Source organism: Sedimenticola selenatireducens, from assembly GCF_963675335.2.
Classification (GTDB): domain Bacteria; phylum Pseudomonadota; class Gammaproteobacteria; order Chromatiales; family Chromatiaceae; genus Sedimenticola; species Sedimenticola selenatireducens.
On record NZ_CAXXYC010000004.1, the window covers coordinates 230,687 to 1,153,432 of the forward strand.

Annotated in this window: 833 protein-coding genes, 21 tRNA genes, 6 rRNA genes, 1 other RNA gene, 6 pseudogenes and 2 riboswitches (1 of these 869 running past the window's edge); of the genes and pseudogenes, 380 read left to right on the forward strand and 487 right to left on the reverse strand. The window is 56.7% G+C overall.

The genetic code is table 11. From position 1 onward, the window contains the following. From ACHZBF_RS12210 to ACHZBF_RS12225, 4 genes are all read left to right on the forward strand, one after another. Nucleotides 1-763, forward strand: partial view of a sigma-54-dependent transcriptional regulator gene (locus ACHZBF_RS12210; RefSeq protein ID WP_273439708.1) — the 3' portion only. The gene continues 593 nt to the left of window position 1, outside the view; 763 of the gene's 1,356 nt are visible here — the last part of the coding sequence; the start codon falls outside the window, past its left edge; it ends in the stop codon at nt 761-763. Between the two features lie 231 nt (nt 764-994). Continuing rightward, nucleotides 995-2,980, forward strand: a complete 1,986-nt coding sequence (locus tag ACHZBF_RS12215; RefSeq protein WP_029133498.1) for a sodium:solute symporter family protein — start codon at nt 995-997, stop codon at nt 2,978-2,980. A 218-nt stretch (nt 2,981-3,198) separates the two neighbouring features. Further along, nucleotides 3,199-3,432, forward strand: coding sequence for a hypothetical protein (locus tag ACHZBF_RS12220; RefSeq protein ID WP_029133499.1), 234 nt, complete (start codon nt 3,199-3,201; stop codon nt 3,430-3,432). After that, on the forward strand, nt 3,425-4,120 hold the full coding sequence (locus tag ACHZBF_RS12225) for a hypothetical protein (protein WP_321528595.1): 696 nt from the start codon (nt 3,425-3,427) through the stop codon (nt 4,118-4,120). The genes ACHZBF_RS12220 and ACHZBF_RS12225 overlap by 8 nt, the downstream gene beginning before the upstream one ends. A 68-nt stretch (nt 4,121-4,188) precedes the next feature. On the opposite strand, the gene ACHZBF_RS12230 is transcribed toward ACHZBF_RS12225, so the two are convergent. Next, nucleotides 4,189-4,353: a hypothetical protein gene (locus tag ACHZBF_RS12230; protein WP_169720399.1), complete on the reverse strand. Its 165-nt coding sequence runs from the start codon at nt 4,351-4,353 to the stop codon at nt 4,189-4,191. Between the two features lie 120 nt (nt 4,354-4,473). Between ACHZBF_RS12230 and ACHZBF_RS12235 the strand changes: the two genes are divergently transcribed. The 5 genes from ACHZBF_RS12235 (at nt 4,474) to ACHZBF_RS12255 (ending at nt 12,887) form a co-directional block, all read left to right on the forward strand. After that, nucleotides 4,474-6,354 (forward strand): putative nucleotidyltransferase substrate binding domain-containing protein, encoded by a 1,881-nt coding sequence (locus tag ACHZBF_RS12235; protein ID WP_321528596.1) that lies wholly within the window; start codon nt 4,474-4,476, stop codon nt 6,352-6,354. A gap of 128 nt (nt 6,355-6,482) precedes the next feature. Then, a complete protein-coding gene (locus tag ACHZBF_RS12240) occupies nt 6,483-7,211 on the forward strand; it encodes a 3'-5' exonuclease (RefSeq protein WP_288103414.1) in 729 nt (242 codons plus the stop codon). Nucleotides 7,212-7,330: 119 nt separating this feature from the next. After that, a complete protein-coding gene (acs, locus tag ACHZBF_RS12245; protein ID WP_029133502.1) occupies nt 7,331-9,271 on the forward strand; it encodes an acetate--CoA ligase in 1,941 nt (646 codons plus the stop codon). Between the two features lie 326 nt (nt 9,272-9,597). Beyond that, nucleotides 9,598-11,937: an alpha/beta hydrolase gene (locus ACHZBF_RS12250; RefSeq protein ID WP_029133503.1), complete on the forward strand. Its 2,340-nt coding sequence runs from the start codon at nt 9,598-9,600 to the stop codon at nt 11,935-11,937. Between the two features lie 131 nt (nt 11,938-12,068). Further along, nucleotides 12,069-12,887, forward strand: coding sequence for an NYN domain-containing protein (locus tag ACHZBF_RS12255; RefSeq protein ID WP_321528597.1), 819 nt, complete (start codon nt 12,069-12,071; stop codon nt 12,885-12,887). A 6-nt stretch (nt 12,888-12,893) separates the two neighbouring features. On the opposite strand, the gene ACHZBF_RS12260 is transcribed toward ACHZBF_RS12255, so the two are convergent. After that, nucleotides 12,894-13,466 carry an NUDIX hydrolase gene (locus ACHZBF_RS12260; RefSeq protein ID WP_273439723.1) on the reverse strand — a complete coding sequence of 191 codons (573 nt, stop codon included), beginning with the start codon at nt 13,464-13,466 and terminating at the stop codon, nt 12,894-12,896. Between the two features lie 165 nt (nt 13,467-13,631). Between ACHZBF_RS12260 and ACHZBF_RS12265 the strand changes: the two genes are divergently transcribed. The 10 genes from ACHZBF_RS12265 to ACHZBF_RS12310 all read left to right on the forward strand — a co-directional run bounded on the left by ACHZBF_RS12265 (nt 13,632) and on the right by ACHZBF_RS12310 (nt 24,447). Further along, on the forward strand, nt 13,632-14,144 hold the full coding sequence (locus ACHZBF_RS12265) for a SixA phosphatase family protein (RefSeq protein ID WP_029133506.1): 513 nt from the start codon (nt 13,632-13,634) through the stop codon (nt 14,142-14,144). A 152-nt stretch (nt 14,145-14,296) separates the two neighbouring features. Beyond that, a complete protein-coding gene (ppx, locus tag ACHZBF_RS12270) occupies nt 14,297-15,817 on the forward strand; it encodes an exopolyphosphatase (protein WP_321528598.1) in 1,521 nt (506 codons plus the stop codon). A gap of 159 nt (nt 15,818-15,976) precedes the next feature. Beyond that, nucleotides 15,977-16,519, forward strand: a complete 543-nt coding sequence (locus ACHZBF_RS12275) for a LemA family protein (protein ID WP_321528599.1) — start codon at nt 15,977-15,979, stop codon at nt 16,517-16,519. Continuing rightward, entirely contained in the window at nt 16,519-18,438 is a 1,920-nt protein-coding gene (locus ACHZBF_RS12280; RefSeq protein WP_321528600.1) for a DUF2207 domain-containing protein, read from the forward strand. The genes ACHZBF_RS12275 and ACHZBF_RS12280 overlap by 1 nt, the downstream gene beginning before the upstream one ends. 67 nt (nt 18,439-18,505) lie before the next feature. After that, nucleotides 18,506-19,972 carry a helicase HerA-like domain-containing protein gene (locus ACHZBF_RS12285; protein ID WP_321529382.1) on the forward strand — a complete coding sequence of 489 codons (1,467 nt, stop codon included), beginning with the start codon at nt 18,506-18,508 and terminating at the stop codon, nt 19,970-19,972. Between the two features lie 402 nt (nt 19,973-20,374). Further along, the gene (locus ACHZBF_RS12290; RefSeq protein WP_321528601.1) at nt 20,375-21,007 is read left to right on the forward strand and encodes a tellurite resistance TerB family protein; all 633 of its coding nucleotides are present in this window, start codon (nt 20,375-20,377) and stop codon (nt 21,005-21,007) included. Between the two features lie 227 nt (nt 21,008-21,234). After that, nucleotides 21,235-22,152 carry an AEC family transporter gene (locus tag ACHZBF_RS12295; protein ID WP_321528602.1) on the forward strand — a complete coding sequence of 306 codons (918 nt, stop codon included), beginning with the start codon at nt 21,235-21,237 and terminating at the stop codon, nt 22,150-22,152. Nucleotides 22,153-22,404: 252 nt separating this feature from the next. Beyond that, a complete protein-coding gene (locus ACHZBF_RS12300) occupies nt 22,405-23,010 on the forward strand; it encodes a hypothetical protein (RefSeq protein ID WP_321528603.1) in 606 nt (201 codons plus the stop codon). A gap of 392 nt (nt 23,011-23,402) precedes the next feature. Further along, complete coding sequence (locus ACHZBF_RS12305) at nt 23,403-24,089, forward strand: PRC-barrel domain-containing protein (RefSeq protein ID WP_321528604.1); 687 nt, start codon at nt 23,403-23,405, stop codon at nt 24,087-24,089. A gap of 124 nt (nt 24,090-24,213) precedes the next feature. Then, the gene (locus tag ACHZBF_RS12310; protein WP_321528605.1) at nt 24,214-24,447 is read left to right on the forward strand and encodes an SHOCT domain-containing protein; all 234 of its coding nucleotides are present in this window, start codon (nt 24,214-24,216) and stop codon (nt 24,445-24,447) included. On the opposite strand, the gene ACHZBF_RS12315 is transcribed toward ACHZBF_RS12310, so the two are convergent. Further along, nucleotides 24,444-24,728 carry a hypothetical protein gene (locus ACHZBF_RS12315; RefSeq protein ID WP_321528606.1) on the reverse strand — a complete coding sequence of 95 codons (285 nt, stop codon included), beginning with the start codon at nt 24,726-24,728 and terminating at the stop codon, nt 24,444-24,446. The genes ACHZBF_RS12310 and ACHZBF_RS12315 overlap by 4 nt on opposite strands. Here ACHZBF_RS12315 and ACHZBF_RS12320 point away from each other — a divergent pair. The 3 genes from ACHZBF_RS12320 (at nt 24,727) to ACHZBF_RS12330 (ending at nt 27,450) form a co-directional block, all read left to right on the forward strand. Continuing rightward, nucleotides 24,727-26,202 carry a hypothetical protein gene (locus ACHZBF_RS12320; RefSeq protein ID WP_321528607.1) on the forward strand — a complete coding sequence of 492 codons (1,476 nt, stop codon included), beginning with the start codon at nt 24,727-24,729 and terminating at the stop codon, nt 26,200-26,202. The two genes, ACHZBF_RS12315 and ACHZBF_RS12320, sit on opposite strands and share 2 nt — an antisense overlap. Before the next feature lie 61 nt (nt 26,203-26,263). Then, complete coding sequence (locus tag ACHZBF_RS12325; protein ID WP_273439740.1) at nt 26,264-26,518, forward strand: Rho-binding antiterminator; 255 nt, start codon at nt 26,264-26,266, stop codon at nt 26,516-26,518. 326 nt (nt 26,519-26,844) lie between these two features. Further along, entirely contained in the window at nt 26,845-27,450 is a 606-nt protein-coding gene (locus ACHZBF_RS12330; RefSeq protein WP_273439742.1) for an NUDIX domain-containing protein, read from the forward strand. 161 nt (nt 27,451-27,611) lie between these two features. Here the strand turns inward: ACHZBF_RS12330 and ACHZBF_RS12335 are convergent, their stop codons facing one another. The 10 genes from ACHZBF_RS12335 to fdhD all read right to left on the reverse strand — a co-directional run bounded on the left by ACHZBF_RS12335 (nt 27,612) and on the right by fdhD (nt 40,395). Continuing rightward, nucleotides 27,612-28,016 carry a DoxX family protein gene (locus ACHZBF_RS12335; RefSeq protein WP_273439743.1) on the reverse strand — a complete coding sequence of 135 codons (405 nt, stop codon included), beginning with the start codon at nt 28,014-28,016 and terminating at the stop codon, nt 27,612-27,614. A 291-nt stretch (nt 28,017-28,307) separates the two neighbouring features. Beyond that, nucleotides 28,308-28,820, reverse strand: coding sequence for a gamma-glutamylcyclotransferase family protein (locus ACHZBF_RS12340; protein ID WP_321528608.1), 513 nt, complete (start codon nt 28,818-28,820; stop codon nt 28,308-28,310). Between the two features lie 5 nt (nt 28,821-28,825). Further along, nucleotides 28,826-29,440 carry a LysE family translocator gene (locus ACHZBF_RS12345; RefSeq protein WP_029133518.1) on the reverse strand — a complete coding sequence of 205 codons (615 nt, stop codon included), beginning with the start codon at nt 29,438-29,440 and terminating at the stop codon, nt 28,826-28,828. Between the two features lie 179 nt (nt 29,441-29,619). After that, a complete protein-coding gene (gene cspE, locus ACHZBF_RS12350) occupies nt 29,620-29,823 on the reverse strand; it encodes a transcription antiterminator/RNA stability regulator CspE (RefSeq protein WP_029133519.1) in 204 nt (67 codons plus the stop codon). Between the two features lie 297 nt (nt 29,824-30,120). Continuing rightward, complete coding sequence (locus ACHZBF_RS12355) at nt 30,121-31,116, reverse strand: aldo/keto reductase (RefSeq protein ID WP_321528609.1); 996 nt, start codon at nt 31,114-31,116, stop codon at nt 30,121-30,123. A gap of 225 nt (nt 31,117-31,341) precedes the next feature. Further along, nucleotides 31,342-35,049 (reverse strand): DUF1631 family protein, encoded by a 3,708-nt coding sequence (locus ACHZBF_RS12360; RefSeq protein WP_321528610.1) that lies wholly within the window; start codon nt 35,047-35,049, stop codon nt 31,342-31,344. A 255-nt stretch (nt 35,050-35,304) separates the two neighbouring features. Then, nucleotides 35,305-36,180: a DmsC/YnfH family molybdoenzyme membrane anchor subunit gene (locus ACHZBF_RS12365; RefSeq protein WP_321528611.1), complete on the reverse strand. Its 876-nt coding sequence runs from the start codon at nt 36,178-36,180 to the stop codon at nt 35,305-35,307. Further along, nucleotides 36,177-36,824, reverse strand: coding sequence for a 4Fe-4S dicluster domain-containing protein (locus tag ACHZBF_RS12370; RefSeq protein ID WP_321528612.1), 648 nt, complete (start codon nt 36,822-36,824; stop codon nt 36,177-36,179). The genes ACHZBF_RS12365 and ACHZBF_RS12370 overlap by 4 nt, the downstream gene beginning before the upstream one ends. Next, nucleotides 36,821-39,583, reverse strand: a complete 2,763-nt coding sequence (locus tag ACHZBF_RS12375) for a molybdopterin-dependent oxidoreductase (protein WP_321528613.1) — start codon at nt 39,581-39,583, stop codon at nt 36,821-36,823. Before ACHZBF_RS12375 ends, ACHZBF_RS12370 begins: the two co-directional genes overlap by 4 nt. Further along, nucleotides 39,583-40,395: a formate dehydrogenase accessory sulfurtransferase FdhD gene (fdhD, locus tag ACHZBF_RS12380; protein WP_321529383.1), complete on the reverse strand. Its 813-nt coding sequence runs from the start codon at nt 40,393-40,395 to the stop codon at nt 39,583-39,585. The genes ACHZBF_RS12375 and fdhD overlap by 1 nt, the downstream gene beginning before the upstream one ends. 565 nt (nt 40,396-40,960) lie before the next feature. On the opposite strand from fdhD, the gene hcrC reads away from it, so the two are divergent. The 10 genes from hcrC (at nt 40,961) to ACHZBF_RS12430 (ending at nt 55,177) form a co-directional block, all read left to right on the forward strand. Beyond that, complete coding sequence (gene hcrC, locus ACHZBF_RS12385; protein WP_029133525.1) at nt 40,961-41,440, forward strand: 4-hydroxybenzoyl-CoA reductase subunit gamma; 480 nt, start codon at nt 40,961-40,963, stop codon at nt 41,438-41,440. Beyond that, complete coding sequence (gene hcrA / locus ACHZBF_RS12390) at nt 41,437-43,749, forward strand: 4-hydroxybenzoyl-CoA reductase subunit alpha (RefSeq protein ID WP_321528614.1); 2,313 nt, start codon at nt 41,437-41,439, stop codon at nt 43,747-43,749. The genes hcrC and hcrA overlap by 4 nt, the downstream gene beginning before the upstream one ends. Then, nucleotides 43,746-44,723, forward strand: a complete 978-nt coding sequence (gene hcrB, locus ACHZBF_RS12395; protein WP_321528615.1) for a 4-hydroxybenzoyl-CoA reductase subunit beta — start codon at nt 43,746-43,748, stop codon at nt 44,721-44,723. Before hcrA ends, hcrB begins: the two co-directional genes overlap by 4 nt. 10 nt (nt 44,724-44,733) lie before the next feature. Continuing rightward, a complete protein-coding gene (locus ACHZBF_RS12400; protein ID WP_321528616.1) occupies nt 44,734-45,765 on the forward strand; it encodes an XdhC family protein in 1,032 nt (343 codons plus the stop codon). Next, nucleotides 45,752-47,392 carry a molybdopterin-binding/glycosyltransferase family 2 protein gene (locus ACHZBF_RS12405; protein WP_321528617.1) on the forward strand — a complete coding sequence of 547 codons (1,641 nt, stop codon included), beginning with the start codon at nt 45,752-45,754 and terminating at the stop codon, nt 47,390-47,392. Before ACHZBF_RS12400 ends, ACHZBF_RS12405 begins: the two co-directional genes overlap by 14 nt. Continuing rightward, entirely contained in the window at nt 47,380-47,847 is a 468-nt protein-coding gene (locus tag ACHZBF_RS12410) for an iron-sulfur cluster assembly scaffold protein (RefSeq protein WP_321528618.1), read from the forward strand. Before ACHZBF_RS12405 ends, ACHZBF_RS12410 begins: the two co-directional genes overlap by 13 nt. A gap of 131 nt (nt 47,848-47,978) precedes the next feature. After that, nucleotides 47,979-49,880, forward strand: a complete 1,902-nt coding sequence (locus ACHZBF_RS12415; protein ID WP_321528619.1) for a PHA/PHB synthase family protein — start codon at nt 47,979-47,981, stop codon at nt 49,878-49,880. A gap of 443 nt (nt 49,881-50,323) precedes the next feature. Beyond that, on the forward strand, nt 50,324-51,313 hold the full coding sequence (locus ACHZBF_RS12420; protein ID WP_321528620.1) for an HlyD family secretion protein: 990 nt from the start codon (nt 50,324-50,326) through the stop codon (nt 51,311-51,313). A gap of 2 nt (nt 51,314-51,315) precedes the next feature. Further along, nucleotides 51,316-54,054, forward strand: coding sequence for a ribosome-associated ATPase/putative transporter RbbA (rbbA, locus tag ACHZBF_RS12425; RefSeq protein WP_321528621.1), 2,739 nt, complete (start codon nt 51,316-51,318; stop codon nt 54,052-54,054). Nucleotide 54,055: 1 nt separating this feature from the next. Next, nucleotides 54,056-55,177, forward strand: coding sequence for an ABC transporter permease (locus ACHZBF_RS12430; protein WP_321528622.1), 1,122 nt, complete (start codon nt 54,056-54,058; stop codon nt 55,175-55,177). Between the two features lie 45 nt (nt 55,178-55,222). Here ACHZBF_RS12430 and ACHZBF_RS12435 read toward each other — a convergent pair whose 3' ends face one another. Together ACHZBF_RS12435 and ald are read right to left on the reverse strand one after the other, a co-directional pair. After that, nucleotides 55,223-55,687, reverse strand: coding sequence for a MarR family winged helix-turn-helix transcriptional regulator (locus tag ACHZBF_RS12435; protein WP_037375230.1), 465 nt, complete (start codon nt 55,685-55,687; stop codon nt 55,223-55,225). Nucleotides 55,688-55,814: 127 nt separating this feature from the next. Then, the gene (gene ald / locus ACHZBF_RS12440; protein WP_321528623.1) at nt 55,815-56,933 is read right to left on the reverse strand and encodes an alanine dehydrogenase; all 1,119 of its coding nucleotides are present in this window, start codon (nt 56,931-56,933) and stop codon (nt 55,815-55,817) included. 243 nt (nt 56,934-57,176) lie between these two features. Between ald and ACHZBF_RS12445 the strand changes: the two genes are divergently transcribed. Further along, nucleotides 57,177-58,064 carry an ABC transporter ATP-binding protein gene (locus ACHZBF_RS12445; RefSeq protein WP_321528624.1) on the forward strand — a complete coding sequence of 296 codons (888 nt, stop codon included), beginning with the start codon at nt 57,177-57,179 and terminating at the stop codon, nt 58,062-58,064. 3 nt (nt 58,065-58,067) lie between these two features. Then, the gene (locus ACHZBF_RS12450; RefSeq protein ID WP_273439774.1) at nt 58,068-59,072 is read left to right on the forward strand and encodes an ABC transporter permease; all 1,005 of its coding nucleotides are present in this window, start codon (nt 58,068-58,070) and stop codon (nt 59,070-59,072) included. Between the two features lie 23 nt (nt 59,073-59,095). On the opposite strand, the gene ACHZBF_RS12455 is transcribed toward ACHZBF_RS12450, so the two are convergent. Together ACHZBF_RS12455 and ACHZBF_RS12460 are read right to left on the reverse strand one after the other, a co-directional pair. Continuing rightward, complete coding sequence (locus ACHZBF_RS12455; protein ID WP_321528625.1) at nt 59,096-60,400, reverse strand: type II toxin-antitoxin system HipA family toxin; 1,305 nt, start codon at nt 60,398-60,400, stop codon at nt 59,096-59,098. Next, nucleotides 60,394-60,744 carry a helix-turn-helix domain-containing protein gene (locus tag ACHZBF_RS12460; RefSeq protein WP_029133541.1) on the reverse strand — a complete coding sequence of 117 codons (351 nt, stop codon included), beginning with the start codon at nt 60,742-60,744 and terminating at the stop codon, nt 60,394-60,396. Before ACHZBF_RS12460 ends, ACHZBF_RS12455 begins: the two co-directional genes overlap by 7 nt. A gap of 430 nt (nt 60,745-61,174) precedes the next feature. Between ACHZBF_RS12460 and ACHZBF_RS12465 the strand changes: the two genes are divergently transcribed. Next, nucleotides 61,175-62,911 carry a diguanylate cyclase domain-containing protein gene (locus ACHZBF_RS12465; protein WP_321528626.1) on the forward strand — a complete coding sequence of 579 codons (1,737 nt, stop codon included), beginning with the start codon at nt 61,175-61,177 and terminating at the stop codon, nt 62,909-62,911. 171 nt (nt 62,912-63,082) lie between these two features. Here the strand turns inward: ACHZBF_RS12465 and ACHZBF_RS12470 are convergent, their stop codons facing one another. The 11 genes from ACHZBF_RS12470 to ACHZBF_RS12520 form a co-directional block, all read right to left on the reverse strand. After that, nucleotides 63,083-63,622, reverse strand: coding sequence for a GNAT family N-acetyltransferase (locus tag ACHZBF_RS12470; RefSeq protein ID WP_321528627.1), 540 nt, complete (start codon nt 63,620-63,622; stop codon nt 63,083-63,085). Between the two features lie 106 nt (nt 63,623-63,728). Beyond that, nucleotides 63,729-65,558, reverse strand: coding sequence for an SLC13 family permease (locus ACHZBF_RS12475; protein ID WP_321528628.1), 1,830 nt, complete (start codon nt 65,556-65,558; stop codon nt 63,729-63,731). A 128-nt stretch (nt 65,559-65,686) separates the two neighbouring features. Beyond that, the gene (locus ACHZBF_RS12480) at nt 65,687-66,292 is read right to left on the reverse strand and encodes a DNA-3-methyladenine glycosylase I (protein WP_029133545.1); all 606 of its coding nucleotides are present in this window, start codon (nt 66,290-66,292) and stop codon (nt 65,687-65,689) included. A 128-nt stretch (nt 66,293-66,420) separates the two neighbouring features. Then, nucleotides 66,421-66,852 (reverse strand): PaaI family thioesterase, encoded by a 432-nt coding sequence (locus ACHZBF_RS12485; protein ID WP_321528629.1) that lies wholly within the window; start codon nt 66,850-66,852, stop codon nt 66,421-66,423. A 364-nt stretch (nt 66,853-67,216) separates the two neighbouring features. Further along, the gene (locus ACHZBF_RS12490) at nt 67,217-68,371 is read right to left on the reverse strand and encodes a hypothetical protein (protein WP_321528630.1); all 1,155 of its coding nucleotides are present in this window, start codon (nt 68,369-68,371) and stop codon (nt 67,217-67,219) included. Between the two features lie 154 nt (nt 68,372-68,525). Then, nucleotides 68,526-70,013, reverse strand: a complete 1,488-nt coding sequence (gene drt5, locus ACHZBF_RS12495) for an antiviral reverse transcriptase Drt5 (protein WP_321528631.1) — start codon at nt 70,011-70,013, stop codon at nt 68,526-68,528. A gap of 506 nt (nt 70,014-70,519) precedes the next feature. Further along, nucleotides 70,520-70,990: a rhodanese-like domain-containing protein gene (locus ACHZBF_RS12500; RefSeq protein ID WP_321528632.1), complete on the reverse strand. Its 471-nt coding sequence runs from the start codon at nt 70,988-70,990 to the stop codon at nt 70,520-70,522. Nucleotides 70,991-71,036: 46 nt separating this feature from the next. Beyond that, entirely contained in the window at nt 71,037-71,684 is a 648-nt protein-coding gene (locus tag ACHZBF_RS12505) for a response regulator (protein ID WP_029131926.1), read from the reverse strand. Further along, nucleotides 71,684-73,339 carry an ATP-binding protein gene (locus ACHZBF_RS12510; RefSeq protein ID WP_321528633.1) on the reverse strand — a complete coding sequence of 552 codons (1,656 nt, stop codon included), beginning with the start codon at nt 73,337-73,339 and terminating at the stop codon, nt 71,684-71,686. The genes ACHZBF_RS12505 and ACHZBF_RS12510 overlap by 1 nt, the downstream gene beginning before the upstream one ends. A gap of 197 nt (nt 73,340-73,536) precedes the next feature. Further along, entirely contained in the window at nt 73,537-74,682 is a 1,146-nt protein-coding gene (gene cca, locus ACHZBF_RS12515) for a rhodanese (RefSeq protein WP_273439788.1), read from the reverse strand. A gap of 196 nt (nt 74,683-74,878) precedes the next feature. Further along, nucleotides 74,879-76,687: an ABCB family ABC transporter ATP-binding protein/permease gene (locus ACHZBF_RS12520; protein ID WP_029131924.1), complete on the reverse strand. Its 1,809-nt coding sequence runs from the start codon at nt 76,685-76,687 to the stop codon at nt 74,879-74,881. Between the two features lie 55 nt (nt 76,688-76,742). On the opposite strand from ACHZBF_RS12520, the gene ACHZBF_RS12525 reads away from it, so the two are divergent. Continuing rightward, entirely contained in the window at nt 76,743-77,084 is a 342-nt protein-coding gene (locus tag ACHZBF_RS12525) for a S24 family peptidase (RefSeq protein WP_273439790.1), read from the forward strand. A 134-nt stretch (nt 77,085-77,218) separates the two neighbouring features. Here the strand turns inward: ACHZBF_RS12525 and ACHZBF_RS12530 are convergent, their stop codons facing one another. The 4 genes from ACHZBF_RS12530 to ACHZBF_RS12545 all read right to left on the reverse strand — a co-directional run bounded on the left by ACHZBF_RS12530 (nt 77,219) and on the right by ACHZBF_RS12545 (nt 84,262). Next, a complete protein-coding gene (locus ACHZBF_RS12530) occupies nt 77,219-77,965 on the reverse strand; it encodes a ParA family protein (protein WP_029131922.1) in 747 nt (248 codons plus the stop codon). Next, nucleotides 77,962-79,560 (reverse strand): CHAD domain-containing protein, encoded by a 1,599-nt coding sequence (locus tag ACHZBF_RS12535; RefSeq protein ID WP_321528634.1) that lies wholly within the window; start codon nt 79,558-79,560, stop codon nt 77,962-77,964. The genes ACHZBF_RS12530 and ACHZBF_RS12535 overlap by 4 nt, the downstream gene beginning before the upstream one ends. Before the next feature lie 173 nt (nt 79,561-79,733). Next, nucleotides 79,734-82,367, reverse strand: a complete 2,634-nt coding sequence (gene pepN, locus ACHZBF_RS12540; RefSeq protein WP_029131921.1) for an aminopeptidase N — start codon at nt 82,365-82,367, stop codon at nt 79,734-79,736. Nucleotides 82,368-82,504: 137 nt separating this feature from the next. Beyond that, entirely contained in the window at nt 82,505-84,262 is a 1,758-nt protein-coding gene (locus ACHZBF_RS12545) for a diguanylate cyclase domain-containing protein (RefSeq protein ID WP_321528635.1), read from the reverse strand. A 115-nt stretch (nt 84,263-84,377) separates the two neighbouring features. Here ACHZBF_RS12545 and grxC point away from each other — a divergent pair, with 115 nt between their 5' ends. The 4 genes from grxC (at nt 84,378) to fusA (ACHZBF_RS12565) (ending at nt 87,722) form a co-directional block, all read left to right on the forward strand. Continuing rightward, nucleotides 84,378-84,662, forward strand: coding sequence for a glutaredoxin 3 (gene grxC, locus ACHZBF_RS12550; protein WP_029131920.1), 285 nt, complete (start codon nt 84,378-84,380; stop codon nt 84,660-84,662). Beyond that, the gene (locus ACHZBF_RS12555; protein WP_273439795.1) at nt 84,659-85,057 is read left to right on the forward strand and encodes an RNA-binding S4 domain-containing protein; all 399 of its coding nucleotides are present in this window, start codon (nt 84,659-84,661) and stop codon (nt 85,055-85,057) included. The genes grxC and ACHZBF_RS12555 overlap by 4 nt, the downstream gene beginning before the upstream one ends. 1 nt (nt 85,058) lies before the next feature. Next, nucleotides 85,059-85,502, forward strand: a complete 444-nt coding sequence (locus ACHZBF_RS12560) for a hypothetical protein (protein ID WP_029131918.1) — start codon at nt 85,059-85,061, stop codon at nt 85,500-85,502. Between the two features lie 162 nt (nt 85,503-85,664). Continuing rightward, nucleotides 85,665-87,722, forward strand: coding sequence for an elongation factor G (fusA, locus tag ACHZBF_RS12565; RefSeq protein WP_321528636.1), 2,058 nt, complete (start codon nt 85,665-85,667; stop codon nt 87,720-87,722). A gap of 133 nt (nt 87,723-87,855) precedes the next feature. Here fusA (ACHZBF_RS12565) and ACHZBF_RS12570 read toward each other — a convergent pair whose 3' ends face one another. From ACHZBF_RS12570 to dsrA, 15 genes are all read right to left on the reverse strand, one after another. Further along, the gene (locus tag ACHZBF_RS12570; protein ID WP_029131916.1) at nt 87,856-88,077 is read right to left on the reverse strand and encodes a hypothetical protein; all 222 of its coding nucleotides are present in this window, start codon (nt 88,075-88,077) and stop codon (nt 87,856-87,858) included. Nucleotides 88,078-88,250: 173 nt separating this feature from the next. After that, the gene (locus ACHZBF_RS12575) at nt 88,251-88,574 is read right to left on the reverse strand and encodes a HesB/IscA family protein (RefSeq protein ID WP_037374391.1); all 324 of its coding nucleotides are present in this window, start codon (nt 88,572-88,574) and stop codon (nt 88,251-88,253) included. A 101-nt stretch (nt 88,575-88,675) separates the two neighbouring features. After that, on the reverse strand, nt 88,676-90,079 hold the full coding sequence (locus tag ACHZBF_RS12580; RefSeq protein ID WP_321528637.1) for a cobyrinate a,c-diamide synthase: 1,404 nt from the start codon (nt 90,077-90,079) through the stop codon (nt 88,676-88,678). Nucleotides 90,080-90,305: 226 nt separating this feature from the next. Continuing rightward, complete coding sequence (nrfD, locus tag ACHZBF_RS12585; RefSeq protein WP_029131913.1) at nt 90,306-91,511, reverse strand: NrfD/PsrC family molybdoenzyme membrane anchor subunit; 1,206 nt, start codon at nt 91,509-91,511, stop codon at nt 90,306-90,308. A 19-nt stretch (nt 91,512-91,530) separates the two neighbouring features. Then, entirely contained in the window at nt 91,531-92,304 is a 774-nt protein-coding gene (gene dsrO, locus ACHZBF_RS12590; RefSeq protein WP_273439799.1) for a sulfate reduction electron transfer complex DsrMKJOP subunit DsrO, read from the reverse strand. 2 nt (nt 92,305-92,306) lie between these two features. Beyond that, nucleotides 92,307-92,765 (reverse strand): sulfur reduction protein DsrJ, encoded by a 459-nt coding sequence (locus tag ACHZBF_RS12595; protein WP_321528638.1) that lies wholly within the window; start codon nt 92,763-92,765, stop codon nt 92,307-92,309. A 65-nt stretch (nt 92,766-92,830) separates the two neighbouring features. Then, complete coding sequence (locus ACHZBF_RS12600) at nt 92,831-94,786, reverse strand: NAD(P)-binding protein (RefSeq protein ID WP_321528639.1); 1,956 nt, start codon at nt 94,784-94,786, stop codon at nt 92,831-92,833. A gap of 88 nt (nt 94,787-94,874) precedes the next feature. Next, complete coding sequence (gene dsrK / locus ACHZBF_RS12605) at nt 94,875-96,407, reverse strand: sulfate reduction electron transfer complex DsrMKJOP subunit DsrK (RefSeq protein ID WP_029131911.1); 1,533 nt, start codon at nt 96,405-96,407, stop codon at nt 94,875-94,877. 39 nt (nt 96,408-96,446) lie between these two features. After that, nucleotides 96,447-97,166: a respiratory nitrate reductase subunit gamma gene (locus ACHZBF_RS12610; RefSeq protein WP_029131910.1), complete on the reverse strand. Its 720-nt coding sequence runs from the start codon at nt 97,164-97,166 to the stop codon at nt 96,447-96,449. A gap of 198 nt (nt 97,167-97,364) precedes the next feature. Beyond that, nucleotides 97,365-97,697 carry a TusE/DsrC/DsvC family sulfur relay protein gene (locus ACHZBF_RS12615; protein ID WP_321528640.1) on the reverse strand — a complete coding sequence of 111 codons (333 nt, stop codon included), beginning with the start codon at nt 97,695-97,697 and terminating at the stop codon, nt 97,365-97,367. Nucleotides 97,698-97,746: 49 nt separating this feature from the next. After that, on the reverse strand, nt 97,747-98,055 hold the full coding sequence (gene tusB, locus ACHZBF_RS12620) for a sulfurtransferase complex subunit TusB (protein WP_029131908.1): 309 nt from the start codon (nt 98,053-98,055) through the stop codon (nt 97,747-97,749). 12 nt (nt 98,056-98,067) lie between these two features. Further along, nucleotides 98,068-98,457 carry a sulfurtransferase complex subunit TusC gene (tusC, locus tag ACHZBF_RS12625; RefSeq protein WP_321528641.1) on the reverse strand — a complete coding sequence of 130 codons (390 nt, stop codon included), beginning with the start codon at nt 98,455-98,457 and terminating at the stop codon, nt 98,068-98,070. Between the two features lie 16 nt (nt 98,458-98,473). After that, nucleotides 98,474-98,866: a sulfurtransferase complex subunit TusD gene (tusD, locus tag ACHZBF_RS12630; protein WP_029131906.1), complete on the reverse strand. Its 393-nt coding sequence runs from the start codon at nt 98,864-98,866 to the stop codon at nt 98,474-98,476. Between the two features lie 26 nt (nt 98,867-98,892). Then, nucleotides 98,893-99,966: a dissimilatory-type sulfite reductase subunit beta gene (gene dsrB, locus ACHZBF_RS12635; RefSeq protein ID WP_029131905.1), complete on the reverse strand. Its 1,074-nt coding sequence runs from the start codon at nt 99,964-99,966 to the stop codon at nt 98,893-98,895. Nucleotides 99,967-100,068: 102 nt separating this feature from the next. Beyond that, on the reverse strand, nt 100,069-101,313 hold the full coding sequence (gene dsrA / locus ACHZBF_RS12640) for a dissimilatory-type sulfite reductase subunit alpha (protein ID WP_321528642.1): 1,245 nt from the start codon (nt 101,311-101,313) through the stop codon (nt 100,069-100,071). Nucleotides 101,314-101,819: 506 nt separating this feature from the next. On the opposite strand from dsrA, the gene ACHZBF_RS12645 reads away from it, so the two are divergent. The 4 genes from ACHZBF_RS12645 (at nt 101,820) to ACHZBF_RS12660 (ending at nt 103,919) form a co-directional block, all read left to right on the forward strand. Beyond that, entirely contained in the window at nt 101,820-101,996 is a 177-nt protein-coding gene (locus tag ACHZBF_RS12645) for a hypothetical protein (RefSeq protein ID WP_029131903.1), read from the forward strand. 30 nt (nt 101,997-102,026) lie between these two features. Beyond that, nucleotides 102,027-102,731: a hypothetical protein gene (locus ACHZBF_RS12650; protein ID WP_321528643.1), complete on the forward strand. Its 705-nt coding sequence runs from the start codon at nt 102,027-102,029 to the stop codon at nt 102,729-102,731. Nucleotides 102,732-102,749: 18 nt separating this feature from the next. After that, a complete protein-coding gene (gene cas6, locus ACHZBF_RS12655) occupies nt 102,750-103,412 on the forward strand; it encodes a type I-MYXAN CRISPR-associated protein Cas6/Cmx6 (RefSeq protein ID WP_321528644.1) in 663 nt (220 codons plus the stop codon). Between the two features lie 162 nt (nt 103,413-103,574). Continuing rightward, nucleotides 103,575-103,919, forward strand: a complete 345-nt coding sequence (locus ACHZBF_RS12660; protein WP_029131900.1) for a TusE/DsrC/DsvC family sulfur relay protein — start codon at nt 103,575-103,577, stop codon at nt 103,917-103,919. 189 nt (nt 103,920-104,108) lie between these two features. On the opposite strand, the gene ACHZBF_RS12665 is transcribed toward ACHZBF_RS12660, so the two are convergent. Beyond that, nucleotides 104,109-104,720 (reverse strand): FmdE family protein, encoded by a 612-nt coding sequence (locus tag ACHZBF_RS12665; RefSeq protein WP_321528645.1) that lies wholly within the window; start codon nt 104,718-104,720, stop codon nt 104,109-104,111. A gap of 217 nt (nt 104,721-104,937) precedes the next feature. On the opposite strand from ACHZBF_RS12665, the gene ACHZBF_RS12670 reads away from it, so the two are divergent. The 4 genes from ACHZBF_RS12670 (at nt 104,938) to soxZ (ACHZBF_RS12685) (ending at nt 108,525) form a co-directional block, all read left to right on the forward strand. After that, a complete protein-coding gene (locus tag ACHZBF_RS12670; protein WP_321528646.1) occupies nt 104,938-105,492 on the forward strand; it encodes a hypothetical protein in 555 nt (184 codons plus the stop codon). Between the two features lie 261 nt (nt 105,493-105,753). Further along, on the forward strand, nt 105,754-107,205 hold the full coding sequence (locus tag ACHZBF_RS12675) for a M48 family metalloprotease (protein WP_169720351.1): 1,452 nt from the start codon (nt 105,754-105,756) through the stop codon (nt 107,203-107,205). 457 nt (nt 107,206-107,662) lie between these two features. Next, nucleotides 107,663-108,139, forward strand: a complete 477-nt coding sequence (soxY, locus tag ACHZBF_RS12680) for a thiosulfate oxidation carrier protein SoxY (protein WP_029131896.1) — start codon at nt 107,663-107,665, stop codon at nt 108,137-108,139. 71 nt (nt 108,140-108,210) lie between these two features. Beyond that, nucleotides 108,211-108,525, forward strand: a complete 315-nt coding sequence (gene soxZ, locus ACHZBF_RS12685) for a thiosulfate oxidation carrier complex protein SoxZ (protein ID WP_029131895.1) — start codon at nt 108,211-108,213, stop codon at nt 108,523-108,525. A 175-nt stretch (nt 108,526-108,700) separates the two neighbouring features. On the opposite strand, the gene ACHZBF_RS12690 is transcribed toward soxZ (ACHZBF_RS12685), so the two are convergent. From ACHZBF_RS12690 to ACHZBF_RS12700, 3 genes are all read right to left on the reverse strand, one after another. Next, a complete protein-coding gene (locus ACHZBF_RS12690) occupies nt 108,701-109,633 on the reverse strand; it encodes a hypothetical protein (protein ID WP_394707576.1) in 933 nt (310 codons plus the stop codon). A 5-nt stretch (nt 109,634-109,638) separates the two neighbouring features. After that, on the reverse strand, nt 109,639-111,450 hold the full coding sequence (locus tag ACHZBF_RS12695) for a VWA domain-containing protein (RefSeq protein ID WP_321528647.1): 1,812 nt from the start codon (nt 111,448-111,450) through the stop codon (nt 109,639-109,641). 309 nt (nt 111,451-111,759) lie between these two features. Continuing rightward, nucleotides 111,760-112,662, reverse strand: coding sequence for a lysophospholipid acyltransferase family protein (locus ACHZBF_RS12700; protein WP_029131893.1), 903 nt, complete (start codon nt 112,660-112,662; stop codon nt 111,760-111,762). Nucleotides 112,663-112,742: 80 nt separating this feature from the next. Here ACHZBF_RS12700 and ACHZBF_RS12705 point away from each other — a divergent pair, with 80 nt between their 5' ends. Beyond that, entirely contained in the window at nt 112,743-113,171 is a 429-nt protein-coding gene (locus ACHZBF_RS12705) for a rhodanese-like domain-containing protein (RefSeq protein WP_029131892.1), read from the forward strand. Nucleotides 113,172-113,220: 49 nt separating this feature from the next. Here the strand turns inward: ACHZBF_RS12705 and ACHZBF_RS12710 are convergent, their stop codons facing one another. Further along, nucleotides 113,221-114,447: a CsgG/HfaB family protein gene (locus tag ACHZBF_RS12710; protein ID WP_029131891.1), complete on the reverse strand. Its 1,227-nt coding sequence runs from the start codon at nt 114,445-114,447 to the stop codon at nt 113,221-113,223. A gap of 322 nt (nt 114,448-114,769) precedes the next feature. On the opposite strand from ACHZBF_RS12710, the gene ACHZBF_RS12715 reads away from it, so the two are divergent. Next, complete coding sequence (locus ACHZBF_RS12715; RefSeq protein WP_321528648.1) at nt 114,770-115,222, forward strand: RT0821/Lpp0805 family surface protein; 453 nt, start codon at nt 114,770-114,772, stop codon at nt 115,220-115,222. Between the two features lie 46 nt (nt 115,223-115,268). Here ACHZBF_RS12715 and ACHZBF_RS12720 read toward each other — a convergent pair whose 3' ends face one another. Continuing rightward, nucleotides 115,269-116,702, reverse strand: a complete 1,434-nt coding sequence (locus ACHZBF_RS12720; RefSeq protein WP_273439822.1) for a DNA recombination protein RmuC — start codon at nt 116,700-116,702, stop codon at nt 115,269-115,271. 190 nt (nt 116,703-116,892) lie between these two features. On the opposite strand from ACHZBF_RS12720, the gene mtaB reads away from it, so the two are divergent. Together mtaB and ACHZBF_RS12730 are read left to right on the forward strand one after the other, a co-directional pair. Beyond that, nucleotides 116,893-118,227, forward strand: a complete 1,335-nt coding sequence (mtaB, locus tag ACHZBF_RS12725; RefSeq protein WP_335342978.1) for a tRNA (N(6)-L-threonylcarbamoyladenosine(37)-C(2))-methylthiotransferase MtaB — start codon at nt 116,893-116,895, stop codon at nt 118,225-118,227. Further along, nucleotides 118,224-118,955 carry a phosphatase PAP2 family protein gene (locus tag ACHZBF_RS12730; RefSeq protein WP_084609653.1) on the forward strand — a complete coding sequence of 244 codons (732 nt, stop codon included), beginning with the start codon at nt 118,224-118,226 and terminating at the stop codon, nt 118,953-118,955. Before mtaB ends, ACHZBF_RS12730 begins: the two co-directional genes overlap by 4 nt. Here the strand turns inward: ACHZBF_RS12730 and ACHZBF_RS12735 are convergent. Beyond that, nucleotides 118,948-119,316, reverse strand: a complete 369-nt coding sequence (locus tag ACHZBF_RS12735) for a hypothetical protein (RefSeq protein WP_169720349.1) — start codon at nt 119,314-119,316, stop codon at nt 118,948-118,950. The two genes, ACHZBF_RS12730 and ACHZBF_RS12735, sit on opposite strands and share 8 nt — an antisense overlap. A 5-nt stretch (nt 119,317-119,321) precedes the next feature. After that, nucleotides 119,322-120,137 (reverse strand): exodeoxyribonuclease III, encoded by an 816-nt coding sequence (gene xthA, locus ACHZBF_RS12740; RefSeq protein WP_029131886.1) that lies wholly within the window; start codon nt 120,135-120,137, stop codon nt 119,322-119,324. A 132-nt stretch (nt 120,138-120,269) separates the two neighbouring features. On the opposite strand from xthA, the gene ACHZBF_RS12745 reads away from it, so the two are divergent. After that, a complete protein-coding gene (locus tag ACHZBF_RS12745) occupies nt 120,270-121,049 on the forward strand; it encodes a TatD family hydrolase (protein WP_321528649.1) in 780 nt (259 codons plus the stop codon). On the opposite strand, the gene ACHZBF_RS12750 is transcribed toward ACHZBF_RS12745, so the two are convergent. Next, nucleotides 121,033-121,380 carry a hypothetical protein gene (locus tag ACHZBF_RS12750; protein WP_051301724.1) on the reverse strand — a complete coding sequence of 116 codons (348 nt, stop codon included), beginning with the start codon at nt 121,378-121,380 and terminating at the stop codon, nt 121,033-121,035. The genes ACHZBF_RS12745 and ACHZBF_RS12750 overlap by 17 nt on opposite strands. A gap of 130 nt (nt 121,381-121,510) precedes the next feature. Further along, the gene (locus ACHZBF_RS12755) at nt 121,511-121,666 is read right to left on the reverse strand and encodes a DUF2769 domain-containing protein (protein WP_169720348.1); all 156 of its coding nucleotides are present in this window, start codon (nt 121,664-121,666) and stop codon (nt 121,511-121,513) included. A gap of 282 nt (nt 121,667-121,948) precedes the next feature. Here ACHZBF_RS12755 and ACHZBF_RS12760 point away from each other — a divergent pair, with 282 nt between their 5' ends. Continuing rightward, nucleotides 121,949-122,419, forward strand: coding sequence for a hypothetical protein (locus ACHZBF_RS12760; RefSeq protein WP_321528650.1), 471 nt, complete (start codon nt 121,949-121,951; stop codon nt 122,417-122,419). 199 nt (nt 122,420-122,618) lie between these two features. Further along, nucleotides 122,619-123,362 (forward strand): Crp/Fnr family transcriptional regulator, encoded by a 744-nt coding sequence (locus ACHZBF_RS12765; protein WP_029131883.1) that lies wholly within the window; start codon nt 122,619-122,621, stop codon nt 123,360-123,362. Between the two features lie 616 nt (nt 123,363-123,978). Here ACHZBF_RS12765 and ACHZBF_RS12770 read toward each other — a convergent pair. The 16 genes from ACHZBF_RS12770 to ACHZBF_RS12845 all read right to left on the reverse strand — a co-directional run bounded on the left by ACHZBF_RS12770 (nt 123,979) and on the right by ACHZBF_RS12845 (nt 136,226). Then, a tRNA-Lys gene (locus tag ACHZBF_RS12770) sits at nt 123,979-124,054 on the reverse strand. A gap of 55 nt (nt 124,055-124,109) precedes the next feature. Continuing rightward, a complete protein-coding gene (locus ACHZBF_RS12775) occupies nt 124,110-125,372 on the reverse strand; it encodes a YeeE/YedE family protein (RefSeq protein ID WP_029131769.1) in 1,263 nt (420 codons plus the stop codon). Between the two features lie 128 nt (nt 125,373-125,500). Further along, the gene (gene queC / locus ACHZBF_RS12780; RefSeq protein WP_321528651.1) at nt 125,501-126,178 is read right to left on the reverse strand and encodes a 7-cyano-7-deazaguanine synthase QueC; all 678 of its coding nucleotides are present in this window, start codon (nt 126,176-126,178) and stop codon (nt 125,501-125,503) included. A gap of 28 nt (nt 126,179-126,206) precedes the next feature. Beyond that, nucleotides 126,207-126,848 carry a 7-carboxy-7-deazaguanine synthase QueE gene (queE, locus tag ACHZBF_RS12785; RefSeq protein WP_029131767.1) on the reverse strand — a complete coding sequence of 214 codons (642 nt, stop codon included), beginning with the start codon at nt 126,846-126,848 and terminating at the stop codon, nt 126,207-126,209. Nucleotides 126,849-126,916: 68 nt separating this feature from the next. After that, entirely contained in the window at nt 126,917-127,807 is an 891-nt protein-coding gene (ybgF, locus tag ACHZBF_RS12790; protein ID WP_157606650.1) for a tol-pal system protein YbgF, read from the reverse strand. Between the two features lie 144 nt (nt 127,808-127,951). Continuing rightward, a complete protein-coding gene (gene pal / locus ACHZBF_RS12795) occupies nt 127,952-128,497 on the reverse strand; it encodes a peptidoglycan-associated lipoprotein Pal (protein ID WP_029131766.1) in 546 nt (181 codons plus the stop codon). Further along, nucleotides 128,494-129,816 (reverse strand): Tol-Pal system beta propeller repeat protein TolB, encoded by a 1,323-nt coding sequence (tolB, locus tag ACHZBF_RS12800; RefSeq protein ID WP_321528652.1) that lies wholly within the window; start codon nt 129,814-129,816, stop codon nt 128,494-128,496. Before tolB ends, pal begins: the two co-directional genes overlap by 4 nt. Before the next feature lie 5 nt (nt 129,817-129,821). Continuing rightward, nucleotides 129,822-130,832: a cell envelope integrity protein TolA gene (gene tolA, locus ACHZBF_RS12805; protein WP_321528653.1), complete on the reverse strand. Its 1,011-nt coding sequence runs from the start codon at nt 130,830-130,832 to the stop codon at nt 129,822-129,824. A gap of 7 nt (nt 130,833-130,839) precedes the next feature. After that, a complete protein-coding gene (gene tolR, locus ACHZBF_RS12810; RefSeq protein ID WP_029131764.1) occupies nt 130,840-131,265 on the reverse strand; it encodes a protein TolR in 426 nt (141 codons plus the stop codon). A 27-nt stretch (nt 131,266-131,292) separates the two neighbouring features. Next, nucleotides 131,293-131,967: a protein TolQ gene (gene tolQ, locus ACHZBF_RS12815; RefSeq protein WP_029131763.1), complete on the reverse strand. Its 675-nt coding sequence runs from the start codon at nt 131,965-131,967 to the stop codon at nt 131,293-131,295. After that, complete coding sequence (ybgC, locus tag ACHZBF_RS12820; RefSeq protein WP_029131762.1) at nt 131,967-132,371, reverse strand: tol-pal system-associated acyl-CoA thioesterase; 405 nt, start codon at nt 132,369-132,371, stop codon at nt 131,967-131,969. The genes tolQ and ybgC overlap by 1 nt, the downstream gene beginning before the upstream one ends. 83 nt (nt 132,372-132,454) lie before the next feature. After that, nucleotides 132,455-133,495 (reverse strand): Holliday junction branch migration DNA helicase RuvB, encoded by a 1,041-nt coding sequence (gene ruvB / locus ACHZBF_RS12825; RefSeq protein WP_321528654.1) that lies wholly within the window; start codon nt 133,493-133,495, stop codon nt 132,455-132,457. A 2-nt stretch (nt 133,496-133,497) separates the two neighbouring features. Next, nucleotides 133,498-134,106: a Holliday junction branch migration protein RuvA gene (ruvA, locus tag ACHZBF_RS12830; RefSeq protein WP_029131760.1), complete on the reverse strand. Its 609-nt coding sequence runs from the start codon at nt 134,104-134,106 to the stop codon at nt 133,498-133,500. Then, nucleotides 134,103-134,621 (reverse strand): crossover junction endodeoxyribonuclease RuvC, encoded by a 519-nt coding sequence (gene ruvC, locus ACHZBF_RS12835; protein ID WP_029131759.1) that lies wholly within the window; start codon nt 134,619-134,621, stop codon nt 134,103-134,105. The genes ruvA and ruvC overlap by 4 nt, the downstream gene beginning before the upstream one ends. 99 nt (nt 134,622-134,720) lie before the next feature. Further along, complete coding sequence (locus tag ACHZBF_RS12840; RefSeq protein ID WP_321528655.1) at nt 134,721-135,467, reverse strand: YebC/PmpR family DNA-binding transcriptional regulator; 747 nt, start codon at nt 135,465-135,467, stop codon at nt 134,721-134,723. A gap of 108 nt (nt 135,468-135,575) precedes the next feature. Beyond that, on the reverse strand, nt 135,576-136,226 hold the full coding sequence (locus ACHZBF_RS12845; RefSeq protein WP_321528656.1) for an alpha/beta hydrolase: 651 nt from the start codon (nt 136,224-136,226) through the stop codon (nt 135,576-135,578). 157 nt (nt 136,227-136,383) lie between these two features. Between ACHZBF_RS12845 and ACHZBF_RS12850 the strand changes: the two genes are divergently transcribed. The 4 genes and pseudogenes from ACHZBF_RS12850 (at nt 136,384) to ACHZBF_RS12865 (ending at nt 139,238) form a co-directional block, all read left to right on the forward strand. After that, nucleotides 136,384-137,883 carry an HDOD domain-containing protein gene (locus ACHZBF_RS12850; RefSeq protein ID WP_029131756.1) on the forward strand — a complete coding sequence of 500 codons (1,500 nt, stop codon included), beginning with the start codon at nt 136,384-136,386 and terminating at the stop codon, nt 137,881-137,883. Between the two features lie 32 nt (nt 137,884-137,915). Then, nucleotides 137,916-138,518, forward strand: a complete 603-nt coding sequence (locus ACHZBF_RS12855; RefSeq protein ID WP_029131755.1) for a TatD family nuclease-associated radical SAM protein — start codon at nt 137,916-137,918, stop codon at nt 138,516-138,518. Nucleotides 138,519-138,587: 69 nt separating this feature from the next. After that, nucleotides 138,588-138,935, forward strand: a pseudogene (locus tag ACHZBF_RS12860) (gamma-butyrobetaine hydroxylase family protein); the annotation flags it as partial. Between the two features lie 42 nt (nt 138,936-138,977). After that, entirely contained in the window at nt 138,978-139,238 is a 261-nt protein-coding gene (locus ACHZBF_RS12865) for a MoaD/ThiS family protein (protein WP_321529385.1), read from the forward strand. A 219-nt stretch (nt 139,239-139,457) separates the two neighbouring features. Here ACHZBF_RS12865 and ACHZBF_RS12870 read toward each other — a convergent pair whose 3' ends face one another. From ACHZBF_RS12870 to ACHZBF_RS12880, 3 genes are all read right to left on the reverse strand, one after another. After that, nucleotides 139,458-140,078: a response regulator transcription factor gene (locus ACHZBF_RS12870; RefSeq protein ID WP_029131753.1), complete on the reverse strand. Its 621-nt coding sequence runs from the start codon at nt 140,076-140,078 to the stop codon at nt 139,458-139,460. Continuing rightward, a complete protein-coding gene (locus ACHZBF_RS12875; protein WP_321528657.1) occupies nt 140,068-142,629 on the reverse strand; it encodes a PAS domain S-box protein in 2,562 nt (853 codons plus the stop codon). The genes ACHZBF_RS12870 and ACHZBF_RS12875 overlap by 11 nt, the downstream gene beginning before the upstream one ends. Before the next feature lie 166 nt (nt 142,630-142,795). Further along, on the reverse strand, nt 142,796-143,179 hold the full coding sequence (locus tag ACHZBF_RS12880) for a PilZ domain-containing protein (RefSeq protein WP_321528658.1): 384 nt from the start codon (nt 143,177-143,179) through the stop codon (nt 142,796-142,798). 133 nt (nt 143,180-143,312) lie between these two features. Here ACHZBF_RS12880 and ACHZBF_RS12885 point away from each other — a divergent pair, with 133 nt between their 5' ends. Then, on the forward strand, nt 143,313-143,777 hold the full coding sequence (locus ACHZBF_RS12885) for an RDD family protein (RefSeq protein ID WP_029131751.1): 465 nt from the start codon (nt 143,313-143,315) through the stop codon (nt 143,775-143,777). Nucleotides 143,778-143,786: 9 nt separating this feature from the next. On the opposite strand, the gene lptG is transcribed toward ACHZBF_RS12885, so the two are convergent. Both lptG and lptF read right to left on the reverse strand, forming a co-directional pair. After that, nucleotides 143,787-144,851, reverse strand: coding sequence for an LPS export ABC transporter permease LptG (gene lptG, locus ACHZBF_RS12890; RefSeq protein WP_029131750.1), 1,065 nt, complete (start codon nt 144,849-144,851; stop codon nt 143,787-143,789). Beyond that, entirely contained in the window at nt 144,848-145,957 is a 1,110-nt protein-coding gene (gene lptF / locus ACHZBF_RS12895) for an LPS export ABC transporter permease LptF (protein WP_321528659.1), read from the reverse strand. The genes lptG and lptF overlap by 4 nt, the downstream gene beginning before the upstream one ends. A gap of 278 nt (nt 145,958-146,235) precedes the next feature. Between lptF and ACHZBF_RS12900 the strand changes: the two genes are divergently transcribed. The 3 genes from ACHZBF_RS12900 to ACHZBF_RS12910 all read left to right on the forward strand — a co-directional run bounded on the left by ACHZBF_RS12900 (nt 146,236) and on the right by ACHZBF_RS12910 (nt 148,855). Continuing rightward, the gene (locus ACHZBF_RS12900; protein WP_321528660.1) at nt 146,236-147,735 is read left to right on the forward strand and encodes a leucyl aminopeptidase; all 1,500 of its coding nucleotides are present in this window, start codon (nt 146,236-146,238) and stop codon (nt 147,733-147,735) included. Then, nucleotides 147,732-148,157 carry a DNA polymerase III subunit chi gene (locus ACHZBF_RS12905; protein ID WP_029131747.1) on the forward strand — a complete coding sequence of 142 codons (426 nt, stop codon included), beginning with the start codon at nt 147,732-147,734 and terminating at the stop codon, nt 148,155-148,157. Before ACHZBF_RS12900 ends, ACHZBF_RS12905 begins: the two co-directional genes overlap by 4 nt. A 320-nt stretch (nt 148,158-148,477) precedes the next feature. Then, a complete protein-coding gene (locus ACHZBF_RS12910; protein WP_273439860.1) occupies nt 148,478-148,855 on the forward strand; it encodes a hypothetical protein in 378 nt (125 codons plus the stop codon). Between the two features lie 172 nt (nt 148,856-149,027). On the opposite strand, the gene parC is transcribed toward ACHZBF_RS12910, so the two are convergent. Together parC and trhA are read right to left on the reverse strand one after the other, a co-directional pair. Next, the gene (parC, locus tag ACHZBF_RS12915; RefSeq protein ID WP_029131745.1) at nt 149,028-151,280 is read right to left on the reverse strand and encodes a DNA topoisomerase IV subunit A; all 2,253 of its coding nucleotides are present in this window, start codon (nt 151,278-151,280) and stop codon (nt 149,028-149,030) included. 160 nt (nt 151,281-151,440) lie between these two features. After that, nucleotides 151,441-152,118 carry a PAQR family membrane homeostasis protein TrhA gene (gene trhA / locus ACHZBF_RS12920; RefSeq protein WP_321528661.1) on the reverse strand — a complete coding sequence of 226 codons (678 nt, stop codon included), beginning with the start codon at nt 152,116-152,118 and terminating at the stop codon, nt 151,441-151,443. A gap of 244 nt (nt 152,119-152,362) precedes the next feature. Here trhA and ACHZBF_RS12925 point away from each other — a divergent pair, with 244 nt between their 5' ends. Further along, nucleotides 152,363-153,658: a hypothetical protein gene (locus ACHZBF_RS12925; RefSeq protein ID WP_321528662.1), complete on the forward strand. Its 1,296-nt coding sequence runs from the start codon at nt 152,363-152,365 to the stop codon at nt 153,656-153,658. Nucleotides 153,659-153,736: 78 nt separating this feature from the next. Here ACHZBF_RS12925 and ACHZBF_RS12930 read toward each other — a convergent pair whose 3' ends face one another. Beyond that, on the reverse strand, nt 153,737-154,336 hold the full coding sequence (locus ACHZBF_RS12930) for a CNP1-like family protein (RefSeq protein ID WP_321528663.1): 600 nt from the start codon (nt 154,334-154,336) through the stop codon (nt 153,737-153,739). A gap of 30 nt (nt 154,337-154,366) precedes the next feature. After that, nucleotides 154,367-156,256 carry a DNA topoisomerase IV subunit B gene (parE, locus tag ACHZBF_RS12935; protein ID WP_029131743.1) on the reverse strand — a complete coding sequence of 630 codons (1,890 nt, stop codon included), beginning with the start codon at nt 156,254-156,256 and terminating at the stop codon, nt 154,367-154,369. 200 nt (nt 156,257-156,456) lie between these two features. Here parE and ACHZBF_RS12940 point away from each other — a divergent pair, with 200 nt between their 5' ends. After that, on the forward strand, nt 156,457-156,711 hold the full coding sequence (locus ACHZBF_RS12940) for an exodeoxyribonuclease VII small subunit (RefSeq protein WP_037374359.1): 255 nt from the start codon (nt 156,457-156,459) through the stop codon (nt 156,709-156,711). Continuing rightward, nucleotides 156,701-157,603, forward strand: coding sequence for a (2E,6E)-farnesyl diphosphate synthase (gene ispA, locus ACHZBF_RS12945; protein WP_037374357.1), 903 nt, complete (start codon nt 156,701-156,703; stop codon nt 157,601-157,603). The genes ACHZBF_RS12940 and ispA overlap by 11 nt, the downstream gene beginning before the upstream one ends. Nucleotides 157,604-157,903: 300 nt before the next feature. On the opposite strand, the gene hybE is transcribed toward ispA, so the two are convergent. From hybE to ACHZBF_RS12985, 8 genes are read right to left on the reverse strand one after another with little or no spacing between them, the layout of a single operon-like run. Then, nucleotides 157,904-158,497 carry a [NiFe]-hydrogenase assembly chaperone HybE gene (gene hybE, locus ACHZBF_RS12950; RefSeq protein WP_321528664.1) on the reverse strand — a complete coding sequence of 198 codons (594 nt, stop codon included), beginning with the start codon at nt 158,495-158,497 and terminating at the stop codon, nt 157,904-157,906. Continuing rightward, nucleotides 158,494-158,712, reverse strand: a complete 219-nt coding sequence (locus ACHZBF_RS12955) for a rubredoxin (protein WP_029131740.1) — start codon at nt 158,710-158,712, stop codon at nt 158,494-158,496. Before ACHZBF_RS12955 ends, hybE begins: the two co-directional genes overlap by 4 nt. After that, on the reverse strand, nt 158,709-159,569 hold the full coding sequence (locus ACHZBF_RS12960) for a hydrogenase expression/formation protein (RefSeq protein ID WP_321528665.1): 861 nt from the start codon (nt 159,567-159,569) through the stop codon (nt 158,709-158,711). Before ACHZBF_RS12960 ends, ACHZBF_RS12955 begins: the two co-directional genes overlap by 4 nt. A gap of 22 nt (nt 159,570-159,591) precedes the next feature. After that, nucleotides 159,592-160,011 carry a thioredoxin domain-containing protein gene (locus ACHZBF_RS12965; protein WP_321528666.1) on the reverse strand — a complete coding sequence of 140 codons (420 nt, stop codon included), beginning with the start codon at nt 160,009-160,011 and terminating at the stop codon, nt 159,592-159,594. Nucleotides 160,012-160,014: 3 nt separating this feature from the next. Then, nucleotides 160,015-160,755 (reverse strand): HyaD/HybD family hydrogenase maturation endopeptidase, encoded by a 741-nt coding sequence (locus ACHZBF_RS12970; protein ID WP_321528667.1) that lies wholly within the window; start codon nt 160,753-160,755, stop codon nt 160,015-160,017. Beyond that, entirely contained in the window at nt 160,752-161,435 is a 684-nt protein-coding gene (cybH, locus tag ACHZBF_RS12975; protein ID WP_321528668.1) for a Ni/Fe-hydrogenase, b-type cytochrome subunit, read from the reverse strand. Before cybH ends, ACHZBF_RS12970 begins: the two co-directional genes overlap by 4 nt. A 31-nt stretch (nt 161,436-161,466) precedes the next feature. After that, nucleotides 161,467-163,263, reverse strand: coding sequence for a nickel-dependent hydrogenase large subunit (locus ACHZBF_RS12980; RefSeq protein WP_321528669.1), 1,797 nt, complete (start codon nt 163,261-163,263; stop codon nt 161,467-161,469). Beyond that, on the reverse strand, nt 163,260-164,339 hold the full coding sequence (locus tag ACHZBF_RS12985; RefSeq protein ID WP_321528670.1) for a hydrogenase small subunit: 1,080 nt from the start codon (nt 164,337-164,339) through the stop codon (nt 163,260-163,262). Before ACHZBF_RS12985 ends, ACHZBF_RS12980 begins: the two co-directional genes overlap by 4 nt. Before the next feature lie 567 nt (nt 164,340-164,906). Between ACHZBF_RS12985 and folE2 the strand changes: the two genes are divergently transcribed. Together folE2 and dauA are read left to right on the forward strand one after the other, a co-directional pair. Further along, nucleotides 164,907-165,704: a GTP cyclohydrolase FolE2 gene (folE2, locus tag ACHZBF_RS12990; RefSeq protein ID WP_245621628.1), complete on the forward strand. Its 798-nt coding sequence runs from the start codon at nt 164,907-164,909 to the stop codon at nt 165,702-165,704. A gap of 129 nt (nt 165,705-165,833) precedes the next feature. Continuing rightward, the gene (dauA, locus tag ACHZBF_RS12995) at nt 165,834-167,525 is read left to right on the forward strand and encodes a C4-dicarboxylic acid transporter DauA (protein WP_394707577.1); all 1,692 of its coding nucleotides are present in this window, start codon (nt 165,834-165,836) and stop codon (nt 167,523-167,525) included. Between the two features lie 86 nt (nt 167,526-167,611). Here the strand turns inward: dauA and ACHZBF_RS13000 are convergent, their stop codons facing one another. Continuing rightward, nucleotides 167,612-169,231 carry an ABC-F family ATPase gene (locus ACHZBF_RS13000; RefSeq protein ID WP_084609612.1) on the reverse strand — a complete coding sequence of 540 codons (1,620 nt, stop codon included), beginning with the start codon at nt 169,229-169,231 and terminating at the stop codon, nt 167,612-167,614. 237 nt (nt 169,232-169,468) lie between these two features. Next, nucleotides 169,469-170,110 (reverse strand): TetR/AcrR family transcriptional regulator, encoded by a 642-nt coding sequence (locus ACHZBF_RS13005; RefSeq protein ID WP_273439889.1) that lies wholly within the window; start codon nt 170,108-170,110, stop codon nt 169,469-169,471. 126 nt (nt 170,111-170,236) lie between these two features. On the opposite strand from ACHZBF_RS13005, the gene mtoX reads away from it, so the two are divergent. From mtoX to ACHZBF_RS13045, 8 genes are all read left to right on the forward strand, one after another. Beyond that, nucleotides 170,237-171,622, forward strand: a complete 1,386-nt coding sequence (gene mtoX, locus ACHZBF_RS13010) for a methanethiol oxidase (protein WP_335342980.1) — start codon at nt 170,237-170,239, stop codon at nt 171,620-171,622. A gap of 71 nt (nt 171,623-171,693) precedes the next feature. Next, nucleotides 171,694-173,655, forward strand: a complete 1,962-nt coding sequence (locus ACHZBF_RS13015) for a cytochrome c peroxidase (protein ID WP_321528671.1) — start codon at nt 171,694-171,696, stop codon at nt 173,653-173,655. Continuing rightward, on the forward strand, nt 173,656-174,255 hold the full coding sequence (locus tag ACHZBF_RS13020; protein WP_321528672.1) for an SCO family protein: 600 nt from the start codon (nt 173,656-173,658) through the stop codon (nt 174,253-174,255). It abuts the gene before it with no gap. Between the two features lie 61 nt (nt 174,256-174,316). After that, nucleotides 174,317-175,426, forward strand: coding sequence for an S-(hydroxymethyl)glutathione dehydrogenase/class III alcohol dehydrogenase (locus ACHZBF_RS13025; protein ID WP_321528673.1), 1,110 nt, complete (start codon nt 174,317-174,319; stop codon nt 175,424-175,426). A gap of 9 nt (nt 175,427-175,435) precedes the next feature. Then, the gene (fghA, locus tag ACHZBF_RS13030) at nt 175,436-176,272 is read left to right on the forward strand and encodes an S-formylglutathione hydrolase (RefSeq protein WP_321528674.1); all 837 of its coding nucleotides are present in this window, start codon (nt 175,436-175,438) and stop codon (nt 176,270-176,272) included. Nucleotides 176,273-176,664: 392 nt separating this feature from the next. Then, on the forward strand, nt 176,665-177,144 hold the full coding sequence (locus ACHZBF_RS13035) for a hypothetical protein (protein ID WP_321528675.1): 480 nt from the start codon (nt 176,665-176,667) through the stop codon (nt 177,142-177,144). 597 nt (nt 177,145-177,741) lie between these two features. Continuing rightward, nucleotides 177,742-178,293: a DUF6624 domain-containing protein gene (locus ACHZBF_RS13040; RefSeq protein ID WP_321528676.1), complete on the forward strand. Its 552-nt coding sequence runs from the start codon at nt 177,742-177,744 to the stop codon at nt 178,291-178,293. A gap of 354 nt (nt 178,294-178,647) precedes the next feature. Continuing rightward, a complete protein-coding gene (locus tag ACHZBF_RS13045; protein WP_273439901.1) occupies nt 178,648-179,904 on the forward strand; it encodes an EAL and HDOD domain-containing protein in 1,257 nt (418 codons plus the stop codon). A gap of 124 nt (nt 179,905-180,028) precedes the next feature. Here ACHZBF_RS13045 and thpR read toward each other — a convergent pair whose 3' ends face one another. Further along, entirely contained in the window at nt 180,029-180,583 is a 555-nt protein-coding gene (thpR, locus tag ACHZBF_RS13050; RefSeq protein ID WP_321528677.1) for an RNA 2',3'-cyclic phosphodiesterase, read from the reverse strand. A gap of 172 nt (nt 180,584-180,755) precedes the next feature. On the opposite strand from thpR, the gene ACHZBF_RS13055 reads away from it, so the two are divergent. Next, a complete protein-coding gene (locus ACHZBF_RS13055; RefSeq protein WP_321528678.1) occupies nt 180,756-182,249 on the forward strand; it encodes a putative periplasmic lipoprotein in 1,494 nt (497 codons plus the stop codon). A 47-nt stretch (nt 182,250-182,296) separates the two neighbouring features. On the opposite strand, the gene ACHZBF_RS13060 is transcribed toward ACHZBF_RS13055, so the two are convergent. Then, nucleotides 182,297-182,719 (reverse strand): MarR family transcriptional regulator, encoded by a 423-nt coding sequence (locus tag ACHZBF_RS13060; protein WP_335339992.1) that lies wholly within the window; start codon nt 182,717-182,719, stop codon nt 182,297-182,299. Nucleotides 182,720-182,797: 78 nt separating this feature from the next. On the opposite strand from ACHZBF_RS13060, the gene ACHZBF_RS13065 reads away from it, so the two are divergent. Beyond that, the gene (locus tag ACHZBF_RS13065) at nt 182,798-183,358 is read left to right on the forward strand and encodes a Yip1 family protein (protein ID WP_029131721.1); all 561 of its coding nucleotides are present in this window, start codon (nt 182,798-182,800) and stop codon (nt 183,356-183,358) included. Between the two features lie 26 nt (nt 183,359-183,384). Here ACHZBF_RS13065 and ACHZBF_RS13070 read toward each other — a convergent pair whose 3' ends face one another. The 10 genes from ACHZBF_RS13070 to glyA all read right to left on the reverse strand — a co-directional run bounded on the left by ACHZBF_RS13070 (nt 183,385) and on the right by glyA (nt 191,597). After that, the gene (locus ACHZBF_RS13070; protein ID WP_321528679.1) at nt 183,385-184,053 is read right to left on the reverse strand and encodes a TIGR02281 family clan AA aspartic protease; all 669 of its coding nucleotides are present in this window, start codon (nt 184,051-184,053) and stop codon (nt 183,385-183,387) included. Nucleotides 184,054-184,086: 33 nt separating this feature from the next. Next, a complete protein-coding gene (locus tag ACHZBF_RS13075; protein WP_321528680.1) occupies nt 184,087-184,575 on the reverse strand; it encodes a phosphatidylglycerophosphatase A family protein in 489 nt (162 codons plus the stop codon). Further along, entirely contained in the window at nt 184,553-185,524 is a 972-nt protein-coding gene (gene thiL, locus ACHZBF_RS13080) for a thiamine-phosphate kinase (RefSeq protein ID WP_321528681.1), read from the reverse strand. Before thiL ends, ACHZBF_RS13075 begins: the two co-directional genes overlap by 23 nt. Before the next feature lie 101 nt (nt 185,525-185,625). After that, a complete protein-coding gene (gene nusB, locus ACHZBF_RS13085) occupies nt 185,626-186,048 on the reverse strand; it encodes a transcription antitermination factor NusB (protein WP_029131717.1) in 423 nt (140 codons plus the stop codon). A gap of 15 nt (nt 186,049-186,063) precedes the next feature. Then, nucleotides 186,064-186,534, reverse strand: coding sequence for a 6,7-dimethyl-8-ribityllumazine synthase (ribH, locus tag ACHZBF_RS13090; RefSeq protein ID WP_029131716.1), 471 nt, complete (start codon nt 186,532-186,534; stop codon nt 186,064-186,066). 66 nt (nt 186,535-186,600) lie between these two features. Then, the gene (gene ribBA / locus ACHZBF_RS13095) at nt 186,601-187,713 is read right to left on the reverse strand and encodes a bifunctional 3,4-dihydroxy-2-butanone-4-phosphate synthase/GTP cyclohydrolase II (protein WP_273439910.1); all 1,113 of its coding nucleotides are present in this window, start codon (nt 187,711-187,713) and stop codon (nt 186,601-186,603) included. A gap of 269 nt (nt 187,714-187,982) precedes the next feature. Continuing rightward, nucleotides 187,983-188,648, reverse strand: coding sequence for a riboflavin synthase (locus ACHZBF_RS13100; RefSeq protein ID WP_321528682.1), 666 nt, complete (start codon nt 188,646-188,648; stop codon nt 187,983-187,985). Between the two features lie 4 nt (nt 188,649-188,652). After that, the gene (ribD, locus tag ACHZBF_RS13105) at nt 188,653-189,801 is read right to left on the reverse strand and encodes a bifunctional diaminohydroxyphosphoribosylaminopyrimidine deaminase/5-amino-6-(5-phosphoribosylamino)uracil reductase RibD (RefSeq protein ID WP_321528683.1); all 1,149 of its coding nucleotides are present in this window, start codon (nt 189,799-189,801) and stop codon (nt 188,653-188,655) included. Continuing rightward, the gene (gene nrdR, locus ACHZBF_RS13110) at nt 189,776-190,291 is read right to left on the reverse strand and encodes a transcriptional regulator NrdR (protein ID WP_288103334.1); all 516 of its coding nucleotides are present in this window, start codon (nt 190,289-190,291) and stop codon (nt 189,776-189,778) included. Before nrdR ends, ribD begins: the two co-directional genes overlap by 26 nt. Nucleotides 190,292-190,343: 52 nt before the next feature. After that, nucleotides 190,344-191,597 (reverse strand): serine hydroxymethyltransferase, encoded by a 1,254-nt coding sequence (gene glyA, locus ACHZBF_RS13115; protein ID WP_321528684.1) that lies wholly within the window; start codon nt 191,595-191,597, stop codon nt 190,344-190,346. A gap of 181 nt (nt 191,598-191,778) precedes the next feature. Here glyA and ACHZBF_RS13120 point away from each other — a divergent pair, with 181 nt between their 5' ends. Both ACHZBF_RS13120 and ACHZBF_RS13125 read left to right on the forward strand, forming a co-directional pair. Beyond that, on the forward strand, nt 191,779-192,672 hold the full coding sequence (locus ACHZBF_RS13120; protein WP_321528685.1) for a hypothetical protein: 894 nt from the start codon (nt 191,779-191,781) through the stop codon (nt 192,670-192,672). A gap of 131 nt (nt 192,673-192,803) precedes the next feature. After that, nucleotides 192,804-193,595: a type IV pili methyl-accepting chemotaxis transducer N-terminal domain-containing protein gene (locus tag ACHZBF_RS13125; protein ID WP_321528686.1), complete on the forward strand. Its 792-nt coding sequence runs from the start codon at nt 192,804-192,806 to the stop codon at nt 193,593-193,595. 155 nt (nt 193,596-193,750) lie between these two features. On the opposite strand, the gene ACHZBF_RS13130 is transcribed toward ACHZBF_RS13125, so the two are convergent. The 7 genes from ACHZBF_RS13130 to ACHZBF_RS13160 all read right to left on the reverse strand — a co-directional run bounded on the left by ACHZBF_RS13130 (nt 193,751) and on the right by ACHZBF_RS13160 (nt 198,704). Beyond that, entirely contained in the window at nt 193,751-194,248 is a 498-nt protein-coding gene (locus ACHZBF_RS13130) for a nitrous oxide reductase accessory protein NosL (protein ID WP_321528687.1), read from the reverse strand. 76 nt (nt 194,249-194,324) lie between these two features. Beyond that, entirely contained in the window at nt 194,325-195,011 is a 687-nt protein-coding gene (locus tag ACHZBF_RS13135) for a nitrous oxide reductase accessory protein NosL (protein ID WP_245621625.1), read from the reverse strand. 87 nt (nt 195,012-195,098) lie between these two features. After that, nucleotides 195,099-195,593: a TlpA family protein disulfide reductase gene (locus ACHZBF_RS13140; protein ID WP_321528688.1), complete on the reverse strand. Its 495-nt coding sequence runs from the start codon at nt 195,591-195,593 to the stop codon at nt 195,099-195,101. Continuing rightward, nucleotides 195,590-196,597: a hypothetical protein gene (locus ACHZBF_RS13145; RefSeq protein ID WP_321528689.1), complete on the reverse strand. Its 1,008-nt coding sequence runs from the start codon at nt 196,595-196,597 to the stop codon at nt 195,590-195,592. Before ACHZBF_RS13145 ends, ACHZBF_RS13140 begins: the two co-directional genes overlap by 4 nt. Nucleotides 196,598-196,599: 2 nt before the next feature. Continuing rightward, on the reverse strand, nt 196,600-197,277 hold the full coding sequence (locus ACHZBF_RS13150) for an ABC transporter ATP-binding protein (RefSeq protein ID WP_273439925.1): 678 nt from the start codon (nt 197,275-197,277) through the stop codon (nt 196,600-196,602). A 6-nt stretch (nt 197,278-197,283) separates the two neighbouring features. Then, entirely contained in the window at nt 197,284-198,414 is a 1,131-nt protein-coding gene (locus ACHZBF_RS13155; RefSeq protein WP_335342981.1) for an ABC transporter permease, read from the reverse strand. After that, complete coding sequence (locus ACHZBF_RS13160) at nt 198,414-198,704, reverse strand: hypothetical protein (protein ID WP_273439927.1); 291 nt, start codon at nt 198,702-198,704, stop codon at nt 198,414-198,416. The genes ACHZBF_RS13155 and ACHZBF_RS13160 overlap by 1 nt, the downstream gene beginning before the upstream one ends. 229 nt (nt 198,705-198,933) lie before the next feature. Between ACHZBF_RS13160 and cobO the strand changes: the two genes are divergently transcribed. After that, on the forward strand, nt 198,934-199,470 hold the full coding sequence (gene cobO / locus ACHZBF_RS13165) for a cob(I)yrinic acid a,c-diamide adenosyltransferase (RefSeq protein ID WP_321528690.1): 537 nt from the start codon (nt 198,934-198,936) through the stop codon (nt 199,468-199,470). Nucleotides 199,471-199,485: 15 nt separating this feature from the next. Here cobO and ACHZBF_RS13170 read toward each other — a convergent pair whose 3' ends face one another. The 3 genes from ACHZBF_RS13170 to ACHZBF_RS13180 all read right to left on the reverse strand — a co-directional run bounded on the left by ACHZBF_RS13170 (nt 199,486) and on the right by ACHZBF_RS13180 (nt 204,295). Continuing rightward, on the reverse strand, nt 199,486-200,580 hold the full coding sequence (locus ACHZBF_RS13170; RefSeq protein WP_321528691.1) for an HD domain-containing phosphohydrolase: 1,095 nt from the start codon (nt 200,578-200,580) through the stop codon (nt 199,486-199,488). A 35-nt stretch (nt 200,581-200,615) separates the two neighbouring features. Continuing rightward, nucleotides 200,616-203,561, reverse strand: coding sequence for a PAS domain S-box protein (locus ACHZBF_RS13175; RefSeq protein WP_321528692.1), 2,946 nt, complete (start codon nt 203,559-203,561; stop codon nt 200,616-200,618). 287 nt (nt 203,562-203,848) lie between these two features. Beyond that, entirely contained in the window at nt 203,849-204,295 is a 447-nt protein-coding gene (locus ACHZBF_RS13180) for a PaaI family thioesterase (RefSeq protein ID WP_321528693.1), read from the reverse strand. Between the two features lie 578 nt (nt 204,296-204,873). On the opposite strand from ACHZBF_RS13180, the gene ACHZBF_RS13185 reads away from it, so the two are divergent. Next, nucleotides 204,874-205,599 (forward strand): response regulator, encoded by a 726-nt coding sequence (locus tag ACHZBF_RS13185; protein ID WP_321528694.1) that lies wholly within the window; start codon nt 204,874-204,876, stop codon nt 205,597-205,599. Beyond that, on the forward strand, nt 205,596-206,924 hold the full coding sequence (locus tag ACHZBF_RS13190) for an ATP-binding protein (RefSeq protein ID WP_273439932.1): 1,329 nt from the start codon (nt 205,596-205,598) through the stop codon (nt 206,922-206,924). Before ACHZBF_RS13185 ends, ACHZBF_RS13190 begins: the two co-directional genes overlap by 4 nt. A 172-nt stretch (nt 206,925-207,096) precedes the next feature. On the opposite strand, the gene ACHZBF_RS13195 is transcribed toward ACHZBF_RS13190, so the two are convergent. The 9 genes from ACHZBF_RS13195 to ACHZBF_RS13235 form a co-directional block, all read right to left on the reverse strand. Beyond that, nucleotides 207,097-207,606, reverse strand: coding sequence for a cytochrome c (locus tag ACHZBF_RS13195; protein WP_029131696.1), 510 nt, complete (start codon nt 207,604-207,606; stop codon nt 207,097-207,099). A gap of 61 nt (nt 207,607-207,667) precedes the next feature. Then, a complete protein-coding gene (locus tag ACHZBF_RS13200) occupies nt 207,668-208,282 on the reverse strand; it encodes a Tll0287-like domain-containing protein (protein ID WP_321528695.1) in 615 nt (204 codons plus the stop codon). A gap of 87 nt (nt 208,283-208,369) precedes the next feature. Then, on the reverse strand, nt 208,370-209,977 hold the full coding sequence (locus ACHZBF_RS13205; protein ID WP_321528696.1) for a c-type cytochrome: 1,608 nt from the start codon (nt 209,975-209,977) through the stop codon (nt 208,370-208,372). A gap of 62 nt (nt 209,978-210,039) precedes the next feature. Beyond that, on the reverse strand, nt 210,040-211,212 hold the full coding sequence (locus ACHZBF_RS13210) for an OmpP1/FadL family transporter (protein ID WP_321528697.1): 1,173 nt from the start codon (nt 211,210-211,212) through the stop codon (nt 210,040-210,042). A gap of 1,299 nt (nt 211,213-212,511) precedes the next feature. After that, nucleotides 212,512-213,219, reverse strand: a complete 708-nt coding sequence (locus tag ACHZBF_RS13215; protein WP_029131693.1) for an ABC transporter ATP-binding protein — start codon at nt 213,217-213,219, stop codon at nt 212,512-212,514. A 1-nt stretch (nt 213,220) separates the two neighbouring features. Further along, on the reverse strand, nt 213,221-214,423 hold the full coding sequence (locus ACHZBF_RS13220; RefSeq protein WP_321528698.1) for an ABC transporter permease: 1,203 nt from the start codon (nt 214,421-214,423) through the stop codon (nt 213,221-213,223). Beyond that, complete coding sequence (locus ACHZBF_RS13225; RefSeq protein ID WP_037374349.1) at nt 214,420-215,565, reverse strand: efflux RND transporter periplasmic adaptor subunit; 1,146 nt, start codon at nt 215,563-215,565, stop codon at nt 214,420-214,422. Before ACHZBF_RS13225 ends, ACHZBF_RS13220 begins: the two co-directional genes overlap by 4 nt. 2 nt (nt 215,566-215,567) lie before the next feature. After that, complete coding sequence (locus ACHZBF_RS13230) at nt 215,568-216,176, reverse strand: TetR/AcrR family transcriptional regulator (protein WP_321528699.1); 609 nt, start codon at nt 216,174-216,176, stop codon at nt 215,568-215,570. A 157-nt stretch (nt 216,177-216,333) separates the two neighbouring features. Next, a complete protein-coding gene (locus tag ACHZBF_RS13235) occupies nt 216,334-217,215 on the reverse strand; it encodes a LysR family transcriptional regulator (RefSeq protein ID WP_273439941.1) in 882 nt (293 codons plus the stop codon). 135 nt (nt 217,216-217,350) lie between these two features. On the opposite strand from ACHZBF_RS13235, the gene ACHZBF_RS13240 reads away from it, so the two are divergent. The 3 genes from ACHZBF_RS13240 (at nt 217,351) to ggt (ending at nt 220,960) form a co-directional block, all read left to right on the forward strand. Continuing rightward, complete coding sequence (locus tag ACHZBF_RS13240) at nt 217,351-218,133, forward strand: HPP family protein (protein ID WP_321528700.1); 783 nt, start codon at nt 217,351-217,353, stop codon at nt 218,131-218,133. 7 nt (nt 218,134-218,140) lie between these two features. Further along, on the forward strand, nt 218,141-218,533 hold the full coding sequence (locus tag ACHZBF_RS13245) for a TusE/DsrC/DsvC family sulfur relay protein (protein WP_245621622.1): 393 nt from the start codon (nt 218,141-218,143) through the stop codon (nt 218,531-218,533). 552 nt (nt 218,534-219,085) lie between these two features. After that, a complete protein-coding gene (gene ggt, locus ACHZBF_RS13250; RefSeq protein ID WP_321528701.1) occupies nt 219,086-220,960 on the forward strand; it encodes a gamma-glutamyltransferase in 1,875 nt (624 codons plus the stop codon). Between the two features lie 169 nt (nt 220,961-221,129). Here the strand turns inward: ggt and ACHZBF_RS13255 are convergent, their stop codons facing one another. Next, nucleotides 221,130-222,263: an extracellular catalytic domain type 1 short-chain-length polyhydroxyalkanoate depolymerase gene (locus ACHZBF_RS13255; RefSeq protein ID WP_321528702.1), complete on the reverse strand. Its 1,134-nt coding sequence runs from the start codon at nt 222,261-222,263 to the stop codon at nt 221,130-221,132. Between the two features lie 783 nt (nt 222,264-223,046). Between ACHZBF_RS13255 and ACHZBF_RS13260 the strand changes: the two genes are divergently transcribed. Together ACHZBF_RS13260 and ACHZBF_RS13265 are read left to right on the forward strand one after the other, a co-directional pair. Beyond that, entirely contained in the window at nt 223,047-223,655 is a 609-nt protein-coding gene (locus tag ACHZBF_RS13260) for a cytochrome c oxidase subunit 3 family protein (RefSeq protein ID WP_273439945.1), read from the forward strand. A 2-nt stretch (nt 223,656-223,657) separates the two neighbouring features. Further along, entirely contained in the window at nt 223,658-223,939 is a 282-nt protein-coding gene (locus ACHZBF_RS13265; protein ID WP_273439946.1) for a cytochrome C oxidase subunit IV family protein, read from the forward strand. Between the two features lie 150 nt (nt 223,940-224,089). Here ACHZBF_RS13265 and ACHZBF_RS13270 read toward each other — a convergent pair whose 3' ends face one another. The 4 genes from ACHZBF_RS13270 to ACHZBF_RS13285 all read right to left on the reverse strand — a co-directional run bounded on the left by ACHZBF_RS13270 (nt 224,090) and on the right by ACHZBF_RS13285 (nt 228,444). Next, complete coding sequence (locus tag ACHZBF_RS13270) at nt 224,090-224,803, reverse strand: sulfite exporter TauE/SafE family protein (RefSeq protein ID WP_273439948.1); 714 nt, start codon at nt 224,801-224,803, stop codon at nt 224,090-224,092. 222 nt (nt 224,804-225,025) lie between these two features. Beyond that, nucleotides 225,026-226,015: an aldo/keto reductase gene (locus tag ACHZBF_RS13275; protein ID WP_321528704.1), complete on the reverse strand. Its 990-nt coding sequence runs from the start codon at nt 226,013-226,015 to the stop codon at nt 225,026-225,028. A gap of 29 nt (nt 226,016-226,044) precedes the next feature. Further along, nucleotides 226,045-227,010, reverse strand: a complete 966-nt coding sequence (locus ACHZBF_RS13280) for a Gfo/Idh/MocA family oxidoreductase (RefSeq protein ID WP_335342992.1) — start codon at nt 227,008-227,010, stop codon at nt 226,045-226,047. 237 nt (nt 227,011-227,247) lie between these two features. Further along, the gene (locus ACHZBF_RS13285; RefSeq protein WP_321528705.1) at nt 227,248-228,444 is read right to left on the reverse strand and encodes a LysR family transcriptional regulator; all 1,197 of its coding nucleotides are present in this window, start codon (nt 228,442-228,444) and stop codon (nt 227,248-227,250) included. Nucleotides 228,445-228,626: 182 nt separating this feature from the next. Between ACHZBF_RS13285 and ACHZBF_RS13290 the strand changes: the two genes are divergently transcribed. The 4 genes from ACHZBF_RS13290 to ACHZBF_RS13305 are packed head-to-tail and all read left to right on the forward strand — an operon-like array spanning nt 228,627 to nt 232,301. Further along, nucleotides 228,627-229,643 carry an amidohydrolase family protein gene (locus ACHZBF_RS13290; RefSeq protein ID WP_273439952.1) on the forward strand — a complete coding sequence of 339 codons (1,017 nt, stop codon included), beginning with the start codon at nt 228,627-228,629 and terminating at the stop codon, nt 229,641-229,643. Between the two features lie 31 nt (nt 229,644-229,674). Continuing rightward, nucleotides 229,675-230,352: a 4-carboxy-4-hydroxy-2-oxoadipate aldolase/oxaloacetate decarboxylase gene (locus ACHZBF_RS13295; protein WP_321528706.1), complete on the forward strand. Its 678-nt coding sequence runs from the start codon at nt 229,675-229,677 to the stop codon at nt 230,350-230,352. Further along, entirely contained in the window at nt 230,345-231,403 is a 1,059-nt protein-coding gene (locus ACHZBF_RS13300) for a 4-oxalomesaconate tautomerase (RefSeq protein WP_321528707.1), read from the forward strand. Before ACHZBF_RS13295 ends, ACHZBF_RS13300 begins: the two co-directional genes overlap by 8 nt. A gap of 16 nt (nt 231,404-231,419) precedes the next feature. Next, a complete protein-coding gene (locus tag ACHZBF_RS13305) occupies nt 231,420-232,301 on the forward strand; it encodes an amidohydrolase family protein (protein WP_321528708.1) in 882 nt (293 codons plus the stop codon). Between the two features lie 257 nt (nt 232,302-232,558). Here ACHZBF_RS13305 and ACHZBF_RS13310 read toward each other — a convergent pair whose 3' ends face one another. Both ACHZBF_RS13310 and ACHZBF_RS13315 read right to left on the reverse strand, forming a co-directional pair. Continuing rightward, on the reverse strand, nt 232,559-233,404 hold the full coding sequence (locus tag ACHZBF_RS13310) for a class III extradiol dioxygenase family protein (RefSeq protein ID WP_321528709.1): 846 nt from the start codon (nt 233,402-233,404) through the stop codon (nt 232,559-232,561). After that, a complete protein-coding gene (locus ACHZBF_RS13315; RefSeq protein WP_273439959.1) occupies nt 233,397-233,798 on the reverse strand; it encodes a protocatechuate 3,4-dioxygenase in 402 nt (133 codons plus the stop codon). Before ACHZBF_RS13315 ends, ACHZBF_RS13310 begins: the two co-directional genes overlap by 8 nt. Nucleotides 233,799-233,946: 148 nt before the next feature. On the opposite strand from ACHZBF_RS13315, the gene ACHZBF_RS13320 reads away from it, so the two are divergent. Continuing rightward, the gene (locus ACHZBF_RS13320) at nt 233,947-234,855 is read left to right on the forward strand and encodes a helix-turn-helix domain-containing protein (protein ID WP_273439960.1); all 909 of its coding nucleotides are present in this window, start codon (nt 233,947-233,949) and stop codon (nt 234,853-234,855) included. Nucleotides 234,856-234,930: 75 nt separating this feature from the next. Here ACHZBF_RS13320 and ACHZBF_RS13325 read toward each other — a convergent pair whose 3' ends face one another. Then, nucleotides 234,931-235,842 (reverse strand): helix-turn-helix domain-containing protein, encoded by a 912-nt coding sequence (locus tag ACHZBF_RS13325; protein WP_321528710.1) that lies wholly within the window; start codon nt 235,840-235,842, stop codon nt 234,931-234,933. Between the two features lie 339 nt (nt 235,843-236,181). On the opposite strand from ACHZBF_RS13325, the gene pobA reads away from it, so the two are divergent. Further along, the gene (gene pobA / locus ACHZBF_RS13330; protein WP_321528711.1) at nt 236,182-237,384 is read left to right on the forward strand and encodes a 4-hydroxybenzoate 3-monooxygenase; all 1,203 of its coding nucleotides are present in this window, start codon (nt 236,182-236,184) and stop codon (nt 237,382-237,384) included. A 291-nt stretch (nt 237,385-237,675) separates the two neighbouring features. Here the strand turns inward: pobA and ACHZBF_RS13335 are convergent, their stop codons facing one another. The 12 genes and pseudogenes from ACHZBF_RS13335 to ACHZBF_RS13385 form a co-directional block, all read right to left on the reverse strand. Further along, complete coding sequence (locus ACHZBF_RS13335) at nt 237,676-238,116, reverse strand: c-type cytochrome (protein WP_321528712.1); 441 nt, start codon at nt 238,114-238,116, stop codon at nt 237,676-237,678. 67 nt (nt 238,117-238,183) lie between these two features. Continuing rightward, nucleotides 238,184-238,891 (reverse strand): TVP38/TMEM64 family protein, encoded by a 708-nt coding sequence (locus ACHZBF_RS13340; RefSeq protein ID WP_394707578.1) that lies wholly within the window; start codon nt 238,889-238,891, stop codon nt 238,184-238,186. Further along, the gene (locus tag ACHZBF_RS13345; RefSeq protein ID WP_273439966.1) at nt 238,891-239,244 is read right to left on the reverse strand and encodes a heavy-metal-associated domain-containing protein; all 354 of its coding nucleotides are present in this window, start codon (nt 239,242-239,244) and stop codon (nt 238,891-238,893) included. Before ACHZBF_RS13345 ends, ACHZBF_RS13340 begins: the two co-directional genes overlap by 1 nt. Nucleotides 239,245-239,261: 17 nt before the next feature. Continuing rightward, nucleotides 239,262-239,483 carry an SHOCT domain-containing protein gene (locus ACHZBF_RS13350; protein WP_321528714.1) on the reverse strand — a complete coding sequence of 74 codons (222 nt, stop codon included), beginning with the start codon at nt 239,481-239,483 and terminating at the stop codon, nt 239,262-239,264. Between the two features lie 13 nt (nt 239,484-239,496). After that, a complete protein-coding gene (locus tag ACHZBF_RS13355) occupies nt 239,497-241,734 on the reverse strand; it encodes a copper-transporting P-type ATPase (protein WP_462692000.1) in 2,238 nt (745 codons plus the stop codon). A gap of 141 nt (nt 241,735-241,875) precedes the next feature. Continuing rightward, nucleotides 241,876-241,989 (reverse strand): annotated as a pseudogene (locus ACHZBF_RS19750) (hypothetical protein); the annotation flags it as partial. A gap of 30 nt (nt 241,990-242,019) precedes the next feature. Continuing rightward, a complete protein-coding gene (locus ACHZBF_RS13360) occupies nt 242,020-242,436 on the reverse strand; it encodes a MerR family DNA-binding protein (protein ID WP_273439971.1) in 417 nt (138 codons plus the stop codon). A 28-nt stretch (nt 242,437-242,464) separates the two neighbouring features. Continuing rightward, a complete protein-coding gene (locus ACHZBF_RS13365; protein WP_321528716.1) occupies nt 242,465-242,740 on the reverse strand; it encodes a hypothetical protein in 276 nt (91 codons plus the stop codon). Between the two features lie 119 nt (nt 242,741-242,859). Next, nucleotides 242,860-243,261, reverse strand: a complete 402-nt coding sequence (locus tag ACHZBF_RS13370; protein WP_321528717.1) for a DUF302 domain-containing protein — start codon at nt 243,259-243,261, stop codon at nt 242,860-242,862. An 83-nt stretch (nt 243,262-243,344) separates the two neighbouring features. Further along, nucleotides 243,345-244,043 carry a copper resistance protein B gene (locus tag ACHZBF_RS13375; RefSeq protein WP_321528718.1) on the reverse strand — a complete coding sequence of 233 codons (699 nt, stop codon included), beginning with the start codon at nt 244,041-244,043 and terminating at the stop codon, nt 243,345-243,347. Between the two features lie 10 nt (nt 244,044-244,053). Beyond that, nucleotides 244,054-245,991: a copper resistance system multicopper oxidase gene (locus tag ACHZBF_RS13380; RefSeq protein WP_321528719.1), complete on the reverse strand. Its 1,938-nt coding sequence runs from the start codon at nt 245,989-245,991 to the stop codon at nt 244,054-244,056. 649 nt (nt 245,992-246,640) lie between these two features. After that, nucleotides 246,641-247,276: a Spy/CpxP family protein refolding chaperone gene (locus ACHZBF_RS13385; protein ID WP_335342982.1), complete on the reverse strand. Its 636-nt coding sequence runs from the start codon at nt 247,274-247,276 to the stop codon at nt 246,641-246,643. 205 nt (nt 247,277-247,481) lie between these two features. Here ACHZBF_RS13385 and ACHZBF_RS13390 point away from each other — a divergent pair, with 205 nt between their 5' ends. From ACHZBF_RS13390 to ACHZBF_RS13440, 11 genes are all read left to right on the forward strand, one after another. After that, nucleotides 247,482-248,198, forward strand: coding sequence for a response regulator (locus ACHZBF_RS13390; protein WP_273439978.1), 717 nt, complete (start codon nt 247,482-247,484; stop codon nt 248,196-248,198). Next, entirely contained in the window at nt 248,195-249,619 is a 1,425-nt protein-coding gene (locus ACHZBF_RS13395) for a sensor histidine kinase (RefSeq protein WP_321528720.1), read from the forward strand. The genes ACHZBF_RS13390 and ACHZBF_RS13395 overlap by 4 nt, the downstream gene beginning before the upstream one ends. 149 nt (nt 249,620-249,768) lie before the next feature. Beyond that, nucleotides 249,769-250,146 (forward strand): hypothetical protein, encoded by a 378-nt coding sequence (locus ACHZBF_RS13400; RefSeq protein ID WP_321528721.1) that lies wholly within the window; start codon nt 249,769-249,771, stop codon nt 250,144-250,146. Nucleotides 250,147-250,317: 171 nt separating this feature from the next. After that, on the forward strand, nt 250,318-250,803 hold the full coding sequence (locus ACHZBF_RS13405; protein ID WP_321528722.1) for a c-type cytochrome: 486 nt from the start codon (nt 250,318-250,320) through the stop codon (nt 250,801-250,803). An 11-nt stretch (nt 250,804-250,814) separates the two neighbouring features. Continuing rightward, the gene (locus tag ACHZBF_RS13410; RefSeq protein WP_321528723.1) at nt 250,815-251,678 is read left to right on the forward strand and encodes a c-type cytochrome; all 864 of its coding nucleotides are present in this window, start codon (nt 250,815-250,817) and stop codon (nt 251,676-251,678) included. An 81-nt stretch (nt 251,679-251,759) separates the two neighbouring features. Beyond that, a complete protein-coding gene (locus ACHZBF_RS13415) occupies nt 251,760-252,173 on the forward strand; it encodes a c-type cytochrome (protein WP_321528724.1) in 414 nt (137 codons plus the stop codon). Nucleotides 252,174-252,184: 11 nt separating this feature from the next. Further along, nucleotides 252,185-253,108, forward strand: a complete 924-nt coding sequence (locus ACHZBF_RS13420; protein WP_321528725.1) for a DsbA family protein — start codon at nt 252,185-252,187, stop codon at nt 253,106-253,108. Nucleotides 253,109-253,113: 5 nt separating this feature from the next. Next, a complete protein-coding gene (locus ACHZBF_RS13425) occupies nt 253,114-253,503 on the forward strand; it encodes a c-type cytochrome (protein WP_321528726.1) in 390 nt (129 codons plus the stop codon). Nucleotides 253,504-253,579: 76 nt separating this feature from the next. Next, a complete protein-coding gene (locus ACHZBF_RS13430; protein WP_321528727.1) occupies nt 253,580-254,323 on the forward strand; it encodes a cytochrome c biogenesis CcdA family protein in 744 nt (247 codons plus the stop codon). 97 nt (nt 254,324-254,420) lie between these two features. Next, nucleotides 254,421-254,852 (forward strand): c-type cytochrome, encoded by a 432-nt coding sequence (locus ACHZBF_RS13435; protein ID WP_321528728.1) that lies wholly within the window; start codon nt 254,421-254,423, stop codon nt 254,850-254,852. 267 nt (nt 254,853-255,119) lie between these two features. Beyond that, nucleotides 255,120-256,283, forward strand: coding sequence for an IS481 family transposase (locus ACHZBF_RS13440; protein WP_335342930.1), 1,164 nt, complete (start codon nt 255,120-255,122; stop codon nt 256,281-256,283). 37 nt (nt 256,284-256,320) lie between these two features. Here ACHZBF_RS13440 and ACHZBF_RS13445 read toward each other — a convergent pair. The 4 genes from ACHZBF_RS13445 to ACHZBF_RS13460 all read right to left on the reverse strand — a co-directional run bounded on the left by ACHZBF_RS13445 (nt 256,321) and on the right by ACHZBF_RS13460 (nt 256,664). Further along, a tRNA-Lys gene (locus tag ACHZBF_RS13445) sits at nt 256,321-256,396 on the reverse strand. A 6-nt stretch (nt 256,397-256,402) separates the two neighbouring features. Then, nucleotides 256,403-256,478: transfer RNA gene (locus ACHZBF_RS13450), tRNA-His, on the reverse strand. A gap of 18 nt (nt 256,479-256,496) precedes the next feature. Then, nucleotides 256,497-256,573 (reverse strand) — tRNA-Arg (locus ACHZBF_RS13455). Between the two features lie 14 nt (nt 256,574-256,587). Beyond that, nucleotides 256,588-256,664, reverse strand: a tRNA-Pro gene (locus ACHZBF_RS13460). A gap of 162 nt (nt 256,665-256,826) precedes the next feature. On the opposite strand from ACHZBF_RS13460, the gene folD reads away from it, so the two are divergent. Continuing rightward, nucleotides 256,827-257,681, forward strand: a complete 855-nt coding sequence (folD, locus tag ACHZBF_RS13465) for a bifunctional methylenetetrahydrofolate dehydrogenase/methenyltetrahydrofolate cyclohydrolase FolD (protein ID WP_321528729.1) — start codon at nt 256,827-256,829, stop codon at nt 257,679-257,681. Nucleotides 257,682-257,688: 7 nt separating this feature from the next. On the opposite strand, the gene ACHZBF_RS13470 is transcribed toward folD, so the two are convergent. From ACHZBF_RS13470 to ACHZBF_RS13515, 10 genes are all read right to left on the reverse strand, one after another. Continuing rightward, on the reverse strand, nt 257,689-258,579 hold the full coding sequence (locus ACHZBF_RS13470) for a hypothetical protein (protein WP_321528730.1): 891 nt from the start codon (nt 258,577-258,579) through the stop codon (nt 257,689-257,691). 198 nt (nt 258,580-258,777) lie between these two features. Then, nucleotides 258,778-260,553: a thiosulfohydrolase SoxB gene (gene soxB, locus ACHZBF_RS13475; RefSeq protein ID WP_321528731.1), complete on the reverse strand. Its 1,776-nt coding sequence runs from the start codon at nt 260,551-260,553 to the stop codon at nt 258,778-258,780. A gap of 120 nt (nt 260,554-260,673) precedes the next feature. Then, on the reverse strand, nt 260,674-260,982 hold the full coding sequence (gene soxZ / locus ACHZBF_RS13480) for a thiosulfate oxidation carrier complex protein SoxZ (RefSeq protein WP_321528732.1): 309 nt from the start codon (nt 260,980-260,982) through the stop codon (nt 260,674-260,676). 58 nt (nt 260,983-261,040) lie between these two features. Beyond that, nucleotides 261,041-261,511, reverse strand: coding sequence for a thiosulfate oxidation carrier protein SoxY (gene soxY / locus ACHZBF_RS13485; protein WP_273438090.1), 471 nt, complete (start codon nt 261,509-261,511; stop codon nt 261,041-261,043). Between the two features lie 28 nt (nt 261,512-261,539). Next, nucleotides 261,540-262,211, reverse strand: coding sequence for a rhodanese-like domain-containing protein (locus tag ACHZBF_RS13490; protein ID WP_288106215.1), 672 nt, complete (start codon nt 262,209-262,211; stop codon nt 261,540-261,542). A gap of 27 nt (nt 262,212-262,238) precedes the next feature. Beyond that, nucleotides 262,239-262,571, reverse strand: coding sequence for a SoxAX-binding protein (locus tag ACHZBF_RS13495; RefSeq protein ID WP_273438092.1), 333 nt, complete (start codon nt 262,569-262,571; stop codon nt 262,239-262,241). Nucleotides 262,572-262,619: 48 nt separating this feature from the next. Next, nucleotides 262,620-263,447 carry a sulfur oxidation c-type cytochrome SoxA gene (gene soxA, locus ACHZBF_RS13500; protein ID WP_321528733.1) on the reverse strand — a complete coding sequence of 276 codons (828 nt, stop codon included), beginning with the start codon at nt 263,445-263,447 and terminating at the stop codon, nt 262,620-262,622. A 62-nt stretch (nt 263,448-263,509) separates the two neighbouring features. Then, on the reverse strand, nt 263,510-263,908 hold the full coding sequence (gene soxX / locus ACHZBF_RS13505; protein WP_288107555.1) for a sulfur oxidation c-type cytochrome SoxX: 399 nt from the start codon (nt 263,906-263,908) through the stop codon (nt 263,510-263,512). Between the two features lie 369 nt (nt 263,909-264,277). Next, nucleotides 264,278-264,886 carry a response regulator transcription factor gene (locus ACHZBF_RS13510; protein WP_037374585.1) on the reverse strand — a complete coding sequence of 203 codons (609 nt, stop codon included), beginning with the start codon at nt 264,884-264,886 and terminating at the stop codon, nt 264,278-264,280. 14 nt (nt 264,887-264,900) lie between these two features. Next, nucleotides 264,901-267,039, reverse strand: coding sequence for a PhnD/SsuA/transferrin family substrate-binding protein (locus ACHZBF_RS13515; RefSeq protein WP_321528734.1), 2,139 nt, complete (start codon nt 267,037-267,039; stop codon nt 264,901-264,903). Between the two features lie 168 nt (nt 267,040-267,207). On the opposite strand from ACHZBF_RS13515, the gene ACHZBF_RS13520 reads away from it, so the two are divergent. Further along, nucleotides 267,208-267,648 carry a universal stress protein gene (locus ACHZBF_RS13520; RefSeq protein WP_288107550.1) on the forward strand — a complete coding sequence of 147 codons (441 nt, stop codon included), beginning with the start codon at nt 267,208-267,210 and terminating at the stop codon, nt 267,646-267,648. Nucleotides 267,649-267,768: 120 nt separating this feature from the next. Here the strand turns inward: ACHZBF_RS13520 and ACHZBF_RS13525 are convergent, their stop codons facing one another. From ACHZBF_RS13525 to dapA, 7 genes are all read right to left on the reverse strand, one after another. Beyond that, nucleotides 267,769-268,101: a branched-chain amino acid transporter permease gene (locus tag ACHZBF_RS13525; RefSeq protein WP_321528735.1), complete on the reverse strand. Its 333-nt coding sequence runs from the start codon at nt 268,099-268,101 to the stop codon at nt 267,769-267,771. Continuing rightward, nucleotides 268,098-268,775 carry an AzlC family ABC transporter permease gene (locus ACHZBF_RS13530; RefSeq protein ID WP_321528736.1) on the reverse strand — a complete coding sequence of 226 codons (678 nt, stop codon included), beginning with the start codon at nt 268,773-268,775 and terminating at the stop codon, nt 268,098-268,100. The genes ACHZBF_RS13525 and ACHZBF_RS13530 overlap by 4 nt, the downstream gene beginning before the upstream one ends. A gap of 60 nt (nt 268,776-268,835) precedes the next feature. Beyond that, nucleotides 268,836-272,729, reverse strand: a complete 3,894-nt coding sequence (gene purL / locus ACHZBF_RS13535) for a phosphoribosylformylglycinamidine synthase (RefSeq protein ID WP_321528737.1) — start codon at nt 272,727-272,729, stop codon at nt 268,836-268,838. Between the two features lie 196 nt (nt 272,730-272,925). Continuing rightward, nucleotides 272,926-273,342, reverse strand: a complete 417-nt coding sequence (locus ACHZBF_RS13540; RefSeq protein WP_273438100.1) for a hypothetical protein — start codon at nt 273,340-273,342, stop codon at nt 272,926-272,928. A gap of 3 nt (nt 273,343-273,345) precedes the next feature. Then, entirely contained in the window at nt 273,346-274,107 is a 762-nt protein-coding gene (locus ACHZBF_RS13545; RefSeq protein ID WP_321528738.1) for an MBL fold metallo-hydrolase, read from the reverse strand. A 25-nt stretch (nt 274,108-274,132) separates the two neighbouring features. After that, on the reverse strand, nt 274,133-275,290 hold the full coding sequence (gene bamC / locus ACHZBF_RS13550) for an outer membrane protein assembly factor BamC (protein ID WP_273438103.1): 1,158 nt from the start codon (nt 275,288-275,290) through the stop codon (nt 274,133-274,135). Between the two features lie 35 nt (nt 275,291-275,325). Next, a complete protein-coding gene (dapA, locus tag ACHZBF_RS13555) occupies nt 275,326-276,201 on the reverse strand; it encodes a 4-hydroxy-tetrahydrodipicolinate synthase (protein ID WP_321528739.1) in 876 nt (291 codons plus the stop codon). Between the two features lie 294 nt (nt 276,202-276,495). On the opposite strand from dapA, the gene ACHZBF_RS13560 reads away from it, so the two are divergent. Then, a complete protein-coding gene (locus ACHZBF_RS13560) occupies nt 276,496-277,032 on the forward strand; it encodes a glycine cleavage system transcriptional repressor (RefSeq protein WP_273438105.1) in 537 nt (178 codons plus the stop codon). A 49-nt stretch (nt 277,033-277,081) separates the two neighbouring features. Then, complete coding sequence (locus ACHZBF_RS13565; protein ID WP_321528740.1) at nt 277,082-278,488, forward strand: PhoH family protein; 1,407 nt, start codon at nt 277,082-277,084, stop codon at nt 278,486-278,488. Nucleotides 278,489-278,857: 369 nt separating this feature from the next. Here ACHZBF_RS13565 and nudB read toward each other — a convergent pair whose 3' ends face one another. The 6 genes from nudB to ACHZBF_RS13595 all read right to left on the reverse strand — a co-directional run bounded on the left by nudB (nt 278,858) and on the right by ACHZBF_RS13595 (nt 285,605). Further along, the gene (nudB, locus tag ACHZBF_RS13570; protein ID WP_321528741.1) at nt 278,858-279,295 is read right to left on the reverse strand and encodes a dihydroneopterin triphosphate diphosphatase; all 438 of its coding nucleotides are present in this window, start codon (nt 279,293-279,295) and stop codon (nt 278,858-278,860) included. A 93-nt stretch (nt 279,296-279,388) separates the two neighbouring features. Continuing rightward, a complete protein-coding gene (gene aspS / locus ACHZBF_RS13575) occupies nt 279,389-281,179 on the reverse strand; it encodes an aspartate--tRNA ligase (protein ID WP_321528742.1) in 1,791 nt (596 codons plus the stop codon). Between the two features lie 240 nt (nt 281,180-281,419). Beyond that, nucleotides 281,420-282,061, reverse strand: a complete 642-nt coding sequence (locus ACHZBF_RS13580; RefSeq protein ID WP_273438110.1) for a DUF502 domain-containing protein — start codon at nt 282,059-282,061, stop codon at nt 281,420-281,422. 9 nt (nt 282,062-282,070) lie between these two features. Continuing rightward, nucleotides 282,071-282,343: an FmdB family zinc ribbon protein gene (locus tag ACHZBF_RS13585; protein WP_029132130.1), complete on the reverse strand. Its 273-nt coding sequence runs from the start codon at nt 282,341-282,343 to the stop codon at nt 282,071-282,073. 221 nt (nt 282,344-282,564) lie between these two features. Continuing rightward, the gene (locus ACHZBF_RS13590; protein ID WP_273438111.1) at nt 282,565-282,834 is read right to left on the reverse strand and encodes a hypothetical protein; all 270 of its coding nucleotides are present in this window, start codon (nt 282,832-282,834) and stop codon (nt 282,565-282,567) included. A 152-nt stretch (nt 282,835-282,986) separates the two neighbouring features. Further along, nucleotides 282,987-285,605 carry an EAL domain-containing protein gene (locus ACHZBF_RS13595; RefSeq protein WP_321528743.1) on the reverse strand — a complete coding sequence of 873 codons (2,619 nt, stop codon included), beginning with the start codon at nt 285,603-285,605 and terminating at the stop codon, nt 282,987-282,989. Nucleotides 285,606-286,137: 532 nt separating this feature from the next. On the opposite strand from ACHZBF_RS13595, the gene ACHZBF_RS13600 reads away from it, so the two are divergent. The 6 genes from ACHZBF_RS13600 (at nt 286,138) to ACHZBF_RS13625 (ending at nt 291,795) form a co-directional block, all read left to right on the forward strand. Then, nucleotides 286,138-286,896, forward strand: coding sequence for a c-type cytochrome (locus ACHZBF_RS13600; RefSeq protein ID WP_321528744.1), 759 nt, complete (start codon nt 286,138-286,140; stop codon nt 286,894-286,896). Between the two features lie 90 nt (nt 286,897-286,986). Then, a complete protein-coding gene (locus ACHZBF_RS13605) occupies nt 286,987-288,210 on the forward strand; it encodes a YeeE/YedE family protein (RefSeq protein WP_084609706.1) in 1,224 nt (407 codons plus the stop codon). Further along, nucleotides 288,207-288,950 (forward strand): DUF6969 family protein, encoded by a 744-nt coding sequence (locus ACHZBF_RS13610; protein WP_273438116.1) that lies wholly within the window; start codon nt 288,207-288,209, stop codon nt 288,948-288,950. The genes ACHZBF_RS13605 and ACHZBF_RS13610 overlap by 4 nt, the downstream gene beginning before the upstream one ends. A 47-nt stretch (nt 288,951-288,997) precedes the next feature. Further along, a complete protein-coding gene (locus tag ACHZBF_RS13615) occupies nt 288,998-290,179 on the forward strand; it encodes a multiheme c-type cytochrome (RefSeq protein WP_321528745.1) in 1,182 nt (393 codons plus the stop codon). Nucleotides 290,180-290,263: 84 nt separating this feature from the next. Then, a complete protein-coding gene (locus ACHZBF_RS13620) occupies nt 290,264-291,163 on the forward strand; it encodes a sulfurtransferase (RefSeq protein WP_273438118.1) in 900 nt (299 codons plus the stop codon). A 128-nt stretch (nt 291,164-291,291) separates the two neighbouring features. Then, nucleotides 291,292-291,795: a DUF302 domain-containing protein gene (locus ACHZBF_RS13625; RefSeq protein WP_321528746.1), complete on the forward strand. Its 504-nt coding sequence runs from the start codon at nt 291,292-291,294 to the stop codon at nt 291,793-291,795. Between the two features lie 235 nt (nt 291,796-292,030). On the opposite strand, the gene ACHZBF_RS13630 is transcribed toward ACHZBF_RS13625, so the two are convergent. Next, on the reverse strand, nt 292,031-292,468 hold the full coding sequence (locus tag ACHZBF_RS13630; RefSeq protein WP_321528747.1) for a hypothetical protein: 438 nt from the start codon (nt 292,466-292,468) through the stop codon (nt 292,031-292,033). Between the two features lie 340 nt (nt 292,469-292,808). Next, nucleotides 292,809-293,267: a cupredoxin domain-containing protein gene (locus ACHZBF_RS13635; protein WP_051301773.1), complete on the reverse strand. Its 459-nt coding sequence runs from the start codon at nt 293,265-293,267 to the stop codon at nt 292,809-292,811. Between the two features lie 382 nt (nt 293,268-293,649). Here ACHZBF_RS13635 and ACHZBF_RS13640 point away from each other — a divergent pair, with 382 nt between their 5' ends. Then, the gene (locus tag ACHZBF_RS13640) at nt 293,650-294,084 is read left to right on the forward strand and encodes a host attachment protein (RefSeq protein WP_029132124.1); all 435 of its coding nucleotides are present in this window, start codon (nt 293,650-293,652) and stop codon (nt 294,082-294,084) included. 59 nt (nt 294,085-294,143) lie between these two features. On the opposite strand, the gene ACHZBF_RS13645 is transcribed toward ACHZBF_RS13640, so the two are convergent. Continuing rightward, nucleotides 294,144-294,347, reverse strand: coding sequence for a heavy-metal-associated domain-containing protein (locus ACHZBF_RS13645; protein ID WP_029132123.1), 204 nt, complete (start codon nt 294,345-294,347; stop codon nt 294,144-294,146). A gap of 35 nt (nt 294,348-294,382) precedes the next feature. Beyond that, the gene (locus ACHZBF_RS13650) at nt 294,383-296,791 is read right to left on the reverse strand and encodes a heavy metal translocating P-type ATPase (RefSeq protein WP_029132122.1); all 2,409 of its coding nucleotides are present in this window, start codon (nt 296,789-296,791) and stop codon (nt 294,383-294,385) included. A 341-nt stretch (nt 296,792-297,132) separates the two neighbouring features. Here ACHZBF_RS13650 and sthA point away from each other — a divergent pair, with 341 nt between their 5' ends. After that, entirely contained in the window at nt 297,133-298,530 is a 1,398-nt protein-coding gene (gene sthA / locus ACHZBF_RS13655; RefSeq protein ID WP_029132121.1) for a Si-specific NAD(P)(+) transhydrogenase, read from the forward strand. A gap of 147 nt (nt 298,531-298,677) precedes the next feature. Here the strand turns inward: sthA and ACHZBF_RS13660 are convergent, their stop codons facing one another. After that, complete coding sequence (locus ACHZBF_RS13660) at nt 298,678-299,520, reverse strand: tetratricopeptide repeat protein (protein ID WP_051301772.1); 843 nt, start codon at nt 299,518-299,520, stop codon at nt 298,678-298,680. Between the two features lie 301 nt (nt 299,521-299,821). Between ACHZBF_RS13660 and ACHZBF_RS13665 the strand changes: the two genes are divergently transcribed. From ACHZBF_RS13665 to ACHZBF_RS13680, 4 genes are all read left to right on the forward strand, one after another. After that, nucleotides 299,822-300,076 (forward strand): hypothetical protein, encoded by a 255-nt coding sequence (locus tag ACHZBF_RS13665; protein ID WP_321528748.1) that lies wholly within the window; start codon nt 299,822-299,824, stop codon nt 300,074-300,076. A 520-nt stretch (nt 300,077-300,596) separates the two neighbouring features. Next, a complete protein-coding gene (locus ACHZBF_RS13670) occupies nt 300,597-301,040 on the forward strand; it encodes a YcgN family cysteine cluster protein (RefSeq protein ID WP_321528749.1) in 444 nt (147 codons plus the stop codon). A gap of 20 nt (nt 301,041-301,060) precedes the next feature. Beyond that, nucleotides 301,061-302,119 carry a DUF3549 family protein gene (locus tag ACHZBF_RS13675; RefSeq protein ID WP_321528750.1) on the forward strand — a complete coding sequence of 353 codons (1,059 nt, stop codon included), beginning with the start codon at nt 301,061-301,063 and terminating at the stop codon, nt 302,117-302,119. A gap of 192 nt (nt 302,120-302,311) precedes the next feature. Continuing rightward, nucleotides 302,312-302,722, forward strand: a complete 411-nt coding sequence (locus tag ACHZBF_RS13680) for a Mov34/MPN/PAD-1 family protein (protein ID WP_051301771.1) — start codon at nt 302,312-302,314, stop codon at nt 302,720-302,722. A gap of 12 nt (nt 302,723-302,734) precedes the next feature. Here the strand turns inward: ACHZBF_RS13680 and msrB are convergent, their stop codons facing one another. Further along, nucleotides 302,735-303,307: a peptide-methionine (R)-S-oxide reductase MsrB gene (gene msrB, locus ACHZBF_RS13685; RefSeq protein ID WP_394707579.1), complete on the reverse strand. Its 573-nt coding sequence runs from the start codon at nt 303,305-303,307 to the stop codon at nt 302,735-302,737. A gap of 192 nt (nt 303,308-303,499) precedes the next feature. Between msrB and ACHZBF_RS13690 the strand changes: the two genes are divergently transcribed. Then, complete coding sequence (locus ACHZBF_RS13690; protein ID WP_321528751.1) at nt 303,500-304,345, forward strand: LysR substrate-binding domain-containing protein; 846 nt, start codon at nt 303,500-303,502, stop codon at nt 304,343-304,345. A gap of 397 nt (nt 304,346-304,742) precedes the next feature. On the opposite strand, the gene ACHZBF_RS13695 is transcribed toward ACHZBF_RS13690, so the two are convergent. Together ACHZBF_RS13695 and trhP are read right to left on the reverse strand one after the other, a co-directional pair. Further along, the gene (locus ACHZBF_RS13695) at nt 304,743-304,928 is read right to left on the reverse strand and encodes a PA3496 family putative envelope integrity protein (RefSeq protein WP_029132117.1); all 186 of its coding nucleotides are present in this window, start codon (nt 304,926-304,928) and stop codon (nt 304,743-304,745) included. Between the two features lie 412 nt (nt 304,929-305,340). Next, nucleotides 305,341-306,663, reverse strand: a complete 1,323-nt coding sequence (gene trhP, locus ACHZBF_RS13700; RefSeq protein ID WP_037374578.1) for a prephenate-dependent tRNA uridine(34) hydroxylase TrhP — start codon at nt 306,661-306,663, stop codon at nt 305,341-305,343. Between the two features lie 348 nt (nt 306,664-307,011). Here trhP and ACHZBF_RS13705 point away from each other — a divergent pair, with 348 nt between their 5' ends. Then, on the forward strand, nt 307,012-309,555 hold the full coding sequence (locus ACHZBF_RS13705; RefSeq protein WP_037374577.1) for an EAL domain-containing protein: 2,544 nt from the start codon (nt 307,012-307,014) through the stop codon (nt 309,553-309,555). A gap of 93 nt (nt 309,556-309,648) precedes the next feature. After that, nucleotides 309,649-311,085 (forward strand): pyridoxal phosphate-dependent decarboxylase family protein, encoded by a 1,437-nt coding sequence (locus ACHZBF_RS13710; protein ID WP_321528752.1) that lies wholly within the window; start codon nt 309,649-309,651, stop codon nt 311,083-311,085. Nucleotides 311,086-311,483: 398 nt separating this feature from the next. On the opposite strand, the gene ACHZBF_RS13715 is transcribed toward ACHZBF_RS13710, so the two are convergent. The 3 genes from ACHZBF_RS13715 to ACHZBF_RS13725 form a co-directional block, all read right to left on the reverse strand. Further along, nucleotides 311,484-313,298, reverse strand: a complete 1,815-nt coding sequence (locus tag ACHZBF_RS13715) for a tetratricopeptide repeat protein (RefSeq protein ID WP_321528753.1) — start codon at nt 313,296-313,298, stop codon at nt 311,484-311,486. Nucleotides 313,299-313,361: 63 nt separating this feature from the next. Next, a complete protein-coding gene (locus tag ACHZBF_RS13720) occupies nt 313,362-313,742 on the reverse strand; it encodes a hypothetical protein (protein WP_321528754.1) in 381 nt (126 codons plus the stop codon). A 203-nt stretch (nt 313,743-313,945) separates the two neighbouring features. Then, entirely contained in the window at nt 313,946-315,142 is a 1,197-nt protein-coding gene (locus ACHZBF_RS13725; RefSeq protein ID WP_169720356.1) for a PEP-CTERM sorting domain-containing protein, read from the reverse strand. A 465-nt stretch (nt 315,143-315,607) separates the two neighbouring features. Between ACHZBF_RS13725 and nei the strand changes: the two genes are divergently transcribed. From nei to ACHZBF_RS13745, 4 genes are all read left to right on the forward strand, one after another. Continuing rightward, nucleotides 315,608-316,438, forward strand: coding sequence for an endonuclease VIII (gene nei / locus ACHZBF_RS13730; protein ID WP_321528755.1), 831 nt, complete (start codon nt 315,608-315,610; stop codon nt 316,436-316,438). A gap of 69 nt (nt 316,439-316,507) precedes the next feature. Continuing rightward, nucleotides 316,508-317,056 carry a 3'-5' exonuclease gene (locus tag ACHZBF_RS13735; protein WP_321528756.1) on the forward strand — a complete coding sequence of 183 codons (549 nt, stop codon included), beginning with the start codon at nt 316,508-316,510 and terminating at the stop codon, nt 317,054-317,056. Further along, on the forward strand, nt 317,053-317,931 hold the full coding sequence (locus ACHZBF_RS13740) for a DMT family transporter (RefSeq protein WP_029132111.1): 879 nt from the start codon (nt 317,053-317,055) through the stop codon (nt 317,929-317,931). Before ACHZBF_RS13735 ends, ACHZBF_RS13740 begins: the two co-directional genes overlap by 4 nt. A gap of 84 nt (nt 317,932-318,015) precedes the next feature. After that, complete coding sequence (locus tag ACHZBF_RS13745; RefSeq protein ID WP_321528757.1) at nt 318,016-318,957, forward strand: hypothetical protein; 942 nt, start codon at nt 318,016-318,018, stop codon at nt 318,955-318,957. Nucleotides 318,958-318,979: 22 nt separating this feature from the next. On the opposite strand, the gene ACHZBF_RS13750 is transcribed toward ACHZBF_RS13745, so the two are convergent. The 8 genes from ACHZBF_RS13750 to ACHZBF_RS13785 all read right to left on the reverse strand — a co-directional run bounded on the left by ACHZBF_RS13750 (nt 318,980) and on the right by ACHZBF_RS13785 (nt 326,746). After that, nucleotides 318,980-319,519, reverse strand: coding sequence for a hypothetical protein (locus ACHZBF_RS13750; protein WP_273438145.1), 540 nt, complete (start codon nt 319,517-319,519; stop codon nt 318,980-318,982). A gap of 120 nt (nt 319,520-319,639) precedes the next feature. Next, nucleotides 319,640-320,455 carry an esterase/lipase family protein gene (locus ACHZBF_RS13755; RefSeq protein ID WP_321528758.1) on the reverse strand — a complete coding sequence of 272 codons (816 nt, stop codon included), beginning with the start codon at nt 320,453-320,455 and terminating at the stop codon, nt 319,640-319,642. A gap of 25 nt (nt 320,456-320,480) precedes the next feature. Beyond that, the gene (locus ACHZBF_RS13760) at nt 320,481-321,461 is read right to left on the reverse strand and encodes a dimethyl sulfoxide reductase anchor subunit family protein (RefSeq protein WP_029132107.1); all 981 of its coding nucleotides are present in this window, start codon (nt 321,459-321,461) and stop codon (nt 320,481-320,483) included. 251 nt (nt 321,462-321,712) lie between these two features. Continuing rightward, nucleotides 321,713-322,438 carry a 4Fe-4S dicluster domain-containing protein gene (locus ACHZBF_RS13765; protein WP_029132106.1) on the reverse strand — a complete coding sequence of 242 codons (726 nt, stop codon included), beginning with the start codon at nt 322,436-322,438 and terminating at the stop codon, nt 321,713-321,715. Beyond that, nucleotides 322,435-325,359, reverse strand: a complete 2,925-nt coding sequence (gene soeA / locus ACHZBF_RS13770; RefSeq protein ID WP_321528759.1) for a sulfite dehydrogenase subunit SoeA — start codon at nt 325,357-325,359, stop codon at nt 322,435-322,437. Before soeA ends, ACHZBF_RS13765 begins: the two co-directional genes overlap by 4 nt. A gap of 371 nt (nt 325,360-325,730) precedes the next feature. Next, the gene (locus ACHZBF_RS13775; RefSeq protein ID WP_321528760.1) at nt 325,731-325,982 is read right to left on the reverse strand and encodes a hypothetical protein; all 252 of its coding nucleotides are present in this window, start codon (nt 325,980-325,982) and stop codon (nt 325,731-325,733) included. Nucleotides 325,983-325,995: 13 nt separating this feature from the next. Beyond that, a complete protein-coding gene (locus ACHZBF_RS13780) occupies nt 325,996-326,244 on the reverse strand; it encodes a hypothetical protein (RefSeq protein WP_321528761.1) in 249 nt (82 codons plus the stop codon). Nucleotides 326,245-326,254: 10 nt separating this feature from the next. Continuing rightward, entirely contained in the window at nt 326,255-326,746 is a 492-nt protein-coding gene (locus ACHZBF_RS13785) for an inorganic diphosphatase (protein WP_321528762.1), read from the reverse strand. 316 nt (nt 326,747-327,062) lie between these two features. Here ACHZBF_RS13785 and ACHZBF_RS13790 point away from each other — a divergent pair, with 316 nt between their 5' ends. Together ACHZBF_RS13790 and ACHZBF_RS13795 are read left to right on the forward strand one after the other, a co-directional pair. Further along, entirely contained in the window at nt 327,063-327,557 is a 495-nt protein-coding gene (locus ACHZBF_RS13790; protein ID WP_029132101.1) for a lactoylglutathione lyase family protein, read from the forward strand. Between the two features lie 471 nt (nt 327,558-328,028). Next, on the forward strand, nt 328,029-328,658 hold the full coding sequence (locus ACHZBF_RS13795; protein WP_321528763.1) for a hypothetical protein: 630 nt from the start codon (nt 328,029-328,031) through the stop codon (nt 328,656-328,658). A gap of 134 nt (nt 328,659-328,792) precedes the next feature. Here ACHZBF_RS13795 and dbpA read toward each other — a convergent pair whose 3' ends face one another. Together dbpA and ACHZBF_RS13805 are read right to left on the reverse strand one after the other, a co-directional pair. Next, nucleotides 328,793-330,181, reverse strand: a complete 1,389-nt coding sequence (dbpA, locus tag ACHZBF_RS13800; protein ID WP_029132097.1) for an ATP-dependent RNA helicase DbpA — start codon at nt 330,179-330,181, stop codon at nt 328,793-328,795. Nucleotides 330,182-330,380: 199 nt separating this feature from the next. Then, nucleotides 330,381-330,932 carry a tetratricopeptide repeat protein gene (locus ACHZBF_RS13805; protein ID WP_321528764.1) on the reverse strand — a complete coding sequence of 184 codons (552 nt, stop codon included), beginning with the start codon at nt 330,930-330,932 and terminating at the stop codon, nt 330,381-330,383. 465 nt (nt 330,933-331,397) lie between these two features. Between ACHZBF_RS13805 and ACHZBF_RS13810 the strand changes: the two genes are divergently transcribed. Together ACHZBF_RS13810 and ACHZBF_RS13815 are read left to right on the forward strand one after the other, a co-directional pair. Next, nucleotides 331,398-331,733 (forward strand): hypothetical protein, encoded by a 336-nt coding sequence (locus ACHZBF_RS13810; protein WP_029132096.1) that lies wholly within the window; start codon nt 331,398-331,400, stop codon nt 331,731-331,733. Next, nucleotides 331,733-333,850: a putative bifunctional diguanylate cyclase/phosphodiesterase gene (locus ACHZBF_RS13815; protein WP_321528765.1), complete on the forward strand. Its 2,118-nt coding sequence runs from the start codon at nt 331,733-331,735 to the stop codon at nt 333,848-333,850. Before ACHZBF_RS13810 ends, ACHZBF_RS13815 begins: the two co-directional genes overlap by 1 nt. Before the next feature lie 4 nt (nt 333,851-333,854). Here the strand turns inward: ACHZBF_RS13815 and ACHZBF_RS13820 are convergent, their stop codons facing one another. Next, entirely contained in the window at nt 333,855-334,418 is a 564-nt protein-coding gene (locus ACHZBF_RS13820; protein ID WP_273438161.1) for a hemerythrin domain-containing protein, read from the reverse strand. A gap of 330 nt (nt 334,419-334,748) precedes the next feature. On the opposite strand from ACHZBF_RS13820, the gene ACHZBF_RS13825 reads away from it, so the two are divergent. Then, nucleotides 334,749-335,147, forward strand: coding sequence for a hypothetical protein (locus tag ACHZBF_RS13825; RefSeq protein WP_321528766.1), 399 nt, complete (start codon nt 334,749-334,751; stop codon nt 335,145-335,147). A gap of 145 nt (nt 335,148-335,292) precedes the next feature. Here ACHZBF_RS13825 and uup read toward each other — a convergent pair whose 3' ends face one another. Then, nucleotides 335,293-337,188: an ATP-binding cassette ATPase Uup gene (uup, locus tag ACHZBF_RS13830; protein ID WP_029132093.1), complete on the reverse strand. Its 1,896-nt coding sequence runs from the start codon at nt 337,186-337,188 to the stop codon at nt 335,293-335,295. A 287-nt stretch (nt 337,189-337,475) separates the two neighbouring features. Between uup and ACHZBF_RS13835 the strand changes: the two genes are divergently transcribed. From ACHZBF_RS13835 to ACHZBF_RS13850, 4 genes are all read left to right on the forward strand, one after another. After that, entirely contained in the window at nt 337,476-338,825 is a 1,350-nt protein-coding gene (locus ACHZBF_RS13835; protein ID WP_321528767.1) for a TrpB-like pyridoxal phosphate-dependent enzyme, read from the forward strand. Nucleotides 338,826-339,158: 333 nt separating this feature from the next. Then, nucleotides 339,159-339,863 (forward strand): Crp/Fnr family transcriptional regulator, encoded by a 705-nt coding sequence (locus ACHZBF_RS13840; RefSeq protein ID WP_037374609.1) that lies wholly within the window; start codon nt 339,159-339,161, stop codon nt 339,861-339,863. Between the two features lie 114 nt (nt 339,864-339,977). Then, nucleotides 339,978-340,391 carry a DUF6858 family protein gene (locus ACHZBF_RS13845; protein WP_273438169.1) on the forward strand — a complete coding sequence of 138 codons (414 nt, stop codon included), beginning with the start codon at nt 339,978-339,980 and terminating at the stop codon, nt 340,389-340,391. A 60-nt stretch (nt 340,392-340,451) separates the two neighbouring features. Next, nucleotides 340,452-341,816, forward strand: coding sequence for a patatin-like phospholipase family protein (locus ACHZBF_RS13850; RefSeq protein ID WP_051301766.1), 1,365 nt, complete (start codon nt 340,452-340,454; stop codon nt 341,814-341,816). 187 nt (nt 341,817-342,003) lie between these two features. On the opposite strand, the gene ispG is transcribed toward ACHZBF_RS13850, so the two are convergent. The 8 genes from ispG to aceE all read right to left on the reverse strand — a co-directional run bounded on the left by ispG (nt 342,004) and on the right by aceE (nt 353,388). Continuing rightward, entirely contained in the window at nt 342,004-343,215 is a 1,212-nt protein-coding gene (gene ispG, locus ACHZBF_RS13855; protein WP_394707580.1) for a flavodoxin-dependent (E)-4-hydroxy-3-methylbut-2-enyl-diphosphate synthase, read from the reverse strand. Nucleotides 343,216-343,228: 13 nt separating this feature from the next. Beyond that, nucleotides 343,229-343,489 (reverse strand): PilZ domain-containing protein, encoded by a 261-nt coding sequence (locus ACHZBF_RS13860; RefSeq protein WP_273438175.1) that lies wholly within the window; start codon nt 343,487-343,489, stop codon nt 343,229-343,231. 7 nt (nt 343,490-343,496) lie between these two features. Continuing rightward, nucleotides 343,497-344,717, reverse strand: a complete 1,221-nt coding sequence (locus ACHZBF_RS13865) for an argininosuccinate synthase (protein ID WP_288102810.1) — start codon at nt 344,715-344,717, stop codon at nt 343,497-343,499. Nucleotides 344,718-344,830: 113 nt separating this feature from the next. Next, nucleotides 344,831-346,468: an ATP-binding protein gene (locus tag ACHZBF_RS13870; protein WP_321528769.1), complete on the reverse strand. Its 1,638-nt coding sequence runs from the start codon at nt 346,466-346,468 to the stop codon at nt 344,831-344,833. Between the two features lie 159 nt (nt 346,469-346,627). Further along, on the reverse strand, nt 346,628-347,407 hold the full coding sequence (locus ACHZBF_RS13875) for an alpha/beta fold hydrolase (protein WP_029132085.1): 780 nt from the start codon (nt 347,405-347,407) through the stop codon (nt 346,628-346,630). A gap of 90 nt (nt 347,408-347,497) precedes the next feature. Continuing rightward, a complete protein-coding gene (gene lpdA / locus ACHZBF_RS13880) occupies nt 347,498-348,952 on the reverse strand; it encodes a dihydrolipoyl dehydrogenase (protein WP_321528770.1) in 1,455 nt (484 codons plus the stop codon). Nucleotides 348,953-349,265: 313 nt separating this feature from the next. Beyond that, nucleotides 349,266-350,675, reverse strand: a complete 1,410-nt coding sequence (locus ACHZBF_RS13885; RefSeq protein WP_321528771.1) for a dihydrolipoyllysine-residue acetyltransferase — start codon at nt 350,673-350,675, stop codon at nt 349,266-349,268. A gap of 61 nt (nt 350,676-350,736) precedes the next feature. Beyond that, nucleotides 350,737-353,388 carry a pyruvate dehydrogenase (acetyl-transferring), homodimeric type gene (gene aceE, locus ACHZBF_RS13890; RefSeq protein ID WP_037374574.1) on the reverse strand — a complete coding sequence of 884 codons (2,652 nt, stop codon included), beginning with the start codon at nt 353,386-353,388 and terminating at the stop codon, nt 350,737-350,739. A 478-nt stretch (nt 353,389-353,866) separates the two neighbouring features. Between aceE and ACHZBF_RS13895 the strand changes: the two genes are divergently transcribed. Beyond that, a complete protein-coding gene (locus tag ACHZBF_RS13895; RefSeq protein WP_321528772.1) occupies nt 353,867-354,382 on the forward strand; it encodes a hypothetical protein in 516 nt (171 codons plus the stop codon). Nucleotides 354,383-354,431: 49 nt separating this feature from the next. Here ACHZBF_RS13895 and ACHZBF_RS13900 read toward each other — a convergent pair whose 3' ends face one another. The 9 genes and pseudogenes from ACHZBF_RS13900 to ACHZBF_RS13940 all read right to left on the reverse strand — a co-directional run bounded on the left by ACHZBF_RS13900 (nt 354,432) and on the right by ACHZBF_RS13940 (nt 366,722). After that, the gene (locus tag ACHZBF_RS13900) at nt 354,432-355,139 is read right to left on the reverse strand and encodes a hypothetical protein (protein ID WP_321528773.1); all 708 of its coding nucleotides are present in this window, start codon (nt 355,137-355,139) and stop codon (nt 354,432-354,434) included. Nucleotides 355,140-355,220: 81 nt separating this feature from the next. Further along, nucleotides 355,221-357,512 (reverse strand): hypothetical protein, encoded by a 2,292-nt coding sequence (locus ACHZBF_RS13905; RefSeq protein ID WP_321528774.1) that lies wholly within the window; start codon nt 357,510-357,512, stop codon nt 355,221-355,223. Beyond that, on the reverse strand, nt 357,512-359,845 hold the full coding sequence (locus ACHZBF_RS13910; RefSeq protein WP_321528775.1) for a hypothetical protein: 2,334 nt from the start codon (nt 359,843-359,845) through the stop codon (nt 357,512-357,514). Before ACHZBF_RS13910 ends, ACHZBF_RS13905 begins: the two co-directional genes overlap by 1 nt. 45 nt (nt 359,846-359,890) lie before the next feature. Further along, on the reverse strand, nt 359,891-362,509 hold the full coding sequence (locus tag ACHZBF_RS13915; RefSeq protein WP_321528776.1) for a PDZ domain-containing protein: 2,619 nt from the start codon (nt 362,507-362,509) through the stop codon (nt 359,891-359,893). A 352-nt stretch (nt 362,510-362,861) separates the two neighbouring features. After that, nucleotides 362,862-363,367: pseudogene (locus ACHZBF_RS13920) on the reverse strand (transposase family protein); the annotation flags it as partial. 108 nt (nt 363,368-363,475) lie between these two features. Then, a complete protein-coding gene (locus ACHZBF_RS13925; RefSeq protein WP_084609693.1) occupies nt 363,476-364,039 on the reverse strand; it encodes a sulfur globule family protein in 564 nt (187 codons plus the stop codon). 163 nt (nt 364,040-364,202) lie between these two features. Next, the gene (locus ACHZBF_RS13930) at nt 364,203-364,532 is read right to left on the reverse strand and encodes a sulfur globule family protein (protein ID WP_029132081.1); all 330 of its coding nucleotides are present in this window, start codon (nt 364,530-364,532) and stop codon (nt 364,203-364,205) included. Nucleotides 364,533-364,998: 466 nt separating this feature from the next. Next, nucleotides 364,999-365,721: an MlaA family lipoprotein gene (locus tag ACHZBF_RS13935; RefSeq protein ID WP_321528777.1), complete on the reverse strand. Its 723-nt coding sequence runs from the start codon at nt 365,719-365,721 to the stop codon at nt 364,999-365,001. Nucleotides 365,722-365,840: 119 nt separating this feature from the next. Further along, nucleotides 365,841-366,722, reverse strand: coding sequence for a TraB/GumN family protein (locus ACHZBF_RS13940; protein ID WP_321528778.1), 882 nt, complete (start codon nt 366,720-366,722; stop codon nt 365,841-365,843). 188 nt (nt 366,723-366,910) lie between these two features. On the opposite strand from ACHZBF_RS13940, the gene rnt reads away from it, so the two are divergent. After that, the gene (gene rnt, locus ACHZBF_RS13945; protein ID WP_321528779.1) at nt 366,911-367,573 is read left to right on the forward strand and encodes a ribonuclease T; all 663 of its coding nucleotides are present in this window, start codon (nt 366,911-366,913) and stop codon (nt 367,571-367,573) included. A 237-nt stretch (nt 367,574-367,810) separates the two neighbouring features. Here the strand turns inward: rnt and grxD are convergent, their stop codons facing one another. The 3 genes from grxD to ACHZBF_RS13960 form a co-directional block, all read right to left on the reverse strand. Further along, on the reverse strand, nt 367,811-368,128 hold the full coding sequence (gene grxD / locus ACHZBF_RS13950; RefSeq protein ID WP_029132076.1) for a Grx4 family monothiol glutaredoxin: 318 nt from the start codon (nt 368,126-368,128) through the stop codon (nt 367,811-367,813). Between the two features lie 119 nt (nt 368,129-368,247). Further along, nucleotides 368,248-368,697: a CopD family protein gene (locus ACHZBF_RS13955; protein WP_273438188.1), complete on the reverse strand. Its 450-nt coding sequence runs from the start codon at nt 368,695-368,697 to the stop codon at nt 368,248-368,250. Between the two features lie 50 nt (nt 368,698-368,747). Further along, nucleotides 368,748-370,529, reverse strand: coding sequence for an N-acetylglutaminylglutamine amidotransferase (locus ACHZBF_RS13960; protein ID WP_321528780.1), 1,782 nt, complete (start codon nt 370,527-370,529; stop codon nt 368,748-368,750). A gap of 242 nt (nt 370,530-370,771) precedes the next feature. On the opposite strand from ACHZBF_RS13960, the gene ACHZBF_RS13965 reads away from it, so the two are divergent. Further along, nucleotides 370,772-371,350 (forward strand): superoxide dismutase, encoded by a 579-nt coding sequence (locus ACHZBF_RS13965; RefSeq protein WP_029132073.1) that lies wholly within the window; start codon nt 370,772-370,774, stop codon nt 371,348-371,350. Nucleotides 371,351-371,499: 149 nt separating this feature from the next. Next, complete coding sequence (locus ACHZBF_RS13970; protein WP_029132072.1) at nt 371,500-371,952, forward strand: Hsp20/alpha crystallin family protein; 453 nt, start codon at nt 371,500-371,502, stop codon at nt 371,950-371,952. A gap of 135 nt (nt 371,953-372,087) precedes the next feature. Here the strand turns inward: ACHZBF_RS13970 and rsmI are convergent, their stop codons facing one another. Then, nucleotides 372,088-372,927: a 16S rRNA (cytidine(1402)-2'-O)-methyltransferase gene (gene rsmI, locus ACHZBF_RS13975; RefSeq protein ID WP_321529390.1), complete on the reverse strand. Its 840-nt coding sequence runs from the start codon at nt 372,925-372,927 to the stop codon at nt 372,088-372,090. A gap of 62 nt (nt 372,928-372,989) precedes the next feature. Here rsmI and ACHZBF_RS13980 point away from each other — a divergent pair, with 62 nt between their 5' ends. The 8 genes from ACHZBF_RS13980 to nhaD (ACHZBF_RS14015) all read left to right on the forward strand — a co-directional run bounded on the left by ACHZBF_RS13980 (nt 372,990) and on the right by nhaD (ACHZBF_RS14015) (nt 381,764). Then, nucleotides 372,990-374,984: a penicillin-binding protein activator gene (locus ACHZBF_RS13980; protein WP_084609691.1), complete on the forward strand. Its 1,995-nt coding sequence runs from the start codon at nt 372,990-372,992 to the stop codon at nt 374,982-374,984. A gap of 13 nt (nt 374,985-374,997) precedes the next feature. Further along, nucleotides 374,998-375,351: a YraN family protein gene (locus ACHZBF_RS13985; RefSeq protein ID WP_029132070.1), complete on the forward strand. Its 354-nt coding sequence runs from the start codon at nt 374,998-375,000 to the stop codon at nt 375,349-375,351. A gap of 19 nt (nt 375,352-375,370) precedes the next feature. Further along, entirely contained in the window at nt 375,371-375,958 is a 588-nt protein-coding gene (locus ACHZBF_RS13990; protein ID WP_029132069.1) for a phosphoheptose isomerase, read from the forward strand. A gap of 19 nt (nt 375,959-375,977) precedes the next feature. Next, on the forward strand, nt 375,978-376,559 hold the full coding sequence (locus ACHZBF_RS13995; RefSeq protein WP_051301762.1) for a BON domain-containing protein: 582 nt from the start codon (nt 375,978-375,980) through the stop codon (nt 376,557-376,559). Further along, nucleotides 376,546-377,964: an FAD-binding oxidoreductase gene (locus tag ACHZBF_RS14000; RefSeq protein ID WP_037374568.1), complete on the forward strand. Its 1,419-nt coding sequence runs from the start codon at nt 376,546-376,548 to the stop codon at nt 377,962-377,964. Before ACHZBF_RS13995 ends, ACHZBF_RS14000 begins: the two co-directional genes overlap by 14 nt. Beyond that, a complete protein-coding gene (locus ACHZBF_RS14005; protein WP_084609687.1) occupies nt 377,961-378,605 on the forward strand; it encodes a DUF3047 domain-containing protein in 645 nt (214 codons plus the stop codon). The genes ACHZBF_RS14000 and ACHZBF_RS14005 overlap by 4 nt, the downstream gene beginning before the upstream one ends. Nucleotides 378,606-378,769: 164 nt before the next feature. Further along, nucleotides 378,770-380,218 (forward strand): sodium:proton antiporter NhaD, encoded by a 1,449-nt coding sequence (nhaD, locus tag ACHZBF_RS14010; protein ID WP_029132065.1) that lies wholly within the window; start codon nt 378,770-378,772, stop codon nt 380,216-380,218. Between the two features lie 94 nt (nt 380,219-380,312). Continuing rightward, nucleotides 380,313-381,764 carry a sodium:proton antiporter NhaD gene (gene nhaD / locus ACHZBF_RS14015; RefSeq protein ID WP_029132064.1) on the forward strand — a complete coding sequence of 484 codons (1,452 nt, stop codon included), beginning with the start codon at nt 380,313-380,315 and terminating at the stop codon, nt 381,762-381,764. A 130-nt stretch (nt 381,765-381,894) separates the two neighbouring features. On the opposite strand, the gene ACHZBF_RS14020 is transcribed toward nhaD (ACHZBF_RS14015), so the two are convergent. Then, a complete protein-coding gene (locus ACHZBF_RS14020; RefSeq protein ID WP_037374566.1) occupies nt 381,895-383,874 on the reverse strand; it encodes an SLC13 family permease in 1,980 nt (659 codons plus the stop codon). Nucleotides 383,875-384,229: 355 nt separating this feature from the next. Between ACHZBF_RS14020 and ACHZBF_RS14025 the strand changes: the two genes are divergently transcribed. Both ACHZBF_RS14025 and ACHZBF_RS14030 read left to right on the forward strand, forming a co-directional pair. Continuing rightward, nucleotides 384,230-385,903, forward strand: a complete 1,674-nt coding sequence (locus tag ACHZBF_RS14025) for a SulP family inorganic anion transporter (protein WP_029132062.1) — start codon at nt 384,230-384,232, stop codon at nt 385,901-385,903. A gap of 194 nt (nt 385,904-386,097) precedes the next feature. Next, complete coding sequence (locus ACHZBF_RS14030; protein WP_029132061.1) at nt 386,098-386,988, forward strand: phosphoribulokinase; 891 nt, start codon at nt 386,098-386,100, stop codon at nt 386,986-386,988. Between the two features lie 95 nt (nt 386,989-387,083). On the opposite strand, the gene ACHZBF_RS14035 is transcribed toward ACHZBF_RS14030, so the two are convergent. The 3 genes from ACHZBF_RS14035 to ACHZBF_RS14045 form a co-directional block, all read right to left on the reverse strand. Further along, nucleotides 387,084-388,478, reverse strand: a complete 1,395-nt coding sequence (locus tag ACHZBF_RS14035; protein ID WP_029132060.1) for a YdgA family protein — start codon at nt 388,476-388,478, stop codon at nt 387,084-387,086. Nucleotides 388,479-388,641: 163 nt separating this feature from the next. Beyond that, nucleotides 388,642-390,552 carry a 1-deoxy-D-xylulose-5-phosphate synthase gene (dxs, locus tag ACHZBF_RS14040; RefSeq protein WP_029132059.1) on the reverse strand — a complete coding sequence of 637 codons (1,911 nt, stop codon included), beginning with the start codon at nt 390,550-390,552 and terminating at the stop codon, nt 388,642-388,644. A gap of 165 nt (nt 390,553-390,717) precedes the next feature. Further along, complete coding sequence (locus ACHZBF_RS14045) at nt 390,718-391,626, reverse strand: LysR family transcriptional regulator (RefSeq protein ID WP_321528781.1); 909 nt, start codon at nt 391,624-391,626, stop codon at nt 390,718-390,720. A gap of 180 nt (nt 391,627-391,806) precedes the next feature. Here ACHZBF_RS14045 and ACHZBF_RS14050 point away from each other — a divergent pair, with 180 nt between their 5' ends. After that, a complete protein-coding gene (locus tag ACHZBF_RS14050; RefSeq protein ID WP_321528782.1) occupies nt 391,807-393,192 on the forward strand; it encodes a ribulose-bisphosphate carboxylase in 1,386 nt (461 codons plus the stop codon). Nucleotides 393,193-393,364: 172 nt separating this feature from the next. On the opposite strand, the gene ACHZBF_RS14055 is transcribed toward ACHZBF_RS14050, so the two are convergent. Beyond that, on the reverse strand, nt 393,365-396,022 hold the full coding sequence (locus tag ACHZBF_RS14055) for a nitrate reductase (RefSeq protein ID WP_321528783.1): 2,658 nt from the start codon (nt 396,020-396,022) through the stop codon (nt 393,365-393,367). Between the two features lie 294 nt (nt 396,023-396,316). Next, nucleotides 396,317-397,375, reverse strand: coding sequence for a histidinol-phosphate transaminase (gene hisC / locus ACHZBF_RS14060; RefSeq protein ID WP_321528784.1), 1,059 nt, complete (start codon nt 397,373-397,375; stop codon nt 396,317-396,319). Nucleotides 397,376-397,571: 196 nt separating this feature from the next. Between hisC and ACHZBF_RS14065 the strand changes: the two genes are divergently transcribed. Both ACHZBF_RS14065 and ACHZBF_RS14070 read left to right on the forward strand, forming a co-directional pair. After that, a complete protein-coding gene (locus tag ACHZBF_RS14065) occupies nt 397,572-397,991 on the forward strand; it encodes a DUF3617 domain-containing protein (protein WP_273438210.1) in 420 nt (139 codons plus the stop codon). 216 nt (nt 397,992-398,207) lie between these two features. Then, on the forward strand, nt 398,208-398,402 hold the full coding sequence (locus tag ACHZBF_RS14070) for a hypothetical protein (RefSeq protein ID WP_273438211.1): 195 nt from the start codon (nt 398,208-398,210) through the stop codon (nt 398,400-398,402). A 98-nt stretch (nt 398,403-398,500) separates the two neighbouring features. On the opposite strand, the gene ACHZBF_RS14075 is transcribed toward ACHZBF_RS14070, so the two are convergent. Further along, the gene (locus ACHZBF_RS14075; protein ID WP_321528785.1) at nt 398,501-400,810 is read right to left on the reverse strand and encodes a molybdopterin-containing oxidoreductase family protein; all 2,310 of its coding nucleotides are present in this window, start codon (nt 400,808-400,810) and stop codon (nt 398,501-398,503) included. Between the two features lie 177 nt (nt 400,811-400,987). Between ACHZBF_RS14075 and ACHZBF_RS14080 the strand changes: the two genes are divergently transcribed. The 3 genes from ACHZBF_RS14080 to ACHZBF_RS14090 all read left to right on the forward strand — a co-directional run bounded on the left by ACHZBF_RS14080 (nt 400,988) and on the right by ACHZBF_RS14090 (nt 403,726). Continuing rightward, on the forward strand, nt 400,988-402,826 hold the full coding sequence (locus ACHZBF_RS14080; protein ID WP_321528786.1) for an SLC13 family permease: 1,839 nt from the start codon (nt 400,988-400,990) through the stop codon (nt 402,824-402,826). Between the two features lie 77 nt (nt 402,827-402,903). Continuing rightward, nucleotides 402,904-403,398 (forward strand): TIGR00645 family protein, encoded by a 495-nt coding sequence (locus ACHZBF_RS14085; RefSeq protein ID WP_435684300.1) that lies wholly within the window; start codon nt 402,904-402,906, stop codon nt 403,396-403,398. 130 nt (nt 403,399-403,528) lie between these two features. Next, entirely contained in the window at nt 403,529-403,726 is a 198-nt protein-coding gene (locus ACHZBF_RS14090; RefSeq protein ID WP_321528787.1) for a zinc-finger domain-containing protein, read from the forward strand. Between the two features lie 63 nt (nt 403,727-403,789). Here ACHZBF_RS14090 and ACHZBF_RS14095 read toward each other — a convergent pair whose 3' ends face one another. Further along, on the reverse strand, nt 403,790-404,485 hold the full coding sequence (locus ACHZBF_RS14095) for an aspartate/glutamate racemase family protein (protein WP_321528788.1): 696 nt from the start codon (nt 404,483-404,485) through the stop codon (nt 403,790-403,792). A gap of 230 nt (nt 404,486-404,715) precedes the next feature. Between ACHZBF_RS14095 and ACHZBF_RS14100 the strand changes: the two genes are divergently transcribed. After that, nucleotides 404,716-405,522 carry a CbbQ/NirQ/NorQ/GpvN family protein gene (locus tag ACHZBF_RS14100; RefSeq protein WP_321528789.1) on the forward strand — a complete coding sequence of 269 codons (807 nt, stop codon included), beginning with the start codon at nt 404,716-404,718 and terminating at the stop codon, nt 405,520-405,522. Between the two features lie 42 nt (nt 405,523-405,564). Further along, nucleotides 405,565-407,820: a nitric oxide reductase activation protein NorD gene (locus ACHZBF_RS14105; RefSeq protein ID WP_321528790.1), complete on the forward strand. Its 2,256-nt coding sequence runs from the start codon at nt 405,565-405,567 to the stop codon at nt 407,818-407,820. Between the two features lie 112 nt (nt 407,821-407,932). Here the strand turns inward: ACHZBF_RS14105 and ACHZBF_RS14110 are convergent, their stop codons facing one another. After that, nucleotides 407,933-408,178, reverse strand: a complete 246-nt coding sequence (locus tag ACHZBF_RS14110) for an EF-hand domain-containing protein (protein WP_029132046.1) — start codon at nt 408,176-408,178, stop codon at nt 407,933-407,935. 597 nt (nt 408,179-408,775) lie between these two features. On the opposite strand from ACHZBF_RS14110, the gene ACHZBF_RS14115 reads away from it, so the two are divergent. The 4 genes from ACHZBF_RS14115 (at nt 408,776) to ACHZBF_RS14130 (ending at nt 420,208) form a co-directional block, all read left to right on the forward strand. Then, nucleotides 408,776-414,859 carry a hypothetical protein gene (locus tag ACHZBF_RS14115; RefSeq protein ID WP_321528791.1) on the forward strand — a complete coding sequence of 2,028 codons (6,084 nt, stop codon included), beginning with the start codon at nt 408,776-408,778 and terminating at the stop codon, nt 414,857-414,859. Then, nucleotides 414,841-416,808: a fibronectin type III domain-containing protein gene (locus tag ACHZBF_RS14120; RefSeq protein ID WP_321528792.1), complete on the forward strand. Its 1,968-nt coding sequence runs from the start codon at nt 414,841-414,843 to the stop codon at nt 416,806-416,808. The genes ACHZBF_RS14115 and ACHZBF_RS14120 overlap by 19 nt, the downstream gene beginning before the upstream one ends. Nucleotides 416,809-416,948: 140 nt before the next feature. Then, nucleotides 416,949-418,979: a hypothetical protein gene (locus ACHZBF_RS14125; protein ID WP_321528793.1), complete on the forward strand. Its 2,031-nt coding sequence runs from the start codon at nt 416,949-416,951 to the stop codon at nt 418,977-418,979. Between the two features lie 11 nt (nt 418,980-418,990). Further along, nucleotides 418,991-420,208 carry a ubiquitin family protein gene (locus tag ACHZBF_RS14130; RefSeq protein ID WP_273438225.1) on the forward strand — a complete coding sequence of 406 codons (1,218 nt, stop codon included), beginning with the start codon at nt 418,991-418,993 and terminating at the stop codon, nt 420,206-420,208. Nucleotides 420,209-420,289: 81 nt separating this feature from the next. Here ACHZBF_RS14130 and ACHZBF_RS14135 read toward each other — a convergent pair whose 3' ends face one another. The 3 genes from ACHZBF_RS14135 to ACHZBF_RS14145 are packed head-to-tail and all read right to left on the reverse strand — an operon-like array spanning nt 420,290 to nt 423,712. After that, nucleotides 420,290-421,684, reverse strand: coding sequence for a sigma 54-interacting transcriptional regulator (locus tag ACHZBF_RS14135; protein ID WP_321528794.1), 1,395 nt, complete (start codon nt 421,682-421,684; stop codon nt 420,290-420,292). Continuing rightward, nucleotides 421,623-422,216: a hypothetical protein gene (locus tag ACHZBF_RS14140; RefSeq protein WP_321528795.1), complete on the reverse strand. Its 594-nt coding sequence runs from the start codon at nt 422,214-422,216 to the stop codon at nt 421,623-421,625. The genes ACHZBF_RS14135 and ACHZBF_RS14140 overlap by 62 nt, the downstream gene beginning before the upstream one ends. After that, on the reverse strand, nt 422,213-423,712 hold the full coding sequence (locus ACHZBF_RS14145; protein WP_321528796.1) for a sensor histidine kinase: 1,500 nt from the start codon (nt 423,710-423,712) through the stop codon (nt 422,213-422,215). The genes ACHZBF_RS14140 and ACHZBF_RS14145 overlap by 4 nt, the downstream gene beginning before the upstream one ends. A gap of 259 nt (nt 423,713-423,971) precedes the next feature. Here ACHZBF_RS14145 and ACHZBF_RS14150 point away from each other — a divergent pair, with 259 nt between their 5' ends. Beyond that, on the forward strand, nt 423,972-424,322 hold the full coding sequence (locus tag ACHZBF_RS14150; RefSeq protein ID WP_321528797.1) for a BON domain-containing protein: 351 nt from the start codon (nt 423,972-423,974) through the stop codon (nt 424,320-424,322). A 78-nt stretch (nt 424,323-424,400) separates the two neighbouring features. Next, nucleotides 424,401-424,934, forward strand: a complete 534-nt coding sequence (locus ACHZBF_RS14155; RefSeq protein WP_321528798.1) for a hypothetical protein — start codon at nt 424,401-424,403, stop codon at nt 424,932-424,934. Nucleotides 424,935-424,956: 22 nt separating this feature from the next. On the opposite strand, the gene ACHZBF_RS14160 is transcribed toward ACHZBF_RS14155, so the two are convergent. The 3 genes from ACHZBF_RS14160 to ACHZBF_RS14170 form a co-directional block, all read right to left on the reverse strand. Next, nucleotides 424,957-425,547: a DUF938 domain-containing protein gene (locus ACHZBF_RS14160; protein ID WP_321528799.1), complete on the reverse strand. Its 591-nt coding sequence runs from the start codon at nt 425,545-425,547 to the stop codon at nt 424,957-424,959. Between the two features lie 22 nt (nt 425,548-425,569). Next, nucleotides 425,570-426,718: a GNAT family N-acetyltransferase gene (locus tag ACHZBF_RS14165; protein ID WP_321529391.1), complete on the reverse strand. Its 1,149-nt coding sequence runs from the start codon at nt 426,716-426,718 to the stop codon at nt 425,570-425,572. A gap of 148 nt (nt 426,719-426,866) precedes the next feature. After that, complete coding sequence (locus ACHZBF_RS14170) at nt 426,867-427,541, reverse strand: glutathione S-transferase (protein ID WP_321528800.1); 675 nt, start codon at nt 427,539-427,541, stop codon at nt 426,867-426,869. 136 nt (nt 427,542-427,677) lie between these two features. Here ACHZBF_RS14170 and aroG point away from each other — a divergent pair, with 136 nt between their 5' ends. Beyond that, entirely contained in the window at nt 427,678-428,742 is a 1,065-nt protein-coding gene (aroG, locus tag ACHZBF_RS14175) for a 3-deoxy-7-phosphoheptulonate synthase AroG (protein WP_321528801.1), read from the forward strand. A gap of 76 nt (nt 428,743-428,818) precedes the next feature. Here aroG and ACHZBF_RS14180 read toward each other — a convergent pair whose 3' ends face one another. After that, the gene (locus ACHZBF_RS14180) at nt 428,819-429,262 is read right to left on the reverse strand and encodes a tetratricopeptide repeat protein (protein WP_273438236.1); all 444 of its coding nucleotides are present in this window, start codon (nt 429,260-429,262) and stop codon (nt 428,819-428,821) included. 99 nt (nt 429,263-429,361) lie between these two features. After that, a complete protein-coding gene (locus tag ACHZBF_RS14185) occupies nt 429,362-430,195 on the reverse strand; it encodes an inositol monophosphatase family protein (RefSeq protein ID WP_321528802.1) in 834 nt (277 codons plus the stop codon). A gap of 316 nt (nt 430,196-430,511) precedes the next feature. On the opposite strand from ACHZBF_RS14185, the gene ACHZBF_RS14190 reads away from it, so the two are divergent. Beyond that, on the forward strand, nt 430,512-432,479 hold the full coding sequence (locus tag ACHZBF_RS14190; RefSeq protein ID WP_321528803.1) for a transglycosylase SLT domain-containing protein: 1,968 nt from the start codon (nt 430,512-430,514) through the stop codon (nt 432,477-432,479). Here ACHZBF_RS14190 and ACHZBF_RS14195 read toward each other — a convergent pair. Further along, entirely contained in the window at nt 432,454-434,901 is a 2,448-nt protein-coding gene (locus tag ACHZBF_RS14195) for a hypothetical protein (RefSeq protein WP_321528804.1), read from the reverse strand. The genes ACHZBF_RS14190 and ACHZBF_RS14195 overlap by 26 nt on opposite strands. Nucleotides 434,902-434,934: 33 nt before the next feature. Continuing rightward, nucleotides 434,935-435,384, reverse strand: a complete 450-nt coding sequence (locus tag ACHZBF_RS14200; RefSeq protein WP_273438241.1) for a sigma D regulator — start codon at nt 435,382-435,384, stop codon at nt 434,935-434,937. Nucleotides 435,385-435,481: 97 nt separating this feature from the next. On the opposite strand from ACHZBF_RS14200, the gene ACHZBF_RS14205 reads away from it, so the two are divergent. After that, complete coding sequence (locus tag ACHZBF_RS14205; RefSeq protein WP_273438242.1) at nt 435,482-436,045, forward strand: hypothetical protein; 564 nt, start codon at nt 435,482-435,484, stop codon at nt 436,043-436,045. Between the two features lie 6 nt (nt 436,046-436,051). Here ACHZBF_RS14205 and ACHZBF_RS14210 read toward each other — a convergent pair whose 3' ends face one another. Further along, nucleotides 436,052-437,122, reverse strand: coding sequence for an aminopeptidase (locus ACHZBF_RS14210; RefSeq protein ID WP_321528805.1), 1,071 nt, complete (start codon nt 437,120-437,122; stop codon nt 436,052-436,054). A gap of 53 nt (nt 437,123-437,175) precedes the next feature. Here ACHZBF_RS14210 and ACHZBF_RS14215 point away from each other — a divergent pair, with 53 nt between their 5' ends. Beyond that, entirely contained in the window at nt 437,176-438,381 is a 1,206-nt protein-coding gene (locus ACHZBF_RS14215) for a multifunctional CCA addition/repair protein (protein ID WP_335342994.1), read from the forward strand. 294 nt (nt 438,382-438,675) lie between these two features. Continuing rightward, on the forward strand, nt 438,676-440,208 hold the full coding sequence (locus ACHZBF_RS14220) for a serine/threonine protein kinase (RefSeq protein ID WP_321528807.1): 1,533 nt from the start codon (nt 438,676-438,678) through the stop codon (nt 440,206-440,208). 169 nt (nt 440,209-440,377) lie between these two features. Here the strand turns inward: ACHZBF_RS14220 and ACHZBF_RS14225 are convergent, their stop codons facing one another. Then, complete coding sequence (locus tag ACHZBF_RS14225) at nt 440,378-442,726, reverse strand: methyl-accepting chemotaxis protein (RefSeq protein WP_321528808.1); 2,349 nt, start codon at nt 442,724-442,726, stop codon at nt 440,378-440,380. 234 nt (nt 442,727-442,960) lie between these two features. Then, complete coding sequence (locus ACHZBF_RS14230) at nt 442,961-444,190, reverse strand: BaiN/RdsA family NAD(P)/FAD-dependent oxidoreductase (RefSeq protein ID WP_321528809.1); 1,230 nt, start codon at nt 444,188-444,190, stop codon at nt 442,961-442,963. Nucleotides 444,191-444,278: 88 nt separating this feature from the next. Between ACHZBF_RS14230 and ACHZBF_RS14235 the strand changes: the two genes are divergently transcribed. Together ACHZBF_RS14235 and ACHZBF_RS14240 are read left to right on the forward strand one after the other, a co-directional pair. Continuing rightward, nucleotides 444,279-445,694 (forward strand): DEAD/DEAH box helicase, encoded by a 1,416-nt coding sequence (locus ACHZBF_RS14235; RefSeq protein WP_321528810.1) that lies wholly within the window; start codon nt 444,279-444,281, stop codon nt 445,692-445,694. Nucleotides 445,695-445,713: 19 nt separating this feature from the next. Next, on the forward strand, nt 445,714-445,941 hold the full coding sequence (locus tag ACHZBF_RS14240; RefSeq protein WP_273438253.1) for a DUF3820 family protein: 228 nt from the start codon (nt 445,714-445,716) through the stop codon (nt 445,939-445,941). 8 nt (nt 445,942-445,949) lie between these two features. Here ACHZBF_RS14240 and ACHZBF_RS14245 read toward each other — a convergent pair whose 3' ends face one another. Continuing rightward, nucleotides 445,950-446,516, reverse strand: a complete 567-nt coding sequence (locus tag ACHZBF_RS14245; RefSeq protein ID WP_321528811.1) for a plasmid pRiA4b ORF-3 family protein — start codon at nt 446,514-446,516, stop codon at nt 445,950-445,952. Nucleotides 446,517-446,786: 270 nt separating this feature from the next. On the opposite strand from ACHZBF_RS14245, the gene ACHZBF_RS14250 reads away from it, so the two are divergent. Then, entirely contained in the window at nt 446,787-447,521 is a 735-nt protein-coding gene (locus tag ACHZBF_RS14250) for an NYN domain-containing protein (RefSeq protein ID WP_321528812.1), read from the forward strand. A 12-nt stretch (nt 447,522-447,533) separates the two neighbouring features. Here ACHZBF_RS14250 and ACHZBF_RS14255 read toward each other — a convergent pair whose 3' ends face one another. The 6 genes from ACHZBF_RS14255 to ACHZBF_RS14280 form a co-directional block, all read right to left on the reverse strand. Next, nucleotides 447,534-448,697 carry a hypothetical protein gene (locus tag ACHZBF_RS14255; RefSeq protein WP_273438255.1) on the reverse strand — a complete coding sequence of 388 codons (1,164 nt, stop codon included), beginning with the start codon at nt 448,695-448,697 and terminating at the stop codon, nt 447,534-447,536. Nucleotides 448,698-448,823: 126 nt separating this feature from the next. Continuing rightward, nucleotides 448,824-449,513 (reverse strand): DUF2461 domain-containing protein, encoded by a 690-nt coding sequence (locus tag ACHZBF_RS14260; RefSeq protein ID WP_321528813.1) that lies wholly within the window; start codon nt 449,511-449,513, stop codon nt 448,824-448,826. 64 nt (nt 449,514-449,577) lie between these two features. Beyond that, complete coding sequence (locus ACHZBF_RS14265) at nt 449,578-450,504, reverse strand: AEC family transporter (protein WP_029132025.1); 927 nt, start codon at nt 450,502-450,504, stop codon at nt 449,578-449,580. 158 nt (nt 450,505-450,662) lie between these two features. Next, entirely contained in the window at nt 450,663-450,944 is a 282-nt protein-coding gene (locus ACHZBF_RS14270; protein ID WP_029132024.1) for a hypothetical protein, read from the reverse strand. 90 nt (nt 450,945-451,034) lie between these two features. After that, nucleotides 451,035-451,742, reverse strand: coding sequence for a hypothetical protein (locus ACHZBF_RS14275; protein ID WP_157606686.1), 708 nt, complete (start codon nt 451,740-451,742; stop codon nt 451,035-451,037). After that, complete coding sequence (locus ACHZBF_RS14280; protein WP_321528814.1) at nt 451,729-452,937, reverse strand: class I SAM-dependent methyltransferase; 1,209 nt, start codon at nt 452,935-452,937, stop codon at nt 451,729-451,731. Before ACHZBF_RS14280 ends, ACHZBF_RS14275 begins: the two co-directional genes overlap by 14 nt. A gap of 110 nt (nt 452,938-453,047) precedes the next feature. On the opposite strand from ACHZBF_RS14280, the gene ACHZBF_RS14285 reads away from it, so the two are divergent. Further along, nucleotides 453,048-453,791 (forward strand): pteridine reductase, encoded by a 744-nt coding sequence (locus ACHZBF_RS14285; protein WP_321528815.1) that lies wholly within the window; start codon nt 453,048-453,050, stop codon nt 453,789-453,791. Nucleotides 453,792-453,797: 6 nt separating this feature from the next. Here ACHZBF_RS14285 and folK read toward each other — a convergent pair whose 3' ends face one another. Further along, on the reverse strand, nt 453,798-454,298 hold the full coding sequence (folK, locus tag ACHZBF_RS14290) for a 2-amino-4-hydroxy-6-hydroxymethyldihydropteridine diphosphokinase (protein WP_321528816.1): 501 nt from the start codon (nt 454,296-454,298) through the stop codon (nt 453,798-453,800). 1 nt (nt 454,299) lies between these two features. Beyond that, nucleotides 454,300-454,656 (reverse strand): dihydroneopterin aldolase, encoded by a 357-nt coding sequence (folB, locus tag ACHZBF_RS14295; RefSeq protein ID WP_029132019.1) that lies wholly within the window; start codon nt 454,654-454,656, stop codon nt 454,300-454,302. A gap of 140 nt (nt 454,657-454,796) precedes the next feature. Here folB and plsY point away from each other — a divergent pair, with 140 nt between their 5' ends. Further along, entirely contained in the window at nt 454,797-455,399 is a 603-nt protein-coding gene (gene plsY / locus ACHZBF_RS14300; protein WP_029132018.1) for a glycerol-3-phosphate 1-O-acyltransferase PlsY, read from the forward strand. A gap of 1 nt (nt 455,400) precedes the next feature. Here plsY and tsaD read toward each other — a convergent pair whose 3' ends face one another. Next, on the reverse strand, nt 455,401-456,435 hold the full coding sequence (tsaD, locus tag ACHZBF_RS14305; protein ID WP_321528817.1) for a tRNA (adenosine(37)-N6)-threonylcarbamoyltransferase complex transferase subunit TsaD: 1,035 nt from the start codon (nt 456,433-456,435) through the stop codon (nt 455,401-455,403). A gap of 288 nt (nt 456,436-456,723) precedes the next feature. On the opposite strand from tsaD, the gene rpsU reads away from it, so the two are divergent. From rpsU to ACHZBF_RS14335, 6 genes are all read left to right on the forward strand, one after another. Further along, entirely contained in the window at nt 456,724-456,939 is a 216-nt protein-coding gene (gene rpsU / locus ACHZBF_RS14310; RefSeq protein WP_029132016.1) for a 30S ribosomal protein S21, read from the forward strand. 26 nt (nt 456,940-456,965) lie between these two features. Then, nucleotides 456,966-457,409, forward strand: coding sequence for a GatB/YqeY domain-containing protein (locus ACHZBF_RS14315; protein ID WP_029132015.1), 444 nt, complete (start codon nt 456,966-456,968; stop codon nt 457,407-457,409). Between the two features lie 98 nt (nt 457,410-457,507). Beyond that, on the forward strand, nt 457,508-459,286 hold the full coding sequence (gene dnaG / locus ACHZBF_RS14320) for a DNA primase (RefSeq protein ID WP_321528818.1): 1,779 nt from the start codon (nt 457,508-457,510) through the stop codon (nt 459,284-459,286). A 135-nt stretch (nt 459,287-459,421) separates the two neighbouring features. Next, entirely contained in the window at nt 459,422-461,287 is a 1,866-nt protein-coding gene (rpoD, locus tag ACHZBF_RS14325; RefSeq protein ID WP_273438268.1) for an RNA polymerase sigma factor RpoD, read from the forward strand. Nucleotides 461,288-461,302: 15 nt separating this feature from the next. Beyond that, a tRNA-Ile gene (locus ACHZBF_RS14330) sits at nt 461,303-461,379 on the forward strand. 227 nt (nt 461,380-461,606) lie between these two features. Then, on the forward strand, nt 461,607-462,587 hold the full coding sequence (locus tag ACHZBF_RS14335) for a site-specific integrase (RefSeq protein ID WP_321528819.1): 981 nt from the start codon (nt 461,607-461,609) through the stop codon (nt 462,585-462,587). Between the two features lie 730 nt (nt 462,588-463,317). On the opposite strand, the gene ACHZBF_RS14340 is transcribed toward ACHZBF_RS14335, so the two are convergent. The 12 genes from ACHZBF_RS14340 to ACHZBF_RS14395 all read right to left on the reverse strand — a co-directional run bounded on the left by ACHZBF_RS14340 (nt 463,318) and on the right by ACHZBF_RS14395 (nt 474,787). After that, a complete protein-coding gene (locus ACHZBF_RS14340) occupies nt 463,318-466,287 on the reverse strand; it encodes a bifunctional diguanylate cyclase/phosphodiesterase (RefSeq protein ID WP_321528820.1) in 2,970 nt (989 codons plus the stop codon). Between the two features lie 314 nt (nt 466,288-466,601). Further along, the gene (locus ACHZBF_RS14345; protein ID WP_321528821.1) at nt 466,602-467,297 is read right to left on the reverse strand and encodes a helix-turn-helix domain-containing protein; all 696 of its coding nucleotides are present in this window, start codon (nt 467,295-467,297) and stop codon (nt 466,602-466,604) included. 406 nt (nt 467,298-467,703) lie between these two features. After that, on the reverse strand, nt 467,704-468,189 hold the full coding sequence (locus ACHZBF_RS14350; RefSeq protein ID WP_321528822.1) for a hypothetical protein: 486 nt from the start codon (nt 468,187-468,189) through the stop codon (nt 467,704-467,706). A gap of 308 nt (nt 468,190-468,497) precedes the next feature. Next, complete coding sequence (locus tag ACHZBF_RS14355; RefSeq protein ID WP_321528823.1) at nt 468,498-469,706, reverse strand: GIY-YIG nuclease family protein; 1,209 nt, start codon at nt 469,704-469,706, stop codon at nt 468,498-468,500. 137 nt (nt 469,707-469,843) lie between these two features. Then, entirely contained in the window at nt 469,844-470,038 is a 195-nt protein-coding gene (locus tag ACHZBF_RS14360) for an MbcA/ParS/Xre antitoxin family protein (RefSeq protein WP_321528824.1), read from the reverse strand. Between the two features lie 162 nt (nt 470,039-470,200). Then, nucleotides 470,201-470,797, reverse strand: coding sequence for a HEPN domain-containing protein (locus ACHZBF_RS14365; protein ID WP_321528825.1), 597 nt, complete (start codon nt 470,795-470,797; stop codon nt 470,201-470,203). A gap of 25 nt (nt 470,798-470,822) precedes the next feature. Next, on the reverse strand, nt 470,823-471,443 hold the full coding sequence (locus tag ACHZBF_RS14370) for a hypothetical protein (protein WP_321528826.1): 621 nt from the start codon (nt 471,441-471,443) through the stop codon (nt 470,823-470,825). A gap of 224 nt (nt 471,444-471,667) precedes the next feature. After that, nucleotides 471,668-472,294, reverse strand: a complete 627-nt coding sequence (locus ACHZBF_RS14375; protein WP_321528827.1) for a hypothetical protein — start codon at nt 472,292-472,294, stop codon at nt 471,668-471,670. A 356-nt stretch (nt 472,295-472,650) separates the two neighbouring features. Next, the gene (locus tag ACHZBF_RS14380) at nt 472,651-473,394 is read right to left on the reverse strand and encodes a hypothetical protein (protein WP_321528828.1); all 744 of its coding nucleotides are present in this window, start codon (nt 473,392-473,394) and stop codon (nt 472,651-472,653) included. Continuing rightward, nucleotides 473,391-474,029, reverse strand: coding sequence for an AlbA family DNA-binding domain-containing protein (locus tag ACHZBF_RS14385; RefSeq protein ID WP_321528829.1), 639 nt, complete (start codon nt 474,027-474,029; stop codon nt 473,391-473,393). Before ACHZBF_RS14385 ends, ACHZBF_RS14380 begins: the two co-directional genes overlap by 4 nt. A gap of 84 nt (nt 474,030-474,113) precedes the next feature. After that, complete coding sequence (locus tag ACHZBF_RS14390; RefSeq protein WP_321528830.1) at nt 474,114-474,404, reverse strand: hypothetical protein; 291 nt, start codon at nt 474,402-474,404, stop codon at nt 474,114-474,116. Next, entirely contained in the window at nt 474,401-474,787 is a 387-nt protein-coding gene (locus ACHZBF_RS14395; protein ID WP_321528831.1) for a YcgL domain-containing protein, read from the reverse strand. Before ACHZBF_RS14395 ends, ACHZBF_RS14390 begins: the two co-directional genes overlap by 4 nt. A gap of 357 nt (nt 474,788-475,144) precedes the next feature. Between ACHZBF_RS14395 and ACHZBF_RS14400 the strand changes: the two genes are divergently transcribed. The 3 genes from ACHZBF_RS14400 to ACHZBF_RS14410 all read left to right on the forward strand — a co-directional run bounded on the left by ACHZBF_RS14400 (nt 475,145) and on the right by ACHZBF_RS14410 (nt 478,986). Then, the gene (locus tag ACHZBF_RS14400; protein ID WP_321528832.1) at nt 475,145-476,020 is read left to right on the forward strand and encodes a tyrosine-type recombinase/integrase; all 876 of its coding nucleotides are present in this window, start codon (nt 475,145-475,147) and stop codon (nt 476,018-476,020) included. A gap of 9 nt (nt 476,021-476,029) precedes the next feature. Further along, nucleotides 476,030-477,226 carry an IS91 family transposase gene (locus tag ACHZBF_RS14405; protein WP_321528833.1) on the forward strand — a complete coding sequence of 399 codons (1,197 nt, stop codon included), beginning with the start codon at nt 476,030-476,032 and terminating at the stop codon, nt 477,224-477,226. A 560-nt stretch (nt 477,227-477,786) separates the two neighbouring features. Then, nucleotides 477,787-478,986, forward strand: coding sequence for an IS4 family transposase (locus ACHZBF_RS14410; protein ID WP_321528834.1), 1,200 nt, complete (start codon nt 477,787-477,789; stop codon nt 478,984-478,986). Between the two features lie 125 nt (nt 478,987-479,111). On the opposite strand, the gene ACHZBF_RS14415 is transcribed toward ACHZBF_RS14410, so the two are convergent. The 7 genes from ACHZBF_RS14415 to ACHZBF_RS14445 form a co-directional block, all read right to left on the reverse strand. After that, nucleotides 479,112-479,861 carry an HNH endonuclease gene (locus ACHZBF_RS14415; RefSeq protein ID WP_321528835.1) on the reverse strand — a complete coding sequence of 250 codons (750 nt, stop codon included), beginning with the start codon at nt 479,859-479,861 and terminating at the stop codon, nt 479,112-479,114. A gap of 70 nt (nt 479,862-479,931) precedes the next feature. Further along, nucleotides 479,932-480,477 carry an AbiTii domain-containing protein gene (locus ACHZBF_RS14420; RefSeq protein WP_321528836.1) on the reverse strand — a complete coding sequence of 182 codons (546 nt, stop codon included), beginning with the start codon at nt 480,475-480,477 and terminating at the stop codon, nt 479,932-479,934. Nucleotides 480,478-480,557: 80 nt separating this feature from the next. After that, entirely contained in the window at nt 480,558-483,113 is a 2,556-nt protein-coding gene (locus ACHZBF_RS14425) for a TIR domain-containing protein (RefSeq protein ID WP_321528837.1), read from the reverse strand. Between the two features lie 419 nt (nt 483,114-483,532). Beyond that, a complete protein-coding gene (tnpC, locus tag ACHZBF_RS14430; RefSeq protein ID WP_321528838.1) occupies nt 483,533-485,110 on the reverse strand; it encodes an IS66 family transposase in 1,578 nt (525 codons plus the stop codon). A gap of 24 nt (nt 485,111-485,134) precedes the next feature. Next, on the reverse strand, nt 485,135-485,491 hold the full coding sequence (tnpB, locus tag ACHZBF_RS14435; RefSeq protein WP_321528839.1) for an IS66 family insertion sequence element accessory protein TnpB: 357 nt from the start codon (nt 485,489-485,491) through the stop codon (nt 485,135-485,137). After that, the gene (gene tnpA / locus ACHZBF_RS14440) at nt 485,491-485,787 is read right to left on the reverse strand and encodes an IS66 family insertion sequence element accessory protein TnpA (protein ID WP_321528840.1); all 297 of its coding nucleotides are present in this window, start codon (nt 485,785-485,787) and stop codon (nt 485,491-485,493) included. The genes tnpB and tnpA overlap by 1 nt, the downstream gene beginning before the upstream one ends. Nucleotides 485,788-486,170: 383 nt before the next feature. Beyond that, nucleotides 486,171-487,088 carry a WYL domain-containing protein gene (locus tag ACHZBF_RS14445; protein WP_321528841.1) on the reverse strand — a complete coding sequence of 306 codons (918 nt, stop codon included), beginning with the start codon at nt 487,086-487,088 and terminating at the stop codon, nt 486,171-486,173. 198 nt (nt 487,089-487,286) lie between these two features. Here ACHZBF_RS14445 and ACHZBF_RS14450 point away from each other — a divergent pair, with 198 nt between their 5' ends. Both ACHZBF_RS14450 and ACHZBF_RS14455 read left to right on the forward strand, forming a co-directional pair. Then, a complete protein-coding gene (locus tag ACHZBF_RS14450) occupies nt 487,287-487,526 on the forward strand; it encodes a DUF2188 domain-containing protein (RefSeq protein ID WP_321528842.1) in 240 nt (79 codons plus the stop codon). A gap of 1,083 nt (nt 487,527-488,609) precedes the next feature. Continuing rightward, nucleotides 488,610-489,236: a tyrosine-type recombinase/integrase gene (locus ACHZBF_RS14455; protein ID WP_321528843.1), complete on the forward strand. Its 627-nt coding sequence runs from the start codon at nt 488,610-488,612 to the stop codon at nt 489,234-489,236. 120 nt (nt 489,237-489,356) lie between these two features. Here the strand turns inward: ACHZBF_RS14455 and ACHZBF_RS14460 are convergent, their stop codons facing one another. The 6 genes from ACHZBF_RS14460 to ACHZBF_RS14485 all read right to left on the reverse strand — a co-directional run bounded on the left by ACHZBF_RS14460 (nt 489,357) and on the right by ACHZBF_RS14485 (nt 493,541). Next, on the reverse strand, nt 489,357-489,707 hold the full coding sequence (locus ACHZBF_RS14460; RefSeq protein ID WP_321528844.1) for a hypothetical protein: 351 nt from the start codon (nt 489,705-489,707) through the stop codon (nt 489,357-489,359). Between the two features lie 224 nt (nt 489,708-489,931). After that, a complete protein-coding gene (locus ACHZBF_RS14465; RefSeq protein ID WP_321528845.1) occupies nt 489,932-490,681 on the reverse strand; it encodes a hypothetical protein in 750 nt (249 codons plus the stop codon). Between the two features lie 313 nt (nt 490,682-490,994). After that, on the reverse strand, nt 490,995-491,339 hold the full coding sequence (locus ACHZBF_RS14470; protein WP_321528846.1) for a hypothetical protein: 345 nt from the start codon (nt 491,337-491,339) through the stop codon (nt 490,995-490,997). Between the two features lie 401 nt (nt 491,340-491,740). Further along, nucleotides 491,741-492,169 (reverse strand): HAD domain-containing protein, encoded by a 429-nt coding sequence (locus tag ACHZBF_RS14475; protein WP_321528847.1) that lies wholly within the window; start codon nt 492,167-492,169, stop codon nt 491,741-491,743. A 69-nt stretch (nt 492,170-492,238) separates the two neighbouring features. Next, on the reverse strand, nt 492,239-492,892 hold the full coding sequence (locus ACHZBF_RS14480; RefSeq protein WP_321528848.1) for a Fic family protein: 654 nt from the start codon (nt 492,890-492,892) through the stop codon (nt 492,239-492,241). Further along, entirely contained in the window at nt 492,876-493,541 is a 666-nt protein-coding gene (locus ACHZBF_RS14485; protein ID WP_321528849.1) for a helix-turn-helix domain-containing protein, read from the reverse strand. Before ACHZBF_RS14485 ends, ACHZBF_RS14480 begins: the two co-directional genes overlap by 17 nt. Nucleotides 493,542-493,639: 98 nt before the next feature. Between ACHZBF_RS14485 and ACHZBF_RS14490 the strand changes: the two genes are divergently transcribed. The 5 genes from ACHZBF_RS14490 to ACHZBF_RS14510 are packed head-to-tail and all read left to right on the forward strand — an operon-like array spanning nt 493,640 to nt 495,959. Continuing rightward, complete coding sequence (locus ACHZBF_RS14490) at nt 493,640-494,614, forward strand: AAA family ATPase (RefSeq protein ID WP_321528850.1); 975 nt, start codon at nt 493,640-493,642, stop codon at nt 494,612-494,614. 12 nt (nt 494,615-494,626) lie between these two features. Next, on the forward strand, nt 494,627-494,887 hold the full coding sequence (locus tag ACHZBF_RS14495) for a hypothetical protein (RefSeq protein WP_321528851.1): 261 nt from the start codon (nt 494,627-494,629) through the stop codon (nt 494,885-494,887). Nucleotides 494,888-494,915: 28 nt separating this feature from the next. Then, a complete protein-coding gene (locus tag ACHZBF_RS14500; protein ID WP_321528852.1) occupies nt 494,916-495,362 on the forward strand; it encodes a hypothetical protein in 447 nt (148 codons plus the stop codon). A gap of 23 nt (nt 495,363-495,385) precedes the next feature. Beyond that, nucleotides 495,386-495,799, forward strand: coding sequence for a metallophosphoesterase family protein (locus ACHZBF_RS14505; RefSeq protein ID WP_321528853.1), 414 nt, complete (start codon nt 495,386-495,388; stop codon nt 495,797-495,799). Then, a complete protein-coding gene (locus ACHZBF_RS14510) occupies nt 495,690-495,959 on the forward strand; it encodes a metallophosphoesterase family protein (RefSeq protein WP_394707581.1) in 270 nt (89 codons plus the stop codon). Before ACHZBF_RS14505 ends, ACHZBF_RS14510 begins: the two co-directional genes overlap by 110 nt. 1,132 nt (nt 495,960-497,091) lie before the next feature. Here ACHZBF_RS14510 and ACHZBF_RS14515 read toward each other — a convergent pair. Genes ACHZBF_RS14515 through ACHZBF_RS14545 form a run of 7 tightly spaced genes read right to left on the reverse strand, consistent with a single transcriptional unit; the run spans nt 497,092 to nt 505,659 of the window. Further along, nucleotides 497,092-497,931: a DUF3037 domain-containing protein gene (locus ACHZBF_RS14515; RefSeq protein WP_321528854.1), complete on the reverse strand. Its 840-nt coding sequence runs from the start codon at nt 497,929-497,931 to the stop codon at nt 497,092-497,094. After that, nucleotides 497,928-498,662 carry a HipA family kinase gene (locus ACHZBF_RS14520; RefSeq protein ID WP_321528855.1) on the reverse strand — a complete coding sequence of 245 codons (735 nt, stop codon included), beginning with the start codon at nt 498,660-498,662 and terminating at the stop codon, nt 497,928-497,930. The genes ACHZBF_RS14515 and ACHZBF_RS14520 overlap by 4 nt, the downstream gene beginning before the upstream one ends. Next, complete coding sequence (locus tag ACHZBF_RS14525) at nt 498,652-499,857, reverse strand: restriction endonuclease subunit S (protein ID WP_321528856.1); 1,206 nt, start codon at nt 499,855-499,857, stop codon at nt 498,652-498,654. The genes ACHZBF_RS14520 and ACHZBF_RS14525 overlap by 11 nt, the downstream gene beginning before the upstream one ends. 3 nt (nt 499,858-499,860) lie before the next feature. Then, nucleotides 499,861-501,333, reverse strand: coding sequence for a class I SAM-dependent DNA methyltransferase (locus ACHZBF_RS14530; protein ID WP_321528857.1), 1,473 nt, complete (start codon nt 501,331-501,333; stop codon nt 499,861-499,863). 3 nt (nt 501,334-501,336) lie between these two features. Then, nucleotides 501,337-503,118 carry an AAA family ATPase gene (locus ACHZBF_RS14535; RefSeq protein WP_321528858.1) on the reverse strand — a complete coding sequence of 594 codons (1,782 nt, stop codon included), beginning with the start codon at nt 503,116-503,118 and terminating at the stop codon, nt 501,337-501,339. 3 nt (nt 503,119-503,121) lie between these two features. Then, nucleotides 503,122-505,464, reverse strand: a complete 2,343-nt coding sequence (hsdR, locus tag ACHZBF_RS14540) for an EcoAI/FtnUII family type I restriction enzme subunit R (protein ID WP_321528859.1) — start codon at nt 505,462-505,464, stop codon at nt 503,122-503,124. 30 nt (nt 505,465-505,494) lie between these two features. Continuing rightward, the gene (locus ACHZBF_RS14545) at nt 505,495-505,659 is read right to left on the reverse strand and encodes a type II toxin-antitoxin system antitoxin (RefSeq protein WP_321528860.1); all 165 of its coding nucleotides are present in this window, start codon (nt 505,657-505,659) and stop codon (nt 505,495-505,497) included. 78 nt (nt 505,660-505,737) lie between these two features. Here ACHZBF_RS14545 and ACHZBF_RS14550 point away from each other — a divergent pair, with 78 nt between their 5' ends. After that, nucleotides 505,738-505,869, forward strand: coding sequence for a hypothetical protein (locus ACHZBF_RS14550; protein ID WP_321528861.1), 132 nt, complete (start codon nt 505,738-505,740; stop codon nt 505,867-505,869). Nucleotides 505,870-506,092: 223 nt separating this feature from the next. Here ACHZBF_RS14550 and ACHZBF_RS14555 read toward each other — a convergent pair whose 3' ends face one another. Both ACHZBF_RS14555 and ACHZBF_RS14560 read right to left on the reverse strand, forming a co-directional pair. Continuing rightward, on the reverse strand, nt 506,093-506,950 hold the full coding sequence (locus tag ACHZBF_RS14555) for a replication protein RepA (RefSeq protein ID WP_321528862.1): 858 nt from the start codon (nt 506,948-506,950) through the stop codon (nt 506,093-506,095). Nucleotides 506,951-506,967: 17 nt separating this feature from the next. After that, the gene (locus tag ACHZBF_RS14560) at nt 506,968-507,198 is read right to left on the reverse strand and encodes a hypothetical protein (RefSeq protein WP_321528863.1); all 231 of its coding nucleotides are present in this window, start codon (nt 507,196-507,198) and stop codon (nt 506,968-506,970) included. A gap of 114 nt (nt 507,199-507,312) precedes the next feature. Between ACHZBF_RS14560 and ACHZBF_RS14565 the strand changes: the two genes are divergently transcribed. Continuing rightward, nucleotides 507,313-508,104 carry a hypothetical protein gene (locus ACHZBF_RS14565; RefSeq protein WP_321528864.1) on the forward strand — a complete coding sequence of 264 codons (792 nt, stop codon included), beginning with the start codon at nt 507,313-507,315 and terminating at the stop codon, nt 508,102-508,104. A gap of 13 nt (nt 508,105-508,117) precedes the next feature. Next, nucleotides 508,118-508,208 (forward strand) — tRNA-Ser (locus tag ACHZBF_RS14570). A 620-nt stretch (nt 508,209-508,828) separates the two neighbouring features. On the opposite strand, the gene ACHZBF_RS14575 is transcribed toward ACHZBF_RS14570, so the two are convergent. The 3 genes from ACHZBF_RS14575 to ACHZBF_RS14585 all read right to left on the reverse strand — a co-directional run bounded on the left by ACHZBF_RS14575 (nt 508,829) and on the right by ACHZBF_RS14585 (nt 511,424). Beyond that, the gene (locus ACHZBF_RS14575) at nt 508,829-509,497 is read right to left on the reverse strand and encodes a DUF1570 domain-containing protein (RefSeq protein ID WP_321528865.1); all 669 of its coding nucleotides are present in this window, start codon (nt 509,495-509,497) and stop codon (nt 508,829-508,831) included. A gap of 74 nt (nt 509,498-509,571) precedes the next feature. Next, entirely contained in the window at nt 509,572-510,462 is an 891-nt protein-coding gene (locus tag ACHZBF_RS14580) for a hypothetical protein (protein WP_321528866.1), read from the reverse strand. A 116-nt stretch (nt 510,463-510,578) separates the two neighbouring features. Then, complete coding sequence (locus tag ACHZBF_RS14585; RefSeq protein WP_321528867.1) at nt 510,579-511,424, reverse strand: hypothetical protein; 846 nt, start codon at nt 511,422-511,424, stop codon at nt 510,579-510,581. An 863-nt stretch (nt 511,425-512,287) separates the two neighbouring features. On the opposite strand from ACHZBF_RS14585, the gene ACHZBF_RS14590 reads away from it, so the two are divergent. Then, nucleotides 512,288-513,130, forward strand: coding sequence for an IS110 family RNA-guided transposase (locus ACHZBF_RS14590; protein ID WP_394707593.1), 843 nt, complete (start codon nt 512,288-512,290; stop codon nt 513,128-513,130). Nucleotides 513,131-513,484: 354 nt separating this feature from the next. Then, entirely contained in the window at nt 513,485-513,631 is a 147-nt protein-coding gene (locus ACHZBF_RS14595; protein ID WP_394707594.1) for a DUF4411 family protein, read from the forward strand. A 143-nt stretch (nt 513,632-513,774) separates the two neighbouring features. Here the strand turns inward: ACHZBF_RS14595 and ACHZBF_RS14600 are convergent, their stop codons facing one another. Beyond that, nucleotides 513,775-514,365 carry an AbiU2 domain-containing protein gene (locus ACHZBF_RS14600; protein ID WP_321528869.1) on the reverse strand — a complete coding sequence of 197 codons (591 nt, stop codon included), beginning with the start codon at nt 514,363-514,365 and terminating at the stop codon, nt 513,775-513,777. A gap of 901 nt (nt 514,366-515,266) precedes the next feature. On the opposite strand from ACHZBF_RS14600, the gene nifJ reads away from it, so the two are divergent. From nifJ to fdhF, 5 genes are all read left to right on the forward strand, one after another. After that, nucleotides 515,267-518,866, forward strand: coding sequence for a pyruvate:ferredoxin (flavodoxin) oxidoreductase (nifJ, locus tag ACHZBF_RS14605; RefSeq protein ID WP_321528870.1), 3,600 nt, complete (start codon nt 515,267-515,269; stop codon nt 518,864-518,866). 2 nt (nt 518,867-518,868) lie between these two features. Continuing rightward, nucleotides 518,869-519,873: a dihydroorotate dehydrogenase-like protein gene (locus ACHZBF_RS14610; RefSeq protein WP_321528871.1), complete on the forward strand. Its 1,005-nt coding sequence runs from the start codon at nt 518,869-518,871 to the stop codon at nt 519,871-519,873. A gap of 310 nt (nt 519,874-520,183) precedes the next feature. After that, nucleotides 520,184-521,929 (forward strand): GGDEF domain-containing protein, encoded by a 1,746-nt coding sequence (locus ACHZBF_RS14615; RefSeq protein ID WP_321528872.1) that lies wholly within the window; start codon nt 520,184-520,186, stop codon nt 521,927-521,929. 57 nt (nt 521,930-521,986) lie between these two features. Further along, nucleotides 521,987-523,660, forward strand: coding sequence for an NAD(P)H-dependent oxidoreductase subunit E (locus ACHZBF_RS14620; protein WP_321528873.1), 1,674 nt, complete (start codon nt 521,987-521,989; stop codon nt 523,658-523,660). Further along, the gene (fdhF, locus tag ACHZBF_RS14625) at nt 523,660-526,407 is read left to right on the forward strand and encodes a formate dehydrogenase subunit alpha (protein ID WP_321528874.1); all 2,748 of its coding nucleotides are present in this window, start codon (nt 523,660-523,662) and stop codon (nt 526,405-526,407) included. Before ACHZBF_RS14620 ends, fdhF begins: the two co-directional genes overlap by 1 nt. A 63-nt stretch (nt 526,408-526,470) precedes the next feature. On the opposite strand, the gene ACHZBF_RS14630 is transcribed toward fdhF, so the two are convergent. Continuing rightward, a complete protein-coding gene (locus tag ACHZBF_RS14630) occupies nt 526,471-526,878 on the reverse strand; it encodes a hypothetical protein (RefSeq protein WP_273439251.1) in 408 nt (135 codons plus the stop codon). Between the two features lie 159 nt (nt 526,879-527,037). Between ACHZBF_RS14630 and ACHZBF_RS14635 the strand changes: the two genes are divergently transcribed. Beyond that, a complete protein-coding gene (locus tag ACHZBF_RS14635) occupies nt 527,038-527,376 on the forward strand; it encodes a pentapeptide repeat-containing protein (RefSeq protein WP_029132007.1) in 339 nt (112 codons plus the stop codon). 161 nt (nt 527,377-527,537) lie between these two features. Here the strand turns inward: ACHZBF_RS14635 and tatC are convergent, their stop codons facing one another. From tatC to typA, 10 genes are all read right to left on the reverse strand, one after another. Continuing rightward, a complete protein-coding gene (gene tatC, locus ACHZBF_RS14640) occupies nt 527,538-528,722 on the reverse strand; it encodes a twin-arginine translocase subunit TatC (RefSeq protein ID WP_321528875.1) in 1,185 nt (394 codons plus the stop codon). 14 nt (nt 528,723-528,736) lie between these two features. Continuing rightward, on the reverse strand, nt 528,737-529,090 hold the full coding sequence (gene tatB, locus ACHZBF_RS14645; RefSeq protein WP_051301753.1) for a Sec-independent protein translocase protein TatB: 354 nt from the start codon (nt 529,088-529,090) through the stop codon (nt 528,737-528,739). A gap of 40 nt (nt 529,091-529,130) precedes the next feature. After that, nucleotides 529,131-529,379, reverse strand: a complete 249-nt coding sequence (gene tatA / locus ACHZBF_RS14650) for a Sec-independent protein translocase subunit TatA (RefSeq protein WP_029132005.1) — start codon at nt 529,377-529,379, stop codon at nt 529,131-529,133. A gap of 147 nt (nt 529,380-529,526) precedes the next feature. After that, the gene (locus tag ACHZBF_RS14655) at nt 529,527-529,844 is read right to left on the reverse strand and encodes a phosphoribosyl-ATP diphosphatase (protein ID WP_029132004.1); all 318 of its coding nucleotides are present in this window, start codon (nt 529,842-529,844) and stop codon (nt 529,527-529,529) included. Next, nucleotides 529,841-530,611 carry an imidazole glycerol phosphate synthase subunit HisF gene (gene hisF, locus ACHZBF_RS14660; RefSeq protein ID WP_029132003.1) on the reverse strand — a complete coding sequence of 257 codons (771 nt, stop codon included), beginning with the start codon at nt 530,609-530,611 and terminating at the stop codon, nt 529,841-529,843. Before hisF ends, ACHZBF_RS14655 begins: the two co-directional genes overlap by 4 nt. A gap of 31 nt (nt 530,612-530,642) precedes the next feature. After that, nucleotides 530,643-531,380 carry a 1-(5-phosphoribosyl)-5-[(5-phosphoribosylamino)methylideneamino]imidazole-4-carboxamide isomerase gene (hisA, locus tag ACHZBF_RS14665; protein WP_029132002.1) on the reverse strand — a complete coding sequence of 246 codons (738 nt, stop codon included), beginning with the start codon at nt 531,378-531,380 and terminating at the stop codon, nt 530,643-530,645. Nucleotides 531,381-531,422: 42 nt separating this feature from the next. Beyond that, nucleotides 531,423-532,064, reverse strand: coding sequence for an imidazole glycerol phosphate synthase subunit HisH (gene hisH, locus ACHZBF_RS14670; protein ID WP_029132001.1), 642 nt, complete (start codon nt 532,062-532,064; stop codon nt 531,423-531,425). A 27-nt stretch (nt 532,065-532,091) separates the two neighbouring features. Further along, nucleotides 532,092-532,682 carry an imidazoleglycerol-phosphate dehydratase HisB gene (gene hisB / locus ACHZBF_RS14675; RefSeq protein WP_029132000.1) on the reverse strand — a complete coding sequence of 197 codons (591 nt, stop codon included), beginning with the start codon at nt 532,680-532,682 and terminating at the stop codon, nt 532,092-532,094. A 466-nt stretch (nt 532,683-533,148) separates the two neighbouring features. Next, nucleotides 533,149-533,586, reverse strand: coding sequence for a D-aminoacyl-tRNA deacylase (gene dtd, locus ACHZBF_RS14680; RefSeq protein WP_321529392.1), 438 nt, complete (start codon nt 533,584-533,586; stop codon nt 533,149-533,151). A gap of 429 nt (nt 533,587-534,015) precedes the next feature. Next, the gene (gene typA / locus ACHZBF_RS14685; RefSeq protein ID WP_029131998.1) at nt 534,016-535,836 is read right to left on the reverse strand and encodes a translational GTPase TypA; all 1,821 of its coding nucleotides are present in this window, start codon (nt 535,834-535,836) and stop codon (nt 534,016-534,018) included. 514 nt (nt 535,837-536,350) lie between these two features. Here typA and ACHZBF_RS14690 point away from each other — a divergent pair. Continuing rightward, nucleotides 536,351-537,019 carry a TIGR04211 family SH3 domain-containing protein gene (locus ACHZBF_RS14690; RefSeq protein ID WP_029131997.1) on the forward strand — a complete coding sequence of 223 codons (669 nt, stop codon included), beginning with the start codon at nt 536,351-536,353 and terminating at the stop codon, nt 537,017-537,019. 163 nt (nt 537,020-537,182) lie between these two features. Here the strand turns inward: ACHZBF_RS14690 and ilvD are convergent, their stop codons facing one another. Further along, entirely contained in the window at nt 537,183-539,033 is a 1,851-nt protein-coding gene (gene ilvD, locus ACHZBF_RS14695; protein WP_321528876.1) for a dihydroxy-acid dehydratase, read from the reverse strand. Nucleotides 539,034-539,112: 79 nt separating this feature from the next. Further along, a complete protein-coding gene (locus ACHZBF_RS14700; protein ID WP_273439238.1) occupies nt 539,113-540,195 on the reverse strand; it encodes a PQQ-dependent sugar dehydrogenase in 1,083 nt (360 codons plus the stop codon). A gap of 106 nt (nt 540,196-540,301) precedes the next feature. On the opposite strand from ACHZBF_RS14700, the gene ACHZBF_RS14705 reads away from it, so the two are divergent. Continuing rightward, entirely contained in the window at nt 540,302-540,880 is a 579-nt protein-coding gene (locus ACHZBF_RS14705) for a TetR/AcrR family transcriptional regulator (RefSeq protein ID WP_288103207.1), read from the forward strand. A 104-nt stretch (nt 540,881-540,984) separates the two neighbouring features. Beyond that, nucleotides 540,985-542,130 (forward strand): acetylornithine deacetylase, encoded by a 1,146-nt coding sequence (argE, locus tag ACHZBF_RS14710; protein WP_273439236.1) that lies wholly within the window; start codon nt 540,985-540,987, stop codon nt 542,128-542,130. A gap of 86 nt (nt 542,131-542,216) precedes the next feature. Here the strand turns inward: argE and ACHZBF_RS14715 are convergent, their stop codons facing one another. Together ACHZBF_RS14715 and ACHZBF_RS14720 are read right to left on the reverse strand one after the other, a co-directional pair. Next, the gene (locus ACHZBF_RS14715) at nt 542,217-542,741 is read right to left on the reverse strand and encodes a DUF192 domain-containing protein (RefSeq protein ID WP_321528877.1); all 525 of its coding nucleotides are present in this window, start codon (nt 542,739-542,741) and stop codon (nt 542,217-542,219) included. A gap of 32 nt (nt 542,742-542,773) precedes the next feature. After that, nucleotides 542,774-543,640, reverse strand: coding sequence for a LysR family transcriptional regulator (locus ACHZBF_RS14720; protein WP_273439234.1), 867 nt, complete (start codon nt 543,638-543,640; stop codon nt 542,774-542,776). A 206-nt stretch (nt 543,641-543,846) separates the two neighbouring features. Here ACHZBF_RS14720 and ACHZBF_RS14725 point away from each other — a divergent pair, with 206 nt between their 5' ends. From ACHZBF_RS14725 to mgtE, 5 genes are all read left to right on the forward strand, one after another. Continuing rightward, complete coding sequence (locus tag ACHZBF_RS14725) at nt 543,847-544,356, forward strand: hemerythrin domain-containing protein (protein ID WP_273439233.1); 510 nt, start codon at nt 543,847-543,849, stop codon at nt 544,354-544,356. A gap of 171 nt (nt 544,357-544,527) precedes the next feature. Next, the gene (locus ACHZBF_RS14730) at nt 544,528-544,806 is read left to right on the forward strand and encodes a hypothetical protein (RefSeq protein ID WP_273439232.1); all 279 of its coding nucleotides are present in this window, start codon (nt 544,528-544,530) and stop codon (nt 544,804-544,806) included. A gap of 311 nt (nt 544,807-545,117) precedes the next feature. After that, nucleotides 545,118-546,446, forward strand: a complete 1,329-nt coding sequence (gene argA / locus ACHZBF_RS14735; RefSeq protein ID WP_029131988.1) for an amino-acid N-acetyltransferase — start codon at nt 545,118-545,120, stop codon at nt 546,444-546,446. 5 nt (nt 546,447-546,451) lie between these two features. Next, a complete protein-coding gene (locus ACHZBF_RS14740; RefSeq protein WP_273439230.1) occupies nt 546,452-547,561 on the forward strand; it encodes a cation diffusion facilitator family transporter in 1,110 nt (369 codons plus the stop codon). Between the two features lie 117 nt (nt 547,562-547,678). Continuing rightward, on the forward strand, nt 547,679-549,040 hold the full coding sequence (mgtE, locus tag ACHZBF_RS14745) for a magnesium transporter (protein ID WP_029131986.1): 1,362 nt from the start codon (nt 547,679-547,681) through the stop codon (nt 549,038-549,040). Between the two features lie 241 nt (nt 549,041-549,281). Here mgtE and xdp1 read toward each other — a convergent pair whose 3' ends face one another. Continuing rightward, nucleotides 549,282-550,076, reverse strand: a complete 795-nt coding sequence (gene xdp1 / locus ACHZBF_RS14750; RefSeq protein WP_273439228.1) for an exosortase-dependent surface protein XDP1 — start codon at nt 550,074-550,076, stop codon at nt 549,282-549,284. A gap of 169 nt (nt 550,077-550,245) precedes the next feature. Next, nucleotides 550,246-553,074, reverse strand: coding sequence for an XrtA/PEP-CTERM system TPR-repeat protein PrsT (gene prsT / locus ACHZBF_RS14755; RefSeq protein ID WP_321528878.1), 2,829 nt, complete (start codon nt 553,072-553,074; stop codon nt 550,246-550,248). Between the two features lie 174 nt (nt 553,075-553,248). Here prsT and ACHZBF_RS14760 point away from each other — a divergent pair, with 174 nt between their 5' ends. From ACHZBF_RS14760 to ACHZBF_RS14795, 8 genes are all read left to right on the forward strand, one after another. Further along, nucleotides 553,249-554,022 (forward strand): DODA-type extradiol aromatic ring-opening family dioxygenase, encoded by a 774-nt coding sequence (locus ACHZBF_RS14760; protein ID WP_321528879.1) that lies wholly within the window; start codon nt 553,249-553,251, stop codon nt 554,020-554,022. A gap of 99 nt (nt 554,023-554,121) precedes the next feature. Then, a complete protein-coding gene (locus tag ACHZBF_RS14765; protein ID WP_321528880.1) occupies nt 554,122-555,087 on the forward strand; it encodes a zinc metalloprotease HtpX in 966 nt (321 codons plus the stop codon). Nucleotides 555,088-555,190: 103 nt separating this feature from the next. Further along, a complete protein-coding gene (locus tag ACHZBF_RS14770) occupies nt 555,191-556,456 on the forward strand; it encodes a 2Fe-2S iron-sulfur cluster-binding protein (RefSeq protein WP_321528881.1) in 1,266 nt (421 codons plus the stop codon). Nucleotides 556,457-556,470: 14 nt separating this feature from the next. After that, entirely contained in the window at nt 556,471-557,049 is a 579-nt protein-coding gene (locus tag ACHZBF_RS14775; RefSeq protein ID WP_321528882.1) for a hypothetical protein, read from the forward strand. Then, a complete protein-coding gene (locus tag ACHZBF_RS14780; RefSeq protein WP_321528883.1) occupies nt 557,046-557,840 on the forward strand; it encodes a cytochrome c3 family protein in 795 nt (264 codons plus the stop codon). Before ACHZBF_RS14775 ends, ACHZBF_RS14780 begins: the two co-directional genes overlap by 4 nt. Nucleotides 557,841-557,867: 27 nt before the next feature. Then, nucleotides 557,868-558,182, forward strand: a complete 315-nt coding sequence (locus ACHZBF_RS14785; RefSeq protein ID WP_273439222.1) for an EF-hand domain-containing protein — start codon at nt 557,868-557,870, stop codon at nt 558,180-558,182. A gap of 250 nt (nt 558,183-558,432) precedes the next feature. Further along, complete coding sequence (locus ACHZBF_RS14790; RefSeq protein ID WP_029131978.1) at nt 558,433-559,014, forward strand: cytochrome b/b6 domain-containing protein; 582 nt, start codon at nt 558,433-558,435, stop codon at nt 559,012-559,014. A gap of 169 nt (nt 559,015-559,183) precedes the next feature. Further along, nucleotides 559,184-559,753: a diheme cytochrome c gene (locus ACHZBF_RS14795; protein ID WP_245621642.1), complete on the forward strand. Its 570-nt coding sequence runs from the start codon at nt 559,184-559,186 to the stop codon at nt 559,751-559,753. Between the two features lie 291 nt (nt 559,754-560,044). On the opposite strand, the gene ACHZBF_RS14800 is transcribed toward ACHZBF_RS14795, so the two are convergent. From ACHZBF_RS14800 to ACHZBF_RS14815, 4 genes are all read right to left on the reverse strand, one after another. Then, the gene (locus tag ACHZBF_RS14800; protein WP_288107961.1) at nt 560,045-561,538 is read right to left on the reverse strand and encodes a RimK family protein; all 1,494 of its coding nucleotides are present in this window, start codon (nt 561,536-561,538) and stop codon (nt 560,045-560,047) included. Nucleotides 561,539-561,565: 27 nt separating this feature from the next. Then, a complete protein-coding gene (locus ACHZBF_RS14805) occupies nt 561,566-562,687 on the reverse strand; it encodes a GNAT family N-acetyltransferase/peptidase C39 family protein (protein ID WP_029131973.1) in 1,122 nt (373 codons plus the stop codon). Next, nucleotides 562,684-563,472: an RMD1 family protein gene (locus ACHZBF_RS14810; protein ID WP_029131972.1), complete on the reverse strand. Its 789-nt coding sequence runs from the start codon at nt 563,470-563,472 to the stop codon at nt 562,684-562,686. The genes ACHZBF_RS14805 and ACHZBF_RS14810 overlap by 4 nt, the downstream gene beginning before the upstream one ends. Nucleotides 563,473-563,751: 279 nt before the next feature. After that, nucleotides 563,752-563,925, reverse strand: a complete 174-nt coding sequence (locus ACHZBF_RS14815; RefSeq protein ID WP_157606682.1) for a hypothetical protein — start codon at nt 563,923-563,925, stop codon at nt 563,752-563,754. A gap of 232 nt (nt 563,926-564,157) precedes the next feature. On the opposite strand from ACHZBF_RS14815, the gene ACHZBF_RS14820 reads away from it, so the two are divergent. The 6 genes from ACHZBF_RS14820 (at nt 564,158) to ACHZBF_RS14845 (ending at nt 567,505) form a co-directional block, all read left to right on the forward strand. After that, on the forward strand, nt 564,158-565,450 hold the full coding sequence (locus tag ACHZBF_RS14820) for a citrate synthase (RefSeq protein WP_029131970.1): 1,293 nt from the start codon (nt 564,158-564,160) through the stop codon (nt 565,448-565,450). A 247-nt stretch (nt 565,451-565,697) separates the two neighbouring features. After that, nucleotides 565,698-565,919, forward strand: a complete 222-nt coding sequence (locus ACHZBF_RS14825; protein WP_157606681.1) for a hypothetical protein — start codon at nt 565,698-565,700, stop codon at nt 565,917-565,919. A 223-nt stretch (nt 565,920-566,142) separates the two neighbouring features. Beyond that, nucleotides 566,143-566,511 (forward strand): histidine triad nucleotide-binding protein, encoded by a 369-nt coding sequence (locus ACHZBF_RS14830; RefSeq protein ID WP_029131968.1) that lies wholly within the window; start codon nt 566,143-566,145, stop codon nt 566,509-566,511. Between the two features lie 76 nt (nt 566,512-566,587). Further along, complete coding sequence (locus tag ACHZBF_RS14835; RefSeq protein WP_029131967.1) at nt 566,588-566,791, forward strand: hypothetical protein; 204 nt, start codon at nt 566,588-566,590, stop codon at nt 566,789-566,791. 186 nt (nt 566,792-566,977) lie between these two features. Continuing rightward, nucleotides 566,978-567,106, forward strand: coding sequence for a hypothetical protein (locus ACHZBF_RS14840; protein ID WP_273439214.1), 129 nt, complete (start codon nt 566,978-566,980; stop codon nt 567,104-567,106). Nucleotides 567,107-567,247: 141 nt separating this feature from the next. Then, complete coding sequence (locus ACHZBF_RS14845; RefSeq protein ID WP_394707582.1) at nt 567,248-567,505, forward strand: DUF1488 family protein; 258 nt, start codon at nt 567,248-567,250, stop codon at nt 567,503-567,505. Nucleotides 567,506-567,652: 147 nt separating this feature from the next. Here ACHZBF_RS14845 and ACHZBF_RS14850 read toward each other — a convergent pair whose 3' ends face one another. Then, entirely contained in the window at nt 567,653-568,150 is a 498-nt protein-coding gene (locus tag ACHZBF_RS14850; protein WP_321528884.1) for a universal stress protein, read from the reverse strand. Nucleotides 568,151-568,496: 346 nt separating this feature from the next. On the opposite strand from ACHZBF_RS14850, the gene dusA reads away from it, so the two are divergent. Together dusA and ACHZBF_RS14860 are read left to right on the forward strand one after the other, a co-directional pair. Then, on the forward strand, nt 568,497-569,465 hold the full coding sequence (gene dusA / locus ACHZBF_RS14855; RefSeq protein WP_321528885.1) for a tRNA dihydrouridine(20/20a) synthase DusA: 969 nt from the start codon (nt 568,497-568,499) through the stop codon (nt 569,463-569,465). Next, nucleotides 569,462-569,818: a cupin domain-containing protein gene (locus ACHZBF_RS14860; RefSeq protein ID WP_037374542.1), complete on the forward strand. Its 357-nt coding sequence runs from the start codon at nt 569,462-569,464 to the stop codon at nt 569,816-569,818. The genes dusA and ACHZBF_RS14860 overlap by 4 nt, the downstream gene beginning before the upstream one ends. A gap of 143 nt (nt 569,819-569,961) precedes the next feature. On the opposite strand, the gene ACHZBF_RS14865 is transcribed toward ACHZBF_RS14860, so the two are convergent. Then, nucleotides 569,962-571,524 carry a bifunctional aminoglycoside phosphotransferase/ATP-binding protein gene (locus ACHZBF_RS14865; RefSeq protein ID WP_321528886.1) on the reverse strand — a complete coding sequence of 521 codons (1,563 nt, stop codon included), beginning with the start codon at nt 571,522-571,524 and terminating at the stop codon, nt 569,962-569,964. A 116-nt stretch (nt 571,525-571,640) separates the two neighbouring features. Between ACHZBF_RS14865 and ACHZBF_RS14870 the strand changes: the two genes are divergently transcribed. After that, nucleotides 571,641-571,847 carry a YgaP family membrane protein gene (locus ACHZBF_RS14870; protein WP_273439210.1) on the forward strand — a complete coding sequence of 69 codons (207 nt, stop codon included), beginning with the start codon at nt 571,641-571,643 and terminating at the stop codon, nt 571,845-571,847. Nucleotides 571,848-572,003: 156 nt separating this feature from the next. Here the strand turns inward: ACHZBF_RS14870 and rimO are convergent, their stop codons facing one another. Then, on the reverse strand, nt 572,004-573,323 hold the full coding sequence (gene rimO, locus ACHZBF_RS14875) for a 30S ribosomal protein S12 methylthiotransferase RimO (protein WP_321528887.1): 1,320 nt from the start codon (nt 573,321-573,323) through the stop codon (nt 572,004-572,006). Nucleotides 573,324-573,328: 5 nt separating this feature from the next. Next, entirely contained in the window at nt 573,329-573,673 is a 345-nt protein-coding gene (locus tag ACHZBF_RS14880) for a transcriptional regulator (protein ID WP_321528888.1), read from the reverse strand. A gap of 317 nt (nt 573,674-573,990) precedes the next feature. Here ACHZBF_RS14880 and ACHZBF_RS14885 point away from each other — a divergent pair, with 317 nt between their 5' ends. Next, on the forward strand, nt 573,991-574,131 hold the full coding sequence (locus tag ACHZBF_RS14885; RefSeq protein WP_273439206.1) for a hypothetical protein: 141 nt from the start codon (nt 573,991-573,993) through the stop codon (nt 574,129-574,131). A 39-nt stretch (nt 574,132-574,170) separates the two neighbouring features. On the opposite strand, the gene ACHZBF_RS14890 is transcribed toward ACHZBF_RS14885, so the two are convergent. Continuing rightward, nucleotides 574,171-574,365, reverse strand: coding sequence for a hypothetical protein (locus ACHZBF_RS14890; RefSeq protein ID WP_273439205.1), 195 nt, complete (start codon nt 574,363-574,365; stop codon nt 574,171-574,173). A gap of 282 nt (nt 574,366-574,647) precedes the next feature. Here ACHZBF_RS14890 and ACHZBF_RS14895 point away from each other — a divergent pair, with 282 nt between their 5' ends. From ACHZBF_RS14895 to ACHZBF_RS14930, 8 genes are all read left to right on the forward strand, one after another. Continuing rightward, on the forward strand, nt 574,648-575,199 hold the full coding sequence (locus ACHZBF_RS14895) for a cob(I)yrinic acid a,c-diamide adenosyltransferase (RefSeq protein WP_273439204.1): 552 nt from the start codon (nt 574,648-574,650) through the stop codon (nt 575,197-575,199). Between the two features lie 56 nt (nt 575,200-575,255). Next, nucleotides 575,256-575,702 carry an FKBP-type peptidyl-prolyl cis-trans isomerase gene (locus tag ACHZBF_RS14900; RefSeq protein ID WP_273439203.1) on the forward strand — a complete coding sequence of 149 codons (447 nt, stop codon included), beginning with the start codon at nt 575,256-575,258 and terminating at the stop codon, nt 575,700-575,702. Between the two features lie 20 nt (nt 575,703-575,722). Further along, nucleotides 575,723-576,664 (forward strand): 4-hydroxy-3-methylbut-2-enyl diphosphate reductase, encoded by a 942-nt coding sequence (gene ispH, locus ACHZBF_RS14905; RefSeq protein WP_321528889.1) that lies wholly within the window; start codon nt 575,723-575,725, stop codon nt 576,662-576,664. 203 nt (nt 576,665-576,867) lie between these two features. Beyond that, on the forward strand, nt 576,868-578,013 hold the full coding sequence (locus ACHZBF_RS14910) for a glycosyltransferase (RefSeq protein WP_321528890.1): 1,146 nt from the start codon (nt 576,868-576,870) through the stop codon (nt 578,011-578,013). Between the two features lie 167 nt (nt 578,014-578,180). Then, nucleotides 578,181-578,747 (forward strand): GspH/FimT family pseudopilin, encoded by a 567-nt coding sequence (locus ACHZBF_RS14915; protein WP_321528891.1) that lies wholly within the window; start codon nt 578,181-578,183, stop codon nt 578,745-578,747. Further along, nucleotides 578,744-579,223, forward strand: a complete 480-nt coding sequence (gene pilV / locus ACHZBF_RS14920) for a type IV pilus modification protein PilV (RefSeq protein ID WP_321528892.1) — start codon at nt 578,744-578,746, stop codon at nt 579,221-579,223. The genes ACHZBF_RS14915 and pilV overlap by 4 nt, the downstream gene beginning before the upstream one ends. Further along, a complete protein-coding gene (locus tag ACHZBF_RS14925) occupies nt 579,220-580,317 on the forward strand; it encodes a PilW family protein (RefSeq protein WP_321528893.1) in 1,098 nt (365 codons plus the stop codon). Before pilV ends, ACHZBF_RS14925 begins: the two co-directional genes overlap by 4 nt. After that, entirely contained in the window at nt 580,314-580,970 is a 657-nt protein-coding gene (locus ACHZBF_RS14930; RefSeq protein WP_321528894.1) for a pilus assembly PilX family protein, read from the forward strand. Before ACHZBF_RS14925 ends, ACHZBF_RS14930 begins: the two co-directional genes overlap by 4 nt. A gap of 51 nt (nt 580,971-581,021) precedes the next feature. Here ACHZBF_RS14930 and ACHZBF_RS14935 read toward each other — a convergent pair whose 3' ends face one another. After that, complete coding sequence (locus tag ACHZBF_RS14935; protein ID WP_321528895.1) at nt 581,022-581,177, reverse strand: hypothetical protein; 156 nt, start codon at nt 581,175-581,177, stop codon at nt 581,022-581,024. Here ACHZBF_RS14935 and ACHZBF_RS14940 point away from each other — a divergent pair. The 6 genes from ACHZBF_RS14940 (at nt 581,176) to ACHZBF_RS14965 (ending at nt 590,456) form a co-directional block, all read left to right on the forward strand. Next, nucleotides 581,176-585,831, forward strand: coding sequence for a pilus assembly protein (locus tag ACHZBF_RS14940; protein WP_321528896.1), 4,656 nt, complete (start codon nt 581,176-581,178; stop codon nt 585,829-585,831). The genes ACHZBF_RS14935 and ACHZBF_RS14940 overlap by 2 nt on opposite strands. Before the next feature lie 49 nt (nt 585,832-585,880). Continuing rightward, a complete protein-coding gene (locus ACHZBF_RS14945; protein WP_321528897.1) occupies nt 585,881-586,333 on the forward strand; it encodes a type IV pilin protein in 453 nt (150 codons plus the stop codon). 81 nt (nt 586,334-586,414) lie between these two features. Continuing rightward, nucleotides 586,415-586,846: a Fur family transcriptional regulator gene (locus ACHZBF_RS14950; RefSeq protein WP_321528898.1), complete on the forward strand. Its 432-nt coding sequence runs from the start codon at nt 586,415-586,417 to the stop codon at nt 586,844-586,846. A gap of 134 nt (nt 586,847-586,980) precedes the next feature. Next, nucleotides 586,981-587,056, forward strand: a tRNA-Thr gene (locus tag ACHZBF_RS14955). A 164-nt stretch (nt 587,057-587,220) separates the two neighbouring features. Then, the gene (locus ACHZBF_RS14960; RefSeq protein ID WP_321528899.1) at nt 587,221-589,323 is read left to right on the forward strand and encodes a HAMP domain-containing methyl-accepting chemotaxis protein; all 2,103 of its coding nucleotides are present in this window, start codon (nt 587,221-587,223) and stop codon (nt 589,321-589,323) included. A gap of 158 nt (nt 589,324-589,481) precedes the next feature. Further along, on the forward strand, nt 589,482-590,456 hold the full coding sequence (locus ACHZBF_RS14965) for a 6-pyruvoyl trahydropterin synthase family protein (RefSeq protein ID WP_321528900.1): 975 nt from the start codon (nt 589,482-589,484) through the stop codon (nt 590,454-590,456). 235 nt (nt 590,457-590,691) lie between these two features. Here ACHZBF_RS14965 and ACHZBF_RS14970 read toward each other — a convergent pair whose 3' ends face one another. From ACHZBF_RS14970 to hisI, 3 genes are all read right to left on the reverse strand, one after another. Next, on the reverse strand, nt 590,692-592,029 hold the full coding sequence (locus tag ACHZBF_RS14970) for a dihydroorotase (protein WP_321528901.1): 1,338 nt from the start codon (nt 592,027-592,029) through the stop codon (nt 590,692-590,694). Nucleotides 592,030-592,094: 65 nt separating this feature from the next. Continuing rightward, nucleotides 592,095-592,874 (reverse strand): hydroxyacylglutathione hydrolase, encoded by a 780-nt coding sequence (gene gloB, locus ACHZBF_RS14975; RefSeq protein ID WP_321528902.1) that lies wholly within the window; start codon nt 592,872-592,874, stop codon nt 592,095-592,097. 18 nt (nt 592,875-592,892) lie between these two features. Next, nucleotides 592,893-593,318: a phosphoribosyl-AMP cyclohydrolase gene (gene hisI, locus ACHZBF_RS14980; protein WP_051301747.1), complete on the reverse strand. Its 426-nt coding sequence runs from the start codon at nt 593,316-593,318 to the stop codon at nt 592,893-592,895. Between the two features lie 155 nt (nt 593,319-593,473). Here hisI and fur point away from each other — a divergent pair, with 155 nt between their 5' ends. From fur to ACHZBF_RS15035, 11 genes are all read left to right on the forward strand, one after another. Beyond that, nucleotides 593,474-593,905 carry a ferric iron uptake transcriptional regulator gene (gene fur / locus ACHZBF_RS14985; RefSeq protein WP_029131943.1) on the forward strand — a complete coding sequence of 144 codons (432 nt, stop codon included), beginning with the start codon at nt 593,474-593,476 and terminating at the stop codon, nt 593,903-593,905. A gap of 10 nt (nt 593,906-593,915) precedes the next feature. After that, entirely contained in the window at nt 593,916-594,245 is a 330-nt protein-coding gene (locus ACHZBF_RS14990; protein ID WP_029131942.1) for a DUF1820 family protein, read from the forward strand. A 92-nt stretch (nt 594,246-594,337) separates the two neighbouring features. After that, the gene (locus ACHZBF_RS14995; RefSeq protein WP_321528903.1) at nt 594,338-594,907 is read left to right on the forward strand and encodes an ankyrin repeat domain-containing protein; all 570 of its coding nucleotides are present in this window, start codon (nt 594,338-594,340) and stop codon (nt 594,905-594,907) included. Between the two features lie 67 nt (nt 594,908-594,974). Next, nucleotides 594,975-595,430: a hypothetical protein gene (locus ACHZBF_RS15000; protein ID WP_037374535.1), complete on the forward strand. Its 456-nt coding sequence runs from the start codon at nt 594,975-594,977 to the stop codon at nt 595,428-595,430. Between the two features lie 205 nt (nt 595,431-595,635). Next, a complete protein-coding gene (locus ACHZBF_RS15005; protein WP_029131939.1) occupies nt 595,636-595,947 on the forward strand; it encodes a BolA family protein in 312 nt (103 codons plus the stop codon). Between the two features lie 121 nt (nt 595,948-596,068). Beyond that, on the forward strand, nt 596,069-596,443 hold the full coding sequence (locus tag ACHZBF_RS15010) for a cell division protein BolA (protein WP_321528904.1): 375 nt from the start codon (nt 596,069-596,071) through the stop codon (nt 596,441-596,443). Between the two features lie 4 nt (nt 596,444-596,447). After that, complete coding sequence (locus ACHZBF_RS15015) at nt 596,448-597,323, forward strand: TRAP transporter TatT component family protein (protein WP_321528905.1); 876 nt, start codon at nt 596,448-596,450, stop codon at nt 597,321-597,323. Between the two features lie 62 nt (nt 597,324-597,385). Then, the gene (locus tag ACHZBF_RS15020) at nt 597,386-598,381 is read left to right on the forward strand and encodes a TRAP transporter substrate-binding protein (protein ID WP_321528906.1); all 996 of its coding nucleotides are present in this window, start codon (nt 597,386-597,388) and stop codon (nt 598,379-598,381) included. 3 nt (nt 598,382-598,384) lie between these two features. Further along, the gene (locus tag ACHZBF_RS15025) at nt 598,385-598,726 is read left to right on the forward strand and encodes a cupin domain-containing protein (protein WP_321528907.1); all 342 of its coding nucleotides are present in this window, start codon (nt 598,385-598,387) and stop codon (nt 598,724-598,726) included. Nucleotides 598,727-598,728: 2 nt separating this feature from the next. After that, nucleotides 598,729-599,214, forward strand: coding sequence for a TRAP transporter small permease (locus tag ACHZBF_RS15030; protein ID WP_321529393.1), 486 nt, complete (start codon nt 598,729-598,731; stop codon nt 599,212-599,214). After that, complete coding sequence (locus ACHZBF_RS15035) at nt 599,211-600,479, forward strand: TRAP transporter large permease (RefSeq protein WP_321528908.1); 1,269 nt, start codon at nt 599,211-599,213, stop codon at nt 600,477-600,479. Before ACHZBF_RS15030 ends, ACHZBF_RS15035 begins: the two co-directional genes overlap by 4 nt. Nucleotides 600,480-600,605: 126 nt before the next feature. On the opposite strand, the gene ACHZBF_RS15040 is transcribed toward ACHZBF_RS15035, so the two are convergent. Further along, entirely contained in the window at nt 600,606-601,496 is an 891-nt protein-coding gene (locus ACHZBF_RS15040) for a histone deacetylase family protein (protein ID WP_321528909.1), read from the reverse strand. Between the two features lie 279 nt (nt 601,497-601,775). Here ACHZBF_RS15040 and ACHZBF_RS15045 point away from each other — a divergent pair, with 279 nt between their 5' ends. Continuing rightward, nucleotides 601,776-604,457: a bifunctional acetate--CoA ligase family protein/GNAT family N-acetyltransferase gene (locus ACHZBF_RS15045; RefSeq protein ID WP_273440749.1), complete on the forward strand. Its 2,682-nt coding sequence runs from the start codon at nt 601,776-601,778 to the stop codon at nt 604,455-604,457. A gap of 266 nt (nt 604,458-604,723) precedes the next feature. On the opposite strand, the gene ACHZBF_RS15050 is transcribed toward ACHZBF_RS15045, so the two are convergent. After that, nucleotides 604,724-605,614: a sigma 54-interacting transcriptional regulator gene (locus ACHZBF_RS15050; RefSeq protein WP_029134240.1), complete on the reverse strand. Its 891-nt coding sequence runs from the start codon at nt 605,612-605,614 to the stop codon at nt 604,724-604,726. Nucleotides 605,615-605,631: 17 nt separating this feature from the next. Further along, a complete protein-coding gene (locus ACHZBF_RS15055) occupies nt 605,632-606,342 on the reverse strand; it encodes a sulfite exporter TauE/SafE family protein (RefSeq protein ID WP_029134241.1) in 711 nt (236 codons plus the stop codon). Nucleotides 606,343-606,588: 246 nt separating this feature from the next. On the opposite strand from ACHZBF_RS15055, the gene ACHZBF_RS15060 reads away from it, so the two are divergent. The 3 genes from ACHZBF_RS15060 to ACHZBF_RS15070 all read left to right on the forward strand — a co-directional run bounded on the left by ACHZBF_RS15060 (nt 606,589) and on the right by ACHZBF_RS15070 (nt 610,190). After that, on the forward strand, nt 606,589-608,058 hold the full coding sequence (locus tag ACHZBF_RS15060) for an AAA family ATPase (RefSeq protein WP_029134242.1): 1,470 nt from the start codon (nt 606,589-606,591) through the stop codon (nt 608,056-608,058). Nucleotides 608,059-608,121: 63 nt separating this feature from the next. Then, entirely contained in the window at nt 608,122-609,309 is a 1,188-nt protein-coding gene (locus ACHZBF_RS15065) for an SUMF1/EgtB/PvdO family nonheme iron enzyme (RefSeq protein ID WP_321528910.1), read from the forward strand. 2 nt (nt 609,310-609,311) lie between these two features. Then, entirely contained in the window at nt 609,312-610,190 is an 879-nt protein-coding gene (locus ACHZBF_RS15070; protein WP_321528911.1) for a radical SAM protein, read from the forward strand. A 160-nt stretch (nt 610,191-610,350) separates the two neighbouring features. On the opposite strand, the gene ACHZBF_RS15075 is transcribed toward ACHZBF_RS15070, so the two are convergent. Then, on the reverse strand, nt 610,351-611,061 hold the full coding sequence (locus tag ACHZBF_RS15075) for an FKBP-type peptidyl-prolyl cis-trans isomerase (RefSeq protein WP_321528912.1): 711 nt from the start codon (nt 611,059-611,061) through the stop codon (nt 610,351-610,353). Nucleotides 611,062-611,248: 187 nt separating this feature from the next. On the opposite strand from ACHZBF_RS15075, the gene ACHZBF_RS15080 reads away from it, so the two are divergent. Continuing rightward, a complete protein-coding gene (locus ACHZBF_RS15080) occupies nt 611,249-611,488 on the forward strand; it encodes a hypothetical protein (RefSeq protein ID WP_029134245.1) in 240 nt (79 codons plus the stop codon). A gap of 6 nt (nt 611,489-611,494) precedes the next feature. Here ACHZBF_RS15080 and nadC read toward each other — a convergent pair whose 3' ends face one another. From nadC to ACHZBF_RS15095, 3 genes are all read right to left on the reverse strand, one after another. Beyond that, on the reverse strand, nt 611,495-612,379 hold the full coding sequence (gene nadC, locus ACHZBF_RS15085) for a carboxylating nicotinate-nucleotide diphosphorylase (protein ID WP_273440753.1): 885 nt from the start codon (nt 612,377-612,379) through the stop codon (nt 611,495-611,497). Then, the gene (locus ACHZBF_RS15090) at nt 612,336-612,713 is read right to left on the reverse strand and encodes an FKBP-type peptidyl-prolyl cis-trans isomerase (RefSeq protein ID WP_394707583.1); all 378 of its coding nucleotides are present in this window, start codon (nt 612,711-612,713) and stop codon (nt 612,336-612,338) included. The genes nadC and ACHZBF_RS15090 overlap by 44 nt, the downstream gene beginning before the upstream one ends. 329 nt (nt 612,714-613,042) lie before the next feature. Continuing rightward, the gene (locus tag ACHZBF_RS15095) at nt 613,043-615,301 is read right to left on the reverse strand and encodes a DUF1631 domain-containing protein (protein ID WP_321528913.1); all 2,259 of its coding nucleotides are present in this window, start codon (nt 615,299-615,301) and stop codon (nt 613,043-613,045) included. 301 nt (nt 615,302-615,602) lie between these two features. On the opposite strand from ACHZBF_RS15095, the pseudogene ACHZBF_RS15100 reads away from it, so the two are divergent. From ACHZBF_RS15100 to ampD, 4 genes and pseudogenes are all read left to right on the forward strand, one after another. Continuing rightward, nucleotides 615,603-617,131: pseudogene (locus ACHZBF_RS15100) on the forward strand (DUF1538 domain-containing protein). Continuing rightward, the gene (locus ACHZBF_RS15105; RefSeq protein ID WP_029134251.1) at nt 617,116-617,466 is read left to right on the forward strand and encodes a P-II family nitrogen regulator; all 351 of its coding nucleotides are present in this window, start codon (nt 617,116-617,118) and stop codon (nt 617,464-617,466) included. The pseudogene ACHZBF_RS15100 and the gene ACHZBF_RS15105 overlap by 16 nt, the downstream one beginning before the upstream one ends. After that, nucleotides 617,463-617,861, forward strand: a complete 399-nt coding sequence (locus tag ACHZBF_RS15110; protein ID WP_029134252.1) for a CBS domain-containing protein — start codon at nt 617,463-617,465, stop codon at nt 617,859-617,861. The genes ACHZBF_RS15105 and ACHZBF_RS15110 overlap by 4 nt, the downstream gene beginning before the upstream one ends. Further along, on the forward strand, nt 617,858-618,418 hold the full coding sequence (ampD, locus tag ACHZBF_RS15115) for a 1,6-anhydro-N-acetylmuramyl-L-alanine amidase AmpD (protein WP_273440755.1): 561 nt from the start codon (nt 617,858-617,860) through the stop codon (nt 618,416-618,418). Before ACHZBF_RS15110 ends, ampD begins: the two co-directional genes overlap by 4 nt. Nucleotides 618,419-618,490: 72 nt before the next feature. Here ampD and lspA read toward each other — a convergent pair whose 3' ends face one another. The 4 genes from lspA to murJ form a co-directional block, all read right to left on the reverse strand. Then, nucleotides 618,491-618,961, reverse strand: coding sequence for a signal peptidase II (gene lspA, locus ACHZBF_RS15120; protein ID WP_029134254.1), 471 nt, complete (start codon nt 618,959-618,961; stop codon nt 618,491-618,493). Nucleotides 618,962-619,002: 41 nt separating this feature from the next. Beyond that, a complete protein-coding gene (gene ileS / locus ACHZBF_RS15125; RefSeq protein WP_321528914.1) occupies nt 619,003-621,831 on the reverse strand; it encodes an isoleucine--tRNA ligase in 2,829 nt (942 codons plus the stop codon). A 129-nt stretch (nt 621,832-621,960) separates the two neighbouring features. After that, on the reverse strand, nt 621,961-622,896 hold the full coding sequence (gene ribF / locus ACHZBF_RS15130) for a bifunctional riboflavin kinase/FAD synthetase (protein WP_321528915.1): 936 nt from the start codon (nt 622,894-622,896) through the stop codon (nt 621,961-621,963). Nucleotides 622,897-623,004: 108 nt separating this feature from the next. After that, nucleotides 623,005-624,534, reverse strand: a complete 1,530-nt coding sequence (murJ, locus tag ACHZBF_RS15135; RefSeq protein WP_321528916.1) for a murein biosynthesis integral membrane protein MurJ — start codon at nt 624,532-624,534, stop codon at nt 623,005-623,007. 236 nt (nt 624,535-624,770) lie between these two features. Between murJ and rpsT the strand changes: the two genes are divergently transcribed. After that, on the forward strand, nt 624,771-625,031 hold the full coding sequence (rpsT, locus tag ACHZBF_RS15140) for a 30S ribosomal protein S20 (protein WP_029134258.1): 261 nt from the start codon (nt 624,771-624,773) through the stop codon (nt 625,029-625,031). Nucleotides 625,032-625,196: 165 nt separating this feature from the next. After that, nucleotides 625,197-628,139, forward strand: coding sequence for a DUF748 domain-containing protein (locus tag ACHZBF_RS15145; protein WP_321528917.1), 2,943 nt, complete (start codon nt 625,197-625,199; stop codon nt 628,137-628,139). A 9-nt stretch (nt 628,140-628,148) separates the two neighbouring features. Here the strand turns inward: ACHZBF_RS15145 and proB are convergent, their stop codons facing one another. The 4 genes from proB to rplU form a co-directional block, all read right to left on the reverse strand. Continuing rightward, complete coding sequence (gene proB / locus ACHZBF_RS15150; RefSeq protein WP_321528918.1) at nt 628,149-629,276, reverse strand: glutamate 5-kinase; 1,128 nt, start codon at nt 629,274-629,276, stop codon at nt 628,149-628,151. Nucleotides 629,277-629,287: 11 nt separating this feature from the next. After that, nucleotides 629,288-630,364 carry an Obg family GTPase CgtA gene (gene cgtA / locus ACHZBF_RS15155; protein ID WP_321528919.1) on the reverse strand — a complete coding sequence of 359 codons (1,077 nt, stop codon included), beginning with the start codon at nt 630,362-630,364 and terminating at the stop codon, nt 629,288-629,290. Nucleotides 630,365-630,455: 91 nt separating this feature from the next. Continuing rightward, nucleotides 630,456-630,713, reverse strand: a complete 258-nt coding sequence (gene rpmA, locus ACHZBF_RS15160; RefSeq protein ID WP_029134262.1) for a 50S ribosomal protein L27 — start codon at nt 630,711-630,713, stop codon at nt 630,456-630,458. 16 nt (nt 630,714-630,729) lie between these two features. Then, entirely contained in the window at nt 630,730-631,044 is a 315-nt protein-coding gene (gene rplU, locus ACHZBF_RS15165) for a 50S ribosomal protein L21 (protein ID WP_029134263.1), read from the reverse strand. Nucleotides 631,045-631,282: 238 nt separating this feature from the next. On the opposite strand from rplU, the gene ispB reads away from it, so the two are divergent. The 3 genes from ispB (at nt 631,283) to ACHZBF_RS15180 (ending at nt 637,234) form a co-directional block, all read left to right on the forward strand. Next, the gene (gene ispB, locus ACHZBF_RS15170; RefSeq protein WP_029134264.1) at nt 631,283-632,251 is read left to right on the forward strand and encodes an octaprenyl diphosphate synthase; all 969 of its coding nucleotides are present in this window, start codon (nt 631,283-631,285) and stop codon (nt 632,249-632,251) included. Between the two features lie 9 nt (nt 632,252-632,260). Next, nucleotides 632,261-632,337, forward strand: a tRNA-Pro gene (locus ACHZBF_RS15175). 1,018 nt (nt 632,338-633,355) lie between these two features. After that, nucleotides 633,356-637,234, forward strand: coding sequence for a PAS domain S-box protein (locus ACHZBF_RS15180; RefSeq protein ID WP_321528920.1), 3,879 nt, complete (start codon nt 633,356-633,358; stop codon nt 637,232-637,234). Between the two features lie 21 nt (nt 637,235-637,255). On the opposite strand, the gene ACHZBF_RS15185 is transcribed toward ACHZBF_RS15180, so the two are convergent. From ACHZBF_RS15185 to ACHZBF_RS15195, 3 genes are all read right to left on the reverse strand, one after another. Continuing rightward, nucleotides 637,256-638,116 carry an alpha/beta hydrolase gene (locus ACHZBF_RS15185; RefSeq protein ID WP_321528921.1) on the reverse strand — a complete coding sequence of 287 codons (861 nt, stop codon included), beginning with the start codon at nt 638,114-638,116 and terminating at the stop codon, nt 637,256-637,258. 9 nt (nt 638,117-638,125) lie between these two features. After that, nucleotides 638,126-638,947: a ferredoxin--NADP reductase gene (locus ACHZBF_RS15190; protein WP_029134266.1), complete on the reverse strand. Its 822-nt coding sequence runs from the start codon at nt 638,945-638,947 to the stop codon at nt 638,126-638,128. Nucleotides 638,948-639,125: 178 nt separating this feature from the next. Further along, entirely contained in the window at nt 639,126-640,559 is a 1,434-nt protein-coding gene (locus ACHZBF_RS15195) for an MBL fold metallo-hydrolase (protein WP_321528922.1), read from the reverse strand. Nucleotides 640,560-640,917: 358 nt separating this feature from the next. Here ACHZBF_RS15195 and ACHZBF_RS15200 point away from each other — a divergent pair, with 358 nt between their 5' ends. After that, nucleotides 640,918-643,641: a cation-transporting P-type ATPase gene (locus ACHZBF_RS15200; protein ID WP_321528923.1), complete on the forward strand. Its 2,724-nt coding sequence runs from the start codon at nt 640,918-640,920 to the stop codon at nt 643,639-643,641. A 39-nt stretch (nt 643,642-643,680) separates the two neighbouring features. Here the strand turns inward: ACHZBF_RS15200 and ACHZBF_RS15205 are convergent, their stop codons facing one another. Together ACHZBF_RS15205 and ACHZBF_RS15210 are read right to left on the reverse strand one after the other, a co-directional pair. Next, nucleotides 643,681-644,382, reverse strand: coding sequence for a response regulator transcription factor (locus tag ACHZBF_RS15205; protein ID WP_321528924.1), 702 nt, complete (start codon nt 644,380-644,382; stop codon nt 643,681-643,683). A 257-nt stretch (nt 644,383-644,639) separates the two neighbouring features. After that, the gene (locus tag ACHZBF_RS15210; protein WP_029134270.1) at nt 644,640-645,935 is read right to left on the reverse strand and encodes an ammonium transporter; all 1,296 of its coding nucleotides are present in this window, start codon (nt 645,933-645,935) and stop codon (nt 644,640-644,642) included. A 652-nt stretch (nt 645,936-646,587) separates the two neighbouring features. On the opposite strand from ACHZBF_RS15210, the gene ACHZBF_RS15215 reads away from it, so the two are divergent. Then, nucleotides 646,588-647,160, forward strand: coding sequence for a lipid-binding SYLF domain-containing protein (locus ACHZBF_RS15215; protein ID WP_273440769.1), 573 nt, complete (start codon nt 646,588-646,590; stop codon nt 647,158-647,160). A 454-nt stretch (nt 647,161-647,614) separates the two neighbouring features. On the opposite strand, the gene ACHZBF_RS15220 is transcribed toward ACHZBF_RS15215, so the two are convergent. The 7 genes from ACHZBF_RS15220 to fusA (ACHZBF_RS15250) form a co-directional block, all read right to left on the reverse strand. Then, nucleotides 647,615-647,691, reverse strand: a tRNA-Met gene (locus tag ACHZBF_RS15220). A gap of 156 nt (nt 647,692-647,847) precedes the next feature. Then, complete coding sequence (ychF, locus tag ACHZBF_RS15225) at nt 647,848-648,939, reverse strand: redox-regulated ATPase YchF (RefSeq protein WP_029134272.1); 1,092 nt, start codon at nt 648,937-648,939, stop codon at nt 647,848-647,850. Between the two features lie 163 nt (nt 648,940-649,102). After that, nucleotides 649,103-649,405: an STAS domain-containing protein gene (locus ACHZBF_RS15230; protein ID WP_321528925.1), complete on the reverse strand. Its 303-nt coding sequence runs from the start codon at nt 649,403-649,405 to the stop codon at nt 649,103-649,105. A gap of 89 nt (nt 649,406-649,494) precedes the next feature. Further along, nucleotides 649,495-650,259, reverse strand: coding sequence for a ParA family protein (locus ACHZBF_RS15235; RefSeq protein WP_321528926.1), 765 nt, complete (start codon nt 650,257-650,259; stop codon nt 649,495-649,497). Nucleotides 650,260-650,519: 260 nt separating this feature from the next. After that, a complete protein-coding gene (locus ACHZBF_RS15240) occupies nt 650,520-650,903 on the reverse strand; it encodes a response regulator (RefSeq protein ID WP_288108106.1) in 384 nt (127 codons plus the stop codon). Beyond that, the gene (locus ACHZBF_RS15245; protein WP_321528927.1) at nt 650,896-653,100 is read right to left on the reverse strand and encodes a GGDEF/EAL domain-containing response regulator; all 2,205 of its coding nucleotides are present in this window, start codon (nt 653,098-653,100) and stop codon (nt 650,896-650,898) included. Before ACHZBF_RS15245 ends, ACHZBF_RS15240 begins: the two co-directional genes overlap by 8 nt. 557 nt (nt 653,101-653,657) lie before the next feature. Then, nucleotides 653,658-655,736 carry an elongation factor G gene (gene fusA / locus ACHZBF_RS15250; protein ID WP_029134277.1) on the reverse strand — a complete coding sequence of 693 codons (2,079 nt, stop codon included), beginning with the start codon at nt 655,734-655,736 and terminating at the stop codon, nt 653,658-653,660. Between the two features lie 526 nt (nt 655,737-656,262). Between fusA (ACHZBF_RS15250) and ACHZBF_RS15255 the strand changes: the two genes are divergently transcribed. Continuing rightward, a complete protein-coding gene (locus ACHZBF_RS15255; RefSeq protein ID WP_335342930.1) occupies nt 656,263-657,426 on the forward strand; it encodes an IS481 family transposase in 1,164 nt (387 codons plus the stop codon). Between the two features lie 37 nt (nt 657,427-657,463). On the opposite strand, the gene ACHZBF_RS15260 is transcribed toward ACHZBF_RS15255, so the two are convergent. From ACHZBF_RS15260 to ACHZBF_RS15305, 10 genes are all read right to left on the reverse strand, one after another. After that, nucleotides 657,464-657,539 (reverse strand) — tRNA-Thr (locus ACHZBF_RS15260). 20 nt (nt 657,540-657,559) lie between these two features. Then, nucleotides 657,560-658,474, reverse strand: a complete 915-nt coding sequence (locus tag ACHZBF_RS15265) for an SPOR domain-containing protein (RefSeq protein ID WP_321528928.1) — start codon at nt 658,472-658,474, stop codon at nt 657,560-657,562. A gap of 5 nt (nt 658,475-658,479) precedes the next feature. After that, nucleotides 658,480-659,238 (reverse strand): type III pantothenate kinase, encoded by a 759-nt coding sequence (locus ACHZBF_RS15270; RefSeq protein ID WP_321528929.1) that lies wholly within the window; start codon nt 659,236-659,238, stop codon nt 658,480-658,482. 27 nt (nt 659,239-659,265) lie between these two features. Then, nucleotides 659,266-660,246, reverse strand: coding sequence for a bifunctional biotin--[acetyl-CoA-carboxylase] ligase/biotin operon repressor BirA (birA, locus tag ACHZBF_RS15275; RefSeq protein ID WP_029134280.1), 981 nt, complete (start codon nt 660,244-660,246; stop codon nt 659,266-659,268). 24 nt (nt 660,247-660,270) lie between these two features. Then, complete coding sequence (locus ACHZBF_RS15280) at nt 660,271-662,100, reverse strand: M61 family metallopeptidase (protein ID WP_321528930.1); 1,830 nt, start codon at nt 662,098-662,100, stop codon at nt 660,271-660,273. Between the two features lie 129 nt (nt 662,101-662,229). Then, a 5S ribosomal RNA gene (gene rrf / locus ACHZBF_RS15285) occupies nt 662,230-662,345 on the reverse strand. A 114-nt stretch (nt 662,346-662,459) separates the two neighbouring features. Continuing rightward, nucleotides 662,460-665,347 (reverse strand): 23S ribosomal RNA (locus ACHZBF_RS15290). A 259-nt stretch (nt 665,348-665,606) separates the two neighbouring features. Continuing rightward, nucleotides 665,607-665,682: transfer RNA gene (locus ACHZBF_RS15295), tRNA-Ala, on the reverse strand. Between the two features lie 98 nt (nt 665,683-665,780). Continuing rightward, a tRNA-Ile gene (locus ACHZBF_RS15300) sits at nt 665,781-665,857 on the reverse strand. Between the two features lie 64 nt (nt 665,858-665,921). After that, nucleotides 665,922-667,465: ribosomal RNA gene (locus ACHZBF_RS15305) — 16S ribosomal RNA — on the reverse strand. 701 nt (nt 667,466-668,166) lie between these two features. On the opposite strand from ACHZBF_RS15305, the gene ACHZBF_RS15310 reads away from it, so the two are divergent. Beyond that, a complete protein-coding gene (locus ACHZBF_RS15310; protein WP_321528931.1) occupies nt 668,167-668,433 on the forward strand; it encodes a hypothetical protein in 267 nt (88 codons plus the stop codon). Nucleotides 668,434-668,574: 141 nt separating this feature from the next. On the opposite strand, the gene rrf (ACHZBF_RS15315) is transcribed toward ACHZBF_RS15310, so the two are convergent. From rrf (ACHZBF_RS15315) to tyrS, 6 genes are all read right to left on the reverse strand, one after another. Continuing rightward, nucleotides 668,575-668,690: ribosomal RNA gene (rrf, locus tag ACHZBF_RS15315) — 5S ribosomal RNA — on the reverse strand. Nucleotides 668,691-668,804: 114 nt separating this feature from the next. Beyond that, a 23S ribosomal RNA gene (locus ACHZBF_RS15320) occupies nt 668,805-671,692 on the reverse strand. Between the two features lie 259 nt (nt 671,693-671,951). Then, nucleotides 671,952-672,027 (reverse strand) — tRNA-Ala (locus ACHZBF_RS15325). A 98-nt stretch (nt 672,028-672,125) separates the two neighbouring features. Beyond that, a tRNA-Ile gene (locus ACHZBF_RS15330) sits at nt 672,126-672,202 on the reverse strand. Nucleotides 672,203-672,266: 64 nt separating this feature from the next. Next, a 16S ribosomal RNA gene (locus ACHZBF_RS15335) occupies nt 672,267-673,810 on the reverse strand. Together the 16S, 23S and 5S rRNA genes with 4 tRNA genes alongside form the textbook arrangement of a ribosomal RNA operon. Nucleotides 673,811-674,295: 485 nt before the next feature. Then, entirely contained in the window at nt 674,296-675,492 is a 1,197-nt protein-coding gene (tyrS, locus tag ACHZBF_RS15340; RefSeq protein ID WP_029134282.1) for a tyrosine--tRNA ligase, read from the reverse strand. A 210-nt stretch (nt 675,493-675,702) separates the two neighbouring features. On the opposite strand from tyrS, the gene ACHZBF_RS15345 reads away from it, so the two are divergent. The 3 genes from ACHZBF_RS15345 to ACHZBF_RS15355 all read left to right on the forward strand — a co-directional run bounded on the left by ACHZBF_RS15345 (nt 675,703) and on the right by ACHZBF_RS15355 (nt 679,777). Then, on the forward strand, nt 675,703-677,319 hold the full coding sequence (locus ACHZBF_RS15345) for an OapA family protein (protein ID WP_321528932.1): 1,617 nt from the start codon (nt 675,703-675,705) through the stop codon (nt 677,317-677,319). Continuing rightward, the gene (locus ACHZBF_RS15350; RefSeq protein ID WP_273438481.1) at nt 677,309-678,475 is read left to right on the forward strand and encodes an anhydro-N-acetylmuramic acid kinase; all 1,167 of its coding nucleotides are present in this window, start codon (nt 677,309-677,311) and stop codon (nt 678,473-678,475) included. Before ACHZBF_RS15345 ends, ACHZBF_RS15350 begins: the two co-directional genes overlap by 11 nt. A 102-nt stretch (nt 678,476-678,577) precedes the next feature. Continuing rightward, nucleotides 678,578-679,777: an NnrS family protein gene (locus ACHZBF_RS15355; protein ID WP_273438480.1), complete on the forward strand. Its 1,200-nt coding sequence runs from the start codon at nt 678,578-678,580 to the stop codon at nt 679,775-679,777. A 115-nt stretch (nt 679,778-679,892) separates the two neighbouring features. Here ACHZBF_RS15355 and ssb read toward each other — a convergent pair whose 3' ends face one another. Both ssb and ACHZBF_RS15365 read right to left on the reverse strand, forming a co-directional pair. Further along, nucleotides 679,893-680,348: a single-stranded DNA-binding protein gene (ssb, locus tag ACHZBF_RS15360; protein ID WP_029134285.1), complete on the reverse strand. Its 456-nt coding sequence runs from the start codon at nt 680,346-680,348 to the stop codon at nt 679,893-679,895. Nucleotides 680,349-680,405: 57 nt separating this feature from the next. After that, the gene (locus ACHZBF_RS15365; RefSeq protein ID WP_029134286.1) at nt 680,406-681,794 is read right to left on the reverse strand and encodes an MFS transporter; all 1,389 of its coding nucleotides are present in this window, start codon (nt 681,792-681,794) and stop codon (nt 680,406-680,408) included. 176 nt (nt 681,795-681,970) lie between these two features. On the opposite strand from ACHZBF_RS15365, the gene uvrA reads away from it, so the two are divergent. After that, nucleotides 681,971-684,805, forward strand: a complete 2,835-nt coding sequence (gene uvrA / locus ACHZBF_RS15370) for an excinuclease ABC subunit UvrA (RefSeq protein ID WP_029134287.1) — start codon at nt 681,971-681,973, stop codon at nt 684,803-684,805. A gap of 19 nt (nt 684,806-684,824) precedes the next feature. Here the strand turns inward: uvrA and ACHZBF_RS15375 are convergent, their stop codons facing one another. From ACHZBF_RS15375 to ACHZBF_RS15600, 46 genes are all read right to left on the reverse strand, one after another. Further along, nucleotides 684,825-685,577 carry an SAM hydrolase/SAM-dependent halogenase family protein gene (locus tag ACHZBF_RS15375; RefSeq protein ID WP_321528933.1) on the reverse strand — a complete coding sequence of 251 codons (753 nt, stop codon included), beginning with the start codon at nt 685,575-685,577 and terminating at the stop codon, nt 684,825-684,827. A gap of 155 nt (nt 685,578-685,732) precedes the next feature. Further along, nucleotides 685,733-686,122, reverse strand: coding sequence for a 50S ribosomal protein L17 (gene rplQ / locus ACHZBF_RS15380; RefSeq protein ID WP_029134289.1), 390 nt, complete (start codon nt 686,120-686,122; stop codon nt 685,733-685,735). Between the two features lie 56 nt (nt 686,123-686,178). Further along, nucleotides 686,179-687,177 (reverse strand): DNA-directed RNA polymerase subunit alpha, encoded by a 999-nt coding sequence (locus ACHZBF_RS15385; protein WP_029134290.1) that lies wholly within the window; start codon nt 687,175-687,177, stop codon nt 686,179-686,181. A 22-nt stretch (nt 687,178-687,199) separates the two neighbouring features. Then, on the reverse strand, nt 687,200-687,820 hold the full coding sequence (gene rpsD / locus ACHZBF_RS15390; protein WP_029134291.1) for a 30S ribosomal protein S4: 621 nt from the start codon (nt 687,818-687,820) through the stop codon (nt 687,200-687,202). 19 nt (nt 687,821-687,839) lie between these two features. Further along, a complete protein-coding gene (gene rpsK, locus ACHZBF_RS15395) occupies nt 687,840-688,226 on the reverse strand; it encodes a 30S ribosomal protein S11 (RefSeq protein WP_029134292.1) in 387 nt (128 codons plus the stop codon). A gap of 55 nt (nt 688,227-688,281) precedes the next feature. Continuing rightward, entirely contained in the window at nt 688,282-688,638 is a 357-nt protein-coding gene (gene rpsM / locus ACHZBF_RS15400; protein WP_029134293.1) for a 30S ribosomal protein S13, read from the reverse strand. Between the two features lie 93 nt (nt 688,639-688,731). Continuing rightward, nucleotides 688,732-688,845, reverse strand: a complete 114-nt coding sequence (gene rpmJ, locus ACHZBF_RS15405; RefSeq protein ID WP_082117165.1) for a 50S ribosomal protein L36 — start codon at nt 688,843-688,845, stop codon at nt 688,732-688,734. A 37-nt stretch (nt 688,846-688,882) separates the two neighbouring features. Further along, nucleotides 688,883-690,232: a preprotein translocase subunit SecY gene (secY, locus tag ACHZBF_RS15410; protein WP_029134294.1), complete on the reverse strand. Its 1,350-nt coding sequence runs from the start codon at nt 690,230-690,232 to the stop codon at nt 688,883-688,885. Further along, nucleotides 690,233-690,667, reverse strand: coding sequence for a 50S ribosomal protein L15 (gene rplO, locus ACHZBF_RS15415; protein WP_029134295.1), 435 nt, complete (start codon nt 690,665-690,667; stop codon nt 690,233-690,235). Nucleotide 690,668: 1 nt separating this feature from the next. Then, nucleotides 690,669-690,857 (reverse strand): 50S ribosomal protein L30, encoded by a 189-nt coding sequence (gene rpmD, locus ACHZBF_RS15420; protein ID WP_029134296.1) that lies wholly within the window; start codon nt 690,855-690,857, stop codon nt 690,669-690,671. Nucleotides 690,858-690,860: 3 nt separating this feature from the next. Continuing rightward, nucleotides 690,861-691,367: a 30S ribosomal protein S5 gene (gene rpsE, locus ACHZBF_RS15425; RefSeq protein ID WP_029134297.1), complete on the reverse strand. Its 507-nt coding sequence runs from the start codon at nt 691,365-691,367 to the stop codon at nt 690,861-690,863. Nucleotides 691,368-691,377: 10 nt separating this feature from the next. Further along, nucleotides 691,378-691,734 carry a 50S ribosomal protein L18 gene (gene rplR, locus ACHZBF_RS15430; protein ID WP_029134298.1) on the reverse strand — a complete coding sequence of 119 codons (357 nt, stop codon included), beginning with the start codon at nt 691,732-691,734 and terminating at the stop codon, nt 691,378-691,380. A gap of 11 nt (nt 691,735-691,745) precedes the next feature. After that, entirely contained in the window at nt 691,746-692,279 is a 534-nt protein-coding gene (rplF, locus tag ACHZBF_RS15435; protein WP_029134299.1) for a 50S ribosomal protein L6, read from the reverse strand. Between the two features lie 15 nt (nt 692,280-692,294). Beyond that, nucleotides 692,295-692,690 (reverse strand): 30S ribosomal protein S8, encoded by a 396-nt coding sequence (rpsH, locus tag ACHZBF_RS15440; RefSeq protein ID WP_029134300.1) that lies wholly within the window; start codon nt 692,688-692,690, stop codon nt 692,295-692,297. A 109-nt stretch (nt 692,691-692,799) separates the two neighbouring features. Next, nucleotides 692,800-693,105, reverse strand: a complete 306-nt coding sequence (rpsN, locus tag ACHZBF_RS15445) for a 30S ribosomal protein S14 (RefSeq protein WP_029134301.1) — start codon at nt 693,103-693,105, stop codon at nt 692,800-692,802. 16 nt (nt 693,106-693,121) lie between these two features. Continuing rightward, a complete protein-coding gene (rplE, locus tag ACHZBF_RS15450; protein ID WP_029134302.1) occupies nt 693,122-693,661 on the reverse strand; it encodes a 50S ribosomal protein L5 in 540 nt (179 codons plus the stop codon). A 13-nt stretch (nt 693,662-693,674) separates the two neighbouring features. Continuing rightward, nucleotides 693,675-693,989: a 50S ribosomal protein L24 gene (rplX, locus tag ACHZBF_RS15455; RefSeq protein WP_029134303.1), complete on the reverse strand. Its 315-nt coding sequence runs from the start codon at nt 693,987-693,989 to the stop codon at nt 693,675-693,677. 16 nt (nt 693,990-694,005) lie between these two features. Continuing rightward, entirely contained in the window at nt 694,006-694,374 is a 369-nt protein-coding gene (gene rplN / locus ACHZBF_RS15460; protein ID WP_029134304.1) for a 50S ribosomal protein L14, read from the reverse strand. Nucleotides 694,375-694,433: 59 nt separating this feature from the next. Further along, a complete protein-coding gene (gene rpsQ / locus ACHZBF_RS15465; RefSeq protein WP_029134305.1) occupies nt 694,434-694,694 on the reverse strand; it encodes a 30S ribosomal protein S17 in 261 nt (86 codons plus the stop codon). Beyond that, nucleotides 694,691-694,891, reverse strand: a complete 201-nt coding sequence (gene rpmC, locus ACHZBF_RS15470) for a 50S ribosomal protein L29 (protein ID WP_029134306.1) — start codon at nt 694,889-694,891, stop codon at nt 694,691-694,693. Before rpmC ends, rpsQ begins: the two co-directional genes overlap by 4 nt. Continuing rightward, nucleotides 694,891-695,304, reverse strand: coding sequence for a 50S ribosomal protein L16 (gene rplP, locus ACHZBF_RS15475; RefSeq protein ID WP_029134307.1), 414 nt, complete (start codon nt 695,302-695,304; stop codon nt 694,891-694,893). Before rplP ends, rpmC begins: the two co-directional genes overlap by 1 nt. 3 nt (nt 695,305-695,307) lie before the next feature. Next, entirely contained in the window at nt 695,308-696,000 is a 693-nt protein-coding gene (rpsC, locus tag ACHZBF_RS15480; RefSeq protein ID WP_029134308.1) for a 30S ribosomal protein S3, read from the reverse strand. A gap of 9 nt (nt 696,001-696,009) precedes the next feature. Next, on the reverse strand, nt 696,010-696,342 hold the full coding sequence (gene rplV / locus ACHZBF_RS15485) for a 50S ribosomal protein L22 (RefSeq protein WP_029134309.1): 333 nt from the start codon (nt 696,340-696,342) through the stop codon (nt 696,010-696,012). 14 nt (nt 696,343-696,356) lie between these two features. Continuing rightward, a complete protein-coding gene (gene rpsS / locus ACHZBF_RS15490) occupies nt 696,357-696,632 on the reverse strand; it encodes a 30S ribosomal protein S19 (RefSeq protein WP_029134310.1) in 276 nt (91 codons plus the stop codon). Between the two features lie 21 nt (nt 696,633-696,653). Then, on the reverse strand, nt 696,654-697,481 hold the full coding sequence (gene rplB / locus ACHZBF_RS15495) for a 50S ribosomal protein L2 (protein WP_029134311.1): 828 nt from the start codon (nt 697,479-697,481) through the stop codon (nt 696,654-696,656). A 39-nt stretch (nt 697,482-697,520) separates the two neighbouring features. After that, nucleotides 697,521-697,817, reverse strand: a complete 297-nt coding sequence (rplW, locus tag ACHZBF_RS15500) for a 50S ribosomal protein L23 (RefSeq protein WP_029134312.1) — start codon at nt 697,815-697,817, stop codon at nt 697,521-697,523. Beyond that, the gene (gene rplD / locus ACHZBF_RS15505) at nt 697,814-698,428 is read right to left on the reverse strand and encodes a 50S ribosomal protein L4 (protein ID WP_321528934.1); all 615 of its coding nucleotides are present in this window, start codon (nt 698,426-698,428) and stop codon (nt 697,814-697,816) included. Before rplD ends, rplW begins: the two co-directional genes overlap by 4 nt. A 5-nt stretch (nt 698,429-698,433) precedes the next feature. Continuing rightward, complete coding sequence (rplC, locus tag ACHZBF_RS15510; RefSeq protein WP_321528935.1) at nt 698,434-699,081, reverse strand: 50S ribosomal protein L3; 648 nt, start codon at nt 699,079-699,081, stop codon at nt 698,434-698,436. A gap of 10 nt (nt 699,082-699,091) precedes the next feature. After that, nucleotides 699,092-699,403, reverse strand: coding sequence for a 30S ribosomal protein S10 (gene rpsJ, locus ACHZBF_RS15515; RefSeq protein ID WP_029134315.1), 312 nt, complete (start codon nt 699,401-699,403; stop codon nt 699,092-699,094). A 5-nt stretch (nt 699,404-699,408) separates the two neighbouring features. Then, the gene (gene tuf, locus ACHZBF_RS15520; protein WP_321528936.1) at nt 699,409-700,599 is read right to left on the reverse strand and encodes an elongation factor Tu; all 1,191 of its coding nucleotides are present in this window, start codon (nt 700,597-700,599) and stop codon (nt 699,409-699,411) included. An 18-nt stretch (nt 700,600-700,617) separates the two neighbouring features. Next, nucleotides 700,618-702,708 (reverse strand): elongation factor G, encoded by a 2,091-nt coding sequence (fusA, locus tag ACHZBF_RS15525; RefSeq protein WP_288104619.1) that lies wholly within the window; start codon nt 702,706-702,708, stop codon nt 700,618-700,620. A gap of 61 nt (nt 702,709-702,769) precedes the next feature. Further along, nucleotides 702,770-703,240 (reverse strand): 30S ribosomal protein S7, encoded by a 471-nt coding sequence (gene rpsG, locus ACHZBF_RS15530; protein ID WP_029134649.1) that lies wholly within the window; start codon nt 703,238-703,240, stop codon nt 702,770-702,772. Nucleotides 703,241-703,273: 33 nt separating this feature from the next. Then, complete coding sequence (gene rpsL / locus ACHZBF_RS15535) at nt 703,274-703,648, reverse strand: 30S ribosomal protein S12 (protein ID WP_029134650.1); 375 nt, start codon at nt 703,646-703,648, stop codon at nt 703,274-703,276. Between the two features lie 320 nt (nt 703,649-703,968). Further along, nucleotides 703,969-708,189 carry a DNA-directed RNA polymerase subunit beta' gene (rpoC, locus tag ACHZBF_RS15540; protein ID WP_029134651.1) on the reverse strand — a complete coding sequence of 1,407 codons (4,221 nt, stop codon included), beginning with the start codon at nt 708,187-708,189 and terminating at the stop codon, nt 703,969-703,971. Between the two features lie 73 nt (nt 708,190-708,262). Then, nucleotides 708,263-712,339: a DNA-directed RNA polymerase subunit beta gene (gene rpoB / locus ACHZBF_RS15545; RefSeq protein ID WP_321528937.1), complete on the reverse strand. Its 4,077-nt coding sequence runs from the start codon at nt 712,337-712,339 to the stop codon at nt 708,263-708,265. A 324-nt stretch (nt 712,340-712,663) separates the two neighbouring features. Next, on the reverse strand, nt 712,664-713,041 hold the full coding sequence (gene rplL / locus ACHZBF_RS15550) for a 50S ribosomal protein L7/L12 (RefSeq protein WP_029134653.1): 378 nt from the start codon (nt 713,039-713,041) through the stop codon (nt 712,664-712,666). A gap of 62 nt (nt 713,042-713,103) precedes the next feature. Next, nucleotides 713,104-713,631, reverse strand: coding sequence for a 50S ribosomal protein L10 (gene rplJ / locus ACHZBF_RS15555; protein ID WP_029134654.1), 528 nt, complete (start codon nt 713,629-713,631; stop codon nt 713,104-713,106). Nucleotides 713,632-713,871: 240 nt separating this feature from the next. Further along, nucleotides 713,872-714,567, reverse strand: coding sequence for a 50S ribosomal protein L1 (gene rplA, locus ACHZBF_RS15560; protein WP_029134655.1), 696 nt, complete (start codon nt 714,565-714,567; stop codon nt 713,872-713,874). Between the two features lie 2 nt (nt 714,568-714,569). Next, nucleotides 714,570-715,001, reverse strand: coding sequence for a 50S ribosomal protein L11 (gene rplK, locus ACHZBF_RS15565; protein WP_029134656.1), 432 nt, complete (start codon nt 714,999-715,001; stop codon nt 714,570-714,572). A gap of 98 nt (nt 715,002-715,099) precedes the next feature. After that, on the reverse strand, nt 715,100-715,633 hold the full coding sequence (gene nusG, locus ACHZBF_RS15570; RefSeq protein ID WP_029134657.1) for a transcription termination/antitermination protein NusG: 534 nt from the start codon (nt 715,631-715,633) through the stop codon (nt 715,100-715,102). A 9-nt stretch (nt 715,634-715,642) separates the two neighbouring features. Continuing rightward, nucleotides 715,643-715,978, reverse strand: coding sequence for a preprotein translocase subunit SecE (gene secE, locus ACHZBF_RS15575; protein WP_335342779.1), 336 nt, complete (start codon nt 715,976-715,978; stop codon nt 715,643-715,645). A gap of 72 nt (nt 715,979-716,050) precedes the next feature. After that, nucleotides 716,051-716,126 (reverse strand) — tRNA-Trp (locus tag ACHZBF_RS15580). Between the two features lie 89 nt (nt 716,127-716,215). Beyond that, complete coding sequence (tuf, locus tag ACHZBF_RS15585) at nt 716,216-717,406, reverse strand: elongation factor Tu (RefSeq protein ID WP_321529394.1); 1,191 nt, start codon at nt 717,404-717,406, stop codon at nt 716,216-716,218. 80 nt (nt 717,407-717,486) lie between these two features. Further along, nucleotides 717,487-717,562 (reverse strand) — tRNA-Thr (locus ACHZBF_RS15590). A gap of 41 nt (nt 717,563-717,603) precedes the next feature. Further along, nucleotides 717,604-717,677, reverse strand: a tRNA-Gly gene (locus ACHZBF_RS15595). 122 nt (nt 717,678-717,799) lie between these two features. Beyond that, a tRNA-Tyr gene (locus ACHZBF_RS15600) sits at nt 717,800-717,884 on the reverse strand. A gap of 383 nt (nt 717,885-718,267) precedes the next feature. On the opposite strand from ACHZBF_RS15600, the gene ACHZBF_RS15605 reads away from it, so the two are divergent. Continuing rightward, complete coding sequence (locus tag ACHZBF_RS15605; RefSeq protein ID WP_321528938.1) at nt 718,268-719,497, forward strand: OmpP1/FadL family transporter; 1,230 nt, start codon at nt 718,268-718,270, stop codon at nt 719,495-719,497. A gap of 105 nt (nt 719,498-719,602) precedes the next feature. Here ACHZBF_RS15605 and pth read toward each other — a convergent pair whose 3' ends face one another. From pth to ACHZBF_RS15635, 6 genes are all read right to left on the reverse strand, one after another. Further along, nucleotides 719,603-720,193 carry an aminoacyl-tRNA hydrolase gene (pth, locus tag ACHZBF_RS15610; protein ID WP_321528939.1) on the reverse strand — a complete coding sequence of 197 codons (591 nt, stop codon included), beginning with the start codon at nt 720,191-720,193 and terminating at the stop codon, nt 719,603-719,605. Nucleotides 720,194-720,364: 171 nt separating this feature from the next. Beyond that, nucleotides 720,365-720,997, reverse strand: coding sequence for a 50S ribosomal protein L25/general stress protein Ctc (locus ACHZBF_RS15615; protein ID WP_321528940.1), 633 nt, complete (start codon nt 720,995-720,997; stop codon nt 720,365-720,367). Nucleotides 720,998-721,070: 73 nt separating this feature from the next. Then, nucleotides 721,071-722,024 carry a ribose-phosphate diphosphokinase gene (locus tag ACHZBF_RS15620; protein WP_273440012.1) on the reverse strand — a complete coding sequence of 318 codons (954 nt, stop codon included), beginning with the start codon at nt 722,022-722,024 and terminating at the stop codon, nt 721,071-721,073. Nucleotides 722,025-722,272: 248 nt separating this feature from the next. Next, nucleotides 722,273-722,347, reverse strand: a tRNA-Gln gene (locus tag ACHZBF_RS15625). Nucleotides 722,348-722,512: 165 nt separating this feature from the next. Continuing rightward, the gene (gene ispE, locus ACHZBF_RS15630; RefSeq protein WP_321528941.1) at nt 722,513-723,397 is read right to left on the reverse strand and encodes a 4-(cytidine 5'-diphospho)-2-C-methyl-D-erythritol kinase; all 885 of its coding nucleotides are present in this window, start codon (nt 723,395-723,397) and stop codon (nt 722,513-722,515) included. A 51-nt stretch (nt 723,398-723,448) separates the two neighbouring features. Then, nucleotides 723,449-725,203 (reverse strand): tetratricopeptide repeat protein, encoded by a 1,755-nt coding sequence (locus tag ACHZBF_RS15635; RefSeq protein ID WP_321528942.1) that lies wholly within the window; start codon nt 725,201-725,203, stop codon nt 723,449-723,451. A gap of 301 nt (nt 725,204-725,504) precedes the next feature. On the opposite strand from ACHZBF_RS15635, the gene hemA reads away from it, so the two are divergent. From hemA to ACHZBF_RS15670, 7 genes are all read left to right on the forward strand, one after another. Beyond that, nucleotides 725,505-726,770, forward strand: a complete 1,266-nt coding sequence (hemA, locus tag ACHZBF_RS15640) for a glutamyl-tRNA reductase (protein ID WP_273440016.1) — start codon at nt 725,505-725,507, stop codon at nt 726,768-726,770. Nucleotides 726,771-726,915: 145 nt separating this feature from the next. Next, nucleotides 726,916-727,992 carry a peptide chain release factor 1 gene (gene prfA, locus ACHZBF_RS15645; RefSeq protein WP_321528943.1) on the forward strand — a complete coding sequence of 359 codons (1,077 nt, stop codon included), beginning with the start codon at nt 726,916-726,918 and terminating at the stop codon, nt 727,990-727,992. A gap of 15 nt (nt 727,993-728,007) precedes the next feature. Next, nucleotides 728,008-728,877: a peptide chain release factor N(5)-glutamine methyltransferase gene (gene prmC / locus ACHZBF_RS15650; protein ID WP_321528944.1), complete on the forward strand. Its 870-nt coding sequence runs from the start codon at nt 728,008-728,010 to the stop codon at nt 728,875-728,877. Nucleotides 728,878-728,954: 77 nt separating this feature from the next. Further along, nucleotides 728,955-729,365 (forward strand): hypothetical protein, encoded by a 411-nt coding sequence (locus ACHZBF_RS15655; protein ID WP_321528945.1) that lies wholly within the window; start codon nt 728,955-728,957, stop codon nt 729,363-729,365. A 90-nt stretch (nt 729,366-729,455) separates the two neighbouring features. Next, nucleotides 729,456-730,202 (forward strand): HesA/MoeB/ThiF family protein, encoded by a 747-nt coding sequence (locus ACHZBF_RS15660; RefSeq protein ID WP_273440024.1) that lies wholly within the window; start codon nt 729,456-729,458, stop codon nt 730,200-730,202. Between the two features lie 6 nt (nt 730,203-730,208). After that, nucleotides 730,209-730,820, forward strand: coding sequence for a class I SAM-dependent methyltransferase (locus tag ACHZBF_RS15665; RefSeq protein WP_051302657.1), 612 nt, complete (start codon nt 730,209-730,211; stop codon nt 730,818-730,820). A gap of 164 nt (nt 730,821-730,984) precedes the next feature. Further along, entirely contained in the window at nt 730,985-731,605 is a 621-nt protein-coding gene (locus ACHZBF_RS15670) for an ANTAR domain-containing response regulator (protein ID WP_051302654.1), read from the forward strand. A 225-nt stretch (nt 731,606-731,830) separates the two neighbouring features. Here ACHZBF_RS15670 and gatB read toward each other — a convergent pair whose 3' ends face one another. From gatB to gatC, 3 genes are read right to left on the reverse strand one after another with little or no spacing between them, the layout of a single operon-like run. Beyond that, complete coding sequence (gatB, locus tag ACHZBF_RS15675; RefSeq protein WP_321528946.1) at nt 731,831-733,300, reverse strand: Asp-tRNA(Asn)/Glu-tRNA(Gln) amidotransferase subunit GatB; 1,470 nt, start codon at nt 733,298-733,300, stop codon at nt 731,831-731,833. Then, the gene (gatA, locus tag ACHZBF_RS15680) at nt 733,293-734,747 is read right to left on the reverse strand and encodes an Asp-tRNA(Asn)/Glu-tRNA(Gln) amidotransferase subunit GatA (RefSeq protein WP_321528947.1); all 1,455 of its coding nucleotides are present in this window, start codon (nt 734,745-734,747) and stop codon (nt 733,293-733,295) included. The genes gatB and gatA overlap by 8 nt, the downstream gene beginning before the upstream one ends. A 49-nt stretch (nt 734,748-734,796) precedes the next feature. After that, nucleotides 734,797-735,084, reverse strand: a complete 288-nt coding sequence (gatC, locus tag ACHZBF_RS15685; protein ID WP_029134769.1) for an Asp-tRNA(Asn)/Glu-tRNA(Gln) amidotransferase subunit GatC — start codon at nt 735,082-735,084, stop codon at nt 734,797-734,799. Nucleotides 735,085-735,415: 331 nt separating this feature from the next. Here gatC and ACHZBF_RS15690 point away from each other — a divergent pair, with 331 nt between their 5' ends. From ACHZBF_RS15690 to ACHZBF_RS15750, 13 genes are all read left to right on the forward strand, one after another. Beyond that, nucleotides 735,416-736,465: a rod shape-determining protein gene (locus ACHZBF_RS15690; protein WP_029134768.1), complete on the forward strand. Its 1,050-nt coding sequence runs from the start codon at nt 735,416-735,418 to the stop codon at nt 736,463-736,465. A gap of 52 nt (nt 736,466-736,517) precedes the next feature. Next, nucleotides 736,518-737,399 (forward strand): rod shape-determining protein MreC, encoded by an 882-nt coding sequence (gene mreC, locus ACHZBF_RS15695; RefSeq protein ID WP_321529395.1) that lies wholly within the window; start codon nt 736,518-736,520, stop codon nt 737,397-737,399. Then, nucleotides 737,396-737,884: a rod shape-determining protein MreD gene (mreD, locus tag ACHZBF_RS15700; RefSeq protein WP_029134767.1), complete on the forward strand. Its 489-nt coding sequence runs from the start codon at nt 737,396-737,398 to the stop codon at nt 737,882-737,884. Before mreC ends, mreD begins: the two co-directional genes overlap by 4 nt. 4 nt (nt 737,885-737,888) lie before the next feature. Then, complete coding sequence (gene mrdA, locus ACHZBF_RS15705; RefSeq protein ID WP_321528948.1) at nt 737,889-739,733, forward strand: penicillin-binding protein 2; 1,845 nt, start codon at nt 737,889-737,891, stop codon at nt 739,731-739,733. Beyond that, nucleotides 739,733-740,869 carry a rod shape-determining protein RodA gene (gene rodA, locus ACHZBF_RS15710; protein ID WP_037376032.1) on the forward strand — a complete coding sequence of 379 codons (1,137 nt, stop codon included), beginning with the start codon at nt 739,733-739,735 and terminating at the stop codon, nt 740,867-740,869. The genes mrdA and rodA overlap by 1 nt, the downstream gene beginning before the upstream one ends. A gap of 46 nt (nt 740,870-740,915) precedes the next feature. Further along, entirely contained in the window at nt 740,916-741,920 is a 1,005-nt protein-coding gene (gene mltB / locus ACHZBF_RS15715) for a lytic murein transglycosylase B (RefSeq protein WP_321528949.1), read from the forward strand. Between the two features lie 11 nt (nt 741,921-741,931). After that, entirely contained in the window at nt 741,932-742,756 is an 825-nt protein-coding gene (locus ACHZBF_RS15720) for a septal ring lytic transglycosylase RlpA family protein (protein WP_321528950.1), read from the forward strand. A gap of 180 nt (nt 742,757-742,936) precedes the next feature. Further along, nucleotides 742,937-744,091, forward strand: a complete 1,155-nt coding sequence (locus ACHZBF_RS15725) for a D-alanyl-D-alanine carboxypeptidase family protein (RefSeq protein ID WP_321528951.1) — start codon at nt 742,937-742,939, stop codon at nt 744,089-744,091. Beyond that, nucleotides 744,079-744,987, forward strand: a complete 909-nt coding sequence (locus tag ACHZBF_RS15730; protein WP_245621791.1) for a D-amino acid aminotransferase — start codon at nt 744,079-744,081, stop codon at nt 744,985-744,987. The genes ACHZBF_RS15725 and ACHZBF_RS15730 overlap by 13 nt, the downstream gene beginning before the upstream one ends. 5 nt (nt 744,988-744,992) lie before the next feature. Continuing rightward, a complete protein-coding gene (locus ACHZBF_RS15735) occupies nt 744,993-745,265 on the forward strand; it encodes a YbeD family protein (RefSeq protein WP_029134761.1) in 273 nt (90 codons plus the stop codon). Beyond that, nucleotides 745,265-745,933: a lipoyl(octanoyl) transferase LipB gene (gene lipB, locus ACHZBF_RS15740; RefSeq protein ID WP_273440039.1), complete on the forward strand. Its 669-nt coding sequence runs from the start codon at nt 745,265-745,267 to the stop codon at nt 745,931-745,933. Before ACHZBF_RS15735 ends, lipB begins: the two co-directional genes overlap by 1 nt. Then, on the forward strand, nt 745,926-746,912 hold the full coding sequence (gene lipA, locus ACHZBF_RS15745) for a lipoyl synthase (protein ID WP_321528952.1): 987 nt from the start codon (nt 745,926-745,928) through the stop codon (nt 746,910-746,912). Before lipB ends, lipA begins: the two co-directional genes overlap by 8 nt. A 3-nt stretch (nt 746,913-746,915) precedes the next feature. Next, nucleotides 746,916-747,674: a YdcF family protein gene (locus ACHZBF_RS15750; RefSeq protein ID WP_321528953.1), complete on the forward strand. Its 759-nt coding sequence runs from the start codon at nt 746,916-746,918 to the stop codon at nt 747,672-747,674. 15 nt (nt 747,675-747,689) lie between these two features. Here the strand turns inward: ACHZBF_RS15750 and murI are convergent, their stop codons facing one another. Beyond that, nucleotides 747,690-748,505 carry a glutamate racemase gene (murI, locus tag ACHZBF_RS15755; RefSeq protein WP_321528954.1) on the reverse strand — a complete coding sequence of 272 codons (816 nt, stop codon included), beginning with the start codon at nt 748,503-748,505 and terminating at the stop codon, nt 747,690-747,692. After that, entirely contained in the window at nt 748,495-748,941 is a 447-nt protein-coding gene (locus ACHZBF_RS15760; RefSeq protein WP_273440045.1) for an FxsA family protein, read from the reverse strand. Before ACHZBF_RS15760 ends, murI begins: the two co-directional genes overlap by 11 nt. Nucleotides 748,942-749,254: 313 nt before the next feature. On the opposite strand from ACHZBF_RS15760, the gene cutA reads away from it, so the two are divergent. From cutA to ACHZBF_RS15835, 15 genes are all read left to right on the forward strand, one after another. After that, a complete protein-coding gene (cutA, locus tag ACHZBF_RS15765; RefSeq protein ID WP_321528955.1) occupies nt 749,255-749,584 on the forward strand; it encodes a divalent-cation tolerance protein CutA in 330 nt (109 codons plus the stop codon). Continuing rightward, the gene (locus ACHZBF_RS15770; RefSeq protein WP_321528956.1) at nt 749,563-751,884 is read left to right on the forward strand and encodes a protein-disulfide reductase DsbD; all 2,322 of its coding nucleotides are present in this window, start codon (nt 749,563-749,565) and stop codon (nt 751,882-751,884) included. Before cutA ends, ACHZBF_RS15770 begins: the two co-directional genes overlap by 22 nt. Continuing rightward, nucleotides 751,881-752,402: a TlpA family protein disulfide reductase gene (locus ACHZBF_RS15775; RefSeq protein ID WP_321528957.1), complete on the forward strand. Its 522-nt coding sequence runs from the start codon at nt 751,881-751,883 to the stop codon at nt 752,400-752,402. Before ACHZBF_RS15770 ends, ACHZBF_RS15775 begins: the two co-directional genes overlap by 4 nt. A 6-nt stretch (nt 752,403-752,408) precedes the next feature. Further along, complete coding sequence (locus ACHZBF_RS15780) at nt 752,409-752,645, forward strand: hypothetical protein (RefSeq protein WP_321528958.1); 237 nt, start codon at nt 752,409-752,411, stop codon at nt 752,643-752,645. Then, nucleotides 752,624-753,064 (forward strand): type II 3-dehydroquinate dehydratase, encoded by a 441-nt coding sequence (gene aroQ, locus ACHZBF_RS15785; protein ID WP_029134754.1) that lies wholly within the window; start codon nt 752,624-752,626, stop codon nt 753,062-753,064. The genes ACHZBF_RS15780 and aroQ overlap by 22 nt, the downstream gene beginning before the upstream one ends. 26 nt (nt 753,065-753,090) lie before the next feature. Next, nucleotides 753,091-753,540, forward strand: coding sequence for an acetyl-CoA carboxylase biotin carboxyl carrier protein (gene accB / locus ACHZBF_RS15790; RefSeq protein WP_029134753.1), 450 nt, complete (start codon nt 753,091-753,093; stop codon nt 753,538-753,540). 14 nt (nt 753,541-753,554) lie between these two features. Next, nucleotides 753,555-754,895: an acetyl-CoA carboxylase biotin carboxylase subunit gene (gene accC / locus ACHZBF_RS15795; protein ID WP_029134752.1), complete on the forward strand. Its 1,341-nt coding sequence runs from the start codon at nt 753,555-753,557 to the stop codon at nt 754,893-754,895. 36 nt (nt 754,896-754,931) lie between these two features. Beyond that, complete coding sequence (gene prmA / locus ACHZBF_RS15800) at nt 754,932-755,810, forward strand: 50S ribosomal protein L11 methyltransferase (protein WP_321528959.1); 879 nt, start codon at nt 754,932-754,934, stop codon at nt 755,808-755,810. 16 nt (nt 755,811-755,826) lie between these two features. After that, nucleotides 755,827-756,957 carry a DUF3426 domain-containing protein gene (locus ACHZBF_RS15805; RefSeq protein WP_321528960.1) on the forward strand — a complete coding sequence of 377 codons (1,131 nt, stop codon included), beginning with the start codon at nt 755,827-755,829 and terminating at the stop codon, nt 756,955-756,957. A gap of 95 nt (nt 756,958-757,052) precedes the next feature. Then, complete coding sequence (gene dusB, locus ACHZBF_RS15810; RefSeq protein ID WP_321528961.1) at nt 757,053-758,039, forward strand: tRNA dihydrouridine synthase DusB; 987 nt, start codon at nt 757,053-757,055, stop codon at nt 758,037-758,039. Next, a complete protein-coding gene (gene fis / locus ACHZBF_RS15815) occupies nt 758,036-758,332 on the forward strand; it encodes a DNA-binding transcriptional regulator Fis (protein WP_029134749.1) in 297 nt (98 codons plus the stop codon). The genes dusB and fis overlap by 4 nt, the downstream gene beginning before the upstream one ends. A 91-nt stretch (nt 758,333-758,423) precedes the next feature. Further along, a complete protein-coding gene (purH, locus tag ACHZBF_RS15820; protein WP_321528962.1) occupies nt 758,424-759,983 on the forward strand; it encodes a bifunctional phosphoribosylaminoimidazolecarboxamide formyltransferase/IMP cyclohydrolase in 1,560 nt (519 codons plus the stop codon). Between the two features lie 207 nt (nt 759,984-760,190). Continuing rightward, complete coding sequence (gene lpxA, locus ACHZBF_RS15825) at nt 760,191-760,967, forward strand: acyl-ACP--UDP-N-acetylglucosamine O-acyltransferase (RefSeq protein WP_029134747.1); 777 nt, start codon at nt 760,191-760,193, stop codon at nt 760,965-760,967. Nucleotides 760,968-761,021: 54 nt separating this feature from the next. Then, nucleotides 761,022-762,308, forward strand: coding sequence for a phosphoribosylamine--glycine ligase (gene purD / locus ACHZBF_RS15830; RefSeq protein ID WP_321528963.1), 1,287 nt, complete (start codon nt 761,022-761,024; stop codon nt 762,306-762,308). Between the two features lie 237 nt (nt 762,309-762,545). After that, nucleotides 762,546-766,208: a bifunctional diguanylate cyclase/phosphodiesterase gene (locus ACHZBF_RS15835; RefSeq protein ID WP_321528964.1), complete on the forward strand. Its 3,663-nt coding sequence runs from the start codon at nt 762,546-762,548 to the stop codon at nt 766,206-766,208. 131 nt (nt 766,209-766,339) lie between these two features. On the opposite strand, the gene ACHZBF_RS15840 is transcribed toward ACHZBF_RS15835, so the two are convergent. Both ACHZBF_RS15840 and ACHZBF_RS15845 read right to left on the reverse strand, forming a co-directional pair. Next, nucleotides 766,340-767,332, reverse strand: a complete 993-nt coding sequence (locus ACHZBF_RS15840) for an aminoglycoside phosphotransferase family protein (protein ID WP_321528965.1) — start codon at nt 767,330-767,332, stop codon at nt 766,340-766,342. A gap of 379 nt (nt 767,333-767,711) precedes the next feature. Continuing rightward, on the reverse strand, nt 767,712-768,179 hold the full coding sequence (locus ACHZBF_RS15845; RefSeq protein ID WP_321528966.1) for a hypothetical protein: 468 nt from the start codon (nt 768,177-768,179) through the stop codon (nt 767,712-767,714). 120 nt (nt 768,180-768,299) lie between these two features. Between ACHZBF_RS15845 and ACHZBF_RS15850 the strand changes: the two genes are divergently transcribed. Genes ACHZBF_RS15850 through pdxA form a run of 3 tightly spaced genes read left to right on the forward strand, consistent with a single transcriptional unit; the run spans nt 768,300 to nt 772,737 of the window. After that, the gene (locus tag ACHZBF_RS15850; RefSeq protein WP_321528967.1) at nt 768,300-770,402 is read left to right on the forward strand and encodes an LPS-assembly protein LptD; all 2,103 of its coding nucleotides are present in this window, start codon (nt 768,300-768,302) and stop codon (nt 770,400-770,402) included. Between the two features lie 11 nt (nt 770,403-770,413). Then, complete coding sequence (locus ACHZBF_RS15855) at nt 770,414-771,733, forward strand: peptidylprolyl isomerase (protein ID WP_321528968.1); 1,320 nt, start codon at nt 770,414-770,416, stop codon at nt 771,731-771,733. A gap of 20 nt (nt 771,734-771,753) precedes the next feature. Next, nucleotides 771,754-772,737 carry a 4-hydroxythreonine-4-phosphate dehydrogenase PdxA gene (pdxA, locus tag ACHZBF_RS15860; RefSeq protein ID WP_321528969.1) on the forward strand — a complete coding sequence of 328 codons (984 nt, stop codon included), beginning with the start codon at nt 771,754-771,756 and terminating at the stop codon, nt 772,735-772,737. Between the two features lie 272 nt (nt 772,738-773,009). Here pdxA and ACHZBF_RS15865 read toward each other — a convergent pair whose 3' ends face one another. After that, nucleotides 773,010-773,363 (reverse strand): TusE/DsrC/DsvC family sulfur relay protein, encoded by a 354-nt coding sequence (locus ACHZBF_RS15865; protein ID WP_273440068.1) that lies wholly within the window; start codon nt 773,361-773,363, stop codon nt 773,010-773,012. Between the two features lie 183 nt (nt 773,364-773,546). On the opposite strand from ACHZBF_RS15865, the gene cysB reads away from it, so the two are divergent. Further along, entirely contained in the window at nt 773,547-774,521 is a 975-nt protein-coding gene (gene cysB, locus ACHZBF_RS15870) for an HTH-type transcriptional regulator CysB (RefSeq protein WP_273440071.1), read from the forward strand. 235 nt (nt 774,522-774,756) lie between these two features. Further along, a complete protein-coding gene (locus tag ACHZBF_RS15875; protein WP_029134740.1) occupies nt 774,757-775,140 on the forward strand; it encodes a hypothetical protein in 384 nt (127 codons plus the stop codon). Between the two features lie 89 nt (nt 775,141-775,229). Here the strand turns inward: ACHZBF_RS15875 and ACHZBF_RS15880 are convergent, their stop codons facing one another. The 4 genes from ACHZBF_RS15880 to ACHZBF_RS15895 form a co-directional block, all read right to left on the reverse strand. Continuing rightward, the gene (locus ACHZBF_RS15880; protein ID WP_321528970.1) at nt 775,230-776,345 is read right to left on the reverse strand and encodes a DegT/DnrJ/EryC1/StrS family aminotransferase; all 1,116 of its coding nucleotides are present in this window, start codon (nt 776,343-776,345) and stop codon (nt 775,230-775,232) included. Nucleotides 776,346-776,452: 107 nt separating this feature from the next. Continuing rightward, nucleotides 776,453-777,400: a Gfo/Idh/MocA family protein gene (locus tag ACHZBF_RS15885; protein WP_029134738.1), complete on the reverse strand. Its 948-nt coding sequence runs from the start codon at nt 777,398-777,400 to the stop codon at nt 776,453-776,455. A gap of 106 nt (nt 777,401-777,506) precedes the next feature. Next, nucleotides 777,507-777,668 carry a hypothetical protein gene (locus ACHZBF_RS15890; protein ID WP_321528971.1) on the reverse strand — a complete coding sequence of 54 codons (162 nt, stop codon included), beginning with the start codon at nt 777,666-777,668 and terminating at the stop codon, nt 777,507-777,509. 198 nt (nt 777,669-777,866) lie between these two features. After that, nucleotides 777,867-778,325 carry an ankyrin repeat domain-containing protein gene (locus tag ACHZBF_RS15895; RefSeq protein WP_321528972.1) on the reverse strand — a complete coding sequence of 153 codons (459 nt, stop codon included), beginning with the start codon at nt 778,323-778,325 and terminating at the stop codon, nt 777,867-777,869. Between the two features lie 390 nt (nt 778,326-778,715). Between ACHZBF_RS15895 and apaG the strand changes: the two genes are divergently transcribed. Genes apaG through ACHZBF_RS15910 form a run of 3 tightly spaced genes read left to right on the forward strand, consistent with a single transcriptional unit; the run spans nt 778,716 to nt 780,590 of the window. Further along, nucleotides 778,716-779,099 carry a Co2+/Mg2+ efflux protein ApaG gene (gene apaG, locus ACHZBF_RS15900; RefSeq protein ID WP_029134737.1) on the forward strand — a complete coding sequence of 128 codons (384 nt, stop codon included), beginning with the start codon at nt 778,716-778,718 and terminating at the stop codon, nt 779,097-779,099. 23 nt (nt 779,100-779,122) lie between these two features. After that, nucleotides 779,123-779,740 carry a DUF2238 domain-containing protein gene (locus ACHZBF_RS15905; RefSeq protein WP_029134736.1) on the forward strand — a complete coding sequence of 206 codons (618 nt, stop codon included), beginning with the start codon at nt 779,123-779,125 and terminating at the stop codon, nt 779,738-779,740. Nucleotides 779,741-779,756: 16 nt separating this feature from the next. Further along, nucleotides 779,757-780,590 (forward strand): symmetrical bis(5'-nucleosyl)-tetraphosphatase, encoded by an 834-nt coding sequence (locus ACHZBF_RS15910; RefSeq protein WP_029134735.1) that lies wholly within the window; start codon nt 779,757-779,759, stop codon nt 780,588-780,590. Between the two features lie 75 nt (nt 780,591-780,665). On the opposite strand, the gene folA is transcribed toward ACHZBF_RS15910, so the two are convergent. Beyond that, nucleotides 780,666-781,169 (reverse strand): type 3 dihydrofolate reductase, encoded by a 504-nt coding sequence (gene folA / locus ACHZBF_RS15915; RefSeq protein ID WP_321528973.1) that lies wholly within the window; start codon nt 781,167-781,169, stop codon nt 780,666-780,668. Between the two features lie 96 nt (nt 781,170-781,265). Between folA and ACHZBF_RS15920 the strand changes: the two genes are divergently transcribed. Next, nucleotides 781,266-782,276, forward strand: coding sequence for an ornithine cyclodeaminase (locus ACHZBF_RS15920; protein ID WP_029134733.1), 1,011 nt, complete (start codon nt 781,266-781,268; stop codon nt 782,274-782,276). Here ACHZBF_RS15920 and ACHZBF_RS15925 read toward each other — a convergent pair. The 3 genes from ACHZBF_RS15925 to lgt form a co-directional block, all read right to left on the reverse strand. Continuing rightward, nucleotides 782,180-783,139 carry an arginase gene (locus ACHZBF_RS15925; RefSeq protein ID WP_321528974.1) on the reverse strand — a complete coding sequence of 320 codons (960 nt, stop codon included), beginning with the start codon at nt 783,137-783,139 and terminating at the stop codon, nt 782,180-782,182. The two genes, ACHZBF_RS15920 and ACHZBF_RS15925, sit on opposite strands and share 97 nt — an antisense overlap. Before the next feature lie 109 nt (nt 783,140-783,248). Continuing rightward, nucleotides 783,249-784,043 (reverse strand): thymidylate synthase, encoded by a 795-nt coding sequence (locus ACHZBF_RS15930; protein WP_029134732.1) that lies wholly within the window; start codon nt 784,041-784,043, stop codon nt 783,249-783,251. 3 nt (nt 784,044-784,046) lie between these two features. Then, nucleotides 784,047-784,889: a prolipoprotein diacylglyceryl transferase gene (lgt, locus tag ACHZBF_RS15935; protein WP_029134731.1), complete on the reverse strand. Its 843-nt coding sequence runs from the start codon at nt 784,887-784,889 to the stop codon at nt 784,047-784,049. Between the two features lie 70 nt (nt 784,890-784,959). Between lgt and ACHZBF_RS15940 the strand changes: the two genes are divergently transcribed. Then, nucleotides 784,960-785,367 carry a hypothetical protein gene (locus ACHZBF_RS15940; RefSeq protein WP_394707584.1) on the forward strand — a complete coding sequence of 136 codons (408 nt, stop codon included), beginning with the start codon at nt 784,960-784,962 and terminating at the stop codon, nt 785,365-785,367. Nucleotides 785,368-785,773: 406 nt separating this feature from the next. Beyond that, a complete protein-coding gene (locus tag ACHZBF_RS15945) occupies nt 785,774-786,112 on the forward strand; it encodes a helix-turn-helix domain-containing protein (RefSeq protein ID WP_037376017.1) in 339 nt (112 codons plus the stop codon). A gap of 56 nt (nt 786,113-786,168) precedes the next feature. Here the strand turns inward: ACHZBF_RS15945 and ACHZBF_RS15950 are convergent, their stop codons facing one another. Further along, the gene (locus tag ACHZBF_RS15950; RefSeq protein WP_321528975.1) at nt 786,169-787,365 is read right to left on the reverse strand and encodes a class I SAM-dependent rRNA methyltransferase; all 1,197 of its coding nucleotides are present in this window, start codon (nt 787,363-787,365) and stop codon (nt 786,169-786,171) included. A gap of 122 nt (nt 787,366-787,487) precedes the next feature. Between ACHZBF_RS15950 and ACHZBF_RS15955 the strand changes: the two genes are divergently transcribed. From ACHZBF_RS15955 to ACHZBF_RS16005, 11 genes are all read left to right on the forward strand, one after another. Next, the gene (locus tag ACHZBF_RS15955) at nt 787,488-788,033 is read left to right on the forward strand and encodes a PadR family transcriptional regulator (RefSeq protein WP_273440088.1); all 546 of its coding nucleotides are present in this window, start codon (nt 787,488-787,490) and stop codon (nt 788,031-788,033) included. Continuing rightward, a complete protein-coding gene (locus tag ACHZBF_RS15960) occupies nt 788,030-789,052 on the forward strand; it encodes an efflux RND transporter periplasmic adaptor subunit (protein ID WP_321528976.1) in 1,023 nt (340 codons plus the stop codon). Before ACHZBF_RS15955 ends, ACHZBF_RS15960 begins: the two co-directional genes overlap by 4 nt. Nucleotides 789,053-789,066: 14 nt before the next feature. Next, a complete protein-coding gene (locus ACHZBF_RS15965; RefSeq protein ID WP_321528977.1) occupies nt 789,067-792,201 on the forward strand; it encodes an efflux RND transporter permease subunit in 3,135 nt (1,044 codons plus the stop codon). A 29-nt stretch (nt 792,202-792,230) separates the two neighbouring features. After that, the gene (locus ACHZBF_RS15970) at nt 792,231-792,611 is read left to right on the forward strand and encodes a hypothetical protein (RefSeq protein WP_335340064.1); all 381 of its coding nucleotides are present in this window, start codon (nt 792,231-792,233) and stop codon (nt 792,609-792,611) included. Further along, the gene (locus tag ACHZBF_RS15975) at nt 792,612-793,769 is read left to right on the forward strand and encodes an MFS transporter (RefSeq protein WP_321528978.1); all 1,158 of its coding nucleotides are present in this window, start codon (nt 792,612-792,614) and stop codon (nt 793,767-793,769) included. 118 nt (nt 793,770-793,887) lie between these two features. Then, nucleotides 793,888-794,682 carry an ATPase gene (locus tag ACHZBF_RS15980; protein WP_394707595.1) on the forward strand — a complete coding sequence of 265 codons (795 nt, stop codon included), beginning with the start codon at nt 793,888-793,890 and terminating at the stop codon, nt 794,680-794,682. A gap of 12 nt (nt 794,683-794,694) precedes the next feature. Beyond that, nucleotides 794,695-795,765 (forward strand): homoserine O-succinyltransferase MetA, encoded by a 1,071-nt coding sequence (gene metA / locus ACHZBF_RS15985; RefSeq protein ID WP_288102868.1) that lies wholly within the window; start codon nt 794,695-794,697, stop codon nt 795,763-795,765. Between the two features lie 195 nt (nt 795,766-795,960). Further along, nucleotides 795,961-798,081, forward strand: a complete 2,121-nt coding sequence (locus tag ACHZBF_RS15990; RefSeq protein WP_321528979.1) for a thioredoxin domain-containing protein — start codon at nt 795,961-795,963, stop codon at nt 798,079-798,081. Nucleotides 798,082-798,238: 157 nt separating this feature from the next. Further along, nucleotides 798,239-798,784: an RNA polymerase sigma factor gene (locus ACHZBF_RS15995; protein ID WP_321528980.1), complete on the forward strand. Its 546-nt coding sequence runs from the start codon at nt 798,239-798,241 to the stop codon at nt 798,782-798,784. Next, on the forward strand, nt 798,781-799,500 hold the full coding sequence (locus ACHZBF_RS16000) for a hypothetical protein (RefSeq protein ID WP_321528981.1): 720 nt from the start codon (nt 798,781-798,783) through the stop codon (nt 799,498-799,500). The genes ACHZBF_RS15995 and ACHZBF_RS16000 overlap by 4 nt, the downstream gene beginning before the upstream one ends. Before the next feature lie 95 nt (nt 799,501-799,595). Continuing rightward, the gene (locus ACHZBF_RS16005; protein ID WP_321528982.1) at nt 799,596-800,033 is read left to right on the forward strand and encodes a DsrE family protein; all 438 of its coding nucleotides are present in this window, start codon (nt 799,596-799,598) and stop codon (nt 800,031-800,033) included. Nucleotides 800,034-800,086: 53 nt separating this feature from the next. On the opposite strand, the gene ACHZBF_RS16010 is transcribed toward ACHZBF_RS16005, so the two are convergent. The 13 genes from ACHZBF_RS16010 to gcvT all read right to left on the reverse strand — a co-directional run bounded on the left by ACHZBF_RS16010 (nt 800,087) and on the right by gcvT (nt 812,719). Then, nucleotides 800,087-801,130, reverse strand: coding sequence for an ACP S-malonyltransferase (locus ACHZBF_RS16010; protein ID WP_321528983.1), 1,044 nt, complete (start codon nt 801,128-801,130; stop codon nt 800,087-800,089). Then, complete coding sequence (locus ACHZBF_RS16015; RefSeq protein ID WP_321528984.1) at nt 801,127-803,349, reverse strand: thiamine pyrophosphate-dependent enzyme; 2,223 nt, start codon at nt 803,347-803,349, stop codon at nt 801,127-801,129. The genes ACHZBF_RS16010 and ACHZBF_RS16015 overlap by 4 nt, the downstream gene beginning before the upstream one ends. A 67-nt stretch (nt 803,350-803,416) precedes the next feature. Beyond that, a complete protein-coding gene (locus tag ACHZBF_RS16020; RefSeq protein WP_321528985.1) occupies nt 803,417-804,049 on the reverse strand; it encodes a LysE family translocator in 633 nt (210 codons plus the stop codon). Between the two features lie 2 nt (nt 804,050-804,051). Next, entirely contained in the window at nt 804,052-804,507 is a 456-nt protein-coding gene (gene moaE / locus ACHZBF_RS16025) for a molybdopterin synthase catalytic subunit MoaE (protein ID WP_273440105.1), read from the reverse strand. 223 nt (nt 804,508-804,730) lie between these two features. Continuing rightward, entirely contained in the window at nt 804,731-804,985 is a 255-nt protein-coding gene (moaD, locus tag ACHZBF_RS16030; protein ID WP_273440107.1) for a molybdopterin converting factor subunit 1, read from the reverse strand. Beyond that, nucleotides 804,982-806,232, reverse strand: coding sequence for a molybdopterin molybdotransferase MoeA (locus ACHZBF_RS16035; RefSeq protein WP_321528986.1), 1,251 nt, complete (start codon nt 806,230-806,232; stop codon nt 804,982-804,984). Before ACHZBF_RS16035 ends, moaD begins: the two co-directional genes overlap by 4 nt. Nucleotides 806,233-806,268: 36 nt before the next feature. Then, complete coding sequence (gene moaB / locus ACHZBF_RS16040; protein ID WP_029134713.1) at nt 806,269-806,787, reverse strand: molybdenum cofactor biosynthesis protein B; 519 nt, start codon at nt 806,785-806,787, stop codon at nt 806,269-806,271. 21 nt (nt 806,788-806,808) lie between these two features. Continuing rightward, entirely contained in the window at nt 806,809-807,741 is a 933-nt protein-coding gene (locus ACHZBF_RS16045) for a carbohydrate kinase family protein (RefSeq protein ID WP_273440109.1), read from the reverse strand. 170 nt (nt 807,742-807,911) lie between these two features. Then, nucleotides 807,912-808,280: a diacylglycerol kinase gene (locus ACHZBF_RS16050; protein WP_273440110.1), complete on the reverse strand. Its 369-nt coding sequence runs from the start codon at nt 808,278-808,280 to the stop codon at nt 807,912-807,914. Then, nucleotides 808,281-809,735, reverse strand: coding sequence for an aminomethyl-transferring glycine dehydrogenase subunit GcvPB (gcvPB, locus tag ACHZBF_RS16055; protein WP_321528987.1), 1,455 nt, complete (start codon nt 809,733-809,735; stop codon nt 808,281-808,283). It lies immediately after the preceding gene. Between the two features lie 17 nt (nt 809,736-809,752). Continuing rightward, entirely contained in the window at nt 809,753-811,150 is a 1,398-nt protein-coding gene (gene gcvPA / locus ACHZBF_RS16060) for an aminomethyl-transferring glycine dehydrogenase subunit GcvPA (protein ID WP_321528988.1), read from the reverse strand. A gap of 16 nt (nt 811,151-811,166) precedes the next feature. Continuing rightward, nucleotides 811,167-811,562: a glycine cleavage system protein GcvH gene (gene gcvH / locus ACHZBF_RS16065; RefSeq protein WP_029134709.1), complete on the reverse strand. Its 396-nt coding sequence runs from the start codon at nt 811,560-811,562 to the stop codon at nt 811,167-811,169. A 65-nt stretch (nt 811,563-811,627) separates the two neighbouring features. Then, nucleotides 811,628-812,719, reverse strand: coding sequence for a glycine cleavage system aminomethyltransferase GcvT (gene gcvT / locus ACHZBF_RS16070; protein ID WP_321528989.1), 1,092 nt, complete (start codon nt 812,717-812,719; stop codon nt 811,628-811,630). An 82-nt stretch (nt 812,720-812,801) separates the two neighbouring features. Further along, a riboswitch (glycine riboswitch) is annotated at nt 812,802-812,897 on the reverse strand. A 15-nt stretch (nt 812,898-812,912) separates the two neighbouring features. Continuing rightward, nucleotides 812,913-813,000, reverse strand: a riboswitch (glycine riboswitch). A gap of 311 nt (nt 813,001-813,311) precedes the next feature. Here gcvT and ACHZBF_RS16075 point away from each other — a divergent pair. The 3 genes from ACHZBF_RS16075 to ACHZBF_RS16085 all read left to right on the forward strand — a co-directional run bounded on the left by ACHZBF_RS16075 (nt 813,312) and on the right by ACHZBF_RS16085 (nt 817,173). Continuing rightward, complete coding sequence (locus tag ACHZBF_RS16075; RefSeq protein WP_321529396.1) at nt 813,312-814,328, forward strand: Fe(3+) ABC transporter substrate-binding protein; 1,017 nt, start codon at nt 813,312-813,314, stop codon at nt 814,326-814,328. Between the two features lie 135 nt (nt 814,329-814,463). Further along, complete coding sequence (locus tag ACHZBF_RS16080; protein WP_029134706.1) at nt 814,464-816,137, forward strand: ABC transporter permease; 1,674 nt, start codon at nt 814,464-814,466, stop codon at nt 816,135-816,137. Further along, complete coding sequence (locus ACHZBF_RS16085; protein ID WP_029134705.1) at nt 816,112-817,173, forward strand: ABC transporter ATP-binding protein; 1,062 nt, start codon at nt 816,112-816,114, stop codon at nt 817,171-817,173. The genes ACHZBF_RS16080 and ACHZBF_RS16085 overlap by 26 nt, the downstream gene beginning before the upstream one ends. Nucleotides 817,174-817,193: 20 nt before the next feature. On the opposite strand, the gene pepP is transcribed toward ACHZBF_RS16085, so the two are convergent. Both pepP and ACHZBF_RS16095 read right to left on the reverse strand, forming a co-directional pair. Beyond that, nucleotides 817,194-818,501 (reverse strand): Xaa-Pro aminopeptidase, encoded by a 1,308-nt coding sequence (gene pepP / locus ACHZBF_RS16090; RefSeq protein WP_029134704.1) that lies wholly within the window; start codon nt 818,499-818,501, stop codon nt 817,194-817,196. Further along, nucleotides 818,498-819,052 carry a UPF0149 family protein gene (locus ACHZBF_RS16095; protein ID WP_273440120.1) on the reverse strand — a complete coding sequence of 185 codons (555 nt, stop codon included), beginning with the start codon at nt 819,050-819,052 and terminating at the stop codon, nt 818,498-818,500. Before ACHZBF_RS16095 ends, pepP begins: the two co-directional genes overlap by 4 nt. A gap of 141 nt (nt 819,053-819,193) precedes the next feature. Here ACHZBF_RS16095 and ACHZBF_RS16100 point away from each other — a divergent pair, with 141 nt between their 5' ends. The 5 genes from ACHZBF_RS16100 to ACHZBF_RS16120 all read left to right on the forward strand — a co-directional run bounded on the left by ACHZBF_RS16100 (nt 819,194) and on the right by ACHZBF_RS16120 (nt 821,450). After that, nucleotides 819,194-819,424: a TIGR02449 family protein gene (locus ACHZBF_RS16100; RefSeq protein WP_051302637.1), complete on the forward strand. Its 231-nt coding sequence runs from the start codon at nt 819,194-819,196 to the stop codon at nt 819,422-819,424. Between the two features lie 73 nt (nt 819,425-819,497). Then, on the forward strand, nt 819,498-819,812 hold the full coding sequence (locus tag ACHZBF_RS16105; RefSeq protein WP_273440122.1) for a cell division protein ZapA: 315 nt from the start codon (nt 819,498-819,500) through the stop codon (nt 819,810-819,812). Between the two features lie 29 nt (nt 819,813-819,841). Further along, a non-coding RNA gene (ssrS, locus tag ACHZBF_RS16110) (6S RNA) lies at nt 819,842-820,025 on the forward strand. Continuing rightward, nucleotides 820,022-820,648 carry a 5-formyltetrahydrofolate cyclo-ligase gene (locus ACHZBF_RS16115; protein WP_273440123.1) on the forward strand — a complete coding sequence of 209 codons (627 nt, stop codon included), beginning with the start codon at nt 820,022-820,024 and terminating at the stop codon, nt 820,646-820,648. The genes ssrS and ACHZBF_RS16115 overlap by 4 nt, the downstream gene beginning before the upstream one ends. A gap of 280 nt (nt 820,649-820,928) precedes the next feature. Further along, nucleotides 820,929-821,450 (forward strand): hypothetical protein, encoded by a 522-nt coding sequence (locus ACHZBF_RS16120; RefSeq protein ID WP_321529409.1) that lies wholly within the window; start codon nt 820,929-820,931, stop codon nt 821,448-821,450. 141 nt (nt 821,451-821,591) lie between these two features. On the opposite strand, the gene ilvA is transcribed toward ACHZBF_RS16120, so the two are convergent. Next, a complete protein-coding gene (gene ilvA / locus ACHZBF_RS16125) occupies nt 821,592-823,148 on the reverse strand; it encodes a threonine ammonia-lyase, biosynthetic (protein ID WP_321528990.1) in 1,557 nt (518 codons plus the stop codon). A gap of 208 nt (nt 823,149-823,356) precedes the next feature. On the opposite strand from ilvA, the gene rpiA reads away from it, so the two are divergent. Continuing rightward, complete coding sequence (gene rpiA, locus ACHZBF_RS16130; protein ID WP_273440126.1) at nt 823,357-824,010, forward strand: ribose-5-phosphate isomerase RpiA; 654 nt, start codon at nt 823,357-823,359, stop codon at nt 824,008-824,010. Nucleotides 824,011-824,439: 429 nt separating this feature from the next. Here the strand turns inward: rpiA and ACHZBF_RS16135 are convergent, their stop codons facing one another. The 4 genes from ACHZBF_RS16135 to rplM form a co-directional block, all read right to left on the reverse strand. Continuing rightward, nucleotides 824,440-825,417 (reverse strand): porin, encoded by a 978-nt coding sequence (locus tag ACHZBF_RS16135; protein WP_051302635.1) that lies wholly within the window; start codon nt 825,415-825,417, stop codon nt 824,440-824,442. Between the two features lie 1,250 nt (nt 825,418-826,667). Continuing rightward, a tRNA-Gln gene (locus ACHZBF_RS16140) sits at nt 826,668-826,741 on the reverse strand. Between the two features lie 39 nt (nt 826,742-826,780). Continuing rightward, nucleotides 826,781-827,173 carry a 30S ribosomal protein S9 gene (gene rpsI, locus ACHZBF_RS16145; protein ID WP_029134697.1) on the reverse strand — a complete coding sequence of 131 codons (393 nt, stop codon included), beginning with the start codon at nt 827,171-827,173 and terminating at the stop codon, nt 826,781-826,783. 23 nt (nt 827,174-827,196) lie between these two features. Beyond that, nucleotides 827,197-827,625 carry a 50S ribosomal protein L13 gene (gene rplM / locus ACHZBF_RS16150; protein ID WP_029134696.1) on the reverse strand — a complete coding sequence of 143 codons (429 nt, stop codon included), beginning with the start codon at nt 827,623-827,625 and terminating at the stop codon, nt 827,197-827,199. 380 nt (nt 827,626-828,005) lie between these two features. Here rplM and ACHZBF_RS16155 point away from each other — a divergent pair, with 380 nt between their 5' ends. The 3 genes from ACHZBF_RS16155 to nspC all read left to right on the forward strand — a co-directional run bounded on the left by ACHZBF_RS16155 (nt 828,006) and on the right by nspC (nt 831,771). Then, the gene (locus tag ACHZBF_RS16155; protein ID WP_321528991.1) at nt 828,006-829,190 is read left to right on the forward strand and encodes a (Fe-S)-binding protein; all 1,185 of its coding nucleotides are present in this window, start codon (nt 828,006-828,008) and stop codon (nt 829,188-829,190) included. 219 nt (nt 829,191-829,409) lie between these two features. Continuing rightward, the gene (locus ACHZBF_RS16160) at nt 829,410-830,624 is read left to right on the forward strand and encodes a saccharopine dehydrogenase family protein (protein WP_321528992.1); all 1,215 of its coding nucleotides are present in this window, start codon (nt 829,410-829,412) and stop codon (nt 830,622-830,624) included. Nucleotides 830,625-830,640: 16 nt separating this feature from the next. Beyond that, nucleotides 830,641-831,771: a carboxynorspermidine decarboxylase gene (gene nspC, locus ACHZBF_RS16165; RefSeq protein WP_394707585.1), complete on the forward strand. Its 1,131-nt coding sequence runs from the start codon at nt 830,641-830,643 to the stop codon at nt 831,769-831,771. A gap of 250 nt (nt 831,772-832,021) precedes the next feature. Here the strand turns inward: nspC and ACHZBF_RS16170 are convergent, their stop codons facing one another. Then, nucleotides 832,022-832,438, reverse strand: coding sequence for an OsmC family protein (locus ACHZBF_RS16170; RefSeq protein WP_321528993.1), 417 nt, complete (start codon nt 832,436-832,438; stop codon nt 832,022-832,024). Between the two features lie 116 nt (nt 832,439-832,554). On the opposite strand from ACHZBF_RS16170, the gene crp reads away from it, so the two are divergent. Further along, the gene (gene crp, locus ACHZBF_RS16175) at nt 832,555-833,208 is read left to right on the forward strand and encodes a cAMP-activated global transcriptional regulator CRP (RefSeq protein WP_029134621.1); all 654 of its coding nucleotides are present in this window, start codon (nt 832,555-832,557) and stop codon (nt 833,206-833,208) included. Between the two features lie 79 nt (nt 833,209-833,287). Here crp and ACHZBF_RS16180 read toward each other — a convergent pair whose 3' ends face one another. From ACHZBF_RS16180 to ACHZBF_RS16190, 3 genes are all read right to left on the reverse strand, one after another. After that, on the reverse strand, nt 833,288-834,232 hold the full coding sequence (locus tag ACHZBF_RS16180) for a hypothetical protein (RefSeq protein ID WP_321528994.1): 945 nt from the start codon (nt 834,230-834,232) through the stop codon (nt 833,288-833,290). A 170-nt stretch (nt 834,233-834,402) separates the two neighbouring features. Continuing rightward, on the reverse strand, nt 834,403-834,855 hold the full coding sequence (locus ACHZBF_RS16185; protein WP_321528995.1) for an NfeD family protein: 453 nt from the start codon (nt 834,853-834,855) through the stop codon (nt 834,403-834,405). Further along, nucleotides 834,855-835,778: an SPFH domain-containing protein gene (locus ACHZBF_RS16190; protein ID WP_029134618.1), complete on the reverse strand. Its 924-nt coding sequence runs from the start codon at nt 835,776-835,778 to the stop codon at nt 834,855-834,857. Before ACHZBF_RS16190 ends, ACHZBF_RS16185 begins: the two co-directional genes overlap by 1 nt. 366 nt (nt 835,779-836,144) lie before the next feature. Here ACHZBF_RS16190 and ACHZBF_RS16195 point away from each other — a divergent pair, with 366 nt between their 5' ends. Further along, nucleotides 836,145-837,191, forward strand: a complete 1,047-nt coding sequence (locus tag ACHZBF_RS16195; protein WP_029134617.1) for an efflux RND transporter periplasmic adaptor subunit — start codon at nt 836,145-836,147, stop codon at nt 837,189-837,191. After that, on the forward strand, nt 837,184-840,402 hold the full coding sequence (locus ACHZBF_RS16200; protein WP_321528996.1) for an efflux RND transporter permease subunit: 3,219 nt from the start codon (nt 837,184-837,186) through the stop codon (nt 840,400-840,402). Before ACHZBF_RS16195 ends, ACHZBF_RS16200 begins: the two co-directional genes overlap by 8 nt. A gap of 144 nt (nt 840,403-840,546) precedes the next feature. Here the strand turns inward: ACHZBF_RS16200 and ACHZBF_RS16205 are convergent, their stop codons facing one another. After that, a complete protein-coding gene (locus ACHZBF_RS16205) occupies nt 840,547-841,746 on the reverse strand; it encodes a TraB/GumN family protein (protein ID WP_273440139.1) in 1,200 nt (399 codons plus the stop codon). Nucleotides 841,747-841,925: 179 nt separating this feature from the next. Here ACHZBF_RS16205 and ACHZBF_RS16210 point away from each other — a divergent pair, with 179 nt between their 5' ends. Genes ACHZBF_RS16210 through ACHZBF_RS16225 form a run of 4 tightly spaced genes read left to right on the forward strand, consistent with a single transcriptional unit; the run spans nt 841,926 to nt 844,111 of the window. Next, nucleotides 841,926-842,141, forward strand: a complete 216-nt coding sequence (locus tag ACHZBF_RS16210; RefSeq protein ID WP_321528997.1) for a hypothetical protein — start codon at nt 841,926-841,928, stop codon at nt 842,139-842,141. Between the two features lie 26 nt (nt 842,142-842,167). After that, nucleotides 842,168-842,341 (forward strand): hypothetical protein, encoded by a 174-nt coding sequence (locus ACHZBF_RS16215; RefSeq protein WP_321528998.1) that lies wholly within the window; start codon nt 842,168-842,170, stop codon nt 842,339-842,341. Then, nucleotides 842,341-843,444 (forward strand): AI-2E family transporter, encoded by a 1,104-nt coding sequence (locus ACHZBF_RS16220; RefSeq protein ID WP_051302603.1) that lies wholly within the window; start codon nt 842,341-842,343, stop codon nt 843,442-843,444. The genes ACHZBF_RS16215 and ACHZBF_RS16220 overlap by 1 nt, the downstream gene beginning before the upstream one ends. 7 nt (nt 843,445-843,451) lie before the next feature. Next, entirely contained in the window at nt 843,452-844,111 is a 660-nt protein-coding gene (locus tag ACHZBF_RS16225; protein ID WP_029134613.1) for a hypothetical protein, read from the forward strand. Between the two features lie 354 nt (nt 844,112-844,465). Here the strand turns inward: ACHZBF_RS16225 and ACHZBF_RS16230 are convergent, their stop codons facing one another. Continuing rightward, complete coding sequence (locus ACHZBF_RS16230; RefSeq protein ID WP_321528999.1) at nt 844,466-848,329, reverse strand: DUF3683 domain-containing protein; 3,864 nt, start codon at nt 848,327-848,329, stop codon at nt 844,466-844,468. Between the two features lie 386 nt (nt 848,330-848,715). Between ACHZBF_RS16230 and ACHZBF_RS16235 the strand changes: the two genes are divergently transcribed. Continuing rightward, a complete protein-coding gene (locus ACHZBF_RS16235; RefSeq protein ID WP_321529000.1) occupies nt 848,716-849,684 on the forward strand; it encodes a 2-hydroxyacid dehydrogenase in 969 nt (322 codons plus the stop codon). A gap of 52 nt (nt 849,685-849,736) precedes the next feature. Here ACHZBF_RS16235 and ACHZBF_RS16240 read toward each other — a convergent pair whose 3' ends face one another. From ACHZBF_RS16240 to ACHZBF_RS16255, 4 genes are all read right to left on the reverse strand, one after another. Beyond that, the gene (locus ACHZBF_RS16240; protein WP_321529001.1) at nt 849,737-850,060 is read right to left on the reverse strand and encodes a PilZ domain-containing protein; all 324 of its coding nucleotides are present in this window, start codon (nt 850,058-850,060) and stop codon (nt 849,737-849,739) included. Nucleotides 850,061-850,308: 248 nt separating this feature from the next. Next, nucleotides 850,309-850,971, reverse strand: a complete 663-nt coding sequence (locus tag ACHZBF_RS16245) for a methyltransferase family protein (RefSeq protein ID WP_321529002.1) — start codon at nt 850,969-850,971, stop codon at nt 850,309-850,311. Continuing rightward, on the reverse strand, nt 850,968-851,927 hold the full coding sequence (gene ppk2, locus ACHZBF_RS16250) for a polyphosphate kinase 2 (RefSeq protein ID WP_321529003.1): 960 nt from the start codon (nt 851,925-851,927) through the stop codon (nt 850,968-850,970). Before ppk2 ends, ACHZBF_RS16245 begins: the two co-directional genes overlap by 4 nt. Nucleotides 851,928-852,099: 172 nt before the next feature. Continuing rightward, nucleotides 852,100-853,860, reverse strand: coding sequence for a chloride channel protein (locus tag ACHZBF_RS16255; RefSeq protein WP_321529004.1), 1,761 nt, complete (start codon nt 853,858-853,860; stop codon nt 852,100-852,102). Between the two features lie 107 nt (nt 853,861-853,967). Between ACHZBF_RS16255 and ACHZBF_RS16260 the strand changes: the two genes are divergently transcribed. From ACHZBF_RS16260 to ACHZBF_RS16275, 4 genes are all read left to right on the forward strand, one after another. Next, a complete protein-coding gene (locus ACHZBF_RS16260; RefSeq protein WP_029134605.1) occupies nt 853,968-854,681 on the forward strand; it encodes a class I SAM-dependent methyltransferase in 714 nt (237 codons plus the stop codon). A 234-nt stretch (nt 854,682-854,915) separates the two neighbouring features. Further along, nucleotides 854,916-855,170: a FeoA domain-containing protein gene (locus ACHZBF_RS16265; protein WP_321529005.1), complete on the forward strand. Its 255-nt coding sequence runs from the start codon at nt 854,916-854,918 to the stop codon at nt 855,168-855,170. Nucleotides 855,171-855,212: 42 nt separating this feature from the next. After that, nucleotides 855,213-857,525 (forward strand): Fe(2+) transporter permease subunit FeoB, encoded by a 2,313-nt coding sequence (feoB, locus tag ACHZBF_RS16270; RefSeq protein WP_321529006.1) that lies wholly within the window; start codon nt 855,213-855,215, stop codon nt 857,523-857,525. Beyond that, the gene (locus ACHZBF_RS16275; RefSeq protein ID WP_273440153.1) at nt 857,525-857,755 is read left to right on the forward strand and encodes a FeoC-like transcriptional regulator; all 231 of its coding nucleotides are present in this window, start codon (nt 857,525-857,527) and stop codon (nt 857,753-857,755) included. Before feoB ends, ACHZBF_RS16275 begins: the two co-directional genes overlap by 1 nt. A 161-nt stretch (nt 857,756-857,916) precedes the next feature. Here the strand turns inward: ACHZBF_RS16275 and ACHZBF_RS16280 are convergent, their stop codons facing one another. The 3 genes from ACHZBF_RS16280 to ACHZBF_RS16290 all read right to left on the reverse strand — a co-directional run bounded on the left by ACHZBF_RS16280 (nt 857,917) and on the right by ACHZBF_RS16290 (nt 862,708). Beyond that, nucleotides 857,917-858,543 carry an SPOR domain-containing protein gene (locus ACHZBF_RS16280; RefSeq protein ID WP_029132356.1) on the reverse strand — a complete coding sequence of 209 codons (627 nt, stop codon included), beginning with the start codon at nt 858,541-858,543 and terminating at the stop codon, nt 857,917-857,919. Next, nucleotides 858,543-860,303 (reverse strand): arginine--tRNA ligase, encoded by a 1,761-nt coding sequence (gene argS / locus ACHZBF_RS16285; protein ID WP_321529007.1) that lies wholly within the window; start codon nt 860,301-860,303, stop codon nt 858,543-858,545. The genes ACHZBF_RS16280 and argS overlap by 1 nt, the downstream gene beginning before the upstream one ends. Nucleotides 860,304-860,506: 203 nt before the next feature. Continuing rightward, nucleotides 860,507-862,708 carry a primosomal protein N' gene (locus ACHZBF_RS16290; RefSeq protein ID WP_321529008.1) on the reverse strand — a complete coding sequence of 734 codons (2,202 nt, stop codon included), beginning with the start codon at nt 862,706-862,708 and terminating at the stop codon, nt 860,507-860,509. A gap of 576 nt (nt 862,709-863,284) precedes the next feature. Between ACHZBF_RS16290 and ACHZBF_RS16295 the strand changes: the two genes are divergently transcribed. Beyond that, complete coding sequence (locus ACHZBF_RS16295; protein WP_321529009.1) at nt 863,285-863,863, forward strand: HNH endonuclease; 579 nt, start codon at nt 863,285-863,287, stop codon at nt 863,861-863,863. After that, the gene (locus tag ACHZBF_RS16300; RefSeq protein ID WP_321529010.1) at nt 863,860-864,456 is read left to right on the forward strand and encodes an HNH endonuclease; all 597 of its coding nucleotides are present in this window, start codon (nt 863,860-863,862) and stop codon (nt 864,454-864,456) included. Before ACHZBF_RS16295 ends, ACHZBF_RS16300 begins: the two co-directional genes overlap by 4 nt. Nucleotides 864,457-864,555: 99 nt before the next feature. On the opposite strand, the gene ACHZBF_RS16305 is transcribed toward ACHZBF_RS16300, so the two are convergent. Genes ACHZBF_RS16305 through ACHZBF_RS16320 form a run of 4 tightly spaced genes read right to left on the reverse strand, consistent with a single transcriptional unit; the run spans nt 864,556 to nt 871,785 of the window. Then, nucleotides 864,556-867,558 (reverse strand): type I restriction endonuclease subunit R, encoded by a 3,003-nt coding sequence (locus tag ACHZBF_RS16305; RefSeq protein WP_321529011.1) that lies wholly within the window; start codon nt 867,556-867,558, stop codon nt 864,556-864,558. Continuing rightward, complete coding sequence (locus ACHZBF_RS16310) at nt 867,555-868,907, reverse strand: restriction endonuclease subunit S (RefSeq protein WP_321529012.1); 1,353 nt, start codon at nt 868,905-868,907, stop codon at nt 867,555-867,557. The genes ACHZBF_RS16305 and ACHZBF_RS16310 overlap by 4 nt, the downstream gene beginning before the upstream one ends. Next, entirely contained in the window at nt 868,904-871,171 is a 2,268-nt protein-coding gene (locus ACHZBF_RS16315) for a type I restriction-modification system subunit M (protein ID WP_321529013.1), read from the reverse strand. The genes ACHZBF_RS16310 and ACHZBF_RS16315 overlap by 4 nt, the downstream gene beginning before the upstream one ends. After that, complete coding sequence (locus ACHZBF_RS16320; RefSeq protein WP_321529014.1) at nt 871,168-871,785, reverse strand: recombinase family protein; 618 nt, start codon at nt 871,783-871,785, stop codon at nt 871,168-871,170. Before ACHZBF_RS16320 ends, ACHZBF_RS16315 begins: the two co-directional genes overlap by 4 nt. A gap of 171 nt (nt 871,786-871,956) precedes the next feature. Between ACHZBF_RS16320 and ACHZBF_RS16325 the strand changes: the two genes are divergently transcribed. Then, complete coding sequence (locus tag ACHZBF_RS16325; RefSeq protein WP_321529015.1) at nt 871,957-873,912, forward strand: AAA family ATPase; 1,956 nt, start codon at nt 871,957-871,959, stop codon at nt 873,910-873,912. Nucleotides 873,913-874,112: 200 nt separating this feature from the next. Here ACHZBF_RS16325 and ACHZBF_RS16330 read toward each other — a convergent pair whose 3' ends face one another. The 4 genes from ACHZBF_RS16330 to ACHZBF_RS16345 all read right to left on the reverse strand — a co-directional run bounded on the left by ACHZBF_RS16330 (nt 874,113) and on the right by ACHZBF_RS16345 (nt 877,318). Then, nucleotides 874,113-874,406: a hypothetical protein gene (locus ACHZBF_RS16330; RefSeq protein WP_321529016.1), complete on the reverse strand. Its 294-nt coding sequence runs from the start codon at nt 874,404-874,406 to the stop codon at nt 874,113-874,115. Between the two features lie 207 nt (nt 874,407-874,613). Next, nucleotides 874,614-875,165 carry an HD domain-containing protein gene (locus ACHZBF_RS16335; protein ID WP_321529017.1) on the reverse strand — a complete coding sequence of 184 codons (552 nt, stop codon included), beginning with the start codon at nt 875,163-875,165 and terminating at the stop codon, nt 874,614-874,616. Nucleotides 875,166-875,390: 225 nt separating this feature from the next. Beyond that, entirely contained in the window at nt 875,391-876,794 is a 1,404-nt protein-coding gene (locus tag ACHZBF_RS16340; protein ID WP_321529018.1) for a DEAD/DEAH box helicase, read from the reverse strand. Nucleotides 876,795-876,799: 5 nt separating this feature from the next. Next, entirely contained in the window at nt 876,800-877,318 is a 519-nt protein-coding gene (locus ACHZBF_RS16345; protein ID WP_321529019.1) for a hypothetical protein, read from the reverse strand. 61 nt (nt 877,319-877,379) lie between these two features. On the opposite strand from ACHZBF_RS16345, the gene ACHZBF_RS16350 reads away from it, so the two are divergent. The 4 genes and pseudogenes from ACHZBF_RS16350 to ACHZBF_RS16365 all read left to right on the forward strand — a co-directional run bounded on the left by ACHZBF_RS16350 (nt 877,380) and on the right by ACHZBF_RS16365 (nt 883,105). Beyond that, on the forward strand, nt 877,380-877,643 hold the full coding sequence (locus ACHZBF_RS16350; RefSeq protein ID WP_321529020.1) for a helix-turn-helix domain-containing protein: 264 nt from the start codon (nt 877,380-877,382) through the stop codon (nt 877,641-877,643). A 428-nt stretch (nt 877,644-878,071) separates the two neighbouring features. Beyond that, a pseudogene (locus tag ACHZBF_RS16355) lies at nt 878,072-879,338 on the forward strand (IS110 family RNA-guided transposase). 951 nt (nt 879,339-880,289) lie between these two features. After that, the gene (locus ACHZBF_RS16360) at nt 880,290-882,476 is read left to right on the forward strand and encodes a KAP family P-loop NTPase fold protein (protein ID WP_321529021.1); all 2,187 of its coding nucleotides are present in this window, start codon (nt 880,290-880,292) and stop codon (nt 882,474-882,476) included. Nucleotides 882,477-882,622: 146 nt separating this feature from the next. Further along, nucleotides 882,623-883,105 (forward strand): hypothetical protein, encoded by a 483-nt coding sequence (locus ACHZBF_RS16365; RefSeq protein WP_321529022.1) that lies wholly within the window; start codon nt 882,623-882,625, stop codon nt 883,103-883,105. Nucleotides 883,106-883,351: 246 nt separating this feature from the next. On the opposite strand, the gene ACHZBF_RS16370 is transcribed toward ACHZBF_RS16365, so the two are convergent. From ACHZBF_RS16370 to ACHZBF_RS16380, 3 genes are all read right to left on the reverse strand, one after another. Further along, complete coding sequence (locus ACHZBF_RS16370; RefSeq protein WP_321529023.1) at nt 883,352-884,737, reverse strand: IS1182 family transposase; 1,386 nt, start codon at nt 884,735-884,737, stop codon at nt 883,352-883,354. Between the two features lie 296 nt (nt 884,738-885,033). After that, a complete protein-coding gene (locus ACHZBF_RS16375; RefSeq protein ID WP_321529024.1) occupies nt 885,034-886,623 on the reverse strand; it encodes a metallophosphoesterase family protein in 1,590 nt (529 codons plus the stop codon). A 5-nt stretch (nt 886,624-886,628) separates the two neighbouring features. Next, nucleotides 886,629-889,262 carry a tetratricopeptide repeat protein gene (locus ACHZBF_RS16380; protein ID WP_321529025.1) on the reverse strand — a complete coding sequence of 878 codons (2,634 nt, stop codon included), beginning with the start codon at nt 889,260-889,262 and terminating at the stop codon, nt 886,629-886,631. Between the two features lie 565 nt (nt 889,263-889,827). On the opposite strand from ACHZBF_RS16380, the gene ACHZBF_RS16385 reads away from it, so the two are divergent. After that, nucleotides 889,828-890,691, forward strand: a complete 864-nt coding sequence (locus ACHZBF_RS16385; RefSeq protein WP_321529026.1) for a hypothetical protein — start codon at nt 889,828-889,830, stop codon at nt 890,689-890,691. Between the two features lie 205 nt (nt 890,692-890,896). On the opposite strand, the gene ACHZBF_RS16390 is transcribed toward ACHZBF_RS16385, so the two are convergent. From ACHZBF_RS16390 to ACHZBF_RS16410, 5 genes are all read right to left on the reverse strand, one after another. Continuing rightward, complete coding sequence (locus tag ACHZBF_RS16390) at nt 890,897-891,091, reverse strand: MbcA/ParS/Xre antitoxin family protein (protein ID WP_321529027.1); 195 nt, start codon at nt 891,089-891,091, stop codon at nt 890,897-890,899. 225 nt (nt 891,092-891,316) lie between these two features. Beyond that, nucleotides 891,317-891,811 carry a hypothetical protein gene (locus ACHZBF_RS16395; protein ID WP_321529028.1) on the reverse strand — a complete coding sequence of 165 codons (495 nt, stop codon included), beginning with the start codon at nt 891,809-891,811 and terminating at the stop codon, nt 891,317-891,319. Next, entirely contained in the window at nt 891,801-893,843 is a 2,043-nt protein-coding gene (locus ACHZBF_RS16400) for a hypothetical protein (protein ID WP_321529029.1), read from the reverse strand. Before ACHZBF_RS16400 ends, ACHZBF_RS16395 begins: the two co-directional genes overlap by 11 nt. Before the next feature lie 20 nt (nt 893,844-893,863). Next, nucleotides 893,864-895,576, reverse strand: a complete 1,713-nt coding sequence (locus tag ACHZBF_RS16405) for a hypothetical protein (protein WP_321529030.1) — start codon at nt 895,574-895,576, stop codon at nt 893,864-893,866. Further along, nucleotides 895,536-896,792: a site-specific integrase gene (locus ACHZBF_RS16410; protein ID WP_321529031.1), complete on the reverse strand. Its 1,257-nt coding sequence runs from the start codon at nt 896,790-896,792 to the stop codon at nt 895,536-895,538. Before ACHZBF_RS16410 ends, ACHZBF_RS16405 begins: the two co-directional genes overlap by 41 nt. 72 nt (nt 896,793-896,864) lie before the next feature. Here ACHZBF_RS16410 and ACHZBF_RS16415 point away from each other — a divergent pair. Further along, nucleotides 896,865-897,083: pseudogene (locus ACHZBF_RS16415) on the forward strand (HNH endonuclease); the annotation flags it as partial. After that, nucleotides 897,080-897,961 (forward strand): fructosamine kinase family protein, encoded by an 882-nt coding sequence (locus ACHZBF_RS16420; protein WP_321529032.1) that lies wholly within the window; start codon nt 897,080-897,082, stop codon nt 897,959-897,961. The pseudogene ACHZBF_RS16415 and the gene ACHZBF_RS16420, both read left to right, overlap by 4 nt. A 38-nt stretch (nt 897,962-897,999) precedes the next feature. Here the strand turns inward: ACHZBF_RS16420 and ACHZBF_RS16425 are convergent, their stop codons facing one another. From ACHZBF_RS16425 to ACHZBF_RS16450, 6 genes are all read right to left on the reverse strand, one after another. Further along, nucleotides 898,000-898,779 carry an amino acid ABC transporter ATP-binding protein gene (locus ACHZBF_RS16425; RefSeq protein ID WP_029132351.1) on the reverse strand — a complete coding sequence of 260 codons (780 nt, stop codon included), beginning with the start codon at nt 898,777-898,779 and terminating at the stop codon, nt 898,000-898,002. Between the two features lie 33 nt (nt 898,780-898,812). Then, a complete protein-coding gene (locus ACHZBF_RS16430) occupies nt 898,813-899,913 on the reverse strand; it encodes an amino acid ABC transporter permease (protein ID WP_321529033.1) in 1,101 nt (366 codons plus the stop codon). Between the two features lie 3 nt (nt 899,914-899,916). Beyond that, nucleotides 899,917-901,107: an amino acid ABC transporter permease gene (locus ACHZBF_RS16435; RefSeq protein WP_321529034.1), complete on the reverse strand. Its 1,191-nt coding sequence runs from the start codon at nt 901,105-901,107 to the stop codon at nt 899,917-899,919. Between the two features lie 149 nt (nt 901,108-901,256). Further along, complete coding sequence (locus tag ACHZBF_RS16440; RefSeq protein WP_288107663.1) at nt 901,257-902,276, reverse strand: amino acid ABC transporter substrate-binding protein; 1,020 nt, start codon at nt 902,274-902,276, stop codon at nt 901,257-901,259. Nucleotides 902,277-902,693: 417 nt separating this feature from the next. After that, nucleotides 902,694-903,176, reverse strand: coding sequence for a PaaI family thioesterase (locus ACHZBF_RS16445; RefSeq protein WP_321529035.1), 483 nt, complete (start codon nt 903,174-903,176; stop codon nt 902,694-902,696). A gap of 58 nt (nt 903,177-903,234) precedes the next feature. Continuing rightward, nucleotides 903,235-904,029, reverse strand: coding sequence for an alpha/beta fold hydrolase (locus ACHZBF_RS16450; protein WP_321529036.1), 795 nt, complete (start codon nt 904,027-904,029; stop codon nt 903,235-903,237). A 212-nt stretch (nt 904,030-904,241) separates the two neighbouring features. Here ACHZBF_RS16450 and rpe point away from each other — a divergent pair, with 212 nt between their 5' ends. From rpe to trpD, 5 genes are all read left to right on the forward strand, one after another. Continuing rightward, nucleotides 904,242-904,928: a ribulose-phosphate 3-epimerase gene (gene rpe, locus ACHZBF_RS16455; RefSeq protein WP_029132345.1), complete on the forward strand. Its 687-nt coding sequence runs from the start codon at nt 904,242-904,244 to the stop codon at nt 904,926-904,928. Beyond that, the gene (locus ACHZBF_RS16460) at nt 904,925-905,605 is read left to right on the forward strand and encodes a phosphoglycolate phosphatase (protein WP_321529037.1); all 681 of its coding nucleotides are present in this window, start codon (nt 904,925-904,927) and stop codon (nt 905,603-905,605) included. The genes rpe and ACHZBF_RS16460 overlap by 4 nt, the downstream gene beginning before the upstream one ends. A 206-nt stretch (nt 905,606-905,811) precedes the next feature. Continuing rightward, nucleotides 905,812-907,305 carry an anthranilate synthase component I gene (gene trpE, locus ACHZBF_RS16465; RefSeq protein WP_321529038.1) on the forward strand — a complete coding sequence of 498 codons (1,494 nt, stop codon included), beginning with the start codon at nt 905,812-905,814 and terminating at the stop codon, nt 907,303-907,305. A gap of 2 nt (nt 907,306-907,307) precedes the next feature. Then, nucleotides 907,308-907,889, forward strand: coding sequence for an aminodeoxychorismate/anthranilate synthase component II (locus tag ACHZBF_RS16470; RefSeq protein WP_273440169.1), 582 nt, complete (start codon nt 907,308-907,310; stop codon nt 907,887-907,889). A gap of 228 nt (nt 907,890-908,117) precedes the next feature. After that, nucleotides 908,118-909,140, forward strand: a complete 1,023-nt coding sequence (gene trpD / locus ACHZBF_RS16475; RefSeq protein ID WP_321529039.1) for an anthranilate phosphoribosyltransferase — start codon at nt 908,118-908,120, stop codon at nt 909,138-909,140. 85 nt (nt 909,141-909,225) lie between these two features. On the opposite strand, the gene ACHZBF_RS16480 is transcribed toward trpD, so the two are convergent. Then, nucleotides 909,226-910,110 carry an HDOD domain-containing protein gene (locus ACHZBF_RS16480; protein ID WP_321529040.1) on the reverse strand — a complete coding sequence of 295 codons (885 nt, stop codon included), beginning with the start codon at nt 910,108-910,110 and terminating at the stop codon, nt 909,226-909,228. 262 nt (nt 910,111-910,372) lie between these two features. On the opposite strand from ACHZBF_RS16480, the gene cysK reads away from it, so the two are divergent. The 4 genes from cysK to ACHZBF_RS16500 all read left to right on the forward strand — a co-directional run bounded on the left by cysK (nt 910,373) and on the right by ACHZBF_RS16500 (nt 915,330). Further along, complete coding sequence (cysK, locus tag ACHZBF_RS16485) at nt 910,373-911,284, forward strand: cysteine synthase A (RefSeq protein ID WP_273440173.1); 912 nt, start codon at nt 910,373-910,375, stop codon at nt 911,282-911,284. A 216-nt stretch (nt 911,285-911,500) separates the two neighbouring features. After that, on the forward strand, nt 911,501-912,748 hold the full coding sequence (locus tag ACHZBF_RS16490) for an HD-GYP domain-containing protein (RefSeq protein WP_321529041.1): 1,248 nt from the start codon (nt 911,501-911,503) through the stop codon (nt 912,746-912,748). 11 nt (nt 912,749-912,759) lie between these two features. After that, nucleotides 912,760-914,016: a putative bifunctional diguanylate cyclase/phosphodiesterase gene (locus tag ACHZBF_RS16495; RefSeq protein WP_321529042.1), complete on the forward strand. Its 1,257-nt coding sequence runs from the start codon at nt 912,760-912,762 to the stop codon at nt 914,014-914,016. A 36-nt stretch (nt 914,017-914,052) separates the two neighbouring features. Then, entirely contained in the window at nt 914,053-915,330 is a 1,278-nt protein-coding gene (locus ACHZBF_RS16500) for an HD-GYP domain-containing protein (RefSeq protein WP_273440178.1), read from the forward strand. On the opposite strand, the gene ACHZBF_RS16505 is transcribed toward ACHZBF_RS16500, so the two are convergent. Next, on the reverse strand, nt 915,319-915,537 hold the full coding sequence (locus ACHZBF_RS16505) for a hypothetical protein (RefSeq protein WP_321529043.1): 219 nt from the start codon (nt 915,535-915,537) through the stop codon (nt 915,319-915,321). The two genes, ACHZBF_RS16500 and ACHZBF_RS16505, sit on opposite strands and share 12 nt — an antisense overlap. Before the next feature lie 226 nt (nt 915,538-915,763). On the opposite strand from ACHZBF_RS16505, the gene ACHZBF_RS16510 reads away from it, so the two are divergent. The 4 genes from ACHZBF_RS16510 to ACHZBF_RS16525 are packed head-to-tail and all read left to right on the forward strand — an operon-like array spanning nt 915,764 to nt 919,206. Then, entirely contained in the window at nt 915,764-916,777 is a 1,014-nt protein-coding gene (locus ACHZBF_RS16510) for a TRAP transporter substrate-binding protein (protein WP_321529044.1), read from the forward strand. A gap of 17 nt (nt 916,778-916,794) precedes the next feature. Further along, entirely contained in the window at nt 916,795-917,355 is a 561-nt protein-coding gene (locus tag ACHZBF_RS16515; RefSeq protein WP_321529045.1) for a TRAP transporter small permease, read from the forward strand. Then, a complete protein-coding gene (locus tag ACHZBF_RS16520) occupies nt 917,352-918,638 on the forward strand; it encodes a TRAP transporter large permease (RefSeq protein WP_273440185.1) in 1,287 nt (428 codons plus the stop codon). The genes ACHZBF_RS16515 and ACHZBF_RS16520 overlap by 4 nt, the downstream gene beginning before the upstream one ends. Before the next feature lie 55 nt (nt 918,639-918,693). Beyond that, a complete protein-coding gene (locus ACHZBF_RS16525; RefSeq protein WP_029132333.1) occupies nt 918,694-919,206 on the forward strand; it encodes a universal stress protein in 513 nt (170 codons plus the stop codon). A 93-nt stretch (nt 919,207-919,299) separates the two neighbouring features. Here the strand turns inward: ACHZBF_RS16525 and ACHZBF_RS16530 are convergent, their stop codons facing one another. After that, a complete protein-coding gene (locus tag ACHZBF_RS16530; RefSeq protein ID WP_321529046.1) occupies nt 919,300-921,783 on the reverse strand; it encodes a bifunctional acetate--CoA ligase family protein/GNAT family N-acetyltransferase in 2,484 nt (827 codons plus the stop codon). 122 nt (nt 921,784-921,905) lie between these two features. After that, nucleotides 921,906-922,535 carry an acyltransferase gene (locus tag ACHZBF_RS16535; protein ID WP_273440189.1) on the reverse strand — a complete coding sequence of 210 codons (630 nt, stop codon included), beginning with the start codon at nt 922,533-922,535 and terminating at the stop codon, nt 921,906-921,908. Nucleotides 922,536-922,746 lie beyond the last annotated feature (211 nt).

Consider the following 922,746-nt stretch of genomic DNA (forward strand, 5'->3'; position numbering starts at 1 on the left):
TCCGGAAACCCTGATCGAATCGGAGCTGTTCGGCCACGAGAAAGGCGCCTTCACCGGGGCCGACGCCTCCAGAACCGGACTGATCGAAGCCGCAGAGGGGGGCACCCTGTTTCTGGATGAGATCGGTGAACTGCCCCTGGCGGCCCAGGCGCGATTGCTGCGGGTGTTGCAGAACGGCGAGATCCGCCGGGTCGGTTCCGAGCAGTCACGACTGGTGGATGTGCGCCTGATCGCCGCTACCCATCGGGACCTGAAACAGCGCGTCCAGGAGGGCGAATTCCGCAGTGACCTCTACTTCCGCCTGCGGGTGGTGGAGCTCAACCTGCCGCCGCTCAGAGAGCGGGGGCACGATGTGGTGGAACTGGCCATATTTCTGCTGGAGAAGACCCGCAAACAGCTCAACCGCTCCCCCATGACCCTGAATCAGTCCGCCATTGAAACCATCACCACCTACGGCTGGCCGGGCAACGTGCGGGAACTGGAAAACGCCCTGGAGCGGGCGGTCATCCTGTGCGAAGAGGATGTCATCACCCCGGACCTGCTGGCCATCGAGAGCGCCCATTCAGCCGCCAGTCAAACGGCCAGCCTGAATCCGGCAAGCGCTGACCTGTCGCTGGAGGAGTATTTCCGCCAGTTCGTGCTGGAGAATCAGGAACAGCTGACCGAAACAGAACTGGCCAAACGGCTCGGCATCAGCCGCAAGGCGCTGTGGGAGAGAAGGCAGCGGTTCGACATCCCTAGAAGCAAGAAGGGCGGCGGCTGAGACTGTCTGTTACCGAACCACACAGAATTGTCACTTATGGTAACGGGCAGGGGTAACACAGGCGTCATGAAATTGGCCAAGTCATTGAGCTCAATAGCTTTAATTACCGGCACATTTCTCGCATAATACCGACTGTTTTGAATCCCGGACAAGCGTTCCACGCCGAAACAGATTCAAAGAACAGAAATAATAACACCACTTGATTTTTACTACTGAGGGGGAATACGACCAATGGACGCAAAGGTTGTCTGGTTGTTTGTATTCGTTGCGCTTTACTGGTCCTACTGCATATTCTGGGGTATCAAGGGCGCGCTGTCGGCCAAGACCGCCAGCGATTATTTCGTCGCCGGACGGCAGATATCGCTCTGGGTGTTCATCCTCGCCGCCACCGCCACGTCGTTTTCCGGGTGGACCTTCATGGGACACCCCGGCCTGATCTACCGGGACGGTTTTCAGTACGCCTACGCTTCCTTCTATGCCATCACCATCCCTTTCACCGGCGTGCTCTTTCTCAAGCGCCAATGGATGCTGGGCAAACGCTTCGGATTCATCACTCCAGGCGAAATGATGGCCTACTACTTCCGTTCCGACATGATCCGCATCCTGGTGGTACTGGTGGCGCTGATCTTCTCGGTGCCCTATCTCGGTATCCAGTTGCGCGCCTCCGGCTTCCTGTTCAACGTGCTCACCGATGACATGCTGAGCACCACGGTCGGCATGTGGCTGCTCTCTATCGTGGTGATCATCTATGTCGCCTCCGGTGGCCTGCGGGCGGTAGCCTATGTCGATTCCGCCCAGGCGATCCTGCTGGGGGGCGGTATTGCGGTGATCGGCATTATCGCCCTGCACGATATCGGCGGATTCACCCGTCTCAATCAGGGCATTGCCGCGCTGACCCAGATCGACCCGGCCACCGGCAAGGCCATGTTCGGCAAGACCACGCCGGACGGCTACAGCGCCTACATCGCCATCCCCGGCGTTATCCAGTTCAGTGCGGGCCTCGGCACCGACAGCGCGCCGATCGGCGGAGCCTGGACCGGCGTGATGATACTGACCTACATGTTCGGCCTGATGGGCATACAGTCGGCACCGGCCTTCTCGATGTGGGCCTTTGGCAACAAGAGTCCGGAACCATTCGCTCCACAGCAGGTATGGGCCTCCTCCCTGGTGATCGGCTTTATCCTCATGTTTTTCACCGCCATTCAGGGTATCGGCGCCCACTTCCTTGGCGCCGATACCGAATTCATGACCCGCTTCCCCGACCTGGTCAACAATGTCATGGGCGCCGGTCTGGGCGGGATCGACCTGATGCAATCCGAGGGCAGGGGCGACATGCTGGTACCGCAACTGGTCTATCTGATGTCCGAGACCGCCCCCTGGATGGTGGGCCTGCTGTCGGTCTGCGCCCTGGCCGCCATGCAGTCCACCGGCGCCGCCTATATGTCCACCGCAGGCGGCATGCTGACCCGCGACCTGCTGAAGCGCTTTATCATCCCCAATGCCAGCCATGCCCAGCAGAAGCTGTACGGCCGCCTCGGCGTTATCCTGATTGTCATCGCCGCGCTGGTGGTCGCCACGACCTCGACCGACGCACTGGTGCTGCTGGGCGGACTGGCCGTGGCCTACGGCTTCCAGATGTGGCCGGCCCTGATCGCCGTCTGCTGGTGGCCCTATCTGACCCGGCAGGGCGTCACCGTCGGTCTGATCGCCGGACTGATCGCGGTCACCCTGACCGAGAGCATCGGCGCTGAATTCATGCCCTGGGGCCGCTGGCCGATGACCCTGCACTCCGCCTTCTGGGGCATCCTGTTCAATTTCAGCCTGACAATCATCATCTCTGCCATGACCCAGAACAGCAGCGAGCGCGAGCACCGAATGGTGTTCCACAACTTTCTGCACGACCACGCTTCGCTCGCTCCCGAGAAGCGCGGTCTCATCCCGGCCGCCTGGATTCTCACCCTGGTCTGGTTTTTCTTCGGCATCGGACCCGGCGCGGTGATCGGCAACTGGATATTCGGCGACCCCACCAATGCCGCTACCTGGACCTTCGGCATGCCCTCGATCTGGGCCTGGCAACTGCTCTGGTGGCTACTCGGGGTCGCCATGATGTGGTTTCTCGCCTATCACATGGAACTCTCCACCGTGCCGCACAAGGAGGTGGTGGCACTGCATGAGGATATCGGCGATATCCAGCTGGACCTGGACAAACCGGGCTGAGACAGGCCTGCTCACCGACGCCATCGCCGCCCGCGGCGTCAGGCGGGAATGAAGATTTATATCATCAGTTTCGTAGGGTGGATAAGCCGGTAGGCGCATCCACCAAGGCAATGGTGAATGTGCTGTCGCCTCTCCACCCTACGAAAGTACTTTATCAAACTAAGGTAGTACCAGATTGGAGCGGAAGCCCCGGCAGGGGCCAAGAGCTGAATCAGACAATGAATCCGATGTTCTATCTCTGGGTCGCACTGCTGGCAGTGCTGCTGTTCTTTCCGGTCAGCAACATCATCTGGGTCACCAGTGTGCGCCGGCTGCAGCGAAAACTGGGCAGGGAACTGGCCACGGAAGAGCTGCGCGGACAAAAAAACCGGGCGCGTTTTATCAGTCTCCCTCTGGTGACACTGTTTTCCTGGTTTTTCAATCTGTCGATTTCCGGTGCGGCCCATGGGTGAGAAGACCTACCGGGTACTGCGCTACACGGCAATTGTTCTCACGGTTGGGTGGATAGGCTGGACACTCTACGACAGCGGCCCGGGTGAATCGACAGCGCTGGGACGGGAGCTGGCGGCGGCCGGCAGATATCTGGAGGATGGCGAACTCGAGCAGGCACTGGGCCTCTTCAGCAGGATCTCCACGGAGCAGCCGGACAATATCGGCGCACTGCGGGGCAAGGCACAGGCACTGATGCGTATCGGCATACGCCAGTCCGTCGATGCCGGACGACTGAACCCGGCCAAGCAAGCATTTGACATCGACAGACTGCAACGGGAATCAAACCAGCAGCTGCGGCTGGCCCTGGCTCTTTATGACCAATCGATTGATCGCGAGACTGCACGGGGAACAACCGAATCGAATCGGCGCGCACTGGGCGTCGCCTTCGCCAATCGCGGCATCCTCAAGGATCAGTTGGGTGACTATGCCGGGGCACTGTCCGATTACCGGGAGGGTTTGCGCCTGGAACCCGAGCTGGCGGAAGGACCGGGATTTCTCACCCGGTTTCTACGCAATCAGTCCGAGCGGCCGCCCAGCATAGCAGATCGCGCCCGCTACCTGGCCGAGCAGCTGGCGAAGCCGCCAGCGGAGCGGTTGATGCGGGTCCCGGAACAGGACCACCAGCAACGCGCGTATCTTCTTGAATAGCGCTGCTGCTCCGGATGGTGGTCAGGCCAGGCCCGCCCTCGGGCCGATTCGCGGCGAGGGCGCCGCTCCTACAATAACATGAGGATATCGACAAACAGGACACGGATAAAAAACAGCAGGGCAATCGCACCGAACAGCAGATGGCCGATATCGTTTCCGCCATCTTCATTGCGATGGGTCAGGGCGTGCCAGGCAATCACGGCGGTAACCAGCAGGAAGATCCAATCGATCAATTGTGCACCTTCATCGACGGAGGTCGAAAATCAACGGGAAGGGAAAAATAGCAGTTTTCGCTCACCGGTAACAGCGCCGGCGAGGGCCGACAGTAAGGATTAAAGACAAAAAACCAACGCATGAAACAGCAGAGAGAAACAGTCACCACCGAGCAGATACTTGCCGCCACCCGCACCTTCAGGGATGTCCCGATGGAGACCCTGCGAGCACTGGTGGCCTGTGCGAGCCGGCGCGTCCTGCCCGGCGGGGTGGCCCTGTTTCGTCCCGGCGAAGCGTACAAGAAGGAGATCTACATCCTGTTGGACGGCAGTGTGGTGATGCACCGCCCCACCGGGCGCCAGGACACGGTGCTGCCGGGCGATCTGATCGGTCTGGCCAACTATCTCGACAAGAACGATTACACCACCAAGACCATAGCCACCAGCCAGTCGGAGATCCTGGCGATTCCGGAAGATCGCTTCAAGACACTCGAAGAGACACAGCCGGAGCTGTTCAATGCACTCAACCGGGTAATCGCCACCAAACTCCGGGAGCGCAGCCCGGACCGCTCCATATCCACCGGCGTGCTGGCCCAGCCGGTCACCCGGGTGATGCACTCACCCGTCGCCTCCTGCACCCCGGAAACCACCCTGCAGGAAGCCTTCGGCATCATGAAGGCGCGCAAAATCGGCAGCCTGGTGGTCACCGACGACCAGGGCCTGCTGCGCGGCGTACTCACCTATGCCGGACTGGCTGAAGCGGTGATGCTCAATGGCGCGGAACCGGAGAACCGGGTAACCCAGGTGGCAGCAGAGACCCCCCGCGTGATCGACCCCGAAACCGCCCTCTGGGAGGCGGAGGAGATCATGAAGCGGCACAGCGCCAAGTATCTGATCGTACTGGAGGATCAGTGCCCCATCGGCATCGTCTCCCAGACCGATATCCTGCGCATCCTTATCTCGCGCCCCAGCACCCTGACCAACCGGTTCCGCGAAGCCGACAGCATCAAGGAGCTGGCGGGTCTGACACCGTTGCTGGTGGACGCCGCCATCGATATCCAGGAGACCAACCACCGTCCCAGCAGCGCGGTCCGACTGCTCAGCGAGTACCACCTGATCGCCCAGCGCAGGGCGGTGGAACTAACCCTGCGCTGGATGGAGACCAGGGATCTGGGCAAGGCGCCGGTCGGTTTCAGTGTGCTGATCATGGGCTCCGGCGGGCGGCTGGAGATGTTGCTCAATCCGGACCAGGATAACGGCATTATCATTGAAGACACCCCAATCAGTGAAAGCAAGGCGGTCAAGGAGTGGTTCGATCATTTCTGTAACCGACTGAATCTGAACCTTGATCGCATCGGCTACCCGCTCTGCCCTGGCGCCATCATGGCGCGCAATTCGCTCTATAACAAAACCCTGTCGAAATGGAAGCAACAGATCAGCCATATCGCGGACCATCCCACCGAGAAGGCGGCACGCTGGTCCAATGTGGTATTTGATTTCGACACCCTGTACGGCGACGACTCCCTGACCACGGAACTGCGCCGCCATGCGTTGACCGAACTGAAGGAGAAACCGCGGCTATTGAAGATGATGTCGGATCACGACGCCGAGGGAAAACCCGCTATCGGCTTCTTTAATCAATTGGTTACCATGAAGGACGATCAGGGTGAATATATCGATATCAAGCGCAACGGCTTGCGGATTATTGCCGACGCCGCGCGCATTTTCTCCCTGCAGAATGGTATCGCAGCACAGAACACCACCGATCGGCTGAATGCATTGATGCGCGTGGGAAAGCTATCCACCGATTTCAAGGACTCTGTGCAGGAGGCGTTTGAGGAGCTGCTGGACCTGCTGCTGACGCACCAGATCGAACAGGGAAAATCGGGCAGGGAATTGAACAAGCTGATCAATCCGGAGCGCCTCTCCCCACAGTCACGCAGCACCCTGCGCATGGCGATGCGGGCGGTTAAACGATTTCAGGAGCAACTGCAGGACGACTACGCAACAGATATATTCTAAAAACATGAGGAGTGGCGGAAACAGCCGACCAGCAGTTTTGGTGACATCAATCCGTTCCGGCCCATGGCCTGAAACACTGTAAAAAATACGGATATTGTGTCGCATCGGACAGGGGATGCCGAATAGATATGGCAAGTGAACAACTCGGTGAGTTATTTGGAAGAATACATGCGGGATTCCGGCGCACCCTGAGCAAGGGCGCACTGCTGTCCGATCCGGGGATGCTGGCATTGCATAGACGCCTGCTGTCAGTCGATCCGAAAAAGCTGGTAACCCGGCCGCTGGAGGAGACCCGGTTTGTCGTGCTGGACACCGAGACCACCGGGCTGCAGGCCTATGCCGGAGACGAGATCTGTTCCATTGCCCTGATCGAGATGCAGGGTTTTGAACTGACCGGCCGGGAGTTCAATACATTGATATTTCCAGGGCGCAAGATTCCGGCCGCCTCGACCCGGATTCATCATCTGACCGATGCGGATGTGAAGGACGCGCCGCTGATCGAAGAGGTGATGCTGGAGATTGCCGATTTTATCGGCGAGAGTGTGCTGGTCGGGCATCATATCGGATTCGATATCCGGTTTCTGAACAGGATTCTGCAGCGGGAGTTGCTTTGCCATTTGAAACATCCATGGTTAGATACCATGCTACTCTATCTGGTTCATACCGGCCGGGTTGGACACTACACACTGGAAGAGGTCGCCGACTACGCGAAAGTAGAGGTACAGGGAAGGCACACTGCGCGGGGTGACGCCATCACCACCGCCGAAGTATTCAGAAGAATCGCAGCAGTATTGACGGAATACAACAATCCGGTGGACAAGTTGATTCACCGGCAATATGAATTGGGACATTTTTAATATTTCCGATAACCGGATGATCCATGGATCATCCCAAGCAGTTCAGCAGAGCAACTACACTAAATGAGAGAAGCGACCGAACCGTCGGTCAATGTAATTTAAAGAAAAGGAGACAAGCCATGTCCGAAGAGAAAGTCTATCCGGTAAGTGCTGAGACAGCTGCGCATGCCCACATTAATGCGGCCAAATACCAGGAGATGTATCAGCGCTCAGTGAAAGACCCGGATGGTTTCTGGGGCGATGCCGCGGAGGAGTTTCTTACCTGGTCGAAAAAGTGGGACAAGGTGAGTGATTGGGATTTCAATGAGGCCAACATCAAGTGGTTTCAAGGCGGCAAGCTGAATGTCTCCTACAACTGCCTGGACCGCCATCTGGAGACCCGTGGCGACCAGACCGCCCTCATCTGGGAGAGTGACAATCCCAATGAGGACAAAAAGATCAGCTACCGCGAACTGCATACTGAAGTGTGCAAATTCGCCAATGTGCTGAAGGATCGTGGGGTCAAGAAAGGCGATCGCGTCTGTATCTACATGCCCATGATCCTGGAGGCAGCCGTGGCGATGCTGGCCTGTACCCGTATCGGTGCGGTGCACTCCATTGTATTCGGCGGCTTCTCACCCGATGCCCTCTCCAGCCGCATCCTGGACTCCGACTGCCAGACCCTGATCACCTCGGATGAGTCGGTGCGTGGCGGCAAGAATGTCCCGCTCAAGGCCAACGCCGACATCGCCCTGGAAGATTGCCCCAATGTTCGGACCTGCGTGGTGGTCAAGCGCACCGGCGGCAAGGTAGCCTGGAAAGAGGGCCGGGACATCTACTATCACGACGCCATGGCCAACGCCTCCGCCACTTGCGAGCCTGAGGAGATGGACGCGGAAGATCCCCTGTTCATCCTCTACACCTCCGGCTCCACCGGACAACCCAAGGGGGTACTTCACACCACCGGCGGTTATCTGCTGTTCGCCGCCATGACCCACAAGTACACCTTCGATTACAAGGAGGGGGAGGTCTACTGGTGTACCGCGGATGTAGGCTGGGTCACCGGTCACACCTATATCGTCTATGGACCACTGGCCAACGGTGCCATCAGCCTGATGTTTGAAGGTATTCCCACCTATCCCGATGCCGGACGCTTCTGGGCAGTATGCGAAAAACACAAGGTCAACACCTTCTACACCGCACCCACCGCCATCCGCGCCCTGATGCGGGTTGGTGAAGAGCCGGTGAAAAAGCATGACCTCTCCTCGTTGCGCCTGCTCGGTTCCGTGGGTGAGCCGATCAACCCGGAAGCCTGGGAGTGGTACTACCGTGTGGTTGGCGGCGAGCGCTGCCCGATCGTCGACACCTGGTGGCAGACCGAGACCGGCGGACATCTGATCACCCCGCTGCCCGGCGCCACCGACCTGAAACCGGGCTCTGCCTCCATGCCGTTCTTCGGGGTGGTGCCGGCAATTGTTGATGCCACCACCGGAGAGGTACTGGAAGGTGAGTGCGAAGGTGCCCTGATCATGACACGTCCCTGGCCCGGCATGATGCGTTCGGTCTATGGCGATCATCAGCGCTTCAAGGATACCTACTTCTCCCAGTACCCCGGCAACTACTTCACCGGGGACGGTGCACGCCGCGACAAGGATGGCTACTACTGGATCACCGGCCGTATCGACGATGTGCTGAACGTCTCCGGCCACCGCCTGGGTACCGCCGAAATCGAGTCAGCCCTGGTCCTGCACGAAAAGGTGGCCGAGGCTGCAGTGGTGGGCTATCCCCATGACATCACCGGTCAGGGCATCTATGCCTACGTCACGCCGATGGCCGGTGTTGAACCGACCGACGAACTGAAGGCCGAACTGGTCAAACTGGTGCGCGACGAGATCGGGCCGATCGCCAAGATCAACCTGATCCAGTGGGCACCCGGCCTGCCCAAAACCCGCTCCGGAAAGATCATGCGTCGCATTCTGCGCAAGGTAGCCTGCAACGAGATCGACACCCTGGGCGACACCTCTACCCTGGCCGATCCCGGTGTGGTGGATGATCTGATCGAGAATCGTGCCAACAAGTAATTCCGGCGCGCATGACCGAGACAGGGCGGCCCCGGCAACGGGGCCGCCTTTTTTTGGGTTTCAGCCAGTCAACAAAGAGCCATAAGGCGCCCCGTGGTCGCCGGGGATCGTTTCACCGACCACCCTGGTCAACCGGGACCGGGCTTGTTCGATCAAACCTTTCTCTCCTCCCCCATTAGCGCACTCCCTCCGCCACGACAGCAGACACGGCACTCATCAAGGCCTATACTTTTTGCTATAAAACAATCGGGAGAGTCAGCCTTGAGCGGTATCACTTTGTTTACAGGAACTCAGCGGCCAAGGCATCCGTGTCAGGGGGGACCGGTTTGACGGATCGGCAGGACGAAGTAAAAATCAATATCTCCACCTACCAATGGTCGGTGCGCATCTTTTCCACCATCAAGCGGCTGTTAAGCGTCAATATCAAGATGCATCACGACCGGGGGCAGGTGGCCGAGGGCGAGATCTTTCTGTTCAATCACTTCGCCCGATTTGAAACCTTCATCCCCCAGTATCTGATCTATCAGGAAACCGGAGCCTATTGCCGCGCAATTGCTTCCAGCGAGTTTTTCGCCGGGGATGACACCCTGGCCAACTATCTGCTCAACGTGGGCGCCGTGCCACACAACCATCCGCGGCTGATACCCTATCTGGCGGAGGAGATCCTGCGCGGGTACAAGGTGATTATTTTCCCCGAAGGCGGCATGGTAAAGGACCGGCGATCCCAGGATAAACGGGGCGGTTACAGCATCTATTCGCGCACCGCCCTGGAACGCAGAAAACACCATACCGGCGCAGCGGTATTGTCACTGGCGGTGGATATTCTTAAACAGTCGATACAGCTCGCCTTTGAACAGGACAATCAGTCACTCATCAGCCACTGGATGAACAAGCTGGAGTTTGCGACACCAGAGGCTCTGCAGTCGGCGGTAGAGCGGCCCTCCACCATTGTGCCGGCAAACATCACATTCTATCCGATGCGGGTCAGCGACAATCTGCTGCACAGCGGATTTGAACTGATCAATCGCGGCATCAGTCGCCGCCTCTCGGAAGAACTGCTGATCGAAGGCAACATACTGCTGAAAAACACCGACATGGATATCCACCTGGGGGATATGCTGTACAGCCGGGATTACTGGAGCTGGTGGGTCCGGCCGATCGTTAAACAGTTAGCCCCGAACATGGAATCGCTGGATGAACTGCTGAGCCGTGAGGCATCCCAGCGGACGTTGAAACATCGCCTGCTCACCAGTCGTCTGCGCCAGAATGCCCTGCGCCTGCGCAACGACTACATGAAAGCGATCTACAGCGAGGTGACCATCAACCTGAGTCATCTGGCGGCACTGATCATCTACCGGCTGCTGGAGCAGGGACAGCAGGCGGTTGATGTGAACCTGTTCCATCGTATGCTCTATCTGGCCGTCAAGTCCGTGCAGAGGCTGCCCCGGATCAATCTGCAGCGCAGTCTCAAAAACCCCGACTGTTATAGCGAGCTGATGATGGGCCAGTGTGCCGGCCTCGATCAGTTCTTCCTTACGGCCGCACAACTGGAGTTGATCGAGCAGGAAGGCGGCCACTACCTGTTTATGCCCAAGTTGTGCCAGGAGCATGAATTCGATCAGATCCGGCTTGAGAACATGATCGAGGTCTATGCCAACGAAGCGCGCCCGGTTGCCGGCATGAACGAGGCGATCGACAGGGTAATCAGCCGCGCGGAAACGACCGGTCCGGTGCAGCTTGCCGAGCTCTATTTTGATGATGAGCGAATGGCCTATCAATGGGACAAAGCCAGCTTTTCCAAGCCGCGGCACCAGGAGGTGAACAGCCGGGAGACGGCCACCCGGAGCGCCGATCCATTCCTGATTCTGCCGGAAAAGCCCAACCGCCTGGGTGTTGTACTGGTACACGGGTTCCTTGCCTCACCGGCCGAGGTCAGGCTGTTTGCCGAAAAGCTGGGACATCTGGGATTCGCCGTCATCGGTCCACGGCTGAAGGGGCACGGTACCTCACCCTGGGATCTGCGCGAACGCAGCTGGGAAGATTGGCTCACTTCGGTACAGCGGGCCTACCGCATCATGCAGAGCTATTGTGACGATATCTGTCTGGTCGGCTTCTCCACCGGCGGTGCCCTTGCACTGCTGCAGGCGGCCGAACAGCCGGACGGACTGGCCGGTGTGGTGGCCATCTCAACACCGGTCAAGTTCCGCAACAAAAATATGATATTCGTGCCACTGGTGCATCATGCCAACAAGCTGGTGAGCTGGCTGCGCGCCTATGAAGGGATCATGCCGTTTCGTCCAAACGACACCGAACACCCGGACATCAACTACAGCACCATGCCAGTACACTCCCTGTTCGAGCTGCGCCTGATGGTCAACCAGCTGGTAAAGCGCCTGCAGGATGTACACTGCCCTGCCCTGATCATCCAGGGTGACGAGGACCCCGTGGTGGTACCAGACAGTGCAAACCGGGTTTATGACAAAATCAGCAGCAAGCTGAAACGGCTAGAGTTCGTGCACTCACAGCGGCACGGCATTCTGAACGAGAATATTGACAATACCCAGGGAGTCGTTATCCAGTATCTGAAAATTCTGGAAGAGAGTCTGGTCAGCGCATCCACAGAACAGGAGGCATTGCCGGCAATTGAGCCGCCGCTGACCATTTGATGTATTATGGGTTTCCCTCGAGAATGGATAATCTTAGTGCGTAGAGTGGGGCACGTCGTCTATGCACACCCTGGTTGCTTGTCGAAGACCGAATCGTTACTCCCCAAAAAATAAAACAATGGATTCAAGAGATGCTTAAAGTTGGTGTTTTTGTCGACGCGGAAAACGTCAAGTTCAACGGCGGCTACCAGCTGCGTTACGACATCCTGCGTCGTTTCGCGGCGCGCGATAACGGTACCCTGCTACGCCTGAACACCTACCTCGCGTTTGACCAGGAGCGCGCCAGGGACGACAACGAATACGCAAAAAAATCCAATATTTATCAGCAGATGGTGCGCGACTACGGCTGGAAAATTATTGTCAAGCACGTTAAGCGCTACACCGACGAAGAGGGCAACATCACCACCAAGGCCAATGCCGACCTGGATCTGGCGGTGGACGCCATGCTGCAGGCGGAGAACCTGGACCTGATCCTGCTGGTGACCGGCGACGGAGACTTTCTCCAGGTGGTCACCGCTCTACAGAATCGCGGCTGCCGGGTGGAACTGCTGGGCTTCAATAACGTCTCCAAGCAGCTACAGCGTCAGGCCGACGCCTTCTATCGCGGCTATCTGATACCGGATCTGCTGCCGTTCTCTCATGAGCCGCGGAATGAATGGGGCAAACCCGGCTCCTGCGTGCGCGGCGTCTGCACCAAATGGTTCCAGGACAAGGGGTACGGCTTCCTGCGCTTTATCCGTGAAATATCTCCCAACCTCTGGATCACCGATCCACGCGCCCCGGAGTCTCCCTACGAGAGTGTCTTCTGTCACATCAATGAGCTGGCCGACGAAGTCACCGCGGAACTGCTGATGAACCGGGAGACCATTGTCGAGTTCTATCTCAAGGAGAGTGATGTGGATGAAGGCCTGATCGCCACCAACGTGCGGCTGGTCTACGCGCCTACCTGATTTTGACTATTCGTGCAGGGTGGTGCGGTAGCGCCGCTGCTCACCAGGCAGACGTTCTATCACCCCGGAACGCAGACGGAAAACCCCGCTGCGCTGGTCCATGAAGTAGTACTTGAGGGTCTCCACCATCACTTGAAACGCCAGCTCTTCCCAGGGGATCTCGGCCTCCCCGAACAGCCGCACCTCCAGGCTCTCGTCGCCGGGTGAAAAATCCAGATCCAGCAATGGCCCGCGAAACAGCATATAGACCTGACTGATACTCGGCAGGCTGAACAAAGTATAGAGCGGCCCGACCGCGACCCGGGCATTGGCCTCTTCCAGGGTCTCACGCAGCGCCCCCTGCTGGGTCGACTCACCGTTTTCCAGAAATCCGGCCGGCAGGGTCCAGTAACCCTTGCGCGGTTCAATCGCGCGCCGGCAGAGCAGCACCTTACCCTCCCACTCGGGAATACAACCGGTCACCACATTGGGGTTCTGGTAATGGATCACCCCGCAACTGCTGCAGACGTGACGCTCCCGGCTGTCGCCTTCAGGTATCCTGATTTCGATGGTGTTGCCGCACTGGCTGCAATAATTCATGCTGTTATCCGTATAACCAAGGGGTCATGACTACATGGTATAAATATACACTGACAAGACAGTGACAAATGCCCCGACAAACAGGTGCCATATCATGAAAAACCAGTGTAATCTTATATTTTAACCTGTTTTCTCTGTTCAACCGGACTGACCGACCCAGCAGATATGAAAATTATCTTCATCAGACACGCCATCGCCGAAGACCGGACCGCGTTTGCCAAAATCAGTAAGAATGATGGACTCCGACCGCTGACGGAAAAAGGCATCAAGCGTATTGAACAGTCACGTCAGGGACTCAAGCGGGTCGAACCCATCGCCGATTATATCTTCAGCAGCACCCTTGTTCGGGCCATTCAGACCGCCGATCTCATCGGTGAACTCTACCCGGAGGCCACCCGCAAGGCGATTACCCAACTGAACCCGGGATCGGATCCCGCCAAGCTGAACAGCTTGCTGGCGGATCTGCCTCCGCAGAGTACGGCGCTGCTGATCGGCCATGAGCCGGACCTGTCCGAACTCATCTCCTGGTATACCAACGGATCCCATTTCAACTTCCTGCAACTCAAGCGTGGCGCGGCCTGTCTGCTGCAGTTCAAGGACACCCCCAAACCTGCTTCGGCTGAAATGATCTGGCTGCTGCCCCCCAGACAACTGCGTAGTCTGGGACAGAAAAAATGATCCGGCCGATCCGCGGGCCTGCCAAACCCAGGCACAGCGAGGCTCCAGCAGACAGGCCCGACAGGCGGTGCAGCGGCAATCAATACCGCGGTTTCAATCGACTAGATCCGGTGGTAGCATGCCGGTCCCGTTTGTCATAAAGCTCCAATCCCATGCTGCGTTATATTGCCAACATCGCCAACTTGTCAGACACCGTTGCGGCGGTGGATCTCGGCTCCAACAGCTTTCACATGATCGTGGCCAAGGTGGACAACGGCAATTTCCAGGTAATCGACCGGCTGCGGGAAATGGTGCGCCTGGGGGCCGGTCTGCAGGAGAACAAGGAGCTGACCCCGGAGACCGAGGCGCGCGCCCTGGACTGCCTGGAGCGTTTTGGCCAGCGCCTCAAATCACTCCCCCACGGCAGTGTCCGGGCGGTCGGCACCAGTGCCCTGCGCCAGGTACGCAACTCCACCCGCTTTCTGGCAGAAGCCGAAGCGGTCCTGGGCCATCCAATCGAGATCATTGCCGGCCGCGAGGAAGCGCGTCTGGTCTACCTGGGCGTGGCCCACGGGCTGGCCGCCGGCAACGAACGCCGGCTGGTCATCGACATCGGCGGCGGCAGTACCGAACTGATTGTGGGTGACGGCTTCCAGCCACGCCGCACGGAAAGTATTCACATGGGCTGCGTCAACATGACCCGCTGGCACTTCAGCGACGGCAATATCAGCGCCGAGGCCATGCGCTCGGCCGAATTGAACGGTGCGCTGGAGATGCTGCCGGTAAAGAACGAATACCGCAGCGCCGGCTGGGAAGTGGCGGTCGGCGCCTCTGGCACCATCCGGGCCATTAACAAGGTAGTCCAGGCCGCCGGATGGGCCGGTGAGCAAGAAGGTATTACCTATCAGGCACTGAAAAAACTGCGCAACGTGCTGATTGAAACGGGCCATGTGGACAATATCCAGCTGGAGGGCCTGAGCAGTGAGCGCAAGGCGGTATTTGCCGGCGGCGTCGCGGTATTGCGCGCCGTGTTCAAGGCGCTGAACATCAGCCAGCTCAAGGTTTCCGACAAGGCGCTGCGAGAGGGCCTGATCTACGAAATGCTGGGCCGCACCCAGTACGAGGATGTGCGGGAAAGCACCGTGCGCGCCCTGTGCCGCCGCTATGACGTGGATATGGAACACGCCAACCGCGTCGAATCCACCGCCCGATCCCTGTTCAACCAGGCGGCGGATGCCTGGCAACTGCGTGAAGGCGAATATATCGATATGCTCTGCTGGGCCACCCGCCTGCATGAGATCGGCCTGACCGTGTCGCACAGTCAGTACCACAAACACGGCGCCTACCTGATCGCCAACTCCGACATGCAAGGCTTCTCACGCCAGGAACAGCGGGTGCTGTCGGCCCTGATCCGCGGCCACCGTCGCAAGTTCCCCTTCGATGTCTTTAATGAACTGCCGCAGGATATCTCCCTCACCACCCTGCGCCTCTGCATCCTGTTACGCCTTTCCGTACTGCTGCACCGGGCACGCTCTGCCGCCACCCTGGTGAAGGTGGCAATCGAGGTCGCCGACAACCACCTGAAGCTGACTTTTCCCCATCACTGGCTCACCACCCACACCCTGCCCCGTGCCGAGCTGGAACAGGAGGCGAGACAGCTAATGGGACGCGGTTTCGAATTGCAGTTCAGCTGATCACTCCCCCGGTGACCGGCCTATTATTCCCCTACGCGCGGCCCCCTGCACAAAGAAAAATTTGAAATCCCGTCAGGGAGCACGCACACTGAGATCAGGCGTGAATCAGTCACCGGTTACACCGGATAGAACAAGATAACAAACAGGATCACGGGCGCGATGGAAATCATGCTGTTGCTGCTGTTGCCCCTCGTTGTCTGGGCAATCATCATCTACAACAAACTGGTCAGGGATAAAAACCGGGTACTGGCGTCCTGGAGCGATATCGACGTGCAGTTGAAACGGCGCCACGACCTGATCCCCAAGCTGGTGGACGCGGTGCAAGCCTACAGTCACTACGAGCAGTCCACCCTTGATCATATCACCCATCTGCGCAGTGCGGCCGCGGCCACCACCACGCCGGGCGAACGGGAACGCCTGGAGAGCGGCCTCAGTGATCAGGTCCGCTCCCTGCTGCTGATTGCCGAGGCCTATCCCGATCTCAAGGCCGGCGATCAATACCTGGATCTGCTACGGCAACTCAGCGACGTGGAAAACCACATCCAGTATGCGCGCCGTTACTACAACGGCGCGGTGCGCAATCTGAACGTGCGTATCGACTCCTTCCCTGACCTGCTGGTAGCCCGCTTTTTCCGCTTCCATCCTGCCGCCTTTTTTGAGTTGGAGAGTACCGTGGAAGTCGACCCACCGGAGGTACGTTAGTGGCCAGGATCATCCTGCGATTGTGCCTGCCGTTGCTGCTGGCCCTGTCCAACCCTGGTATGACTCGGGAACGCATACTCGACTACTTCAGTGACATTCAGGTACAGCGCGACGGCAGCATGGTGGTGGAAGAGGCCATCGAGGTGCGCGCCGAGGGCAACAAGATCCGACGCGGTATCTTTCGTGATTTTCCCACCGACTACAAGGACCGGCTGGGCAACCGTTACCGGGTCGGCTTCGAACTGCTGGAGGTACGGCGTGACGGTCACACCGAACCCTACCACACGGAAGCCCAAAGCAATGGTATCCGCATCTACGTCGGCAACAAGAACGTCATCCTGAAACCGGGTGTCTATCGCTATACCCTGCGCTACCGTACCAACCGGCAACTCGGCTTCTTCGATGACCATGACGAACTCTACTGGAACGTCACCGGCAACGGCTGGGACTTCCCCATCGAGCGGGCCGCCGCCCGGGTCACCCTGCCGCCGGACATACCTGTCGATGCTATTCAGGTGGAGGGTTATACCGGCGCCAAGGGCGACCGGGGCAAACAGTATAGTGCCCGGGTGGACGGAAACGGGGATGCCCTGTTCGAGACCACTACCCCCCTGCCCGTGCACCATGGCCTGACCCTGGTCACCAGCTGGCCCAAAGGCCATGTGATTGAGCCGGACACACAACAGCGCCTGACCTGGTTTCTCTCCGACAACCAAGGCTTTCTGATCGCGGGTGGCGGCATTCTGTTACTGCTGGGCTACTTCACGGCAATCTGGTACCGGGTCGGGCGCGACCCGGATATCGGCGTCATCATCCCGCTCTACACCCCACCCAAAGGCTACTCTCCCGCCGCCATGCGCTACATAAAGCAGATGGGCTATGACCACCAGGCCTTCGGTGCGGCCGTGGTCAACATGGCGGTCAGCGGTTACCTGAGAATCAAGGAAGACAAGGCGGGAAAATTCACCCTGGAGAAGACCGGCAAGACGCCGACCCTGGCCCCCGGTGAAGGTGCCATTGCCAGCGCCCTGTTTGGCGGCGGCAACCACAAGATCAGACTGCACCACACCAATCACCAGAAAATGTCCAAGGCGCTGGAGGCCCACAAGACCTCACTGAAGCGGGACTACGAAAAGACCTACTTCGTCACCAACAGCGGCTTTATCGTACCGGGCCTGCTGATCACCCTGGCCCTGCTCGGCGCCGGATTGTGGAACGTCGGGTCGGAAGAGAAGCTGATCATGGGCGCATTCATGATGGTCTGGCTCTCGATCTGGAGCGTGGCGGTGTTCAAGATGGCGGTGGGCATCTACCAGTCCTGGCGCGATGCGCGCAGTTCCGGTATCGGCAGCTATGCCAAGGCGATTGGCAGTACCCTGTTTGCCCTTCCCTTCTTTGCCGGTGAAGTGTTCGGCATCGGCATGCTCACCTTCGCCATCTCACTCCCCTTCACCCTGATGCTGCTGCTCGCCATCGCCATCAATGTGCTGTTCTATGAATGGCTCAAGGCCCCGACCCGGGCCGGCCAGCAACTGCTGCAGAAGGTGGAAGGGTTCAAGCAGTATCTTGGCGTTGCCGAACAGGACGAACTGAATTTCAAGCATCCGCCGGACAAGACACCGGCGCTGTTCGAGGCGTATTTGCCCTATGCCCTGGCACTGGGAGTCGAGCAGCAGTGGGCGGAGCGCTTCAGTCAGGTGCTGGCCGCCGCCGGACAGGATGGTCACGCTTATCATCCAGCCTGGTACAGCGGCAAAAGCTGGAACAGCCACAACCTGACCGGCTTCAGCGGTGCCGTGGGCAGTGCCATGAGCTCGGCCATCTCATCATCCTCCCACGCGCCAGGCTCATCATCCGGCAGTGGCGGCGGTGGCTCCTCCGGTGGCGGCGGAGGCGGTGGCGGTGGTGGCGGCTGGTAGTCACTCCAGATCCGGAATACAGGGGTCCCGACTTATTTGATCAAAGGAGAGGTTCACAGTGGAACAGATGATCTACGTGGGTTGCAGTGATAAAGATGTCGGGCTGCTGCCGAAAATGGCCAACCGTCACGGCCTGATCGCCGGCGCCACCGGCACCGGCAAGACCGTCACCCTGCAGGGGCTGGCCGAATCCTTCAGCCGCATCGGGGTGCCGGTATTCCTGGCCGATGTGAAGGGCGACCTGTCCGGTCTCAGCCAGCCCGGCAAATCCCATCCCAAGGTCCAGGAGCGGCTCGATCGCATGCCGCTGGATGACTTCACTTTCAAAGGCTTCCCGGTCACCTTCTGGGATATCTACGGCAAACAGGGCCACCCGGTACGCACCACCATCTCGGAGATGGGGCCACTGCTGCTGGCGCGTCTGCTCAATCTCAACGATACCCAGCAGGGGGTGCTGGCGCTGGTGTTCCGGGTCGCCGACGAGAACGGCTGGCTGCTGCTGGACATCAAGGACCTGCGTGCCATCCTGCAGTTCGTGGCCGAGAACGCCGCAGAATTTCGCACCCTCTACGGCAATGTATCCGCCGCCAGCGTCGGCGCCATCCAGCGTCGCCTGATCAGCCTGGAGGACCAGGGCGGCACCCTGCTGTTCGGAGAACCGGCACTCAATCTCCCGGACCTGCTGCAGACCGACGAGAACGGGCTGGGAGTGATCAATATCCTGGCCGCTGACCAGTTGATGAACGCCCCGCAACTCTACAGCACCTTCCTGTTCTGGCTGCTCTCGGAGCTGTTCGAACAGATGCCAGAGGTGGGCGACCCGGAAAAACCCAAACTGGTGCTGTTCTTCGACGAGGCCCACCTGATGTTCGACGACGCCCCGGAGGCGCTGCTCGACAAGATCGAACAGGTGGTCCGGCTGATCCGTTCCAAGGGGGTCGGGGTCTACTTCGTCACCCAGAATCCGCTGGACATCCCGGACAGCGTGCTCGGGCAACTCGGCAACCGTATCCAGCACGCCCTGCGTGCCTACACCGCCAAGGACCAGAAGGCGTTGCGCGCCGCCGCCCAGACCTTCCGCGACAACCCGGCGCTGGATACCGAACAGGTGATCAGTGAACTGGGACTGGGCGAGGCGCTGGTCTCCACCCTGGACGCCAAGGGCCGCCCGCAGATGGTCGAGCGCACCCTGATCCGGCCTCCCGAGAGCCAGATCGGTCCCATCACCAAACCGCTGCGCCAGACCATCATGGCCGGCTCACTGGTCGCCGGCATCTACGACAAGGGCGTGGATCGTCAGTCGGCCCATGAGATCCTCACCGAACGCGCCGCCAAACTGGCCGAGGAGCAGAAAGCCGCCGACGTGGAACAGGCCCGCCAGAAAGAGCTCGCCAAGGAGAAAAAGAGCAGCGGCGGTCGCGGTCGCCAGTCGGTGATGGAGTCCTTCTTCAAAAGCGCCGCCCGCGCCGTGGGCAGCAGCATCGGCCGGCAGATCATTCGCGGGGTACTGGGGTCGATCATGGGGAAGCGATAACGGGCAGTCAGCAACAAGTGATCGATTGGTATGACCGATTGTAGATTGGGATTAGAAACCAATCCCAACACTCTGATACCTATTACTTGCAAAATGTTGGGGTTCGCAATTGAACTCTAACCCATGGATTGCGTGAGACAAAGATGAAGATTGGTTTAGCTCGTAGGTTGGGATGAGGAACGAATCCCGACACCCTGATAACCGCTACTGCGATAACTGTAACTGCAAACCGTTGGGGTTCGCAGGCTCACCCCAACCTACGGACTGAGTCGGGATAAGGACCCCCCCCCAACATCACGACTCAAACCACATGCACGCTACGATTTGATTCGCAATTCAGCTTCAGTTCAGCAGTTCGAGTAATAATTCGCTATTTCAACCTATCCCTGTAAGGAGTTCAAAATGGATACCCGAGGCTTGCTTGATCAACTGCTTGGTGCCGGAAAGTCGTTTCTCAACGATTCCGGAATAACCAGATCGCAAGGAGGTATCACGGACTATGGCAAGGGCGCAGCCACCGGCGGCCTGGTCGGTCTGCTGTTGGGCAGCAAGACCGGCCGCAAGCTGGCAACATACGGCGGCCTGGCCGCGCTGGGAGCCATGGCATGGCGCGCCTACAACCAGAATAACTCCGCAGCATCCGACAGCAGCCCACCGGCGCCCGTGGCAAACACGGCCACCGAGAGCCGCGTCGTGCTGCGCGCCGTGCTGGCCGCGGCGCGGGTTGACGGTCATATTGACGAACGTGAACGCGCCCTGATCGATCAGGAGATCGTACGCCACGGCGGCGAAGGGTCACTACGCACCTGGGTGGAGGCGGAACTGCACACCCCGCTCGATCCACAGGCGATCGCCGCGGAAGTCGCGGGTGACAAACTGCTGGCCAGCGAGGTCTATCTCGCCAGCGCACTGGTGATTGGCGAAAGCGGGTTTCTCGAACGGACCTATCTCGACCATCTGGCCGAACATCTTGGCCTGGATGCCGAGCTGAAACAGCGCCTGGAGCGGGAGGCGTTGGGCAATCCATCGAATTGAACCGCAGAATTAGAGTCCGTTGGGCAACGCGACTGCCAGGGTCGATGAGCCCAGGCTGGATTTCGGGGTCGTTCATCCAAACGTCAAGGACGGCCGACCCCGTTGCATAAAATATCGTTAAAGAATGGACCAGCCGGATACAGCATAACCTCTCTGCCAACTGGACGACCCGACTTATAACCGGAATAATCCCAACCTTGGCGCAACCAACGAGTGACGATGGCCCGATGAGCGATATCGCAATGGCCCTGGCCCCTATCCTGGTCCTGATTCTGATCGGATACAGCCTGAAGCGGAGCCATTTTTTACCCGACGACGCCTGGTCCGGGATGGAGAAGCTGACCTACTTCGTCCTCTTCCCCGCACTGCTTGTCCGCACCCTGGGCAATCAGAGCCTCGCGGGAGCCCCTTGGTCGGCCATGCTGCTGGTGGTAGTGGGGACCCTGCTATTGGCCGCGGCACTGCTCATCGCCTGGCGGCAATTTGGCGCAGCGGTGGATGGCGCAACCTTCACGTCGATCTTCCAGGGCGGTGTCCGCTTCAACACCTATATCGCGCTGGCGGTGGCCCAGGCCTTTTTTGGTGTGGACGGGCTGGCGATGGGTGCGGTGACGGCCGGATTCATGATCGTTCTGATCAACCTGCTTTGCATCTCCGCCTTTGCCGTCTGGGGCACGCGCTCACGCAAGGGGTGGAAACCCATCATTCGTGACGTAATAGGAAACCCTTTGATCCTTGCCTGTGCGTTGGGTTGGCTCCTGAGCCTGAGCGGTATCGGGGTGCCCGGTATAGCAGAAGATATCCTGGAGATCATCGGCCGCGCTGCCCTGCCATTCGGCCTGCTCGCGGTGGGCGCCGCCCTGAAACCGGAAGCAGTACGCGGACATATCGGCCCCATCCTGGTTTCCTCAATTATCCAGTTCGGATTGAAACCCACCGCGACGGCGTTGCTCATTGTTGTCACAGGCCTCTCTGGCGTATCCGCTGGTGCCCTGGCTATCTGTTTCATGGTACCGACCGCCCCATCCGCCTATATTCTGGCTCGGCAATTGGGCGGGGATACCGCTGCCATGGCATCCATAATCACTTTTCAGACACTTCTGGCCTTCCTGGTCATGCCGTTTATTGCGCTGCTACTACTGTGATCAGTCCCGGTCATCCCATTCTCAGAGCTAGACTGTATTGAGTCTACACCTGGTAAGGTGTAGTGCATTTTGAAACAGGCTTGTCGTGGCCATGCACATGACTGAAGTTGTAGATGAATGGAATATATTCTATAAACCGGCATCAAGCTTAAAAATATTTTAAGTACGACATATACAATTAAGACAGACGCCCACATCTCAAGCTGATTTTTAGGACGTTACAAAGCCAACCAATTGTAGGAGCCTGATGAGATGTCAAAAACAGAGACTTCTGAAGCGGACAGCGACCCGAAAACAACACAATCCTCAGCGCTACTCATCACAATCCTACTGGTCATAAGCATTGTCTTATCGGTCCTGCTCATCGCCTTTACCGTGGGCTCCATTCTGTTATCCGCAGGGACAGTCGGCTTGTGGCCTCTGGTTAAGGACTGGGTTGCAAACCCCATCATCAAACTGGGAATAGCTTTGTCGTTCCTGTCATTCGGCGTCGTACTTTTTCATATCAAATCCCGCTACCCAAGGTTTTTTATATTCCTGGAATTTGTGTTTGCCGTCACTTTGGCATGGGTCGCCTTGGGTGAGTCAGATGCAAGCCGACTGACCGTGAGCCTGGCAATCGCCGCCACAGCCTTTGCCACCGCAGACATAGTCAAAGGATTACAATCGCTGGGAGGCTCCAGTACTGAAACCACATCTTTCAATCCGAGTTTTGGTTTTGACCGGAACAATATCCGTGTATACCAGGGAGAAAAACTTATTTGTACCATCCCAAAAGGCATTAACAATGCTGCATATAAAATTGACCTGGAAAAACTTCAACAGCGCATTAAAGTCCTCGAGGATCGTCCCGGTTAAACTGGCAAGCCGCCTGGTTTCCCAGGCTCGCCCCAACCTATAGGCTGAAAGCAACTAAGGGGTTGGTCAGGGAATGAAAAAGGCACACTGAACAGTAATTTTTTCACTATTCCTGTTGACCATCATCCGTTAGATATGCCCCAACGCCGGGTTAAATCCCCCACTGTATTGATAGCGCGCGCATAATTTCCCCATAGTCGGTCATCTTCCTGTTCTGATCTGGTCCGCCTGAATTCCCCACCATTGCCCCGTACTTAGAGTATGGAATGACCAAGCCATAAAAAATGGCATCTGAATTGCTCACTTCAAAATATCAGTAAAATGTCACACGGTATTGATCCGGGTGCCATATCTTGAACCACATCGAAACAGGGAAACCATGGAGAAGACAGATGAAAACATCTTTTCGAAAACAGTTGATCTTTGCGGCAGTTTCACTGGTATTGAGCTCAGGGGTTCTTGCCGCCGGTAATGATACCCCGGAAGCAAGTGCACTCGATCGGCGTGAGCCGGATAAAACCATGGACTATACCCGCCCGGTGGTAAGCGGTGCGCTGTTGAATCGACAGGTTGGCCAACTGAAAGGCATGGATCTGTATAACATGAAGGGCGAGGAGATCGGCGAAGTGAATAAAGTCGTGCTGGACTCAAAGACGAACAAGTTATATGCCGTCATTTCAGTGGGCGGTCTGTTTGGAATTGGTGACACACTGACTCCGATAGCGTTGGATCGAGTGGATTATCGCGACGATAAACTGTACATCGCGACATCGATGAACGAATACGACCCCAAAAATGCCAAGCCCTACAATGATGCGAAATACCTGGATCTGGAAGATGACCAGTTGCTGAGCGATCTGGATATCCGCTCGGACAATTTTGCCCTGCTGGATGAAAACATGGATGGAGCCATCACCAAGGATGAGGCGCTGAAATACAATGAACCCATGGTTAAAGATTGGGAGAATCTTGATACTGATGGCGATCATCGGCTCAGCCGTTCAGAGTTCAGTGCCTTTGAGCAGATGGAGGATAATAAGCCGACTGAGCATCAGGAACAGAAGGACAAGGCTTATTGAGTTGATATTCCCACAACTCTGCAAGCGGTCCGGCACACCCTTGCATAGCCTTTGTTATCGCAAAAACCGATCCCGTGTTGACAGGGGGAGACTTGCGGTCTGGAGCATTTAAGTGAGGTATGCCATGTATAAACTTGGTCTGGTTATTTTGTTAGCAGTGTCGACCCTCTCTCTTGGACCAACAGCGTGCTCAACGAGAGAGGTGGCAGCTGGTGCGATTGTCGGTGGTGCCGCCTACGAATACTCCAACAAACGCGCCATGGATTCACTGCGGGAAGATTATCGTGAAGGTCGTATAAACGAGCAGGAATATGAACGACGCAAACAGGAAATTGAGGATCGTTCCCTGGTTTATTAAATCATTGTGATTACCGGCGGTTGTTGCCCGAGCGTGACACGGAGGGCCGCCTGAGGTAGCACCACCGGTAGCCATGGCAACCGGAACCAGCAGGCTTTCATCAATGGTGGTGGCACAGTCATTACTCTCGCCAGCCGAAAAACGCTTGCAATGCCATTTCCGTACAAAGTGATTTTTATATCTATAATGACGGAATGTGGTAGAAATTCTTCAAGGTTGAAGAGGCGTTCGATGTATATAAGATCAAAAACCTGTGCAATCACCATCACTTTATTGTTCATGCCAACCACTAATGCGGGCACCATCAATATGGGGACACCCGAGTCAGGGGTCGAGTTGGGTCTGGGCTGGGACTCACAACGCGCCGAGATCATTCCCAACCGCTGCATCCGATTTGCCCCGGTCAAGGAAGAGGGTCAAACCATTCGCATGCAATTAAAAGAGGTATCCGACACATCTGAACTGATGGAGCAGCTTAGTGTTTCGGCGGGTATGTCGATCAAGTCTGCGGTTGGCTCCGCCAGCGCGCAGGGAAAATTTGCCTCAAACACCAAGGTGACCAGCTCCTCCAATACTCTGCTGATTCATGCGACCGTGGATAATGGGGTATTGTTTGTCGGACCATCGCAGCCGTTGGATCCGGTCCGGTCAGCCTTCCCATTGCACGGAAACAGCAGCACCAAGGCGCCCTGGTGGGTGAATAGCAGTGAGGTTTCTCCCGTAATTCACCTCACCGAAGAGGCACGGGATATTCTGGGTGACGGCAGTGCCAGGAATATTCGAGAATTTGAACGTCTCTGCGGTGACTCCTTCGTATCGGCGATATACAGCGGTGCGGAATTGATTGCTGTCATGACCGTGAAGTCGAAGAGCCGATCCAAGGCCCAGTCGGCGCAAGGCTGCGTGAAAGCAAAGTTATCTGCATGGGGTGCCAAGGGGGAGACCAGCGCCTGTGCTACTGCGGCAACAGACCAGAAAAATGGCTCAACCGAAGTGGCCGTGGATTTTACCCAGATCGGTGGAGCCGGAGGCAAGATACCCATGAATCAGGAGGGGTTTCTCAACAAGCTCAACGAACTCCCCTCTGAAGCACAAGCCGGTCCCCAGTTTCACAGCATGAACCTGACTGCTTACAGCGATCTGCCACACTGGCCTCACGCCATTGCCATGAATACCGCGGATGATCCGGAAGACGCCCTGCTGGTCAATTTCTACTACACCCTCACATCCGTTCAACACACCCTTCAGGACGCACTCGATAATCCGGACCAATATGTGGGTGAAGATGAAGAGCAGCTGAAAACGCTACAAGATCAGGTGATTCAGTACCGCCGGGACATTTTTGGCACCCTGCAGGATATTCAGCGCCTGGCTGGCATACCAACCGAAGTGCCTGTTTTCTTCGGACTGATTTCCAGAACTGATCCTGACGCCGTGCATCAGAAAGAGCAACTGGAGGCCATGGTGCAGGAGCAAAAAAAACGTCTTATCAGTTTCAATAGCGGCAGCGAAAATCCTAACCTGATCAAGTTAAAACTACCCTTTCCCTGTGTTGCGGTTGAGAATTGCACCCAAGTAAACTGTGACATAACCGGCAAGGATATTGTCGAATACTATGTGGGTCGCCAATCCCGGCGCACCTGCCAGACTGACTCCGCCTCAATGGAGTGCCTGAATAATATGCAGCTGGACAGTTTGGCCGAAAGCCTGGACTCAATATCCGCAAAACAAGACGAGTGCAATAGCGAAACCTGACCGCAATCAGTTCCATCACGAAAAGGGATATTTAAAGCTGAAGTAAAAAAGGTAATCTCAAATGATTTCTTGTGCCCAACATGATTATGTTGAAATTGCTTGTATGTACAAGTTGCCAGTGATCCTGACGCTGAGATCGGGAGAAGAACTGGCTGGTGTAGCTATAGATACAGTGAGCAATCAGGATCGAGCGGAGTGCCTCAAACTCAAAACAGGAAACAATGAGCAACTGGTGGTTCTGGACCAGATACTCCGCATGGTCGCCACTAAGCCCAATTCGCATTTCGAGAAGGTGGATTTTGATAAACGGCTTTAAGCCTTATAAAAAAGCGACTACCACTATCTGTAATGGCGGGTTTTCCACAGACTCGCTAGCCACTAAATGCACTTCTCTATTTGCAAACACTCCCTGATTGGTGTGATTTTTTGCCATGATTGATTTCAAATACGACAAGAACTACTAAACCCACTTCAATTTAACAAGCGTGGGATAAATATTATTGCTGTACGGCAGCTATCGGATAACCCGGATATGTTGGAAAATCCGATATGGAACATAGCACCTGTGTCATTCGGGTCAGAATCCCTGAACAATAGCGGACGGCATGTGACAAAGGACATGGAAGGAATAATAATTACCCAATGGCAGACAAAAAACTAAAGGCAAATATTCTCGACACCCGAGCAGCCTACACGGGTTTTTTTGAGTTGCGCCGTCTTACCATAGTGCATGACCGCTTTGACGGCGGCACCATCGGTCCGTTGGTGCGTGAAGTGCTGCATCGGGGTGACGTGGTCGCCGCCCTGCTCTACGATCCGTCCGCCGACAAGGTTGTGTTGGTGGAGCAGTATCGTGCGGGCGCGCACGTGGCCGGTGTTTCCCCCTGGCTGATCGACATTGTGGCCGGCCGCATCGAGCCCGGACAGACACCACTCGAGGCGATAACACGCGAAATTATCGAAGAGTCCGGATTGACGCCTGACTCGATGGAATTGATCGGCACCTATCTCACGGCTCCGCATTTGTCGAGCGAGCAAGTACATATCTATTGCGCCACAGTAGATGCTTCATCGGCTGCCGGATTTCATGGGTTAGTGCATGAGGGTGAAGATATACGTCCACTGGCACTGGACCGAACAGAGGCGCTCGACTTGCCACAGACACATCCACTTTCCCTGTGGGCCGGCCTGGCACTTGGGTGGCTGAGTAATACTCATATCGATCAGATGAAAGGAAGCCCCTCCTGATAATTTCGTTACAGCGGCATGTCTGCCTCACGCAGTCCCCTGAACAAACCAAGTGGCCGGTTCGTAACATCACAGCCTGTAAAACAGGGCGGCGTTCCCTGCCTTGCGCATGCTACACATCATAACCGCTGCATACGGGGCACGCCCACTTGAGCATCTGCTCAGTCTGGCTTGAGCGCGATGCGCCCGCTGCCCAAAAAGAGCACGGCCAGGGCGGCAAACAGAAACATGCCTTGCAGCTCCAGCTCCCAGCCGCCGTTCTTATTAAGCATAAATATTTGACTCGTATGCACCAGGAGAACTGCGACCAGCATATTGCCGACCATCAGTAGGCCAGCCACGCGGGTGTACCAGCCGATGATGGCCATCACAGGGGCTATGACCTCACCGATAAACACACCATATACCAGGAATCCTGGTAGACCGTAACCGATAATCATGTCGCCAATCCCGCTCAGGGAGCCTGGATTAAGCAGCTTGGAGACGCCATGAAACAGTATCAGCACTGCCACAGACAGGCGCACGATTAACTTGCCGAGGGCATCATTATGCAGGACTTGAAACATCAACTTTCCCTCCCTGGTGGGTTCGCATTAGTGCAGTGCTTTTACCTTGCCAAGTGAAGTGAATAGTAGCTCACTGCGGGACAATTGCTAGCAAATCAAATAATCAGCGATAACGTCAGGCATGGGAACCTGCCAGGTTCACCGTTGAGGCAAGAAGCTGATAAACAGGGTTGATCGTTCTACCCTGTGCAGAAGGTACGACCATAAACAAGCATAGCCATCAACCTTGAGCATGATAACGGGTCGACTGAAATCAGCTGAATGACGCGGTCAGGCTGGTCGGCGTTTGAGTCAATGAAAAAACTTTTCTTCAGGATCATAGATCAGCAACTCCCGCCGGTGGCGTTCCCGGTCAGGGTCGTCCAGCGCCGGAATCGCCTCCAGTTGCGCGATGTAGTCATCAGGCAGTCCATGCTCATAGGCACCTTGCAGCACGTGGGTCTTGTACCAGAGAAAAGGTAATGCGGAGGCATCTATCTGTGTCGCCTGATAGGTGAAGGCCTGTACGAACTCGCCTGAACGGAGCATCAGCCGCACATTGATCACCTCATACCCGGCCCCTACCCCTTCAATCCGGTCGAGCAGTGGCCGCTCCTCCGGCGCCATTTCGTACAGCACCCCCATCACCGCAAGGGCGTCATCACCGGCATGGGCGGCATCGCACTTGCCTGAACCATCCCGTCCCTGCTTGTGCCAGCACAAACGGTGCCTCGGCAGGGTCGCGACCGATACCGGACGGGCCGTACTGAGCCGTTGCTTCAAGCGTCGGGTCGACATGTTGGATCCATAGGCGAAGTAGTACATGTTAACTACCGTTCAGCCATCGCCAGTCGGGCCCCCAGGGCGGCAAAGGCCACGGCGAAGCTGCGCTGGAGGTGGTTGAGAATACGGGGAGAGTTAATGACATAATCCCGAACCGTTCCGGCAAACAGACCATAGAGCAGGAACACACCCAGGGTGATGAGCATAAAGATGCCACTCAACAGGATCAGGTGAAGTACTGGCGAAACCGAACCGACCGGCACGAACTGCGGCAGAAAAGCGATAAAGAACATGGAGAGCTTGGGATTGAGAATATTGATCAGAAAACCCTTGACGGCAATCGCCCGCATACCCCGTTGGCAGCGCTTTTCCTCGATGTTCAGACGACCGGTGTCCCGCCACATGGTCCAGGCGACATAGAGCAGATAGGCCGCGCCCAGATACTTGAGCACCACAAACGCCTGCGCGCTCAAATGGAGAATCGCCGACAATCCCAGAATGCTCACCAGCAGATGCGGGATGCTGCCAAAGGTGCATCCCACTGCGGCCGCCGTGCTGGCGCGTCGGCCAACAAACAGACCGGTAGAGATGGTGTAAATAACCCCGGTGCCTGGCAGCATGACGATAATCAGTGAAGTGATGAGAAATTCCGTTGTGAACATGGTGACTCCATCCGATTCGTGCTGAGTTCTGCATCTACCATCCTGAGTGTAACAGAGCTTATTGGATCGGCTTTTTGTGCCCAACCTTTTTGACTATGGCTTGTCCGTGGAAAACAGGCAAAAAAAAGCCCCGCCATCCGGCGGGGCTTTTCAAGGATGCCAGGCATCCTGATCCCGTTTTACTGGGCGACGACGTTGGTCGCGCTGGGGCCTTTCTGACCCTGCTCGACGTCGAAGGAGACGGTCTGGCCTTCAGCCAGTGACTTGAAGCCACCGCCCTGAATGGCGCTGTGATGAACAAATACGTCCTTGGAACCGTCGGTCGGGGTAATGAATCCGAAGCCTTTTTCGTCGCTGAACCACTTAACTGTGCCTGTAGCCATGTTGCTAAACCTCTGTAAAAATTAATCGTTGATATGCAGACGCTTGCCAAGCGCTTACGGAAGAATCTGCCACGAACTGCGAGAGGATAACTGCCGAAAAACTACAAGTACACTGCAATGTAGCGCACTCTATTGAAAACTCAATAAAAAAACAAGCGACTTTTTCTATTATAGGACAACCGGGACCAATAATCGCCCTTGCGACGGAATTGGGCAGTCGGCGCCCGCAGGCATCATCCTTTAGTAGATCAGCGCTGACCGGGTGTGAGGCAGGGCATCCCCTGGAGCCGACTGACCTCAATCTTTCTCAGAATCGATCGATGCCATCAACTGGGCGTTATAGCGCGCACCCTTGACGGTCCGGTCATTGATCAGCCCATCCAGCCGCTCCACCACTGCCGGCTCCAGGCGGATATCCCCTGCGGCGGCATTCTCCCGCATGTACTCGATATGCTTGGTACCGGGAATCGGAACCAGCGTCCCATCCTCACGTGCCAGCACCCAGGCAATGGCAAGCTGGGCCATGCTGCAGCCCTGCTCCCGGGCAATCTCGCCAAAGGGTTCCAGCAACTGCTGATTGGCGGCGAAGTTTTCCGGCTCAAAACGTGGACGGGCCACATTGGTGCGGATATCCCCCTCTTCCAGATTGGTCACATCCCGGGCGCAACCGGTCAGGAAACCGCGGCCGAGCGGAGAAAAGGGGACAAAACTGACCCCCAACTCCCGGCAGGTGGCCAGCATCCGGCGTTCCGGGGTTCTGACCCAGAGAGAGTATTCCGACTGCACCGCGGTGATGGGGTGCACCGCATGGGCCCGGCGCAGGGTCTCGCTGGAGACTTCGGAGAGTCCAAGGCTGCGCACCTTGCCCTCGGCCACCAGTTCCGCCAACGCCCCGACGCTCTCCTCTACCGGCACCCTGGGGTCCAGTCGATGCAGATAATAGAGATCGATCACATCTGTCTGCAGCAGTTGCAGACTTTTTTCACAGGTCTGTTTGAGTATTTCCGGCCGGCCGTCCACACTGAGGTTACCGTCTTCGCCCCGGGCGATACCGCATTTGCTGGCCAGGACAAACTCGTCGCGCCGATGGCTGAGGGTACGACCGATCAGTGCTTCATTGTGTCCCATGCCGTACATAGCGGCCGTATCCAGGAAGGAATAGCCCGCATCCAGCGCCTCCTGCAGCAGCTGTTCCGAGGTAACATCATCGGCTGCGCCGTAGCCCCAGGACATGCTCATGCAGCCAAGTCCGACGGCTGAGACCGTGAAAGGCCCCAGTTTTCTTGTGTGCATATTGTCGCCTCCCTGTAGGCATCGTGCCGCTAATACCCGGGACTATACCAGATAGCTCCGGTAGCAAGATCAGGTCGCCTGAACGATAAATAAACTAACTGATTGTCAATCTGACCGGGCTGTGTACGGAAAAAGCATGGAAGCGAAAGATGGGTTATGGTAACTGCCTCAGCAGGGCGGCCGGCCTGCATCGGCGCCTTGGCCATGCCCCGGTTACCGGTTGAATCAGATTACCGGCTGGTAACGGGAAAGCAGTTTCAACGCCCCCGGCCGTCCGATACAAAAACCCTGGGCATAATCCACTTCCAGCCTGCGCAGCGCGTTCAATATCGCCTCTGTATGGACAAATTCGGCCACTACCAGTTTGCCCATGTGATGGGCAACCTCGGTGATCGATTTCACCATGGCATAGCTCACCTCATCCTCGTGAATATCCTTGACGAAGATACCGTCAATCTTCACCACATCCACCGGAAACTCCTTGAGATAGGAGTAGGACGCGTAGCCGGTACCGAAATCATCCAGAAAGAATTGACATCCCAGTGCCCTGATCTCCTGCATCAGTGCCCTCACCTGCCCCATCTGGCTGACCATGGCCGTCTCGGTAATCTCGAAAGCCAGTTTTTCGGGAGGGATGGAGGAATGCTGTACCTGTTCCTTCAGGAACGGGATAAAGCTCTCATCCGCCATGGACTGCCCGGAGAGATTGATACTGAATCCGCCCAGCTCGGTGGCGCTGCCTCTGGCCAGTTCGCTGTTGGCCCAGTTGAAAAAGCGCTGTACCACCCAGCGGTCAACCGCCTGCATCCGTTCATAGCGTTCCGCAGCCTCGATAAACTGATCCGGACTGGCCGGTTGATTCTGTTCATCCATCCGCCGCAGCAGCACTTCATGGTGGTCCGACAGGCCATCGCCGACAAACACCGGCTGGATCAACTGCGCGAACAGCTCCAGTTGATCATTTTCCAGCGCCTTCTCTATCAGGGGGACCGACTGCACCAGAAGCTTTTTCTGCGCATACACCTCACCCTCATGCTGATAGCAGCGGCAGCGGTTCCTGCCTTCGTGCTTGGCTTCCTCACAAGCCGACTGGGCGGCCTGGCCCAGCTCATCGGCCGATCCGCTGTCACTATTGATCTCGGCCAGACCGACACTGACCGTGACCGAGATCCGCTCGCCACTCCACTGAAAATGGTAATGCTGGATCGTCTTGCGCAGGTTTTCCGCGAAGCTGAACCCCTCATCCAGACGACACTGTTTCAGAAGGATACTGAACTCGTTATCACCGGTACGGGAAAGCGTGCTGTCCCCACTCAGGAAGTTTTGACAGATACCCGCAAGATTCGCCAGGAACTGATCACCGCCATCGGTACCACAGAGCTCGTTCACCAGGGTGAACTTGTCCACATCGAAACAGATCAGGGTGTGGCGGTTTTTTGTTTGGCGGCTGTTTTTCAACAACCGCTCCAGTGCCCGCTTGAAGGCCCGGCGATTCATCAGGCCGGTGACCGGGTCCAGGTCGCTCTGTTCACGCAACTGATCAAAACTCTGCCTGAGCGCCCGCTCCACCGCCCGCTCCACCATTGGCAGCCCGGCATTCTCCACCAGCGAGAGCTGTCCCGACTGGAGTCGGCGTAGCAACTCCGGCGAGTTGCAATCCAGCGCCTTGACGCCAAAACTGTCAACAAACAGATAGCGTCCGTCGGACGCCTCATGCAACGCCAGGTTGAGCATGCGCACATGCCCCTGCAGCCGCTGCTCGGCAATCCAGTCACCTACCCGAATTTGCTCCAGCTGACGCACCGATTGCGGATCCAACACTACCGTCTGGTCGGCTGCAGCATCGGTTTGGGCGGTAACCGGCAACAACTGGTCAAAATAGTCGTCATCAATCTCAATACGACGTTCGTTGTACAGACTGTAACTTTCGCTGCCCTTTTCAAGGCACTCGCCAAACTGTGTTATCAGCGCATGGGATTGTTCACGGTAGAGCGGATAGGCCTCAAAACCCTTGTTCAGCACCTGACTCACATCACGCCACTTTTCCGTCTTCAGATAGGCGTTTCGTGAACCCGGCTGCAAAGCCTGGTTAAGCAGCATCAGGACACTCTTGTAGCTCTGCAGATGCTTGGCCCTTTTCTCCCCCTCGGTCGCGGTCTGGATCAATAGCCCGACCCATCCCAGGTGCAGCAGCTGGTCCACCAACACCGAGATTGACCCGGTCAACTCCTGTTGCAGAAACTCTCTGATCTGTTGGCTGATTACCGCCGTTTTTTGTTCCTGGGCGCAGGCCGTCAACACCTGTTCAAGATTGGCGCTGAAAGCCGACTTTTGCTCGGTCAACAACTCTGCCACCTGCCGCGATACCGCGTCCAGGTCGGCCTTTCCCCCCGCCACCTCCAGCGACCCCAACACCGATTCCAGACGCTCGTTGACACCCCTGGAGAGTGCAGAATCACCACTTGAGGGCGTGAACAGCGCCAGTTGGTCAAGGTCATTCAGCAACTGGTGTGCGGGATGAGATGCATCATTCAGAACGGCCGGATCATCAATAGCCGCCCGGGCCAGCGGTAGCTGTACCTGACGCAGAATCCGCCGCATGGTGCTGTTATGGCGCGGGTCCTGCTGCGCCATCCGCAGAAGCTGTTCCGTGGCATCTATAATCTGTCGGCTCTCAAGTGACAACTCCACCCCGCCACCCGCGCCGGTATGACCACCCAGTGACTGTTCGACCCGATCCGCAAGGTTGCGCTGATCACCCTGGACCATGTCATCCAGGGCATGAGCGACCGCCGTTTTGCTGGAGACTCTGTGAGCAACCGTCGCCGATTCATCGGGTGCTTTTTTTCTGCCGATATAGGACGACAGCGTCTCGATCAGGGAGCGAGGTTTCGGTCGAGTCTGCCGGCCCGCTGATTCTTGCTCAGCCGCTTCCGGCAGCTCCGGTGACTGTGGATGCAGTTTTTCATTGCGCGTGAAACCGTGCTGTTCAAGCAATTGATAGATCTGGTGATAGAGCGGATCCAGTGTCGCCAGTATCTGTTCTGCAAATACCCGGTAGGCGGTACGCCTGGCAGGCACACTCAACTGCATTTCATCCTGCGCTTTTTTGAATGCCCAGAGCAGGCAATAGGGGGAGAGGGGATTGTTTTCATTATTGACCGGCGACTTGATCATATAAGCGATCGCCTGGGAAAGACTGAACAGGGTTTGCGACAACCGGCCCTCCAGGCGCCGGGCGGTAGCCACCACGGCGGCCCACTCGTCAAACTCGTCCTGATCCACCAACTCCAGACTCTGGTTGTCAGTCATTGGCAGATTCGTGCCGACATCCGCATATTCAAGCTGCTGCCAGTTGCCGGCAACCTCGGCGATGAAACGCTGCCGCAGTCCAGTCGCATCCGTCTCCATGGCCTGTCGCCCATGGCGCAGATCGGGCTGCTCCTGTTGCGATGCCTGGTCCTCCAGTTCCAGAAAAGTCTCCGCCAGAATTTTGATGAAACCGTCATAGCGGTTGATCAGGGCTTGCTGCAGCAGCGACTGGATCTGCCGCAGTATCCTGAATGAAGCAGGATCGGTTGAACGATGTCCTTTGGCCAGAGAGGTTCGCGACAGATAACCGAGTACCCGTTGATCCGGTCGCATGAAGACGGCACCGACACCCTGGTCTGAAGCGAATACGATACGCACCGGTATCCGGTGCTCGTCGGTACCCTGATCCGACCTCAACAGCACCTCGGCGTCCACCGCATGCGATGCATCGAGCCGGCCTTCACGTCTGACGGCACGCAGCGACTCGCTATCGATGGCGAGCGAGAGCCCACCCCGGGAAAAATTGTTAATCAGGCAGTCGGTGACCGCTGAGCCATGGAGTATCAGCTGCGCGGGGTGGCTGGTTTTGAAGCGTGGATGTTTACGTCGATCCTGAGTCAAAAGGCGCTCCATTGCAGGTTTTTTTTATTCCGGATCAGGGAGAAGCCGTGGCTAACTGTCCCGGTGATCTAAAACAAGCGGGATAGAAAAATTTGCTTGTCTAGCAGAATATCACAAAACCATGCCGGGTCACCCTCCTACATCCGGTGACCCGTTTACAGCCTGACATCTATATTTTTGTAACAGACGGGGTGTAGCGAAGCGGTGAAATTCACCCCGAAGCGCGCTGGGTCCACCGATACGGCCACCGGGCCATCAGGCAACCCGCTTACGCACCGCAGCATTGGCCGACGGCTGACCGCGCACCGGCAAGTGCTGCATAGTAAAGCCCTGGGTAAAGGCCGCTCTGGTGATCAGGGTGTATTTCATCCAGGCGCCGGTCAGCAGCGCAATGGTCCCGGCAACCGTTGCCACTGCCGGCACAACCAGCGCAAGACCGAGCAGCAGCCCCGGCAGCAGATGGCCACCCCAGAAAAAACCTGTGTCGATAGCCGCCAGCCGTTTCTGGCTGGCGAGCGGCGCCTTCGCCTCGGCCAGTCCGTCGCGGTAGTGACGCCAGGCAAAGGCACGCAGAGCAAGCAGAATCAGCAGTGCACCGCAGGCCAGGGGCTGCGGTTGATCAAGCAGCGGCAGCAGCAACACCAGCAGGCCGGCCCCTTCGGTGAGGCCGGTCACTACCACCAACAGTCCTGCTCGTGGATGACGCCAGGCGGGTATGCCCTTGTCGGCGCGCAGGATGCGCGACTGACTGTAGAGAAACGCCCCCGCCAGCAAGGTGGTCGGCCAGAGCAACAACGGAGTGAACAACCAGGTGGCCAGACCAGAGAGAAACAACAGCGGAGCAACCCAGGCCTCGCGTGACATCCAGGAGCTGGAGACGTGCTTGAGCACATTGAGCGCGCGCCAGGGGCGGCCAATCTCCAGCCAGACGCAGAACAGGCCGCCGGCCACCAGGGCCAGGCCGATCAGTAACAATGGGATGACATCATAGCCCAGCGGGCTCAATAGCGCGGCCCATAGGATCAAGCCGCTGCCGCTGCCACCCCCGACGAAATTACCGGCGGCGCGCCAGTCCCAGTTGCGTTGTACACGGGAGGAGATCGGATTCGTTGAGGTGATGCCGTTCATCATGCTTTATCCCATATGTAGTAGACGCCGGGTCCGGTGCCCAGTTCTTCGTTCTGAAGGAAGCTTTTGGTCTCCTTGAGCAGCCGCGACAGGTTGCTGTCGGGATCATCCAGATCACCAAACACCATTGCCCCGGAGATACAGGAGTTTACGCAGGCAGGGGTCACTTCATGATCCACACCCGGGATCTGGCCGGTCTCTGCTGCCAGGTCGATGCGGTCGATACAGAAGGTGCACTTGGTCGCCACATTGATACGTTCCGGATCAAACATCGCCTGTTCATTCGCCATCGGTTGGTCGCCATAGGCGAAGCGCGCCTCATGCACGATGGAGCGCGCCTCATAGGGACAGGCCATGATGCAGTTGGCGCAGCCGATACAGAGATCGTACTTGATCTCCACCAGGCCATCCGCACGCTTGCGGGTGGCCGTGGTCGGGCACACCTCCTCGCAGGGTGGCTCATCGCAATGCATACAGGCGACCGGCATGAAGCTGCGCCGCACGTCGGGAAATTCACCGCTCTCCACGTCCAGCACCCGGCGCCATTGCACACCGGGTGGAGTGGCATTTTTCTGCTTGCAGGCGGCGGTACAGGTCTGGCAGCCGACACAGCGGCGCAGGTCCACGGCCATGGCATAACGGGTCATTGGACACCTCCGACAACCTTGCTGATGCTGACGCGGACGATGTCGGCCCCGGAGCCGGTGGCGTCGGTCAGCTCCAGCGACATCGGGGCGATGGTATTGAGACTGGGCATCTCCAGCCCCTTGGCATAGGGGGTCGCCCAGTGGTCAAACTGGCCGACGATCACCAGGGTATCGGGGCGTACCCCGGCTACCAGTTCGGCGCGACCGTAGGTGACGCCGATGTGGGAGCGGATCGCGACCCGGTCACCGTGGTCGATGCCCAGCTTTTCCGCACTGCGGTTGTTCATGATCACCCCGGTATGCCCGCGCACGTTCTGTGACACCTCGCGCATCAGCTGGATGCTGACGTTGGCGCCGGTATGGTACTGCATGCTCTTGGTCGCCAGCAGCCAGAACGGGTAGTCGGCCGGATCGGCGCCTTCGTTGACCAGCGCCCGCTCCCAGCGGCCGGGAATATCGTGCCACTCCGGCAAGGCCGAGTACTCGGAGAGCTGGGCGTCCCACCAGGCGATCTGTTTCTCATGCAGCCGGTTGCCCAGCTCCTTGCCGATGCGCAGCAGGCGCTCCTGGTAGGGCATCTCGAAACGCAGGCCCTGGGCTCTCAGCGTCGGATAGAGATACCAACTCTTTTGCGATGTCTCTTTCAGGTAGAGGCCGTTCTGCCTGAACCACTCCAGGTCCTTCACATCCCGGCTGTCGCTGAGCTGGGCGCTGGCCGCCTTGCAGACCGCGTCCCAGATCTGCTCCGGTGGATTGACCGTCTCCGTATCCAGAGAGAAGTCATAGCCGTCGCCCTTCAGCGGTGCCACCCCGCCGGCACCGCGATTGATTGCGTTGTTGTACTTCTCCAGCAGACCGGTGCGGCGCGCCAGTTCGGTGGATATCCAGGTGAAGTCCCTCGCCTCGCCCTGGGGCTCGACCACTTTTTGGCGCAGCAGCGCTCCCTGGTGTTTCCAGAACTGCTCCACAAATTTGGTACCACCCACCGGGATCAGCTGGGTCGCTTCCAGGTCGGTCGCCTCCGGCAACAGCAGGTCGGCCATCCAGTTGGTCTCGTCCACCGTGTAGGCAAAACAGACGGTGTAGGGGAACTGGGCGATCGAGTCATTCAGACTGCGGGTATCCCAGAACGAAATCGCCGGGTTGGAACGGAACACGAACCAGATATCCGGCAGGGTCGGCTGCGGCAGGTTGAAATTTTCCGGCTGTTCGCGCTGGAACATCCAGGCCAGCTGGGTCGGCCCCAGCGCCTGACTCCAGGCGGAGCTACCGACAATCGGCACCAGGGTACGATGGGCATTGCGCCCGGTTGGCTCGGCCACCCAGTTGGCCTTGTCGGTGGGGTTCAGCTTCTGCGCCATGAAGCCATCCTCACCCGGTTTCACGCTCTGATGCCGATCCTCATGCGGACGATTCAGCCGGATGGTGGTGCCGAGCGTGCCGCCCGGCACCTCCAGCGCACCCACCAGCACCGCCATCAGGGTGCGCGCCCAGCAGCACTCGTAGGCACCCCAGCCATTGTTTACCGACTTGCCCAGGGTCACCGCCACCGGGCGGTAGGGTAAAGTGTCACCATCCACCTCGATGGTCTCGCCGACACAGGCATTGTCCAGATACTCCCCGGCGATACGACGGATGGTTTCGGCCGGGATATCACACACTTCGGCTGCCCACTCCGGGGTATAACCGGCGACATGCGCCACCAGTTTACTGAAGGCGGTGATGCCCTCCACATTCTGTAATTCACTGCGCTGATCATCGGCGTCGATGCTGATTGCCTGTGCAACCTTGAATTTACTCTCCAGCGCCGGCACAACGCCTGGTGTGTCGAACGCCACCGCCTGCTGCCCCTGCTCATCCCACACCAGGGGTTTGCCGGAATCGGCATCGCGCAGATAGAGTCCATCCGGCCCCACCAGGTAAGGTGATGACGTGACATCACGCAGGAACGGCCGGTCCAACCGATCATGTGCATGCTCATGCAGCAGACAGTGGATCAGGGCGAACAGGAAGGCGGCGTCGGTCTTGGGCCGGATCGGCACCCACTCGGATGAGGTGGACCCGGTGATGGACTGGTGCGGCTCCACCTGAATCCGCTTGTAGCCGCGCACCCGGGCATCGGCATGGCGGGCGACGGCGCAGGGACCGCCGGTGGCATCCACATTGCTGCCGATGGAGAGCACGAAGCGGGTATTCGGGGTGTCCGCCGCGACGGTAAAGGCGCGGTGCCAGAACTCCCCGTAGAGATGCTCGGAGTGAACACACTTGACGCCCTGACCGGAACCGAAACTGAAGTCAATCGGTCCGCCCCAGGAGGCGAGAAAGGCCGGAAAGGTCCCCATGTAGTAAGCCGGCGTACCGCCATGACCGAAGGTAGCGGCTACCCGGGGCATTCCGGCCTGATCAACCAGGCCCCGCTCACGAATGTCATTGAGCTTGTCACTCAACAGCGTCAGCGCCTCATCCCAGGAGATCGGCTCAAACCCTGGATCCTCCTTCATCCCTTTTTTGGGATTGGTACGCTTCATCGGCTGCAGGATACGGTTGGGGTTGTAGGTCTTCTGCACCAGGCCGTATGCCTTGACGCAGGGGCGACCACGACCGGGGTGGGTCTGTTCTGCATCGAAGTTGGGCATCACCTGGGTAGCCACCCCGTCCACCACCTCAACCCGCATGGGATCGGGACCGGAGACGCAGTTATAACAGTAGGTCGGCACCGTTGTTTTTTCGGCGCTGTTTTGCTTTATCGGGTTATCCATTAAATGATCCGCTCGGGGTGGGAGTAGACACAGAGACTGGCATTGCGGGCGAAGCCGATCAGGGTGATCCCCTGCTCTTCCGCCAGGCGGATAGCCATACCGGTAGGGCCGGAGACCGCGGCCACCACTGAGATACCGCAGGCGGCGGCCTTCTGGACGATTTCATAACTGGCCCGGCTGGTCATGATCAGCATGCCGTCACGCAGTGTGTGGCCGCCCACCAGACAGTGGCCCACCAGTTTATCGAGGGCGTTATGGCGACCCACATCCTCGCGCAGGGCCATAATACTGCCCTCCGGGTCGCACCAGGCGGCGGCATGCACCGAACCGGTCTTGTTGAACAGGTGCTGCTGGCTGTTGATGTGATCCAGCGCCAGCCGCAATGCCGAGCTACTGATCTGCTGGCCGTTCTGCAGGGGATCGAGGGTACAGGCCATCTGTGCCAGACTCTCCTTGCCACAGATTCCGCAACCGGTGCGCCCGGCCAGGGCGCGGCGTTGTGCTTTCAGCGCCCAGAAACGGGACTGGGCAATCTCCAGTTCAACCTGGATACCCTCGTCCAGCTCCGTCACCTCGATGTCATAGATTTCATGGGGTTGTTCGACAATACATTCGGTAAGGGTGAAGCCACGGGCAAAATCCTCCAGATGCTGCGGGCTGCACATCATCACCACATGGGAAAGGCCATTATAAACCAGTGCCACAGGGACCTCTTCGGCCACCCAATCATCGGAAACCGCCACCGCACCGGCATGCCACCGGTTGACCTGGTACTGCTTCATCGCATCGGCCATTACGGCCATTTTTTGCATCAGCACACCCGCCTCCTTCTGCCTATGTATGGGTTAAACCGAGATTCACCCAACTATAATAATGTTTATATTGATACATAATCTGGCTATCTATTCAATATCTACGTATCGTTTTTTATGAGTATTTCCTGAACGAAGCATTTTAGTTTCAAAAGATTCTATTAATATCAGTAAGTAACATTACTTAATGTTTTTATTGTTTTTTATGATTTTTTTAAATAATTAAAAAAAGCCATTAGTAAACAATGAAACTATTATCTAAAGACCGGTAAAATCTGACAAATGTCATTTTTAAATATCATAATGATACGTATATGTAATATTTAAATAGACTATTTCGCATAGATAAAAGACCGGTAACAAGCCGCCACTCCCCTTCCCCTCTCCCGCCTAACTATCCTGAAAAGCTGTATTCCCGCCCGCGCATTCCCGGCATTTATGGTTTTCAACAAATTGTTTGATATCCATTTGTTTTGTGTTAAATATACGCCCCAACAACTGGATCGATACCACACGGCATTGCTCCAGCGATGAATCAGAGAGGCAGACAAGGGGTGCAACAGGCATGAAAAAACAGTTGATATCGCTCAGGGTGAACGGGCGCGACAGAGAGGATGCGGTGGCCGACAATATGCTATTGGTCGACTACCTGCGCGACCAATTGGGTCTGACCGGCACCAAGCAGGGCTGTGACGGCGGCGAGTGCGGTGCCTGCACGGTACTGGTGGATGGACGGCCCCGCCTCGCCTGCTGCACCCTGGTACAGAGTGTGGATGGTTGCAGCGTGGAGACGGTTGAATCCCTCAGCCATAACGGTCGTCTCAGCGCCCTGCAGCAGGCATTTCACGAAAAGCTCGGCACCCAGTGCGGCTTCTGCACGCCCGGCATGCTGATGGCTTCCGAGGCACTGCTGCGCCAGAATCCGGACCCGGACGTGGACGCCATCAAGGGTGCCCTGGCGGGCAATCTCTGCCGCTGTACCGGCTATGTAAAGATTATCGAATCGGTACAGAGTGCCGCGACCAACCGGGAGATCGCACCATGAACGCACCGCTTCCCAGACTCACCAAGGGTCCAGTGGGGGTCCGAACCCCGCTGGTGGATGGTATCGACAAGGTCACTGGCAAGGCCCGATACACAGCCGATATCCCCCGGGTGGACGCCCTGGCCGGGCGTATTCTGCGCAGCCCGATCGCCCATGGACGCATCCTCTCCATCGACACATCCGCCGCCGAGGCACTTGAGGGTGTGATTGCCGTCTGTACCGGGGATGACTGCAAGGTCCCCTTCGGCGTGCTGCCGATCGCCGAGAACGAATTCCCCCTGGCCCGGGACAAGGTACGCTACCGGGGCGAGCCGGTGGCCGCCGTGGCCGCCATCGACGAGGCCACCGCCGAACGGGCCATGGCCCTGATTAAGGTCGAATATGAACCACTGAAAGCCTACACCGAGGCGCGCAAGGCGATGGCCGAGGGCGCCGAGGTGATTCATGACGACAAACCGAACAACGTGCTGCGCAAGGTGCACCAGGAGTTCGGCGATGTGGACGCCGGTTTTGCCCGGGCCGACCTGATCCAGGAGCGCACCTACCGCTTCGCCGAGGTCAATCATGTGCATATCGAGCTGAACGCCACCCTGGCGGAATATGATCCGGAACGGGAGTGGATGACCCTGAATACCACCACCCAGGTGCCCTACTACGTGCACCTCAAGGTGGCCCACTGCCTGGAAATGGACGAGTCCCGGGTGCGGGTTATCAAGCCGTTTCTCGGCGGCGGTTTCGGTGCCCGCACCGAGGCGCTGCATTTCGAAATCATCGCCGCCCTGCTGGCGCGCAAGGCGCGCGGCACAGTGCGCCTGACCCAGACACGGGAGGAGACTTTCATCGCCCATCGGGGTCGTCCCGATACCGAGATCAAGATCCGCATGGGCATGACCCGGGACGGACGCATCACCGCGGTACACAACGAGGTGATCCAGCGCGGCGGTGCCTATGCCGGTTACGGCATCATCACCATTCTCTATACCGGCGCCCTGATGCACGGCATCTACAACCTGCCGGCTATCCGCCACGACGGCTGGCGCGTCTACACCAACACCCCGCCCTGCGGCGCCATGCGCGGCCACGGCACGGTGGACCCGCGTGCCGCCTTCGAGGCACTGATGAACGAGATGGCCGAACAACTGGCACTCGATCCTTTCCAGGTACGGCGCGTCAACCTGCTGCAGGCCCCCTGCACCACCCTGTACGCCCAAAAGGTACTCAGCTACGGCCTGCCCGAGTGTCTGGATAAGGTGTTGAAGGCCTCCGGGTGGGCCGAGCGGCGCGGCCAACTGCCGAAAGGACGCGGACTGGGTATGGCCTGTTCCCATTTCGTTTCCGGCACGTCTACACCGAAACACTGGACCGGGGAGCCTCACGCCACGGTCAACCTGAAACTCGATTTTGACGGCGGCATCACCATCCTCACCGGGGCCGCAGATATCGGCCAGGGCTCCAACACCATGGTCACCCAGGTGGTGGGCGAGGTACTGGGGGTGGAGATGGGACGGCTGCGGGTGATCTCTGCCGACAGTGCCCTGACCCCCAAGGATAACGGCAGCTACTCCTCCCGGGTCACCCTGATGGTCGGCAACGCCGCCAAGCACGCGGCGGAGCAACTGCGGGATATTCTGATCGAGGCCGCGGCCCGCAAACTGGAGGTGGCGCCCAACCAGATCGAGTGCGGGCACGAGTGTTTCCGGATCAGCGGTGAAGCGGACAAGACACTGGACTTCGCCGAGACGGTGCGGGCCGCCATGGTGGACAGCGGCACCGTCACCGTCAAGGGCACCTTTACCTGTCCACCCGAATTCCAGGGTGACAAGCAGATTCGCGGCAGCGCCATCGGCGCCACCATGGGCTTCTGTTACGCCGCCCAAGTGGTGGAAGCCTCGGTGGACGAGGTCACTGGAAAAGTAACTGCCCACAAGGTATGGGTGGCAGTGGACGTGGGGCGCGCGCTCAACCCGCTGGCGGTGGAAGGCCAGATCCAGGGCGGTGTCTGGATGGGTATGGGCCAGACCGTCTCGGAGGAGACCCGCTTCGACCGGGAACGCATGATCCACGGCAACCTGCTGGATTATCGGGTACCAACCATTGTCGAGAGTCCCGACATCGAGGTGCATATCGTCGAGAGCATCGATCCCAACGGACCCTTCGGTGCCAAGGAGGCCAGCGAGGGGATGTTGGCCGGCTTCCTGCCGGCCCTGATGGACGCGGTACATGACGCCACCGGACTGCGCCCCGACGCCCTGCCCCTTACACCAGAACGTATGAGTGACTGGCTGGAAGCCCAGGAGAACGCATCATGAGCCTGCTTAACGAATTCCGCTTTATCCGTCCCGAGACCACCGCACAAGCGGTCACCGCCCTGGCAGGCAACACCGACACCCGAGTCCTGTGCGGCGGTACCGATCTGCTGCCCAACCTGCGTCGAGGGCTGGTCAGCCCGGGAGCGCTGGTTGACGTTTCGCGCCTCGAGTCCCTGCAACAGATCAGCTGGGAGGATGACCGACTGACGCTGGGTGCCGCCATCACCCTGGAGGAATTGGCCAACGAACCTCGACTTAATCGACACTTCCCGGCCCTGGTCAAGGCGATTCTCTCTGTGGCCGGTCCCAGTCACCGGGCTGCCGCCAGCCTCGGGGGCAACCTGTGCCAGGACACCCGCTGTATCTTCTATAACCAGAGTGATTGGTGGCGGCGCAGCAACGACTACTGCCTCAAGTACCGCGGCGAGCTCTGCCATGTGATGCCGAAGGGGGATCGCTGCTACGCCACCTATCACGGTGATATCGCCCCGGTGCTGATGGCGCTCGGCGCGCAGATCGACATCATCGGTCCCGGCGGCAGCCGTCGACTGCCCCTGGACGGGCTTTACCAGGAGAACGGCAGCCATCACCTTAGCCTGGAGCCCGGAGAGCTGGTCAGCACCATCATCCTGCCACGGCATGTCCAGTGGCACAGCGGCTATGAGAAGGTACGGGTGCGGGATGCCATCGACTTCCCGTTGGCCGGTGTGGCCGCCGCGCTAAGGCGCGAAGGCGACACCCTGGCGCAACTGAGACTGGTGGTGACCGGCACCAACTCCATTCCGATCCGCGTCGATCTGAGCCAGCTGGAGGGCGGGACCTGGAGCGACGAAGCGGCCGAGGAGATGGCCAAGGCAATCCGCAAGGCGGTCAATGTGTTGAAAACCACGGTGACCGGTCCCAAGTACCGGCGCCGGGTAGTGATGGCCATGGCAAAACGGCTGGTATCCCAGCTCTGGCAACAGGCCGCCTGAGGCAACAGTCATGCAACCACTGACCGCAACCACTCCCTGGGGTCCCGAACTTGAACAGCTGACCGAGTGGCTGGAGTGCGGGGAACGCGCAGCCCTGGCCACGGTGGTCGCCACCTGGGGCTCCTCGCCCCGGGCGGTGGGCAGCCACATGGTGATCCGCGCGGACCAGCAGTTTGCCGGCTCGGTCTCCGGTGGCTGCATTGAGGGTGAGGTGATCCGTGCCGGCTTGTCGGTGATCGATTCAGGCGAGCCCCGACTGCTGCGGTTCCAGGTCGCCAGTGACCGGGCCTGGGAGATGGGTCTCTCCTGCGGCGGCCAAGTGGAGGTGCTGGTGGAGGCGGTTGATCAGGATCATCCTGTGATCCGGCAGATGCAGGAGCACCCCCCGACCGGGCCAGTCTGGCGGCTGCTCGCACTCGACACCGGGCGGCAGTGGTTGATCGAGGCAGACCTGCCGATAACTGGCGAGCCCGTTCCGGCCTCAATTATTGAGCCGCTCAACGACGCCATGCAACAAGGTCATTCCCTGCGGTTGGATGATGACTACTTCCTGCAAGCCTACGCAACACCGGCCCGGCTGTTCATCGTCGGCGCGGTCCACACCGCCCAGCACCTGGCCGCCATGGCCGGACGCTGTGGACTGGCACCACTGGTAATTGATCCGCGCCGTGGCTTTGCCCGGGCTGACCGCTTTCCCGATACAGCGCTGGTGCAACAGTGGCCGGACCGGCTGTTCAAGGAACAGCCGCTCGGGGCCAACAGCGCTCTCGTGACCCTGAGCCACGACCCCAAGATCGATGACCCGGCGCTCTGTGCCGCCCTCGACAGCAAGGCGTTCTACATCGGCGCCCTGGGCAGTCGCAAGACCCACAGGGAACGACTGCAACGACTGACTGAAAAGGGTTATGGCGACCGGCTGCAACGCATCCACGGCCCCGTTGGGCTGCACCTGGGCGGCCGCGCCCCTGCCGAGATCGCCGTCGCCATCCTCGCCCAACTGATCCAGGCCCGTTACCGGAGGGAACAAAATGCAGCGGCTTGAACTGTCCACCCAGCAGGCACTGGGCCACTATCTGGCCCACACCTTGCGCACCCCCAGCGGCGTCATCGGCAAGGGGCGAGCACTGCAACAGCGGGATATCGACCGCCTGCAGCGTGCCGGTATCGAGCGGCTGCAGGTAATCCGCCTGGACAACGCTGATCTGCACGAGGACGCCGCCGCCACACAACTGGCAACCCGGCTTTCGGGAAGCGGGCTGGCACTGGACCGGGCCGAGACCGGACGCTGCAACCTGATTGCCACCCACCGGGGTCTGCTGCAGCTGGATGAGGTACAGATTCACGCCCTCAATGAGCTGCACGAGTCAATCACCCTGGCCACCCTGCCACCCTGGTCCATGGTGGAGCGGGGCCAGGTGGCGGCAAGTCTCAAAATTATCCCCTTCGCCATCCCACGGGATCTCATCGGGCAATGGCTGGGACAGCTCGCCCCGCGGGCAACTCCGATCAGGATGCGCCAATTCAAAACCCTGCCGGTGGCCCTGCTACGCAGCTACAGCGGAGATAGCGCGCCGGAGCGGGGTGATCGTTTCGAACAACTTACCGCCCGTCGCCTCGCCTATTACGGCTGTGTGTTGAGCGAGGTGCGCCACTGCACACATGACGCGGACGCCATGGCCCAACAGCTGGCCGAGATGAAATCCCGCTGCCGCCTCATTCTGGTGGCCGGCAGTTCCGTCACTATGGATCGACAGGATGTGGTGCCGACGGCACTTGACCAGGCGGGCGGCGAGACCCTTCACTTTGGCCTGCCGGTGGAGCCGGGCAACATGCTGCTGTATGGCACCCTGGATGATACCCGACTGATCAGCCTGCCCGGCTGCGCCAAATCGGCGGCACTGAATGGACTGGATCTGCTGCTGCCCCGACTGGCCGCCGGCCTCCCGCTGGAGCGCCGCGACCTGACCCGGCTCGGCGTCGGCGGCCTGCTGCGCAACCAGCAGCGGGAGTTCAGCCAGCAGAGCCTGCGACCTGTCGCCAAAACAGCGCCGGTCGGAGCGACCCCCGGCACTGCACCAGTCACCGCGCTGGTGCTGGCGGCCGGCAGTTCGAGACGGATGGGACGCAACAAGCTGCTGCTGCCGCTGGATGGACGCCCGATGATCCAGCACACCCTGGACGCCCTGCAGGGCAGTGGCGTGACCGGGATCACCCTGGTGAGCGGCCACCAATCGCTGCTGCTGCGGGATACCTTGCAGAACCACCCGTTGTCAGGGCAGCTTCACATCATCAACAATCCCGGCCATGCCAGCGGACTGGCCAGTTCGCTGCGCCACGGCCTGACCCACTTGCCGCCCGGCCACGGCGGACTGCTACTGATGCTCGGCGACATGCCCCTGCTCACTCCGGCAGTGATCGATAAACTGCTGACCCGCTTCCACGAACTGGATGGCGAGAAGATCGTCATCCCCTGCTACCGGGGCAAGCGGGGCCATCCGCGGATCTGGCCTGCCGCGCTGGTGCCCATGATGGCACTGGCCAGCGGTGATCGCGGCGCCGATTTTCTGATCCGCCAGAACCCCGCCTGGGTGGAAGAGCTGGAGCTGGACGACCCGGCGGTAATCCGCGACTTCGACACACCGGAGGCACTCTCCCAATGGCAACCGTAACAGCACAACCGGCCCAGGCCGACTTCTACAACAGCCGCATCAAGGCACTGGCGGCAACGGCCAGGCAAACAGGCCTGCCAGACAGGGACGCGCTGCTGGACGGGGCTGAACGGCGCCGCGCCAGCATTGACAACCCGCTTTGCGGCGACCAGATCGAGGTTGAGATCTGGAGCCGGAACGGTCGCATCATCGAGCTCGGTTTCGATATCCGTGGCTGCCTGCTGGCCGAGGCCTCCGCCGCCGTGATGCGGCAACTGGCCATCGGCCAGACCTATGCCGAACTGGATCAGCGCATTGAACAGCTGGAGGCGTTCCTGGACGGCGAACAACCGCTCCCCCCCGCCTGGGCAACTGCGCTCGACTGTTTCACCCCGGTGCAGGCCCACCCGGGCCGTCACGACTGTCTGCTATTACCGTTTCTGGCGATACAGATGGCACGCGCAGCACAGACATGAGTTGCGACAGGTCATATCACCCTCATTCAATACTGTCGCATCCGCCTACACACCTTCCTCCCCCATATAAACAGTCGTACACTCATTCTGCGGGTAAGGCATTCGCCATTAATCCGGGAGCTACGTAACTGGTGAACCTCCCAGCGGAATTCGGTCAGAAGGGTTACCAGATATTGTTCACCGCCGATGAGGCATCCGTCATGACAAAACCGTCCGACACCACAAGCCCAACCGTCACAGCCGATGAAAAGCCGGCCTATCAGAAGCAATCCGCACCCGCAGACATTGACCCGGTCACTTCGGAACCATCCACTGTTCATGACCTCGCGGTAACCCTGGATAAGGCATTCAAGGCCAACCTGGCACGAATGACGGCGGGTATCAGTCCCGCTGGACTGGCCAAGGTCTATTTCGATTGGCTTTCACACCTTGCGCTCTCTCCCGGTAAACAGTTGGAACTTGCCGACAAGAGCCTTCGCAAACTGACAAGGTTTGCCCGTTACGCAACCCAGTCCACGATCAATCACGAGACACCTCCCACCATTGAGCCACTGCCACAGGACCGGCGCTTTTCCAACAGCGCATGGCGGAGCTGGCCTTACAATCTCTACTATCAGTATTTTCTGCTCAACCAGCAGTGGTGGCACAATGCCACCACGGGAATCGATGGCATGTCATCCGGCAGCGAACGCGTGGTCTCGTTCATCACACGCCAAATGCTGGATCACTGGTCTCCCTCCAACATACCCTGGCTGAATCCCGAGATCAGCCAGGCGACCCTGGCCAGTGGTGGCACGAACCTCACCCGGGGCTGGCAGAACCTGGCGGAAGATCTGCAGCGAATCGCCACGGGCAGGCCGCCGGTTGGCGCCGAAGCCTACCGGCCCGGTGAAAATCTCGCCCTCACCCCCGGCAAGGTGGTCTACCGCAACCACTTGATCGAGCTGATTCAATACAGCCCGACAACGGAACAGGTGTATGCCGAGCCGGTGCTGATCATGCCAGCCTGGATCATGAAGTACTACATACTGGACCTGGAGCCGGAGAATTCGCTAACCAGGTACCTGGTCAACCAGGGCCATACAGTGTTCATGATCTCCTGGCGCAACCCGGATACGGAAGACCGCGACCTTGGCATGGAGGCATACCGAAAACTGGGCCCGATGGCTGCGCTGGACGCCATTTCGGCCATTGTGCCGGAACAAAAGATTCATGCAGTCGGCTACTGTCTCGGTGGCACCCTGATGTCCATTGCCGCCGCCGCCATGGCCCGGGATGGTGACCAACGCCTCGCCTCCCTGACCACCCTCGCCACCCAGGTCGACTTCTCCGAGGCGGGTGAACTGATGCTGTTCATCGGCGAGAGCGAGGTGGACTACCTGGAGAGCATGATGTGGAAACAGGGCTACCTGGATGGATACCAGATGGCCGGGGCCTTTCAGATCCTGCGCTCCAACGACCTGATCTGGTCGCACATGATCCATGCCTATCTGCTGGGGGAACGCCAGCCGATGAACAGCCTGATGGCCTGGAATGCGGATCTGACCCGCATGCCCTATCGCATGCACTCGGAATACCTGCGCCAGCTGTTCCTGGACAACGACCTGGCCAGCGGACGCTACCAGGTGGACGGCCATCCTGTGGTCATCAACGACATCCGGGCACCGATGTTTATCGTCAGTACCCTGAAGGATCACGTCGCGCCCTGGCAGTCGGTGTACAAGATCCACCTACTGGCCGATACCGACGAGGTCACCTTCCTGCTCACCAGCGGCGGTCACAACGCCGGTATCGTCAGCGAACCCGGCCATCCCCACAGACGCTACCAGATGCGTACCCACCGGGAGGGTGAGTGTTACATCAATCCCGACGTCTGGCAGCAGACCACCCCCGTTTCCGAGGGCTCCTGGTGGCCCGCCTGGCAGGCGTGGCTGGCCGGTTATTCATCGGACAAGGCGAACCCGCCCAGCATGGGAAACGCAGCGTACCCACCCCTGTGTGATGCACCCGGTGAATATGTGCAGATGAAGTAGATGAACGGTTGAAGTAAGGGGGGCTTCAAAACAGCCCTTCACTTCAACCTGGGCAGATACCCTGGTCCGGTTTTTTTGGGCTCTGCCCCAATTATGTGTTGGTGGTGTTTTTGCTTAGCTTGGCGATTCGGCCGGTAGGAGCGGCGCCTCGCCGCGAATTCGGCCCGGGGGCGGGCCTCCTACAGGCCAAACCCCTCTCCGGCGGCCATGCGTAGCGGCAGGAGTGGCTTCAGCCACCCCAGCAGACCCGGCCACTGAATTGGCTCGCTTCGCCGTATAACAGTAAAGGTGCGCCGGATCATCTGATTACAGGGTACGCAACGATATAATTACCCTGCTGAGAAAAGACAGCCCATCATACCCTTCGGGTTATGCAAAAAAGTAAAAATCAGCTCAATGACACATTTTCCAATCTGTTTCATTCAGGTCCGGAGCCTCCCGCCATGCGCGATACAGCATTAAACAAAATCTTTATCACACTCATCGTCGTAGCCCTGGCCGGCGGGGCTGGCTGGTATCTCTGGACGACCAACTACGCCTCCCGGTTACCGGAGAACGTAGCCTTCGGGAATGGTCGTATCGAGGCGACCGAGTACGACATCGCCACCAAGTATGCGGGCCGGGTCCTGACCGTATCGGTACAGGAGGGCGACATGGTGGAAGCAGGTCAGGTGCTGGCCACCATGGACACCGTGGACCTGCAGGCACAACTGCGTGAGGCAGAGGCGTTGCTGCGCGAGGCACGCGAATCACGCGAATACGCAGCGGCCATCGTGCTGCAGCGGGAGTCGGAACTGACCTTCGCCCAGGCGGAACTGAATCGTTCGTTGAAGCTGATTGATCAGGGACACGTTTCACAGGAGCGGGTGGACCAGCAACGCACAGCGCTGCGCTCTGCCCAGGCCGCACTGAAGGCGGCCAACATCCAGGTGGTACAGGCTGAAGCCGGTATCGAGGCGGCCGAGGCGCGGGTTGAACGGCTGCAAGGCAATATTGCGGACAGCCAACTGGCAACCCCGATCAGCGGGCGGGTACTGTACCGACTCACCGAGCCGGGCGAGGTGCTGGCGGCCGGCGGCAAGGTGCTGTCGGTACTGGATCTGACCGATGTGTACATGACCATCTTCCTGCCCACCGCGGAAGTGGGCAACCTGATCGTCGGCTCGGAGGCGCGTATCATTCTGGACGCCATTCCCCAGTACACCATCCCGGCAACAATCTCTTTCGTGGCACCCCAGGCACAGTTCACCCCGAAGGCGGTGGAGACCCGTTCCGAACGGGAGAAACTGATGTTCCGGGTGAAAGTAAAAATCGATTCCAAACTACTCAAACAGCACGTGGAGAAGGTAAAGACCGGCGTGCCGGGGATCGCCTACGTGCTGTTGAAACCGGATGCGGAATGGCCCGCTGAACTGCAGGTCAGGCTGCCCTGACCATGTCCGTCGATTCTGCCACTGTTGTCAGCATTAGCGGGCTGACTCACCGTTACGGCGGCAACCCCGTGTTGAGCCATATTGACCTGAGTTTTCCCGCTGGTCAGATGGTGGGATTGATCGGCCCGGACGGCGTCGGCAAGTCAACCCTGCTGGCGCTGATCGCCGGTGCCCGAACGCTGCAGGAGGGCCGACTGGAGGTATTGGACGGCGAGATGGGCAATAGGCGCTTCCGGGCTTCCGCCTCGCCGCGCATCGCCTATATGCCCCAGGGCCTCGGTAAAAACCTCTATCCCACCCTGTCGGTATATGAAAATGTCGACTTCTTTGGCCGCCTGTTCGGACAGGATCGCCAGGAACGCCGACAGCGTATTCATGATCTGTTGCAAAGCACCGGCCTGGCACCGTTTGCCGACCGCCCGGCAGCCAAGCTCTCCGGTGGCATGAAGCAGAAACTGGGCCTCTGTTGCGCGCTGATCCATGATCCCGAACTACTGATCCTGGATGAACCGACCACCGGTGTCGACCCGCTCTCCCGGCGCCAGTTCTGGGAGCTGATTGAACGTATCCGCAGCCGCCAGAGCAGCATGAGCGTGCTGGTCGCCACGGCGTATATGGAAGAGGCGGAAAACTTTGACTGGCTGGTGGCCATGGATGACGGCCAGGTACTCGGCAGTGGCACGCCGTCCGAACTGAAACAGGCGACCGGGCAAGAAACCCTTAACGAGGTATTTATCGCCCTGCTGCCCGAACAGAAAAGGCAACAGCATCAGCGGCTGGTGGTTCCACCACGGCAACCGGTTAAAGGCGAACCCGCAATCAGCGCCAGCGGTCTGACCAAGCGCTTTGGCGATTTCACCGCGGTGGATCATGTCAGCCTGGAGATCGAGCGCGGTGAGATTTTCGGCTTTCTCGGCTCCAACGGCTGCGGCAAGACCACCACTATGAAGATGCTGACCGGTCTGTTGCCCCCCACCGAAGGCGAGGGAAAGCTGTTCGGTCGCCAGGTGGATGCGCACGACATGGCGACCCGGAACCGGGTCGGCTATATGTCCCAGGCGTTTTCACTTTACAGCGAACTGACGGTGCAGCAGAACCTGGAGCTGCATGCACGGCTGTTTCATCTGCCCGAAGGCGGAATCAAGTCCCGTATTGATGAACTGACCCAACGCTTCAAGCTGGAGAACTACCGCCACAATCTGCCGGGAGACCTGCCGCTGGGAATCCGCCAGCGCCTGTCACTGGCGGTCGCCGTGGTGCATCGTCCGGAGATGCTGATCCTGGATGAACCCACTTCCGGGGTCGACCCGGTAGCGCGGGACGGCTTCTGGCAATTGCTGGTCCAATTATCACGGGAGGAGGCGGTCACCATCTTCATCTCCACCCATTTCATGGATGAAGCGACCCGCTGCGACCGCATCTCCCTGATGCATGCAGGCCGGGTGCTGGCCAGCGACACACCCGCGGGACTGTGTCGGGCGCGAGGAGTCGATTCGCTGGAGCAGGCATTCATCGGCTACCTGGAAGAGGCAACCGCGTCGTCATCGGTCAACACCAGACAGGCACCGGTTAGTGCCACCAATACTGACAGGCGCCCTCTCCAGCCACCCAGCCGGTTCAGTCTGCAACGCCTGTTCGCCTATGCCCATCGCGAAACGCTGGAGTTACTGCGCGATCCAATCCGCCTCACCTTCGCCCTGCTGGGTTCGGTGATTCTGATGTTCATCCTCGGCTATGGCATCACGCTGGATGTGGAGGACTTGAGGTTTGCCTCGCTGGACCTGGATCAGACCCCGCAAAGCCGGGACTATATTGAGCATATTGCCGGTTCACGCTATTTCATCCGGCAACCGGATATAACCGACACCGCAGCCCTGGAACGGCGCATGGCCAATGGTGAATTGAGTCTCGCTATTGAAATACCGCCCGGATTCGGACGACAACTGAAGCGTAATCGAAATCCGGATATCGCCGTGTGGATCGACGGTGCCATGCCGTTTCGGGCCGAGACCATCTACGGTTATATTCAGGGCAGCCACCTGGCATACCTGACCGACCTGTCACTGCGCACCTATGGCATCACACCCAGCCTGCTGCCGGCGGATATCGAGTCCCGTTATCGCTACAACCAGGATTTCAAAAGTCTGGATGCCATGGTGCCCGCGGTTATTCCCCTGCTGCTGGTGTTCATCCCGGCCATCCTGATGGCCCTGGGCGTGGTACGCGAAAAAGAGCTGGGATCGATCACCAACCTGTATGTCACACCGGTCACCCGGCTTGAGTTTCTGATCGGCAAACAGCTTCCCTATATCCTGGTCAGCATGATCAGTTTCATCGGGCTGGTCGGTTTGGCGGTATTCGTACTGGGGGTTCCACTGAAAGGAAGTCTGGCTGCCCTTAGCCTGGCCGCGCTGTTGTATGTGACAGCCACCACCGGTCTCGGGCTGCTGATGTCCGCGTTTACCCAAACCCAGATCGCGGCATTGGCCGGCACCTCGGTGTTGACCCTGATGATTGCCATAAATTTCTGCGGTCTGATCCATCCGGTCAGCTCCATGGAAGGCGCCGGGGCGATCATCGGCCAGCTGTTCCCGACCACCTATTTTCTGGAAGCAAGTCGTGGTGCCTTCACCAAGGCGCTCGGTTTTTCCAGCCTGTCACAACATCTGCTGCCACTGGCCGCCTTTATTCCGGTACTGACCATCGCCAGCGTGCTCTCTCTGCGTAAACAGGACCGGTAAGATGGGATTCGGCGACAACATTTTTCAATTGGGCATCAAGGAGCTGCGCAGCCTGTGGCATGACAAGGTACTGTTGGTTTTTGTCCTGTTCGCCTTCAGCGGCATGATCTACAGCGTTTCATCCAGCACCTCCATGGAGCTCCACAACGCCCCAATCGCCGTGGTCGATGAAGACCAATCGCCCATCTCCAAACGCATCATCCAGGCCTTCTACGGCCCCTACTTCAAGGCACCGGATCTGATCTCACAACGGGATATGGACCGAAGCATGGACAACGGACAATACACCTTTGTCATCTACATACCACATCGCTTCCAGCGCGACCTGCTGGCCGGCAAGCAACCCGGTATCCAGATCAATATTGATGCCACCCGCATGGGCCAGGCCTTTATCGGTGACAACTACATCCAGTACATCATCAGCGGTGAGATCAACGAAGCGATCAAGGGTTACCGCTCCGAGTACCAGTTGCCCATCACCCTGACCACCCATATCAAATTCAATCCAAACCTGACCAGCGCCTGGTTCGGCAGCGTGATGGAGTTAATGAATGTCATCACCATGATCTCGATCATCCTGACCGGTGCGGCGGTAATCCGGGAACGGGAACACGGCACCCTGGAGCATCTGCTGGTGATGCCGATCACACCGCTGCAGATCGTCAGCGCCAAGATCTGGGCAAACGGCGTGGTGATACTCCTAGCCACCACCCTCTCCCTGCTGCTGGTGATCCAGGGTCTGCTCCAGGTACCGATACATGGCTCAATCGCACTGTTCCTGTTTGGCGTGACGGTCCACCTGTTCGCCACTACCTCGCTGGGTATTTTTCTTGGCACACTGGCGCGGACCATGCCGCAGCTGGGGCTGCTGATGATCCTGATTCTGCTGCCGCTGGAGATGCTGTCGGGAGGAATCACACCGCGTGAAAGTATGCCCGTCCTGGTACAGGATATTATGCAGCTGGCACCCACCACCCACTTTGTGAGTTTTGCCCAGTCCATTCTTTATCGGGGTGCCGGTTGGGATGCGGTCTGGCCGCAGTTCCTCGCCCTGCTGGGTATGGGCGTGGTGTTTTTTCTGGTTGCCCTGGCACGTTTCCGGAAATCGGTCGCCCTCGGCTGATCCCATCCCTGATGTCGCCTTGAACCGAAGCAACAGAAAGCAGGGCTAACGGGTTTCCGGCAGAATCTTGCCCAGCAGCTTGATCAGGGTGGCGTGCTCACGTTCAGAGAGGTTGCCGGACAGACGCGCCTCATGAGCTTCCACCAGCGGCGTCAGTTCACTCAGCAACTCGCGCCCCGCATCGGTCAGGGCCAGCGCATTGGTGCGCCGATCGCCCTCGACTCGCTGGCGCACCACCAGTTTCTGTTTTTCCAGTTTGTCGATCACCGACACCACCGAGGAGCGATCCAGACGCACCGCCTTGGCCAGTTCGGTCTGTTTCAGCCCAGGATTGGCATCGATAATCACCAGCACCGCATATAGACTCGGGGTGATCTGCGCCTCCCCGACTGATTCGGCAAAATCCCTGAATACAGCAAGCTGGGTCAGGCGCAAATGGTATCCCAGAAACCCCGGCAACAGGCTGTTGTTGATTTTCTTTAGGTCGGTTTTCTTTTTGCTTTTGGGCATGATCTTGTGAACAAGCGCTGATTTGAGATCGAACCATTGTAAACCAAATGATTGCTGTGAAAAGAAAAAGCCTCTATTCAACCGGCAAACCCGGCACCCCCGTTCATCAACGGCTTCTCTATCGGATTCAAAGCGCCAGCGCCTCCCGGGCGGGCAGATAGTCATATCCGAGGGCACTGGCCACCGCTTCATAGGTGACACGACCCTTGTGTAGATTGAGCCCCTCCAGCAGACAGGGATCATCCGCCAGGGCCCGGGGGAAGCCCTTGTCGGCCAACGCCAGGGCAAACGGCAGGGTTGCGTTATTCAGGGCAAAAGTGGAAGTGCGCGCCACGGCACCGGGCATGTTGGCCACGCAATAGTGCACGATATTGTCCACGATGTAGGTGGGATCGGCATGGGTGGTGGCATGGGAGGTTTCGAAACAGCCCCCCTGATCAATCGCCACATCCACCAGCACCGAGCCGGGGCGCATGCGACCCAGCATCTCTCGGGTCACCAGTTTGGGTGTCGCCGCCCCCGGCACCAGTACCGCACCGATCACCAGGTCGGCGTCCAGCACGTACTCCTCCAGCGCCTCCTTGGTGGAGTAGATGGTATTAAGCCGGCCGCCGAACTGCAGATCCAGTTCCGCCAACCGCTCCAGGGAGCGATCCAGTACCGTCACACGGGCCTCCAGCCCCATGGCCATACGGATGGCGTTGGTCCCCACCACCCCCCCACCGATCACCAGCACATTGGCAGGTGCTACGCCGGGCACACCGCCCAGCAGCAGACCCGCACCCCCGTGGGACTTCTCCAGGCACATGGCACCCGCCTGGATCGACATGCGCCCAGCCACCTCGGACATGGGCACCAGCAGCGGCAGCCCGCCGTGCCTGTCGGTCACCGTCTCATAAGCGATCGCGGTGACACCGGCATTCAGCAGCAGTTCGGTCTGGTTGGGATCGGGGGCCAGGTGCAGATAGGTAAACAGCAGTTGCCCCTCCCGCAGCAGGCGGCATTCGGTGGGCTGTGGCTCTTTCACCTTCACCACCATCTCGGCCTTTTCAAAAACCGCCCTGGCATCACCCGCGATTTCCGCGCCAACCGCCCGATAGGCGTCATCGTCCATGCCGATGCCGATACCGGCCTCACTCTCTACCACGACCTGATGCCCGTGAAGGATCAGCTCACGCACACTTGCCGGAATCAGACCCACCCGGTACTCGTTATTTTTAATCTCTTTTGGTACTCCAATCAGCATACTCGTGTCTCCCGGCTGTCTGGTTCCGCTAGCATCCATGAATAAAAATCGTCTCTTTATACAGTTAGAATTTAGACCATTCCGTGTGCAATTTTTCCGTTTTTATCCTGCCATCCAGGATACCGCAAGCGCGCGCCGACACCCCATACAACGAAGACCCGGCTCCAGCGCAGACGGGTGCCGGATGATCCCGCGTCAGGGCCAAATAGCATACAATGAACGCTTAACTCGACGGGACATTCCATGAGCAGCATCCTGCAAGTCGACAATCTGGTAAAACATTTCAACGGGGTCCAGGCGGTGGATGGGGTCAGCTTCGCCATTGAGCGCGGCAGTTGCTTCGGCCTGCTGGGTCCCAATGGGGCCGGCAAGACCACCACGGTGGAGATGCTGGAGGGGATCATCACCCCGACCCGGGGGGATGTTCGTTACAAGGGCGAACCGACCGGTGTGGCGTTCCGACAGGAGGCCGGCATCATGTTTCAGGAGACCTCGCTGCAGGAGTTTATCCGGGTCGGTGAAACCCTGGAGCTGTTCAGCCGCTTTTACCCCCGTACCCGCCCGATAGATGAACTGATCGAGCGTTGTGCGTTGGGTGAGTTCCTGGACCGGGATGTGCGCCGCCTCTCCGGCGGCCAGCGCCAGCGACTGCTGCTGGCCATCGCGCTGATCAATGATCCACAGATTGTATTTCTGGATGAGCCCACCACCGGCCTTGATCCCCAGGCACGGCGCAACTTCTGGCAGCTGGTGAATGATATCAAACAGGAGCAGAAGACCCTGGTGCTCACCACTCACTACATGGAGGAGGCCTACGAACTGTGTGATGAGATCGCCATCATGGACCATGGCAAGATCATCGCCCAGGGCTCACCCCGGGCGTTGCTGAAGAAGCATTTCGACCACTCGGTGATCTGCCTGCCGGCCAATGAGGTGCCGGAATCCCTCGACCAGGATGCACAGTTAAAACTGCACAGGATTAACGGACAGGTGGAGATCCTGAGTGAGGATATCAATGCCAGTATCCAGCAATTGATCGCCCAAAAGGTGCCGCTGACCCATCTGCAGATCCGCTCCCGCACCCTGGAAGATCTGTTTCTTGAACTGACCGGCCGCGAGCTGAGGAGCTGAGCGATGGGATTGCGCCGTTTTTTCGCCGTATTCACGGCCCGGAATCTGGAATTTGTGCGCGACCGCAGCGCCCTCTCCTGGAACATCGTGCTGCCGGTGCTGATCGTGTTCGGCTTTGCCTTCGCCTTCTCCACCGGTGGCCAGACGCTGTTCAAGGTGGGCCTGTTCGAGCAGCATAAACAGGCCCCCGGTGTGGAGCGCTTCCTGCAGCTCAAACACATCCAGTTCATCCCGGTCGACAGCATCGAATCCGCTGTCACCAAGGTCGAGCGCCATCAACTGGATATGCTGCTGGACAGCGCCAGCGGCAGCTACTGGATCAACGACCAGTCGGCCAACGGCTATCTGCTGGAACAGCTGCTGAAGGGGGGCGAAACACAGTTTACCCGGCAGACTGTCAGCGGAGAGGCGATCCGCTATGTGGACTGGCTGATCCCCGGGGTACTGGGGATGAACATCATGTTCAGCTCGCTGTTCGGTGTCGGCTACGTGATCGTCCGCTATCGCAAAAACGGGGTACTGAAACGGCTCAAGGCAACCCCCCTTACCGCCTTGGAATTTCTTTCCGCCCAGGTGATGTCCCGGCTCTGGCTGATTGTCACCGTTACCAGTCTGGTCTACGCCGGCACCAACCTGCTGGTGGGCTTTCGCATGTACGGCTCCTATCTCAGCCTGCTGCTGGTGCTGGTGATCGGCACCTTCAGCATGATCTGCCTGAGCCTGATAATCGCCGCCCGCCTCTCCAACGAAGAGACCGCCAACGGCCTGCTGAATATGATCAGCTGGCCGATGATGATGCTCTCCGGGGTCTGGTTCTCCCTCGAGGGATCACCGGAGATTATTCAGCAGTCCGCGCAGATCTTCCCGTTGACCCACATGATCGAGGCCGCCCGCGCCATCATGATCGACGGCGCCGGATTGGTGGATATTTTCCCGCATCTGCTGATCATGCTGGCCATGAGCATAGTGTTCATGGCCATCGGGGCGCGCAGTTTCCGGTGGGAGTAAGCCCAAACTTGGCAAGGCCCCACTCAGTCAAGGCGCAACCGGTGATTTTTTCTTATCGCCGCCGAGAAATCCCTGGAGACACCCGCCCTTTCCGCATACTCCGGCCAGCGGGAAACCACCTCCAGAACAGTGTCGATTATATGCCGGGCCTCCTTCATAAAGGTTGTGGCGGGAAGCAGAAGGTCATCCAGCACAAACTTGTCACGCTTGCCGTTCAGGGTCATCTGATGGCTACCGACCCAGGGAGAATCGGGTCGAAAGCTGTAAGCCAGATCAAACGCCGGGGCCAACTGCCAGTCCGCCCCCTGCCTGCGGATAAAACCAATATTTTTCGGGTGATCATCCTGGTTGCGGGCAACGATATTAAACACCATGCGCCGGTACATCTCGAGGGCGGATTGTCGGTCCAGACGAAGGGCGCGCATCAGGCTAAATAGCTGTTCATAGCTGTAGTGACCCGGTTTTTTGTAGTCCGCGTGATCCATGGCGCAGAGCGACTGGTAGTGCACTTTCTCATTACCGATCCGATCGAACCGCCGGGTAATAAAGTGGGCCCGCCCGCCCTCTTCCAGCAGTTCGCTATGGGACATATTGATGCCCGCATCCCTGGCCATCAGATAGTAGGCATACTCCATGCGGCCATACCCTTGTGGGTCACCGAACGTCTGGTGCGCCTGATTACTGTCCACCACCCCATCAAACTTCAGGATGAACTGCTCAAAGCCTTCAGGACAATCCACCTGGCCGCTACGCAGTTCAGTGCGCTGCCGGTTAATGGCGACCACGGCCTTGGCCCGGGCGCCACCAGCGGAGGTGCCCACCTGAAACATCGACTCCAGTCCATTGGTTCGCTCATGTTGCGCTATCGACAACTGCATGGCGGCGCGCCCACTGATCACACTTTGCGCCATCTCAACCAGCGCATCGACCTGCAGTGGCGTCGCGCGGGTCAAGGTCCTGTCAAACTCCGGGTGATACTCCAAGGCACCCATTCCTCGCCGCCCGGTATAGAGGAGACGTTCCAGCGGGGAGAATGAATCTGCGTCCCGGCCCTGCTTAGCCAGCCAGGCATCGATTACCGCATTACCAAAATCATCGGGCAGGGTGTCGGCAAAGGCAGCCGGCAACCCTTTGTAGGTTGCGTAGGGAAGCTCGGTAAATTGATACTTTTGCCGGCCAAGTGGCAGCCGGATGGGTGAAATCTCTATCCCTTTGCGTATCCAGCCGGGAGCGTATTCAAAGGCGGTGAACCCGCTCTCTTCGTTGTAAGCCAGGGCTCCCACCAGATCACCCCAAAGCATTACCCTGGCGAGCTGGTGCGTCACCATCCCAGATCCTCCTCACCGGATGACTCTTTTTTCACAACCGTCAGCCCGGAGGCCCGCTGGCGCTGGCGCCCCCGCAATTCCAGCAATGCCATGGGGCTAAACGGCGTTTCCGGTATAAACCGATCTATCAGTTCCAGCTGCCCGAGAACCCGCAAGATACCAATCAGGGTTGCGAACTTTCCCTTTCCCTTGATCGTGGCCCGATAGGTCTTGGTGGTGATGCCCAGCTCTTCCGCGATGGATTCCTGAGTGATATCCGCCTCCAGTCGCATCTGCTCAATACGCCTGCCAACTTCAGCGGCGATGGCGTCATCGCTCATGATATAAATATCTTTAATAGGCATAATTTTACCTATAAATAGCCATTAATGACGATAATAAGTAATACTTTATCTATATTACTACATTAATCTGGCATAGAGCGTAAATTTTATTTAATAGGTATTTTTCTATCTATAAATACTGGTATTAATTATTAATAGATATTTTTTTACCTTTATAAATCCGCACAAGGCTTTTCTTACCAACGTCCCGGGCCTTTAGGTGAACCAGTCGACGGGATAATAGAAACACTGACGAAACAGGTGAGACAAACCCACTCTGATACTTCTGTCACACCCGCCTCAGCCTGGTCATGGACGAGACTTCGTTCTGCCATAGTAAGCTGTTATGATGACTACAGTTTGTCGAGCATAAGATCAGGTCCGTTAAAGAGACCCCGGCAAACAACAGCATACCAATTATAAAAAATACAATTTACGCAGGGAGAAGCGCATGTCCGCACAGAGGACGTCAAGGCGCATTATCGTCTATGGTTTTCTGTTGGTTATCACCGTTCTGGTAGCAATAACCGGTACTGGTCTTTATCGCATACAGAGCCTCTCATCAGGCCTCACCGAAATTGTCCAGGATCGCAATACACAAATCACAATGATGCACACCATGCGTCAGGTCGCCCGCGAACGCTCCATCAGCCTGCAATCGGCGATGATCACCAATGACCCATTTACAGTCGATGAATATGCCATGGAGATGAGCACTGCGGCATCTCGGTATGTTGCAGCACGGGAGAAGTTGCTTGCCTATGACATCCCCGCCGTAGAACGGCAACTGCTGGATCGTCAACACGCCCAGACGGTAAAAACCGCCTCTTCGCAAAATCGCGTCATCCAGCACCTGCGTGACCAGGAGTACCAACTGGCAGACGATCTGCTGTTTCATACCACACTGCCCGGCCAGCGCAGAGCCATGGCTTTGATGGATGAGTTTATTCTCCTGAAACAGCAACAAAACCTCGACAACCTGAAGAGCACCAGCCGTGAGATTGAGCAAACCTATAGCCTGATGATCTTTCTCAGCACCTTTGGGGTGCTATTCAGCATCACTATCGCCTCTCTGATTCACCGACGCATCAGCAACGAAATCGCACGTCGCCATGAGTCGGAGAACGAACTGCGTCACAGCGAACTTCGGGAACGTACCATCCGCGAGAATATGATGGATGGCCTCCTCACCCTGAATGACCGGGGAATAATTATCTCATGCAACAAGGCCTGCAACTTGATATTCGGCTACGACCACAACATCCTGGTTGGCAAGAGCGCCCACACACTCATGCCCCAGGTCATTGCCGAAGACAGCAATGGTTATCTTATTCGTGATCTGGATGTATGGAAAAAACGCAAGCTCGGCATGAGCCGCGAGGTGACGGGTAGTCGCAGCAACGGCTCGACTTTTCCTGCGGAGATCGATATCTCCAAAATCGAGCTGGACGGTGAATCGGCCTATATTGTGGTGGTGCGTGATATTACCGAAAAAAAGGAGGTCCAACAGAGACTGCAACAGTTTAACCAGGAGTTGGAAAAATGCGTAGCGGAGCGTACCCGCGAACTGGCCCGCACGAATGACAAACTGCTTCACGAGATTCACGAACGGGTCAAGGCACAGCAGGAGTTAACGCACCTGGCTACACATGACAATCTGACCGGCCTGCCCAACCGCTCCCTGTTCAATGAACATCTGGAAATCGCGATCCACAATGCACAACGACACGACCGTCAGTTAGCACTGCTATTTCTGGATCTGGACGGATTCAAGACAGTCAACGATAACTATGGCCACGAAGTTGGCGACCATTTGCTGCAAGCCATCAGCGCACGCATGAGGGAGTGTATACGAAAGGAGGATATCCTGGCCCGCATGGGCGGCGATGAGTTCACAATCCTGCTGGGCGACCTGGTACTGCCCGCAGATGCCTCACTGATTGCGCAAAAGTTGATAAGCGCCATCAATAAACCGGTCAATATCAACAGCCGCTTGTGTCAGGTTGGAGTCAGCATCGGCATAAGCCTGTTCCCGCAGTCGGCAAAGGATGCACGCACTCTACTGCGCCTTGCCGACGACGCCATGTATACCGCCAAGGCCGAAGGAAAGAACACCTTGAGCATCAGCATCACCAACACAGATCGAATGGAGACAGGGGTATACGGTGAACCAGTAGACCCTGAGTAAAAATCACTAAACCAGATCAGAACAAATCCGCCAAAACCTCTCGAAAACGAGTCCTGCTAGAAAATAAACACGCCTCCGCTGCAGTTCAGGCAACCAACATGCCGCGCAAAGCCCGGTCATTCCGGATTTGGTATTCGCAGCAGCACCGGTGTCGCGAAGGGAATCTGGAGATCAAGCACCCGACCGGGGCATTCCGGCTCCGGCTAGCGGCTTGAGATGCGGGTGCAGATCAACGACCTGCAACGAAACCAGTTTTGTGCCCCCGGATACCCTTTGTCTTCCCACTTCCCTGAAGCCGAACCTGGCATGAAAGGCCCGGGAGGCTGGATTGGGCGGTTCGAGATTGAACTCGCAGGCAACAACCGAAATATCGCTGGCAGCTGCGAACTCGAGCAACGCCCGGTATAGGCTGCTGCCCACCCGTTGACCGGCAAACTCGGCACCCACCACAACGCGGTCGATATAGATAAACTGCGGATAGCGGGACTGGAACCAGAGGTAATTATCGCTTTGGTAGACAGTTCCCTCCCGCAGCGTGAGGAGAAATCCGGCCACCTGTCCGCCGATCGTCGCCACCTGGTGAAAACAGGCCAGGCTGTGCAGGAACCGAAGCCCGTCCAGATCCATGGGACTGGTCTGTTGTACCACGGCATCGTTCAGATGAAGAATGGCGGAAAAATCATTTTCATTGGCGTTGCGCAGTAAAACCATGTTGGGAACCTATAATCAGCAAGGAAGGTTGCATGTGGTGACTTCCCGGTGACTGATCGAGTTATTTCTGCACTTATCAGCCGTGAAAATTTTTCCGCTCGGGTCATTATATGTCATACATCATGGGCAGCAGCCAGGAGAGCGCCAACCAGACAATCAAGGTCAACGGAATGCCGACACGGACAAAATCATTAAACTTGTATCCCCCGGCATTCATCACCAGCAGGTTGGTCTTGTAGGCCATGGGGGTGGCGTAGCTCATGTTGGCGCCAAACAGTACCGCCAGCACGAAGGGTTCGGCGGGCAGACCCAGTTGTTGCGCGATGCTGACGGCAATGGGCGTACCAATCACGGCGGCGGCATTATTGGAGACGATATTGGTCAGTACCGCCATGACCAGCATCAGACCACTGAGCATCACGGTGGGTGAACTGCCGGCACTCACGCTGACAAAGAGCTGTGCCAGGTAGTGTGCGCCACCCGTCTTGGACAGCGCCATTCCCAGGGCAAGGCTGGCTACCACGATCAGGATCACCTGGGTGCTAAGCGCCTGCGCCGCATCTCGCCAACTCAGGCAGCGGGTGATAATCATCAGCAGGACGCCACAGGTGGCGCTGATGGCGATAGGCAGAATACCGAAAGCCGCCACCACCACGATTGCCGCCATGATCAGCAGTGCCAGGGGCGCCCGCTTTGTCGTGGGGAGGTCGCTGGTGGCATCGAGCACCAGCAACTCACCACTGCGCTTCAACTCCGCGATCCGCTCACGGCTGCCCTGCACCAGCAGCACATCACCCACGTTCAGTCGAACACTCCCCACCTCCTCCCGCAGCGTGCGGACAGTGGCGCCCGCCCGGTGCAGCGCCAGCGTCACCAACTGGTAGTAATCGGAAAAACGCAGGCGTGACAAGGTTGTGCCATCCAGCGGCGAGCCCTGGGTGACCACAATCTCCGCCAACTGCTGATCCTCATCATGCAGCGGATGCTCCTCATCCACCCGCTTGTCATCGGTGTAAAGCTTTGCCCCCAGCACAGTCTCCATCTCCTTGAGATTGTCCGGTGTGTCCTTCACACTCAACAGGTCACCCGGTTTGATGACGACATCGGGCAAAGGGGTCAACACAACCCCGCCATTCCGGTGAATCTGTATGATCTTCAACGTCCGACCAACTTCTTCATTCGCCTCGGCCAGGGTTTTGCCGGCTGCGAAACTATCCTCGTCCACATGCAGTTGTGCGGTGAAAATACGCGGCGAGGTATCCTCCATCAGCGCCTCGCGCCTGGGCAGCATACGTGGTGCGAGCAGCCATAAAAACAGGATAGCCAGACCACCGGCAATCGCTGCCGGAATAAAGAAATGAAACATGCTGAAGCGCGGCAGCCCCATATCGGATGCCACGGAAACCACCAGCAGATTGGTGGAGGTGCCGATGGTGGTGCTCATACCGCCGACCAGCGTGGCAAAACCCATGGGCATGAGAATGCTCGATGCCGGCTGGTTGTTGCGCAGGGAAACACTGACCAGGATGGGCAGCAGCAGTACGACTATGGGCACATTGTTCACAAAGGCGCTCAACAATGCACCCACCAGCAGAGTAATCAGCAACGACAGCATGGGACTGATCGACCACAACCGTGCAAGCTGACGCCCCACCGGTTCCAGTGCGCCGGTCCGCACCAGCGCCTGCCCGGCAATCATCAGGGCACAAACAGCTACCAGCGCCTCATGGCCAAATCCGGAGAAAAAATCGATGGCATGGAGCTGTCCGCCATCGGCCATGTAGGGAAAAAGCTCAAACCCGGCAGTCAGCAGCACCAGCACCGCCAGACTGGAGGTCTCCAGCGGAATCCGTTCGCGGGTAAACAGGGCCAGGGCGACCACTACCAGGAGAAGCACGGCGAGGCCGTGCGTATCGGGCAATGCGGGTAGTTCCATGGTTTTCGACTCCGATGATTATTTCCTTACCTGATTACCCACAATGCTCAGCCAGGTTCAAATACCATTCATTCACGGCCAATATCTTCCCGATCGCACTGAATTTATCTCTTTGTCTGGCTATGAGTCTAGGGTCGGACAAACTTCTTTCGCGCACGCGCCACCTTGTCCCTGATAACACAGGCCTCGACATGATCATTAATCAACCCCATGGCCTGCATAAAGGCGTATACGGTGGTCGGGCCGACAAACTTCCAGCCCATCTTTTTCAACGCCTTGGATAAAGCGACCGATTCATCCGACGTCGATGCGGTTTGCGGCTCCGCCAATTTATCGGCCTCGGGTTCATAACGCCAGAAAAAGGTTGCCAGGGATCCCTCCTGCTCTACCAGCTCCCGGGCACGTTTTGCGTTATTGATCACCGCCTCGATCTTGCCGCGATGACGCACAATACCCGCGTCCTGCAGCAGGCGCTCCACATCCCGTTCGGTAAAGCGGGCGACCTTGTTGAAATCAAACTGCTGGAAGGCCTTGCGGAAATTCTCCCGCTTCGCCAGGATGGTGCGCCAGCTAAGCCCCGACTGAAAGCCCTCCAGGCACAACTTTTCAAACAGGCGCCTATCCTCATCCACCGGATAGCCCCATTCGTGATCATGATAATCCAGGAACTCCGGTGCAGCGCCACACCACTGACAACGGGGTTTCTTATCCGCCGCGATAAAAGGTTCGCTCATCTCTGATCCTCCATGTGAAACCGGTTTTACCCAACAGGATACCCAGGCATCAATCCACCTGAATCATGGTCTAAAAAGATTAGCGAAAAAATCGCTTTTGTCATTATTTAACTTCACCCTGTGCCGACTTAAGCCTTCGGCCAAAGAATCATCTGGGTACAGCGGAACAACGCGATCTTCCGGCCAGTCGACTCATCCGATACAACGGCATCCCATACCTGGGTATTTTTTCCCAGATGCTGGGAAGTCGCGTGGCAAACAATGCTTCCCTCCTTGACCGTACCAAGGTGATTACTCTTCAACTCTATAGTAGTGAAGGATTCCGCCCCATCCGGCAAGTGCGCGATGGTGGCATAGCCGCAGGTGGTGTCGGCAAGCGCCACCACACTTGCCGCGTGCAAGAAATTGTTGGGCGCAAAGTGCAGCTTTTGCACCGGCATACGACTGTGGAGGTTGTTGGCCGTCAGTTTCACCATCTGGATACCGAGGTACCCAGGTAAATACTCCGTTCCACGCTGGTTCAGTAGCTCAATCGAAACATCTTTTCGCAGTTTGCTCATGCTGGTATCCGTGTATCAGGTTTGTCGATAATGCACCCTTCATTGTGAAGGAGCGCTGCCATGCAGGGAAATTCAACTATACAGAATATCTACTATTCGTGGGTAACTCGGGAACCTCACGCTTTCAGAGCTGGCGATCCATTTTGATGGACGGCTAGATGATCACATTGCGTTGTGAGGGTCGGATGACACAGAGTGTTGAACACCCTCATCATCCTTGATCGTTAGCGAAGTATAGAGCAGCCGTATAGCTGAACCTACATGTACGAGATTGAGTTTTTCATCTGACCCCAAACTTCAAATACTCCAATGGGTTGGGCATCACAGGAATAGAGCACATTTATGCTGTGGTGTGATTGCCATTTCAACGACCAGTAATGACCATAAGGCTATACGCGATTGAGGTAATGAACGTTAGCCCAAGACGAGAGATACCGATGATCTTGGTCGCACGAGAAAACAAATTGAACTCGGGGTCGGTGCCTTCAGGGTATTTTCGAAAGTAATTTCTATAGACCGTGCGCTTGATCCTGGAGGCAACAAATGTTGCAACGATGATGGCGAACGCTATGCCCGGGATCGACTTAAACAAAAGCGGCCAAAGACTCAGTTGGACTTGCGAAAACAGAAAGATGGCTATTGCAGAATAGGTGAAGACGAATATCGCCACTGCAGACCCTATGGACCATGCTTGTTCCCTCCTTGCCGAATCCGCTGAGAGTCGTTTCATTGTTTCTTGGTACTGCTGTTGGTTGCTTTGGCGCAGTTCACTGAGTTTTGTGTAGGCACCTAGATCTACTTCAGGCAACGGGAGTTGAAGAAGCCCAATTAGCCAAGAAAGCGCGATTGCACCTAATGAGAAAACAACAATGAAGCCGTTTATGAACGGCGATGAGGATGGGTTGCTCGCAACGTCGTAAATGACGGCGATTTGCAGAATAAATGAGGAAGCAAGCAGAGCAATTAGGACAGCGAGAAAGACAATCCCGAAGGCGGCCACTAAGAAAACTGTAAAACCATGGGGCCTGATGTGTGCGGCTTGGCTATCCTTGATCAACGGATCGGCATACCCATCTGAGTAGATGTGGGCCGCAAACTCAAGGACTTGGGGGTTTGGGAATAGTTTCTTTAGCGCTACTTTACGGATCTCGGAAAGGTATCGATGATAGGCGGAGATGCCGCTGGAGATAGGGGAAAGCAGAGCGGCGACGAAAAGCAGAAATTCCTTGTAGTGCCCCAGATTCTTGAAACTGTAGCCAAGAATCTGAAACTCTGTCTTATTCGGATCTTGTGCGGCAAAAAGCGATAACATGAGGATGGCGTAGATCGCCCCAAGTACGAGAATTAGTCGGAAAAGACGTTCAATCTTCGCGCTCAGCTTTGTTACAAAATCTTCGCCGAAGTACTTCTGTGCCTCGGGGTCGTTTAGGAGCACAGCAAAGCGCTCTAAGCGTCCTGAGATCGCCGTCCGCCATACGATCCGATTCAGTGGATTAATGTCTGACGGGTTGCTGTCCATTTTTTATAAGGCTTTGCTCTAGACTATTTTGGTGCATCGATGTTGCGATGTGATCGTGGTGACCAACGCCGCCAGCACGCTCGGTATTGCAGCAAAGGCGAAGCCGCAACGAAAAAGCACGTCGCAGTGCCTGGCCTTGTTAGCTGTTGTTAACTCACTCACACTTCATTATCCCTTCTGCAACCAAATGGTTGAGCGCAGAAGCCTTGGCGAAATAGGAAAGGACATAGTTACGCTCTGCGGCCTTTAGAGTGCGTGCACCAGCAGCTGAAGACCATGATAGCCAATTGGACTGACCAGTCTTCAGATATTGATCCCGAATCTCTTTCAACCCAAATCCCTGCTCTGGAATTTCTAGGACTTTTGCGCGTGCAATACTGTAGTCATTAGTTAGCTCGTAGAGTCTAAGGAGGACGTCACCATAGCAACCCTCACCCCGAAGATAATCCTCAACAATCGCTCCAATCCAAAAAAGCTGAAACTCCAGAAAATCAGAACTCTCTTTCAGGAAATCAAGCAATATCGTTGAAAGTTCTGGCTTGTCAGTCACACCAGAGCATACCGTATGTATATGTTTGATAATATTAGGAAACTTTCTAAGAAGAATCGGAAGATGATCTAGTAGAGAATCACTATGGGCTCTTAAAAACCCAAGAATCAAATCAGCATCTGACTCTTCTAGAGCATCATCTTGAAGCAACGCAAGCAGTGCATTTACTTGTTCGTTGCCCAGGCTATTCTCTACTTCGGCCTCCGTTTCGATCAGCTCAACACCTGATGCCGTTGGTATTTCCTCATATTCGGTGACAATTTCCTTAAGGGACTTACGAATCTCAGATAGTGCCTCCTTGACATCACCGACGGAGTTATCGAATCCAGTTTTCGAAGGATTAACATTGAGGGCAAACTGCCCAAGTAGTTGCTGAATCTTTTCGAAATCTGCGCGGAGCACTCTGGGGTCATCATCAAAAAGTGTTACATCATCCATGAACCGGACTATTTTTTGTGATTTCAACGGCCCATGTAAATCTATGAACTTCAAAAATTCGTTACCAATCATCTTCGCTGGATAAATGCCATGAGGCATGAAGTCGATGCTACGCCCAGCATTAATCTCCCTAAAGAATTGCCCGACTGCATTTTCGTCTACATCTGAAACGCCATGGTGCGAACTAAACCAATGGACAACATCGTGATGGTAGAGGCTATTGAAATATGAGGCGATATCAAACTGAATGTTATGCTTGTAATCATTCGAACATTCAGAAAGGGCTTGTTTGTACTCACCGTACGCGACATGCACTGGAATTCTTTTTCCTTCCTTAAAACGATATCCAAAAGATCTTCGACGGTCGCTGACCTCTGGCCGAAAAAGCCCTCTGTTTCGGTAGACTACATCGTAAAGAAAGAACTCTGCGACAGGATCTAACTTAGTTGTGCGGCGAAGATGTCCATGCGGCTTTGTTGCGTACACTCGCTGTTGCGGCAAAAAGCTATCACCTGGACATTCAGGAACCAAGACGCGTTGGTATATGTACTCCGATAATTCGGTGCCGTGTTTGCAGATGACTATCGAATTCGTTTTCAACGGAAATAATGTACCGGCGAAGTCTGTTTGATAAAAATCTGCTGTAGATGTCATTCGATATCACCAAATCTCGTTGGGCAGCTGATTATGCGTCTCGCGCAATTCTTGAGAAATATTGCTCGCGTATTATTTGTAAAAAGCGACTTATTGCTCTATGCATTATCCCGTCTGCATTGATTGTACGCTCAGGCAGAACAACTGATTTGAAAGGGTATTCAACATCCTGCCAGGGAGATTCCTTGGAATCTCGGTAGACTATCAGACAATCCCTCGGGAATGAAACGGTTTATTGCCCTTTCGATTCGGGTTTCGGGGCAGTGCGGTTATGGCGTATCAACGCGTAGGTTGGGGCGAGCAAGGCGAACCCCAACAGGCAACACGACGATTCAACGCCACGTGTTGGGGTAAGCTTGCGAACCCAACATCCAGGGGGGTTTAACCTTCACCGAGGGAACGGCCGATCCCTTTTGTTGGTATTCGTTCCTCATCCCAACCTACGGAGAGATCTGAATATTGTCCTTGCTGGCACCAGGGACACCCCGCACGGAGCGGGAACAGATTCAGCTGCGCGTCGGCCGCATCTGCTCCGGCCGCAGTTTGGTGGTGAAGTAGTCGTCTCCGTCTTCCACGTCCACCGGCTGTTCGTTGGCGTTGACCAGCGGCTGTTCGTGGTCGTTCCAACCGCGCAGGCCGGTCTTGAGTGAGGCAACGTTGTTGAAGCCGAGCACCTGCAGGGAGTTGGCGGCCAGTACGCTGCGATAGCCGGAGCGGCAGACCACCACGATCTCGCGGTCGCGCGCCTCTACCAGTTCCGGCTCGGTCTCTTCATAGTCCCACTCGCAGGCGGATTCGAGGATGCCGCGCGGTACGTTCATGGAGCCGGGGATGTGCATGGTGGCGAACTCTTCCGGTTCCCGTACATCGACGATCAGCAGATCGGGATTGGCCAGTTGCCGCTCTTCCAGATCCCACGGCATGATCTCTTTTACATCCGTCAAACAGCTACGGATCAGTTCTATAAAACGCATCATAGTGATAAGTCCTGTTACTGCGTTGGTTTATCGTTGATGAAACGGGTTACGGCTCACGGGAACAGAGGGCTTGCTCCACGGCGATCACCGCCGCCTCGACCCGCGAGTGCACATTGAGTTTGCGCAGGATGGATTTGACGTGCAGTTTGACGGTGCCGTCGGAGATGCCCAGATTGCGCGCGATCACCTTGTTGCTCTGGCCATCGGCCAGCAGGCAGAGGATCTCGGCCTCGCGCGGGGTGAGATCGGAGAAGATGTCCCTGGTCGCGGCCGTCTGACTCTCACCCTGCACCGCCTTGGCCAGGATGCCGGTAAGCTCCGGGGCCACGATGGTGGCACCGCCGACTATGGCGCGCAGGGCGTTGATCAGCTCGTCCGGCTCCATGTCTTTGAGCAGATAACCCTGGGCGCCGCCCTGCAGGGAATTGATTACATCGCTCTCTTCGCGGCTGGTGGTGAGCATGGCGATCGGCATGGTGAGTCCTTTCTCACGCAACACGTGCAGCACCTCGATGCCGCTCATGTCGGGCATTCGCATGTCCAGCAGCACCACATCGGGACGTTCACGCGCCGCCAGTTCGATGCCTTCCTGGCAGTTGCCAAAGGCGCCGATCACATTGATTCCCCGGCGCTGCAACAGCTCCTGGAGTCCGATTCGAAACAGCGCATGGTCATCGATTAACAGGATACGCATCAGCTGATCTCTTTCTGCTCGCTCTTGCGGGCGCCCTGGCCCGGATTATAGGTCAACTCCACCCGGGTGCCTTCGCCGGGTTCGCTCTCGATCTTAAGCTCGGCGCCCACCCTTCTGGCCCGCTCCTCCATGATTGATAGCCCGATATGCTCGCCCGGATTGCCGTGCGGCCTGATATTGTCAAAGCCAACGCCGTCGTCTTCCACCAGCAACCGGTATTCTCCATCGGCGCTGCAGGTAAGCAGCACCCGCACAGTATGCGCCTTGGCGTGTTTACGGATATTGGCCAGACTCTCCTGCACGATACGCAGCAGCTGCATCTCCTCGCTGGCCCCCATGTTCACCTGGCGGCAGCCCGACTGGAAGAAGATGGAGACACCGGTGTCCTGACGGAAGCGCTGGGTCATCTTCTCCAGCGCCAGGATCAATCCGCGCTGATCCACCGGGGCCAGGAAGTTATTGAGCAGTTCCCGCAGCTCGGTATGCGCCTCGTCCAGGCCGTTCTTGATGCGCTCCAGCTCGTTGCGCGCCAGCGAGTTGTCCCCCGGCTCCTGTTCCAGGGTCTCGTCCAGCATACGTACCTGGAAGCGCAGACTGGCCAGGGTCTGGGCCAGGGAATCGTGCAGCTCATGAGCCAGGGCGGTGCGCTCCTCGATAATGGAGAGCCGCCGCGCCTCTTCATCCGAGCGGTGCTTGGCAATGGCGATACCCAGATGGCTGCCGATGGTGTAGAGCAGGTCATAGGTCTCTTCACGCCCTTCCATGGACGATTTCTTGATTAGCAGACGGTAGAGTCCCAGCACATCACCATGAAACTTCAACGGGATGGTGATCTGCTCCAGCTCATCACTGCCGTACATGTGGCGACCGTTGCGCCGGGAACAAGCCACCGCATCGTGCTCACAGAGCACATCGCCACTGGAGAGCGCCTTGCCACACTGACACAGCGGCACCGGCAGCTGCTCACTCTCGGTCAGGACCCGGTCATCCGGCCCGATACTGCCCACCAGCCGCATCAGGCCCTGGGAAGTGGTCAACTGAACCGTGGCGGCCACGCCGTGCGCCATCTCCTTGAGCACGCGCAGAAACCGCAGCAGCAGCTCATCCATGTCATCCACCTGATTGATGCTGGCTGCCACGTCGTAGAGCGCCTTCAATCCGGTGGTCTGCTGGGCCAGCCTTCGGGTCTGCCGCGCCACCCGGTTGTCCATATCTTCGTAGAGATCGATCAGCTCGCTGCTGAGACTGTCCAGATCCCGGGCCAGCGGACCCAGCACCCCCACGTCATCAAAGATGAGTGTTGTCCAGGGCTCACCCTGGCAGACATCCCCCACCGCCCGCTCCAGCTGCACCAGCGGGGCCAGCAGCCGGTTACGCAGGCGGTTGACGCCGACGATAAAGGCGCCTATCGCCACCAGGATGGCGGCCAGAAACAGCAGCCGGAAAATCCCGGAATCCGCACCCGGGGTATACCAGAGCAGCAGCAGCAAGCTGAACAGCAGAACGGCGGCGAGGGTAATCAGCGGCCCGAGCATACGGGCGGCCACCAGCACCTGCAGATAGGGATAGCGGCTCACCATGGTCATCAGCAGGCCACCACCCTCAGGCACAGGAGAACGAGGGGTCTTCTCTTCGTTCGTCATGGCCTTGTTCATCGTTCACCTTGTCTGGATATGCATGGGGCGGATACTGCAATGCTGTATTCGAAGTTGCTAATTTAGCATGATTTCCGATTGCAGAGGAAACAGCGCATCCATAGAGAGGACTGTGTCCAGCGCCACAGCCCATGCGCTATTTCACTGCACCCGCGGGGCGCCCAACTTCACCGGCGGGACGGTCGGTAACAAACGCGCTACTCAGCAGCACCGGCGGCTGCCGCAATGGCCGCAATCTGCCGCTCCCGCAGCACCCGACCCAGTTCCGCCCCCTGCAAACCCTCTTTACTGAGCCTGGCGGGCGAGATGGAGGCCATGGCACGCCCGGCATCCGCCAGCCAGTTGGCCGCCTGCGCCGACTGCTCGGGCCAGATAACGCCACACGACGTTATCAGACGATGAAAGCGCTCCGGTTGCTGGCGCGCCCGCCCACGGATCAGCAGATCCAGCGTCGCCTCGGCATCGCGTTGGGCAGCCAACGGATAGAAGCGCGCCACCCCCTGTACCTGGGCCAGCAGATCCAGATACTCCCGTTCCACCGGCAGCGCCTCCTTAAGCCAACGGGTACGGGCAGGTCCCTGACAGAGGGAATGAAACAACGCGGCAAAACGGACCAGCGGACCGGCCTCCGCGGCCACCGCGCGCTTCAGCGCCAGAATCGGCTCGCTGGCCGGCTGCTCCGCGTGCGAGGCGTCTCCACCGATCGCCTCGGCCAGCACCGGCAGCATCAGGGCCAGTGCGCCGCAGCGCTGCAACGTCTCGAAAAACCGCCACGGCTCCGGCTCATTCAGGGCGCGTATCATCTCCTGCCAGATACGCTCCGGCTTGAGCGCCGCCAGCTCTTCCGGAGTTGCCATCTGCTTCATCAGGTTGAAGGTCTCATGGGCCAGGGAGAAGCCCTGCTTCGACAGGCGGGCTATAAAACGTGCGCCGCGCAGCAACCGTACCGGGTCCTCTGTGAAGGCCGGGGTAATATGTCGGAGCCGGCGCTGTTCGATATCCTCCAGCCCTCCCACCAGATCGATCACCTCACCGTCCTCGTCCTGCACCAGGGCGTTGATGGTGAAGTCCCGCCGCCGCAGATCCTGCTCCAGGGTGACATCCGGCCCGTACTCCACGCTGAAACCCTTGTAGCCCGGCTCGGTCTTGGTTTCGCGACGTGCCAGCGCGTACTCCTCTTTTGTATCGGGATGCAGGAACACCGGAAAGAGTCCGTCGGCACGGATAAAGCCCCGCTCCAGCATCTCCGCTTCGGTAGCGCCCACCACCAGCCAGTCCCGGTCCTTGACCAGAAGGCCCAGCAACCTGTCGCGCACCGCCCCACCTACCAGATAGATGTTCATGCGGCACCTCCCTCGGCAACCGCTCCCTGCGTTGCTCTACCTCCTGCATCCATGCAGTCGTGTGCCGCACTCTGTCGGGCGGCCTGCGGCCGTGAAAATTGCCTATCCTGCCAATTTTTCATGCGGCAAACACCTCCCTGTGCCGCACTCTGTCGGGCGGCCTGCGGCCGTGAAAATTGTCTATCCTGCCAATTTTTCATATCGCCTGCTCCACTTGCATCTTTCGCTCCTCCTGTTGCAGCTGCCACATCTCCCGGTAGACCCCCGCCTGCTCCAGCAGTTGCCGGTGACTGCCACGTTCAATAATTCGTCCCTGATCCATCACCAGGATCTGGTCGGCATCTACCACAGTGGAGAGCCGGTGGGCAATGACCAGGGTGGTGTGGTTCTGCGCCACCTCCCGCATGGTTTCCAGAATCGCCTGCTCGGTCTGGGTATCCAGTGACGAGGTCGCCTCGTCAAAGACCAGAATCCGCGGTTGTTTGAGGATCGCCCGGGCGATGGCAATGCGCTGTTTCTCGCCACCGGAAAGCTTCAACCCCCGCTCTCCCACCAGGGTCTGATAACCCTGCGGCAGGGATTCGATAAAATGCCGGATATGGGCCATGCCCGCCGCCGCCTCGATCTCCTCCCGGGTTGCCTCGGGGCGCCCATAGGCCAGGTTGTAGTAGATGGTGTCATTGAACAGCACGGTATCCTGCGGCACCACCCCGATCACCTGGCGCAGGCTCTCCTGGGTCACCGCCCGCACATCCTGGCCATCCACCAGCACCGCCCCGTGCGTCACATCGTAAAAACGGAACAGCAGCCGGGAGAGGGTCGATTTGCCGGCTCCGCTGTGCCCCACCACCGCCACCTTCTCGCCAGGGCGAATGGTAAAATCCACATCCCGCAGGATCTCCCGCTCCGGTATATAGGAGAAACCGACATGCTGGAAACGCACCTCGCCCCGCTTGAGTTGCAGGGGCGGAGCCTCCGGGCGATCCTGTATCTCCGGTTGCTGCTCCATCAGCTTGAAGATGAGATCCATGTCCGCCAGGGAGTATTTGATCTGGCGATAGACCATGCCGAGGAAATTGAGCGGGATGAACAGCTGCAACAGGAAGGCGTTGACCAGCACCAGGTCACCAATGGACATGCTGCCGTCCACCACGCCGCCGGCGGCGAAGAACATGATGGCGGTCACACCGAGACCGATAATCCCCCCCTGGCCGAAATTGAGCATGGACATGGAGTTCTGGCTCTTTACCGCCGCCTCCTCCCACTCGTTGAGGGTGCTGTCAAAGCGCTCCAGTTCAAGCTGCTCATTGCCGAAATACTTGACCGTTTCGTAGTTGATCAGGCTGTCCACCGCCCGTGAATTGGACTGGGACTCCAGCCGGTTCATGGTGTGGCGGTAATCCATGCGCCACTCGGTCACGGCAAATGTGAAGGCGATATAGACCGCCACGGTACCGAAGGTGACCAGGGTAAAGATCAGGTCATAGTTGGTGAGCAGGATCACCGCCACCAGCGAGAACTCCACCACCATCGGGATGATGCTGAACACCATGTAGTTGAGGATGGAGCTGACGCTGCGGGTACCGCGATCCAGATCCCGGCTGATGGCGCCGGTCTGGCGTCCCAGATGAAACCCGAGCGAGAGCCGGTGCAGGTGGGTCAGCACCTCGGTGGCGAGTCGCCGCATGGCGTGGTAACGCACCCGGGCAAACACCACGTCGCGCAGCTCATTAAACAGGGTGCTGCTGATCCGCAGGGCGCCGTAGCCGATCAGCAGGGCTACCGGCAGGATCAGCAGCGTCTGCTGACTGCGCTCCATGCCGTCGACAATCTCCTTGAGCACCACGGGAATACCCACATTGGCCACCTTGGCCGACACCAGGCAGCCCAGGGCCAGCAGGGCCCGCCCCCGGTAGTTCCAGAGGTAGGGAAGCATATTTCTGAGGTTCTTCCAGTCGCGTCGATCACGGTGGGGACGCGCCTGGGCTTGACGATTGTGTGCCATATAGAGAGACTGTTTAATAATTTACTAATACAGCGGAATTCCTGGGCCAACAGCTATGACACAAGATTGCAGTTACAACGAACTTTACGCCCTGCAGGTACTGGATGACAGCATGGAACCGGAATTTCCGGCCAAGTGTATCATCGTCATCGAACCATCCGAGGTGTGTGCCAGCGGCGCCTACGTCATCATCACCGTGGATGGCGAGCGACTGTTCCGCCAATGGATCCGCGACGGCCAGGGTCATGCGCAGCTGGTCGCGCTGAACCCGCAGTACCCTAGCATAGCCTTGTCCGGAACCAACCATAAAATTGAAGGGGTGATTGTCCAGCGCAATATCCGCCGCAAGATCAAGCACTACAAGCCCTACGAAGAGAACAACGGCCTGGTGAGTTGATCGATTCGGGAACCGGAGTTCTTCCACGCTCCAGAGCGGACTCTGTAGGTTGGGATGAGGAACGAATCCCAACATTTTGGTACAGATATGCCTTCCCCGTTGGGGTTCGCAGGCTCACCCCAACCTACCGATGATCAGCTTTTCAACGCGGCTTCCAGCTCACGCCAGAGTGCCTCATAGGCGATACCGGCGGCACTGCGCGGGGCAAAACTCCCCAGTGGGGCGCGATAAAATCCCATGCGTTCCACGTCACTGGCGTAGGGGATATGAGCCTGGAGCAGTTCGGGGAAACGTTCAGGCAGCCGCTTGATCATATCCAGATGCATGCGCTTGCGCCGATCCACCATGGAAAAGAATGGCATCCGCTGCACATCTCCGACCTTGTGTCCCTCCAGGAACTCCACCATCTGTTCATAGGTGCGCAGCGACAGGGTGGTGGGGATAGTGGGCACCATCAGGGCATCGGCCGCGCGGAAGATATTTTCCGAGACCAGGGAGATACTGGGCGGACAGTCCAGATAGATGCGGTCATACTCCTGCGACAGTGGCCGCAACAGCCGCAACAGCTGTTTGACCGGGCCCTTGGCCTCGCCCAGCATCAGATCCATGTTGCGATAGGAGAAATCCGCCGGCAACAGGTCCAGGTTGTCGAAATCGCTTCCCTTGATCAGCTCATCCAGTTCCCGTTTGCCCTTGAGCATCTTGCGTCCGCCCCCCTTGATACGGGGTTTGATGCGGAAGTAGTAACTGGCCGCGCCCTGCGGGTCCAGGTCCCATACCAGGGTGCGCAGTCCGGCCTGGGCTGACAGGTAGGCGAGATTCACTGCCGTGGCGGTCTTGCCCACCCCGCCCTTGATGTTGTAGACGCCGATAATTCTCATGCCTGCTCTCCGGCCGCATCACGCTTTTTTCTGTCCGGCCCGAACAGGGTCTGGTAAGCAGCCACCTGCTCGCGGCCGGCAAACAGGGCGAAACGGTCGGCAAACACCAGTCGGCTCGCCTGCTGCCGCTTGAGCAGACCATCCACCAGCATACCCATGGCCAGCAGGGTATCGGCCGGCACCTCGCCCTCGGCCACCATCTGGTGGGCAAACTCACGCAGTTTGTCAGCCTGCACCTCCAGATCCTGGTAGTCGCCGAGATTGTCCAGCAGGCCTTTCAGGCTTTTGATCAACGGCTTGATCCGGTCCTCGGGATACAGACTCTGAAAAAACTCCAGCAGGTAGCGCAGCTTTTTACAGCTCTTACGCAACTCGTGCAGCGCCTCGGGTGGGGAATGGGGATTAATGGCCAAGCCCTCCTTCAGCACCAGCCCGAAGGTGCGGTGGATGCGGTTGGCAGCCAGCTTGCCGATCGGCTTATGGACATGGGCGCAGGCCGATTCCGTACCGGGCGGTGCGGCCAGAAAGGCGCGCCACTCCTTCAACAGGGTGTGAAAATGGGGTGAATTGAGCTTGCGCACCATGGCCCGCTGCTCGCTCTTCTGATGGGTCTGGAGAAACGCGTGCAGCGGTTCCAGATCGGGGCGGTACGGTTCCGGCAGGCTGTTGCGATAATCATCAAAACCCAGCAGGTAGACATCCAGGTCCCGGGTGGGGCCGGTCAGCTGGCCGATCCAGGCGAACCGCTCCTTGTATTTCTCCACCTCCGACTCGGGAAACACCCCCTTGATCTGGCTGAGCGCCGACCGGGTGCGACGCACCGCCACCCGCAGGTCGTGCAGAAACTCCGAATCCAGATCGGCCCGGGTACCTGGCAGATTGGCCTCCAGGGTATTCAGCAGGGTGTGGTGGATCTGTCGTGCCACCTCGCCCGCCGGCATCAGTGGCTGCAGATTGAAATTGAGCTTGGAGCTGTAATCCAGCGGTTGCCGGCCAATGGCAGAGAGGCCCAGCACAATCAGCGGATCAACTTGAGGTTTCAGTTCCAGGACGGCGGTGAGAAAACGGCTGACCTGGGCGAGTGGCTTGTCATAGCCGCGTACCGGCAACAGTCGGACCAGCGCGGCCATCGGCTGATACTCGCCCCGTCCCGGGGGCCGGGCGCTCTGCTCCTGCAGGGCGATCCGCAGCACCGTCTTCTGCTCGCCATCCAGCAGCCTCAGCAGGCGTTCCCGGCGGCGGATCTCGACCTGGGGCAGCAGGGTGCGCATCTGCAGCGTCGTGGCGAGCCGGTCACGCAACAGACCAGGCGGATAGTCGTGAAAAAATCCCGCTACCGGCCCCTCCAGACGGATGGTCTCACAGGCGGAATCATCCTCCAGCTTGCGCAGGGTCAGCTCATGCAGACCCGCTCCCCGCGCCTCATCCAGTTGCAGTCCGGACTGAAACAGTCGCCAGTCAAAGCTGTCATGGAGAATATGCCGTACGGTTTTTTCTGGCTCGCCGGTCAACTGAAACTGCCCGGTTAACGCCGTCACCACCTCCCCGATCGATTCTGAATCCTTCAGCTGATACTGGAGCGATTGCGCTTTCATCTTGTTATATCCTGCCCTTGTCCCGGGAGTCTCGGAATTTTCACATCAGGGCCAGATACTAATCAAGCGGACATAAAATTACCATTACAGTGCTGTTTGTGGCGTCCAAGCCGTTAAACCACAGGGCGGGACACGCCCGCCAAAACAGCGCCCGATCTGTACTGAAGCGGCTGCTACTCCAGGCTTTTGGAGGCGATCTCGAACACATCCCGGGAGACCCCTTCGGTCTTGAGGATGCGTTCCAGCTGCGCCTTCATCTGCTGCTGGCGGGCCGGGTCATAGCGCTGCCAGCGGGCCATCAGGCGCACCATGCGTGAGGCCACCTGCGGGTTGAGGCCATCCAGTTCCAGCACCCGGTCTCCCAGGAAACGGTAACCGCTGCCGTCCGCCGCGTGGAAGCGCACCGCGTTACCGGAACAGAAGGCTCCGATCAGGGCACGTACCTTGTTCGGATTGGCGATGGAGAAGGCGGGGTGTTTCAGCAACGCCTGGACCCGCTGCAGGGTATCGGGTCGTTTCGACAGTGCCTGCAGGCTGAACCATTTGTCCAGCACCAGCGGATCACCCTGCCACTGTTGGTAGAACGCTTCCAGCAACTCGGCCGCCTCCGGGGTATCCCGGTCGGCCAGCAGGGAGAGCGCGGAGATCACGTCTGTCATGTTGTGCCCGGCCCGGTACTGCTCGACACAGAGCTGCTGGATGGTCTCATCGTCCAGCTGCATCAGGTAGCCGAGGGCGAGATTCCGCAGGCTGCGCCGCCCGATGGACGCGGCGTCCGGCTGATATTCACCCGGCACCTCGTTGGCCCGGTAAACCGCCAACAGTTCATTTCTCAGCTCGGTGGCCAGTAGGGTCTTGAGCCATTCCCGGGCCTGGTGAATCCCCGCCACATCCACCTCGGCCATCTGGTCACCCAGGTAGCTCTCGGACGGAAGGGTCAACACCTCGGCCAGCAGTGCCGGATCGGTTGAACCATCGGTCAACGCCTGACGAAACGCGTCGATGAATCCCGTCGGCACGGCGCTGTTCGGGTCAGCCACCAACTGCAGCAGAATACGCTGACTCAGGGTCTGGGCAGCATCCCAGCGGCTGAAGCCGTCACTGTCATGGGCCATCAGGAACATCAGCTGCGCATCACTGTAATCAAAGTGAACCTTCACCGGCGCCGAGAAGCCGCGCAGCAGCGACGGGACCGGGGTTTCGGGGACCTGCTCAAACACAAACTGTTGGCGGCGCTCGCTGAGCTCCAGCATACGGGTGCCCCGGATGGGCGTGGACTCGTCCTCGAGTTGCAACGCCAGATCGGCGCCCTTACTGTCCAGCAAACCCACCGCCAGCGGGATCAGGAACGGCGCCTTGTCCGGCTGGCCGGGAGTGGCCGGGCAGTGCTGCTCGACCGTCAGCGAATAAGTCTGACGCACGGCATCGTACTCGCCCCGGATGTTGAGTTCCGGCGTGCCGGCCTGGCTGTACCAGCGCTTGAACTGAGTCAGGTCACGCTTGCCGGCATCCGCCATACACTGCACAAAGTCATCGGTGGTAACGGCCTGTCCGTCAAAACGCTCGAAATAGAGATCGGTGCCGCGCCGGTAAGCCTCGGGGCCGAGCAGGTTGGACTGCATGCGCACCACTTCGGCGCCTTTTTCATACACCGTCACGGTGTAGAAGTTGTTGATCTCCATGTAGGAATCGGGTCGCACCGGATGGGCCATGGGACCGGCATCCTCGGCGAACTGGTGAGCGCGCAGCAGCCGCACATCCTCAATCCGCTTTACTCCCCGGGATCCCATGTCGGCCGAGAACTCCTGATCCCGGAATACCGTCAGCCCCTCTTTCAGGCTGAGCTGAAACCAGTCGCGGCAGGTGATGCGGTTGCCGGTCCAGTTGTGGAAATACTCGTGGGCGATGACCGACTCGATACCCTGGAAATCCCGGTCGGTAGCGGTGGCCGGCGAGGCCAGCACATACTTGGAGTTGAAGATGTTCAGCCCCTTGTTCTCCATCGCCCCCATGTTGAAATCGTTCACCGCCACAATCATGTAGATATCCAGGTCGTACTCGCGGCCATACTGCTGTTCATCCCAGCGCATGGCGTGCTTCAGCGATGCCATGGCATGTGCGCACTTATTGATGTTTTCCGGCTCGACGTAGATGCGCAGCGCCACCTGGCGACCCGAGGGCGTGGTGTGGCTATCCTCGATGAAACGAAGATCCCCCGCCACCAGGGCAAACAGGTAGGCCGGCTTGGGGAACGGATCGGCCCAGGTGATGCGGTGGCGACCGTCCGCCAGATCGACAGCCTCGGCCGGATTGCCATTGGAAAGCAGCACCGGGTAGCGCTGTTTATCGGCAGTGATGGTAGTGGTGAAGCGGCTCATCACATCGGGCCGGTCGAGGAACCAGGTAATCTTGCGGAAGCCCTCCGCCTCGCACTGGGTACAGAACATACCACCCGACTTGTACAAACCTTCGAGCGCGGTATTGTGCTGCGGCAGGATGCGCACCTCACTCTCCAGCACGAACCGGTCCGGGACCTGCCTGATGGTGAGCCCCTCGTCATCCTGGGCATAGGCGGCAGGAGCGAGTGGCTCGCCATCGAGCGCAAGGGAGAGCAGTTCCAGCTGCTCGCCGTGCAGACGCAGGTCCGCTGACCGGCTCTCGGCAGCGGGATTTCGGCGCAGTTCCAGCCGCGAGCGCACCCGGGTCCCCTCCTCCCCCAAGTCAAACTGGAGACTCACCTGATCAATAAGAAATTCCGGGGGTTGGTAATCCTTGAGGTAGACGGTACTGGGGGTGTCTCTGAGCATGGATGGTCTCTTCTGGCTGACTGAAAATGGTTACTGAAGCAATAGATCAGGATTCTATCCCACTATTCAACCCCGGATGGAGTAGCAGTATTCATCCGCAGCCCGGGGCAGACGGCACGACAAGCGCAGAATCAAGGTTATTTCCCGGTCGGAGATGACTCCACCGGTGATGGCTGATAAAAGCTGAAGCGGTCACGTCCGCCCTGTTTCGCCCGATACATCGCCAGATCGGCATTTCTGAGCAGCTCGGCCGCACTGTCGCCATCATCAGGATAACAGGCAATACCCACGGAGGCGGAGATACACTGCTGGGTGCCGGCCAGGTCGAACGGCCGGCACATCTGTGCCAGCACCTCGCCGGCCACCCGTTCCACCCCCTCCCGGTTGGCGATGCCGGTCAGGATGATATTGAACTCATCGCCACCCATACGCGCGACGCTATCACTGTCGCGCACACAGGCGGTCAGGCGCCGGGCCACCTCTTTGAGCAGCTGATCGCCCGCCTCGTGACCGAGGCTATCATTGATATGTTTGAACCGGTCAAGATCCACGAACAGCAGTGCAAACGACTCATCCTGGCGTTGTGCCTTAAGCAGGGTCTGGTTCAGGCGATCGTGAAACAGACTGCGATTGGGCAATTTGGTCAGCGCATCGTAATGGGCCTGACGCCAGATCTTCTCCTCCAGCGTCTTGCGTTCGGTGATATCGGCGAAGGTGACCACCGCGCCGAGCAGCTCGCCTTCACGCATCAGCGGGTGGGAGCGGAATTCAACCCTGAACAATTGGCCATCCGCACGCCGGAAATACTCTTCTTCACTGTGCGCCACACGCCCCTCCTCCAATGCGGACCGCAATCCACACACCTCCACCCCGCTGGCTTTGTCATCTGTTTGTGTGTGACACACCATATCGCAGACATTCTGACCAATCATGCTGTCGGCATCGCTGTAGCCGAGCAGATGCAGGGCCATCGGGTTGATAAAGGTAAAGCGACCTTCCTTGTCGATTCCGTAAATACCCTCCCCGGATGAGTCGATCAGCAGCCGCAGCTCCTCCTCGGCCTGCTCCCGGTCTTGCACCTGCTGCCTCAACTCGGCCGTGCGCTGCTCAACCACCCGGTCCTGCTGCTCCTTGGCCGCTTTCAGCAACAACATCTGGGTGCGGAAACGGGACAGGGCAAACAGTGTCAGACCCGACAGCAACAGCCAGACCGCAAAATGGATTCCGGCCATATTCCACTTCTGTTCATATTGCGGCGTCAGCAGCGATGCGGCCTTGAAAGTGACACTTGCCCCACCGCGGATATCCCCTACCTCGTAGCCCTGCTTCTCATGGCACTTGAGACAGGACTTTTTGGTAATCAGTGGCGCCATGAAACGGTAGACCGCATCCTGGCCCTGTCCGACAAGGCCCTGTACCCGCTCCGAGCCGGCCTCAAACGCCTGCAGCGCCCGGGTCTCCCAGGGATCGGCCACATTGTCCGGGTTGATCGGCTTGAGACTGGTCAGATGGACCCGGATATCCGACAACTCCTCTACCACATAAGTGAGCTGGCGAGTCATATAGGCGGGATTGAGCAGGGTCAGCGGCTTACCGGAGGGGGTGCTGATATCCCGCTCCTCTATCTCCAGGTACGGGTTGGGCTTGGTCTCCCCTTCCACCAGAACATAGACACCGCCGTGGCGCGCGTTCCACAGGCGCACAGACTCCACCATCTTGAAGACGAACTCGGCACGGTTTGCCGCGATCTCCCGGGAGTGGCGGTCCAGCTCATTCCAGTTCCAGGCAAACGATATGCCGACCACCGTCGTCCACAGCGCCAGGGGGATGAGCCAAAAGGTATGATTCAGAATATAGCGCTGCATGGTCTGGGCACTCTTGATCAGGGGGTCCATACTATACCCTCATATACCACTTTTTCTGTAGGTACATCGGGAATGTGCGTTACCTGGACCCCCCACATGACGCTTGATAGGATATGGCACCTCCTCTGTAATTTAGAGATCGAACATGCCAAAAGTCGTGATGTACACCACTGCCATCTGCCCCTACTGCATGCGCGCCAAATCGCTGCTCAACCGCAAGGGGGTGGCGTTTGAAGAGCTTCAAATCGAGGGCAACCGCGAGCGGATGCGAGAGATGATTCAGCGCAGCCGGCGTAACACCGTGCCGCAGATTTTCATTGATGACTACCATGTGGGCGGCTATGACGATATGGCCGAACTGGACATGATGGGCAAGCTGGACCCTCTGCTCGGTCTGGAACCACAAGGTGAGCCGGATATCATCACATGAACGCAGGGGAGAGAGCGCCGGAAATGCGTCTGGATAAATGGCTCTGGGCGGCGCGCTTCTTCAAGACGAGACAACTTGCCATCGAGGCGATCAACGGTGGCAAGGTTCATCTCAACGGCCAGCGCACCAAACCGGGCAAAACCGTCACCGTCGGCAGCCGGCTCATCATTCACAAGGAGTCCCTGGAGTGGCAGATCGAGATCAGGGAGCTGCCCAAACAGCGCCGCCCGGCCAGCGAGGCCGTCAACTTCTATCAGGAGAGTGAGGCCAGCCTGCTCAACCGGCAGCGGCAGATGGAAGAGCAGCGCCTGCTGCGGGCCGCCGCGCCCCGTCCCGCCCAGGGCAAGCCAAGCAAGCGGGACCGGCGCATGATTCACAGCTTTACCAGGAAGTAGCATGGATCAGGACGCCTACCGCAAGACCTACGAACAGATCAACGAACGCGCCTGCCTGTTCGAAAAATGCCTGTTCGCCGGACATGCCGGCTGTTCCCAATCGGAAAAGTTCAATCTGGCGGAACGCGAAGGCATACACTGCAAATCGGACAGCGCCCAGTCCCAGTGCGCAGACCTGCTGAATCTGCTGCGTCACCACAGCCGTTTTGTCCTGAAAGCCAGCCATGAGAGCAGCGTACTCAACCATGCCCAGGCGCTGCGCATCCAGGTAGGCGGTCTGCGCGGACTCGATCAGGTGATGGAAAAACACCAGGAGGCGATACGCTTTGTCCCGGACATCCATACCCTGGTCAGTAACGCACGCCAGCACTACGGCACCCTGGACAGCCTCCCCTTCGACCGGATCATCCAGCAGGTCGCCGCCTTCAAGGGACGCAGGGGCTGACATCCGCCTTCTCCCCCGGTCACCAGCGACTACACTCAGAAGAAACAGAGCGGCACTCCACCGCGACCACTTGTTGATCCGGGTCATGGCATCCGTGGCCATCTTCCAGTGGGATAACAAGAGATTCTAAAAAGCCGTTATTAAACTTCCGAGGAGAGCATAATGCCTGCCTACACCACCCAGGATATCCGGAATATCGCCCTGGTGGGCCAATCAGGCGCCGGTAAAACGACGCTGGTCGAGGCCCTCTTGTATCACGCCGGCGTGATACAGAACCAGGGTTCCATCGAACGGGGCGACACCGTCTGCGATTTCGATCCCCAGGAGAAACGCTACGAACATTCGCTGGATGCGGCCCTGGCCCATCTGCAGTTAGAGAACACCCATATCAATCTGCTTGACACCCCGGGACTGATCGACTTCTTCGGCCGCGCCTTCGGCGTCCTGCAGGCGGCCGAGACCACCGCCGTGGTGGTCAATGCGGAAACCGGCATTGAGCCGGCCACACTGGCGATGATGGAGCATGCTAAAAATGACGGCCTGTGCCGCATTATCATTATTAACAAGATCGACGCCGACCATCTGAACCTGGAGGCACTGCTGAATCGGATCCGCGAGACTTTCGGTGATGTCTGCCTGCCGCTCAACCTGCCGGCGGCCGAACAGGGCAAGGTGGTGGACTGCTTCTTCGCCCCGGACGGCGATCAGACCGCCTTCTCCTCGGTGGCCGAGGCGCATACCAATATCGTCGACCAGGTAGTGGAGATGGATGAGCAGCTGATGGAACTCTACCTGGAGCAGGGCGAAGAGCTGAAATCGGATCAGTTGCACGATCCCTTCGAGGCGGCACTGCGCGACGGACACCTGATCCCGATCTGCTTTGTCTCGGCAAAGAGCGGCGCCGGGATCAAACAGTTGCTGAAGATAATCACTCGCCTGCTGCCCGATCCGACCGAGGGCAATCCGCCCCATTTTCTCAAGGGAGAACCGCCGAAGACACAGCCGGCAAAGGTGCTTCCCGATCCGGACAAGCACGTGATTGCCCACGTATTCAAAGTCAGCAATGACCCGTTTCGGGGCAAGCTGGGGATGTTTCGGGTCTACCAGGGGACAGTCACCACCAATACCCAGCTGTTTATCGGCGACTCCCGCAAACCGTTCAAACCAAGTCACCTTTATCGTATCCAGGGCAACAACCAGACGGAGATGGCCCAGGCGATTCCTGGTGACATCTGCGCCGTGTCCCGCGTTGACGAGGTCTTCCGGGACGCCGTCCTGCACGACTCTCACGACGAGGATAATTTTCATCTGCAACCGGAGCAGTTCCCCATGCCACTGTTCGGCCTGGCGGTGGTACCAACGAAGCGGGGGGATGAGCAGAAGCTTTCCGATGCCTTGCTGAAGATCGCCTCGGAAGATCCCTGCCTGGCAATCGAACACGACGCCCAGGCCAACGAAACCGTGATTCGCGGCATGGGTGAGTTGCACCTGCGGGTGGTATTGGAACAGCTCAACGAACGCTATAACGTCTCGGTGGAGACCCACCCCCCGAGCATCCCTTACCGCGAAACCATCGGCGCATCTGCGGAAGGACACCATCGGCACAAGAAACAGACTGGGGGCGCCGGCCAGTTTGGCGAGGTATCGCTACGGGTGGCCCCCCTGGCCCGTGGCGAGGGGTTTGTATTCGTCGATGAAGTGAAGGGCGGCGTGATACCCGGCCAGTTTATCCCCGCCGTGGAGAAAGGCGTACGGCTGGCGCTGGAAGAGGGTTTTATCGCCGGTTACCCGATCCAGGACCTGCAAGTGACGGTGTACGATGGAAAATACCATGCCGTTGATTCGAAGGAGATCGCCTTCGTCACTGCCGGCAAGAAGGCCTTTCATGACGCCCTGGAGAAGGCACGGCCAATGGTACTGGAACCCGTGGTTAATATCAGCATCACCGCCAGCGGTGACGCCATGGGCGATATCACTGCAGACCTGACAGTCAAGCGGGGGCGAATTCACAATACCGAGATGACGCCGGATGGTCGCATGCTGATCAGTGGTCAGGCCCCGCTCGCCGAGCTGGACAGTTACAGCACCAAGCTGAAATCCATGACCGGCGGCGAAGGTACCTATGAGATCAGCTTCAGTCACTATGATCCCGTACCGGATAACGTCCAGCGCAGCCTGGCGGAAAAACACCAGCAGCATGTCCATCACCAGGAAGAGTAAGCGACTATTACCGGCTTGCCGGTCAGCAGGATGGGTGGTGCGGGAAGGAAAAACCGATTAGAGGCGCTGGATTTGATAACGGGTAAAGGCAGTATGCCTTTACCCATCCTTAATCCTTAGTAGCTCCGCACGCTCAGGAACAGATACCTGAACTGGCGAACACGCCGTCCCGCTCCCGCTGCAGCTCCTGCTCCATGGTGTAGTGCGGCTCGTCCGCTTCCAGTCGGACCTTGCGATCACCGTGGAACAACAGGCGTTCGACCACTGTGTTGATGTCATGAAACGATCCAGTCTGCAATCCGACCAGTTGGTCATAGACTGCCTTGTCGAGCGTAACCTGTACCTGATTATCCATACCACACCTCTACCTTCGGTTATGAGTTGTGTTAAAAATAGTATACCTATTTACTTGGTTATTCAAGATAAGACTGACTCGAAATAGCGCCAGAACCGCCTGTCTGGAAAAAACAAAACAGGATCACTGCTGTCCTATAAACTCCCTCTCCGGTCAGTTTCAACCAGACAATGCTATCTGGATCTGCTCTTGGGCGCCGGCAAATAGTTGGCGTCATGGGGATTGATAAAAATAAACCGCATCTCGCCGTCGTCCAGTTGCGCGTAGTCCATCACAGCCTCATCCAGCAACGTCACATATTGCGGCTCCATCACTACTTCAATACCGTTACTGACGATGCGAAGATCATCCTCCTTGGCCTCATCGAAGCCCATCAGGTAATCGATACTGCCATCCTCTTTCATCCTGGCGGCCATACGCAGAGCCATACCCTCCGTACCACCCTGTTCTGCTGCATTGCGTACCTGCTCAGCGGCATTTTCTGTGATTTCAAACATGAGAATGCTCCATACTGCTATGGGATGATCCCGTGTCGAGATTATCCCGGTTATACCTGCCCTTTCAAACTATATTGCGGCACTCTGGCTATTGTCTCCCTTCAGCCGACGCCTGTCTGTTGTGTTGTACCGTCATCTCCCCTGCAGCGGCGTACATGCGCCAGGAAACGTTCGATCCAGTGATTGCCACCCACATCCCGCAAGTGGGTGTAACTGGCCAGGAGATTCTTATAAACAATACCATCGTGGATCCCGTCAATCCCGGTGCCCCGGGTTACCTTGTAGGCGAAACGGATCTCCGGATCCAGGTTTTCCAAGGCCGAGTAGTGAAACTCATGCGCCGCGATGCCTGCGCTGCATCCCGGCACTTTTGGCCAGGGATTCTCGTCGGTCTCCTCCAGGCGCACATATCCCCTGCCCTGGGGTCGCTCATGCATTACCACGTCACCCGGGATGGCGCCGACCATCTCACACCGCCGATCCTGCCAATTCAGGCTGCGGGCCAGATACATCAACCCGCCACATTCGGCATAAACCGGACCGCCCTGATCGATAAACTCCCGAATCTCCCGGCGCAGTGAAACATTGGCCTGCAGCGCCTCCATCACCATCTCGGGAAAGCCACCACCGATGAACAGTCCGTCCACCGGCGGCAGTTGGGTATCGTTCAGGGTGTCGAAGGGGACCAGATCAACCCCCAGGTCACACATCTTCTGCAGATCGCCAGGATAATAAAAACCGAATGCCCGATCCCTGGGGTAGCCAATACGCAACTGCCCGGAGGAAGTCTGGATCTGTGGTTGTTTGGTAAAATCCAGCGCCGGCACATCAGCTGCAATGGCGAGTATCCGGTCGATATCCACCTGATCGGCGACCCGCTCCCCCAACTGGGCAATCTTCTTTTCCGCCAGCTCGCTCTCGTTGCTCGGCATCAACCCCAGGTGGCGCTCATCGATGACCAGTTCAGGGGCACTGTGCACCGCGCCGACTACCGGCAGATCGGTATAGTGACCGATCACGTTACAGAGTTTGGCTTCGTGCCGGCTGCCACCGACCTTATTCAGGATAACACCGGCAATACGTACATTGGGATCAAACGCCTGATAGCCGAGGATCAACGGTGCAATACCGCGGGTCATACCCCGGGCATCAATAACCAGAAACACCGGTGCCTGCAGTTGGGCCGCCAGGGCGGCGTTGCTGTTACTGCCATCCAGATCCAATCCGTCATACAGACCCTTGTTGCCCTCGATGACACCGATCTCGGCCTTGGCCATGGCGCGCCCGAACTCATCGTGGATCTCCTGCCTGGACATGGTAAAAAAATCCAGATTCACGCACGGCCGGCCACTGGCAGCAGTAAGCCAGAGCGGATCGATATAATCGGGCCCTTTCTTGAACGTCTGCACCTGCATGCCACGCCGACACAGGGCAGCCGTCAGACCAATCGACAATGTCGTCTTGCCTGAAGACTTGTGGGCGGCAGAGATGAAGAAATAGGACATAAGTCTTGGTCAGTTCAGTGACGCTGTTTCCAGTCCGCTGGCCAGGCTGCGACGGCCTGTCTGAAGCCTATAGTCACCCTTCCGGTTATGCCTGTAAAGCGGGGAAAACGATGGTGGTAGAGGAAACGCTATCCTCGCGGCCAAAGCAGCTCCTGCATGAGAACGCAGGAGCGGCTTCAGCCGCGATGCTTTTACCTGATCATGCGACAGGCGGGTACCGCAATGCTCAGACGCATTCGCCCTCAGCCGGATCTTCCAGGCTTTCCGGCAATACCCGCAGCATTCGGGCGCCAATTGCCACCAGGATCATGGAAACAGCCACACCGGCGATACCCAGTAGTGCTTCGGCCAATGAAGGCGAGTACCCCGCCACGACGCCGTCAAAGAAACTGCTCTCCAGCACCTCCTTGCCCGGGAACAGATTCATCGGAAATGCCTGACCACCGATCACGATTACGTAGATCTGGAAAAAACCGCCGATCAATACCAACAGGGAAGCCACTGTAATGGCAAACCGGGACGTCGCAAAAGCCGGTGAGTAGAGCAGGAACAGGGGAATAATTCCGCCGATCACCACCTGGCCGATCCAGAACATATTGGTATAGATGCCGCCATCCAGCAGGATGAAACGCTCAACACCGTGATGTTGGGTGACGTACAGGTTGGTCAGGTGATAGACCAGTGCAAAATAGAGTACTGCACCGACAAAAACGCCCAACAGATTTTTCAGCTTCGCCAGCCGCAAATCACCAATGCTGCGATCGGCCCACCAGTAGGCGGCCATCAGGGTAATGATAAAAAATGCCAGGCCGTAACTGAATGACATGATGATGAACATGGGCGCCATGATGGCGGCGTCATAGGCCTCACGGGCCACCAGAAAACCGAAGATGGAGCCGGTACCGGTGGTCAGTGCCAGTCGCCAGAAGAAAGCAGCAAAACCGATCGGGCGTTTGAACTGTTCAAACTTGCGATCCATCATTGCCCAAAGGTAGAGCCCGACAATAGTGAAGAAGCCGGTATAGAGAATAATATTCCAGGCAAAGATTGATTTGAAGTTATAGGTGGTCATGGCCACGATCAGTCGATCGGGACGGCCCAAGTCAAGCAACAGCACCACCAGACCACCGGCCAGCAATCCGATCGACAACAGACCCGAAAAGCGACCCAGCGGCTTGTACATCGGGCCACCAAACACGGAACCGATGGAAGCCACGTTCAGGGCACCCGAAGCCGCAACGATCAGGAAGATAGCGAACACATGAGGCAGTCCCCAGACAATCTGATTGCTCATGCCGGTCACGAAGTGGCCGTTGTGCTCCATATAGAAGGCAGCGCCCAGACCCACCAGAATAATGAAAGCGAGGGAGGCCAGTCCGCCCCAGTAACGGGGAGAACTGCAGTAGAGCTCGCGGTATTGTGTTTTTATCATCGACTTCTCTCCCTACCGCTTAGACATTGGTGTAACGAACGCCGGTATTCAGTTCGAGATCGGCCCGAATCTGACGACTGTGTTGCGCCTTCAGCGCTCTGGCGATTTCGCTATCCGGGTTTTTCAGATCACCAAACAGAATGGCCTTGTGGCCTTCCTGGTTGCAGGCATCCTGACACGCCGTAGTTTCCCGCCCGGCATCGATCCTGTTGGCACAGAGATGACAGGACTCGACACAGCCCTTACCCCTGGGTGCGCTGGTAAGCTGCTCGGCAATATCCTGATGGATGAATGAACGGGCTTTATAGGGGCAGGCCATCATGCAGTAGCGGCAGCCGATACAGATATGCCGATCCACCATGACGATACCATCTGCACGCTTGAATGAGGCGCCGGTGGGACAGACATCCACACAGGGCGGGTGCTCACAATGCTGGCACATCATCGGCAGATTGGAGATTTCACCAGTCTGGGTATCACGCAATTTAACCTTGCGAATCCATTGTGGCCGCTGGGCGTTCCACATCTCATCCGACTGTCCCTGCGGACGTTCGATAAGATCGATACCGTTCTCCTTGTCGCACGCCTCGACACAGGCGCTGCAGCCATCGGCACACTTGTTGGTATCGATCAGCATGCCCCAGCGAACCGCACTGCTGACACCCTCATCAGAACCGGCATTGGCAACGGTCAGCAGCACACCGGGAGCAACGGTGGCAGCACCCGCCGCCAGCACCGTCTTGCCGATGAAATCACGCCGTTGCAGATCAGGCTGGTCATTATTAATGCTCATGATCAGTTCCCCTCAATCTTGGCATGAAGACGAGTCAGTTCATCCCGGCTCAGGGATAGCGGCTGGTCAACGGACTGCAACAGGCCGAACACCTGGCGCTGATCACCTTCCCGCATTGCCGTGCCGTTGCCACTCATGTTTTCCGGTGTCTTGCGATGACACTGGAAGCAAGTGAGATTAACCGCCACATAGCTGTGGCAGGATTCGCAAAACTGGCCGTCGGCATTCACCGGCTTATAGGCGCCGGCGCTATCTTTTTCCGCATGACATTCCACGCACTCAGCCAGACTGTACTGCGTGTTTCTGATCCCTTTATGAACAGTCTCCCTGCGATCATGCTTGAGATAGTCCATGTGGTTTCGCCGCATCACTGCAGTAGGTGCTACACAAGTATCCAGGCCAGCCGCCTTGGAACCCTTTGTAACCGCGGAATCGCTGATGGCGCCGGTGGCGAGGAGCATGAGCGCTCCTCCCACGACCATCCCAGCAAATCGCCTGATGCCGGATAAACTACCCATTACTGCTCCTATTCACCCAGGCCCATCTGAATATAGCCAGTTGGGCAGACATCGCTGCAGACGTGGCAACCAATACATTTGTTGTAGTCGGTATCCACGTAACGACCGGTGGTCGCATCGGTCTTTTTGACCCGGAACACTGCATCCTGGGGACAAAAAACCACGCAGTTGTCACACTCGAAGCACATGCCACAACTCATGCAGCGTTTCGCTTCGGCCACCATCTGCTCCTCGCTGTAGGGGTGCAGACGTTCATGGAAATGCCCCAGCACCACTTCGGCGGATGGCACCTCTTCACTACGCTTGTTGCGTGGAGTAAAGGAGAAGTGGCCCAGGAACAGATCACTGGAGGGAATCACCTCTTGCTCGGCCCGATTCTCAAAGTTGTGCACCGCGTACTTGGCGCCATCGGTACCACGCTGATCACCGACCTTCGAATCAAAATGCTCCGGATCCTTGCCCGCCTCGTGCAGCTTATCCAGCAGGTCAAAGTGGTGTACGTCCACCTTGGGGCGTTTAGCCAGCTCTTCCTGCTTGAGGAAGCGATCAATACTCTCGGCGGCGATCGAGGCCTGGCCAATGGCGGTGGTCAGCAGATGGGGACGGATGATATCGCCGGCTACAAAGTGACCCTGTTTTCCCGGCACCTGGAAGAACTTGTCGGCATCGATCAGGTTGCGATCGTTGGCCATATCCTCGAGGCCGGTCATATCGCCGCCCTGGCCGATGGCCGAAACGATCAGGTCCGCTTCCAGCACACGCTCGGTGCCTTCAACCGGGATAGGTTTCATACCATCCATGGTGCAGTCACACACCTTCAGACCGGTGGCACGACCATCTTCACCAACAATCACTTCCAGCGGCATGACACCGTCCAGGATGGTGACGCCCTCGGTGGTGGCATCCTGCACTTCGTGCTCAGCCGCCATCATTTTGTCCTTGGTGAACAACGAGGTCAGAGTAACGTCGGAACCCTGGGCGTCGGCAGTTACCGCCACATCATGGGCGACATAACCATCCTGTACCACCAGTTCCGGACGATCCGTCGGATTCTTGTGCTTCACATGTCCCAGGCGACGGGCTACCGAGACCACATCGATGGAGGTATCGCCACCACCGATACAGACAACTTTTTCAGCAGTGACCTTCATACGACCCTCGTTGAAGGCCTTGAGGAAGGCGACGCCGGTGACGCAGTTGGGGGTACCTTCCCAGCCGGGGACCGGCAGGCCACGTCCACTCTGACAGCCCAGGGCCCAGAGCAGCGCGTCAAACTCTTTCTCCACATCGGCTGCGGCAACATCGCGACCAACCCGGGTCTTGAGGCGCAGTTCCACACCCATTTCGACAATCCGGTTCAGCTCGGCGTCCAGCTTGTCACGGGGAATACGATAGCCGGGGATGCCATAGCGCATCATGCCGCCCAGCTCCTCGTTCTCGTCGAAGATGGTGACACCGTAGCCCATGCGGCGCAGTTGGTAAGCGGCTGACATACCGGCGGGACCACCACCGATGACCGCTACCTTCTTGGCGATATCCGCACCGGGCGTGAACTTGTAGCCGTTGGCAATCGCAGAGTCACCGATATACTGCTCGACGGCATTGATACCGACGAAATCTTCCACGTCATTGCGGTTACAGCCGTCCTGACAGGGCGCCGGACAGACCCGGCCCATCATGGACGGGAAAGGATTGGCATCGGTGGAGCGGCGGAACATGTATTCGTCACGCTCGACACCCTCGGGTGGCTTCTCCTGACCGCGGGCAATCGCCAAGTAGCCACGGATATCCTCACCGGAAGGACAGCTGCCCTGACAGGGGGGTGTTTTATGAATGTAGGTCGGGCATTTGTATGAGGTATCTTCCCTGAAGATCTTCTCACTAAAATCGTCCCACTCGTTATCGCCTTCCTTATAGCGGCGGAAACTCAGTTTTGTGTTCATCTGTTCCGTAGGAGTTGCCATGGAATTCTCTCCTCAACCTATATAATTTTTAAAACACCGCCAATGACTGGATCACCGGCGCGTTATACCTCAACTCTTTCAACACCCTTTATGCATCACCGTTCGCATCGTCTTCGTCCTCATCGGTATTTTGTCCGGTGAGAACAATGGCGTTGCTGACCAGCTGATGGACACTGACAATCTGATCCATGTCCATGCCGTAGTAAGGCAACACCTTGGTAAACTGGCTTTTGCAAATGGCGCAGATGGCGGCCATGTGCGTTACACCCTCATCCTTGATGACATTCTGCAAGGCGGTCATGCGTGGTAGCGCCCCCTTGACACGGATTTCCATCAAATCATCCGTCAGCAGACCGCCACCGCCGCCGCAGCAGAAGGTCTTCTCCCCAATAGTCTCGTGATCCATGTCCACATAGTTGTTGCAAACCGCCTTGATGACTGCACGGGGAATATCAAATTGTCCACCCGGCTTGTCACCCATGCGGGTGGCGCGGGCCACGTTGCAGGAGTCATGGAAAGTCAGGGTCATATCATCGTTGGCGGACTTGTCAAACTTCAGCTTGCCCTGCTGGATCAGGTCATAGGTGTACTCACAGATGTGCTGCGGTACCGGATAACGGGGATCCAGAAAATCAAACGGGCCGGCCAGGGTGTTCAGGAATGCGTAAGCGACACGCCAGGCGTGACCACACTCACCAAATACAATCCGCTTGACGCCCAGTTCCAGCGCAGCCTGGCGAATACGCAGGGCGACCCGGCGCATGTTCTCATAACTGCCGATGAACATGCCGAAGTTGCCCGCCTCGGAGGCAGTGGTACTGAGAGTCCAGCTGACGCCCGCTTCATGAAATACCTTGCCGTAGCCAATCAGGCCGTCCACGTGGGGCTCGGCGAAGAAGTCAGCAGAGGGGGTCACCAGCAGGATCTCGGCACCCTTCACGTCCAGCGGGTACTTGACTGCCACGCCGGTCTCTTCCTCGACGTCCTCTTCCAGACCCTCCAGGGTATCCAGGATAGCGGGACCCGGCAGACCCAGGTTGTTGCCCTTCTCATGGACCTTGGCGATGATCTCGTTGCAGTACTTCTGGCCATAGCCGACGCTGTCGAGGATCTCACGGGCAGCCATGGAGATCTCTGCCGTATCGATACCGTAGGGGCAGAACACCGAACAGCGGCGGCACTGGGAACACTGATGGTAGTAGCTGTACCACTCATCCAGTGTTTCGCGGGTCAGATCCTTGGCGCCGACCAGCCAGGGGAAGTACTTGCCGGCAAAAGTGTTGTAACGGCGATAGACCTTGCGCAGCAGATCCTGACGGCCCACCGGCATGTTCTTCGGATCTTTGGTGCTGAGATAGTAGTGACACTTGTCGGTACAGGCACCACACTTAACGCAGGCATCCAGATACACTTGCAGGGAACGATAGCGCGAACGCAGATCATCCAGTTTCTCAAGCGCCTTATCATGCCAGTCATCTACCAGTTCACCCGGAAAACCCAACGGAATGTTGTGATCCGGTTTGGCGACAAACGGGCTGAGATGCGCCATTGTGCCTTCCACGAGTTCCGGCACATCCACATACTCCTGGAGCTCCGGTACATCGAATTCTGCCTTAGCCATGTAATACCCTCTTCGGCTTTCAGTCGATTGCTGCTGCGTTTATTCTTCCATCGCCTTCGCCCATTCGGCGAGGTGACGCTTTTCACGGGGGTTATCCACCTGGTTGCGGCTCGGACTGAAAAATATGCCCGGCACATGCAGCAGCTTGCTGAATGGGAACAGGATCATCAGCAACGCCACCAGCGTCAGATGTATGATCAATGGGAAATCAACAGGCAATGTGCCGATACTGAAACCCATCAGACCGGTGAAAAACTGTTTCACCATGACAATATCGGTGTGCGAAACGAACTTCATCATCAAACCGCTAATGCCGATAAGGAGCAGAACCAGTAGCCAGAGATAATCCGAAGGGGCCGAAATATAACGTACCCGATCAACGAAGATGCGGCGCACCAAAAGGCCTGCCAGACCGGCGAGCATTGCAAAGCCGGCATAAACTCCTATTGGCTGAATAAGCTGGATCGGCAGCCAGACGGGGTCCATGAAATAACGCAGGTGGCGCAACAAAACGACAAATAGCGCCATGTGAAAAAGCCAACCGAAAACCCAGGTCCATTTGGTACTCTTGAAAAGACTTTCGAAAAACACCACTTCACGGAACATGCGCATCACCACACCGGTTTGAGTAACCGGGGCCGGAGTGGTAGGAATCTTCAAGGGAGCCGGCGTCCTGGCATACTGGGCAATCTTTCTTGCCAGGCCAATCACCAGCACGACGGTCGCTACGATAAACAGCAACGCATAGACAGTGGACATGTTCCTGCGATCCTCAAGCTATTCTTATAACCGGAAGGCGTCAGCCCGCCGGTATGCAAAGCACTTCAACGAAGTGTGTCAGTATCTGGAAACCTCGCTTTCCGTTGCACAGAGCCACCTCCTCCAAAACGGAGGAGGTCACCCTGATACACCCTCCAATTCACTACAGGAGGGTGACCAATTCCCGACAATACCGGTTTAGATACAACCGGTCGGCTTGGGCAGGCCGGCGAAACGACACGCCTGCTTACCTGGGCCGTAGGGGAACAGGGCGTACAGGTATTTGCTGTTGCCTTTTTCCTTGCCCAGCTTCTTGCCGACCGCCTTGGTCAGAACGCGTACAGCCGGAGCGATCTGGTACTCTTCATAGTACTCGCGCAGGAAGTTAATGATGTCCCAGTGCTCGTCGGTCAGTTCCAGGTCATCCTCTTTGGCCATGACGTCTGCCACACCAGGCTCCCAGTCGGACAGATTGATCAGGTAACCTTCTTCATCCGTCTCAAAAGTTTTGCCGTTGACTTCAATTGCCATGATTCACTCTCCAGTAATGTACTCGTGTAAAAAAACCAATTAGTTGTGGCTAGAGCCACGCATTCACTTTGTCATGCGTTGCCGCTAGGTCAACAAAGCCGGCATAGTCCACAATCTCTACGCCTTCGATCACCCTATCTTCCGCCATACCGCGGGCTTTCAGATCCGGTCCCAGAACATACAGCTTGATCTTCTGGGCGGCTTCTTTCATCCGCGGCTCTTTTGCCGCCCCCTTGAGCGCGGCATAAACACCGTCTTCAATCAGCAGCACAGCACTGCCCTCTTTGGCCAGACTCAGGCAGCTGTCGAGGGAGTTCTTTTCATAAGGTGATTTATTTACCGTGTGTAAAATACTCATCTTGCCCACCTCTTAGAAACTGAAGATGACATCTTGGTCATCCATAAGGTCCGCCAGGGCCTCATCATTCAGGACTTCCACATCGACAATCAGGTCATCCTTGCTGATGCCACGCTCGTCCATAGCGGTCTGTGAAACGTACAACTTTTCAACGTCATACATCTCCAGGGCCCGATAGGTGGGTGAGAAGTTTTTCATGCCGACTTCAGCAGTTTCCTGACCCTTCTTCAGCTGGTAGATACCGTCATCGCTGAACAGCAGGCTCACGTCCTGATCAAATGCAGCGGCAATCAGCACCACTTCCAGCGACTCCAGGGCGTAAATGGATCCATACGGGGCACGCCGGTTGACGAACATGAATTTTTTGACGACCTCGTCGTCCATCATCTCTTCTTCGGACATCTCTCTACCCCTTCACTTAGTCGCCGAACACAACCAGGCGATCCGCCTGGATGCCAGCTTCAACCAACTGCCCAAGACCCGAGATACGAAAGCCGGGCGCGATGTTCTCGGCGTCTTTGCCGTTACGCTTGGCTTCGCCCTCGTCCACGATACCGCGACGCTGCGCTGCTGCCACACAGACCACCATATCCAGGTTGTGCTGCTCGGCCAGCTCGCTCCAGCGATTGACGATGTTCCTGTCATCCTGGGGCGGAGTGGTCAGTTTGGTCGCGTTATTCACACCATCGTGGTAGAAGAAGACGCGAAAGATCTCGTGCCCCTTCTCCAGTGCGGCCTTGGTGAACTGATAGGCCGAATCAGCCGCCTGGTGCTGATAAGGACCTTCGTTTACTTGAATCGCAAATTTCATTATCGATTCCCTTATAGCCAATCAACTTAGAAGCGGATGTGTGCGGATGCATTCAGATTCGCACGACTTCCACGCCAGTTATCGATATGGTACTTGGTGAACGGCAGCCCGGTCTTCTCGAAGAAGCGCGGCCAGCCGATGCGCTCAGCCCACTCACCGATACGCTCGTAGTCCTTGGCATCTTCCTTGTAAACACGGAGGATGTTTTTCACTACCGCGGAGACTTCCGGCCAGCGTGGCGGATTGTTCGGGATACCCGCAGCCACCAGCTTGTGGAAGGTCGGTTTGGAACGAGCATTCGAGTTCTTGCCACCCACCCAGATCGCAAACTTGGAGTGTTCCGGATCATTGATCTGCATCGGCGGACAGGGCGGGAAGCAGGCGCCGCAACAGATACACTTGCGCTCATCCACTTCCAGGGTCGGCTTGCCATTCACGACAGCGGGACGAATAGCTGCTACCGGACAACGCGCCACAACCGAGGGACGCTCACAGACGTTACCAACCTGATCGTGATTGATCTTGGGTGGCTTGGTGTGCTGGATATTGATGGCGATATCACCCTGGCCACCGCAGTTGATCTGACAACAGGAGGTGGTCAGACGCACGCGGTTCGGCATCTCTTCACGGACAAACTCTTCATGCAGTTCATCCATCAACGCCTTGACCGCACCGGAGGCGTCGGTTGCCGGAATATCGCAGTGCAACCAACCCTGGGTGTGGGAGATCATGGAGACCGAGTTACCGGTACCACCGACCGGAAAGCCCTCTGCCAGCAGCTTGTCGATCAGCGGCTGAACCTTGGACTCTTCCGAGACCATGAATTCAATATTTGAACGGATGGTAAAGCGGACATAGCCTTCGGCGAAATCATCGGCAATATCCATCAGCTTGCGAATGGTGTAGACATCCATCTGACGCTGGGTGCCGGCACGTACGGTCCAAACCTCATCACCACTGTGGGCCACGTGATGAAGAACACCGGGACGGGGACGATCATGCCACTTCCAGTTGCCATAGTTCTTCTTCAGGACAGGGTGCAGATAGGGCTCGATCTCTGGAACGCCTGTCTCATCGGGCATGCGAGGTGCTTCAGCCATTGTTACCTCCAAAAACTCTTAGTATCTGAATCTATTGTGTATAAACCGGCATATTTCCGGTTTGCCGGCCCGCCGATCAACGGCGAGCCTTCACCTGAAAAATCACTGAGCAGCCTGACGCTCATTCCACTTGGCCGCCTCTTCTTCCCAACCGTCGGTACGGATGTAGGGATTGGTGCGCGGCTGATTGATCATATTTGGATCGATCTCGATATTCAGGCCTTCCAGGAAGTTGGTCAGACCAATCCGCTCGATCATCTCACCGGTGCGCTCGTGCTCCAGTGCGTTCTCGGCGAAGAACTCGAGAATCTCGGTACCCAGCTCTTCCAGCCACTCGAAGTCCTCATCGGTCTCAAGCTTGTGGAATGGGACAATAACAGTGCCCATCAGATCACCGATCTTCAGGGTGCGCTTGCCGCCCACCAGGATGCTGACGCCACGGTCATCACCGGGAGAGAGCGCCTTGGTCATGACATTGATGCAGTGCATGCAACGTACGCAGTTGGGGTTGTCGACCGCCAGGGTATCGTCATCATTTAGAGACAATGCCTGGGTAGGACAGCGGGTGATTACGTTGTCGATAACGTACTTGCGGCCCTTGCTGGCCACATAGCTCTTCACCTCGGCCTGGTCGACTTTAATGTCGTCGCGCCAGGTACCAATCATGGAGACGTCGGCACGCTGGATGGAGTTCATGCAGTCGTTGGCACAACCGGAGGCCTTGAACTTCAGTTTGTAGGGAAGGGCCGGACGGTGCATATCATCCAGGTTGGCGTTGACATTGGTACGCATGGCGCGTGCCTCATCAAAGCAGGAGTGCTCGCAGCGCGCGGCGCCCACACAGGACATGCCGGTACGTACTGCCGGACCCGCACCGCCCATATCGAAGCCCATCTCGTTGATGGCATCAAAAGCGGGCTGGACGTTGTCGGTGGTGCAACCCTGGAACATGATGTCGCCCGACTGGCCGTGGAAGGCGATCAGGCCGGAGCCATATTTCTCCCAGATATCACAGAACTTGCGGATGGTGCCGGTATCATAGTGCATGCCTGGGGGCGGCATGATGCGCAGGGTGTGGAATTCGGCTGCGGCAGGGAACTTCGGTTTGTTGTTCTCATCCTTCAGCTCGGTAAAGCGGGGAATAACACCACCACCATAACCGATCACACCCACGGTTCCGCCTTTCCAGTACCCTTTTTTGGTTTCGTAGGAGGTCTCAAGCTGGCCGAGCAGGTCAACCATCATGTCGTTGTCTTTAGCCAGGCGCTTGAGTCCGGTTACGAAGCTCGGCCAGACGCCGCTCTCCAACTGATCAAGCATGGGGGTGTCATGCATCGGTTTCGCCATCAGTTATTCTCCCATTGATCTCGATTTATATAGTGGTCTCCAGCTTATCCGAATTACCTGTCGGTATAATTGACCGGTAGCACCTGATAAGCGGGAAATCCAGGATCTGCAATCCGACTCGGACAACACACCCTTATTCCAAAACTTGGGTTGCATTTTAGGATTCACTTATGCAGCAAAAATACCCCGCTAATGGGGGGGAAGGGTAAAAAAAGGCATATCCACTATGGGATATATGATAACTTGGTAATATATGAAAACAATAAGTCGCTAACATTAAATATCTTGAATAATCAAATAGTTATAATTTTGTTTTTTATCGATTTTCATTTTACCTAGCCCATCTGGATAGTGCAGCGCAGCATTTCCCTTGTGCCAATTTGGGCTTGCTTAGGGCACAATTCCTGGGGTTCAATAATTGCCCAACCGGTTTACTTGGGTATTCAGGTACATCTGAAAACGTCGGCATTTTACTGCCTTACTATTGTCATATAAGAGGTAATCCCATGCTCCTGTTGAGTGAGGTCCTGATACAAAGTCCCGATGTAGACTCTTTCGCGGAGCTGATCGAGGTCATCAAGATACGCCGCCAGTCGGAGATGTTTTTTCGTATCGATGTCAAGCCGCCCTTCAGCGATACACCGGAGGACTGGGAAGATCGCCTGGAAGCCGCATTTACCTGAAGCCGTCTTTAATTTTAAGGAATTGATTGCGTGAAATATCTGCAGACCGAGACCATCATGGGTGACAACGACTCCGCCGAGGATGCGGTGCCGTCAACCCAGAAGATAGAAATGCGACTTGCCGATCTGCAGCAGCAGTTGGCAGACCTGGATGAAGCCGCCCCACTGGCCGAGCGGCTGCAGCTGGAACTGGACAGTGGCTATGCCCTGCTGGAGTTGAACCGGTTTGACGAGGCATCCACACTGGCGCATACCCTGTTTGATCGCGCCCTGGACGCAAAACTCTGGCAGCACGCCGTAGAGGCCTGTGACATCCTGTTCCAGTCCGAACAAGCCGATTCAGTAATCGCACTGGCACATGGCATCTGGCTGGGAGTCACTTTCCCGATTGACCCGGAGCTGACCGTCGCCATGCTGCAGCATCTGATCGACGAAACACCCGACAGATCCGACGGCGCCGCTGTGGCGGCCGCTGTGGCCAACTATATAGTCGACCTGCGCGCCGACGAGCAGAGCCGGGAAAACCTGCTGTTCTTTACCAATCAACTGCTGGGACAGGTGGCACGCCGCCACAGTCAGGTCGAGGAGCAGGAGATATTCGATTTTTGGGTGCAACAGCTGGAGCTGGATCAGCCAGACAAATTTCTGCCCCGGTTGGCCAAGGTGCTTGATGTTCTGGTCGATGGTAACTGGTGGTATGACCGCGACGCCCTGCGTGCACAGATCCCGGATTAATCAACTGGCAGGACCAAAATGATGTATTGGGATGAAGAGACCACCGAAGAGAGCTTTATCGTACCTGAAGATGTTATTGATCTTCAGTTCCGCATCAGCTGTCCGACACTGCCGGTCGATCATGCCTGGGCTCTCGCCCAGGCAATTCAGCAGCACCTCCCCTGGTTCATGCAGGAACCGCGGGCGGGCCTGCACCTGATTCATGGCGCGGAATCCGGCAACGGTTGGGAGCGGCCGGAAGACCAGGATGCGCTGTTGCATCTTTCCAAACGGACCCCGCTGATCCTCAGGCTACCGGCTGAACTGGCCGACGCCGCCGAAAAACTGGTAGGAAGCACCCTGGATATCGACGGACATCCGATGGAGATCCAGGGGATTCGGCAAAAACCACTGGCCATGACCCGCTTCCTCTATGCTCGCCACATCGCCGCGGATCCGGATCTGCCGGAAGAGCTGTTCATTGCCTGGGCAGTGGATGAACTGAAGCAGATGGGTCTGCGATTTAAAAAGATCCTGTGCGGTAAGTCCCACGCGCTGGAGAGCCCCAGTGGCCCGATCCACACCCGTAGCCTGATGGTGGCCGAGCTCTCTTATGAGGATGCTGTCACCCTTCAGGAACAGGGACTTGGTCCGCACCGCGCACTTGGCTGCGGCCTGTTTCTGCCACAGAAATCTTTCTAATGCGTTTGCAAAACCCGGGTAAAAAAACAGTTTAATTTTACTACCAGCCCCTATAACATATAAGTTTTCATTAATATCCTTAATTGGCCGTCATCCAATGCCAACGAAATCACCCAATATAAGGTGACAGGGATGACGATATAACAATACCGGAGGTATCCAATGTCCTACCAACTCAACGGCAACACCATAGAGGCCACTGATAACGGCTATCTGGTGAATCATGAAGACTGGAACGAAGATGTGGCAGGCGTTATCGCACAAGCGGAAGGCGTCAACCTGTCGGACAAGGCCTGGGAAGTGATCAACTACCTGCGCGACGAGTATTTCAACAACAATGGCAACCAGCCAAACGAGCGCAACATGGTAAAACACTTCAAATCGGTCTGGACCGATGTGGCGAAGGTAGACGCCAAGACCCTGTATGAACACTTCCCCATGGGCCCGGCCAAACAGGCGGGCAAGATTGCCGGTCTCCCGGAGACCAAACGCAAGGGCGGGTATTGATCAATATCGAAAATGGATGGTGGCGCATAGATCACCATCCATTTTATTGGCTTTGTCCCGGTTATGTGTTGCTGTTGATTTGGCTTGAATAATCACGTGTCAAGCGGCTTCAGCCACTAAATTGGCAGATCATCGGTTTTTAACAAGTACCGTTCTCACGTAACAAGTAACGGTATATTGCCATTTTCATTAATACTCAGCCTGCAAAACCACCAATCGTGGATCATCTGCAAAGTCACACAGAATCGCCTCGACACGCCCCTGCCACAGAACACCGAATCGCTTCGCTTCATCGGCACTTGCCTTCCCCGTCAGTACCTTCGGGAAAAGCGCTCCCATCAGGGGATCGGCCGGTATAAAGCTGGCGTCATAAACCAGTGAAACCCGTTGCCCCGTGTCCTTTCTGATTAACGTAACCGGGGCTGGATTGTCCTTATCGAAAGATAGGAGGTTTCGCCGGTCAAACTGCCCGGCAAGCCCGTGGAATCCACCTTTATCGGTGGCCCCGGTAATGAAAGAGAGTACATTGGCGATCACCCCCGTGACACCCTCGCCAATGGGTTGCTGCATCTCCACCGCGATTTCACCCCGGACCGGCATGTCGCTCCCATAAAGTACCTTCATGCCTTTCCGGGCCATCAGATAGGCCCCCGCCACCGTCGGGCAGGAGTGTCCCGCCAGGCGCACCACATCTAGATAGTGGATCTGCATTACCCCATCGGCAAATGCACCCAACAGTTCAGCCAGAGGATCTCTCAGCACCAAGGGTTCAATCTGATCAAAAAATGCGGGATATTGCATGGCGGGCTCCTGGTCTGGATTTGTGTAAGGTCCGCCATTATCCATGCCGGCAGGTAACATCACCTTACGGCAGATCAATTCCTGGCATTTCGAACACCCTCCATCGGCGCGATTTTTTGCATATCCGCTAAAACGCTCGCCACTCTGTGCTATATTAATTCAAACTAATATTCACACTGGGTCAACTGATTCAGCACCCCGCAACGAGGACAACAGTATGGCTTTGAGACTCAAGAGCCAGTGGCACAAAGAGGATTCGGAACGAACTCTGGAAGAGATCGGTGGCGCCATCGCCTTCAACGCCTGGCGTCTGGGTGTGGACAAGGCGGTTAACCTGCACAGCAAGCAGTTTGCCTACCGTGATGACGCCCAGCGACTGGCGGTTATAGTGGAATACCTGATCTTCCAGGCCCTGGCTGTCGAGCGAATGCTGTTTGAATCCATCACTGATGAGCAGCGCAGGGAATTGGTTACCGCGCTGGTGCTGAAACTGGCGGACCACTATGAAGAGAACAGCCGCACCCTGCTGGGGGAAGGCGACTACCGCGCCTCCTTCATTGAGACATTCAACCTGCGGGCCAGTGAGTATGCCGAATTCGGTTATACCGATGAGGGTCCCACCTACCCCTTCCTGCGCCACCTCGGTTATGAGATACAGCAGGCAATGGGTGAAAGCCAGGTCAATCGCTGGGTGATCGATCAGGTGATGGACAGCGATGCGCCTGAACTGCTGAAACAACTCACCCGCGTGGTGAAGAATCTTTTCGATTAATCGGGAACAATTTCACAGAAACCATCCCTGACGCCGGGGCCAGGTGATCGATCCAGTCTGGTCCCGGCCCCGGTTCCCTGCCCAGGCTGTCGAATCCTGATATATTGTCTGCGCCTGAAGAAACAAATATTACCGGTAACAGGGACTATCGTGAGTTCAAACGCCCTCCCCAACTTGCAGTTGGCTGAACTATTCGTCACACGCCTTGTCTCTCAAGGCATGCGCCGGACTCGTTTTCATTTCTCAACTTTAAAATCACTCTTGAGCAGCTGGCTGTGCGTGCTGCTGATTGCATCCGCGCCGCCTGCGGTCCAGGCGGGGGAACAACTGGCGCTGCCGGATATCGGCAACCCGTCAGGCAATGTCCTGACCCCGGCCGATGAGCAACGCCTGGGACGCGCCTTCATGCGCAGCATCCGTAACACAATGCCGGTGATACAGGACCCGCTGCTGTCAGCCTACATCCAGTCATTGGGAGAACAGCTGGCCAGTGCCAATGAGGATGCCATTGGCAGGTTCGAGTTCTTTCTGATCAATAGCGCCCAGGTCAATGCGTTTGCCGGTCCCGGAGGACATATCGGTGTCTATAGCGGACTGATCACCACCACGGAGTCGGAGAGTGAACTGGCCTCGGTGATTGCACACGAAATAGCCCATGTCAGCCAAAAGCACCTGGTGAGAACCTACGATGCGGTAAGCAGCATGTCGCTACCTGCAGCCGCCGTTGCCATTGCGGCAGTAGTTATTGGCGCCGCCACCAACAATCCTGATATCGGGGTTGCGGCGGCGACCGGGGTACAGGCGGGCATGATGCAAAGAGAGATCAATTTCACCCGTTCCCACGAAGAAGAGGCCGACAGCATCGGCATCAGGACCCTGGCGGCCGCAGGTTTCGACCCAACTGCCATGCCGGTGTTCTTTTCACGGATGGGCAAGGCATCACGACTCTACGACAATGGGACGCTCCCGGAATTTCTGCGCACTCATCCGGTCACCAGCAATCGAATTGCAGATGCCTATGGCCGGGCCGACGCTTTCCCCTATAAACAACGCCGCGACTCGCTGGTCTATCACCTTGCCAGGGAGCGCCTGCGCGTCATGGCATTTAACGAGCCAAGCGAAGGCATTGAGTTTTACAGCAAGGCCCTGGACGATGGTCGCTATCGTAATGAGGAAGCGCACAATTATGGCTATACCCTCGTACTGATCGCCGCCAGAAAATATACGCAGGCGCGGAAGATCATTGACAGCCTGCTAAGTAACAGGCCGGACCAGATTGAATATATCGTCGCCAAGGCGGAGCTTGAAAAACTCTCCGGGCAACCGACGCTTGGAGTCGGATTACTCAAGCAGGGGCTTGGCGAACATCCGGGCAACTATCCGCTCTCCATTTACTATGCCCAGGCATTACTGGATATCGGCCGTCCGAAAGAGGTCAAGCAGATACTGGAACAGCAACTGACCGGACGACCAGACGACGCCCTGCTTTACAAACTGCTGGCCCAGGCATCCGGAGACGCTGGTGACAAAACCCAGGGGCACCAGTACCTGGCCGAGTATTATTACCATACCGGAGCCCTCAACTCTGCGGTGATCCAACTGGAAATCGCCCTGAAAGACCGGGATCTCGGCTATTACGAAAGCGCCAGAATGGCAGCCCGGCTAAAAGAGATCCGCGCAGAGAAAAGCGATCTAGAAGCACGTAACAGATAAGCGGCGAGGTTAGTAATATCCCTCTTTTCCATGATCAAGGCATGGGTTATGCTTGGTCCTGCCCTACGGCACCAGCTAGGCGGAACGTACTATTTATAACAACCATAATCCGTCAATCCGCTGGCCATGGACATTATTGGAGGTTATACACACAGACCTTTCGATCGAGGTCAACCAGGATTGATTCTGCAGCACATAAACCGCTTATGTGGTCATATCTCTTGCTTATAAACGCCCCTACCAAAGAGCGTGAATAGAGCAGTCGATTGAAACATACCCAACACACCTTTGGGATGTCACACAGCGCTTGCAGCTTCAAAAGCTCCCGGATCACGGGCAGCCCCATCCCCCGGACCTCTTTTGAAAACAGACACTCGGTTTGGGCCTTTTGCGCCAGACGTATGACGCCTCTTAACGACAGACAAACACGTTCCCTCTGTTGAGACAGGAGATAGAAATGAAGACAGATTTAACACGTCGGATGTTACTGAAAGGCACTATTGCCAGCAGTGCAATCGGTATCGCTATCGGCGCGGGCCTGTTGACCCCAAAAGCAGTGCTGGCCGCCTGGCCAAAAGAGGCTTTTACCGCAAAAGATATTCCCGGCGCGCTGAGCTCCCTGATGGGATCGGATAGTGCGGAAGAGAGTGGCGACATCACTATCAAGGCCCCCGACATCGCGGAAAATGGTGCCGTGGTACCGGTGACCGTATCCACCACGCTCCCCGGAGTCGAGTCAATCGCCATTATCGCCGCCAACAACCCGGTCCCGCTGATCGCCAATTTCAATCTGAAGGAGGGCGCCGAAGGCTTCGTATCCTCCCGCATCAAAATGGGCAAGAGCGGTGATGTAATCGCCGTGGTCAAATCGGACGGTAAGCTCTATAAGGCGGGTAAAGAGGTTAAGGTCACCATCGGTGGCTGTGGCGGATAAGTATCTCCGGCTTCCCGGGTGATGATTTATCCGGGCCAATCGGATCAGAACAGGTTTATGAGGACTGAACAATGGCAAGCAACTCCATCAAAATACGCGCCAAACTCAAAGAGGATGTGGTTACCGTCAAGGCATTGATGACCCACCCAATGGAAACCGGTAACCGTAAAGACAGTAAAGGTGAAACCATTCCAGCGCATTTCATTCAGGAGATTACCTGCTCATCAGCCGGTAAAGAGGTACTTACCGCCCAATGGAGTGGCGGCATCTCTAAAAACCCCTATATCTCCTTCAAGTACAAGGGGGCAGCGGAGGGTGATGAGTTGACCCTGACCTGGGTGGACAACAAGGGTAACAGTGAGTCCGCCGCGGTTACGGTCAGCTGATGACTTCTGACTTGCAGGGCAATACAGGGAGGTATGCCTTGCAAGGCCTGACAGGTAGAAATCTGGACCGGAGTGCTACCTGTTTACCCATCCGGCCCAGCAGTATTCAAGAAAAATATTAGCTACGAATGAACGCATTCGACCCTGGCTGGATCTGGCGCATAATCCGGAAAAGTTACGAATTCTTTGTATCAGGATCATCCAGCACATCATCCAGATTTACCACCTCGTCATCCAGATCTATTATCTCGTCAGTCGGCACGGTGTCCTGATCCAGAGAAACGACAACTGTTTCATCCAGATCGATTGCCGGCGTATGGTCATCCTTGGCAAGATCCTCAGCTGAAAGATCCAGCATTCCCAGCTCTTCATCCAGTGCCTTCAGGTCATTGTCATCCGCCGATATTTCTTCGGCAGCCACTCCTGCACCCTCATCATCCGACTCCTGGTCGGAATCCTGAAGGGCAAGCGCATCCGCTAAATCCGTATCCTCCTCCACCATGGTTGGCATTGAATCGCCGCTCTCGTCAGCGACAGGTGCGATAATTTCCCGCATTTTTTCCCTGTCCAGACTGACATCGGCACCACCGGCGAACATCTGCGTATATTCGCTCAGCATGTTCCCCATGGTATTCATGGTCAGTTGCAACTCATCCGTCAGCCGCTGGTTTTCAGCCTTTAGCAAAATCAGCTCTTCTGAACGATCATCCGACTCTTCACCATCTTTTGCAGGTTCCGCCCGGTCGGGGATCTCAATCGTCCTGTAGGCATCAACAGAACTCTCGTAATCGACACTCAGATTCTGCACCGCCTCGGTATCTCGTCTCAGGAATACATCAATAAGGGTTTGGTAGAATGCCTTCTCTTCACGGGCAATCTTATGAACAGCCTTGTCAAGTTTTTCATCAGTTAATCCAAACCGCTCCTTCATGATCGCGCGTGTTTCAGCCTCACGTCGATCACTATCCTCCTTGATTCGCGCAACAAGCTTCTTGATCGCCGAGCGTTCACGGCGGCGTTTTGACAAGGCAAGGAAATTGACAATGCCCGCATAGACGACACTCAGCAGGAGGAGTTCGCCCAATACCAGCAGCAGTAATTTACTCACCTCGATCATTTTGCTGTCGCCTCCTCAACCAGCTGATCATCTTCTTCGACCAGTTGGAATTCCGGCTCTTGCTTCCGACGCCGCATAATCCAGATAGCCAGCACCACCAGAATGATCAGTAATAGATTGATACCACCAAAAAGTGCAACCTGGAAGGTAGAATTATCCTCCTCTGTAGCCGGTTCATCTGCAAGGGGCGCCTGCATCGTCGCAGGCTCCACAGCCGGTTCCTGCACTTCCGGTGTTTTTTCCACCACTTCTTCAGGCGGATCGGCAGGAGGAGTGGCCGTACCTCGCACCCGCACTGGGTCTAGCGTCAGATCCAGCTCGGTGCCGGACCTCGTTTGTCCCGTGGCGGAAATGGACAGCGTCCAATCCCCCAGCAACTCCTGTGTGGCAATACTGGTCTCCAGCACGCCCGCTTCCGCAGAGGGCAAGAGCATAACGGGCTGCTCTTCACCTGCTTGCGACACCAGAGCAGCCTTGATTTCCAAGCTTTCCAGATCCACCAACTCCGCATCCGGCTGCACCCGAACCTTTGTCTCCCCTTCATCGGTCGATGTTACCTGCATGGGAATCGGATCCGCCAGCTCAAAGAGTTGGCGCTGTTCACGCTGAAAGGTTTTTCCTTGAGCAAGGATTACCAATTCGACTTTACCGGCCGCCAACCCCTGTCCAACCTGAAGGGTAAACTCACCGTCTCCGGCCGTCTTATCACCATCCTGACCATCATCAAATATCGGCCGCGCTTCTCCAGTACCGTTACTATCCGTATGACCACTTTTCAGATTCACCACATCCAGAAAGTCTTTACGGGTGATCTGTTTGCCCTGATTGGTAAAAGAGACGGTCACGGGAAGCACTTCACCCAGCACGAAACGACTGGGCAACTGGCTGCTGCGCATTTTCAGATCCGTCACCACGATCACCCGGTTGTCCGGATCCATCGCCGCCTGTATACGCCACTCGCCGGTCTCTGGATGGGAGATGGTCAACAGGTCATAACCAATATCCCGGTGCCAGCTGACATTTTGCGGGGCACTCTTCGCATCAAACTGCGCTCCGGAGGGCGTAATAACCTGCGTCGGCTCAGCCGACTCCTTGCGAAACACCAGCAGCGTTACCTCCTGGATACTGCTGTCCACCAGAAATTTGTTATCTTTCAGCGGCACGGTATCCGGGCGCCCCACCTTCTCAAAGATACGCAGGAATACCCGCTGCAGATGCTCGGCGTCGTTGACCTGTTCATACCAGCCACCGGTCTCCCGGGAGAGGGTCCGCATCAGCTCGTGATCGGCCCGCTCGGAGAGTGCAATGGTGTGCACCTGGGCATCATGAGACTGCAATTTGGGCAGTAGTTGTTCGAGTATATATTGTCGCGAAGCAGCGTTCTTTTTGGGATTTTTACTGATATCGACCATGCCATCGGTCAGCAGGATCAGGTGACGCTGATACAGGCTGGCCGACCCTTCCCAGTCGGCGATGGATCGCTTGATAACATCTTCAATATTGGTGAACTGGCCCGGAGAGGCGATATTCCCGGCTTCGGCACGCGCCTTGTTTTTCCAAGCGGCATCCACCTGGCCAAGAGGTATCAGCATATTGACGTACTGGCCAAAGGTCCAGACACCGGCCCTGGCATCCTCGGGCAACAGTCCCACCAGCATGCGGAGAGCCGGCCGCCGAAGGTTTTGCGGGTCATTTTGCTTCATACTACCGGAGATATCGATCAGTATCCGGGCATCCGACTTCCCACCCATCTCGGCCGCCTGGGCACTGCAGGCCGCTATCAGCAGCACGCCAACAAATAATCTCAATAATCTGTTTCGAACATCTCGTCGCTTCACCATTAAAAGTCTCTCAAATCAGAGACAGCAACCTTTCCGCCTGCCATCAACGTCAACCCACTCTGGCTTAATTAACGGCAAGCCGGAAACAACACTTTAGGAAATCAGTAAAAAAAGGTGTTCATCTTATTGAAGGCAGCGGCATTTTGGCTTGTGGCACATCCAACGTCAGTGCAGGCGAGGGAACACTCAGCCCCCGGCCTACTGCTCGAGAACAGCAAACCAACCCGATCCGGAAATGCTCAGAACAAGAACTGGTCTCTCGTCTTGGGCGGAGCGTCAGGAGACCGTTTTGTAATAGGGCGAAATCACCCCATCCGGTTGACTGGTAAATCGTTTGTAGCTCCAGAGATACTGGGCCGGCGCCTTGCGGATACAGGCTTCCAGGCCTCGATTAAGGGCCTCCGCCGTCTTTTCCTGATCGTCGCTGTAGATCTCCTCCGGCGCCTCGAACCAGTGCATTCGATAGCCTTCAGCCTTTGGCAGGCGCTCGGCAAACCAGAACAACACCGGCGCACCGGTCTTTCTCGCCAAACGGCCAACCAGTACCATGGTCAGTGCCGGATGCCCAAAGAAGGGAGCAAAAACCCCACCCTGACGCCCTGCGGCCTTGGGTTGCTGATCCGCCAACAGGGCCATTATCTCCCCTCGCTTGAGCGCACCATAGAGCGCCTTCACGCCCTGTGGGGTCGCCGGCACCAGTGTCGCCCCACCTTTGCTTCTACCCTGCTTGAGCAGGCCATCCAGCCCCTCCTGTCGGGGCGGCCGGTAGATTGCGGTGACTTTTGCCAGCGAAGTGAGGTAGTGCAGGCCGACTTCCCAGTTGCCGAGATGCGGGCCGACCGCAATCACGCCTCTACCCTGGAGCATCGCCGACTCGAAGAGCCCGGCTCCTTCCCCCGGCTGCATCCGGTCAATCCAGTGACTGGGTGGAGAAGCCCAGACCACGGGCATCTCCACCAGTCCCTTGGCGGTCTCGATCATGCTGTCTCTAAGCAGGACCTCCCGCTGCACCGGATCCAGCTCAGGGAGGCAGGTCTTGATATTGATCCTGGCTATCCGCCGCTCCTTGTTGGGTACCAGAAAAGCGATGCGCCCGATCAGCCCTCCCAAGCCTTGTGCCGCAGAGAGTGGCAACCAAGAAAAAAAGGCTAAAATGGAAAGTATAATCTTGTCACGCATAAGATATATTTATTAGGCACAGAATTGTCGGTATTATACCCCGGCCTCAGGCATACCGAAATCAAACCAGGAGTAGAGAGATGAGCGACGCTGAACCGATTCCGCTGAATCCGCAACAGGCTTACCAGATGCTGGAAGATGACCCCAGGGCTATCCTGGTGGATATCCGCTCAAGTATGGAGTTTCTGTTTGTCGGTCATGCCAAGGGGGCCGTCCATGTAGCCTGGATTGATGAACCCGACTGGACAGTCAACCCCCATTTTGTGACCGACATTCGCAAACTGGTGCTGGGTGGAGCCACCTGCAGTGAGGATGAAGGCTGTGCACCGGTCATACTGATCTGTCGTAGTGGCAAACGCTCCCTCGAAGCCGGCAAGGTACTGATCAAGTCGGACTTCCACCGTGTATTTCACGTTGACGAAGGGTTCGAGGGAGAGCTTAACGACCACCATCAGCGCAGTTCTCTCAATGGCTGGCGCTACCACGGACTACCCTGGGAACAGTGCTGAATCAGAACGCGGAGAGTGCCCGGGCCGGCACTCTCCATGCCCGCCGATACTAATTCTGTGGGCCGGTACCCCAACTGTTGGATCCGGAGTTGGTGTTATTGCCGCCACCACTGAAGAATCCACCACTCTTTTTCGGCGGTGCAAAAGAGCTGGCGTACTTCAGCGGATCGGACTGGCGCTGAGAGACCACCTTGTTACCCCGTTTGATCTTTGAAAGCTTGATGCCCACCGGCTTGGCCAGTGAGTATTTCTCTTTAACCGAAGTCACTTTCAGTTCGCCAATGGGTTCATCCTCACCACCCAGCGCGATACCGGTGTCCGGATCGATGAGCTTCTCCCCGCGCTCCATCAGGGTCAACATATCACCTACGGCGACAGCGCCATCACCCAGGTTGAGATAGACATTTCCGTTCTTCACCTGCACCACCGATCCACTGGGTGCTTGACTGCCAACCTGCCGAACCAGGTCAAACACCCCCTTGTTGACAGCCGCGATCACCGCGTGACCTATGGGCGTCTTGGAATAGTCGGAGAGAAAGCCACCCAGCCCGACACCGCCGGTGAAACCAAGCCCGCCAAAATTGAGACCGGATGAAGAGAGGTCGACCTGCACCTGATCGGTATAGATAATCTCGCTGGTTTCGGCATTGATCAGCCGGAAATTCATCCCGATGATCGCTTTACTTGATTTCATTGAAAGACCGCCCAGCAGTGCACCGGCGCTGCCCCCGATCAGGCCACCCAGGCCACCGCCCTTCTCTTCCACGCCGGCCTCATAGTTGGTAACCACAGCCTGAAAAAGGTACTCGGCACCCAGCACTTGGCCCACCTTGGCCGCGGAAGGCTTGGCGATGCGCCCGGAGGCACCGAGATCCTGTTCTCTCAGTGTCTGATCCAGTACCTTGCGCTCGACCATGCGAAAACGACCGGTTCGATGCATTACATCGGTCAGTATCGCTTCGATTCCCTGTACCGGCACGCCCCCACTACTGGCGTTGTAGGTCACTGCGCCGCCGGGGCCCATCACGTTGACGGATGATGCACTGGAGTTGTTCTCCACCTGAAGCACGCCGATCCGGGTCTTGTTACCGCTGTATTGCCCCCATTCAACATTCACCAGATACTCGACATCGATACTGTCGACATCTTGCGGCAACGGCAGCCGTTCGCCTTCGGTGGTGACTGAAAAGGCGACAAAATCAGCCCGGGCGACCGACAGAAAACCAAGGGTAAACAATACCCAAGCAAACACGAGCCCTCTTTTATAAATCAGCATCCCCGTTCCTCCATTGATTCTTTTCTGATGCACCGTTCTTACAAATGCATTCTCAGCTCAATATAGCTTAAAAACCACGTCCAATCCCAGCAGCCGCGACTGATCGATGATTCTGTGACAAAAACAGACCGGGTATCATCCTGAACCGGCATGAAAACAAACATTGACGCAACGCTGACAACAGCATTGACCAGACAGTTAAGGGCATCTGGTGGCAACCGACCGGATATCAAACTGGAAAAGCCATCAGTCAAAGCAGCCACCGAACGGCGTATAATTAGGAGTATGGAAATCACCAAGTCGGATTTTACTGGAGTCTACTATGTATTCACGATGGCTTATTCCCCTGCTGATACTGCTATTTCTGCTGACTGGCTGTGAAAACCTCAGCAAAAGGGACACCGGCACCGTACTTGGCGGTATCGCGGGCGGCATTTTGGGCAATCAGGTCGGCGGGGGATCAGGCCGCACCGCTGCGATTATTGTCGGCACCCTGGCGGGCGCCTATATCGGCGGTTCGATTGGCCAGCAGATGGATGATAATGACCGCTACCGGTCACAACAGGCACTGGAGTCCAACCCGATCAACCGGACATCAAGCTGGCGCAATCCCGATAGCGGCAACAGTTACCAGGTGACCCCTACCAGGACTTATGAGACTGCCAGTGGTCCCTGTCGTGAATATACCACTGAGGCGGTGATCGACGGCCGCACTGAGACAGTCTACGGCACTGCCTGTCGCCAGCCTGATGGCACCTGGCAAGCAGCAAACTGATTAGCGGGTCATCACCGACACTCCCACCAAGGCGGAAGCGGCCGCGTTATTGGCCGCTCCCCTCCTCGACAGCAGGAGATGTCACAGGGACAGGCAGGTCATCCAGCTCAACCCGCTCGATCTGGACGAAACGCTTGCTGATTTTCTGAGCCGATATATTCACATCCTTCACATCGTCATGGGCCTGCCGGATATGCACCGCGAGCTTATCCATGCGTCCCTGGAAACGCCCAAAGTCCTTTGACAGCAGATGCAGGTGGTGTTGGATCAGGTGCAGCTGTTCACGGGTATCGGCATCCTTCAACACGGCCCGTGCCGTGGTCAGAATTGCCATCATGGTGGTGGGTGAGACCAGCCAGACCCGTCGCCGGCAAGCCGCATCGACCAGATCGGGGTAGTGCGCATGGATCTCGGCAAAGACCGCCTCGGCGGGGATGAACATGACCGCCCCATCGGAGGTCTCTCCCGGGAGAATATACTTGTCGGCAATGTCATCGATATGCTTGCGAATATCCTGGCGGAACTGGCTGGTGGCGCGACTACGCTCCTGCTCTGGTGCGTCGCTATCGGTCATTCGCCGATAGCTCTCCAGGGGAAATTTCGCATCGATGCCGATTTTTCCAGTCGGCTCCGGCAGAAACAGCATGCAGTCCACACGCGTCTGATTGCCGAGAGTGTATTGCAGGGCGTAGCTGTTTTCCGGCATCAGGTTGGCGACCAGCGCACTCAACTGCACTTCACCGAAAGCCCCGCGCGAACGCTTGTCGGCGAGTACCTCCTGCAGACTGACTACGTTGGAGGAGAGTTCGGTAATCCGTTTCTGCGCCTCGTCAATCCGCGAGAGATGCTGTAACACCCGACTGAAGGTCTCATTACTCTTCTCGAACCCCTCATGGAGTCGCTTCTCCACCAGGCCGCCGATCTCTTTCAGCCGCTGATCCGTGCTTTCGGTCAACATCAAGACTTGTTTGCCCAGTGCATCCGTAGTGCGTGAAAGCCCCTCCATCAACTGGCGCCCAACCCCTTCAAGCCCCTGAGCCAACCCCTCCTGCTGGGCGATCCGGCCCTCCGCAAGGGTCTGGGTGACACGCTGCTGCAGCTGTTCGAAACGCTCGGTCAGGTTGATCTTCAGTTGGCCGCTGTCCTGTAGAAGCGCCTGTTGCAGTTCCCCCAGCCGCCGCTCAAGTATCTGATGGGAGTGGGCCGTCTGCCGCTGTAGCTGCTGCTGCAGTCGGTGGGCAACCTCCCGTTGCCGGTCGCGATCATCCTGCAGCAGTTGGCCCAGTTGCCGGCCCTGCTCCCGCACCAGCGCTTCCAGACGCTCGGCATCGGATTGCGTCTGCAGACTCTGCTCGGAAAACCGACCGGACAGTGCCGATTGCCGCCGCCAGAGGCCCCACGCCAGCAGCAGGAGCAACAGCGCCACCGTCAGCAGGATGACATCACGGTAAATTACCAGCTGTTGTAACAATGGACTCATGATGGGTTACCCTTATACCTCCGCCGCCAGATGGCCCGACTGTCGGTTATTTTTTAAATAGTTACAGCATGTTAACTGAATAGATCCGTTGATTCCCAGAGCTTAAACCGTGACGGGCTCATCCGGTGAGCCTTTGCCCGCAGGCGGATTTACCGCCGACCGCTTGCATCCGTCGCAGACAACCGTAAACTTGCGCAGATTCTGTACCGCCAAACCGATCAACCAGATGCGTATACACCTGAAAACCCTGGGCTGCCGCCTCAACGAAGCCGAACTGGAGACCTGGTCCCGCGATTTCGAAAGCCGTGGCCACCAGATCACCCCGAGGCTGGCCGACGCCGATCTGGTGGTGGTCAATACCTGTGCGGTCACGGGCGAGGCGGTGCGCAAATCACGCAAGTTGCTAAATCGCGCCCAACGTCATAATCCACGCTCCAAGTTGGTGGTCAGCGGCTGTTACGCGACCCTGAACCCGAACGAAAATGTCCGCTCCCTTGGAGTCGACCTGGTGGTGGACAACCGGGACAAGGAGCGCCTGGTGGAGATCGCCACCCGGGAACTGGATCTCCACGCCATGCCGGAACAGGCCACCGCACCGGGCGAATCCAGCCTGCTCAGTCACGGACGACAGCGCGCCTTTATCAAGATCCAGGATGGCTGCCGCTACCAATGCACCTTCTGCATTGTCACCGTGGCACGGGGGGAAGAGCGCTCAAGACCCATCGACCAGGTGGTGGCCGAGATCAACGACCGGGTACAACAGGGGTTTCATGAAGTTGTTCTTACGGGCGTACACATCGGCGGCTACGGCAGTGATACCGGCAGCGATCTCTATCAGCTGATCCGGGCCGTGCTTGAGCGGACCACCATCCAACGCCTGCGACTGGGGGCGGTGGAACCCTGGGATCTGCCGGAAAACTTCTGGGACCTGTTCGAGAATCCCCGCCTGATGCCCCATCTCCATCTGCCGATCCAGAGCGGCGCGGATTCGGTATTGAAGCGTATGGCCAGACGCTGCAAGAACGACGAGTTCCAACGACTGGCCGAACAGGCCCGTCGCCGGGTACCGGACATCAACCTGACCACGGATATCATCGTCGGCTTCCCGGGCGAGACCGACCAGGAGTGGCAACAGACGCTGGCGTTTGTCGAGCAGATCGGTTTCGGCCACCTGCATATCTTTGCCTACTCCCCGCGTCCCGGCACCCGGGCCGCCCTGCTCCCGGACCCCATTCCACGGGATGTGATACGCCAGCGCAGCGAGGCGCTCCACCAGCTGGGTGAACGACTGAAGCAACAGACCCTGAAGCGTTTTTCGGGACGATGTTTTCCAGTGCTAGTGGAGAGCGCCCCGGCAGACCCGGCATCGGGCTGGAGCGGTTATACACCAAATTTTCTGCGGGTGAGTATCCCGCTACTGCCCGGAAGTGATCTGGAAAACCAGGTGGTTGATGTCCGTCTGCAACAGCTCACCGATGCGGGCGACGCCCTGACGGCAACCCTTGAACAGGAAACCAGGTTTTGAATGACACCATGAATGCCGGCTGGCATAAGACCCCGTTGATCCTGGCTAACCTGCTGGCACTGCTGTTGATGCTCAGCTGGCTGGTCGAGCCCACCCGCGGCCTCTGGCAGGCACTGGACGAACAGCTGTTCTGGGCGATGAACCGTTCACTGGACTGGAGCGAGGGGTGGCGGCGTCTCTGGGCGGTCGCCAATAACCGGGCGTTCGACCTGGTCGCGGCAGTCGCCATGCTGCTGCTGTTCGCCCATCAGGCGCTCCTGCGAGACCGAAAACGCCTGCAACACTACATTGCCGTGGGACTGATGATGTTCATCACCCTGCTGTTGATGCTGGCCATCAGCAAGGAGTTGCCGATTGAGCGGCCCAGTGCCACGGCGCAATTCCCCGAAGCCTTGCGCCTGACCCAACTGGTGCCCGACATACCCACCAAGGACTACTCGTCCGACAGTTTTCCCGGCGATCATGGCCTGGTGTTACTGCTGTGCGCCGGATTCGCTGTCGCCTATCTGCCACGCATTCACGGCCTGCTGGCGCTGCTGTTTATGGTTATATTCACCATGCCCCGCCTGATGAGCGGTGCACACTGGGTCACGGATGAAATCGTCGGTGCCCTGAGCCTCGGACTGATCACCCTGAGCTGGCTGTTCGCCACCCCGCTGCATCGGCGATTGCTGGGCTGGTTTGAGCGTCAGATCAGCCGGTTGTTCACGCGACTGGGATTCAGCTGAATCCGTTGGCTTTCAGCTCCGCCAGCAGGAAGCGGAGTTCATCGGCAAACAGGTTTTTGCCATCGGTGCGCAGTCCGAGACGCCCCCGCTCCAGACGAAACTCCAGCGCCATCAGCAATGTCTCTTCCGGTTCCCACTGCCCGGCCATGCAGTCGCTGGAGTCGTGGCTGGCGTTTACCTCGTAGAGCGCCATACCCTGGCGAAACAGGACGAACGCCTCACCGCAGAAGGCATCGCGCGAATAGGAGGCGAGCAACAGGTCAATCCCGGCCAAGCTGTTGTCGCTGAGATTAAAGGCGCGTTTGATCGCCTCCACTCCCCCATCTTCCCAGTCGTTAAGAAACTGCGTCTGTGATTCCATAGTCATCAGATCGAAAATTCAGCCCACACCGGACAATGATCGGAAGGTTTTTCCATCGCTCTTATATCATAGGCGATTCCCGCATCCGTGCAGCAGTTTTGCAGCACCGGACTGGCCAGGATCAGATCGATGCGCAAGCCCCGCCTCGGTTCCCTGTCGAAACCACGGCTGCGGTAGTCAAACCAGCTGAAACGATCCGATATCTCGGGATAAAGCGTGCGATAGGTATCCGACAGCCCCCATCCCAGCAGACCGTCCATCCATTCCCGCTCCTCGGGCAGAAAGCTGCATTTGCCACTCTTCAGCCAGCGCTTGGCATTGTCGTCGCCAATGCCGATATCCCGGTCCAGCCGGGCAATATTCATATCGCCGATCACCAGCACCCGCTCATCCGGAGAGAAACTCTCCTGCAGATAGCGCATCAGGTCCGCATAAAACCGCTGCTTGGCAGGAAACTTGACCGGATGGTCACGGCTCTCGCCTTGGGGAAAATAGCCATTGACCACCTTGATCGTCTGACCCGAAGCTGTGGCATATTCACCGCAGATAATCCTGCGCTGGGCATCCGGTGCATCAAATGGATACCCTTTCTGAATCAGCAGCGGCTCCTGCTTCGACAGCAACGCCACCCCGTAATGTCCTTTCTGACCGTAAAAGTGTGCCCGATAGCCCAGGGACTCAACCATCGCAATGGGGAATTCGGAATCCTGCACCTTGGTCTCCTGGATGCCGATGACATCGGGATCGTACCGCTCCTTCAGCCTTGCCAGTTGATGCTCCCGGACACGGATACCGTTGGTATTAAATGAGACAACCTTCATAACCCCTTCACCTGCCAGTCAGTCAAATAAGTCGCACGACAGTCGTTCATCTGTCGCAACTAAACCTTAACATGGCAACCCGGATTGCACAGTAGATGTGATGCAATCCGCTGGTTGTTTATACTGATCAATATGGAAATCATCGATAGCCATTGCCACCTGGATGACAGCAGTTTTGCGGCCGACTTCGAGCAAATGCTGGAGCGGGCGGAAAAAGCCGGGGTCAGCACCCTGCTTGTGCCGGCGATCCAGGCCTCGGGATGGGCGACGCTACAGCAACTCTGCCAACGTTATCCACAACTGTATCCGGCCTACGGCCTGCATCCGATGTTTATGCCGCACCATCGTGAACAGGATCTGACCGCGCTGTCACAGCGACTGGCGCAGGGCCACGCAATTGCCGTCGGTGAATGCGGACTGGATTTCTACATTCCAAAACCCGACAAGCAGCGGCAACAGCAGTTCTTTGAAGCTCAACTTGAGTTGGCCCAGCAATTTCGACTACCAGTGATCATCCATGCCCGCAAGGCGGTTGAGCAGGTGGTCCTGACACTGCGCCGCTTCCCCGGACTCACGGGTGTCCTGCACAGTTTTTCCGGCAGCCAGCAACAGGCCGAACGGTTAATCGACATGGGCTTTATGATGAGTTTCGGCGGACCGGCCACCTATGCCAACGCCCACCGCCTGCATAGCCTGATCGCCTGGTTGCCAACCAACTCGTTACTGCTGGAAACCGATTCCCCCGACCAGCCCGGTGCGGCACACCGGGGCCAGCGCAACGAACCGGCATACCTGCCCGAGGTGCTGCACGCCATCAGTAGCCTAAAAGGGATTCCGGCTGAACGACTGGCTGAGGAAACTACGGCCAACGCCCGTCGGCTGTTCAACCTGCCGGCTACTTTAACCCGCTGAGTATCCTGATCAGATCCATCGAGGCGGTAAAGAAATCATCCGTCGGGTGTTCGTCACAATAGACCTGAATGCGCCGCATCGCCCCTTTGACCTCGACACCCTTCAGCACGTCACTCCCGGTAGCCAGCGACAGCCCGGTAACCAGTCCGGCCAGCCAGTCGCGGTAATGGATATACTCCGCGATCTGATCACCCTGTCCATTCTCCCAACCTTCAAACACCTCGTTATAGTGATCACAACCCTTCACGCCATAACCCAGCACCTGGGGTGTTTGCTGGGCCGACAGCGGCAACGCGACCAGCAGAAATCCGAGGAAAAAATAGCGCATCATTAACAGCCCCCTTTGTCTGCGTACAACAGAATCAACCAACTTCATTAGTTATTTTTTAATACCAATAAAATAATTCAATTAAACAAACCGAGAATATGTCCGTCATATATATTAGTATCTACTTATCCTCTTATGTAGTAACCGTGAGGCTATCCCTATGATTTTCGACAACCTGACATTCGTTGCACTCGCACTCTTCGTGCTGATCAGCGCTTTTCTCATCGGCACAAAAAATCGCCCCCGCCACAAGAAAAACAATCCCTGTTCCGGATGCCCGGAAAAGCACACCGACCAGTAGACTCCATCAAGCTTTATATCCACTGCCCAATGACAGCGACAGACCGGCTGCCTTGGGTAGAGTGATCTCTATCCCAGAAATTACGGCACAGTGCACGGCTCGCCAGACCTATTCATCACAAAAAGAAGAAAAAACTCACTGAGGTTGATCCGGTTCACGTAACGCTACCCCGGCAGGGGCTAGCTTACAACCTACGCACAACCGATATCCCGATTTCATTTCTACCGAAATGTTGATGTTCAAGGGTATCCCGTTCACAAGGGGACCATTATGCACACATTCAACAACCAACACCGCGCCAATCTGTCCAGGCCCGTACTGATAAGCCTGCTCCTGTGCCTGCTCTCGCCGGCCATACAGGCCGCCACAGCCCAGACCGATGATAATCACGCTTCCTGGACTGCAAACCGCAGTTTGGAAGCAGCCGATACCGGCCTTATCTATTCATTGCCCGTGGTCAATCAGAAACAGCTCGCCAGTGAAATCGACACCCTCAATCAACAGTTGAAACAACGCCAGGAAAATCTCAGTCAGGTCATTGAGAAGAACCATTTCACCGCCACCGACGCCCTGATTATCGCGGCATTGCCGGGCGGTATTCTCTACGCAGCGGTGAAGAAACAACGGGTATTGCAGGCGGAAGAGGAGCTGGGCAAGGTTACCAGCCAGCTGGATAGCCTGGCAGATTTCCGCCCGACAAAACCGAACCCGTTACAACCGGCCATGCTTGCATCCAGATAATACCCTGGCAGTCGTATATTTTTTCTGATTACCCTGGAGTCCCGGGCTATTCACACAATTCCCGTTACTACCCGAAAGCATCCTATCCAGACCCAATACCCCGCGAATAAAGAGGATGTAATTAAGCTGCCATCCGCTATGCTTATCCCCACACAAGAATGATAAAAAAATCTGCGGCTCTAATACCCAGAGGTGAGGAATGGCTGAAAGAAAGGGCAGTAAATGCGGACTGCACCTGGTCAATACCGGCAGGGACTGTAATAACTGCACACTTCCCAGGAAGTGCATCGGCGCTGATCTGGATCAAAGCCAGACCGATACCATCTCCAGCGTCATCCGAAAGCGTGGGCCGTTCCAGGCTGGTGAGACCATTTTCAAGATGGAAGATCCATTCAAATCGATCTTCGCCATACAATCCGGCTCAGTTAAAATCGAATCGTCCCTGGATGATGGTACCCCGCTGATCCAGGGTTTCTATTTCAGCAGTGAACTCATAGGGATCGAAGCGGTGGGCGATATCAAATACCAGAGTGACGCCGTGGCACTCGAGACCACCTGGATCTGCGAACTGCCGTTTGATCAAATAGAGTCCCTCTGTAGCCAGATCCCCGAATTACAACATGAAATCCTCGAGCTACTCGGCAAACGACTCCGTTATACCAACCGGACCATCGTACAGGGACGCTATCTCAGCGCAGACAGGCGCTTTCTGCTGTTTCTGAATGATCTTTACCAGAGAAAGGGTAATATAACTGCCGACGGCAGAAGGACCGTGACCCTGCCCATGACCAAGGGCGATATCGCCATCCATCTGGGCCTGCGTCCGGAATCCCTCAGCCGGGCACTCTCCAAACTGCAAGAGGAGGGGGTTATCCGCAACCGCACTCGGGAAATTGAGATCCTGGGTAATAAACAGGAGTTACTCTCCTGCCTGTGGGTGTAAACCGGTTCCCAGGCCCCATCTTTCAGTGGCATTTAATTCGCCGCAAATTCGGCACCACACTGCTGCTCCCTGCAGGATAGACAAAAGCACAGCGTGTCCATCCTCGCTGCCTTTTTAAATTCACTGGTTCAAATCACGTCACCGGATACAAAAAACCCGGACGCTGGGGTCCGGGTTTCGATAAACAATGGTGGGCCGTGAAGGATGACTCGGCGGCCGCGCCGCCTCATGCAGCTTCGCTGTCGAACCTGACTCTTTGAAACCGAAGGTTCGAATTGTGCCACCGGATACAAAAAAACCCGGACGCTGGGGTCCGGGTTTCGATAAACAATGGTGGGCCGTGAAGGATGACTCGGCGGCTGCGCCGCCTCATGCAGCTTCGCTGTCGAACCTGACTGTTTGAAATCGAAGGTTCGAATCGTGCCACCGGATACAAAAAACCCGAACGCTGGGGTCCGGGTTTCGATAAACAATGGTGGGCCGTGAAGGATGACTCGGCGGCTGCGCCGCCTCATGCAGCTTCGCTGTCGAACCTGACTCTTTGAAATCGAAGGTTCGAATTGTGCCACCGGATACAAAAAAACCCGGACGCTGGGGTCCGGGTTTCGATAAACAATGGTGGGCCGTGAAGGATTCGAACCTTCGACCAATGGATTAAAAATCCACTGCTCTACCGACTGAGCTAACGGCCCAAGAAGCGCGGGATTATACATTACCCATTGAGCCAGTCAACGGGTAATGCCCGGTTCAGACGGCTTCCAGCTTGCGCAGGCGCTCCGGGAGCAGTTTAAGGTCCACCAAGCCTGTTAGCAGCGCCTTGGAGAAGCTCGCCTCATCCTCGTAAACCAGTTTGTAATACTGCACCTTCATGGTAAGGGCACTACCCAGAATGATGGCGCCCAGAGCGAGAAATGAGCCAATCGCCAGGGTGGATGTACCGGTAATGCCCTGACCGATGGTGCAGCCCATCGCCAATACACCGCCAAATCCCATCAGGATCGCCCCGATTACATGTGTAATGAAATCCTTGAAGTTAACAAACCACTCGATACGAAAGCTGCGACTGATCAGCGACCAGAGCAGTGAACCGGCGATTACACCAAACAACGCCATGACACCGAACGTCAGCAGCGTGGACTTAAAACCAGCAGCGGCATAACCCAGGGTCTGCCCCATGGGATTAATGAAGGTGAAGGACTGGGTACTCAGCGGGCGACTGTCGGCCGGTTTACCGGCGGCGGAGTCGGCCAGGAAATCCCACTGTTTGACATAGCCGCTGAGCGAATGCATTTCACCATCCAGGTCAACAGCGACGTTAGCGCTGACATACCAGGCCGCCAGCACCGCCAGTCCCACGACCAGTCCGCCGAGGATATTGTCGAAACTGCTGCGAAAATCGGCTGACTTGAAGACGAACACCAGTAGCAGCAGACCCAGTACCAGGCCGATTACCATGCGACCACCCGCGGCATCCTTGCCCATCGCCACCGAGCCCAGATCCTGGGGTGTCGTGAGGGTCAGTGCTAAAGGACGAATCCAGTCATAGAACAGTACCGACATCAGGGTCTGATCCGATCCCGGAAAGGGATTGACCATGTAGAAGGCGATGACGCCAATAATCAGCAATACCACGATCGATTTCAGATTACCGCCGCCGATACGGATCAGGGTCTTGTTACCGCAGCCAGACGCCAGGGTCATGCCGACACCGAATATCAGCCCACCGAGAATATTCTCGGCCCAGATCAGCTGATTGGCGCGATAGGGAGGGAAAGAGTCCCCCGGGTTGAGCAGGCCCATGAATTCGAGCACGGTAACACCGAGCATGGCCACGGCAATCGCCAGGAACCAGGCGCGCATGCGACCCATGTCGCCCATGTTCACCGCGTCGGAAACCGCACCCATGGTACAGAAATTGGTCTTGTTGACCACCGCACCCATCACCAGGGCAATAATAAATGTTGCCCACAAAAGAAAAGATTGGGCCTGGAAAAAAGACTCAAACGTCATGCTGTACCTCCTCAACCTCTGTGCCGGCATCTTGGGATGCCTGTCGTTTTATGCAGACCGGTGACGGCCGGAGGGGCAAGATTAGCCGATAAGCGAAAGATGATCTACTGGGGTTTATAGCAATATTGCTATTTTTGCTGGTAAGGGGTGGGATCAGGCACGCCGGCCTCGCGAAATCCCTGGGCGCGCAGCCGGCAGGAATCACAGCGTCCACAGGCGACACCCGAGGCATCCGCCTGATAACAAGAGACGGTAAGGGCATAATTCACACCCAGTCGAACACCGGTCTGGATAATCTGTGCCTTGGTCATATCAATGAGTGGGGCATGAATCCGGAATCGCTCTCCTTCCACCCCGGCCTTGGTGGCCAGATTGGCGAGCCGCTCGAACGCCTCGATATACTCGGGACGGCAATCAGGATACCCGGAGTAGTCTACTGCGTTGACCCCCAGAAACAGATCCCGGGCTCCCAGCACCTCGGCCCATCCCAGGGCCAGGGATAGAAATACCGTATTCCGAGCTGGCACATAGGTAACCGGAATACCGTCGCCACCCTCCGCTTCCGGCACCGCAATAGCATTGTCGGTCAGGGCCGAGCCGCCGAAGGCGTCCAGGGCGATCGGGATCACCTTGTGCTCGACCACGCCCAGGGCGTCGGCCACACGCCCGGCCGCCTCCAGTTCCACGGCATGTCGCTGGCCATAGGCGAGACTCAGGGCATAACAGGCATAGCCCTGCTCGCGAGCCATGGCCAGGGAGGTGGCCGAATCGAGGCCACCGGAGAGTAGGATTACCGCTTTTTTCATCACATCAGTTCATTCATCGGACAAGGGGTCATTTGCCGGCGACATCGCCCCAGAGATATTTGTGCAGTTGGATCTGGAACCGCACATTCAGCCGGTCACGCAGGATCCACTCCGCCAGCTCCGTGGCATTCTGCAAGCCAAGCGCCGGTGAGAACAGCACCTGGCAGCGATTGCCGAGGTCCCAGGCCCGCAGCTGTTCCCGGGCCCAGTCATAATCGGCCGCGTCACAGATGACAAATTTGACCTGATCCTCCGGCTTTAATCGGTCGATATTACTGAACAGGTTCTTTTCCTCTTCCCCGGAACCGGGAGTCTTGAGGTCCATGACATTTACCACCCGGGGATCGACCCGGGAGATATCCAGCGCGCCGCTGGTCTCCAGCGAGACCCGGTAGCCGGCATTGCAAAGGGCGACCAGCAGTTCCAGGCACGCCTCCTGGGCCAGCGGCTCGCCACCGGTCACACAAACGTACTGGGGTGCATAGGCTGCTACCTGCTCCATCACGGTATCCAGTTCCAGCCACTCCCCGCCCTTGAAGGCGTAAGTGGTATCACAGTAACCGCAGCGCAGGGGACAGCCGGTCAGGCGCACGAACACCGTGGGGAGACCCACGCTGTTTGATTCACCCTGCAGGGAATAGAAAATCTCGGTAATGCGCAGTTGCGCCATGCAAAGCAGTCCGCCAGTCGTAATAAGATCAGTATAAACCGCTCAACCCGGATAGTTCACCCGCCGGGCTAGTGTCCTTCCGACTGCATGCGGTCGAGACGCTGTGTGGCCAGACGACTTGCGGTGGAGTTGGGATGGAGAGTCACCAGGCGCTGCAGGATTTCACGCGCCTCGCTCCACTGCTGTTTCTCATAGTGGATAAAGCTGCTCTTCAACAGGGCATCCGGCACCTTGCTGCTGTTGGGATACTCGTTGATCACCTTCTGAAACGCCTCCAGCGCCACATCGAAGTCCCGGGTCACATAGCTCGATTCGGCCAGCCAATACTGGGCGTTATCGGCATAGCTGCCGGTTCCGTAACGGGCGAGAAACGCCTGGAATGCGGTGCGGGCCTCGCCATAGCGACGCTGCATCAGCAGATTGAACGCCTGCTTGTAATCGCGCTCTTCCGCAACCGTGTCGATCGGCGCGGCCAGCGCGGGTTGCGGGGCGGCCCCTTCACCTGCGTTGGCGGAGCTATCGGCTGGAGTCGGTGCCGTCGCACTTTCCGCTGCGGCATCGGTGACCGGTGCGGGGGACGGCGTCTCGGCCAATACCGGTGGTTCGGTTCCCGGTATCTGAGCCGGCGGGGCCATTCCGGTCATCGGAGCGCTGCCGTGGGACAGCTGGTTGATTCGCTGATCCACATCGAGATAGAGATCCCGCTGACGTTTCTTGAGCGCATCCATGGCATGATTCTGCACCTCGATCTCGCCACGCAGTTGCTGCACCTCACGCTGCAGGGCATCCACCCGCAGCACCAGATCAGACATGGCCGCCAGCTTACGTTCCAGCAGCTCTATCTGGCGCGACTGTATCTGCTCGGGGGTCAGCTTCTCCGCCCGCTGCTGTGCCTGTATCGACTGGAATGGAATGATCAGCAGCAGCCCAATCAACAGGCCGATCTGTTTTTTTGTCACCTTGGTTTCTCCCACAAGCCCCGCTGCACTGCCCAGTGCAGCGCGGTTTCAATAGTAGGATGGGCACGCTAGCTTTGCCCATCCTACCCGTTCTCCTGCACAAGCGCCTAGACCAGCCTCCTGGACAGGCGAGGCACTCAGCAATCAATAAACAAACTCGGCACGCCGATTGAGTTCCCAGGATGTTTCACCAGAACCCATGGTAGCCGGGCGCTCCTCACCATAACTGATGGTGATGATCTGGCTTTCCGCCGCACCCTGCGCCATCAGCAACCGCTTGATGCTATTGGCACGCCGCTCGCCCAAGGCAATATTGTATTCCCGGGAACCACGCTCGTCGGCATGACCTTCAACAGTGACGGTAATTGACGGATTGGCTGCCAGATAGTCTCCATGAGCAGTCACCACATCACGGTAGTCGGCACGCACCTCGTCGATATCGTAATCAAAATAGATGGTCTTGGTGTAAAGCAGGCTGTCGGGATTTTCCAGCGGGCTGCCACTCCAGGCGCCTCCTTCCATGGCACCGGAGGTCTGGGCGCCATTGGCCATGCCATCCTGCCCCCCCTCTGTGACCGGAGCACCGTCCTTGGTCTCGTCGCCACCTGACATCCCGGGCATGCCGGCGCAACCGCCCAGCAACAGTGACAAGGCAAGGATCGGGGCAATCTTGAGCGCACTCAGTTTCATGGGTTTCTCCTGTTGGTTTTTGTGTAAGGGGACCAGACCGGCTCACGAACATCCCCATCCTGGAGGGCGAGTCGTTGCCGAATGCGGCCATCCACCGAGACCGCCGCAAGTTCACCCTTGCCGTTAATCTTGGTGGCGTAAATTATCATGCTGCCGTTGGGGGCAAAACTGGGAGATTCATCCAGTCGCCCGTCGCTCAGCACCTGCAGGGCATTGTTAGCCAGGTTCACCACCGCCACGCGGAAATCCCCTCCCTGGCGGGTTACCAGCGTCAGCGATTCGCCATCCGGGGCGTAAGAGGCACGGGCATTGTAGCTTCCTTCAAAGGTGACCCGGCTGACCTTGCCGCCGAAGGCAGGGACCCGATAGATCTGCGGCTTGCCCCCCCTGTCCGAGGTAAAAATAATATAGCGCCCATCCGGCGACCAGGCCGGCTCCGTATCAATGGCATAGTGGTTGGTCAGCCGGGTCAGGGCATTGGTATTGATGTTCAGCACATAGATTTCGGGATTACCGTCCCGGGAAAGCGTCAGCGCCAGTTTCCGACCATCCGGCGCCCAGGCGGGTGCACCGTTGATTCCCTTGAACGAGGCCACTTTCTGGCGTTTACCGGTAAACACTTCCTGGATGTAAATAGAGGCCTTTTTCTGCTCAAACGAGACATAGGCGAGCCGCCGGCCATCCGGCGCCCAGGCGGGAGACATCAGCGGCTCGGATGAGGTGACAATGGTCTGGGGATCAAAGCCATCCGCATCCGCCACCTTGAGTGAGACCTCCTGGGAACCGTCCGCCTTGCTGCTGGAGACCACATAGGCGATGCGCGTATCGAAGGCGCCCGGTTGTCCGGTGAGTTTTTCGTAGATGATATCGGCGATCTTGTGCGCGGTTGAGCGCAGATCCCGGCTGGTGGTCGGGAAATTGTAACCGATCAGTTGCTCACCCTTGAACACGTCAAACAGCTGGAAGCGCACCAGATAGCCACCCTGGCCGTTGGGCCGCACCTGCCCCACCACCAGGCTATCCATGCCGAGCACCTTCCAGTCGCGGAACTCCACATCGGCATCGGACTGGGGACGGGCCAGCATATCCTTCACCGGCAGGGCGGCGAAGCGGCCACTGCGCTGCAGGTCACTGCGCACAATCTCCGCAATCTCGCTGCCCACATCGACGGCGCCCGGACTGGAACCGGCCCAGCCGAAAGGCACCACGGCAATGGGGAGCGCCCCTTCGGCACCCTCGGTAATCTCGATGGTAAGGGACGCCGCGCCGGCATTGGCAACCCAGCACAGCAACAGGATCAAACTCAAAAATCGTTTCATAATTGTCATTTCTTGTTTGGATCAAATTCAAAGTTAATGTCCCGGAACCGCTCGAACAGCGCCCCGGTCGGAACTGGCAGCGGGTCTGCCTTGAGCACCGCCGCCTCGGCGGAACGGTCAAAGGCGCCATTGCCACTGCTGCGAATCACGCTGACCGCCAGCACGCTGCCGCCAGGCGCCAGTCTGACTCGCAGGGTACACTTCAGACCATCGCTGATGCCAGCCTGGCGCACCCAGGTACGGATAACTTTCTGCGATATCTGGATGATATAGCGGTCCATTTCACGCGCATTGTGCTCCGCCTCCATGGCCGCCAGCAACTCCGCCTCCCGCGCCTTCTGCGCCGCCTCCGCCTGCTGACGGGCCTCCTCAGCCTTACGCTTCTTCTCCGCCTCGGCCTTGAGCCGGGCCTCTTCCGCCTTGCGTTTTTTCTCCGCCTCCGCCTTGCGCTTGGCCTCTTCCGCCTGGCGTTGCTTCTCTTCCGCCGCTTTTTTTGCCTCCGCCTCCTGGCGTTTTTTCTCCTCGGCTACCCGTTTGGCTTCCGCCTCCTTGCGCGCCTGCTGTTCCGCCTGCCGCTTGGCCTCGGCGGCCTGCTGCTTCTGCTCGGCCTCCTTGCGCTGCTGTTCCGCCTGCTGACGACGCGACTCCTCTTCCAGGCGCTGCTGCCTGGCCTCCTCGCGCTTGCGGTTTTCGACCTGCCGTTGCTGCTCCAGTTCAGCCAGACGTTGCTGTTCCTCCACCTGCCTGCGCTTCAACTCGGCCAACCGTTGCTCTTCCTTTTCCCGGGCGACGCGTTTTTCCTCGGCCTGGCGCGCCTCATCCTGCTCCAGTCGCTTTACCTGCTCACGCACCTTGGTTTCATCGATGATCCGCGCCTGCACCACCTCGACGCTGGAACTGGGCTGTTTCGGCTTCTCCAGCCAGTCGACCCCCACCACCAGGAACAGAAGTATCACCAGATGCAATAAAACCGCGATAACGGCCGCCAGCGGATTGCGCTTGAGAATCTGCAGCATCGCTGTACTAACGCTCCGGTGTCTCGGTGATCAGGCCGACATTGGGCACGCCGGCCCGTTGTATCAGCACCATGGCCTCCACCACCCGGCCATAATCCACATTGCGGTCGCCCTTGACCATGATCGGGGTTTTCGGCTTGTAGGCGATGACAGCAGCAATCCGGGTGATCAGGGTATCCGCATCCACCGGTTGATCCTTTCCTTCACCCACGTCGATGAACATCTCGCCCTGACTGTTTACCGATACCACCACCGGATCATCCGCCTCGGTCGGCAACGGCTCCGAATCCGCCTGGGGCAGGTCCACCTTGACGCCCTGGGTCAGCAGGGGAGCCGTGATCATGAAGATCACCAGCAGCACCAGCATCACATCAATGTAGGGCACCACATTGATCTCCGCCATGGGACGGCGACTCTTTTTCTGCCGGCTCATTGCCTGCCCCCCATTCCGTGACTGCTGTCAGACATGGGCCTGACGCTGCAGAATGGTGGTGAACTCATCGAGAAAATCCTCGTAACGTCCGTTCAGCCGCTCCACATCGTTGGAGTAACGGTTGTAGGCAACCACCGCCGGGATAGCGGCAAACAGACCCATGGCGGTGGCAATCAGCGCCTCGGCAATACCCGGTGCCACCAGGGAGAGGGTCGCCTGTTTCACATTACCGAGGGCGTGAAAAGAGTTCATGATGCCCCAGACAGTGCCGAACAGGCCGACATAGGGGCTGGTGGAACCGACCGTTGCCAGAAAGGAGAGATTATTCTCCAGGCCGTCCATCTCCCGGTTCATCGCCACATGCATGGTACGGCGTGCGCCTTCGACCACCGCCATCGGCTCGATGTCGGGATTTTTTTTCAATCGGGCGAACTCCCGAAAACCGGCATGGAAAATCGTCGCCATGCCCGTGGCCTGGCCATCTTCCCGGTCCAGCTCACGAAAAAGTTCACCCAGATCCCCTCCCGACCAGAAGCGCCGTTCAAATGCCTCGGCGGCGCGGCGCGCCCGCTTCAGCACCCTGGCCCGGTCAAAAATCATGGTCCAGGAGATGACCGAGGCCAGCATCAACGCCGCCATCACCAGCTGCACCAGCGGACTGGCCCCCGCTACCAGGGCGATAAATGAGAGATCAGTTGACATTATTCTGAAACCACCGATAAAAGGGCATGGGGGATAGGGGCAGGACGAAAGCTGGCCGCGTCAATGCAGGCAATCTTGACCTCGCCGTCGCACAACAACCTGCCGTCGGCTGCCGATCGGATTTCCTGCCGGAACACCAAACTCGCTTTTCCCCTGGAAATAAGTTGCACACTCACTTGTAACGCATCATTAAAACGGGCGGGTGATCTGAATTCGACCCCGACCTTACGCACCGCAAACAGGACTCCCTCTTTTTCCCGAAGTTCATCCTGCTCAAACCCCAGACTGCGCAGCCATTCGGTACGTGCCCGCTCCATGAATTTCAGGTAGTTGGCATAGTAGACCACACCACCGGAATCCGTGTCTTCGTAGTAGACCCTAACCGGCCATAGAAATTCCTTCATGCCTGTCACAATTCAAAAGCCCGTCACAATTCAAAAATCCGCATCCGCCAGCGCTTCAACGCACATCAGCCGGCCCACCGGTTTCAGAACAGTGCACCCGATTCGCCCGATTCCGGGAGATCGCTCTTCGGGTCCAGCCCGAAATGGAGATAGGCGGCATTGGTGGCCACCCGACCCCGCGGTGTACGCATCATGAAGCCCTGCTGGATCAAATAGGGTTCCAGCACATCCTCGATAGTGCCACGCTCCTCGCCAATGGCCGCCGCCAGACTGTCCACCCCGACCGGGCCACCGTCGAATTTACTGATGATTGCGCTCAGCAGCTTGCGATCCATGATATCAAAGCCGTTGCCGTCCACCTTCAGCATGCTCAATGCACTGTCGGCCACATCACTGGTCACCCGGCCCTCTGCCTTAACCTGGGCAAAATCCCGCACCCTGCGCAGCAGCCGGTTGGCGATGCGCGGCGTACCCCGGGAGCGCCGGGCAATTTCGGCGGCACCGGCGGCATCGGTTTCGATATTAAGTATCCCCGCAGAGCGGCCCACGATATGGGTCAGATCGGCATTGGAGTAGAACTCCAGCCGCTGCACAATACCGAAACGGTCGCGCAAAGGCGAGGTGAGCAGACCGGCACGGGTCGTGGCACCGACCAGTGTGAAGGGCGGCAGCTCCAGTTTGATCGAGCGGGCGGCCGGCCCTTCCCCGATCATGATATCCAGCTGGTAATCTTCCAGGGCCGGATAGAGCACTTCCTCAACCACCGGACTGAGACGATGAATCTCGTCAACAAACAGCACATCGTGCGGTTCCAGATTGGTCAGCAGGGCTGCCAGGTCTCCCGGCTTCTCCAGCACCGGCCCGGAAGTCTGGCGCAGGTTGACCCCCATCTCATTGGCGATGATGTGGGCCAGGGTGGTTTTCCCCAATCCGGGTGGACCAAAGATCAGTACATGATCCAGCGCTTCCGCACGCGCCTTGGCGGCCTCGATGAAAATCTCCATCTGTTCCCGCACCACCGGCTGGCCGACATAATCCGCCAGCAACCGGGGGCGGATGGCGCGATCCAGGGCGGCATCATCGGCACCCGCCTCTGCGCTGATAATCCGTGCATTCTCATTCATGGCTATTTTGTCACCACCGCTCGCAGGGCCAGTCGGATAATCTCTTCGCTGGAGAGATCCTCACACTCCACTGAGCGTACCATACGGCTGGCGTCGTTGGGCTTGTAACCCAGGGCGATCAGCGCGCCGATGGCATCCGACATCGGGGTCTCAACCGCACCGCCGGCCGGACGCGTCTTCGGCAGTGTTACCGAACCGGACAATTCGATCCGGTCCAGACGGTCACGCATCTCGATAATCAGCCTTTCCGCCGTTTTCTTGCCGATACCCGGCAGTCTGACCAGCGCCGCCGTATCGTCGCGTTGGACACAGAGGGCGAACTCGTCGGCGCTCATGCCGGAGAGGATGGCCAGCGCCATCTTGGCCCCGACCCCGCTCACCTTCAGCAGGGCGCGAAACAGCGCGCGCTCCGATTCGGTGAAAAATCCATACAACACATGGGCATCATCACGAATCGCCAGATGGGTAAACAGTGTCACCTGTTCGCCCTGCAGGGGCAGATCGTAAAAGGTGGACATGGGAGCTTCCAGCTCATAGCCGACGCCACCCACATCCACCATCAGAAACGGTGGCTGCTTGTAGACCAGCGCGCCACGCAGCCGGCCGATCATCGCCAGCCTCCCCGCTTGGAGCGGCCGATCAGCGCGAGGGTGCTATTGGCATGGGCGTGGCTGATAGCCACCGCCAGGGCATCTGACTGATCCGCCGTCAGCGGCGCATCCAGTTGCAGGATGTGTTTAATCATGTGTTGCACCTGATCCTTGTCCGCACCACCGGAACCCACCACCGCCTGTTTGATTGCCCGGGGCGCATATTCAAATACTGGCAACCCGGCCACAACACAGGCGCAGATGGCAGCGCCCCGTGCCTGTCCGAGCTTGAGTGCCGAAGCGGCATTCTTGGCCATGAAGACCTGCTCGATGGCCATCTCCGCCGGCTGATAGGTAGCTACCAGCTCGGTCAACTGTCGATAGATTTCGCCCAACCGTTGTGGAAACTCTTCATTGGCGATACGTATGCAGCCACTGGCCACATGGGCGCTTTTGATGCCATCACTCTCGATGATGCCGTAGCCGGTTATGCGGGAACCGGGGTCAATACCCAGGATGCGGCGCTTGAGACCCAAAGCCCCGTTCTGTTTGGCATTGTGATTTGTGAGTTTGATATTTGCTTCCGCTGGTCAGATTCGGGGGGCCGCTGTTGCGGCCCCCCGAAGGAGGTTCCATTACTCCATGGAGGCCATTATCTCTTCCGAGATATCGGCATTGGTATAGACATCCTGCACATCATCCAGATCTTCCAGATGATCGATCATCTTCATCAGCGTTTCGGCCGATTCCGGGTCCAGCTCGGCCATGGTGGAGGCACTGAAGGTCACCTCGGCGTTGTCTGGATTCAACCCACTCGCCACAATCGCATCGTTCACATCAGAGAAGGCTTCCGGGGTGGTCATGATATCGATGGAGCCGTCATCATTGGTCACCACGTCCTCGGCACCTGCTTCTAGCGCCGCCTCCATGATGGCATCTTCATCGGCGCCGGGGGCAAAACTGATAATGCCCTGCTTGTTAAACATGTAGGCCACCGAGCCGTCGGTACCAAGATTACCGCCGTGCTTGGTGAAGGCGTGCCGGACTTCGGAAGCGGTGCGATTACGGTTGTCGGTCATGCAGTCGACAATGACCGCCGCCCCGCCGGGGCCATAGCCTTCATAACGCAATTCGTCATAGTTGTCCGTATCTTCGCCACCGGCGCCGCGCTTGACTGCCCGCTCAATGGTGTCACGCGGCACATTGGCCCCGTTCGCCTTGTCCACCGCCAGGCGCAACCGTGGATTAGTCTCGATTTCGCCACCGCCCGCCTTGGCGGCAACGGTCACTTCACGCAGCAGCTTGGTCCATATCTTGCCGCGTTTCTTGTCGTTGGCCGCCTTCTTGTGCTTGATGTTGGCCCATTTACTGTGTCCAGCCATAACACTCCTCTCAATATTCGGTCAGGCGGGAGTTTACCATCACCCGGGGCGGGCAGAAATAACATGTAGCGGATTTCTGCGGCGGTTCACCCGGGCAGTCATCTGCTTTTATCGAGGAAAATGGCCATTCCGAAGAAAACCGGCCACGTCGGCCGCGACCGCGGCGGAAAACAGCATCCCCATGTGCCCGGTGTCGTGCAGACGTCTGTCCGCGGCAGCGGGAATGGCCGTCTCTTTCAGCATCACCGTACCGTCACTCTCTCCCTCGATGCCACCCAGCAGTCGGCCAATGCCAAGCCTCCCACTGGTACCGGCGATCACTCCAAGCTGCCGCTCCCCGTTCCAGGGCGGCGCCCCCTCCACCAGACCACGTTCACCGGCGCGTCCGATCAGGCGTCGTCCCCAGGAGTGTCGCGCCAGGCGCCGGGCGACCGCGCTGCCGTGGACCGGTGATCCCAGCAGGACCACCCGGCCGGGAGGCTGGTCGGGAAACAGATCAAACAGGTTGAGCAGCACCAGCCCCCCCAGACTGTGGGCCACCAGATGCAGGCAGTCATAACCCCGCTGCCGGATAAACCGGTTCAGCAGTTGCGCATTCTCGACCGGTGTCCGGCTAAGAGAGGGATACCTGAACCGCTCCACCTGGTATCCGGCACTGGTCAAACGATGCTTTAGCCATCCCATCTCAATACCGGTCATCCAGATTCCATGCAGCAGCAGAACCCTGTTACAATCATCCTTACTGCAGGCGTTACTCATTTCAGTCCGACACTCCTTCTTGTTGCACACAGGGAGTTCCAGCCGCAGTTTATCAGCAGGCTGCGCCGACAGTCTGCAACATACAGATAACCCCAACAAGTCATCAGAGACAGCCGCGGAACCGGTGTTACCAAGGACACCCAAGGAAGCAGTATCCATGGACAATGCATTGAGCGGCTGGATCGAGCGACTGAGTTCAAAGGCGCTTCCGGCAATGGCACTGACGCGTCAACGCGTTCTACAGTTGCTGGACAGCCCCAACACCACCCATGCCGATCTGCAGCGTATCATCGCCCGCGACCCGGGCTTTACCCTGGCCATCTTCCGCCAGTTCAGTGCGCTGCCCTACCCGCCCAGGGAGCCGGTCACCAACCTGGCCCATGCCATCGCCCTGCTCGGTATCGAACCCACCACCCGGGCCGACCGGCAGCTACCAAACCTGGATAAACAGTTAACCGGAGAAGCCAGATCGTCTCTCTATGACTGCTATTCCCGGGCCGGCCATGCCGCCTGGTACGCCTACAACTGGGGGCACGACCTGCGCCTGGGCAACCCCGAGGAGATGGCCATCGCCGCGCTACTGCACGAGCTGGGCGAAATGCTGCTCTGGACCTATGCCGACAGCGAGATGGAACGGGTAAAAACCTTGGTCAGACGGGGCATGCGGCAGGCCACGGCGGAAGAGGCGATTCTCGGCTTTACCCTGCAGCAACTCAGTCTGCAGTTGGCCGAGCAGTGGAATCTGCCGCCGCTGACTGGCCAGGCGCTACAACCGACCGGCGCCTTCCAGATCCGCTCACTGGCCGTTATGCTGGCCTCGGCACTGGCCAGGGAGAGCAGAAACAGCTGGCGTAGCGAACAGACCGCTGAACTGATTGAGCTGGCCGCCGCACTTAACGGGCTGGAACCGGACCGGGGGCATGCCTACATCCACGCACTGACGGCAGGCGCAGCAAGAAATCTGAGCGGACTGCCGTTTCCACTGACGGTCTATGCCCTGCTGGAACCCTGCCCTGTCCGGCCCTTGGGGCCGAAACTGCCTGGCAAAAAGGCTCTGACATCCACGCCCCCGGCTCCGGCAGTTAACGCTGCCGCTCGGATGAATGAAACCCGTGCCACAACGGAAAAGCCGGCTATACACAGGCGCCCAGCTGCCGCTTCCGACAGCAGTCGGTTACAGGCAAGTTTGTCCCACATTTTTCGGGAACTGCGCACCACTGCCGGAGTTGAACGGGTAATGTTCGCCATGCTCACGCCCGATCGCAAGACGATCAAGGTCAAGTTCATCTCCGGAGCGGAGTCATCGTCACCACTGCGACAGTTTCAGCATCCCGTGGGAGAGCGGCATCTGCTGACCCTGTTGCTGAAAAAACCGCAGCATATCTGGCTGCACGACAGGAATCGAAAACAACTGCTCCCGTTGATGAATGACCAGCTCCGCACGACTCTGGATACCCGGGGCTTTTACATGAGTTCCCTGATTATCAAAAATCGTCCGATTGGTATTCTCTATGCTGACAGGTCAGATGATATACCGCTCGATAATCAAGGGTTTATCAACTTCAAAAGCCTGACGCAGCGACTCAGCAATGAACTCTCCGGTAACAGCGAGTCTAACAGGCCAAGCACCCTTCTTACCGATCGTGGGGTAGTGTAGAATCCCAGTTTTTCGCAACAACCCGAGTGCCCGTGGAAAATCAACAGCTCAGCTATGTAATCGGCGACAGTCTCTACCTGAATATCACCGACCGCTGCACCCTGGAGTGCGCCTTCTGCCCCAAGACCCAGGGTGTTCTGCAGGTGCATGAGTACGACCTGACCCTGGATCATCGCCCCTCCAGTCAGGAGATTATTGCCGCCATTGATAATCCCGCCGCCTACAAGGAGGTGGTGTTCTGCGGCTATGGTGAACCGACCCTGCGCCTGAAGGTGCTGCTGGAGGTGGCTAAATACATCAAGGCCCACGGCGGTCGGGTCCGGGTCAATACCGACGGACTGGCCAATCTGGCCAACAAGCGCAATGTCCTGCCCGAGATGGCGGATTGTGTCGACGCCCTCTCCATCTCCCTCAATGCACAGAATGCCGAGGTGTACGACCGGCACTGTCAGCCGGCGCTGGCCGGCTCTTTTGAGCAGATGCTGGAATTCGTCGCGGAGGCGCCAACATATATCGCCGATGTGACCGCCACCGCGATCGACGGCCTTGAAGGGGTGGATATCGAGGCGTGCCGTAAGCTGGCCGAGGCACGTGGCGTCAAGTTCAGAAGGCGTGTGTTGGATGTGGTCGGTTAATGGACGATTGAATTGAATCTTTCCACCCACCATTAATAAATTCCACTGTTTACGGACCCAAGCAGTACCATGAGTGAAAAGCAGCCAACCCGGACACCCACCGCGATCAACCTGCACAGCAAATCCCGCCTGCTGGCGATCGAATTTTCCGACGGCGCCAGCTTCAGGCTGCCCTGCGAATATCTGCGGGTATTTGCCAAGGCCAAGGAGGTCCGCACCTTGGGGAATCCGGTTACCGGTAAGGAATCGGTGAATATCACCCGCATAGAGCCCCAGGGACAATATGCAGTGCGGTTCATCTTTGACGATGGACATGACAGCAGCATCTACTCCTGGGACACCCTCTACGAACTCGGGGTGAACCAGGAACAGAACTGGCAGGCATACCAGGAGAGCCTGCGAAAGGCCGGCTATAAACCGGGTGCTTCAGATAGCACCGAGGGACCGCGACACATCCAATTGCTCTATTTCACCTACCTGGTGAAGCAGTTGCAGAAAGAGGCCGAACAAGTGGAGATTCCCCCATCGGTCACAGATGTAAGCAGCCTGATCGAGTGGTTGCGGCGGCGCAATCCGGACCAGGCCCATCTGTTTCGGGAGGGGAGCTTCCAGGTAACAGTGAACAAACAGTTCAGCGAACCGTTCACCCGGATCGATGCGGACGATGAAGTGGCATTGATACCCACCTCGCCCAACGCCCCGACGAAGGCGAACAAGTAACGGTCACGGAACCACTGCCGATTCTACCGGAGCCAGCCCGAATGAACCGCATCCTACCAAGCTGACGAAAAGCAGGTTACCGCCAAGAACGCGAAGCACACGAAGGAGAACCTGTTTCTTCCCTTTGGGCGTTGGCGATAACGATACAATTCATGGATCTACGAGTGATAGTGCGAAGAGCTACCCGTCAATAGACACGAATGGCATGAGTCGCTCCACTCAGTGATCGCTGTAGAGGTTGGCTGCAATCACCATTTTCACCAGGCCGGCCAGTGAGGAGGCCTCCATCTTCTCCATCACCCGGGCACGGTGGGCCTCCACGGTCTTGGCGCTGACGCCGAGGGCACTGGCAATCTCCTTGTTGGCCTTGCCGTTGGTGACCATCTCCATCACCTCATGCTCACGGGGCGTCAATTGCGCCAGTCGGGCGGCAATCTCCGCGCGCTCAGCCTGAATCGAACGTTGATCCTGATCGATTTCCAGGGCACTGCGGATACTCTCCAGCAGCTGTTCGTCATTGAACGGCTTCTCAATAAAATCCACCGCTCCCGCTTTCATCGCCCGCACCGACATCGGCACGTCACCATGCCCGGTGATAATAATCACCGGTATATGGATGTTCTCGCGAACAAAATACTCCTGCAACTCCAGCCCGCTCATGCCCGGCATGCGCACATCCAGCAGCAGACAACCGGCCCGCCCCGGATAATAGGACTTGATGAACTCTTCGGCCGAGGCGAAGGTTTCCACCCTGATCCCCACCGTCTCAATCAGCCACTTCAACGAGTTACGCATCGCCGAGTCATCATCAACTACAAATACGGTGGCATTACTGTTCATCTCTGTTCCTGTTGCTGGGTAATACAATACTAAAGCAGGTACCACCCGCTGCCCGCTGTTCGGCAGTGATGGTGCCGTTGTGGTCCTCTATAATCGTCCTGCTGATGATCAATCCCATGCCCATGCCACTCTCCTTGGTGGTGTAAAAGGGCTCAAACAATCGGCTCATATCTTTATCCTGGATACCCGGGCCGGTATCCAGCACCCGGAGCAGCACCCGTTCTCCATCCTGACAGCGGGTCTGAATTACCAGATTGCGTTCATCTTCCGGTATCTCTAACAGCGCATCAAGGGCATTTCTAATCAGATTTAGCAATACCTGTTCAATCTGTACAACATCGATTTTGACCGGCAGGCTGCTGATACTGAAATCCTGCTCGATCACCACCCCCGCCTTGCGCGCCTCAAACTCTACAAAGCTGCACACCTCCCGCACCACATCGTTGATGTCGGCGATCCGGCGCACCGGTGTCTGTTTGCCCACCAGGGCACGCAGCCGCTTGATGATTTCACCCGCCCGATCAGCCTGTGCGGTAATCTGGCCGAGGGCATAAAGAATATCTTCTGACTCCCGACCACTTGACTGCAACCGGCGTACCGAGCCGTTGGCATAATTGGCAATGGCCGAAAGCGGCTGATTCAGTTCATGGGCAAGTCCCGTGGCCATCTCACCCATGGTGCTGAGACGTGACACATGGATCAACTCCTGCTGATGCTCCCGGGCCTGGCGCTCCGCTTCCCGCTCCGCCGTGATATCACGCCCATAGATATTGACGTAACCCAGATCCACCACCGGGGTAAGCAGCAACGAGTAGACCTGGGTGGCACCAATCACCTGGGTCTGCCAGTCACGGCCGTTGGCCAGAATTTCTGTTACCCGGTTACGCCAGTAGAGCGGCAGAGTCTGGGCCCGCTCGCAGCCCCAGTAGGAGAGCAGCTGGTCACTGGCGTTGTTGGCATAGAGGATAACCCCGCGCCGGTTGACACGCAGGATGGGACTGGGACTCTCGGAAGCAAACTTGGCGAGACTGCGAATCTCCAGTTCGATACGGCGACGATTGGAGATATCGTGCATATAGATGGTAAAGGCGAGACGGTTCTTCAGGCGGATAGGCTTGATCGCCAGCTCCACCGGGAACACACCGCCACCACGCTTGACCGCTGTCAGCTCGTGGCGCATTTCATCAGGATGCCGATCCCGCGAACTGAGGACATCCGCCATCAGCCGATTGAACTGGGGACGGCTCTCATCGTTGAAAATCAGATCCGCAAATACCTTGCCCAGTGCCTCCTGCCGATGGTGACCGAAGGTCTGTTCCGCCGTGGGATTGAACTCGATAATCACCCCCTGACGGTCGATGGTGATTATTGAATCCAGTGCCGTCTCCATGATCGCCTGCTTGAGCATCTCTGACTCGTGCATTTCACTCTCATGCTGCTGCCGCATCTCCTCCCGGGTATCCTTAACCAGCTGAATAAACTGGTGAATCCAGTCCTCCAACACGAACAGCTGGTTACCGCGCTCAATCACCGGCTGCTTGGAACCGAGTGCCCGTTGTGAGAAGCGGGAGATGCGCTGCAGGATCTTGTTCAGCCGCTCCGACAGCAGAAAAAAGACCAGGGTAAACACACTGACGAAGGTAAAAGCAGCCACCAGCCGCTGACGCCGTTCCAGACTGGCCACCCGGTCCCGTATCGCCTCCACCACGGAGTGGGGCACCAGGGTGGCGAACTGCAAATTGAGGGTCGAGCCTTCATATTCGGAAAACGATTGCGCGGTGACCAGAAAATCGGCTTCCACCTCCGACAATCGCCGCTGTGGGGGCAATCTGGATTGATCGCTGCTGGCGAGAAAACGCTGCTCATCCGCCTCCAGTATCCCCACCAATACCCCATTTGACGAAACCCCCTGTTGGGATGCCGCCAGGAACTGCTCATCGATGGGGGCCACCAGCATCAAAAAACCCATCTCGGTGCCGGTGGCATCCTCCGCAGTTTCGGAAACCAGCAGATAGGGGCGGTCCCCCAAGCTGGTGAGATTGGCCTGCACCCGCCGCTCGCTCAGCGGCAGCTCATTGGTACCGGCCAGTTCGACCGGCAGGGGCCGCTCTCCAAGCTGATAGATCTCGCGGGTGCGGCCATCACTGTCCAGCAGCAGAATATGGCTCGGCCTGATCAATGACTGCCAGAGGGTCGATCCCGGCAACCAGGGAGGAGTGGAACGATACTGTCTGGGCTGATCCTTATCCCCCTTGAACCAGTAGACCGGCTCAAGATAGTTGGCGAGTTGGCGATGGTTTGCCAGCAGCCGGGCAGTGGAGGTGTGGGCCAGCACATAGTTATCAAAACGAATCAGGGTTTCCCGCGCCTGCTGATCGAGCCGCGTCTTCATCTCTTCGGCAAAAATGCTCCTGAGCGCCCGGGGCTGCACCTGATCGAGCATCCCCCACACCACCAGGCCACAGAACAGGCCAATCATGATGGACATCAGCGGCATGGGAATACGCCGGAGCAACGAGAGTTTCTGGGGTCGTTTCAGGGGTAACGGCATAATGAGAAGAATTCAAACGTCATCAGGTTGGGCATCCTGCCCCGTATCATGAGAATACGGACGGATTATGTTCCGGCGCCCCATTATGCCTTGATACTTGGTCATTACAATCCTGCCGGCCAGGAGGGTACAGGATTAAGTTTAACGAATAGAGGAGAGAACCAATTCAGTGCAGGAACTCGGAACAATCGTTGTCATTCTTGACCCCGGAAGATCCGAATATCAGATGATTGAGGGCACGGTGAATCTCGCTATCCAGTTCATCGAACATCAGTCCAACGCCCTGCTCGGCGCAACGCACGACGATAGCCTCTACCTGCATGTGGCACTTGAGACCACTGGCACCCAGCATCAGGGAGGCCTCAAGCGTAGCGTTCACCGGCAATTGAATACGCCCGATATCGACAAACATCCCCCCCATCCCGATGTCACGGATACAACCCCTGACCAGACCAAGACTGGGATAGTTCAGCATGGTGTAGAGAGTTACCGGTCGGCGCGGCGAATTGCGATGCTCCACAGCGAGTTGTGCCTCCAGACAGTTGAACAAAACCCTGCCGCCTACTCATGGATAGGCAACCTGATGAGTTTCTCTTACTATAGACCAATTATCCTGCACCATTGTGACCTGCAACCAAATCCGGCAATTACCTGCCGCGGAGTATAGCGGCAGCAACCAAGACATGAAGAAAATCCATAATATTGATATTAATCAGGCAGTAAGCCCTGGATTACCCCGGCGCCTGGCGGCCATGTTGTATGACGCCCTGCTGGTTTTTGGCCTGCTGCTGCTGGCCTCAATGGTCGTCACCCTGCCAGTTGGCATACTGGCCGGCGAGCCGGCCTCGCAGGCGCTGGCGGGGAACCTCCTGTTCCAGCTCTGGCTGGCAATGGTACCACCGGCCTTTTTCCTGCTGTTTTGGCTGAAGGGGGGGCAGACGCTCGGTATGCGTTCCTGGCGTCTGCGCGTGGTACGGGAGGACGGGTCACCGCTCAAGTGGACTGACGCCCTGAAGCGGCTGTTGTGCGCGCTGCTCTCCTGGCTGCCTCTGGGGCTGGGTTATCTCTGGATACTGATCGACAGGGACAAACTGGCCTGGCACGATCGGCTGTCTGGGACCCGGCTGGTCTTGCTGGCGAAACGGTGAACAGCCGCGTCAGTGGACCCGGCGAACAAACCAGAAGCCGATACCGAGGAACAGTAATCCGGGGACTGCGGCGGCAAACAGCGGGTTGAGAGAGTAAACCACGGCCATGTGGCCCAGCACCTTGTTCAGCAGAAAGAAGGCCAAGCCCAACAGAGAGCCGGCAAAGATCCGCTGCCCGATACCCACCGACCTCAACACCCCGAATACGAAGGGTACCGCCAAAAACACCATCACCAGTGTGATCAGTGGCATGATCACCTTGCTCCAGAAAGCCACTTCGTAGATAGTCGCCTCCTGTCCGTTTGCATGCATGAAGTCGATATACTGATAGAGACCCCAGACCGGCAGCATGGTGGGACGGACCACCACCACATTGAGGATATTGGGATTGAGCAACGAATCCCAGGTCGCCTCGTCCAGCGACCGACTCTCCACCCCGTCAGTCAGGAAACGGGTCTGACTGATCCCTCGCAGCAGCCAGCGCCCCTCCTGATACTGGGCAAAATCAGCATGGGTGGAGACTTGTAATTCCCGCTCTTGGGAGAATTCGTAAATATAGATATCCCGGAGTTGCGAGCCGGGAAGGATCTGTCGAATATTGACAAAAGAGCCGCCATCACGGGCCCAGAAGCCATGCTTCGACTTGAGGGTGATCTGCTGGCTCATCTTGCTGGCGCGCATCCGCTCGGCATACTGCTCGGTGTTGGGTGCGATCGCCTCGCCAATAACCAGCACTACCAACATCGCGAGTATGCCCGCTTTCAATACCGAGACGATGATCCTGGCGAGGGAGACGCCGGCCGCACGCATCGCCACCAGCTCGGAATTGTTTGCCAGACCACCCAGCCCGACCAGGCTGCCCAGCAACACCGCCATGGGGAACACCTCATAGGCGCGGCGCGGCAGGATCAGCAGCACATAGTAGAAAACATCCGCCGTGGTGTAGTCACCCTTACCAACACTGCCCAGTTCGTCCATCAGGGTGACAAAACCGACCAGCACCACCAGGATCACCAGGGTAATAAAGATGCTCAGCAACACACTGGTACCGATGTATCTGTCCAGCACCCTCATGCGAGCCGACTCCGTAACCGGTTTCGCAATACCCGGAACATGCGCGGAGATTTATACAGCATCACCGCGCCACCCAGCAGCAGCATCAACGGGTGCACCCACCAGCGTCCCATCCAGACCGGGGTAATACCGGAAACCATCCAGTTGCCGGATACCGCCTGCAGATTAAGAAACAGAAAATAGAACAGCAACGCCAGCATCAGCCGTCCGTAGATACCCTCCCGGGGCAGGGACTTGCTGAGCGGGACGCTGAGAATGGTAAACACCAGCACCGCAATCGGGAACATGAAGCGATACTCCAGCTCGGACCGCATACGCAGATCCTCTGACCCGAACAGGTCATCGGTGGGAATCGCCTTGGCCGGGAGACTGTCGCTGACCTGATCACGCCGGTCGATCAGGATGGCATACTTGTCAAAATCACCAACGCTGTATTCGTTGTTCCCCGGGGTCCCTTCATAGCGGTGACCACGGGTCAGCACCAGGTAGAGATCGCCACTATCGGGCTCCGTATACTGGTAACCTTCGGCGGCGGTGATCAAACCCAGCTTGCCATGCTGGCGGTTCTGTACAAAGACATTGTGCATGCGACGCTTGTCTTCGCTCATCTTTTCCACATAGAAAACCAGCCCGCCCTTGCTGAACTCATTAAACCGCCCGGCTACCGCCATACCCAATTCAGCAGACTCCTCCTTCTGCTGTTGCATAATCTCCGCCTTGTTGGCATTCACCCAGGGAACCAGCCCCAGGGTAAACCAGGCCACTACCAGGGCGACCGGCACAGCCACCAGCGCGAACGCACGGTAGATACGCCGCAGTCCGACGCCACCAGCCGCCAGTGCCGTCATTTCACTGTCGCGATACATGCGGCCGAGGGTGTAGAGAATGGCAAAAAAGAAGGTCGGCGGGGTGACCGGCCCCAGCACCTGCAACACCTCCAGCCCCAGCAGCCGGGTCATCACCTCGTTGCTTATCGCGCCTGCGACCGCGTCCTGCAGGATCCGGATATAACTCTGGCTCACCACGATCAGCATCAGCACGGTCATGATGGCGAGAAATGACTTGGTCACTTCCCGAAGAATATAGCGATCGATAATCGGCAGCATAAAAAGCGTTCAGTTGAAAAAACCGGAGCGTGATCCTGCATCGGTGGTAAACGGTTACAATTCTTGTAGACTACTACTCAATGACAATACTTGGGAAATGGCTAAACCCGGGCAGTATGGAATGGTGACCGACGTCACCATCACCTTACTCAATTCCGCAGAAACCGCGGTGGATAGTACATCCTGACCGGGCTGCGGGCAAACCGGCAACAATCGCACCATCGGCCCGCCATGGCGGGAATAACAACAGACAAACAGTAACCATTCAGGGAACCACTATGGAATACCATGTGAAATCAGGCGATCCATCCGCACTGCGTACCGCCTGCCTCGTACTGGGTGTATTCACCCGTCGCCAACTGGCTGGACCGGCCAGGCAGATCGACCAGGCCAGTAACGGGCACCTCAGCGCCATCCTGAAGAAGGGCGACATGGAGGGTGAGACCGGGCAGTCCCTGATGCTCTATGACATCCCCGGCATCCAGGCGGAACGCATCCTGCTGGTCGGCCTCGGGGCAGAAAAGGAACTCACCCTGAAGTCGGTCATCACCGCCTGGGCCGGCGCCGTGAAGCAACTCAACGAAAGCAGCGTCATCGAAGTTACCAATGCCCTCTGCGCCCTGGAGATCAAGGAGACCGATCTGGCACAGCGACTGCGTGAATCGGTCATCGCGGCCGAGGACCAGGTTTACCGCTTCGATCAATGCAAAAGCGAGGCGAAGCCACCCAAGCGGCCACTGAAAAAATTGAGCCTGTTCATCGGCGAGCAGAAAAAGAGCCAGGCCGTGCTGCGTGCGGTGAGCCAGGGCGAGGCCATTGCCGGCGGCATCACCCTGGCCAAAAACCTGTCCAATCTGCCGGGCAATCTCTGCACCCCGAGCTACCTGGCGGATCAGGCCCGACAACTGGGCAAACAGTCGACCAAACTGAAAATATCGGTACTGGAGGAGAAGCAGATGCAGTCCCTCGGCATGGGTTCACTGCTCTCAGTCTCCCGCGGCAGCCGCGAACCGGCCAAGCTGATTGTCATGGAGTACAAGGGCGGCAAACCAAAGAGCAAGCCGGTGGTACTGATCGGCAAGGGCCTCACCTTTGATGCCGGTGGTATATCGCTGAAACCCGCCGCAGCCATGGATGAGATGAAGTACGACATGTGTGGCGGCGCCAGCGTCATGGGCGCCATGGCCGCCTGCGTCCGGATGGAACTGCCGATCAACCTGGTGGTGATCGTCCCATCCTCGGAAAACCTGCCCGATGGCGCCGCCAACAAGCCCGGCGATATCGTCACCAGCATGTCGGGACAGACCATTGAGATCCTCAACACCGATGCCGAGGGCCGGCTCATCCTGTGCGACGCCCTCACCTATGCGGAACGCTTTGATCCCGCAGCCGTAGTGGACGTCGCCACCCTGACCGGTGCCTGCATTATCGCCCTCGGGTCCCAGGCTTCGGGCCTGCTGAGTAATGATGACAAGCTGGCCGCCGAGCTTCTGGACGCCGGCAACCGGGCCACCGATCGTGCCTGGCAACTGCCGCTCTGGGATGAGTATCAGGAGCAGTTGAAGAGCAACTTTGCCGACATGGCCAATATTGGTGGCAAGGGCGCCGGCACCATTACCGCCGCCTGTTTCCTGTCACGCTATGCGAAAAAATTCAAATGGGCGCATCTGGATATCGCCGGTACCGCCTGGAGAAGCGGTGATCAGAAAGGGGCCACCGGGCGCCCCGTTTCACTGCTTTCGCAGTTTCTGCTGAAACGGGCAGGCCAGGCCAAATGACCCAGGTCGATTTTTATATCCTGGGTGAGCAGTCGGCCGGCGACCGCTTTCAGCTCGCCTGCCGCATTGTCGACAAGGCCTGGCAACAGGGGCACCGGGTCTATCTGCACACCAACTCGGACGCGGAATCGCGGCACCTGGACAAGCTGCTCTGGACGCAACGGGAGGAGAGCTTCATCCCACACGGCCTGATCAGCGAGAGTGACAGCACGCTCACACCGGTATTGATCGGACACAACGAACAGGCCGGTGACGAACACGATGTACTGGTCAACCTGGCGGCCGGTGTACCCCCCTTCTTCAGCCGTTTCTCCCGGGTGGCCGAATTGATCGACCAGGATCCGGCGGTGCGCGAGGCCGGACGCAGCCGCTACCGGACATACCGGGACCGCGGCTACACCCTCAACACCCACAACCTGTGAACCTAAAAACCTCATTTCAACCGCCAAGAGCGCAAAGTGCGCAAAGAGATACAGTGGCCAATCTTCATTGTTTCGGACCACCCCGACAGTTGGATGAACGGGAGAATACAACTCAATATTTTTCTTCGTGTTCTTTACGCTCTTAGCGGTTGAATCAAGGAATTCAGAATGGACAATTGGCAGGAGAGACAATTTTCACGGCCGCAGGCCACCCGCCAGGGTGCGGCACAGGGATGTGCCTGCCGCATGAAGAATTGCCAGGACAGGCAATTTCCACGGCCGCAGGCCGCCCGTCAGGGTGTGACACAGGGATGTGTCGCATGAAATTCACATGGCCATTCAAACCGGTCCCCCCGGAAACGCCGCTCCCAGTGGATCATGAGGGCATTCCAATCCTTAATGAGGTGGTGGAGCCGACCGAACTGGGGTTGATCGATTCGGCCGACCCAAACCAGGCCAACCTGCCGCTGTTTGATCCGGACTGGCGCGACGGCGCGGCCACTCCGTCGATCGACCTGAAGCAATTGCGGGAACAGTTGAGGCGTGAGATGTTGGAAGCCATTGAACAGGTCGCTGACTCAGTGACAGAACGGTTTCGCGCTGATCTGGAGCGTACCCTGCGGGAAGAGATCGACCGGGTGCTGGATGAGCGGTTGCCACCGCCAACCAGCCCCGATCAGGACCGTAGGTTGGATTAGCGAAGCGTAATCCGACAACCCGGGACTATTTGCCCCGGCACCGGAAAAATTATGGGCTTACGCCCTCGGCTAAACCGACCTGTCGGCTACAGCAACTCACGAAGTCAGCACCACCCTGGCACTCTGATTCAAACCAGCCATTAACGTGATTCAGGCTGCGCAAAACCAGAATCTACAACTCCACCTCAACCCGATCCACCTTCTGGAAACCGCGCGGCAGCTTGCTGCCCCGGCGACCCCGCTCGCCCTGGTAGTGCTCCAGGTCGGCCAGTTTCAGCGTAATATGGCGCTTGCCGGAGTGGGCCGTAAGCCTTCCGCCCTCGGGCACGCAGGCTACGGCCACCACAAATTCGATGCGATCCTCCACCCGCTTGGCGGGGATACCGATAATCTTGTTGCCCTTGCCGCGACTCAGGGCGGGCAGTTCGGCAACCGGGAAGGTGAGCATGCGACCCTCATTGGTAACAGCCACCACCCGATCGCTGTCCCGATCGGTCACCTGCACCGGATGCAGTACCCGGGCCCCTTTCGGCAGGGTCAGCAGCGCCTTGCCGGCCTTGTTTTTGGCATGCAGTTCCTTCAACTGCACCAGGAAACCGTAGCCGGCATCGGAAGCAACCAGATACCACTGTTCCGGATCGCCCCCCAGCACCACGCTGAAAGTAGCCCCGCTGGCGGGGGACAGCCGCCCGGTCAGGGGCTCTCCCTGACTGCGGGCCGACGGCAGGGTATGCGCCGGCACCGAATAGCTGCGCCCCGTCGAGTCGATGAATACCGCTGCCTGGTTACTGCGCAAATGGGCGGAGTCCAGATAATTGTCGCCGGCCTTGTAGCTGAGACTGGCGGGATCGATGTCATGCCCCTTGGCAGCCCGCGCCCAACCCTTCTCGGACAGCACCACGGTGACCGGTTCGCTCGGGGTGAGATCGGTCTCGGCCAGCGCCTCGGCAGCCTGGCGCGCGACAATGGGTGAACGTCGCTCATCCCCGTATTTCTCGGCATCCTCCTGGATCTCCTTGCGGATCAGGGTGGTCATGCGCTGCTTGGAACCGAGCGTCTTCTCCAGCCACTCCTGCTCCTTTGCCAACTCATCCTGTTCGGCACGGATCTTCATCTCTTCCAGCCGCGCCAACTGGCGCAGTTTGGTATCCAGGATATAGTCGGCCTGTAACTCGGTCAGATCGAAGCGCTGCATCAATACCGGTTTCGGCTCATCCTCGCTGCGGATGATGCGGATCACCTCATCCAGATTCAGGAATGCGATCAACAGGCCATCCAGCAGATGCAGCCGGTCTCGTACCTTGCCCAGACGATGCTCCAGACGGCGGCGCACCGTCTCATAACGGAACTCGAGCCACTCCCTTAGCAGGCCCAGCAGGTTCTTCACCTGGGGCTTGCCGTCGAGACCAATCACGTTCATGTTGACCCGGTAGGTACGCTCCAGATCGGTGGTGGCAAACAGGTGGGACATCAGCCGCTCCACATCAACCCGATTGGAGCGCGGCACAATCACCAGGCGGGTCGGATTCTCATGATCCGACTCATCCCGCAGGTCTTCCACCATGGGCAGCTTCTTGGCCTGCATCTGCTGGGCGATCTGTTCCAGGATCTTGGCCCCCGAGACCTGGTGCGGCAACGCCGTGATCACCACATCACCCTGTTCCCGGATATAGCGGGCGCGCATGCGGATGCTGCCACCACCGGTTTCATAGACCTTCATCAGCTCCTCACGCGGGGTGATGATCTCCGCCTCGGTGGGATAATCCGGACCCTGGATATGCTCACACAGCTCTTCCAGGGTGCTCTTCGGACTTTCCAGCAACCGGATACAGGCACTCGCCACTTCGCGCAGGTTGTGCGGCGGCACATCGGTGGCCATGCCCACGGCGATACCGGTAGTGCCGTTGAGCAGCAGATTGGGCAGGCGGGCCGGTAACATGGATGGCTCTTTCAGGGTGCCATCAAAATTGGGCACCCAATCCACCGTCCCCTTGCCCAGCTCGGCGAGCAGCACCTGGGCATAGGGGGTCAGACGCGCCTCGGTGTAGCGCATGGCGGCAAAGGACTTGGGATCATCCGGCGAGCCCCAGTTACCCTGACCATCAACCAGAGTGTAGCGATAGGAGAAGGGCTGGGCCATCAGCACCATCGCCTCATAACAGGCGGAATCGCCGTGCGGGTGGAACTTGCCCAGTACATCACCCACGGTGCGGGCTGATTTTTTATGCTTGGAGCCGGCCGAAAGGCCCAGCTCCGACATGGCATAGACAATACGCCGCTGCACCGGCTTCAGGCCATCGCCGATAAACGGCAACGCCCGGTCGAGGATCACGTACATGGAGTAATCCAGGTACGCCTTCTCGGTAAACACCTTTAACGGCATCCGCTCGATGCCCTCGATACTCTGGTCGATTCCGTTACTCATATCACCCTGTCAAACCGGTTGCCAGGAATCAGCCGGGTTTAACACCAGCAGACGCCCGGATATCACACATGGAGGGGGATCATACGAAAAGCGCCGGCAGATGTCACAGGGAGTTGCATAACCCGTGAGCGGGCCAGGCAAACCGAGGGCAAACAGGGAATCAGCGGGGTAACGACAGCCAGTGGCCGTCCGGGATTACGTAAAACAGCACGGCAAAAAAATGGAACGCACTGCCCGCCAGCACAAACAGGTGCCAGATGGCGTGATTGTAGGCCAAGCGTTCCCAGGCATAGAAGATCACGCCCAGGGAATAGAACAGGCCACCAATCACCAGCAGGGTCAGCCCGCCCACCCCGATTGCCTCCAGCATCGGCTGAACCGCCGCCAATGCCAGCCAACCCAGTCCCAGATAGAGCGTGAGTGAAACCTTCTTGTAGCGCTGCTCGGTAAACAGCTCGAAGATCATGCCGACGACAGCAATGCCCCAGACCGTGCCAAACAGCCACCAACCCCAGCTCTCCCGCATACTGACCAGGGCAAACGGGGTATAGGTGCCGGCAATCAGCAGAAAAATCGTGGCATGATCAATCTGGCGCAAAACCCGCTTGGCCTTGGGGTGGGGAATACTGTGATAGAGCGTCGAAGCGGTATAGCAGAGGATCAGCGTGGCACCATAAATGCTGCTGCTGGCGATGTGCCAGGCGTCGCCATAGAGCGCAGAGAAGGCCACCAGAACCGCCAGACCGGCGATGCTCAGGGCGACGCCGATGCCATGGGTCACGGCATGGGCGATCTCTTCACCCAGACTGTATTCCAACACCGGCACTTCCGAAGCCATTACGATCTCCTCAAACGGTCGTTTAATCAAGGATGGTCCGAGCCAACCAGAGTGTCAAGATCGGGAAATCCATGACAAGGCGTCCCGGTCACGCATCAGGATCGGTTATGATCGGAGGCATTTATTCAGCCAAATTTGCGGCTGAACCCTCACCTACCGATACTGAACCCGTTGGAGCTGCCTTGGCCACGATAAACCTCAGCCCCATCTGTATCACTCACCTACTCGCAGGAGCCCGGGGCCTTTGAAACAACTCCACCAACGGGCGGCCGAAAAGCTGGCAGGATCAATCCTGTTCCTGATGGCGCTGCTGTCGATCCTGCACGGTCTGTATGGAAATCTTCCTGCCTATCTGGCGGGTGGGGCCGGTTGGCTGGCAGCCCTGCTGCTGGCAACCAGCACCAATACGGTGCAGCGAATTCAGGTAATCGCCATGCTGCTGGTGGGCGGCTGCGGACTGCTCTGGGGGGCACTCTCCGGCGCAGTAATTCCATTTGAAAAGGTGTTCAGCACCAATCAGGCCATGCTGGCCATGCTGGCCTCGGTAAGTTTCCTCAGGCTGGTTACCCAGCCCGCTATCTGTGACGAGGCATTGCCACAGGGAGACAGACCACTCTGGCGCACCCTGTTCGGGGTTCATTTTCTCGGAACCGTGATCAACATGTCCTCGATTGTCATCATCGGGGACCGGCTCTCCGCCAACCGGGCCATGACGCCGTTGCAGGCCTGCGTACTGTCCCGCGGGTTTGCCATGGCGGCCTGCTGGTCACCGTTTTTTGCCGCCATGGGTATCGCCCTCTCCAATGCCCCGGGATCTCAACTGACCACCCTCTCCACCGTGGGTTTTCCGGTGGCCATGCTGGCATTGCTGTTGACTGGCTGGGAACTGACCCGCAACAGCCGTGCCGACAGCTTTCACGGCTATCCGATGCAGTTCAGTGCATTGTGGATTCCGGCCCTGCTGGCACTCATGTTGATGCTGCTGCATCACGCCTGGCCGACCATCCCAATCCTGACCCTGATCTCCACCCTGTCACTCTCGGTGACCTTGCTGTTGCTGCTGCTCCGACATGGGAGAGCGGGGCTTGGCGCCTATCGTCAACACATCCGCGTCGGACTGCCGCGCATGTCAGGTGAGTTGCTGCTGTTTCTCGCCGCCGGCGTGCTGGCCACCGGTATCGCAAGCGCCATCCAGGCCAGCAACCTCTCGGTGGATGTGCAGACTTTCGGGGCCACTGAGGCGAGCCTGCTGTTGCTGGCAATGGTATCGGTATCGGTGATCGGCATTCATCCCGTCATCAGTATCGCCACTGCCGGGGGCATCCTCTCACCGCTGGGCGTCGACCCCAATCTGCTCGCCATCACTTTCCTCATGACCTGGGCGATTGGCGTCAGCACCACACCCTTTTCCGGCCTGCATCTGACCATTCAGGGCCGATACCATATCAATGCCTTCACACTGCTGCGCATGAATGCGGGCTTTGCCCTGGTGATGCTGGGTGTCGCTACGCTGGCGCTCCATCTTTACACCGGTGTTTGAAGCTCCGCCGGGGTTGGGCCTGGTCTAGGAGTCTGTCGGACTTAACACTGATCTACTGCGGAAAAGCCCGACAAACTCCTAGTAAAACCCTGATTCTCGGACCTGCGGTCTGGCATATTTGAGTTCACGGATGATCTTTTCCGCGCTGAGATCCACAATATGGAAATTGCAGAAATAGAACTCGGCCAGGTCCTTGCGATAGCGGGTATAGCCATTCTCCGAAATCGGCTTCCATTCGATGCGACGCGGCCGCACGAACTTGCCCTCGCCATTACCAAAAGCGTAGGTCTTGTATTCATTCGTCGTACAACGCATTCCCTCGAAGGCGACATTATTCGCCCCGTTGCGGGATCTGATCACCAGGGTATAGCGCACAACTCCATCCGCCTCGGTATAGCTGATGGAGTTGGCGTCGATAAAATAGCTGAAAGAGGCGCTGGGTCGGGTGACCTGAAATTCAATCAGATTGTCATCTTCCGGAAAGGGTGGAAGCTGGGAATCTTTCTCAGTCCACTCATACTCCTCCACATTGGGATTGACCGACTCGTTTGGCCCGTAAAAATTGGCGTCCCCCTTCTTTGCCGTCAGGGGACTATTGCTCTCCGCCAGCCCCGCCTGTGACAGCAGGAGTGCGATCAAGCCGACCCATAAATTACATCTGCTTGTTGATTTCGTCATAGTCTGAAGTCACCGGCAGGGAGACAACGATTACACCTCCGCCAGATCACCTTTCTCCTGTAGCCAATGCTTGCGGTCCGAGGCCCGCTTCTTCGCCAGCAGCATATCCATCATACCGTTGGTGTCATCACCCGCGTCGATGGTCAATTGCACCAGCCGCCGGGTATCCGGATCAATAGTAGTCTCGCGCAGTTGCAGTGGATTCATTTCGCCCAGCCCCTTGAAGCGTTGGACACTTACCTTGCCGGTCAGTTTCTCCGCGGCGATCCGATCCAGCACGCCCTGACGCTCGGAGTCGTCCAGCGCGTAAAAGATATGTTTACCCACATCGATCCGGTAGAGCGGCGGCATCGCCACATAAACATGCCCCTCCTGCACCAGCTTGCGGAAATGCCGCAGGAACAGGGCACAGAGCAGCGTGGCGATATGAGCGCCGTCCGAGTCGGCATCGGCGAGGATACAGATCTTGCCGAAACGCAGCTTACTCAGATCATCGGAGCCCGGCTCCACGCCGATCGCCACCGAGATGTCATGCACCTCCTGGGACGCCAGCACCTCGGCGGAGTCCACTTCCCAGGTATTCAGGATCTTGCCCCGTAACGGCATGATCGCCTGAAACTCCCGGTCCCGTGCCTGCTTGGCCGAACCGCCGGCGGAATCACCCTCCACCAGGAACAGCTCGCTACGGGTGGTATCCACACTGCTGCAATCGGCCAGCTTGCCGGGCAACGCGGGCCCCTGGGTCACCTTCTTGCGCAGCACCTTGCGGCCCGCCCGCAAGCGGGACTGGGCAGCATTGATCGCCATATCGGCCAGCCGTTCACCAGCATCGGTATGCTGGTTCAGCCAGAGGCTGAAGGCGTCTTTCACCACGCCCGATACAAAGGCCGCACACTCGCGGGAGGAGAGTCGCTCCTTGGTCTGGCCGGAGAACTGTGGATCGGCCAGCTTCACCGACAGGATGTAGCAGCAGCGACCCCACACATCCTCCGGCGCCAGTTTGACCCCGCGCGGCAGCAGGTTGCGAAATTCGCAGAACTCCCGCACCGCGTCGGTAAGACCGGAACGCAGCCCGTTGACGTGGGTACCGCCCTGAGCGGTAGGAATCAGGTTGACATAGCTCTCGGTGACCGCCTCACCGCCCTCCGGCAGCCAGGCCACGGCCCAGTCGGCCGCCTCGGAATTTCCGGACATGGAGCCGACAAACGGGGGCTCGGGTAACAACTCCAGCCCCTGCAGGGCATCCAGCAGATAGTCCTGCAGACCATCCTCGTAATACCACTCGTAGTTGTCGCCACTGTTCTCATCCAGAAACAGCACCTTCAACCCGGGACAGAGTACCGCCTTGGCGCGCAATACATGCAGCAACTGGCGCACCGAGAATTTCCCTGAATCAAAATATTTGGCATCCGGCCAGAAGCGCAGCCGGGTGCCGGTGTTGTTCTTGCCAACCCGGCCCACCTCTTCCAGATCGGACGCCTTGTGGCCACCGGCAAAGGCCATGTTGTACTCGGCACCGTCACGTTTGACCCAGATTTCCAGATGCTTCGATAGCGCGTTCACCACCGACACACCGACACCGTGCAGACCACCGGAGAACTGGTAATTCTTGTTGGAGAACTTGCCGCCCGCATGCAGCTTGGTGAGAATCACCTCAACTCCAGGCAGGCCCTGCTGCGGATGAATATCCACCGGCATGCCACGGCCGTCATCCTTCACCTCAAGCGAGCCGTCCTTGTACAGGGTGACCTCGATGGTGGTGGCGTGGCCGGCGACCGCTTCATCCACGCTGTTGTCGATCACCTCCTGAGCCAGGTGATTTGGGCGGCTGGTATCGGTATACATGCCGGGGCGTTTACGCACCGGCTCCAGGCCACTCAGCACCTCAATGGCGGAAGCGTCGTAAGAACTGCTGCTCATGGATTAAAAACCTGACTGATTGACACACAATGGAGCCAGAGTTTACACGCCCCCACGAAGCGATGCGAGGGGCAGCCTCGCGCCCTGCAGACGAAGCGGAATCGGTCTCGGTTCGCTGTCCGCTGTTGCAACAGCACCGATTGACCGCCACCCTTCCTCTGGTTAAGGTTTACCCATGCAAACCAACAACGAGCCTCACCGTGCCGAAAAAAGAACCCGTCATTAACGAAAACAGTGAACCTTCGTTCGAACAGGCCCTGAGCGAACTGGAGTCCCTGGTGGAGACCCTGGAGCAGGGCGACCTCTCCCTGGAAGAGTCCCTGAAGTCCTTTGAGCGGGGCGTAGCCCTCACCCGCACCTGTCAGATGGCCCTGAAGGAGGCGGAACAAAAAGTTCAGATCCTCTCCGACCAGCGCATCGACGCCGAACCGGAACCCTTTGACCGTGACAACTGAGTCCGCCCTCAAGCAGTACCTGATTCAGTGTCAACAACAGGTGAATGCGGCTCTCGAACTACAACTGCCTGCCGATAGCATCCAGCCCCAGCAGTTGCATCGGGCCATGCGCTACGCCACCCTGAACGGCGGCAAACGCATCCGCCCCATGCTGGTCTACGCCGCCGGCGCAGCATTGGGTGTGGAGCCGGAGCAACTTGATGGGCCGGCCTGCGCGGTCGAGCTGATCCACGCCTATTCCCTGATCCATGACGATCTACCAGCCATGGATGATGATGATCTCAGACGCGGTCGACCTACCTGTCATAAGGCATTTGATGAAGCCACGGCGATACTCGCCGGCGACGCCCTGCAGACCCTCGCCTTCAAGGTATTGTGTAAGGATGAAGTATCCCCCTTCGCGCCGCATATTAGACTGGAAATGCTCGAAACCCTGGCCCACGCCAGCGGTTCCCGCGGCATGGCGGGTGGACAGGCCCTGGATCTGGCGGCGGTGGGGAGGCAAATCGATCTGGCCCAGTTGGAAAACATGCATATCCACAAGACCGGCGCCCTGATCCACGCCAGTGTGAAGCTGGGTTGTCTGGCGGCCACGAAGGCTGAACCGGCCCAGACCCGTCAACTGGAACACTACGCCAACTGCATCGGCCTCGCCTTCCAGGTACAGGACGATATCCTGGATGTGGAGGGCGATACCGCCACCCTCGGCAAGACCCAAGGCAAGGACCAGGCCAACGGCAAACCGACTTATCCTTCCCTGATCGGACTGAAAGGCGCCAAGGAGCTGGCCCAGAACCTGCGCCAGGATGCCCTCGCCAGCCTCTCGGAATTGGATGAGCGTGCCGACCCGCTGCGCTGGCTGGCCGACTATATCGTCAATCGTGACGTTTGAGTCAACGCCCACCGATCACTCGCCATCTATCAAGATAAACATGGGTAGGGGCAGACCCTGTGTATGCCCCTTTATCGACCACCCAGCCTATCGGGCAACCCTGAATAAAAAGGTTCGCAGTCCAGTAGGGTGGGCACCTAGTTTGTGCCCACGCGGTTATCGTGCGGTATGCATTCCCACGCAGAGCGTGGGAACGAAAAACCCTGCCTATCTGGATAATAAGGTGTAGGTGCCGGCCCCCCGTGCCTGCCCTTTGTTCGCATCAATCCCAGCCTGCCGGGCGACCACAGGAGGTTGCCCCTACGACAATCCGGTGAACAGCTCGCGCCGGGTCAATGGAGTCTCCAGCCGCTCGGACAGGCTCGGTCCCTCTTCGAGTGGGACGCTTTCTGTCTCTGTATCCGTCGCCAACTCATCACCGCCCGCCCACGCCTCGGCAATCTCCCGGCTGCGGGTCACGACTTCAGAGCGGTTCTCCTCAAGCATGAGACCACGCATAATCTCCTGTGCGGTCGCTACCGCCAGCTCCTGGGAGTCGAACGGCTGCATGGGTGAAAACAGGGAACAGGCCTGGTAGCGGCCCTGATGGTGATCAAGCGCCGGATCCTCGGCGACAATGAATTCGTACAACCCGGAAGGAAAGGCGTGAGTGATCTTCTCCCCCGGTCGGCGCTTGGCAAGGCAGTCGGCCTCTGTGCCACCCAGCAGGATCAGGTTCATGAACCAGGGGGTAATCAGCACCCCCAACTGGTAGCCTTTCCAGGGGATAAAATCCACCGCCTGCACCCACAGTGCCGGGTTGAGTATCGGCACCCCGACCATGCGGGTCTGTTCGATATGACGAAACAGCCCCTCCAGACGGACCACCTCGACCGGTCGCTTGGGCCCACTCACGGCATTACCATAAAATCGTCCTTACGGCCGTCACAGTTGGGACAGCTCCAGTCAGCCGGCAACTTGGAGAACGCTGTGCCCGGTGGGATCTGCCAGTAGGGGTCACCCTCCACCGGATCGTAGACATACCAGCAGATCTTGCACTCCAGCCGCGACTCGTCGTTAAGCTTGTCCGCGCTGCCACCGTAAGAGCCGGCAAAAAAGGCCGCGCTCATCGGTAAATCTCCAGGATTTCATTGAGTCGCTGAGCACTATCGGCAATGTCTTCCGGGGCGGCACAGGCCACCGCCGGCACGTCGGTCACCTCCAGGGTATTGAGGATGTTGTTATCCTGGGAGTTGAAGTATTGCACCCACCAGACGTAGCGCATCTGGGTGCTGGTGATACGGCAGTTGCCATAACCCCGTGAGAGGATGGTGACCGAACCGGCACCCAACAGCTGGTCGAGAAAGGCCAGGTCCTGCTCGGTCTGTGGCAGCAGGGTCAGGTTGATCACGTGGGGTGGCACAGCAGGACGGTAGGCGAGCGATTTTTCATCCAGTTCCGCCACCAGTGGCGGTGCATTCAGCACCCCCTCCGGCAGGGGGGCATCCGGCAGAACCAGATGCTCTGCCGCCGCTGCAAAGGTGGCCTGGCGCACCAGTCCGGGGATATCCGCTACCTCCAAGGTATCACGTAGCAAGGTACCCTCCCGGTCCAGGTAGCGGACCCGCCACAGGCCCGCCAGTACCGATTCCTGAATCCGTGTCTGCGATTTACCGGCAACCACGATGCTCACCTCCCCTTCTCCCAGCAACTGATCCAGCAGCGCCAGGTTGTCCCTATCCAGATCACTTAACTCAAACAGTGAGGGGGGATCACCGACCCGATAATCCCTCAGGACACCCTGTACATCATCCAGTAGCTGACGGGCCTGCAGCAGATCCCCCACCACCTCCGGTTCCGGAATCTCGGGCATGGCAAAAGTCGACATACTTTCTGGCATCGCCTGATAGTTCAGCTCGGCCCCGTCCGTTTCCGAAGGCTGTGTTCCCACGCCGACGGCCGCAACCGGCAGTTCGTAATAACCCATGATTTGTCTCCTCAGTCTGCTGCTAACCCCGGCCGGCAGCCACCACCGGAATACCGACGCCACGCACATGCAACGCATCGGCACTCAACAGCCGCTCGATCTCACCCAGGTAGTCGCCCCAGTTCTGTACCCGGGTGATCGCCCCCAGATACTGCTCGCCGCGCAAAAACACCAGCGCCGGCCAACTGCTAAAGGGAAAGCGTTTTTGCAATGCCAGTTCCGCCTCGCGGGCCACCACTGCCACGCTGAATCGGCCGGCAAACCGGCCTGCCAGCTCGGGCAGGATCACCGCTACGTCATCGCTCTCCGGATACTGTTTGGGATCACCGGTAAAAAACAGTACCGAATGTTCCTGTCGCGCCAGAAACGGTTCCAGCGTGGTTTCATCCAGTTCCGGATAACCCTGCTGTTGGATCATCTGTCTAATCAGTATTGATGGCATCTGCTACTCCTCTCGCTCAAACCGGGCCCGACGATAGGAGTCCAGGTGCTGGTCCAATCCAACCTGCAGGAATTCCCCCTCCAGATCGGCCGGTCGATAACCCACCTCATAGGTGCCAGACCAGACCACCCGTTCATCCCCCAGCCGGCACGCCTGCTCCGGCCCCGGCCGCTCCGTTTCATAGCGACGGATATCGTCAATAGCAGCGGCGTAGGGATCGATTTCAAGCGGCGAGGATCGAGGTCGCACCGCTATCCCCTGGCGTCGCAGATAGGCCACCGCGTGCTGCAAGGCCGGTTCGATCTGCGCCTTTATCGCCGGACGCAGGCTGCCGCCGAAATCCTCGATCTCTTCCGGCTGCACCCCGATCAGCAACAGCTGTTGCGGGTAGTCACCCAGCATCTCCGCCAGGGCCAGCACCTCCTGGAAGCCGGTCTGGTGCAGGCTCACCTTCTTCACCCCGAGGTATTTCGGTACCGCCTCGCCCTCTATCAATTTCAGGGTGCCGGGTGGCAGTCCGTAGTCAATGGCGTCGAACACCACCAGCAGATCGGCGTCGCGCACCTCTTGCACCAGATAGACCCCTTGGGTGCCACCATCCAGCACCCGCACGGAATCGGGCGTGTGATAGCGCTGTTGAAAAGCCTCCACCGCGCGCACCCCGAACCCCTCATCGGCCCACAGCAGGTTGCCGATTCCCAAGATCAGCACGCGGGGCAGCCGCTTCGCTGTCGCGCCGCTCATGGCCGGTCATCCTTGAAGGTGCGCCAACCACTGATCATGGTGCTGATCAGGCTCTGGCGGGAAACGATATCCTCGCGGATCGCCACATAAACATGCAGCATCACGAACACCACGATCACCCACATGCCCCAGTGGTGCCACAGGCGCACATCCTGGCTCTGTCCTACCAGCGGGATCAGCCAGCCAAACAGGCTGTCCTGCCAACTGCCCAGGCCGGTCTGTTCCGCATACAGGGCAAAGCCGGTGAGCAACATCACCGCCCCCCCCACGGTGATGATCGCCACCATGAACAGGTGAGCCAGTGGATTATGGCCGACGTACTTCTTCGGCTCCTTCTCCAAAAAGGCGTACCAGCGAACTTCGTGCAGCAGGTCTTTCCAGAATTTCCGGCGCAACAGTGGCAACTTGAACAACTGACGGGAATATCTATTGCCCACCATCGCCCAGTAGATCCGGCCCAGGAAGCCAACCGCAAAAATGTAGGCCGCGGCAAAGTGGACGAAGCGGATAATACCCATCAGGAAATGGTCGCTGGCTTCCCCCGGCAGGGTCGGTAACGGATGGGCAATCAGATAACCGGTAATCGCCAGCAAGGTAATGGAGAGGGCGTTGACCCAATGCCAGACCCGAACCGGGGCTTCATAGACATAGACCGCCCCTGTGTTGATTTCTGTCTGCATAATTGTGCCTCCTTTTGAGACGATCTGACCATTAACGGACCTTGACCTCAGCCAGCTCCTGACCGTCTTCGCTCATCACATGGGTGGAACAGGCGAGACAGGGATCGAAGCTGTGCAGGGTGCGCAGGATCTCCACCGGCTCCTCCGGCCGTTCCACCTTGGTGTTCAGCAGCGCAGCCTCGAAGGCACCGATGTTGCCCTGTTGGTCCCGCGGTGAACCGTTCCAGGTGGTGGGTACCACGCACTGGTAGTTGGCGATGCGAGTGTCCTTGATACGGATCCAGTGTCCCAGGGCGCCACGGGGTGCCTCGGAAAACCCAACCCCCTTCACCTCCGCTGGCCAGGTCTCCGGGTCCCAGCGCTCCACGTTCGCCGTGTTGCTGTCGCCCGCCTTGATATTGGCCAGCATTTTGTCCATGAAGTAGCGCATCTTGTCCGCCGCCCACTGCGCTTCCAGAGCGCGTGCGGCGGTTCGCCCCAGAGTGGAGAAGAGTGCCGATACCGGCAGGTCCAGGGTCTTGAGAGTAAAATTAATTTGCTCGGTGATCTCCTTGTCGCCCTTGGCGTAGCCGATGATATAGCGGGCCAGCGGCCCCACCTCCATGGCGTGCCCTTTCCAGCGCGGCGCCTTGATCCAGGAGTACTTGGCCGACTCGTCAATCTGGCGGATATCGGTCTTGCTACCCCGGGTGTTTGCCCCCAACTGGAAGTTAGCCTCGGTGATCCCGTCCCAGGGATGCAGCCCCTTCGACTCATCCGGGTACTTGTACCAGGAGTGCGGTACGAACTCCTGGATCTCGTCGGGATTACGTAGATCCACCTCATGCACCTCTTTCAGGTTGCCATTGATAATGGCACCGCGCGGCATCATCAGATTATCCGCCGAATAGTCATTGGCCCGGTCCGGGATATCACCATAGGCCAGCACGTTCATGCCGGAGAGACCGCCTCCATAGGTCCAGCCCTTGTAGAAACCGGCAATCGCCAGCAGGTCCGGCACATAGACGTTGTTCACGAACTCCCGCACCTGATCGATGATCGAGGAGATCTGGTTCAGGTTGACCATGTTGAGCGCCCCGACCGAACCGACACCGTCCAGGTTGATGGGGCAGGGCACGCCGCCCACCAGCCAGTTGGGATGGGGATCCTTGCCACCGAAGATGGTACGGGCCTTGACGATCTCCTTCTGGAAATCAAGCGCCTCCAGGTAATGAGTCACCGCCATCAGGTCCACCTCCGGCGGCAACAGGTAAGCCGGGTTGCTCCAGTAGCCGTTCTTGAACGGTCCCAATTGACCGGACTCAACAAACTTCTTCAGCCGGTTCTGGATATCGCGGAAATAGCCCGGCGAGGAGAGCGCATGCCGCGGCGAGATCTTCTGCTGCAGCTCGGAGGTCGCCTTGGGATCGGCCTTCAGGGCGTTCACCGGGTTGACCCAGTCGAGGGCGTGCAGGTGATAGAAATGCACCAGATGATCGTGCACCTGCAGGGCCAGCTGCATGATATTGCGGATCGAGTTGGCGTTCTCCGGGATCTGAATAGCCAGCGCGTCTTCCACCGCCCGCACCGAGGTGAGAGCATGGGTGCCGGTGCAGACGCCGCAGATACGCTGAGTGAAGGCCCAGGCGTCGCGCGGGTCGCGTCCCTTGAGGATCACCTCCAGGCCGCGCCACATGGTGCCGGTGGAGACGGCGTTGCGGATTACGTTGTTCCTGTCCACATTCACTTCGCAGCGCATGTGGCCCTCGATCCGCGTGACCGGATCAACCACTACCCGCTTGCCGGAGTCGTCCAGGGAAAAACCGTTGGGTGTCTGTTTCGTGCTCATTGATCCTGATCCCCTTTATGCTGCGCCTGTTTGATGGCGGTGACCGCCAGGTGGGCCGCGGCTGCGGCGCCCACGGTGCCGGCAGCAGCAATACCTACCTTGTCGGCATTGGCCTCAATACCAAACTGGTGGGTGTCGGTAACCCGGTCATAAAAGCTACCCTTGTCCCAGAAGCCGTCCTCGGAACAGCCGATACAGCCGTGACCGGCCTGGATCGGAAATGACAGGCCACCGTTCCAGCGCACCGTGGAACAGGCGTTGTAGGTGGTGGGTCCCTTACAGCCCATCTTGTAGAGGCAGTAACCCTTGCGCGCCGCCTCATCATCCCAGTGCTCGACAAACTGGCCGGCATCGAAATGGGGACGGCGGTAGCACTTGTCATGAATCCGCTGGCTGTAAAACATCAGCGGTCGACCCTGACGATCGAGCTGGGGGAAACGCTCGAAGGTGAGGATGTAGGTGATCACCGCGGTCATCACCTCGGCGATGGGCGGACAACCGGGTACCTTGATGATCGGCTTGGTGGCTAGGCCCGGCACCTTGTGCACCGGTGTCGCGCGGGTGGGATTGGGACGCGCCGCCTGCACACAGCCCCAGGAGGCGCAGGAGCCCCAGGAAATGATCGCCTTACAGTGCTCGGCCGCCTTGCGCAACTGCTCCACGAACGGCTTGCCTCCGATAATGCAGTACATGCCATCCTCATCCAGCGGCGGATTGCCCTCCACCGCCAGGATATAGTTGCCGTCATATTTTTCGATAATCTCTTCGATAATCGCCTCCGCCTCATGACCGGCGGCCGCCATGATGGTGTCGTCGTAATCCAGCGAGATCATCGACAACACCACATCCTTGGCCAGCGGATGGGCCGAGCGGATAAAAGATTCAGAGCAGCAGGTACACTCCAGGCCGTGCAGCCAGAGCACCGGAATGCGCGGTTTGGTCTCCATCGCCGCGGCGATAGTCGGCGCGAAGGCCGGCCCCAGTCCGAGCGCCGAGGCGGTCAAACTGCAGTATTTCAAAAAGCTGCGGCGGGTGATCCCCTGTCGCCGCATCACATCGTAAAAGGTCTCGCTCATTACCCGACTCCTCCAGTGCACTTGGTTGGGTGGCGCGGCATTGTTTAAATCTTTCTGCCGCGTCCTGGGGGGACGGATTTGCAACGGCTGTGCCAAGCCGTTTTTTCTGATATATATCAGTCTCTTGTCAAAGCGCTGACATTTTTATGAACGACAACAAGTGGTTAGCGACAACACCCATTCGAGCACAGAGTTGAAAACCACTATTCCACTTAATTACCAGGGTAGTGACCCGTAAATAGGCTTAATCGGCAACTATTCCCGACCTGAATCATCCAATGAGTTATCGACGCACTGATCCGTGCGCGAAGAATCTGCCCAACCCATTGATTTATTGCGTTTTCATCAGCAACAGGCGGAACATTAACCGACACTGATGTTGCACAGAAGCATGCCAACCATCATAATCCCGGGTTCCCTGACAGCCACCTGTGCCCCGGCAAGCGCAAAACCCGGCAATCCGCCGGTGTTCGCCCGTCGTCAAACGGGGTAGATTGCAAGTAAGGGCATAATTGTTGGATGCGTAGGCTGATCGTGTGCGCACCGTTGTAGCGAGGAATAGAGACAGTGACCACCACCACTGAGATTGCTGACGTACAGAGCAGCGTCGATACCCGGCAGATCGCCATCAACAAGGTGGGTATCAAAGACATCCGTCACCCGGTGCGGGTCAAAGACCGTAGCGACGGCGAGCAGCACACCATCGCCACGTTCAACATGTATGTGAACCTGCCGCACAACTTCAAGGGTACCCACATGTCGCGCTTCGTGGAGATACTCAACTCCCACGAAAAAGAGATCAGCATTTCCAACTTCAAGGTGATGCTGGCAGAGATGGCCGAGAAGCTGGAAGCGGAGTCGGGCCACATCGAGATGAACTTCCCCTACTTCATCAACAAGACGGCCCCCATCTCCGGCGTACAGAGCCTGCTGGACTATGACGTTACCTTCATTGGCGAAGTGCATGGCGGCAAGCCGATCACCTACATCAAGGTCCAGGTGCCGGTCACCAGCCTCTGCCCCTGCTCCAAGAAGATCTCCGATCGCGGCGCACACAACCAGCGCTCCCATGTCACCGTGCAGGTCAGAACCTGTGGCTTTGTCTGGGTCGAGGAGATTATCGATCTGGTAGAGAGCCAGGCCTCCTGCGAACTCTACGGCCTGCTGAAACGGCCGGATGAAAAGTTCGTCACCGAGCGTGCCTATGACAACCCCAAGTTTGTCGAGGACATGGTGCGGGATGTGGCCGGCATGCTGGACAGGGATGAACGCTTCTGCGCCTATATCGTGGAGTCGGAAAACTTCGAATCCATCCACAACCATTCAGCCTATGCACTGATTGAGCGGGACAAGGAAGCCGAGTAAAGCCCGAGGCAATCCCAAACAAACTCACCGTAAAGGGCGCCATTCAGGCGCCCTTTACAGTTGGGTGATAAACCCTGGTTCAACCCACTCACCGCAGGCCCCATTAACTCTCACAGTCAGGCATCATCGATGTTTTCCGCACTCAGGACCGCTCTCGTCAATGAAAGATCCCTGTCCAGTATTCAATCGAATATTCTGGCTGGACTCACCGTCGGCGTTATCGCATTGCCGCTCTCCATGGCGTTGGCGATTGCCAGCGGGGTGCCACCACAGCATGGTCTCTATACCGCCATAGTTGCCGGCATTGTCATCGCCCTGACCGGCGGCTCCAAGGTGAATATCTCTGGCCCGACAGCCGCTTTCGTTGTGGTGCTGCTACCAATTGTCCAGCAGTACGGGATTGGCGGGTTGCTGGTTAGCGGTTTTCTGGCTGGAATAATACTCGTGCTGCTGGGCCTGGCACGGCTGGGACGATTAATAGAAATTGTTCCCTATCCTGTCACCGTCGGTTTTACCGCCGGTATCGGGGTGGTTATTGCCACCTTTCAGATCAAGGACTTTCTAGGCCTGAATATCCAGTCGCTGGACGGACATTACATCGACAAGCTTTGGCTGATTCTGCAATCAGTGCCCAGCATCAACTGGCAGGAGACAATGATCGGCACTCTGAGTCTGGGTGTACTGATCCTGTGGCCAAGACTGCAATCCCGAATTCCAGGTCATTTGGTGGCCTTGCTGATCGGCTCGGTCGCCGCTTGGCTGATTAGCCAGATCACCTCTGACTTCTCGGTCGCCACCATCGGCAGCCGGTTTCACTATGAATTGAACGGCATAACCGGGAGTGGCATACCCCCCTTCCTCCCCGGCTTCGAGTGGCCATGGAACCTGCCGGATGCTGAAGGCAATTCGATCGGGTTCAGCTTCAGCCTGCTCAACACATTGCTGGCATCGGCCATCACCATTGCCATACTGGGATCACTCGAATCACTGCTATGCGCCGTAGTGGCAGACGGCATGTCAGGAAAAAAACACAACCCCAATGATGAGCTGATCGGCCAGGGTATCGGCAATATGGTCGCCTCACTGTTCGGCGGAATCCCGGCTACAGCGGCTATCGCACGTACTGCGGCGAACGTCAGGGCAGGCGGCACATCACCCCTCGCATCGGTCGTGCACGGCCTGTTCATCCTGGTCGCCATCCTCTCCCTCTCCCCGGTGCTCGCCTACATTCCGATGGCATCCATGGCGGCGCTGCTGCTGATGGTGGCCTGGAACATGAGTGAGGCGAAGCATTTTATCCGCACGCTGAAAATTGCGCCCCGGGACGACATTCTCACCCTGGTCACCTGCTTTCTCCTGACCGTGCTGTTCGATATGACCATTGCCGTCGGTGTCGGCATGGGCTTGGCCGCCATGTTATTCATCCATAGGAGCATCCGCCTGACGGAGAATACCAAGGTTGAATCCGGGCGGATGAATGAACTGGAATTACCGAGCCAGATATCGATCTACGACATCAATGGCCCGCTTTTTTTTGGCTCCGCCCAGAAGGCCCTGAAGAACATCACCGCCATTACACCCGAGGTACGGGTGATTGTGCTCGATATGACGGAAGTCACCATGGTGGACATGAGCGCTATCGTGGCCATGGAATCAATCGTGGCCAATCTCGCGGCGAAGAATGTCGGGCTGGTAATCAGCAATCTGCAACCCCGAATCATCCTCAAGCTGCGACGTGCCGGTGTGCGTACCCGGCCTGGCAGAATCCGCTTTGCCCGCACCATGGACGAGGCGATCGAGAAAGCGAAACGGATGACCTGAAAACGTCGGGTCCGGTCTGTTGCGGTTAAGCCGCCGGGGGAGGCCGCAAACCGCAGCGTTTCGCCAAACCGGCTATGGTAGGCAGATTACCCGGCCGCGCGCTGCCCAGCGAACTCTTCAACCCCCTGGCTGCGCAGATACTCCTCGTAACCCCCGCGGAAATCATTCACGCCTGTCGGGGTGATCTCGATAATGCGGGTAGCCAGCGAGGAGATAAATTCACGGTCATGGCTGACAAAGAACAGGGTACCGGGATAGTTCTCCAGCGCCAGGTTGAGTGATTCGATCGACTCCATGTCCAGGTGGTTGGTCGGTTCATCCATCAGCAGGATATTGGGCCGCTGCAGCATCAGCTTGCCAAACAGCATGCGCCCCTGCTCACCACCGGAGATCACCTTCACCGATTTCTTGATCTCGTGCTGGGAAAACAGCATGCGCCCGAGGGTACCGCGAATCACCTGCTCATCATCACCTTTCTGGCCCCACTGCGCCATCCAGTCGAACAGGTCCAGATCCTGGGCAAAATCGGCCGAGTGATCCTGGGCGAAATAACCAATCTGGGCGTTTTCCGACCAGCGTACATCTCCGCTATCAGCCTGCAGATCACCCACCAGGGTGCGCAACAGGGTAGTCTTGCCAATACCACTGGCGCCGATGATGGCCACCCGTTCGCCGACCTCGATCTGCAGATCGAGCTTGTTAAACAGGGGCGCCTCGCCATATCCCTTGCTCACCCCCTCCACTTCCAGCGCCAGCCGATAGAGCTTCTTGGTCTGGTCAAAGCGGATATAGGGACTGACCCGGCTGGAGGGCTTTACCTCGGCCAACTGAATCTTGTCGATCTGGCGCGCCCGTGAAGTGGCCTGCTTCGCCTTGGAGGCGTTGGCGCTGAAGCGGCTGACAAAGGTCTGCAGCTCGGAAATTTGCGCCTTCTTCTTGGCATTATCCGCCAGCAGTCGCTCGCGCACCTGGGTAGAGGCGGTCATGTAGTCGTCGTAATTGCCGGGGTAGATGCGCAGCTCGCCATAGTCAAGGTCGGCCATGTGGGTACAGACGCTGTTCAGAAAATGGCGGTCATGGGAAATGATGACCATGGTGCTGTTACGCTGGTTCAGCACCCCTTCCAGCCAGCGGATGGTATTAATGTCCAGGTTGTTGGTCGGCTCGTCCAGCAGCATGATGTCGGGATCGGCAAACAGGGCCTGGGCCAGCAGCACGCGCAACTTCCAGCCCGGCGCCACCTCGCTCATCAGGCCGAAGTGCTGGGACTCGGGAATCTCCAGGCCCAGCAGCAGTTCGCCGGCCCGCGCCTCGGCGCTGTAGCCGTCCAGTTCAGCGAATTCGACCTCCAGCTCGGCCACCTTCATGCCGTCCTCCTCGCTCATCTCCGGCAGCGCGTAGATCCGGTCACGCTCCTGCTTCACCGCCCACAGTTCGGCATAGCCCATGATTACGGTATCAAGCACTGTATAGGTCTCGAAGGCAAACTGGTCCTGCCGCAGCCTGCCCACCCGCTCGTTGACATCCACCTTGACATTGCCGGCCGAGGGTTCCAGCTCTCCGCCCAGGATTTTCATCAGGGTGGACTTGCCACAGCCGTTGGCGCCGATCAGGCCATAGCGGTTGCCGTTGCCGAACTTTACCGAGATGTTTTCAAACAGCGGCTTGGCGCCAAATTGCATGGTGATATTAGCAGTGGTAATCACATTAAATTCCGATCATCAGAGCGATCCGACAGCCAGCAACCGTCAGCGCTTGGGACAAAAAAGGGCGGGTAGTGCCTCGGCCGGGACCAGTCATCAGAAACAGCCGATAACTGTCAGCTACCTGGCAGGGGCCTGTGCATGCCGAAGGGCCACAAAGGGTGGTGTATGGTAGAGAAAAGCCCACGCGGGTTCAAGTCTGGATGGAGGGCAGTTGCTTCAGCGGCGCAGAGATCAGACTCAGCCGGCAACCTCGACAGCTTGCGGTCTTTTTCGCTTTACCGCCTCGCCGGTACTCAGGCCTCGCCACATGCAATCGATCAGCTCGTCATAGCATTCCGTCAGGGGCTGCTCCATCACCCCGTCAAGCCGCAGGTGAATCATGCGGATCGCCCCGCCAAAGACTGTGGAGGCAACCACCCAGGGATTCCCCGAACGGATCTCGCCCGCATCCATGCCCTGCTGGACGATGTTTCGCATCACCTTGAACGGGGTGGAGCTGCAGATCGGCGGCTCATTGGGCAGGAACTCCCGATGCTTGGCATGCAACATGTACTCGATGATGTTGCGACGGCTCTCGGTGTACTCAAACAGCAACGCAATGATCCGGTTACAGCGCTCCCGGTTGCTCAGATCCTCCTCCATCACCTGATTCATCATCTCCTCGAATTCATTCAACAGGTGATAGTAGAGCGCCTTGGCAATCCCCTCCTTGCCGCCAAAGTGTTTGTAGATCGAACCGATGCTGACCTGTGACTCCCGCTGCACATCATGCACCGAAACATTGTGAAATCCGCGCTCCACGAACAGATCCAGCGCCGCGGAGAGAATACGGCAATCCAGTGGTTCGGGGGAAGGTGCCGCTTTATTCAGGTAAGGCATGAAGACTCCAGATCAATCGTTTTTTGTTTGCTGATTATACATAGCATAGTAAAAAATTTGACAGAAATGAACATTCGTTCTACTTTTTGAATGAGTATAATAACAGAGCCAACAGGAGGAGACACAATGAATAATCCTGGATATGTGACATCCATAAGGCCCGGGATACTGGCTACGGCCATGGCTGTAACCCTGTCGCTGCTGGGTGCCCCTGTCGCCACCCGGGCAGATGAGACCTGCCAGTCGCCCTACATGGCCAAGATCACCGGCCAGGAGGATTTCGTCTACGTCTGGACCCTCGGTGTCGAGGGATTGGGCGACGGGCAGGACAAACTGGTCACGGTGGATGTCAATCCAAAGTCACCCAATTACGGTAAGGTCGTCGCCAGCCTCTCCGTGGGCGGCCGCAATGAGGCCCACCATTCCGGTTTTACCGACGACCGTAAATATCTCTGGGCTGGCGGTCTGGATACCAACAAGCTGTTCATCTTTGACGTCGCCTCCGATCCGGCAAAACCAACCCTGCACAAGGTAGTGACCGACTTTGTCGAGAAGAGCGGCGGCGTGGTCGGCCCCCACACCACCTATGCCCTGCCTGGCCGGATCATGATTACCGGCCTCTCCAACAACAAGGACCATGGCGGCCGCACCGCACTGGTCGAGTACACCAATGAGGGCGAGTATATCGCCACCCACTGGATGCCGACCGACCAGAACCTGCAGGGTGCCAAGAAGAGTGGCAATTTTGCCGATGGCTACAACTATGACCTGCGCGTGCTGCCGCGTCGCAATATCATGCTCACCTCCTCGTTCACCGGCTGGTCCAACTACATGATGGATTTCGGCAAGATGCTGCAGGACAAGGAGGCAATGAAACGGTTCGGCAACACCATGGTGCTGTGGAATCTGCACAGCAAGAAACCGAAGAAGATATTCGATGTACCGGGCGCCCCCCTGGAGATCCGTTGCGCCTGGCAGCCTAACCATAACTGGTGTCTAACCACCACCGCGCTCACCTCCAAGATCTATCTGGTCTACGAGGATGAACAGGGCGAATGGCAGAGCAAGGCCGTGGCCGATGTGGGCGATCCCGCCAAGGTGCCGCTACCGGTTGATATCTCCATCAGTTCGGACGACAGCCATCTCTGGGTGAACACCTTCATGGACGGCAAGACCCGACTGTTCGATATTACCGACCCGCACAATCCCAAGCAGATCTACGAGAAGGTAATCGGCCGCCAGGTCAACATGGCCTCCTCCAGCTGGGACGGCAAACGGATCTACTACACCTCCTCCCTGCTGGCCAACTGGGACAAGAAGGGAGAAGACAATGAGCAGTATTTCAAGAGTTTCATCTGGGATGGTGAGAAATTGGTGGAGCAGTTCTCCATCGACTTCAATGAGCAGAAACTGGGCCGTGCCCATCAGATGCGTTTCGGCGCCTATTCGCTCTATAGCGCTGTCAAACCCAGCGTAACGACCGCCGTGGCAAAACTGGAAGCCGGCGACTGATAACCCCACTCATTAACCGGCGTGACCGGATGCGGCAACGCATCCGGTCGAGACGATATTCGCGAGATCAGATGTTAACCCGATCATTAGCCTTTTTTTTAACTTGTGGGCTGTGGCTGTTTTCAAGTGCAGTAGCAGACACCAACAGCCCATCAACCCCGCTGGCGGTCGGCTATGGCGGGCTGGGCTATCCGCTACCCCCCGTCGGCAGTTATACCCTGCCGGCCCTTGGTACGGCGGCGGACGGCACGGTACTGGATGCCACCGGCCGTTCGCGCCAACTCCATGAACTGTTTGACGGCAAGTACGTGCTGCTGGGATTTATCTACAGCAACTGCAGTGACATCAACGGCTGCCCACTGACCGCCCACGTCTTTTATCAGATCAAGGCACGCATGCAGCAGGATGCAGAACTGGCGGACAAGCTGAAACTGATCAGCCTCAGTTTTGATCCTGCATCAGACACCCCAGAAGTGATGGCGCACTATGCCAATAATTTCCGTTATGCCGGCAATCTGGGCGACTGGCAGTTCGTTACCACCGACTCCGAACAGACACTGGCGCCGATTCTCAACGCCTACAATCAGCAGGTACAGAGAGACGTCGCCAGCGACGGCAGCAGCAGCGTAGGTTTCTCCCATATATTGCGCGTTTTTCTGATCGACCCGCAGAAGCGGATACGCAATATCTACAATGTGGATTTTTTGCATCAGGCGCTGGTCCTGAACGATATCAAGACCCTGATCAGGCAGGCGGACCCACAAGAAAAGCAGGCCAACTCCGCCCATGCCCCTAAAAAGATGCCCAGCCTGTCGCAACCGGGTGACGACAAGACCGGCTACGAAAGTGCCGGCTACAAAACCAATTCCCGCGCACTGGAATTGCGCCGGGGAGAAGCGATTGATCTGATGCAATGGGTTGAACGGCCGCCACTGGGACTGCCGGCAATCCCCCAGCCGGACAATAATCCCATTACCCGTGAGAAGATCGCGCTGGGGCGAAAACTGTTCTTTGACCGCCGCCTCTCCCTCAATGACACCTTCTCCTGCGCCATGTGCCATATTCCGGAACAGGGGTTCACCAGTAACGAGCTCGCCATGGCGGTGGGTGTCGAGGGGCGCAGCGTGCGGCGCAACTCGCCAACAATCTACAACAGTGCCTATGCCGCCCTGCTGTTTCATGATGGCCGCGAGGATAGCCTGGAACAGCAGGTGTGGGGACCACTGCTGGCAAAAAACGAGATGGCCAACCCTTCGGTCGGCCATGTGATCAACAAGATCGGCGGCATTGATGAATACCGGGGCCTGTTCGAAGCGGCGTTCAACGGCAAGGGCGTTTCCATGGAGACGCTCGGCATGGCACTGGCCAGTTATCAACGCAGCCTGGTCTCCGGCGGTTCCTCCTTTGATCGCTGGTATTACGCCAAGGAACCTGACACCCTGCTGGCTCCGGCACAACGCGGTTTCAAGCTGTTTACCGGCAAGGCCGGCTGCGTCGCCTGCCACACTATTGATGAACAGCACGCCCTGTTCAGTGACGATCAGTTGCACAACACCGGCATCGGTTACCGCGAGTCGATGGGCATCCGCGCTGAGCGGGAACAGATACAGATCGCCCCGGGCATCACCATTGATGTTGATCGCTCTGTCATAGACAGTGTCGGTGAGCCACCCCCGACCGACGTGGGGCGCTACGAGATTACCCAGAATCCGGATGACCGCTGGAAATACAAGACACCGAGCCTGCGCAATATCGCCCTGACCGCTCCCTACATGCACAACGGATCACTCAGTACATTAGGTGACGTGGTGGATTTTTATAATGCCGGCGGCGTGCCCAATGAACTGCTTGACCCGCTGATCCAGCCCCTCAACCTGTCGGAGCAGGAGCGCCAGGACCTGATTGCCTTCCTGCAGTCACTGACCGGGCGCAATGTGGAGCAGATCGTGGCCGATGCCTTTGCCGCACCCGTGGGTGATGTCAAAAAAGGCGATCCTGGCTGGGCCCATAAAAGCACCGCGGAGGCACGCTGAATGCGTATGACCCGGTTGGCTCCACTGATTATGTTGCCGCTACTATCCAGCCTTTTTACAACCAGTCAGGCCAGCACCTCCAGTATCGGCGGCGATTTCACCCTGATCGACCACGAGGGCAAGACATTCCGTCTGCAACAACTGCGCGGCAAGGTGGTACTGCTGTTTTTTGGCTACACTTTCTGTCCCGACATCTGCCCCACTGAACTGGCTGGGGTATCCCGGGTGCTTGACGGGCTGGGCACCGATGCCGACCGGGTGCAGGGACTGTTCGTTTCCCTTGACCCGGAGCGCGACACCCCCCGGGTGCTTAAGGATTACCTGAGCTATTTTAACCGGCAGCTGATTGGCCTGACCGGTTCACAGGACGCTATCCGGCAGGTATCAAGCCGCTATCGGGTGCGCTATCAAAAACATCCACTACCAAACGGCAGTTATAGCCTGGATCACTCTGCCAACCTGTTCATTATCGATCAACACGGGCAACTCTTCAGCGTGGTGCCCTATGGCCTGCCGCCCGAGCACGTGCAGCGTGTGGTACGCTCACTATTGGATAACAATATGCAGAGTGTGCAGTCACCCAAGGACGCAAGTCGATAAAACGTTTTAGCAAAATCATTAGACACAAAGATCCATACACAACCATCAAGGAGTACACAGCATGAAAGCAAAAGCCGCCGTGGCCTGGGAAGCGAAAAAGCCCCTGTCTATTGAGATGATCGATGTGGAAGGACCGAAGGAGGGGGAGGTGCTGTTAAAAGTGATCGCCTCCGGCGTCTGTCACACCGATGCCTTCACCCTCTCTGGTGACGACCCGGAAGGTGTATTCCCCGCCGTACTGGGACACGAAGGCGGCTGCGAAGTGGTGGAGTGCGGCCCCGGGGTGAAAGACCTGAAACCGGGTGATCATGTGATTCCGCTCTACATCCCGGAGTGTGGCGAGTGCGAGTACTGCCACTCGCCCAAGACCAATCTTTGTCAGTCCATTGCCGAGACGGTGTGGACCGGTTACATGCCGGATCATAGCCGTCGTTTCTCCATGAACGGCAAGCCGATCTATCACTACATGGGTTGCTCCACCTTCTCGGAATATACCGTGGTGCCGGAGATTGCCCTGGCCAAGGTGAACAAGGCGGCCCCCCTGGACAAGATCTGTCTACTCGGTTGTGGCGTCACCACCGGTATTGGTGCGGTGCTCAACACCGCCAAAGTGGAACCTGGTTCGAGCGTGGCCGTTTTCGGCCTGGGTGGTATCGGCCTCTCCTGTATCCAGGGTGCGGTCATGGCCAAGGCGGGACGCATCATTGCCGTCGATATCAACCCGAACAAGTGGGAGATCGCCAAGGCACTGGGTGCCACCGACTTCGTCAATCCCAAGACACTCAGCGGCAGTGTCACCGAAGCGATTGTCGAGATGACCAACGGCGGTGTCGACTACTCGTTCGAGTGCATCGGCAATGTGCACGTGATGCGCGAGGCGCTGGAGTGCTGCCACAACGGCTGGGGCGTCTCCACCATCATCGGCGTCGCCGGCGCGGGCCAGGAGATCAGCACCCGACCGTTTCAGCTGGTGACCGGACGCACCTGGAAAGGTACCGCCTTCGGTGGCGTCAAGGGTCGCACCGAACTGCCGGGTTATGTTAATCGTTACATGAACGGTGAGATCGAACTGGACCGTATGGTGACCCACACCATGCCACTGGAGGATATCAACCGCGCCTTCGACCTGATGCACAGCGGTGAGAGCATCCGCTCGGTCATTATCTTCTGAGGCCATGGCATGAAACAGATTGAAAGCATCAAGGAGTTTGGCGGCTGGCTGAATCGCTATCAACACGGATCGGAGAGCTGCCGCTGCGACATGACCTTCTCGGTCTATCTGCCGCCCCGGGCGGCAACGGAAAAAGTCCCGGCGGTTTACTGGCTGTCAGGTCTCACCTGTACCGATGACAACGTACGTACCAAGGCGGGCGCGCAGCGTTACGCGGCGGAGCTGGGTATCGCCCTGGTGATGCCCGACACCAGCCCGCGCGGTGACGAGGTGGCGGACGAACCGGAACGTTACGACCTGGGCCAGGGGGCCGGTTTCTATGTCAACGCCACCCAGTCTCCCTGGTCGCAACATTACCGGATGTACGACTACGTCACCCGGGAGCTGCCGGCACTGATCGAAGCGGAACTGCCGGTGATTCCCGGCGTCAAGTCGATCACCGGTCACTCCATGGGCGGACACGGAGCCCTGATCTGTGCCCTCAAGGAGCCGGGCGCCTATCGCTCCGTCTCCGCCTTCTCTCCCATCTGCCACCCCACGGTGTGTGGTTGGGGAGAAGGCTGTTTCTCGGCTTATCTGGGTAAAGATATTGAAACCTGGAAAGCGTATGACGCCACGGAACTGATCAAGGCCGGTGCATCAGGGATGCCACTGCTGATCGACCAGGGGACCGGTGACGAATTCCTCGCCGACCAGCTCTACCCTGCCGACCTGCAGGCTGCCTGTGAGAAACGGGGCATCCCGCTGACCCTGCGCATGCAGGAAGGATATGACCACAGCTACCACTTCATCGCCACCTTCATCGGCGAACACCTGGCCTACCACGCAACCGCATTGAGGAAATAGTTCTTCCGTCGTGGGGGCCTTCCCGGTCACGGGGAGGCCCCATGTTTTAATCCCAGGGTTTCAGAATTTTCCAGCGGCCAGCTGCCGACGCCTTCCAACCCCCTGGGTTGAGCTGATAAAAAGAGACCCACGTAAACAGGCATCATACTGTTGGCGTTCGTACTCGCCCTAACCTGTGTAATCATTGGAAATACAATAAATATTTTTGATTTTCAGGTTATCGGATAGCCCAGTAGTATGGGCACAAAAAGCGCTTGCAACCTGATAAAAGCAGGGAACTCATACTCCCACCATCTATTTTGGAATCGTCCCTACGGAGTTTTACGGACACCGGCTCACATAGTTCCCTGGCAAGAACAGTTCAACTAAAACAAACAAGAAGGAAGATCGATATGCTATTCAACCTGGAGAGACAACTGTTTCTGATCATCAGCATCATCTCCGCCGCCATTTTTTGGTGTGGCGAGTCGCTGATGCATTTTGCCGTTCTGGATTATGGGCAACCGTTCGAGCTGATTCCAAGTGACTTCAATGAACTTTGGATGCGGGCATTTATCAGCGCCCTGGTAATCATATTCGGACTCTACGTTCAGAGACAGGTCAATAAAAATCTGGATGTGAAAGAGGCGAAGATGCGCACTCTCAAGGCCACCATGAATACGGTTCATGATCGTGTCGGTAACGCGCTTTCGGGAATCAAGATGGTATTGGGCAATGGAAAGAAAAACAACCTGGTTGACGAAGAGATATATCACCAGGTGATAGCCGTTATCGATGAGACGTTTGATGATTTGCAAAAAATTTCAAATATCGAGGAGATAAAGGAAAAGAGATTTCATAATGACATCTATTTTCTGGAAATAGAAAAATAGTACGTGCAACATGATGTTGAATGCGGATCGTTCCTTACCCCAACCTGCTGGCTAGCGACTAGCCAGAACAAAATCAAACAAGAATCCATACCGAGAAATTCATTCTCCAACATTTCCAGTTCACCACCCCGCGCTGTTTCATCGGGTAGATAAATGAATACCCGGCGCCATAAATGCTGTGCTGTATTTTTTCTGATCAGCTAGGCTTTACCATTTAAACCCGGCATTTTCAATTTCCGACATCCGTTTTGCTTCGGGCCCGGCATACCCTGACGTAAGGTTTGTATCGGGTTAATGCAGTGGGAATTGCGGCCAAATATTATGATGCGACAGGACTCCTGGCAGACCATCGGCAATCACCTGCCCCCTGTGCGCCGTGTGCGGTTCGAATATTAAATAGAGAACATCAGGAGATGATGCTGTTGGTGCTCAGCCCCTGCGATTGAGTATCCTGTCAGCAGGAGCCCCGAAACAACTCGCAGGGTTCGGCTGAACTATTAAGGCCGGTAGCGACTTGTCAGATTAGGTTTTGCAGTGTTGGGGACAACGGAAATCTCATCGCGAGCCCGTACGAGACTGTTAATTGGAAAAAACATCATGGCTGTAAATCACAAATTGAAGAGTGAACTGCTATCAATGGCGGCGGAAGATCAGCGCGTATTGCAGGAATTGTCCGACAGCGGAGAGTTGGGAGTCGCCGAATATCACCCACGAATGAAAACGCTTCACCAGAAGAACAGTGCACGGATCAGGGAGATCATTAATCATCATGGGTGGCCGGGCATCAGCCTGGTCGGCAAGCAAGGGTCGGAGGCGGCATGGTTGATTGTTCAGCATGCCATCCTGGACGGCGGATTGATGGAGGAGTGTCTGACCCTATTGAAAGCGGCGACGGCTCAGGGAGAGGCAGAGGGTTGGTGTGTCGCCTATCTTGAAGACCGCCTGCTCACCCTGTCAGGAAAACCCCAGATCTACGGTACTCAGCATGATATTGATAAAAACGGTATAGCTTATCCCCTGCCGATAAATGACCCCGCGAAAGTGGACATGTTGCGCAAGGAGTTGGGACTTGAACCCCTGGCCGAGGCGACACAGCGAATACAGGAGCGGCACAATACTGCTATCGCCAATCGCACATCGAAAGCCTAGTCAATTATATTTGAGCAACTTGTTGTGGTAGATCACCGGTCATCTGAATCAGAAAATATCAAGAACATCCAACCTCTCCTGTCGGGTGCGACCGGACAGCCCGGACCTGATGTCACGACAAGGGCGCTACTCCCCCGTCCCGCTTCATCGGTAGAGAAATACACAAAATGATTGGACCCTCATTATCCTCCAGGCGCCGTCAATAATATGACGCTTTACGAAATTCGTCACCACGGTGACCATCCATGTATAATATGCCCCAGCGGTATTTCCAACGTTGTGGCCGCAAAAAATAACAGACATGCCTAGCGCTTGTGTTCCCAGTAATGATGATTCCCATCCAGGATCGGCCGTATGTCCAACCAGCCTCCAGACAGCCTCTATTCCGACATCTTTTTTGCCCGGCAACCGATCTTCGACCGCAGTGGCTCAATCTGGGGTTACGAGTTGTTGTATCGCAAGAGCGCCGACTGCCGTACGGCCGAGATTGACGACTATGATCTGGCTACCGCCTGCGTCGCCACTGCCGGTCTGGTTTGTCCCGATACCGATTTCAAGCCGTCCAAGCGGATTTTCATCAATTACACCGAAAAACTGCTGCTTGACGGGGCTCCCAAGGGCCTGCCCCCGGGGGTTACCGTGGTCGAGGTGCTGGAATCGGTAACGGCCAGTCCCGAGGTGATCAAGGCGATCATTGAACTGAAACAGGAGGGCTATCTGATCGCCATTGACGATTATCGGGGTGAAGCCAATCTGTCGCAGTTGATGGAGTATGCCGACATTATCAAGATTGACCTGCTGGGACTGGAGCTGGAACAGATCGCCGCGCTGGTGGCGCGGGTGCCGGAGCGGGTGCTCACGCTGGCCGAAAAAGTGGAGAACCCTGCTCATGTGCCTCACTTGCAGGAGATGGGCTTCGACCTGTTTCAGGGATACTATTTTGCCCACCCCCAGACCATCTCGGGCAAGAAACTCTCGGCGACCTGTTTCTCCAAGATCAAGACCCTTGCGTTACTTGAACAGGAAGAGGCGACACCCCAGGACTACACCCGCCTGATTGAACGTGACCCCAGCATTGCCTTCCGGCTGCTGCGACTCCTCAATTCAGCGGCTTTCTGTTTTTCGGTGAAGATCAAGTCTATTCAGCATGCCATTTCCCTGCTGGGGATGGTGCGGCTCAAATACTGGCTGCGCATGGTGGTGTTGTCAGACATGGGGGCCCGCAAAATCACCCCGGAACTGTATCGCATGTCCATCGTACGGGCGCGTTTTTTCGAATTGCTGATTGCCGAGGATGCGCAGCGCGGAGAGCTGGAGCCAGACAGCCTGTTTCTATTCGGCCTGCTGTCACTGCTCGATGTAATGCTCGACGTTAGTATGGATCAGTTGCTGCCGATACTGTCGTTGCAGGAACCGCTGGCCCAGGGGCTGTTGACCGGCAAGGGGCGTTTCGGGACATACCTGAAGCTTGCGACCGCTATTGAGACGGCGGACAGCGAAGCTATCAGCCAGCAGGCCCGGCTATTGCAAATCAAGGAACATCTGATCTCAGGCGTCTGGCGTGAGGCGATGCTGTGGGGCAACGAGGTCGAACAACAGGCCGAGGTCTAGGCCGGCGGCGAAAATCCATTCACTAACATCTGGCTACCCCTCCAACTCAGGGCTGTTCAGGTAAAATATTAGCCGCTCATTACTCGACCTGATGAGGCAAGCGCATGGATGACACTTGTAGAGATCAGATAGGCCGGTTTCTGCCATTGCCGATCGGAGGATACCTGCGCTCTATCCTGTACACCGCACCTTCCGATCGAGTATCACTGGAGAAAAGCAGAAACTGACGAATCCGGACGGGGTCAAGTACCAGCCGATCGCTCTGCTGCAGGAACCGCTCAATCCTGCACTTCGACACGCCCGCCTTGTAGCGGGCCAGGGTGATGTGGGGACGAAATCGCTTGGTGTCGACCGGGATATCCGCCTGCGACAGGGCGACCGACAGACGCCTCTGCAGGGCCAATATCCCTTTGCAAGGCTCCACTCCCGCCCAAAGCACCCCGCCTTTGGCGTGACCGTATCGCCCCAGCCCCCGGATCTGAAGCGAAAACTCCCGGGGCCGAAGAAGACGAATCGCCCGGTGCACCTGTTCAATATCCGCAACACCGATAAAGCAGAGGGTAAGGTGCAGCCCCTCCCTGCTCACCGGGCGCAGCCCGGCACCTGGCCCGGGCTGAAAACCAAGCAGGGCATCCTTGACCGCGCCCGGAATATCCAGCGCCAGAAAAAGTCGTTTCACGTCAAAACAGATTCCATATCATCGGGGGACCAACCGGCATCTCCGCTGTCGCACAGCGGGTATATCCGATTTATAACCCATTTCGGGGGATTGTACTGCGAGACAGCTACACTCTCTATCGGGCTACAGACTTTCACCACTGCCCACAATATGGATCGCTTCAGGAGGGTCTATGTGCGTCTGTTCAGGGCGATCACGTCGTCACTTCGCTCCACTCATACCGGCCATTCTGCTACTGATGTTGCTGACCGGTTGCGCCACATCACCACCCGTCCGGGATGCGGTTGACCAACGCCAACCCGGCTGCACGCAACTGTTTGTGGATAGTGACCAGATCATCGATCAGGCCGGACGGCGCGATCAGGGGGTTAGCCGCATCCCGGGGTTTCCCTATCTGCGCAGCAACCGCTTCCTCGCCTCCTTCCGTAACGAGGCCTCCGGCGCCGCTCAACTGGAGCAGTGGACCCACCACCTGGCGGCACTGGACAGGATTGCCCGCCAACTGGAAATAAACAACCTGCCCGATCCGGCTGTTCGCCGGACAGCCCAGTCCCGGCTGGAAGAGCTGGATCACTGCCGGGAGCAGTTGCGCCAGGCGCTGTTGCGCGATCCGGATTCGCTCAGCCAGCTTCGCAGCGCAACTGTGGTGGCGGATGATTATGTGATGAGCTGGCGGGTGTTCGGCCTTTATCCCTTAACGGCGCAATTGGTATCACTGGGCATACAGCGGTGGCATGACCGCACGCAAGCAGGCTATGCGCGGCCTCTGAGCGAACTACCCGTGTCCGGTTCTCTCACGCGCTGGTCAACCCGCCGCCCTGATACTGTCGAGAGCACCTCACCCCATTGGGATCTCGATGCGCTGGGGATTCCGGTCTTGAGCGAGGATACGGCCAGACGGCTGTTCATGCGCCACGCCCCGGTATGGGAGGTGGATGTGGCCAGCGATGATGACCGTATCGGCACGGTGAAGTGGCTGGACGGCGGCACGGTGGATACCCGCACTGCCACGGAATACCGGCTGATCAGTTACACCCGTTTCGAGAACCGGGTACTGTTGCAACTCAATTATCTGGTCTGGTTCCCGGCGCGCCCGAGTCGTGATATTTATGGCGGCCGTTTTGACGGCCTGCTCTGGCGCGTGACGCTCGGACCGGACGGCACACCCTGGCTGTATGACAGCATCCATCAATGCGGCTGTTACTACATGGCATTTCCGACCGCACGGCTGCAATTGCGTCCGACCCGGCAACCGTTTACCGAGCCACCACTGGTGCCGCAAGCGGCTCCCCACGACTCCCTGGTAGTGCGCATCGCCCCGGTCACCCACTACATCGAACGACTCTATCCGCCAGGCACGGGGCAGAACACCCTGACCATGCAAAGCCAGCCCTATGATCGGCTGCGTTCCCTGCCCGCAGACTCAGGCAATCACAGCCTGTTTTCCGACCACGGTCTGGTGACGGGCAGCGCGCGACCGGAACGGTTTATTCTCTGGCCCATGGGCATTCGCTCACCGGGGGCCATGCGCCAGGTCGGCCGCCACGCCATCGCCTTTGTCGGCCGGCGCCACTTTGATGATCCGTTTCTGATCCCCTCACTGTTCGAGCTGAAGTCGGAGCAGACCCATGGTGAACAGCAAATGGATTCCGACAAACCGCATTAGACAAACTGAGCTTACCTGAAGGTATCTCTCGAATAGCCCTGTCGGCTTCACTCCCAGCCCGGCAACCGGAACTCTTCCCGCAACAGTTGCAACTCCGGCTGGTGCCGCTGGGCAATGCACTCAACCAGTCGAGCCCCCTTTTCCAGCAGATGCACTTCAATCCGCCGCCGATCCTCGCGGCCCCGCTTGCGCTCCACCAGTCCCACCTGTTCACAGCGATCCACCAGCGCAACCGTGCCGTGGTGCTTGGCCTGAAGACGCTCGGCCAACTCTCCCACCGTCGCCCACTCCCGCCCCTGAAAACCCTTCAGGTGCAGCAACAACTGATATTGCAACGAAGTCACGCCATACTCACTGCACAGATCCTCGCTATAGCGCAAAAAACAGCGCAGTCGATAGCGGAAATGCGAAAGACGCTCAAAATCCCGCTTGCTCAACGAATCAAGACTACTGGCTGGACCGATTTCCAAGGTACTCCCCTTGACACACTTTTGAAGGACAACTACTTTTTATATCATAGTATGATATTTAAACAGCGGAGGTGATCCATGCACTTTGCCCACCTGATTCAGACCCCTTTCTCCTCCAGCACGGGATGGGACGAACTGCGCAGCCGCCGACCCTCAGTTGTTTCATTGGTCATGTTTATCGTTCTGCCGATGTCACTGATCCCGCCGGTTATGCTCTATTATGCCGGCACCCACTATGGCGATGCCTTCATTCCCGGGTTTGGCGACAAGGCGTGGCAGTTCATCACCACCATCTTCTTTCTGGCAGAACTGTTGAGCTTTGCCGTAATGGGCTGGTTGATTCATGAAGTTGCCGGCACCCACCATCCCGAGATAAGCCTGCATGACACCTACCTGCTGGCCGCCCTGGCACCGATTCCACTCTGGCTCTCAGCCCTGGGACTGCTGATCCCCAGCCTGGTGGTCAACATGCTCATTGCGCTCGCCGCGCTGGCCGCCTCCTGTCTCCTGGTCTATCACGGACTTCAGGGACTTAAACTGATACGGGAGGACGTGGAGGCAATGTCGGTCACCTATACCATCATGGCCGCCAGTGTCATCGCCTGGGCAATGCTATTGTCAATTATTTGGGCGTTCTAGCGAATAGACGCAAGCCGGGGACCTGATCAGAACTTGCTCTGCAGGACCATGAGGGTGCCCTTGTGCTCCATCTTCACCCGGCTGAGAAAACTCATGCCGAGCAGTACCCGGTGCGGGCTGTTGCCTTCCACCACCACGGCCTCGACCTGTTGCAGCACCAGTTCACCCACCTGCACCTGATCGAGCGTGATGGCATAGGCCTTGGCAAAACCGGAAGCAGTGCGCACGCCGGTCTTCTCTCCCCGAATGCGGTAGGGGATACCCAGACGCTTCGCTTCCACCTCACTCATGGCAATGGTGGTCGCGCCAGTATCCACCAACATGTCCACCATGCGGCCGTTGATGCTACCCATGGTGTTGTAGGAGCCGCGATTATCCGCCCAGATTTTCACCTCGGCCATCTGCCGCTGGGCGAAGTGACCACCGACCTGCGAACCCAGGCTGTAACTATCCCGCTTGCCATTCACCTCGATTACCGCCCCGTTGGCGTCGGCGGAGACCAGCAGCACCCCCTCCGGACTCTTCTGACCGGCCCTGAGCAGCCGCTGTTTACCATCGATCTGCAACATCGCCTTATCGGCAAACAGGGCCATCACCCGGACTTTCTCCACGGCCAGCACAGACGCCGACCAAAGCAGGCAACCCGGAAAGAGTAATAAAATGGCGAAGTGGCGTTTAGAGGGTAAGCGGGTCATGCTGTTTTCTCCGTCAGATCCGGCATTGCTTTCCTAGACTAACAGATACGCAGCCAGTTGAATGAGGGCAAGACCAAAGATTCCAGCCAACACGTCATCCAGCATAATCCCCAACCCGCCGGAGACCCGTCGGTCGAGCCAGCCGATCGGCCAGGGCTTGAGGATATCGAACAGGCGGAACAGGCAGAACCCCGCCAGCAACCAGTACCAGCCCGGGGGCGCCATCCACATGGTGAGCAGAAAGCCGACCCACTCATCCCAGACGATGCCGCCGTGGTCATGTACTCCCAGATCCCGGGAGGTGCGGCCGCAGAGCCAGATACCGAGCAGGAACAGCAGCAGCACCAAAACCAGATACTGCAGATTGGCCAGAGGCTGGAGCAGCAGATAGAGGGGTACCGCCGCCAGTGTGCCGAAGGTGCCGGGAGCCTTGGGCGCCGCACCGGAGCCCAGGCCAAAGGCCAGCAGATGGATCGGGTTATGCCAGTTTGGCCGTAGTTCAGGGTGCGCTGAAATGGTCATATCCTCCCTGGACGAGGGCAATGGGGTTGCCTGCTTCATCGGTGCAGCTAATGCCGCTACCGGCCTCGATTCGGCCGATCAGGCTCAACGGGACTTCCAGTCGCTGCCCAACCGCCTCTACCCTCGCCTGACGGGCGGCCGGGATAATGAGGCAGAGCTCATAATCATCCCCGGCAGCAAGTGGTATCGACCAGTCTCCCGTGGTCTGCAAATAAGCGGCCATTGGTTCGGAGAGGGGAATGGCCGCCTGCCGGATGGTCGCGCCAACGCCGCTCTTGTCACAGATATGCCCCAGATCGGAAAGCAGGCCATCAGAGATATCGATCGCTCCTGTGGCCAGGTCACGCAGGGCCTGGGCCACTTCAATACGGGGTTCGGGCCGATCCAGCCGCCGCTGCAAAACCACACGTTGATCCCCTGCGTCATAACGGCCGCTGGCGGCCAACAGGGCCAGCCCGGCATCACCCAGGGTACCGGTCACATAGATCAGATCGCCCGGTTTCGCCGCGTCACGCCGCAACGCCTGGCCCGGTTCGACAAAGCCATGCGCCTGTACCGAGATACTCAGGGGACCGCGTGTGGTATCCCCTCCCACCAGTTGCACCTGGTAGCGGGAGGCCAGCGCGGCGAAACCACGACAAAACGCCTCGATCCACGCCTCATCCACCCGCGGCAGGGTCAGGGCCAGGGTGACCCAGGCGGGCTCGGCGCCCATCGCCGCCAGGTCACTGAGATTGACCGCCAGTGCCTTGTGCCCCAGGGATTCGGCATCGGCGCCGGGCAGGAAATGGGTACCCTCGACCAGGGTATCGATACTGACCGCCAGCAGCTTGCCCTCGGGAACCTGCAACAGGGCGCAGTCATCTCCCGCCCCCAACGGCACATCCGCCCGCTCCGCGCCGAGACGGGAGAAGTAGCGTTCGATCAGTTGGAATTCGGAGGCCGGCATGATGTTTGGCGGTACCCTGTGTTCAATCGGCGCCCACAGGGCGCCCTATACAATAGGGCGGGTGATGCCCGCCAAAACGGACCTGCAGCGATAGGCGCCAGCTACTTCTTCAGCTCGCCCTTGCGCAGTTGACGGGCCAGCTTGTCCAGCACACCGTTGACATACTTGTGGCCCTGCTCGGCGCCAAACACCTTGGACAGCTCGATCGACTCGTTGATGATCACCTTGTAGGGCACCTCCAACTGGTAGCGCAGTTCGAATGCGCCGAGGCGCAGAATCGCCCGCTCGACCGGATCAACGCTCTCGATGGAGCGGTCAAGATAGGGCCCCAGCAGTTCATCCAGCTCATCCAGATGGGCCGGTACGCCGTGCAGCAAGGCCTCGAAATAGGCCAGTTCGAAACTGTCCGGCTTCTGATCCGCCACGAACTGATTGCGGATATCCTTGATATCCTGACCCGCGACCTGCCACTGGTAGATGGCCTGTACCGCGTGATGCCTGGCCTGGCTTCGTTTTTTGCTCATTCAGTCGATGCTCATTCAGTCGATCTGGCGCAAGACATTGACCATCTCGATAGCGGACATGGCTGCTTCCGCTCCCTTGTTGCCGGCCTTGGTGCCGGCCCGCTCGATGGCCTGCTCGATGGTATCCACCGTCAATACGCCAAAGGCGATCGGCACCTGATGCTTGAGGGTCACCTGGGCCATGCCCTTGACACACTCGCCGGCGACAAAATCAAAGTGCGGCGTGCCACCACGAATCACCGCACCCAGCGCGACAATGGCGTCATAGCCGCCCTTGGCCGCCAGTTTCTCCAGCACCAGCGGCATCTCGAACGCACCGGGCACCCGCACGATGGTGATATCGGCATCACTGGCGCCATGGCGTTTGAGGGCATCAATCGCCCCATCCAGCAGACTCTCAACGACAAAACTGTTGAATCGCGCCACCACCAGGCAGAAGCGTGCGCTCTGTACCGTCAGTGAACCCTCTATGGTTTTAATAGCCATCTTTTCATACAACCTTAGTTTGCGGGAAGCTTCCCGATTGAATAATTTAACAGGGCGGCAGGGCTCTTATTCACAGGCCACGTACTCGACGATCTCCAGATCGAATCCGGAGATGGCGTGCAGGCTCTTCGGCGCGCTCAGCACGCGCATCTTCTGCACACCCAGATCACACAGGATCTGCGCACCGATGCCGTAGGTACGCAGGTGACGCTTGGGGTCCCTGGCCGGCACGTTCTGGTCCTTGTCGTGATACTGGAAATCGCGCATGCGCTGGATCATGTCCCGGGTGGTGTCATGATTGCGCAGCACCACGATAATGCCCGAACCCGCCTGGGCGATCTGCTTCATGGCATTACGCAGCGGCCAGCTGCAACCGGCATGATTGGTGGAGAACAGATCACACAGGGTATTCTGCATATGTACCCGCACCAGCACCGGCTGGCTGGTATCCACGTCGCCGATCACCAGAGCCAGATGCAATTCCGGATCAACGCAATCCTGATAGGCCACCAGGCGAAAATCACCATACTCGGTCGGCAGGGTACACTCACTGACCCGCTCGATGGTCTTCTCATTGCTGACCCTGTAGTGAATCAGGTCGGCAATGGTACCGATCTTCAGATTGTGCTCCTGGGCGAACTTCTCCAGGTCGGGCCTGCGTGCCATGCTGCCGTCCTCATTGAGGATTTCGACAATCGCCGCCGCCGGGTTGAAGCCGGCCAGCCGGGCCAGGTCGCAACCGGCCTCGGTATGCCCGGCCCGCACCAGCACACCGCCGGGCTGCGCCATCAACGGAAAGATGTGGCCGGGCTGCACCAGATCCTGGGGCATGGCATCCTCTTTGACCGCCGCCAGCACCGTAGTGGCGCGATCCGCCGCCGAGATACCGGTGGTCACGCCCTCGGCCGCCTCGATGGAGACGGTAAAGTTGGTGGCATGCTGGGATTCATTGACTCCCACCATCAGGGGCAGACGCAACTGCTGGCAGCGCTCCTTGGTCAGGGTCAGGCAGATCAGTCCGCGCCCGTAGCGGGCCATGAAGTTGATCGCCTCGGGCGTCACCGCCTCGGCGGCCATCAGCAGATCACCCTCGTTCTCGCGATCCTCGTCGTCCATGATGATCACCATCCGGCCCTGACGGAGATCCTCGATTATTTCTTCTGTCGTATTAAAAGCCATAGTCACTACCGTGCCTCGAAGCACCGAAAAATAGCAGAAAAGTGTAACAAAGCCGGGGGAAACACCCAAGAGATTAAATAACAGTTGTAGGGGCAGGCCCCCGTGCCAGCCCCGATCAGCCGATTTCAGAACCCCCGAGTCAAGTACAGGACCGTAGGGTGGATAAGCGATAGCGCATCCACCAGGGTAATGGTGGATGCGCCTGCCGGCTTATCCACCCTACGAAGATCGAAACCTTGAGGGCAACCACAGCGGTTGGCCCTGTGGGATCAGCGCAGGAATCCGCGCTCCGCCAGCAGCGCCAGAGTGACACCCGATTCGGCTCTGGCCGGTTCGGCCGCCTGCTCGCCCAGCAGCAGCCGCTCCAGATAGCGCGCCAGCAGATCCACTTCCAGATTGACCCGGCTGCCCGGGCGGTAATCGGCCGTGATGGTCTCCTGCCGGGTGTGGGGAACGATATTCAGATCGAACCGGTGGCCGTCCACCGCATTCACCGTCAGGCTGGCCCCGTCAATGCAGATCGACCCCTTGTGGGCAATATAGCGTGCCAGCGCCTTTGGGGCCTCCACCAGAAAGCGGATGGAGCGTGCCTCTTCGCGACGCTCCAGGATGGTCCCCATCCCATCCACGTGGCCGCTGACCAGATGGCCGCCCAGCGGCGTGCTCAGGGTCAGCGCCTTCTCCAGATTGACCCGACTGCCCACCGCCAGATCGGACAGCGTGCTGAGGGCCAGGGTCTCGCGCGACACATCGGCCACATAGCCGTCGCCGGTCAGCTCGATCACCGTCAGGCAGACCCCGTTGGTTGCTATGCTGTCGCCCAGCTGCACATCCGCCAGCGGCAGCTTGTTGCTGCGAATCGCCAGGCGCAGATCGCCGCCCCGCAGTTCCCGGCCGGCAAGGGTACCGACAGCCTGAATAATGCCTGTGAACATCTCGTCACCCACCTTGAATAATGCGTGTTGGTCGCGCCCGGATCCGCAGATCGGCACCGACCATGCGCAGATCCAGTATCTCCAGCGCGATGCGGTCTTTCATTTCAGTCAGGGCCGGCAGGTTGAGCAGCCCCCTGGCATCGCTGCCCATCAGGGTCGGTGCCGCATAGATAACCAGCTCATCCACCACATCCGCCGCTACCGCCGCCCCGGCCAGGGTGGGGCCGGACTCGATCAGCACCTCATTGATACCACTCTGCGCCAGTCTCTCCATCAGCAGATCCAGATCGATCCCGATACCGTGCCGCGGCAGCAGGATCACCTCGGCACCCACCGCCAGCAAGGCCTGTCGCCGCTTCTCGTTTTCGGAGGCGGTAACAATCAGAGTTTCTCCCGGCAGACTCAGCAACCGGGCGGAGGGCGATGTCTGCAGATCGGGATCCAGCACCACCCGCAGCGGCTGCAGCAGGTAGGCGGCGGACTCCACCCCCGGCAGTTCGGCGACACCCAGCCGCACATTCATAGACGGATCGTCCGCCAGCACCGTACCGATGCCGGTAACAATGGCGTCACTGCGGGCACGCAACCGCTGCACATCTTTCCGTGCTTCAGCACCGGTAATCCATTTGCTCTCGCCACTGGCCATGGCGGTTCGCCCGTCCAGGCTCATGGCCAGCTTGCAGCGCACGAAGGGCCGGCCACGACTCATGCGCGCGATAAAACCGGGATTCAGGGCCATCGCCTGATCCGTCATCACCCCTTGGTCAACCCGGATGCCGGCCGCCTCCAGCTGGGCAATCCCCTGGCCGGCTACCCGTGGATTGGGGTCTGTCATGGCCACCACCACCCGCGTCACGCCGGCCTCAATCAGACCATCGCTGCAGGGTGGTGTCCTGCCATGATGGCAGCAGGGTTCCAGGGTCACGTAGGCGGTGGCGCCGCGCGCCCGCTCCCCGGCCTCTGCCAGGGCGTTGCGTTCCGCATGAGGTTCACCGGCGCGACGGTGAAAGCCCTCACCGACAATTTCTCCCTCACGCACCAGCACACAGCCGACGCGGGGATTGGGATGGGTGGTGTAAATGCCCTGTTCGGCCAGGCGGATCGCCCGGGCCATAAAACTGAAATCCTCAGGCGTCATCGTCTTTATCGCCATTGAGCAGATCCAGCTGATGACGACGCACATCCGGCGGCAACTGTTTCTCCAGCCGTTCTATCTCTTCACGGAAGGCGTTCACATCCTCAAAACTGCGATAGACCGAGGCGAAACGCACATAAGCCACCTGGTCCAGCGCCCGCAGCTCCTCCATGACCCACTCACCGATCTGCCGCGACGGCACTTCCCGCTCACCATGGGCCAGCAGCTTGCGGCGGATATGGCTGATGGCATCATCCACCTGCTCGGCACTGACCGGGCGTTTTTCCAAGGCTCGGGACATACCGGAGGCCAGCTTGCGACCATCGAACGGCACCCGGCTGCCGTCCTGCTTGATCAGCAGGGGCAGGGTCAGCTCGGCCGTCTCGTAAGTGGTGAAACGCTCCTTGCAGATGGCGCATTCACGCCGCCGGCGCACCTGATCCCCATCCCCGAACAGTCGGGAATCCACCACCTTGGTATCCTGGGCACCGCAGAAAGGGCATCGCATGATCTAGGGCCTGAAGAGTGGGGCCGGATCTAACCCGGCCCCGATAATATGCTTACTTGTAAACCGGATGGCGCTTGCAGAGATCCAACACCAGGGCCTTGACCCGGTCGATGGCCGCCTGATCACCCCGGGCATCGATCACGTCGCACATCCAGCCCGCCAGCTCCTTCGCCTCGGCTTCCCCGACGCCACGAGTGGTCAGGGCGGGGGTGCCAACCCGGATACCACTGGTGATAAAGGGCGACTGGGGATCATTTGGCACCGCGTTCATGTTGACCGTGATGTTTGCCGCACCCAGCCAGGCATCCACATCCTTGCCGGTAAGGCCCGCCTGAATGAAGCTGACCAGGAACAGATGGTCATTGGTGCCGCCGGAGACCACGTCGTAGCCACGCTCGATGAAGACACTGGCCATGGCCTGGGCATTGGTCATCACCTGCTGCTGATAGGCCTTGAATTCGGGCTCCATCGCCTCCTTGAAGGCCACCGCCTTGGCGGCAATCACATGCATCAGCGGTCCGCCCTGGGTGCCAGGGAAGACCAGCGAGTTGAGCTTCTTTTCCAGCTCCGGGTTGGCCTTGGCCAGGATCAGCCCACCACGCGGACCGCGCAGGGTCTTGTGGGTGGTGGTGGTGGTGACATCGGCGATCTGCACCGGGCTCGGGTAGAGGCCGGCGGCGATCAGTCCGGCCACGTGGGCCATGTCGACAAAAAAGTAGGCGCCCACTTCATCGGCGATAGCGCGGAAGCGCTGCCAGTCGATTACCCGGGAGTAGGCCGAGAAACCGGCCACGATCATCTTCGGCTTGTGCTCACGGGCCAAACGTTCCACCTCGGCATAATCGATCTCACCGGTGGCGGGATCGAGGCCGTACTGGATAGCGTTGTAGAGCTTGCCGGAGAAGTTGGGCTTGGCACCGTGGGTCAGATGACCGCCGTGGGCCAGGCTCATGCCCAGCACGGTGTCGCCCGGCTGACAGAGGGCCATGTAGACCGCCGCATTCGCCTGGGAGCCGGAGTGCGGCTGGACATTGGCATAATCGGCGCCGAACAGCGCCTTGGCGCGGTCGATCGCAAGCTGCTCGGCGATATCGACATACTCACAGCCACCGTAGTAGCGCTTGCCGGGATAGCCTTCGGCATACTTGTTGGTCAGCACGCTGCCCTGGGCCTGCATCACCCGCGGGCTGGTGTAGTTTTCCGAAGCAATCAGCTCAATATGCTCCTCCTGCCGGACCTCCTCCGACTGGATCGCCTCCCAGAGCTCATCATCATAACCACCGATCTGCATATCTTTACTGAACATGACAGCCATCTCCGCCGGGAAAAATAGGGTATTTTAACACCTTGCGGTCATAGCGTCGCCATCCAGTTGATATAATCCCGGCTGACGCGGAAAATCGCTTTGCTCCAAAAAAACTGCTCATGGATAGGGGTTTTCGGACGCTAAGGAGATGACGGTTCACGAAATAGGGAGAAAATCGCTAATGCGCATCCTTGTTGCCTTTGCCTGCATGACCCTGCTGTTCGCCTCCACTCCGGCGTTCACCGCGAACTCCGATAACGAACAGCTGCAAGCCCTGGTCGACCAGCTCCGGGAGCTGACCGACAAGGCCCGCCAGCAGCGGGCGGCCGATCGCTGGCTACTGAATGACCTGGAAGATCTCATCAGCCGCCACGACTGGCCCTGGCGCAACGAATTACTGATGGAAGATTTTTCCGATGGCAATTATGACCAGAACCCCAGCTGGGATGTCGTCTCCGGACAATTCTGGGTAGATGGCCGGCTGGGGCTGCGCTCCCGCAGTGAAGCAGCTCAGGAGGAACCGGCCCAACCGGCTCCCCAGGAAAAGAAACAGGACCTGGGAAAGGCGTTGCTGGGCGCCCTGCTGCAGGAAGCGCTGCGCGGCAAGGAGAATGATCAACCCGGCGAAGAGGTGGTGGAGAAACGTAACGAGCCAGCCGAGATTCAACTGCCGTTGCAGATTCCCACTGTATTCGCGTTACAACTGGAGATCTCTGCGCATAATCCGCCCCGAGAGACCGGGCAGATTGAGTTCGGACTGTATCAGGGAAGCCAGGGCGACACCGGCTACCGGTTGATCCTGATGCTGGGCGAGCGCTCGACCCTGGAGCTGGTAAGCCGAATCAACGGCAGGACCCGGGTGATCGAAAGCATGGAGATGGATAACATCGGTGACGGCCAGACCCACGCCATTGAGTGGCGTCGCGACCCCAATGGACGGATTGAGGTGTTGCTGGATGAGAAAGAGTTGATTCAGGTACGCGATCACTCTTTCCGCTACCCGTTCAAGCAACTGGCGATCCGCAATCAGGCGGGGGATTTTGCTGTCGGGAGCATTACCCTGCACGGCAACTGACCGGCCATCCAAACGAAAACATATTGTGCAGAATAGCCAATTACCGGGACGCAGCGAACGGCCGTCCCTTGATTCTGTTCAAGCACGCAGGTTATAACTTTAATTCATAAGTAAAATCGGGAGTCAGCCTCATGATCAAAAAAAGCGTACAGGCCGTTGTGTACGGACTGCTTATCCTGCTGTGCCAGCTACCGGCCGCCCAAGCCGCCTCGGACATTACCCTCGCCGAGGCCATCAACAAGGCGGGACGCCAACGCATGCTGAGCCAGCGCATCGTCAAATCCTACCTGCAGATGGGGCAGGACGTGCGCTATCGGGTGGCCAAAAAACATCTTGGCGAATCCATCGACCTGTTCGAACTGCAACTTAAGCAGCTGAAAGATTTTACCACCAATCCCGAGGCCACCCGCGGGCTTGCGCTGGTGGAAAAACTCTGGATTCCGGTCAAGCAGATCGCCACCGGTCCGGTGCAAAGGGAAAAGGCAGAGGAACTGAGGGCCAACGCGGAACGCCTGCTGGCCGCGGCCCACCAGGTGGTACTGATTCTGGCCGATGAGTCTGGAACCAACCAGGGTCATCTGGTGAACATTGCCGGACGCCAGCGCATGCTCAGCCAGCGCATGGGCAATCTCTATATGCTGATGAGCTGGAAATTTGCTGATGAACTCTATCGGCAGGACTACAAGGCCGCCACCAGTGAGTTCGATACGGCACTGCAGGAGCTGATCAACGCCAATGAAAACACCCCGGAGATCAGCGCCATCCTCAGTCAGGTGAAGCAGAACTGGGACCTGTATAACCTGAGCAACCGCATGGGCGAGGATGAGTTCGTACCGGGACTGGTGGCGCGCATGCTGGACAAGATACTGGGACAGATGAACGAAGTGACCGGCCTCTACGCCGCCCTGCCCCAGGCCAAATAGGCGCCTCGACGCCGCTACGCGTAGACCGGACACCACCCCTGGCGCCATCTGGCGCGATATGACAATTTTCTGAGGTGGAAATAAATCGCCCCCCAGACCGAAGGAGCGGCTGAAGCCGCTCCTTCGGTGATTAAGACTTCACCCCTGACTACCCCCTACTCGAACACGCCCTGGTCGAGCTTCTCCAGCAGTTCTGTTGTCACTTCATCCTGGCGCAGAATCCGCACCCCCTGGTGATCCCGCATGAACTCCTCGGCGTCCTCAAGGGTCTCCAACGGTATCAGCTCATGGCCCATCGGACCCAGTACATCCGAGCCGATCACAAACCAGGCTTCCCGGGCATCGATGCGGGTCAGTGTGTAGTACTCGGTGACAGCAATCGTCTGAATATCCTCGTGGCGGTGTCCAGGCGCCCAGCGCGGCAGATCCCGCAAGTATTTATACAGATCCTTGGCGCCGTCAAAATGGTGCAAATGTCCATCCTGGTAGCGTACGGTAGCCACCCAGGCCGGATACTTGGCGACGAACATGCCGCATACCGGACAGGTATCATCCACATTGGGGGCCGGGGTTTCGACCGGACCCGCGGCAGCGTCCAGAACCAACCCAAACATCAGCAGCAGTACCATGCTGCATTTCAATATCAGATTCACTGGCTACTCTTCCTCTTGGCAGTTCATTTCAAGGCGGTGGATTACCGTGGCCAAAATCCACCGCCAAAGTGCACTATCAGCCACCGCTTTTTTTCATTTTCATCATCTGCATCTTTTTCACCATCTCGGCACGTCGTTTGCGGATCATCATCGTATCCTGCGCCATGCCGAGATAAGCCGCCTTCAACCCTTCATCGAATGAAGCCAGCTCACCCCCCTGCTCCGCCTGGGCCGCCTTCGCCGTCTCTGCTGAGGCAAAAGCCATCTTGCTGTTGGCAGTCATGGTCCCCTTGAGCTTGGAGCCGATCAGGTAGGTGGCCTCATCCACTTTGACCAGCGGCTTGACCTTTCCGGCGGCACCGAAATCCGCGGCATAGATCGCCTTGGGACCGCGATCAAGATTGAGCGAAAGGCTGATGGCCAGGCAGTGAATGGAACAGGTGCCATCCACCAGATCATCATCATACTGAACCAGATGGCGGCTGTGATTCCACTGGGTCCGGTTCATCCCGCAGTAGGGACAGGCAGGATATTTCTCCAGCTCATTCTCCAGCGGGTTACCGTCCGGTGCAGTTTTCGGAATGAACTGCAGTGGCGTCCCATCCCCCTGACACTGCTCGCCAGAGGATTTCACCCAACCTTTGCCGGGTACCATGGCACCAACGCCGGGTCCGGCAACAACCGGACCCGCCAGACTGCCGAGTCCGGCCACGGCCAGAAGTTTCAACATGCCCCGCCGATCAATTTTTTTCTCTTCACACATCACGTCTCTCCCTATCAATTACTAACTCTGCGGTGTTGTTTCACAACGCCGGGCCCAAACCGCAGGTCGGCCCGGCCTTCAAATCGCCTACAGCAGCCGCTTGATAATCTGCTCCAATTGGTCCGGGGATGCACCACCCAGTATCCGCGTATACAGCCTGCCCTGACGATCCAGCAGATATACCAGCGGCAGCGCGGACACGCCGTAACGCCGGGCCATCTCGCCACTGCTATCGAGCAAGACCGGGTAGCTGATATCCAGACCTGCCAGATAGGATCGGACAGTTTCACGAGGCTGTTGAAGATTAATGGCAAGCACCTCCAGCCCCTGGTCACGGTACCGCCGGTAGAGCAGTTCCGATCCCAACAATTCATCCCGGCAGAGCGCACACCAATCAGCCCAGAAATGGATCAGCACCATGCGACCCCGAAGGGCGCCTGGAAACTGCAGCCGACCTCCCTCAAACCGCTCCAGTTCAACAGCAGGCACCGATTTACCGAGCACCAGCGACTGGTCCGATGAGTCACAACCGGCCAACAGCAGAACCGTTAGCAGCGGAAGCCATGACCATCGCCGATTCACCACCACACCCCCTGCATAACCAGAGTGGAGTTGTAGACAAATCCGCTGGCCGAAAGATAGAAAATGACAAACATCATCAATGATCGACGCACCAGCCTTGTCCCGCTGGTCGACACGGCCTCGCTCAGGCTGGATATCCGCTGCCAGGGTGACACGACAGCCACACCCAGCGCCCAGGCGGTAGCGGCAAACAGGGGAATGTAGAGCAGGTAGCCGGCGAATCCATGGCCGGACTTGAGAATACAGAACGGGCAGTGATGCTCGGGGTGGGCGTAAATGTAAGGTGAAATCACCGATACTATCGCAACCAGTGCAATCAAAAAGGCCACCAGGGCCAACAGGCCGAACAGCAGACCACCCCGCCGCGTGCGGTGATAAAACAGGCCGGACAGCAGAACCAGCGCACCCGAAAGGTACAGGCTCCACATCGCCCACCGTGGTGAGACCGCTGTCACCTCACCCGCCACGCCACGGTCGTTGGCCGAGAACAGCGAGCCGCAGCAGGAGGTGATGACATCCGGTTGCAACTCTAGAAAGTAACGCAGCTGCAACCAGGTCTCAGTGGCAACCAGGGGAACCAGCAACAGCAACAGCCCGTATTTCAATCGGATCAACGGGTAGTCATAGCCCCGATTGTCCAGTGCATTCAGCGTCAGCCAGGTCGCCCCGCTGAAGAAGACGGCCACCTTCAGAAACAGTGTCGGCCAACCCCAGGCATTGACATTCAGTACCCCGGTGGCGCACATGGCACCAACAAACTGACCTGACATGGATTCGGCGTTATAGACATAGAGCAACAGGGAAACCAGCTCGGCGGCAAATGCCCAGGCCAGCAGGGTGGAGATCAGATAAGTTCTTCGCTCCAGCCGCAGCTGCCGTTCACTGCCACTCGCCATGTCCCAGAATCGCAGCAGGTGAATGGCAAAACCGGCGGCGACCAGCAGCATCAGCAATACCACGAAGGAGACCAGGATCAGCGCCATGATGGCGGGATTAAGCAACATGCTCAGCCCTCCACCACCTGACCGTCACACAGCTCAATCACCCGGTCCACCACCGGCGACTCAAACACCACCGGATCATGGCTGGTGATCAACACCGTCTTGCCAATCTCGCGCAACTGCCGGACCTGTCCCATAAAGGCATGGGAAAGCCGGGTATCCAGATTGGCGGTCGGTTCATCGGCAATCAGGATCTGCGGATCATTGATCAGCGCCCGGCAGATAGCGACCCGTTGCGCCTCGCCACCGGACAGCCACTGCACCGGACTCTGTGCCTTGTGCTGCAGGCCAAACCGCTCCAGCAGCGCATTCGCTGACTTCTTCAATTGCTTGAAATCCGGCGCCAGGGGATAGGCGGGCAGCAGTACATTTTCCAGCACGGTCAATCCACTGATCAGATTGAACTGCTGGAATATAAAGCCGAAGGTGTGGCGCCGAATATCGGTCAGAAAGCGTTCCGGCAGGCTGGAGAGCATTCGCTCTCCCAGATGGATACGGCCCGAGGTGGGACGTGACAGGCAGCCGATCATCGACAGCAAGGTGCTTTTACCCGACCCACTGGCTCCCTTGAGGCAGGTCACCTGGTTCGGCTCAATAGTCAGGGTGACGCCACGGATCGCCGGATAGGCATTGGGCCTACCCTGGTTGAAAACTTTATGTACATCCTGAAGTGAAATGCGCATGAGCGGCTACCTCATCACCGCATCGGGATCTGTCACCGAGGCCTGCCAGATCGGGATAATGGTCGCCACCACATAGGGGAACACGGTAAAGGAAAACAGCGTGGCGATCTGCAGGCCATCGACCACCGGTGCCAGCCGGAAGGCCGGATAGAGTACCGCCCAACCTTTCAGCACCGGCTCAAACAGGCTGGCCGAAGCGTAGAACACATGCAGGTAGGCCAGCAGATAGCCAGTGAAGAATGCCGTCACTGAGAGAATGGCACCTTCCCAGAATTTCATCTGCAACACATCACCGGTCTCCCAGCCGATTGCCTTGAGAATGCCGATCTCCCGTTTCTCTTCCGCGCTCAGACCGGATGCCTTGTCCCAGGCAAAGATCACAAATGCCATGATGGCACCCGCCAGCAGGACGAACAGAATCCCCTGCCGCCAGGAGAAAATGGCGTCATAGGTGCGCAGAATCTCCTGTTTCAGGATCGGCCGGGTATCCGGCAGGCGCTGGGTGAGCTTCTCAGCGATCTTCGACAACTCCCTGGGATTGCTTACCGACAGCACAATGTCGGTATAGCCGCCCCCGGTCACACCCTGGCTAACCCGGAAGGCCCGCTCGGACATCAGCACCAGATCAGCACTGAACAGCTCCGTATCACTATCCAGCAGTTCTCTGATCATGAAACTGTAAGCGATTCCGTCGTGTGAACGGAAAGTGAGATAATCCCCCGGGCCGACACCCCGGGCGCGTGCGATGGCACTGCCGACAATCACCTCGGTATCCGCCAGTTCCCGCTCATCGGCCACCATCAGGGTGTAGTTGGCCTTCACCGTCGCATCGTAGAAATAGCCCCACAGCCTCCCCTTGCGCCCGGTCACACCGCGCAAGCGACCGATCTTCTCCAGGTAATCGGCGGGTATCAGGGCGTGCCGGCCCGCCTCGGTGCGCTGCAATATAATTTCCGGTGAGGCCTGTAATACATTGCCCACTTCCCGCTTCAGCGCGTGGGTGAACAGCATCACCGAGGCCAACATGAAGACAACCAGGGTGTAGACCAGCAGCAACCCAAAATTCTTCCCCTTGCGACGCAGCAGGGATGAGAGAATGAAATCGATCAGATAACGCTGACGGCGAATCCATTCCATCAGGGTTGACTCCTCTGGGGTGGCAACAGCAGCGAGCCGCTGGGGAAATGCTCCAGCGCCATCGGGTGATCCTGGAAGGCGGAGTGCAGGTCAGCCTGGGAAAGATGCCGTGTATAACGGGCTTCGGTAAACAGGGCGGGATCGGTCAGTCCCAGTTCGGCGACCATCCGCCGGGTGCGGTCGATTCGTTCAGCGCCTTCCTGTGAGGATCTTGTGGTATCGGCCAGCGACAACAGGAACAGACCCGACAACACCACATAGAGCAACAGGAGACGATCTGACTTACGCATAAGGGGGATATTCACTGGCCGTTTGAACACTTAACTGGGGCTAATCTACTGGCTGAAACGTTCCCCGGACATTGATAACTATCAACAGAATTCAATAACTATCAATCTGATAAATAGATCGTTTTTAATCATGTGTTATGCCACATACCCGTCGGCAGCATGGGTCATATCACCTGTTTTCCGCCGCCTGTGGCATACTGCCGGATCGCTCAAGACAGGATAAGCAGAGATGAAACAGAGAGAGAAGCGCCAGGGCATTACCCTGGTCCATACCGGTGACGGCAAGGGTAAATCATCCAGTGCCTTCGGCGTGGCCTTTCGCGCGGCAGGGTCGGGATTCAAAGTGCTGGTCATCCAGTACATCAAGGGCAAGTGGAAAACCGGCGAGGCCTGCGCCGCGGAAAAATTCGACAACATCGAGTGGCACAGCCTGGGAGACGGTTTTACCTGGGATACCAAGAATCCGGAGCAGGACCGCAAGACCAGCCGGGCGATCTGGGAGTTCAGCCAGCAGAAAATCCTATCCCGGGAGTATGACCTGGTGGTACTGGATGAGATCAACTACTGCTGCGGCTACGGCTGGATCAGTGGCGCGGAGATTGCCACCTTTATCCGGGAACAGAAACCGGCCTGGATGCACCTGATACTGACCGGTCGAAACGCGCCGCCGGAGGTTATCGACGCCGCCGACACCGTGACCGAGATGAAGATGGTGAAACACGCCTACAGCCAGGGTATCAAGGCCCAGCAGGGGGTGGAGTTCTAGCCGGTGGGAGAGAGATCAGCTCCCGGACTGTCGATCCGGGAAAGCCGCCATCACTTCATGAATCATGGGCAGGATCTGCAGGAAATTGAACACCAGCTCGGGATCAAATGCCGTACCGGAGTTTTCGTTCAGATAATCGACCGCCTCCTGGACCGACCAGGCCTTCTTATAGGGCCGGTCCGAGGTCAGGGCATCGAACACATCGCACACCGCCACAATGCGTCCTTCAATGGGTATCTCCTCGCCCTTCAGGCCGTTGGGATACCCCTTGCCATCCCAGCGTTCATGATGAGTCAGCACCACCGAACGGGCCATCCGCATAATGTCGGAACTTGCCTCACCAAGGATTTCGGCGCCGATCAGGGTATGCCGCTGCATGATCTCCCACTCATCCGGCTCAAATTTGCCGGGCTTGAGCAGGACGTGGTCCGGGATGCCGATCTTGCCGATATCATGCATGGTAGCCGCCGACCAGATATCCTTTACAAACGTCTTGTCCTTGCCAAGCGCATCGGCCAGCAAGCGGGCATAACTGGCCATACGGATCACATGCATGCCGGTTTCGTTATCTCGATATTCACCGGCGCGGCCAAGACACTGGATGATGTTATGGCGACTGCTCTGCAACTCGTCGTTCTTCTGCTGCAGCTCCCGGGTGCGTTCATCCACAATCGACTGCAACAGCAGATTGTGCTGCTGCTTCTCTTTGTAGAGCTGCCGGACCTCCAGAATATTATGAATGCGTAACTGTATCTCCGTCCGGTCAAAAGGCTTGGTGACAAAATCCTTGGCCCCCAGCTCCAGAGCGCGCGTGCGAGTCTCGATATCATTCTGCGCGGTCAGCACCAGAATGGGCAGATAATCCATCGAACGTGAATACCGGAGTTGTTCCATCACCTGAAACCCGTCCAGATGGGGCATCCGGATATCAAGCAGAATCAGATCGTAAGTATGCTGTGTACAGAGGTCGTTAACTTCACGTGAATCGGTTACGCCTTTCAAATTGGTATAGCCATTCGCCTCAAGCATCATGATGAGCAGATCGACATTATCTGCCGTGTCATCGACTATCAGTATACTGGACTCAAGGATCCGCTCCTCAATACTCATGCCATTCTCCATGATATATCTGCCAAATCATGTTATTAACCAGGTGCAACGCTTTCATCCCGACTGACGCCCGCCTGCGCCACGCCATTCACCAGGGGCAGCTCAAACCAGAACACACTGCCCCGGTCCGGCTGACTCTCCACACCCACGCTGCCGCCCATCTCTTCAATCAACTTGCGGGTAATGGAGAGACCAATACCACTGCCCTCGATACCCCCTCCACCCGCATTCAGGCGCCGGTAGAGGGTAAAAATCTCGTTCATCCGCTCCGGCGGTATACCCACTCCTGTATCCGCGACGAATACGCGCAGCATCCCCGCCGCCGTGGTCCAGCAACCGATACCGAGTTGCCGCCTCCCGGCATTGTACTTCACTCCGTTAGTGAGCAGATTGATCAACACCTGCTTCAGACGCATCCGGTCCGCCCTGATCCGGTATTCATCACTTTGTCGGGTACTGAAGCGGATCACTTCTATCTGATGCTGCTCGATCAGCGGCGTGATCAGGTCGAGGCATTCGCTGATCATCTCGTTGACCGGCAGGTCTTCAATATTGAAGTCAATCTTTCCCGCCTCAATCCGGGACAGGTCGAGGATTTCGTTAATCAGATCCAGCAGATGCCTGCCGGCCTTGATGATATGACCGACGCACTTCTCCTGCCTGGCAGTCAGCGGATCCCTGGGATCCGCCTCCAGCATCTGGGCAAACCCGATCACTGAGTTCATGGGTGTGCGCAGTTCGTGGCTCATATTGGAGAAGAAGATGGATTTGGCCCGATTGGCCCGGTCAGCCAGCTGTGTCGCATGCTCCAGTGCCAGGGTGGTCTGCTTCAGCTCATCATAGTCATAGACCCAAAAGAGCACCTGCTCCACACCATGAATCCGGATCGACTTCCAGCCCAGCAAGGCCCAGAAGCGGCTGCCGTCTGCACGCCGCAGTTCTATCTCCCGTTCGGGAACTTCACCGGCAGACTGCAAGGCCTGCAAATACTCTTCCCGCTGTGACAGGTCCACCCAAAAATCGGTTACATTGCGTGACATCAATTTCTCATGGGTGAGTCTGAATATCTCCGCCACCTTGGTATTGCAAAAGTAGAGCTTGCCATCGGCTTTGCTGGAGATACCGACGCCAATCGGCGCCGATTCGAGAATGGTGCGAAGTTGCTGTTCACTGCGTCGCAGATCCTCCTGCATCTTCTTTCGCTCGGAGATATCGTGATACCAGAACAGCACATGCGCTTCATCACGGTACTGGATGGACTCCCATCCCAGCAGCGCCCAGAAGAGGTAGCCATCGGCCTTGCGCAGTTGAATCTCCTGCTCAGGCACATAACCCAGTTGATTGAAGGTATTATAAAACTCGAGGCGTTGCCGGTCGTTGGCCCAGGCCAATATAGTGGATTTGCCGATAAAATCCGTTCTGTCCAGATAACCGAACAACTCCGCCCCGCGGCTGTTGCAGTATTCAACAATGCCGGTCTCTTTATTGGCGATTCCGACACCGACCGGCATCGATTCCAGTATGGTATTGAGCATCTGCTCGCTTTCAGACAGTCGTTTTTCGGTCACCACCCGATCTGAAATGTCGTAGATCCAGTTAAAAACCACCGGTTCGTTATTGAAGGTTGTCAATTTGCAAGTCAACATGGTGGTCAGCCGCGATCCATCCTGACGCCTGAATTCCTCTTGCTCGTCCCTGACCACTTCACCCTTCACCAGTCGGTGGATATAGCGTGACCGGGATTCAGGCTTGACAAAAAACTCTGGCGAACACCTGCCGATCAGTTCACTCCTTTCAGCGCCATACATCGCAGAAACCGCTTGATTGGCATAAATGATCCGGCCGTCTTGTTGATGGGTAATGACAAAACCAAAAGGGGAGACATCCAGCACGTCGGTCAACTGCAGTCGCATCCCTTTCAGCTCATCCTCAAGCGACTGTTTTTCACGGGAGAATATCGACAGCAGCTCAATGTTCAACAACCAGTAAAAGACCATCAGGATAATAATGGCCAGGATCACCACCACGCCTACCGTGGTGCTGGTCATCTGCATGATATTCCGTAGCGATTGGTCAACCTGGCTGGTCTGATTCTGGTTATAGGTGCGCACGGATTTTTTGAGTATATCCAATGCGTCAAGCGGTGGATTTTCATCGACGTAGGCCGCCACATCCATGGCATGGATTGACTGTCCCTGGCGGATCATTTCGGCGACTTTCTCCAGGGTTTTTGTGTAGTCATCCATGCTCCTGAGCAGAATACCGATGGCCATCGTCTCCTGCTCGCCCAGTTCAAACGCCGCAATTCGCTCAAGTATTACACGGGCTTCCGCCAGCTTTGTCTGCGCGGACTTCCGGTATTGCTCTTGCCGGGTGAGCAGGTAGTATTTGAAAAAATGGATCATCCCACCGTAGCCAAGCACCCGGCGAAGATCATTCACCTGCCCGCTATAACCCATGGTGACATCGACAACCCCGGCCTCACCCATGGCCTGCCGGTATAGCAGTTTCATGCCATCGATCGCCGCCCGGTCATCGACATATAACCGGTTATCATCGGCCATTGCCAACGTGCCTTGCTGCAACAGCGTATCGGCCAATCTCAGATTGTCCCGATATCTGTCCAGCACACCACGAATACTGATAATCGCGCGCTGTTCGGCACGGCTACCAGGCTCCGCCCCATACTCCTGCAGTTGGGTCTCGATACTGCCGATAGACTCACGAATCTCATTGATGTGGAGCCTGCCACCCCGGATGATCAGGTCGGAATAGCGGTGTATCAGGCCGCCAAACCCCATGTCGGCATGCAGTTTGTCGACAATATGCAGCTTGTAGTTGCTGCTCTCTGAAAGGGCCTCCCACTTTTCATGAATACTGGCTACATTGTGGCGGATGCTGTTGGTGACCCATAGCACCAGGACAGCAGATACCATCAGCAGACCAACCAGCAACCAGGCGATCAGGTTGGTCTGTTTCACGCCAACTTTGCTCAACCTGTTCAAGCTATACCTCTTCTGCAAAACCCGCTCCACCCTGTTTTCCAAGTGCCGGAACCCGTAAAACCCTGCCTGCTGATGTAACCGTTGAGATATAAAACCAATATAGACCGGGCAAACCAGTGGTTACCCGGCTTCCGGGTGCCCCCCCGGAATAGTTGCATGACATTCGCAGCTAAAATTGTTCTGAATATTATTTTCGGGTTCGTAGGGAGCCCTGAATGGATAGCGACAGAAAGGAAAAAACCTTTACAAGAATGTGCCTTTCATCAGTCGACCCCGTAGCCAGCCGCGTCCTTCAGGCGCGGTCGCCCCTTGACGAAGATGCCACTGCCCCGGGCCAGCTCCCTGCCTCGACCATCATAGACGACGGATTCCGCAATGAATTGGCTCCGCGTACGGCTGACCACCCTGCCCTCCGAGCGCATAACACCGGATGAGACCGGTCGAATCAAATAGGTCGTAAAAGAGGCTGTCAACATAAAAAACTCCGGTTCCAGCGAACTGACGGCAAAATATGCCGCGTCATCCAGCATCTTGAAGTAGACCGAACCGTGTACCGCACCCGCAGCATGGTGAAAATCCTCCCGCAGTTCAATGCCGATCCTCGCCTCCCCTTCTGTAATAACGATTTCCGGCAGATATAGATGATTAATCGGAGCCGACAGGTACATGCGCTGCAGGGATTGATAGTGCTGTGTCATATGGGTGGTCATTCTAGTTCTCCAGTTGCTCATGACTATCCGGGTTATAGCGGGTTGCGGGTGGTCACAAAGAATTCTATCAGACCAGAGATGGGACATCCGATCTGATGAATCATTTCAAAGGTTCGCCACGGTTGGATAATTTTTTCATTATGGGTAACAAAAATGATGGCTGTCTAAAACTCGCGCGCCACCCCATTGAGGATTCGGATCGTTCCTAGTGCACGCTCAACATCCGGAGGCGCGGTTGTTCACCATACAAATGCCTTTATCATTCATCATAACGCCGAGCATTATTGATTCTATATGATCAGATGAATCACCGAGTCATACCGTTTTCGTAAACACTCCAGCGGGTTCCATCGATGGAAGCAATCGTTACTATATTTTTGTTGTTATCTGTCTATATATTCCGCCTCCTTTTTTCTCTTTCGATATCGATTATCACACCACAGTGCGGTTGAACATTTAGCACTGCCTCCTCCAATTATTGATAATAATTGTCATATATGGTATGAGACAGCTGTAGTAGTTCACTCAATAATTAGGTCAGACAACTATCACGTTTAATAAAACCTAAGATCACCCTAATGAACAAAAATAAAATACGTGTGCTGGCGGTTGACGATGATTCCAGGCTACGTAAGCTACTGCAGAGCTATCTAGAAGAAGAAGGTTTTTATTCGTTATCAGCGAAAGATGGAGATGAGATGAAAGAGATACTCTCATCACAGTCAGTCGACCTGGTAATTCTAGATGTTATGTTGCCGGGAGATGACGGTTTGAGTTTAGCGCGAAAATTGCGCACTCAGTATTCCATACCCATTATCATGTTATCAGCCAAAGGTAAGGATATTGACCGAATAATCGGGCTGGAAGTCGGAGCCGACGACTATATCTCAAAACCGTTCAACCCAAGAGAGCTGATTGCGCGTATACGGGCTGTTCTTAGACGCACTGAAGACAATAAAGATCAAAACAACCACCCTCCCACAAATATACATAATTATCGTTTCGGACCATTTTTACTTGACACGGTAATGCACACGCTCTACCGAAACGATCAACAAGTGCAATTAACCACTGCAGACTACAAACTTCTAAGTATTTTTCTCAAGCATAGTAATAAAGTCCTTAACCGTGATCATTTATTGGATCTACTAAAAGGTTATGAGCACGTACCTTTCGATCGCAGTATTGATCAACGCATCTTCAGATTACGTCAAAAAATCGAAGAAAATCCTGCGGACCCGCGATACATTCGTACAATATGGGGTGAGGGATATATTCTATCAGTTCCAGTTGAAGTCGAATGAATAATAGTGATACCCGCCTAAAGAAGTCACTGTTTGGAGCAACTGCCACCACTATTGCAGGTGTACTGTTAATTTTCGAGATACTTACCTTCGTATCCATCGCCTACTTCCTGATGGTTCCGATTGCGCATAGATCAGCCAATGACCTGGCTTCTTTTATGATTGTATCGGCCCACACTTGGGCCACCATTGATCCTGATAAACGCCCTACATTTGAATATAATCTCGAGCATCACTCTGGAGTGCGGATACAGAAACCTATTAGCCATATCCCTTCTACACGTATCGTTTTTCCATATATTGTTTTACTGAGAGATTCGTTAGCTGCCCAGGCACAAAGTTCGGTTACCACTTCTACAAATATAATAGGAGGTGAACGCTGGTATTGGCTCGATACAATCATGGATGGCAAAAAAATTCGCTTTGGTGTCGCTGAACACAGGCTTGGAATCAGCATGTCAATTACATTGACTCTTATTATTGTTTTTGTAATAGCTGCCACCCTGTTTTCTACATTCATTCTTGTCAGAAGAGTTACGCAACCACTATCCAAACTCGCCCGAGTCACATCCCAACTTGAAAACGGTAATTTACCACCAGAACTACCCGAAAATGGCGTAGCAGAACTCGCCAGCTTGGCGAAATCGTTCAATAAGATGGCGCGTAACGTATCGTCTTTATTGGCAAATCGCACAACCCTTTTAACCGGTATTGCTCATGACTTGCGAACACCATTGACGAGAATTCGTCTCGCTTTAGGATTATTCGCTATTAACAAAGACCCAACACCACTTATTCGGGAAATTGAACTCGATATTGCACATATGACATGCCTTATCGATGAATCACTGGCTTTTGGTGCAGGCATCGAGGGAAAGGAAAAAGAAACAGTTGATATAAACGAGGTCATTCGCGATTTAGTAGTTGGATGTACGCATCAAGAAAACACTATCTCTCTAACCATAGAGAATCCGATTGTAATACACGTCAATGTACTTGCACTGCGACGTATAATTATTAACTTGCTAAGTAACGCCTTGAAATACGGTAACCGCCAGCCAATTAATGTGGCGTGCATGCGCAGCTCTAATCTAATCACAATTCGTATACGCGACCGTGGTATAGGAATCCCACCCGATGAACAGGATCGTGTCTTTGAACCATTTTATCGAATAGACAAATCACGCACACTTGACTCAGGCGGCAGCGGCCTTGGATTGGCGATTGCCAAACAACTTGCCGACTCCAATGAATGGAATATTCGTCTTGACGAAACTCCGGGGGGCGGCTTGACGGCGACCCTTATTATCCCCGTAAAGAACTAAGTTGGAATGACGGAATAATTGCGCGGCTAGTCCTGGCCATAATTTGAACCCTTTCAGGAAGTCAAACAGGCTGTATTTATAGTAATTCTATAAATACAGCCTGTCCTATGGAAGAGGAACAGCTTGGGGGGAACAGGTGGGTTATAAATTATCAGCAGTAATTAAGCATCGATTAGTGCACATGCCCAGACGATGCTGCACCGGAAAAACTTGGGAATTTGTCAGTGACATACTCACTATGGCATGTCTGACAACTTTCTATAAGCTTTGCAAAATAAAACCGCTGTAGATCGTAATCCTTACTAACCGCCGCATCAGCGAGTTTTCCTGAAAGCTCATGGAACTTCCCATCCATTTCAAGAAACCGCTTCGGAGCCACCGCCATAAGATCTGCTTTATCTTTTTCCGTCAACTGTTGTTTTAAAATAAAACTGTCATTGATTTGAGTAGCCATATTTTCAACAATCGAGTGATCACCGACGACGATTCCGTTCATTATATGGGTGACTGCCTGCTTTATTGATAACATCTCGTCAGTCAACAATTCATTTAGTTTCGGTGTCAATTTTTTTGATATTGGCTCCGCCCCATATAGTATACCTGTACCAAGAGACAGCGAAATACCAAGCATAATCAGTGTTCCAAACATTATTTGCTTGTATTTATTCGTATTTCTGAGCATTGATTATTCTCCTATATACATTTGCCACAATGAGTCTGACGCTAGCTAACCGGCCTTCCTTTTATTCCAACTTGATTTTTATTGACAACGCCCCACGCAAGTCTCCTATTTTGTAGTCACGCGCCTTATCATGCGGATAAAGACTATCTATTTTGTCACCCACTTCACCCATCGTAGCCTTGTCACCATGGCAAGTCAGACAGACCGGCTCCACCCGTATTCCTTTCATAAAGCGCGCATAAGTAGCGCCGTTTTCTTCTACAACCTCATACTTAACGAGTGAAGTTGTATCGGGTTGTTCAGCGATTTTCGCATTGAATTGATCAAGCATTTTTGATTCATATTCATCCGGCATTGCCAAGGGATTTCTGGCGCGATTGGTTATGCGCCGAACTGACCATCCGGTATTCCTGGTAATTTCCCCACCTATCCGTGCCCCCTCAACACCACAAACATCAAGCGCACCAATTGGTCCATCTGCCGACATCTTCTTCTGAAGCAGCGCCTTCAGTGATCCGACATAGTGTTTTGCACTAGCCTTCACTGCCGCTATATCGGGCGCCTCGACAGACACCGTATTACTATCCGCACTGGTAATGGTTGAATATGCACAGACCGTCAATAACATTACGACAGTCAGTTTTCGCCTCCCGTTACACCATAAACTAATCGTCATCACTTTATTTATCTCCCATCAATCTGCAGTTTCCTGCATGAGCACTCCGAAGCCTTATCATGAGGCTTCGGAGTGAATAACTGATTGTTAATCGTATGAAACCGGATAGTTTCTCGTGATATGCCAGTCCATCATACCGGATGCCATATAGGACACCTTGTATCCGCTATCCGCGAGGGTTTTGGCCGGCATAAGCCCTTGTGAACCGAACATATCGATCACAATAATTTCCTTGTCACGGGGAATCGAATCGATTTTCTGATCAAATTCAGCAGGCCTAATGTGGTTACTGCCAGGGATATGACCCATTATTCGATACGCAATATCACTCTGTATATCAAGGAAGTATTTATCCCCATCCTTCTTACCCCATAACTGATAGACATCATTCGTATCGTAGAAATTCACACCGGCGGCGCGAGCTTCCGTCTCACCACGGCGTATTTTGTTGTCTTTTTCAAATGTCCGCAGATACTGTACGACAGCCCATATTTGATCACTGCTCAGCTTGTCATCAAATGTCGGCATCACTATTGGTGAACCTGGCTTTTGCGGTGGGCCAAAGCGCACTATCTCATAGTGTTCATGATCACTGTGCAGCGACAGATATGATTTCATACTGATTGGCGGGAACCGACCTTGCCCATCTACTCCGTGACATGCTGCACAGACACCCTCAAATAATTTACGCCCGTCATCAGGATCTTTTCCACTTAACTTCTTAAGCGAACTCGCGATAAAGAACTCCCCCTTTTCCTCGGGCGGAATCGTGTTCGGAGGTGCAATCTGCTCATGAAAATCATTGACTGTATATTCAATTAATGCAAACTTCGGATTTCTCTTTTCATCAACTTTAAATAACTTTACGTGGTTGGTAAGATATTCATTCATATCTGTACGAGTTAGATCCATTGCTCGTATTGCAGCAACCTGCTCAGGTTTTAATACACGCCAAATCCTGTCCATATAGACAGTTTCGACGTCCATCTTATCGGTGCTAAGTTGCTTGTTGATGTTGGGGTTCGGGTCATACAGGCGCCTTAGCGGTCTAAAATATAGCGCCAACCGGAATACTTGGCTCATATCAAATGACTGCCTGTCTCTTTCAAGAAGCAGCGCAGTACCAAGAGTCAGGTTTTCCACTGGCGACAAAGCTTCTCCAGGCAATACCGGCTTGTAGGTAAATGCAGGCGCTGCAGACTTATCATCACCCTTCAACATTGCAACAACTTTTTCAGCTGCCACCAGGTCCGGGTTCATTGCCGATGGTCCACCAGGCGGAATTGACATTCCACTACTCATCATGAATCCCATCAGGTCGCCACGGCTGTAGGCTTCCCCCTTGATCTCATCTACTAACTTCTGGCCTAGCAGAGCTTCTATATCCCTGCGCGATTTGTTAAGCGTTGCATCAGAAGCTTTACTGTCAATATCGCGCGCCAAGCTGCTCCACTTCCGTGATAGCGCAAGCTTGTCACTAATTGCGTCTTCATTTTTCTTGATTTTCTTCATCACACCCAACGCAAGTTGGGTGTGAGGGCTTAACGCATCCTTGTAGTTGGTATTCCATTCGCTATCCACAACAGTTGGTGAGAAACTGGGTGCTGCACACCCCGCTACTGACGCGATGAATACCGCACTAATAAGTGTAGTTAGTGCTCGTTTGTGCAAACCCTTAGACTTTTCTCTTTTCATTTTTTTCACTCCTCGTTAGTTGTCACATTCAAATGTATGTAACGAAAACAGATACATCCCGCCTAGAATTTATAGGTAAATTGAAGTGAAGCCAGATTTGTTTCGAACTTTACTTTCGTGGGTGGTCCCACCGATGCAGTCATCTCGTTCGAATAGCCGTGAATAACAGAGAATGACAACGTTGTGAATTTTGTCATTTGTGCGCTGATGCCGCCGCTGAGATGATGCTCCACAATTGCTGTGACGCCGATATTGTTGTTGATATCATCTTCTTTCAACGGAGAGGCGCCATAATTGTAACCAGCCAGCAAGGAGTACTTACCAGTTAGTGCGTACTTTACTCCTAAAGCAATAACGTATTGGTCATCCCATCCGTACGTAAGCTTTTGATCGGGCATGGATGGCGGCGTTATCAAATCGTTTTCTGCCCTGACATTGGAATAGTTCAACCATTTTAAATCCGCCTCTATCATTAACCGGTCTGATGGCGCATACGATAGACCAAGCGCTATGGTTTGTGGGTCGTCAAATGAGAGACTGTATGCTCCGTTATTAAGGTTCCAATTTAGATCTTCTGAATATGTTTTACTTGTGTATGCAGCGCCAAATCTCAATTGATCAGTAATATCGTATGTCGCCCCTAAAACAAAAGACGCACCATAAGCAACATCAGTTGGAAAATTTGTCATTCCCTTAACTGACATCATGTTACTGACCAAACTGATGTTCCCGCCCAAAGTAAAATTATCTGTAACCTTGTAGGCCACGGCCGGGCCAATTCTAAGAGACTGCCGGGATGCCACTATTGATACGGGTGACGGCGATCCATTTACCGGAGCAGTAAACGCGTGACTGGGAAAGTCAACGCCTCCACCCGAGACCGGGTACGCTCCTACCGCAAACGTCAACCGATCACCCAACGAACTGTTACGGAAGGCAAACCCACCCGTAGCCATGACATAAATATCATTATCACTCGACACACCGTTCAACTCTCGAATAGGGTTTAAAAGTGCCAGATTCATGTCAAATCGAGTATTTGATCTCCCCAAATCCAAGGTTGCGAGGCCTGCAGGATTACTTAACGAGGTGGTTACGTCTTGTGGAGTTGCTGTAACCGCTCCTCCCATTGCATTCGACAGGGCACTAAACCCCACCATCTGATCACCGTTATTAGCGTTGGCTGAACCAACTACAATTAGGTACATGCTTGCACAAAGTCCAATTCTTCTCATCTCCCCTCCCGGTTTTTACAGGCCTAACTAACCTGCGTATTTTTTCCTATCTCATACTTCTCCTTACAAAGGCGACTAAAGCCATTTAATCAATTTCACTAAAATCGGGTTTGTTCACCTATCTAATAAATGCCAATCAAAATAGGCACTACTTATAATTTAAAAATTGTTACTTGGTAAATCATCCGGCCTACCGAAATATGCAATCGTGATTCGCATCCCTGTGCGATTACTTAATGCATCGATAAAATGCCAGACGCGTTAGAGTCAGTTAGATTCTTCTGTATTATGCTTAACGTTAAACGCCAAAATGCAGAATCTTTAAGCTTGTTATAATGTTGTTTTATTGAATTCTTGTAATAGAGCGTATCTGAGGATTGCCAATATGTCTGTGACAGTTTGTGACAATTGGTGACGAGTTATTGTGTCGCTCATTCTGCATGCCGACGTATATTTATATAACACTCATGGTTATTGAATAATCAACAACAAAACAATTGGATTTGTAGAAGCCAATATAAAAAGCGAACATCGGTGATAAAACGTGGCGCATTCAATGCACGACGTAGCTGATCAGTAAATCAGGACTTCCACTCAGGCGATGAGTAGCTCTATTACCTTACCAGTAGGGTGATTGCTAACGCGCGGAAAGACGTCGGTCGGATAGCATGCAGAATGATATCAGCGCAACTAACAGGAATTGATCTGGTTGCAGATTATGCCTGCGTACCAGGCGACCAACTTCAGAAAGTAGAATAACCAAGGTTTTTGTGCTATCCGGATGGCATGCAGGACACGCTTCAGATGGTTTGTATCCAACCGCAAATCGGAACACTCCAGGAACACGCGTGCCAGGGGTTATCTGTTCACCACATGACCATGGATCTCGCCGAAGGGATGGAAGGGCGCCAGGCGCATACACAGATTCTGGCTTCTGTGATACTACTTAGATAAATTGACGGCAACTGTGCGCCGGGCATGTGGATCCAATACTCCGTCCATTATGCATAACACGCATATGCGGCGTTTCCGTCTCTGATCAGAGTACCGCTGAATAGCTATTTCAATCTTGTCTGAATATGCTTCGACCACGGATGTTGGAATAGATGAACACCGTCTTCTTCTGCTCGCCATATAGCAGCCAAGGCCAAATTGCTTCTAATTACCCTCGTCGACTATACCTGCCTTTATCCAGCTCGACGCGAGCAAACCCAGCAAGGCCTACAGCAACAACACGCCGTTCGTCATTCCTGGTTTATTCGGCATCGGTTATCCTCGGTTGTCGCGCATGCTGCCTCACTAGAAACCCTGACCTTCCCCTGCCTCTTCATAGGTCACACCATCCCTGATGTGGTAGATACGTTTGAAGGTCGGGATAATTTTTTCGTCATGGGTGACAACGATAATGGCAGTCTCGAATTTACGCGCCATCTCATTGAGGATTCGGATTACTCCCAGGGCACGCTCACTGTCCAGAGGCGCAGTCGGTTCATCCGCCAGGATCACCGGCGGACGATTGACCAGCCCGCGGGCAATCGCCACGCGCTGTTGTTCACCACCGGAGAGTTGTGATGGCATGGCGCGGGCACGATGTTGCACATCAAGCCCCTGCAGCAGATCCAACGCCTGCTTTCGCGCTTCTGCATTGGGCTTTCCAGCCAACATCGGTAGCAGCGCCACATTATCGGTCACGTCGAGAAAGGGGATCAGGTAAGGTGCCTGGAATACAAAACCGATCTTGTCACGGCGCAGTGCGCGCAAATCATTGACCTCCCAACCATCATCGTAAATCACGTCATCACCGAGAATCATGCGTCCCGCCGTGGGTTCGATTACGGCACCGAGGCACTTGAGCAGTGTACTCTTTCCCGATCCCGATGGTCCGATCAGGCCAACCACTTCACCCGGGGCCACATGCATATTCACAACCTTCAGGGCATCCACCGCCGTGTCACCTTTGCCATAGCGTTTGGCGAGCCCTTCTATGCGAATACCTTTTCCATTCATCTCAGCCTCCGATCGCCTCTGCCGGGTCCACTTTCAGGGCGGCACGAATTGCTATCAGGCTCGCCAAAACACAGATGACAATCACAGCAACAAAGCCGATGACTGAATCAAGCGGTTGCAACAGCACATACTTGGGAAACACCGGCGCCCAGAAAGTCGCAGCGATCTTGCCCACCACAAAGCCAATCCCCCCGAGGGCGACTGCCTGCTGCATAATCAGCGCAGCAATGGTGCGGTTGCGCGTGCCGATCAGCTTCAGCACCGCGATCTCACGAATCTTTCCCAGGGTCAGTGTGTAGATGATGAAGGCGACGATAGCGGCACTGACAATTGCCAGGATCACCAGAAACATACCGATCTGTTTCGCCGAGGTGGCGATCAGCTTGCCAACCAGGATCTCCTCCATCTGGCTGCGGGTATAGACCGTGAGCCGCTTCCAGCGGCGGATCGATTCCGCCACCATTTGTTCATCCCAGCCCGGCTCTACCTGCACCAGGACCGCGTTGACATAAGCATTGGTGCTCTGTGACGCGATGACGGCATCCAGAAGTCCGGGCACACCGGGGCGATTGAAAGCGGGGTTTTCCGCCGTACGCCGACGTTGTTGCCGGATCGCATCATTGTCCTTGAGAAACTGCGCCTCCTGGGCGTCCCTGAGCGGAATGAACACCATCGGGTCACCGCTGGAAGAGACCATGCGCCGTGTCAACCCGACCACATGGTATTGATTGCGCCGGATCTGGATCTGGTCACCCAGTTTGAAGCCGGTGGCGACGTCGGCCACCGCTTCGTAATGGCCCCGGGTGATCTGTCTGCCGGCCACCAATTGCGGCGGCCAGCCGGGCAATCCGGGTTCTCCCGCCGTCACACCCGTCACCATCGCCCGCACATCCCGTTCCCCCTGACGCACCTGCATGGTCAGATAGGTGATGTTGGATACCCGTGCGACCCCCGGCATGCTGCGTATACCACGCCACAGATCGTCATAGATACTGGAGGACTCCGCATACGGGCCCAGGGTGTCTTTCTGCACCACCCAGAGATCGGCACCGCTATTGTCCAGCAGCACCTTGGCATCATCCACCATGCCACGATACACGCCAGCCATGGTGAGGGTGACACCGATCAGCAGACCCAGCCCGATGCCGGTGAAAACAAACTTGCCCCAGGCATGCTGGATATCGCGCCCGGCCAGGCTGATCACGACTTGATCCCCGGCAAGCGTTCCACCGGGTTGATGCGGCTTTTGCTGCTCAGCGCCTTGCCGCTGTAAACCACGACCCGGTCTCCGGCATTGAGACCTTCACGAACCTGGACCTGGCCATCCAGGCCGGCGGCACCCAGTTTGACCGGAGTGAAATGCAGATCATCGTCAATCACCTGCCAGACTCCAAGGCGGCCTTCGATACGCTGGATCGCCGCATTCGGAATCACCGGTGCAGCCGGCAGTGCAGGCAGGGTCACGGTCACTTCCGCCAGCTCACCCAAAGGTGGCAACACCGCGGGCAACTGTACAAAATTGATCTTGGCCAGGGTCTCTTCGGTGACCTCATCCGCCATGGGTTCAACCCGCAACACCTGCCCCGCATAGCGTTGTCCGGCATGCGAACGCAACACAATCTCTGCCGGCAGGCCGGCCGCCAGTCCATGGGCATGGGTCTGGTTGAAGCGCACATTCACCCACAAGCTCTGCGTATCGATCAGCTCCACCACCGCCTGACCGGCCACAACCGTCGTGCCGGGATCGGCACTGCGCAGGACCACCAGGCCATCAGCCGGCGCCACCAGCTGGAGATTGTCACGCTGCGCACGCAACGCTTCCCGTTCAGCTGTAAGACGTACCAGCTCCTCGCTTGCCCCGCTCAGTGCCGCCGCCGCCAACAACAGTTCATGTTGTTTGGTGGCCACCAGCTCCTCGCTGACCGTATGGGCCGCCAGCAGTTTTTCATAGCGTATTGCCTGCGAACTGGCATAGACCTGGCGCTCCTCGGCCTCGCGCAACTGCGCCTGGGCGCGCTTCAGCGCCGCTTCCTGGGCAAGCAGGCGCGCTTCCAGATCCACCGGCTCCATTTCACCCAACAGTTGCCCCGCCTTCACATAATCACCCACCTGGACATCCAGATGCTTCACACGCCCGGCAACTGTAGGGCCGATTTTGTAGCTGTAGCGTGCCTCAACCGTACCGATGCCGAACAGGGCCGGGGAAACAACACGGTTTTGCACCGCTACCATGGTCACCGGCACCGGCGCCAGTGGACCGGAACTCAGTGCCACATAGATAAACAATCCGATGAGTGGCAGCAGCACCGCCAGCAGGGCCAGGGTACGCCCCTGGATGTGGAACATCGTCACATCCCACTCCCGATGCCGCGCCGGTAGATTGCGAATACCCCGGGGGCATCCCGGCCGATCTGCCTTACATCACCCGCCAGCAGTGATTGCATCACCAACCCCTGAATGGTGCCGACAAACAGGTTCACTGCCGCCTCGGTATCAAGCGCCGGATGCATCTCTCCAGCTGCCTTTCCCGCATCAATGAGTTTGCGTACCCGCTCCCCATAGCGGCTGATCAGTGTCTGCACCATGCGCTTGGGCGCAGTTTCACCGGCGTGCTGCAACTCACCAAATAGCATGCGGGGAACACCCGGGTGCTCCGCCACAAACGCCACGTGCGCCATGAACATCGCCTCCAGCGCTGCAATGGGGGACTCGATTGACTGCACGGCCTTGTCCACCCGTGACAACAGGCGCTCGGCCACCCACTCCATGACCGCGCTCATAATGGCATTCTTGCTGGGAAAGTGCCTGAACAACGCCCCCTGGGTCAGCCCCATGCGTTTGGCAATTGCGGCGGTAGTAATGTCATTTGGATTCTGCTCCGCCGCCAGTTCAACCACTGTTTCAACCGTGATGGCGCGGCGCTCCTCGGCCGGCAGATGTTTGACATGAAGTGCCATGGGTTCTCCCATAGAAGATAGTAATTAGTTACTCACTTTATACCTTTTAATCGCCTTGTCAACGGTGCGGATGACAAGGCGGGAAGGTAGTGGAAGCCGTAATCCGGATCACTGAAAAGAACTCGGTGCTCCAAGGGTCAAACCGGAACGGGAATACTCAAGAAGCCGCAGAAAGATCATCCAGGGACTGCCGCAGGTCCTCCTCGGCCCCCAGCTCTCGCAGCCCCTTGATGGCAGTGGTGATGTGCGCCTCCTGCCGGTCCAACGGGTAAACCATGTAGACCGGAAGCGTGATCAGCGGACTGTCTTCCACCGGAAACAGTTGTTCTGATTGAATCAGGTTACGCACCAGACGCACGGGAAAGTAGGCAGAGCCGCCTTGGTTATTGATTAACTGCATGGCGAGCCAGCCGATATTGACCCGTTGCGCCGAGGTGTCCACATCGGGAAAACGGGCGGAAAACTGCGCCAGAAACTCCGGCCCCCAATCGATATGCAGATAGCTGGAGTCCTGCCAATGCCGGTCACGGGAACTGGTCATCAGCACCAGCGACTCGCCAAAGATGTATTCCGCGGCAATGGCAGGCCGACTCTGCGGCGTATACATCACGCCGATATCGATATCCCCCTGCACCATGCCCTGCATGATTCCCTCCTCGAAGCCGATCTCCAGGCGTAAGGAGATATCGGGTGCGGTCTGGCGCATCCATTGCACCCATTTGGGCAGAAACCCGTCCCACAAGGCGATGCGCCCACGCAGGGTCAGTCCCGCACTGAATCCGCTGGAAAGCCCCACATCATGACGCGCCTGCTCATAGGTACGGACCATCACCTTTGCATGTCGCAGAAAACGCCGACCCGCCGCAGTTAATTCAGCCCCACCCCGGCCGCGCCGAAACAGCGGCGTGCCCAGTTGCTGCTCCAGGGTCTTGATCCGGGCGCTCACGGTGGATTGGGTAACGTGCAGCTTCGCCGCCGCACCAACAAAATTGCCGGCGGCGGTCACGGCCAGGAAGGTGCGGGCAAACTCGATATCCATAAATAATGTCCGGAAATGTCGATTAGGTCGGGAAATTATATCGAATATTCCGATATTAGATAACAATAATATTCGTTTGTTGAATAAAGTTTGCCTCCTTATACTGATTCAAAATCAGACGTTGACGGAAGTAGTATGAAGAGACGTTGGTCATTGATGTTGTTGGCAGTAATCAGAACCGCATCAGGGCGCATGCCCTCCCTGGGTCTATCCCGGATACTGGGTTATCTGTCTGATAACGACGCCCATCCCACCAGCCATGCCGAAAAATGGATCTCCGCGGGCGGCGGCCTGGTGAGTGTCTTTATGATCCTGTTGATCAGTCAGCAGGTGCTGGATATGCACGGCACCACACTGGTGGTCGCATCCATGAGCGCCAGTGCGGTGTTGCTGTTTGCCGTACCCCATGGCGCCCTGTCCCAACCCTGGGCGGTACTCGGTGGACATATCGTTTCCGCACTCATCGGGGTGACCGCGGCACGCTGGATTGAATCGCCGGTCGTGGCATCCGCCATCGCCGTATCGCTGTCGATTGTGGCCATGCACTATTTCAACTGCCTGCACCCGCCGGGAGGCGCCACCGCCCTGGTAGCGGTCCTTGGGGGTAGCGCCGTGCAGGAGATGGGTTACGGTTATGCCGTGACTCCCGTGCTGGCCAATGCACTGATCCTGCTCTCCATTGCGATGATTTTTAACTACCCCTTTGTCTGGCGTCGCTATCCCCAAGCCCGGCAAAGCGTAGCGCCCGCCGAGAAATGCATGATCGCCCACAGCGACTTGGTCTATGCACTGACCGAAATAGACTCATTTATCGATGTCAGCGAAGAGGATCTGCTACGGATTTATGGCCTGGCATTGGGCCATCACCGGATACCACAAACCGAAGGGCAGATACTGCCCCTGAAAAGTACAGCGTGAGGTTAACATGAACATGCCAACCAACAAGCAGGCAATGCAGACCAACCCCTTTGCCATCCGTATCGACTATGTCGACACCGGTGACCGCCTGATCGCCACCGATCAGGAGGGGTACATACAGGACATGGACGAGTGGTCGGAGGCATTCACCGTGGCACTGGCGGCGAAGGAGAACCTGACCCTGACCGACGAGCACTGGGCGGTGATCCACTACATCCGCGACTACTATCAGCAGCACCGGGTACAGGCGCAGGTGCGGGACATGATCAAGCACTTCCGCAAGGTGTGGGGTAAGGAGCGGGCCAACACCCGTTATCTGCATGACATCTTCCCGATGGGGGGACCGCAGAAACAGGGCAACCGCCTGGCCGGTATTCGCAAGACCAAGGGCGAACACTGATCGTAATCAGCGCTGCGAAACCGTTGTGACTCGGCCGGTTCGCGTCGCCCGGATCAATCGCCGCAAATGAATACCGACTTATAATCGGCTTTCATCGAACCGCTTGCCGAAAGCCGCCCGGCGGCCGCCTGCCCCGGGTTTGCTGCTGGACAGTCAAACGCTTGCAAGGCCGTCGTTAGTAGTCCCACTGGAAATAACGCGGCCACGCCAGCGTGCGCGGGGCCGGGAACGGGTTAACCAGGCTCCGCAAAATACCCTAAAAAAAACCATGTAGTATTTCCAATCATTGCCATCTACTGTTTCCGGTAGCGCCAACGCATGTGTGCACTTGCGGGACCTCTCGATTCAGTCGCCCCAAAATGCCTCATCACGCCTTGTTGAGTGCTGACCCCAATACATCCATTGCCTGCAGTCGACTAGAGATTGTTAGTATCGCTGTGATTTAGATTGATCCTTACTCTTCACGGTAAAAGGGTTGCTGTAGTACCTGTGGTAATCACACACATAACGATTCCCCAGCAAGGCAAACAGCTATATGGAGCTAGAAAGATCATGGACATCAACAACTACCTGCATAAATTGATTACCGGCATTCTCACCAACTGTAAGAAACCCCTGCTGTTTATCATTTCTCTCCTCCTGGTTTCAGTCTCGGCGCCGAGCTGGAGTGATGACGACTCCCTGGGTGTGCCAGGAGTGCGCGGGGGTGTAGTCACCACCAGCGAACCCAATGCGGCGCAGGTCGGCGCCGAGATCCTGCGCCAGGGGGGCAATGCCATCGATGCCGCGGCAGCCGTGCAATTCGCGCTGAATGTGGTTGAACCCCAGTCTTCCGGCATCGGGGGCGGCGGCTTCATGCTGATCTACCTGGCCAAGGAGAAAAAAACCCTCAGCATCGATTCCCGGGAGAAGGCGCCCGCAGCAGCAACCGCAGATATGTTCGTACCCTTCGTCAGCAGCGGTGGCTTCAGCGTCGCCTCTACCAGCGGTATTGCAGTCGGGGTACCGGGTACCCTGAAGGGGGTGGAACTGGCGCTGAAAAAGTGGGGCACCATGACCCTGTCGGAGACGCTCGAGCCGGCCATCGCAATGGCGGAGGAAGGATTTCGGGTGGGACCGCGTCTGGCGGAGAGCACCGAAAGCAGCCGGCTGCAGAACGAGCCCGGCAATCCCGCCTATGATGAGGCGCGGCAGATCTTTCGCCCCGGCGATGCCCCGTTGGTGGAGGGGCAACTGCTGGTGCAACCGGATCTGGCACATACCCTGCAGCTGATTGCCGACCAGGGTACGGATGTCTTTTATTCAGGCGAGATCGCTAGCGCCATAGTCGCGGCCCAGAAAGCCACGCGCGACAGCCGGCCTGAAGGTGAAGGACGGATGACGCTGAATGACCTGGCCAATTACCAGGCCGTGATCAGGGAGCCGGTGTCGGGTGAGTATCGCGGTTACACCATCAAATCGATGGGGCCACCCTCTTCCGGTGCCCTCACCGTGCTGCAGATCCTGAAACTGGTCGAGCGCTTCCCTATCGGTGACGAGACGGAGGGCTTTGGTTTCGGCACCACCCGCACTCTGAATGTGATGATCGAGGCGATGCGCCTCGCCTTTGCCGATCGTGCCGTATGGATGGGTGATGAGGACTTTGTTGATGTACCCAAGACCGGTCTGCTGGACGACGACTACATCGCCCTGCGCAGTGCCCTGATCAGTCCAGACGCCCGCCAGGCAAATGTACTGCCGGACGATCCGCGTCCCTTCGACGTGGCGATGACAGCGGGCAAACAGAAACTGGCCGCGTTAACCCCGGCGCTCGACAAGGGGGTGAATACCACCCACTTCAGTATTGTCGACCGCCACGGCAACATGGTCTCCTACACCACCACGGTCGAATCGGCCTGGGGTACCGGGCTGATGGTGCCGGGTTACGGTTTTCTGCTCAACAATGAGCTGACCGATTTCAATTTCATACCCGCCTTCAATGCGGATCCAGGCAGTTTCAATCCAGGTGCCAACGATGTAGCGCCGAACAAGCGACCACGCTCCAGCATGTCGCCGAGCATGGTGTTCAGGGGCAAGAAACCGCTCGCCGCGTACGGATCCCCGGGTGGCTCCACTATCATCGACTCCGTGGTGAATGTCAGCATGAACCTGATCGACCACCGTATGGATATTCAGGAGGCCGTGGATGCGCCCAGAATCGCTCAGACAAGCGCGAATGGAACCGTGGGTCGCGAGATCGGTTTCTCCGAGCAGGTCATGGAGCAACTGGGCACCCTCGGACATAGCGTGCGTGATCCGGCAGAGATCGGATCGGTCCAGGCGGTGATTATCGACCGGGAGGGCAAGACGCAATATGGCGCAGCCGACCGGCGCCGGGTCGGCGGTATCGTCAGCCTCAATAGAGATGAGGTGGAGCGCAGAAAGTAAAACGTATCCTGGGTGTTCAGCGACCCGGGCAAGTCCGGTCATTCGGGAGTTCAACAGGCAACCGGGGCGGAGCCGGTGAGCCTGTTTCCCGAATACCGCTTATAACAGCGCGAGGCAATCATCGGGTGCCGATGCAAAAACCGCGGCGAAGATAACCCGTGCCACCCCGTCAGACGGCGGCCGCAACCGATGAGGGCTCGGCCGCTGAAGAGCCGACCGTGGTGGCCGGTAACGGCGGCTGGCGCTGAAAGAAATCCCAGATCCAGCGCGACACATCCGGCGCCTCCGGGTAGCTGTAGGAACCGGGATTGCCGCCGTACCAGCCGTGCCCCCTGCCCTCAATAAACAGCGTCTCCACCAAGCCATTCTGAGAAGCACGGCCGTAGCAGCTGTGGACCCAGGGCGCCCCAAGGGTGATCCCGCTGGTGCGTGTCTGGGGCCGCTCGGTATCGACACCGAAACAGCGTCCCCAACTGTCGCGCAGGTTGTGGGCCGCACGGATATTCACCGTCTCATCCGCATCGGAGTGAACAACCATCAGGGGCACGGCATGGGCACCGGGGCGCAGCGCCTGCTGCATGGCGTCAGCCACCACATCAACCGGCTTGAACCGGCCACCAAAACCCCACAGGTTCACGGCGCGTGCGGTCTCGCCGTAAGGCACCCCCGCCACCACGGCACCCGAGGCAATCCGGTCGGCATGCGCCACCAGCAACGCTGCCGCCATCGCGGCGCCGGAGGAGAGCCCGGTAACATGAATGCGCCGCCGGTCGATGCGGAATTTCGCAGCCACCTCGTTAATGATCTGCCAGAGGTCTTCCACCTCGCCAGCACCGGCCTCTATCTCATGTCGCTGCCACCATCCCCAGCAGTTACGGGTGCGCAGGCCAGCGTAACTGGTGACGAATGGATAAACCACGACGAAGCCCTCCTGATCAGCGATGGCGTCGAAGCCGCTGATCTGGCGGATATCCTGTTCATCCTGACGGCAGCCATGCAGCACCATCACCAGTGGCAATTCCTGGCCGCGGCCATATTGGGGCGGCAGGTGCAGCGCGTAGCGACGCCGACGGGAACGGGCATAGTCACGCCGCGCAAAGTAACGAACCAGATCCTGACTGGCGGCGGCGACCGCCAGCCGGTGCGCCACAGGCTGACTGCCGGCATCACGCGGTGATGCACCGAACCAGCGCCGCAACGCGGTACAACCCGGGCAGGGCATAACCAGTCGGGACAGGCGTTGACTCACCTTGCCTAAAGCCGCCCGGTACGCATCGGCAATCTGGCGGCGCAGTCTGGTCAAACGGGAATTTTCAGGGGGTTGGCTCACTCGGCTTCTCGACTGGCTGGCAACGGTTACATCCGGGGTATTTGCTGCATCGCAGCAAATACAGGCCTGACTGTAACACAAACAGACAAGCGGGTATTGGAAACCAGGTCCCGCTTTGGGGTAAGCCCGGTCGTATCCGTTACTGGTGAGGGGTTCCAGCGATGCTCGGTTAATTCTTATTTTGGTCGCGGCTGCCTATATTTTCCCTACTCAAATTCATTATCGATGGTTCTTGTGCAGGTATGGAGACCGAAGAGGGTGACGCTCACCACCGCCAAAATCATTCGGAATTTTCCGCTTCATGCCCTGCCCGAGTGAATCTACCGCATGGGATTTAGACCCTTTTAGATATTTAATGTCCGGGTCATTCCTTATCCCTGTTAGATATTTAATCGCGCGTTACCAATCGAATAGACCTTATCGAGGACTGAATACCGGTATTGGCCGCAAAAACACCCGTGCGCACCGTTGTGTTGTCTTGTTCGGGGCTTGGCAAAAACAGCCAGAGCTGTCATCTGGTTCACAGCCATGCAGGCTGTTGTATTGATCCGTGATACCGCAAACGCCAATCCTGTACAACCAGCGATAAAACAGGATATGGTCACTGCCAGGGCTAAAACGGTTGTTACATATTGCGCTTTAGCGAATCCATTTCACATTGAGTGAGTAACCCGGCCCGTCGGGATTAACCCGGCACCTCCACGGGTTGACCTTTGTCATATATCTTCAATACAGCCTTCATGAATAATGGGCACCATGAATACACCCTGTACAGAACCACTTGCCATACCGATAGATGCCGACATTGATACCGAGCGGGTACCGGGAAACAGCGGCATCTGGGTCGGCATTTTTTGTGTACTGGTCGAATTTCTGATGCTGTTCATTGTTTACTTCGTTGCCAAGGCGCATCATCCGGAAGCCTTCCAGGGAGGCCCGGACAAATTGGCCACCGTGGCCGGGGTAACAATCACCATGCTGCTGCTGACCAGTGGCTACTGCATGGTCAAGGCCGTCGCTGCGGTTCGCCAGGATGCCTCCAGCAGGGCCTTTCGCTGGATCCTGCTGGCGATACTGCTCGGCTGCGGATATCCGCTGGTGAAATTCTTTGAGATCCGCTGGAATATCGCACACGGCGTCGACGGCCAGGCCGGTATTTTCTACACGGTCTATTACTACCTCACCTTGACCCACCTGGTACACGTGTTCTGGGGCTTGCTTGGGCTCAGCTGGATTGCCATACGCACGAATCGTGGCATCTACTCGTCAGAGGAGTACAGCGGGCTGGAAGCGGCAGCGGTTTACTGGCACACCACCGATGTCATCTGGCTGGTGATCTTCCCCTTTTTCTACGTGCTGAGGTGAACATGGGGCATGCCGAAAAAATATGGCTGCTGTTGATAGGGCTCACACTCGCCGGAGCCTGGTTTGCCGAAACGGGACACCCCGGCTGGCCGCTGACGCTGCTGGTTGCCGGCCTGATTGCGTTCAAGGGACGCATGGTGATCGACCAATACATGGAGATGTCCCGCGCCAACGCACATATCCGCCACGTGCTTTACGCCTTTGTCTCCGTCATTCCCCTGCTGGTCATTATCAGCCATGGCTGGGGCGATCTGATCAGGCGGTTGACGACGCTGAACGGATAAACATGCTTTTACCGGAAAAGCTGGCGGCGGTGGTTGTATGCCTTTAAGCGCAGCCGGTTACCTGCCATGCGGGCTTAACGGCTGCACCTATCCAACCCTCTTGTTGCGATGCCTGCAATCCCCGCCAAGGTCGAATATGGCCTAGGAGAACTACAGGACAGTATTGTAGATCATTCTGACCGCCAGTATTGTCAGCAACAGCTTGAGTACGATTCTGAAGTGCCTGTCCGGCACCCGTCTTCGCATATGGGTCCCAATATATGAGCCCGCAATAACTGCAACCGCCATTCCGAGACACAGCGCCCAATACTGAAAAAAAGAAAACCCCAGAAACATGAACATGGAAATCTTTATGGCGTGTGTAATGGTCATGAATAAAGCCGACGTCACCACCAGTTGATCCTTTTCGACCTGCTTTCTGATCAGGGTGGAGTGTCCCATCGGCCCGGTTGCACCAACCAGCATACCCAACGCCGTCTGCAGGAATCCGATAGTGAAAAACTCACCCTTCAGCTTTTTGCCGATGTCTATTCCAGATCCCCACACGTTGAACAGAATAAAGGCCGCAATAAACAGGGGTATGTAATCCAGGTTAATTTGTACAGCCAGTTGTGCAGCCAATATGCCGCCAAGCAGCGATCCCATAAAAAACGACAAGCCGTATTCCCAACGGATGGATTTGAAATCAAATGCCGCCCGGCTGAAATTCGAGGCAAGTTGAGCAACCGAATGCACGGGTATGATCGCCACTGGCGGAACCAGTCCCGGCATGCACGCGATTAAAATAAGCCCGCCGCCCAAGCCCAGTACGGCCGTACCCATCGAGGTAAAAAATGATATTAAGATGAGTACCAGTTCATTCACGGTGACAATATTTTCTAAGGCAGGAAAAATATTTTTTTAGCGACAGACATGGCACCCTGAACCCGATTATCTCGATGCACCTAGGTCATGACTGTAACCGTATCGTTGATATCGACTATGATCCTCTATTCGGTTCCTCTCACGAATCGAGGCATGGCTAGTCTCCTCGCGCATCCGTATTCATCGTTGTCGGTAGCACTGCGGCTGTGCATCAGATGCCATTTAAAATTCCTCGGTATCTATTTCCATTTGCGTTGCAGCGTTGTAACGGGCACCTGCAACCGTGGATTGATTTATAAGCCGGTCCAACCGGGCAGAGGATTCCGCAGTCAGCGTCACGCCCATTGCGCTATAGTTTTCGCGCAGGTGATCCAGCGAGGTGGTTCCCGGGATGGGTACGATATTTTCATCTCGACCCAACAGCCAGGCCAATGCCAGTTGCGCAAGGGTACATCCTTCTTTCATGGCTACTTTTTTCACCTCGCCCAGCAAGTCCAGATTCCGGGCATAATTCCGCGCCTCAAAGCGGGGCATGTTTCTGCGGATGTCCCTGCTGTCCAAAGCGGCAATGTCTGTCAACTTGCCGGTGAGAAACCCGCGGGCCAGTGGGCTGAATGCAACAAAAGTGACCCCCAACTCCCGGCATGCCTCCAGCACGGCAATCTCCGGGTTCCTGGTCCATAGCGAGTATTCAGTCTGTACGGCGGCGACCGGATGAATCGCATGAGCTCTCCGTAGCGTGTCTGCCGAAACTTCTGATAATCCAATGGCACGGATTTTTCCTTCAGCCACCAGATCTGAAAGCATCCCCACGCTCTCTTCCACGGACACCGCCCTGTCCACTCGATGCAGGTAGTAGAGGTCGATGACGTCGGTCCCGAGACGCTGCAGGCTCTCTTCGCAGGTTTTTCTGATGACCTCCGGCCGGCCGTCTATGGTTCGCACCCCGGCATCATTCCTGAACATGCCGCACTTGCTGGCCAGCACAAACCGATGCCGTTTTTTTCCAAGCGCCCGGCCCAACAGGTTCTCGTTTTCGCCAAATCCGTATAACGCCGCGGTATCGAATAGCGTGTATCCCATGTCCAATGCCGCATGAAGCAGCCGCTCCGAATGCGCAGCGGGCGGCGGGGCTCCATAGGCGTGGGACAGGTTCATACAGCCGAGTCCGATCGGGGAACACTCGAACGGCCCTAACTTACGCAGATGCATGGAACGTACTCCGGGTTTGCGGCGGCCGGCTAGCCGGCTGCTGCCAGACACTGCTCTATGCGATCCAGCGTTTGCATAGCCGGAAAACAACGGGACAGACTCGCGATCGGCTCCCGGCGTTCACGAATGGCTGAAAAGAATTCACGATCCTGCAGCTCAATGCCGTTAAAGGAGACCGCCACGCCAGAAAGGTCTACGGGGTTTCCGTGACCATCTTCAAGATCATCGTAGCGGGCGACATAGGTGCCGTTGTCGCAGATATATCGGAAGAAGGTACCAAACGGACCGTCATTGTTGAATGACAACGAGAGTGTACAAATAGCGCCGCTGGGTACCTTCATGCCGATACTCATGTCCATGGCAATACCCAGCTCCGGATGCGGCGGCCCTTGCAAAGCCTGGACCTGGCTGGCCGTCTCGCCTGTCTGGTATTGGAAAAGATCAACGGTGTGGCAGGCGTGATGCCATAACAGATGATCCGTCCAGGAACGGGGCTCGCCCTTGGCATTGGTGTTGGTGCGCCGGAAAAAGTAAGTCTGCACATCCATCTGCAGGACTTTCAGTTCACCTGCCTGGATTTTATTGTGCAGCCACTGGTGGCTCGGGTTGAATCGGCGCGTATGCCCCACCATGGCAACCAGGCCGGTTTTTTTCTGCATCTCAACGATTCGTCTGGCGTCTTCGATTTTATCCGCCATGGGTATTTCCGTCTGCACATGCTTGCCCGCTTCCAGGCACTGCATCACCTGCGCGGCATGCAACTGGGTTGGCGTGGCCAGAATCACGCAGTCCACATCGCTCCGCGCCAGGCTCTCCGCCAGATCGGTGGTGTGATGGGGAATGCCGTGCTCGGCGGCAAAGGCTTCCATCTTGGCCGCATCAACACCCACCACTGAGGTCACTTCAGCGTCCTCTATTGCACTTATTGCCTCCAGGTGCTTCATCCCGAATGCTCCCGCGGCCCCCGCAATACATACCTTCATCACATACCTCATTAGTTCTATGTGCACACGGCACCTTGGCTGAACATCCGTCGCACTCCAGCCGCTTGGGGATCCCGAACCGGATCCATTAATACCTGCCCAAGTCTGCCAGAATCTTAGAATTACCAGCTTGATTATTGTGGAACAAACTATCACTAACACTCGATACGGGATAATTAATTAAACAGCATGGCTATTCATTTTTTGCATAGGCATTGATATTTCCGGAACCGTAAAGAGCCTTATCCACTAGCCATTGCGTAATAGTTGCATGAATGAATACTGTGTTTTTGTTGGCTTCCAGCTACGTCTAAAGGTCAATCCGATGGGTCGACTGGAATGTGCCAGCTTATAAGGAACCGTTTCCAGAAGCCCCAGACTCAACTCGTGCTGCACCTGGTGTGCCGATATTATTGTCAGTCGATCACTATCCATGAGCAGCGAGCGGACCAGGATCTGTGAGCTGCACTCCACCAGGCGACTGGGCACGTCCATACCGACCTCGGTAAATGCGGATTCGAAGATGGAACGGGTTGGGGTACCTCGCCTGGGAACGACCCAGGGGTACTCGGCAAGCATATGGATATCGACCGCTTTCGCGCGGCACAGCGGATGACCGGACCTGGCTATAATCGCCACCGGCGAAGAGAACAGTTCCTCCTGAATGACGTCATCCGAGGGAGAAGGAAAACGCAATGCGCCGACCAGCAGATCTATGTCGCCATGTCGCAGATGGTACAGAAGATCATCATAGGGACCGTCATTCACCTTGATCCTGAAATCGGGAAACTGACGGGACAGCTCGATAATCGCCTTTGGCAAGAGTGAGGTTCTGGCCAGAGGCATACTACCTACCACAATCTCCCCTATCTCTCTATTATGTATAGAATTAACCTCGTCCCATCCCTGCCTGATCTCTGCAAAGGCCAGTTTGCAGGCTTTTGACAGTGCTCGGGCAGCCTTGCTGGTGCTGATACCTGTGCTGGTTTTCTCAAACAACACAATCCTCAGCAGATCCTCCAACTCCCTCGCCGCCCGGTGCAGTGCCGACTGTGAGATCCCGAGATTCCGCCCTGCCACACTGAAATTGTGCGCCTCCGACACCGCAATCAGGGCGCGCAATTGCGTGGTTTTGAGCATCTGGACCAGTTGCAGCGTCTGCCCCTTGCCCCCGCCCAGCCGGATCGCGTTTTTTACACCTTCGGTAATCATCTCGATTGACCGTCGAACCCGCATTAGAAACACCTCACCCGACTCGGTAACATACATTCCATCGCTTCGACGCTGGAACAAAGAGGCGTTCAGCATGCCTTCGAGTTTGGTTATGGCCTGGGTTATTGCAGGTTGGGACAGGAAGACTTTTTCGGACGCTTTACTAATGCTTTTATTTTCAGCCACCTCAACAAATACTCTCAGGTGCCTGATATTCGGGATCCGGTAGTCCATACGTGACTCCAAGATAACAGTCTACGAATCATAGGCTATCTCAAAATCCAATACCATATCTATAAAAATCAAATGCCAATTTGATCTTACTTATCCTATCGTTACCCCTACACTGGTACGCCGTGGATCACCCATCTGAAACGTGCCAGAGATACTACGCATATCAATAAAGAGGCCTGCAGATGATAATCGATTGTCATGGACACTACACCACCACGCCACCTGGCGTTGGTGAATACCGGGAAAAGCAGAAGCAGGCCGTTGCCAGCAATCCAGCCTACAAGGGTGATAAGGGAAAGGTATCGGTCAGTGATGATGAAATCATTGAAAGCATAGAGAATAATCAACTGCGACTGCAGAAAGAGCGGGGGACCGACCTGACCATTTTCTCCCCCCGCGCCAGCTGGATGGGACATCATATCGGAAATGAATACACCAGCAGGTACTGGACCGAACACCAGAATGAGCTTATCAAACGTGTCTGCGAGCTGTTTCCCCAGAACTTCGCGCCGGTGGCCCAGTTGCCGCAGTCACCAGGGGTGGCACCGGAGAAGTCCATCCCCGAACTGGTTCGGTGCGTGGAAGAGATGGGATTTATCGGCTGCAATTTGAACCCGGACCCTTCCGGCGGATATTGGAAGGATACTTCATTGGCGGACCGCGCCTTTTATCCCATTTATGAAAAAATGTGTGAACTGGACGTACCTGCCATGATCCACGTGAGTGCGGCATGCAACGACTGCTTCCACACCACGGGCTCACACTACCTGGGCGCGGACACCACCGGTTTTCAGCAACTGGTGATGTCCGATGTGTTCAAAGACTTTCCGCAACTGAAGATCATCATTCCCCACGGAGGCGGTGCCGTACCCTACCACTGGGGGCGATTCCGCGGCCTGATGCAGGACAAGGGCTATGCCCCGCTGGAAGAATCGGCACTCCAGAACATTTACTTCGATACCTGTGTCTATCATCAGAAAGGCATCGACCTGTTGCTGGATATCATACCGACCAAAAACATCCTGTTTGCATCTGAAATGATCGGGGCCGTGAGAGGAATAGACCCTGAAACCGGTCATTACTTCGACGATACAAAGCGCTATATCGACAACAACCCGAAACTGTCCAGCGAACAGAAGCAGCAAATATTTGAAGGCAATGCGCGTCGCGTCTTCAGTCGCCTGCGAATTGAAACCTGACCGGCCCCACTCTTATTAAGGATTTTCTATCATGCGTGAAAATGTTGTTGTTCAGAATATCTTACGTGCTTCCCGGGAAATCGTTGATGGGCTGGCAGAGTGTGGCGTCGCCACCATTCATGAGGCACAGGGCAGACGGGGACTCCTGGCGGACTACATGCGCCCCATCCAGCAGGATGTCTCTGTTGCCGGTTCCGCCTTGACCATCTCCGGTGCCGCCGGGGATAACTGGATGATGCACGTGGCAATCGAACAGGCCAGGCCAGGTGATATCCTGGTATTCTCACCGACCTCTCCCTCCAATCATGGATACTTTGGCGATTTGCTGGCCACCTCGGCCCAGGTGCGTGGCGTGGTCGGACTGATCATCGAAGGCGGTGTCCGGGATACACGGGATCTCAGGAAAATGAACTTCCCCGTCTGGTCAAAACATATCTTCTCCCAGGGCACCATTAAAGAAACCCTTGGCTCGGTGAATGTACCGCTGGTATGCGCCGATCAGTTGATCAACCCGGGCGATGTAATCGTTGCAGACGATGACGGTGTGGTGGTAGTTCGCCGGGAAGAGGCCGAAGCGGTACTGGCGGCTTCCCGGAAACGTCTGGAGAATGAAGAGTCCAAGCGTGTCCGGCTTGCCAACGGCGAGTTGGGACTGGACATATACAACATGCGCCCCCGGCTGGAAGAGAAAGGATTGAAGTATGTCTAAATCGGTGCGTTGCATGTGGATGCGCGGTGGCACCTCCAAAGGCGCTTACTTTCTGGCCGGGGACCTGCCCACTGACCAGACGGAGCGCGACGCGTTTTTACTGCGCATCATGGGCTCTCCCGATCCCCGGCAGATCGACGGTATCGGCGGTGCTGATCCGCTGACCTCAAAAGTCGCTATCATAAAAAAATCCCGTCGCGACGGTATCGATATCGATTACCTGTTTTTACAGGTGTTCGTCGATCAGGCGATTGTTACGGATGCGCAAAACTGCGGTAATATCCTGGCCGGAGTCGGACCCTTCGCGATCGAGAGAGGATTGGTCACCGCGCAGGAAGGCGAAACCGGCGTGACCATTTTCATGGAAAATACCGGACAAACCGCCATTGAGCGTGTTTCAACCCGTGCGGGTGCGGTTATCTATCAGGGTGACGCACATATCGATGGCGTTCCCGGAACCGCCAGCGCAATACTGGTCACGTTCAAGGATACCGCCGGGTCCACCTGTGGCAGCCTCCTGCCAACCGGCAGCCAGGTTGACCTGATTGACGGCATCAAGGTGACTTGCATCGACAATGGCATGCCGGTGGTCATCATGAATGCTGCGGACATGGGCATCAAGGGAACCGAGACGCGAGAGCAACTTGAACAGGACGACCACTTAAAGGAAAGACTGGAATCAATCCGGTTGCAAGCGGGACAGATGATGAATCTGGGTGATGTTACCCACAAATCCGTCCCCAAAATGAGCATGGTCAGTCCCGCAACCAATGGTGGTGCAATATCCACCCGAACCTTCATTCCCCACCGCTGCCACGCCTCCATTGGTGTACTGGGGGCCGTGAGCGTTGCCACCGCCTGTATGCTGCCCGATTCGCCGGCTCATGCACTGGCCAATATTTCGACCAGTGCCCGGAAAGTCATGCCCATAGAGCATCCCATCGGTGAAATGACGGTTATCCTGGAGACCAATGATCAGGGTGACGTGGAAAATGCCGCGATACTAAGAACGGCCCGCAAACTATTTGATGGCGAAGTGTTCGCCGACTGAGAACCCAGGATACTTCATGGACGCCGATTACTTACCTTTTCACGACAATCCAAGCAAGCCCGCATTTTCGGTGCCCGAGGGCGCCGTAGATGCCCATTGCCATGTATTTGGACCCGCGGAAACATTTCCCTATCATCCAAAGCGCAAGTACACCCCATGCGACGCGCCCAAGGAGCAGCTGTTTGCGTTGCGCGATCATCTGGGGTTTGCACGCAACGTGATCGTACAGGCCTCATGTCATGGCACTGACAATGCCGCACTGCTTGATGCCTTGCAATATGCCGGCAACCTGGCCCGTGGGGTTGCCGTGGTGGACCCGGACATTACAGCCGACGAACTCCAGGCCATGCATAACGCCGGAGTCAGAGCGGTACGTTTCAATTTTGTAAAACGCCTGGTCGACATGACACCAAAAGAGATCTTTCTCGGCATGGCAGAAAAGATCCGGCCGCTGGGCTGGCATATCGTGGTCTATTTTGAAGCCCAGGACCTGGAAGAGCTGACACCGTTCCTAATACAGCTGAATACCCTGATCGTGGTTGATCACATGGGTCGCCCGGACGTATCAAAGGGTGTGGGGCATGAGGACTTTCAGCGTTTCGTGACACTCCTGGAAGAGCATGAAAATATCTGGACCAAGGTCAGTTGCCCTGAGCGGCTCACCCTGAACCCGCCCAATTACGATGACGTGGTTCCTTTCGCCAGAACCCTGGTCGAGCGGTTTCCGAACCGGGTCCTGTGGGGCACTGACTGGCCGCATCCCAACATGAACTCCCATATACCGGATGATGGCAAGCTGGTCGACGTGATTCCCAAGATCGCGCCCACACCGGACCTCCAGAAGGCTCTGCTGATTGATAATCCAATGCGACTGTATTGGCAGAATCAAACCCGTTGACTCCTGTTGCCACTTTTACCACGTACAGAAAAGGCCTCTTACCGGGCCTTTTTTCATTGACTGACTTTAGTAATGTGGCGACTGTCGCTTGCGTTTATTGATAGGGTGAGCTGACTGAGCGGCTGGGAAAACGGCTCGTTATAAAGACCGCTTCGCATTTATGGTGGCGCGTTCTGAACCGGCATGCGTAACGGCCCCAGACCGGGGGCCGTTATATTCCGGGGCGGTAACGTGACCGCCGGCAAGATCATCGCGATTCAGTCCTTACCGTCGGTCAATAGCAGGACGCCGGCTCCTGTATTGGAAATAGGCGCATGGTAGTGTTTGTGCAGCACATTCACATTGGGAGCCAACGCACCACGCATCACCATCCACATGATTACCTCGATACCTTCAGTGCCCGCCTTCTCCATGATTTCGGTATTGGAAAAGGCTGTCATCTTGTCCGGATCGTTGACGATATAGTCCATGCACTCCATATCGAACTCGACATCGATAATACCGGCGCGCTCACCCTGCAGCTGGTGGGACAACCCACCGGTACCAAAAATCACCACCTTGGTATCCTCCGGGTAGGATTCAATCGCTTTGCGCAGGGCCTTACCCAGATCATAGCAGCGCCGTGCACTGGGAAGCGGATGTTGTACCGTGTTGACCGCCAACGGAATCAGTTTGCAAGGCCACTCAGGAAGATGGCGCCACATCAGACTCATGGGAACCACACAGCCATGATCAACCTTCATCTCCTGACAGGTGGTCAGGTCAAAGTTCTGGTTGATTAAGGATTCGGCCAGATGCCAGGAAAACTGCGCATCCCCTTTAAACGATGCGGTAGTGGGAATCCCCCAGCCCTCATCATCGTTATGGTATTCATCGGCACAGCCCAACGCGAAAGTGGGGACGATATTCAGGAAAAAATTGAGCCCATGATCGTTGTACACGATGATTGCAATATCCGGCTTTTCCTCTTCAAGCCAGGCCTTGACCGGCTCATAACCGTCAAAAAATCGCTTCCAGTAAGGGTCGTTTTCCTTCTTGTCGGCCATGGCATTGCCAATAGCGGGAATATGGGATGTTGTGATGCCACCAATAATTTTAGCCATGCCAGAAACCTCCACGCTTCTTCAATGCTTCCTGAAAGCCTTCAGCGTTATCCTCCAGCTTTTTCTTAAACTCCGCGGTCGTGATTCCCTGGAACGACGCCCCGGCATCCTGAACCGTCAGACCATGAAAAATTGCAATTTTTGCCAGGTAATAAACATTACCCCCCAGATGCAGAAGTTTGAGGAAATTTCCGGCGAGCACGGCCTCGCGCTGCTCATCAGTCAGATTGTACTTCCTGCAATACGCATCCATATCCTCGGCAAACTCTTTTCGATTCGCTTCGTGATTGAATGAAAACGCCATTTTGTTCAGGTTGTACCCTGAATGGGACCGTTCACCATTGAATACATAGGTACCAGGAATATCTTCATAATCATGCTTTTGCCAAACCATGTTGATCATCCTTCTCGAGTTAAGGTTAACTGGCAGGCAATATCACACGGCCGCCATACTTGTATTTTTAATGATAAATATCAGATTATAAAGAGACATATCGCATTTATTCTTGTACATTTCATATATTCCTCGCCAGGCCGACGACATGAACCAGACGTATCAGATACCCACAATAGAAATTTATGGCGAACAGGCAAAGTCACTCACTCCTGACTTGCTACACTGCGAACCGTTGATTACCCGGAGCCGGGCACATCAATTTAAGATCCGCCCACATCGCCATCCCGGGCTAACGCAGATCTTCTACCTGAAACGGGGTCATGGGCAGGCAAATCTCGATGGTGACCCAACCACGCTCAAGGCACCCTGTCTGGTCGTTATCTCCGAAATGTGCGTGCATGATTTCACCTGGTCGGAGGATGTGGAGGGTAGCGTCATCTCCATCTCCAATCTGATACTCGATAAGCTGGAAGACACACTCGCCAAGGAACATCTGGCCATGAAAACCACCATGATCATGACCATTCGGCACGGCCAACGGGAGCTGGAAGGAATTTTGAAGCTTTTATCCCATGAATACAGTCATCCACCGGAGGACTCCAGGGCGTATGCCTTGATATTTCTAGTCCAGTTACTGGGTATCTGGCTTGAGCGCAATGCACCGTCAAGGGTCGACACAGCCAATCTTCAGAATCGCAGCGCCGAGTACTTTAGCCGATTCAGCCATCTCATCAATCGTGACTTCTTGAAACAGCGAACGGTAGAAAGTTACGCCGAAGAACTTGGCATAACCGCCTCTTACCTGAATAACCTGTGCCGCCAAATGGTCAATAAAAATGCGCTCCAGCTAATACATGAAAGAGTGCTGCTGGAGGCGAAGCGAAACCTGATCTACACCGTCCAGAGTGTCAGTCAAATCTCCTATGGACTGGGGTTTAATGATCCGGCGTATTTTTCACGCTTCTTCAAACGGCTAACCGGACAACCACCAAAAGAGTTTCGACTCGCCATAAACAAGATCGGCAAACAAACCCTATCCCGGCAACACCGTTGAATCCGAATTGCCAGCGCTCATGATATTCCGTGTTCAAGGCAAGCGCTCCATTCCCTCGACCATTGGGTGCGTCAGTTATTCAGCGGTGGTATCAAAATTGTTCTCATTGCGAAAACGGCCGGGAGGCACCCCCACCGCGCGTTTGAAATAACGTGAAAAGTAGCCCGGATCTTTAAACCCCATGTCAGCGGCTATTTCATCAAGGGTGGCTCGCGTATAGATCAGGCGCCGTTTCACTTCCAACACCAGACGCGCCTGAATCATCTGGCTTACCGTTTGATTCATCAAGCTCCTGCTCAGCCGGTTCAGGCGGCTGACGGTAGTGCCAATGGCATTCGCGTACTGCTCCACTGTCCAATGGTTTTTAAAATTCCGTTCAATTAGAAACTTCAATTGACCGGCCGTCACACTTGGGGCACTGGCGCTGACCGCCAACTGCCCATTCGCTTCCTGCTGACGATAAATTATCATGAGCAAGATACGGATCAGCCACTCACACATCAGGCCACGGCCGCTCTGGGCCTGAGCAAATTCATCTTTTAGCTGTTGCAGCACCATTTTCAGCCTGGAACGTTCCAATCCACATTTTGCAAACGGTATACAGCCGGGCTCCGTGAACAGTGCCCCGAAATAGGCCAGCGCACGGTCACCCTCTGTTTCCAACAACAGGGGGTCGGCCAATGTGACCACAGCACCCTCACTCTCCGGCGCAAAACGAAAACTATGGACGACTCCCGTCGGTATGGTGATCACGCACGGACTCTCAAGATTCGCCACCCGGTCATCCAGGTGTACCTCAACCGCTCCCTCATCAATGCAGATCAACTGAAACAGCCTGCCATGGCGATGGGCACCGATAACCCAGCCCAGGGCACTGCTCCGCCTGCGGATATCTTCAATATGGATAAACTCGGGATCATCGATCCATACCGGCTCACCATAGAGACCATACTGGGGAATGGATTTATCGACTGAATTGGCTGTCACCCTGCGCACCCGGTTCCTGTAAGCCACTACCACACTTCTCAAATATACAATTTATTAACTGTATTCCCTGACAAAATAATATTTTTGAATTATCCCAATAATAGCCGCATCTACCATCGTTACATATGAAATATCCCATAAATATAAATTATTAAAAACATGCCGCCGCTTCGACACGTTGCCTCGAATGGTGAATAAGTACAATTTTTTGATTCATTTATGACTTATGTCAGTTTCTCTTCCGGTCCATCATAGATGAACACCCGGGGCATGCCGGTCGTCTGGCATAGCCCGTCTCGGAGCTTTAATCGAAAACCAAACAGAACCAGGTGAGCATTTATGAAAACACAGGTAGCAATCATTGGTGCCGGCCCCTCCGGCCTGTTGTTAGGACAACTGCTGGCCCGCCAGGGGATCGACAATATCATCGTAGAACGGGTAACCGGTGAATATGTGCTGGGACGTATCCGGGCAGGCGTTCTGGAGCAGGGTTTTGTCGATCTGGTCAGAGAGGCCGGTGTCAGCGAGCGCATGGACCGGGAAGGCGAAATACATGAGGGTTTTGAACTTGCCTTCAACAACCGGCGCGTACGAATCGATATGAAGCAACTGACCGGTGGCGACACGGTGATGGTTTATGGACAAACCGAGATTACCAAAGACCTCATGGAGGCCAGGGCGGCAGCCGGTCTTCAGACCATCTACCAAGCCGACAATGTAACGTTGCACGATGTTAAATCCAAAACGCCCTCTGTGACATACGAAATCAATGGCGTTAAACACCATCTCGAATGCAACTATATTGCCGGCTGCGACGGTTTTCACGGCGTCTCTCGCCAGACTATCCCCAAGAATGTCAGGACAGAATATGAGCGCATCTATCCGTTCGGCTGGCTGGGCTTGCTATCCGACACCCCACCGGTCAGTAAGGAGTTAATCTACTGCAAACACGAGCGCGGCTTTGCCCTGGCCAGTCTGCGCTCGGCCTCCCGTTCGCGCTATTACATCCAGGTCCCTCTGTCCGACAAGGTGGAAGATTGGAGTGACGGTGATTTCTGGACAGAATTCAAGAAACGCCTGCCTGCCGATACAGCAAAAAACCTGGTAATTGGACCCAGTATTGAAAAAAGCATTGCACCGCTGCGCTCTTTCGTTTGCGAACCGATGCAGTACGGCAATCTGTTCCTGGTGGGTGATGCAGCCCACATTGTACCCCCAACCGGCGCCAAGGGACTGAACCTGGCGGCATCCGATGTTTCTGCGCTGTATAAAATATTGACCCGGGTATTCAAAGAGAATGACAAGTCATGTATCGCACAATATTCAGATATCGCCCTGCGCCGAGTATGGCACGGTGAACGTTTCTCCTGGTGGATGACCAATATGTTGCATAACTTTGAAGGCCTATCGATCAATGGCGCAGACGATAGAACCTTTGAGAAATTTATGGCGTCTGAACTGGATTACTACACGGGTTACGAGGCGGGTCGTCGAGTAATTGCCCAGCAGTATGTCGGGCTCCCCTACGAGGACCTGGAATAAATAAATTGTTTATTGATGTGTGGCGCGGCATGACTCGACTGCCGCTCAGCCACCCTTCGAATGAACCAAACAGGGCGGAAACATCCTGGCAAGACACCTTGCCGGGTGGTTATTGGAAGTGGGTGATGGTGCGGTCTATAGGCGCCTTCAACTTCGCGGTGGCAGCCTGGTCGGACAAAACCTGGTTTTATCTGTTGAATGTTCTGTCTGTTTCAATCGTTATTCTGGATACGCCATTATTCTCTGGTGCAGAGAGGCCGCTGCAAAACCCCCATTCCCACACCTACAACTCTAATAGATACCATTCTCCTTCTGTAACCAGCGAATGAACGGAATTATTTTATCGACATCCTTTCTTGTAGCGCCTTCTACTTGAGGCATATCACCAAACTTCCAATGATGTGCTCTAACCCCCTCACGTGCTGCCCGGTAAAAAGCCTCATCTGAATGGTGTGTTGGTTTGTAGAAAGAGTGTAATAGCGGCGGCCCTTGCTCTGTACCATCACCCCATTTGCCGTGGCAACTAGAGCACAGGGTACGAAACCTGTTCATGCCCAGCCCATACTTGAAGGGAACACGTGGGGTTTTCAAATCAAGCTTTTCTGTACTATTTCCCATCTGGTGACCTGGCATTCCAGTAGCGGTCGCCGCCAGGATCATGTTTTTTTCCTGTTGTGCATTTACAGTGAAACTCAGTATCAATAGTAGAAGTACGATTAATATTTTTCCCATCACATTTCTCTTGTCACATGGTTACCAAGTAATTGTGCATCGCCTTTAATCAGCAACTACAGATAATTTAGTGGCGTCTAAAATATCCTATTAGAACCACGGGTATAATAGTTACACCGCCCAGCAACAGTAGCAGTAACATGGCCTCATTCAAGTCAGTTGTAGCCATCTCTCCACCAAAATGTGCGAGCAGGAAACTTGCAGGAACAAGACCGAGAAGTGTTGCCAGTAGAAAACGCCATGCCTTAATCTGCGTCAATCCGGCCCCATAACTTACTAGATCAAAGGATAGGAATGGTATAAGTCGCGAAACAAAGACCAAAGCCATCAATATATTTTGCGAACCCAGCCACCCCAGCATAATCTTTTTGCCAAACAGTCTAACTAGTAGTTCCTGACCCAGTAATCGGGCGATCCAGAATGCCCCCGCCGCCCCGATCGCGGCCCCGGCCACGACATAAATTGTGCCCCAGGTATGGCCGAACACCGCCCCAGACGCCAAGGCAATGGGGGCACTGGGGATGGGATTAATGATAACCGCAATGGCCATCAGGGCAATGATCGTGACCGGGCCAATGTACCCAAGATTGGTTATCCAGAGTCTGAGTTTACCGGCATCCGTAATGGCGGAGAGTCTTCCATGCTCGTGTAGAAAGTAATAGACGGCCGATAGAGCCAGCACAAACACAACCAATATACATAAGCGTATATACAGAGCTTTCAACCGACGATCCGATTCGGCCATATTGGTATCTGATGCAATAATATCGGCCACTATTTGGGGGATTTATTGCAACAAGCAGGGGGCGGTGCCTTTGCATTGACCCGTGCATTGGTATCTGAATATTGATAGATACTACCTTTAAACCGCGTCCACCAATTATCTATCGGAGGAAAACCAGCTTCAGTTAATGCCTGAACTATCGCTTGGTAGTCCACCTGGCTGGCGTCATATAGAACCCACAGTTCGCGGGCGTCATTATCGAGCACTATATTTTTTACACCTGTTACTTGACTGACGACATCATCCACAGCGAGAGAATTGTCAGAATGATTCGTTATGGAAACCCCGACACGGCGCAGGACTTCCCAGGTGCCAACAGGCTTCAGTTGATGTTTGGATTTCATATCTCACTCATGTGCCGTTAACTATTTAAATCTTTTCGCTTCTGCTCAAACTCTTCACGATCAATTTCTCCCTTTGCATAGCGCTCTTTCAGAATCTCCTCTGCGGACCTTGGCTTTTTTTCCTGATTATTGCTGTTGCCTATAAATGCTTTAATCAACCAGATAATTGCCACGATCACAAAGATCCAGAATAACCACATAAAGCCCCAACCAAAGCCAAACATGTGTTCGTTGTACATTTTAGTCTCCTATCTAAATACGAATCCGTTTAAGCCTTAACGCATTGCTGATCACAGATACCGAACTGAAACTCATGGCAGCAGCGGCAATCATCGGCGAGAGCAACAACCCAAATACGGGGTATAAAACACCAGCAGCCACCGGAACACCCAGTGCGTTATAAATGAAGGCAAAGAACAGATTCTGGCGAATATTCCGCATGGTCCCTCGACTTAACCGTCTCGCCTGAACGATACCGCGCAGGTCACCCTTGACCAGAGTTACCCCCGCACTTTCCATGGCCACATCCGTACCGGTACCCATGGCTATACCTACATGGGATTGCGCCAGGGCCGGCGCGTCATTGATACCATCTCCGGCCATCGCTACGACGCGGCCTTCTGCCTGTAGTTTTTTGACTATCGCCGCTTTTTGATCAGGTAATACCTCAGCTTCTACCTGATCGATACCGAGCTTATCCGCAACCGCCAGGGCGGTCGTGCGGTTATCCCCTGTCAACATGACCACCTTCACACCTTCCGCATGTAGATCCTGAATGGCCTGTGCGGTGGATGCCTTGATAGGGTCGGCTACACCGATAATCCCGGCAGCCTTATCGTCTATGGCCACAAACATCACGGTTTGTCCCTTGCCCCTACCGGTTTCAGCTAAATCCGGTAAATCGCCCGGGTCAATGGAAAGTTCTTCGAACAGCTTGATATTGCCAAGTACTACCCTGTGGCCATCAATCGACCCGGCCACCCCTTTTCCAGTGATGGATTCAAACTGATCAGTTGAGCTCAACTTAACATCCTGCTCCCCTGCGCCACGGACAATGGCCTCCGCCAGCGGGTGTTCGCTAGCCTTTTCCAGGCTGGCGGCCAAACGCAGAACATCGGATTCCTTGAAACCCTTTCCAGTCTGTACCGAGACCAGTTTTGGTTTTCCTTCGGTCAATGTGCCCGTTTTATCAACAACCAGCGTGTCGACCTTTTCCATAATCTCCAGTGCCTCGGCATTCTTGATCAACACACCCAGAGATGCTCCTTTGCCGGTACCCACCATGATCGACACCGGCGTTGCAAGACCCAATGCACAGGGACAAGCAATAATCAGCACAGCAACCGCATTGATAATCGCGTGTGCCAGGCGTGGCTCGGGTCCATAGAAACCCCAGATGATCAGTGTGATTACCGAAATCAGCACCACGGCTGGGACAAAGTAACCCGCGACCACATCCGCCAATTTCTGGATGGGCGCCCGTGAACGTTGTGCCTCGCTGACCATACGCACGATCTGGGCGAGCAACGTATCGCTCCCTACCTTCTCGGCACGCATCAGCAAACTACCGGTACCATTAACAGTAGCGCCTATTAGCGATTCGCCGATCGATTTTTCTATTGGAATAGGCTCGCCAGTGACCATCGATTCATCCACCGCACTGCTCCCATCGGTGACCACCCCATCCACGGGTACTTTTTCACCCGGACGCACACGCAAGATGTCACCCGGCATGACGGTTTCCATGGGGATATCCTCTTCGCCGCCATCCGCGCGCACGATACGTGCGGTTTTGGGAGCCAATCCCAGCAGCAACTTGATTGCTTCATTGGTCTGACTGCGTGCTCTCAGTTCCAATACCTGGCCGAGTAGTACCAGGGCCGTGATTACAGCCGCGGCCTCAAAGTAGACAGGGATTGTGCCGCCTTCATGAAGCATGTTGGGTGGAAAGATGCCGGGAAACAATAAAGCAATGATGCTGTATATCCAGGCGACAGCCACACCCAGCCCAATCAAGGTGAACATATTGAGATTCCAGCTCACTACTGACTGCCAGCCACGTACGAAGAATGGCCAGCCACCCCACAACACTACCGGTGTTGCAAGTGAAAACTCAATCCACTGCACGGTTTTCATGGAAAGCCCATCTGGCAACCAGGTGGGCATGAGGTCTGCAACCATAGCCAGAAGAAAGACCGGCAAGGCTAACACCGCACTCACCCAGAAGCGCCGACTCATATAGTCCAGCTCTTCGTTCTTCTCTTCCACGTCAATGGTACGCGGTTCCAGGGCCATGCCACATTTAGGGCAATTGCCTGGATGATCCTGTATAACCTCCGGGTGCATCGGACAGGTATATTCAATGCGTGTGGCAGCTATGGGTTCACCCATAGGCTCAAGCGCCATACCGCACTTGGGACAAGGACCCGGCTTGTCTGTCTGAACCTCCGGATGCATTGGGCAGGTATAGCCACCACTGGTTTTCGGCATCGGAGACTCGCCTTTGATGGCATGATCACCATGCCATTTTTCATCGTGATGATACCCGGTTTCATGCTGTGATTTTTTATTGCCTAAATAGCCTGAGGGATTGTCCAGGAATCTCTTTTCGCAGTGTTCGCTACAGAAATAATAATCGGTTCCTTCAAAATCTGATCGGTACTCGCTCGTATCAGAAACCGTCATGCCACAGACCGGGTCGACATGATCAGATGATTCAAAATGCTTAGCGGATTGGTTCATCATTTCCTCCGAACGCGATTATCTGAAGGGCTATCACTCTTCGCTATTTTCGATTGTTTCAATGAGGTGGCAGATGCTCAAGCCCGTGGGAACCCCATTTGGCATGAGCTTCCACAGTTCCAATGCCTGTTCCATTCGGGCTTGCAGCTTTAGCATCTCTTCAATTTTAATGCGGTTTTCCGAAATACGGTGCTGGATGATATTTCTCACATCATCACAAGGTGACTCACCAACATCCGCATGCCGTATGATCTGTCTGATCTCATTCAGGGTGAACCCAAGATTTTTTGCCATCCGTATAAAACGAATTCGACTCACATCTTGAGTTTTAAAAAGACGATAGCCATTCTCCTGCTGATCGGCGGGTAAGATCAGACCGATGCGTACGTAATAACGCACTACGTGGGACGGTGCATCACTCTGGATTGCCAGTTCATTTACTGTAAGCATCAGTCTGTCCTCCTGCCGCTCCTACTGGCTATTTTTTCTGCAATTCAACCAGCTGCTGTAACAGCTTCTCCATATTGGCCATATGGGCTTCCATTTTCGTCATATGGGCCTGCATCATGGTGTGCCGCTCCTCCATCATTTTCATCATTGGCATGCCATCCTTGCCTCCAGCCATCATCGGCATCTGCCCATTGGCCATCGGCATGGTTGGTGGTGTCGCTGTTGCCTCTGCTTGTTCAGGATGATGCCCAGTGTCGGCTATCGCCGACACCGGTGCTGTTGCCACTAAAAGTGCCATGGCCATGGTTCTCGTAATGCGCATATTCACTACCTCGCTCGCAAGGGTTATTGCAGGAAACTGCTTGTGTGGTTTAATGTACAACCTATGCGTTACGCATAGGTCAAGAACGATTTTTTACCCTCTCAGTCGCTCACTGATCCTCCCATGCTGTCACGCACACGAAGCAGCCGGGAACGGACTTCATCTGCCAGTTGGTCAACGTTATCCCGCTCGACCAATTTTAAGACGGCCGAGGGATCCATAAAGGCAACGCGGATTGATCCGTCTTCCTCTTCCCGTATCACCACGTTACAGGGCAGCAAGAGTCCAATGTCGGGATCTGCTTCAATGGCCTGATTGGCCAGCGATGGATTGCAGGCACCCAGGATCTTGTAAGGCCTTCTCTCTATGCCCAGCTTTTCTTGCAGCGTAGCCTGGACATTGATTTCCGTCAGAATACCGAAACCCTCCTCTTTCAGGGCATCAATCAACTGCTGCTCTATCTCTGTCATCTTTCCTTTCAGTAGTGTTGAAAAACTATACATTGTGTTATTCCTCTGTTTGAATTTAATACAATCAACCCGCCCATCCTTTCATGGAAAGCGAGAAATCTACCCTCATCGAAATATCAGAACCAGACCCTGATACCGGCAACGAATTGAACATCACTGGTATCCTCACCATCGGCCTTGGCAAAATCAGCGGTCTGGCCAAACTTCCTGGTCCAGTTCACGCCGATATACGGGGAAAATTCACGGCGTATCTCATAGCGCAACCGCAGTCCCAGTTCCACATCAGAGAAACCAGAGCCAATACCCATTTCAGCGTCATTCTTGCTATACAGGTTGACTTCCAGTTCGGGCGATAAGATCAGCTTCTGGGTAAGCAGATATTCATATTCGACATCCAACCGGGCATTCACCTGTCCCGATTCGCCAACGAACAGGCCAGCATCCACATCAAATTGATAGGGAGAAAGACCTTTGAATCCAAGTGCCAGATAGTCGCGCGTCGGTTTGGGTTTTATATCGTGCCGCCACCCGGCCTGGAAATCCCAGAAGGGTGCAATGGCGCGGCTATAGAGAAACTGTACTTCCGCTTCTTCGGTATTGCCATCGACACGTTCCACGTCCGTTTTAAACCAGAACTTGTTCAGGTCATAACCGACCCAGGCATCCGCATCCAGGACCAGGGTATTCGGTCCGCTGGTGTTTCCGAGTTCCAATTTATCGATCATCACCTTGTAAAGCAGTGGATCATCCGCCCCACCTGCCAACGCCGTTGAGGAGAGGCCGACAAATATCACTACAGCTAGTATGCTTTTCATTTTTACTTCCTCAACTGACGATAACTGTACGGAACATCCCCGGCATGTGATACAGCAGGTGGCAGTGATAGGCCCACCCACCTTCTGCATCCACGGTCACCCGATAACTGATGCGCGAGCCCGGCTGTACAATGACCGTATGTTTCCGTGGCAAATAGTTGTTGTCTCCGGTCTCCAGGTCACTCCACATACCGTGTAGATGCATCGGGTGATTCATCATGGTGTCATTTACAAACGTGATGCGAACACGCTCGCCAAGCTTCCAGCGCAACGGCTCAGCATCACTGTGTTTAATTCCGTTGATTGACCATATATAGCGTCCCATATTACCGGTCAGGTGGAGCTCCAGTTCCCGATCCGGATCACGGTGATCATAAGTGGTGCGCAAGGCACGTAGATCTGAGTAGGTGAGCACACGCCGCCCATTGCCGCGCAAGCCGACGCCAGGATCATCAAGACGGTACTGAGGACTATCCGCCCGCATGTCCACTTGGGGACCATACTCGCTCTGGGCATGACGAACAGGCCCTGCTGTGAAATCCGACGGGTTAGATTTAGGCAACTGCGTGCCTATCTGCCCACCCCCCATCATCTGGTGTTGACCGTGATCCATACCGGGCATCATCGCCCCAGCCTGCATCTGCACCTGATCGCGCTTCATTCCGGGCATCATTTGTCCGTTGCCCATCTGATGTTGACTATGCTCCATGCCAGGCATCATGCTCTCAGTGGGCATCTGATGCTGACTGCCGTTCATACTCGCCATGTCATGTCCAGCGTCGCCCATCATATTCATGCCCATATCACCATGTTCCAGATTGGGTACGGAGTCTATTTCAGGGACAGTGGCTGTCATCGAGATATCCGGTGTCAGGGTTCCCCGGGCAAATCCTGAGCGGGCGATGTCCTGGGCAAAGATGGTGTAGGCCCGATCATCTTTCGGTTCAACAATAACGTCGTAGGTTTCAGCCACTCCCATGCGGAACTCATCGACGGCTACAGGCTCGATGTTTTGACCATCTGCCGCGACCACCGTCATTTTCAAACCTGGAATACGGACATCAAAAAAGGTCATGGCCGATCCGTTGATAAAGCGCAGTCTCACTTTCTGCCCTTTCTTGAACAATCCGATCCAGCCATCCGCCGGCGTCTGGCCATTTGTCAGAAAGGTATAGGTATGACCCGTCACATCGGAAAAGTCTCGTTCGCTCATGCGCATCTGGTTCCACATCTTGCGGTCGTTCCAGGTGACAGCCAGTCCCTTCTCCTTGAGGTCTTTCATCAGGTCTTTGTGTGTACGCTCATTAAAGTTGTAATAGTGACTGAGCTTCTTCAGTTTCGCGTATACATCGGTGGGATCTTCATCCGTCCAGTCAGAGAACATCACCACATAGTCACGATCATAGGTGAATGGATCTGGTGCTCTTGGATCAATGACGATAGGACCATACAGGCCTGTCTGCTCCTGGAAACCGGAGTGGCTGTGGTACCAGTAGGTGCCACTTTGGGTCACGGGAAATTGATAGGTGAAGGTTTCTCCGGGCTTTATTCCGGCAAATCCGTTGGCAATGCCGGGTACACCATCCATTGCACTGGGCAAAATGATGCCGTGCCAATGGATCGAGCTGGTCTCTGGCAACAGGTTGGTTACTCTCAAGGTCACGATATCGCCTTCTCGCCAGCGCAGAATAGGCGCTGGTAAAGAGCCATTGACGGTTGTGCCAATTCTTGGTGCGCCGGTAAAGTTGACGGCCTGTTGGCCAATGGTCAAATCGAAATCGGTGCCGCTCAGGGTTGATGGCCCTTGCTGTTTTAAAGCCGCAGCCAGCACGGAACCGGAACCTAATCCCATGCCAGCAAAGGCACCTCCCATAGCCAATCCCTGAACAAATCGGCGGCGCGTCAGCGTGACTCCCCTCTTATATCGAGGGTCATTATTATCAATCATGAAGCATGCTTCCTCTGCAAATCAGTGGCATAGGTAAAGCCGCTGACAAATACTCAACGAATCAATCGCATCAGGTGATTCCTGATTATTCAGCAATCACCGGCAGGAGAATCAGGACTTGGGAGGTCGAAAAAGAGAAGTCGACGGCTGGCTTACAAAGCAGTCACTTACTTGAATTAACAAGGGTTTTGAAATGTCGATTGTAGAAAGGATTGATGCCTGGGTTATTCCAAGTGCACAAGATGCACAGTGGCCGGATGAACAACCAGAATAGATGTTACCTGTGTCAGTTTCACACTGATCCTGATTAAGGATCATATGGTTAACTGCCATATCCATGTTGTGATGCAGACTCACTCGTTGATACACATCCCCCGTTTGCTCATCGAAAGCAGTATATCCTGCTATTGCTCCCTGAAAAGGAGATAGTCCCAGTAGTAGGGAGAGCATAATCGCAAGCAGTTTTTTGGAGAGACGATGCATGAGATGCAAGATATTAGTCTAATTATCCGTAAGTTCAATCAGTTCCCAGTGGACAAATGATCTTTGGGAAAGTTCATCATCCAGTGCCTGAATTATCCATTGAAAAAACAAGGGTGAGACATGGTCTGGCATGCCTCACCCACCCCGCAACATCATCCCGGTAATATCATCCAAAGCACCCTGACCCCAGCAGCGACTGTGCCCTTTGCTGCTGTGCTGGCGAAAGCACTGAACGAAGATTTTGCAGCGCATCACTCACTTTCTGCCGTGACTCCCACATTGCCTGGTGAAGGTTGTTCCGGGAAGGGCCGGTAGCGCCACCCTGTGGTGTCCACATAGCCTGATGACTGGCCTGACCTAGGGCTATATGGGCCTGGACCGCTGCAGTGTAGTTATCCCAGGCAGCCTGCTGATCCTTGGTAATGCCTAGTTCGGTTCTAACCGCTGACAGTTTTTCGGCAGGATTGGTACCCCACTGCCCCATCATTCCGGGTCCCATGGCGCCACCTTGCATCATTCCGGGACCTCCCATCATTCCAGGGCGCCCCATCATACCCGGACCCATGGGATTTTGATTACCATACCCTTGTTGCATCATCGCAGGGTTACCATACCCGCCATTCATCATACCGGGTCCTCCCATCATTCCCGGGCCCATGTGGTTTCCATATCCGTATCCCTGCTGCATCATGCCGGGACCACCCATGTAGCTGCCGGGACCGTGTGCCAGCAAAACTCCCGTAGCAGCAAGACCGGCTCCAAGACCCGCGACGAGAATTAAAGTTTTCGTGATAGTTTTCATGCTGATCTCCTTACTCTTTAAGTAATCGAGTGAGCAGTTGCTCTCTCTGTGGATTATTAAACCACTCCCATGTAGCACTATTGTTTCCACTGGCCTGACTTGGGTAGCGAACTCTTTCATTCGCCAATACTGTTACACTTCGATACAAAAAGAGGCTATTGAGAGATGGTATAACTACACGCACAGATACGGTTGGTATTCAGATATGGCCCAGATTGATCACATCCTGATAGTTGATGATGACCCCGAAATACGTGAACTCCTGACCACCTACTTGACCAAGAGTGGCTATAGGGTTTCTGCTGCCAGAGATGGCCGGCAGATGTGGCGTGAGTTTGAGCGACATCATATTGACTTGGTGGTTTTGGATGTGATGCTGCCCGGTGATGATGGACTGACACTTTGCCGCAATCTGCGCAGTCAATCTAATGTACCCATCATTATGCTGACCGCCCGAGGCGAGGAGATGGACCGGATACTGGGTCTGGAAATGGGCGCGGATGACTATCTTCCCAAGCCCTTTAATCCAAGGGAACTGCAGGCCCGCATCAAAGCCGTATTGTGGCGGGCCCGGGAGTTGTTGGGCAGCCGACCAGAAACCGGAGAGCAGATCCGGTTTTCCGGTTGGACCCTGGATACGGCGGCACGGCATTTAATCGCCGAGGATAAGGTGATCATCTCTCTCAGTGGCGGTGAATATAAACTGTTACGTATATTCCTCGACAGTCCGCGCAGGGTGCTTTCACGCGACCAGCTCATGACCCAGATGGAGGGTCGGGACTGGACACCCGACGAGCGCGCCATCGACATACAGATCAGCCGCCTGCGCAAAAGACTACGCGAAGATGCCAGGGAGCCGCAGCTCATCAAAACCGTACGCGGGGAAGGCTACGTTTTTTCGGCAAAGGTAGAAAAGAGATGAGTTGGTTACCCTACCCACGCAGCCTGTTCAGTCGCCTGGTGCTTCTGTTGCTGTTTGGCCTGGTGTTAGCCGAAGCCATTACTGCACTGGTGCTGACCAGGGATCGGGGCGAGGCGATACAACGGGTGGCCGGGATTCACAGCGCCCAGCGAATTGCAGGCATCGTCAAGATCCTTGATCAGATGTCCGCCCTGCAGCGCCAGGAGATAGTTGATGCCCTGGATGGACCGAATATGCGCATCAGCCTGTCGATCCCCCCCCAGGGGGAACAGAACCAAGCATCACCTGTCAGTGACGGCACGTTATTTCGTGGTGTCCTTCACTACTATCTGGACGATGACCGTCTGATTTACCTAAGTCAGGTAGACGGCACCACCCGGCAACATTTTAACTCAATGAATGAGTTACCGATGCGGATGGGTAGAGGGTCAGGCATGCACGACATGATGCAACGGCATATGGCCGAGGCTGGGCTGATATTGCCTTCAGAGGGTGCCAATCTGATTCAAGTTGAGCTAAGAGATGGCCAATGGGTCAGTTTTGGTGAGCAACTGCCAGAGGAGATGACTGCCTGGCCGCTTCGGGTGATCCTGGCGCTTGGCCTGGTGCTCATCACCCTGGGACTGGTTGCCTTCCTGGCGGTCAGGTGGATCACAAGTCCACTCGCCTATCTGGCCGATTCGGCCCGTGCCCTGGGACAGGATCTGCAACGCCCACCGCTAGAGGAAGAGGGACCAGAAGAGGTGCGCAGCACCCTTAGGGCCTTCAACACCATGCAGGCTCAGATACGTAAATTTGTCGATGAACGTTCGCGTTTCCTGGCCGCTATTTCCCATGACCTGAAGACCCCGATAACCCGACTAAGACTGCGCAGTGGATTACTCGAGGATACGGAATTACAAGCCAAATTCGAACGTGATCTGAATGACATGGAAGAGCTGGTGCAGGGCACGCTTGAGTTTATGCGGGATGAAACCGGCAACGAGCGGAAACAGGCGCTGGATATAAACGATTTGCTTGAGACCATGCAAATCGATGGCGAAGAGGCCGGGGCAAAGATCACATTAACCGGTCGCGCCCAAAGCGTCTTTTACTGCCACCCCGTCTCATTGCGGCGCATGATAAACAACCTTGTGGACAATGCCCTCAAATATGGGGGCCAGGCAGATATCCAGGTTGAGGATTCCAAGGAACATCTGAAAATCAGTATAACCGATGCCGGGACCGGCATTCCTGAACCCCAAATAGAGCAGGTTTTTGAACCCTATACGCGACTCGATAACTCCCGTAGCAAAAAGACAGGCGGCACGGGTCTGGGATTGACCATCGCCAAGAATATTGCCGTTGCCCATGGAGGAACGCTCACTCTGCGGAACAGAAAGGCCGGTGGACTGCAGGCGATTATTATGCTGCCGAGGTAATGGCTGTAATTTGGTGAACCTGCTATAAAAAATCACCTGAACTAATTTGTTCATGCTGAGTCTCATTTTCGGTATGCAGATGAAAATAGATTCCGATTTGAATTTGCAATCCTTGACACGTCGTTTAAAAAAATGAGATTGTGCGACCCATGACCTATACCACCCGGATGATCACTGTGTACTTGCTGGCGCTCACGCTGGCTGTATTGCCGTTTTCAACCAGTTTCGGGTTTTTCATGGCGGGCTCCGGCTTTGCCATGGCGGCAGGACATGCTGAATCCACGGAATGCAGTGACCATGCCGACGCCGCTGCGTGTCTCCAGATGTCTGATCTGCAGCAGCATGCAGAGGCTGATGATGAGTGCTGCAGTGATCACTGTGATTCATTTTCCGGTGCCCAGATCTGTACCGATATAACCCAAGAAACAGATATCCCCTTCACTGACGAATATATCGCCGCCATATCTCCTCGGGTCTCTGACCTGATACCCACACAGCTATTACGACCCCCGCTTCTCGCTTCATAATTCAAAACTTCCACCTGTTGCAGGCCGTGGTTGGCCAAGTGTTGAGATGCTCAATCTGAAAAGTGAATTATTCAGGTGATGCATCTCTGACATGAAAAATCCGAATATCCTGGTAGGCCACGTTTACCAATCGAATCAATATATCACTTCCAATTAAGTGGAGAACTTAACATGAAAAAGGAAGTTAATACGGATCGGCTTTTCCGCAGCGCGCGGCTGGCATTGCTGTTTGCGGGCGCGCTATTGACCGGCGTTGTTGTAGCCCATGGCGGAGCCACGGGTGTGGTCAAGGAGCGCATGGAAATGATGAAAGATGTCGGTGACAACATGAAGCAAGTTGGTGCAATGATTAAAGGACAAGCAGCCTTTGATTCCATGGTGATCGCCAAACATGCTCAGGCGATCAGTGATGCCGCACCGCAAATTCCGGAGCTGTTTCCAAGTGACAGTTTACATAAGCCGACAGAGGCGCTTCCAGCCATATGGGAAGAGTGGGATCAGTTCTCCGCGCTCTCAGTTAAATTGGGTGACGAGGCAAAAAAACTACAGGAAACAGCGCAGGGCAGAGATAAACGCGCCATTTCCCGGCAATTCGCAAAGTTGGGAAAAGTCTGTTCAAGCTGCCACACCGACTACCGGAAAAAAGAGGAGAAATAGGGAGAGGCATTATGAATTCACCAATCCTCATGCTGCCAGCTTTGTTGATTGCTATCGCTACTGCACCCACCACTGAGGCAACAGAGCGTGAAATTAACAACCGGGTCAAAAGCGGGGAATATATCTTTAACATGGGTGGATGTGCTTCCTGCCATACAGCCAAAGATGATCAGCCGCTGGCTGGCGGATTGCCCATGGAGACCCCCTTTGGGGTCTTCTACACGCCCAATATAACGCCGGACGAGAGCACGGGTATTGGTGCTTGGAGCAGTGCAGATTTTATACGTGCCATGACAAAGGGTGAAGCACCTGATGGCAGCCATTACTATCCCGCATTTCCGTATACCTCATACAGCAAAATGTCGCGCCAGGATCTGCTTGCACTGAAACAGTTTCTGGACAAGCAGACACCGATAGTCTCAAAAAACAAATCGCATGAGCTTGCGTTCCCGTTCAACATCCGGTCCCTCATGACATTATGGAAACTGGTGAATTTTGATGACACACCATTCCAGGCCAACAAAGAAAAATCACAAGCATGGAACCGAGGGGCTTACATCGTAAACGGCCCGGGCCACTGTGGAGAGTGCCACTCACCGCGAAATTTGCTAGGCGGCATTAAAGCAGATGAACTACTCACTGGTAACCCAGAAGGGCCAGAAGGAGAAACCGTACCCGGATTGACCATGACTAAAGACAATCGAGTCAGTCAGTGGAGCGATGAGGATCTACTGTTCTCCATTCAGATCGGTATGACACCGGATGGCGATTTCCTCGGGGGATCGATGGGGCATGTTATTGAAAATTCGACAGGAAGGCTATCGGAAACCGATTTAAAGGCGATTATCGAATATTTACGTGATACGGAAAGTTAATACGAACGGGAATTCCGCATTTACCTGGATGGTTTCGCACGAGGCCGATTCTTTACAGATAGCGTAGACAGGACAACCTATATGCACAAATTTAACATCATCATTATTGCACTATTTTTTAGTCCGGGACTGTTTGCTGCAACGGGTGAACGCCCTGATCCAGAATCGGTAATTGCCGGAAAGGGACTCTACCAGGAATATTGTCAAGCCTGCCATCAAAAAGACGGCGTCGGCGAAAAGCCTATCCCATCATTTATTGCACGCCCAGGTTATTTAACGGCAATGCCGCTGAATGAGACCTCCCATGCCTGGCATCACACGGATGAACAGATCATACACACCATACTGTATGGGCTACAAAGGACAAAGAGAATGCCCGCATGGAAAGGCGTTATTTCTGAACAACAGGCCAGCCACATTTTAGCGTATATAAAAAGCTTTTGGAGTGACCGCATACTCGGTTGCCAAGGCCCAAAACACATGAGTTGTATGTAAAAGATTGTTGGATGAAAAATAATTTCTCTTTACAACACTGTTTATCAACCAACCACCTGGACACAAAATACATGGCACATCCAACTACCACGAAACGCCTGCAGCCATATCTCTTCTTTTTCTTGGCTATAGTGTTTTCCGCTGCTTTTTCTTCCGCTCAAGCAGAATCAAATCTATCAGCGACAGACAGAGAAGCTATTGCTAATGAAGTAAGAACTGAACTGGATAGGTTAATTAATCAAGAGGGTATTCTTGATAAAGCCATTGAGCGTGGAATCGTCAACTTTATAAATAAACAACAGGCTTTAGCAAGGAAACAGCAGGAGTCGGCCAGTTCTCGTCAAGCGAAGAATATGCGAGCGGTTTCGCCTGGCGACGATCACATACGAGGCAATCCGGAAGCCACTATCAGTCTAGTCGAATACTCCGATTTTGAATGCCCTTTCTGTAAACGCTTCCACCAGTCCGCCACACAACTTGTGGATAACAATGACGGCAAGGTGAACTGGGTTTATCGACACTTTCCTCTGGATTTCCACAATCCAGGGGCACAGAAACAGGCCGAAGCGGCCGAGTGCGCCGCCAAGTTGGGCGGTGATGAGGCTTTCTGGCGTTACTCTGACCTCATTTATGCCCGAACAACATCTAACGGTAATGGCTTCCCTATCCACAAGCTTGTGCCGCTTGCAGTGGAAATTGGACTCGATGAAAAGCAGTTCAAACAATGTCTGGAAAGCGACGAAATGCGTGAACGGGTACAGCGTGATTATGAGAATGGTGTTTTGTCAGGTATCAGTGGTACACCCGGTAATATCTTTGTGAACAACAAAACGGGACAAGTGGTTGTCGCTGCTGGTGCACTTCCTGTCCCGCGGCTGCAACGCATTGTTGATGAACTTCTCAAAAGTAAAGCCCCTCCATCAAGAGGGGAATAACAGGCATGAAAAAGTACCTGCTTTTCAGTCTTGTTATTTTTCTGACTGCGTGTGAAGCACCCGATCCCGCGGCACGTCGCGCGGCGCTTCATTTGCCGCCCGAAGGCTTTGTCGGTGATGCGGCGCAAGGCGGAGCACTGTTTGTAACCAATTGCTCTTCATGCCATGGGAACGATGCCCAAGGTACTGAACAAGGACCTCCGCTTGTCAATAACGTCTATCGTCCCGCCCACCATGCGGACTTTGCATTCCATATGGCGGTCCGCGATGGCGTAAGACAGCATCACTGGGGATTTGGTGATATGCCCGCCGTACCCCAGATAACACCTGAACAAACTGCCCATGTTATTGCCTATATCAGACAAGAGCAGTCAAAGGCGGGGATCACCAGATAATCCTATGAACAACCTGGAATGCCTAACGATATGACAACGCATCGCAATCCAAAACCCAGCCTGTCAGGGCCGCACCGTGTTTGAACTTTCAGGCATAAGCGTCATCTCTGCCTTTGGAGCGGGACTTGTCTCTTTTCTTTCACCATGTGTACTGCCCCTGGTCCCTGGTTACCTTTCTTATATAGGTGGTCAATCACTCGACGAGATCAGAAAGAGTGGCGCCAATTCTAAAGAGACGCTGATCATAGTCGGTTTGAGTCTCTCCTTTATCCTGGGTTTTTCCACGGTGTTTATTGCCTTTGGCGCAAGTGCAACCGCACTGGGCCAACTGCTGCTCAGTTACAAATATGAAGCCAATATTGTTGGCGGCATTGTTATTATAATTTTTGGCCTATTCATGACGGGGCTGCTTAAATCGTCTTTTCTGCAACGCGACATACGTGTACACAGCGAATTACCCGGAGGTAAAGCGCTGTCATCGTATCTATTAGGACTTGCCTTTGCCTTTGGTTGGACGCCCTGCATAGGCCCGATTCTTGGCGCCATACTCACTGTTAGTGCAACATCCGGCGTTATCAATAACGGTATCGGCTTGTTGGCGATTTATTCACTGGGGCTTGGCGTTCCTTTCATCATGGCCGCACTGTTTACCGACCAATTTCTTCGTCACGCGAAAAAGTTTCGGAAACGCGGTCCACTTATTCACCGCATCGCCGGAATCATCCTGATCATCATGGGAATCGCGATGATTACAGGGTATTTAAGTCGCTTCTCATTTTGGCTGCTAAAGACAATTCCCTGGTTTAGCAGTGTGGGTTGATAACACCTTTTATTTCTGATCCAGATCGATAAACACCGCCTATCTGTTTAATTGCAAATTCGATCTATTTTTAACCTTAATACAGAGTGTATTGCATATGAAAACCACTGAGATCATACAAATTGTCGTTATCGGTTCAGCTCTGGTAGGAGGTGCGGCGGTTATTGCCTCCAAAGTCATGGGACCTGGCGAAAATGACGCTACTGTAGCTGTAACGGTACCCGAACTGACTACCACGGCGGTTAAAGGCGAGAAATATTACGACAAAAGTTGCATCTCCTGTCATGGTGACAATGCCAGCGGTACCAAAAATGGTCCGCCCCTGGTCCACGACATTTATAACCCCGGACATCATGCTGACGAGGCGTTCTATCGCGCGACATTGCAAGGCGTCAAACAACACCATTGGCCATATGGCAATATGCCACCCCGACCTGAAATATCGAAACGCGAAGTATCTTATATCATCGCTTATGTGCGCGAACTGCAAGAAGCTAATGGGATAGTTTACAAATCGCATCGAATGTAGACACTCCTCTCCCAAGTTGGAAATCTTGGGTAAGCACCTGATTTCATTAACTGGCCATGCAGGATGTCTCGGCGGCTGCGCTGTCGAACCAGGCCTGTTTGAAGTCGTAGGTTCGAATGCGTTATCTGAAAACGAAAAACCCGGACGCTGGGTCCGGGCTTCGTTTTGTGCTACCTGACACATAGGTTACAGACGATACCGGAGACATAGGTTACACATGACGGTATTTGGGAGGAATCTCAAATGCCCTGGAAAGAGTGTAACCGTATGGAAGAACGCCTTAGATTTGTTGCCCGTCTGCTTGACGGTGAAAAAATGGCTCCCCTTTGCCGGGAGTTCGGCATTTCCCGTAAAACAGGTTATAAGCTATTCAATCGCTATAAAAATGAAGGATTAGCAGGGCTGGAGGACCAAAGCAAACGCCCCTATCGGCATGCCAATAAATTACCCTTCCAAATTGAACGCGCCATTCTCAAGATCAAGACGGAACATAAGAGTTGGGGCGCACCTAAAATCCGCGAGAAACTGATTCGCCTTTATCCAATGATTCGGCCGCCAGCCAAGAGTACGGTCCATGCCGTGCTTGATCGACACGGCCTGGTCACACGCAGAAAACGGCACCACCCAAAGGCTCAAGGCACCTCGCTACGTGACAGTCAAACCCCCAATGGACTCTGGTGTGCCGATTTCAAGGGCGAATTCCTGTTAGGCAATCGCTGTTATTGCTATCCGCTAACCATGACGGATTACGCCTCACGATATCTACTATCCTGTGAAGGCTTGGAGTCCACCAAGGAAGTAGGCGCTTTTCCTGTCTTTGAGCGGACCTTTAAACAATTTGGCTTACCGCAGGCTATCCGCACCGATAACGGCGTGCCTTTCGCCTCGCCCAATGCGCTTTTTGGTCTGAGCCGACTCTCCGTCTGGTGGTTGCGCCTGGGCATCGCTATCGAGCGGATTCAGCCGGGACAACCGCAGCAGAACGGGCGGCATGAGCGCATGCATTTAACACTGAAGAAGGAGGCCACAAAGCCGCCTGCGTTCAATTTTCTTCAGCAGCAAGAACGATTTGACCAATTTTTAGAGGTCTACAATAACCAGCGCCCCCACCAGGCACTGGGCATGAAGTACCCCGGTGAGCTGTATACACCTTCCACCCGTGAATATCGCGTTCCCGAAGTACCTGAATACCCTTTTCATGATCGCACCGTAAAAATCACGAAGTGCGGACGTATCTGCATCGGCCGCCGAAAAATTAATCTCAGTACGGTGTTCGCCGGTCAATATGTGGGTATTCGCGAGGTCAGTGACAAAATTTGGCTTGTCAGCTTTATGAAATATGACTTAGGATTTTTTGATGAAAACGAAGAAAGGGTTGAGCCAGCGCCCAACCCTTTCTTGACCGAAGTGTTACCTATCTCTCCGGTATAAAGTGTGACCTATGTGCTCGGTACACACCTTTACCACTTGGTGGGCCATGTAGGATTCGAACCTACGACCAATGGATTAAGAGTCCACTGCTCTACCAGCTGAGCTAATGGCCCAATTTATGGGGTGGACGATGGGGCTCGAACCCACGACAACCGGAATCACAATCCGGGACTCTACCAACTGAGCTACGCCCACCATAAACTGTAAAGAACCTGGCACGCCCGGCAGGATTCGAACCTGCTACCCTCGGCTTAGAAGGCCGATGCTCTATCCGAGTGAGCTACGGGCGCATGATCGATAAAATTGGTCGGGGTAGAGAGATTCGAACTCCCGACATCCTGCTCCCAAAGCAGGCGCGCTACCAGACTGCGCTATACCCCGATAACCGGACCCCCGCCTCTTTGCGAGAGGCCGGAATGATACGCAGCCAACTCCATCGAGTCAACGAAAAATTTCCCCCACGCGGACGGCTGTGCGGTGAAATATGCAGGCATTCGCGCTATCATGCGCCCCTTCTATTGAAACTGTAGTGGAATCTCCCCCATGAGTGCAAATATCCTTGACGGCAAGGCCATCGCCGCTGATCTGCGCAGCGACATCAAGGCCCAGGTATCCCGCATGACCGAGGCTGGCGAACGTCCGCCGGGGCTGGTGGTGATTCTGGTAGGCGAGGACCCCGCCTCCCAGGTCTATGTGAGAAACAAACAGCGTTCCTGCGAGGAGGTGGGCTTTCTTTCCGAACTGCGCCGCCTGCCGGCTGATACCACCGAGGCGGAACTGATCGCCCATATCGATGAGCTGAACGGACGCGAGGATGTGGACGGGATCCTGGTTCAGCTGCCCCTGCCCGCACAGATCGACGAGGAGACGGTCACCGAGCGCATCCTGCCCACCAAGGATGTAGACGGTTTCCACCCCTACAACGTCGGCCGGCTGGCGCTGCGCATGCCGATCATGCGTCCCTGCACTCCCAAGGGGGTGATGACCATGCTGGAGCGTACCGGGCAGAAGCTGGAGGGGCTGGATGCGGTGATTATCGGCCAATCCAATATCGTCGGACGCCCGATGGCGCTGGAACTGCTGGCAGCCCGCTGTACCATCACGGTCTGCCACAGCCGCACCAAGGATCTGCCGGAAAAAATCGCCCAGGCCGATATTGTGGTGGCGGCGGTCGGTCGGCCCAACTTCGTCAAGGGTGCATGGATCAAACCGGGCGCGCTGGTGATCGATGTGGGCATCAACCGCCTGGAAGACGGCACCCTGTGCGGTGACGTGGAGTACGCCGGTGCCAGCAAGAAGGCGGCCTGGATCACCCCTGTGCCCGGTGGCGTTGGCCCGATGACGGTAGCAACGCTGCTGGAGAACACACTACAGGCGCGTGAGTTGCACGGCAGTTGATGGACTGTCAGGGCGCGGCCCCGGTCTCCGGCAGGCCGTGCCTCAGCCACTTCAAGCGGGCACGCAGCACCCGCTTCAGCAGTTGCCAGAGCAACCAGAGCGAGACCAGCGGGAACAACACCGTCTGCATCAGGAATACCACGATCATATTGATGGCGTGCTCACTGATATCGGCGGCCGCCCGGCTGAACGCGGCCATGCGTGCATCCACATCCACCGCCTTGGCAGCTGAATTGTAGACCCGCCTGGCCTGGTCCAGCAGCGATTCATCCTCCGCTTGCGGCAGATTGGGCTGCAGCTCACTGTTCACTTCACCGAGATTGCCCGCCGCCCGCTCCAGCTGTTCGCGCGACTCACTGTACTGCGGTTCCAGAAACGCCTGGTAGAAACGCTCGCCGCCAATGGCGATCAGGATGATGGAAAAACGCAGGATCAGCAGGACGAGCGCCAGACGGCACACCAGCCTGCCCAAAGCGCCGAGGCGCCGCCCGCCGGGCTGCCAGATCACCAACAGCAGCGCCAGAACGGCACCAACCGTGGTATAGGTCAGCCAGGGTGAAGCCATTACATCCAGCAGGACCCGCTGGATGCCGAACGAGGCGCTGCTGGCCAGCATGACCCAGGAGAAGCGCTCCACCAGGTCGTTGATCGGGTCCAGTATCTCACCCGGCTTGAAGTTCAGGCCGATCCCCACCGGCTCCACCGCCACCTCGGTGCCCTGGGCCACCGAAATCACCCCGTTCAACCCCCGGCTGACGGCAAATACCAGCAGCGCCCGCTTGAAACCGGCCTCGGTCTGCTCATGGCCGATCCGGTCGAGGGAGCCCTCCTGAATCAGGACCATCAGCAGTAACAACATTAGGGTGATGGCGAGTTGTCGGAAAACCGGTTTGGTCATAGTCTCTGTCGGCCTGTGCCCGTCACATATACGGCCATCTTACGCGAAAGGCACGGCCCGGTTCCATGTCAGGCCCACCACTCTGCAGGATCGGAGTTTGATCCAAACCGGTTTATCTGTTCATCAACGTCGGGTTACGCCTGGCGGCTAACCCGACCTACCCATCCAGCCTGACCCGGGACTGCATGTTTGGACCGTTCAGGAGGGATAGTCGGCCAGCCCCGGGTTGCCCGCCATGCCGACCAGTTTCGGCGTGTTGAGCTTGTCGATCTTCACCTGTTTCCGGTCCCGCAGGTAGTCTGCCACCACGTCCCAGATCGGCCTGCCGGGCGACTGGCTGCCCACGGTGGCCCAACCGGCGACCATGTACTGCTTGCCCGCCTCGATGGCAGTGCCATTATCCAGGGTCATGCCGCTGATGCGCTTGCCGAATGACTGGTTGGGATCACACACATAGTCCAGGCCACCCAGGCGCACCATATCACCGCCCTGCTGAAAATAGGGATCGGGATTGAACAGGTTGTCGCACACATCCTCCAGGATCGCCTTGATGTCGGCGCCGCTCATCTCCCGACGATAGGTCTCCGGATAGGTGATACAGGTCTGATCCATCACATGTTCCATGGTGATGGTCTGCCCGGGGATCACCGTGGTGCCCCAGCGGAAACCGGGAGAGAGTGAGATTTGCGCATCATTGACCTTGAGCAGAGCATCGCAGATCACCTGATCAAAGGTGCCGTTGAAATTGCCCCGGCGATACAGGGTCTCCTCGGCAACCGCCAGTGGCTCCTGCAGCTTGGCCAGGTAAGGCGCACGTACCTCGTCAATATAGGCCTGCATCTGCGCATCGGCCGCCAGCAGATTGGAAAATACCGGCAGCAGCCGGTATTGATAACCCTGCAATTTGCCGTTGCGCACGTCCAGATCCATCACCCCGAGGAACTTGCCGTTGGAACCGGCATTGGTCACCAGGGTCTTGCCGGAAGCATTCTCCACCACCGTCGGTGCCGGCATACCGTCATGGGTATGACCGCCGAAGATGACGTCGATGCCGGTGACCTGGCCGGCCATCTTCATATCCACGTCCATGCCGTTGTGCGACAGCACCACCACCAGGTCCGGTTTCTCGTTGGCACGTACCCTGTCCACCATTGCCTGCATCTGTTCATCACGAATGCCGAAGGTCCAGTCCGGGATGAAGCGGCTCGGGTTGGCGATCGGGGTATAGGGGAAGGCCTGGCCGATCACCGCCACCCGCACCCCGTTCACGCTACGCATGGTGTAGGGCTTGAAGGCAAGTCCGGCATCTTCATTAAAGCCGTCAAAATCACTGAACTTGTAGTCGAACAGCGCCTCTTCGGTCACTTTCACATTCTGCGCCACGAACTCACCCTTGAAGGCACCGATATTCTCAATGACTTCGCTGTCCTGATAGGTGAACTCCCAATGCCCGGTCATGATATCCACGCCCAATCGATTGCACGCTTCGACCATATCCTTGCCCCGGGTCCAGTAGGCGGTGCCGGAGCCCTGCCAGGTATCACCACCATCCAGCAGCAGCGAATTGCCATCGCCCCGTTCCGCTCGCAGGCGTTTGACCAGGGTAGCCAGATGGGCGAACCCGCCGACCTTGCCGTAGGTCCTGGCGGCGGCATCATAGTCCAGATAGCTGAAGGCGTGGGCTGCCTGACTGTCCGCAGCAATACCGAAATGCTTCAGCAGGGCGCTGCCCACCAGGTGCGGCGCCCGACCCAGTGCGCCACCCACACCCAGATTGACATTGGGTTCGCGGAAATAGATGGGGTTGAGCTGGGCATGGCAATCGGTCATGTGCATCAGGCAGACATTGCCGAAGCGGGGAATCTCGTAGATATCGGCGGGCCGTTGGTTGGCCGCTCGAAGCGAACCCGGCAACAGGCCTGCCGCGCCCGCCATCCCCATCAGGCGCAGGAACTCTCTTCTGGATATGCTCATGTCAGATCAACCTTCTGTCAGGCTTCGGCCAGCACTTCTGACCGGCCTGTTTCGTTATTATGTCGTACCACCCCCGCCCCACCGGGGACGAGGGTGTCGTTACCTCCCAAACGCGCCAGCCTAGCCGATGGCCTCTTCGACGCTGTCGCTCTTGCCCTGATTGTCGGTCCAGGTGAGCTTCAGGGTTTCACCCTTGCCGCCGTCAAACTTGAAGGAGAGATAGGGGTTTTTGGAGACACCTCCACTCCAGTGGGCATTCATCACCATCTTGCCGCCCACCTCGCACACCACTTCCTGTATGTAGTGCGCCGGAATCATCCCGCCACTCTTGGAATCCTTGCGGAAACCGGATTCCATGGGATGGGTCATCAGTGCCTTGACGGTGGTTACCCCGTCCTTCTCTTTCGCGCGAATCTTGATTGTTGCCATGATCTATACCTCAAAATATGCTGTCTGCTGTTCTGTTCCGATATGCGTCCTGCCGGGCTTAGCCACCACAGCCGCCGATCGTCACCTTGACACCCTTTTTCGCGGTATAGAGCTTGCCATCGGCCTTGACCACCGCAATCACATCACCACTCTTGCCCATCTTGATACGGGTCGAAGCGTAACCGTGGGCACCATCGGCCAGATCAAAACTGGCCACCAGCGGCGCCGGATTGTTGGGTGCGGCGATAGTGATCGACTCCACGCCGGCCATCGCCACAGTAACGGTAACCGGGACCACCGCGCCGTTCTCGGCAATCTCCGGTGCCTTGATGCTGATCTCCGCACTCTCCGTCATCTCTGCTGACCCCAGGAGAGTGCTGAGCGCATCTTCCATCTTCTTCTGGCCAAATGCCTTGTCCGGCCAGGCGGCCAGTACACGGCCCGGCACCAACAGTCCGGCACCCACGGCGACACCCAGTGTACCGGCGGCCACTGAACCCTTGATAATCAGTCTGCGTAATTCATTCATAGCTGTTTCCTAGTCGTTATGCTTCTGTTCAGGGCTTGACCGTGGTCAGTCCGACGCTGACCCAGTCCTGCATGCCACCGCGATACCATTTCAGTTTGTAAGCGGGGTAACCCATCTTGGTCAGGGTTTTGATATTCACCGATGACTGGGGACACCAGATGCCGTTGCAAAACAGCACCAGGGTCTTGGCACTGCGGAAATCCCACTTGCCATCCACCATCTGCACACCAAAGCTGTTTACCAGAATATCCTGCAGGGTCTCGGCTTCCGCTTCAATTTCAAAGTTGCCTGCCACATCAATATTGATCTTGTCCCAGGGGATATTGACTGCACCGGGTATAGTGCCGCGCTGGGCCCAGTCCGGGGTGCGTGAATCCACCAGCATGACCGAACGATCGCCATTGCTGATGCGCTTTAAAACACCCAGTACATCCAGTTCACCGACCGTATCCACTCCCGGAATAATCTGCATCGGCTGGATGCAGAAGGGAGGGCAGTGACGCGAGGGGTGATTGTAGGCGTCCGGTATCTTGGCTTCCTTGTCATCAATGCGCCGGATGGTCACCATCTGGCCGTTGTGCATCACATCCAGCGACTCCATTCCCGGGGTTATCTTGGCCTTTGGGCCGGCCAGCGCCAGGCCGGACAGGGCCACACTCCCAACGAGGGCCAGGGTAATCAGTACCTTGCCATATTTCATTATGTCTCTCCTTCGATTTGATCCGTATCAGTACTTCAGATAGGAGGGTATTTTGAGTTCGCTTTGTGAGACTTGCTGTTCATAGCCAAGCCGGCCTTCCGCTTCGGCCTTGTTAGCCAGTTTTACGGCCTTGGCGTAATCACCGGCCTTGGCGGCCTCTTCGGCCTGTTTGATGAATTTACCCGTATCGCGCCACTCGCCATTCACGGATGCCGCTTTCTTGCGTGCGGCCTCGGCCTTGGCGATGGCGTCTGTGGCTGTCGCCGCATCTGCCTTCATATCCCCCGCCAGTGCGGCCGTGCTGCCGGCCAACAGGCTGAACGCCAGCATCAGCATGATGATTAAATATTTGGTTTTCATATTCCTCTCCAATTTCTTTTTTACCTGATTGCAAATAACAGTGATCGCTTACTTGCGAGCGCCCGGCCCATTCAGTTCCAGACCGTTGCTCAGGTAGCTGAGGAAATACTCCAGGTTGCGATACTCCTCACCCTGAGCCTTCAATGCCTTGGCGCGGATGTTGTTGTTGCAGCCGGAGAAGCGACGGTGCAGCGTACCCACGGTCCCCCACTTGGAACGATACACCGGCCAGTGAGTGACATGCCCCACCGAGGGGCTGAGAATTTCAGTACGCACCTTGAGGCCGGTATTCTGCACATGGCAGCTGGCGCAGGAGAAATTCAGTTGACCGCGGCGGGTGAAATAGAACTTTTTGCCCTCTTCATAAGCGGCCATGGCACGGGGATCGTCCTCCGGCACTACCACATTGATCACCTTGCCGCGGGACTGGAAGGCGATATAGGAGAGAATGTTGTTTATCGGCCCCTTCTTGTACTTGAGCGGCTTCTCTCCATTGGCCTTCAAGCACTCATTCAGCGCCAATGGCAGGGTCATAACCATGCCCTTTTCCTTATCCCAGTGCGGGTACTTGTGGGCGATCGCCGGACCATCCGGAAAACAGTCCTTGTAACCCTTGCCGTTGGCGAAGGATTTTTCCCACATCGCCTGGCCGGCATCAATAAACGGCTCATAAGGAGGGAACTCCTCGATTGCCTCCCAGTTCTCACGCCCGATGGGATCGATTGCATAGGCACCGTTCACATACTCTTCCCTTGGCACCGAGGGGAATCTGGCCTCGTAGTGTTTGATGAACGCCGTGCGGTCCTCTTCCGGTCCCGCCTGGGCGGTAACGGCGCTGACCGCCAGTATCGCCAGAGTAATCAGTATTTTTTTCATAGTCTCTCTTCCCAAAACCCTAAACCAAAAATAATCAGTCGCGGTTGTGCAGCACCGTTGCCTCAGAGGGTCCAGATATACTCGACGATCTTATCGATCTCATCCTCTGTCAGAACCTGCATGCGGCCGAAAGGAACCATCGCCGACTCCGGATTGACCGCCGTGGGGTCCCAGATCTGCGCACGCAGCTTGGCCTTGTCGGGATAGCGTGCCTTCATCGCCAGCAGCGGTGGCCCGATATTACCGGGCGATTCGCCGTCTTCGATCATGTGGCAGGCGAGACAGTTGCCCTTGGTGCGTCCCATGGTGATCGCCTTGCCTTCGGCAATAATTGCGGGATCAACCTGGGGCGCCATCGCTTTCGGTTCTTCTTTTGTTGTGGGTGTGCCGGTACAGCCTGTCAACCAGGTCGCCGACGTTATGATGACCAGCGTTGAAACCAGCCTGATGGTTTTTTTCATCATCTCCTCCTACGGAATGCTGAAGGGTGACCGCCTGTCCAATAGCTGAACGTCAGCCTGTGCGCATCCCTGCACGTTCGTTTATCGGACAAGAGGTCAGTTATGTCGTCATTTCGCCGGTTTATTGCTTTAGTAGGTGGTCCGATTCGGCCGGCAGGGTTGCGACCAGAAGCGGATACCTTGGCGAATTTTCAGACGTACCTGATTATGGAAAGTGGCTGGCATGATGAAAATTGGAACATACAGCAGCGGTTATTGGGGTTTTCCTTAACCCGCCCCGGCAACTACCTACAGGCACCAACAGGCAACCCGCAGGCTCCGGCGTACGGAACTGCTTCAATATAAAAAACAGGGAAATAGAAAATGCACCTACTGGGATTCCAGGGTCAACATCATGCGCATCAGATCGGACAGAGTCTTCGCCTCCATCTTCTCCATCACCTTGGCCCGATGAGCTTCAACCGTGGACTGACTGACCGAAAGCTCCGAAGCAATCAGTTTATTGCGCAAGCCCTGCACCACCAGTTCAAGCACTTCCCGTTCACGGGGAGTCAGGCGGGACAGTTTCTGTTTAATCTCGGCAATATGGGAGGCCTCGCCCCGTTGTCGGGCATCATGCGCCAACGCCCGGTGCACACTGTCGAGCAACGCCTGGTCATTGAACGGCTTCTGGATAAAATCCACCGCACCGGCCTGCACCGCCCGCACCGCCATCGGCACATCACCATGCCCGGTAATGATGATAATCGGCGGACAGAGCGGCTTCTCCAGCAGCAGGTTCTGCAGATCCAGACCACTCATGCCCGGCATGCGCACATCCAGAATAATACAGCCGGGTCTGGCAGCGTCGAACTGCTCCAGATAGGCATTGGCCGAATCAAATGATGTCACATCGAGGCCGACCGACTCCATCAACAACTGGAGCGCCTCGCGCACTTCCCGATCATCATCAATAATAAAGACTGTACTCTCACTCATGCTTCTGTCTCGTTTTATGGGGATGTGGGCAGCAGGAAGACAAAGCGCGCACCACGACCCTCTCCGGGTTCAACAAAAATCCGCCCCTTGTGCGCCTCGATAATACCCTGACTGATGGAGAGGCCGAGCCCCATGCCGCTGGGCTTGGTGGTAACAAAGGGATTGAACAGCTGATCAGCCACTGCCGGATCCAGTCCGGGGCCGGTATCGGTAATCGTGACCCTGACATAATCATCCGGTTGATTGCTCGTGGCAATGCTCAATAACCGTGTCCCCTCCTGGATATCGGCCATTGCCTCAATCGCATTTCTGGCCAGATTCAGTATCACCTGATCAATCTGCACATGCAGCGCCATCACCTTGCCTATCCGCTCATCCAGATCAAGTGCAATTTTCACCTCGAACTTTCTGATCTCGGTGCGTAGCAGGGTAATCACCTCGTTGATCACCTCGTTGATGTCAATCCGGCTCAGTTCAGGCTGCTCTTTTTTTACAAACTGCCGCAAGTGGCGAATGATCTCGCCAGCCCTGGCGGCCTGGGAACCGATGCGTTCCATTACGTCGATCACCCGCTCGGTCTCGCCACTATGACTCTCCAGCATGCGGATACAGGCATGGGCATTGGTGGCGATGGCCGTCAACGGCTGATTGATCTCGTGGGCTATTCCGGAAGCCATCTCCCCCATGGTGCTGAGCCGGGCCACATGAGCCAGATCATCCTGGTGCTGGCGCGCCTCTTCGCTGATGCGCTTGCGATCACTGATATCCCGAAACACCACCACACTACCCACAGTTTTGAACTGTTCATTCCTGATCGGGGTACTGGAGTACTCCACCGGAAAGCTGCTGCCGTCTTTCTTCCAGAAAACATCATCCTCCACAAAGCGGGGAATCTGGTCATTGCAGGTAGCGTAGACCGGACACTGATCGGCCGGATGCGGCGTCCCGTCGGCGCGGGTATGGTGCAGGATATCGTGCTGATTGCGGCCAATCAGGTCGGTGGCCGACCAGCCGGTGATCTGACTCATCGCCCGGTTGGCAAAAGTGGTTTTACCGTCCAGGTCAACGCCGATAATCCCGTCTGCAACCGAATTCAGTATCAGCTCATACTGCCGTTCCAGGTGCAACTTGGCCTTTTTCAACTCCCGGTTAAGGCGTGACACCCAGGTAGTCATCAACAGCATGAACACCAGAAACACCAGGGCAACCAGCAACCAGTACCAATACTTCTTTATGGCATCCGCCAGGGTAAATCGCCCGGAGTATTCATACGGGGGCAACTGCAACTCCCTGAGCAGATCATGCACCGACTGGTAATCCAACGGAATGGTCCAACCGGCATAGTTGCCGACACGGGCCGCCGGATGGGTATTCGGCATATTGAGCAGGGCGACAGCAACCCGTTGCGCCAGTTCATTGGAAGTGTGCAGCACTTTACTGAACGGCCACTCCGGGTAGAGCCGGGTACTGCGATTAAGCAGAAACCCGGGATTGATCTTGGGATTGATGATCTTGAAATCGTCAATATCAATCTGATTGGCGGCCGCCATACGCTCCAGGATATCGGTGCGGATCATGCCGACTTCGACCCGGCCGTCCCTGACGGCGCGCACCACCTCATCGTGGATGCCACCGAAGGAGAAGGATGAGCTGTCCCGATAGGGGTCAAGTCCGCTGGCGTGCATCTCCCGCCAGGACATCTGGAATCCGCCCAGGGAAGTGACATCCACCGCCATCAGGCTTTTCCCCTTCAGATCGTCCAGGGTATTGATATCGCTGCGATCACTGCGGGTAAAGATGACGCCACCGAACACATTGTTGGCGTTTGTACCCGCCAGGTTGTTCAGAGTGGCAATGCGCGAGATCCGGTAGCGCACCTCCAGATTGACATAGATACCGGGATTGACCAGGATAAAATCCACCTGCCCGAACTTGACGGCGGGGTCAACCTCGGCAAAATCCAGCGGTATAATTTCAAAATCATGTCCCGGCACTACCCGGCTCAGGTAGATGGCGGTTGGTGACCAGGTATCATAAGTGACCTGATTGCCCCGATGACTCAACACCCCGATACGGATCAACTGATCCTCGGCCCGGAGTGACCCGGAAATCAGCGGCAGCAACAGAAATAACAACAGCGCCCGACGCCACATGGAAACATCCTTCAAGGGTATTGATCTGAGACTACGGAATATTCCCGATGCAGGCAAGCCTGGCCCGAAATGGTGGCTCCGCGTCGGTTATGTTATCCCTACGGTATGTCTGGAAAAAAAAGCCTGCGCGCACCATAATGACTACAACAGCGCTCAGGAGGCACGCAAATGTCCAATTATCAACACATACTGGTGGCAGCGGATTTTTCCAAAGAGTTCGACTCGGTCATGGCCAAGGCCATGGAGCTGCAGAAACTGTATAACGCCCGCCTGACACTCATTCACGTGGTGGAGTACACCGGCGCCATGTATACCGGCGAAATCCCCCTCCCGGAAGATCTCGACCTGGACCAGCGGCTGGCCAAACAGGCGGAGACCAAACTGCAGGCGATGATTGAAGAGCACAACCTGACCAATGCCGGCTTTCAGGTGGAAATCGGTACACCGAAACGGGAGATCGTCCGGGTGGCCGAGGAGCAGAAGGCGGATCTGATCGTGCTGGGCAGTCACGGCCGGCATGGCTTGCAGCTGCTGCTGGGCTCCACCGCCAACGGCGTGCTGCATCAGGCAACCTGTGACGTACTCGCCGTGCGGGTGGAAAGCAGTTAGGCACCCTTAAAGCAGAGCGTTAATGCGCATCGCTGGGCTTGGCGCATGCTACGGTTCCCTTGCGAAGTAGTAGCCCGGATGGAGTGCAACGCAATCCGGGAATGATTTGGAGATCCCTGTCTAAACAAACCAGCCCGATTGAATCGCCGCCATGTAGAACAGCGTCCCGGCAAAGATACTGAGCAGCGCATTGCCGCGCCACAGATGCAGCAGGCTGGTCAGCAGCAGGGCCAGCAGTTCGTTTATCCCGTAGGGCGCCTGGGTCAGATCCAGGGATTTCAGGCTGTACAGCACCAGCAGGGTCATGATGGCCGGCGGCATGTAGCGACCGAGGTACATCAGCAGGGGGTGATCCCCGCGATCACGAAACGCCACAAACGGGATCAGCCGGGTAATGAAAGTGGCGACGGTCATCACCAGGAAGACCAGCAGCAGATAGCCGGTATCGTTCATGATGCCACCTGTCCGATCCGGGTGCGCAGCAACAGCAGGGTAATGGACAGGCCGATCGAGACCAGCAGCATCTGCTCTCTGAACAGCCACAATGCCATCAGACCGCAGAGCAGGGCAACGGCAAAGGGATAGGGTTCGCGCAGCTTTTTCCACTGCTCCAGCATCAGCACCATGAACAGGGCGGTGAGGGCGAAATCCATACCGCTGGTATCAAACTGCACGCTGGCCCCGAACAGGGCGCCCAGCGCACAACCGGTTACCCAGTAACCCTGATTCAGCGCGGTCAGCGCCAGGTAGTAATTCTGCTCGTCATGCCCTGCCGGTGGATGGGTGCTGGTGATCAGGGAGTAAGTCTCATCAGTCAGCCCGAAGATCAGGTAGAGCTTCTTCAGGCCCCGGGCACGGTAGCGACTCAACAGCGACACACCGAAGAACATGTGCCGGGAGTTGAGAATGAAGGTGGAGAGCGCCACCTCGAACAGGGACGCCTGGGCCGCCAACAGCCCCACCGCCATGAACTGGGCGGCACCGGCATAGACCGTCAGCCCCATCAACGGAGCGTAGTACCAGGCATAGCCCAGATTCTGGAACAGGATACCGAAGGCCATGCCCAACGGGACATAGCCGAACATCACCGGCACCGAAGCGCGGAACGCGGCGCCCACGGTGGACATCAGTCGCGCCCCGGTAACCGATGCTGTTCAGCGCTGCGCGGCAAGCCGGCTCCGGGCAGTTTAACCCAGCCAGACACGGGCATTGCGGAACAGCCGCATCCAGGGACCGGCCTCGCCCCAGCCATCAGGATGCCAGGAATTCTGTACCGTGCGGATGACCCGTTCGGGATGGGGCATCATGATAGTGACCCGCCCATCCCTGCTGGTAAGCCCGGTGATCCCCAGGGGTGAGCCGTTGGGATTGGCCGGGTAGCGAGTGGCCACTTCACCGCTGTTCTCCACATACTGCATCACCACCTGCTCCTGCGCGGCGGCCAGATGATCCTGATCGCGGAATTCAGCCCGACCTTCACCGTGCGCCACGGCGATCGGCAACACCGACCCGGCCATGCCCTGCAGCAGAATGGAGCTGGATTCCTTGATCTCAACAGAGACAAAGCGGGCCTCGAACTGCTCCGAGCGGTTGCGCACAAAGTGCGGCCATTGTTCCGCGCCGGGGATCAGTTCATGCAGATTGGAAAGCATCTGACAGCCGTTACAGACCCCCAGGGAGAAGCTGTCGTCACGTTCAAAATAGGCCTGGAACTGGTCGCGTGCCCGGGGATTGAACAGCACCGACTTGGCCCAGCCTTCACCCGCCCCCAGCACATCGCCGTAGGAGAAACCGCCACAGGCCACGAGCCCCTTGAACCGATCCAGCGACACCCGGCCGGAGAGAATATCCGACATGTGTACATCGATGCTGTCGAACCCGGCTTTATGGAAGGCGTTGGCCATCTCCAACTGACCATTGACCCCCTGCTCGCGCAGGATCGCCACTTCAGGGCGGACGCCGCTGTTGATCATCGGTGCCGCCACGTCCCCGGCCGGGTCGAAGGTCAGGGTCACCTGCATCCCGGGGTCGGTGACATCGGCGATCCGCTCAAACTCCTCGCGGGCGCAGTCCGGATCGTCCCGCAACTGCTGCATCGCCAGGGTGGTTTCCGACCAGGCCTGCTGCAGTTCAACCCGGGTCATCTCCAGCAGGGACTGCCTGCCGCGCCGGATCGCAATGCGATCGGAATCATTCAAGGTACCGATCAGGTGACTGTGGTGGCCCAGGCCGGCATCGTGCAGTTGCTTCAGTACGGCATCGGTATCACTGTGCCGCACCTGGAGCACCGCACCCAGCTCTTCGTTGAACAACACCGCAAGATCATCTTCCACCAGGTCATCCAGATGTATCGTCACTCCGGTGTGACCGGCAAAGGCCATTTCGCACAGGGTGGTAAACAGGCCGCCGTCGGAGCGATCATGATAAGCCAGCAGCAGGCCGTCGCGATTGAGATCCTGAACGGTGGCAAAGAACTGTTTCAGGGCATGGGGGTCATTCAGGTCCGCCCCCTGGTGTCCCACCTGGCGATAGACCTGCGCCAGGGCGGAGGCACCCAGGCGGTTGCACCCCTTGCCCAGGTCGATGAGGATCAGGTCACTGTCGCCCTGATCGGTGCGCAGTTGCGGAGTCAGGGTGCGGCGGACATCGCTGACCGGTGCGAAGCCGCTGATGATGAGCGACAGCGGCGCGGTGACGGCACGCGCCTCTCCCGCTTGCTGCCAGACCGTCTTCATGGACATGGAGTCCTTGCCCACGGGAATGGCAATACCCAGCGCCGGACAGAGTTCCATGCCTACCGCCTTGACGGTGGCGTAAAGGTTGGCGTCCTCACCCACATGACCGGCTGCGGCCATCCAGTTGGCGGAGAGCTTGATATCACTGATCTTGTCGATGGCGGTCGCCGCCAGGTTGGTGATCGCCTCGCCGATCGCCATGCGCCCGGAGGCCGGGGCGTCGATCAACGCCAGCGGCGTGCGTTCGCCGATTGCCATCGCCTCACCGGCATAGCCCACATAGTCGGACAGGGTCACCGCCAGATCGGCCACCGGCACTTGCCAGGGACCGACCATCTGGTCCCTTGCCACCTGGCCGGTAATGGAGCGGTCGCCAATACTGATCAGGAAGGTCTTGTTCGCCACCGCCGGCAGGCGCAGCACACGCAACGCCGCCTCTTCCAGCGTCACACTCTGGAAATCCAGCTCCGGCTTCTTAAAGGGCCGCCGTTTCACATCCCGCAGCATGCGCGGCGGCTTGCCAAACAGCAGCGGCATGGAGATATCGATAGGGTTGTTCTCGAAATGGGCATCACCCAGCAGCAGGTGCTCCTCATCGGTCGCCTCACCGACCACGGCGTAGGGACAGCGCTCGCGCTCACAAATCGCCTTGAACGCCTCCAGGCGCTCACTGTCGATCGCCATCACGTAGCGCTCCTGCGCCTCGTTGCACCAGATCTCCATGGGCGACATACCGGGATCATCATTGGGCACGGTGCGCAGTTCGAAGCGGCCACCGCGCCCGGCGTCATGCACCAGTTCCGGCAGGGCATTGGAGATGCCGCCAGCCCCCACATCGTGAATAAACAGGATCGGATTCTCCGCGCCCCGCGCCCAGCAACGGTCGATCACCTCCTGACAACGCCGTTCCATCTCGGGATTGGAACGCTGCACCGAGGCGAAATCGAGATCCTCGGCCGAGGTGCCGCTGGCCATGGAGGAGGCGGCGCCGCCACCCAGACCGATCAGCATGGCCGGTCCACCCAGCACCACCAGCGGTGACCCGGCCGGAAAATCATGCTTCTCGATATGCTCTTCACGGATATTGCCCAGACCGCCGGCCAGCATGATCGGTTTGTGATAACCGCGCAGCTCCGGCCCCTCCGGCCCGGCCACCCGCTCCTCGAAGGTACGGAAGTATCCGCACAGATTGGGGCGGCCGAATTCATTATTGAAAGAAGCACCGCCGATCGGCCCCTCCAGCATAATCTCCAGGGCGGAGACAATACGCTCCGGTTTGCCGAAATTCTCTTCCCACGGCTGCTCGGCACCGGGGATACGCAGATTGGAGACCGAGAAACCGGTCAGTCCGGCCTTCGGTTTCGAGCCCTTGCCGGTGGCCCCCTCGTCACGGATCTCGCCGCCCGAGCCGGTGGCCGCCCCGGGGTCAGGGGAGATGGCGGTCGGATGGTTATGGGTCTCCACCTTCATCAGGATATGGATCGGTTCGGCGCTGTAGCCGTAACGGTGGCTGTCAGCCTCGGTCAGGAAGCGTTGACCCGGATGACCGCTCATCACCGCCGCATTGTCCTTGTAGGCCGAGAGCACATTGTCCGGTGACTGGTCGGTGGTATTGCGGATCATCTTGAACAGCGAATGGCTCTGCGACTCACCATCGATAATCCAGTCGGCATTGAAGATCTTGTGGCGGCAGTGCTCCGAGTTGGCCTGGGCGAACATCATCAGTTCCACATCGGTGGGATTGCGCCCCAGGCTCTGGAAACTCTCTACCAGATACTCGATCTCGTCTACTGACAGCGCCAGCCCCAGTTCCCCATTGGCCACTCCCAGGGCCGGCTTGCCACCACTCACCACATCGACCGTGGTGAAGGGTCGGGGTTCGGCCTTGGCGAACAGGCAGACTGCCTCCTCCAGCTCATCGAACACCACCTCGGTCATCCGATCATGCAGCACCGATTTCGCCGCCTGCAGCTCATGCTCGGAAATGGCTGAGCCGTCTTTTGCCGTCAGGTAGTAGGCGGTGCCCCGCTCCAGTCGCTCCACCTTCTCCAGGCCGCAGTTGTGGGCAATATCGCTCGCCTTGGTCGACCAGGGCGATATGGTGCCGGGTCTCGGCACCACCAGCAGTAGCTGTCCGGCCGGTTCATGCTCCGCCAGATGGGGGCCGTAACGCAGCAAACGATCCAGAATGGCCTGCTCATTGCCATCCAGCGCCTGGCTCAACTCGGCGAAATGGATAAACTCGGCATACATCCCCAGTGGTCGGCCCACGGCCTCGGCAAGACGACGTTCAAGTTTGTTCTGACGAAAATCGGAGAGGGCCGGAGCACCGCGAAGAGTGAGCATGGAGTACCTTGTCTATGGGCGGAAAATCAAATCGGTAATGATACTCCAAGCCGCCGGAAAATGCCGCATCGGACCCTCGCAGGCCAGGGCGAATTGGCTGTGCGTTCCCATGCCGAGCCTGGAAATAAGGCGTGAGGGGGCATGCACTCCCACGCGGAGCGTGGGAACGAGGGCACGCAGCCGCTTGGCCGCTGAATCAGTGCAGATCCCCCGATTCGATGCGCCGCCGATGATAGAGCGAGTAGTAGCGCACCTGGGCAGTGGCGTGGGCAATCCAGCCGGAGAGCAGAATGATCAAGATAAACAGCTCGGCCCGCAGTTGCGGGAAGGGTGTCATCAGGACCAGCAACAGCAGTTTGAGAAGCACCACCTGCCCACGCAACTGGATCAGCCAGATGCCGTTGGAGTAGATGGAGATCAGGGAGAGGCAGAGACCTGAAGCGAGAGTGATCTGCAGGTAGAGTTGCCAACTCTCATCCGCCGCCGGGTAGAGGAAGCCGGCGCCCAGGCCACCCAACCCAACCAGATGCAGGGTTCGAAACAGTACGTTGAGCCAGCGTTGGCCGGGCAGATACCGGGATTGACGGGGAAACAGTTGCGCTTTCAGGCTCATGACTCACACCTCAAACCAGGGACTCACCTCTGACTGACAGGTCAGGGTAAGGCGTGACGCCAGCTGTGGCAACCGGGAAAGGATGGAGTCCCGAACTTTTTCCGGGTGGTTGTTCTGCTCACTCACATGCGCCACCACCAGGTGCCGCAATTGCGCATGATCAAGATCGGCCAGCAGCGAAACTGCCTGTTCATTGTTCAGATGTCCCAGCCGGCCACCCACCCGGCGCTGCAGGGATGGCGGATAAGGCCCGGCACTCAACATCGCCTGGTCGTGATTGAATTCCAGCAGCAGTGCATGACAGCCGCTCAACATCTGCTGGATATGGGGCGTAATGCTGCCACTGTCGGTCAATACTCCCAGTCGGGAATCGTCACTGCTGAAGGTATACTGCGCCGGCTCGCGCGCGTCATGGGGCACCGGGTAGGGCTGTATAGTGACGGTACCGATCTGAAACGGCGGCTGATGGCTGTGTATCAGTTGGGCATCGGGCAATTCGCCACAGCGGCCCTGCTGATAAGTACCGTGAGTAATCCAGACTGGCAGACCATGGCGCCGGGCCAGCGGCCCGACCCCCTTGATATGATCCTGGTGTTCATGGGTCACCAGAATGGCCGTCAGGCTCTCCGGCGCAACCCCAAGGTGCGCGAGACGCCGCTCGGCCTCCCTGGCGGCAAAACCGCAATCCAGCAACAGCCGGGTCGCCCCACACTCGATCAGGGTGGAGTTGCCCCGACTGCCACTGCCCAGAGAGGCGAAACGCACCGACCTCTCCTAACCGACCACTCCCTTACTGGATCTGTTCATGCAGCAGCGTCAGGATACGCAGTGCGGTTTCGGAGTTGTCCTGGACACCCTCCTTGTCCCTGACTACCACGCGGGTACCGTTACCGTCGGCATCCAGACCGACCTGATACTGACTCTCCTTGTCGATGTTCTTGTCGTTATCGCGCCAGAACGCCAGCTTGCCCAGCAGGCCCGGCTCATCGACCTCCTTCAGCGGATCGTTATAGCGCACGTAGTAGACCAGCTTGGTGCGATCCCGGTCTTCCACCGCGAAACCAACCCGGTCCAGGGCCACACCGGTGAGACGCCAGGCGCGGTTGACCTCTTCATCCATCAGCAGCAGCACCTCGTTACCGTTGCGCACCAGCCGTGAACGGGCCTGGGCAGCACCACCCCGGGCCAGAGATGTGCGGGACTGCTGATCCGCTACCCCCATATAATTCATCAGGCGGCGCAGCATCTCGGCCTCCAGGCCGTGATCGGTGGGACGCGGATTCCATACCGTGCGCTCAGGATCACCGCCGCCATCAAGAAGATACTTTTCTTCCATACCGCGATGGGTCAGATAGAGTTCGGTGGTCCCCTCGGTCAGGCCCGGTTCGATGCGCAGCCGGTACTGATCGCGGGTCGCCGCCGAGTAAGCGCCATCAAACACTGTGCGAATCTTTTCGGTAATGAAGTCCCGCTTGATATCGGCCCGGTTCTCCAGCCAGTCGGTCACCATCACACCCACGGTGGGGTCCTGCTGGGCCAGCAAGATACCGTTCTCCTGCCAGAAGGCGACAGTTTTGTACCAGACGTCGTCCGGACTACCCTGAATGCGCAACCAGCGCTGGTTGCCGTCGCGCATTACCTCGATCCGCTCGATCTCCGGCAGCACACTGGTACGAGAGGAGACACGGCCACGAATACGCTCCCGCTCCAGCTGTCCCGACAGGGTGGTCGCCTCGGCGCCGGAAGAGCCGGGAATGACCAGCTGATCATTAATCGTGCTCTTGGTCAGATCCGGCGGGATCTCCAGATTGGTACCGGCATCCTTGGCCTTTTTATACTCGACCTTTCGATCAGGCAGTACCTGATCCATGTTCGGCAGGGCGCCACACCCCGCCAGCAGGAGAGTAACCAGGAGTGGGACCAGCGTGTTTCGGGTTGTCAAAGCCATGTTGTAGAAAACCTTGTTGCCAGATGCCTGGCGTTTCAGATGAGACCCGCGTTGACCATTGATTGACGCAACTGGTCATGATAGCGCTCGGCGAACCATGTCAGCGGCAGGCGGATACCCCTGGGGATCCGCCCCATCTCGGCCAGCGCCCACTTCACCGGAATCGGATTGGACTCCAGGAACAGATCCCGATGCAGAGCGGCCAGCTGTGCGTCGATGCGTGCCGCTTCATCTGCATCACCCCGACGCGCTGCCGCGATCATCCGCTGCATTGCAGCCGGTGCAATATTGGCGGTCACGGAGATGGTTCCGACACCACCAAGCAGAATAAATTCACGGGAAGTGGCATCATCACCGGTAATCAGGTCGAAATCCTCGCCACAAAGCTCACGCAGGGTTGCGACCCGGCTGAGATCACCGGTCGCCTCCTTGATACCGACGATGTTGGAAATTGCGGAGAGCCGGCCCACTGTCTCCGGCAGCATGTCGCAGGCGGTCCGCCCCGGTACGTTATACAACAGTTGCGGGATATCCACGGCCTGCGCAACCGTTCTGAAGTGCTGATACAGCCCTTCCTGGGTCGGTTTGTTGTAGTACGGGGTGACCAGCAGGCAACCGTCGGCGCCCGCTTCCTTGGCACAGCGGGTGAGCTGGATCGCCTCGGTGGTGGAGTTGGCGCCGGTGCCGGCAATGACAGGCAGCCGTTTCGCGGTAAATTCGACAATCTGCCGGATAACTTCACAATGCTCGCGCTCATCCAGGGTGGCGGACTCACCGGTGGTGCCGACCGCAACAATGGCATCGGTACCTTGCTCGACGTGCCATTCCACCAGATCACGCAGGCTGTTCTCATCGACGCTGCCGTCTTCCCGCATCGGGGTGACCAGCGCTACCATACTGCCTTGAAACATGTGAAAAAACTCCAAATAACCCGCTTAATCGGTCATTCTAAAACGCTGACTCGGACGCTGACAAGGCGGATGACCGACAATAGGCTTACGACTCCGATTCATCCCGCTCAAGTCATTGTTATTCATCGCGATTTGATTTTCCTCGGCGAACCGATCCCGGCTATCCCGAAGCACCTCCCTGTCCCGCACCTTGCGCTCGTTCCCGGTCCACCCAGTTAAATCCAAGTGAAGCAAGACAAGCGGGCCCTCAGGACGCTACACTCAGGGGAAAAGAAACAGGAGCAAAATTTATCTATGTCCACACAGAACTATTTGGTGATTTCCGCCTTGGGCAAGGACCGTTCCGGCATTGTCGACGAGCTCTCCAAGGCCATTCTGGATATCGGCTGTAATATCGCCGACAGCCGCATGACCGTACTCGGTGGCGAATTCGCCATTTTGCTGATGGTCGAGGGCAACTGGAACACCCTCGGCAAGCTGGAGGAGGCGATTCCCGCACTGGAGCAACAGCTCGACCTGACCGTCATAGTCAAGCGCACCGAGGGACGGGACAGATCAGGCCCCTCCCTGCCCTATGTGGTCGATGTGGTATCACTGGATCACCCGGGCATCGTGCACCAACTGGCCAACTTTTTCTCCAAACGCAAGATCAATATCGAGGACATGGCCACCACCAGCTATGCCGCACCGCATACCGGGACGGTCATGTTTTCTGTCCACATGACCGTGGGTATTCCTGCGGACATACACATCGCCTCCCTGCGGGACGATTTCATGGAGTTCTGCGACGCCATCAACCTGGACGCCATCATAGAACCGGCGCAGCGTTGATTATCCTCACTTCCCGAGCCCCTTCAATCTTATGCAGGAAAAGCAGCAAATGAATGACCCGGAGCAGCGCCGTCTGTTTGTGCTCGACACCAATGTACTGATGCACGACCCCACCGCCATTTTTCGCTTCAAGGAACACGACATCTTCCTGCCCATGGTGGTACTGGAAGAGCTGGACAAAGGCAAGAAGGGCGTGTCCGAAGTGGCGCGCAATGTGCGCCAGGTTTCGCGTTTCCTGGACGAACTGATGTCCGGTGCCAGCAAGCAGCAGATTGATGCAGGCCTGCCGCTCCCCGCACCAGCCAACGGCAAGAGCGCGGACGCCCCGCCGGCCGGCCGGCTGTTCTTTCAGACCACCACGCTGGCCAGCAATCTGCCGGCGTCCCTGCCGGGCAACATCCCCGACAACAATATACTGAGCACCGCCATCACCCTGCAGCAGGAGCACCCCGACACGCTCGTGGTGCTGATCTCCAAGGATATCAATCTGCGGATCAAGGCGGCCGTACTGGGGGTGCCGGCGGAAGATTATTACAACGACCAGGTGCTGGACGATGTCAACCTGCTGTACAGCGGCGAGGCGGAACTGCAGAGCGACTTCTGGGAGAGCCACAGCAAAAACCTCGACTCCTGGCAGGAGCAGGGGCGCACCTACTACCGCATCAAGGGCCGGGACACCCAGTCCTGGTATCCCAACCAGTGCCTGTTTCTGGATGACGACTCAAACTTCGAGGCCATCGTAAGACGCCGTGACGGCGATGACGCAATCATCGAAATGGCAACGGATTTCCGCAGCGCCAATCACTCAGTGTGGGGCATTCGCGCGCGCAACCGGGAGCAGAACTTCGCCATCAATATGCTGATGGACCCGGAAGTGGACTTTGTCTCGCTGCTCGGCACCGCCGGCACCGGCAAGACTCTACTGGCCTTGGCTGCCGGACTTACCCAGACCCTGGACATGAATATCTATCGCGAGATCATCATGACCCGGGTCACTGTGCCGGTGGGCGAAGATATCGGCTTCCTGCCCGGCACCGAGGAGGAGAAGATGACCCCCTGGATGGGTGCCCTGATGGACAACCTGGAAGTACTCACCCAGACCGACGGCGGTGAGTGGGGACGGGCCGCGACCGATGAGCTGCTGCGCTCGCGTATCCGCATTCACTCGCTCAACTTCATGCGCGGCCGCACCTTCCTGAAGAAGTACATCATCCTGGACGAGGCGCAGAACCTCACCTCGAAACAGATGAAGACCCTGATCACCCGGGCCGGCCCCGGGACCAAGATCGTCTGCCTCGGCAACGTGGCGCAGATCGACACGCCGTATCTAACCGAAACCACTTCCGGCCTGACTTACGTGGTCGACCGGTTCAAGGATTGGGGCCACAGCGGACACATCACCCTGCTACGGGGCGAACGCTCACGGCTGGCGGATTACGCCTCGGACGAACTGTAGTGCCCTGTTGGGTTACGCCTTCGGCTAACCCAACCTACGATAAATTGGGCGTAGGTCGGATTAGCGCAGCGTAATCCGACACACATGAGTTCCGTAGGTTGGGGTGAGGAACGAACCCCAACATCATGGCGCATGCGCATGCACCCGTTGGGGTTCGCGGGCAAATATGTAGAGGCAACCCCCTGTGGTTGCCCGAGCTCCCCGGTTGTCCGGGAAAAGGGCGGACACGTGGATCTGCCCCTCCCGGCAAACGTCAGTCAGGGAACGCACGCAGGCCATCCTGCGCAGGGCGTAGGTCGGATTAGCGCAGCGTAATCCGACACACATGAGACGACGATGCGAAACGGCAGCCCGCCCCAACCTGCGGGTTCAACCCGACAACAGCCGCAGGATCGCATTCCGGTTGGTCCAGGAGCTGGCCTTGCGCGCCGCCTGCGCGGCCGGGAGCCAGCGCATTTCAATATGTTCCAAGGGATTGAGGCGGATCAGTCGGCGGTTCGGCAAGCGGAAGTAGAAGAGGTATTCCCGGTTATAGTGTGCCGAGGGGGCGAAGCGGCTACGCCAGGCCGGCAGGATAGTAAAACGCTCCGTGTGATGAGCGTCCTGGAGTTTGCCGTGATGATGCAGTCCGGTCTCTTCAAGCAGTTCCCGCGCGGCCGCCTGGCGCGGCGTTTCACCCCACTTCAGACTGCCGGTGACGGACTGCCAGAACCCCCGGGGACGGGTCCGGTTGAGCATCAGCACCTCACCCTGATCGGTGTAAATCACCACCAGCACCGATTCCGGGCGTTTGCAGGTTTTATCCAATCTTCCCCCGGTGTGCGACTCGAAAAGGACCCTGCATATACCAGTTAGGGCTCGGGTCGGCCGCCGGCGCAACCCGACAACCACACCCCCGGTTCAGCCCTTCTCTTCCACCTGTGGCGTACGCACCCGGATCGACAGTTCCCGCAACTGCGCGGGACTCACTTCGGACGGTGCCGAGGTGAGCATACAGGCCGCGGTCTGGGTTTTGGGGAAGGCCATGACGTCACGAATGGAGCTGGCGCCTGCCAGCAGCATCACCAGCCGGTCCAGGCCAAAGGCCAGGCCGCCGTGCGGCGGGCAGCCATATCTGAGCGCCGACAGCAGGAAGCCGAATTTCTCCTCGGCCTCCTCCTCGCCGATACCCAGCAGTCGGAACACCCGCTCCTGCACGGCGCTGTTGTGAATACGGATGGAGCCACCACCCACCTCGGTGCCGTTCAGCACCATGTCATAGGCGCGCGACAGGCAGGCCCCCGGATCGGTCTCCAGCAGGTCTATCTGATCCTCCTTGGGGGCGGTAAACGGATGGTGCAGGGCGTTCCAGCGGTCGCCGCCCTCATCCCATTCGAACATCGGGAAGTCGACCACCCAGACCGGGTGCCAGCCGGGCTGCATCAGCCCGCGATCCTCACCCAGCTTGACCCGCAGGGCGCCCAGCGCTTCATTCACCACCGACGCCTTGTCGGCACCGAAGAAGATCAGGTCGCCGTCCACCGCGCCGGTGCGTTGCATGATGCCGTCGACAGCCGCGTCCGGCAGGAACTTGAGAATCGGCGACTGCAGGCCGTCCCGGCCCTGGCCGGCCCAGTCGTTGACCTTGATATAGGCCAGTCCACGGGCGCCGTAGATGCCGACATACTTGGTGTACTCGTCGATCTCCTTGCGGGTCAGTTCACACCCCTTGGGCAGGCAGAGGGCGGCAACGCGTCCCTTGGGATCCTTGGCCGGACCGGAAAACACCTTGAAATCTACCCCACCCATCAGATCGGCCACATCCACCAGCTCCAGCGGGCAACGCAGATCGGGGCGGTCGGAGCCGAAGCGGCGCATCGCCTCCTGATAGGTCATGTGCGGGAACGGATCGGGCAGCTCCACGTCCAGCACCTGTTTCACCACCCCGCGGATCATCGTCTCCATGGAATCCATGATCTCGCTCTCGTTCATGAACGAGGTTTCGATATCCAGCTGGGTGAACTCGGGCTGGCGGTCGGCGCGCAGGTCCTCGTCACGGAAACAGCGTACGATCTGGTAATAGCGGTCCATGCCCGACATCATCAGCAGCTGCTTGAACAGCTGGGGAGACTGGGGCAGGGCAAAGAAATGACCCGGGTGGGTGCGTGATGGCACCAGGTAATCGCGCGCCCCCTCGGGGGTTGCCTTGGTCAGCATCGGGGTCTCGATATCCAGAAACCCGTTATCATCCAGATAGCTGCGTAGTGCCCGCGTGACCGCGGCTCGCAGCATGATGCGCTTCTGCATCTCCGGGCGGCGCAGATCCATATAGCGGTAGCGCAGGCGCACCTCTTCGGAGACGCGTTCATGCTCATCCAGCTGGAACGGCGGAGTGTCGGCGCGGTTCAATACCTCCAGGCCCAAGCCCAGAATTTCGATTTCGCCGGTCGGCATGTCGGGATTGACCGTGCCTTCGGGACGGGCGCGTACACGCCCTCTCAGCTTGAGCACGTACTCGTTGCGCACCTGTTCGGCGGTGCTGAAGATCTCCGGCAGATCCGGGTCATAAACTACCTGAACCAGCCCCTCGCGATCCCGCAGATCGATGAAAATCACCCCGCCATGATCGCGTCGCCGGTGAACCCAACCGCAGATTTCGACCTCCTGGTCGATATGTGAGGCGTTTATATGACCGCAATAGTGGGTGCGCATGCTCGATATTACCGTTACAGACTGATTTCGGGCGAGAAATTCGCCCGATGAGAAAAACAGGAAATTTTAAGGTTTGGACCTTGCAGGCGCAAGCACTGAGTCGATTTAATTCACCGCAGGAGTAAAAATCGCCGAGGCTCGCCACCCACCACAGAACGTCCGCCCCGGGTCGAATTCGCGGTGAGGGAACTACTCCTGCAGCCGGTCCGTCTCCAGCCACCCGAAGCAGGGTCAAGTAAATCAGACTCTGGAATCAACCGGCTCCGGCTGCAAAGCCGGTTTATCTGCATGAGGCACTACCGCCCCCATGGACATGAGCATTTTCAAACCGTCATCCACGCTCATCTCCAGTTCGATCACATCCTCCCTTGGCACCATGACAAAGTAGCCGCCGGTCGGATTTGGCGTGGTGGGCACATAGACATTAATCACATCCCGCCCGGTCTTGTGCTGCGCCTCACCCGCATCGGTACCGGTCTGAAACGCCAGTGTCCAGAGCCCCTTGCGCGGAAACTCAATCAGCAAGACCTTTCTGAAGGATTGCCCCGCCTCGCTGAACATGGTTTCGGCCAGCTGTTTGGCGCCTGAATAAATCGACCTGACCAGCGGGATACGGGCCAGCAGCCGTTCCCAGACCGAAACCAGTGAGCGGCCGAACAGATTGGCCGCCAGTACACCGGTGACAAACAGGATCAGCACCGAGACCACCACTCCGAGACCCGGTATGGAGAAGCCCAGCAGGTTCTCTGGCCGGTAGGCTTCCGGCAGCAGCAGCAGCGAACCATCCAGCCAGCGTACCAGCAGGCGCACCACCAGCAGGGTAATGCCGAGCGGCACCCAGACCAGCAGGCCGGCCACCAGGTAGCGGCGGATGAATTTCATACTTCGGGGTCAGGCGTCACAGCCGCCGCAACCGCCACTGGCGCAGGCCGGGGCCGGCTTGGACTCCTGTTTCTCGCCACTGTGCAGATTCTTCTGCTTGCCGCTCTTGAAGTCGGTCTCGTACCAGCCCTGTCCCTTGAGGCGGAAGCCGGCGGCCGAAATCATCTTTTTCAGCGCCGGTTTGGCGCAAGCAGGGCAATCGGTCAGCGCCGCATCGCTCATCTTCTGCATCGCCTCCAGCTCATGGCCGCAGGCATCACAACGGTACTCATAAATCGGCATGCGTTACTCCTGATAATTCAACCGCCCCAACAAAGCTTTGGGGGTACAAAATCGCTGTGGATTCTAACACAGTTGTCAACGGGCCAAAGGTTTTCCTGACCAGCCGCCAGACGCACCTGTGACCGAATCCTGTCCGCCGCGACGCGAATAAAGTTAACTTCATGAAATTATTAATAAACCTCGCCACTACCGAGAATCATCAACCGGCAGGAAGCTCAGGCTCACAACCCCAGTTTATCCGCATCTTCGCCTCTTTCCATTCGCTGCTGCGCCTTCGCCTCTTCAATCAGACGAACCAGTTTCATATGCTCTTCCACCGGCAGGCCAAAACGGAGAAACAGCTCCAGATGCTCAAGCACTTTCTCTAACGTCTCATCCCGCCGATGCAGATAGAGTAGCGTCTTGGCCAGAAAATCCGGATCCTCTCCCTGCTCGCGCATCCTTTCCGCCGTTTGCAGGGCATTGCTTAGTTGTTCAGTTGTCGGTTTCATAGTTACTTCTCTGCCGGCTGTGCCGGGGCGTTGTTCGCCTGACATAGATAGGGTCAAAACCCGCTTACTACAAGTGCTTTTCAATCACTGATTCAGGCCGCGCTATCCGCCCTGAAATCACCCCTCCACCGGATTTGCAATGTTATCCGCAGTCAAACAAAAACCTTATTGTCCAGCAGGGACGGAATCTCCTCACCGGGCACCGCACTGCTGAACAGATAGCCCTGGGCATAGTCACATCTCTGGGCTTTCAAGTAATCCAACTGCCCCCTGGTTTCAACGCCTTCAGCCACCACCTTGAGCCCCAGACCATGGGCCATGGCTATGGTTGCATTGACCAGTTCCCGGTCCGCCTCATCCATAGGCACATCATCAATAAAGCTGCGGTCTATTTTAAGAATATCGAAAGGATAGTTTCTGAGATAACTGAGGGATGAGTAACCGGTACCGAAATCGTCCATCGCGATAGCTACCCCGAGCCGGTTAATGGCAGAGAGGGCGATATCGACATACGAGTGGCCGCTCATCAGCACCCCTTCGGTAATTTCCAGCTCCAGACACTCGGCCGGGACTCCCGTGCGTTTTATCGTTCGCTCGATAAAGGGCACCAGCGCCGGATCACGGAACTGTCGCGGTGAGACGTTGACGGCCATTCGCAGCGGCTGCTCGGCCATCTGCTGCCACTGCGCCAGCTGGGCAAGTGATTCGGTAATGACATACTCCCCGATACTCACAATCAGACCGGTCTGTTCGGCTATCGGTATAAACTCCGCCGGCGATACCTCTCCAAGCTCGGGATTGTTCCAGCGGAGCAGCGCCTCGGTGCCGATCAGCCGGCCGGAGGCCAGCTCGATCTGCGGCTGATAATGGAGCCGGAATTCTCCACGCATCAACGCGCCACGCAGGTGCTCCTCCAGTAGCAGCCGCCTGGCGACCCCCTGATTCATCGACTCAGTGTAGTAATGGTAGGTATTGCGCCCGGCCTCCTTGGAGCAGTACATGGCGGTATCGGCATTGCGCAACAGCTCTGCCGGGTTTGCGCCGTCTTCCGGGTAGATGGCCACTCCCAGGCTGGCCGTCAGAACCAGTTCACGTCCATCCAGGTTGAACGGCCGGTGAAACTGGGACAGCATCTGCTCAGCCACCCGCCCCGAACGATCAATTTCATCCAGCCCGCCCAGCATGATGATAAACTCATCACCCCCCAGCCGGCCGACGGTATCGCTGCTGCGCACCTGGGTGCTGAGCCGGTCCGCCGCCTGCACCAGCAACTGATCACCCACTTCGTGACCCAGACTGTCATTCACCTTCTTGAAATCATCCAGATCCAGGAACAGCACCGCGACATGCTGATTCGCACGGCCAGCATCCCGGGTCAGCTGGTCCAGCCGGTCGAGCGAGAGGAAGCGGTTCGGCAAACCGGTCAGCCCGTCGAAATGGGCCTGCTGCAGGATGCGCTGCTCCTGGGCCTTGTGCAGGGTAATATCCTCTTTGACCGCCAGAAAATGGCGCGTTCCGCCCGCTTCATCCAGAACCGGCGCAATATGCGCCCGCTCCCAGAACAGTTCACCGCTCTTTTTCTTGTTACAGAATTCACCCCGCCATGAGCCACCCGACTTGATGGTGCGCCACAGCTCCTGATAATTCCGCATAGGGGTCTTTCCGGATTGCAGTATACGGGTATGCTGTCCGATCACTTCCGCCGCGCAGTATCCCGAGATCTTTTCGAATGTACTGTTGACATATTCGATACAACCCTCGGTATCCGTGATCACCACCGATACCGGGCTCTGCTCCACCACCTGGGAGAGCGTGCGAATCTGCTCCTCGTTGTGTTTACGCCCGCTTACATCCCGGACAACCTCCAGACGCGAAACCGAGCCATCGCGGTTACTGATGGGCGTGCCAATAATCTCGAAGTGCCGGCCATCCGGCGATTCCGGCCGGTAATAGACGCTCCTGCCCTGCCCCTCGGACTGAACCAGTCGCCGGTACTGATGATGATTATCCAGCGCCGCCACCGAGTCTGAACAGAACTCGCCGGTGCGGTCACCGAACCATCTGATCATGGTTTGGTTCATGTACTCGATGCGGGAATCCTCACCGACGATGAACAACCCCTCACCAACCTCATCAAGCGATTCGATAATGGTCTGATAACGCGACTGGCTCTCCGCCAGCGCCCGCTTCGCCTTGCGGTGTTGATCCTGTCGTATCAACAGCAGTCCCAACAGCAGGGAGCCGAGAGGGAACAATATCAGCATGGGTGGAGCCACCGCGTAGATAATGGCCCAGCGAACCTCCGATGGCATCAGCAGCATGCAACCCAGGACCGCCAATTCCACCACAATACTGAACAGATAGAGCCGCAGCCAGTCGAGCGGCCACTCCAAACGCCGCTGCAGATAGCGCCATCCCAGCCCAATCACGCCCCCCGACAGGATGGTCAGGCTGCCGATAATCGCCCCGTCACCGCCCAGGAAGAGACGAAACAGGATCGCCATCACTCCCCCGATCAGGGTAGGAATAAGACCGAAAAAGAGACCGCTGAGGCTGATCACAACCCAGCGGGTGTCAAAAATGATACCCGGAGCCAGCTGCCACGGGGTCAGCATCACGGCAATACTGATCCCGCCGACCAGCAGCCCGGATACCAGCCGCCGTAAAAACCTGCCCTGAATCCGGTTGATTCCCAGCATTTCATAACTGACGCCAAGCGCCAGCAGCAGCACGGCGTTGTTTAGGAGCCCGAAGTAGCTGCCGTTAGCCATCCGATCTCGGAGAACGCTGTTGCATAAAGTGGTGAACAGTGACCTTACCTGTGGAAAAAACGGCGATGGCTGTGATGGGTAACAGTTTGTCCATTAGACCTATCCGTCAAACAGGAAATATGCTTCTTCGTTCCAAGTAAGATTTATGGAGTGAGTGAGATAATAGTATCGGCATTCCAGGTTTAACCTTTAGTTGGACAGGAATTATGGTTCGACATCCTCACCCGCCAACCAGCAAATGAGCCGGTAACAAGATGCCACCCGCAATCAAACCCGACAAATCGGGAAATAACATCACTGATTTAACTGGCAGTTTTAAAAGCTTTTTATGTGTTTTGTGAGTACAGCCTGAAAAAAAAGCGTGCTTCTTCCGGTCCTACTGAATAAGCCCTGACTCTCGACAAACGTTAAATGGACTTTGCTTCGCCAGAATTTACCGGCTACATGGCAAGGCGGCGCAAACTCCAGTGACAAAATATTCAAAAATTCCGCCCAAGGAAACATCAGGGTTTATTACCAGAGGAGAAGCAACATGAAACAACCCTGTTCCAGGAAAACCCTGACCGCCATTGTGAGCGGGTGCCTCGCCACCATAGCGCTTGGCGGCGCCCCTCTCTATGCGGCCAACCCATGCGCCGCCAAACCGATGAATCCCTGTGCGGCCAAGTCGATGAACCCTTGCGCGGCGAAGTCGATGAATCCTTGCGCCGCCAAGTCTAACAATGATGCGGTAACACGCCCCAAGGACTACAAGCCGTACCAGGGTAATCCCACGGCACTGCTTGCCGAGGGGGAAAAGCTGTTCAAGGATACCAGCCTGAGCACCAACGGTATGTCCTGCAACACTTGCCACAACAACAACGGCATGTTCCAGGCCTCATTCGCCCAGCCCTATCCACACTATGTGCAGATGGCCAATGACCAGTTCCAGGTAAAGGCAGTCCACGCCGACGAGATGGTGCAGCTCTGCATGGTATCTCCGATGGCTGCACAGCCACTGCCCTGGGACTCCAGGGAACTGGCCGCTCTCGCCACCTACGTGACCGAACAGCAGAAGGGCTTTGCCAAGCAGCACAAGACGGCGGCAATGAACCCCTGTGCGGCCAAGAATCCTTGTGCAGCCAAGAACCCCTGTGCGGCTAACAACCCTTGCGCCGCCAAGAACCCCTGTGCGGCTAACAACCCTTGCGCCGCCAAGAATCCCTGTGCGGCTAACAACCCTTGCGCCGCAAAGAATCCCTGTGCGGCTAACAACCCTTGCGCTGCCAAGAACCCTTGTGCGGCCAAATAGATGGTTGCGGGCGGGCTTCGGCCCGCCGCCCATCCGGGTGGTCACTGCATATTCCCGATATTCATGATTTATGTTGATTGATCAGATTTTATGAATAAGCCCCTGAACAGCCTATCGGATGCGGACAAGCTGCCATCGGCAGGAGTGACCAGATTCAGTGGCGTCTCCCGGAAGGTCATTCAGTGGGGCGTTGTGTCGATAGCCTCTCTCCTGATCCTGGTACTTATCGCCGTTCTCACCACGCCACGCCTCGCGCTGCTGCTGCTGTTGGGGGTGGCCCTGGGTGTCACGCTGCAGCATGGCGCCTTCGGTTTTACCAGCGCCTACCGGCGCTTCCTGTTGCGACGAGAAATCCCGGCGTTGCAGGCACAACTGCTTATGCTCGCGTTAGCCACCCTGCTGTTCGCCCCGTTTCTCAGCGAGGGAGAGTTTTTTGGCCGTGGTCTGATCGGGGCCTGGGCTCCGGCCGGCCTGCAGGTCGCCGCCGGTGCCTTCCTGTTCGGTATCGGTATGCAACTCGGTGACGGCTGCGGTTCCGGCACCCTCTACAAGGCGGGTAGCGGGGCGCCGCGCATGGTGATCACGCTGATCGCCTTTTGCGGCGGATCTTTCTGGGCCAGCCTCCACATGGGCCAGTGGCAGGCACTGCCATCGTTACAGACTCAGTCACTGGCCGAACCCCTGGGTTATCCATTGGCGGTCACCCTGCAACTCAGCTTCATAGGCCTGCTCGCCCTGCTGTTGCGCCGCTGGGGTGTACAACCTGCGGCATCACCCACCTTACGACAGACATTCTGGAGACGCCTGCTGACGGGACCCTGGACCCTGCCCGCCGCCGCACTGGCACTGGCACTGCTCAATCTGGCAACCCTGCTCACCGCCGGCCATCCCTGGACCATCACCTGGGGCTTCACCCTCTGGGGCGCCAAGACTGCCCTGCTATTCGGCTGGGATCCCACTACCGCACCTTTTTGGAACGGGGCCTTCCAGCAATCCGCACTGCAGATGAACCTGTTGCGCGATGTGACCTCGGTAATGGATATCGGCGTCCTGCTCGGGGCGTTGAGCGCCGCCGGTCTGGGTGGCCGCTTTATGCCGTCATTCCACATACCGCTACGTTCGCTGGCCGCCGCCATCCTCGGCGGTATAATGATGGGCTACGGCGCCCGGATCGCCTATGGCTGCAACATCGGCGCCTTCTTCTCCGGGGTTGCCTCGCTCAGCCTGCATGGCTGGCTGTGGATCATCTGCGCCCTCCTCGGCAGTGCGGTGGGGGTGCGTTGGCGACCCCGCTTCGGACTTTCGAACAGATGAACGACAGAGGGATTCTTATCCAGTCAACCGCACCGACACCGCCCGATCCGTCCCGGCTGCCGCCCGGCGAAATCGAGCAGCTGCTGGCCGTGGGCGACGAGGTCCGCGCCTGCATGCGGGCACTGGAGCGGGTCGGGTTCAACCTGGTGGGAGAGGTGCTCAAGGGCCAGGGGGATTTTGTTGAATCAGAACACTATCCCCGGGATGACGTTTTCGATGATGAGACGTTTGGCCAGTACTATTACCACGCCCATCGCAGTGAATTCGGGGAGCACGGCCACTTCCACACCTTCCTGCGTACTGGCGGCCTGTGCGGGGAGATCCACCCCCTGGATTACCCCCTGGCCAGCACGCCCTGGCCGCAGGGCAACGAGGCAATCGCCCATCTGGCAGGCATCTCGATGGACGCCTGGGGCCGGCCCATTGGGCTGTTTGCCGCCAATCGCTGGGTCACCGGCGAGACCTGGTATTCGGCCGCAGACATCATTCAGATACTGCCGCGTTTCGCCATCGAACACGCCTGGCCCTCCTGGCCGGTAAACCGCTGGATCGGTGCCATGTTGCGGCTGTTCCGGCCGCACATCCAGACACTGCTCCTGCATCGTGACCAGGTGATCAACACCTGGCAACAGGCTTATCCTGAACAGGATGTGTTTGAAAATCGCAATCTGGAACTGACCGGCTATCTGCCCATCTCAATCGGCGACTGGATCGCGGCGCTGAGACGGGCAGCGCCATGACACCACACCCATACGTGGGCTGGTTTGTCTGCGGGATACTCCTCACGATGGGCGGATCCGCAGCAGTGGCGGATAGCAATTCCGCCAGCTCCATCGACACCTTCCTCAGCCGCCACTGGCAGCGTCCGCTGCCCTACCAGGGTGAAACGCCCCCCGGTTTTTCACCCCTGGAGGCGTCTCTTGATCCGCGCGCCTGCGGCACTTGTCATCCGCGGCAATTGCAGGACTGGCAAGGCAGTCTGCATGCCCGTGCCATGGGTCCGGGCCTCCTGGGGCAGTTGCGGGAGATGGAGCCAAACGATCGCGCGGGGCACCAGGCCTGTCTGCGCTGTCATGCCCCACTGGCGGAGCAGGCCGATGAACTGGCCGCATGGATCGCCGATGATAAAACCGTCAGAGACCCGCCGACGGAAAACCCGGAGACCAACGGTTCGCTGTACCAGCAGGGGCTGATCTGTGCCGCCTGCCATTTGCGCACCTGGGAGATCCACGGACCACCGCCACGTGACGATCGTGGTGGCACCAGGGCGGTTCCTCACGGCGGCTTTCAGAGCAGCGCGGCATTCGAGGATTCACGCTTTTGCGCCGCCTGCCACCAGTTCGAGGCGGACGGCTTTGCCCTCAACGGAAAGCTGCTGGAGAACACCTTCGAGGAGTGGCGCGCAAGTCCCCAGGCAGCGGCCGGACAGAGCTGCCAGTCCTGCCACATGCCGGACCGCCGCCACCTGTGGCGCGGCATCCACGACAAGGCGACCGTATTGTCAGGCGTGGAGATCACGCTTGACCGACTGACGACCAGCGGCGCGATACTCTCTGCCAGACTCACCCTGACCAATAGCGGTGTCGGCCACCGTTTCCCAACCTACGTGACACCCCGCGCGGTACTGGAAGCGGTCCAGCTGGACCGCACCGGGGCACCGATCCCGCACACCCGCCAGGAGCGTATCATCGCCCGCCAGGTGAGCCTGGACCTGAGCGAGGAGCTGTTCGACACCCGGCTCGCCCCCGGCGAGAGCAACAGCCTCGACTACCGGTTACCAAAGGACGGGGAAGCCGGCGCCCTGCGCCCGCGCGTTCAGGTCGAGCCGGATCTGTTTTACCGGAATTTCTACCGCGCCGTTCTAGGCAATGATGCGGAGGGCAAAGGTACCGGGATGCTGCGCCACGCACTGCGTGCCGCAGAGGCGTCTGCCTATACGCTGTTCCAGAGAGAAATTCCGCTGCCTTGAAACCTAGCACTGTCCGGGCCGTGGCACTACTACCTGTCCCATTGGTCCAACGTCAATAACCGACCCGTCCGAAGGAGCCTTTCAATGCCAATCCGACAACTTGCCACCCTGTTTCTGCTGTTGCTCATATCACCCGCACTGACGGCGGCCCAGCCGCTGGTGGACGGTGGCTGGCTGGCCGCCAACCTGGGCAAGCCCGATCTGCTGGTACTGGATCTGCAACCCAAGCCGGCCTATCAGCAATACCATGTACCCGGCGCCATCCACAGCGATTACGGCTCCTGGCGCCGCACCGACGCCAAGAGCGTCCCGCAGATGCTGCCCCCGGTAAAGGATCTGGAGCAACTGATCGGTGGCCTGGGCATCGACAACACAACCCAGGTTGTGCTGGTGGTCACGGGACGCAGCGCGGGCGAAATGGCTAGCGCCACCCGGGTCTACTGGACCTTCAAGGCCTTGGGACACGATAATGTCTCCATTCTCGACGGTGGCCTCGTCGCTTACGCGCAGGACCGCTCGCACCCCCTGGAGAACCGTGTCAACCAGCCCGTCGGCAAGCCATTCAAGGCCCATCCAAGGGCGGAATATCTGGTGCGCACGGAGCAGGTCAAGGACGCCCTCGACCGCAACATCCGTCTGGTCGACAACCGGAGCAGCGCTGAACACATGGGTCTGGTGAGCGGCAAGAAGGAGCGCCCCGGCACCATCCCCGGCGCCGTCAATCTCCCCTTCGACTGGCTGACCGTTAACCGCGGTGCAACCTTTCACACGCCGGAAAACCTCAAGCGCATCTACCAGGCCGCCGGCGTGCCGCTGGACGGCGAACAGATCTCCTTCTGCCATACCGGACACCGCACCTCGCTGGCCTGGTTCGTCTCCCATGAACTGCTGGGCAATGACAAGGCACAACTCTATGACGGCTCCACTGCCGAGTGGGCGGCAAACCCCTCGTTGCCACTGGAGCAGAAAATCCGGCTCAACTGAGCCGGAGGCATTGCGGGCCATGCGGCTTGATTGTCCTCACGCACGAAATGGCCCGCCGGCAAAGCGGCACCCCGCAAGAGTAATAGCGAAGTATGTTCCGAAACAGAAAGCCACGACAGGAAATCACCATGACCACAACGGCAACATCAATCCGTCTCCACGTCGGCTTGTTGCTTCTCGGCATGCTGTTGATTGCAACCGCCCGGGCCGACAGCGACACGCCACTTTCCGGAACCGTCACCCTGCAGTCGCCCTATCCATTTGATGCGCTCGCCTCCCGCGTCGAACAGGCAATCCAAAAACACCAGATGGGATTGGTGGCGCAAGCCAGCGCCAGCCGGGGTGCCGCCCAGCGCGGGGTAAAGATCCCCGGCAATCTGGTGCTGATGGTGTTCCGTAACGACTATGCGGTGCGCATGCTCAAGGCCAGCGTTGCCGCCGGCATTGAGGCACCATTGCGACTCTATGTGACGGAGAACAGCGACGGCACATCAAACCTCACCTATCGCCTGCCGAGCGCGGTCTTCGCGCCCTATGGCAATGCGGATCTGGATGCGCTGGCAAAGGAGCTCGACGCAGTATTTGAGGCCATCGGATCGGATGCCATCCGGCCATCATCCGGCGCGGAGTAACAAGCAACAGAAGTCGCCAGGATGGATTACACCCAACCATTGCTGCGCATCCTGTTCGTCATGGCCTCCGCGGTCGAAGCGCGTGCCCCCTATAGCCGCGGCCACCTCTGACGTGTCTCGCAATGTGCCCTCAAGCGTAAGCGAGAAGGCGTGAATGTGGATTGTTATCGGCATTCACGCCCGATTACTTACCACGTCATTCTATTGGATTAATGCCGTGACAAATAATTACTAACTATCGTTCCATACCTTTTGCAGGTGCGGTACCACGCACAAGCCGCTCTTGTTCAGCTTGCATTGAACTGCTCCATGTCAGGCGATAGTTTCCACCATCTTTAACCCAGAACTCATTTGCATTTATGGCATCAAATTTGGAACTCACTTCACCTTCCACGCGTACCATTTCCAGTGCATGACGTGCTTTTATTGCGCGATCAAGGTTGGTGATAAAGTAATACTTGCCATCGGCGGTCTGTACTACAAAGTCACGTTCGACCGCAATATGTGGATCGAGTTTATCTGTAGGGCACTCCTCTCCACGAGACGCACACTCAAGACCATTAAGTTTTCCTTCAATAGTTTCCGCCTGAACCGAAGCTGCATATAACGCCATTGATCCCAGAAGGGCCGCGGTGATTGCGAGTGTTTTTGTAATCGATAATGATTGGTTCATAACATACATCCTCATGTGAATAGTTGTTGGAATTACACACTGAAAAATACACACACTGTGTAATGTAATAGACCTGTAAATCCTGACTAATATTTCGTCACCAAAAGATGATGGCATTTGTTGAGCCCGGTTCCAGCTGCCTGTTACATGCGAGCAGTGCTTTTTGTAGGCGCTGCTTTAGCTGCGATTGGAGGGGGTATTGGGGTCCTGAACAGACAGAAAAATTTGCACAACTTGCAGGCACATCAGGAGCGTCTATCATGGTCTGTCGCTTTGCATGACGAGGAACCAGATAGCCAACACTCCTGCCCAGCCGCTCACCTTGCTTTCCAGGCAACTATCAGCCTTCAGTGACAATCAGTTTGTAGTCGGGAGTTGGGTTCAAGGGACAGGAGTAGACATACTCGCCTGGTTTCAGCTCGATTTCATAATCCTGGGTCTTGCCGGTGGTCAATCCGCCACCAGAAACACTGGGTAATCGGGCGAGATTTATCAGGCCGTCACCGCGCAGCCAGAAACCCAACTCATATGGCACATTTTTATTGGTGACCCGGAACACGTAACGCCCAGGTGCAAGCTCCAGTGTTTCGGATTCGGCCAGACGCTTTTCACCCGTCTGTTTGTTGAGCGTCTGGCAATCACTGATGCTTTGGGATGTGAAACCGCGGTCGATATCTTTCTCGCTCTCCAGAAACTGGCAGGGCACCTGGGTCAATTCGACAACACGGGTCTCTGCAGCAAGCGGGTTACTCATAATCGGAGTTAACAGAATCAGTCCGGCCATCATATATTGGCGCATCTCAACCTCCTCGTTTTTCAGGATTCTCAATGCATGAGACCGGTACTAGCGGGAAAAGCTTTCACTAAACAAGGCAACTTGGGTGGTTTGGGAAACACCACTCTGAGCAGTAAAGCTCCAGGAGAGGGAGGTGGCGCATATATGTCGAGTTCCATAGTGCCGCTCATGGCATAAGGGAGAACACACCTGGAGATTCTCAAAAGCAGCATCCGGATCGGAGAAGAGTGATAAAACACCCCATCCCGATTTCACTTGAACATCTGACAATCAGACGGGAAGAAGACGACTTGGAAGAATCCAGCGCTAAACCGGCAGGTGATATTCCTCTATACTCTAACTTCCGGGGTCTTTGACCCTGCCATCAACCGAGAGAGGAATGATTATGAATGCAGCCTGGGTAGTTGTTGCTGACACAAGCCGTGCAAGAATCTTCTCCGCCGAGAACGCCTTCAGCCCGTTAGTCGAGATCCAGACCCTGGACCATCCGGAAGCGCGGCTTCACGCCGGCGACCTGGTGACGGACAAGCCTGGCCGTGACCGCAGTGCCGGCCCACGCAGCCACGATGTCGGCCATGTGGACGAGACCAAGCACGACGAAGCGGTACGCTTTGCACACCAAGTCTGCGCCACCCTGGAATCCGGCCGTGCCCAGGGCCATTTCAACAAGCTTCATGTCATCGCCGCGCCCAGCTTCCTCGGCCTGCTCAGGAAACATCAGCCGCAACCGCTGCAGAAACTGGTGGCTACCGAAATATCCAAGAACCTCACTGCCCACGACGTCGAAACCATCCGCAAGAACCTGCCCCACAGGCTCTGATCTGGCGTCCGTACAGGCCGTGGTGTACCGACTGTCCACCACGGCTACCTGGCTCGCTGTCAGACTGTTCCTGCGTAGGTGAACCCGGCATCCTCAACCGCCTGCTTCACCAGGCTATCATCATCCACTCCGGCAACCGTGACCAGGCCCCCTTCCAGCTTGACCTCGACGCTAGCCTGCGCCGCCACAGCCTTGATCGCCTGTTCCACCGAGCTGGCACAACCGCCGCAGCTCATGCCTTCCACTTTGTAGGTCTTTGACATCATTCTCTCCGAAAACAAGGGCATATAAAAACTTGTCAGGCAACCCTGCGCCAACGTCTCAGCAACAGGGAGTTGGAAACCACGCTGACTGACGACATGGCCATGGCCGCTCCGGCGACCACCGGGCTGAGCAGGCCCGACGCTGCCAGGGGTATGGCGACCAGATTATAGATCAGCGCCCAGAACAGATTCTGCCTGATCTTGTGATAGGTGGCTCGAGAGATCGAGATGGCATCCGCCACCAGCAGCGGATCACCACGCATCAGGGTGATACCGGCGGTGTGCATGGCCACATCGGTCCCGGTGCCCATTGCCATGCCCACATCGGCCGCCGCCAGGGCCGGGGCGTCATTGATCCCGTCACCCACCATGGCGACCATCCGACCCTGCTCCCGCAGGCGGGCCACTTCCGCCGCCTTCTCCTCGGGCAGCACCTCAGCCACTACCCGGTCAATGCCGACTGCCTCAGCCACCGCGCGGGAGGCATGCCGGTTATCACCGGTGAGCATCACCGTCAGAATACCCTGCCGTTTCAGTGCCGCCACTGCGGCCACCGCCTCCGGTTTCACCGGATCACTCACGGCGATGTAGCCCAGCACGCCGGGTGTTGGAGCGGTCTCGGCAACCCACATCAGGGTGCGCCCCCGGGACTCCAGTTGTTCGCCTTCTACGCCCAGCGCATCCAGCTTAATCCCCTGTTCATGCATCAGGCGGCTATTACCGACCAGCAGTTTACGTTCGCCCAGCCTGGCGGAGAGTCCGCGCCCGGGCAGGGTGTTGAAATCGGCCACCGGCAGCAGCTCCAGCCGGTCCGTCTCTGCCCGGCTCAATATGGCGTGGGCCAGGGGATGCTCACTGCCCTGTTGTGCGGAAGCGGTCAGCCGCAACAGCCCGGCGGTATCGCCGTCCGCCGCCACCACCGACTCGACGGTCGGCTTACCCAGGGTCAGGGTACCGGTCTTGTCCAGCACCACGGCACTGCTGTGATGTGCGCGCTCCAGCGCCTCCGCATCCTTGATCAGTACGCCGTTGCGGGCGGCGACACCGGTGCCCACCATCAGGGCGGTCGGAGTGGCCAGTCCGAGGGCGCAGGGGCAGGCGATCACCAATACCGAAACCGCCGCGATGAAGGCCACTTCCAGATTGGAACCGATCAGCCACCACCCCAGAAAAGTCACCAGGGCAATGGTGGCGACCACCGGCACGAAGACGGCCGATATCTGATCCACCAGTTTCTGAACCGGCGCCTTGCTCGCCTGGGCGTTTTCCACCAGACGGATAATCCGTGCCAGGGTGGACTCGGTGCCGACGGTGGTGGCCTCGACCCTGAGTAGTCCGGAACCGTTCACCGACGCACCGGTCACCCGCTCACCAACCCCCTTGTCAACCGGCAGGGATTCACCGGTGATCAGGGATTCATCCAGCTGGCTTGCCCCCTCCAGGATCACCCCATCCACCGGTACCCGCTCGCCGGGACGAATCTGTACCACCTCGCCGCCGATGACGCTCTCGGCCGGCACTTCCATTACGACTCCATCGCGTTCAACCCGGGCCAGTTCCGGCTGCAGATCCATCAACGCGCGGATAGCCGATGCGGCACTGCGCTTGGCCCGACCTTCCAACCACTTGCCGAGCAGCACCAGGGTAATGACCATGGCCGCCGCCTCAAAGTAGAGGTGGCCACCCGCGCCACCGAACAGGGTGACCCAGGCGCTCAGCCCCCAGGCCGCGCTGGTACCCATGGCCACCAGCACATCCATATTACCGGCACCGCCGCGCAAGGACTTGAAGGCCCCTTCATAAAAGCGCCAGCCGAGCCAGAACTGCACCGGAGTAGCCAGCGTCAGCTGCCATAGGGCCGGCAACTCAGCGTGAATACCGAACGGCATCAACAGCATAGGCAGCGCCAGCGGCAGGGACAACAGCATGGCCAGGACCAGTTGCTGCAACTCCTTGCGGCTCTGCTGAGCGGACTTTTCCTGCAACTGGGCCTGCTGTTGCGCCGCAGTGACCGCCGGAGTAGCGGTGAAGCCCGCCTTCTCAACGGCCGCGATGGCTGCCGCCAAGGAAACCACACCGGCAGGTGCAGTAACAGATGCCTTTTCCGTCGCCAGGTTCACCGCCGCCCGTTCGACACCGGGCAGGCGCGACAGCACCTTCTCCAGACGGCTGGAACAGGCGGCACAGGTCATGCCCCCAATCAACAGCTCCAGGGTTTCCGAGGGCACGGAAAACCCTGCCCGGCTGATGGCCGCGGTAATATCCAGGGGCGAGAGCTGCGCCGCATCGAAATCGACACTGGCGCTGTTGGCGGCCAGGTTGACCCGCGCCGCCGTGACACCGACCTGCTTTCCCAGCACCCGCTCCAGCCGGGTGGAGCAGGCGGCGCAGGTCATGCCCTCCACGGGCAGGCTGAGGGATTGTACGAACGGTTGCTGTTGCATAACTGTATCAAGGCTGTATTGGGGGGGCCATGCGACCCATGAATAACCCACCAAGTCTATCAGGACTTGCTAATTCAATCCTGCCTGTTTCGACTACCCCTGCGGCACATAATTCACGCCACAAGGCGGATCGGGGCGGAAACTGATTTTCCTCCCGGCGTCTCACGGAAAAAAATGGGAGAAAATAATACGATCATCCTATTTCAGAGCAAACATACACTCTACTTCTGGCTCCAACCGGGCCCACAGGGTATACTGATGATTATATTAATAAATTCGATGGCCAATCCCGAACCGGGCTGCCGCGAAAACCCTGATGCCTCTCCAGAAGAACGGACAATATGACACAAAAGCACTACGACACCCTCGTTATCGGCAGCGGCCCCGGCGGCGAAGGCGCCGCCATGAAACTGACCAAATCGGGGCAAAAAATAGCCATTGTAGAGAAACACGCCAAGGTCGGCGGTGGCTGTACCCACTGGGGCACCATCCCCAGCAAGGCGCTGCGCCATAACATCTCCATGATGGTGGACTATAAGCGGAACCCCCTGTTTCAACACAGCATCGAGCAGGTCAACGTGGACTATCCGCGCATGCTGCGGGCGGCGGACTCGGTCATCCAGGAGCAGGTGAGCACTCGCTACCGCTATTATTCCCGCAATAACGTGGACATCTTCTACGGTACCGCCGCCTTTCTTGACGCCCACACCCTGAATATCCGGCATGTGGATGGCTCAGCGGAACAGGTGACGGCCGATCACTTTGTGATTGCCACCGGCTCCTCCCCCTACCACCCGGAGGATATCGATTTTTCCCATCCGCGGGTACATGACAGTGACAGCATCCTGTCGCTGAAGCACACGCCAAAATCCCTGACCGTCTATGGCGCCGGGGTGATCGGCTGCGAATACGCCTCGATGTTCTGTAACCTGGATGTCAAGGTGAACCTGGTGGACACCCGGGATCGCCTGCTCTCTTTCCTGGATGACGAGATTACCGACGCCCTCAGTTACCATCTGCGTAACCAGGGGGTGGTGATCCGCAATAACGAGGAGTACACCAGGGTGGAGCCGCTGGACGACGGCGTGGTCCTCCACTGTAAATCCGGCAAAAAGTTTAAGACAGACATCCTGCTTTGGGCCAACGGGCGCTCAGGCAACACCAGGGGCATGGGCCTTGAAGAGATCGGCGTCCAGATCAATCATCGCGGACAGATCGAGGTCAACGAAAAATACCAGACCGATCTGGCGCATATCTTCGCCGCCGGTGACGTGGCCGGACCACCGGGACTGGCCAGCGCCAGTTATGATCAGGGTCGCTTCGTCGGCGCCCAGATCAGCGCCGGCAAGTGCGACTGGAGCCTGATCGAGCAGTTTCCCACTGGCATCTACACTAACCCCGAGATCAGCTCCCTGGGCAAGAGTGAGCGGGAACTGACCGAACAGCAGGTCCCCTACGAGGTAGGGCACGCCATGTTCAAGAGTATCGCCCGGGCACAGATTACCGGACATACCGTGGGCATGCTAAAGATCCTGTTCCACCGGGAGACATTAGAGATTCTGGGTATTCACTGTTTTGGCGAGACGGCCGCGGAGATCATCCATATCGGCCAGGCGATCATGTCCCAGAAGGGCAGCGCCAACAGCCTGCTCTACTTCACCGAGACCACATTCAATTACCCGACCATGGCCGAGGCTTACCGCGTGGCGGCACTGAACGGTCTCAACCGGATCTTCTGATACCCAGCCAAAAGATCAAATCCACACCGACGGTCAGCCGTATCGGCAGGAGCGGCGCCCTCGCCGCGAATTCGGCCCGGGGCGAGCCTCCCACGATGAGTTCAGAGCTAAAAGGCTGGAGTAAGCTTATGAACCCCGGCACACAGATCAGGCGCCGATCTGGCGCAGGCGCCTGACCGCACCGGGATGGCCCTGAGCCGCCGCTTTCCGATACCAGCGGATCGCCTGCTGCGGGTCCTGCTGTCCCCCGCGCCCGATCCGGAACATCTCCGCCAGGTTGTACTGCGCCATGGGGTCGCCATGCAGGGCCGCCTCTCGATACCAGTTGATCGCCTCCAGCGGATCGGAGGGCACGCCCAGGCCCTGATCATACAGAAAGCCCAGGTTAACCTGGGCATAGCCGTAGCCCTGCCGGGCCGCCAGGGTCAGCCAGTACAGCGCCTGGGCATAGTCCCGGGCAACGCCGTCGCCGGTTCGATACATATCCCCCAGGCAGTTACGCGCTGCGGCATGCCCCTGCTCGGCCGCCTTGCCGTACCAGTCAGCCGCCAGGGTCCGGTTTCTCGCCACACCCAGCCCCTGGTCATAACAACGGGCCAGGCGATACTGGGACTCGGCATCGCCCTGCTCAGCCGCCTTGCGAAACCAGCGTACCGCCTGGCTACGGCTGACCTGGACACCGATGCCTTCGTTGTAAAGCAGAGCCAGATTGTACTGTGCATCCGCCAGTCCCTGGTCGGCCGCCCGTTGATACCAATCGACCGCCTTGGCGAGATTCCTGGCTATCCCTTCACCACGATCGAACAGCACCGCCAGACCATACTGTGCCTGCACATCGCCGCGCTCGGCCAGCTGCGCCCAACAGCGATAGGCCTCGCCATAGGCGCGCCGCGCATAGGCCGCCACGCCCTGCGCATAGGAGACGGCATCCTGCCGCACCGATGCCTGATGGTCCTGCCCCTGTGATATGGAACGCCGCGCAGAGAGCATCCCGAACTCCTTCAGATATAAACACGGCGTCGCTGTCCAAAAAGGCCGCTTACCGGGCTGTCTACTAATAGCGACTTTCCGGTTTTTGAGGTTGCCAAAGAAGAGAAGTGCTACTGCCCCATTGACCACAAGCAAAAACACGGTTTGCGCCGTGAACTGAATAATTAAAAAACGGCATAGTATCCCATGAAAAGCGACCTGTTTCCCATTACCGGATTCTCAACCCGTCAGCGGCTGAAGAGCGGTCCGGAAACTGGCACAATACCCACCTACACGTCCCGCTGCATACCGGCCACAAACCATGAAAAAACGCTATTTGTCACTCTCCTGCCTCTTGCTGCTTCCTGCCCAGGCGCCAGCCGACAAGCAGGCCGAGCTGGCCATCCAGCGGGATCAACTGCGGCATGAAATCGAGCATATCCGGCAGACCACCCGGGATGCGCGTACCCGGCTTGACGCTTTACAGGAGCTGATTGAGGCACAGCGCGAGCAGAACCGCCTGCTGGATCAGCAGCTGCAAACCGAATCGGCTCCACTCCCACCCGGAAGCAATTAAGATAGTTCCTGACTACCCATAACGCTCAGCCAGGTTCGAAATCCGTTCATTCGCGGCTAATATTTCCCCTACCCTGGCTGAGCCGGACGGGTAATTGGGAAATGGTTTAATTCCCTGCACAGCTAATAAGAGGAACCACACCCAGGTTATCCACAGTACCTGTGGATAACATTGTGGAAAAGTTGCTGAAATCAGTCTGAACAGCCTGCCCATTAAACCATATTATTATTTTGGTTATTTTTTATACGATTTATAATTATTATATAAATCATAAAGTTATATTGACTGATAAAACAATTTCCCGATCACCAAGAAAATTATTCTGAAAGATCCCCACGCCGCTGCCCGGTGTTAACAAACTCTCAGAATGACAATGACTTAGAGGATATTTCAGACATAATCACACTGATTGTCAGACCATTTAGCAGGCTTAACCCTGGCATTAATACGCAAGTGGAATCCGCCGGGAAAATGCACAGCGGGGAAGCCACATTCAGCCGATGGCTGATAGAATAGGCCGATGTCATCATCCGAAACACCATTCTGGGTCGATAAAACCCTTGCCCAAATGACTCCCGGGGAGTGGGAGTCGCTTTGTGACGGCTGCGCCAAATGCTGCCTGCACCGTTTTGAAGACGAAGAGACCCGGGAGATCCAGTTCACCAATGTCTGTTGCCGCTATCTGGATCAGTCCGATTGCCGCTGCAGCGACTACCCCAACCGCTCCATCAACGTACCGGATTGCGTCACCATCACCCTGGAGGTACTCCAGGACCCCTACTGGCTACCCGAGAGCTGCGCCTACCGGCTGCTGGCGGAAGGCAAGCCACTACCGTCGTGGCACCCACTAGTCTCCGGTGATCCTGATTCGGTTATCTACAGTGGTCACTCAGTGGGTGGTCGGGTGATCAGTGAACTGCAGGCCGATGACCTGGAATACCACATCATAGACTGGATCAGATAACAGCCTTAACGAGATAACCCGTGGAACCGATCAGTACCATTACCGAATTCCTGGAAACCAGCGGTGCCCGATTGCGCTTCTTCGACATGGGGCGCCGGGTTGACAAAATCTCCCGGGATCGCTTTCTGCAGTTTGAAAAAACTGCTATCCCCTACCCTTTCCCGCTGCAGCAACAGGCCTGGTTTGCCCTGCTGTTCCAGGATAAAAGCAGCCAACAGGAACCGCTGATCTGGTTCCTGCGCCTGCCGCTGGACGAACAGGGAAAGCTATTGCAGGCGGCACGCGATGACTTCATGCATCGACTGATCGAACGCATCGGTGAAAAAATGCAAGCGGACAGCGAGGGCCAGCAGCTGGAATCGGCGTTGCAGGACAACCCCTACAGCTTTAAACCGAAGGACGAACGCATGGCGATCTTTCATGCCCGGATTTCCCGACTGCTGAACGCCCCGCCTTCCCGCTTCTATGCACATGCACAACACTACTTTTCCGGCCAGCCGGGATGGGAGCAGTGGTCCTTTGTCGGTTATCAGGGCATCGCCGACCTGGCGGCCCGGCTGGACCAGGATGGCAACGAAACCATCGTCGCCAGCGCCATCACTGTCATGCCCGCCCAACCCTTGATTGCCCTCTGCCACTGCCTGGAGAATGAAACCCTGCCACGGCAAATCACCCAGGCACTGCTCGATCGGGTAGACCATGAGTTGCAGCAGGCCACCACCGACCCGGGTTTGCTGGCGGCGGCAATTCGCGGCAGTGCCCGCTCCAGCGCACAGCGGCCGCAGCGAGAGCTGATCAGCCGTATCCTCACATCCCCCGGTGGCAACCATATCGAGATTCTGACCGCCGTCTCAGGGCGCGCCTGGGAACAGCTGCTGGATGCCGAAATACGCCATCTGTTCCTGGAACGCCTGGCCGAGAACAGCGCTGGACAGGAGGCGTTTAATCTCTGCATGGCCGATCTGCTCTACCTGCCCGGCATGCGTCAACCGATCCTCGCCACGGTGCGTGACCCCAACCGTTCAAGCCGGCTTTCGAGCGCGATCGGCGCCCTGTTCCAGGGCGTAACTGGACAATAGGATGGCAGAAAAAGGCCCTGCCTATCGGATCACCAACCCGAAGGGCATATCTACCTGACCGACGGAAACCGCGACCTCAATACCACGATGCAATCTGTCCCTACCGGCTAATCCCACAATAAAAACCAGTTAAATCAGTCAGTTCCGGTAAATAAATACTCCAGCGACAAAAATATGCCCTATTATTGATATATGTCGCACCTTTATCTGTCCCAACACCTGCGTGATCAGCTGGGGCTGCTGGCGAGTCTCGCCTATCCCCATGAGGCCTGTGGTGTGCTGTTCGGGAAACAGGTGCAGGGGCATATTTCGGTACACAAGGTAGAACAGATAGCCTATCCCGATCAAACAGAAGGCGACTTCCGCCTGGAACTGCTCAACCAGCAGCAGATCGATCGCAGGACAAAAAAGCAGGGACTGGAGATCGTCGGCATCTGGCGCGCCCTGCCCGACCAGAGCCATATCCCCTCGGATGGCGAACGGCACCTGGTGTCCCCCGGCTACTCCTATCTGATCGCCTCCATTACTCCGGTAGGCATTGCCGAGCTGCGATCATGGCGACTGAACAGCAATCGGTTTGAAGAAGAGGACCTGGTGTCCTGAGCGGCCATCCGGTCACAGATTGTCCAGATAGTCCCCATATCCGGCAGCGGTCAACTCCTCACGCGGTATAAAGCGCAGTGCGGCTGAGTTCACGCAGTATCTCAGACCGGTTGGCTGTGGACCGTCATCAAACACATGGCCCAGATGGGAGTCGCCGTGGCGGCTTCGCACCTCGGTACGCGGCCAAATCAGTTTGTAGTCGGTCTGCTCGACCACAGCATCGGGATTGATCGGCCGGGTAAAACTTGGCCAGCCGGTTCCCGACTTGAACTTGTCACGGGAAGAGAACAGCGGCTCGCCGGTTACGATATCGACATAGATGCCATCCCGTTTTTCATCCCAATAGGTGTTATTAAAGGCCCGCTCAGTAGCATCCTTCTGCGTGACCTCATACTGCAACGGCGTTAACTGCCGGCGTAACTGCTCATCCGTCGGTTTGACGTAGCGCTGATTGCCTTTAGAGGAGGCAACGACCTCCTCCAGGGATTGGTTATCGGCAACCGGTGCCATTTTCTCAGCCCCTGCATTCAGCCAAAACATAGTGGCTACAGCAGTCAGGATGATTTCCGCCCCATATCCTCTCATGGTCATACTCCTTGCTAATTAGTTTGTCTTCTAACAGAGACCCCGACAGACCATCCTTTGTTTCCGTCGTTATAAAACTGTGACATTTACCACCAGCGCAAACCTGGAGATTGCCACCCGACGGCACGAATTGCATTCGATGGCATGAAATGTCATGCTCCTGAAATTCCCATTGTTTACCGAACTTTATGCATGGATATCTCACTACTCAGAACCTTTCTTGAGGTTGCCAAAGTTCGTCATTTCGGCAAGGCGGCGGAAACTCTGTGCGTTACCCAGTCGGCGGTTAGCGCACGTATAAAACAGCTTGAATCGACGCTTGATGTGGAGTTGTTTATCCGCAAGCGTGGCGACATCCAGTTGACTATTGCGGGAAACCGTCTGCAGCGCCACGCGGAGACCATCGTCAAGGGATGGGCAAGGGCAAGGCAGGACATCGCCATGGAATCTTCACTCTCCGATTCCATCGCGATCGGCTGCATGAATGATCTCTGGCCTATCACGGTTAAGGGACTGTGCCTGCAACTGACTCAGCAGGCACCCGAAATGTTGATGCAAATCGAGATTCTGACCCGTGATATGCTGATTCAGCGCCTGACCTCCGGACTGCTCGATCTCGCGTTCATGTTTGAGCCGCCGCAGATGTCTGAATTGCTGATCAGAAAAGTGATGGATGTTCCGCTTATTATGGTTTCGTCCCGGGAAGGTCTTCTGGCCGCAGAAGCGGTGCAATCCGGCTACACCCTGGTGGATTGGGGTAACAGCTTTGCCAGTCTGCACGCCGAGTACTTTCCCGATGCGGCAGTCCCGATAATGCGGACCGGATCGGGTGGTCTGGCTTATGATCTGATACAACAACAGGGTGGCACCGCCTATCTTGCCGAGCAGATGGTAAGCGAGGCGCTGGCACAGGGGAAGCTGTTCCGGGTAGAGGATGCGCCGGTGCTGGAACGACAGGTATACCTCGTGGTTCGCCCGGAAAGCGAACAGCGCAAACCGGTCAGGAGCGTCATCGCCTGCCTGAAAGCGGGTACCTGAAAAAATGCCGGTACAGCAAGCGCGTGTACCGGCATCATCAAAATCAGAAATGATCCGAATGTTTGTTGGTATTTCTGCGGGGACTGTTGGGTTTCCGCGCACCACTCTCTTTATCGCGCATGGTTGATCGCTTGCTCCTGCCACCATCTCCCTGCTTGCGGTTCTTATGGTGCACTACATCTGACCATTCACCGAGGTCATCATCAAATTCATCCCTATCGGAACGTCTACTCACTGTCAGATCTCCAATAAAAATTGGCTGGTAATTGCTTGTTCAGAGGTATTTTTTACTGCGAAATGGACCGGGAAAACAACTTAAAAATTTTATGGCAAATTCAATACGCCTGCCTGCACCGCTCCTTAGCCCGGAACAGATCTGGACAGACAGGTCCCGCGGTCAATCAAAGCCGATAAAATCAGGGTCTCCCAACAACTGCCGCAGCCGGCGTAGCTCCATCAGTTGCTCGACACGACGTCTGGCGTCGGGCGAGCTCTTTTTCACCCTGGAAGCGCTATAGTCCAGATCAGACTCGTCATCGGTGTCCAGATCATCGTCATCCAGAACATCATCAACCATATTCATTACATGCCAATCTCACGCAAACAAAAGAGGCACAGTAATTACTCCCAGCGCCACCCGGAGGTAAAGTTAATAATTTTTGTCGTGATGATAAAAAATATTAATCAATGACGGCGCTATCCTACAGCGCTTTTCGGGGGCTATGTCCCAGTTACCTGGTGCATGAGAAGTGGCCATTTTGTAGAAGCGGATTTATCCGCGAAATTCGCGGCTGAAGCCACTCCTACCGCTACGTTTGGCCGCCGGAGCGGGGTTAGACCCGTAGGCGGCCCGCCCCGGGCCGAATTCGCAGCAAGGCGCCGCCCCTACCGGGCGAATCGCCAAGCGAAGCCAAAACAAGACCAACAACTAATTGGGACAGGGCCTTTTCGGGATCCGAATGGATGCATAATTGTGGGGACAGCCCGAGAGTCGGCTAGCCGAGGGAATGGCCATGATCTTCCAGCAACCGGGTAATAAGCCCCATCCGCACCTGAGTCCCAGGTAGTCGGGTCTTGACGACATAACCGCCACCGGGAGCCTCTGCCATGGGATTGCCGAGCTGATCTTCCAGCACCTCCAGGACAAACTGTTGATTGCCGGCCGGCGTCAGCAGTTCCAGCCGATCACCCACGGCAAACTTGTTTTTCACATCCAGCAGCACCTTGCCGTCTGCCTCATCCACCGACATCACTTCCGCCACAAACTGCTGGCGGGCGCTGCGGGAGGAGTTGTCCCGGTAGGACTGCAGCTCCTGGCTTTCATGACGCTGGTAGAATCCGTCGGTATAGCCCCGGCTTGAGAGATTCTCCAGCTCACCCATCAGCTCCGGGCGGAATGGTCTGTCGGCCACCGCATCATCAATGGCCTGACGATAGATCTGGGTGGTTCTGGCAGTGTAATAATGGGATTTGGTGCGGCCCTCAATCTTCAGGCAATCGACGCCGATCCGCACCAACCGGTGGATATGCTCGACGGCCCGCAGGTCCTTGGAATTCATGATGTAGGTGCCGTGTTCATCCTCGAAAATCGGCATGAACTCCCCGGGCCGCTCTTTCTCTTCGAGCAGATAGACCCCGTCGGCCGCCGGATGCCGTATCTGACCCGACTGGGCCACACCGGTCATCTCTTCGCCCGCCTCTGTCTGGCCCACCTTGTACTCCCAGCGGCAGGAGTTGGTACAGCTCCCCTGATTGGCGTCACGATGATTGAAATAGCCGGACAGCAGACAGCGGCCGGAATAGGCGATGCAGAGTGCACCATGTACAAACACCTCCAGCTCCATTTCCGGACAGGCCTGGCGGATCTCCTCGATCTCATCCAGGGAGAGCTCCCGGGAGAGGATCACCCGGGTCAGTCCCACCTGCTGCCAGAACCGGACCGAGGCGGCATTCACCGTATTCTCCTGTACCGAGAGATGTACCGGTAACTCCGGCCAGCGTTCCCGTACCAGCATGATCAGACCGGGATCAGACATAATCAGGGCATCCGGACCCAGTGCCACTACCGGCTCTATGTCGTGCATGAAGGTCTTCAGCTTCGCCCCGTGGGGCATCAGGTTGCAGGCCAGAAAAAACTGTTTATTCAGGGCATGCGCCTCGGCGATGCCGGTCGCCAGGTTCTCTTCCATGAAATCGTTATTGCGCACCCGCAGACTGTAGCGGGGCATACCGGCATACACCGCATCGGCACCATAGGCGAAGGCATAGCGCATGTTTTTCAGGGTCCCTGCGGGGGAGAGCAGTTCGGGTCGTTTCATGGGGCAGGCTTACCGGGGGGATGAAGAAGCGGAAAACTATAACGCAGAGCCACCGCAAAACCAAAAATCAAGACCCTGGAAAAATCAAGGACAAACCGAGGCGGCGCTGCTCACGTAAGCAACAACATAAGGCAAAACCAATAAAAATCACAATACTTCCTGATTATAATCGGTAGCCTGAAAGATTCAGCCGGAACAACCCATTAAAGTTGCCCGGCAGCCGGTCGAAAACGTAACATATGATACCAATGTATCCCTCTATAGGACTCGGAGGGATGTGCAACAGGCCGGACCGACCCTGGAAAAGCACACGGAATAACCGACATCACCCAACGCCTGAGTCCACTCATGACCCCGATACAGGAAGCCATCGAACAAGCCAAAAGCCATATCACCGTGGGTGATATCATCAGTAAAAAGCTGCTGGAATGCCCGCCCTCAACGCCGATCATCCGCGCAGCCGAGATGATGTGGGAATCCAGATACAGCTCCATTGTGATTACCGACCAGCAGCAGGCGCTGGGCATCTGGACCGAGGCCGACGCCCTGAAGCTGGACATGTCCGACGATTCGGACGCTACCAATCAGCCGGTTGCCAACGTCATGAGCAGGCCGGTCAAGAGCATTGAACTGCTGGCTTCCCTGGAAAAGGCAGAGCGATTGATGCAGCTGGAGCATATCCGCCACCTGCTGGTAGTGGACCATAACGGCCAGCCGGCGGGCCTGCTCAGCCAGAGTGATCTGATTCGCGCACAAGGGATTGAACATGATCTGCTGTTACGTAATATCTCGACCATCCTGAAACGACCACTGGTGGTATTCGAGGCCTCGTTGCCACTCGCTCAGGCAGTCAAGTCTCTACATGAGGCAGAGGTGGATGCGGCCGCTGTGTTTTATGGCGAAGACCGTCCTTACGGCATCTTTACCGAGCGCGACTTCCTGAAAAGCATCACCGTACAGCGCACCTCCGTCAGCGTCGGCGAAGCCGCCAGCAGGCCGCTGATGACGCAGCCAGATCACCTCTCGCTGATGCAGGCCCGCACAATTTTCGACCAGCAGGGATTCCGCCATCTCGGCATCACCAACAACAGCGGCAAACTGATCGGTATCCTGTCATTTTCGGAAATCCTTGCCGGTATCGACCACAACCATGTGGATGACCTGCGTCGCGCGTTGAAAGAGCGCCGCATCGCCCTGGAGTTGTCACAGGAGAACCTGCATCTGGCCCGGCAGGTGATCGAGGCCTCGCGGGACGGCATCATGGTGACCGATGCGAGCGGCTTCATCCTGTCGGTCAATCCGGCGTTCACCCGCATCACCGGCTACAGCGCCGAGGAGAGCATCGGCAACACCCCGGCCCTGCTCAAGTCAGGAAAACATGACGCGGCCTTCTACCGGACTATGTGGGACGCCGTGTACAGCGAGGGCTCCTGGGCCGGTGAGGTATGGAACCGGCGCAAGAACGGAGAGATCTACCCGGAGTGGCTGACCATCAACGCCATTCGCAACCATACCGGCGAGATCACCAAGTTCGCCGCTATTCTCACCGACATCACGGACCGGAAAAAGAGCGAGGAGCAGATCAAGAACCTGGCTTACTACGACGTACTGACCGGGTTGCCCAACCGACGGCTGTTCAACGACCGGCTGAATGTGGCTATCGCCAACGCCCACCGGCACAACCACCTGTTGGCCGTAGTCTTCATCGACCTGGACCTGTTCAAACGGATCAATGACACCCTGGGACACACCATCGGCGACCGACTGTTGGTGGATGTGGCCCAGCGAATTCAGGCTGAGATACGGGAAGGCGACACGGTAGCGCGCATGGGGGGGGACGAGTTTACCCTGCTGTTGCAGGAGATCGAGGATGCGGACGCGGCCGTGGCCCTGGTGCACCGTATTCTCAGCGCCATCGCCCGGCCGGTGGCGATCGCCCACAACACCCTCTACATCACCGCCAGTGTCGGTATCAGCATCTACCCCCACGATGGCACCAACAGTGAAAACCTGATTCGCAACGCCGATACCGCCATGTACCGGGCCAAGGACAACGGACGCAACAGTTATCAGCTTTACACCGCTACCATGAATGCCTCGTCGCTTGAGCACCTGGCGATGGAGAGCAATCTGCGCAAAGCCCTTAAAAACGAGGAGTTCATCCTCCACTATCAGGCAAAAATAGCGGCCGACACTGGACGGATTACCGGTGCCGAGGCACTGATCCGCTGGCAGCATCAGGAGCTGGGCTATATTGCACCCTCACTGTTTATTCCGTTGGCCGAAAGTCTCGGCATTATTTGCGAATTGGGAGACTGGGTGCTCATTACAGCTATCCGCCAGTGCCGCGCCTGGATCGAGCAGGGACTGGACGATTTTCGTATCGCAGTCAACGTGTCCGCCAACCAGCTGGTCCAGGACGGTTTCAGCGAGCGGGTAATCAGCATACTGCAACAGGCCGGCGTCAATCCGCGCTACCTGGAACTCGAACTGACGGAGAGTGCGGTCATGAAGCGTTCCGAAGATGTGGTGCCGATGCTGGCATCGCTGAAGAGTCATGGCGTGCATATATCTATTGATGACTTCGGTACTGGCTACTCCAATTTCGGCTACCTGAAGCGCCTGCCTATCAACAAGCTGAAGATAGACCTCTCCTTTATTCGTGATGTACCAGCCAACCGGGATGACTCCGAACTCGTCTCCGCCATGATCGCCATGGCCCACAAGCTGAGTCTCTCGGTCGTTGCAGAGGGGGTGGAAACGTCAAAACAGGCAGAATTTCTCCAGCAGCAGAGCTGCGACGAACTGCAGGGCTACTTTATCGCCCGGCCGCTGCCCGCCAGGGAGATAACCCCGCTGCTGTTTGCCGGCACATTTGCCCTGGAGCAGTAAGCCAAACCACTCCGCTCGCCGCTTTGTTCTGATCCGGGTTTGCAGTATTCTCCAGTCCTCGACCGATCTCTTTTTCCCAACCCCGGCAGAGATATGAGCAGCCAGCAGGCACCCTTTACTGAAGACGCCGCCATTGTGGTCCATGCGCTGGCGGACTATATCCGCGAATCGGGCAACAGAGACGTCCCGGTTATCCACCAGCCTGTACTGGAAACCGTAATTGAACAGCTTGAGCTTCGACAGCACATTGCCCGGGGAGACCTGACAGGCGAGTCACTGCGCCATTTTGTCCAGGACTATCTGAGCGCCACCACCCGGCTGCACCATCCCGGCTTTCTGGCCCATCAGGTGGCGGTGCCTCACACCACCGGGGCGCTTGGCTCCCTGATCGACGGCGCCACCAACAACGCCATGGCCATCTATGAGATGGGCCCGGCAGCCTCCAGTATCGAGTACTTCATGATCAACTGGATGTTGGAAAAAATTGGCTGGACGGGTACCACCAGCAACCGGCAGTTGGACCCGCAATCCGGGCATGCCGGTGGCGTGCTGACTCACGGCGGCTCACTGGCCAATCTCACCGCGCTGCTGGCGGCCCGCGGCGCGCGGGTGCCGGCATTCTGGAAATCCGGCAACCCGGGCAATCAGGTGGTACTGGTGCCGGAGCAGTCGCATTACTCAATGAAACGGGCAGTGGCCATTCTCGGCCTGGGCGAGGACAACTGCCTCACCCTGCCGGCCGATGCGGATGGCCGGGTGCAGCCCGCACACATGACCGAACAGATCGCTGATCTTCAATCACAAGGCAGACAGGTGATGGCCATCGTGGCCAATGCCTGCGGCACGGCAGCCGGTCTGTATGACCCGCTCACGGAGATCGCTGCTATTTGCCGGGAACACCACATCTGGCTGCATGTGGACGCCGCCCATGGTGGCGGCGCGCTGGTATCGGACAAACTGCGCCACCTACTGCACGGCATTGAGCTGGCCGACTCGGTGGTCTGGGACGCCCACAAGATGATGTGCACACCGACCGTGTGCGCCGCCGTGCTGGTGCGGGACCACCGCCACCTGGATCACGCCTTCGAGCAGGAGGCGAGCTACTTGCTTCACGCCAAGGATCAGCCCGGTTTCGACTTCATCTCCCGTACCGTGGAGTGCACCAAGGCAGGCCTGGGACTACGGCTGTTCATGACCATCGCGGCGATGGGAGAAGCGGGGCTGGCGCGACATGTGGAGGGGCTGGTGCAACGCGCCCGGGAGGCGGCCGATCTGATCAGGGAGCGGATTGGCTTCGAACTGGCCATCCAGCCCGAGACCAACATCCTTTGCTTCAGGATCAGCGGCAATGACCATATCCAACTGGAGATTCGCCGACAACTGCTGGAACGGGGCGATTTCTATATCTCGTCCACCCTGTACCGTGGACAACGCTGGCTGCGACTGGTGTTCATGAACCCGGCCACCAGCCTAAACGACATCCAGGCACTGCTGGATGAGATTGTCGACATCCGCTCGGGCATCGACTGAACCAGCATCGAAGCGGGATTGGTAACCACCAATCTGGCGCTGTCCCAATTATGTGTTGGTACTGATTTGACCTGGAGGGTCGGCCCATAGGTGCCGGGTTATCCGGGATTTTCGCGGCTGAAGCCGCTCCTACCGCTACGCTTGGGTCGCCGGAGAGGGGTTTGACCTGCAGGAGGCCCGCCCCGGGGCGAATTCGCGGCGGGGCGCCGCTCCTACCGCTACGCTTGGTCGCCGGAGACGGGTTTGACCTGCAGGAGGCCCGCCCCGGGCCGAATTCGCGGCGGGGCGCCGCTCCTACCGGGCGAATCGCCAAGCTAAGCCAAAACAAGACCGACAACTAATTGGGACATAGCTAAAAAATTCACCGCGCCTCATGTGAACATCAACTGGAACAGCCGTTACTTTTCCGCTTTCATGGCGGCTTCGACTTCCGATTTGAGCGGCGCCGACAGACCCTTATCCAGCGCCAGTTTAAAGTGCTTTTTCGCAGTTTCCTTATCGCCAAGATCCCTCAAGGCAAGCGCCAGATGATAATCAGCCCGCCCCGAATCGGTTATCCCCATGGCCGCTTTCTGTAATGTAACCTTGGCATTTTTCAGGTCTCCACTACGATACAAGGCCCAACCCCAAAGATCCTGGATGTAAGGAGTATCAGGCAACTCGGCGTACACCTTTCCTGCCAGGTCACGCGCTCTCTTGATATCCTGGTTCAGATCCAGCAGGTTGCTGGCAAGGTTATCCATGGCCGCCAGATAGTCGCCATTCAGGGACAGTGCCGCTTCGTACCGTTTATTGGCCATGTCCAGTTTCCCGGCAGCCTGATACAAGGTACCCAGTTCATACTCCAGTATCGCCTTGGTTGGGTTCACCTCGACAGCCTGTTTCAGGGTTTCGATGGCTTGAGGAATATCGTTTTGATCGAAATGAATACCGGCCAGCGCAATCCAGGCACTTTCGTCAGCAGGATCAAGATCGATATATTGGCGCAGGTAACGACTGGCCGCCGCATAGTCTTTTTCCGCGCGGGCCACTTTACCCCCCAGCAGCAGTGCCGGCGGGTAGGGTTGCGGACGTTCGATCAGGGCGGCGAGCGTCGCCTGCGACGCCTGGACTCTTCCGCTGGTCAATTGCAGATCAGCCAGGCCATATAAAAAATCATCATTGTTCGGATACTTCCGTGTGGCCCGCTCCAGCACGCCGATCGCATACTCATTCATGCTTTCGCCTAGCAACACCGGGATCATCACTTTCAGGATATTTGCCGTATCGGCCTCATCGACACTCTTCAGGGCTGTTTCATACTCATCCACCGCCTTGATCACTTCACCAGCCAACAGGTGTACCCTGGCCAGCTCAAAGCGGGCGTATGCTTCGGCACCGGGCACCTTCTCCAACAGCTCCCGAACAGCTTTTTGGGCGGCCCGGGTATCCTTGGTTACCTCCGCCAGCCCCATCTCGAGCTGGAACAGGTTTAACGGATTGTCCGCAATCAGCGGCTTAAGCGATGCGACCCACTGTCTGGATTTTATGGCATCGCCAGTGGCCGCATAAGAGAGCGTCAGATACAGGGCTGCCCGGGTTGTGAGTGCACTGTTATCCAGCTTATCGTCCGCTAAAACCGGCGAAAGCAGGTCAATGATGGATTGGTAGGACTGGACCTGCTTGTAGTTTCGCGCCAGTGCCAGATGAAAATCCCTGAGCCCTGCCGCTCTGGCCGATGGTAGTTTTTCCAGGTAATAGATAGCCTGTCGAGTGTCCCCAGCTCTGTCGGCCAACCAGCCGAGATAACGGTTGGCCAAGTGGTCTTCGGGCGTCACCTGCACCACTTGCCGCAGCAGTTTTTCACCCATTTTCAGATCGCCATTAAGAATCTTGGTGACGCCATATTTGGTGATCACCTCCGCTTTCACGGGGGGCAGCGCCACAAGCCGCTGAAACGCCTCTTCCGCGGCCTTGAAGTTCTTCATCATCATCAACGAGATGCCGGCAAGCTCCAGTGCATCCTTATCCTTGGGGCGTCGCGCCAGAATCCTGGCAATTTGAACATTGGCTTCCTGCTGTCTTCCCGCCTGAATAAGTTTAACGATCTCCTGCAACTGACTGTCGCGAATAACCGCCGGGTTGCTAATACTTAGCGAATCGATGGTGGGGGCTTCTATGGGGGATGACTGTTCAATGGTAATGGCATGGCTGGACGTTACCATGACCATCATGAATGCAACGCCTGTTAACAACCGATACATAATGGCGTCCTCTTCTGTGATTCGGCTTATTCGTTAAATCGGGGTAATACTAAAAGAATAACCCAAAAGAACGGGGTCCGTAGCTTTGTTATTCCACATCAGGCAGACGACCTGTGGCTCCGGGGCGGCATACTGGTTTTCCGCCGGATTGGCGCTGACCGACGACGGCCCAAACAGATAGATGACCCGACCCTGTTGTGCATTATGGTAATGAAGATTGAATTCGATACCCGCACTGGCCGTGAAATGATACTGCAGCCTGTGTCCTTCCCGCACCAGCACGCACTCTTCGTGTATCTTTCCCGATGCTACGGATTTTTTGATTGATTCCTGACTCTTTTCGGCCCCGTCCGGATGATGTGCCGGGTAACCGGGTAGACTGACCAGCAGGCCGCCCAGTATAACCGCCCGCATTATCAGGCTATTGTTCCGTTCATGTTTTGGATGATTATTGTGGGTCATAATTAAAAAATTATAGTCTGGTATTTTTTTATTGAGTCAGTGGAATCCAACACAACATGCCATCCGCCTCGCAGGCGTGCGCACCATGAAAAAGGGACCTCAACAAAGTGAGGTCCCTGTCATTGATCCACATTGAAACCACTAGAGCGGTCTGATCAATTCTGCTCTTTCTTGTTGCGTCTCCATCCCAGTCCAGCCAGGCCGAGCCCCATGAGCAGCAGGGTTCCCGGTACCGGAATACCCGGAGGAGGCGGTGGTGTCGAGGCGCATGGAGGATCATTCGGGCTGTTGCACAGATTGACCGTCAGCAAGCCGAAGTCACCCACATTGTTCGAATCGAAGGCGCGTGCCTGGATGAGATATTGCCCGGCAGCGTAGCCGGTGGTATCCCACGACAACATTTGTGTGTTGGGATCGAAGGTCGGCAACGCGTTAATAAAGCCCGCACCCAGCACCAGGATGGGATCCCAGGACCCCGGCGGGCCAAGCAAGGCGCCATCTTCCGGATCCGTCGCGGTGAACGTATGCAGAATAGGTCCGGGACCGACCAGGGCATTGATAACGGCATCATCCACCATCGGCGCCTGGTTGGAGGCGGCATCCACACCGTCAAACATCCAGTCGAACTCCACAAATGAGCCGTCGCTGGCGATGATGTTGCCGCTGAAGGCGGCATCCGCACCCACATTCTGGCCACCGAGCGTGGTATTGTCGGTAATCAGGGCGCGGTTGGCATCTCCGATAATGGTCATCTGGCCGGTGGTGGTGTTAACGGTAAAACCTGGCACCTGAGAGTTGATGTTCAGGTTCAGCGCCTGGTTGTAGCTCAGGGCCAGCGCGTCCGGCGAAGTGGCATTGAGGCCTTGTGCATAGTCATTACCCGCCAAGCGGCTCACTTCCGGCTGAATGGTGCCGAAATCAAACGTGATCGGGGCGGCGTTGGTCCCATCCCAGGCGATGGCAGAGTTCAGGTCCCAGGAACTCTCACTCCAGTTACCCAGGCCTCCAACAGCTACCCGACAGCAGCTGCCCGCGGTGATGTTCAACACACCTTGGGTGGCATTGCTGACATCCACCGTGTAGACATTGGTACGCCTGTCATAGCGGGAATCCGAGGTATCCGTTGCCGTGCTCTGCAGCGTCATGCCGCCCACTCCGGTAACCGTCGGTGTATTTGCCTCACTGGTATTTTTACGCCAGAAGGTCGTCTGTACCACCGTCAGGATGCCGTTTTGAATCGTGGGGACCATGGCCCCCCCACGAAAGTGAGATGCTTCGGCGGTTATTGCGACAGACCCCAGCGATGTCGCGATGGCCGCGCAAATCAAGGTTTTCATTAGTGGTTTTTTCATTCTCCGCCCTCCGAAGTTTATCTCTGCACAAGCACTGCCCCTTCGCTCCATCGAAATATTAAAACCAACCCTACTGCTTATAATTCTCATAACAGTTCAAACTTACAGTTAAAATTCACTAACGCATTTTTAGTGCCATTAATTTCGCTAATCTTGCAATCAATTGTTTTTAAATGTTAATTAGAACTTTAAAATATGTTTAAATTCAACAAGTAAGCTTGGCAGTGTAAAATTTATCGACAGTAGATGGCTGTACATTTCAACGTTGCTATAGGGGGTTGAAACGAACGCAAGCCGACGAAATGTCACAAAAGTTCGGGTCGGAGGGTCACGTTCCCTCGTGCTTATTCGATGTGTAGCAACCCCATGTATCCGTTAAACTGCCTGGGCCACATCGCAATGCCCCGGAGGCGATTATCGATGCCGGTCACCTTGACTAAATCACAACTAACCGGAGTTTAAAGCATGCCTGAGGGGCCGGAAATCCGCCGCGCCGCGGACCAAGTAGAAGCGGCATTGAAAGCACGCCCCCTGGTCCAGGTACATTTTGGCCTGGATCATCTGAAGTCGCGGGGAGCGGCACTCATTGGTAGCCGGGTGTCCCGGATCGATACGATTGGTAAGGCAATGCTCACGCGATTTGATAACCAGCTGACCCTCTACACCCATAACCAGCTCTATGGCCGCTGGACCACCGGGCCGGCCGATCTGCAACCGGATACCAGGCGGCAATTGCGTGCGGCACTGGTCACAGACAGTTCAGCCGCTCACCTTTACAGCGCATCCACTATTGAGCTGTTGAATGACACACAGCTCCGAAAGCATCCTTTTCTGAGCAGACTGGGACCGGACATTCTGCACCCGGCAACGGACAAATCCTGTCTGATGGATCGACTGATGCAACCCGCCTTTCGCAACAGGCGTCTCGGCCACCTGCTCACCGATCAGACCTTTGTCGCCGGACTGGGCAACTACCTGCGCTGTGAGATCCTGTTCTTGAGCGGTCTGCACCCGACCCTGCGCCCCATTGACTGTAGCGGCGAGCAGCTGGCATCACTCACCCATGCACTGATTGAGCTGCCCAGACAGTCCTATCGCACCGGCGGCATTACCAACGATCCGGCCACGGCAGACCGCCTGATGTCATCCGGTGCCTCATTTGAGCAGGCCCGGTTTTATCTCTTCAGACGCGAAGGCCTGCCCTGTTACCGCTGCGGTCATCCGATCGAAAAAACCCCGAACGCGGGGCAGCCATGCTATTACTGCAGCCGATGCCAGCCAACGGCGGCCGGATAAAACAGATCCCGGCTTTATATATGACCCGTTCGGTCGATGGGTGTATAAGGGTGCAAAAGGCGAGGGATCATGCTACCAATCATTATCGACATTGAAGCTTCGGGATTCGGACGCGACAGCTACCCGATCGAGGTGGGCGTGATTCTCCCTGACCGACAATGTTTCTGTCGCATCATCAAACCGGCGGCGGACTGGACCTTCTGGGACAAAAGCGCCGAAGCGGTGCACGGCATCTCCAGACAACTGCTGCTGGATAAAGGAAAACCGCCCGAGCAGGTAGCCGACGAACTCAACCGGTTGCTCAAGGGCAGAAGGATCTACACCGATGCCTGGAGTCACGATATCTCCTGGATCGGCAAACTCTATGACCTGACCGGGATACCGCAACTCTTTACCCTGGACAGTCTGCGCAGTCTGATCAGCGAACAGCAGGTGCTGCTCTGGCAGCCGACCAAGGCGCAGGTGATTGCCGAGCTGAAACTGGCTCGCCATCGCGCCAGCACCGATGCGATGATTCTGCAGGAGACCTTCCGGCGAACCCATGAGCGCTGTGCTGATACGGACCAGGCGGAATATGCCCTGGATACAAACCCGGACGCGGGCACTCGATTGAGATGAAACTTTCCGACCTGCTTCAGGCCTTGGCGGTGGTCATCATCTGGGGATTTAATTTTGTGGTGATCAAGGTCGCGGTCACGGAAATACCGCCCCTTGCCCTTACCGCGCTCCGTTTTGCCTGGGTGGCCCTGCTGATCGCGCCTTTTTTCCGCCCGACCCGCGCCCAGTTCGGCAGCATTGCCGCTCTCGCCCTGGTGTTGGGCTTTGGCCACTTCGGTATGCTGTTTATCGGCCTGCGCGGCGCCGATGCGGCTACCACCGCACTGATGATCCAGCTCGGTATCCCGTTCAGCGTCATTCTCTCGACGCTGCTGTTTGCCGACAGCCTGGGCAAGGTACGCATACTCGGCATGGCGATGGCCTTTTCGGGTGCCGCCCTGCTGGCAGGTGAACCCGAGGGCGGCACGCCTCTGGCACTACTCTCACTGCTGGTTTCGGCGTTCTGCTGGGCCTGGGCCAATGTGCTGATCAAGCGGCGCAGCGACATCCACCCCCTGACCATCATTGGCTGGATGAGCCTGCTGGCGATGCCCATTCTGATTGTCGCCTCCGCGCTTTTCGAGTCCGGGCAGTTGACCGCCATCCAGACTGCCAGCGGGAATGCCTGGGCCGCACTCGGTTATATCGTTATCGGCTCATCCATCATCGCCTACTACCTCTGGTATCGCCTAATCGCCCGCCTGAGCATTAACCAGGTGGTCCCCTTCTCGCTGCTGGCGCCACTGCTCGGCGTGGCCGCCGGCATCCTGATTCTTGATGAGGCGTTCACGCTGTACAAGGCTATCGGCGGCACAATGACTATTGCCGGGGTTGCGCTGATTGAAATACGCCAGGCCAGGCTGCGCAAACTCAAGGTGCTGGCACCTGATATCTGACTTCATGCAACTGCGCAACCCGAGTCACAGATCGCGGTCGTGAAAACCTTATACTGGCGCCTCCTTTCATCTATTGTGTTCAGTATGTTGCGGATAGCAAAACAGCCGATGCCGGCCCTTGCGGTAACCCTCGCCCTGCTGCTCGTCTCCGCAGGGGCGGTGGCGGGAAGTCCGGTGACGGCCGAACCGGCGGCAAAATCCTACTTCGGCTCCCTGGCAAGCAAGGTTGCCCTGTCAGACAGACTGGAACGTTTCGACTTCGCCACCATCGCCCTGAACGAACTGATCAACGCCTACGATACCAGCTACCAGGAGAGCGCCCAGGAGCAGCACGGTAAACCGAAGGCACAACTGAAACTGGCCCGCTGGCGCAGAGAGTCAAAGATCTTCGTTGACCAGCTCAAGTCACAGTTTGCCGGCATCAGCGACCAAAGCCATATCGAGATTCAAGCCGACCAATCCGGAGCAATTATCCTGTTTATAGACAATGCGCCGGTTGTCATCAGTGGACCTGAAATCGGCAAGGCTGGTCAGATGGAGCAACGGATTATTGACCGCTTCTGCAAGCTGCACGACTGTACGCGCTACCACAACACCCCGCCCTCACCCTTGACTAGCGAAGTCCGGAAGGTCCGGGGTGGCTGGCATATCCAAAACCGGCAGGGGGCAACTTATGAAACCGACGACGGGCTGATTTTTGTTTTCCGCTCACTGGAAAACCGGGCGGAAAAACAGGCGCGTTGTGAGGCCATCGCCCATGATCTGCGCATGCTGGTCGCAGCCCTTCAGAACGCACAACGAGCCGGTTATGCAATCGACTGGACACTGCTGACCGTTGCCACGCTGCACGATGGCACCACCGAGCACATTGTCATCAACAGCGCAGGGGACTATCTGAATATGGATCTCAGCTTTTTTGGCAGTCACCGGGGGCTGAATCAACCGTTTCTCGGCTGGGCGGAGAAACGGGCAGCGGGCAAGCCCGCCTCCATAGTCATCACGGACGCAGAGCAGCTGGTCCGGTAAACCAACATGCATCGCGCCGGACTCAACCATCATTGAACAAGTTGCGCCGAAGTGACCGGGCCATGTCGGAAAGCTGCGACTCGGCAGACCGCCTGTCCATGATCTCCGGCCACTCCAGGTGAGCCAAGTGAAACGCGCTCTCCCTGCTCTCGACATCCACCAGTCTCAAGATGACTATCGATTCACCCTCCAGAGAGTCGCTGTTTATCAGGGACAGGGAAAAGCCGACAAACCAGGCGGCCGTCTGCGCCACCAGCGCAAGACGCTGATCTCCCTGAAATGGCGGATGGTGCGAGAATTCGGTAATCAGCGCGCTTAACTGTTCTGCCAGAGAGAGCAGATCCTCTCCCTCAGAGCGTCGGACACTGTGGGCGATTGCATCCAGGCTGGTTTGTTCGATTCCGGCGTAAAGCAGCAGCCGGGTATGGTCATCATAGATATAGACTGCAGTCCCCCTGTCAGCACCCTCACCAAGCCAGGTAGGCACCCATCCCTTGTCTTGAAGTTGCCGGCCATGATCCTTTCGCGCCTTGTACTTGGAGAAATCAGCGACATTGCCCATTGCTGCACCTCAGGTGACCGCATCATTACTTAAAAGGTAGTTTAACTACCCCGCAGTAACAAGTTTCTCCCCGGGAGAAATCGGCCGGTCCGGGAGCTGATTATGCAACAGGCGAACGCCCTACTCCTTCAGCAGTTGCGCCAACACCATCCCATCCTGAATATTCAGCGAGTGAGTGCTGCTAACCACCGTCACCTTCGACCGGCCCTGCAGCGCCTGAACCCGATTCATATCCTGACTGAACACCGGCACCAGCTCATCACCCATCCCAACCGGTCCGGGACGCACAATGGAGTGATAGGCGATCTGCGGATGTGGCTGGCTGTTCAGCCAGAACAGCAGGCTGCCGGGCTGCGCCGGTACCAGGTCGATCAGCGCCCCGCGGGATTCACGCAACACTCGGGTCTTGCCGCCGGTGAAGAAGTTCTGTACCAGGCAGAATGGATACGGTACGTCGGTACTCTCCAGCGCCTGCACCGCCCGTCCAGTACCGAGATGGGGAGAGGCGATGGTGATCAACGCCTTCGCATGAGGCACGCCACCCCGTACCAGCACGATACGGGCAACAATACCACCGGCGGAATGAGCCACCAGGGTGATCGGCTCATCCGGGTGCAGTTGGGCTACCTGATGCAACATCGCCTGCAGTTGATCTGCCTGTACCATCATCGGTGCCAGCGAGTGCAGTTCCACCTGGTAGAGACTGTTTTCACCTGCGTCTCCCAGCACCGGGATCAGCTCAACCCCGTAGGGGTCGGTGCGCAGAACACCGGCCCGCTTCCAGCCATCGGCCACCAGCACGGCATTGACGCCGCTGCTCTCCCAGGAGCTGGCGCTGCCCAGATAACCGTGCACCAGCACCGCCACATCGGCCTGCAACGGCGCGCTGCCAGAGAGTAGCGCCCCAACCACAAGCAACCGTTTCAACAGTTTCATACCTGCCTCCTTCAAATTCGGCCACTCAGGCCATCGACTGGTAATAGATATTCTGTGGATGTTTCGCCTCGGCGAAGAAATACCAGCGCTCGGCAATCAGTCCCAGATACTGCAGCGCGAAGGCCGCGATCGGTAGCGAGGGTGATTCCAGCGCATAGGCCGTGGCGATCAGCACCACCGGAATGGGGAACACCGCCAGCAGAAAGAACCAGCGGATCAGCCGCAGCGCCCCGGCTGTGCGGCCGTGGAAAAACTCCCTGGTATTGAATGCGCCACCCATGAATCCCTGACTTAGCTGTTTCATATTGGGATGGCGCACGCCAATGGCCGTGGTCAAACCATACTTGTCACGCAAGGCACGGTTTCTGGCCAGGGAAGTACCCCGCGAGACTGCCCCGAGCAGGGTAAAGATCACTGCCCAGATGCCAAACAGGGAGACCAGGTCAAAACTGACATAAGCGGAGAATGCTGCCGCGAACATGAAGCCGGAGGCCAGGCCCAGCAGGGTATAATTGAGTACCGTCAATGGCGTATACCACTCCTTGAGGAACTTCAGGCTGGCATAGATCATGGCCGTGCAGATGAACAGTGCAAAGGCCATCATGCTGGCCAGCAGGCCAATGATCAGGGTCAGATCTATCGGCAGGGTATCCGCCACCATGAACAGCGGCTGGGTCAAGCCGAAGAAGTGTGCCACGCCGTACAGGAACACCAGCAGCATGAACAGCGGCAGCACGATTACCTCACGGGAGAGCCAGGAGGTGCGCCACATGGTAACCGCACGCCAGGCCCGCTCCGGACGACCCAGGTGAAACACCGACGCGATCAATCCCAGCACCAGAAACAGCAGGGCAATGAGACTGCCGACCGCGTAGAATCCCAGGCTCTCCTGCACCGGAATCAGGTTGGCCAGGGCATACACCTGGCCGGTGAACAGGGCCAGAAACAGTCCCTGACCGATACCGATCAGGGTGGTGAGAAAGATTACCGAGAATGCCGGATGCATCGTTTTGTCCTATTTCTTAAAAACCTGATTTCAACCGCTAAGGACGCAAAGACCACAAAGGAAAAAGCGACCTGTATGCTCACGATCCGTCACCCGCCGGGTTGAACCGGAGGAGTTGCGCAGAGATGCTCCGTTTACGGACCTGGCGACGGAAATACAGGTAAGCCATTCCATCCCTTCGCGCACTTAGCGTTCTTCGCGGTTGAACCGAACCCATTGGTGAGCATGTAGTCCGTGCCCACTCTGCCCAATTACCAGGCCACATCGTCCAGGGTGTCGCCCTGCTCGATCGGCATCTCAACCTCTTCCTTACGCAACGGGTTGTCCGCACGAATCAGCTCATCCTCATGAATCTGCATCTGGCTGCGACGGCGCGGCAGGTAGTGATTGGCCGGCTGGGTGCCCCACTCCGGCTGCAGCTGGTAGCCACCCTGTTCGCGGATCGCCACCGAGGCGACCGAGTTGGGGTCATGGATGTCACCGAAAATGCGCGCCGAGGTGGGACAGGCCAGTACGCAGGCCGGCTTGCGCTCGGCCTCGGGCAGGCTCTCATCGGTCACCCGGTCGACACAGAGGGTGCACTTCTTCATCACCTTGTTCTGGGCGTCGATCTCGCGGGCGCCGTAGGGACAGGCCCAGGAGCAGTACTTGCAGCCGATGCACTTGTCGTAATCCACCAGCACGATGCCGTTGTCCGCGCGCTTGTAGCTGGCCCCGGTGGGACAGACCGGCACACAGGGGGGATCCTCACAGTGCAGGCAGGATTTGGGGAAGTGGACCGTTTCGGTATGGGGAAAACAGCCCACTTCGTAAGTCTGCACCCGATTGAAAAACACGCCGCTTGGATCGGCCCCGTAGGGATTCTCGTCCGGCATCGGGCCGGCCCAGCCGGAGCTGTTCCACTCCTTGCAACTGGTGACACAGGCGTGGCAGCCGACGCAGACGTTCAGATCAATAACCAGTGCCAGTTGGGTCATACCTTGCTCCGCTTCTTCCCGCTCAGGTTCCTGCCCAGCTTGCCGGCGAAGAATGACAGCCAGCGTCCGCGCCGGATAGTCTGCCCCGGCAGGGGTTTCATGGTGCTGAACTGGGGAGCGGTCTGTGCCGGCTCACCCGGTTCCGCCTTGTAGATCTTCACCCGCACATCGAACCAGGCTGCCTGACCGGTGACCGGATCGGAGTTTGACAGATGCTCGCCCGATTCGCAGGGAGGCAGCTCCTCCGGGATCAGGTGATTCAGCAGGAAACCCTTCTGGGATTCATTGGCCTTGGGCGACAGGCCCCAGGCCCCTGCCGCCTTGCCGATGGCGTTCCAGGTCCAGACCGTGCCCGGCTCCACCGCCTCCGAGTAACGGCACATGCAGCGCACCTTGCCGGTGGGTGACTCGACCCAGATCCAGTCACCGTCATCGATCCCCTTGGCGTGGGCCAGGGCCGGATTGACGAACAGGTAGTTGTGGGTATGGATCTGCCGCAGCCAGGCGTTCTGGGAATCCCAGGAGTGATACATCGCCATCGGCCGCTGGGTCAGGGCATTAAGCGGATACTCATGGGTGTCCACCAGCCGCGACAGCAGCGGTTCGCTGTAGAACGGCAGCGGATCAAAGTGCATCTCGACACGCTTGCGCAGCCGCTCCGGCGGCTTCCTTCCACTGCCCTTGCCCTGGGCGGCAAGTCGGAATTTCTGCAACACCTCGGAGTAGAGGTGAATGGTGATTGGCTCGGCGTAACGGATCATGCCGTGGTTGCGCGCCCAGTGCAGGTAGCCCTTGTTCCAGTTGCGCATGTACTGGTAGGACTTGGGCAGCTTGTAGTGGTAGTAGCAGTCGTTCTTCTGGTACATCTCCCACTGGCGCGGGTTGGGCTCGCCCTTGAGAAACTTCTCGCCGCCCTTGCCGCGCCAGCCGGCCAGAAAACCGATACCGGAGCCGGGCGAGGTCTCGTAGTTGGTAATGAAGTCCGGGTAATCGCGGTACTTGCGCTCGCCCTTCTCGTTGATGAAGGCGGGCAGTTTCAAGCGGCTGCCCAGCTCCACCAGCACCTCCTGGAACGGCTTGCACTGACCGGTCGGCGGCACCACCGGGATACGCACCGAGTCCACCGGTCCCTCGAATTCGGAGATCGGCCGGTCCAGCATGGAGAGGGCGTCATAGCGCTCCAGGTAGGTGGTATCCGGCAGCACCAGATCGGCGAAGGCCACGGTCTCCGACTGGAAGGCGTCACAGACGATCAGGAACGGGATCTTGTACTCGCCCGACTCATCCTTGTCGGTGAGCATGTGGCGGATCTGCTCGGTGTTCATGGAGGAGTTCCAGGCCATGTTGGCCATGAACAGCAGCATGGTGTCGATGGGATAGGGATCGCCGCGCCAGGCGTTGGTGATGGCGTTGTGCATCAGGCCGTGCACCGACAGCGGATACTCCCAGGAGAACGCCTTGTCCAGGCGCACCGCCTCGCCCTGCTCATCGACGAACAGGTCTTCAGGCTTCGACGGCCAGCCCAGCGGCATACCGTCCAGCGGCGTGTTGGGCTTGACCCCATCGGGTGAGTTGGGTGGCTTGGGACAGGGCGGAATCGGCCGCGGGAACGGCGCCTTGTGGCGAAAACCGCCGGGCCGGTCGATGGTCCCCAGCAGGGTCATTAGGATGCTCAGGGCACGGATCGACTGGAAACCGTTGGAGTGGGCGGCAATGCCGCGCATGGCATGGAAGGCCACCGGGTTACCGGTGATCGATTCGTGTTCGTTCTCCCAACTATCGGTCCACTGGATCGGCAGCTCGATCTTCTGATCCCGTGCCGTGACACCCATCTCATGGGCCAGTCGGCGGATGGTATCGGCCGGTATCCCGGTGATCCCTTCGGCCCACTCCGGGGTGTACTCCTCCAGCCGATCCTTAAGCAATTGAAAGGCCGGTTTTACCCGGGTGCCGTCTTCCAGGCGGAACTCCCCCAGCAGGCGTGGCTCGGTCCCCGGGGTGTGGGTGGAGATCTCCCGATCCAGGTCCCGATCCCACCAGAGCTTGTTCTCCGGATCGAAGCAGCCCTCCTCCACATGCATCTCGAAACGCTTGAACAGGCCGTGGTCGTCGCGCCGGGGATCGTCCACCACCAGTTCGGCGGCATTGGAGTACTGGGTCAGGAACTCCCGGTCGAACAGACCCTGCTTGATCAGTTCGTGGTTGATCGCCAGGATCAATGCCCCGTCGGTACCCGGCTTGATCGGCACCCACTCGTCGGCAATGGCGGAGTAGCCGGAGCGGATCGGATTGATGGAGATGAAGCGGCCACCCCGGCGCTTGAACTTGGAGATATGGATCTTCAGCGGATTGGAGTCGTGATCCTCGGCGGTGCCGATCATCACGAACAGCTTGGCCCGGTCCAGATCCGGACCGCCGAACTCCCAGAACGAGCCGCCGATGGTGTAGATCATCCCGGCGGCCATGTTGACCGAGCAGAAACCGCCATGGGCGGCATAGTTGGGCGTGCCGAACTGCTTGGCGAACAGACCGGTCAGCGCCTGCATCTGGTCGCGTCCGGTGAACAGGGCAAACTTCTTCGGGTCCTCGGCGCGAATCCGGGCCAGCCGTTCGCTGACCATCTCGAACGCCTGCTCCCAGGAGATCTCCTCAAATTCCGAACCGCCCCGCTCCGCGCCCGGTTTGCGCAGCAGGGGTTTGGTGATACGGGCCGGCGAATACTGCTTCATGATCCCGGAGGAGCCCTTGGCGCAGATCACCCCCTGGTTATGGGGATGCTTGGGATTGCCCTCAATATGGCGGATCTCGCCATCACGCAGGGTCACCCGGATTCCACAACGGCAGGCACACATGTAGCAGGTGGTGGTCTTGACCTCCACACGGCCCAGATCGTTGTCGGATTGGGTGGTTGGATCTTGCATGGGCGCTGTCCCGAATCAGTGAATGATAAAAATCATTAATTAATCCTATTCTAATATTCCATTGGTTGCCACCGCAACTGCAGTGCTGTTTATGACAACATGGAGTGAGTGTATGGGATAAAAGGGTTTACCCTACCTTACAAATCACCAACTTATGGTTTTTATCTGGCCGTTATTAGTGGAATGATCTGGAGATGGCACATTGTACTCTACACGGACCACCATGCGATTACCGACCTCCTCCAGGAGCAATCCCCCCCTGCGAGGGCCCGCTGACGTCGGCCTTTCCAGCCAGGTTCTTCAAGGAATCCCAAAGAGTACATTCAGCGTGGTTAAAAACCATGCCCGAAGAATCCGGTAACCATTAGAGCCTACGGATCTTGATGATCATTCCTGATGTTTTTCAGCATATGCCGGGTAAGTATAAACAGGAGTGATGACTCGTAGAGGGCTGCCAGCACTATGACACCTACGGTTATCCATACCGTCAGCAGGAGGGATATCATGCCGAAATGAAGCAGCAGATAGAGGGGGGAAAGAATCACCAGAGAACTCGCCAGTGACACCCAGAGCATGTGATAGCTGTAGGGTAATCTGCTATTCCTTAGCGGGAGGGTTTTCATATAATCAGTACCTTTACTGGCTGACCAGAAACGACTGCTTATACAACTCTCCTAACCTATAGAGCCTGCCCGCTGACAGGGCAAGCCATTTCCACAAAAAATACCACAGAATTTTTTGATATCGGCCGCTGTAGTGACCCGGCACGGCATGGGCCATCAATTTAATTGATCGTTTACCCGGCAATAAAAACAGGCAGCGGACAGCTACCTGCAAACTATTCTGGCCAAGCTGAATCGCCAACATCCGGCCGACCAAAGCCATTTCTTTTGTTTTAAAAAGGCACTCCAGGCCCGCGCCAATCCGGACCTGCCGGCACGGCGCGCGCGATCGCTTCACCGGCAGAACCCCAGCCCTCACAGCGGGCGGCTCCCGGACGTCCGCGCCACACGTTCAGCCAACCCTTACAGAAGGCGTAGAAGTGGAAAAAACGCAGTGTCCAGCGTCGCTGACTGGTACGTAGCGGTTTGACGCTGCAGATCAACTTATCGTCATACATAAAACGCTCTGACAACCCAATTGCCCCCCAGGCCCGCACCTTCACCCGTGAACCCAGCGGCAGGCGCGGACCCAGCACCACCGCATCCAGCAAGTCTCCCTCACCGCCGATATAGGCCGGCACACAACCATAGTTAAAGGGGCACGGGAATGGCGAAACAAAGTCGACATGGCCGGTGCTGCCGCGCTTGAGAAAACTGCCGCGCGGGATCTCTATCACCACCTCCACTTCGGGAGGGTCAGACTGTCGATCTTCAAATGTTGTCATACCCTGAGGATAGCGGAATTCCATTTCCGATTATGTTATGTCGTTGACTTTGCGAGACCGGGTCCGGTTAATGGAAGGCTGCTCCCGACATGATATAGACATTCCATCCTACTCTTAGTAGTGCAGTTATGGCTGGTAGACCCAAGAACATTAAGGAATGAGCTTCTATGGCGGGATGCCGCACTCTAAAATTATCCCTAAACATAGAACATGGATAGAGCAATGTGTCGGAATCGACACTATATTCTACAGCTGTATATTGTACCGAATGTGCGGGCTGTATAAACAGCGTTAACTTTCAAAACAAGGAACTACCATGAGTACATACCCAAGAACGTTCTCACACATCGGAATTTCTGTTCCTGATGTAGAAAAAGCGGTCAAATTTTACAGTGAAGTCATGGGCTGGTATCACATAATGGAGCCCACCGTCATTACCGAAGAATCAGCTACACCAATAGGCCAAATGTGTATTGATGTTTTTGGCAAGGGCTGGGGATCCTTTAAGATCGCTCACATGTCGACTGGTGACAAAATCGGTGTAGAAATGTTCGAGTTTAAAAACAATGAAACTCCGAAGGATTTTGAATACTGGAAAACGAGCACCTTTCACTTTTGCGTTCAGGACCCGGATATTGAAGGGCTGGTAGAAAAAATCGTGGCGCACGGTGGGAAGCAGCGAATGCCTATCCGTGAATATTACCCTGGAGAGAAGCCCTACAAGATGTGCTACGTCGAAGATCCATTCGGCCTCATCTTCGAAGTTTATTCGCATAGCTATGAGTTAACCTATTCACAGGGTGCGTACTAGAAAGTTATCAAACGCAACCAATTGGGGTCAGATGAAAAACTCAATCTCGTAGATGTAGGTTCAGGTATTCTGCCGCTCTACTGGGTCAGACGCCAGCCGATAGATCGAATGCATATCGGGCACTCTTTCGCTATGAACTTAATGAGGAAGTTTAGACGGATATTCAGCGGAGCGCTAATCAGGGGATGGCACTTGGAAATGAGCGTTTTCAAAGAAGAGATCGAGAGATTGTCTGGTCGGCGCGTCGCTAATTTGAAGCGTGGTCCGAAAGGCAAGGCTAGTGCCGAATAGTTTTTCATCTGACCCCAAATTCTGCTAGGTTACCAGTCACCGATGGAGTTCGAGCAAACGTGCGCATAACCAGGGGGTGTCAACTTTTTCGTGGGAACTCCCCTCCTTTGGGTCGCCCGACGCTCCTATCGTCGCGCGGTTTATATGGGCGTTATGTGACCGAGTTACCAATGAAAAACAATGCCACCCCCTGAAGAAATTCTGAGTGTTCTTAAAGAAATTGCCAATGATTGGCAATTTCTTGCAATTCTCTGGCACATTTATTTTGCAGTTCTAGCCTCAGTTCTTGTATTAGGTATACGCCCCTCAATGCGCCTGGTTGGTTTGGGGTTAGTTCTGCCTCTAGTATCCGTGAGCGCTTTGGCGTGGGCATCTGGAAATCCTTTCAACGGCATTTTCTTCACTTTTTCCGGTGCGGCATTGTTATTTATCTCATTCCGGTTGCCACGAGATGACATTCAAATTGCACCTTTATGGGCTAAGGTGATAGGCGCAATTATGTTTACCTTTGGTTGGGTCTATCCTCATTTTCTCGAGACGGCGTCGTTCTTCCCTTACTTATACTCCGCTCCTACAGGACTTATTCCGTGTCCCACACTTTCGATGGTTATCGGTCTTTCCATTATTGTTGGCAGCTTTGGTGTTCGTGCATGGTCGATTGTCCTAGGACTTTCCGGAACTTTTTATGGCGTTTTTGGGGCTGCACACCTAAGTGTGTCTCTTGATTGGGTTTTACTTTTAGGTGCGCTAGCAGTCATTCTCACCGTTTCCAAAGACAAAAAGAGGGATCGGAAGCATGCAGCCATATAGAAGGCAATAACGTCCGCTTCTGGATGGTTTCAGCCCGTGACATTGGTTAACCGCAGCCGAAAACAGACGTAGGATTTGAATCATCTCAGCGATCAACCAAAACCCGCTACCAGATTCAACCCAGTCTATTACCACTAATCACCAATCAGCCGTACACGAAACGAGCGCCCTTTCAATTTCCCCTCGGTCAGTTTTTTCAGGGCCGGTTTCACCGCACCACGACTCACTGCCACAAAGGCCCAGTTGTCCGCCACATTAATCTTGCCGACCTGCTGTCCGCTGATACCCCGCTCGCCGGTCAAGGCACCCAGAATATCACCCGGACGTATTTTCTGTTTTTTGCCACCATCAATCTGCAGCGTGGCCATGGCGGGCTTCATGGAGGGTCGATCCAGAAGCGTGAGGGGCGGCAACGGCTCGCTATCCAGAATCGGATCGATGCCGGCCTCCAGTTGCGCGACCCGGTAGCTCTCCCTGTCATCATACAAAGAACAAGCGATACCCTTGCTGCCGGCACGTCCGGTTCGACCAATCCGGTGCAGATGGCTCTCGGCATCATGAGCGATGTGATAGTTGATCACCGCGTCCAGCGCCTCGATATCCAGCCCCCGGGCCGCCACATCGGTGGCAACCAGGACCGAGATGCTTTTGTTGGCAAAGCGTATCAGTGTCTGATCCCGATCCCTCTGTTCCAGATCGCCGTGCAGCGCCAGGGCACTGAATCCAAAATCCATCAGCTGATCCGCCACAGCCTGGGTCTCTTTCTTGGTATTGCAGAACACCAGTGTCGACTCGGGATGAAACTGCAACAGCAGCAGACGCAGTGCGGTCAGACGCTGTTTGTTGTCAGTGACCTTGTAGAAGTGCTGTTCAATGCTAGCGCTATCGTGACTCGACTCCACTTGCACCATCACCGGCTGGGTCATGATGCGCCGGGCAATCGCCTGTATCTGATCGGGGAAGGTGGCACTGAACAGCAGTGTCTGTCGCTGCTTCGGTATCTGCTCAATAATCCGATCCAGCACCTCCTGAAAGCCCATATCCAGCATGCGATCGGCCTCATCCAGAATGAGCGTGCTCACATCCGCCAACTTCAGCGTCCCCCGGCCAAGGTGATCCTCGATACGCCCCGGGGTGCCGACGATAATGTGGGCACCGTGTTCCAGTGACCCCGCCTGGGGACCGAACGGCATGCCGCCGCACAGGGTCAGCACCTTGATATTATGGATACCCCGTCCCAGCCGGCGAATCTCCCCGGCCACCTGATCGGCCAGCTCCCGGGTCGGACAGAGCACCAGTGCCTGTACCCGGAACCTTTTTACATCCAGCCTCTGCAGCAGCCCCAGTCCAAACGCGGCGGTTTTCCCCGAGCCGGTCTTGCCCTGGGCGATCACATCCTGACCCGCCAGAATGGGCGGCAGGCTCCGGGTCTGTATCGGGGTCATTTCAGCATAGCCGAGGGTCGCCAGATTGTTCAGTAGCTCAGCGTGCAGATTCAGTGATGAGAAGCAGGTCGGGTTCACGTGGGTTGTCCTATCAAGGTATTGACTGTGTAAAGCATTCATCTGCTAACAGCGTACCCTCGGGACACGACTGGGAAATGTATGCGGTTTGTTCCGGCTGATGGGCCGCGTATATCATACGCCGGAATCGGCGCCAATCCTTGCAAATCCGCCCCCCGGTCTATTGTATGGACAAAAGAGTGCGGTCGGCACAGCCTGATCAACGCGACTCAGCGGGTTGATCTAAAAACCGGGACGGCACCAGGTGGCGTTCGCGCAAGAAAGGGTGGTAGTCCATCGCCGCCTTGATATTCTGGATCGCCAGCGCAGATCTTCCCTGACGCAGGCGGATGACTCCCCGCCCGGCCAGGGCGCCAAAATGACGCGGTTCCAGCTGCAGTGTCCGGGCGACATCGGCCAGGGCCTGTTCATAGTCATCCCGCAGAAAATGGATGGTGGCACGCTGGTTCCACGCCTCGGCGTACTCCGGATCTATCCCGGTCACCTGATCGAGTAACATTAGCGCCTTGGCATAATCCCCCCAGCGTCGCGCCTCCATTGCCTGCCGCATCAACCCATCAATCTCGGTATTGCCCGAGATCATCCACAATTTCCAGATCTCCTGTTCGATCCCGCGTGCAGTTACCTCATCTTGCGCCTGCTTCAGTTCGGCAAAGCGCTGATCCAGTAACGCATCACGCGCAGGCTCGGCGGCTACGGTACCGGCCAACAGCATGCTGACCCACAGCAATCTCAAGCTATGTAAAATCATCCGACTGCTCTCCAGTACAAAGTCCTACCCGATATTGTAGGTTACCGGTTTCAGGGGTTACTGAAGGACAGGTGATCACAGGGACTGGTCTTCTTCCATGCTCCGTCCTCAGGACCGTTGAGCATCGGCCCACAAATCGTGATCCGCCTCTAAATTACTCCCAAACACCCAGCGCAATAAAAACCTTTGTTGATGTGTGTCAATTTTACAGAACACCCGATCCGATAGACTACGCGTCTGCGATGAGGCGTGTAATTTTTCGCTTTGCATCCGTGCTGAAAGGGCTGATACCAAGGAAGCACAGGGAAGCACTGCCATTTCTTGTGGCCATGAGCCGTTAGAAATCACCAGGAACCCGATAGTTAGAGTATTGGTACCGTGCCGAGAGCGGTCCTGGGATGGATGCTTTCTGATGCCAACCATTCCCTTTGTACTGATTTTAAAGCTCCTGGAGCAGTTCCCGCCATGCATAAAGAGCGACGCCACTATACGATTCGCGCCCGCGTCACTGAGTTTCTGCTACCACCCATTGAAGACGGACTGGTACTGGGCCGGCACTCACCAATCGGTCATGTCGCGGTAAGCCGTGCTCTGGGCTTGTTGAGTGTGACACCTTTTGAACATGTACAGGTGGACGATGATGTGATCGGCGATATCCTGGTGCGCAGCGCCATTCTACGCAAGGTCACGGCTCCACAACTACGGGATTTCGTACTGTCCAGTATCAAGCCCTTCATGGGCCCAGAAGAAATCATCCAGCTCAATATCGATGTAGAAATCAGCCTCGAAAAGGAGGTTTGATGACCAATAAAGAACTCGGTATTGTCGACTGCCTATGCCCCAACGTAATTCTGGTCGATGCCTATCAGCGCTACAAGGAAGTAGCGGAACAGACGGATGCCCATGTCTTCGTGGTATTCACGGAACAGGGCGAGTTAATGGGTCTGGTGACAGAACGCCAGGCGGCACTGTTTCCCAATCGAATATTCGCTGACCTTCTACTACGCCGGCAGCCACCACCGGTGGATAACAGTGTCCCGATCCTGTCCACCCTGAACCGCATGGAGCAGGACTCTGTCAATCACCTGATGGTGGTCGATGGTAAGGGTCAGTATGTGGGCATCGTCTCGCGGCTATCGATCATCACCGCACTGGTGGAACGGGAGCGCGACCTGCGCAAAGACCTGGAGCACCTGCTCCTGGACTATCGACGCGAACTGGAAAACCGCCGCATTGCCACCGCCGTATTCGAGGCAACCAGCGAAGGCATCATGGTGACCGATGCCAAGCAACGCATCCAGTTGGTCAACCGCGCCTTCAGTAAAACTACCGGCTGGGCTGTTAAAGAAGCGATCGGCCAAACGCCACATATTCTGCACTCTGGCAAGCATGACGAAGCTTTCTACAAACAGATGTGGGACTGCCTCCAGGAGACCGGCGCCTGGGAAGGGGAGATCTGGAATAGGCGCAAGAGCGGCGACATCTATCCTGAATGGTTGCATATTAATGCCATTCGAAACGACCAGGGTGAGGTACGCTACTACGCCGGAGTATTCTCCGATGCCACACACCATCAGGAGATGCGCGCCCGACTGCATCACCTCGCTTACCATGATGCCCTCACCGGGTTGCCCAACCGTCAGCTGTTTTTGGATCGACTAACCCAGGCTGTGGCCCAGGCACGCCGTGACGGTGACAGCCTGGCCTTGCTGTTCATCGACCTCGACGGATTCAAGGAGGTGAATGACACCCTGGGCCATCTGGTCGGCGACAAGCTGTTGTGCCAGATCGCCAACCTGTTACAGAGTGCCGTCCGTGAAAACGATACCGTAGCCCGACTCGGCGGTGACGAGTTCACCGTAATTACCCAGACCGGCACAGATCAAACCGGTGTCATCACCATTGCAGAAAAATTGCTCTCCACCCTGACTCACCAGTTTAATATCGATGGGCATGAACTGTTTGTCTCCGCCAGCATAGGCATCAGCCGTTTCCCGGAGGATGGGGATTCCCCTGAAGTACTGCTGATGGAGGCGGATAACGCCATGTACCAAGCCAAGGCCATCGGCAGAGGCCGCTACCATTTTTATTCGGCATCCGGACACAACCGGTTCGTCGAGAAGGTACAGATGAGCGCACGTTTGCGCCAGGCCTTGGCGGAAAAAGAGATTACAATTGCCTGGCAACCGCAAGTGAATATGGCAACCGGCGGTGTCGTGGGCATGGAGGCGCTGGCGCGCTGGAGCCCGGACGGGAAGGCGGTTTCACCCGAACTGTTTATCACATTGGCTGAACAGACCGGCCTGATCAACCAGCTGGGCGAACAGGTACTGCAAATCGCAGCGGGCCAGGCCGCGGCAATACTGGCAGAATACCCTCGTGCCGGAACACCATTGAGCTTCGCCATCAATCTCTCGCCGTTTCAGGTAAATTCTGCCGGAAAAGACCGGGATACCGACAACCTCGCTGATACCATCCTGGGGATACTCACACAACATGGACTCCCAACCAACGTGGTGGAGCTGGAACTGACGGAGACCGCCGTCACCAGTCATCGTGAAGGGATAAGCGATATATTTCAGACTCTCGGCGATGCGGGAATCCAGATTGCCGTGGATGATTTCGGCACCGGCTGTTCAAATCTTGCCACCATCAAACAGTTACCGGTACATAAGCTCAAACTGGACCGATCCCTGGTGATGGACCTGTGTGATGATCCGACCGACCGCGAAATCGCCACTGCGGTTATCACGATGGCCCGCGCCCTGAATCTCAAGGTTGTGGCAGAAGGGGTAGAGACCGAGGAGCAGGCCGCTATCCTGCGTACCATGGGGTGTGACATCGCGCAGGGCTACCTCTACAGCCGACCTCTGCCGATGACCGAGTTGCGCAGCTGGCTTGCCAAACAAGCAGATTGACAGACTACTCGCCACACCCACACCCCGCCTCATCGGCTATCTGCCGATGGAGTGCAAGATAGCGCTCATTCACAGACGGTCCAAATAGTGGATCTATCGGAGGCGGTACCGCCGCATCCACATCACGCCAGTCTTGGTCAGACAGCAGTTTTTCGGCAAGCGGGAATATCTCCGACTCCTCCTTTTTCATATGACTGCGGAAGTATGCGATGTAGGTCTCTGCCGGACCCTCAACACTGGTCCTGCTCAACATCGCCCCGGCAACGACAGCCTCGAGATTGCCAAACAACTTCATGCCGCTTTCCCGCAGTACCACATGCTGCTCCATCAGCTCATCCACCACGGACCGCGTACTGGAGTCAACTTTCTTAACCATGTCAAAGACAAGATCCTCTTTTGGATGATGGAAGAGATCGGGGAAATGTGTCATGTAATAAATAATGTCTTGCATGAGCTCATAGTCTGGAGTTTCATCCTCATGAAAAAGCTTAATCTGCACTTCAAGAAGGTTAAGAAGTCGTGAGAAATTCACATGGTCTTTACGCCAAGTATCGATTATGTCTGACATAACTGCTTCCTCCATTCAGGAATAGGCTAAACCTAACTAACTTATCGTAGCACACCCTAAAAATGCCATTCGCACAGGCCACGGCCATAGCCGGAACCGAATCAAAATGGAGGTCTGGACATCAGTCATCAATAACACCTGCATTGTAGATTGTCGGTTGCGATCTACTACACTTTCAGCCTACCAGGCGGAATCATCATAATGCGCTTTCATAGGTGAGGTTGTGCATATCCCGATATGCTGTTGCGGGTCAGGTTGAATCTGACACACTCCCACGAATTATCGATTGGCACAAACGCCTGCCAAGGTGATTAGACAAAGGAGGTTGAGATGAACGCGGATATTGCTGAAGCTGACAGCAAGCAACTCAAAGGCAAGATAGAGGAAGAGATTCATTCGCGCAGGTTGGTATTACGCGGGGTACTTGCTGTAGGTTGCAGCCTGGTATTCCCGGTCGCACTGATCGGGTGTGACTCAAAGGAGGGCGAAAAATCATCCAGCGCCGCTCCGGCGGGCTCTTCCCCGAGCGGCACCAACACGGAATCTGCCGCTCCAGCTACCGAAGTGGTAAAAGCACCACAGCAAGTCGTTCAATATCAGACTGAACCAAGGAACGGACAGAAATGCGATGGGTGTCTGCATTTCATCGCCGGCTCAAATAGCTGCAAGTTGGTGGAAGGCCAGATCAGCCCGGATGGCTGGTGCACCCTGTGGACCAAAAAGAGCTGAGTCCTAGCGGGCTATTCCGGTAGACGTGCATGTAGGATGTGCTGAGCGCAGCGATGCGCATCGTTTCACTCACCGCATCCTGCAGGCTTCTCTCGCTCGCCATGGGGTGCTGAAACGCACCCACATACTTTGATTTCCAAGCACCTCAGGATTCCAGTGCTTCCCAGCGCCCGTAGGCCGCGTTGAGCGCCGTCTCGGTATCCTGCAGTTGTCGCTGCACCTCGGCCTTCTCTTCCTTGGGTCGTTTATAGAAGGCGGGATCAGCCACGGTCATTTGCAGCTTTTCCAGTTCACCTTCCAGCTGTTCGATCCGCTTTGGCAGGGCATCCAGTTCACGCTGATCCTTGTAGCTCAGTTTTTTCGGTTTGCCGGAGGGCGTTACCGGCTCGCGCCTCCCAGACTCCGGTTTGGCGGATACCGGTTTGGCCGTGTTCTCAACCAGCGGGGCCTTACGTTGACTGAGCCAGTCATCATAGCCACCTACGTACTCGTTGATCCGCCCCTCCCCTTCGAACACCAGGGTGCTGGTCACAACGTTGTTGAGGAAAACCCGGTCATGACTAACCAGCAACAGAGTGCCCTGATAATCCAGCAACAGCTCCTCCAGCAGCTCCAGGGTCTCCACGTCGAGATCGTTGGTGGGTTCGTCCATCACCAGCACGTTGGCACTCTTGCTGAACAACCGCGCCAGCAGCAGTCGGTTGCGTTCCCCACCGGAGAGCGCCTTGACCGGCTGCCGCACCCGATCCGGAGCAAACAGGAAGTCCTGCAGATAGCTGATCACGTGCTTGCTGCTGCCGTTGATCTCCACCTTGTCACTGCCGTCGGCCACGTTGTCCTGCACCGACTTTTCATCATCCAGCTGGGCGCGCAACTGATCGAAATAGGCCACCTCCAGCTTGGTGCCGTGTTTCACCGCGCCGCTGTCCGGCTGTAATTTTCCCAACAGCAGGTTGAGCAGGGTGGTCTTGCCGGCACCGTTGGGGCCGATTACGCCGATGCGGTCGCCGCGCATGATGGTGGTGGTGAAGTCGCGCACAATGGGCACACCATCCCAGGCGTAGCTGATCCCTTCCGCCTCGATCACCAGCTTGCCGGAGCGTTCTGCCTGTTGCAGTGCCATGCTGACATTGCCGGCGCGTTCACGGCGCTGCCGGCGCTCGGCGCGCAGCGCCTGCAGCGCCCGCACCCGGCCTTCATTGCGGGTACGCCGCGCCTTGATCCCCTGGCGGATCCACACCTCCTCCTGGGCCAGCTTCTTGTCGAAGCGGGCGTTGGCCTTCTCCTCGGCGTTCAGCATCTCCGCCTTGCGGCGCTGGAAGTTTTCGTAGTCCCCCGGCCAGTCGGTGAGCTGGCCCCGGTCCAGTTCGATAATGCGGGTAGCCAGTTTGCGCAGGAACATGCGGTCATGGGTCACGAACAGCAGGGTGCCTTCGTAATTGAGCAGAAACTCTTCCAGCCAGTCGATGGAGGCAATATCCAGGTGGTTGGTCGGCTCATCCAGCAGCAGCAGATCCGGCGCCTGCACCAGGGCGCGGGCCAATAGCACCCGGCGCTTGAGGCCACCCGACAGCGCGGCAAAGGCGATATCCGGATCCAGGGAGAGCCTGGAGATCACCGTCTCCACCCGCTGCTCCGACTGCCAGCCATCCACCGCCTCCAGCTCATGCTGCACCCGGGAGAGCTGATCCAGCAGTTTGTCACTGCTCTCGCTGGCCAGCCGATGGCTGATCTGGTGAAAGCGGCGCACCAGATCACCCAGTTCACCCAGGCCGGTGGCCACCACGTCGAACACCGTCCCCTCGATGCCGGCGGGTACCTCCTGGGTCAGGCGGGTGATCACCGCCCCCTGTTGAACGGAAAACTCTCCGTCATCCGCCTGCAGTTCTCCGGCGATCAGCTTCATCAGGGTCGATTTTCCGGCGCCGTTGCGTCCCAGCAGACAGATCCGTTCGCCCCGTTCAATTGCCAGGTCCAGATTATCCAGCAGGGCCGGGCCGCCAAAGCCCAGTTGTATCTTGCGCAGATTGATCAGCGCCATTGCTCACCCGTTACACCGTTATCCAAAGGGACGCCGATTGTACCCCAGCCGGCGATGCAGGATAACGGCGATCTTTGTTATGAGATGCTCATGTGACTTGCCATACAGGCTGCGCAACAACAGATTTTAATTGCACCTGATACTGTCATTGCGGGCTGTTTGGCCGGATTGGGGGCTAAAGCGGTGGCATAAGACATGCCTAATATGTGAAGATTGCACCAGCGGTCCGCTTAGGGCCATCCGTTTCGAACCCTCCGATCCAACAAAGAATTGGGAGTAGCCTTGAGATGAAGACCAAGATTCTACTAAAAGAATCAGAGATGCCCACCCACTGGTATAACGTGGTTGCCGACATGCCCAATCCGCCCACCCCCCCGCTGGGTCCGGATGGTAATCCGGTGGGCCCAGATGCGCTGGCCGCCATCTTTCCCGAGGAGATCATAAAGCAGGAGGTAAGCGCCGAGCGCTGGATCAAGATCCCGGAAGAGGTGCGCGAGGTACTGCGTCTGTGGCGCCCCTCCCCGCTCTACCGGGCTCATCGACTGGAGAAGATGCTAAATACTCCGGCCAAGATCTTCTACAAGAATGAATCCGTCAGCCCGGCCGGCTCCCACAAACCGAATACCGCGGTGGCCCAGGCCTTCTACAATCAGCAGGCCGGTATCAAGAAACTGACCACCGAGACCGGTGCCGGACAATGGGGCTGCTCACTGGCGCTGGCCGGTCAGATGTTCGGCCTGGAGGTCGAGGTGTTCATGGTTAAGGTGAGCTATGGCCAGAAACCCTACCGCCGCACCATGATGCGCACCTGGGGCGCCCAGGTGCACGCCAGCCCGACCGACCTGACGGAGTCCGGCCGCTCCATCCTGGCGAAGGACCCGAACAGTGAAGGTTCCCTGGGTATCGCGATTTCTGAAGCCGTGGAGATCGCGGCCAACCGGCCGGACACCAACTATGCCCTGGGTTCGGTACTGAACCACGTACTGCTGCACCAGACCATTATTGGCGAAGAGGCCAAGAAGCAGCTGGCCATGGTGGGTGAATATCCCGACATGGTGTTCGCCCCCTGCGGCGGCGGCTCCAACTTTGGCGGCATCGCCTTCCCGTTCTTCGCCGACAAGGCAGCCGGCAAGCAGGTGGAACTGGTGGCGGTGGAGCCAACCTCCTGCCCGACCCTGACCAAGGGCACCTACGCCTATGACTTCGGTGACGCCATTGGCCTGACGCCGTTGATGAAGATGTATACCCTGGGGCACGACTTCATGCCGCCCGGCATCCACGCTGGCGGCCTGCGCTACCACGGCGATTCGGCGCTGATCAGTCAGCTCTATAACGAGGGCCTGCTGGGTGCGATGGCCGTGCCGCAGATCGAGACCTTCGAGGCGGGTGTGCTGTTCGCCAAGAGTGAGGGTATCGTACCGGCACCGGAGTCGACCCATGCCATCGCCGCAGCGATCCGTGAGGCACGCCATTGCGCCGAAACCGGCGAGGCCAAGACGCTGTTGTTCAACCTCTCCGGCCATGGTCACTTTGACATGACCTCCTACGACCGCTTCTTTGCCGGCGAACTGGAGGACTATGAGTACCCCGAAGAGGCGATCAGGGAGTCGCTCAAACATCTACCACAGGTAGGCTGATAGAAACCCGCCTAAACCAATCCAAGGGGTCGGAGTCAAACGAATGAACAGCTCAGGTATGGACTCAATACCTGGACTTGATTTGACGCCGACCCCGGTACGATTGCGGGCATTCACGAACAGATAGAGAACCATTGATGAAAAATTGGCAGGACAGACAATTTTCACGGCCAAAGGCCACCCGTCAGGGTACGGCACAGGGATGTGTCGCATGAAAAATTGGCAGGACAGACAATTTTCACGGCCAAAGGCCGCCCGTCGGGGTGCGGCACACGACTGCATGGATGCAGGAGGTAGAGCAACGCAGGGAGCGGTTGCCGAGGGATGTGTCGCATGAAAAACCTCTCCGATAAAGAAGCCTGGGAAGGCGTTGCCGACTGCATCAGCTGCACGCTGCGTAATTCGGTGCTGTTTGCCGGGCTGGAAGAGGAGGACTTCGATAAAATTCATCAGCCGATTGATCTCTACACCCTGCCCGCCGGCTCCACCCTGTATCGCGCCGGCGACAAGGCCGACCGTCTCTACACCATCCGCAGCGGCGTGCTGAAGCTGATCCAGTATCTGCCTGACGGGACACAACGCATTGTCAGACTGATCCGTTCCACCGATGTCACCGGGCTGGAGGCGCTGCTGGGCCAGCCCTACAAGCATGATGCGGTGGTGCTGCATCCGACCCAAGCGTGCAGCCTGCCGGTCAGCGTGGTGCAGGCGCTCTCCAAGACCAACCCGAAGCTGCACCAGGAGTTGTTGACCCGCTGGCAACGGGCACTGGAAGAGGCCGACGCCTGGCTCACCGAACTCTCCACCGGTTCCGCCAAACAGCGGGTTGCCCGGCTGCTGCTGCGCCTGGTGCGTAATCAGGAATCCAGTGAGTGCGAACTGTTCCCCCGGGAGGACATGGGGGCCATGCTCGGTATCACCACCGAAACCACCAGCCGGACCATCGCCGAATTCAAGCGCCAGAGCCTGCTGATCGAAACCGAACCGAACAAATATCTGCTGGACATCCGCAATCTCGAATTTATTGCCGACAACTGACAAACAATCTCATGGCATTGAGATTTTTCAATGCATCGCCGTTCCGGAGCCCTTAGTCTCTGTGTGAATTACTTGAATTAATGGCATTCACACAGCACTCTTCAGGAGCCAGCCATGCAGCAGTCCTTCACGCGAGAGTCATATTCCCTGTTCTCGCTGGAGATTGGCAAATCAGAGACCACTTTTAACAGCGTGTCCCAGATCCTCGACCACCTTAAAAGCTGTATCGAGGCCGACCCAGCGGCAACTTTTATCGCCACTTTTGATCATCACACCCATACCAGCACCCTGCCGAATGGTCAGATCCATGAAGAAATCGGGGCCGCCAGCAATATTATTTTCTGTTTCGGCTTTACCCTGCCAACACCCCAGGCGATGGCCCTGCGCCCCCGATCTATCGGGGTGGTTGAACTGCCGGAAAGCTTCTATATCACCTTCATGGAAGCACCGATGCCTGTCGCCAACACGGCCATGGAGAGCTGGGCTCGCGCGATCCAAAACCGGGAGACAACTGGCGCCGAGGCTTGACAAGCGCACCCCGGGATGGGGTAATCCTGCGACGTTTCAACAGGATCCGCTTTCTTCCCGATGAACAGACATCAAAGGCTCTATGCCATACTCCTTAGCCTGCTGCTCAGCGGCTGCGCCAGTACCGCCCGTTTCCCGGACAATCCGCCCCTGATTGCGGCTAAACCGGCGATCACGCCCTACAGCCCGGACTCCACGACTCTCCTGATGACGCTATCCGGTGGCGGCAGCCGGGCCTCCGCCTTCGCCTATGGGGTGATGGAAGCCCTTTACCAGACCCCACTCACCACCCGGCCCGAGGCGCCCTCGCTGCTGGACAAGGTGGATATGATCTCGGCGGTATCCGGTGGCAGTATCATCGCGGCCTATTACGGTCTGTACGGTGAACAGATGTTTGAGACTTTCCGCGAAAAATTTCTCGAGCGGGATGTTCGGAATGAAATACGTCAACGCATGCTGTCACTGGACAACCTGTCACGACTCTCATCGACCACTTTTGGTTCAGGCGACATACTGGACGAGTATTTCCGGGAGACGCTGTTCGGCGACCGGCCACTGAGCGAACTGTTCGATGAGCAAGGTCCGGTTGTGATCATTAACGCCACCGACTTGTTCAAAGGCAGCCGGTTTGGATTTACCCCGGAACTGTTCTCTCTGATCTGCTCCGACAGTGAGCATTTTCCGGTCGCCAGGGCAGTAGCCGCTTCCAGCTCGGTACCGTTGATCTTCACCCCGATTACCCTGAACAACCGGGCTGGCAGCTGTGGCTATCCCACCCCGGAGTGGATAGGCCGCGGCCTGACCGAAAAGCACCAGAAACCGAGACTTTATCGTCTGGCCAGGACCTGGAGTCGCTACCTGGATCAACCAGAGCATCCCTATATCCATCTGCTGGATGGCGGTCTTGCCGACAATCTGGGACTGCGCGCGATGATGGACCAGATCATTATCCATGATGGCCTGGATGACAGCATCAGGAAAAATGTAACGGGGAATACAAAGCGTATCGTACTGATCGAGATCGATGCGGCGGCCCGCCTGCCCATCGAATGGGAGAAGAAGCCGGATCACCCCCCCCAGGGGGTGATTCTGGATGCAGCCACCACCACGCCTCTCAGCAACTACAATTTCGAAACCAAGGCCTATCTGCACAGCCAGATGGGGCCCTGGCTGCAACAGAACAGTGCAGTCCCTTGCCAGGAAAAAATCAACTGTCCGCCGGACCTCTACATCATCGAAATCAATCTGGAAGATAGTCCTGCGCAGATCAATGGCCAGCCTCTCTCCACCATTCCCACAGACTTTACCCTGCCGGAGCAGGCCGCTGAACAATTGATTGACGCCGGCCAGCAGTTGCTGCGCAACCACCCGGAATTCAAGCGTCTGCTGCACGACCTGTATGCGGAGATGGCCGGTTTTCGCTAGACGGCCCCCAAGCACGAGAGTGCAGCACGGGCACGGCCCGGGAAAATTCGCGGCGGGGCGCCGCTCCTACAGGTGGAGCCCTCAGCGGCTCGGGATAAGAGCTGTAGGAGGCTCGCCCTCGGGCCGATTGAACGGGCACAGACACCGGGGCGATCGCGGCGCAGCGCCATCCCCACAGGCGAACCGATCAGCCGTAATGGCGCTCCACGTAGCGTGCCACCAATTGCTCGAACTCCTCGGCGATATGTTCCCCTTTCAGGGTCACGGTCTTTTCACCATCTTCATACACCGGAGCCACCGGCACCTCGCCACTGCCGGGCAGGCTGATACCGATATTGGCATGCTTGCTCTCACCGGGACCGTTGACCACACAGCCCATGACCGCCACGCTCATCTCCTCAACCCCGGGGAATTTCTGACGCCATTGCGGCATCTGCTCGCGCAGATATTGCTGAATCTCCTGGGCCAGCTGCTGGAAGAATACACTGCTGGTACGACCGCAACCGGGACAGGCGATCACCATCGGGGTAAACGAGCGCAACCCCATGGATTGCAGGATCTCCTGGGCCACCTGTACCTCCTGGGTACGCGCACCGCCGGGTTCCGGGGTCAGGGAGATCCGTATGGTGTCGCCTATGCCCTCCTGCAGCAGTACCGCCAGGGCCGCAGTGGAGGCGACGATCCCCTTGGAACCCATACCGGCCTCGGTCAGACCGAGATGGAGGGCGTAGTCACAACGGCTGGAGAGTTCCCGATAAACGCCAATCAGATCCTGCACCCCGCTCATTTTGCAGGAGAGGACAATCCGGTTGCGCGCCAGGCCCAGCTCCTCGGCCCGACGGGCATTATCCAGGGCGGAAACCACCATGATCTCCCGTATCACCCGGTCGTTATCCAGCGGCTCGGCGGCCCGGGCATTCTCATCCATCATCCGCACCACCAGCTCCGGGTCCATACTGCCCCAGTTCACGCCGATGCGGACCGCCTTGTCATAGCGACAGGCCAGCTCAATCATGGAGGCAAACTTCTCATCCCGGTTGGCGCCACGTCCCACATTGCCCGGATTGATCCGGTACTTGGCCAGGGCCTGGGCACAGGCTGGGTACTTCTGCAGCAGTTTGTGACCGTTGAAGTGAAAATCACCCACCAGAGGCACCGGCACCCCCAGCTTATCCAGTCCATCACGGATTGAGGCGACCGCACCCGCCGCCTCTTCGGTGTTCACCGTAATACGCACCAGCTCGGAACCGGCCCGATGCAACTCGGCCACCTGCCGGATGGTCGCGGCAATATCCGCCGTATCGGTATTGGTCATCGACTGAATGACCACCGGGGCATTGCCACCGACAACAACACCGCCTACGCGGACCCCCACGGTAGCAGTACGTTTTACTGTCATCTTGGACATTTGCTTAAAGAAACCTGATGGCGATGCCTCTGCCAGGCTCAACCCTTACCACGACGGCACGCTGCGGCAAGGGATCTTCAATATCCATGGCCGTCACCTCAACTTCCGAATCGAGGGCCGGCAACTGCTCATCCTTAATGATCAGAAACAGACCGCCGTGTGACAGGTCCTTGGTATAGACTTCACGCTCCTTGCCCTCCGCGTCGACCAGTTTCACCTGGGAGCGCAGGGCAAAGCGGGTATATTCACGATTGTCTGGTTGCATGCTCTGTTCAGGAGTTGCGCCGGCGGGCCGCCACACGCAACCGCAGGGCATTGAGTTTAATAAAGCCACCGGCATCCTTCTGGTCATAGGCACCGGCATCATCTTCAAAGGTGGCAATCGATTCATCAAACAGGCTATGGGTTTCGGACTTGCGCCCCACCACCATGATGCCGCCCTTGTAGAGCTTCAGACGGACCACACCGTTGACCACATCCTGGGTCTGGTCAATGGCCGCCTGGAGCATTTCACGCTCCGGACTCCACCAGTAGCCGTTGTAGACCAATTCAGCATACTTGGGCATCAACTCATCCTTCAAGTGGGCCGATTCACGATCCAGGGTCAGCGACTCGATGGCCCGGTGCGCCTTGAGCAGAATGGTGCCACCCGGGGTTTCATAGCAACCGCGGGACTTCATGCCAACATAGCGGTTCTCCACAATGTCATCGCGGCCGATGCCGTTGGCGCCACCAATCCTGTTCAATTCGGTCATCACGGTGGCGGGGCTCATGGCGACCCCGTCGATGGCGGTCACGTCGCCCTTCTCGAAGGTGAGTTCGATGTAGGTGGGTTTATCCGGTGCCGCTTCGGGCGATACGCTCCAGCGCCACATCTCCTCGGACGGTTCACACCAGGGATCTTCCAGATCATAGCCTTCATAGGAGATGTGCAGCAGGTTGGCGTCCATGGAGTAGGGGGATTTGCCCTTGCGTTTCATCTCTACGGGAATGCCGTGCTCCTCGGCGTACTTCATCAGCTTCTCGCGGGAGAGCAGATCCCACTCGCGCCAGGGGGCGATAATCTTCACATCCGGCATCAGGGCGTAGGCGCCGAGCTCAAATCGTACCTGGTCGTTGCCCTTGCCGGTGGCGCCGTGAGAGATGGCGTCGGCGCCGGTCTCTTTGGCGATCTCGATCAAGCGCTTGGTGATCAGCGGCCGGGCGATAGAGGTACCCAGCAGGTACTCCCCTTCGTAGATGGCGTTGGCGCGGAACATGGGAAAGACAAAATCGCGCGCGAACTCTTCGGTCAGGTCGTCAATATAGATCTCCTTGACCCCGGCCGCCTGCGCCTTGGCGCGGGCCGGCTCCACCTCTTCCCCCTGACCGATGTCGGCGGTAAAAGTCACCACCTCACAACCATACTCCTCCTGAAGCCATTTAAGGATGATCGAGGTATCCAGACCACCCGAATATGCGAGTACGACTTTTTTAACGCCAGACGCTGACATGGGGAAACTCCGTAAATTGCTGCCGACCATACGGCAATACAGTCAAGAAAGCGTTGCATTATAACCCAGTTACCCGGCCTTTTTACCACCGGTTAATCCGGGTTGCGCTGCCTTCAGCGCCCCTGGGAGCGCCAGCGCCGCACAATTGCTTCGACATCCACCGTGCCCGGCCCGTCGCGCCACATATTGAAGAAGTCGATGTCGTTGCTGTTCGGCGCCGGGTCCGGCACATGGAACTGGAAACGGGTCGGCAGCGGTACCGCCTCCCCCAGCGCCATCGCTTCGCCCCGCCCCAGGGCGGCAAGTATATTCACCAGATTGGATTCCGCATCCGGCACCAGGTCGCGGATGTATTGTTGATCCTCCGGATTGGTTACCCGCAGGCAGATAAAGCTGCTGCACTGGGCCAGCACGGTTTCCGACAATTCATGCGGCCGCTGGCTCACCACCGCCAGACCCACACCATATTTTCGACCCTCCTTGGCGATACGCTCCATGGAGCGACGGGTACCCTCGAACTGGGTACCCGCCTCGCGGGGGATATAGTTATGCGCCTCTTCACAGACCAGCAGGATGGGGAATTCCCGGGACTGGGGGTTCCAGTAGTTGAACTCAAAGGCAAGACGACCGATCTGCGCCGATACCGTGGGTCGCACATCAAACGGCACCGAACTGAAGTCGATCACCGTGATCTGCCGTTGCGGCTCAACCAGGCCGACAAACTCCCGCAGCAGGTCCACCAGGGTATCGGATGACTTGCGCCGTTTCGGCTTGAACAGGAAGTCGTAACGCACATCGTTGAAGCGGCTTTGCAGTTTGATCAGGAACTCATCGAACTGACCGTAGAGCGCCCCCTTCACCTTGCCGAAATCCATTACCTGCTCATTGGCCCGCTTGAACTGATGGAACAGCTCGGCCAGGGAGAAGTAGACCGGCGAATCGATCGAGATATGGGCATCCTCCAGATCGGTGTTGGCCTTGCGGCGCAGCATCAACAGCGCCTCGCGCAGGAAGGCCATCTGGGTGGATGCCCTGGCATCGTCCCGGTCAATCAGCAAGTCCACCAGCTCGCCATAGGTGAGGAGCCAGTAAGGTATCTCCAGCTTACGCGCATCGAGATAGCGATAAGTGCCTTCCCGGAAGGCGGAGTGTCGCTGATCACCGTCCTCCCAGACATATTCACCATGCAGATCCAGCAGGATCACCTTGGCCTTCGGCATCGTCTGAACGGTACGCTGCAACATGCTGGCAACCGACCAGGACTTGCCGGCGCCGGACTGGCCGAGGATCGCCATGTGACGACCGAACAGGGCCGTGGGGTCCAGGCAGACCCCCATGGAGGGCATGGTCGGCAGATAGCCCAGCTCAAAACCGGTGGATTGAAATTTCTTGAACAGAATCGCGATCTCATCCGGCCGGACCACATGCACTTCCGCACCGGGGGTCGGATAATGAATCACGCCGCGGTGGAAGCTTCTGTTCGCATCCAGCTCACCGAGCGGGACCAGGGTTATCACGCCCCGTGTACCACCCGAATCCAGGTGTTCCTGGCCGGCGCTGATCACCATGGTCACTACTTCCATGCCCCGCTGCTTGATCATCAGATAGGCGCCCAACTGCCCAACGGCCACTTCACCGGAGTCGGTGGAAACGACCGGAAACCCATCGCCCTCCAGGGTGGTCAGTTCGGCGATCATTATATTTTCGCGTATTTCGGTAACCTTACCGATACAGGTCTCTGTATTTGCCATAGTGACGGGATCCATTCCTGGTTAGCTACTTTTATTGATTTTTCAGGGAGATTGCGGGTTAAAGAATACCGCACATTGCGCCGGTATGTTGTGAATTATTTAACTGCCAACCGGCTGATATTGGCAGGTTTGAGCGGACAGAGAGGAAAAAAAGACGGATCAGAACTTATCCAGGAACTCACCCAGCAGGGCAGAAAACGCCTGGGGCTGCTCGGCATAGACCCAGTGCCCCGCCTGCGGGATGGCGCGCACACGGGCATGGGGAAACAGCCGCCGGATAACCGGTTTCGCCTCCGGCTGCAGATAGTCCGACTGGCCACCATGGATGAACAGCGTGGGCCCGGTATAGGCAAGCTGGTTGTGCACGGAAAAGCCGACAATCTCCGACATGCCACGGGTGAGGGCGGGGAGATTCATGCGCCACTCCCAGGCACCGCCCACCCGATGAAGATTTTGCAGCAGAAACTGGCGCAGAGCTTCCTCATCCAGGTATCCGGCCAGAATCGCATCGGCTTCCGCCCGACTGCCGATGTGCGCCTGATCAACGGCATGCAGGGCCTCATAGATCTCACCGAAGCGGTTCGGGTAAGCGACCGGCGCAATATCCACCACCACCAGCCCCGCCACCAGTTCGGATTGCTCCAGCGCCAGCCACATGGCGGCCTTTCCGCCCATGCTGTGCCCGATCAGCAGAGCCGACTCCAGACCCTGTTCGTCAATCAGTTGTGTCAGGTCCCTGGCCAGGGCGGCATAGCTGACATCGTCGTCATGAGGGGAGCGACCATGATTGCGCAGGTCGGGCACCAGGATATGGAATGTATCGGCAAGTCCCCGGGCCAGGGAGTGCCAGTTGGCGGAGGAGCCCAGCAGGCCGTGCAGAAAGATCAGCGTCGGATGTTGATCGCTATAGCTGCCGTATTCCCGATAGTGGAGTCGCATCGCCTGGACAGGTCCTGTATTTAAAGTATCGGCGCAGGGTTGCGGGTGAGTGATTCCCGCAACACGCTGCGCCGAAAGGGCTAACCCGGTTTACTTCTTTTTCGGCGGCATCAGGTCGGTAATGGAGCCTTCCGCCATCTCTGCCGAGAAGCAGATGGTCTCACTCAGGGTCGGGTGCGGATGAATGGTCAGACCGATATCCTCGGCATCCGCACCCATCTCCAGCGCCAGCACCGTCTCGCCGATCAGCTCTCCGGCATTCACGCCTACGATACCGGCGCCGAGGATGCGTCTGGTTTCGGGATCAAACAGCAACTTGGTCAACCCCTCTTCACGACCGATACCCAAGGCGCGGCCCGAGGCAGCCCACGGGAAGGCGGCCTTCTCATAGGCGATGCCCTGCGCCTTGGCTTCGGTCTCGGTCAGACCCATCCAGGCGACCTCCGGATTGGTGTAGGCCACCGAGGGGATAGCCAGGGGATCAAACAGGGCATGATGACCGGCAATCACTTCCGCGGCGACCTTTGCCTCGTGGGTCGCCTTGTGCGCCAACATCGGATTGCCCACCACATCGCCGATGGCGTAGATGTTGGACACATTGGTACGCATGTGCTGGTCTACCGCGATGAAGCCACGCTCATCCACCTTGACCCCGGCCAGATCCGCGCCAATCAGTTTGCCGTTGGGGACTCGGCCGACCGCCACCAGCACCTTATCGTAAACCAGCGCTTTTTCAGGGGCGTTCTTGCCTTCGAAGCTGACCTTCAGGCCGCCCTTCTGCGCCTTGATCTCGGTAACCTTGGTGTCCAGCATGATGCTGTTGAACTGATCCTTGAGGCGCTTTTGCAGCGGCCGGACCAGGTCGGTATCACAGCCGGGGATCAGGCTGGATTGCAGTTCGACCACATCTATCTGACTGCCCAGTGTGGCATATACCGTACCCATCTCCAGGCCGATAATACCACCGCCCACCACCAGCATCTTCTTGGGAATATCCTCCAGTTCCAGGGCGCCGGTGGAGTTGATCAGCCGGGGGTCATCATTGGGGAAACCGGGTATGGCTACCGGCCGGGAACCGCAGGCGATGATGGCATTGTCGAAACCGATGGTGAGCTTGCCTTTTTCCGTATCGACGCTGATCCGGTTCGGGCTGTCGAATTGCCCCCAGCCATTGACCACCTCGACCTTGCGTTGCTTGGCCAATGCCGCCAGTCCCTGGGTCAGGCGACTCACCACCTTGTCCTTACCGGCGCGCATCTTATCCAGGTCAATTTTCGGTTTGCCGAAGCTGATACCCATGTGCTCTATCTCGGCGGCCTCGTTGATGACTGCTGCCGAGTGCAAAAGCGCCTTGGAAGGAATACAGCCGACATTCAGGCAGACTCCGCCCAGGTTTGAGTGCTTCTCGATGAGAACCACTTTTTTACCCAGGTCGGCGGCACGAAAGGCGGCAGTATAGCCACCCGGACCCGCACCGAGTACCACCACTTCTGCCTGGATATCTACCGCGCCCTGGGCGCTATTGGAGCCGGAATCGTTTTTCATCTCTTCTGCTTCACCCTATGCAAATTCCTTAGTTCAGGATAGACCATCACCCCTTTGCCCCGCCCCGGAAAATCACCCACTACAGACCCCAGACCCGGCATTCGGGCTATCCGCTGCTTATCCGGCCCGGCAGTTTTTCTAAAAAAGCCCCGAAAAAAACAAAAAGCCGAAAATAAATAAAAAAATAATTGGACAAACGTACTATTATCGGATTTCTCCTCGAAATCACGCAAAGAGTAGCCTATCTGCCAATAAATTGAAATTATAAATTTCCGAAAATCCAGGCTGTGCTGAAAAAAGCGCCGCCCTCCCGCTACAACAACAATCTGCGTATATCCGACAACAGGGCCGAGAGAACTACCGTAAACCGCGCCGCCTGCGCACCATCAATGACCCGATGATCGTAGGAGAGAGATAGGGGCAGCATCAGCCGGGGCTTGAATTTCTTGCCATTCCATACCGGCTTCATGGATGAACGCGACACACCCAATATCGCCACTTCAGGGGCGTTGACAATGGGAGTGAACGCCGTCCCGCCTATACCGCCAAGACTGGAGATGGAGAAACAGCCGCCCTGCAAATCGGCCGGTCCAAGCTTGCCCTGCCTGGCTCGCCCGCTCACCTCGGCCAATTCGACAGCCAGCTCAAAAATCGATTTCTTATCCACATCCCGGATCACCGGCACCATCAAGCCATTTGGCGTATCCACAGCAATGCCTATATTGAAGAAGCGCTTGTAGATCAGTTTCTCCCGGTCCGGACTGAGCGAACTGTTGAAATCAGGCATCTCTTTCAAACAACCGACACACGCTTTCATCAAAAAGGGCATGAAGGTCAACTTGATACCCTGTTTTGCGGCAACCGCCTTCTGCTCTTCCCTGAACGCCTCAAGCCCGGTGATATCCGCCTCGTCAAACTGGGTCACGTGGGGGATATTCAACCAGCAGGCGGTCAGGTGATTACCGCTGATCTTCTTGATCCGACTGAGCGGCTGAACATCCACCTCACCGAATTGGGTGAAGTCGATCTCCGGTACTGCCGGCAGACGCAACCCACCCACTGCGGCCACCGCCGGACTGCTTGCCTGCAGTTTCTGCTTGATATAGTTCTGCACATCGGGCTTGGTGATTCGCCCCTTTCGACCCGTGCCGGTAACCTGCGCCAGATCCACACCCAACTCACGGGCAAAACTGCGAATAGACGGGCTGGCATGGGCCACGCCGGTTGGTACATCCGACTCGGCATGCCTTACTGGTGGCTGCCGTTGCGCCTTGTCCCCGGGTAGCCGCTCGGGTGGTTTCTGCTCACCTGGTGATTGCTCTTCATCCCGCTCCTCTACGGCATGCTCTGCGGAGGACTCCGACCCGTGCGCGGGGGCATCTTCACCGCCCGACTCATCCGCCTGCTTATCCTCCTCCGCGTCAGCCGCTCCCGCCTGATCATCCCTGGCGGCGCGCTTCTCCTGATCCGACTCACCGGACTCAGCCGCCTCAAGCGTCAACAGCAGATCCCCCTCGCTGATGGTGTCGCCAACCTTGACCTTGACCGACTTGACCACACCAGCGTGGGCGGCCGGAATCTCCATCGTTGCCTTGTCGCTCTCCAGGGTAACCAGGGAGTCCTCCACCTGAATACGGTCCCCCTCCGAGACCAGCACCTCAATTACCTCAACACCGGAAAAATCTCCAATATCCGGCACCAGTTCTTTTATTTCACTCGCCACAGCGGGCCTCCAGATTGTTCGCAATGCCTGTTACAGCTCAGTTCAGACGGGTATCCACGAGTCATACCGTCAGGGGATTGGGTTTTTCAGGATCGATTCGGTATTTCTTGATCGCCTTGCTCACCTCCGCCTCCTTGATACCCCCATCATCCGCAAGCGCCTTGAGTGCCGCCACAACGATGTAGTAGCGGTTCACCTCAAAGAACTTTCGCAACTGGCTGCGCGTGTCGCTGCGACCATAGCCATCCGTGCCGAGCACACGGTAGGTGCCCGGCACAAAAGGCCGAATCTGATCCGCGTAGCTGCGAATATAATCCGTCGCGGCAACCACCGGGCCGGACTGGTCACCCAGTTGTTCGGCAACATAATTGACTCTGGGCGTCTCCTCCGGATGAAGCATGTTCCAACGATCAACCTCGAGTCCGGCGCGCCGCAGCTCATTGAAACTGGTCACACTCCAGACATCGGATGAGATAGCAAAGTCCTGCTCCAGCAGTTCAGCGGCGGCCAGCACTTCCCTGAGAATGGTGCCGCTCCCCAGCAGCTGTACCCGCTGCTTCTTCTTGCGCCCGGTCGACTGGTAGCGGTACATACCCTTGACAATCCCCTGCTCAACCCCTTCCGGCATGGCCGGCTGGTGGTAGTTCTCGTTCATTACGGTGATGTAATAGAACAGATTCTCCTGCTCCTGATACATGCGCCGCAGACCGTCCTGGATGATCACGGTCAGTTCATAGGCAAAGGCCGGATCATAGGCAACACAGTTTGGAATGGTCGCCGCCTGCAGATGGCTATGGCCGTCCTGATGCTGCAACCCCTCGCCCGCCAGCGTGGTGCGCCCGGCGGTGCCACCGATCAGAAATCCACGCGCCTGCATATCACCTGCCGCCCAGGCCAGGTCACCGACCCGCTGGAAACCGAACATCGAGTAGTAGGCATAGAAGGGGATCATGCTGATGCCGTGATTTGCGTAGGAAGTAGCCGCCGCTATCCAGGAGGACATGGCACCCGCCTCGGTGATACCCTCCTGCAGGATCTGACCCTTTTTATCCTCCCGGTAATACATCACCTGATCGGAGTCCACCGGCGTATAGAGTTGCCCCACTGAAGAGTAGATGCCCAACTGACGGAACATACCCTCCATTCCGAAGGTGCGCGCCTCATCCGGAATAATCGGCACCACCCGTTTGCCCACCTGCTTGTCACGTATCAGGATCGACAGGATGCGGACAAAGGCCATGGTGGTGGACATCTCCCGATCGCCGCTGCTCTCCAGCATGACCTTGAAGAACTCCAGTGACGGCACTTCCAGGGGTTGGGTATTCGCGTAGCGAGCCGGCAGGTAGCCGCCCAATGCCTCGCGTCGCTCCTGCAGATACTTCAGTTCCGGACTGTCTGCCGCCGGTTTGTAGAACGGCGTGGCGTTGAGCTGTTCATCCGGGATGGGGATATTGAAGCGATCACGAAACGCCTTTAGTGCCGCCTCCCCCATCTTCTTCTGTGAGTGGGTGATATTCTGCCCTTCACCGGCAATGCCCATACCGTAACCTTTCACGGTCTTGGCCAGGATAACCGTCGGCTGCCCGGTATGCTGCATGGCGGCCGCGTAGGCGGCGTAGATCTTGTAGGGATCGTGGCCGCCCCGATTCAGGCGCCAGATATCCTCATCAGTCATGTTGGCCACCATATCGGCCAGTTCCGGGTACTTGCCGAAAAAGTGCTCCCTTGTGTAGGCACCGCCTTTTGCCTTGTAGGTCTGGTAATCGCCATCCACTGCCTCTTCCATGCGCTTCTGCAGCAACCCTTGCTTGTCCCGCGCCAGCAGGGGATCCCAGTAGCCGCCCCAGATCACCTTGATGACGTTCCAGCCGGCTCCCCGGAACACCCCCTCAAGCTCCTGGATAATCTTGCCGTTTCCCCGTACCGGCCCGTCAAGCCGTTGCAGATTACAGTTCACCACGAAAATCAGGTTATCCAGGCGCTCTCGGCCCGCCAGGGATATGGCTCCCAGTGATTCCGGCTCGTCGCTCTCCCCATCACCCATGAAGGCCCACACCTTGCGCTTCTCTGTACTGACAATGCCCCGATCATGGAGATAGCGCATAAATCTCGCCTGGTAGATCGCCATCAGGGGGCCCAGCCCCATGGATACCGTGGGAAACTGCCAGAAACCGGGCATCAGCCAGGGGTGTGGATAAGAGGAGAGTCCTTCACCCTCGGACTCCTGGCGGAATCCATAGAGATCCTCTTCACTGAGGCGCCCCTCAAGGAAGGCCCGGGCATAGATCCCCGGCGCGGAGTGACCCTGGAAAAAAACCAGATCACCGTCTCGGGAATCACTGCGGGCATGAAAGAAGTGATTGAAAGCAACGTCATACAGCGTGGCGGCCGAGGCGAAACTGGAGATGTGTCCACCCAGTTCCGGACTCAGCCGATTGGCCTGCACCACCATTGCCATGGCATTCCAGCGAATGAAGGAGCGGATGCGGCGCTCCATCGCGGGATCCCCGGCAAAGCGTTTCTGCTTGGTCACAGGGATGGTATTAACATAGGCGGTGTTGGCGCTGTAGGGGAGATAGGCACCTGACCGACGTGCCTTGTCGATCAGGCTCTCGATCAGGTAGTGGGCCCGTTCGGTCCCTTCGTTCTCCAGGACGGCCTCAAGGGCCTCCAGCCACTCACGGGTCTCTTCAGGATCAATATCCGGCTTCATAGAACACGCTCTCTTTTTCTTCAGTGCATAAACCCATTGTTTTAGAGAAATACCCGGGCAGTTACGAAGGAAACTATTAAACCGAGCATTACTATTGAATAAATCAATACTTTATATTGTGGAAACAAATATACAGGATTCACTCAAATCCGATCAACCGCAATCCAGGGCGAGCTCACCATGTGCATTGAGCATTGACGATGGCGGATTAAATGCAGAGGGGGAACCGGTGTGACTTGCGAATTTTCTACCAGCACAAGCGAATGGCCGGAGAAGGCATATTCCGGTCCATCGTGAACACCCATTCTGGTTCAACGTGAACACTTTCCCGGATTTTCTGGAATTGCTGTTCACATTCCCGGAGTCGCGATTCAGCTGGCACGGCCCGGGCAAATTTATACGGAGCCGGGTGAGTAGTTACCATATGAGTAGTTACCATAAATGATATATTTAGGGCTACAGCTTACTTGGATGAACCATGAAACTGCACAAGCCTAATTGCCGCGCCTACCCTGGAATCTTAATACTGATCCCGACAATACTCTTTCATAACAGTCTGAAAAGTGAAGAGAGCCCATCGAGCGAGCAGATCATCACGACCGAAAAATGGCTATTTGCACCAGAGATGGGGATAGAAGGTATTGCCTCCATAGACAATACTGAAGCCGCACGCTTAGAAGTGGAGTGCGGTAATGGAGGGGGACCCTCAATTACGCTAACATCTCCAAAATTCCCCCGGGACAGTCTCGATAGCACAGCAAAAGTAATCTCACTAGAATTAACGATTGATGGCCATCGGTTTTATGAGCAGTTTCAATGTAACCACAAGGGTGCGAGCTGCGGAACTTACGGTTTCCCATCAGGCGACGTCATATCAGCCATGCGCCGGGGCAAACAGCTTACTGTGAGGAACGACCAATCAATGCTGGCCGAATTCACCCTGACCGGTTCAAACAGGGCGATTTCGAAGCTGTCAGACTGTCTCAATTTCTGACAAGTCACTCTTTAATCAGAGGATTTATGCTCTACACCAGACAAAATTTCTAAAAAGCGCTGAATGCCCAAGCACCTGCAGCACCAAGGACAGTCCAGAAGAACACAGCCAAGAACACTTCCCTGACTGAGGACCCCAGTTTTTTAGAAAAAGCAATGGGGCTACAGACGATCACCATCGCTAAAACACCCAATATTTCACTATCGTCGAAAAAGGTGTAATTGAGATAGCCGGCACCGATAGCCAAGAGCCAGGGTAACAAACCCAGGGAGAGTGGAAGAAAAAAGCGTTTAGCACTATTCGGATCATCAATAACAGGATAGGTCCGATGGGCTAAAATCAACGCCCCGCCACGTCGCGCATTGTAGAGCGCACCCAGAGCAAAAAGCGCCACAATCAGCAACAACAAGAGTGATAATAACGCCGCCCCAATACCTGATTCAAAACTAAATCCAATGAAGTCTACTAATCCATTCGTCAGCATGTAGATAATGCCCAAAGCAATCAGCAAGCTGCTTGCTAAAGATATCATGATGGTTTCGCTACTGGCGATCCAGGCGGTTTCATCACAGCTGTCACATGAAAAACGGATCCCTCTTTCACGCCAGGGATAGGGCTCAGACTCCGCCTCCTGCATCTCTGCCTGCATAACACCACCGCAATGACAGCATTGTCGCTTCTGGCCTTGGTCGAGTTCCCCTAGGGGTTTCTGAATACGGCCCGTGGTCTTTTCAGTAGCTACTTGCTGTTTTGTCATATCTTTTTAATTTCACTCAGGCAGCTCTTCCTGGTAAGTCACTTGTGGCATTAAAAGTTAAACCTGAATTCATACAGATAGTTACCATAACTTGCGGGGCAACTCTGATATTGGCATCCGGCAAGAGTAAGAATTAAATCCTGCTCTATCCTCGGGCACCGATGTGCAGCCCATAGGCCTAACAGCACGTGCCGGTGCCTCCGGAATATATTTTTTAAGGAATCTCGAAGGGGCAAGACAGCTCATAACCATCATATCCATGACACTATCAGCATCATCTGAAGTAAATGTCTTAGAAAATTCAGCATAATAACCACCATCATACTCAACATAGCGATGCTGATGCTCTCGCCCCTTAGCAGGCCTACAGCCCGCCCCATAGCTAATGCTATAGTCTTTATACCCACTTATAGGTTTTTGAGGAAAGTCATTCCACTGAAGAGAAAACTTCATTTTATAGTAAGGCTCTCCATTGGAACATTTTGTTTTTCGTTTAGTTATTTTCTTGCGCAACGTTTTAAGTTTACCCATAAGCAAACGATCTGAATCAATATCGCTGTCCTCTCCATGCCTTGCAATCACAGGCAGGCAGTTATCGAAATTATAGGCCCCTCCAAATTCCTTTCGATAACGGTCATCTAATTGTTTTATTATGGGATCGTTCAGATAATCCCCTTCCCTATAACCCCAAAGAGATGCAAATAGATCACCACTGACACTTTTCTGTGTCGTTATGGCGCCAGGCTGTTTCATCGGCTGTTTCTGGACAAGGCCCATGACAACCAATTTTCTGTACGCGACAGCCACTTGCCCATTGGCGTCGGTCAGCTCAATTTTCAGGCCAGCAGATTTCTCCTTTTCCTCTGTTATCCCTGTCACATAACCTTTAAGTGGGTCATTACGACTTTCGTGGACCAGCAAGTTTTGGGGGGTATGTTTTACGGAATAAGGTGAAATAAAACCTGCAGGGGGCGTAATTGAAAACTGATAGTCTTTTCCTGACTTAAGTTGCTTCACCAGTTTAACGTTGAGCTTATGGCGATTAATTCGAAAAGCGCGTTTATCCGCAATCTCGTTGCCATTCATATCATTAAAGCGAACTTCGAAAACAACCTCACGATCCAGTGGTAATACATCAGCACCCAGACGAGTACCTATTCGGTGGGGCTGTCGATCAACCTTAACGCGCTGAGTGATATCACTGGTGTAGTAATCCTTACCACTTTTGGCATCATAAATTCTAAGTGAACCCATTTTCACGGGCTTAAGTGCCGTGTAATGAACAAACAGATGGGGTAAATCCCCGGCCTTGAGGGTGCCACTGGTAATGTCACCCTTTTTGGTATTGGAAACTGCAAGCTTGTGGACAGTGACCGCACCCAACACATTAAACGTGAAAGCGGCTTCTGTTTTGCTCTTACTATTTCCTTTCAAGACATGCGTCACTGAAACAGCGTATTGACCCGGGGGTAACACCTGGCTTTGAAGTTCAAAGTGTGAAGTTTTGCTCCCCCCCGTTTCACTGAATGATTCAACCTTTTTAGCAGACTCGACGGGGTGTTTATCGGGGCCGATCAATTGCCAGGTAATTTCACCTTCACCCGCTTCTATAAGAGGCACCTTAGCTTCAAATTTCATCGATAAATCATCAGTGATGTCGGTATCCAGCGGTTGTCCGGTATCACCTTGGCTGGCGGTGAGCGTGATCGCTTCCAGGGGAATCAGGGGCTGACCATAATCAAATCGCAATTTCTCAGAAATCGTCTTACCATTATCTGCTATCAGTTCAACTTGCCACTCATAGCTGGCGCCTAACTGTAGATCGCCTGTCTCTATTTTGATACCAGTCCGCTGGGTGTTCTTTTCACCTTTGCGTGGTCGGGTTCGGTTAAGGGCGACCACTTTCTCGCCACTTTTCAGATCAGTTACAGTGAATACCATATCCACTGTTTCGGACTGCGTCGGCATATCAAAATTGAGATATAGATAAGCCGCCTCACCTTCAGGAATAACTGCGAGCGCTTCAGAACTCTTTAGTGTATCAGTCGCCCACATTCTGCTAATAGCTAAGGCCTTTCCTTTTAGGCTCAGGGCCTCTGCTTTTCTGGATAAGTTTTCGATCTCTTTCGCGACAACGGGAAGTCTGTAGAGAAATTTTGCCAATGTATCAATGCTCGCCCGCTCTTCTTTTACACTATCCATAAAACGAGACATGCGTGTGATGTCCGTGTCGATCCTATTGTACTCCAGCCTTAGTTCAGTCAACCGTTTGGCTAACTGTTCTGAGTCCAGAACCTCAGCTTGGGAGGCTATTGGTAAACTGCACAATAAAAGAAAAACGAGCGACAGGAATTTAATACAGAAATTTCTCATTATTGTGCTCCACGAGAAATTTCAAAACCATTGGCGTTATAACCACCCCACTGCCAACTGGGGTCAATCGGGGCAACTGTACCATTCAGCCGGTGATAGTGAACTAAATCAGGTAGATTATCCTGCTTAATGAAACGAATTCTGCCGCCCTGTTCGATCACGTAGAACGTCTCATCAACAGGAAGATCGAGACCATAGGCTCTCACCTGGGCGCCATGCTGTGTCAGGACAGGTGCACCCGCTTCACGTAATGCTCGGTTCTGCGTATCTATCAGCTCTTGTTCAGTACGCGTGATGAAACCATTAACGTGGGAATCATCTACAAGATCTGCTGAATTTCTTGTGCCAATAATATGCGGATCAGCATCCGCGAGATAAGCACGCCCCCTGCTATCGACAAGAATGGGGACCTTCTTCATCTTGCCCTTTTTAGAGGTAATGACGGTTATCGTGCTCGCGTCAATCTGCAGCCCGGATTCAATATCATAATACGCACCACTTACTGGATCACGAGTAACCAAAGAACGTTGATTCACACCATTTGTGTTGCGCGTTACGGCAATAACATCACGCCCTTCCAGGCGGGTACTCAGGCTCACACCACCTCGCCCGAGTAATTGTCTGATACCACGATCAGATTTTCGTATCGCGGCACGTATCTCAGCGATTTCTTCGGTAGCGCCACTCGCTTCTGCCCTATCCAGCTGAGCGGACATTTTGCTGAATTCCTGGTCAAACGGGATGAGCCCTCCGGGACCGCTCTTACCTTTAATGTCCTTGTGCTTGGTTACAACACCGGCAAAATTTTCATCTGGTGCCCGCTTCATTAATCGCAAGCCACCCGCATTAGCCTTGCGATAAGCTACGTATTGTCCTTCTCCGATGGCATCAGCTTTGATTTGCAGGGACCCAATGGGGATACCTGTCTCTGCTTCGATAAAATCAGGCAAAAGCTCGGGCTGTCGGATGGCTCTTTCAAGTTCCGCTTGCCTAGCCGGTTCAAGATGCTGCATAGACCGACGCAGATTATCCCAATCTGCGGTGCTCATTTGATCAGGGTTGGCTAACAGTCGGACATCGAGTGCAGGTGCTGATTGGGTAAGCTTCTCTGTTGCCGCAGTGAGCACTTCGCTGCGGCGTGCCTCAGTTAGGTTATTGATGATGCTCACAGCGGACTGTTGCTCTGCAATGGAGTTACGCGCCAATGACATGGCCCGTAGATTAGCTGTATCGACAACATCATCAAACCGCTGGCTACCCGTTAGTTTAATTACAGGCAGCTCACTGACCTTCCGGCCATTAATTTTCTCTACCTTTTCACTACCAGCCAACAGCTGATGAAGATCAACATTCATCATGCGTTCTAATGATTCGGCCGGGTAGTTCTTCGCTAGCATTCGTAATTCATCTGGGGGCATTCTTTTTGCCATGCCATGAACAGAAGCTAAATTAGATTGGAGTTGAGCCATCTTCTTAGGGAAACGCTTGGTCAGTTTCGCAATATCTGCCGCATCACCAACCGAAGAGAATACCGTCATTATGGCTAAACCATAATCTACCCAGGTCATTTTCTTACCCCAGATATCTTCACCCTGATAGGTTTCAGCAAGGCCAATCGCATCACCAAAAAGGGGGATCAGCTCTAATAGCATCTTCTCTTCTTGAATCTGTAACTTGGTTACTTCATCAAGAATCAGTTCGCGGTTAGCATCGCCAAGATTCTGTAACACCGTGGCGAAAGCTTTCATCTCCTGCTCGCCTTCTGCTGGGGTTTCTGAAGCTAATGCACTGAGGTAAACGGCTAATAAGCTGTGGGACAATTCGTTGCGTTGGCTATCGACATTAATCCGTTCATTCATGTCATAGCGATTGCCGCTGGCATCGCGTGTTATCTCAGGTTTATCTTTTCCTGATCCGGGTTTTGCATCCTCGCCGTTATACAATCGCCCGGTGGCAACGATTTGCATACCGTGAATTTGCCGCTGCAAGATGGCATAAGCACCATGAACTTTGGAGAAATCCAAGCCCATTACCATGTGTACAGTGGCGAACTGACCGCGAAAACGCTCGAATAAGCTAAAATCATCTTCCAGCAAGCCGGTTTCACGCCAGAATTGTGCTTTCTCCTTCGCCCGCAACCTGAGGATGCCAACCTCATAGCTAAACGCTTCTTGAAAACGGCCAAAGAGGCGATCCAAATCCTTGTTCAACCCCGCGATCTCTTGTTTGAAATCATTGAGTGCTTTGTCATCTGCGGCATAGCTTGCGGGCGTAAGCATGACAGCTAATATCAACCCAAAAAAGATGACTGAAAAAGCTTTTTTTAAGTTCATTCAATTACCAAGCGATAAGCAGTATTTAACCAAAGCGTTCGTATATCAGTCATCTAAAACAGTGACTTTTGGTTTCTTTGGTGGACTCTTTTTCTTACTTGGTTTTTTGGCCAGCTGCCCCTTCAGGTTTGGATAGGGTTGATTGCCAAACGTATAGGCCGGCGTTTCTGGTAACTTACTTTCCTCTGTTTTCAACAGATAGGCCAATTTTTTACGATCCCTGTAGAGTGGCGTCCAAAAGTGTGCATAAGAGTTACTTCCCATGTATAAGGTGCTTAGCAGCTTAAAATCACCCGTAACAAAACCACCTTCTTTAACAGCATAGGCGTAAGCTTCATCTATATTCCCCTTGCTTGCCATATGGAGTGCTTTTAGTGCGGTAATGAAGGACTTGATCATCTCTCCGTTTATAGATGACTTGTACTTATCTACAACACGCTGTGCTTCGTTGGCTGCATCCAACGTCAACTCTGGATGCCCTGCTGCTGCCGCCACCATGCCGTACTCAAGCAGGTTAAAAACAGCCCAGACACCACCTGCCTTTGGTAACGCCTCATCCAGTGCGATTGTTAGTTTTTTACGGACTTGGTCTTGTGACACAGTCAGCTCTATGACGTCGCCGGGTTTATGCGTACGTAAAATCGCACCATACTCATCACCACTATTTACCTTGACCCCATTCAACGCGAGCACAATATCGCCATTTCGAAGACCAGCTGCTTCTGCGTTGGTTCCAGGAAACACCCGTTTAACCGAAAACCCTTCTGGTAAACTGATGTCATCATCGTTGGTAAATCCATCACCCGCTTTCACCGGCTGAGAAATCTGCTTTCTATACGAATACAGCAGCGTTTTACCGACGCGCTCAAGAGGCAATTTTTTAGCCCAGAGTATCGCCGCGCTAGCGGCTATTGAACTGGGAGGTGTGTCTGGCCGCTGAGAATATTCATCATACAGATCCATTGCTTGTTCAACAAAACCCGCGTCATACAGTTTTTGGGCTTCCGCCGAAACGCGATCATGCTCCGCGGCAATCTCTGCTGCTGCTTTGTCACGTTTGGCACCTGCTCGTGCACTATCCTGCACTTTACTCAAAGTATTGGCGTCTGGAAAATCGATATCAAATACTTCAATTGAAGCCGAGTTATCCTTCATTTTCAGGCTAACAATGCGTTTACGGTCTTCTGTTAACAACACACCCCGGTTGTAGCCTGAGTTGAAACTAATCGGGCCACTTGTAACAACGTGACACTTATTATTTAACGCCGTTCGAAACTCATACTTGCTATCCGCCAGGTATAAATGCAGAGGTGTACCAGTGATCACCTTACCAAGTTTTCTACGACCACCTTTACAGTGAGAAAATTTATCCTGTGTCTTGCTGTCCAGATCATAGCCTTTGTCATAGGTAACCAGTAGCTTGCCATCCGCTGAAAATGAACCTTCCCCAATCACATCATCGAATTCCTCGACTCTCGCTGCCTGCCAGGTCTTGGTACTGCCTAACCATCCATAATTTTTTCCATTGGAATAGTCATCATCCTCGGTGGTTGATTTGCCACAGTCCCAGCCAATATAGAACGTTGATGAATCGGGAGAAAAAGTAAAGTTTCTCTGTATTAGATGCCGATGACCATGGCAGGCCTCCATACTGGAAAAGCTTGCCATCTCCTTGTCATCAGACGTCCGCCATACCCGCCAGTAATTATTGGACAGCTGACCTTTTGCTGGTTTTTCACCTGTTAGTGCGGCGACATATTGGCCATCAGGACTGATAACCGGATCAGTTGCAGGGCGCTTGTATATCACACGAGCCAACTTGCCTGTTCGCGTATCAAATAGAGCAAAGCTTCTCTTCCCTTTAACCCTGAAGTCATCAGCAAAAATGGTACGAAGATCAGGAGTAACCACGTTTGTCCCAATTACCTTAGGCGGCAGTGCCACCATGCGTATCAACTGCTCAGTTGCGAGATCCCAGGTGACCAGCACCGACTGAGCTGGACCGCCATGATCAAGCCTCATGATGCTCATCACCTCCCGATCACCATTCAACAATCCTGCAAGCGCCGTAACTGTGGCCTTTTTGTTGGGCAAATCGTTCATGGATACAACGCCGCCGTTTTTAATCCAGCCGCTACGTTCGAACACGGCTCGCAATGCCTTATTTTGCATCTGCCCTGTGGCAAGCTGTTGGATATCACTCTGTTTATAGATGCCAGATGGTAATTGGTAGGTGATGTCACCCTTATAATCCGGCACTTCAATGGGTTGCTGTTCAATGACCTGGGGATCACAATAACGCTTTATCGCTGCGCATGCCGAATCCATTAGAGGGGTGACCTTCAAGTACTTGGCATTGGTAACGAAGTACTTTCCTTCAATGTCGCTGCGGGTATAGAGGATGCCTTTCTTGCCGCTTTTACACAGCAGTGCTTTATTGCCGTTCCTGATTTTGGGGGTCTCTTTGGGATAGTGCCAGTTCCACTTCTTACCCATTCTAACGCCGGGCTGGTCATCACATTTGCGAATATTTGGCGTACTGGATGTACGCTGGCCGGAAGATTCAGCACTCCAATCAATCATCCCATCGGCATTCGCCACGTAAGGTGCGAGCAGCGTTGTTACAACACCCACAACGCCCAGCATATAGTTATATTGCTTCATTGATTGCCCCCGTCCAGGTTGCGGAATGCTATTTGTAGTGCAACCAGGTCAGATAAAGAAACGAGGATCACATCAACATTCATTCGTTTTTATTGTGGTAATTGTATCCTGCTATAAAAAGCATTGCTAATGGCCTTAAAACACAAAGGTAGAGTGTTTTATTTGGGAATAAGTCAACAATATCTACGGCATGCTAATCAATTAGTCCGGCTGAAGACGAAGTGCGGGTTCGATATGTTGAACGGAAACGGCCCAAAAGAGGTTTATCCCCCAAACATCCGCCGAACATGGATACAAAGCAGGTAGGCTGAAGAAACAGGTGTAGTAGTACGAAAAAGTCGCTCGAAGCTAACAGGTCAGCTTGTAACGATGCCAAATCAGTGTAGATATTCTTTCTCAAAGCCATCTGGTAAAACTCCTGCAAGATAGTCTTATGAAAGCACTCGCAGATTCCATTGGTCTGTGGTGACCGAACCTTTGTATTGGTGTGCTTGATGTGATTAAGGGCCAAATACAGCTGGTAGTCATGCTGATCCGCTCGACCGCAATATGCTGTACCTTTGTCGGTGAGTATTCGCAGCATGGGTAGCGCTTGATGCTCAAAGAACGGCAGCACCCTGTCATTGAGCATGCCAGCTGCTGTAATGGGAGTTTGGTCGCATACAGCTTGGCAAACGCAATCTTGAGGCAGGTATCAATGAAGGTTTGTTGATAGATGCGGCCACCACCCTTGAAAGTTCCTACGCAGGGGGTATCTTGCGATCCCAGACAGCCAGGATGTGCCGCTTCAATCTCACCGCAGGCCACAACATCATGTTTCTTGCGTTCCAATGCGGCAACCTGGGCTTCGGTCAGGATGCAGTGTGCTCATCAGTTCATCCCGGTACAAAAAAAGCACCTGCAGTGATCACTGCAGGTGCTTCATGGATGTCGCTACAGGGAGTGGCCCCTGCGGCTGGTGCGGAATCAGATATCGCGGGCGGTATGACGCGCTTCCATCTCCTTGCGTACGGCATCCTGCTGCGCTTTGGCAGAAGCACGCTGTGCCTCGACGCGCTTCATCATTTCGGCGCGACGAGCCTCCATCTGTTTCTGCATCTCGTCACGACGGGCCTGGATATCGGCAGGAAGTTCGAACTGGGCTGCATCAGGTGCAACAAACGGCTGAGGCTGCATGGTGAACTCTTCAGCAAATTTGCGTTGCGCCTCCACAGCATCCTGCATCGCCTTGGCCTGCTGTTCTGCAAAGGCCCGTTGCTGTTGCTCCATCGCTTGCTGCTGATCTTCGGTCAGCGGAGCGACCGGGGCGTAGGCACCCTGGTAAGGATATCCATAGTACGGCTGGTTATAACCATAGCCATCACCATAGCCTGAAAAACGACTGCGACCGCTGAAATTCATGCTGAATGAAGCATCACCATTTCCGAAGCCATCGCCCAGACCATTAAACGGTCCGCCCCACCAGGCACTGGCAGTCATGGATACCGTTGAAAGAGCCGCAGCCGCGACCAGAGTAGCAATCTTTTTCATAATCAAAATCCTTCCGTTGTTTACACTCAACCCCCAACCGCTGCCTGCAGTGACCCCTTGAAACTCCAGATCGTGCCGCGCGTGAAAAGGACTGTTTAAAGTAATCGGGTACGTCCCTGTACCTCACCCTTCCCTGGAGGGTTATCTGTCTCTCGACCCTAACTTATTTCGCAGGGGCGGGGGCAGGGGCAGCCTGAGGGGCTACCGGCGCAACCGGATAACCGTACGGGGCGTAGCCATAGGGAGCACCATAGGGGGCGTAGCCATAGGGCGCATAGCCGTAGTACGGATTGTTATAACCGTAGCCTCTGCCGGTTCCGTAGACATTGCTGCGACCACTGAAATTCATGTTGAAGTCACCAGCGCCATCACCAAAACCGTCACCCATGCCATTCCAGGGACCACCGCCCCAAGGACCACCCCACCAGGCGGAAGCAGAAGCAGAAGAAGCCAACAAGGCAGCGATTGCGGCAGCTTTAACAATTTTGTTCATCGTAAACTCTCCGTAAATTTGAATTCGTTTCTATCTCCAACAGAAAGCCTGATTACTGCATTGCTTTCTTGGTGATAAGAATATTAGAATTTACTTAAACAGCATAATTGTAAATAATTATCTATATATAAAATATTTTTATTTATTCAATTCCGGGATACCGATCACATTTTCTTTTCACACATAAAAAAGGCTCTGTCCCAGTTACCCGTTGTATGAGAGGTGGGCTTTTTGTAGAAGCGGATTTATCCGCAAAATTCGCGGCTGAAGCCACGCCTACCGCTACGCTTGGCCGCCGGAGAGGGGTTTGACCTGCAGGCGGCCCGCCCCGGGCCGAATTCGCGGCGAGGCGCCGCTCCTACCGGGCGAATCGCCAAGCCAAGCCAAGCCAACACATAATTGGGGGAATGTCAGAGCCAAAAAAAACCCCTTCTGGATCGAAGGGGCTTCGGGATTATTGGCGGCTTTATTCCATCGGTTCTGGAGGGGGTGCGCCATCATAGACGTCATGGCGACGTTTCTGCAGATAAGCGTCGCGCTGGAATTCATAAGGATCCAGGGCCGCTTCCTCCAGCACCCGGCTGGCACTGAGCAGATCCGCACGGGTATCAATGGCCCGTAAACCGATCAGACTGTAGCGCCAGTGGTTGGGTTTAACATAACGCACCGGATCGGTATACCAGTCAACAACCAGACCCACGGTATCGCGTCCGTTACTCGGACCGAAGAACGGCAGCACAATGTAGGGGCCAGGATCCATACCCCAGGCGCCCATGGTCTGGCCGAAATCCTCTCCATACTTCTGCATATTCATATTGCTGGCTACATCAATGAAGCCGAGCAGTCCGATGGTGGAGTTGACCAGAACCCGCCCTACATCAGTGGCGGCACGCTCCAGTTTGAACTGCAACAGGTTATTGATCGCAGAGCCGACATCAGCCAGATTGCCGAAGAAGTTGCTGATGCCCGTGTCCACCGGAGCAGGGGTAATCGCCTTGTACCCTTTGGCCAACGGTTTCATCAGGATATTATCCAGCCCGTCATTAAACGAGTACATCGCCCGGTTGAAGCCTTCAATCGGATCACGTGGATCCTGATAATCACCCGTCGTTGCACAGCCGGACAGTACAACCGTCATCAGCGTAAGCAGTGTAACTCTCAACTGCCTGAAAAGACGCTCACCCTTCATTTTTCTTATCCTTAACAGATCAACTCGTTTGACTTATATCAGATTTTGTACAGAAGATTCCCCAAACAGAGGCGGAATTTATCATATCTGACTATATGGCACACCCATAAACTGAATTATCAGTATTTTCTGACGATCCGGTACCCGCGCCTTTCCAGCATCCTTAGCATGCCCTGTTCACCCGGAAGATGCAGGGCACCCACCGCAATAAAAGCACCACCCTGTGCCAGAGGCGCTACCAACCTCTCAACCATACGTTGATTCCGCTCGTCAACCGCCTTGACCTGGAACCGATCAGCCAGTTCCGAGGCACTCGAATCGAGCAACTGCTGGTTGATCTCCACCAATCCCTGAAGGTCCTGCTTGAGGTAGCGTTCGAGTAGCGCCTGAAAGATTGTCGGCAGCTGATCAAGATTATTTAACGCATCACGTAACAAATTAATCTGTTCATCCTCGGACAAGGTGTCAAACAGGTCCATCTGCTCGCGAATTGTCTCGAGGCCTGAGACCTCTTTATTTAGCGTCCGGGCCCGCTGATAGAGCACAAGATCAAGAAATCGTCCTGTTTCGGCAGGCGGAAGACTCAGCAGCATCGCCAGAGCCCAGGGCTTGTAGTGTCGCAGCGCCACCTCGGGAAGACCCCGTTGTGCAGCGGCCCTCACCGTCTGTTGATACAGGGATGGCTCAAGGAGGTCGGTTATTTCTCTCCCGTCATCCAGTAGCATACCCGCTACGGAGGCAAGCATATTGGCGGCATCCATATCCACTTCAACGTACAATCGGGGCGACTCGATAAACGCCCTCTCCACCGGCTCAGGCAAGGCAAGCACCCGTTGATCCTCGGAATGTATCGTGCCGAACAGATAGCCGGCAGACTCCCCGTCTTTCTCAATCTGGAACAGCACTCCTTGCCCGAAGGGGAGTTCGTCGCCACAGGCGGGCGCCATCCAGGCAGCAAACACCATCAACAGCATCAACAGGCTGCAAAACTGCCGTTTCATACAATTACTTCCTATCGCTATCCGGGTCACCTCTATGAATCAGGATAGGCGCTCGGAGCAACTGATGCCGAGGATTTTCCTTAACACCACCATTCCGAATAAAACCCGCCGGGATATGGGCCGCCATTTTCGCGATCACTGGATGTTCTGATCGAAAACCGGGGCCGATTCCTTTATCCTGTGCCGCTATGACCGACTACCCATTCAATCCGGCCATCGCACAACGCTTTCGTGGTTTTCTTCCCGTGGTTGTTGATGTGGAGACCGCCGGCTTCAACGCCGAGACAGACGCCTTGCTGGAGATCGCCGCCGTCATCCTGGTCATGGATGAAAGCGGCCGACTCCACACCACGCCTTGTCACGCCCGCCATGTCGCGCCCTTTCCCGGAGCCAACCTGGAACCCAAAGCGCTGGAATTCAACGGCATCGACCCTGATCATCCGTTTCGCAATGCGCTGCCGGAACAGCAGGCACTGAACGAGATCTTTACGCCGATTCGCAAGGCTGTTAAGGCCAGCGGCTGCAATCGTGCGATCCTGGTCGGCCACAACGCCTTTTTCGACCTGGGTTTTCTGAATGCGGCGGTGGCACGCGCCGGCATCAAACGCAACCCGTTCCACCCCTTCAGCACCTTTGACACGGTGTCACTCTCGGGATTGGCCTTCGGTCAGACCGTGCTCGCAAAAGCCGCCATGGCAGCCGGTCTGGAGTGGGATAATACTCAGGCCCATTCGGCCATATATGATACCGAGAAGACTGCAGAGCTGTTCTGCCGGATAGTCAATCAGTGGCAACAGCAGGCCACCGAGTATCCTTGGCTGCAGGAGGGCAAAACGATCATTCCGGGATAGATCCCCTCCCCGTTCCCAGGAATCCTCACTATCGCTCCATCCCCGGATAAATACGCTCCCGCACATCCCTCGGCTCTGGCTTCCTCGACAGCCAGTTCCCGACGCTGTCTACCACCGCCCTCCCTGGCGGTGTGCTTCGCTCTACCTCCTCCATCCCTGGATAAAAAACCGGCTGCGCAGTACTGCGCGCCGGTTTTTCTGGCTTCGGGGCGGAGCCTTTTTTTCGGCCATCGGCGTTTACTTGCCGGCGGCCTCTGCTGTCATTTTCTGCAGCTCGCCAGTCTGGTGCAGTTCCAGGGTAATGTCGCACCCGCCCACCAGTTCACCCTTGATATAGAGTTGCGGAAAAGTCGGCCAATCGGCATAACGGGGAAGATTCTCAAAAATCTCCGGGTCCGACAGCACATTGACGTAAGCGAACTCTACGCCGCAATCCTGCAGTGCCGCCGCGGCGCGGGATGAGAACCCACACTGGGGGAACTGCGGAGTCCCCTTCATATAAAGCACTATCGGGTTGTTCTCAACCTGCTCTTTGATTCGCTCCAAAACGTCCATCATTCACCTCTATGTTAAACTCACTCTGGGCGGCATATTGGGTCACCCATGGTTAATTTCAAGACCGGCACCCACCCCCCGGCAGTGCGCGGCATGTTCCAATTATCCGACCCGACGGATCAAAATGGCTTGGCAGTACCAATGATCGTAGTGGCCAATCCAAGCACCAGATTAATACCGATCATCCGGCGAATAATCACCAGCTGCGCACCTGCCCCGGGGAGGTCTCCATCCCGCAAGGCTCGCCCCATCTGTTTGTACGGCAGGAAGTAGATATAACAGAACACCGCCACCATAATCAGGGCAATGGCGTGCATGATGTGCACATGGATGCCGGCCTGAGTGCCCAGTATCCCAAGCAAAATACCATATCCGCTGGCCAGTATCAGAACGATGGCAACCCAGACCCAAGGGAAGAAACGATCCAGAGTACGCTTCATCAGGGGTAGCCGCTGCGGTGGTTCCAGCACCTCGATAGCCGCCGGCCGCAGCGCCATGTGGGCAAAAAACATACCGCCAACCCAGACCACCACGCCCAGCAGATGTAACGTTAAAATGGCTGAAAACATAACCTGTATCCCTCAATCCTTGGTGAAATATTAATCAATTACCGCCTGGACTACCGGCCGTCCACATTGCGCTGCAACCAGTATTCGAGCAGCGCAAGGTGCCAGAGCTTACTCCCGACCAGCCGGGTGTGGTGCATCTCCGGTGCGGAGAGCAACAAATCTACATAGGCACGCGAGTAGAGACCTCGCTGTCGACAGGCAGCTGATTCCAGAATATCCCGCATAAAGTGGAGAAAGTCACCCCGGACATACTTTAGCGCCGGCATGGGGAAGTAGCCTTTTGGCCGGTCAATCACCGAATCGGGCAAGATCCCTCTGGCCATCGCCTTCAACGGGTATTTCCCCCCCTCGCGCAGCTTCAGCTCAGGCGGACATTGCGCCGCCAGCTCCACCAGCTGTTGATCGAGAAACGGTACCCGCGCCTCCAGACCCCAGGCCATGGTCATATTATCGACCCGCTTGACCGGGTCATCCACGATCAGGGTAGTGACATCCATGCGCAGCACCGCATCCATGAAGCTGTCCGCCCCCGGTTCACCGAGCAACTCGGCGACATGCTGACTGGTGTAATCATCACCCCGGTATTCGGCCGTGACCATGCGCAGATACTCCTCATGATCCCGGTCGAAATAGTGACGGGCAAACCGTTCAACCGGCGATCCCTGTTGCTCGGCCATCATGCGCGAGTACCAGAAGTATCCGCCAAACACCTCATCGGCACCCTGACCGGACTGGACCACCTTGATCTGTTTTGAAACCTGTTCCGACAGCAGGTAAAAGGCCACCGCATCCTGGCCGAACATCGGTTCTGCCATCGCATCCACCGCCTCGGGCAGACGCTTCAGCACCTCCTCGTTCGGTATCAGGTACTTGTGATGGGTAGTTCCGTAGCGTTCCACCACCTGGTCGGAATATTCAAACTCACTCCCCTTCTCATCCGGATGATCCTCAAACCCCACCGAAAAGGTACGCAAATCCGAGACCCCCGACTCCGCCAGCAGTGCCACCAGCAGACTGGAATCAAGCCCGCCCGACAGCAGCACACCCACCGGGACGTCGGATATGTTATTGCGCTTATGCACCGCCAGGCGTAGCGCATCATGAATGGACTCCAGCCACTCGCCGTCACTGCGCGGCCGGGCCGGGCGGGTGGCGGAGAGTTGCCAGTAACGACGTTCCGTGCGCTTACCATCGGCGTCAAGCAGCAGTGAATGGCCCGGCGCCAGCTTGCGCACGCCCTGAAGGATCGTCCGTGGCGCGGGCACCACCGCGTGCAGGGTAAACTGATTATGCAGGGCGACAGCATCCAGGGAAGTATCCACCCCGCCACTCGCCAGCAGCGCCTGGACATTCGATGCGAACCGGAACTGACTATCGCTGTGGCTGTAGTAAAAAGGCTTGATCCCCATCCGGTCCCGCGCCATGAACAGCTGTTTTTTGCCCTGATCCCAGATGGCAAAGGCAAACATCCCCTGCAACTGCTCGACACAGCGATCACCCCAGGCGTGCCACGCCTTGAGTATGACCTCACTGTCGCCATCCGAATAGAAGTGATAACCCTTCTGCTTCAGTGTCTCTCGCAGCGCCGGATAGTTGTAGATCGTGCCGTTGAATACCAGCGCCAGACCCAACTCCTGATCCACCATGGGCTGATTGGCCCGCTCGGAGAGATCGATAATGGCCAGACGCCGATGTCCGAAGGCCAGCGGACCATCACTGTAGCTCCCCTCATGATCAGGCCCACGCCGGTCCAGCCGGGCCGTCATTCTGGAAATCGCCCCCAGATCAGGCCGCCCACCATCAAGACGCAACTCACCACATATTCCACACATTAACTGTTTCCTGTCCTGTCATGCTGTCGAGAAATATACGGGGATCTGACGAACCCCGTCCCCTGACGCCTGTTTGCTACACCATTATAACCTTGCCCTTGGGGCATCCACACACTATAGCTATGCTTAATCAAGGGATGGCCTTGAATCAAAATTAAGGCTGGTATTACAATACCAAGTAAAATACTATGTTATTACAATTTTAATTTTCAATCACCAAACCCAATTAAGGAAGATATACCATGGCACATGAACTCCCACCCTTACCCTACGCACAGGACGCACTGGAGCCGGTGCTCTCAAAAGAGACCCTGGAATACCATTACGGCAAGCATCATCAGACCTATGTGACCAATCTGAACAATCTGGTAAAGGGTAGCGATTTTGAAAATGCATCTCTCGAAGAGATCATCATGAAAGCCTCCGGCGGACTGTTCAATAACGCCGCCCAGATCTGGAATCACACCTTTTACTGGAACTGCCTCTGTCCGGGCGGAGCCGCTCCCGGGAGTGAACTGGCGGCTGCCATCAACAGCGCTTTCGGTTCCATGGATGAGTTCAAAAAGCAGTTTTCGGCCTCCGCCGCAGGCAATTTCGGTTCCGGCTGGACCTGGCTGGTCAAGAACAGCGCCGGTGGTCTGGAAATCGTCAATACCTCGAACGCGGCCAACCCGATGACGGACGGCAAGACACCACTTCTTACCATCGATGTATGGGAGCACGCCTACTACATCGACTACCGTAATGCCCGGCCCAAATACCTGGAGTCGATCTGGGGCATCGTGAACTGGGAGTATGTCTCGGCCAATTTTGCCGGCTGAACCACCTTGCAAGCCCTGCCCGCCTCCCCCATCCAGGGGGAGGCACTACGCCTGTAAAACACGGTGGAAACCACCCACTCACCCTCTTGAATCCGGCTGATTTCACCCTATATTGATAGTGGGAATAGCTCAATCACAGGAGGTATCAAATGGCACGCATGACATCTGATCCCTGGCAGCTGATGAGGCTGTGGCAGGATGAACTGAACCGTAGTCCGCGCAATCCCCTCGCGCAGAGTGACGATTCCAGTGTGGTAGGTGGCGACTGGACTCCCGCCATCGACATCAAGGAAGAAGAGGATCGTTACGTGCTGCATGCCGATATTCCCGGCGTAGAACCGGAAAAAATCGAGCTCACCATGGAAGACGGCATGCTGACAATTAAAGGCGAGAAACGGCACGAGGTGACGGAGAACAAGGAGGGGTACAAGCGGGTCGAACGCTCTTATGGCAGTTTCTACCGGCGCTTCAGCCTGCCGGACAACACCGATCCCGAGCTGATCAAGGCAAGCGGCAAGGACGGCGTGCTGGAAGTAATTATCCCGAAGGTGGAGGCAAAACGCTCGAAAAAGATAGACATCCAGCCGAAACGCAGTAGCTAATTAATATGCCGCCCCGCCAAGCCGGGGCGGTATTTTTATCCAGGGATGGATTTATAACGCGAAGCACAGGGATGTGCGGGAGCGTATTTATCCAGGGATGGATTTATAACGCGGAGAAGGATATGCAGGGCCTGTTTATCCCTCCTGTAGCTCCAGAGCTTTTTGATAGAGCCGGTTTTTCTTTATTCCGGTAATTTTTGCCGCCAGCGTGGCGGCTTGTTTGGTCGGCATCTCTTCCAGAAGAATCTCCAGAATACGTTGTGTCTCGGGATCGATAGCCTCCGCATCCCGGACCGCACCGGCCACCAGCACCACAAACTCCCCTTTCTGCTGATTCAGATCCCGGGACACCAGCTCAACCAGTGAACCCAGGCACTGAGAGAGGATCGTCTCATGCAGCTTGGTGAGTTCACGGGCGATCACCGCGGGACGGTCCTCTCCAAACACCGCCGCCATATCAGCCAGGGAATCGAGGATCCGGTGGCTCGACTCATAGAAGATCAGGGTCATCCCCTCATCCTTGAGGCGCCTGAACTGTTCACGTCTGGCCGGCCCGCTTCTGGCCGGAAAACCCTCAAACAGAAACCGGTCGGTCGGCAGACCGGCCGCCGAAAGGGCGCAGATCAGTGCGCTGGGACCGGGGACCGGGATCACCCGAACGCCCGCCTGTTGGCAGGCGCGCACCAGCGGAAAGCCGGGATCACTGATAAGGGGGGTGCCGGCATCGGATATCAGCGCAATCGTGTCACCGGCCGTCAATTGATCAACCAGCCGTGCAACCAGCTTCTGCTCATTGTGTTCATGCAGTGCCAGTAGCGGGGTGGTGATCGCCAGCATCTGCAACAGCGGCCGACTGTGACGGGTATCCTCGACGGCGATCAGGTCAACCGCGGATAATACTTGCTTCGCCCGTTCTGTGATGTCGCCACGATTGCCTATTGGCATGGCAACTATATACAGGCACCCCTTATCCATTGACACGGCACACTCCAAAAAAAGATACTGTCTTGCTCAATCCTGCCTGCCTGAAAGCGACCATGCAACAAAGACATACTAAATTTCTCCTTGCGCTGTTAATCCTGCTGACTGTAATCGGGTGCGTTCCTTCGCCGGGGGTCAGGGGTACCGATAGCAAAACCGACCAGCTCATGGAGCAGGCGAATACTCTGGAGCAGGTGGGAGAGCATGCCGCGGCGGCTGCATTGTTTGAGCAGCTGGCCCTGCAGGCCCGTCCTCCCGCCGATCAGGCGTTGCTGTTAAGGGCCGCCGAGAATTACTTCCAGGCGCAGGACGGTGAACGCGCCGCCGCGCTGCTGGCCAGAATCAACACCCAGGCCCTGCCGGCCCTGGATTTCCAGAAACGCCTGCTGGTGGCGGAGCTGGCGCTCAATAGAAACCGGCCGGATGAAGCGATGGCCCTGCTGAGCGAAGGCGTACCGGAAGGGACCGACACTCCGCTACGGCAGCGCTTCCATGCCGATCGGGCCGAAGGGTTCCGGTTGTCCGGCAACCTGCTGGAGAGCGCCCGGGAACTGGGCGAGCTGGACCTGTTGCTGGAGGATACGGACAAACGACTGGAAAACCAATTGTTGATTATCCAGACCCTGACCGCCCTGACCGACACCGCGCTCGACCTGCTACAACCCAACCCGCCAGGTATTCAGGGTGGCTGGATGGCCCTGGCAAGAATCATTAAAGGCCACACCGGCGATACCAACCAGATTCAGGAACAGCTGAAGAGCTGGAGAGAACGGTTTCCCAGCCATCCGACCATTCCCGGCCTGCTTGATGGCTATTTCCAAAAACTGGAGAGCCAGTACCAGCGCCCCAACCACCTTGCCATCCTGCTCCCGAAATCGGGGCCCTACGCCAATGCCGCCAAGGCATTGCGGGACGGTTTCATGGCGGCCTACTATCAGCAGCCGCCTGAGAGTCGACCCCAGCTGGTTTTCTATGACAGCAGTGACAGCGCTGATACCTGGCCGCTCTACCGACAGGCAGTGGACTCGGGCGCGGACATGGTGATCGGCCCTCTGAACAAGGAGGGAGTCGCGCAACTGGCCCGGGCCGGCGAACTCGAAGTCCCGGTACTGGCCCTCAACCAGGTACCTCCGGAAACCACACCACCGGTCAGACTTTATCAGTTCGGCCTGGCCCCGGAAGACGAAGCGCGGCAAATAGCCGAACGCGCCTGGCTTGACGGCCACACCCGGGCCATCATTTTCACTCCGCAGGACGATTGGGGTGACCGGATATTGCAGGCATTCCGCGATCGCTGGGAGCGCCTGGGCGGCATCCTGAGCGAGCAACAGCGCTATGACGCCAAAGAGAACGACTTCTCTGGCGCAATCCAGGCGCTGCTGAATCTGGACGAGAGCCAAGCCCGGCGCAGCCGGCTGCAGAAGCTGTTCGGCCAGCAACTGGAGTTTGAACCCCGCCGCAGAGAGGATGCCGACTTCATTCTCCTGGCAGCAAACCCTCTCAAGGCGCGACAGATCAGGCCCCAGTTCCAGTTCCATCATGCCGCCGATATACCGATCTACGCGACCTCCAGCATCTATACCGGCGTACCGACCCCGACTGAAGACCAGGACCTGGAGGGTATCAAATTCCCGGACATCCCCTGGCTATTGCTAAACGAAGGCGACAACCCGTTGGCACGGGATAACCTGGCCCGCCTCCTGCCTGACAGCCAGGGTACCTATCGCCGTCTCTACGCCATGGGCATCGACAGCTTCCGTCTGTTGCCGCATCTCGGGCGATTGCAGTCTTCCCCTCGGGAATCCATCGAAGGCAAGACCGGCAACCTTTACCTTGACAGTATCCGTCAGATCCATCGCCAACTGGTCTGGGCCGAAATGTACAAAGGCGTCCCCAAGGCGATCGGTTATGCTCCCCGCATGATGAGCATGACAGATGAGATGGAGAGCCTCCCTGCCGCCCCCGCCCCCGCACCTTCGGAATCCGAAACTCCGGGAGCCCGCGGTATCATACCGGAGGCCGGCGCCGCCACCATCAAGCCGGCAGAATAGACGGGTGACACTTATTTTCCAGGGTCGGAAAAAAGGGCATGACGCCGAGACACGTGCGCAGCACTATCTGGAGCAGCAGGGGTTGTGTACCCTGCAACGCAACTATCTCTGCCGTGCGGGTGAGATTGATATCATCATGCTGCAGCGGGATACCGTAGTGTTCGTCGAAGTACGCTACCGCAGACAGAACCGCTTCGGTTCTGCAGCCGAGAGTGTGACCCGTACCAAACAACAGAAGATCATCCGCGCCGCCAGTCACTGGCTGAGCCGTGAGAACCGGCACAACGCCCCTTGTCGTTTTGACGTAGTGACCCTCACCGGTGAGGGTGAGGCGCAGATCGAGTGGATCACCGATGCCTTTCAATAGGCCCTGGGAACTTGTCTAGATGAACCTGATCGAACATATCAACGAGACCTTTCATCAGAGCGTGCAGCTGCAGATGGAGTCTCTTCCCGTAGTCGCCGAACCCGTTGCCAGAAGTGCCGAACTGATTGTCCGGCGGTTGCTCGAAGGGGGGAAAATTCTCACTTGCGGTAATGGGGGAAGTGCCGGCAACGCCCAGCACTTCTCCTCCATAATGCTCAACCGGCTTGACCGCGAAAGACCCGGACTGCCGGCGATTGCGCTGACCACCGATTCTTCGACACTGACCGCAATAGCCAATGATTATGACTACGACGAAATTTTCGCCAAGCAGATCCGTACCCTGGGACACCCGGGCGACCTGTTGCTGGCCATCACCACCAGCGGCAACTCGGAGAATGTCAATGCGGCCATTGCAGCGGCCCACGAGCGGAAGATGCTGGTGATTGCCCTCAACGGGCGCGACGGCGGGCGACTCTCGGGACTGCTGCAGGAGGGGGACGAGGAGATCTGCATCCCGGCCGAATCGACGGCCCGCGTACTCGAAACCCACCTCCTGATCATCCACTGCCTGTGTGATCTGATAGATAAACAACTCCTTGGTAACTAAGGGAATAATGGAGAACCTCATGAAAAGAATACTCGCGCTGTTTGTCATCTCAAGCCTCTCCCTGCCGCTGCTGCAGGGTTGCGCCACGGCCGTGGTCGGTGGTGCAGCCACCGGCGCCTCGGTGATTCACGACCGACGCTCGGCCGGCACCATACTGGATGACAAGACCATTACCGTGAAGATCATGAACGAATTACTTAATAACCCGGAACTGCGGGAACACAGCAGCATGAGCGCCACCAGTTACAACCAGGTGGTGCTGCTCACCGGACAGGCGGAAAACGCCGACTATCGCGCCCAGTTCGAGCGCATCGCAGCCGGCACGCCGATGGTAAAGCGCACAGTCAACGAGGTGCAGATCGGGCCCAATGCCACACTTACCGAACAGAGCAAGGACAGCTGGATCACCTCAAAGGCGAAGATCGAACTGTTCAATATCAAACTGCCGCAGTTCGATCCGACCCGGGTCAAGGTGATCACCGAGAAGGGCGTGGTCTATCTGATGGGCATGGTGACCCCCGAAGAGGCGACCGCCGTGGTGGATAAAATCCGTTATCTGAGTGGCGTCACCAAGGTGGTCAAGGTCTTTGAGTACATCTGAGGAGCATACTGCAAAACCGATTAGCGAAGCGGTACGACAAGAGCTGATTGCGATTGTCGGTAGCGTGGCGGTATTGACCGACCCCGGGGATTGCTGGCCTTACGGCTACGACAACAGTCGCCGTCAGGCCCTGCCCCAGGCGGTGGTGTTCGCCACCACCCATGAGCAGGTACGTGACATAGTGGCTCTTTGCAACCGGCAGCGGATCCCATTGATTGCCCGAGGCAAAGGAACCGGCACCACCGGCGCCACGGTACCGGACCGGGGTGGCATCATCCTGGCCCTGGAGCGAATGGACCGGATTCTGGAGATCGATCCGGCCAACCGGATCGCCCGGGTTGAACCCGGTGTGACCAATCAGGCACTGCAACAGGCACTGCAGCCACACGGCTTCTTCTGGCCGCCAGATCCCACCAGCGCAGCAATCTGCACCATTGGCGGTAATCTGGCCTACAATTCAGCCGGGCCGCGAGCGGTTAAATACAACACCCCACGGGAGAACACTCTGGGGTTGCGCGCGGTCACCGGTGCCGGTGAGGAGATCAGGACCGGCGTCATCACCACCAAGGGAGTGGTGGGTTATGACCTCACGCGCCTGCTGATCGGCTCGGAAGGAACCCTGGCCATTATCACCGAGGCGGTACTGAAACTGACGCCCCTGCCGGAGGCCAAGACCACATTTCAGGCTACCTACCGGGACATGCACGCTGCCGCCCGGGCGGTTTCGGCCATCATGGCCCAGCCGATCACCCCCTGCGCCCTGGAATTCATGGACGGTGCCTCCATCGACATGGTGCGCAGCTACTCCGACCTCGATCTGCCGGACAGTGTCGGCGCCCTGCTGATGATCGAGGTGGACGGACCGGAGCATGGCCTGGCCGAGTCACTGCAGGCGGTGATCGAGGCCGCAAGGGTCGAGGGGGTGATCGATATCGAGGTGGCCCACAGTCAACAGGAGATCGAGCGGCTCTGGCGAACCCGCAAGGCACTGTCACCCACGCTGCGCAATATCGCCCCGAAAAAGATCAACGAAGACGTGGTGGTGCCGGTTTCACGAATTCCCGATCTGATCAGCGGGCTTGAACAGCTGTCACGCAGTTACGATATCCAGATCGTCAACTTCGGCCACGCCGGCAACGGCAACATCCATGTCAATCTGCTGACCGACCCGGATGATCCGGAAAAGATGGCGCGCGCCCACGAATGCCTGGGGCAGACCTTTGATCTGGTGCTGCAGCTCGGCGGAACGCTCTCCGGTGAGCATGGTGTGGGGCTGGAAAAACGGGACTTTATTGATCGGGAAATTGACTCCGCAACGCTGCGCCTGATGCACGCTATCCGACACCAGTTCGACCCCCTGGACATCCTCAATCCCGGCAAGACCCTGCCGGAGATGGATGCATGATGCTGAAACCGACCCTGGCCGCACTGCTACTGACCTGCAGCATCTCCGCCTTGGCCATGGAGAGTCAGGTCAACATCTCCGACATAGCCGCTGAGGGCCTGAAGGGCTGGCAGGAACACGACTTCAAAGGCAAGACCCAATACCGGGTGATTAATCTCAATGGCACACCGATGATCAGTGCCCATAGCGATGGTACCGCTTCCGGTCTGTATAAAGAGATCCGGGTGGATCTGCAGGAGACACCCTACCTCAACTGGCAGTGGCAGATAGAGCAACCGTTGAGTGGCCTGAATGAGCAGAGCAAAGCCGGCGATGACTACAGTGCCCGGGTCTACGTGATTATGCGCAGTGGCCTGCTTCCGTGGCGGACCCGGGCCTTGAACTATGTCTGGTCCAGCGGCCAGCCGGCGGGGTCGGACTGGCCCAATGCCTATACCGACCGGGCACGCATGATTGCCGTCCGCTCCGCCACCGACCGCCCAGGCCGACTGTACAGCGAGCGCCGCAATATCCAGGAAGACTTCCAGCGTTACTTCGACACCCGAGTGCGCTATATCGACGTCATCGCCATCATGACCGACACCGACAACTCGGGCCGGCAGGCTCACGCCTATTATGGCGACATCTACTTCTCCAAATAACCAGCCGCCCCTCGCAAAGAGAAACATATTCACACCTCGGCCTCCACACCCCGCACCTAAAATGGTATAAAGTCGCACCAATTTATCCAGCGGCCATTTCCGTCATCCGGTCCGGCCCCATGCTTACAACCTGTAGTCCGGCATCTGAATCGAGGAGCAATTGCGTGACTTACGTCCTTAAAACCCTGTTTTTCCTGTTGCTGGCCCTTCCCGGCGCGGCCCTGGCGGCGGCAACCGGCGACAACAACCTGGATCTGACCAGTCACTGGGTGGGGTATACGGCCATTGCCATCTTTGCCGTAGCCTATCTGCTGGTGATGGCCGAAGAGTTTACCCATCTGCGGAAATCCAAGCCGGTCATCCTGGCAGCCGGCCTGATCTGGTCGATCATCGCCTGGTACTACGCCAGCCATGGCTTTACCCATGAAGCCGAGGCCGCGGTACGCCACAACCTGCTGGAATACGCCGAATTGATGCTGTTCCTGCTGGTAGCGATGACCTATATCAACGCCATGGATGAGCGCAACGTGTTCGAGGCACTGCGCTCCTGGCTGGTGGCCAGGGGCTTCGGTTTCCGGCAGCTGTTCTGGATCACCGGGGTACTCGCCTTCTTCATCTCGCCGGTTGCCGACAATCTGACTACCGCCTTGCTGATGTGTGCGGTGGTGCTGGCGGTAGGCGGCAGCAACAGCAAGTTCATCCTGCTGGCCTGTATCAACATCGTGGTCGCCGCCAATGCCGGCGGCGCCTTCAGCCCGTTCGGTGATATCACCACCCTGATGGTGTGGCAGAAAGGGGTACAGACCCCCCAGGGGGTGGTTGCTTTCGGCAGCTTCTTCGCCCTGTTTATTCCGTCCCTGGTCAACTGGCTGGTGCCGGCGGCCATCATGCATTTTGCCGTACCCAATGAACAACCCAGCGGCGGTGGAAAACCGGTGGCCATGAAGCGGGGCGCCCGACGCATTATCGTGCTGTTCCTGCTGACCATTGTCACCGCCGTCAGTTTCCACAATTTTCTGCACATGCCACCGGTCATCGGCATGCTGACAGGCCTGGCCTACCTGCAGTTCTTCGGCTTCTACCTGAAGAAGACCTATCATCGTGAACGGAACACCAGCAACGGCGAGGCCGCCACCGAACTGGAACACGATGGCCAGATGGGTGACCTGGTCGCCTTCGACGTGTTCAGCAAGGTGGCGCGCGCGGAGTGGGATACCCTGCTCTTTTTCTATGGCGTGGTGCTGTGCGTGGGCGGCCTGGGCTTCATCGGTTACCTGTCGTTGACCTCGGAACTGATGTATATCCAGTTGGGTGCCACCACCGCCAATGTGATCGTCGGTATTCTCTCCGCCATTGTCGACAACATCCCGGTGATGTTCGCCGTACTCACCATGCTGCCTGACATGTCCATGGGACAGTGGCTGCTGGTCACCCTCACCGCCGGTGTCGGTGGTTCGCTGCTCTCCATCGGTTCCGCCGCCGGGGTGGCGCTGATGGGTCAGGCGCGTGGCCGCTACACCTTCTTCGGTCACCTGAAGTGGGCGCCGGTGATCGCCCTGGGCTACGCCGCCAGCATCTATACCCATCTCTGGATCAACTCAGCCATTTTCTGATTCCGGGTAACCACCGGCAGGCACTACTGCCGGTGGTTCGGACTGCATGGTTTCCGTTATCATGGGCGCTGGTTCATTGACACCAAGCGACAACATGCAGATCACCCGAACAACACTCAAGCTGATCTTTCTCTTGCTGCTGTTCAACAGTGGTGTCGCCATGGCGGCCGACGTGGACCGGCTCCTGCCGACGATGACAGCGCACTGGAGCGGCTATTTCGCCCTGGCGGCTTTCGCCCTCGCCATCCTCCTGGTGAGCTTCGAGGAGTACACCCACCTCAGAAAATCCAAACCGGTAATCATCGCCGCCGGCATTATATGGGCATTGATCGGCTGGTACGCGATGACTACCGGCACTACCGATCAGGCGGAACAGAGTGTGCGGCAAAGCCTGCTCCAGTATGCCGAGCTGATGCTGCTGATCCTGGTGGTGATGACCTACATTAATGCCCTGGGTGAGCGGCGTGTGTTCAAGACGCTGCGCGCCTGGCTGTGTAACAGGGGACTCAGCTATCGCGGACTGTTCTGGAGCAGCGGGATCACCACCTTTCTGCTGTCGCCGTTCCTCGACAACCTGGCCAGCGCGCTACTGGTTGGTGCCCTGATCCTGGTGATCGAGCCGGATAATCGGCGTTTCATCAGCCTGGGCTGCCTGAATGTGGTGATTGCCGCCAATGCCGGCGGCGCTTTCAGCCCGTTTGGCGACATCACTACCCTGATGGTCTGGCAACAGAATATCCAGAGCAGCAATGGCACCCTGGACTTCTGGAGCTTCTTTAACCTGTTCATTCCGTCACTCATCAATTTCCTGATACCGGCCTGCGCCATGCACCTGGCATTGCCGAAGGGAAGACCAGACCCTCACTGCGCACCGACCCGTATGCTGCGCGGGGCAAGACGTATTATCCTGCTGTTCATCTGCACCATCGCCACGGCAGTATTTTTCAGAGGTGTACTGCACCTGCCGGCCGTGATCGGCATGCTCACCGGCCTCTCCTACCTGCAGTTCTTTGGCTTCTACCTGAAAAAAACCCACCGGCTCCGGGAAGAGGGGGTGGAGGATGCCGAGCAACTGGCATCACCCATCCCGATCGACAGCAGAAATCCGTTTGATGTGTTCGTCCGGGTGGCCCGGGTGGAGTGGGACACCCTGCTGTTCATCTATGGCGTGGCACTGTCGGTCGGGGGACTCGGCTATATCGGTTACCTGGCCATCGCTTCCGATATCATGTACAGCCAGTGGGGCCCCACCTCCGCCAATATCGCGGTCGGTCTGGCGTCGGCGGTGCTGGAGAATATCCCGACCATGTACAGCGTGCTGACCATGATGCCGGAGATGTCGCGGGGCGAGTGGCTGTTGGCGACCCTGAGTGTCGGCACCGGCGGTTCCGTGCTGGCGATCGGTTCGGCCGCCGGCGTGGCGTTGATGGGGCAATCCAATGGCAAGTACACTTTCTTCAGCCACCTGAGATGGACGCCGGTGATCCTGTTCGCCTATGTTGCGAGCATCCTTACCCACCTGTGGCTGAACGCCCGCCTGTTCTGATCTGCACAGCCGCCACAAAACCGTAAATCGGGGTGACGAACGAACTCCAACAGCATGCGCACTCGCGTGAAACCCCGCCGGGGTTCACAAGCTCACCCCAACTACTAATTGAATGGGTAACCGGGGTAAATCAAAACAACAGGTTCATCATGCCGATCATCACTACCAGGAACAGCAGTGTCATCACGCCACCGGCTCGCATAAAGTCAGGCACCCGATAGCCGGCCGGCCCCATGATCAGTGCGTTTACCTGATGGGTCGGTATCAGGAAGGAGTTGGAGGTGGCAATGGCCACCGTCAGGGCAAACACCGCCGGGTCGGCACCCACACCAATGGCGATGTTCACCGCCAGGGGGACCAGCAGCACGGTCGCACCGACATTGGACATCACCAGGGTAAAGAAAGTGGCCAGTGCGGCGACCGCACTTTGAATCACCCAGACGGGCATTTCGCCAACCACTGAAATGGTCTGCTCGGCAATCCACTTGGCAGTGCCGCTGGTCTCCACCGCCAGTCCCAACGGAATCAGGCTGGCCAGCAGAAACACTGTCTTCCAGGAGACCGCCGAATAGGCCTCTTCAATCTTCAACACCCCCGAAAGCACCATGCCGATAGCTCCTGTCAGCAGTGCAATCGAGAGCCGGATATCGGTGAACAGCACCATGGAGAGGGCTATCACAAAAAACAGTCCGGCCCATCCCACTTTCTGCGGGCGGGTCTCTTCATGGGGATATTCCGTGGTGACCACCACGAAGTTGCGGTCCGATTCCAGGCGCACCAGGGAATCCCAGGTGGTATGCACAACCAGGGTATCGCCCGCCTTGAGCGGAAGATCACGAATATGGTCACCCTCATGCAGGGTTTCGCCGTTGCGATGCAGCGCCACCATGGCGACGCCGTAGGTCTTGCGCAGCCAGACATCTCGGGCGCTCTTGCCAATCAGTTGCGAGCCGGGGGGAATGACCAGTTCGGCGATACCCGCCTTGGTGGAGGCGAGGGATTCGGCAAACGACTTGAGGCCGTTACGCAGCCGCAGATCGAATTTCTCGACCAGGCCTGCCAGATGTTTGGGCGAGGCGAGCACACCCAGCACCATACCACCTTCAATGGCGAAATCGCGGGCCAGATCGCCTCGTCCGATACGAATTCGGCCATTCGCTCCCTTGGTGGCAATCACACGGACCCGGTATTCCGTCTCCACGTCATCCAGCATCATACCGACCAGCTCACTCTCCGGTGGTACCACCACTTCAAACAGGGCGTAGTCGATGTCATAGATGCGCTGAAAGTATTCCATAGAATTGGTGGCGGTCGTACCGCTGTCGCCACCCGCACCCGGCAGCACGAAGCGGCCTGCCAGCACAAAATAGATAATACCGGTAGCCACCAGGGCAACACCCACCGGGGTGACGGAAAAGAGTGACCAGACCTGCATCTGATGATCAGCCGGCAGGGCCTTGTTGGAGGTCAGAATCAGATCATTGAGCAGGATCAGTGGCGAGGAGCCGACCATGGTCACGGTTCCGCCAAGGATGGCACAAAACCCCATCGGCATCAGCAGTCGCGACATCGGCAGGCCGGAGCGAGCGGAGATACGACTCACCACCGGGAGAAACAGTGCGGCGGCACCCACGTTCTGCATGAAGGAGGAGATGAACGCCACGGTGCCCGAAATGATGGGGATGATCCGCTTCTCGGTACTGCCGCCGGCATCGAGAATAAACGCCGCCACCTTGCTCATCACGCCCGTCTTGTCCAGCCCAGCGCCGATAATCATCACCGCAATAATGGAGATCACGGCATTGCTGGAAAAGCCGTCAAACAGATGGGTGGTGGAGACCAGTCCTTCCGACAGCCCCATGATCGGTGCCAGCAGGCTGGTCAGGCCCAGTAACACCATGACGGTCAAGGCGGCCACATCCACACCGACCACTTCAAATGCAAACAGATAGATGGTCAACAACAGCAGGGCAGTGACCCAGGCAATCTGTATGCTCGGAACAACCGTTGCCATGCCGATGGCAAGCAGCGTAAAGACCACAGCCGCGACAATTTTTTTCACGTCCAGCGTGATCGATTCCTTCTTCTCCAGCGAGACCGCAGACTCCATCAACTGTTATACCCCGAAAATTAATATTATGATTATCGGCCACCCTGAATCCGGGGCAACGCGGCATAGTCCGAGCCCCAAAAGACCCGCCCCGAACTGTTCACCTGATATAGCCAGGCAGTCTGCATATACCTTATAAGATTGCCGGCCTGGCAGCCAGCCACACCCGGCAAATTGGGCACGGAAGTATATCAGTCCAGTCTTATATTTATCAAGAAAGCGCCCTGCGCCCCATCGGCCCGACGCCTATCAATGCTTTACTGTATCGTCAACAAATAATCACGCCAACCGACCCTTCCAGTCCAGTTGAAATATGTTAATCTCATTCGTTTACGACCCGATCCGGTAACGCTCCATGCCACTCGTCAACGGTTTTCATCTGCGTAATCTGCAAGGTGATATCTATGGCGGTCTGACGGCCGCGGTGGTCGCTTTGCCCCTCGCCCTGGCCATGGGCGTCTCCTCGGGAGCCGGCCCGATTGCCGGTATCTACGGCGCTATCTTCGTCGGCTTTTTTGCCGCGCTGTTCGGCGGCACGCCGGCACAGGTTTCCGGACCGACCGGCCCGATGACCGTGGTCATGGCAATGATATTCACCCAGTACACCGGCATGTTTCCGGACAATCCGGCGCACGGAGCTGCACTCGCTTTTGGCGTGGTGGTCCTGGGCGGGGTGTTCCAGATCATTTTCGGCCTGTTGCGCGTGGGAAAATTCATTGAACTGGTGCCGCACCCGGTGATTTCAGGTTTCATGAGCGGCATCGGCGTCATCATTATCCTGCTGCAGATCGGCCCCCTGGTGGGATTCGACAGCCCGGCCCGGCCGCTCCTGGCCATGCAGGCCATCCCGGATTTTCTCAGTAATATCCAGCCAGATGCGGCGACCCTCGGACTGTTAACCCTGATTGTTGTTTATACGGTTCCCGCATTTCTGCCACAACTCAACAAACTGATACCCGCTCCGTTGATTGCCCTGATCCTCGGCACCACGGCGGTATGGTTCCTGTTCCCCGGAAGCAGCGCACCGCTACTTGGTGAGATCCCTACCGGCATTCCCACACTGCAAATACCCGCCTTTGACCTGCTATTACTTCCCGGCATGATCAAGTCGGCCCTGACCCTGGCCGCTCTGGGCGCCATCGATTCACTGCTCACGTCACTGGTGGCGGACAATATTACCCGCGGCTACCACAAGTCTGACCGGGAGCTGATAGGCCAGGGCATAGGCAACACGGTGGCGGGCTTTTTCGGTGGTCTGCCGGGTGCCGGGGCCACTATGCGTACCGTGGTGAACATCAAGGCGGGCGGCAGGACTCCCATCTCCGGTGCCCTGCACTCCCTGATTCTGCTCGGCTGTATTCTGGGTGCCGGCGGTTTGGCCAGCCATATACCCAAAGCGGTACTGGCCGGCATCCTCATTAAGGTGGGCACTGACATTATCGACTGGGACTACTTCAAACGGCTGCGGCAGGTCCCCCTGTCCGGCATTGTCAAAATGCTGGTGGTGTTGCTGCTGACGGTATTTGTCGATCTGATGATTGCCGTTGCGACCGGCATGGTGATGGCCAGCATGCTGTTCATGAAGGAGATGGTGGATCTGCAGCTAAAAAGTATCAGCACCATTACCGATCCCGATCAGACCGAGACTCCCTTGTCCGATGAGGAGAAGCTAATCATCAAGGCGGCCAGGGGTGACATCCTGCTCTACCACCTGGCCGGCCCCATGAGTTTTGGCGCCGCCAAGGAGATGTCCCGACGGCTGGCCCAATTTGATCAGTATCGCGCCCTGGTGCTGGATCTCAGTGACGTGGCCAAGGTTGACTTCACCTCCAGCCGTGCCCTGGATGACATGATCTTCAATGCCCAGAGTACCGGTCGCCAGGTTTTTCTGGTGGGCGGCCGACCCCAAGTCTACGAGATGCTGCAGAAACAGGGAGTATTGGGCCGCCTGAATGAGGGGCACCAACACAACCGGCGCCTATCCGCCCTGCAGCATGCAGCCGCCAGTATCGGCATCCCCGCCGGCTGATGCCAGGTCTGTTACAGTGGCTGGTCAACACTCCATACCGGGGTCAGAAAAAATCACGGCTAGACTGATAAAAGCAAGCACACACATAACAATGGCTTATAGATAAGGAAAATTATTGTTACTTCTCCTCCCGCTTCACCACTGTCAGAATTGCCGGTAATCTGGAGAAGAAGTTATAAACTCAGGGGTTTAACATGTCCAAACAACATCCGATCGTTGCCGTTACCGGCTCATCCGGCGCAGGGACCTCCACTGTAAAGCGTGCCTTTGAGCACATTTTTTATCGTGACGGCGTGACTCCGGCCATTATCGAAGGCGACAGCTTCCACCGTTATGACCGAGTTGCGATGCGCGAGGCCGTTGCCGAGGCATCAAAACATGGAGAAAACCTGAGTCACTTCGGCCCTGACTCCAATCTGTTTGGCGAACTGGAGAAGCTGTTCAGGTCCTATGGTGATCACGGCAACGGCAAGAAACGCTACTACCTGCACAGCGAGGAAGAGGCGGCCGAGCACAATGCCCGCCTGGGCACCGCCCTGGAACCGGGCCAGTTCACCCCCTGGGAGGATATCCCGGGAGAAACCGATCTACTGTTTTACGAAGGCCTGCATGGCGGGGTGGTCACGGATGACGCCAACGTCGCCCAGTATGTCGACCTGCTGATCGGGGTCGTTCCCATTGTCAACCTGGAGTGGATTCAGAAGATTCACCGCGACAATGCCGAACGCGGCTATTCAGCCGAGGCCATTGTCGACACCATCCTGCGTCGCATGCCGGATTACATCAACTACATCACGCCGCAATTCTCGCGCACCGATATAAACTTCCAGCGCGTTTCCACCGTCGACACCTCAAACCCTTTCATTGCCCGGGACATTCCCAGTCCGGACGAAAGCTTTGTGGTCATCCGTTTCCGCGACCCCAAGAAATTCAAAGTCGACTTTCCTTACCTGCTCTCAATGCTGCATGACTCTTTCATGTCACGCCGCAACTCGATCGTGGTGCCCGGAGGGAAAATGGGGTTGGCTATGGAGATTATCCTGACTCCGATCATCGAACAAATGATGGATGAGAGAAACGGCTGAGAGGCCTGTGTTTCCGATCAAGCCCCGACAGAGGAATGGTAGCGAATTACAGGAGCGGCTTCGGCGGCGAAGCCGCTCCTATTTGACTGATCCGCTTACTGCGGCGGCTGCGGCAGGGGTATGGTCTTTCCGTTGACACTCAGCAGTCCGCCAGAGAGTGTCGCCTGGGTAGCAATCATATCGCCCTGCGCCAACAGAATCTCCTGACCGAGCAGCAGACTCAGTTGCCGATCGGCCAGTGTTGCCGCCATCTCCTTCAGCTGTTCGGTGTCAGGCATCTCACTTTCAGGCTCGATCAACCGGCGCTGCTCAAACTGCCGCAGCAGATCGGCCTCCACCTTCTGCTGCACCAGTAGCATGAACAACCGCTTCGGCATCTGTAGCGACGCGTCCGCAACCAGCTTATTGAGCACCGCCGGCGCATTGCCGATCTCTTTCAACTCCAGACCAACCGACTGAACCGAGAGCTTGCCCGTTATTAATCCATCCGGGGTCTGAATACTGAGCTTGTCAATGGTCACTACCGGATCACCCTTGAGCAGGGCCGGGGCATTGCCCATCAGCACACTCAACAGCGCCATCCCTTTCTTTTCATCCGACAGCTGCTGGGCATTGATCTCATCGATCGATTGCTGGACCTGCAGCAACGCCTTGGGTGACAGATTACCGACTCCCAGCTGAATATCCGCCGGACCGTATGCGGTTTCGTTCACCTCCAGCTCTTCAAGCCGGTAACGGACAGAGGCGCTGACCGCGGTCTCGCTGGCGTTACTCTCCGCGTCTATGCCCAGTTGACGTATTTCAAATCGGCTACCGGCCTCCTCATCCCGCAGGCCAATGCGGCCAATCTCGAACCGCCCCCCTCCCAGCATCAACCCGGAGATATCCCTGCGGGAGTGCGAGTCGAACTGCATCCCATCAATTTCCAGTAGCTGCCCACTCTGTTGTGCCAGCCGCAACGTCGGCAGGGTGAAACGGGCATCCACCTGTTCAAAGGCGGCATCAAAACGCATTTCGCCCTCGACCCCACTGAAGCGGATTGAAGGGCGCTGACCACTGGCCGGAATCTCACTGGCCGGGAGGTCAATCCGCGTACTGCCCTGACCATCTATTCCGATCAGTGTCCTGACCACCGCCTCATAATCCGCCGGCAGCAGTGATTCACCCTCCACCCTGATGTCACTCTGAATATCCGCCAGCCGGACTCCTTCGGTCGTTAACGGCCCATGCACAATGTGACTCACCAGAGAAAAATTCAGCGTTTCCGTCTTGCTGCGATCCGCCCCCGCAGGAATCCTGACCAGAAAACCGGTACGACTCTCGGCACCAAACCAGGCCCGCTGGTAATCCTGAGAGACCAACTCGACTCCTCCTTTCGCAAACTGCTGCATCAGTCCCTGATAGTACTTCTCCACCTGAAAGCCGATGATACCGGGAGCCGCCATCAGGACAGCACCCAACACCACGAACAGGGCGATAAAACGCTTCATAATCATCCTCTCTTTATTTTTATAATCCACACGGCTGGGAGATAACATCCCCTGCGCCACGGCAATACCGACTAGCTGGAACTATTCAGCTGGGCGCAAGGTCCTGATCAATTTGATACACCAGGGAGGGGAGATGGCCGATCACCGAGTCACCCACGACAGGTTATCCCACCGCCCGGTCGCTGCCCGACTCCAGCGCCCGCTTGATGACCGCCAGAACAGTTTCACGGTCAAGACCCGCCATCTGCAGCTGTTCAGCCGGTGTGGCATGTTCAATGAAGTGGTCAGGCAAACCGAGATTGATGGCACGGACCCGGTGCTGAATAGCCGCCAGGTACTCATTGACGGCAGACCCGGCACCGCCCTGTATAACATTCTCTTCCAGCGTGATCAGCAGCGTATGGGTATTGGCCAGTTGCTGCACCAGCGCTTCATCGAGCGGTTTGACGAAGCGCATATTGGCTACCGTGGCATCGACTTTCTCCGCCACCTCCAGCGCCGTATCCAGTAGACTGCCGAAGGCCAGGATCGCTATCCGCTGACCCGACCGTCGAATCTCACCCTTACCCAGGGGCAGGGCCTCCAGCCCCTCGGCCACCTGGGCACCGCAACCGGAGCCTCGGGGATAACGGACCAGGGCCGGTCCCTCATGCTGATAGGCGGTCTGCAGCAGCTTCCGGCACTCATTCTCATCCGATGGCGCCATCACCACCATGTTGGGGATGCAGCGCGCATAACTCAGATCAAAACTACCGGCGTGGGTGGCGCCATCGGCCCCCACCTGGCCGGCCCGGTCCACGGCAAAAGTGACATCCAGGTTTTGCAGCGCCACGTCATGGATGAGCTGATCGTAAGCACGCTGCAGGAAAGTGGAGTAGATCGCCACCACCGGTTTCATCCCGTCACAGGCCAGGCCTGCAGCGAAGGTAACGGCATGCTGTTCCGCAATGCCCACATCGTAATAGCGATCAGGAAAACGTTCCGCATACTGCACCATCCCGGAACCCGAGCACATGGCCGGGGTAATCGCCACCAGCCGCTTGTCGGCCGTGGCCGCGTCGCACAACCAGCGGCCGAAGATCTCCGTATAACTGGGACCGGAGGCGCTCTTCTTATCCATCTTGCCGGTCTTGGGGTCAAACGGGGTAACCCCGTGATAGACCAGCGGGTCCCCTTCCGCCGGCTTGTAGCCTTTGCCTTTCTGGGTCACGACATGCAGCAACCGCGGGCCATGCATCACCTTCATGTTCTGCAGGGTGGCGGTCAGGGTCTCCAGGTCATGTCCGTCGATCGGGCCGATATAATTGAATCCCAACTCTTCAAACAGGGTGCCGGGCATCACCATACCCTTCATATGCTCTTCCCAGCGCCCCACCAGCTCGGAAATATGCGGCAGGCTGCTGAGAGCCGATTTTCCGCCCTCCCGTACCCGGGTATAGAACTTGCTGGAAAGCAGACGGGCCAAATGGTTTCTGAAGGCGCCGACAGGATCCGAAATAGACATGTCGTTATCGTTCAGCACCACCAGCAAATCCAGATCCAGCGCACCGGCGTGATTAAGTGCCTCGAACGCCATCCCGGCGCCCATCGCCGCATCACCGATCACCGCCACCACATCGCGCTTGATGTTCTGTTGCTTGGCAGCAGCGGCCATCCCCAGTGCCGCGCCGATAGAGGTGCTGGAGTGGCCGGCGCCAAAAGTATCGTAGTCGCTCTCCTCGCGCCGGGGAAAACCGGAGATACCATCACGTTGGCGCAGGCTGCCCATGCGCTCGCGACGACCGGTCAGAATCTTGTGTGGATAGGCCTGATGCCCCACATCCCAGAGCAGCCGATCCTCTGGGGTGTTGAGTACATAGTGGAGTGCAATGGTCAGCTCTACCACCCCGAGTCCGGCGGCGAGGTGCCCGCCCGTGCGTGACACGGTTTCAATCAGAAAACAGCGCAACTCCTCGGCCAGCGTCGGCAAACGCTCAGGCGGCAGCAACCGGAGATCCCTGGGATATTCGATACTGTTGAGCAGTTTGAATGTTCCAGACGATCCTGACCTGCTGCTCTGTTGCCGCTCTGACATGCCCTTACCCGTACGTTCCACTGGAGGCCCCAGCGGCCATTGTAAAGTATAGCCGCCGGGAAATATCCACCCGTTTACTGGTGGAAGCTGGCTCCCGATGCTGGTGATTGTGCAATCGCAATAAGCGAAACCGGCCATTCTAGCCTAACAGGCCGCGCCAAGTCCCTACCTAATTTTCTGAATTTCGGCCAGACCATCACCCAGCAGAAAATCATGGAACGCCTGGGCGGAGGGTGACAATCGCTTGCCACGGCGGTGCACCATGAACCACTTCTTCAGCAGCGGAAAACCCTCCACATCCAGGGTGACCAGCCGACCGGTTTCCAGCTCCAGTTCAATGGTGTGGGCCGAAACCACCGCCAGACCGAGCCCGGCCCTGACCGCCTGCTTGATAGCCTCGCCGCCATTCAGCTCCATGCCACAGTTCAGCTCAAGGGCCTGTTCCTGAAAAAAACGCTCCAGCGCCAATCGGGTACCCGAACCGGCCTCCCGCATCAGAAAGGTCTCTTCGGCGAGCTTTTGCAGTGCAATATGCTTCTCCCCCACCAGCGGGTGGTCAGGTGGTGCGATCACCACCAGCGGATTATCCATAAACTCTTCATATTCCAGATCAAGAGCTTCAGGTGGCTGCCCCATCAGCACCAGATCCTTCTCATTCTGATCCAGCATACGCATGAGTTCCTTGCGGTTATTGACCGAGAGGCTGAGACGCACGCCGGGATAGCGACGGGAAAACGCGCCCAGGGCACGGGGCGCAAAATAGTTGACGGTACTGGCGACGGCGATATCCAGACGGCCGCGACTCAGGCCCTTCTGAGCCTCCATCACCTCTTCCATCTCATCCAGTTGCCGGAAGATGGCCTTTCCGTAAGTGTGGAGTTCCCGACCCGCTGCCGTGAGGTGAATTTTCTTACCCAGCTTCTCAAACAGCGGTAGGCCGACACTCTCCTCTAACTGTTTGATTTGCATGGAAACCGCCGGCTGACTAAGATATAACTCATCAGCCGCCCTGGTAAAACTCAAGTGATTGGCTACGGCCTCGAACACTTTTAACTGACGAATCGTGAAATTCATAACGCATCACCCCGTACTTACACATAAGCGCTACCTTATCACAACAATCAAAAAGTTTTAGTTTTATTTATAGTGATCGATGGCTATAGTCACCGCAACTCCTGAGGGAGAAGCCGAATCAACGCATCGCACTGTACCAGACAGCCCAATCAAAATTAGAGAGTAGTGAGGTAACAACAGATGGCCCTTGACCAAACCAGTCGCTATGCCGACCTGAGCCTGAACGAAGACAAGCTGATCGCTGACGGCAACCATATCCTGGTTGCCTACACCATGGAGCCCGCAGCCGGCCACGGTTATCTTGCTACCGCGGCACACTTCGCTGCCGAGTCCTCCACCGGCACCAACGTCGAGGTTTCCACCACCGACGACTTCACCAAGGGTGTCGACGCGCTGGTGTATGAGATCGATGAAGCCAACGGCATCATGAAGATCGCCTACCCGAATGAGCTGTTCGATCGCAATGTTACCGATGGTCGCATCATGCTGGTCTCTTTCCTCACCCTCGCCATTGGTAATAACCAGGGCATGGGCGATGTAAAGAGCGCCCAGATGCAGGATTTCTACGTGCCACCCAAGATGCTGCAGCTGTTTGACGGTCCCTCCAAGGACATCAGTGATATGTGGCGTATCCTGGGTCGTCCGGTGAAGGACGGTGGTTACATTGCCGGCACCATTATCAAACCGAAACTGGGCCTGCGTCCCGAGCCGTTTGCCTCGGCAGCCTACCAGTTCTGGCTGGGTGGCGACTTCATCAAGAACGACGAGCCCCAGGGCAACCAGGTGTTCTGCCCGATGAAAAAGGTGATGCCGCTGGTCGCTGACGCCATGAAACGCGCCCAGGACGAGACCGGACAGGCCAAGCTGTTCTCCGCCAATATCACGGCGGATGACCATTATGAAATGCTGGCCCGCGCCGATTACATCCTGGAGACCTTTGGCGAGAACGCCTCCCACGTCGCCTTCCTGGTGGACGGTTATGTCGGCGGCCCCGGCATGATCACCACGGCACGCCGGCAGTATCCCAACCAGTACCTGCACTACCACCGTGCCGGTCACGGTGCCGTCACCTCGCCCTCCTCCAAACGCGGTTACACCGCTTTCGTGCTGGCCAAGATGGCCCGTCTGCAGGGTGCGTCCGGTATCCACGTCGGCACCATGGGTTACGGCAAGATGGAAGGTTCGCGGGATGACAAGATCATCGCCTACATGATCGAGCGGGACAGCTGTGACGGTCCGTTCTATCACCAGGAGTGGTACGGCATGAAACCGACTACCCCGATCATCTCCGGTGGCATGAACGCCCTGCGTCTGCCCGGCTTCTTCGAAAACCTGGGCCACGGCAACGTGATCAACACCTCCGGCGGCGGCTCCTACGGCCACATCGACAGCCCGGCGGCCGGCGCCATCTCCCTGCGCCAGGCCTACGAGTGCTGGAAAGAGGGTGCCGATCCGGTCGAATACGCCAAGGAGCACAAGGAGTTCGCCCGTGCCTTCGAGTCCTTCCCGCAGGATGCGGATCAGATCTTCCCCGGCTGGAGAGATCGCCTGGGCGTGCACAAGTAAGCCGTTAAATCGCTGTGCAGAACAGAAGACCCCGCACCCTGGTGCGGGGTTTTTTATTTACTCGAACTTACCCCCGCGTTCCCACGCTCTGGGTGGGAACGCGTATTTCTGGGAACCGGGTCCCACTCCAAGGTGCGCCCCACCCCTTGCTTCCAGTAACGGATCGAAGCCCCTATCCCGCTGCCAGCATGGCCCGAATCTCAGGCACGCAGGAGCCGCAGCCACTCCCCGCCTTCAACACCTCGGCAATAGCCTCGACACTGTTCAACCCCTGTACCTGTATCCCCGCCTGGATGCGCTTCTCCCCAATCCCGTGACAGGCGCAGACGATCCTGCCCACGTCCGCGCGTTTATCCGGCGCATGACCGGAGAGCAGGCTGGCCCTCTCAGCGATGTCCAGTGATGCCTTGCCAAACAGCACTTCGATCCAGTCGCGCGGCGGCAGCTCCAGATCCGGACCGATGAACAGGCAGCTCTCCAGGCTGTTGTCGACAAAGCGGGCGGCGCGATAGCGGTTGGCGGCCCGGTCGGAATACTCCATCCAGCCGACCTCCTGCTCCGCGCTGCAGAGATAGGAGCGGGCCATCCCGGCCCAGTCCTGCGGGGTCAGATCGCCCGCCATCTCGTAGCGCCAGCAGCCCGCACCCCGGGAACGTGCCCAGTAGTCAGCCCCGACCGGCTGTAACCGGCGGCGCGAAAACAGGAATCCGTGCCAGGCATAGCGGCGTTCACGGATGCGTGCCCGACCCTGCTTGAACTCCGGCTGTCCGGAGAGCGGATCGGTCACCCCCGGCAGCAGCGCATTGACCCGGCCGGTCTCGGCAAACTGGCCATTCCAGTGCATCGGCATGAACAGACTGCCCGGTTGCTGGCCGGCGGTCACCCGCACCCGTACCGTGGCGCTGCCCGTGGGACTCTCGATGCACGCCAGGGCTCCATCGGCCAGGTCGTACAGAGCCGCATCATCGGGATGGACCTCCGCATAGGGTTCGATGGTGTGACTGGCGAGTCGGGGTGACAGGCCGGTACGGGTCATGGTGTGCCAATGATCCCGCACCCGGCCACTGTTCAGGGTCAGCGGATATTCCTGGTTTGGCATGTTTTTCGGCGGTCCGGGCGTCACCGGCACAAACCGCGCCCGGCCGTCTTCGGTACAGAACAGGCCCTCACTGAACAGGCGACAGGTGCCGCTGGGCTCCCTCCTGGTGAGCGGCCACTGGCGGGGAGTGAGTGCCTCATACGCGGCATCACTCAGATCCGCGTAGCCGCTGATATCAAAGGCCCGGTGGCCACCGCGGTTTTCAAAGCCCGAAAGGGCCGCATGTTCACGAAAAATCTCACTGGGGCGCTGATAGTTGAATTGCCTGGAAAAGCCCATGCGGCTCGCCACCTGGCTGACGATCCACCAGTCCGGCCGCGCCTCCCCCGGCGCAGGCAGAAAGGCTTGCTGGCGCGAGATGCGGCGTTCCGAGCTGGTGACCGTACCATCACGTTCACCCCAGGTGGTGGCGGGCAGGCGGATGTGCGCCAGCTCCAGGGTGTCCGTCGCAGCCACGCAGTCGGAGACGATCACCAGCGCGCATTTTTCCAGGGCGCGACGTATCCGATCCGAGTCCGGCAGGCTGACCGCCGGATTGGTGGCCATTATCCAGAGCACCCGGATCCTGCCCGCTTCCACGGCGTCAAACAGATCGACCGCTTTCAGTCCACCCCGCCGGGGTATTGCCGGTGCCTCCCAGAAGCGTTTCACCCGCTCCCGATCCGCCTCGGACTCAAGCTCCATGTGGGCGGCCAACTGGTTGGCCAGCCCTCCTACCTCACGCCCACCCATGGCATTGGGTTGCCCGGTCAGGGAGAAGGGTCCCATACCGGGACGACCAATACGACCGGTCAGCAGGTGGCAGTTGATAATGGCGTTGATCTTGTCCACGCCGCTGCTGGACTGATTGATGCCCTGGGAGTAGACGGTAACCACCCGCTCGGTACGGGCAAACAGGCGATAAAAACGCTCCACCGCTGCCGGCGCGAGTCCGCAACCCTTGGCGACCCGGGCGATATCCGGGGCATCCAGGGCTGCCACCGCCAACGCGGCCTCACTCTCCCGGGTTGCCTGCCGGACGAACAGGCTGTTGCGTTCACCCTGTTGTTCCAGGTAGACCAGCAGGCCGTTGAACAGCAGGGCATCCGTACCGGGCCGGATCGCCAGGTGCAGATCAGCCGTCGCGGCGGTAGGTGTCATTCGGGGATCGATGGTGACGATCTGCAGATCCGGATTCTGCTGTTTGCTGGCCATGATGCGCTGGTAGATCACCGGATGGCACCAGGCGGCATTGGAGCCGGCCAGCACAATCAGCTTGGCCCGCTCCAGATCATCATAACTGCAGGGCATCACATCGGCACCGAAGGCACGCTTGTGTGCCGCCACGGCGGATGACATACAGAGGCGGGAGTTGGTATCGATATTGGCCGCGCCGATAAACCCCTTCATCAGCTTGTTGGCCACATAGTAGTCTTCGGTCAGCAGTTGACCCGAGACATAGAAGGCGACCGATTCCGGCCCATGCTCACGAATCGCCTGTTGCAGGCCATTGGCCACACTATCCAGTGCGGTATCCCAATCCACCTCACGACCGTTCACCATCGGCGTCAGCAGGCGGCCCGATTCACCCAACGTCTCACCCAGGGCACTCCCCTTGGAGCAGAGTCGGCCATAATTCGACGGGTGCTCCGGATCGCCCGTGATGGTCACCGCACCCGAGGGTTCCCGTCTGGCTATAACACCACAACCGACGCCGCAATAGGGACAGGTGGTCCTGACTTCCAGGGACATCAGTATGCCCTCCCGATAACGGGGCGGCCCGGAAACCGCTGCATCACCACGAGGGAGTGAGGCTCAAGCGAAAAACAACCAACCACTGACATGGACAATACCTCCTGCGAATACAGCAGCATTCAGCAAGGAGCATGCCATCGGTAAGAAATGCGCCAGAATCAGCGCCGGTAAAAATATTTTCAGAGTTATCGGTCAGCGGCTGCAGCCACCCTGGTGCAGCAATGCACCGTTGCGGTGCTTATCAACAATCCACACAGGGTTGAACCGATTATCCGAGACCTACGGTAACCGTTATTCGAGAATGTCGGCCAAGGCTTCGCAGAGCCGTTGAGTCTGCTGGTCGCTACCGATGGTGATACGCAGGAACTGGTCGATCCGGGGCTGGCGGAAGTGCCGCACAATAATGGATCGCTCCCGCAGGCGGGCGGCCAGCTCCCCGGCATCCCATCCGGGGTGGCGCACAAACAGGAAATTGGCCGCCGACGGCAGCACCTGGAATCCCAGCGTGATCAACTGTTGTGTCAGATGCTCCCGGGTGGCGATCACCCGTTGGCAGGTCTCGGTGAAATAGACCCGATCCTCGATCGCGGCCACCGCGCCATTAATGGCGAAACGGTCCAGCGGGTAGGAGTTGAAGCTGTTTTTGACCCGTTCCAGAGCCTCGATCAGTTCAGCGTTGCCGAGCGCAAAACCGACCCGCAACCCCGCCAGGGAGCGCGATTTGGAGAAGGTCTGGATGACCAGCAGGTTGGGATAGCGATTCACCAGGGCAATGGCGGACTCACCGCCAAAATCGATATAGGCCTCATCCACCACCACCACCGAATCCCGGTTGTTATCCAGGATTGCCCGGATAGCCGTGAGCGGCAGCAACCGGCCGGTGGGCGCATTGGGATTGGGGAAAATAATCCCGCCGTTGGTAATCCGGTAATCATCCGGGTCGATCTCGAACCCTTCCGTGAGCGGTACCTGTTTGAAGGCGATATCGTAGAGTCCGCAATAGACCGGATAAAAACTGTAGGAGATATCCGGGAACAGCAGCGGCGACTCATGTTTCAGCAGCGCCAGAAAGGTGTGGGCCAGCACCTCATCGGAGCCATTTCCGACAAACACCTGTGCCGGGGTCAGCCCGTGCAGATCGGCAATCGCCTGCTTCAGCCGCTCGGCATTGGGATCGGGATAGAGCCGCAGGCTCTCCGCCGCCTCTGCCGCCATCGCCTGTAGCGCCCGGGGTGAGGGCGGATAGGGGTTCTCGTTGGTATTGAGCTTGATCAGATCGGTCTGTTTGGGCTGCTCTCCCGGCACATAGGGGGTGAGCGTGTGAACGACCGAACTCCAGTAACGATTCATAACGGGACCTGACGCCATCGCGGGTTGTTTTGTGAGCAGCCGATGATACCGCTAACACGGCAGCGTTCCCAGAGCGGTAGAGTGGTCATGTATCACCGCAGTAAGCCACCCGGTCACTCCCGCATCGACGCTCTCCGGGATCTCTGTCAGAATCACAGCCTTGGAGATAACCGTCCGTACCCTCAGGAGAAGTACCATGTCTGTTCGTTATGCAATCCTTGCCAGCACCCTGTTATTGTCCACCACAGCAGCGGATGCTGCGGATATGCAGATTACCCCCGGCATGTGGGAAGTTCAGATCACATCGAAAATGCCCATGCTGCCCCAACCCACGGTCAAGAGTATGCAGCACTGCTTCACCGCCAGCCGGTTGTCTCCAGACGAGATCATGCAAAATGCCAACAACTGCGAGTTCAGCGACGTGCAAGCGAGCAGTTCACAGGTGAGCTGGAAAATGGCCTGCACCGGGCATGGTGGCAACATGACCGGTACCGGCCACTTCGAGTCACAGGGCGACACCATGAACGGCACCCTGCAGATGTCCATGGAGATGCAGGGTCAGCAGATAACGATGGATCATCAATGGTCGGGCAAGCGCATCGGTGAGTGCAAATAATCAGCCGGGGCCTGTAAACAGGCCCTGAATAACCCGCTCCCGGTTCAGGCATGGCGGCCGACACAGGCCGCCCGCATCCACCAATCACCCCTCCCCGCGTCACTCCGGCTTCTTTTACCAGAAGTTAGATCCACTTCCTAAAATAAATATCATAAAAGTATTGCAATTGCATGATATTGCGTTATTTTTAATATGAACCGCAAAGGAGGCCTGGATATGTTGAAGAAACTGGATATACACATCTGCCATAGCTGTCCGCATGAACTGGTGACCGGCGTCGCCTGCGACTGGCGCCCCATGGATGAGTGCCCCTATATACAGCCGGAAGAGCCGAAAAAACGGCGCACCGGGCTGCATCTGGTGCCGCTTCCGCTCTCCAGCGAGACGGACGCCATTCGCAGTATTGACTGACAACGGGGTTTTACCGCCTCCGGGCGCGTTTGCCGGCGACGCGGGTAATAGCACACTCGCCTGAACCGGTCAGGGTAACTCCTGCGGCCACATCCGGTTCATTCGCCCGGAGCAATCTTGCTGATGCGGCAGCGGGCGCTGCGCAGACTGTTTGATCCACTGACAGGGTCAATCTCTTCCGCATCAATCAGGCCATTGTAGTGTCGTCCACCGAGGCCATCACCGGCCTGCCACCAGCCATACTGGGCGCAGACCACATTCCGGTCCAGCGACTCATTGAACCGTGCGCGGGCGCGTATCGAGCCCTGCGGCGTCGTGACGACCACCCACTCTCCCTCGGCAATGCCGCCGTTAACAGCCGTGTCCGGATGCAGTTCCACCAGGGGATCGGGCATGCGCTTGCGCAGTGACGGCACATTGCGCTGCTGGCTGTGACAGTATTGCACCCATTTGGCCGAGGTCAGGCGCAGCGGATAGGCGGCATCCCTGTCCGAGCCGGATACGAAGTCCGGTAGAGGATCATGGCCTGCGGCCTCGAAGCGGGAGGCGTAGAGCTCCAATCTTCCCGAGGGCGTGGCAAATCCCTGCTGGCGGTATTTCTGATACTGCGTCTGCAGTGCCAGATCGATGCCCTGGGGATGCTGCTGCAGTGTCTCCAGGGCAACCCCGGACGGCTCCAGCAGTTTTTCCAGCGCCTGTTGCATGTCACCACCAAAAAAGTGATCGGCCAGTCCCAGCCGGACGGCCAGCTGAAAGACAATCCAGGTATCGCTTTGCGCCTCCCCTCGGGGCGGAATCACCGCCGGACGCAACTGCAGGTGTGACTCCGCCCGCTGTGAAACCTGGAATCCGGGATAGAGTCCGGATCGCTCCCAGGGGGAGGCGACCGGCAGAATAATGTCGGCATAGACCGCCGTCGGATTCATGAACAGATCGGCATGCACGTAAAATTCCAGCTGCTTCAGGGCCGCCTCCGTGTGTGCCGTCGGCGGTTTGGTCAACTGCGGATTACTGCCGAAGCTGATCAGCGCCTTGACCGGATAGGGTACCTGCTCGACCACCGCCCGGTAGAGATCAAGCGATGTGATCCAGCCCATGGTGCCCGGACCCACCGGACGCTCTCTGAATCCCAGCGTCTTCTGGCGCTGTGCCTGATCCAGCAGTTCCAACCCGAAAAAGTTGGCCACTGCCGGCTTGGCGAAATAGACATTGCCGCCGGGGGCGTCAAAGTCGCCGGTCAGCGCGTAGAGCAGGGAAATGGCGCGGGACGTCTGGCTCGCCTGCGGCTGCTGGGCGGTGCCGGTCCAGGTAAAATAGCTGACCGGTCCCTGCTCATGCAGCAGACGGGCGGTTTCACGCACCTGTTCAGCACTGATACCGGTGATCTCCGACTGCGCTTCCGGGGCATATTCCCGGCAACGCTCCGCGTAATGCTGGAATACCGGCGAGCAGAGAATCCGACCCTGCAGCGTGGTCACCAGATAGCTGCCGAACAGGGCCGCATCGCCGGCGACTGAAGCATCATCGGAGGTCGCTGAATCCGTGATCAGTGGAGCGTTCCGTCGCCCGTCCCACTGCACGTATCGCTGACTGGACCCGCCCGGACGGATATCCGCTTCGGTCAGCAGCCGGCCATTGTCACCCCGCACCAGAAACGGGCCGTTACTCCAGCGGCGAATAAACGCCTGGTCATACCAGCCGTTCTCAATCAGCACATGGGCCAGGGACATGGCCAGGGGGCCGTCACTGCCGGGGCGAACCCGCAGCCACTGGTCCGCCAGCGCGGCCAGCCCCGCCCGGCGGCAGTCGATCACGACCAATCGGGCGCCACGCCGTTTGGCCTGGCGTACCAGATTGGCCTGAGCCAGCCAGGAGGTGGTGGGGTTGAACCCCCACAGCAGGATGCAACCGGTCCGCTCATAATCGGGCATACCGATACCGCCACCCCAGGTATGCATCGGGGTGAAATCCTTGTGCCAGTTGCAGTTTTCCGTGGCAAACACCGTATTCGGCGAACCGTAGGCGTGGGCCAGGCGGTTGATCCAGTTGAAGCTGTCGGCGATCCCGGTGCCACTGGGTGTGGTCACCGAGAATGCCACACTCTCCGGACCCGCACTGGCGGCGAGCTGTTGCAGGCGCTGACTGATGGTCTCGAGCGCCTCATCCCAGCTGATCGGCTGCCATCCGGGATCGGCGGCGCCTTTGGCCCGGGTCCGCTTGAGCGGTGTCAGCAGGCGCTCGCTGCTGTTCACCCACTCCGGCGCGGTACGCCCCTTGATACAGAGGTGCTCACCGGTCGGATGGTCGGGATCGGGATCGACCGCCACCAGCCGGCCATCGCGCACCGTGGAGATACAGCCACAACGCGAGATGCAGAGCGCACAATAACCGGGAACCCGCTTTTCCATCTAAAACTTCCTCAACCGCCGACGCCAAATACCGATAACACCATTACTCTATTCAAGCATACCCTGGCCATCCAAGCCTTTGTGCAAATTAAGCACCCAACCCGATTACCGTTATACTCTTACCTGTGTGCCTGAATCAGCGGCGCGTTACCCCGGACATCAAACAACCATCACCCTATGCTGCCACCGCTACCTGACCCGCACGCCATCGCTGTCCTGCTACTGATCGTGGTCGCCCTCTATCTGTTCACCCGGGACAACATCCCGCTGGAGACCTCATCGCTGCTGATCCTGGTCAGCCTGGTGGTCGGATTCGAGGCCTTTCCCTACACGCGCAACGGTATCACGCTGCAGCCGGGTGATTTTTTCAGCGGATTCGGCAATGAGGCACTGGTGGCGATCTGCGCCCTGATGATCGTCGGCCAGGGTCTGGAGACCACCGGGGCGCTCCGGCCACTGGCGGCCCTGCTGTCCAAACTCTGGGCCACCCGGCCCCTGCTCTCGTTCCTGGCCACCCTGCTTTCCGCCGCCCTGCTCAGCGCATTCCTCAACAACACGCCGATCGTGGTGATGCTGTTGCCCATTCTGATTGGCGTCTCAATCCGCAACAAGCAGTCCTCCTCTGGCATCCTGCTGCCGATGGGCCTGGCCACCCTGCTCGGCGGCATGGCCACCACCATCGGCACCTCCACCAATCTATTGGTGGTGGGTATCGCCGCAGACCTGGGCCTGCATCAATTCGGCATGTTCGATTTTGCCTTACCGGTGGTGGTTGCCGGAAGTTTTGGGCTGCTCTATCTCTGGCTGGTTGCGCCGCGACTGCTGCCCCCACGCCAGGCGCTGCTTTCTGATATGTCACCGAGAATTTTTGACGCCCTGCTCCATATCAACCAGGAGAGCTTTGCCAACGGCAAGACCTTGGCTGAGATACTGGAGAAAACCGACCGGCGCATGAAGGTAGACAAGATCCAGCGGGGTGTGGGGCTCAACGTGACCCGCCTGCCGACCGCCGAGCTGCGCGAGGGCGATCGCCTGCTGGTGCGGGACACGCCGGAACTGCTGAAGGAGTACGAACAGCTGTTGGGCGCCACTCTGTATAACGCCACTGATATCGAGAATCCCATTGATGAAGAGCACCCCCTCTCCTCGGAAGGCCAACTGCTGGCCGAGGTGGTGGTTACGGAAGGCTCGCCACTGTATCGCCGCACCCTCAAGGAGCTGCGCTTCGCGGAACACAACAACGTGGTAATCCTGGCGATTCACCGCTCCCAGACCCAGGGCCAGCAGACTATCAAGAAGGGCATGGGGGATGTGCGTCTGGAGAGCGGCGATGTGCTGCTGGTGCAGGGCGCAGCGGATCGTATCGAAGCGCTGAAAAGCAGCGGCAAGCTGCTGGTACTGGACGCCTCGGTCTATCTGCCGGAGACCCGACGGGCACGCCAGGCCCTGCTGATCATGGCGGCAGTGGTCACATTCGCCGCTACCGGCCTGCTGCCGATCGCCACCAGCGCCCTGTGTGGCGTCGGGCTGATGCTGCTGACGCGCTGCCTGGACTGGGAGGATGCCGCCTCCGCCCTGAGCACCCGGGTGATCCTGATCGTCGTGGTGAGCCTGGCGCTCGGCCTGGCGCTGATGCGGACCGGCGGCGCCGAATACATTGCCAGTCTCTATGTCGCCGTCTCCACCGGACTGCCGATCAGCGCGGTGCTGGGCGGCCTGATGCTGATGATCGCCATCCTGACCAATGTGGTATCCAATAATGCGGCGGCGGTGATCGGCACCCCAATCGCCATCAGCATTGCCAGTCAACTGGGACTGCCCGCCGAACCCTTCATCTTGTCAGTGCTGTTCGGCGCCAACATGAGTTACGCCACGCCCATGGGCTATCAGACCAACCTGCTGATCTTCAGCGCCGGGGGCTACAGGTTCAGCGACTTCCTGCGGGTCGGCATTCCACTGACACTGATCATGTGGCTGGGACTGTTGAGCATGCTGATCCTGATGTATGACCTTTAAAAACCGCTCCAGCGCCCCCACCATGGGACCGGTTACATTCAAAAGCACAAAAATCTCACTGACCTGAAGGACCATCCATGATTGAAAGAAACCTCGAGCGGGCGATGTATGCGATGCGCTGGGTGCTCGCGCCCATCTACCTGGGATTGAGCCTGGCCCTGCTCGCCCTTGGTGTAAAGTTTTTCCAGGAGGTGTACCACCTGCTGCCCCAAATCTTCTCGGTCACCGAGACCGACCTGGTGCTGGTGGTGCTGTCGCTGATCGACATGGCGCTGGTGGGCGGCCTGCTGGTGATGGTGATGTTCTCCGGTTATGAGAACTTTGTCTCGCAACTGGATGTTTCGGAAAATACCGAAAAGCTCGCCTGGCTCGGCAAGCTGGATACCAGCAGTCTGAAGAACAAGGTGGCCGCCTCCATCGTGGCAATCTCATCCATCCACCTGTTGAAGATCTTCATGAACGCGGTGAATATTAATAACGACAAGCTGCTCTGGTATGTGATCATTCATTTGACCTTTGTGGCATCAGCCGTCGCCATGGGCCTGCTGGACGTCAAGACCAAACACCACTGATCACGCCCGCGTCACTGGTCGCCCTTCATGTGGTGACGAATTTTGAGGTAGAATCCGCGGCGTATCGGGATGTCCGCATCTGTTCGCCGACATCCGGCTTCCCTGACCTCGTATAACCAATGGAGAGAAAATGACACAGCCGGAAACGCCAATTGATGCGCTGTCGACACATGTCGTCAAGGTAAGTAAAAGCGATCTGCCACTTACTTGCCCCAGAACCGACGGCCCAACCACCGGCCTGCATCCGCGTGTTGTCATACCCTTGAAAAACCCCGGGGATGAAGCCAGCTGCCGCTACTGCCGGACCCGTTATCGCCTGGAAGAGTAAACGGCGGTCAAAAAACCGGCCGGACCATGTGGGACGGGGCGTTGAAGCCGGACCGGTGCCTGCTCAGTCCGCAAGGAGGAAATTCACCGCATCAGCGGCATGAATAGCGGTCGTATCATAGAGTGGAACCTCCGTCTGTTCCGGCTGTACCAGCAGGGCGATCTCGGTACAGCCGAGAATAACCGCCTCCGCGCCAGCCCGCTGCAGATCAGCGATAATCCGCAGGTATTCGCGCCTGGAGGCCTCGTGGATCTGCCCCAGACACAACTCTGTGTAGATGATTTGATGCACCCGTTCCCGGTCATCCATCTCCGGCACCAGTACATCAATCCCATACCGTTCCTGCAATCGATCCCGGTAAAACGGCTGCTCCATGGTGAAGCGGGTGCCCAGCAGGCCGACCCGCCGGACACCATCAGCCAGCAGTTGCCGGGCCGTGGCATCGGCAATATGCATTAGCGGGATCGACAACGCACGTTCAATCCGATCCGCCACTTTGTGCATGGTATTGGTACAGATAATCAGGCCATCTGCGCCGGCCTGCTCGACTGATCTGGCGGCCCGCACGAGAATATCCGCCGTCGCCCCCCAATCACCCTGGTGCTGGAGCCGCTCGATCTCTTGAAAATCGACACTGTAGAGAATGATTTTGGCCGAGTGTAACCCACCCAGCGCGGCTTTCACCCCCTGGTTGATCGCACGATAATAACTGACCGTCGACTCCCAGCTCATACCGCCCAGCATGCCTATTGTTTTCATTATCTGTCACCTGCATCCGCTTGTGTGGCAGGAAATCACCGCGCCTGCCCCAGCCTCTGAAAATCGTCGGAATAAATGCAAACAGCTACTTTATCCATCACCAAATATAATACGATGACCGTCGTTCATAAATTTATTATTATTAACCTAATCAGTAAAAACTATTATTACTCCAGTTGAATACCTACTAATCTGCTGGACAATCTTGGTTATCGCAAGACGGGGTCGTCATGACAGAAAACAGTGAGCAGTACCGTATCCAACAGGAGCCTTTCTACCAGCCGCAGGGCGATGAAATCGCCCTCTACCAGGCCGCCTACCAGGCGCGCATGCCGGTGATGATCAAGGGGCCGACCGGTTGCGGCAAGTCGCGCTTTATCGAACACATGGCGTGGCGCCTGAAGCGGCCGCTGATCACCGTGGCCTGCAACGAGGATATGACCGCATCCGACCTGGTGGGCCGCTACCTGCTGGACGCGGACGGCACCCGCTGGCTGGATGGTCCGTTGACCGTGGCGGCACGTATCGGCGCCATCTGCTACCTGGACGAGGTGGTGGAGGCGCGCCAGGATACCACCGTGGTGATCCATCCGCTGACCGACCATCGCCGCACCCTGCCGCTGGACAAGAAGGGCGAGGTGGTCGCCGCCCACCCCGACTTTCAGCTGGTAATATCTTACAACCCCGGCTACCAGAGCCTGATGAAGGACCTCAAGCAGTCCACCAAGCAGCGGTTCTCCGCGCTCGATTTCGACTACGCACCCGAGACACTGGAGGTCGAGATCATTTGCCAGGAGACCGGTATCGACAACGACACCGCCGGCAAGCTGGTAAAGGTCGGCCACACCGCCCGCAACCTGAAAGGCCACGGTCTGGATGAGGGCATCTCCACGCGCCTGCTGGTGTACGGTGCCCAGCTGATCAGGCAGGGGGTTGAGCCGACCGCCGCCTGCCGCATGGCACTGGTGCGCCCGATCACCGACGACGCCGATATCCGGGCCACCCTGGATCACGCCATCGACAACCTGTTCGCCTGACCGGCAAGCAAATGACGGAGACACTCCGCGGGGACCAGCACTGTGAGCATTGAGGAATCCGCCCTTCAGGCCTACCGGGAGCAACTGACCTGCAATTTCCAGCAGCTGGACCTGCTGTTTGGCGACTGCATGGAAGAAGCCGCCGCCAGCCTGAGCGAGGCAGGCATCAAGAGCTATCTGGAAGGCGCCTCCCTGGTCTGCATGATCGGCCGCGGCTTCGAGCCGGTGCTGGTTTATCTGGAGGAGATGCCGCAGGTGGCGGCCCGGCTGGGCGAGCCGGTACTCGGCCTGGTCTCGCAAAGCGTCTGGAAGATCTCCCGCACCCCCAATGGCGCCATCATCCTGCCGTTCCTGCAGACTCTGCCGGAAGCGGCGCGGCGACTCGGCAGCGAGCAACAGCTGGTGCGCTACATCGACATGCTGCTGAACATGTTGGAGCGCACCAGCAGTTCCATCCACGGCGGGCAGGCCACCATTCCCAGCCCGGGCGCCAAGGAGTATCTGCAGCAGATGCCCTATCTGCTGAACCAGCTCTCCCTGGAGGGGATACGCAACTGGACCGAGTACGGCATTCGCAACTACTCCAACCACCCCGAGCGGCAGAAGGACTTCTTCAGCCTGCAGTCCGCCGACAGCCGCGCCATGCTGCAACGGGAGCGCCACGGTACCCTGTTTGCCGATCATGAACGCCAGCTCGATCTCTACCTGCGCGCCCTGTGGCAGGACAAGGACCACCTGGTCCCCTACTCCACCGCCTTCGACGAACTGCGCAAGCCGATCCCCTACTACGACTCCCTCGGCATCCGCCTGCCGGACGTGTTCGATGATACGGAAAGCGGCGTACCCGGCATCGACCGCTATCGTGCGGTGCTGGCCCATATCGCGGCCCACCGCCGCTGGAGCCACTTCATCTTTGCCGACAACTTCAGCCCGTTCCAGCGCATCGCCATCGAGCTGCTGGAGGATTCGCGGGTGGAATACCTGGCCATGCAGCAGTATCCCGGTCTGCGGCAGCTGTGGCTGGCGCTGCACCCGGTGCCGATCGAGGGCGAGTGCGACCCGGAGAAGGAGTCCTGTATCCGCCACCGCCTGGCCATGCTCTCCTACGCGATTCTCAATCCGCACCACAGCTACCGCAACCCGGATATTCTCGACGCGGTGGCACAGTTCCATGAACTGATGCAGGCCGGCGAGACCAGCACCCAGGCGATCGTGCCGCTGGCAATCTCCTTTATCGCCCGCACCCGGATCCAGAATGATCAGGCCCCCAACGTCTACTTCAAGAACACCGTGGTGGAATACCGGGATGATAACCGTCACCTGTGGAAGTTCATCGAGGAGGGGGACGAGGAGGAGCAGTTCGAGGTGGAGCGCAAGAAGATCGAGCAGGAGCCGCTGAACACCCTGCCGCCGCGCCACTATCCCGAGTGGGACTACAAGACCCAGACCTACCGTCCCGACTGGGTCAGTCTGTATGAATCGTTACATCCACCAGGCGATGCCAAATTAATCGATGATCTGTTGACCAAGCACAGCGCCCTGGCCAAGCAGCTGGAGCGCATTCTCGACCTGCTGAAACCGCAGCAGTATGTGCGGGTGCGCTATCAGGAAGAGGGTAGCGAGCTGGACCTGGATGTGGCGATCCGCTCCCTGGTCGATTTCAAGGGCGGCGCGACACCGGACACGCGGATCAACATGAGCCATCGGCACGACGGCCGCGACATCGCGGTCATGCTGCTGCTGGATCTGTCGCAATCCCTGCACCAGGTACCGGAGGGGTGCGAGCAGAGCATCCTGCAACTGAGCCAGGAGGCGGTGGCGCTGCTGGCCTGGGCCATCGACCGGCTGGGGGACAGTTTCGCCATTGCCGGCTTCTCCTCCAACACCCGGCATGAAGTGCGCTATCAGCACATCAAGGGCTATAGCGAGAGCTGGAACGATCAGGTAAAGGCGCGGCTGGCGGCCATGGAGGCCGGCTACTCCACCCGCATGGGGGCGGCGATGCGCCACGCCGGCCACTACCTGGGTAATCGCCAGGCGGAGAAAAAACTGCTGTTGATCCTCACGGATGGCGAGCCCTCCGATATCGACGTCCAGGATGAGCGGTTGCTGATCGAGGATGCGCGCAAGGCGGTCCAGGAGCTGGACCGGGACAACATCTACACCTACTGCATCAACCTCGACCCCAGGGCGGATGAGTATGTCAGCGATATCTTCGGCAAACAGTACAGCGTCATCGACCGGGTAGAGAAACTGCCGGCCAAACTGCCGGAGCTGTTCCTCTCCCTGACCCGCTAAATCGACAGCCCACAAACGACCAAACCCCGCCGGGAGCTACCCGCCGGGGTTTGGCCAATCGCATGCAGGTATCACAGGAGGGAGTACTGCCCTGCAACCTGCATACGACCGATCAGTTGGCCGGAGCCGTGGTGGTCACCACCTCGAACTTGGCGAATTCAGCCGGGTCCAGCTGACCATCCTTGTTCACATCCAGCACCTCCCACTGCTCACTCAGACCCGGAATGGCCTTGGCCTCTTCCTGGCTCAGGGTACCGTTGTTATCGGTATCCAGCACCACGTCGGTTTTGCTTTCTGCCGCAATCACCGCAGCCGCGGCCAGGGAAGCAAACAGGAGGGTCATAATCTTCTTGGTCATAGGGAACTCCGTTTATCAATAGTTGCAAGATTAGGCCGGCTGCCTCGGTGCAGTCAGCTGAGCAGATAACAGCAAGCACAGTGCCAACTTTAATTAATTATTAATAATCAACCAGTTAATGATTTTTTTATCAAAGCAACCATCGCCCCACGCGGTGCACCTGTCGTCACCGCACGACAACCACCGGAAACGGACCGGGCAACCGGTTGATTTCCCTCCGATCAACACTGTTGCCATCCGGAGACAGGGTGAGACAACGATGTTGTTGAAAGACCATGTCCCAATTACCTGTTGCATGAAGCCTGGTCTTTTTATTGAAGTGATTTATGCTCAAAAATCACGACTGAAGCCTTTCCCGGTGACATTTGCCCGCCGTGGTGGAGGGCCTAGTCTGCAGAAAGCCCGCCCCGAGCCGAATTCACGGTGTGGTGCCGCTTGTACCGGGACAATGCCCAAGCCAACACAGCACATACATTTGGTACAACGTCCATGGAAAGCGCTACCGGTAGCGGATGATCCACCGCATTACCGGCATGACGCTGCCAGCAAAAAAGCTTATAGTTTATGTGCGAATAAACGGAGAGCACCGGGGATTGCATGAACAGCAAAGGAACCGCAATGATCCCACCCTTGCAGCGAGCACGTCGGTTCACTGCGGTTGGCCTGTTGATGATACTGCTGCTGGTGACGGCGGGTGCCGTCCAGTCACAGAGCCGGATCGGCCTGCCCAGTAGCATACGTATTGAATCGATCACCCCTAACAGTCTCAATCAGGGACAGTCCGCCACACTGCTGATACGCGGCCGCGGTCTGCGCGCCGGGATGGGCATCGATCTCGGTGAAGGAGTCAGCGGTGGTACGCTCACGATGATTAACGATGCCTCTGCCCGGGTGGTGGTGCGCGTACATCCAGAGGCTGCACCGGGACCGCGCAGATTGTCGCTACTCGTGGACGGCATTGCCCGTTTACAGAACCCGACCGTAACCATCACCGCCCGCACCCCTGGCAGGACCCCCCAGCTGGCGCTTCCCGAAACCCCTGTCGCCCCCCGCCTCTCCGGCGGCTTTGCCCGGACCACACCCGCCGAACCAGCCGTTGGCGCCTCCCCCTCCGTGCCGCTGCGTCTGCTGCGGGTGACGCCCAGCCGTTTACAGCCAGACCATCGCTATACCCTGACTCTGGCCGGCCAGGGATTTGCCAGCGGCATGAAGCTCGATTTTGGCGCGGGCATTCTTCCGCGCGGCCCGGTGCGGGTGATCAACGCCAATACCGCCAGCATATCGGTACAGGTCACCAGCGATGCCCTGCCGGGATTCCGTACTGTCACGGCATCACTGACGGCCGCGACCGGCACGCCTGGCATGCTGGCCCTGCCAGCGGCAACCAGCCAGTCAGAAGTTGCACGCGCACTGGAGATTATCGACACCACCAGATCCATCGCATCACCACCACCCACGGGCGGTTTCGCGCCACCCGCTCGCGATGGGGAGTTTACACCCAAACCACCCGGTGGCGGCTTCGTTCCGCCCCCTGCGGCACAGCCAATACCCACCCCCGTCATCACAACCATCACGCCCAGTCAGATGACTGCGGGTAAAAGCTACATTGTGACACTGCAGGGAGAGAACCTGGACAAGTCAATGCTGCTCGACTTTGGTGACGATATCCAGCAACAGGGTTCACTGATCAGCATCGGCAGTAACAGACTGCAGACAACCCTGAAACTGAACAAGCAGGCCAAGACTGGCAAACGCCAGGTCATTGCATCCACCGGCAAGGGCAAAAGCGCCGTACAGCAGCCGGCGCAGTTTTCCGTACTCAGTGCCTTGGGCCTAAAACCGCAACTGAAACCCCAGCAGGTCAAGCTCAAGCTGCCGAAACTGGATCTTGCTGAAATACTCAAGGCGCGTATCGACCTGCAGACACCAGACTGGCGTCAGCAGGTCGCCTCGCAGGCGCCACTGAAAGACCCGGTAACCGGCCAGCCGATGGGCCCGCCAACCCCCATTTACAAGGTGGATGTACCGCTGCTGCATGACGAAGTGCTGTTTAGCTGGAAAGAGGCCAACCCGGGCACCGCCGAGTGGTTCGAGATTCGCTTCTACGCCAAGGGCAAGTTAGCCGCCAAGCGTCGCATTAATCCGGTCGAATATAAGGTGCTGGGCAAAACCATTCCGATACTGCCCACCTGGTTCCGGCCCGATGCGGTGTTGCTCAACGAACTACTGAAACCTGCATCATCTGCGACGACCAAACCGGTACAGGATCATGGCAATGCACAACAGGACATCGCGCAGCAGGGAGGTTTCGCTGCCCAGGCGATCGGGCCGATCAGTGGCGTTCCCGTCTCGGCGGAAATGGCGGCCCTGGGCAATGCGAATGCCCAACTGCACTGGGAAGTGGCGGGATATCGCAAATATCATGGCTCCGGTGTAGTGAAAACCGCCCTGGTGGAACAGCCGGTCATGTATGCGGCGGCAAAACAGGCAGCCCCCGCGACCCTGAGTGACGCGCAAACAGCCAAACCGGGAGCAGACTTTATCGAAACCGAGATCGCGCTCTCCGAGCGTTGGCCGCTCAAGTCGCCCAGCCCGCCCACCGGCCTCAACTGCGACAATGAAACGGGTGGACTGAACCTCATCAACCTGGACAAGAACGCCAAGCAGCAGGGCGGTGGCGTCGTGATCGAGGCGGGGGACGGCCATGTCGGCGACCGCTTCCGCGTCAAGGGCACATTCAAACTCGACAACAGCCCCTATGCCAGTCACCCCCAGACCCAGCAGACCACCTTTAACCACCCCCTCAACGGCAAGACGGTACTCGCTACCGGGTGGCTGTTCGATAATGTCTTCGTGGACTGGGGTGACGGCACGGTAACTCCGTTCTCCATGGTCCAATCCGGCGATCCAGGCAGCTACGCCTCCGATAATCCGCTGTCATTGGGCGAAGGGCAGCAGCACAGCTACTCGGGTACCGGTCCCTACACCATTCGGATCTATCAGCTCTCAACCGATGACGTGCAGCAGGGCGGCCAGATACAGGCGGTTCAGTCGATCGACAACAACCAGGACCTCTATGCCCAGGTCTCCACCCTGACGGCAGGCGGTCACACCGGCCAGGAGCAGATGAAATGGTCCCAATCAGTGGCCGGCCGCGCCTTTATGGTGTTCTGTCGCAACGTTCAGATAGAACCACGTACCGATCCCGCCAGCTACGGCCCGCTGCAGCTGGTGGATATCGGCATCGACGGCCTTGCCGGGCAACAGGACCCTGCTCCGAACCCGACCCATGCCGGCCAACGTAAAAAACCTGCTGCGAGCCCGACCGGGCCGGCACTCTCTGTCGCACCGCAATCCCCTGCCACTCTGACGGTTCAGGCACAGCCCCAACTCGATCTGGCGCTGGATTTGCCCAGGGTTTCCACCTGCAGCCAGGAGCTGACCGCCAAGGCCTCGGTACGCTACACCGGACAGGGCAAGGCGCGGCTGCGCTGGCTGCTGGATGGTGTCTCCATCGGTGAAGAAGAACGGATCCTTGGCCCCTCCCAGCCACGCAGCCAGGAAGACCTGGCCAAACTGGCGGGCAAAAAGAGCTGGTTTGACCTGACCCCCATCGCTCCACCCCGGGTGGATGTGGAAAGTGGGCTGCCGTCACCCCCCATCGGGCTGAACAGCCTTGGCAAACGCTCGCTCAAGGTCGAGGCCGAGGTGGTGCCAGAACCCAAACGGAGCAATCTTTATGACACGCTCACTGCCGCCTTTGGCGCCAACGGCCTGAAGCGCAATCCCGAACTGGTCAAGGCGCTGGCCGGCGAGTTCAAGAACGCACCGAAGGTTGGCGTGTTGTCGCCCCACAAGCTTGCACAACCGGGGCTCAACCCGGTCAGCTACCTGAACCAGCCGCTGCAGCAGGTCGCGGCACTGGCCGAGCCCATCCAGCTGGCAGCACTATCGCTCCAGCCTGGTGTCTTCTCCACCCTCAGTGACGCCACTTTCTCTGCAGTCGGTGAATTAACCCTGAACAAGGAGCCACCCAATTATGTTGTTTCGTCGCCATTTGACTATCTGGTCGTGGGAGCCGATGCGAAACAGGCCTGCACCTTCGAGTTCCCGGTGCCGGGAGGGGTGTTCACCATTGCCGGACTGCAACAAGCCGGCGGGGTCCCAAAGGTCTCGGAAAAGAACGGACGCTACAGCGGTGAAGGCATACTGCTGGTAAAACTGCCGAGCGGTGGCGATGCAGTCAAACAGTGGCCGGTGCCGATCAGCTTCAAGGACTGGCAGCTGAAAAATGACGGTGTCACCGTGGCGTCCGGCGAATTCAGCATTACCCAGACTGGACTGACCGACCTGCCACTACCCGCCCTGAAGGCCTCGATCACAAAACTCCAGGGCAAGGCCGGTGTCGGCGTTGATGCCTGGCTTAACGCACGACTCAGTCACCCTGAACTGCTGGAAACACAATCCGGCAAGCCACCCGCCTGGCAGAATGTCCAGGGCCTGCTTTCTCCAGATGGCGACTGGATTGCTGACGACCTGGCCATGGCCGACACCCAGCTCTATCTGGGCGGTTACCGTATCGACCCGGACAAAATCACCCTGGATCTCAGTCTCACCGCCGGCAACGGTGCCGACAGCGCCTGCGGAGGCGGCACCGGCAGCCAGTTCCTCGGCGTGCATCTCGGCAGTCAGGCAAAACTGACGGCGTTCGATTTCGGTCTGCAGGGCACACCTGCAGGCAAGGTGGACAACTGGGCCGTTGATGCCAGCGGCGCCTGCGGCAGTGGCCAGCTTGGGTCCTTCCAGGCGGCGCTCGACAAGGGCAAGATCGCTTGGGATGGGATCGCTGTAAAGGCCGACAGCGGTAAGCTCAAGGCCACTTATAAAAACCTGCGTGTCACCGTGCCCTGGATCAATGCCGAACTGAAAGGCAGTGGTGATCCGGTGTTCAAAGCCGGACAGGGCCCCGGAAGCATCGCTCTGGCACTCGAAGGAGAGGCGGCGCCGGTGACCAACGGGCCGATCACCCTGCAGGCAACCCATCTTGCCCTGACCCGGAAACCGGACATCGGCTGGGCCGTAACCTCGGACACGCGCTTCGATTTCGCCGGAGCAGACAAGACTTTCGCCCGGGATGTATGGCTTTCCGGGCTGCTGTTCGGCATGGACGGCAGGGCCTATCTGCCAAACGGGTCACAAGGCGCCACACTCACTAGCACCAGCGGTTTCATCGCCCAGGGTCCGGTCACGTTGAAATCGGCCAAGGTGACGGCACCAACCAGTGGCAGCGACCGCCTGCTGTTCGATTTCGTGGCCGACCTGAAGCTCTCCAAGGCGCTGGAGGCGAAGGATATGCCGGTGAGTTATCGCATCACCGAACCCGGCAGTGGCAATTACCAGGGCAGCGGCCCGGTGGTGGGCCAAGTGCCGATCACCTTCGCCTTCCCAAAGACCGACACCATCACCAAGGGCACCATTCATCCCGAGTATGTGGGTGAAGGTGCGGGCAGCCTGGCGGCAACCAATCCGCCTGCCCCCTTGAGCTGGGTCACCCCGGCCCAGGCTGCGACCAAGCAGGTGATCTACCGCGGCACCACCAACATGAACTTCTTCAAGAGTTCGGCGCTGCCGGTCACCGGCGCTTTCGAGCTGGGCTATTTCGGCAATAACGATTACTGGGCGGCTGTGTTGACTTACAACATCCCGCCGCCGGGCATCACCGTGGTTCCCAACCTGCTCAATCTCTATGGCCTTGGCGGTGGACTGGGCTACAACGTCGAACCCGGTTCACTAAGTCACAACCTGGCCAATGTCATGCCCAAGACCACCAACAGCAGCGTCTACGGTGCAAATCTCATCATGGGTTCGGCCTTCGATGGCGGCTTCGCCTATACCCTGAAAGGCTACTTCAATATTGATCCCCAGAATCCGGCACTGAAGATGGATTTTGGCCTCTGGCTACTCACCACCGGTCATGGTGGTTCGGCACCCATCAACGGATCGCTGAGTTACGGCAGCGGCACCTTCCATGCCGAGATGGGCGGCGAGCAGACCTTCATGGGGGGCTTTGCGCGAGTCAAGTCCAACCCGAAGGCCCTGCAGGCCCACTTTGATGACGGCGGCGACTGGCACCTCTACGCCGGCACCGACAGCAACCCGGTAGCGGGCGAGGTAGCGAAACTGATCAATGGCGGGGTATGGCTCAATCTGGGGCGAGATGAGGGATTGAAGATCGGCGCCAAGGCCGACGCCAAATTCCCCGACATCACCTGCGACGGCGGCACCTGTGCCTATGTCAGCGGCAATGTGCGCGCCGACGTCACCATCACCCCGCAACCCCAGGCGACCGCCAACAACCAGGTGGGCGTCGAGGCGAAGGGGTGTCTCGCCGGCGGCTGCCTCTCCATGGGGGTCGATGCGGACATGACCGTGGCAGGTCCCAGCCCCATCAAGCTCAAATATGGTTTTAACCTCAATGGCTGTCCCATCGGCAAGCTCACTATTTCACTGAAAGTGTTGCCAGCGCCCCCTGACCCCGGCGTATCGGGCAGTCTTTGCAGCCCCGCAGAAATCGGCAAAGCAGTGGTCGAGGGGGCGGAGAAGTTGGGCAACGCAATCGGCAAGGCCGCAGAAGGCGCCGTCAATACAGCGAAGAAAGTCATATGTCTCGGTTTCTGTTAAATCCATACAGCATGCTGGCGGCCCTGCTGCTCTGCCTTTCCCTGCAGTCGACGGCCCGGAGCACGGAGGGATCAACAAGTCAATTCTACATCGCCTCGGATGGCCGGGGTGGGGTACACCTGTTGTGGTGGATTCCACCCGAGCGCTGGAGCGAGGGGGGCTTTCGACTTGAAGACGACCAGGGCAATCTGCTGGTGGAGCAGACCGGGCCCGGCGCCAACCGTGAGGCGATGCAGCAGCTCACACAGGAGCTGCGCAACGACATTCAGCGCCTCGCCAATCCGGACAACCCGATCCGCACCAGCGCGGGCAATGCAATCAGCCTCGGTATACAGACGCTGGGCAACTGGGAATTCGCCAAGGCCCTGGGATTGGGGGTAGAGCTCTCCGGGCTCACTCCGCAGCCAACCGGATTTGCCGTGCTGGGACTGGGAAAGAACGGAAAACCGGATGGTAAGTACCTCAAGACCGAGCCATTTAACCTGTCCCAGTCCACACCGCTGCAATCTGCACCCGTGAAGCTGCGCGGCATCACGGCGGCCAATGGTGTGCAACTTTACTGGCAGGGCCCCGACCAGCACCTGCTGCCAATCCTGGCCTATCGGGTTGAACGGGAAAGTGAGGGGGAAAGATCACTCCTGACCCCCCAGCCGCTGATACGGGGAAGCGACTGGCCCGCTGACACGGTGGCCTTTACCGACGCGACACCGCCACTGGAGAGCGAGGTACGTTATCTGGTCAGCGCCATTGATGTCCTGGGACGGCCCAGCCAGGCGGCGATACTCGATCTCTTTGTGCCCGATCTCAGCGCCCTTGACCCACCCGGCAAAATAACCACCGACACCACAAAAGAGGCCATCGAGATCAGCTGGCAGGCCAACCCCAGCCCCCATACCAGCGGTTACATCGTGGAACGCTCGCCACTCCCGGCCGGGCCCTATGAGATACTCACACCCACCGGCCTTCCAGGCAACCAGACCCAATACCGCGACACTCCCCCCGCCCGGGCAACCAACCTGTTCTATCGGGTACGCGCCATCGACCCGCACGGCAATGTGGGTGAACCGGGTAACGCCGCTCTGGCACGGCGTTCCGCCGAGGCGCCAGCCGCCCCCGGCGGGCTGAAAATAGCAGCGGGACACACCCGGGTACGCCTTGCCTGGGACCCGGTTCCCGGGGCCTTCGGTTATCAGGTGGAACGGCGCGTACCCGGAGGTGCCTGGCAGGCGCTGGGTAATCTGCTCACCCAGGAGCCACGTCTGGACGACCATCTCGGTCCGATGAACGGCAGGCGCCTGGAGTACCGGGTCAGCGCCGTGGCCTGGGGAGATGTTGCCGGCCCCGCCAGTAAGCCGGTGGCAGTGGATCTCCCGGACACCCTGCCCCCGGAAGCCCCATCAATCGTATCCGCCGAGAGTGTCAATGGCAGCGCTCTGTTACGCTTCCATCCTGCCGCCCCGGAAAACCAGACCGCACAGTTACTGGTACTGCGTGGTGGCCCTGACGATCCCGGTCTGGTGATTGGTGATCCCCTGCCGGGCAGTGCCCGGGAGTGGCGTGATGCCTGGGTACTTCCGGGCGAAACCTACTGGTATCGGCTGGTGGCACTGGACGCCAGCGGCAATCGCAGCGATCCCGGTGAAGCAGTAAGCCTGGGCATTGCTGCCGTTATTCCCGTGGCACCGCCCCAACCCGTGGCCCACTATGAGGCCAAACCGTTCGCCCGGGTAGTGATCGACGTTACCCTCGCTCCGCCGGATCACACCCTGGTGCTGGAAACCCGGTCGGAGGACGATACCCGCTGGCGCCATGTGACCGGCGCCAGCACTGGCAATACGGTTGTGGACACCCATCCGCGACAGGGCAAAACCGACTACCGTGTCCGTTGGCGCACGCAACAGGGTCTGCTCGGCCCTCCTTCACCGGCCATTTCGGTGGAGATTCATTGACAGGAATAGGACAGACCTGCATGGGGCGTGACGGATTTCCTCATCCCGCGCATGGCTATTGACGGAAGCCGCTAAAATTGCTGTTATTGAAAAAATTTTTCAATGATGGGCAAGAGCGCCAGCCTGGGGGATCACAGTCGATGAATGCAGGATGCAAGTGGTCAATCAGGCCGACCCGGCGTTGTCTTACTTTACTCTCGCTACTCTTCATATCACCGGTCATGGCCAACTGGACACCCGAGCTGGCAGCGCCGGCAGACAGCGGTTTCAGACAACCGGCAGAGGCGATTCGCCTGTTCATTCCCCCGGATGTACCCGTGGAGACACTCCAGCGTCTGACCCTGGAACTGGACGATATCGATGTCACCGCCATGGTGGGACGCGAAGGGGATTACGCCATCTTTGTCCCGGTCCAGCCACTCGGTTTCGGCCAGCACCGTCTGCGACTGCTGGAGAACAGCGCCGACGGCTCCATTATCGAACGGGGTTTCTGGAGGCTGGAGATTCGCAAGTCGGCCGCCTTCCGGGAGGCCACACTGAACATGGCAACATCGGCAGAGCTCTCACAGCGACTGGCCGAAAACAATCTCAGCGACCTGCCCCCACAACGCACCCAGGGTACCGGCAGTGCCATCATTCAGGGCCGCGCTGCCGATAATGACTGGCAGGCTGGTGTGAATCTGCCACTGTTCTATAACTCCAACAGTGAGGGTCGTGAAGTCGACGTCGGCGAGTTCCTGATGGATTGGCAGCAAAACGCCCTCAGCGCCAAGGTGGGACACCATCCCATCTCGCCGGACAACCTGGTGATGTCCGGGTTCAACCGCCGTGGTGTCTCGGCAAGCTACAGCGCACAAGCTTTCGACACCCGCGTAACCGGCTTCAGCATGCGTGGCAGCCAGCTTGCCGGCTTTCAGGGCGGCCTCGGTGTAACCGATAATACGGATCAGGTGAACGGTGGCGTAGTAACGGCTTACCCGATCAACCGGACCGACGCCAGCATGGCGGTTTCCGCCATCTACCTGTCTGGAGAAGCGCCCGATACCGGACAGGGCGTCGCTGGCAGTTCCCTGGCCACCGGTGGGGATGCCTGGAGCATCATGGCGGACAACCTGTGGCTGGAGAAGCGTCTCAGACTGCGGGGTGAGTATGCCAGGACAGACTATGATTTCGACGGAAGCGGCGGGTATGAAAGCGAGAAGGATGACGCCTACAGCCTGTTGCTGACCTACAAGCCCTGGATGGACAAGCAGGTGAATGACCAGTATCTGGACTGGAATCTGGGCACGGAATACCGGCAGGTCGGCACCTATTTCAAAAGCGTCGCCAGTCCCGGCTCCACCGCCGACCGGAAGACGGCGCGGCTGTTCAGTGATCTCACCTGGGGAGGCTTCAATCTTCAGGGGCAACTCTCCCAGGAGACGGACAATGTAGTGGATTTGCCGACCCTGCCCCGCCTCAGGACCCGCCTGGCCACGCTCAGCACCACCTATACGCCAATGCCGGACTATACGCCAGAGGGCGAACTGGTAACCGGCTGGATGGGATATCCCAGCTATTCGCTGTTCGGCAACCTGCAGAGCGCAAAAACCACCGCCCGCTCCTCCGCGGATCCCAACACCTGGGTGGACACCCAGACCCGGATACTGGGAGCCTCGGCCAACTTCAGCCATGACAACTGGAGCTGGGGCATCAACCACACCTGGACACGCCTTTATGATGATTCAGGCGAGGGGGGCACGCCCACCACGAATGAATCCCGTAGCCGCTCCACCGGTCTGGACTTCTTTTTCACCCTGACGCCCAATTACACCCTGACGCCACATGTAGCCTGGGATGAGACCGCCTATCTGGATCTCGGTTATACCGACAAGAGTCTGCTATGGGGCGTGGGCCTGGATGCGCGACTGATTCCTGACCAGCTCACTGGCCGGCTGGAATACAGTCTCAACCGCGCTTGGGTCACCAACGATTCATCGGACAATACAACCGATCAGGTATCGGCCAGTCTGACCTGGAATGCAGTCAAGTCCAGCCCAACCCGGCCGGGTGTATCTTTAACACTCAGTGGTGATTATCACGAATATTCAGATGCGATTGTTACCGGCAATGACAAGGACAGCTATCAGCTCTTTTTGCGGGCACTGATTGGCTGGGCGGGAACCTATTAATGGAGTCTGGAATGCAAGCCACTGTCAGAAAATTTTATCTGCCCCTGCTCCTCGGGTATGCGCTCTGGCTGATCTCGGCAGGCGCTGTCCAGGGGGCCGTGGTCAACCTGGTATCCGGCGTATCACCCAGCCGGGTCGCCCTGGCCCGAAACACACAGGTGGTGGCCACCTGGCAGGTTGAGAGCATCAACCTGTCCGCTGGTGACAGAATCATCTCAACCCAGGGAAGGTTTCTCAGCCCGCTCGGGGGCGGGATCATCGGAACAGTCTCAAAGGGATTGACCCGCACGGTCAAGAGCAGCGATCTCGGCATGGGCAACAGTTTCATAACCCTGACGGAAGCCGTCCAGGTGCCAGCCTCGATTGTCTACAGGGCACAAAAGCTGGGGCTGAACAGCTTTATCTATCAGCGCGATTTTTATGACACGGAGAACCCGTCTGATATAGAGAGCGGCTCGGTCACACTCCACATCACCGGGGCTGGATCAGCCGGTTTAGGCATCAATCGTCAGGAAATCCGTTTTGATGACGGCTCCAGCATACGACGTCTGCTAAGCACCGAACCACTCACCGCCCTGACACAACTGAATTATAGTGGCTCGGGCTTGCTCAAGGGCGTCTGGGAGCTCGCAACACCTTCAACCACCTACGGTGAACCGGTCTATCGACGACTGGCCAATGTGCGCCGTTTTCTCGGCGCCGGCGGCCAGGTATTGCTGACAAGTCCTGCGCTGGAAACCCGGCAACCGGGGCGTTATCTGGTTCGTTTCAGGATTGAAGAGCCGGGCACGGAATTCAACGACCTTTCGATTGAGTATTTTGTCGCCCAGGAAGCGGCAACGGTGACTCCCCTGGCGCCCATTGATCTGGTATTGGACACACCACTGCACGGGACCTATCTGCATCCCGACACCCGTTTCAGTTGGCAGCAGGTGCCCGGTGCACAAGCCTATCAACTGGAGTTCTACTCGCAACCGGCAACCCGGGAGATCACTCCGGAAGGGCTGGCGGAAGCGGGGCAATTCACTTCGGGAAAACACCCCGGCACCCTGACGGGGCCACCGGAAGCCGGCGCCCTGTTGCCCGCTTCCCAGACCCGGCTGTCGCTGTCGGAGGTGACCCGGGGACACCTGCAACCCGCGCAGTTTTACTGGTGGCGAGTATTGGCCATCGGCAAGAACGGCCAGGTGGTATCCCAGAGCCCGGTGCGTGAAATACGCCTGCCGTAACCGAATATGGGGCCGGTGTGGCTTATGCCGAATCACACCCGGCACGGTTGCCGGCAGGACACCGCATCCGGCAGGCAGTAGTTAATCCGCCTCAGTATCCTGCTTGAACCGTGCAGGCTCCAGGTGATGGCGTTTGAGCAACTTATAGAACTCGGTGCGGTTGCGTTTGGCAAGCCGGGCCGCCTGGCTGACATTGCCATTCACCCGCCGCAGCAGCTCCACCAGATACTCACGCTCAAACTGTTCCCGCGCCTCCTGGAATCCCGGCAACAAGGCGGCCTTCTCTTTAAACGCCTTCTCAACTTGCTTGACGGGTATGATCGGCGTACTGGAGAGCGCCGTCAGTTGTTCCACCACGTTCTGTAACTGGCGCACATTCCCCGGCCAGTCATATTGCACCAGGGCATTCAGCGCCTCCGCCGAAAAGCCCTTGACCCGATTGCCATAGCGGGGGCTGAGCCGTGCCAGAAAATGGCTGGCCAGCAGGGGGATATCTTCCCGCCGCTCACGGAGCGGCGGCAGAGTGAGGGTAACCACATTCAGGCGATAGTAGAGGTCCTGGCGAAAGTCCCCCTCTTCCACCAGCGCATCCAGATCATGATGGCTGGCCGAGATGATGCGCACATCTACCGGAATATCCTGGTTGGCGCCCACCGGCCTTATGCGCTGCTCCTGCAGGGCCCGCAGCAGTTTTACCTGGAACAGCGCCGGCATGTCACCGATCTCATCCAGAAACAGGGTGCCGCCATCGGCACTGCGGAACAATCCATCCCGCGATGAGACGGCGCCACTGAAGGCCCCCCGTACATGCCCAAACAGCTCCGACTCCAGCAGTTCCGCCGGGATGGCGCTGCAGTTGACGGCCACGAAGGGCGCTGTGGCACGCGGACTGACCTGGTGTACCGCCCGGGCAATCAGCTCCTTGCCGGTGCCACTCTCACCATGAATAAACAGGCTGGCATCACCCTGGGAGACACGCTGCACCTCCTGCAATAGCTGCTCCATCGACTGACTGCGGGTAATAATCTCAGCGCGCCAATCCTGCTCAACCGAGGATTCATCATCTCCCTGTGGCCAGCCACCCAACCGCAGCGCCTGCTCCACCTGTGCTATCAGCTCCTTGCTGTCGAAGGGCTTGGTTAAAAACCCAAAGACCCCCTGACGGGTCGCTTCCACCGCCTCGGCAATTGTGCCGTGGGCTGTCAGGATAATCACCGGCAACAGCGGATAGTACTGTTGCAGATAACGGAACAGCGCCAGTCCATCCATCTCCCCCATACGCAGATCCGTCACCACCAGATGGGGCTTGAACTGGGGTACCAGACCCACAGCCTGCTCGCCACTGTCCGCGCACTCGACCGATAATCCGATCGCGGTCAGGCGCAGAGAGAGTAGTCGCAGCAGACTCGGATCATCATCGACCAGTAGCACCCGCTGGTTTTGTGACGGTCGGGTTTGTCCCTTGCTGTTTTTCATCAAGCCTCTGGTTAATACTGGTTTCGATGTGTTTCAGATCACGCAACTGGTTCTCCAACAGGCGTTTGGCCTCAGCAACCTGGGCTAGTCTCTCCTCCAGTCTCCTCTGCTCCGCCACCGCCTTGCTGAGCTGTTGACGCTGACGCTGCTGTCGTTGCAACAGGCTGATCTGATAATAGGCGAGCCAGCCCGTCTCGCGCGAGACAAAACGCTGCTCCAGCAGATGATTGATCAGGGTAATCGCCTCTTCCGGCTCTCCACAGCCTTCCACCTGACTGATTGCGGTGGCCAGATACCAGCCGGTCCAGAGATCCCCGTCACGGCTAAGGGACTGGCGCATCTCGCCACACAGGATCAACTGATCCTGGCGCGTATGAACTTGAAAACGATTGGAAAAGTCTATCAGATTCCGCAACGCCCCTCCTGATATATCCACCGCCGCTTCAGTCACCCGCACAGGAGCATCGTTTCGGGCCAACGGCTGCTGACACCCCGACAACAACAGGAGGCAGAGCCAGCAGATCCACTTCATTGAGTCACCTCCGATATTCTTCGCTGCGTCAAAGGCAATTCCAGGCAGATCCGGGCACCCGAATATTCATCCGTCGCCGCCAACAGGGTGATCCTGCCCCGGTGGCGCAGGACGGTATCGTTCACCAGGGCAAGCCCCAGACCAGACCCCTTGACACTGGAGCGCCCGACACTCTGCCCCTGATAGAACTCCTGAAAAACAAAAGGCTGATCTTCCGGCGAGATCCCCTCTCCCTGGTCTTCTATCAAAAAAATGCTGGTACCCTCATGAACCGACAGGCCAAGCCTGATCCGCCCCCCTTCCGGTGAAAACTTGATTGCATTGCTCAACAGATTACCCAACGCCATCCTGATCGCCTCCCTGTCACCCTTTACGGTTACTGGCTCCAATTCATCAACAATCTGCAGCCGCCGGTTTCGCACCAGCAGCCGGTAGTCATCCAGCAATTTTCTCAGCAGCTGCGCCAGATCAAAGTCATGCGGCTCAGCCAGGGTGCGCTGATTGGCCAGACGCTGATACTCCAGCAGGTTTTCCACCAGCCCATTCAGCTGCAGCGCACCGATGGTCATCAATTGCACGATTTCACGTTGCTCCTGGTTCAACTCACCCACGACCTCATCCTCCAGCAGATCGGCACCTTCCCGCAGTGTTGCAAGGGGGGTCTTTAGTTCGTGGGAAATATTGCGGATAAACTGCTGCTTCTCTCCTTCCAACGCCTTCAGCCGCTGCCGCATCCAGTCCAGATGGCGACCCAGATCCTCCAGATCACTGGGTCCGTTAATCACGATGGGCCGGTCAAACCGTCCCGCACCCAGTTCACTGATAACCCGTTCGATGCGCTTGATCGGCCGGGTCATAAGATAAACGAACAGCAGTCCCAGAATCAGCGCCAGCGGCAGGGCCAGCAGTGCCCACTGCAGCATGGAGTGACGTACCCGGTCAGCCTCGTGAGCCAAGGCCTCAGCCTCTATACCCACCTGTCGGCCACCGGTATGTAATAACGCGCGTGCCTGCAGTGTCAGGGTAGCATAGCCCTGCAGGTCATCTGCTGTCAGGCTTGCCCCGGACTCGGTAATCTTCGTCTGTATGTGTTGAAACATCCCCTGTTCAGCCGCAACCAGGCCTTTCAGCGGTATGCGCAGATTATTCGGCAATCCGTCAAAGCGCAGCCCCCGAGCCACCTCGACAAAGGAGTCATGGTGCTGCCGGTACACCTGGAGCAGTTCCGGATCCTTCAATACCTGAAACTGCCGGATGCCGCGCTCCATGGATATCAGGCGTTCCAGCAACGTGCGACCGCCCTCATTGGCGCTTACCGTCTGGAACAACGCCTGTTGACTCTTCTCGGTATACCGGCTCACCGACAACAGACCTGATATCAGCGCCATCACCAGGGGCAGGGTAACCAGCAGGAATCCGAACAGCGACCAGTGATAGAGCGAACCGGTCGGAATACGCCTTTCGGTTGCCGACACCATCGGCTCAACTTCTGACATCACATGAACCCGGGTTTACCATCGGGCGACCGACAGTCACAACGATAGACATCATTCAAAGGAACTCCCTGCCATCCCTGCTGCCTTACCCGGTCGTGCATCCGGTTGGAAAAGCTGGCAGCATAGGGAATAGTCAACAGATTGAGTATAGAGCAGTTCGCAGATCCGGCTATTGCCGGGGCTGGCAAATCAGAGTAGATATAAAACTGAGAGTCCGTTCACTATCCGCACCACCACCGCATGAGGTAAAAAGTGAAGCATGAGTAGAGGCAAAACCCTGCTGCTGGGATTGAGCGGATTTGTACTGATTCTTGCGCTCGCCTTTTATAATGGGACAGAGAAGATCGAGCAAGACCTGAAATTGCGGGGAGAAACCGCATTGGCAGAAAACAAGCTGCAATGGGTAAGCCTTGAGATCGATGGGCGCAACCTGCACCTGCGGGGAGAGGCACCATCGAATAAAATGGCTGACCAGGCTCTACATCTGCTTGAAGCACTTGAAGGCGTCAACCGTGTGATTGACGAATTCACCATGCTGACCGGCAAAGACGCCACCACCACATTACCGGTCGATGCGGCCGCCTGGTCATCCAGCATCAAGGAGCGCTGATGCCGGAATCAAGGGAAATCGGCTTATGCGGCACTGCCGCCGGCCGGGCACCGCGCGGCACGGCCAAGGGATAGATTGATGGGTTACCTTTTTTTTCAGATTCTCATTTGGATACTGCTGGCATTCGGACTGGGCGGCATCATCGGCTGGCTGCTGCGCGGCTTTACCCACGCCTTGCAGGATGACGAAAAGGGCGATGGAGAAACTATCGGCCGCGGCGATGACCATATCATTGTGTCACTGCTTCGGTCGGAGCTGAGCAGCCATAAGAAACGCCTGCGTGAGCTGGAATCAGCCGCCGGCACCAGCAAACCAGATACGGAAAAGCCAAAGCAGCGGGAGATCACCGACGACTGGCGCCCCGCCGCGCTGGCGGAACCGAAAGGAGAAATGGATGATCTCAAGAAGGTTCGCGGCATAGGCCCGAAGATCGAGCAGACCCTGCACAATCTGGGAATTTTCCACTATTACCAGATTGCCGGCCTGAGTCGGGAAAATATCCTCTGGCTGAATCACCATCTGCACTTCCCCGGCCGCATTGAACGGGAACAGTGGGTTGAGCAGACCCGGGAACTGGTAAAGCAACGGATTGATCAGCCTGAGACCGCCTGATCCTCGCCACTGATCACCAGGGTCATTGTCGCCGCCAGCAGAGGATACGGTTATTGGCCGGCATCTCGAAGTCCTGCATCAATGCCATGCCGGCGGCGTTGGCCAGACAGTCCAGGGCTTCGAAATCCCGCACACCCATGGCCGGGTCCCGCTGCTTCAGCCAGCCATCGAAACGCGCATTGCTGTCGCTGGTAAACCGGCCCTGGTAGTTGAACGGACCGTAAAGGGCAAACAGACCACCCGCCGGGAGCAACCCGCCGACACCGGCAAACATCGCCTCCACCTCCGGCCAATGCATGATATGTGCAGTATTGGCGGAAAATACCGCCTCCACGTCCAGCGAAGGCCAAACGGAGCGGGCCACATCCAGTTGCAGCGGCGGGCGGACATTGGGCAGTGCCGCTTCCTCCAGCCAGAGGCGGATACCGTCGTGGTACTCCAGGCAGTCGCTGGTATGCCAGGTAAGGTGCGGCATGGCGGCGGCGAAGTAGACGGCATGCTGCCCGGTACCGCTGCCGATCTCCAGCACCCGGGTCAGCTCCGCAAACAACGGCTGGATCACCGACAGGATCGGATCACGATTCTGGTCACAGGACTCGGAATAGGGCTTCATTCTCTCTCCTCGGACCGGCCTGTCACTCCGCCAGCCCCTCACGATAGGGATTCGACGACTGCAGCTGCTCCAGGTAAGCGGCAATCGCCGCCTGTTCATGCTCGGTATAGCGGGCAATCGGTTCGCGGAAACCGTCATCGCTGATCCAGTGGCTTGACCGGGTCAGGGTAGGAACGAAGCCCCGGGAAAGCTTGTGTTCCCCCTGGGCGCCCGGTTCGAAACAGCTCAACCCCTGCTCGATACAGTGTTCAATACCCTGGTAGTAGCAAGCCTCGAAATGAAGCCCGTCCACCCACCGGTCGGCACCCCAGTGGCGACCGAAGAGTGTGGTGTCACTCTGGTACATCAGCGAACCGGCTATGCACTCACCCTCCAGGTCGGCCAGTACCAGCAGCACCCGGTCCGGCAACTGTTCAGCCACCTGCCGAAAGAAGGCGTAATTAAGCGTCGCCATCCCCCACTTCTCACTGAATGTCTTGTTGTAAAAATGGGTAAACTGCCGCCAGTCCTGATCTGTGGCCGTGTGTCCGTTCAAGCGGCGTAGCGTCACCCCGGCATCAGCCACCCGCCGTCGCTCCTGACGGATGTTCTTACGCTTCTTGGCGATCAGACTGGCCAGAAACCGGTCAAAATCCGGGTAACCGTGATTATGCCAGTGAAACTGAACATCGTGTCGGGTCAACAGACCCTGACCCGCCAGAAACTCAAACCCCTCCGGGCTGGGAAACAGGCAGTGGAAACTGCTGGCACCCATCTGCCCGGCCAGTTGCAACACTGTTTCCAGCAGCAGGGGAAACAACTCAGATTCCTGACCCGGCAGTGCCAGCAGTCGCTGGCCCGAGGCCGGCGTATAGGGAACCGCCGAAACCAGCTTGGGAAAATAGGCCATGCCGGCGCGTTGATAGGCATCGGCCCAGGCGTTGTCAAACACGAACTCACCATAGGAGTTGTACTTTTCGTACAGCGGCATGGCTGCCACCAGATGATCGTCGCGATACACACCGATATGTCGCGGTAGCCAGCCAAACCGCTCACCGACACAACCCTGCTGCTCCATGGCATGCAGGAACTCATGGCGGATCAGGGGATTGTTATCCCGCACCAGCCCGTTCCACTCTGCGGCGGGTATTTCACCGATACTGCTGTGAATGGCTATCTGCAACCTGACCACTTCCAAATCATATTTCCACTAACCGGAATGTAGCAGCGGGTCAACCGGTTGAATACCGGTGAAAACTGATGATTATCGGCAAGGGATCAGAGTCGGGCCGGTTTATATCATTGCCCGATCCAATCTGGCTCCACCCCGGTATATCAGATCAGAACGGCACGCTCGGCCAGTCCGCTTCATCCTCATCGATCACCTCAGCCTCCCCGGCACCGGCCTTTACCCACTGCTGCATCGCCGGGCTCTCAAACAGCGTACGGGCATAGACCGTGGAGACCGCGTCCAGTGGTATCTCATAACTCAGCAGACGCATCACCACCGGGGCATACATGCAGTCAGCGACACTGAATTCCCCAAACAGCCAGGGGCCAGAAGCGCCATAACGCTCACGGCAGAATTGCCACAAGCCCAACACCCGGTCGATATCCCGCTGCGCCTCGGGCCCCGGCTCAAATCCCGGGAAGCGCCGACGGCAATTCATCGGCAGTTCGCCGCGCATCCCGAAAAAACCGGAGTGCATCTCGGCGCAGACCGAGCGGGCCACCGCCCGGGCAGAACGCTCTTCCGGCCAGCCCCGGGTCTCGGGAAAACGCTCCACCAGATACTCCAGAATCGCCAGCGAATCCCACACCTCCAGATCTTCATCGATCAGTATCGGCACCTTGTTGTCGGAAAAGTGTACCGCCAGATCCCGCTCCATGCTGTCAGTGAACAGGCTGACCTTCTTGGTCTTGAACGGGATCGCATGATGGGCCAGAAAAAGCCATGGCCGCAGGGACCAGGAAGAGTAGTTCTGATTGCCGATTACCAGTGTCAGTTCCGTCATAACGCCGCCTCGCTCAAGCTGATGCCATATCCGACAGCATACACAAGCCTTCCCCCGGTGTCAGGGACGCCTGTTGCCGGAATGGATTACACTATACAATCATCGGCTTACTTTTATTTTCCACAAGAGAGAGACCATGCGCCACGAAACCGACGACCTTCGCATCGCCGCCATTAAAGAGTTGGTAGCCCCGGCTGAACTACTGGCAGAGTTCCCCGTTAGCGATGCGGTTGCCGATACGGTGTTTAACGCACGACGCGAGATACACCGCATTTTGCATGACGAAGATGACCGGGTACTGGCGATCGTTGGCCCCTGTTCGGTACATGATCCGGCAGCCGCGCGTGATTATGCGGCAAAACTGAACATGCTGCGTGAGGAGCTTGCGGACGATCTGCTGATCGTCATGCGGGTCTATTTTGAGAAGCCGCGCACCACCGTCGGCTGGAAGGGACTGATCAATGATCCAGACCTGGACGGCACCTTCCATATCAACAAGGGGCTGCGCCTGGCACGCCAGCTGCTGCTGGATGTCAACAGCATGGGACTGCCTGCCGGCACCGAATTTCTCGACCTGATCAGTCCCCAGTACATCGCCGACCTGGTGAGCTGGGGCGCCATCGGCGCACGCACCACGGAGAGCCAGGGGCATCGGGAGCTGGCCTCCGGCCTCTCCTGCCCGGTCGGCTTCAAGAACGGCACCAACGGCACCCTGCGCATCGCCCTGGACGCAATCCGCGCCGCCTCCCAGCCGCACTGCTTCCTGTCGGTAACCAAGGAACGCCACTCCGCCATCTTCACCACCACCGGCAATGAGGATTGCCATGTGATCCTGCGCGGCGGCACTCGTCCAAATTATGACACCGAAAGTATCAACATTGCCTCGGAAGAGATGGAGCAGTCCGGATTCAAACCGCGTGTGATGATCGATTTCAGCCACGCCAACTCGCGCAAGCGGCACCAGAAACAGATCGATGTGGGCCATGATGTGGCCGGCCAGATCGCCCGTGGCGACCGGCGCATCAACGGCGTCATGATCGAGAGCTTCCTGGAGGCGGGACGCCAGGAGTGGCGTGCCGACGAGGAGCTGGTGTACGGCCAGAGTATCACCGATGCCTGCATCAGCTGGGAAGACACCGAACCCCTGCTGCGCACCCTGGCCGAGGCGGTGCGCCAGCGCCGCACACGCCACAGTAGCTGACGCACAACCTCGGGTCGTCACGCCACGGCGCGACGACCCGAGGTTTCGCTGGCCTGCTTATTCGTTCTCCGGACGCCTATTTCTCGTCAAAACCGGCGGCGTGATACCAGCGCCGGGCCTCTTCCGGGTCCTGCTCGACGCCCTCGCCCGTCTCATACATCATCGCCAGGGTAGTCTGGGAACCGACCAGCCCCTGCTCGGCGGCTTTGGTGAACCACTCCACCGCCTTGGCGCCGTTCTTCTCCACGCACTCACCCTCCATGTACATAAAACCCAGGCCATGCTGTGCCAGCGCCATACCGCTCTCGGCTGCCGCCTTCATATACTTGTAGGCCATCAGCTGATTGACTGTCATACCCAGTCCATTCTGAGCCATGATGGCCATGCGGTACTGGGCCTCAGGATTGCCGTTTTCGGCCAGACCCGACAACAACTTGGTGGCACTGGCGAAATGCTTCGACTCAAAAGCCGCGATTCCGCTGCCCAGTTCCATATCCAGCTGTTCATCATTACTGCTCATTGTCTACCTCCGGTTTATCCGGGCTCATACCCCATCACTGACGGCTTCGCCCATGGTTATTTGTAGTCATACGATCCGGCTACCGGGTGGAGTAACCGCTTATCCGGCCTCCGCCAGGGGAAAACCGGCCTGTTGCAGCCACGACTGCCAGAGCCGGAACAGATGTTCATCAACCGCACCCAGGGCGGGCCGTACCGCCAGCCCTAGCCGTTCCTGTTCGGTTGCCTCCTGATTGAATACCCCGCCTGCCTCGGAAAAAATCAGCCGGCCGGCGGCGTAATCCCACAGTTTCTGACCACCATGCAGGTTCAGATGAGCCCGTCCTGCCGCCAGCCAGCACCACTCCAGTGCAATTGCGCCAAAACAGCGTTGTGAACGGTAGGGCGGCCGGTTCGACAGGCGCACCGCCAACTCCGGCGTAAGCCGTTTTAGATCCACAATGGCAATACACTCTTTCAAAGTGCCCGGCCCCCGATGCAGCCGCAGCGGCTCATCATTGAGCCAGGCGCCCCGGCCCAGTTCGGCACGGAAGCACTCGTGGCGAACCGGGTCGTAAACAATGCCCAGCACGGCCCTTCCCTCCACCACCAGGGCCAGGGAGAGGGCAAAATAGGGTAGTCCCGCGGAGTAGTTGGTGGTGCCATCCAGCGGATCAACACACCAGTAACAGTCATGCGCGGCCAATGCCTGCTGTTGCTCTGCGGTCATCTCCTCCCCCATCAGCGGGATCTCTGGCCAGCTGGCGGCCAACTGTTCAATCAATCGGCTCTGTACCGCCAGGTCGGCATCGGTCACCAGGGTGCCATCACTTTTGCGCGTCACATCCGGATGGCGATAGCGCGAGAGTACCTCGGCCTCGGCAATATCGATCAGGATATGCTGCAGTTGTCTGCTGTCGGGCCATGTAGCTGTATTTACGGATTGCCTTGTCATGCTTCTATCATCCCGTATTAGGGGCTACCGGGCAATCAACTGCGTCCGCGCAAATCAGAGGGTTTTCCCCCTTGCACCTTATCCACGCCACCCCTAAGCTTCCCCCCATGCACTTTGTTTTAAGGTAACTACTCGCCCCAGTCCGCACACAGAGAGCACAGAGATATGCTCGGCAAAAAGCACATAACCGCCAAGAACGCCAAGCACACAAAGGAAAACCGAGGCTTTTTCTTGGCGGTTACAATGCAATTTATGGGAGCTATGAGTGATGAGGGTAAGCAGTTACGTTTTGAGCCATAAAAGGAGTAACAGGTAAGTGGTACACCCGAGTATCGGTAGGAGTCTGCTGTTGCTGATTGCCCTGCTGCCAGCCCTCTGCCTGGCGGGGGCCGACCTGGACCGGCAGCGCAGCGGATTTCTCGCTGCGGAACGCATACTCTCCGCCGGCGATCTGAAAAAATACCACAGCATCAAATCCACCCTGCAGAGCTATCCGCTCTTCCCCTACCTGGAATACCAGGCGCTGCAGCTCCAGCTCTCCAGCCTGGACAGCAGCCAGGTCGATGACTTCATCACCCGCTATGCCGACTCACCCCTGGCACAGCGAATGCGGCGCCTGTGGCTCGACGAACTGGCCAGCCGGGGCAAATGGTGGACCTACCTGGTGTTCTACCGGCCCAAGCTCGGGGCAACCTACCAATGCCACTACCTGACCGCGCTGCTGGAGACCGGCAAGCCGGAAAAGGCGTTGGCCGAAGCGGCACCGATCTGGCTGCATCCCCGGTCCCGGCCGGAAGCCTGCGACCGGATTCTGCAGAGCTGGATTGACGCCGGCAAGCTGACCCCCGCGCTGGCCTGGAAGCGGGTCGAACTCGCCATGCTGGCCTCCGAAAGCCGCTTCGCCAATTACCTGAAACGCTATCTCAATCCGCAACAGCAGGCATGGCTGCAGGCCTGGCAGGAGCTGCAACGAGATCCACACCAGATTGCCTCCATCACCTCCCGGCTGGAGGCAAGCCCAGCGCGAAAACGCATCCTTCTGGACGGCTTCAAACGTCTGGTGAGAAAGGATATCGACAGCGCGGCCACCATCTGGAACCAGCTACAGAATGAGATCGCCTTCAGCCGGCAGGAGCGCTATCGGGGTCAACGGGCGCTGCTGCTGGGACTGATACGCAACGACCATCCCGACACCCTGTCCGCCCTCGGGGCATTTACCCCTTCCGGCAAGGATCACTCCCTGCATGAATCCCGCCTCAGGAGCGCATTGAGAAAACGGGCATGGCCGCAACTATTGGGTTGGATAGCTGAACTGCCTGACAGCCTGAAGAACTCTGATCGCTGGCGCTACTGGCAGGCACGTGCCTTGGCGGAGACCGGAAATAAAGCAGATGCCCAGACCCAATTCGCCGCCCTGGCCAAAGAGCGCAGCTATCACGGTTTTCTCGCCGCCGACCTGCTGGATCAACCCTATCGCTATGACCCGACCCCGCTGGACCTTCAGCAGTCGAACATCGACCAACTGGCGCAGCAACCCGCGCTATTGCGGGCCCGCGAATTATTTCAGCTCGGCCGGTTCCTGGACGCCCGGCGTGAATGGTATGCCGGCGTGCAGAATCTGAAGCGCCTGGACCTGAAGCGGGTATCCAAGCTGGCCCAGTCTTGGGGCTGGCACGACCGGGCGATTTTCACCCTGGCACGCACCGGTTACTGGGACGACCTGGAGTTGCGTTTCCCACTGGAGCACCAAACCCTGGTAACGGAAAAATCGGCAGAAACCGATCTGGACAAGTCCTGGATCTTTGCCGTGATCAGACAGGAGAGCGCCTTCTCCAGCGACGCCCAATCACCGGCAGGGGCCAGGGGGCTGATGCAGCTGATGCCGGCAACCGCCCGCTTTATCGCCCGCAAGGAGAAAATGAAAAAACCACGCCTGGCTCAGTTATTGAGGCCGGAAGTCAATATCACCCTGGGAACCGCCTATCTGAATCATGTCTACCGGCAGTTGGGAGAACACCAGGTGCTGGCCACGGCAGCCTACAACGCCGGCCCGCAAAATGTGCTGAAATGGCTGCCGGACGCCACCCTGCCCGCCGACATCTGGGTTGAGCTGATCCCGTTCAATGAGACCAGGCGCTATACCGAGCGGGTATTGAGTTATGCGGCAATCTATGACCAGCGCCTGAACCAGCCGCTGCAGCGGCTCTCTGCACGGATGTCACCCGTGCGCCCCAGAGACCAACTGGCCGCCAAGGGGATCAGTGGAACAGGCGTGGCGCTGTAGTTTTTTCTTCTGCCGTGGTGCCGGAGATATCAGGTAGCGGACGGCGCCGCTGGTTGGACTGTTCAATGGCGTAGGCGATCATCTCCGGATCACTGATAACCTGGTAATAACAGCGCCCATCCGCCGCCTGCCTGCCCGCCTTTTCACCGTCCCACACGGTAACTGCCGCTTCCCGGATTACCAGGACGTGCATGTGCCCCTCCAGATCCGGATAGCGGGCTACCAGCAGATGGTCGTTGTTCGACCGTTTGCCACTGTCCAGCTCAATCCGGCGGAACGACAGTTCCGACTTCAGTTTGTAGTAGGCCGGAAAATCCAGCTCAATCCCGTTCACGTTATAACGAATCAGTTTGTCCGTACTCTCCTTGTTGATGATCTCTCTGGGCGCCGGAGCCAGCACCACCACTCCACGACCCAGCCGTTTTCCATATTCAGACCGTTTCACCGCCGCCGAACAGGAAGAGAGCTGATCCGCCCGGTTGATGGCCGGCGAAATCATGATCTCGCGTCCTTCGTCATACAGGAAGGTGGGTGCTTCGTCACTGAAGGCGATACCCAGCCCAAGCTCCAGCTCCGGCAGGTCGTTCTGACGGTTTTTCACGTTCTGGTTATCCACCACCTGGAGAATTTTGCGCGCCAGTCCACAGGCGTGGGAAACACAGAGCCATTGGTAGGGGGTATCCTCGTACTCAAAAATACTGAGAATCACCGCATCACCCTCGATAAACACCTTTTTCGCCCCATAACTCTCCAGCAACTTATTGATCGGCTCAAAAAAATTGAGACTGAAATGGGAGGCGGGATTGAGATTGCGGTTACGCAGCTCATTGGTCATGACCGTAGAGCCACGCACGTCCGCCTTGATAATGACGTGATTACGTATGCGATGCTGTTCCGGCTTCAGCTCAACGCGCAATGGGAACTCCAGCAGACTGCCGTTGCGCCGGGAGAGCTCAATATCCTCAGGCCGCACCAGTAAGTGGATACGATGCATGGCAACATGCGCCTGATAGGCCTGCTTCAGGTCGCGCCTGAACAGGGCGAAGTGCCGCAGAAAACTGAAAATTCGCCGTCGGCGCCGTGGTGCCGGCATGCGCCGGATGATCAAAAGCATCCGGTCCAGGACCTTGATCACCTGTGCCGGCACGGCCTTACCCTGCAGACTGTTGAGCTTCCTTTGCAGATCCCGTTTCGTCATGCGACCGGAAAGGTACTGGCAGATTATCCGCACCGGCACCTGCCGGTTCAATTCGTGATAGACGCCGGGTGCCGCATGGCAGGCCAGCAGATCAAGCTCTACGCGGCTGCCCTGAAATGCCTTCAGTATCCGTTTCATCAGACGATGATGAAATCCGGGCCATTTGGCATTTTCCCAGGTAACGCGCAGCCGGGGAGCGTCATAGTCGGTACGGATTGCGCTTCTGTGTTTTACCGAATAGACAATGCGGTCGATATTCTCCGGGATATCCAGCCAGGAGCAGTGGCCATTTTCATATTCCGTCGGTTGCAGCGAACGCTTCAGCAACATCAGGCTTTCCGTATAGCCGGGTAGCCCGCCCTGCTCACCCTGGTGGCGACGCGCCGTGGTCTGTATATCGCTACCGGTGGCGTCGAACGGATCAGCCGGATCCGCACTCCAACACCAGGAGGGCAGAAACTCCGCAAACAGACCTGTTACCAGGCGATTGACCCGATCAAAACCATCCTGATCCTCCCTGTCGGTGCAGACCAGGGGATAGTGACTCATCACCTGCTCATCGGCCCACAGCGAGGGAAGTTGCAGCATCGGATTGAACAGCAGCGGTTTGGGCACCGGCCAGGATTGGCCAAGGACTGATTTACGCAGTTTACTGAGACGCATGTTTTCGATCTTCAGCATCTCGCGGAACAGCCGGCGGGTAATCCGATAACGAATGGCCGCTTCATTCCTGGCCAGCAGCACCAACCGGTCGTGCAGCTGAACCGAACGACCGGTAGATTGGTGACTGTCCACACTCTTGGCGCGCTGCACCTGATTGCGCAGGCGATCATACTCCTGCCCCACCAGTTGCAGCAGGAACTTCACCACACTGAACTGCAACAGCTGCACCATCTCCAGGCGGTTGTACTTTCTGGCCCGGTCGACCGTCAGCTCCATCAGGCCGGCATAACCCTCACGCAACGCCTGCAGATCTTTATTGTCGGGAGGTGGAGGCGGTTCGCCCCAATAGTTTTCCGTCACATCGTGCAACATGGAACGGCGCACAAACAGTCGGCACCGATCCATGAATTCCTGACTCAGCGTGACATCGATCCGATTGTTATCAATGCCTATCGGCAACCGGTCAAACAGCAGCTTGAACGGCTTTTTGAACTGTAACGGCTTACTGAACTCCTCCGCATCCGGACGCCAGCGAAACAGGTTATCAAGCTTCGTCACCATGCCTGGCCCTTCATCCTCAGTCCGTCGAGTCGGTCATTGCAGCAGCGCCCTGACCACTTTATCTTCGAGCTCTATGCGGCTGGCCAGATCCTCGCCGAGAATGGAGAGGTCCCTGCCCAGATTGTCCAGAGGTTGCCGATGATCGCTCAGGTCGTACTTGTCATTGAATTCCACCACCAGATCCGTTACCTCGGCAATTTTCGGATAGGCCGCTTGCGCCACCCTGATCACCTGGCCCCGGCGCTCTTCACCCGTATTGATCCGGTCAAACACCTCGAAGTGTCCGAAAGCGACATAATCAACCAACAACTGACAGAAATCCCGCAACAGCTGTTTTTCCGGCTTGTCCGGACTGAAGGAATCAATGCCGGCCAATTTGCAGTACAGGACCAGCATCTGCTGACGCTCGTCCAGCCACTTGTCCACCATCGCTTTAGTTCGGGTGCGGCGCTCTTGTCCGTCACCATGCTGACTTGCCATCATTGTGCGGCCTTTGTTATCTGTCTTGTGCCAAAAGATAGCCTAAGATAAACCCCATTCCGGGGAACAGGCAAGTTTCTCCATATCCTTGAAATTACTTATGGAATTTTCTGGTAAAATGCGAGGTGCCCGGGACGACGTGGAGAAGGGGACCAAGGTGAACAAAAACCGGCTGCTCAGACTGCTGATTCTGCTGGCGCTATTGCCGCTGGAAGCCGCTGCACTCGACTATCCCAACCGCTACAACAGCATGGCCGAAACCCTGTTCGACATGATGGACGCCTTCTCTTCGGCTTATCAGAAACGGCTGCACGAGCGGACGCGGGATTATTACGGTTACCCGGGCGGCGCTCCCGGCTACGCGCCTTATCCGGCTCCCGCCTATGGCCCTCCTGTCCCACCCGGGCCGGTCCCGGTACTCAATGGCAGCTGGCAGGGTGAGAGTGGAGAGATACTGGTGATCCGCAACGGCCTGTTCAGAATTTTTCTGGACCGTGACAATTTCCGTGATGGTCGTCTGGCACAGCCGGAACCCCAGCTGATCATCCTGCAGGATCTGAACAGCGGCCAGTTGCGGCCCTATGCATTCGCTGAATCAGACGGGCGCCTGTTGATGCAAGATCCGGCCGGCAACCTGTTTCGCTATATCCGCATCGGCTGGTGAAACCGCCTACTGTCCGGCCTCGCGCAGCAGCTTTTGCATCCGCTCCTCACGCACCGTTTCGGGCAACTGGCCGAGAGCCCGGCTGGCGGCATAGAAAGTCGGCAAATCCCCCCCGGCCTGTTCCAGCAGCCGCCTGAAGGCCGGCACCCGCGCCTCGTAGGTGGCGATGGAGGCCAGATGAGCATTGTTCAGGTCGCGACCGAACCAGCCGTCGAAACCGCCATATCCGCCCCATTGCTGTTTTAGCCGCGTATAGCGCTCCCTGAGTTGCTGAAACAGTGCCGCCTTGCGCTGTGCCATCAGCGCCCTGTCCAGGGGCCGCCGATAGAGGACCTCCAGCGCATCCCGCGTGGTCAGCAGCAGATCAACCAACTGACGTTCCCTTCCATGCGACTCCTGCCACTGCATGAAGGTCGGACCATCTCGACCACCCAGCCAACGTTCCACTCCCTCCTGCTCCACCAGGCTGGCAAACGCCTCATTGAAGGCACTGTCATTCCTGACATAGAGCTGCTGATGAGCCAGTTCATGAAAGATCAGGCCGGCGATTCTCGCTTCAGGCCACTGGATCACGGTGCTGGGGAAGGGGTCATCAAACCAGCCCAGGGTCGAATAGGCCGGTACCGGCTGCACCGCCACATCCAGTCCCTGCGCCTGCAATTCATCCGCATAGCGCTCGGCCTGCTCCCTGGAGAAGTAACCCCGATAGCTGACGCAGCCGACAAACAGGAAGCACCACTGCTTCGGCTGTATGGAGAACGCCGGCGCCGCCACCACACTCCAGACGACCGCATCGCGCTCCAGCGCGGCGTAGCTGCGGTAGCTGTTATTGTCAGGCAGGCCCAGCACCTCCGTGGCAAAGGTGCGCATTGCCCCGATCTTCTGTAACTTCTGTTTCAGTGGCCGCGGGGTTTGCGGGTCCTGCAGCAGTTGCGAAATCGGTTGACGCTGCCCCATCAGCTGCAGATGTCCGCCGATGGACTGGCTATAATAGCCCAGGCTGCTGCAACCTTGCAGGAGGCCCAGGAGAGCAAACAGGATCAGGCGGTTTCGCCATGGATGCCAGCTGCCGGTCATCGTATAGAAAGGGGGGTTATCGTATTCACATGGGCGATTCTAGCATCTTCGGCATGCATGCCTATCTGGTTGGTGGCGCCGTGCGGGATCAACTGCTTGGCCTGCCGGTCAGCGACCGCGACTGGCTGGTCACCGGTGCCACGGCCGAACAGCTGGTCGCCCAGGGTTATCGCAAGGTGGGCCAGGACTTCACGGTCTTTCTGCATCCGCAGAACGCCGAGGAGTATGCCCTGCCACGCGGGGACACTCGTGGCAGGAACGAGCAGGAGCAGGTGTGCGACGACCTGATGCAGCGGGATCTCACCATCAACGCCATCGCCCTGGCAGCGGACGGCAGCTACCTCGACCCTCTGAACGGCCGACAGGATCTGCAGGCACGCCGGCTGCGCCACACCCCCACGTTCCAGCGTGATCCGATCCGGGTACTGCGGCTGGCGCGGTTCGCCGCCCGATTCGCTGACCTCGGATTCCGTGTGGCGGAAGAGACCAGGCAGCTGGTTCGGCAGATGGTGAGCCAGGGCGAACTGGATCAACTGGTACCCGAGCGGGTCTGGTCGGAGATTGTGCGGGCGCTGGAGGGTGCCAATCCGGGAATTTTCTTCGAAACCCTGCGTGATCTTGGCGCCCTCCGGGTAATCCTGCCCGAGCTGGACCGCCTGTTCGGCATCCCCCAGCCGGAACGGCATCACCCGGAAATCGACACCGGCGTACACAGCATGATGGTGTTGCACCAGGCATGCGCGCTCAGCGCGGAAGCGGAAACCCGGCTGGCTGCCCTGCTGCACGACATCGGCAAGGGCACCACACCGCCTGCCGAGTGGCCCAGCCATCACGGCCATGAGCAGCGCGGCGCCAAACTGGTTGACCGCCTGTGCGACCGCTTGCGCATCCCGAACCGGTTTCGCGAACTCTGCCGGCTGGTGGCTGAGTACCATACCCACTGCCACCGGGCAGGTGAGCTGAAGCCTGCCACCCTGTTGCGCACCCTGCAGAAACTCGACGCCCTGCGCCGCCCCGAGCGGCTGGATCAGTTTCTGATCGCCTGCGAAGCAGACGCACGGGGACGCACGGGATTTGAACAGCAGCCCTATCCCCAGGCCGACTATTTCAAGGCAGCCCAGCGTGCCGCCGCAGCCGTTGACACGACGGCGCTGGCGGGAAAGGCCACCGATCAGCGGATGATTCCGGAGATCATATTTCAGGCCAGAAGCCGCGCCATCGCGTCAGCCAGAAAGCAGTGGCTGGCGCGGGAGAATTGAGCCATTCAGAGCCTCTGATCAAGTCTGGACCTAGTTAGATTGTGAGCCAAAATGATCAGATTCAAGGCGCAAATCGCACGTAATAGCCGGCTATTGCGAAGATCTGCAACACAGAAGCTGGGCGTTCCGGGCGCAAGATACCCGTTTATGACTTGATCAGAGGCTCCTTTAAGTGAAGCAGTGCTCAATTTTCGGCATCGGCGGACGACACCCTTGATCAAGGGGGTAACCTCTCTCCGACAGGGTGTGCGGTCACGACGCCGCGCGCCGGTTTAGATCCAGACGGGACCAGAAATGAACCATAGCCTGCAGATCGAAGTCCCCGGCTATCGTATCGAGCGTATCCTCGGCAAGGGCGGCATGGCGACCGTCTATCTGGCCACCCAAATGTCGCTCGGCAGACCGGTGGCCCTCAAGGTCCTACATGATCCCGATACCCCGCAGTTTTTTGAGCGCTTTTTCAACGAGGGGCGCTGTATCGCCCGGCTTAATCACAGCAATCTGATCGCCATCTTCGACATCGGGCAGGGAGATGGCTTCTACTACATCGCCATGGAGTATCTGCCGGGCGGCGATCTGAAATCACGTATCGTGCAGGGCATCAGGCCGGCCCATGCCCTGAAGATACTCAGCCGACTGGCCGGCTGTCTCGCCTACGTACATGGCGAGGGGGTGATACACCGGGACATCAAGCCGTCAAACATCCTGTTTCGCAACGACGGCTCCCCGGTATTGACCGATTTCGGTATCGCCAAGCTGATCCAGACCGACAACGATCTGACCGTCACCGGTACCGTGATGGGCAGCCCCCACTATCTCAGTCCTGAACTGGCCCAGGGCATCCGTCGGGTGGATGGTCGCTCAGATCTCTATAGCATGGGCATTATCCTGTACGAGATGCTCACCGGCAGAAAACCCTATACCGCAGACAGTTTTGCCGCCACCCTGATGGCCCATATCCAGAAGCCCGTGCCGCAGCTGCCGGAACAGTTTGCCGACCTGCAGCCTGTCCTGGACAAACTGCTGGCAAAAAAACCGGAAGACCGCTTTCAAAACGGCGCCGAACTGCTGATGAACTTACAGGCCGTGCGCGGCAAGATAAGGTCAGAAAAAAAACCTGCAACCAAGAGGCCGGGCGAACACGAACCGCCACCGCCGGAAACCCAGGCACTGGAGGCCGCATCCGGCTTCCCTCATCGCTTCCATTGGCTGGCATACGCCGGCCTGGGACTGTTTATACTGCTGGGCTGGCTCGGACTTGGCCAACGCCCGGTCGACAGCGATACGGAACAGCCGCAGACGAACGAGATCAGCACCACAGCAGGCGTGGAATCGATGGCCGTGGTCGCACCCGCCGGGACACTAGCGCCGCCCTCCTCAGGAGTGAACGAGACAACAGCCGAAGTAAGTAGTGATACCGAAGCGGACTCTGGAGAGGCACCCGCCGCATCACCAAAAACCGCGACCCCGGCTTCGGATATCGGCAAATTACTGGAGAAGGCACAAAATCGCCTGGCGACGGATCGACTCAGTTATCCAGCCGAAAACAGCGCCCGCTTCTATTTCGACGCGGTGCTGAAGCGGGACCCGGACAATCCGACCGCCATCAGTGGACTGGAAAGAGTAGCCGACCGCTACGCCGACCTGGCACAGATGCAGATTGACAAGGGACGCACGCTGAAGGCCAGGCGTTATCTCTCCCAGGGGCTGGAGATCCGTCCCCGGCACGAGCGACTGATTCGCCTGACCAACCGACTCAACCGGCCGGTCGCCGCCCCCCGCGATGACAATATTTTTAATCGTCTGGACCCTGAGCTTGACCGCTAGCCGGTTATCCAGGCGTGCATGCACGAGTCATCGCCCTGCTTACGCCGATTGCCGTCAAGTTTGTGTAGCCTGACTGACACCGTTCTCCTTCAACGCACCTGGGTCGCCGGCGAAAAAAAGGCGCCTCCCTCTCGGGAAGCGCCCTGTTCGCGGGTCAGTGTGAAACTGGCTAAATCTTGAACTGCCCGACAATCCGCTGCAACTGCCCCGCCAGGCTGTTCAGCCCTTCACTGGCCGATGCGGTCTGCTGCGCTCCATTGGCCGTCTTTTCGCCAATCTGGTTAATCCCCACCACATTCCGGTTTATCTCCTCGGCCACCACGCTCTGCTCTTCCGCCGCGCTGGCGATCTGGGTGTTCATGTCGCTGATCTGATTGATGGCGGAGGTGATGGATTCCAGCACCTCACCGGTTTTGATGGCAAAATCCGTCCCTTTTCTGGCCTGGGAGTTGGTCTCATCCATCGCCTTCACCGCCTCCTTGGAGGCTGTCTGCAGGCGTTCGATCATCTCCTGGATCTCCTGGGTCGACTGCTGGGTGCGGGAGGCCAGGGTGCGGACCTCATCCGCCACCACGGCAAATCCACGCCCCTGCTCGCCGGCCCGCGCCGCCTCGATGGCGGCATTCAGGGCCAGCAGATTGGTCTGCTCGGCAATATTGCGGATCACATCCAGCACCCCGCCGATCTCGACGCTGTCCTGCTCCAGCTTGCCAATCACCGCGGCCGCCTGCTCAACCGTCGCCGACAGGTTATGGATTGTGGTGATGCTCTCATCCACCGTACCCTTGCCCTGTGTCGCCTCGTTTCTTGCCTGCATGGCCGAGTTGGCGGCGGATTCGGCGTTCTTCGCCACTTCCTGTACCGTGGCCGCCATCTGGTTGGTAGCGGTAGCAGCCTGCTCGGTCTGCCCCTGCTGGTTACTGATACCGTCCCGAGTCTCCTCGGAGACCCGGGAGAGTTGCTCGGCCGACACCGACAGGTTCTGCGTCACGCTGTTCAGTTCACCGACCACGCCCTGCATCTTGTCCAGGAAACGATTGAACCATCCGGCCAGTTCACCCAGCTCGTCCTTGCTCCGGGCATCCAGCCGACGGGTCAGGTCACCCTCACCTTCGGCGATATCCCTGACCGCATCCACCGTGTTCTGGATGGGGCGCACGATCAGTCCGGTAAAGACCCATCCGACCAGGGCACCCACGACAAACACCAGCACGGAAATACCGATAGCCACACCGGCAATGGTGCTCTTCAGCGACTCCACGGAACGGAACGCCTCCTCGGTATTCATTTTGGCAACAACCGCCCAATTCAAGCCGGCAACTTTCACCGGCGCATAGGCCGTTAGTACATCCACGCCCCGATAGTCCGGATATACCGCTACGCCGGCCTCACCGGCCAAAGCGGCTTCTGTCGCCGGCGACCGTAGTTGCTGTACACCAACAGCCGAATGCTTGGCCTGCACCCTGGTCAACCGCTCCCCTGACACGCCCGTCTGGCGCAGGCTCTCCAGATAACCGGTCTCATCCTCAATCTGGAAGCGGCTGTCGTTACGCAGTGAATAATCCGCTCCAACAATCAGACTTTCACCCGACTCACCCAGGCCGACTTCGGCCCATTTGCGGTCATGGGTCATGATGCCGGAAAGCCGGTCAACCGAAAGCTGGAAAATCAGTACGCCGAGACGCTTGCCGCGATTGAACACGGGCGAGGCGACAAACGCCGCCTGGTTGTCGTAAGAGGGGGTATAAGCGGAAAAGTCGGTCATGGCGATAAAGCCCGGGTCATCTGCTTCATTGGCCTGCTTGAACACCTGCCCCAGACCGGTCCCGGCAAACGGTCCCTCCAGCAGTGAAGTGGCAAACTCCGCCTTCTTGGCCACGGAATAGATCACTTCTCCGGTCTTTGAATCGACCAGGAAGATATCCGCATAACCAAACCGCTCCTGATAATCCTTCAGTGATTCATGGAATCTTTTGTGCATCACCTCATACAGTGAACCATCATCTGGCGTGATCAACTTGCTCTTTTCGCCCAGGGGATTGGGATTGGCGGCAATGTAGGCATGCTGCAGGGTGATCCCGGTTTCACTCAGCTTTTCCAGCCAGTTGCCGGCATCAAAGGTGCCGCCACCGTTCTGTTTCCGGTACTCATCGGCAAATGCACCGTTGTAGTGGGCCAGCAGCTCCTGACGCATAGCACCCAGCTTGGCCGCACCCGCATCTCCTGCCGCCTCCACGCTTGACTGGTAAAGCCGGTAGGCATTAGGGAGGGAGTTCAGTGCATCGGTAATCATCCGGTTGTCGGACAGCGTTACGATCTGTGCCTGCACCGTGGAGAAATAGTTTTCGATTGCTTTCTGCGTACTGTTTCTGAGCGCAATCATCTGATTCTGCGCCTTGGTTTCCAACGCCTGACGACCATTATCAACGGCCACCCAGCCCAGAACCGCACATACAACCACCACAGGAATGAGCATTAGCAGACTGGCACCAACAGTCAGTTTTGTTTTGATCTTCATAATTAGAAATATCCCAGCCGGCAATCCGGATTGATCATGAGGTATTTGTCAGTATTCGGGAACAAACAGGAATCTGTTATCGACAACGGTCCCGCAGCTTGCCGCCAGAACTTCAGCGGGCACGTAAGGAGGTAGCGACAATTGCAATTGAAACTTAAATCAAATTTCCTGTTCGGGATAAAGATAAGTACATCAATACATGCTTCTGAATATTGACTTCCGGGGAACAATAGATCAGACAAACTGACCGGCGGTATAACCCGATGACCAGGCCCATTGAAAATTGAAACCACCCAGGTGTCCGGTCACATCCATAACCTCACCGATAAAAAACAGGCCCGGCCGGCGTCTGCTCTCCATGGTCTTTGAAGAGAGTTCATCGGTATCCACCCCACCCAGGGTCACCTCGGCCGTTCGATGCCCTTCCGTGCCCGCCGGTTTCAGGGTCCAGCCATTCAACTGCCCGGCGATCTGGCAAAGCACCTGGTCCGGTATTTCCGAAACCGGCCGCTGTGACCACTCTGTCCAGTACAGCATGATCAATTCACTAATTAGTTTCTTGGGCAACTGTTTGGCCAGGAGATTTTTCAATAATCCCCTTGGGTGGGTTTTTTTCAGATTCAACAACCACTCATCCGCCGCCATTTCCGGCAACAGATTTATCGTCACCGGTTCGCCCGCATGCCAGTAGTTGGAGAGTTGCAGCACCACCGGTCCGCTCAACCCCCGATGGGTGAAAAGCAACTGTTCAGAAAAGGCGTGACCGCTGGTGCACATGCTCACCGGCAGCGAAATACCCGCCAGACGCGTAGTCACCTCTTTCATTCGATCGCTGAAGGTAAAGGGCACCAGCCCAGCCTGCTGGGGTAACACATTCAGACCGAACTGCCTGGCGATGGCATAGCCGAATCCGCTCGACCCCATGCTCGGTATGGACAGACCACCAGTCGCCACCACCAGGGAGGCCGAGCCAAAGTCGCCCTGACTTGTGTTCAGCCGATACTCTGCTGCATGGCTGATCTCCAGCACCTCACAACCGGTTCGCAAGGTGACACCCGGCTGATCGCATTCCGCCAACAACATGTCAAGGATCTGCCGGGCCGATTCATTGCAGAACAGCTGCCCATGGTCCCGTTCGTGGTAGGCGATGCGGTAACGCTCGACCAGCGCAATAAAATCCCACTGGGTATAACGCTTGAGGGCCGATTTGCAGAAATGGGGATTTTGCGAGATATAGTTGCCCGCTTCCACATGACGATTAGTAAAGTTACAGCGCCCGCCACCGGACATCAGGATCTTCTTGCCCACCTTACGGCTGTTGTCCAGCAGCAATACAGTGCGGCCGCGCCGCGCCGCCGTTGCCGCACACATGAGGCCGGCGGCGCCGGCGCCGATGATAATCACATCATACTGATTCACTGCTTCATCCCGGATGGTGGTATCACTCAGGGTTTGGACTGGCATCCGCGGGACGCCCTGTCGCCTGGCCCCCATTATCACACAGACCGGCCTGCACCATCGCGCATCGATTTCTCCCAACATTTCGCCGGCAATGAATTACAATAGCCGGCAATTTCGTTTTATTGCGCTCAAGGTGATTCCGTTGTTATCCAGCTTCCCGCTCCACCCCCGCCTGCTCCAGACTCTAGACGCCCTGGGGCTGAGTGAGGCGACCCCCATTCAGCAACAGGCCATACCGGTAGCGCTGGAGCGGCGGGACCTGATCGCCAGCGCCGAGACAGGCAGCGGTAAAACCTTCGCCTTTCTGCTGCCGACCCTGGATCATTTGCTGAACACGACGGCTCCCGGGAGCGGAACCCGGGTGCTGATCCTGGTGCCGACCCGGGAACTGGCCCACCAGATAATCAAACAGGGGCAAAAGCTGACCCGTTCCACCCGGCTGCAGATCGGCCTGATCACCGGAGGGGAATCATTCAAATACCAGCGCGCCCTGTTTCGCAAAAACCCGGAGATTATCGTGGCAACCCCGGGCCGGCTGCTGGAACACCTGGAACAGGGCACGCCCGACTTCAGCGAGTTGGAGGTACTGGTCCTGGATGAGGCCGACCGCATGCTGGACATGGGTTTCAGCGAGGATGTCCTGACAATCACCGGGCAATGCAACAAAGCACGCCAGACGCTGCTATTTTCCGCCACCCTGAGTCACCGCGGACTGAAAGGCATGACCGACACGCTGCTACGTGATCCTGCCACCATCACCCTCAGCACGGTACGTGATCGCCATGGCAACATCATCCAGCAGATCATTCCGGCCGATGACAAGATCCACAAAAGAAGCCTGCTCGCCTGGCTGCTGCAGCACGAGACCTACGACAAGGCGCTGGTGTTCACCAACACCCGGTTGCAGGCCGACGCACTGGGGCCGGAACTGCGAAATGAAGGGCTGCGGGCCGGAGTTTTGCACGGCGACATGAGCCAGGACGAACGCAACCAGGTCATGGCCTTCCTGCGCCAGGGAACCATCAAGGTCCTGGTGGCCACCGATGTGGCCGCGCGCGGGCTGGATATCAAGGGCGTGGATCTGGTGATCAATTTCGATATGGCGCGCAGCGGCAAGGATTATGTGCACCGCATCGGCCGTACCGGACGCGCCGGAAAACAGGGTCTGGCAATTTCGCTGATCGCCCACCAGGAGTGGAACCTAATGACTGGCATCGAGCGCTACCTGAAACATGAATTTGAGCGGCGCACCATCCAGGAGATAGCAGGCAAGTACCGGGGCCCGAAAAAACTGAAAAATTCCGGCAAGGCGGCTGGCGGTAAAAAGAAATCAGCCACTGACAAGGCGGAGAAGAATCAAGCCAGGAAACCCAAGCAGCGCCTGCGCGACCAGAAAAATATCGGCAAGCGGCGTAAACCGAGCGCTGGCGGAACGACCGACACCCCACGCGAGGCCGGGCATAAACCCCTGACCCGAAAAACCGTGAAACCGGTCAAACCGGACTGAAGCGGAACCCGACCAATCCATGTTCGATAAAAAAGACCTGATCAAACTGGCCAAGATGGAGATGCCATTCGGTAAGTACCAGGGACGCGCGCTGATCGACCTGCCGGAAGCCTATCTCATCTGGTTTGCCAATCAGGGTTTTCCGGAGGGACAGTTGGGGCGGCTGATGGCGCTGGCCCTGGAGATCAAGATTAACGGACTGGAGAGCCTGATAGAACCGCTCAAGCGAATGCCCACCATTCACTGAATCCGGCATCAGACCATGCGGAGCTGACTCTCCCGCAACAGTTCATTGGTAAGATCGATATCGAACAGATCGGGGAAGAACTCGCCCCCAATCCAGCGGATCATATAGTCATGTTCAGGATGCGAGGGGTCGGCCGTCGCCTCCAGAAACTCATCATAACCGGGCGGACCTCCGACATCCTCGGGCGGACAGGCGCGCTCGCCATAACAACAGGCCGGCAGCGGCTGCGACAGGTCGTAGGGCAGAATTTCCTCAAGCACCACCCGATGTTCCCAGGCATCGCCGAAGTCATAGATATAAAGCAGACTGTCCCCCGGTTTCTTCAGTACCTGACGCAACCGGGTCTGCCGTTCATCACGCGTATCATCCGGAAACTGGTCATCGGGTACGCCGTATTTTTCCTTGCCCTTGATGAACATGTGCATATGGACATTGGTCCAGCCCATGACGACCTGCAGCGTCTCGTGCAGATTCGCAAGGGTATCGCTATCGGCGACCCGCACCTGGCGCCACACCTCGGGAATAACCCCCAGGAGACTGATGTTCAATTGATAGACCTTACGTAAATAATCCATATTCAAAGCACTGCGTATACTCCCGACCGACTGCCATATTATCAATCTACCGGGAGAGTAAAACCCTTACCTGCCAAAATGATGATCTTGCGCAATAGCCTGGACACTCACCAGTCACCGCACTTCGTTTTTGATTATAGGCCGATTTCCGGGCTGGATGCGGCAGCCGCAGGAGCGGTTACGCCCTACCCTGAAGTCTGCTAGGCTGTAGCGTGAGCTGTTGCATGAGCCGACAGCCAGGCCTTCAGACGAACGGAAATATAACAAGCCATGGAAAACACCGACAAGCTGGCAGTGCTTATCGACGCGGACAATGCGCAACCGAGTATTGTTGACGGATTGCTGTCCGAGATAGCCAACTACGGCACTGCCAGCGTCAAGCGCATCTATGGCGACTGGACTTCGCCAAGCCTGAAGGGATGGAAAGAGGTACTGCTGGAGCATTCGATCCAACCGATGCAGCAGTTCGCCTACACCAAGGGAAAAAACGCCACCGACAGCGCCATGATCATCGACGCCATGGACCTGCTCTACACCAACAACTTCAACGGTTTCTGCATCGTCTCCAGTGACAGTGATTTCACCAAGCTGGCGTCAAGAATCCGGGAATCCGGTCTGCTGGTTTATGGCTTTGGTGAAAAAAAGACACCCGCGCCTTTTGTCTCCGCCTGTGACAAATTCATCTACACCGAGGTATTGCGGGCGAAAAGTGATGAAGACGCCGCCATCGCCAAGAAGAGCAGTGGCGAACTGAGGCGTGATGCCAAACTGGTCAATCTGCTGCGCAACGCCGTCAACACCTCTTCCGATGACAGCGGCTGGGCCCAGCTTGGACCGGTCGGCAGTAACATCGCCAAGCAGTCGCCCGAGTTCGACCCGCGCAATTACGGCTACGCCAAGCTGGGTGAACTGGTGACTGCCACCAAGCTCTTCGATATCGAGGAGCGCCAGGTCGGCACTACCAATTCAAAAATCCTTGTTGTGCGTGACAAGCGCAATAAGTAAACGCCCGTCCCGCTATTCCGCGCCCCAGTACTGGGTACTGGTTGGTTCACCCAGATCCGCCTCCACCAGCCGCCGCCGCACTTCCAGCAACCGTTCTATCAACTGCGGCTCCTTCGCTTCATAGGCTGCGGCATCGGGCGTCCGTTTGACCACCACGCCCAGCAGTTCGGTAATGGCATTGCCAATGGAGTTCTGACTGATGGTGATAATCAGACGCCCGCTGTCGTCCCGGTATAGCAACTGCTTGAAGGCCGGCTGCCAGCGGATGGCGTTGGCATACTTGGCATCGTGTACACACTGGTCACGCACCTTCTTGGCTGTCTTGAGGAAATCATTGTTATAGAGCAGGGTGTTTTCGATCTGTTCGGGGAAATAGGCATCCCTGGGGATCGGCGCATTACGGGTGGAGACCTGGGTGAAGAAGGTGCGATAGAAGTCGATGAAGCCCATCAGAATGGCATCGTATTCACGCCAGAAGCGGATGCTCTTCAACACCTCCACGCCCCCCTGCACCTCCCAGCTCGGCAAGCCCTGCGGGTAACCGGTCAGCTCGATTCGACACGTGCCGTCGGTAACCGGCCTGAGGATCTGCAGATCCAGCTGGGAAAAGAACTCATGGTAGACATCATGCATATAGGCCTGAAACAGGCTGTGCTGGCCACCGTCCGTCAGGTTCGGATTATCCGGATCGGCAAACCGTGCCCGGCGCAACTGCTGTTTGTCAAATACGATAAAATGGTTGTGCAGCATGCGGATGCTGGGCACGCCGGGCGATGTGAGCGGCCAAGTGGCATCCAGGCTCGCCTCACCCGCCAGAACCAGCGCCTCATCCGGGTCGGGATACTGCTCCAGCATGAACTCGATCAGCACCTGATTCATACGGTTCCAGACGTGTTTCACCTGATCCGGCACCTGGGTGCGACGCACCGGGCGACCCAGCGGATCAAGTATGCAGTTGGAGGTGTTGTAGATGATCGAGGCATCGAACTCGTTGCTGTGACCCAGCGCCTTGCGATAGAGCAGCAGGTTTTCCGGATTCACCAGCAGACCGTTGTTGTGCACCAGGTCATTGAGGTTCTCGGTACTGTTGAAAAACTCGTTCGGCATCATCCCCTCCGGCACTTCGAGGGGGATGGGACGGAACGGGGTTTCGATCTCGCGCGGACCTGACTGCATAGCCTGAACCTCAGTTACAATATTCTGTTTATACCGATATAAGTTATTGAAATAAATAACTATTTAATACATTTCGGCACATCATAGAGGAACAGACAGGATAAGCAAGCGGTGACACCCAGTGCATCAGTAATTAACATTGATTGCCGTGCAGAGATAACGCATAAGGGCGTCGGCAGATCGAAAATCCTCCAGCACCGACCGGCCAAAGCGGGCCGAGTGAATCGCCTCCGGTTCAATGGCTTTGATGGCGATAAAATCCTTTCTCTTGAGATCCTCAATCAGCGGGTGATCGGCGGCAAAACCACGGGGCGGCCGCTTCAGACTGTCACCCTCAAGATTAAAATGCCGGGCGAAGGCCGGCGCCTCCACCGCCTTTCTCCAGGCCGCCGGATTATCATCCATGAAGGTACGGATCTGGTTCAGGATTTTCGAATCAGGGTGCCAGATACCGGCACCGACAAAGCAGCCTTCCGGCTCAATATGCAGATAGAACCCGGGGGCATGCACATCCTTGCCCAGCTCATGGCGAAACTGGATGCCGATATTGGTCTTGTACGGGGTCTTGTCGCTGGCAAAGCGGGTATCGCGATAGACCCGCATCAGCGAGCCCCCCACCTTCTTCGGAATGGCGCGAAAATGGGGTGAGATCTCAGTTAGTCCGGTAGCCATGGATTCAATGAAGGCCAGCGCCGGCTCCCTGACCAGGGCCTCATAGCGGTGCTTGTTGTCATTGAACCAGGCCTTGTTATTGTTTGCCTTCAGTTCGCTGAGAAACGGCAGGGTACCTTGTGGAAAACCGTTAAACAGGGCCATCATCGCCTCCTGGTGCCGTTATCAATAAGGGTCGGCTATCGCTAAGAAAACTCTAGCGGCTGGATCAATAACCCGCCAGCCAGATCATCATCGGCAGGGTTACCGCCGCCACAATGACCTGCACGGTGATCAGGTTGGCCATCAGTGGGGCATCACCACCCATCTGCCGGGCCAGGATGTAGGAAGTGGACGCGGTAGGCACCGCAGCGGCAATAACGGCTACCGTACGGGGCATTCCCTCGATGCCGAACAGCCAAGCCCCGAGAAACATCAGCATTGGCATCCCCAGCAGACGGATGGCCGCGCCGAAAGAGACCAGCAGGCGATGATCCAGCACCAGGGAGAAGTGCAGACCCGCACCTACCGTCAACAGACCAAGCCCCAGCGCCCCACCACCCAGGATGTCGAACAGGGAAAAGATCTGCGATGGCAGCCCGATGCCGGTGAGATTGAGTACAGCGCCAATCACACAGGCGATGATAAAGGGATTTTTCAGCAGTTTGTGCAGTACCTCACCCAGACCACTGTCACCATCGGTAAAGCGTGCCAGTACCGAGACATTGATGACATTCAGTGGCGGAATAATCACCGCCATGATAATCGCCATATAGGCCACGCCTTCATCACCATAAAGCAGACCGACAATAGACAGGGCTATAAACCCGTGCCAGCGGGTCGCCCCCTGAAACAGGCTGGTAAACGCCGGGCCGCCAATACCCAGCCAACGCCGCATCAGCGGTTGAAACAGTAACAACAGCAGGCTCATGCCAAAAATGGCAAACAGCACCATGGCAGAAAACAGCAGAAGTTCCGTGGAGGCAATCCTGGCAGTGGCCAGGGTCTTGATCAGCAATGCCGGAAACAGCACGAAGTAGCAGAGATTTTCAAAGCCGAGCCAGCTCTCATCGGTGAACAGTGGGGTCCGACGCAACAGCATTCCCAGCAGGATAATGGCGATAACCGGGATCAGTGCGTTGAATACGGCGATCATGGGACGGGGAGTTCCTTTACGGCGAGACAACCCGGCCCTGTCCAGCCGGAGAAAGGAGCTATTTTAAGCCAAATGATCGGCAAGACAAAATAGTGCCAAGACGGCACAGCAGACCACTCAGATCGGCTGGATGGCCGGTAATACCGGCCATCCCGAATTTACATCTTGAATATCTTTGGTTGATAAAGCGGCGAACCCTGGCCGTTGCTCGGGCAACTGCCATTATTGGTCGCACAGGGCGTGGGACCAGGCAACTCGGCCTTGCCGATACGGTTGTATTCCCCCTTTTCTTCCGCCCAGATCACGGCATGGGCAGGGACCTCCTCGGAGGGAAAAGGGATTAACTGGCCGGTAACACCATCGTTTTCCAGCACCTGGTAGGTCTCGCCAAACAGTTCCAGGATATCGCCGGGTTCAAAATCGCTTTTATAGGAAGACATAAAATTCACTCGCTGAAATGTTCCACACAGAGACAATCTAGCCGCAAATTCGTATCGCTTGCAACTATTAGTTGGAAATCAGAAGTGGATTCAGATCGGCATGAAGACCGCCGAAGCGACCGACTGTATGATGGTCTTGATGCGCCGATTGCTGCTCTGCGCAACAATCCTGGCCATCCCGTCCTGCAGCGCTATCAGCTTACCGAACAGGCGCTCATAGCTCAGATTGATCACCGGGCCCACCATCTGATTACTGACCAGAAACAGCCGGCCGGCACTGTCCCGGGTGTGACCCAGTTTCCAGGTGGCGATCTCGATATTGCGGGCCGCGTTGTAGAGTTTTTGCGGGTCCAGTTCATCGGTGAGATAGAAGGTCTGCTTGTCGTTATGCGCCGCCAGGATCATGCCCCGCAATCCCTCGATAAAGGCCAGCACCCGGTCTCCCCGGTAGTCCTCATCAAAGGTCAGCATCACCGCATCCGTGCCGCGCTTCTGCTGCAATTCAGGAAAGTGCCCGGTCCGCCCGATCCCGAATACCCGGTCGACGGCCTGTTCCAGGCTGGCGGCACCCCCCTTGCGCCACTCCCGGGGATTGCGCCGGTAGAGTTTCTCCATCAGCTCCCGCAGATGCTCCATGGAGAAACGAATCTGGATCTCCGCCACCATATCCACATCACTCTTGGCGATATCGTCCATCTGGAACTGCCGGGTCTTGATCGGTGAATTTCGATCAGGTGTGCCGCCACAGCCAATCAGCAGCAGCGGCAGGATCAACAGCATCCACCTACAGCCGTTCACGCATATCCCTCATGGCAAAACCGCTCAACGGCTGGTCCCAGCCCCGGGTCAGCCCCAAAACCTTGAAACGCTCACCCATCTCGGTAGGCAGGGTCAGACGCTTGACCCCCTGCACCAGGTCCAGATGGAGTGCTGCATCGTTCGGATCGGATTCGGCCACCAGTCGGTCCAGTCCACTGCCCATCAGGAAGAAGGCCTGGGTGGTGTATCCGGCCACATTGAAACCGGTCGCCACGGCCGCCTCGGCAATCGCGGTAAAATCCACATGCGCGGTAATATCCTGCAGCCCCGGGTAGACCAGCGGATCTGCATGGGCGCGATGCCGGTAGTGGCACATCAGGGTGCCCCGGCGACGCGCGGGGTGGTAGTACTCGGCGCGGCTGTGTCCGTAATCGATCAGCAGCACCGCGCCCCGCTCCAGGCACCCTGCCAGGGAGGCCAGCCAGGGATCGGCGCGCAGATTGATTTCCGATTCAAAATCGTCAGCCGCTTCCAATTGGCCCAGGGGAGCAGCCAGGTGCCGGGCAAAACCGGGCGATGCCGGCTCGCCCCAGGTCAGCTCGAACCGCTCCCCATTCCAGCTGACAAACTGCTCCAGCAGGGTGCCTGATGAGAGCCTGAAACGGTGCACCGGCATGGCGTCCAGCAGCTCGTTAGCGATCACCACGCCGGAAAAGGCCGTTTCCGGAAAGTTCTCCAGCCAGCTCACCCGGTCAACCAGATGGGGGGCGCGCTGACCCAGCGTCTGGCGCTGGCGCTGGCGCAGCTCCGGGCTCAGATCCAGGATCAGGTAGCGCTCCGGCAGGCAGTCGAGCCGTTCCAGCTGCAGCAGCAGATCGGCGGCCAGGATACCGGAACCGGCCCCCACCTCCAGGATCGTGCCACCGCCCAGACCATCAAGCACCTCCCGGCACTGATGTGCCAGGCAGCGAGCAAACAGCGGCGAGATCTCCGGCGCCGTTACGAAGTCTCCCGCCTCGCCAAACTTGCGCGCGCCGGCCGTGTAATAGCCGAGCCCCGGCGCATAGAGGGCCAGCTCCATGTAGCGGTCAAAGGGTATTCTGCCACCGGCCCTGGCAATCTCATCCCGGATCAGCGACACCAATTTCAGACTATGTGACCGGGCGTCCGCATCCGGCTCCGGCAGCTGGGCCACGACAGCCTCGGCCGCCCGGGGGTTGATCCGTTCAATCATGAATTTCGTAAACTCGTGGGTTCGGTATAAAGTGACAGCTAGTCAATCACACTATTCATGGCTAGTTTAGCAAGACCGGGGATAGAGCAGAAATCGAGGGAGTACCCAGCGTGACTCAAGAGAACCGACCCGTCGTCCTGATTACCGGCGCCGCCCAGCGGATCGGCGCGACGATTGCCCATAGCCTGCATCAGTGCGGCATGGATATCGCGCTGCATTATCACCGCTCACAAGCCCCTGCGGAAACGCTTAAAGAGGCACTGGAGCAGGAGCGGGCGGACTCGGTACGGCTGATCCAGGCGGATCTCAACGAACCGGAGCAGCTTGCCGACATTATTCAGCAAATCGACCAGTGGCGCGGCCGGCTCGACCTGCTGGTCAACAACGCCTCCAGCTTCTACCCCACACCGCTGGAGCAATTGAGCTTTCAGCAGTGGGATGACCTGATGGGCATCAACCTCAAGGCGCCGTTTTTTCTCGCAACAGCCGCCGTGCCCCTGCTCAGGGTGAGCCGCGGCGCCATAATCAATCTGGTGGATATCCATGCCGAAAGACCGCTGAAACATCACCCGGTCTACAGCATGGCCAAGGCGGGCAACGCCATGATGGTGAAATCCCTGGCCCGGGAACTGGGCCCGGAGATCCGGGTCAACGGCGTGGCTCCGGGGGCCATACTCTGGCCGCAACAGGAGCTGGGCGAACAGACCAAGCGCGAGATCATCTCCCGCACCGCGCTGGAAAGGTCCGGCACTCCTCAGGATATTGCCCGCACCGTGCGCTTTCTGGCCCTGGATGCACCCTATATCACCGGACAGATCATCACGGTTGACGGCGGCCGCAGCGTTCAGCAGTAACCCGGGCTACAGCTCCAGGCCGGTCTCAAACGGCACTGGCCAGAGGCGTTGGGATGCGCGGTCAAACCGCCGCCAGAGTTCACCGTAGGTTTCATCCAACTCAGGATGTCGGCTCTCACCCGCCAGCTCCGACAGGGGCAACAGGACGAAGGCGTAGCGGGTGATCTCATCCCGTGGCAGGTGCACACCGGCCATATCGATGATCTGGTCACCATAGGTCAGCAGATCGATATCCAGGGTCCGCGCGGCAAATCCCCCCCCTTCCCGGGTTCTACCGTGCGCCGACTCGATGGTGCGGAACAGCCGGATCAACTCCTCCACCGGGCGATCCGTATCGACCCCCACCACCAGGTTATAGAAGGCGTCGCCGGCAAAACCGACCGCCTCGCTCTCGTAGATCCGGGAGATCAGCAGGGTGCCGAATTCGGCCTGCAGGTCATGCAGCGCCGCACGGATATTGCGCTCGCGATCGATATTGCTACCGAGACTGAGCCAGATTCTCTCCATATCAGAACCGCTCGCCCCGTTCGATAATCACACCCACGTCGGTAGCGGCGCTGACGGCGCCAATCTTGTTCACGGTCAGTCGCACCCAGCGCACATCGAACTCCTGGCGAATGATCTCGGCACAGCGCTCCGCCAGCGTCTCTACCAGCTGGAACTGACTCTCCTCGACAAAGCTGATCAGCCGTTTCGAGACCGCCTTGTAATCCACCGCATCGGCAATATCCTCGGAGGCGGCCGCGCGTTGCACATCGGTACTCATGTCGATATCAAGCACCACGGTCTGCCTGATCTCCCGCTCCCAGTCGTAGATGCCGATCACCGTATCGATCCTGAGATCACGTAAAAAAACTATATCCATGGGTATTCCGTATTCCTGAAGTTGTATCGGGTCATGGTAAAACAGCCGCCAAGGATAACAAATACCCTTGACCCTGAACCCCCGCACCCGGGAGAATTCCGCAGGTCCGCTGGGCACCGGCCCACCGCTTAGGATTTGCCATGACCAACGCCTTACTGATTATCACCGCCTACCTGCTGGGTTCCCTCTCCAGCGCCATTATCGTCTGCCGCCTGATGGGCCTGCCGGACCCGCGCACCCAGGGCTCCAACAACCCCGGCGCCACCAATGTTCTGCGCCTGGGCGGCAAAAAAGCGGCGGCCATCACCCTGCTCGGCGACAGCCTGAAGGGCTTTTTCCCGGTCCTGGCCGCCAAGCTGCTGGGCGTCGCGCCCCTGGTGCTGGCGGCGGTCGCCATGGCGGCCTTCCTGGGACACCTCTATCCTCTGTTCTTCCGCTTTCAGGGCGGCAAGGGGGTAGCCACCGCGCTGGGTACCCAGTTCGGCATCCACTGGCAGATCGGCGGACTGGTAGCCCTGCTCTGGCTGCTGATGGCGAAGGGGCTGAACATCTCCTCGCTGGCCGCGCTGGTATCGATGGCACTGGCACCGCTGGTGGTCTGGTATATCTGGCCGGCACCGGAACTGATCTGGATGCAGGTACTGATGAGCCTGATCCTGTTCTGGCGCCACCGCAGCAATATCCGCAATCTGCTGGTCGGCTCGGAGGGTAAGATAAAAGACGAACAGGGGCCAGAAGCCTGATTCAAAGCCCGGCCAGGGAATCCATCGGCCAGCGGGCGCGGGCGCCAAATCCCAGCGGTTCATGCGCACCTGCCCGCAGGCGCTGCCAGCCGGCATAGGCGATCATCGCGCCGTTGTCGGTACAGAACTCGGTTCGGGGATAGAACACCCGGGCCCCCTCCTTTTTCATCGACGCCTGCATCTTTTCGCGCAGATGCCGGTTGGCGCTGACACCGCCGGCCAGCACCAGGGTACCGGCACCACATTCGCGTACCGCACGGCGACACTTGATCACCAGTGTATCCACTACCGCCTCTTCGAAGGCGCGGGCGATATCGGCCTTGGTCTGCAGCACGCTCTCCTCGCTGTCCTGGGGACCGATCTCACGCTGCAGGGTATTCAGGGCGAAGGTCTTGAGACCACTGAAACTGAAGTCGAGTCCGGGTCGATCCGTCATCGGGCGGGGAAACCGGAAACGTCGCGGGTCACCCTTTAGCGCCAGCGCCGCCAGCTCCGGCCCACCCGGATAGGGCAGTCCCATCATCTTGGCCGTCTTGTCGAAGGCCTCGCCCGCCGCATCATCCAGCGACTCACCCAGTAGCCGGTACTGGCCAATCCCTTTCACCTCGACCAACTGGGTGTGCCCCCCGGAGACCAGCAGGGCGACAAAGGGAAAGTCGGGACTCTCCGACTCCAGCATCGGCGCGAGCAGATGACCTTCCATATGATGCACACCCACCGCCGGCACCTGCCAGGCCCAGGCCAGGGTTCGGCCGATCGCCGCACCCACCAGCAGGGCGCCGACCAGACCGGGACCAGCGGTATAGGCGACACCGTCGATATCCGTCTTGCCCATGCCGGTGTCCGCCAGCAGACTGGAGAGCAGCGGCAAGGTCTTGCGCACATGGTCCCGCGACGCCAGCTCCGGCACCACGCCGCCATAAACCGCATGCAGATCTATCTGACTGTGCAGCACATGGCCGAGCAGCCCCTGCTCACTGTCGTAAATGGCCAAGCCTGTCTCGTCACAGGACGTTTCTATTCCCAGTACCCGCATTTGTTTCTCAGATCGTTTCCGTTCAGGAGACAGCACCGTGCCTGACTGTCTCCAAAATATATAAAAAAGGCGCTCTCGACGCAGACGCTATATTGTAAGATGGATGGGCCAGCGGCGCACCCTCCCCGCCCACCATATCCCAACGGGGAGCCGTTCCGGTAGAGTGCCTGCTATCCAGGCATACCCGTGGAAGAGTCCATAATTTTTTTTGCAAAACTCCACGACAGTGCGTAGAATTCGCGCTCTTAAGTTTCCAGCATCCCGTTGGTACGATTTTTGAGGTGGGAAATGCCCAACGTACGAGTTAAAGAAAACGAGCCGTTTGAAGTCGCAATGCGCCGCTTTAAGCGCGGTTGCGAGAAAGCCGGCGTTCTGGCCGAAGTGCGTCGTCGCGAACACTATGAGAAGCCGACGACCGAGCGTAAACGCAAGGCCGCCGCTGCAGTAAAGCGTCACCTGAAGAAAGTCTCCCGCGAAAACCGCAAGTGGGACCGTCAGTACTGATCTGACCCTGGTCTCGGTTCAATCCCATGCTTAAACAGCGCATCCAGGATGATATGAAGGCCGCCATGAAGGGGGGTGACAAACCCCGCCTTGGCGTAATTCGCCTGTTGATGGCCGCCATCAAACAGCGTGAAGTGGATGAGCGGATCGAACTGGACGACACGCAGATTCTGGTTGTGCTTGACAAGATGGTGAAGCAACGGCGCGACTCCATCAATCAGTACGAACAGGCGGGTCGGTCGGAATTGGCCGAGCAGGAAGCCTTCGAGATCACTATTCTCCAGGAGTACCTTCCGGAAGCCCTGAGCGAGGAAGAGATCGCCGCCATGATCCGTGATGCGATCCAGGCCACCGGCGCGGAGTCACTCCGGGACATGGGCAAGGTGATGGGGCAACTCAAGCCCAAGATGCAGGGACGTGCCGACATGGGAGCCGTTAGCGCCCTGATCAAGCAGCAACTCAGCAGCTGATCCGACACACCCCTTCAGCGCCAAACAAAGCTCTGGCATATTACATGGCCGGGGCTTTTTAGTCTCTGGCAGTAGATAACTCAGGGTACTATTGCACCATGGCCGGAAAAATCCCTGCACACTTCATTGACGAACTGCTGAACCGGGTCGACATTGTCGACCTGATCAACGGCCGTGTGCCCCTGAAAAAGGCAGGCAAGGATTATCAGGCCTGCTGCCCCTTTCACAATGAAAAGACCCCCTCTTTCACCGTCAGCCGCGAAAAACAGTTCTATCACTGCTTCGGCTGCGGCGCCCACGGCACCGCAATCGGCTTTCTCATGGAGTATGACAATCTGGGCTTTGTCGATTCGATTGAGGAGCTGGCCGGCAAGGCCGGGCTTGAGGTGCCACGGGAGGGCGGGGGCGAAAGCGGTCCCGACTACCGGCCACTCTACGCAACCCTGGACCAGGCCGCACGCTTCTATCAATGGCAGCTGCGCAAACACCCGGACGCCGGCAAGGCGGTCAGCTACCTCAAGCAGCGGGGACTAACCGGCGAGATCAGTGCCGATTTCGGCATCGGCTATGCCCCTACGGGCTGGGACAACCTGATCCGGCAAATGGGACAAGACCCCAAGGGGCTGGAATTGCTACGCACGACCGGCATGATCTCGGAGCCCGAGGCGGACAAATGCTACGACCGCTTCCGCGAGCGTATCATGTTCCCGATCCGCAATCATCGCGGCCAGACCATCGCCTTTGGCGGCAGAATCCTCGGTGACGGAACACCCAAATACCTCAACTCACCTGAGACCCCGGTGTTTCATAAGGGCAAGGAGCTGTACGGTCTCTACGAGGCGCGCAAGGCATTGCGTAAGATCGAACGCCTGCTGGTGGTTGAAGGCTACATGGATGTGGTGGCCCTGGCCCAATTCGGCATCCGCTATGCGGTGGCGACACTGGGCACCGCCACCACCACGGAACACCTGGAGCGGCTGTTCCGCACCACCTCTGAAGTCATCTTCTGTTTTGATGGCGACCGGGCCGGCCGCGATGCCGGCTGGAAGGCCCTGGAGACCAGCCTGCCGCACATGCGCGACGGCCGGGAGGCGCGCTTCCTGTTTCTACCGGATGGCGAGGACCCCGACACTCTGATCCGCAAGGAGGGACGAGACCGGTTTGAACAGCGCATTATCAGCTCAACTCCGCTCTCCAGCTTTCTGTTCGACAAACTGGAGTCGGAAGTCGACATGACTTCCCTGGGCGGGCGGGCACGGCTGGCGGAACAGGCAAAGCCGTTGCTGGGCAAACTGCCATCCGGGCTGTTCCGCGAGATGATGTACCAGCGCCTGGCACAGCGGGTCGGCCTGGAACCGGGGCAACTCGGCTCCCAGCCCGCCACCGACACAAGCCACAGAACCCGCCCACCCCTGCGCAAAAAATCCGGCGCACAGCAGATTCTCTCCTCGGTCCGCCGCGCTATCACCCTACTGCTGATAAAACCGGAATTGGGGCAAATCACCGATCTTCCTTCAGAATGGCGCGGATTTCGCGCACCTGGCATCGATTTATTGAGCCAACTCCTTGAAATCGTGCAAAATCAGCCTAACCTTAGGACAGCGCAGATCATCGAACGCTGGCGCGACGAGCCGGCGTACCACCACCTGGAAAAGATCTGGAGTACAGCAACCGAGCTGCCCACCCCCGAAGACGGCATGGAAATGGAATTCCGCGGAGCCTTGCAACGGCTCGTGGAACAGCAGCGCGAACAGGAAACCACCCAATTGCTGGAGAGAGTCAGCACGGGAGATGCTTCCGAACAGGAGAAGCAACGCCTGGGCCAGCTACTTTCTGAAAAACAGAAAATCGCTGACTCGCATAGACGTTCGGATTGACGTGACCGGCAGAGCGTGAGCCGGAGCACATCAAAACGGAACTTTTTAATCGTGCGCGTATAGAAAACCTGCGAAATTAAGGTTATACTTCGCCGCTTGACATTCGCGCACGCCCCTTAGAATTTAAGGCAGGAAATGGATAAGGTACAGCAGCAATCCCAGCTCAAGCAACTGATCGCGAAAGGTAAAGAACAAGGTTTTCTCACCTACGCCGAAGTAAACGACCACCTACCCGACGGCATCGTAGAACCCGAGCAGATTGAAGACATCATCCGGATGATCAATGACATGGGCATCCAGGTACATGAGAGTGCCCCCGATGCCGATGACCAGGTGATGAGCGATTCCGCCGTTTCCGCCGACGATGATGCCGCTGAAGAGGCCGCTGCAGCACTCGCCAGCGTCGACAGTGATTTTGGCCGCACTACCGATCCGGTACGCATGTACATGCGTGAAATGGGTACCGTCGAACTACTCACCCGCGAGGGTGAGTTGAAGATCGCCAAGCGCATCGAAGAGGGGCAAAACCAGGTCCTGACCGCACTCTCCACCTATCCGGACACCATCAGCAGCATTATCGAGCTGCTGGCGAAGGTCGAAGCGGAAGAGATGCGCCTGACCGATGTTATCGTCGGCTTTGCCCAGCCCGAAGAGGAAGCGGAAGTGATCGCCCCGCCGATCCCCGCCCCGAAAAGCAGTGATGCCACCGCCACGAACAAAGACATCGACGAAGACGACGAGGATGAGGACGACGATGACGCGGAGGAGGAAGACCCCAACCGTGGGCCCGATCCCGAAGAGGCCGCGCGTAAGAGCGAAGTCCTGAAAAAAGCGTTCAAAGTCCAGAGCTCGCTGCTGGAGAAACACGGTCGCGAACACAAAAAGACCATCGCCGCCGCCGAAGACCTGACCACCGCCTTCATGGACTTCCGCTATAGCCCGAAGGTGTTCAACGCGCTGGTGGAAAACCTGCGTGAGGCGATCGCCTTCGTGCGCAGCCAGGAACGCGCTATCATGGACCTGTGTGTCAACACGGCCCACATGCCGCGCAAGGAGTTCATCACTTCTTTCCCGGATAATGAGACGGACCTCTCCTGGATCGATCGCCAGATCGAGAAAGGCCAGGGCTACTCCGGCGCACTGGAAGAGTTCAAGGAAGACGTACTGCGCGCCCAGAAAAAACTGCTGGAACTGGAACAGCGCTGCAAGCTCACGATCTCGGAAATCAAGGAGATCAATCGCCAGATGTCCATCGGCGAGGCCAAGGCGCGCCGGGCAAAGAAAGAGATGGTGGAAGCCAACCTGCGTCTGGTGATCTCCATCGCCAAGAAATACACCAACCGCGGCCTGCAGTTCCTGGACCTGATCCAGGAGGGCAATATCGGCCTGATGAAAGCGGTGGACAAGTTCGAATACCGGCGCGGCTACAAGTTCTCCACCTACGCCACCTGGTGGATTCGTCAGGCCATCACCCGCTCCATCGCGGACCAGGCCCGTACCATCCGTATCCCGGTGCACATGATCGAGACTATCAACAAGCTCAATCGTATCTCGCGCCAGATGGTACAGGAGATGGGACGCGAGGCCACCCCTGAAGAGCTGGCCGAGCGCATGGATATGCCCGAGGACAAGGTCCGCAAGGTATTGAAGATCGCCAAGGAACCGATCTCCATGGAGACCCCGATCGGTGATGATGAAGATTCACACCTGGGCGACTTCATCGAGGACTCCGGCGTCATCTCGCCGATCGACTCCGCCACCGGTGAAGGCCTGCGCGAAGCGACCCAGAACATGCTCTGCGGACTCACCTCGCGTGAAGCCAAGGTGCTGCGCATGCGCTTCGGCATCGACATGAACACCGACCACACCCTGGAAGAGGTCGGCAAACAGTTCGACGTCACCCGCGAGCGTATCCGTCAGATCGAGGCCAAGGCACTGCGCAAACTGCGTCACCCCTCGCGCTCGGAGAACCTGCGCAGCTTCCTCGACGGAGATCTGTAACCACAACCGTTTTACGGGCCTATAGCTCAGTTGGTTAGAGCAGTGGACTCATAATCCATTGGTCCCAGGTTCGAGTCCTGGTGGGCCCACCAATATTAAGTAGTAAAAACAAAGGGTTACGCTATTTGCGTAGCCCTTTTTTGTTGCGGCCAAAATTTCTCTGTGTGCACTAGAAACAACGACTTAGCGCAGACGTGCACAGAAAAATACGATAGAGTGCACACATAGTGCACACTGATCAGGGGGTTACGCACCCTCGCCAATTCCTACCATTCAGCATCTCGCGTGCAATTTGTGTGCACTCTGAAAGGGAGAACTAATGGCATCATTCACTAAGCTCAAGTCCGGAAAATGGCGCGCCCAGATCCGCAAGGATGGCGTCTATACCAGCAAGACATTTACCACCAAGACGGCAGCCAGGACTTGGGCGCAACGAATCGAGGTAGCTATTGAGACAGGCGAATACCAAGCGGAGCAGGTCCAGCTGCCGACTCTAGGCAAGCTCCTGGACCGATATGAAACCGAAATCACCTCAAAAAAGAAAAGTAATAAGGCCGAGCGTTCACGTCTGCGTACACTGCATGCCGATGAACTGGCCAAGCAGCCGCTAGAACGAATTACAGCGCCTGATATCGCCGCCCTACGGGATCGCCTTGCCAAAACCCGCTCCAGCGGCACGGTGCGTCTTATGATCGCTCTAGTCAGTCACGCTTACACGGTGGCCCGTAAGGAGTGGGCGATGCCGGTGTCCAACCCAGTAATGGACATTCGCAAACCTCCACCAGGACGCGCCAGGGATCGCCGCCTCTCCCGCGACGAAACCGTCCAACCCCAGTTGTTCCGACTGGGGAAGTCTCACAGAAACCCGGAACTGCTGATCATCATCCGTCTGGCCATTGAGACAGGCATGCGGCAAGGTGAGATCCTGGGACTGACCTGGGAAGATGTCGATTTGGATAGCCGCATCATTCACCTGAAGGACACCAAGAACGGCTCAGATCGCGGGGTTCCGCTATCCCGCAAAGCTTTGCGGATGCTACGCCACCATGAACCAGATGACGCCAAAGGGAGTTTATTCTCCTATACCGGTGATGGACTGAGAGCATCCTGGAAGAAGCTTCTGAAGAAGGGGGGTATCGAGAATCTCCGCTTCCACGATCTTAGGCATGAGGCGGCAAGCAGGTTTTTTGAAAAGGGCTTAGACAGCATGGAAGTCGCCGCCATCACTGGCCACAAAACTTTGCAGATGCTGAAACGGTACACACACCTGAGCGCTGCAAAGCTGGCAGACAAGCTTTAGGCTCCGCACTACACAGGGTCTAAGCGACCAACAAGTTGGACGCCATGGCCGCAAGCGGCCACACCTTCGGGGCGCCAAGACCAGGACAAATCACGCTCGGCACGTGCGCGAGCCCTACCTTATAGTGGAGTGTTATATCAAGGATACAAAAGCGTCAGGCAAGGAAAGGGGCAATGGGTTTATTGAGAGATTAGAGGTGGAGCCGAGAATCTACGTCTTATCATATATCATAATTAATAACCCAGTTATTTTTTAGAAGAAATGCGTCCCCGGGACGTTTTCATGCAAAACGACAGTAACTTATTGTTATCAACGGCATATTATCACTTTCCAATTAAATTTTAATTGCCATTATTAGATGATTTAGGGGATTGGCTGACTGGTAACCCGAAGGGTCAGCCAGCAGGGATACCAGGGGCTGCTTTGTGAGAATAGTACCTGACCCATGCATGAGTCGTCCCCAGGAGAAGACCCAGAGGCCGCACCGAGAGCCTTGGCGTGGTCCCTTTACTGCTACACCTAACTTGCACCTGATGGGACTGATCAACTATGTGATTCACAGAGATCAACAGACATCAGCACACAAAATTATCAATATCCACCTTTCTATCTCCCATTGATCCCACTGCGGCAAGAAACATCCAGAAGCGGACGCTCAATCCATTACCTGGCTTGACCATAAAAATATTAAACCATCTCCTTTTCTTCGAATCGCCATTACTTCGTTTTGCTACTTGTCCAGCGATGCCCCAGCCAGACCCCAGGGCGATTCATTCAACCATGTCTCGACCTGGTTGGCGGGCATTGGACGACCCATATAGTAGCCCTGGCCTGCATCACAGCCGAGCGCCTTGAGCTGCGCCCACACGGCTTCGTCCTCCACGCCCTCTGCCACCACGGTGAGCGCCATATCGTGTGCCAGGGTGATGGTGGAGCGCACAATACTCGCCGAATCGGCGTCATCCAGCATGTCGGCGACAAACGACCTGTCTATTTTGATGGTTGCTACCGGTAGCTTCTTAAGATAACTCAGCGACGAGTAACCGGTACCGAAGTCGTCAATGTAGAGCGGCATCCCAAGATCGCTTAAGCGTGACAAGATCTCCAGTGCACCCACAGGATCTGCCATGACCGCGCTTTCGGTGATCTCCAGTTCAAGCATCCCTTTCTCCATATTGCAAGCCGCGCACATCTCCTGGATCTTATCCAGCAGGCGTGGATCCTGGAGGTTGATGGCGGAGAGATTGACCGCAATCGGTAGATGGATACCGGCCTGCCGGAGTGCGGTCGACTGGCGTATCGCGGATGCCAATACCCAGTCCGTGAGAGCCCGGATCATCCCGGTACGCTCCGCCAGCGCAATGAACTCATCAGGAGGAATCATGCCATGGGTTGGGTGTGACCAACGCGCCAGGGCTTCGAAGCCATTGACGTGACCGGACCGCATGGAGATCTTTGGCTGGTAATACAACTCCAGCGCATTATCTTGCAATGCCCGGTTCAGGTCGGAGGCCAGTGCCAGATGACGTTTCTTGTCAACATCCTGCTCGGGCGAGTAAAAGGCGTAACCGTTTCCGGACAGCTTGGCCAGCTGCATCGCCAAATTCGCGCGACGTATGATCTGTTCCCCGTCGGTTCCGTGCTCAGGAAACAGGACGATGCCTACATTCGCCCTGACAACCAGCGAGAAATCATTTACGCTGAAGGGCTGATTCAAAAGCGCCAGGATACGGAGTACTGTCTGCTCGGCGTGATCGGCATCCGATTCCGGTAACAGCAGTGCAAATTCATCGCCACGCATACGGGCAACGAATTCGCCCTTTTCCGTCTCTTGCGCTATACGTTGCGCCGACACCTGCATCACTTTATTGCCGGCCTCGAAACCCAGAGTATCATTGATGTCACGCAATCGCTCCAGATCAAACAACAACAGGGCGAGACTGTGATTCCGCGAGTGCACGCCAGTGATGGCGTCATCCAGATGCTCTTCTAAAGAAGCGTGATTGGGTAGGCCGGTCAACGCATCGTAGTACGCCATACGCTGGATTGTCGCCTGCGCCGCATCGTGCTTGATGCGAGTGCGCAGGGTGGCGATGCCATAGGCCAGATCCTCCGCCATTTCCGACAGGAGTTCGATCTCAGCCACATCAAATGCATCGTCCTCTTCCGCATAAATGGTAATAGCGCCCATCACTTCCTGATCCACATACAAGGGCAGCGACAAGGCCGTCTCGATTCCCTGCTCACGGGCCGCCGCATGCCATGCCTGGTATCGTGGATCACTCTGAAGCCCATGCGCCACACAGTGCCTGCCGGTTCGGATCGCTGTGCTGGTGGGGCCATTACCCCGTTCTGTTTCATCCCAGGTGATGTGGAGTGTGTCGAGGAAAGCCTTATCAGTACCGGCCTGCGCCACCGGCCGCACCGTCTTTTCCGCGTCATGTTCCGCGAAACCGACCCAGGCCATGCGATAGCCGCCGAGTTCCACCGCTACACTGCACATCTTTTGCAGTAAGGATGACTCATCAGCAGCCCTCACCAGCGTGCGGTTACCGGCGCTCAGGGTACGCAACGCAAGGTTGGTACGTTGCAGTTCCTTGTCATGAATTTCGGCTTCATCTCGCTGCCGTTGCAGCGAAACGGCCATCTGATCAAAGGATTGTGCCAGTTGTCCGAACTCATCCTGCGTCCTCTGCAATGCAGTTCTGGCGCTGAGATCGCCATTGCCGAGGCGTTCGCTGGTAAGCGCGAGAATCCTGAGCGGATGCAGAACAAACGTGCTACTGCCCTTCCATGCCACTGTGGTCACCACAGCCACAATCAGAAACAGCAAAAGCAAATCACGTTTAAAGCGTGCATCAAGATCAGCATAGGCGACGTCACGTGGAATACCGACACTGACATAGACGCTGTCTGAACCGGCCTGGTGTAGGGGCGTAAAGGCATAAAGCCGGTGAATACCCTCCGCATCGATCGATTCATCGGTGCCTTCCACGCCACGTTCGAGGATCATCCGGACGAACGGCGTATTCTGGACCGACTTGCCGAACCATTTGTCCGGATCGGGTTGATGCGCCAACACCGTACCATTTCCATCCAGAATGGTGATGGTCGTGCCTTGCGGGAGCGGAATATCGGTCAACCTGCGACTCAACCAGGCAAGATCGAGCGCGGCGAAGACCGCCCCATTGACCCGGCCATGATCATCACGTAGCGGGTAACCGAAATTGATAGCGCTCTTACCGGTGATACGTCCAACCTGGTAGCCACCAATGGCAAAGTCACCTGTCTCCATGGCGCGGCGAAAATAGTCCCGATCCTCGATTCGAACTGGAGTCGGCATGGGTAAACCGCTGCAACGCATCAGGCCATCAAGGCCACTGACGCCGAAGTTGGCATAATAGGGGTATCGCACAAGAAGGTTGGCAAATTCGCGGTTACAGACGGGCCCTGCATCCGGTGCACGCACACTCGGCAACTGCGCCAAACCAGGCAATAACTGCCGTGCCCCGGCGATGAGCTCCCGTTGTTCCAGCAGAATCAGACGGGCCAGCCTCAGCGCGACACTCTGCATATGCAGAGTCTCTTGCTTGCGCGCCTCGAGAGCGTTATGCAGCAACAGCCCAAACACCGGCACGATGATCAGCATGAGCAGAAACAACAGTCGCACTCGAAGGCTGGAAAGCTGGTTCTGGCGCATAATAATTCCTTATTACCCCTGAGGCTCAGCTATTATGGTGCTAGGCACGAATATCGTAATATGCCGCCAATATTTCTATACTAGTAGCTCTATGTGGGTTCTATGTTTAGGGATAGTTATGGAGTAAGGCATCCCGCCCATAGAAGCTTATTCCTTAATGTTCCTGAGTTTATCAGTCTACATCCTGGTTGAACAGCCACAAGACGAGCGTCCGCAATATGTCGGCAATTGCCCGTCCACTGTATAGTTCACCCCAGCCCTCGGCTTGTCAGTAGAAAATAGATGAGTCTCCTTTCTTTCGGAGTCGGTCCTAGCTATAAACGGATGCCTCCCGACTTCGGCGTGGCGAATTGCTCGGGTTCCTTGCCGAGTGGAAAGGCGATCATGTACAGCACATTGACGTGCATCGGTTTGCTGTCCGGGTCAGAACCCCATTTCACCTGCATCTTGCGTTCGGCGTAGCGAAGAGAAACGCCAAGTGTTTTTAACGAGTCGATGTGGGACTGCATCTCGTCATACACCTCAAATTTCTGTGTTTCGGTATAGTCATCCGCGCAATCCCGGTACTCCCTGAAATAGTCCACCAGTGTTGCGAAGGCCTCATCCGCTTCGCGGGGCAACTCGAAGCCGGGTTCCGACAGGTCCATCGGGCAGATTTCGGCGAGTTTGGCCAACTGTTTGCCTGTAGTCAGCGGAATCGCTGTCAAGGTGACATGTTCTCGATCGAACTTTTCTTTCGACAATTTTAGTTCGTCTTCGGATGGAATGGTGAACGACTTGTTGAGTATGTCGATGTCCTCAAACTCAAACGCACTGGCAAGGGCACGGCGGGTATCGAGGCTGGCGGACAAGCCTCGTTCGACCCGCTGGATTGTTCTCACATTGAGACCAGAGATTTCAGCCAATTGCTCCTGCGACCATTGCCGCATCTCGCGGAACATCCTGATGTAAACGGCCAGTTCGGCGGGTGTCAGCAGGCGGGTTTGTTTAGTATCTTCTGTAGCGTTCATTTCGTAGCTCCATCGTTTTCAATCGATGTAGCGAAGTATGGGGAGCCAAAGGCAAGGGCAACACGACAGGAACCCGACAGTTAGCCGACAAGCAACAGCACTTAAAAGAGATTATCTGGGCCCTTTTATCTCCAGTTTCCGTCCATAGAAATATATTCCTGAAGTGATCAAAGTTTACCAACCTCGTTGAACAACCAAAAGATAAATGGCAGCTTCATGTCGGCAATTGCCTGTCCACCGTACAGGCGAGATTCATCCAAAAGCGGCCTATCGGAGCATTTATGCTTTAGTCGGCTGTAGCCAATATCGGACATTTTATAAAGATCAATCGCTCCTTTTACTTTAGTAGGCGTCAGTATGATATATGACACCGTTTTCCTGCTTTAATAGGATTTGTGATTTCCAACTAGCAACTATCAATAAGTTTCATATCATCTTCATCAAAGCGCACAAATTTATATTTTCCCTCTGCACGCTTGATTGAAAATCGTCCTTCCTCGACAAGCTGCTCAGCATAATCAAACATAGCCTCAAGCAATTTTGATTTATCATGATCCGGAATATTCAGGTATCTACCAAGAGATTTTTCTACCACGAAAAACTCGTCTGTAGGCTCAAACAGTTCTGAATAAAAAGCATGTTCAGCAAACTCCATGTGCAATATCGGCATCTTGAGATCAGCGCACCATCCAAACATGATAATTTTTTGGTCATCTTCCTGACTATCGATCTCATCCAATAACTGTAAAATGTCTGATCTACTTCCTACTGATTTACCCTGCTCTCTGAGCACCGCGCCAACAAGGAATGGCAAGGTTAATCCTCTGCGTCTCCTCTGTCGCCAGACATTTAGTAACCTAAACCAGACAGGTTTTTCGATATCGGGCACCATATTGTATTACCATTCATTCCAACATAGATTCCATTGCTTTACAGCCTCCTTCTTCATTACTGATTCCCCTTTTACGGATTCATTTGTATGAATATAAATGATCAGATTTTCTGATGACAGACCGGATTGGATGATGCGCGGTGGTCTGTTCAGCCAATAGCAGCATTTTAGCCCAGATCCCCCAATGTCCGCTATTGCACATAGGAAACGTTTGTTTAACCAACATCGCTGGATGAAACCATCCAAAAGCTGACCTACGATATTATTGACCCGCAGTCTCATATGCGACCAAAGCCGACCTAAAGATGTTAATCCTTGTTTTGAACATCCGACTCAAAACACCAATCATATCCGTATGCCTTTTTGCGATAACCGTATCCGGTCGTGCAAGGCTTGCGTAAACAAACCGAACTGATCGATGAAACACAGTTTGTATTCTTGGCTTTGCCTTCCGCGACTAGCCACCTCGCCGCTTCATGTTGGCTTGGAAAAGTTTTTAAAACTTCCCCTGTTTTTAAATCAATCATGTAAACCGGTTTACTGCTTTTCTTAGCCGCTGCATTACCTGCTTTAAGTGCATTAGCTTTTGCTTTTTCAGGGTTTTTCTCGCGGTATTGTTTTAGTGAGGCTTTGCGTTTTTCTTTGGTTTCCGGTGTTGTCCGTGAGGCAATTAGTTTTTCTTGCCAGGCTTGATATGCCTCTGGATTATTTTTAACCCATACATCAAAGCTGGCTTTTCGTTTGGCTTGGATTTCTGGTGAACTAATCGCATCACGATTATTTTTTCTCGCTTGTTCGTATTCTTCGGGATTTTCTGCCATCCAATTCTTTATTCTTTCACTCGACATGACCCGATATTTTTCATCGCTCATGACTTCTTTTATTCGCTGACTACGTGCACGAAGCGCGGGTGTATCGCCGGATTGAAATGCCTTTTTAGCTGCCTCAATCATGGACTGATACTGTTGAGGATTATTATTTATGTGCTCACGTTTCCTTTCACTGGTTTCAGTAATTGAGGGGTGTTTGGTTGTACCACCCCCGCCAGCGACAAGATTCAAGCAACTTTCATCAACCAAAAGTTCTTCGTCTACCAGGGTCGATTCTAGCTGTTCGGTTTCTTCTGCCGTGTCAAAAACTGCGATATAAAAGCGGGAATACTTATCTGCATTATTTTTGAATTTATTTTTAAATTTCAGCCCCGATCCTTGATAGCGTATTAATTCGGACCATGTGGGGCGATTGGCTTTTCCAATGTAATATTCGCCATTTTCCATGTTTACCTGGACATACACGACCCGGTAATAACCATCGCCCTTATTTCGTAGATGAAACAATTCCCTCAGCGGTATGACATCAAACCAGTGATTTTTGATTGCAATGCGTTCTTTCTGAAATCCTAGCTTTGCTAGGTTACGACTTTCATTAGAAGAGTTGAATGGGCCATTATCCATAGCCAATTCAATTGGATTGAATTCTTGCCAGATTTTGATGTTGTCATTTAATTCAATAATCATTTTTCAATAATGACCATTTCTTGCTGGTAACTGCGTGTGGATATTACTTCTTTATGACAGGGGTTCAGCATTTTGGGACATTTCAGACTGCCAAACACCCAGATTATCCAGAAAGCCGTTTGGTCTGCTTCGTGCCGTTAGGTGAACTCACCAGACGCTATCCTATCCAGGATCGAAATCACTTCATCCATACCTTCCTCGTCTCTAAGTATCGAGTAAGGGGTGCAGCCATTCAAGGCATTAATTGGTGTATGCAGCCACTTCTCTGCTTTAGCCGCATCTTGAAATGTAGCGACAGCCAACTTCTCAACATCTTCTTTTGTGTAATTCATACTTTTGTCCAGTACTGGCCGGTTTCTGAACTATAGACCGGTAATCTGAACGGCCGGTATATGTCGAAACCTACCGATGACGCCTGCCATCCAAGAGCGGACGTTACGCCCAAAATACTCGCGTGTCTTTTGCGACGGCTGCTTTTCTTGTTAGCGCTATTTTCAGCAACCTGGTTCGTCATAGTGAAAATACTCATTGAAGGCTACGGTGCTCATAAATGAACTTTCAGTGTTTATTGTTCCAAGTAAATCGTTAGTGTCTTTTAGTGCACGCAATTGGTGAGGCTGGGCAGTTTCATTACCCGATAGTAGCTGACTAATTACAGTTTCTGACCAATCAACGGTTGGAATTCTTGGCCTTATAAAAGCAACAATTTCATCTAGAGGTAAAATATTGGAATCGAAACTATACCAGTTATAACTTCCATCTTCTGGGCTCGACATGCTTGGATAGCGGACATAATCAAAATATCTCTCGAAAAAAGTAACTCTTCTTTCAAGTTCTTGGTTAGAAAATGATTCATCATGTTTGGCTGCCTCTTTACATAAACTGCCAATTCGATGACCCCAAGCAGGCGACCCTTTCTCCACTTTTATTCCATGCCCTAGTAGAAAAGATTTCAAGTAAAGTTCAATTGTCCGGTGAGCATATACCGGAGTCTCAATCATAAAACCAGTAAACCACAACAGTCTTGTTGCGATATAGCTGTTATCCGCATATCGAAGCCAATCATTGTGGTTATGGTTTGATTCGATCACTTAAGTACCTTTTGCACTAACACTGCTAATCAGCCTCGTAGCTTTTTGCATCGCCTGAATTAGCCTTGTTGGGCCATCTATCAGCAGGTTCAAATGGGTTCTCTGGATTGGCTACCCGCAGATAAGGTATCAGCTCTGGTTCCAGACGCTGGCGCTCCTCCATTGTCGCGACGAACAGCTTCTTTGCAGCAGAGCGAAAGATAATGGTGGCTTCCTTCGTCAAAGGCGCGAGCCCCCAAGATTTTACTGGAAGCACCATGTCTCGTCCCGCGACCTGCAAAATGACTGGTTCAACCTGAATCGCTTCATCATCAGAATGAGCGAGCACCTTGTTGCGATCCTGCATAACGACCTTATGGATTGCTCGTTCTTCAGAGTTTAGAACCCGCAAGAGGCGGCCAGGAAGATCAGGCACACCGCCGGCAGCACGTGATGTGTTTCCCGAAAACGGCCGGCAATAAGCGATTATCATGGAGCAGTTCATGGCCTCAAGAATAACGTAGCTCTCTTCAGGGTAATTCTCATGTAACTGCTGGTCGAGAATGTAGGAGGACGCAAGCTTCGCATGTTTAAAGTCTGCGTACGACAGCAGAATGCGCTTGTACTGACGCATCTTGCCGTCCAACTCGGGAGTCAATGTAGCCATTCTCGTTCTCTATTTTTGCGCAACGCTGTTAATACAGCCCGCACATCCGGCGTAATGTTCTATCCAGGCCCTATGGTTAGGGATGATTCTGGAAAGAGGCATCTCGTCGATAGAAGAAAAATCCTTAACCATTCTGAGTTTATCAGCCGACATCCTTATTGATCAGAACAAGAATGTGCGTCCGCTCCATGTCGGCAGTACACCTTGTGCCTTGCTTTTTATTATTAGTGCGCTTTTCTCGATTTCCGCACATTATCGAGGCCCATATTTGGGTGTTTGGCCACACTCATTTCATACAGTTCGTCCACCGTGTATCTTGCCTCCACAATCTTCTGAAGGAGTTGTAGTTCTTCATATTTTTGTTTCCCTACCCAATTCAGATGCGTATCAATCAATCCGACTAATTTTCTAAAGAACTCAATTTCCGGTGCAGTCAGCCGAAAAGACTCGAGGTTTACACTACCCAAACTCCTTTCTCTTTCGTGAGTGTGCAAATACACCCTTACTCTATGCTCTTCTAAATCATTCACAGAATGGGCTATATGCTTATCCCTAATATCTATGGCTAGATTGTGAATGCTCAGGTCGGGTTCGGTGATTGTTGCCAATAATTCTTTTTGGACCTTTGATCTAACACCTCCCTTAAAACACCTTCCATACTTCACCAAAATCGTTGTTGCATGACACTCCTTGTTGATCTTCTTAACTTCAGATCCGTTTTCTTCGAAGCCATCAAAAGGTACTAAATATTCTTCGCAGAGTTCTTTGCAACCTTCTAGGTCGAGCTGCATTCCAACCAAATCGAATGCTCTTTCCGATTCAGGAAGACTTAGATTTACGTAACTGATCATAGCCATTTGTTGTTATTTATACAGCCAGCACATCCGGTTCAATATACAGCTGTAGAATAAATTGACGATTCTGACACACCGTTCTATCCATGTTCAATATTCCGGGATGATTCTGGAGTGAGGCATCCCGCCCATAGAAGTTCATTCCTTAATATTCCTGAGCGTATCAGCCGACAACCTTGTTGAACAGCCACAAGATGGGCGTCCGCTCTATGTCGCCAACTGCCCATACCCTGTTTAGGGAAGAGCCATCCAAAAACGGACGTTATCGTCAGCCTTAACCTGCGATTTGTTGACAGTGAGTTCTGCGAACGAAAAATGCATCCAAGTTAACGGTCTTGTTGGGTGTGATGTCGTCAATGCTTACCTGCACGGTATTCCTCTATGTCTTTTTTAATCACTTCTGGAGATGGATTAAACCAACCAAAACAGTGATATAGCCACTCGGTCCACTCTTGGGTCACAGATGCGGGAGAAGATATAAGCTCCTCTATATTAATTACTTTTTTTCTCTTAACTATTGATTCAGCGAGTGAATAATATTCATGCCAAGCCCGGTTCCAGTCCGTTGTAAGAACAAGTCCTTTCACGTTTACTAACGATATATCAAGAACAACTTCACCCTCATATACACCTGCTGCCGCCAACCTCGTGGCAAACTCAACAATTTCCGACATGGTATAGAGTATATTGACTGTCGACATAAACCCTGGAACCGAATCCAATTCCAAATCGCGATAGTGGTTTAAATGCCCTTTAGTATCATTCAGCAGTTTCTGATGCCAATCTTCGTCCACTACTTCATTTACACTGAAAAGGTGAATAAATTGGGCGCTTTGATAGAAGCGCCAATACTCCGTATGCCTACCACCGCCACCTGACCAGTTGCCTACCCAGTTAGAACCCGCACCTGACTGGCCAGGTTGGTGGCTTATGTGAGGATAATACCAACCCCGCATTCTAACTTGATGGCGCTCAATAACTGCCTGACACTCACTTAATGATGCAATCTTTTCGGGTTCATAACTGGTTGGTCGAAAATTGACTCTCCAATATGGGATACCCTCAAAAGGCACAGGAAGATTGATTGAACCATTCATAGTCCTTGCAACTCCTGATCAAATGCTTCATCAGGCGTTTCACTATTTACACCAGACAGACCAATTCGACTCGCCGCTTCGATGATGCTTCTCGCTCTTTTTTCTGCTGCAAGCTCTATCAAATCTCTAATTTCATTCGAATCTTCAACTTTCTTTGTTTGTGGCTTTCCGGGAGGCCGAATCAGAACATCGCTCTTGGAAAAAGCTTTTGATTCGTTTGACGAATTTCGCTTACAAATACATGGAAGATGAGAAAACTCTGATACCTGAATCGCAAGGTATGATTTTTCATCTCTATACTTAACGACAACGACATCTAGATCCAATGGAATGGAGGCGTATTTAGTCACAAAATCCGATATATCATCAAAATCATAGGTGCCTATATGGTCATCATTTATGCCAGTTAATTCCCATGCTTCCCCCCTCTCTGAAACACCCACAACAATAATTCCACCATCTCGTAGGTTCGCCATTGCCATTGAAGTGCGTGTGATATGCCACTTGAGATTGTCCCACGGCGCGGATTCTTTAAAATCGACACTTTGGCTCTCTTGGCACCGATCCAAGCTTTCCCAGACTCGTCGGTGTAGCCTTGCATGACCAGGCATATCTGAAGAGGGAAGTGCACTCACTAATAGATCATCCTTTTCTATACAACCAACGGCTGGGATAACAGGAGAGCGAGCGATAGCGAGTGAATCCTGTGAAGTCCATGGTCATATTCTCTCTCGGATTGTTTTGTATGAAATAAATATAACCCCAGCACCTACAAGTGCTATCTGCATAGTTACATCCGAAAGTAATGAAATTTTCGACGGATCGTAAGCGCAATATATGAGAGTACAGCCAGTTGGAATTGAGGCGGCAGCAAAACCAGATACAAAAAAATCTTCGATTGAGGTTTTTTTCCCCTTAACCTTGTGCATCGCCAAAAGAGCTAGAACACAAATCAGCACCAAAGTAACAGAAATGGCATTGATGGTTAAATTGTAGCCAAAGAGGTTCATTTACCACCTCCGGCTTTAGAATGATTTGCTAACCATGCTCCAATTAACGCTCCGGCGACTGCCCCAACCGGGCCCAAACCTAAGCTAGCCGCGAGAATACCACCCCCAACGGCGGCACCAACCTCGGAAACATCGCTTTCCTTGGCTTTCGTTGTTACAGATGCCCCTTGAAGGTGATAACCGTTCTTCTGAATATTTGCGATTACCTCGTCTGCGTCAGCAGCGATAAGTTTCATACCATGGTTAATGGTTATTGTTTTAAAATATTGCAGCTTCCCGAGTTTATGTGTTAGCTCATTTGGTAATAGGGCAATAGAGCTTCCAGAAGGTACAAACAAGTATGCCCCGTGAACTTTTTGTGATTGGTATATATCAGTTTCCATATTCTTTTATTTTTGAATATAACGCTGTGTATACAGTCGGCACATCAGGCGCAAAATACAGCTGTAGAATAAATTGACGATCCCGACACTTAGTTCTACCCATGTTCCATGATAGGGAATAACAATGGAGTGAGGCATACCGCCAATAGAAGCTCGTTCCTTAACATTCCTGAGTCTATCAGCCGACAACCTTATTGAACAGCCACAAGATGAACGTCCGCTTCATGTCGGGGGACTAAACCGCTACCGCGGTAGTTGGCACTCCGATTCGGCCGTGTCGATTTGCTGAGCCCGCGGCTCTGTTTTCTATGTTGAAGAATGAGGCAATCCGCCTCGTTCTGAGACAGGAGCAGAGCGATGACCCAATCGACTCAAGCTATCAGCCCGTTACGCCAGCGCATGATCGACGATATGCGGTTGCGCAAACTCTCACCCAAGACGCAGACCGGCTACATCCGCGCGGTGAAACGGTTGGCGGGTTTTCTCGACCGCGCACCCGATACCGCTACGGCCGAAGACCTGCGCCGCTTCCAGCTGTACCTGGTCGATCACGGCATCTCGCCGGTCTCGTTGAATGCGACGATCACCGGGCTCAAGTTCTTCTTTGAGGTCACGCTCGACCAGGCGCAGCGGATGACCAGGATGCGTTCCGTGCGCGTGCCACGCACATTGCCGGTGGTGCTGAGCCGGAATGAAGCGGCACGCCTGATCGCCTCGGCCGGAAACCTCAAGTACCAGGCCGCGCTGTCGGTAGCCTATGGTGCTGGCCTGCGCGCCAGTGAGGTGGTCGGACTCAAGGTCGGTGACATTGACGGCGAGCGCATGGTACTGCGCGTCGAGCGGGGCAAAGGCCGCAAGGATCGCTACGCGATGCTCTCACCCGTGTTGCTCGAGCGTCTGCGTACCTGGTGGCGGGTCGCCCATGCCCAGGGCAAGATGCTTGAGGGAGGCTGGCTGTTTCCGGGCCAGAATCCGATCAATCCACTCAGTGCCCGTCAGCTCAACCGTGCCGTGCATGCCGCGGCGACCGCGGCCGAGATCGACAAACGCGTCTCGATGCACACCCTGCGCCACAGCTTTGCGACCCACCTGCTCGAGCAGAAGGTGGATATCCGCGTGATCCAGGTGCTACTCGGGCACAAGAAGCTCGAGACCACCGCGCTGTATGCCCAAGTGGCGACCGAGGTCCTGCGCGAGGTGATCAGTCCTTTGGAGACAACCTCACCCTCGTAGGGAGTGCCCGTGGCACGCCCCGCCTTGGAGGTCGCGGATATCTTCCGCGCACACGGTCCGGCCTGGCGGCAGACCCAGCGCGGCCACTTGAGCCTGGGCCAGCTCAAAGTCATGTCGGCGATTGAGCAGTGCCGCAGCGCGGCACTGGGTGGCCATGTGCTGCATTGCCCCGCCTGTGACCACACCCAGATCGCCTACAACTCCTGCCGCAACCGGCATTGCCCGAAGTGCCAGGCCAGTGCCGCCCGACGCTGGCTCGAGGCCCGTCAGGTCGACCTGCTGCCGATTGAGTACTACCACGTCGTCTTTACCCTGCCGGCCCCGATCAGTGCCATCGCCTATACCAACAAGGCGCTGATCTACGGTCTGCTGTTTCAGGTCGCAGCCGAGACCCTGCGAACCATTGCCACTGACCCGCGGCATCTTGGTGCACAGATCGGGCTGACCTTGGTCCTGCACACTTGGGGATCGGCGCTGATTCATCACCCGCATGTGCATGGCATCGTCCCCGGCGGTGGCCTTTCACCTGACGGGCAACGCTGGATCGCCTGCCGGCGGGGTTTCTTTCTGCCGGTGCGGGTACTCTCGCGGCTGTTTCGACGACGTTTCCTCGAAGCGCTCGCCCAGGCCCATGCTGCCGGCCAGCTGAAATTCTTCGGTGACGATGCCGCTCTGGCAGATGCCGAAGCCTTCGCCGACTGGCTCGCTCCACTACGGAAATGTGAATGGGTGGTCTATGCCAAGCGCCCATTTGCCGGACCGGCGGCCGTACTCGCCTATCTGGCCCGCTATACCCATCGGGTGGCCATCGCCAACAGCCGGCTCATCGCCCTGGATGACCGGGGTATCACCTTCAAATGGAAGGACTACCGCGCCAAGGGCAAGACCAGGCACAAGACCATGACGCTCGACGCCGGGGAATTCATGCGCCGCTTCCTGCTGCATGTGCTGCCACCTGGCTTTCACCGTATCCGACACTATGGCTTGATCGCCAATGCCGGGCGTCGCGAAAACCTGGCACGTGCACGTGAACTGCTGCATGTACCGCCTGATCCCGATGATGCGGTGAGCACCAGTGATGCAATGTCTGAGTTCGGGCAGCCGACCTACGTCTGCCCGGACTGCGGGGCACCGATGGTCATCGTCGAGACTTTGGCGCATGGCCAAATGATCCGTGCACCACCCGGGCTACGAGGCGCAGCATGAGCACCGGCGCCCTCCGCGTTTGTTATCCCTATCGTTATCGGCCGGTGCCGATACGGGCCGCTTTTGTGCTTTGCCATCGAGACCTGCATTTTTGCGTGCGACGCGAGCAAGAAGTTTGGTCTGTCCGGCATGCTGCTGACTACCTGGGCGATGGCTTCGCCTGCATCACGGACCGTGTCGTCACCGCATGCCACCAAGCGACGATTCAAATCCCCATAGCCATGTGGTCTACCCAGACCACCGTGAAGCATCCCGCGGTTTCCTCCCTCGGGGCTTATCCGACGCCTGCCCACTGAACCTCGGTGAGTACCCGCAGTTCTATAGCTGAGGCCAGGCATCCGATGAACCCTTAACAGCAATTGCCCGTCCACCGTACAGGCGAGATTCATCCAAGAGCGGACGTTTACTCCAATACACGTCTTCCCGTAGAAAATAGATCCGTCCCTGAGGTATCCCCACAAAATAGCGCTTTAATTCAGTAAGTTAAGGGGTATAGTTCACCTAAAAGAGCGTGTGCAACGGATTTTTTCCTCCGAACTCATCACTTTTCGGGGGATCCGATGCACACGCTTTCGATATTATACAAGCTTCTGGCGCAGTCAGTTCCCGTTCATGCAAAACGCCTTAACGCAATCACGGCCGCAGTCCATGCCCTATCCCAGGGTGCGACAGCCACAGTCACTTCACTGGGTCGCCACGTTGCTGGGGACGCCTACGATAAGCACAAGATTAAACGGATAGATCGTCTGTTATCGAACCCACATCTTTTTCATGAACGCCATGCCATCTATGCGGCCGTTGCCAGGCGTTTAGTTAAAGGGTTGCCGGTACCCATTATAGCGATTGACTGGTCTCCACTGTGCGCCGACCAAAGTTGGCAGCTACTGCGTGCCGCACTCCCGGTGGGAGGTAGAGCCATTACGCTTTATGAAGAAGTCCATCCCCAATCAAAACTTGGCAACCGTAACATTCAGCATCTATTTTTGGATCGGCTGGCAACGATAATTCCTGCGCCATGCCGTCCTATCATTGTTGCCGACTCAGGATTTAGAACACCGTTCTACCGATATGTTGAGAGCACACTGGGATGGCATTGGGTTGGGCGTATTCGGGGACGTGATTTTATTCGAACAAGCAATGAGACAGGCCAATGGTTGAGCGCTAAATCGGCGTATCAGAAAGCAACGACAAAGGCCAAACAACTGGGCAATATTCAATGGGTGAAAAACAATCCATTAACCGCCTTTGCTGTATTGCTCCGACAATCAAAGAAAAAACGTACGGCACTTACTTATGATGGAAAGAAGCGCCGGTCCAAAAGGAATAATGTGCATGTCAAACGAGAAAAAGAGCCTTGGCTGCTGGTTGCCTCATTATCATTGCGAGGCCGCACACCCGAACAGATTGTTAAGATCTATTGTACAAGGATGCAAATCGAAGAAGGCTTTCGGGACTGTAAAGCCAACCATTACGGATTAGGTCAATCTCAAAACAGACGAATGAATGACAAAAGACGATCTGTTTTGTGTTTGCTGACTACATTGGCTACATTTATTCTTTGGTGTATTGGCGTAGCTGGAAGACAAACTGTTCTAGCAAAGCGAGTCAGAGTGAATTCATCCAGCAGGCGTGAGCCTTATTCTGTTGTATTTCTGGCGCGCCTGTTGATTACACAGAAGAAATTCCGCTTGCCTGAGAAGACAGTGATGTCTTCGATAAATACGATAAAGCCTTACATGGAGTCGATACTGTGCGGCTAAATTTTGTGGGGATACCTCAGGATCCGTCCCCTTTACTCGTGATTAGCGGAAAACTGAAGCAGAGCTGTTTGCGCATAAAATGGCGCGAAGCGACATGCGCATACAGCGGCGCGTAGGTTTTTCTGCTACATTACCTTGTTAAGTGCCAGCCTCGATTTGAGTTCAGTTACTTCCATGACAGGGTCAGATCTATGCACCATGGCATGACAATTTGGGCACAATGGAATTAGATCAGATATAGGATCAACCTCGTATTCGTCTCCTATCTCTGCAAGAGGCTTGACATGATGTACATGTATAAAGCCTGCGCCGATATCTTCGCCATATTTCTCAGAAAAATTAACCCCACATGCTTGGCAATCGCAGCCCCAATGCTCAATACATTTCTGTCGTGCTTCACGATTCCTTTCATAGGCATTAACGACCACTACTTTTTTCGCACCCTCAACCAGAGTGTCGTCTGGAATATCGTCAGGATAGTTAATTTCTATACTCAAAGATGAAAGTAGTTTCCGCCAATTTTTGCTCAGGGAAAGTCGTATTTGGTCTTGCCACCATCCATAATCGAAATCCGGTCTTTCATACATATCAAAGTATCCAGAACCGGGATGATATTTGCGTTCATCTTGATCCGATTTTGATATTATCAAACCCGTAATCGCTGGTAGATCGGTGCCTTTAATCCATTTCGCGAGCTCTCCCATACCGTGCCGATCCAGACTCTTGCCTACTGTTTTAGCTATCAAATCGAAACCCAGAGCGTTGTGAACCTCAGAATATGAAACGTATGTTTGAGGCTGCTCAACTCTAACTTTTCCGCTTTCTATATGTCTGATCAAATATTCCAGAATCTGTAATGCAGGCTTTGAAAGCATGAGATCTCCTGTAGCACTTAACAGCTGATTCTACAGCCGAGAATATATTGACGATTTCGACTAATCGTTCTTACTTAGCTCTATGTTTAGGTGTGTTTGGTATTTTCTCAGAGAGTTCGAGTAAGAAATCAAGAAGACGAGAGCGTACCTGGGTAAGGATTTGGATAAGTGTGTACTTAGGAATCTCACACCACGCGCTTTGAACCTTATAGCCACTGGCGAATTTTACGCTTAAGAGCCCATAGAGCGCATGTGATATCGGACGCTGGACTGAATCCCCCTCAGAATTGGCAAGATCTTCAATTGCAGATATTCCCTGCCTGAATTCCGAGCGTTCCAGAGAATCCCGGATATCATCTTCCAAGTGATACACGGGAACATCGACTTCATTGGCACTGTATGCAGCATTCATGATGTTGGCTTTGACTATTGAGCCAACGACTCGGTAATCGGGAAGATCTTTTACACCACCATATCCATCTAACTCGTGATTTACCCATTCAATCAGTTGTTTTTCACCCAGTTTGTGTAAAAGTACTTTAGTCTTAATAAGCGCATCTGTCAGATTTGGCTTTTCTGAGGAGAGTATTTCGATTATTGGGTTTATGAGATCCATCTTGGTCTTCCGTTTTTACGCATAACGCCACGGCTCACACGCGGAGTTTGTCGTTGCGTAGCCAATTGTTAGCATTTCTTTCATCCTTTTAGCGCAGAATGCCTCTCTAAGTGCAATTGGGTGTTTATTGGTAACCCTATTGCCGCCGTCAACTGCTGTTTTTCTTTGTATCCTACATGATGCATGTAGACATATTGAATGACGATTTCTTTTAAGACACGGCCGCAAGCCGGATTATCTTTTAATCTAGAATATAAATTCCCAATTGTCGTGATGTCGAGATTTTTCATGAACTGCAGTTGTATCGTTTGGTTAATTAACGAAACAGCAGGAGTTTCTTTTTGCCCCTCAATTGATACATAGACCTCATCTAATTCTTTTGTTCCAACTGAAAATCCGATTTTTCTAATAACCCCAAAAATGACTCCATACGTCATCAATAGGAATAAATTGCGCGCCTCTTTTTCCAGACTCTCATTATCTATGTTTGGATTTTCGAGCAAGTGATGTTTGATATTGTCTACGATCTCGTCCTTTGCGGTACTCGATGCGGAAAGAAAGAACTGTAGAAAACGGAGGCCTACATCATATGCCTGTTCTGTGAGCGCTACTAACGTATTTCGGGGTAGTGAGCCGTGCCTATTACGTAAGATTTGTCCAATAATCTCCATTCCCTTAAATGCTTTGTTGATTTGAGCCAGTAGAGCTGTAGGCTCTAATTCGCTCGATTTCTTTTCGATCTCTCTTTCAGTATTCTCCGCTTCATCCTTTAACAAATTATCCTTTCTGCGTTCGCTCTCCACGTCGCGCTGCTCTAAAATTAGCTTAGGTATTTCGTCAATAAATTCCTTCATGAAATGCAAATCATCACTGGTTAGGGTAGCCTCGCCGTGACCATCAAAAAGCTCCATCATGGCAAGTTGCAGTTCATCGATAATCCATGCATCCTTCGAGTGGTGAGTAATAAATATAATTATGTTTGCACTATCTTCACGATGTAACTCTGCAATCAGTTCTTGAATCTTAGGTCTAATATCATCGGATCGATACAGATTCTCCGATAAATATTTGGCAGCATAGAAATAGTAAATATACTTGTACTTAAATCGCAGCCCTTCGGTGCTATTGAATAGAATTCCCGCTAGAACCAAGTTACGCACTACGATGTCCTTGTCTATCGAGATGTATCGCGCATTGTATTCCCTTGCAAATTCTTCAAGCCCACCTTTGTCAACGGCAAGTACCTTTTTCACAAATGCATAGCCAGCGAGTTCCGTCAGAAAATTGATATAAACTTCAATTTCGTTGTGACTTATCCGTGTCTTTTCCAGCGCTCGATATATGAGGTACTGATAACAATGTCCATAAGACGTTAGCTCAACCCCTAACGGAGAATATGATTCAAACGTTTGGAGGATCGTCAATAGATAGATTGGCTTCGAAGGTACTATATTGTTTCTAACCAAGGTGTCGGCATGGCGTTTCAATGCATCAATGCCTTGATACAATTGATCCTCCTTGATTTCATTCTCGACCCCAAGCTCTACCCATTTCTTCGTGAGTTCATATCGTTTCACATTGCCAAATAGCATCAATTCATAGTGGGCAAAGCCATCAAGCGACGGTATATCCGGAACGATATACTGAAATGATGTGTCTGCAATAATGACGATACAATCAAAAAACCGCTTTGCAACTTCAATGAATGTGATCTGGTGCTTTCTATTTAGCCTTGTCTTCTCGTAATCATCGATGATTAGGGATTTTCCATTCATGGCTCGGTAATTCGCGAAATCAAAATTATCGTACTGCTGCCGCAGCCCGGATTTCGCGATTTTTTCGATATCCGTACCCTTAACATCCTCGCCCGTTATCAACAAAGGGGTCTGGCCATCATTCACTAGCCTCAGAAACATCATCTTAGCCAATGATGTCTTCCCGGTTTGTTCGTCGCCGAATATCAAGGCCCAGCCGCGAGTGACACTTGGCTCGGATGCGCTGACGGTTAAAGCAATTTCGTCAGACTCAATGTCCAGTAACCGCAAATCTTGATACACAAAAATATCTTGGAGGCTGACGACATCTTTGTTTCGATGCGCTAGCTCCACTTCGGACTCGGTTAGCCATTTCTTGAATGGTTTCGCTATTTCTTGGGCCACAACAGGTAACGACGACTGAGCTTCAATCTTCAGTCGTTCTTGGCGATCACTGAGAACCTTCTTCATTCCTTCAATGACGCTTAGCCACGCGTCGTCGGCATCATCCCACCTGCTGACAGGAATCGCCTGATCTGGAAGTGCTTGCAGATTACCCAAGAACGTTGTCTGCCAGTCACATGGCCTAATCACAATTGGGATAACGATGGTTGTATCTACATCGTGGCGGCGAATTGCTGCCTCTAATTCTTTTTCAATACAATAGTCAGATGCCAAAAAATCTGGGCTGACCAGAAATACAACAATGTGGGCCCGTTCTAGCGCCCCGGATATCTCCGCTGCCCATTCCTGGCCTGGAATGATCTGGCCATCGGTCCATGATTTAATTTGGCCTTGGCGTTCGAGTTGCGAAAGACCGACTTCCAGCCTCGTTTTGAACGCGCGGTCCATGTGGCTATAGCTTATAAATACTTCGATCATTGAAAACTCGGCATATTTGTTTATTAATGTAAAGCGGTTGTTTATTAGTACAGTACTAGCGCTGGTTATACAGCCCGTACATTTAGCGCAATACCCAGCCGTAGAATATATTGATGATTCCGGTACATAGTTCTATCTATTTTCCGTGTTTAGGACTAATTCTGGAGTGAGGCATCCCGCCCATAGAAGCTCATTCCTTAACATTCCTGAGTCTATCAGCCGACAACCTTGTTGAACAGATACAAGATGAACGTCCGCTTCATGTCGAAATCTCCCGTAGACGCCTGTCATCCAAAAGCGGCCTGTCGGGTTGACTATGATTTAGTCGACTGACGCCATGAAGGGGACTATGACAGATTGAATAGGATATCGACACTAAACTAAAGTAAGCGGTCATTAAACCCCGTCTTGCAGCAGAATCACGTCCTCACTAAGCTGTCACCATTCAAGTTCCACGGTAACAGCGCTTCGATCTCATCCAGGCTTTGTGTCGCAGGCAGCTCTTTAAAAATCCGTTTCAGATAACCATAAGGTTCCTGTCCATTGGTCTTCGCAGTTTCGATCAGGCTGTAAAGCGCCGCACTGGCCTTGGCACCTCGGTCTGTGTCACTGAATAGCCAGTTTTTTCTGCCAATGACAAAGGGGCGGATCGCGTTCTCAGCGACATTGTTATCGATCGACAGACGACCATCTTTGGTATAAACGGTCAGCTTGTCCCAGTTCTTGTCCAGATAGCCCAGGGCTTTTCCCAGAGCACCTTTCGGCAGTACATGATGCAAGGTCTTATCCAGCCAGACGCGGAGCTGCTCAAGCACCGCCACGCTCTCCTGCTGGCGAACCTGTTGACGTACTTTCGGTGGCTCGTCCTTGATGCGGCGTTCGATATCATAAAGTTTACTGATATGGCTTAACGCCATATCCGCCTTGCCCGCCTTGGGCTTTTTGCCCTGGGGTGCCGCTGCCTTCTGTGCCTCGATAAACTTCCGACGTGCATGTGCCCAGCAGCCCAATGGCGTGATGCCCTGGGTTTTGCCTAGCGCGTGATAACCGGCATAGTCATCGGTTTGCAGATAACCTTCAAAGCCATCCAGGAGTTGTTCGGCAACGCTTCCGCTGCGGCTTGAGGCATAGTCATAAAGCACGATCTTCTTATCTGGCGGGCCACTGACACGCACCCACATGTAGGATTTGCTCTGGGGTAATCGGCCTTCTTCCTTGAGTACTTGTACCGGGGTCTCATCACAATGGATGATCGGCCCTGACAGCAGTTGATCGTTGAGCAGATTCAGCAGCGGTTGGACTAAGGTGCCGCATTTAAGCATCCAGCCAGCCAGGGTATTGCGCCCTAACGTAATACCACTCCGTTGCAGGATCTGCTCCTGACGATACAGTGGCAAAGCATCTTGATACTTGGCAATCGCCACATGGGCTAACAGACCGGCGCTGGCATTGCTCTTAGGAATCGGCTGTGGCGGCAACGGCGCAAGTTGCACACCCGCCTCGCAAGTCTGACAGGCGTATTTCTTACGCACATGGACCAGTACCCGCACCTGGGCTGGAATGATATCCAACTGTTCACTGGCCTCTTCGCCGATAAGGGTGCGCTGACAACCGCAGGGACAGGTCTTCTCGGCTTCTGGCAGATCATGTTCGATGCGGATACGCGGCAGTTCCGACGGCAGGGGCTTGCGTCCACGCGGCTTTTGCTTGGCGGTAGACGGCCGACTTTGGCTGGCCGGTACTTCGTCAGCAGGCGCCTCGCTTTCCTCACACAGCAGCTCGGCCTCATCAAACAGTTCCGCTTGTTCCGATACCTTCTCACTACGGGTGCCAAACTGGCGATGGCGCTGTAAACGAATATACTCTTCAAGCAGGGCAATGCGCCGTTCCTTACGGCTGATTTTCTGCGTTTGGTTGCTGAGCATTAACTGCTGCTCAGCAATGATTTTCTTCAGTGCGCCAACATCATCAGGCAGGTTTCCAACAGCAGCTTTCATGGCGGTTATTTTACCGCATAATGCCTAGATTACCGAGTCAAAATACACACGTTGATGGGGTTTGTTGTTCCAGATATCAAAACCATCCAAGAGCCAGTTTAACTCCTGACCGCTGAGTGATAAGGGCGCATCCGTGTTCATCGACGGCCACTTGAAACGCTGCCGTTCCAGGCGCTTGTACCAGACAATGAAACCATTACGTTCCCAGCACAGCATCTTGATCTTATCACGGCCGCGATTACAGAAAACAAACAGGGCTTGGATATTGGGTGATAGCGCCATCTCCCGTTCGACCAAGGCCGACAGACCATCAATGGATTTACGCATATCCACTGGATCGGCATACAGGTACACTTGTACCGACTCGGATGGGCGCAACATCACCGTGCCCCCAGCAGGTTGCGCTGAACTACCGGCAAGACCTGCTCCAGCGAACCAACCGGCACCTCCAGGCGCAGACCCCGGACCGATATCACAATCATTGTCTCAACATGGCGATTGGACATAACAGGAATCAGTTTACCGGCCACAGCCGGTGTGGCCAGGCGTTTGCGCCAGTAACCGAATGTGGAAAACTTCAGATCATGTTGTTTGCAGTAGGCCTGCTGGGTCAGCCCGCTCTGTTTCCAATCGGAAAAATGCGCTTTCCAAAAGACTGCTTTCTCTCCACTATCCATTCTATTCTCCCCATGAATTTGAAGGTCGCAGCATAGAGGAGAGGCCGCCTAAAAAAATAGATGGGGTTTATTGATCGCTTACGAATATATTGATGATTCCGGTACATAGTTCTATCTATTTTCCGTGTTTAGGACTAATTCTGGAGTGAGGCATCCCGCCCATAGAAGCTCATTCCTTAACATTCCTGAGTCTATCAGCCGACAACCTTGTTGAACAGATACAAGATGAACGTCCGCTTCATGTCGAAATCTCCCGTAGACGCCTGTCATCCAAAAGCGGCCTGTCGGGTTGACTATGATTTAGTCGACTGACGCCATGAAGGGGACTATGACAGATTGAATAGGATATCGACACTAAACTAAATGCCTAATTAGCTCTATTCTTAAGGGAATTTAAAGACATTTTCCATGCAATGCAGATGCTTTAAAGAATCACTATTTTTCAAGTGGAAGTTATAATTTCCTTCCCTATTAGGGATGTCATTTACGTCAATTTTCCAATGCTTTTTTAGATAGTAAACTAGCACTGCTTTTTCGGTGATAACAAACTCTCTTTGGCCCTTATTTAGTCCAAACTCTTGAGTTAAGGTGTCTACTTTACTCGACGATAAACTAGGATGTAACGTTAGTTGCAATGGTACAACCAATTGCCAATCAGTATCTTGAGGCAACGTTTCAGGCGGACTGGCAACATCATTTGGGGCTTCGTTTACGTTTGCTAGTCTTGAAAAATCAAAACACTTGAAATTACCTTTTCCTTTTGTAGGTTCTCTATGAAAGGCTCTAAACATCCATGATTGTCCATCATAGAAAAATGCCGTGGGTAAAAGAGTTCTTTCACCATGGTTCCTGCTATTACCAGAAATATAGTTACATCTTATTGCCGTTTGAGAGTATATAGCTCTTGTTACTTTACTAACGAAGTCAGTATTTAAATGATGAGGAGTTGCTCCTATCCTTTGATAAGGGAGCATTGGGCGGCTATATAATTTATTTTTGTTAAAACCACTTGCTAGCATTTCCAAAGCGGTCTCAGCATCTATGTCTATTAGGGGCTTGAAAGATTCCCGTAAGATTACGTTCTTTCTTAGCACTCGATCATAATCAACATTGTTAGCAGATAATTTCTTATATTCTGCAATTTCTTTTGATGCGGCTGCTTCCCCAATACCAAAGAAATCTAGAAGGTCAGAACGGTTTAACCCCCCTAGGAATCTTAAAACAAAATCTATATATGCAAATCGCTCCGCGCGTTGAGCATTATAGTTTTCTACCAGTTTTTCATATGTGAAGCTTTCCAAAATCCACCTCTATGCTCATATGCTTTAGGCGCACATATTATCCAATTATAGGCGTTCATGGCAATTCATTAAAATAACATGATCAAGCACTATTGACAGGTCTAGCACGTATTAATACAATACGTGCTATCGGTGAATTAGTTTGTTGCCATCATAGGTTCTTCACCAAAATTAAATTGACCCCAAAGGATTAAGACTGTGACTAAAAAACGCGATATCCATATTGTCCCCCACAAGGAGGGGGGATGGGCCACAAGAAAAGAAGGTGCAAGCCGTGCAGGTACACGCCACCGCACTCAGCAGGATGCCATAGATAGGGCAAAGCCTCAGGCGCAAAGGGAGAAAGTCGAAGTTGTCATTCACCGACCAAACGGACAAATCCGAGATAGTGATAGTTACGGAAACGACCCCTGTCCACCAAGAGACAAAAAACACTAAATATCATGAAGATAGAGCTAAAAAAAACGCTGCGGGAAATCGGGTCAAATCTAGATCGTGACTTATACCCGTGCGTTCACAATGGTGGGGTTGTAAAGCCCGGCGGTTCCATCATTGTTCCATCATCACCGGGTGAGGACATTTACGATGTCGACGAAAGAACGGAGCGATCCGCAGCCAAATCACGGGAAAGGGCCACCAGACGGCAAGGGGCGTCCAGACGATCCGGGCCGTCCGGTACAACCGCACAGTTCCTCCTCTCAAGTTTTCGTACGAAGTACGAATCTGAGATAGGTGCCGTACGGGAGGCATATCCCGGGACCCAAATCTGGCAACGAGCGGAAGGGATGTGGCTGCTAACAGAAAGCTTGGTATTACCAGGGCTGGGAAAGAAGGCCACATTCCTGACAGCCATACCCTACTCACCGGTATCTGTCCAGAAAAGCTGGGGGTTCTGGACAACACCCATATCTTGTGAGTGGATTGGACCTCGCCACACGAACTTCCCCGACGGGTCGATATGTGCCTTCAATCCCTCGGCTGGGACGTGGAAAATCGGCGATAGCCTTGTCAGTCTTCTGGATTTATACACCTTGTGGGCTTTTCGGCATGAACATCTGAATGTCTTTGGTCGCTGGCCAGGACACCAAGCTGTACCCCATGTATACGAGCGTATAACCGAGTCAAAGCCGGATGAGTTATGCGGGTGTGATGCTAAGGGTCTTAAGTACAGTGATTGCTGCCGACAGAGTGACTTGTCACAACCATTGAGTAAGAGTTTCGGAGATTTTTTACGGATCACACAAGGTAATCTCTGCCGCAATCCACCAAAGGTAATAGAGGATACTGTAAGACATCGAGCAACGCCTCCACCTATCAAACGCCATACATTCTCTATAATTCCGGTACCAAAAAGTTCTATCTGATATTTTTTACTAACTGCCAAATTTGCTAAGTAAGTTTCTCTAGGGACGAGCTATCCTGGAAGTTTCAGCTATTCGCCCACGGACCGCTTCATGTCGGCTAGCGCCCTTCCACGATCAGCCATACTTTAGTTCCTGCTACGTCAATGGAGGAACTGCTATGCAATTACTCACCCATCAATCTTCTTACCGTCCACCCTGGAATAAAGGAAAGCTAATTGGGCAGAAACGCCCCCTCAAGTTGAAAGAGATCTGGGCCATACGGATTCGGATTGAACTTGCACGCCGGACAAGAGACCTGGCATTGTTTAACTTGGCCATAGACAGCAAATTGAGAGGTTGTGACCTGATTAAACTGAAGGTCAAAGATGTTGCCCATGGTGAAACAGTATCAAAAAGGGCCATAATTCTTCAGCAGAAAACCAAGCAGCCAGTCCAGTTTGAAATCACAGAACAGACCAGGGAGGCGGTTTCCAACTGGATCAGCCAAGCGAGCCTCTCTAGTGACGACTATCTGTTCAAGAGCAGAATCAGGAATTCACTTCATATTTCATCCAGGCAATATGCCAGAATTGTTGATTCTTGGGTGGCTCAAATTGGTCTTGATCCGACAGCCTACGGTACACATACAATGAGACGAACCAAAGCCTCACTGATCTACCGCCGCACAAAGAACCTCAGAGCCGTTCAGCTACTACTGGGACATACCAAGCTGGAAAGTACAGTGAAGTATCTTGGCATCGAAGTTGATGATGCGCTTGAGATGGCGGAAAACACCGAGGTCTGATTTCAAAGCAGACGGTGACGCCCCCGATTGAGGGGGCGTTTGCCATCCAGAAGCAGACGTTAACGTTTAAGCTGTGGGGTGTGTCGTATCGTCCCACACGAGCACATTGTTGGGCGAACATTATCCGCCACGCTCGATCTCTCTTACCTTAATTACCGCCACCGGCCCGATCCAGAAAGCGGCGCCGCCTAGAACAAGACCTGCGATTACTCCGGGCCAACCAATAAGAAATAAACCAAGAAAGGGGGCTCCTATTGTGATTGCTATTGCCGTCGCTAGAACCAGTGGTTTTTTTTCATAAAACTCGCGACGCCTTTCCCAAGTGATATGACCCGCAACATCAATTTCTTCTGCAATGCCAATAGATATGCGCCGACCCTTTTGTCCACACTCAGGACAAGGGGAGGTATGCCCATCGGGCAGACCCGCTCCACAATGAATGCACTCTATCTTGTCCGTTTCTTCTGCCATTCTTACGCCCAACAAAGCTGTAGAAAAAATCCTAAAATTAATGTTTTTACCTTTCTAAATCACTTGCGAATAAAATTCCATCATATCTTTAGACACACGACCAATTTCTTGGGTTTTTTCTACAGCCTCAACGCCTCGCTTCACCGGAAGCAAAAAGCAGAGCTACGAGGGAGCGGCACTTTTTGCTGTCCGAGTGTATGCGATTGTTGGGCATAAATCGCCCGTTAAGACAGGATAAAACTGAGTTCATTCAGAATACCCACATCTGCTGGTTCGAGAATCTCAATTTCATAGTCGAATTTTTGTTCGAGAAAACGCACCCAGCCTCGTTTAATAGAACTCAGTATCGCTGGTTCAACACCGTCTACCCCGTCACGCGCGTTTCCGCTAACCCAGAGATTCGCTGCTTTGCCAAGAGTTTCGTTATGCATTGGCATGGTAGGGACTGTGTAAATAAAAGATGCGATCTGGGAATAGCGGTTTTTCAACAAGTTGGCCAGAATGTAAAAAGCGACATCAGGCGTTAACGCGCTGTTTTGCTCATTGACCAAAATTAACAACCCCTTTGCACCTTGCGCACCATGTGTATTTTTTGTGCGCTTGATTTGCTGGTTCGCTTTTTCTAGGGCGCTCTTCAAAGGTGGCTTTAATATATCGACGATCTTTGGCGCAAGGGATTCAGGGATAGTTACTTTGCTTCCATTCATATGGTTTTTCGGGATCTTTCCTTTCCGAAGCCACCCCTGGATCAGCTTGTTCGCTTTTTCGCCTACGATCGGATCATTGAAAAACTCCTTTCGAAGGCATTTGAGTTCGGCTACGACAGTTCTACCCTCAAAAAGATAATCTGCATTACTCGGCCTGTCCCTATTGGGGGCAAACAACGAATCAGTCAATTCGCCTCCGTACCAAACAACAAACTCATCGAAGATCGCCTCACATGGATTTGCAGATTGCTTGCCGGGGTCATTCATGTTCTTCTGACCAACGTCTGTATTAAGAGAACTGGCGCGGCTTGCCTCGCCAGGTCGGCTGGAATGACGGACTGGGCCTCGTCACCAGAACTTCCACCACCGAGAACGGAAGCGCTTGTAGCGAACCAACGGAATCGACTCAGGTTCAAGCAGTGAGGCATCTATATAGCCCTCAAGCTGGTAGCCGAACTGTTCCTTCAAAGTCGCCTCCCCAAATTCCAACGCCGCCAACACAGGCGGCTGAAACGTAGTGTAGGCCGTCCAGTACAATGTGCTTTTTACATTGCGCGATTGTGCTTGGCCTTGTTAAATATTATTTGGTGAATGTTGTCTTACAAACTGTGCACCACCATGCTGGTTGACCTGCAAAATCTGTTGACTCATGAAGTTTTGCAGACAAGCCTTTTGAGTCATAGCAAGGCTGGCAGATTGGCCCGTCTGTTTTCTTCTTATTTAACCAATATGCCACTCCATCAAAAGTGAGATCTGCTTTGAACTCTAGTTCTTTTTCAAGACTAGATATTTTACTTTTTAGTACATGATTCTCTTCTTGGAGTTCTAAGCATGCTTCACGAAGCTCCATGATCTTTTCCTGTGCCTCAAGCGTCGAGCCCTTCTTAATCAGATTAACAATATCTGTATATTTAGGGATTGCCATATTCGTCCTAGAGTCTGTGAGTATTGAAATTTAACGCTGATTATACAGCCCGCACATCCGGCACAATCTACAGCTGTAGAATATATTGACGATTCCGGCACATTGTTCTGTCCATATTCCATGTTTAAGGATGATTCTGGAGTGCGGCATCCCGCCTATAGAAGCTCATTCCTTAACATTCCTGAGTTTATCAGCCGACAACCTTGTTTAACAGCTACAAGCTGAGTGTCCGCTCCATGTCGAAAGCAGAAGTTTAATCCTTAATATATCTCACGGTGTCGGTCAGGCTATATCACTCAGTTGAGCTACCACCTTGTCCATAACCTCGTTGTAAATCAAATCTCGCGCCAAAAATCGGGCAAAGTACCGTCGAGGGTACATAGGGCCACCAACACTGGAGCTCAACGGGAACCTCCTATGCAATTGCCCAACAAAGTACGAACTTTCAACACGTCGCTCTCCATGAATCCCGATAGCGGATCGGTGAAGTACACTGGTGCAGCTTTCGGAAACAATCCCGGATCATCATCAATGGCCAGCCACGACTCATTTCTGCGTCCTGCTCTTTTCAGGAAGAGCAGGATCTCATTGTATCGGCAGTGGAGAGTGGGGCCATTCATTGGCGTAACCCCCACTACCGGCTTACCCAATGGGGCCAGGAAAGCCTCCAGCTCCAGGAGGTGGTTGGTCTGGCGCCAGGACGAACTCACTACAATTTCAATCTCGAAATCACGTAGTGCCATAGCGAGTGCCTCCATACATCGAGGCAGAAAGGCCGGCGAGCCAATCCGTGGGTGCACCACACCATCGAAATCCAAGAATACAATCATCTAGCAATCTCACCATCAGACTGGCACTCGCCCAGGTTGGTATGCAGATGGGCAAACCAGTTGAGGATATTATCCTTCTGGCCAAGCCATACACTGGGATAGAAACTGCTCCATCTCATCAGTATCCCCTGTATCATAAAAGCGAATCATTTTCTCGTAGTATTCCAGTTGGTCTTGCGCTGGAATACTCACCGGCATGTACTCATGGCTCACGAGCAATCCGTTCATCAATAGCTGAGCAGTCCTTCTGTTGCCATCCCAGAAGAATTGGTTAGCTGAACACCGAAGGAAAAGTCGGAATGCCGCCGTGGGCATAGGGTCTTTTTCTGTCACATCTACCAGCTGATCGAAGATCATTTCCAGCTTATCGGGAGAAGGAGGGCGGTGATTTGTGCCTGAAATCGACACCATGCCATCCCTGAACGTCCCCACAGACAGTGCCTCGCCTCTGGCAACCAATGCGTTAATCTCGATAGCCGTCTGCTTGTCGAGAGAAAAGGACTCTTTCTCGACCAGTTGTATCAATCGGTCCCAGCCAGCTGAAATTCGTAACACCTGGTCTTGGTCGCTGAGTTTATGCCCACCAACGGTAATGCCATCGAGCAACGTCTGGACCTCGGGAAACGTATAGGGATTGCCCTCCAGCTTGGCCATATTAAATACCAGGCTGGTCTTAACCTTTTTGGCAATGAACAGCGCCTTTTGCTTACCCACCTTTTTCATTATATTGCCCATGGCCACTACGTAGTGCTTTCATCGCGTCCTCCGGCGTTTCAAACCGATCGATCGCCAGACATAATACATCCTGCCATGAGGGGGTAGGGTCGACAGCATCAAGGGCCCGGCGGATCTCCCAACCCACATCACCCTCCCCCGTTTTGAAGTTATTGAGCGCCCCCCGCAACTGAATAATCGGAAGCCGCTGTGCTTTCAGTTCTTCCGCCAGGCGATCCAGACCCTGCGCCCCGGAATAGGCCTGGCGCACCTCAAAATCCGGACTAAATACGAGGGTCACATCGCGCACATTTCTTAGCACCCAGAAGCGCCCTTTGATCTCACTAGGAGATTGGCCGACAACCTGCAATTCACTGAACAGCCAACTACCAGGCTGTTCCGGCACCCATGTCTTCAGCATATCCAGCGCCTCCCTTGATAGCGAGGAAAAATGCATACTCCCGACGGTCGGATCCCCGAATTCATCCAGCTTCAATATTTCAAGCAGCCGCTGTATTCGGCTGGCGCTGATCCGGTACGGTGAGCCATTGAGGTAATCGTTGACAGGGGTAGCGCTTACCTCTGCCCGTATCGCCAACTGTCGCCTCGATACGCCCAAGATCTGCCTGAATTGCTCTATTTTCTCGTGGGTTAGCATTAAATGCTCCGTTTTCCCAAAAAACCAATTGACAAAGATACAATATGCACTAGTTTACACTAGTGCAAGCTTTTAATCCGCAAACGGAAAAAACAACAATGACAGAATCAGACACAAACGCCGAGCAGAAAGCGCCGTGTCCAGAAGCGCTGCAAGAGGTCATCGACGACATCGACCGAAGACAGCGGCGGCCTAAGCACCGTGTTTTTGAGGGCATTCCGGAGTTTCACAAGGATGACCACCACTATCTAAGGAAATTCAGGGAATTAGCGAATGGTATTCCGATCCATCAACTGGAACTGGATAAGGTTGTCTCTGCCATGCATCTTCTGCAGGCCCAGTTCCCCTGGTTCACGCCCGTTATCGATAAGATCTTCAAGGGCCTGCTCTTTCGAGTAGCCAATGGACATCTGGAGTTCAAATTCGACCCGATACTTTTGGTTGGGCCTCCTGGTATCGGCAAAACAAAATTTTGCCGGGAATTGGGCAAGTCTTGCCATGTGCATGTCCAGTTCCAATCGGCAGCTGGGTCGGCAGACAATAAGCTTTTCCAGGGTACGGCGCGGGGTTGGGGCAGCACCTACCCGTCGCTGCCACTCGTCATATTTCAAGAATCCATGGTAGCGAATCCAATTGTTATCGTGGACGAAATTGATAAGCTGGGGACCAATCGCCATAACGGAAACCTGATCGACACCCTGCTCCAATTCACCGAGCCGGAGTCGTCCACCAGATGGTATGACGAATGCCTGCTGAAAACCTGTGATATATCCAAAATCAACTGGATTTTTACGGCGAACGACGCATCCGAGATTCCAGAGGCACTGCGTTCTCGACTGAAAATCGTCCACGTCGAAGGCCCAAGCCCTGAGCACTTCGATGTGGTCCTGGAGGGCGTGTTGGGGGAGTTCGCACACAGTTTGAATATTGACCCCCGCTTTTTCCATCTCGATATGGAAGAGCGGGCAATCCTAAAGGAGACTTTTTTAACAAGCAGCATCCGGATCTTTGCCCGTTTGCTGGAAAGCTTCCTCGCCCGCAAAGACGACTATTTGAGAAGGGTGGCTCACTGATTGAGCCTGGGCGTGACTTATCATCCGATGATGGAGCAGTTTTTCATAAAAGGTACGCGCTACTACCAGATCACCCTAACGCGGGATCTGCTGGGCGATTGGGTCGTAACCAAGATTAATGGACGCCGAGGATCCAGGCTGGGACGCATCCGGAATACCCCGGTAGCCTCGGCAAGAGATGGCAGGGTATTGATCGAGGAGGCCTCTCGCTTGCGCATCGCACATGGCTACCGATTGAGGTGTGCGGCGGGAGCAAAGCGTCCACACGACTGACTTGTTATGCGTTTTTGGAGATTGAGAAATGATTGATCCAAACTGTAAGCACGGACTACCACGAAGCGAATGTGCGCAGTGTTTTAACGAGTTCGGAATACCTGCTGATGCGTACCTTGACGCGATAAACGAAGACCCTGCATTTTCCGATTTGAGATCTAGCGGCGAGACTGTTGATGCAATGCGATTATTTGACCTACCGCTAACCAGCGTACTGAATGGCGAACGTATTGACCTGAGTCTTGGAATCGGAACATTGCGACACGCTGCCGAGAACCACCCAGATTTATACAACCCAGACAAACCAAACGAACCTGCCGTTGATGTTACCGACGCGACAGAATTTGCCATGGTAGTGGTTGAGGAAATAAACCGAGAGGACGAGGAAGGCAACACGCTGCTGACACGCATGATTGACAAGGCCATTTTACAAGCCGTTGAGAACGGATGTGAAGGCGTCAACCATGACGCATAACAGGTGGCCAGTAAGAACACCCTGTGAAAATCCAGGCACTATCCGATCTGCACCTGAAGTGCAGGCGTCAGTGCTGGAAGATCCCCGGCACTATCGCCGATGTGGTAGTTTTAGCGGGTGATATCAGTATCAACGGAGCAGGAGTCGAGTGGGCCAGAGAGGAGGCTCAACGGCTTGGCAAGCCGATTATCTATGAGCCTGGTAATCACGAGTACTACGAAAGTGAGTTCCATTCGGATAACCCAAGAGAACCAGCAATCCGAACTCTTCACACCAGAGGACGCCCTGACACTGCACCAACAATCGCTCCAGTGGCTGGCAGCGTCATTGGAAACCAGTACCGAAAAAACGGTGGTGGTTATCCATCACGCCCCTTCTCCAGTCGCTCAGTTACCGCAGGAACCGGTATCACCGATCAGTGGGGCATTCTGGAGTGACCTGGAGTACCTGATGGGGAATCATATCGATGCCTGGTTTTTTGGACACACGCACCATTCCGTAGATAATTTCGTTAAGGGTACCCGACTGGTCAGCAACCAGCGTGGGTATCCGAGGGAATCATGTGGATTCGACCCCACATTCGTGGTCGAGATCTAATCTGTAACAGTTCCTATACAATCCAGCCCATCACAACCCATTTTTGTAAACGCTCGCTTACAGTTACCGGGGCCTACTCCTCGGCCATCCACCTTGAGTTCGTCCTAATGTCGTTGGCGTAGTAGTTTTCGATCACGCGACTGGTATTGAGATTCCGGCCCTCATGGATATACCCAATGATATCCTTGCATGATGCTGATTTAGTGATCTTTGTTGGCTTCATCATGGCGTCTTTCTTCTGTAACAAAAGTCGTTACCTATGAAACCATATGCGTTCCCTGCGTAACAAAATGCGTTCCCTGCGTAACAAAATGCGTTCCCTGCGTAACAAAATGCGTTCCCTACGTAACAAAATGCGTTTGTGGTGCATATACTTTTTAGGGTCAGATTTCTCATGGTTAGATAGCCAATGAGGAAACGATATCGGAGGTATATCCGATTGATCGAGTTAGCCCCTGCGCCAGCGAAGGACAGCGGTAAGGAGGCCAACAGCCCGGCAGAGATGCGCACTAGGCCACCCAGTTCTGGGACTGACAACAACGAGGCAATGGCACTGAAAAGGTAATCATCAAGCCAATTCACAAGGTTTACTGAGCATGAGGGATGCGGGATTCGTCGATGCGACAAGCGCTCTGCAACTCCTCTCTGGACCCGTAATTATGAAGAATATTCACACGCAAATTACGCCAATAAATACTGCTAACAAACTGTTAACACCAAGTAGGAACACCCGGCCAACTGCTAACAAAATACAAGCAGTTTGTTTGCAGTTTGCTAACAGATTGCAAGCAACTTGTTAGCAAACTGCTAGCACCTGTAGGAGATAACACCATACGAACTTTGTAAAAGGTGTTATCTCTCAGCGTTCCCTCGGCCTGGCTTATGTAACAGTAACGTGGGGAGACCAAAAAAACTCCAAGCATAAGCGTAAATAATGCTACACGAATGTTACAGAGACAAACTGCCCTTACCTACCCACTCTTGACAGGAAAGATGGCAAGTAAAACGGGATAATTGCATATTTCGGCTCATCCTGAACACCCATTCCGGCGCAACGTGAACACCGAGGTAACTCCTCTGCGTCATCAGCCAATCTAACACGTCGCCCTGACGTTCGAATGCCCGACGATGATCACCGATCCAATGCAAAATCTAGAATCTCCCCTCGTCGATCATAGGGAACGATAGTAACCCCGGTGTCTTCAAGCATCTCCAATGCTTCTTGATAGGCATGCTGGCGACGATTGTTACCGGTGGGGCCATCCACCGCGAATAGCGCTCTCTCAGGAAATTGATTCCGCTTTTTCAGCTCACGAATCCGGAACTCCCATTTGCCGCCATGTTCGATTATGCGGGTAGAGTCGGGTTGCGCCAGGGTCAATGGTTTGATGATCTTTGTGGGTACTTTGTCGTGCGTCTGGACAAAGGGGAATGGGACGCTGAACTCCTCGTCCCCCAGGCGTTCCTTGTGGAAGCGCTCTTCAACCCGGGCCTGAAGGAGAAGGTCACGAATGCCTTCCTCCAGCACTCTCTCCCGATACTGCTTGGTAACGAAATCCCGCCCCACGTAGAAGGCGTACAGCTCATCAAGGGTCTTCTTCGGTTCCTCGGCAAGCACCACGCGAGGCTCACCGAAGCGCACGATAGTCTCCCGTGGGCGGACCATCTCGGCAAACATGCCCTTGGCGAAATCTTCATCATTGATCTTAAGCCGACGGTCGAAGCCATGGGCCTTCAGCAGGTCCCGAATCCGCCCAAGCTCTTCGTTCAGATCCTTCATGGCGCTGCGGAACACCTGCGCATCCAGTTCCTTGAAGAAGTCGGTGATGCGCTTGTGACGTCTAGTCAATAGCTTGAAGCCGAAAAAGCGTGCCTTGGGTGCCATCATGACGATACCCACATTGGCGAACTCGCCGGTCTCAACGAACGGCGTGAAGCGCACAATGGCGTATTGGCAGGGGGTCTTTTTCATCTCCAGCTCCAGAATTCGTCGCGCTCATAGCCCTTAAGCAGGTCATAGACCGTATCGGTGTCGAAATCCACCGGAACCGTCATTTCAGCATCCAGATACCACCAGGCTTCGGGGATTTCGGCAAGGATCTCATCCCAAGCAGTGAGCGCTTTCGAGAACCGTAGAGTATACTCATCACGCCGAAAGAAGTCACCCGAAAGCTCCTGCGCTTGTCCGCTAAACGCATGATAATTAACAAAATCACCTTTTTTTGCATTCGGATCGAAGGCCTGGTTGTGATCAATAACCACTAAGCCATGGCCGCCGGGGGCCCAGAACAGGTTGGGGTTTCCGCCCTTCTCCCCCAGGCAGCGGTCGGCATTGCGCACCCACCAATCGAAGATCAGCACATCCTGTTGCAACGCTCGTGGGACCTCCTCCACGCCAGATACGGTCAGCTCGGTCACGAGGCGCTCCCGTGAGCCAAAAGCCGGCCCCGATCCCAAACCGCTCAGGTCAAGGCCAAATCCCGCCTCCATCAACTCCTCTGGAACATGGACCATTTCAAACGGCGCAACCGGCAGGCCGACCAGTACCGCCAGACGGCCCGCCACCCATTCGCAGATCTGACTGCGCCGACCGGCGTCCAGTCCTTTGACAAAATAGATCGCGCCATCATCGCCGCGGCAGATAAAGGGTTTGGTCACCCCCTGCTCCGAGCGACGAAGGACCTCGACGATCTCAACCGGCATCGGCCACCTCTTTGAGCTCATGGGTCAATAGCTGACCACGGAAGGCGGCGTCGAGCAGTGAAGATTTCAGGGCGGTGAGCTGGTCGAGGCGTTCCAGGGTTTCGGCTTCGAGGGTGCGGGTGTGGTCGGCGAGGGCATCGAGATGAGCGACGATGCTTTTTTGCACACTGATAGGAGGGATGTCGAACTTGTAGTTAAAAAGGTGCTTGCGGTTCACCTTAGGCATACCTGCGCGGCTCGAACCTTGATTTGCGTAATCGGTGAAATTTTCTGTCAACAGTAAGTAATAAAGATAGTCCCGAAACAAAAGTTGGTTATCAGGTGTGAGCGGATAAATATCCGCACTACAAAGGCCAACTGAATCAGGGCGCGCCACCTTCATCAGGTATGGACGAATTTTACTATAAAGAACCATCCGGCCATCAAAAGGAAACTTGCCCGAAATAAGCTTCTCTTCGCGAGCTGTTTTTAAGCCGGAAAGCTTCCCAGTTAGACTTTCTATATTTGCTCCACCGACATGGAGCATATCAATAAACTCTGGCTCGCGAGGGTCAGCAAGTTTTGCTGTTATTGAACACACTTGTTCCAACGATACGGTTTGCCATTCAGAATGTGATCGACGGTACTCAGTGTTCAACGCACTCGCAAACAGCGCTTTGGAGAGTTCGAGGGTCCCCTGGAGGTGGGTGATGGCCGTGTTAATGCGGGCGAAGATCGCGTCGAGCTTGGCGACGATGCGTTTTTGTTCATTGAGGGGTGGGAGGGGGAGACAACGCTTTTCCATTCCCCCCTTGGTTGCGTGAGTCATCGCTACGCCGTTGCCCTGAGCCTTGATTTCCGCAGAGTCAAGCTCCAGCAGATGGCAGAGATAATACTTATCAACCAAATCCGATGTGACAATTTTCCATATATGATAATGAAAAATTGCCTTGGGTCCTCGCCATATCTTCGGTCCAAATGAAGCGGACCACGCATACAGCAGGTCACCTTCTTCACAATACTTCTCAGGAGGAAGCTCAAGGTCAGAGTAATACCAGCTCCTGTTAGAGAAAAAGTTTCCTACGCGCAGCACAGGAACGGGCCCCTCCTTGAGCAACTCCTTTTGCTTATACGCCCTCCCATTTATTAACGTCGCCACTTCACCCAAGGGTCTCCACTCCCAGCCCTCCGGCAATTCATATAACTGCTGCTCCATCGCCTACCGCCCCCCCAGCAGTTCATCGATCTCGCCCAGCAGGTGGGTCACCGCTGTCTCCTTCTCCTGAATCAGCTCCAGGATCTTGCGCGGCGGCAGGTGCTCCACGTCGGTCTGTTTGGCCGGGTTCTTGGCGGAGAGGTCGTAGTCTTCCATGAGCTTTTCCACCGGCACCGTCCAGGAGCGATCGGCTGTTGTGCGCTTGGCATACAGCTCGACGAAGTCGGCCAGGTGGCCGTCATTGAGGGGTTTGTTCTTGGTCAGCTTCTGTTCCGGCTCGCACTCGTAGAACCAGGTCTCGGTGGTGCCGCCGCTGCGCTCGAAGAAGAGGACGTTGGTCTTGACCCCCGAATAGGGCAGGAAGACCCCGGCAGGCAGGCTGAGAATGGTGTGAAGGTTGAAGTGCTCCAGCAACTCCCGCTTGACCTGGGTGAAGGCGCTGTTGGTCTGGAAAAGCACCCCCTCGGGGACGACTATCGCGGCCTTGCCGCCACTCTTGAGCGACTTCATGAAGTGCTGCAGGAAGAGCAGCTCGGTGGCGTTGCTCTGGATCGGGAAGTTCTGCTGGATCTGCGCCTTCTCCTTGCCGCCGAAGGGCGGGTTGGCGAGGATGAGGTCGTAGCGGTCCTTCTCCTGGATGTCGCGGATGTTCTGGGTGAGGGTGTTCTGGCGGTAGAGGTTGGGCGACTCGATGCCGTGGAGGATCATGTTCATCATGCCCATCACGTAGGCGAGTGTGGTCTTCTCGTAGCCGTAGAAGGTCTGCTGCTGGATCCGGTCCCACTGGGTGGTGGTGAATTGCTGGCGTATGGCCTTGAGGTGCTCGAACGCCTCGATGAGAAAGCCGCAGGAACCGGCGGCGGCGTCGTAGACTGTCTGGCCCGGCCGGGGGTCGATCACCTGGACGATGGCGCGGATCAGCGGGCGCGGAGTGTAGAACTCGCCAGCATAGCCACCCGCGTCACCCATGTTCTGTAACAGCCCTTCGTAGACCTGGGAGAGCTCGAACAGCTCGGTCTCAGACTGGAAGTTGAGGGTGTCGATGATGTCAAGCACCTCGCGCAGGGTGTGGCCGGAGGCGATCTTGTTGTCGAGGTATTCGAAGATGGCCCCGATCTTGTAGCGGAAGGCGTTGGGGTCGGCCTGGCTGTCGTTACGGAAGCCCTTGAGATAGGGGAACAGCTCGCGGTTGACGTACTCGCGCAGGTCGTCGCCGGTGCGGGCCTCGTTGATATCCGGATTACCGTCCGGGGTCTTGGGGCAGGCCCAGCGGGACCAGCGGTGCGCCTCGTCCAGCACCGGGGTGTAGTCGACCCCCGAGAGGATCGCCTCGTCGGTCTTCTCCGCCTCGTAGTCGTCGAGGAACTTGAGAAACAGAATCCACGAGGTCTGCTCGGTGTAGTGCATCGCGCCGGAGATGCCATCATCGCGGCGCAGGATGTCGGTGATACGGTCGATTTTTTGCTTTAGTGACATGGGTTAATTCAGTTTCCCAACGATGAAGTTGTACATGTTTTCGATGTCCGCGCTGATCTCGTCGGCTGGGATCAGGTTGATGTAGGTTTGTAGTTTTTCAGAATTGAGACCTACCCCATCCTCGTTAATGAATGGATTCACGATCTCTTTGACATCAAGCTTGCGAATGTCTTCGTTATCGCACGGATCATTAGGCTTAAGATGGCTAGCAACCGCTAGTGCGTCGCCATTAACCTCATGCAACACCCCGTGATGGTTAAGCGCAGTATAGGATAGAAGATAGTTTTTGATCTCTCTTCTCTTCCAAGCTAGTAGAAAAACTTTGACGTTCTTGTTACCAGGCCACTTGATCTCCCTTATTCGCCTCTTCTGCTGAACGTTGTTTATTACAACACCGTTAGCGCCGTCTATATCTGCCAAAGGCAATTCATCGCGATCACAAATCAAAAATACGTGGCTTGTACAAAATTCAGAATCCACACCACTTAAAGACTGCGTCCATTGCAGCTTGGGCTCTCCGATTGTCTGAGATATAGAATTAAATCCCGAGGACTCCTTAACAGGATAAATACTGGATAACCGGTCAACATCTAGTTCCTTTCGCTCTGCTAATTTCAGAAATATTTCCCAATCATTGAAATCATCCAGCAATGCCATGTGAGATATTTTCGCGCAGACTTCGTACTCCACCGTCCGAGCACGTGACAAAACTTTAAGACGCTCAATCAGCTTTTTCAGCTTGTCGTCATTACAAATCCGCCCCTGCTCCACCACCTTGATGGCGTGAAAGTCATTAGCGGTGATCGAATCGATGAGATGAGTGGTGGTAATTGCCCTACCCTTGAGCTGACCGAGGATGCGCCAGAGGCGGTCGATATTCTTGTAGTGGAGGTGGGAGTCGGCTTCATCGAGCAGAAACAGGGTGTTGTCCGCATCAAACAGGTCGATCAGGGCGTAGAGAAACAAGAGTTGATATTCGCCGTCGCTGAGCTGGTCGAGTTCCAGGTCGCCTTTAAGTTTGAGTTTGAATTTGCTGCGGTCAATGAAGTAGTCATTATCAGCTGCCTGGGTAAAGAAACTTACCGTGGGGTTGTCATGCGGCTGTGGGGCCGCATCACCCTCGAAGGCCTCATCAGGGCGCTCGGTGTCGTAGGACGCGTCCAGCACCGTTCTAGCGCTCAGTTCAATGCCGCGTTTGCGCAGGGCGTTTTCGAAGTCGTAGGCATGATCGACATTGGTTTCGATGAAGCTGGTCAGCGAGCGGAAGTACGGGGTGGCGCGTAGCGTTTCTCTATCGCCTTTGGCCTCCTCTGCCAGCGCCTCCTGTACTCGCTCGGCGTAGCGCTTAGCCACTTTGAACTTCATCTCCAGCCGCGTGCTGATGTCGTCGGACTGCGTTTTCGTGACTGTCTGTTCATCGACATAGCCGTGGGTGCGCAGGAAGTCGCGCACCTTACCGTTTGAATGCAGGCAGGTCGCCAGAAAGATCAGCAGCTTGGACCAGGATTTATCGAAGTAGAAACAGGACAGATTTAGCGATCGCCCAGCGCTGCGTTCTTTTTTCAAGTAACGGCTAAAGCGTTCCGAGAAATTTTCGTTCTGACCGGAAGAGAAGCAGACAATACGAAGTTCGGCGAAGTCCTTCCTATCCAGCTTACTCTCGAAAACGCTGTGCAGAATGCAGGACTTGCCCGAGCCGTTTTCGCCGATCAGGGTGGCGATCTTGTCGAAGCTGAGTCGTTGCTGGGCGTTGTGTAGCGGGTTGGGGGCGAGGTTCAATTCCATGGTCTAGGCACAGTGATAGATTTGGTGTTGGAGTTGACGAAAGGCGGCCAGCACGTTGGCCGGACTGCCACCGAATACCCGCTTGGCATCGTTGATGGTGCCCAGCCCCGACATCCTGATCAGCCCAGGCATGCGATCGCGGGCCAATTCGGTGACGCCAGTCTCCTCGTAGCGGTCGAGCACAAAGTGGAGAAAGTCTTTGGCCGGCTTCTGCTCAAACTGGGCGAAGAAGGCACTGCTGGCGCGGGTGGCCTCGGCACGGGCTCTCCGGGTCGCCATGGGGTGTTCGAAGGCCAGAAAGGCGAGCAGATCGAACAGGTCGCTCTTTTCCGCCCCAAACATGCGGCGCAGGGTGGCGAGCTGTTCACGATCGAATCCGGCCTGGGCGAGTTGTTGTAGCAGGTTCTCGCGCTGGTCGGGGTCGGACCAGGTCTCCCGCAGATCATCAATCGAATCAAACAGGCCCGGCAACCGGGTCATCAGGCGTTCGACGAACTGCTGGGTCGAGAGTGGACGGCCGTTCTCGTCGATGTAGCGGATCTCGACGTCGATTACCTTGATTTCCCGGGCGGCGCTGAGGCGCACGGTGAGTTTTTCCCGAGTTCGCGGCTCGGGCTGGTCCGCGGCGCCGGTATCGTTTGCCGTAGCCTCCTCGTCGGCCCGATCCGCCGTGTAGGGCGGGGGGGGTGGTTCGTTAATATCGACCACGGCGGGGGTCTCGACGGTGACGGGATCGCCATCCCAGTCTGCATCGTAGAAGCGGTTGGTGGCGCCGCGAAAATCGATGATGGTGAAGTAGTCCTTACCATCGAAGATTCGGGTGCCACGACCGACTATCTGCTTGAACTCGACCATGGAGCCAATCGCCCGGTCGAGGACGATGTTACGCACGTTGCGGGCATCGACACCAGTTGTCAGCATCTGCGACGAGGTGAGAATGGTTGGGATGTTGCGGTCGTTGTCTTGAAATCGCTCCAGCAAATCACGTCCCGGTTTTCCTTCGTCACTGGTCACGCGCACACAGTAGTGGGGATCGCGCACCGTCTTGTGCTGATTGATCATGTCGCGCATGGTCAGCGCGTGATCCTGGTTGGTGCAAAAGACGATGGTCTTTTCCAGGGGGTTGATGTTCTGCAGGATAGTCCGAGCGACCAGCTCGGTGCGCTGGTCAGCCACGATCTTTTTATCGTAGTCGTTGGTCTCGTAGAGATCCTGATCGGATTCGCCCTTGATGATTTCGTCATCGGTGGTGAGCACCAGCTCATCCAGGTTGGTGCGGATGCGCTTGACCCGATAGGGAGTCAGGAAACCATCGTTGATCCCATCCTTGAGCGAGTACTCATAGGTGGGGGAGCCGAAGTAGTTGTATGTGTCGATATTGTCGGTGCGCTTGGGGGTGGCGGTGAGCCCGAGATGCACGGCAGGAGTGAAATGTTCGAGGATGGCCCGCCAGGAACCCTCGTTGTTCGCAGCCCCCCGGTGACATTCGTCGATAATGATCAAATCGAAGAAGTCTGAGGGATATTCCTTGTAGTAGCCGCCGATATTCTCCCGCTCGGCAATGGCCTGGTAGATTGCAAAGAAGATGTGGGCGTTCGTCGGCACCACGCCATTGCGGCGGCGTATCTCATCGCCATCGATCTTGACAAGATCCTTTTCGTAGGGGTTGAAGGTATTGATGGCCTGGTCGGCAAGTATATTGCGGTCGGCCAGGAACAGGATACGTGGCCGGCGTGAGCCTGGGCTCTGCCGATTCCAGCGCGCCTGAAACAGCTTGTGGACGATCTGGAAGGCGATGAAGGTCTTGCCGGTGCCAGTGGCCAGAGTCAGCAGCACCCGCTCTTTACCATTTCCGATAGCATCTGTTGCCGCGTGAACGGCCAGTTCCTGGTAGTAACGAGGACGTATTCCTACTTCAAGCTGGAACGGCGTATCACGAAGTAACTGTGCGAGGTCATTGGACTCAGCCGTGTAACAGACAAGCAGTTCCGTTGGCGTGGGGTAACACTCGACGTACTTACCCTTGCCTGATTCCAAATCGAATTCGTAGATCGTTTCGCCGTTGGTGGAATAGACGAACCGAATGCGGAGCTTTGCAGCATAGTCGATCGCCTGCTGGAGACCCTTAGTAGGATGAGCTGACCGCTTTTTGGCTTCAATGATGGCAAGATGTCGGTTTTCGCTATGGAGCAGGTAATCGACGAAGCAACGGGAGCCTCGCTGGTTACCAGCGTGTTTTCGGCCGTCGGTGAAGTAGTGCTCCCGGGCTATCTGACTACCCGACCACCCAGCAGCCGCTAGTGCCGGGTCGATAAAGTTCGCACGGGTATCAGCTTCCGTGTTCATTCGATGCGGCTTTCCCTGAGGAAATAGACATTACTTCGCGACAATTTCCAGCCCTTTTTGCCGACAGTAGTCGCGGATCATTACCTCGATCATGTTGGCTAAGCTGCGTCGCTCCTTTTCGGCAACTGCCCTCAATCCCTCCTTCACTTCCGGAAGCACACGGACGGTTAGGGTCGTCGATTTGTTTTCGGCCATAATTAACCCAATTGTCGAATGGATTTCAAATGTACTGCAGATATACTAACCCGGTTCCTCCGAACAAGGAACGTCAACATGGCCACCCAATACCAACAACGCCAGTTTTTCCGTCGTGAGCCGAACGCACTGCTGGCCAGCTACTTCGAGGCCAGGGATACCAACTTAGGCGTTGCGGCCAGTCGATCGGCCAAGCGATGGGCTCAGTGAACGAGGTTTTCCACAGAAATAGACAATCAACTACAGGTTTAACTTACAGGTAAAAACTATAGGTAAACCTTACAGGTTTAGGGGGGGTCGGATTATGCGTACCTAGGGGGTCCGATTATGCGTAGATTTTGGGTTTAGGGGGGTCCGATTATGCGTACCTAGGGGGTCTGATTATGCGTGGATAACCCGCCAAACTAACAGGGTTATCCACATGTGAATATGGTCAGACGCGGTAGGGAATCGGAGGCGGGCTGGGCATCATCAGGATGCCACCTGCCACCTTCTTAACTTTGGCCTGGGGGTAGACGGCCATCGCCTTCTGGAGTGCAGGGAGAAACTTCTTTTTGAAATTCTTATCGGCTTCCGGGCCTGTGTACTCCTGGCCTAATTGTTCTCGAAGGCTGCGCCAATGGAGGATCAGGGCGCGGCCATTGATTCGGTGGAGACGGTCGGCCAACATTGCATACATATCCATCGCCAGAGCGCTGCTGGTCAGCGCGTTCATGGCGCGAAGATCCAGGGGGACAGCATGCCCGGTCAGGGTCTGGTAATACTCCTGAGAAAAGGTGATCGTGCCAGGCCATAGCGTGCCCTGTTCATCACTGTTGGCCAACCAGGCCTTAAACTGCGTGATCGGCCTACCGTTATAGGTGATCGCGGTGGTGACGGTGTTGAAGCCCAGCGTCATGCTGCAAGCCGAAAGCGCCTGGATCTGCTTGCGAAACGCGGTATAGGTGCCGGTGCGGCCTCCGGTAGAGTCCTTGCCAAGCCGCTTCAAAAACTCTCTGGCACTGCTGCCCACCTCAATCTCTGGCGATTTGTGCCGTAGCGCCTGGGTGTTCAGGTAGGCCATGACCAGACGAGGCATTGGGCCGTAGGGCAGCGGCTGCTGGACGAACTGCCTGCCGTCCCATAGCTTCCCTGCGCGAACGCATAGCCCGGCACCTCCACAAATGCGCTCGAACTCGAACCCGTCAACCTTGGAGCGGGGCAGGCCTACTTGGCACATGATCGAGTGCATGAATGTCAGGTCATTTCCGCCTGGCGGATTGGCTGCAATCGCCAGCCCGGCGTCGATCACCTGCTGCTGCCTATAGCTCAACTTTCGAGACTGGCCAAATATTCAGCCATCATCCGCGCTGGGACAATCTTCCCGCGCCGACCAGGAATTTTCCTCATTATCACCGGCAGTGCCCCCCGCTGGTCTGCGACTTGCGCGGCCCGTCGGCTGATGGCCAGCACCTGCGCGACATCCTCAATTCGCAATAGATTGGAAAAACGCTCCACCAACCCCCGCTCTAATTCGCTAATCCGCATCTCGCTGTTCATCTTTATGCACCATGTTGATCGGGTGGGCTACATTGTGCATAATCGTTGATGTAACATCAGTAACGTAATATTTGACTATTACAACGTAATATTTACACAAAACGATTATTTGTGATGAAGAGTGATATTAGAATTGCTGAATTTGTTGAAAAATACAGAGAAGACCGGTTTCCGAACGTGCGCCGATGTCAGGAACGCCTGAAGCTGTGGGACCCGTACGCCGAACTCATGCGAATCGATGATAGGATTATCGAGGACGCAGCCAGGATTCCAGCCCTGCAACGCAGGTTCGAAAAGATAAACAAAATGAGGGCGAACCTCATCACGCAGCTGGCCAACGGCACAGAGGGAATCAGTACATTATTCCCAAAACCTAAAAGCAAACGGACCTTGGGGAGGCCCTCCTATACTGTTCTCCTCACCCCCGATACAAAGAACCAAATAGTAAGTTTTATTAATTATCTGAAAATGTCGGAGTCCGAAGCATACAGGCAAAAAACGAGTGAACTAGTTGAAATCTCCGCGCGCCGAGAAACCATAGGATGGATGGATCTCCATGAGGCCGATCCCAGTAGTTTCGACCGATATTTCAAATTCAATCTACATGAATTTAAGCTCCAATATATCCGAGAGAACAATCGAGGCTGGGAAGTTCCAAATGGCGAGGTGTTATGGATACATGACCACAAGCTTATAAGGGGCACCCCAAGTCCCTGGGAATGGCTGGCACCAGCGATTCTGGAGTCACGCGAATACATAGGTGTATGCGCATTAGATTCTTGCCAGCAAGTTTTCTATAAGGCGAGATCGAATAAAACCACATGCTCTGATCGGTGCCGGTTAACCCTCGCCCAGCGTGCCTATAGGAAAAGAAATGCAGGGACATCATGTGCGGATGTCAAATGATTGAACACATACTGGGAATACGATGTTTAACTAGCTGATTTATATTTATATTATATGGACTCATAATCCATTGGTCCCAGGTTCGAGTCCTGGTGGGCCCACCAACGACAAAGGGTTAGCACGGTTTATCCGTGCTAACCCTTTTTTATTTACCCGCACTATTGAATAAAAGCCACCACCCCATTCCTTTATTCCCGAACGGAAAATTCAACATATAGCTGACTTTCGCGGGCTTTTTAAGAACTTCCATTTTCATCCAAAAGCTGCCGTTCATATCGATGTCCGTCTTGTCTGTAGAGAATAGATCGGCCCGTTTTCTTATCCAACGAGCGGCCCTATATGTAAAGAGAACGTTGTGTAATCAATGACTCTGACATTCCCCCAATAAAACGGAGTGGTTTAGAGAGTGGTACATGTTTCTTCGTATTCTATTGGGCTCATGTACCCAATAAACAAATCCATTCACTCATGCTTTCTAACTGCTCACGCCGCAAGCGTGAACGCGAGACCGCCGCCTGCGATCCCTCGCGCTTCATCGTCGAACCCGGTGATGATGTTCGCATGCCCAAAAAACCAGCAGCGCCGACGCCAAGGCCAGCGGCAGCGACAGACTCGCGGAGCTGAAGGCGATGCTGGGCTGACACAACCCAGCAATCAAGATAGGGGCATCCCTACTAAACTCACGTCCAGGGGCCTGCAACGACCGCACTTCGGCCCGAATATCTTATTGACGCAGATCCCAAATCTGCCGCCTCCAGCGTAACTCCCAATCGGCCAAACTTGCGTTCTCCCTCAGCAAGCCATCGATCAGATGCTGCCTCAATGCTGCGGGTTCATGATGCGAATCCGTAAGCAACTCCTGCAACAATTGACGGCGTTGCTGCTGAATACTGTCATCGGGGTGATGCATCAAGGCATAGACCAGCGCCCAATAGGCCGCATAGTACTGTGAGGCGTTATATGAATCCGGATCCCGGGTAAGCAGGCGCATCAAAGCGGGGGCTTTGCCCCACTTCAGCATCTGGATGAACTCTTTCAGACGCTGTTTGTTGACGTGGCCCATCACTTTTCCTTCGCCCTCGTCCGCCGTTTCCATGTACAGGGAGATTCCCTCATTCAGCCAGGTGGGAAGCGGTCCGAAAGCAAGGCTCAGGTAATGGTGGCTCGCTTCATGGCGCAGTGCGACGTCCAGCCAGTATTCGTCACCGTTTCGGCAGGCCACATGCAAAACCCGCCCTTCCCGCTCGTAGTACCCAAAAATGGCCAGGCCATTGCCGTCCGGCAAGTCACGCGTCTCCGGGTATAGAATAATCCTTGGCGCAGGAACCGTGGTGCCGAACTGGGCCTGCAAGCGACGATGCGTGTCCTGCCAGATCGACTCAGCCGATTGCATGTCGCACCCCCCGTCGGCACGAGCAAGTCCCGCGACGACCAAGAGTAGATAACCTAGCAATCGAGTCAGGGGGCTCAACGCGATGGGGGAGGCACAAAGAATTCGTTACGGTAAGCATCCGCAACGGCCACGGTCAACGCACGAATCGCCGGCTCGTCCCATGTTTGATCCTCGTTCAGGATCATGCTGCGTTTCACCCTCGCCTCCACCCGGAGCATGAACTCATAGATGGTGATGAAGACCCTTTGTCTTGGCTCCGGCATGTCGATGAATCCGACGCCATCCACCAGCCCCGCCTTGGCCGCGGCCAGTGCCAGCCGGGAACCCAGCTTAGGAGGGGCCACATCACGGTGGTCAGTGCGGATGTAATCCATCATCCTGCGCACGGTCGCGTCGTTGATCCAAAACCGATGGCGTAGCCGCGGATTGGCTTCCTGATATTCGGCCAGAACTTGGAAATTTGGATTGAGCAATAGGGCATTGGGTGAATTGATCCGGTCGAGCTGCAGGCCCAGGTGCTGTTGTGCCCAGCCGTCCCAATAATCCTGCGCGCGCGGTGCCGGCTGAGGGAAGGGGTCGATCTCGGCGAGCCCGGCCAACCGGAACAACTGAGAGATGAAGCCCGCACAGTAGCTCGTGTTACTGTCGGCGCTGGGCCACTTCATGTCGTAATCGAACTTCATCGGGCGCCCGGAAAGCACTTGAAAGGCAACCGCCAATGCGCCAGCAGGGGGCTTGACCCTGGGGCGAAGCAGGGCCAGGCGAAAATTACGCCTTAACATCGCATCCGGTTCGCTGACCTGTATGCCCGCATCGTTGAAGCCAATGATCCGCCCCCCTTCCTTTGGCAACTCGATATAGATCGAAGCGTGGGTATAAAGACCTAGCGGGTAGCCGAATTGCCGGTTAAACGACGAGACGATATTCAAGCCATCATTCAGGATGATGTCGCCATCCTGCAACATCGTTGTCGTACCCGGAAATGGATGGGACACATTTGGCTGGGCTTCTTCGGCCCAGGCCGATGCACAATAAAAAAAAGCCCCCAGTAAGAGGGCCTTTATCCAATGCCTACCTGGCACTAATTCAGCGCCCACGCGAAGTTGAGGCTTGCTGCAGTCGTGTCGAAGCCATCCCCGCCGACAGAGCGGCTCAGGTCAAACGAAAGCACCGAAAAATTGCTGACACGGTGAGTCAAACCAACTCCGATCACGTTGTAGCGTGAGGTATCATCGAAGCTGTTTTGATGGAACTGGACGGCCTGAACATTTCCGCGCACGGACAGCTTGTCCGAGAGCTGGTGGCTCAAGCCTGCCGTGGCGAGGAGCATGTTGCCGTTTTTCCCCATCATGGATTCGGCGCCTTGGTTGTGATAGCCAATGGCCTCAAAACCGAGTTGCAAACGCGTCTCGGGCATGAGTTGCTTGCCAAATGAGGCGCTCAGGCTGGCGAAAGCGGTCTTCAAGTCGCTGAAATCAGCGTACTGGAAGGGGCCCGCAGTATCGCGCACGGCGTTGACATCCGAAAACGAGGTGTAGTTGTAGCCCAAGCGGCCGCCGAGGTCCAGCGTCATACCATGCACCTGCTCCTTGAATAGGTGATAGCTCGGCGCGAAGGTGACCCCTAGCTGCTTATTGTCTAACGCAGAGTATTGACCGCTGTTCTCGGTATGCCGCAGGGGGATCCAGACGCTATAGCCCCAATCGCCAAAATCCTGCCTCAATGAGACGGCGATGGCCGCGCTACTCATCCGCTGCTTGGTGCCCAACAGGGAGGCATCACTGTCGATATTGGTTTGCCCATAGCCCAGACCGGCCGACAGGTCGAGCACTTCGATGCTGACATCCGAGGGGCGTACGCCGTAATCCGTACAAGTCGTTTGCCCACTTGAGTTTGTTATGCATTCCGTTATCGGTTTTATCGTCATCCTGCCCGTGTTCTGATCATAAGTTTCTTCGTACGTGACACACCGCGTGCCACTCGAAACATCTGGTCCACACGACTCACTCTCACTCTCCCGCACTGTCCTATTGGAAGATGACGAGCTACCACCGCTACCGCCGTTACCGCCGATACCGCCTGTCAATATGATTTCTGCGGTTTTTGCGGGTTTTGGGGTAGCAGCGCCGCAAAAACTCAAGGCAACATAACCATGGGTAGCATGGTCGTAGCACAGCCCCCCCCTGTAAGTGTGTAGGGGGCCGCCATCGCGACAGGCGCAGCCATCCATAAAAAGCCGAACACAAACAGTGCCATAAGAGATTTTAGCGGCCGGGGCAGTTGAAGAGGCATGTCAATTTCCTTCGCGATTAGTATTTTTATTTTGGAGGCACACCATTGACGCCGACATGTGCCGTGGCCAAGGTACATCCTCCCATGGAAGACAGTGCTGATCAATATCGTGTGCCCTAAATTAATGTCAGGGGCAATCGGTGCGACGAAAGAAACAAACGACACTGACCCTATTGTTTTATTACGCGGTTTTAGATATTCGCTGAAACCATCCAAAAGCAATGGGATGGACTCCTCCTCACCTATCGGCATCGGTGTGCCAAACTGAGATTGCGATTTCAGTTAACGGTGAAAAGAGGGCTCCACTATGGAGGTTAGACGAGTTGGAGTTGATCTGGCAATAAACGTATTCCAACTACATGGTACTGACAAAACGGAAAGACCCTTTGGAAACGTCAGTTATCCCAAGAGAAGTGGTTGAGATTTTTGTTCGAACAGATAAAGCCTGGAGCTGAGTTTGGCATGGAGGCCTGCGCCGAGGTTAATCACTGAGCCAGACTGCTCCGTGACGCTGGCCACCTAGTGAAGATCATTCCACCTCAGTTCGTAAAGCTGTTTGTAAAGAGCAATAAAAACGATGCTAACGATGCACAGACGATCTGTGAGGAAATGGCACGACCTAATATGCACCCAGTTGGCATCAAGACGGTTGAACAGCAGGATATCCAGGCAATACATCGTGTTCGTGAAGAGCTTAAGAACCACCGTACAGCTAAGGCCAATCAGATACGGGGGTTGGTTGCAGAATATGGTTTAGTTTCACCGGCACAACTGTCGTCATTGCGAAGCGCCATTCCCATGTGGCTGGAAGATGCCTCCAATGGTCTAACGATGCTTTTTAGACAGTTGTTAGAAGGACTCTGGATGGATTTATGTGCACTGGATCAGCGCATGGTAGAGCTTGATAAGCAGATAGCCATCATTGCCCAGGAAAACCCGACAGCCAGGCGTTTGCAGCAATTACGGGGCATCAGCCCCTTGATAGCGACTGCATTAGTCAGCACGATGGGTGATGGTACTCAATATCGAAAAGGCAGAGACATGGCGGCAGCCATTGGTTTAACGCCAAGGCAGCATAGCTCTGGAGGTAAAGAGCGGTTACTTGGAATCAGTAAGCGAGGTGACTCCTACCTGCGATGTTTGCTCGTGCATGGTGCGCGTTCTGCAATGTACGCAGCAAAAGATAAGGATGACCGGCTCAGTCGCTGGATTACAAATTTACAAGAGAGGCGACATGCCAATGTGGTTGCAGTCGCTATGGCTAACAAGCTGGCAAGAATAGCCTGGGTGATAATGAGCAAAGGTGTCGATTATGATCCAGACTTTTCTCCGGCAGCTTAATCGGAAATGTTGAGGAACGAATAATTATACGACGATTGCGAACTAAGCTGTGTAATGGCAAACAGGTCGAACTGGCGCAGATAGAACCCGAGAATGTCCAAGTGTGTAACAACACGAAAAAGCAATAGGGAATCTATGCGCGAACAACCCATTATGGTCCGGCATCAACGTATGCCACCTCAAGAGGCCGGATATACGTATGCAGTCGAGCCTACAGCCGTGAACAGCTTACTTGCAAACGAGGAGGAGTCCATATACGGATATTAACGATCAGAAAAAGATCGGGGGCAGATGAAAATTTCTTCACGTCCAAAGTACGATTTTAGATAGTTTTTCATCTGACCCCAAATCTTCATATCCGGTGAGACCAGTAAACCAAAAGCCACTCGGCAGAACCGCAAAGTGCCCGATGTTTGTGGTCATTTTGGCATTGCCTGTAAAGACATTTTTTATTTACTGAATGCGCTCAACTTCAGCACAAGTTGGCAGCATTACGAGTAAGTGCACCGGCTTATACTTTTTTTAACGCCGCACTTCCAACTCGATCCAGTGTGGGATCTTGGCTATTTTTGATTTGTCTCCTGGCATCCAAAAGCGGGCATTAATACCGAAATTAGCGGCATAGCGTCACCTGAAACCGATGGTTAGCCTTCATTTTTCTGATATCCATGGGCCTTGGTTAAAACAGCCAACAGCTTGTTTCCATCATGCCCAAGTGGCATAAGAGGAACATAACTTGTGCTGTAGTTATATAGCTCGCTGCTTAACGCGCCTAGTATACGGCGGATGACATCAACTGAGTTTTCCAGTTCGTCATATGTTGGTCTAGGCAGAAGTTCTGGATTCAAAGCATGCTCATAGTCGGTGTGCGAGAGAGCCTTGTTTCTTAATTTTGAAATGTTTTTCAAATGTCTATCCAGCTCAGATAGCAAGCCTTGTACTTTGCTATTTGTTTCATTGGAAAGATTCTCTTTTGCTCGGTTGATCATGTTCCTAATACTTGCGTTTTCATGCCCCATAGATTCATTGCGATCCGATAAGCGACAAAGTGACATCATCAAGTCATCTATTACGAGCTTCTGGAGAAGCTGGAAAACGTTTGAGCCACTCTTGTTCAGTAAATCGATATTTGACTGACCAGAGTCGAAGAGCTGACAAAAGAGCCCCCAGCGATAGCGTAGCTGAAGGAACTCTCGTTCTATGGCATTGAATAATTCTCTGTTCTCGTAGGGCATGATCTTCGTCACCAGATTGAGGGCTGATTATACGCCTCGCGCCACACTGGTATTATGTGGCTCGCGCATACCGTGAAATAAGAGACTTACTGTTCTGGGTGACAACGATACTACCTATATTCCTTTAGGGATTCCAGGTCTCGTATTGGGATAACTCCTAGCAAATGCCATTGTTGACGATAAGTCAAAAAATGGCCGGAAATAGATATATCCCATTCAAATGATGAGAGGTAGCTATATGTCGGCAGCCGTCCTTAAAGGCAATTGGGGGAATGTCTGCTGAGATCGCGTAACAGCGTTGTGTTGGAACGAGGTAGCATGGTGGTCCGGCACCTGCACACCCAATGCAGAGGCCGAAGCTCCCGCAGCCTATGCCTCACTGCACACACCGCCAACGACACAAGCAGCAGACGCTTGTTGTAACTGATCCAGGCCATACCTTGAAATCGCAAGCGCTATCGAGGGATTAGTCTAGGGGTGGGGAAAGTTTTGTGGTGCCCGGGTATGCATTCCCACGCAGAGCGTGGGAACGAGTACAATCATCGAGTTTCTCAGTGGTTACGACCAGACCCTGCTCGGCAAGGCGTTCGAGGGATTAGTCTAACGGTGGGGAAGATTTTATGATGCCCGGGTATGCATTCCCACGTGGAGCGTGGGAACGAGTAGCGAGTAGCGGTAGGGAAGGTTTGCGATGCCCGAGTATGCGTTCCCATGCTCTGCGTGGGGGAGTATGCTGGCTAGTCAAACAGGAACTGTGTCCGCTGTTAACCGGTGACCGGAGATTTCGCGCCCTGGCCAGCGACACAAGCGGGACAGGCCTGTAGCAGCTGATCCAAATCGCACACTGGTCTATGCTTGGAGCCATTGTTAACCACATCCCACTCAGTAACGGGAGAACGCCATGCAGCACCGGGTTACCATCGACGGCAATGAGGCCGCCGCCACCATTGCCCATCTCACCAACGAAGTCATTGCCATCTACCCCATCACCCCAGCCTCTCCCATGGGTGAACACGCGGACGAGTGGTCGGCACAGGGGCGCAAGAACCTGTGGGGCACGGTGCCCGGCATCGTAGAGATGCAGAGCGAGGGTGGTGCCGCCGGTGCCCTGCACGGCGCCTTGCAGGCCGGGGCGCTCTGCACCAGTTTCACCGCCTCCCAGGGTCTGCTGTTGATGCTGCCCAACATGTACAAGATTGCCGGTGAACTGACCCCCATGGTGCTGCACGTGGCGGCACGCTCGCTGGCGGCCCAGGCGCTCTCCATCTTCTGCGATCACGCCGATGTGATGGCGACCCGCGGCACCGGCTTTGCCCTGCTGTGTGCCAACTCGGTACAGGAGGCGATGGACATGGCCCTGATCGCCCAGGCGGCGACCCTGGAGGCCCGGGTACCGATCCTGCACTTCTTCGATGGCTTCCGCACCTCCCATGAGGTGGCCAAGATTGAGACTATCGATCAGCAAGTAGTAGGCGAGCTGATCCGTGACGAGTGGGTGCAGGCGCACCGCGAGCGTGCCCTCAATCCGGAACATCCGGTGCTGCGCGGCAGCTCGCAAAATCCCGACGCCTATTTCCAGGGACGCGAGAGCGTCAATCCCTACTATCAAAAGATGCCGGTGATCGTGCAGGGCATCATGAACCGCTTTGCCGAATTGACCGGCCGGCAGTACCACCTGTTCGACTACGTCGGTGCCGCCGACGCTGAACGGGTGATGGTGCTGATGGGCTCCGGCGCCGAGGCGGCGCACGAGACCGTCGACCATCTGCTGGCGCGCGGTGAAAAGGTGGGCCTGCTCAAGGTGCGGCTCTATCGTCCCTTCGATCCCACTGCCCTGCTCACCGCCCTGCCGCCGACCGTACGACGCATCGCCGTGCTTGATCGCACCAAGGAGCCGGGAGCCGACGGCGAACCGCTCTACAAGGATATCCTGACGGCTATCGCCCAGGCATTCTCCACCGGGCAGTCACCCTTCCGCGAACTGCCCCTGGTTATCGGCGGACGCTACGGCCTGTCGTCCAAGGAGTTCACGCCGGGCATGATCAAGACGGTATTCGATGAACTGGACCGGGAAAAACCGAAGAATGCATTTACCATCGGCATCCATGACGATGTCACCCACAGCAGCCTGGAATGGGATGCCGACTTTCACACCGATGCGGCCGGCGCGGTCAACTGTGCCCTGTTCTACGGCCTCGGTTCCGACGGCACCGTCAGCGCCAACAAGAACAGTATCAAGATTATCGGCGAAGCCACCGACCTGCATGCCCAGGGCTATTTCGAATACGACTCCAAGAAATCCGGCGCCGTCACCATTTCGCATCTGCGTTTCGGCAAACAGCCGATCCGTTCCAGCTACCTGATCGGCAACGACCAGGCACAGTTCATCGGCTGCCACCAGACCATCTTCCTGGAACGCTACGACATGCTGGAGCGGGCCGCACCGGGCGCCGTGTTCCTGCTCAATACCGCGACCCCGGCCGAACAGGCCTGGAACAGCCTGCCACGCCACATGCAGCAGCAGATGATCGACAAGCAGTTGCGCTTCTTCGTCATCGACGCCTACCGGGTGGCACAGGAGAGCGGCATGCAGCAGCGTATCAACACCATCATGCAGACCTGCCACTTCGCCATCTCCGACTTGCTGCCGCGTGACGAGGCCATCGTCGCCATCAAGCGGGCGGTGGAGGATACCTACGGCAAGAAGGGCGGCAAGATCATCGAGCTCAACTTCCGCGCCATCGATGCCGCCCTGGCCAATCTGCATCAGGTCGCGGTACCGGACAAGGTCACCTCAACATTCGAGCGCCCACCGGCGGTGGCCGCCCATGCGCCGGATTTCGTACAGCAGGTGACCGCCAAACTGATCGCCGGGCACGGTGATCAGTTGCCGGTCAGCGCCTTCCCCGCCGACGGCACCTGGCCCACAGGCACCACACGCTGGGAGAAACGCAATATCGCCCTGGAGATTCCGGTGTGGAACGAGGAGCTCTGCATCGCCTGCGGCAAGTGCCCGTTCGTCTGCCCGCACACAGCCATACGCAGCAAACTGTTCGACCCCAATCAGGCCACCAATCCGCCACCCACCTTCAAACACATGCCGGTGAAGGGCCAGGAGTTTCCCGAAGGGGCGCATATCGTCTACCAGGTGGCGGCGGAGGATTGCACCGGCTGCGGGCTCTGTGTCGAGATCTGCCCGGTCAAGGACAAGGCCCATCCCGGGCGACGCGCGCTGAACATGGCACCGCAGCCGCCGCTGCGGGAACAGGAACGCATCAATTTCGATTACTTCCTCGCCCTGCCGGAGTTCGACCGGCGCGAGGTGCGCAACACGGTAATGAAAAGCGCCATGCTGCTGCAGCCGCTGTTTGAATTTTCCAGCGCCTGCCCCGGTTGCGGCGAGACCCCCTACCTGCGCCTCGCCTCGCAACTGTTCGGGGACCGCATGCTGGTGGCCAACGCCACCGGCTGCTCCTCCATCTATGGCGGCAATCTGCCGACCACCCCCTGGGCGCAAAATGCCCAGGGGCGCGGCCCGGCCTGGAACAATTCACTATTCGAGGACAACGCCGAATTCGGCCTCGGCATGCGCATTGCCATCGACAAGCAGCAGGAGCACGCCGCCGAACTGCTGAAAGGACTCGCCAACCAGATCGATCCGGAGCTGGTGGAGCAGCTGCTCTCGGCCACACAGCAGGACGAGGCAGCGATCCAAGAACAGCGCCAGCGCGTGGCCGCCCTGCGCCGGCAACTGCAGACCATCGAGCAGCCGGAGGCACGGCGATTGGAGGGCCTGGCCGACATGCTGCTCACGCGTAGCGTCTGGATCGTCGGCGGCGATGGCTGGGCCTATGACATCGGCTTCGGCGGACTGGACCATGTGCTCTCATCCGGGCGTAACGTCAACATCCTGGTACTGGATACCGAGGTCTATTCCAACACCGGCGGCCAGACCTCCAAGGCGACACCGCGAGGCGCGGTGGCCAAGTTCTCCGCCGGCGGCAAGCCCACTGCAAAGAAAGACCTGGCCATGATCGCCATGGCCTACGGTGATGTCTACGTGGCCCAGGTGGCCTACGGCGCCAAGGATGTACAGACCCTGAAGGCCTTCATGGAGGCGGAGTCCTGGCCGGGCGTGTCGCTGATCATCGCCTACAGCCCCTGCACCGCCTGGGGGACCGACATGGTAAACAATCACGCCATGCAGGACCGGGCGGTACGCAGCGGCCACTGGCCGCTGTTCCGCTACGATCCGCGTCGCGCCGAACAGCAGGAGAACCCGCTGCAGCTGGACTCCAAGGAGCCGTCGATCGCCTATCGCGATTTCGTCAGCCAGGAGACGCGCTTCAGCATGCTCTGGCGCAGCCACCCGGAGGCGGCCGAGCAGTTTCTTGGCGCTGCGCAAAAACACGCCATCAGTAACTTCCGGCACTACCGCCAACTGGCGGAACTCAGTTATGCCAAACCGGGCACGAACAAACCCGATGCAGCAAAGGAGTGATCATGGACCTGCGCACCACCTATCTCGGCCTGACACTGAAAAACCCGCTGGTACCCTCCGCCTCGCCCTTGTCACGCAGCCTCGACATGGCCAAAAAACTGGAAGACGCCGGTGCCGCCGCGCTGGTCATGTACTCCCTGTTCGAGGAGGAGTTGCAGCATGACCAGGAGGTGATGGATGACTACCTCAATCACCAGACCCTGGGTCATGCCGAGGCGGCCAGCTTCCTGCCGCTGCATGGCGACCTGCCATCCCGGCAGGATAGCTATCTGGAGCAATTGACACGTCTCAAGCAGGCGCTGGAAATCCCGGTCATCGCCAGCCTCAACGGCATTACCCCGGGTGGCTGGATCGAGCACGGCAAGGCGCTGCAGCAGGCCGGGGCCGATGCACTGGAACTGAACGTCTATTACATTGCCGGCGACAGCAGGATTAGCGGGGTTGAGGTGGAACGACGCTATATCGACCTGCTCCATGAACTGCGCCAGCACGTCACGCTGCCTATTGCCATGAAACTGTCCCCCCAGTTCAGTTCAGTAGCCAATATCATCAGCCACCTGGAAAGGGTGGGGGCCAACGGCGTCAGTCTGTTCAACCGCTTCTACCAGCCCGATATCGATATCGACAGCCTGCGGGTAACGCCCCAACTGAGCCTCTCCAGCTCCGCCGACGCCCTGCTCGCCATGCGCTGGATCGCCATGCTGTACGGCCGGGTGAAACTGAGCCTGGCCGCCACCGGTGGCGTTCACAACCACGAGGATGCGGTGAAGATGTTGCTCGCCGGCGCCGACGTGGTGCACCTTTGCAGCACCCTACTAATCCATGGTACCGGCAGGCTGGCGGAGATTCTGCGCGGCATCGAGGATTGGCTGGAGGAGAGCCCCTACGAATCGATTGAGCAGCTCAAGGGCACCCTGAGCCAGCAGCATACCGGTGACACCTCTGCCTACGCCCGGGCCAACTACCTGCAGCTGCTGAACAGCTATCTGCCTGCCGGCGACGGCTAACCCACTATTTGCCAATCATGACCCGATAATCTGTTTCACCCCGTTATCTGTCGAATGGAATAGACAGGTCGCGGGGTTTTCCGGACTTCACCGCGAGTGAAGTCCTGAATGGCACCTGCAGGCACGGCGCCCCGCCGCGATTTCGGCCCGGGGGCGGGCCTCCTACAGGATAAACTCACAGCCGGAGAGCGCCACCATCCGCTCCGTGATACATAAGACGCCCCAGGCCAAGCGTGGTGAATTAGCAATTGCTTAAGCTTTCCGCCGCGTGACCGATATATAGTCTAAATAGCCAGGCAGCCCCCCCATAATGAACCTCAAACCCCGTTTTCTCCTGGTCACCATACTGCTTATCGTCCTTTCAGCCATTGCCGGGTGGTGGTCCGCGCGCACGCTGGCGGAAGATATTGTCGAGCAGTGGGCGATGCGCTATGCGGAGAAGCAGGCACTCTACGACAAGAGCCGCACCCTGCAACCGATCCTGCGGGAGATCGCACTGGCACGCCAATTAGCCAACTCCCAATATATCCGGGAGTGGGCCCGTCATCCGGGTAATCGGAAAAATACCCGGAGTGCAATTGCCGAAATGGAGAGTTTCCGGCAAAACTTCCAGGGCCAGAACTATTTTGTCGGGCTGTTGAAAAATGGACATTACTACTATAACAATGCGGAAAGTGAATACAGTGGCAAGGAGTTCCGCTATGTCCTCGATCCGAAACAGAAGAAAGACGCCTGGTTCTACGACCTGATCCAACAGGGGCGGGACCTGCATATCAATGTCAATCCGGACCTCGAACTGGGCATTACCAAGCTCTGGATCGATATCCTGATTCGCGACGGCAACGACATACTGGGAATTGCGGGAACCGGACTGGACCTGACCGGCTTTATCCAGAACGTAGTGGAAGAGGGAGTGCCCGGCGTCACCAGCCTGTTCGTCGATCACGCAGGAGCGATCCAGATACACCGGAACCAATCACTGATCGATTTCGGCTCCATCAGCAAACAGACCAACGAACAGCGCACCATTGATCTGCTGTTCGATCAGGCTTCCGACCGCAAGGCAGTGCTGGCGGCGATGAAAGCACTGGAGGATCTTCAACAGACAGTCATCACCGAGTTTGTCAGTGTCAACGGCAAGCGCCATTTGGCCGGGGTCGTCTACCTACCCGAGATCGGCTGGTATGAAATCACCCTGCTGGATCTCGACGTATTACTCCCATTCAGCCAGTTCGGCGGCATCCTGCTGGTTTATGCCATTACCCTGTTGGGCGCATTCTTGCTGTTGAACCTGTTTCTCAACCACCAGGTGCTGAACCCGTTAAGTCAGCTTGACAGGGCAATGGCGCGGGTCGAGTCGGGTGAGCATGTAGACAAAACTCTCGGGGAGCAGGGAACGGGAGAGGTCCGTCGCCTGATGCAGCGCTTTATGCACATGGCGCATGCCGTACGGGAATCACGCCACGACCTGGAGTCCAAGGTACAGGAGCGGACCCTGGCGCTGGAGCGGCTGGCGAAGATCGATCCGCTGACCGAACTGCTGAATCGGCGCGGCATGACCGAACGGATTGAATCAGAACTGCAGCGCATTCAGCGCGAGTCGAGTCACATAGGACTGCTCTGGCTGGATGTCGACCTGTTCAAACAGATCAACGATCGGTTCGGCCATGCTGTGGGCGATCAGGCGCTCAAGGTTATGGCGGAGATTATCCGTGAGACCCTGCGCCCCTATGATGTCGCCTCGCGCTGGGGCGGCGACGAATTCCTGGTGCTGGTACAACCGGCAGATGCCGAAACCCTGCACCATATCGGCACCCGCCTCTGTCACCAAATCACCGAGAATCGACAGGTGACCACTATTGATGGAGATACCATCATATTGAGCGCCAGCATCGGCGGACACCTGTCCCGAAAGAATGAACCACTGGACAGCCTGCTGCAACACGCCGACCAGGCGCTCTATGCCGCCAAGGCGGCAGGGCGCAACTGCTTCCGCTCATCTGAAGACCACCACACCGGCACAGACGGGAGCACCCTGCCCTCCGTTATCGGTTAATTGCCCTGCAGTGATCGGCTACACTTAGGAACGGTAAACAGTCCTGTGGAGTCGGTAGTGAAAACAGCCCGAAAAAACAAAAAAGACCGACCCAGGGGACGCCAGGCGGACGCGGCCGACCTCGCGGCCATACAGTCTTACCTGGACGCCGGCCAGGGCCGGAGGGACCGCCTGATCGAGTATCTGCATCGCATCCAGGATGACCGGGGTTATCTGGACAGCGGCCTGCTGACCGCACTGGCCGAAACCCTGCGGCTATCCACCAGCGAAGTCTACGAGGTGGCCAGTTTCTACCACCATTTCGATATCGTAAAAGCCGGCGACTCGCCACCACCTCCCCTGACCGTCCGGGTCTGTGACTCCATCAGCTGCCAGCTGGCCGGAGCCGAGGCACTGATCACTGAGCTTAAGGCAGCACTGGGCGAAGGGCTACGTATCCAGCCGGTCCCCTGCGTTGGCCGCTGCGAATGCGCACCGGTGGCAGTGGTCGGAACCAAACCGGTTACCAACGCCACCACGGCAAGCGTGCGGGATGCCATTGCACGGGGCGAACGAACCGACAGCCCACCGGCGACTGCCCGGGACTATGCTGCCTATAAAAAGAGCGGCGGCTACACCGCACTCAAATCCCTGGTGGAATCCGGCGATGCCGCCGCCCGGGAAGCCGTAATCGAAAGCCTGGAAGCCGCCAACCTGCGCGGACTGGGCGGCGCCGGTTTTCCGGTCGGAAGAAAGTGGCGCATCGTCAGGGATTACCCGGCGCCGCGCCTGATGGCGGTGAATATCGATGAGGGCGAACCGGGCACCTTCAAGGACCGGCACTACCTGGAACATGATCCACACCGCTTTCTGGAGGGGATGTTGATCGCCGCCCAGGTGGTCGGTATCGAGACCATCTACATCTACCTGCGTGACGAGTACGCCGGCATCCGCGCCCTGTTGCAGCGGGAGCTCAAGGCCCTGCGCGACGCCCCGCCTTGTCGACTGCCCGAAATCGAACTGCGGCGCGGTGCCGGAGCCTATATCTGCGGCGAGGAGTCCGCCATGATCGAGTCGATCGAGGGCAAGCGCGGCCTGCCACGGCTGCGCCCCCCCTATATCGCGGAGCAGGGGCTGTTCGGCCGGCCCACCCTGGAACACAACACGGAGAGCCTCTACTGGGTCCCGGAACTGCTGGAAAAGGGCGCGGCATGGTTCACCAGCCAGGGACGTCGTGGCCGCCAGGGGCTGCGCAGTTTTTCCCTCAGCGGCCGGGTCAGGCGGCCGGGCGTCTATCTCGCCCCCGCCGGTATCAGCGTGCACGAGCTGATCGAAGAACAGTGTGGCGGTATGCCGGAGGGGCATCGCTTCAAGGGTTATTTTCCCGGCGGCGCCTCGGGCGGCATCCTGCCCGCCAGATTGGGCGATCTGCCGCTGGATTTCGACACCCTGAATGACTATGGCTGTTTCATCGGCTCGGCCGCCATCATCGTCTTCTCCGACCAGGACAGCGTGCGAGATCTGGCACTCAATGCGATGCGCTTCTTCGCCCACGAGTCCTGCGGCCAGTGCACCCCCTGCCGGGTCGGCACAACCAAGGCCGCCCAGTTGATGAGTGAGAACACCTGGGACCAACCCCTGCTGGAGGAGCTCTGCCAGGTAATGGCGGATGCCTCCATCTGCGGACTGGGTCAGGCCGCCCCCAATCCACTGCGCTGCGCGATGAAATATTTTCCGGAGGAGTTTAATTGATGGCCAGGCAGACCGGACAACCGCAAACGGCCGTCACCTTTACCCTGAACGGCACACCGGTCACCGCACGCACCGATGAAACCATTCTGCAGGCGGCCCAACGGCACGGCGTGGAGATCCCCCGCCTCTGCTACACGGAGAGCCTGCGCGCGGACGGTAACTGTCGCGCCTGCATGGTAGAGATCGACGGCGAGCGCACGCTCGCCCCCTCCTGCTGCCGCCGACCCAGCGAGGGGATGGTGGTGCAAAGCCGATCGGAACGGGCCCTGCAGGCACAGAAGCTGGTACTTGAACTGCTGCAGTCGGACATGCCCCATGACCAGGAAAGCTATACCCCGCATAACGAGCTGGATGATTGGTGCGACAAACTGGGCGTCACCCGCACCCGCTTCCCGGCACGGCACCGGCCGGCCCCTGACAGCTCTCACCCCGCCATCGCGGTCCGCCTCGACGCCTGTATCCAGTGTGGGCGCTGCCTGCGCGCCTGTCGTGAGACCCAGGCCAATGACGTGATTGGTTTCTTCGGTCGCGGCAGCGCCCTGAAGATCGGTTTCGATCAGGATGACCCTATGGGTAGCTCGAGCTGCGTCGGCTGCGGCGAGTGCGTCCAGGAGTGCCCGACCGGTGCCCTGATGCCGGCCGGCGAGGTGGGCATCCAGCCGGTCGACCGGCAGGTGCACTCGGTCTGTCCCTACTGTGGTGTCGGCTGTCAGCTTACCTATCACGTCCGGGAGAACCGGATCCTGTATGTGCAGGGACGGGATGGTCCCGCAAACCGGGGGCGGCTCTGCGTCAAGGGACGCTACGGCTTCGATTACGTCAGCCATCGCCAGCGCCTGACCAAACCCTTGATACGCCGGTCTGATGCCCCGAAGCGGGCCGCGATGGATATGGACTACGACAACCCCCTGCGCGACTTCCGCGAGGCAGAGTGGGAAGAGGCGCTACGGGTCGCCGCCGATGGTCTGCGGCAGATCCGCGACCGGACCGGCCCGCAGGGTCTGGCCGGTTTCGGTTCCGCCAAGGGCTCCAATGAGGAGGCCTACCTGTTCCAGAAGCTGGTGCGTACCGGCTTCCACAGCAACAATGTGGACCACTGCACCCGGCTCTGTCACGCCTCCTCGGTCGCGGCGCTGCTGCAGATGATCGGCTCCGGCGCGGTCTCGAATCCGGTGGCCGATGTGGACAAGGCCGAGGTGATCCTGCTGATCGGCGCCAACCCCACCGCCAACCACCCGGTGGCCGCCACGTTCTTCAAAAATGCGGCGCGTGCGGGCAAGACCCTGATTGTGATGGACCCGCGCAGGACCGAGATCGCCCGGCACGCGGATTTTTTCCTGCAGTTCAATCCGGATACCGACGTGGCGCTGCTGAACGCCATCATGCATGCCGTGATCCAGCAGGAGCTGGTGGACCGGCAGTTTATCGAGCAGCGCACCGAGGGTTATGCGGCGTTGAAGAAACACCTGGCCGATTACACCCCCGAGCGCATGGCGCCCATCTGCGGCATTCCCGCCGAGACCCTCTATGAAGTGGCCCGCATCTATGCCGGCGCCCGGGGCTCGATGATCTTCTGGGGCATGGGCATTTCACAGCATATCCACGGCACCGACAACGCCCGCTGCCTGATCAATCTGGCCCTGATCAGCGGCCAGATCGGTCGCCCCGGTTGTGGACTGCATCCACTGCGCGGACAGAACAATGTGCAGGGCGCGTCCGACGTGGGGCTGATCCCCATGGTCTATCCCGACTACCAGCGGGTGGACAATCCGTCGGTGCGGGAGAAATTCGAGGCGCTCTGGCAGGTTCCGCTCGATCCCAATCCCGGGCTCACCGTGGTCGAGATCATGCACGCCATCCAGGCCGGGACCATCAAGGGCATGTATATCATGGGCGAGAACCCGGCCATGTCAGATCCCAATCTCAACCAGGCGCGGGCGGCGCTGGCATCGCTGGAACACCTGGTGGTCCAGGACATCTTCATGACGGAGACGGCCCACTACGCCGACGTGATCCTGCCGGCCTCCGCCTTCCCGGAAAAGGACGGCACCTTTACCAATACCGACCGGCGGGTGCAGATGGGACGCCGGGCGATCGATCCCCCGGGCGCGGCGCGCCAGGACCTGCAGATCATTCTCGATCTGGCGAAGCGACTCGGACTGGACTGGAGCTACAGCGGGCCCAGGGAGGTGTTTGAGGAGATGCGCCGCGCCATGCCGAGTATTGCCGGTATCACCTGGGAGCGGCTGGAGGCGGAAAGCGCCGTCACCTACCCCTGTGAACAGGAGGGCGATCCCGGCACCGAGGTGATTTTCACCGAGACCTTCCCCCGTCCCGGGGGCAGGGCGGCGTTGATCCCAGCCGCCTTCAGCCATGCCGACGAACTGCCGGACATGGACTATCCGTGGATTCTGATCACCGGGCGACAGCTGGAGCACTGGCACACCGGCGCCATGACCCGCCGCGCCAGCGTGCTGGATGCCCTGCAGCCGCAAGCCGTAGCGATGTTGCATCCCGATCATCTACGTCAACTGGGCGTGTTACCCGGAGAGCCGATTCGCATACGTTCGCGACGCGGTGAGGTTGTCATCCCCAGTCAGAGCGACCGGGGGCTGCAGCCGGGCCAGATATTCCTGCCCTTCTGTTATTACGAGGCGGCCGCTAACCTGCTGACCAACGAGGCGCTGGACCCGGATGGGAAAATTCCCGAATTCAAATTTTCCGCCGTCCATGCGGAACCCGCGTGAGTTGCAGACACCCCGGAAAACCAACCCGGCCCGGCCAGTTTTCCTGAGCACCCGGCACAAGCGTCAGACGCCATGGCGCCGCAGGAAGTGATCAATATCCCGCAGTGTCGGGCTGGAGGATAACACCCTGGTGATCTGAAGATTCGGACGCCGCCTGTCACTCTCCGACCCGATCCTTTCAGGATTGCGTTTGCGATCCATGAATTCCCGGGCAGACAACAGTTGGTCGTGCAGTCGCTGCTGTTTAAAATGGGTAATGAACCAGCTCCCTGCCTCGTCCGGAAATATGGAAACCAGGCCGTGATACTCAACAACCCCGTTGCCATCCTGAAACTGGAGCACGTCACAGCTGCCTATCGAGGGCCATTGGGTAAACGGAACATGAAAACGCTTTTTCAACACTTCGCCGATCAGCCGCCTAAGCTCCCGATTGGTAGTCGCGCTGGGCACCCGGGGTAAAAATATCTTCATAAATCCATTTCCCTATTGGTTTTTGAAGTATAGCGTGTGCGGATAAAACCTGTTCGCAGCGACAGGTCTCTCTGACTATAATGTCCCTTAAATGCGCGCTGAATCGGTTCGTACCGTGTGTGCTCTTGTCCCACAACATAACCACAGAACGATAACCCTATGGCCACACCCAAAATCAACGATGACCCGCTCTACCAGATGCTCCGTGAGGGACATATTGAAGAGTTCAATCAACACCACCAGTCCGGGGCTGCCTGTGATCTGCGGGGGGTCGATCTGCGCTCTCTGGATCTGCGTAAGCTTGACGCAAAAAATCTCGACCTTCGGGACAGCTATCTGCGACAGGCAGACCTGCGCGGACTGGATCTATCCGAAACCAACCTCGAAGGGGCCAGCATCAGCGGTGCGAAAATCTCCGGCACCCTGTTTCCCAAACAACTAACGGCGGAGGAGATCACCCTCTCCCTGGTACACGGCACGCGCATGCGCTACCGCTGAACACTGCGGTTTTTCCAAACAGACCACCAGAAAAACATTTCGCGGCGGGCACAAGCGTCGCGCGAATCAGGACGGACGCCCATCGCCGCGGAACAGAGCGGCCATGGCGGGCAGGTCTATCCTGTGTGGATGCATGCTGATCGGGCGCGTATGGAAGTGCCTCAATAATCCTCATCCAGCTGATCCAGGATATTCCGCGCCACCTTGGCCTGTTCAGGACCGGCTTCTCCCAGGATCTCATAGAGCAATCCGCGGGCCTTGACCTGCTCATTCTGATCGCGCAGCTCCTGAACGCGCCGCAGTTTCTCCTCGATCACCTCGTCATACATTCCTTCGTCATCGGACTCACCCAGGTCGCCGCCCGCTTCCTCTTCAGCCTCGAGGGCATCAAACTCGTCCACGACGGCATCGAACTCGTCCTCAAGCTCTTGTTCCGTCATCGGCCTGAACCGTTCCGGGTCCAGTGGCTGGTCATCCATGTCGAAAGCGGGATCGCTGACAAAAGCCGGCGCGGCCGCCGCCGGGCCTGATTTCTCCGGCGTGTCATCGGATGCGTCGTCCGCGGAGGAGTCATCATCCCGGTCTGCCACCTGTTCACGCCGCTCCTTGTCGCGCTTGACCATGCGCGAGAAGAAGACGCCGATCTCGAACAGCACCCACATCGGCAATGCCAGCAAGGTCTGGGAGATAACGTCCGGCGGGGTCAGCAGCATGCCGATGCAGAAGGCACCGACAATGATATAGGGCCGTTTCTGCACCAGACTTTCCGGCGTGGTCATGCCCATGGAGACCAGAATAATCGTGGCGATCGGCACCTCAAAGGCGATACCGAAGGCAAAAAACAGGCTGAGGACAAAATCGAGATACTTGGCGATGTCGGTCGCCATGACCACACCCTCGGGCGTGGTGCTGGCCATGAACGCGAACACCAGCGGGAAGACTACGAAATAGGCGAACAAGACCCCAATGTAGAACAGAAGCGCACTGGAGGCCACCAGTGGAATCATCAGCCGCTTTTCATGCTTATAGAGCCCCGGAGCGATAAAGGACCAGAGCTGGTAGAGGATGAACGGCATGCCGATAAAGATCGACGACATCAGGGTCAGTTTGAACGGGGTCAGGAAGGGCGATGCCACCTCGGTGGCGATCATGGAGGAACCTTCCGGCAGATGGGCCATCAGCGGTCCGGCCACCAGCTGATAGATGTCGTTACTGAAATAAAACAACGAGGCGAAGATTACACCGACGGCTATCACCGCCCGCAGCAGCCGATCACGCAGCTCCAGCAGGTGGGAAACAAAGGGTTGTTCTTTCAGGGCATCGAACCCTTCATTATTTGTCGTCATGGGGTTGGTTGCGGCTATTTCGGGGAATCACCGGGCTTATCCGATGCGGCATCCACATCCGCGGATTTCTGCTCCATCTCACGGACCGACTTGTTGGCTTCCTGGGTAAAATCGCGCAGGGTTTCGCTGGTCTCTTCCACAATCTCTTCCAGCGGATTGAGCTGCTTTTTCTGCTCTTCGAGGATCTCTTTCAGCTCCTCGGCCTTGATCTCCTTGTCGATTTCGTTTTTCACCTGCTGCAGCACTTTCCGGCCCTTGCCCAGCCATTTGCCGGCGGTATAGGCCAGTTTCGGCAGACGTTCCGGCCCGACCACCACCAGCGCCACCAGCGCGATGATTCCCAACTCCCAGAAGCCGATATCAAACATAGTTCAAAAAACCTGACAGTCAGTTTGCAGGGTGGGCAGATCAGGTGTTTTTGGAATCGGAGGAGTTTTCCTTTTTGGTCACCTCGCCTTCAATGATCTTCTCCTCGTCGGCCTGCTCCAGTCGCGCGCTGTCATCACCCTTTTTTTCGTCCTTCATGGCGCCCTTGAAGCCCTTGACCGCATTACCCAGATCAGAACCGATATTTTTGAGCCGCTTGGTGCCAAACAGCAGCAGGACAATTACCAGAACAATCAACAGCTGCCAGATACTGATTCCGCCAAAACCCATACTCTTCTCCACATCAAAAACAACGGTCTGATTCGGATCGAACTCACGACCTACTGAAACAATCGACTGACCGACGAAGCCTGATCCGCCGGGAGATCATGATAATAACTGAAAAAAACCTCAGGCGCAGGGTTTTTAACTGCCGTATCACTTGCCCCGCCGGGCCTTCTCCTCCAGACCGGAGAGGCCGAATCTGCGATCCAGCTCATCCAGTACATCCTGGGGTTTCAGCCCCTGGTGGGCCAGCAGGACCAGGCTGTGAAACCAGAGATCAGCGGTTTCGTAGATGATTTTTTCCCGATCACCATCCTTGGCGGCCATGACTGTTTCGGTAGCCTCTTCGCCAATCTTCTTCAAAATGGCGTCCAGCCCCTTGCTGTATAATTTGGCCACGTAGGATGAATCGGGATCGGCATTCTTGCGCGCCTCCAGTACCTCGGCGAGTCGCTCCAGCGAGTCACTCACAGCCGTACCTCCACACCCTGATCGGCCATGAAACGCTTGGCCTCTTCAATACTGTATTCGGCGAAATGAAAAATACTGGCGGCAAGCACCGCATCGGCCCCGCCCTGCGCCACGCCATCCACCAGATGCTGCAGATTCCCCACGCCGCCAGAGGCGATCACCGGCACGGTCACCGCGTCACTGATGGCCCGGGTCAACTCCAGATCGAAGCCGATTTTAGTACCATCCCGGTCCATACTGGTGAGCAGGATCTCTCCGGCACCGTATTCGACCATCTTGCGCGCCCATTCGATGGCATCCAGCCCGGTAGGTTTGCGGCCGCCGTGGGTGAATATCTCCCACTTCGCCGGCTCACCCTCGGCGCTGGTCCTCTTGGCGTCGATCGCCACCACAATGCACTGGGAGCCGAAACGGCTGGTGGCTTCCTTAACGAACTCGGGATTGAATACGGCAGCGGTATTGATCGCCACCTTGTCGGCACCGGCATTGAGCATGCGCCGCACGTCCTCGGTGGTACGGATGCCGCCGCCCACCGTGAGCGGGATGAACACCTCGCTGGCCACCTGTTCCACCACGTGCACGATGGTCTCACGATCATCGGAGCTGGCGGTGATATCCAGGAAGGTGATCTCGTCGGCCCCTTCACTGTTATAGCGCCGCGCCACTTCCACCGGATCGCCGGCGTCGCGGATATCGACAAACTTGACGCCTTTCACCACGCGCCCGGCATCCACATCAAGGCAGGGTATGATTCTCTTGGCCAGCATGCTCTCTGATCTCTCTGGTTGTTCCGAACGTTCAGTCGCTCAGACGATCCGCCAGCGCCTGGCCCGCGGCAAAGTCGAGGGTGCCTTCGTAGATGGCGCGACCGGTAATGGCACCCATGATGTTACGGGTGTCCGCCTGGCACAGCGCCTCGATATCGCCAATATCGGTTATGCCGCCGGAGGCCACGATGGGGATATTGACCGCATTGGCCAGGGCGGCAGTGGCCTCCACGTTGGGTCCGGTCAGCATGCCGTCACGGCCGATATCGGTATAGACGATGGCGGAGACCCCGTCCTGTTCAAAGCGGCGCGACAGTTCGGTCACCTCCTGATCGGTTACGGTGGCCCAGCCGTCGATCGCCACCATGCCCTCCTTGGCGTCCAGGCCGACTATCACATGGCCTGGGAAGGCGGCGCAGGCACGGCCGACAAAGGCCGGCTCCTTAACCGCCTGGGTACCGATAATGACAAAATCAACCCCGGCATCCAGGTAGGCCTGGATAGTCTGCTCATCACGGATACCACCACCCACCTGGATCGGCAGATCGGGATAGGCCTTGGCAATGGCCCGGATCACGCCGCCGTTGACCGGCTCACCGGCAAAGGCGCCGTTCAGATCCACCAGATGCAGCCGACGCGCACCCGCCTCGACCCAGCGCCCGGCCACTTCGACCGGATCATCGGAGAAAATGGTCTCGTCATCCATGCGGCCCTGGCGCAGCCGGACACAGCGGCCATCCTTCAGATCAATTGCGGGTATCAGTAACACGTTCAGTACCTATATCAAAGTCAATAGCAACGAGGGTTGCTTTCAGAGTTCCCAGTTGACGAAATTGCGCAGCAGCCGCAGGCCGGCATCGGCGCTCTTCTCCGGGTGGAACTGGGTGGCAAACAAGTTGTCCCGGGCGATCACGCTAGTGAACGGGATACCGTAGTCGGTGGTTCCCGCCACCAGATCCGGCTCTTCCGGGTCAACATAATAACTGTGCACAAAGTAGAACCGGGTCTGATCCTCGATACCTTCCCAGAGTGGATGCGCCCTGGTCTGGCTGACCCGGTTCCAGCCCATCTGGGGGATCTTCAGGCGGAGTCCCTGGGCATCCCTGGACTCGGGAAAGTGCCTGACCTGTCCAGGGAAAAGGCCCATCAGCCGGGTGCCCTGATTCTCTTCGCTGAAACTCATCAGCACCTGCATGCCCATGCATATGCCAAGAAACGGTTTGCGTTGGGCCGCCTCCAGCACCGCACGGTTCAGGTGGTGGTTAGAGATCGCCGCCATGCAATCGCGGGCCGCGCCCTGCCCCGGAAAAACCACCCGGTCGGCTCGCAGAATCAGTTCCGGATCATCGGTCACCTGTATCCGGTCATCCGCCCCCGCTACATGCTCGATCGCCTTGGAGACAGAGCGCAGATTACCCATGCCATAATCAATGACTGCAATGGTTTTCGACATAACTTCAAACTGCCAGAGAGTAGAGGATTAAAGGCTGCCCTTGGTGGAGGGGATCACCCCGGCCATCCGCGGATCGGGTTCCAGCGCCATGCGCAGCGCCCGGCCAAACGCCTTGAACAAGGTCTCGGCGATGTGGTGGCTGTTGCGACCACGCAGATTATCCATGTGCAGGGTCACCCCGGCGTGGTTGACGAATCCCTGAAAGAATTCGTAAAACAGATCGGTATCAAACGCGCCGATCATGGCGCGCGGAAAGGCCACATCGAACTCCAGGCCGGGCCGGCCGGAAAAATCGAGCACCACCCGGCTCAAGGCCTCGTCCAGCGGGACATAGGCGTGGCCATAGCGGCGAATACCCTTTTTATCACCCACCGCCCGGGCAACCGCCTGTCCGATCGCAATGCCAATATCCTCGGCCGTGTGGTGCCCATCGATGTGCAGATCACCCTCGGCGTTGATCTCAAGATCAATCAGGCCATGACGAGCCACCTGATCCAGCATGTGTTCGAGGAACGGCATGCCGGTATCCAGGCGCGATTCGCCAGTACCGTCCAGGTTCAGGCTGACCCGGATGCGGGTCTCCAGGGTATTACGTTCGATCTCAGCTTGACGCTGCATGGGTCGACTCCAGCGGGTTCAATAATCGTCCTAGGTCGGACTCGTGCTGCCGGACCTGGGTGCTCCCGGACACGACGTCCGACTGCATCACCAGGCCCAATAGGCCATTCTATGGGAAATGCCTGATTTGTCCAAGGATGGACTTATGCCGCGAAGGCACCCCCCCACCCGGGTAGGAGCGGCGCCCCGCCGCGAATTCGGCCCGGGGGCGGGCCTCCTACAGGTCAGGCCCCGCCCAGCGGGTCCGGCGTGACCAGGTGTCGGAGGCAACCCACCCCGCTGGGGTAGGAGCGGTGCCCCCGCCGCGAATTCGGCCCGGGGTGGGTCTCCTACAGGTCAGGCCCCGCTCGTGCGCCCAGCGTGAAGATGTGTCGAAGGCACCCGTGTAGGAGCGGCGCCCCCGCCGCGAATTCAGCCCGGGGGCGGGCCTCCTACCGCACAGCCCACCGCTCGCGCCCCAGACAGTTCACACCTGCAACCAGAAGGTAACCGGACCGTCGTTGATCAGGCTCACCTGCATGTCCGCACCAAATTGACCAAAACCGACCGGCGCATATCCCGACGCCGCCTGCCGACACAGATAATCGAACAGCTGCGCGCCGATTTCCGCTGGGGCCGCTGTGGAAAAACCGGGGCGGGTCCCCTTTTGTGTATCGGCTGCCAGGGTGAATTGAGGAACCAGCAGCAGGCCGCCGCCGATATCTCTCAGATTCAGATTCATCCGCCCCTCGGCATCCGGAAACACCCGGTAACCGAACAGCCGCTCCAGCAGTCTGTCCGCCTGTCGCTCGCTGTCCCCGGGTTCAACACCCACCAGCACCAACAGACCGCGGTCAATCTGTGCGACCCGGTGGCCGGCAATATCCACATGTGCCGTTGAGACTCGCTGCAGCAGACCGATCAAGCTCATCCTCCTCTCTTCTTTATTGTTTAGGCAGCTCCGCGATTGCGGACATTGCAAGGGTGTAATCAGCATCCTTCAGATTATTCCTACACGGCACCCGGATTCAGCGCACAGCATCTCCCCGGGAACGGTGGCAATCTATAGCTGTCGCCAAATTATGGATGCCAACGGATAGGCAAAACACTTCACGGATGATTCCACGGACGGGAACCCTTTGCCAACCAAGCCCGGCGACATGCCCCGACAGCAGGGAAGGCTGCCGGGGTTTTTTTATTGGCCCCGTCCCGGCGGCGTGTTGCATGGGAACGGTACATTATCAGACACGGATCTACCCGCGATTTTCCTCGCTGAAGCCGCTCCCGCAGACTTGTTTCCCCGACCAAATCAATACCAACATCTTATCGGGACAGAGCCCGTCCATTGGAATCCTCAGTCCGAACTGGTCTCCCGGGACGCCCGCTTCCGTTCATGCTCCTTCAGATGACGCTTACGGATGCGGATGGCGCTGGGAGTCACCTCAACCAACTCATCATTTTCGATGAACTCCAACGCCTGCTCCAGCGAAAAGCGTACCGGCGGGGTCAGGATGATGTTCTCGTCACTGCCGGCGGCACGGATATTGGTCAACTGTTTGCCCTTCAGCGGATTGACCGTCAGGTCGTTGGCCCGCGAGTGGATGCCAATCACCTGCCCCTCATAGACCGCCATGCCGTGCTCAATGAACAGGCGCCCGCGCTCCTGCAGATTGAACAGGGCATAACCCAGCGCCTTGCCGGTGGAGTTGGCGATCATGACGCCGTTATTGCGCGGCGCGATACCGCCGTGCTGGGCCGGACCGTAATGGTCAAACACGTGATAGATCAGGCCGGAGCCGGAGGTGAGGGTCATAAACTCGGTCTGGAAACCGATCAGGCCGCGTGACGGGATGATGTAGTCCAGGCGCACGCGTCCCTTGCCGTCCGGCACCATGTCCTGCAGGTCGCCCTTGCGGCTGCCCAGGGCCTCCATGATGCCGCCCTGATCCTCCTCTTCCACGTCCACGGTGAGCTGCTCATAGGGTTCGCAAACCTCGCCATCCACCTCGCGGAAAATCACTTCGGGACGGGAGACCGCCAGTTCGTAGCCTTCGCGGCGCATGGTCTCCAGCAGGATGGAGAGATGCAGTTCGCCACGGCCGGAGACACGGAATTTTTCCGGGTCGGTGCCCTCTTCCACCCGCAACGCCACATTGTGGATCAGTTCGCGTTCCAGCCGCTCCTTCAACTGCCTTGAGGTGAGGTATTTGCCCTCCTTGCCGGCGAAGGGCGAGGTGTTGACCTGGAAGGTCATGCTCACCGTCGGTTCGTCCACGGTCAGGGGCGGCATGATCTGCGGGTGCTCGGGATCACACAGGGTATCGGATACATTCGGTGCGGCAATTCCCGACAAGGCGACAATATCGCCGGCCGAAGCACTCTCTACCTCAACCCGTTCCAGACCCAGGAAACCAAACACCTTGCCGATCTTTTCCCTGCGCTGATCACCGTCACGGGAAATCAGGGTGATCGGCATATTGCGCCGCACCGTACCGCGGGTAATGCGGCCGACCGCTATCGCACCCACGTAACTGTTGTAGGCCAGGGTCGAAACCTGCATCTGAAACGGCGCATCAGGATCCACGTCCGGGGCACTGCAATTGTTGACGATGGCCTCGAACAGCGGGGTCATATCCCCTTCCCTGGCGCCGCTGTCACTGCTGGCATAGCCGTTGATGGCGGAGGCGTAGATAATCGGGAAATCAAGCTGCTCATCGGTGGCGCCGAGGCGATCGAACAGCTCAAAGGTCTGATCAATCACCCAGTCCGGACGGGCGCCTTCGCGGTCGATTTTGTTGACCACCACAATCGGTTTCAGGCCATGCTGGAACGCCTTCTGGGTGACGAAACGGGTCTGGGGCATCGGCCCCTCCACCGCATCCACCAGCAACAGCACGGAGTCCACCATGGAGAGCACCCGTTCAACTTCGCCACCAAAGTCGGCGTGTCCCGGGGTGTCGACAATATTGATCCGGTAGTCATTCCAGGTGATCGAGGTATTCTTGGAGAGGATGGTGATCCCCCGCTCCTTCTCCAGGTCATTGGAGTCCATCAGCCGCTCCAGTGGCCCAAACCGATCGCCAAGTGTGCCCGACTGCTGCAGGAGCTTGTCGACCAGGGTGGTTTTTCCATGATCGACGTGGGCGATGATGGCGATATTACGTAACTGTTTCATGTGCGGGACCGCGAACCAAGGTAGATTAAAGGCGGCGCATTATATACAACTTCATGATGGCTGGCTCATCTATCCTCTGTATGCGCCCATTTTTCTTCGGTTCGCATTAAGTGTCAGTAAGTTAGAAAAGATTTATAAGGGATAGCTTGCAACAAAAGTGACATCCGCTTGTCACAAAAGCGCTTTGTCGGTTACTCACAGAACCTGTGGATAACTTTGTGGACAAATTCCGGGAAACCGGCTTAAAGCCGCAAGAATGCTATTGTCAGGTTAGATTGATAATTTTTCATACAGTTTATTATCTATAACAATTACAATGACTTACAAATTATGTATAAAAAATCAGTTCACCTGTTGACATCATTTTTTAACTAAGTTAAAGGCACCGGAACAATGTGCATAACAGTGACGCAAACTGACTAAAGGCAAAAAAATTTGTGATCTTCGACTTGGACAGACCGCGGTCTATCTGAAAGAATGCCTGAAAAAATCTACCATCCACATTGAGGTACGCGTGAAAAAATTCCTGACTCTTTTGGCACTGCTGAGTGCGATAGCAAATCTGCAGGCCGAGTCCCGTTACGTGACGGATCAGTTCAAGGTCACCTTGCGCTCTGGAGAGAGCGCCACCCATAAAATCACGCGCATGCTGCCCAGCGGCTATCAGGTAGAGCTGATCAGCAGCAACCCGGACAACGGCTACTCCCTGGTAAAAACCCAGGACGGCACCACCGGCTATATTCTGACCCGGCAGCTGATGCCGATTCCGAGTGCCCGGGATCGCCTGGTCGCGGCAGAGGCAAAGCTGGCCGAGCTGCAGGAGGCTCCCGGACTGCTGAGTGCAAAATTGAGCAAACTGCAGGACGACTACAAGGCCCTCTCCGGCCAGCACCAGAAGCTGCAACAGGAGAAACAGGCGCTGGACGATGAACTGCAATCCATCAAGCGCACTGCCGCCAATGCCGTACGCATCTCCAACGAACGTAATGATTTACGCAAACAGGTAGCCACCCTGACCCGGGAAGCGGAGGAGTTGAAACAGACCAATCGCGAACTGGGCAATGACAGCGCCCAGCGCTGGTTTCTGATCGGTGGTGGGGTGGTGGTTGGCGGTATTATTCTGGGACTGATCCTGCCGAGTCTGCGGGTGCGCAAACGCAAAAGCTCCTGGGGTTCGCTCTAGGGGAACGACCCTCAGGCGACCTGGCCCGACCCTGGCCAATGCCGGCGCCCACGGGGCGCCCTATGGCGTGTACAGCGCAAGGTTGGAACCATAGGGCGGCCGCGCCCACCCTATGGATCGGTATTTAAAAACGCCCCTTGATGTGCATACACAGAGGCAGGTCTCAGCGCTTCAACTGACTGAGATCCCGTACCGCCCCGCGGGCGGCACTGGTGGTCAGGGCGGCATAGGCGCGCAGCGCCTGGGAGACCACCCGCTCACGGTTAACCGGCTGCCAGGCCTGCTCCCCTTTCGCCTCCATGAGTGCCCGGCGATCTGCCAAGACTTCATCGCTGACCACCAGATTAATGGTCCGGCCGGGGATATCGATTTCGATCCGGTCCCCTTCCTGCACCAGCCCGATGGTGCCCCCCTCGGCCGCCTCGGGTGAACAGTGGCCGATAGAGAGCCCGGATGTGCCGCCGGAGAAGCGACCGTCGGTGATCAGGGCACACGCTTTACCCAAGCCCTTGGATTTCAGATAGCTGGTGGGGTAGAGCATCTCCTGCATACCGGGACCGCCCTTGGGCCCTTCGTAGCGGATCAACACCACATCGCCGGCCTGGATCTGATCATGCAGGATGGCGTCCACCGCCGCCTCCTGGCTCTCGAAGATACGTGCCGGACCACTGAATTTGAGAATCGACTCGTCGACGCCGGCGGTCTTGACGATGCAACCCGCCTCGGCCAGGTTGCCGTAGAGCACCGCCAGTCCGCCATCCTGACTGTAGGCGTGTTCGATATCGCGGATACAACCACCCTGACGGTCCAGATCCAGATCGGGCCAACGGGTCGACTGGCTGAAGGCGGTCTGGCTGGGAATGCCCGCCGGACCCGCCAGATAACGACTGCAGGCGGTCTCGTCCCGACTGCGGCCGATGTCCCATTTTTCAATCGCCTGGCCCAGCGTGCCGCTGTGCACGCTGCCGGCGTCGGCATGAATCAGGCCACCCTTCTCCAGTTCGCCCAGGATGCTGATTACCCCACCGGCGCGATGCACATCCTCCATGTGATACTGCTGGGTGGAGGGAGCCACCTTGCTCAGGTGCGGCACCTTGCGCGACAGCCGGTCGATGTCTGCCATGGTGAAATCCACTTCCGCCTCATGGGCCGCCGCCAGCAGGTGCAGCACCGTGTTGGTGGAGCCGCCCATGGCGATATCCAGGCACATGGCGTTCTCGAACGCCGCGAAATTGGCGATGGAACGAGGCAGCACCCCTACCTCGTCCTGTTCGTAATAGCGCCGGGAGATGTCCACCACCAGCCGCCCCGCCTCCAGGAACAGTTCACGGCGATCCTCGTGGGTGGCCAGCAGGGAGCCGTTGCCCGGCAGGCTCAGGCCCAGCGCCTCGGTCAGACAGTTCATGGAGTTGGCGGTAAACATGCCGGAACAGGAGCCGCAGGTGGGACAGGCGGAGCGCTCGATGACGGCCACGTCCTCATCGGACTCGCTGTCATCCACCGCCATCACCATGGCGTCCACCAGATCCAGCTTCAGATCCTTGCCATGCAATCGGGTCTTACCCGATTCCATCGGACCACCGGAGACAAACACCGCCGGGATATTCAGCCGCAGCGCGGCCATCAGCATCCCCGGGGTGATCTTGTCGCAGTTGGAGATGCAGACCATGGCGTCGGCGCAGTGGGCGTTGACCATGTACTCCACCGAGTCGGCGATGATATCCCGCGAGGGCAGCGAGTAGAGCATGCCGCCGTGGCCCATGGCGATACCGTCATCCACCGCGATGGTGTTGAACTCCTTGGCCACGCCACCGGCCTTTTCAATCTCGCGCGCCACCAGTTGCCCCATGTCCTTGAGGTGGACATGCCCCGGCACGAACTGGGTGAAGGAGTTGACCACGGCAATGATCGGCTTGTCGAAATCCCCGTCGGTCATTCCGGTGGCGCGCCACAGGGCGCGGGCGCCAGCCATGTTGCGTCCATGGGTGGTGGTACGGGAACGGTATTGGGGCATGTTCTTCTCCAGCGTCGCGAAATCAACAATTGATTATCTAATTATCCACCATTTGGACCTTTGCAGCACCCCTCGCAGACTAGGGGTTATAAGAGATACGGTAAACCACTCCGGCATGATCATCCGACACCAGCAGTGATCCATCCGGCATCACCAGCAGATCCACCGGCCGGCCAGTCACCCCATCCGGGCTGAGCCAGCCCTCGGCGAACGGGGTATAGGAGGTGACCTGGTCGCCCTCGATGCGCGCCAGTCCGATGCGATAGCCGTCCGGGACAGTGCGATTCCAGGAGCCGTGCTCGGCGATAAACAGCTGCCCCTGGTAGTCGGCCGGGAACTGCTCCCCGGTATAGAAGCGCACCCCCAGTGCGGCCACATGGGCGCCCAGCTTCAGCGCCGGCGGCGTAAACTGGTCACAGGGGCGCTCACGCCCGTACAGCGGGTCGGGGATTTCGCCGCCATGACAATAGGGGTAGCCGAAGTGCATACCGGATTCCGGGGCACGATTTAGCTCATCCGGCGGCAAATCATCCCCCAGCCAGTCCCGACCATTGTCACTAAACCAGAGCACAGCGCTGCCCGGCTGCCAATCAAAACCGACTGAATTGCGCACCCCGGCGGCCATCACCTCCCGTTCGCTGCCATCCGCCTGCATGCGCACAATAGTGCCAAAACCCGGTTCGTCACAGATATTGCACGGGGCACCGATGGCGACGTAGAGCCGTTCATCGGGGCCAAACGCCAGGTAACGCCAGCCGTGGTGAGTCTCTGTTGGCAGGCGGGCCAGCACTGACGGTTCGGGCGGCCGCTCCAACTGCTGCTCGATCCGATCATAACGGACGATACGGTGATTCTCCGCGACATAGAGTGCTCCCTGGCGGAAGGCGATGCCGTTGGGCATGCGCAGCCCATCGAGCAGAACCCGTGGCGGGTCGAAACGGCCATCGCCATCCCGGTCCGTCACCGCATAGACCCGCCCAGAGCGACGGGTACCGATAAACAGCGTCCCCTGATCTCCCAGCGCCATGGAGCGGGCATTCGTCACGTCATCGACGGCAATCTCGATCCTAAACCCGGCCGGTAACCGGATATCCGACAAATCCGCCGCCTGGATCCAGCCACACCAGAACAGCATCGGCAAACCCACTGCTATCAGTCGCATAACTCTGATCCCGGTATCAGTCATAATTAATTAGCATAGTCGATTCCCTTTCCGGCGAAAATTTAGGACTATAATCCAAACCACGACTTGAGCACGATTCAACACTATGACCACAAAAAGCGAACGCACCCAACAGCGCATCATTGATGCCGCCAACCAGCTGTTCTACCGCAAGGGCTACAACCGCACCTCCTTCACCGATGTGGTGGATGAAGCGGAGGTACCGCGGGGAAATATCTACTACTATTTCAAGACCAAGGAGGAGATGCTGCGGGCGGTGATCAAACACCGCATGGAGACCACCACGCTGATGCTGTCGGAGTGGGAGAAGAGCATCAAAACCCCGCTTGATCGGCTGGAGCGGTTCGTGCAGATCATGTATGACAGCACGCCGGCCCTGCTCCGTTCCGGTTGTCCGATGGGATCCCTCAATGTGGAGTTGGCGAAAGACCAGCCGGAACTGAAGAGTGACGCCAAACAGTTGTTTGACCTGTTTCAGCAGTGGCTGGCCAAACAGTTTGCCCAGATGGGTTATCCGGAGGAGGCGCGGGAACTTTCCCTGGAGCTGCTGGCCAGAGGCCAGGGGATCATTGTGATCGCCCAGGTATATCAGGACCCCGGGTTTCTCGAGCGCGGCACCAAGGAGATCAACCGCTGGCTGGAGAATCTCGACCGCTACGCATGAGCGCCGGGGACGCTTGGTGGATGCGCCATCGCTTCTCCACCCTACAGGCCTCCCGTACTGATATAACAAACCCCTATTAATCCATCAGACCCCCAAGAGGATCTATGTCCACACCCGCCCTGATTCCGATGATCGAACAGTTGATCGCCGCCCCCTCGGTCAGCAGTATCAGCCCCCAGTGGGACCAGTCCAATGAGCAGGTGATCCAGCACCTGGCCGACTGGTGCCGCAGCGCGGGATTTCAGGTGGAGGTGCTGCCGATCCCGGGCCATGCCAGCAAGTTCAACCTGGTGGCGAGCGCCGGCAAAGGGCCGGGCGGGCTGGTCCTGTCCGGTCATACCGACACGGTCCCTTATGATGAGCAACGCTGGCAGAGCGACCCGTTCCGGCTGGTGGAACGGGACAACCGGCTCTATGGCCTCGGCACCTCGGACATGAAAGCGTTCTTCGCCCTGGTGCTGGAGGCGGTAAGGGGGCTGGATCTGAGCCAATTGAAGCAACCCCTGACGCTGCTGGCCACGGCGGATGAAGAGAGCAACATGTGCGGCGCCCAGTCCCTGCTCGAGACCAACCGCCGGCTCGGCCGCTACGCAGTGATCGGCGAACCGACCGGACTCAAGCCGGTTCGCATGCACAAGGGCATCAGCATGGAGATCATCCGTCTGCACGGGCGCTCCGGCCACTCCAGCAATCCGGCGCTCGGGGTAAACGCGCTGGAGGGAATGTATCGGGTGATCGGGGATATCCTGGCCTGGCGCGATGAACTGCAGGCGCGTCACAAAAACCCGCTGTTCGAGGTGGAGGTGCCGACTCTCAACCTGGGACACATCCACGGCGGTGACAATCCCAACCGCATCTGCGCCAGCTGCGAGCTGCAGATCGATCTGCGGCCGCTGCCGGGCATGGTATTGCAGGATCTGCATGACGAGCTGGCACAGCGTCTGGAACGGCTGATGTCGGGCAGCGAACTGCGCCTGGAGATCATCACCCCCTTCCCTGGTATCCCGTCCATGGAGACCGCCGCCGACAGCGAGATTGTGCGCACTGCCGAACAGCTTACCGGCCACACCGCGTCATCCGTCGCCTTCGGTACCGAGGCACCCTATCTGCAGCAGCTGGGCATGGAGACCCTGATCCTGGGACCGGGCGATATCGATCAGGCGCATCAGCCCAACGAATTTATCGGGCTGGAGCGCATCCAGCCGATGGTCGGCCTGCTGCAGGGACTGATCCGCCGCTTCTGTCTTTGATAGTCTGATCGGGGAGCGTTTCGTTAGCCGTGAATAAACGCAAATGGACGCGAATAGCGCATTGAAGGTGCGGATTTATCCGCCACTCACTCCCCGGTCATGGCATACGGGAGCTTAAGACGCGACCCGGGAAGCAGGGCATAGTGGTCAAACCAACCCCGGTTCATCTCCAGTGCATACAGGGTTCCCGGTGGCGAATGATACAATTGCTCGCCACCATCCGGTTGCATCGACATCACCGACTGCAATACACCATGGCGATCAAAGAAACCCACATCCAGTGGTAGCCGGGTATTGAGCATCCACAGGCTCACCTCCTGCGGCTCGGGAAAAATCATCAGCATCCCCTCATCCTTGCCAAGCAATTCACGGTGCATCAGGCCACGCTGGCGCTGCCTGGGGGTGGCGGCCACTTCCACCCGGGCGTTGATGTTGTTTACCTGAACAGTCACCCGGCGGGACTCCAGGCAACCCACCAGCGAGAGGATGGTAAACAGCAGCAATAGCAAGTAGCTTGATTTGTTCTGCTTCAGCACTGCACTTTCTGTCTTATCAAATAGACAATAACCGGTTAACGGCTGATTGTAGTATTCGACGATGTTTGAAGACAATCATGAAGCCTGATGACGCCAGTCCCTGCCGGTCAGGACGCTGCCTGGGCCATAACCGTATCCGCCACCCGATGCAGGGCGGCAACGGTGGGGATGACCAGGGGATTATTACTCGCACCGGGATAGACCACGTAGGCCGGCAACTGGAAGCTCGGCGCCCCGTCTACCCGGTACAGTCGCCCCTGCAGGATAAGATCCTGCACCAGGCGACGCGGGAAATAGCCCGATCCCCCATCCGTGAGGATCAGTTGCAACCCCAGCCAACTGATACCGACAATGAGACGGGGGCTGCTCAACTCCGGCAAACTGCCGCTTAACTGAGTCAGAAATTCGGGTCCCCAGTCCACATGTACGTAGCAGTCCGGATCGGGCACTTGCGTGGCCTGCCCCCGACTGGTGACCAGCACCAGCTCCTCTTCCAGCAGGCGCTCAACCTGGAGTGTCGGTCGGTTTTGCGGGGTATACATGATGCCGATATCCAGGCTGCCATCCACCAGCGCCTGCATCAACCCCTCCTCGAAGCCGATCTGTGCCCGGATCTGAATATCGGATCGCTCCGCGCGCATGTTCTCCAGCAGACGCAGCAGCAGCCCGTCCCACAGGCCAAAGCGCCCACCAATGGTCAAAGAGCCATTGAATTCCCGGGCCACACCGATCTCATGCCTGGCACGCTCGAGGGTCTGGACCATATTGGCGGCATAACGGAGAAACCGCCTGCCGCTGGGAGTCAACACGGCACCAGCCTTGTTGCGGACGAAAAGATCGCAACCGAGATACTCCTCCAGGGTACGGATTCTACGACTCACAGCCGCCTGGGTGACATGCAGGGTTTTCGCGGCCCGGATAAAACTTCCGGTATCCACCACTTTTAGAAAGGTACGAGCAAATTCAATATCCATCGAGTCACCACCGAAAGCGTCCGCCAAATATAATATAACAATATTTAATATTAACGTTGATTATTTGTCGTTTGTGTAATCAAAAACCCTGGGATAGGGTGGATCCGTAGGACAAACTCACGAAATGGGAGGATACGTACTATTCCTGCGGGATACCCCCTCCCTTGCCTTTCCCGGTCAATTCATGCAGCGGGGCACTGACACTGATGAAGCATCTGCTCGAATTACTCAAGTGGGATCACCTGCGTTTTTCGGCGCTGCTAAACTACCTAGTAGGTATTGTTGACGGCGTGGAACAGGGCGACGAACCGGATTATGCCGAACTCATCGAGTTGATCACCTACCTGAAACCTGGCCTGAAGGGCCGCCACCAGGCGGAAGAGCAGGCGCTGTGGCAGACGCTTTTACAATACGCCGGCCCGAGAGGGCAGGTAGTGACCGAATTGGAGGCAATCCATCAATCGGTGATTGACAGTGGCGAGGCGCTGGAAAACGACATCCGTACGGCACAAGAGGGTAGCTGGCTTTCGCCCGACCGACTGCGGCAACTTACCGACGACTTTGTCCGGGCGTTCCGGGAACAGATGGAGATTGAAGAGCAGAGCCTTTTTCCACTGGTGGAGTCGGTCATTCCCGACATCGAGTGGTGCGGTGATACCACCTCGGTGAACGACAGGGGCAAACCGCTCCCGAGCAAAATTGACTGGCAATTCTAATGCTCACCGCCCCGCAGGCCGCGGTCTGCCCCAGCAATTTGATCACCAGCCCCGGGGAGGTTCACTGATCTGGCAATGCTGAAACAACACCGTGCAAGGGGAGCAGAAACAGACGCTGAGTCCGCGAGGATGACAGCATATTGAAATCGACACAGACAGGAGCACCAAACCATGTCTCACAAATCTCCCCCGCTCGCTTCAAGACACCCCCCCCGTACAGCTGAAGCCCGTCTGCAATCACTGTTTAGTGGTTATGACGGTTTCGGCATGATTATCTATTTCTGGGCTCTGATCGGTTCCTTTATTGCCGCCATCACGCTCATTGCGGCCGGCTTCGCTTTCTGGAACTGGTGGGTGCTGTTCCTCGGCCTGCTCGCCGTACGCAGCTATGCCTACCTGGGCAGAATCGGACAAGACCTGATGGACAAGATCTCGCCGTACGATGGCTAGGAGTCTGCCGAGGGTTGCGTCTCCGTCACGCTTTCGTGGGGCGGGCATCCTCCAAACCCACTTTACAGTGCGGGCCGTGCCCGCCTTCCGATCGGTGAAATGATTCCCGGCGCCCACGGGGCGCCCCATGACCAGGCATCAGGTCACAGCATCAGCCGATCAAGCAGCCAGCAACGTAACCTGATAGATCAGGCAATGCCTGATTATCTCGGGTTAAGCGCTCGAATTATTCCGTAATGCAGTTTACATTAAGGGCTCAGGCCAGACTTGGACCTTCACCCTGAATGTTGGCGCTAACGGGAACAGTACGCGTGGCAAATAATAGAAAAAACAAGCATGACCCTTTCGTCGATTGGTTTCGCAACTCATCACCCTATATCCATGCCCACCGGGGCAAGACGGTGGTCATCCTGTTCGGCGGCGAGGCGGTAGCCGAGGAGAGCTTCGCTGATCTGATTCATGACATCTCCCTGATGCACGGACTCGGCATCAAGCTGGTGCTGGTGCACGGTGCACGTCCGCAGATTGAAGAGCGGCTCGGGCTGCACCAGACTGAAATGCAATACATCAACGGTCTGCGCGTCACCGATGAGGCGGCGCTGGCCTGCGTCAAGGACGCCACCGGCGCGGTGCGGGTCGAGATTGAAGCACGCCTCTCCATGGGGCTGGCCAACTCACCCATGGCGGGGGTGCATATCCGGGTGGTCTCCGGCAACTTCGTCACTGCGCAACCGATCGGCATCCGCAACGGGATAGATTACGGCCACACCGGCATGGTGCGGCGTATCGACGCCGACGCGATCCAGCGCGTGGTGGATGCGGGCGCCATCGCCCTGGTGCCATCACTGGGCTATTCACCCACCGGCGAGGTGTTCAATCTCGGCGCAGCCGACGTGGCCAGTGCCGTGGCCATTGCCCTTGGTGCCGACAAACTGATTATGCTGATCGAAGGCAAGGGGGTCACCGACACCCGGGGGAAAGTACTGACCAATGTGATACCACGGGAGGTGGAGTCGATAATGCAGCGGCGCAGAAGCCTGCCGGAGGAGCTGGTGCAGCAGTTGAACTGCGCGGTAAAAGCGTGCCGGGGCGGAGTCAAACGGACCCACTTGATCGGACGCCAGATGGATGGCGCCCTGCTCAAGGAGCTGTTCACCCGTGATGGTGTCGGTACCCTGCTGACCGCCGAACCCTATGAAGAGATTCGCGGCGCGCGCATCGACGACATCGGCGGCATTCTGGAGCTGCTCGGGCCACTGGAGACCAACGGCACCCTGGTACGCCGTTCACGGGATCTGCTGGAAACCGAGATTGAGCGCTTCACCGTGGTGGAGCTGGATGGCACCATTATCGGCTGCGCCTCCCTGCATCCCTATGTGGAGGAGCGGATCGGCGAACTGGCCGGTGTCGCGGTGCATCCGGCTTACCGCAACAGCGGGCGCGGCGACGCCCTGCTCGCCCACATGGAGAGGCGGGCGCTGAGTGCCGGCATCAACCGGCTGTTCGTGCTTACCACCCAGACGGCACACTGGTTCCGGGAGCGGGGATTCGTTCCGACCCAGGTCAATACCCTGCCGATGGCCAAGCAGCAGCTGTATAACTATCAGCGCAATTCCAAAGTATTCATCAAGGGACTGTGACCGGTATGGCTCACGGTTCCAGGACGGCTGTACTGACGGCCATTGTCTCCAACGCCATTGTCACGGTGATCAAGTTTATCGCCGCCCTGATCAGTGGCTCGGCAGCCATGATGAACGAGGCGGTCCACTCCCTGATGGATACTCTCAACCAGGGATTCCTGTTGATCGGATTGCGTGAAGGAGAGCGACCCGCTGATCAGTTCTATGCCTTCGGTCATGGCCAGAAAAAGTATCTCTGGAATCTCTGGAGCGCCATCGGCCTGTTCTCCATCGGCTCCGGCCTGGGTCTTGCCCACGCCTGGCACTCCTGGCACGATCTTGGGCAGAACACAGCAGCGGAGCCGGTCACCATCCTCGACCTGACGCTGAACCCGCTCTGGGTCAATCTGACCGTGCTGGCCATCGCCTTTCTGCTCGAAGGTTACTCCTTTCTGGTGGCTCTCAAGGCTTTTCTGCAAAAGATGCGTCTCACCAAAGTCACCAATCCATTCCGCTTTCTACTCCTGGCAGACGATCCGACCCTGGTGGCAGTGGTGCTGGAGGACTCAGTCGCCATGCTCGGACTGGCGTTCGCCGCGTTGGGAGTCGGCCTCACCGCGCTCACCGGCAACGGCGTCTGGGACGTGGGTTTCTCCGCCCTGATCGCGGCCATGCTCGGCATGATCGCCTTCTATCTCGGTTACACCAACATGCGCTTCCTGGCGGACATGCGCGACAATGAGGCGGAGGCGCTGTTTCTGAATATCGTTGCCGCACATCACCAGGTGGAGCGCTGCCATGATCTGCGCTCTATCATCATTGACGAGACGCATACTATCCTGGTCGCCGAGGTGGAACTGCGCGAGGAGGCCGTGGTGCCGGGTCTGCATGAGCGCATCCAGACCGAGCGTGAGGCGATTCTGAGCCAGCTACCTGCGAAACGCAGGGACGATGCCAGGCTGCACTGCTATGCCGCAGCAAGGGCGGCCGTTATTGTCAGCCTGAAACGGACTGAAGAGATCATTGATGAGCTGGAAGCAAACATCAGGCAGCGGCTGCCGCGGGTCAGCCATATCACCCTGGAAGTCGAAGGCATCAGCCAGCCCGCAGAGCTACCCGACGAGCCCCCTCCCTGAGCATCACCCCCGACCTGCTGTCACAGACACCTTCTACACTCTGTATAGACCCTCCTGTCCGACAGACAGGCCGCTCAACCCAATACCTTCCCAACAGTCGGGACAAAAGCGCAAATCATGACCAGTGAAAACGAAACCTCTCCATCCCAGACCCCGTTACTGGACCAGATCATTGCCGATCTGGAGACCGGCCGCCAAGAGGCACTGACCCAGACCCTGCTCGCCACCCACCCGGCGGAGGTGGCCAGCCTGCTCGAATCCCTGCCGCCCGAGCAGCGCAGTGATCTGTGGGAAGCGGTCCCCGTGGCACAGGAGAGCGAGGTACTCTCGTTTCTGCACGATGAGGCACGCACCACCATTGTCGATGAGATGGACCCGGGTGAGCTGGTTGCGGCCGCCGGATCGATGGCACCGGAAGATCTGGCCGAGTTCATTGACGAACTCCCCGAGGATCTGACCAGCAACCTGCTGCTGGCGCTGGACACAGACCACCGGAAACGTCTCGACAGCGTACTCAATTACGAGGAGGGAAGTGCCGGACGACTCATGAGCACCGACGTTATCAGCGTGCGCAAGGACGTCACTATTGCCGTGGTGATGCGCTGGCTGAGGCGACACGAGTCCCTGCCGCCCCACACAGACAGCCTGATGGTGATCGATGACGAGGGTGACTATCTCGGCAAGCTGGATGTCTCGGATGTATTGACCAGCAACCCCGCCACCCTGGTCGAGGCGGTGATGCAACCGGAGGCTGTCACCGTCCGTGCCGATCTCAGCGAGCATGATGTGGCCACCCTGTTCGAGCGCCGCGACCTGATCTCGGTGGCGGTACTGGACACCAGCGGCAAGCTGCTGGGGCGCATCACCATCGACGATATCGTCGATGTCATCCGTGAAGAGTCCGACCGCACCCTGCTGCGCAGTGCCGGCCTCAATGAAGAGGAGGACATGTACGCGCCGGTACTGCCCAGCGCCCGCCGCCGTGGCCTGTGGCTGGGCATCAACCTGATTACCGTGTTTGCCGCCGCCTGGGTCATCGGCCGCTTTGAGGAGGCGCTGGATCAGATCGTGGCCCTGGCCGTGCTGATGCCGATCGTGGCCAGCATGGGGGGCATCGCCGGCAGCCAGACCCTGACCCTGACCATACGCGGCCTGGCGCTGAACCAGATCGCCAGTGCCAACGTGCGCTGGCTGACCATCAAGGAGCTGCTGGTGGGCGCCGTCAACGGCGTGGTCTGGGCGCTGGTGGTCTCCCTGGTCACCTATCTCTGGTTTGGCGAACCGGGTATTGCCATCATCATCGGCACGGCCCTGATACTCAATCTGCTGGCGGCAGCCCTTTCCGGTATCGCCATCCCACTGCTATTGAACCGCTGGGGCATCGACCCGGCACTGTCGGGCGCGGTAATCCTCACCACCGTTACCGATATCATCGGCTTCCTCAGCTTCCTTGGCCTGGCCACACTGTTTCTGATCTGACCACCGACCGGCGCGAATAACGCCACACCCGGCCATCCTTCGGCTCTGGCATCCTCGACAACCAGTTCCCGGCGTTGTCTACCACCGCCATCCCTGGCGGCGTGCTTCGTTCTACATCCACCATCCCTGGAGTCGTGGCCTACGCGGTATAAGTCCGTCCCCAGGCAAAAAAACGGGCTACCGGATTGCCCCGGTAACCCATCAGGTATCACTTCCTTAACGCTATTTATTATTTCTAGGGCTAGGCCTGCAAGGCGTGGCCTGACTCTCTGCGATTTGCCACCACCTGGCCGCGCATTACCGTGATAAGGAGCACGCCACCCAGCAGCAGCAGGGTAGAGGGCTCCGGCACCTCGTTGGATGGCCCGGTGCCACCGACGCTGGCCAACTTGAAGAAATCATTACCGTAGTAATTGGTATTACTGGTGCCACCCAGGTTCGGGTTCAGCGCACTGATCAGCCAGTAACTGGAAGAGACCTCCGCGGGATTCACCGCGGTAGTAGCGGTGCCGGGGTTGTAGTAACTGCCGATGGTGGACCAGCCGTTGCTGGCCAAATCACCGTACCCCATGGCACTCAGATTGGAGCTGCCGCCACCCGTATAGGCGCTCATGGAGAAATCGGAATCGCCACTGACCCAACCAAACTTCACCTGATCCAGGGTAACCGCGGTACCGCCGAAATAGAGCAAAATGGAATCAATACGGTACTGGTTGTCGGTTGCATGTTCGGGGCTGCCCTGATTCACGTCGTCCGGGCTGGTGACACCTAAGCCACCTGAATATCTGTAGATGCTCCGCTTCACCAGGTCACCGCTGCCGTAGTTGCTGGAAGTATTGGCAGCGGAAATGGAATTCGACCAGGCCGTGGCCGTGACGCTGGGAGCCCCGCCGCTACCACTGAATGTCATGCCGGAACTGTTTCCAGTGTATGAACCGGTAAAGCTCCAGGACCAGTCTGCCGCCGCACCGCCTGATAGCAGCAGGGCCAGAATTCCGGGGATTAAGATTGCCGTGACTTTCTTGCTATTTTTCATATATGCAACCCTGGCAGTAATTTTATTATTCGTACGGTCTTGGTGGCCGTTACAAACCTTTGCAGATAAACCTCAGCAATATACATACCAAAATTAATTACGCTTACTACTCAAATAGTTACATCAGTAATTTTTATTTAATCAGGTCGGAATGTAAAAAAACCCGACACTAATTCCCGGTTGACAACTGCTCCAACAAGGACTTTGCCTGGACCAGATCGGCAAACTCATCACCTGATCCAACCAACTCCTGCAACTCCTGTCGGGCTTCATCCTTGCGTCCCAGCGCAACCAGCGCGGCAGCGATATGAAACCGAATACCCTTGTTTGAAGCCTCCCTGAGGCTGGCATTGCGCAGATAGCGCAGGCCCTCGGCGGGCTTGCCTGTTGTTACCAGTATCCAGCCGAGGGTGTCGTTGATGGCGGGATTCTCCGGCGCCAGTTCCTGCGCCGTGCGCGCCAGGGCCAAGGCGCCGTCCTGACCCTGCCTGAAGCGGATCATCGAGAGATTGTTAAACACCTCAGGATCCTTGCTGTCGGCATTGATCAGCGCCTCGTAGACCACCTCCGCCGCACGCAGATCCCCAAGACGCAGGTACCCTTCAGCCAGCGCCTTTTTTAATGGGCGGCGATCACGCTCCCCGGGAATCGCCTCTATTTTTCCCTCCAGAAGTTTCACTCCGGTCTGTACATCGCCGGCGAACAGATAAGCCTGGTAGAGCCGCAGCACAGCATCCTGCGTACCCTCCATTTCCATGGCTTTTTTGTAACCGGCAATGGCCATGGCGAACTCACCCCGCAGCATGGCCAGTTCGGCCTGTAAACGATAACCGTCCGGTTCGTTCGGATGAAAACGCATGAGCTGGCTAATGATCTTTTCGGCCGGCTCGGGTTTCCCCGATGCAAGCTGAACTTCGGCCAGGGCGACCTGGGCCGGCACAGAACGGGGGTTATCTTCCAGCACTTTCATCAGTGCCCAGGCGGCTCCTTCCAGATCCCCTGCCGCGCGCAACAAACCGGCGGCATCCAGCAGCACCGGCGCATTATAGCCTGCCGCGTTGGACATGCGCCGAAACTGGGTTCTCGCCATGTCATGGTTATTCTGGGCCAGATGACCGAGCCCGATCAGACGCATCACCTGAATGTCATCCGGAAACAGACGCTCAAGCGTCTGTATATGCTGATTGAGTTCATTGACCATACCCAACTTGATATAGAGTTCACCCAGGTAAAGGTTGTTTGTAACCGATTGCTCATCCAGCGCAACTGCCTTGAGTATCAGCTCAACCGCCACCTCCGGTCTGCCGGCGGCCTCCTCGAGCCTGGCCTCTTCAAGCATGACCAGTGTGTTTCCCGGGTGATTCGCCCTGGCCTTTTCGATGCGGTTTCTGGCCTGCTTCATCCTGCCTGCGGCCAGGTCGATCTTGACCAGATTTAACTCCGCACCAAGAAATTTTTCATCTTGCTTCAGTATCTGTTCAAGGTGAGCGGTAGCGGCCGGTATCTCCCCGGCCGCAATCTCAGCCGATGCCAGCAGGTTCACCAGTGTCAAATCTTGCGGGTTGCGTTCACTGAGAAGTTTGGCAATTTTGACTGCCTGGGCATTCTCGTTACGCCTGAGATGCTCCAGGACCAGGGTTACCCCGGCCAATCGCGCCTCCTCTGTTGCAGCGAACACCTCACTCAACTGTTCCACCCCGGCTTCGCTCTGCCCCTGAGCCAGATAGCCCAGGGCGATTTGGGTGCGAGCCTCCACCGCATCACCACCCTGCTTTACCGCCCGATCCAGCAGCTCGATCGCCCGCAGGTACCGCCCCTGTTTCATGTACGCCGTTCCCAGCATGGTCAGCAATCTATAGTCATTCGGTATCTCTTCGAGTGCCGGTTTGAGTACCCGGATCACCCTGTCGTACTGACCTCTGTCAAACAAAATGGAACCCATCAGCTTGCGTGCTCCTGGATTCCCCGGAGCCCGCCTGACATAAAGCTCCAGGCCGGCATAGGCCTCATCCATCTTGTTCAGGCTGTAATCGATCAGGCTCGATAACAGCAGGGTCTCCAGATGCGCCTGTTTCACATCGGTGGGAAGTTTGGCCATGATGCCGTCGGCCTCCAGCATCGCCTCCCTGGATGCCGATGCATCGCCGAGACGGGAGTGGGCCACGCCACGCAGATAGGCGACCTGGGGATCAAAGGCTTGTTCCTTGCCGATCTTATCCAGCACCTCCAGCGCCAGGCCATACTTACCCATATCCATGTAGGTGCCGGCCATGGAGACCTGGACCTTGTAATTGTCCGGGTTCAATTCCAGCGCCTTGCGATATGCGTTGATCGCCGCATCAAATTGATGCCGCGCATGGGCAACCGAGCCCTTGGTGTGCCACACACCGGAGTCCTGCGGCCCCAGATCCATCGCCTGCCGCAAGATCCCGTCTATGGCGTTGAAGTCACCTTTTCGCAGAAGCACATTGACCAGCCCCAATAGCGGGCTGGTCGCGGCCGGATTGAATGTTGCAGCCTTTCTGAAGGCCTGCTCCGCAGGATCAATCTCACCCAGCTCCAGGTAGGCGCCCCCCCGGATCGTCATGATCTCCGCATTCAGATCCGGGGAAAATTCACCCTCATGGATCTCATCCAGAATCTGCCGGTACTTTCTCTGCTGCCGATAGGCTTGCCCCAGGGGTATCGAGACAAGCGCCCGATCAGCCCCCAGCCGCAAGGCCGTATCCAGCTCCCGCTCAGCCAGGGCACCTTCACCCTGTTGCAGGTATGCCCGTCCCAGCAGCAGGTGTGCCGCCAGGAATTCCGGATCATCCCGCAGCGCATTCTTCAGATGGATAACTGCCGTTGCCAACTCCTTTTGCTGGAACTTGATCAATGCCTCCTCATACAGGGAGGCAATACCCTGCCGCTCTACAACGGCCATTGCAGATCCGCCATACCCCACACCCAGCAGGCAAACCATGCCGGCAGCCTTGAAAAATTGTTTTGTATTCATGATTTGCAAAGTATCGCCATCCCGATGACTCGATTAACCGCCCTGATTTGTTCTGACAGCCGATTGATCAGTTGCACGCCCACAACCATAAACACCCTGACTGATTCAGGCAACCATCCTCCGCACGGGAGGTCTGTTAATCTATAGCGGCCGAACTGAATCCGAGAACAGCCCATGATGCCCCACTACCCCACACTCTTTATCTCGCACGGCGCACCCGACTTTATCCTGACGGAACAGGAGGCGGTCACGGCTCTCAGGGAGATTGGTGAACGTTTCCCGCAACCACGGGCGATTGTCGTCATCTCCGCCCACTGGACCCGCCATCCGCTTGGCATCACAGCGGGAACGGCACACCAGACCATCCATGATTTCGGTGGTTTTCCCGAAGCGCTCTATCAGTTGGCCTATCCGGCCAAAGGCGATCCCGAGCTGGCCACCAGCATTGCCGACAGCCTGACAACCCATGGCTTTGACACCGAACTGATATCTGACCGGGGACTTGATCACGGCGTCTGGATACCATTGATGCTGAGTTACCCGCAAGCGGATATTCCGGTAGTCCAGGTCTCACTTCCCTCCGGTGAACTGAAGGAGTGCGCCCGTCTGGGCAAAGCACTGATGCCGCTACGCGAGCACGGCATGCTGATTATCGGTTCCGGTGGCTCGGTGCATAACCTGGGCGCCATGAACCGGGAAGGGCACACCGATGCCTGGGCCAGCGGATTTGAGTCCTGGTTACAGAAGGCCGTGGAAGGTAACCGCTTCGACGATCTGCTGACAGCCGAACAGGCCACTCCGCTGTTTCGCACCGCCCACTCGACGCTCGAACATTTTGCTCCACTGGTGACTGCCTGGGCTGCGGGTGATCAGACCAGACCGGGCAAACGCCTGCACCACAGTTTCACCTACGGCAATATCGGCATGTCGATGTTTGAGTTTCACTGATGGCAAATTCTCCCGACAAGCAATGGCCAGGTTGAAAAACAGCACCGGACACACAATGCTACAAATGGCAACGCACCTTGTTACAACCCATACGCAACCATGAATCAAAAACTGACCAATGATCACAAGTTACGCAATCTGGGACACACCCTGCTACTGATCGGGAGCATGGCGCTGTTGCTGGCGCTGATCAGTGAACTGCTGTTTGGCGAAGGGGTCTGGCCCTGGGTGTTCGCCGGGGTAATACTCGCCATGAGCACCCTGCCCGACATCTCACCACACTGGTTGTTGCGGCTATATCAGGCACGGCGGATTTATCCCAACGAAGCACCGGACCTGACCCGGCTGATGGAGGAGATCGGACGACGTACCGGTGTCAGCCCCACACCCACCCTATACTGGATTCCCAGCAGCACCAGCAACGCCTTTTCGGTTGGTAGCCGTGACGATTCCGCCATTGCCCTCACCGACGGTCTGCTGAAGCTGCTGAATCCGCGGGAACTGGCCGGGGTGCTGGCCCATGAAACCAGCCATATCATCAACCATGATATGCGCCTGATGAATCTGGCGGATCTGATCAGCCGCCTCACCCATATGCTGTCGATGATCGGCATCCTGCTGGCCTTTATCTCTCTGCCACTGGCACTGCTGGGCATGGCCCCGCTGCCGCTGTCGGGTCTGCTGTTGTTAATCGTGGCACCCACCCTCAGTGCGTTGCTGCAACTGGGCCTCTCCCGTGTAAGGGAGTTCCAGGCAGATTTGAGTGCGGTGCGTATAACCGGCGACCCGGAGGGCCTCGCTTCTGCGCTCGGCAAGATCGAGCATCGGCATGCCAGCCTGTGGCAACGCATCCTGCTGCCGGGTTATCGCGACCCGGAGCCTTCACTGCTCAGAACCCACCCCGATACCGCCGAGCGCGTGCGGCGTCTGCTGGAACTCCGGGACGAGGCGGAAACGCTTGCCCGTCCGATTTTTCCAGGTATAGGCAAGAACACTCGGTTGCCGGGTAGTTTTCATACATTGCGATCACCGCGTCACCGACTGTTTTTCAGGACCTGGCACTAAACAGCACCACCAGTTTTCAGCTTCATTTCATCACCCCGTGTAATCATTCGACGTAGAAAGTCAATGAATCGGACTGACACTTGGTCCGCGGGGTGGACAAAACATGACAACTGGAATCCTTGCAATAATTATCTTTGCGGCGATTGTTGTTCAGGTGACCATCATCATGCTGATCAGCCTCTACCGTCGCCGCAAACAGTTCAGGGCGGGGGCATCCGCTCTCTCCGGAATGCAGCCGTCCGCCAGTCCAGACGTCCCGGCAACTGCTGAAGCGAACGCCTGGAAAGGGTTCAGGCAATTTGTGGTTCAGCGCCGGAAACTGGAAGATGCGCAAGGCTCCATCTGCTCATTTTATCTGGCACCGGCCGATGGCAAACCCCTGCCGCCGTTCAAGCCAGGGCAGTTTCTGACCTTTAAGCTGGACATAGAGGCGCCGGCGCCCCAGGCGGGCAAATCCGTGATTCGCTGTTACTCCCTGTCCGACAGCCCTGATCCGAACCACTATCGGGTATCAATCAAGCGGGTGCCGGCCCCAGCCGACCGACCGGAACTGCCGGCCGGTGTCTCATCAAACTATTTCCATGACCGGGTGACGGAAGGTACCCATCTGCAGGTCCGCGCCCCGTCCGGCCATTTTCACCTGATCCAGGAATCCACCCTGCCGGTGGTACTGATCGGGGGAGGTATCGGCATTACACCCATGCTCAGCATACTCAATACCCTGCTGCAAACGGGCAGCCAGCGGGAGATCTGGCTGTTCTACGGTATCCGCAACGGCAGCGAGCAGATCATGCGGGAGCAGCTCCTCTCGCTGGCGGAAAAACACCGCCATTTTCATCTGCACTGCTGCTACAGCAACCCAACCGCCAACGACGTTGAAGGTATTGATTTCCAGCACCGGGGACGAGTGGATATCCCACTGCTACGCGCCACCCTGCCGTTGACGCGTCATCAGTTTTACATCTGCGGCCCCAAGTCGATGATGGAGAGCCTGGTTCCCGGCCTGGAAGCCTGGGGTGTGCAGAGCAGCGACATCTATTACGAATCCTTCGGACCCGCGACGCTCATCCGGCACGACAAACCCGAAACAGACAACCCTGAAGTGGCTGACAACAATATCACCGTGACCTTCAGCAAATCCGGCAAGCAGATCCCCTGGGACTGGAATAGCGGTTCGTTGCTGGAGTTTGCCGAGACACAAGGCATCGATGTGGACTCCGGCTGTCGGGCCGGCAGCTGCGGCGGCTGTCAAACAGCCATCGAGTCCGGCGAGGTGGAGTACAACCAGCAGGCCGATGCGGATGTGCAGCCGGGTCACTGCCTGCTATGCATCACCCGTCCCAAGAACAACCTGACCCTGGCTGCTTAGGACCTGTTAAAAATATGCAACGCTCACTCATACGCAAAGAAGTTATTCCTTTCCTGCTGATGTTCGGCTCGCTGATCCTGGCCACCCTGATCACCGATGCCTTGCTGCACCAGTTTGAACTGGCCTGGATCGGACGCTGGCTGGGCATACCCGGCACACTACTGATCCTGTCATCATTTCTGTATTCGCTGAGAAAACGGAAAAAAATCAGTTTCGGCAAACCCAAGACACTGCTCACGCTGCATGAAACCCTGACCTGGATCGGCGCGCTGTTCATCCTGGTGCATGCCGGCATTCACATTTATGCCATTCTGCCCTGGCTGGCCCTGATTGCCATGCTGATCAACGTCATCAGCGGCATGACCGGAAAGTTTCTGCTGGATCGGTCAAGGCGTTTTCTTGCAGAGAAAAAAGAGCTTTATCTGCAACAGGGGCTTTCCGAGGTGGAGGTTGAAAAACATCTTTTCTGGGACGCCACTACCTACGACCTGATGAAACAGTGGCGCACCATCCATCTACCGATCACGCTGGCCTTTGGCGTCCTTGGCCTCACTCATATCCTCAGCATCCTTCTTTTCTGGCAATGGAAATGAATAAACAGAAACTCACCCTGATCGTCGCGGCCAATCTCCTGGTACTGGTCGCGTTGGCGATCCTTGCACCACAACTGATGATCAGCCCGGGCAATCCGGTTGCCGCACATGCCGAACTGGCTGACGACTGCTTCGCCTGCCATACCCCGTTCATCGGCAGTACAGCGGAACAGTGTATCGCCTGCCACGCAGTCGCTGATATCGGTCTCAAGACCACCAAAGGCATAGCGATCGACAAGGAGCAGAAGAACGTCGCCTTCCATCAGAAGCTGGTCGAGGAGGACTGCATCGCCTGCCACAGCGAACACAAAGGGGTACAGCCGTTCCGTCCTATCGGTCGGTTTTCACATGCCCTGCTGGAAGTCTCGGTGCAGGAGCAGTGTGACAGCTGCCATAGCAATCCGCCAGATGCCCTGCACCGGAAGATCAAGGGTAACTGTACCCAGTGCCATAGCAACGAAGCGTGGTTGCCCGCGACATTCGAACATGACAAGTATTTTCGCTTTGACCGGGATCACGACACCGAATGCGCCACCTGCCACATCAATAATGACTATGCAAAATACACCTGCTATGGCTGCCATGAACACTCCCGCTCAAAAATCCGTGAAGAGCATTTTGAAGAGGGCATTCGGGACTATGAAAACTGCACCGAGTGTCACCGCAGCGGCGACGAAGACGAGGCTAAGCGTATCTGGCGATCCGGCGGCTACAGGAGTGAGATGCAGCGCCAACCGGATGGACGCGGATATAACGAGCGCAGCTACAGAAGGCGTGAGCATGATGACTGACAACAGATTCCAGACAGGAGCCAAACAATGAATATCAAACTGAACCGCACCCTGGTGAAACCACTCTTCCTGGCGGCTACCGTGGCAATGTCGCCGACACTCACCCAGCAGGCCGTGGCCGATGGTGGCGGGGCATACTCTGGTTATGACGCCAATCAGGATGGATACCTGGACCGCAATGAGTTCAAACCGTTTGCTGACACCAGGCAAAAACGCTCCGCCAGCCCGGAGCTATGGAACTTCAATCGCATGGATGCCGATGGTGACGGCAAGATATCCGAACAGGAGATGGTAAACACCCTGATGGAAGAGGTGAAACTCAAACGCCGGCAGAACCCCTGATTTCAACCTTGCAATTATCGGGTCGAACCCGTTGGGTCAAACCCTACGCATTAAAAGAATTGCAGGTTACATCGGCGGAAAGGTAGCCCAGCGATATTTCCGCTATCGATGGTCTGGATGAATAGTCGGATTTCGCTGTGTCAATCCGACCTGCTCAGATATAAATCCAACCGCACCAAATTCCGCCGCCGTTTTAAGTTTGGTTTCAGCTTTCGCTGTTAGGCTGTTTTCAACCTGACTGGAGATAATGATGAACACACAACTGTCGAGAAACGAGATCAAGGTATGGGACCTGCCGGTACGGCTTTTCCACTGGTCGCTGGCCAGCTGTTTTTTAATCGCTTATGTGACCGAAGACGACTTCGTCACCCTGCATACCTATGCGGGATATACGATTATCGGGCTGATCGCCTTTCGCTTGATTTGGGGTTTTATTGGTTCCCAACACGCCAGATTCAGCGACTTTACGCACCCACCAAAAACAGTCATCACTTACCTGAAGCAGGTGATCCGCTTTCGGGCAGATAGATTTATCGGTCACAATCCAGCCGGTGGCGCCATGGTCTTCGCCCTGTTGATATCACTGAGCCTGGCCATCCTGTCAGGCCTGATCACCTATGGCGCGGAACAATCCTCAGGGCCACTTGCCGGACTCATGGCTACCGCGCCCCTTGCCATTGGCAAGGCCGCCGAAGAGGTGCATGAATTTTTTGCCAACCTCACGCTTGTACTGGTTCTGCTCCATCTCGCCGGCGTGGCAATAGCGAGCATTCAACATGGAGAAAACCTGGTCCGCTCCATGATCAGCGGACGCAAACAGACCCATCAATAATCGATTCACCCGAGCCACAGAAAATGAAATCAGGAAGATTGATTCTATGGATATTGCTGAGTGTGGCAACTCAGGTTTCTGCGGACGCCAATGCACCCCACAGGAGAAGGGCGACCTGATCCTGTTTATGCAACAACAAAAGAGCTGAATATTACCAAGAGGTATAGAGATGAATCGAATGAACTTTATCGTCGCATCAGCGATCGCGGCATCACTACTGGCAACCACCGGAGTAGCGCTGAGCAGCGACGATGACGGCAAAAAATCCCTGCTCTCCTGGTTTGAGCGGAGCACGCCGGGCATCGACCCGGTCGAGACCCGGCTTTATTCCAAAGAGTGCGGCAGCTGCCATTTCCCCTATCAGCCGGGACTGCTGCCGGCCGCCACCTGGGAAACCCTGATGAACAATCTGGACGACCATTTTGGTGAAAATGCCGAACTGGCGGAGGGTGATCTCAACAGCATTCGTAACTTTCTTTTGAACAATGCCGCCGGTCGCGCCAACTACGGCCTGCCAAACAAGATCATGGCGGCACAGGGAGACCGCCCGCTGCCGTTACGCATTACCGAGATGCGCTACTTTGTCTATGAACACAGCGACCTGAAGCGAAACATGGTCGAGGACAACCCGCAGGTAAAATCATTCAGCAACTGCGACAACTGTCACCAGGGCGCGAAGCAGGGGTTGTATGACGAGCATGATGTAAATATCCCAGGATTTGGTCGCTGGGATGATTGACCACGCGGTCGCCTAAGGAACGGAATTTTTGTGGGAGCGGATTTATCCGCGATATTTCGCGGATAAATCCGCTCCCACGGGGTATTGATCGTAGCTGTAGGTCGCGTTAGCCGAAGGCGTAACCCGACCTGCTTGTGGGTCGGTCAATTTGCCGGATTACGCTGCGCTGATCCGACCTGCCACTAACAAACATACAAGCGGCGCCCGCCGCAAATTCGGCTCCGGGGCGGACCCCCTGCAGGTCAAACCCCACCCCGGCAACCACCCGAACCCGTAGGAGCTTACACCCGATCAGGCGGCGGAGCCGCGCCCCGTGACTGCGGGGGTTTTACCCGCCTCAATGCGTGCCAGAAACTCTGCCATGATCTCGTCATACAACACATCACCGAGCACCTGATCCTCAACGCCCGCCTCGATGCTCGGATTGTCGTTCACTTCTATCACCACCACGCCCGCATCGGTCTCTTTCAGGTCCACGCCGTACAGGCCATTGCCGATCAGATTGGCCGCTTTCAGCGCGGTTTCGATCACCTTCTTTGGCGCATCCCCGACCGCGAAGGTACGGAAATCCCCCTCTTTCTCCTGGCTCGCATGATCATAGATCTGCCAGTGATCCTTGGACATAAAATACTGGCAGACATAGAGGGGTTTGCGATTCAGGATACCTACCCGCCAGTCGAACGGCGTGTAGGTGTAGGCCTGGCCCAGCAACAGATCCGAGTCCTTGAACAGGCGCCTGGCCACCTGCTCCAGCTGTTGCCGGTTCTCCACCTTGTACACTCCCAGGGAGAAGGAGCCATCGGGCACTTTCAACACGATCGGGTAGGCCAGCCGCTGTTCCAGTTCGTCCAGCCCGCCGGCACGCACCACCACGGTCTCCGGGGTGGAGACCCGGTTGGATTTCAGCAATTCCGCCAGATAGATTTTATTGGTACAGCGCAGGATGGAGTCGGGATCGTCAATCACTACCAACCCCTCCGAGGCCGCCTTCCGGGAGAAGCGATAAGTGTGGTGGTCTATGGCCGTGGTCTCACGGATAAACAGGGCGTCGAATTCACTCAGGCGACCAAAATCCTTGGGCAAAATCAACTCTGCGTCCAGGCCATATTTCTTTGCCGCCCGGACAAACTTCTTCAGGGCCTTGGCGTCGGAGGGAGGCATCTCCTCCTGCGGATTCTGCAGAATGGCAAGATCATAGCGGCCCTGACGTTTCTGTCGCGGGGCCTGCCAGCGCTTGCTGAGATAGCCCTGTAAGGCCTCTCCAAATTCACTCTCCTGTTCATCGGAGAGATCCTGAATCCCCAGTGAACGAATGCCGGTAATGCGCCATTCACCCTTTTTTTCAAACGAAACCCGCATCAGGGGCGCACGAAACAGTTCAAACAGTTCCCGCCCAAGGGACTGGAAGTCGCGCAGCGGGGAGTTGCCGAACATCATGGTCACACTGAACGATGTGGTCTCGACCCCCTTGTGCCGTCGACCCAGTATTCGTTGCACCTGTTTATCCAGGTCTTCGGTCTCCAGCGAATAGAGCGACTTGCGGCTCAGGTCGCGCAGAGTGCGAACCGAGGGAATGATCTTGTGACCTCGCGCCTCCGCCAGCAGAGAGCAGTAATAGCCCTCACCCAGGTAGCGCTGGGAACGGCACAGATTGACAATGCGCAGTCCTTTCTTCTGCTGCCACACCGGATCGGTCAGATATTCCGCCGCCGTCACCACCGGGTAGCCGTCGATCCGGCCCTTCCAGTAACTGGTCCTTTCCACAAGCAATAGATGTTCAGGCATCGTATTTATAACCTTCCATATCTCTGTTCATTCAGGGTACAGCACCACCATCGCCTGCAGCCCAATCCTGCCATAGCGGGTCATGCTGACAAATTTATCCTTGAGGATAGGCATGTGTATCGAGTCGATCAGGGTCTCCCCCTCCTCGCGATCGACATAGGGATCATTCACGTAGATAAAGTTTTCATCCGCGCCGGTCAACACCACCCAATGGGGTACCCGCGCCTTATAAATCTGCCATGAACTGATCAGTACCAAGGGTATACCACCGCGCGCCAGGCATGCCTCAATCTCACTCACTCCAAAACCGTTGCGGTTGATTGGTACGTCTCGTGAGCGCAACTGTTCGAACATATCCTCCTGCACCAGCCGCATTACCTCTTTTTTGTGCTCGCTGCGTACCGAGTCACCCAGGTGAGTACCCTCGCCGGTGATGTAGATGTCAACGGGATAACCCCGCTTGATCGCAGCCAGCGCCAGGCCATAGGGACCGCAACCGCCATGACCCGAAGTCATGAAGATAGTGGTTGCCTCGCGCCACAGGCGCAACTCCAGCGTACGGGAAAAATCCAGTTCCGGGGTCAGCGCCTTCATCGCCATCATCAACGAGGCCGCACCACAGGTGAACTCCAGGCTCTGTTCGTAGAAGGGGACCTGGGCAAGATCCGGATGCAGATCCGGCGCCAGCGACTTCTCCAGCCGCCAGGCATCCATGTGATCTTCATAGTAATCGGGGAACTCGCCCAGCCGTCGATACCCCAGGGATTCATACAGGCGCACCGCCGTTTCATTGTCCTTGCGCACCTCAAGCCGCAGATAGGCCCGGTGGTGGGCCCAGGCCTCGGTTTCGGCCGCCTTCATCAGGCTGCGTCCCAGACCTTTTCCCCTGACCTCGGCCACTACCGCTATGGAATAGAGTCGGGCCACGGAGGTGGCGCGTGAGAACAGCAGCACCACGTCCCCTTGCAGTTCTCCGTTCTCCTCACCCACCAGGATCGAGGCATTACCCTTGGTCAGCAGATAGCGAAACTGGCGTTGCGAAATCCGGTCTGCCTCGAAGCAGCGCTGCTCCAGCGCCACCAGGGCGGCCAGATCACCGGGTACGGCCTTGCGTATCTGGAAATCCGGCTTTTGGTTTTCCGTGATCATTGTACGTGCCTGAAAAACAGCTCATACAGGGTCAGCACTATTTCGATCACAATGAGGATGACGATATACCATTCAACGCGCAGGGTACGACGATCCTGCAACAGCCCAAGCAGGGTCTCCGCGGTATTGCTGATCAGGTCCAGCTTGCGTTCCAGGGCGATCTGTCGTTCACCGATCTCGTACTCGTTTTCCAGGCGTTTCCAGATACGTTCCAGCTCCGGATGATCCCACAGGATATCGGGCTTTTCTCCAACCTGGGCACGCCCCACCATGCGATGCTGGATCTGCAGTATCTCGCCGATATGACCGAGCAGTTCGTTGACCTGCCGGGGCAGGCGCCCGCCGGACTGCATGCGTTCGGCCAGCGGCTCAATCCGGTCGAACGCCCCGGCCGCGCGCTTCTCGTAGTCATCCAGCACCAGGCTCTTGGCCAGGATATCCGCCACCACCTGCAACAGGGGCAGTTCGGCCACCGGCAGAATCAGCTTACCCTCTTCAAGCCGTTCGGCGGCATCCGGGATTACTTCGATATCCAGGGACTCAATCGTCAGGCTGTCTAAAGGCTCCAGCACAAAATCACGCAGCAGCTGCAGAAAGGAGGCCTCGGCCAGCGCGGATACGTTGAACAGCACCACTACACCAAAGCGGAACAGTACGGCATACCCCCCCTCCTCCACCTCGATGGTAGTGGGGTCACGCGAGAGGATTTTTACCTGGCTGAGGCGCCGCAGCTCAATGCCTTGCCCGATAAGAAGGGAACGAACGGTGGTGGTCGATTGCAACATGAGACTATCCCGGTCATTACAATTAAGTCGCTACCTGAAGGGGGTCATCCCTATCAGGTAGCAGGTGCGATCTGTTGTTACTATTGAATAATGCACCGCATACAGCCGGCTTATCAAAGCAATACCCGGGTTATTAGAGTGCACGGGCGCGGCTATAGCAAGAGAGATATCCTATGTCATGGATATTTTGGCCAGTCTGGATTGATCGACTTGAAAGGGGACCGGTCCGGTCCAGCGATGAGTGATGCCCGGGAAGGGCACCACCCCGCCCGAAGGCTGTCAGTAATCGTCGTAACCGCGCCGCTCCTGTCTGGCGCGATTCCTGCTCCGGCTGCGTGGCGCCTCATCATCAGCGAAGCGGTTTCTTCCCCGGCTATTGCGGTTCCGGCTAAATGGCCGATAACCCGGCTCATCGAACTCGTCAACGAACTCATTCCGCAACCTTTTACTCACAACGGTAATCTCCTGATTTAATGAAGAACGCCCACCGGGCATCTGACGCAGAGATTTAAACCAAACCGGGTGTTTTTAAAAACAAATATTTTTTGTCAATTCGGATAAAAAGTTTTGTGGTGAAACACTTCCTGACAGCCCGCTATAGCCTCAACATAAGCGGACCACGGTGCGGTTTCCCATCGCCGCCGTAACCCAGCCGATCCACCCCTTATTCCCCCTGGGAGTTACCATGTCTGAAACTGCAAAACTGATCTATCAAGGTGCGGAGTACGAACTGCCGCTGATCTATGGTACCGAGGGTGACAATGCCATCGATATCCGCAATCTGCGTAACCAGAGCGGACTGATCACCTTCGATCCCGGATTGGGAAACACCGGTAGCTGCGAGAGTGAAGTGACCTTTATTGACGGCGAAAAGGGCATTCTGCGTTATCGTGGTATTTCACTCGATGCGCTTGAGCACCACCCCAACTTCGTCGAAGTCGCCCTCATGCTGATCTTCGGTGAATTGCCGAACAAGGCACAATACGAACGCTTCAGCACCAGCCTCACCAATAACGCCAACCTGGATGAGGATATGAAGCACCACTTTGCCGGGTTCCCCCGCTCGGCACCGCCGATGGCTGTGCTCTCCGCAATGATCTCCACCCTCTCCTGTTTCCATCCCGAATTCCTGGAACTGGAGGATGCCACCCAGGTGGAGCGGGCGGCGGCCCGGCTGATCAGCAAGGTACGCACCCTGGCCGCCTATGCCTACCGGCGCTCACGTGGCCTGCCGTACAACTACCCCGACCCGTCGCTGCCTTACGTGTCCAACTTCCTGCATATGATGTTCTCCGAGCCTTATCGACAGTACACCATTGATGATGATGTCCTGTCCGCTCTGAACATGGTGTTAATCCTGCACGCCGACCACGAGCAGAACTGCAGCACCTCCACGGTACGCATGGTCGGTTCCAGCGGCGCCAACCTGTTCGCCTCCTGCGCGGCCGGCGTCAGTGCCCTGTGGGGGCCATTGCACGGCGGTGCCAATATGGCAGTGATCGAAATGCTGGAGGCGATCCATAACGGCAATATGACCGCGGAAGAGTATGTGGCACTGGCCAAGGACAAGGACAGCCCGGTGCGCCTGATGGGTTTCGGTCACCGTGTCTACCGAAACTTCGATCCACGCGCCACCATTCTGCGTGAGGTGAGTGAAAAACTGCTGGAACGGATGGGCAAAAAAGATCCGCTGCTGAGTATCGCCCGCAAACTGGAGGAGATTGCCCTCAAGGACAGCTATTTTATCGACAGAAAACTTTACCCGAATGTGGATTTCTACAGTGGCATCATCCTGCGCGCCATCGGCATACCGACCAATATGTTCACCGTCATTTTCGCCATCGGCAGGCTACCCGGCTGGATCGCCCACTGGTACGAGCAGAAGCGCCAGGCCGACGGCAAGATCTGGCGGCCTCGCCAGGTCTATATCGGCAACAAACAGAGCGCCTATACTGTTCGTGCAAAACGGGGCTGGTAAGCAATTACCACTAAAATAGTGGCGTCGGTTGCACGATATCCGCGTGCAACCGACATCTTCCCGACGATCAATTTTGGCAATCGTATCGACAATAAATATTCTCTCGAAAGGGATCCTGCTATCCCTTATAAATAGCGCCGGACATTCGGCCAGCCGATGATCCGGGACGCTATTTTGTCACTTGCCTGACTGAATCCAAAACCTCCGGCAACTGACCGTGATCTTTGCACACTGAGGAAATTTGTGTATGAAAAGAGCTTCGTTGTACAGCTTGTTAATGCTGCTGCTTGCCTTTGGTGCCACCGGCGCCGTCTTTGCTGAAGAGTCGCAGGAAAGCCTCGAAGAGCGCTGCCGCACCTTCGCCAAAGAAGATGGCGTGCCCGCCGCAGAGATGGCTGACTATCTCAAGGAGTGTGTCGAATCCCTCAAAGAAGAGGGTGCCGAGAAGAAAGAAGAGAAGAACGACTGATAACACCCTTCTCTGTTGCGGGTTATCCCATTAACTCGCCACGACCGGCCAGCCGCGAGGCTGGCCGGTTTTTTTAGCCCCGCCCTGAATATCTATTGATATGGTTTACGGGATCACTCCCTGGATACACCACCCACCACTAACATCCAGCACACCGTTAGGATAAACTGCCCGGTTATGGCGGAGGCTGCTCCGCACAATCACATTAAACCGGAGTTACACCATGTCCTACGATCCCAACAACATTTTTGCGCGAATTTTGCGGGGCGAAATCCCCTGCAACAAGGTCTATGAGGACGAATACGCCCTGGCGTTCCACGATATCGCACCCCAGGCCCCGGTCCATGTGCTGGTCATCCCCAAGGGCGAGTACATCTCTTTTGATGATTTCTCCCAGACCGCCCCGGCCGAGGCCATGGCCGGCTTCTATCGCGCAGCCCAAAAAGTAACCCAGATGCTGGAACTGCAGCCGGGTGGTTATCGTATTCTGGCCAATACCGGGGCCGACGCACACCAGGAAGTGCCGCATTATCACCTGCATATCTTCGCCGGCTGCGACCTCGGCTGGATGATCAAACGGGGACTGGTGTAAATACTCCACTGGCTAAAAAGCCGGATCGGTCGGCAATTCGATCATTTACTCTCTCTCCGTCCAGGAGAGAGAGTAAATGAGACAGCAGCGCTTTTTCGTCATCAGTTCATTCCCCTCCATCGACACCCATCAAACACCCGCGCTGGGGAGCGATCTGCCACGCCGCCACACGCAGGTTATTGGAGTCACGTCCACAGACAACTTCATGACAGCACTCAGGAACAATATCCCCGAAGCGGAAAATAAACCCACAATTGGATGCGAATTGGACTATATTTAGCTACAAGTCCGTCTTTTTTCATAACCAATCGATCGACCGACCTACCTTGGGAATAAAGGCACCCCCTGTCGCCTTCCATCATGAAGGCTACTGCGCACGGTCGGCAGTAGCATTCGGCTTGCCAACTCTGTCAACTCGCATCACCACCTGACAGGTCCAAATTACTCAATTCAGGAAGATTTACCCATGAGCAAGACTCACCACGGCAACAAGGAAGCAAAGAAAAAACCAGCCATGTCATTGCAGGAGAAACGCGCAGCGAAGAAGTCCAAAAAAGACACCCAGCCCTTTTTGAGTAATGACCGGAGCCGTTAGCTTTTCATATCCTGACCTTGCCGGCCCGGAACAGGTAATGTTCAGCGCACCTGTACCACCAGCTGAAATCGAACATGCCATCAACCATCAGGATTTGCCATGCAATTGACCCGCTATCAAACAACCTCCCCGGGAGAAACCGTGATCTCATTTCCCAGGCTTGAATGCTGGAACGCAAAGACCAAAGTGGCGACCGTCGCGGCGGACGTAAACAAAAAGCGTGTGCTATGCCGGATTCCGCTGACCTTGCTGCGGGAAAGATTCGGCGCATCCCCGGAAGAACCGATGCAGGCCGTCACTACGCACCGGCTGACGATACAGGAGGCGGCGCGCAAGCTGATCGAGAACGAGTCCTTCGAAGAGGATGGTTCAGTCTGGATTGGCGCCCAGGACATCTAGGTATCTGACCGGAACTGCGCCACCTGACCCGTTATTCGTGAAATCGGGTGGAGCACGAAAGCTGCAGGATACCGTCCTGAAACACCCACGATTCCGGGGGCTCGGGATTAATGCGGTTCGTGCCTCACCGACACGGGGTCTGCGCCCTCACCCTCCAGGGGAGACCGGTACGACCATTACCGGAATGGAGCTGTTGTGGATGACCTTGCGTGTCGTGGAGCCCATCAGCTTGTGACCAAAGGAATGATCCGTATGGACCCCCATTACGATCAGCCCGGCGTCACGTTTCTGCGCCTCCTCCACAATCACCTGCGCCGGCTGGCCGGTCACGACAACAACATCCACCTCGGGCGATCCGCTTTCGCCTGCTATCGCAGCACGTTCATCCTCGAAAAAATCGGCCAGGCGTTTTTTCATATCCTGCCTGACATACTCATAACCCTCTTGTTGCAGGCGTCGGCGCTGGTCGGCATCAAGATAATTTTCCATCATTGCCCGACTGGTACTGCCCATCGGCTCCAACGCATGAATCATGACAATCTTTGAGTGGTACTTGATCGCCAGGCTGACCGCAAAACGGAAGGCAGGCCGCATGTTTTGCCCCATATCACTGGCATAAAGGATGGTGTTGACTTCGGGTAGCATGTTGACGACTCCTGGACTCAATTAAACTCAAATCATAGGCCATCGGCGGTGGGCAGGTGACCGACTCACGGAAGAGCAGCACTGTCTCTGTCCGATCGGTTGTAGCATGATGAATGGAACCATGCCCATGGAGATCGCAGTATACGACGGGCGACACCCTTGGGACAGGGTAGCTTAATCTCCACCCGGCTTCATTCACGCAGCCCCATCACCGAGCCAGTGGCACAAGGCTGCCGAGATCGGGTATTCCGCTCAGACGGCCCGGGGGAGAAGGTCCTCTGCTGGATTGGTAAAGCGGCGGTAAACGGATACAATTTCACACTCTACGACCAGAACGCCACTACCGATGATTGACCGCCGCCTCTGCATTGCCCCGATGCTGGACTGGACCGACCGCTACTGTCGTTACTTTCTGCGCCTGATCTCCCGACATGCCCTGCTCTATACCGAGATGGTGACCACGGGTGCGTTGCTGCATGGCGACCAGCCCCGGCATCTCGATTTTGATCCTGCCGAACACCCGGTGGCATTGCAATTGGGTGGCAGTGATCCACAGGAGCTGGCGGCCTGCGCCCGACTGGCCGAGCAGTGGGGCTATGACGAAGTCAATCTGAATGTCGGCTGTCCGTCAGACCGGGTACAGTCGGGGCGTTTCGGCGCCTGCCTGATGGCCACCCCCCAGGTTGTCGCGGAAGGCGTTGCCGCCATGCAGGCAGCTACCCGGCTGCCGGTCACGGTCAAACATCGCATCGGTATCGATGAACTGGACAGCTATGCGGCGCTGGTCAGTTTTGTCGGCACCGTGGCCGAGGCCGGCTGCGAGACCTTTATCATCCACGCCCGCAAGGCGTGGCTGAACGGCCTCAGCCCGAAGGAGAACCGGGAGATTCCGCCACTCCGCTACGATGTGGTGCACCAAATCAAACAAGACTTCCCCCAACTGGAGATCATCATCAACGGCGGTATCGCCAACCTGGAGCAGGTCGAGGAGCAGTTGCAGCAGGTGGACGGGGTGATGATCGGGCGCGAGGCGTACCAGAATCCCTGGATACTGGCGGAGGCCGATCGCCGCCTGTATGGCGATGATCACCCGATCCCCAGCCGCCATGAAATCATTGAACAGTTGATGCCGTTCGCCGAGCAGGCCCATGCCGCAGGCGCACCGGTCAACCGCATCAGCCGCCACATCCTCGGGCTGTTCCAGGGGCAACCCCGTGCCCGCGCCTGGCGCCGGCACATCAGTGAAAACGCCCATCGGGCAGGCGCCACGCCCGAGGTGATCCGCGAAGCCGCCAGACGGGTGCCGGAAGCGTGATCATCTCAAAAAAGGCTATTGAACCTTATCTCACCAAGGACGGTTCGCTGATCCGCGAACTGCTGCACCCGGATCAGCAGTCAGTAAAAAACCAGAGCCTGGCCGAAGCCATCGTCCCACCCGGAGTAACCACTCACTTGCATCGACATCTTCGATCGGAGGAGATTTACCACATCACCGCGGGGTGCGGCGTAATGCAACTGGGAACAGCTGAATTCGAGGTAAAAGCGGGGGACAGCGTTCTGATTCCGCCCGGCACGGCACATGCCATCCGCAACAGCGGAGATGATGATCTGCTGATCCTCTGTTGCTGCGCCCCGCCCTACCGGCATGAGGATACCGAACTGTTGTAGCGGGCAGCCCGGATGAAGTCGCCACCACCGAAACCGGAAGAACCATGCGGGTTTTGTCGGGTTACGCCTTCGGCAAACCCGACCTAGGGTGCGGATGGCTAGAATCAAACGTAGCTCGGACTAGCGACAGCGTAATCCGACACTCAATCTACCACGCATAAGATCGTCCGGATCTCGTCCATAGGTAAGTGGTCACTTTCGACAGCCACCACGTATTTCAACTCATCCTCGGACAACGGCTCGGCGGTCGCCAGTTGCTGCTCAAGCACATTGAGCGTCGCCTCGGAGGGATCGCTCCCCTGCTGCTGACGCTGCCGGATACGCTGGCGCAGCACCGCCTCCGCCACCCGAAAATCGAGCATTAGAAAGGGCACATCGAGATCCGCGGCCAGCTTCCTGAAGCGCTGCCGATCCGCCTGACGCAGAAAGGTGGCATCCACAATCGCCACCCGCCCCGACTGGATTATCGCCTCGGCAAGTTGCTGCAGACGCTCATAAGTGCGCGCCGAAAAATTCGTTGCATAAATCCCGCCCCCCAGCGCCGAGCCGCTTGACCGGGAGCCTTCGATGCCCGCCAGCCGTCGGCGTTCCACGTCCGAGCGAACCCGCACCGCCGGCAACCGTTCAATACAGCTCATGGTCTGGGTACTCTTGCCGGATCCTGACAGGCCATGGGTGATAATCAGGCCACCCCCTCCCTCCCCGGTATAACGCAGAGCCAGTTGCAGATAACTGCTGAACCCGGCAGTCAACTCCTCCTGCATTTTCGGGGAGATATCCGGCTGGTCGAGACGTATTGCCGTCACCTTGGCCCGCACCATGGCCCGATAGGTCTGGTAAAAGCCCAGCAACGGCAGGGCCTCGTAGTCCCCACTCAACTCCAGATAGCGGTTGAGTAGCCGCCGGGCCAGTGGCTGCAAGTCCTTCTGATCAAGATCCATCAGCAGAAACGCCAGCTCACTGATCACATCAATCCAGCGCAGCGCAGGATTGAACTCAATCCCGTCGAAAATCAGCAGCGCATCCCCGTCCAGGGCAATATTGCCCAGGTGCAGGTCACCGTGACACTCACGGATGAATCCACCGGCCTTGCGTTTGCGCAACAGCGGCGCAAGCTGTCCCGCCCGCTCCTCGGTCCAACGGGCGATGCGTTCCAGCAGTGACAGCGCCTGGGTATCTTCCGTTAACGGACGAATCTGGGCGAAATTCTCGAGCATGGGAAACAGCACCGCCTCGGGATCACCCCAAGTCGCCCTGCTATCCACCCGGCCAATCTCAGCATGAAATCCCGCCAGCCGGTCGGCCAGACGGTCCACCAACGACGGGGTAACCAGCTCCAGGTGTTCAGACAGCAGGCCGGTTTGGTCGAAACGACGCATGCGCACGGCATACTCAATGGCCGGGCTGGCAAAGGGTTGCGGGGCTTCCGGCGTACCGCCGATCGGGATCACCTCCAGATAGACATCCGGGGCCAACCGTCCGTTGAGGCGGATCTCCTCCTGGCAGAAATGACGGCGTCGCGCCAGGGTTGAGAAGTCGAGAAAGCCAAGATCCAGCGGTTTCTTGATCTTGTAGGCGTAACCACCCACCAGCAGGACAGTGGAGATATGGGTCTCGATCACCCGATCCGGCCCTATACCATCCGGCCAGCAGGCGGGTTGCCGCAAGCCGTCCACCAGCTGCGCATGCTGGTTCGACCGGCTCACGTCTTATTGCTCCATTGAATGATTGACATAATATTAGAATATGCTAATATGTTTTTCATTTCCCGGGCCATCCGCTACGCCCCGCATGAACAACCCCGAATAGAGGGAGGTATAACATGACCATCGACCGTATGATTCTCGCCTTTGCCGGCTTCTTCATCCTGCTCAGCCTGGCACTCGGCTGGGAGCAGAGCCCACTGTTTCACAGCACCAACTGGCACTGGTTTACCGCTTTTGTCGGCCTGAACCTGTTCCAGTCTGCCTTCACCGGCTTCTGTCCGCTGGGCAATATTCTCAAGGCACTGGGCGCAAAACCGGCCTGATTTGCAGGATAATTGATGGGCACGCTTCGCTTCGCCTACATGGATGTAGGTGAGGGGCGTAAGCTGGGAGCGGTAAGCCTTGCCCATCCTACAACTGGCTGTCTGGCGACCGGAAGCGCCAGTACAGCCCGCCAACTCCAAGCGGCAATCCTGGACTTATAACACAGGCTCGGCGTACAGATCGTGTGCATCCGAGCCGGTAATCGTTACCTCAACAAAATCCCCCGGTTCCAGATCCCAGCCGCCGGCAATCAGTACATTGCCGTCGATCTCCGGCGCATCGGCGGAACTGCGGGCGATCACGGTATCCTCGGTCACCCCATCCACCAGTACAATCATCTGGCTGCCGACCTTGTCGGCCAGGCGCTCCCGGCTGATCTGCTCCTGCACCTCCATGAACCGCTCCAGTCGCTCCTGTTTGAGCGACTCCGGCACCGGGTCCGGCAATGCGTTGGCGGTCGCCCCCACCACCGGCGAGTAGGCAAAACAGCCCACCCGGTCCAGCCGCGCCTCCTGAAGAAATGCCAGCAACTCATTAAAAGACGCCTCCGTCTCGCCGGGAAAACCGACAATAAAGGTGCTGCGCAGGGTCAGGTCGGGACAGATCTGTCGCCAGTGTCGAATGCGCTCCAACACCCGCTCACTGGCGGCCGGGCGCTGCATCGCCTTCAGGATCGCGCGATTGGCATGCTGCAGGGGCATATCCAGATAGGGCAGGATGAGCCCCTCTGCCATCAGCGGAATCAGGTCATCCACGCTCGGGTAGGGATAGACATAATGCAACCGGGTCCAGGCCTGCAGATCACCCAGGGCCGTGGCCAGCTCTTTTAGCCGGGTCTTGAGGATTTTCCCACCGACCAGGTCAGTGCGATACTTGAGGTCCACGCCATAGGCGCTGGTATCCTGTGACACCACCAGCAGTTCACGCACCCCGGCGCTGACCAGATTTTCCGCCTCGCGGACCACCTCTCCCACCGGCCGGCTTACCAGGTCCCCGCGCAATTGGGGAATGATGCAAAAGGTACAGCGGTGATTACACCCCTCGGAAATCTTCAGATAGGCGTAGTGGCGCGGCGTCAGTTTGACTCCCTGGGGTGGAACCAGACTGACATAGGGGTCATGGGGGGCCGGCAGATGGGTATGCACTGCCTGCATCACCGCTTCATAGGCGTGGGGACCGGTGACCGCCAGCACGCCCGGGTGCACCGCACGCACCTCGTCCTCCCTGACGCCGAGGCAGCCGGTCACAATCACCCGGCCATTCTCGTTCAGCGCCTCGCCGATGGTCTCCAGCGACTCCTCCACCGCCGCATCGATAAAGCCGCAGGTGTTGACCACCACCAGATCGGCCCCCTCGTAACTGTAGGCGATGGCGTAACCCTCGGCACGTAACTGGGTGAGGATGCGTTCGGAATCGACCAGATTCTTGGGGCAGCCGAGACTGACAAAACCGATCTGCGGAGACGGGCTGTTCATGAGAATCAGTTGAGTGGCGTGGCAAGCAGGTCGGTCAAGGCGACCGCCTGGGCCTCCTGGCGTATCTGCAGCACAATCCGCTCCTCCAGGGCCAGATCACCACTGAGGATATGGGGCAGCAGCTGATCGGCGAACTGATAGATAATCGCCATGCCGGCCCGATTCCGTTCATCCACAGCATCCTGCGAATCGATATGTCGGGCCAACAGCCGCATATAGTCCTGGAACTGCTCCCCCTGCTGCTTCAGAGGCAAAGCCTGGAACTCCGGGGTAAACAGGATAACCAGCACCTTGCCCTGACCGTCGACCGGATCGGAAATGGTGATATTCATTGGCCCTTCGATCAGCATGTCATGTTCCTCACTACGGTTCTGGTCCGCGTTAATGATCAGCGGTAATTAGTCGCCAATTCTACCCCATCAGGCCAGTGATAATAGCCCCCCGGCGAGTGCGGACTTGCCGGCGCCTGACTTATCTTAATAAGAATTATTTTTTTGCACTCCGCGCATCGGTTACAAATGAGAAGTGATCAATGAAGCTTATCTGCATATAGATTTTCATGCGGGACATCGACATCAAAATGTATGAGAGGATGCGATGGCGTGGCGGGTCTCAAGCCATTAAAAAAACAGGGATGGATACCTAAAGCAGTTCAAGGGGTTTTCGATTGAAAAATTGTAAGTTATGCGGTTTCAGTAAAGCGTGCAACAGCCTTCCCGGCATCTGTATCATTCTCCAATACGCCAGCATCGCGGTCCTGCTCAGCGTACTTGGCTATCTCTTCGTCACCCAGGAACTGCTCTCCTGACGACCAACCACCCGTACTAACCGATCAAGAATAATCCTGTCAGGCGGCTGCTGAATCGGTCGTTATGGGCACCGCCCAAGGGAAACGCCGGGGCGGCACCACGGCCGCTGTGCGCATCCGCTGCCGCAGCGACTCCTTATCCGCCGCCAGAACCAGCAACGCCTCTTCCATACTGAGCTCTTTTACTTCGTACAACGGAAGAGTGCTGGCAGGGCCATAGTCTTTTATAATCATAATCTTATCCAATATATGTGAATTTTTGGATGAAGAAAATAATACGCCTTATTGAAAATATTGCAATAGTCTCGCCAATCACCGACGCACCCACGCCCAAGAGGCACACAAAAACCCACTGCAGGAGGCCCGCCCCGGGCCGAATTCGCGGCGAGGGCGCCACTCCAACAGGCGATTCGCCCTGACGATTGATAGGCTGGACGCAGACCAGCAGCACGAGCCGAGACGCTCCGTTGTGCAGTTGCTATAATCTGGCATCTTTACCGCTGCACAGATGCTGACATGGGCTACAGATTATCCAAGATTTACACCCGCACAGGGGACAAGGGCACTACCGGGCTGGGCGACGGCCGACGGGTAGACAAGGACAGCACCCGAATCGAGGCCATAGGCACCATTGATGAGCTGAACTGCCTGATCGGCATTCTGATCACCCACAGCCCACCGCCGGAGATAGAACAACTGTTGACCGGAATCCAGCACCGCCTGTTCGACCTGGGGGGCGAGCTGGCCATGCCGGGCTACAGTGTAATGAGCGACCAGGCCGTCACCGACCTCGAACAGCACCTGGACCGGCTGAATGAAAACCTGCCACCCCTGCAGGAGTTCATCCTGCCGGCCGGAAATCTGCTGGCGGCCAGCTGCCACCACGCCAGGGCGGTGTGCCGTCGTGCCGAACGGCGTCTGACGCAGCTTGCCAGAGACGAAAATGAACAGGTCAACCAGACCGGACTCAAATACCTCAACAGACTCTCGGACCTGTTGTTTGTCATTGCCCGCGTACTGGTACGGCATGATGGCGGTGAAGAGGTTTACTGGCGCAAAGAGATATAGCGCGATCACGCGCAGCTTTCACCCGACCAGCTCCCAACCAAGACGGAATCGCAACCTTGACCCAACAACTACCGGAAATCACCAGCAGCAACGAGGTAACCCTGCACTTCGCCATTGCGCTCTGTGACGGCACTGTAATCACCACGACCTTCGATGATGACCCGGTCACCCTCACCATGGGCACCGGCAACCTGACAGAAAACCTTGAAAAAACCCTCTATGGTTTGAAGCCAGGCGAGAAACAGTCGCTGATCCTGGAGGCGGAGAACGCCTTCGGTCCCCGGGACGAGGAGAAGGCCTATTTCATGCCCCGCAGTTCATTCCCGTCGGATATGGAGCTGGAGCCGGAACTGGTTATCAGTTTTGCCACACCGGCCGGCGATGAGCTGGCCGGCATTGTCCAGGAACTGGATGAGGAGCAGGTAAAGGTCGACTTCAACCACCCGCTGGCCGGCCATGATATCGTCTTTACCGTCCAGATCATCAGCATCAAAAACCCCTAAGCGCGAAACCGGATATGCCCATGGAAATACTGCTCGCCAATCCCCGTGGTTTCTGTGCCGGGGTCGACCGTGCCATCGAGATCGTGGAACGGGCCCTGCAGATTTTCGGCGCCCCGATCTATGTACGTCATGAAGTGGTACACAATCGCTATGTAGTGGACAGCCTGAAACAGGCCGGTGCCATTTTCGTTGACGAGCTGGACGAAATCCCCGAAGACAGCACGGTGATCTTCAGCGCCCACGGCGTGGCACGGGCGGTCAGGGAAGAGGCAGAACGGCGCAAGCTGCAGGTGTTTGACGCCACCTGCCCACTGGTGACCAAGGTCCACCTGGAGGTGGCCCGACACAGCAGAAACGGCCATGAGGTGATCCTGATCGGCCATCGGGGCCACCCGGAAGTGGAAGGCACCATGGGGCAGTACAACAACCGGGACGACCGGGGCGGCATCTACCTGGTGGTGACCGCCGACGATGTAGCGGGATTGCAGATCAAGGACCCGAAGAATCTCGCCTTCGTCACCCAGACCACCCTCTCCATGGATGACACCGCCAAGGTCATCAGCGCCCTGAAAACCCGCTTCCCGCAGATCCAGGGCCCAAAGCAGAATGATATCTGCTACGCCACCCAGAACCGCCAGGATGCGGTCAAGGAACTGGCCAAACAGTGCGACCTGGTGCTGGTAGTGGGCTCGCCCAACAGCTCCAACTCCAACCGGCTGCGGGAACTGGCCCTGCAGTCCGACACCCCCGCCTACCTGATCGACCGGGCCGATGACATCGACCCAAACTGGCTGAACGACGTCAACATGGTCGGCCTCACCGCCGGCGCCTCCGCCCCCGACCTGCTGGTGGATGAAGTGATAAAAAAGCTCAAGGAGCGCGGCGCCACCTCGGTCAGGACCCTGAGCGGGCGCGAGGAAAATGTGACCTTTTCGCTGCCGCGGGCGTTGCAAAACAGCTGAACTTCCCCACTGACCACTACAGATTTCGCGAGAGTTGCCGCTATCTGGTCAGAACAAAAAATAACAACCACTGCCGCCAAACTGATTGTCCAGGCAGATAATTGATCATTAATGGCCACGTGAAAGAGCATCGACGCCTGATTATTGTCACCAATATCAGCTTCTGGGAGCGGAAGATTGGGGCACACGAAAGAATCTTCCGAATGGCCTCATTCCTGGCATCATATGGCCTGGATACTCTCATTTATTATACCGGCGACAAAAAAATACCGAATGACTACGAAAACACCCTGTTTTCGATACTTTCAAGCAAGCAATTGAGGAGCAAAATACCGAAACAGACAGCACTCGTTTTTCGGGTCTCAGGCTGGCTAAAGGAGATGACAAGGGTTACAAAACACCTGCTTATACATCGCACGCGCCACGAAACAAACCATGGTTCCTGGCATGCAAATATCAGCGAAGTTGACCGCTATGTTTTCAATCAGGTCGTTAAAAAAATCGAGCCCCATTACATACTAGTTGAATACATCTGGCTGACGCGGTTTATAACAGGCTTAAAATACAACCTTCGTCAGAGATTAATAGCCATCATTGACACTCATGATGTTATTTCTGACAGGACATCTCAATTTGATAAAGAAAACCGCTTGTTGCAGCAACGCGCCAATGTAGAACAAGAGGCAGAGGCGCTGCGGCATTACGATTTAATCATCGCCATTCAAAAACATGACGCCGAAAAATTCAGGGACATGCTCCCTTTTGGCAGTGTCATAATTGCGCATCATGCACACCCCATTAATAGCCCAGTAAAGGCCAGCGACAGAAAGCCGGTCCATCTACTTTTTGTGGGTTCGCAAAGCGCGCCAAATACAGATGGCTTAAACCTTTTTCTGGAGCATGTATGGCAACCGCTGATAGATATGTATGCGGATGACTTGATACTGCATATTGTGGGCTCGGTATCCAATAATTCCGCTGACTTTTACTCGCGCAAAAACCTCATTATTCATGGCATGGTGGACTCAGTGGACGAATATTATGAAAAGGCGGATATCGTCATTGCACCCTTGACATACGGAACAGGGCTGAAAATCAAGGTCGTGGAGGCACTCTGCTTTTCAAAGCCGTTGGTCACCACAAATATTGGCGCAGAAGGGTTGGAGACCGCCAGAAACCAGGCTTTTCTGGTTGCGGACAACTGGAATGATTTCTGCTCAAAGACAATGGCACTTATAGATTCCACCGAACAGCGCAACAAAATGGCTCAGTCTGCTTATGAGTTTTCCAACTCCATGTTCACAGAGGCGATTGCGTATAAACCTCTGGCAGATAAACTTGGCTTATGATCAATATTGGCGAATTAATTGTCAGGTTTTTCCGCCGCGTAACGGTAATCCAGCACCTCAGTGACAGAATATAATTCCGCCACGATAAAATGCCATTTATCGGAAAACATCATCACTCTGTCTTTTCAGGGTGGAATGCATGTCTGGTTTTATTTAAAAGGATGGACATGAAAAGAAATCACATTCAAGGCTTCTCGCTGATTGAGTTGATGATCACTCTGGTCGTCGCGGCCATTGTACTCACCCTTGCAGTCCCATCACTCAGCGATGTCGTCACCAGAAACAGGGTTACTGCCGAGATTAACGCGTTGATCGCCACTTTAAATGAGGGGCGATCCGAGGCTATCAAACGGGGACGACCGGTTAGTTTATGCAAGAGTGGCAACGGAACTTCGTGCGGAGGAAACTGGCAGGATGGCTGGCTTTTGTTTGAAGATATCGATAACGATGGCGCGCTGGATGCCGGCGAGACCCCGATAAAAATCTCCAACGGTTTTACCTCCGGCTCTGACACCCTCACCTACACAGCGACCAACACCTACGTGCAGTTCAAGAGCGATGGCTTTGCCTTACAGACCGGCACCTTCAAGTTGTGCGAGAGTGGCGGGGCTGCCAAATATGCACGAGCCGCCTACATCAGCCCGACCGGGCGAGTACGCCTCAGCAGTGATAGCAACGGTAACGGCATCCATGATGACGGCCAAACCACACCCAATGAATTGAGCTGCCCATGAAACAGAATGGTTTTACGTTGGTTGAAATACTGGTCGCGGTGCTGGTGCTCTCCCTTGGTTTGCTTGGGGTAGCGGGAATGCAGGTGATGAGCGTAAAAAACAGCAACAGCGCCTACCAGAGAGCCCAGGCAACCCAGCTCTCCTATGACATTATCGACAGAATGCGGGCAAACCGCGATGAGGCGGAAAAGACCGGTTCGGGTTATGTGGTCGCTTTCGGTGGCTCCTACTCGGCATCGTCTGCCTGTGAGACTGGCAACTGCTCACCCGCCTCCATGGCGACCTACGATATTGCAAACTGGAAAACCACACTTGCAGCCACCCTTCCCGGAGGCGATGGCAGCGTCGCTATCAATACCGCCAGCAAGATGGTCACCATCAACATCCGCTGGGACGACCTCTTGGTAAAACTGGTTTCCGGCGAGCAGATCCAGTCGAGAGAGCCACTGACACTCACTTTCAGGACCGAGCTATGAAGCCGTTACATGCCACACTCCCATCATCCATCAGGGGTCTGACCCTGGTTGAGATCATGATTGCGCTGGTCCTCTCACTGCTCCTCTCTGCCGGCGCCATTCAGATCTACCTCAGTAATAAAACCTCCTACGAGACATCCGAAGCACTCTCCCGCATCCAGGAGAATGGACGCTTTGCCATTGAATTTCTTACCAAGGAGATTCGCATGGCCGGGTTTGTGGGCTGCTCGGTAACCAAGATAGCCAACTCTGTCGATGATACAACGGGCAATTGGAAATACGATTTCAACAACTCAGTTCTGGGGTTTGACGGCGGCAACAGTACTTTCCCCAGCGAAATCGCCAGTAATGTCATCAATGGCTCGGATGCCATCATCATCAGTCGCGGTGACGACACTGATTTCTATATCGACAGCCATGTGGCCAGTTCCGCCACTATCCACCTGACCAGCAATCATGACATCAAACAGGGTGAGATATTGATGATCGCCGACTGCCTCAACAGTCAGGCCGGTATCTTCCAAATGAGCAACGTGAACAACAATAACACCATTGATGTTGTTGATCACAACACCGGCAGCAGCACTTCACCGGGCAACTGCACAAAAATCCTTAAAGGCAATTTTGATTGTTCCGACCTCTCGGGTGCCGTATCTGCCAACTACAACGAGGAATCCAAGCTTCTGCGAATGAAAAATTCCATTTTCTATATTGCTAACGGCAGAAACAACAGCCAGGGCACCGCCATTCCTTCGCTCTACCACACTTACCTTGCCGCAGGTGGAGGCAACGCCGTGGCCTTAACCGAGGAACTGCTCGAAGGCATCGAGAACTTCCAGATTCTCTATGGCATAGATACCGATGCCACCGCCGATGGCGTCGCCAACCGCTACGTCACCGCCAATAACGTCACCGACTGGAACAAGGTAACCAGCGTGCGACTGTTCCTGCTGGCCCGCTCCATTGAGCCGACCGGCGGCGGCGTCAAGCCTTACACCTATATGGGCACTACTTCAACATCCCATACGGACCGCTACGTCCGGCGGCAGTTTACCGCCACCATTCAAGTACGCAACCACGGACTTGACTTATGAACAGAACAAACCGTCATCCAAAACAGTTTGCTGCAAATAAACAGCAGGGGATTGTCCTTGTGATCTGCCTGGTGCTTCTCCTGGTCACGACACTGCTGGGAGTAACCGCAATGAGCACCACTTCGCTGGAAGAGCGCATGACCCAAAATGAGCGGGACCGGCAGACCGCCTTCCAGGCCGCCGAGGCGGCCTTGCGTGAAGGCGAACGCTATGTCTCAACCCAGGCCACCAGCTCGGGGGTATTCGAGAGCAGCTTTACCGACACCTGCACCAATGGCCTCTGCACCCGTCGGGAAGATGACGCCAGTTTTGATAAAACCAAAAGCCCCTGCGATACCGGCGGCATCAGCGACCGCTGGGACATGTGGAGTTGTGCCACATCTCACTCGGGCAATCTTGCTGTATGGACCACCGCCGGCAGACACCGCACCCATGCCAACGCCAGCCTGGTCAGCAGCAAAGGGATAACAGCCGCGCCCAAATATATTATCGAGTTCTTCGGCTATCAGAATGATGGCGCCACTCCCGCCTGCTCACCCTTGGGACTGGGAGTCGATAATTGTGATGAATTGTATCGTGTAACCGCCTTCGCAACCGGCGGAACAGACGATGCCAAAGTGATGCTTCAGTCAGTCTATCAAGTCGAGTTCTGACAGAATCCAAATGCAAGCGAGAGTATATGTCATGAAAATCTCAGACCTTTTTTATGGATCAAAGCGCACAATCCAGGCCATCTGTTTCACTGGCCTGATTGCACCGGCCACCTTGCTTGCTGCCGTATCAGGGACAACATCCGCCGATTTCAGCGGGGTACCCACGGTCTCCAGCCCAAGTTCGCCGCCGCTGGTCATGCTGGCCATGTCAGTAGATCACCAGCTGACGCACAAGGCCTACACCGACTACAGCGACCTGGATGGTGACGGCCAGCTGGATACCGGCTATGCCGATACTTTTGACTACTATGGCTATTTCGACAGTAACCGCTGCTATTCATACGAATCAGCGAACAACCGATTTACCCCAGAGGAAGCGGCATCCGGAGCAAACAGCCACGAATGCTCCGCCGCCAACCGCTGGAGCGGCAACTTCCTCAACTGGTCTACCATGACCCGGATGGATGTGGTGCGCCGGGTCCTCTATGGCGGGCTGCGCTCCCAGGATAATTCACAGACCAACCTGAAGCGTGCCTATATTCCCAAGGACGTGCACGCCTTTGCCAAGGTCTTCGCCCCCGGCAGCACCACGGAGATGCTGAAATACACGCCGTATAGCAAAACCGCCATCACCCTCTGCAACGTTTCCACCAGCACCACATCCGACCCCTACGTCAGGATCGCCGATGGCAGCTTTCCGCGATGGGCCGCGGCGGAGGTCACCCAGTGTCAATGGAACAACGGCAGCTCAACACCAAGCTCCGCGACCAAAAAACTGGACGAACTGGTTGTTCAGGTGCGCGTCTGTAAGGACGCAACCACACTAGAGACCAATTGCAAGCTCTACCCCAACAGCGAATACAAACCCACCGGGCTGCTACAGCGTTATGGCGAGGATGGCATACTCCGGTTTGGCCTGATGACCGGCAGTTATGACAAGAACACCAAGGGTGGCATGCTGCGCAAGAACATCATGCCACTGGCAGGCAACAGCAACGCCAGTGACGACGAGATCGATACCAGCACGGGACGCTTCATCAATCAGGCTACCACTGACACCGGCATCATCAACGCACTGAACCGTATTCAGATCGCCAAATACAACTTCGTCGGTAACAAATACGATGACTGCAATCCCCACAGTATCACCGTTTCCGACTTCAAGTCACAAGCCGTCAGCACCAAGAGATGCAGCGACTGGGGCAACCCCCTGGGCGAAATCTACATGGAGGCACTGCGCTATTTCTCAGGACAGACTACGCCCACCGCCAGTTTTGACGGCACTGATACAACCTATATAGCCGGTCTGAACAAGTCATCCTGGACCGACCCCATGTCTGCGGATGAGTGGTGTGCCAGCTGTGCCATTGTGGCCATATCCACCGGGCTGAACTCTTTTGACCGGGACAACCTCTCCACCGCAGGCATCACCGGATTAGCCAGTATTACCACCGCCACCAATAATGTCGGTAATATCGAGATGGGCGGCTCTTTTGCCGGCAACTATCTGCATGGCGGCAGCGATGGACGCTGCACCTCGAAGTGGGCGAACACTCTCGCTGACATAACCGGCATCTGCCCCGAAGTACCGCAACTGGAAGGGGGCTTTCATATCGCCGGCCTGGCACACCACGCCCACATTACTGATCTGCGCACCGGTACCGGCTACCAGGACACGCAGAAAGTCGACACCTACGCGGTTGCCCTGGCTGAAACACTACCCAGCTTCAGTGTTAAGGTCGGCGGTGCCGGAAAGGAAATCACCTTCCTTCCGTTTTGCGAATCCAATAAAGACGGGGGTACGCCTGCAACGAATGACCCCGACTGGCAAGCCTGCAGTATCACCAACGTGATTGTCGAGAGCCAGTATTTTGATAGCAGCGGCAATCTGGCCTCCGGCAGCCTGCTGATCTCCTGGGAGGACTCCCTCTGGGGCAATGACTACGATCTGGACGGCATGGAGCGGATCGAATTCTGTGTTAAGGGTTATTGTGACGAGATCGGTCAAAGCAATGCGGGAGTGGCGAGTGACGAACTCAGAATCCGCACCCGCGTGGTTCACGCCTATGCCGGAAATGCCCTGCGCTTCGGCTACACTATTACCGGCAGCACAGCCGACGGCGTTTACTACCCGGTCGTGCGTCCGGGCGGACAGAATTTCAGCGCCAGCGACATGGACAATGATAACGCAGGCTCTGAACCAGCGGCCAATATCACTGATTTCACAGTGGGATCTTCTACCGCCACCCTGCTGAACAACCCCCTGTACTACGCGGCAAAATTCGGCAGCTACACCGATCTGGACAATAGTGGAGATCCCACCTACAACAGCAGCACTACTGACACACGCGAATGGGACAATGAAGACACCGACGGCAATCAGACTCCCGACGGCATTCCTGATAATTATTTTCCGGTACGCAATCCATCCAAGCTGGAAGCCCAACTGGGTAAGGTGTTCGGAAAAATTGTCAGCCGGGTTTCCTCCGGCACGGCAGCAGCCGTGGTATCAAACAGCACATCCGGTGAGGGCGCGCTCTATCAGGCGCTCTACTACCCGCAATTTGAAGACAATGACAACAGCGTTAACTGGGTTGGACTGGTTCAAGGTATGTTTGTCGATGACAGAAGTAATCTGCGGGAAGATGCCAATGGCAACGGCTATCTGGATGACTGCAATACAGATCCGGCAATCGACATCTACCTGGACACCAGCACGCTACCGTATTCAACCAAGATCAAACGCTATATCAGCTCGAATTGCATCATCGTAACACCATCAGACGTGAAGCTGGATAACACGCTCACGCTGACACCATATACGACCCATCCGGTAACCGATCTGCGGCCCATCTGGAATGCGCGCGATGAACTGGGCAAGCTAACCAATACCAATGTGGTTGCGCAGCGTACCTACGCCAATTCCGCTTCTACCGGTCGGCATATATTAACCTCGACCAACGGGTCGACCCTGATCAACTTTGATGCAAGCACGTTTGGCTCGACCAATTACACCTATCTCGATGTCATTGATGAGCCTACAGCGGATAATGTAATCAATTATGTGCGTGGCAAGGACGACATCACCGGCTTTCGCACCCGGTCGGTGGATTTCGACTCAAGCACTACCGGCGATGAAGTCTGGCGTCTAGGGGATATTATTCACTCATCACCGGCTGTCATCGGAACCCCAAGCGCCGGCTATGAAACCCTATATAACGACACCAGCTATCTTAACTTCAAGACTCAGTACGTAAACCGGAGAAACCTGGTCATTGTTGGGGCCAACGACGGGATGATCCACGCCTTTAACGGGGGATTCTGGGATGACTCATTAAAGGCGTTCAAAACCACCAATTCCGGAGAAACGGCACACCCGCTTGGAAGTGAATTATGGGGCTATGTGCCCAAGGCTCTTTTACCCCACCTCAAGTGGCTGACAGAGCCTGACTACCCCCATGTCTATTACATGGATGGCCGGCCGCTTATCTTTGATGCAAACATCTTTACCGCCGACGCTGATCATCCTCATGGCTGGGGCACGGTTATGGTTATGGGCATGCGCTTCGGCGGTGGCCCTATAACGGTGGATGTCAACAATGACAGCCCGGGAAACACTACAGATGACGAGACACTGCGCTCCTCCTATGTCGTTCTCGACATCACCAACCCTGAAGTGGCACCGAAATTAATCGCAGAACTCAGTCATCCGAATCTCGGTTACACCACTGGTATGCCAACAGTTATCAAAAAACGTAGCGCTGGTGGTGATCTTGATTGGACGACAAGTGGGGATAATACCAATCAATGGGAATTGGTATTTGGTTCGGGACCAACCAGCCACCTGACCGGCACAAGCACACAGAATGCTCAACTATTCAGATACAATCTGGTGACCAAATCCTTTGTCGCCGGCTTTGCACCGGCAGACCTGGGTGAAGCAAACAGCTTTGTCGGCAGTGCCACCAGCACCGACTGGGATAGCGATTTTATTGACGACATTGTCTATTTCGGCATTGCTGGAGGCACAGAGGCGATGCCGGATGGGAAATTGAAGCGCTTAAGAGTTTCCGATGGAGCGTTGTCTACACTGCTGGCTACCTCACAGCCCTTTACATCCAAACCGGCCACTAAAATCGATACCACCGGCAAAAAATGGATTACTGCTGGCACTGGAAGATTCTTTGCGACCACAGACAGTGATAATGTGCAGACCAGTTATCAACAAAGCATGTATGGAGTAAAAGAACCTGTTGATGGCAGTGGAAACCTGACCTATGCAACCGTTTCAGCCGCGACACTGGTGGACACCACCAATTTACAGGTATTTACGGATGGCAGCCTGCTGCCAACCACATTTACAATTGGCGGAAACCCAGTCACAACCTACGACCAATTGGTAGCCGCCATGGCAACACAACCCGGCTGGAAAAATGACTTTCCAACCACATCAAATACCGAACCCAATACGCGCAATGTTACCAATCCAGTCATAACGGGTGACTTGTTGATATTCACTGACTACACTCCTGGAGAAAAAAATCTCTGTGACGCGGGGTCCAGCCGACTGAATGTCACCAACTATGCAACTGGCACTGCCATTCCGTATGGGCCCATTGGTACAGATTCATCGGTCACCAACGGCACGGCTGAACTGGCAAGCTCTACAGTTGATCTTGGAGTCGGACTTGCGTCTGATCCCGTTATCCATAAGGGCTCCGGCGGAGGTACAACGGGCGGCAGTGTCATAACGGTATTTACCCAGGGTAGTGCCGGTGACGTCACCCGTTCAAGAGTGTTCATACCTGGATTGGCTGACGCCAAACGTCGCTCCTGGCGCCAGATTGATTTCGCGAACTAAGGATAATCAGCCTGTAAAGCTGAAACCCATGAGAGGAGTTCAAATACAAATGCCACTAAACAAGGACAATATGACCATTAGGCGATCTCATGGTTTTACGCTGATCGAATTGATGATCGTGGTTGCGGTTATCGGCATTCTGGCCGCAGTTGCTTATCCGTCTTATCGCGACCAAATCATAAAAACCAATCGAACTGATGGGAAAAGCGCACTGTCGCAGGCAGCAACGCTGCAGGAACGCTGGTTTACCGAGAACAACAGCTATACAAGTGACATGACCAAGCTCGGCGGGACCACATCCCAAGAGGGACACTACACCATCTCCGTCGCAATAGGTGATATCAACGGCACAACTTGCGATTCATCGGCACATACCAAAGATAACTGTTTTGAATTGACGGCAACACCTGCAGGAGCTCAGGCCGCCGATGGGTGCGCGAACCTTGAGTTGGATAGTTTTGGACGTAAAACCGTCTCCGGCACCGACAACAGGTGCTGGTAATCGCCAGAACCATATTGAGCTGTCAGCACAGTCACTTGCAGAAATTGGACTAAATTTTACCAAACTGATTATAATCGTCCCATGAACCAAACCGACCCACAGAACAGCGAACATCGGAAAAAGATCGTGCAGCTGCTGCGCAGTCACGGTATCAGTCCGACGGTACAGCGGGTGAAGATCGCCTCCACCATGCTGCTGCGTCCGCAACATCTATCGGCGGACCAGGTACTCACCCTGACCAATCAGACGGGCCGACCGGTTTCCAAAGCCACGGTCTATAACTCATTGGGGCTGTTCGCTCGCAAGGGGTTGATTCGGGAACTGTTCGTGGACCCGGAACGGGCCTTTTATGACTCCAGCACCCATCCGCACCACCACTTCTACAATGCGGTGACCCAGGAGATCTGTGATATCGATGAAAGCGCCATCCAGATCAATCTGAATGCCACGCCTCCACCGGATACCGAGATAAGCGGGATTGAGCTGGTGGTGCATATCCGTCCCCGGAAATAGCGCTGAAACCGCCTATTTTCCAGCTACTTACCCGGCCAGTAACGGTTGTACCCGGCGCAACATTTCTTTATACTCCCGTTCCCTTTTGCGTTCACAACCCGATTGCGGTGAAGACAGAAAAGGGTTCCCCATAAGCCACCCTAGCTCAGTTGGTAGAGCGCGTCACTCGTAATGATGAGGTCGCCGGTTCGATTCCGGCGGGTGGCTCCATTTCCCCCTACGCACCCTGGTCACTCCACCCTAAAACCCCTCAATATCCATGGAACTAAAGATTCCCGAAACACCGCCGTTAATCTGTTGCATATAAAAGAGATCCGACACTAAAGCCGGACCGGATAAAGGAATCACAACGATTCTCCATGGGAGGTAGCCGCGTGTTCAATACAATGAAAATCCGTCACAAGGTCTGGGTTGGCTTCACCGTGCTGCTGGCCATTATTGCCGCCATCTCCGTCCAGACCCTTAACAGCCTGGACAATGTGGAAAATTCGGTCGTTGAGATGGTGCAGATTCGACAACCCACTGCCCTGCTCTCCAAGGAACTCTCCGCCAGCGTCCACCAGACCGCCAGCGCACTGGGCTTCTTCCTGTCGACCAAGGAGGAGAGCCACCGAGAAGGATTTTTGAAAGGGCTCAAGGACTCGGAAACCCTGGTGAATCAGCTGAGAGGGCTCAAGGCAGTCACCTCTGACAGCCAGTCCGCGGCGCTGGTGGAAGGTCTTGCAAAAGATCTGGAACAGTTCCGCGCCCTCGGCGATCGACTGCTTGATACCGCTACCAGCTATGAAAAGAACTTCCCCGGCATCGCCTTTGCCAACTCCGATCTCAACCCTATGAGTCGGATCATGGTCCAACTGACCTCCCAGATGATCGCCTCGGAGCAGGAAGAGGAAGCGACCCCTGAACGGCGTTCACTGCTAACCCTGTTCGCCGATCTGCGTTACGCCTGGAGCAATGTCATGAGCAGCATCCGCGGCTATCTGGCATTTCGTTCAGAGGCGGTTATCAACGATCTCAATCTCTATCTGGAGCGCACGGAACAACTGCTCGGCCGGTTATCGGAATACGAGGATGAACTAACCCTGGACCAGACCGATTCACTGCAGCAGTTCCAGAACCAATTGGCCACCTACAAGGCCAATATTGACAAGATGATGCAGATCCATGGTGGTGACCAATGGCGTACCGATGCCTGGCTGGTCCGCAGTGAGGCGACCCCGCTTTTCAATGAGATCGACAACAAGCTGACCGCCCTGGAGTCACTGCAGTCCGATGCCATCATCCGGACCAACACCACATTGATTGATGAAACCACCCAAACCACTCTGACCGTCTCGACCCTGATGGTCATCGGTCTGCTTATCGGCCTGTTCATGGCCTGGCTGATTGGCCGGGCCATCTGCAAGCCGCTCAGCGAAGTGGTCAATGCCCTGGATGATATCGCCCATGGTGAGGGTGACCTGACCCGCCGCCTGGAGTGCCGTACCCAGGATGAAATCGGCCACCTGGCGCAGGCGTTCAACACCTTCATCATCAAAATCCAGGCACTGGTGCAGCACACCGCCAATGCCACCGGGGAGGTCATAAGCGCGGTGGCCGAAACCACTGAAAGCACCCGCAACATCAGCCGCATGGTGCTGGCGCAGGAGCAGGAGACCCAGCAGGTGGCGACCGCCATTCACCAGATGTCCGCAACCATCAGCGAAGTGGCCAGCAATGCCGCCAGCGCCTCGCAGGCGACCCGTTCGGCCACCGAAGAGGCAGCAACCGGACACAAGACGATGGAACAGACCGCCCACTCAATCCAGGCCCTGCATCGTGAAATCACCAATGCGGCAAGCATCATCGGCCAGGTGGAGAAAAACAGCGAGGGCATAGGCAGTGTACTGGACGTCATCAAGGGCATTGCCGAACAGACCAATCTGCTGGCATTGAACGCGGCCATTGAGGCCGCCCGGGCGGGTGAACAGGGCCGGGGATTTGCCGTAGTGGCGGATGAGGTGCGTAATCTGGCGACTCGCACCCAGGAGTCCGCCGGCGAGATCGAGGAGATGATCCGTAACCTGCAGCACAACACGCACCAGGCGGTAAAAGCGATGGAGAACGGCTGCACCACGGCGGAAGAGAACGTACAGCAAGCCAACAGCGCCCGCACATCTCTGGAAGCGATCAATGCCGCCATTGAGACCATCAATGCCATGAACCGGCAGATCGCCCTGGCTTCTGAGCAGCAGAGCAGCGTCTCCGAAGAGATCAACCGGTCGATCATCTCGATCAGCCAGGAGAGCAAGAGCGCCGCCACGCTTTCCCAGCAATCGATGAACACCACCACTCACCTGGGGCAACTTGCGGCAGAACTGCAACAGGTGGTTCAGCAGTTCAAAATCACATCCGATGAGTGTGCGAACCCGCCTGTCACCGGGGAATCCAACCAGATCACCGAAGCGCTGGACAGGCAGGAAGAGCAGGCCGCCTGACAACCGTTATCGATAATTCGATATTGCAAAGCCTGCAATCGGGCTTTGCCAGGCACAAAGGGTAGCCTGGTTGGAGTGCAGCGGAATCCGGGACGAGCCCACCAACCCGACCCCGGATTCCGCCATGATGGGTGCGAGGATGGTTTCTGCAGGGGAAGATGGCGGCTGCATTCAGCCTGCGTCTGATTGCCTGGAAAATCGCCAAAGAGCCCTGGGACTTGCCTGTACAGGCAAAGCCTGCAAAGATGCTCAACCTCGCACCGCAGACCCACAGAAGCAACATGACCACACTGTTCGTTAACCGCTTGACGGCGATAGACTTCTCTTACCTAGATCCCGCTGCAGGCCTGTTGGGCGAAAGCTGGCTGGTGGATATCGAACTGGACGGCTCACTCGATCATCAGGGCATGGTGCTTGATTTCAGCGAGGTAAAAAAACAGGTCAAGCGCTGTATAGACCAGGAGTTCGACCACCGTTTGCTGGTCCCGGCGCGCTATGCGCATTGCCGGGTCCAGCAGCAGGAGCACCGTTGCGACATCCGCTTTCAACTGACATCAGGGGAGACCCTGGTACACAGCGGCCCAAATAGCGCGGTGACCTTAATCCAGGCGGAAAACATCACTGAAGAGAGTCTGATCAAGGCTATTATCGACCGGCTTCAACCACTTCTGCCGGACAATATCCAGGGATTACGCCTGCGGCTCTACGCCGAATCGATAACCGGCGCCTGGTACCGTTACAGCCACGGATTGAAGCATCATGCGGGAAACTGCCAGCGCATCGCTCACGGACACCGCTCCCGCATAATTATTTATCGCAATGGCGTGCGGGACCAACAGCTGGAAGCGAATTGGGCAAACCGCTGGCGGGATATCTATATCGGAACCAGCAGCGACCTGCAGGACTCAGTCCAGCAGGATAATCAGCTGTTCTACCACTTCGGCTATACCGCCAATCAAGGGCTATTCAAACTGGAAATCCCAAGTCACCGCTGCTATCTGGTTGACAGCGACACAACGGTGGAGAACCTGGCCCAGCATATCGCCGATACGCTGAAGCGAGAGCATCCGGATGAGGCATTTCGGGTCGAGGCGTTTGAAGGCGTGGACAAAGGGGCCGTCGGGCATAGCTGATCCGGAATATCCTCAAGAGGTAAGGGGGTCAAGGATCACTGAGAATGAAGGCACACTACGCCTCACCTGTATGGATGTAGGTGAGGGAGCGTTAGTGCTTTGTCGGGTTACGCCTTCGGCTAACACGACCTACCGCTCAACCCGAAATGTGTCATCGGGTAGGAGCGGCGCCCTCGCCGCGAATTCCGCCCGGGGCAGGCATCCTACGAGAGTAGGTCTTGTCGGTTAACTCTCCTCAGCGATCAAATTCCAGTCGCCGACCCAGCACGGCATCGTTGACCCGGCCATTACGGTAGGCCATCTGTCCATTGACGAAGGTGGCGACAATCCTTGAGCGCAACCGCTCGCCTTCCATCGGCGACCAGCCGCACTTGTAGAGCACATCCCGGCGCTCCACACGGGTGGGGTTGTTCAGATCCACCAGCGCCAGATCCGCCCAGTAGCCTTCGCGCAGATAGCCGCGCTGACTGACATTGAACAGGCGTGCCGGGGCATGGCTGGTCTTCTCCACCAGCTGTTCCAGGCTGATCAGACGATCATGATAGAGCTCAAACATCATCGGCAGGGCCCACTGCACCAAAGGCAGCCCGGCGGGCGCCTTGAAGTAGCTGTTGAGTTTTTCATCCAGGGTATGAGGCGCGTGGTCGGTCGCTACCACATCAATCCGCCCCTCCACCAGCGCCTTGCGCAGCGCGTCCCGATCGGACTTGCTCTTCACCGCCGGATTGCACTTGATAAAGCTCCCCTTGCGCGCATAGTCCCGGTCATCAAAATAGAGATGGTGCACACAGGCCTCGGCGGTGATCCGCTTGGCGTCTGGCGGTCCGGGCTCAAACAGCTCCATCTCCCGCGCCGTGGTCAGGTGCAGCACATGCAGCCGGGTATCATGTTTTTTCGCCAGCGCCACCGCCATGGAGGACGAGAGGTAGCAGGCCTCGGCACTGCGGATCTCCGGATGGCACTCCATCGGCACATCCTCACCATACTTTTCGCGATAAGTCTCCTCCATCTGCTGGATGGTCGGCGTATCTTCACAATGGGTGGCAACCAGCAGTGGCGCATCTCTGAAGATCGCCTCCAGCGCCTCCTCCCTGTTGACCAGCATGTTACCGGTCGAGGCCCCCATGAAGACCTTGATCCCGCACGCCTGCTTCGGGTCCAGGGCCACGATCTCATCCAGGTTATCGTTGGTGGCGCCCAGGTAGAAGGCATAGTTGGCCAGAGACCGGTCGGCCGCCAGAACATATTTCTCCTCCAGCGCCCGACGGGTAGTGGTCTGCGGATTGGTGTTGGGCATATCCATGAAACTGGTAATACCACCCGCCACCGCCGCCCGGGATTCGCTCCGCATGTCCCCCTTATGGGTGGCTCCCGGCTCGCGAAAATGCACCTGATCATCAATCATTCCGGGAATCAGGGTATGGCCCTCGGCATCCAGGACCCGTGCCTGCTCCGGTACGGCGATCTCCGGCGATATTTGCTCAATCCGTCCGTTGCGGATCAGCAGGTCGCCCTGCAGAATCCGCCCGTCATTCACCATGGATGCATTTTTAATCAGGATTTGCTCGGCCATTGATTACTCGATTCAATAGTTAAAAAGGGAAACAGGAACTACGCCGGGCCCGGGCAGGACCGGGGCTAATCATACTCCCGGTCTTTCCAGCGCCGGATTGCGGTAAACACCTCTGCACCATCGGTCAGGACGTGCCCCATATAGCGCTCAGCCGCCACGCGCACCTCCGGCACAGCCACGCGCAGGAACGGATTGGTCGCCAGCTCGGTGCCCAGCTTCGAGGGGACCGTGTTATCCCCCTGTGCGAGCAGTGCCTGGACCTCCTGCTCGCGCTTCAGGATTGCCGCACTTTCCGGCTCCACCCACTTGGCAAATCCCAGATTGGCCAGGGTATATTCATGGGCACAGTAGACCAGGGTATCCGCCGGCAACCCGGCGATTCGTTGCAGCGATGCATGCATCTGCGCATGGGTACCACCAAAGATCCCCCCGCAGCCGGCAGAAAACAGGGTATCACCACAGAATAGCAGGCCCTCTCCATAATAAGCGATATGGCCCTCGGTATGGCCCGGTACCTCCATCACGCTAAAATCAGCCTCCAGCCCCGGGATCTGCGGGTGCTCCCCCTCCTTCAGCCGGACCTTGATACCGCGTATGGATTCGTTTGCCGGCCCCAGAACGGCGACCCCGGGAAAGGCAAACTGCAGATCCATCACCCCACCGGTGTGATCGATATGTTTGTGGGTGATCAGGATCGCGCTCAAGCGCAACCCACGCGCCTCAAGCCAGGCCAGCACCGGAGCACTCTCGCCCGGATCGACCGCCACAGCCGTCTCACTGCCTGGATTGTGCAGCATCCAGATAAAGTTATCTTTAAATGCCTTGACTGGTGTAACTTCCAACATAGCCTGATATTCCGTCGGTTATTTACCGTAAAGCGTTTCCGGGTCGATCAACGGTTCACTCACGACCTCGACCCGGTCCCCGCGCACCGCATTGTAAAAACAGGTGCGGCGGCCGGTATGGCAGGCAGGGCCGGTCTGATCGACCAGTAGCAAAATGGTATCGCCGTCGCAGTCAAAGCGCATATCCTTCAATAACTGTACCTGCCCGGACGATTCGCCCTTGCGCCACAGTTTCTGACGTGAACGGGACCAATAGCAGACCCGCCCCTTCTCCAGGGTCTCATCCAGTGACACCCGATTCATCCATGCCATCATCAGCACTTCACCGGTATCGTGCTGCTGGGCTATGGCCGGGATCAGGCCATCGCTGTTGTACGGAAGACTATCCAGCACCTGCTTCAACGGCAGGCTCTCGCCCAGCTTGAACTTTTCACTCTCTTTCATTATTGGATCCAATCGGTTTGCCTATGCTTTCCAGGGAAATCATACCACCGATAGGACGGCGCAATGTACCCCGGGCCGGTAGAGTGTGACTGATGCCTTACAGGGAAGCAGAGTGGTATACTCATAGGCAAGGTATACCTACCAGGAATCAGGCAGTGACCGAATACACATCAAAACTGAAACAGGCCGGACTCAAGGTCACTCTGCCACGACTCAAAATCCTGGAGATTCTGAGTCAAGGCGAGGGACAACACGCCAGTGCCGAGGATATATACAAAATACTGCTAACCCATGATGAAGATATCGGTGTCGCCACCATCTACCGCGTGCTGACCCAGTGTGAACAGGCCGGGCTGGTGAAACGCCACCAGTTTGAGGGGGGAAGGGCGGTATTCGAAATCGCAGAGGGCGATCACCACGACCACATCATCTGCGTCCGTTGCGGTGTGGTCAAAGAGTTCAACGACGAAACCATTGAGGCCAGACAGCGCCAGATCGCAGAGAAGGCCGGGTTCAAAATGGCCGAACACAATATGACCCTGTACGGACTCTGTAAAAAATGCCAGCAACTCCCGATGGAGAAATAAATTCGGCATCATGCATATATTCAGAATATCCTTCATCAACCAGGCCAAGGTCTACCAGCTCTACGCCGAGTCGGTCAGACAGGCGGAGGTGTTCGGTTTCCTGGAGATTCGTAATCTGATCTTTGGCGAGACCAGTAGCGTGGTTATTGATCCTGCCGAGGAGAAGCTTAAGGCTGAATTCGGCGGGGTAAGCCGCACCCTGATCCCGATGCATGCAGTCATTCGCGTGGATGAGGTGGAAAAGCGGGGTCAGTGCAAGATCATGGAACTGGACGGCAACGCCAATATCACCCCCTTCCCCAATCCCTGGTTCCGGCCCGACAAGGGCGCGGACAGTTAATGCCCCGAATATCGAACCGGCATTGAGAATAATCATTGTCGACCGGCACACCGCCTTTCATTATAAGACAACTATAATGTTCGGTGATCCCAATGACGGTGAAACGCCCACTGATCATCTATCTGTTGTTGCCGGGACTGTTGCCGCTGGCCGCCTGCTCGCCAGAACCACCGGCCACCGACAAAGAGATGAGCGTGCCTGCCCTGATTACAGCTGCAGAGCAGGGCGACATATCCAGGGTCCAGAACCTGCTCTCAGCGCACGACCCGGTGGACGGCCGGGATAGTTGCCAATGGACCCCACTGATGAAGGCGGCACTTTATGGTCACATCCAGGTAGCGGACCAGCTGATCAAGGCCGGGGCCAGAGTGGACTTGGTCGATAACGGTGGTTACACGGCACTGATGCTGGCTGCCTCGAACAATCATGCCGGTCTGGTCAAGGCCCTCCTGGCATGGGGAGCCAACCCGAACCTGCAGGAGTCCACCAAAGGCTGGACGGCACTGATCTGGGCCGCCAAGCGGGGGCACCTGGAGAGTGTCTCAGCACTAATCAGCGGCGGAGCCACCGTCGGCACGATAGATTTTGCAGGAGAAACCGCCCGCTCCTGGGCAGATAAAAACCATCACCCCCAAGTAATTCGATTATTGGACAGTTCCTGAGATCGGCGCAGCCAAAAAGCACACGCCGGTAACTAAAACCTGACCGCCATGGCAAGGAAGATCCATCATGAACATCAGCAATGATCAAGAGTTAAAAAACGCCCTGAACAACCTTCCAAGAGAGCAGCAACGCCTGCTCGGCGCACGCTTCACCCAGAGCGTATGCGAACAGGTAGATAATCCAAGTTTGATGAGTGCGTTGAAAGTGGCCCTGATATCGGACAGTACCGACCAGGAGCTGAAGGATGCCTTCAAGGTGGCGAAATCCATCGCCACCAAGACCTATACCGCCTGTGGCCGTGACGCAGACTGGGGTCTGCAGGCGGAACACTTCATCGCCGCTGCCTGTGCCGCCGCGCTGACTCCCGACGCACTGATAACGGAAAACTATAACGCCGCCTGGAAAGCCGCCATTCAATCACGCATGGCAAAAAACTGCCTGATGATCGAAAGCGACTCCGGTGAACTGGAAAATGAAGCCGACAGGCAGTACAGGCTGACCGAGAAGTTTCTGGGTGAATGATCGCGACAGATCAAAACCCTGAAATTCACGTTGAAAATTTGGTCGCCCTAAGGCGTATTATCGGCTGGTAATCTTTTGCACCGGGCCGAAGCCTTTTATGGCGAGACGCCGCGCGGACAACCATAGGATGGGCGACGCTTATCACTCCCGGCTCGCCCCTCGCCCGCATAGGCGAAGCGTAGCGTGCCCATTGAACACTGAGCAGGTGATAATGAAAGACCAACTAACCGCACTGATTGCGGATGCCCTGCATCCGGATCATCTCGAAGTAATCGATGAGAGCCACATGCACAACGTGCCAAAGGGCGCACAATCCCATTTCAAGATCGTGGTCGTCAGTGACCAGTTTGAGGGCCTGCCCCTGGTAGCACGTCATCGCAAGATCAACGGCCTGATCAAGCCACTGTTTTCAGGCAGCCTGCATGCCCTGGCGTTACATACCATGACACCGGCAGAGTGGGAATCACGGCGCGGCAGCGCCCCCGACTCGCCCCAATGCATGGGTGGATCGAAGTAAGGAATCCGGCGATTTTGGGATCGGAGTCAAGACGTCTCCGCTCTAACCCCCTGCCCCCGCTTGCACTTTCCCGGTTTTTTCCTTACTTTCAGTAAACCATAATAATGAAAGGGGGGTGGGTATGACGATTTGTTCACAAATCAAGGGCTATGCACGCAATCATGAACGGATTGCCGACTTCTCATCGCTCCTGGCGGTAGCCCTGCTGTTTTCCACTATCTGGATCGTCATTGATTATCAGGCCAGTATCTTCAGCTGGACCCAACAAAGCATCCTGCTGCACGGCCCGGCAGTCATACTCCTGCTGGTACTGGATGTCTTTCTCATCATCATGCTGTTGAATATCGGCTCCACCCGCCTCGAAGGCCCGGGTGATAATCGATCAGATCGCTGCTTCGGCACCTTTCGGGGGCGACGCCATGGGGGCTTCAACCTCGGCACCGCATTTCGCAACTGGGTCCAACATATTGAACAGGTCAACAAGAAACACCGCTGAACCCGTGTGCCGGGAAACTCCGGGCACGGGGGGCGCGACCCGGGGCCTGTATCGAATCCTCATCACCGCACTCATACTGGCCCTGCTGACCGGCTGCGCCTCCATGGCCAGGGAGCGACTGGCAACCAACCTGGCCAGTGCGATGCTGAACCAGGATGATCCCGATATTGTCCGGGCCGGGGCTCCGGCCTATCTGCTGTTACTCGACGGCATGATACGCGATAACCCGAACGATCAATCCCTGCTGCTGGCCGGCTCCCGCCTTTATGGTGCCTTTGCCACCGGGCTGATCCGTGAACCGGTCCGGGTCAAGCGGCTTACCCAGCGCTCCTGGGAATATGCCCAACTGGCATTTTGTGCCCGATACAGGGAGATCTGTGAACAGACGGACGCCCGCTATGACCAGTTTGCTGCAACTGTCGACCGAATCGCACCAGGCGAACTGAACCTGCTCTACGTATATGCCACCAGCTGGGCCGGCTGGATCGCCGCCCGCAGCGACGACTGGGGCGCACTGGCCGATCTACCCAAGGTGGAACACCTGTTGGAGCGGATCATCGCCCAGGCACCGGAATATGACCAGGGCCGGGCACAGCTCTATCTGGGGGTCATGCACTCCCAGCTACCACCGGCACTGGGCGGCAAGCCGGAAATCGGCAAGGCGCATTTTGAACTGGCAATCACCTACTCCGGCGGGCACGACCTGATGGCCAAGGTGGAATACGCCCGACGCTATGCGCGGCTGGTGTTTGATCAACCGCTACATGACCGACTGCTGCATGAAGTACTGGCGGCCCCGGCGCAGGCGCCAGATCTGACCCTGAGTAACATCCTGGCAAAACAGCAAGCCGAACTGCTGCTGAAGGATGAGTACTTCTAGACTCTGCCGTGGCAGAATAAGCATCAAGATTACGCCAATTAAAAACAATGCCTGGATGCCCCATGCCAAAACGCCTGCTCATACTGCTGCTCTTGCTGATCCCCGCCACCCAGATCCACGCTACCACATTGAAGATAGCCACACTGGCACCGGACGGCACCAGCTGGATGAACATGCTTCGATCCGGTGCCAAAGAGCTCGAACAACGCACCGATGGGCGAGTAAAACTGCGCTTCTATCCCGGTGGCGTGATGGGCAACGACAATAGCGTGCTGAGAAAGATCCGTATCGGGCAGCTGCACGGAGGCGCCCTTACCGCCGGCGGACTCGCAGCCGTCTACCCCGACATTCAAATATACAGCTTTCCGTTTTTGTTTCGCTCATTTGCCGAAGTGGACTTTGTTCGCGAACGCATGGATCCACTGTTGATGGCCGGCTTGAAAAAAGCTGGATTCGTCAGTTACGGCATCAGTGAAGGGGGGTTCGCATACCTGATGTCGCAGCAGCCGCTGGGGAACGTGGAACAGCTGCTGAAACGCAAGATCTGGACCCCGGAAGGAGATCAGATCAGCCTCAGCGCCTTCCAAAGCATCGGCGTCTCACCGGTGCCACTGCCCCTGACCGACGTACTGACCGGGCTGCAGACCGGCCTGATCGATACCGTCGGCTCATCTCCATCCGGCGCCATTGCGCTACAGTGGCACACCCGGATCAAGTATGTGGCCGATATCCCGCTGATCTATCTGTATGGCACCCTGGTGATCCGCGAGCAGGCGCTGAAGAACATCGCTCCCGACGATCGAAAAATCCTTAGGGAGGTCATGGCGGATCGGTTTCGGCAGATCAACCAGCAGATCAGAAACGACAACCTGGGAGCCCGGCAGGTGCTGGAACAGCGAGGCATCCAGTTTCATCAGCCGAAGGATGGAGAGCGTGAAAGCTGGCAGCAGTTGATTGGCAAGGTGGAGGCGGATTTGAAAAAGGAAAATCAGCTTGACCCGGTGCTCTTCCAACAGATTCAACAGCTGCTGGATGATTTCAGGAAAACGCAGAGGTAAGGCATGAAGACCCGCAACCTGCTGGCCGACCTGCCGGACACCGGCCGGGAAGAACAGATGGAAATGCTCGCCGGGAACCGCCACGCCAGACTACTGCGCATTATCAGTCCACCCCGCTTCAACTCAAGGCCGTTTCTGCAGCAGGAGGACGAGTGGGTGATGGTGCTGCAAGGTAAGGGAACCCTGGAAGTGGAGGGAAAGCGCCTCCAACTCGCTGCGGGCGACAGCCTGCAGATACCCGCCGGAACACCCCATCGGGTGGTAGACACGTCCACCGACCCACTCTGCATCTGGCTGGCACTGCACTTGGACTGTTTTATCCCGCCTCCCGGAGAGACAACTTGAGAGTGAGACTGGATCGGGCAAGAGCACAGCTCCAGCGGCTGGAGGACCTGCTGCTTGCTCTGCTGCTCACGGCCATGATCCTGCTTGCCACCAGCCAGATCCTGATGCGCAACCTCTGGGACTACAGCCTCGCCTGGGGAGACCCGACCCTGCGGCTGATGGTGCTGTGGATTACCCTGCTGGGCGCCGTGGCGGCGACCCGGGACAATAACCACATCCGCATTGACCTGCTCACCCGCTACCTCCCGGAATCGGCCGGCCGTATCGCCCGCCGACTGACCGATGGCTTCACCGCGCTGGTATGCCTCCTGCTGGCATGGCATTCAGCGAGGTTCGTGCTGTTTGAATACGAGGATGGCAGCCGTTTTCTCGACCTCCTGCCGATCTGGCCGTTTCAGCTCGTCATGCCGGTCGGTTTTTCCATCATCGCCCTGCGACTGCTGCTCAGCAGCTTCACAGGGCATCCGCGGCAAAGGGAGGCCGGATGATCCTGACCGGTCTGCTGCTGTTGCTGCTGGCGCTGCTGGGTGCGCCGCTGTTCGGCATTATCGCCGCCAGTGCCTTGCTCGGCTTCTACCGCTCCGATATCGACCTGTCGGTCGTGGCCATCGAGTTCTACCGGATCGCCGAGATGCCGGTACTACTGGCGATCCCGCTGTTCACCTTCGCCGGCTATCTGCTGAGTGAGAGCGGCGCCCCGCGCCGTCTGGTACGCCTCACCCAGGCACTGCTGGGGTGGATGCCGGGCGGCCTGGCGCTGGTCTCCCTGGTAGCCTGCGCCCTGTTCACCGCCTTTACCGGGGCATCCGGTGTCACCATCGTGGCCCTCGGGGCCCTGCTCTACCCGGCCCTGACCCAGTCCGGTTACCGGGACAACTTCAGTCTTGGTCTGGTCACTACCTCCGGCAGTCTAGGACTGCTGTTCGCCCCGGCGCTGCCGCTGATTCTCTACGCGGTGATCGCCCAACAGCTGGGCATTGCCCATAACATCACCGTGGACGCGATGTTTCTGGCGGGGATTCTGCCCGGCCTGCTGATGCTGAGCCTGCTGGCCGCCTGGTCCATCTTTTCCAACCGCTCCCTGCCCCTGACCCCCTTCTCCGCGAGCGAGGCGCTGGCGGCCGTGAAGGATGCCATCTGGGAGCTGCCGCTGCCCATCGTTGTACTGGGGGGCATCTACAGCGGCTTCTTCGCCATCTCCGAGGCCGCCGCGGTGACTGCCTGTTATGTGCTGCTGGTGGAGGTACTGATCCTGCGCGAGATCCCGCTCGGCAAACTTCCGGTGGTTATGCGTGAATCCATGGTGCTGGTAGGAGGTATCCTGTTGATCCTCGGGCTCTCCCTCGCCTCCACCAACTACCTGATCGACGCCGGGGTACCGAGCTTGCTGTTCGAGACCATTCGGGAGCTGGTCAGCGACAAGCTGACCTTCCTGATCCTGCTCAATATCTTTCTGCTGATCCTCGGCACCATGCTGGACATTTTTTCCGCCCTGGTGCTGATGGTGCCGCTGCTGTTGCCGATCGCCATCGGCTACGGTATCGACCCGGTCCATCTCGGGATCATTTTCCTGGCCAACATGCAGATCGGCTATTTCACCCCGCCGGTGGGGATGAACCTGTTCATCGCCAGCTACCGCTTCAACAAACCGGTACTGCAGCTCTATCTGGCCACCCTGCCCTGGTTCCTGATTCTGCTGGCGGCTCTGCTGGTAATCACCTACTGGCCCTGGCTGTCACTCGCCTTGTTATAGAGCCGTTGTCGGCTTACGCTGCGCCAAGACGACCTACCAACGGGAAAGGAACAATACCGTAGGTTGAATCAACCGGCGGGGCGTAATACAACATCCAACAGACCATGTCACGGAAATCGGCAGCACCTAGCGATGCCCCAGCAGGGCGTCCAGATGGGCCAGCACGCTGCGGGCCAGGGAGCCATGTTCATAACCCCCTTCCAGGGTCGAGACAATACGCCCCTCGGCATACTGGTCGGCAATGTCCTTAAGCAGGGAGGTTACCCAGTCATAGTCCGCCTCGCGCAAACGAAGGTGACTCATATCATCCGAGATGTGGGCATCGAAACCGGCGGAGATCATTACCAGTTGCGGCTTGAAGTGGTGCAGGGCGGGCACCCAGTGCGCCTCCACCTGTTTACGGAACTCGGCGCCATTCGCCCCCGCCGGGAGGGTGATATTGACGATGTGGTCCGTGTCCGTCTCATGCCCGGTAAAGGGATAAAAAGGGTGCTGAAAGCTGGAGCAGAACAGCACCCTGGGATCGGTGGCGAAAATATGTTCGGTACCGTTGCCGTGGTGCACATCAAAATCGATGATCGCGACCCGCTCCAGTCCATACTGCGCAATTGCATGGGCCGCACCCACCGCCACGTTATTGAAATAACAGAAGCCCATGGCGCGATCACGCTCGGCATGATGGCCGGGCGGGCGTATGGCGCAAAACGCCGAGGTCACCTCTTTGCTCATCACCAGATCAACACCCATCACTACCCCGCCGACTGCGCGCAGCGCCGCGTTCAGGGTATTCGGCATCATAAAGGTATCGCCATCCAGCTCCAGAATCCCTTCATGAGGCGCATCGGTAAACAGCATGCTGATGTAATCCGGATCGTGCGCCAGCTCCAGCTGCTCGCGCTTCGCCAGTGGGGCCTCGTACTGGTTCAAGGCGAGCTCCATTCCGGTACTGATCAACAGGTCCTGAATGGCACGCAGGCGCCCCGGCTGTTCCGGATGATCTTGACCAACATCATGCAACAGGCAATCGGGATGTGAAATATAGGCTATAGGCAAAACTCAACCCTCAAAAAAATGTAAAATCACCCTCACGCTGGAGTCTGTCGGGCTTGACCGATCGTAGCAAGGGAAGGCCGGTTTGAGACAGATTTTCTGATCTTTCGAGACGAATAGTGGAGCTATTCAACGAGAAAGATCGGAGAATATGGCCAAATCCGGCTTTTCCGCAGTAGATCAGTGTTAAGTCCGACAGACTCCTAAACTACTCTATTCTTTTCCTACGCAACAGGCAAAAAGACAATGGGCCCACACCATCTCGACACTCTTTTCTCGCCCAAGAGCATCGCCGTATTCGGCGCCAGCGAAAAGCCGGAAAGTATCGGCACCCGGGTCTTTAAAAATCTGCTTCAGGCCGGTTTCAAGGGCGAGCTTTACCCGGTCAACCCCAGCCATAAATCGGTTCAGGGTCATGCCTGTTTCAAACAGATCGGTGATATCGAACACCCGGTCGATCTGGCGGTGATCACTGCACCGGCAAAGACCGTGCCGGCAATTATCCGTGAATGTGGTGAACAGGGTGTTCGGGCCGCAGTGATCCTGACTCCGGGGTTTCGTGAAACCGGTCCGGCGGGTGCACGTATCGAGCGGTCGATTCTGGAGACCGCCAGGCACTACAATCTGCGTCTGGTCGGACCCAACTGCCTGGGCCTGATGCGCCCCAGCGTCGGGCTGGACGCCACCTTCCTGGAGACGCCCGCACCGGCCGGTGGTCTGGCACTGGTCTCCCAGTCCGGTGCCCTCTGCACCGCTATTCTGGACTGGGCAAAACCCCATCAGCTCGGTTTCTCTACCGTGGTCTCGCTGGGCAATGCCATCGATATCGATTTTGGTGACGTCCTGGATTACCTGGCTTCAGACTACAAGACATCGGCCATCCTGCTCTATATCGAGGGGATTCACGATGCCCGGGCGTTCATGAGCGGCCTGCGTACAGCCGCCCGCGCCAAGCCGGTCATTGTGCTGAAGGTCGGCCGGCATGCCAGGGGATCACAGGCGGCCAGTACCCATACCGGGGCCATGATCGGCTCAGATGATGTGTTTGATGCCGCACTGGAACGGGCCGGCGTGGTCAGAGCCATGACCTTCGGACAACTGTTCGCCGCCGCGGAAATACTCTCGGCCGGGAAAAAGGTCAATGGCAACCGGTTGGCCATTATCACCAACGGGGGAGGCCCCGGCGTCCTGGCCACTGACCGGGCAGAGGACCTGCGGGTCGAAATAGCCCATCTGAGTGATGAGACAGTTGCCGCCCTGGACAAGCACCTGCCGGGCAACTGGTCCCACAGCAACCCCATCGACATCACCGGCGATGCCGGTGCGGAGGCCTATGGCGAGGCGGTCAAGGCGTGCCTGAAGGACCCCGGGGTGGATGGCATCCTCACCCTGTTCACCCCCCTGCCCATGAGCAATCCGCTGGATTCGGCCCAGGCTGTGATCGAGGCGGCCAAGGAGAGAAAGGGCAAGCCGGTACTGGCGTGCTGGATGGGGGAGACGCGCATTCGCGAGGCGCGGGAACGACTGTCGTCCAACCACCTGCCCAGCTTTATCACACCGGAGCGGGCGGTCGAGGCATTTGCCTACCTCTCCCGACACTGCCAGAACCAGAAGCTGCTGCTGCAGACTCCGGGACCGCTCTCGGATCAGCGCGAACCCGATGTGGAGGGAGTCCGGCTGATCATGGAGGCCGCACTGGCTGAGGGTCGGGAAATGCTCTCCGATCTGGAATCAAAGGCGGTATTGCGCGCCTTTCACATCCCCTGCACCCAGACCATTGAGGCCGGCACGCCCACTCAGGCCCTGGTGGCGGCGGAGACGGTCGGCTTTCCGGTGGCGCTGAAGATCAACTCCCCAGACATCAGCCACAAATCAGATGTGGGAGGGGTGCGGCTGAATATCACCAACGCCCCGGAGGTCCATAGCGCCTTCAAGTCGCTGGTAGAGTCGGTGCAGAAGCGGCACCCGGAGATGAAGATTCTGGGTGTTACGGTGGAACCCATGTCCTCCAACCCCAATACCCGGGAGCTGATGGTCGGGGTGAAGCGTGACCCGGTCTTCGGCCCGGTCATTGCCTTCGGCTCCGGAGGCACTGCCGTGGAAATACTGCGTGACAGTGCCGTGGCCCTGCCACCACTCAACAGCCTGCTGGCACAGCGCCTGATCGCCCGTACCCGCGCGGCCAAACTGCTGGAACCGTTTCGGCAGATGTCTGCAGTCAACCCGGAGGATGTGGAGCATGTGCTGTTGCGGGTATCCGACATGGTCTGTGAACTACCCCATATCAAGGAGATGGATATCAATCCATTGCTGGCGGATGAGCATGGCGTTGTGGCGGCAGATGTGCGTATTCGAGTGGCGCGGCCCTCTACGGCACCCATTCCCTACGCCCACATGGCCATCCACCCCTACCCCTCCCAACTGGTCAACCGCTTCCACCTGCCAGACGGCACTGCCCTGACCATACGCCCGATCCGCCCGGAAGATGCCGACACGGAGCAGGAGTTCGTGCGTAACATGTCACCGGAAGCAAAATATTTCCGTTTTATGCAGACCATCGATGAGCTGACACCCGAGATGCTGGCGCGCTTTACCCAGCCCGACTACGACCGGGAGATGGCACTGATCGCGGTTATTAACGAAAATGGCAAACGGACCCAGCTGGGCGTGGCCCGCTACACCGTCAACCCCGACAGCCAATCCTGCGAATTTGCCCTGGCGGTACTGGATACCAAACGCCGCATGGGCATCGGCTCAAAACTGATGGAAGCACTGATGGAAGCAGCCAGAACCCGGGGCATCCGCCTGATCGAGGGTGAGGTGCTGTCGGATAACAACCGCATGCTGTCATTGATGCGTAGACTGGGTTTTGCCATCCGCAATTCCCCGGAAGACACCGGCATAAGGATTGTTGAGCGCTGGCTGTGAGACGAGCTGCCGGGGTGCCCCCCTGGCCTGCAGGAGGCCAGCCCTCGGGCCGATTGGTCGCGGCACTGTCGTGGATCGATCATCGCGGCGAGGGCGCCGCTCCTACAGGCAGGTAGGCCGCAAGGTGGGTTAGGTGCGCCTTGCGCGGGAGGTGGCCGTTTACTCTGCACCATGCGCGCGCCGCTAACCCACCCTACCACTGAGAATAGCCGCCCATAAAAATAGGGGCAGGCACGGAGGCCTGCCCCTACCAGCGATGAATTGAATCAGATCTCTATGGCGTGCTTCTGGACGCGATAGAGCAGGGTATCGCGGGTCAGCCCCAGCAGACGCGCCGCCTTGCTGCGATTACCACCGCTCATGCAGATCGCCTGGCGGATGATATCGCCCTCCAGCGCAAACAGATCGACCCCCTCTTCCGGCAGGGAGAACAATCCCGCCTTGGCCGCGGTGGCGTTATCCCGTCGCATCTCCAGTGGCATATCGGCAGGCTGGACAATGGCCCCAGGCATCAGGATCACCATGCGCTGACAGAAATTGCGCAGCTCCCGCACATTGCCGGGCCAACGATACTGTTTCACCAGATTGCGTGCAGTAACCGAGTAGCGCGGGGCCTTTCGGCCATGATGCCTTGCCAGATCGGCGGTAAACTGTTTGAGCAACAGCACAATATCATCGGTACGCTCACGCAGCGGCGGCAACGCCAGCGGCACCACATGCAGCCGATAATAGAGGTCTTCGCGGAACTCGCCGGACTTCTGCAGTGACAACAGGTCGGTGCAGGTAGAGGCCAGCACCCGCACATCGGGGTAACCGGCATGGCGCGCCTCCACCGACTCGATGAAATGCAGCAGCTTGGCCTGCGCTTCCAGTGACAGATCCGCCACCTCATCAAGATAAAGGGTGGAACCACTGGCCGTAGCCTTCAAATCCGCCTCGAACTGCCGCTCGTCGATACCGGCACAACCGATCATCCGAAAGCGACCGTTCGAGCGCCGGCTCGCACTATGGATCTCCCGGGCCATTGACGCCTTTCCCGACCCCGGCTCCCCGGTAATCAGCACGGTAACATCCGTCCCCGCCACCATACGGGCGGCATTTACCGCCCGATTGAATACGGGTGAGCTGCCATACATCTTTTCTGCAACACTGTTCATATCCGTATCACTCGCTGTTAGTTGGGTGTCTGTTGATATGCAGTCACATCAAGCAACCCCGGAAACCATAGGGTCAACAGACCTAGCAATATAATAATCAACCCGACCGCCACCTTCAAATAGGGATTTTGCGCATAGCGGTAGAGCCGTCCGGCCAGCATGCCGGTTGCCACCACCGAAGGCAGCGTGCCCAGACCGAAGGCCGCCATATAGAGTGCGCCATCCACCGGCCCCACCTTGGTAGCAGTGGAGATCAGCATGGTATACACCAGTCCGCAGGGCAACCATCCCCAGACCGCCCCATAGGCCACCGCCTGTGGAATCGATTCAACCGGCATCAGTCGGCGGCCCAGCGGTTCGAGCCAACGCCACAAAGGGGCGCCGAGCCGCTCCACCTGCGCCAGACGCGGCAGCCAACCCGCCACATGCAGACCAATCAGCACCATGATCAGCGCGGCGAACCACTGCAACCAGCGATGTCCCTCTCCGGGACCAAGCGCCTCCAGCAGTGCACTGCCCAGCAGACCGATCAAGGCCCCGGCGGCCGCATAACTGAGCACCCGCCCACTGTTATAGGCCAGCAGAAAAATCAAAAATTTAACATTATTCTGTCGCAGGGTGGGCGGCAAACCGTAGCTTAGCGCCCCCATAATGCCCCCACACATGCCGATACAGTGCACGGCACTGAACAGCCCGACAGTAAACGCCAGTGGCAATGACAGGTCCAATTGTGTTCCACCATCTCTTATCCGGCCCACGGGTAGCACGGAGTGGCCCGTGTCACCCGCCGATGTGATGACCCGTCAGTGCCATCACCTGCACAACATCTTCTCGCATCGCTATGATATGCCATTCTCCACCAATATGGATTGATCAATAACAATTGCTCCCATCATACGGCACAATTCCCTGCTACTGCGGTTGCCGGGAAAGACTGATAAAGTGAGCGGGCCGCGCAAGTCACAGGAATAATAATGAAAGAGTTGCACGATCTTGAACTGATCCTGACATCCCATACACCGGTCATCGTGATCGAATCACTGGAAGAGATACGGGTCACGCAGATGCTCACCCAACTCGGCCTGCGCCTGGACCGCCCGATGTACCAGTGGACGGTTACCGAAGGACTCAAGCGACTGGAGGCAGATCTCGGCGTGCAGAAGTTCACCTCGGAACCACGGGAAGTCCTGAAACATATCAAGGCCCTGTCACGGCCCGGCTATTTTTTGCTACTGGACTTCCACCCTTTCCTGGACGACCCGATCCATGTGCGGCTGATCAAGGAGATTGCCCAGGAACACGAACAGATTGCCAAGACCCTGATTTTCCTCAGCCACGATATCCCCATACCGGCGGAAATCAGACACCTTACGGCACGCTTCAATCTGCGTCTGCCGGATCGCGCCGGCATCAAGATGCTGATCAAGGAGGAGGCGCGACGCTGGCAGTCACAGAACCGCCGCAAGGTGCAGGCTGATCCCATGGCCGTGGACCGGCTGGCCTCCAACCTCACCGGCGTCACCGCCACTGACGCCCGTCGCCTGATTCGATCGGCGATCGAAAATGACGGCGCCATCAGCCGTGACGACCTGCCCGGACTGATGAAGACCAAGTATGAACTGATCAATCAGGACGGCGTTATCGCCTTCGAATACGACACCGCCAGCTTTGCCGAGGTGGCCGGTCTGACACGCCTCAAGGAGTGGTTGAGCCATCGCCACAAGTCCTTCGCCGGGCAGACCAGCAGCCTGGATCAGCCGCGGGGCATCATGCTGCTGGGGGTCCAGGGGGCAGGCAAGAGTCTGGCCGCCAAGGCGGTCGCCGGCGCCTTCAGCGTGCCACTGCTGCGCATTGATTTCGGCATCCTTTATAACAAATACATTGGCGAAACCGAGAAGAACCTGCGCAACGCCCTGGAGATCGCCGAAAGCATGGCACCTTGTGTACTCTGGATGGACGAGATAGAAAAGGGCGTCTCTCCCGGCCAGGCGGATGACGGGGTATCGCTGCGCATACTGGGCACCCTGCTCACCTGGATGGCGGAAAACCGCAGCCAGGTATTTATCGTCGCCACCGCCAACGATATTCAGCGCCTGCCGCCCGAACTGATACGCAAGGGCCGGCTGGATGAGATCTTCTTTATCGATCTGCCCGGTGAAGAGGTGCGCCGGGAGATTTTTGATATCCACCTGCGTCGGCGCAATCAAGCCCCGAGCGGTTTTGACCTGGAACTGTTGGCCAGTGCCAGCGAGGGTTTCACCGGCGCGGAGATCGAACAGGCTATCGTCTCAGCCCTCTACGCAGCCCAGGCGCAGGAGAGCAAGCTGGATACCCGGCACCTGCTGGCCGAGATAGAACGGACCCGCCCGCTCTCGGTGGTGATGGCGGAAAAGATCACGCAACAGCGGGAGTGGGCAGCGGGCCGGACCGTAGCGGCAGACTGAAACGCGCAAACCGGATACCATAGCCCACCCGATGGCAGTAACAACAGAAGTTATCCTGGAATCATGCAAACCACACATCCCCTCGGCCAGCTCAGCGCGCTGCAACAGATGATGACTCAGCTGCTTGAGCCGCTCAGCGACCGCGAGTGTCGCCACAGCTACCACCCTTCACTTGCCCCCCTGCTCTGGGATTACGGCCGCGCGGTCTATCTGGAGACCTGGCTGTTGCGACAACAGATTCAGGGAGAGACGGATATCACCGACCGGGTGGCGGACATATTTACCCCTGGTGCGCTGCCGCCCGAAACTCAATGGGAGCGACTCCCCCCCAAGGATCATCTGCTGAACTGGGCGCTGGAACTGCAGGACGAGAACCTGATGCGACTGGCCAACCTGGACAGACTACCAGATCATCCGCTGCTGGCGGAAAACCGGCTGATACTGCTGATCAACCAGTCCCGCGCCCTGCTGTACGAGCAGATGCTGCAGACGCTGGTGGAGCAGCGGCTGCAACAGGCGGAAGCCTACCGGGTAGTGCGCCCGCTCATCGCTGAAGCCCCGACAGCAGACCAGGTCGGCGTCTCCCAGGGACATTATCGGATCGGCGCCAAGGGGGATCCCGCCGCCCGCGATAATGAGCAACCGGCCCAGGTGGTCAACCTGAGCAATTTCCGCATCGACCGGCAACCGGCCAGCAACGCCGCCTGGCTCGCTTTCATGCAGGCTGGGGGCTATGCCATGCGGGAGTACTGGAGCGAGCAGGGCTGGGGCTGGCGCCAAGGCGTCGATAGCCACCCCCATCACTGGCGCCGCGATAACCATGGCGCCTGGTACGGGATGAGCCTGAACGGCCCCGCCGATCTGCTGCCGGAAGATCCGGTCATGGGCATTTCCCAGCACGAGGCACAGGCCTATGCCCGCTGGGTCGCCTCGCTGGGTGGCGAACTGAGCGGTGCCGTTCTGCAGCACGAATACCAGTGGGAAGTCGCCCTGCGCACTCGGGCAGTAAAGACATACGGCCGGATTTGGGAGTGGTGCGCCAATCCCTTTGAGGCCTACAGTGAATTTCAGCCGGGTCTCGATCCCGAGGGCGGCATCGAGCAGTTCGCTCAGGGACATTATGTGCTGCGGGGCGGCTGCCTGCACAGCCAGCCGTCGATCCGGCGCCTCAGTTTCAGACATCACGCCGCGGCCGGGGACAGAACCCTGTTCGCCGGTACCCGGCTGGTCTTTCCCCCCAAGGAACAGTAACGATGATCAGCTACGACATGCCGCTCTACCGCCCCCCCAGCGAAGGCAACAACCTGATTATCCAGGCCACCCTGGGATGTCACTTCAACCAGTGCTCGTTCTGCTCCATGTACAAGCAGAAGCGTTTCACCATCCGACCGCTTGAGACGGTGTTCGCGGAAATCACCGAGGCCGCCCGGGCCTGGCCGGACGCCCAGCGGGTGTTCCTGGCTGACGGCGACGCCCTGACCCTGCCGACCGATCATCTGCTGGCGATTCTGGAAAAACTGGCCGAGGCGTTTCCGCGGCTCAGCCGGGTCTCCTGCTACGCCAACCCGAGCGATATCCTGCGCAAGCGGGAGACCGAACTGGCGCGTCTGCGGGAACATAAGCTCAACCTGCTCTATGTCGGCATCGAGTCGGGTTCGGGCACCATCCTGAAAAAAATCACCAAAGGCGCCAGCCCGCGAAGCATCCAGGCCGCCCTGGAGAAGGCGCATAACTGCCGCCTAAAGGTTTCGGCCACGGTCATTCTCGGCCTGGGCGGCAAGTCCCGTTCAGAGGAACATATTCAAGGCACTATCGAACTGTTGAGCCGCGCCCCGGTTACCTACCTGTCGACCCTGCAGCTGTTTCTGGAAACCGGCGAGCGGCAGCACTTCCTGGACAAGTTCGGCGAACCCTTCTCCCCCCAGGACGACCAGGCCATTCTGCGGGAACAGCGCCGGCTGGTGGCCGGTATCGAGCCCCCCAACCCAATCATCTTCCGCTCCAACCACGCCTCCAACGCCCTGGCGCTGGCTGGCAACCTGCCACGGGACCGGGAACGACTGCTGGCCCGGATCGACCAGGCGTTGACGTATGGAGAACAGTTGCGCCCCCGGCAGCTGCGCGGTTTGTAGGGGCAACCCACTGAGGTTGCCCGCCCAATACCCGCAGGTATGATGCACTCAGCCAGCGGACTCGGCTTCCCATAGGGAGGGCCGCGCACGGCGCCCGTGGGGCGTCCTATGCTGAAATCGACCCGCCCCATTTCGGGCGGGTCAAAAATGCACCGCAGTCTTATTCGCCCTTCTTCTCTTCCAGGGCTTTGGGTGCCTCGAAGGAGAGCAGTTCCACTTCAAAGATCAGGGTTTCATTGGGTCCGATGGCGCCAGGAGCACCCACCTCGCCATACCCGAGGCTGGAGGGGATGAACAACTTCCACTTGGCACCCTGATTCATCTGGCTGATGCCCTCCCGGAAACCGGGAATCACACCATCCAGCGAGAAACTGGTGGGTTCACCACGGGCATAGGAGCTGTCAAACTCCTGGCCGGATATCAGCGTACCACGATAGTGCACGGTGACGGTTGCCCCCGCCATGGGCTTGTCACCGTCACCCGCCTGCAGTACCTGATACTGCAATCCGCTGGGCAGAACGACCACACCTTCCTGTTTACTGTTGTCCGCCAGGAACTTTTCTCCTGCCTGCTTGGCAGCGATCGACTCCTGCGCCTTGAGCTTGGCCATCTCCTCCTTGGTCTGACGGAACGCCTCGGACATCTGCTCCGTGGTCAGCTGTGTGGTATTGCCATTGCGCACATCATCCAGCGCCGCACCAAAGGCAGCCCCTTCGACAGTTACGCCCTGCTGCTTCAGCTGCTGGGCGAATTGATAACCCAGGGCATAGCTGAACCGCTGCTCCAGACTGGTCAGATCGGCAGCCTGGACCGAAAGGGTAGCAGTCGCTAAAACCGCCGCGGTGATGATTGGTTTTATAGACACAGACATTGATTTTCCTTTGTGTGATTAAAATTGGCCCCTTTGGGCCCGTGGGTACAATCGAACGCGTTGAGAAAAAATATCCTTTAATATTCGTCAAATAATTGCAAATAGTCACAATATTGACTATCTTATCCTTGGCAAGCGCCCATTTGACCTTAGTACTGGAAACGGTACGCCCTATCCGGAACCCATTATGGCAATCAACTCCATTTCGGATACCGCCCTTCAGGGCATTCAACGCGGCATGCGCCAGATGCGCCGCAATGCGACGGATATTGCCAGCGCAAACCAGCTCACCGCAAAAACACCAACCAAGGACGCCGTTCGCGCCCTGGTCGAACTTCACCAGAGCAGTCTCCAGACAAGCGCGTCGGTCAAGGCTTTCAAGACAACCGACGCCCTGATAGGTTCCCTGCTTGACGTGAAGGCGTGACCCAGTCTACGCATCAAAAAAGCGCATCGACAGATCGATCGCCTTCACATCCTTGGTCAGGGCGCCGACCGAGATATCATCCACGCCGGTCTCGGCAATTTCGCGAATGGTCCCAAGCGTGACACCACCCGATGCCTCAAGACGCGCCTGCCCCTGGACTTGACTGACCGCCTGCCGCAACGCCTCAAGGGTGAAGTTGTCCAGTAGAATCCGCCGGGCACCGGCCGCCAGCGCCTCCTCCAGCTCGTCTTGCGACTCCACTTCCACTTCTATCTCAATATCTGACGCCAGCTGTTGAGCCAGCTTGACTGCCGCTGTCACCGATCCGGCGGCCTTGATGTGATTCTCTTTAATAAGCACGGCATCAAACAGACCGATCCGGTGATTGTGGCAGCCCCCGCAGGTGGCGGCGTATTTCTGCTGTAGCCGCAGACCCGGCAGCGTCTTGCGTGTATCCAGAATGCGCACTCCGGTACCTGCCACCGCATCGGCGTACTGCTTTGCCAGGGTAGCGGTACCCGAGAGAGTCTGCAGATAGTTCAGCGCCGTACGCTCACCCGTCAGCAAGGCGCGGGTATTGCCACTCAACTCACAAACCAGCTGGTCAGGCGCGATCATTTCACTATCGCGACAACGCCAGTCGATAGAAATCGTTGGATCAAGCTGCCGAAACACCTCGTCAAACCAGGCGACTCCACAGATCACTGCGGTCTCCCGGCAGATTACCCTGACCCGGGATTGGGCGTCAGCCGGAATCAGCGCCGCCGTCCGGTCGCCCGTGCCCAGATCCTCCGCCAGCGCCAGTCTCACCTGGGCCCGGATATCTTCCAGATTCGGCAAGGACAACTCAACCGATCTCCAGCAGTTCCACCTCGAACACCAGGGTCGCATTGGGCGGAATCACACCGCCGGCACCGCGTGCACCATAACCCAACTGGGGCGGAATGGTCAGCTTGCGCTTGCCGCCGATCTTCATCCCCTGCACACCTTCATCCCAACCACGAATCACCTGCCCGGCGCCCAGTGAAAAAGTGAAAGGATCATTGCGATCAAGACTGGAATCAAACTTGCGGCCATCGGTAAGCCAGCCGGTATAGTGCACCACTACTCGCTGACCCGCGGCGGCGACCGCACCCTCACCCTCTACCATGTCATCGTATTTCAGACCGGAATCGGTCATCTTTTCCGCCATTTTAATGCCCTCTGGATTTGAATGAATTTTCATAACTATTCAGCTATCCCGATAAACTCAAGATGCAGGATAGATAGTGACAAGTTTTCTTATTGTATACTGCCGACAATCTCATTCACCAGCCAGACAACCCTACTCCGACTCATACCGGTGAATTTATCAGCGAACAGCAGGAGCGTGCTCCGCGACATAAGTCCATCCCTGGCAACGCCGCTCCCGCACATCCTTGTGCTCGGCTCTGGCCTCCTGCTTCGCTCTACCTCCTCCATCCATGGAGTCGTCTGCGGCATAAGTCCATCCCTGGACAAAAAATACCCCCGCAGGGCGGGGGCGTTAACGGCACAGTAATTCAACTCACAAATTCACTCTTCTTTCTTTCCACCCGGTGTTGTCGACGCCGACCGGTTAAGGGTCGCCAACATCGAGTTCAGCGCCCGATCCATTAGCGGCACGCTGACGGCCGGCAATACCACTGCCTTACCGCTACGCAGCCATACCCCCAGTCCCTGCTGGGTCACCTCCGCCACCTTCATTCCCTTGCGGTTAACAAACAGGCAACTGCCACTGATGTTGCTGCGCCAGGAAAGTTTGGCACGTACCACCGTCCCATCCTCCTCGGTCAGCTCCAGCCAGGTACCCACTTCCAACTCCCTGGCCTGCGCGTCGAACTGGTCGGGTTCGCTCTCAATCGGGGCACTACGCGCATCCACCGACTCAAGGACGATCTCTTCCATGACATCACCCGCCCCATCAACCTGATTATCCTCATCGGCCTGATCGGCATCTGCGGATTCCAGGGCGCGACCTCCGCGCAGGCAGGCCAGATGACGTGCCTGCAGTCCCTTGAAGGCGCGGGTCATCTTGTGCTGGTTATAGGAGATCCCGGCAAGCCCCGCACGCAACGCCTTCAACAATTCGGGTATGGAACGCAACAACTCCTGACGCTCACTGTGGCTGGGCTTGGGCATCACGCTCCAGACCAGGCGATCCATAAGATTTACCGCATCGGTCCACTCCTCGCTCTCCCGACCCTTGCGCAGGTAGATCAACAGCAGGACATCATTCCAGCCATCCCGCACCAGGTTCTGCACTACATCGGGAACGGCGCCATAATTTGACAGACAGTGTCCTATCTCATCCGCCACATGACGCTTGGCCTCTACCAGCGCCTCCTTGCCCTGGGTCACCTGGGCGGCCCGCTCCTCTGCGACATGAGCCCCCCGCTGCTCACGCTCAAGAAAGGCGGCAAACTGCTCATACAACTCATCAAACAGAGTCAGGTCATCATCAAACTTGGTCAGTATCCGCCCGACCGCTGACTCGATATGGGCATACAATCCATCACCACTGCGACCCGACTCTTCCGTCCAGCCGATCGCCGCCTGCGCCATGGCATTGAGCAGCCGCCGCGCCGGGTGATCCTTGCGGCTGAAAAAGCTCTTGTCCAGAATCGCTACCTTGAGCATCGGGATCTGCAGCCGCGCCAGCAGGGCGCGCATGGCGTCGGAAAGACCTGGATCCTCAAGGATGAATTCAAACAGCATGGAGATGACATCAATGGTGTCGTCGTCCGAACGGCCAATCGCAACCTTTCCGGAAGCCGCCCGACCTATCTGGGGCATGCTCAGCAGCGCATTACGCATGGCCCCGGCATCCAGCGCCTGTCCGGCAGCCGCCACCTGGTCGCCCTGGTGCTGCAGCACGGAGAGCGCCGAAAGCAGGTTCATCGAATCGACATACTGGACCGAGGTCGACACGGACTGCGTGGCCGGACGCCGCTGCATCAGCAACTGCTGGAGTGTGGCGAACACCTCGGCTTGCAACCCGGGATCCTCTCCCGGTGCATAGGCCGCACCCTCAGCCGTAGCGCCGTATCCAGACGAACCGGAGGCGCGATAGGGTGAATTGCGCCGCACGGTCGGCTTGATCTCCGGCTGGATTCCGGCCTTGGCCAGGACGGCATTGATCTGATCATAAAGGGGAGCTAGCTGGCCAATGACCTCTTTTTCAAACTGCTTGTAGATCACCAGCTTGACGGCAAGCGTAACTTCGAGCGTGGCCATCGATTGCTTGAAGGCCGCACCGAAAGAAGCCGGAGCAAGCGGATTGCCCGCCTCCCCAATAGTCGCCCCGTTCAGCAGGTAACTGAACCGCTCATCCAGGGCGTACAGATCCCGATAAAAACTGTTGTTGCCCTTGGACACCATGCCCGTGATGGCCAACCCCTCTTCCAGATCGTCACTCTCCACCAGGCCCAACTCATCACTGGTAAAGGAGGCATCCGGCGCATCGTTCGGAACCGAACCGGGACCATGGGTCCAGAAACGGTCGAAGCGTCCCAGCACACCCTTGTTAAAAGCGCTCTGTATCTGCTCACGCTCGCGACGCAGGATACGCATTGCTTCGAAATAGGCCGCCTGGCTCTTGTCGTTCCCCGCCTTATCCGCATGGGTATACAGCACATCATCCAGCCGTTCGAACAGCGCATCCATGCGCTGCGGCAAAAACTTCACCAGCAACTGCCGACAGGCGTTGATGGTGCCGTGGTAACCCTCCCGGAGAGTCACCCCCTGATCACCCGAACGCTTACCACCAAAAGAAATGATATTTCCGGCCTTCATAACTGGATTCCAATTGTCACTTGTTTCTCATTACAGAACCGAGAGCAACCAACCAGAGAGCCCTCTACAGTATGGAGTCTGGACGCCACCCGCGTAAGCTGTCGTGAGAAGCGTCACAATTACCCATAAGTCAAAAAAATGTCACGCAAAAACGTGACCCAGCTCCCAATTAGCACCGCCATTCACTACACTTTGCATGCCTTCATCAACAAACTCAAGATAATGGCCCGGCGTAAAACAATCCACACATCCGATTAACATCAATTTGTCCGTCGTGTATTGTTACCGCGTGAACAGACTCATGCGGCATTTCAGCAAGGCCCTGGCGGAGAGTATCCGTGACCTACTACCCATTGTAGTCGTTATTGCTTTTTTCCAGTTACTGGTGTTCAGGCAACCAATCCCCGACCTGGGCAATCTGCTGTTTGGCACCCTGCAGGTGGTGATAGGCCTGACCCTGTTCGTGCAGGGCTTGAAAATGGGCCTGTTTCCGATCGGCGAATCGATGGCCCATGATTTCGCCTCCAAGGGCAGTATCCTCTGGCTCACGCTGTTTGCTTTCGCACTGGGATTCGGCACCACGGTAGCCGAACCCGCCCTGATCGCCATCTCTGACGAGGCCGCCCGGGTAGCCGCAATCGGCGGGATGATTGCCCAGAGTGAACCGGAGATGCAGCGCTATGCCGACGGTCTTCGCCTGACCGTGGCGGTATCCGTGGGACTGGCCATTGTGGTTGGGGTCATTCGTATCATCAAGGGATGGCCAGTACAGTATCTGATCATGGGCGGCTATGCCGGGGTAGTGATCATGACCGTCTTCGCCCCGCCCGAAATCATCGGCATTGCCTATGATTCGGGCGGGGTCACCACCTCCACCATCACCGTCCCCCTGGTAACTGCGCTGGGCGTCGGGCTGGCCAGCAGTATCCGCGGCCGCAACCCTATGACCGATGGTTTCGGCCTGATCGCCTTCGCCTCACTCACCCCGATGATCTTTGTCATGGGCTATGGAATGCTACTGTGATGAACTGGCTATCTGATTTCCTCGGCACACTGACTTCAACCATTACCGATGTGCTGCCGATTGCAGCCATCCTGTTCGGATTTCAGCTATTCGTACTGCGCAAACGGGTAAATCACCTCGGACAGGTGCTGGTCGGCTTCCTGCTGGTCCTGCTTGGCCTTGCCTTTTTTCTCCAGGGACTGGAAGAGGCGCTCTTTCCCCTTGGCAAGTTGATGGCGGCACAACTCACGGCACCCGAATTCCTCGGTATCAGCCAGACGGCAGATGAACTCAGCAATAACTGGCAGCACTATCTCTGGGTCTACCTGTTTGCCTTTGCCATCGGCCTCTCCACCACCATCGCCGAGCCCTCCCTGATCGCGGTGGCAATCAAGGCCAATCAGGTCTCCGGCGGCGCGGTGGGTACCTGGGGCCTGCGCATTGCGGTGGCACTGGGAGTGGCGATCGGCATTGCCCTTGGGGCCTATCGCATCGTTACCGGCACCCCGCTGCACTACTACATCATTACCGGCTATGTTGTGGTGCTGATCCAGACCCTATACTGCCCCAAGGCGATTATCGCCCTGGCTTATGATTCGGGTGGCGTCACCACCTCCACCGTAACCGTACCGCTGGTCGCGGCCCTGGGGCTGGGTCTCTCAAGTACGATCCCCGGGCGCAATCCCATGCTGGATGGATTCGGGCTGATCGCCTTTGCCAGCCTGTTTCCTATCATGAGCGTCATGGGCTATGCACAACTTAGTGAATGGCTTGCCCGACGGGCAAGAGCAACCCGAGCGAAGGAAGAACAATGCATTTCAAACTGATCATTGCACTGATTGAAGACAGCAAGACCAATATTGTGGTCGATGCCGCCAGAAATGCCGGCGCCACAGGTTCCACCGTGATCAACCAGGCCCGGGGCGAGGGACTGCAGAAGAGCAAGACCTTTTTCGGCCTGAGCCTGGAAGTACAGCGCGACATGGTGCTGTTTCTGGTTGAGGAGCATTTGAGCCGCAGCATTCTGGAAACCATTGCCGAGGTCGGTGAGTTCGATGACAAGCCCGGCACCGGTATCGCCTTCCAGATCGATGTTGAGGATGCTGTCGGGGTCAGTCATCAGATCAGGCAACTGACCCGCGTCGTGGAGGACGAGCTGTGAGCAAACATGAGATCATCCGTGTCCGGGATGTCATGAAACAGAACGTGGATACCGTGGATGGCATGGACACGGTCGAGGCCGCATTACGGAAGATGGATCACGTCGAGACCAAGACCCTGGTGGTCAACAAGCGGGACGAGAACGACGCCTACGGCATTGTCATGTTTTCCGATATCGCGAGAAAGGTGCTGGCCAGGGATCGCCCGCCATCCAGGGTCAATATCTATGAAATAATGACCAAACCGGTGATTTCCGTCGAACCTGACATGGATATCCGCTACTGCGCCCGGCTGTTCGACCGCCTGCACCTGTCACGCGCCCCGGTAATCAGCAAAGGCGAGATCCTGGGAGTGGTCAGCTTCTCCGACATGGTGGTAAAGGGTATCAAAAAATGAATCCTGCAGTCTGGTCCGGCTGGCTGGAATCGGCACGCCGATGTCCCTCACCCAATCAGGATGAGCGGCCCGACTCCTGCGCAGTTGATCTGCTGGTGATTCACGGCATCAGCCTGCCGCCGGACCAGTACGGCGGCCCCTGGATCGACCGGCTGTTCCTTAACCAGCTCCCCCCGGACGAGCATCCCTACTTTGCCCAGATCCATCAAATGCGGGTCTCCTCGCATCTGCTGATCCGCCGGGACGGTGAACGGGTGCAATATGTCCCGCTGCACCGGCGCGCCTGGCACGCGGGCCAGTCATGCTTTGCCGGGCGGGAGTGCTGCAACGACTTTTCCATCGGCATCGAGCTGGAAGGGAGTGACGACACGCCCTATACCGACGCGCAATACCGGGTACTGGCCGAGACCATCCGGGAGATTCAGCAGCACTACCCGGCGATCACGGATACGCGGATCGCCGGGCACTGCGACATCGCCCCGGGCCGCAAGACCGACCCGGGACCGGCCTTCGACTGGCAACACCTGAAACGGCTGCTTGTGAAAGGTGAAGGGTGAAGTTGCGCAGGGTGGATAAGCCGGTAGGCGCATCCACCCTACAATATCGGGACGGGCGCCGACACGGACCGGCTATGCTTTCGAATCAACCTTGCGCCCGACCAAGGCGTCGACAAACATCAGCACCACCCCCAGGGTGATGGCGATATCCGCCACATTGAACGCCGGCCAGTGATAGGTGTGGTAGAAGAAATCCAGGAAATCGATAACATGACCGATCAACAACCGGTCCAGCAGATTTCCCAGCGCCCCGCCGATCACCAGGCTGAGTGAAACGGCCAACAACCGCTCATGTTTCAGCCGCGACAGCCAGACCACCAGCACTATGACGACCACGGCGGCCACCAGGGCAAAAAACCAGCGCTGCCAGCCCCCCTGATCGCTCAGAAAACTGAACGCAGCGCCCTCGTTATAGGCCAGGGTCAGATTAAAAAATGGCAACAGCGGGATGGTTTCATAGACCATCAGGCTGGACTCAACCAGCTGCTTGCTGACCTGATCCAGTGCCACGATTACCAGTGATAGCCAGAGCCAACGATGCATAGATCCGCCCCTACTGCTGCCTGTTCCGTCGTGTTACAGGGTCAGGCAATCCGCCTGATCTCACCCTTGCCGTCCACATTCTCCACACAGCGCCCGCAGAGGGTCGGGTGTGCCGCATGACTACCCACGTCCTCACGGTGGTGCCAGCAGCGTCCGCACTTCGCGTACTCAGAGGCGCGCGCCAACAGGTACAGGCCGGGAAGATCGGTCTGCACCGCCTCATCCGGCTTCTCCGCCAGGCTATGGACCCGCGCGTAAGAGGTGATCATCACAAAACGTAACTCATCCTCCAGCTTGTCCAGGTCGGCGCGTGCCTGATCGTCACAGTAGAGATCCAGCTCGGCGTCCAGGGAGGAGCCGATCACACCAGCGGCCCGCAATTGCTCCAGTTGTTTGCCGATCGCCGTGCGAATGGCGATAACCCGACCCCAGAATTCGCGGTCGAAGCTGTCCCCCTGATCAAGTGCAAACAGCCCCTCGTACCAGGTTTCGATAAACACCGTTTCACTGCGTTGGCCGGGGATAAACGGCCAGATCTCATCGGCGGTAAAGCTGAGTATCGGTGCCAGCCAGCGCACCATCGCCTCCATCACATGATAAATAGCGGTCTGACAGGAGCGGCGGGCACGGCTGTCGGCCTGGGTGGTGTACTGGCGGTCCTTGATAATATCGAGATAGACACCCCCCATCTCGGGTCCGCAGAAGTTGTGGATCTTCTGGATGATCAGATGGAACTGATACCCCTTGTAGGCCTCGATGATCTCCTGCTGCAACTGCAGCGCCCGATCCACCACCCAGCGATCCAGTTCCACCATCTCTCCCGGCGCCAGCATATCGGTTGCCGGATCGAAGCCGTTCAGATTGGCCAACAGGAAGCGCGAGGTGTTGCGGATACGCCGGTAGGCGTCAGCGGTGCGTTTCAGGATCTCGTCGGAAACGGTCATCTCGCCGCGGTAATCGGTCGCCGCCACCCAGAGTCGAATAATATCGGCGCCCAGTTGTTTCATCACATCCTGGGGACTGACCGTATTGCCGAGGGATTTGGACATCTTGTGCCCCTTGGCGTCCACGGTAAAGCCGTGGGTCAGCACACCGGCATAGGGCGCCCGATCGTGGATCGCCACCGAAGTCAGCAGTGATGACTGGAACCAGCCACGATGCTGGTCGGAACCTTCCAGATAGAGGTCTGCCGGATAACGCAACTCCTGGCGGGGTTCCAGCACGGCAAAATGGGTCACGCCGGAGTCAAACCAGACATCCAGGGTATCCTGCACCTTGTCATAATCCTTTGCCTGTTCACCCAGCAGCTCTTCCGGATCCAGGGCGAACCAGGCCTCGATACCCTGTTCTTCGATCCGCTTTGCCACCTGCTCGATCAAGCCCGGGGTATCCGGATGCAGATCACCGGTCGCCTTGTGCACGAACAGGGTGATCGGCACGCCCCAGGTACGCTGCCGGGAGATACACCAGTCGGGCCGCCCCGCCACCATGCCCTCGATCCGGGCACGTCCCCAGTCGGGCGTGAAGGTCACCTTGTCGATCTCCGCCAGCGCGGTCTGGCGCAAGCCCTTCTGTTCCATGCTGATAAACCACTGGGGCGTGGCACGGAAGATAATGGGCGTCTTGTGGCGCCAGCAGTGCGGATAGCTGTGGGCCAGCCGCGCCTCCTGCACCAGGGCGCCCCGGGACTTCAACACCTCGATCACCTTTTCATTGGCGTTGAACACATGCTCACCGGCAAACAGCGGGGTTCCCTCGACAAAGCGGCCGTCCCCCCCCACCGGATTATCCACGTCCAGCCCATAGCGCTGGCCAACGATATAATCATCCAGGCCGTGTCCGGGCGCCGTATGCACCGCACCGGTACCGGCTTCCAGGGTCACATGTTCGCCAAGGATCACCGGCACAATGCGATCATAAAAACAGTGCTTGAGCCTCAGGCCCTCAAAGGCGTCGCCGCGACCGTAGGCAATCACCTTGTAATCCTCGATACCCCAGCGCAGCATGCTGTCCTTGAGCATCCCCTCAGCCAGGATCAGGCGCTCCCGGCCGTGTGGGCCATTCGCCTGCACCACCACATAATCCAGCGCCGGATTCAGTGCCACCGCCTGGTTGGCCGGCAGGGTCCAGGGAGTAGTGGTCCAGATAACCAGCGACAATGGTCCGTCACCGTGACCGCCCGGCACCGAGTGGCAGCTGGCCATCAGAGTCTCGGGATTCAGCACCTCGAAGCGCACATCAATGGCGAACGACTCCTTGTCCTTGTACTCCACCTCGGCTTCCGCCAGCGCCGAGCGGCAGTCGGTACACCAGTGCACCGGCTTGGAGCCCTTGTGCACGTGGCCGTTCTCGACAATGCGCCCCAGCGCCCGCACAATATCGGCCTCGGTTTGAAAGGCCATGGTCAGATAGGGATTCTCCCAATCACCCACCACGCCCAAGCGCTTGAAATCGGTACGCTGTCTGTCCACCTGCTTGCCGGCGTACTCGCGACAGGCGACACGAAACTGGGCCGCCGTCACCTTGCCGCCGGGCTTGCCCACTTTCTTCTCGACCTGGAGTTCGATCGGCAAGCCGTGACAATCCCAACCCGGTACATAGGGGGAATCCATGCCATCCAGGGTATGGCTCTTGACAATGATATCCTTCAATACCTTATTGACCGCATGGCCAATATGGATCTCGCCGTTGGCGTAGGGGGGGCCGTCATGCAGTATGAACTGGGGGCGGCCGGCGAAGGTTTCGCGAATTTTGTGATACAGCCCCATCGCCTCCCAGCGCTTGAGCATCTCGGGCTCACGATTGGCCAGGTTGGCCTTCATGGGAAATCCGGTTTTGGGGAGGTTCAGGGTACTTTTATAATCAGTCACTATCGAATGCCTTGTCGCCGCCGAATCCGGCCGCGCGATCTGTCTGGTAAAATTTCCGGTGGTTATCGCCGAATCGTTCAATGGCGATGCTGCTGTGGCAATTACACCACTGATTTAAATCCGATTCACTTACTTATCAATGCCAAAAAAAGCCCGGGCCTGCGCGGCGTCCCGTTCGATCTGCTGACGCAGGGCATCAAACGATTCAAAACGCCGCTCATCCCGCAGCCACTTACGGAATTCCACCCCCACATGCTCACCGTAAATGACGCGTGAGAAATCAAACAGGTGCACTTCCAGCAGATAACGGGAATCACCCGTTACTGTCGGACGATTGCCGATATTGGCCACCCCGGGCAGCGAGCCCTCGGCCAGCCCATGCACCATCACCGCAAACACGCCATGTACCGGACTCACCTTGCGGTGCAGATCGATATTGGCGGTGGGAAAACCGATGGTCCGGCCCCGGGCGTCACCATGGGCCACCCGGCCGCAGATCTGGTAGGGACGGCCCAGGTTACGTTCGGCCAAATCCAGGTTTCCCTGCGCCAGCGCCTCACGGATACGCGTGCTGCTGACCCGCGCCTCACCATCCATAAAGGTATTCATGTTGGCCACTTCAAAGCCGTTAGCCTCACCCACCTGGCGCAGCAGATTGATATCACCCACCCGACCGCGGCCAAAACGGAAATCGTCCCCGACATAGAGGAACTTCACATCCAGCCCGTCGACCAGCAGTTGCTGGACAAACTGCCGGGCCGACATGGAGGCGAGTTTCCGGCCAAACTCCAGCAGCACCACCCGATCGATCCCGGCATCCTTGAGGGCCTGCAACTTCTCCCGCATCCGGGTCAGTCGTGCCGGCGCGGCATCCGGTGCGAAGAACTCCTGCGGCTGTGGCTCAAAAGTGACAACCGTGGTCGGCAGACCGAACGCGGCCGCCCGCTCCCGGAGATTCCGGAACACCGCCTGATGCCCGAGATGCACACCATCAAAATTACCGATTGTGGCGACACAGCCCCGGTGTTCAGCGCGCAGATTGTGGAGACCGCGGATAACCTGCATCGAAGCCTGCTCAATAGAGTCCAAAACGCTGCATTATAGGCAATGTTTTATCACAAGTCCCTGTTCCTGCATCGGACCCATCGGCGCAATCCGTAACCCACACCCAACTCAGGAGGCACTGTTGCGAAAATGGCGCGGTCCGATGCCCAGCAGCGCCAATGCGGCAAAGTAACTGCCGACACCCGCCAACACCCAGAGCAGCAGGCGCCACACCTTGTCCCAGGTCGCCCCCCCCAGCCAGGAGGCGAGGTCACCCACCCCCCAATAGAGCAGCCCACCCATCACGGCCGAGGCGAGGACACCCCGCAGGATCAGCAGCGGCCAGCCAGCCTCCGGCTGGTAGACCCCTTCCCGGCGTAACCCGCGATACAGCAAAAACGCATTGAGGGTGGCGGAGAGCGAGGTGGCCAGCGCCAGCCCGGCATGGGCCAGGGGGAATACCAGGATAATATTCATCACCATATTGGCCACCATGGCGATCACCGCGATACGCACCGGTGTACGGGTGTCCTGCCGGGAGTAGTAACCCGGTGCCAGCACCTTGATCAGGATAAAGGAGAGCAGTCCCAGCGAATAGGCCATCAGGCTCTGCCGCGACATGGCCACATCGGTGGCATCAAACAGCTCCGACTGGAACAGGGTGGCGATCATCGGCCCGGCCAGCACAAACAACCCCACCGCCGAGGGAAGCCCCAGCAACAGTCCCCAGCGCAAAGCCCAGTCGACCACATGCGAGAAGCCCTCAGGTGACTCCGTGGCGTGTTTTTTCGACAGATTGGGCAGTATCACCGTAGCCAGCCCCACCCCCAGAATGCCCAGGGGAAACTCCATCAACCGGTCGGAGTAGTAGAGCCAGGAGATGCTGCCGGAGACCAGAAACGAGGCGATCAGGGTATCCAGCAGCAGATTGAGCTGGGTCACCGAGACTCCGAACAGTGCCGGCAGCATCAGCCGGCCGATGCGCCGCACACCGTCATCTTTTGGCGCAAACACAAACCGCGGCAGCAGCCGGATCCGGCGCAGAAAGGGGAACTGAAACAGCAGTTGCAGGATACCGGCAAGCAGCACACCCCAGGCCAGCGCCATGATCGGACGATCCATCTGCGGCGCCAGCCAGAGGGCAGAACTGATCAGCGATACATTGAGCAAAACCGGGGTAAAGGCAGGAATACCAAACCGGCCGTGGGCATTTAGAATACCACCGGCAAAAGCGGTCAGGGAGATGAACAGCAGATAGGGAAAGGTAAGCCGCAACATATCCACGGCCAGGTCCAGCTTGCCCGCCGAGCCGATGAACCCCGGCGCAAAGATCATCGCCAGTACCGGCGCTCCCAGCACCCCCGCCAGAGTGACCGCCAGCAGCACCGCTCCCAGGGTACCGGCGACGTGATCAACAAAACGCTTCAGCTCCGCAAAACTGCGGCGTTCCTTATATTCAGTAAGCACCGGCACAAAAGCCACCGCAAAGGCCCCCTCGGCGAACAGGCGGCGCAGAAAATTGGGGATCTTGAAGGCGACAAAAAAGGCATCGGTTCCGGCATTGGCACCAAAGGTATGCGCCACCACCAGATCACGGACAAACCCGAGAATCCTCGACAGCAGGGTATTGGAGCCCACCTTGGCCAGTGATCTGAACATGCGATTGAGTGCTACCTGTAAATGCCGCTGCCAGCGGCCAAAGGGCGGATTATAGGCTTTTTATACCCTATTTTCAGGGGAATCCGTTAGAATCCCCCACCTCACCTGCTGACGGTGTCACCTCACCGGAACAGGCACAATACCGACAATTAGCTGTTGACAAACGGCTACCCAGCCCCCAGAATACCGCGCTCTTTAACGAGATACTCATTTACTGAATTTTTTGGAGACAGACCTTGGCCAACTCACCACAAGCCCGCAAACGTGCGCGTCAGGCCGAACAGCATCGCCAGAACAACGCGTCGCGTCGCAGCAACATGCGTACCTACCTGAAAAACGTAGTGAAGGCATTGGCGACTGGCGATAAGGAAAAGGCTACCGAAGCTTACCAACAGGCGGTACCGGTGATCGACCGTGCGGCAAACACCGGCCTTATCCACAAGAACAAGGCTGCCCGTCATAAAAGCCGCCTGAATGCACAGATCAAATCGCTGTAAACAGTAGCGCCTGTGCATCAAGAGAAACCGGCCAAAAGCCGGTTTTTTTCTGCCTGTAACAAAACCCTATCCCGGCAACAAAACGGCATCGGTAAAACAACCGATCCGCTTGAGTTATACTTCCCCGTTCAACGCATCAGACCATCAGCAGAGGGATGAACCAACATGGCAGCAGCACCGGGCAGTAGCAAAAAACGCCGCCATCGCCTTTTCATCATTCTGTCAATCCTGCTGATCCTCGTTACCACCACCCTCTCCCTGCTGCCGCTTGGCATCGATTACGGACTCACACAATGGATCAAACAGCACGGCGGCGAACAGGTGTCGGTCGCCAATGTCGACTTCAATCCCTTTTCCGCCACCCTCAGACTGGATGATCTGAAGGTAACCAATCAGGGCAAAAACAAACTCACCCTGCCCAGACTTGACCTGCAACTGGCCTGGCGTCCACTCTTCAATAAACAAGTGGTCATTACCGGCATGGATCTGTCGGGCGTGGTGCTGAAACTGATCCAGAACGGCACCGATAGCCAACTGCAGATTGGCGGGATGCAGTTTTCCGCACCCGTAAAAAAGGAACCGACAGAAGCGACACCCTGGGCCGTCAGGCTGAATCGCATCGGCCTTAGCAATGTGGTGATCGACTACCAGGGCGCCAAGCTCTCCACTCAAGTCCAGATCGAAAGACTGAGCCTCACCGACATTGCCTCGGACAATAAGGCGGGCATTGCCCAAGTGGAGCTGCAGGGCAGCATCGACCAGGCACCGGTCAAGCTTAACGGGGGATTCACCCCATTCGCCGACCATCCCTCCTTCAAGGGCGATATACAGATTCAGTCGCTGGTACTCGACACCTACGCCAAGCTGGCGGAGCCGCAGCTTGAGCTGCTGAAGGGGAAGCTGAGCATGAATGGCGACATTTCCCTGCTGACCCGGCAATCAGGCACTCCCCGGATCACCCATAACGGCGCTCTCAACCTGGCCAGCTATCAGGTCAATTACCAGGGTCAGGTGATAACCGGCGACCAACTCTCCTGGAAAGGTCGCCTTAGCCACGACACCGATACCCTTTTACTCAACGGCAGCCTTACTTCGGCGGAAGTCCGCTTCAACTCAAAGGACGGGGATAACGACTACCATCATAGAGCGCTGGAGTGGCAAGGTGATCTGAAGCTTCACTCAACGGCTTCCACACAGAACATCAGCAGCAACAGCCGCCTCAATATCCAGGCGCCGGAAATTGGCCTGGCGGACAGCCGCTCAGCCATGGAACAAATCGGGCTGTCACTGGAAAACGCCACCCTCACACTGTCGGGGGAGGATTTGTCGACCCGATTGCCAGGCGGATTGAAACTGGCGGGGATCAGTCTCACTACACCAACCCGGGAACTGATCAACGAATCTCTGAACTGGGAGGGCACCGTACAGCTCAACCGGCAGGAAGCCCTGACCACCCTTGCCCTTGAAGGCTCCCTGGAAGATGGCCCACTACAGCTGAAATCATCGGGAGACCAGGCCACGATAGCGCTGCAGAATCTCACCTGGCAGGGCGGACTGGAGCTCGAGCAGGATCAGCATGGAAACCGCATTAAACCATCCGGCGACCTCACGGCCACGGGTTTTGAGGCGATCGATAGCCACGCCAAACTGCAACTGCTTTCCATCGAATCTCTCCGTATCGACCGTCTGGCCGGCGACGATAAAAATGCGGTGACGGCGGCACTGATCGATGTCCGATCGATCAGTGCCGGGGCGGGATTAGCGGATACCGGCAGGGACAACCCGGCCATGCTCACCCTGGAAGGCATGCAAATTCAGCAACCCGGCTACTCCATTAGCAATGGACTGCGGATCAACAAGATCGAGACCACCGGCCTGAAACAAGCGCTGATTCGCCAGCCGGACAAAAGCCTTAACCTCCAGCAACTGGCCGATGCCATCCGGCGACTAATCGAGAATAACAGCGAGACAGCTCGAGAATCATCGGACCAACCCCTGCCGGTCATGATCGATCAACTCACCCTCGACGGTGACAGCCTGCTCGGTTTTGAGGATCGCACTACCGACCCCGTCTATCATCTGCGCCTCAAACCCGAGCTGTTCCGCATGAATGGCATCACCAATACCCCGGCAGACACACCCGCCACTTTTCAGCTCAAGGGTATATTGGACAAAAGCTCCATCCTGGAGCTGAACGGCGACCTGGCACTGTTCGCAGCAGAACCCACCTTTACACTCAAGGGCCGTATCGAGGGACTGGAATTGCCCCCGCTCTCCGCCTATACCATTCCGTTGATGGGCTACCGGCTTCAGAGCGGCAAGGCCAACAGCGACATTCAATTTACGGCAAAGGCGGGACAGATTGACGGCAGCAGCGATCTGGTCCTCAACCAGCTGCAGGTGGAGCCGCTCAATTCTGAAAAGATGGCAGCACTGCAACAGCAGTTAAGCATTCCACTGGAAACCGCCCTCGGCATGCTCAAAGACAAGAACAGTCAGATCAAGCTGAACCTGCCGGTCAGCGGCGCTATCGATAACATCCAGGTCGACCCGAGTGACGCCATCAACCAGGCGATCGGGAGAGCCATGAAGAAGGGTGCCAGAACCTACCTGGCAACTGCCCTGTTTCCTTTCGGCACCCTACTTACCCTGGTGGAACTGGCCGGGGACGCGGCAGCGAAGATTCAGTTGGACCCCATACCGTTCGACCCTGGCTCCAGCCAGTTAAATCCCGACCAGCATGAATATCTGACCAAGATAGCCCAACTCTTGAATGATCGCCCGGAGATATATATTCGACTGTGCGGCGTCTCGGCGACGACCGATATCGAGGCCCTGCGGCAGGCCGAGCGCCAGCGCCTGGAAGCGGCAACGGAAAAAGAGAAGAACCGATCAGAGAGCAGCCGAAAACAGCCACCCCCTGCACCACCACCCACGATCGAAATCAGTGACCAACAACTCAACCAATTGGCCGTTGACCGCGCTACGAGCATTGAGCGCTATCTGTCAAACACCCACCAGACCAAGACAGAGCGCCTGGTCAGTTGTCAGCCGCGGATAGAGAAAACAGCGGAGAAGGCCGCACCGAGGGTCGACCTGCTGATTTGACAAGATGGATCAGACCAGGACCAGGTTATCGCGGTGAATCAGCTCTTCCTCATCCACATACCCCAGAATCTCCTGGATGCGACCGGAGGCAACTCCCTTTATGCGATCACTCTCTGTTGAGTTGTAGTTGACCAGGCCCCGGGCAATCTCCCGCCCCTGCTCATCGACACAGACCACCATTTCACCGCGAGAGAATTTGCCGATCACCTGTTTTACGCCAACCGCCAGCAGGCTGCGGCCGGACTCCCGTAACACACGCACCGCACCGGCATCCACCACCAGGCGTCCACGCACCTGAAGGTGGCCGGCCAGCCAGCGCTTGCGTGCCGCCTCCGCCTCCTGTACCGGCAATAATAACGTGCCGACCGGCTCCCCAGCGGCAATCCGGGTCAATACCTTATCCCCCACCCCAGGGGCGATTATGGTGGCGGTGCCCGAACGTGCGGCCAGCCGGGCGGCCCGCACCTTGGTCACCATGCCACCCTGCCCAAGCAGACCGGAACTTCCGCCGGCCACCTGATCCAGCATGGGATCATCGACCCGGCTCTCGTCGATCAGCACCGCCTCGGGGTTGTAACGCGGATCACAATCATAAAGCCCCTGCTGATCTGTCAGCAGCACCAGCAGGTCCGCCTCCACCAGATTGGCCACCAATGCCGCCAGGGTGTCGTTATCACCAAAGCGCAACTCCTGATTGGCCACGGTATCGTTCTCATTCACCACCGGCACCACCCCCAGGCGAATCAGGGTGCGCAGGGTACTGCGGGCATTCAGGTAACGTTTCCGATTGGTCAGGTCATCATGGGTCAGCAGCACCTGGGCGGTGTGCAGACCATGCTTCTGGAAACAGGTTTCGTAAGCACGCACCAGTCCCATCTGGCCAATAGCGGCCGCCGCCTGCAACTCATGCAGCGTAGTCGGCCGGGCGGTCCAGCCCATGCGGCTCATTCCCTCGGCCACAGCCCCGGAAGAGACCAGGATCAGCTCATTGCCCGCCAGCACCCAACTGGACATCTGCTCAACCCAGCCGGACAGCGCTTCCCGCGCCAGACCCTTGCCATCGGCGGTCAACAGGGCGCTGCCGATCTTTACTACCCAGCGCTTGGCCGACGTGAATTTTTCTCGGGACATATTCATGCTGCTGCCAACTACTCTTTCAGGGGATCCCAGGGCTCTTCGGCCTTCTCTACCACTTCAACCGGCTCGTCCTGCTCACGCAATGTCTTCAACCGCTTCATCAGGGCCTGCATCAGCTCACGAGTCCCTTCTCCCGACAGGGCCGAGATTGAATAGACCGGCCCCTGCCAATCCAGTTCCTCCAGCACGACCGCACGTTTCTCGGCAAACTCCTCAGCCGTCATCAGGTCAATTTTGTTCAGCACCAGCCAGCGCTCCCGCTCATACAGATCATCACTATACTTTTCCAGCTCGGAGGCGATCAGGCGCACCTCTTGCGCGGGCGAGACCCCGTCATCCATCGGCGCCATATCCACCAGATGCAGCAACAGCCGGGTGCGATTCAGGTGTTTGAGAAACCGCAGGCCCAACCCCGCCCCCTCGGCCGCGCCCTCGATCACCCCGGGAATATCGGCAATCACAAAACTGTTGCCGGTACCCAGACTGACCACCCCCAGATTGGGATGCAGGGTCGTGAAGGGATAGTCCGCCACCTTGGGCGTGGCGCTGGATACCTTGCTGATCAGGCTGGACTTGCCGGCATTGGGCATACCCAGCAGGCCAACATCCGCCAGCAGAATCAACTCCAGCAGGATATCCCGCTCCTCACCCATAGAGCCGGGGGTAAACTGGCGCGGCGACCGATTGGTACTGCTCTTGAAGCGGGCATTGCCGATACCGTGAAAACCGCCCTTGGCCACCAGCAGTCGCTGCCCGTTACTCAACAGTTCACCTATCAGTTCTTCGGTCTCCAGGTCGGTCACCCGGGTACCCACCGGCACCTTGATAAACAGGTCCTCGGCGCTGCGACCGGTACAGTTGCGCCCCATCCCCTGCTGACCGCTGTGCGCCCGGTGACGCCGCTGATGGCGAAAATCCACCAGCGTATTCAGCCCGGAGTCGGCCACCAGATAGACGCTGCCCCCATCACCACCGTCTCCGCCATCGGGGCCTCCCCGGGGAATATATTTCTCGCGCCGGAAGCTGACGGCGCCGTTACCGCCCTTGCCGGCTTCTACGCGAATCGTGGCTTCATCAACAAATTTCATGGGCGTGCCCGCGGCTGTAAAAATCTATCGTCATAACGTAAAAAGCCCCGTCATAAGACGAGGCCTTTTTTGTTCTATAGCGGTGGCGCGATCAGGCCGGAATCACGCTGACATAGCGACGATTTTTCGGTCCTTTAACCTCGAACTGCACTACACCGTCCACCTTAGCGAACAGCGTGTGGTCTTTACCGCAACCCACATTAACGCCATTGTGCACCGCTGTGCCACGCTGGCGAATAATGATGCCGCCGGCATTAATAGTCTGGCCACCAAATACTTTCACGCCAAGACGCTTCGACTCAGAATCGCGGCCGTTACGTGTACTACCGCCTGCTTTTTTATGTGCCATTGCCTAACCCTGCCCCTCAGCCTGCGCTGATTCCGGTAATCTCGAGTTCTGTGTACCACTGACGATGTCCCTGGCGCTTCATGTGGTGCTTACGCCGCTTGAACTTCAGGATCGTCACTTTCTTTGCCCGCCCATGGGATTTAACCGTAGCGGTGACCTTGCCACCGGCCACATAGGGCGTGCCAATCTTAATATCTTCGCCGTTGGCGACCATCAGCACTTTATCAAGATCGAGCGAAGCGCCTTCTTCAGCACCCAGCTTTTCAACTTTAAGTGTATCGCCCTCGGAAACCCGGTACTGTTTACCCCCGGTCTGAATTACGGCATACATACCAAATCTCCGCAAAAAATCTGCTAATTTCGGCGCGCAAATAGACAACGCGCCAACGAAAGAGGCGGAATTCTACCCGTGACAGCGGCACAGGTCAATCACCACACACAAAAAACCGCAAAAACAGCTCGCGTCCCTGAAGAACCGGTGGACCCCACGCTTGACAGCACCATGGCAGGCTCCTAGCATGCTCCACTCCTAATATACCCTGTAACCAAAGCAGTTTAAGACAGACCCCATGGAAATGAGCACAATCCGCGAGCTGGTTGCGGAAGATATGAAGGCGGTTGACGCCCTGATACTGCGCCGGCTCCAGTCCGATGTGGTACTGATCAACCAGGTCGGACACTACATTGTCAACAGCGGAGGCAAACGCCTGCGCCCGATGATTGTGCTGCTGGCCGCCCGCGCATTGAGTTATCCGGGCGCGGGACATATCGACCTGGCGGCGGTGATCGAGTTCATCCACACCGCCACCCTCCTGCACGATGACGTGGTCGACGAATCGGACATGCGCCGCAACCGGGATACTGCCAACGCGGTCTGGGGTAACGCCGCCAGTGTACTGGTGGGCGACTTCCTCTACTCACGCTCGTTCGAAATGATGGTGGACATGAATAGCATGCGGGTGATGGAAGTACTCTCCCACGCCACCAACCGCATTGCCGAGGGCGAAGTCCTGCAACTGCTCAACTGCAATGACCCGGACACCACGGAAGAGAAATACCGCGAGGTAATCCTGCGCAAAACAGCCACTCTGTTCGAGGCCGGCTCCCGGCTCGGGGCGGTACTGGGTGGTGCCACACCGGAGGAAGAGCAGGCCATGGCTGATTACGGCCTGCATCTGGGCATCGCCTTCCAGATTATTGACGACGCCCTCGACTACAGCACCTCCAGCGAGGAGATCGGCAAGAATATCGGCGATGACCTGGAAGAGGGCAAACCGACCCTGCCGATCCTGCGAGCCATGCAGGTAGGCAGCGCCGAACAGCGGGCAGTCCTGCGGGAGGTGATCGAAAAAGGCGGGCGGGAACATATCGATATCGTCATGGCGGCCATTGAATCCACCGATGCGATCGAGTACACTGCGCGCCTCGCCGCGGAGGAAGCCGACAAGGCCAAACAGGCCCTGGAAGCAATTCCCGAATCACCCTTCCGCGACGCACTCGCTGCCCTGGCCGACTTCGCCGTCAGACGCAGGAGTTGAACATGAATTCGGGGTGTAGCTCAGCCTGGTAGAGCACTGCCTTCGGGAGGCAGGGGCCGGAGGTTCGAATCCTCTCACCCCGACCAAATTCTCTTCAGAACCCTAACCACAAACGCCGCTCCGGCATTGAACATAAAACCGGGGCCTCACGTGAGAGGGTTCGAACCGTTAGAGGTTCGACCGAATCGCGGAGCCGATTCGGCACGAGCGCAGCGAGCCCGAAGGGTGAGGGCCGGAACGGCCCGAGTTATCCTCTCACCCCGACCAAATTCTCTTCAGAACCCTAACCACAAACGCCGCTCCGGCATTGAACATAAAACCGGGGCCTCACGTGAGAGGGTTCGAACCGTTAGAGGTTCGACCGAATCGCGGAGCCGATTCGGCACGAGCGCAGCGAGCCCGAAGGGTGAGGGCCGGAACGGCCCGAGTTATCCTCTCACCCCGACCAAATTCTTTTCAGAACCCTAACCACAAACGCCGCTCCGGCATTGAACACAAAACCGGGGCCTCGCGTGAGAGGGTTCGAACCGTTAGATGTTCGACCGAAGGGCGAGGGCCAGAACGACCCGAGTTGTCCTTTCACCCCGACCAAGCATATTAAACGGCTACCAAATGGTAGCCGTTTTTATCCGTCAGCGCGATTCAAACGTAACCCAACACTCTCATACGGATGGCGGCATTACCCGTGTTTTCGGGCGTCAGACACCTATCGTTCGGTCATCGTAACCATCGAAGAGTCCGTCAAGTCACCTGTTTCCATTATCGGCAGCCATGCATACATAACCACCAGGGCCTAAGACGCAGAACCACCCCGCATCTGCAACAACACCCTTAGGCTAGTTCAAGCTTTCCTCCCAAGTGACGCTATAATCTTGGCACAATAGGATTTTATATACCGAACGATATCAGTTGAACACCGTTATGGCCGGTGCTTCAGGGCTGGCCGGCAAAATTTCGACTACCATAATCATGTCCAGAGCGATATATATATAAATTCCTGTTAAATAATCGTGCATCATCACTCATGGCTGAGCGAATAAAACCTGGAACATTTGGCATATAGGACATGATGAAATCCTCACCTCACAAGTCGACCTGTACAGAATGAAATCAGGGTCGCCTCACTCCAAACGAAACAACGGCAGCCGTTCCAGCAAGGGAGTATTGCGGATTGTCCTGGTCTACGCCGTGATCTCCATGCTCTATATTCTGTTTTCTGACGCGCTGGTCAGCCGGCTCCTCAGCGCCCCCGAGGCAATTAACGTCGCCAGCACCATCAAGGGGTGGCTCTTCATCCTGATCACGTCATTACTGCTCTATCTGCTGATGAGCCGACTGGTAGGACAGATCTCCGGGGCGGCACAGCGCGAGCAGGCATTACAGGCAGAGCAGCTCCGTACACTGACGCTGCTTAATTCGATCACGTATAACTCGACTGACGCCATATTCATCAAGGACAAGGAGGGGCGCTATATTGTTGCCAACCCTGCGTTGGCAGAGCTGCTGGACAGACCGCTGGACACCATCATCGGTAAGGATGATTTCCAACTCTTTCCTGACCCGGTGGCACAGCAGTTCTGTCAGGACGACCGGCGCATCATGGACTCAGGCAAGACCGAAACCTATCACGAGACGGTAACCACCAAGGACAAGACCCTGCCCTACCTGACGACCAAGGGTCCGCTGGTGATTGAAGGAAAAATAGAGGGCATCTTTGCCATTGCCCGCGACATATCTGCTCTCAAACAGGCCGAGGATGAGATAAGAACGGGACTGCACAACGCACAAGAGCGTGAAGTCGAACTGCAGGCGGTATTTCAGGCGTTGCCGGACATGTACTTCCGCTTATCCGCTGACGGCACCATACTGGACTATCGGGCACAAAACAGTTCAGAGCTCTATGTTCCCCCCGAGGAATTTCTCGGCAAGCGGGCCCAGGATGTTTTGCCTGCCGAATTCACCCGACTGCTGGCAAGCAAAATCATCCGGGCTTGCAAGACCGATGAGATGCAGGTGTTCGAGTATGATCTCATTGTCTTCAAAACATCTCGTCACTACGAAGCGCGCCTGATAAGACTCCCGGAACAGGACCAGCTGATCTGTATTGTTCGGGATATCACCGGCCAGCACCAGGCAAAACAGGCCCTGTCCTCAAGCGAGCAGCGCTTTCGTACCATCTTCGAGCAGGCAGCCGTTGGCGTAGCGCTGATTGAGTCAAGATCGGGGCGCTTCCTGCGCATCAACCAGCGCTACTGCGATATGGTCGGTTACACCATGGAAGAGATGACCGACGGCAGGACGTTCCGGGAGATCACCCATCCCGATGATCTCCCGGAAGACCTGGACAATGTGGCGTCAATGTTGGCCGGCGAAATAGGTCAATTCAGTAGGGAAAAACGCTACGTCCACCGAAACGGCTCCATCGTCTGGGTCAATCTGACTGCGTCCGCTACCTGGCAATCTCATGAGGAACCGGGCAATTACATCGCGGTCGTGGTCGAGATCACTGAACGCAAGCGTGCAGAGGCGGCGTTGCAGGAGAGTGAGCAACAACTACGCACCCTGATCAATGCAACCCCGGATATTATCTGTTTCAAGGATGGCCAGGGTCGCTGGCTGGAGGCCAATGAGGCTGACCTGAAACTGTTTTCACTGGGCGATGTTGATTACCGGGGGAAGACCGACCGGGAGCTGGCCGAATTCACCGATCCCCTGTATCGGGATGCATTCCTCGGCTGCGAGGCGAGCGATGAGCAGGCCTGGCAAACGGAGGAAGGCTGCCGCTGCGAAGAGATTATTTCCAAACCGGATGGGACGACCAGGGTCTACGATGTCATCAAAGTCCCACTCTACGAGGACAACGGCACTCGAAAAGGCCTGATTGTTCTGGGACGTGATGTTTCCGAGCGAAAACGGGTGGAACAGCAGTTGGCGCGCGCCGACAGCGAATGGACCCAGGCCATGGATCAGTTCGGAGACGCCATCTATCTGCTGGATATGGAACAGCATCTGCTGAGGGCGAACACGGCATTCTATCAAATGTCCGGACTGGATCCCGAACAGAGTCTGGGCCGCTCGATTGTGGAGTTGATGCATCCGCAAGGTGAGGAAGAACTCTGTCCGATCTGCAGGATTCTGGAGGAGCGGGTTGAAACGGCGATCACCCTGGAGGCAAATGACGTCCACAATCCAGACAAAAAACCGATCGAGGTAAAACTGAAACTGGTGCGGGATGCGTCCGGTATTGAGACCGGCATGCTGATCAGCCTGCATGACCTGAGCCACTCCAGGCAGGTAGAGGAGCGACTGCGCCTCGCCGCCAGCGTGTTTGAAAACACTGACGAGGGAGTAATCATTACCGACAGCAACGGCAATATCCTGGATGTAAATCATGCTTTCAGCCAGATACAGGGCTACTCACGCGAGGAGGTAATCGGGGAAAATCCCCGCCTGTTCAAATCCGGCCATCATGATCAGAGTTTCTATCGCGACCTGTGGCACTCCCTGACAGAGACCGGACACTGGCGCGGCGAGATGTGGAATCGACGCAAGAATGGCGAACTGTTCCCAAAATGGCAGACCATCAATAGTGTTGTAGATGGCAACGGTAACCTGACCCACTACGTCGGTATCTTTTCCGACATCACCCATATTAAACAGTCGCAGGAAAAGCTCGACCACCTTGGCCATCACGACGCGCTGACCGACCTGCCCAATCGTCTGCTGCTGAATGAGCGCCTCGACCAGGCCATCAAGCACGCGGAGCGTCACGACACCCTGCTGGCGATAATTTTTCTCGACCTGGACAACTTCAAACATATCAACGACAGCCTGGGCCACCCGGTGGGTGATCAGTTATTGCAGGAAGTGGCGCGGAAACTTTTACTGGCAACCCGACAGGACGATACCGTAGCCCGCATCGGGGGGGACGAATTCGTGCTGCTGCTGGAGGACATCGGCAAACCGGAAAATGCCGGTATCGCCGCGCAGAAACTGGCTGCCGTATTTGCCGAACCGTTCCAACTGGAACAGCAGGCGATACGCATCACCGCCAGCCTTGGCATCTGCATCTGCCCCCAGGACGGCAAGGATTCCGCGACCCTGCTGCGCAACGCCGACTCCGCCATGTACCGGGCCAAGGAAGAGGGGCGCAACACCTACCAGTTCTACACCGAAGAGCTGACCCGCAACGCCTTTGAGCGGGTATCGCTGGAAAATAATCTGCGCCAGGCGATCGAGAAGGAGCAGCTTCGCCTGCTCTACCAACCCCAATTCGAATTGCAAAGCGGCCGAATAATCGGCCTGGAAGCCTTGATTCGCTGGGTTCACCCGGAACTGGGAACCATCTCCCCGGCCAGATTCATCCCGCTGGCGGAGGAGTCCGGCCTGATTCATCCGATAGGTGAATGGGTACTCAGGACCGCCTGCCGGCAAGGCCGGCAGTGGCAGCAACAGGGCATCGACTTTGGCCGCATAGCCGTCAACATCGCCGGCCCTCAACTGCAGCGGGGCAACCTGGTTAATGAGGTGATTGCTGTACTGGACGAGTCACAACTTCCAACTGACCGCCTGGAGCTGGAAGTAACCGAAGGCTTTATCATGCAGCAGGCGGGATCGGCCATTACCCAGCTGCAGGCGTTGCGTGAACTGGGGCTGACCCTGTCCATCGACGACTTCGGCACCGGCTACTCCTCTCTCAGTTACCTGAAACAGCTACCAATCCACAAGCTCAAAATCGATCAGTCTTTTGTCCGCGACATACCGGACGACCGCAATGACATGGCCATTGCCGACGCCATTATCGCCATGGGGAAGAGTCTCGGCCTGCGGGTCATCGCCGAGGGGGTGGAGACCGAGGCACAGGCGGAGTTCCTGAAACAGGCCGGATGCCAGGAGGGTCAGGGTTATCTTTACAGCAAGCCGATAACCGCGGAAGCCGTGGAGGCGCTGATCACAGAACAGCCGGCATTATCCACGGAGTAACCATCCCGCAGCACAAACCCGCTAACGCAAATACTGATCAAAAAACGATTTCACGGGACCGGCCAGGGGGTTATGGTCATTCAGCAACAGGGTGAAATGATTAACCCCTGCAATATCCAGCCGCTGCCCCTTGGGTATCCAGCGGACGATGGCTTCGGTTTCCGCCTCTGTGAAGATATGTCCGCGCCTGGCATCTATCAGCCCTTCATCCGCACGGACAAACAAAGCCGGACACGACATGGCGGGAAAGTGCAGGCACATGCTGTAGAGAAAGTGCAGATCCAGATCCTTGTGCAGCCCTTGTGCCGAGGCCTTCGGTTGTACCGCCCCATCCTCAAGCAGATAGACATCCTCCCGCAGGTAGTTCTCCAGCATCCCGCCCCATTGTCGCCCGTAAAACGGCATCGCCCGCATCGCCTCGAGATAGACATCCATGGAGGGATAGGGTGATTCGAGATGAACCAGGCTGGGACGTATCGCCTCAAGTACCCGCTCCGTCGGATCCGCCCCTCCCTCCAGCAGAACAATGGCCTCCACCAGAGAAGGGCGTATCGAGGCGAGATAGGTCCCCACCGTGGCGCCAAAGGAGTGCCCCACAATGGAAAAGGTCTCCACACCCAACTGCCGGGTCAGTGCCAAAATATCGCTCACATGATAAGCAAAGCCGTAGCCTTCCTCCGGCTTATCACTGTCACCTCGACCGCGCAGATCCATGGCTATCACTCGATAGCGCGGGGAAAGGGCGGCACCAAGTTGATCAAAACTTCCTTTGTGGGCGGCGAAACTGGGCAGACAGATGATGGTTTTACCCTGACCGGGCCACTCCCGGTAACTCAGGGAGATGCCATTCACTTCCGCGCTGGCTGTTCTGCCTGAAAGCATCAGCAACCCCTACCAGTACTTTTCCATATGCAGATTGCCGGGTTCACGGGGACGCTTTTGTTGATAGCCCCGCGCCTCGAGTCGTACCGTTGCATCTTCGATCATGGCGGGATTGCCACAGAGCAAGACATGACTCGGCCCCGGTTCGAGTGCAAAACCACATAGCTCTTCCAGCGTAGGATCGTCCAGAAACGGGGGAAGCCTGCCGGTAAATCCCTGCCAGTCCTTATCGACATGCGGACGGGAGATGGTGGGGATATAGCTGAAGTGATCATTGTAGAGGGACAGCGACTCCAACTCGCGGCGATAACCCAGGTCCCAGGAGAAGCTGGCGCCGTGCAGCACCGCGATACGCCGGTCCCGGTTCGCCAGCACTTCGCTGCGCAGCATACTGACGTAGGGCGCCAGACCGGTGCCGGTACCTACCAGCAGGACATTACTTTCGACCGGCACCCGGTCCAGGGTAAACAGCCCCTTGGATTTTTCCGCCACATAGAGCCGGTCACCTTCTTGCAGGGCGAACAGCCGCGGGGTCAGGGCACCCGAAGAGACGATTGAAACGTAAAACTCCAGATACTCCTGCTGAGTACTGCCTGATGCAATGGAGTAGGCCCTTCTGATCATCGGATCGCCACCCGGCTCGGCGCCGTTATCCTCGGGCTGCGCCTCGGGAATCCTCGGCTCGTCCTGGAGCAGTCCCAGCATGGTGTACTGCCCGGCCTTGAATTTAAATCCCGGTTGATCCAGGCGCACCTGCAGGATGCGGATCTCTCCGGTAACTTCAATACATCGACTCACGGTAGCGTTATAACTGAACTTACTTGTTTTCATCTGTTTTTTTTGAAATGTCTGATCCAATACAAACATACCCGGCCACCAGCCCGGGTAAATTAGTTTCATTCGATACCATTATGCCGGCGATGTCAAATACCCCCGGTCATATCATTGCCAGCGTCTAGAAGTCTGTCAGACTTAACAATGATCTGCTGCGGAAAAGCCGGACAGACTCCTAGAAATGGATCACCTCTCCCAGTGTAGGAATCGACGCATCCCAGTTATATTCCTCGACGAACCGTTTCTGCAGGGCAAGCATGCTCTCACTCTCGCCATGAACCAGGTAGAGACGGGGCATGGCCTTGCGCATATGGCCGGCCCACGCCAGCAACTGGGACTGCCCGGCATGGGCGGAGAAGCCACCCAGGGTGTGGACCTGCGCCTTCACGGCAATTTCACTACCGAGGATCTTTACTTTTTTCACCCCGTCCACCAGCAGCCTGCCGAGCGTACCACGGGCCTGAAAGCCGACAATGATCAGGTGGGTATTCTTGCGCCAGAGGTTGTACTTCAGGTGGTGACGGATACGCCCGCCGTGACACATGCCGCTGCCGGCGATGATGATGGCGCCACCGGCGATCTTGTTCAGCGCCATTGACTCCTCGACGCTGCGGGTGAAACGCAGAATCGGCAGCCACTGCTGCCAGTCATGGGTCATGATCTCGCGAAATTCCGGGTCATCCTTATTGAACAGCCGGGTGTTCTGTTCATAAATCTCACTGATACTGGTGGCCATCGGACTGTCGATAAAGATATTGTTCTGTTTCAGCTGGCCCGAGTGATAGAGCTGGCCAAGGTGATAGATCAGATCCTGGGTCCGGCCCACGGCAAAGGATGGGATGAGCACATTGCCGCCACTCTGTGCCGCCGCATCCAGTGCCGCGCTGAACTCGCTCAGGGTCTGGTCCAGCGGCTGGTGATCGCGATTGCCATAGGTCGATTCCAGCAGTAACAGGTCGGCCTCGGTGATAATGGCCGGATCCCGCATCAGGGGCGCCTGGCTGTTACCCAGGTCGCCTGAAAATACCAGCTTCCGGGTCTCTCCCTTGTCCTCGATCCACAGTTCAACGATGGCCGAACCCAGGATATGCCCGGCCTCACGGAAACAGAGCCGAATACCGGGCAGGATCTCCGACACGGTGCCATAGGCCATGCCCTCACAGAGGGCCAGTTCCCGTTCCACGTCATCCATGTCATAGAGGGGCTCTATGGCTCTTTTTCCGGCCCGGGCCCGGCGCTTGTTCTCCCACTCGGCATCCTTCTGCTGCAGGAACGCAGCATCCTTGTGCATGGTCGGCAGCAGCGCCTGGGTTTGCAGGGTCATGTAGATCGGGCCGTTATAGCCCTGTTTCGCCAACAGGGGCAGCATACCTGAATGATCCAGGTGGGCATGGGAGATGATCACCGCATCAATCTCACTCACGGAGAACGGAAAGGGGGGCACACTCTCCTCTTTGTTGGTTGATTTTTTCCCTTTACCGCCTTTTTTATTGTTGTTTTCTCCCTGCAACATGCCGCATTCCAGCAATATCTGCTGTTGCCCGCTTCTGATGAGATAGCAAGAACCGGTCACCCGTTGAGCCGCACCATAAAATGTCAATGTACTCACCCGCACTCCCTCCAGTAGTAGAACAAGAACCAATACCACTCATGGCAATCATATACAGGATGCAGCCTGTCGTCCTACCACAGCGTATAATTGTTGACTCCTGTCAATCAGTAATGGCGACAGTTGTATCATGATTCTACTAGGAGTTTGTCGGGCTTGACCGATCGTCGCGAGGGAAAGCCGATTTGAGACAGATTTTTTGATCTTTTGAGGCGAATAGTGGACCTATTCAACGAGGAAGATCGGAAAATATGGCCAAATCCGGCTTTTCCGCAGTAGATCAGTGTTAAGTCCGACAGACTCCTAGACTGTTCTTACATCGTGACACTATCCACCACACGGATCCTCGGCTCTGATAATGACTGCAAATCACAAACACCAAGAAAAAAATAGACCGGACACAGCAACAGCCAACTGGCACACCAAGGAGACGAGCGAGGTTTTCCAGCTCCTCTTCAGCCATGAAGGGGGATTGAGTCCATCTGAAGTGGAGCAGCGCCGGGCCCAGTACGGTCCGAACCGACTGAATCCACCGGCTGCCCGCAGTGCGCTGGCGCGCTTTCTGGAACAGTTTCAAAACGTATTGATCTATGTCCTGCTGGTGGCAGGTGCCGTGACTACCGCCATGGGCCATTTTGTCGATTCCGGAGTGATTTTCGGTGTCGTGATCATCAACGCGATTATCGGCTTTATCCAGGAGGGCAAGGCCGAGCGGGCGCTGGAAGCCGTGCGCAACATGCTTTCACCCCAGGCCATGGTTATCCGGGACGGTAAAAGATTCACCCTGCCGGCCGAGCAGATCGTTCCAGGGGATCTGGTATTCATCCAGTCCGGGGACCGGGTTCCGGCGGATCTGCGGCTGTTTCATATCCGCAATCTGCGTATTGACGAGGCGATGCTCACCGGCGAGTCGCTGCCGGTGGAAAAAAGCATTGATCCCGTCGCCCCCGATGCTCCCTTGGGTGATCGAGACTGCATGGCCTATTCCGGCACACTGGTCACCTTTGGACAGGGAACGGGCCTGGTGGTCGCCACCGGCGAACAGAGCGAGATCGGCAGAATCAGCACCCTGCTGGCGCAGGTCGAGGTCCTGAGCACGCCGCTGACCCGACAGATGGGGCAATTTGCCAGCGGGCTCTCAATCGCCATCCTGGCGATCGCCCTGGTTGCCGCCCTGTTCGGCATCCTGGTGCACGGCAATTCGCTGGAAGAGATGTTTCTGGCCGCCGTGGGGCTGGCGGTGGCGGCGATTCCGGAAGGGCTTCCCGCCATTATCACCATCACCCTGGCCATCGGGGTGCAGCGCATGGCGGCCAGAAATGCCATTATCCGGCGCCTGCCGGCAGTTGAGACCCTCGGTTCGGTCGACGTGATCTGCTCCGACAAGACCGGCACACTGACCCGAAATGAGATGATGGTCCAGTCACTCGTGTTCGCGGACGCGGCCTTCGAGGTGGAGGGTAGCGGCTATGATCCTCACGGGGAGTTTGTTGATCGGGACGGTAATGCCCGGGATCCCGCCCACCCCTTGCTCAGCGCCTGCTGTCGCGCTGCCATGCTCTGTAACGATGCGACGATGACAGAGCAGGAAGGTGGCTGGCGACTACACGGTGACCCGATGGAGGGTGCACTCGTGGTCCTGGGTATGAAGGGCGGATTTGAGCAGGCACTGCTGGCCGAGCAGATGCCGCGGACGGATGTAATCCCGTTCGAGTCGGAACACCGCTTCATGGCGACACTGCACCATGATCATACCGGGCAGGGCTGCATCTATATAAAGGGTGCCAGCGAAACCATCCTGCCCCGGTGTGTCAGCCAATTCACCAGCAACGGCCCGCAGCCGATCGACCCGGCATTCTGGGCCGAACAGACCGAGATCATCGCCGGTCGCGGACAACGCACCCTGGCCGTCGCCATGCGCCCGGTGGATCAGGCGCAACGGACGCTTAATTTCCAGGATGTGGAGGGGGACCTGATATTGCTGGGACTGATCGGTATCGTCGACCCACCGCGTCAGGAAGCGATTGAGGCGATAACACGCTGCTACTCTGCCGGGATCCAGGTAAAAATGATCACCGGGGATCATGTCACCACCGCCCGGGCCATCGCCAACAACATGGGGATCAAGGACGCCGACAACTCACTCACCGGCTCGGAACTGGAGTCCATGGATGAGGCGTTGCTCAGCGAGAAAGCCCGCGATAACAATGTGTTTGCCCGCACCAGCCCGGAACAGAAGCTGCGCCTGGTCAAGGCGCTGCAGAAAAATGGACTGGTGGTGGCCATGACCGGCGACGGGGTGAACGACGCCCCGGCCCTGAAGCGCGCCGACATTGGCGTTGCCATGGGTATCAAGGGAAGCGAAACGGCCAAGGAATCCGCCGAAATGGTACTGGCCGACGACAACTTCGCCTCCATCGTCAAGGCAATCGAAGAGGGCAGGACCGTCTATGACAACATCAAGAAGTCCATCCTCTTCATCCTGCCGACCAACGGCGGCGAGGCGCTGACCATCCTGGCAGCCATCGCCTTTGGGCGACTGTTACCGGTGACAGCGGCACAGATCCTCTGGGTCAACATGATCACCGCCGTGACCCTGGCACTCTCCCTGGCGTTTGAGCCGGCTGAAGCCAATATCATGCAGCGCCGCCCCCGCAACACACGGGACTCGCTGCTCTCACCTTTTATGGTCTGGCGAATCCTGTTTGTTTCCGTGCTGATGGTGCTGGCGACATTCGGCCTGTTTATCTGGGAGCGCAACGCCGGTTCCAGCATCGAAATCGCGCGTACCGTGGCGGTGAATACCCTGGTCGTGGCGGAGATATTTTATCTGCTCAACACGCGCTACATCATCGCGCCGGTGCTCAACCGAAATGGCCTGCTCGGCAGCCGCTATGTCCTGATCGCTATCCTCATCGTCTCACTGTTCCAGTTGCTGTTCACTTATCTGCCGATGATGCAACTGTTCTTCCGTTCCGCCCCACTGCCGGCCGACGCGTGGCTGCGAATCATTGCGGCGGGGGTGCTGCTGTTTTTGCTGGTGGAGTTGGAAAAGCTGGTGGTAAGGCGGTTTTTCCATTAACGGTAGCGGCGCAACTGCGGGGAACGGATACCGCCCTGTTCAGGCAATTGGGGGCTCGTTCAGATGCTCCAGCCGGTAGCCATGCTGATAGATAGCCTTCAGCTGCCAGCCATGCTCGGGCGTCAGCTGCAGCTTCTGCCTTAACCGGCTGACATGGGTATCCACCGTCCGGGTGGCAATATTGGCAGTAATGCCCCAGATATTCTCCAGCAGGTGATCCCGGGAAATGAGTCTGCCGACATTGTTAAACAGCATGACGGCCAGCTGAAACTCCCGCTCCGTCAACTCACAGCGGCATCCGCCAACCTGGATTTCGCCTTTCTCGACATCGATCGAGATGTCGCCAAAGGCGAGCGGCTCATGGGAACGCTGCGGGCTGCCCAAGCGGCGGGCCAAGGCGTTTATCCGCGCCAGAGTCACCGCTTGCGACGCGGGTTTGGTGATGTAGTCATCCGCCCCCTGTTCCAGGGCGTGGACAATATCCGCCTCGGAATCCCGGGCGGTCATGAACAAAACCGGGATGTGCCAGTCGATATGGCCTCTCACCCACGCCAGCACCTCAATCCCGGACGAAACCGGCAGTTCCCAGTCAATCACCAGCAGATCGAAACTGCTGCGCTTCAGGCTGCGTTGAAAAGCGGCGGCATCGGCATGCGGATGACAGTGATGCCCCGCCTCTTCCAGCCAGAGCTGGATCAGCCTGCGCTGGTCCTGGTTGTCCTCCAATATGGCGATACGCACACCCAACCTCACAAACCGGACGATACACGGGATACAACTCAACAAGCAGAGTCACAACAATCATATCACTTCAGACGGGATGTACTAAGCTGCCGCGCAGCAGCCCTGCAGATACCTGGTGATTTCCACCGGCCATGGTGCCAATAGTATCGGGCATCATGCTGTTTCAGCACATCCAACGCCGTCACCGGCCGTTTTGGCTCACGCTGAAAGTGCGAGCCAATCAGGGGCGGCCCGTCCGCACCGCCCCGATCTGATCAGTAGTTATACCCGGACTCTTCATGGCTGAAGATATCCAGGCCCACAACCTCCTGTTCTTCAGTGACACGCAAACCACTGGTCAGCACGGCCACCAGTCGCAGAATCAGATAGGTGGCCAATGCCGTAAACAGAATGGCAACCACCACGCCGGTGAACTGGACGGTAAACTGCCCACCCATGCTGTCGATACCCTCGGCAAAGCCGAAACCACTGAAGACACCCAATTCGGTCGATGAAAGCACACCCGCCAGCAGCGTGCCCATGATGCCGCCAATGCCATGCACCGGGAACACATCCAGTGAATCATCAATCTTGAGTACCCGCTTGATGTACTGCGTCGCCGTGAAACAGACGCCACCGGCCAGCAGGCCGATGATCAATGCCCCACCGGGACCCACAAAGCCCGAGGCCGGTGTAATGGTACCCAGCCCCGCCACCATACCGGTAACCGCCCCCAGAACGCTCGGCTTACCGAACCGTTTCCACTCAATGACCGACCAGGTCATGGCGCCCGTTGCCGCTGCAATATGGGTGGCCAGCATCGCCATCGCGGCATCCCCGTTGGCCGCCAAGGCACTGCCACCGTTAAATCCAAACCACCCTACCCAGAGCATACCGGCACCGGTCACGGTCATGGGCAGATTGTGCGGCGGCATGGCGGTTGTCGGAAAGCCCTTGCGCGGTCCCAGCACCAGGGCGGCCACCAGGGCGGCGACACCCGCCGTGATATGCACCACCACACCACCGGCAAAATCGAACAGTCCCATCTGCTGCAGCCAGCCGCCTCCCCAGACCCAGTGGGTGATCGGTACATACACCACCAGTAGCCAGATGCAGCTGAACAGCAGCATGGCGGAGAACTTCATGCGCTCCGCATAGCCGCCGATAATCAATGCCGGTGTAATCACGGCAAAGGTCATCTGAAACAGCATAAAGAGCGACTCGGGGATATCGCCAGCAAGCGATTCACGTCCAATACCCGCCAGCATTACTTTACTGAAATCACCAATCCAGCCATTCCCTTCACCGAAGGCGAGGCTGTAACCAAATACCAGCCAGAGGATGGAAGCCGCGCCGGCAATGGCAAAACACTGCATCAATACAGAGAGTACATTCTTGGTCCTCACCAGCCCCCCATAGAACAGCGCCAGGCCAGGCAGCGTCATGAACAGGACCAACGCCGTCGATGTGAGTATCCATGCGGTATTGGCGCCATTCAGGGCTGCCTCCTCAGCCTGAACCATTCCGGGCAGAAGACCCGACAGGAATACCATCAATAGAGGTTTTTTCATTACATCACTCCCCAACATAAAAAACGGCACCCGCCATCAGTGCCCGTCGCAGAAAAAACAGTGACCATCGACCTCAGCCGACAGATTGTCCCTGCTAAATGCACGATCCATGCCCATGAATAAATAATTGAAAAAACATAGAGATAGATGGACGACGCCCCATAAACAACCAGAGCGTGCACAGTTAAGAGGCGAGCCAGACCCGGCTACGCACCAATAATGTGCAAACTACAGGCGCAGGCGCAAAACACCCGGCCACCTTTTGGGAGGCAGGAAAGACAAAGGCCCCGTCACTCAGCCTGAGTGGCGGGGCCGCGCCCGACCATCCCTGGCCTCGGCGGGCTTCCTGCTTCGCTCTATCTCCTCCATCCCTGGACAAAAAAAACCGCCCGGGGAGAGGGCGGCTATAAATCAGACTAAATGCCTGAAGGGGAGTCCTAAATGAACAAAAGTACACTTCTATCGCTGATGCCGTCTGAATACTCTCAGCATCGGTAATAAAGACCGGGACAATCGATAAAAGTTTCCACCTTTCAAAAAATATTCATATCAACCGGGCTACCGGCTCTCGTGGTGCCGCCTGTGCACACCTCTCGACTGCCATTCTGTGCTTAAATAGTGCTGCAGAAAAAACAACACGGGATGAAGGTTTATGAATCGTAGAAGTACCACCACACTATTCGCCCTGATCACGCTGATCCTCATCCCTTTAATCCAGCCCGTTAAGGCAGGCTGGGACCCGCGCGAAGAGCGCGGCTCCAGCAACAGCAACACCGGCAACCGCTCGGTGGATGAAGCAATCAACCGCCTCAAGACCAAGGACCCCAGCCTGAAGCTGTTTTTCAGCAAGGCCTACGGCTATGCCATATTTCCCACGGTCGGTAAGGCCGGCATGGGACTCGGGGGAGCCTACGGCGAGGGCGAAGTCTATCGGCAGGGGCGGTTCATCGGCACCTCCAGCCTCTCCCAGTTAACTATCGGATTCCAGCTTGGCGGACAGGCCTATACCGAGATCATCTTCTTCAAGGACAAACATTCGCTGGATGACTTCACCAGCGGAAACTTTGAATTCAACGCCCAGGCATCCGCCGTGGCGGTGACCGCGGGCGCTTCCGCCGACGCGGACTATGACAACGGCGTCGCCATCTTTACCATGCCCAAGGGCGGCCTGATGTATGAGGCCACCATCGGCGGACAGAAATTCAGCTTCGATCCGGCACGCTAGTTGGTGCCTGTGCATGCCGCCGAACAACGGCGCTCCCGCTCATCGACCGGCTCTTGGGCCCCAAAGCGCGCCATCCCCGCCACCATCTTGGCGGCGCCCGCTGGGCTCGGCTCATTTAGCAGGCCTCTGCGGTATGCATCGACCTTTATATACGGCTTTCCACCCGCACCATCCACGGATATAAAAAAGCCTATGTCCCAATTAGTTGTTGGTGTTGTTTTGGCTTAGCTTGGCGATTCTCCCGGTAGGAGCGGTGCCTCGCCGCCAATTCGGCCCGTGGCGGGCCTCCTACAGGTTAAACCCCTCCCCGGCGGCCAAGCGTAGCGGTAGGAGTGGCTTCAGCCGCGAATTTCGCGGATAAATCCGCTCCTACAAAATCGCCACTTCTCAGGCAACAGTTAACTGGGACAGAGCCTAAAAAAAGCCCCATGGCAATTGCCATGGGGCCTCTATATGGTGGCTACGGGTGGAATTGAACCACCGACCTACGGGTTATGAGTCCGTCGCTCTAACCGACTGAGCTACGTAGCCAGAAGGCGGGGAAATATACCGGGGCTTCCCCCACCTGTCAATTCAAAACATGCCATTAGTAGCTGCAGTCTGAAATAACGCAGCCTATCTTACTGATAAACTTAGATTTTGACAGGTCACACCCAGAGCAGGCGCTGATTGCCATGGCGGACGCTTTCATACGTTGAATCGGAAGTGAATCACATCGCCGTCCTGCACCACATAATCCTTTCCCTCCAGCCGTAACTTGCCGGCTTCCTTGGCCCCCTGTTCACCGTGACAGGCGATGAAGTCGTCATAGGCAATCACTTCGGCGCGGATGAACCCCCGCTCAAAGTCCGTATGAATCACGCCAGCCGCCTGAGGTGCCGTGGCGCCCACAGGAATGGTCCAGGCTCGCACCTCTTTTACGCCGGCCGTGAAATAGGTTTCCAACCCAAGCAGGCTGTAACCGGCGCGCACCACCCGATCCAGACCCGGCTCTTCCAGCCCCATGTCGGCGAGAAACTCCTGCCGCTCTGCATCATCGAGTTCCGCCAGTTCCGCCTCGATAGCAGCGCAAACGGCGACCACGCCAGCGCCTTCACGCTCCGCCAGCGCCTCCACCGCGGTCAATAGCGGGTTGTCGACAAACCCATTGTCGGCCACGTTGGCGATATAAAGGGTTGGCTTGATAGTCAGCAGGTGCAGATCACGTAAGGCCTGCCTCTGATCCCGGCTAAGCGCCATGGAGCGTACCGGCTCACCCGTATCCAGGTGCGCCTTGACCGCCTCCAGCAGCTCTTTCTGTGACAGCACCTGCTTGTCCCCGGTCCGGGCCTGTTTCACCACCTTCAGCAGCGCCTTCTCCACCGACTCCATATCGGCCAGTGCCAGTTCGGTATTGATGATCTCAATATCCGACAGCGGGTCGATCTTGCCTGCGACATGGACCACATCATCATCTTCAAAACAGCGCACAACGTGGCAGATGGCGTCCGTCTCGCGGATATTGGCGAGAAACTTGTTGCCCAGCCCTTCCCCCCTGGAAGCGCCCTCCACCAGCCCGGCAATATCGACAAACTGCATGGTGGTCGGAATGATATTCTGCGGTTTGACGATCTTCGCCAGCTCGTTCTGCCTGGGATCGGCTACCGGGACCACGCCGACATTGGGATCAATGGTACAAAAAGGATAGTTTTCAGCCGCGATAGTGGCTTGTGTCAACGCATTGAAAAGCGTCGATTTGCCCACATTCGGCAAGCCGACGATGCCACATTTAAAACCCATGCTGTGTTGCCCCGACAGAAAAAGGGCAAGGATAGGGTAATTGACGGTGAGTTTCTAGCCTATAGCGGCTGTTTAAGCCGCATCAGACGATAAAAACAGGGCATTTCCGGTATTCCACCAAGTATCGGATAGGCAGCGCGTTATACCTTGCCCATGCAGTCGTTCAGACAACCACAAACAGCCTATCCAAGCTGGCAATCTGCAGAATCTCCCTGACGGCGTCGCTGGGATTGACCAGGGAGACCGGCTTTTCTCCGCAAGCATGCTCCTTGAGCTGTAGCAGCATGCCCATGGAAGAGCTGTCCATATACTCTGTAGCTGAAAGGTCGACCGTAAATTTCCACTCACCTTTAGGGAACTGCTCATATGCCGATGAGAATTCATGATGACTGGAGAAATCAAATCGCCCGGTCACTTTGAGCAGAACTTGTTGCTCGTCATTTGAATCTACCACGACAATGCCCATTAACCGTTCCTCCTGGCAGCACCAAACCGTTGTGCTTAGCAGCACAATATTACCCGCTTAAAAAGGCCACCAACAGCCGTGGTAATCTTTTACCCGCCTTGGCGGACGCGCATCAGCAGCTCCCTGGCAAGCTGCCTGAAATCGGCAACGGATCGACTGCTGGGGCGGTACTCAAAAACCGTTCTGCCGATGCTTCTGGATTCGTTGATCAGATCGGACTGACAAATCACGGATTTTAAAAAGTGGCCCGGCGCAAGGCTGGAAAACTTTGACGCTGCGGCACCAGTTAAGCGACGTCGCGACGGTATGCGATTCATCAGCACGGCATAGTCAAGCGCCCGCCCCCTGCTGGCACCAAACCGCCGGACCGTCTCCAGCAGATGCGGTAGACCGGCCGCCCCGACCTCGTCCCCGGTCACCGGCATCAGCGCCATATCCACCCCCAGCAGTGCATTCGCCGTAAGCAGTCCGGATCGGGAGGGGCAATCAAAAATCATGAACTCCTGGTCGACCATCCCCCTGGCCAGGGCCTGTTGCAGCAACAGCCCCCGCTGTATTCCGGTTTGTCCGTGTTCCTGTTCGAGCTCCCCCAACCTGACGCCAGCCGGGAGCAGATGCAGTTCATTCCGGGTGCTGATCGCCACAGACTCCATATCGAGAGCCTCCAGTAACACCTGGTCGATACCCTGAGTGGGCTGCCTGAACAGTCCCAGCCCTGCCGACAGGTCACCGGCAGGATCAAAATCCACCAGTGTCACCTGGTGGCCGGCCAACGCAAGGGCATGCCCAAGATTTATTGTTATGGCCGTCTTACCGGCATCTTTCTGGTTGTTAAAAACGGCAATGGTGTACATGCTTATTCCACTTTCATGGTGACTGTAGCACGAGCTTTCGAAAGATACTGTTCCAATCCCGGGATCTTAACAAATGCTCGCCCCACAGGCTTTATCCAGATCATGCCCTGCTGATACGAGTTGAGCAGCAGCACCTGTTGCCACGGCGAACGGCCCGTGGACGGGGCATGCGGAATCAAGACAAAAAGGAGTGGAAGAGTCGGATGGTAATAAAAGGTACAGATAAACGGCTGGTGCCCAAGCAAAAAAGCCGCCTCTGGTCACTTCTTTTCATTCAGCAGGTTCCTTACACCCTCCACCAGGACGGTAAGGTCATTCAGTGGTTTGAGATACACATGCTCTGCTGTGATGCCCTGCTGCTTTAAGGTATCGGTAAGATGAAACTCGACCGACCCGGTATGTATCAGGAAACGTAGGTTTTCCATCAGCCGGGCCGCCTTGACGATGAATACATCACCACTTTCACCGGGCAGTCGCATGTCCACAATCGCCAGGTCAAACCGCTCTTGGTGCAGCATTTCCAGGGCCTCCTCTGCACTCTCCGCTGAATCGACCACATAGTCATAGTCCTCAAGAAATGCACAAAGGCTCTCCCTGATGGATGCCTCGTCATCAATAACCAGAATGCGAAACGGTTCAGACAACGCCGACGACCCCCTTGTTGCTCATCCGCTCGGCCACGTAGGCCTCGAACTGCTCTACCGGCAGTGGCTTGCTGAAATAGTAGCCCTGATATTGACCACACCCCTTTGCCTGCAGGAATTCCAGCTGTCCCTGGGTTTCAACACCCTCGGCAATCACCTCAAGCCCCAGATGATCGGCAATGGCGATGATGGTATCGACAATCGCCGCGTTACTCTCATCCTCCGTCACCTCTTCAACGAAACTTCGGTCAATTTTTAGAATATCCAGGGGCAGTCTCTTAAGATACGCGAGAGAAGAATAGCCGGTACCAAAATCATCAACGGATATTTTCACACCAAGCAATTTAAAGGAGGCCATCTTCTCCACCGTGTCGGCGACGTTGTCAATCACCACACCCTCTGTCAGCTCCAGGCCGAGTCGCCCCGGATCAGCCCCGGTATCCGCCAGAATCCGTTCCACCTGCCCCGGAAAATCCGGCTGTCTAAACTGCCAGGGACTCACGTTAACGGCAATATGACCCAGGGACCCTGCCAGCTCACTATCACTCCAGCGCGCGATCAACCGACAGGCCGTGCGCAGCACCCAGTCGCCGATGGGCAGAATCAGTCCGGTCTCCTCGGCAACCGGAATAAACCGGTCAGGCATGATCAGTCCATGCTCCGGATGTTCCCAGCGCAACAATCCCTCAGCCCCGCACACCGCCCCCATAGCATTGATCTGGGGCTGAAAAAACAGTTTTAGCTGATTGCGCGCTATCGCCAGCCGCAGTTCCTTCTCCAGGCCCAATCGCTCGTCGGCCTCTGCCTGCATTCCCGGCAGGAAAAAACGTATGGCATTTCTTCCTGACAGCTTGGCCTGGTACATCGCGGTATCACCATGTTTCAGGACCGTATCCGCATCTTCCTCCTGTATCGGGAACAGGGTGATTCCGATGCTGGGGGTAATGTAGAGCTCATGATCACGGATACGAATCGGGAGCGAAAGCAGATGCCGTATTTTCTCCGCAATACCCTGCGCCTTTCTTGCCGTGGCCTGGGTATCACTGCCTACATCCGTCAACAACACAACAAACTCGTCGCCGCCGATCCTTGCCACCGTATCCTCTTCACGCAGGATGCTGGCCAGACGTTCCGCAACCTCACACAACAGCTGGTCGCCCACGCCATGACCGAGTGAATCATTAATCGTTTTGAAACGATCCAGATCGATCAGTAGCAGCGCGCCTTCGTAGCCGCGACGCCGGGAACGATTTAGCGTCAGCTCAAGGCGGTCCAGCAACAGGCTCCGGTTCGGCAAATTGGTAAGGCTATCGTGATACGCCTGATGCTCGATTTTCGCCTCCGCCTGCTTACGTTCAGTCACATCGCGGAATACGCCGTAAATACGCCCTTCACCAGACTGCGACTGTTCACGGGTTGCGGTGATGGCACAGGGCCGCCTTGAGCCGTCACGGCTCACCAGCAGCGCCTCAAAGTCGCTCACCATGCCGACCTGCTCAAGCCGGTCGAGCATCCTGTCGCAGTGAGCGGGATCGGCAAAATAATCCCACAGCCGGCAGCCCAGCATCCGCTCCCGTTGATAATTAAGATTATTGACGATAGACGGTGATAGCTCTTCAACAAGCCCATTGAGATCTACCTGGAAATAGACATCGGTAAGACTCTCAAATATTGAGCGGTACTTCTCTTCGCTCCGTGTCAGTTGCCTGTTCGCCTCCCGCAACTCCTCATTGGCTTGCTGTAGTTCTGCCGTCCGTTTCCTGACCTGATCTTCCAGATGCTGCTGGTAGGCCCGGTTCTCCCGGCTCAACCGACTCCGTTCCAAATTTTTCTTCACCGCATGCAGCAGTACCGAGAGATCCTGAACCGGTTTTAGCATGTAGTCCCAGGCGCCCAGGTGTAGCGCCTGTATCACATCGCCAATCACCCCCGTACCGGATACGACGATGATTGGAGTATCAGGCGCATTACTCACTACATAGTCCAGCACCTGGAGTCCATCCACTTCCGGCATCCGCAGATCAACCAGCACAAGATCAGGATTTTGGGATTCGAACAACGCTATGCCAACTCTACCGTTCTCCGCCTCCAGCACCCTATATCCGTAATCTTCAAGATAGAGATGGAAGCTCTCCCGGATCGCCTGCTCATCGTCGATCGTCAGGATAGTTGCAATGCCGACGGGATCAACACTCATAGAGAATGTCCCGACAATGCCCACCCGTGGACAGGCCAGATGCAGACAAGATGGTTGTACTGATCAAAATGCGCTTCCCCGAGGCATTCCCCTGACCAAGATTATTCAGGTGAAATACCAGCATGCATTAATATCGAACCGGATGTAACGGCAGACTTGTCGTCACATCGGCATGAACAAGAACCTGTATCACCATATCTCGACCCAGGCCGAGAAACCTTTAAGGAACATTAAACCTATAAATCAAGATGTAATTGACAACTTATTGATAATATTAAGCATAAAGACCAGCAACCACTATCCGTCCCAGACTAAAACAGCGATCGTGCATACCTGTGATCGCTTATTACAACCAGGCTGGCGGGGACAAATCAGAAACCGCAGGCATCTCACCCAATAGGGCTGACCTCTGCAGTACACGTCCATTCCTGGACAAAACCACTCCCGCATATCCCCGGCTTGGCAGTAGCATTATAGACAATACGTACCCATCAAACCGACCGGCAACAAAAAAGGCCGGGCGATGATGATCATCGCCCGGCCTTTGGTTCTGCTGGTTATTTCTTTCTTTCCAGCGTCTCCTTGATTACTTCTTCAGCGACGTTTCTGGGACAGGGCAGATAATGCGAGAACTCCATCGAGAACTGGCCACGCCCGGAGGTCATGGTACGCAGATCACCGATATAGCCAAACATCTCGCTCAATGGCGCCTCGGCCTTGATACGAATACCGGTGGCGGCCGTATCCTGGGACTTAATCATGCCACGACGACGATTCAGGTCACCGATCACATCACCAACATGATCTTCCGGGGTGTAAACATCCACTTTCATGATCGGCTCGATCAACTGCGGTGCAGCCTTCGGGATGGACTGGCGGTAAGCGCCCTTGGCGGCAATCTCAAACGCGATAGCGGAAGAGTCAACCGCATGGAAGCCACCATCCACCAACGTGACCTTGACATCCAGGCAGGGGAAACCGGCCAGAACACCCTTGTCCATGCTGGTCGCAAAGCCCTTCTGGATGGCCGGCCAGTACTCCTTTGGCACATTACCACCCACAACCACAGACTCAAACTGGAAGCCACTGCCTGGCTCGCCCGGCTCAACGATGTAGTCGATCTTACCGAACTGACCGGAACCACCGGACTGCTTCTTGTGGGTATAACTGTCTTCCACACGCTGTGTGATGGTTTCACGATAGGCCACCTGGGGCTTACCGACACTGACATCCACGCCATGGGTACGACGCAGGATATCGATCTTGATATCAAGATGCAGCTCACCCATACCCTTCAGGATGGTCTCACCACTCTCTTCGTCGGTCTCGACATAGAACGAGGGATCCTCCTGGACCATCTTGTTCAGGGCAATGCCCATCTTCTCGACGGCTGCCTTATCCTTAGGCGCAATGGCAATCGCGATAACGGGATCCGGGAACACCATCGGTTCAAGAGTGGCGGGGTTCTTTGGATCACACAGGGTGTGACCGGTTTTCACATTCTTCATACCAACGACGGCGACGATGTCACCGGCCTGGGCACGGGTCAGCTCTTCACGGGAGTCGGCATGCATCTCCACGATACGACCGATACGCTCGGTCTTTCCGGTGAAGGAGTTCATCACCGTCATACCCTTTTCCAGCACACCGGAATAGATGCGAACAAAGGTCAGGGCGCCAAAACGGTCATCCATAATCTTGAATGCCAGGGCGCGCAGCGGCGCATCGGGAGTAACGATAGCGAACTTACCGGTCTCGTTACCTTCCAGGTCCACCTCAGGCTGGGGGTCAACTTCCTGTGGGTTGGGCAAATAGTCCACCACAGCATCCAGAATCAACTGCATACCCTTGTTCTTGAACGCTGAGCCGCAGTAGGTCGGGAAGAAGTCCAGCTTGATGGTACCCTTGCGGATGCAGCGCTTGAGGTCTTCAATGGAAGGCTCCTCGCCATCCAGGTACTTCTCCATCAGGTCGTCGTCCTGCTCGACAGCGGTCTCGACCAGCATCTCGCGATACTCTTCAACCTTGTCGACCATATCCGCAGGAACATCCTGCAACTCGTAATTCAGCGGATCGCCGCTCTCGTCCCACACCCACGCCTTGCGGGTCAGCAGATCGACCACGCCCTTGAGCTGATCTTCGACGCCGATCGGCAATACCATAACGAGCGGATTGGCACCCAAAACATCCTTGACCTGTTTGACCACGCGATAGAAATCGGCGCCCAGACGATCGAGCTTGTTGACGAAGATGATACGTGCCACTTCGGAGTCATTGGCATAACGCCAGTTGGTCTCGGACTGAGGCTCAACACCACCAGAGCCGCAGAATACGCCAACGCCACCATCGAGTACCTTCAGGGAACGGTACACCTCAATAGTGAAATCCACGTGTCCCGGGGTATCGATGACGTTGAAGCGGTGATCCTTCCAGAAACAGGAGGTGGCAGCAGACTGGATGGTAATACCGCGCTCGGACTCCTGATCCATAAAGTCCATGGTGGACTCACCGTCATGCACCTCACCGAGCTTATGGATCTTACCTGTCAGCTTCAGGATGCGCTCGGTGGTGGTTGTTTTACCAGCATCTACGTGAGCGAAGATACCGATATTTCGGTAAAGGCTTAGATCTGTCATGTTCGTACTCTAGAGTTAGACATTAAATTTAGTATCCGGCGACCACCAATACAGATTACCCAGGAAGCATGAATGCCAGGGACTTTACCCCTCCACACAAACAACCCCATCTGAGTCATTGGCCCGGGCGATCTGCGGACCGACAACAATATGATCAACGTGCCAGATGCTGGTGGCAGCACGAGATGAATTGCCCAAACCTCTGCAATTAACGCAGCACAAGGCAACCCAGCCATAAATAGCCGGCTATTTTAACCCGAAATCCTGGCCGAGTGCTAAAGTTTCCTGCCTATTTTGAAAGATTTTTTCAACAGTATGCAGACCGCATACAGGCCGTCATCAACCAGGGCGGGCCGGCTGGCAGCGCAGCAAAACAACGGCAGCCCATTGTTTTTTAATGCGTTATCAATTCACCGGAATAAAAATGTGCTACCTGACACATAGGTTACAGACGATACCGGAGACATAGGTTACACATGACGGTATTTGGGAGGAATCTCAAATGCCCTGGAAAGAGTGTAACCGTATGGAAGAACGCCTTAGATTTGTTGCCCGTCTGCTTGACGGTGAAAAAATGGCTCCCCTTTGCCGGGAGTTCGGCATTTCCCGTAAAACAGGTTATAAGCTATTCAATCGCTATAAAAATGAAGGATTAGCAGGGCTGGAGGACCAAAGCAAACGCCCCTATCGGCATGCCAATAAATTACCCTTCCAAATTGAACGCGCCATTCTCAAGATCAAGACGGAACATAAGAGTTGGGGCGCACCTAAAATCCGCGAGAAACTGATTCGCCTTTATCCAATGATTCGGCCGCCAGCCAAGAGTACGGTCCATGCCGTGCTTGATCGACACGGCCTGGTCACACGCAGAAAACGGCACCACCCAAAGGCTCAAGGCACCTCGCTACGTGACAGTCAAACCCCCAATGGACTCTGGTGTGCCGATTTCAAGGGCGAATTCCTGTTAGGCAATCGCTGTTATTGCTATCCGCTAACCATGACGGATTACGCCTCACGATATCTACTATCCTGTGAAGGCTTGGAGTCCACCAAGGAAGTAGGCGCTTTTCCTGTCTTTGAGCGGACCTTTAAACAATTTGGCTTACCGCAGGCTATCCGCACCGATAACGGCGTGCCTTTCGCCTCGCCCAATGCGCTTTTTGGTCTGAGCCGACTCTCCGTCTGGTGGTTGCGCCTGGGCATCGCTATCGAGCGGATTCAGCCGGGACAACCGCAGCAGAACGGGCGGCATGAGCGCATGCATTTAACACTGAAGAAGGAGGCCACAAAGCCGCCTGCGTTCAATTTTCTTCAGCAGCAAGAACGATTTGACCAATTTTTAGAGGTCTACAATAACCAGCGCCCTCACCAGGCACTGGGCATGAAGTACCCCGGTGAGCTGTATACACCTTCCACCCGTGAATATCGCGTTCCCGAAGTACCTGAATACCCTTTTCATGATCGCACCGTAAAAATCACGAAGTGCGGACGTATCTGCATCGGCCGCCGAAAAATTAATCTCAGTACGGTGTTCGCCGGTCAATATGTGGGTATTCGCGAGGTCAGTGACAAAATTTGGCTTGTCAGCTTTATGAAATATGACTTAGGATTTTTTGATGAAAACGAAGAAAGGGTTGAGCCAGCGCCCAACCCTTTCTTGACCGAAGTGTTACCTATCTCTCCGGTATAAAGTGTGACCTATGTGCTCGGTACACACCAAAGGAATATGGAGCTGGCGACAGGAGTCGAACCCGCGACCTGCTGATTACAAATCAGCTGCTCTACCAACTGAGCTACGCCAGCCAAAATTTCGAGGGCCTATTCTAGAAGATCCCACCTGATGTGACAACGCGCGAGCAGGGATATTGTTCGTTTTTTATTGCCCCCTGGGACTCGCTGATTCTCGCGATTGCTCGGTTTACCCTGGACTGGTCCGAGCGATAATCCACCCAGTAGGTGGGAACCGTGATCAGTCTCGGCACCACGCTTGCAACATGCCCCTTGCTCGCGATCTCCTGCTGCCTGCTCTGGGCATTTTTCTTGTTGGAAAATACCCCCAAAGAGATGCCGTTTTTCTGGTCACCCTTAACAAACCGGCGGATATCCTGGATGCCACTCTCACGTAACTGCTTCACCTTTTCAATGGCCGCCTCCTGGCTCTGCATCGGGGGTATCATCACCCAGTAGCCGATCGGCTTCTCCATGGATTCCCGCCGCAGTGAAGTATCCATGCCCTGGCTTGCCAGGGATTCGGCAAGTGACCGCGCCTCGGCTCCCCGCTCAAACGGCCCAAAGGCGCCACACACCGGGGGCGTTGCCTTGGGTGTCGCCGGCATTGTAGTCTCCGGTTCCGCGGGCGGATTATCCTGATCCTCTATCACGGCGGATTTCGGCGAACCATCCAGAGCTTGCTTCGCCACTGAATCGCTCTCCTGTCGCGCCTCGGTCGCCGGAACAGGGGGTACCTCCTGTTGTTCAACCCGTTCTTCTGCCGGCACGACCTCAGCCGTGTCGCTCCCGGGATCGGCCGTTATTTTACCCGCATCGGGCATTGATGCTTCTGCCGCCCGATCTTTAGCAGATTGAGCAAGGGGGGTGTCGACCTCCGCAAGCAATTGCAGATGTCCAATGCCAGGGCGTACCTTGGGGAAATTGACCGCTGCATCGGGATCTCGCTGTAAACCCCAGCCAAGAAGTGCCAGGTTTACCAATACCAGAAGAGTGAAGAGCCATTTCATCGCGCTTAGCCCGCCGCCGTCTCTGCTATCGCAACCAGCCCCTTCATAACCAGCTCATGGTCAATCTGAAAGGAAATAGCCAACTGCATTGAGATGCGTTCGGCATCACTTCCAGTGAGAAGCAGCCTCGGGGATTCATCACAAAAGGCCGCCGCCTGATGCATGCTTCTTTCGATCAGCGCGGCTGCCGAGTTGACGGCCGCGGAGGCCACCGCGGAAGCGGTATCCCTGGCAAACAGGGTGTCGACCGATACATTGACGACCCGGGGTATCCGCGTCTGATGGAGCAGTGATTCCCGCATCAGATCGAGACCCGGCAGGATCATTCCGCCATGATGCCTGCCGCCACTGTCCATCAGGTCCACGGTGATCGCAGTACCGCAGTCCACAATGCAGGCCGCCCTGTGTTCCTGCCTGCGAACCGCCAGCAGTGTCAGCCAGCGATCAACTCCCAGCTGGCCGGGATCAAGGTAACCATTGATCACACCCCATCCTTGCGCAACGGGCCGAACCACCTGAGGGGTTCTGCCCCACCTGCCCTGCATCCAACTTATCAAACCGGACTCCAGTTCAGCGCCGGCCACATTGGCAAGAAATATTTTATCGGGGGGAGGAATATCAGCCCAGCAATGGGTCGCCAGGAGATCACTCGTAATACCGCGATGCTTTTTTGCCGTGACAGGCGACCGCCGCCCCGCCTGGAGCAGTGACCACTTAAGGTTGGTGTTACCGATATCGATGAGTAATATGTTGTCGCTTTTCATAAAGCATCCGTTCAACTTACCGCCGATTCAGGCCGGTCGAAGCGAAACCTCACCACCATGGTATGCGCGCACGCCCTCGGCAGTCTCCAGCAGCAGCGCCCCGCTTGACTCCACACCTCGATGTATCCCTTCGATCTGCCGCGCGCCCAACTGTAAAAACACCCGCTTTCCGTCATAGAGGTCGTATTGACGCCATTCCGAAATCATCGCGTTAAACCCCTGCTCTTCAAACTGTGACAGTACAGTCACCAGATTATCCAGCAGCGCGGCTACTATCCGATTGCGGGAGAGCGCCTCCCCACCAGGCACCCGCGCGAGACTCACCCACGGCTGGTCGATCGACTCCCCTTCGGCCTCCGTAAGCCGCACATTCATACCCAGACCGAGCACAACGCGACTTGGTCCGCTCTGTTCGCCGGTTACCTCTAGCAGTAGCCCTGCCAGCTTTCGGTCACCGCACAGGATATCATTGGGCCACTTCAAGCCGATATCACTGACCCCTAGCTGGCGTAAAGCCCGAATCACCGCCAGGCCTGCCGCCAGACTGATGCCGGACAATGCCGCCGGTGCCAGTCCATACGCCCAGAACAGAGACAGGTAGATGTTGCTTCCAAATGGCGAAACCCAGTGGCGGCCGCGCCGTCCCCGGCCTTCGCTCTGCCGCTCGGCGAGGCAGACGTGTCCGGATTGCAGCACAGCCGAAGCCTGTTCCATGAGGTAACTGTTGGTTGACGTGATCGTGTCATGTATCTCGATATGACTTATCCAGTCATGGCTGGTATTCGCCAGTAACGAGCGGATACGATCTGCATCCAGCAGCTCCAGTTTCTCCGGTAATTTGTAACCACGGCCACGCACCGAATGGATATTCAGGCCAAGCTGGTCACGCAGTATACCCAGTTGTTTCCATACGGCGGCCCGGCTCAGCCCCAGCCGCCCGGCCAGAGCCTCCCCGGAATGCCACTGGCCGTCCGCCAATAAATGCAAAAGCTGTCGGCGACTGTTCATCTCATACTCCACGGGCAATGCTTGTCATGCCTTGGCCTGCGTTCCAGACAGCCACCGTTGGCGACGTTCGAGCGCCCGTGCATCAACCCCATCCTTGAACCAGAGCTCACAGGTGTTGGCAACAGCGGGTAATGGAGTTACATCAAAACGCATCAACTCATCACGACGGAAAACCAGCACCTCGATCGGTGTGCCATTGATTGCCCGGGCAACAAGATTGTCCATGTTGGACTCTGTCACACGCAGGCCATCCATCGCAACGAAGACATCACCCGCTGAGATTCCGGCACGCTGCGCGGCACCCTGATCAAATACGTTGGAGATAACTACATCCCGCCCGTCAATCCGCGTGGCCACCCCCAGCACCAGTCGTGGCGGAGCAGACTCCTTGTCCTTTCCGGCAGTCTCCTTGATTCCCCCCTGGTCTGATGATCCGCTAGCGGGCCGCAAGCTGAACCCGATACCGACCTGATCCAGGTTGGCCGCGAGGTCCAGGTCATCGCAGCCGCGCACCGCAGCATCAAAATAGTCCTTCAGGTTGATGCCGGTAAAGCTCTCCACCACCCGCTCAATTTCATCCTCATCCAGCCCGATGTCACGCCGTCCATAACGGCTCCACAATTCCCGCATGATGTCATCCAGCGACAGCCTTTCGTCTGTTTTACTTCGGATAATCTGATCCAGAACCAGCGCTATCAATGCGCCCTTGGTGTAATAGCTGACGACGGCATTGGGTGCATTTTCATCCTGCTTGTAAAATTTGCTCCAGGCATCAAAACTGGATTCCGCCACGGATTGTTTCAGTCGACCGGTACCCCGATAGACCCGGCTAACAGTCCTTGCCACTAATTCGAGATAACCGCGTTGGTCAATACAGCCCGATCTCACCAGCGCAAGATCATCATAGTATGAGGTAACCCCCTCAAAGAACCACAGCAGCGAGGTATAAGCCTCTCGTGTCAGATCCGCCTGTTTTAATATCAACGGGCGAATGCGTTTGACATTCCACAAATGGAAATATTCATGACTGCAGAGCCCGAGAAACTGGCGATAGCCGTCGCTCATTTCTGTCACGCGTTTTTGCGGTAAATCATCACGCTTGCAGATCAGCGCGGTAGAACTCCTGTGCTCAAGTCCACCATAACCTTCACCCACCGCCATCACCAGAAACAAGTAGCGCTCCATTTCCGGCAGCTCACCAAAAAGCTGCACATGCTGACTGCAGACCCGTTGAAGATCAAAACAGATACGCTCCATGTCAGCATAGTGTTTACCGGTAATCACCACTTCATGGGGAACGCCGGCCACTTCAAATACGGCATGGGTAAATCGGCCCATCTCTACCGGGTGGTCGATCAGTTCTTCGTAGCTGCTTGCGCCATATACTCCGAATGCGAGATGCCGGGCGCCGCAGGAAGTCAGGGTCGTAGCCAGGCGCCAATCAGCATAAATATCACCATCCGGTGGCCTGATATCCACCAGGCAAGCCTGATCTTCCTGACCATGTACCCGGAGAAACACACTGGTTCCATTAAAGAAGCCGTGCGTGGTATCCAGATGAGCACCGCGCACCGATAGATCCCATGCATAAACCTGATAGCGGACCTTTATTGGGCCTTTGCACGCAGGCAGCCGCCAGGTCTGTTTATCCAGCTTAACCGCATCCAGCCGCGTCTCACCACAGTACACACTCAGCGAAACTATATTTCTGGCAAAGTCCCGGATCATGTAACTGCCGGGTATCCAGGCGGGCAATGAAACCAGCTGCCCTTCCGGGTCAGGATTCTGAATGGCGAGATCTACCTGAAACTGATGGGACTCTGGAGAAAATGCCTTGATTGTGTAGTCGATCATTTAGTTTTGGCTCGTGGCAATCCTTGCAGCACTCTACCAAATTAAGCGCTTAAAGAAGAGCCGGTAATGGAGGAATTTGGGGAATAAAAAAACCCCATCCGATCACTCGGATGGGGTTTTGGGAATAAAGCTTGGCAGTGACCTACTTTCACATGGGGAGGCCCCACACTATCATCGGCGATACACCGTTTCACTTCTGAGTTCGGGATGGGATCAGGTGGTTCCAGTGCTCTATGGCCGCCAAGCAAACTGTTGGCAAGCCGCTTGCGCGACTTTGCATGCATTCGGTATAGATTGTAAATAGTACATGGGTTGTTGCGTTCTTCACCAGCACCCAGCACAAAGTACTTGGGTGTTATATGGTCAAGCCTCACGGGCAATTAGTACTGGTTAGCTTCATACATTACTGCACTTCCACACCCAGCCTATCAACGTTGTAGTCTTCAACGGCCCTTCAGAGACCTTAAAGGTCTGGTGAGATCTAATCTTGGGAGGGGCTTCCCGCTTAGATGCTTTCAGCGGTTATCCTGTCCGAACATAGCTACCCGGCAATGCCACTGGCGTGACAACCGGAACACCAGAGGTTCGTCCACTCCGGTCCTCTCGTACTAGGAGCAGCTTCCCTCAAATCTCAAACGCCCACGGCAGATAGGGACCGAACTGTCTCACGACGTTCTAAACCCAGCTCGCGTACCACTTTAAATGGCGAACAGCCATACCCTTGGGACCGACTTCAGCCCCAGGATGTGATGAGCCGACATCGAGGTGCCAAACACCGCCGTCGATATGAACTCTTGGGCGGTATCAGCCTGTTATCCCCGGCGTACCTTTTATCCGTTGAGCGATGGCCCTTCCATACAGAGCCACCGGATCACTAGAACCTACTTTCGTACCTGCTCGACTTGTCTGTCTCGCAGTCAAGCACCCTTATGCTCTTGCACTCAATGCGCGATTTCCGACCGCGCTGAGGGTACCTTCGTGCTCCTCCGTTACTCTTTGGGAGGAGACCGCCCCAGTCAAACTACCCACCACACACTGTCCCCGACCCGGATAACGGGTCTGGGTTAGAACTCCAAACATACCAGGGTGGTATTTCAAGGTTGGCTCCACCAAGACTGGCGTCTCGGTTTCAAAGCCTCCCACCTATCCTACACAAGTAGGCTCAAAGTCCAGTGTGAAGCTGTAGTAAAGGTGCACGGGGTCTTTCCGTCTAGCCGCGGGTACGCTGCATCTTAACAGCGAGTTCAATTTCACTGAGTCTCTGGTGGAGACAGTGTGGCCATCATTACGCCATTCGTGCAGGTCGGAACTTACCCGACAAGGAATTTCGCTACCTTAGGACCGTTATAGTTACGGCCGCCGTTTACCGGGGCTTCGATCAAGAGCTTCTCCGAAGATAACCCCATCAATTAACCTTCCGGCACCGGGCAGGCGTCACACCCTATACGTCCACTTTCGTGTTTGCAGAGTGCTATGTTTTTAATAAACAGTTGCAGCCACCATTTTATTGCAACCTTCAATAGCTTAAAGAGTAAATCTCATCACCATCAAAGGCGTACCTTCTCCCGAAGTTACGGTACCATTTTGCCTAGTTCCTTCACCAGAGTTCTCTCAAGCGCCTTGGAATTCTCATCCAGCCCACCTGTGTCGGTTTGGAGTACGGTCTCTTATTACCTGAAGCTTAGAAGATTTTCCTGGAAGCAGGGCATCAACCACTTCACATCCAAAGATGCTTCGTCGTCACGTCTCAGGATTGTGAGTCCGGATTTGCCTAAACTCACTCCCTACTCGCTTAAACCGGGACAACCAACGCCCGGATGGCCTAGCCTTCTCCGTCTCTCCATCGCAGTAATAAGAGGTGCAGGAATATTAACCTGCTTCCCATCGATTACGCATTTCTGCCTCACCTTAGGGGCCGACTAACCCTGCGCCGATTAGCGTTGCGCAGGAAACCTTGGGCTTTCGGCGAGGGGGCCTCTCACCCCCTTTATCGTTACTCATGTCAGCATTCGCACTTCTGATACGTCCAGCATGCCTTACGACACACCTTCAACCGCTTACAGAACGCTCCTCTACCATGCGTGTAAACACGCATCCGCAGCTTCGGTACACATCTTAAGCCCCGTTAAATCTTCCGCGCAGGCCGACTCGACTAGTGAGCTATTACGCTTTCTTTAAAGGATGGCTGCTTCTAAGCCAACCTCCTAGCTGTCTGTGCCTTCCCACATCGTTTCCCACTGAGATGTGATTTTGGGACCTTAGCTGGCGGTCTGGGTTGTTTCCCTTTTGACGACGGACGTTAGCACCCGCCGTCTGTCTCCCATGATTGCACTTCGCGGTATTCGGAGTTTGCATCGGTTTGGTAAGTCGGGATGACCCCCTAGCCGAAACAGTGCTCTACCCCCGCGAGTGATACATGAGGCGCTACCTAAATAGCTTTCGAGGAGAACCAGCTATCTCCGAGCTTGATTAGCCTTTCACTCCGATCCACAGCTCATCCGAATCTTTTTCAACAGATCCCGGTTCGGGCCTCCAGTAGATGTTACTCCACCTTCACCCTGGCCATGGATAGATCGCCCGGTTTCGGGTCTACTCCCAGCAACTAAACGCCCTATTAAGACTCGGTTTCCCTACGCCTCCCCTATTCGGTTAAGCTTGCTACTGAGAAGTAAGTCGCTGACCCATTATACAAAAGGTACGCAGTCACCCCGAAGGGCTCCCACTGCTTGTACGCATACGGTTTCAGGTTCTATTTCACTCCCTTAAAAAGGGTTCTTTTCGCCTTTCCCTCACGGTACTGGTTCACTATCGGTCGGTAAGGAGTATTTAGCCTTGGAGGATGGTCCCCCCATGTTCAGACAGGATACCACGTGTCCCGCCCTACTCGATTTCACTGTTGAATAGTTTTCGTGTACGGGGCTATCACCCTGTATCGCCAAACTTTCCAGATTGTTCCACTAACAACATCAACAGCTTAAGGGCTAATCCCCGTTCGCTCGCCGCTACTAAGGGAATCTCGGTTGATTTCTTTTCCTCCGGGTACTTAGATGTTTCAGTTCCCCGGGTTCGCCTCTTACACCTATGTATTCAGTGCAAGATAACCTGCTTATACAGGCTGGGTTTCCCCATTCGGAAATCCACGGATCAAAGTCTGTTTGCTGACTCCCCGTGGCTTATCGCAAGCTACAACGTCCTTCATCGCCTCTTACCGCCTAGGCATCCACCATATGCGCTTATTCACTTGACCATATAACCCCAAAAACTCTGGAGCCATGGTGCTGGTTTATAAACTTGTTTGTTACGAATGCAACATACCCAAGTAACTAATTTTTCATGAGAAAAAATTAGTACTTATTGTTAGATAGATTCTTCCGTCACTCGCGTGACTTCAAAATCATCACCTATCTACAATCTATATCCGAATTGTTAAAGAGCATGCACTTCGTATAAATACAAAGTGGCGAACATCTCTGCTCGACACTTGATACTCATACCGGACACAAAGTTGGTGGAGCCAGGGAGGATCGAACTCCCGACCTCCTGCGTGCAAGGCAGGCGCTCTCCCAGCTGAGCTATGGCCCCGATAACCTCGTAATGAAAGTTTTTCGTTAATCAAGGCGAAGACTTGCGAAGCTTATAATCATAAGCGAGTAAGCCGACAACGCCGAGTAACGGAAAACTGGTGGGTCTGGGTGGATTCGAACCACCGACCTCACCCTTATCAGGGGTGCGCTCTAACCAACTGAGCTACAGACCCGTGTCCGTGCTACTTGATCAGGTAATTTGTGTGGGGGCTCCGACAGCGCTTCTTCCGCTATCTTAAAGGAGGTGATCCAGCCCCAGGTTCCCCTAGGGCTACCTTGTTACGACTTCACCCCAGTCATGAATCACAAAGTGGTAAGCGTCCTCCCGAAGGTTAGACTACCTACTTCTTTTGCAACCCACTCCCATGGTGTGACGGGCGGTGTGTACAAGGCCCGGGAACGTATTCACCGCGACATTCTGATTCGCGATTACTAGCGATTCCAACTTCACGGAGTCGAGTTGCAGACTCCGATCCGGACTACGACCGGTTTTGTGAGATTTGCTCCCCCTCGCGGGTTTGCGGCCCTCTGTACCGGCCATTGTAGCACGTGTGTAGCCCAGCCCATAAGGGCCATGATGACTTGACGTCATCCCCACCTTCCTCCGGTTTATCACCGGCAGTCCCCCTAGAGTTCCCACCATTACGTGCTGGCAACTAAGGGCAAGGGTTGCGCTCGTTACGGGACTTAACCCAACATCTCACGACACGAGCTGACGACAGCCATGCAGCACCTGTCTCTGCGTTCCCGAAGGCACCAATCTATCTCTAGAAAGTTCGCAGGATGTCAAGGGCTGGTAAGGTTCTTCGCGTTGCATCGAATTAAACCACATGCTCCACCGCTTGTGCGGGCCCCCGTCAATTCCTTTGAGTTTTAACCTTGCGGCCGTACTCCCCAGGCGGTCAACTTATCGCGTTAGCTACGTTACTAAGAGCCAAGATGCTCCCAACAACTAGTTGACATCGTTTACGGCGTGGACTACCAGGGTATCTAATCCTGTTTGCTACCCACGCTTTCGTACCTCAGCGTCAGTGTTGGTCCAGGAAGTCGCCTTCGCCACTGGTGTTCCTCCGGATATCTACGCATTTCACCGCTACACCCGGAATTCCACTTCCCTCTACCACACTCTAGTTCAGCAGTTTCAAATGCAGTTCCCAGGTTAAGCCCAGGGCTTTCACATCTGACTTACTAAACCGCCTACGCACGCTTTACGCCCAGTAATTCCGATTAACGCTCGCACCCTCTGTATTACCGCGGCTGCTGGCACAGAGTTAGCCGGTGCTTCTTCTAAAGTTAACGTCAAGACAGAAGGGTATTAGCCTTCCGCTTTTCTTCACAATTGAAAGTGCTTTACAACCCGCAGGCCTTCTTCACACACGCGGTATTGCTGGATCAGGCTTGCGCCCATTGTCCAATATTCCCCACTGCTGCCTCCCGTAGGAGTCTGGGCCGTGTCTCAGTCCCAGTGTGGCTGATCGTCCTCTCAGACCAGCTATGGATCGTCGCCTTGGTAGGCCATTACCCTACCAACTAGCTAATCCAACGCAAGCTCATCTAATAGCGTGAGGCCCGAAGGTCCCCCACTTTCCCCCGTAGGGCGTATGCGGTATTAGCTCGAGTTTCCCCGAGTTATCCCCCACTACTAGGCAGATTCTTACGCGTTACTCACCCGTCCGCCACTCGCCACCAAGAGAGCAAGCTCTCTCGTGCTGCCGTTCGACTTGCATGTGTTAAGCATACCGCCAGCGTTCAATCTGAGCCAGGATCAAACTCTTCACTTGAAGTGTTTTAGTCACTTTGTGGGTGACAAATCCGTGCTCGACATTACGTCTAAAAAAAGGAATTTCTTTTAGATGCTTCGTCGAAATTTTTGGCTTCAAAAGCCACCGACGGAGCACCCACACAAATTACCTAACCTGATTGTTAAAGAGCTGGCCAAACTTTCATCCGACCGAGACAGTCAATTATGAATGCCTCCGATTTTTAAGTCAATAACCTAGACCAAAAATCCTTCCCGCTTAGCAGCCCCGAGCACGTCGTTACCCCCAAGCGAGGCGCGTATTCTACGCCTCATTCCGAACAGGTCAAGCACTAATTTCAACCTTTTCGAACCACCCACTCCCTGGCGTTTCGCCCGTCAGATCCGCCGCCTCAACGACCACTTCTCCTCCGAACGAGCGGCGCATTATACGCACTCCCATTCAACACGCAAGACCTAATTTGAACTTTTTGTGACAACGCTTCATGACCCGTAAATGACCACCTGGATTCACACCAGATACACCTTCACAAAACGCCTACCGAATAACACAAAATGGCTTTTTTACGTCTGAAGAGATCGGAACTCCGCTACAAACCAAACCACAGAAGTGCCATCATCAGAGATGGAAATACAAAACCCCGAACAAAGGCGCGCAGATTGATGACCGTCGCACCCAGGATCATAGCGGCGACCTAGCGGGGAGTCTAAGGGAAACATTGAATGCCAATATCGGCAGCGCAGCCATCATCGAGCCACACCGACACCGTGACGCATCGACTGGGTAGTTTCTTATCGAAGATGTACGTGACTGGCACCAGCGTGATGTCAGGCCAGAATATCACCGACGCCCTGCGGGACAGATACAGCAGTTCGGTAGTGTCAACAAACTCTACAGAAAGACCTGCAAGCATATTGGGCGATCTGAACGACCGCCAGGCTGACTACCTCAACCCCGCCGGCCGGCTGGCAGAATTAGTGGATGAATAATATCCCGAGACGTACCAGCAATGGGAAACTTCTACTGATAATGTATTAATAAAACAGTACTTCGGAGCACCCAGTAACCACAAAGTCATCACAAAGAAAAAAGCCCACCCCGGAAGGGGTGGGCTTGTTCCTTTAATTAAAGCTTGGCAGTGACCTACTTTCACATGGGGAGGCCCCACACTATCATCGGCGATACACCGTTTCACTTCTGAGTTCGGGATGGGATCAGGTGGTTCCAGTGCTCTATGGCCGCCAAGCAAACTGTTGGCAAGCCGCTTGCGCGACTTTGCATGCATTCGGTATAGATTGTAAATAGTACATGGGTTGTTGCGTTCTTCACCAGCACCCAGCACAAAGTACTTGGGTGTTATATGGTCAAGCCTCACGGGCAATTAGTACTGGTTAGCTTCATACATTACTGCACTTCCACACCCAGCCTATCAACGTTGTAGTCTTCAACGGCCCTTCAGAGACCTTAAAGGTCTGGTGAGATCTAATCTTGGGAGGGGCTTCCCGCTTAGATGCTTTCAGCGGTTATCCTGTCCGAACATAGCTACCCGGCAATGCCACTGGCGTGACAACCGGAACACCAGAGGTTCGTCCACTCCGGTCCTCTCGTACTAGGAGCAGCTTCCCTCAAATCTCAAACGCCCACGGCAGATAGGGACCGAACTGTCTCACGACGTTCTAAACCCAGCTCGCGTACCACTTTAAATGGCGAACAGCCATACCCTTGGGACCGACTTCAGCCCCAGGATGTGATGAGCCGACATCGAGGTGCCAAACACCGCCGTCGATATGAACTCTTGGGCGGTATCAGCCTGTTATCCCCGGCGTACCTTTTATCCGTTGAGCGATGGCCCTTCCATACAGAGCCACCGGATCACTAGAACCTACTTTCGTACCTGCTCGACTTGTCTGTCTCGCAGTCAAGCACCCTTATGCTCTTGCACTCAATGCGCGATTTCCGACCGCGCTGAGGGTACCTTCGTGCTCCTCCGTTACTCTTTGGGAGGAGACCGCCCCAGTCAAACTACCCACCACACACTGTCCCCGACCCGGATAACGGGTCTGGGTTAGAACTCCAAACATACCAGGGTGGTATTTCAAGGTTGGCTCCACCAAGACTGGCGTCTCGGTTTCAAAGCCTCCCACCTATCCTACACAAGTAGGCTCAAAGTCCAGTGTGAAGCTGTAGTAAAGGTGCACGGGGTCTTTCCGTCTAGCCGCGGGTACGCTGCATCTTAACAGCGAGTTCAATTTCACTGAGTCTCTGGTGGAGACAGTGTGGCCATCATTACGCCATTCGTGCAGGTCGGAACTTACCCGACAAGGAATTTCGCTACCTTAGGACCGTTATAGTTACGGCCGCCGTTTACCGGGGCTTCGATCAAGAGCTTCTCCGAAGATAACCCCATCAATTAACCTTCCGGCACCGGGCAGGCGTCACACCCTATACGTCCACTTTCGTGTTTGCAGAGTGCTATGTTTTTAATAAACAGTTGCAGCCACCATTTTATTGCAACCTTCAATAGCTTAAAGAGTAAATCTCATCACCATCAAAGGCGTACCTTCTCCCGAAGTTACGGTACCATTTTGCCTAGTTCCTTCACCAGAGTTCTCTCAAGCGCCTTGGAATTCTCATCCAGCCCACCTGTGTCGGTTTGGAGTACGGTCTCTTATTACCTGAAGCTTAGAAGATTTTCCTGGAAGCAGGGCATCAACCACTTCACATCCAAAGATGCTTCGTCGTCACGTCTCAGGATTGTGAGTCCGGATTTGCCTAAACTCACTCCCTACTCGCTTAAACCGGGACAACCAACGCCCGGATGGCCTAGCCTTCTCCGTCTCTCCATCGCAGTAATAAGAGGTGCAGGAATATTAACCTGCTTCCCATCGATTACGCATTTCTGCCTCACCTTAGGGGCCGACTAACCCTGCGCCGATTAGCGTTGCGCAGGAAACCTTGGGCTTTCGGCGAGGGGGCCTCTCACCCCCTTTATCGTTACTCATGTCAGCATTCGCACTTCTGATACGTCCAGCATGCCTTACGACACACCTTCAACCGCTTACAGAACGCTCCTCTACCATGCGTGTAAACACGCATCCGCAGCTTCGGTACACATCTTAAGCCCCGTTAAATCTTCCGCGCAGGCCGACTCGACTAGTGAGCTATTACGCTTTCTTTAAAGGATGGCTGCTTCTAAGCCAACCTCCTAGCTGTCTGTGCCTTCCCACATCGTTTCCCACTGAGATGTGATTTTGGGACCTTAGCTGGCGGTCTGGGTTGTTTCCCTTTTGACGACGGACGTTAGCACCCGCCGTCTGTCTCCCATGATTGCACTTCGCGGTATTCGGAGTTTGCATCGGTTTGGTAAGTCGGGATGACCCCCTAGCCGAAACAGTGCTCTACCCCCGCGAGTGATACATGAGGCGCTACCTAAATAGCTTTCGAGGAGAACCAGCTATCTCCGAGCTTGATTAGCCTTTCACTCCGATCCACAGCTCATCCGAATCTTTTTCAACAGATCCCGGTTCGGGCCTCCAGTAGATGTTACTCCACCTTCACCCTGGCCATGGATAGATCGCCCGGTTTCGGGTCTACTCCCAGCAACTAAACGCCCTATTAAGACTCGGTTTCCCTACGCCTCCCCTATTCGGTTAAGCTTGCTACTGAGAAGTAAGTCGCTGACCCATTATACAAAAGGTACGCAGTCACCCCGAAGGGCTCCCACTGCTTGTACGCATACGGTTTCAGGTTCTATTTCACTCCCTTAAAAAGGGTTCTTTTCGCCTTTCCCTCACGGTACTGGTTCACTATCGGTCGGTAAGGAGTATTTAGCCTTGGAGGATGGTCCCCCCATGTTCAGACAGGATACCACGTGTCCCGCCCTACTCGATTTCACTGTTGAATAGTTTTCGTGTACGGGGCTATCACCCTGTATCGCCAAACTTTCCAGATTGTTCCACTAACAACATCAACAGCTTAAGGGCTAATCCCCGTTCGCTCGCCGCTACTAAGGGAATCTCGGTTGATTTCTTTTCCTCCGGGTACTTAGATGTTTCAGTTCCCCGGGTTCGCCTCTTACACCTATGTATTCAGTGCAAGATAACCTGCTTATACAGGCTGGGTTTCCCCATTCGGAAATCCACGGATCAAAGTCTGTTTGCTGACTCCCCGTGGCTTATCGCAAGCTACAACGTCCTTCATCGCCTCTTACCGCCTAGGCATCCACCATATGCGCTTATTCACTTGACCATATAACCCCAAAAACTCTGGAGCCATGGTGCTGGTTTATAAACTTGTTTGTTACGAATGCAACATACCCAAGTAACTAATTTTTCATGAGAAAAAATTAGTACTTATTGTTAGATAGATTCTTCCGTCACTCGCGTGACTTCAAAATCATCACCTATCTACAATCTATATCCGAATTGTTAAAGAGCATGCACTTCGTATAAATACAAAGTGGCGAACATCTCTGCTCGACACTTGATACTCATACCGGACACAAAGTTGGTGGAGCCAGGGAGGATCGAACTCCCGACCTCCTGCGTGCAAGGCAGGCGCTCTCCCAGCTGAGCTATGGCCCCGATAACCTCGTAATGAAAGTTTTTCGTTAATCAAGGCGAAGACTTGCGAAGCTTATAATCATAAGCGAGTAAGCCGACAACGCCGAGTAACGGAAAACTGGTGGGTCTGGGTGGATTCGAACCACCGACCTCACCCTTATCAGGGGTGCGCTCTAACCAACTGAGCTACAGACCCGTGTCCGTGCTACTTGATCAGGTAATTTGTGTGGGGGCTCCGACAGCGCTTCTTCCGCTATCTTAAAGGAGGTGATCCAGCCCCAGGTTCCCCTAGGGCTACCTTGTTACGACTTCACCCCAGTCATGAATCACAAAGTGGTAAGCGTCCTCCCGAAGGTTAGACTACCTACTTCTTTTGCAACCCACTCCCATGGTGTGACGGGCGGTGTGTACAAGGCCCGGGAACGTATTCACCGCGACATTCTGATTCGCGATTACTAGCGATTCCAACTTCACGGAGTCGAGTTGCAGACTCCGATCCGGACTACGACCGGTTTTGTGAGATTTGCTCCCCCTCGCGGGTTTGCGGCCCTCTGTACCGGCCATTGTAGCACGTGTGTAGCCCAGCCCATAAGGGCCATGATGACTTGACGTCATCCCCACCTTCCTCCGGTTTATCACCGGCAGTCCCCCTAGAGTTCCCACCATTACGTGCTGGCAACTAAGGGCAAGGGTTGCGCTCGTTACGGGACTTAACCCAACATCTCACGACACGAGCTGACGACAGCCATGCAGCACCTGTCTCTGCGTTCCCGAAGGCACCAATCTATCTCTAGAAAGTTCGCAGGATGTCAAGGGCTGGTAAGGTTCTTCGCGTTGCATCGAATTAAACCACATGCTCCACCGCTTGTGCGGGCCCCCGTCAATTCCTTTGAGTTTTAACCTTGCGGCCGTACTCCCCAGGCGGTCAACTTATCGCGTTAGCTACGTTACTAAGAGCCAAGATGCTCCCAACAACTAGTTGACATCGTTTACGGCGTGGACTACCAGGGTATCTAATCCTGTTTGCTACCCACGCTTTCGTACCTCAGCGTCAGTGTTGGTCCAGGAAGTCGCCTTCGCCACTGGTGTTCCTCCGGATATCTACGCATTTCACCGCTACACCCGGAATTCCACTTCCCTCTACCACACTCTAGTTCAGCAGTTTCAAATGCAGTTCCCAGGTTAAGCCCAGGGCTTTCACATCTGACTTACTAAACCGCCTACGCACGCTTTACGCCCAGTAATTCCGATTAACGCTCGCACCCTCTGTATTACCGCGGCTGCTGGCACAGAGTTAGCCGGTGCTTCTTCTAAAGTTAACGTCAAGACAGAAGGGTATTAGCCTTCCGCTTTTCTTCACAATTGAAAGTGCTTTACAACCCGCAGGCCTTCTTCACACACGCGGTATTGCTGGATCAGGCTTGCGCCCATTGTCCAATATTCCCCACTGCTGCCTCCCGTAGGAGTCTGGGCCGTGTCTCAGTCCCAGTGTGGCTGATCGTCCTCTCAGACCAGCTATGGATCGTCGCCTTGGTAGGCCATTACCCTACCAACTAGCTAATCCAACGCAAGCTCATCTAATAGCGTGAGGCCCGAAGGTCCCCCACTTTCCCCCGTAGGGCGTATGCGGTATTAGCTCGAGTTTCCCCGAGTTATCCCCCACTACTAGGCAGATTCTTACGCGTTACTCACCCGTCCGCCACTCGCCACCAAGAGAGCAAGCTCTCTCGTGCTGCCGTTCGACTTGCATGTGTTAAGCATACCGCCAGCGTTCAATCTGAGCCAGGATCAAACTCTTCACTTGAAGTGTTTTAGTCACTTTGTGGGTGACAAATCCGTGCTCGACATTACGTCTAAAAAAAGGAATTTCTTTTAGATGCTTCGTCGAAATTTTTGGCTTCAAAAGCCACCGACGGAGCACCCACACAAATTACCTAACCTGATTGTTAAAGAGCTGGCCAAACTTTCATCCGACCGAGACAGTCAATTATGAATGCCTCCGATTTTTAAGTCAATAACCTAGACCAAAAATCCTTCCCGCTTAGCAGCCCCGAGCACGTCGTTACCCCCAAGCGAGGCGCGTATTCTACGCCTCATTCCGAACAGGTCAAGCACTAATTTCAACCTTTTCGAACCACCCACTCCCTGGCGTTTCGCCCGTCAGATCCGCCGCCTCAACGACCACTTCTCCTCCGAACGAGCGGCGCATTATACGCACTCCCATTCAACACGCAAGACGTTTCTTTATATTTTTTCAATCACCAGAAATACCATAAAACGGAGCGTCACTTATGCCAGCGTGACTTTGGCAAAACGTCGTTTACCTACCTGGTAGATATGGCTCGTCCCTTTGGAAACGACCATATTGCGGTCATCTATTTTTTCACCGTCAATCTTCACTGCACCCTGCTTGATCATCCGCAGCGCTTCAGATGTACTGGAAACCAAATCAGCCTCTTTTAAAAGGTTGGCTATGGGCAATCCAGCCTCCGCAGTCAGTGACAACTCAGGCATATCATCCGGCATGGCACCCTGCTGGAAACGCGCCACAAAATTCTCATGAGCCCTGATCGCGGCCGCTTTATCATGAAAACGCTCAATCAACTCCTCTGCCAACATGACCTTGGCGTCACGCGGATTCATACCTTCGTTGACCCGCCTTTGCAAATCATTAATCTCGGACATCGGCCTGAAACTGAGCAGTTCGTAGTAGCGCCACATCAAATCATCCGAGATCGACATGATTTTGCCGAACATGTCATCCGGCTGATCAGCGATACCAATATAGTTATTGAGTGACTTGGACATCTTCTGAACGCCGTCCAGCCCCTCGAGAATCGGCATGGTGAGCACCACCTGCGGTTCCTGACCGTAGATCTCCTGCAGCTGGCGACCTACCAGAAGGTTGAACTTCTGATCGGTCCCCCCCAGCTCGACATCCGATCGCAGCGCGACCGAGTCATACCCCTGTACCAGTGGATAGAGAAATTCATGGATCGCTATGGGCTGACCACTTTTGTATCGCTTATTGAAATCATCCCGTTCCAACATACGCGCAACGGTGTGCTTGGCGGCCAATTGAATCAGGCCTGCGGCGCCCATTTCGACCATCCATTCGGAGTTGAAGCGGATAACGGTCTTCTCGCGATCCAGGATCTTGAAAATCTGATCCTGATAAGTCTCGGCGTTTTTCAGCACCTCCTCACGGGTGAGCGCCTGTCGCGTCACATTTTTCCCCGTTGGATCACCGATCATGCCGGTAAAGTCTCCAATAAGAAATGTGACTTCATGCCCCAGCTCCTGGAACTGGCGCAGTTTGTTAATCAACACCGTGTGACCCAGATGCAGATCGGGGGCCGTAGGATCAAAACCGGCCTTGATCTTGAGCGGCTTCCCCCGCTCCAGCTTTTTAATCAGCGACTCCTCCAGCAGAATTTCATCTGCACCTCGCCTGATCAGCTCCATCGACTCTGCGACTGACGCCATTACCCACCTCAAAAGAACAAGAACATGTCGGGGCGCACAATTTACAGGATGAAGCAAGAAAAAGTAACCGTTTCACTATATATTGCCTGTTTCCTGCCGATAGCACCGTTAATAGGCTGGCGCCTGAAACATCTCCGCCCGGAAAAAACTGGGAATAACGGAAGTTTTAGGCAATAATTATCTGAATTTTCCGGAAATTAGCGCGCCAACATGATAAACGACTATAAATCCCGAAGTGATTTTCTGAGTCCCGGGCTGCAGCCAGGCCGACGACGCGCCCGTCTATTCGTCATTCTCGGGCTGATGCTCTGCACATCTGGCATTTATGCCGCCTTCGAGATTTTTGCGGCGCCCCGTCAAATCAACGTTGCTGACAGTACCGCCGCACCCGCCGCTGCGACAACCGCACCGACTGAAGATAAGGCGGTCCAACCCCTGGCCGAGGTGCCACTCCAGCTTCCCGGACAACACCCCGAACAACAGGAGACAACAGAAGTCCTGAGCGCCAGTTCCGATTCAATTATATCGAGCCAGGGAAGTGCAATTTCAGCCACCGAACCCGCCACTCAGGATGCCAAGCCGACCCCGGGCCTGTCTTTAGAGGATAACGACACGGCAATTATCCGTGCTGCAGCAGCAACGCCTGTAAACGCCCCTGTTGAGCAGACAACTGCAGATACTTCCGCGCCCGCGGATGATCAGGATGTACTGACGACCGTAGACCATGGGACCTGGCAGGAAGAAAAGGTAAAACGCGGCGACTCTCTGGCGCTGATCTTTTCACGTCTGAAGCTTTCCCCCAATCTTCTGCATCGCATCGTCAACAGCAGCAAGGAAGCCAAAACGCTGGCCAATATCCGCCCGGGAGAGACCATCAGGGTCCGCCTTGATCAGCAGGGCGAACTACTTGAGCTTGTGCACAAGCAGAGTGAAATCCGCAGCCTGCAGATCCTTCCGCTGGACGAAACATTCACAGCACAGATCAAAGACCGGAGTCTTGAGAAACGAATTGCATCGGCTTCCGGCACTATTACCAACTCCCTCTATCTGGGTGCACAGCGGGCCGGACTGTCAGACTCTCTGACCATGGAACTGGCCAATATTTTTGGTTGGGACATCGACTTCGCCCTGGAGATACGTGCCGGCGATCAGTTCAGCCTGATCTACGAGGAGGAGTACCTGGACGGCAAGAAATACCGTAACGGTCCTATCCTGGCAGCGGAGTTCGTCAATCAAGGGAAGGTTTTCCGGGCCATACGCTTCGAGGATGACGAGGGCTACGCCAGCTACTACTCACCGGAAGGCGAGAGCATGCGCAAGGCATTCCTGCGTGCCCCGGTGGATTTTCGCAGAATCTCCTCCCGCTTTACCAAGGCACGCTACCACCCGGTGCTTGGCAAAAAACGTCCGCACAAGGGAGTGGATTATGCCGCCGCGATCGGTACCCCAATCAAGGCGGCGGGTGACGGCCGGGTCACTTTCAGAGGCACCAAGGGTGGCTACGGGCGCACCATAATGATTCGCCATGGCAGCCAATACACCACCCTCTACGCCCACATGTCGAAATTCCGCAGCAGTGTAAAAAATGGCTCCAGGGTGCGCCAGGGCCAGGTGATCGGTTATGTAGGGAAAAGCGGTCTGGCCACCGGCCCCCATCTGCATTATGAGTTCCGTGTAAACGGGGTACACCGAAACCCACTGACCATCAAGCTCCCCGCAGCAGAACCACTTGCGAAGACTTATCGGGCTAAATTCACCGAGATCAGCAAAAACCTGCTTGCCGAGCTGGACCTGATCTCAAAAACCATGGTGGCGGATGCCCGATAGGGACGCACGGACATCGGGCGAGCTCTATATTGGCCTGATGTCCGGCACCAGTATGGATGGCATTGATGCCGCACTGGTTGATTTCGAGCCGTCCCGACCAAAACTGCTTGGACACTGCTACCAACCTTGGCCGCAACCCATCCGGGAGAGACTGAAAAAACTATCCCAACCGGGGAACAACGAGATCGAGCAGCTGGGTCATGCGGATATAGCGGTGGCCAACCACTTTTCCGAGGTGGTCAGTGAACTACTGCGGCAGACAAGCACCAAGCCATGGCAGGTCCGGGCAATCGGCTCGCATGGACAGACTGTCCGGCACCGTCCTGATGCAGAACACCCCTTCACCCTGCAGATCGGTGATCCCAATCAACTGGCCGAGAAGACCGGCATTGCCGTGGTCGCGGATTTCCGGCGCCGTGATATGGCCGCAGGTGGCGAGGGAGCACCCCTTGCTCCCGCGTTTCATGCTGCATTCTTGAGGAGTCCCGTCGAGTACCGTGTGATATTGAATCTGGGCGGCATTGCGAATATCACGCTCCTCCCTGCCGACCCGAAGGCCCGGATTATTGGCTTTGATACGGGTCCAGCCAATACCTTGATGGACGCGTGGATCCACTATTCACAGCAACACCGATTTGATGCGCAGGGAGCTTGGGCAGCCCAAGGCCAGGTGATCCCTGAGTTACTCGACCGCCTGCTCGACGACAACTATTTCAAGCGCCCCCCACCCAAGAGTACCGGCCCGGAACTGTTTAATCTTGAGTGGCTGAATCAACACCTGATGAACCAGTCAAAATACCGCCCGGAAGATATCCAGGCCAGTTTATGCGCCCTCTCCAGCCACACGATTATCCAGGCGATTAACCAATATGCGCCTGACTGTGAACGCGTGATCTGTTGCGGCGGCGGCACCAGGAACCCCACCCTGATGCAGCAGCTCCAACAAGGACTCGATGCAACTGTTGAGACCACTGCCGAGCAGGGCATCGACCCTGACCAGATTGAGGCGATGGCATTCGCCTGGCTTGCCCGGCAGACATTACAACATCTGCCGGGAAATCTGCCCGACGTAACGGGCGCCCATCATCCGGTTATACTGGGTGGGATTTATCAGGCGCGAACCAACGATTCAGAAAAAGCTGATCCCGCCTCCTGAAGCAATCCGATCATCCAGCCTTGATTGATATCAAAGCGACAAATCCCACAACGGTTAAGCTATCGCATCTTATTGTCTTGTAACGGAAAAACCACACTAATCATGTTGAAAGTCCATTCAGAACCTCCCAAGCCCGAGCTTAAGCAGGAAGGCCCCGTTATTCTGGCACTGGGATTCAGGCCCTTTTTCATGTCTGCCGCGCTTTCCGCCCTGATCCTTATGCTGATATGGCTTGGTGCCTGGTCAGGCGCCTATCCGCTCCCGGCATACTATGGGGCCATCGGCTGGCACAGCCATGAGATGCTGTTCGGCTATGCCGTGGCGATTATTGCCGGCTTCCTGCTGACCGCCGTCAGAAACTGGACCGGTGTCACGCCACCGACCGGGACCCCACTTGGCCTGCTATTTCTGCTTTGGCTGGCGGGAAGAGTTGCCCCGTTCCTTTCCGGCGTCATTCCGCCGGCACTGATCGCGATAATAGATCTGGCCTTCCTGCCTGCAGTTGCACTTGCCATCATGCCCGCCCTCTGGAAAGGAGAGCAAAAGGTCAATCGGGTTTTCGTGCCGTTATTGCTGGTAATGGCGGTAGCAAATCTTTATGTCCACCTCCAGTCACTGGGGCTGACCAACACCGCCATTCGTGGCGCTGACGCCATGCTCTACCTGGTCGCTTTCCTGATTACTCTACTGGGTGGCCGGGTAATTCCCTTCTTCACTGAGGCAGTTATACCCGGGCACAGCTCAAAGCGTAACAGCCGGGTCGAGCTGGCCACCGTGATCTCACTGGGCGGGCTTATTGCCGTTCAGTTCGTCTATCCAAACGCATTACTGAGCAGCATACTGGCCTTTGCCGTTGCGGTAACACAGATACTCAGAGTCACCGGATGGTACAACCGGCAGATCTGGCAGATACCCATTCTATGGGTGCTGTTCACCGGCATGTTCTGGCTGGTCATCGGGTTCACCATGACCGGACTGGCTTACCTTGGCTTCACCGGACTCAATCTGGCGAAACACGCCATTACGGTCGGCGGTATCGGCGTGCTCACCTACGGCATGATGGCGCGTGTCGCATTGGGGCATACCGGCCGTGAAATACAATCAAATCCATTGATCAACGGCTGCTTCATACTGCTGAATCTTGCCGCGCTCTTTCGGGTATTTGGCCCGGTATTGTTGCCTGGACAATATACCATGTGGGTCCACCTCTCGGGTGGAATATGGATAATCAGCTTCCTGTTGTTCGCGGTGATCTATGTACCGATGCTGACCCAGCCCCGCGTCGATGGCAAACCGGGGTAGACTTACCCCGCCCAACCCTGCGTGGTACGGTATCTGCGTTGTTTCACGTACAAAAAAACCCCATGCTAGTGCATGGGGTTTTTTGTTCTATCTAAAGTAAACCCTAAGGTACGTTTCAGAACGGAATATCGTCATCAAACCCGTCATCCGGCATCGGCGCTGAGGATGGCGCAGAATCACTCGATGGCCGTGAGCCCGAAGCCGGGCGGGCGGAATCAAACGAAGCACTGCTCCCCTTGCTGTCGAGCATCTGCATCTCGTCCGCGACAATCTCGGTAGTGTAGCGGTCCTGGCCACTCTGATCCTGCCACTTGCGGGTCTGCAGCCGCCCTTCGACATAGATTTTTGAGCCCTTTTTCACGTATTCGCCGACGATCTCGGCCAGGCGACGGAAAAAGACCACCCGATGCCACTCGGTGCGTTCCTGGGTTTCACCACTGTTTTTGTCCTTCCAGGATTCGGATGTCGCCAGGGTGACATTGGCCACAGCGTTTCCATTGGGCATATAACGAACATCCGGTTCCTTCCCAACATTACCGATCAAGATTACTTTATTGACGCCTCTGGCCATATCTCCTCCAATTCAGATCTAAGTTGTTCCCTGGCCCTGGGGCCTGAACGGGTAATTCTACGTCTCCGCGACCGAGAATTCATCCAGCAATGTAAAATCCACGGACTGCGTATCCACTTTCAGATAGGCCACGCCCTCTTGTGCCATCACCACTGCCTCACCAACACCAGGCATGTCGCGCAAGCGTGTTTGCAGCTGCTGCGCGCTCAACGGATCAAGCACGCCCACGTTAATGAGATAACTGCTCAGATATCCCGGTTGTCGCATGCCGCTGGCCAGCGCCAGCCAAAGCAGGGAGGCCGCCGCACCAAACAGAAATACCCCCACCAGATGGTACTGCCCATAGACCCATCCACCGACCATTCCGCCCAGGAAGGCGCCGACAAACTGGGAGGTGGAGTAGACCCCCATGGCGGTCCCCTTACTCTCGGCCGGTGCCATTTTCGAGATCAGCGAAGGCAGCGAGGCCTCCAGCAGGTTGAAGGCGACAAAGAACATCAGCAACGCCAGACCAAAACCCAGGAGCGTCGCCTTAAACAGAATAAACCCAATCTGGGCTAACCCGATAGTCAGGATAGCCAGCAGGAAAATCTGCTTCATCTTGCGGCGCTTTTCCGCGATGACAATAAACGGCACCATCAGCACCATGGCCAGCACCACCACCGGGAGATAGACCATCCAGTGGTTTTCAACAGCAATCCCGGTGACATCCCTGAGGGTCAGGGGTACGGCAATAAACACCGCCGTCAGCATCATGTGCAGCAACAGTATCCCGAGATCCAGGCGCAACAGGTCGGCGTTGCGTAACACCCTGGAGAACTGATCCCGCACCGGGCTGGTATCCCGATGCATCGAGGATTTTTCCGGATCGGGGACCAGAAAAATCACCACCAGGATGCCCGTTAGCGCCAGCAACGCGGTCAGCCAGAAGATGCCCGATACGCCTATCCAGATATTCAATAACGGTCCCAGCACCAGCGATACGGCGAACGCCAACCCGATGCTCATGCCGATCACGGCCATCGCCTTGGTTCTGTTCTGCTCCCGGGTCAGATCGGCCGCCAGCGCCATCACGGCGGCGGCAATGGCGCCGCTGCCCTGCAGCGCGCGTCCGGCGATTACGCCCCAGATGGAATCGGAGCTGGCCGCCACCGCGCTGCCCAACGCAAAGATCAGCAGCCCGGTGATAATTACCGGTTTTCTGCCGATCCGGTCAGAGATCATACCAAACGGGATCTGCAGCAACGCCTGGGTCAGACCATAGGCGCCAATGGCCACGCCGATCAACAGCGGGGTAACCCCGGCCAGTTGCTCCGCATAGATGGCGAACACCGGCAGAATCAGGAACAGACCGAGCATGCGCAGGGAAAAAATACCGGCGAGCGAGAACGCCGCCCGGATTTCGATTGCTGTCAGCCGATGAAGTTGTTGCGCTTTCTTGTTCAATTACTGGGTCACTGTACCAACGGTCATCCCCTGTTTTGCAAGGGTACACCGAACGTCCACCTGTAGCCGGGAAGCATATCCCAAACCATGTTCACTCTTTGTATTGCCGCGGTTTGTTTGGCCCGAAACAGCAAGACAGCGTATAGTAACAGGTTCGCCAATTCGCTGGTATGTAGATGGATACGATACGCATACGTGGGGCACGTACCCACAATCTGAAAAATATTGACCTGGATCTGCCCCGCGACAAATTGATCGTCATCACCGGACTTTCGGGTTCCGGAAAATCGTCGCTGGCCTTCGATACCATCTATGCCGAGGGCCAGCGTCGCTACGTTGAGTCGCTTTCCGCCTATGCGCGGCAGTTCCTGTCGATGATGGAAAAACCGGATATCGACCATATCGAAGGGCTTTCTCCGGCCATTTCCATTGAACAGAAAACCACTTCCCATAATCCGCGCTCTACGGTGGGCACCATCACCGAGATCTACGATTATCTCCGGCTGTTGTATGCCCGCGCCGGTACACCACGCTGTCCTACCCACGGCCAGACACTGGAGGCTCAGACCATCAATCAGATGGTTGACCAGATCCTGAGCCTTCCCGAGGGCAGCAAGCTGATGCTACTGGCCCCGGTGGTCTCGGAGCGCAAGGGTGAGCATCATAAACTGCTGCGGGAGTTGAATACGCAGGGGTTTATCCGGGCACGCGTCGATGGCGAAATCTTCGAGCTTGATCAACCCCCGGAACTGGAGCTGCATAAAAAGCACACTATTGAGGCGGTGGTGGATCGCTTCAAGGTCCGGGAGGGACTGGAACTGCGCCTGGCGGAGTCTTTCGAGACGGCGCTCGCGCTGTCCGGTGGACTGGCGCGCATAGCATCAATGGACGAGGACAACCCGCAGGAGGAGCTGGTCTTCTCAGCCAATTTCGCCTGCCCTCAATGTGGCTACAGCCTGCCGGAGCTGGAACCCCGACTGTTCTCTTTCAACAACCCGGTAGGCGCCTGCCCGACCTGCGACGGCCTCGGCATTGAGCAGTTTTTTGATCCCGAGCGGGTAGTTGCTCATCCGCACCTGAGTCTCGCAGCCGGTGCGGTCAGGGGCTGGGATCGTCGCAACGCCTACTATTTTCAGCTGATCAGCTCCCTGGGGAAACACTACGCCTTTGATGTGGAGACCAACTGGGATGAACTACCGCAGAAAATTCGCGATACCATCCTGTTTGGCAGCGGTAAAGAGAAGATCAAATTCACCTATTTCAATGAGCGCGGACGCACCAGCAGCAACACGCACCCCTTCGAGGGGATCATCCGTAATATGGAACGACGCTATCGGGAGACCGAGTCGACGGCCGTCCGGGAAGAGTTGGCCCGCTACATCTCCACCCATCCCTGTTCAGACTGCGGCGGCACCCGCCTGAACGAAGCGGCGCGCCATGTCTTTGTGGATGACCGGAACCTGCCGGCCATCACCACCCTGCCGGTCGGCAACTGCCTGGATTTCTTCAACCAGCTACAGCTTCCGGGCAAACAGGGCAAGATCGCCGAAAAAGTAGTCAACGAAATCTCACAGCGCCTGCAGTTCCTGGTCAATGTCGGTCTCGACTATCTGACCCTGGACCGCAGTGCGGAAACCCTCTCCGGCGGTGAAGCCCAGCGTATTCGTCTGGCCAGTCAGATTGGCGCCGGTCTGGTAGGCGTCATGTATATTCTGGATGAACCCTCCATCGGGCTGCACCAGCGGGACAATGACCGGCTACTGAAAACCCTCACCTATCTGCGCGATCTGGGCAATACCGTCATTGTGGTCGAACATGATGAGGAGGCCATCATGTCGGCCGATCACGTGATTGACATCGGTCCAGGTGCCGGCATCCACGGCGGCCGGATCATCGCGCAGGGAACCGCCAATGAGATCGCCGCGAACCAGGATTCACTGACCGGCCAATATCTCTCCCGCAGTCTGAGCATTACCATACCGCAACAGCGCCACCTGCCGGACGATAACAAGCAGCTGACCATTTCCGGTGCACGCGGCAACAATCTCAAGTCGATTGATCTGAGCATTCCGGCCGGCCTGTTTACCTGCGTGACCGGGGTGTCCGGTTCCGGCAAGTCCACACTAATCAACGACACGCTCTATCCCATTGCCGCCACGCAGTTGAACCGGGCCTCCCTGGACGCGGCACCCTATGACCGGATCAGCGGCCTGGAGCATTTCGATAAGGTGGTGGATATCGATCAGAGCCCGATCGGTCGTACTCCCCGCTCCAATCCTGCCACCTATACCGGCATATTCACCCCGGTACGGGAACTGTTTGCCGGCACGCACGAGTCCCGCTCGCGCGGCTACACTCCTGGCCGCTTCAGTTTCAATGTCAAGGGTGGACGCTGCGAGGCCTGCCGCGGAGATGGCGTGATCAAGGTAGAGATGCATTTTCTGCCGGACATCTATGTCCAGTGCGACGTCTGCAAAGGCAGCCGTTACAACCGGGAAACCCTGGAGATCAAGTACAAGGGTAAAAGCATCAACCAGGTACTGGACATGACTATTGAAGAGGCCCTGGTCTTTTTTGATGCCATCCCGGCCCTGAAGCGCAAACTGCAGACACTGATGGATGTCGGACTCTCCTATATCACGCTGGGGCAAAATGCCACTACCTTATCGGGCGGCGAGGCGCAGCGCGTAAAGCTGTCGCGTGAATTGTCCAAGCGTGATACCGGCAACACCCTCTATATCCTGGACGAGCCAACCACAGGACTGCATTTTCACGATGTAAAGCATCTGCTGGAAGTCCTGCACAGACTCCGCGATCACGGCAATACCGTGGTGGTAATCGAGCACAACCTGGATGTCATCAAGACTGCCGACTGGGTTATCGACCTGGGCCCGGAGGGTGGTAATCGGGGTGGCGAAATTATTGCCCAGGGCACGCCCGAGACGGTCAGTAAAACAAGCCAGTCATATACCGGTCATTATTTAAAAAAAGTCCTGCAAGAAGGAAAGTAGCGAAAAAGATTGCAACGCTTCATGCGCCTAACCACTGCACCGGCACACCGATATCCAGCCCAAACTTCTCTACGGCGCTCCCCTGGTTAACCGCCACCTCCACCAGTCCGTTGGCATTCACATACCAGAACGGGCTGCCGATCGGCACGCCGGAAAAGGTCTCTGCATATGGAACTGACACGCCGTTGACCAGCAGCAGCAGCTTTTTGGACAAGCCGTCTCCCGATAACCCGGTTACCCCATTCCCATAACCATCGAGATAGATGATCTCGGACAATTGTGACGGCCAGTCAGCGCCGACCAGGCTCGCAGGCGTAACCGGTTCGCCCGCCACCGCCGCACCATTGCAGATAAGCGCAGCTGCAGGCGCAAAAAAATCCCGCCCATCAAATGTCCTGGATCGGTTCGAAAGATCAGGCAAGTCGATGGTTTGTATCTTAGCTTCCTTGGATCTGGCCACCACCTGGGACAGCAGACCGTTATCGGGTCCGATAAACCAGAAGCATTCACTCCTTATCAGGATCGCCCGTCTGTCGCTCCCGACGCCAGGGTCCACCACTGCCAGAAACAGCGTCCCTTTCGGCATACTGGGAAGAAAGGATGCGAGCAGATAGGCGGCGGCACGCGGGTTAAAGTCAGGTGCGTCGGAACACAAATCAATAACCGGCTGGGAAACACGCTCGGTTATCAGGCGTGCCTTCACCTGCCCCAGATAGTGACTGCCGATACCGAAGTCGGTGAACAGCGCGACCAGTTCAGGGGTATTGTTCATAACGCGCGAAAGCCAAGTCTAATTCCACATAGTTGAATTAAAGCAAATACCAGGCAATCAGGCTGCTACACATCGGAGAAAAATCCATACCCAGAAACAGAGAACCGGGCTAAAGCCCGGTTCTCTGTTTCTGGGTATTCACGGTACAGATGCGCTTATTCAGCCTCTACCGCTTCCATCTCGACTTCCGGGCGATCCACCAGCTCAACATAAGCCATGGGAGCCTTGTCGCCTGGGCGATAGCCGCATTTCAGAATGCGCAGATAGCCACCGGGACGCTCCTTGTAGCGCGGTCCCAGTTCGTTAAACAGCTTCCCGACAACCTCATCGTCACGAAGACGATCAAAGGCCAAGCGGCGTTTGGCAACGCTGTCGCTTTTTGCCAGAGTAATCATCGGCTCTGCTACACGACGCAGCTCTTTTGCCTTTGGTAGTGTGGTTTTGATCAGCTCATGACGCAACAGTGAGCAGGCCATGTTACGGAACATTGCCTTGCGGTGTGAACTGTTGCGGTTCAGTTGCCGTCCGGATTTGCGATGACGCATGGATCGACTTCCCTAAACTTAGGTTAATACTATAGATATACGATTCCGGGTCGAAATTATCGACCGTTATCTTCCATACCTTCTGGCGGCCAATTTTCCAGCCGCATACCCAGAGACAAGCCCCTGGTAGCAAGTACGTCTTTGATTTCGGTGAGTGACTTTTTGCCCAGATTCGGGGTCTTCAGCAGTTCGACTTCAGTACGCTGAATCAGGTCACCGATCATAAAGATGTTTTCTGCCTTCAGGCAGTTTGCTGAACGCACTGTCAGCTCAAGATCATCGACAGGGCGGAGCAGTATGGGGTCGATTGCAGGCCGATCCTCTTCCACTTCCTTCTCTGTCGTTGCAGTCTCATCCAGTTTCACGAACGCCGACAACTGGTCCTGAAGGATGGTAGCCGCTCTTCTGATGGCCTCTTCCGGATCGATAGTCCCGTTGGTTTCCAGGTCTATCACCAGACGATCAAGATCAGTTCGCTGCTCAACACGGGTTGCTTCAACCGCATACGCCACTCGCCGTACGGGAGAGAAACTGGCATCCAGCTGCAGACGACCAATAGGACGATCTTCCATTGAATCCGACTGCCTGTTAGCTGCTGGCTGATAACCGATACCGCGGGCCACTTTCAAGGTCATGCTGATCTCGCCATCCTTGGTCAGGTTGGCAATCACATGATCCGGGTTGGCAATCTCCACATCGTGGTCGAGTATGATGTCACTCGCCAGTACCGGGCCGAGGCCTTTCTTTTTCAGCGTCAGAGTTGCCTCATCACGGGAATGCATGATGATAGCCAGATCTTTCAGATTGAGGAGGATCTCAAGGACATCTTCCTGCACGCCTTCGATACTGGTGTACTCATGAAGAACACCTTCAATCTCGGCCTCTACCACCGCACTCCCCGGCATCGAGGACAGCAGGATACGGCGCAATGAGTTACCGAGTGTATGGCCAAAGCCACGCTCCATCGGTTCGAGTGAAACCTTAGCGTGCAATTCGCTTAACGGCTGTACACTCACTAATCGCGGCTTGAGAAAATCGCTAACAAACTCCGGCATTTCGACCTCTTGAAGGTAATCCTTACTTGGAGTACAGCTCTACAACCAGCTGTTCGTTGATTTCTGCTGGCAATTCGGATCTATCCGGCACACGCTTGAAGGTACCGCTCATGCCCTTCGCATCAACCTCTATCCAGTCGACGGTTCCAAACTGCTCAGCGAGCGCCAGTGAACTCTGGATGCGCAATTGCTTCTTCGATTTCTCGCGAACGCTCACCACATCATTGACCTGAATACGGTATGAAGGAATATTCACTACCTTACCGTTGACCTCAATGGACTTGTGGCTAACAAGTTGCCGTGACTCAGAACGCGTACTCCCGAAACCCATCCGATAAACCACGTTATCCAGACGCGTTTCGAGCAAACGCAACAGGTTGTCGCCCGTGGCACCTTTGCTCTGGGCTGCATTCTTGTAGTAATTGCTGAACTGTTTCTCCATGATACCGTACATGCGGCGCATCTTCTGTTTTTCACGAAGCTGCAGACCATAGTCGGAGAGACGACGGCGCCGATCAGTTGTCTGACCAGGCTGCTTTTCCATATTGCATTTTGATTCCAGGGAGCGAGCGCGGCTCTTCAGAAACAGGTCAGTGCCTTCTCTTCTGCTCAGCTTACACTTGGGACCGATATATCTTGCCATGATTATCTATAACTCCAGATTAAACGCGACGCTTTTTAGGCGGGCGACAACCGTTGTGCGGGATCGGGGTAACATCACAAATACTGGTGATTTTGAATCCTGCATTATTCAATGCGCGTACGGCAGACTCGCGACCAGGCCCGGGACCCTTGACATTAACATCAAGGTTCTTGACGCCGTAATCCTTTGCCCGCTCACCCGCACGATCTGCCGCAACCTGAGCCGCAAACGGTGTGCTTTTACGCGAACCACGGAATCCTGAACCACCCGCAGTTGCCCAGGACAAAACATTACCCTGACGATCTGAAATGGTAATGATCGTATTGTTAAAGGAGGCGTGTATATGGGCGACACCATCGGTGACGCTCTTCTTTACCTTCTTCCGCACGCTGCTCGGCTTTGCCATCTTAAATGTTCCTGTGAACTATATCGCTGTAAACAGTCCGCTGACCGGACTGATATTATCTCTTAATCGGACGACGCGGACCTTTCCGGGTACGCGCATTCGTTTTGGTGCGCTGGCCGCGCAGAGGCAGACCGCGGCGATGACGAATCCCACGATTACAACCAAGGTCCATCAGACGCTTGATGTTCATGGACACTTCACGACGAAGATCACCCTCGACGGTGAACTTGGCGACTTCAGCTCGAAGCGCCTCAACCTCACCTTCGGTCAAATTTTGAATCTTTGCATCTTTCGCCACACCGGCAGCCTCGCAGATACGAGCAGCACGGGTAGAACCGACCCCATAGATCTCGGTCAACGCAATGACAGCGTGCTTACGATCGGGAATATTGACGCCTGCAATACGGGCCATCAGGTAACTCCTAAAAATACAATTATCAGCTCACGTTGGGCGCGGTGAACGCACAACTTTAACTGGATTTCTTTAACAAATCAAGCAAAAAGCTTAGCCTTGTCTCTGTTTATGTCTGGCTTCTTTACAGATAACCCGCACCACGCCGTTGCGTCGGACAATCTTGCAGTTTCTGCAAATCTTCTTTACAGACGCCCTTACTTTCATGACTCAATCTCCAAAATACAGTGGAATCTATCCGACACTAACGCAGCAAGCCTGCGCCACCGCCTTTCAGATTCGCCTTCTTCATCAGCCCTTCATACTGGTGCGACATCATATGCGCCTGCACCTGTGCCATGAAGTCCATGACGACCACAACAATGATCAGCAAGGACGTTCCGCCAAAATAGAATGGAACATTCCAACCGACAATCAAAAACTCGGGCAACAGGCAAACCGCAGTTATATAAATCGCACCCGCAAACGTCAGGCGTGACATCACCTTGTCGATATAACGCGCCGTCTGGTCGCCCGGACGATAGCCCGGAATAAAGGCCCCTGAGCGCTTCAGATTGTCCGCCGTCTCCTTGGAGTTGAATACCAACGCCGTATAGAAGAAACAGAAAAACACAATCGCCAGCGCATAAAGCAATACGTACAACGGTTCGCCAGGCGCAATCTTACCGACAATATCCTGCAGCCAACGCATATTTTCCTGCGTCCCCAGCCACTGCCCCAGGGTTGACGGGAACAGAATGATACTGGAGGCAAAGATCGGCGGAATTACGCCGGCCATATTCAATTTCAACGGCAGATGACTGCTTTGGGCCGCAAACATCTTTCTTCCCTGTTGACGTTTCGCATAGTTGACCGTAATCCGCCGCTGTCCCCGTTCAACGAAAACAACGAACGCGGTTACAGCCACCGCCAGAGCAAACAGGACCAACACGGTAAGGGCATTCATCTCACCAGTACGAACCAGCTCCAACGTCCCGCCGATGGCCGCCGGCAGTCCGGCAACAATACCCGCAAAAATGATCAGCGATATTCCATTACCAAGACCGCGCTCAGTGATCTGCTCACCCAACCACATCAAAAACAGCGTTCCGGTGACCAGCGAAACTGCCGCCGTCAAAATAAACCCGGGCCCTTGATGTGACACTACGGCTATGCCGCCCGCCTGCTGGGACTGCAGAGCTATCGCAATACCCACCGCCTGGAAGGTAGCCAGAACGACCGTGCCATAGCGTGTGTACTGGGTAATGGTGCGACGCCCCTGTTCACCCTCTTTCTTCAGCTGCTCAAGCTTGGGAATAACCGCCGACATCAACTGCATGATAATAGAGGCTGAGATGTACGGCATAATTCCCAAGGCAAATAAACTTGCCCTTTCCAGCGCACCACCGGAAAACATGTTAAACATGTCCAGGATGCCGCCCTGCTGCTGATCAAACAAAACCGCGACCGCAGCAGGATTTACCCCGGGGACAGGAATAAACGTACCGATTCGAAACACCAGCAGGGCGCCGATAACGAACAAAAGCCGCTGGCGTAGCTCCGTGAACTTACCTGCCGCGGCAAGTCCGCCGGCCTTTGCACCCTGACCAGCCATTTATTCCTCGATCTTCCCGCCGGCAGCTTCGATAGCCGCACGTGCACCCTTCGTGACTCCAAGACCACGAACCGTCACTGCCTTCTCAATAGTACCGGACAGGATAATCTTTGCGCGCTTCATGTTAGCGGACAACACGTCGGCATCGTAGAGCGCCTTCATATCAACGACATCACCGTCAATTTTTGCAAGCTCGCTCAACCTGACCTCAGCCGTAGTCCGGCCTTTCCTGGAGGTAAAACCCACCTTCGGCAGACGCCGTTGCAGCGGCATCTGACCGCCTTCGAAGCCTACCTTGTGAAAACCACCAGATCGAGATTTCTGGCCCTTATGGCCCCGTCCCGCGGTCTTGCCAAGACCACTACCGATACCACGACCAACGCGCTTGGCATCTGTGGTTGCGCCTTCTGCAGGCTTAATGGTATTCAGACGCATTTCAAGCCTCCTCAACCTGGACCATGTAGCTGACTTTATTCGCCATGCCACGGGTCGCAGGAGTATCTTCTACCAGAACGCTGTGCCGAATACGCCGAAGACCCAGCCCCCGGACACATGCCTTATGACTTTCAAGTCGACCATGAACACTACGGACCAGGGTCACTTTCATCATTTTCTTCTCACTCATGACTTACCCCAGGATCTCTTTCACCGACTTGCCACGTTTAGCAGCAACGGTTTCAGGATCAGTCATTTCGGTCAGCGCATTGACGGTCGCGCGAACCACGTTGATCGGATTGTTCGTGCCAATGCACTTGGCCAGAACATTGTGCACGCCTACCGCTTCGCAAACGGCACGCATGGCGCCACCAGCAATAATACCGGTACCTTCCGATGCTGGCTGCATATAAACCTTTGCCGCTCCATGCCGACCGATTAGCGGATACTGCAAGGTATCGCCGTTCAGCTTTGCGCTACGCAGGTTTTGCCGAGCGTTTTCCATCGCCTTTTGGATAGCGATCGGAACTTCACGGGCCTTGCCACTGCCGAATCCGACCTTGCCATTACCATCACCAACAACCGCGAGCGCCGCAAAACCAAACACACGACCACCCTTGACCACTTTCGCGACCCGATTGACGTTGATCAGCTTCTCGATCAGATCGTCACCTTCCGGCTTTTCATTGAACTTTGACATAGCCCGCCCCTTAGAACTTAAGACCGTTTTCGCGGGCGGCGTCAGCTAACGCCTTGACCCGGCCGTGATATTTAAAACCGGCACGATCGAACGCAACACTTTCGACACCAGCTGCCTTGGCACGCTCGGCAATAGCCTTACCGACGATCGCTGCCGCAGTGCTATTGCCTGGCGCTCCCTGCAATTGCGCCTTCACATCCTTTTCCACGGTGGACGCACTGGCGATCACATGAGACCCATTGGGCGCGATGACCTGTGCATACATATGTCTTGGAGTACGAAAGATGGTCAGACGATTGACCGCCAGTTCGCGAATCTTTGCACGCGCTCTGCGAGCACGGCGTAAACGTGTAGTTTTCTTGTCCATCTCAGTATGACCTATTTTTTCTTGGCTTCTTTACGGGCAACATGCTCGTCCGCATAACGCACACCCTTGCCTTTATAAGGCTCCGGTGGACGGTAGGCGCGAATCTCCGCAGAGACCTGGCCGACACGCTGCTTATCGCATCCAGACACTACTATTTCAGTTTGGCTGGGAGTTTCGATGGTGATCCCCTCGGGGATGGGATAGTCCACCGGGTGAGAGAAACCAAGATTCATATTCAGCACATTGCCCTTGGCCTGTGCGCGATACCCGACACCTACCAACTGCAATTTCTTCTGGAAACCAGCACTGACACCGGTAACCATATTTCCGACCAATGCCCGAAAGGTTCCAGCCATTGCCCACTCGTCACGCCCCTCTTTTACAGGGACAACAGTGAGCATACCGCCATCATTCTTGAGGGTGACAAATGCATGCAGATCCAGCTTCATGGTGCCTTTGGTGCCTTTCACGGTCAACTCGCTACCGTTCAGGTTGACGTCCACGCCGGATGGCAGGGTTATCGGATTCTTTGCTACACGAGACATGTCAACTCCTCCGATTTAAGCCACGTAAGCGACAACTTCGCCGCCCTGGCCGCTAGTGCGGGCCGCGCGGTCAGTCATCAGACCCTGCGAGGTTGAAATAATGGCGACACCGAGCCCACCGCGTACCTTGGGGAGCTCTTTGCTGCCCTTGTAGATACGCAACCCAGGGCGGCTGACGCGCTGGATCATTTCGATTACGGGCTTACCTTGAAAATATTTCAGGTCGACTTGGAGCGTAGACTTATTGTCATTGGTCTCTACATTGAAACCAGCAATATAGCCTTCATCGAGAAGCAGTTGAGCTACAGCAACTTTCTTCTTGGAAGATGGCATGGACACAGCCACCTTGGAAACTTGTTGACCATTACGAATACGCGTCAGCATATCCGCGATCGGATCAGACATACTCATTTTTTAGAATCCTCAGGGTCAGCCATCTCTACCAGACGCGATACCCAAACGATTGAACAGAAACCCGCCTGCTGGCGAGCACCCCCTGAAAAGGGTGGTGTATTCTACATCACCAGCTGGCTTTTACAAGCCCTGGAACATCGCCACGCATGGCAGCTTCACGGAGCTTGTTTCGACACAGACCGAACTTCCGGTAAACACCATGTGGACGCCCGGTCACCCTGCAGCGATTGCGCTGACGGGATCTGCTTGCGTCTCTCGGCATTTTCTGAAGTTTCTGCACTGCCTCATCAACCTGCTCATGACTGCTCGCAGGATTATTGATGATTGCCTTCAGCTCCTTACGCTTTGCGCTGAACTTCTCAACAATTTTTGCCCGCTTTACTTCACGTGCGATCATGCTCTTTTTTGCCATGCGATTCTGCTCTGTTTCAGTTCTTGAAAGGGAAGTTGAACGCTTCAAGAAGCGCGCGACCTTCCGCATCATTCTTTGCAGTGGTAGTGATAACGATATCCAGTCCACGCAGGGTGTCGACCTTATCAAAGTCGATTTCCGGGAACATAATCTGCTCCTTCACACCCATACTGTAATTCCCGCGGCCGTCAAATGATTTTGGGTTGAGGCCACGAAAATCTCGAATACGGGGGATAGCGACGTTAATCAGTCGATCAAGGAACTCGTACATCCGCTCCCGGCGCAGTGTTACCTTGCAACCGATTGGCCAGCCTTCGCGCACCTTGAACCCTGCAACGGATTTACGTGCCATGGTGACAATTGCTTTCTGGCCTGCAATCTTCTCCATGTCATTAACCGCAAATTCCAGCACTTTCTTGTCACCAAGCGCCGCACCGACACCCATATTCAGGGTGATTTTGGTTATCCGCGGAACTTCCATCACGCTCTTGAAGCTAAACTGATCTTTCAGCTTACCCACGAGTTGGTCGCGGTAGACCTGTTGTAATCTTGCCATCTTTCTATCCGCCTCAGATATCCACGACTTCGCCATTAGACTTGAAGTAGCGCACCTTGCGACCGTCTTCCAAAGTCTTTATACCAACCCGATCGGCCTTGCCGGTATTCGGGTTATAAACGGCAACATTGGAAGCATCGATTGGCATCTCTTTATCCAGGATGCCACCGGGCTCGCCCTTGGCAGGATTAGCCTTTGCATGCTTCTTAACAATATTGATGTTTTCAACGATGACCTTTTCGTCAATCACCCGCAGAACCGTTCCCTGCTTGCCTTTATCTTTTCCGGCGAGGACGACGACTTGGTCACCTTTTTTGATCTTACGCATAGCCATGATTCACCCCTTAGAGTACTTCAGGAGCGAGCGAGATGATTTTCATGAATCGCTCGCTGCGCAGTTCACGGGTGACCGGCCCAAAAATACGGGTTCCGATCGGCTGCAGTTGCGTGTTCAACAGAACAGCGGCATTGCCGTCAAAACGGATCAAAGATCCATCCGGACGCCGGACGCCTTTCCTGGTACGAACAACTACCGCATTATATACATCACCTTTTTTCACTTTGCCGCGGGGGATAGCGTCTTTAACGCTCACTTTAATAATATCCCCGATGCCAGCATAGCGACGGTGTGATCCGCCCAGCACCTTTATGCACTGGACTCGCTTTGCGCCACTGTTATCGGCGACGTTAAGCATTGTCTGCATCTGGATCATTGGTCTATTCCAATTAAATAATCACTAAACCGAAATCGTACGATTTACCGGTGCCTGCCTCAGGATGCCTTTGTGACAACCTTGACCAGACGCCAGGTTTTGCTCTTCGAGAGCGGGCGGCATTGCTCTACCACCACTACATCGCCGATACCACACTCATTGGCCTCGTCGTGGGCATGCACCTTGGTGGACCGACGAATGAACTTCCCGTAGATCGGGTGCTTCACCTTGCGTTCGACCAGGACAGTAATGCTTTTGTCCATTTTATCGCTGACCACACGACCTTCGAGTGTGCGATTGCTGTTGTTCTGATCGCTCATGATGCTTCACCTACACCTTTCTCATTCAGCAACGTCTTCACCCGGGCAATCTCTTTTCTAACCCGCCTCATCTCTGACGGGCGCGACAACTGTCCAGTGCCCTGCTGCATACGCAGATTGAACTGCTCTTTGCGCAGCTCCAGTAACACCCCCTCTAACTCAGCGGGGTTCTTTTGACGAAGTTCACTCGCACTCATCACATCACCGTCCGTTTAATGAAGGCAGTCTTGAACGGCAGTTTTGCGGCTGCCAATTGGAAAGCTTCGCGAGCGAGTTCCTCAGAAACACCTTCAATTTCATAAAGTACCCGACCAGGCTGAATCAGCGCGACCCAGTACTCGACGCTACCTTTACCTTTACCCTGACGTACTTCCAGCGGCTTCTTGGTGATTGGCTTATCCGGAAAAACACGAATCCACATTTTTCCGCCACGTTTGGCTGTGCGGGTGATCGTGCGTCGAGCGGCCTCAATTTGACGAGACGTCATACGCCCACGGTCAACAGCCTGTAGACCATATTCACCGAAGCTAACCTTGTTACCCCGGTTCGCCAGGCCGCGGTTGCGACCCTTCATCTGTTTACGGAATTTAGTCCGCTTTGGCAATAACATGACTTAATCCTTCTTACGCGGTGCTTTACGACGCGCAGGCTTGGGCGCAGTATCTTCCTGAACTTCGTCACCAAAGACTTCGCCTTTAAAAATCCAAACCTTTACACCGATAATTCCATAAGTGGTTTTTGCCTCGGCAAAACCGTAATCGATGTCGGCGCGCAGTGTGTGGAGTGGGACACGACCTTCCCGATACCATTCATTACGGGCAATCTCGGCGCCATTCAGGCGACCGGAAATATTCACCTTGATGCCGCCTGCACCCAGACGCATTGCCGTCTGTACCGAACGCTTCATCGCCCGGCGGAACATGACACGGCGCTCCAGCTGCTGGGTAATCCCCTCGGCAACCAGTTGTGCATCGAGTTCAGGCTTACGAATCTCTTCCACACTGATGTGCGCCGGGATACCCATACGCCTGGATACTTCTTCACGCAGTGTATTGATATCTTCGCCTTTCTTACCGATCACTATTCCCGGTCGTGCCGAGTGAATGGTCACATGGGCATTTTTGGCCGGACGATCGATCTGAATACGACTCACTGAGGCCTGGGAAAGACGTTTTTTCAAATAGTCCCTCACCTCAAGGTCGGTATTGAGCATATCAGCATAGTCTTTGGAGTCGGCATACCATTTCGACGTCCACTGCTTGACAATGCCAAGACGAATTCCAATTGGATGTACTTTCTGACCCATAACTCTGCCTTACTTGTCCGACACAATCACGGTGAAGTGACTGGTACGCTTTAAAATACGGGCCGCACGACCCTTGGCTCGCGCCCTGATCCGCTTCATTGTCGGACCCTCATCAACCATAACAGAGGCAACCTTCAACTCATCGATATCCGCGCCTTCATTGTTTTCTGCATTCGCAATCGCAGAATCCAGCAGCTTTTTCATAAGGTCCGCGCCCTTCTTGTTGCTGAAGGAGAGGATATTCAGAGCCTGCTCCACAGGCAGACCCCTAATCTGATCGGCGACCAGACGACCCTTCTGGGCCGAAATACGCGCAAAACGCAATTTAGCAGCAGCCTGCATGGTTCCTACCCCGATTATCGTTTCGATTTCTTGTCAGCCGCATGACCCCGGAATGTCCGGGTCAGTGCAAACTCACCAAGTTTATGACCAATCATATTCTCGGTGACAAGCACTGGAATATGCTGGCGTCCGTTGTATACCGCAATGGTCAGCCCAATCATGTCCGGCAGCACCATAGAGCGGCGAGACCATGTTTTAATCGGACGTTTGCTATTGCTTGCCACTGCTTCGTCTACTTTCTTCATCAAATGATGATCAACGAAGGGGCCTTTCTTAATTGAACGTGGCACGTTAAATTACCTCGGTTCCATTTACTTACGATTGCGCCGACGCACAATCATTTTATCAGTACGCTTATTGGTACGTGTCTTGTAACCCTTGGTAGGTACACCCCACGGGCTGCACGGATGACGCCCACCAGAGGTCCGCCCTTCACCACCACCATGCGGGTGATCAACCGGGTTCATCGCCACACCACGCACGGTAGGTCTGACGCCACGCCATCTCGACGCTCCGGCCTTACCCAGCTTACGCAAGCTGTGCTCGGTATTGCCGACTTCACCAATGGTTGCGCGACATTCGCTGCGAATCTTGCGCATCTCGCCTGAGCGGAGGCGCAGAGTAGCATATTCTCCCTCGCGTGCAACCAATTGTGCAGAAGTTCCGGCTGAACGGGCGATCTGCGCGCCCTTGCCCAGCTTCATCTCGATGCAGTGAACATTGGTACCGACCGGGATATTCCGCAGCGGCAGACAGTTGCCCAACTTGATACCGGAATCCTCGCCAGACATTACCGGGTCACCAGCCACCAGGCCCTTGGGGGCAATGATATAGCGGCGCTCGCCGTCGGCGTACTTGATCAATGCGATATTGGCCGTGCGGTTGGGATCGTATTCCAGACGCTCCACGACGCCCGGCACGCCATCTTTATCCCGCTTGAAATCGATCACCCGGTAGCGCTGCTTGTGACCACCACCCTTGTGTCGGGTAGTAATGCGACCGTTATTGTTGCGACCGCCATTCTTGCTCTTCTGTTCCAGCAGTGGGCCATGCGGCTCACCTTTATGCAGGTCAGGATTTACCACCTTCACCACAAACCGGCGACCGGCTGATGTTGGTCTGGTTTTTACAATAGCCATACTCTTAATTCCGCTCTATTCGTTGCGATCAAGGGCCAATCAGGCACCCGCACCGAAGTCGATGTCACTGCCCTCTGCCAGCCTGATGTAGGCTTTACGAACGCCGTTACGACGACCTTTTATCTGACCGAACCGCTTGCTTTTGCCCTTGATGTTGACAACACGCACGTTATCAACCGTGACATCAAACATCAGCTCGACAGCTCTTTTTATTTCGGGCTTCTTGGCGTCAGGGGTTACCTTGAAGACAAATTGGCGATTCACATCGGCCGCAATTGTGCTCTTCTCGGAAATAACCGGTCCCAACAACACCTGCATCAGACGTTCTTTATTCATGACAGGCTCGCCTCCAGCTGCTTCAGTGATTCGGAGGTGATGAGTATCTTGTCGAAGCCGATCAGACTGACCGGGTCGAGTTCACGCACATCACAAACATCAACCCCATACAGATTCCGCGCAGCCAAATAGAGATTTTCCTCAGGCTGTGCGGCTACGATCAGCACCTCTTTCATACCGAGGGCGTCCAGCTTCGACACCAACGCCTTGGTTTTCGGTGCCTCTACCGCAAAGTCAGAGACAACCACCATACGCTCGGTGCGCAGCAGTTCCGACAGGATGGAGCGAATCGCTCCGCGATACATCTTGCGGTTAACCTTCTGCGAATAATCCCTGGGACGAGCGGCAAATGTCACACCACCGGTACGCCAGATCGGGCTTCTGCTGGTACCCGCACGTGCACGGCCAGTGCCTTTCTGACGGAAAGGCTTGATACCGCCACCGCTTACATCGGAGCGGTTTTTCCCTGCTTTGGTGCCGGCACGCGCCGCCGCCATATACGCAGTAACCACCTGATGAATCAGTGCTTCATTATAATCAGCCGCAAATACCGCATCGGAGACCTGCATGGTCTCGGTGCCGCCGTTGCCAGCCTGTACATTGAGGTCCATTTTTTTTACCCCTTGTTCAGCATCTTGATCGCGGGCGTGATAATCACATCACCGCCACTCGAACCAGGCACAGCCCCTCGTACCAGCAACAGGTTACGCTCTGCATCAACTCTCACTACCTGGAGATTTTGAATGGAACGCTTCACGTTGCCCATGTGGCCTGCCATCTTTTTACCCTTAAATACGCGGCCCGGCGTCTGACACTGTCCGATTGAGCCTGGTGCCCGATGTGACAATGAGTTGCCGTGCGTCGCATCCTGCATTCTGAAACCGTGACGCTTTACAGCGCCCTGAAAACCCTTGCCGATGGTCGTACCACGCACATCGACAATCTGGCCGGCCTCAAACATATCCACCTTGATTTCGCCACCGACTTCTATGCCGTCCTGCTCATCTTCAGTAAGGCGGAATTCCCACATGCCACGACCGGCCTCAACGCCGGCCTTCGCCAGGTGACCGGCCTCGGGCTTGGAAACACTTGAAGCTTTACGGCTTCCGGTGGTTACCTGGATTGCGCTGTAACCATCGTTTTCGATAGTGCGCAACTGGGTAACACGATTTGGCTCGACTTCAATAACCGTGACAGGCACTGAAACGCCCTCTTCGGTAAAAACCCGAGTCATGCCGACTTTTCGTCCTACTATTCCTAACATCGTCATTACCTCAGTTCAGTTTGATCTGAACGTCAACGCCTGCCGCCAGATCCAACTTCATCAGCGCATCTACCGTCTTGTCGGTTGGGTCAACGATATCCATCAGCCGTTTGTGGGTACGGATTTCGTACTGATCACGCGCGTCTTTGTTTACGTGTGGTGAAATCAGTACCGTGAACCGCTCCTTTTTGGTGGGCAACGGGATAGGTCCATGGACCTGTGCCCCGGTGCGCTTGGCGGTATCGACGATCTCACGTGCGGACTGATCGATCAGACGATGATCGAATGCCTTCAGTCGAATACGAATTCTCTGGTTGGCCATATTTATTACTCTATGATCTTAGCAACAACGCCGGCGCCGACGGTACGGCCACCTTCGCGGATCGCGAAACGCAGACCCTCTTCCATCGCAATCGGGGCAATCAACTTAACCGACATCTTCACGTTGTCGCCCGGCATCACCATCTCCACACCCTCAGGCAGGTCACAGGCTCCGGTCACGTCAGTGGTACGGAAGTAGAACTGCGGACGGTAGTTATTGAAGAACGGCGTGTGACGGCCACCCTCGTCCTTGCTCAACACGTACACCTCGGCTTCAAAGTGGGTGTGCGGGGTAATGGTGCCCGGCTTCGCCAGGACCTGGCCACGCTCAACCTCTTCACGCTTGGTGCCACGCAGCAGCACGCCCACGTTGTCGCCCGCCTCGCCCTGATCCAGCAGCTTGCGGAACATCTCAACACCGGTACAGGTGGTCTTGGCGGTATCCTTGATACCCACGATCGCCACTTCGTCGCCCACGTGGATAATGCCACGCTCGATTCGACCGGTGACCACGGTACCGCGACCGGAGATCGAGAACACGTCCTCGATCGGCATCAGGAACGCCTTGTCGGTATCACGCTCTGGCGTCGGGATGTATTTATCCATCTCCTCCACCAGCTTGATGATCGACGGCGCACCAATATCCGAGGTATCGCCTTCCAGCGCTTTCAGCGCGGAACCGACGATGATCGGGGTGTCGTCACCCGGGAACTCGTACTGATCCAGCAATTCGCGGATCTCCATCTCAACCAGTTCCAGCAGCTCTTCGTCGTCCACCATGTCAGCCTTGTTCATATAAACAAGGATGTAGGGTACGCCAACCTGACGGGACAGCAGGATGTGCTCGCGGGTCTGCGGCATCGGACCGTCCGCCGCAGAAACCACCAGAATCGCGCCGTCCATCTGCGCCGCACCCGTGATCATGTTTTTCACATAGTCAGCGTGCCCCGGGCAGTCAACGTGCGCATAGTGACGCGCATCCGACTCGTATTCCACGTGCGCGGTCGCAATGGTAATTCCACGCTCACGCTCTTCCGGTGCATTATCGATGTCAGCGTAGTCTTTAAATACTCCACCCCGCGCTTCCGCCATCACCTTGGTGATCGCCGCCGTCAACGTGGTCTTACCGTGGTCAACGTGACCAATGGTTCCCACGTTTACGTGGGGTTTTGTACGCTCGAATTTTTCCTTGGACACGGTTCTACCCCTTCCAGATTACTGTTTCTTCACAGCCTCAGCGATATTCGCCGGGACTTCACTGTATTTAGCAAATTCCATGCTGTACGTTGCACGACCTTGCGTAGCTGAACGAAGATCCGTCGCATATCCAAACATCTCGGACAGCGGAACCTCCGCCTTGACTTGCCGACCCGCCGGACAGTCATCCATACCCTGAACGACACCACGCCGCCTGTTCAGATCACCCATCACATCACCCATGTAATCCTCGGGCGTTATGATTTCGATCTTCATAATCGGCTCAAGAAGTACGGGATTGGCGTTCCCCGCCCCCTCTCTAAAACACATCGACCCAGCTATCTTGAACGCCATCTCGCTGGAGTCCACATCATGGTACGACCCGTCAAACAGGGTGACCTTGACATCTACCATCGGGTATCCGGCCAGGACGCCATTTTGCATCTGCTCCTGGATACCCTTATCCACTGCCGGAATGTACTCCCGCGGCACAACGCCGCCGACTATTCCGTTGACAAATTCATAGCCGCTACCAGACTCTCTGGGCTCGATCCGCAGATAAACATGACCATACTGGCCGCGCCCACCCGACTGCCGCACAAACTTGCCTTCCTGCTCAACAACAGAGCGAATGGTTTCCCGATACGCCACCTGTGGCGCGCCGACATTGGCTTCCACATTGAACTCACGGCGCATCCGGTCAACAATGATCTCCAGATGCAGCTCGCCCATCCCGGCGATAATCGTCTGCCCTGATTCCGGATCTGTAGTGACGCGAAACGAAGGATCCTCGTGCGCCAGCTTGGACAGCGCCACCGACATTTTCTCCTGATCGGCCTTTGTCTTAGGCTCAACCGCCACCGCGATCACAGGTTCCGGGAAATCCATCCGCTCCAGTGTGATATGGGCATCCAGGGCACACAGGGTGTCTCCGGTGGTCACATCCTTGAGACCGACTGCTGCCGCAATATCGCCTGCACGCACTTCCTTGATCTCTTCACGCGAGTTGGAGTGCATCTGCAGAATCCGGCCAACCCGATCTTTTTTTCCCTTCACCGGGTTGAACACACTGTCACCCGACTTGAGCACACCGGAATAAACACGGAAGAATGTCAGGTTACCAACAAAAGGATCGGTTGCTATCTTAAACGCCAGGGCCGCAAAGGGCGCATCGTCACTGGATGGGCGCTCAGCGACGCTCACCTCGTCATCCAGCACGCCCTTGATTGCCGGCACATCAACCGGAGCCGGCATGTATTCGATAACCGCATCCAGCAGGGCCTGCACACCTTTATTCTTAAAGGCGGAGCCGCACATCATCGGCGTTATCTCACTGGAGAGCGTTCTGATACGCAATCCGGACTTAATCTCTTCGACGGAAAGATCACCCGTATCCAGGTACTTTTCCATCAAAGCATCATTCGCTTCGGCGGCCGCCTCAACCATCTTTTCGCGCCACTCAGCGGCCAGTGACTGGAGTTCGCCGGGAATCGCTCGCTCTTCGAAGGTCATGCCACGGGACGACTCGTCCCAGTAGATCGCCTTCATCTTGATCAGGTCAACAACTCCCTGAAAAGCCTCTTCCGCACCAACGGCGATCTGCAGAGGTACCGGATTAGCGCCGAGACGCGTCCGCACCTGCTCGACAACCCGCAGGAAGTTAGCGCCCATGCGGTCCATCTTGTTGACAAAGGCAATACGCGGAACACCGTACTTGTCAGCCTGACGCCACACCGTTTCTGACTGCGGCTCAACGCCGCCCACCGCACAAAAAACCGCGCAGGCACCATCCAGAACACGTAACGACCGTTCAACCTCAATGGTAAAATCGACGTGCCCCGGCGTATCGATAATATTGATACGATGCTCCGGAAATTGCTGATCCATCCCTTTCCAGAAACAGGTTGTTGCCGCAGAAGTTATGGTGATACCACGCTCCTGCTCCTGCTCCATCCAATCCATAGTCGCCGCACCATCATGTACCTCACCGATCTTATGCGAAACGCCGGTGTAGTACAGAATGCGCTCGGTTGTGGTGGTCTTACCCGCATCAATATGCGCCATAATCCCAACATTCCGATACCTATCAATAGGTGTGCTTCGCGCCACGACTTAATCCGATCAACAATGTAAAAGAGCAAAAAAGGTAAAACGGGTAAAAAAGTATTTCTTACCAGCGATAATGCGAGAACGCCTTGTTGGCCTCAGCCATTCGATGCGTATCCTCACGCTTTTTGACTGCCGAACCACGCTGCTCGGAAGCATCTGCCAGTTCGCCCGCAAGACGGTGTGCCATCGACTTCTCGCTACGCTTGCGCGATGCATCGATCAGCCAGCGCATAGCCAAAGTGTTACGACGACTCGCACGCACCTCAACCGGCACCTGGTATGTCGCGCCACCCACACGGCGAGACTTGACCTCAACCACGGGGCGGACATTTTCAAGCGCCTTCTCAAGCACATCCATCGGTTCGCCACTAGTGCGCTCAGTCACGCGATCCAGAGCATCATAGATGATCTTCTCAGCTACCGACTTCTTACCATCAACCATGATCATGTTGATGAACTTCGCAAGCAACTGACTTCCAAATTTCGGATCAGGCAGAATTTCGCGTTTTGCTGCAACTCGTCTTCTTGGCATGACTTATTAACTCAGTCCTGTTAGTGAACCCAATCAGCCCTTAGGCCGCTTGGCACCATATTTTGAACGACCCTGGCGGCGCTTATCCACACCGGAGGTATCCAGACTACCGCGCACCACGTGATAGCGCACACCAGGCAAATCCTTGACACGGCCACCACGAATCAGCACTACCGAGTGCTCCTGAAGGTTATGACCTTCACCACCGATATAGGTACTGACCTCAAAACCGTTGGTCAGGCGTACACGAGCGACCTTACGCAATGCAGAGTTCGGTTTCTTCGGCGTGGTCGTGTAGACACGCGTACAGACACCACGCTTCTGCGGACACGCCTCCAACGCAGGCACGTTACTCTTTTCTACTTTGCGCATGCGTGGCTTGCGCACCAACTGATTGATTGTAGCCATTAAATCCCGTCTCCAGAGAAGCGCCTTATGCACCCTCTATCGCACCAGAAAAGCGCGCGATCAACACCCAACCGGATTGTCACCGGAACATGTTAATCACAAGCTTAAAACCTTGCCCCCACGGCCGAAATTAGCCTGGGAATAATTCTGAAACCCGAGCCCGTGTACCACTTCAGCCCAAGTGAAGAGCGCGCATTCTACGCGCCCGACAAGGAGGTGTCAACACTACCATGGCCACTCTAATGATGAAAAAAGTGGCCGCCCTGTTTTTTTAAAAAATAATCACAGGGGACGTCGGTGACGCCCCCCGTTTTCAGCAATTACTCGCTATCCGCGGTATTCAACGCCTGCTTGATAGCCTCTGCAACCTCATCGGCATCCATCTCGACCTTGGCATCCACAGACTCAGCCCCCAGCTCTTCATCTCTTCGCTTGTGACGCTCGTTATGATAAGAGAGACCGGTACCTGCCGGAATCAGCCGGCCGACGATCACATTCTCCTTTAGTCCAACAAGGGAATCGCTGGAACCACGCACCGCCGATTCGGTCAGCACGCGCGTGGTCTCCTGGAATGACGCTGCAGAAATAAACGACTCGGTCGCCAGCGACGCTTTAGTGATACCCAGCAATATAGGTGTCCACAACGCCGGATACTTGCCTTCGGCCTCGACCCGCAGATTCTCTTCCAGAACGCGGGCCTTTTCGGCCTGCTCACCACGCAGGAAGCGCGTGTCGCCCGGTGCGGTTATCTCCACCTTACGCAGCATCTGGCGAATGATCACCTCGATGTGCTTATCGTTGATCTTCACACCCTGCAGTCGGTAAACGTCCTGAATCTCCTTCACCAGGTAATCCGCCAGGGCGGTTACACCTTTCAGACGCAGAATATCGTGCGGATTGTACTCGCCATCAGACACAACCTCGCCCTTGGCTACGTGCTCACCCTCGAACACGTTTACGTGACGCCATTTGGGGATCAGATCCTCATGCTGCTCGCCATCCGCGTCCGTGATGATCAACCGCTGCTTGCCCTTGGTATCCTTGCCGAAACCGACCGTACCGGTCGCTTCCGCCAGGATTGCCTGGTCTTTCGGCTTGCGCGCCTCAAACAGGTCGGCCACCCGTGGCAGACCACCGGTGATGTCACGAGTCTTGGATGATTCCTGCGGAATACGCGCCAGGGTGTCACCGATCTGCACCCGACCACCGTCAGTCACAATGACCACTGCGCCGGAGGGCAGATAATAGTGAGCCGGGATATCAGTTCCCGCAATATTCAGGTCATTGCCATCGTCATCCACCAGCTTGACCATGGGCCGCATGTCCTTACCGGCGGTCGGACGCTGTTTCGGGTCGATAATCGCCAGCGACGAGAGACCGGTGACATCATCCACCTGTTTCTGCACACTGACGCCATCCGCAAACTCCACGAACTGTACCGTACCAGCCACCTCGGTAATCACCGGATGGGTATGCGGATCCCAGTTTGCCACCATCTGTCCACCGGCGACCTGTTCGCCGTCGGCGGCACGAATGTTGGCACCATAGGGAACTTTATAACGCTCGCGCTCGCGGCCCACCTCATCAACGACGGTCAGTTCACCGGAGCGGGAAACCGCCACCAGCGTGCCACTGTGATGCTCGACAGTCTTGATATTGTGCAGACGCACGGTACCGGCGGTTTTCACCTCAATACTGTTGACCGCGGCCGCTCGTGAAGCCGCACCACCAATATGGAAGGTACGCATGGTCAACTGGGTACCCGGCTCACCAATGGACTGCGCCGCAATCACCCCGACTGCCTCACCCATATTAACCTTGTGACCGCGCGCCAAATCACGTCCATAGCACATGGAGCAGACACCGACCTTGGATTCACAGGTAATGGCGGAACGGACCCGTACATGATCCACGCCCAGTTTTTCCAAGGTCTCTACCGAGGTCTCGGTCAGCAGCGTTCCACGATCGAACACCATCTCATCGCTGCCGGGCTTATATACGGCCTCCGCCAGCACCCGACCCAGGATCCGCTCACGCAGCGGCTCAACCACATCACCACCCTCGATGATGGGATGCATATCCAGGCCTTCTTCAGTACCACAGTCCGGTTCCAGGACCACCATATCCTGAGCTACGTCGACCAGACGACGGGTCAGATAACCCGAGTTGGCGGTCTTCAGCGCCGTGTCGGCAAGACCCTTACGAGCACCATGGGTAGAGATAAAGTACTGCAGTACGTCGAGCCCCTCACGGAAGTTGGCGGTGATCGGCGTCTCGATAATGGAGCCATCCGGCTTGGCCATCAGGCCACGCATACCGGCCAGCTGGCGTATCTGCGCCGCCGAACCACGCGCACCGGAGTCGGCCATCATGTAGATCGAGTTGAAGGAGTCCTGCTGGACCTCCTTGCCCTCCCGGTCGACGACCGTCTCTTTACCCAGATGAGACATCATCGCCTTGGCCACCTGGTCGTTGGTGTGGGACCAGATATCCACCACCTTGTTGTAGCGCTCGCCGTTGGTCACCAGACCGGAGGCGTACTGATTCTGGATCTCTTTCACCTCCCGTTCGGCGGCGGCCAGGATCGGCCCCTTCTCCTTGGGGATGGTCATGTCGTTCATGCCGATAGAGACGCCGGCACGGGTAGCGAAACGGAAGCCCATGTACATCACCTGGTCGGCGAAAATAACCGTCTCCTTGAGACCGACACGACGGTAGCAGGCATCCACCAGATTGGAGATCGCGCGCTTGCCCATGGCGTTGTTGATCAGCTCAAACGGCAACCCTTTGGGCAAAATTTCCGACAGCAACGCCCGGCCCACGGTGGTATCCACCAGGCGCCGAACCGTCTGTTCCTCTCCTTTTTCATCCTCCACTTTCTCGGTCAGGCGCACCTTGACCTTGGCCTGCAGATCCACCATGCGCGCTTCATAGGCACGATGCACTTCCGCCAGATCAGAGAACACCATTCCTTCGCCCTTGGCATTGATGCGCTCGCGGGTCATGAAGTAGAGACCCAGCACCACGTCCTGGGAAGGTACGATGATCGGTTCGCCGTTGGCTGGCGAGAGAATATTGTTGGTCGACATCATCAGACTGCGCGCTTCCAGCTGCGCCTCGATGGAGAGCGGTACGTGTACCGCCATCTGGTCGCCGTCAAAGTCCGCGTTGAAGGCGGTACAGACCAGCGGATGCAGCTGAATCGCCTTGCCTTCCACCAGTACCGGCTCGAACGCCTGGATGCCCAGACGATGCAGCGTCGGTGCACGGTTCAGCATCACGGGATGCTCGCGAATCACTTCTTCGAGAATGTCCCACACTTCACCGGTGCCGCGCTCGACCAGCTTCTTGGCCGCCTTGATGGTGGTGGCCAGACCGCGCAGTTGCAGCTTGGAGAAGATAAACGGCTTGAACAGCTCCAGGGCCATTTTCTTCGGCAGACCACACTGATGCAGCTTCAGGGTCGGACCGACCACGATCACCGAACGACCGGAGTAGTCGACACGCTTGCCCAGCAGGTTCTGGCGGAAGCGCCCCTGCTTGCCCTTGATCATGTCCGCCAGGGATTTCAGCTGACGCTTGTTGGTTCCGGTGATGGCGCGTCCGCGCCGACCGTTATCCAGCAGGGCATCCACCGACTCCTGCAGCATGCGCTTCTCATTGCGCACGATAATGTCCGGCGCATTCAGATCCAGCAGCCGTTTCAGGCGGTTGTTGCGATTGATGACCCGGCGATACAGGTCATTCAGGTCAGAGGTTGCAAAGCGACCGCCATCCAGCGGCACCAGTGGACGCAACTCGGGCGGCAACACCGGCAGCACGGTCATCACCATCCACTCGGGACGGTTGCCGGACTCGTGCAGGGACTCCACCAGCTTCAGACGCTTGCTCAGTTTTTTCAGCTTGGTCTCAGAGTTGGTGCCCTGGATCTCTTCCCGAAGGATTTCGATCTCCTTCGGCAGGTTCAGCGAGCTGAGCAGTTCATAGACCGCCTCGGCACCCATCCGGGCATCAAACTCATCACCATTCTCTTCAATCGCCTCGAGATACTGGTCATCGTTCAGCAACTGGCCGCGCTCCAGCGGCGTCATGCCCGGATCGACCACCACGAAGGACTCGAAATAGAGCACCCGCTCGATATCCCGCAGGGTCATATCCAGCAACAGGCCGATACGGGACGGCAGTGACTTGAGGAACCAGATGTGCGCCACCGGGCTGGCCAGCTCGATGTGACCCATGCGTTCACGCCGCACCTTGGCCAGGGTCACTTCGACGCCGCACTTCTCACAGACCACGCCGCGATGTTTCAGGCGCTTGTACTTGCCGCACAGGCACTCATAGTCGCTGGTCGGGCCAAAGATCTTGGCACAGAACAGGCCCTCACGCTCGGGCTTGAAAGTCCGGTAGTTGATCGTCTCAGGCTTTTTAACTTCGCCATAGGACCATGAACGGATCATGTCGGGTGAAGCCAGACCAATTTTGATCGCGTCAAAATCTTCAGTCTGCCCTTGCTGCTTCAGAATTTTTAATAGATCTTTCAAGATCGTATCTCCTGCTGTCGGGTTCCGGTGTTTGTCTCGGTATTCGCTAGGTTACAGCGCGTGATGCCGGACCCTATTCCCGCTCCAATTCAATATTGATGCCCAGAGAGCGTATCTCTTTAACCAGCACGTTGAAGGACTCCGGCATGCCGGCCTCCATCTGATGGTTACCGTCAACGATGTTTTTATACATCCGAGTACGACCGGTCACATCATCGGACTTCACGGTGAGCATCTCCTGCAGTGTGTAGGCGGCGCCATAGGCCTCCAGCGCCCACACCTCCATCTCACCGAATCGCTGTCCGCCAAACTGCGCCTTACCGCCCAGCGGCTGCTGCGTAACCAGACTGTACGGACCGGTCGAGCGGGCATGCATCTTGTCATCTACCAGATGATTCAGCTTCAGCACATACATGTAGCCAACCGTCACTTGGCGATCGAAGGCCTCGCCTGTTCTGCCGTCAAACAGAGTCGTCTGACCGCTTTCCGGCAGATCGGCCAGCTTCAACAGCGCCCGGATTTCCTCTTCAGAAGCACCGTCGAACACGGGCGTCGCCATCGGCACGCCACGCTTCAGATTACTCGCCAGCTCAACAATTTCATCGTCACTGAAACTATCCAGATCTTCCGACTTGCCGCTGGTGTTGTAGACCTTCTCCAGATATTTGCGCAGTTCGGCGATCTTGGACTTGGCCTCCAGCATTTTGCCGATCTTCTCACCCACGCCCTTGGCCGCCCAACCCAGATGAGTCTCCAGGATCTGCCCCACATTCATACGCGACGGTACGCCGAGCGGATTCAATACAATATCCACCGGCTGACCATGCTCGTCGAACGGCATATCCTCAACCGGCTGGATCATGGAGATGACACCCTTGTTGCCGTGTCGACCAGCCATCTTGTCACCCGGTTGAATGCGACGCTTCACCGCCACATAGACCTTCACCATCTTCAACACGCCTGGCGCCAGATCATCACTGGTGGTCAGCTTGCGCTTCTTCTCTTCAAACTTCTCACGGAACTCTTCACGCTGCAGCTTCACCTGCTCGGCAATGGCCTCAAGCTGGGCCGCCGCCTCTTCGTTGTGCAGGCGGATCTCCAGCCAGCGGTCCTGGTCCAGTTCAGCCAGATAAGCCTTGGTGATCTTGGCGCCGGATTTCAGCTGATTGGGACCACCATCGGCCACCTTGCCCAGCAGCATTTTCTCGACGCGCTGGAAGGTATCCCCTTCCATGATCCGCAGCTGATCATCGAGATCCTTCTTGACCCGCTCCAGTTCGGCATTTTCGATCTGCAGGGCACGGGCATCCTTCTCGACGCCATCGCGGGTAAATACCTGCACATCGATAACAGTGCCTACCCGGCCGGAAGATACGCGCAAGGAGGTATCCTTGACGTCCGCCGCCTTCTCACCAAAAATGGCACGTAGCAGTTTCTCTTCCGGTGTCAGCTGGGTTTCGCCCTTGGGGGTTACCTTACCCACCAGGATGTCACCCTCTTTCACCTCGGCACCCACATAGACGATACCCGATTCATCCAGCTTGGCCAGCGCGGCCTCGCCCACATTGGGGATGTCGCCCGTGATCTCCTCGGAACCCAGCTTGGTGTCCCGGGCCATACAGGTTAGCTCTTCAATATGGATCGTGGTGAAACGATCCTCCTGGACAACCCGTTCGGAGACCAGAATGGAGTCCTCGAAGTTGTAGCCATTCCAGGGCATGAAGGCGACACGCATATTCTGGCCCAGCGCCAGCTCGCCCAGATCCGTGGATGGACCGTCCGCCATCACGTCACCCCGGGTGATAATATCGCCGGGATTGACCAGTGGACGTTGATTGATACAGGTATTCTGGTTGGAGCGGGTGTATTTGGTTAGGTTATAGATATCCACACCTGGCTCGCCGGCAACCGTCTCATCGTCATTGACACGCACCACAATGCGGGCCGCATCCACCGCTTCAACCGATCCGCCACGCTTGGCCACTACCGTAACACCGGAGTCTACCGCCACCGCGCGCTCCATACCCGTACCCACCAGTGGCTTTTCCGCCCGCAGTGTCGGCACCGCCTGGCGCTGCATGTTGGAGCCCATCAACGCCCGGTTGGCATCATCGTGCTCCAGGAACGGAATCATGGAAGCAGCCACCGAGACGATCTGTTTTGGCGACACGTCCATGTACTGGATTTTGTCGGGACCGGTGAGCATGGTCTCGTTCTGGTAACGGCACGGGATCAGATCCTCGAACAGATGCCCCTTTTCATCCACGGCGGCACTGGCCTGGGCGATCACATAGCGCCCCTCTTCAATCGCTGAAAGGTAATCGATCTCATCGGTCACCAGGCCATCCTTCACCACCCGGTAGGGGGTTTCGAGGAAACCGTAATCATTGGTCCGGGCATAAACCGCCAACGAGTTGATCAAGCCGATGTTCGGACCCTCAGGCGTCTCAATGGGACAGACACGACCGTAGTGCGTCGGGTGCACGTCGCGCACCTCAAATCCCGCGCGTTCCCTGGCCAGACCGCCCGGGCCGAGTGCCGAGACACGGCGTTTGTGAGTTACTTCCGAGAGCGGATTGTTCTGGTCCATGAATTGTGACAACTGGCTGGAGCCAAAGAACTCCTTGATCGCAGCGGACACCGGCTTGGCGTTAATCATCTCCTGTGGCATCAAGCCTTCGGATTCGGCCAGCGTCAGGCGCTCGCGCACCGCGCGCTCAACACGCACCAGACCGACACGGAACTGGTTTTCCGCCATCTCACCGACCGAGCGGATACGGCGATTACCCAGGTGATCGATATCGTCGACGATGCCATGGCCGTTGCGGATATTGATCAGCTCTTTGAGCACATCGACAATATCCTCATTGGACAGAATACCTTCACCGGTTACTTCGTCCCTGCTCAGACGCTTGTTGAATTTCATCCGGCCGACCGCCGAGAGATCATAGCGATCCGCGCTGAAGAACAGGCTGTTGAACAGCTTCTCGGCCGCTTCCTTGGTGGGCGGCTCGCCTGGACGCATCATGCGATAGATCTCCACCTGTGCCTCCAGGGCATTGGCGGTGGTGTCGATGCGCAGTGTGGTGGAGAGATAGGGACCCTGATCGAGATCGTTGGTGAACAGCGTCTCAATCTTCTTGACGCCGTTCTCTATCAGACTCTCAATCAGCTCTTCGTTCAATTCATCATTGGCGGAAGCCAGCAGCTCCCCTGTATCCTGGTCGACTACATCGTGCGCAATGGTCTTTCCGTACAAAAAGTCGAACGGCACCTCAAGCGATTTGACTTCCGCTTTCTCAAGTTCGCGGATATGCCTTGCGGTCACCCGGCGACCTGCCTCCACGATGACGCTCTTGCCTACCTTGATATCGAAGGTAGCCGTCTCTCCGCGCAAACGCTCCGGGACCAGGTTCAGCTTCGCCGACTTCTTGCTCAGTGCGATCTTGTCGGTCTCGAAGAACATACCCAGCATCTGCTCGGTGTCAAAACCGAGGGCTCGCAGCAGCACGGTGGCGGGCAGTTTGCGGCGACGGTCGATACGCACAAAGACGTTATCCTTGGGATCGAACTCAAAGTCCAGCCATGAACCGCGGTAGGGAATTACCCGGGCGGAAAACAGCAGTTTTCCGGAGCTGTGGGTTTTGCCCTTGTCGTGGTCGAAGAACACGCCCGGTGAACGGTGCAACTGGGAGACGATCACGCGCTCGGTACCATTGATCACAAAAGTACCGTTGTCAGTCATCAGGGGCATCTCACCCATGTAGACTTCCTGCTCTCGAATGTCCTTGACCACCTTCGATTTGGCGGGCGCATCCTTATCGTAGATCACCAGGCGGACCAGCACACGCAACGGGGCGGCGTAGGTTGCGCCACGCAGCTGACACTCCCGTACATCGAACACCGGCGTACCGAGACGATAGCTGACATACTCCAGTACCGCGTTTCCGGAATAACTCTCGATCGGAAAAACCGACTTGAAGGCGGCATGCAGCCCCACATCAGCGCGGTCCGCTATCGCGACACCTTCCTGGAGAAATTTGCGATAGGAGTCGATCTGTGTCGCCAAAAGAAAAGGCACTTCCAGGATGCTCGGACGCTTGCCGAAATCCTTACGAATACGCTTTTTCTCAGTGAAAGAATAGGCCATGTTGCCGTCCCTCGATTTCTTGAGATCCCATGGATCTTCGAAAAGATACTCTTAATATATTGGTTCCAGCCAGATCCTTGCCGGAATACATCCCTGTTGCTGTGTTCCTACCCAACGCCCACATTAGGTATATGCCAACAAACCATCAAACCTTTGTCCTGCCAGATCAGTTACGGAAACAACTTTTCCATGTTCCCCAAAACCGGCTTTCCAATAGCTATCACATAGCGCTTGGAAAGCGAGTCTAGAAGCGGGAAAAGGCCGGCGGCGAAAACGCCACCAGCCCCAACCTCACGAGTGTGTGCAACTATATGAAATCAAGAATTATTTGATCTCTACTGCTGCACCCGCCTCTTCCAGCTCTTTCTTCACGTTCTCTGCCTCATCCTTGGAAACGCCTTCCTTCAGGGTGGTGGGAACGCCTTCAACAGCTTCCTTCGCCTCTTTCAGGCCCAGCCCGGTGAGACCGCGCACAGCCTTGATGACGGCAACCTTGTTGGCGCCGAACGAGGTCATCACGACATCAAACTCGGTCTGCTCTTCAGCAGCGGCAGCTTCGCCACCACCGGCAGCCGGAGCTGCAGCCACGGCAGCAGCCGCGGAAACGCCAAACTTCTCTTCCATGGCGGAGATCAGCTCGACAACTTCCATTACGGTCATGCCGGCGATTGTCTCCAGGATATCTTCTTTAGAAACGGCCATTGTTAAAACTCCTGATAATGGGTTAACACTTACAACATGTGTAGATTAAGGGATTAAAGCTATTAAGCAGCCTCTTTCGCATCACGGATCGCAGCTACGGTGCGGACCAACTTACCCGGTACCTCGTTAATGGTACGTGCAAGTTTTTCCACCGGAGCCTTCATGACAGCCATAAGCATACTGACAGCCTGCTCGTAAGTAGGCATTTTGGAAAGTGCCTCGAGATCGGAAACGGCAAGCAACTTGCCACCGATTGAGACCACCTTTACAACCAGCTTGCTATGATCTTTGGCAAAGTCTTTGATCACGCGCGCAGCAGCACCTGGATCTTCCTGCGAGAAAGCGATGACAAGCGGACCCGTCAACTCCTCTTTCATACAGTCAAAATCCGTGTTCTCGACAGCACGACGAGCCAGTGAGTTCTTGACCACACGGACATAGACGCCTGCCTCGCGCGCCTTGGCACGCAATTCAGTCATCTCACCCACGGTCAAACCACGGTACTCGGCGGCAATCGCAGAATAGGCAGTACTTGCTACTTCAGCGACTTCGGCGACGACAGCTTTCTTTTGCTCAAGATTGAGTGGCACTCGTCACCTCCTAAAAAAATGACAATGTCATTTTAACTACCAGACCTTCACCCAATCGGGTTCAGGCGCTCTCACTACAACGTGCACCATCATCAGAAAACCGAATCAGGAGCACCGTCTGCGCAGGAAATAATTAAGCCCGTCGGGCACCTGCGGTCTTTGACGGCATCCGGCCTGCTACCGGCCGGCGCCCCAAAGTTCTTTTACGACGAAAGGGTCAACCCCTCCCGCCTACAACGGTCAGACATCCAGCGAAGAGAGATCCACCTGCAGACCCGGACCCATGGTCGAGGAGATGGTAATCTTCTTCATGTAGATGCCTTTGGCGGCACTCGGTTTGATCTTTTTCAGATCAGCCAGTAGCGCCTCAAGATTCTGCTTCACTGCCGCCGGGTCAAAGCTGACTTTGCCGATGGTGCAGTGAACAATGCCGCCCTTGTCGGTACGATAACGCACCTGACCAGCCTTGGCGTTCTGCACCGCCTCGGCAACGTTCGGGGTCACGGTACCGACCTTGGGGTTCGGCATCAGCCCGCGCGGACCGAGGATCTGCCCCAACTGGCCGACAACGCGCATCGCATCGGGAGTGGCAATAACCACATCAAAGTCCATTTTGCCCGCTTTCACATCCGCGGCCAGATCATCGAAACCAACCACATCCGCACCCGCTTCCTTGGCCGCATCGGCGTTTGCACCCTGTGCAAACACGGCAACACGAACCACCTTACCGGTACCGTTCGGCAGTACGGTGGAACCGCGCACATTCTGATCCGACTTACGCGGATCCACACCCAGGTTAACCGAGACATCCACTGCCTCGCCAAACTTAACAGTGGACAGCTCTTTCAGCAGTTGTACTGCATCCAGGATTCCATACTGCTTGCCGGCCTCTACTTTTTCTTTGATGGCGCGGGCGCGCTTGCTCAACTTGGCCATGCTTATACCCCCTCTACATCAAGGCCCATGGAACGGGCAGTACCGGCGATGGTCCGCACAGCCGCATCCATATCGGCAGCGGTAATATCGGGCATCTTCACATTGGCAATCTCTTCCAACTGCTCACGGGTCACCTTACCCACCTTGACAGTGTTTGGTGTACCAGAGCCCTTGGCGACGCCAGCAGCCTTCTGCAACAGTACTGCCGCCGGCGGAGTCTTGGTAATGAAGGTAAAGCTGCGATCGGCGTAGACGGTAATCACTACCGGGATCGGCAACCCTTTCTCAAGACTTTCGGTCTTTGCATTGAAAGCCTTACAGAACTCCATGATATTGACACCATGCTGACCCAGCGCCGGACCGACTGGCGGACTGGGATTGGCCGAACCGGCCTTAACCTGCAGCTTGATATAAGCTTGAATTTTCTTTGCCATGTCTTACTCCTGATCGGGTGCAAACGCCTTTCGGCTCCCCGGATATATAGATGAGCAGGGCGCCGCCCCTCATGCAGAGGCGCGAACTGATACCTTGCTCAGCTTTTCTCCACTTGGCCGAACTCGAGGTCGACCGGGGTGGAGCGCCCAAAAATCAGTACCGAAACCTTGAGACGACTCTTTTCGTAGTCGACGTCCTCGACCACACCGTTGAAGTCATTAAAGGGTCCGTCGATAACACGGACCACCTCACCCGGCTCAAACAGAACCTTGGGCCGCGGCTTCTCAACACCTTCCTGAACTCGCTGCAGAATGGCATCCGCCTCACGCTCGGTGATCGGCGCAGGACGATCAGCTGTACCGCCGATAAACCCCATCACTTTTGGGGCATCCTTGACCAGATGCCAGGTTTCGTCGGTCATTTCCATCTGCACCAGCACATAACCGGGAAAAAACTTGCGCTCACTGCGACGCTGCTGGCCGCTGCGCATTTCCACCACCTCTTCGGTGGGCACCAGGATCTGACCGAACTGCGACTCCATGCCGAAACGTTTGACACGCTCCTCCAGGGAACGCTTTACCTGCGCTTCGAAACCGGAGTAGGCGTGAACCACATACCACCGCAATGCCATAGTATTCTCCTATCCGGTTACAGCCTGAACGATCGCCATCAGTATCATATCGAACACCCAGAGCACGATGCCGATCAGCAACACCATGGCGAACACGATTAGTGTAGTCTGAATGGTCTCCTGCCGGCTTGGCCAGACCACCTTGCGCACCTCGGTTCGCGACGCCCTGGCAAAATCCCAGACACGACGACCCGCGACCGACTGCATCGCGATGAACACCGCCACGCCAGTCACAGCCAACAGACCAAGAACCCTTACCAGGGTGGAGTATTCCTCCAGAAAATAGAACAATGCAATACCGCCCACCAGCAGAACCACTGCCAGCAACAGCTTCACTGTATCCATCCCTGAGCTTTCGACTTCAGCCTTTGCGTTCATTCCTGCCACAGCACCTCTTTGCAAAGGCGCCTTTAATAATGGCAGGCCAGGAGGGACTCGAACCCCCAACCTGCGGTTTTGGAGACCGCTGCTCTACCAATTGAGCTACTGGCCTGTAAAAAATTGTTAGTTGCCAGACGAAGAGGCGGCAAGACCTTGCGATCCGCCGCTTCCCCACATCCAGCTACAGATAACTAACAATGATCACTCTATGATCTTAGCAACAACGCCGGCGCCGACGGTACGGCCACCTTCGCGGATCGCGAAACGCAGACCCTCTTCCATCGCAATCGGGGCAATCAACTTAACCGACATCTTCACGTTGTCACCCGGCATCACCATCTCCACACCCTCGGGCAGGTCACAGGCTCCGGTCACGTCAGTGGTACGGAAGTAGAACTGCGGACGGTAGTTATTGAAGAACGGCGTGTGACGGCCACCCTCGTCCTTGCTCAACACGTACACCTCGGCTTCAAAGTGGGTGTGCGGGGTAATGGTGCCCGGCTTCGCCAGGACCTGGCCACGCTCAACCTCTTCACGTTTGGTGCCACGCAGCAGCACGCCCACGTTGTCGCCCGCCTCGCCCTGATCCAGCAGCTTGCGGAACATCTCAACACCGGTACAGGTGGTCTTCGCGGTATCCTTGATACCCACGATCGACACTTCGTCGCCCACGTGGATAACGCCACGCTCGATTCGACCGGTGACCACGGTACCGCGACCGGAGATCGAGAACACGTCCTCGATCGGCATCAGGAACGGCTTGTCGGTGTCACGCTCCGGCGTCGGAATGTAGCTATCCATCGCCTCCACCAGCTTGATGATCGACGGCGCACCAATATCCGAGGTATCGCCTTCCAGCGCTTTCAGTGCGGAACCGACGATGATCGGGGTGTCGTCACCCGGGAACTCGTACTGATCCAGCAGTTCGCGGATCTCCATCTCAACCAGTTCCAGCAGCTCTTCGTCGTCCACCATGTCAGCCTTGTTCATATAAACAAGGATGTAGGGTACGCCAACCTGACGGGACAGCAGGATGTGCTCGCGGGTCTGCGGCATCGGACCGTCCGCGGCAGAAACCACCAGAATCGCGCCGTCCATCTGCGCCGCACCCGTGATCATGTTTTTCACATAATCCGCGTGCCCCGGGCAGTCAACGTGCGCATAGTGACGCGCATCCGACTCGTATTCCACGTGCGCGGTCGCAATGGTAATTCCACGCTCACGCTCTTCCGGTGCATTATCGATGTCAGCGTAGTCTTTAAATACTCCACCCCGCGCTTCCGCCATCACCTTGGTGATCGCCGCCGTCAACGTGGTCTTACCGTGGTCAACGTGACCAATGGTTCCCACGTTTACGTGGGGTTTTGTACGCTCGAATTTTTCCTTGGACATCGACTCAATCTCCGAAAGGTTCGCTCTAAAACTTAATGACAAATAAACCCGTGCACAGCACATGCACGGGACTAGATTAATGGAGCCCATGAGCAGATTTGAACTGCTGACCTCACCCTTACCAAGGGTGTGCTCTACCAACTGAGCTACATGGGCCTTGCACTACAATCATAGAAGCCCTGTCGAAGGACTTGATATGGAGCGGGTGATGGGAATCGAACCCACGTATTCAGCTTGGAAGGCTGAAGTTCTACCATTGAACTACACCCGCGCTGCCAAGCGACGGATCGCTTACCAAAACCGCTTCAAATTCAGTGGTGGAGGAGCGGATCACTCAGGCCTGCAGCCTTCCACCTACCGTACCGCGCAGCCATTGCGCAGTACAATATAATCTGGTGGAGGGGGGAGGATTCGAACCTCCGAAGGCGGAGCCGTCAGATTTACAGTCTGATCCCTTTGGCCACTCGGGAACCCCTCCACGAAGCCCGGCATTCTGCTTGATCGCAGGGGTGCTGTCAACATTTTTTCCGACAATATACCTAACCATTTGATCTCACGAATCCATACCGATTCCACCACTCAACCGGACACCCGACATCCAGCTCCTTGTCGCGAGACTCCAAATAGTTATTAAGGAAAACCACCATATAAACCGATCAATTCACCAATAACATTCATTAATAACAATAAGTTACTAATATTCTAATATTTTTTCTAGTTGACATACGTGAAATCGATCCGCATTATTGCGGTCGCAGACAATAATAAGAATAGCGACAGTTCAGACAACAAAAACGGTAACAAGCCTTATGCCCTGCCACATCCAAGTAGCGTCAGGCATAGTAGCGGAGGAATAAACAAATGCATTTCAGAAAACAGCTGCTTGCCGCAGCGATCTCTTCACTTTGTGTCTCTGGCGCCTGGGCTACCAACGGCTATGCGCCGCACGGAGTCGGCCAGAAGTCCCAGGGCATGGGTGGCGTCGGCGTCGCCTATTCACAGGATGCACTGGCCGGCGGCGTCAACCCGGCTGGCATGGTGCACGTGGGTAACCGCATTGATTTGGGAGTCAATCTGTTCAGGCCACAACGTGAATCAACCGCCATAGGCGGCCCCACTTTCGATGGCAATGACAAGGAGCTATTCCTGATTCCCGAGTTCGGCTATAACCGGATGCTGGATGCAAACAGCTCCTTCGGTGTTTCGGTATTCGGCACCGGCGGCATGAACACCGATTACAGCGTCGGCCCATACAGCGGTTTTGGCATGACCGCCCCTACGGGCGTCGATCTCATGCAGCTGTTTATTGTCCCTACCTACGCGATAAAACTTAACGAAAATCACTCGGTGGGCATCGGCCTCAACTTGGCGGCACAAGCGTTTTCAGCCAAAGGGATCGCAGGCTTTGGTGGCTTCGGCGTCGGATCCATAGACCCGGCGAACTTATCAGACAATGGCCATGACATCTCCTATGGTGCCGGTCTGCGCATCGGCTGGCAGGGCAAAGTCTCTGATATGGTCACTCTGGGCGCCACTTACCAGACCCGCACCTACATGTCGGAGTTTGACGACTACCGCGGCCTGTTCGCCGAACAGGGCGATTTTGATATCCCCGAGAACTTCGCCATCGGCATCGCTGTTGCGGCGACGCCCAAGCTGAACATCGCCTTTGATGTGATGCGCATCAACTACAGTAAAGTGAACGCCATCGGCAACCTCAACAACTTCTTTGCAGGTGCCGCACAACTTGGCGCCGACAATGGTGCCGGCTTTGGCTGGGAAGACCAGACTATCTACAAATTGGGCTTCGACTACGCCTACAGCCAAAACCTGACCTTGCGGGCCGGCTTCAACCACGCCGACAACCCCATCCCCAGTTCGCAGACCACCTTCAACGTGCTGGCCCCGGGCGTGGTGGAAGATCATCTGACCCTGGGCGCCACCTGGACCCTGGACAGCGGCAACGAACTTACCTTCTCCTACATGCACGCCTTTGAGAACACTGTTAATGGAGACATGTCTATGACCGGGGCCTATAACCTGAAGATGCACCAGGATGCTATCGGCGTCGCCTACAGCTGGAAGATGTAACAATCTGACCAACCCGTAGGATGGGCAAAGCGCAGCGTGCCCATCAAAAATAAAAAACCCCCGACGGTAATACCGGCGGGGGTTTTTTATATGGAAAACTACCAATCAACTAGAATGCAATGCATTCATCGCTATCTGAAAACGCCCCTCGACCAGATCGGGCAGCACCCGTTCTGCCTCATCCAGCGCCCGGGAAATCGCCTCGGCATCCGGCCTGGATGGACGGCCCAGCACATAGTTCACCACCTCGCGCGCATTCCCGGGATGATCGATACCGATTCGCAACCGCCAGAACTCCTTGCCACCCATGGCTCTCACGATATCCCGCAACCCATTGTGTCCCGCATGACCGCCACCGAACTTGAGTCGCACCACACCCGGGGGCATATCCAGCTCGTCATGGGCCACCAGGATCTCGTCCAGGCCGATCTTGTAGTACTTGGCCAGGCTGGATACCGACTGGCCACTGCGATTCATGAAAGTTGACGGCTTCAATAGCCAGCACTCCTGCCCCTTGACCAGGATCCGGCATACTTGGCCGTGGAACTTCGATTCGGATTTGAATACGCCGCCATAGCGTTCCGCCAGGAGGTCGACAAACCAGAAGCCGGCATTGTGGCGTGTCGCCGCGTAGTCAGTCCCCGGATTTCCAAGACCGACAATCAGGCGGATGGGCTGTGTGGGATGGCTACTCATACGGGGACTGTAACCTTTTTCGTACAGTAGGGTTGGCGGGCGCGCCAAGCTTTGCCCATCCCTCTACCGACCGAGCGGTTGCCGGGGGGCGGTTCGGCACACTGTGCACAGGGGAGGTAAAACAGGGGCCGGACATCTCGTCCGGCCCCACAGCAGGAACAGGGGCGCAGATTACTCTTCCGCGGCCCCCTCCCCTTCTTCTTCAATCTCATCTTCCTCGACGGCCACGTGCGCGGTGTGAATTGAAACCACCTGCACGTCCTGCGGCTCGTCCTGCGCCAACGCAGGCAGCTCAACACCCTTCGGTAGCGCTACCTCAGACAGCATGACTGCATCGCCAACCTCCAGTCCAGCGACGTTGACTTCGATGTATTCCGGCAGGTCTCCCGGCAGACAGCTGACCTCCACTTCGGTGAGCAGATGGGATACCACACCACCGGCCTTGACGCCGGGTGCCACATCCTCTCCCACAAAGTGCAACGGCACGTGGGTCTTCAGCTTCTCCTTGGCGCTGACCCGCAGGAAATCCGCGTGCATAATGAACGGCCGGGCCGGGTGGCGCTGCAGATCCTTCAGGATCACCTGCTCTGACTTGCCGTCAATTTTCAAGGTCAGAATGTGCGAATAAAACGCCTCATGATCCAGCCGTTGAATCAGATCACTGTGCACCATAGAGATCATGGCGGGGTCCTGGTGAGCACCGTAGACGATGCCCGGAACCAGCCCGGCATGACGCAGGCGGCGGCTCGCACCCTTCCCTGTATCAGTACGCAGCTGCGCATTAACAACAAACACTTCTTTCATGATTTTCTCCAAACCATCAAGTTAATAAATCACCGCCACTCCGCGACCAGAAATGACAGTGAAGGACTGGCTATCACTCCATAAAGAGCGAGGTCACCGATTCATTCAGGGCGATTCTGCGCATGGTCTCCGCCAGCAGCTCCGCTATACAGATCTGGCGGATTCGGCTGCAGTGCCGCGCCTCCTCGTGTAGCTGGATGGTATTCGAGACCACCAGCTGATCGAGTACCGAATTTTCAATATTGCGAATTGCCGGTCCCGACAGCACGGGATGGGTACAGTAGGCAATCACCTGCTCCGCACCGCGATCCTTGAGCGCCTGTGCCGCCTTGCACAGGGTACCCGCCGTATCTACCATGTCATCGATCAGCACACAGGTCCGGCCCTTGACATCACCGATGATATTCATCACCTGGGCGTCATTGGCCTTCGGCCTCCGCTTGTCGATGATGGCAAGATCCGCATCATCCAGCTGTTTGGCCAGCGCCCGGGCGCGCACCACACCACCCACATCCGGCGAAACCACCATCAGATTGGGATACTTTTGACGCCACACATCGCCCAGCAGCACCGGCAGGGCGTAGATATTATCTACCGGGATATCAAAAAAGCCCTGGATCTGGTCGGCATGCAGATCGACTGTTACTACACGGTCAGCGCCCGCCGCCGCGATCTGCTTGGCCACCAGGCGGGCGGTAATCGGCACTCTGGCGGAGCGTGGACGGCGATCCTGGCGGGCATAACCAAAATAAGGTATCACCGCCGTGATGCGCTCTGCCGAGGCCCAGCGCAACGCATCGATCAGCACCAACAACTCCATCAGGTTGTCATTGGTCGGCTGCGAGGTGCTCTGGATAACGTACACATCGCGCCCGCGTACACTCTCCTGTATTTCAGCCATCGCCTCACCGTCGCTGAAGCGACCAACAATAGCCTTACCCGTGCGCAGACTGAGACGAGAAGTAATCTCGCTTACAAGTTCAGGATTGGAATTTCCTGAAAAAACCATCATGTGGCTATCTGGCATAACAAGCCTCTCCACCTGTCCGACAATCAACGGGAAACGATAACGCCTTTATATGCGGGCTGACTCAGGCAACTGCTGTGCGGATACCCGGAAAATACGGCTGGGGCGGTAGGATGACTCCGGGTTGCGCCCTCCGCCCCTTCGGGGCCAGCGGCTGCGCCGCTGTTAGGTTCGCTCCGCTCACCTTTCGAACCTGTAGGTTCTCACCCTGCCGCCCAGGCACTGCCCTGCAGATACCTTAACTAATCTGGCTGGGGCGGTAGGATTCGAACCTACGTATGCCTGGATCAAAACCAGGTGCCTAGCCGCTTGGCGACGCCCCAAAAATCTTTAAACTCAAATATTCCATCCCACTCACTGCCACCCGGGCAGTCAGGCTGGGGCGGCAGGATGACTCCGGGCTGCGCCCTCCGCCCCTTCGGGGTCAGCGGCAAGGCCGCTGCCGGGCTCGCTTCGAACCCACGGACACCTGGATCAAAGCCAGGCACCTAGGTGCCTGGCGATGCCCTAAAATTCTCGGGAAAATTCCCTGCCGCCATCAGTAACGGCGAGCTGTCCAGCCCCCTTGCCACAAACGCCTGATATCCCCCAGGCACTTGCTCCAGTACCTCGCGGGCATCGGCTTGCCGAGCAAACTCGGCGAAAACAGCACCACCCGTGCCGGTCAATCTTGCCCGCGCGTACTTTGCCAGCCAGCGCACAGCCTCTGCGACTTCAGGATAGCGCTTCAATACCACTGGCAAGCAGTCATTTTCCTGGCTGCCCGCAAGAAAGTCGCGTATTGTCGTTCGAGGAGCGTTCCGTGTCAATTCCGGATCACTAAAAACAACCGCCGTGGACACATGACAGGGCGGCACCACTACCAGATACCAGGCATCCGGCACAGAAACCGGCGACAACTCCTCACCCACTCCCTCGGCCCAGGCCGTCCGCCCCTTGATAAAAACCGGCACATCGGCACCGAGGCGCAGACCCAGCTCGGCCAGCTTCTCTTGGGAATAGTCAACCCCCCAGAGCCTGTTGAGCGCTACCAGCACAGTGGCGGCATCGGAACTACCACCACCCAGGCCGCCCCCCATGGGGATATTCTTGATCAGTGAAATATCCGCGCCTTGCGAGATGCCGGACTCCCGCTGAAGCAGTCGTGCCGCCCGGACCATCAAGTCCTCCGACTCCGGCACCGACTCATTACCCAGCGAGCGCCGGATCACTCCATCGGACCTGACGGCAAAAGCGATGCGGTCACCACAATCAATAAAGCGAAACACCGTTTGCAGCAGATGGTAGCCATCCGGTCGGCGGCCGACAATCCTGAGCATGAGGTTAAGTTTGGCCGGCGCCGGCCACCAGTCACTACTTTTATCGGAATACATGACAAAGTGACATAACAGACAACGGGAATTCTCTGACAATCATTGGCAGGATCAGATTTTCAGACGCCGCATGACTTCCAGCACATGTTCACTTTCGGGGGACTCATCAAGGATACCCTGCCAAACCTGCCTGGCCTGCTGCTGCTCACCGGTCACCCAGAGCACTTCACCCAGATGCGCCGCAATCTCCGGGTCCGGCAACTTATCGAAGGCCTGGCGCAAATAACCTATCGCCTCCTGATACCGCCCCAGCCGGAATAACACCCACCCCATACTGTCCATAATGGCGGCCGAATCCGGCTTCAGTGCCAGCGCACGCCGGATATAATCCAGCGCCTCCTGATGTCGGTTGGTCTGATCGGCCAATGTGTAGCCAAGGGCATTCAGTGCGTCGGCATGCTTGGGATCATTATTAATCACCTGCAGCAGATCACGCTCCAGGATATCCACCCTTTTCTGGGTCGCCGCATACAAACCACGGGCATAGAGAAGATCATTATTCCCCGGCATTGCGCCGATCGCCGTGTCAAACAACGCCATTACCTGCTCAGGCGTTCCGTGGTCGCGCAACAGCTCCACTTCTATCAGATAGAATCTGGCCGCCTGGTCCGGATACTGGATACGCTTCCGCTGCAACCAGTCAAGAGCTTCCCCAACCGCGCCTTCCGACGCCATCAGCCGGACGATTCGGACTTGCGCCTCATCGTTAAATTCACCACTTTCCACACGCTGATACCACTCGATCGCCTGCTTGGGTTGCGCCCTGTTTTCCGCAATTCGCCCCAGATAATAGGCCGCGACATCGGCCCGCTTGTTCAGGCTGATCAGGCGCAAAAAATGTTCGCGCGCCGCTTCATCCTTACCCAACTCCAGGGCAATCAGCCCAAGCCAATAACTGGCGCTATCGCCCTCCTGTTCTATCTCCTCCAGTTTCAGAAATTGCTCATAAGCCGGCTGCAGCTCTTTGGCATCCACCAAGAGCCGGGCGTAGGCGGATATCAGCAAAGGATCCTCGGGAAATCGGCTGACAGCATCCGCCAGAAATGTTTTCGCCTGCGCCTTGTCGCCCTGAGCCAGATAGACCCGACCCAACACCAGGTAGCCCTTCGGCCAGTCAGGATGGGCGGCGACAAGCCGGTCCGCTTCTTGTTCAGCGGCCGCAAAATCCTTATCCACCAGCGCGGCAATGGCCAGTGCATAGCCGCCCCGGGGATCATCAGGGAACGCCAATACCAGCTTGCGCATCAACTTCCGTACGGTGTCCCGTTTCAACTCGCGGTTAATCGCCGCCATGGCATTCAGAAAACCATTCTCATCCTTGTTTTCGCTGATCTGGACAATGGCCTTGAGATGCTCCAACACAGGCGCCTGTTCATTCTGGCGCAGCATCAGAACAACAACCAGCTGACGCGCAGTGAGGTCTTCTGGCGCCAGATCCACCCAGAGACTGGCCGCCCTGACCGCAAGATCATCCTTGTCCATATGCAGGGCCAGCCGGGTTGCCCGTTCAGCCGATCTGGCATCACCGGACAGCCGGGCCGCCTGGAGCTGATATGCGTAGGCTTCGCTCAAGGCGCCACGCTGCGCGGCCACCTCACCCGCCAGCAGGTTGAACACGATATCTTGGGTCAGCTCAGTGGCACGACCCGATGAGTCTGGCGATTTGATTTCAACCGAAGGTTCACCAGGCTCGCTGGAAAGCGGCGCGGCCGTGGTCGCGGGAACCGTTTTGACCGGGACGGATTGGCAGCCGACAAGTGACCAGAAAAACGTGAGGATAAGTACCCGTTGAAGCAACTGCCGCATGAACATTACACCTGAAAAACGCCCAACCCGGGGCCTGTTAATGAGAATAGATGATAACCGGGATTACAGCCAATGGACGACATTTAACTCCCGAGAAACGTCCTGCGGCTTGTATTTAACCTTTTGATAATACAAAATTTCACTTTCCAAGGTCCGACAGGCACGGATTTTATGGTAATTCACCCGGTTGCAATGTCGCTGAAAAGATTACTGATCCCAAACAGCGACAGCCGTCAGTAACAGGAGGAAAACACCATCTATACCGAAATACTGAGACTACCCTGATACGCGACAAGTTCATATGGCACTGATTACGCTCGGCCTCAACCACAAGACAGCACCCATAGGTATCCGCGAGCGGCTTACCTTTGGGCCGGACATCATCGTGGCCGCGCTGCGCAGCCTGTCGGAACGGCCGGGAATAGACGAAGCAGTCATTCTCTCGACCTGCAACAGGACCGAAATCTACTGCGCCCACACTCGTTCCGACCGGGAACAGATCTGCGCCTGGCTGGGGGAGTTCCATGGCTTGGAGCAAGAGACCATCTCGCCCTTCCTCTACAGCCATCAGGACCAGGAGTGCGTCCGCCATCTGCTGAAGGTAGCCAGCGGACTGGACTCCATGGTGCTCGGGGAGCCGCAGATCCTGGGACAGGTGAAGCAGGCATTCCAGACCGCCAATGACGCCTCAACCAGCGGGAAATTTCTCGGGCGACTGTTTCAGCACACCTTCTCCGTCGCCAAACAGGTACGCACCGATACCGCCATTGGACACAGTCCGGTTTCTGTCGCCTTTGCCGCCGTCAGCCTGGCACGCCAGATTTTCAGTGACCTGTCACAACAAACTGCCCTGCTGATTGGCGCTGGCGAGACCATCGAACTGGCGGCCAGACACCTGCACCAACATGGTGTTGGCAGAATAATCGTCGCCAACCGAACCCTGGAGAAGGCCCACCAGCTGGCTGGCCAGTTCGATGGCTATGCTATCGGCCTCACCGAGATCCCCAACCACCTGGCGGAAGCCGATATCGTCATCTCATCCACCGCCAGCCCGCTACCGGTGGTCGGCAAGGGTACCGTGGAGAGCGCGCTGAAAAAGCGCAAGCACCAGCCGATCTTCATGGTCGACATCGCCGTGCCGCGGGATATCGAGAGTGAGGTGAGCGAACTGAACGACGTCTACCTCTACACGGTTGACGATCTGCAGGAGGTGATTCAGGAGAACCTGCGTTCGCGCCAGGAGGCGGCGGAACAGGCCGTGGAGATTGTCGACCTGCATGTCGAGGAGTTCATGGGCTGGCTGCGTTCGCTGGATGCGGTAGGCATGATCCAGGACTATCGCCGGCAGGCGGAACAGATGCGCGATGATGTGCTGGAGCGGGCGCTGAAACAGATGCAGTCGGGCAAGTCCCCTGAAGAGAGCCTTAGATTTCTCGCCCACACCCTGACCAACAAACTGCTGCACACTCCCAGCACCCAGATCAGACAAGCCGGATTCGAAGGTCAGTCGGAGATCCTGGAGGCGGCAAACACCCTCTTTCAAATTAGTGAAAAAACCACTCAATGAAAAATTGGCGGGATAGACAATTTTCACGGCCGAAGGCCGCCCGTCAGGGTGCGGCACAGGGATGTGTATGCCGCATGACAAAACGGCAGGATAGCCGTTTTGCACAGCGAAGCTGCCCGAAGGGTGCAGCACAGGGATGTGCTGCATGAACGCATCCATACGCAGCAAGCTGGACCAGATTGCCGAACGCTTTGAAGAGATCACCGCCCTCCTCGCAGAACCAGAAGTCCAGAACAATCAGAACCGCTACCGGGAACTGGGTCAGGAGTACGCCCTGCTGGAACCGGTAGTGGAGTGTTTTGGCCGCTATCGTGACCTGGAAAGCGAAATTGCCAGCGCCCGGGAGATGTTGAGCGACCCGGAAATGGCCGATCTGGCGAAAGAGGAACTGGCTGAGGGAGAGCAGAGACTGCAACAGCTGGAGCCGCAGCTTCAGCTGCTGCTGATCCCCCCTGACCCGAACGATGACCGGAACATCTTTCTGGAGGTGCGTGCCGGTACCGGTGGCGCGGAGGCCGCGCTGTTCGCCGGGGATCTGCTGCGCATGTACCTGCGCTACGCTGAACAGATGGGCTGGCAGGCAGAGACCATCAGCCAGACCCCGGGGGAACAGGGCGGCTACAAAGAGGTGGTAAGCCGGGTCTCCGGCCGCAATGTCTACTCGCGGTTGAAATTCGAGTCCGGCACCCACCGGGTCCAGCGGGTACCGGAAACCGAATCCCAGGGCAGGGTGCACACCTCGGCCTGCACTGTCGCCATCCTGCCGGAAGCGGCCGAAGTGGACAATGTCGAGATCAGCACTAACGATCTGCGCATCGACACCTTTCGCGCATCGGGTGCCGGTGGACAGCATGTCAACAAGACCGACTCAGCCGTGCGCATCACTCACTTGCCGAGCGGCATCGTAGTGGAGTGTCAGGATGAGCGGTCACAGCATAAAAACAAGGCCCGGGCCCTGTCACTGTTGCAGGCCAAGCTGCTTGCCGGCATCCAGGAGAAGCAGGCCAGTGAACAGGCCGAGTCCCGTAAACTGCAAGTAGGCAGTGGCGACCGCTCAGAACGCATCCGCACCTACAATTTCCCGCAGAACCGGCTTACCGATCACCGCATCAATCTGACGCTGTACAAGCTGGACGAAATCATGACCGGCGCACTCGATCAGGTAATCGACCCGCTGACCCATGAACATCAGGCGGAACTACTCACTTCCCTGGCCCATTGATCGGCACGGGTTCCTATGACTGCAGACGGGCCGCTCTCCATCGTCGCCGCGCTTCGGCTCGCCGGACAGACACACCGCCTTCCCCCTCTGGAGGCACAGGTGCTGCTGGCCCATGTCCTGCAATGTCCCCGCAGCCACCTCTACGCCTGGCCCGAACAGCACCTGAGTGACGACCAGCAGGCAGACTTTCTGGCGCTGATTGAACGGCGCAACCGGGGGGAGCCGCTGGCCTACCTCACCGGGTACCGGGAGTTCTGGTCCCTGTCCCTGCGAGTGACACCGGACACGCTGATTCCCCGCCCGGAGACCGAATTGCTGGTGGAGTGTGCACTGGCGCTGCTCAAACAGCGGGAAACCGCAACCGTGGCCGACCTGGGGACCGGCAGTGGCGCCATCGCGGCGGCCATAGCCTGTGAACATCCGCAGGTACGGCTGGTTGCCACGGACATTTCGGCCGCCGCCCTGGCCATCGCCGAAAACAATTGTCAGACACTTCAACTGCATAACATCGAACTGCGTCAGGGCAGCTGGATGGCCAGCCTGAAAACAGGAGAGTTCTACGACCTGATCCTCAGCAACCCACCCTATGTGGCCGAGGGCGATCCCCATCTGCAACGGGACGGTCTTCCCTGGGAGCCGGTCACGGCCCTGACTTCAGGGCCGGATGGCCTGGGCGATATCCGACAACTGATCGCCGACGCCCCGCCCCACCTGCAACCGGAGGGGTGGCTGATTATTGAGCACGGCCTGGACCAGGGGAGCGCCGTTCGCCAGCTCTTTTCCCAGGCTGGTTACCGGGCGATATCGACTCACCAGGACCTGGAGTTGCGAGACCGGTTGACCAAGGGCAAGCGGCCAGTGGATGATGTAAATAATTTCGATTGAAACCATAGCCGTTAAATTCATATCGAAATGTGCGCTCAGTGCTTGATAATTTCTGTGTAGTGTTTAGGATCATAACTATGCAAAGTGACGACAGCGATCTGATCAAACTCCGGGAAATCGTATTCACGGAGTTGCACCCCGATCCTGAGCAAGCCCGCTCAGCCGCCGGACTATTGGAAGGTATCGACGGTGTTATCGAGGTTCATGCGGAGACCCATCTGCAGCTCAAGGTACGCTACCATGTCCTCAAGATTTCTCTGGAGCACATTGAAACCGCCCTGGTCGATTGCGGCTTCCATCTCAGCAGCAAACTGATCTACAAGATCGCGCGCGCCCTCTATTACTACACCGAGGAGATCGAGCGCGCCAACAACGGCTGCAGCGAAGAGGACCACAACAGCACCCGCAAGATTTTCATCAACCGCTACGAACACAGAAATCACGGCTGCTCGGACACCCGACCCGAACACTGGCGAAAATATCTGTAGCAGGACCCTACAGCAGAATATACCTTTTCAGGGGCCGGGAAGGCGGAGATGCCGTTCGGGCCATGCCTGAGCACAGATGACCTGTGACCTATGAATGATGACCAACTCCTCCGCTACAGTCGACAAATCATGCTTCCCAGCATCGGTATCGAGGGGCAGGAACAACTGCTGCAATCCCGGGTAGTGATTTTTGGGCTGGGAGGACTCGGCTCTCCCGCCGCCATGTACCTTGCCGCTGCCGGAGTTGGTGAACTGGTGCTGGTGGACTTCGATCGTGTCGAGCTGACCAATCTGCAACGCCAGATTATTCATACCACCGGCAGCGTGGGCCAACTGAAGGTTGATTCGGCACGACAAACACTGCGCGCCATCAATCCCGAGTGTCGGATCGAAACCGTCTCCACGCGACTCGAAGGGGAAGAACTGGCGCGGGAGATCAGGCGGGCCGACCTGGTGATCGACGGCACGGACAACTTCACCACCCGCTTTGCCATCAATGAGGCCTGCGTCAGCCACCAGGTTCCACTGGTATCGGGTGCCGCGATACGCATGGAGGGTCAGGTTTCCGTCTTCACCGGTCAGCCGGACGAGCCCTGCTACCGCTGCCTGTATGGCAGCGCCGCCGAACTGGATGAGACCTGCTCCGCCAATGGTGTCCTGTCACCGCTGGTGGGCATTATCGGCAGCGTCCAGGCGCTGGAGGCGATCAAGGTGCTTACCGGGTCGGGCAGTCCGCTGATCGGCCGATTGCTGGTCCTGGATGCCCTGGAGATGCAGTGGCGCAGCCTGATCCTGAAGAAAGACCCCGCCTGCAAGACCTGCGGCAACCAGCAGTAGCTATCGATGAGCAGCATAAAAATACCCGACAACACCGCCACTTACCTGGACAACCTGCGCAGGGATATTGTGTTCCAGGAGACCCTGCGTGGAGAGACGCTCACTTACCACACCACCTGGGGACTCTTCTCCCCGAAGGGGATCGACGAGGGAAGCCGGCTGCTGCTCGATTACCTGGAGGTGCGGGAGACGGACGACACTCTGGATCTGGGTTGTGGCTACGGACCGCTCGGCCTGACCCTGGCCCGGCTGGCGCCGCAGGGAACCAGCGTACTGGTGGATAAGGACTTTGTCGCCATTGATTACAGCCGGAAAAATGCCGCAATCAACGGCATTACCAATACGGAGATCTTTCTCAGTAACGGCTTCGCCCAGATAGGGGATCGCCGTTTTGACCTGATTGTCTCCAATCTGCCGGCCAAGACCGGCAAGGAACTCTATTACCTCTACTTTTACGATGCCCTGGTACGAATGAACCCCGGCGCCCGTTTCTATGTGGTAACAATCAGCGGATTGCGAAAATTCATCCAGAAAGCCTTCCTTGAAGTGTTCGGTAATTACAAAAAACTCAAACAGGGAAATACCTATACGGTAGCCATGGCCACGTTACCGGACTAGTCCGGTCGAGGGTCACCGTCCCAAAGGACAAGGTTTGGGCATCCGCGCTTGATGCTTTATAATCCTGTATCACAACAGACAGCCGGCTGTTATCTTTCTGATACCATGCCCTTGCATCCTGTAGGGATGTAGGAATTTTGCGTACAGATTATTCAGGAATCACCATGAAGCAAGATACAATCCTGGTTGCTGATGACGACATCTTCACACTCACCAGCATTACAAGCGGCCTGAGCGATGCCGGGTACCAGGTGGTCTCCGCCCAGGATGGCAAAACCGCCGTTCAACTTGGCCTGCTCGAACAGCCCGACCTTGCCCTCCTGGATATCCGTATGCCCGGCATGACCGGCATTGAAGCAGCGCGCGAATTAAAGCAACGTGGAAACATCAGCACCCTGTTTCTCAGCGCCTATTCCGATCATGATGTGGTGGAAGTGGCCACCCGGGAGGGCGCGCTCGGCTACCTGGTCAAACCCGTCAACATCCAGCAGTTGATTCCGGCGATTGAGACGGCGCTCAAACGTTCAGCCGAGTTGCAGCAGCTACAAAAAAAAGAGTCGGAACTACTGGGTGCCATCAGTCGCAACCGTGAAATCAGTGTTGCAGTAGGCATCTACATGCAGCGATTTGCCGCTGATGAACAGAACGCTTTTGACGCGATCAGGTGTTTCGCACGATCCAAAAGCCTGAAACTGGCCAACCTGGCCACCGCACTGGTAAAAGAGAGCGCCAGTCGCGATGACCTGATTGAGGCGATCTTCGAGCACAGCCTGAAAACGCGCTGATTCAGCCCCGGCGCAGCGGTCGGCAGGACGGGACTCCCTCCAGGCTACATATTGATTTCACCGCAAAGAACGCAAAGCGCACCAAGAGACACTGTGGCTAGGCAAGATTTCCGCTCCACCCGGCGGGTAAAGGATCGGAGAACACATACCGTTGTTTTGCTTCGAGTTCTTTGCGCTCTTCGCGGTTGTTCGAACGAGCAGAATCCGTGACTTGACTGACTGCATTCAGAGCTTTTTCAGCAGCAGTTCGTTGACCTGTTGCGGATTGGCCTTGCCTTTGGACTGCTTCATCACCTGGCCGACAAAGAAGCCGAGCATTTTCGGTCGCTTCTTCTCATCTGCCTTGCGGTAATTGCTGACCTGTTCCGGGTTGGCCTCCAGGACCTCATCCACAACCGCCTCAATCGCCCCGCTATCGGTGATCTGTTTCAATCCCCGCGCATCGATGATCTGGTCGGCACTTCCTTCACCGGCCCACATGGCCTCGAACACCTGCTTGGCGATCTTGCCGGAGATGGTATTGTCGACAATGCGCAGCAGCATGCCACCCAGGGCCTGGGCGCTTACCGGGCTCGCATCAAGTGACATGCCGGCCTTGTTCAGGGCCCCGGAGAGCTCCCCCATGACCCAGTTGGCCGCCAGCTTGGCATCCCCCGCGACTTTGGCCGCCTGCTCAAAATAGTCCGCCAGCCCCTTGCTGGCCGTGAGCACCGAGGCGTCGTACGGGCTCAATGCGTAGTCCCGCTCAAACCGGTGCCGCCTGGCGTCGGGCAGCTCCGGCATGGCCGCCCTGACCGACTCGATCAGGCCCCCATCCAGCTCCACCGGCAACAGATCCGGGTCCGGGAAATATCGGTAGTCATTGGCCTCCTCCTTGGAGCGCATGGAGCGGGTCTCATCCCGGTCGGCATCGTATAACCGGGTCTCCTGTACCACCGTGCCACCGGCCTCAATCAGGTCGATCTGGCGCTCCACCTCGATATTGATGGCGCGCTCCAGGAAGCGGAAGGAGTTCAGGTTCTTCAGCTCCGCACGGGTGCCCAGCGGCCCGCCCTGGGGCCTGACCGAGACATTGGCGTCACAGCGGAACGAACCCTCCTGCATATTGCCGTCGCAGATCCCCAGATACTGGACGATCTGGTGAATCTTTTTGGCATAGGCCACCGCCTCCCGGGCGGAACGCATATCCGGTTCCGAGACAATTTCCAGCAGCGGCGTGCCGGCCCGGTTCAGGTCCACACCGGTCATGCCGTGAAAATCCTCGTGCAGCGATTTACCGGCATCTTCCTCCAGATGGGCCCGGGTCACACCCACCGGCTTTAGCGTGCCATCATCCAGCTCAATCTCAACAACCCCCTTGCCCACGATCGGCAGCTCGAACTGGCTGATCTGGTAGCCCTTCGGCAGGTCCGGATAGAAGTAGTTTTTACGCGCAAATACCGAGCGCGGCGCAATCTCGGCATTGATCGCCACGCCGAAGGTGACGGCCATGCGCACCGCCTCCTGATTCAATACCGGCAACACACCCGGCATGCCGAGATCGATATTGCAAGCCTGGCTATTCGGCGCCGCGCCAAACGCCGTGGAGGCACCGGAAAAGATTTTTGATCTGGTCGCCAGCTGGGCATGAATCTCCAGCCCGATTACGGTTTCCCATTGCATATGCTGTCTCTGTAGTCCGTCTCTGTTACTCAAAACCGGCCGGGGCCGCACCGTGCCAGTTTGTCACCTGCTGTAGCTGGTGGGCCACGTTCAGCAGCCGCGCCTCCTGAAAATAGTTACCGATCAACTGCAGACCCACCGGCATGTCATTAACCGGCCTCACCGGAATTGACATCCCGGGCAATCCGGCCAGATTCACCGCAATGGTGTAGATATCCGAAAGATACATGTTGACCGGATCATCCGCCTTCTCGCCGATAGCAAAGGCGGTTGATGGCGCGGTCGGGCCCATGATCACGTCCACCTGTTCAAAGGCGGCGCGGAAATCGTCGGATATCAGGTGGCGGATCTTCTGCGCCTTCAGGTAGTAGGCATCGTAATAGCCGGCCGAAAGTGCGTAGGTACCGATCATGATGCGTCGTTTCACCTCGGCGCCGAATCCCTCTCCCCGGGAGCGTTTATAGAGATCCTCGAGATCTTTCGGATCGCTGCAGCGGTAGCCGTAACGCACACCGTCAAAGCGCGACAGGTTGGAGGAGCACTCGGCCGGTGCCACCACGTAGTAGGTTGGAATGCCCAAATGGGTATTGGGCAGGCTGATCTCCACCAGCTCCGCCCCCAGGCGAACGTACTCGTCCAGTGCCAGTTGAATGGACTCGGCAATCGCCGCGTCCAGCCCCTCGCCGAGATACTCTTTGGGCACGCCGATACGCAACCCCTTCAGATCATCATTCAGGGCCGACAGATAATCCGGCACCGGCTGTTCGGCACTGGTGGAATCACGGCTGTCGAAGCCGGCCATGGCCTGCAGCAGGGCGGCGGCGTCCTCCGCGCTGCGCGCCATCGGCCCACCCTGGTCCAGCGATGAGGCGAAGGCGATCATGCCGTAGCGCGACACCCGGCCATAAGTGGGCTTCAGCCCGGTAATACCGCAGAAGGCGGCCGGCTGGCGGATCGACCCGCCGGTATCCGTCCCGGTGGCCGCCACACAGAGCCGGGCTGCAACTGCGGCAGCGGAACCACCGGAAGAGCCACCCGGCACGCTGCCCGCCTTCCAGGGGTTGTGGACCGGACCGTAGAAGCTGTTTTCATTGGATGAGCCCATGGCGAACTCATCCATGTTGGCCTTGCCCAGCATGACCGCACCCGCCTGCTTCAGCTGCGAGACCACATGGGCATCATAGGGTGCGGTAAAATTATCCAGCATCCGGGAGCCGCAGCTGGTTTTCACCCCGTCGGTGCAGAAGATGTCCTTGTGCACGATGGGAATGCCCAGTAGCGGTCCGTCGTCACCCGCCCGAATCCGTCGATCCGCCAGCTCCGCCTCCTGCAGGGCGCCCTCTTCGCACACACTGATAAGACAGTTCAGCGCCGGGTTATGACTGGCAATCCGGTCCAGATAGGCCCGGGTGAGCTCAACGCTGGTGAATTCACCGCCCCGCAGGCCGTGCGCCAACTCCAAAATAGTATTGTTATGCATGCACTCTACCCATCAAAATCTTTCAGTCTCCCGAGATCGGCGACACTGTTTATTCTATCACCCGGGGCACCAGGTAGAGCCCGTCCTCGGTCAACGGGGCAATCGCCTGGAATTTCTCCCGCTGATCCGTTTCGCTCACCTCATCCGGGCGCAGGCGCTGCGCCATGTGCAGCGGGTGGGCCATCGGCTCCACCCCGGCGGTGTCGGCCGCGTCCATCTGCGCCACCAGGTGCAGGATATTCGACAGGTCTGAAGTGACCGCATCCAGCTCATCCTCACTCACGGCAAGTCGGGCCAGATGCGCAATTTTCTCAACATCGGATCTTTCCAGCGACATAACTTCCTCGAAATACAGGCCTCGATATACAGGCGGTTGATCAGGGGCTATGATGGTGCCGTGGCCGAGCCGGCGCAGCAGATCACAAAAGACCGTCGCACAGGCCGATCACAACCGGGATAACAAATTAAGAGGGGGAAATTAACACATTTCGCACCGCGCGTGCAGGTACTGAAATGATAAACACGCCCCCAAACCGGCATATTTTCCAGCAGAGTTCCTTGCCCAATACCCCCCGTGATTGCTAGATTACGTCTTTTCCCGGGGCATCACGATGGAAGCGACGCCCTGCAATAACTAACGACACACCTCACGGGATATCAATTTCGCAATGTTCAGACGCATACGCGGGCTTTTCTCCAACGATCTGTCGATCGATCTTGGGACTGCCAATACCCTGATTTATGCACGTGGCCAAGGCATCGTGCTCAACGAACCCTCCGTAGTCGCCATCCGTCAGGACCGAGGGCCGGGCAGTGGCAAGTCGGTTGCCGCAGTAGGCGAAGAAGCGAAGCGGATGCTTGGCCGTACCCCCAACAACATCACCGCGATCCGGCCGATGAAAGACGGGGTGATCGCGGATTTCACCGTCACCGAGAAGATGCTGCAGCACTTCATCCACAAGGTGCATGAGGCGAAATTGATCCGCCCCAGCCCCCGGGTGCTGGTCTGTGTGCCCTGCGGCTCGACCCAGGTTGAGCGCCGCGCCATCCGCGAATCGGCGGCCGGCGCCGGTGCCCGCGAGGTATACCTGATCGAAGAGCCGATGTCGGCCGCCATCGGCGCCGGCCTGCCAGTGAACGAGGCGCGCGGCTCCATGGTGCTGGATATCGGCGGCGGCACCTCGGAAGTGGCCATCATATCCCTCAACGGCATCGTCTATTCCAACTCGGTGCGGGTTGGCGGCGACCGTTTCGATGAGGCAATTATCAATTATGTGCGGCGCAATTACGGCACCCTGATCGGCGAAGCCACCGCCGAACGGATCAAGAAAGAGATCGGCTCCGCCTTCCCCGGCAACGAGGTGAAGGAGATGGAGATCAAGGGCCGAAACCTGGCCGAAGGCATACCCCGCAGCTTCACCCTGACCAGCAACGAAATCCTCGAGGCGATGCAGGAACCGCTTTCTGGCATTGTCGGCGCGGTGAAGGCGGCCCTGGAGCAGACGCCACCGGAACTGGGAGCGGATGTGGCCGAGTGTGGCATTGTCCTGACCGGCGGTGGTGCCCTGTTGCGGGATATCGACCGGCTACTGGAAGAGGAGACCGGTCTGCCGGTACTCATCGCGGAAGACCCGCTCACCTGCGTGGCACGGGGCGGCGGCAGGGCCCTCGAAATGCTGGACGAACGCGGTGGAGAATTTCTGTTCGCACTGGAGTAATTGCCGTCAGGCACCGATCAGAAAGCAAAGAGGCTGATCCCCTATTAAGCCGATCTTTACACAAGGTCCATCCATCAGTATCCGCGTGCTGCTCGCCGTGGTGCTATCGCTCGCCCTGATGATTGTCGATCACCGCCAGCATCATCTGGAATCGGTCCGCTCAATTCTTTCGACCCTTACCTATCCGTTGCAATTTGTGGCCAACCTGCCCATCGCCGCCGGCTATTGGGTCTCCGAGACCTTCGCCACCCGCACCCGCCTGCAGGAAGAAAACCGGGAACTGCACCGGGAGAACCTGCTGCTGCAGGGTAGACAGCAGAAACTGGCCGCCCTGGAAGCGGAGAATATGCGTCTGCGCGACCTGCTCGACTCCTCGTTCAAACTCGGCGACCGGGTATTGATCGCCGAGCTGATCGCGGTGGACATGGACCCGTACCGGCAGCTGGTGCTGCTGAACAAGGGCTCCAGCTCCGGCATCTACAAAGGCCAGCCCGTGCTGCACGCCAATGCCGTGATGGGCCAGGTGGTGCACGTCAACCGCTTCACCGCATCGGTGCTGATGATCACCGATGCCAGCCATGCCCTGCCGATCCAGGTGAATCGTAATGGTCTGCGTACCGTGGCCATCGGCACCGGGCGCATCAATGAGCTGGAACTGCCCAACCTGCCGAACAATGCCGATATAGAAGTGGGCGATCTGCTGGTCACTTCCGGACTGGGCGGCCGCTTCCCCTCCGGTTACCCGGTTGCCACCGTCACCTCGATCCGCCGTGAGCCTGGCGAACCCTTTGCCCTGATCAAGGCCCAGCCGAGCGCCCACCTGGAGCGGGCCCGCGAGGCGCTGCTGGTCTGGACCTTGACCCCTCCCGACCGGGACGACAGCGACGACAATTCCGGGCAGAGCGCGGAACAGCCGCCACCGGAGGAGCCATGACCCTGACCCCGAGGAGCGGCACCACCGTCATCATCATCAGCTTCTGCGTCGCCCTGCTGCTGGCCATTCTGCCGCTGCCGGACTGGGCCCAGATGCTGCGCCCGCAGTGGTACACGCTGGTGCTGATCTACTGGACCATGGCATTGCCGCAGCGGGTCGGTGTCGGCGTCGGCTGGCTGGTGGGTATTGTGGTGGACGTGCTCTCCGGCACCCTGCTGGGTCAGCACGCTCTGTCGCTGGCGCTGATTGCCTATATCACCTTCGAAATGCATCTGCGCATCCGCCTGTTTCCCCTGTGGCAACAGTCGCTGACTATCCTGGTACTGCTGCTACTGGAGAAACTGCTCTCTCTTTGGGTCATGGGCGCCGTGGGTCAGCCCACACCACCGCTCTCCTACTGGTTCCCTCCGCTGATCGGCATGCTGCTCTGGCCCTGGATCTACATCGTGCTGCGCGACCTGAGACGCAAGTTCCAGGTCAGCTAAGCCCATGTATCAGGCCACACTGAAAGATTACCTGCGCGAGAGCCGTCTGTTTCGGGCGCGCGCCATTACCGCCACCCTGATTATTCTGCTGCTGTTGCTGCTGCTGATCCTGCATCTCGCCAAACTGCAGATTATTGATCACGCCCACTTCACCACCCTGTCGCGGGATAACCGGGTGAAGGTGGAGCCGCTGCCACCAACTAGGGGACTGATCTATGATCGCAACGGCGTCATTCTGGCCCAGAACCTCCCCACCCACAGCCTGGAGATCACGCCCGAACGGGTCAAGGACCTGGACTGGACACTGCAGGAGCTGGGCAAGCTCATCAGCATCAGTGACAACGACCGCAAGCGCTTCAACCGGCTGAAAAGCCACCAGCGCCGTTTCGAGAGCATTCCCATCCGCGTCCAGCTGAGTGATGAAGAAGTGGCGCGTTTTGCGGTCAATCGGCATCTTTTTCCCGGTGTCGATATCCAGGCCAAGCTGTTGCGGGACTATCCACTCAAGGATGTGACGGCGCACATCCTCGGTTATGTCGGACGTATCAATAAACGCGAACTGCAGACCATTGATAATTCCAGTTACTCGGGGACCACGCATATCGGTAAAAACGGTATTGAAAAATACTACGAGGAGACCCTGCACGGCAAAGTGGGACTGCAGCAGGTGGAGATCAACGCACTGGGGCGGGTGATCCGGATACTGGAAAGCAAGCCGCCGGAGCCGGGAGCGGACCTGCACCTGACGCTGGACTCGGCCCTGCAGCGCGTCGCCATCGAGTCATTCGGGGAGGAAAACGGCGCGGCAGTGGCCATCGACCCGCAGACCGGGGATATCCTGGCCATGGTCAGCAAACCGGGATTCGATCCCAACCTGTTCGTGGAGGGCATCTCCTCGGCGGACTATAACGCCCTGCAGAACTCGGAGGAGAAGCCACTGTTCAACCGCGCCATACGCGGCCAGTATCCGCCCGGCTCCACCATCAAGCCCTTCATCGGCCTGGGGGGACTGGAGAGCGGCGTTATCACTGCAACCCGGAAAAACTACTGCCCCGGTTTTTTCCAGCTACCCAACCACAGCCACAAGTACCGGGACTGGAAAAAGGCCGGCCATGGCGCCGTCGACCTCTACGACGCTATCGCCCAGTCCTGTGACGTCTACTACTACGACCTGGCGCAGCAGATGGGCATAGACAAACTGGCCGAATATCTTGCCCCCTTCGGATTCGGCGAGAAAACCGGCGTGGACATCACCGGCGAGCTGGGCGGACTGCTGCCCTCCCGGGAGTGGAAGCGGCGCAGCAAGAATCAGCCCTGGTATCCGGGCGAAACCCTCATCACCGGCATCGGCCAGGGCTATTTCCTCACCACGCCACTGCAACTGGCCAGCGCCACCGCAACACTAGCCAGCGGCGGTTCCCGCCTGCAACCCAGAATAGTCAAGTCGATCCGCCGCAACGGTGAGCCGGACCCGCGGGAGCAGCCGGTCAGCCAGCAGCAGCAGATTGCCCGGCAATCCGAGTCCCATTGGGATAGCATTGTCGAAGCAATGATTCAGGTCACCGAGGGAGTGCGCGGCACCGCCCGGCTGATCCGCAACGAGCATTACCGCATTGCCGGCAAGACCGGCACCGCGCAGGTGTTCACCATCAAGCAGGAAGAGAAATACGAAGAGGAAAAACTGGAGAAAAAGATGCGCGATCACGCCCTCTTTATCGCCTTTGCCCCGGCCGACGCACCGCGCATCGCGGTCGCCGTAATTGTGGAAAACGGCGGTCACGGTGGCTCGGTGGCGGCGCCCATCGCCAAGGCCATCATGGACCGTTACCTGCTTCAGGACACCCGCTAATGGCACATTACAAACCGAGCGGCTTGCCAGAATCCAACCCGACCCGGGCCGAAGGGCTATTGGCGGACCTGCATCTGGACCTGCCGCTTCTCACCGGTCTGATCCTGCTATGCGGATTCGGCCTGCTGGTGCTGTACAGTGCCAGTGGCCAGGACATGGCGGTGATGGAACGCCAGTTGATCCGGCTGGGGGTTGCGTTCGCCGTGATGGTTGCGGTCGCCCAGGTGCCGCCCGCCACGCTACGCCGCTGGGCGCCCTGGCTGTTTACCGCCGGCATCCTGATGCTGATCGCCGTGCTGGTCGCCGGCCAGGTCGGCAAGGGCGCTCAGCGCTGGCTCAACCTGGGACTATTCCGCTTCCAACCGTCCGAACTGGTGAAACTGGCAGTGCCGATGATGATTGCCTGGTTTCTGGCGGAGAAATCCCTGCCTCCGCGCTGGAACCGTCTGGTCATTGCCGGTGTGATGATCCTGGTTCCGGTGCTGCTGATCGCCCGCCAGCCCGATCTCGGCACGTCACTACTGGTTGCCAGCGCGGGGATTTTTGTACTTTTTCTCGCCGGACTCAGCTGGCGCTTTATCGGCGGCATGATCCTCACCGCCATACCGGTCTCCTGGGTCCTCTGGGAGTGGGGCATGCGCGACTACCAGCGTAACCGAGTCCTCACCTTTCTCAATCCGGAGCGGGATCCATTGGGTACCGGATATCATATCATCCAGTCCAAGATCGCCATCGGCTCCGGCGGGATCTATGGCAAGGGCTGGCTGAACGGCACCCAGTCCTACCTGGAGTTCCTGCCGGAGGGCACCACTGATTTCATCTTCGCCGTTCTGTCCGAAGAGTTCGGATTCATCGGCATTCTGTTGTTGCTGGCGCTCTATCTGGTGATCGTCCTGCGCGGCCTCTATATAGCCGCCCAGGCCCAGGACACCTTCAGCCGGCTGCTGGGCGGAGCCGTCACCATGGTCTTCTTCGTCTACCTGTTCGTGAATACCGGCATGGTCAGTGGCATTCTGCCGGTGGTCGGCGTACCGCTCCCCCTGGTCAGCTACGGCGGCACCTCACTGGTGACCATTATGGCCGGGTTCGGTATCCTGATGTCCATACACACACATCGCAAGCTGCTGCCCACATAACGGGCGGCAATTGCACGAAACCGCGTTAACGCAAAAGGAACAAGGCATGGTTAACACCCTGACAAGAATCGGCTTTCTGGCGACCCTGCTGTACTGGCAGGGGGCGGTACTGGCGGCGCCCCCGACGGACCAGGTCGAGGAGCTGATCCAGGATCTGGCGGCGGAGAAGGGATACCCGACGCAAACGCTGCGTGAACTGCTGCAGGGCGCCAGCCGCAGCCAGCTGGTCATAGACAGTCTCAACCGCCCGGCTGAGACCATTCACACCTGGAAGACCTACCGGCCGATCTTTTTAAAGCAGAACCGGATCGAGGAGGGAGTCGCCTATTGGGAAAAACACAGGGAGACCCTGGAACGGGCCCAGGCGATTTACGGCGTGCCCCCGGAGATCATTGTCGCCATCATCGGCGTTGAGACCTTTTACGGCAAACGGCCCGGTACTATCAGCATACTCGACGCCCTCTACACCCAGGCTTATCACTACCCTAAACGCTACCAGTTCGGACGTAGTCAGCTGAAGGCCTTCCTGCAGATCCTCATGGAGGAACGGATGGAACCGGCCATGGCTGTAGGCTCCTATGCAGGTGCCATGGGCACGCCCCAGTTCATCCCCACCAGCTACCTCAGCTATGCGGTTGATTTCGATGGTGACGGCAAGCGGGATATCTGGGGCAATGATGCCGATGTGATCGGCAGCGTGGCCAACTATTTCAGCAAGCACAACTGGCGTGAAGGGGAGGCCGTTGCCCTGCCGGTCAGGGCAGTCGAGCCGGGACACCCCTACTATGTCGAGCCTGCCCAGCGCGCCACGCCACCGGACAAACCACTGGCCGATCTCGCGCAGGTCGGCATTGTCACCGGTCCCACCCCGGTCACGACTGACGCCAAGGCAACACTGCTGCATCTTCAAGGTGCCGAAGGCGCCGAGTTCTGGCTGGGGCTGGATAACTTCTACGTCATCACCCGCTATAACCATAGCAACCTCTACGCCATGGCGGTTTACCAGCTGAGCCAGGAAATACTGGCACTGAAGAACGGATCAGCCAGCTAATGAGCGTCGCGATGCCGGTAAAATCACTGCTCTATGGCGTGGCGTGCGCCACCTTACTCAGTGCCTGTTCGGTCCGCCCCCTCATGCCGCCCGGCTATCCCGATAGCGGCGACAGCGCACCGGCCCGGCGACTCGATCCCAATTCCATCGCGGACGCCACACCACGGGTTGAGCCGAAAAGCCGGCGCGGCAACCCGGACTCCTATGTTGTGCTCGGCCAGCGTTACCACACCCTACCAAGCAGTCGAGGCTACGTGGAACGGGGTATCGCCTCCTGGTATGGCACCAAGTTTCACGGCCGCTCCACCAGTAGCGGCGAACCCTACGATATGTATGCCATGACGGCCGCCCACAAGAGCCTGCCACTACCCACCTATGTCCAGGTCACCAACCTGCGCAATGGGCGCAGCGCCATCGTCAAGGTGAATGACCGCGGCCCTTTCCATGACAACCGACTGATCGATCTCTCCTACGCGGCGGCAACCAAGCTGGGCATCCTGGGCGAGGGTACCGGCCTGGTGGAGGTACGGGCGCTCAATCCCGGCACCCCGCCGGTGCAAACGGCACCCAGTCCGGTGATACAGGCCAGCGTACCGACGTCCCCCGGACTCTTTATCCAGGTCGGTGCCTTCAGCAGCCGCCAGAATGCCAATCAACTGAGCCAGCGGCTGACCAGTTCGCTGGGCGAGAAAGTGCGTATCCAGCAGGTCGATCACCGGGGACAACCGCTGTTTCGGGTGCAGATCGGCCCCCTGGCCAGCGTGGAACAGGTGGACAGTCTGAGTCTCAACCTGCCCCGACTGGGGATTGTCGAGACTCAGGTGATCATCGACTGACGACCCAGGGTTAAGTGGCGCACAGAAACGGCTATTCCAGGCCGGGACGTACCACCTATCCACTATCGGCAGCGGTTTTGGCCGGTCATTCGCGTTAGAATAAGCCGATAACTGACAGAACCTCGCCTGTTTTGCGCTGTCTCTAGCTGCTTCAGGTTCAAGTAACTGACAAGGATTACCATGTTTGCACGCACCACCAGAGTTGATCTATTCACCCTTTTCGGCCTTATCTTTCTCATCCTGTTCGTCCTGCCCGTCACCGCCGCCCCGGTGCCTGCACCTCCCAGTGTCGCGGCTACCGGTCACCTGCTGATCGATTTTGACAGTGGCTATGTACTGGCAGAGAACAATGCGGAACAGCGTCTTGAACCGGCCAGCCTGACCAAGATCATGACCGCCTATGTGGTAATGAAAGAGATCCAGGCAGGTCAGGTCACCCTGCAGGATCAGGTGCTGGTGAGCAAAAAAGCCTGGCGCACCCCTGGGTCACGCATGTTCATCGAGGTCGGAAAAAAGATTGCCCTCGAGGATCTGCTTAAAGGCATGATCATCCAGTCCGGCAACGACGCCAGCGTTGCCCTGGCCGAACACATTGCCGGCAGTGAAGAGACCTTTGCCAACCTGATGAATGACCACGCCCGGCGTCTGGGAATGATAAACACTCACTTCGTCAACAGCACCGGACTGCCGGATGAGCAGCACTACACCACACCGCGGGACATCGCCCGGGTGACCCGGGCCACCATCCGGGAGTTCCCGGATATCTATCAGTGGTATGCCACCAAGGAATTCACCTTCAATAACATCAAGCAGCACAATCGCAACAAGCTGCTGTGGCGCGATGACGCGGTGGATGGCGTCAAAACCGGCCATACCGAGGCAGCGGGCTTCTGTCTGGTGGCATCGGCAAAAAAAGATGGCATGCGTCTCATCTCGGTGGTGATGGGCACCAACAGCGAGGATGCCCGGGCCAGCGAGAGCCAATCCCTGCTCAATTACGGCTTTCGTTTCTTCGAGACCCACCGGCTCTACGGTGCCGGCGAAAAACTGGCCAGCACGCGGGTCTGGAAGGGCAGCCAGGAACAACTTCGTCTGGGGCTGACCCGGGACCTCTATATCACCATTCCCCGGGGGCAGTACCAGAATCTGAATGCCGGCATGCGCATTGAACCAAAAATCATTGCCCCGGTGAGCTCGGGACAACCGCTGGGCAAGGTCAATATTGCCCTGGCCGGAGAGACCATTGTAGAGGACGACCTGGTGGCGCTGGACCCGATCGCCGAGGGGGGGCTGCTGCAGACCGCCAAGGATACCGTCCTGTTATGGCTGGAGTAGGGGAGAACGACCAGACAATGCAGGCGGCACGACCGGAAATCTACCTCAACGGGCACTTTATGCCACCCCAGGAGGGGAAGGTCTCGGTCATGGACCGGGGATTTCTGTTCGGCGACGGGGTCTATGAGGTCATCCCCTGTTACGGGGGGCGGTTGTTCAGGCTGGAACACCACCTGCAACGCCTGGATAACAGCCTGCATGCCATCCGTATGCAAAATCCCCTGGACCGTGCACAGTGGCAGGCAATCCTGCAGCGGCTTATCGGGCAACTGCCGGGCGCAGACCAGTCTATCTATCTGCAGATCACGCGCGGCTCCACCGGAAAACGGGACCACGCCATCCCCACCGGCATTGCTCCAACCGTCTTCGTCATGACCCAGCCGGCGGTGTATCCCGATGCCGCCGCCCTGGCGACGGGTATCAAAGCCGTCACCCTGGAAGATAACCGCTGGCTACGCTGCGACATCAAGGCCATCACCCTGCTGGCCAATGTTCTGCTGCGCGGTGAGGCGATGGAGCACGGCGCAGCCGAGGCGATCCTGGTCCGCAATGGCTACGCCACCGAGGGGGCCACCAGCAATCTGTTCATCGTCCTGGCGGGCGAGATCATCACCCCGCCGAAAAGCGACCATCTGCTGCCCGGCATAACCCGCGACCTGGTACTGGAACTGGCGCAACAGCACGCCCTGCCCTGCAGTGAAAAAGAGATCAGCCAACAGATGCTCGACAGCGCCGACGAGATCTGGGTGACCAGTTCCACCAAAGAGGTGATGGCGGTGGTGGAACTGGACGGCAGAGCGGTTGGAAACGGCACACCCGGCCCCATTTACACCCGTATGGCCGGCTTCTACGGCGAACACAAGGCCCTGCTCCAGGCAGGCCGGATACTATCCTGAGCGACATGAACCAAGAGAAAGATACGCTGCTGGAATTCCCCTGCGAATTCTCCGTCAAGGCCATGGGCCTCTCCAGCCATACCGATTTTGAGGCGCTGGTGATGGAGATCGTGTCAGTCCACGTCCCGGATCTGACGCCCGACGCCAGCCGCAGCCGGACCAGCAAAAACGGCAAATACCTGTCCGTCACCATTACCTTTCAGGCCACCAGCAAGGCCCAGCTGGACGCCATCTATTACGATCTGACCGATCATAACGATGTGGTGATGAGTCTCTGATGGGCAACCGCCCCGCCCTTCCGCCACTGATCCGGCAGCTGGGCCGGCAGCCCTATGAGCCGGTGTGGCAGGAGATGCAGGCCTTCACCGCCAGCCGGGATGCGACCACCCGGGATGAAATCTGGCTGGTGGAACATCTACCGGTATTCACCCTGGGACAGGCCGGCAAGCCGGAGCACCTGCTCGCCCCGGGTGATATCCCCGTCATCCGAACGGATCGCGGCGGCCAGGTCACCTACCACGGCCCGGGACAGCTGGTCGCGTACCTGCTGCTGAATCTGCGACACTACGGCCTGGGGGTGCGCCAGCTGGTCACCCTGATCGAACAGAGCATCGTGGATCTGCTGCGGGAGTTCGGGATTGCATCGGCGGCCCGCCCGGACGCTCCCGGTGTCTATGTGGACGGCAGCAAGATCGCGGCGCTGGGGCTGCGGGTGCGGCATGGCTGCAGTTTTCATGGCCTGAGTCTGAATGTGGACATGGATCTGGAGCCGTTCAGCCGCATCAATCCCTGTGGCTATCCGGATCTACAGGTGGTACAGATGCGCGACCTGACGCAACCGGTGGCGCTGTTTACCGTGGGTAACCGGCTGGCCCGCCACATCTTAAGGCGACTCGGCTACAATCAAAACGAACTAACAACAGGCGATAACATTTCCCATGAGTAAAGCCGAAGACCACAACGCCCCATCCCGGGCCACCCCCGAGACCCACCAGCGCGGCAGCGAAAAACTGGCCAGGATTCCCGTAAAAGTGGAGCCGACCCGCGTGATGCCACGCAAGCCGGACTGGATTCGGGTAAAAATGCCCAGTGGTGAGCGGGTCAACCAGATCAAGCAGATCCTGCGCCAGAGCAAACTCAGCTCGGTGTGTGAAGAGGCTGCCTGTCCCAATCTGGGGGAGTGCTTCAGCCACGGCACCGCCACCTTCATGATCATGGGGGATATCTGCACCCGTCGCTGCCCCTTCTGCGACGTAGCCCACGGCAAGCCGCTGCCGCTGGACCCGCATGAGCCGGCAGAACTGGCCGAGGCGGTAAAGGCGATGCAGTTGCGCTACGTGGTGGTCACCTCGGTGGACCGGGATGATTTGCGGGATGGCGGCGCCGGGCATTTCGTCGACTGCATAACAGCCTTGCGCGGCAGCAACCCGGACACCCGCATCGAGATCCTGGTACCCGATTTCCGTGGCCGTATCGACGTAGCACTGGAGGCGTTCGCCGAGACCCAGCCGGACGTGTTCAACCACAATCTGGAGACCATCCCCCGACTCTACCGCCAGGCCCGCCCCGGCGCGGACTACCAGGGATCACTCGATCTTTTGGCCCGATTCAAGCAACGCCACCCCGATGTACAGACCAAGTCCGGCTTGATGCTGGGACTGGGCGAGACCACTGACGAAGTGCTGACCGTGATGCAGGACCTGCGTGATCACCAGGTCAACATGCTGACGCTGGGCCAGTACCTGCAGCCCAGCCGGGACCATCTGCCGGTTGACCGCTTCGTCACACCCCGGGAATTCGATGACCTGCGCCAGCAGGGCGAGGCGATGGGCTTCGCCAATGTAGCCAGTGGCCCGCTGGTACGCTCCTCCTATCACGCCGACCTGCAGGCCAATCCGCTACTCGATCGCGATAATCAGGAGTAATCGATGAATCAGGAGATCGTCTGGGCCCTGAAACCCCTGATCCTGCCACCGGGAATACTGATAATACTGGGACTGCTCGGCCTGGTTCTGGCCCGGCGACTGATTGGCAAACTGCTGCTGCTGGCCACCCTGACCGGATTCTATCTGCTGTCGACGCCTTACTTTTCCGGTCAGCTGATGGCCGGCCTGGAGACGGTTGCCGCACTGACCGAGGCCCAGATCCGCAGTTCCAGCGCCGACGCCATCGTGGTACTGGGCGCCGGCCGACATGAATCGGCTCCGGAATTTGGCGATCAGGACACGGTCAATGCGCTGTTTCTGGAGCGGCTGCGTTACGCCGCCTGGCTATCACACAAAAGCGGCCTGCCGCTGATTCCCAGTGGTGGTACCCCGCGCAGCAACGGCCCCAGCGAGGCGGCGATTGCCAGGGTGCTACTGGAGCAGGAGTTCGGCGCAAAAGTGCTGGCCGTGGAAGAGCAGAGCCGCACCACCCGGGAGCAAGCCCGGGCACTCAAACCGCTGTTGAGCAGACGTGGCATTCGCAAGATCATGCTGGTGACTCATGCCTGGCATATGCTGCGCGCCCTGGATGTATTCGAGGCAGTCGGAATCGAGGTGCAGCCGGCACCAACCGGGTTTGCCCATGGGCCGGCTGACCGGGCCTCGTTCCACGACTGGTTGCCCAACGCCAAGGCATTTCTGAACAGCTACTTTGCCCTGCATGAACACCTGGGACGCTGGTGGTATCGTTTCCTCGGCTGAGGCGTTTCTGACAAGTTATTTCACGCTGCCCGGCAGCGGCTCCAAGAGACAGCCAGCCCGCCACAGCCGGGCAAACTGCCATCCGGCCGACCGGGCATCACCACTTACCCAGAATCGTTCGTTGCCGGCGACCGCACTGTCCGTCAACAATCCCAGAAGGTCGAGGCGGCGCTGCAATTCCCGGGCAATTGCCGGTCCGGTATCCACAATCTCCACTTCCGGTCCCGCCAGCTCCTGAATCAGCGGCCTCAGATAGGGGTAATGGGTGCAACCGAGCACCAGGGTATCCACACCCTGCCGCAGCAAGGGAGTGATGATGGACGCAATCAACTCACGTGCCCCGGCACTATCAAACGTGCACGACTCTACCTGTTCCACCCAACCCGGGCAGGGCTGTACGATCACCTGACGCTGTTGCCCATGAGCCGAGACCAGGCGCCGGAATTTTTCACTGCCCAGGGTGCCTTCCGTCGCCAAAACCCCGACCACCCCGCCCCGACTGCGACTGATTCCCGGCTTTAGCCCCGGTTCGACGCCGATTACCGGCAGCGCAAACCGTTGCCGCAGCTCGGCAACCGCTACCGCAGTGGCGGTATTGCAGGCCACCACAATGGCCTTGGCGCCCCGCTCCACCAGGAACCGGCTAATCGCCACAGAACGCCGGAGCACCACGTCAGGCGGCTTGCTGCCATAGGGGAGATGGCCGGTGTCGGCCACATAAAGGAGTGACTCCGCCGGCAACAGCCGGCGGATATGTTTCAGTACCGACAGCCCGCCAATCCCGGAATCGAAAACACCGATCGGTCCGGCAACTTCCAGGTCAGTCATCATCCCGACGATATTCGCCTTCAATCACCCGATGCTCGCCGGGTTGCTGCGCAGGATCGACACCCGGGGCGGGACGCATGGTCCCGGAACGTTTCAGGAACCAGACGATCATGGCACGGCGTATGGGCGGGATCAGGCAGAGAAAACCGAACAAGTCGGTAAAAAATCCGGGTAACAACAGCAGGATACCGCTGAGCAGCAACACCACCCCTTCCAGCATTTCGATGGCCGGCACTTCTCCGCGGTCCATCCCGGCCCGCACCCGCATGGCGGTGGAAAAGCCCTGCAAGCGGACCAGCAATCCACCCAGCACCGCGGTAAAAACGGTAAGAAATATGGTCGGCAGGGCGCCTATCTGAGAACCAACCTCGATCAGGAAATAGAGCTCAAACAGGGGAATTCCGACAAACAGCAGCAGAAGCAGGACTATTGGATTCATGGGGGCAGAGCTTACGCCCCGAATCTACGCGATTCAAGCTGACCACCACCTGCCGGGAATCGCCTCATGCCGTGTAGCCCGAATTACTCTCGCAAGAATACAGCGCACGCAAAGGTCAAAAAACTCGGGGTAAATAACAGCTCATCGCCTAATCCAGGGTCTGTTGTGATATCAGGGCAGTTTCTCCAGGTTATCGTGGCGCTCTTGGCGTCTTTGCCAGAGGTTGACGCAAAGTTCAATTCACTGAAGAAGTCTCGCCCTGCAACCACTTTTCATTTTGCGCACAACCGGGCAATCCTGTATCTTCCGGCAGATGCCCGTGGACAAGCTTTTGATCTACTGTACCTGTCCCGACCAGACTAGCGCCGCCCGGATTGCCGGCCATCTGGTTGAACAACGACTTGCCGCCTGCGTCAGCATGACGGCACCGATAAAATCGGTCTATGTCTGGCAGGATAAGCTTGAGACGTCGGAGGAGTGGCTGTTGATAATCAAGACAACGCAAGCGCGTTATCCGGATCTGCAACAGGCCATTCTCTCCCTCCATCCCTATGAACTTCCGGAGATCATCGCGGTCCCTGTACAGCAGGGCCTGCCAGCTTATCTCCACTGGATTGATGAATGTACACAACAACAAGATTGAACCCACTGCTCCTGCTACTGATCCTGCTGCTGTTCCCGGTATTTGCCGGGGCCCAGGCGGAACCGGACTACCTGCTGCCACAGCAGGCATTCAAACTCACCGCCCAGGCCGAAGACGCTGACAATATCCGGGTAACCTGGCAGATTGTCGACGGCTACTATCTCTATCGCAGCAAGATCAAAATCACCAGCCAGACTCCTGGCATCACCCTGGGCGACGCCGAATTCCCGGCGGGAAAGATCAAGCAGGACCAATTTTTCGGTGACATGGAGGTGTACCGCAACTCGGTATCCGTCCTGATTCCCATTCAGAGGGCCGCAGATGCGGGCAGTTCGCTGGTCCTGGCCACGGTCTCCCAGGGCTGTGCCGATGCCGGCCTCTGTTACCCGCCGCAGAAGGAGAACGTCTCCATTACCCTGCCCCCGGCCGCTGCTGTCCAGGAAGCGCCGGCCGCTCCCGCGCTCTCTTCCCTGGGCAACCTGGGTCAGGCACTGGGACTGCAGGAGGAGGACGAGATACTCACTCCGGAGCAGGCCTACCAGCTCTCGGCAACGGTCGAGCAAGCAGATCGAATCCGCCTGATCTGGCAGATCGCCCCGGGCACTTATCTCTATCAGGACAAAATCAGCGTAGAGCTGAAATCCGCCGACGGCGTGCAGCTCGGCCAGATCCAACTCCCACCCGCCGAGATCAAGCAGGACGCATTACGACCCGACGGGACATTCGGCGATCTGCCGGTCTACCACAACGAGATCAATCTGCCGGTTTCACTCATCCGCAGCAACCCCGCCGCCACGGACGTCGAACTCCAGGTGGGTTATCAGGGCTGCGCCGAGGCCGGGGTCTGCTATCCGCCGATCCGCAAAACCCTGTCCCTGGCCCTGCCGGTCCTGCCGGAGGGAGTAGCCGCCTCCCCCCTGCAGCAGGCCCAGCAGGCGCTGATCGCCACCCAGACACCGGATGAGGGTGCGACAGACGCGCCCGCGGAACCCGTTTCCGAACTGGATGAGATAGCCTCTACCCTTGCCGGGGGCAGCACCTGGCTGGTGATACTGCTGTTCTTCGGCCTGGGACTGGCGCTCTCCCTGACGCCCTGCGTCTTCCCGATGATCCCGATCCTCTCCGGCATTATCGCCGGACAGGGCAGCAGCATCACCACGCGCAAGGCGTTCGTCCTCTCGGTGGTCTATGTGCTGGCCATGTCCCTGACCTACACCGCAGCCGGCGTGCTGGCGGGCCTGTTCGGACAGAATCTCCAGGCAGCCTTCCAGGACCCATGGATTCTCAGCTTCTTCGCCCTGGTGTTCGTCCTGCTGGCGCTCTCCATGTTCGGCTTCTATGAACTGCAACTGCCCAGCCGTTGGCAGAGCAAACTGGCGGAACGGAGCAACCGGCAATCCGGCGGCAGCCTGGTGGGTGTGGCGATCATGGGCTTCCTTTCCGCCCTGATCGTCGGCCCTTGCGTGGCCCCTCCCCTGGCCGGCGCACTGATCTATATCGGCCAGACCGGTGACGCCCTGCTCGGCGGCCTGGCCCTGTTTGCCCTGGCCATGGGCATGGGGGCACCGCTGATTATTATCGGCACCTCAGCCGGCAAGTACCTGCCGCGGGCCGGCAGCTGGATGGACAGGGTCAAGGCGGTCTTCGGAGTCGGCATGCTGGCGGTGGCCATCATCCTGCTGGAACGGATACTACCGGCCGAAATCGCCATGCTGCTCTGGGGCATCCTGCTGGTGGTGAGCGCCATCTATATGGGTGCCCTGCGGGAGCTGGCGGTTGAGGCGTCAGGCTGGGACCGGCTCTGGAAAGGCCTCGGCGTGGTGGTACTGGTTTACGGCACCCTGATGTTGATCGGTGCCGCGGCGGGCGGCAAGGATACCGTGCAGCCGCTGCGTGGCCTGATCGCGGCCAGCGGTAGCAGTGAGGCCGCACACCTGCAATTCAGGCGCATCAAGAATGTAACCGACCTGCAACGTGAAGTCGGGGCCGCCAGCGCCGCCGGCAAGCCAGTGATGCTCGATTTCTATGCCGACTGGTGTGTCTCCTGCAAAGAGATGGAACGCTACACCTTCAGCAACCCGAAGGTGATCGCCGCACTGGCCGATGCCGTCCTGCTGCAGGCCGACGTGACCGCCAACGATGAACAGGACGTGGCCCTGCTGCAGGGCCACTTCGGCCTGCCCGGACCACCCAGCATCATGTTCTATGGCCGGGACGGGAAAGAACGGAAAGGCTATCGCGTGGTCGGCTTTATGGGACCCGATGAGTTTTCCAGCCATGTGAGGAACGCCCTGCAATGAATATCCGTTACATCCTGACCCTCCCGCTGCTCCTGCTCAGTCTCGGCCTGCTGCTCGGTTGTGAACAGGAGCCGCCAAAAACAACGCTGACCGGTAAGGCCGAGAGTCAGATGCCTGCATTCAGTTTCCCCAACCTGGAGGGCAAGCAGCAGGCAAGCGGCCAATGGGATGGCAAGGTCCTGGTGGTGAACTACTGGGCTACCTGGTGTCCGCCTTGCCGCAAGGAGATGCCGCTGTTCATCGAGACCCAGAAGAACTACGCCGAAAAAGGGGTGCAGTTTGTCGGCATCGCCATTGATGACCCCGACATGGTGCAGGATTTTGTCGATGTCTATGACATCAATTTTCCGATCCTGATCGGCAACACCAAGGCGGTCGAGCTCTCAAACCGCATGGGCAACCGTTTCGATTCGCTCCCCTTCACCGCCATCTTCGACCGCCAGGGCAAGACCCGCTTTATCCAGGCAGGCGAGGTGCACCGCGAGGTACTGGAGAAAGAGTTACTGCCGCTGCTGTAGGCTAAAATGCGCTACACGCCCTGGCCGATTGAGGCCTCCATCACAGCCCAGCCCGGCAAGTCTTTTAATTCGCTATTAATTTTCGCCGATCTTGGCGTGATCTCCGGTAAAATCTGGACAAACTGGTTCTACTCGGTCAGAATTTGCGTTCAGTTCGATTTTATTCATCAGCAGCTTCAAATGTGCAGCAGCAGCGCGCATCACCTGTCAGGTAAACAAGCATGGCGACCATTCTGGTACTGAACGGACCCAACCTGAATCTATTAGGGACCCGGGAACCGGAGCTGTATGGCCGGGACACGCTCGCCGATATTGAAGAGCGGCTGATCCACCTCACCCAAGGCGCCGGGCATGACCTCACCTTTACCCAGAGCAATGCCGAGCATGAGCTGATCGAGCGCATCCACCGCGCCCGGGATGAGCAGATTGCCTACATCATTTTCAACCCTGCTGCCTTCACTCACACCAGCGTGGCGCTTCGTGACGCCCTGCTTGGAGTGGGCATACCCTTTATAGAAGTGCATCTCTCCAATGTCCACGCACGGGAGCCGTTTCGCAAGCACTCCTATTTTTCCGATATCGCTGAAGGCGTTATCAGCGGACTGGGGGTGCAGAGTTATGAACTCGCACTTGCCGCCGCCCTCAAGCGTCTCAGCATCTAGCCACTGAACCAGGATTTACAGTCACAATGGATATCCGAAAAGTAAAAAAACTGATCGAGCTCATCGAAGAGTCCGATGTCGCCGAGATCGAAATACACGAAGGGGAAGAGTCGGTGCGCATCAGCCGCGTCAGCTCCACCGCCCCCGTCATGAGCATGGCGGCTCCTCAGCCCCAGGTGGTTGCGGCGGCGCACCCTGCCCCGGTGCACGAGACCACGGCTGAAACCAAGCCGGAACTGACGGGGCACGCGATTCGCTCCCCCATGGTCGGCACCTTCTATCGCTCACCCACCCCCACCTCCAAACCCTTTGTCGAGGTCGGCCAGCATGTCAGCGCGGGTGAAACGCTCTGCATCATCGAAGCGATGAAGATTCTCAACCAGATCGAGTGTGACAAGTCCGGTGTAGTCACCCAGATCCTGGTGGACAACGGCCAGCCGGTGGAATACAACGAGCCCCTGTTTATTGTCGAATAAAGGCCCCTGTCGCTATGATCGAAAAAATCGTCATCGCCAATCGGGGCGAAATCGCCCTGCGTATCCTGCGGGCCTGCCGCGAACTGGGCATCAAGACCGTGGCGGTACACTCCGAGGCAGACCGGGAGTTGAAGCATGTCCGACTGGCAGATGAAACCGTCTGCATCGGCCCCGCCCCCTCTGCCGGAAGCTACCTGCAGGTCCACTCCATCATCAGTGCCGCGGAAGTAACCGATGCCGTGGCGATCCACCCCGGTTACGGCTTCCTCTCCGAGAATGCCGACTTCGCCGAACGCGTGGAAGAGAGCGGCTTCATTTTCATCGGCCCCAAACCCGAAACCATCCGCATGATGGGGGACAAGATTACCGCCATCGAGGCGATGAAGGCCGCGGGTGTGCCTTGCGTCCCGGGCTCGGACGGGCCGCTCGACAACGACGAGCGCAAGACCCTGAAAATGGCCACCGACATCGGCTATCCGGTCATTATCAAGGCGGCCGGTGGTGGTGGCGGGCGCGGCATGCGCGTGGTGCATACCGAGGCAACCCTGCTCAACGCCATCTCCCTGACCAAGGCCGAGGCGGGCGCCGCCTTCGGCAACGATACCGTCTACATGGAAAAGTATCTGGAGAATCCACGTCATGTGGAGTTTCAGGTGCTGGCGGACACCCACGGCAACGCCATCCATCTGGGTGAGCGCGACTGTTCCATGCAGCGCCGACACCAGAAGGTAGTGGAAGAGGCGCCGGCGCCGGGCATCTCCGAAGAGTTGCGCAATCGCCTGGGTGAACGCTGTGCCGAGGCGTGCCGTCGCATCGGCTACCGCGGCGCCGGCACGTTCGAATTCCTGTATGAAAACGGCGAGTTCTATTTCATCGAGATGAACACCCGGATTCAGGTCGAGCACCCGGTCACCGAGATGATCACCGGTGTCGATATCGTCAAGGAGCAGCTGCGCATCGCCGCCGGCGAAGCGCTCGCCTACCGGCAGTCCGATATCCAGATCCGTGGCCATGCCGTGGAATGCCGCATCAACGCCGAGGACCCGGACAGCTTCATGCCCAGCCCGGGTGACATCACCCATTTGCATATCCCCGGGGGTCCCGGTATTCGCGTGGACACCCACATCTACGATGGTTACCGGGTACCGCCCCACTACGACTCCATGATCGGCAAGCTGATCGCCCATGGCGAGAACCGCGCATCGGCCATCGCCCGCATGAAGACGGCGCTCTCGGAGATGGTGGTGGACGGTATCAAGACCAACATCCCGTTGCAGCAGCGGATTATGCAGGACGAGGCATTCGCCAAGGGTGGCGCCAACATTCATTACCTGGAAAAGAAACTGGGTATCTAGGAGCCGGATTACCGGCCCCGTCGACTGGAGTTGATCGTGCCCTGGATACAAGCCCATCTGATTACCAGCAAAGACCAGGCACCACTGATCGAACTGCTGTTCGAGAACCTCGGCGCCCTCTCCACCACCCTGGTGGACGCCGAGGACGAACCGCTACTGGAACCCAAGCCCGGGGAACTGCCAATCTGGCAGCAGACCCGGGTCACCGGTCTGTTTGAGTACCACATCGACAGCGATCACCTGCGCCAACGGATCAATCAGGCTCTCAACAGCGATGTCACCCGCACCCTGGAACTGGAACGGCTGGAAGACCAGGAGTGGGAGCGCGCCTGGCTGGACAACTTCCACGCCATGTCCTTCGGACAGCGCCTGTGGATCTGCCCCCAGGGCAAGCGCCCCGAGCAGCCGGATGCCGTCATCGTGGAGCTGGACCCGGGGCTCGCCTTCGGCACCGGCACCCACCCCACCACCGCGCTCTGTCTGCAATGGCTGGACCACACGCCACTGGAACAACTGGAGCTGATCGACTTCGGCTGCGGCTCGGGAATCCTCGCATTGGCAGCGCTGAAGCTGGGAGCCAAGCGGGTTTACGCCACCGATCACGACCCGCAAGCGATGCAGGCGACCACCGCCAATGCGGAGAAAAACGGCGTACTTGAGCGACTGCAACTCTGCGACAGCCAACATCCACCCACGCATCCGGTGGATCTGGTGATGGCCAATATCCTGGCCGGCACCCTGATCGAACTGAAAGATCTGCTGACCCGGCTGACCCGCCCGGGCGGCCGGATCATTCTCTCCGGCATTCTCAGCGAACAGGCGCAGATGGTCAGTGATGCCTACGCCGACGCATTCAGCATGCAGCCGCCGCGGCAGCAGGAGGAGTGGATACTGCTGGAGGGACGGCGAAAATGAGCGGAGCCGGCTGAGCGTGTACACCCAGTGCCCCCACTGCCAGACCCTTTTCCGCATCAGCGCAGAACAGCTGAAGGCGGCCGCCGGCAAGGCACACTGCTGCCGCTGCGATCAGGTATTCAGCGCCCTGGACAATCTACGTGAACCGCAAGCGGACGAGGAGTGGCCGGACTCCCGCTTCATTGATGATTTTTCCGCACAACAAAACCTGGAACTGCCGTTTGACGCCCACCCGGAGGATGACAGCCCGCAGGAGATACAGAGTAGCCTGACAGAACTGCTGCAAACATTGCAGATCACACCCGAAAACGCAGTACCCGAGCCGGACGGATTGGAGGACAACCAACTGGCGATGGACGATGAGCGTGACCCGTTTGAACCTCTCTATATCTTCAACGACCCGGAAATGGATAGCGTTCAGATCGGCCTTGATTCCCAACTCCACGACACTGTCGACTCAGCCACCGGTCCAGCGCATGAGTCGACAACCCCGGATAGCCCGGCACCAATTGAAGCAGAGCTAGCGGATACCGATACTGAACCACAATTTTCCGCAATCCGGCAGGCGCCGGCCGCCCCGATCGGCCCGGCACCCTTTGATATCCCGGATAACCTGCCTGAAATCCAGCCCACTGAAACTGTTCCCCTCTCCCTGGAGGAGACCCTGGAAAATACCGCCAATGGCAGAAGGGGGACATTCGGCTGGTCGCTGGCCATTCTCTTGCTGTCCCTGGTGGCCCTGGGTCAGTTGGGCTGGTTCGGCCGCGACCACCTGTTGCGCCACCCTGCGGGCAGACAGTTATTGGAGAGCGCCTGCAGCCTGCTACCCTGTCAACTGCCACCCCGGCACGAACCGGAAAAACTCCAGGTAGTCTCCCGCGCCATCACCAGCCACCCGGATAAGGCGGACGCCCTATTGGTGTCGCTCACTCTGCGCAATGACAGCGATTTCGCCCAGGCATGGCCGCAACTTGAGCTGAGCCTACTGGACGACAATGGCGGCCTGGTCGCCCGACGCAGCTTTCGTCCGGAGGAGTACCGCAATACGACCGGGGGCTTGCTGCAGCCAGGAATCCCCGAGACCCTGCGCCTGGAATTGGCCGATCCCGGCGACCGGGTGGTGGGCTTCCAGTTCGACTTCCACTAGCCTATTAGGCCGGGCCAACCGCTTGTCCCCCCTGGCGGATCGTCGTACCATAGCCGCCTCTCTTCGCGACCACTCCAGAATTCGGCCCTGTAACGATGCGCATTGGTCCCTACCAACTCGACAACAATCTGCTGGTTGCCCCGATGGCCGGGGTCACGGACCGTCCGTTTCGCCAGCTCTGTCGCCGTCTCGGTGCCGGCATGGCGGTCTCCGAGATGATCTCATCCGACTCGTCGTTGCGGGGTAGCCGCAAAACAGTGCGCCGGCTCGATTTCGAGGGTGAACCGGGGCCGGTCTCGGTGCAAATCCTCGGTTCAGATCCCCGGACCATGGCGGAGGCAGCGCGAATTAATGTGGGCCATGGCGCCCAGATTATCGATATCAACATGGGTTGCCCGGCCAAAAAGGTGTGCAAGGTAGCGGCCGGATCAGCGTTGTTGATGGACCCTCCCCTGGTCGGACGTATCCTGGAGGCCGTGGTCCAGGCGGTGGCGATACCGGTGACCCTGAAGATCCGCACCGGCTGGGACCCACAGAACAGAAATGGCCTGGAGATCGCACGTATCGCCGAGGCTAGCGGCGTGCAGGCGTTGGCTGTGCACGGCAGAACCCGGGCCTGCGGATTTTCGGGCCAGGCCGAGTACGACACCATTCGCCTGATCAAACAGTCCATCGCCATTCCAGTGATAGCCAATGGCGATATCGATTCACCGGAAAAAGCAAAAAAGGTGCTGGAACAGACCGGCGCCGATGCTATTATGGTCGGCAGGGCCGCCCAGGGGCGGCCCTGGATATTTCGCGAGATTGCCCACTACCTGGCAACGGGGGAAAAACATTCTCCTCCCCATCCGGAGTGGATTCGCGATATCCTATTGGAGCATCTGGGGAATCTGTACGCATTTTATGGCGAGCTTCAGGGGGTGCGTATCGCACGCAAGCATATCGCCTGGTACAGCAAGACCCAACCGGGAGGTGCGCTCTTCAGACAGCGCATTAACACAACCGACTCAACGGAAAAACAAAAAGCCCTGATCGTGGATTTTTTCGATCAGCTGGCCATAAATAAGGAGCGGGCAGCATGACGATGGATGCCTTACTGGCGCAAGAATCAAACAAGCCACACTTTTCTGTGGCCAAGAACAAGGCGACTGAACCACTGCGTGAATGCGTCAGGGATGCCCTGGCAAGCTATTTCAAACAGCTGGATGGCCACAGCGCGGCCAACATCTACCAGATGGTACTGGCAGAGGTGGAGCAACCGTTGCTCGATACAGTCATGAGTCACACCGAGGGCAACCAGACCCGGGCCGCAGAAATTCTCGGCATCAGTCGCAGCACGCTCAGGAAGAAACTGGCTCTTTACGATCTCGATTGAGCCTGTTCGAGGTTTTTAGCAAATTAACCCATAACGCGGCCCGGTGGCCGCGTTTCCATTAATCATCCAGCAACAGAGCAGGATCAGGATAATGACAGCAATCAGCCGAGCCCTCATCAGTGTCTCAGACAAATCCGGTATTGTGGAGTTTGCCCAGGCACTTCATCAGCGCGGTGTGGAGATCCTCTCCACCGGCGGCACTGCCAGCCTGTTGGCCAAACAGAATATCCCAGTCACCGAGGTCTCCGCCCATACCGGCTTTCCGGAAATGATGGACGGCCGGGTCAAGACCCTGCACCCGAAGATCCATGGCGGCATCCTTGGCCGGCGCGGTATTGATGATACGGTGATGGCAGACAACAACATCGCCCCGATCGACATGATCGTGGTCAATCTCTACCCGTTTGAGCAGACCGTGGCCAATCCGGACTGCGATCTGCCGACCGCCATCGAGAATATCGACATCGGCGGCCCCACCATGCTGCGTGCGGCGGCAAAAAACCATAAGGATGTCACCGTCATCGTGGACGCGGCAGACTATGGCCGGGTGCTGCAGGAGATGGACGCCAACAGCGGCAGCGTCACCGACGCCACCCGTTTCGACCTGGCGGTCAAGACCTTTGAGCACACCTCCAATTATGATGGCGCCATTGCCAACTATCTGGGCAGCCGACTGGCGGGCGAGACCAGCGACTTCCCACGTACCATCAACCTGCAGTATCGCCAGGTGCAGACCATGCGCTATGGCGAGAACCCGCACCAGAAAGCGGCCTTCTTTGTCGAGCGCGACCATGCGGAAGCCTGTATCGCCACCGCCCGACAACTGCAGGGCAAGGAGCTCTCCTACAACAACATCGCCGATACCGATGCCGCGCTGGAGTGCGTCAAGCAGTTCTACGAGGCGCCGGCCTGCGTCATCGTCAAGCATGCCAACCCTTGCGGCGTCGCCTTCGGCAGCGATCTGACCGACGCCTACGAGCGCGCCTTCAGCACCGATCCGGAATCGGCCTTCGGCGGTATCATCGCCGTCAACCAGACCCTGGATGCCAAAACCGCACAGGCGATTGTGGACAAGCAGTTTGTCGAGGTGATTATCGCCCCTGATGTCGCCGCCGATGCCGTGGAGATTATTGCCGCCAAAAAGAATGTGCGTCTGCTGGCCTGCGGTGAATGGAACAAGGAGTCCAGCCACCGCCTGGAGATGAAGCGGGTCAACGGCGGCATGCTGGTACAGGATGCCGATCTGCAGCTCTACAATGAACTCAAGGTGGTCAGCAAACGCGCACCCAGCGAGCAGGAGATGGAAGCGCTGCTGTTCAGCTGGCGGGTGGCCAAGTTCGTCAAGTCCAACGCCATCGTCTATTGCCGGGACGGCATGACCATCGGCGTCGGCGCCGGGCAGATGAGCCGGGTCAACTCGGCCCGCATTGCCGGCATCAAGGCCGAGCATGCGGGACTGGTGGTGCCGGGATCGGTGATGGCATCCGATGCCTTTTTCCCGTTCCGCGACGGCCTGGACAACGCCGCCGCTGCCGGTATCCGTGCGGTCATCCAGCCAGGCGGCTCGATGCGCGATGACGAGGTGATCGCGGCAGCCGATGAGCACGACATCGCCATGGTCTTCACCGGCATGCGTCACTTCCGACACTAGGCCGACACTGTCGACCATTATGAATCTGCACTCTTCGATTCAACCGCGAAGGACGCAAAGTGCGCCAAGAGATACCCTGGCTGATATTGATGTCGCTTCTCGGGTCCGTCGTCGGCCATCCCGGCAAGCGAAAAATTGGGAGCGTACAAATTCGGTGCCTTTCTTCGTGTGCTTTGCGTCCTTAGCGGTTGAAATGGGGCTTTCAGAATGAACATTCATCCAACCGCCATCGTCCATGACAGCGCCCGGCTACATGCGAGTGTCGAGGTAGGCCCCTATTCGATCATCGACGCAAATGTAGTGATCGGCGAGGGCTGCCGGATCGAGAGTAGCGTGCGCATCTTTCAGGACACCCGGCTGGGCCGGGACAACCGGGTGTGCCACGGGGCGCTGCTCGGTTGCGAGCCACAGGACCTGGGCTTTGCCCCGGAAAAGAGTCGCCCCCTGCTGATCGGCGATCACAATCATTTCCGCGAAGGCGTCAACATCAGCCGTGGGGTGAAGACGGAGGGGGGCTCGCAGATCGGTGACCACAACTATTTCATGTGCGGCTTCCATGCCGGACACGACTGCCGTCTCGGCAGTCACAATATTTTTGGTCCCAACAGCGCCATTGCCGGGCATGTGGAACTGGGCGAGCGGATCTTCATCTCCGGCCTCGTGGCCATTCATCAATTCTGTTTTATCGGCGACTACGCCATGATCGCCGGCTGCGCCAAGGTGGTGAAGGACATCCCGCCCTATGTCACCTGCGACGGCAATCCGGCCCGGGTGATAGGTCTCAATACCGTCGGGTTACGACGGGCTGGCATGCCGTCGGCAAACCGGGCCGCCATCAAGCAGACTTACAAGATTCTCTATCACTCCGGTCTGAATACCAGCCAGGCACTGGCACAGCTGAAGCAGGAAAATTCCACTCCGGAAAGCGCCAATATCATCCGCTTTTTCGAACAGAGCGACCGGGGCGTCACGGCACACCGCTAAACTCAGACCGGTGCAAGATCATCTATAGATATTAAAAACGCAGGGCAAACCAACATGAACATCCTGATTATCGGCGGCGGTGGTCGCGAACATGCACTGGCCTGGAAGGCCGCCCAGTCCCCCCTGGCGGAGAAGATATTCCTGGCGCCAGGCAATGCCGGCACAGCGCTGGAACCCGGTATGGAGAATGTGCCGATCGGCGTGGAGGAGATAGACGCCCTGCTGGAATTTGCCAGGTCAAAGCAGATCGGTCTGACCATCGTCGGCCCGGAGGCCCCCCTGGTACTGGGCGTGGTGGACGCTTTCACCGCCGCCGGCCTGAAGTGCTTCGGTCCCACCCAGGGCGCTGCTCAACTGGAAGGATCGAAAGCCTTCACCAAGGATTTCCTGGCACGCCACCGGATCCCCACCGCGGCCTATGGCAACTTCACCGAGATAGGGCCGGCACTGGAATACCTGCACCGGGTCGGCGTGCCCATTGTCATCAAGGCCGATGGCCTGGCGGCCGGCAAAGGGGTGATCATCGCCCACGAAATGACCGAAGCCGAGGCCACTGTGCGCGACATGCTCTCGGGCAACAGCTTCGGTGAAGCGGGTCACCGGGTGGTGATTGAGGAGTTTCTCACCGGCGAAGAGGCCAGCTTCATCGTCATGGTGGATGGCCAGCACATACTGCCCATGGCCAGTTCCCAGGACCACAAGGCGCGGGATAATGGCGACAAAGGCCCCAACACGGGCGGCATGGGCGCCTACTCTCCGGCCCCGGTGGTCACCCCCGAGATGCACGACCGCATCATGAACGAAGTGATCCGGCCGACCGTGGAAGGCATGGCTGCTGAAGGACTCCCCTATACCGGTTTCCTCTATGCCGGCGTCATGATCAATGCCGACGGCGTACCCAAGGTACTGGAGTACAACTGCCGCTTCGGCGACCCGGAGACCCAGCCGATCATGTTGCGCATGAAATCCGATCTGGTGGCCCACTGCCTGGCTGCGCTGGATGGCAAGCTGGACACGCAACAGACCGAGTGGGATGAACGTGCCGCCCTCGGCGTGGTACTGGCAGCCGGAGGCTATCCGGACAGCTATCAAAAGGGCGATATCATCAGTGGTCTGCCAACCGTCCCTGTCGAAGGAGAAAAGGTATTCCATGCCGGTACCGCCGAAAAGGACGGCGCGGTGATCACCGCCGGTGGGCGGGTGCTCTGTGCCACCGCGCTGGGCAACAGCGTCGCCGAGGCGCAGGCACGCGCCTACGACCTGGTCGGAGCGATCCACTGGAATAACCTCTACTACCGTACCGACATTGGTTACCGGGCGGTGGCACGGGAGCAGGAGTGATCAAGCAATCCGGACCAACAACCCCCGGCACCGACACCCAAAAATGAACGGCTCTTCCGTCCCCGTTACCCGTTGCATGAGAGATAGAGCTCTCGTAGGGGCGCACATACCCGACTTGACTCACTCAAGATAATACCCGCAGACCATGCTGTTGGAGCAGAATCTAGATATTAGCCAGTGACTTGGTTATATTCAGATACCTACTAAATTCCTACTGGCGCTATCAGGATGTGGCTATTGAGTGAAACTACCTCACGGATACGGACCGTTTCAGAGAAGTGGGCGAGCACGCAACTACCCAGCTCGTTAGTGGTACTGGTATCGGGGGTAATCCTGACGCTGATCCTTTACCTGCAGGTGCATGATGAGGAACACATCTCCATGCAGCGGGAGCTGGCGAGCTGGGCGGAGGAGCATGCGACTGCCTTACAGGCAGGGATCGATGCCAGTATCCAGATTGTCGACTCACTGCACCGCCTGCATGCCGCTTCCAAAAATATCGATCCACAGGAGTTTCAAGCTTTCGTCGCACCGGCTCTAACCAAAACCCCCCAACTGCAGGCTTTGCTGTGGATACCACGGATCAGTCATGCGGAACGCGAGACCTTCGAGCAGGCCGCACGGGCGACCGGACTACGCGGCTTTCAGATTATCGATCGCACGGCCAGCGGGACAGCCCCGGCAATGGTGCGTACTGAATATTACCCGATTCACTATATCGCGCCCCTGACGGGTAATGAGGCGGCACTTGGTCTCGACATCGCCTCCCAGCCACTCAGGGTGCCACTGCTGGCATCTGCGCGGGACAGCGGTGAATTGCTCTTTTCCGAACCGTTTACACCAGCGCAGAATACGAACGGCCAACTCACCATCGCGGTTCATGTCCCGGTCTACCAGAGCGAGCCATCGCAGATGACCATTGCACAGCGGCGCGAGTCACTGCGCGGTTTCATGACTGGTCTGTTTCGCATAGAGGATCTGGTTGAGGAGGCAATGTCCGGGATGACTCACACGGGGCTTGATTTCGAGCTGTATGACGCTACCGTACCGCAGGATCGAATCAGGTTGTACCGTCAGTTCTCCCGGCCAACCGATGACACCGGGGCCGACCGGCAGCGGCTACAACAACAGGTACCCCTGGAGGTGCCGGGGAGAAGCTGGGTACTGCATTTCTACGCCACACCCGAGTTTCTGGAACGCTATCACAGCCATACCTCCGATATCCTGCTGGCGGTGGGGCTGCTGTTTTCCACGATAACCAGCCTGTACCTGTTCGTCGTATTGCGACGCAAGGCAGAGATGGCCCAACTGGCTAATGAGCTCACCTTTAGCAACCGCTCTCTCGAGGCCTCTGGAAGGCGTCTAGCTGACCTGATCGAAGCGGCGCCCATGGCTATCATGGTCGTAGATCATGAAGGGAAGCTGACGAACTGGAACCCAGCCGCCGAGAAGATTTTTGGATGGAACCGGGACGAAGTGCTCGGCAGCTTCCCACCCCACATGCAGGCCAATGATGCCAAACATTACCAGCCAGTCGGGGAAGGGGAAACGGTTATGGGCATTGAGGGCCTGCGCCTACGCAAAGATGGCTCCAAGGTCTATATACGCGCCTCCGGCGCACCCTTGCTAAATGCCAATAGTGAGGTGACCGGTATGATTGCCCTGATCGAGGACCGGAGTGATTTTTATCACACCCGGCAAGCGTTAGAGTGGCGTGACGCCATCCTCATTGCACTACAGCGGGTGGCCCGGCTGTTGCTGCAGACCGAGCGCTATGCACCGGCCATGTCCGAGGTACTGCAGGTACTGGGAGAGGCAACCCGGGTAGATCGGGTATACCTGTTCAGAAATCACACCGCGAATGATGGCAGCTTGCTCGCCAGCCAGCTCCACGAGTGGTGCGCAAAAGACATTACCCCGCAGATCGACAACCCCGAACTGCAGAACTTGTCCTATCTGGAGGCCGGCCTGGCCCGTTGGGTCACCCTGCTGCAGGCTGGCGAGGTGGTTCTGGGGGATATTGCTGACTTTCCGGAAACCGAGCAGGCACTGCTCAGATCACAGGACATCCTGTCCCTGTTGGTGGTGCCGATCCGGGTGGATAACAACTGGTGGGGTATGATCGGTTTCGACTGCTGTACCCAACGGGACTGGGATCCGGAACAGGTCCACCTGCTGCAGATCGCGGCCGATAGCCTCGGTGCCGCTATTCGCCGTGAGGATTATGAACAGCGGCTACGTCAAGCGGCACTGGTGTTCGATAATACTGTGGAGGGCGTCACCATTACCGACGCTAAAGGGTTAATTCTGGACGTCAACCGAGCCTACACTGAGATCACCGGTTACAGTCGCGAAGAGGCCATTGGCCACAAACCCAGTCTCATCAAGTCCGATCGGCACGATGCCGATTTCTATCGCTCCATGTGGGCGGTGCTACTGCGCGATGGCCTATGGAGTAACGAGATTTGGGATCGACGAAAAAATGGCGAGGTGTTCCCGGCGCGCCTGACCATTAGCGCCGTACCTAGCCCAGGGGGTAAACCCTCACACTACGTGGGCGTGCTCTCTGACCTGACAGCGCTACGCAGTACCGAGGACCGGCTGGACTATCTGGCACATCATGACCCGTTGACCGACCTGCCCAACCGGCGACTACTTCAGTTGCAACTGCAACAAGCCATTCACCATGCCAAATTCAGCAGCGCACCGATGGCTCTGCTGTTACTCGATATAGACCACTTCAAGGATGTCAACGACAGTCTCGGCCACCTGGTGGGCGATGAGTTGCTCAAGTCATTTGCCAGCCGACTGTTGGAGGAGTCGCCGGATCAGGGCTTCGTGGCACGGGTAGGTGGCGATGAGTTTGCTGTCCTGCTGGAGCACATCAGCGGTGCGCAACAAGCTGCGGAGGTCGCACAGAATCTGTTGAGCAACGCCAATCTGCCATTCACTATCAGCGGTCAGGAACTGTTCGCCAATACTAGCATCGGTATCAGCCTCTACCCCGAGAACGGCATTGATGCCGAGGTTTTACTCCGCAACGCCGATACCGCCATGCACCGTGCCAAGGATCTTGGCCGGGCTCGCTACCAGTTCTACACCCAGGACCTCACCAATCGCGCCTACGAGCGCATGTCACTGTTAGCCCAATTGCGGCGTGGTGTGGATAAAGAACAGTTTCAGCTGCACTACCAGCCACAGATCCATCTGCAGACAGGACGGATTATCGGGGCCGAAGCACTGGTCAGGTGGGAACACCCAGAGCTGGGTATGGTCTCACCGGCCGACTTCATCCCTCTGGCGGAGGAGTCCGGGCTCATCATCCCTCTCGGCGAGTGGGTGCTCCGGACGGCCTGCAAGCAGGCAGTAAGCTGGTGTGCCGGTGATTCCGGTTTCCGGCGCATCGCCGTCAACGTCGCCGGCCCTCAGGTACGTCCCGAATTTATCCGCAGTGTGCAAGCGGCTCTGGCGGAAACCGGACTCTCTCCTGCCTGTCTTGAGCTGGAGGTGACGGAAGGTTTTATCATGGGACATGCTGACGATGCGATTGATCTACTGACAGCACTGAAGTCTCTCGACGTGAAACTCGCTATCGACGACTTTGGTACCGGTTACTCCTCACTTAGCTATCTGAAGCGTATGCCTATCGACAAACTGAAGATCGACCAGTCATTCGTGCGCGGCATACCCAACGCCGAAGATGAAGCGATCGCATGTGCGATTATCGCTCTCGGTAAAAGCCTCGGCTTGAGTGTCATCGCCGAAGGTATCGAGACGGCGCAGCAACGTGATTTTTTACATGCCCAGCAGTGTGACCAAGGGCAAGGTTTCCTTTACAGTAGACCGGTTCCTGCCGATGCATTTGTGGCATTGCTCAGGGAACAGGATGTAATAACTTAGGGCAACACACGCACATCTCTTCATCGCCAATTGAAATGAAAATCCCTTGTCAAAAAGCCGGGAATATCCAAACAGTCCCGTTCCAGTCATGAAGAAAAACTCAGCCTGAAAGACTTATCCCCAACCGCAGCCTATGTGGTTGATAACCGCGGCAGCAGCCGCTGTTCAATCAACTGCCCCAGCCCGGCCAGTTCTGGATAGCGACCGGCCACTTCGACGATATAACCCAGGGTCCGGGGAATATCCCCCAGGTAACCCGGCTTGCCGTCGCGGTGATTGAGGCGGGCAAATATGCCGCTCGCCTTCAGATGCCGCTGCACGCCCATCAGGTCGAACCAGCGCAGGAACTGCGCCTCATGCGGCGGCTGTAACACACCCGATTGGACCGCCAGCTCAAAATACCCCATCGCCCACTCTTGCACCCGTGGTGTCGGCCAGGCGATATAACAATCCTTGAGTAGCGAGACCAGGTCATAGGTCACCGGCCCTGCCACCGCATCCTGAAAATCGAGTATCCCGGGACTGGGCGATGCGCTGACCAACAGATTGCGACTGTGATAATCCCGATGTACACAGGCCCGGGGCTGCTCCAAAGCGCTGGCAACCAACAGGTCAAAACAGCCTGCCAGCATCGTCTGCTCGCTATCGTCCAGTTCCAGACCGAGATGACGACCCAGCAGCCAGTCGGGAAACAGCGCCATCTCCCGCCGCAGCAACGCCTCATCGTAGAGCGGCAGACTCTCGCGTGGCCCCACCGACTGAATCACCGCCAGGGCAGCCAGGGCGTCACCATAGAGCCGGTCCACGGTTTCACCGTTCAACCGGTCCAGGTAGTGAACCGTGCCCAGATCCTCCAGCAGGATAAAGCCCTGCAGCGGATCGGCGGCATGGATTATCGGCACATGCAAACCGACCGCGCCCAGCTGTTCGGCAATGCGCAGAAACGGTGCACAATCTTCCTGTTCGGGCGGGGCATCCATGGCAATCCGGGTGCCACCGTCGGCCAGGGTAATGCGGAAATAGCGACGAAAACTGGCATCATCCGAAGCCGGCTCAATGCGGAAATCCCGCAGACCGACCCGTTCAGTCAACCATTGGATCAGGGCTTGTTCTCTCTTGGGCATCACCGGTTCCGTACTGCAGCGGGCCATCCTTCACACTCACCCAGGCATGCAGAACGGAGTGTTGAAGCAGTTGCGGCCATTGAAGAAAAAGCGATTCTATGCGATTTTATGCGGTTGTTGCCATGGCTTCTCGTATGAGAGACGCTGGAGCGGACCGCCAGGGGCGGCGGTACAGGGTACGATAAGGCGGAAAAGGCCCGTACCGACCCAACCAATCAAAAACAATTAGAGAATTGCCGTGCCTGGAATACGAAGGATGCTACCGCTTGCCATCAGTGGATTGCTGTTGGTCCCTACCGCCCAAGCCGCGTCAAAATGGGATTGTCGCGCATCCAGTAACGGCGGTTGGGAGTGTTTTCAGGACGGTGAGCCCGTTCCATCAGAGCCGGTTAGCCAGGAAAAAACTGCCCCAGGGACCCCGGATAGCGGCGATGTACCCGGGCCAGATGCCGACCAGGCCGGCGCCGTCACCCGGCCCTTGGCAGAGACACCCGCACCTGTAGCCGAGCCCGAGCCGGTGGCTGAACCCGAGCCGGTGGCTGAACCCGAGCCGGTCGCTGAACCTGAGCCGGTCGCTGAGCCCGAGCCGGTCGCTGAGCCTGAGCCGGTCGCTGAGCCTGAGCCGGTCGCTGAGCCCGAGCCGGTCGCTGAGCCCGAGCCGGTCGCTGAGCCCGAGCCGGTCGCTGAGCCCGAGCCGGTCGCTGAGCCCGAGCCGGTCGCTGAGCCCGAGCCGGTCGCTGAGCCCGAGCCGGTCGCTGAACCTGAGCCGGTCGCTGAGCCCGAGCCGGTCGCTGAACCTGAGCCGGTCGCTGAACCCGAGCCGGTCACTGAGCCGGCCGTCGAACAACCGCCAGCAGTCACCCCACCCCATTCCACAGCGACCGCGAGCAGTGCCGCGGCACGTATCGACCGTGGTCTCAACTGGAATCAGTGCGGCACCAGAGGCGCTTCCGGCGTGGGGACTATTATGCCGGTCACAGACTATGACACCCGAATCGAGGCGGATGCAGCCGACCTTTACCGCCGTGAAGACCGCACGGAGTTTTTTGGCAATGTGCAGATTGAACAGGGCAATGATCGACTGGAGGCAGACCACGCCACTTACCTGAAGGGGGCCAATACCCTGGATGCGGACGGCAATGTCTACCTGGAACAGCCAGGACTGCGCGTCACCGGCAGCACCATGCATTACAACCTGGAATCCAAGCAGGGCACTGCGACGCAGACCGAGTTCCGCCTGACCGATCCGGTAGCACGGGGCACCGCCAGCACGGCGGAGCTGCTGAACGCGGATCAATCGCGCTACGACGACGTCCGCTACACCACCTGTCCACCGGGAAACAATGGCTGGCAAGTGGAAGCGAAGGAACTGGAGATCGACCAATCGACTGGCGTGGGGGTGGCCCACAACGCCAAGCTGCGCTTCAAAGGCGTACCCTTTATCTATCTCCCCTACGTCAGCTTTCCGATCGACGACCGGAGAAAGTCCGGTTTTCTGCCGCCCACCATCGGCAGCTCCACGAATTCCGGGGCAGATATCGCCATCCCCTACTATTTCAATATCGCGCCCAATATGGATGCCACCTTCACGCCCCGCATCATGAGCAAGCGCGGTATCCTGCTGGGGGGTGAATTCCGCTATCTGACGGAAAACAACCAGGGAGAGATCCGCGCGGAACTGCTGCCGAGCGACAGCGAACAGGGGCCCGGAGAGAGCGATACCCGCGGCGCGGCCAACATGCTGCTGAACGGGACCCCGGCGCCGCGTTGGAGCTACGATATCAACCTCAATTACGTCTCCGATAACGATTACATCGATGACCTGGGCAACAGCCTGGCGGCCACCAGCGCAAAACACCAGGAGCGGCGCGGCGACATACGCTACTACGGCAGTGGCTGGAGCTTCCTCGGCCGCGCCCAGCAGTACCAGACCATCGACAACACCATTGCCGTCAGTGATCGCCCCTACAGCCGACTTCCCCAGCTGCTGCTTAATCTGGAGAGGCCGGATCAGGCAATGGGTCTGACCTACCACCTCCGTACCGAATATGTCCATTTCGGCCACAGCTTGGATAGCAAGGTGAAGGGCGAGCGGTTCGATCTGCAGCCCGGCATCAGCCTGCCCATGCGCCGTCCCTGGGGCTTCCTGACACCGAAGCTGAGCCTGCGCCACACCCGCTACAGCCTGGAGAATCAGACGGCCGGGTTGAGTGACAGTCCAGACCGCACCCTGCCGACATTCAGCCTGGATAGCGGGCTCTATTTTGACCGTGCCGGCAACTGGTTTGGCAATGCCATTACCCATACGCTGGAGCCGCGTCTGTTCTATCTCTATATCCCGGAAGAGGATCAGAGTGATCTGCCGGATTTCGATACAGCCGATCTGGACTTCAGCTTTGCCAATCTGTTCCGGGAGAACCGATTCAGTGGCACCGACAAGGTGGGTGACGCCAACCAGTTGACCACCGCCCTTACTACCCGCGGCCTGAGTACCACAACCGGCGAGGAACTCTTCCGTGCCAGTATCGGTCAGATATTCTACTTCAGGGACCGGGATGTGCAGCTCCTCTCCAGTGGAGCCGTCACCAACGAGGACAGCTCATCGATTGTCGCCGAGGTGTCCGCCAAGCTGACCCGGAACTGGCGCGCCCAGGCCGGCGTACAGTGGAACCCGCACGCCGACGTCGACGCCACGGAGAAAAACGCCTTCGGCATCCACTACCTGGATGATAAACAGCGTATTCTGAACCTGACTTATCGCTTTACCGATGGGACAATCGAGCAGACCGACCTTTCGGCACGCTGGCCGATCACCCACCAGCTGCATGCCGTCGGACGCTGGAACTACTCGCTGCTGCATAAAAAGAGCATGGAGACCTTTGCCGGTATCGAGTATGAAAGCTGCTGCTGGGTCAGCCGCTTTGTCGTCCGCGACTACCGCTCCGACGCCAATGCCGAGGGTAACCTTGCGCTGTTCCTGCAACTGGAGCTGAAGGGGCTTACCAGCCTCGGTGACAAGATTGATCAATTCCTGGAACGCGGTATCCTGGGCTATCGCACTGACAACTGACTGACACATTAATGACCACTAGAAAGACCCTGTTAAAAGAGCTGGGGCTTCTGCTCCTGAGCCTGATCATATTCCTGGGATGGCCTACCATTGTCCGCAGCCAACAGGTCGAGCCGGTTGATGAAATCATTGCCGTGGTCAACGACGACATCATAGTTCGCAGTGAACTGGACAACGAAATAATAAAAATTGTCACGCAACTGCGGCAGCAGGGCCAACGCCTCCCACCCCAGGCGATTATTGAAAAACAGGTATTGGACCGACTGATACTGAAAAAGCTGCAGCTGGAGGCAGCAGCGCGGGCAGGTATCAAAGTCAGCGAAGATATCGTGGCCCAGGCCATCAACAACATCGCCCAGAACAACAATCTGAATCTGTCCGAATTCCGCCGCGCACTGGAAGATGAGGGTATCAGTTTCAGCGGCTTCCGCCGGAATATCCAGGAAGAGATTACCCTGAAGCAACTGCTGGACCAGGAAGTACGTCGACGCATCCGGGTCACTGATCAGGAGGTAGAAACCTATCTCGCACGTCAGGCCAGCAATCTGGGGGAGCGCTCGGCTTATCATCTGCAGCACATCCTGATCGCCACCCCTGAAGCCGCCTCACCGGAACAGATGGAGAGCGCGCGTCAGCAGGCCGAGTCGATCGTGCGTTCCCTGCGTGGTGGCGCCGACTTTGCCGATCTTGCCATCACTGAATCCGATGGACGACAGGCGCTTGAAGGGGGCGATCTGGGTTGGCGTCCGGCCAATCAGCTGCCCACCATTTTCGTCGACCTGGTGATCAATATGCAACGCGGGGAGATCAGTGACCCGATACGCACCGCCAGCGGCTATCACATCATCAAACTGAACGACTATAAAGGAGGCGATCGCAAGATCGTCACCCAGAGCCATGTCCGGCATATCCTGATTAGTACCAACGAGGTAACCTCCAATAACGACGCCCGCACGCGACTGGAACAGCTGCGCCTGCGTATTCTGGGCGGAGATGACTTCAGCGCCCTGGCCCGCTCCCACTCCGACGACAAATCCTCCGCTATCAAGGGGGGGGATCTGGGCTGGACCACCCCCGGCGTACTGTTGCCCCGGTTTGAAGAGGAGATTGCCAAACTTGCCCCTGGGGAGTTGACCGAGCCGTTCCGTACCGAATATGGCTGGCACCTGGCCCAACTGCTGGAGCGCCGCGATCATGACAGCACCAGCGAGGTTCAGAAAGCCGAAGCCAGGAAGGCTATCAGCGACCGCAAGACCGCCGAAGAGAGTGAACTCTACCTGCGCCGCCTCAGGGACGAAGCCTTTATTGACATCCGTATCAGCGATTCCTGAGGAGAACGGTTAAATTGAGCATGCCACGCCCGCTCGCATTCACCCCGGGCGAACCCGCTGGAATAGGCCCCGACCTTTGCGTGCAATTGGCGCAAGACAGGCGCGACTATCCGCTGGTGGCCATCTGCTCACCGCAACTGCTGACTGATCGTGCCGCACAACTGTCTCTCCCGCTCAGGATTAATCCTTATAGATCCGGGCTGTCGGCAACGCGGGAAGCCGGCAGTATCAGCGTTCTTCCGGTAGAACTCATCGAGCCAGCCCAACCCGGCGTGCTGAATCCGGCCAACGCCCGCTACGTGCTGGAGACCCTGACCCAGGCAACCCGGGGCTGCATGGACGACAGTTTCAGCGCACTGGTAACCGGTCCCATCCACAAGGGCGTAATCAACGACTCGGGTATTGCCTTCTCAGGCCATACCGAATTTCTGGCGCAGCTGACCAACGCTTTCCCGGTGATGATGCTGGCCTGTCCAGGTCTGCGAGTGGCACTGGCCACCACCCATCTGCCGCTGAAGGATGTCAGCTCCGCTATTACCCGGGCATCGCTGGCCCAGGTGATCAGAATCCTGCACCAGGACCTGACCCGCCGCTTCGCCATAGCCAACCCCAGAATACTGGTCTGTGGACTCAATCCACACGCGGGTGAGGGAGGACATCTTGGCATGGAGGAGATCAACACCATCAGCCCGGTCCTGGAGCAGTTCCGCCAAGAGGGGATGCGGCTGGAAGGACCACTGCCTGCGGACACGCTCTTCACAACCCACTATCTGAAACAGGCGGATGCGGTCCTGGCCATGTATCACGATCAGGGATTACCGGTACTGAAGCACCTGGGATTTGGTAACGCTGTCAACATCACCCTCGGCCTGCCGATCATCCGCACCTCGGTTGATCATGGGACTGCCCTGGATCTCGCCGGCACCGGCACGGCCGACATCGGCAGTCTGCAGGCGGCTATCAAGGCCGCCCACCAGCTGACCCTGGCCGCCACAAGCAGGTAAGTAAAGAAGCAAACGGGTAGACCCTCAGCCTGCCAGCCACAACAATTAACCGCCGGAGGTACTTGACCCGCTCGCGCCTGCCCGCGCCGCCGGCGGACCGCATTCGCAGCGGGGCGCCGCCCCTACCCAGATAAACCCCAAAACACACTTACAAAAAAACGCCCGGACTAGCCGGGCAAAGGGAGGTATAACACGGTAAAAGGGTAGCCCCTTAAAACTGACATTGCCTTCCGGCAGACTGTCTGGCCCGAAGCCGGACAGAAGATCCTGAATTAGCTCAAGTAGGCCCTGGCCTCTTCGCCCGGATTGGGCAAGCCGGCGATCCGCCAGACCTGGAGACACCCTCCAAACAGGCTTTTGACCTCTGTCCTTGAAAGCTCACTACTACGGCATATACGGCGCATGGGAGGGATGGCGCCAAGGCGCAGGTAGCGATCACGTACAAATCGGATCACGCGCCAGTGGGCTGCCTGCAAGGGAGCTACCCCTTCCAATTCGGCCAACCGTTCCGCCAACTGATCATCCCAGGACTCCGCATCACACAGGAAACCATCCTCATCAAAACCGAGGGTGGCCAATACGGAACCATTTCTTGCAGATTCACTTACTCGCTGTAATGCGCCCATTGATAAAGCTTCCTACAATGTTAATAGTTTCTGCACCCATGCGGAGACGGCTTCAACCGCCCCTGGATGTGCTTGCATAAAACTATAGCGCGGCGAGACAATACATCAAAATAACTTTTCCGTCTATAGAAATAGTTGATTGTTATAACGGTAATACGAATCATTCTATATATTAGGCCCATTATGAAACTACAACAGCTCCGCTTTCTGCTGGCAGTGGCGCAGAATGACTTGAACATTACTGCGGCGGCCGAGCGGCTATTCACCTCCCAACCGGGGATCAGCAAGCAGATACGCCTGCTGGAAGAGGAGTTGGGTGTGACCATTTTTGAGCGTACCGGCCGTCAACTGACCGGGATAACCGATGCCGGCAAGGCTATTATCAGCCGTGCTGAAGCGGTATTAAGGGAAGTTGACTCAATCCGTGATGTCGCCAGTGAATTCAGTGATCCTCGTGCCGGCAGCCTCTCCATCGCCACCACCCACACCCAGGCCCGCTATGTGCTGCCCCCGGTGATCAAGGCGTTTCGCGCACGCTATCCGCAAGTCGACCTGCAGATGCACCAGGGCAACCCGGAGCAGATTTCCGAAATGGCCGCTGGCGGTGGCGTCGATTTCGCTATCGCCACGGAGGCGACAGTGGACTTCGGCAATCTCATCATGATGCCTTGCTATCACTGGAATCGCACCATCATCACCCCTTGCGACCACCCGCTAAGAGATGTCGACCCACTGACACTGGAGGCGGTGGCGGAATACCCGATCGTCACCTATGTATTCGGTTTTACCGGACGCTCCCAGCTTGACAAGGCCTTCCGTCGGCATGACCTGGAGCCGAACGTGGTGTTCACCGCGACGGACGCCGATGTCATCAAGACCTATGTCAGGCTGGGCATCGGTATTGGTATCCTGGCGAAGATGGCCTATAGCCCCGAGCAGGACAAGGATCTCTGTTCCCTCGATGCCACCCACCTGTTCCCCCCAAGCACCACAAGACTCGGCTTCAGGCCCGGTCTGTTCCTGCGGGCATATCATTACGATTTCATCGAGCTGTTTGCCTCCCACCTGACCCGGGAACTGGTGGACAATGCCGTCGAGGCGGCTTCCGAACAGGAGCGAAACGCACTCTTCACCGACCTCGTTCTTCAAGAGTATTAACCTGTTTCGCAAACCCGGTTGCAGGGCTCGAAAAAGGCTCTCCCCGGTCGAAAAAACAGCCCTCAAAAACGCCATGAACTTCGCAGCGGAAACTATTGTCGAATTCCTGTTTTTAAAATAATATCAGGCCGTCTCCGGTCCGCCAGCCCCCTGCCGAACCGGGAAGTCATCGTCGGTAATCGGGCGGTTCCATTCCGGCTCCGCCTGGGAAAAGTTTGCATAAAGCGGGGAAGAAATGAGCAAAACGAATTATTGGCACGGCTATCTTGAAGCTGGTACGAAAAGCTCACCGGTACTGCGCGACCCGAGCATGGAAACAGGCAATACGAACACCGTTTATCTCTACTCATTGAACCGCAACAAGATCCTCGAATTTCAGGCGGGTATTGTTGAGCAGAAGCTGCGGGAGCTTGGCAAGGATGAATCCGAATTGATCAGTTCGCTCAATGCGGGCTACAAAAAGGCCAAAAAAGAGTTTACGCCGCGCGCCTCGATGCGTCTGAAGCAAGTGGAACTGACACCCCAGTCCACGGCACCGGCAAAGCCGGATCTGGATGAGATTGACGATTCCGACCTGGATGATGACCTGGATATCGATATGGACATGGATGACGATTAAGCCAGCCGCCGACGCGGTTTGACCCGCACCGGCAGACAATCGACCCAACCAGGTCCAGACGCCGGCCGCCCGATGCGGCCGGCACTGTTTCAGATTTCCTCGATCCGCTCACAGACGGCATCAACCTGGGCTTCTGTCATCGCCGGGAATATCGGTAGCGACAGAGTCTCCCCACAGACACGATCCACCACCGGCAGGTCCCCCGGCCGATAGCCCAGATCCGCGTAGATCTGCTGCAGATGCAGCCCCAGTGGATAGCACTGGCTGTTGCCGATCTTGTGCTCGTTCAAGTGAGCCCGCAACACGTCGCGGCGGGGATGCCTGATAGTATAGAGATTGAAGGCATGGCGACCCTGGGCGGGGCGCACCGGCGTGACCAGATCCAGCTTTGAGAGGCGCACATCATACCAGTCGGCCACCCGGGCACGAGCGGCGATATCCTGCTCCAGTTTATCCAGCTTTATACGCAACAGGGCAGCCTGAACCTCATCCAGGCGGCTGTTGTAACCCAGTTCATCGTGGGTAAAGGGGGCGGTTGCGCCATGATTTCGCAACTTCAGCAGACGCTCCCTGAACGTTGCATCACTGGTGCTGATCAGCCCCCCATCGCCATAGCAGCCCAACACCTTGGTGGGATAGAAACTGAAACAGCCACTGTCCCCCAGACTGCCCACGACAGTCTCGCCACAGCGCGCACCAAACGCCTGGGCACCGTCCTCAATGACTTTCAACCCATGCTGCTGTGCCAACTGATTCAACGCCCCCATATCCGCCGGATTACCGAAAATATGTACCGGCAATATCGCTTTGGTTTTCGCGTTGATCCTGGCGGCCACACTGTTGGGGTCGAGATTGAAGCTCGACTCATCGATATCAGCAAAAACCGGGGTCGCCCCGACAATCGAGATGGCCTCGGCTGTGGCAAAAAATGTAAACGGTGAGGTAATCACCTCATCACCCGGGCCAATGTCCAGGGCGCGCAACGAGAGTACCAGCGCATCGGTACCGTTGGCCACCGCCACGGCAAACTCACTGCCGATATAGGCCGCGGCCTCCTGCTCAAAGGCACGCACATTGGGACCAAGGATAAAGGCCCCTCCGGCCCCGATTGCCTCAATGCGGCTGAACCACTCCTCCCGCAACGACTGGAACTCCTGTTGCAGACTGAGATAGGGCACACCCTGGGACGCTGTTTGCTGTGTCATTGTATATTCCAATAGTTCTGTAATAAGGGTGATTTCTGTCCAGTTGCACCCGCCTTGACGGGGTATCGATTGACTCCCTGGAGAGAAAATAATCGGTATTAGAGGGCTTAGGCGCCGAGGCGTCCCATAATTTCACTCTTGACCCGCATGGCCACATCCAGCGCCTCAAGTCCGACATGTCCATCCACCAGAGGAGGATTACCAGAGATGGCGCTCTCCGCAAAGGCCGCCAGTTCAGCGTCCAGCGGCTTGACCGGCTCGATGTCCAGACGCTCCATTACCACTTCCGGCCAGGCCTCACCGGGTCGCGGCTTGGGATAGGCGGTCTCGATGCGCTGGTCGATAAAATCGAGTGATTCATAGCGGTTTTCCTCAAACACCCGGATACGGCGCATGCGCTTTTCCGAGACGCGACTGGCGATCACGTTGGCAACGGTACCATTGGCGAATTCAAGACGGGCATTGGCGATATCCACATGGGCGGTCAACACAGGCGTACCCACCGCAGAAATAGCGGTAATCTCCGATTTCACCAGCGAGAGAATGATATCGATATCGTGAATCATCAGATCAGACACCACATCCACATCGGTGGCGCGCTCCACAAAACCGCCCATCCGGTGGGCTTCGATAAAGCGGGGCCGGTTGATGCGTTCCGCCAGCGCCATAACGCCGGCATTAAAACGTTCCAGATGGCCTATCTGAAGGATGACACCGGCGGCCTCGGCCAACCGGACTATCTCAGCCCCGTCCTCGACCGTGGAGGCGATTGGCTTTTCCAGCAGCATGTGCACGCCCGCTTGCAGGAACGGCCGCGCCTCATCAAGATGGGCCGTGGTGGGCACCACAATACTCACCGCATCGACCTTCCCCAGCAGATCGCTACTACGCTCAAAGGCACTGCAAGCACACTCCCCGGCCACCCGTGCGGCGGTCTCCGGATTGGTATCGACCACACCGACCAGCTCCACGTTATCCATTCGGGAATAGATCAGGGCGTGAAAACGCCCCAAATAGCCGACACCAACGACACCCACACGTAATTTATTACTCATTGATCACCCAGATTCAATTCAGAACAGTTCCGGCATGAGGCCGCAAACCTGAAACCCGGCTGATTCTAAACCATCTGATCAATCAGTGGCATCTTTAGGGCGGAAATCAGCTCTGCTGATCGCTGAGGGAGTGACCCGGATCAACTGGTTCCGAACGATCAAGCAGATGGAAAGGGACCGAAAGTGTCGCCAGCAGAGCCGCGCCTACCAGGCAATACAGAATAAAAAGAATATCCGGCTTACGCCGGTGGTGCTGGACTCTGAACATGCGACACCTCCTCGATGCATCGCAGTAATAGACTTTCAGGGAGTAGAAACGCTGGGGCCGACAGCATTCTGCCCCAATTCCAACCTGGCTGAAATTGACGCTCTTCACACCAGCCGGTCAGCGTCTCCGCCGGTTATTGAAAACGGGAACAGCCGCACAGTTGCGCTAAACCTGGAGCACGCAGGAGTGCCGACAAGCTCAAGTCCCACCCTCTTCCGTAGCCCCCGCTTCCTCGAGTATTTTGATCACCTTGGAATGTTTGCCCAGATTAGCCCGCTTCAGCGCTCCGATCCCCGCCTTGTTGCGCAGATTGACATCGGCGCCCGCATGAATGAGCGCTTCCACTACTGTCGCATGACCAAATGCCGACGCATCCATCAACGCGCTGTTGCCTGCGCCATCCACGGCGTTGACATCGGCACCAGCAGCCAGCAACGCCTTCACGGTGCGGGCATTGCCATTAAACGCGGCCAATACCAATGCGGGTCGTCCAGCGCCATTCTTGGCATTGGCATCCGCACCCTGAGCCAACAACGCCATCATCTGCTGCTCCTGACCCAGGCCGGCAGCCGCAAGCAGCAGTTGATTGGCATCGGCCGCCGCCCAGGCCGACATGTTCAGCAGCCATAACAGCATGAATAAAGATCGCTTGTTCATCCTCGGTATCCTATAGTCCACGCTCACCTGAGAGAATCCCTGATAATTTATTGAGCGACCGGACAACGATTATCTGAAGCTGCCACAATTATTGCTATGTCCCAGTTACCTGTTGCATGAGCAGTGGCCTTCTTGTAGAAGCGGATTTATCCGCGAAATTGACGGCTGAAGCCACTCCTACCGCTACGCTTGATCGCCGGAGAGGGGTTTGACCTGTAGGAGGCCCGCCCCGGGCCGAATTCGCGGCGAGGCGCCGCTCCTACCGGGCAAATCGTCAAGCCAAGCGAAAACACCACCCACACATAATTGGGACAGAGCCATAATTATCCCACGGGATCCGCTTTTCGGATAAACTCTTGCCATGCCCAGAATCGAGTCACACGCCAATCCATGAGTAAATCGCCGCAAAACAGAATAGAAGTGGATGTTCGCACCGCCTATGTCGAGGGCCAGTCCAACCCGGCGGAGGATCACTATGTGTTCGCCTACACCATCACTATCCGTAACACCGGAGAGTCCGCGGCCCGACTGATCAGTCGCCATTGGCTCATCACCGATGCCGACGGCGGGGTACAGGAGGTGTTTGGTGAAGGCGTGGTGGGACAGCAGCCTTTTCTGCGCCCGGGAGAGGATTTCAGTTACACCAGCGGCACCACACTTCCTACGCCGGTGGGCACCATGCAGGGCAGTTACCAGATGCAGACCGAATCCGGTGAACAATTCGACGCCATCATCGCCCCCTTTTCTCTGGCCCTGCCCCATATACTGCACTAGCGTTTCGAACCGGGTTTGTCCGCATGCACCGAGCCGCCATTAATGAACCGACCGTGCTGCTGGTCCTGGTCACCCTGTCCCTCCTGTTCAGTGCGATCGATCCGGTAGCCGACAGACTCACCTGGTTCCTGGAGACCGCGCCAGTAATGCTGGGACTGCTAGTGGTGATACGAACACGTCTGGCGTTTCCGCTGACACCGCTGCTCTACCGGCTGCTGACGTTACACGCGATCATTCTGATCATCGGCGGCTATTACACTTATGCCGAGGTCCCCCTGTTTAACTGGTTACGTGATAGCCTGGAGCTGTCACGCAACCACTATGATCGTATTGGTCACCTGGCCCAGGGTTTTATCCCGGCCATACTGGCGCGGGAGATACTGCTGAGACGCTCTCCACTGGTCCGTGATGGCTGGCTGCTGCTGACGGTGACCAGCATCTGCCTTGCTTTCTCCGCCTTTTATGAAATGATCGAGTGGTGGACCGCACTGGTCAGCGAGGAGGCCTCATCGGCCTTTCTCGGCACCCAGGGTGACGTCTGGGATACCCAATGGGATATGTTCCTGGCGCTTATCGGCGCGCTGCTCTCCCAACTGCTGTTGGGTCGTCTGCACGACCGCCAACTACAACTCATCCAATAGACAATAGGTTCTAAATATGGCGCTGTATGCCATCGGTGATGTTCAAGGCTGCTACAGGGAACTGATGCAGCTGCTGAAACAGATCAAATACAACCCCGACCGGGACATGCTCTGGTTCGCCGGAGATCTGGTCAATCGGGGTCCCGATTCACTGAAAACCCTGCGCTTCGTGAAAAACCTGGGGGATGGCGCCAGGGTAGTGCTGGGTAATCATGACCTGCATCTGCTGGCGATGTCGCAGGGCAACTTGAAGCATGCGGAAAAGGATCACACGCTGCGCGAGGTGCTGAAGGCAAAAGACCGGGACGACCTGCTGGAGTGGCTGCGCCAGCGCCCCCTGATGCATCACTGTTCCGAACGGAACTACAGCCTGATTCACGCCGGCCTGCCTCCCCAGTGGGACCTGGCAACCGCCTTGCAGTGCGCCGCCGAGGTCGAGGCGGTACTGCAGAGTGACGGACTCAGGGAGTTCTGTCTGCAGATGTACGGCAATGAGCCCGGCCGCTGGTCGAACGAGTTGCAGGGGATGGAACGCCACCGCTTCATTATCAACTGCTTTACCCGCCTGCGCTTCTGTGACAGCCAGGGCAACCTGGCGCTGAAGGAGAAACGGGCGCCGGGCCATCAGCCGTCCGATTTCTATCCCTGGTTTGCCGTGCCCGGCCGCGCCAGCCGTGACCAGCGCATCCTGTTCGGCCACTGGTCGACGCTGGGTTACCATGTCAGTCACAACAGTTGGTGCCTGGATACCGGTTGCCTGTGGGGTGGAAAACTGACGGCACTGCAGATCCGCCGGGAAAAGCCACCGCGACCGGTACAGGTTTCCTGCGGAGGCTACAAAAAACCTTGACGACCCCTGAAAGGTGGAACGGCAAGAGAGTTCCGCTCACCCGGCGGATCTGGCGCCGAGCCAGTTACAGCTGCATCAGCGAGGCATTCGCTCAAGCGTGAGAAAGGTATAGGCAAACGGGTTGTGCTCATCGGCACCGTGCTCCTCCCGCGCCAGTTCATGCCAGGCCTCCGTCTCATAGGCGGGAAACCAGGCGTCACCCGCCACCCGGGCGTGCACCAGGGTCAGATAGAGGCGATCCGCCCTCGGCAACAGTTGACGGTACAGGTTCGCCCCGCCAACAACCATGATCTCGTCCACCTCGCCGGCCGCCGCCAGCGCCTGCTCGATCGAGTGCACCAGCAGACACCCCTCGGCCCGATAGGCCGGGTTGGATGAAATCACGATATGGGTGCGACCGGGCAGCAGGCCAGGCAGCGATTCCCAGGTTTTCCGCCCCATCACGATCGGCTTGCCCAGGGTCAGGCGCTTGAAGTGTTGCAGGTCGGCAGGCAGGCGCCAGGGCAGGCGATTATCGCAACCGATAACCCGGTTTTCGTCCATCGCGGCAATGAGTGAAAGGATCGGCTGTTTGTGCATGCCGGGGAGCATATCACGTCCATGGTCTAAGCTTTACTCTAAACGGCAGTAGCACGCCGTTCGTACAATAACAGCAGATAACATGGGACTGACGGCATGCGGCTTATCACCATCAGCCACCTGAGGCAGATTATCCGGCGCACCGGGATGGATGATTTTCTCCGGCAGAGTCTGTCAGCCCTTGAAGCCGCCTTTAGCCGCTGGCACGAGTTCCGTAAATCCCCCCGGCACGCCACCCACTACCCGCACGGGGTGATCGAGCTGATGCCGTGTGCGGATGATGACTACTACAGCTTCAAGTATGTCAACGGACACCCGAAAAATACCGCCGAGGGGCGCCTCAGCATTGTTGCCCTGGGCATGCTGGCAGACGCGCGGAACGGCTACCCCCTGATGCTCAGCGAGATGACCCTGCTGACTGCTATCCGCACCGCGGCCACGACCGCACTCGGGGCAAAATACCTGGCCCGCCCGGAGAGCCGTCACCTGGCCATGATCGGTACCGGCGCCCAGGCGGAATTCCAGCTGCTGGCCACCCGCCAGGTGCTGCCAATAGAACAGGTTTCATACTTTGACACCGATCCCCGGGCCATGCAGAAATTCGCCCGCAACATGGCCGGGGGCACCGGCCTGATTCCCTGCCGGTCTATCGACCAGGCCATAGTCGACGCCGACATGATCATAACCGCCACTGCCGCCCGACTGCATAACCAGCTGCTCGGGCCTGGCATGATCCGGCCCGGCAGCCATATACACGCCATGGGGGGAGACTGCCCCGGCAAGACCGAACTGGACCCGGCGCTGTTGCAGCAGTGCAAGATCGTGGTGGAGTATCTGCCACAAAGCCTGGCGGAGGGTGAAATTCAGCTCTCGCAGGAGACGCCGATACACGCCGAACTCTGGGAGCTGGTCAACGGCAGCAAGCCGGGGCGCGAGGAACCGCTGGAAGTGACCCTGTTTGACTCGGTCGGCTTCGCCCTGGAGGATTACGCCGTGCTACGGCTGGTCTATCAACTGGCCTGTGACCTGGACATCGGTGACGACGTGGAACTGACGCCTTCACCGGCCGACCCGAAGGATCTGTACAGCACCCTGCTCTCGCCATAGAGCGCGGCGATCAATGTACCGATCAGCTGTACTGTCTTCTCTTCACGCTCATGGCGCGGACAAAACTCGGCAATCTCCATCCCCACCAGCCGGGGGATTCCGGCAATGGCGGTCAATGCCTCGACCAGCTCGGCACCGGCAATGCCGCCCGGTTCCGGCACACCGACTGCCGGGGCATCCCGGGGATCAACGGCATCCAGATCGATGCTGATACCGAGAACATCCGACTGACGTGACAATTGGGCCACGGCCTCAATGAGGCATAGCCGGAGTGCCCCCGGCTCCTGCAACTCAGCCATGGGAATCACCCGCACGCCAAGCCGGCCCAGCAGACGTTGCTCAGCCGGTTCGAAGCTGCGCACCCCGACCAGCAGCAGATTTTCCGGTGCCAGATGGCGCGTACCGCCATAGATCCGGGTCAACAGCCGATCCCCCTGACCCAGCAGGCCGGCGACCGGCATGCCATGGACATTACCCGATGGCGTGGTCAGAAAGGTGTGGGCATCCATGTGCGCATCGATCCAGATCAGCCCCAGCCGTCCCTCTTCGGGCAAGGCCCCCATTGTTCCTTGCCACACGCCCATGGCGGTTGCGTGATCACCCCCGAGAAACAGGAAAGGTTGCCCCTGTTGCACAAAGGCCGAGGCAAAGCGGGCTGTTTGTCGGCAGAGAGCGGCCACCGCATCCAGTTTACCGGCCCGCTCATGCGCCTCCAGCAGCGCATGCCAGACCAGCTGCAACCCCTGGGTATTGCAATAACGTTTCAGACCAAGTGAATTCCGCAACACCATGGGCCCGCGCCAGCACCCGGCATGCTGGCCTGCCTGACCCGAGGCCACACCGACCGTCGCTATGCTGCGCATCTGCCACCTCCCGGAATCAATGCTTCAAGAGATTAGAGGCACACTATCCAGTATAGGTTTCCTAAATCGATAAAAACGCCTGCCACACCGGGGCCGAGCCGGCGCCGGATCAGACCGCTACCGGCGCCTTGATATGGGGATGACACTGGTACTGCTGCAGGGAGAAATCATCATAGACAAAATCAAACAGCGAGCCGACGTCCGGATTCAGGTGCATGTCAGGCAGCGGGAATGGGCTCCGGGACAACTGGGTCTTCACCTGATCCAGGTGATTGGCATAGAGGTGGGCGTCGCCGAAAGTGTGAATGAACTCACCCGGCTGCAGTCCGGTCACCTGGGCAATCATCAGGGTCAAAAGCGCATAGGAGGCGATATTGAACGGGACACCCAGAAAAATATCGGCACTTCGCTGATACAGCTGGCACGACAGCCGGCCCTCCGCCACGTAGAACTGGAACAGGCAGTGGCAGGGCGGCAACGCCATCCGCTCCACCTGCGCCGGGTTCCAGGCACTTACCAGCAAGCGCCGGGAATCAGGCGTGTTACGTATCTGCCCCACCAACTGGGCGATCTGGTCGATACTACCGCCACCGGGGGTTGGCCAGGAGCGCCACTGGGCCCCGTATACCGGCCCCAGATCACCGTTTTCATCCGCCCACTCATCCCAGATGCTGACCCCGTTCTCCTTCAGGTAGCGGATATTGGTCTCGCCCTTCAGAAACCAGAGCAACTCATGGATTATCGAACGCAGGTGGACCTTTTTGGTGGTAACCAGGGGGAAGCCTTGCGACAGATCAAAGCGCATCTGATAGCCAAACACACTGAGGGTGCCGGTTCCGGTGCGGTCCTCCTTGCGGGTACCGTTCTCCAGGACATGACGCATGAGATCAAGATATTGACGCATAATTCAATCCGTTATGGTTCTGTTGCGAAAAGCCAGCCAGATCATGGCGCCACCGGCCAGCAGCATCGGGAAGGTCAGAAGCTGTCCCATGGTCACCCAGTCAAAAGCCAGATAACCGATATGGGCATCCGGCATGCGCACAAACTCGATGCCAAAGCGGAACACCCCGTAACAGACCAGAAACAGACCGGAGACCGCCATGGCCGGTCGGGGACGTGCCGAGAACAGCCACAGGATAACAAACATCACCACCCCTTCCAGCAAGGCCTCATAGAGCTGGTTGGGATGCAGGGGCGGGGTCATAAGCGTCCCCGGGGGCAACTGCAGTTTATCCACGCAGAGCGCCACAAAACGTTCACAGGAGACCTGCATGGCCCAGGGCACGGAAGCGGGCGCCCCCCACAACTCACCATTGATAAAGTTGCCGATGCGTCCCGCACCCAGGCCGATTGGAATCAACGGCGCAATAAAGTCGGTACACTGAAAAAAGCCCTTGCCGTGACGACGCCCGAACAGCCACATGGCCACCAGCACCCCGAGCAGACCGCCATGAAACGACATGCCGCCCTGCCAGATCCGCAACAGGGAGAACGGATCCCGCAACAACTCATCGAATCCGTAAAACAGGGTGTAGCCAAGGCGGCCGCCGAGCACCACGCCCAGGGCGATATAGAACAGCAGGTCATCCACCTGTTCCACCCGCCAACCGGAACCCGGACGGGCGGCGCGCCAGCGGCCCAGCCACCAGCCCGCGGCGAACCCCACCAGATACATGACACCGTACCAGTGCACCGCAACAGGCCCGAGCGAGAATAGAACCGGATCAATATTTGGGTATGTCAACATAGGGCGCTATCTTATGGTCAGGGTAAAAATAAATCACCCCAATATTGCAACCGAGGCGGGCTATGGTTGTATGTCAATCAAACGCAGTAGGACCGGCATGTTCACGGAGCGTTCAAAAATGCGTCATATCCTTATCTCTTTGTTGTTGGGACTGTTGCCAAGCCTGCTGTCCGCCGGCGGTGTTGAGATTATCGACGCCAACGCTACCGCCAGCGGCCATGGCCGCTACCATATTCAGGTTACCCTGCGCCATACCGATAGCGGCTGGGAACATTATGCCAACGCCTGGCGGGTACTGGCACCCGACGGAAGCATCCTGGGTGAAAGGAGACTCCTCCATCCCCACGTGGACGAACAACCCTTCACCCGTGGACTCACCATCACCATCCCGGATGAGATAACCGAGGTAGAGATAGAGGCACAGGACTCCCGCCACGGAACCGGCAAACAGCGTTTTAGAATTCGACTGCATCGGTGATGGGAAAAACGATCCAGATCAAAGCACACAGAAAATAGTGAAATAAATGCGTATTAAAGTGCCATTTTGGGATGCAAAACCGGGACAGCTTTAGGAAAAAGGGTTATGCTTACACCGAGGATGATTATTCTTGTAAGATGATAATTTCCTTAGTGTTAGTAATTGTGTTCACTGGTATCACAGCGAGTGCTAAAGCTACACATGAAAGAAACTGGGGCTCCTGAATACTCAGGGTTGTTCTGAATAGCCAAGGCAATCCTGTAGTAAAAATGTGGCGGCTGGTCATGCCCCGAAAACCCGGCATGACAAAGATGTGACAGGGGACTGAAAAAAAGACCCAAGAACAGCAATCGGCCACCCGATTGGGAGCTATACTCAAAATTGGACTAACGACAGGTTGAAGAAAATGACTAATGAGAATCCCCAAAACCCCGGGAATCTGGGTCAACGGATGCGCTTCAGACGCCAGGAAAAAGGCTGGACACAAGAGCAACTTGCGGTGAGAGCCGGCACAAATCAGGCGGTCATTCAGAAAATCGAAAATGGAAAAAGCCTGCGTCCACGTAAAATAGACCAGATTGCCGCTGTACTGGATGTCAACCCCGCCTGGTTGATGTTTGGTGATGAGTTGGCTGCATCCCTTCCACCTGATGCGATGGCGGTAGCGGAAGCATGGCACGCCATGCCCGAACCCCACAAATCGAGAATCCAGCGCGAGATCATGGATCACGCCTCGAAAGGGTAATCGATAAGCCCATCCTCGCGCCAGGTAAGGCAAAAGGATGGGCCATTCCAGCTTCCCTAAAAGCTGGGCAAGACCCGCAGATAAAAGGTCTTGAGGTAGGCTGTTTCCGGGATAGCCGGATGAACCGGATGATCCGGTGCCTGGAAGCCCCGCTCAAGCAACTGCAGCGAACGGTCGGTATGACGTGCCGCCTGCTGGATTTCGTGCAGCAGAGCCTCCTCGCCCATGTGATGGGAACAGGACGATGAGACCAGAATACCATCCTTGCTCAGCACCTGAAGCGCCAACTGATTCAGCCGCCTATAGGCCAACACGCCCTCCTTGGTATCCTTCTTACGCTTGATAAAGGCTGGCGGATCAACAAGCACTACATCAAACCGCTCATGGGCCTGGCGTAACTCCCGCAGGGCATCAAAGGCATCCCCCTGAAGCCCGGCCACCCGTTCCGCCACACCGTTCTCCTGCGCATTGCGATCCACGGCATCCAGGGCACTGCCCGAGGCATCGACACAGATCACCTCTGATGCCCCTTTCACCGCCGCCTGCACACCCCAGGCGCCGATATAGCTGCAGACATCCAGCACCCGCCTGTCCTTGATATAAGGGATCATGCGACCCCGATTGACCGCCTGATCAAAAAACCATCCGGTCTTCTGACCCTCCTGGGAAGGCACCATGAAACGGACGCCATGCTCTTCGACCGCCAGCACCTCTGGCCAGCCGCCCAGGGCATCCTCCACATAGAGTTCCAGCCCCTCCAACTCCCGCGCCGGTGAGTCGTTGCGAAACAGCACGCCGACGGGACGCAGCACCTTGACCACCGCCGCCAGAATCTCCGCCTTCAGCCGCTCCATGCCGGCGGTGGTGATCTGAATCACCAGATGATCACCGAACCGGTCGATGACCAGCCCCGGCAGACCATCGCTTTCGCCAAACAGCAGCCGATAGTAGGGTTTGACATAGAGCCGCTCGCGCAGGCCCAGGGCCACTTTCAAGCGATGCACGATCAACGAGCCGCTGAGCGGATGCTGGCGATCACGGCTGACCAGCCTTGCACAGATCAGGGAGTGTGGATTGACATAACCGGTACCCAGCAGCTTCTCCCGGTCGCTGAAGATCTCCACCGGCTGTCCCGGCTCCAGGCTTTTCAGCGGCGTAATCGAGCTATCGATCTCATTGCTGTAGATCCAGCAGTGGCCTGCGCGCAGGCGCCGGTCCTCGTTTTTTTTCAATCGCAGCGGGGCAAAATTCATGGCCTGAAATCCTGGTGTCATCGGAAGGTGAAAACGCGCACGCAAGATTAACAGATTTGACAAGCAGACGCCCGGTTAATTATATTGCCCCGACATATAACGGTCCGATATATTTTTTTCACATGAATACCAGCCATCTCTGCCTCGGCATATTGAGCCTCGGTGACGCCAGCGGTTATGAAATCAAGAAGGCGATAGAGCAGACTTTCAGTCATTTCCAGGCCACCAGCTACGGATCCATCTATCCAACCCTGGCGAAATTGACCGAACAGGGGCTGGTCAGTTTTCATGAAGAGGTCCAGGAGAAACGGCCGACCAAGAAGGTGTTCACTCTCACCAAGACAGGTCGAGCGCATTTTTTCCAGGCCTTGATGACGGCCGAACCGGCCGAACAGTACCGCAGTGATTTTCTGTTTCTGATGATGTTCGCCCATCTGTTGCCGACCGAACAGATCGCGGCGCTACTGGATAAACAGACCACCCACCTGCAGTCTGAACTGACCATACTGGAGAAAATCAGCAATGAGTGCCAGACCCTCACACCGGGCATGCGCTTCACCCTGGAGTACGGAATTGCCGCCAACCGGGCACTGCTCCGGTTGATGCAGAATCGCAGCGCATCGCTGCTCAAGGAGATCGACGCGGCGAGGAGCCCGAAACAATCATGATCAGTAACCACACTGCCAGGTGCCTGCTCTGGGGCATGCTGTGCCTTATTACCCTGCCCGGCATTGCCCAGGAGCGACCCATCCAGGTCACCACCGCCCAACTGGGTGACGTGGCCGTTTATCAGGAGTACTCGGCACCCGCCACCACGCTTAGCCTGAATGAGAGCCGAATCAGCGCCGAGACAACCGGGGTTATTCTGAGAATCCCGGTGCAAGTGGGTGACCGGGTGGAGCGGGATGCCCTGTTGACCGCGCTGGATTGTCGTGACAATCAGCTCAAACTGCGAAAGGCCGAAGCGGGACTGGCCGGTATCGAGGCCCGGGTCACGCTGGCAAAACGCCAGATCAAGCGTACCCAGTCGTTACGCAAGACCAGCAGCGTTTCCGAAGAGCGACTCAATCAGCAGGAGGCCGACCTGCAAATCGCCGATGCGGATCGCCAGGCACAACTGACCGCCATTGCCGAAGCCCGATTGAACCAACAGCGCTGCGAGATCAAGGCACCCTTTGCCGGCGTGGTCAGGGAGCGGCTGGCCGGCGAGGGTGAGTGGGTCAATCCGGGGCAGCCACTGATCCACCTGATCGACCTGGAGCGACTGGAGATCTCCGCCCAGGTCTCCGTGGATCGGGTCGCATCACTCCAGGAGGCCGGTAAAATCCTGTTGGAGACCAATCAGGGCGTCTATCCTGTCAGGTTGCGCCAGGTCGTCCCGGTGGTCGAATCACTCGGGCGTAACCGGGAGGTCCGCCTGCAGTTCAGCGACGGGCGTGCACTGCCCGGCAGTAGCGGGCGTCTGCTCTGGCAATCACAACAGACCTATGTACCGGCTGATCTGCCGGTCAGACGGGGTGACACCCTGGGCCTGTTTACCGTTGATCAGGGCAAGGCCCGCTTCGTACCGTTAAGTCAGGCATTGGAGGGACACCCGACACAGGTGGACCTGCCGGCCGACACCCTGCTGGTCATTGAGGGGCGCCAGGCGCTGTCGGATGGCGCCGCCATCGAGTTGGCCAACTAGGGGCTGTCGACACCATGCTGGGACGATTCTTCAGTAATCATGTATTGGCCAACCTGACGTTCGGTCTGGTGCTGGTGGTGGGCTTTCTCTCCTACAACCTGATGCCCCGGGAGCAGGACCCTAGCATCAATTTCAACTGGATCGACATCACCACGGTACTGCCCGGCGCTGCGGCGGCGGATGTGGAAAAGCGCGTCACCGAAGTGCTGGAGAAGAAGATCCGCACCATCTCGGATATCAAGTTCGTCTCCAGCGTCAGCCGCGAGAGCATCTCCAGCATCCTGGTGCGGTTCGAGGACATCAAACCCGAGGTGTTCGACAAGCGGGTGGCGGATCTGCGGCGCGAGGTACAGAACGCGGACGACGAACTGCCGGACAATGCCACCACACCGTTCGTGTTCGAGATCACCACCGCCAACGCCTTCCCCAGCGCCACCCTGGCCATCGTCGGCCCGGCGGACGACGAAAACCTGCGGCGGCAGGCGGAGAACGTGAAGAAGGACCTGGAGCGCATCAAGGGGGTCGATCGCATTCTGGATACTGCGCTGCGCGATCCCGAACTGCAGATCAACTTCTATCCGGAACGCCTGGAAGCCGCCGGCATTACCCCCGGACAGCTGGCGGATACGGTCACCCGCAGCTTCCAGGATCTGGCCGCCGGCAGCGCCCGGGTGAACGACCAGAACTGGCTGGTGCGTATTATCGGCCAGGACAGTGACCCCGGCTACCTGGCCGCCCTGCCGGTGGCAGGTGTCAGCGGCGAGGTACCACTGGGCGATCTGGCACAGGTGGTGCGGGCGCGGGAGAAACAGGACAAGGCGGTGTTCTATCGGGGCCAGCCGGCGGTAATGCTGGCGATCACCAAGAAGGAGAGCGCCAACACCCTCGAACTGGTACAGAAAATCGCCGATTATGCCGCGGAGCGCAACCGCTTCCAGGACAAGACCGGCGTCGAGGTGGTGCTGATCGACGACCAGACCGAGATCACCCGCAACGCCCTCAACATCATGCAGACCAATGCCCTGCTGGGCCTGATCATGGTGCTGTTTGTTGCCTGGCTGTTTCTCGGCGGCCGCATCTCCCTGCTCACCACCATCGGCATCCCGTTCATTCTGGCCGGCACCTTCCTGGTGCTCAACGCACTGGACCAGACCCTCAATGTCAGTGTGCTGCTGGGGGTGGTGATCAGTCTCGGCATGCTGGTGGACGACGCCGTGGTGGTGGTGGAGTCCATCTACTACCGGCTGCAGCGGGGCATGGCGGTACTGCCCGCCACCCTGGAGGCCCTCAAGGAGGTGTTCGCCCCGGTCACCACCGCCGTGCTGACCACCATGGCGGCCTTTCTGCCGTTGATGCTGCTACCCGGCATCCTCGGCAAGTTCATGCTGATCATCCCGCTGGTGGTGACCATCGCGCTGGCGATCAGCCTGATCGAGGCCTACTGGATGCTGCCGGCCCACATGCTCGGGGCCAATGTGCACTTCGAAAACCCCTCGCGGATACAGCGCTGGCGCACCGAGGCGCTGCACTGGATTCGCATCAAATACACCAAGCTGCTGGTGCGTGCGCTGCACTGGCCGAAGATCATCCTGTTCTGTGTGCTGATGATGTTTATCGCCGCCGTTGCGGCAACCGCCAATGGACTGGTCAAGATCGACTTCTTCGCCACCGACCCGATCCGGCTGTTCTACGTCAGCCTGGAGATGCCGGCCGGCACCCCGCTGGAGCTCACCCGCGACAAGGTGCTGCAGGTGGAGCGGAAAATCCGCCAGCACATCCAGCCGGGCGAGACCCGTAATATCCTCAGCTATGCCGGTCAGCTGTTTACCGAGACCGCCCCCTTTTTCGGCGATCACTACGGACAGGTGCTGGTGGCGTTGAATCCGAAGACTGATAACCTGCGCAGCGTGGACGAGATGATCGAGTCCATGCGCGCCGACATCGAGGCCACCGCCGGACCGGACAAGATCTCCTTCCTGCGGCTGGCCGGCGGCCCGCCCACCTCGAAACCGATCCAGGTCAAGGTGCGCGGAGACGACACCGAAACCATCCGTGCAGCAGTGCGGGAACTGAAATCAATCCTGAGGCAGAACCCGGCCATCCGTGATATCACCGATGACGACAGCCAGGGGCAGATGGAACTGGCGCTGCGGGTGAACCAGGACGCCGCCCGTCGCGCCGGCATCAGCCCGGCCGAGGTAACCCGCACCCTGCGTCTGCTGGTGGATGGCGAGATTGTCAGCAAAATGCAGGACCGGGGCGAGGAGCTGGAGGTGCGGGTACGCGCCCTGCCGCGCACCCTCGCCACCATCGGCGAGCCGGGCAACTACACCCTGCCCCTGCCGAACGGCGGGCGGATCGCATTGAAGGAGCTGGTACACAGCACCACCGGACCGAGCAACAACAGCATCCGCCACTACAATTTCCGCCGCACCATAACGGTGGAGGCGGACCTGGACAAGGCCCGGACGGACACGATCACCGCGAACCGGCAGATCCAGGAGGCGTGGGACCTGATCGCTGAGCGCTATCCCAGCATCGACCTGGACTTCTCCGGCGAGCTGGACGATATCCAGGAGAGCCTGGACGCCATTGCGGTACTGTTCCTGTTCGGCGTCGGGCTGATGTATCTGATCCTCGGCACCCAGTTCAAGAGCTATTTCCAGCCGCTGATGATCCTGGCCACCGTTCCCATGGCCTTTACCGGTGTGGTGATCGGACTGGTCATTACCGCCAACCCGTTGAGCCTGTTCACCCTCTACGGCGTGGTGGCCCTGGCCGGTATCGCGGTCAATGCCGCCATCGTACTGATCTCCGCCGCCAACGAGCGACTGGAGCGGGGCATGAGCGTGTTGCACGCCACTCTGTATGCCGCACGCCGCCGGGTGATCCCGATCCTGATCACCTCCATGACCACCATCGCCGGGCTCTTCTCCCTGGCCACCGGACTGGGCGGTGCCTCGCTGATGTGGGGACCGGTCGCCACCGCCATTGTCTGGGGACTGGCCGTATCCACCGTGCTGACCCTGTTCGTCGTGCCGCTGCTCTACCGGCTGTTCATGGGTGCCGGCTGGGTGACCCGGCGACGCCTGGCGGCGATCGAAAAAGTCCGATCCGAACTACAAACCGCCCCCCCGGATCGACTATAATACCCCCTTCACCCGCCGAGGACTGGCGGGTGATCCTGACCGAATCCGCCGGGCTTTATCGATACCTGACCACCATGAGTAATCCGTTTACCGCCGCCTGGAGTGAACAGGGCCACCTGATCTGCCTCGGTCGCTGGGAGATCAGCTACCAGGGCCGCCCCCTGCAGATCCCCGCCCCCCGCAGCGAAGAGGATATGGGCACCTATGGCATTTACTCCTTTCTCTATCCCGACGACCCGGAGTTTGCCGAGGGCCTGGAAGAGGATGACTGGGTGCTGGAGAACATCGACTGGCTCAGCGACCTGTTCATCGCCAACGATATCCCGATCGACGAACAGCACGCCCGCTGGTTTTTCCAGGCGGTCAATGGCAGTGACTGGCGCTGTGGCAGCTGTGGTGGCTGTACCTGAATGAGTGAACGCTCACATCTGCGCCTGCAGCTGGTGGTCTTCACCCTGGTTGCCGCCTCCTTTACCAACATCTATCTGACCCAGCCGGTACTGCCGGTGCTGCAGGCCGAGTTTGCGGCCACCACCCTGCAGGTCTCCTTCACCGTTGCCGCCGTGATTCTCGGTATCGCCCTGGCCAATCTGCCGTTCGGGGTGCTGGCGGACCGCCTGCCGATCCAGCCCATCATCCTCACCGGTGGCATTGCCGTGGCGCTGGGTGGCCTGATCTGCGCCGTGACCGACAACCTCTGGCTTCTGATCGGCGCCCGTTTTCTGCAGGGTCTGTTTATACCCGCCCTGACCACCTGTATCGCCGCCTACCTGGCCAAGACCCTGCCGATCGAGCGGCTCAATGTGGTGATGGGTGCCTATGTCTCGGCCACCGTGGTCGGCGGACTGGGCGGTCGCCTGCTTGGCGGCTGGATCCACCCGCCGCTGCACTGGCGCTACGCCTTTGTCTCTGCCGCCGTGCTGATCCTGGTGGCTACCTTTCTGGCGCTGAAGCAACTGCCGCGGCAGCCGAAGGTGGATAACATCGCCCGTGAACAGCCGCGCTTTCTCAGCCTGCTGCGGCGCTGGGAACTGGTACGCATCTACCTGGCGGCGGCCGGCGGTTTCTTCATCTTTTCATCGGTGTTCAACTACCTGCCATTCCGGCTGGCGGCCGAACCCTTCTCCTTCTCCACCGAGCTGATCACCCTGCTCTACCTGGTCTATGTGATGGGGATCTTCATGGGGCCGCTGTCGGGTCGAATCAGCAACCGCATCGGCAGTGGCAACACCCTGATCGGCGGCACCCTGCTGCTGGGTTCCTCGGTGGCACTGACCCTGCTGCCCTCTATTGTCGCGATCATCCTCGGACTGCTGGGTCTCTGTGCCGGCTTCTTTGCCGTGCACGCCGCCGCCGTCGGCTCCCTGAACCGGCGCCTCACCGGCGGCCAGGGCCGCGCCAACGCCCTCTACGTACTTTTCTACTACGTGGGCGGCTGGATCGGCATCACCGGCAGTGGCTTTGCCTATACCCAGTGGGGCTGGCAGGGGGTGATCCTGATCTGTCTGCTGCTGCTGATACTCCCTTTTATGGCCGGATTAGGAGAGCGCAGGGACGTCCGGCGCTGATTTCGGTTATATTAAGCCGCCTGAAGATCACCAACACTTATAGAGAAGGCTGCAAGTCGTGAAGTTGAGTCTGCAACAGTTCCGCGCCTGGAAGAACAAGAGCATCACCCTGCTGGGCATGTCCGGCGTGGGCAAGACCCACCTCTCCAAGACCATGCGCCGCTATAACTGGTTTCACTACTCCGGCGACTACCGCATCGGCACCCGTTATCTGGATGAAACGATCCTCGACAGCATCAAGCAGGAGGCGATGCGGATACCCTTCCTGAAGGAGCTGTTGCGCAAGGACTGGATCTATATTCGCAACAACATCAAGGTAGACGACCTGGGGCCGGTGCTCTCTTATGTCGGCAAGCTGGGGAATCCGGAACTGGGTGGAGTGCCGCTGGGCGCGTTCCAACAGCGCCAGGCGTTGTATCGCCAGGCCGAGATCAACGCCATGCGGGATGTCCCCGAATTCATCCGCAAGGCGCGGGAGATTTACGGCTACCAGCACTTCGTCAATGATGTGGGTGGCAGCCTCTGCGACATGGAGGAGCCCGGCATTATCGAGCTGCTGGCGGAGCACAGTCTGATCCTCTATATCCAGGCCACCGGGGAGGATGAAGAGGCGGAGCTGATCCGGCGCGCCCAGGATGATCCCAAGCCACTCTATTTCCGCCCCGCGTTCCTGCAGCGGCAGGTGCAGACCTATCTCCAGGAACGGGGACTGCAGTATGCGGCACAGATGGACCCGGACGATTTCACCCGCTGGGTTTTCCCGCACCTGTTCCACTCCCGCATCCCGCACTATGAGGCGATTGCCCGCCCCCTCGGCTACACCGTCACCTCCCTGGAGGTGAACCAGGTACGGGATGAGGCCGATTTCCTGGCCCTGCTGGAGCTGGCCATTTCACGTAAACAATGGGACTGACCCGGAGCCGTCATGCCACTGGTATCACACAACAATCTGCCCACCTTTGAGCGTCTGAGAAAATCCGGCCAGACCGTACTGGAGCCGGACCGGGCGCAACATCAGGATATCCGCGAGCTGCACATCGGCCTGCTGAACATGATGCCGGATGGCGCCCTGGAGCCCACCGAGCGACAATTCTTCCAGCTGATCGGCGAGAGCAATCCGATCGCCCAGTTCTATGTACACCCCTTTACCCTGGACGAGCTGCCCCGGGGGGAAAAGGCCCGCAAACATATTGACCAGTACTATGAGCCACTGGAGAAGATCCAGGCGGACGGCCTGGATGCCCTGATCATTACCGGTGCCACGCCGGTCCATCCCAACCTCGCCGATGAGCCGTTCTGGGAGCCGCTGGAGCGGGTGGTGGAGTGGGCCTATGAAAATGTCACCTCAACCCTCTGCTCCTGCCTGGCTACCCACGCGGTGCTGGAGGCGCGCCACGCCACCAAACGCAAACCCCTGGGATTCAAGCGCTGGGGGGTCTTCCCGCACCGGGTAATGGATCGGGTCCATCCGCTGGTGAACGACGTCAATACCCGCTTTGACGTACCCCACTCCCGTTTCAACGAGATATCACGCCAGCAGTTTGAAGATGCCGGCCTACACATCCTGGCCGAGAGTGAAGTAGCCGGAGTACATCTGGCGGTCAGCAAGGACGGCTTCCGCATGGTCTATTTCCAGGGGCATCCGGAGTACGAAACCATCAGCCTGCTCAAGGAGTACAAACGCGAGGTGCTGCTGTTTGCGGCCGGCAAACGAAAAAGCTACCCCCCGTTTCCGGACAACTACTTCATGCCACGGGTACAGGCTATTTTCAATGAGTATCAGCTCTATCTGGAACGCGCCCTGCTGGATGGCACCGAGCCCCCGGAGTTCCCGGAACCGCTGATCGCGGCGGATCTGGACAACACCTGGCACGATACCGCCGAGGGAATTGTGGGCAACTGGATGGGCCTGGTCTACCAGATCACCCACAGCGACCGGCGACTGCCGTTTATGGATGGTATCAACCCGGACAATCCGCTCAATCTGAAGTGGTAGGTAATGGGTAACTGATTGGCTTCAGGCGGCCGGATATAACCACACCCCACACCGGGACATGCCCGCATCCCGGGCAATTCCATCGGGAATTGCCCGTTGATGCAGCTATAGTTTCTGTCATGATCCCTGAAAACATTCGCGAATGTTTCAGCCAAACCCGCCATCTGCGCAAAACAGAGCACTACAGGAAATCACATGCCTGCAAACCGTCTGAGCGATTGCACCAGCCCCTATCTGCAACAACATGCCGACAACCCGGTGGAGTGGTATCCCTGGGGCGAGGAGGCACTGAAAAAAGCCCGCCAGGAGGACAAACCGATCCTGCTCTCCATCGGCTACTCCGCCTGCCACTGGTGCCATGTGATGGCCCATGAATCCTTTGAGGACGATGCCACCGCCGAGGTGATGAACCGGCTGTTCGTCAACATCAAGGTGGACCGGGAGGAGCGGCCCGACCTGGACCGGGTCTATCAGTCAGCCCATCAATTGCTGGCCCAGCGTCCCGGCGGCTGGCCGCTCACGGTATTCCTGACCCCGGATGACCAGACACCATTCTTTGCCGGCACTTACTTCCCGCGGGAGCCGCGCCAGGGCATGCCGTCGTTCAGCGAGATCCTGCACAACATCGCCAACGCCTATCATCAACAACGGGAAGACATCCAGGCACAGAACAAGGCACTGATCCGCGCCATCAATCAACTCGATCCGATTGCTCCCGGCAAGGCCGTGCCACTCGATTCGGCACCACTGGAGACCGCCCGCCAGCAGTTGGCGAGCAGTTTTGACGAGAGCTACGGCGGCTTTGGCAGCGCACCGAAGTTTCCCCACCCCAGCAGCCTGGAGCAGTTGCTCAGGCACTGGGCGGCCACCGGCACCAGCGATCCCCGCTCTCTCTACATGGTGGACTTCACCCTGACCCGAATGGCACTCGGCGGCATCAACGACCAGCTCGCCGGCGGTTTCTGCCGCTACTCGGTGGACAGCCGATGGATGATCCCCCACTTCGAGAAGATGCTGTATGACAACGGGCCACTGCTCAGCCTCTATACCGACCTCTGGCAGGCCACCGGCAAACCGCTATTCCGGGAGACGGCGCTGAACACCGCCCGCTGGGTGATGACCGAGATGCAATCCCCCGAGGGGGGCTTCTACTCCTCCCTGGACGCCGACAGCGAGGGCCATGAAGGACGCTTCTACGCCTGGGACCGGAGCGAAATCAAGCAGCTGCTGAGTGAGGATGAATACCGTCATTTCAGCCGCTATTACGGCCTGGACCAGGAGCCTAATTTTGAAGGCCTGTGGCATCTGCACGGCTATACCGATGTCGCCACCTTGAACAGCGAACTGGGCAGCAGCTCGGAGCAGGCGCGGCAGCTACTGGAGCAGGCGCGCCAGAAACTGCTCAAACAGCGGGAAAAACGGGTACGCCCCGGGCGTGACGAGAAGATCCTCACCACCTGGAACGCCCTGATGATCAAAGGGCTGGCACGGGCCGGACGGCTGCTGGACGAGCCGACGCTGATCAACTCGGCCCGCCGGGCGGTGGAATTCATTCAGCAGCAGTTGTGGCGCGACCGGCACCTGCTGGTCTCCTGCAAGGATGGCCAGGCCAATCTGAACGGTTATCTGGATGATTACGCCAACCTGATCGACGCCCTGCTGGAGCTGTTGCAGGCTCAGTGGGACAGCCGGCTGCTGGCATTCGCCACCGAACTTACCGATATCATGCTGGAGCGGTTTGAAGACAAGCAACAAGGTGGCTTCTTCTTCACCTCTAATGACCATGAGACGCTGATCTACCGTCCCAAGCCATTTGGCGATGAATCGATTCCGGCCGGCAACGGTGTTGCCGCGTCCGTGTTGACCCGTCTCGGCCACCTGCTGGGCGAGACGCATTACCTGCATGCAGCCGAGCGCACCCTGCACTGCACCTGGGAGCACCTGAAACAGATCCCCCACGCCTACTGCACCATGCTCAAGGCGCTGGATGAGCTGATCAACCCCACCGAGGTGATTATCCTGCGCGGCGATGAGGCGGCCTTGCAACCCTGGTTCAAGCGGGCGAATCAGCACTATGCCCCACGCCGGATCAGCTTCGCCATACCCAGCTCGGCCAGCGATCTGCCGGAGGCACTGGGCATCAAGTCGGCGGGCGACGGCTGCATCGCCTATCTCTGTCACGGCTCCCACTGCGAGGCACCGATCCACGACTTCGAAGCATTCGAGCGCGCGCTGGCCCGCGGTGAAGCGGCCGCGGGCGACGGGAGTCAGCAGTTCGATGGCGCCGTTGGCTCGTTCAAGCGGTTCCGGGAGTAGCCCTCGGGCGCGGGCCCGTAGCAACGCACAGGTTATGCCAACAATCTCCGCCTCAATGGCCGGCAACTGTTGGGATTTTCAGCGTCCTGAAAAACATGGAATAAATCCACCGGCTACCGCGTCCTACCCACAATGGCGAAAAAAAGGACCAGGCTTCATGTTCACCACATGGCGTACAGCGAGTAAAAACCGACAGCGCCTGGCGGCACTGAGTCCCCGGCTCCGGCGGCTGGCGCTGGCCTGGTGCGGTGAGCAGAGCCTGGCGGAAGATCTGTCACAGGAAGCGCTGGCCCGGGCCCTCTCCCGACTGGATACACTCAAGGATGACAAGGCGCTGGAGGGGTGGGTCTTTTCCATACTGGCCAACTGTTTCCGGGATCACTGCCGACGTCATAAACCGGCCGATCAATTCGAAGAGTGTATCGATCAATCCCTTTCCAGCGCCGATGAACAGCTGGCGCAACAACAGACCACCAACCAGGTACGACAGGCCATCGGCCGGCTGACGCCGGATCAGCGCGAGGTGCTGATGCTGGTTGATCTGGAGGCCTGCAGCTATACCGAAGTGGCCGATATTCTGGACATCCCGGTCGGCACCGTAATGAGCCGACTAAGCCGAGCCAGGCAGAACCTGAAACAACTGATAACGCCTGCCCACGGCAATAAGCCCGGCAACCGGCCATTCCTGGAGCGTGTGAAATGAGTGAACTTCACTTCAGTGATGAACAGCTGAATGCCTTTATTGATCATGAGCTGTCCCAGGCCGAGCAGCTTGAGATACTGCAGGCTGCGGCTGACTCAGATCCCCTGCGCAGCCGTCTCGTACAGCTGCAGTACCTGAAGGCACTCACCCGTGCAGCCTACCCACTCACCGGGCAGCCATCCCGCCAGCAGACCCGTGCCTGGACCGGCGGGGGCTTCACCCGCTACCTGGCAGCGGCAGCAATGGGCGCGCTCTCCCTGTTTGCCGTTCACAGCATGACCGACCAGGCACCCTCCGGGGCGACATCGGCACAGAAACCACTGGCCTCGCTGGACCGGATGCAGCAAACCCAGACCCGGGTGGTATTCCATATCAGCAGTGACAACCGGGATGATGCCGCCCTGCTGCTGGACCAGGTGGAGCTGGTACTGAAGGAGCATCGTGCCAGCGGCAGACCGCTGCGTCTCGAGGTAGTGGCCAATAACCAGGGATTGCGTCTGATGCAACGGAATCGTTCGCCCTTCCCTGAGCGTATCCGCCAACTGAGTGAGACCTACCCGAACCTGGTCTTTGCGGCCTGCGGCAGCACCCTGGAACGCCTGACCAAAGCGACCGGTGAGCAGATCCAGATACTGCCCGAGGCGGTGATCATCCGCTCCGGGGTCGCCTATATCACCCGGCGCCAGCAGACCGGCTGGGCCTATATCAAGGTCTGAACAGTGAATCAGATCCTTGCAACCCATCTGCAACAAAGCGGCCGATATCAAAAAAAACCGCTGCTGCAGGCATCAAACCAAAGAGAGGATAATCAATGAAAACAATCAACCACAGCCTGATGGCCCTGCTGCTGTTTTTCGGCCTGTTCACCGGACAGACCCTGCTGGCGGCAGAAGGCGCCCCGCACAAGGTAGTAATCCAGGTCAGTACCGATGACCCCCGCACCCAGACCATTGCCCTGAACAACGCCGTCAATCTGCAGAAGGCGCTGGGCCAGGATAATGTGCAGATCGAGATCGTCGCCTACGGACCCGGTCTCGGCATGCTCACCAGCAACTCCAAGGAGGGCCAGCGGATTACCAGCCTGGCCATGCAGGATATCCAGTTCAGTGCCTGCGGCAACACCATGAAAGGGATAGAAAAGAAGACCGGTAAAATGCCGGCATTGCTGGAAGGTGTCACTGTGGTGGAGGCCGGCGTGCTGCGGCTGATGGAACTGCAGGAGCGGGGCTACGCCTATGTAAGGCCCTGATAGTCAGACCGGCTGTTTGCCCCGCTTATGCGGGGCATTGACAAGAAGGCCTTTCATCCTTGGCGCACCACCCGTGACCTTTGATCCTCCTGACCCATCGCCAGCAGGAAAGGATCATCCGCCTGGCGCCGCTTGAATCCCGGCTTGTCCTCCAGCCCCAGCCAGCGGTGCCTTATCAACGCCTGACCGACGGGCGCTCCCAGGCTGCTGCCCGGTCCAAGCAGGATCAGCCGGTCCGGGGCAAACTCCTTGATCGCCACCTCGACCGCGGCAGAGAAATCAAACGGGGCCACCACCTGATGGCCCAGAGTGTATTCATACAGTGCCAGGGTATCGGTCGCCAGGGGTTGCCAGATATGCCCCCGGCCGTCGATCAGGGGCAACCCGGGCCGCCCAAACAGATCGGGGGACAACAGCTCCCGAGCCTTTTGCGCTACCGACTGGAGCAACGGGGTATGGAAGGCCGCGTGCTTGGCCAGCAGCATGGGATAGCGATCATCGATGGGCGGCAGGGAGCTCTTGAGCGCGTCGATAGCCGCCGTATTGGCACCGATCACCCAGAGTCCTCCCAGATCAATGGAGAGATAGGCCTGGCGGCCGGGTAGCCGGTTGACCCGTTCCATCTGCGCGGCAAGGTTCGCTTTAGCCGCGGAATCAGGTCGCCAGTTTTCATCCACCACCGGATAGACCAGTTGCCCGCCGATCAGGCCATCCCGCATCATCGATCCCATGGTGTTGACCAGGGCGATGGCCGCCTGTTGGTCGAGCGCGCCGGCCGCCGCCAGGGCCAGATACCAACCCATGGAGTTACCGGTAACCGCGACGATCTCGTAATGTTCCCGGTCAATATCGGTAAAATCGGCCAGGGCACAGGCATAGATCAGCGCCGAGGCGTTCTCACCGGCGCCATGCTGACTGGGCGAATAGCGGGAGAGCCCATCCAGCTCTGTAATCGCTACCTGCCCACACAGCCGGCGATACCGGTCAATCCCCGCGAGGAACGCCGACTTATCCGCATGATACCTCGCCAGATAACCCAGCTCTTCCCGGTTGTAGCTGCCACGCCCCGGGCAGATCACCACGGCAGTCTGTTTCATATCGGCGCCCCGTCGATCAGCGCACGTGCGGCCTTGATGATCTGCTGTTTATCCGGCAACACCAGATGGGCCGCCTCGGCCAGCGGGATAAAACTGTCCTCGGCAGTCACCCGGGCGATCCGGTGCCGTCCCGGTGCGCGCTCGGTCAACAGGGTGACAACAGCCTCACTGATGGAGCCGGTGCGACGACACTCATCCACCACCAGCACCCGCCTGCAGGGCGCAACCATCTCGATTAACGCCGCCTCGTCCAGCGGTGCCAGCCAGCGCAGATCGATCACCCGCAGGTCAATCCCGTGGCCCTGGGTCAGCTCATGGGCCGCCTGTCGGGAGAGATAGTAGCCGTTGCCATAACTGATGATACAGAGATCAGTGCCATTGCCATGGCAGCCAAACTCACCCACGGCTATCGGCATCCCTTCGCCGGGCGCTGCATACTCGGCGGTCCAGCGCTCATCACCGGACTGGTACAGATCCCGGGTCATGTAGAGGGCTATCGGCTCGATGAAGATCACCACGCGGCGCTGCTCCCGCGCCAGTGCCACGCAGCTGCGCAGCATCTGCACCGCGTCCGCGCCGTTCGAAGGGCAGGCAATCACCAGGCCGGGAATATCCCGGAACAGCGCCAGCGAGTTGTCATTATGGAAGTGACCGCCAAATCCCTTTTGGTAGGCCAGGCCGGCGATCCGTACCACCATCGGATTACTGAACTGGCCGTTGGAAAAGAATGAGAGAGTCGCCGCCTCACCGCGAATCTGATCCTCGGCATTGTGCACATAGGCGAGAAACTGGATCTCCGGTATCGGCAGATAACCGAGCTGGCCCAGGCCGATGGCCAGCCCGAGGATGCTCTGCTCGTCCAGCAGGGTATTGATCACCCGGTGCGGACCAAACTTCTCCAGCAGTCCGGTAGTGACGCTGTAGACGCCCCCCTTCCTGCCCACATCCTCACCACACACCACGCTGTTGCGGTACTGGAGCAGAATATCGGCCAGCGCCAGATTGATCAGCCGCGCCATATTCTGCGGCTTGTGCAACTGGCGCCGCTCCTGGCCCAGCATTGCCTCGCGGGCGGCGCTATCGGCCGGCGGGGCCGGGGGGAATGTCCGGTGTGGCGGCGCAATCGGCGCCATCACCTCGGCGGCACTCCGCAGCTTGGGCCGCAAGATTGCATGTTCGGCGATACGGGCCACCCGTTGCGCAATCTGTGCGTTTAATCCACAGATCTCATCGGCACCGAGGATGCCCTGCTCCAGCAGGATACGCGCCGAGTGCAGCAGCGGGTCCTGCCGCTCATCCGCCTCCACTTGTTGCAGTGTGCGATAACCTGTTTCGGTATCCGAGCCGGCATGCCCCAGCAGACGAATCACCCGCATATGCAGAAACACCGGCTTGCGGAAACGGCGCGCATAATCCACCGCTGCCCGCACACCCCGGGCGGTATCCAGCAGATCGGTACCGTCACAATAGAGATAGTGCAGACCGGCACGGCCGCAAAAGCTGGCGTGAATCCAACCCCTGGGGGTGCTGGTGGAGATACCGATACCATTGTCTTCACAGACAAACACGATCGGCATGGGTGAGTTTTGGTAGGCCGCCCAGCCCGCCGCGTTGATCGCCCCCTGGGCGGTGGAGTGATTGGCCGAGGCATCTCCGAAGTTGCACAGAATGACACTGTCCCTCGGTAGGGCCGGACCGTCCGGTTCCAGTACCCGCGCCAGACCCAGGGCATGGGCCGCTCCCATCGCCTTGGGCAGATGGGAGGCGATGGTGCTGGTCTGGGGTGGCACCAGCAGGGTCTTGCTGCCCAGCACCTTGTGTCGTCCGCCGGAGATCGGGTCTTCCCGCGAAGCGGCAAAGGAGAGCAGCATGTCATACAGCGGTGTCTCACCGGGCCGCTGTTTGCTGCGCTGGATCAGCAGGGCACCACTGCGGTAATGCAGAAACGCCATGTCGGTAATACGGAACAGTTTGCCGAGTACCGCATTGCCCTCATGGCCGGCACTGCCGATGGTATAGAAGCTCTCATTTCTGGCACGCAGCCGGCGTGACTGGTAATCAAGATGCCGGCTCATCAGCTGGCTCTCGAACAGGTCCACCAGATCCGTTGGCGTCAATCCAACATCGACAGGCTGCAGAGCCGCCACCGGTTCAGGCAGATCTCCCCGCAGCACAGCCCCGGGGAATTGGGACTCCAGGAGTTCGGCTCGACTCTTCATTGTTCAACCGGCATGGAATCTACACTTCCCGTTGGTATGAATCCTGGTTGGGATTCCACTTCCATCATCAACCCAATGCCAGCCAGAGTCCCACCCCCATCATCAGGGTGCCCGCCAGCCGGTTGAGCAGGCGCACGTTGCCACGTTGCTGCAAAAACAGGCTCAGGGTCCGGCCGCCACTGGCATAGAGCACCAGACAGCCGAACTCAATCAACAGGATCAGACCCAACAACAGGGTGAGCTGGGGAAGCATTGGCTGCTGATCATTGATAAAGGGCGGCAGCAGGGAGATAAAGAAAGCCCAGCCCTTGGGATTGGCAACCGCCGTCACGAACCCCTGCATCGCCAGAGCCATCCCGGTGGCGCTGTCATGCCGGGGACAATCAAGATCAATCGACAGCTTGCCGCGGGAACGCCACATCTGGATACCGAGATAGATCAGATAGGCGCCGCCGACATATTTGAACAACTCAAACAACATCGGGTAGCGCAACATCAGGGTGGCCACACCGATGACCGCCGCGGCGGCCACCAGGCCCACACCGAGCAGTTCACCCGCCATCATCCAGAATGTCCGCCGGACGCCGATGGTCATGCCCAGGGTCATGGAGAGGGTCATACACATGCCCGGTGTCACCGAGACAAAAAAGAAAGTGGGTATAAAAACACCCAGCAGGGTGGGGTTCAGGACCGAACTCATCGTTATCGCCGCCAGCGCTGCTCCGCCTGATCATCGGTGTGGCGTGCATCGACCCAGCGATCACCCTCCGGTGTCTGCTCCTTCTTCCAGAACGGGGCGCGGGTCTTGAGATAATCGATGACAAATTCACAAGCCTGGAACGCCTCGCCGCGATGGGCGCTGGCGACCGCCACCAGCACAATCGGATCCAGCGGCTGCAGCGGACCAACCCGATGAACCACCCGGATACCCATCAGTTGCCAGCGCTCATTGGCCTCATCGACGATCGCCTGCAGCGCCTTCTCGGTCATGCCGGGGTAGTGCTCCAGGGTCATGGTGGTGACCCGGTCACCCTCGTTGATATCGCGCATCTGCCCCAGAAAGGTGACCAGGGCGCCGATGGCCGGGTTCTCCCGGCGCAACTCTTCCTGGATTGCGGCGAGATCAAAAGGTTCGGTCTGGATTTTAATTTGATTCATGGCGTAGTACCGTGTGGGTATAAGCTGAGTGATCGATACCCGTAGGATGGGCAAAGCCATCCTCTGTTGTAGCTCCCGGTTCAGGTCTTGCACCGGTATCCAGATAATTGAAGCGTTGCGTGCCCATCATTCACGGGATTTGATGGGCACGCAAGCTTTGCCCATTCTACGGAGCTGTCAATCAACGGCCACGCCCAACCACCCCCTCAAAAAGAGAGTATATCTAACCGCCGGTAACTGGGGGAAAGAAGGCCACTTCGTCACCCTCCTTCACCGACGTCTCCAGATCGCACATCTCCTGGTTGACCGCCACCAGCACGGTCTGATCATCGGCAAACAGCTCACCCCAAATGCCACCACGTGCCTGCAACAGTTCAATAATGGCGGCAACCGAATCCAGTTCCGGACTAAAGTCCAGCGTCTCGGAACCGGTCTGCAGGGCCTCGCGCAGGCGGGCGAAAAAGAGAAGTTTGATCATTTGAGTAACTCACTGAAAGGCAGGAATTTCACCATTTCCCCACGGGCCAGGGTCTGCAGTTCCGGCAGAATCGCCAGACCATTGGCCCAGGTAAGGGAGTTGAGCACGCCGGAGGAGCGACTGGAATAGAGGCTAACCTGCGCCTGTCCCTGGGCATCCAGATTCAGCTGGGCTCGGGCAAACTCACGCCGCTTCTCCGCTTTCGGCCAGTCGAAATCGGCCCTGGCCAGGATCGGTGTCGGTGTCAGCTCCGTATCCCTGACGCCCTGTTGCTTAAGGATAAAGGGGCGGGCAAACAGACAGAAGGTGACAAACAGGGAGACCGGGTTGCCGGGGGTGCCGATGAAGGGAGTACCGTCGATATGGCCAAACGCCAGCGGCTTGCCCGGCCGGATGGCGATCTTCCACAGATCCAGCGAGCCGAGCGCCTCTACCGCCGGCTTCAGGTGATCCTCTTCACCCACCGACACGCCACCGGAGGTCATCACCAGGTCCGCCTGCGCGGCAGCGGCACTGAGCGCGTCGCAGGTCGCTTCAAAGGTATCTTCCACAATGCCCAGGCTGACGATTTCGCACCCCAGCGACTGCAGCAGCGCCTGCAGGGTGTACTCGTTGGAGTTGTAAATCTGTCCCGGACCCAGCGGCTTGCCGGGGTTGATCAGCTCATCACCCGAGGAGAACAGCGCCACCTTGAGCCGGCGGTAGACCACCAGTTCGCCGGCACCGACCGACGCGGCCAGTCCCAGATGCTGGGCACCGAGGCGGGTACCCGCCTGCAGCACTTCCTGTCCGATGCGGGTGTCTTCGCCCGCGTAGCGGATGTTGGCACCCGGCTCCGGCAGTTCGTTAATGGTGACCTGCTCGCCCTCCTGGACACACACCTCCTGAATGACCACGGCATCGGCATCGGGGGGCACCGGGGCACCGGTAAATATACGCGCAGCGGTACCGGCGGCCAGGGGTTGTGGCGCGGCACCGGCCGGAATGCGCTGGGATATGGCCAGGGTGGAGGGCGCGCTTTTCAGGTCAGCCCGGTTCACCGCATAACCGTCCATCGCACTGTTATCCCAGGGTGGCATATTGATCTTACTCACCACCGGTTCAGCCAGGACGCGGCCATTGGCCTCGGCCAGGGACACCAGCTCATGCTCGCTGACCGCCTTGGCGTGGGCGAGCAACAGGGCCAACGCCTCCTCAAGCGGCTTCATGCTGGGTTCGGTTACGGAAGAACAACCACAATCACTCATTGGTCTCTACTCTTGGGTTTTATTGCTGAGCGGCTCTCAGGCACGAAACATCTGGGCAAAATTGCACGGCCGCGTGCGGTGGTCCAGTTGGGGATTGAGGATCTTCTCCCAGCCGGTGCGGCAGGCCCCGGTTGATCCGGGCAGACAGAAAACCAGGGTCTGGTTGGTCAGCCCGGCAATCGCCCGGGACTGGATTGCCGAGGCGCCGATCTCCTCCAGCGACACATGGCGGAACAGCTCACCGAAACCTTCGATCGACTTCTCCAGCAGCGGCAATACCGCCTCCGGTGTACTGTCACGACCGGTGATGCCGGTCCCGCCGGTGCTGATCACCACATGGACTTCGGGATCGGCTATCCAGCGCGAAAAGATCGCCCGCATCTGGTAAACATCGTCCTTCACGATCGCCTTTTCGACCACCTGATGGCCGGCGGCCTCGGCGCCCTCCTTGAGGATCTTGCCGGACTTGTCGGTCTCTTCCGTGCGGGTATCCGAGATGGTCAGTACCGCAATATTCAGGGGCACAAAACCCGATTCGTCATAATGTCCTGTCATGGTCTACTCTCAAGGCCTGGATCAGAAGGTGTAACCAAAGGCGATCTTAAAGCACTGGGCGAACTCGTCGCACTGGAAGCGATGGTTTTGCGGCCCCGCCTCCTCGATCTTGATGCCGCCCATCAGGGAGGCGATACGACCGGTGGTTTCCCAGTCCATGTCGTTCATCAAACCATACAACAGGCCGGCCCGATAAGCATCACCACAACCTGTAGGGTCAACGATATTGGCTACCGGCGCGACGGGAATCTCGTACAGCTGATCCCGGGTATAGATCAGTGAACCCTGTCCACCGCGGGTAATCACCACGGCTTCCACCTGTTCTGTCATCTGCTCAGGCGTCATGCCCGTGCGCTCCTCCATGAGCTTGGCCTCGTAATCATTGAAGGCGAGCCAGGTGGCCTGCTCGACAAACCGCTTCAGCTCCTCGCCGCCAAACATCGGCAGGCCCTGACCCGGATCGAAAATGAACGGGATGCCCTGTTCGACAAACTGCTGGGCATGTTCAATCATGCCCTGCCGGCCATCCGGGGAGATAATACCGATTGTGCAGCCGTTCGCCTGCTCGACCCGGTTGAGATGGGAATGATTCATGGCCCCTGGATGGAAGGCGTTGATCTGATTGTCATCCTGATCGGTGGTGATATAGGCCTGCGCGGTATAGCTATCCTCAATCACCTTGATATGGTCCCGGCTGACGCCGATCTCATCCATCCAGTTGGCGTAGGCGCCAAAGTCGGCACCAACGGTCGCCATCGGTTTTCCGTCACCACCCAGCAACTTCAAATTATAGGCGATGTTCCCGGCACAGCCACCGAACTCACGGCGCAACTCCGGTACCAGAAAGGAGACGTTGAGAATATGCACCTGCTCCGGCAGGATGTGGTTCTTAAACTGGTCCTGAAAGACCATGATGGTATCAAAGGCCATAGAGCCACAAATCAGTGCAGACATTCCTTCCTCCATTAGTATTATTCAAGCCGGGGATTCTACACCGATCGGCTTAGGGCTGTGTAGAAACTGCCAGCGGGAACACGGCCTGACAATGATCTAGATCAGATGGGGGATTTGCAAAAGAGTAAAACCGCGTCCAGTTATTGCAGGCCATCCTGTATGGCGGCCTCTCACCAGCGGGGATACAGGATCAGCAGCCAGGTAACGATGCCCATCACAATGGCCAGGAACACCGCAGCCGAACCGATATCCTTGGCCCGTCCCGAGAGTTCATGCTGTTCGCCACCAAAGCGATCCACCACCGCCTCGATGGCGGAATTGAGCAGTTCCACCAACAGCACCAGCAACAGGCTCCCGACCAGCAGAGCCCGCTCAACCCCGTTCTGGCCCAAATAGAGCGCCGGCGGCAGCAGCACAATCAGCCCCAGCAGCTCCTGCCGGAACGCGGCCTCATGCCGCCAACAGGCCCCGAATCCGGCCATGGAGTAGCCACCGGCATTAATAATACGACGAATGCCGGTGGCCTTCTGGTTGGCCATTTAATGAGCCCCCGGCCGCCAGGCCAGATCCAGTTCGCGCGCCGCCTTGACGTCATCCAGACGTTTCACCGGCAAGGTATAGGGCGCCCCCTTGACCATCACGGGATCTTCCTTCGCCTCCGCCAGAATACGGCCCATGGCATCGATAAATCCATCCAGCGTCGCCTTGTCTTCAGTCTCGGTTGGTTCAATCAACAGACACTCCGGTACCAGCAGCGGAAAATAGGTGGTGGGTGCGTGAAAGCCGTAATCCAGCAGACGTTTGGCGAAGTCCATGGTATTGACCCCCAGCTCCCTGGCCTGTTTTTTCAGGGTGATAATGAACTCATGGGTAGCACGACGCTGTGGATAGGCCGCCTGAAATCCGATCGACTGCAACTGCTTCAGCATATAGTTGGCGTTCAGGGTGGAGAACTCGGCCACCCGTGGCATCCCCTCACGACCCAGCATCCGGGCATAGACGTAGGCGCGCAGCAACACCCCGGCGTTACCGGCAAAGGCGGTCAGGCGGCCGATACTCTCGGGGCAATCCTGTTCCGTGAGCCAGCGGTAGTGATCACCGTCCAGGGTCACCATCGGCACCGGCAGATAGGGCACCAGACGCTCGCTCACGCCCACCGGGCCCGCCCCCGGTCCGCCACCGCCATGCGGCGTGGAGAAGGTTTTGTGCAGGTTCATGTGGATGACGTCAAAGCCCATGGTACCGGGACGGACCTTGCCGAGGATGGCATTCAGGTTGGCCCCATCGTAATAGAGCAGCCCGCCCGCTTCATGCACCGTTTTCGCTATGGCTTCGATTTTTCGATCAAATACCCCCAGCGTGGAGGGATTGGTCAACATGATGCCGGCCGTCTGTGGGCCGACCACCGCCTTCAGCGCTTCCAGATCCACATCGCCATCCGGCCCGGTGGGGATCTCGCGCACCTTGTAGCCGCACATTACCGCCGTCGCCGGGTTGGTGCCATGGGCCGCATCCGGCGCCAGGATCTCGCAGCGGGCGCTATCGCCCCGCGCCTCATGGTAGGCGCGGATCATGGCCACCCCGGCAAACTCACCCTGGGCACCGGCCGCGGGACTGAGCGACACCGCCTTCATGCCGGTCACTTCACGCAGCATCTCCTGCAACTCGTACAGGCAGGCCATAAAGCCCTGGCTATGGCTCTCCGGCGCCTCCGGATGGCGCGACACCAGCCCCGGCAGACTGGCCAGACTGTTGCAGGCGCGCGGGTTGTACTTCATGGTACAGGAACCCAGGGGATAGAACTGGGTATCGATGGAGAAATTCTTGCGCGACAGGCGGGTGTAATGCCGCACCGCCTGCATCTCGGAGACTTCCGGCAGGGCGGCAGACCGTTTGCGCCGAAACTGCTCGGGAAGGCCGCTGACATCCGCCTTGTCGAGAGGCGACTGCGCCGAGGCATAGCGTCCGCTTTTGGATTGTTCAAAAATTAGCATGCTGCAGATTCTCCAGATTACTCTTTCGGTACCAGACCACAGGTGACACCACCCTGCAGCTGGATTACCCGGGCCAGTTTCTCGGCATAGGCGGCGATCTCGTCTTCGGTCCGCTTTTCGGTGGCGCAGACCAGGATGGCATCGCCCAGTTCCGGGTAGTCGCGCGACAGATCCAGTCCCCCCAGCACATTGTGGGCCGCCAGGGAACGCAACACACTGCCTGCCGGCGCCGGCAATCGCAGCACCCGCTCATGGAAGGCAGGCCGATCAAACAGCGGCGTCACCCCGGGAATAGCGCCCAGGGCGTCTACCAGTTTACCGGTATTCCCAAAACAGGCGGCCGCCGCCCGTTCCAGGCCCTCACTGCCCAGCAGCGCCATGTGGATGGTCGCCGCAGTGACCATCAGACCCTGATTGGTACAGATGTTCGAGGTCGCCTTGGAGCGGCGGATATGCTGTTCACGGGCCTGCAGGGTCAGGGTATAGCCCACCTTGCCATCCAGATCTTCGGTACGCCCGATAATGCGCCCCGGCATCTGCCGCACCTGTGCCTGTTTGCAGCAGAGGAAGCCGAAGTAGGGACCACCGGAGGAGAGCGGCGCACCCAGCGGCTGTCCCTCGCCACAGCAGATGTCGGCACCCTGCTCGCCCCACTCTCCCGGCGGGGTCAGTAGCGCCAGGGCCAGGGGGTTGACCACGCCAATCGCCAGGGCGCCGTTGGCATGCGCCCAGTCGGTCAGGGCGTCCACCTCCTCGAGCACCCCGAAGAAATTGGGCTGGGGGATGACCAGCGCGGCGAAATCCTCGCCCTGATACTGTTCCAGCACGGCTGGGTCAGTATGTCCGCCCTGTGGGTCGAACGGCAGCTCCACCAGCTCGATCTGCTGGTTTTTGACAATATTGCGCACCACCCGTCGATAGGCCGGATGCACCGTTCTGGGCATCAGGATGCGCTTGGATCTGGACTTGCGATTGGCTCGCACCGCCATCAACACCGCCTCGGCCAGGGCCGAGGCACCGTCATAGAGCGAGGCGTTGGAGACGTCCATGCCGGTCAGCGCCACCATCATGGACTGGAACTCATACAGCAGTTGCAGCGTGCCCTGGCTCGCCTCGGCCTGGTAGGGCGTGTAGGCGGTGTAATACTCGCCCCGGGTGGTGATCTGCCAGACCGCCGCCGGTATATGGTGATCGTAGGCACCGGCCCCCAGGAAGCAGACCGGCTGCCCATCCTGGAGTGCGCGCTTGTTCATCAGATGGTCAATCTCCATCTCTGACAACGCGCTGGGTATGGCATCCAGCTGGGAGAGTCGCAGGCTGGCCGGGATCTCATCGAACAGGTCATCGATGGAGGCAGCACCAATGGCTGCCAGCATCTCCTGCACCTCTTCTTCTGTATGGGGGATAAATGGCATGTCTCTCTGAGCCCTCTCAGTGTTCTTCCGATTCCATCACTTCGCTATAGGCATCGGCATCCAGTAGGTCGTCCAGCTCGGCCGGAGCGGAGAGCTTGACCTGAAACAGCCAGCCATCACCAAAGGCGTCCTGATTGACCGTCTCGGGTGCATCCGCCAGGGCCTCATTGATCGCTATCACTTCACCGGACACCGGGCTGTACACATCGGATGCGGCCTTGACCGATTCCACCACGGCGCACTCACTGCCGGCATCGACCGTGTCACCCACCTCGGGCAGTTCAACAAAAACCAGATCACCCAGCAACTCCTGGGCATGCTCGGTGATGCCGACAAACACCGTGCCATCCTCTTCATCACGTACCCACTCGTGACTTTTGGCGTATTTCAGATCATTGGGTACATTGCTCATCTCTAGACCCTCGCTAGTTGCTAATCAGGTTGTTATTTTGAAATTTTCCGCTTATCGGCCGGCGCTTAAAGCTCGACCCGTATCTTGCCATTGCGTACAAACGGGGGACGCACCAGCCTGGCCGGAATCCGCTTGCCCCGGATCTCCACCTCACACTGTCCGGCCACTTCCGCGGATACCCGCGCCAGGGCAATGGATTTCTCCAGTGTAGGCGCAAATCCGCCAGAGGTGATCTCCCCGACCTCCCGATCTGCGACAAAGAGCTTCTGATGGTCGCGCAGCACACCCCGGCCGATCAATACCAGACCGACAAACTGGCGATTGGCGGGATCGCCCCTGCGTGCCTCAATGGCAGGGCGGCCGATAAAATCCCGATTAGCCGGTTCCCAGGCGATGGTCCAGTTCAGGCCCGCCTCAAGGGGCGAGATGGTTTCGTCCATATCGGACCCGTACAGGTTCATGCCGGCCTCCAGGCGCAGCGTATCCCGTGCGCCCAGGCCACAGGGTTGCACGCCGGCATCCGCCAGCGCCTGCCAGAAGCCAACCGCCTCGCTCTCCGGCACCACCACTTCAAAGCCATCCTCGCCAGTATAACCGGTTCGCCCGACAAACCAGTCGGCCGCGGTCGCCGCGAAGAAGGGTTGAAGGTTGGCCGCCGCCTCGCGCAGCCCTTCCGGCAACAGTGGCAGCGCCTTGTGTCGCGCATGGGGACCCTGCACCGCGATCATCGCCAGGTCATGGCGTGGCTTGACGGTAACGCCAAAGGCCGGACTCTGCTGTTTCAGCCAGGCAACATCCTTCTCGGTAGTACCGGCATTGACCACCATGCGAAACCAGGTTTCATTCATAAAATAGACGATCAGGTCATCGATGACGCCACCCTGCTCGTTCAGCATGCAGCTGTAAAGGGCCTTGCCCGGCTGCTGCAGACGCTCCACATCGTTGGCCAGCAGGTGGCGCAGGAAAGCGCGCACCCGGTCACCCGTGAGATCCACCACGGTCATGTGACAGACATCGAACATGCCGGCATCCCGGCGCACGGCATGATGCTCTTCCAGCTGCGACCCGTAGTGCAGCGGCATGTCCCAGCCACCGAAGGGGACAATTCGTGCACCCATCTGATTATGGGTATCAAAAAGGATGGTTCTGTTTCCCATGGGATTCTCCACCAGTCAAAAACAAGGCCGCACTCGGCCGTCTCCGGGCAAAAAAAAGGGCGGCGCAGGAGATCACACCCTGCGCCGCCCCTCTGTCCTGAACCTGAGAGTTTGAAACCGAGATCATCGGTCCCTGCCCCGTCGGTGGGCCTGACGGCCACTCTCCAGAGTCAACCCGGAAGGAGACACCCCTCCCCACACTGCGGTCCTTCTGCCTGAGCGATTCCGGACGGTTTGCGCCTTCGGCGTCGGCCAAGGCCGATCTCTCCCACAGTGGTTTGGATTGAGTTGTCGACTATACCTGTTGAATACTCCTTTGCCAATAACGGCAGCCAGACCGGCGAATCACTCAACGGGCGCCCTGTGCCGGGCCTCGTCCGCCACATCCTGCCCAACCAACGGGGCAGGCAATGGGTATAGACCGGAGGCAGGGATATGCCCGCCAAAACCCGCTCTGACACCAACTTCCAGTCACCTTAATCGCCATTTTACAACAGCGCCTTTTGAATCAATACGACAACGTCTATTGAAAATACGAATGATTCTTAATAGAATGCGCATCAATAACCAACAACCCCTGGAGATCCAACCGATGAACATCCGCTCCAAGCTAGCTCTCTTCGCCACCGCCATTGCCCTCTGCAGCAACGCACTGGCGGCGGAGGTGAATGTCTACTCAGCCCGCAAGGAGGCCCTGATCAAGCCACTGCTGGACCAGTTCACCAGCGAAAGTGGCATCAAGGTCAATCTGGTCACCGGCAAGGCGGATGCCCTGTTGAAGCGACTGACAACCGAGGGCGCCAACTCCCCGGCTGACCTGTTTATCACCACCGATGCCGGGCGCCTGCATCGCGCCAAGGAAGCCGATGTGCTGCAACCAGCCTCCAGCGAAACCCTCAACGCCGCCATCCCGGCCAGCTACCGTGATCCCGAGGGGTACTGGTACGGACTCTCTGTAAGGGCCCGTGTGATCACCTATATCAAGGACCGGGTGGATCCAAAACAGCTCTCGACCTACGAGGCCCTGGCGGATGAGCAATGGAAAGGCCGCATCTGCATTCGCGGCTCCGGTAACATCTACAACCAGTCACTGGTAGCCTCCATGATTGCGGCAGATGGCGAGGCTACCACACAGCAGTGGGCCGACGGCTTCGTGAAGAATTTTGCCCGTGACCCCAAGGGGGGTGATCGGGACCAGGTGAAGGCGGCAGCAGCCGGCGTCTGTGATCTGGCGATCGTGAACACCTACTACCTGGGCGCCATGATCAACAGCAAGGACGAAAACGAACAGGCGGCCGCCGCCAAGGTTGCACTTTTCTGGCCCAACCAGAATGACCGGGGCGCCCATGTCAATGTCAGTGGCGCCGGCGTGACCCGCTCCGCCAAGAACAAGGAAGCGGCGGTCAAGTTGCTGGAGTTCCTCGCCAGCGAAAAGGCCCAGGGCTGGTACGCCAGCGTCAATCAGGAGTATCCGGTACGACCGGAAGTGGAGTGGTCCGAGACCCTGAAGCAGTGGGGAACCTTCAAGGCCGATACGCTCAACCTCTCACTGCTGGGCGAGAACAACCCGGCCGCGGTTCGGCTGATGGACCGGGCCGGCTGGAAATAAATCCTGCGGCAGGCGCGACCGGGCTGCTATTGCACAATCGCGCCGAACCCCAGAGAATAACCTCCCGCGTCTCAGCGCCATCCACAACGGGTGGCGTTGAGTTTTTGTTTCAGTCATTCCGGTAGCGGTGAACCCGTGGCATCTGGCAACTACAGGAGAGCGACAGCACCACTGTCATGGCGGCTCGGCATTATCGGCACGGCCCTGTTGCTGGCCATGCCGGTGCTGGTGGTTGCCAGCTATGCGCTGATCCCGGCCGGCGCGGTGTGGCGACACCTGGCCGACACCGTGCTGACCGACTACGTCAGCAACTCCCTGCTGCTGATGCTGGAAGTGACCATCGGCACCTTGCTGATCGGCGTCTCCACCGCCTGGCTTACCACCATGTGCCGCTTCCCCGGCCGCAGCGTTTTTGAGTGGGCACTGCTGCTACCCATGGCAATGCCCGCCTATATAATAGCCTACACCTACACCGGCATGTTCGATGTGGCCGGACCGGTTCAGACGGCACTGCGCGAAGGCCTCGGCCTGCACTACGGCGAGTACTGGTTTCCGGAAATCCGCTCGCTCTGGGGCGCGGGCGGCATGCTGTCACTGACCCTCTATCCCTATGTCTACCTGCTCTCCCGTGCCGCCTTTCTGGAGCAGTCGGTCTGTGTCCTGGAGGTGAGCCGTTCGCTCGGCAACGGCCCCTGGCGCACCTTCTTTCGGGTGGCCCTGCCGCTCGCCAGACCCGCTGTCGTCGCCGGCCTGAGCCTGGCGCTGATGGAGACCCTGGCCGACTACGGCACGGTGCAGTATTTCGGCATCGGCACCTTTACCACCGGCATCTTCCGCACCTGGTTCGGCATGGATGACAGCGCCGCCGCCGCCCAACTCTCCACCGCGCTGTTGCTGTTTGTCTTTACCCTGGTGCTGCTGGAACGCTGGTCCCGGCGCAAGATGCGCTATCACCACTCCAGCCAGCGCCACCAGTCCCTGCCCGGCTTTGTGCTGAAAGGACGGCAGAAACTCGGTGCCCTGCTGATCTGTTCCACCACCCTGTTTCTGGGTTTCCTGCTGCCCGCCGGCCAACTGCTGTGGTGGGCGATTGAAACACGGGAGATGATCGACCGTGAGTTCCTGCAACTGATACTCCACACGGTCGGGCTGGCCGCCGGTACCGCACTGCTCGCCCTGCTACTGGCTCTGCTGATGGGTTACGGCCGCCGGCTCAGTTCCGACCGGGGCACCGTTGCCGCCGTCAGAGTCGCCGGGATGGGATACGCGGTTCCCGGCACGGTGATTGCGGTCGGCGTCATGCTGCCGCTGGCCTGGATCGACAACAGCCTCGACAGCTGGCTGCGCGCGCGCTTCGGCATCTCCAGCGGACTGCTGCTGAGCGGCACCCTGGTGGCGCTGGTTTTCGCTTACCTGGTACGCTTTCTGGCGGTCTCGCTGCAGACGGTGGAAGCGGGGCTGGGCAAGATCAAGCAGAGCATTGACGAAAGCGCCCGCACCCTGGGTGCCTCACCGGGACAGGTCCTGCACAGGGTCCACCTGCCGATGCTGAAAGGAAGCCTGCTCACCGCCCTGCTGCTGGTCTTCGTGGATGTCATGAAGGAGCTGCCCGCCACCCTGGTGCTGCGCCCCTTCAACTTCAACACCCTGGCGGTCAGGGCCTTTGAGCTGGCCTCGGACGAACGGCTGCGGGATTCCGCCAGTGCCGCCCTGACCATAGTCCTGGCGGGAATCATTCCGGTGATCCTGCTGAGCCGCTCAATACGCAATTCGAGAGAGAAGCATGACCTATCGACTGGAACTGAATGAGGCGTCGATCGCCTTCGGCACCACCGAGGTGGTCAAGCGAGTCAGCCTCAAACTGCGCGAAGGCGACATTGGCTGCCTGCTGGGCCCCAGTGGCTGCGGCAAAACCACGCTGCTGCGAGCGATTGCCGGATTCGAACCGCTGCGTCAGGGCAGCATCGCCCTGCATGGGAAAGTGGTCTGCGACACACAGCACATGATTGCGCCGGAGCAGCGCCGGGTGGGCATGGTGTTTCAGGACTTCGCCCTGTTTCCCCATCTCAGCGTGGCCGAGAATATCGGCTTTGGCCTGCGCGGGCGGACGGCCCAGGCAAAACAGGCGAGAATTGCAGAGCTGCTGACGCTGGTCGGCCTGACCGATGCCGCACAGCAGCATCCACATCAGCTGTCCGGCGGACAGCAGCAGCGGATTGCCCTGGCCCGGGCCATGGCCCCCCGCCCGGAAATCCTGCTGCTGGATGAGCCGTTCTCCGCTCTCGACCCTGAGCTGCGCGGACAGCTGGCCAGCGAAGTGCGCACACTGCTGAAACAGGATGGCATCACCGCTATCCTGGTGACCCACGACCAGACCGAGGCCTTCACCATGGCCGACCAGATCGGCGTCATGAACCAGGGTGAGCTGCATCAGTGGGACAGCGGCTACAACCTTTACCACCATCCAGCCACTACCTTCGTGGCTGATTTCGTCGGGCGGGGCGCCCTGTTCGCCATAAAGGTGGCCGACCGGAACAGCATCGACACCCCCTTTGGACGGCTGAGTGGGAAGCTGCCCAATGGAGTCCGGCCCGGCACCGGTCTGCAGCTGCTGATTCGCCCCGATGATATCCACCTGACCACCAAGCAGGATGGGATCTATGCCCGCATCAATGATCGTCTGTTCCAGGGCGCTGAGTATCTCTACACCCTGCAACTGGAGAGCGGAGACCGCTTTCAGTGTCTCGCCCCCAGCCATCAGCAGCATGCTATCGGCGACACCGTCACCCTGAAACTGGATATGCAGGACCTGGTACTGTTTTCAGACGACGGGCAGGCGCTCTAGACATTCGCGAAGCCGGCGATTCACCCCGCCATCAGCGCCTCGATCTCCTCCACCGACTTGGGCACATCCTTGGAGAGAATGTCATGTCCGTCCTTGGTCACCAGCACGTCGTCCTCGATCCGGATACCGATATTCCACCACTTTTTGGCCACCCCTTTTGAACCCGCCGGAATATACAGGCCCGGCTCCACCGTCAGCACCATGCCCGGCTCCAGCAGGCGCCACTTGCCATCGATCTTGTAGTCCCCCACATCGTGCACATCCATACCCAGCCAGTGGCCGGCGCGGTGCATGTAGAAAGGCCTGTAGGCCTCTTTTTTAATCAGGCTGGAGACACGTCCCTTGAGTATGCCCAGTTCAACCAGCCCCTTGGTGATCACCTTCACGACCGCGTCATGGGGATCATTCCAGTGGTTGCCCGGGCGCACCTGCTCGATGGCCGCCGCCTGGGATTTGAGCACCAGCTCATAAAGCGCCTTCTGCTCCGGTGAGAACCGACCATTCACCGGAAAGGTGCGGGTGATATCGGAGGCGTAATACTCATACTCGCAGCCGGCATCAATCAGCAACAGGTCGCCCGATTGCAACTCGGCAGAATTCTCCACATAGTGCAGGATACAGCCGTTGGCCCCACCACCAACAATGGGCGTATAGGCCTGAAAGCGCCCGCCCTGGCGAGCACACTCATGAACCAGCTCCGCCTCCACCTGCCACTCCATCAGTCCGGGACGGCAGAACTGCATGGCGCGCCTGTGTGCCTTGGCGGAAATCTTGGCGGCGGTACGCATCGCCTTGATCTCGGAACGGCTCTTGTACAGGCGCATGTCGTGCAGATAGTGATCCAGCGCGACAAACTCAAGCGGGCCATGCACGCCGGCACGCCCCTGATTCCGAATAGTGCTGATCCACTCCGACAGCTGCTTGTCCAGTTCATGGTTACAGCCCATGGCATAGAACACCCGCTCACTCTGCTCGATCATGCGCGGCAGGATGTCATTCAGATCGCCAATCGGAAAAGAGTCATCCGCATCATACAGTTCGCAGGCCCCCTCCTGTCCGGCGCGCCGGCCGTTCCATGTCTCCTTCTCCAGATCCCGGTCACGACAAAACAGCACGTACTCCGCCTGCTTGCGCCCGGGGATCAACACCGCCACTGCCTCCGGTTCCGGAAATCCGGTAAGGTAGTAAAAATCGCTGTCCGGTCGATAAGGGTAGTCGGCATCACGATTGCGTATCGCCACCGGAGCGGACGGCAGAATGGCAATACTGCCCGGCCCCATCATGCGCATCAGCTGGCTGCGCCGCCGCTTGAATTCAGCGCGGGTCATGAACGTTCCGTCTCATCAGCAACCATCTCCGAATGTACCAGCATGGCCGCCACCCAGATGAATTCGGTAACTTCCATCAGCGCCTCCTCATCCTCCTCACCAGGGTTCAGCTGATCCAGGTCCATGCGGGTGATCTCGGTCAGCGAACCCAGTGCATCCTGGGTCTCCGCTGAAAACTGGTGACTGGATGAGAGTCCAGCCACCCCGATACCATAGAGAAAACCCTGACACCAATCCGTTACCGCCCGGGCACGCTGCTTGAGCGGTTTCTCATCATCCGGCAGAAACGGCGTAAAACCCAGCCCCGGGCCCTGTACCGCGGCCAGGGTCGCATCATGCAGTCTCTTGAGTGACTCGGCACACTCACGCACCAGCAGATCGGTCGCCTGCGCTTCCGTGAACAGTTCACCAAACCAGCGCGCCTGGGCATCCTCACGACCGGTGCAGATCAGCCCACATAAAATGCCATGCACCTCCGCACCGCTGCTTTCAATGTCGGCCGAGGCCATCTGCCGCTCAACACGTTCATAATCTAAACTGCTATCACTCATGGGAAACCTGTCTCAAGGGATCTGGAAAAACCGGAACAATGTCACTGGCGCTGCATTATCCAATACCATATTGCCCTAATAATAGTATCATGCCAGCGGATAACGTTGACCGACACGATGGCTCACTCTATATTGGACCGTATGAACGCGAACGACCTCAACTCCACCACGGAACTGGACCTCAAACGGCTTGAATCACAAGTGGATCAGCTGATCCGCACAATTGAGCGGCTGAGTGAGGAGAACAGTAATCTACGCGGCAAACAGCAGGAGCTGATGTCGGAAAGAGCAGAGTTGATCGAGAAGACCGAGCTGGCCCGTAGCCGGGTCGAAGCGATGATCTCCCGGTTACGGGCCATCGAGACCGGCTGACAAACAATCAAGCCAGGGCCACACTTCCAAACTGAAAGCCTCAAAACCTATAAATAATTCCTGGGTATAAACCGTGATCGAAAACAGCATCCCCGTTATCGTGCGCATACTGGACAAGGAGTATCGAGTTGCCTGCAACCAGGGTGAGGAGGATAGCCTGATCGCCGCCGCACGCCTGGTGGACCAGAAAATGCGAGAGATCCGCTCAAGCGGCAAGGTGTTGGGAACAGACAGGATTGCGGTAATGGCATCACTCAATCTCGCGCATGAACTGCTGGAAAAACAGAATCACAAGGATGATGTTAATGGCAGTATCAACACACGCCTGCGCAATATGCAGCAAAAGATTGACGCGGCTCTTAGTAAGGAAAATCGGCTGGATCTTTAAACCCAATAGAGTTAGCCTGTCCTCACAGGTATCCCCTGCAGTGTTTGTAAGCGAATCGGGTATTTTCTTGAGCCTATTCATTACCCCGGGGACTTAATGGGAATGTCATTGTGCATGTCCGCCTCGAGCGGAAAGCCTTAAGCTTCCTTGTCGTCCCCACTTGAACCTACCGGTTCAAGAACGATGATTTGCTACGGCACAGGTGGGGGATGCCTTATTTCATTCCAGTGCGCCGCATGCAGAATCACAAACAAATTCGCCGCGCCATCCGCGCCAAAAGACGCAGCCTCTCCAGACAAGAGCAACATAACCACAGCTTGTCGGCAGCCAACCACTTTATAATAAATATTCGTCTGATCCGTAGCAGGCGCATCGCACTCTATCTGGCCGCAGACGGTGAACTTGATCCCCAGCCGCTTATTCAACGATTACTAAAACTCAACAAAAAACTTTACTTGCCGGCCCTCAAACCCGGCACCAACAACGCGCTATGGTTTTCAGAGTTTCACCCAAACGATCGCCTGCAGACGAATCGATTCGGCATCGCCGAGCCGAACATTCGACGTAGAAAGCCGATACCGGCATGGAGTCTTGATCTGATCATCATGCCGCTGGTCGCATTCAGCAGTGAAGGTGTCAGGATGGGTATGGGCGGCGGCTATTATGATCGAACGCTGGCTTACCAGCTTCAACATAAACAGTGGATTCGACCCGCGCTGATAGGTTTTGCGCATGATTTTCAGCGTGTAGAGAGACTGTCGCGACAGCCCTGGGATGTCCCGCTACATGGGGTAATCACAGAACAGGGATATCAGTCATTCCGGTTTACCAACTAACCCATTAACAGCTCCACACAACACGGCAAATCGAATCCATCGACCGTGCCGGCTAACAGATCCCATATATACAAAGCCAACTTGAGGTTTCACGACGTCTGATCGTTTCATCGGAAAAAGGCAGACGGGCCATGCTTTGCTCATCCAACAATAGCAGCCATACTGGAAATCCCGCCAATAACAAGTAAAAAATGCCAAAATATCCGTGATTTACTAGCTTTTTTTGAATACTTTATTATACTCAAACTGACTTTTGCATACTGATCGTGGAGGGAGCGTAATGGCCGTCAAGAAAGCCGCTAAAAAGAAGGCTGCAAAAAAGAAGAGCGCAGTCGCCAAGAAAACCATGAGCAAGAAGGCTATTGCACCCAAAAAGACAGCCAGTAAAAAGAAAGCTGTCGTTAAAAAGAAGGTCGCCAAGAAAAAGGTGACAAAGAAAAAGGTGACAAAGAAAAAGGCCGCCGCTAAAAAGAAGGTCGCCAAGAAAAAGGTAACGAAGAAAAAGGCCGCCGCTAAAAAGAAGGTCGCCAAGAAAAAGGTAACGAAGAAAAAGGCCGCCGCTAAAAAGAAGGTCGCCAAGAAAAAGGTGACAAAGAAAAAAGCCGCCGCTAAAAAGAAGGTCGCCAAGAAAAAGGTAACGAAGAAAAAGGCCGCCGCTAAAAAGAAAGTCGCCAAGAAAAAGGTAACGAAGAAAAAGGCCGCCGCTAAAAAGAAGGTCGCCAAGAAAAAGGTGACAAAGAAAAAAGCCGCACTCCGCCCCAGAAAAGTCAGGCCACGAAAAAAGGCCGCGACCAAAACCTGATCTTTAACCCGTAAGAAAGGCCCTGAAACAGGGCCTTTCTTGTATGTGCCGGGTTGACCTGAGTATTTAGGGTTTCGCGGCTGAAGCCGCGCCTGCAACTCGGCCAGCCTGCGTCACAGGATCATGGCTGCAGGCGCCATTTCAACTCTGATAAGCACCCACAGCGGCATCCGGGCACTCGCCACCACAGGCAAACAGGCGGTAGGCGGGATTGTCCGTCTCTTCTACCCAGGCATAACCGAGGGCCTTGAGAAAAGCCTGGAAATCACGCTTATCACCATGTTCAATCTGCACCCCCATCAGCACCCGGCCATAGGCCGCACCGTGGTTGCGATAGTGAAAAAGCGAGATATTCCAGCGCTGACCCATCTCGGTCAAAAAATTAAGCAATGCGCCAGGCCGCTCCGGAAACTCAAAGCGAAACAGCGCCTCATTGCTGACACCCGGGGCGTGGCCGCCGACCATATAGCGGATATGCAGCTTGGCGGTCTCATTATCAGTCAAGTCCACTACCCGATAACCCCGCTCACCGAGCTGTTGCACCACCCGCTGCCGTTCTACGACACCATCGGCCAGCTCAATGCCCACAAACACATGTGCGCGCGCCGAGTCGGCAAAACGGTAATTGAACTCAGTAACACTTCTCTTGCCAATGGCACGGCAGAACTTGAGGAAACTTCCCGGCTCTTCGGGTATTTCTACCGCCAGTAACGCTTCCCGCTGTTCACCCAACTCAGCGCGTTCCGCCACATGACGCAGGCGGTCAAAATTGATGTTGGCGCCACTCTCTATGGCAATCAGACTTTGTTCAATCACCCCGTCTCTTGCAACATACTTCTTCAGTCCTGCAACCGCCAGCGCTCCTGCGGGCTCCGCCACGGTGCGCGTATCATCGAACAGATCCTTTATTGCGGCACAAATTTCATCCGTGCCGACCAGTATCACTTCATCAACCAACGTTTTCGCCAGCCGGAAGGTCTCTTTACCGATCTGCTTCACCGCCACCCCATCGGCAAATATGCCGACCTGCTTGAGATTAACCCGACGCCCTTTTTGCAGAGCCGTATACAGGGTTGGTGCGTCCTCCGGCTCCACCCCAATGACCTTGACCTGCGGATAGACATATTTCACGTAGGCACCGATACCACTGATCAAACCGCCGCCACCCACCGGCACAAATATGGCATGTGGCGCACCGGCATGCTGCCGCAACATCTCCATGGCTATCGTTCCCTGTCCGGCAATCACTTCCGGATCATCAAAAGGATGGACAAAAGTCATGCCCTTCTCTTCCGCCAGCTTGAGCGCGTAATCGCAGGCCTCGTCATAAGAGTCACCCCAGAGGACGATTTTCGCTCCGAGCGCCTTGACTGCCTGGACCTTGATTATGGGGGTGGTTTTGGGCATCACGATCAGCGCCCTGATACCGAGATGTCGGGCAGAGAGCGCGACGCCCTGGGCGTGATTGCCAGCCGAGGCTGCGATTACACCATTGCCTTTTTCCACTTCGGATAAACCGCGAATCCGGTTATAGGCGCCACGCAACTTGAACGAAAAGACCGGCTGCAGATCTTCACGCTTCAGATAAACCTGGTTATTCAGCCGCCCCGAAAGTCGAACCGCCCTGTCCAAAGGCGTTTCTCGAACAATGTCATATATCTGTGCTCGCAGGATTCGTTCAATATAACTCTGGGGCATACTCTGTCCTGGTCATCTTGGATGGTGATAGACGGAAGGTAAATAACCTTACAGCGGATGTAGACCTCAATATATCAAACTTGCTTATCCATAAGCACAGAAATCCTTCTGCGCCAATGGGTCGCTTCATGGTAAAAAGAGCGGATATTGTGACAAACAGCCGAGCCATCGCTATCATGGCCAGGCAAGCGGGCATGAGGAAAAAGCAATGAACCAGGATGAACTGAAACGCATGGCGGCAGCCGAGGCCATTAAACAGGTCAAAGGCGGTATCATCGGGGTCGGAACAGGCTCCACGGTAAACCACTTTATCGACCTGCTGGCCGGCATAAAACAGACCATCGATGGCGCGGTTTCAAGCTCCGAAGCCTCAACTGAGCGCATGAAGTCGCTTGGCATCCCGGTTGTTGACCTCAACGCCACCGGCGAACTGGATCTCTATGTCGACGGCGCCGACGAATCGACCCGGCACCTGCACCTGATCAAGGGCGGCGGCGGTGCGTTGACCCGGGAGAAGATCGTCGCGGGCGCCAGCAAACGCTTCATCTGCATTGCCGACGAGAGCAAGCTGGTCGATGTACTGGGCGAGTTCCCGCTGCCGGTGGAGGTGATCCCCATGGCCCGCAGTCACGTCGCCAGACAACTGGTGAAACTGGGCGGCACCCCGGTGTGGCGTGACGGCTTCATCACCGACAACGGCAATATCATCCTGGATGTGCACAACCTGCGTATCATGGAACCGGTAAAAATGGAGCAGGAGATCAACAACATCGCCGGCGTGGTGACCACCGGCATCTTCGCCCTGCGACCGGCTGATTTGTTGATCCTGGGTTCCACGACAGGAATCAAGGTGATTGAATAAATCATCAACCCCGATAGCCTTGCGGTGTAGGCATGCCTTTCATGCCACGCCGTACGCACCTTCCCTGATATCTTTGCCCACCGGCGTGTGCACAAACAACGTGCACGCCCCACTTGGCCGCCGCATGCTGAGCGGCTTGTTTTTCGCAGATACGCCGTTCGTTATCAACTGTGTAGCCTGAATAAAACCCGTCCCAAGAAAGTCCAACAGACAGGCAACACCGGACGGGGGAATCCGTAGTATGGCGCCTAATCGCGCCACCCCCTGATTACGCCGCCACGAATGTCCGCGAAAATGTCGAATTCAGCCGTGACTTCATCAAGGCTTCAGCACTACGACTCTTTTTGACCTCGCTTTATTACAGACAATAAAAAACGGGGTCCGAAGACCCCGTTTTTTATCGTGCTATTTCTAACTGATCAGATCAGATTAGAAGTCGTGACGGATACCAACACCGAAGGTGCTTTCGTCAACAGAGGCAGCGGTTTCCTGCTGCTGATAATCAACATACACGCGGGTCATCTTGCTGAAGCTGTGGTGAGCACTGATACCCCAGTTGTCAAGATCGGCACTGTTGTTGTCAAAATCTCTTTCGCCGTATTCGAAGCTCAGGGTGTTGTTACCGAAGTATGCCTGGGCTGCGATACCGAAGGAGCTTGCGCCGTCGTTGGCACCGGAAACGGTGTCATCCATATCTTCGTACTGACCGATCAGAGCGAAGTTACCGAAGTTGTACTTGCCAGCCAGACCCCAACGATCAGCTCCACCGGTGGCGCTATCAAAGTCCAGGTAGGAGAAGCCGACGCTCAGCGGACCGTTGTTGTAGTCCAGGCTGAGGTTGAATGCATCAAGACCGTCACTGGTATTGACTCCACGCTCATCGGCCATAATCAGCGCCAGCTTGCCGCTGAAGCCATTGAAGTCAGGTGAAACGTAAGCCACTGCATTACCGGTACGGGTCGGGCCCAGGTAGTGACCGTTGGCATTCGCATCAACGCTGTCGCCGTCGAGAGCACCGGCGCTGGGATTCAGGTTCATGATATCGGTCTTGTCCACCGAACCGTAATAAGGAGTCCACTGACGACCAATTGCCACGGTACCGAAACCACCGGACAGGCCAACATAACCCAGACGATTGTTCAGGGCATCACCGTAACCACCACCCTCAGAGGTGTTGGCACCAAACTCATACTGGAAGATAGCCTTCAGACCATTGCCCAGGTCCTCGGAACCCTTCAGGCCGATACGGCTGGAGTTGGTGGAAACGTCCCAGGTATCACCACCGGCGGTGTCGTTGTCGGTGCTGATCAGGGCGGTGTCAACCCGTCCGTACAGGGTGGTTTCGGCGCTAACAGCCATGGGAGCAGCAACAGCTGCGGCGATGGCGATAGTAAGAAGTTTTTTCATTTTATAGATTCCCGCTAAAAGTAAATTTACGAAAAATGCTGTGCAGGGAAGATACTAGTACTCCACCCTCGGGTTTGCAACACTTTTTTATAAAAAAACCACAGTTTTTTATTTTGTTGTAAAATACCAACACAAGTTAATGCCACGCAGTTTGTGGGAAACAGAAAAATACAGTCTTACAATGCCTTATAAAAATATCGAAATAAATTACTTTCAGTTGAGCTAGCACCAGCATCTCACCTTACATTCAGATAACCCGCACTACATTACGCAATCAGGCAACAACATGTCTCATAATTGTTTAATGCCTGACATATTGGCTAGAAAACCAACCACCCGCCATACCTAAGCCTGGCAATCCAATCACAAGCCAGGGATGGCTTGAACACTCCACCCACCAGACCGCGACTCCATCCAGTGCTCTTTATCACTACCCCTGAAAAAAACCGCCGGAGCGGGTTGTTTCAGGGGTTCTTCGGTTGACTCTGGGCTGCATTGGCCGGTGAGATGAAATATTCCGAATCAAGGCGAAGATTGAAGGCAATAGCAGAGCTATTGGCAAGATCTTTAAAGCTACCGCTCCTGCTATCGCCCCTGACCTACATCCCTGTAGGCCACGCAGAGTCGGGATATTTCAGCCTGTGGACAACAGGCCACGAGTTGACCGGAGAGCCCCGGGCTGGGGATGGAGGATTATTCGGCCTGCGGCCTCACCCTTCGGGCTCGTCGCTGCGCTCCTCGTGGCGCTACGCGCCGAACCTCGGTGGGTGAAGCCGGACCGATCATCCAGCGGATGATCGCAGCCGGCTGAACGACCGGGCAGGAATGCCCGGGCCGGTCTCGATTCAGAAATTCCCAGTCTCGCCAGGGATGGCCTGCACATTTCCTAACCAGAACACGACTCCATCCAGTGCTCTTTCTCACTACCCACGAAAAAACCCTCCGGAGCGGGTTGTTTCAAGTTGGCTGGGGATGGAGGATTATTCGGCCTGCAGCCTCACCCTTCGGGGTCGTCGCTGCGCTCCTCGTGGCGCTACGCGCCGAACCTCGGTGGGTGAAGCCGGACCGATCATCCAGCGGATGATCGCAGCCGGCTGAACGACCGGGCAGGAATGCCCGGGCCGGTCTCGATTCAGAAATTCCCAGTCTCGCCAGGGATGGCCTGCACATTTCCTAACCAGAACACGACTCCATCCAGTGCTCTTTCTCACTACCCACGAAAAAACCCGCCGGAGCGGGTTGTTTCAAGTTGGCTGGGGATGGAGGATTCGAACCTCCACTGACGGAGTCAGAGTCCGTAGTCCTGCCGTTAGACGAATCCCCAAATGCCTGGAGCCACCCGACAGGCGGCTCCGCGGGCATATTAACGCTTGGAGTACTGCGGACGCTTGCGCGCCTTGTGCAGACCGACCTTCTTACGTTCAACCTCACGGGCATCGCGGGTCAGGAAGCCGGCACGACGCATCGGGCTGTGCAGCGCTTCGTCGTAGTCGGAGAGGGCGCGGGCAATGCCGTGACGGATGGCGCCGGCCTGACCGGTGGTACCACCACCCTTGACCGTAACCATGATATCGACGTTTTTCAGCAGATCAGCCACTTCCAGCGGTTGACGAACCACCATGCGGGCGGTTTCACGACCGAAGTACTCGTCCAGCGGACGGCCATTGACGACGATATTGCCGCTGCCGGCACTCAGGAAGACGCGTGCAGCAGAGCTTTTACGACGTCCGGTTGCATAATTCTGGGTTTGAGCCATGTTTCTGTTCCGTTATGTGGATTTCAGATATCCAGCGCCTGGGGCTGCTGTGCCTGATGCGCATGCTCGGGGCCGGCAAAGACCTTGAGCTTTTTGAACATCGCACGACCCAGTGGATTCTTGGGCAGCATGCCCTTGACTGCAGTCTCAATCACACGCTCCGGCGCTTTGTCCAGCAGCTTTTCCAAGTTAATGGATTTCAGGTTACCAATGTAACCGGTGTGATGGTGATACATCTTGTCTTTCAACTTGTTACCGGTGACGCGAACCTTTTCGGCATTGACTACAACAATATAGTCACCGGTATCCACGTGCGGCGTATATTCGGGTTTATGCTTCCCGCGCAAACGGCGTGCTATCTCGGTTGAGAGACGGCCAAGGGTCTTGTCTGTGGCGTCGACCACGAACCAGTCGCGGCGCACTTCTGCGGGTTTTGCACTTACGGTCGTCATCTGACTTGCTCCAGCGGAGTAACAATACTAGCGCTTCAAAAAAGAGCGCGAATATTACCGGACCACGCGCACGCTGGCAAGGCCCAGTTCAACTATTTTATCCAAAAAAAGAGGCGTAGCAGGGGAAGCTACGCCTTTAATAATATAAACCACCAAAGGAGGATGGATGGAGTACTAAAAAATGCAACTGCATTTAAAGTGTTAATATCTTCTAATATTATTATTTTTATGTCAAGACTTTATTTACTCTCCATTTCGTTTATAAATTGACATCACCACCCCCTGCCACGACACTCTGCAACTATCGACGGCCACACAAACCCAATATGCCATTTCACCTTACAACTGGTTTTAAAGGTGAAACGAGCCATGCAAACCCTGTGAACCACAACGAACCACTGCTGAAGGAGGCCGATCGCTGCGTCAAGTGCGGCATCTGCCTGCCCCACTGCCCCACCTATAGCCTGATGCGGGATGAAGGAGACTCACCCCGGGGCCGCATATCGTTGATCCAGGGAATCGCCAGCGGCGCGCTGGACAGTAAACAGGCCAGCCGGCATCTGGATCGCTGCCTCGGTTGCCTCGCCTGCCAGGCGGTCTGCCCTTCAGCGGTTAATTATGGCCAGTTGATCGACGGCTTTCGCATTACCCAGGACAAAAGCCGGCGACAGCGGCTGACGCACCACCTCATTACCCGCCTCCCCTATCGTGGCTGGGGCCGTATCGGATTATGGCTCTACCGCCATTCGGGCATTCGCCCATTGCTGCGCACCTTGGGAGGCAGCCGCTTCCGACGCCTGGACAATCTGCTGCCGGACCAGGCCAGCGCCGGCAGATGGAACCAGCATTACTCTCCAGTAACTCCCAAACAAGGGCGAGTCGGGCTGTTTACCGGGTGCGCCGGGAGGATCAGTGACCGTCAGGCACTCGATGCGGCCGTTGCCGTACTGACCCGCCTTGGATATGAAGTGATCATACCGGACGACCAGGGCTGTTGCGGCGCAATGCACCAGCACTCGGGCGATCCAGTGACGGCCGCAGCCATGGCAATAAACAATCAGCAAGCGTTTGGAGAAAAAGGCCTGGATGCCATTGTCTATCTGGCCAGCGGCTGCGGTACGCAGTTAATCAAACAGCCGTTTACCACACCGGTCTATGAAGTCAGTCAATTTCTTAACCACTGCTGTTGGCCAGAGGATAGTGTACTTAGTCCCATGGATTGCGCCGTGGGCTTGCATTCACCCTGTACCCTGAAACACCAGTTAAAACTGGCGGATGAGCCGGAAAAGCTGTTACTGCGGATTCCAGGCATCCGGTTGATTCGACTTGACCGGATTGAATGCTGCGGGGCCGCGGGCAGTTACCTGTTGGAACAACCAGATATGGCAGACGCACTGGGCGCGCGGGCAATCCAGCAGGTCCCGGTGCAGGAGCTACAGTATCTGGCCACCAGCAACAGCGGCTGTGCCTTACAGTTTACCCGCGAAATCCGTAAGACAGGCTATCCGGTCAAGACCGTGCATCCGGTTGAGCTGATCAACAACAGCCTGAATGACACTCAATAGGTCAGGGGGCACAGCTGGTTTCCCGGGGCAGCCTGATGACTGAACCCCATCCAACTGCTATTATTGCGCTCTTTTTTGGCGCCCGGAAACAAAGCCCCCGCGAGCCAATTTTGCGCGATCGTGCAGGATCGATATGCAATGTCATACTGGAACACTAAACTGTGACAAAAGACGCTCCGCGTTTGGTTTTCTCCCTCTGACTCAAGGAAAACAAATACAATGAGTACTGTACTGATTATTGGAGCCGGCGGTGTGGGCCGGGTTGTGGCCCATAAATGCGCCCAGGTGCCAGAGGTGTTCAGCGAGATTCACCTCGCCAGCCGAACCCGATCCAAGTGTGACCAGATTGCCGCTGAAGTGACCGAGAAGACCGGCAGAACCATCAAAACTGCCCAGGTGGACGCCGACAAGGTGCCTGAACTGGTCGCCCTGATTAAACAGATCAACCCGGTTATGGTGATCAATGTGGCGCTGCCTTACCAGGACCTGACCATCATGGATGCCTGCCTGGAGACCGGCGTGCACTACCTGGATACGGCCAATTACGAGCCCCTGGACGAGGCCAAGTTCGAATACAAGTGGCAGTGGGCCTACCGCGAGCGCTTTGAGCAGGCGGGCCTGATGGCACTGCTCGGCTCCGGCTTTGATCCCGGCGTCACTAACGTTTTCTGCGCCCATATGCAGAAACACCACTTCGACCAGATCGACACAGTGGACATCCTCGACTGTAATGGCGGTGATCACGGCTACGCCTTTGCCACCAATTTCAATCCCGAGATCAACATCCGCGAAGTAACCGCCAACGGCCGCTATTACGAGAATGGCGTCTGGGTCGAAACCCAGCCGATGGAGATTCATCACACCTTCGATTTTGAGCAGGTCGGCCCGAAAAAAATGTATCTGCTGTATCACGAGGAGATGGAATCGCTCTCCAGGAACATCAAGGGCGTCAAGCGCATGCGCTTCTGGATGACCTTTGGCGATGCCTATCTGAAACATCTGGAAGTGTTTCGCAATATCGGCCTGGATTCGATCGAGCCGATCCTGTTCGAGGGCCGCGAGATCGTCCCCATCCAGTTCCTCAAGGCACTGCTGCCGGACCCGGCCTCCCTCGGTCCACGCACGGTCGGTAAGACCAATATCGGCTGTATCGTCAAGGGCAGCAAGGATGGCCAACCGGTGTCGCGCTATGTCTACAACATTTGCGATCATCAGGAGTGTTACCGAGAGACCAACGCCCAGGGTGTCTCCTACACCACCGGCGTACCGGCGATGATCGGCGCCATGATGATGCTGACCGGAAAATGGATGAGGCCCGGCGTCTGGAACATGGAGGAGTTCGATCCCGATCCCTTCATGGCGGCGCTCAACCAGCATGGCCTGCCGTGGACCGATATCGCAACCGACATCGATGTCGACGCCCTTCCCGAGTAAGGATAACGGCCACACCATGACCCTCGATATCTCCCGAATCCCCACCCCCTGCTACGTGCTGGAGGAGGAGCGGCTGCGCGCCAACCTGGCCCTGATGGACCGGGTACAGCACGAGTCCGGCGGCAAAATCATTCTGGCCCTGAAAGGCTACGCCATGTGGAGCACCTTCCCGATCATCCGGGAAGTACTGCACGGCTGCACCGCCAGCTCGCTGAACGAGGCCCGGCTCGCCGCCGAGGAGTTTGGCAAGGAAGTGCATGTCTACGCACCGGCCTATACCGAGGCCGAGTTCCCGGAAATCCTCAAACTGGCCCACCATCTCACCTTCAATTCGTTCAGCCAGTGGCGCCGCTTTGGGCCGCAGGCGCTGGCTGCCGGAGTCTCCTGCGCCATCCGGGTCAATCCCCAGGTGGCGGAAGTGGAAGTGGACATGTACAACCCCTGCGGCAGCACTTCGCGGTTGGGCGTCACTGCGGAAGAGTTCCACCCCGAGGCGCTGGAAGGCATCGAGGGGCTGCATTTTCACGCCCTCTGCGAGTGCGGTGCGGAAAGTCTGGAACGGACCCTGGCCGCCTTCGAGGAGCGCTTTGGCGAGTGGATTCCCCAGATGAAGTGGATCAACTTTGGCGGTGGACACCTGATGACCCGACAAGGTTACAACGTGGACCTACTGATCCGTCTGGTGCGCGATTTCCGTGAACGCTATAGTGTCGAAGTCTATCTGGAACCGGGTGGCGCCGTAGGCTGGCAGACCGGACCACTGGTGGCCTCGGTGCTGGATATCGTGCGCAACAACATGGATATCGCCATCCTCGACACCTCGGCCGCCGCCCACATGCCGGACGTGCTGGAGATGCCCTACCGCCCAAAAATCCGTGGCGCCGGTGAGCCTGGCACGACCCCTTACACCTATCGGCTTGGGGGCAATACCTGCCTGGCGGGAGATGTGATCGGGGATTACGCCTTCGAGCGACCACTGCAGGTGGGGGACAAGATCGTACTGGAAGACATGATCCACTACACCTTTGTCAAAAACACCACCTTCAATGGCGTCAACCTGCCATCACTGGCCATCTGGACGTCCGACAACGAGCTGCGCATGATCCGTACCTTCGGTTATCAGGAGTTCAAGAACCGGCTCTCGTAAGTCACCTGGGGTGCCTCACCTACCCGACCGGGACAGGCTCTAAAGTCACGGATCACGCAGATTAGAGAAACACCGTAAACCCGTAGGTTGGCATGAGCCCGCGAATCCCAACATGTGGCGTTGACTACAACCATCGTCTATTGGGGTTCGCCTCACTCACCCCAACCTACGCGCTGCTCCTACAATTCCTTGCAACAGCAAGGTCGGGGGGGATTTTCGCGGCCGAAGCCGTCAGACGGATCGGCGGGCGTTATTCCGCCAGCAGCTCAAAATCGTGGCTAATGTCCACTACCTGCCCTAGCATGATTGACGCCGAGCAGTACTTCTCGGCACTCAGCTTCACCGCCCGCTCCACGGCCTTTTCGGTCAGACCGGGTCCCGCAAGCCGGAAGTGGACGTGGATTTTGGTGAATACCTTCGGATCAGTTTCGGCGCGCTCGGCCTCCAGATCCACTTCGCAAAGTGTCACCTGGTTGCGTCCCTTGCGCAGAATATGCACCACGTCGAACTGGGTACAGCCGCCCAAACCCAGCAGCAACATCTCCATCGGCCGAACGCCCAGGTTACGCCCGCCAAAATCAGGGGGACCATCCATCACCACGGCATGCCCGCTGCCCGACTCACCCACCATAAGGGTCTGTTCGACCCATTTTACCCGTGCTTTCATCACATACTCGCAGTTTAATAAAGGTTTGCAGACTAGCATAGATCGACAATCAGGAGGAGCTAACCTAGAATCCTAGGTGGAACGTTTCATTCCCAGTCCTTAACAGAAGGTCGCACATGAGCATTATCAAGCCACCAGAACAGGAACCTGCTTTTCTGAAGCCCTTTCTGTCGTTCTGCCACAGACGCCGCTATCCAGCCAAAACGGATATTATCCATCCCGGCGATCGGGCTGATATTCTCTACTACATCGTGGATGGTTCCGTCACCATCCTGATTGAGGATGAAGATGGCAAGGAGATCATCCTAACCTACCTCAATAAGGGTGATTTTATCGGCGAGATGGGACTGTTTCTCTCCCAGTCCAATCGCAGCGTCCTGGTACGCACCCGCTCCGACTGCATGCTGGCAGAGATCAGCTACGCCCGACTGGAGCAGCTGTTTGACGGCGAACTCCGCGAACATGCCAAGGATATACTCTATGCACTGGGCGGCCAGCTGACCCAGCGCCTGATCCACACCAGCCGAAAGGTTGGACATCTGGCATTTCTGGATGTCACCGGTCGGGTTGCCGGCACCCTGCTGGAGCTGTGCAAACAACCGGACGCCATGACCCACCCCGATGGCATGCAGATCCGCATCACCCGCCAGGAGATCGGTCGGATTGTGGGCTGTTCACGGGAGATGGCCGGGCGCGTGCTGAAGAACCTGGAAGAGCAGGGCCTGGTTTATGTCAAAGGCAAGACTATCGTGGTATTCGGCACACGCTGAGCATTCATTGGCGGCCGAAGACATTCCTACCGGGTAGCCTCCAGACCGAAAAAATGCCCACACACGGCCTGAACGGGGCCTATTTGATCGCAGTCTCCCGTTTCAGGTCATCCGGTGTCCCGAAGCTTTTATCCGGACCCGCCGATATTACCCGATACTTCTCTGCCTCTGGCTCAAATCGCAATGCGGTTCCCCAGCCATCCAGCATCTCTTGCTCACCGATGTTCAAATCCTGCTGTAACCGCTCCAATGTCACCTGGGCGGGATTGAATCCCGAGCCATACTGAATCATCCATACCTTGATGGAGCGGTTGAGCTGCTCCAGCCGGCGATTGGTCGCCGCGCGCTGGGGATTGACCGGAATGGCGGGAGTTGTAGCAACGACCGGTGCCGGGGGCTCCTCCAACAGCATTGGCAACAGCAGACCAACAGCCACCACGACCACCGCAACCAGTCCACCGGCGAGCCAAATCAGACGTTTCCGTTTTTCCCGGGCTGCATCATCCCTGGTCTCGGCAACCGTGCTTCGCTCAAAAAAGGTACCGACATTTTCCGAATCATCATCCGGCTGGTAGGCGGCGCGCTCAGTAGCCGCAGCCTCTAACACTATATCCTCGTCCGCCACCTCGGGCTGGACTATTTCCATCGGTCGAGTCCGGTCATCTTCCGGGGTCAATTCAGGCAAATCCAGTGACAGCGGCTCATCGAGAGGCGGCGATTGTTCATCTGTTGGCGAAGACGCCACTGCATCCACCTTTTCGGGGATGCGATCGACAGGGCGTGCGGACGGCCCTACCGGCTCGATTGAACACTCGGCGCCGCGCGCCCTGATCTTCTCCAACAGACGCTCGGCCTTGGACTTTTCCAATGCCTTATTGATCCTGAAGCGATCCCCCTGGATCAGGTGCCCCGCCTGATCCAGGGGGATTTTGAGCAACTGAGCCAACGCATGCTGCACCTCAGGGTGTTTGAACCCCTTGAGCAGCTTGCCACTGAATACGAGTCGATAGTTCGGAGTAGCCATCACTTATTGGTTATTATGATACCGGGAGAAAAAACAGCCTAAGGCTAGCACATGAAATCCAGTTGATTCCACTAAGGAGCCTCTGGTTAAGCCTGGACGAAGTAAATTGTGAGCCGGAATGATCAGATTCAAGGCGCAAGATACAAGTTCACGACTGGACCAGAGGCCCCCTAAGAATCCTGTAACACCATCACCAGCAGCACCACGCCATCCACACCTACCACCTTCACCCGCGACCCTGCCGGGCAGTCGTCACCCCGGATCTTCCAGATGCTGTCATCGACCTTGATCTTGCCCTGACCATTCACCACCGGTTCGCTGAGGGTAAATATCCGATCAATATACTGCTCTCCCCGACGGTTGAGTCGCGGCTGATCGCTTTCAGTTGGATGCTTCAGCAGATAGAGCCGCCAGGCCACGATACTGATGACGCTGAACAGGGCAAAAACCAGTATCTGGATCTCCCAACCAAGCTCCGGCATCAGCAGCATGACCAGCCCGACGATGCCGGCGGAGATGGCCATCCAGAGAAAAAACGCGCCGGGCGAGAACACTTCCAGCACAATCAGAATGACCGCCAGCACCCACCATTGCCAATAGGTGGCGGATTCAAACAGCTCCATCACGGTTCACTCCGGCCCGATCTGCCGGCCGCTTCCCGGGCGATCTCCGCAATACCGGCCACCGACCCGATCAGGTTGGAAGCCTCCAGCGGCATCATGATCACCTTCTGATTGGGAGCGGAGGCGATATCCTTCAGCGCCTCGGTGTATTTCTGGGCGACAAAGTAGTTGATGGCGCTAACGTCTCCCTTGGCAATGGCCTGCGAGACCATCATGGTCGCCTTGGCCTCGGCCTCGGCCAGACGCTCTCGCGCCTCCGCCTCCCTGAAGGCGGCCTCCCGCTCACCTTCCGCCTCAAGAATGGCCGCCTGCTTTTCACCTTCGGCCTTGAGAATCGCAGCCTGACGATGACCTTCTGCTTCAAGGATCTGCGCCCGCTTCTCCCGCTCGGCCTTCATCTGGCGTGCCATGGCATCCACCAGGTCCCGTGGGGGCGAGATATCCTTGATCTCGATACGCGTCACCTTGATACCCCAGGGCGTAGTGGCGTCATCCACCACTGCCAGCAGTTTGGCGTTGATCTGGTCACGCATGGAGAGCAGCTCGTCCAGATCCATCGAACCCATCACGGTACGGACATTGGTCATGGTGAGATTGAGAATCGCGTGGGTGAGCTGACTCACCTCATAGGCCGCCTTGGCCGCATCCAGGATCTGGAAGAAGACCACTCCATCCACGGTCACCATGGCGTTGTCCTTGGTGATCACTTCCTGTGAAGGGACATCCAGCACCTGCTCCATCATGTTCAGTTTGGCCCCGACACTATCCACCAGCGGGATAATCAGATTCAGGCCGGGGCGCAGTGTCTTGGTGTAGCGACCAAAACGCTCCACCGTGTACTCCATACCCTGCGGAACCCGCTTGGCACCGAGTACAACAATGACGATCGCCAGCACCAGTACCGCTACAGCAAAGAGTTCCATCGAGCATCTCCATTGTTTAATTCCCCGGCCGAGTATACTACCCCGGTCGCGCAGAAGGTACGAATATTGATTACCCATGCCAGGGTCATGTCGCAGAGTGCGAATGGGTATAAATCAACCTGACGAATCCCTATCCCGAAGCAGTCAGTCGCGGTAGGATAAAAGCAGACAGGAGCAACACGAAAAATCTGATAAAAAGGCACTGCCCCGGTTATGTACCGCAGCTTTGGGAAGAAGCGACAAACCTCCAAGCCGAATCAGCACATAGACCAACTGGGACATGAGCTAAAAAAACTCAAAAATTAGCCAGATTCTATAGAGGCGGCTATTCAGCCTATGAAGCACCGTCTATATGAAGGAGACCGAATGCGACGCCTGACATTCTGCCTGTTACTGCTTCTCGCCCCCCCATTTACCCCGGCAGCGGCTGCGGAAACCCTGCCTACCGATAGCGCAAGACTGACCACCATCCCGCGCGAATACCGGCTGGACGGCGTCGTTGAGGCGATCAACCAATCCACCATCTCGTCACAAACCAGTGGACAAGTGATGGAGATCCTGGTGGATGTGGATGACTTCGTTGAGCAGGGGGCGGTGATCATCCGGCTCAAGGATACCGAGCAGCGTGCACGACTGGACCAGGCCGAGGCGGAGTTACAGGCGGCCAACGCGGTATGGCAGGAGGCAAGCCGTGATTACGAACGCACGAAAGAGATCTTCCAGCGCAAGCTGGTGGCCCAATCCGCCATGGACAAGGCAACCGCCTCCCTGAAGGCATCCAAGGCCCGGCAGGAAGCCGCCAGCGCGGCCCTGAACCAGGCCAAAGAGCAACTCGAATATACCCGTATCCGGGCCCCATACGCCGGCATCGTCACCGAGCGGCTGATCGAGACCGGCGAGACCGCCTCACCGGGCCAGCAACTGATCAGCGGCATTTCACTGGACCAGTTGCGCGTCTCCGTTGACGTACCCCAGAGCCTTATCCCGGCCATTCGACAACAGGCCAGCGCCCAGGTGCTGCTGCCCGACGCCAGCAGCGTGGCGGCCACTGCGGTGACCATTTTTCCATTTGCCGATCCGGCCAGCGGCACCTTCAAGGTTCGCCTGCAGCTCCCGACCGAGATAGCGGGACTGTTTCCCGGCATGCTGGTGAAAACCCGTTTTGAGATCGGCAAAACGCAGGAGTTGCTGATCCCTGCCGCCAGTGTGGTCTACCGCAGTGAAGTCACGGCGGTCTATGTCATCGACAAGGACAACACACTCTCGCTGCGCCATATTCAGACCGGCCACAAGCGCAACGGCAACCTGATCGCGGTACTCGCGGGACTGGAGGACGGAGAGCGCGTCGCCCTGGACCCCGTTGAAGCGGGCAGTCGGTTGAAACTGCAATCCAAGGGATCGGCAGATGAGTAGGCTCGGCATCTCGGGTCGCATTGCCGAGCGCTTCCTCTCCACCGAAATCACTCCGTTACTGGCCCTGGTGGGACTGCTGCTGGGTCTGTTCGCCATCCTGGTGACGCCGCGCGAGGAGGAGCCACAGATCAACGTGACCTTCGCCGATGTCTTTATCCCGTTCCCCGGCGCCAGCGCAACCGAGACCGAAAACCTGGTGGCCACACCGGCCGAACAGGTACTCTCGGAGATCGATGAGATCAAGCATATCTACTCCATCTCCCGACCGGGCATGGCGATAGTCACCGTGCAATACCAGGTGGGCGTGGAGCGCACCGACGCCATTGTGCGGCTCTACAACAAGATCTTCTCCAACCAGGACTGGCTACCGCCGAACCTGGAAGTCGGACAGCCGATCATTAAACCGAAGGGGATCGACGATGTGCCCATCGTCACCCTGACCCTGCGCTCGGATAACCCCGCCACCGGTGCTTATGAGTTGGGACAGGTGGCGCACGCCATTGAGTCGGAACTGAAGCGGGTGCCGGGCACCCGGGATATCTACACCATCGGCACGCCGACCCGGGTAGTCAGCGTCCGCCTCGACCCGGAAGCCCTGGCCGGTTACCGGATCGACCTCAACCAGCTGCGACAAAGCCTGCAGTCGGGCAACAGCGTGCGAGATGACCTGACCATCACCCGCGACAACCGGGAGGTCCTGGTGCAGGCCGGCAGCTTCCTCACCAACAGTGCAGAGATCGGTGATCTGGTGGTGGCCAGCCATGCCGGCAGACCGGTGTTTCTGCGCGACGTGGCCGAGATCAGCCAGGGTCCGGACCAACCCGAACAGTATGTCTGGCTGGGCGCCGGTGCCGGCGCGGCCGACAAAATGCTGCTGGATGGCACCACCCCGGCGGTCACCATCGCCGTCGCCAAGAAACCCGGCACCAACGCGGTGGATATCAGCAACGCGGTGATCCAGCGCTTTGATCAGCTGAAGGGCACCTTCATCCCCAGCGACGTGAAGGCCACCGTCACACGCAATTACGGCGAGACCGCCGACACCAAGGCCAAGCAACTGATCAGCAAGCTGATCTTCGCCACCGCCTCGGTGGTGCTGCTGGTACTGTTGGCCCTGGGTTGGCGTGAAGCATTGATTGTCGGCGCGGCGGTGGTGGTGACCCTGGCCATCACCCTGTTCGCCTCCTGGGCCTGGGGCTTCACCCTCAACCGGGTCTCCCTGTTTGCCCTGATCTTCTCCATCGGCATCCTGGTGGACGATGCCATCGTGGTGGTGGAAAACATTCATCGCCACCTGGCGATGGGCAGCCGCAATCTGCTGCAGGCGATACCGGCCGCCGTGGACGAGGTGGGCGGACCCACCATCCTGGCCACATTCACGGTAATCGCGGCGCTACTGCCGATGGCCTTTGTCACCGGGCTGATGGGACCCTACATGAGTCCGATCCCGATCAACGCCAGCCTGGGCATGCTGATCTCCCTGGCAGTAGCCTTCATCTTCACCCCCTGGCTGACCCGCAAGGCGCTGGGCCACATGGCCGGGCAGGACCACGCACAGACGGACGCGGGTTCCGCCAACCCGCTAATGCGGCGGATCTTCCAGCGTGTCATGCCACCGTTCCTCGCCGGAGGACGGGGGCGGGCCATGCGCTGGCTGCTGCTGTTATCCGTATTGATCCTGATCGCCGGCTCCCTGGCCCTGGTGGTGAATCAGTCAGTGGTGCTGAAAATGCTGCCGTTTGATAACAAATCGGAGTTCCAGGTGATGCTCGACATGCCGGAAGGCACCAGTCTGGAAAAAACCGCCCAGGTGCTGGACAACATGGGCCGCTACCTCGGCGGCGTCCCGGAAGTGACCGACTATCAGGTCTACGCCGGCACCTCCGCACCGATCAGCTTTAACGGACTGGTCAGGCAATACTACCTGCGCAAAGGCGCCCACCTGGGGGACATCCAGGTCAACCTGGTGGATAAGAAACAGCGTGAACGCAAAAGCCATGAGGTAGCCCTGGCGGTGCGCGCACCGCTGCAGGAGATCGCCCGCCGCTTTGACGGCAATGCCAAGATCGTTGAACTGCCGCCCGGACCGCCGGTTCAGTCCCCGTTGGTGGCCGAGGTCTACGGCATCGACTATACCGGGCAGATCCAGCAAGCAAAGGCGCTGCGCGGTCTGTTCGAAACCACGCCGGATATCATCGATGTGGACGACTCGGTGGAGTTTCCCTCGGAAAAAATCATCCTGCAGGTGGACCGCGCCAAGGCGGCGCGACTCGGCATTGCCCAGTCAGAGATCACGCGTACCCTGGGCATGCTGCTGACCGGTGAGGATGTCAGCTATCTGCACGGGGAAAACCTCAAATATGCCGTGCCGATCCGGGTTGAATACCATCCGGGCGACAAGACCGACCTGACCCAGTTATTGACGCTGCCCCTGCGCGGTGCCGGAGACCACTGGATCCCCCTATCGGAAATCGTCACGCCACTGCAAAGCCAGCGCGCCCACGCCATCTACCACAAGGATCTGCTGCCGGTGGTCTATGTGACCGGCGATATGGCCGGGGCCGCCGACAGCCCGCTGTATGGACTGTTCGCCATTTCGGACCGATTGAAAGCGGCCGACGGGCTTGAGCAGTGGTTCCTGAGCCAGCCGGAGAACCCCTACGAGTACAGCCTGAAGTGGGACGGCGAGTGGCAGGTCACCTATGAGACCTTCCGCGACATGGGTATCGCCTACTCGGTGGGTTTGCTGCTGATCTATCTGCTGGTGGTGGCCCAGTTCCGCTCCTACCTGGTGCCGCTGGTGATCATGGCGCCGATCCCGCTGACCCTGATCGGCATCCTGCCGGGCCACGCCCTGCTGGATCGCCAGTTCACCGCCACCTCGATGATCGGCATGATCGCCCTGGCCGGTATTATCGTGCGTAATTCCATTCTGCTGGTGGACTTCATCAATCAGCAGGTGCGGGAAGGCATGGCGCTGGCGGAGGCGGTGGTGTTGTCGGCTGTGGTGCGGGCCAAGCCGATCATCCTCACCGCGCTGGCGGCGATGGCCGGAGCCTTCTTCATCCTGGATGATCCGATCTTCAGCGGCCTGGCGGTCTCCCTGATCTTCGGCCTGCTGGTCTCCACTCTGCTGACCCTGGTGGTGATTCCGGTGGTCTATTACGCGGCGATGCAAAACCGAATCGGGCAGATTACAGGATCACCGTAGCCCACAGGCCGGGACGAAGACCGAATCCCAACCTGCGCGTCCAGCACAACCATCACCCAGCCGAACCAAGATACGGAACCGGCATAGGGCGAGCCATGCCCGCCCTATGGAGGGCGTGGCTCCCCTGTGTCTGGATGCGCCTGCCTACCCCGCCAATCGTCCGAAGATGCGGAAGCCGGCCAGGTAGGTGCCGACGGCCGAGCCCAGAGTACTGAACAGGAACACCAGCAGGGTGCGGGAGACCCGGTTGCGCCACCAGCCGCGCACCTGGGTGGTATCATGCTTGAGGCGGGAAAAATCCCCCACTTCCGGTTTGCGCAGATAGATCTCCATGGCGGCCGTCACCATGCCGGCGCCAACCGTGGGATTCAGCGAGGTGATCGGCGCCGCCACAAACGCCGTCAGAATCGTCAGCGGATGTCCGGCCGCGAGTAATGCACCCAGGGCCGACAGCACACCATTGATCAGCACCCAGTCCATCACCAGTTGCCAGCCCAACTCCGGGCTGCGCATAAAGCCGATCACAAAGCCAGTCATCACCAGCGCCACGATCAGCCAGGGAATCAGCCTGGGCCAGCGGCTGGGGGAGGGCAGGTGATCCAGTTTCTCGATCTCCCGGGCCGGTCGTTCCATACCCGCGTCCAGATAGGCCTGGATACCCTTCAGATGGCCGGCGCCGACCACCGCCAGCACCCGTTCCGGCGACTGCGCCTGCAACTCCTGCAGCAACCGCGCAGCCATGTAGCGGTCCCGCTCGTCAATTAGTGGCAGAAACAGATCCTTGCGGTCCTCGGCAAACTCGGCAAAGGTGTGCTCCAGCACATCCCCCTCTTTCAGCCCCTCGATATCCGCCTCGCTCACCTCATCGCGGGAGATCAGGCTGCCCAGTAGCCCGGCGAACAGCCCGAAGCGCTTCCACCAGGGTACGTTGTGCAGCACCCGCTTCAGGGTGACGCCGATTTCACGATCAATCAGCAGCACCGGCTTGTGATGCGCCTGGGCGTGGCGGATCGCCGCCAGCTGTTCCGCGCCCGGCTCTATATCAAACTGTTCGGCCAGCCGCTGCTGATAGGCGCCCAGCGCCAGGTTGGCCGCCACCATGCTCACCTTGCCCTCCCGGATCACCTTGAACAGGTCCATGCGCGAGAGGGCATCGGGATCGAGAATGGCGTGATAACGGCTGGGACAGAGCTCCACCGCCACCGCATCATAGCTCCCCTCATCCAGCAACTCGCGGACCTTCTCGGCGCTGGCGCGCGAGACATGGGCGGTCCCCAGCAAAGTGACCTGACTATTACCAATCCGGACCTCGACCAGAGGCTCCTGTTCCGCGTGTTCTGACATTAATTTTGGCTCCCTGACAAGCCGCGCATCATACCCCTTTCAGCAGCGCTTTGTCTTTCCCGCAACGCCCAGTCATGCTCCTGGTCTCATCCCGGTCCGGCCAATTGGTGTATAAATGGCCGCGTACAATTTTCCACTGATCCGGGTTACACTGCCGACACGAGATTAAGGAGTGAAACATGACCGGAACCGCCCTGAAAACCACCCTCATCCTGCTGACACTGAGCCTGCTCACCGGATGCAAGACCCTGAATCTGATGCAGGATAAAAAAGAGGAGACACTGCAGGACCGGCTGAAGGCCTACCAATCGACCGTACGCTGGGGTTACCCGGGACAGGCCTACAACTTCCTGCGTCAGGATATCGCCGCGAAAACCCCGGTTCCACTAACCTGAATAATGTCAGCGTTACCGATTACAAGGTGATCCGGCTACCCGATCTGGTTTCGGAGAACCAGGCGGCCCAGACCGCCGTCATCGGCTTTATTTTCGATGACCGTCAGGTGGAAAAAACCATCCAAGACCAGCAGCTCTGGGAGTATGACCCCGAGGCCGAAACCTGGTTTCGCATAAACCCGATACCCGAGTTCCACTAGTGTCCGAAACGAGCCGACCGGCCAACGGTGGCCGCATACTGCTGACCACGGCGGCCTTTGTCATCGTGGTAGCCGGCATGCGCGAGGCCCAGGGTGTGCTGGTGCCGTTTCTGCTCTCCGGCTTCATCGCCATTATTGCCGCCCCGGCACTGTTTTTTCTGCGCGCCTACCGGGTTCCCTCGGTGATCGCAATCATCCTGGTGATCCTGGCGATCGCTTCCATCGGACTGCTGCTGGGAGTACTGGTGGGTAATGCAGTGGATGACTTCTCCTCCCAGCTGCCCAGCTATCAGGCCAAGCTGAAAACCCTCACCGGCGAAGGTCTGCAATGGCTGTCGGGGATGGGTGTGCCGGTACCGGAGCAGATCTTCTCCAAGCTGCTCGATCCGGCCAAGGCGATGTCGATGGCGGCGCAGGGACTCAGCAGCCTGGGCGGACTGCTGACCAACACCTTCCTGATCCTGCTGACGGTGGTGTTTATCCTGCTGGAGGCCTCCAGTTTCCCGGCCAAGCTGCGGCGCATCCTGGCCAACCCGGAGCAGTCGTTCCCCCACTTCGACCAGTTTATCGACAACATCAAGCGCTACATGGTGATCAAGACCGGCACCAGCCTGCTCACCGGCGCAATTATCTATCTCTGGCTGCTGGTGGTCGGGGTGGATTACCCGGTGCTGTGGGGCGTGATCGCCTTCTTCCTCAATTTCGTGCCCAACATCGGCTCCATCATCGCCGCCATTCCTGCCCTGCTGCTGGCGCTGGTGCAACTGGGAGCGGGCGGCACCGCCTGGGCGGCGCTGGGGTACCTGCTGGCCAACAATCTGGTCGGCAACGTGATCGAACCCCGCTTCATGGGCAAGGGCCTGGGACTCTCCAGTCTGGTAGTATTTCTTTCCCTGGTGTTCTGGGGCTGGGTGCTGGGTACTGTCGGCATGTTCCTTTCGGTGCCTCTGACCATGACCATCAAGATCGCCCTGGACAGCAACGACGATACCCGCTGGCTGGCCATTCTGCTCGGCCCCGAGGTCGAGGATGAACCCGAGCGCACCAAGCCGGGCGGCTTGCTTGGCTGGCGGCTGCCCCATAAACGAGAGACCGACGAGTAGTATCCCTATGCCATTGAGATTCAGCACTTTCCCCGGAAAACGGGAGCGCCACCTGCTGCGCAAACAACACAACCCACTGTTCCCGGAGAACCAACGCACCATCAGCCCGGCGCAGCTTGAAGAGGCCCAGCGCCTGGACCATGAGGAGCTGGTGGAGTTCATCAGTGCATTCCGTGCCCTGGTCCATGAGGCGATGCGCCTGCCAGATAACGCCGACAGCGAGCTGATCCTCTCGATCAAGGAACGGCTGGACCAGACCTATGAACAAGCGGCCCGCATGGTGGATGATCAGCATGAAATCCAGGCGGGGGTCGAGAAACTGGTGGCGGTGGTGATGCAGGCGGTTAAGAAAGGGGCGGGCAACGATGCTGTAGCACTGCAGGAACTGGCCGACGAGGAGGCCGCGCGCACCGCCCATTACGCCCTGCTGACCTATCCGCTGGTGGCCGACCTGCTGGATCCGGACTCGGTGATCGAAGCACATGAACTGCTGCCCAGCCTGCTCTCCGCCTCACCGGAAGCACTGCAGGCGGCCTGCTCCCTGTTCGACCAGGCACAGCTTGAAGCGCTGGCGGAGTCGGGAAAACAACTGCTGGAACAGACCGCCGACATTCCGGAAGAAGCCAAGGCACGACTCCAGGAGCTGGCGCGGCACCGGGACAATTGACCGGGGTTTCAAAAGGCTCTGTCCCAGTTAACTGTTGCCTGAGAAGTGGCCTTTTTGTAGGAGCAGGTTTATCCGCGAAATTCGCGGCTGAAGCCGCTCCTACCGCTACGCTTGGCCACCGGAGAGGGGTTTGACCTGCAGGAGGCCCGCCGCGGGCCGAATTCGCGGCGAGGCGCCGCTCCTACCGCTACGCTTGGCCACCGGAGAGGGGTTTAACCTGTAGGAGGCCCGCCCCGGGCCGAATTCGCGGCGAGGCGCCGCTCCTACCGGGCGAATCGCCAAGCCAAACCAAAACAAGACCAACAACTAACTGGGACATAGCCTTTCAACACCGTAGGGGCAACGACCCGTCTCTCAGAGCAGCACCCGTTCGATGCCACCCTTCATCACCCGCTCGACAAAGCCCTGTTGCCAGTTTTCACCCAGCCGATCGCGCACCAGCTCCTCGACGATATAGGAGACCTCCAGTCCGGTCTCATCCTTGTAGCGGTTTAGCCCCTGGGTACAGGCGGGACAGGAGGTGAGCATCTTCACGTTGCCGTTGACCGCGCGTTCGTTGCCGCTCAGGGCCTTGATCCCCTGCTCCAGCTCCTCCACCTTGCGGTAGCGCAGCTGGCTGGCGATATCCGGCCGCGCCGTACCCAGGGTACCGGCCTCGCCACAACAGCGGTCGGACAACAACACCTTTTTGTCCATCAGCCTGGAGGCCACCTCGGTGGGGTTGTACTGCTTCATCGGGCTGTGGCAGGGATCGTGGTAGAGGTATTCGGTTCCGCTCGCATGCTCCAGCACCACCCCCTTCTCCATCAGGTACTCGTGGATATCCAGCAGCCGGCAACCGGGGAAGATCTTCTCAAACTCATACTTCATGAGCTGGTCGATACAGGTGCCGCAGGAGACGACCACCGTCTTGATATCCATGTAGTTGAGGGTATTGGCCACCCGGTGGAACAGCACCCGGTTGCCGGTGGTGATCTCCAACCCCTTGGCATGCTGACCCGCCGCGGTCTGGGGATAACCGCAGCAGAGATAGCCCGGCGGCAGCACCACCTCGTTGCCCAGCTCATAGAGCATGGCGATGGTGGCCAGTCCCACGTCACTGAACAGCCGCTCGGAGCCGCAGCCGGGGAAATAGAAAATAGCGTCCGACTCGTCGTTGACCTTTGCCGGGTCGCGGAAGATCGGGATCATGTCGCTATCTTCGATCCCCAGCAGGGCGCGGGTAGTCTTCTTCGGCAGCTCCACGCGGATCGGCCGACGCACCAGCTCCACCACCAGTGCCTTCGGCTCCGGCCGGCCGGTGGTGGCGTGGGGAATCTGCTTGCCGCGCCCCAGCATACCGGCACGCCTGAATAGCGCATGGCCGAGTGCCAACCCCTTGAAGCCCCACTCCAGCATGCCCTTGCGCAGGCTGCGGATGGTACGGGGATCGGTGGTATTGAGAAACGACATGGCCGCCCAGGTGCCGATATTGCGGCGTTTCTTGCCCTGCTCGGTGAGTATCTTGCGCATGCGCACGGTGACATCACCGAAGTCGATATCGACCGGGCAGGGGTTGAGGCATTTGTGGCAGATCGTGCAGTGGTCCGCCACGTCGTTCATCTCTTCGAAGTGGCGCAGGGAGATGCCGCGACGGGTCTGCTCCTCGTAGAGGAACGCCTCGATGATCAGGCCGGTGCCAAGGATCTTGTTGCGCGGCGAATAGAGCAGATTGGCGCGCGGCACATGGGTCATGCAGACCGGCTTGCACTTGCCGCAGCGCAGGCAATGCTTGATGTCGTCGTTGAGCTCACCCAGCTCGCTCGCCTCCAGAATGATCGCCTCCTGCTGCACCAGGCGCAGGGACGGGGTGTAGGCGCCGTCCAGGCTGGAGCCGGGCATCAGCTTGCCGCGGTTGAAGTGGCGCTCGGGATCGACCCGCTCCTTGTAGGCGACGAAGTCGCGCAGCTTGTCGGCCTCCATGAACTGGATCTTGGTCAGGCCGATACCGTGCTCACCGGAGATCACTCCGTCGAGGGATTTGGCCAGCGCCATGATGCGCTCCACCATGCGTTCGGATTCGTGCAGCATCTCGTAGTTATGCGAGTGCACCGGGATGTTGGTGTGCACGTTGCCGTCGCCAGCGTGCATGTGCAGGGCGACAAACAGACGCGCATCGCGGATCTCGCCATGGATGCTGTTGAGGCGTTCCTGCACCGCCAGCATATCCTGACCATCGAAGATCTCGTTCAGCCGTGCCGCCACCTCCTTGCGGTAGTTGTGCACCAGATCGCGCCGCAGCATCATGTCCAGCAGGCTGTCGCCCGCTTGCCGTTTGGCCAGCTCCTTCTCCCGCAGCAATGCGGTGAAATCTTCCGCCGGCGACTCCAGGTTGGCCAGGATCTGCTGCCAGCGCTGTTCGGCCGTGGCCACTACCTCGCAGGCGGCATCCCGCTTGGCCCGCAGGATGGCACGGCTCTCTTCCGACTCCTCGTACTCCTCCGGCAGCCGCAACTCCGGCATGGGCCCGCCCAGGTAGTTGAGCACCGCGCGCATGATCTGCAGTTTGTTGCTGATCGACTGCTCGATATTGATCTGCTCAATGCCGCGGCTGTACTCCGCCAGCCGTTCCAGGGGGATCACCACATCCTCGTTCACCTTGAAGGCGTTGGTGTGGGCGGAGATGGCGGCGGTGCGGCTGCGATCGAGCCAGAAGCGGCGCCGCGCCTCGGGGCTGACGGCGATAAACCCCTCGCCCTCGCGGGCATTCACCAGCCGCACCACTTCAGACGCAGCTTTCGCCACCGCGTCCTCGTCATCCGACACCAAGTCGGTGATCAGCACCATCTTGGGTCGCTCACGGCGCGGCGCCTTGGTGCTGTACTTGACCGCCTTGATATAGCGCTCGTCCAGGTGTTCCAAACCCACCATCTCAACCCCGTCGGTGGCGCCGATGGTATCGCGGATCTCGATAATGGCCGGCACCGCCCTGGAGAGGTCGGAACCGAAAAACTCCATACAGACGGTGCGCACATGATCCGGCATGCGATGCAGGATAAAGCGGGCCGAGGTAATCAGACCGTCACAGCCCTCTTTCTGCACCCCGGGCAGGCCGGAGAGGAACTTGTCGGTCACGTCCTTGCCCAGTCCCGCCTTGCGGAAACTGGCCCCGGGCATCTCCAGGAGCTCCGGCTCGCCGACCCGGGTTTTACCATCCGCCTGGTAGCGGGTGATACGGAAACTGACCCGCTCCTGTTCATGTATCTTGCCCAGGTTGTGGTTCAGCCGCTCCACCTCCAGCCAGTGGGAGTCCGGCATTACCATGCGCCAGGAGGCGAGGTTATCCAGGGTGGTACCCCAGAGCACCGCCTTCTTGCCGCCGGCATTCATGGCGATATTGCCGCCGATGGTGGAGGCATTTTGCGACGTGGGATCGACAGCGAAGGCGAGGCCATGTTCGGACGCCAGGTCAGAGACCCGCTTGGTCACCACGCCTGCACCGGTTTCGACCGTCGGCACCTGACCCTCGACACCCGGCAGCTCGCGATATTCCACCTCGCCCAGCCTTTCCAGTTTTTCGGTATTGATCACGGCACAGTAGGGATCGAGGGGAACGGCCGAGCCGGTATAACCGGTACCGCCGCCACGCGGGATGATGGTCAGGCCGCTCTCGATACAGGCGCGCACGATAGGCGCCACCTCCTCTTCCCGGTCCGGACAGATCACCACGAACGGTACCTCAACGCGCCAATCGGTGGCATCGGTGGCGTGGGATACCCTGGCCAGACCGCCGAAATCGATATTGTCGCGACGGGTAATTTTGGACAACGCCCGGCTCACCTGGCGGCGCAGATCCTGGTTGCGCTGAAAACAGGCCGAGAACTTTTCTACGGCGACCCGGGCAGCGGCCAGCAGCCGGATGGCATCCTCGTTGCCGTTGGTACGCGCCTCGAACTGATCCAGCCGATGCTTGAGGGCGTCGATCAGGGCGCCGCGCCGCACCGTATCCATCAGCAGGTCGTCCTGCAGATAGGGGTTGCGCACCACCACCCACATATCCCCCAGCACCTCGTAGAGCATACGGGCGGAGCGGCCGGTGCGGCGACTGCCGCGCAGCGTTTCGATCACCTGCCACATCTCCTCGCCCAGGAAACGGATCACGATCTCCCGGTCGGAAAACGAGGTGTAGTTGTAGGGTATCTCGCGGATACGCTGGGGTTCGATTGCGGGGTCGGCCATAGGATCTATCAACTCTGAAGGAAGAGTTACTCGCGGTGTCAGCAGTTAGGGTATGCACAGCGCCATCTGTACAGGTGAGGCGTCCATTTTAGCCCAATCCGGACTGAAACAGTAGGTCTTCTGTTCAAGCCACCCGGAAGGAAACCTTTGAAATTGCAGGGTAAGTTTGGGCTGTTCACGAAAACCAGAGTTCTCATATTCGGGAATATATTCACTCCCAGGACACGCAGACAGGAAGGGCTCCCTTAAAACGGTTGCCCTGGACGGTGAAGGCCGCAAGACTTTTTATGCCTGGGGCCCTGACGGGGAAAACACCCAGGCCACGGGCGACTAATCAAACATGCCTTCTGTTGTTAGAATCGACCATACAACAGAGGAACTTTTCCATGACACAAGCTAAAGCCGTCTTTCTCGATACCGCCACCCTGGATATGGGCGACCTGGATCTCAGCACCATCACCACTACGCCATTCGACTGGCGACTCCATCCCACCACCGCCGCGGAACAGACCCCGGAGCGGGTCCGTGATGCCACCCTGGTGGTCAGCAACAAGGTGGTACTGGACCGCCCGCTACTGGAGCAGTTGCCGGAGCTGAAGCTGATCTGCGTATCCGCCACCGGTACCAACAATGTAGATCTGCAGGCTGCGGCCGAGCGTGGTATCGCCGTCACCAATGTCACCGGATATGGCACCGCCACCGTGGCCCAGCACACCTTCTGCCTGATTCTCGCCCTGACTACCCGTCTGCTGGAATACCAGGCGGCGGTGCGGCGCGGTGACTGGCAGCGCAGTGACATGTTCTGCCTGATGGATTATCCGATCCGCGAGATTGCCGGCAAGACCCTGGGGATTGTCGGATACGGTACCCTGGGCAAGGGCGTGGCGCGGATTGCCGAGGCGTTCGACATGCAGGTTCTGCTGGCCCAGCGCCCGGGAGGCAAACCGCAAGCCGGACGTCTGCCGCTGAACGAGCTGTTACCCCAGGTGGATATCCTGACCCTGCACTGCCCACTGACCCCGGAGACGCAAAACCTGATTGGCGCCACCGAGCTGGCATTGATGCGTCCGGACGCGCTGCTGATCAATACCGCCCGGGGCGGCATAGTCGATGAGCGCGCCCTGGCAAACGCCTTGAGAAAGGGCACGCTGGGGGGTGCCGGAGTGGATGTGCTGACCAGGGAGCCGCCGACGGATGACCAACCGCTGCTGCAGGCCGACATCCCCAATCTGATCGTCACCCCACACAACGCCTGGGCAAGCCGGGAGGCACGGCAACGCCTGCTGGATGGCGTGGCGGAAAACATCAGGGATTATCTGGCGGGCGGCTCCGCCAATCGGGTCGAGAGCCGTTAGGGAACAGGCAAGGCGACGGCAGGTCCGGTAGACGCCGACCTGCCACTATCGGTCAGGGGAAATCGGCCCCCGCCTCATCCACCGAAAGCATCCGTTCGATAGTGCAGGCGATGGAGAATCCGCCATCGTCCGTCGGTGTGCAACGAATCACCTTCGCCACGGCATGCAAGGGGGGCGTGATCGCCTTGCCGGGCTGAATCTCCACATTCAGGGTCGCCCCGGAAGCCACTTCATGCGCGGTGCGCAACTGCACACCGCCGGCGCTGAGATCCTTGACCGTGGCATTCTGAACGCTCCCTGCGCCATCCACCCGGTATCGCGCCGCACAGTCCACTGCCATACGATAAAAGTCCCGTTTTTCTGAATACTCCTGCATCGGTCACCCCTATGGATTATTGTTCAAGTCCCCGGCCTTGCAAAAACGGCTGCCAACCGCGCCGCAGTCCTGATAGCCCAACATCAGTAAAAAAACAGATTATCCCTATGGGTCGACCAGTTTTCCCGATACTGAAGGGCATGGGTGGTTTTTTTCACCCCGACCCGACCGGGCTTATGGAAACCGCGTCCGGCAAGAGCGGCATCAGCCGCTCCCAGGATGCCGCAAGCCTGACCGACAGCAGCCGTTTACGGGCAGTCATCGCGCATCAGCGCCTCTGCCTGCGCCGCCGTCAGATAGCGCCAGGGCAGGGGAACCAGGGCGGGAACCCGTTCCCGATAAAGGCGGTAGCGGGTCCCGTGATAGACCAGCAGCTTGCGCTCTTCGAGGCGCGAACCGAGCATGAAATAGCCGGTGATCATCAGACTGGAGATCAGAAACACACCGTCCATATTGCGGGTCCAGATAATGACCAACCCAAGAGAGTACCAGGGATGGCGCACGAACCGGTGCAGCGGCGAGATGTAGAAACGCTCCTGGTCCTCGACCCGCCTCTCCCGTTCGCGCCACTGCCGCAAGCCGATGAATTCACTACCGTCGTAATAGCGCAATGACCAGACGAAGCCGCCCATTGCCGCCAGAGCCAGCCCATTGCTGATCCACCAGCCCACACCTGTCCACTGCCAGAGCCAGTCGCCATGCCAAAGGTAGATGAGCAGCAGCGGCGGGATCAGCAAAACAGCCGAGAGCAGGTTGAAGGCCAGCCTGTAGAGCGGCATCTGCCCGGGCCAGCACCGCGCCACCCAGCGCTTCAGACCCAGCGAAGCAGTAAACGAGTGCAACAGACCATACAGCACCCAGACGGCGCAGGTGAGCACAATCTGCTCAACAGTGAGGCCCAGACCGGTCAATGGGTGAACTTGCCTATCTTCAGCAGTTGCGCCTCCATGATCTCAAGTTCCCGGGAACCGGATACCAGCACTTTGGGGTTCGGAACAAAATCAAGTTTCGGATTGAGCCGTTCATAGGGCACTGAATTCAGGATCATCTTGATCGCATTGAGCCTGGCCTGATGCTTGTCATTGGAACGGATGATGGTCCAGGGGGCGTGGGTGGTATTGGTCTTGCGCAACATCTCGTACTTTACATTGGTGAAATCGTCCCAGCGCTCCTGCGCCTGCACATCCACCTCACTCAGTTTCCACTGCCGCAGCGGATCATTTTTCCGCCGGTCGAAACGGCGCGCCTGCTCATCCTTGGTGACACTGAAATAGAGCTTGATCAGGACCGTGCCCTGACGTACCAGGTCCTTTTCGAAGCCGCTCACGCCACGCATAAAGTTTCGATACTCTTCATCGCTGCAGAAACCGAACACCGGCTCCACCATCGCCCGGTTATACCAACTACGGTCGAACAGCACCACCTCTCCACCGCGGGGAAACTGCTGTACATACTTCTGGAAAAACCACTGGGTCTTCTCTTGTTCGGTCGGCTTACCCAACGCCACCACCCGGTAATGTTTTTCGTTCATATAACGGGTCACACGACGAATCGTACCGCCCTTGCCGGCGGCATCCCGGCCTTCGAACAGGATAATCATCCGGGTGCCGGTGGACTCCAGGTACTGCTGCATCTTGATCAGCTCGGCTTGGTAGGGCTTGAGCTCCTCCTCCCGTTCAAACCGCTTGACGGCTTTGTCACCTCTGGTCTGCAACGCCTCCAGATCCGAGCGCAGCCTGCGATTTTCCGCCTCCAGCTTTTTCAGTGCACCATCTGTCAGCGGCGCCGACTCCTTTTTCATCTCCAGTACATTCGGTTCAGTCACGCTGTCCGCAACTTTTTTATCCTGACCTTTCTCTTCCGTCATCGCCACTTGCTCCATTGCAAATCTAACCCTTCCGAGCGTAAAAGCCCGACCTCTGCTTTGATAGTACGCTCCGATGTCGCACGCTGCATACAGTGCCGGCAGTAAAGCGTGCTTCCCTTGAGCCATATCAACCGCCACCGCCTCATCGGCACCGCGCAAGGAAGTTCCGGCCTCAGAGCTTGTAGGCGGACTCCAACTGCTCCCGGGTCAACACCCCATAGATCCGCCGAATACCGGGGGCGGTCATGCGCTCCACGTAGAGTGCCTCAGCCCCGCGATTGAGCCTTTCCAACGCCTCTTGCAGGGTGGCCTGGAGATAGATCGGCGCCACATCGACGCGCTGCCCGGGGATCTCCAACAGGTCTATCTGGCTCACCGTGATACCTTCCTCGGTTTTCAGAAAGCGCACCAGATCCACCGCCGGCATCAGCCCGACCGGTCGCTCATCCCCCTGTATCAGCAACCATTCCGGCTGGTCCCGCAACAGCGCCTCAGCCTTGTCACGACTGATCCGGCGATCCGGTCGCACAAAGCGCTTGTGCATGACGCTGGCAACACCGGCCCGTCGCAGCGCCAGCATCACCGGGTTGGTATCGTAGTCCTTGCCGATCGCCCGCATCAGGGTGAGGAACAGCGACTCCTTGCGGAACAGTTCGCTCACCGTGAGCCCCGCCACGACGATCACCAGCATGCCGGGCATGATGGTCTGGGGAGAATGGGTCAGTTCCATCATGGCGGTCAGCGCCGCCAGCGGCGCCTGCAGCGTGGCCCCCATCATCGCCCCCATACCGAGCAGCGCATAGAAGCCGACATCCAGCGTTTCGTGATGAAAGACATGGGTGGCAATTTGCCCGGTGAGACTGCCCAGGCAGCCACCCAGGAACAGCAGCGGGCCGATATTCCCACCGGGAACACCCAGACCAAGACAAGCCACGGTGGCCAGCACCTTGGCCACCAGTATTACCATGAGAAGCGTTATTCCCAGTTCACCCAGCAGGGCGCTGTTAACGGTGTCATAACCAATCCCCATGGCCTGGGGCACCAGAAAACCGACCACCCCCATCAGCACACCGGCGGCCAGGACGCGCCGCCAGAATGCCACCCGGGTAACCCGGGCCATGGTCATCTGCATCAGTTGAATAAACAGCGCCGAGAGTCCGCCGACCAGGAGCCCGAGCAACAGCACTACCGGTATCTCCGCCAGCGACGGCAGGGTCATGGGCGGAATCTCGAAAGCCGGTGCATTGCCAAACGCGGCAATGGAGATACCGGTAGCCGTTACCGCCGCCAGAATGACCGGGATGAAGCTGACCAGGGAATATTCCATCATCACCACTTCCAGGGCAAAGATGACACCCGCCAGGGGCGTATTGAAAGAGGCGGCGATGCCGGCCGCGGTGCCACAACCCACCAGGGTACGGATACTGTTATTGGGCAGGAACAGCCGCTGCCCCAGCAGGCTGCCGGCCGCCGCGCCCAACAGTATATGCGGCCCCTCCCGGCCGACCGAGTGGCCGCTGATAATCGCAGCGGCCGCGCCGACAAACTGGAGCACAAAACTCCTGAAGGTAAGGTAGCCCTGGTGATAGGCCATTCGCTCCATCACATAGGTCACCCCGAGTACCGTCTCCCCTTTTGCGTACAGGTGAAAGAACAGGGCAATGATCAACGCCCCCGCGATCGGCAGCAGAAAACGCAGCCAGGGGGAGAGGGCCTCGTAGTTCTCGGGTAGTCCATCGGCCAGAAACCCCGCCTGAGTCTGCTCCACCACCATCCGGAACAGCACAATCACGGTACCGGCGAGCAAGCCGGTCAGCAGGCCCAGCAGGGAGAGCTGCAACAGGGCGTCATGACGGGCGAGATGGAGCCGCAACTGCTCCAGCTGATCCCCGGACCAGAGGTGAATCCTTTGCTTCAGATTGTTTTTTCTCATTGTGTTATAGATTATCCGCCATCAACATAGGCGCCGAATTCAAAACAGCCATCCGGCAATGGTGATACGAAAAGCCCGCCGGACAACCCCTGAACAGGAACAGCGGTATGCAGATCAACGAGCCGGAAAAATATCAGACTGCCACAGAGTTGGAGATTATTCAGCAACATCTCCCGATCCAGGACAAGCTACTGCTTGAGCTGGGCTGCGGACGCGCCTGGATGACCCGTCAACTGGCGGAACGCTTTCAGCCCCGCCAGATCATCGCCACGGAAGTCGATACTATACAACATGGGAAAAACCTGCTGATCGATGACCTCCCCAACGTCACTTTTACTGCAGGCGGCGCGGAAGCCATTGACCTGGAAGATAACAGTGTCGATGTAGTGATAATGCTGAAATCACTGCACCATGTACCGCTGCCGCTGATGGGCCTGGCCCTGTCCGAGATCGCGCGGGTGCTCAGGCCCGGTGGTCTGGCCTATATCTCGGAGCCGGTCTACGCCGGCGACTTCAACGAGATACTGCGCCTGTTCAATGATGAAAAGCAGGTGCGTGAAGCCGCTTTCGCGGCCGTGCAAAACAGCGTGGCAAAAAATGAGTTGCTACTGGTGCAACAGATCTTTTTCAACGCCCCTGGCAGCTACCGTGATTTTGCCGAGTTTGATGAACGAATGATCCAGGTCACCCATACCAACCATCAGATTGACGAGGCCCTCTACCGAAGAATCCGCAACGCCTTCAACCGCCACATGGACGAGGACGGTGCTCACTTCCTCAAGCCCTCTCGGGTCGACCTGCTGCAAAAACCGGGATCATAAGGCGCCCCATGGAGGGGTCGACGGCCGCTCCAGCCAAGGGTAACGCACCCGATTGTAGGAGCTGCTTTAGCTGCGACCTGTGGGCCGCTGGAGAAGCATTTGCGGCTCAGGCCGCTCCTTTGACTCGATGCACCGACAACCCCTTTTTTTCAAAGTTTTTTCCTTAATCAGTTGTTCCTGATATACATCGATGATAAATTAAACGTTAATCATTCTTATTGAGATATCGCTGTCATGGATGCCGCCGTAGCCGCTGACAATATTGTTACCCTGGACCATGTTCCTACCGGGGCACAGGCTCGCATCACCCGAATACAGGGGGATAAGGGCTTGGCCAGACGTCTGTTGGGTCTGGGGCTAAGGGTCGGCTCGGAGATTACCGTCCTGCAACAACGCCGCCGCGGCGTGGTGGTGGCCAGTGCCGGTACCCGGGTCGCCCTCGGCAGCAGTGTTGCGGATAAACTGCTGATGCAGCCACTCGACCAATAAACGCCAATCCAAGGCCGGAGCATCCGGTCACCGGAGGAGACCGTGCTCACCATCGCCCTGGGCGGCAATCCCAACTGCGGCAAATCCGCGCTGTTCAACGCCTTCACCGGCATCCGGCAGAAGACCGGCAACTGGCCCGGTGTCACGGTGGATCGCAAGGAGGGACGTTTCCAGCTCGCCGGCAGTGACGTGGCCATTATTGATCTACCCGGCATCTACTCGCTGGATGCCTCCTCCCTGGACGAACAGGTCACCCGCGACTACCTGCTATCCCGTGACGCGGAACTGATCATCAATGTGCTGGACGCCTCCAACCTGGAGCGCAATCTCTATTTCAGTGTGCAGTTGCGGGAGATGGGGATACCCATCGTTGTGGCGCTCAACATGATGGATGTGGCGCGCAAGCGCGGAATAGAGGTGGACATCGAACGCCTCAGCCAGGAACTGGGGTGTCCGGTGGTACCGGTGGTGGCGGTCACGGGCGAGGGCATGGACGCACTCAAACAGGCCATAGACAGTCTGATCGGACAGGACGGGCAGGCGTTTCAGGTGACCCATGAGGACTGCGTGGAACAGGCCATCACCGAGATCACCGGCCAGCTCGACGAAGTGCCAGTCGCCGCCAACCGGCGCTGGCTGGCGCTGAAACTACTGGAGAATGACGCCCACGCCTTCACCCTGGCGGGGGAGGAGATACGCCCGCTGGTGGAGCAGTGGCAGGAACGTATTCGCGACCGCGCCGGTGAGGATGCGGATATTCACATTGCCGACGCCCGCTATGGTCACGCCCATGTCCTGGCGCAGCGGGTACTGCGTGAACAGGGGCGGGTCGGGCGCAACCTGTCCGACCGGATTGACAAGATCGTCCTCAACCGGGTCGCCGGCATCCCGATATTCATGCTGCTGATGTACCTGATGTTCATGTTTACCATCAACATCGGCGGCGCCTTCATCGACTTCTTCGACATGGCCGTGGGAGCGGTTATGGTGGAGGGGCTGAATCACTGGCTGGCCGGCCTCGGCTTGCCCCAGTGGGCCCGGGTGTTTATTGCCGACGGCTTTGGCGGCGGCATCCAGGTGGTCTCGACGTTCATCCCCATCATCGCCTGTCTCTACCTGTTTCTGTCGGTGCTTGAAGACACCGGCTACATGGCCAGGGCGGCCTTTGTGATGGACCGCGCCATGCGCACCATTGGCCTGCCGGGCAAGGCGTTCGTGCCACTGATTGTCGGCTTCGGCTGCAATGTGCCGGCCGTGATGGCAACCCGCACCCTGGAGAACCAGCGGGAACGCAAGCTCACCATTCTTATGAATCCCTTCATGTCCTGTGGTGCGCGGCTGCCGGTGTACGCCCTGTTCGCCGCCGCCTTCTTTCCCAGCAATGGCCAGAATCTGGTGTTTCTGCTCTATCTGATCGGCATATTGATCGCGGTACTGACCGGCATGATCATGCGCCGCACCCTGCTCTCCGGCGAGAGCAGCGGTTTCATGATGGAGCTGCCGCCCTACCACCTGCCGACGCTGAAAGGCGTCATGCTGCGTACCTGGGATCGGGTCAAGCTGTTTATCCGCGATGCCGGCAAGGTGATCGTGGTGATGGTTCTTGCCCTGAACGTGCTCAACTCCATCGGCAGCGATGGCGGCTTCGGCAACCAGGACAGCAACCAGTCGGTACTCAGCGAGATGGGCAAGTCCGTGACACCGCTGTTTGCACCTATGGGAATCAAGGAGGAGAACTGGCCGGCCACGGTGGGTATCTTTACCGGTGTGCTGGCGAAAGAGGTGGTGGTAGGCACCCTGGACTCGATCTACACGCGGCTGGCGGAACAGGATGCCGGCACCACCGGGGAAGCACCCCCGTTCAATCTCTGGACCCGCCTGGGCGAGGCGGCGGCCACTGTCCCGGACAATCTCGCCGCCATTCGCGACACATTGCTCGATCCGCTGGGGCTGGATGTAGGCGATATCAGTTCACTTGAAAACGCGGCCGCGGCGCAGGCCGTGAACAGCGGCATCTTCGGCGCCATGGCAGCCCGCTTCGATGGCCAGGCAGGCGCCTTCGCCTATCTGCTGTTCATCCTGCTCTACTTCCCTTGTGTGGCCACGATCGGCGCCATTGTGCGTGAAGCCGGTGGCGCCTGGGCCCTGTTTGTGGCTGCCTGGACCACCGGTGTCGCCTACACCACCTCGACCATTTTCTATCAGGCAGCAACCTTCGGCAGGCACAGTGCCAGTTCAGCGGCCTGGATAATCGGTCTGAGCCTGTTCATCACCGCCGTCATTATTGGACTGCGCATCTGGGGCAGCCGGGACCCGCAGGCACAGCCGGCAACCAGTAAAAAGGCCACCGCCTGATGCTTGCCGACATTAAACGTTATCTGCAAAACCGCGGGCCGGTCTGTCTGTCCGATATTGCCCTGCACCTGGGGACGACACCGGATGCGGCGCGCGGCATGCTGGAGACCTGGATACGCAAGGGCAGGGTGCGGCATCAGCAGCTCAACGCCGCCTGCGGTTCCAGCTGCGGCAAATGCCGGCCGGACAGTATGGAGTTTTATGAGTGGCTCAAGGATAATCCCAGCTGATTTTCATAGTGACGGCGTCTCGCTTATCCACAAACAATAAACGCCCGCCCGTAGGAGCTGCTTTAGCTGCGACCTACTCGCGACACCTTCGCGGCTGAAGCCGCTCCTACGGATAAAGCGATTCCGCCGGCGATACCTCCCGGGCATTGAAGGCCATACAGCTATTTTTTCAGCTTGATCACCAGGCTGTTGATATTGTTCTGGGCCAGCCGGGTACGCAGGGTGTTGACCTGGCCACTGGTGTAGGGGCCACTGCGCACCCGGTGGAACACCTCACCGCCATCCAGGGTAAACTTCTGGATTTCGGCCTCGATACCCACCAGAGCCAGGCTCGCCTTCAACTTGTCCGCATCGGTGAATTTCCTGAACGAACCCATCTGCAGCATGTAGTAGGCGGACGCAGTCCCGGTCTTGCTACCAGCGCTGACCACCGGTGCCGCACCGTTATTCGCCGGGGCGACAGCCGGCTCTTTCTCCGGTTCCGGGTCCGGGACTACCACCTCCATCTCCGGCAGGATGGTATAGAAGTCAAAACGGGGCTTGGGCGTGGATTGTGCCTTGGGCGGCTCCGGTTCGCGCCTTGCCACCTCCTCACGGGGTGCGCTGTACGATCGGTCAACACTCGCAGGCGTCGGCTTCCGCGGGCCCTCCGGTACCAGCTTGAGCCAGACCAGCAGGGTGACAAACAGGCCAATCAGCAGACCACCGGCAAACCAGACCCAACCCGAGACGGGTTGTTTTTTGGCCTTTTTCTGTGGTGTCGCCCGACTCTTGTAATCCCGCGGCATTACATCTTCTCCGGCGCGGAGACTCCCAGCAGATTGAGTCCGTTGCGCAATACCTGTCGCACCGCCAGGATCAGCTTGATCCGCGCATCCCGCAGCGCCTCATCCTCCACCAGGAACTGGTGGGCGTTGTAGTAGGTGTGGAAATCATTGGCCAGATCCCGCACATAATGGGTCAACTGGTGCGGCTCTTCATTCAGGGCGGAGGTCTCGACCACCTCCGGGTAGCGGGCCAGGGTCTTCAGCAGCGCCTGCTCATGATCCTCGGTCAGCCGCTCAAGATTCCGGTCGCCCTCGCTGATCTCCACCGGAATGCCTTTTTCCGCCGCCTGGCGCAGCACGCTGCAGACCCGGGCATGGGCATACTGCACGTAGTAGACCGGATTGTCGCTGGACTGGGACTTGGCCAGATCCAGATCGAAATCCATATGCTGCTCGCACTTGCGCATCACGTAAAAGAAGCGCGCCGCATCCGAGCCCACCTCCTTGCGCAGTTCCCGCAGGGTGACGAAGGAGCCGGAGCGGGTGGACATCTGCACCCGCTCGCCGCCACGATAGAGAATGGCGAACTGCACCAGCAGCACGTCGAGACGGGAGGGATCATCACCCACCGCCTGCATGGCCGCCTTGACCCGCGGCACATAGCCGTGGTGATCGGCGCCCCAGACATCAATCACGCGCTCGAAGCCGCGTTCGAGCTTGTCCATGTGATAGGCGATGTCGGAGGCAAAATAGGTGGTCTGACCGTTGTCCCGCACCACCACCCGGTCCTTCTCGTCACCGAAATCGGTGGACTTGAACCAGAGGGCGCCGCCCTTCTCGTACACATGACCGGAGTCGCGCAACCGCTGCAGGGCCTTGTTCACGGCACCGGAATCGGTCAGGCTGCGCTCCGAGTACCACTCCTGGTAGGTGACACCGAACAGGCCCAGATCGTCGCGGATATCATCCAGGATGGTGTTCAGGGCCAGCTCGAAGACATAGCGATAGCGGTTGTCACCGAGTAGGTTTTTGGCCTGCTCGATCACCCCATCGATATGCTTCTCCTTGTCGCCACCGGCCGGCTCGTCCGCCGGCACGCCTGAGAACACCTCATCCGCTGCATGCCGATAGCTGTCGCCATGCTCCCGGTGCAGGGTGGCGGCGATATCCCAGACATAGTCGCCGCGATATCCGTTGGCGGGAAAGGGGATGGTTTCGTCGCACAGCTCCAGGTAGCGCAGCCAGACACTGGCGGCCAGGATATCCATCTGTCGTCCGGCATCGTTGACATAGTATTCCCGGTGCACATCGTAGCCCACCGCCTCCAGCAGATCGGCCACCACCGCGCCGTAGGCGGCCCCGCGACCATGCCCCACGTGCAGTGGCCCGGTGGGATTGGCGGAGACGAACTCCACCTGAATGCGCTTGCCCTGGCCCAGAGTGCTGCGACCAAAGTTATGCGCCTGGGTCAGCACCTCACCGATCACGGCACGATAGGCATCCGCCGCCAGGGTGAAGTTGATAAAGCCGGGACCGGCGATCTCCACTTTCGCCACCGCCGGCGAGGCCGGCAGGGCGGCGATCAGCTGGTCGGCCAGATCACGCGGCTTGCAGCGCGCCGCCTTGGCCAGCACCAGCGCCACGTTACAGGCGAAATCGCCATGCCGCGCATCCCGGGTGCGCTCGATGATCGGCTGGGGAATCGGCGCATCGCCAATCCGGCCATCCTCGGCGATCTTGGTCAGGGCCTGGGAAACCAACTGCTGAATCAGGTTCTTCATCTTCTACCTAACGGAAAAACGGAAACGGGTAAGGATACAACAAAGGCGGTTGGAGGGTAACTGCCGGTGGCAGGGGGCCGGAACAGGGAGCGATTCCGGGAGCGCGCTATGGACTTAACTACCGAACACCTCCGTATAGACGCCGCTTCGACAAGGCCTGTGTCAATCACATCGTTGAAAGCGGGCTGTTTAGCCGAATCGAATCAGAACATCTCCTGTGGATCCACATCGATCGACCAGCGCACGCGCCGCGCTGACTTGAGTGCTGCCAGCTGCCTCACCCAGGGGGTCAACAGCCGCTGCAGATCAGCGCGCTGGTTTGATTGCAGCAACAGATGGGCACGGAAGCGCCCCGCCCGCCGCTCCATCGGCGCCGGCACCGGACCCCAGAGCTCGACCCGTCCCTGGGCCAGCGTCTCCGCCAGACGGCAAGCCTCCTCCAGGAACTCACGGGGCGCGGCCTCCCGGGGTGCCTCCGCCCGCAGCAGCGCCTGGTAACTGAATGGGGGGAAAACAGCGGCTTCGCGCTCCGCCAGCATTTCCGAGGCAAAGGCCGCATAGCCCTGGCGCACCAGCAGTTGCATCATGGGATGATCGGGATGCCGGGTCTGGATCAGCACCCGCCCGGGTTTTTCCGCGCGCCCGGCCCGGCCCGCCACCTGTATAATCAACTGCGCCATGCGCTCCGCAGCACGGAAATCAGCCCCGAACAGACCCTGATCCACATCCAGAATACCCACCAGAGTCACGTCCGGGAAGTGGTGTCCCTTGGCCAGCATCTGGGTTCCCAGCAATAGTGAATACTTACCCTTTCGGATACCGTTCAATAACTGATCAAGACTCCCCTTGCGCCGCGTGGTGTCGCGATCGATTCGGGCAATACCCGCGTCCGGAAAACAACTCGCCAACACCTCCTCGACCCGCTCCGTCCCCTGGCCCAGGGTACGCAGATCCGCATCACCACACTCCGGGCATTTCACATCCTGTCGTCGTTGTGAACCGCAATGATGGCACCAGAGCAGCCGACTGTCGGCATGCAGGGTCATGCGCGCATCACAACGGCGGCACTGGGCAACCCAGCCACAGGCGTGGCAGGTGACAATCGGGGCATAACCACGCCGGTTGATGAACAGCAATGCCTGGTTACCCTCGGCAAGAGTCTCCCGGAGCTTCTGCATCAGTACCGGCGACAACCCCGCCTCCATACGTACTGAGCGGATATCCAGCAGGTCCATGCGGGCTGGCTTGGCCTCGCCGGCCCGCCGGGGCAGCCGCAGATACCGGTAGCGTCCGGTGCGGGCATTCTGCAGCGTCTCCAGCGAGGGCGTGGCGCTGCCCAGGAGCACCGGACAGCCGGTGCGTTGAGCCCGGATTACCGCCAGATCCCGGGCGGAGTAGCGAAACCCATCCTGCTGTTTAAACGAGAGATCATGCTCCTCATCCACCACGATCAGGCCGAGCCTCGGCAATGGGGTCAACAGGGCGGAGCGGGTGCCCAGCACCACCGCCGCATGTCCCAGCCGGGCCAGATGCCAGGCGCGCTCCCGCTCACCTGCCGCCAAACCAGAGTGGAGTACCGCCAGACCAGTGCCCAGACGACGTTCAAAGCGGCGGATCAATTGCGGGGTCAGACCGATCTCCGGCACCAGCACCAGGGTTTGCCGACCGGCTTCCAGCATCCGCTCCACCAGCGCAAGATAAACTTCTGTCTTGCCGCTACCGGTCACCCCGTCGAGCAGATAGGCCCCAAAGCACTCCGATTCGACCGCGTCGACCGCCTGCTGTTGATCCGTATTGAGCCGGGATGGCGTTGGTGCGTGCGCTCTTCCGAGCTCACCCGGCGGCTGCTCATCCGAGCCAATCCAGCCCTTCTGGCGCAGCGACTGCAAAGCCGGCCGACAGTTTCCACAGACCTGCAGTATCTGCGCCTGATCCATGCTGCCGCCAGACTCCTGCAACAACGCCAGCACTTCGGCCTGTTTCCGGGCTCGTCCGAGCCTGGCCGGGTCTTGTTGCCTGCCGAGCGCAGTCAGCGTCCAGCTCTTCTGCAGCACCGAAACCTGTGGCTCCCCCCTGCGCAAACGTACCGGCAGGGCGTTGGCAAACACTTCACCGATCGGATGCTGATAATATCCCGCCGCCCAACGCAACAGCGCCAGATCGGCGGCGGAAAACAGGGGCACCGTATCCAGCACGGCCCCGGCGGGCTTCAATCGACGCCCGCTACTCTCCTCAGCCGTGACCAGCTCCAGCAGCACACCACAACGCTCACCCCGACCAAACGGCACCCGCACGCGCACGCCGGGGACCAGTTGATCGGCGGACAAATCGGCGGGGGGCAGATAGTCAAAGCAGTGGTGAAGCGGGGCAGGCACAGCCACCCGCAGAATCCGTTGTTCAGGCATGGCAGAATGCTACCTGACTCGAGGAAATTTAACACTAGCGCGGAGTGCTACCGGTCACTGACGCCATGGTGTCAATGCAGGTCTCCGGATAACTAAAATCTTCACAAAATCCGCTAACTGTCTATTCCATAACAGACATTTGGATTTATCCACAGAAGTTGTGGATAACTCTGTTGAAAACCCGTTGGAACTGGCTGCCAGACCAGTAATTCATTACTTTTTTGTTAATCTGACAAAAAAATCACCACCGGACACAACTTATTAGAAAACAGCCACTTGCATAATTTCATGATTACCTAATATACAATCCTACCTGGCTCGACCGGCATTATGGCTTGCTGCACTGCAGCTGTGCATAACACCAAGGAAACAGAGCATTTTTTTCTCTTGTCAACCACTTTTTTTACATATCAGCACTTTCCGGGTATCTGGCGAAACCGCCCGGCGCGGCTAAAAAAATCCTTTAAATTTCCCTGTCGGCACAGTTCTCTCCGCAAGAATAAATCGCTGCGACCAGCTATTTGCAACCAATATCAAACTATGCTACCTAAATGAGCAGTTACCAGGGTTTTCGACATGGCAGGGCTCCACCAACTGATACTCCGTACCGATATGGCCGGCATGCCCCTTGAGTGGGTAGACTACCGCGATGCCGTGCGTCTGCACTTTCTTGACCAGATCGCCTACACCTGTGGACGCGTACTCTACCGGGTACACGGCGGCATCAACGCCAGAACCCAACGGCAGAGTCATGTCGACGTCAACTCGATCATCGCAACCCATGGCAACAGCCGCGCTCTGGAGAAGATGCGTAACGGGTATGTGCCACCGCTGAACAACCAGACCCTGTTTCAGCGGGATGGCCATATCTGCCTTTACTGTGGCCAGCATTTTCCGAAAAAACTGCTCTCCCGGGACCATGTCCGCCCCCTGAGTCTGGGAGGACCAGATCACTGGAACAACGTGGTCACCGCCTGTAAGCACCCTCTAGTAGAGGGGGGTATAGACAGGCCGAAAAACCCATGTAAAACCTTGACAAAAGAAGGATATCAACCAAGTCTCTATAGACTCCGCCGCCAGAATAGACTTCATCGACACGATGTCTATAGCGGACGATCCTCTTACAGCCTTCCATACGTGGCCAGATCTAAATGACCATAGAGACGACACATATTCTCAAGCTAGATGTATCCGGCCTACCTATCAGCCTCATCAAGTGGGACACCGCAGCGCACTTGATCGCCAAAGGGAAGGTCATATGGTTCATGGGAGAGACAGCCATAACACTCCATGGCGGACACAATCATCACGGTGAACAATCGATACTGGAAGTACCATCCATCATCAGTGTCAAGGATCGGAGCAACATCTGGAACCAAAAACATCCCAGGCGCGCCTCCCGTTACGTAATCTATGCCCGTGACGAAGGGCTATGTATGTATTGCGGCGATCTCGTTAGCCCCAATACATTCGAAATTGACCACATCCTCCCCAAAAGCCGAGGAGGGGCCGACACATATCAGAACCTGTGCTGCGCTTGTGGCAGCTGCAACCTAAGGAAACGCGACCGAACGCCTGAGGAAGCGGGGATGCAATTACTGGCCGTGCCGTACGTACCAAACCCAGCCACTAGGCTGATCCTGTCGGGTCGAGCGGTGATCGCAAACCAGATGGACTACCTCAGGGAATTCGCCAATTTACGCCACTCAATTAAGGGCCAAAAGAAGCAGCATTTCCAGGATCACTAAGCCACCTCAAGTCATGAAGAGCGCAGACAACCTAGTACCAAGCTTTTTGATCTTATAAAACTATAAAACGCCATCGAAAATCTCTTGGAAGTCCTTGCCCTATGGTGCTGAAGACCCCACGACATCGGCAAGCACTCGCCTTAAGAACGCGTCACGCATCTTGTCGAACAGGAAGCCTCGGGCACCGTCATTGGAGATGAGCACATCAAACAGTTCCTCGTCGCGCTCACGCTTGTCAATGAGCAGGTCCAGCGCCTTTTCGTCATACACGGTTTTGAATGCCGAGGGGTCGCTGTTTTTGGCCTGCTGGATGAGCACGTCATCTGTCTCGGTCTCCGCCTCGACATTGTGCATCCAGTGAATGTCCTCTTCGCGGAAATTGAGACCATAGCGCTCATTGAATTCGCGAATAATCTCCGACAGCGGAGCCAGCAATTCACCAGGCTTACCGCCACCTCCGCCACCCGTGGACGGGTTGTGCAACGGGTCTGCCTCGGTGCCGTCGTCCAGGGTGATTTCACCAGACTCCTGGAAGTCAGCCCGGTACACCTTCAGCTCGATCTCGTGGGATAGATCTTCATTCTCCCCGTCACCCATGAAGGGTAGTGCCGGAAGGAGGTGCTTGACGAAAAGGTAGAACTTCTCCAGGTCCATATCCACAAAGCGGGTGACCTGAGTGACAAACTCGTAGAGCCGCAGGAAGGCGCGGATATTGCCCTTGAAGTTATCCCCCTCGGTAATGATGTCCGGCGCGTGATGCTCGCCGTAGGCGTCGATGAAGCGCTTGACCGCCGCCTGTACGAGGGCGTCCAGGTGACCCGTATCCCCCTTGGCGAGCTTCTTCTTGAAGTAGATCTCGGCAAAACCCTCGATCTCCTGATCACGGATCAGGCCGTAGGACAGGATGTCGGACTGCTGGTTGTATACGTGATTGGGGTTGGTGACCTCATCAATGCTGGTGACATCGTAATAGGGCTTGAACGCCTTGTAGATGGTCTCTCGGTCGTTCACGAAGTCCACCACGCAGGTGTCCTTCTTGTCAGGGTGACAGCGGTTGAGGCGCGAGAGGGTCTGGACGGCCTGAATACCCCCCAGAACCTTGTCCACGTACATGGTGTGCAGCAGCGGCTGATCAAAGCCCGTCTGGTACTTCTCTGCTACGATCAGTACCTGGTACTCGTGGGTGTCGAACTTTTCCGGAGTCTTGGCTTCATCGAATCCATTCAGGCTGGTTTCGGTGTAGTGCTCACCCTGATCATCTACTGTGCCCGAGAAGGCTACCAGGGTCCTGAGATCTTCGTAACCTTGCTTCGCGATGTACTTCTGGAAAGCATTGAAGTAGCGCACCGCATGCAGACGCGAGCGGGTCACCACCATCGCCTTGGCCATGCCCTTGATCTTGCCGGTCAGCAGTACACGCTCGCGGAAGTGCTCGACGATGATGGTCACTTTCTGTTCGACGGCAGCCTCGTGCAGTGAGGCGAAGCGGGCGATCTGCTTTTTGCTGCGGGACTTCTCGTGTACAGGGTCGTCCGGCGTGCTTTTGACGATCTCATACATCTCGTCGTAGGTGACGTAGTTCTTCAGCACGTCGAGGATAAAGCCCTCGTCGATGGCCTGCTGCATCGAGTAGAGCGAGAACGGCACCGGCTCGCCGTTGGCATCCACGTCACCGAACATCTCCAGGGTCTTCGGCTTGGGGGTCGCGGTGAAGGCGTAGAACGCCAGGTTGGTCTGAGGCCCACGCTTCACGATTTGGTTGACGATCAGATCCTCCAGCGCCTCGCTGTCAGTGGTCTCAGCATCTCCCAGAGCCGCTCTGAGCGCCGCTGCGGCCTTGCCTGACTGGGAGCTATGGGCCTCGTCCACCACCAGCGCATAACGCTTGCCCTCCAGCACCAGATCTTCTCCTTCGAGCATGGGCCTGAAGGTCTGGAGAGTTGTCACGATGACCCGCGTACCCTTCTTGATGGCATCGCGCAACCGCGAGGACTTGGACTCGTTGCTGCCGGAGACTATGCATTCGACAACACCTTCCTTGCGGTCGATGTTGGAGATGGCGTCCTGAAGCTGCTTGTCCAGGTTGCGCCGGTCGGAGACGACGATCACGCCGTCATACATAGTCTTGTTGTTCTCGTCGTGCAGGGTGGAAAGCTGGTGCGTCACCCATGAGATGGTATTGGTCTTGCCAGACCCGGCAGAGTGCTGGTTCAGATAGTTTCTCAGCCCCTTGCGGCTCTCAGCGATCAGTCGGCGTACACATTGCCACTGATGGTAGCGAGGAAAGATCAGCCGGCCTTTGCGCCAGGGATCGGATTTGTTCTGCCGCTCCAGCACGATGTAGTTTTGCAGCAGATCCAGCCAGGCATCCTTTTTCCAGACTTCATCCCACAGGTAATGAGTGCTGTAGTTGCCCTCTGCGACAGGATTACCCTTGCGCCCGTTGTTGCCCTTGTTGAAGGGCAGGAAGTAAGTCTTGTCACCATCCAGCCTGGTGGTCATGTAGCACTCAGCGGTATCTGCCGCGAAGTGGACCAGGGCACGTTGGTTGAAGTCGATTAATGGCGTGCTCGACTTCGGTTTGCGATCTCGCATGTACTGCTTGATCGCGTTGGTTGCCGTCTGCCCGGTGTAGGCGTTTTTTAACTCGATAGTGGCGAGTGGCAGGCCGTTGACGAACAGCACCACATCGATGGTCTGTTGGGTCTTTGAGTCAAAGCGCACCTGCTGCATGACACCCATGCGATTCAGGGCGTAGCGGTTGGCAACATCAGGATTCAGGCTGGTCGGTGGGGCGAACTGCACCAGGCGATAGGCCACCCCGCGATCCCGAATGCCGTTGCGCAGGATCGCCAGCATACCTTCCTTCTTGATCTGACGGCAGATCTCGTCGATAACCTTGGCGTCAACGGAAGCCCCGTAGTGGCCCTGTAACTGCTTCCAGGCATCGGGCTGGGATTCACGGATATAGTCCAACAGTACATTGGGACACAGCGCCAGTTCCACATCCCAATCCTTGTCAGGAGAGAGCTTGTCGTAGCCGGAATCCACCAAGGCCTGGCACAGGCTCCGCTCGTAAGCAGCTTCGTTGAGTTTGGTCATGCGGCATCCTCCCGCAGGTCGATCTGGCCGGTTACGGCGGCGGTTATAAGGGCTGAGCGGTGTTCTTTGAGCAAGTCGATACTGCGCTCAGTTTTGGCGATGATCGTGTCTACCGAGGCAAGGTTCTTTACAATGCTTTCACAGATCGCTTGCTGCTCATCTAACGGAGGCAGGGGGATTTTCAGTTCCTTGATATTTGTCGAGGAAATAGATGCCAAGTTGGTAGACTGCTTCGCGTTGACCCGGAAATGCGCTTTTGCTGTATGTGATTGCGTACAATATGCAAGCCATTCTGGAAGCAGATGGGGGCTTGGACGTACAGCAAATACATGGTTTTGGTGAAGGCACGGTTCAATTTCACCTTTCCAGACCGCGCCACGACCTAGCTTATCGTTGTCGCCACCCTCATTCATCAGAACGTCGCCCTTTTTCAAGGCATATCTAGCTATTTGGCCCTTTTCCACCTCAACTGTTTTTACGTTGTCCAAGCTCAGGTGACCATCCTGGACATTCGCAACACGCAGATATGGAAGCTCGTATTTGATACCGACTTTGGATGCTCCTCCGAGTGCGATACCGGACTGAATAGTTGAACACCAGCGAAGACTCAGAACGTCCCAATGTGCTGGCGCATCTCCAATCCATTCCACCCTGGAATCCTGCATCACAACATGCGGGTTCAGCCCCTTGGTCACCGCCTGAGTAATCAACACCTGCCGCTTTTCCTTCAGCAGCTCGATGAAGAGGGTCTTCTTCTCGATCAGGGCGTCAATGCGGGCTGTTTCGCGGTCGAGTTTTTTAGAGATTTCTTCTTGTTCCAATTTTGGAGGCAGCGGCAACGGGAACTTCGTTAGATCTGATTGGAATAAGTGAGGGACGCCCATCCCTCCTTTCAGTTGACCAATTAAGTCTGTCCATGGCCTGCTCTGAAAGAGATAGTAAACGTACAAGCCATCCAGTTTATTGTTACATGTAATGACTGCGAGTGAGCTGTTGACAGTAGCAGGGCGAGGTAATTGACGGATATAGTTAACCGTGCCAAGTGTTGATCCATCTTTCGCCAGCAATACATCTCCAACACGAAGTTGAATTTCTGGAGACTCTTTGTATCGCTCCATTGTTATGAAATTGACGTTTTCGAAATCGATGTCACGACTTTTGATATTCGGGGTCGATAAAAATATAAACCCTTCGTCCACATATTCATCTGCTTTTAGGCCTTTCCAGCCAAGTCTGGCTCGAACCCAGGCTTCGTAACCTAGCTTTGAAAGGTCCCATTCGATAGGTAGCTGTTTAAACGCCAGTATTGTCGTTTCCCAATACTCTGAATACTGAGACTCTGTATTCATTCCGCCACCTCCGCCAGCAGTTCGGCAATCTCCGCTTCCACGGCCTTTAGCTCCGCGTCGATCACCGCCAAAGGCCTCGGTGGCACGTACTGGTAGAAATAGCGGTTGAAGTTGATCTCGTAGCCGACGATGCCTACCTCGCCATCCTGTGCATCGCGCTTGTCCGGGTTGATCCAGGCATCCGGTACATGGCGCAGCACCTCTTCTTCGAAGTAGTCCAGGGTGTCCTGGCCCAAAGGTACTCGCTCGGTGTCGCTCAGGTCGGTGGCGCGTTCGAAGGTGACCACTTCACCATTAAACGGATAGATGCCGTATGGTTCGTTCGGCTCAGCGTCTCTCAGTACCTTGTCGATGACCTTCTCGGCTTTTGGGTTGGTATGGGTGACCCAGGCGCGAATGGCCTTGATCCGCCCGGCGACCAAGCGTTCATTGTTCTTTCTGGCGTAGTCCTTCAGAGACTCCAGGAAGGCGTTGTAGTCCATCCACTCGGACTGGCCGGCTTGATCTCTGAATCCGCGAATGAGGGTAATCAGGGCCTGGCGCTCCTTCCACTCCTCAAAGCTAAGCAGGCTTTTGAGGATCTTCTTGCATCGCTTCTGGGCGGCGGTGATCTCCGCCTTGCTAGCCGACTCCGAGGCCTTCAGCAGCGTCAGCCCTTCGGTCTCATCAACATGCTCAGTAACCTCCGACTTAATGGCCTTGAGGCGCTTGGCCACGTCCTCGCCATAGGTGGATTCCATCCAGAGGAAGTATTCATCCAGCTCGCTGGTATTGCGGAAGCGGCCCGGCTCACTCTCTGTGAGGTCCACATCCAGGCGCAGCGGTCGATCCACGGTGATCTTGCGGTAGCCGAAGGCCTGCGGCTTGAATACCTGCACAGTCTCGTCGCGCTGGTTGTCGAGATACAGGTTCACGATGTCGGCGATATGCTGGTCGGAGATCTCCTTGCGCTTGCTACCGAGAGACTTGCGCATGGGCACCGAACAGGCAGTGGCATTGATCAACCGCACCTTGCCCTGATCTTCAGCAGACTTGCGGTTGGTGACGACCCAGATATAGGTGGCGATGCCGGTGTTGTAGAAGAGGTCGGTGGGCAGTGCGATGATGGCATCCACCATGTCGCGTTCCATCAGGTAGCGGCGGATCTCGGACTCTCCGCCGCCCGCATCCCCGTTAAACAGGGGTGAGCCGTTCATGATGACGGCGATACGGCCCGGACGATCCTTGGGCAACTTGCTGATCATGTGCAGCAGGAAGAGGAGCTGGCCGTCGCTCTTGCGCGGGATGCCTGGCTCGAAACGGCCATCCTCGCCGCGCTCATGCTCCGCCTTTACCGCGTCATACTCCTCGGAGTAGTCCACGCCGTAGGGCGGATTGCTGAGGCAGTAGGTGAAGGTCTCGCCCTCGAACTGATCCTCGGTCAGGGTGTTGCCGAGGCGGATGTTGTCCGGTGAATGCCCGGTGATGAGCATGTCCGACCGGCAGATGGCGAAGGATTCCGGGTTGACCTCCTGGCCGTACAGGTTCACGCGCAGGTTCGCGTTCTGGTCAACCAGGTAGTCGTTGGCCGTGGAGAGCATGCCGCCCGTCCCGCAAGCCGGGTCCAGGATGTTGATGACGCTGGCTTCACTGGAGAGTTGGCCGCCGTCTTTGGCGAACAGCAATGAGGTCATCAGGCGGATCACTTCACGCGGGGTGTAGTGGTCGCCCGCCGTGGCGTTGCTGGCCTCGTTGAAGCGGCGGATCAGGTTCTCGAAAAGGTAGCCCATCTCAATGGTGGAGACGGTCTTGGGCGAGAGGTCCTTGTCGGCAAAGAACTTCACCAGGGCGTACAGCAGGTTCTGCTTGTCGAGACGGTCGATCCAGTTGAAGAAGCCGAAGTGCTCGATGAACACGTCACGCATGTTCTTGGACAGAGCGTTGATGTAGGCCTTGAGGTTGTCGGCGATGTTTTCAGGGTCGGCGAGCAGGGCTTCCATCGTGTAGTCGCTGGTGCCGTAGAAGCTCATCCGGGTCTTGCGGTAGAGAATCTTGTCGCGAGCCTCTTCGGTCGCCTTACCCAGCTTTGCCACCTCGGCCTTGATTGCCTTGGCAAGCGGCTCCAGCAGGCAGTCCATGCGGCGCAGGACAGTGAATGGAAGGATTACTTTGCCGTAGTCTGCCGGGGTGATCTTGCCGCGCATCTTTTCAGCGGCACCCCAAATAAGGTTGGCATTGTCTTGAACGCGGGCAGCCTTATCATGGCTGATTACGGCTTGTGTCACTGCTTCTGTCCCTCTGTTTTTGTTGTCTCAATCTCTGGGGCCGCTGGGTTCTGTGGGTAGCCCTCGCGTTCCAGTGCTTTGTTCAATGTCATTCTTGTTACGCCGAAGTGCTCGGCCACCTCGGTCTTGGTGACCATCGGGTCACGCAGCATGGCGGCGGCTTTTTTTACAGCGGCTTTGGTCAATTTGGGCTTACGTCCGCCTTTCCGGCCGCGTGCGCGTCCAGCCGCGATCCCGGCGATAGCCCGCTCCCGGATCAAGCTGTACTCGAACTCGGCCAGTGCGCCGAAGATGTGGAAGATCAGCTTTCCTCCGGCGCTGCCGGTGTCGATGCTCTCGGTCAGGGACTTGAAACCAATGCCCCGTTCATCCAGGTCCTGCATGATCTCCACCAGGTCTTTCAACGACCTTCCAAGCCTGTCCAGCCGCCAGACCATCAGAATGTCACCCTTGCGCAGCACTCGGCTGCACACCTCCCATTTGGGGCGCGCTTTCTTGCCAGTGGTGGTGATCTCCTCGATAAAAACCTGCTCACACCCGGCTTTCTCAAGTGCATCAAGCTGCAAATCGGGGTTTTGATCCTGCGAGGATACCCGCGCATAGCCTACAAGCATAAAAAGGTCGCTTATCTATACGTTGATTAGTATACGGGAATATGTATCCTATACAGGTCGATGTCAACCATACCTGAGGCTTTCGGCGAAGCGTATAGAAAACCGACGTTTATTTGACTTAGGATACAATAACCAAGCAACCATAATGGATTATTTCACGAAGGGGAATTCATGAGATTTGTCAAAGCTCAAGTGACCAATTTTCGCTCAATTGAAAACAGTGAAGTTTTCGAGATTAGTGACTTGACCTGTCTCGTGGGGAAAAACGAAGCAGGAAAAACAGCCCTTCTGAAAGCAATCCACGGATTAGCGCCTAGTGATTCGTTTTCCTATGAACGCACTAAAGATTACCCGCGACGCTGGCTAACCAAATATGACGAGCGCCATCCCAGTGGAAAATCACCAGTAGCTCATACGTGGTGGAAACTAGATGACGATGATGTTGCGGAAATCGAAGAATCTCTGGGTGAGGGTGCTCTAAGCGAGCTTGAAGTCAAAGTCACTAGCCATATTGAAAGCAGCAACACATGGTCCATTCGAATTGATGGCAATAAATGTCTATCCTCGCTGGCCGACCGACTCTCTCTATCAAAAGATGACCGTGAGTGTTTCGCGGATGCAGAGAGCACAGAAGATGCTATCGAGTCTTTACGTGGATTAGAAAGCAGGACGGAAGCTCAGGAGAGTCTCCTAACGACGTTATCTTCTTTCAGGGATGGCAAAGCTGTATTGAAAGCTGTCGATATACTTTCTGACCGCATGCCGGAGTTCTTCTACACCTCGCACTTTGAAAGAATGTCTGGTGAATTGTCCATCAATCAGCTTCTAAAGGATAAACAGAATAACCTGGTATCGCTCGGTGATCAGATATTCCTTGATTTCTTGGAGTATGCTGGCACAAATATTGAGGAGCTTCATGCTGCCGCCAGTCACGAAAAACTCGTCGCTCAATGTGAGGCCGCTTCCAACGACATAACCGATGAGATATTTGAGTTTTGGAGTCAAAATGAAGCCCTCGCTGTCAAGATAGAATTTAACGAGGGACGGCCTGAAGATCCTGCCCCCTTTAACTCTGGACGAGTAGCCAAGATTCGGATCTGGAATGACCATCACAGAGTATCGGTTCCCTTGTCTGAACGGAGCGCTGGATTCGTATGGTTCTTCTCATTTTTATCCCAATTTAAGCAACTGAAGAAGCGTGCTGGAAATGCCATCATCCTACTGGATGAACCTGGATTAACTCTGCACGGGAAAGCGCAGTCGGATCTACTTCGGTATATCGAGGAACGAATCCTTCCAGAACACCAAGTTATCTACTCTACCCATTCACCGTTCATGGTGCCTGCTCAGCGCCTTGCTGATGTACGTGTTGTTGAGGATGTCGTTGATTATTCCAACCCTCGTCGCCCAGATGTAAAGGGCACCAAGGTATCCAAGGAAATTCTCAGCGTAGATAAGGACACGCTTTTCCCACTACAGGCACATCTGGGCTATGAGATCACCCAGTCACTGTTCATAGGGCAAAACACCCTGCTCGTAGAAGGCCCATCGGATATCGTCTACCTACAAGTAGTATCTCAAGCTCTGAAGTCGAGAGGACGAGTCTCCTTAGATGAACACTGGGCCATTTGCCCAACAGGTGGACTAGACAAAGTTTCTTCATTCGCATCATTGTTCTCTGGAAACGACCTCAATATTGCAGTCCTATGCGATTATGGGAAGGGTGATAAGGGCAAAGTAGAGCGTCTTAAAGAGAGTCAGATCCTTAACTCTGAATACGTCCTTACTGCCGCTGACTTTTCAGGGAAAGCGGAAAGTGACGTAGAGGACCTATTTGCTGCCAAGTTGTACTGTGAGCTTGTGAATCAATCTCTTCAATTGACTGGTAAACACAAGCTTTCTCCTAAGTCCGTGGAAGAAGCTGACCCAAAGACAGTCAGGATCGTTAAGCAGGTCGAAGCCGCCTGCCGAACCCTGCCGCCAGACACCCCTGACTTTGGCCACTACGTACCTGCTGATTGGCTATTGCGGCATCCAGAGATTCTTGATGGCGACAGTCCCGAAGTGAATGAAACCCTGGACAAGTTCGAACAGGCTTTCATCGCGTTGAACAAGTTCCTTCCCTAGCCCAACCGAAGGCGGGCTCATCCCTTAGGACCATACAGGCAAGACGGTAGGTGTTACCGTCTTGCCTACTTCTGTTATCACACTCTGAAACATGTGACTCCAATTCGTGCATGGAGTAACTTGAATCCTAATGCGTCCCTCAACAGGCCCAATAGACAACTATCCCCTAAAGCGGGGTTAAACAGGTATTACGCCATTTATCACCTTTTTGGGAGGTTAACAGCAGTGTGCTGGTCAGGTCTCTCCGGATTGGGTGATCGATCGGATACATCAGATCTATCTTTCAGTCTGGCAAGAAAGATATCTGGGTTAAAATCCTCTACCATGGGGCTATCTAAACCCGACTGTAGTTTTGCCCTGAGCCTGTCCATTTTATCTTTCCGCCTTCCCTTGTGGTACTCAACTTCGTTGTGTGCTCGGGTGGCTTCTTCAACAATCACACGTGGTAAGTCGGAGTTGTCTTCGCAATCTTCATACACATTGGATTTTTTCATTTATCGCCCGTTCTGCTGTGCCAAGGATGTAATTTCGCTGTATCCTCTTCGGATGCTATCTGCCCCTCAACATATTGCCGAGTCACCTCGTGACCATAGGCGCATGGAGTAAGTCCAGATAACTTCAAATTTGCCAGAGCACCATTTAGTTGATCCTCAGGATTTGAGCTTCCAATTCGTTAACTCATTTTAGGAATCATAGTGCCTTTACTTGATATGGCTTTGCGTTTTAGTAGTGCCGTTTGAGGTCTGTCCCGAATGTACAATTCGCTTTTCATACTCTTCAGCGAGCTCCGGTGAGGCCGCGAAACAGAGCGAAACAACATTGCGTGACCAAGATATATAACTCTCTATTCTCTCTTTCGACCAGTCAGCAGGTATAGAGGCAATGTTGGAACAGTGATCTGCCAACTTTATCAACTTCACTGCATTACTTGCGCTCTTCAAGTGCGTAATCTGAGCGGCTCTTCTTTCTGCTAGATTCAAGCGTTTGTCATCTGTTACTGCTTTCACATATTCGACGACCTTTTCACCAAACAGAGCAAGAAGCTGATCTTCGGTAACGGACGTATCTTCCAAGATATCGTGCAAAATGGCTGCCTGGATGACCAGCGTATTGTCAATTTTAGCAACACCGGTCATTAAAGCAGCGCATTCGATGAGGTGATTTACGTATGGAGATCCGCCAGCTCCTTTCCTGCGCTGATCTTTGTGCGCCTCGGCAGCAAAAGAAAGTGCTCTAAATACATCAGACATCATTCTTCATATCCACCGTGTGCGGTGAGCGTGCTTTCGATTGTCGAGACCATATCTGCCAGCGATCGCCCGATCAAATCATATTGATACACATCTGCCTGTTTCCTTGTTATAAAAATTGTTCAAAACTTAGGCGCAAAATACTTTTACTTCTGGGAGTTCTGGTGGCAGACGTCCTCTCCAAAGAGGAGCGTGATGACCGGATGAGATTGATCCTTAAAGTTAACTTCATAATTCGGCCGGTTTAAATGTCATTAACTCTTGTCTGAAGCGACCAAATATGTCCACTGATGATTCATATGAGTCTGCCAAGAGCGAAACGGACCTAGGGGTGAACCTAGGCTTTTGGTGACTTTTGAAGCTTGGAGGGGATATCTCAAGGGTCAGTTTAAGCTCTTGTTCCTGACTGATCGGTGTTTGCAGCCTGATTCTGGTTGGGGCGGGACTATTGTTCATAATATCCAAGTGCACCACTTGATGTGCCGGTATGTCTTCTGCCACACGACGGGCGTATTTAACCAGAGTGGGTTCTGCCGGCATATACAGGAATCCTTTCTCTGCGCTGTTCCATGTAGCCCTAAGAATTCGACCAAGTATCTGGCGAAAACAAAGCTCTGTTTTGATCCGGGTTAGATGGCAACAGACCTGTAGCCGCGGTATGTTGGTTCCCTCACTGATCATCCCCACTGAAATAATCCACTTTGCAGCGCTGTATTTATAGTATCGGATTACCTCCAATGCATTCTCTTCTTGATATGTGGCTATGTCTGCCTCCTCATTGAACTCCTGCCGTAATAGGGTATGTATTTGGCGCGCATGATCCACCGATCCCGCCACGATCAACCCCCCTGCATTGGGGGTCGCCACCCTGAGTTCACTAAGTTTTTGGTCAGCTTGGCTAATCATGTAACGCATCAGTGCGTCGTTTTTGATGAGATTCTCGTAGCTACACCCTGACTGTTGAAGCAGCTCTTCAAATGAAATGTAGTTATTGGTGGCTTGCCCCTGCCTTACCACGATCTGATCATTGTCGATAATTGTTATATGAGGCGGTCGACAGACTCCATCGCGTACAGCCTTGGCCAGCCCGTACTGGTAATCGCAGTGAATCCTCCGATCAGGCCCTCTATATCTAGAAAGAACGATGGGAACAGCGTCTGATCGCCAGGGGGTGCCGGTGAGTGCCAAGGTATATGTCGCCTGGCCTTGAATACGGGATATAATCTTCTCACCCCAAGCATTTGCGTGTTCTGGTGACTGCCCCGCGCAGTGATGGATCTCATCGAAGATCACGAAAGTACGGTGCTCCGATAATAAGCCCCAGAAGGTGTCAGGCAAGGAGAGCATTGACTGATAGGTCAACGAGCACCCTTTGGAGCCTATCAAGCCATCAATGCGCGCTGTTATCTGTTGTTCCAACTCGGACTTGAAGTCGGTAGCGACAATCACAGATGGAGAGAAGCAGATGACCAGATCGATCATGTCCTGGTCAAACAATCGTTTTGCCAACGTTGACGCCATTATTGTTTTACCCGCACCGGGTGTAGCTAAGCAGAGGAAATGAGTCTGCCTCGCGCGGTATTGTTTGTAGGCCTGTGCAATGCACATGTCCTGCCAGCGGCGTAACTTCATGGCAATTAATGGTTCAGGTGGTTGGAAATGATGATTTCCAGGGCACGAACACGCCCCAGAGTTTTCGAACATCGGTCACGCGCCTGATCGTAAAGGTCCTGTATCTCTCCCCTGATCTGCGGTAGTTCTCGACATATTGCGTCGTACTCTTCGGCTTCTCCTATAGCCGTGAGCATCTCAACTCGGTATTGGTGTAATTTGTCTTGCAGGCTGCGCGTTACGCCATCCAGTTCCGCGCTATTTGACGGCTTTCCTATATTATCTTCATAATACAAAGCCTTAAGTCTTTGTGTTACCTGGTATCTGGGCTTACCATTACCAGCAGATTCAAGCCGCTCTAGAAAACCCTCTCGTTCCAATTTGATGATATTGCGGTAGATAAACTGCCGAACCTTTTTACCATCTTCTTCCTCGTGATCTCCCTGTTCCAAATAAGCATCCCTTAGCTCCATGGCAGTGAAATGCTCAAAGTGATCCGAGTTTAGCAGTATCAGTAATTCGGTTGGGATGTTGAGTGTATTCATAAGGTATTGGCTGAATGTCTCGAATTTCGCGACATTCTACCTTGTCTCTATCATCGAGACAATGAAACCATCCCCATACTCATTACACTACAATACACTTCGGCTCTGGCTGAAAAGCAAGCGCGAGGAGAAGGGGATGTCCTTGCGCTCGCTTGCAGATATTCTAGGCCGCCACCACTCCGTTGTTGGTAAGCTGGAACAAGATCGTCGAAGAATTGATGTCATCGAGTATATTGAGTATTGCGAGGCAGTTGATGCAGACCCACGGGAGGGGATTGAAATACTAATATCGTCTATGAAAGGCCAGGCAAATAAGAAATCGTAAATAATACCTGCCAGGAATTAATAGACTACTCCCTAGTCCAAGCTCCCCTCCATTTCTAGTTCAGCCGTTACCCTTCATACAGCCCGCCGGGCCCCAGCAGCAACCCCAAAGTGTCGGCTTTGTTCTTATCACCAACCAAACAACCCTGATAGGCAGCAATCGACATGATATAGACATTCCATCCTACTCTTAGTAGTGCAGTTACGGCTGGTAGGTAGCTACCAGTAAGAGTGGGACATGCACCAGCAGAGCACGAATATCTCGACATCAACACCCGATGTTTACCGCTTTATTTTCGGCTCTGCCGGTGTTCTTGAGTTCACTAACGAATACTCAGGGCTCGCCGTCACACCGGCTCACCTATATTACCTTCGAAGAACTCAAGTACGCATGCCTACGGTACAAACATAGCACTTGGGAGGTAATCCATGGATTATTTGGACGGCAATTCGTTTACTGCTTATGTTGGTATTGACTGGGGAAATTCAAAGCATGATATCTGCGTACAGGCAGCCGGCAGTATGTCTCGGGAGTTTGATTGTATACCGCACCAGGTTGATAAGATTGGGCAGTGGGCGCAATCACTTCATGAACGATACGGGGGATCTATCGCTATCGCTTTGGAGTTGACCAAAGGTCCAATTGTCTATGTGCTTCAAAAATATGCTTTCCTTGTAATTTTTCCGGTCAATCCCGTTACGTTGGCCAAGTACCGTCAAGCATTCAATCCAAGCAAAGCCAAAGACGACCCCAGCGATGCAGAACTGGCGCTAGACATGATTCTGCACCATCCAGAGCGTTTTCATCCGTTGAAACCCCAAAGTGCAAAAATGCGTACCTTAACGACGCTTGTGGAACAGAGAAGAAACTTGGTCAACGATAGGATCAGAATCACTAATCGATTGAGAAGTACGCTTAAACAGTACTACCCACAAGCACTTGAGTGGTTCGATCGTATCAACACAATGATTTTTTGTGACTTCATAGCTCGTTGGCCAACATTGATGCAGGCTAAGCGGGCTAGAAAATCCACCTTCGAAAAATTCTTTCATTCACACAATATGAGATTTAATCATGTTCTTGATGATCGTTTAAAGGCCATCAAGATGGCAACAGCACTCACAGAGGATGGTGCAGTTATCACCCCCTACCGGATGCATGCGCTTATGCTTGTCGAGCAGCTGCGCGTTACCCTACGGGCTATCAGGCTCTATGATGAAGAAATCTCTAATCTCTCACCAACACTTCCTGATTACCCATTATTCAGTTCATTACCTGGTGCAGGTCCCACGCTCACACCACGACTATTAGTCGCTTTCGGTGAGCAACGAGAGCACTTCAACAGTGCCGCTGAAATACAAAAGTACTCAGGTGGCCCCGGTAACTGAACGCAGCGGAAAGAAACATTGGGTTCATTGGCGGTGGCAGTCCCCAACATTTATACGGCAGACATTTGTCGAATGGGCAGCGCAGACAATCAATAAGTCATTCTGGGCCGGTGCATACTACTCCCAACAACGCAGCAAGGGTTGCACGCACCAAGCCGCTGTACGAGCCTTGGCATTCAAATGGATTCGTATCCTCTACAGCTGTTGGAAAACTAGAACTCCATATAACGAGTCTACCTATCTAAAGGCTCTCAGCCGCCATGGATCGAAGCTCCTTCGCTCTCCAGAACTGATAGAAATGTCTTGACAGAGTGACTCAGGGCATGAAGCGGACGCTCATCTTGTGGCTGTTCAGTAAGGCTGTCGGCTGATAAACTCAGAAGATTAAGGAATAAGCTTCTATGGGCGGGATACCTCACTCCAGAATCATCCCTAAACATGGACAGAACAATATGTCGGAATGGTCAATATATTCTACAGCTGTATATTACGCTGGATGTGCGGGCTGTATAAACAGCGTTAGGCTAGTCGAACTGCATGTTCGCGCAAGCACAATTCTCAATCGACCCAACTCATGGAGACCTTATGAAAGACACAAACGCGCTAATTGAAGTAATGAATAAATACCTCAAAACGGCGGCTGATGCCGACAATTCTTTAGGTGACACAATGTGGAATGGGAATGCTGCAATATGCGCAGCTTTGAACGCAATCGTAGTCGAATTGAGGAATATTAGGGAGCAACTAGATTCGCGTCCTCTCCGTTAAGAATACTTTGTGCCTTTGGATTGGAAGCAAACCTTTAAGCCAGTATAAATTGACGTCGAATGTTTTCAGGTAGGGCAACAGCTATATTTGGTACTTCGGAAAGAAATGATGAAATCCATTGCACAAGATCTTGCGCAGTCCCCAACCCGATCCATTACGGCCCCAAAAGCCTAACAATATGCTCAACACCGTTCGCTATCGCTCACTCGGACGCTCCGCTGCGCTACGCGCCGGTTAGCATGGCGTTAACGTCCGCTTTTGGATGGATCTCGCCTGTACAGTGGATGGGCAATTGCCGACATAATCCTGCCGTTCATGTTGTGGCTGTTCAACAAGAATGTCGGTTGATAGAATCATGAATATTAAGGAATTAGTTTCTGTGGGCGGGATGCCTCACTCCGGAACCTTCCCTAAACCATGGAGTATGGAGATTAAAGGGCTCTGAACCCTTTATTCCCTGGTAATTTTAGTGGACTTGAAGGGCAATCGAATGAGTAGAGATTCTAATCGTGAAAATACTAATTCATTTCACGATGACAAACCAATAGACGGTACTGCGGAAAACCCTGACAGCTTGGGCCGGCTTGAGTTTGCACAACGAGTTGCGAACACAATCTTTGGTGCAGATGCTCCATCCAGTGTTTCCGTTTCCCTTGAAGGAGATTGGGGGAGCGGGAAAACCTCCCTCATCAATTTAATAGAACGAAAGATCAAGGAAAGAAAAGATGAAACGGTAACCGTGAAATTTAACCCATGGCTTGTGGGCAGCGCCGACGCACTTGTTTCGCAGTTGATGACGGCACTAAGGCAAGGTATCAAGAAGAAAGATGCTTCCGAAGCTATGAAGGCCATTGCGAAATCAATGGACACTTACAGCGCTGCGCTGGATGTTGTTTCTCTGGCATCTAACATATCCGCAGAAACACTTATGCTCTCAAAAGGAGCAAAGGGGTTATCGAAACTCTTTAAGATTATCGGAGAAGCAAAAAGCAAGGACATTCATGCGACGAAAGAAGCACTGGTAAAGGAACTTGACAAACATAATGTACGGATCGTCATTTTCATCGATGACCTTGACCGACTTCCCCCAACGGAAATTTTCGAAGTCATAAGGGCCATCAAAGCTGTCATTGACTTCCCAAACACTTCGTACCTGGTTGCTTACGATGCTCAGTACATATCACAGGCCCTCACTTCACTAAGTATCAAATCCCCCGAGAGATATTTAGAGAAGATTTTTCAGATCAGACTTCATGTGCCACAGTTGACTACGAGCTATGTAGAAAGTCTGGCAAACTTCCAGTTGTCAGAATTAAGCGATGAGGACCTGACCCAGTACTTCGAAGAAGACCAGGAGCGTCTTGGAAAAGTATTTCATACTGGAGTAAAACATCTCATTAAAACGCCACGAGAACTCAAGCGGATGTTCAATGGGCTTCGGTTTCGAATGGATGTGGCAAAGGGTGAGGTTTGCTTCGCCGATATGCTTGGCTTGGAAGTCTTACATACCCGTTTCCCAAATTTGTATAGCCAGATTCGGAGGCACCCCTCATTGGTTTTACACAAAGATGAGGTCGATTACTGGGGTCTGCTCGACGAAGACAAAGAGGAAAAAGACAGAACGAAGAGGCGCGATGTGCTGTTAGGGCACATCCCTCACAACGAAATAGGGCATACCTTCCAGATTCTGGAAGAGCTGTTCCCAGACGTTCGACAAAGCGAATGGGAGAGAGAAACTGTAGATTCCGCGAGCGCAAAAGGAAGGGTTTGCGCGTATGACAGATTTTTTCTAGCGATGAATTCAAGCTTGCCTACGGAGGAGGTTTCGATAAAAGAAATTCGTGAATGGGCAGAGGACGACAATAAATCTGAACAGATTTTGCAATCTGTGCTTGATCAAGGTATTTCAATGAAATTCCTCGAACTCGCAAACGAGCACGCATCAATCATGAAGTTTACTAACTTTATTCGGGTGCTTGGCGACATCAACCGGCTCGTTCACTCAAAAGAAGCCATCGTAAAAAGTAAAGGTCTTTTCACGATGGGCGGGATGGCAACCGACTATGCGAGATGGATGATCAATAATCAGCTTAAGCAGATTCAGAGTGACGAAGTCAGAGAAACTCTTGATGCAATCTTGTCTGTCCCAGACCTAGTTGGAGTTGCTAGAATTCTGTTGAGGTCGCTCTGCGAGAATCAAGGTCGACATTGGCAGCAGGAGACGATCAATCGTGAATTGGAGTTTTCTGATCAGGAATTCGCGGTCTGGGAGAAAATATTTGTTGAGAACTTTATAGGGCATTTCCAAACGGGGTCGATAGTTAAGTTGATCAACGCATCAGGCGTATTCTATGACTCACTGCGATATCTCCGACAACCTGTTATTGAGATCCTGTTGCAGAGACTGGGAACCGATGATATCGATCTTCTGCTTACCAGTGTGTTCATCGGTGGTACAGATAGTACCGGTGGCCCATATGTTCATATGAGAGAGCAAGACTTTAACGAGGATTCCTTGTTTGGGGGAGAACTGCCCTTCGAGGCGCTAGAGGCTTACGTCCAACGTCGGAAGGGAGACTATGACAGGAATGCACCAGAGGTTTGTGCGCTATTCAAGAGCATCGGGACGCAGAGTAAATGTTATCTACGAGATTGTCAGACGGCAGAATACTGGTAGAACCAGCTAGAATGAAGTTCTCTCAATATTAACTGTATAAGTCGTAATTTGATCTCATAAACAGTGTCAGATATGGTTTCGACAATTACAGCAGTTATCGGCGTATTTCGGACATATGAACCCATTCCTACGCTGGACAATAGGCGATGAATCAGCAAATCGAGGAAATACTAAGGCAGCGAGAACCCGGAGAGGCCGTATTGCGCTCACTTCAGCGGTTGCTTGATGAAGATGCTCACCTTCTGGAAGTCGATGCTAATGAAAGGTCTCTTACTCATCGTGTGGGGATTTACCTGCAAAACGAGTTTGCACAATGGAACGTCGATTGCGAATACAATCGGGATAATCACGAGCCAAAAGAATTGTATTTGGAGGGCGGTAATCCTGATGCGTATGATGTGAATGCCCAAACAGTGTATCCAGACATTATTGTTCACGAAAGAGGCACTAACCGAAATTACCTCGTTATTGAGTTCAAAAAAGCATCTTCGACCGCCAGTGAAGAGAAAGATTTTGCAAAGCTTAGGGCTTTCTTAGGCCAGTTGAATTACGAGCACGCTCTTTTCATAGAGCTAGCAGTTGGCGGGCAAGGTATTGGAGTTAGCAAGGCCGAATGGGTAAGTACATAACAATACGGTCGAATTGCTCGTCGCTCTGCTCCTCTCTAGGATGCTCGATAATTGGGAGAGGATTTATTTTCTATGGGCAAGCCGGGCGTCGAAACGAACGACTGTTTTTGGATGATTCTGTTGAAAAACTCAGATATTTCAGGCCGAACCCACCAACAATAGTAGATGGCCCACCCAGCCTATCCCTTTTTTGAATCTATCATCGGAGATTGATGATAGTTGTGGGTTAATCGGGTAGGTTTCTATTCATGCAGGCGTAATTACCCCATGGTCAGGTGGCTTGTACCGAACTTTAGCCAGTTTCTTGAGGTTTTGAACCAGAGCAGCCATCACAAATTCATCGTGAGCTCCAGTCAGCCCCCTGAGCCGTAATCGGTCCAGTTTCATGATGCTCTTTAAATGGGCAAATAGTACTTCAACTTTTTTTCTGTCTTTTTTGGATTGTTGGTATAAGGGTGTTTTTAATATTGCTCTCGCCACATCTCGTGAGTCTTCGTAAATACTGCGAGCGATCTTCCTGATTTCCATATTTGGACAGCAACGAGATTTGAAATGGCAGGCCTGACAATCACTTTTGCTGGCACGATAGCGGATGGTGTTATCTTTACAGATTACAGAACGAGATTTCTTGAAGTGCCTCCGCTGACTTTTTAAAGTTTTACCCGCAGGACACGTATATTCATCGGCTTGATTATTCCATTTAAAATCACTGCTTGAGAATGTCCCGTCAGTGCGCTTTGATTTATCCCATGTCGGTATATGCGGGTCTATCTGCTTTTCCTTAACCAACCACTCCAACATGGGGGCAGCCCCGTAGGCGGTATCAGCTAAAAGACGTTTTGGCTTAGCACCAAACTGACGTTCCACTCGATCAAGCATCTTTTGCGTACTGCGGACTTCGGCCGCACGATTTGCTGGCGTGGGCTCGACATCAACAATGATATTGTTTTCTATGTCTATCAGATAATTGGTTGAATAGGCGAAAATCGCAGGCCCTCTACGGGGCAATGTCCAGCCAGACTGTGGATCTGAAAGAGAAACCTTTTTAGGCGTAACGCCACTACTGTTCTCATCATCCAATGCATCAAGATATTCGCGTACAGGTCTCCTTGCCTGCTTATCACCCAGCCATTCCATCGCTTCGACGCCGGGCACACCATTTTGACTGGAAGCATCAGCCCGAACGATACTGGCATCGGTAGCAAATCCTTCTCCTGCTACAAGCCCTTCTGACATACATCGCTGCACGACTGACTCAAATACAAATCGAAATATGTTGCTATCACGGAATCGACCATGTCTATTCTTAGAAAAAGTAGAGTGGTCGGGAACATTATCTTCTAGGCCAAGTCCGCAAAACCAACGGTAGGCAAGGTTCAGGTGTACATCCTCACATAAGCGTCTTTCTGATCGAATGCCATAGCAGTAGCCAATAATCAGCATACGTATCATCAGCTCTGGATCGATCGATGGTCGACCGGTGCTACTGTAGAAAGAAGATAAATGGTCTCGTAAATCACTCAAGTCTAGGACCTGGTGGATCTGCCTTAATAAGTGATTGGGTGGGACATGCTGCTCGATACAGAAATCGTAAAGCAGTGCATTCTGACCGGGAGGTTGTTGGCCCATCATGACGGATAATCCTCGGCAAGATTTACTGACAATAATTATCTCATGAAGCAGTCATGCTGGGGAGTTTTTCAACAGAATCGGATGTTTACTGCCGCTTGGTTGATAAAATTTAGCGGTGGTTTGATATCAATAGCTGTTTTTCAGACAAAACCAAATGTGTGTTTTGGTCTCATTCCGGGCTCTATGATCTAACACTAATTGTTAGATTAGATATGAGTCACTACATTTCACAAGACCTATTTTCCAGGAGGCGGTTAATGACATCACCTTTTTACCGAAAAAAGAGGTTCACTCCCTCACCATTTGCACAGTGAATTGCCTGGTTCAACGAAACGTCCCTTCCCCCCTTCGGGCATGTGCCAACGGAGTAAATTTAGGTCCTGGCCGTTTTTACGCAGCGAACCGACAACTGCCGAGTAACAAGGCTTAAAGTCGTCTTCTAGCTTTAATCTCTTTAGACCCTCTGCGGGTGACATCCCCGGGTGCACGGTCTCAATGCGGCGTCGGTAGTTCTCATCGTCCATCACGCGCTGAAATGCCCCGGAATTGAAGACCATGATCTCATCATCACCGACCTTTATCGAATGCCCAGCCTCCAACTGGTGCGTGTGGCCGTAAATAAACACGCCCATGTTGCGGTAGCGCTTGTCACTTTCAAGCAGACCTATCAGGTGATCCTGTTTCACCCGATAACGGGACTTCACGAGTACATTGAGGGTGGCGCCTGTCGTGGGATCCTCACAACGGTAATTACCCTGGATGGACAGTTGGTCACACATGTGTTGAAGCGATGCGTCATCCATCTTCTGGCCGATGTCATCGAGCCTGGCTCGCAACGCGACGATCTCCTGATCTTTGCTATCTGACAACAACAACTGACCGACCAGATCGCCTTTCGGGAGACTCTCGGCAAACAGCAAGTAACCTAGTTTTCCTCGTGCGTAGTCCAGATCCCAAACGACCTGTCCGGCTTCAACTGCCGGTGCGCTGCCCAATATATCCACTTTGTGCTCTAGGGATGTCTCGAACAACGTAAACACGAGCAGTCGTGCTACATCGGCAATGCTCCCCCACACTCCTCGATCCTGCGCGCGATACCAGGCACCTTTCACTTCGGGGCTGAGGTTGTCGATGATCGGATAGGTCCGCTCGACATCGTTGAACAGTGCCTGCACGTTGAGCTCACCCTCGACTCTAATCATTCGCGAAGATTCGCGGTCCACGACCGTTGGCCATTGCTTGTAACGGTTGACGTCGAGGCCCATCTGCTGGCCATGTTCGATGACTATCTGGCCGTTTGGAGAAATCCAGCGGCCCTGCGAGTCCGGTCCGGCGAGCCTGACACGTCCTGACGATGCCTCGAGTGCTGTCCCGACTACCATCCACACCTCAGGTATCAATAAGGCGGCATCGTGGTTGCCCGGCAGCAGGGTAATGCGGTTGTCCGCCTCCTGACTGAAACGTTTCAGCGCCTCAAACGCTCCACCGGGGCCACTGTGGGCATTGACGATGCGGTGCGTGATGCGTACGACCTCCTCTATCGTACAGCCAAGGTTCGGGCCATCTCCGTCACAAGAGATATCATCAGGCACCTGCCACAACTCAAGAAAATCACCGGCGATGACAAGGTCGACCCGCCCCTTGCCTCTCTTATTCACAGCATCCAGGAAGCCCTCCAACGCATTCGGCCAACGAAAGTCCTCATACGCATGCCAACGGCCGTCGACCTTGCCAAGCCCTATGTGCAAGTCGCTGATAACGGTCAAGTAGCGCTCCGGATCCCTCGGTGTTTCGATCTCTTCCGCCTTGATGGGCATCACTGTAACCAATAGCACGCTCAGGAGCCACAGAGTAAACGCACCACCTTCCCAACCAGGAATTTTCATACTAATTATCGTCCCTCACCTGGGGCGCACAGGCGCACACCCTGATCACCCAATACAAGAAATTCGTGTCGCATGTCTTTATATCGCTGAGTGCCTAATTCTTCGCCCGCACGGGCCGCTGCACGGTTGAACAGGCTAACGATTCTTCGGTCCACACCTGGCCCAGACGTCGAGTGAGCGTCTTTCATGAGGTCGCTGAGGTGCTTGGTGACTTCCAGTGCATAAGTGGCGGACACTTGGAACGGTGCCGCGATGATGAGGTCGACGCCGTGTTGGTTGAGCCGCGATAGTGCCTTGCGGTTTTCGTAGTCCATACCCGCAGCCTCGCAGGCAACCATAACGGCAACGCTACCAGGCGGATAGGTGCGCTGAATGGCATCGGCGATAAATTTGTCGCGCTCATCGTCGAACCAGAACTGACCATCGGCATGGTGAGCGATGGATACCATCCCTTCGGGCAACGCACCGCCTGGCTGAGAATTTGCGCTGGCTCCGCTCAGGTACTCTATCGAATCTGGCACCGTATTGAAGATTCTACGTACCCAACCCGTATCTCGGATATTCGAGTCAATTGCCCGCAAAGTACTGTCACTGTTGATAACGCCTGACAGTTTGTGAGGAAGCAGATAGGACCAATTCTTGACACAGCGGTCTGCATCGCCATAGCGCTCATATGGAAGCGGCTGGAGGAAGGACAATGAACCGGGAAGCGACTGCTCACCACCCCCGCTGTGTAACAAGCCAAGTGGCACGTAAAGGATATCACCCACCGTGTCAGTCAAGCGAATTGCTACCAGCTTCTTCTCCTGTCCCAGTTCCTTCAGCACCTCCCATGCCCGGCTTGCCATTTCCTTATCACGGACGCGTTCAAATAACACCGCTCGCAGTTCATTTGAAACGGCAGCGAAAGCTCCATCGTCTTTGGAACTGTGAGCGATACTTAACTTGCCCGGCATAACTTTATTCAGATTGTCACTGAGTAGGGAGTCTAACTCCCAATTGTAGATATCCGGGTTGTTTGCATCCCTGCCATCGACCAACACTGCAAATGCCCGCGTTCGGCGTATCCCCTGTTTCACTTCAAAAAGGTGCAGACCTGCTTCGATCTTGCGGTCGCCAATCGATCGTTTGCCGCCCGACGTCGCCAATAGCGAATTCAACCCGCTGTCAAACGGTGCCGCGCGCCCATCTGTCAGACAACCGGTGGCTTGCTCCCCGACGGCAACGCGAAATACCAGGTAGTCCAGCGGCACGACGCCGGACTCATCCCAGACGGAGAATGCTACGATGCCACAGCCGGTGGTTTCACTTGCAATGACAGGGATGTGGATCGTCGGGTACTTTTTCCGCTGAGAACGGACAGAAGCGACACTGACGATTGACGAAAAAGCGCGCGCGTTCATCTCTCCGGCACGGAAGGCTTCGTAAGCTTCTTTCTCATCCACGCTTGCCACATTCAAGCGCTCAGTTTCAATCGTCACCCGGATATCCTCAATGGGTTCTGCCGGTTCGATTGCTCCCGCAAGAAGTGGGCGCAGCCGCAAGCGCAACTTTTCATCAGCCTGTTCAAGTCTCTCCACCAACCTCCGGTCGGCCTCCATGCTGGCTACGGCCCCAGCCAGGAGCATGGAATAGTCGTATGCCGACAAATCCAGAAAAAAGCTGTACTCGTGATCCGGTGTTAGATTTTCTTGCGTGTACACCCCGTCGCGCTCAAACCAGCCGTTCCAATAGGGCTTGTGCTGTAATCCACTGCCGTTTTGATCGAGTGTGCGCTTATTGGTAGCGTCGGCGTAGCGCTGCTGCAACCCAGCTACTGTAGCGACTGAGCCAAACGGTCCAGCCACTGGCTGCACTCCTGCTTCTGCCGCTTCGAGTGCTCGGCTGTACAGGACGGCCGCCTCGGCCATCCGATACTGCTGGTGGTACACCTGGCCAAGGTCTACAACTGCTCGCACAGTCTCGGGGTGCCACTCGCCAAGCAGATCTTGCCGACCTTGCAAGGCCTGTTCATACAGCGCGGCGGCCGCATCCAACTCACCTTGCCGTGCCAACACACTCGCCAAATTAGCGCGATAGACATCTGCGCGAATCAGATAGCCACTTGGTGAGTTTTGCTGCCCATCGATCGCCGACTGAAATTGGCGAACTGCTTCTTCAACTTTTCCCTGCTTTACCAGGGCAGTACCCAGGTTATTGGTCGCCTCGTACTTCAGAGCCTCTCCTCTCCCAGGCTGTTGGTCGAGTTGATCGATCACATCCCTAAGAAAGTTTTCCGCTTCGTCGACCCGACCAACCATAACGTAGTTCTCTGCCAGGTTGTTTTGGATTGCCAAGGTGCGCCAATCAGAAGGGGCATGTTGTTTGAGTGTCTTGTAGGCAACTTCCACGTATGGGGTAGCTTTTTGAAATTCACCTTTGCTCTGGTAGAGAAACCCAAGGTTGTTGGCTACCGTTAGGGTCATGGGATCATTGATACCTACAGAATTCTTTAGTCCCTCGTAACTAAGGAGCAGATCTTCTTCAGCTGTCAGATAGTCGCCAGAGCGTAGCTTTGCGATTGCTACATCGTTCAGCGCCCCTAAGGTGATTTGACTGTCCTTTCCAAAATGCGCTTTGCTCTTTTCCAGACGTTGCATTAACAGCTCGGTGGCCTGGTCGTAATCACCTTTTCTGCTTAACTCCTGCGATTGATAGGATAAATGCTGCAATTCTCTGGAGGCCGTAGACAGATAAGCAGATGTCCCTTCATGTGTGCGATTACCCCACGAGCCCGAACCCCAAGGAGAGCTTTTCACTTCATTGCTATAATTTGGCGAGAAAGCGGGTTGTGAAGTCGTATATCTTCGGTGTGAGACTCCATCCCCATAACCAGGTGGCCCGCTAGACATATCGCCACCCTCAAACTCTTGGCTATTTCCTTCGGAAGTCAAGATCATAGCTAATGTGATAATTAGCCAAATGCTACCGTGTTCTATTCGCATCTTGACCATTGCTGCTAACCTCCCTTTACCCGCGCCTTTCCTAGCATAGGCTACGATGGGGTAATGTAGCCATTTTTATTGAGCAACCTAAAAACAGTCTTGTTTAAGTACACTCAATCGTCAAGTACCTTAGTAAAAGCAATTAAAGAAACGAAGTCGCTGTTAGAGAAATACGAGGAAGAGTTATCTAAATTGACCTGTGAACTTCAAGGAGAAAGAAATGAATTTGGACTATTCGGCAAAAGTGATCTCTTTTAATGGCTATGGTGCAGACAATTACACAGAAACTGGAACTTCAGGTCCTGATGATCCGGCTTTTACCAAACGGATACTTTGCGAAGGTGACTCTTGGTTTTCTATAGGGGCTGTACCCTCTAGTAACTTGCTATTTCCATTACGATTTGCACAAAGCACTTTGCTGGTAAATCTCGCGCAACCTAGTGACACCATCAAGAAAATGTCCTCAATTTCTTCAAATCCAACACTGCATCAACTTATTGCGGAAAAAGAATTCCTAACAAAATGGGATGCCATATTTATTAGCGGTGGAGGCAATGACTTGATAGATCTAGCTGATCAAATTATATGCTCCTCTTCAGTTGGGGCAGGGAAGCACATGTTAGATTATGTAAACGCAATTGATCTGGCAAATCTCAAAATGCGAGTCCAACAGGGCTATTATGAGATTGCCAAAATGCGCGATAGTGCTTCAAATGCCAATACCCCAATAGTCACCCATGTATATGACTACCCAACACCAAGAAACGCGAAAGCAAAGTTTTTGGGACTCAATTTTGCTGGACCTTGGATTTTTCCTGCTCTTAAGGCAAATGATGTTCCCGAAGAATTGTGGATATCTCTAACCGACTATATATTCGAGTTTCTGGCCGTAGCAATAGCAGAGCTTTCATACAAGATAGACAATTTCCATGTAATTTCGGCCACGCGAGAGACTCTTATCAGGGCGAGACTAGGAACTACTGATGACGATGGTGATTGGCTCAATGAAATTCACCCAACCGCAGCAGGCTACAAGAAGCTTGCTGATGTCGTTTCGACGGAATTTTTCAATATCCTAAGATGAGATCTAACTTCTATGCAACATTCTGAGTCAAACAAGCAACTAAACTTTTTAATCCTCAGGCTTGATGCTCTTTAACAAGTTGACACTCGCTACAGAAGATCGAAAGCAACCATTTTCTGTAAGCAAGAGTGGGTGCAAGACGAGCGACTACTTACAAATATTATCAACCTGACAGGCGTTTTGGGTTAATGGCGGCTATGTGCCGTTAGGTGAACTCACCAGACGCTATCCTATCCAGGATCGAAATCACCTCATCCATACCTTCCTCGTCTCTAAGCTTCGAGTAAGGGGTGCAGCCATTCAAGGCATTAATTGGTATATGCAGCCACTTCTCTGCTTTAGCCGCATCTTGAAATGTAGCGACAGCCAACTTCTCAACATCTTCTTTTGTGTAATTCATACTTTTGTCCGGTACTGGCCGGGTTCTGAACTATAGACCGGAAATCTGAACGGCCGGTATATGTCGATTCCAGACTCTCGACGATGATTCTCTAACGATCAGTTAGTGTCACAGGCGGTCTAAATTGACTTTGAGAGCACAGGTTGATGCATAAAAGTCTGCGATTCTTGCTTATGGCCGGAAGTAGAAATTAAGTGTAAATCAAATCTGACACTAACTGTCAGGTCAATCACGATTACTACAGCTGATAGAGCCAACCGTATTTTTTGATATGCCTTCGCATTCAGGATCATCAACTATGCGAAGAATCTGTCGACGCAAATTTAAATTCTCCAACATCAACGTCGTAACCTTGCTAAGTGCCTCATCTCGCTCGGCCCTCACACGCTCGAGCTCTTCCTTCAGTCGCCCACTTGTCTTCGCTTTCTGCTTTTCTAGTTCTGTCTTAGATTTAGGCTTTAAACCCTGAGTGTTTTTGTACTCAGCAATCAGATTGATTAGTTCTGGATATCTATCTTTCTTCAAGGCGGTGGGATGTAGACCTGCTTCTTTCGCCACATTGTTCTGCGAAACCTGAGACCCCTTGGGAACAACCAATGGGCGGCCATCACAAAGCCTGCGAAAGGCGTTCAGCAGATTTCTTGCCCCAGGACTTCGGGCCCACGCTGGGATCCCCCCTATTGCATCTACACGCTCGTTATTCGTGTGTTTAGTCATCATTCGCTAATCTCTCCATATGCGAGTCAATCAGGTCTATCGCTTTGTTGGCGGCTTCTATATCTGCCAACCAGCTTTCCCTGACCAATTCGTTCTCACGCGTTACAGGCAATGCCACCAGGTCATGTTCGATATCTTCACGATGATCGATGATTGCCTTTCGCTTTTCTGCATCCACCAATGCCTTGACGCATGGTTCACCATTCATTTTGGTCACACAGCCTTTCACTGATGCAGCCGTACCGTACTCACAAAAGCCCTGCTCAAAACAAGCCCCCAGAAGCGTTCTCCTAGCCACACCCTTACGACTCAATTTCTTGAACTCATCCAATGAAATAATCCTAACCGAATCAAGCAGTCGGTCTTTATTATGTTGCCCAGCTGGCGAGAAGAACCGATTATCATTCGCTTTCAATTCCGCCAGGTCCCGCTCGAATGCATGGAATAACTCATTTTCGTACTCTTTGCGGACTGACTCATCCTGCAAATCTAACAGCGCCTGTATCACAGCATCTTCTTTGCCTTCATCAGCTGCTAATTCAAGAAAGTTTTTTTGGTAGTACAAGGTGTTTTGCGGATTTGTGTGCTTTGCCTGGTACGTCAAAGAGGGTTGAGACACCATGCCGCTCGCCGCAGCATGGACTAGGCCAGACCGTCGGAATTGATGGTGTGAAAGGGGCCATTGTTTACCTACCACCAACCTTTCCACGTCAGCGCTAGGCGTCAGCTTCAGGGCTTCTTCAATGTCGTCGACTTGGCACCCCATCACCTCACCAAAGTATTTCGGCCAGTATTTTCCGTAGTAGCGCGTAAGAGTCTCATCCCGGTGCTCTAAAGAGTGCCGGGAATTCGAATTTGTCCATGGCGCAGACAACTGTGCAAACAACAGCATGCCGTCCAAGTTAGCTTGCCAGTATTCACTGTTCGCATGCCACCCCGATTGTAGATGCATCAAATTAATATGCCGGAGAGCCTCGAAAACACGCCTAGCATAAGCTGACGTCGTCCAAATTGCGTCACGCTGATCTTTGGTTTTAGTGGATTGCCCGCGGACATAGTAGATACTGCCCAACGTCAAACTGTAGTCCTCACGAATACCACCGCATTTGATTGACAAGACTTCTGATGACCGCATGAAAGTAAACAGCGATATCAAAATTGCGCCAGCCTGGCGCACAGACTTAATCGCAGCTGAGTATGCGGTAACCGTGACTTTTTCATAAACGGGGCACAGAGCCAGTATCAAGTCCGTTAGCCCATACCCGTAAACAAAGTCACTCATTGTTACCGTGTGATAGCCGGTGTGAAACGGTGAAAAACGTCCAGCATCAATTTCTTCACGGTATTTTCGACATAAATCCAAATGCATTGTCTCGACTGTGTCTTTATGCTGTAGGTATAGGTCTATTATCTGAATGCTCTCATCTATCAATGATTGATAGATGCGTGTTGGAATACATAGTGTTTGTTCTACAGCTCTCTTCTCCTTGCTCACAAACATCTCAAGCTGCGCATGAGACAGAATACGGAACCCCAGTCTCTCATGGTTAGCGAGTACCAAAAGAAACAACCCCCGCGTCTTAGTAAGCGCATTCTTTGTAGCTTTATCCTTTAGCAGGTCGAGGAACACAGCATGATTGTCAGCAAGCTCTTTCAGCTGAATTCCACGTTCTCGACATGCCAAAAATAGCTTAGCTACCCCGTAGTACTCATATCTCGCGTTTCTAAGCGAGTTAGCAGGACCGACTCCAAACAACCTAAGCAGAGCGAGGCGCTTCCCCACATAAACATCTTCGTCATTAAAACCTTTTTCGTAGTAAAAATTGATGATTTCTCTACGCCCTCCTGCCCAAGAGGTGTAATCCCACTCCGCATCTGAGAACCTGCTCACCACATTTCCGTCCTTATCCCATGCAACCGGTGTATCAGGCTTCGGGTCGAACGGATCTAGCGTAAACGTATCCGTTTCAACATGTGTTGTTTGCTCAAGTGCAAGAGTTAGTGTGTAGCTATTGTCATATAATAAATCAGTCATTTGCGCACCAAGAGTACTACTTATACCCGATCCTTTAATGGCAACGCCCCAGCATAGCCGATATCGGACATCTCAACTGCATTTTGGAAAAAGGGGTGAAGCCGACCCTTTTCGACCTCTTTAGCTATCCGTTCTGCCTCCTCCTCATGCTGATCAGACAATGTCCTGTATACTTGAACAAATCTACCAATACGCTTCAATGTTTCGTATGTCTGTGGATGTTGCAATCCACCGTCTCGCCGCAGAATCTCTTCTCTTCGTGTCAGCAACGCATGGAGATAATCCGTCGTATCGATAGCACGATATTGCTGGCAAAACAGACAGGCATTCTCTGCACCACACTTCGGCTTGAAGGCTTGTGGCGCATCTGGAACGGCCACTGGCCTATTCGGCGACTGACACAACCCCGGATCAGGGGCGCGAGCCAAGCGACTTTCAGATGCCTCCATAAGTCCCTGGAAGTATCTGGTCATTTCAACTTCGTTTTCTGCCCTATTGCCCTGCCCACCATAATACTTTGCAGCAGTTGCTGGAGCGTTGCCAAGAACGGCAGCTGCTTTCAGTGAATCACCGTCCTTTCGCCTTAAGACATAAACACCCTTATTCCGCCTCAAATCTCGACCATTAAAGAATGGTCGTCCAGCCCGACTAAACAACTTTCGCAGGCTTTTTTGATTAAACGATTCTGAATATCTAAACGCCGTGCAATATCTTCCACCCTGAAACACGCCGCCGATGACTGGAAATAAGAGGTCTCTTTTGTTCTCAAAATCGATCGCTTTCAGGAAGGAAATATGCTGCCTCAATGCAGCGACGTAGCTTCTTGGAATATCTACCTCGACATTTGCCTTTGCACGCCCTTTAAAGCCTACCGCTCGATAACGATTTGATCCTGAATCAAAAATCAAATCATCAACCCTTAGTTTCTCCACGGTATGCGGATTCATGCCAGTCACAGCAACAAAACGCTTCATTTCGGCAAGCACCCTTGTCTTTATAGCTCTTAGGTGTCGAAAGGGATACGGGGTTTCTGCCGAAACCCCATGCGGACTGAGACGCCAGACATACTCTTCGTGTTCATCACGTTTCCTGAAGCGCACCATCGGTGACTCGAGCGCTTTTAGTGCCTCCACGCTAACACCATCAATGATGTCGCCTAGATCGGAACAAAAACCTTGTATCTGTTGATGCTGGTTATCAGCAGGAGGATTATATCTGGACTGTGAAATCAGGTTGTTCCGCAGGCGAAATGAATTCCAGCCCTCACCGAGCATATATGCAACAAACCGTGCCACCGTAATTACGTTAGATCCCGCCGTGTTTTGAGAGGTTTGAGAGGTTTTAACCTTGCCAATCATCATGCGGTCGTAAGCTAGCAAGTGCTTTTCTAAGGCCGCCAGTTCCAAGCTGTTTGACTTCTGTCTATCAACAAACACCATAAATCTTCTGATCATAGAAAGCGCTGTCTCCACCCTTTCACCAGTTATCCCAGTGACCAGCATGTCATCAAGATAGCAATAAAGTTTTGTGACAAAGGCGAGTCGGTTCGGATTCACACGAGCCGGATGACCATGTGTATCAAGCCATGCGGCGGCATTATCTATCCGCATTACTATCAACTCTGGTTTGAGGAGCGTATGAAGGTCTCTTGGTTTCTCTTTCCCCTTCAACGTCAGATGTAACGTCAAATCGTTATTCACTTGCAGGACCAAAAAGTGTTTCGCCGTATTCATCAACGAGTGCACCAATACTCTCTCGCGTCTCTACCCATTTGACATATTCGAGTGTCGTCCTCTCATGCGCATGCCCCATAAGTCGCTTGATCGTCGCAAGGATATTGACAGTTTTGGCCGTCGGCTGACTGAGCATTGCTGCGACCAACAGCGTACCGAATGTCGCTCTTGTGCAATGGAAATAGAACTCCGATAGATCAACACCTCGGGCCAACGCTAACGCCCTGAGTTTATTCATCTCGTGTTGCCAGCTTGTCACCGTGTATCTGGCGCCACGTCGCGTAATAAACACGAGATTCGCGTTACTGCCTGACTCCTGCGCTTTTGCCTTCCGAATTGAGCGTTTCACCCCACAGATGTAATCGTTCAGCTTCCTTAGTATTCCAGTCGGAATGGCTGGGTGGTAATTCACATCTCCCTTGGTCTGGACATTGTGTGCTGGCCCGATCGCGAGTTCATAGTATCCGGGCAAGTCACGACTAGGTTTAGCCATTTCAATAGTCTCGACCTTGATATCGATGATCGATCCAATCCTCATTCCGGTGTAAAACCCAAGCTCAAGCGCCAGAGCAAACTCTTCAGTACAGTACTTACGCGCAAGGCTCAGGGCCAAGTTCCTATGTTCCAGTGACAGTGGCAGCAATCCACCTTCTACGCCATTGCGCGACCTTGTTCGATTTGGAATCGCCAAGTCGCTTGAGTGGACGGTTATCGCGTCATTAATCCCGTGCCAGCGGGCGATTCGGATCTTTGCTGTTCTAGGTTCGTATACATCATATTCAGGAAAAAGTATTTTGTTCGCCAAAATCCATTGGTAAAAAGCTTTGACAGATCGAATCCTATTCGTGACTGTACTTGGCGCCAGATCGCCCACTTCATCACGACACTTGATTAGATACCCTCTAAACCGGTAAGTAGGACGCTGGCGACGACGGGCGCCGAACTTATCCCACTCCAGGTCATCATTTGACTCGATGAAATCTGCGTATGCCTTAAGGTGCTTGGCATGACTAGCCAATGCATCTGTGGATCCAAAACCTTCAGGGATTACGTCTGCCCTAGCTGCAAGGTAGAGACTTGCTTCCGCCCACTCCACCCCATTACCCCAAAAAATCCTAGGCAGGGGGCCGACAAATGTCTCAGGACCCAGCGCAATCTGATCTCCGGACTCAGAGATGCTGTATCGCGTATAATTGAATTTTCGGGTGTAGGCCATCCATCTCATTCTCAAGGAGTCTATATGGCTTTCAAGTATAGGGTGCGGCGTCTATATTACAACTATAAGTTATGCATCCGCTGCAACAATCACAAGGCAGGGCGCACGCCGGAGGATGCCGACATGCAACTGCTGGCCATCCCCTTCATTCCGACCCATGCCGAGTACATCTATCTCCAGGGCCATAATGTACTGGCGGACCAAATGGAGTTCCTGCGCGCTCACTTTCCCCGTTCCAGCCCACTGCACCAACGCCTGGGCAGGACCCAGCCGGCCTATCCACAGGTATGACGGCAGAGAGCGAAATCCTGCCGCATATCATCCAGCGGATCACCGGAACACCGACCACGACATACCGTATCGCCAACCTGGGCGGCGGCTGCATTAACCAGGCACTGAAGCTCTGCTTCGGTGACCAGACCTATTTCATCAAGCTCGCGCAAACGGGAAACCTGGAGATGTTCGAAAGTGAGGCGGCGGGGTTGGAGGCACTGGCAGCGGCCGGGGTAATCCACACTCCAGGCGTGATTTGCGTCGGCATGACAGAAACTCACACCTATCTGGTACTGGAATATCTCCCGCTGAAAAATACCGGTGACCAGGCACTTGCCGGCCGCCAGCTTGCCGCACTGCATCGCACGACCAATCGCCGTTACGGTTGGAATCGCGACAACACCATCGGCGCCACCCCCCAGCCCAATGAACCATGCGACAGCTGGATCGATTTCTGGCGCGAGCGGCGGCTGGGATTTCAACTGACCCTGGCCGCACAACAGGGATACCAGGGACTACTGCAGGAACGTGGCGCCCGATTGCAGGAAAAACTGCCCGGGCTGCTGGACCACTGTCCGGCCGCTTCACTGCTGCATGGCGATCTCTGGTCGGGCAACCTCGGATACGACGGGAACGGAGAGCCCGTCATCTATGACCCGGCCGTCTATTATGGTGACCGGGAGGCCGACCTGGCCATGACCGAACTGTTTGGCGGATTCTCCAGCCGCTTCTACCGCGCTTACAACGAGGCCTGGCCCCTGGACAGTGACTATCAAATCCGCAAGACCCTCTACAACTTGTACCATATCCTCAATCATCTCAACCTATTCGGCGGCCACTATGAACAACAGGCCCTTGCGATGACTGACCGACTGCTTGCGGAGTTGGGCGGGTAAGCGCCCGCCAGTCATTGTCTGGCTGACGGGCGGGGGGTTCAGTGCTGCAGGATCTGGCTGAGGAACAGCTTGGTGCGGTCTGACTGGGGATTGTTGAAGAACTCGTGGGGCTCGTTCTCCTCGATAATCTCACCAGCGTCCATGAAGATCACCCGGTTGGCCACGGTCTTGGCAAAGCCCATCTCGTGGGTCACGCAGAGCATGGTCATACCGCTCTCCGCCAACTCGATCATGGTATCCAGCACCTCCTTGATCATCTCCGGGTCCAGCGCCGAGGTGGGTTCATCGAACAGCATGATGTGGGGATTCATGCAGAGGCTGCGGGCGATCGCCACACGCTGCTGCTGTCCACCGGAGAGCTGCCCCGGATACTTCCTCGCCTGCTCCGGGATTTTCACCTTTTCCAGATATTCCATCGCCACTGCCTCAGCCTCCCGGCGTGGCATTTTGCGCACCCAGATCGGCGCCAGACAGCAGTTTTCCAGAACGGTCAGGTGCGGGAACAGATTGAAGTGCTGAAACACCATCCCCACCTCCTTGCGCACCTGGTCGATATGCTTCACGTCGTCGGTGAGCTCGGTGCCGTCGACAATAATCTGTCCCTGCTGATGCTCTTCCAGGCGGTTGATACAGCGGATCATGGTGGATTTGCCGGAACCGGAAGGCCCGCAGATTACAATCCGTTCGCCCCGGGTTACCGCCAGATTGATATCCTTCAGGACATGGAACTGGCCATACCACTTGTGGACGCTCCGCATCTCGATAGTGAGGTCAGCAGAATCCTCTGACGGGCGGGGTGCGTTGTCGGTCTCAGACATAGCGTGTCTCCAACTCTTGCCTATTTATTATGGTTACCGGGCGTGGCCGGTATGCAGTTTCTTTTCCAGCGCCATGCTGTAGCGCGACATACTGAAACAGAAAATCCAGAAAATACTGGCGGCGAACACATACCCCTCAATGGAGAATCCCAACCAGTCCGGATCGGCGAATGCCTGCTGGATGATCGCCAGCAGATCGAACAGGCCGATAATCAAGACCAGGGTGGTGTCCTTGAACAGGGCGATGAAGGTGTTCACAATGCCGGGGATCACCAGCTTCAGCGCCTGGGGCAGGATAATCAGCCCCATGCTCTTCCAGTAGCTGAGTCCCAGCGCCTCCGCCGCCTCATATTGCCCCTTCGGTATCGCTGCAAGGCCACCCCTTACCACCTCGGCCATATAGGCCGACTGAAACAGGGCGATTCCGATCATGGCCCGCAACAGCTTATCGAAATTGGTTCCCTCGGGCAGAAACAGCGGCAACATGACTGAGGACATGAACAGTACCGTAATCAATGGCACCCCGCGCCAGAACTCGATAAACACCACACAGACCGACCTTACGATTGGCATTTCTGAGCGCCGTCCCAGAGCCAGTACAATACCAATAGGCAGCGAGGCCACGATGCCAACTCCGGCCAGGATCAGGGTCAGACTGAGGCCGCCCCATTTGCTGGTCTCTACCGGGGTGAGGCCAAAATTGCCTCCGGAGAAGAGCTGAAAAGTAATTATCGGATAGAACACCAGGATAAAGATCGCCAACTTACCCTTGTGCTGAAACTTCTTTATGAACAGCGGTATGGCCAGCACAATCAGCAGCCCAAAGGCCAGATTGATGCGCCAGTACTCGGACTCGGGAAAGAAGCCGTACATGAACTGATTCATGCGCACCTTGACGAAAACCCAACAGGCACCCGTGGTCCCGCTGCAGGCTTCCCGGGTATCGCCCACCCAGGTGGAATCCAGAAATACCCAGCTGATGATCGGTGGCACCGTCAGATAGACCAGATAGATGGCGAACAGGCTTAACACCGAATGCAGCGGCGAGGAGAACAGGTTGCTTCTCAACCAGCCGAGCACACCCACACTCAGGGTTGGGGGGGGCAGGTCGGGATGGGGGGTATGCACAGTCATGGTTTACCTCTCCACCAGTTGGATACGTTTGTTATACCAGTTCATGAATAGCGAAATGGTGAGACTGATCGCCAGATAGACCGCCATGGTCATGGCGATCACCTCCACCGCCTGACCGGTCTGGTTCAGGGTGGTGCCGGCAAACACCGCCACCAGATCGGGATAACCGATCGCGGTGGCCAGCGAGGAGTTCTTGGTCAGGTTCAGGTACTGGCTGGTCAGCTGCGGAATGATCACCCGCAACGCCTGGGGAATGATCACCAGACGCAACGTCGGACCCGGACGCAGGCCCAGTGCGCGGGCCGCCTCGGTCTGCCCATGGCTTACCGCCAGGATGCCGGAACGGACCGCTTCGGCGATAAACGCACCGGTATATATACTCAGGGCCACCAGCAAGGCGGCCAACTCGGGAATGATCACCATGCCGCCGGCCATGTTGAACCGCTGCAGCACCGGGAAATCCCAGCTCAGCGGCATGCCCATCATGAAAAATGCCAGCAGCGGCAGACCAATCACCAGTCCGATAGAGGCATACACGGAGTGGAACTGCTCGCCCGTTGCCTCCTGCCGTTTGTGGGCCCAACGGATCACCAGGATACTGACCACAATCGCTACCGCCAGGGCGACGACCACCAGCCAGAAACCCTGTTCGTAGACTGGGCTTGGCATATAGAGACCGCGATTGCTCAGAAACAGCGTGTCGTTGAATATCATGCTCTGACGCGGCCCGGGTAGCGGTCGCAGTACGGCAAAGTACCAGAACATGATCTGCAGCAGCAGGGGGATATTTCGAAATACCTCGATATAGACCGTGGCCAGGCGCGAGATAATCCAGTTCCGCGACAGTCGCGCCACCCCCATGATGAAACCGATAATGGTAGCGAAGAAGATGCCCAATGAGGCCACCAACAGGGTGTTGAGCAACCCGACCAGAAATGTGCGGCCGTAAGTGTAGGTCTCATCGAAGGGTATCAGGGTCATCAGGATGCCGAAACCGGCTTCATTTTCCAGGAAGCCGAAACCGGTGCTGATGCCACGTTGCTCCATGTTATGGAGGGTGTTCTGGAAGATGGTGTAACCGAATAATCCGATGCCTGCGACCAGCAGAATCTGGAAAACCAGTGAACGGACTGCAGGCCGTCTCCAGAGTGCCGGTTTCGCAGGTTCCGGCACTCTCCGTTGTTCATCCGCCATAAAAATACCTTCAGGGTAGTTAAGGCAAGTAAGCCACAGGGCAGCTGCTAACCCGCCCCGTGGCTCCCAAGGCGCCAGAGAATCCGTCGGAAGCAGCGGCGATCACATGGATCGACCCGCTGTATCCGCCGGCCACCCCGGCACAATGATCAGCGGATAGGTGGTGCGTACTGCAGACCGCCCTTGTTCCAGAGTGCATTCTGTCCGCGCGCTATCTTCAGCGCACTACCCTGACCCACATTACGCTCAAAGGCCTCCGAGTAGTTGCCGACCTGCTTGATGATATTTACGGCCCAGTCGTCGGCGAGACCCAGCCCGCTACCCTTGATACCTTCCTGTCCCAGCAGACGTCGGATATTGGGATCATCGCTGGACATCATTTTATCGACATTGCCGGAGTCCACACCCAGCTCTTCAGCATTCAGCATGGCAAACAGCGACCAGCGGACAATCTTGTACCACTCATCATCACCCTGAGCGGTTACCGGGCCCAGTGGCTCCTTGGAGATCACCTCGGGCAGTACGATGGCGCCATCCGGATTGCCCAGTTTGATGCGCAGGGCATAGAGCTGGGACTGATCTGAAGTGAGCGCGTCGCAACGACCTGAGTCGAAGGCCTTGACGGTTTCATCGGATGAATCGAAGGTCACCGGGGTGTACTTCATGTTGTTGGCGCGGAAATAATCCGCCAGATTGAGCTCTGTCGTGGTGCCGGCCTGAATACAGAACGAGGCGCCATCCAGTTCCAGGGCACTTTTTACGCCCAGGTTCTTGTTCACCATGAAGCCCTGGCCGTCATAGTAGTTAACGCCGGCAAAGTTGAGACCCAGGGATGAATCGCGGGTCAGGGTCCAGGTGGTGTTACGGGAGAGCATATCGATCTCACCGGATTGCAGCGCGGTAAAACGTTCCTTGGCGGTCAACGGGGTGTATTTAACCTTGGCGGCATCGCCGAACACGGCCGCTGCCACGGCGCGACAGACATCCACATCCAGGCCCGACCAGTTACCTTTTTCATCGGCACTGGAGAAACCGGGCAGACCGGTACTCACACCGCACTGCACGAACCCTTTCTTTTTCACTGCATCGAGCGTTGCGCCAGCAAAGGCGTTGGTTGACATGACCGCGGTCAGAGCGACGGCGGAGGCGATTACATGAATTTTCTTCATGGTACAGTTTTCCCCTTGTGAGAGATATTGTTGACATCGGTTTGATGTATCCCGGTACGGGCAGCTCTCCTGCCTGCCCCGTGCTGATCCTCCTCAGCCGGAGGCGTCGCACCAACGTCCATATCGAGATCAGACGTTTATCCAAAAACGCTAAAGTACTGATACACAACATGGTAAAGTCAAATAAACTCTAGCCCGCCCGAGTACGATCTGCAAGCCTATTCGCAAATTTACGCTGCAGCAAACTGCTGCTGCGCAACAATCCTTGCAGCGCCTCTATATAGTATAGAGATCCGCTCAGCCTCCCGGATTCCCGTTAAAACCACGAATACTCCATGGCCATCCTGTTAGTCTTTCATGCGGCAAAAACGTCCATCGAGAGGATTTTAGCGCGGTAACCCCTCATGCAGCAGGAAACTAGGGGGTACCTTTCAGCGGCTGCGCCTGGACCGCCATCAACGTCTGCAAGGCTGTGGCGCAGAGCGTTTCACGCCCATTCTCAACGGCAAGAATCTCAATCTCGGTAGTGGTCAGTGAGCGACCGGCACGTACCACACGACCACGACCGATCAACCGTTCCCCCCGGCCCGGTGCCACGATGTTCGTTTTGTATTCCACCGTGACAATCCACATTCCCTCCGGCAGCAGACTCCAGCCGGCAAAGCCGCCGGACACATCGGCCAGCGTGGCAATGGCTCCGCCATGAAAATAGCCATGGTTCTGGCTGATATCCTCCCGATAGGGGAGTTGCAGCTCGCAAAAACCGGGCTCAATCCGGCAAAACTCCACGCCAAGCGAAGCCAACATGGCCTGCCCTGCAAACGCCTCCCGCACCCGCTGGGCAAAATTCGGGTCGCGCGGTTCAAATTTCAGTGAATCACTATGGCGGCTCTGTCTCATCCGGCGTTCTCCAGTCAATGCTGGGTAAACCTTAGTTCACGTTTACGTTAACGTCAAATCATCGCCGCCGTTGCTCCACACCTGGCGCCACCCGCCCCAGCCAGGCGCGTACCTCGGCCACCAACGCTCCACTCAGTCCATTGAAGAAGTGGTCCGCGCCCTCAATCCGGTTTTGTCGATAACTCTCATTTTTTGCCTGTCTGGCGGCTGCGGAACGGGCCGGCGCGCTCAGGAGGACAGAGTCAATATCCCGGCTGCCGTAGATATCGAGCACCGGCAGGTCGAGTTTTTTCAGCCCCCCCAGGGTACCGCCGTCCGGCGCACGGGTATCTGCTGGCAGGCCAATCGCCACAAACGCCCGCAACTCTTCCGGCACGCCCTGTGCCAGATACTCAACCCCCATGCGGGCACCCAGGCTATGTCCGATCAACACGATATTGCTCTCCCCTTGCTGTTTCAGATACTCAACCGCAGCAGTGATGCGTGGGAAGGCTTCGGGAATCAGCTCCTGGTAAACCCAGCCGGAGGCATCGGAAGCGGCAACAGGCATCTGGATCGACAAGGTCTTCCAACCAAATTCTGGCAATTGGGTGCGCAACGGGTGGACCACATCCATCCAGTCCGGATGCGCGCCCCGCCCATGCAGGAGAATCACCACTCCCTGAATGTAGTCGGTATCCTGCTGCGCATAGATGGCAAAAAAATCCCTGCCGTCCGCCTGCAGCATCAACGGCTCACCCACCAGCAACGCTTCCCGGATTTCCGCTGCAAGGCGCTCCTCCCGGGCCAGATCCGATGCCCAGAGCGGGCTCATGAACAACAGCAGAACAATCGCGATGCAGTTGATCCGCATATTACCTCCGTTTGTTTTTCTCAGTACCGGGGAGAGCGTACCTGTAGTCGACCACCACCCCAATGGATGCTTAAGATAATTTTATGGGCACCATAAATAACTCTTCTCAATCAATATCTTACAAAATTTGCAGGTGAAAAGTGCCGGCGCTTGCGGTAGAGTGCCCCCATTCACAATTTCATAGGCCGCCACGGCCAAACGGGAGAAGTTCCATGACCGATTACAAAATAGCGCCATCTATCCTCTCCGCCGACTTTGCCAGACTGGGCGAAGAGGTCGACAGTGTTCTGGCAGCCGGTGCAGACATTGTGCATTTTGACGTCATGGATAACCACTATGTACCCAACCTTACAATCGGTCCGCTGGTGTGTGAGGCCCTGCGCAAACACGGGGTGACGGCAGATATCGATGTCCACATGATGGTAAAGCCGGTGGACCGGATTATTCCCGACTTCGCCAAGGCCGGCGCCACTTACATCACCTTCCATCCGGAAGCGAGCGAGCACGTGGACCGCTCACTGCAGCTGATCCGCGATCATGGCTGCAAGTCGGGACTGGTGTTCAATCCGGCCACCCCTCTGAGCCACCTGGACTATGTGCTGGACAAGATCGATATGATCCTGATCATGTCGGTCAACCCCGGCTTTGGCGGGCAGAGCTTCATACCCGGTGCGCTGGATAAACTGCGCGCCTGCCGCCAACTGATCGATGCATCGGGCCGGGACATCCGACTGGAGATCGATGGCGGCGTGAAGGCCGACAACATCCGCGAGATTGCCGCCGCCGGCGCCGACACCTTTGTAGCCGGCTCCGGTATCTTTGGTAACGCTCAGGCATCCGATCCGCACCGCTACGACAGCATTATTGGTCAGATGCGCGAGGAGCTGGCCAAGGCATGAGCGCGGGACTGGTGAAAAAGCCACGGCTGATCCTGTTTGATCTGGACGGCACCCTGGTGGATAGCGTGCCTGACCTGGCGCACTGCATTGACGGCATGATGACCCAGATCGGTCGCCCGGCCTGGGGCGAATCCCGGGTCAGGGAGTGGGTCGGCAACGGCGTGGAACGCCTGGTAAAGCGGGCGCTGATCGGGCAACTGGACGGGGAGCCCGATACGGCCGATTACACGCAGGCGCTGCCCCTGTTCATGGATCTATACAGCCGCCATAACGGCCAGCGCTCACAGCTCTATCCCGGGGTAAAGTCCGCGCTGGAGCAACTGAAAAGCGCCGGCTACACCCTGGCCTGCGTCACTAACAAGGCCGATCAGTTCACCCGCCCGCTGCTGCAGGCGCTGGGTGTTTACGACTATTTCAGCCTGATCACCAGCGGCGACACCCTGCCACGAAAAAAGCCCGACCCGCTGCCGCTGCTGCACAGCGCCGAACATTTCGGCCTCAGTCCGGCCGAGTCCCTCATGGTTGGCGACTCCTCCAATGATGTGAAGGCTGCACGGGCGGCAGGATTTGATATTGTCTGTGTGCCCTATGGCTACAATCACGGCCTGGACATCCGGGACTCGGCTCCGGATGCGGTTATTGATTCACTGGAACAACTCGAAGGCCTGTTTGAATGATTACAGCGAGAGGCACGTGATCCGCCCCAATTGCAATCAAACTGGATACTTGTGCCGTAATCGATTATCTTAGCCCCCACAAATCAGACGGCAACAAACCCTTCCGCATGCTCCACCACGAAACAGACAAGACAGGAACACGATGGCGTTGGTGATACCGCGCCCCCCTATCCCTGTCTTTAAGTTTTGCTCGTGTGGAGAGGCAAATGACTCCAGAACAATTTGAACAGCTGGCCGCCCAGGGCCACAACCGCATCCCACTCATGTGTGAGGTGCTGGCCGACCTGGACACACCGTTAAGCGTCTATCTGAAACTGGCCAATGCCCCCAACTCCTATCTGCTGGAGTCGGTGCAGGGCGGTGAGAAGTGGGGCCGCTACTCCATCATCGGACTCCCCTGCCGCACCCTGCTGCGGGTGAACGGACACAGCATCACTATCGAGACCGATGGCACCATAGTGGAATCCCATGAGGTCGAAGACCCACTGGCATTTATCGAATCCTTCCAGCAGCGTTACCGGGTCGCCAGTCATCCCGACCTGCCCCGCTTCACCGGCGGCCTGGTAGGCTACTTTGGTTATGACACCATTCGTTATATCGAACCGAAACTGGCGCACTGCCCCAATCCGGACGGTATAGGTACCCCGGACATCCTGCTGCTGGTATCTGACGAGGTGGTGGTGTTTGATAACCTGCGCGGTCGCCTGTACGTGATCGTGCACGTGGACCCGACCAGCGGCGGCACCTTTGAGTCAGGCCGCAAACGGCTACGCACAGTGGTCGACCGCATGCGCGAGTGCCTGCCGGATCAGCCAGTCAGTCCGCGCCGCCGGATCAATGAGGCCGATTTCATCTCCGGATTCACCGAACAGGGATTCAAGCAGGCGGTGGAACGGATCAAGGGATACATCCTGGACGGTGACTGCATGCAGACCGTGATCTCCCAGCGCCTCTCCATCCCTTACCACGCCCAGCCCCTGGATCTCTACCGGGCGTTGCGCGGACTCAACCCCAGCCCCTACATGTATTTCTACAACCTGGATGAGTTCCACATCGTCGGCTCCTCGCCGGAGATCCTGACCCGGCTGGAGGATGGCGAAGTGACGGTACGCCCGATCGCCGGCACCCGGCCCCGGGGCAAAACCGAGGCAGAGGATCTGGCCCTGGAGCAAGAGCTGCTGGCCGACCCGAAAGAGCTGGCGGAACATCTGATGCTGATCGACCTCGGCCGCAATGACGCCGGACGGGTGGCAAAAACCGGCAGCGTCAAACTGACCGACAAGATGATCGTTGAGCGCTACTCCCACGTCATGCACATCGTCTCCAATGTCACCGGTCAACTGAAGGAGGGGATGAACGCCATCGATGTGCTGCGCGCCACCTTCCCGGCCGGCACCGTGAGCGGGGCGCCCAAGATCCGCGCCATGGAGATTATTGACGAGCTGGAACCGGTCAAGCGCGGCATCTATTCCGGCGCCGTCGGCTATCTCTCCTGGAACGGCAACATGGACACGGCCATTGCTATCCGTACCGCTGTCATCAAGGACAAACAGCTGCACATCCAGGCCGGCGCAGGAGTGGTCGCCGACTCGCAGCCGCAGCTGGAGTGGGACGAGACCATGAACAAGGGGCGGGCAGTATTTCGCGCCGTCGCACTGGCCGAGGCCGGCCTGGAAAACAGCAGTTGCGGGGAGGCATAACCGTGTTACTGATGATCGACAACTATGACTCCTTCACTTACAACCTGGTGCAGTATTTCGGCGAGCTGGGGGCGGACGTACGGGTCTACCGCAACGACGGTATCACCCTGGAGGAGATCGCGGCACTGCAACCAGCACAGATCGTCATCTCACCCGGCCCCTGCACCCCTAACGAGGCGGGTGTCTCGGTGGCCGCCATTCAGCGCTTCGCCGGTCAGATCCCGATCCTCGGGGTCTGTCTGGGACACCAGTCGATCGGCCAGGCATTCGGCGGCCGGATTGTCCACGCCCGCGAGGTGATGCACGGCAAGACCTCGCTCATCTATCATGCCAATGTCGGCATTTTCAATGGCCTGAACGACCCCTACACCGCCACCCGTTATCACTCGCTGGTGATCGACCGGAAGAGCCTGCCGGACTGCCTGGAGATCACCGCCTGGACCCAGGATGCGGCCGGGGAGATGGACGAGATCATGGGCGTCCGACATCGTGAAATGAACGTGCAGGGGGTGCAGTATCACCCGGAATCCATCCTGTCCGAACACGGGCACGATCTGCTGCGCAATTTTTTGGCTGGTAAATAAACGTGAATTATTCTCGCGAGAGATCAATAAACTTAAATGCCTCTATTGAACCGCGAAGAGCACAAAGAACTCAAAGAAATGCAATGGCTTGCCCGGCGGGCGAAAGATCAAGGGAATACAACTCATTGTTTTCCATCGCGTTCTTTGCGTACTTAGCGGTTGAAATGAGGCTTTAGGACAAACTCACCCAGATAACGGGACGCACAGTTAAAATCGAGGGGAAACGCTATGGAGATGCCACAGGCGATCAATCAGGTACTGGCCCACAAGGACCTTTCGACCGAAGAGATGACCAGCGTCATGCGCACTATCATGACCGGTGGCGCCACCCCGGCACAGATTGGCGGCTTTCTGATCGGGCTGCGCATGAAAGGGGAGTCAGTCAGCGAGATTGCCGCCGCTGCCGCGGTGATGCGGGAACTGGCCAGCGGTGTCAACATCGGCGATCTGCCCCACACCGTGGACATCGTCGGCACCGGCGGCGACTGCTCGGGCACTTTCAACATCTCCACCGCCTCCATGTTCGTCGCCGCCGCGGCAGGCTGCAACGTAGCCAAGCACGGCAACCGCTCGGTCTCCAGCAAATCCGGCGCCGCCGATGCCCTGGAGGCAGCCGGCATCCGGCTCGACCTGACCCCGCAGCAGGTGGAACAGTGCGTGCGCCAGGTCGGGGTCGGTTTCATGTTCGCCCCGGGTCACCACAGCGCCATGAAACACGCCATCGGCCCGCGCCGGGAGATGGGCACGCGCACCATTTTCAACGTGCTGGGTCCCCTGACCAATCCCGCCGGTGTACCCAATCAGTTACTGGGGGTGTTTAGTGAAGAGCTGCTGGAGCCGATGGCCGAGGTGCTGCAGAAACTGGGTAGCCGTCATGTGATGGTGGTCCACTCCCGGGACGGCCTGGATGAAATCAGTATCGGAGATCGCACTGAGGTGGCGGAACTGAAACAGGGGCAGGTGCGCCGCTTCAGCATCCAACCGGAGGATTTCGGTCTGAAACGCACCTCCATTGACCAACTGAAGGCGGTGGATGCGGCAGCCAGCCTGAGCATTATCCGCGACGTGCTCGACAATCAGGCGGGACCGGCGCGCGATATTGTGCAGCTCAACGCCGGTGCCGCCATCTACACGGCCGGTGTGACAAATACCCTGCAGGCGGGGGTGGAGCGGGCCGGACAGGCAATCGCCAGCGGCGAGGCCAGAAACCGCCTCGACCGACTGGTGATCCTGACCCAGAGTTTTGACTGACTCTAGACGCTCTTGTCAGACCGGGTGGCGCAGCAAAACAGAAGGCGCCATGCAACCGGGCAGTGAGCTGACGGGAATCAAAGACCTACTCGGCCACGGCGAAAATCCGGTACATCGCCTCGATCATCTCGCCGGAGACGGTATCGGTCACCTCCACCACCTGGCGCTGGCTGAGACCGGTTAGATCCCAGGCGGGGGCGGTAATTTTTTCAAATATCTGCTCCATCAGCAGATCGGTGTTCAGGCCGTGAGTAATCCAGGCGGCAAGATGCAGAACAGCGGCCTGTTTTGCCATCGACTGCCCCTCTTCCGGATGCTGCAGGCAGGCGAATGAGTCAACAAAGCTCCGGGGCAGTTTCCAGGCCTTCATCAGCTGGGTACCGAGCTCATTGGCGTCACAACCGATCAACTGGCGCTCCAGACGATAGAACCCCAGCAGATCATCACCAGACTCCGCCAGTGCCTGGCGGCACGCTTCCGGGAATCGGCTGTAGAGAATCAGGTGGCCTATATCCAGCAACAGACCGCGCACAAACAGGCTCTCGGTTTCGCGCATGTCACATGACCTGGCCAGCTCGCGGGCAAGGAATCCGCACATCACGCTGCGATACCAGAATGTGCTCATATCCATCAGATCATTGGGCAGCCCTTCAAACGCCTGGGCCACACTGGTGGCCAGGGCCAGATCGTGAATCTGCTGGGTACCGAGAATATTCACTGCCCGGGTGATGGTCTCCACCTGAGAGGGCAGACCGTAATAGGCGCTGTTGGCAATCCGCAGCAGCCGGGCGGCCAGGGCCGGGTCCAGGGAGACGACATCCGCTACATCTTTCATGCTGCTGTCTTCCGAGGCCATTACCTCCTGCAGACGGGTGTAGGCGGCCGGCAGGGAGATCAGGGTCAGGGAATCCTGCACCAACTGTTCGGCAGTGTGGAGCGCATGGGGATGCGTGCCGCTACTCATTGACATGTTTCTCTCCTGTTCTTGTTTCTGGGTTCCTATCGAAAGGTATCGGCCAGCCGCGGCATATCCGGTGTGCGGATGATCGCATTTTTAATATTCTGCCAGAAAATATAGCAGCCAATGCTACCCCTTACCCTGTTAACACCCGCAACCTTACTCGTCAGCCTCGCCCGCACTACTGCCTATTTCTGCGCGCATGCCTGGCTCCAGGAGCAGAGAAACAGGAAATAAGCTATCATCTCCGGCCCGATAACAGCCGGCAACCCTGATGAAATACGACAATATACTGCAGACTATTGGCAACACACCCGTGATTCGCCTGAACAGGTTCCCCGATACCTTGGCCGCTGAACTCTGGGTCAAGCTGGAGAGCTTCAACCCGGCCGGCTCGGTCAAGGATCGGCCTGCCCTGAACATGATCGAATGCGCGGAGCAGCGCGGTGAACTGAAGCCCGGCGACACCATTATCGAACCCACCTCCGGAAACACCGGTATCGGCCTGGCGATGATTGCGGCCCAGAAAGGTTACCCTTCGGTATTCGTGATGGCCGAGGATATGAGCGAGGAACGCAAAACCATTCTGCGTGCATTTGGTGGAAAACTGGTGCTGACACCGGCGGAAAAAGGCACCAAAGGGGCCATTGAAGAGGCCAAAAAACTGGCCGCGAAAAATGGCTGGTTTTTTGTCGGACAGCACTTCAATCCAGACAATCCCAACGCCCACAAGGGCACGGCAGATGAGATCTGGGCCGACTTCGGCACCCGGCTCGACGCCATTGTCTGCACCACCGGGACCGGCGGCACCATCTCCGGCATCGGCAAGTATATGCGCCGGCACAATCCGGAGATCCAGATTATCGCCACCGAACCGGCTGATTCACCAATCCTCTCGCAAGGTATTGCCTGTAAACACAAGATCATGGGCACCGCTCCCGGATTTATTCCGGAAATCCTGGACACAAAAATCTACAACCGGATATTTCAGATCACCACTGAAGAAGCCTATGACACCACCCGCCGCCTGGCGCAACATGAGGGCATCTTCGCCGGCATCTCATCCGGCGCCGCGGTGGCCGGTATGATAAAAGCGGCCCGAGAAGAGGCATTTCGCGGCAAGATCCTCCTGGCCATGCTGCCGGATACTGGTGAGCGATACCTCAGCACCGACCTCTGGTCATAAATGAATTGGAGCATGTTGTATACTGGATGAATTTCGCGGTACAGGGATGGCGAATAAAGTTCTGACCAAGATGGCCGACATGAAATACGTGAGCGGAAGCGGCTTCGTTGTTAAGATGACCGATACCGTAGCGATGCGCTGACGTGTCACCCGAAACCCCCAGGGCATGTGCCCTGGATACTGTTTAGGTAAACCCCATCAGGCTTGTGCAGCTCAATGCCGATAACCGTCCTTAAAGTCCGGGTCAGTGACCTGCAACCGGGTATGTTCGTATCCAGTCTCGATCGCCCCTGGCTGGAAACGCCTTACCCCATCCAGGGATTCCACATCAGATCCGCAGAAGACCGGCTAGAGCTGCAACAGTTCTGCGACTGGGTCTATGTGGATGTCATCAAGAGCAAAATAAACTCAATCTCCAAGCAGATCCTGAGCCAGAACGAACATATCAACCAGGCATCCGATGCGGCACAGATTTATGAACTGACCCGGCGCAGCCGGATACCCTACAAGAAAACCGCCTCCCGGGAGGAGGAGATAGCCAGCGCCCAATCCCACTACACGGAGGTGGAAACCACTTACCAGACCCTGCTGCACGATGCCGAACACGACCGCCAGATCAGTCTGCCGGTGCTGAAAAGCGCCATCGAACCCATGGTGGAGAGCATCGTGCGCAACCCGGATGCCTACATCTGGCTAACCCACCTGAAAAGCCTGGACAGCTACAGCTATCACCATGCACTCAGTTGTTCGGTCTGGGCCGTCGCCTTCGGTCGTCACCTGGGTTTGCCGGTATCCCAGCTCAACTCACTGGCAACCGGCTGTTTTCTGTTTGATATCGGTAAGACCAAACTGCCCAGGGATCTGCTGAACTCCACGCGCCGCCTGACCAGTGACGAGTTTGATACGGTGAAACAGCATGTGCTGTTGGGACTCGATCTGATAAAACAGACCAGCGGCGTGGAGAAGCTGGTGCTTGAGATGATTCGCACCCATCATGAACGGCACAACGGCAGCGGCTATCCCCTGGGTCTGACAGGCAATCAGATACCGCTGTTCGGACGTATCGCCGGAATCGTGGATGCCTATGACGCCATCACATCCTATCGCCCCTATTGCAAGCCGATACCCGCCTACGAGGCGATTGAGAACCTGTACCAATGGCGCGGCATCGATTTCCAGACTGAACTGGTGGAACAGTTCATCCAGGTGGTGGGCATCTATCCGGTCGGCAGTCTGGTGCAACTGAGTGACGGCACGGTCGGCGTGGTGATCAGCCAGAACGAACATTTCCGCCTGCGGCCACAGGTCATGATCCTGCTCGACGGGGACAAGCAGCTATTGGACGAGTTTTATGAAGTTGATCTGCGCGCCGGCCTGGAGGACGACCATGCCGACACACTCACTATTGCCAGAGGACTGCCACCGGGTGCCTATGCACTGGATCAAAGCCTCTACTACTTTTAAGCCGGAGATCCGTGGAACCATCCATCTCACCTCCCCTGCAACTGCTTGACCAGCTGGGAAAGTTGACCACATCGGCAACGGCGAATAGTGCGCTGATGCTGATCAGCCTGCATGGCCTGAGACGCATTGGCAACATCTTCGGCTCCCGGCTTTCAGAGCAGATCATGCATGACCTGATCCAGCAACTGGAATGCGCGATTCGCCCTGATGACCGCATACTGCGATCCGGGCGGTTTGAGCTGGCCGTGCTGATTTCAGGACTGCTGAACCGCGGTCACGCCGTGCTCGCCGCCAACAAGTTGGCGGATATTCTCGGTACACCCATCGAGATCAGCAAAAAAGAACGCAAATTCCCCTTTTCCATCGGCATGGCGCTATCACCGGAGCATAGCTGCGACCCTGAACAGCTGTTACGTTATGCCGAGATTGCCAGTCTGGCGTCGGAGATCACCCAAACACCCTATCAGATTTACAGCCACGACGACCTGGAGTCGATCGTCACCGATTGGGATATCGAAGGCGATCTGGACAACGCCATCGCTAATAATCAGCTGAGCCTTCACTACCAGCCGAAGATATCATCCCGCGATGGTCGTCTGCTGGGTGCGGAAGCACTGATGCGCTGGCAGCATCCGGTTCACGGCATGATCCCTCCAGACCGGTTTATCCCGGTGGCGGAAAACATGGGCATCATGCCGAAACTGACCTGGTGGTGTATCAATACCGCCCTGCGGGAACGCATAGAGTGGGGGAAACCGGCCAGCAGCCTTTCTGTCGCGGTAAATATTTCGGCCCTGGATCTGACCGATGAGCGATTCATCAAATCGGTGCTCGGTGCCATCGGCATCTGGGACACGCCTCCTGAGGTATTGACCCTGGAGATCACGGAAGGGTCACTGATGAAGGACATTGCCCTCAGTGCGGACATACTGAAAAGGCTGCAGTCCTACGGCATACGCATCTCCATTGACGATTTCGGCACCGGCTACTCTTCACTCGCCTATTTCAAACAGCTACCGGCCGATGAGCTGAAGATTGACCGTTCCTTCATTGTAAATATCCTGGACAATGACCTGGACCGGCACATCGTCAGTACCATTGTCCAGATGGCCAGAAAACTGCGGCTGGATATCGTTGCCGAGGGCGTGGAGACAGCACTGACGCAGCAACAGCTGATTGAGCTTGGCTGTGACATCATACAGGGCTACCATATCGCCAGACCGATGCCGCAAGCGGAATTCATTACATGGTCCAAATCACATGATTAACCTGGCCAAAACAATAGATCTATCGGGATTGGCCAGGTGAACATCCCGGAATCCAATTACCTGCAACAGGTTGCCGAACTGGGTGAAATGCAGACAGTGGTCTGCACCGAACATATCCAGTCCGCGGACGGCGCCAGACTACTACCCAAAGGCGCCACGCTTAACCGGCAGGTTATCAAACGCCTGCTCAGCCATAAACTGCTCAAACCGATCGACTTCACCACCCGCATCGAGGATGCGGTGGACCATCACACCCTGACCCGCCTGGGGTGCGAACTGATGGCACGCGAATCCGAGATGGGTACACTCCTTCGAATGATGCGTGGCGAGGGCTTCATCAGACAAAGTTGTTCAAGAATCCATCTGGAGACGCCGATACAGAACAAGCTGACCGTGGCACAAAAACTCCATCCTGAACTGTTGGAGCATAGCCTGCGCGTCGCATTGGCAATCACCATTATTGGCGAACAACTGGGCTTGCCGGAAAAGGAACTGGAGGTGTTGGCCACCGCCGGCATGCTGCACGACCTGGGAGAGTTGCATCTGGGTATCAGCAACCTGCCCCTCGAGCAGAATCTGAATCTGGACTACTGGCAGCAGGTGCGCAGCCATCCGGTTATCGGCGCAATGATTCTGGAACAGTTTCCAGCTTACAAACCCCATGTCAGCCGTAGCGTACGGGAACACCATGAGCGTCTCGACGGCAGCGGTTATCCGCACCGACTGAGCGCCACCACAATAAGTCGCGCCGGCCGCCTGCTCTCGTTCACCGAACTGGCCATGGGGGCATTGAAAAAATACTCACTCAGGCAGCTCAGTACCATTATCAAGACCAACCTGGATGCGTTGGACCCGCAACCGGTGGGGATATTTCTTAATGCGCTCCACCTGTTTCAGAGCCAGAACCCTCCCAGACAGGCCGAAGCCAGAGATGAAAACATCATTAGCCTGTTCAGGCTGGTGTCCAAACTGGTCATCGGCGCGGAGACAATCACCGACTCGCTGGAATCCGGTTCGGGCAGAACCAGCCCCTGCCTGCTGGGCCCGGCCATGGAAAAAATACAGCAAACCATGCGACGCGCCGGATTCGATCTGCACAATACAGAAGCCACCCTGCAGATGATCGACAATGACCCGGCAACCTTTATCGAGCTGGAAGAGCTGCTACTGGAGTCCATCTACCAGCTGCGCAAGACGCTACTGGAGATGCATCGGCACAATAGCGATCCCGGGCCGGAAAATCAGGAGGCCATTCGACAGTGGGTAGAAGATGCAGAACATCATCTTGAAAACGCCGCAGGGCTACTTTTGTGAAACCAGTCGGCCCTGCGTCATTCCATCAAATCCAGCTTTATCATAATCAAATAAAATACTGATCGACTCTCTATAGTTAGTCCGTTTTTTTGCAAGGCCCCAGACAATCCAGCAAGCGTAGCCAACATCAATACCATCCGAGCGGGCCGCCTCGGGCAATCCTGACCGTGATTTAAGTGATTGCTGTGCACCGATGATCAGCCGCAAGCAGATTCGCTAAAAGCAGTAACACGCAGCAACCAACAGCTATTGCAGGAACCTCTCGAATAAATCACAAAGCAAAATGAATAGCTATTCAGTCAACTTCTGTGCTACCTTGCCACATGAAAGTGAATGGCTATTCATTCATTTGATGTAATACCTCGATCCAGGAAGCTGTCTCAACCTGAATATTGTGCGGGTAAATCAAATCAAAAATACATGAGGAGAATTTATGAAACGCATTACTTCTGTACTTATAGCAGCAACTATCGGCCTGGTCGCACCGATACAAAACGCTCAGGCAGCAGCTGAATTCAATCTGCGCTTTGCTCACTTCTGGCCTCCGCAGGCCGGCATGTCCCAACAGTTCCAGGCCTGGGGCGATGCCGTTGAAAAAGATTCCAACGGCCGCATCAAGGTCGAGATGTATCCCTCTCAGACGCTGGCCAAGGCACCTAAAATATATGATGCCGTAGTCAGCAGCATTGCCGACGTGGGCGCCACTGTCCAGGGCTATACCGCCAACCGGTTCCCCCTGAGCCAGGTCATCGAACTTCCCGGTATTGCTGAAAGCGGCGCGCTGGGCTCCTGTGTATTCCAGACCCTGCTAGACCAGGGCGATATCGCCGATGAGTATTCAGAGACCCATCCCTTGTTTGTGTTTACCCACGGCCCTGGCATGATTCACACCAAAGGCACAGCGGTGAAAACACCGGAAGATTTGAAAGGCCTGCGTATTCGCCGCCCCACTGCTGTGGTGGCCGATCTGTTGACCGGGTTGGGTAGTCAGCCGGTGGGAATGCCGGCACCGCAGATCTATCAGTCCATGTCCCGTGGCGTGATCGATGGCGCAACCCTGCCCTGGGAAGGAGTCAAATCCTTCCGCCTGAATGAATTGGCAGACAATCACACGGACATCAACCTTTATACACTGGCCTTTGTCGTCACCATGAACAAGGGCACCTATGAGAGCATGCCTGCAGACCTGCGCCAGGTAATCGATAAAAATTCCGGACTCGCCTGGGCCGTCAAAACCGGCCAGCTGATGGATGAACAGGATAAAGTGGGTCTGGCACAGGCTAAAGAGCTGGGGCATACCATCACCACCATTGAGGGCGGAGTGGAGAATCCAGCCTGGAAAGGAGTGCTGGAGCAGGCTACTGAGAACTACCTGTCCCAAAATGGCGCGACTGCCCGCAGCATCTATGAAAAGATTCCAGCGCTGTCAAAAAACTGCCGTAACTAGAAGGGTCCGCCATGCGAATGCTTTATAAAGCAGTCGACTCGGTGGCGCTATGGATGCATCGGATGAGCGGCTTGCTGCTCATCTCGATGATGGCGATAGTGGTGGTTGATGTGGCCACCCGTGCACTCTTTGATGTCAGTGACGGGCATTGGGATCTGACTTTTCTCGGCGGTATCGAGCTGGTTAGTTTTGGCCTTCTGCTCTGCATCCTGTTTTCACTCCCGCATTGTGTCGACAAGGGCCAGGTAGTGGTGGACCTGTTTACCCAGAACATGTCAAAGGCCACCGAGCGACTGGTGAATGGCCTCTACACCCTGGCTTTTGCGGCCTTGTGGCTGGCCATGAGCTGGCGCTTTTATCATGCCTACACGGCAGCATTGGAGACCATGGAAACCTCCCAGGATCTGTTGCTGCCGCTGTCTGACATCTATCTGCTGGTGGTTGCGGCCACCTTCATTCTGGGATTGCGCAGCCTGTTGGTTGGGATCCGCGGGCTGACAACCCGCAAGGTTCCATCCGGCCAGCCCACCTCCCCGAAGGCTGAGCATGACCAGACAGCAGAAGGAGAGCACCGATGAGCCCGCCCGTAATTGGATTGCTCTGTATGGCAGGCATGCTGGTATTTATTGCCCTGCGCTGCCCTATTGCCCTGGCCATGGCGGCGACCGGACTGATCGGCTTTACCTGGATCGTCGCCTTCGATCCTGCCCTGTCCATCCTGGAATCCGGTCCCTATGAAACCCTGAGCAACTACGGTTTCAGCCCTATTCCCATGTTCATCCTGATGGGGGTATTTGCTTCCAAGGCGCGCATGTCCACGGAACTGTTCCATGCGGCCCGAATGCTGTTTGGCGGTTGGCGCGGCGGTATGGCACTGGCGTCGGTCAGTGCCTGTGGCATATTCTCCGCCATCTCCGGCTCCTCCGTGGCCACCGCGGCCAGCATGTCCAGGGTAGCACTCCCGGAGATGAAGAAACACGGCTATGCCAACTCGCTGGCGGCCGGAACCCTGGCGGCCGGCGGCACCCTGGGGATCATGATCCCTCCCAGCATCGCGCTGCTTCTTTATGCCCTGATCACCGAACAGTCCGTGGGTAAAATGTTTATGGCGGGGGTAATTCCCGGCCTGTTGGGGCTCCTTCTCTATTGCGCCACAATCGCAATCCTGGTGCACCGCAACCCCGCCCTGGCAAGGCCCGGAGATCCCACCACCTGGCGACAGAAGATTGCCGGCCTGGCAGGTTTCGGCCCATTTTTTCTGGTCTTCGCTATTATTATTGGCGGCATCTACCTGGGAATTTTCACCCCCACCGAGGCTGCGGCGATCGGCGCCTTCGTATCGATGGTTATCGCATTGCTACGCGGCATGCGACTGACCGGTTTTATCGAGGCAGTGGATGAAACCCTGAAACTCTCGGCCATGATTTTCTTCATGATTATCGGTGCCGAAATCTTCGGCTATTTCCTTTCGGTATCACGGATCTCCTTCTACCTGGCGGAGCTGGTAGGCAGCATGGGCCTGCCTCCCTACGCTGTACTGGCTGCCGTTCTCTTGCTGTTCATTCTGCTGGGATGTGTAATGGACAGCCTGGCGATGCTGTTATTGACCGTACCGGTGGTGTTCCCGCTAATCGTCACCGCCGGATTTGACCCAATCTGGTTCGGTATCGTGGCGGTAATTACGGTGGAACTGGGACTGATTACCCCACCCGTGGGGATGAATGTATTCGTAATCAAAAGCGTGGCGCTTGAGATACCCATCGGCCAGATTTTCAAAGGCGTACTGCCCTTTGTTCTATCGGACCTGGTACGCCTTGCGCTGCTTATCCTGTTCCCGGCGCTGGCACTGGCACTGATTTGACATATCCAATAGACCCATCGGTGGACGGGGTGCCACCGGCAAAGGAGACTCCAATATGCTGAAAAAAATCAATTGCATTGTTTACGCCTCCGATTTTGGTCCAAACATGCGCAAGGGATTTAAAATGGCGGTAGGTCTGGCACAAACCAACCAGGCACGGCTGATTTTCCTGCATGTGATCGAGCCACCGGGCCGGACAGCGGAAATGATATTGAACAGCTATGTGAGTGACGACCAGCTGGACGTAATGCGTTCAAAAAGCGTGGCTAAAATCTGCGAGGTGATCAACGGCCGGATCGACAAGTTTGCGGCGGAAGAGTTATCTTCTGACTACGGACTTTCCCAGGGCCGACCGGAATGTCGTATAGAAGAGGGCAAGCCGGTCGACCGTATTCTGGCGGTCGCCAAAGATGTCAATGCAGATCTGATCGTGATGGGTTCGCGAACCCACTCAGCATTCAGTCAGATCGTCCTGGGCTCAACCGCCCACCAGGTGCTGTTTCGCAGTGAACGACCGGTATTGATTGTCCCCATGACCGATATCGAATCCGATGGGGGTGACGGTTGATGCCACTGAAATCGCCGCTACTCTAAGTCCGACAAAGCAACGGCGTTCAGCTCACACAAAACACCGGCGCAGCGACGCGACCTGGCTTGCAGATCAGGCATCACTTGCCACTTTTTCAGAAGACGGGTTCAGCAGGAGAGACACCTCAACAATCCCTTCTCCGGGAACTGGCGTCAGGGTAAATCCAATCTTCCTGGCCAATCCCAGCATGCGGTAGTTATCGGCGAGAATCTGTCCCGTCATGACAGTAGTGCCCCGGGAACGGCAATAGTCGATCATCTTGCTCATCAACTTGACGCTCAAGCCCGTTCCTTTCAGACCCGTGCCCAGCAGAATGGCAAACTCCGCAGACTCATTATTGGGATCGGTAACGGTCCGGACAACACCCAATGTCTCACTTTCGCCGTCCTTCTCATAGACCGCCACAAAAGCCATCTCGCGATCGTAATCGATCTGGGTCAGGCGAGCCATCTGTGAATGACGCAATTTTTGCAGCTCACCAAAAAATCGGTAGCGCAGGTCTTCCTCCGTGGATTTTTTCAGCAATTTATAGTGGTTCGGCTCGTCCTCCGGTCGAATGGGCCGCAGCAACAGCTCCCGGCCATCCGTCAATTTAAAGGTCTCTTCCAGATGTTTGGGGTAGGGACGGATGGCCAGCCGCGGGGCAAAATCAGCATCTACTGTTTTCAGCATCACCCGGGCTGTCCGTGCCACCACCTCATGGCCATTAACCGCCAGTGGATTGATTTCCAATTCCAACAATTCCGGAATATCGATAATCAGCTGAGCCACCTGGATCAATGTCTGACAAATAGCGTTTATGATATCGACCGGCTGTGCGGACGAGTGGCTGAGAAGTTGTGCGATTCGGGTTCGATAGATCAGATCTCGCGCGAGGCTCATGTTCAGCGGAGGCAGGGAAACCGCGCTATCGCCAGTCCGCTGCGCGCCATTTCCACCCTGACCAAACGTAATGACCGGGCCAAAAACCGGATCGTGCTTGACGCTGATCAGCAGATCGTAGGTGCCGACTCCTGGTCCACCACCGGGAGTCATCGAGCGGATGCCATAAGCGGCCAATAGCGTGCTGGCGTCATGATTCCGCGGCGTTCCACCCTGCTCATCCAGGGCCTGCCGAACAAATCGCCTTGCCGCCTCGACATCGGGTTTAAAGGCACTTGTGAGTGATTCCGGCGTTTCCATCAGCAGTCGTTGATTCTGCCGGTAACGAATGCCGTGCATAAATGCCTGGACGGCGGTGGTTGGCGTATTGTAGGTGGCGATGCCCTCACGGGAAAATAACTCGCGCGGCTGCTTGACCGTCGCCTCACCAACCCAGCAGGTCAAAAGGCTGCAGGGCGTTTCCTTGAAAGCACTGACAATTCCCTCGGCTGCCGCCATGCTGTCCGAGGTGGCCACCGGAGCGTGGATTACCAGAATAATGTCCACTTCCGGCGCCTGGGCAAGCACCTTGTAGGCACGTTCATAGCGTTCACGCGTGGCGTTGGAAAAAATATCAACCGGATTATTGCGCAACCAGGGAGAGGGAAGTATCGCATCCAGCTGCTCAAGAGTTGCTTCGGACAGATCTGCCAGATGGCCGCCACTGGCGCTCAAGGCGTCGACTGCCATAACCCCCAGGCTGCTGCCGTTGCAGAGAATCGCCAGATTATCCCCTCGCATTCGGCCAGCCTTGGCCAGTGACTCGACACCGGCAAACAGCTCGTCGATATCGTCCACCCGGAGCATACCGGCCCGACGAATAGCTGCATCATAGACCTCGTCGGAACCGGTAATTATCCCGGAATGGGACGCAACCACAGAAGCGCCCTCTGGAGTGCGTCCGGATTTGATAACCAGAACCGGCTTGTTACGCGCGGCGGCGCGCGCCGCCGACATGAAACGTCGCCCATCGTGAACGGATTCCATATACAGCAGAATCGAACTGGTTTTCGGATCGCTCCCCAGATAGTCGATCACATCGGCAAAATCGACATCGACACTGCTTCCCAGCGAGACGAAGTGGGAAAAACCGATATTACGGGCGCATGCCCAGTCCAGTACCGCCATACACATGGCACCTGACTGCGACACAAAGGCTATCTTGCCGGGCAAGGCGCTCAGGTGTGAAAAACTCGCATTCAGCCTGGCGGCGGGAACCAATACACCTAGTGAATTCTCGCCCAGCAGCCTTAATTCGTAGGGAGCCGCCGCATCCAGCATTGCCTGCTGCAAATCAACGCCGGCAGCTGTTTTCTCCCGATTCAGACCCTTGGTCATCACGATAGCGGCACGGGTCCCCCATGCGCCCAACTCGGCGATCAGTTCGGGAACCGGTTGAGGTGGTGTGCAGATTACCGCGAGGTCCGGGACGATGGGCAGGCTTGCGACATCGGCATAGCTGTAGACCCCGTAAACCGCCTGGTATTTGGGATTTACCGGCATAATCGGACCCGAAAAACCGGCCTTAAGCAGATTCCTCATGACCAGGTTGCCAACGGTACCCTCCCGGTTACTGGCGCCAATGACAGCCAGTGAGCGGGGGCGAAACAGCTTATTGAGATTTTTCTGGGACATTCAATTATTCATCATCGGCGCAGGTACGGCATTGTACCCTTCTGCCTGAACCTTTCTAGGTTGCGCTGCCGGTTTTGTCAAACACCCGGTAAAACTACGGAAGCAGCTTGCCGATAAATTTTTCAGTCCGGTTCGCTCGGCGTGCGGTTTTTTATATCCGTCAGGGGCATGGGGGCTGCGGACAGCTCATCGGTAGCCTTTCGGCCCGGCTCCTCCACTTCCAATGGCTCAACAGGGCGTAGCGAGTTGATGGACCTTACCGCCAACTGCTTGTAGCTGTCGGTACCTTGTATTTTCCATTCCAACTCCTGTGCCGAAAGGGTCCGTACCATTCTGGCCGGCATGCCGGCGACCAGCGTGTTGGGCTCCACCTGCATGCCGGCTTTGACAAACGCCATGGCAGCCACGAAGGCATTTTCACCGATCACCGCCCTATCCATAATCACCGAGTTCATACCGATCAGGGCGTTCCTTTTGATTTCACAGGCATGAATAACCGCGCCATGCCCGATATGACTGTCATCCGCGATCCGCACCGTAACTTCGGGGAATGAGTGAACCACGCAATTGTCTTGTATATTGACACCGGTTCCGATTTCAATGCGTCCAAAATCACCTCTGATACAGGCGCAGGGACCGATATAGCAGCCTGGACCAATAACAACATCACCAATGATTACGGCATCCGGATGTACGAAAGCGCTGCGATCGATAACCGGAATCATTCCGGCAATTTCATAAACTCGTGCCACGTTCAATGTCCCGCTCGGTGAAATCGTGAAAGGCAAAAAGACGCATATTGTGCGGCCGCACTTTTATCTTGTGTTGCGCCAGTGGTGATTCATACCGGCACATGGATTCGTGGCGGGTTAAGGCATGATTGACAGGCGTCCCAAGCCCTGGATTTATACCGCCAAATGAATGAATAGTCAATTTATTGGGTGGTGTCGCGACGACATACCG

What these genes read in the sequence shown, in the direction of transcription:
- rplP (WP_029134307.1), bottom strand. Translation starts at nt 695,304, where the DNA reads ATGTTATTGCCAAAGCGGACTAAATTCCGTAAACAGATGAAGGGTCGC.
- ACHZBF_RS12405 (WP_321528617.1), top strand. Translation starts at nt 45,752, where the DNA reads ATGCAGCGGCTTGAACTGTCCACCCAGCAGGCACTGGGCCACTATCTG.
- trhA (WP_321528661.1), bottom strand. Translation starts at nt 152,118, where the DNA reads ATGGCTTCGGAAGTGCCGGTGTTGGAATACAGTCTGGGTGAAGAGATC.
- thiL (WP_321528681.1), bottom strand. Translation starts at nt 185,524, where the DNA reads ATGCCGGCCTCCGAATTCCAACTGATCGAACGCTACTTCTCCCGTCTC.
- ACHZBF_RS15925 (WP_321528974.1), bottom strand. Translation starts at nt 783,139, where the DNA reads ATGCGCAGCATAGCGACGGTCGGTGTGGCCTCGGGTCAGGCAGGCCAG.
- rplF (WP_029134299.1), bottom strand. Translation starts at nt 692,279, where the DNA reads ATGTCTCGTGTAGCAAAGAATCCGATAACCCTGCCATCCGGCGTGGAC.
- ACHZBF_RS12510 (WP_321528633.1), bottom strand. Translation starts at nt 73,339, where the DNA reads ATGAACAAGGCCATGACGAACGAAGAGAAGACCCCTCGTTCTCCTGTG.
- ACHZBF_RS14375 (WP_321528827.1), bottom strand. Translation starts at nt 472,294, where the DNA reads ATGATCAGTTACGTAAATCTAAGTCTTCCTGAATCGGAAAGAGCATTC.
- ACHZBF_RS14340 (WP_321528820.1), bottom strand. Translation starts at nt 466,287, where the DNA reads ATGCGCCAGAACCAGCTTTCCAGCCTTCGAGTGCGACTGTTGTTTCTG.
- rnt (WP_321528779.1), top strand. Translation starts at nt 366,911, where the DNA reads ATGACCGACTACCCATTCAATCCGGCCATCGCACAACGCTTTCGTGGT.
- ACHZBF_RS12615 (WP_321528640.1), bottom strand. Translation starts at nt 97,697, where the DNA reads ATGGCAATTGAAGTCAACGGCAAAACTTTTGAGACGGATGAAGAAGGT.
- nrfD (WP_029131913.1), bottom strand. Translation starts at nt 91,511, where the DNA reads ATGATAAAAACACAATACCGCGAGCTCTACTGCAGTTCTCCCCGTTAC.
- ACHZBF_RS15310 (WP_321528931.1), top strand. Translation starts at nt 668,167, where the DNA reads ATGCCAATATCGGCAGCGCAGCCATCATCGAGCCACACCGACACCGTG.
- ACHZBF_RS12750 (WP_051301724.1), bottom strand. Translation starts at nt 121,380, where the DNA reads ATGATGCGCTATTTTTTCCTCGGATTTCTGCTGGTCGCGTTGCCGCTG.
- ACHZBF_RS16425 (WP_029132351.1), bottom strand. Translation starts at nt 898,779, where the DNA reads ATGTCTGAGACCGACAACGCACCCCGCCCGTCAGAGGATTCTGCTGAC.
- ACHZBF_RS16020 (WP_321528985.1), bottom strand. Translation starts at nt 804,049, where the DNA reads ATGAGTTCGGTCCTGAACCCCACCCTGCTGGGTGTTTTTATACCCACT.
- ACHZBF_RS13745 (WP_321528757.1), top strand. Translation starts at nt 318,016, where the DNA reads ATGTTGCGGATAGCAAAACAGCCGATGCCGGCCCTTGCGGTAACCCTC.
- ACHZBF_RS13595 (WP_321528743.1), bottom strand. Translation starts at nt 285,605, where the DNA reads ATGGCTAACGGCAGCTACTTCGGGCTCCTAAACAACGCCGTGCTGCTG.
- secY (WP_029134294.1), bottom strand. Translation starts at nt 690,232, where the DNA reads ATGGCTGGTCAGGGTGCAAAGGCCGGCGGACTTGCCGCGGCAGGTAAG.
- ACHZBF_RS15665 (WP_051302657.1), top strand. Translation starts at nt 730,209, where the DNA reads ATGAGCAGCATAAAAATACCCGACAACACCGCCACTTACCTGGACAAC.
- ACHZBF_RS15065 (WP_321528910.1), top strand. Translation starts at nt 608,122, where the DNA reads ATGCAAACCACACATCCCCTCGGCCAGCTCAGCGCGCTGCAACAGATG.
- ACHZBF_RS15270 (WP_321528929.1), bottom strand. Translation starts at nt 659,238, where the DNA reads ATGAAAAGCGACAACATATTACTCATCGATATCGGTAACACCAACCTT.
- tnpB (WP_321528839.1), bottom strand. Translation starts at nt 485,491, where the DNA reads ATGTTGCGCCCATCCGAGTCGGTACAAGTGTACCTGTATGCCGATCCA.
- rplO (WP_029134295.1), bottom strand. Translation starts at nt 690,667, where the DNA reads ATGCGTCTGAATACCATTAAGCCTGCAGAAGGCGCAACCACAGATGCC.
- ACHZBF_RS14500 (WP_321528852.1), top strand. Translation starts at nt 494,916, where the DNA reads ATGATTGATCCAAACTGTAAGCACGGACTACCACGAAGCGAATGTGCG.
- ACHZBF_RS14210 (WP_321528805.1), bottom strand. Translation starts at nt 437,122, where the DNA reads ATGACCGGCAGCTGGCATCCATGGCGAAACCGCCTGATCCTGTTTGCT.
- ACHZBF_RS14425 (WP_321528837.1), bottom strand. Translation starts at nt 483,113, where the DNA reads ATGATCGAAGTATTTATAAGCTATAGCCACATGGACCGCGCGTTCAAA.
- ACHZBF_RS12545 (WP_321528635.1), bottom strand. Translation starts at nt 84,262, where the DNA reads ATGGACCCCCTGATCAAGAGTGCCCAGACCATGCAGCGCTATATTCTG.
- ACHZBF_RS16370 (WP_321529023.1), bottom strand. Translation starts at nt 884,737, where the DNA reads ATGATGGGCCAACAACCTCCCGGTCAGAATGCACTGCTTTACGATTTC.
- pth (WP_321528939.1), bottom strand. Translation starts at nt 720,193, where the DNA reads ATGAGTAGCCATCCCACACAGCCCATCCGCCTGATTGTCGGTCTTGGA.
- tolQ (WP_029131763.1), bottom strand. Translation starts at nt 131,967, where the DNA reads ATGTCAACTGATCTCTCATTTATCGCCCTGGTAGCGGGGGCCAGTCCG.
- nadC (WP_273440753.1), bottom strand. Translation starts at nt 612,379, where the DNA reads ATGCGACCCTGGTGTTCGAGGTGGAACTGCTGGAGATCGGTTGAGTTG.
- ACHZBF_RS15865 (WP_273440068.1), bottom strand. Translation starts at nt 773,363, where the DNA reads ATGGGCGCATTACAGCGAGTAAGTGAATCTGCAAGAAATGGTTCCGTA.
- ACHZBF_RS16000 (WP_321528981.1), top strand. Translation starts at nt 798,781, where the DNA reads ATGAGTGAACTTCACTTCAGTGATGAACAGCTGAATGCCTTTATTGAT.
- ACHZBF_RS14475 (WP_321528847.1), bottom strand. Translation starts at nt 492,169, where the DNA reads ATGATTGTATTCTTGGATTTCGATGGTGTGGTGCACCCACGGATTGGC.
- tusD (WP_029131906.1), bottom strand. Translation starts at nt 98,866, where the DNA reads ATGAAATTTGCGATTCAAGTAAACGAAGGTCCTTATCAGCACCAGGCG.
- cysK (WP_273440173.1), top strand. Translation starts at nt 910,373, where the DNA reads ATGAAATACGACAATATACTGCAGACTATTGGCAACACACCCGTGATT.
- rpsK (WP_029134292.1), bottom strand. Translation starts at nt 688,226, where the DNA reads ATGGCAAAGCCGAGCAGCGTGCGGAAGAAGGTAAAGAAGAGCGTCACC.
- folA (WP_321528973.1), bottom strand. Translation starts at nt 781,169, where the DNA reads ATGCACAAACAGCCGATCCTTTCACTCATTGCCGCGATGGACGAAAAC.
- ACHZBF_RS13660 (WP_051301772.1), bottom strand. Translation starts at nt 299,520, where the DNA reads ATGCTCTCTGCGCGGCGTTCCATATCACAGGGGCAGGACCATCAGGCA.
- ACHZBF_RS14200 (WP_273438241.1), bottom strand. Translation starts at nt 435,384, where the DNA reads ATGATGGCAAGTCAGCATGGTGACGGACAAGAGCGCCGCACCCGAACT.
- ACHZBF_RS13055 (WP_321528678.1), top strand. Translation starts at nt 180,756, where the DNA reads ATGTGCGTCTGTTCAGGGCGATCACGTCGTCACTTCGCTCCACTCATA.
- ACHZBF_RS14945 (WP_321528897.1), top strand. Translation starts at nt 585,881, where the DNA reads ATGCCACTAAACAAGGACAATATGACCATTAGGCGATCTCATGGTTTT.
- ACHZBF_RS15945 (WP_037376017.1), top strand. Translation starts at nt 785,774, where the DNA reads ATGACTAATGAGAATCCCCAAAACCCCGGGAATCTGGGTCAACGGATG.
- ACHZBF_RS15080 (WP_029134245.1), top strand. Translation starts at nt 611,249, where the DNA reads ATGGCAATCAACTCCATTTCGGATACCGCCCTTCAGGGCATTCAACGC.
- mltB (WP_321528949.1), top strand. Translation starts at nt 740,916, where the DNA reads ATGGTTAACACCCTGACAAGAATCGGCTTTCTGGCGACCCTGCTGTAC.
- fdhD (WP_321529383.1), bottom strand. Translation starts at nt 40,395, where the DNA reads ATGCAAAAAATGGCCGTAATGGCCGATGCGATGAAGCAGTACCAGGTC.
- ACHZBF_RS16005 (WP_321528982.1), top strand. Translation starts at nt 799,596, where the DNA reads ATGAAAACAATCAACCACAGCCTGATGGCCCTGCTGCTGTTTTTCGGC.
- ACHZBF_RS12300 (WP_321528603.1), top strand. Translation starts at nt 22,405, where the DNA reads ATGTCAAAAACAGAGACTTCTGAAGCGGACAGCGACCCGAAAACAACA.
- tnpC (WP_321528838.1), bottom strand. Translation starts at nt 485,110, where the DNA reads ATGAAAGCTGCTGTTGGAAACCTGCCTGATGATGTTGGCGCACTGAAG.
- ACHZBF_RS12560 (WP_029131918.1), top strand. Translation starts at nt 85,059, where the DNA reads ATGGATCAGGACGCCTACCGCAAGACCTACGAACAGATCAACGAACGC.
- rplA (WP_029134655.1), bottom strand. Translation starts at nt 714,567, where the DNA reads ATGGCCAAGTTGAGCAAGCGCGCCCGCGCCATCAAAGAAAAAGTAGAG.
- ACHZBF_RS13690 (WP_321528751.1), top strand. Translation starts at nt 303,500, where the DNA reads ATGGATATCTCACTACTCAGAACCTTTCTTGAGGTTGCCAAAGTTCGT.
- ACHZBF_RS12715 (WP_321528648.1), top strand. Translation starts at nt 114,770, where the DNA reads ATGTATTCACGATGGCTTATTCCCCTGCTGATACTGCTATTTCTGCTG.
- ACHZBF_RS15210 (WP_029134270.1), bottom strand. Translation starts at nt 645,935, where the DNA reads ATGAAAAAACCTCTATTGATGGTATTCCTGTCGGGTCTTCTGCCCGGA.
- dusA (WP_321528885.1), top strand. Translation starts at nt 568,497, where the DNA reads ATGATTGACCGCCGCCTCTGCATTGCCCCGATGCTGGACTGGACCGAC.
- ACHZBF_RS15075 (WP_321528912.1), bottom strand. Translation starts at nt 611,061, where the DNA reads ATGTCTGTGTCTATAAAACCAATCATCACCGCGGCGGTTTTAGCGACT.
- ACHZBF_RS16100 (WP_051302637.1), top strand. Translation starts at nt 819,194, where the DNA reads ATGAACGCGAACGACCTCAACTCCACCACGGAACTGGACCTCAAACGG.
- ruvB (WP_321528654.1), bottom strand. Translation starts at nt 133,495, where the DNA reads ATGAATGAGAATGCACGGATTATCAGCGCAGAGGCGGGTGCCGATGAT.
- ACHZBF_RS15920 (WP_029134733.1), top strand. Translation starts at nt 781,266, where the DNA reads ATGCGGCTTATCACCATCAGCCACCTGAGGCAGATTATCCGGCGCACC.
- ACHZBF_RS13315 (WP_273439959.1), bottom strand. Translation starts at nt 233,798, where the DNA reads ATGGTTTGGCAAAAGCATGATTATGAAGATATTCCTGGTACCTATGTA.
- ACHZBF_RS13940 (WP_321528778.1), bottom strand. Translation starts at nt 366,722, where the DNA reads ATGAAACGGCAGTTTTGCAGCCTGTTGATGCTGTTGATGGTGTTTGCT.
- ACHZBF_RS15990 (WP_321528979.1), top strand. Translation starts at nt 795,961, where the DNA reads ATGCCTGCAAACCGTCTGAGCGATTGCACCAGCCCCTATCTGCAACAA.
- ACHZBF_RS14050 (WP_321528782.1), top strand. Translation starts at nt 391,807, where the DNA reads ATGGCCCTTGACCAAACCAGTCGCTATGCCGACCTGAGCCTGAACGAA.
- ACHZBF_RS12330 (WP_273439742.1), top strand. Translation starts at nt 26,845, where the DNA reads ATGGCAGACAAAAAACTAAAGGCAAATATTCTCGACACCCGAGCAGCC.
- ACHZBF_RS14525 (WP_321528856.1), bottom strand. Translation starts at nt 499,857, where the DNA reads ATGGAGCAGCAGTTATATGAATTGCCGGAGGGCTGGGAGTGGAGACCC.
- ACHZBF_RS12475 (WP_321528628.1), bottom strand. Translation starts at nt 65,558, where the DNA reads ATGGAACTACCCGCATTGCCCGATACGCACGGCCTCGCCGTGCTTCTC.
- ribD (WP_321528683.1), bottom strand. Translation starts at nt 189,801, where the DNA reads ATGGCGATAAAGACGATGACGCCTGAGGATTTCAGTTTTATGGCCCGG.
- aroQ (WP_029134754.1), top strand. Translation starts at nt 752,624, where the DNA reads ATGGCGACCATTCTGGTACTGAACGGACCCAACCTGAATCTATTAGGG.
- ACHZBF_RS13150 (WP_273439925.1), bottom strand. Translation starts at nt 197,277, where the DNA reads ATGCGCATTTCACTTCAGGATGTACATAAAGTTTTCAACCAGGGTAGG.
- ACHZBF_RS14835 (WP_029131967.1), top strand. Translation starts at nt 566,588, where the DNA reads ATGAGACAGCAGCGCTTTTTCGTCATCAGTTCATTCCCCTCCATCGAC.
- gloB (WP_321528902.1), bottom strand. Translation starts at nt 592,874, where the DNA reads ATGTTGGAAGTTACACCAGTCAAGGCATTTAAAGATAACTTTATCTGG.
- ACHZBF_RS12460 (WP_029133541.1), bottom strand. Translation starts at nt 60,744, where the DNA reads ATGCCTATTAAAGATATTTATATCATGAGCGATGACGCCATCGCCGCT.
- ACHZBF_RS14950 (WP_321528898.1), top strand. Translation starts at nt 586,415, where the DNA reads ATGAACCAAACCGACCCACAGAACAGCGAACATCGGAAAAAGATCGTG.
- ACHZBF_RS13230 (WP_321528699.1), bottom strand. Translation starts at nt 216,176, where the DNA reads ATGGCACTTCATGTCAAACATCTGCCGGCCGAGGAGCGCCGCGCCATC.
- ACHZBF_RS15605 (WP_321528938.1), top strand. Translation starts at nt 718,268, where the DNA reads ATGCATTTCAGAAAACAGCTGCTTGCCGCAGCGATCTCTTCACTTTGT.
- ACHZBF_RS13025 (WP_321528673.1), top strand. Translation starts at nt 174,317, where the DNA reads ATGAAAGCAAAAGCCGCCGTGGCCTGGGAAGCGAAAAAGCCCCTGTCT.
- lpdA (WP_321528770.1), bottom strand. Translation starts at nt 348,952, where the DNA reads ATGAAAAACGATTCCGGCTCCAATAGCGCCCAGGGCGCGGTAGATATC.
- hisC (WP_321528784.1), bottom strand. Translation starts at nt 397,375, where the DNA reads ATGAATCGTTACTGGAGTTCGGTCGTTCACACGCTCACCCCCTATGTG.
- ACHZBF_RS14785 (WP_273439222.1), top strand. Translation starts at nt 557,868, where the DNA reads ATGAATATCAAACTGAACCGCACCCTGGTGAAACCACTCTTCCTGGCG.
- ACHZBF_RS13670 (WP_321528749.1), top strand. Translation starts at nt 300,597, where the DNA reads ATGTCATCATCCGAAACACCATTCTGGGTCGATAAAACCCTTGCCCAA.
- accC (WP_029134752.1), top strand. Translation starts at nt 753,555, where the DNA reads ATGATCGAAAAAATCGTCATCGCCAATCGGGGCGAAATCGCCCTGCGT.
- ACHZBF_RS14345 (WP_321528821.1), bottom strand. Translation starts at nt 467,297, where the DNA reads ATGAACGCTACAGAAGATACTAAACAAACCCGCCTGCTGACACCCGCC.
- ACHZBF_RS13665 (WP_321528748.1), top strand. Translation starts at nt 299,822, where the DNA reads ATGAAAAAACGCTATTTGTCACTCTCCTGCCTCTTGCTGCTTCCTGCC.
- ACHZBF_RS16320 (WP_321529014.1), bottom strand. Translation starts at nt 871,785, where the DNA reads ATGCTTGTAGGCTATGCGCGGGTATCCTCGCAGGATCAAAACCCCGAT.
- dsrO (WP_273439799.1), bottom strand. Translation starts at nt 92,304, where the DNA reads ATGAGCATTAATAATGACCAGCCTGATCTGCAACGGCGTGATTTCATC.
- ACHZBF_RS14485 (WP_321528849.1), bottom strand. Translation starts at nt 493,541, where the DNA reads ATGCTAACCCACGAGAAAATAGAGCAATTCAGGCAGATCTTGGGCGTA.
- ACHZBF_RS16205 (WP_273440139.1), bottom strand. Translation starts at nt 841,746, where the DNA reads ATGTCAGAACACGCGGAACAGGAGCCTCTGGTCGAGGTCCGGATTGGT.
- ACHZBF_RS13905 (WP_321528774.1), bottom strand. Translation starts at nt 357,512, where the DNA reads ATGAGAAATTTCTGTATTAAATTCCTGTCGCTCGTTTTTCTTTTATTG.
- ACHZBF_RS13680 (WP_051301771.1), top strand. Translation starts at nt 302,312, where the DNA reads ATGTCGCACCTTTATCTGTCCCAACACCTGCGTGATCAGCTGGGGCTG.
- ACHZBF_RS12765 (WP_029131883.1), top strand. Translation starts at nt 122,619, where the DNA reads ATGGCTGAAAGAAAGGGCAGTAAATGCGGACTGCACCTGGTCAATACC.
- ACHZBF_RS14070 (WP_273438211.1), top strand. Translation starts at nt 398,208, where the DNA reads ATGTTGAAGAAACTGGATATACACATCTGCCATAGCTGTCCGCATGAA.
- ACHZBF_RS13635 (WP_051301773.1), bottom strand. Translation starts at nt 293,267, where the DNA reads ATGCGCCAATATATGATGGCCGGACTGATTCTGTTAACTCCGATTATG.
- tsaD (WP_321528817.1), bottom strand. Translation starts at nt 456,435, where the DNA reads ATGCGGGTACTGGGAATAGAAACGTCCTGTGACGAGACAGGCTTGGCC.
- rplQ (WP_029134289.1), bottom strand. Translation starts at nt 686,122, where the DNA reads ATGCGTCATCGCAAATCCGGACGGCAACTGAACCGCAACAGTTCACAC.
- ACHZBF_RS15245 (WP_321528927.1), bottom strand. Translation starts at nt 653,100, where the DNA reads ATGAGTGTTGATCCCGTCGGCATTGCAACTATCCTGACGATCGACGAT.
- trhP (WP_037374578.1), bottom strand. Translation starts at nt 306,663, where the DNA reads ATGAAACGACCCGAACTGCTCTCCCCCGCAGGGACCCTGAAAAACATG.
- ACHZBF_RS12775 (WP_029131769.1), bottom strand. Translation starts at nt 125,372, where the DNA reads ATGACGTTTGAGTCTTTTTTCCAGGCCCAATCTTTTCTTTTGTGGGCA.
- mreD (WP_029134767.1), top strand. Translation starts at nt 737,396, where the DNA reads ATGACCCTGACCCCGAGGAGCGGCACCACCGTCATCATCATCAGCTTC.
- ACHZBF_RS13725 (WP_169720356.1), bottom strand. Translation starts at nt 315,142, where the DNA reads ATGAAAAAACCACTAATGAAAACCTTGATTTGCGCGGCCATCGCGACA.
- ACHZBF_RS12850 (WP_029131756.1), top strand. Translation starts at nt 136,384, where the DNA reads ATGGACAATGCATTGAGCGGCTGGATCGAGCGACTGAGTTCAAAGGCG.
- ilvD (WP_321528876.1), bottom strand. Translation starts at nt 539,033, where the DNA reads ATGCCCCAATACCGTTCCCGTACCACCACCCATGGACGCAACATGGCT.
- ACHZBF_RS14370 (WP_321528826.1), bottom strand. Translation starts at nt 471,443, where the DNA reads ATGGCTACATTGACTCCCGAGTTGGACGGCAAGATGCGTCAGTACAAG.
- ACHZBF_RS14600 (WP_321528869.1), bottom strand. Translation starts at nt 514,365, where the DNA reads ATGCCCTACGAGAACAGAGAATTATTCAATGCCATAGAACGAGAGTTC.
- ACHZBF_RS16325 (WP_321529015.1), top strand. Translation starts at nt 871,957, where the DNA reads ATGAGATTTGTCAAAGCTCAAGTGACCAATTTTCGCTCAATTGAAAAC.
- ACHZBF_RS13580 (WP_273438110.1), bottom strand. Translation starts at nt 282,061, where the DNA reads ATGAAATTCATCCGCCGCTACCTGGTGGCCGGCCTGCTGGTCTGGGTG.
- ACHZBF_RS16405 (WP_321529030.1), bottom strand. Translation starts at nt 895,576, where the DNA reads ATGAATACGGCGAAACACTTTTTGGTCCTGCAAGTGAATAACGATTTG.
- folK (WP_321528816.1), bottom strand. Translation starts at nt 454,298, where the DNA reads ATGGAGAGAATCTGGCTCAGTCTCGGTAGCAATATCGATCGCGAGCGC.
- ACHZBF_RS16265 (WP_321529005.1), top strand. Translation starts at nt 854,916, where the DNA reads ATGGATGCCGCCGTAGCCGCTGACAATATTGTTACCCTGGACCATGTT.
- ACHZBF_RS14705 (WP_288103207.1), top strand. Translation starts at nt 540,302, where the DNA reads ATGACCACAAAAAGCGAACGCACCCAACAGCGCATCATTGATGCCGCC.
- ACHZBF_RS14965 (WP_321528900.1), top strand. Translation starts at nt 589,482, where the DNA reads ATGGCGGCTGCATTCAGCCTGCGTCTGATTGCCTGGAAAATCGCCAAA.
- ACHZBF_RS12485 (WP_321528629.1), bottom strand. Translation starts at nt 66,852, where the DNA reads ATGAGCAAACTGCGAAAAGATGTTTCGATTGAGCTACTGAACCAGCGT.
- nifJ (WP_321528870.1), top strand. Translation starts at nt 515,267, where the DNA reads ATGCAGCACCGGGTTACCATCGACGGCAATGAGGCCGCCGCCACCATT.
- ACHZBF_RS13715 (WP_321528753.1), bottom strand. Translation starts at nt 313,298, where the DNA reads ATGATGGTCATGGTAACGTCCAGCCATGCCATTACCATTGAACAGTCA.
- murI (WP_321528954.1), bottom strand. Translation starts at nt 748,505, where the DNA reads ATGATGACTGACCTGGAAGTTGCCGGACCGATCGGTGTTTTCGATTCC.
- ACHZBF_RS14025 (WP_029132062.1), top strand. Translation starts at nt 384,230, where the DNA reads ATGCCACTCGTCAACGGTTTTCATCTGCGTAATCTGCAAGGTGATATC.
- ACHZBF_RS12335 (WP_273439743.1), bottom strand. Translation starts at nt 28,016, where the DNA reads ATGTTTCAAGTCCTGCATAATGATGCCCTCGGCAAGTTAATCGTGCGC.
- ACHZBF_RS14775 (WP_321528882.1), top strand. Translation starts at nt 556,471, where the DNA reads ATGCAACGCTCACTCATACGCAAAGAAGTTATTCCTTTCCTGCTGATG.
- ACHZBF_RS14115 (WP_321528791.1), top strand. Translation starts at nt 408,776, where the DNA reads ATGAACAGCAAAGGAACCGCAATGATCCCACCCTTGCAGCGAGCACGT.
- ACHZBF_RS14185 (WP_321528802.1), bottom strand. Translation starts at nt 430,195, where the DNA reads ATGACAAGGCAATCCGTAAATACAGCTACATGGCCCGACAGCAGACAA.
- pdxA (WP_321528969.1), top strand. Translation starts at nt 771,754, where the DNA reads ATGCCACGCCCGCTCGCATTCACCCCGGGCGAACCCGCTGGAATAGGC.
- ACHZBF_RS13310 (WP_321528709.1), bottom strand. Translation starts at nt 233,404, where the DNA reads ATGGCTAAAATTATTGGTGGCATCACAACATCCCATATTCCCGCTATT.
- ACHZBF_RS13620 (WP_273438118.1), top strand. Translation starts at nt 290,264, where the DNA reads ATGCCAATCCGACAACTTGCCACCCTGTTTCTGCTGTTGCTCATATCA.
- gcvH (WP_029134709.1), bottom strand. Translation starts at nt 811,562, where the DNA reads ATGAGCAATGTACCCAATGATCTGAAATACGCCAAAAGTCACGAGTGG.
- ACHZBF_RS12400 (WP_321528616.1), top strand. Translation starts at nt 44,734, where the DNA reads ATGCAACCACTGACCGCAACCACTCCCTGGGGTCCCGAACTTGAACAG.
- ACHZBF_RS13650 (WP_029132122.1), bottom strand. Translation starts at nt 296,791, where the DNA reads ATGCAACAGCAACCGTTCGTACAATCCCTCAGCCTGCCCGTGGAGGGC.
- dsrA (WP_321528642.1), bottom strand. Translation starts at nt 101,313, where the DNA reads ATGGCGAAACCGATGCATGACACCCCCATGCTTGATCAGTTGGAGAGC.
- ACHZBF_RS12370 (WP_321528612.1), bottom strand. Translation starts at nt 36,824, where the DNA reads ATGACCCGTTATGCCATGGCCGTGGACCTGCGCCGCTGTGTCGGCTGC.
- ACHZBF_RS15215 (WP_273440769.1), top strand. Translation starts at nt 646,588, where the DNA reads ATGAATCGTAGAAGTACCACCACACTATTCGCCCTGATCACGCTGATC.
- hsdR (WP_321528859.1), bottom strand. Translation starts at nt 505,464, where the DNA reads ATGAACACGGAAGCTGATACCCGTGCGAACTTTATCGACCCGGCACTA.
- cgtA (WP_321528919.1), bottom strand. Translation starts at nt 630,364, where the DNA reads ATGAAATTTGTTGATGAAGCCACGATTCGCGTAGAAGCCGGCAAGGGC.
- ACHZBF_RS15145 (WP_321528917.1), top strand. Translation starts at nt 625,197, where the DNA reads ATGGCAGCAGCACCGGGCAGTAGCAAAAAACGCCGCCATCGCCTTTTC.
- tyrS (WP_029134282.1), bottom strand. Translation starts at nt 675,492, where the DNA reads ATGGCGTCAGTCGCAGAGTCGATGGAGCTGATCAGGCGAGGTGCAGAT.
- ACHZBF_RS13865 (WP_288102810.1), bottom strand. Translation starts at nt 344,717, where the DNA reads ATGTCAGCGTCTGGCGTTAAAAAAGTCGTACTCGCATATTCGGGTGGT.
- rpsM (WP_029134293.1), bottom strand. Translation starts at nt 688,638, where the DNA reads ATGGCCCGTATTGCAGGCGTCAATATTCCCGATCGTAAGCACGCTGTC.
- ACHZBF_RS14550 (WP_321528861.1), top strand. Translation starts at nt 505,738, where the DNA reads ATGGCCACCCAATACCAACAACGCCAGTTTTTCCGTCGTGAGCCGAAC.
- ACHZBF_RS13400 (WP_321528721.1), top strand. Translation starts at nt 249,769, where the DNA reads ATGACCTATACCACCCGGATGATCACTGTGTACTTGCTGGCGCTCACG.
- ACHZBF_RS16010 (WP_321528983.1), bottom strand. Translation starts at nt 801,130, where the DNA reads ATGAAACAGACTGCCGTGGTGATCTGCCCGGGGCGTGGCAGCTACAAC.
- ACHZBF_RS13965 (WP_029132073.1), top strand. Translation starts at nt 370,772, where the DNA reads ATGGCACATGAACTCCCACCCTTACCCTACGCACAGGACGCACTGGAG.
- ACHZBF_RS13435 (WP_321528728.1), top strand. Translation starts at nt 254,421, where the DNA reads ATGAAAACCACTGAGATCATACAAATTGTCGTTATCGGTTCAGCTCTG.
- ACHZBF_RS15190 (WP_029134266.1), bottom strand. Translation starts at nt 638,947, where the DNA reads ATGAAAACAAGTAAGTTCAGTTATAACGCTACCGTGAGTCGATGTATT.
- ACHZBF_RS14995 (WP_321528903.1), top strand. Translation starts at nt 594,338, where the DNA reads ATGACGGTGAAACGCCCACTGATCATCTATCTGTTGTTGCCGGGACTG.
- typA (WP_029131998.1), bottom strand. Translation starts at nt 535,836, where the DNA reads ATGAAACAGTTACGTAATATCGCCATCATCGCCCACGTCGATCATGGA.
- cybH (WP_321528668.1), bottom strand. Translation starts at nt 161,435, where the DNA reads ATGCAGACAGAAATCAACACAGGGGCGGTCTATGTCTATGAAGCCCCG.
- ACHZBF_RS13135 (WP_245621625.1), bottom strand. Translation starts at nt 195,011, where the DNA reads ATGTGTGAAGAGAAAAAAATTGATCGGCGGGGCATGTTGAAACTTCTG.
- ACHZBF_RS12445 (WP_321528624.1), top strand. Translation starts at nt 57,177, where the DNA reads ATGAGCAGCATCCTGCAAGTCGACAATCTGGTAAAACATTTCAACGGG.
- ACHZBF_RS12480 (WP_029133545.1), bottom strand. Translation starts at nt 66,292, where the DNA reads ATGAGCGAACCTTTTATCGCGGCGGATAAGAAACCCCGTTGTCAGTGG.
- ACHZBF_RS15345 (WP_321528932.1), top strand. Translation starts at nt 675,703, where the DNA reads ATGATAAACGACTATAAATCCCGAAGTGATTTTCTGAGTCCCGGGCTG.
- ACHZBF_RS13600 (WP_321528744.1), top strand. Translation starts at nt 286,138, where the DNA reads ATGAAACAACCCTGTTCCAGGAAAACCCTGACCGCCATTGTGAGCGGG.
- ACHZBF_RS13860 (WP_273438175.1), bottom strand. Translation starts at nt 343,489, where the DNA reads ATGCAACCAGACAATCGTGAATATACCCGCTTTGCCCTGCGCTCCCAG.
- ACHZBF_RS12735 (WP_169720349.1), bottom strand. Translation starts at nt 119,316, where the DNA reads ATGGAATCACAGACGCAGTTTCTTAACGACTGGGAAGATGGGGGAGTG.
- ACHZBF_RS15690 (WP_029134768.1), top strand. Translation starts at nt 735,416, where the DNA reads ATGTTCAGACGCATACGCGGGCTTTTCTCCAACGATCTGTCGATCGAT.
- ACHZBF_RS14120 (WP_321528792.1), top strand. Translation starts at nt 414,841, where the DNA reads ATGTCTCGGTTTCTGTTAAATCCATACAGCATGCTGGCGGCCCTGCTG.
- ACHZBF_RS14255 (WP_273438255.1), bottom strand. Translation starts at nt 448,697, where the DNA reads ATGCAGTCAGGTCCGCGCGAGATCGAAACCCCGTTCCGTCCCATCCCC.
- tusC (WP_321528641.1), bottom strand. Translation starts at nt 98,457, where the DNA reads ATGTCCGAAGAAGAGATGATGGACGACGAGGTCGTCAAAAAATTCATG.
- ACHZBF_RS16435 (WP_321529034.1), bottom strand. Translation starts at nt 901,107, where the DNA reads ATGGCGGATGAACAACGGAGAGTGCCGGAACCTGCGAAACCGGCACTC.
- lgt (WP_029134731.1), bottom strand. Translation starts at nt 784,889, where the DNA reads ATGTTGACATACCCAAATATTGATCCGGTTCTATTCTCGCTCGGGCCT.
- gatC (WP_029134769.1), bottom strand. Translation starts at nt 735,084, where the DNA reads ATGTCGCTGGAAAGATCCGATGTTGAGAAAATTGCGCATCTGGCCCGA.
- ACHZBF_RS14895 (WP_273439204.1), top strand. Translation starts at nt 574,648, where the DNA reads ATGGGCTACAGATTATCCAAGATTTACACCCGCACAGGGGACAAGGGC.
- ACHZBF_RS13895 (WP_321528772.1), top strand. Translation starts at nt 353,867, where the DNA reads ATGAAACTGCACAAGCCTAATTGCCGCGCCTACCCTGGAATCTTAATA.
- ACHZBF_RS13295 (WP_321528706.1), top strand. Translation starts at nt 229,675, where the DNA reads ATGCGTGAAAATGTTGTTGTTCAGAATATCTTACGTGCTTCCCGGGAA.
- ACHZBF_RS12355 (WP_321528609.1), bottom strand. Translation starts at nt 31,116, where the DNA reads ATGCACACAAGAAAACTGGGGCCTTTCACGGTCTCAGCCGTCGGACTT.
- ACHZBF_RS13305 (WP_321528708.1), top strand. Translation starts at nt 231,420, where the DNA reads ATGGACGCCGATTACTTACCTTTTCACGACAATCCAAGCAAGCCCGCA.
- cspE (WP_029133519.1), bottom strand. Translation starts at nt 29,823, where the DNA reads ATGGCTACAGGCACAGTTAAGTGGTTCAGCGACGAAAAAGGCTTCGGA.
- ACHZBF_RS13960 (WP_321528780.1), bottom strand. Translation starts at nt 370,529, where the DNA reads ATGTGTGGAATATGTGGTGAGTTGCGTCTTGATGGTGGGCGGCCTGAT.
- ACHZBF_RS14155 (WP_321528798.1), top strand. Translation starts at nt 424,401, where the DNA reads ATGGGTTACCTTTTTTTTCAGATTCTCATTTGGATACTGCTGGCATTC.
- ACHZBF_RS14260 (WP_321528813.1), bottom strand. Translation starts at nt 449,513, where the DNA reads ATGGCCCTGTTTAACGGTTTTCCACAAGGTACCCTGCCGTTTCTCAGC.
- ACHZBF_RS12965 (WP_321528666.1), bottom strand. Translation starts at nt 160,011, where the DNA reads ATGCCATCAATACTGATTAGACAGATGATCCAACAGCAGGGTTATCCG.
- fusA (WP_029134277.1), bottom strand. Translation starts at nt 655,736, where the DNA reads ATGACAGATCTAAGCCTTTACCGAAATATCGGTATCTTCGCTCACGTA.
- ACHZBF_RS14610 (WP_321528871.1), top strand. Translation starts at nt 518,869, where the DNA reads ATGGACCTGCGCACCACCTATCTCGGCCTGACACTGAAAAACCCGCTG.
- ACHZBF_RS15780 (WP_321528958.1), top strand. Translation starts at nt 752,409, where the DNA reads ATGCGCTACACGCCCTGGCCGATTGAGGCCTCCATCACAGCCCAGCCC.
- ACHZBF_RS16095 (WP_273440120.1), bottom strand. Translation starts at nt 819,052, where the DNA reads ATGAGTGATAGCAGTTTAGATTATGAACGTGTTGAGCGGCAGATGGCC.
- ACHZBF_RS12240 (WP_288103414.1), top strand. Translation starts at nt 6,483, where the DNA reads ATGGCAAGTGAACAACTCGGTGAGTTATTTGGAAGAATACATGCGGGA.
- ACHZBF_RS12310 (WP_321528605.1), top strand. Translation starts at nt 24,214, where the DNA reads ATGTATAAACTTGGTCTGGTTATTTTGTTAGCAGTGTCGACCCTCTCT.
- ACHZBF_RS12305 (WP_321528604.1), top strand. Translation starts at nt 23,403, where the DNA reads ATGAAAACATCTTTTCGAAAACAGTTGATCTTTGCGGCAGTTTCACTG.
- ACHZBF_RS15940 (WP_394707584.1), top strand. Translation starts at nt 784,960, where the DNA reads ATGTCAATCAAACGCAGTAGGACCGGCATGTTCACGGAGCGTTCAAAA.
- ACHZBF_RS15950 (WP_321528975.1), bottom strand. Translation starts at nt 787,365, where the DNA reads ATGAATTTTGCCCCGCTGCGATTGAAAAAAAACGAGGACCGGCGCCTG.
- ACHZBF_RS12985 (WP_321528670.1), bottom strand. Translation starts at nt 164,339, where the DNA reads ATGAGCGAGACCTTTTACGATGTGATGCGGCGACAGGGGATCACCCGC.
- ACHZBF_RS15635 (WP_321528942.1), bottom strand. Translation starts at nt 725,203, where the DNA reads ATGCGGCAGTTGCTTCAACGGGTACTTATCCTCACGTTTTTCTGGTCA.
- ACHZBF_RS15255 (WP_335342930.1), top strand. Translation starts at nt 656,263, where the DNA reads ATGGAAGAACGCCTTAGATTTGTTGCCCGTCTGCTTGACGGTGAAAAA.
- ACHZBF_RS13300 (WP_321528707.1), top strand. Translation starts at nt 230,345, where the DNA reads ATGTCTAAATCGGTGCGTTGCATGTGGATGCGCGGTGGCACCTCCAAA.
- aroG (WP_321528801.1), top strand. Translation starts at nt 427,678, where the DNA reads ATGCGCCACGAAACCGACGACCTTCGCATCGCCGCCATTAAAGAGTTG.
- ACHZBF_RS12870 (WP_029131753.1), bottom strand. Translation starts at nt 140,078, where the DNA reads ATGAACAGTAATGCCACCGTATTTGTAGTTGATGATGACTCGGCGATG.
- ACHZBF_RS13850 (WP_051301766.1), top strand. Translation starts at nt 340,452, where the DNA reads ATGAACAGACATCAAAGGCTCTATGCCATACTCCTTAGCCTGCTGCTC.
- ispH (WP_321528889.1), top strand. Translation starts at nt 575,723, where the DNA reads ATGGAAATACTGCTCGCCAATCCCCGTGGTTTCTGTGCCGGGGTCGAC.
- ACHZBF_RS13260 (WP_273439945.1), top strand. Translation starts at nt 223,047, where the DNA reads ATGAATACACCCTGTACAGAACCACTTGCCATACCGATAGATGCCGAC.
- fis (WP_029134749.1), top strand. Translation starts at nt 758,036, where the DNA reads ATGACGATGGATGCCTTACTGGCGCAAGAATCAAACAAGCCACACTTT.
- ACHZBF_RS16445 (WP_321529035.1), bottom strand. Translation starts at nt 903,176, where the DNA reads ATGAGACAGAGCCGCCATAGTGATTCACTGAAATTTGAACCGCGCGAC.
- ACHZBF_RS15960 (WP_321528976.1), top strand. Translation starts at nt 788,030, where the DNA reads ATGATCAGTAACCACACTGCCAGGTGCCTGCTCTGGGGCATGCTGTGC.
- ACHZBF_RS14080 (WP_321528786.1), top strand. Translation starts at nt 400,988, where the DNA reads ATGCTGCCACCGCTACCTGACCCGCACGCCATCGCTGTCCTGCTACTG.
- tolA (WP_321528653.1), bottom strand. Translation starts at nt 130,832, where the DNA reads ATGCTGCAGATTCTCAAGCGCAATCCGCTGGCGGCCGTTATCGCGGTT.
- ACHZBF_RS14825 (WP_157606681.1), top strand. Translation starts at nt 565,698, where the DNA reads ATGAAAAGAGCTTCGTTGTACAGCTTGTTAATGCTGCTGCTTGCCTTT.
- ACHZBF_RS13955 (WP_273438188.1), bottom strand. Translation starts at nt 368,697, where the DNA reads ATGTTTTCAGCCATTTTAACGTTACATCTGCTGGGCGTGGTGGTCTGG.
- ACHZBF_RS16170 (WP_321528993.1), bottom strand. Translation starts at nt 832,438, where the DNA reads ATGAAAGCACGGGTAAAATGGGTCGAACAGACCCTTATGGTGGGTGAG.
- ACHZBF_RS15840 (WP_321528965.1), bottom strand. Translation starts at nt 767,332, where the DNA reads ATGCCCAAGAGAGAACAAGCCCTGATCCAATGGTTGACTGAACGGGTC.
- soxX (WP_288107555.1), bottom strand. Translation starts at nt 263,908, where the DNA reads ATGAAAAAAACCATCAGGCTGGTTTCAACGCTGGTCATCATAACGTCG.
- ACHZBF_RS15095 (WP_321528913.1), bottom strand. Translation starts at nt 615,301, where the DNA reads ATGAAGGCCGGAAATATCATTTCTTTTGGTGGTAAGCGTTCGGGTGAT.
- ACHZBF_RS12220 (WP_029133499.1), top strand. Translation starts at nt 3,199, where the DNA reads ATGAATCCGATGTTCTATCTCTGGGTCGCACTGCTGGCAGTGCTGCTG.
- ACHZBF_RS15890 (WP_321528971.1), bottom strand. Translation starts at nt 777,668, where the DNA reads ATGTTCAGAGTCCAGCACCACCGGCGTAAGCCGGATATTCTTTTTATT.
- ACHZBF_RS16235 (WP_321529000.1), top strand. Translation starts at nt 848,716, where the DNA reads ATGACACAAGCTAAAGCCGTCTTTCTCGATACCGCCACCCTGGATATG.
- ACHZBF_RS13335 (WP_321528712.1), bottom strand. Translation starts at nt 238,116, where the DNA reads ATGGGAAAAATATTAATCGTACTTCTACTATTGATACTGAGTTTCACT.
- ACHZBF_RS13180 (WP_321528693.1), bottom strand. Translation starts at nt 204,295, where the DNA reads ATGACCACCCATATGACACAGCACTATCAATCCCTGCAGCGCATGTAC.
- ACHZBF_RS14415 (WP_321528835.1), bottom strand. Translation starts at nt 479,861, where the DNA reads ATGCTTTCAAAGCCTGCATTACAGATTCTGGAATATTTGATCAGACAT.
- ACHZBF_RS15200 (WP_321528923.1), top strand. Translation starts at nt 640,918, where the DNA reads ATGACTGCAAATCACAAACACCAAGAAAAAAATAGACCGGACACAGCA.
- ACHZBF_RS15620 (WP_273440012.1), bottom strand. Translation starts at nt 722,024, where the DNA reads ATGCCAGATAGCCACATGATGGTTTTTTCAGGAAATTCCAATCCTGAA.
- birA (WP_029134280.1), bottom strand. Translation starts at nt 660,246, where the DNA reads ATGAACAGTCGCCGACAGCTTTTGCATTTATTGGCGGACGGCCAGTGG.
- ACHZBF_RS15995 (WP_321528980.1), top strand. Translation starts at nt 798,239, where the DNA reads ATGTTCACCACATGGCGTACAGCGAGTAAAAACCGACAGCGCCTGGCG.
- ACHZBF_RS12570 (WP_029131916.1), bottom strand. Translation starts at nt 88,077, where the DNA reads ATGGATAATCAGGTACAGGTTACGCTCGACAAGGCAGTCTATGACCAA.
- ACHZBF_RS12465 (WP_321528626.1), top strand. Translation starts at nt 61,175, where the DNA reads ATGTCCGCACAGAGGACGTCAAGGCGCATTATCGTCTATGGTTTTCTG.
- ACHZBF_RS16480 (WP_321529040.1), bottom strand. Translation starts at nt 910,110, where the DNA reads ATGTCAATGAGTAGCGGCACGCATCCCCATGCGCTCCACACTGCCGAA.
- ACHZBF_RS12490 (WP_321528630.1), bottom strand. Translation starts at nt 68,371, where the DNA reads ATGGACAGCAACCCGTCAGACATTAATCCACTGAATCGGATCGTATGG.
- ACHZBF_RS13280 (WP_335342992.1), bottom strand. Translation starts at nt 227,010, where the DNA reads ATGAGGTATGTGATGAAGGTATGTATTGCGGGGGCCGCGGGAGCATTC.
- ACHZBF_RS13070 (WP_321528679.1), bottom strand. Translation starts at nt 184,053, where the DNA reads ATGACCCGCTTACCCTCTAAACGCCACTTCGCCATTTTATTACTCTTT.
- ACHZBF_RS14970 (WP_321528901.1), bottom strand. Translation starts at nt 592,029, where the DNA reads ATGGCCGAGCAAATCCTGATTAAAAATGCATCCATGGTGAATGACGGG.
- ACHZBF_RS13585 (WP_029132130.1), bottom strand. Translation starts at nt 282,343, where the DNA reads ATGCCGATTTATGAGTACCGTTGTGATGCCTGCGGCCATGAGCTGGAG.
- ACHZBF_RS12255 (WP_321528597.1), top strand. Translation starts at nt 12,069, where the DNA reads ATGCTTAAAGTTGGTGTTTTTGTCGACGCGGAAAACGTCAAGTTCAAC.
- ybgC (WP_029131762.1), bottom strand. Translation starts at nt 132,371, where the DNA reads ATGAAGGAATTTCTATGGCCGGTTAGGGTCTACTACGAAGACACGGAT.
- aceE (WP_037374574.1), bottom strand. Translation starts at nt 353,388, where the DNA reads ATGAAGCCGGATATTGATCCTGAAGAGACCCGTGAGTGGCTGGAGGCC.
- purL (WP_321528737.1), bottom strand. Translation starts at nt 272,729, where the DNA reads ATGCTCACTCTTCGCGGTGCTCCGGCCCTCTCCGATTTTCGTCAGAAC.
- ACHZBF_RS13510 (WP_037374585.1), bottom strand. Translation starts at nt 264,886, where the DNA reads ATGAGTGAGAGTACAGTCTTTATTATTGATGATGATCGGGAAGTGCGC.
- ACHZBF_RS13360 (WP_273439971.1), bottom strand. Translation starts at nt 242,436, where the DNA reads ATGCTTACAGTAAATGAACTGGCAATCCAGAGTGATGCACCGTCCCAC.
- cobO (WP_321528690.1), top strand. Translation starts at nt 198,934, where the DNA reads ATGAAACAGAGAGAGAAGCGCCAGGGCATTACCCTGGTCCATACCGGT.
- ACHZBF_RS14805 (WP_029131973.1), bottom strand. Translation starts at nt 562,687, where the DNA reads ATGATCACGGAAAACCAAAAGCCGGATTTCCAGATACGCAAGGCCGTA.
- rplM (WP_029134696.1), bottom strand. Translation starts at nt 827,625, where the DNA reads ATGACGACCGTAAGTGCAAAACCCGCAGAAGTGCGCCGCGACTGGTTC.
- ACHZBF_RS12320 (WP_321528607.1), top strand. Translation starts at nt 24,727, where the DNA reads ATGCCAACCACTAATGCGGGCACCATCAATATGGGGACACCCGAGTCA.
- ACHZBF_RS15060 (WP_029134242.1), top strand. Translation starts at nt 606,589, where the DNA reads ATGAAAGAGTTGCACGATCTTGAACTGATCCTGACATCCCATACACCG.
- ACHZBF_RS14150 (WP_321528797.1), top strand. Translation starts at nt 423,972, where the DNA reads ATGAGTAGAGGCAAAACCCTGCTGCTGGGATTGAGCGGATTTGTACTG.
- rpsI (WP_029134697.1), bottom strand. Translation starts at nt 827,173, where the DNA reads ATGGCTCAAACCCAGAATTATGCAACCGGACGTCGTAAAAGCTCTGCT.
- ACHZBF_RS14125 (WP_321528793.1), top strand. Translation starts at nt 416,949, where the DNA reads ATGAATGCAGGATGCAAGTGGTCAATCAGGCCGACCCGGCGTTGTCTT.
- ACHZBF_RS12375 (WP_321528613.1), bottom strand. Translation starts at nt 39,583, where the DNA reads ATGGATAACCCGATAAAGCAAAACAGCGCCGAAAAAACAACGGTGCCG.
- ACHZBF_RS16200 (WP_321528996.1), top strand. Translation starts at nt 837,184, where the DNA reads ATGAGTAGGCTCGGCATCTCGGGTCGCATTGCCGAGCGCTTCCTCTCC.
- ACHZBF_RS12365 (WP_321528611.1), bottom strand. Translation starts at nt 36,180, where the DNA reads ATGATGAACGGCATCACCTCAACGAATCCGATCTCCTCCCGTGTACAA.
- ACHZBF_RS14880 (WP_321528888.1), bottom strand. Translation starts at nt 573,673, where the DNA reads ATGCTGATCGAAGGGCCAATGAATATCACCATTTCCGATCCGGTCGAC.
- ACHZBF_RS12235 (WP_321528596.1), top strand. Translation starts at nt 4,474, where the DNA reads ATGAAACAGCAGAGAGAAACAGTCACCACCGAGCAGATACTTGCCGCC.
- parE (WP_029131743.1), bottom strand. Translation starts at nt 156,256, where the DNA reads ATGAGCAGCAGTTCTTACGACGCTTCCGCCATTGAGGTGCTGAGTGGC.
- ACHZBF_RS14480 (WP_321528848.1), bottom strand. Translation starts at nt 492,892, where the DNA reads ATGAAAAAGGTGGGTAAGCAAAAGGCGCTGTTCATTGCCAAAAAGGTT.
- ACHZBF_RS14780 (WP_321528883.1), top strand. Translation starts at nt 557,046, where the DNA reads ATGAATAAACAGAAACTCACCCTGATCGTCGCGGCCAATCTCCTGGTA.
- ACHZBF_RS14820 (WP_029131970.1), top strand. Translation starts at nt 564,158, where the DNA reads ATGTCTGAAACTGCAAAACTGATCTATCAAGGTGCGGAGTACGAACTG.
- pilV (WP_321528892.1), top strand. Translation starts at nt 578,744, where the DNA reads ATGAAACAGAATGGTTTTACGTTGGTTGAAATACTGGTCGCGGTGCTG.
- ggt (WP_321528701.1), top strand. Translation starts at nt 219,086, where the DNA reads ATGGACATCAACAACTACCTGCATAAATTGATTACCGGCATTCTCACC.
- rplE (WP_029134302.1), bottom strand. Translation starts at nt 693,661, where the DNA reads ATGGCAAGATTACAACAGGTCTACCGCGACCAACTCGTGGGTAAGCTG.
- ACHZBF_RS14830 (WP_029131968.1), top strand. Translation starts at nt 566,143, where the DNA reads ATGTCCTACGATCCCAACAACATTTTTGCGCGAATTTTGCGGGGCGAA.
- murJ (WP_321528916.1), bottom strand. Translation starts at nt 624,534, where the DNA reads ATGTTCAGATCACTGGCCAAGGTGGGCTCCAATACCCTGCTGTCGAGG.
- queC (WP_321528651.1), bottom strand. Translation starts at nt 126,178, where the DNA reads ATGAAAAAAGCGGTAATCCTACTCTCCGGTGGCCTCGATTCGGCCACC.
- ACHZBF_RS13235 (WP_273439941.1), bottom strand. Translation starts at nt 217,215, where the DNA reads ATGGATATCGAGTTTGCCCGCACCTTCCTGGCCGTGACCGCCGCCGGC.
- ACHZBF_RS14575 (WP_321528865.1), bottom strand. Translation starts at nt 509,497, where the DNA reads ATGCAATCGGCTGAGTCGATCTGGCAGGACACGCATCGTCGCTTGCAG.
- ACHZBF_RS13735 (WP_321528756.1), top strand. Translation starts at nt 316,508, where the DNA reads ATGCTACCAATCATTATCGACATTGAAGCTTCGGGATTCGGACGCGAC.
- rbbA (WP_321528621.1), top strand. Translation starts at nt 51,316, where the DNA reads ATGTCCGTCGATTCTGCCACTGTTGTCAGCATTAGCGGGCTGACTCAC.
- ACHZBF_RS13515 (WP_321528734.1), bottom strand. Translation starts at nt 267,039, where the DNA reads ATGTGGCGTCGGGCGCTGTTGTTATTTCTGTTGCTGCCGCTGATTTCC.
- ACHZBF_RS13980 (WP_084609691.1), top strand. Translation starts at nt 372,990, where the DNA reads ATGCAACAAAGACATACTAAATTTCTCCTTGCGCTGTTAATCCTGCTG.
- ACHZBF_RS13075 (WP_321528680.1), bottom strand. Translation starts at nt 184,575, where the DNA reads ATGACCATTTCAGCGCACCCTGAACTACGGCCAAACTGGCATAACCCG.
- tolR (WP_029131764.1), bottom strand. Translation starts at nt 131,265, where the DNA reads ATGAGCCGGCAGAAAAAGAGTCGCCGTCCCATGGCGGAGATCAATGTG.
- nei (WP_321528755.1), top strand. Translation starts at nt 315,608, where the DNA reads ATGCCTGAGGGGCCGGAAATCCGCCGCGCCGCGGACCAAGTAGAAGCG.
- gcvPA (WP_321528988.1), bottom strand. Translation starts at nt 811,150, where the DNA reads ATGCCATTTATCCCCCATACAGAAGAAGAGGTGCAGGAGATGCTGGCA.
- ACHZBF_RS13530 (WP_321528736.1), bottom strand. Translation starts at nt 268,775, where the DNA reads ATGTCCACCGTGGGCGCCGCGTTCCGCGCTTCGGTGCCGGTGATGTTC.
- soxZ (WP_321528732.1), bottom strand. Translation starts at nt 260,982, where the DNA reads ATGGCAACAATCAAGATTCGCGCGAAAGAGAAGGACGGGGTAACCACC.
- crp (WP_029134621.1), top strand. Translation starts at nt 832,555, where the DNA reads ATGAGCATTATCAAGCCACCAGAACAGGAACCTGCTTTTCTGAAGCCC.
- ACHZBF_RS15050 (WP_029134240.1), bottom strand. Translation starts at nt 605,614, where the DNA reads ATGAACAGTGTTGCAGAAAAGATGTATGGCAGCTCACCCGTATTCAAT.
- ACHZBF_RS12710 (WP_029131891.1), bottom strand. Translation starts at nt 114,447, where the DNA reads ATGCTGATTTATAAAAGAGGGCTCGTGTTTGCTTGGGTATTGTTTACC.
- dxs (WP_029132059.1), bottom strand. Translation starts at nt 390,552, where the DNA reads ATGTCAGAGCGGCAACAGAGCAGCAGGTCAGGATCGTCTGGAACATTC.
- lpxA (WP_029134747.1), top strand. Translation starts at nt 760,191, where the DNA reads ATGAACATTCATCCAACCGCCATCGTCCATGACAGCGCCCGGCTACAT.
- ACHZBF_RS14135 (WP_321528794.1), bottom strand. Translation starts at nt 421,684, where the DNA reads ATGAAAAACAGCAAGGGACAAACCCGACCGTCACAAAACCAGCGGGTG.
- soxA (WP_321528733.1), bottom strand. Translation starts at nt 263,447, where the DNA reads ATGAAAAAAATACTGATTACTCTGGCGATACTGGCGGTCAGCGCCGTT.
- rpoB (WP_321528937.1), bottom strand. Translation starts at nt 712,339, where the DNA reads ATGGCCTATTCTTTCACTGAGAAAAAGCGTATTCGTAAGGATTTCGGC.
- ACHZBF_RS13760 (WP_029132107.1), bottom strand. Translation starts at nt 321,461, where the DNA reads ATGCATCCGGCATTCTCGGTAATCTTTCTCACCACCCTGATCGGTATC.
- rpsQ (WP_029134305.1), bottom strand. Translation starts at nt 694,694, where the DNA reads ATGAGCGATCAGAACAACAGCAATCGCACACTCGAAGGTCGTGTGGTC.
- ACHZBF_RS16275 (WP_273440153.1), top strand. Translation starts at nt 857,525, where the DNA reads ATGCTTGCCGACATTAAACGTTATCTGCAAAACCGCGGGCCGGTCTGT.
- ACHZBF_RS16240 (WP_321529001.1), bottom strand. Translation starts at nt 850,060, where the DNA reads ATGCAGGAGTATTCAGAAAAACGGGACTTTTATCGTATGGCAGTGGAC.
- tatB (WP_051301753.1), bottom strand. Translation starts at nt 529,090, where the DNA reads ATGTTTGATATCGGCTTCTGGGAGTTGGGAATCATCGCGCTGGTGGCG.
- ACHZBF_RS14380 (WP_321528828.1), bottom strand. Translation starts at nt 473,394, where the DNA reads ATGAATGGTTCAATCAATCTTCCTGTGCCTTTTGAGGGTATCCCATAT.
- rplU (WP_029134263.1), bottom strand. Translation starts at nt 631,044, where the DNA reads ATGTATGCCGTAATTCAGACCGGGGGTAAACAGTACCGGGTTTCCGAG.
- ACHZBF_RS16135 (WP_051302635.1), bottom strand. Translation starts at nt 825,417, where the DNA reads ATGAAAAAACTTCTTACTATCGCCATCGCCGCAGCTGTTGCTGCTCCC.
- ACHZBF_RS13265 (WP_273439946.1), top strand. Translation starts at nt 223,658, where the DNA reads ATGGGGCATGCCGAAAAAATATGGCTGCTGTTGATAGGGCTCACACTC.
- ACHZBF_RS13765 (WP_029132106.1), bottom strand. Translation starts at nt 322,438, where the DNA reads ATGACCCAACTGGCACTGGTTATTGATCTGAACGTCTGCGTCGGCTGC.
- rplV (WP_029134309.1), bottom strand. Translation starts at nt 696,342, where the DNA reads ATGCAGGCTGCTGCTAAATTGCGTTTTGCGCGTATTTCGGCCCAGAAG.
- tnpA (WP_321528840.1), bottom strand. Translation starts at nt 485,787, where the DNA reads ATGGATAGTGGAGAGAAAGCAGTCTTTTGGAAAGCGCATTTTTCCGAT.
- tuf (WP_321529394.1), bottom strand. Translation starts at nt 717,406, where the DNA reads ATGTCCAAGGAAAAATTCGAGCGTACAAAACCCCACGTAAACGTGGGA.
- ACHZBF_RS14725 (WP_273439233.1), top strand. Translation starts at nt 543,847, where the DNA reads ATGAAGCATCTGCTCGAATTACTCAAGTGGGATCACCTGCGTTTTTCG.
- ACHZBF_RS16015 (WP_321528984.1), bottom strand. Translation starts at nt 803,349, where the DNA reads ATGAAGAGTCGAGCCGAACTCCTGGAGTCCCAATTCCCCGGGGCTGTG.
- ACHZBF_RS15000 (WP_037374535.1), top strand. Translation starts at nt 594,975, where the DNA reads ATGAACATCAGCAATGATCAAGAGTTAAAAAACGCCCTGAACAACCTT.
- ACHZBF_RS14515 (WP_321528854.1), bottom strand. Translation starts at nt 497,931, where the DNA reads ATGAAAAAGACCCCCTGCCAATACGCCATTGTGCGCTTCACGCCGTTC.
- ACHZBF_RS12215 (WP_029133498.1), top strand. Translation starts at nt 995, where the DNA reads ATGGACGCAAAGGTTGTCTGGTTGTTTGTATTCGTTGCGCTTTACTGG.
- soxB (WP_321528731.1), bottom strand. Translation starts at nt 260,553, where the DNA reads ATGAGCATATCCAGAAGAGAGTTCCTGCGCCTGATGGGGATGGCGGGC.
- ACHZBF_RS13195 (WP_029131696.1), bottom strand. Translation starts at nt 207,606, where the DNA reads ATGCTCAGAAATACGAATAAATACAAGCAAATAATGTTTGGAACACTG.
- ACHZBF_RS12600 (WP_321528639.1), bottom strand. Translation starts at nt 94,786, where the DNA reads ATGGCAACTCCTACGGAACAGATGAACACAAAACTGAGTTTCCGCCGC.
- ssb (WP_029134285.1), bottom strand. Translation starts at nt 680,348, where the DNA reads ATGGCCAGAGGCGTCAATAAAGTAATCTTGATCGGTAATGTTGGGAAG.
- ACHZBF_RS13245 (WP_245621622.1), top strand. Translation starts at nt 218,141, where the DNA reads ATGAACATGCCAACCAACAAGCAGGCAATGCAGACCAACCCCTTTGCC.
- ACHZBF_RS14585 (WP_321528867.1), bottom strand. Translation starts at nt 511,424, where the DNA reads ATGACGATAAAACCGATAACGGAATGCATAACAAACTCAAGTGGGCAA.
- ACHZBF_RS13525 (WP_321528735.1), bottom strand. Translation starts at nt 268,101, where the DNA reads ATGAACGATACCGGCTATCTGCTGCTGGTCTTCCTGGTGATGACCGTC.
- ACHZBF_RS16290 (WP_321529008.1), bottom strand. Translation starts at nt 862,708, where the DNA reads ATGCCTGAACAACGGATTCTGCGGGTGGCTGTGCCTGCCCCGCTTCAC.
- ilvA (WP_321528990.1), bottom strand. Translation starts at nt 823,148, where the DNA reads ATGCCCCAGAGTTATATTGAACGAATCCTGCGAGCACAGATATATGAC.
- ACHZBF_RS13425 (WP_321528726.1), top strand. Translation starts at nt 253,114, where the DNA reads ATGAAAAAGTACCTGCTTTTCAGTCTTGTTATTTTTCTGACTGCGTGT.
- ACHZBF_RS13910 (WP_321528775.1), bottom strand. Translation starts at nt 359,845, where the DNA reads ATGAACTTAAAAAAAGCTTTTTCAGTCATCTTTTTTGGGTTGATATTA.
- ACHZBF_RS15010 (WP_321528904.1), top strand. Translation starts at nt 596,069, where the DNA reads ATGACGATTTGTTCACAAATCAAGGGCTATGCACGCAATCATGAACGG.
- ACHZBF_RS16525 (WP_029132333.1), top strand. Translation starts at nt 918,694, where the DNA reads ATGCTGAAAAAAATCAATTGCATTGTTTACGCCTCCGATTTTGGTCCA.
- ACHZBF_RS12660 (WP_029131900.1), top strand. Translation starts at nt 103,575, where the DNA reads ATGTCCTACCAACTCAACGGCAACACCATAGAGGCCACTGATAACGGC.
- rplL (WP_029134653.1), bottom strand. Translation starts at nt 713,041, where the DNA reads ATGGCCGTTTCTAAAGAAGATATCCTGGAGACAATCGCCGGCATGACC.
- ACHZBF_RS13835 (WP_321528767.1), top strand. Translation starts at nt 337,476, where the DNA reads ATGAAGACCAAGATTCTACTAAAAGAATCAGAGATGCCCACCCACTGG.
- rodA (WP_037376032.1), top strand. Translation starts at nt 739,733, where the DNA reads ATGGCACATTACAAACCGAGCGGCTTGCCAGAATCCAACCCGACCCGG.
- ACHZBF_RS13935 (WP_321528777.1), bottom strand. Translation starts at nt 365,721, where the DNA reads ATGAAGGGTGAGCGTCTTTTCAGGCAGTTGAGAGTTACACTGCTTACG.
- ACHZBF_RS12845 (WP_321528656.1), bottom strand. Translation starts at nt 136,226, where the DNA reads ATGAGTAACGCCTGCAGTAAGGATGATTGTAACAGGGTTCTGCTGCTG.
- soxZ (WP_029131895.1), top strand. Translation starts at nt 108,211, where the DNA reads ATGGCAAGCAACTCCATCAAAATACGCGCCAAACTCAAAGAGGATGTG.
- ACHZBF_RS16520 (WP_273440185.1), top strand. Translation starts at nt 917,352, where the DNA reads ATGAGCCCGCCCGTAATTGGATTGCTCTGTATGGCAGGCATGCTGGTA.
- lptG (WP_029131750.1), bottom strand. Translation starts at nt 144,851, where the DNA reads ATGAGGGTGCTGGACAGATACATCGGTACCAGTGTGTTGCTGAGCATC.
- ACHZBF_RS14490 (WP_321528850.1), top strand. Translation starts at nt 493,640, where the DNA reads ATGACAGAATCAGACACAAACGCCGAGCAGAAAGCGCCGTGTCCAGAA.
- cca (WP_273439788.1), bottom strand. Translation starts at nt 74,682, where the DNA reads ATGAACATCTATCTGGTAGGTGGGGCGGTGCGCGACAGGTTGCTGGGC.
- ACHZBF_RS16280 (WP_029132356.1), bottom strand. Translation starts at nt 858,543, where the DNA reads ATGCCGCGGGATTACAAGAGTCGGGCGACACCACAGAAAAAGGCCAAA.
- ACHZBF_RS13185 (WP_321528694.1), top strand. Translation starts at nt 204,874, where the DNA reads ATGAACAAAAATAAAATACGTGTGCTGGCGGTTGACGATGATTCCAGG.
- ACHZBF_RS13375 (WP_321528718.1), bottom strand. Translation starts at nt 244,043, where the DNA reads ATGAAAAGCATACTAGCTGTAGTGATATTTGTCGGCCTCTCCTCAACG.
- xdp1 (WP_273439228.1), bottom strand. Translation starts at nt 550,076, where the DNA reads ATGAAAAATAGCAAGAAAGTCACGGCAATCTTAATCCCCGGAATTCTG.
- ACHZBF_RS16035 (WP_321528986.1), bottom strand. Translation starts at nt 806,232, where the DNA reads ATGAGTGATTGTGGTTGTTCTTCCGTAACCGAACCCAGCATGAAGCCG.
- ACHZBF_RS14770 (WP_321528881.1), top strand. Translation starts at nt 555,191, where the DNA reads ATGACAACTGGAATCCTTGCAATAATTATCTTTGCGGCGATTGTTGTT.
- nhaD (WP_029132064.1), top strand. Translation starts at nt 380,313, where the DNA reads ATGCAGATCACCCGAACAACACTCAAGCTGATCTTTCTCTTGCTGCTG.
- ACHZBF_RS13190 (WP_273439932.1), top strand. Translation starts at nt 205,596, where the DNA reads ATGAATAATAGTGATACCCGCCTAAAGAAGTCACTGTTTGGAGCAACT.
- ACHZBF_RS14130 (WP_273438225.1), top strand. Translation starts at nt 418,991, where the DNA reads ATGCAAGCCACTGTCAGAAAATTTTATCTGCCCCTGCTCCTCGGGTAT.
- ACHZBF_RS14215 (WP_335342994.1), top strand. Translation starts at nt 437,176, where the DNA reads ATGCATGCCTATCTGGTTGGTGGCGCCGTGCGGGATCAACTGCTTGGC.
- ACHZBF_RS12265 (WP_029133506.1), top strand. Translation starts at nt 13,632, where the DNA reads ATGAAAATTATCTTCATCAGACACGCCATCGCCGAAGACCGGACCGCG.
- drt5 (WP_321528631.1), bottom strand. Translation starts at nt 70,013, where the DNA reads ATGACATCTACAGCAGATTTTTATCAAACAGACTTCGCCGGTACATTA.
- ACHZBF_RS14360 (WP_321528824.1), bottom strand. Translation starts at nt 470,038, where the DNA reads ATGAATTACACAAAAGAAGATGTTGAGAAGTTGGCTGTCGCTACATTT.
- ACHZBF_RS14870 (WP_273439210.1), top strand. Translation starts at nt 571,641, where the DNA reads ATGACCATCGACCGTATGATTCTCGCCTTTGCCGGCTTCTTCATCCTG.
- ACHZBF_RS16230 (WP_321528999.1), bottom strand. Translation starts at nt 848,329, where the DNA reads ATGGCCGACCCCGCAATCGAACCCCAGCGTATCCGCGAGATACCCTAC.
- ACHZBF_RS14195 (WP_321528804.1), bottom strand. Translation starts at nt 434,901, where the DNA reads ATGGTGACGAAGCTTGATAACCTGTTTCGCTGGCGTCCGGATGCGGAG.
- ACHZBF_RS14280 (WP_321528814.1), bottom strand. Translation starts at nt 452,937, where the DNA reads ATGATTGAACGGATCAACCCCCGGGCGGCCGAGGCTGTCGTGGCCCAG.
- tolB (WP_321528652.1), bottom strand. Translation starts at nt 129,816, where the DNA reads ATGAAACGATTTTTGAGTTTGATCCTGTTGCTGTGCTGGGTTGCCAAT.
- ACHZBF_RS14205 (WP_273438242.1), top strand. Translation starts at nt 435,482, where the DNA reads ATGGAATTTTCTGGTAAAATGCGAGGTGCCCGGGACGACGTGGAGAAG.
- ACHZBF_RS15725 (WP_321528951.1), top strand. Translation starts at nt 742,937, where the DNA reads ATGTTTGCACGCACCACCAGAGTTGATCTATTCACCCTTTTCGGCCTT.
- lipA (WP_321528952.1), top strand. Translation starts at nt 745,926, where the DNA reads ATGAGTAAAGCCGAAGACCACAACGCCCCATCCCGGGCCACCCCCGAG.
- ACHZBF_RS12410 (WP_321528618.1), top strand. Translation starts at nt 47,380, where the DNA reads ATGGCAACCGTAACAGCACAACCGGCCCAGGCCGACTTCTACAACAGC.
- soxY (WP_029131896.1), top strand. Translation starts at nt 107,663, where the DNA reads ATGAAGACAGATTTAACACGTCGGATGTTACTGAAAGGCACTATTGCC.
- ACHZBF_RS12505 (WP_029131926.1), bottom strand. Translation starts at nt 71,684, where the DNA reads ATGCGTATCCTGTTAATCGATGACCATGCGCTGTTTCGAATCGGACTC.
- rplD (WP_321528934.1), bottom strand. Translation starts at nt 698,428, where the DNA reads ATGGACCTCAATGTACAGGCTGGCAACGGCGGCACCGAGACCATGCAG.
- ACHZBF_RS14350 (WP_321528822.1), bottom strand. Translation starts at nt 468,189, where the DNA reads ATGGTGCCCGATATCGAAAAACCTGTCTGGTTTAGGTTACTAAATGTC.
- ACHZBF_RS13695 (WP_029132117.1), bottom strand. Translation starts at nt 304,928, where the DNA reads ATGAATATGGTTGATGATGTTCTGGATGACGATGATCTGGACACCGAT.
- ACHZBF_RS14700 (WP_273439238.1), bottom strand. Translation starts at nt 540,195, where the DNA reads ATGCGACTGATAGCAGTGGGTTTGCCGATGCTGTTCTGGTGTGGCTGG.
- ACHZBF_RS13215 (WP_029131693.1), bottom strand. Translation starts at nt 213,219, where the DNA reads ATGAATGGAAAAGGTATTCGCATAGAAGGGCTCGCCAAACGCTATGGC.
- ACHZBF_RS13320 (WP_273439960.1), top strand. Translation starts at nt 233,947, where the DNA reads ATGAACCAGACGTATCAGATACCCACAATAGAAATTTATGGCGAACAG.
- ACHZBF_RS16410 (WP_321529031.1), bottom strand. Translation starts at nt 896,792, where the DNA reads ATGGCCTACACCCGAAAATTCAATTATACGCGATACAGCATCTCTGAG.
- ACHZBF_RS15180 (WP_321528920.1), top strand. Translation starts at nt 633,356, where the DNA reads ATGAAATCAGGGTCGCCTCACTCCAAACGAAACAACGGCAGCCGTTCC.
- ACHZBF_RS14410 (WP_321528834.1), top strand. Translation starts at nt 477,787, where the DNA reads ATGCACACGCTTTCGATATTATACAAGCTTCTGGCGCAGTCAGTTCCC.
- rpmC (WP_029134306.1), bottom strand. Translation starts at nt 694,891, where the DNA reads ATGAGTGCGAGTGAACTTCGTCAAAAGAACCCCGCTGAGTTAGAGGGG.
- ACHZBF_RS12295 (WP_321528602.1), top strand. Translation starts at nt 21,235, where the DNA reads ATGAGCGATATCGCAATGGCCCTGGCCCCTATCCTGGTCCTGATTCTG.
- ACHZBF_RS16075 (WP_321529396.1), top strand. Translation starts at nt 813,312, where the DNA reads ATGAACATCCGCTCCAAGCTAGCTCTCTTCGCCACCGCCATTGCCCTC.
- ACHZBF_RS13845 (WP_273438169.1), top strand. Translation starts at nt 339,978, where the DNA reads ATGCAGCAGTCCTTCACGCGAGAGTCATATTCCCTGTTCTCGCTGGAG.
- ACHZBF_RS13240 (WP_321528700.1), top strand. Translation starts at nt 217,351, where the DNA reads ATGAAGAGACGTTGGTCATTGATGTTGTTGGCAGTAATCAGAACCGCA.
- ACHZBF_RS15670 (WP_051302654.1), top strand. Translation starts at nt 730,985, where the DNA reads ATGAAGCAAGATACAATCCTGGTTGCTGATGACGACATCTTCACACTC.
- ACHZBF_RS13775 (WP_321528760.1), bottom strand. Translation starts at nt 325,982, where the DNA reads ATGAAAACCCTCCCGCTAAGGAATAGCAGATTACCCTACAGCTATCAC.
- nusB (WP_029131717.1), bottom strand. Translation starts at nt 186,048, where the DNA reads ATGAGCAAAAAACGAAGCCAGGCCAGGCATCACGCGGTACAGGCCATC.
- ACHZBF_RS12225 (WP_321528595.1), top strand. Translation starts at nt 3,425, where the DNA reads ATGGGTGAGAAGACCTACCGGGTACTGCGCTACACGGCAATTGTTCTC.
- ACHZBF_RS13410 (WP_321528723.1), top strand. Translation starts at nt 250,815, where the DNA reads ATGAATTCACCAATCCTCATGCTGCCAGCTTTGTTGATTGCTATCGCT.
- ACHZBF_RS12720 (WP_273439822.1), bottom strand. Translation starts at nt 116,702, where the DNA reads ATGAGTCCATTGTTACAACAGCTGGTAATTTACCGTGATGTCATCCTG.
- ACHZBF_RS15280 (WP_321528930.1), bottom strand. Translation starts at nt 662,100, where the DNA reads ATGATCGACTACACAATCAAGGCATTTTCTCCAGAGTCCCATCAGTTT.
- ACHZBF_RS14545 (WP_321528860.1), bottom strand. Translation starts at nt 505,659, where the DNA reads ATGGCCGAAAACAAATCGACGACCCTAACCGTCCGTGTGCTTCCGGAA.
- ACHZBF_RS16255 (WP_321529004.1), bottom strand. Translation starts at nt 853,860, where the DNA reads ATGAGAAAAAACAATCTGAAGCAAAGGATTCACCTCTGGTCCGGGGAT.
- ACHZBF_RS12435 (WP_037375230.1), bottom strand. Translation starts at nt 55,687, where the DNA reads ATGCCCAAAAGCAAAAAGAAAACCGACCTAAAGAAAATCAACAACAGC.
- ACHZBF_RS13470 (WP_321528730.1), bottom strand. Translation starts at nt 258,579, where the DNA reads ATGACCAAACCGGTTTTCCGACAACTCGCCATCACCCTAATGTTGTTA.
- nspC (WP_394707585.1), top strand. Translation starts at nt 830,641, where the DNA reads ATGACCCTCGATATCTCCCGAATCCCCACCCCCTGCTACGTGCTGGAG.
- ACHZBF_RS13390 (WP_273439978.1), top strand. Translation starts at nt 247,482, where the DNA reads ATGGCCCAGATTGATCACATCCTGATAGTTGATGATGACCCCGAAATA.
- ACHZBF_RS12470 (WP_321528627.1), bottom strand. Translation starts at nt 63,622, where the DNA reads ATGGTTTTACTGCGCAACGCCAATGAAAATGATTTTTCCGCCATTCTT.
- ACHZBF_RS12530 (WP_029131922.1), bottom strand. Translation starts at nt 77,965, where the DNA reads ATGAGAATTATCGGCGTCTACAACATCAAGGGCGGGGTGGGCAAGACC.
- tatC (WP_321528875.1), bottom strand. Translation starts at nt 528,722, where the DNA reads ATGACGACAAATAATGAAGGGTTCGATGCCCTGAAAGAACAACCCTTT.
- ACHZBF_RS13805 (WP_321528764.1), bottom strand. Translation starts at nt 330,932, where the DNA reads ATGATTTTACATAGCTTGAGATTGCTGTGGGTCAGCATGCTGTTGGCC.
- rplX (WP_029134303.1), bottom strand. Translation starts at nt 693,989, where the DNA reads ATGCGTAAGATCAAAAAAGGTGACCAAGTCGTCGTCCTCGCCGGAAAA.
- ACHZBF_RS14935 (WP_321528895.1), bottom strand. Translation starts at nt 581,177, where the DNA reads ATGGCCAGCATGACCAGCGGCGGCGAACTTGGGCTGGAGACCGTGGGT.
- ACHZBF_RS16350 (WP_321529020.1), top strand. Translation starts at nt 877,380, where the DNA reads ATGAAACCATCCCCATACTCATTACACTACAATACACTTCGGCTCTGG.
- ACHZBF_RS16195 (WP_029134617.1), top strand. Translation starts at nt 836,145, where the DNA reads ATGCGACGCCTGACATTCTGCCTGTTACTGCTTCTCGCCCCCCCATTT.
- ACHZBF_RS15975 (WP_321528978.1), top strand. Translation starts at nt 792,612, where the DNA reads ATGAGTGAACGCTCACATCTGCGCCTGCAGCTGGTGGTCTTCACCCTG.
- ACHZBF_RS16210 (WP_321528997.1), top strand. Translation starts at nt 841,926, where the DNA reads ATGACCGGAACCGCCCTGAAAACCACCCTCATCCTGCTGACACTGAGC.
- ACHZBF_RS12910 (WP_273439860.1), top strand. Translation starts at nt 148,478, where the DNA reads ATGAAATTCACATGGCCATTCAAACCGGTCCCCCCGGAAACGCCGCTC.
- ACHZBF_RS14005 (WP_084609687.1), top strand. Translation starts at nt 377,961, where the DNA reads ATGATGCTGAAACCGACCCTGGCCGCACTGCTACTGACCTGCAGCATC.
- ACHZBF_RS13145 (WP_321528689.1), bottom strand. Translation starts at nt 196,597, where the DNA reads ATGTTGCTTAATCCCGCCATCATGGCGCTGATCCTGGTCTCCTTCGTG.
- ACHZBF_RS16260 (WP_029134605.1), top strand. Translation starts at nt 853,968, where the DNA reads ATGCAGATCAACGAGCCGGAAAAATATCAGACTGCCACAGAGTTGGAG.
- ACHZBF_RS12700 (WP_029131893.1), bottom strand. Translation starts at nt 112,662, where the DNA reads ATGCGTGACAAGATTATACTTTCCATTTTAGCCTTTTTTTCTTGGTTG.
- ACHZBF_RS13875 (WP_029132085.1), bottom strand. Translation starts at nt 347,407, where the DNA reads ATGCGACTCCACTATCGGGAATACGGCAGCTATAGCGATCAACATCCG.
- ACHZBF_RS13810 (WP_029132096.1), top strand. Translation starts at nt 331,398, where the DNA reads ATGCATAAAGAGCGACGCCACTATACGATTCGCGCCCGCGTCACTGAG.
- ACHZBF_RS12745 (WP_321528649.1), top strand. Translation starts at nt 120,270, where the DNA reads ATGGAAATCATCGATAGCCATTGCCACCTGGATGACAGCAGTTTTGCG.
- rpsC (WP_029134308.1), bottom strand. Translation starts at nt 696,000, where the DNA reads ATGGGTCAGAAAGTACATCCAATTGGAATTCGTCTTGGCATTGTCAAG.
- ACHZBF_RS14800 (WP_288107961.1), bottom strand. Translation starts at nt 561,538, where the DNA reads ATGCCTGAACATCTATTGCTTGTGGAAAGGACCAGTTACTGGAAGGGC.
- ACHZBF_RS14390 (WP_321528830.1), bottom strand. Translation starts at nt 474,404, where the DNA reads ATGAACCTCTTTGGCTACAATTTAACCATCAATGCCATTTCTGTTACT.
- ACHZBF_RS14315 (WP_029132015.1), top strand. Translation starts at nt 456,966, where the DNA reads ATGCTTAAACAGCGCATCCAGGATGATATGAAGGCCGCCATGAAGGGG.
- ACHZBF_RS15955 (WP_273440088.1), top strand. Translation starts at nt 787,488, where the DNA reads ATGAATACCAGCCATCTCTGCCTCGGCATATTGAGCCTCGGTGACGCC.
- ACHZBF_RS15385 (WP_029134290.1), bottom strand. Translation starts at nt 687,177, where the DNA reads ATGCCGGAGTTTGTTAGCGATTTTCTCAAGCCGCGATTAGTGAGTGTA.
- ACHZBF_RS16295 (WP_321529009.1), top strand. Translation starts at nt 863,285, where the DNA reads ATGGCAGGGCTCCACCAACTGATACTCCGTACCGATATGGCCGGCATG.
- lipB (WP_273440039.1), top strand. Translation starts at nt 745,265, where the DNA reads ATGGGCAACCGCCCCGCCCTTCCGCCACTGATCCGGCAGCTGGGCCGG.
- ACHZBF_RS16310 (WP_321529012.1), bottom strand. Translation starts at nt 868,907, where the DNA reads ATGAATACAGAGTCTCAGTATTCAGAGTATTGGGAAACGACAATACTG.
- gcvT (WP_321528989.1), bottom strand. Translation starts at nt 812,719, where the DNA reads ATGGGAAACAGAACCATCCTTTTTGATACCCATAATCAGATGGGTGCA.
- rpsJ (WP_029134315.1), bottom strand. Translation starts at nt 699,403, where the DNA reads ATGGCCAACCAGAGAATTCGTATTCGACTGAAGGCATTCGATCATCGT.
- ACHZBF_RS14420 (WP_321528836.1), bottom strand. Translation starts at nt 480,477, where the DNA reads ATGGATCTCATAAACCCAATAATCGAAATACTCTCCTCAGAAAAGCCA.
- xthA (WP_029131886.1), bottom strand. Translation starts at nt 120,137, where the DNA reads ATGAAGGTTGTCTCATTTAATACCAACGGTATCCGTGTCCGGGAGCAT.
- argS (WP_321529007.1), bottom strand. Translation starts at nt 860,303, where the DNA reads ATGAAGAACCTGATTCAGCAGTTGGTTTCCCAGGCCCTGACCAAGATC.
- ACHZBF_RS13490 (WP_288106215.1), bottom strand. Translation starts at nt 262,211, where the DNA reads ATGAAATATGGCAAGGTACTGATTACCCTGGCCCTCGTTGGGAGTGTG.
- ACHZBF_RS14795 (WP_245621642.1), top strand. Translation starts at nt 559,184, where the DNA reads ATGAATCGAATGAACTTTATCGTCGCATCAGCGATCGCGGCATCACTA.
- ACHZBF_RS13870 (WP_321528769.1), bottom strand. Translation starts at nt 346,468, where the DNA reads ATGGCAAATACAGAGACCTGTATCGGTAAGGTTACCGAAATACGCGAA.
- ACHZBF_RS12525 (WP_273439790.1), top strand. Translation starts at nt 76,743, where the DNA reads ATGACACAAGATTGCAGTTACAACGAACTTTACGCCCTGCAGGTACTG.
- ACHZBF_RS14030 (WP_029132061.1), top strand. Translation starts at nt 386,098, where the DNA reads ATGTCCAAACAACATCCGATCGTTGCCGTTACCGGCTCATCCGGCGCA.
- ACHZBF_RS12580 (WP_321528637.1), bottom strand. Translation starts at nt 90,079, where the DNA reads ATGTCCTATTTCTTCATCTCTGCCGCCCACAAGTCTTCAGGCAAGACG.
- ACHZBF_RS15965 (WP_321528977.1), top strand. Translation starts at nt 789,067, where the DNA reads ATGCTGGGACGATTCTTCAGTAATCATGTATTGGCCAACCTGACGTTC.
- ACHZBF_RS15855 (WP_321528968.1), top strand. Translation starts at nt 770,414, where the DNA reads ATGACCACTAGAAAGACCCTGTTAAAAGAGCTGGGGCTTCTGCTCCTG.
- prsT (WP_321528878.1), bottom strand. Translation starts at nt 553,074, where the DNA reads ATGAATACAAAACAATTTTTCAAGGCTGCCGGCATGGTTTGCCTGCTG.
- ACHZBF_RS13520 (WP_288107550.1), top strand. Translation starts at nt 267,208, where the DNA reads ATGTCCAATTATCAACACATACTGGTGGCAGCGGATTTTTCCAAAGAG.
- rimO (WP_321528887.1), bottom strand. Translation starts at nt 573,323, where the DNA reads ATGAACAGCCCGTCTCCGCAGATCGGTTTTGTCAGTCTCGGCTGCCCC.
- ACHZBF_RS15770 (WP_321528956.1), top strand. Translation starts at nt 749,563, where the DNA reads ATGTACACAACAACAAGATTGAACCCACTGCTCCTGCTACTGATCCTG.
- rpsE (WP_029134297.1), bottom strand. Translation starts at nt 691,367, where the DNA reads ATGTCAAAGTTCAATGAAAAGCCGGAAGGTGACGATCTGATCGAGAAG.
- ACHZBF_RS16375 (WP_321529024.1), bottom strand. Translation starts at nt 886,623, where the DNA reads ATGAAAATTCCTGGTTGGGAAGGTGGTGCGTTTACTCTGTGGCTCCTG.
- ACHZBF_RS15230 (WP_321528925.1), bottom strand. Translation starts at nt 649,405, where the DNA reads ATGGGCATTGTCGTGGTAGATTCAAATGACGAGCAACAAGTTCTGCTC.
- prmC (WP_321528944.1), top strand. Translation starts at nt 728,008, where the DNA reads ATGACTGCAGACGGGCCGCTCTCCATCGTCGCCGCGCTTCGGCTCGCC.
- ACHZBF_RS16335 (WP_321529017.1), bottom strand. Translation starts at nt 875,165, where the DNA reads ATGATGTCTGATGTATTTAGAGCACTTTCTTTTGCTGCCGAGGCGCAC.
- ACHZBF_RS13820 (WP_273438161.1), bottom strand. Translation starts at nt 334,418, where the DNA reads ATGTCAGACATAATCGATACTTGGCGTAAAGACCATGTGAATTTCTCA.
- ACHZBF_RS14915 (WP_321528891.1), top strand. Translation starts at nt 578,181, where the DNA reads ATGAAAAGAAATCACATTCAAGGCTTCTCGCTGATTGAGTTGATGATC.
- rpsN (WP_029134301.1), bottom strand. Translation starts at nt 693,105, where the DNA reads ATGGCAAAAAAGAGCATGATCGCACGTGAAGTAAAGCGGGCAAAAATT.
- ppk2 (WP_321529003.1), bottom strand. Translation starts at nt 851,927, where the DNA reads ATGACGGAAGAGAAAGGTCAGGATAAAAAAGTTGCGGACAGCGTGACT.
- ACHZBF_RS13160 (WP_273439927.1), bottom strand. Translation starts at nt 198,704, where the DNA reads ATGCGTAAGTCAGATCGTCTCCTGTTGCTCTATGTGGTGTTGTCGGGT.
- ACHZBF_RS16395 (WP_321529028.1), bottom strand. Translation starts at nt 891,811, where the DNA reads ATGATGACTAAACACACGAATAACGAGCGTGTAGATGCAATAGGGGGG.
- ACHZBF_RS14035 (WP_029132060.1), bottom strand. Translation starts at nt 388,478, where the DNA reads ATGAAGCGTTTTATCGCCCTGTTCGTGGTGTTGGGTGCTGTCCTGATG.
- ACHZBF_RS13615 (WP_321528745.1), top strand. Translation starts at nt 288,998, where the DNA reads ATGGGCGGATCCGCAGCAGTGGCGGATAGCAATTCCGCCAGCTCCATC.
- ACHZBF_RS16530 (WP_321529046.1), bottom strand. Translation starts at nt 921,783, where the DNA reads ATGTCCCAGAAAAATCTCAATAAGCTGTTTCGCCCCCGCTCACTGGCT.
- ACHZBF_RS13990 (WP_029132069.1), top strand. Translation starts at nt 375,371, where the DNA reads ATGAACCTGATCGAACATATCAACGAGACCTTTCATCAGAGCGTGCAG.
- ACHZBF_RS14055 (WP_321528783.1), bottom strand. Translation starts at nt 396,022, where the DNA reads ATGTCCCTGGAAGTCAGGACCACCTGTCCCTATTGCGGCGTCGGTTGT.
- dauA (WP_394707577.1), top strand. Translation starts at nt 165,834, where the DNA reads ATGTTTTCCGCACTCAGGACCGCTCTCGTCAATGAAAGATCCCTGTCC.
- ACHZBF_RS13035 (WP_321528675.1), top strand. Translation starts at nt 176,665, where the DNA reads ATGCTATTCAACCTGGAGAGACAACTGTTTCTGATCATCAGCATCATC.
- ACHZBF_RS16045 (WP_273440109.1), bottom strand. Translation starts at nt 807,741, where the DNA reads ATGTCTGCACTGATTTGTGGCTCTATGGCCTTTGATACCATCATGGTC.
- ACHZBF_RS14100 (WP_321528789.1), top strand. Translation starts at nt 404,716, where the DNA reads ATGACAGAAAACAGTGAGCAGTACCGTATCCAACAGGAGCCTTTCTAC.
- ACHZBF_RS13205 (WP_321528696.1), bottom strand. Translation starts at nt 209,977, where the DNA reads ATGAAAAGAGAAAAGTCTAAGGGTTTGCACAAACGAGCACTAACTACA.
- ACHZBF_RS12500 (WP_321528632.1), bottom strand. Translation starts at nt 70,990, where the DNA reads ATGATGCGTTTTATAGAACTGATCCGTAGCTGTTTGACGGATGTAAAA.
- ACHZBF_RS14520 (WP_321528855.1), bottom strand. Translation starts at nt 498,662, where the DNA reads ATGCCGGTTGAGATCGTCGAGGTCCTTCGTCGCTCGGAGCAGGGGGTG.
- ACHZBF_RS13625 (WP_321528746.1), top strand. Translation starts at nt 291,292, where the DNA reads ATGACCACAACGGCAACATCAATCCGTCTCCACGTCGGCTTGTTGCTT.
- ACHZBF_RS12595 (WP_321528638.1), bottom strand. Translation starts at nt 92,765, where the DNA reads ATGCTCCTCGCCACCGGCGCCATCAGCGATTCCGCGGTTACAAAGGGT.
- dnaG (WP_321528818.1), top strand. Translation starts at nt 457,508, where the DNA reads ATGGCCGGAAAAATCCCTGCACACTTCATTGACGAACTGCTGAACCGG.
- ribF (WP_321528915.1), bottom strand. Translation starts at nt 622,896, where the DNA reads ATGCAGGTTATCCGCGGTCTCCACAATCTGCGCGCTGAACACCGGGGC.
- ACHZBF_RS12575 (WP_037374391.1), bottom strand. Translation starts at nt 88,574, where the DNA reads ATGTTTGAAATCACAGAAAATGCCGCTGAGCAGGTACGCAATGCAGCA.
- ACHZBF_RS14990 (WP_029131942.1), top strand. Translation starts at nt 593,916, where the DNA reads ATGCATATATTCAGAATATCCTTCATCAACCAGGCCAAGGTCTACCAG.
- msrB (WP_394707579.1), bottom strand. Translation starts at nt 303,307, where the DNA reads ATGAGAGGATATGGGGCGGAAATCATCCTGACTGCTGTAGCCACTATG.
- ACHZBF_RS14840 (WP_273439214.1), top strand. Translation starts at nt 566,978, where the DNA reads ATGAGCAAGACTCACCACGGCAACAAGGAAGCAAAGAAAAAACCAGCC.
- rsmI (WP_321529390.1), bottom strand. Translation starts at nt 372,927, where the DNA reads ATGGATAAGGGGTGCCTGTATATAGTTGCCATGCCAATAGGCAATCGT.
- grxD (WP_029132076.1), bottom strand. Translation starts at nt 368,128, where the DNA reads ATGGACGTTTTGGAGCGAATCAAAGAGCAGGTTGAGAACAACCCGATA.
- ACHZBF_RS14810 (WP_029131972.1), bottom strand. Translation starts at nt 563,472, where the DNA reads ATGTTGCAATCGACCACCACCGTTCGTTCCCTTCTTATCGGGCAAGGC.
- ACHZBF_RS13020 (WP_321528672.1), top strand. Translation starts at nt 173,656, where the DNA reads ATGCGTATGACCCGGTTGGCTCCACTGATTATGTTGCCGCTACTATCC.
- ACHZBF_RS13210 (WP_321528697.1), bottom strand. Translation starts at nt 211,212, where the DNA reads ATGAGAAGAATTGGACTTTGTGCAAGCATGTACCTAATTGTAGTTGGT.
- ACHZBF_RS15905 (WP_029134736.1), top strand. Translation starts at nt 779,123, where the DNA reads ATGCACCGAGCCGCCATTAATGAACCGACCGTGCTGCTGGTCCTGGTC.
- ACHZBF_RS16490 (WP_321529041.1), top strand. Translation starts at nt 911,501, where the DNA reads ATGCCGATAACCGTCCTTAAAGTCCGGGTCAGTGACCTGCAACCGGGT.
- rpmA (WP_029134262.1), bottom strand. Translation starts at nt 630,713, where the DNA reads ATGGCACATAAAAAAGCAGGCGGTAGTACACGTAACGGCCGCGATTCT.
- ACHZBF_RS13755 (WP_321528758.1), bottom strand. Translation starts at nt 320,455, where the DNA reads ATGAAACTGTTGAAACGGTTGCTTGTGGTTGGGGCGCTACTCTCTGGC.
- ACHZBF_RS14090 (WP_321528787.1), top strand. Translation starts at nt 403,529, where the DNA reads ATGACACAGCCGGAAACGCCAATTGATGCGCTGTCGACACATGTCGTC.
- tusB (WP_029131908.1), bottom strand. Translation starts at nt 98,055, where the DNA reads ATGAGTATTTTACACACGGTAAATAAATCACCTTATGAAAAGAACTCC.
- ACHZBF_RS13275 (WP_321528704.1), bottom strand. Translation starts at nt 226,015, where the DNA reads ATGCATCTGCGTAAGTTAGGGCCGTTCGAGTGTTCCCCGATCGGACTC.
- ACHZBF_RS13590 (WP_273438111.1), bottom strand. Translation starts at nt 282,834, where the DNA reads ATGAAACCGACAACTGAACAACTAAGCAATGCCCTGCAAACGGCGGAA.
- ACHZBF_RS16340 (WP_321529018.1), bottom strand. Translation starts at nt 876,794, where the DNA reads ATGAAGTTACGCCGCTGGCAGGACATGTGCATTGCACAGGCCTACAAA.
- ACHZBF_RS15355 (WP_273438480.1), top strand. Translation starts at nt 678,578, where the DNA reads ATGTTGAAAGTCCATTCAGAACCTCCCAAGCCCGAGCTTAAGCAGGAA.
- ACHZBF_RS13040 (WP_321528676.1), top strand. Translation starts at nt 177,742, where the DNA reads ATGGCTGTAAATCACAAATTGAAGAGTGAACTGCTATCAATGGCGGCG.
- queE (WP_029131767.1), bottom strand. Translation starts at nt 126,848, where the DNA reads ATGGCGCAACTGCGCATTACCGAGATTTTCTATTCCCTGCAGGGTGAA.
- ACHZBF_RS12325 (WP_273439740.1), top strand. Translation starts at nt 26,264, where the DNA reads ATGATTTCTTGTGCCCAACATGATTATGTTGAAATTGCTTGTATGTAC.
- ACHZBF_RS13710 (WP_321528752.1), top strand. Translation starts at nt 309,649, where the DNA reads ATGAGCAGCCAGCAGGCACCCTTTACTGAAGACGCCGCCATTGTGGTC.
- ACHZBF_RS13495 (WP_273438092.1), bottom strand. Translation starts at nt 262,571, where the DNA reads ATGAAAACCAAATATTTAATCATCATGCTGATGCTGGCGTTCAGCCTG.
- ACHZBF_RS14145 (WP_321528796.1), bottom strand. Translation starts at nt 423,712, where the DNA reads ATGTCAGAAGTTGAGCCGATGGTGTCGGCAACCGAAAGGCGTATTCCG.
- ACHZBF_RS14170 (WP_321528800.1), bottom strand. Translation starts at nt 427,541, where the DNA reads ATGACGGAACTGACACTGGTAATCGGCAATCAGAACTACTCTTCCTGG.
- ACHZBF_RS13970 (WP_029132072.1), top strand. Translation starts at nt 371,500, where the DNA reads ATGGCACGCATGACATCTGATCCCTGGCAGCTGATGAGGCTGTGGCAG.
- hcrC (WP_029133525.1), top strand. Translation starts at nt 40,961, where the DNA reads ATGAAAAAACAGTTGATATCGCTCAGGGTGAACGGGCGCGACAGAGAG.
- ACHZBF_RS15930 (WP_029134732.1), bottom strand. Translation starts at nt 784,043, where the DNA reads ATGCGTCAATATCTTGATCTCATGCGTCATGTCCTGGAGAACGGTACC.
- ACHZBF_RS12960 (WP_321528665.1), bottom strand. Translation starts at nt 159,569, where the DNA reads ATGGGTTATTACGAACTGCCGGTTGCGGCCGTCGGCGTGGGAACACAG.
- rplN (WP_029134304.1), bottom strand. Translation starts at nt 694,374, where the DNA reads ATGATCCAGATGCAGACAATGCTTAACGTCGCCGATAACAGTGGCGCA.
- moaE (WP_273440105.1), bottom strand. Translation starts at nt 804,507, where the DNA reads ATGAATCAAATTAAAATCCAGACCGAACCTTTTGATCTCGCCGCAATC.
- ACHZBF_RS13420 (WP_321528725.1), top strand. Translation starts at nt 252,185, where the DNA reads ATGAAAAATAATTTCTCTTTACAACACTGTTTATCAACCAACCACCTG.
- ACHZBF_RS13825 (WP_321528766.1), top strand. Translation starts at nt 334,749, where the DNA reads ATGAACGCGGATATTGCTGAAGCTGACAGCAAGCAACTCAAAGGCAAG.
- ribH (WP_029131716.1), bottom strand. Translation starts at nt 186,534, where the DNA reads ATGGCTATTAAAACCATAGAGGGTTCACTGACGGTACAGAGCGCACGC.
- ACHZBF_RS12290 (WP_321528601.1), top strand. Translation starts at nt 20,375, where the DNA reads ATGGATACCCGAGGCTTGCTTGATCAACTGCTTGGTGCCGGAAAGTCG.
- ACHZBF_RS15750 (WP_321528953.1), top strand. Translation starts at nt 746,916, where the DNA reads ATGAATCAGGAGATCGTCTGGGCCCTGAAACCCCTGATCCTGCCACCG.
- ACHZBF_RS14225 (WP_321528808.1), bottom strand. Translation starts at nt 442,726, where the DNA reads ATGAAGATCAAAACAAAACTGACTGTTGGTGCCAGTCTGCTAATGCTC.
- nusG (WP_029134657.1), bottom strand. Translation starts at nt 715,633, where the DNA reads ATGGCATTGCGGTGGTATGTGGTTCACGCCTACTCCGGTTTCGAAGCG.
- ACHZBF_RS13200 (WP_321528695.1), bottom strand. Translation starts at nt 208,282, where the DNA reads ATGACGATTAGTTTATGGTGTAACGGGAGGCGAAAACTGACTGTCGTA.
- ACHZBF_RS13005 (WP_273439889.1), bottom strand. Translation starts at nt 170,110, where the DNA reads ATGCCTTACCTGAATAAAGCGGCACCTTCCCCCGAACCACTGGATTGC.
- ACHZBF_RS14630 (WP_273439251.1), bottom strand. Translation starts at nt 526,878, where the DNA reads ATGAAGATATTTTTACCCCGGGTGCCCAGCGCGACTACCAATCGGGAG.
- ACHZBF_RS14240 (WP_273438253.1), top strand. Translation starts at nt 445,714, where the DNA reads ATGTTCGATAAAAAAGACCTGATCAAACTGGCCAAGATGGAGATGCCA.
- rpsH (WP_029134300.1), bottom strand. Translation starts at nt 692,690, where the DNA reads ATGAGTATGTCTGATCCGATCGCGGATATGCTGACGCGTATTCGTAAT.
- ACHZBF_RS16515 (WP_321529045.1), top strand. Translation starts at nt 916,795, where the DNA reads ATGCTTTATAAAGCAGTCGACTCGGTGGCGCTATGGATGCATCGGATG.
- ACHZBF_RS15235 (WP_321528926.1), bottom strand. Translation starts at nt 650,259, where the DNA reads ATGTACACCATTGCCGTTTTTAACAACCAGAAAGATGCCGGTAAGACG.
- ACHZBF_RS14580 (WP_321528866.1), bottom strand. Translation starts at nt 510,462, where the DNA reads ATGTTGCAGGATGGCGACATCATCCTGAATGATGGCTTGAATATCGTC.
- ACHZBF_RS13780 (WP_321528761.1), bottom strand. Translation starts at nt 326,244, where the DNA reads ATGGCTTTGGTCGGCCGGATGTTGGCGATTCAGCTTGGCCAGAATAGT.
- ACHZBF_RS15655 (WP_321528945.1), top strand. Translation starts at nt 728,955, where the DNA reads ATGCAAAGTGACGACAGCGATCTGATCAAACTCCGGGAAATCGTATTC.
- ACHZBF_RS12455 (WP_321528625.1), bottom strand. Translation starts at nt 60,400, where the DNA reads ATGGTGACGCACCAGCTCGCCAGGGTAATGCTTTGGGGTGATCTGGTG.
- cysB (WP_273440071.1), top strand. Translation starts at nt 773,547, where the DNA reads ATGAAACTACAACAGCTCCGCTTTCTGCTGGCAGTGGCGCAGAATGAC.
- ACHZBF_RS12665 (WP_321528645.1), bottom strand. Translation starts at nt 104,720, where the DNA reads ATGCAATATCCCGCATTTTTTGATCAGATTGAACCCTTGGTGCTGAGA.
- ACHZBF_RS16225 (WP_029134613.1), top strand. Translation starts at nt 843,452, where the DNA reads ATGCCATTGAGATTCAGCACTTTCCCCGGAAAACGGGAGCGCCACCTG.
- ACHZBF_RS15020 (WP_321528906.1), top strand. Translation starts at nt 597,386, where the DNA reads ATGCCAAAACGCCTGCTCATACTGCTGCTCTTGCTGATCCCCGCCACC.
- ACHZBF_RS14560 (WP_321528863.1), bottom strand. Translation starts at nt 507,198, where the DNA reads ATGAACAGCGAGATGCGGATTAGCGAATTAGAGCGGGGGTTGGTGGAG.
- ACHZBF_RS16460 (WP_321529037.1), top strand. Translation starts at nt 904,925, where the DNA reads ATGAGCGCGGGACTGGTGAAAAAGCCACGGCTGATCCTGTTTGATCTG.
- ACHZBF_RS12840 (WP_321528655.1), bottom strand. Translation starts at nt 135,467, where the DNA reads ATGGCTGGACACAGTAAATGGGCCAACATCAAGCACAAGAAGGCGGCC.
- ACHZBF_RS15265 (WP_321528928.1), bottom strand. Translation starts at nt 658,474, where the DNA reads ATGAAATGGCTCTTCACTCTTCTGGTATTGGTAAACCTGGCACTTCTT.
- ACHZBF_RS13785 (WP_321528762.1), bottom strand. Translation starts at nt 326,746, where the DNA reads ATGACAACATTTGAAGATCGACAGTCTGACCCTCCCGAAGTGGAGGTG.
- cutA (WP_321528955.1), top strand. Translation starts at nt 749,255, where the DNA reads ATGCCCGTGGACAAGCTTTTGATCTACTGTACCTGTCCCGACCAGACT.
- ACHZBF_RS14085 (WP_435684300.1), top strand. Translation starts at nt 402,904, where the DNA reads ATGATTGAAAGAAACCTCGAGCGGGCGATGTATGCGATGCGCTGGGTG.
- ACHZBF_RS14250 (WP_321528812.1), top strand. Translation starts at nt 446,787, where the DNA reads ATGGAAAACACCGACAAGCTGGCAGTGCTTATCGACGCGGACAATGCG.
- ACHZBF_RS14045 (WP_321528781.1), bottom strand. Translation starts at nt 391,626, where the DNA reads ATGAATTTCACGATTCGTCAGTTAAAAGTGTTCGAGGCCGTAGCCAAT.
- ACHZBF_RS14615 (WP_321528872.1), top strand. Translation starts at nt 520,184, where the DNA reads ATGAACCTCAAACCCCGTTTTCTCCTGGTCACCATACTGCTTATCGTC.
- ACHZBF_RS12980 (WP_321528669.1), bottom strand. Translation starts at nt 163,263, where the DNA reads ATGAGCACGAAACAGACACCCAACGGTTTTTCCCTGGACGACTCCGGC.
- hcrA (WP_321528614.1), top strand. Translation starts at nt 41,437, where the DNA reads ATGAACGCACCGCTTCCCAGACTCACCAAGGGTCCAGTGGGGGTCCGA.
- ACHZBF_RS12285 (WP_321529382.1), top strand. Translation starts at nt 18,506, where the DNA reads ATGATCTACGTGGGTTGCAGTGATAAAGATGTCGGGCTGCTGCCGAAA.
- ACHZBF_RS14455 (WP_321528843.1), top strand. Translation starts at nt 488,610, where the DNA reads ATGCAATTACTCACCCATCAATCTTCTTACCGTCCACCCTGGAATAAA.
- pepP (WP_029134704.1), bottom strand. Translation starts at nt 818,501, where the DNA reads ATGACCCGCGCTGAATTCAAGCGGCGGCGCAGCCAGCTGATGCGCATG.
- rpsD (WP_029134291.1), bottom strand. Translation starts at nt 687,820, where the DNA reads ATGGCAAGATATATCGGTCCCAAGTGTAAGCTGAGCAGAAGAGAAGGC.
- ribBA (WP_273439910.1), bottom strand. Translation starts at nt 187,713, where the DNA reads ATGGCTTTTAATACGACAGAAGAAATAATCGAGGATCTCCGTCAGGGC.
- hemA (WP_273440016.1), top strand. Translation starts at nt 725,505, where the DNA reads ATGGCACTGATTACGCTCGGCCTCAACCACAAGACAGCACCCATAGGT.
- ACHZBF_RS12705 (WP_029131892.1), top strand. Translation starts at nt 112,743, where the DNA reads ATGAGCGACGCTGAACCGATTCCGCTGAATCCGCAACAGGCTTACCAG.
- ACHZBF_RS15910 (WP_029134735.1), top strand. Translation starts at nt 779,757, where the DNA reads ATGGCGCTGTATGCCATCGGTGATGTTCAAGGCTGCTACAGGGAACTG.
- ACHZBF_RS14760 (WP_321528879.1), top strand. Translation starts at nt 553,249, where the DNA reads ATGATGCCCCACTACCCCACACTCTTTATCTCGCACGGCGCACCCGAC.
- ampD (WP_273440755.1), top strand. Translation starts at nt 617,858, where the DNA reads ATGAATCCTGCAGTCTGGTCCGGCTGGCTGGAATCGGCACGCCGATGT.
- ACHZBF_RS12345 (WP_029133518.1), bottom strand. Translation starts at nt 29,440, where the DNA reads ATGTTCACAACGGAATTTCTCATCACTTCACTGATTATCGTCATGCTG.
- ACHZBF_RS12275 (WP_321528599.1), top strand. Translation starts at nt 15,977, where the DNA reads ATGGAAATCATGCTGTTGCTGCTGTTGCCCCTCGTTGTCTGGGCAATC.
- ACHZBF_RS13120 (WP_321528685.1), top strand. Translation starts at nt 191,779, where the DNA reads ATGCGCATCCTTGTTGCCTTTGCCTGCATGACCCTGCTGTTCGCCTCC.
- ACHZBF_RS13815 (WP_321528765.1), top strand. Translation starts at nt 331,733, where the DNA reads ATGACCAATAAAGAACTCGGTATTGTCGACTGCCTATGCCCCAACGTA.
- rpoD (WP_273438268.1), top strand. Translation starts at nt 459,422, where the DNA reads ATGGATAAGGTACAGCAGCAATCCCAGCTCAAGCAACTGATCGCGAAA.
- ald (WP_321528623.1), bottom strand. Translation starts at nt 56,933, where the DNA reads ATGCTGATTGGAGTACCAAAAGAGATTAAAAATAACGAGTACCGGGTG.
- fusA (WP_321528636.1), top strand. Translation starts at nt 85,665, where the DNA reads ATGCCTGCCTACACCACCCAGGATATCCGGAATATCGCCCTGGTGGGC.
- ACHZBF_RS14790 (WP_029131978.1), top strand. Translation starts at nt 558,433, where the DNA reads ATGAACACACAACTGTCGAGAAACGAGATCAAGGTATGGGACCTGCCG.
- ACHZBF_RS15980 (WP_394707595.1), top strand. Translation starts at nt 793,888, where the DNA reads ATGTCCGGCGTGGGCAAGACCCACCTCTCCAAGACCATGCGCCGCTAT.
- ychF (WP_029134272.1), bottom strand. Translation starts at nt 648,939, where the DNA reads ATGGGTTTTAAATGTGGCATCGTCGGCTTGCCGAATGTGGGCAAATCG.
- rplK (WP_029134656.1), bottom strand. Translation starts at nt 715,001, where the DNA reads ATGGCAAAGAAAATTCAAGCTTATATCAAGCTGCAGGTTAAGGCCGGT.
- acs (WP_029133502.1), top strand. Translation starts at nt 7,331, where the DNA reads ATGTCCGAAGAGAAAGTCTATCCGGTAAGTGCTGAGACAGCTGCGCAT.
- ACHZBF_RS14395 (WP_321528831.1), bottom strand. Translation starts at nt 474,787, where the DNA reads ATGGAAACTGATATATACCAATCACAAAAAGTTCACGGGGCATACTTG.
- rplB (WP_029134311.1), bottom strand. Translation starts at nt 697,481, where the DNA reads ATGGCTATTGTAAAAACCAGACCAACATCAGCCGGTCGCCGGTTTGTG.
- ACHZBF_RS16430 (WP_321529033.1), bottom strand. Translation starts at nt 899,913, where the DNA reads ATGACTGTGCATACCCCCCATCCCGACCTGCCCCCCCCAACCCTGAGT.
- ACHZBF_RS14065 (WP_273438210.1), top strand. Translation starts at nt 397,572, where the DNA reads ATGTCTGTTCGTTATGCAATCCTTGCCAGCACCCTGTTATTGTCCACC.
- dsrK (WP_029131911.1), bottom strand. Translation starts at nt 96,407, where the DNA reads ATGGCTAAGGCAGAATTCGATGTACCGGAGCTCCAGGAGTATGTGGAT.
- ACHZBF_RS13630 (WP_321528747.1), bottom strand. Translation starts at nt 292,468, where the DNA reads ATGAACCAATCATTATCGATTACAAAAACACTCGCAATCACCGCGGCC.
- rpsU (WP_029132016.1), top strand. Translation starts at nt 456,724, where the DNA reads ATGCCCAACGTACGAGTTAAAGAAAACGAGCCGTTTGAAGTCGCAATG.
- ACHZBF_RS14720 (WP_273439234.1), bottom strand. Translation starts at nt 543,640, where the DNA reads ATGGATATTGAATTTGCTCGTACCTTTCTAAAAGTGGTGGATACCGGA.
- glyA (WP_321528684.1), bottom strand. Translation starts at nt 191,597, where the DNA reads ATGTTCAGTAAAGATATGCAGATCGGTGGTTATGATGATGAGCTCTGG.
- ACHZBF_RS13100 (WP_321528682.1), bottom strand. Translation starts at nt 188,648, where the DNA reads ATGTTCACAGGCATTATTCAGGCTGTCGGTACCCTTGCCGGCCGGGAA.
- ACHZBF_RS14635 (WP_029132007.1), top strand. Translation starts at nt 527,038, where the DNA reads ATGGCCACACCCAAAATCAACGATGACCCGCTCTACCAGATGCTCCGT.
- ACHZBF_RS12875 (WP_321528657.1), bottom strand. Translation starts at nt 142,629, where the DNA reads ATGCCGTTACCCCTGAAACGACCCCAGAAACTCTCGTTGCTCCGGCGT.
- ACHZBF_RS14740 (WP_273439230.1), top strand. Translation starts at nt 546,452, where the DNA reads ATGGCTCACGGTTCCAGGACGGCTGTACTGACGGCCATTGTCTCCAAC.
- rpiA (WP_273440126.1), top strand. Translation starts at nt 823,357, where the DNA reads ATGAACCAGGATGAACTGAAACGCATGGCGGCAGCCGAGGCCATTAAA.
- ACHZBF_RS14465 (WP_321528845.1), bottom strand. Translation starts at nt 490,681, where the DNA reads ATGAATGACCCCGGCAAGCAATCTGCAAATCCATGTGAGGCGATCTTC.
- ACHZBF_RS13415 (WP_321528724.1), top strand. Translation starts at nt 251,760, where the DNA reads ATGCACAAATTTAACATCATCATTATTGCACTATTTTTTAGTCCGGGA.
- apaG (WP_029134737.1), top strand. Translation starts at nt 778,716, where the DNA reads ATGAGTAAATCGCCGCAAAACAGAATAGAAGTGGATGTTCGCACCGCC.
- ACHZBF_RS13355 (WP_462692000.1), bottom strand. Translation starts at nt 241,734, where the DNA reads ATGCCGAAAACCAGTGGTGGCTATACCTGCCCAATGCATCCGGAGGTT.
- ACHZBF_RS14460 (WP_321528844.1), bottom strand. Translation starts at nt 489,707, where the DNA reads ATGGCAGAAGAAACGGACAAGATAGAGTGCATTCATTGTGGAGCGGGT.
- ACHZBF_RS13925 (WP_084609693.1), bottom strand. Translation starts at nt 364,039, where the DNA reads ATGAAAAAGATTGCTACTCTGGTCGCGGCTGCGGCTCTTTCAACGGTA.
- ACHZBF_RS13225 (WP_037374349.1), bottom strand. Translation starts at nt 215,565, where the DNA reads ATGTTCCACATCCAGGGGCGTACCCTGGCCCTGCTGGCGGTGCTGCTG.
- ACHZBF_RS13365 (WP_321528716.1), bottom strand. Translation starts at nt 242,740, where the DNA reads ATGGCCATGGCACTTTTAGTGGCAACAGCACCGGTGTCGGCGATAGCC.
- ACHZBF_RS13930 (WP_029132081.1), bottom strand. Translation starts at nt 364,532, where the DNA reads ATGAACAAAATTGTTAAAGCTGCCGCAATCGCTGCCTTGTTGGCTTCT.
- ACHZBF_RS15730 (WP_245621791.1), top strand. Translation starts at nt 744,079, where the DNA reads ATGGCTGGAGTAGGGGAGAACGACCAGACAATGCAGGCGGCACGACCG.
- ACHZBF_RS13610 (WP_273438116.1), top strand. Translation starts at nt 288,207, where the DNA reads ATGAACGACAGAGGGATTCTTATCCAGTCAACCGCACCGACACCGCCC.
- ispB (WP_029134264.1), top strand. Translation starts at nt 631,283, where the DNA reads ATGGAAATGAGCACAATCCGCGAGCTGGTTGCGGAAGATATGAAGGCG.
- ACHZBF_RS13045 (WP_273439901.1), top strand. Translation starts at nt 178,648, where the DNA reads ATGTCCAACCAGCCTCCAGACAGCCTCTATTCCGACATCTTTTTTGCC.
- ACHZBF_RS13605 (WP_084609706.1), top strand. Translation starts at nt 286,987, where the DNA reads ATGAATAAGCCCCTGAACAGCCTATCGGATGCGGACAAGCTGCCATCG.
- ispE (WP_321528941.1), bottom strand. Translation starts at nt 723,397, where the DNA reads ATGTATTCCGATAAAAGTAGTGACTGGTGGCCGGCGCCGGCCAAACTT.
- ACHZBF_RS16300 (WP_321529010.1), top strand. Translation starts at nt 863,860, where the DNA reads ATGACCATAGAGACGACACATATTCTCAAGCTAGATGTATCCGGCCTA.
- mtoX (WP_335342980.1), top strand. Translation starts at nt 170,237, where the DNA reads ATGAATAATCCTGGATATGTGACATCCATAAGGCCCGGGATACTGGCT.
- ACHZBF_RS12535 (WP_321528634.1), bottom strand. Translation starts at nt 79,560, where the DNA reads ATGAAAGCGCAATCGCTCCAGTATCAGCTGAAGGATTCAGAATCGATC.
- ACHZBF_RS15875 (WP_029134740.1), top strand. Translation starts at nt 774,757, where the DNA reads ATGAGCAAAACGAATTATTGGCACGGCTATCTTGAAGCTGGTACGAAA.
- ppx (WP_321528598.1), top strand. Translation starts at nt 14,297, where the DNA reads ATGCTGCGTTATATTGCCAACATCGCCAACTTGTCAGACACCGTTGCG.
- ACHZBF_RS14140 (WP_321528795.1), bottom strand. Translation starts at nt 422,216, where the DNA reads ATGAAGTGGATCTGCTGGCTCTGCCTCCTGTTGTTGTCGGGGTGTCAG.
- ACHZBF_RS14095 (WP_321528788.1), bottom strand. Translation starts at nt 404,485, where the DNA reads ATGAAAACAATAGGCATGCTGGGCGGTATGAGCTGGGAGTCGACGGTC.
- mrdA (WP_321528948.1), top strand. Translation starts at nt 737,889, where the DNA reads ATGTATCAGGCCACACTGAAAGATTACCTGCGCGAGAGCCGTCTGTTT.
- ACHZBF_RS15880 (WP_321528970.1), bottom strand. Translation starts at nt 776,345, where the DNA reads ATGACACAGCAAACAGCGTCCCAGGGTGTGCCCTATCTCAGTCTGCAA.
- ACHZBF_RS13560 (WP_273438105.1), top strand. Translation starts at nt 276,496, where the DNA reads ATGTCCACACAGAACTATTTGGTGATTTCCGCCTTGGGCAAGGACCGT.
- ACHZBF_RS14180 (WP_273438236.1), bottom strand. Translation starts at nt 429,262, where the DNA reads ATGAGCAGTAATGATGAACAGCTGGATATGGAACTGGGCAGCGGAATC.
- prfA (WP_321528943.1), top strand. Translation starts at nt 726,916, where the DNA reads ATGAACGCATCCATACGCAGCAAGCTGGACCAGATTGCCGAACGCTTT.
- ACHZBF_RS16440 (WP_288107663.1), bottom strand. Translation starts at nt 902,276, where the DNA reads ATGAAGAAAATTCATGTAATCGCCTCCGCCGTCGCTCTGACCGCGGTC.
- moaD (WP_273440107.1), bottom strand. Translation starts at nt 804,985, where the DNA reads ATGATCAAACTTCTCTTTTTCGCCCGCCTGCGCGAGGCCCTGCAGACC.
- ACHZBF_RS12420 (WP_321528620.1), top strand. Translation starts at nt 50,324, where the DNA reads ATGCGCGATACAGCATTAAACAAAATCTTTATCACACTCATCGTCGTA.
- ACHZBF_RS14530 (WP_321528857.1), bottom strand. Translation starts at nt 501,333, where the DNA reads ATGTCACTAAAGCAAAAAATCGACCGTATCACCGACATCCTGCGCCGC.
- ACHZBF_RS15185 (WP_321528921.1), bottom strand. Translation starts at nt 638,116, where the DNA reads ATGCTTTCAGGCAGAACAGCCAGCGCGGAAGTGAATGGCATCTCCCTG.
- ACHZBF_RS14925 (WP_321528893.1), top strand. Translation starts at nt 579,220, where the DNA reads ATGAAGCCGTTACATGCCACACTCCCATCATCCATCAGGGGTCTGACC.
- ACHZBF_RS16420 (WP_321529032.1), top strand. Translation starts at nt 897,080, where the DNA reads ATGACGGCAGAGAGCGAAATCCTGCCGCATATCATCCAGCGGATCACC.
- ACHZBF_RS13155 (WP_335342981.1), bottom strand. Translation starts at nt 198,414, where the DNA reads ATGGAATGGATTCGCCGTCAGCGTTATCTGATCGATTTCATTCTCTCA.
- ACHZBF_RS12930 (WP_321528663.1), bottom strand. Translation starts at nt 154,336, where the DNA reads ATGACGAAATCAACAAGCAGATGTAATTTATGGGTCGGCTTGATCGCA.
- ACHZBF_RS16050 (WP_273440110.1), bottom strand. Translation starts at nt 808,280, where the DNA reads ATGGCCAACCAGAAGGCCACCGGCATTCGTCGTATTATTAATGCCGGT.
- rpmJ (WP_082117165.1), bottom strand. Translation starts at nt 688,845, where the DNA reads ATGAAAGTAAGGGCGTCTGTAAAGAAGATTTGCAGAAACTGCAAGATT.
- ACHZBF_RS15760 (WP_273440045.1), bottom strand. Translation starts at nt 748,941, where the DNA reads ATGAATCCAATAGTCCTGCTTCTGCTGCTGTTTGTCGGAATTCCCCTG.
- ACHZBF_RS15375 (WP_321528933.1), bottom strand. Translation starts at nt 685,577, where the DNA reads ATGAACAATACCCCTGAACTGGTCGCGCTGTTCACCGACTTCGGTATC.
- ACHZBF_RS14220 (WP_321528807.1), top strand. Translation starts at nt 438,676, where the DNA reads ATGAACCATAGCCTGCAGATCGAAGTCCCCGGCTATCGTATCGAGCGT.
- ACHZBF_RS13370 (WP_321528717.1), bottom strand. Translation starts at nt 243,261, where the DNA reads ATGTATAGTTTTTCAACACTACTGAAAGGAAAGATGACAGAGATAGAG.
- plsY (WP_029132018.1), top strand. Translation starts at nt 454,797, where the DNA reads ATGACCAACGCCTTACTGATTATCACCGCCTACCTGCTGGGTTCCCTC.
- rpmD (WP_029134296.1), bottom strand. Translation starts at nt 690,857, where the DNA reads ATGAGTGAGAAGAAAATGATGAAAGTGACCCTGGTCCGTAGTGTTCAT.
- ACHZBF_RS14400 (WP_321528832.1), top strand. Translation starts at nt 475,145, where the DNA reads ATGACCCAATCGACTCAAGCTATCAGCCCGTTACGCCAGCGCATGATC.
- purD (WP_321528963.1), top strand. Translation starts at nt 761,022, where the DNA reads ATGAACATCCTGATTATCGGCGGCGGTGGTCGCGAACATGCACTGGCC.
- pepN (WP_029131921.1), bottom strand. Translation starts at nt 82,367, where the DNA reads ATGCTCAGAGACACCCCCAGTACCGTCTACCTCAAGGATTACCAACCC.
- ACHZBF_RS12555 (WP_273439795.1), top strand. Translation starts at nt 84,659, where the DNA reads ATGAACGCAGGGGAGAGAGCGCCGGAAATGCGTCTGGATAAATGGCTC.
- ACHZBF_RS13900 (WP_321528773.1), bottom strand. Translation starts at nt 355,139, where the DNA reads ATGACAAAACAGCAAGTAGCTACTGAAAAGACCACGGGCCGTATTCAG.
- sthA (WP_029132121.1), top strand. Translation starts at nt 297,133, where the DNA reads ATGACACAAAAGCACTACGACACCCTCGTTATCGGCAGCGGCCCCGGC.
- ACHZBF_RS12905 (WP_029131747.1), top strand. Translation starts at nt 147,732, where the DNA reads ATGACCCAGGTCGATTTTTATATCCTGGGTGAGCAGTCGGCCGGCGAC.
- soeA (WP_321528759.1), bottom strand. Translation starts at nt 325,359, where the DNA reads ATGCAAGATCCAACCACCCAATCCGACAACGATCTGGGCCGTGTGGAG.
- ACHZBF_RS12760 (WP_321528650.1), top strand. Translation starts at nt 121,949, where the DNA reads ATGCACACATTCAACAACCAACACCGCGCCAATCTGTCCAGGCCCGTA.
- ACHZBF_RS16120 (WP_321529409.1), top strand. Translation starts at nt 820,929, where the DNA reads ATGGCCGTCAAGAAAGCCGCTAAAAAGAAGGCTGCAAAAAAGAAGAGC.
- rplR (WP_029134298.1), bottom strand. Translation starts at nt 691,734, where the DNA reads ATGGACAAGAAAACTACACGTTTACGCCGTGCTCGCAGAGCGCGTGCA.
- ACHZBF_RS12970 (WP_321528667.1), bottom strand. Translation starts at nt 160,755, where the DNA reads ATGAGCGGCGCGACAGCGAAGCGGCTGCCCCGCGTGCTGATCTTGGGA.
- parC (WP_029131745.1), bottom strand. Translation starts at nt 151,280, where the DNA reads ATGAGTAACGGAATCGACCAGAGTATCGAGGGCATCGAGCGGATGCCG.
- ACHZBF_RS14160 (WP_321528799.1), bottom strand. Translation starts at nt 425,547, where the DNA reads ATGAAGCCCTATTCCGAGTCCTGTGACCAGAATCGTGATCCGATCCTG.
- ACHZBF_RS16345 (WP_321529019.1), bottom strand. Translation starts at nt 877,318, where the DNA reads ATGAATACACTCAACATCCCAACCGAATTACTGATACTGCTAAACTCG.
- ACHZBF_RS13645 (WP_029132123.1), bottom strand. Translation starts at nt 294,347, where the DNA reads ATGTCAAAGACCTACAAAGTGGAAGGCATGAGCTGCGGCGGTTGTGCC.
- ACHZBF_RS15035 (WP_321528908.1), top strand. Translation starts at nt 599,211, where the DNA reads ATGATCCTGACCGGTCTGCTGCTGTTGCTGCTGGCGCTGCTGGGTGCG.
- ACHZBF_RS13540 (WP_273438100.1), bottom strand. Translation starts at nt 273,342, where the DNA reads ATGAGCCTGAAAGCGCAACTGTTTCCCCGTCAATCCCGGTATCTGCCC.
- trpD (WP_321529039.1), top strand. Translation starts at nt 908,118, where the DNA reads ATGGAGATGCCACAGGCGATCAATCAGGTACTGGCCCACAAGGACCTT.
- grxC (WP_029131920.1), top strand. Translation starts at nt 84,378, where the DNA reads ATGCCAAAAGTCGTGATGTACACCACTGCCATCTGCCCCTACTGCATG.
- nrdR (WP_288103334.1), bottom strand. Translation starts at nt 190,291, where the DNA reads ATGCGATGCCCTTTCTGCGGTGCCCAGGATACCAAGGTGGTGGATTCC.
- ACHZBF_RS16330 (WP_321529016.1), bottom strand. Translation starts at nt 874,406, where the DNA reads ATGAAAAAATCCAATGTGTATGAAGATTGCGAAGACAACTCCGACTTA.
- ACHZBF_RS16185 (WP_321528995.1), bottom strand. Translation starts at nt 834,855, where the DNA reads ATGGAGCTGTTTGAATCCGCCACCTATTGGCAATGGTGGGTGCTGGCG.
- ACHZBF_RS13405 (WP_321528722.1), top strand. Translation starts at nt 250,318, where the DNA reads ATGAAAAAGGAAGTTAATACGGATCGGCTTTTCCGCAGCGCGCGGCTG.
- ACHZBF_RS13995 (WP_051301762.1), top strand. Translation starts at nt 375,978, where the DNA reads ATGAAAAGAATACTCGCGCTGTTTGTCATCTCAAGCCTCTCCCTGCCG.
- hcrB (WP_321528615.1), top strand. Translation starts at nt 43,746, where the DNA reads ATGAGCCTGCTTAACGAATTCCGCTTTATCCGTCCCGAGACCACCGCA.
- ACHZBF_RS13125 (WP_321528686.1), top strand. Translation starts at nt 192,804, where the DNA reads ATGATCAAAAAAAGCGTACAGGCCGTTGTGTACGGACTGCTTATCCTG.
- ACHZBF_RS13720 (WP_321528754.1), bottom strand. Translation starts at nt 313,742, where the DNA reads ATGCGGGCGGTTATACTGGGCGGCCTGCTGGTCAGTCTACCCGGTTAC.
- ACHZBF_RS12610 (WP_029131910.1), bottom strand. Translation starts at nt 97,166, where the DNA reads ATGTCCACTGTCTATGCGTTGCTGTTTATCGTAGCGACCGTCGTGCTG.
- ACHZBF_RS13915 (WP_321528776.1), bottom strand. Translation starts at nt 362,509, where the DNA reads ATGAAGCAATATAACTATATGCTGGGCGTTGTGGGTGTTGTAACAACG.
- dsrB (WP_029131905.1), bottom strand. Translation starts at nt 99,966, where the DNA reads ATGGCTGAAGCACCTCGCATGCCCGATGAGACAGGCGTTCCAGAGATC.
- ACHZBF_RS15090 (WP_394707583.1), bottom strand. Translation starts at nt 612,713, where the DNA reads ATGAAAATTCATTCAAATCCAGAGGGCATTAAAATGGCGGAAAAGATG.
- ACHZBF_RS16115 (WP_273440123.1), top strand. Translation starts at nt 820,022, where the DNA reads ATGCCTTATTTCATTCCAGTGCGCCGCATGCAGAATCACAAACAAATT.
- ACHZBF_RS16400 (WP_321529029.1), bottom strand. Translation starts at nt 893,843, where the DNA reads ATGACTGATTTATTATATGACAATAGCTACACACTAACTCTTGCACTT.
- ACHZBF_RS15850 (WP_321528967.1), top strand. Translation starts at nt 768,300, where the DNA reads ATGCCGGTCACAGACTATGACACCCGAATCGAGGCGGATGCAGCCGAC.
- ACHZBF_RS12430 (WP_321528622.1), top strand. Translation starts at nt 54,056, where the DNA reads ATGGGATTCGGCGACAACATTTTTCAATTGGGCATCAAGGAGCTGCGC.
- ACHZBF_RS14890 (WP_273439205.1), bottom strand. Translation starts at nt 574,365, where the DNA reads ATGATTATAAAAGACTATGGCCCTGCCAGCACTCTTCCGTTGTACGAA.
- ACHZBF_RS14110 (WP_029132046.1), bottom strand. Translation starts at nt 408,178, where the DNA reads ATGACCAAGAAGATTATGACCCTCCTGTTTGCTTCCCTGGCCGCGGCT.
- rplW (WP_029134312.1), bottom strand. Translation starts at nt 697,817, where the DNA reads ATGAATAAAGAACGTCTGATGCAGGTGTTGTTGGGACCGGTTATTTCC.
- ACHZBF_RS13065 (WP_029131721.1), top strand. Translation starts at nt 182,798, where the DNA reads ATGCACTTTGCCCACCTGATTCAGACCCCTTTCTCCTCCAGCACGGGA.
- ACHZBF_RS13565 (WP_321528740.1), top strand. Translation starts at nt 277,082, where the DNA reads ATGAATGACCCGGAGCAGCGCCGTCTGTTTGTGCTCGACACCAATGTA.
- ACHZBF_RS13170 (WP_321528691.1), bottom strand. Translation starts at nt 200,580, where the DNA reads ATGAGTATTGAGGAGCGGATCCTTGAGTCCAGTATACTGATAGTCGAT.
- pal (WP_029131766.1), bottom strand. Translation starts at nt 128,497, where the DNA reads ATGAAACTGAGTGCGCTCAAGATTGCCCCGATCCTTGCCTTGTCACTG.
- uup (WP_029132093.1), bottom strand. Translation starts at nt 337,188, where the DNA reads ATGGCGCTGATCAATCTGCGCAAGATACAACTGGGCTTTGGCGGCCCG.
- ACHZBF_RS16510 (WP_321529044.1), top strand. Translation starts at nt 915,764, where the DNA reads ATGAAACGCATTACTTCTGTACTTATAGCAGCAACTATCGGCCTGGTC.
- ACHZBF_RS13740 (WP_029132111.1), top strand. Translation starts at nt 317,053, where the DNA reads ATGAAACTTTCCGACCTGCTTCAGGCCTTGGCGGTGGTCATCATCTGG.
- ACHZBF_RS14270 (WP_029132024.1), bottom strand. Translation starts at nt 450,944, where the DNA reads ATGTCTTCCTATAAAAGCGATTTTGAACCCGGCGATATCCTGGAACTG.
- ACHZBF_RS16390 (WP_321529027.1), bottom strand. Translation starts at nt 891,091, where the DNA reads ATGAATTACACAAAAGAAGATGTTGAGAAGTTGGCTGTCGCTACATTT.
- aspS (WP_321528742.1), bottom strand. Translation starts at nt 281,179, where the DNA reads ATGCGCACCCACTATTGCGGTCATATAAACGCCTCACATATCGACCAG.
- ACHZBF_RS13345 (WP_273439966.1), bottom strand. Translation starts at nt 239,244, where the DNA reads ATGAAATCCAAACATCAACTGAAGCCTGTTGGCACCTGGGAAGTCCTG.
- ispG (WP_394707580.1), bottom strand. Translation starts at nt 343,215, where the DNA reads ATGACAGTAAAACGTACTGCTACCGTGGGGGTCCGCGTAGGCGGTGTT.
- ACHZBF_RS12340 (WP_321528608.1), bottom strand. Translation starts at nt 28,820, where the DNA reads ATGTACTACTTCGCCTATGGATCCAACATGTCGACCCGACGCTTGAAG.
- bamC (WP_273438103.1), bottom strand. Translation starts at nt 275,290, where the DNA reads ATGGCTTTGACAACCCGAAACACGCTGGTCCCACTCCTGGTTACTCTC.
- dapA (WP_321528739.1), bottom strand. Translation starts at nt 276,201, where the DNA reads ATGTTTCAAGGCAGTATGGTAGCGCTGGTCACCCCGATGCGGGAAGAC.
- ACHZBF_RS12260 (WP_273439723.1), bottom strand. Translation starts at nt 13,466, where the DNA reads ATGAATTATTGCAGCCAGTGCGGCAACACCATCGAAATCAGGATACCT.
- ACHZBF_RS14565 (WP_321528864.1), top strand. Translation starts at nt 507,313, where the DNA reads ATGAAGAGTGATATTAGAATTGCTGAATTTGTTGAAAAATACAGAGAA.
- ACHZBF_RS13015 (WP_321528671.1), top strand. Translation starts at nt 171,694, where the DNA reads ATGTTAACCCGATCATTAGCCTTTTTTTTAACTTGTGGGCTGTGGCTG.
- dusB (WP_321528961.1), top strand. Translation starts at nt 757,053, where the DNA reads ATGCGCATTGGTCCCTACCAACTCGACAACAATCTGCTGGTTGCCCCG.
- ACHZBF_RS15105 (WP_029134251.1), top strand. Translation starts at nt 617,116, where the DNA reads ATGCATTTCAAACTGATCATTGCACTGATTGAAGACAGCAAGACCAAT.
- ACHZBF_RS13750 (WP_273438145.1), bottom strand. Translation starts at nt 319,519, where the DNA reads ATGGGCAATGTCGCTGATTTCTCCAAGTACAAGGCGCGAAAGGATCAT.
- ACHZBF_RS14470 (WP_321528846.1), bottom strand. Translation starts at nt 491,339, where the DNA reads ATGGCAATCCCTAAATATACAGATATTGTTAATCTGATTAAGAAGGGC.
- ACHZBF_RS14850 (WP_321528884.1), bottom strand. Translation starts at nt 568,150, where the DNA reads ATGCTACCCGAAGTCAACACCATCCTTTATGCCAGTGATATGGGGCAA.
- rpe (WP_029132345.1), top strand. Translation starts at nt 904,242, where the DNA reads ATGACCGATTACAAAATAGCGCCATCTATCCTCTCCGCCGACTTTGCC.
- ACHZBF_RS14355 (WP_321528823.1), bottom strand. Translation starts at nt 469,706, where the DNA reads ATGATTATTGAATTAAATGACAACATCAAAATCTGGCAAGAATTCAAT.
- ACHZBF_RS13385 (WP_335342982.1), bottom strand. Translation starts at nt 247,276, where the DNA reads ATGAAAACTATCACGAAAACTTTAATTCTCGTCGCGGGTCTTGGAGCC.
- ACHZBF_RS14245 (WP_321528811.1), bottom strand. Translation starts at nt 446,516, where the DNA reads ATGGATTATTTACGTAAGGTCTATCAATTGAACATCAGTCTCCTGGGG.
- trpE (WP_321529038.1), top strand. Translation starts at nt 905,812, where the DNA reads ATGACTCCAGAACAATTTGAACAGCTGGCCGCCCAGGGCCACAACCGC.
- ACHZBF_RS14230 (WP_321528809.1), bottom strand. Translation starts at nt 444,190, where the DNA reads ATGCCAGTCCAAACCCTGAGTGATACCACCATCCGGGATGAAGCAGTG.
- ACHZBF_RS16365 (WP_321529022.1), top strand. Translation starts at nt 882,623, where the DNA reads ATGAATCAGCAAATCGAGGAAATACTAAGGCAGCGAGAACCCGGAGAG.
- fghA (WP_321528674.1), top strand. Translation starts at nt 175,436, where the DNA reads ATGAAACAGATTGAAAGCATCAAGGAGTTTGGCGGCTGGCTGAATCGC.
- rpsG (WP_029134649.1), bottom strand. Translation starts at nt 703,240, where the DNA reads ATGCCAAGAAGACGAGTTGCAGCAAAACGCGAAATTCTGCCTGATCCG.
- ACHZBF_RS16180 (WP_321528994.1), bottom strand. Translation starts at nt 834,232, where the DNA reads ATGGCTACTCCGAACTATCGACTCGTATTCAGTGGCAAGCTGCTCAAG.
- gatA (WP_321528947.1), bottom strand. Translation starts at nt 734,747, where the DNA reads ATGCATAACAATACTATTTTGGAGTTGGCGCACGGCCTGCGGGGCGGT.
- ACHZBF_RS15045 (WP_273440749.1), top strand. Translation starts at nt 601,776, where the DNA reads ATGGGCCCACACCATCTCGACACTCTTTTCTCGCCCAAGAGCATCGCC.
- tatA (WP_029132005.1), bottom strand. Translation starts at nt 529,379, where the DNA reads ATGGGTTTTGGCGGAATCAGTATCTGGCAGCTGTTGATTGTTCTGGTA.
- moaB (WP_029134713.1), bottom strand. Translation starts at nt 806,787, where the DNA reads ATGACAGGACATTATGACGAATCGGGTTTTGTGCCCCTGAATATTGCG.
- ACHZBF_RS15070 (WP_321528911.1), top strand. Translation starts at nt 609,312, where the DNA reads ATGATCAGCTACGACATGCCGCTCTACCGCCCCCCCAGCGAAGGCAAC.
- ACHZBF_RS13840 (WP_037374609.1), top strand. Translation starts at nt 339,159, where the DNA reads ATGAAAAACCTCTCCGATAAAGAAGCCTGGGAAGGCGTTGCCGACTGC.
- ACHZBF_RS13795 (WP_321528763.1), top strand. Translation starts at nt 328,029, where the DNA reads ATGCCACCCCCTGAAGAAATTCTGAGTGTTCTTAAAGAAATTGCCAAT.
- ACHZBF_RS15895 (WP_321528972.1), bottom strand. Translation starts at nt 778,325, where the DNA reads ATGAACAAGCGATCTTTATTCATGCTGTTATGGCTGCTGAACATGTCG.
- rpsL (WP_029134650.1), bottom strand. Translation starts at nt 703,648, where the DNA reads ATGGCTACAATCAATCAGTTGGTGCGCAAGCCACGCATGCGCAAAGTA.
- ACHZBF_RS14335 (WP_321528819.1), top strand. Translation starts at nt 461,607, where the DNA reads ATGGCATCATTCACTAAGCTCAAGTCCGGAAAATGGCGCGCCCAGATC.
- ACHZBF_RS12520 (WP_029131924.1), bottom strand. Translation starts at nt 76,687, where the DNA reads ATGGCACACAATCGTCAAGCCCAGGCGCGTCCCCACCGTGATCGACGC.
- ACHZBF_RS12885 (WP_029131751.1), top strand. Translation starts at nt 143,313, where the DNA reads ATGAAGAAAATCCATAATATTGATATTAATCAGGCAGTAAGCCCTGGA.
- pobA (WP_321528711.1), top strand. Translation starts at nt 236,182, where the DNA reads ATGAAAACACAGGTAGCAATCATTGGTGCCGGCCCCTCCGGCCTGTTG.
- ACHZBF_RS13285 (WP_321528705.1), bottom strand. Translation starts at nt 228,444, where the DNA reads ATGGACTACCGGATCCCGAATATCAGGCACCTGAGAGTATTTGTTGAG.
- ACHZBF_RS13440 (WP_335342930.1), top strand. Translation starts at nt 255,120, where the DNA reads ATGGAAGAACGCCTTAGATTTGTTGCCCGTCTGCTTGACGGTGAAAAA.
- ACHZBF_RS16085 (WP_029134705.1), top strand. Translation starts at nt 816,112, where the DNA reads ATGACCTATCGACTGGAACTGAATGAGGCGTCGATCGCCTTCGGCACC.
- ACHZBF_RS14910 (WP_321528890.1), top strand. Translation starts at nt 576,868, where the DNA reads ATGGCCTCATTCCTGGCATCATATGGCCTGGATACTCTCATTTATTAT.
- fdhF (WP_321528874.1), top strand. Translation starts at nt 523,660, where the DNA reads ATGGCCAGGCAGACCGGACAACCGCAAACGGCCGTCACCTTTACCCTG.
- ACHZBF_RS13350 (WP_321528714.1), bottom strand. Translation starts at nt 239,483, where the DNA reads ATGTACAACGAACACATGTTTGGCTTTGGTTGGGGCTTTATGTGGTTA.
- uvrA (WP_029134287.1), top strand. Translation starts at nt 681,971, where the DNA reads ATGGATACGATACGCATACGTGGGGCACGTACCCACAATCTGAAAAAT.
- ACHZBF_RS15660 (WP_273440024.1), top strand. Translation starts at nt 729,456, where the DNA reads ATGAATGATGACCAACTCCTCCGCTACAGTCGACAAATCATGCTTCCC.
- ACHZBF_RS14020 (WP_037374566.1), bottom strand. Translation starts at nt 383,874, where the DNA reads ATGGAGTCTGCGGTCTCGCTGGAGAAGAAGGAATCGATCACGCTGGAC.
- argE (WP_273439236.1), top strand. Translation starts at nt 540,985, where the DNA reads ATGTCCACACCCGCCCTGATTCCGATGATCGAACAGTTGATCGCCGCC.
- ACHZBF_RS13290 (WP_273439952.1), top strand. Translation starts at nt 228,627, where the DNA reads ATGATAATCGATTGTCATGGACACTACACCACCACGCCACCTGGCGTT.
- mgtE (WP_029131986.1), top strand. Translation starts at nt 547,679, where the DNA reads ATGACCAGTGAAAACGAAACCTCTCCATCCCAGACCCCGTTACTGGAC.
- ACHZBF_RS16160 (WP_321528992.1), top strand. Translation starts at nt 829,410, where the DNA reads ATGAGTACTGTACTGATTATTGGAGCCGGCGGTGTGGGCCGGGTTGTG.
- ACHZBF_RS15775 (WP_321528957.1), top strand. Translation starts at nt 751,881, where the DNA reads ATGAATATCCGTTACATCCTGACCCTCCCGCTGCTCCTGCTCAGTCTC.
- soxY (WP_273438090.1), bottom strand. Translation starts at nt 261,511, where the DNA reads ATGAATGAATTACGCAGACTGATTATCAAGGGTTCAGTGGCCGCCGGT.
- ACHZBF_RS16190 (WP_029134618.1), bottom strand. Translation starts at nt 835,778, where the DNA reads ATGGAACTCTTTGCTGTAGCGGTACTGGTGCTGGCGATCGTCATTGTT.
- ACHZBF_RS12955 (WP_029131740.1), bottom strand. Translation starts at nt 158,712, where the DNA reads ATGAGCGCGGCCTTTTTTGCCGGCTCTTACGGTGGCAGCGCGGACAAG.
- secE (WP_335342779.1), bottom strand. Translation starts at nt 715,978, where the DNA reads ATGGATACAGTGAAGCTGTTGCTGGCAGTGGTTCTGCTGGTGGGCGGT.
- ACHZBF_RS13705 (WP_037374577.1), top strand. Translation starts at nt 307,012, where the DNA reads ATGACCCCGATACAGGAAGCCATCGAACAAGCCAAAAGCCATATCACC.
- ACHZBF_RS16385 (WP_321529026.1), top strand. Translation starts at nt 889,828, where the DNA reads ATGAATTTGGACTATTCGGCAAAAGTGATCTCTTTTAATGGCTATGGT.
- hisH (WP_029132001.1), bottom strand. Translation starts at nt 532,064, where the DNA reads ATGTCGAAAACCATTGCAGTCATTGATTATGGCATGGGTAATCTGCGC.
- purH (WP_321528962.1), top strand. Translation starts at nt 758,424, where the DNA reads ATGACAGCAATCAGCCGAGCCCTCATCAGTGTCTCAGACAAATCCGGT.
- ACHZBF_RS16305 (WP_321529011.1), bottom strand. Translation starts at nt 867,558, where the DNA reads ATGACCAAACTCAACGAAGCTGCTTACGAGCGGAGCCTGTGCCAGGCC.
- ACHZBF_RS15615 (WP_321528940.1), bottom strand. Translation starts at nt 720,997, where the DNA reads ATGAAAGAAGTGTTTGTTGTTAATGCGCAGCTGCGTACTGATACAGGG.
- ACHZBF_RS14265 (WP_029132025.1), bottom strand. Translation starts at nt 450,504, where the DNA reads ATGATCGCCGTATTCAACGCACTGATCCCGGTTATCGCCATTATCCTG.
- ACHZBF_RS15735 (WP_029134761.1), top strand. Translation starts at nt 744,993, where the DNA reads ATGAACCAAGAGAAAGATACGCTGCTGGAATTCCCCTGCGAATTCTCC.
- ACHZBF_RS13395 (WP_321528720.1), top strand. Translation starts at nt 248,195, where the DNA reads ATGAGTTGGTTACCCTACCCACGCAGCCTGTTCAGTCGCCTGGTGCTT.
- accB (WP_029134753.1), top strand. Translation starts at nt 753,091, where the DNA reads ATGGATATCCGAAAAGTAAAAAAACTGATCGAGCTCATCGAAGAGTCC.
- ACHZBF_RS16450 (WP_321529036.1), bottom strand. Translation starts at nt 904,029, where the DNA reads ATGCGGATCAACTGCATCGCGATTGTTCTGCTGTTGTTCATGAGCCCG.
- gcvPB (WP_321528987.1), bottom strand. Translation starts at nt 809,735, where the DNA reads ATGCTAATTTTTGAACAATCCAAAAGCGGACGCTATGCCTCGGCGCAG.
- ACHZBF_RS14535 (WP_321528858.1), bottom strand. Translation starts at nt 503,118, where the DNA reads ATGGAATTGAACCTCGCCCCCAACCCGCTACACAACGCCCAGCAACGA.
- metA (WP_288102868.1), top strand. Translation starts at nt 794,695, where the DNA reads ATGCCACTGGTATCACACAACAATCTGCCCACCTTTGAGCGTCTGAGA.
- ACHZBF_RS13790 (WP_029132101.1), top strand. Translation starts at nt 327,063, where the DNA reads ATGAGTACATACCCAAGAACGTTCTCACACATCGGAATTTCTGTTCCT.
- ACHZBF_RS15350 (WP_273438481.1), top strand. Translation starts at nt 677,309, where the DNA reads ATGCCCGATAGGGACGCACGGACATCGGGCGAGCTCTATATTGGCCTG.
- proB (WP_321528918.1), bottom strand. Translation starts at nt 629,276, where the DNA reads ATGAATATGTCCCGAGAAAAATTCACGTCGGCCAAGCGCTGGGTAGTA.
- ACHZBF_RS13380 (WP_321528719.1), bottom strand. Translation starts at nt 245,991, where the DNA reads ATGATTGATAATAATGACCCTCGATATAAGAGGGGAGTCACGCTGACG.
- lptF (WP_321528659.1), bottom strand. Translation starts at nt 145,957, where the DNA reads ATGCTGCCGATTATCGATCGCTATATTCTTCGGGAAGTGACCAAGTCA.
- folB (WP_029132019.1), bottom strand. Translation starts at nt 454,656, where the DNA reads ATGGATATAGTTTTTTTACGTGATCTCAGGATCGATACGGTGATCGGC.
- ACHZBF_RS14235 (WP_321528810.1), top strand. Translation starts at nt 444,279, where the DNA reads ATGAATTACAATAGCCGGCAATTTCGTTTTATTGCGCTCAAGGTGATT.
- folD (WP_321528729.1), top strand. Translation starts at nt 256,827, where the DNA reads ATGAGTGCAAATATCCTTGACGGCAAGGCCATCGCCGCTGATCTGCGC.
- ACHZBF_RS14940 (WP_321528896.1), top strand. Translation starts at nt 581,176, where the DNA reads ATGTCAGTAGATCACCAGCTGACGCACAAGGCCTACACCGACTACAGC.
- hisF (WP_029132003.1), bottom strand. Translation starts at nt 530,611, where the DNA reads ATGCTGGCCAAGAGAATCATACCCTGCCTTGATGTGGATGCCGGGCGC.
- ACHZBF_RS14930 (WP_321528894.1), top strand. Translation starts at nt 580,314, where the DNA reads ATGAACAGAACAAACCGTCATCCAAAACAGTTTGCTGCAAATAAACAG.
- ACHZBF_RS16360 (WP_321529021.1), top strand. Translation starts at nt 880,290, where the DNA reads ATGAGTAGAGATTCTAATCGTGAAAATACTAATTCATTTCACGATGAC.
- ACHZBF_RS12670 (WP_321528646.1), top strand. Translation starts at nt 104,938, where the DNA reads ATGGCTTTGAGACTCAAGAGCCAGTGGCACAAAGAGGATTCGGAACGA.
- ACHZBF_RS15885 (WP_029134738.1), bottom strand. Translation starts at nt 777,400, where the DNA reads ATGAGTAATAAATTACGTGTGGGTGTCGTTGGTGTCGGCTATTTGGGG.
- hisB (WP_029132000.1), bottom strand. Translation starts at nt 532,682, where the DNA reads ATGCAGCGTCAAGCTGAGATCGAACGTAATACCCTGGAGACCCGCATC.
- ACHZBF_RS16380 (WP_321529025.1), bottom strand. Translation starts at nt 889,262, where the DNA reads ATGCAACGTCTGGAAAAGAGCAAAGCGCATTTTGGAAAGGACAGTCAA.
- ACHZBF_RS12315 (WP_321528606.1), bottom strand. Translation starts at nt 24,728, where the DNA reads ATGAACAATAAAGTGATGGTGATTGCACAGGTTTTTGATCTTATATAC.
- ACHZBF_RS12450 (WP_273439774.1), top strand. Translation starts at nt 58,068, where the DNA reads ATGGGATTGCGCCGTTTTTTCGCCGTATTCACGGCCCGGAATCTGGAA.
- ACHZBF_RS14075 (WP_321528785.1), bottom strand. Translation starts at nt 400,810, where the DNA reads ATGGAAAAGCGGGTTCCCGGTTATTGTGCGCTCTGCATCTCGCGTTGT.
- ACHZBF_RS12900 (WP_321528660.1), top strand. Translation starts at nt 146,236, where the DNA reads ATGGAATACCATGTGAAATCAGGCGATCCATCCGCACTGCGTACCGCC.
- ACHZBF_RS12645 (WP_029131903.1), top strand. Translation starts at nt 101,820, where the DNA reads ATGCTCCTGTTGAGTGAGGTCCTGATACAAAGTCCCGATGTAGACTCT.
- cas6 (WP_321528644.1), top strand. Translation starts at nt 102,750, where the DNA reads ATGATGTATTGGGATGAAGAGACCACCGAAGAGAGCTTTATCGTACCT.
- ACHZBF_RS14730 (WP_273439232.1), top strand. Translation starts at nt 544,528, where the DNA reads ATGTCTCACAAATCTCCCCCGCTCGCTTCAAGACACCCCCCCCGTACA.
- ACHZBF_RS13640 (WP_029132124.1), top strand. Translation starts at nt 293,650, where the DNA reads ATGAATGCAGCCTGGGTAGTTGTTGCTGACACAAGCCGTGCAAGAATC.
- hisI (WP_051301747.1), bottom strand. Translation starts at nt 593,318, where the DNA reads ATGAAAGAGAGTGAAAAGTTCAAGCTGGGCGAGAGCCTGCCGTTGAAG.
- ACHZBF_RS14765 (WP_321528880.1), top strand. Translation starts at nt 554,122, where the DNA reads ATGAATCAAAAACTGACCAATGATCACAAGTTACGCAATCTGGGACAC.
- ruvA (WP_029131760.1), bottom strand. Translation starts at nt 134,106, where the DNA reads ATGATCGGCCGGCTGCGTGGCGCGCTGGTCTACAAGCAGCCACCGTTT.
- lspA (WP_029134254.1), bottom strand. Translation starts at nt 618,961, where the DNA reads ATGCATCGTTGGCTCTGGCTATCACTGGTAATCGTGGCACTGGATCAG.
- rplC (WP_321528935.1), bottom strand. Translation starts at nt 699,081, where the DNA reads ATGTTAGGAATAGTAGGACGAAAAGTCGGCATGACTCGGGTTTTTACC.
- ACHZBF_RS15720 (WP_321528950.1), top strand. Translation starts at nt 741,932, where the DNA reads ATGCCGGTAAAATCACTGCTCTATGGCGTGGCGTGCGCCACCTTACTC.
- ACHZBF_RS15025 (WP_321528907.1), top strand. Translation starts at nt 598,385, where the DNA reads ATGAAGACCCGCAACCTGCTGGCCGACCTGCCGGACACCGGCCGGGAA.